Annotated in this window: 639 protein-coding genes, 9 tRNA genes, 5 pseudogenes and 4 riboswitches; of the genes and pseudogenes, 263 read left to right on the forward strand and 390 right to left on the reverse strand. The window is 68.3% G+C overall.

The genetic code is table 11. From position 1 onward, the window contains the following. Window positions 1–183: 183 nt before the first annotated feature. A complete protein-coding gene (locus AC07Q9_RS10115; RefSeq protein ID WP_495309176.1) occupies window positions 184–1236 on the forward strand; it encodes an aldo/keto reductase in 1053 nt (350 codons plus the stop codon). Here AC07Q9_RS10115 and bioD read toward each other — a convergent pair. The 6 genes from bioD to AC07Q9_RS10145 all read right to left on the reverse strand — a co-directional run bounded on the left by bioD (window position 1219) and on the right by AC07Q9_RS10145 (window position 8239). Continuing rightward, window positions 1219–1977: a dethiobiotin synthase gene (bioD, locus tag AC07Q9_RS10120; protein ID WP_495309178.1), complete on the reverse strand. Its 759-nt coding sequence runs from the start codon at window positions 1975–1977 to the stop codon at window positions 1219–1221. The two genes, AC07Q9_RS10115 and bioD, sit on opposite strands and share 18 nt — an antisense overlap. Continuing rightward, window positions 1974–3206 (reverse strand): 8-amino-7-oxononanoate synthase, encoded by a 1233-nt coding sequence (gene bioF / locus AC07Q9_RS10125; RefSeq protein ID WP_495309180.1) that lies wholly within the window; start codon window positions 3204–3206, stop codon window positions 1974–1976. The genes bioD and bioF overlap by 4 nt, the downstream gene beginning before the upstream one ends. Further along, window positions 3190–4614 carry an adenosylmethionine--8-amino-7-oxononanoate transaminase gene (gene bioA, locus AC07Q9_RS10130; RefSeq protein ID WP_495309182.1) on the reverse strand — a complete coding sequence of 475 codons (1425 nt, stop codon included), beginning with the start codon at window positions 4612–4614 and terminating at the stop codon, window positions 3190–3192. The genes bioF and bioA overlap by 17 nt, the downstream gene beginning before the upstream one ends. Window positions 4615–4912: 298 nt before the next feature. Continuing rightward, window positions 4913–5224, reverse strand: coding sequence for a plasmid stabilization protein (locus AC07Q9_RS10135; RefSeq protein ID WP_495309184.1), 312 nt, complete (start codon window positions 5222–5224; stop codon window positions 4913–4915). An 83-nt stretch (window positions 5225–5307) separates the two neighbouring features. Next, window positions 5308–5928: an alpha-ketoglutarate-dependent dioxygenase AlkB gene (locus AC07Q9_RS10140; protein WP_495309185.1), complete on the reverse strand. Its 621-nt coding sequence runs from the start codon at window positions 5926–5928 to the stop codon at window positions 5308–5310. Further along, window positions 5906–8239 (reverse strand): ATP-dependent DNA helicase, encoded by a 2334-nt coding sequence (locus AC07Q9_RS10145; protein WP_495309186.1) that lies wholly within the window; start codon window positions 8237–8239, stop codon window positions 5906–5908. The genes AC07Q9_RS10140 and AC07Q9_RS10145 overlap by 23 nt, the downstream gene beginning before the upstream one ends. 141 nt (window positions 8240–8380) lie before the next feature. On the opposite strand from AC07Q9_RS10145, the gene AC07Q9_RS10150 reads away from it, so the two are divergent. The 5 genes from AC07Q9_RS10150 (at window position 8381) to AC07Q9_RS10170 (ending at window position 15028) form a co-directional block, all read left to right on the forward strand. Further along, the gene (locus AC07Q9_RS10150; protein ID WP_495309187.1) at window positions 8381–11887 is read left to right on the forward strand and encodes a response regulator; all 3507 of its coding nucleotides are present in this window, start codon (window positions 8381–8383) and stop codon (window positions 11885–11887) included. Between the two features lie 47 nt (window positions 11888–11934). Further along, the gene (locus AC07Q9_RS10155; RefSeq protein WP_062480071.1) at window positions 11935–12765 is read left to right on the forward strand and encodes a CheR family methyltransferase; all 831 of its coding nucleotides are present in this window, start codon (window positions 11935–11937) and stop codon (window positions 12763–12765) included. Beyond that, entirely contained in the window at window positions 12762–13376 is a 615-nt protein-coding gene (locus AC07Q9_RS10160; RefSeq protein ID WP_159277054.1) for a chemotaxis protein CheB, read from the forward strand. The genes AC07Q9_RS10155 and AC07Q9_RS10160 overlap by 4 nt, the downstream gene beginning before the upstream one ends. Then, window positions 13366–14583, forward strand: a complete 1218-nt coding sequence (locus tag AC07Q9_RS10165; protein WP_495309190.1) for a hybrid sensor histidine kinase/response regulator — start codon at window positions 13366–13368, stop codon at window positions 14581–14583. The genes AC07Q9_RS10160 and AC07Q9_RS10165 overlap by 11 nt, the downstream gene beginning before the upstream one ends. Before the next feature lie 85 nt (window positions 14584–14668). Further along, complete coding sequence (locus AC07Q9_RS10170; RefSeq protein WP_070060569.1) at window positions 14669–15028, forward strand: response regulator; 360 nt, start codon at window positions 14669–14671, stop codon at window positions 15026–15028. 20 nt (window positions 15029–15048) lie between these two features. Here AC07Q9_RS10170 and AC07Q9_RS10175 read toward each other — a convergent pair whose 3' ends face one another. The 3 genes from AC07Q9_RS10175 to AC07Q9_RS10185 form a co-directional block, all read right to left on the reverse strand. After that, the gene (locus AC07Q9_RS10175) at window positions 15049–15279 is read right to left on the reverse strand and encodes a hypothetical protein (protein WP_492683763.1); all 231 of its coding nucleotides are present in this window, start codon (window positions 15277–15279) and stop codon (window positions 15049–15051) included. Between the two features lie 185 nt (window positions 15280–15464). After that, window positions 15465–15815: a hypothetical protein gene (locus tag AC07Q9_RS10180; protein WP_495309192.1), complete on the reverse strand. Its 351-nt coding sequence runs from the start codon at window positions 15813–15815 to the stop codon at window positions 15465–15467. Window positions 15816–15926: 111 nt separating this feature from the next. Then, window positions 15927–16877, reverse strand: coding sequence for an adenylate/guanylate cyclase domain-containing protein (locus tag AC07Q9_RS10185; protein WP_489056859.1), 951 nt, complete (start codon window positions 16875–16877; stop codon window positions 15927–15929). 333 nt (window positions 16878–17210) lie between these two features. On the opposite strand from AC07Q9_RS10185, the gene AC07Q9_RS10190 reads away from it, so the two are divergent. Next, window positions 17211–17546, forward strand: coding sequence for a hypothetical protein (locus AC07Q9_RS10190; protein ID WP_489056860.1), 336 nt, complete (start codon window positions 17211–17213; stop codon window positions 17544–17546). 52 nt (window positions 17547–17598) lie between these two features. On the opposite strand, the gene AC07Q9_RS10195 is transcribed toward AC07Q9_RS10190, so the two are convergent. The 8 genes from AC07Q9_RS10195 to AC07Q9_RS10230 form a co-directional block, all read right to left on the reverse strand. Continuing rightward, the gene (locus AC07Q9_RS10195) at window positions 17599–18576 is read right to left on the reverse strand and encodes an LD-carboxypeptidase (RefSeq protein ID WP_495309194.1); all 978 of its coding nucleotides are present in this window, start codon (window positions 18574–18576) and stop codon (window positions 17599–17601) included. Continuing rightward, the gene (gene tadA, locus AC07Q9_RS10200) at window positions 18573–19688 is read right to left on the reverse strand and encodes a tRNA adenosine(34) deaminase TadA (protein ID WP_495309195.1); all 1116 of its coding nucleotides are present in this window, start codon (window positions 19686–19688) and stop codon (window positions 18573–18575) included. Before tadA ends, AC07Q9_RS10195 begins: the two co-directional genes overlap by 4 nt. Next, window positions 19678–19896 carry a hypothetical protein gene (locus tag AC07Q9_RS10205; protein ID WP_495309197.1) on the reverse strand — a complete coding sequence of 73 codons (219 nt, stop codon included), beginning with the start codon at window positions 19894–19896 and terminating at the stop codon, window positions 19678–19680. Before AC07Q9_RS10205 ends, tadA begins: the two co-directional genes overlap by 11 nt. A gap of 7 nt (window positions 19897–19903) precedes the next feature. Further along, a complete protein-coding gene (locus tag AC07Q9_RS10210) occupies window positions 19904–20539 on the reverse strand; it encodes an FMN-binding negative transcriptional regulator (protein ID WP_495309199.1) in 636 nt (211 codons plus the stop codon). Between the two features lie 64 nt (window positions 20540–20603). Beyond that, the gene (locus tag AC07Q9_RS10215) at window positions 20604–21302 is read right to left on the reverse strand and encodes an ankyrin repeat domain-containing protein (protein WP_495309201.1); all 699 of its coding nucleotides are present in this window, start codon (window positions 21300–21302) and stop codon (window positions 20604–20606) included. Further along, entirely contained in the window at window positions 21302–21802 is a 501-nt protein-coding gene (locus AC07Q9_RS10220; protein ID WP_495309203.1) for a GlcG/HbpS family heme-binding protein, read from the reverse strand. Before AC07Q9_RS10220 ends, AC07Q9_RS10215 begins: the two co-directional genes overlap by 1 nt. Before the next feature lie 116 nt (window positions 21803–21918). Then, a complete protein-coding gene (locus AC07Q9_RS10225) occupies window positions 21919–22575 on the reverse strand; it encodes a response regulator transcription factor (RefSeq protein ID WP_095745220.1) in 657 nt (218 codons plus the stop codon). Beyond that, entirely contained in the window at window positions 22572–24050 is a 1479-nt protein-coding gene (locus tag AC07Q9_RS10230; RefSeq protein WP_495309206.1) for a sensor histidine kinase, read from the reverse strand. Before AC07Q9_RS10230 ends, AC07Q9_RS10225 begins: the two co-directional genes overlap by 4 nt. 61 nt (window positions 24051–24111) lie before the next feature. Between AC07Q9_RS10230 and AC07Q9_RS10235 the strand changes: the two genes are divergently transcribed. Together AC07Q9_RS10235 and AC07Q9_RS10240 are read left to right on the forward strand one after the other, a co-directional pair. Beyond that, entirely contained in the window at window positions 24112–25176 is a 1065-nt protein-coding gene (locus tag AC07Q9_RS10235) for a DUF72 domain-containing protein (RefSeq protein WP_495309208.1), read from the forward strand. A 10-nt stretch (window positions 25177–25186) separates the two neighbouring features. Continuing rightward, window positions 25187–25696: a GNAT family N-acetyltransferase gene (locus AC07Q9_RS10240; RefSeq protein ID WP_495309210.1), complete on the forward strand. Its 510-nt coding sequence runs from the start codon at window positions 25187–25189 to the stop codon at window positions 25694–25696. Here the strand turns inward: AC07Q9_RS10240 and AC07Q9_RS10245 are convergent. The 10 genes and pseudogenes from AC07Q9_RS10245 to icd all read right to left on the reverse strand — a co-directional run bounded on the left by AC07Q9_RS10245 (window position 25693) and on the right by icd (window position 38271). Further along, window positions 25693–26208, reverse strand: a complete 516-nt coding sequence (locus AC07Q9_RS10245; protein ID WP_495309212.1) for a GNAT family N-acetyltransferase — start codon at window positions 26206–26208, stop codon at window positions 25693–25695. The genes AC07Q9_RS10240 and AC07Q9_RS10245 overlap by 4 nt on opposite strands. 22 nt (window positions 26209–26230) lie before the next feature. After that, on the reverse strand, window positions 26231–26665 hold the full coding sequence (locus AC07Q9_RS10250; protein WP_495309214.1) for a DUF3574 domain-containing protein: 435 nt from the start codon (window positions 26663–26665) through the stop codon (window positions 26231–26233). Between the two features lie 17 nt (window positions 26666–26682). Then, window positions 26683–28122 carry an exodeoxyribonuclease I gene (gene sbcB / locus AC07Q9_RS10255; RefSeq protein WP_495309216.1) on the reverse strand — a complete coding sequence of 480 codons (1440 nt, stop codon included), beginning with the start codon at window positions 28120–28122 and terminating at the stop codon, window positions 26683–26685. Next, window positions 28123–29571 carry a cardiolipin synthase gene (gene cls / locus AC07Q9_RS10260; RefSeq protein ID WP_495309218.1) on the reverse strand — a complete coding sequence of 483 codons (1449 nt, stop codon included), beginning with the start codon at window positions 29569–29571 and terminating at the stop codon, window positions 28123–28125. A 100-nt stretch (window positions 29572–29671) separates the two neighbouring features. Then, complete coding sequence (clpA, locus tag AC07Q9_RS10265; protein ID WP_070060555.1) at window positions 29672–31993, reverse strand: ATP-dependent Clp protease ATP-binding subunit ClpA; 2322 nt, start codon at window positions 31991–31993, stop codon at window positions 29672–29674. A 67-nt stretch (window positions 31994–32060) separates the two neighbouring features. Beyond that, window positions 32061–32420, reverse strand: a complete 360-nt coding sequence (clpS, locus tag AC07Q9_RS10270; RefSeq protein ID WP_489056870.1) for an ATP-dependent Clp protease adapter ClpS — start codon at window positions 32418–32420, stop codon at window positions 32061–32063. 140 nt (window positions 32421–32560) lie between these two features. Then, window positions 32561–33145 carry a hypothetical protein gene (locus AC07Q9_RS10275; RefSeq protein ID WP_495309219.1) on the reverse strand — a complete coding sequence of 195 codons (585 nt, stop codon included), beginning with the start codon at window positions 33143–33145 and terminating at the stop codon, window positions 32561–32563. Further along, window positions 33142–34032 carry a type VI secretion system protein TssA gene (locus AC07Q9_RS10280; RefSeq protein WP_495309969.1) on the reverse strand — a complete coding sequence of 297 codons (891 nt, stop codon included), beginning with the start codon at window positions 34030–34032 and terminating at the stop codon, window positions 33142–33144. The genes AC07Q9_RS10275 and AC07Q9_RS10280 overlap by 4 nt, the downstream gene beginning before the upstream one ends. Before the next feature lie 6 nt (window positions 34033–34038). Continuing rightward, window positions 34039–36651, reverse strand: a pseudogene (tssH, locus tag AC07Q9_RS10285) (type VI secretion system ATPase TssH); the annotation flags it as partial. A gap of 360 nt (window positions 36652–37011) precedes the next feature. Beyond that, window positions 37012–38271 carry an NADP-dependent isocitrate dehydrogenase gene (gene icd, locus AC07Q9_RS10290; protein ID WP_489056875.1) on the reverse strand — a complete coding sequence of 420 codons (1260 nt, stop codon included), beginning with the start codon at window positions 38269–38271 and terminating at the stop codon, window positions 37012–37014. Between the two features lie 240 nt (window positions 38272–38511). Here icd and AC07Q9_RS10295 point away from each other — a divergent pair, with 240 nt between their 5' ends. The 3 genes from AC07Q9_RS10295 to AC07Q9_RS10305 all read left to right on the forward strand — a co-directional run bounded on the left by AC07Q9_RS10295 (window position 38512) and on the right by AC07Q9_RS10305 (window position 39729). Beyond that, window positions 38512–38829: a cell envelope biogenesis protein TolA gene (locus AC07Q9_RS10295; RefSeq protein WP_492683780.1), complete on the forward strand. Its 318-nt coding sequence runs from the start codon at window positions 38512–38514 to the stop codon at window positions 38827–38829. A 151-nt stretch (window positions 38830–38980) separates the two neighbouring features. Continuing rightward, entirely contained in the window at window positions 38981–39166 is a 186-nt protein-coding gene (locus AC07Q9_RS10300) for a hypothetical protein (protein WP_495309220.1), read from the forward strand. A gap of 92 nt (window positions 39167–39258) precedes the next feature. Beyond that, on the forward strand, window positions 39259–39729 hold the full coding sequence (locus tag AC07Q9_RS10305; RefSeq protein ID WP_492683781.1) for a DUF192 domain-containing protein: 471 nt from the start codon (window positions 39259–39261) through the stop codon (window positions 39727–39729). 66 nt (window positions 39730–39795) lie between these two features. On the opposite strand, the gene AC07Q9_RS10310 is transcribed toward AC07Q9_RS10305, so the two are convergent. Both AC07Q9_RS10310 and xseA read right to left on the reverse strand, forming a co-directional pair. Beyond that, window positions 39796–40377: a superoxide dismutase gene (locus AC07Q9_RS10310; RefSeq protein ID WP_095745206.1), complete on the reverse strand. Its 582-nt coding sequence runs from the start codon at window positions 40375–40377 to the stop codon at window positions 39796–39798. A gap of 50 nt (window positions 40378–40427) precedes the next feature. Next, window positions 40428–41741, reverse strand: a complete 1314-nt coding sequence (gene xseA / locus AC07Q9_RS10315; RefSeq protein WP_489056878.1) for an exodeoxyribonuclease VII large subunit — start codon at window positions 41739–41741, stop codon at window positions 40428–40430. 312 nt (window positions 41742–42053) lie between these two features. Between xseA and AC07Q9_RS10320 the strand changes: the two genes are divergently transcribed. The 6 genes from AC07Q9_RS10320 (at window position 42054) to adk (ending at window position 45847) form a co-directional block, all read left to right on the forward strand. Next, window positions 42054–42686 (forward strand): MotA/TolQ/ExbB proton channel family protein, encoded by a 633-nt coding sequence (locus AC07Q9_RS10320; RefSeq protein WP_070060550.1) that lies wholly within the window; start codon window positions 42054–42056, stop codon window positions 42684–42686. A 14-nt stretch (window positions 42687–42700) separates the two neighbouring features. Then, window positions 42701–43126: an ExbD/TolR family protein gene (locus AC07Q9_RS10325; RefSeq protein WP_495309972.1), complete on the forward strand. Its 426-nt coding sequence runs from the start codon at window positions 42701–42703 to the stop codon at window positions 43124–43126. Then, window positions 43127–44122, forward strand: coding sequence for a tetraacyldisaccharide 4'-kinase (gene lpxK / locus AC07Q9_RS10330; protein ID WP_495309221.1), 996 nt, complete (start codon window positions 43127–43129; stop codon window positions 44120–44122). Continuing rightward, entirely contained in the window at window positions 44103–44285 is a 183-nt protein-coding gene (locus AC07Q9_RS10335) for a Trm112 family protein (RefSeq protein ID WP_013541700.1), read from the forward strand. The genes lpxK and AC07Q9_RS10335 overlap by 20 nt, the downstream gene beginning before the upstream one ends. Next, window positions 44282–45055 carry a 3-deoxy-manno-octulosonate cytidylyltransferase gene (gene kdsB, locus AC07Q9_RS10340; RefSeq protein ID WP_495309222.1) on the forward strand — a complete coding sequence of 258 codons (774 nt, stop codon included), beginning with the start codon at window positions 44282–44284 and terminating at the stop codon, window positions 45053–45055. Before AC07Q9_RS10335 ends, kdsB begins: the two co-directional genes overlap by 4 nt. Before the next feature lie 135 nt (window positions 45056–45190). After that, window positions 45191–45847, forward strand: coding sequence for an adenylate kinase (gene adk, locus AC07Q9_RS10345; protein WP_056581227.1), 657 nt, complete (start codon window positions 45191–45193; stop codon window positions 45845–45847). 13 nt (window positions 45848–45860) lie between these two features. On the opposite strand, the gene AC07Q9_RS10350 is transcribed toward adk, so the two are convergent. Next, window positions 45861–46847 carry an asparaginase gene (locus AC07Q9_RS10350; protein WP_495309223.1) on the reverse strand — a complete coding sequence of 329 codons (987 nt, stop codon included), beginning with the start codon at window positions 46845–46847 and terminating at the stop codon, window positions 45861–45863. Between the two features lie 73 nt (window positions 46848–46920). Here AC07Q9_RS10350 and lexA point away from each other — a divergent pair, with 73 nt between their 5' ends. The 9 genes from lexA (at window position 46921) to AC07Q9_RS10395 (ending at window position 56116) form a co-directional block, all read left to right on the forward strand. Then, window positions 46921–47604: a transcriptional repressor LexA gene (gene lexA / locus AC07Q9_RS10355; RefSeq protein ID WP_056581233.1), complete on the forward strand. Its 684-nt coding sequence runs from the start codon at window positions 46921–46923 to the stop codon at window positions 47602–47604. Window positions 47605–47747: 143 nt separating this feature from the next. After that, entirely contained in the window at window positions 47748–48131 is a 384-nt protein-coding gene (locus AC07Q9_RS10360; protein ID WP_495309224.1) for a hypothetical protein, read from the forward strand. Between the two features lie 158 nt (window positions 48132–48289). Beyond that, on the forward strand, window positions 48290–49297 hold the full coding sequence (locus tag AC07Q9_RS10365) for a D-2-hydroxyacid dehydrogenase family protein (protein ID WP_489056884.1): 1008 nt from the start codon (window positions 48290–48292) through the stop codon (window positions 49295–49297). A gap of 4 nt (window positions 49298–49301) precedes the next feature. Beyond that, entirely contained in the window at window positions 49302–50462 is a 1161-nt protein-coding gene (locus AC07Q9_RS10370) for an MFS transporter (RefSeq protein ID WP_495299868.1), read from the forward strand. 133 nt (window positions 50463–50595) lie between these two features. Next, on the forward strand, window positions 50596–52116 hold the full coding sequence (locus AC07Q9_RS10375) for a 3-hydroxyacyl-CoA dehydrogenase (RefSeq protein ID WP_495309225.1): 1521 nt from the start codon (window positions 50596–50598) through the stop codon (window positions 52114–52116). 11 nt (window positions 52117–52127) lie between these two features. Then, window positions 52128–52907 (forward strand): oxepin-CoA hydrolase, alternative type, encoded by a 780-nt coding sequence (locus AC07Q9_RS10380; protein WP_070060542.1) that lies wholly within the window; start codon window positions 52128–52130, stop codon window positions 52905–52907. A 60-nt stretch (window positions 52908–52967) separates the two neighbouring features. Beyond that, window positions 52968–53687 (forward strand): Crp/Fnr family transcriptional regulator, encoded by a 720-nt coding sequence (locus tag AC07Q9_RS10385; protein ID WP_056581250.1) that lies wholly within the window; start codon window positions 52968–52970, stop codon window positions 53685–53687. Between the two features lie 10 nt (window positions 53688–53697). Then, a complete protein-coding gene (locus AC07Q9_RS10390; RefSeq protein WP_495299866.1) occupies window positions 53698–54804 on the forward strand; it encodes a phosphotransferase in 1107 nt (368 codons plus the stop codon). Window positions 54805–54838: 34 nt separating this feature from the next. Further along, the gene (locus tag AC07Q9_RS10395; RefSeq protein WP_492678849.1) at window positions 54839–56116 is read left to right on the forward strand and encodes an acyl-CoA dehydrogenase family protein; all 1278 of its coding nucleotides are present in this window, start codon (window positions 54839–54841) and stop codon (window positions 56114–56116) included. A 103-nt stretch (window positions 56117–56219) separates the two neighbouring features. Here the strand turns inward: AC07Q9_RS10395 and AC07Q9_RS10400 are convergent, their stop codons facing one another. From AC07Q9_RS10400 to AC07Q9_RS10420, 5 genes are all read right to left on the reverse strand, one after another. Continuing rightward, on the reverse strand, window positions 56220–56714 hold the full coding sequence (locus AC07Q9_RS10400; protein ID WP_495309226.1) for a GNAT family N-acetyltransferase: 495 nt from the start codon (window positions 56712–56714) through the stop codon (window positions 56220–56222). After that, the gene (gene glmM, locus AC07Q9_RS10405) at window positions 56711–58048 is read right to left on the reverse strand and encodes a phosphoglucosamine mutase (RefSeq protein WP_495309227.1); all 1338 of its coding nucleotides are present in this window, start codon (window positions 58046–58048) and stop codon (window positions 56711–56713) included. Before glmM ends, AC07Q9_RS10400 begins: the two co-directional genes overlap by 4 nt. Further along, window positions 58045–58857, reverse strand: a complete 813-nt coding sequence (gene folP / locus AC07Q9_RS10410; RefSeq protein WP_495309228.1) for a dihydropteroate synthase — start codon at window positions 58855–58857, stop codon at window positions 58045–58047. The genes glmM and folP overlap by 4 nt, the downstream gene beginning before the upstream one ends. A 115-nt stretch (window positions 58858–58972) precedes the next feature. Then, window positions 58973–60889, reverse strand: coding sequence for an ATP-dependent zinc metalloprotease FtsH (gene ftsH, locus AC07Q9_RS10415; protein WP_489056891.1), 1917 nt, complete (start codon window positions 60887–60889; stop codon window positions 58973–58975). 166 nt (window positions 60890–61055) lie between these two features. Then, window positions 61056–61724, reverse strand: coding sequence for an RlmE family RNA methyltransferase (locus AC07Q9_RS10420; protein ID WP_495299864.1), 669 nt, complete (start codon window positions 61722–61724; stop codon window positions 61056–61058). Between the two features lie 33 nt (window positions 61725–61757). Between AC07Q9_RS10420 and AC07Q9_RS10425 the strand changes: the two genes are divergently transcribed. Continuing rightward, complete coding sequence (locus AC07Q9_RS10425) at window positions 61758–62237, forward strand: YhbY family RNA-binding protein (RefSeq protein WP_056581270.1); 480 nt, start codon at window positions 61758–61760, stop codon at window positions 62235–62237. A 2-nt stretch (window positions 62238–62239) separates the two neighbouring features. Continuing rightward, window positions 62240–62998 (forward strand): glycosyltransferase, encoded by a 759-nt coding sequence (locus AC07Q9_RS10430; protein WP_099796819.1) that lies wholly within the window; start codon window positions 62240–62242, stop codon window positions 62996–62998. A gap of 38 nt (window positions 62999–63036) precedes the next feature. On the opposite strand, the gene AC07Q9_RS10435 is transcribed toward AC07Q9_RS10430, so the two are convergent. The 21 genes from AC07Q9_RS10435 to rpsB form a co-directional block, all read right to left on the reverse strand. Beyond that, on the reverse strand, window positions 63037–63459 hold the full coding sequence (locus AC07Q9_RS10435; RefSeq protein ID WP_495309229.1) for a DUF4149 domain-containing protein: 423 nt from the start codon (window positions 63457–63459) through the stop codon (window positions 63037–63039). A 5-nt stretch (window positions 63460–63464) separates the two neighbouring features. Next, window positions 63465–63941, reverse strand: a complete 477-nt coding sequence (gene greA / locus AC07Q9_RS10440) for a transcription elongation factor GreA (RefSeq protein WP_489056894.1) — start codon at window positions 63939–63941, stop codon at window positions 63465–63467. Between the two features lie 66 nt (window positions 63942–64007). Then, window positions 64008–64877, reverse strand: coding sequence for a Kdo hydroxylase KdoO (kdoO, locus tag AC07Q9_RS10445; protein ID WP_495309231.1), 870 nt, complete (start codon window positions 64875–64877; stop codon window positions 64008–64010). 12 nt (window positions 64878–64889) lie between these two features. Continuing rightward, on the reverse strand, window positions 64890–68138 hold the full coding sequence (gene carB / locus AC07Q9_RS10450) for a carbamoyl-phosphate synthase large subunit (protein ID WP_319360933.1): 3249 nt from the start codon (window positions 68136–68138) through the stop codon (window positions 64890–64892). After that, window positions 68131–69315: a glutamine-hydrolyzing carbamoyl-phosphate synthase small subunit gene (carA, locus tag AC07Q9_RS10455; protein WP_492678839.1), complete on the reverse strand. Its 1185-nt coding sequence runs from the start codon at window positions 69313–69315 to the stop codon at window positions 68131–68133. The genes carB and carA overlap by 8 nt, the downstream gene beginning before the upstream one ends. 142 nt (window positions 69316–69457) lie before the next feature. Further along, window positions 69458–70243, reverse strand: a complete 786-nt coding sequence (locus AC07Q9_RS10460) for a TrmH family RNA methyltransferase (RefSeq protein WP_495309233.1) — start codon at window positions 70241–70243, stop codon at window positions 69458–69460. Next, a complete protein-coding gene (gene rnhB / locus AC07Q9_RS10465) occupies window positions 70240–70983 on the reverse strand; it encodes a ribonuclease HII (protein ID WP_495309235.1) in 744 nt (247 codons plus the stop codon). The genes AC07Q9_RS10460 and rnhB overlap by 4 nt, the downstream gene beginning before the upstream one ends. Then, complete coding sequence (gene lpxB, locus AC07Q9_RS10470) at window positions 70955–72103, reverse strand: lipid-A-disaccharide synthase (protein WP_495309237.1); 1149 nt, start codon at window positions 72101–72103, stop codon at window positions 70955–70957. Before lpxB ends, rnhB begins: the two co-directional genes overlap by 29 nt. Window positions 72104–72113: 10 nt before the next feature. Further along, window positions 72114–72902: an acyl-ACP--UDP-N-acetylglucosamine O-acyltransferase gene (gene lpxA, locus AC07Q9_RS10475; RefSeq protein ID WP_495309239.1), complete on the reverse strand. Its 789-nt coding sequence runs from the start codon at window positions 72900–72902 to the stop codon at window positions 72114–72116. A 25-nt stretch (window positions 72903–72927) separates the two neighbouring features. After that, entirely contained in the window at window positions 72928–73383 is a 456-nt protein-coding gene (gene fabZ / locus AC07Q9_RS10480; RefSeq protein WP_056582588.1) for a 3-hydroxyacyl-ACP dehydratase FabZ, read from the reverse strand. Between the two features lie 23 nt (window positions 73384–73406). Then, the gene (gene lpxD, locus AC07Q9_RS10485; RefSeq protein WP_495309241.1) at window positions 73407–74384 is read right to left on the reverse strand and encodes a UDP-3-O-(3-hydroxymyristoyl)glucosamine N-acyltransferase; all 978 of its coding nucleotides are present in this window, start codon (window positions 74382–74384) and stop codon (window positions 73407–73409) included. A gap of 14 nt (window positions 74385–74398) precedes the next feature. Next, window positions 74399–74944, reverse strand: a complete 546-nt coding sequence (locus AC07Q9_RS10490) for an OmpH/Skp family outer membrane protein (protein ID WP_153284435.1) — start codon at window positions 74942–74944, stop codon at window positions 74399–74401. After that, a complete protein-coding gene (bamA, locus tag AC07Q9_RS10495; protein WP_495309244.1) occupies window positions 74945–77377 on the reverse strand; it encodes an outer membrane protein assembly factor BamA in 2433 nt (810 codons plus the stop codon). A 38-nt stretch (window positions 77378–77415) separates the two neighbouring features. Next, a complete protein-coding gene (gene rseP / locus AC07Q9_RS10500; RefSeq protein WP_495309974.1) occupies window positions 77416–78792 on the reverse strand; it encodes an RIP metalloprotease RseP in 1377 nt (458 codons plus the stop codon). Between the two features lie 21 nt (window positions 78793–78813). After that, window positions 78814–80001: a 1-deoxy-D-xylulose-5-phosphate reductoisomerase gene (ispC, locus tag AC07Q9_RS10505; protein WP_495309246.1), complete on the reverse strand. Its 1188-nt coding sequence runs from the start codon at window positions 79999–80001 to the stop codon at window positions 78814–78816. After that, a complete protein-coding gene (locus AC07Q9_RS10510; RefSeq protein ID WP_489056907.1) occupies window positions 79998–80843 on the reverse strand; it encodes a phosphatidate cytidylyltransferase in 846 nt (281 codons plus the stop codon). The genes ispC and AC07Q9_RS10510 overlap by 4 nt, the downstream gene beginning before the upstream one ends. Window positions 80844–80866: 23 nt before the next feature. Further along, complete coding sequence (uppS, locus tag AC07Q9_RS10515) at window positions 80867–81592, reverse strand: polyprenyl diphosphate synthase (protein ID WP_495309248.1); 726 nt, start codon at window positions 81590–81592, stop codon at window positions 80867–80869. A gap of 8 nt (window positions 81593–81600) precedes the next feature. Further along, window positions 81601–82161, reverse strand: a complete 561-nt coding sequence (gene frr, locus AC07Q9_RS10520; RefSeq protein WP_062471609.1) for a ribosome recycling factor — start codon at window positions 82159–82161, stop codon at window positions 81601–81603. Between the two features lie 11 nt (window positions 82162–82172). Then, window positions 82173–82895: a UMP kinase gene (pyrH, locus tag AC07Q9_RS10525; RefSeq protein WP_307693738.1), complete on the reverse strand. Its 723-nt coding sequence runs from the start codon at window positions 82893–82895 to the stop codon at window positions 82173–82175. Window positions 82896–82994: 99 nt separating this feature from the next. Continuing rightward, the gene (tsf, locus tag AC07Q9_RS10530; RefSeq protein WP_489056909.1) at window positions 82995–83918 is read right to left on the reverse strand and encodes a translation elongation factor Ts; all 924 of its coding nucleotides are present in this window, start codon (window positions 83916–83918) and stop codon (window positions 82995–82997) included. Between the two features lie 81 nt (window positions 83919–83999). Then, window positions 84000–84755 carry a 30S ribosomal protein S2 gene (gene rpsB, locus AC07Q9_RS10535; RefSeq protein WP_095745188.1) on the reverse strand — a complete coding sequence of 252 codons (756 nt, stop codon included), beginning with the start codon at window positions 84753–84755 and terminating at the stop codon, window positions 84000–84002. Between the two features lie 205 nt (window positions 84756–84960). Between rpsB and AC07Q9_RS10540 the strand changes: the two genes are divergently transcribed. Together AC07Q9_RS10540 and AC07Q9_RS10545 are read left to right on the forward strand one after the other, a co-directional pair. Next, the gene (locus tag AC07Q9_RS10540) at window positions 84961–86283 is read left to right on the forward strand and encodes an amidase (protein WP_495309250.1); all 1323 of its coding nucleotides are present in this window, start codon (window positions 84961–84963) and stop codon (window positions 86281–86283) included. Window positions 86284–86340: 57 nt separating this feature from the next. After that, window positions 86341–87594 (forward strand): D-amino acid dehydrogenase, encoded by a 1254-nt coding sequence (locus tag AC07Q9_RS10545; RefSeq protein WP_495309252.1) that lies wholly within the window; start codon window positions 86341–86343, stop codon window positions 87592–87594. Here the strand turns inward: AC07Q9_RS10545 and AC07Q9_RS10550 are convergent. Then, a complete protein-coding gene (locus AC07Q9_RS10550) occupies window positions 87584–88003 on the reverse strand; it encodes a hypothetical protein (protein ID WP_495309254.1) in 420 nt (139 codons plus the stop codon). The genes AC07Q9_RS10545 and AC07Q9_RS10550 overlap by 11 nt on opposite strands. Window positions 88004–88046: 43 nt before the next feature. Here AC07Q9_RS10550 and AC07Q9_RS10555 point away from each other — a divergent pair, with 43 nt between their 5' ends. After that, complete coding sequence (locus AC07Q9_RS10555) at window positions 88047–89510, forward strand: NAD(P)H-hydrate dehydratase (protein WP_495309256.1); 1464 nt, start codon at window positions 88047–88049, stop codon at window positions 89508–89510. A 9-nt stretch (window positions 89511–89519) separates the two neighbouring features. Here the strand turns inward: AC07Q9_RS10555 and AC07Q9_RS10560 are convergent, their stop codons facing one another. Beyond that, window positions 89520–90284, reverse strand: a complete 765-nt coding sequence (locus tag AC07Q9_RS10560; RefSeq protein WP_495309258.1) for an SDR family oxidoreductase — start codon at window positions 90282–90284, stop codon at window positions 89520–89522. 63 nt (window positions 90285–90347) lie between these two features. Continuing rightward, window positions 90348–92615, reverse strand: coding sequence for a ribonuclease R (gene rnr / locus AC07Q9_RS10565; RefSeq protein ID WP_489056915.1), 2268 nt, complete (start codon window positions 92613–92615; stop codon window positions 90348–90350). An 81-nt stretch (window positions 92616–92696) separates the two neighbouring features. Between rnr and AC07Q9_RS10570 the strand changes: the two genes are divergently transcribed. Further along, window positions 92697–92781 (forward strand) — tRNA-Leu (locus tag AC07Q9_RS10570). Window positions 92782–93052: 271 nt separating this feature from the next. Next, window positions 93053–93137 (forward strand) — tRNA-Leu (locus tag AC07Q9_RS10575). An 84-nt stretch (window positions 93138–93221) separates the two neighbouring features. Here the strand turns inward: AC07Q9_RS10575 and rimO are convergent. The 6 genes from rimO to AC07Q9_RS10605 all read right to left on the reverse strand — a co-directional run bounded on the left by rimO (window position 93222) and on the right by AC07Q9_RS10605 (window position 99252). Further along, complete coding sequence (gene rimO / locus AC07Q9_RS10580) at window positions 93222–94628, reverse strand: 30S ribosomal protein S12 methylthiotransferase RimO (RefSeq protein ID WP_099796798.1); 1407 nt, start codon at window positions 94626–94628, stop codon at window positions 93222–93224. An 85-nt stretch (window positions 94629–94713) separates the two neighbouring features. Continuing rightward, window positions 94714–95274 carry a polyhydroxyalkanoate synthesis repressor PhaR gene (gene phaR, locus AC07Q9_RS10585; RefSeq protein WP_062480702.1) on the reverse strand — a complete coding sequence of 187 codons (561 nt, stop codon included), beginning with the start codon at window positions 95272–95274 and terminating at the stop codon, window positions 94714–94716. 69 nt (window positions 95275–95343) lie between these two features. Further along, window positions 95344–95667 carry a hypothetical protein gene (locus AC07Q9_RS10590; RefSeq protein WP_307693744.1) on the reverse strand — a complete coding sequence of 108 codons (324 nt, stop codon included), beginning with the start codon at window positions 95665–95667 and terminating at the stop codon, window positions 95344–95346. Window positions 95668–95935: 268 nt separating this feature from the next. Continuing rightward, window positions 95936–96012 (reverse strand) — tRNA-Val (locus AC07Q9_RS10595). A gap of 38 nt (window positions 96013–96050) precedes the next feature. Beyond that, a complete protein-coding gene (locus AC07Q9_RS10600) occupies window positions 96051–98240 on the reverse strand; it encodes a RelA/SpoT family protein (protein ID WP_495309977.1) in 2190 nt (729 codons plus the stop codon). 58 nt (window positions 98241–98298) lie between these two features. Next, entirely contained in the window at window positions 98299–99252 is a 954-nt protein-coding gene (locus AC07Q9_RS10605; protein WP_495309261.1) for an alpha/beta fold hydrolase, read from the reverse strand. A 68-nt stretch (window positions 99253–99320) separates the two neighbouring features. Here AC07Q9_RS10605 and AC07Q9_RS10610 point away from each other — a divergent pair, with 68 nt between their 5' ends. Next, a complete protein-coding gene (locus AC07Q9_RS10610; protein WP_307693746.1) occupies window positions 99321–100091 on the forward strand; it encodes a 3-hydroxybutyrate dehydrogenase in 771 nt (256 codons plus the stop codon). A 60-nt stretch (window positions 100092–100151) separates the two neighbouring features. On the opposite strand, the gene AC07Q9_RS10615 is transcribed toward AC07Q9_RS10610, so the two are convergent. Both AC07Q9_RS10615 and AC07Q9_RS10620 read right to left on the reverse strand, forming a co-directional pair. Further along, window positions 100152–100859, reverse strand: a complete 708-nt coding sequence (locus tag AC07Q9_RS10615) for an SIMPL domain-containing protein (RefSeq protein WP_489056919.1) — start codon at window positions 100857–100859, stop codon at window positions 100152–100154. A gap of 54 nt (window positions 100860–100913) precedes the next feature. Beyond that, on the reverse strand, window positions 100914–101351 hold the full coding sequence (locus AC07Q9_RS10620; RefSeq protein WP_489056920.1) for a hypothetical protein: 438 nt from the start codon (window positions 101349–101351) through the stop codon (window positions 100914–100916). 95 nt (window positions 101352–101446) lie between these two features. On the opposite strand from AC07Q9_RS10620, the gene ompR reads away from it, so the two are divergent. After that, window positions 101447–102178, forward strand: a complete 732-nt coding sequence (gene ompR, locus AC07Q9_RS10625; RefSeq protein WP_007837017.1) for an osmolarity response regulator transcription factor OmpR — start codon at window positions 101447–101449, stop codon at window positions 102176–102178. 77 nt (window positions 102179–102255) lie between these two features. Next, window positions 102256–103677 (forward strand): sensor histidine kinase family protein, encoded by a 1422-nt coding sequence (locus AC07Q9_RS10630; protein WP_062480711.1) that lies wholly within the window; start codon window positions 102256–102258, stop codon window positions 103675–103677. A gap of 15 nt (window positions 103678–103692) precedes the next feature. On the opposite strand, the gene ispF is transcribed toward AC07Q9_RS10630, so the two are convergent. Further along, entirely contained in the window at window positions 103693–104184 is a 492-nt protein-coding gene (ispF, locus tag AC07Q9_RS10635; RefSeq protein ID WP_495309264.1) for a 2-C-methyl-D-erythritol 2,4-cyclodiphosphate synthase, read from the reverse strand. Then, entirely contained in the window at window positions 104181–104894 is a 714-nt protein-coding gene (gene ispD / locus AC07Q9_RS10640) for a 2-C-methyl-D-erythritol 4-phosphate cytidylyltransferase (protein WP_495309266.1), read from the reverse strand. The genes ispF and ispD overlap by 4 nt, the downstream gene beginning before the upstream one ends. A gap of 118 nt (window positions 104895–105012) precedes the next feature. On the opposite strand from ispD, the gene mfd reads away from it, so the two are divergent. The 3 genes from mfd to AC07Q9_RS10655 are packed head-to-tail and all read left to right on the forward strand — an operon-like array spanning window position 105013 to window position 110266. Beyond that, complete coding sequence (gene mfd, locus AC07Q9_RS10645; protein ID WP_062480717.1) at window positions 105013–108495, forward strand: transcription-repair coupling factor; 3483 nt, start codon at window positions 105013–105015, stop codon at window positions 108493–108495. Continuing rightward, window positions 108492–109205: a phosphoserine phosphatase SerB gene (serB, locus tag AC07Q9_RS10650; protein ID WP_139704649.1), complete on the forward strand. Its 714-nt coding sequence runs from the start codon at window positions 108492–108494 to the stop codon at window positions 109203–109205. Before mfd ends, serB begins: the two co-directional genes overlap by 4 nt. After that, entirely contained in the window at window positions 109202–110266 is a 1065-nt protein-coding gene (locus AC07Q9_RS10655) for an Ldh family oxidoreductase (protein ID WP_495309269.1), read from the forward strand. Before serB ends, AC07Q9_RS10655 begins: the two co-directional genes overlap by 4 nt. A 6-nt stretch (window positions 110267–110272) precedes the next feature. Here AC07Q9_RS10655 and AC07Q9_RS10660 read toward each other — a convergent pair whose 3' ends face one another. Beyond that, on the reverse strand, window positions 110273–110599 hold the full coding sequence (locus tag AC07Q9_RS10660; protein WP_495309271.1) for a DUF6172 family protein: 327 nt from the start codon (window positions 110597–110599) through the stop codon (window positions 110273–110275). Window positions 110600–110656: 57 nt separating this feature from the next. On the opposite strand from AC07Q9_RS10660, the gene AC07Q9_RS10665 reads away from it, so the two are divergent. Then, complete coding sequence (locus tag AC07Q9_RS10665; protein WP_495309273.1) at window positions 110657–110884, forward strand: hypothetical protein; 228 nt, start codon at window positions 110657–110659, stop codon at window positions 110882–110884. 4 nt (window positions 110885–110888) lie between these two features. Here the strand turns inward: AC07Q9_RS10665 and AC07Q9_RS10670 are convergent, their stop codons facing one another. Further along, the gene (locus AC07Q9_RS10670) at window positions 110889–112076 is read right to left on the reverse strand and encodes an aminotransferase-like domain-containing protein (protein ID WP_495309275.1); all 1188 of its coding nucleotides are present in this window, start codon (window positions 112074–112076) and stop codon (window positions 110889–110891) included. Window positions 112077–112251: 175 nt separating this feature from the next. Here AC07Q9_RS10670 and nth point away from each other — a divergent pair, with 175 nt between their 5' ends. Both nth and AC07Q9_RS10680 read left to right on the forward strand, forming a co-directional pair. Beyond that, entirely contained in the window at window positions 112252–112899 is a 648-nt protein-coding gene (gene nth, locus AC07Q9_RS10675) for an endonuclease III (RefSeq protein ID WP_095745121.1), read from the forward strand. Window positions 112900–112920: 21 nt separating this feature from the next. After that, window positions 112921–113772: an Ivy family c-type lysozyme inhibitor gene (locus AC07Q9_RS10680; protein WP_495309278.1), complete on the forward strand. Its 852-nt coding sequence runs from the start codon at window positions 112921–112923 to the stop codon at window positions 113770–113772. A 10-nt stretch (window positions 113773–113782) separates the two neighbouring features. On the opposite strand, the gene AC07Q9_RS10685 is transcribed toward AC07Q9_RS10680, so the two are convergent. Genes AC07Q9_RS10685 through AC07Q9_RS10700 form a run of 4 tightly spaced genes read right to left on the reverse strand, consistent with a single transcriptional unit; the run spans window position 113783 to window position 117649 of the window. Next, on the reverse strand, window positions 113783–114355 hold the full coding sequence (locus AC07Q9_RS10685; RefSeq protein WP_495309280.1) for a histidine phosphatase family protein: 573 nt from the start codon (window positions 114353–114355) through the stop codon (window positions 113783–113785). Beyond that, window positions 114352–115146: an adenosylcobinamide-GDP ribazoletransferase gene (locus tag AC07Q9_RS10690; RefSeq protein ID WP_495309282.1), complete on the reverse strand. Its 795-nt coding sequence runs from the start codon at window positions 115144–115146 to the stop codon at window positions 114352–114354. The genes AC07Q9_RS10685 and AC07Q9_RS10690 overlap by 4 nt, the downstream gene beginning before the upstream one ends. Beyond that, on the reverse strand, window positions 115143–116186 hold the full coding sequence (gene cobT, locus AC07Q9_RS10695; RefSeq protein WP_495309285.1) for a nicotinate-nucleotide--dimethylbenzimidazole phosphoribosyltransferase: 1044 nt from the start codon (window positions 116184–116186) through the stop codon (window positions 115143–115145). Before cobT ends, AC07Q9_RS10690 begins: the two co-directional genes overlap by 4 nt. Continuing rightward, complete coding sequence (locus tag AC07Q9_RS10700) at window positions 116183–117649, reverse strand: cobyric acid synthase (protein ID WP_495309287.1); 1467 nt, start codon at window positions 117647–117649, stop codon at window positions 116183–116185. Before AC07Q9_RS10700 ends, cobT begins: the two co-directional genes overlap by 4 nt. A 93-nt stretch (window positions 117650–117742) precedes the next feature. Here AC07Q9_RS10700 and AC07Q9_RS10705 point away from each other — a divergent pair, with 93 nt between their 5' ends. Continuing rightward, window positions 117743–117982 (forward strand): hypothetical protein, encoded by a 240-nt coding sequence (locus AC07Q9_RS10705; protein WP_495309289.1) that lies wholly within the window; start codon window positions 117743–117745, stop codon window positions 117980–117982. A 16-nt stretch (window positions 117983–117998) separates the two neighbouring features. Here the strand turns inward: AC07Q9_RS10705 and AC07Q9_RS10710 are convergent, their stop codons facing one another. The 4 genes from AC07Q9_RS10710 to AC07Q9_RS10725 form a co-directional block, all read right to left on the reverse strand. After that, window positions 117999–119462, reverse strand: a complete 1464-nt coding sequence (locus AC07Q9_RS10710; RefSeq protein WP_495309291.1) for an efflux transporter outer membrane subunit — start codon at window positions 119460–119462, stop codon at window positions 117999–118001. A gap of 25 nt (window positions 119463–119487) precedes the next feature. Next, window positions 119488–122760 carry an efflux RND transporter permease subunit gene (locus AC07Q9_RS10715; RefSeq protein WP_095947753.1) on the reverse strand — a complete coding sequence of 1091 codons (3273 nt, stop codon included), beginning with the start codon at window positions 122758–122760 and terminating at the stop codon, window positions 119488–119490. Window positions 122761–122800: 40 nt separating this feature from the next. Further along, window positions 122801–124054 (reverse strand): efflux RND transporter periplasmic adaptor subunit, encoded by a 1254-nt coding sequence (locus tag AC07Q9_RS10720; protein WP_489056936.1) that lies wholly within the window; start codon window positions 124052–124054, stop codon window positions 122801–122803. 155 nt (window positions 124055–124209) lie between these two features. After that, window positions 124210–125091 carry an alpha/beta hydrolase gene (locus AC07Q9_RS10725; protein WP_307693759.1) on the reverse strand — a complete coding sequence of 294 codons (882 nt, stop codon included), beginning with the start codon at window positions 125089–125091 and terminating at the stop codon, window positions 124210–124212. Window positions 125092–125272: 181 nt separating this feature from the next. On the opposite strand from AC07Q9_RS10725, the gene AC07Q9_RS10730 reads away from it, so the two are divergent. Then, window positions 125273–126187, forward strand: a complete 915-nt coding sequence (locus AC07Q9_RS10730) for a LysR family transcriptional regulator (protein ID WP_495263722.1) — start codon at window positions 125273–125275, stop codon at window positions 126185–126187. 20 nt (window positions 126188–126207) lie between these two features. Here the strand turns inward: AC07Q9_RS10730 and AC07Q9_RS10735 are convergent, their stop codons facing one another. The 17 genes from AC07Q9_RS10735 to AC07Q9_RS10815 form a co-directional block, all read right to left on the reverse strand. Beyond that, entirely contained in the window at window positions 126208–126834 is a 627-nt protein-coding gene (locus tag AC07Q9_RS10735) for an FMN-binding negative transcriptional regulator (RefSeq protein ID WP_495309293.1), read from the reverse strand. 84 nt (window positions 126835–126918) lie between these two features. After that, window positions 126919–127383: an OsmC family protein gene (locus tag AC07Q9_RS10740; RefSeq protein ID WP_495309296.1), complete on the reverse strand. Its 465-nt coding sequence runs from the start codon at window positions 127381–127383 to the stop codon at window positions 126919–126921. Window positions 127384–127422: 39 nt separating this feature from the next. Further along, window positions 127423–128151, reverse strand: a complete 729-nt coding sequence (locus AC07Q9_RS10745) for an LrgB family protein (protein WP_099796765.1) — start codon at window positions 128149–128151, stop codon at window positions 127423–127425. Beyond that, window positions 128148–128501, reverse strand: a complete 354-nt coding sequence (locus AC07Q9_RS10750; protein ID WP_495309299.1) for a CidA/LrgA family protein — start codon at window positions 128499–128501, stop codon at window positions 128148–128150. Before AC07Q9_RS10750 ends, AC07Q9_RS10745 begins: the two co-directional genes overlap by 4 nt. 54 nt (window positions 128502–128555) lie before the next feature. Next, window positions 128556–129572 carry an aminotransferase class I/II-fold pyridoxal phosphate-dependent enzyme gene (locus tag AC07Q9_RS10755; protein WP_495309301.1) on the reverse strand — a complete coding sequence of 339 codons (1017 nt, stop codon included), beginning with the start codon at window positions 129570–129572 and terminating at the stop codon, window positions 128556–128558. Continuing rightward, a complete protein-coding gene (cbiB, locus tag AC07Q9_RS10760; protein ID WP_495309303.1) occupies window positions 129569–130549 on the reverse strand; it encodes an adenosylcobinamide-phosphate synthase CbiB in 981 nt (326 codons plus the stop codon). The genes AC07Q9_RS10755 and cbiB overlap by 4 nt, the downstream gene beginning before the upstream one ends. A gap of 18 nt (window positions 130550–130567) precedes the next feature. Then, window positions 130568–134566: a cobaltochelatase subunit CobN gene (gene cobN, locus AC07Q9_RS10765; RefSeq protein WP_495309305.1), complete on the reverse strand. Its 3999-nt coding sequence runs from the start codon at window positions 134564–134566 to the stop codon at window positions 130568–130570. After that, window positions 134563–134916, reverse strand: a complete 354-nt coding sequence (locus AC07Q9_RS10770; RefSeq protein ID WP_062479884.1) for a DUF2149 domain-containing protein — start codon at window positions 134914–134916, stop codon at window positions 134563–134565. Before AC07Q9_RS10770 ends, cobN begins: the two co-directional genes overlap by 4 nt. Next, window positions 134913–135386: a MotA/TolQ/ExbB proton channel family protein gene (locus tag AC07Q9_RS10775; RefSeq protein WP_487847071.1), complete on the reverse strand. Its 474-nt coding sequence runs from the start codon at window positions 135384–135386 to the stop codon at window positions 134913–134915. The genes AC07Q9_RS10770 and AC07Q9_RS10775 overlap by 4 nt, the downstream gene beginning before the upstream one ends. Further along, window positions 135386–136084 (reverse strand): 5,6-dimethylbenzimidazole synthase, encoded by a 699-nt coding sequence (gene bluB / locus AC07Q9_RS10780; protein WP_495309306.1) that lies wholly within the window; start codon window positions 136082–136084, stop codon window positions 135386–135388. The genes AC07Q9_RS10775 and bluB overlap by 1 nt, the downstream gene beginning before the upstream one ends. Window positions 136085–136089: 5 nt before the next feature. Beyond that, complete coding sequence (cobO, locus tag AC07Q9_RS10785) at window positions 136090–136659, reverse strand: cob(I)yrinic acid a,c-diamide adenosyltransferase (protein WP_095745107.1); 570 nt, start codon at window positions 136657–136659, stop codon at window positions 136090–136092. 64 nt (window positions 136660–136723) lie between these two features. Then, the gene (locus AC07Q9_RS10790; protein ID WP_495309307.1) at window positions 136724–137506 is read right to left on the reverse strand and encodes an ABC transporter ATP-binding protein; all 783 of its coding nucleotides are present in this window, start codon (window positions 137504–137506) and stop codon (window positions 136724–136726) included. Beyond that, on the reverse strand, window positions 137503–138513 hold the full coding sequence (locus AC07Q9_RS10795; protein WP_495309309.1) for a FecCD family ABC transporter permease: 1011 nt from the start codon (window positions 138511–138513) through the stop codon (window positions 137503–137505). The genes AC07Q9_RS10790 and AC07Q9_RS10795 overlap by 4 nt, the downstream gene beginning before the upstream one ends. Before the next feature lie 5 nt (window positions 138514–138518). After that, complete coding sequence (locus AC07Q9_RS10800) at window positions 138519–139385, reverse strand: ABC transporter substrate-binding protein (RefSeq protein WP_495309979.1); 867 nt, start codon at window positions 139383–139385, stop codon at window positions 138519–138521. Window positions 139386–139396: 11 nt separating this feature from the next. Next, on the reverse strand, window positions 139397–139978 hold the full coding sequence (locus tag AC07Q9_RS10805; protein ID WP_495309311.1) for a bifunctional adenosylcobinamide kinase/adenosylcobinamide-phosphate guanylyltransferase: 582 nt from the start codon (window positions 139976–139978) through the stop codon (window positions 139397–139399). Continuing rightward, the gene (locus tag AC07Q9_RS10810) at window positions 139965–141362 is read right to left on the reverse strand and encodes a cobyrinic acid a,c-diamide synthase CobB (protein ID WP_495309313.1); all 1398 of its coding nucleotides are present in this window, start codon (window positions 141360–141362) and stop codon (window positions 139965–139967) included. Before AC07Q9_RS10810 ends, AC07Q9_RS10805 begins: the two co-directional genes overlap by 14 nt. Beyond that, entirely contained in the window at window positions 141347–143299 is a 1953-nt protein-coding gene (locus AC07Q9_RS10815; protein ID WP_495309314.1) for a TonB-dependent receptor domain-containing protein, read from the reverse strand. The genes AC07Q9_RS10810 and AC07Q9_RS10815 overlap by 16 nt, the downstream gene beginning before the upstream one ends. Window positions 143300–143371: 72 nt before the next feature. Continuing rightward, a riboswitch (cobalamin riboswitch) is annotated at window positions 143372–143612 on the reverse strand. 131 nt (window positions 143613–143743) lie between these two features. Here AC07Q9_RS10815 and AC07Q9_RS10820 point away from each other — a divergent pair. The 4 genes from AC07Q9_RS10820 to AC07Q9_RS10835 all read left to right on the forward strand — a co-directional run bounded on the left by AC07Q9_RS10820 (window position 143744) and on the right by AC07Q9_RS10835 (window position 145924). Continuing rightward, window positions 143744–143971, forward strand: a complete 228-nt coding sequence (locus AC07Q9_RS10820; RefSeq protein ID WP_056581479.1) for a hypothetical protein — start codon at window positions 143744–143746, stop codon at window positions 143969–143971. Next, window positions 143968–144318, forward strand: a complete 351-nt coding sequence (locus tag AC07Q9_RS10825) for a cell division protein ZapA (RefSeq protein WP_139703757.1) — start codon at window positions 143968–143970, stop codon at window positions 144316–144318. Before AC07Q9_RS10820 ends, AC07Q9_RS10825 begins: the two co-directional genes overlap by 4 nt. A 279-nt stretch (window positions 144319–144597) precedes the next feature. After that, the gene (locus AC07Q9_RS10830) at window positions 144598–145425 is read left to right on the forward strand and encodes a sulfite exporter TauE/SafE family protein (protein WP_062480530.1); all 828 of its coding nucleotides are present in this window, start codon (window positions 144598–144600) and stop codon (window positions 145423–145425) included. Window positions 145426–145498: 73 nt separating this feature from the next. Next, window positions 145499–145924: a universal stress protein gene (locus AC07Q9_RS10835; protein WP_495309316.1), complete on the forward strand. Its 426-nt coding sequence runs from the start codon at window positions 145499–145501 to the stop codon at window positions 145922–145924. 45 nt (window positions 145925–145969) lie between these two features. On the opposite strand, the gene AC07Q9_RS10840 is transcribed toward AC07Q9_RS10835, so the two are convergent. Continuing rightward, a complete protein-coding gene (locus tag AC07Q9_RS10840; protein WP_495309317.1) occupies window positions 145970–146935 on the reverse strand; it encodes an AraC-like ligand-binding domain-containing protein in 966 nt (321 codons plus the stop codon). 179 nt (window positions 146936–147114) lie between these two features. Here AC07Q9_RS10840 and AC07Q9_RS10845 point away from each other — a divergent pair, with 179 nt between their 5' ends. Both AC07Q9_RS10845 and AC07Q9_RS10850 read left to right on the forward strand, forming a co-directional pair. Further along, window positions 147115–148131, forward strand: a complete 1017-nt coding sequence (locus AC07Q9_RS10845; protein ID WP_495309318.1) for a carbon-nitrogen hydrolase family protein — start codon at window positions 147115–147117, stop codon at window positions 148129–148131. A 20-nt stretch (window positions 148132–148151) separates the two neighbouring features. Continuing rightward, window positions 148152–149216 carry a phenylacetaldoxime dehydratase family protein gene (locus AC07Q9_RS10850; protein WP_495309319.1) on the forward strand — a complete coding sequence of 355 codons (1065 nt, stop codon included), beginning with the start codon at window positions 148152–148154 and terminating at the stop codon, window positions 149214–149216. A 21-nt stretch (window positions 149217–149237) separates the two neighbouring features. Here the strand turns inward: AC07Q9_RS10850 and AC07Q9_RS10855 are convergent, their stop codons facing one another. The 8 genes from AC07Q9_RS10855 to AC07Q9_RS10890 form a co-directional block, all read right to left on the reverse strand. Then, window positions 149238–150782 carry a malonate--CoA ligase gene (locus AC07Q9_RS10855; RefSeq protein ID WP_495309981.1) on the reverse strand — a complete coding sequence of 515 codons (1545 nt, stop codon included), beginning with the start codon at window positions 150780–150782 and terminating at the stop codon, window positions 149238–149240. Between the two features lie 27 nt (window positions 150783–150809). Next, the gene (locus AC07Q9_RS10860; protein ID WP_495309320.1) at window positions 150810–151592 is read right to left on the reverse strand and encodes an enoyl-CoA hydratase/isomerase family protein; all 783 of its coding nucleotides are present in this window, start codon (window positions 151590–151592) and stop codon (window positions 150810–150812) included. Further along, a complete protein-coding gene (locus AC07Q9_RS10865; protein ID WP_495309321.1) occupies window positions 151589–152578 on the reverse strand; it encodes a Bug family tripartite tricarboxylate transporter substrate binding protein in 990 nt (329 codons plus the stop codon). The genes AC07Q9_RS10860 and AC07Q9_RS10865 overlap by 4 nt, the downstream gene beginning before the upstream one ends. 93 nt (window positions 152579–152671) lie before the next feature. Then, window positions 152672–154138 (reverse strand): malonyl-CoA decarboxylase, encoded by a 1467-nt coding sequence (locus AC07Q9_RS10870; RefSeq protein ID WP_495309323.1) that lies wholly within the window; start codon window positions 154136–154138, stop codon window positions 152672–152674. 40 nt (window positions 154139–154178) lie between these two features. Next, complete coding sequence (locus tag AC07Q9_RS10875) at window positions 154179–154847, reverse strand: GntR family transcriptional regulator (protein WP_062480546.1); 669 nt, start codon at window positions 154845–154847, stop codon at window positions 154179–154181. A 190-nt stretch (window positions 154848–155037) separates the two neighbouring features. Then, complete coding sequence (lgt, locus tag AC07Q9_RS10880; protein WP_492678733.1) at window positions 155038–155868, reverse strand: prolipoprotein diacylglyceryl transferase; 831 nt, start codon at window positions 155866–155868, stop codon at window positions 155038–155040. Window positions 155869–155925: 57 nt separating this feature from the next. Further along, complete coding sequence (locus tag AC07Q9_RS10885; protein ID WP_062480550.1) at window positions 155926–156195, reverse strand: hypothetical protein; 270 nt, start codon at window positions 156193–156195, stop codon at window positions 155926–155928. Window positions 156196–156237: 42 nt separating this feature from the next. Further along, window positions 156238–157011 carry an SDR family oxidoreductase gene (locus AC07Q9_RS10890; protein WP_390344244.1) on the reverse strand — a complete coding sequence of 258 codons (774 nt, stop codon included), beginning with the start codon at window positions 157009–157011 and terminating at the stop codon, window positions 156238–156240. A 139-nt stretch (window positions 157012–157150) separates the two neighbouring features. On the opposite strand from AC07Q9_RS10890, the gene AC07Q9_RS10895 reads away from it, so the two are divergent. Next, entirely contained in the window at window positions 157151–158089 is a 939-nt protein-coding gene (locus AC07Q9_RS10895; RefSeq protein WP_495309326.1) for a LysR family transcriptional regulator, read from the forward strand. A gap of 3 nt (window positions 158090–158092) precedes the next feature. On the opposite strand, the gene AC07Q9_RS10900 is transcribed toward AC07Q9_RS10895, so the two are convergent. After that, window positions 158093–159034, reverse strand: coding sequence for a LysR family transcriptional regulator (locus AC07Q9_RS10900; RefSeq protein WP_139703735.1), 942 nt, complete (start codon window positions 159032–159034; stop codon window positions 158093–158095). Window positions 159035–159140: 106 nt separating this feature from the next. On the opposite strand from AC07Q9_RS10900, the gene ilvD (AC07Q9_RS10905) reads away from it, so the two are divergent. Then, complete coding sequence (gene ilvD / locus AC07Q9_RS10905; protein ID WP_495299810.1) at window positions 159141–160835, forward strand: dihydroxy-acid dehydratase; 1695 nt, start codon at window positions 159141–159143, stop codon at window positions 160833–160835. A 7-nt stretch (window positions 160836–160842) separates the two neighbouring features. On the opposite strand, the gene AC07Q9_RS10910 is transcribed toward ilvD (AC07Q9_RS10905), so the two are convergent. Beyond that, window positions 160843–161661, reverse strand: a complete 819-nt coding sequence (locus AC07Q9_RS10910; RefSeq protein ID WP_495309328.1) for a DUF3592 domain-containing protein — start codon at window positions 161659–161661, stop codon at window positions 160843–160845. A 46-nt stretch (window positions 161662–161707) separates the two neighbouring features. After that, the gene (locus AC07Q9_RS10915) at window positions 161708–161965 is read right to left on the reverse strand and encodes a TIGR04438 family Trp-rich protein (RefSeq protein ID WP_101492947.1); all 258 of its coding nucleotides are present in this window, start codon (window positions 161963–161965) and stop codon (window positions 161708–161710) included. Between the two features lie 105 nt (window positions 161966–162070). On the opposite strand from AC07Q9_RS10915, the gene AC07Q9_RS10920 reads away from it, so the two are divergent. Next, on the forward strand, window positions 162071–162376 hold the full coding sequence (locus tag AC07Q9_RS10920) for a c-type cytochrome (protein ID WP_062482639.1): 306 nt from the start codon (window positions 162071–162073) through the stop codon (window positions 162374–162376). Window positions 162377–162406: 30 nt separating this feature from the next. Here the strand turns inward: AC07Q9_RS10920 and AC07Q9_RS10925 are convergent, their stop codons facing one another. Together AC07Q9_RS10925 and acs are read right to left on the reverse strand one after the other, a co-directional pair. Further along, window positions 162407–162907, reverse strand: a complete 501-nt coding sequence (locus AC07Q9_RS10925; RefSeq protein WP_070060479.1) for a Signal transduction histidine kinase — start codon at window positions 162905–162907, stop codon at window positions 162407–162409. 199 nt (window positions 162908–163106) lie between these two features. Continuing rightward, entirely contained in the window at window positions 163107–165104 is a 1998-nt protein-coding gene (gene acs / locus AC07Q9_RS10930; RefSeq protein WP_495309329.1) for an acetate--CoA ligase, read from the reverse strand. Between the two features lie 153 nt (window positions 165105–165257). Here acs and AC07Q9_RS10935 point away from each other — a divergent pair, with 153 nt between their 5' ends. Beyond that, entirely contained in the window at window positions 165258–165893 is a 636-nt protein-coding gene (locus AC07Q9_RS10935; protein ID WP_495309331.1) for a YqhA family protein, read from the forward strand. Here the strand turns inward: AC07Q9_RS10935 and AC07Q9_RS10940 are convergent. After that, the gene (locus AC07Q9_RS10940) at window positions 165890–166801 is read right to left on the reverse strand and encodes a LysR family transcriptional regulator (RefSeq protein WP_492695947.1); all 912 of its coding nucleotides are present in this window, start codon (window positions 166799–166801) and stop codon (window positions 165890–165892) included. The genes AC07Q9_RS10935 and AC07Q9_RS10940 overlap by 4 nt on opposite strands. A gap of 107 nt (window positions 166802–166908) precedes the next feature. Here AC07Q9_RS10940 and AC07Q9_RS10945 point away from each other — a divergent pair, with 107 nt between their 5' ends. Further along, window positions 166909–167526: an NAD(P)-dependent oxidoreductase gene (locus AC07Q9_RS10945; protein WP_495309332.1), complete on the forward strand. Its 618-nt coding sequence runs from the start codon at window positions 166909–166911 to the stop codon at window positions 167524–167526. A gap of 64 nt (window positions 167527–167590) precedes the next feature. Here the strand turns inward: AC07Q9_RS10945 and fumC are convergent, their stop codons facing one another. Then, the gene (fumC, locus tag AC07Q9_RS10950) at window positions 167591–168988 is read right to left on the reverse strand and encodes a class II fumarate hydratase (protein WP_495309334.1); all 1398 of its coding nucleotides are present in this window, start codon (window positions 168986–168988) and stop codon (window positions 167591–167593) included. Between the two features lie 557 nt (window positions 168989–169545). Here fumC and proV point away from each other — a divergent pair. From proV to AC07Q9_RS10985, 7 genes are all read left to right on the forward strand, one after another. Beyond that, entirely contained in the window at window positions 169546–170799 is a 1254-nt protein-coding gene (gene proV, locus AC07Q9_RS10955) for a glycine betaine/L-proline ABC transporter ATP-binding protein ProV (RefSeq protein ID WP_159271970.1), read from the forward strand. Window positions 170800–170820: 21 nt separating this feature from the next. Further along, complete coding sequence (proW, locus tag AC07Q9_RS10960) at window positions 170821–172005, forward strand: glycine betaine/L-proline ABC transporter permease ProW (RefSeq protein ID WP_495309337.1); 1185 nt, start codon at window positions 170821–170823, stop codon at window positions 172003–172005. Window positions 172006–172027: 22 nt separating this feature from the next. Further along, entirely contained in the window at window positions 172028–173038 is a 1011-nt protein-coding gene (proX, locus tag AC07Q9_RS10965) for a glycine betaine/L-proline ABC transporter substrate-binding protein ProX (protein WP_495309339.1), read from the forward strand. Between the two features lie 102 nt (window positions 173039–173140). Then, a complete protein-coding gene (locus AC07Q9_RS10970) occupies window positions 173141–174694 on the forward strand; it encodes a fumarate hydratase (RefSeq protein ID WP_095947785.1) in 1554 nt (517 codons plus the stop codon). Beyond that, window positions 174691–175503 (forward strand): glutamate racemase, encoded by an 813-nt coding sequence (gene murI / locus AC07Q9_RS10975; RefSeq protein ID WP_495309341.1) that lies wholly within the window; start codon window positions 174691–174693, stop codon window positions 175501–175503. Before AC07Q9_RS10970 ends, murI begins: the two co-directional genes overlap by 4 nt. Window positions 175504–175517: 14 nt before the next feature. Continuing rightward, entirely contained in the window at window positions 175518–176306 is a 789-nt protein-coding gene (locus AC07Q9_RS10980; RefSeq protein ID WP_495309343.1) for a PA3715 family protein, read from the forward strand. A gap of 89 nt (window positions 176307–176395) precedes the next feature. Further along, on the forward strand, window positions 176396–178591 hold the full coding sequence (locus AC07Q9_RS10985) for an Ig-like domain-containing domain (RefSeq protein ID WP_495309344.1): 2196 nt from the start codon (window positions 176396–176398) through the stop codon (window positions 178589–178591). A gap of 10 nt (window positions 178592–178601) precedes the next feature. Here AC07Q9_RS10985 and AC07Q9_RS10990 read toward each other — a convergent pair whose 3' ends face one another. From AC07Q9_RS10990 to tig, 9 genes are all read right to left on the reverse strand, one after another. Further along, on the reverse strand, window positions 178602–179906 hold the full coding sequence (locus tag AC07Q9_RS10990; protein WP_495309346.1) for an MFS transporter: 1305 nt from the start codon (window positions 179904–179906) through the stop codon (window positions 178602–178604). A 30-nt stretch (window positions 179907–179936) separates the two neighbouring features. Continuing rightward, window positions 179937–180575: a DUF6806 family protein gene (locus AC07Q9_RS10995; protein ID WP_495309348.1), complete on the reverse strand. Its 639-nt coding sequence runs from the start codon at window positions 180573–180575 to the stop codon at window positions 179937–179939. Window positions 180576–180598: 23 nt separating this feature from the next. Further along, window positions 180599–180690 (reverse strand) — tRNA-Leu (locus AC07Q9_RS11000). Window positions 180691–180788: 98 nt separating this feature from the next. Beyond that, window positions 180789–180862: transfer RNA gene (locus AC07Q9_RS11005), tRNA-Cys, on the reverse strand. A gap of 63 nt (window positions 180863–180925) precedes the next feature. Beyond that, window positions 180926–181001 (reverse strand) — tRNA-Gly (locus AC07Q9_RS11010). 61 nt (window positions 181002–181062) lie between these two features. Further along, entirely contained in the window at window positions 181063–183504 is a 2442-nt protein-coding gene (gene lon, locus AC07Q9_RS11015) for an endopeptidase La (protein WP_495309350.1), read from the reverse strand. Between the two features lie 15 nt (window positions 183505–183519). Beyond that, a complete protein-coding gene (gene clpX / locus AC07Q9_RS11020; RefSeq protein WP_062475840.1) occupies window positions 183520–184788 on the reverse strand; it encodes an ATP-dependent Clp protease ATP-binding subunit ClpX in 1269 nt (422 codons plus the stop codon). A gap of 110 nt (window positions 184789–184898) precedes the next feature. After that, window positions 184899–185507 (reverse strand): ATP-dependent Clp endopeptidase proteolytic subunit ClpP, encoded by a 609-nt coding sequence (gene clpP, locus AC07Q9_RS11025; protein ID WP_495309351.1) that lies wholly within the window; start codon window positions 185505–185507, stop codon window positions 184899–184901. 123 nt (window positions 185508–185630) lie between these two features. Beyond that, window positions 185631–186944 (reverse strand): trigger factor, encoded by a 1314-nt coding sequence (tig, locus tag AC07Q9_RS11030; RefSeq protein WP_153284507.1) that lies wholly within the window; start codon window positions 186942–186944, stop codon window positions 185631–185633. A gap of 266 nt (window positions 186945–187210) precedes the next feature. On the opposite strand from tig, the gene AC07Q9_RS11035 reads away from it, so the two are divergent. Continuing rightward, entirely contained in the window at window positions 187211–188194 is a 984-nt protein-coding gene (locus AC07Q9_RS11035) for a tetratricopeptide repeat protein (protein WP_495309353.1), read from the forward strand. A gap of 85 nt (window positions 188195–188279) precedes the next feature. Here the strand turns inward: AC07Q9_RS11035 and AC07Q9_RS11040 are convergent. The 4 genes from AC07Q9_RS11040 to AC07Q9_RS11055 all read right to left on the reverse strand — a co-directional run bounded on the left by AC07Q9_RS11040 (window position 188280) and on the right by AC07Q9_RS11055 (window position 194885). Then, window positions 188280–188366 (reverse strand) — tRNA-Leu (locus AC07Q9_RS11040). A gap of 102 nt (window positions 188367–188468) precedes the next feature. Next, entirely contained in the window at window positions 188469–191654 is a 3186-nt protein-coding gene (locus AC07Q9_RS11045; protein ID WP_495309354.1) for an efflux RND transporter permease subunit, read from the reverse strand. After that, complete coding sequence (locus AC07Q9_RS11050) at window positions 191651–192853, reverse strand: efflux RND transporter periplasmic adaptor subunit (RefSeq protein ID WP_495309355.1); 1203 nt, start codon at window positions 192851–192853, stop codon at window positions 191651–191653. Before AC07Q9_RS11050 ends, AC07Q9_RS11045 begins: the two co-directional genes overlap by 4 nt. Before the next feature lie 109 nt (window positions 192854–192962). Beyond that, window positions 192963–194885: a potassium transporter Kup gene (locus AC07Q9_RS11055; RefSeq protein ID WP_495309357.1), complete on the reverse strand. Its 1923-nt coding sequence runs from the start codon at window positions 194883–194885 to the stop codon at window positions 192963–192965. Between the two features lie 23 nt (window positions 194886–194908). On the opposite strand from AC07Q9_RS11055, the gene hpnC reads away from it, so the two are divergent. Genes hpnC through AC07Q9_RS11075 form a run of 4 tightly spaced genes read left to right on the forward strand, consistent with a single transcriptional unit; the run spans window position 194909 to window position 198309 of the window. Continuing rightward, window positions 194909–195883: a squalene synthase HpnC gene (hpnC, locus tag AC07Q9_RS11060; protein WP_495309358.1), complete on the forward strand. Its 975-nt coding sequence runs from the start codon at window positions 194909–194911 to the stop codon at window positions 195881–195883. Continuing rightward, the gene (hpnD, locus tag AC07Q9_RS11065; RefSeq protein ID WP_495309360.1) at window positions 195880–196719 is read left to right on the forward strand and encodes a presqualene diphosphate synthase HpnD; all 840 of its coding nucleotides are present in this window, start codon (window positions 195880–195882) and stop codon (window positions 196717–196719) included. Before hpnC ends, hpnD begins: the two co-directional genes overlap by 4 nt. A gap of 19 nt (window positions 196720–196738) precedes the next feature. After that, window positions 196739–198004: a hydroxysqualene dehydroxylase HpnE gene (gene hpnE, locus AC07Q9_RS11070; protein ID WP_495309361.1), complete on the forward strand. Its 1266-nt coding sequence runs from the start codon at window positions 196739–196741 to the stop codon at window positions 198002–198004. Beyond that, window positions 198001–198309 carry a hypothetical protein gene (locus tag AC07Q9_RS11075; protein WP_495309362.1) on the forward strand — a complete coding sequence of 103 codons (309 nt, stop codon included), beginning with the start codon at window positions 198001–198003 and terminating at the stop codon, window positions 198307–198309. Before hpnE ends, AC07Q9_RS11075 begins: the two co-directional genes overlap by 4 nt. 18 nt (window positions 198310–198327) lie before the next feature. Here the strand turns inward: AC07Q9_RS11075 and AC07Q9_RS11080 are convergent, their stop codons facing one another. Further along, window positions 198328–198969: a LysE family translocator gene (locus AC07Q9_RS11080; protein ID WP_495309364.1), complete on the reverse strand. Its 642-nt coding sequence runs from the start codon at window positions 198967–198969 to the stop codon at window positions 198328–198330. Between the two features lie 108 nt (window positions 198970–199077). On the opposite strand from AC07Q9_RS11080, the gene AC07Q9_RS11085 reads away from it, so the two are divergent. Beyond that, entirely contained in the window at window positions 199078–199383 is a 306-nt protein-coding gene (locus tag AC07Q9_RS11085) for an NIPSNAP family protein (protein ID WP_062475864.1), read from the forward strand. A gap of 3 nt (window positions 199384–199386) precedes the next feature. On the opposite strand, the gene AC07Q9_RS11090 is transcribed toward AC07Q9_RS11085, so the two are convergent. After that, window positions 199387–200118 carry an HAD family hydrolase gene (locus AC07Q9_RS11090; protein WP_447743727.1) on the reverse strand — a complete coding sequence of 244 codons (732 nt, stop codon included), beginning with the start codon at window positions 200116–200118 and terminating at the stop codon, window positions 199387–199389. A gap of 15 nt (window positions 200119–200133) precedes the next feature. On the opposite strand from AC07Q9_RS11090, the gene hemH reads away from it, so the two are divergent. Together hemH and AC07Q9_RS11100 are read left to right on the forward strand one after the other, a co-directional pair. Next, the gene (gene hemH, locus AC07Q9_RS11095; RefSeq protein WP_495309366.1) at window positions 200134–201174 is read left to right on the forward strand and encodes a ferrochelatase; all 1041 of its coding nucleotides are present in this window, start codon (window positions 200134–200136) and stop codon (window positions 201172–201174) included. Continuing rightward, the gene (locus AC07Q9_RS11100; RefSeq protein ID WP_495309367.1) at window positions 201171–202022 is read left to right on the forward strand and encodes a class I SAM-dependent methyltransferase; all 852 of its coding nucleotides are present in this window, start codon (window positions 201171–201173) and stop codon (window positions 202020–202022) included. Before hemH ends, AC07Q9_RS11100 begins: the two co-directional genes overlap by 4 nt. Window positions 202023–202028: 6 nt before the next feature. Here AC07Q9_RS11100 and AC07Q9_RS11105 read toward each other — a convergent pair whose 3' ends face one another. From AC07Q9_RS11105 to AC07Q9_RS11150, 10 genes are all read right to left on the reverse strand, one after another. Then, window positions 202029–202535, reverse strand: coding sequence for a DUF1993 domain-containing protein (locus AC07Q9_RS11105; RefSeq protein WP_495309369.1), 507 nt, complete (start codon window positions 202533–202535; stop codon window positions 202029–202031). Between the two features lie 52 nt (window positions 202536–202587). Further along, window positions 202588–203460, reverse strand: coding sequence for an alpha/beta fold hydrolase (locus tag AC07Q9_RS11110; RefSeq protein ID WP_495309983.1), 873 nt, complete (start codon window positions 203458–203460; stop codon window positions 202588–202590). Between the two features lie 23 nt (window positions 203461–203483). Continuing rightward, the gene (locus AC07Q9_RS11115) at window positions 203484–204551 is read right to left on the reverse strand and encodes a branched-chain amino acid ABC transporter permease (RefSeq protein ID WP_062475876.1); all 1068 of its coding nucleotides are present in this window, start codon (window positions 204549–204551) and stop codon (window positions 203484–203486) included. A gap of 13 nt (window positions 204552–204564) precedes the next feature. Then, window positions 204565–205545: a branched-chain amino acid ABC transporter permease gene (locus AC07Q9_RS11120; protein WP_070060451.1), complete on the reverse strand. Its 981-nt coding sequence runs from the start codon at window positions 205543–205545 to the stop codon at window positions 204565–204567. Beyond that, the gene (locus tag AC07Q9_RS11125) at window positions 205542–206270 is read right to left on the reverse strand and encodes an ABC transporter ATP-binding protein (protein WP_070060450.1); all 729 of its coding nucleotides are present in this window, start codon (window positions 206268–206270) and stop codon (window positions 205542–205544) included. The genes AC07Q9_RS11120 and AC07Q9_RS11125 overlap by 4 nt, the downstream gene beginning before the upstream one ends. Then, the gene (locus AC07Q9_RS11130; RefSeq protein WP_062475886.1) at window positions 206267–207031 is read right to left on the reverse strand and encodes an ABC transporter ATP-binding protein; all 765 of its coding nucleotides are present in this window, start codon (window positions 207029–207031) and stop codon (window positions 206267–206269) included. Before AC07Q9_RS11130 ends, AC07Q9_RS11125 begins: the two co-directional genes overlap by 4 nt. 49 nt (window positions 207032–207080) lie before the next feature. Beyond that, window positions 207081–208535 (reverse strand): extracellular catalytic domain type 2 short-chain-length polyhydroxyalkanoate depolymerase, encoded by a 1455-nt coding sequence (locus AC07Q9_RS11135; RefSeq protein ID WP_495309370.1) that lies wholly within the window; start codon window positions 208533–208535, stop codon window positions 207081–207083. A gap of 176 nt (window positions 208536–208711) precedes the next feature. Next, entirely contained in the window at window positions 208712–209899 is a 1188-nt protein-coding gene (locus tag AC07Q9_RS11140; protein ID WP_495309371.1) for a substrate-binding domain-containing protein, read from the reverse strand. A 156-nt stretch (window positions 209900–210055) separates the two neighbouring features. Further along, window positions 210056–210322 (reverse strand): hypothetical protein, encoded by a 267-nt coding sequence (locus AC07Q9_RS11145; protein WP_070060447.1) that lies wholly within the window; start codon window positions 210320–210322, stop codon window positions 210056–210058. Then, on the reverse strand, window positions 210319–211860 hold the full coding sequence (locus tag AC07Q9_RS11150; protein WP_495309372.1) for a sigma-54 interaction domain-containing protein: 1542 nt from the start codon (window positions 211858–211860) through the stop codon (window positions 210319–210321). Before AC07Q9_RS11150 ends, AC07Q9_RS11145 begins: the two co-directional genes overlap by 4 nt. 128 nt (window positions 211861–211988) lie before the next feature. On the opposite strand from AC07Q9_RS11150, the gene AC07Q9_RS11155 reads away from it, so the two are divergent. Genes AC07Q9_RS11155 through AC07Q9_RS11170 form a run of 4 tightly spaced genes read left to right on the forward strand, consistent with a single transcriptional unit; the run spans window position 211989 to window position 218513 of the window. Further along, window positions 211989–212705 (forward strand): TetR/AcrR family transcriptional regulator, encoded by a 717-nt coding sequence (locus AC07Q9_RS11155; protein ID WP_495309374.1) that lies wholly within the window; start codon window positions 211989–211991, stop codon window positions 212703–212705. Continuing rightward, the gene (locus tag AC07Q9_RS11160) at window positions 212702–214198 is read left to right on the forward strand and encodes an efflux transporter outer membrane subunit (RefSeq protein ID WP_495309376.1); all 1497 of its coding nucleotides are present in this window, start codon (window positions 212702–212704) and stop codon (window positions 214196–214198) included. The genes AC07Q9_RS11155 and AC07Q9_RS11160 overlap by 4 nt, the downstream gene beginning before the upstream one ends. After that, complete coding sequence (locus tag AC07Q9_RS11165) at window positions 214195–215382, forward strand: efflux RND transporter periplasmic adaptor subunit (RefSeq protein ID WP_495309378.1); 1188 nt, start codon at window positions 214195–214197, stop codon at window positions 215380–215382. The genes AC07Q9_RS11160 and AC07Q9_RS11165 overlap by 4 nt, the downstream gene beginning before the upstream one ends. Window positions 215383–215402: 20 nt before the next feature. Continuing rightward, window positions 215403–218513, forward strand: a complete 3111-nt coding sequence (locus AC07Q9_RS11170; RefSeq protein ID WP_492678667.1) for an efflux RND transporter permease subunit — start codon at window positions 215403–215405, stop codon at window positions 218511–218513. Window positions 218514–218543: 30 nt separating this feature from the next. On the opposite strand, the gene AC07Q9_RS11175 is transcribed toward AC07Q9_RS11170, so the two are convergent. The 4 genes from AC07Q9_RS11175 to AC07Q9_RS11190 all read right to left on the reverse strand — a co-directional run bounded on the left by AC07Q9_RS11175 (window position 218544) and on the right by AC07Q9_RS11190 (window position 222224). Next, window positions 218544–218879 carry a DMT family transporter gene (locus tag AC07Q9_RS11175; RefSeq protein ID WP_495309380.1) on the reverse strand — a complete coding sequence of 112 codons (336 nt, stop codon included), beginning with the start codon at window positions 218877–218879 and terminating at the stop codon, window positions 218544–218546. Window positions 218880–219086: 207 nt separating this feature from the next. Next, a complete protein-coding gene (locus AC07Q9_RS11180; RefSeq protein WP_495309382.1) occupies window positions 219087–220610 on the reverse strand; it encodes a tripartite tricarboxylate transporter permease in 1524 nt (507 codons plus the stop codon). Between the two features lies 1 nt (window position 220611). Next, window positions 220612–221163, reverse strand: a complete 552-nt coding sequence (locus tag AC07Q9_RS11185) for a tripartite tricarboxylate transporter TctB family protein (protein ID WP_495309384.1) — start codon at window positions 221161–221163, stop codon at window positions 220612–220614. 101 nt (window positions 221164–221264) lie between these two features. Next, window positions 221265–222224 carry a tripartite tricarboxylate transporter substrate binding protein gene (locus AC07Q9_RS11190; protein WP_489056997.1) on the reverse strand — a complete coding sequence of 320 codons (960 nt, stop codon included), beginning with the start codon at window positions 222222–222224 and terminating at the stop codon, window positions 221265–221267. A 153-nt stretch (window positions 222225–222377) separates the two neighbouring features. On the opposite strand from AC07Q9_RS11190, the gene AC07Q9_RS11195 reads away from it, so the two are divergent. Genes AC07Q9_RS11195 through AC07Q9_RS11210 form a run of 4 tightly spaced genes read left to right on the forward strand, consistent with a single transcriptional unit; the run spans window position 222378 to window position 225843 of the window. Then, window positions 222378–223061 carry a response regulator transcription factor gene (locus AC07Q9_RS11195; protein WP_099796689.1) on the forward strand — a complete coding sequence of 228 codons (684 nt, stop codon included), beginning with the start codon at window positions 222378–222380 and terminating at the stop codon, window positions 223059–223061. A gap of 17 nt (window positions 223062–223078) precedes the next feature. After that, complete coding sequence (locus AC07Q9_RS11200; protein WP_495309386.1) at window positions 223079–224500, forward strand: sensor histidine kinase; 1422 nt, start codon at window positions 223079–223081, stop codon at window positions 224498–224500. A gap of 19 nt (window positions 224501–224519) precedes the next feature. Then, a complete protein-coding gene (locus AC07Q9_RS11205; protein ID WP_447748714.1) occupies window positions 224520–224987 on the forward strand; it encodes an RNA-binding S4 domain-containing protein in 468 nt (155 codons plus the stop codon). Window positions 224988–225036: 49 nt separating this feature from the next. Further along, the gene (locus AC07Q9_RS11210; protein ID WP_489056999.1) at window positions 225037–225843 is read left to right on the forward strand and encodes a PPK2 family polyphosphate kinase; all 807 of its coding nucleotides are present in this window, start codon (window positions 225037–225039) and stop codon (window positions 225841–225843) included. 28 nt (window positions 225844–225871) lie between these two features. Here the strand turns inward: AC07Q9_RS11210 and AC07Q9_RS11215 are convergent, their stop codons facing one another. After that, window positions 225872–226552, reverse strand: coding sequence for a hypothetical protein (locus tag AC07Q9_RS11215; protein ID WP_489057000.1), 681 nt, complete (start codon window positions 226550–226552; stop codon window positions 225872–225874). 173 nt (window positions 226553–226725) lie between these two features. Here AC07Q9_RS11215 and AC07Q9_RS11220 point away from each other — a divergent pair, with 173 nt between their 5' ends. Beyond that, window positions 226726–227076, forward strand: coding sequence for a c-type cytochrome (locus AC07Q9_RS11220; RefSeq protein WP_495309389.1), 351 nt, complete (start codon window positions 226726–226728; stop codon window positions 227074–227076). Window positions 227077–227089: 13 nt separating this feature from the next. Here the strand turns inward: AC07Q9_RS11220 and AC07Q9_RS11225 are convergent, their stop codons facing one another. Both AC07Q9_RS11225 and AC07Q9_RS11230 read right to left on the reverse strand, forming a co-directional pair. Beyond that, a complete protein-coding gene (locus AC07Q9_RS11225; protein ID WP_495309985.1) occupies window positions 227090–227797 on the reverse strand; it encodes a winged helix-turn-helix transcriptional regulator in 708 nt (235 codons plus the stop codon). 380 nt (window positions 227798–228177) lie between these two features. After that, entirely contained in the window at window positions 228178–229206 is a 1029-nt protein-coding gene (locus tag AC07Q9_RS11230) for an AraC family transcriptional regulator (protein ID WP_495309391.1), read from the reverse strand. Window positions 229207–229603: 397 nt separating this feature from the next. Between AC07Q9_RS11230 and AC07Q9_RS11235 the strand changes: the two genes are divergently transcribed. The 3 genes from AC07Q9_RS11235 (at window position 229604) to AC07Q9_RS11245 (ending at window position 231883) form a co-directional block, all read left to right on the forward strand. Beyond that, complete coding sequence (locus AC07Q9_RS11235; RefSeq protein ID WP_489057004.1) at window positions 229604–230263, forward strand: hypothetical protein; 660 nt, start codon at window positions 229604–229606, stop codon at window positions 230261–230263. Window positions 230264–230424: 161 nt separating this feature from the next. After that, on the forward strand, window positions 230425–231135 hold the full coding sequence (locus AC07Q9_RS11240) for a Crp/Fnr family transcriptional regulator (RefSeq protein WP_495309393.1): 711 nt from the start codon (window positions 230425–230427) through the stop codon (window positions 231133–231135). Window positions 231136–231148: 13 nt separating this feature from the next. Beyond that, window positions 231149–231883, forward strand: coding sequence for an AP2 domain-containing protein (locus AC07Q9_RS11245; protein WP_495309395.1), 735 nt, complete (start codon window positions 231149–231151; stop codon window positions 231881–231883). Between the two features lie 11 nt (window positions 231884–231894). Here the strand turns inward: AC07Q9_RS11245 and AC07Q9_RS11250 are convergent, their stop codons facing one another. The 3 genes from AC07Q9_RS11250 to AC07Q9_RS11260 are packed head-to-tail and all read right to left on the reverse strand — an operon-like array spanning window position 231895 to window position 236592. Next, window positions 231895–233208: an OmpP1/FadL family transporter gene (locus AC07Q9_RS11250; protein ID WP_495309397.1), complete on the reverse strand. Its 1314-nt coding sequence runs from the start codon at window positions 233206–233208 to the stop codon at window positions 231895–231897. 39 nt (window positions 233209–233247) lie between these two features. Continuing rightward, window positions 233248–234198: a fumarylacetoacetate hydrolase family protein gene (locus AC07Q9_RS11255; protein ID WP_495309399.1), complete on the reverse strand. Its 951-nt coding sequence runs from the start codon at window positions 234196–234198 to the stop codon at window positions 233248–233250. 24 nt (window positions 234199–234222) lie between these two features. Further along, window positions 234223–236592, reverse strand: a complete 2370-nt coding sequence (locus AC07Q9_RS11260; protein ID WP_495309401.1) for an FAD-dependent monooxygenase — start codon at window positions 236590–236592, stop codon at window positions 234223–234225. Window positions 236593–236790: 198 nt separating this feature from the next. On the opposite strand from AC07Q9_RS11260, the gene AC07Q9_RS11265 reads away from it, so the two are divergent. After that, window positions 236791–237489 (forward strand): TetR/AcrR family transcriptional regulator, encoded by a 699-nt coding sequence (locus tag AC07Q9_RS11265; protein ID WP_495309402.1) that lies wholly within the window; start codon window positions 236791–236793, stop codon window positions 237487–237489. Here the strand turns inward: AC07Q9_RS11265 and AC07Q9_RS11270 are convergent, their stop codons facing one another. From AC07Q9_RS11270 to AC07Q9_RS11310, 9 genes are all read right to left on the reverse strand, one after another. Further along, window positions 237490–237750: a hypothetical protein gene (locus AC07Q9_RS11270; protein ID WP_495309404.1), complete on the reverse strand. Its 261-nt coding sequence runs from the start codon at window positions 237748–237750 to the stop codon at window positions 237490–237492. 94 nt (window positions 237751–237844) lie between these two features. After that, window positions 237845–238456 (reverse strand): alkylhydroperoxidase domain protein, encoded by a 612-nt coding sequence (locus tag AC07Q9_RS11275; protein ID WP_495309406.1) that lies wholly within the window; start codon window positions 238454–238456, stop codon window positions 237845–237847. A 7-nt stretch (window positions 238457–238463) separates the two neighbouring features. After that, complete coding sequence (locus AC07Q9_RS11280) at window positions 238464–239087, reverse strand: CMD domain protein (RefSeq protein ID WP_495309408.1); 624 nt, start codon at window positions 239085–239087, stop codon at window positions 238464–238466. A gap of 12 nt (window positions 239088–239099) precedes the next feature. Further along, window positions 239100–240170, reverse strand: a complete 1071-nt coding sequence (locus AC07Q9_RS11285) for a putative FMN-dependent luciferase-like monooxygenase (protein WP_495309410.1) — start codon at window positions 240168–240170, stop codon at window positions 239100–239102. Window positions 240171–240274: 104 nt separating this feature from the next. After that, a complete protein-coding gene (locus tag AC07Q9_RS11290) occupies window positions 240275–240841 on the reverse strand; it encodes a hypothetical protein (RefSeq protein ID WP_495309411.1) in 567 nt (188 codons plus the stop codon). Window positions 240842–240877: 36 nt separating this feature from the next. Next, the gene (locus tag AC07Q9_RS11295) at window positions 240878–241636 is read right to left on the reverse strand and encodes a DUF899 domain-containing protein (RefSeq protein ID WP_495309414.1); all 759 of its coding nucleotides are present in this window, start codon (window positions 241634–241636) and stop codon (window positions 240878–240880) included. Window positions 241637–241662: 26 nt separating this feature from the next. Beyond that, window positions 241663–242361, reverse strand: a complete 699-nt coding sequence (locus AC07Q9_RS11300; protein ID WP_159272073.1) for a Vgb family protein — start codon at window positions 242359–242361, stop codon at window positions 241663–241665. A 48-nt stretch (window positions 242362–242409) separates the two neighbouring features. Continuing rightward, a complete protein-coding gene (locus AC07Q9_RS11305; RefSeq protein ID WP_495309417.1) occupies window positions 242410–243630 on the reverse strand; it encodes a helix-turn-helix domain-containing protein in 1221 nt (406 codons plus the stop codon). Window positions 243631–243691: 61 nt separating this feature from the next. Further along, on the reverse strand, window positions 243692–244687 hold the full coding sequence (locus AC07Q9_RS11310; protein ID WP_495309419.1) for a Bug family tripartite tricarboxylate transporter substrate binding protein: 996 nt from the start codon (window positions 244685–244687) through the stop codon (window positions 243692–243694). 104 nt (window positions 244688–244791) lie between these two features. Here AC07Q9_RS11310 and AC07Q9_RS11315 point away from each other — a divergent pair, with 104 nt between their 5' ends. Then, the gene (locus AC07Q9_RS11315; protein ID WP_495309420.1) at window positions 244792–245721 is read left to right on the forward strand and encodes a LysR family transcriptional regulator; all 930 of its coding nucleotides are present in this window, start codon (window positions 244792–244794) and stop codon (window positions 245719–245721) included. 18 nt (window positions 245722–245739) lie between these two features. Here the strand turns inward: AC07Q9_RS11315 and AC07Q9_RS11320 are convergent, their stop codons facing one another. Both AC07Q9_RS11320 and AC07Q9_RS11325 read right to left on the reverse strand, forming a co-directional pair. Further along, entirely contained in the window at window positions 245740–247587 is a 1848-nt protein-coding gene (locus AC07Q9_RS11320) for a sensor histidine kinase (protein ID WP_495309422.1), read from the reverse strand. Window positions 247588–247598: 11 nt separating this feature from the next. Then, on the reverse strand, window positions 247599–248315 hold the full coding sequence (locus AC07Q9_RS11325) for a LuxR C-terminal-related transcriptional regulator (RefSeq protein WP_495309424.1): 717 nt from the start codon (window positions 248313–248315) through the stop codon (window positions 247599–247601). Between the two features lie 185 nt (window positions 248316–248500). Between AC07Q9_RS11325 and AC07Q9_RS11330 the strand changes: the two genes are divergently transcribed. The 4 genes from AC07Q9_RS11330 (at window position 248501) to AC07Q9_RS11345 (ending at window position 250041) form a co-directional block, all read left to right on the forward strand. Next, on the forward strand, window positions 248501–248710 hold the full coding sequence (locus tag AC07Q9_RS11330; protein ID WP_495309426.1) for a hypothetical protein: 210 nt from the start codon (window positions 248501–248503) through the stop codon (window positions 248708–248710). 139 nt (window positions 248711–248849) lie between these two features. Beyond that, on the forward strand, window positions 248850–249383 hold the full coding sequence (locus AC07Q9_RS11335; RefSeq protein ID WP_492678619.1) for a nucleoside 2-deoxyribosyltransferase: 534 nt from the start codon (window positions 248850–248852) through the stop codon (window positions 249381–249383). Between the two features lie 130 nt (window positions 249384–249513). Next, window positions 249514–249789, forward strand: a complete 276-nt coding sequence (locus AC07Q9_RS11340) for a hypothetical protein (RefSeq protein ID WP_492678617.1) — start codon at window positions 249514–249516, stop codon at window positions 249787–249789. 30 nt (window positions 249790–249819) lie between these two features. Beyond that, a complete protein-coding gene (locus AC07Q9_RS11345) occupies window positions 249820–250041 on the forward strand; it encodes a hypothetical protein (RefSeq protein ID WP_489057025.1) in 222 nt (73 codons plus the stop codon). 120 nt (window positions 250042–250161) lie between these two features. Here the strand turns inward: AC07Q9_RS11345 and AC07Q9_RS11350 are convergent. The 6 genes from AC07Q9_RS11350 to cysS all read right to left on the reverse strand — a co-directional run bounded on the left by AC07Q9_RS11350 (window position 250162) and on the right by cysS (window position 255647). Beyond that, window positions 250162–250254 (reverse strand) — tRNA-Ser (locus AC07Q9_RS11350). 27 nt (window positions 250255–250281) lie between these two features. Further along, the gene (locus AC07Q9_RS11355; RefSeq protein WP_099796662.1) at window positions 250282–251550 is read right to left on the reverse strand and encodes an aspartate kinase; all 1269 of its coding nucleotides are present in this window, start codon (window positions 251548–251550) and stop codon (window positions 250282–250284) included. 55 nt (window positions 251551–251605) lie between these two features. Continuing rightward, window positions 251606–252583: a tRNA lysidine(34) synthetase TilS gene (gene tilS / locus AC07Q9_RS11360; RefSeq protein WP_495309430.1), complete on the reverse strand. Its 978-nt coding sequence runs from the start codon at window positions 252581–252583 to the stop codon at window positions 251606–251608. 20 nt (window positions 252584–252603) lie between these two features. Further along, a complete protein-coding gene (locus tag AC07Q9_RS11365) occupies window positions 252604–253584 on the reverse strand; it encodes an acetyl-CoA carboxylase carboxyltransferase subunit alpha (RefSeq protein WP_056582036.1) in 981 nt (326 codons plus the stop codon). A gap of 18 nt (window positions 253585–253602) precedes the next feature. After that, a complete protein-coding gene (locus tag AC07Q9_RS11370; RefSeq protein ID WP_489057027.1) occupies window positions 253603–254274 on the reverse strand; it encodes a DNA-3-methyladenine glycosylase family protein in 672 nt (223 codons plus the stop codon). Then, complete coding sequence (cysS, locus tag AC07Q9_RS11375; protein WP_495309433.1) at window positions 254271–255647, reverse strand: cysteine--tRNA ligase; 1377 nt, start codon at window positions 255645–255647, stop codon at window positions 254271–254273. Before cysS ends, AC07Q9_RS11370 begins: the two co-directional genes overlap by 4 nt. A 192-nt stretch (window positions 255648–255839) precedes the next feature. Here cysS and AC07Q9_RS11380 point away from each other — a divergent pair, with 192 nt between their 5' ends. The 5 genes from AC07Q9_RS11380 to AC07Q9_RS11400 all read left to right on the forward strand — a co-directional run bounded on the left by AC07Q9_RS11380 (window position 255840) and on the right by AC07Q9_RS11400 (window position 259273). Beyond that, window positions 255840–256430 carry a tetratricopeptide repeat protein gene (locus AC07Q9_RS11380; RefSeq protein ID WP_495309435.1) on the forward strand — a complete coding sequence of 197 codons (591 nt, stop codon included), beginning with the start codon at window positions 255840–255842 and terminating at the stop codon, window positions 256428–256430. A 97-nt stretch (window positions 256431–256527) separates the two neighbouring features. After that, window positions 256528–257124 carry a peptidylprolyl isomerase gene (locus AC07Q9_RS11385; RefSeq protein ID WP_495309437.1) on the forward strand — a complete coding sequence of 199 codons (597 nt, stop codon included), beginning with the start codon at window positions 256528–256530 and terminating at the stop codon, window positions 257122–257124. A gap of 27 nt (window positions 257125–257151) precedes the next feature. Continuing rightward, window positions 257152–257664 carry a peptidylprolyl isomerase gene (locus tag AC07Q9_RS11390; protein WP_492678605.1) on the forward strand — a complete coding sequence of 171 codons (513 nt, stop codon included), beginning with the start codon at window positions 257152–257154 and terminating at the stop codon, window positions 257662–257664. 25 nt (window positions 257665–257689) lie between these two features. After that, complete coding sequence (locus tag AC07Q9_RS11395) at window positions 257690–258466, forward strand: UDP-2,3-diacylglucosamine diphosphatase (RefSeq protein WP_489057031.1); 777 nt, start codon at window positions 257690–257692, stop codon at window positions 258464–258466. 15 nt (window positions 258467–258481) lie between these two features. Continuing rightward, window positions 258482–259273, forward strand: coding sequence for a M90 family metallopeptidase (locus AC07Q9_RS11400; protein ID WP_495309440.1), 792 nt, complete (start codon window positions 258482–258484; stop codon window positions 259271–259273). An 84-nt stretch (window positions 259274–259357) separates the two neighbouring features. Here AC07Q9_RS11400 and AC07Q9_RS11405 read toward each other — a convergent pair whose 3' ends face one another. Continuing rightward, on the reverse strand, window positions 259358–262207 hold the full coding sequence (locus AC07Q9_RS11405) for a DUF349 domain-containing protein (RefSeq protein WP_495309442.1): 2850 nt from the start codon (window positions 262205–262207) through the stop codon (window positions 259358–259360). 189 nt (window positions 262208–262396) lie between these two features. After that, window positions 262397–266215 (reverse strand): DUF748 domain-containing protein, encoded by a 3819-nt coding sequence (locus AC07Q9_RS11410; protein ID WP_495309443.1) that lies wholly within the window; start codon window positions 266213–266215, stop codon window positions 262397–262399. A gap of 711 nt (window positions 266216–266926) precedes the next feature. On the opposite strand from AC07Q9_RS11410, the gene AC07Q9_RS11415 reads away from it, so the two are divergent. From AC07Q9_RS11415 to AC07Q9_RS11485, 15 genes are all read left to right on the forward strand, one after another. Next, window positions 266927–267787, forward strand: coding sequence for a lytic transglycosylase domain-containing protein (locus AC07Q9_RS11415; protein WP_495309445.1), 861 nt, complete (start codon window positions 266927–266929; stop codon window positions 267785–267787). Between the two features lie 39 nt (window positions 267788–267826). After that, window positions 267827–267953, forward strand: a riboswitch (ZMP/ZTP riboswitch). Between the two features lie 38 nt (window positions 267954–267991). Beyond that, the gene (gene glyA, locus AC07Q9_RS11420) at window positions 267992–269236 is read left to right on the forward strand and encodes a serine hydroxymethyltransferase (protein WP_139705484.1); all 1245 of its coding nucleotides are present in this window, start codon (window positions 267992–267994) and stop codon (window positions 269234–269236) included. Between the two features lie 33 nt (window positions 269237–269269). After that, complete coding sequence (gene nrdR, locus AC07Q9_RS11425; protein ID WP_007836918.1) at window positions 269270–269713, forward strand: transcriptional regulator NrdR; 444 nt, start codon at window positions 269270–269272, stop codon at window positions 269711–269713. Between the two features lie 28 nt (window positions 269714–269741). Continuing rightward, the gene (gene ribD, locus AC07Q9_RS11430) at window positions 269742–270872 is read left to right on the forward strand and encodes a bifunctional diaminohydroxyphosphoribosylaminopyrimidine deaminase/5-amino-6-(5-phosphoribosylamino)uracil reductase RibD (protein ID WP_495309447.1); all 1131 of its coding nucleotides are present in this window, start codon (window positions 269742–269744) and stop codon (window positions 270870–270872) included. Between the two features lie 86 nt (window positions 270873–270958). Then, the gene (locus AC07Q9_RS11435) at window positions 270959–271630 is read left to right on the forward strand and encodes a riboflavin synthase (protein ID WP_159272088.1); all 672 of its coding nucleotides are present in this window, start codon (window positions 270959–270961) and stop codon (window positions 271628–271630) included. Then, window positions 271627–272781: a bifunctional 3,4-dihydroxy-2-butanone-4-phosphate synthase/GTP cyclohydrolase II gene (gene ribBA / locus AC07Q9_RS11440; protein ID WP_495309450.1), complete on the forward strand. Its 1155-nt coding sequence runs from the start codon at window positions 271627–271629 to the stop codon at window positions 272779–272781. The genes AC07Q9_RS11435 and ribBA overlap by 4 nt, the downstream gene beginning before the upstream one ends. A gap of 6 nt (window positions 272782–272787) precedes the next feature. Next, entirely contained in the window at window positions 272788–273249 is a 462-nt protein-coding gene (gene ribH / locus AC07Q9_RS11445) for a 6,7-dimethyl-8-ribityllumazine synthase (RefSeq protein ID WP_070060391.1), read from the forward strand. Next, the gene (gene nusB, locus AC07Q9_RS11450) at window positions 273246–273776 is read left to right on the forward strand and encodes a transcription antitermination factor NusB (RefSeq protein ID WP_070060390.1); all 531 of its coding nucleotides are present in this window, start codon (window positions 273246–273248) and stop codon (window positions 273774–273776) included. The genes ribH and nusB overlap by 4 nt, the downstream gene beginning before the upstream one ends. Next, window positions 273773–274960, forward strand: a complete 1188-nt coding sequence (locus tag AC07Q9_RS11455; RefSeq protein ID WP_062481568.1) for a pyridoxal phosphate-dependent aminotransferase — start codon at window positions 273773–273775, stop codon at window positions 274958–274960. Before nusB ends, AC07Q9_RS11455 begins: the two co-directional genes overlap by 4 nt. Beyond that, entirely contained in the window at window positions 274957–275415 is a 459-nt protein-coding gene (ybgC, locus tag AC07Q9_RS11460; protein ID WP_139705473.1) for a tol-pal system-associated acyl-CoA thioesterase, read from the forward strand. Before AC07Q9_RS11455 ends, ybgC begins: the two co-directional genes overlap by 4 nt. Beyond that, complete coding sequence (tolQ, locus tag AC07Q9_RS11465; RefSeq protein ID WP_489057040.1) at window positions 275412–276134, forward strand: protein TolQ; 723 nt, start codon at window positions 275412–275414, stop codon at window positions 276132–276134. Before ybgC ends, tolQ begins: the two co-directional genes overlap by 4 nt. A 34-nt stretch (window positions 276135–276168) precedes the next feature. Continuing rightward, complete coding sequence (locus AC07Q9_RS11470; protein ID WP_495309453.1) at window positions 276169–276606, forward strand: ExbD/TolR family protein; 438 nt, start codon at window positions 276169–276171, stop codon at window positions 276604–276606. A gap of 3 nt (window positions 276607–276609) precedes the next feature. Continuing rightward, entirely contained in the window at window positions 276610–277530 is a 921-nt protein-coding gene (gene tolA, locus AC07Q9_RS11475; RefSeq protein ID WP_495309455.1) for a cell envelope integrity protein TolA, read from the forward strand. Window positions 277531–277622: 92 nt separating this feature from the next. Continuing rightward, a complete protein-coding gene (locus AC07Q9_RS11480) occupies window positions 277623–278861 on the forward strand; it encodes a M48 family metalloprotease (RefSeq protein ID WP_495309457.1) in 1239 nt (412 codons plus the stop codon). Further along, window positions 278858–284077: an AAA domain-containing protein gene (locus tag AC07Q9_RS11485; protein WP_495309459.1), complete on the forward strand. Its 5220-nt coding sequence runs from the start codon at window positions 278858–278860 to the stop codon at window positions 284075–284077. Before AC07Q9_RS11480 ends, AC07Q9_RS11485 begins: the two co-directional genes overlap by 4 nt. On the opposite strand, the gene AC07Q9_RS11490 is transcribed toward AC07Q9_RS11485, so the two are convergent. Next, a complete protein-coding gene (locus AC07Q9_RS11490) occupies window positions 284061–284432 on the reverse strand; it encodes a YgiW/YdeI family stress tolerance OB fold protein (protein WP_083259096.1) in 372 nt (123 codons plus the stop codon). The two genes, AC07Q9_RS11485 and AC07Q9_RS11490, sit on opposite strands and share 17 nt — an antisense overlap. Window positions 284433–284527: 95 nt before the next feature. Further along, the gene (gene dnaE, locus AC07Q9_RS11495; RefSeq protein WP_495309461.1) at window positions 284528–288046 is read right to left on the reverse strand and encodes a DNA polymerase III subunit alpha; all 3519 of its coding nucleotides are present in this window, start codon (window positions 288044–288046) and stop codon (window positions 284528–284530) included. Window positions 288047–288107: 61 nt separating this feature from the next. On the opposite strand from dnaE, the gene AC07Q9_RS11500 reads away from it, so the two are divergent. Next, window positions 288108–288893: a sulfurtransferase gene (locus AC07Q9_RS11500; RefSeq protein ID WP_153284573.1), complete on the forward strand. Its 786-nt coding sequence runs from the start codon at window positions 288108–288110 to the stop codon at window positions 288891–288893. Between the two features lie 9 nt (window positions 288894–288902). Here AC07Q9_RS11500 and AC07Q9_RS11505 read toward each other — a convergent pair whose 3' ends face one another. From AC07Q9_RS11505 to AC07Q9_RS11520, 4 genes are all read right to left on the reverse strand, one after another. Further along, on the reverse strand, window positions 288903–289826 hold the full coding sequence (locus tag AC07Q9_RS11505) for a pirin family protein (protein ID WP_495309464.1): 924 nt from the start codon (window positions 289824–289826) through the stop codon (window positions 288903–288905). A 34-nt stretch (window positions 289827–289860) separates the two neighbouring features. After that, entirely contained in the window at window positions 289861–290412 is a 552-nt protein-coding gene (locus AC07Q9_RS11510) for a flavodoxin family protein (RefSeq protein WP_062481628.1), read from the reverse strand. A 79-nt stretch (window positions 290413–290491) separates the two neighbouring features. Further along, window positions 290492–290917: a DoxX family protein gene (locus AC07Q9_RS11515; protein WP_495309466.1), complete on the reverse strand. Its 426-nt coding sequence runs from the start codon at window positions 290915–290917 to the stop codon at window positions 290492–290494. 61 nt (window positions 290918–290978) lie between these two features. Continuing rightward, window positions 290979–291680 carry a pirin family protein gene (locus AC07Q9_RS11520; RefSeq protein ID WP_307693843.1) on the reverse strand — a complete coding sequence of 234 codons (702 nt, stop codon included), beginning with the start codon at window positions 291678–291680 and terminating at the stop codon, window positions 290979–290981. Window positions 291681–291843: 163 nt separating this feature from the next. Between AC07Q9_RS11520 and AC07Q9_RS11525 the strand changes: the two genes are divergently transcribed. From AC07Q9_RS11525 to trmB, 4 genes are all read left to right on the forward strand, one after another. Beyond that, entirely contained in the window at window positions 291844–292797 is a 954-nt protein-coding gene (locus AC07Q9_RS11525; protein WP_062481635.1) for a LysR family transcriptional regulator, read from the forward strand. Between the two features lie 116 nt (window positions 292798–292913). Then, window positions 292914–293996, forward strand: coding sequence for an NAD(P)/FAD-dependent oxidoreductase (locus AC07Q9_RS11530; protein ID WP_495299734.1), 1083 nt, complete (start codon window positions 292914–292916; stop codon window positions 293994–293996). A gap of 6 nt (window positions 293997–294002) precedes the next feature. Beyond that, complete coding sequence (gene gluQRS / locus AC07Q9_RS11535) at window positions 294003–294908, forward strand: tRNA glutamyl-Q(34) synthetase GluQRS (RefSeq protein WP_495309467.1); 906 nt, start codon at window positions 294003–294005, stop codon at window positions 294906–294908. Next, window positions 294905–295678: a tRNA (guanosine(46)-N7)-methyltransferase TrmB gene (trmB, locus tag AC07Q9_RS11540; protein ID WP_062478378.1), complete on the forward strand. Its 774-nt coding sequence runs from the start codon at window positions 294905–294907 to the stop codon at window positions 295676–295678. The genes gluQRS and trmB overlap by 4 nt, the downstream gene beginning before the upstream one ends. A gap of 21 nt (window positions 295679–295699) precedes the next feature. Here trmB and AC07Q9_RS11545 read toward each other — a convergent pair whose 3' ends face one another. Beyond that, window positions 295700–296083 carry an energy transducer TonB gene (locus AC07Q9_RS11545; RefSeq protein WP_495309470.1) on the reverse strand — a complete coding sequence of 128 codons (384 nt, stop codon included), beginning with the start codon at window positions 296081–296083 and terminating at the stop codon, window positions 295700–295702. A 351-nt stretch (window positions 296084–296434) separates the two neighbouring features. Here AC07Q9_RS11545 and AC07Q9_RS11550 point away from each other — a divergent pair, with 351 nt between their 5' ends. Then, window positions 296435–297604: an ABC transporter substrate-binding protein gene (locus AC07Q9_RS11550; RefSeq protein ID WP_495309472.1), complete on the forward strand. Its 1170-nt coding sequence runs from the start codon at window positions 296435–296437 to the stop codon at window positions 297602–297604. Between the two features lie 6 nt (window positions 297605–297610). On the opposite strand, the gene AC07Q9_RS11555 is transcribed toward AC07Q9_RS11550, so the two are convergent. Further along, complete coding sequence (locus AC07Q9_RS11555) at window positions 297611–298489, reverse strand: LysR family transcriptional regulator (protein ID WP_495309475.1); 879 nt, start codon at window positions 298487–298489, stop codon at window positions 297611–297613. Between the two features lie 75 nt (window positions 298490–298564). Here AC07Q9_RS11555 and AC07Q9_RS11560 point away from each other — a divergent pair, with 75 nt between their 5' ends. Continuing rightward, entirely contained in the window at window positions 298565–299140 is a 576-nt protein-coding gene (locus AC07Q9_RS11560; protein WP_495309477.1) for a GNAT family N-acetyltransferase, read from the forward strand. Beyond that, window positions 299137–300660: an MFS transporter gene (locus tag AC07Q9_RS11565; protein ID WP_495309479.1), complete on the forward strand. Its 1524-nt coding sequence runs from the start codon at window positions 299137–299139 to the stop codon at window positions 300658–300660. Before AC07Q9_RS11560 ends, AC07Q9_RS11565 begins: the two co-directional genes overlap by 4 nt. 6 nt (window positions 300661–300666) lie before the next feature. Here AC07Q9_RS11565 and AC07Q9_RS11570 read toward each other — a convergent pair whose 3' ends face one another. Then, window positions 300667–301359: an alpha/beta hydrolase gene (locus AC07Q9_RS11570; RefSeq protein WP_495309481.1), complete on the reverse strand. Its 693-nt coding sequence runs from the start codon at window positions 301357–301359 to the stop codon at window positions 300667–300669. Between the two features lie 102 nt (window positions 301360–301461). After that, entirely contained in the window at window positions 301462–302184 is a 723-nt protein-coding gene (locus AC07Q9_RS11575; protein WP_495309484.1) for a Crp/Fnr family transcriptional regulator, read from the reverse strand. Between the two features lie 122 nt (window positions 302185–302306). Here AC07Q9_RS11575 and AC07Q9_RS11580 point away from each other — a divergent pair, with 122 nt between their 5' ends. The 7 genes from AC07Q9_RS11580 to AC07Q9_RS11610 all read left to right on the forward strand — a co-directional run bounded on the left by AC07Q9_RS11580 (window position 302307) and on the right by AC07Q9_RS11610 (window position 310697). Beyond that, a complete protein-coding gene (locus tag AC07Q9_RS11580; RefSeq protein WP_139706971.1) occupies window positions 302307–302897 on the forward strand; it encodes an HD domain-containing protein in 591 nt (196 codons plus the stop codon). 23 nt (window positions 302898–302920) lie between these two features. Further along, window positions 302921–303688, forward strand: coding sequence for a class II aldolase/adducin family protein (locus AC07Q9_RS11585; protein WP_062478349.1), 768 nt, complete (start codon window positions 302921–302923; stop codon window positions 303686–303688). Window positions 303689–303786: 98 nt separating this feature from the next. Beyond that, complete coding sequence (locus tag AC07Q9_RS11590) at window positions 303787–304665, forward strand: bile acid:sodium symporter family protein (RefSeq protein WP_495309487.1); 879 nt, start codon at window positions 303787–303789, stop codon at window positions 304663–304665. A gap of 7 nt (window positions 304666–304672) precedes the next feature. Continuing rightward, a complete protein-coding gene (locus AC07Q9_RS11595) occupies window positions 304673–305599 on the forward strand; it encodes a LysR family transcriptional regulator (protein ID WP_495309489.1) in 927 nt (308 codons plus the stop codon). A 77-nt stretch (window positions 305600–305676) separates the two neighbouring features. After that, window positions 305677–307104 carry an FAD-dependent tricarballylate dehydrogenase TcuA gene (gene tcuA, locus AC07Q9_RS11600; protein ID WP_495309491.1) on the forward strand — a complete coding sequence of 476 codons (1428 nt, stop codon included), beginning with the start codon at window positions 305677–305679 and terminating at the stop codon, window positions 307102–307104. Further along, a complete protein-coding gene (gene tcuB / locus AC07Q9_RS11605) occupies window positions 307088–308317 on the forward strand; it encodes a tricarballylate utilization 4Fe-4S protein TcuB (RefSeq protein WP_495309492.1) in 1230 nt (409 codons plus the stop codon). Before tcuA ends, tcuB begins: the two co-directional genes overlap by 17 nt. Before the next feature lie 100 nt (window positions 308318–308417). Then, the gene (locus AC07Q9_RS11610; protein ID WP_495309494.1) at window positions 308418–310697 is read left to right on the forward strand and encodes a glycoside hydrolase family 3 N-terminal domain-containing protein; all 2280 of its coding nucleotides are present in this window, start codon (window positions 308418–308420) and stop codon (window positions 310695–310697) included. Window positions 310698–310965: 268 nt separating this feature from the next. Here AC07Q9_RS11610 and AC07Q9_RS11615 read toward each other — a convergent pair whose 3' ends face one another. From AC07Q9_RS11615 to AC07Q9_RS11640, 6 genes are all read right to left on the reverse strand, one after another. Then, a complete protein-coding gene (locus tag AC07Q9_RS11615) occupies window positions 310966–312384 on the reverse strand; it encodes a YadA family autotransporter adhesin (RefSeq protein ID WP_495309496.1) in 1419 nt (472 codons plus the stop codon). A gap of 5 nt (window positions 312385–312389) precedes the next feature. Further along, the gene (locus AC07Q9_RS11620; RefSeq protein WP_495309497.1) at window positions 312390–314642 is read right to left on the reverse strand and encodes a phosphocholine-specific phospholipase C; all 2253 of its coding nucleotides are present in this window, start codon (window positions 314640–314642) and stop codon (window positions 312390–312392) included. A gap of 69 nt (window positions 314643–314711) precedes the next feature. Then, on the reverse strand, window positions 314712–314900 hold the full coding sequence (locus tag AC07Q9_RS11625; RefSeq protein ID WP_492685461.1) for a hypothetical protein: 189 nt from the start codon (window positions 314898–314900) through the stop codon (window positions 314712–314714). Between the two features lie 147 nt (window positions 314901–315047). After that, window positions 315048–316046, reverse strand: a complete 999-nt coding sequence (gene phnE, locus AC07Q9_RS11630; protein ID WP_495309498.1) for a phosphonate ABC transporter, permease protein PhnE — start codon at window positions 316044–316046, stop codon at window positions 315048–315050. Next, complete coding sequence (phnC, locus tag AC07Q9_RS11635) at window positions 316043–316843, reverse strand: phosphonate ABC transporter ATP-binding protein (RefSeq protein ID WP_139706723.1); 801 nt, start codon at window positions 316841–316843, stop codon at window positions 316043–316045. The genes phnE and phnC overlap by 4 nt, the downstream gene beginning before the upstream one ends. Window positions 316844–316851: 8 nt before the next feature. Next, a complete protein-coding gene (locus tag AC07Q9_RS11640) occupies window positions 316852–317787 on the reverse strand; it encodes a phosphate/phosphite/phosphonate ABC transporter substrate-binding protein (RefSeq protein WP_070060360.1) in 936 nt (311 codons plus the stop codon). Window positions 317788–317974: 187 nt separating this feature from the next. Here AC07Q9_RS11640 and AC07Q9_RS11645 point away from each other — a divergent pair, with 187 nt between their 5' ends. Beyond that, the gene (locus AC07Q9_RS11645; RefSeq protein WP_495309499.1) at window positions 317975–318850 is read left to right on the forward strand and encodes an HAD-IIA family hydrolase; all 876 of its coding nucleotides are present in this window, start codon (window positions 317975–317977) and stop codon (window positions 318848–318850) included. Here the strand turns inward: AC07Q9_RS11645 and AC07Q9_RS11650 are convergent. Then, window positions 318787–319716 carry a MurR/RpiR family transcriptional regulator gene (locus tag AC07Q9_RS11650; RefSeq protein ID WP_223301301.1) on the reverse strand — a complete coding sequence of 310 codons (930 nt, stop codon included), beginning with the start codon at window positions 319714–319716 and terminating at the stop codon, window positions 318787–318789. The two genes, AC07Q9_RS11645 and AC07Q9_RS11650, sit on opposite strands and share 64 nt — an antisense overlap. A 134-nt stretch (window positions 319717–319850) precedes the next feature. On the opposite strand from AC07Q9_RS11650, the gene AC07Q9_RS11655 reads away from it, so the two are divergent. Both AC07Q9_RS11655 and AC07Q9_RS11660 read left to right on the forward strand, forming a co-directional pair. Next, window positions 319851–320159: a hypothetical protein gene (locus AC07Q9_RS11655; protein WP_495304689.1), complete on the forward strand. Its 309-nt coding sequence runs from the start codon at window positions 319851–319853 to the stop codon at window positions 320157–320159. Beyond that, window positions 320156–320509 carry a VOC family protein gene (locus AC07Q9_RS11660; protein ID WP_070060357.1) on the forward strand — a complete coding sequence of 118 codons (354 nt, stop codon included), beginning with the start codon at window positions 320156–320158 and terminating at the stop codon, window positions 320507–320509. The genes AC07Q9_RS11655 and AC07Q9_RS11660 overlap by 4 nt, the downstream gene beginning before the upstream one ends. A gap of 91 nt (window positions 320510–320600) precedes the next feature. Here the strand turns inward: AC07Q9_RS11660 and AC07Q9_RS11665 are convergent, their stop codons facing one another. The 8 genes from AC07Q9_RS11665 to urtA all read right to left on the reverse strand — a co-directional run bounded on the left by AC07Q9_RS11665 (window position 320601) and on the right by urtA (window position 327820). Continuing rightward, window positions 320601–320951, reverse strand: coding sequence for a hypothetical protein (locus AC07Q9_RS11665; protein ID WP_056582144.1), 351 nt, complete (start codon window positions 320949–320951; stop codon window positions 320601–320603). A gap of 231 nt (window positions 320952–321182) precedes the next feature. After that, window positions 321183–321527: a zinc ribbon domain-containing protein gene (locus AC07Q9_RS11670; protein ID WP_495309500.1), complete on the reverse strand. Its 345-nt coding sequence runs from the start codon at window positions 321525–321527 to the stop codon at window positions 321183–321185. Between the two features lie 4 nt (window positions 321528–321531). Continuing rightward, window positions 321532–322764, reverse strand: coding sequence for a formamidase (gene fmdA / locus AC07Q9_RS11675; RefSeq protein ID WP_307693859.1), 1233 nt, complete (start codon window positions 322762–322764; stop codon window positions 321532–321534). Between the two features lie 24 nt (window positions 322765–322788). Beyond that, entirely contained in the window at window positions 322789–323478 is a 690-nt protein-coding gene (gene urtE, locus AC07Q9_RS11680) for an urea ABC transporter ATP-binding subunit UrtE (protein WP_495309987.1), read from the reverse strand. A 15-nt stretch (window positions 323479–323493) separates the two neighbouring features. Next, entirely contained in the window at window positions 323494–324237 is a 744-nt protein-coding gene (urtD, locus tag AC07Q9_RS11685; RefSeq protein ID WP_095744996.1) for an urea ABC transporter ATP-binding protein UrtD, read from the reverse strand. Window positions 324238–324258: 21 nt separating this feature from the next. Then, on the reverse strand, window positions 324259–325455 hold the full coding sequence (gene urtC / locus AC07Q9_RS11690; RefSeq protein WP_495309502.1) for an urea ABC transporter permease subunit UrtC: 1197 nt from the start codon (window positions 325453–325455) through the stop codon (window positions 324259–324261). Window positions 325456–325483: 28 nt separating this feature from the next. Continuing rightward, window positions 325484–326398 (reverse strand): urea ABC transporter permease subunit UrtB, encoded by a 915-nt coding sequence (gene urtB / locus AC07Q9_RS11695; protein WP_495309504.1) that lies wholly within the window; start codon window positions 326396–326398, stop codon window positions 325484–325486. A gap of 153 nt (window positions 326399–326551) precedes the next feature. Further along, a complete protein-coding gene (urtA, locus tag AC07Q9_RS11700; RefSeq protein ID WP_062478305.1) occupies window positions 326552–327820 on the reverse strand; it encodes an urea ABC transporter substrate-binding protein in 1269 nt (422 codons plus the stop codon). Between the two features lie 244 nt (window positions 327821–328064). On the opposite strand from urtA, the gene AC07Q9_RS11705 reads away from it, so the two are divergent. From AC07Q9_RS11705 to AC07Q9_RS11715, 3 genes are all read left to right on the forward strand, one after another. Then, window positions 328065–331460, forward strand: coding sequence for a hybrid sensor histidine kinase/response regulator (locus AC07Q9_RS11705; protein ID WP_495309505.1), 3396 nt, complete (start codon window positions 328065–328067; stop codon window positions 331458–331460). Then, entirely contained in the window at window positions 331432–332325 is an 894-nt protein-coding gene (locus AC07Q9_RS11710) for a response regulator transcription factor (protein WP_307693863.1), read from the forward strand. The genes AC07Q9_RS11705 and AC07Q9_RS11710 overlap by 29 nt, the downstream gene beginning before the upstream one ends. A 92-nt stretch (window positions 332326–332417) precedes the next feature. Next, window positions 332418–333188 carry a TIGR04325 family methyltransferase gene (locus AC07Q9_RS11715; protein ID WP_307693864.1) on the forward strand — a complete coding sequence of 257 codons (771 nt, stop codon included), beginning with the start codon at window positions 332418–332420 and terminating at the stop codon, window positions 333186–333188. Between the two features lie 29 nt (window positions 333189–333217). Here the strand turns inward: AC07Q9_RS11715 and AC07Q9_RS11720 are convergent, their stop codons facing one another. Further along, window positions 333218–334132, reverse strand: coding sequence for an amino acid ABC transporter substrate-binding protein (locus tag AC07Q9_RS11720; RefSeq protein ID WP_495309506.1), 915 nt, complete (start codon window positions 334130–334132; stop codon window positions 333218–333220). A gap of 10 nt (window positions 334133–334142) precedes the next feature. After that, window positions 334143–334574, reverse strand: coding sequence for a VOC family protein (locus tag AC07Q9_RS11725; protein WP_495271528.1), 432 nt, complete (start codon window positions 334572–334574; stop codon window positions 334143–334145). Between the two features lie 109 nt (window positions 334575–334683). Between AC07Q9_RS11725 and AC07Q9_RS11730 the strand changes: the two genes are divergently transcribed. The 5 genes from AC07Q9_RS11730 (at window position 334684) to AC07Q9_RS11750 (ending at window position 338489) form a co-directional block, all read left to right on the forward strand. Further along, window positions 334684–335604 carry a LysR family transcriptional regulator gene (locus AC07Q9_RS11730; RefSeq protein WP_495309989.1) on the forward strand — a complete coding sequence of 307 codons (921 nt, stop codon included), beginning with the start codon at window positions 334684–334686 and terminating at the stop codon, window positions 335602–335604. Between the two features lie 24 nt (window positions 335605–335628). Further along, window positions 335629–336525 carry an SPFH domain-containing protein gene (locus tag AC07Q9_RS11735; RefSeq protein WP_307693867.1) on the forward strand — a complete coding sequence of 299 codons (897 nt, stop codon included), beginning with the start codon at window positions 335629–335631 and terminating at the stop codon, window positions 336523–336525. 45 nt (window positions 336526–336570) lie between these two features. After that, window positions 336571–336774, forward strand: a complete 204-nt coding sequence (locus AC07Q9_RS11740) for a type II toxin-antitoxin system antitoxin (RefSeq protein ID WP_062474617.1) — start codon at window positions 336571–336573, stop codon at window positions 336772–336774. An 82-nt stretch (window positions 336775–336856) separates the two neighbouring features. After that, window positions 336857–337684 (forward strand): substrate-binding domain-containing protein, encoded by an 828-nt coding sequence (locus AC07Q9_RS11745; RefSeq protein ID WP_495309507.1) that lies wholly within the window; start codon window positions 336857–336859, stop codon window positions 337682–337684. 70 nt (window positions 337685–337754) lie between these two features. After that, window positions 337755–338489: a transporter substrate-binding domain-containing protein gene (locus tag AC07Q9_RS11750; RefSeq protein ID WP_495309509.1), complete on the forward strand. Its 735-nt coding sequence runs from the start codon at window positions 337755–337757 to the stop codon at window positions 338487–338489. Window positions 338490–338638: 149 nt separating this feature from the next. On the opposite strand, the gene AC07Q9_RS11755 is transcribed toward AC07Q9_RS11750, so the two are convergent. The 24 genes from AC07Q9_RS11755 to alaS form a co-directional block, all read right to left on the reverse strand. Continuing rightward, a complete protein-coding gene (locus tag AC07Q9_RS11755) occupies window positions 338639–339046 on the reverse strand; it encodes a hypothetical protein (RefSeq protein WP_492678501.1) in 408 nt (135 codons plus the stop codon). Between the two features lie 78 nt (window positions 339047–339124). Then, on the reverse strand, window positions 339125–341359 hold the full coding sequence (locus tag AC07Q9_RS11760) for a M1 family metallopeptidase (RefSeq protein ID WP_495309511.1): 2235 nt from the start codon (window positions 341357–341359) through the stop codon (window positions 339125–339127). A gap of 655 nt (window positions 341360–342014) precedes the next feature. After that, the gene (locus AC07Q9_RS11765) at window positions 342015–343331 is read right to left on the reverse strand and encodes an MFS transporter (RefSeq protein ID WP_495299704.1); all 1317 of its coding nucleotides are present in this window, start codon (window positions 343329–343331) and stop codon (window positions 342015–342017) included. Between the two features lie 40 nt (window positions 343332–343371). Beyond that, complete coding sequence (locus AC07Q9_RS11770) at window positions 343372–344529, reverse strand: alpha/beta hydrolase family protein (RefSeq protein ID WP_495309513.1); 1158 nt, start codon at window positions 344527–344529, stop codon at window positions 343372–343374. A gap of 15 nt (window positions 344530–344544) precedes the next feature. Continuing rightward, complete coding sequence (locus AC07Q9_RS11775) at window positions 344545–345651, reverse strand: porin (RefSeq protein ID WP_495309515.1); 1107 nt, start codon at window positions 345649–345651, stop codon at window positions 344545–344547. Between the two features lie 55 nt (window positions 345652–345706). Further along, a complete protein-coding gene (locus AC07Q9_RS11780) occupies window positions 345707–346675 on the reverse strand; it encodes a PDR/VanB family oxidoreductase (RefSeq protein ID WP_489057088.1) in 969 nt (322 codons plus the stop codon). A 35-nt stretch (window positions 346676–346710) separates the two neighbouring features. Beyond that, window positions 346711–347754 (reverse strand): Rieske 2Fe-2S domain-containing protein, encoded by a 1044-nt coding sequence (locus AC07Q9_RS11785; protein WP_492735729.1) that lies wholly within the window; start codon window positions 347752–347754, stop codon window positions 346711–346713. Window positions 347755–347765: 11 nt separating this feature from the next. Continuing rightward, complete coding sequence (locus tag AC07Q9_RS11790) at window positions 347766–347987, reverse strand: recombinase-like helix-turn-helix domain-containing protein (protein ID WP_062474598.1); 222 nt, start codon at window positions 347985–347987, stop codon at window positions 347766–347768. A gap of 30 nt (window positions 347988–348017) precedes the next feature. Continuing rightward, on the reverse strand, window positions 348018–349187 hold the full coding sequence (locus AC07Q9_RS11795) for an FAD-dependent monooxygenase (RefSeq protein WP_495309517.1): 1170 nt from the start codon (window positions 349185–349187) through the stop codon (window positions 348018–348020). A gap of 32 nt (window positions 349188–349219) precedes the next feature. Beyond that, complete coding sequence (locus AC07Q9_RS11800) at window positions 349220–350206, reverse strand: Bug family tripartite tricarboxylate transporter substrate binding protein (protein WP_495309991.1); 987 nt, start codon at window positions 350204–350206, stop codon at window positions 349220–349222. A 14-nt stretch (window positions 350207–350220) separates the two neighbouring features. Beyond that, complete coding sequence (locus AC07Q9_RS11805) at window positions 350221–351192, reverse strand: VOC family protein (RefSeq protein ID WP_495309518.1); 972 nt, start codon at window positions 351190–351192, stop codon at window positions 350221–350223. Window positions 351193–351205: 13 nt separating this feature from the next. Next, window positions 351206–352681 carry an aldehyde dehydrogenase gene (locus tag AC07Q9_RS11810; RefSeq protein WP_495309520.1) on the reverse strand — a complete coding sequence of 492 codons (1476 nt, stop codon included), beginning with the start codon at window positions 352679–352681 and terminating at the stop codon, window positions 351206–351208. A gap of 8 nt (window positions 352682–352689) precedes the next feature. Continuing rightward, window positions 352690–353490, reverse strand: coding sequence for an aspartate dehydrogenase (locus AC07Q9_RS11815; RefSeq protein WP_495309522.1), 801 nt, complete (start codon window positions 353488–353490; stop codon window positions 352690–352692). 20 nt (window positions 353491–353510) lie between these two features. Next, window positions 353511–355208, reverse strand: a complete 1698-nt coding sequence (locus tag AC07Q9_RS11820) for a thiamine pyrophosphate-binding protein (protein WP_062474586.1) — start codon at window positions 355206–355208, stop codon at window positions 353511–353513. After that, window positions 355201–356040 carry an SDR family oxidoreductase gene (locus tag AC07Q9_RS11825; protein WP_495271539.1) on the reverse strand — a complete coding sequence of 280 codons (840 nt, stop codon included), beginning with the start codon at window positions 356038–356040 and terminating at the stop codon, window positions 355201–355203. Before AC07Q9_RS11825 ends, AC07Q9_RS11820 begins: the two co-directional genes overlap by 8 nt. A 20-nt stretch (window positions 356041–356060) precedes the next feature. Further along, complete coding sequence (locus tag AC07Q9_RS11830) at window positions 356061–356894, reverse strand: IclR family transcriptional regulator (protein ID WP_070060330.1); 834 nt, start codon at window positions 356892–356894, stop codon at window positions 356061–356063. 36 nt (window positions 356895–356930) lie between these two features. Then, on the reverse strand, window positions 356931–357800 hold the full coding sequence (locus AC07Q9_RS11835) for an alpha/beta fold hydrolase (RefSeq protein WP_492685434.1): 870 nt from the start codon (window positions 357798–357800) through the stop codon (window positions 356931–356933). A 27-nt stretch (window positions 357801–357827) separates the two neighbouring features. After that, window positions 357828–358364, reverse strand: coding sequence for a cupin domain-containing protein (locus tag AC07Q9_RS11840; protein ID WP_495309525.1), 537 nt, complete (start codon window positions 358362–358364; stop codon window positions 357828–357830). 43 nt (window positions 358365–358407) lie between these two features. Beyond that, complete coding sequence (locus AC07Q9_RS11845; protein ID WP_492743894.1) at window positions 358408–359223, reverse strand: SDR family oxidoreductase; 816 nt, start codon at window positions 359221–359223, stop codon at window positions 358408–358410. A gap of 34 nt (window positions 359224–359257) precedes the next feature. Continuing rightward, the gene (locus tag AC07Q9_RS11850; RefSeq protein ID WP_495309526.1) at window positions 359258–360241 is read right to left on the reverse strand and encodes a Bug family tripartite tricarboxylate transporter substrate binding protein; all 984 of its coding nucleotides are present in this window, start codon (window positions 360239–360241) and stop codon (window positions 359258–359260) included. A 191-nt stretch (window positions 360242–360432) separates the two neighbouring features. Continuing rightward, window positions 360433–361692, reverse strand: coding sequence for a D-amino acid dehydrogenase (locus AC07Q9_RS11855; protein ID WP_495309527.1), 1260 nt, complete (start codon window positions 361690–361692; stop codon window positions 360433–360435). 153 nt (window positions 361693–361845) lie between these two features. Further along, entirely contained in the window at window positions 361846–362376 is a 531-nt protein-coding gene (locus tag AC07Q9_RS11860; RefSeq protein ID WP_495309528.1) for a MolR family transcriptional regulator, read from the reverse strand. Between the two features lie 40 nt (window positions 362377–362416). After that, entirely contained in the window at window positions 362417–363433 is a 1017-nt protein-coding gene (locus AC07Q9_RS11865; protein WP_495309529.1) for a 2-dehydropantoate 2-reductase, read from the reverse strand. A 33-nt stretch (window positions 363434–363466) separates the two neighbouring features. After that, on the reverse strand, window positions 363467–366091 hold the full coding sequence (gene alaS / locus AC07Q9_RS11870; protein WP_495309531.1) for an alanine--tRNA ligase: 2625 nt from the start codon (window positions 366089–366091) through the stop codon (window positions 363467–363469). Between the two features lie 261 nt (window positions 366092–366352). Between alaS and AC07Q9_RS11875 the strand changes: the two genes are divergently transcribed. The 3 genes from AC07Q9_RS11875 (at window position 366353) to AC07Q9_RS11885 (ending at window position 368943) form a co-directional block, all read left to right on the forward strand. Further along, entirely contained in the window at window positions 366353–367174 is an 822-nt protein-coding gene (locus AC07Q9_RS11875; RefSeq protein WP_495309533.1) for a ferritin-like domain-containing protein, read from the forward strand. A gap of 734 nt (window positions 367175–367908) precedes the next feature. Further along, window positions 367909–368145: a hypothetical protein gene (locus tag AC07Q9_RS11880; protein ID WP_492678465.1), complete on the forward strand. Its 237-nt coding sequence runs from the start codon at window positions 367909–367911 to the stop codon at window positions 368143–368145. Window positions 368146–368148: 3 nt separating this feature from the next. Beyond that, complete coding sequence (locus AC07Q9_RS11885) at window positions 368149–368943, forward strand: winged helix-turn-helix domain-containing protein (RefSeq protein WP_495309534.1); 795 nt, start codon at window positions 368149–368151, stop codon at window positions 368941–368943. 39 nt (window positions 368944–368982) lie between these two features. On the opposite strand, the gene AC07Q9_RS11890 is transcribed toward AC07Q9_RS11885, so the two are convergent. Genes AC07Q9_RS11890 through AC07Q9_RS11900 form a run of 3 tightly spaced genes read right to left on the reverse strand, consistent with a single transcriptional unit; the run spans window position 368983 to window position 382213 of the window. After that, a complete protein-coding gene (locus tag AC07Q9_RS11890; RefSeq protein ID WP_369647328.1) occupies window positions 368983–369420 on the reverse strand; it encodes a hypothetical protein in 438 nt (145 codons plus the stop codon). Window positions 369421–369422: 2 nt separating this feature from the next. Next, on the reverse strand, window positions 369423–370283 hold the full coding sequence (locus AC07Q9_RS11895) for an OmpA family protein (protein ID WP_495309535.1): 861 nt from the start codon (window positions 370281–370283) through the stop codon (window positions 369423–369425). A 26-nt stretch (window positions 370284–370309) separates the two neighbouring features. Beyond that, a complete protein-coding gene (locus AC07Q9_RS11900; RefSeq protein WP_495309537.1) occupies window positions 370310–382213 on the reverse strand; it encodes an ESPR-type extended signal peptide-containing protein in 11904 nt (3967 codons plus the stop codon). Window positions 382214–382526: 313 nt separating this feature from the next. Between AC07Q9_RS11900 and AC07Q9_RS11905 the strand changes: the two genes are divergently transcribed. From AC07Q9_RS11905 to AC07Q9_RS11915, 3 genes are read left to right on the forward strand one after another with little or no spacing between them, the layout of a single operon-like run. After that, window positions 382527–383270 carry a response regulator transcription factor gene (locus AC07Q9_RS11905; protein WP_489057108.1) on the forward strand — a complete coding sequence of 248 codons (744 nt, stop codon included), beginning with the start codon at window positions 382527–382529 and terminating at the stop codon, window positions 383268–383270. Further along, entirely contained in the window at window positions 383270–384562 is a 1293-nt protein-coding gene (locus AC07Q9_RS11910; RefSeq protein WP_495309539.1) for a FecR family protein, read from the forward strand. The genes AC07Q9_RS11905 and AC07Q9_RS11910 overlap by 1 nt, the downstream gene beginning before the upstream one ends. A gap of 14 nt (window positions 384563–384576) precedes the next feature. Continuing rightward, the gene (locus AC07Q9_RS11915) at window positions 384577–386940 is read left to right on the forward strand and encodes a CHASE2 domain-containing protein (protein WP_495309541.1); all 2364 of its coding nucleotides are present in this window, start codon (window positions 384577–384579) and stop codon (window positions 386938–386940) included. A 165-nt stretch (window positions 386941–387105) separates the two neighbouring features. On the opposite strand, the gene AC07Q9_RS11920 is transcribed toward AC07Q9_RS11915, so the two are convergent. Beyond that, window positions 387106–388563, reverse strand: coding sequence for a GntP family permease (locus AC07Q9_RS11920; protein WP_489057111.1), 1458 nt, complete (start codon window positions 388561–388563; stop codon window positions 387106–387108). 188 nt (window positions 388564–388751) lie between these two features. Between AC07Q9_RS11920 and AC07Q9_RS11925 the strand changes: the two genes are divergently transcribed. Beyond that, the gene (locus AC07Q9_RS11925; protein ID WP_495309544.1) at window positions 388752–389558 is read left to right on the forward strand and encodes a transglutaminase-like domain-containing protein; all 807 of its coding nucleotides are present in this window, start codon (window positions 388752–388754) and stop codon (window positions 389556–389558) included. Window positions 389559–390008: 450 nt separating this feature from the next. On the opposite strand, the pseudogene AC07Q9_RS11930 reads toward AC07Q9_RS11925, so the two are convergent. Further along, window positions 390009–390266 (reverse strand): annotated as a pseudogene (locus tag AC07Q9_RS11930) (helix-turn-helix domain-containing protein); the annotation flags it as partial. A 356-nt stretch (window positions 390267–390622) separates the two neighbouring features. On the opposite strand from AC07Q9_RS11930, the gene AC07Q9_RS11935 reads away from it, so the two are divergent. Then, the gene (locus AC07Q9_RS11935; RefSeq protein ID WP_495309546.1) at window positions 390623–391273 is read left to right on the forward strand and encodes a TetR/AcrR family transcriptional regulator; all 651 of its coding nucleotides are present in this window, start codon (window positions 390623–390625) and stop codon (window positions 391271–391273) included. Here AC07Q9_RS11935 and AC07Q9_RS11940 read toward each other — a convergent pair. The 16 genes from AC07Q9_RS11940 to AC07Q9_RS12015 all read right to left on the reverse strand — a co-directional run bounded on the left by AC07Q9_RS11940 (window position 391245) and on the right by AC07Q9_RS12015 (window position 408092). Beyond that, window positions 391245–392012, reverse strand: coding sequence for a hypothetical protein (locus tag AC07Q9_RS11940; protein WP_495309549.1), 768 nt, complete (start codon window positions 392010–392012; stop codon window positions 391245–391247). The genes AC07Q9_RS11935 and AC07Q9_RS11940 overlap by 29 nt on opposite strands. 23 nt (window positions 392013–392035) lie before the next feature. Next, window positions 392036–393772 (reverse strand): CocE/NonD family hydrolase, encoded by a 1737-nt coding sequence (locus AC07Q9_RS11945; RefSeq protein ID WP_495309551.1) that lies wholly within the window; start codon window positions 393770–393772, stop codon window positions 392036–392038. A 15-nt stretch (window positions 393773–393787) separates the two neighbouring features. Beyond that, window positions 393788–395116, reverse strand: coding sequence for an MFS transporter (locus AC07Q9_RS11950; protein ID WP_495309553.1), 1329 nt, complete (start codon window positions 395114–395116; stop codon window positions 393788–393790). Then, on the reverse strand, window positions 395113–396039 hold the full coding sequence (locus tag AC07Q9_RS11955; protein ID WP_495309555.1) for an alpha/beta hydrolase: 927 nt from the start codon (window positions 396037–396039) through the stop codon (window positions 395113–395115). Before AC07Q9_RS11955 ends, AC07Q9_RS11950 begins: the two co-directional genes overlap by 4 nt. A gap of 128 nt (window positions 396040–396167) precedes the next feature. Then, a complete protein-coding gene (locus AC07Q9_RS11960; RefSeq protein ID WP_495309557.1) occupies window positions 396168–397031 on the reverse strand; it encodes an NAD(P)-dependent oxidoreductase in 864 nt (287 codons plus the stop codon). Next, window positions 397031–397993 carry a Bug family tripartite tricarboxylate transporter substrate binding protein gene (locus AC07Q9_RS11965; protein WP_495309558.1) on the reverse strand — a complete coding sequence of 321 codons (963 nt, stop codon included), beginning with the start codon at window positions 397991–397993 and terminating at the stop codon, window positions 397031–397033. The genes AC07Q9_RS11960 and AC07Q9_RS11965 overlap by 1 nt, the downstream gene beginning before the upstream one ends. Before the next feature lie 23 nt (window positions 397994–398016). Beyond that, entirely contained in the window at window positions 398017–399165 is a 1149-nt protein-coding gene (locus tag AC07Q9_RS11970; RefSeq protein WP_495309560.1) for an alpha/beta hydrolase family protein, read from the reverse strand. A gap of 10 nt (window positions 399166–399175) precedes the next feature. Then, window positions 399176–400846, reverse strand: coding sequence for a GMC family oxidoreductase (locus tag AC07Q9_RS11975; protein ID WP_495309561.1), 1671 nt, complete (start codon window positions 400844–400846; stop codon window positions 399176–399178). A 4-nt stretch (window positions 400847–400850) separates the two neighbouring features. Beyond that, window positions 400851–401960 (reverse strand): maleylacetate reductase, encoded by a 1110-nt coding sequence (locus AC07Q9_RS11980; RefSeq protein WP_495309562.1) that lies wholly within the window; start codon window positions 401958–401960, stop codon window positions 400851–400853. Window positions 401961–401995: 35 nt separating this feature from the next. Beyond that, the gene (locus AC07Q9_RS11985; RefSeq protein WP_495309564.1) at window positions 401996–402310 is read right to left on the reverse strand and encodes a Dabb family protein; all 315 of its coding nucleotides are present in this window, start codon (window positions 402308–402310) and stop codon (window positions 401996–401998) included. Window positions 402311–402314: 4 nt separating this feature from the next. Beyond that, window positions 402315–402617, reverse strand: coding sequence for a YciI family protein (locus AC07Q9_RS11990; protein WP_495309565.1), 303 nt, complete (start codon window positions 402615–402617; stop codon window positions 402315–402317). A gap of 24 nt (window positions 402618–402641) precedes the next feature. Next, the gene (locus AC07Q9_RS11995) at window positions 402642–403616 is read right to left on the reverse strand and encodes a sugar ABC transporter substrate-binding protein (RefSeq protein ID WP_495309566.1); all 975 of its coding nucleotides are present in this window, start codon (window positions 403614–403616) and stop codon (window positions 402642–402644) included. After that, the gene (locus AC07Q9_RS12000; protein WP_495309567.1) at window positions 403613–404626 is read right to left on the reverse strand and encodes an ABC transporter permease; all 1014 of its coding nucleotides are present in this window, start codon (window positions 404624–404626) and stop codon (window positions 403613–403615) included. Before AC07Q9_RS12000 ends, AC07Q9_RS11995 begins: the two co-directional genes overlap by 4 nt. A 58-nt stretch (window positions 404627–404684) precedes the next feature. Continuing rightward, the gene (locus AC07Q9_RS12005; protein WP_495309568.1) at window positions 404685–405671 is read right to left on the reverse strand and encodes an ABC transporter permease; all 987 of its coding nucleotides are present in this window, start codon (window positions 405669–405671) and stop codon (window positions 404685–404687) included. Beyond that, complete coding sequence (locus AC07Q9_RS12010; RefSeq protein WP_495309569.1) at window positions 405664–407166, reverse strand: sugar ABC transporter ATP-binding protein; 1503 nt, start codon at window positions 407164–407166, stop codon at window positions 405664–405666. Before AC07Q9_RS12010 ends, AC07Q9_RS12005 begins: the two co-directional genes overlap by 8 nt. 26 nt (window positions 407167–407192) lie before the next feature. Then, complete coding sequence (locus AC07Q9_RS12015; RefSeq protein ID WP_495309570.1) at window positions 407193–408092, reverse strand: intradiol ring-cleavage dioxygenase; 900 nt, start codon at window positions 408090–408092, stop codon at window positions 407193–407195. Between the two features lie 190 nt (window positions 408093–408282). On the opposite strand from AC07Q9_RS12015, the gene AC07Q9_RS12020 reads away from it, so the two are divergent. From AC07Q9_RS12020 to AC07Q9_RS12050, 7 genes are all read left to right on the forward strand, one after another. Beyond that, entirely contained in the window at window positions 408283–409236 is a 954-nt protein-coding gene (locus tag AC07Q9_RS12020) for a LysR family transcriptional regulator (protein WP_495309572.1), read from the forward strand. A gap of 820 nt (window positions 409237–410056) precedes the next feature. Then, window positions 410057–411478 (forward strand): FAD-binding oxidoreductase, encoded by a 1422-nt coding sequence (locus AC07Q9_RS12025; RefSeq protein WP_495309573.1) that lies wholly within the window; start codon window positions 410057–410059, stop codon window positions 411476–411478. Window positions 411479–411550: 72 nt separating this feature from the next. Then, window positions 411551–412630, forward strand: coding sequence for an ABC transporter substrate-binding protein (locus AC07Q9_RS12030; RefSeq protein ID WP_495309575.1), 1080 nt, complete (start codon window positions 411551–411553; stop codon window positions 412628–412630). Window positions 412631–412673: 43 nt separating this feature from the next. Continuing rightward, window positions 412674–413759, forward strand: a complete 1086-nt coding sequence (locus AC07Q9_RS12035) for an ABC transporter ATP-binding protein (protein WP_062472258.1) — start codon at window positions 412674–412676, stop codon at window positions 413757–413759. 4 nt (window positions 413760–413763) lie between these two features. Then, complete coding sequence (locus AC07Q9_RS12040) at window positions 413764–415542, forward strand: ABC transporter permease subunit (RefSeq protein ID WP_070064075.1); 1779 nt, start codon at window positions 413764–413766, stop codon at window positions 415540–415542. Window positions 415543–415584: 42 nt separating this feature from the next. Then, the gene (gene dapA / locus AC07Q9_RS12045) at window positions 415585–416487 is read left to right on the forward strand and encodes a 4-hydroxy-tetrahydrodipicolinate synthase (protein ID WP_062472263.1); all 903 of its coding nucleotides are present in this window, start codon (window positions 415585–415587) and stop codon (window positions 416485–416487) included. A 12-nt stretch (window positions 416488–416499) separates the two neighbouring features. Then, on the forward strand, window positions 416500–417666 hold the full coding sequence (locus AC07Q9_RS12050; protein WP_495309578.1) for an alpha-hydroxy acid oxidase: 1167 nt from the start codon (window positions 416500–416502) through the stop codon (window positions 417664–417666). Window positions 417667–417714: 48 nt separating this feature from the next. On the opposite strand, the gene AC07Q9_RS12055 is transcribed toward AC07Q9_RS12050, so the two are convergent. From AC07Q9_RS12055 to proC, 6 genes are all read right to left on the reverse strand, one after another. After that, the gene (locus AC07Q9_RS12055; protein WP_062472270.1) at window positions 417715–418554 is read right to left on the reverse strand and encodes an IclR family transcriptional regulator; all 840 of its coding nucleotides are present in this window, start codon (window positions 418552–418554) and stop codon (window positions 417715–417717) included. Window positions 418555–418684: 130 nt separating this feature from the next. Further along, window positions 418685–419665: a Bug family tripartite tricarboxylate transporter substrate binding protein gene (locus tag AC07Q9_RS12060; protein ID WP_062472273.1), complete on the reverse strand. Its 981-nt coding sequence runs from the start codon at window positions 419663–419665 to the stop codon at window positions 418685–418687. Between the two features lie 48 nt (window positions 419666–419713). Next, window positions 419714–421102, reverse strand: a complete 1389-nt coding sequence (locus AC07Q9_RS12065; RefSeq protein WP_495309581.1) for an MmgE/PrpD family protein — start codon at window positions 421100–421102, stop codon at window positions 419714–419716. Then, the gene (locus tag AC07Q9_RS12070; protein WP_062472278.1) at window positions 421099–421797 is read right to left on the reverse strand and encodes an RraA family protein; all 699 of its coding nucleotides are present in this window, start codon (window positions 421795–421797) and stop codon (window positions 421099–421101) included. The genes AC07Q9_RS12065 and AC07Q9_RS12070 overlap by 4 nt, the downstream gene beginning before the upstream one ends. 108 nt (window positions 421798–421905) lie before the next feature. Beyond that, the gene (gcvA, locus tag AC07Q9_RS12075; protein ID WP_062472281.1) at window positions 421906–422793 is read right to left on the reverse strand and encodes a transcriptional regulator GcvA; all 888 of its coding nucleotides are present in this window, start codon (window positions 422791–422793) and stop codon (window positions 421906–421908) included. 56 nt (window positions 422794–422849) lie between these two features. Continuing rightward, window positions 422850–423689: a pyrroline-5-carboxylate reductase gene (gene proC / locus AC07Q9_RS12080; protein WP_447742488.1), complete on the reverse strand. Its 840-nt coding sequence runs from the start codon at window positions 423687–423689 to the stop codon at window positions 422850–422852. Window positions 423690–424176: 487 nt separating this feature from the next. Between proC and AC07Q9_RS12085 the strand changes: the two genes are divergently transcribed. Genes AC07Q9_RS12085 through AC07Q9_RS12120 form a run of 8 tightly spaced genes read left to right on the forward strand, consistent with a single transcriptional unit; the run spans window position 424177 to window position 429584 of the window. Beyond that, the gene (locus AC07Q9_RS12085) at window positions 424177–424671 is read left to right on the forward strand and encodes a gamma-glutamylcyclotransferase family protein (RefSeq protein ID WP_495309584.1); all 495 of its coding nucleotides are present in this window, start codon (window positions 424177–424179) and stop codon (window positions 424669–424671) included. A 54-nt stretch (window positions 424672–424725) separates the two neighbouring features. Next, window positions 424726–425613: an ABC transporter substrate-binding protein gene (locus tag AC07Q9_RS12090; RefSeq protein ID WP_217493493.1), complete on the forward strand. Its 888-nt coding sequence runs from the start codon at window positions 424726–424728 to the stop codon at window positions 425611–425613. After that, window positions 425610–426470 (forward strand): amino acid ABC transporter permease, encoded by an 861-nt coding sequence (locus AC07Q9_RS12095; protein ID WP_223301492.1) that lies wholly within the window; start codon window positions 425610–425612, stop codon window positions 426468–426470. The genes AC07Q9_RS12090 and AC07Q9_RS12095 overlap by 4 nt, the downstream gene beginning before the upstream one ends. Before the next feature lie 38 nt (window positions 426471–426508). Next, the gene (locus AC07Q9_RS12100; RefSeq protein ID WP_495309586.1) at window positions 426509–427285 is read left to right on the forward strand and encodes an amino acid ABC transporter ATP-binding protein; all 777 of its coding nucleotides are present in this window, start codon (window positions 426509–426511) and stop codon (window positions 427283–427285) included. Then, entirely contained in the window at window positions 427282–427722 is a 441-nt protein-coding gene (locus AC07Q9_RS12105; protein ID WP_447742481.1) for a VOC family protein, read from the forward strand. The genes AC07Q9_RS12100 and AC07Q9_RS12105 overlap by 4 nt, the downstream gene beginning before the upstream one ends. Window positions 427723–427742: 20 nt before the next feature. Next, a complete protein-coding gene (locus AC07Q9_RS12110; protein WP_062472295.1) occupies window positions 427743–428393 on the forward strand; it encodes a GntR family transcriptional regulator in 651 nt (216 codons plus the stop codon). Window positions 428394–428410: 17 nt separating this feature from the next. Continuing rightward, a complete protein-coding gene (locus tag AC07Q9_RS12115) occupies window positions 428411–428713 on the forward strand; it encodes a hypothetical protein (RefSeq protein ID WP_175497133.1) in 303 nt (100 codons plus the stop codon). Window positions 428714–428720: 7 nt separating this feature from the next. Continuing rightward, complete coding sequence (locus AC07Q9_RS12120; RefSeq protein ID WP_070064064.1) at window positions 428721–429584, forward strand: DMT family transporter; 864 nt, start codon at window positions 428721–428723, stop codon at window positions 429582–429584. Here the strand turns inward: AC07Q9_RS12120 and AC07Q9_RS12125 are convergent. The 3 genes and pseudogenes from AC07Q9_RS12125 to AC07Q9_RS12135 form a co-directional block, all read right to left on the reverse strand. Further along, window positions 429552–430155, reverse strand: a pseudogene (locus AC07Q9_RS12125) (transposase); the annotation flags it as partial. The gene AC07Q9_RS12120 and the pseudogene AC07Q9_RS12125 sit on opposite strands and share 33 nt — an antisense overlap. Before the next feature lie 90 nt (window positions 430156–430245). Continuing rightward, window positions 430246–431514: an alpha/beta hydrolase family protein gene (locus tag AC07Q9_RS12130; RefSeq protein WP_495309589.1), complete on the reverse strand. Its 1269-nt coding sequence runs from the start codon at window positions 431512–431514 to the stop codon at window positions 430246–430248. 15 nt (window positions 431515–431529) lie between these two features. Beyond that, window positions 431530–432588 carry an SDR family oxidoreductase gene (locus tag AC07Q9_RS12135; protein WP_062472307.1) on the reverse strand — a complete coding sequence of 353 codons (1059 nt, stop codon included), beginning with the start codon at window positions 432586–432588 and terminating at the stop codon, window positions 431530–431532. Between the two features lie 190 nt (window positions 432589–432778). On the opposite strand from AC07Q9_RS12135, the gene AC07Q9_RS12140 reads away from it, so the two are divergent. Continuing rightward, a complete protein-coding gene (locus tag AC07Q9_RS12140) occupies window positions 432779–433474 on the forward strand; it encodes a TetR/AcrR family transcriptional regulator (protein WP_159270796.1) in 696 nt (231 codons plus the stop codon). 27 nt (window positions 433475–433501) lie between these two features. Here the strand turns inward: AC07Q9_RS12140 and AC07Q9_RS12145 are convergent. Further along, a pseudogene (locus AC07Q9_RS12145) lies at window positions 433502–433699 on the reverse strand (GntR family transcriptional regulator); the annotation flags it as partial. Between the two features lie 54 nt (window positions 433700–433753). Next, the gene (locus AC07Q9_RS12150; RefSeq protein WP_159270795.1) at window positions 433754–434707 is read right to left on the reverse strand and encodes a LysR family transcriptional regulator; all 954 of its coding nucleotides are present in this window, start codon (window positions 434705–434707) and stop codon (window positions 433754–433756) included. Between the two features lie 135 nt (window positions 434708–434842). On the opposite strand from AC07Q9_RS12150, the gene AC07Q9_RS12155 reads away from it, so the two are divergent. The 7 genes from AC07Q9_RS12155 to AC07Q9_RS12185 are packed head-to-tail and all read left to right on the forward strand — an operon-like array spanning window position 434843 to window position 442553. After that, window positions 434843–435886 carry a porin gene (locus AC07Q9_RS12155; protein ID WP_495309591.1) on the forward strand — a complete coding sequence of 348 codons (1044 nt, stop codon included), beginning with the start codon at window positions 434843–434845 and terminating at the stop codon, window positions 435884–435886. Between the two features lie 30 nt (window positions 435887–435916). Further along, the gene (locus AC07Q9_RS12160) at window positions 435917–436891 is read left to right on the forward strand and encodes a Bug family tripartite tricarboxylate transporter substrate binding protein (RefSeq protein WP_495309592.1); all 975 of its coding nucleotides are present in this window, start codon (window positions 435917–435919) and stop codon (window positions 436889–436891) included. Window positions 436892–436904: 13 nt separating this feature from the next. Further along, window positions 436905–438416: an FAD-dependent monooxygenase gene (locus AC07Q9_RS12165; RefSeq protein ID WP_159270793.1), complete on the forward strand. Its 1512-nt coding sequence runs from the start codon at window positions 436905–436907 to the stop codon at window positions 438414–438416. After that, window positions 438413–439750: an amidohydrolase family protein gene (locus AC07Q9_RS12170; protein ID WP_159270792.1), complete on the forward strand. Its 1338-nt coding sequence runs from the start codon at window positions 438413–438415 to the stop codon at window positions 439748–439750. Before AC07Q9_RS12165 ends, AC07Q9_RS12170 begins: the two co-directional genes overlap by 4 nt. Beyond that, window positions 439750–440742: an alpha/beta hydrolase gene (locus AC07Q9_RS12175; protein ID WP_495309594.1), complete on the forward strand. Its 993-nt coding sequence runs from the start codon at window positions 439750–439752 to the stop codon at window positions 440740–440742. Before AC07Q9_RS12170 ends, AC07Q9_RS12175 begins: the two co-directional genes overlap by 1 nt. Continuing rightward, the gene (locus AC07Q9_RS12180; RefSeq protein ID WP_062472329.1) at window positions 440739–441671 is read left to right on the forward strand and encodes a VOC family protein; all 933 of its coding nucleotides are present in this window, start codon (window positions 440739–440741) and stop codon (window positions 441669–441671) included. The genes AC07Q9_RS12175 and AC07Q9_RS12180 overlap by 4 nt, the downstream gene beginning before the upstream one ends. Window positions 441672–441692: 21 nt before the next feature. After that, window positions 441693–442553, forward strand: a complete 861-nt coding sequence (locus AC07Q9_RS12185; RefSeq protein WP_495309597.1) for a fumarylacetoacetate hydrolase family protein — start codon at window positions 441693–441695, stop codon at window positions 442551–442553. 492 nt (window positions 442554–443045) lie between these two features. Here AC07Q9_RS12185 and AC07Q9_RS12190 read toward each other — a convergent pair whose 3' ends face one another. The 7 genes from AC07Q9_RS12190 to AC07Q9_RS12220 all read right to left on the reverse strand — a co-directional run bounded on the left by AC07Q9_RS12190 (window position 443046) and on the right by AC07Q9_RS12220 (window position 450871). Next, complete coding sequence (locus AC07Q9_RS12190) at window positions 443046–444644, reverse strand: tannase/feruloyl esterase family alpha/beta hydrolase (protein ID WP_495309598.1); 1599 nt, start codon at window positions 444642–444644, stop codon at window positions 443046–443048. A 59-nt stretch (window positions 444645–444703) separates the two neighbouring features. Then, window positions 444704–445150, reverse strand: coding sequence for a MaoC family dehydratase (locus tag AC07Q9_RS12195; RefSeq protein ID WP_495309600.1), 447 nt, complete (start codon window positions 445148–445150; stop codon window positions 444704–444706). Then, complete coding sequence (locus AC07Q9_RS12200) at window positions 445143–446795, reverse strand: AMP-binding protein (protein WP_495309602.1); 1653 nt, start codon at window positions 446793–446795, stop codon at window positions 445143–445145. The genes AC07Q9_RS12195 and AC07Q9_RS12200 overlap by 8 nt, the downstream gene beginning before the upstream one ends. Further along, window positions 446792–447532, reverse strand: a complete 741-nt coding sequence (locus AC07Q9_RS12205; protein ID WP_495309604.1) for a nitroreductase — start codon at window positions 447530–447532, stop codon at window positions 446792–446794. Before AC07Q9_RS12205 ends, AC07Q9_RS12200 begins: the two co-directional genes overlap by 4 nt. 13 nt (window positions 447533–447545) lie before the next feature. Further along, window positions 447546–448940 (reverse strand): MFS transporter, encoded by a 1395-nt coding sequence (locus AC07Q9_RS12210; protein WP_495309606.1) that lies wholly within the window; start codon window positions 448938–448940, stop codon window positions 447546–447548. Between the two features lie 159 nt (window positions 448941–449099). After that, window positions 449100–450119, reverse strand: coding sequence for an AraC family transcriptional regulator (locus tag AC07Q9_RS12215; protein ID WP_495309608.1), 1020 nt, complete (start codon window positions 450117–450119; stop codon window positions 449100–449102). Between the two features lie 146 nt (window positions 450120–450265). Continuing rightward, window positions 450266–450871 (reverse strand): TetR/AcrR family transcriptional regulator, encoded by a 606-nt coding sequence (locus AC07Q9_RS12220; protein ID WP_495309610.1) that lies wholly within the window; start codon window positions 450869–450871, stop codon window positions 450266–450268. A gap of 132 nt (window positions 450872–451003) precedes the next feature. On the opposite strand from AC07Q9_RS12220, the gene AC07Q9_RS12225 reads away from it, so the two are divergent. The 6 genes from AC07Q9_RS12225 (at window position 451004) to AC07Q9_RS12250 (ending at window position 456818) form a co-directional block, all read left to right on the forward strand. Further along, window positions 451004–451849 carry an alpha/beta fold hydrolase gene (locus tag AC07Q9_RS12225; protein WP_139701795.1) on the forward strand — a complete coding sequence of 282 codons (846 nt, stop codon included), beginning with the start codon at window positions 451004–451006 and terminating at the stop codon, window positions 451847–451849. Window positions 451850–451901: 52 nt separating this feature from the next. Further along, window positions 451902–452996 carry an alkene reductase gene (locus AC07Q9_RS12230; protein WP_495309612.1) on the forward strand — a complete coding sequence of 365 codons (1095 nt, stop codon included), beginning with the start codon at window positions 451902–451904 and terminating at the stop codon, window positions 452994–452996. Window positions 452997–453056: 60 nt separating this feature from the next. Continuing rightward, complete coding sequence (locus AC07Q9_RS12235; RefSeq protein WP_070059257.1) at window positions 453057–453845, forward strand: SDR family NAD(P)-dependent oxidoreductase; 789 nt, start codon at window positions 453057–453059, stop codon at window positions 453843–453845. A gap of 34 nt (window positions 453846–453879) precedes the next feature. Further along, complete coding sequence (gene acuI, locus AC07Q9_RS12240) at window positions 453880–454866, forward strand: acrylyl-CoA reductase (NADPH) (RefSeq protein WP_492699177.1); 987 nt, start codon at window positions 453880–453882, stop codon at window positions 454864–454866. An 11-nt stretch (window positions 454867–454877) separates the two neighbouring features. Continuing rightward, complete coding sequence (locus tag AC07Q9_RS12245; RefSeq protein WP_159277283.1) at window positions 454878–455708, forward strand: alpha/beta fold hydrolase; 831 nt, start codon at window positions 454878–454880, stop codon at window positions 455706–455708. A 108-nt stretch (window positions 455709–455816) separates the two neighbouring features. Next, a complete protein-coding gene (locus AC07Q9_RS12250) occupies window positions 455817–456818 on the forward strand; it encodes an NADP-dependent oxidoreductase (protein WP_369632456.1) in 1002 nt (333 codons plus the stop codon). 532 nt (window positions 456819–457350) lie between these two features. On the opposite strand, the gene AC07Q9_RS12255 is transcribed toward AC07Q9_RS12250, so the two are convergent. The 5 genes from AC07Q9_RS12255 to AC07Q9_RS12275 form a co-directional block, all read right to left on the reverse strand. Continuing rightward, a complete protein-coding gene (locus tag AC07Q9_RS12255; RefSeq protein ID WP_070059261.1) occupies window positions 457351–458265 on the reverse strand; it encodes a LysR family transcriptional regulator in 915 nt (304 codons plus the stop codon). 59 nt (window positions 458266–458324) lie between these two features. After that, window positions 458325–459131 (reverse strand): oxidoreductase, encoded by an 807-nt coding sequence (locus AC07Q9_RS12260; protein WP_495309616.1) that lies wholly within the window; start codon window positions 459129–459131, stop codon window positions 458325–458327. 40 nt (window positions 459132–459171) lie between these two features. Then, a complete protein-coding gene (locus tag AC07Q9_RS12265; RefSeq protein ID WP_495309618.1) occupies window positions 459172–462249 on the reverse strand; it encodes an efflux RND transporter permease subunit in 3078 nt (1025 codons plus the stop codon). Next, window positions 462246–463361, reverse strand: a complete 1116-nt coding sequence (locus AC07Q9_RS12270) for an efflux RND transporter periplasmic adaptor subunit (RefSeq protein WP_495309620.1) — start codon at window positions 463359–463361, stop codon at window positions 462246–462248. Before AC07Q9_RS12270 ends, AC07Q9_RS12265 begins: the two co-directional genes overlap by 4 nt. Before the next feature lie 84 nt (window positions 463362–463445). Then, window positions 463446–464063 carry a TetR/AcrR family transcriptional regulator gene (locus AC07Q9_RS12275; RefSeq protein ID WP_070059265.1) on the reverse strand — a complete coding sequence of 206 codons (618 nt, stop codon included), beginning with the start codon at window positions 464061–464063 and terminating at the stop codon, window positions 463446–463448. A 96-nt stretch (window positions 464064–464159) separates the two neighbouring features. On the opposite strand from AC07Q9_RS12275, the gene AC07Q9_RS12280 reads away from it, so the two are divergent. Next, entirely contained in the window at window positions 464160–465623 is a 1464-nt protein-coding gene (locus tag AC07Q9_RS12280; RefSeq protein ID WP_495309623.1) for an efflux transporter outer membrane subunit, read from the forward strand. Window positions 465624–465787: 164 nt separating this feature from the next. Here the strand turns inward: AC07Q9_RS12280 and AC07Q9_RS12285 are convergent, their stop codons facing one another. From AC07Q9_RS12285 to AC07Q9_RS12295, 3 genes are all read right to left on the reverse strand, one after another. Beyond that, window positions 465788–467191: an MATE family efflux transporter gene (locus AC07Q9_RS12285; RefSeq protein ID WP_167394996.1), complete on the reverse strand. Its 1404-nt coding sequence runs from the start codon at window positions 467189–467191 to the stop codon at window positions 465788–465790. A 107-nt stretch (window positions 467192–467298) separates the two neighbouring features. After that, window positions 467299–467652, reverse strand: a complete 354-nt coding sequence (locus tag AC07Q9_RS12290; protein WP_495309625.1) for a DUF4148 domain-containing protein — start codon at window positions 467650–467652, stop codon at window positions 467299–467301. 826 nt (window positions 467653–468478) lie between these two features. Then, on the reverse strand, window positions 468479–468691 hold the full coding sequence (locus AC07Q9_RS12295) for a hypothetical protein (protein WP_489062896.1): 213 nt from the start codon (window positions 468689–468691) through the stop codon (window positions 468479–468481). Window positions 468692–469274: 583 nt separating this feature from the next. Here AC07Q9_RS12295 and AC07Q9_RS12300 point away from each other — a divergent pair. Together AC07Q9_RS12300 and AC07Q9_RS12305 are read left to right on the forward strand one after the other, a co-directional pair. Continuing rightward, entirely contained in the window at window positions 469275–470015 is a 741-nt protein-coding gene (locus AC07Q9_RS12300) for a Crp/Fnr family transcriptional regulator (protein WP_489062902.1), read from the forward strand. 114 nt (window positions 470016–470129) lie between these two features. Continuing rightward, window positions 470130–470837 (forward strand): Crp/Fnr family transcriptional regulator, encoded by a 708-nt coding sequence (locus AC07Q9_RS12305; protein WP_489062897.1) that lies wholly within the window; start codon window positions 470130–470132, stop codon window positions 470835–470837. A 19-nt stretch (window positions 470838–470856) separates the two neighbouring features. Here the strand turns inward: AC07Q9_RS12305 and AC07Q9_RS12310 are convergent, their stop codons facing one another. Further along, complete coding sequence (locus AC07Q9_RS12310; protein ID WP_307693331.1) at window positions 470857–471117, reverse strand: DUF1488 family protein; 261 nt, start codon at window positions 471115–471117, stop codon at window positions 470857–470859. A 312-nt stretch (window positions 471118–471429) separates the two neighbouring features. Between AC07Q9_RS12310 and AC07Q9_RS12315 the strand changes: the two genes are divergently transcribed. Beyond that, a complete protein-coding gene (locus AC07Q9_RS12315; RefSeq protein ID WP_489062899.1) occupies window positions 471430–471720 on the forward strand; it encodes a hypothetical protein in 291 nt (96 codons plus the stop codon). 253 nt (window positions 471721–471973) lie between these two features. Here the strand turns inward: AC07Q9_RS12315 and AC07Q9_RS12320 are convergent, their stop codons facing one another. The 4 genes from AC07Q9_RS12320 to AC07Q9_RS12335 form a co-directional block, all read right to left on the reverse strand. Further along, window positions 471974–473200: a tyrosine-type recombinase/integrase gene (locus AC07Q9_RS12320; protein WP_495309630.1), complete on the reverse strand. Its 1227-nt coding sequence runs from the start codon at window positions 473198–473200 to the stop codon at window positions 471974–471976. Window positions 473201–473373: 173 nt separating this feature from the next. Next, window positions 473374–473447: transfer RNA gene (locus AC07Q9_RS12325), tRNA-Gly, on the reverse strand. Window positions 473448–473493: 46 nt separating this feature from the next. Then, on the reverse strand, window positions 473494–473718 hold the full coding sequence (locus AC07Q9_RS12330; protein ID WP_489057113.1) for a hypothetical protein: 225 nt from the start codon (window positions 473716–473718) through the stop codon (window positions 473494–473496). Window positions 473719–473878: 160 nt separating this feature from the next. Continuing rightward, a complete protein-coding gene (locus tag AC07Q9_RS12335; RefSeq protein ID WP_489057114.1) occupies window positions 473879–474796 on the reverse strand; it encodes a LysR family transcriptional regulator in 918 nt (305 codons plus the stop codon). A 110-nt stretch (window positions 474797–474906) separates the two neighbouring features. Between AC07Q9_RS12335 and AC07Q9_RS12340 the strand changes: the two genes are divergently transcribed. The 4 genes from AC07Q9_RS12340 (at window position 474907) to AC07Q9_RS12355 (ending at window position 478017) form a co-directional block, all read left to right on the forward strand. Then, complete coding sequence (locus AC07Q9_RS12340) at window positions 474907–476175, forward strand: SGNH/GDSL hydrolase family protein (protein WP_489057115.1); 1269 nt, start codon at window positions 474907–474909, stop codon at window positions 476173–476175. Between the two features lie 78 nt (window positions 476176–476253). After that, entirely contained in the window at window positions 476254–476481 is a 228-nt protein-coding gene (locus AC07Q9_RS12345) for a hypothetical protein (protein WP_489057116.1), read from the forward strand. Window positions 476482–476491: 10 nt separating this feature from the next. Next, the gene (locus tag AC07Q9_RS12350; protein ID WP_495309634.1) at window positions 476492–477007 is read left to right on the forward strand and encodes a 2'-5' RNA ligase family protein; all 516 of its coding nucleotides are present in this window, start codon (window positions 476492–476494) and stop codon (window positions 477005–477007) included. Continuing rightward, a complete protein-coding gene (locus AC07Q9_RS12355; RefSeq protein WP_495309636.1) occupies window positions 477001–478017 on the forward strand; it encodes a phosphotransferase enzyme family protein in 1017 nt (338 codons plus the stop codon). Before AC07Q9_RS12350 ends, AC07Q9_RS12355 begins: the two co-directional genes overlap by 7 nt. A 19-nt stretch (window positions 478018–478036) precedes the next feature. Here AC07Q9_RS12355 and AC07Q9_RS12360 read toward each other — a convergent pair whose 3' ends face one another. The 4 genes from AC07Q9_RS12360 to imuA all read right to left on the reverse strand — a co-directional run bounded on the left by AC07Q9_RS12360 (window position 478037) and on the right by imuA (window position 484486). Further along, complete coding sequence (locus tag AC07Q9_RS12360; protein WP_495309638.1) at window positions 478037–478963, reverse strand: hypothetical protein; 927 nt, start codon at window positions 478961–478963, stop codon at window positions 478037–478039. 70 nt (window positions 478964–479033) lie between these two features. Next, the gene (locus AC07Q9_RS12365) at window positions 479034–482384 is read right to left on the reverse strand and encodes an error-prone DNA polymerase (RefSeq protein ID WP_495309641.1); all 3351 of its coding nucleotides are present in this window, start codon (window positions 482382–482384) and stop codon (window positions 479034–479036) included. Continuing rightward, window positions 482377–483720 carry a Y-family DNA polymerase gene (locus tag AC07Q9_RS12370; RefSeq protein ID WP_495309643.1) on the reverse strand — a complete coding sequence of 448 codons (1344 nt, stop codon included), beginning with the start codon at window positions 483718–483720 and terminating at the stop codon, window positions 482377–482379. The genes AC07Q9_RS12365 and AC07Q9_RS12370 overlap by 8 nt, the downstream gene beginning before the upstream one ends. Continuing rightward, window positions 483689–484486: a translesion DNA synthesis-associated protein ImuA gene (gene imuA, locus AC07Q9_RS12375; protein ID WP_495309645.1), complete on the reverse strand. Its 798-nt coding sequence runs from the start codon at window positions 484484–484486 to the stop codon at window positions 483689–483691. The genes AC07Q9_RS12370 and imuA overlap by 32 nt, the downstream gene beginning before the upstream one ends. A gap of 111 nt (window positions 484487–484597) precedes the next feature. On the opposite strand from imuA, the gene AC07Q9_RS12380 reads away from it, so the two are divergent. Further along, complete coding sequence (locus tag AC07Q9_RS12380) at window positions 484598–485725, forward strand: ABC transporter substrate-binding protein (RefSeq protein ID WP_495309648.1); 1128 nt, start codon at window positions 484598–484600, stop codon at window positions 485723–485725. A 170-nt stretch (window positions 485726–485895) separates the two neighbouring features. Continuing rightward, a complete protein-coding gene (locus AC07Q9_RS12385; RefSeq protein ID WP_495309650.1) occupies window positions 485896–486723 on the forward strand; it encodes an aldo/keto reductase in 828 nt (275 codons plus the stop codon). Here the strand turns inward: AC07Q9_RS12385 and AC07Q9_RS12390 are convergent. The 7 genes from AC07Q9_RS12390 to AC07Q9_RS12420 form a co-directional block, all read right to left on the reverse strand. After that, window positions 486710–487672: a Bug family tripartite tricarboxylate transporter substrate binding protein gene (locus AC07Q9_RS12390; RefSeq protein WP_495309652.1), complete on the reverse strand. Its 963-nt coding sequence runs from the start codon at window positions 487670–487672 to the stop codon at window positions 486710–486712. The two genes, AC07Q9_RS12385 and AC07Q9_RS12390, sit on opposite strands and share 14 nt — an antisense overlap. Window positions 487673–487686: 14 nt before the next feature. Continuing rightward, on the reverse strand, window positions 487687–488814 hold the full coding sequence (locus AC07Q9_RS12395) for a porin (RefSeq protein ID WP_495309654.1): 1128 nt from the start codon (window positions 488812–488814) through the stop codon (window positions 487687–487689). A gap of 118 nt (window positions 488815–488932) precedes the next feature. Then, entirely contained in the window at window positions 488933–490633 is a 1701-nt protein-coding gene (gene ilvD / locus AC07Q9_RS12400; RefSeq protein ID WP_495309657.1) for a dihydroxy-acid dehydratase, read from the reverse strand. Continuing rightward, the gene (locus AC07Q9_RS12405) at window positions 490630–491094 is read right to left on the reverse strand and encodes an aconitase X swivel domain-containing protein (protein ID WP_495309659.1); all 465 of its coding nucleotides are present in this window, start codon (window positions 491092–491094) and stop codon (window positions 490630–490632) included. The genes ilvD (AC07Q9_RS12400) and AC07Q9_RS12405 overlap by 4 nt, the downstream gene beginning before the upstream one ends. Continuing rightward, window positions 491091–492392: an aconitase X gene (locus AC07Q9_RS12410; RefSeq protein WP_495309661.1), complete on the reverse strand. Its 1302-nt coding sequence runs from the start codon at window positions 492390–492392 to the stop codon at window positions 491091–491093. The genes AC07Q9_RS12405 and AC07Q9_RS12410 overlap by 4 nt, the downstream gene beginning before the upstream one ends. Before the next feature lie 53 nt (window positions 492393–492445). After that, a complete protein-coding gene (locus tag AC07Q9_RS12415; protein ID WP_062475657.1) occupies window positions 492446–493288 on the reverse strand; it encodes an IclR family transcriptional regulator in 843 nt (280 codons plus the stop codon). Window positions 493289–493377: 89 nt separating this feature from the next. After that, a complete protein-coding gene (locus AC07Q9_RS12420) occupies window positions 493378–494832 on the reverse strand; it encodes an FAD-dependent oxidoreductase (RefSeq protein WP_495309664.1) in 1455 nt (484 codons plus the stop codon). Between the two features lie 166 nt (window positions 494833–494998). Here AC07Q9_RS12420 and AC07Q9_RS12425 point away from each other — a divergent pair, with 166 nt between their 5' ends. Together AC07Q9_RS12425 and AC07Q9_RS12430 are read left to right on the forward strand one after the other, a co-directional pair. After that, window positions 494999–495994, forward strand: coding sequence for a Bug family tripartite tricarboxylate transporter substrate binding protein (locus AC07Q9_RS12425; RefSeq protein ID WP_495271575.1), 996 nt, complete (start codon window positions 494999–495001; stop codon window positions 495992–495994). Beyond that, window positions 495991–496995 carry a Bug family tripartite tricarboxylate transporter substrate binding protein gene (locus tag AC07Q9_RS12430; RefSeq protein WP_495309667.1) on the forward strand — a complete coding sequence of 335 codons (1005 nt, stop codon included), beginning with the start codon at window positions 495991–495993 and terminating at the stop codon, window positions 496993–496995. The genes AC07Q9_RS12425 and AC07Q9_RS12430 overlap by 4 nt, the downstream gene beginning before the upstream one ends. 19 nt (window positions 496996–497014) lie before the next feature. Here the strand turns inward: AC07Q9_RS12430 and AC07Q9_RS12435 are convergent, their stop codons facing one another. Further along, window positions 497015–497893, reverse strand: coding sequence for an alpha/beta fold hydrolase (locus AC07Q9_RS12435; RefSeq protein ID WP_495309669.1), 879 nt, complete (start codon window positions 497891–497893; stop codon window positions 497015–497017). A gap of 31 nt (window positions 497894–497924) precedes the next feature. After that, window positions 497925–498749 (reverse strand): DODA-type extradiol aromatic ring-opening family dioxygenase, encoded by an 825-nt coding sequence (locus AC07Q9_RS12440; protein ID WP_495309671.1) that lies wholly within the window; start codon window positions 498747–498749, stop codon window positions 497925–497927. A 100-nt stretch (window positions 498750–498849) separates the two neighbouring features. Here AC07Q9_RS12440 and AC07Q9_RS12445 point away from each other — a divergent pair, with 100 nt between their 5' ends. Further along, window positions 498850–499785 carry a LysR family transcriptional regulator gene (locus tag AC07Q9_RS12445; protein ID WP_495309673.1) on the forward strand — a complete coding sequence of 312 codons (936 nt, stop codon included), beginning with the start codon at window positions 498850–498852 and terminating at the stop codon, window positions 499783–499785. A gap of 94 nt (window positions 499786–499879) precedes the next feature. After that, window positions 499880–501736, forward strand: coding sequence for an ABC transporter ATP-binding protein (locus AC07Q9_RS12450; RefSeq protein WP_495309675.1), 1857 nt, complete (start codon window positions 499880–499882; stop codon window positions 501734–501736). A gap of 7 nt (window positions 501737–501743) precedes the next feature. Here the strand turns inward: AC07Q9_RS12450 and AC07Q9_RS12455 are convergent, their stop codons facing one another. Continuing rightward, complete coding sequence (locus AC07Q9_RS12455; RefSeq protein WP_495309677.1) at window positions 501744–502172, reverse strand: VOC family protein; 429 nt, start codon at window positions 502170–502172, stop codon at window positions 501744–501746. Between the two features lie 85 nt (window positions 502173–502257). Here AC07Q9_RS12455 and AC07Q9_RS12460 point away from each other — a divergent pair, with 85 nt between their 5' ends. Next, window positions 502258–502851, forward strand: a complete 594-nt coding sequence (locus tag AC07Q9_RS12460) for a TetR/AcrR family transcriptional regulator (protein ID WP_495309679.1) — start codon at window positions 502258–502260, stop codon at window positions 502849–502851. On the opposite strand, the gene tssF is transcribed toward AC07Q9_RS12460, so the two are convergent. Beyond that, window positions 502848–504728, reverse strand: a complete 1881-nt coding sequence (tssF, locus tag AC07Q9_RS12465) for a type VI secretion system baseplate subunit TssF (protein ID WP_095744941.1) — start codon at window positions 504726–504728, stop codon at window positions 502848–502850. The two genes, AC07Q9_RS12460 and tssF, sit on opposite strands and share 4 nt — an antisense overlap. Before the next feature lie 61 nt (window positions 504729–504789). Then, the gene (gene tssE, locus AC07Q9_RS12470) at window positions 504790–505380 is read right to left on the reverse strand and encodes a type VI secretion system baseplate subunit TssE (protein WP_495309682.1); all 591 of its coding nucleotides are present in this window, start codon (window positions 505378–505380) and stop codon (window positions 504790–504792) included. On the opposite strand from tssE, the gene AC07Q9_RS12475 reads away from it, so the two are divergent. The 3 genes from AC07Q9_RS12475 to AC07Q9_RS12485 all read left to right on the forward strand — a co-directional run bounded on the left by AC07Q9_RS12475 (window position 505370) and on the right by AC07Q9_RS12485 (window position 508652). Beyond that, window positions 505370–505678, forward strand: coding sequence for a hypothetical protein (locus tag AC07Q9_RS12475; protein ID WP_495309684.1), 309 nt, complete (start codon window positions 505370–505372; stop codon window positions 505676–505678). The genes tssE and AC07Q9_RS12475 overlap by 11 nt on opposite strands. Before the next feature lie 167 nt (window positions 505679–505845). Continuing rightward, a complete protein-coding gene (locus AC07Q9_RS12480; RefSeq protein WP_495309686.1) occupies window positions 505846–507231 on the forward strand; it encodes a DUF2868 domain-containing protein in 1386 nt (461 codons plus the stop codon). Then, window positions 507228–508652: a GTPase/DUF3482 domain-containing protein gene (locus AC07Q9_RS12485; protein WP_495309688.1), complete on the forward strand. Its 1425-nt coding sequence runs from the start codon at window positions 507228–507230 to the stop codon at window positions 508650–508652. The genes AC07Q9_RS12480 and AC07Q9_RS12485 overlap by 4 nt, the downstream gene beginning before the upstream one ends. 9 nt (window positions 508653–508661) lie before the next feature. Here the strand turns inward: AC07Q9_RS12485 and AC07Q9_RS12490 are convergent, their stop codons facing one another. Further along, window positions 508662–509453, reverse strand: a complete 792-nt coding sequence (locus tag AC07Q9_RS12490; RefSeq protein WP_495309690.1) for a crotonase/enoyl-CoA hydratase family protein — start codon at window positions 509451–509453, stop codon at window positions 508662–508664. A 140-nt stretch (window positions 509454–509593) separates the two neighbouring features. Between AC07Q9_RS12490 and AC07Q9_RS12495 the strand changes: the two genes are divergently transcribed. Further along, a complete protein-coding gene (locus AC07Q9_RS12495; protein WP_495304626.1) occupies window positions 509594–510613 on the forward strand; it encodes an AraC family transcriptional regulator in 1020 nt (339 codons plus the stop codon). Here the strand turns inward: AC07Q9_RS12495 and AC07Q9_RS12500 are convergent. Further along, window positions 510610–511605, reverse strand: coding sequence for a sialic acid TRAP transporter substrate-binding protein SiaP (locus AC07Q9_RS12500; RefSeq protein ID WP_493192594.1), 996 nt, complete (start codon window positions 511603–511605; stop codon window positions 510610–510612). The two genes, AC07Q9_RS12495 and AC07Q9_RS12500, sit on opposite strands and share 4 nt — an antisense overlap. A 205-nt stretch (window positions 511606–511810) precedes the next feature. On the opposite strand from AC07Q9_RS12500, the gene trhA reads away from it, so the two are divergent. Beyond that, a complete protein-coding gene (gene trhA / locus AC07Q9_RS12505; RefSeq protein WP_492678396.1) occupies window positions 511811–512434 on the forward strand; it encodes a PAQR family membrane homeostasis protein TrhA in 624 nt (207 codons plus the stop codon). Between the two features lie 4 nt (window positions 512435–512438). Here trhA and AC07Q9_RS12510 read toward each other — a convergent pair whose 3' ends face one another. From AC07Q9_RS12510 to bla, 5 genes are all read right to left on the reverse strand, one after another. Next, window positions 512439–513437 carry a tripartite tricarboxylate transporter substrate binding protein gene (locus AC07Q9_RS12510; protein ID WP_495309693.1) on the reverse strand — a complete coding sequence of 333 codons (999 nt, stop codon included), beginning with the start codon at window positions 513435–513437 and terminating at the stop codon, window positions 512439–512441. A 34-nt stretch (window positions 513438–513471) separates the two neighbouring features. After that, on the reverse strand, window positions 513472–514710 hold the full coding sequence (locus AC07Q9_RS12515; RefSeq protein WP_495309697.1) for an acyl-CoA dehydrogenase family protein: 1239 nt from the start codon (window positions 514708–514710) through the stop codon (window positions 513472–513474). Between the two features lie 20 nt (window positions 514711–514730). Further along, a complete protein-coding gene (locus tag AC07Q9_RS12520) occupies window positions 514731–516302 on the reverse strand; it encodes an AMP-binding protein (RefSeq protein ID WP_495309699.1) in 1572 nt (523 codons plus the stop codon). A 141-nt stretch (window positions 516303–516443) separates the two neighbouring features. Further along, entirely contained in the window at window positions 516444–517439 is a 996-nt protein-coding gene (locus tag AC07Q9_RS12525; RefSeq protein ID WP_144004416.1) for a LysR family transcriptional regulator, read from the reverse strand. Window positions 517440–517486: 47 nt separating this feature from the next. Further along, window positions 517487–518374, reverse strand: coding sequence for a class A beta-lactamase (gene bla / locus AC07Q9_RS12530; RefSeq protein ID WP_307693962.1), 888 nt, complete (start codon window positions 518372–518374; stop codon window positions 517487–517489). 175 nt (window positions 518375–518549) lie between these two features. On the opposite strand from bla, the gene AC07Q9_RS12535 reads away from it, so the two are divergent. Together AC07Q9_RS12535 and AC07Q9_RS12540 are read left to right on the forward strand one after the other, a co-directional pair. After that, on the forward strand, window positions 518550–518909 hold the full coding sequence (locus tag AC07Q9_RS12535; protein ID WP_495309704.1) for an ArsR/SmtB family transcription factor: 360 nt from the start codon (window positions 518550–518552) through the stop codon (window positions 518907–518909). 40 nt (window positions 518910–518949) lie between these two features. Next, window positions 518950–519495: an SRPBCC family protein gene (locus tag AC07Q9_RS12540; RefSeq protein ID WP_495309707.1), complete on the forward strand. Its 546-nt coding sequence runs from the start codon at window positions 518950–518952 to the stop codon at window positions 519493–519495. Between the two features lie 20 nt (window positions 519496–519515). Here AC07Q9_RS12540 and AC07Q9_RS12545 read toward each other — a convergent pair whose 3' ends face one another. From AC07Q9_RS12545 to AC07Q9_RS12555, 3 genes are all read right to left on the reverse strand, one after another. Continuing rightward, window positions 519516–520142, reverse strand: coding sequence for a hypothetical protein (locus tag AC07Q9_RS12545; protein ID WP_495309709.1), 627 nt, complete (start codon window positions 520140–520142; stop codon window positions 519516–519518). A 243-nt stretch (window positions 520143–520385) separates the two neighbouring features. Continuing rightward, window positions 520386–521354, reverse strand: a complete 969-nt coding sequence (locus AC07Q9_RS12550) for a Bug family tripartite tricarboxylate transporter substrate binding protein (RefSeq protein WP_495309711.1) — start codon at window positions 521352–521354, stop codon at window positions 520386–520388. Between the two features lie 53 nt (window positions 521355–521407). Then, the gene (locus tag AC07Q9_RS12555) at window positions 521408–522562 is read right to left on the reverse strand and encodes a CaiB/BaiF CoA transferase family protein (protein ID WP_495309713.1); all 1155 of its coding nucleotides are present in this window, start codon (window positions 522560–522562) and stop codon (window positions 521408–521410) included. A gap of 144 nt (window positions 522563–522706) precedes the next feature. Here AC07Q9_RS12555 and AC07Q9_RS12560 point away from each other — a divergent pair, with 144 nt between their 5' ends. The 11 genes from AC07Q9_RS12560 (at window position 522707) to AC07Q9_RS12610 (ending at window position 533954) form a co-directional block, all read left to right on the forward strand. Next, on the forward strand, window positions 522707–523609 hold the full coding sequence (locus AC07Q9_RS12560) for a LysR family transcriptional regulator (protein ID WP_489057151.1): 903 nt from the start codon (window positions 522707–522709) through the stop codon (window positions 523607–523609). Between the two features lie 34 nt (window positions 523610–523643). After that, window positions 523644–524390, forward strand: a complete 747-nt coding sequence (locus AC07Q9_RS12565; protein ID WP_495309716.1) for a glutamine amidotransferase — start codon at window positions 523644–523646, stop codon at window positions 524388–524390. An 89-nt stretch (window positions 524391–524479) separates the two neighbouring features. Further along, window positions 524480–525118, forward strand: coding sequence for a CDP-alcohol phosphatidyltransferase family protein (locus AC07Q9_RS12570; protein WP_495309718.1), 639 nt, complete (start codon window positions 524480–524482; stop codon window positions 525116–525118). A 40-nt stretch (window positions 525119–525158) separates the two neighbouring features. Further along, entirely contained in the window at window positions 525159–525740 is a 582-nt protein-coding gene (locus tag AC07Q9_RS12575) for a glutathione S-transferase family protein (RefSeq protein WP_495309719.1), read from the forward strand. Between the two features lie 103 nt (window positions 525741–525843). Next, a complete protein-coding gene (locus AC07Q9_RS12580; protein ID WP_495309721.1) occupies window positions 525844–528240 on the forward strand; it encodes a penicillin acylase family protein in 2397 nt (798 codons plus the stop codon). 3 nt (window positions 528241–528243) lie between these two features. After that, window positions 528244–528897, forward strand: a complete 654-nt coding sequence (locus AC07Q9_RS12585) for a histidine phosphatase family protein (protein ID WP_095947490.1) — start codon at window positions 528244–528246, stop codon at window positions 528895–528897. A 52-nt stretch (window positions 528898–528949) separates the two neighbouring features. Then, window positions 528950–529912 carry a DnaJ C-terminal domain-containing protein gene (locus AC07Q9_RS12590; RefSeq protein ID WP_495309723.1) on the forward strand — a complete coding sequence of 321 codons (963 nt, stop codon included), beginning with the start codon at window positions 528950–528952 and terminating at the stop codon, window positions 529910–529912. Window positions 529913–529914: 2 nt separating this feature from the next. Beyond that, window positions 529915–530244, forward strand: coding sequence for a chaperone modulator CbpM (locus AC07Q9_RS12595; RefSeq protein ID WP_495309726.1), 330 nt, complete (start codon window positions 529915–529917; stop codon window positions 530242–530244). 195 nt (window positions 530245–530439) lie between these two features. After that, window positions 530440–531627, forward strand: coding sequence for a serine hydrolase domain-containing protein (locus AC07Q9_RS12600; RefSeq protein WP_495309728.1), 1188 nt, complete (start codon window positions 530440–530442; stop codon window positions 531625–531627). A 50-nt stretch (window positions 531628–531677) separates the two neighbouring features. Next, the gene (locus AC07Q9_RS12605; protein ID WP_495309729.1) at window positions 531678–532697 is read left to right on the forward strand and encodes an AraC family transcriptional regulator; all 1020 of its coding nucleotides are present in this window, start codon (window positions 531678–531680) and stop codon (window positions 532695–532697) included. A 180-nt stretch (window positions 532698–532877) separates the two neighbouring features. Further along, window positions 532878–533954, forward strand: coding sequence for a M48 family metalloprotease (locus AC07Q9_RS12610; protein WP_495309731.1), 1077 nt, complete (start codon window positions 532878–532880; stop codon window positions 533952–533954). Between the two features lie 19 nt (window positions 533955–533973). On the opposite strand, the gene AC07Q9_RS12615 is transcribed toward AC07Q9_RS12610, so the two are convergent. Further along, the gene (locus tag AC07Q9_RS12615; protein WP_495309733.1) at window positions 533974–535713 is read right to left on the reverse strand and encodes a dipeptidase; all 1740 of its coding nucleotides are present in this window, start codon (window positions 535711–535713) and stop codon (window positions 533974–533976) included. Window positions 535714–535761: 48 nt separating this feature from the next. On the opposite strand from AC07Q9_RS12615, the gene AC07Q9_RS12620 reads away from it, so the two are divergent. After that, window positions 535762–536346: a DNA-3-methyladenine glycosylase I gene (locus tag AC07Q9_RS12620; RefSeq protein WP_495309735.1), complete on the forward strand. Its 585-nt coding sequence runs from the start codon at window positions 535762–535764 to the stop codon at window positions 536344–536346. 91 nt (window positions 536347–536437) lie between these two features. On the opposite strand, the gene AC07Q9_RS12625 is transcribed toward AC07Q9_RS12620, so the two are convergent. The 3 genes from AC07Q9_RS12625 to metE all read right to left on the reverse strand — a co-directional run bounded on the left by AC07Q9_RS12625 (window position 536438) and on the right by metE (window position 540208). Continuing rightward, window positions 536438–536782: a hypothetical protein gene (locus AC07Q9_RS12625; RefSeq protein ID WP_062481853.1), complete on the reverse strand. Its 345-nt coding sequence runs from the start codon at window positions 536780–536782 to the stop codon at window positions 536438–536440. A gap of 197 nt (window positions 536783–536979) precedes the next feature. Beyond that, window positions 536980–537834: a hypothetical protein gene (locus tag AC07Q9_RS12630; RefSeq protein WP_495309737.1), complete on the reverse strand. Its 855-nt coding sequence runs from the start codon at window positions 537832–537834 to the stop codon at window positions 536980–536982. A 37-nt stretch (window positions 537835–537871) separates the two neighbouring features. Further along, window positions 537872–540208, reverse strand: coding sequence for a 5-methyltetrahydropteroyltriglutamate--homocysteine S-methyltransferase (gene metE / locus AC07Q9_RS12635; protein WP_495309742.1), 2337 nt, complete (start codon window positions 540206–540208; stop codon window positions 537872–537874). A 100-nt stretch (window positions 540209–540308) separates the two neighbouring features. Between metE and AC07Q9_RS12640 the strand changes: the two genes are divergently transcribed. Next, complete coding sequence (locus AC07Q9_RS12640) at window positions 540309–541235, forward strand: LysR family transcriptional regulator (RefSeq protein WP_495309743.1); 927 nt, start codon at window positions 540309–540311, stop codon at window positions 541233–541235. 94 nt (window positions 541236–541329) lie between these two features. Then, complete coding sequence (locus AC07Q9_RS12645) at window positions 541330–542595, forward strand: MFS transporter (protein WP_495309744.1); 1266 nt, start codon at window positions 541330–541332, stop codon at window positions 542593–542595. On the opposite strand, the gene mmsB is transcribed toward AC07Q9_RS12645, so the two are convergent. The 5 genes from mmsB to AC07Q9_RS12670 are packed head-to-tail and all read right to left on the reverse strand — an operon-like array spanning window position 542580 to window position 547732. Further along, a complete protein-coding gene (gene mmsB / locus AC07Q9_RS12650) occupies window positions 542580–543476 on the reverse strand; it encodes a 3-hydroxyisobutyrate dehydrogenase (protein WP_495309745.1) in 897 nt (298 codons plus the stop codon). The genes AC07Q9_RS12645 and mmsB overlap by 16 nt on opposite strands. Before the next feature lie 40 nt (window positions 543477–543516). Beyond that, window positions 543517–544635, reverse strand: coding sequence for an enoyl-CoA hydratase/isomerase family protein (locus AC07Q9_RS12655; protein ID WP_495309746.1), 1119 nt, complete (start codon window positions 544633–544635; stop codon window positions 543517–543519). A gap of 27 nt (window positions 544636–544662) precedes the next feature. Next, window positions 544663–545817, reverse strand: coding sequence for an acyl-CoA dehydrogenase family protein (locus AC07Q9_RS12660; RefSeq protein WP_369647469.1), 1155 nt, complete (start codon window positions 545815–545817; stop codon window positions 544663–544665). Then, window positions 545814–546212, reverse strand: coding sequence for a lysozyme inhibitor LprI family protein (locus AC07Q9_RS12665; RefSeq protein WP_495309748.1), 399 nt, complete (start codon window positions 546210–546212; stop codon window positions 545814–545816). Before AC07Q9_RS12665 ends, AC07Q9_RS12660 begins: the two co-directional genes overlap by 4 nt. Beyond that, entirely contained in the window at window positions 546209–547732 is a 1524-nt protein-coding gene (locus AC07Q9_RS12670; RefSeq protein WP_495309750.1) for a CoA-acylating methylmalonate-semialdehyde dehydrogenase, read from the reverse strand. The genes AC07Q9_RS12665 and AC07Q9_RS12670 overlap by 4 nt, the downstream gene beginning before the upstream one ends. Window positions 547733–547884: 152 nt before the next feature. On the opposite strand from AC07Q9_RS12670, the gene AC07Q9_RS12675 reads away from it, so the two are divergent. Continuing rightward, window positions 547885–548793 (forward strand): LysR family transcriptional regulator, encoded by a 909-nt coding sequence (locus AC07Q9_RS12675; protein WP_495300954.1) that lies wholly within the window; start codon window positions 547885–547887, stop codon window positions 548791–548793. Window positions 548794–548806: 13 nt separating this feature from the next. Here the strand turns inward: AC07Q9_RS12675 and AC07Q9_RS12680 are convergent, their stop codons facing one another. The 4 genes from AC07Q9_RS12680 to AC07Q9_RS12695 all read right to left on the reverse strand — a co-directional run bounded on the left by AC07Q9_RS12680 (window position 548807) and on the right by AC07Q9_RS12695 (window position 552824). Beyond that, window positions 548807–549868: a DUF4241 domain-containing protein gene (locus tag AC07Q9_RS12680; protein WP_495309752.1), complete on the reverse strand. Its 1062-nt coding sequence runs from the start codon at window positions 549866–549868 to the stop codon at window positions 548807–548809. 12 nt (window positions 549869–549880) lie between these two features. Next, window positions 549881–551278, reverse strand: a complete 1398-nt coding sequence (locus AC07Q9_RS12685; RefSeq protein WP_495309754.1) for a CoA transferase — start codon at window positions 551276–551278, stop codon at window positions 549881–549883. A 102-nt stretch (window positions 551279–551380) separates the two neighbouring features. Next, window positions 551381–552019, reverse strand: coding sequence for a 3-oxoacid CoA-transferase subunit B (locus AC07Q9_RS12690; protein WP_056573812.1), 639 nt, complete (start codon window positions 552017–552019; stop codon window positions 551381–551383). 1 nt (window position 552020) lies between these two features. After that, window positions 552021–552824, reverse strand: coding sequence for a CoA transferase subunit A (locus AC07Q9_RS12695; RefSeq protein ID WP_062476435.1), 804 nt, complete (start codon window positions 552822–552824; stop codon window positions 552021–552023). Between the two features lie 93 nt (window positions 552825–552917). Here AC07Q9_RS12695 and AC07Q9_RS12700 point away from each other — a divergent pair, with 93 nt between their 5' ends. After that, complete coding sequence (locus AC07Q9_RS12700) at window positions 552918–553484, forward strand: LuxR C-terminal-related transcriptional regulator (RefSeq protein ID WP_062476432.1); 567 nt, start codon at window positions 552918–552920, stop codon at window positions 553482–553484. Between the two features lie 34 nt (window positions 553485–553518). Here the strand turns inward: AC07Q9_RS12700 and AC07Q9_RS12705 are convergent, their stop codons facing one another. Then, window positions 553519–553965: a GNAT family N-acetyltransferase gene (locus AC07Q9_RS12705; RefSeq protein ID WP_495309756.1), complete on the reverse strand. Its 447-nt coding sequence runs from the start codon at window positions 553963–553965 to the stop codon at window positions 553519–553521. 204 nt (window positions 553966–554169) lie between these two features. On the opposite strand from AC07Q9_RS12705, the gene AC07Q9_RS12710 reads away from it, so the two are divergent. Continuing rightward, the gene (locus AC07Q9_RS12710) at window positions 554170–554316 is read left to right on the forward strand and encodes a hypothetical protein (protein ID WP_172438277.1); all 147 of its coding nucleotides are present in this window, start codon (window positions 554170–554172) and stop codon (window positions 554314–554316) included. Between the two features lie 16 nt (window positions 554317–554332). Here the strand turns inward: AC07Q9_RS12710 and AC07Q9_RS12715 are convergent, their stop codons facing one another. The 13 genes from AC07Q9_RS12715 to AC07Q9_RS12775 all read right to left on the reverse strand — a co-directional run bounded on the left by AC07Q9_RS12715 (window position 554333) and on the right by AC07Q9_RS12775 (window position 569798). Further along, window positions 554333–555298: a Bug family tripartite tricarboxylate transporter substrate binding protein gene (locus AC07Q9_RS12715; RefSeq protein ID WP_495309758.1), complete on the reverse strand. Its 966-nt coding sequence runs from the start codon at window positions 555296–555298 to the stop codon at window positions 554333–554335. A gap of 48 nt (window positions 555299–555346) precedes the next feature. Then, window positions 555347–555727: a VOC family protein gene (locus tag AC07Q9_RS12720; protein ID WP_495309760.1), complete on the reverse strand. Its 381-nt coding sequence runs from the start codon at window positions 555725–555727 to the stop codon at window positions 555347–555349. Continuing rightward, a complete protein-coding gene (locus AC07Q9_RS12725) occupies window positions 555724–556707 on the reverse strand; it encodes a hydroxymethylglutaryl-CoA lyase (RefSeq protein WP_495309762.1) in 984 nt (327 codons plus the stop codon). Before AC07Q9_RS12725 ends, AC07Q9_RS12720 begins: the two co-directional genes overlap by 4 nt. Next, window positions 556704–557876, reverse strand: coding sequence for a CaiB/BaiF CoA transferase family protein (locus AC07Q9_RS12730; RefSeq protein WP_495309764.1), 1173 nt, complete (start codon window positions 557874–557876; stop codon window positions 556704–556706). Before AC07Q9_RS12730 ends, AC07Q9_RS12725 begins: the two co-directional genes overlap by 4 nt. Window positions 557877–557987: 111 nt before the next feature. After that, a complete protein-coding gene (locus AC07Q9_RS12735) occupies window positions 557988–558761 on the reverse strand; it encodes a magnesium transporter CorA family protein (RefSeq protein WP_495309766.1) in 774 nt (257 codons plus the stop codon). After that, window positions 558761–559459: a phospholipase D-like domain-containing protein gene (locus AC07Q9_RS12740; protein ID WP_492678315.1), complete on the reverse strand. Its 699-nt coding sequence runs from the start codon at window positions 559457–559459 to the stop codon at window positions 558761–558763. Before AC07Q9_RS12740 ends, AC07Q9_RS12735 begins: the two co-directional genes overlap by 1 nt. Beyond that, window positions 559459–564726, reverse strand: coding sequence for a DNA repair ATPase (locus tag AC07Q9_RS12745; RefSeq protein ID WP_495309769.1), 5268 nt, complete (start codon window positions 564724–564726; stop codon window positions 559459–559461). Before AC07Q9_RS12745 ends, AC07Q9_RS12740 begins: the two co-directional genes overlap by 1 nt. 12 nt (window positions 564727–564738) lie before the next feature. Beyond that, a complete protein-coding gene (locus tag AC07Q9_RS12750; protein ID WP_390344736.1) occupies window positions 564739–565284 on the reverse strand; it encodes a TFIIB-type zinc ribbon-containing protein in 546 nt (181 codons plus the stop codon). A 14-nt stretch (window positions 565285–565298) separates the two neighbouring features. After that, window positions 565299–567467: a flotillin family protein gene (locus AC07Q9_RS12755; protein WP_062476401.1), complete on the reverse strand. Its 2169-nt coding sequence runs from the start codon at window positions 567465–567467 to the stop codon at window positions 565299–565301. A gap of 121 nt (window positions 567468–567588) precedes the next feature. Then, entirely contained in the window at window positions 567589–568233 is a 645-nt protein-coding gene (locus AC07Q9_RS12760; protein ID WP_095744901.1) for an OB-fold-containig protein, read from the reverse strand. Between the two features lie 42 nt (window positions 568234–568275). After that, on the reverse strand, window positions 568276–568635 hold the full coding sequence (locus AC07Q9_RS12765) for a hypothetical protein (RefSeq protein ID WP_369632375.1): 360 nt from the start codon (window positions 568633–568635) through the stop codon (window positions 568276–568278). Between the two features lie 2 nt (window positions 568636–568637). Then, a complete protein-coding gene (locus AC07Q9_RS12770) occupies window positions 568638–569369 on the reverse strand; it encodes a PspA/IM30 family protein (protein ID WP_495309771.1) in 732 nt (243 codons plus the stop codon). A 12-nt stretch (window positions 569370–569381) separates the two neighbouring features. Then, window positions 569382–569798, reverse strand: a complete 417-nt coding sequence (locus AC07Q9_RS12775) for a YjfI family protein (protein WP_062476391.1) — start codon at window positions 569796–569798, stop codon at window positions 569382–569384. 141 nt (window positions 569799–569939) lie between these two features. Between AC07Q9_RS12775 and AC07Q9_RS12780 the strand changes: the two genes are divergently transcribed. Together AC07Q9_RS12780 and AC07Q9_RS12785 are read left to right on the forward strand one after the other, a co-directional pair. Continuing rightward, entirely contained in the window at window positions 569940–570860 is a 921-nt protein-coding gene (locus tag AC07Q9_RS12780) for a LysR family transcriptional regulator (protein ID WP_495309773.1), read from the forward strand. Between the two features lie 43 nt (window positions 570861–570903). Beyond that, a complete protein-coding gene (locus tag AC07Q9_RS12785; protein WP_489057182.1) occupies window positions 570904–571239 on the forward strand; it encodes a hypothetical protein in 336 nt (111 codons plus the stop codon). Window positions 571240–571255: 16 nt separating this feature from the next. Here AC07Q9_RS12785 and AC07Q9_RS12790 read toward each other — a convergent pair whose 3' ends face one another. Genes AC07Q9_RS12790 through adh form a run of 3 tightly spaced genes read right to left on the reverse strand, consistent with a single transcriptional unit; the run spans window position 571256 to window position 573421 of the window. After that, window positions 571256–571465, reverse strand: coding sequence for a TOBE domain-containing protein (locus AC07Q9_RS12790; RefSeq protein ID WP_489057183.1), 210 nt, complete (start codon window positions 571463–571465; stop codon window positions 571256–571258). A 58-nt stretch (window positions 571466–571523) separates the two neighbouring features. Beyond that, complete coding sequence (locus AC07Q9_RS12795) at window positions 571524–571901, reverse strand: DUF779 domain-containing protein (RefSeq protein ID WP_495309776.1); 378 nt, start codon at window positions 571899–571901, stop codon at window positions 571524–571526. Further along, entirely contained in the window at window positions 571901–573421 is a 1521-nt protein-coding gene (gene adh, locus AC07Q9_RS12800) for an aldehyde dehydrogenase (protein WP_495309777.1), read from the reverse strand. The genes AC07Q9_RS12795 and adh overlap by 1 nt, the downstream gene beginning before the upstream one ends. Window positions 573422–573655: 234 nt before the next feature. On the opposite strand from adh, the gene AC07Q9_RS12805 reads away from it, so the two are divergent. Together AC07Q9_RS12805 and AC07Q9_RS12810 are read left to right on the forward strand one after the other, a co-directional pair. Further along, window positions 573656–575551, forward strand: a complete 1896-nt coding sequence (locus AC07Q9_RS12805; RefSeq protein WP_495309779.1) for a sigma-54-dependent Fis family transcriptional regulator — start codon at window positions 573656–573658, stop codon at window positions 575549–575551. Window positions 575552–575607: 56 nt separating this feature from the next. Next, entirely contained in the window at window positions 575608–576438 is an 831-nt protein-coding gene (locus AC07Q9_RS12810) for a class I SAM-dependent methyltransferase (protein WP_495309780.1), read from the forward strand. A 7-nt stretch (window positions 576439–576445) separates the two neighbouring features. Here the strand turns inward: AC07Q9_RS12810 and AC07Q9_RS12815 are convergent, their stop codons facing one another. Beyond that, window positions 576446–577246, reverse strand: a complete 801-nt coding sequence (locus AC07Q9_RS12815) for a DUF1266 domain-containing protein (RefSeq protein WP_495309781.1) — start codon at window positions 577244–577246, stop codon at window positions 576446–576448. A 44-nt stretch (window positions 577247–577290) separates the two neighbouring features. Continuing rightward, a complete protein-coding gene (locus AC07Q9_RS12820; protein ID WP_495309783.1) occupies window positions 577291–578292 on the reverse strand; it encodes a hypothetical protein in 1002 nt (333 codons plus the stop codon). 319 nt (window positions 578293–578611) lie between these two features. Here AC07Q9_RS12820 and AC07Q9_RS12825 point away from each other — a divergent pair, with 319 nt between their 5' ends. The 3 genes from AC07Q9_RS12825 to AC07Q9_RS12835 all read left to right on the forward strand — a co-directional run bounded on the left by AC07Q9_RS12825 (window position 578612) and on the right by AC07Q9_RS12835 (window position 583412). Next, entirely contained in the window at window positions 578612–578998 is a 387-nt protein-coding gene (locus tag AC07Q9_RS12825) for a DUF4259 domain-containing protein (RefSeq protein ID WP_495309784.1), read from the forward strand. Between the two features lie 219 nt (window positions 578999–579217). Further along, on the forward strand, window positions 579218–582220 hold the full coding sequence (locus AC07Q9_RS12830) for a hypothetical protein (RefSeq protein ID WP_495309786.1): 3003 nt from the start codon (window positions 579218–579220) through the stop codon (window positions 582218–582220). Window positions 582221–582368: 148 nt separating this feature from the next. Then, entirely contained in the window at window positions 582369–583412 is a 1044-nt protein-coding gene (locus AC07Q9_RS12835) for an RNA methyltransferase (RefSeq protein WP_495309788.1), read from the forward strand. On the opposite strand, the gene AC07Q9_RS12840 is transcribed toward AC07Q9_RS12835, so the two are convergent. Then, complete coding sequence (locus AC07Q9_RS12840; protein ID WP_495309790.1) at window positions 583405–584157, reverse strand: alpha/beta fold hydrolase; 753 nt, start codon at window positions 584155–584157, stop codon at window positions 583405–583407. The two genes, AC07Q9_RS12835 and AC07Q9_RS12840, sit on opposite strands and share 8 nt — an antisense overlap. Window positions 584158–584396: 239 nt before the next feature. Here AC07Q9_RS12840 and AC07Q9_RS12845 point away from each other — a divergent pair, with 239 nt between their 5' ends. Continuing rightward, complete coding sequence (locus tag AC07Q9_RS12845; RefSeq protein ID WP_495309793.1) at window positions 584397–585995, forward strand: OpgD/OpgG family glucan biosynthesis protein; 1599 nt, start codon at window positions 584397–584399, stop codon at window positions 585993–585995. Between the two features lie 28 nt (window positions 585996–586023). On the opposite strand, the gene AC07Q9_RS12850 is transcribed toward AC07Q9_RS12845, so the two are convergent. Both AC07Q9_RS12850 and AC07Q9_RS12855 read right to left on the reverse strand, forming a co-directional pair. Beyond that, the gene (locus AC07Q9_RS12850) at window positions 586024–586518 is read right to left on the reverse strand and encodes a pentapeptide repeat-containing protein (RefSeq protein WP_495309794.1); all 495 of its coding nucleotides are present in this window, start codon (window positions 586516–586518) and stop codon (window positions 586024–586026) included. Window positions 586519–586803: 285 nt separating this feature from the next. Then, window positions 586804–587214: an FKBP-type peptidyl-prolyl cis-trans isomerase gene (locus AC07Q9_RS12855; protein ID WP_495309796.1), complete on the reverse strand. Its 411-nt coding sequence runs from the start codon at window positions 587212–587214 to the stop codon at window positions 586804–586806. Window positions 587215–587349: 135 nt separating this feature from the next. Here AC07Q9_RS12855 and eat point away from each other — a divergent pair, with 135 nt between their 5' ends. Genes eat through AC07Q9_RS12875 form a run of 4 tightly spaced genes read left to right on the forward strand, consistent with a single transcriptional unit; the run spans window position 587350 to window position 591559 of the window. Further along, window positions 587350–588756, forward strand: a complete 1407-nt coding sequence (eat, locus tag AC07Q9_RS12860) for an ethanolamine permease (protein ID WP_495309798.1) — start codon at window positions 587350–587352, stop codon at window positions 588754–588756. An 18-nt stretch (window positions 588757–588774) separates the two neighbouring features. After that, the gene (locus AC07Q9_RS12865; RefSeq protein WP_495309800.1) at window positions 588775–590169 is read left to right on the forward strand and encodes an ethanolamine ammonia-lyase subunit EutB; all 1395 of its coding nucleotides are present in this window, start codon (window positions 588775–588777) and stop codon (window positions 590167–590169) included. Further along, complete coding sequence (eutC, locus tag AC07Q9_RS12870; RefSeq protein ID WP_495309803.1) at window positions 590166–590981, forward strand: ethanolamine ammonia-lyase subunit EutC; 816 nt, start codon at window positions 590166–590168, stop codon at window positions 590979–590981. The genes AC07Q9_RS12865 and eutC overlap by 4 nt, the downstream gene beginning before the upstream one ends. Beyond that, window positions 590978–591559, forward strand: coding sequence for a peroxidase-related enzyme (locus AC07Q9_RS12875; RefSeq protein WP_099796473.1), 582 nt, complete (start codon window positions 590978–590980; stop codon window positions 591557–591559). The genes eutC and AC07Q9_RS12875 overlap by 4 nt, the downstream gene beginning before the upstream one ends. 18 nt (window positions 591560–591577) lie before the next feature. On the opposite strand, the gene AC07Q9_RS12880 is transcribed toward AC07Q9_RS12875, so the two are convergent. The 3 genes from AC07Q9_RS12880 to AC07Q9_RS12890 form a co-directional block, all read right to left on the reverse strand. Continuing rightward, window positions 591578–593341: a phosphoethanolamine transferase gene (locus tag AC07Q9_RS12880; protein ID WP_495309805.1), complete on the reverse strand. Its 1764-nt coding sequence runs from the start codon at window positions 593339–593341 to the stop codon at window positions 591578–591580. A gap of 69 nt (window positions 593342–593410) precedes the next feature. Next, complete coding sequence (locus AC07Q9_RS12885) at window positions 593411–593998, reverse strand: phosphatase PAP2 family protein (RefSeq protein WP_495309808.1); 588 nt, start codon at window positions 593996–593998, stop codon at window positions 593411–593413. Next, on the reverse strand, window positions 593985–594692 hold the full coding sequence (locus tag AC07Q9_RS12890) for a phosphatase PAP2 family protein (RefSeq protein WP_495309811.1): 708 nt from the start codon (window positions 594690–594692) through the stop codon (window positions 593985–593987). The genes AC07Q9_RS12885 and AC07Q9_RS12890 overlap by 14 nt, the downstream gene beginning before the upstream one ends. Before the next feature lie 145 nt (window positions 594693–594837). On the opposite strand from AC07Q9_RS12890, the gene AC07Q9_RS12895 reads away from it, so the two are divergent. Both AC07Q9_RS12895 and AC07Q9_RS12900 read left to right on the forward strand, forming a co-directional pair. After that, window positions 594838–595512, forward strand: coding sequence for a response regulator (locus tag AC07Q9_RS12895; RefSeq protein WP_062474437.1), 675 nt, complete (start codon window positions 594838–594840; stop codon window positions 595510–595512). Continuing rightward, complete coding sequence (locus AC07Q9_RS12900; RefSeq protein ID WP_495309813.1) at window positions 595512–596870, forward strand: sensor histidine kinase; 1359 nt, start codon at window positions 595512–595514, stop codon at window positions 596868–596870. Before AC07Q9_RS12895 ends, AC07Q9_RS12900 begins: the two co-directional genes overlap by 1 nt. Window positions 596871–596899: 29 nt before the next feature. Here the strand turns inward: AC07Q9_RS12900 and AC07Q9_RS12905 are convergent, their stop codons facing one another. The 3 genes from AC07Q9_RS12905 to AC07Q9_RS12915 form a co-directional block, all read right to left on the reverse strand. Further along, complete coding sequence (locus AC07Q9_RS12905; RefSeq protein ID WP_495309815.1) at window positions 596900–597322, reverse strand: acyl-CoA thioesterase; 423 nt, start codon at window positions 597320–597322, stop codon at window positions 596900–596902. Beyond that, a complete protein-coding gene (locus AC07Q9_RS12910; protein ID WP_495309817.1) occupies window positions 597319–598155 on the reverse strand; it encodes a DMT family transporter in 837 nt (278 codons plus the stop codon). Before AC07Q9_RS12910 ends, AC07Q9_RS12905 begins: the two co-directional genes overlap by 4 nt. 77 nt (window positions 598156–598232) lie before the next feature. Continuing rightward, on the reverse strand, window positions 598233–599015 hold the full coding sequence (locus AC07Q9_RS12915) for an SDR family oxidoreductase (protein WP_489057206.1): 783 nt from the start codon (window positions 599013–599015) through the stop codon (window positions 598233–598235). Window positions 599016–599155: 140 nt separating this feature from the next. On the opposite strand from AC07Q9_RS12915, the gene AC07Q9_RS12920 reads away from it, so the two are divergent. Further along, window positions 599156–600859, forward strand: coding sequence for an electron transfer flavoprotein-ubiquinone oxidoreductase (locus tag AC07Q9_RS12920; RefSeq protein ID WP_489057207.1), 1704 nt, complete (start codon window positions 599156–599158; stop codon window positions 600857–600859). Window positions 600860–600914: 55 nt separating this feature from the next. Here AC07Q9_RS12920 and AC07Q9_RS12925 read toward each other — a convergent pair whose 3' ends face one another. Then, on the reverse strand, window positions 600915–601976 hold the full coding sequence (locus tag AC07Q9_RS12925; protein WP_495309819.1) for a hypothetical protein: 1062 nt from the start codon (window positions 601974–601976) through the stop codon (window positions 600915–600917). A 65-nt stretch (window positions 601977–602041) separates the two neighbouring features. On the opposite strand from AC07Q9_RS12925, the gene denD reads away from it, so the two are divergent. The 4 genes from denD to AC07Q9_RS12945 all read left to right on the forward strand — a co-directional run bounded on the left by denD (window position 602042) and on the right by AC07Q9_RS12945 (window position 605986). After that, window positions 602042–603058: a D-erythronate dehydrogenase gene (denD, locus tag AC07Q9_RS12930; protein WP_495309821.1), complete on the forward strand. Its 1017-nt coding sequence runs from the start codon at window positions 602042–602044 to the stop codon at window positions 603056–603058. A 57-nt stretch (window positions 603059–603115) separates the two neighbouring features. Beyond that, window positions 603116–604090 (forward strand): TRAP transporter substrate-binding protein, encoded by a 975-nt coding sequence (locus tag AC07Q9_RS12935; RefSeq protein ID WP_492678253.1) that lies wholly within the window; start codon window positions 603116–603118, stop codon window positions 604088–604090. An 80-nt stretch (window positions 604091–604170) separates the two neighbouring features. After that, window positions 604171–604683 (forward strand): TRAP transporter small permease, encoded by a 513-nt coding sequence (locus AC07Q9_RS12940; RefSeq protein WP_095947438.1) that lies wholly within the window; start codon window positions 604171–604173, stop codon window positions 604681–604683. A gap of 10 nt (window positions 604684–604693) precedes the next feature. After that, on the forward strand, window positions 604694–605986 hold the full coding sequence (locus tag AC07Q9_RS12945) for a TRAP transporter large permease (RefSeq protein WP_354346482.1): 1293 nt from the start codon (window positions 604694–604696) through the stop codon (window positions 605984–605986). A 33-nt stretch (window positions 605987–606019) separates the two neighbouring features. Here AC07Q9_RS12945 and AC07Q9_RS12950 read toward each other — a convergent pair whose 3' ends face one another. Continuing rightward, on the reverse strand, window positions 606020–606799 hold the full coding sequence (locus AC07Q9_RS12950; protein ID WP_495309824.1) for an AraC family transcriptional regulator: 780 nt from the start codon (window positions 606797–606799) through the stop codon (window positions 606020–606022). Between the two features lie 109 nt (window positions 606800–606908). On the opposite strand from AC07Q9_RS12950, the gene AC07Q9_RS12955 reads away from it, so the two are divergent. The 7 genes from AC07Q9_RS12955 (at window position 606909) to gcvP (ending at window position 615107) form a co-directional block, all read left to right on the forward strand. Then, a complete protein-coding gene (locus AC07Q9_RS12955) occupies window positions 606909–608099 on the forward strand; it encodes an MFS transporter (RefSeq protein ID WP_495309826.1) in 1191 nt (396 codons plus the stop codon). A gap of 243 nt (window positions 608100–608342) precedes the next feature. Next, window positions 608343–608816, forward strand: a complete 474-nt coding sequence (locus tag AC07Q9_RS12960; protein WP_495309828.1) for a L,D-transpeptidase Cds6 family protein — start codon at window positions 608343–608345, stop codon at window positions 608814–608816. 94 nt (window positions 608817–608910) lie between these two features. Continuing rightward, complete coding sequence (locus AC07Q9_RS12965) at window positions 608911–609447, forward strand: hypothetical protein (protein WP_062474467.1); 537 nt, start codon at window positions 608911–608913, stop codon at window positions 609445–609447. A 94-nt stretch (window positions 609448–609541) separates the two neighbouring features. After that, window positions 609542–610219: an N-acetylmuramoyl-L-alanine amidase gene (locus tag AC07Q9_RS12970; protein WP_495309831.1), complete on the forward strand. Its 678-nt coding sequence runs from the start codon at window positions 609542–609544 to the stop codon at window positions 610217–610219. 49 nt (window positions 610220–610268) lie between these two features. Beyond that, window positions 610269–610359, forward strand: a riboswitch (glycine riboswitch). A gap of 12 nt (window positions 610360–610371) precedes the next feature. Then, window positions 610372–610476: riboswitch (glycine riboswitch) on the forward strand. Between the two features lie 47 nt (window positions 610477–610523). Continuing rightward, on the forward strand, window positions 610524–611696 hold the full coding sequence (gcvT, locus tag AC07Q9_RS12975; protein WP_495309832.1) for a glycine cleavage system aminomethyltransferase GcvT: 1173 nt from the start codon (window positions 610524–610526) through the stop codon (window positions 611694–611696). Between the two features lie 71 nt (window positions 611697–611767). After that, window positions 611768–612139 carry a glycine cleavage system protein GcvH gene (gene gcvH, locus AC07Q9_RS12980; protein ID WP_062474411.1) on the forward strand — a complete coding sequence of 124 codons (372 nt, stop codon included), beginning with the start codon at window positions 611768–611770 and terminating at the stop codon, window positions 612137–612139. A 58-nt stretch (window positions 612140–612197) separates the two neighbouring features. After that, window positions 612198–615107 (forward strand): aminomethyl-transferring glycine dehydrogenase, encoded by a 2910-nt coding sequence (gcvP, locus tag AC07Q9_RS12985; protein WP_495309834.1) that lies wholly within the window; start codon window positions 612198–612200, stop codon window positions 615105–615107. 74 nt (window positions 615108–615181) lie between these two features. On the opposite strand, the gene AC07Q9_RS12990 is transcribed toward gcvP, so the two are convergent. Continuing rightward, a complete protein-coding gene (locus tag AC07Q9_RS12990) occupies window positions 615182–616102 on the reverse strand; it encodes a DUF3014 domain-containing protein (RefSeq protein ID WP_495309836.1) in 921 nt (306 codons plus the stop codon). A gap of 142 nt (window positions 616103–616244) precedes the next feature. Then, window positions 616245–617363 carry a DUF2855 family protein gene (locus AC07Q9_RS12995; protein WP_495309838.1) on the reverse strand — a complete coding sequence of 373 codons (1119 nt, stop codon included), beginning with the start codon at window positions 617361–617363 and terminating at the stop codon, window positions 616245–616247. Window positions 617364–617413: 50 nt separating this feature from the next. Between AC07Q9_RS12995 and AC07Q9_RS13000 the strand changes: the two genes are divergently transcribed. Then, window positions 617414–618031, forward strand: a complete 618-nt coding sequence (locus AC07Q9_RS13000) for a TetR/AcrR family transcriptional regulator (RefSeq protein WP_495309839.1) — start codon at window positions 617414–617416, stop codon at window positions 618029–618031. On the opposite strand, the gene AC07Q9_RS13005 is transcribed toward AC07Q9_RS13000, so the two are convergent. The 5 genes from AC07Q9_RS13005 to AC07Q9_RS13025 all read right to left on the reverse strand — a co-directional run bounded on the left by AC07Q9_RS13005 (window position 618006) and on the right by AC07Q9_RS13025 (window position 622746). After that, window positions 618006–618683: an alpha/beta hydrolase gene (locus tag AC07Q9_RS13005; RefSeq protein ID WP_070059384.1), complete on the reverse strand. Its 678-nt coding sequence runs from the start codon at window positions 618681–618683 to the stop codon at window positions 618006–618008. The genes AC07Q9_RS13000 and AC07Q9_RS13005 overlap by 26 nt on opposite strands. A 39-nt stretch (window positions 618684–618722) precedes the next feature. Next, a complete protein-coding gene (locus AC07Q9_RS13010; protein ID WP_495309840.1) occupies window positions 618723–619763 on the reverse strand; it encodes an NAD(P)H-dependent flavin oxidoreductase in 1041 nt (346 codons plus the stop codon). A 103-nt stretch (window positions 619764–619866) separates the two neighbouring features. Beyond that, window positions 619867–620364 (reverse strand): hypothetical protein, encoded by a 498-nt coding sequence (locus tag AC07Q9_RS13015; protein ID WP_495309841.1) that lies wholly within the window; start codon window positions 620362–620364, stop codon window positions 619867–619869. A gap of 7 nt (window positions 620365–620371) precedes the next feature. Next, window positions 620372–621673, reverse strand: a complete 1302-nt coding sequence (locus tag AC07Q9_RS13020; RefSeq protein ID WP_495309842.1) for a UDP-N-acetylglucosamine 1-carboxyvinyltransferase — start codon at window positions 621671–621673, stop codon at window positions 620372–620374. A 155-nt stretch (window positions 621674–621828) separates the two neighbouring features. Next, window positions 621829–622746 (reverse strand): protein NO VEIN domain-containing protein, encoded by a 918-nt coding sequence (locus AC07Q9_RS13025; protein ID WP_492678227.1) that lies wholly within the window; start codon window positions 622744–622746, stop codon window positions 621829–621831. 111 nt (window positions 622747–622857) lie between these two features. Between AC07Q9_RS13025 and AC07Q9_RS13030 the strand changes: the two genes are divergently transcribed. Continuing rightward, a complete protein-coding gene (locus AC07Q9_RS13030) occupies window positions 622858–623577 on the forward strand; it encodes a hypothetical protein (RefSeq protein WP_495309843.1) in 720 nt (239 codons plus the stop codon). Between the two features lie 11 nt (window positions 623578–623588). Here the strand turns inward: AC07Q9_RS13030 and AC07Q9_RS13035 are convergent, their stop codons facing one another. Together AC07Q9_RS13035 and AC07Q9_RS13040 are read right to left on the reverse strand one after the other, a co-directional pair. Beyond that, a complete protein-coding gene (locus AC07Q9_RS13035) occupies window positions 623589–623912 on the reverse strand; it encodes a hemagglutinin (RefSeq protein ID WP_495309845.1) in 324 nt (107 codons plus the stop codon). Further along, window positions 623909–624211 (reverse strand): hypothetical protein, encoded by a 303-nt coding sequence (locus tag AC07Q9_RS13040; protein ID WP_495309847.1) that lies wholly within the window; start codon window positions 624209–624211, stop codon window positions 623909–623911. The genes AC07Q9_RS13035 and AC07Q9_RS13040 overlap by 4 nt, the downstream gene beginning before the upstream one ends. 82 nt (window positions 624212–624293) lie before the next feature. Here AC07Q9_RS13040 and AC07Q9_RS13045 point away from each other — a divergent pair, with 82 nt between their 5' ends. Further along, on the forward strand, window positions 624294–624515 hold the full coding sequence (locus AC07Q9_RS13045) for a DUF7661 family protein (protein WP_143599026.1): 222 nt from the start codon (window positions 624294–624296) through the stop codon (window positions 624513–624515). 11 nt (window positions 624516–624526) lie between these two features. On the opposite strand, the gene AC07Q9_RS13050 is transcribed toward AC07Q9_RS13045, so the two are convergent. After that, complete coding sequence (locus AC07Q9_RS13050) at window positions 624527–624796, reverse strand: hypothetical protein (protein WP_495309849.1); 270 nt, start codon at window positions 624794–624796, stop codon at window positions 624527–624529. 107 nt (window positions 624797–624903) lie between these two features. Here AC07Q9_RS13050 and AC07Q9_RS13055 point away from each other — a divergent pair, with 107 nt between their 5' ends. The 3 genes from AC07Q9_RS13055 (at window position 624904) to AC07Q9_RS13065 (ending at window position 629046) form a co-directional block, all read left to right on the forward strand. Then, window positions 624904–627000: a S8 family serine peptidase gene (locus AC07Q9_RS13055; RefSeq protein ID WP_495309851.1), complete on the forward strand. Its 2097-nt coding sequence runs from the start codon at window positions 624904–624906 to the stop codon at window positions 626998–627000. A gap of 89 nt (window positions 627001–627089) precedes the next feature. After that, entirely contained in the window at window positions 627090–627341 is a 252-nt protein-coding gene (locus tag AC07Q9_RS13060) for a cell division protein FtsQ/DivIB (protein ID WP_070095020.1), read from the forward strand. Between the two features lie 100 nt (window positions 627342–627441). Then, window positions 627442–629046: a phospholipase D-like domain-containing protein gene (locus AC07Q9_RS13065; RefSeq protein WP_495309853.1), complete on the forward strand. Its 1605-nt coding sequence runs from the start codon at window positions 627442–627444 to the stop codon at window positions 629044–629046. Here AC07Q9_RS13065 and AC07Q9_RS13070 read toward each other — a convergent pair. After that, window positions 629037–630023, reverse strand: a complete 987-nt coding sequence (locus AC07Q9_RS13070) for a LysR family transcriptional regulator (protein WP_495309856.1) — start codon at window positions 630021–630023, stop codon at window positions 629037–629039. The genes AC07Q9_RS13065 and AC07Q9_RS13070 overlap by 10 nt on opposite strands. Window positions 630024–630151: 128 nt before the next feature. Here AC07Q9_RS13070 and AC07Q9_RS13075 point away from each other — a divergent pair, with 128 nt between their 5' ends. Further along, on the forward strand, window positions 630152–631372 hold the full coding sequence (locus AC07Q9_RS13075; protein WP_495309858.1) for a M20 aminoacylase family protein: 1221 nt from the start codon (window positions 630152–630154) through the stop codon (window positions 631370–631372). Window positions 631373–631413: 41 nt separating this feature from the next. Then, the gene (locus AC07Q9_RS13080) at window positions 631414–632406 is read left to right on the forward strand and encodes a Bug family tripartite tricarboxylate transporter substrate binding protein (RefSeq protein ID WP_495309860.1); all 993 of its coding nucleotides are present in this window, start codon (window positions 631414–631416) and stop codon (window positions 632404–632406) included. 16 nt (window positions 632407–632422) lie between these two features. On the opposite strand, the gene AC07Q9_RS13085 is transcribed toward AC07Q9_RS13080, so the two are convergent. Next, on the reverse strand, window positions 632423–632623 hold the full coding sequence (locus tag AC07Q9_RS13085; RefSeq protein WP_489057232.1) for a hypothetical protein: 201 nt from the start codon (window positions 632621–632623) through the stop codon (window positions 632423–632425). A 157-nt stretch (window positions 632624–632780) separates the two neighbouring features. On the opposite strand from AC07Q9_RS13085, the gene AC07Q9_RS13090 reads away from it, so the two are divergent. Together AC07Q9_RS13090 and AC07Q9_RS13095 are read left to right on the forward strand one after the other, a co-directional pair. Continuing rightward, entirely contained in the window at window positions 632781–633071 is a 291-nt protein-coding gene (locus AC07Q9_RS13090) for a hypothetical protein (protein ID WP_307636935.1), read from the forward strand. 114 nt (window positions 633072–633185) lie between these two features. Next, window positions 633186–634073, forward strand: a complete 888-nt coding sequence (locus AC07Q9_RS13095) for an amidohydrolase family protein (RefSeq protein ID WP_495309861.1) — start codon at window positions 633186–633188, stop codon at window positions 634071–634073. 21 nt (window positions 634074–634094) lie between these two features. Here AC07Q9_RS13095 and AC07Q9_RS13100 read toward each other — a convergent pair whose 3' ends face one another. From AC07Q9_RS13100 to AC07Q9_RS13155, 12 genes are all read right to left on the reverse strand, one after another. After that, complete coding sequence (locus AC07Q9_RS13100) at window positions 634095–634850, reverse strand: tRNA-uridine aminocarboxypropyltransferase (protein WP_495309862.1); 756 nt, start codon at window positions 634848–634850, stop codon at window positions 634095–634097. A 56-nt stretch (window positions 634851–634906) separates the two neighbouring features. Next, a complete protein-coding gene (locus AC07Q9_RS13105; protein WP_495309864.1) occupies window positions 634907–636130 on the reverse strand; it encodes a DUF1501 domain-containing protein in 1224 nt (407 codons plus the stop codon). Window positions 636131–636141: 11 nt separating this feature from the next. Next, window positions 636142–637725 carry a DUF1800 domain-containing protein gene (locus AC07Q9_RS13110; protein WP_495309865.1) on the reverse strand — a complete coding sequence of 528 codons (1584 nt, stop codon included), beginning with the start codon at window positions 637723–637725 and terminating at the stop codon, window positions 636142–636144. A 128-nt stretch (window positions 637726–637853) separates the two neighbouring features. After that, entirely contained in the window at window positions 637854–638528 is a 675-nt protein-coding gene (locus AC07Q9_RS13115) for a DsbA family oxidoreductase (protein WP_495309867.1), read from the reverse strand. Between the two features lie 47 nt (window positions 638529–638575). Next, window positions 638576–639997, reverse strand: coding sequence for an MFS transporter (locus AC07Q9_RS13120; RefSeq protein WP_495309868.1), 1422 nt, complete (start codon window positions 639995–639997; stop codon window positions 638576–638578). A gap of 62 nt (window positions 639998–640059) precedes the next feature. Next, window positions 640060–641958, reverse strand: a complete 1899-nt coding sequence (locus AC07Q9_RS13125) for a bifunctional sugar phosphate isomerase/epimerase/4-hydroxyphenylpyruvate dioxygenase family protein (protein ID WP_495309869.1) — start codon at window positions 641956–641958, stop codon at window positions 640060–640062. 141 nt (window positions 641959–642099) lie between these two features. Beyond that, window positions 642100–642876: an alpha/beta fold hydrolase gene (locus tag AC07Q9_RS13130; RefSeq protein ID WP_495309870.1), complete on the reverse strand. Its 777-nt coding sequence runs from the start codon at window positions 642874–642876 to the stop codon at window positions 642100–642102. Continuing rightward, window positions 642873–644114, reverse strand: a complete 1242-nt coding sequence (locus tag AC07Q9_RS13135) for a multidrug effflux MFS transporter (RefSeq protein WP_492678194.1) — start codon at window positions 644112–644114, stop codon at window positions 642873–642875. Before AC07Q9_RS13135 ends, AC07Q9_RS13130 begins: the two co-directional genes overlap by 4 nt. Further along, window positions 644111–644551: a carboxymuconolactone decarboxylase family protein gene (locus AC07Q9_RS13140; protein WP_495309871.1), complete on the reverse strand. Its 441-nt coding sequence runs from the start codon at window positions 644549–644551 to the stop codon at window positions 644111–644113. The genes AC07Q9_RS13135 and AC07Q9_RS13140 overlap by 4 nt, the downstream gene beginning before the upstream one ends. After that, entirely contained in the window at window positions 644548–645762 is a 1215-nt protein-coding gene (pcaB, locus tag AC07Q9_RS13145) for a 3-carboxy-cis,cis-muconate cycloisomerase (RefSeq protein WP_495309873.1), read from the reverse strand. The genes AC07Q9_RS13140 and pcaB overlap by 4 nt, the downstream gene beginning before the upstream one ends. Before the next feature lie 16 nt (window positions 645763–645778). Then, entirely contained in the window at window positions 645779–646612 is an 834-nt protein-coding gene (locus AC07Q9_RS13150; RefSeq protein ID WP_489057244.1) for a shikimate dehydrogenase family protein, read from the reverse strand. 30 nt (window positions 646613–646642) lie between these two features. Continuing rightward, complete coding sequence (locus tag AC07Q9_RS13155) at window positions 646643–647566, reverse strand: shikimate dehydrogenase family protein (RefSeq protein ID WP_495309878.1); 924 nt, start codon at window positions 647564–647566, stop codon at window positions 646643–646645. Between the two features lie 199 nt (window positions 647567–647765). On the opposite strand from AC07Q9_RS13155, the gene AC07Q9_RS13160 reads away from it, so the two are divergent. Next, complete coding sequence (locus tag AC07Q9_RS13160) at window positions 647766–648560, forward strand: IclR family transcriptional regulator domain-containing protein (RefSeq protein WP_139703857.1); 795 nt, start codon at window positions 647766–647768, stop codon at window positions 648558–648560. Window positions 648561–648569: 9 nt separating this feature from the next. Here AC07Q9_RS13160 and AC07Q9_RS13165 read toward each other — a convergent pair whose 3' ends face one another. Next, window positions 648570–649574, reverse strand: coding sequence for an alpha/beta hydrolase family protein (locus AC07Q9_RS13165; protein ID WP_495309883.1), 1005 nt, complete (start codon window positions 649572–649574; stop codon window positions 648570–648572). A 213-nt stretch (window positions 649575–649787) separates the two neighbouring features. On the opposite strand from AC07Q9_RS13165, the gene AC07Q9_RS13170 reads away from it, so the two are divergent. The 8 genes from AC07Q9_RS13170 (at window position 649788) to AC07Q9_RS13205 (ending at window position 656018) form a co-directional block, all read left to right on the forward strand. After that, a complete protein-coding gene (locus AC07Q9_RS13170) occupies window positions 649788–650798 on the forward strand; it encodes a Bug family tripartite tricarboxylate transporter substrate binding protein (protein WP_495309885.1) in 1011 nt (336 codons plus the stop codon). A 26-nt stretch (window positions 650799–650824) separates the two neighbouring features. Beyond that, window positions 650825–651496 (forward strand): response regulator, encoded by a 672-nt coding sequence (locus AC07Q9_RS13175; protein WP_495299484.1) that lies wholly within the window; start codon window positions 650825–650827, stop codon window positions 651494–651496. Beyond that, on the forward strand, window positions 651493–652908 hold the full coding sequence (locus AC07Q9_RS13180; protein WP_495309887.1) for a sensor histidine kinase: 1416 nt from the start codon (window positions 651493–651495) through the stop codon (window positions 652906–652908). Before AC07Q9_RS13175 ends, AC07Q9_RS13180 begins: the two co-directional genes overlap by 4 nt. A gap of 20 nt (window positions 652909–652928) precedes the next feature. After that, window positions 652929–653948 (forward strand): Bug family tripartite tricarboxylate transporter substrate binding protein, encoded by a 1020-nt coding sequence (locus tag AC07Q9_RS13185; RefSeq protein WP_495309889.1) that lies wholly within the window; start codon window positions 652929–652931, stop codon window positions 653946–653948. Window positions 653949–653963: 15 nt separating this feature from the next. Then, window positions 653964–654368: a DUF6194 family protein gene (locus tag AC07Q9_RS13190; protein WP_495309891.1), complete on the forward strand. Its 405-nt coding sequence runs from the start codon at window positions 653964–653966 to the stop codon at window positions 654366–654368. A 66-nt stretch (window positions 654369–654434) separates the two neighbouring features. After that, window positions 654435–654680 (forward strand): ParD-like family protein, encoded by a 246-nt coding sequence (locus AC07Q9_RS13195; protein WP_099796415.1) that lies wholly within the window; start codon window positions 654435–654437, stop codon window positions 654678–654680. Next, window positions 654680–655471 (forward strand): type I methionyl aminopeptidase, encoded by a 792-nt coding sequence (gene map / locus AC07Q9_RS13200; RefSeq protein WP_492678182.1) that lies wholly within the window; start codon window positions 654680–654682, stop codon window positions 655469–655471. Before AC07Q9_RS13195 ends, map begins: the two co-directional genes overlap by 1 nt. Window positions 655472–655580: 109 nt before the next feature. After that, the gene (locus AC07Q9_RS13205; protein WP_495309894.1) at window positions 655581–656018 is read left to right on the forward strand and encodes an SRPBCC family protein; all 438 of its coding nucleotides are present in this window, start codon (window positions 655581–655583) and stop codon (window positions 656016–656018) included. Between the two features lie 6 nt (window positions 656019–656024). Here AC07Q9_RS13205 and AC07Q9_RS13210 read toward each other — a convergent pair whose 3' ends face one another. From AC07Q9_RS13210 to AC07Q9_RS13235, 6 genes are all read right to left on the reverse strand, one after another. Then, complete coding sequence (locus AC07Q9_RS13210) at window positions 656025–656999, reverse strand: Csu type fimbrial protein (RefSeq protein WP_495309896.1); 975 nt, start codon at window positions 656997–656999, stop codon at window positions 656025–656027. After that, window positions 656987–659326, reverse strand: coding sequence for a fimbria/pilus outer membrane usher protein (locus AC07Q9_RS13215; RefSeq protein WP_495309898.1), 2340 nt, complete (start codon window positions 659324–659326; stop codon window positions 656987–656989). The genes AC07Q9_RS13210 and AC07Q9_RS13215 overlap by 13 nt, the downstream gene beginning before the upstream one ends. Window positions 659327–659351: 25 nt before the next feature. Continuing rightward, entirely contained in the window at window positions 659352–660101 is a 750-nt protein-coding gene (locus AC07Q9_RS13220; RefSeq protein ID WP_495309900.1) for a fimbrial biogenesis chaperone, read from the reverse strand. A 14-nt stretch (window positions 660102–660115) separates the two neighbouring features. Further along, complete coding sequence (locus AC07Q9_RS13225; protein ID WP_495309903.1) at window positions 660116–660622, reverse strand: Csu type fimbrial protein; 507 nt, start codon at window positions 660620–660622, stop codon at window positions 660116–660118. A gap of 394 nt (window positions 660623–661016) precedes the next feature. After that, window positions 661017–662141: a 3-deoxy-7-phosphoheptulonate synthase gene (locus AC07Q9_RS13230; protein WP_139703841.1), complete on the reverse strand. Its 1125-nt coding sequence runs from the start codon at window positions 662139–662141 to the stop codon at window positions 661017–661019. A 144-nt stretch (window positions 662142–662285) separates the two neighbouring features. Continuing rightward, complete coding sequence (locus tag AC07Q9_RS13235) at window positions 662286–662927, reverse strand: hypothetical protein (protein WP_495309906.1); 642 nt, start codon at window positions 662925–662927, stop codon at window positions 662286–662288. 200 nt (window positions 662928–663127) lie between these two features. On the opposite strand from AC07Q9_RS13235, the gene AC07Q9_RS13240 reads away from it, so the two are divergent. Then, a complete protein-coding gene (locus AC07Q9_RS13240) occupies window positions 663128–663565 on the forward strand; it encodes a hypothetical protein (protein WP_495309908.1) in 438 nt (145 codons plus the stop codon). Window positions 663566–663578: 13 nt separating this feature from the next. On the opposite strand, the gene AC07Q9_RS13245 is transcribed toward AC07Q9_RS13240, so the two are convergent. Genes AC07Q9_RS13245 through AC07Q9_RS13260 form a run of 4 tightly spaced genes read right to left on the reverse strand, consistent with a single transcriptional unit; the run spans window position 663579 to window position 667607 of the window. Further along, a complete protein-coding gene (locus tag AC07Q9_RS13245) occupies window positions 663579–664814 on the reverse strand; it encodes an ROK family transcriptional regulator (protein ID WP_495299467.1) in 1236 nt (411 codons plus the stop codon). Further along, window positions 664807–665604, reverse strand: a complete 798-nt coding sequence (locus AC07Q9_RS13250) for an ATP-binding cassette domain-containing protein (RefSeq protein ID WP_056583427.1) — start codon at window positions 665602–665604, stop codon at window positions 664807–664809. The genes AC07Q9_RS13245 and AC07Q9_RS13250 overlap by 8 nt, the downstream gene beginning before the upstream one ends. Further along, a complete protein-coding gene (locus AC07Q9_RS13255; RefSeq protein ID WP_492678158.1) occupies window positions 665604–666563 on the reverse strand; it encodes an ABC transporter permease in 960 nt (319 codons plus the stop codon). Before AC07Q9_RS13255 ends, AC07Q9_RS13250 begins: the two co-directional genes overlap by 1 nt. A gap of 30 nt (window positions 666564–666593) precedes the next feature. Beyond that, a complete protein-coding gene (locus AC07Q9_RS13260; protein ID WP_495309911.1) occupies window positions 666594–667607 on the reverse strand; it encodes a sugar ABC transporter substrate-binding protein in 1014 nt (337 codons plus the stop codon). Between the two features lie 461 nt (window positions 667608–668068). On the opposite strand from AC07Q9_RS13260, the gene aspT (AC07Q9_RS13265) reads away from it, so the two are divergent. The 3 genes from aspT (AC07Q9_RS13265) to AC07Q9_RS13275 all read left to right on the forward strand — a co-directional run bounded on the left by aspT (AC07Q9_RS13265) (window position 668069) and on the right by AC07Q9_RS13275 (window position 673220). Then, the gene (gene aspT, locus AC07Q9_RS13265) at window positions 668069–669757 is read left to right on the forward strand and encodes an aspartate-alanine antiporter (protein WP_495309913.1); all 1689 of its coding nucleotides are present in this window, start codon (window positions 668069–668071) and stop codon (window positions 669755–669757) included. A 73-nt stretch (window positions 669758–669830) separates the two neighbouring features. Continuing rightward, complete coding sequence (gene aspT, locus AC07Q9_RS13270) at window positions 669831–671519, forward strand: aspartate-alanine antiporter (RefSeq protein WP_495309916.1); 1689 nt, start codon at window positions 669831–669833, stop codon at window positions 671517–671519. A 54-nt stretch (window positions 671520–671573) separates the two neighbouring features. Then, the gene (locus tag AC07Q9_RS13275; RefSeq protein WP_495309918.1) at window positions 671574–673220 is read left to right on the forward strand and encodes a bifunctional aspartate transaminase/aspartate 4-decarboxylase; all 1647 of its coding nucleotides are present in this window, start codon (window positions 671574–671576) and stop codon (window positions 673218–673220) included. Between the two features lie 33 nt (window positions 673221–673253). Here AC07Q9_RS13275 and AC07Q9_RS13280 read toward each other — a convergent pair whose 3' ends face one another. The 10 genes and pseudogenes from AC07Q9_RS13280 to AC07Q9_RS13325 form a co-directional block, all read right to left on the reverse strand. Next, window positions 673254–675419, reverse strand: coding sequence for a LamG-like jellyroll fold domain-containing protein (locus tag AC07Q9_RS13280; RefSeq protein WP_495309921.1), 2166 nt, complete (start codon window positions 675417–675419; stop codon window positions 673254–673256). 105 nt (window positions 675420–675524) lie between these two features. Further along, window positions 675525–676718 (reverse strand): MFS transporter, encoded by a 1194-nt coding sequence (locus AC07Q9_RS13285; RefSeq protein ID WP_369647543.1) that lies wholly within the window; start codon window positions 676716–676718, stop codon window positions 675525–675527. Beyond that, window positions 676718–677830 (reverse strand): chorismate synthase, encoded by a 1113-nt coding sequence (gene aroC / locus AC07Q9_RS13290; RefSeq protein WP_390344873.1) that lies wholly within the window; start codon window positions 677828–677830, stop codon window positions 676718–676720. The genes AC07Q9_RS13285 and aroC overlap by 1 nt, the downstream gene beginning before the upstream one ends. A 33-nt stretch (window positions 677831–677863) precedes the next feature. Then, window positions 677864–678049: a hypothetical protein gene (locus AC07Q9_RS13295; RefSeq protein WP_062475744.1), complete on the reverse strand. Its 186-nt coding sequence runs from the start codon at window positions 678047–678049 to the stop codon at window positions 677864–677866. 54 nt (window positions 678050–678103) lie between these two features. Beyond that, window positions 678104–679687 carry an MFS transporter gene (locus tag AC07Q9_RS13300; RefSeq protein ID WP_495309923.1) on the reverse strand — a complete coding sequence of 528 codons (1584 nt, stop codon included), beginning with the start codon at window positions 679685–679687 and terminating at the stop codon, window positions 678104–678106. Beyond that, window positions 679684–680061, reverse strand: a complete 378-nt coding sequence (locus tag AC07Q9_RS13305) for a YciI family protein (protein ID WP_489057273.1) — start codon at window positions 680059–680061, stop codon at window positions 679684–679686. Before AC07Q9_RS13305 ends, AC07Q9_RS13300 begins: the two co-directional genes overlap by 4 nt. Next, entirely contained in the window at window positions 680058–680438 is a 381-nt protein-coding gene (locus AC07Q9_RS13310; protein WP_495309925.1) for a YciI family protein, read from the reverse strand. The genes AC07Q9_RS13305 and AC07Q9_RS13310 overlap by 4 nt, the downstream gene beginning before the upstream one ends. 72 nt (window positions 680439–680510) lie before the next feature. Then, window positions 680511–681785, reverse strand: coding sequence for an RNA polymerase sigma factor (locus AC07Q9_RS13315; protein WP_495309926.1), 1275 nt, complete (start codon window positions 681783–681785; stop codon window positions 680511–680513). Next, window positions 681782–682264 (reverse strand): SRPBCC family protein, encoded by a 483-nt coding sequence (locus AC07Q9_RS13320; RefSeq protein ID WP_492678140.1) that lies wholly within the window; start codon window positions 682262–682264, stop codon window positions 681782–681784. Before AC07Q9_RS13320 ends, AC07Q9_RS13315 begins: the two co-directional genes overlap by 4 nt. Window positions 682265–682413: 149 nt before the next feature. Further along, window positions 682414–682809: pseudogene (locus AC07Q9_RS13325) on the reverse strand (ArsR/SmtB family transcription factor); the annotation flags it as partial. On the opposite strand from AC07Q9_RS13325, the gene AC07Q9_RS13330 reads away from it, so the two are divergent. Next, complete coding sequence (locus tag AC07Q9_RS13330; RefSeq protein ID WP_495309927.1) at window positions 682706–683128, forward strand: cupin domain-containing protein; 423 nt, start codon at window positions 682706–682708, stop codon at window positions 683126–683128. The pseudogene AC07Q9_RS13325 and the gene AC07Q9_RS13330 overlap by 104 nt on opposite strands. Before the next feature lie 80 nt (window positions 683129–683208). Continuing rightward, a complete protein-coding gene (locus AC07Q9_RS13335) occupies window positions 683209–684126 on the forward strand; it encodes a DUF2167 domain-containing protein (RefSeq protein WP_495309928.1) in 918 nt (305 codons plus the stop codon). 21 nt (window positions 684127–684147) lie between these two features. Here AC07Q9_RS13335 and AC07Q9_RS13340 read toward each other — a convergent pair whose 3' ends face one another. From AC07Q9_RS13340 to AC07Q9_RS13365, 6 genes are read right to left on the reverse strand one after another with little or no spacing between them, the layout of a single operon-like run. Continuing rightward, the gene (locus tag AC07Q9_RS13340; protein ID WP_495309929.1) at window positions 684148–684936 is read right to left on the reverse strand and encodes an enoyl-CoA hydratase/isomerase family protein; all 789 of its coding nucleotides are present in this window, start codon (window positions 684934–684936) and stop codon (window positions 684148–684150) included. A gap of 1 nt (window position 684937) precedes the next feature. Beyond that, window positions 684938–685768 (reverse strand): SDR family NAD(P)-dependent oxidoreductase, encoded by an 831-nt coding sequence (locus AC07Q9_RS13345; protein ID WP_495309930.1) that lies wholly within the window; start codon window positions 685766–685768, stop codon window positions 684938–684940. A 37-nt stretch (window positions 685769–685805) separates the two neighbouring features. Then, on the reverse strand, window positions 685806–686222 hold the full coding sequence (locus AC07Q9_RS13350) for a MaoC family dehydratase (protein WP_307636904.1): 417 nt from the start codon (window positions 686220–686222) through the stop codon (window positions 685806–685808). Window positions 686223–686236: 14 nt separating this feature from the next. Continuing rightward, entirely contained in the window at window positions 686237–686677 is a 441-nt protein-coding gene (locus tag AC07Q9_RS13355; RefSeq protein ID WP_489057280.1) for a MaoC family dehydratase N-terminal domain-containing protein, read from the reverse strand. A gap of 14 nt (window positions 686678–686691) precedes the next feature. After that, window positions 686692–687876: a lipid-transfer protein gene (locus tag AC07Q9_RS13360; RefSeq protein WP_159272320.1), complete on the reverse strand. Its 1185-nt coding sequence runs from the start codon at window positions 687874–687876 to the stop codon at window positions 686692–686694. A 50-nt stretch (window positions 687877–687926) separates the two neighbouring features. Further along, entirely contained in the window at window positions 687927–689486 is a 1560-nt protein-coding gene (locus AC07Q9_RS13365) for a long-chain-fatty-acid--CoA ligase (RefSeq protein WP_495309932.1), read from the reverse strand. Between the two features lie 139 nt (window positions 689487–689625). Between AC07Q9_RS13365 and AC07Q9_RS13370 the strand changes: the two genes are divergently transcribed. After that, window positions 689626–690660, forward strand: a complete 1035-nt coding sequence (locus AC07Q9_RS13370; RefSeq protein WP_495309934.1) for an AraC family transcriptional regulator — start codon at window positions 689626–689628, stop codon at window positions 690658–690660. A 10-nt stretch (window positions 690661–690670) separates the two neighbouring features. On the opposite strand, the gene AC07Q9_RS13375 is transcribed toward AC07Q9_RS13370, so the two are convergent. Beyond that, on the reverse strand, window positions 690671–694021 hold a 3351-nt coding region (locus AC07Q9_RS13375; RefSeq protein WP_495309936.1), incomplete at its 5' end, for an autotransporter outer membrane beta-barrel domain-containing protein.

The following is a 694021-nucleotide window of genomic DNA, read 5'->3' on the forward strand; positions in this document are numbered from 1 at the left end:
GGCTGCCCGCAGCTTAGCGTCGCATCCTCTCCTTCGCACGGCCTGCGCACGAGGTCTGGAGAAATAGGCAAAGACTTTGCAGAAACGCGCTCGCCCGCCGGGGCGCGCCGGCGGGATACTTTTTCGCAACCGCCGGCATTCCTCACAGCCGGGCGGCCCTCCCCACCCAAAGGACAACTTTCGATGCAATACCGCCAATTCGGCCGCACCGGCCTCCTGGTTTCCGAACTCTGCCTCGGCACGATGACCTTCGGCGGCGCGCCGGGCATCTGGGACCACATCGGCCAGCTGCAGCAAGGCGAGGCCGAAGGCCTCATCGCCCGCTCGCTCGACGCCGGCATCAACTTCCTCGACACGGCCGACGTGTACTCCGAGGGCCTGTCCGAGACCATCACCGGCCAGGCGCTGAAGAACCTGAAGGTGCCGCGCGACCGCGTGGTGGTCGCGACCAAGGTGCTGGGCGAAACCGGCAGCAAGGGCGTGAACTCGGCCGGCGCCTCGCGCTACCACATCATGGACGGCGTGAAGGCCAGCCTGAAGCGGCTGCAGCTGGACCACATCGACCTGTACCAGATCCACGGCATCGACCCGATCACGCCCATCGAGGAAACGGTGCGCGCGCTCGACGACCTCGTGCGCCAGGGCCACGTGCGCTACGTGGGCGTGTCGAACTGGGCCGCCTGGCAGATCGCCAAGGCGCTGGGCATCGCCGAGCGCGACCGGCTGGCGCGCTTCGAGTCGCTGCAGGCCTACTACACCGTGGCCGGGCGCGACCTGGAGCGCGAGCTGGTGCCCATGCTGCGCAGCGAAGAGCTCGGCCTGATGGTCTGGAGCCCGCTGGCCGGCGGCCTGCTCAGCGGCAAGGTCGACCGCCACACCGCCACCGCGCAAGGCAGCCGCCGCGCGAGTTTCGACTTTCCGCCGGTGAACGTGGAACGCGCCTACGACTGCATCGACCTCATGCGCCAGTTCGCCGAGCCGCGCGGCGTGTCGGTGGCCCAGATCGCGCTGGCCTGGCTGTTGCATCAGCCGGTGGTGACCAGCGTGATCGTCGGCGCCAAGCGCATCGACCAGCTCGATGACAACATCGCCGCCACCGAGGTGCGGCTCACGGCCGACGAACTCGCGGCGATCGACAAGGTGAGCGCGCTGGCGCCCGAGTACCCGAGCTGGATGCTGGCGCGCCAGGGCGGCGTGCGCGCCCAGCGGCTGGCGGATTCAGGCCGTCGCGGCTGACACGAGCGGGGCCTCGGTGCGACGCGCGGCATGCGCCGCGCTCGCCCGCAGCGCGCGCAGGTCGAGGTGCTCGGCGGCGCGCGCGGCCTCGGGCGCGGCCAGGTGCGGCACCACGCCCAACAGCGGCGCACCGAGCCGGGCGCGCAGCGTCTGCAGGTTGCCTTCGGGCGAGAGCATCCGCGGCTCGACCACGCTCGCGACCCAGCCGGCCAGCACCAGCCCGCGCGCACGGATCGCCTCGGCGGTGAGCAGCGCATGGTTGAGGCAGCCCAGCCGCAGCCCGACCACGAGGATCACGGGCAGGCCCAGCGCCACCGCGAGGTCGGCCGTGTCCAGGTCGTCGCCCAGCGGCACGCAGAAGCCACCCACGCCTTCCACCACCACCGCATCGGCCTGCGCCGACAGCCGCTCGAAGGCATCGAGCAGCACGGGCAGCGCGACCTGCACGCCCTCTTCCCGCGCCGCCAGGTGCGGCGACATCGGCGCCTTCAGCACATAGGGGCAGCGCCAGGCCAGCGGCGCGTCGACGTTGCCGGCCGCCTGCAGGCGCTCGACGTCCTCGTTGCGCCATTCGCCGTCGATGGCATCGAGCCCCGCCGCCACCGGTTTCATGCCGACCGCGCGCAGGCCCGAGGCTGCCAGCAGCGCGAGCATGGCGCTGCTCACCAGCGTCTTGCCCACGCCGGTGTCGGTGCCGGTGACGAACCAGCGGCGCTGTGTCGCTGCTGCCGCCGTCGTCATGCGGCCTCCGGCCACGGTTCGGCCAGGGCTTCGCCCAGCGCATCGATGAGCCGCGCCACGTCGGCCTCGGTGTGGCTGGCCGACAGCGCGATGCGCAGCCGCGCGGTGCCGGCAGGCACCGTGGGCGGGCGGATCGCGCCCACGCGCAGGCCGTGCGCATCGAGCCGTTCCATGGTCTGCATGGCACGCGCGTTGTCGCCCACGATGAGCGGCTGGATAGCGGTCGGCGAATCGGCCAGCCAGGCGCTGCCGTCGGCCGGCAGCACCTGCTTGAGGCCGTTGCGCAGCTGGGTGATGCGGGCGCGCAGCTGGGCGCGGCGGCGCATGCCCTCCTCGCCCTCGATGAGCGCCAGGCTGGTGAGCAGCGCATGCGCCACCGCCGGCGGCGCGGCCGTGGTGAAGATGTAGGGCCGCGCGCGCTGCACCAGGAAGTCGATCACCGTGCGGTGCGCCGCCACGAAGGCGCCCGACACACCGGCCGCCTTGCCCAGCGTGCCGATCAGCACCAGCCGCTCGGAGCGCAGCGCCAGCGCCTGCAGCGCGCCGCGCCCGGTGGCGCCGAGCACGCCGAAGCCGTGCGCGTCGTCGATCACCAGCCAGGCGTCGTGCTGCTCGGCCAGCGCGAGCAGGCCCGCCACCGGGGCGATGTGGCCGTCCATGCTGAAGACGGCGTCGCTCACGATGATCTTGACCGGCGCGTCGCAGGCGGCCAGCTGCGCGTCGAGCGCCTGCAGGTCGCAGTGCGGGTAGCGTTCCACGCGGGCACGGGCCAGCCGCGCGCCGTCGATCAGCGAGGCGTGGTTCAGCGTCTCCGAGAAGATCACGGCCTCGCCGTCGCCCAGCGCCGACAGCACCGCCAGGTTGGCCATGTAGCCGGTGCAGAAAAACAGGCTGCGCGCATCGGGAATGTGCGGCGCCATCCATTCGCCCAGCCGCTCCTCCAGCTGCGCATGGGCGCGCGAGTGGCCCAGGATCAGGTGCGAGCCGCCGCTGCCCGTGCCGTAGCGCGCCGCGCCTTCGGCCAGCGCCTCGGCCAGCGCGGGGTGCGCGGCCAGGCCCAGGTAGTCGTTGCTGCTGAAGCCGAGCATGGTGCGCGGCGCGGTGGCACCCGCCAGCGTGAGGATCTGCTCGGGTGCGCAGGCGGTCTCGGCGATCTGCCGGCGGCGGCGCAGCGAGCGCGCGTCGAGCGCGGTGATCTCGTCCTGCAGGCGTTCAAGCAAGCGCAGCATCGCGGGCTCCTTCGTCGGCGTGGGCGCCGGATGCGGTGGTGACGGCCTGGAGCGTGGCGAGCGTGCCGTCCACGAGCTGGTCGATCTCGTGGTCGGCGATGGCATACGGCGGCATCAGGTACACGGTGGCGCCGATGGGCCGCATCAGCAGGCCATGGTCGCGCGCCGCGAGGTGGAAGCGCTCGGCGAAGCGCGCACCGGGCTCGCGCACGTCGAAGGCCGTGATCATTCCGCGCTGGCGCAGGTGGTCGACCGCCTGGCCGGCGAGCCCCTCGCGCAGCCGCGCCAGCAGGCGCGCGGCGCGGTCCTGGTTGCGGTTCAGCGCGTCTTCCTGCTCGAACAGATCGAGCGTGGCGAGCGCCGCGCGGCAGGCCAGCGCGTTGCCGGTGTAGGAATGCGAATGCAAGAAGCTGCGCGCGGCGGCGTCGTCGACGAAGCCCTGGTAGATGGCCTCGCGCGTCATCACCAGCGCCAGCGGCAGGTAGCCGCCGCTGATGCCCTTCGACAGGCACAGGAAGTCGGGCCAGATGCCGGCCTGCTCGCAGGCGAAGAAGGTGCCGGTGCGCCCGCAGCCGACCGCGATCTCGTCGGCGATCAGGTGCACGCCGAAGCAGTCGCACAGCGCGCGCAGGCGGCGCAGGTAGGCCGGATCGTGCATCGCCATGCCGGTGGCGCACTGCACCAGCGGCTCGACGATCACGGCGGCAATGCTGTCGTGCTGCGCGGCCAGGAGCGCCTCGAGCTCGTCGGCCGCGCGGTTCGCGACAGCGGCGGCGTCTTCACCGGGCCGGGCGGCGCGCGCATCGGGCGAGGCCACGAGGTGCGCGCTGGCGAGCAGCGGCGCATAAGCGTCGCGGAACACGGGCACGTCGGTGACGTGCAGCGCGCCCAGCGTCTCGCCGTGGTAGCCGCCGCGCAGCGCCACGAAGCGGCGCTTGCCGGCGCGGCCCGCGTTGCGCCAGGCGTGGAAGCTCATCTTGAGCGCGATCTCCACGGCCGAGGCGCCGTCGGAGGCATAGAAGCAATGGCCCAGCGCATGGCCCGTGAGCGCCGCCAGCCGCTCGGCCAGCTCGACCGCCGGCGCGTGCGTGCAGCCGGCGAGCATCACGTGCGGCAGCGTGTCCAGCTGCGCCTTCAGCGCGGCGTTGATCGCCGGGTGCGCGTGGCCGAACAGGTTGACCCACCACGAACTGGTGGCGTCGAGGTAGCGCCGGCCTTCATGGTCGGTCAGCCAGACGCCCTCGCCGCGCGCGATGGGCAGCGGCGGCGCCACGTCGAGGCGGATGCTCTGGGTGCAGGGATGCCAGACGTGGCGGCGGCTGCGCTGTTGCCAGTCCGCGTTGGCACCGGCATGGGCACCTGCGGCGGCTGGCGCGGTCGTGGGGGAGAAAACGTTCGAGGGAGGCACCCGCGCGTTCCTTTCTGGAGGGCAAGGCGGCGGATCGTATCGACGGGAACGCGCCCCGGCAAACGCCCGGAACGCGTGCAAAAAGAAGGCGGAATGACCGAGGTTGGCCGGTGTAGCGCGTGCGTTCAGGCCAACGTCGCGCAAGCTGGCGACTTCGTGCGGGGCCGCGCCGGCGCGGGGCCGATGCAAGTTGTCCGGCTGCCGTCACAGATGGCGAAGGAATGTCCGCTTTTCAGGGTGCGCGGTGGGTGGATTCCGCTTTTCGGACAGTCAATGTGACTGATATTCGCAACCGGCCTCAGCCGCGCTTCTCGGCGTTGCGCTTGCGCGTGGCGGCGCCCTTCCTCGCGGAGGCCGAGCGTTCGGCGGCGGTGCGGTTCGCCGCGGCGGCGCCACCGAGGCGCCCGCCCTTGCGCGGAGGTCCGTGCTTCTCGGCCTTGCCGCGGCCCGAGCCGCTCTTCTTGCCGCCGCCGCTCTCGGCATTCACCGTGGCCCAGGCGCGGCGCTCGGCCTCGCCCCTGGCCACGCCGCGGTGCTCGTAGCCTGCCTCGATGTGCTCGGCCTTGCGTTTCTGCTTGTCCGTGTAGGACGACTTGTCGCCTCGTGGCATGTGCATCGCTCCTTCAGGTTGGGAGGCTTCTCATGCTGGCCCGTCGCCCCGCGCCGTGGGTCGGAAGAGGCAGGCGCTGCGCGTCAGCGCAGTCTGGCGTGCGAGCGGGTGCGCAAGGTGATCGAGTAGCGCAGCGCCTCGGTCGGCGCGATGGCGTGCTGCCATGCCCAGCGCGCCGGCCCGCGCAGCAGGTACACGGAGCGCGGCTCGACGAGGACGTCGAGCGCGGCCGGCCCCGATGGGGGCGCACCGGGCACGTAGGGCCGGAACTGCATCACCGCATCGCCGCACAGCGAGACGCCCACGATGTCCTCGAAGTCGGGCACGTCGCGGTGCCAGCCCAGCGGCGTGCCGGGGCGGTACTCGGCGATCAGCACGTGGGTGAGGTCTTCGGGCGCCAGGCCGGCCCAGGCGGCGGCCTTTGCGCGCAGCGGGTGCAGCGCCTCGGGCAGCGGCGCGCCGGGCTTGAGGCGGTTCGTGTCGAAGTCGTAGCTGCCGCCGAAGCTGGTGCCGCGCCGGCGCGCGGTGTATTCCTTGTAGCGCATCTCCTTGAGCGGCAGCCCCTGCACGATGCGCAGCAGGCCGGCCTCCTCGTCGCGCGACAGGAACCCCGGTTCATAGCGCAGGCCCTCGATGGCCGCCACGGGCGCCTCGCCGAACAGGTCGGGCTGGCCGGCGTGCTCAAGGCGTCGGGTGGCGCGCATCGTCTTCCCCGGCCTGCCCGGCCAGCTGCACATGCCACCAGCGCGGCAGCAATTCGCGGATCTCGGCGCGCGCAAAGCGGTCGTCGAGCAGGTGCAGCACGCCCGTGTCGGCCTCGGTGCGGATCACGCGGCCGGCGGCCTGCACCACCTTCTGCAGGCCGGGGTAGAGGTAGGTGTACTCGTAGCCCTTGCCGAAGCGCGACTGCATGCGCTCGCGCGTGATCTCGTTGAGTTCGTTGTACTGCGGCAGCCCCAGGCTCGCGACAAAGGCGCCGATGAGCCGGCTGCCCGGCAGGTCGATGCCTTCGCCGAACGCGCCGCCGAGCACGGCGAAGCCGATGCCCTGCCCGCCTTCCTCGAAGCGCGCGACGAAATCGTGGCGGTCGGTTTCGCGCATGCCGCGCGTCTGTGTCCACACGGGTACGCCAGGGTGGCGCAGCGAGAACGCGGCGCAGGCCTTGTCCAGGTAGTCGAAGCTGCTGAAGAAGGCCAGGTAGTTGCCGGGCAGGCGTTCGAACTGCGCGCCGATGATGTCCGTCACATGGCGCAGCGAGCCGGCGCGGTCGCGAAAGCGCGTGGAGACGCCGGTCGCCACCTCGACGCGCAGCTGCTGGCCGCGAAACGGCGATTCGACGTCCAGCAGCGCCGTGTCTTCGGGCAGGCCGAGCGCATCGCGGTAGAACGCGAACGGTGCGAGCGTGCCCGAGAAGCAGGTGACCGACACCGCGTCGGCGAAGCGGCCTTCGAGGAACGGCCCGGGCACGAGGTTGCGGATGGCCAGGCCGCGCTGCTCCTGCGTGGCGCCCAGCGTGCGCTCGAACACCGAGTGGTCGTCGAAGACCTCGGCCAGCCGCGCGAAGTGCAGCGCATCGAAGAAGAAGCGCTGCAGCGGCCCCTGCGCCGCATCGGGCGTGGCGGCGAAGTGCTCGGCCATCGCGGTGTTGGCGGCCTGCAGCGTGCGCAGGAAGCGCTCGGGGATCTCGTCGGCGGTGTCGTAGCCGGCGGTCTGCGCCTGCTGCAGCGTGTCCCATTCGCGGAACAGCCGCGCCAGCGGGCCGCGCACGGCGGCGGGTGCGGCGCGGTGGGCTTCTTCCAGCGCCGCGCCTTCGAGCTTTGCGGAGTACATGCCGCGCGCGCGCTCCAGCAGGTTGTGGGCCTCGTCGACCAGCACGGCGACGCGCCAGCCGGCGTCCTTCATGCTGGCGAACAGAAAGGCGCTGCCGTCGAAGTAATAGTTGTAGTCGCCCACGACGACATCGCTCCAGTGCGTCATTTCCTGCGCCAGGAAATAGGGGCAGACCTCGTGCGCGAGCGCGACCCGGCGCAGCGCCTCGCGGTCGAGCCAACCCACCTGTGCGGCCTCGGCGCGCGCGGCCGGCAGGCGGTCGTAGAAGCCGCGCGCCAGCGGGCAGGCCTCGCCGTGGCAGGCGCGGTCGGGGTACTCGCAGACCTTCTCGCGGGCCGCGAGTTCGAGCACGCGCGGCCGGTGCGCGCCGCCCTGCCCCAGCACGCGCAAGGCGTCGAGCGCCACGGGCCGCCCGGAGGTCTTGGCGGTGAGGAAGAACACCTTGTCGAGCTTGTGCGCCGCGCGCGCCTTGAGCAGCGGAAAGAGCGTGGCCAGCGTCTTGCCGATGCCCGTGGGTGCCTGCGCCAGCAGGCAGCGCCCGCCCACGGCGGCGCGGTAGACCGCCTCGGCCAGTTCGCGCTGGCCGGTGCGGAAGTCGGCGTGGGGAAATTCGAGCCGCGCCAGCGCGTCGTCGAGCGCGCCGCGGTGCTCGGCCTCGCGCTGCGCCCAGTCGCTGTAGCAGGCGCACAGGGTCTCGAAGTGCGTGCGCAGGGTGTCGCGCGTGTGCTGCTCTTCGAGCACGGTTTCGTCGCCGCTGGCCAGGTCGAGGTAGACCAGCGCGACGGTCAGTTGCTCATGCCCTTCCTGCTCGCACAGCATCCAGCCGTAGCAGCGCACCTGCGCCCAATGCAGCGCGCGGTGGTTGGCGCGGATGGCGTCGAAGTCGCCGCGGAAGGTCTTGATTTCTTCCACGCGTGCCTGCGCCGGGTCGTAGCCGTCGGCCCGGCCGCGCACGCGCAGCGTGCCGCAGGTGGTGGCCAGCGGCACCTCGCTCTGGTAGTCGCCGCCGCGCCGGGCCTGCACCAGCGCGTGGCCGGCCATGCCTTCGAGCGCGCTGGGCGCGGGCACGAAGCGCAGGTCGAGATCGCCGGCCTTCGCGCCGAAGGCGCACAAGGCCTTGACGGACACGACGTGCGCCGCCAGGACGGCGGCGGACGGCGGGAGAAAGCGGGCTTCGGAAGGCATGCTGCCGATACTGTATGAAATAACAGTATAGCGAGAGCGACCCGTAGCAAAGCGTGACATACAGCCGTATCGGGGCCTTCTCCGACAGGTTCGGCCCTGTTTTTCGGCAAGACTTGGCAAGTTTTGCTTACAAATGCATTCATGAAAACTCCCTCCGCGATCGACCCTGTCGAATTCGACCGCCTGCTGGGGCGCAACCTCAAGCTGCCGCTGCTGGGCGGCCTGGTCGGCGCCGTGGCGTTCGTCGTGCTGATCCTGTATTTGCTGTCGACCATCAGCTGGGTGGAGCACACCGACCAGGTCACGCGCGCCGCCAGCGAACTGCAGCGCCGCTCCATCGACATGGAAACCGGCATGCGCGGCTACCTGCTCACCGGCGAAGAGACCTTCCTGGAGCCCTACCAGAACGCCGAGCCGCGCCTGAAGTCCGACACGGACGCGCTGCGCCAGCTGGTGTCGGACAACCGCCGGCAGGTGGAGCGTCTCGAGCGCATCGCCGGCCTGCAGGAGTCGTGGCTGGCGTTCTCGCGCGAGATGATCGAAGCGCGCCGTGCAGGCCAGGACACGCAGGCCACCGTCCGGCTGGGCCGCGGCAAGCACCTGACCGACGAGATGCGCGCCGAGTTCACGGCCTTCATGGACACCGAGCAGACGCTGCGCTTCCAGCGCAACAACGAGGCCAACCGCACGAGCTGGTGGGTGGTCGGCCTGTTCCTGCTGTTCACGCTGGTGTATTCGGGGCTGGTGTCGTACTTCGGGCGGCGCCAGCTGATGCGGCTGTCCGACAGCTACGACGTGGTGCTGGCCGAGCAGGCGGCGCATGCCGAGCGCCTGTCGCAGGAGGCCTGGCTGCGCAATGCGCAGACCGAGCTGGTGGGCGAGCTGGTCGGCGAACTCAGCGCGCCGGACATGGGCCGCAAGATCCTCGCGTTTTTCTCGCGCCACCTGGGCAGCTCGGTCGGCGCGCTCTATGTGCGCGAACGCCACGGCCCGCTGCGCCGCGCCGCGAGCTACGGCTTCTCCAGCGAGGCCGAGGCCTCGCCGCAGGTGTTCTCGCCCACCGAAAGCCTGGTCGGCCAGGCCGCGGCCGAACAGCGCCGCATGCTGATCGATCCGGTGCAGGCCGATTACCTGAAGGTCAACTCCGGCCTCGGCGAGATGGCGCCCAAGGCCGTGCTGCTGCTGCCGGTGGCGAGCGACGGTGCCGTCAACGGCGTGGTCGAGCTGGGCCTGCCCGGCACGCCCGACGCGCGCAGCGGCGAGCTGCTCGACCTGGTGGCCGACGACATCGGCACCTCGCTCGCGGCCGCGCGCTACCGCGAGCAGCTGCAGGACGTGCTGGCCGAAACCCAGCAGCTCAACGAAGAGTTGCAGGTGCAGCAGGAAGAGCTGCGCACCGCCAACGAAGAGCTCGAAGAACAGTCGCGCGCCCTGCGCGCCTCGCAGGCCATGCTGGAGAACCAGCAGGCCGAGCTGGAGCAAACCAACAGCCAGCTGTCGGAGCGCACCGAGGCGCTCGACCAGCGCAACACCGCCCTGCGCCGCGTGCAGCGCGACCTGGAAGACCGCGCCGACGAGCTGCAGCGCGCCAGCCGCTACAAGTCGGAGTTTTTGGCGAACATGTCGCACGAGCTGCGCACGCCGCTCAACAGCGCACTCATCCTGGCCAAGCTGCTGGGCGACAACCCGCAGGGCAACCTGTCGCTGGAGCAGGTGAAGTTCGCGGAATCGATCTACGCCTCGGGCAACGACCTGCTGGTGCTGATCAACGACATCCTGGACATCGCCAAGGTCGAGGCCGGCAAGCTCGAGCTGGTGCCGGAAGAGGTGCCGCTCGACAAGCTGGCCCAGAGCCTGGAAAGCACTTTCCGCCCGCTCGCGACCGACAAGAACCTGGAGTTCCGCCTGGAGTTGCGGCCCGACGCGCCGGCCCTGCTGGTCACCGACCGCCAGCGCGTGGAGCAGATCCTGAAGAACCTGCTGTCGAACGCGATCAAGTTCACCGAGCGCGGCGAAGTGGCGCTCACGGTATCGGCCACGGCCGACGGCGGCGCGGCCTTTGCGGTGCACGACTCGGGCATCGGCATCGACCCGCAGCAGCACGAGCTGATCTTCGAGGCCTTCCGCCAGGCCGACGGCACCACCAGCCGGCGCTACGGCGGCACGGGGCTGGGCCTCTCGATCTCGCGCGACCTCACGCAGCTGCTGGGCGGCTCGCTGACGGTGAAGAGCGAAGCCGGCCAGGGCAGCACCTTCACGCTGCAGCTGCCGCCGCGCGCGCCGCAGACGATGCCCGCGCCGGCCGTGCCGGTGGGCACGCTGCGTTCGGTGTCGAGCGCCTCGCCCTCGCCCTCGCATGCGCCCGCCGTGCTGTCGCCGCCGCCGCTCGCGCCCCCTGCCCCCGCGCCCGTGGTGCCGGCCCCGCGCTTCGCGGACGACCGCTCGATTCCGCGCGACCAGGTGCGCCGCGTGCTGGTCATCGAGGACGAGCCGCAGTTCGCCCACATCCTGTACGACCTGGCGCACGAGCTGGGCTACCGCTGCCTGGTGGCGCACGGCGCGGCCGACGGCTTCGAGCTGGCCACGCAGTTCGTGCCCGACGCGATCCTGCTGGACATGCGCCTGCCCGACAGCACCGGCCTGGACGTGCTGCAAAAGCTCAAGGACTCGCCGCACACGCGCCACATCCCGATCCACGTGGTCTCGGCCGCCGACAACGCGCAGGCCGCCGCGCTGCACATGGGCGCCATCGGCTTCGCGCTGAAGCCGGCCACGCGCGAGGAGCTGACCAAGGTGTTCGGCCGGCTGGAAGAAAAGCTCACGCAGAAGGTCAAGGTCGTGCTGCTGGTGGAAGACGACGCCTTGCAGCGCGAGAGCGTGATCCGGCTGATCGGCGACGACGACATCGAGATCGTCGCCGTCGGCTCCGGCGAGGAAGCGCTGGCGCTGCTGCGCACGCGCGTGTTCGACTGCATGATCACCGACCTGCGGCTGCCCGACATGCAGGGCAGCGAACTGCTCAAGGCCATGGCGGCGGAAGAGATCGTGTCGTTCCCGCCGGTCATCGTCTACACCGGGCGCAACCTCACGCGCGACGAAGAAACCGAGCTGCAGCGCTACTCGCGCTCGATCATCATCAAGGGCGCGCGCTCGCCCGAGCGGCTGCTCGACGAGGTGACGCTGTTCCTGCACAAGGTGGAGGCCTCGCTGTCCAGCGAGCGCCAGGGCATGCTGAAGACGGCGCGCGGACGCGACCGCATCTTCGAGGGCCGCACCATCCTCCTGGTGGACGACGACGTGCGCAACATCTTCGCGCTCACTAGCGCGCTGGAGCAGCGCGGCGCCACCGTCGAGATCGGGCGCAACGGCCGCGAGGCGCTGGAGCGCCTGGACCAGGTCAGCGAGATCGACCTCGTGCTGATGGACGTGATGATGCCGGAGATGGACGGCCTGGAAGCCACGCGCCGCCTGCGCGCCGATCCGCGCTTCGTGAAGATGCCAGTGATTGCCATCACCGCCAAGGCCATGAAGGACGACCGCGACCAGTGCCTGGCCGCCGGCGCCAGCGACTACCTGGCCAAGCCGGTCGACCTGGAGCGCCTGTTCTCGCTGTTGCGCGTGTGGATGCCGAAGATGGAGCGCCTGTGACCCGCAAGCCCCTTCCCGCCGCGCTGCAGGACCCGGCCACCGCCCCCATGCAGCCCCAGCCGCTGAGCGACACCGAGATCGAGCTGCGCCTGCTGATGGAGGCCATCTACCTCAAGTACAGCTACGACTTCCGCAACTACACCACGGCCTCGCAGAAGCGCCGCGTGCTGTATGCGCTGGAGCAGCTCGAGCTGCCCAGCATCTCGGCGCTGCAGGACCGCGTGCTGCGTGACGCGGCGCTGTTCGGCCAGCTGCTGCAGTTCCTGACCATTCCGGTGAGCGAGATGTTCCGCGACCCGGCCTACTTCCTGGCGCTGCGCCGGCACGTGGTGCCGATCCTGCACACCTACCCGTCGGTGAAGGTGTGGGTGGCGGGCTGCAGCACGGGCGAAGAGGTGTTCTCGCTGGCGATCCTGCTGCGCGAGGAAGGCCTGCTCGAGCGCACGCAGATCTACGCCACCGACATCAACCCGGCCTCGCTCGAGAAGGCGCGCCAGGGCATCTTTCCGCTCGAGGCGATCCGCGGCTACACGGCCAACTACCAGCGCGCGGGCGGCCTGAGCGCGTTTTCCGACTACTACACCGCCGCCTACGAGGCCGCGCGCTTCGACCCCTCGCTGTGCGCCGACGTGATCTTTGCCGACCACAGCCTGGCCACCGACAGCGTGTTCGCCGAGACGCAGCTGGTGTCGTGCCGCAACGTGCTGATCTACTTCAACCGCCAGCTGCAGGACCGCGCGCTCGGGCTGTTCCACGAGTCGCTGTCGCACCGCGGTTTTCTCGGCCTGGGTTCGAAGGAGAGCATCGACTTCTCGGGCTACGCCGACCGCTTCGACGCCCACGCGCGCGCCGAGCGCATCTACCGCAAGGTCGCATGAAGCGCGCCGGCACGCAGCACCGTCCGTTTCCGGTTCGCCGCGTCGAGGCCGTGGTGCTCGGCGCCTCGGCGGGCGGCATCGACGCGCTCAGCGCGGTGCTCGACGGCCTGCCGGCCAACTGGCGCATTCCGATGGCGGTGGTGCTGCACCTGCCCGAATCGCACGAGAGCCACCTGGCCGAGATCTTTGCGCAGCGCCTGCCGATTCCCGTGCACGAGGCGCTCGACAAGATGCCGCTGGTGGACGGCTGCCTGTACTTCGCGCCGCCGGGCTACCACCTGTCGATCGAGCGCGGGCGCCGCTTTTCGCTGAGCTGCGAGCCGCCCGTGCTGTTCTCGCGCCCGTCCATCGACGTGCTCATGGCCTCCGCCGCCGATGCCTACGGGCCGTCGGTGGCCGGCTTTCTCATGACCGGCGCCAACGAGGACGGCGCCGAAGGCCTGCTGCGCATCCACCGCGCCGGCGGACTCACCGCCGTGCAAGACCCGAAAGAAGCCCTGGTTCCCACCATGCCCCTCGCCGCCATTGCGCGCCACACCCCCGACCACGTGCTTCGGCTGCGCGACCTGCGCATCCTGCTGCAGCTACTGGAGCCCGCCCATGCCCATTGAGGTCGAAAGCAAGCTGCTGATCGTCGACGACCTGCCCGAGAACCTGCTGGCGCTCGAGGCGCTGATTCGCGCGCCCGGGCGGCTGGTGTACCGCGCCGGTTCGGCCGAGGCCGCGCTGGCGCTGCTGCTGGAGCACGAATTCGCGCTCGCCATCGTCGACGTGCAGATGCCCGGCATGAACGGTTTCGAGCTGGCCGAGCTGATGCGCGGCACCGAGCGCACGCGGCACATCCCGATCATCTTCGTGAGCGCCGCCGGGCGCGAGATGAACTACGCCTTCCAGGGCTACGAAAGCGGCGCGGTCGACTTCCTGCACAAGCCGCTCGATCCACACGCGGTGGTCAGCAAGGTGAGCGTGTTCGTCGACCTGCACCAGCACCGCAAGGCGCTGCGCCACGAAATGGAATCGCTGGCCGCCGCGCACCGCAAGCAAGAAGAGCTGGTGCAGCAGCTGCAGCACACGCAGCGCGAGCTGGAGCGCGCGGTGCGCATGCGCGACGACTTCATGTCGATGGTGTCGCACGAGCTGCGCACGCCGCTGAACACGCTCTACCTGGAGGCGCAGCTGCGGCAGCTGCACCTGTCCAAGGGCAAGCTCGACACCTTCTCGCCCGAGAAGCTGCCCACCATGATCGAGCGCGACCAGCGGCAGATCCGCAACATGGTGCGGCTCATCGACGACATGCTCGACGTGACGCGGTTGCGGCGCGACGCGCTGTCGATCCAGACCAAACCGGTCGACCTGGCCGAACTGGCCCGTGCCGTGGTCGACAACCTGCGCCACCAGGCCGAGGCCGCGGGCTGCACGATCAGCCTGGACGCGCCCCCCGCACTGCGCGGCGTGTGGGACGAGTTCCGCATCGAACAGGTGCTGACCAACCTCTTGACCAACGCGCTGCGCTACGGCGGCGGCAAGCCGGTCGAGATGACGGTGCGCCAGGATGGCGACCACGCGGTCGTGAGCGTGCGCGACCAGGGCATCGGCATCTCGCCTGAAGACCACCAGCGCATCTTCGAGCAGTTCGAGCGCACCGACGTCAGCCGCAAGCATGCGGCCGGCCTGGGCCTGGGCCTGTACATCACGCACAAGATCGTGAGCCTGCACGCGGGGCGCATCGGCGTGGAGAGCACGCCGGGCCACGGCGCGCGCTTTTTCGTCGAGCTGCCGCTGCAGCCGCCCGCTGCCGCGCCGGACGCCGAGAAGTAACAAACGAGGCCCCTGTTACGGTTTCCCGTAGGCGCTGCGTCGATACTGCGGGATCGCAATCAATGGATGCCGAGAGAAAACAACTGTGAATGTGCTGATCGTCGACGACAACGAGGCCGCAGCCGACCTGCTGCGGGAGCTGCTGACGCTGCAGGACCACACCGCCCGCTGCACCTACACGGCGCAACAGGCGCTGGACGCAGCGGCCGGCGAGCGCTTCGATGCGGCGCTGATCGACCTCACCCTGCCCGACTTTCCGGGCACCGAGGTGGCGCGCCGGCTGCGTGCCACGGCGGCCGAAGGCACGCCGCGGCTGCTGGTGGCGATCTCGGGTTTTTCGGAACGGGACGCGGCGAATGCGGCGCCGGGCGAGGTGCTGTTCGACCACCACCTGCAAAAGCCCATCGACATCGGGGCGCTCGAGCGCATCCTCGCGCCGGGCTGAGCAAGCCTTCTCCTCACCTGTCAGCGCATCGCGCGGTAGCGGTAGAGGCGAAAACCTTCCTTCTGGATGAAGCCGCTGGGTTCCCAGCCGCGTGCGAGTGCGCGGTCGGTGATCTGCGCCATCTGCAGGCCGATGCTGTCCTGGAGGTTGTCCCCCACGGCCAGTTCGAACTTCCGGAGTTCACCGTCCAGGGCCTCCACCGCCGCAATGGCGGCGTCGACATCGGTGAAAGGCCGAACGCTGGTCTGCATTTTTTGTCGCTCCTTCGACGCCCTCCGCGCCGGTTGAACGATGCAAGGCAAGTGTCATGCCCCGGACCGAAACAGTCTTCCGGGCATGAAATGAATTCTTTGACCTTACAAATGTGACTGAATGTGACGTTTTCGTCAGCATTCACGCCAAGAATTGGCATGCCCGCACGCTGGCGGGTGGTGGGTCAATCGCGGTCGTCATCCTCGTCGTCGTCGTTCGGCGCACGGTAGGGATAGCCGGGGCCGTAGTAGAGGCGCCCGCGCGGCGGGACGTAGATCGGGGCCGGCCGGTAGTACACGGGCGGCGGCGGGCGGTAGTAGGCCCGCGGCGGTGGCGGCTCGTAGTAAATCGGGGCCGGGTACGCATAGACGGGCGGCGGCACGTAGTACGGCGGGGCATAGACCGCACCGGGCGTGCCGATCTGCACCGACCAGTTCGTGCGCGCGCTGGCGGCGCCCGTGGCGAGCAGCGCGCCGGCCGCGATCGCGGCGACGGCTGCCCGTCTGAAAACAGAAGAATCACTTGGGGAATGCATGGTGGCTCCAGGCCTGACGCGAACGGCGCCGGCGTGGTCCTGCAACGCCACACGTCCCTGCGTGGTGCACCTTGGAGCGCACCAGCTGGTTGCCAAACGTGAACGGAATTCTCAGTCGACGATCGCGCGGCGCGACAGCATCACGTCGTCGCCGGTCGTGTTGAAGGCGATGGTCGGCGCGCTGAAGTCGCTCAGCGGCGCGCCCAGGCCGATCTCGCCGCGGCCGTGCAGCACGCACTCGTCGCGCCGCAGCGCGATCTCGTTGCTCGGCCCGCCGTTGCCATGGAAGCGCACCCAGGTGCCGTAGGTGCTGACGTCGATCAGCACGCAACTGCCCTGCCGCACCTCGATGCGCGCATGCAGCCGCGACACGCGCGGGTCGTTGACCACGAACTGCGCGTCGCCCACGCGGCCCAGGTGAATGGGCAACTGGTCGATGCGGAACATCGAGCGCACATCGAGCCACGCGAGCTCGATGTGGCCGAAGGTGGAATCGGGCGGCAGCCGCGCCGGCAGCAGCGCGGCCGGCACGGTGAGGAAGCTGGTGAGGTCTTCCTGCCAGTCGATGCGGTGGACGATCGACATCTCGCTGCGCCCGCGGATGCTGATAGGCCCGAGGTCGCGGTGCTGCACGGCACCTTCGTGCAATTGCATGATCACCGTCTCGGTGACCCAGATCTGGCCGGGGCCGGCCAGGTCGCTCAGGCGCGAAGCCAGGTTGACGGCGTCGCCGAAGCAGTCGCCCTCGACCTCGACCACGTCACCACTGGCCACGCCGATCTGCAGCGCCATGCGCAGCGGCACGGGCCAGCCGGCCAGGCGCTTCTGGTGGTAGCGCTGCAGCTCGATCACCGCGTGTGTGGCGGCAGCGCCGCTCGTGAAGATGGCGAACACGCCATCGCCCAACGACTTCACGACCCGGCCGCCGTGGGCCTCGCACACACGCCCGATCCATTGGGTCAACCGCGTGACGGTCTCGGTGGCACGTGCATTCCCCATGGCCTCGAAGACCCTGGTACTCCCGGTCAAGTCCGCGAAAACGACTGTGGAATTGACACCCATACTGTTTTTTCTTGTGGCAGCAAGCGCTGGTTATGTTGCTCTGGACCTTTCGCCGCTCCTGCGAGAAGTTTCCCTGACATGCGCCATCACATGCAAGGAACGATCCGCAAAAGCTTCTTGTTGACGCTGCATCGACCGGGCCAGCTTGGCGCATCGTGCAGATGAATGCCAAAGTTTTTTAATACTTTTGCGCTCAAAATTCAAATGACAACAAAAGAGACCGCTAAAGCATGTTGTTTGCAAACAAGAAACGGTGTTTCACATCTTGTGTCTCGGCGAACTGAGGCTTAAGGTAGCGACCGTCCCAGCTCCCGGCAATACGCTTTTCGTGACATGCTGCTCTTTCGCCGCCTTTTTCAGCTCCTGAACGTACCCGGCCTGGGATCGCGGCAGGTTGCGGAAAGTCAGCTTGGCCGCATTCGCATGGCGATGCTGTCGGTGCTTCAAGGACGCGGCGGCCAATCGATCCAGCGCATCAGCCAACGCGTGCGCTTCGCCGGCGATGTCGAGACCCTCTGGTATCTGCGTCAGGACGTGATGGTTGCGCTCAGCGCCATCGACGGCGAATCGGCCGCGCGGCGCCAGATGAAAGACATCAACAGCATGTTCAAGGGCGGCCTGCCCGGCTCGATGGGCCCGCGCGTCCATCAGCGTTTCACCAACCAGTGATGTCCTGATCGGCCGGCATCGCAGCGGCACCGGTGGCCGCCTGCGTGCTGGCTCAATGGTCGTGGCCGTGATGGTCGTGACCGTGGTGAGCATGGTCATGGTGGCCGTGCCGATGGCCCCACACCAGGAACACATCGCGCCCCTCGGCGGCCAGCGCCACCTTCGCACCTACCGGCAGCAGCACCTTGGTCTGCACGTGCCCGAACGGCAGGCCGGCGATGACCTGCACCTTCTTCAGGCTGGCGCGCAGCCGGTCGATCACCGTGTTCATGCCGAAGCCGCGGTCGTAGCCGGCGATGTTGCGCACGCCCGTGAACTGGCCGAACACGACGGCCTTCTGGCGCGCCAGCACGCCCGCGAGCTTCAGCTGGTCGAGCATGCGTTCGATGCGGTACGGGTGTTCGTTGGTGTCTTCGATGAAGAGCACGCCCTTGTCGACCACCGGGAAATACGGCGTGCCCAGCAGGCTGGTCAGCACGCAGAGGTTGCCGCCCCAGAGCACGGCGTCTTCGACCGGCTTGACCTTGAGTTCGGCGTCGCGCACCGGCATGCGCCAGCCGGTGCCTTCGCCCTGCCCGCTCAACAGGTCGTCGAAGCAGGCTTCCATGATGTCGTCGGCACCGCCTTCGGCGCCGAAGTCTTCGCCGACCGCAGGGCCGGACCAAGTGACGGCGCCATTCTTGGCAAGCAGTGCGTTCTGCAGCGCCGTGAAGTCGCTGCAGCCAACGAACTCGGTGCCCTTGTCGATCGCCTTGGCCAGCGCCTTGTACGGCAGCGCGTCGAGGATGCGCGTGAGGCCGTAGCCGCCGCGTGCGATCAGCGCCACGTCGGCGCCGCTGGCGGCTGCGCGCGAGACGGCGGCGAGCCGCGTGGCGTCGTCGCCGGCGAAGCGCTGGTGCGCCGTCAGCGCGGCTTCGTCGATTTCGACCTCATGGCCGAGGGCCTTGAGCCGGGCCACGCCGCGCCGGAAGGCGGCTTTGTCGCGGATGGCACTGGAGGGGGAATAGATGTAGATATGTTTGGACGTCACGTCGTCGAGTATCCCATTGCGTCCCGGATCTGCCGGGCCAGGAGGGTGGCCTGTGCGGCCGTTGGACCGCCCGATGCGGCACGCGGACCGAGCGCGCGCAGCGCAGCTTCGTAGCCGCGGTCGGGGAACGGCGCGCGCCAGGCGTCCTTGGCGCGCACGCCACTGTCGGGTACAGCGAGCGTCGCGCTGAAGCGGCCCGGTGCCGCCGCTTGCAGCAGCGCGGCCAGTTCGCCGCCTGCCTCGCTGTGCACCAGCGCGAGCGGCTCGGGATGGATCTGGTCGAGCCAGGCCAGCAGCACGTCGCGGTGCCATTCGAGCCGGTGCGTGGCTTCGCGCTTGGGCTTGTCGCTCTTGCCGAAGCCGATGAGGTCGGGCACCAGCGTGCGCAGGCCGGGCGTGCCGACGAGGTGGCGGAAGAAGTAGCCCCACTCGCCTGGGCCATGCAGGCACAGGCAATCGGCCACGCGGCTATCGCTGCCGGCCGGGCCGGTCTCGTCGACCCAGTGCAGGCGCCAGCCCTGCAAGATTGGCAGGTCCTGAACGTGATGCGGCGCGAAGCCGAAATCGGTGAGCGCGGCAAAGCGTTCGACGGGCGTGCGCAAGGCGTCGTCGCGCAGCGGCTCGGCCTGCGCGCGCGCGACACTGCGGCGTTGCTGGAAGAAGCGCTGCAGCAGCGCGCTGCAGTCGTCGGCCAGCACGCCGCCCTGCACGCGGGTGTGGTGATTCAGCTTCGGCTCGGCGAACAGATCGAGCACCGAGCCCGCGGCGCCGGTCTTGGGGTCGGCGGCGCCGAACACCACGCGTGCCAACCGCGAATGCAGCATGGCGCCCGCGCACATCGCGCAGGGCTCGAGCGTGACGAAGAGCTCGCAGCCGTCGAGCCGGTAGTTGCCGAGCGCGGCGGCGCCGGCGCGCAGTGCATTGATCTCGGCGTGCGCGCTCGGGTCGTGCTGCGCCACGGGCGTGTTGCGGCCGGTCGCGATGACCTGGCCGTCCTTCACCAGCACCGCGCCCACCGGCACCTCGCCCGCATCGGCCGCGCGCTGCGCTTCCTGCAGCGCGAGCGCCATCCAGTGCGCGTCCGATGTCGATGCGGCCGGCTCAGTTGTCATCGGGCATCTTGCGGGCCTGGGCCGCGGCGTCGAGGGCATCCTTGACCTGTTGCTGGACCTGTTGCGCCTGCGTGCGTGCATCGACGGCCGCAGGAGCGGATACGCCAGGTACGGCCGGTTGTTTGGCGACTGCAGTACGAGAGAGCTGCTGCTTCGCCAGCAGCCCGACGACGAGCAGCGCGAGCACGAGGCCGATCAGACCGAACATCCGCATCTCAGCGCGCCTCCGGTGCGACCGCCATGCCGAGCCGGTCCATCCACACGGCCAGCGCCTGCTCGTCGCCCGAGCCGGCGCGGTAGACCTCGCGCATCGCCGCATGCGATTCGGGCCGGTGCTGGTTGAGCTTGATCTTGCATTGCAGCGCCGTCACGTGCAGCTCGAAGCCCATGATGCCGGCCAGCATCTTGCGCTGGAACTCCTCGCCGAGGTCCTTCCACTGCTGGGCGTAGGCCGGCTCGTGGTCGCCGATGAGCTTCTTGAGCAGCGCGTCCTTGGCCTCGGGCGTTTCGACGAGCCGGGCTTCGACGGTGCAATGGACCGCGAGGTAGTTCCAGGTCGGCACCCGCGCCAGGTCGGGATAGACCGAGGGCGACAGGTAGGCGTGCGGCCCCTGGAACACCACCACCGCGCGCGGCCGCGCCTGCAGGTAGCGCCAGTGCGGGTTGGGCTTGGCGCAGTGGCCCAGCAGCACCAGCGCATCGCCCTCGCGCTGCTCGGCCACGATGGGCAGGTGCGTGACGAAGGGCAGGCCCTCGTCGTCGTTCGAGATCAGGTTGGCAAAGGGGTGGTCGCGCATGAGGCCCAGCGCGACGGCCGGGTCCTTGGCGTTGAACTGCGGAGGCATGTACATGGGGCGGGTTCCTCGTGGGGAGGTCCGATTGTCCCCGAGTCGCCCCGGCTTGCGCTGCGGCAGGCTACTTGGCGCGTGCCGCTTCGAGCTGCTTCACCATCGCCGTGTAGCCGCGCGCCTTTGCGAGCTGCAACGGCGTCAGGCCCTGGCGGTCGGCCAGTTGCAGGTTGGCGCCGCCGGCGATCAGCGCGGCCAGCGTGCGCTGGTGGCGTGCGCCGCCGTCGCCGAGCACGATCGACTCGATCGTCGCCGTCCAGTGCAGGTTGTTCACGTGGTCCAGCGGCGCACCGGCCGCGACCAGCCGGCGCACGACCTCGTCGTGCCCCAGGTGCGCAGCGGCAATCAAGGCGGTGCCGTCGTAGCGGCTGGTGACCTGCCCGGGCTTGGCGCCCAGTTGCAGCAACAGCGTGAGCGTGGTCACGTCGTCGGCCACGGACGCGATGGTCACGGCGTCGTAGCGGTCGTCTTCGAGCAGGTCGATGTTCGCGCCCGCCTTGGCGAGCAGCGTCACGGCGTCGCGCTGTCGCGCGTAGGTGGCGACCTGCAGCGGCGTGCGGCCGCGTGCGTCGCGCACATCGAGGCTGGCGCGGGAGGCGATCAGGCTCTTGAGCTTGGGCAGGTCGCCGTGCCACGCGGCGCGGTGCAGGCCCTCGTAGGCCAGCACTTCGGCGGCCAGCGGCGGCACCTGGGCCGCCGCGCCGGGCGCGGCGCTCCAGCCGATCGCGGCGGCGAGCACCGCCGACCAGAGACCGCGCGCCGTCATCAGAGCTGGCCCTTGACCTTCTCGAGCGCGGCGTTGGCGCACTGCTCGTCGAGGTGGCCGCCCGGCGCACCGCCCACGCCCACGGCGCCGATCACTTCGTTGCCCGACTTGATCGGCACGCCGCCGCCCAGCAGCAGGAAGCCTGGCAGGTACACGAGGTTGGCGGCGCCGGGGTTCTTCTGGGCGCCTTCCATCATGGCTTGCGTGGGGCTCTTGGCCGAAGCCGAGGTCCAGGCCTTGCGTTCGCTCGACGACAGCGTGTGCGGGCCGGCGTTGTCGGCGCGCTGCACGGCGCGCACGGTGCCGGCGCGGTCGACCACGGTGGCGGCCACGTTGTAGCCGTTGGCGGCGCAGGCGGCCACGGTTTCTGAGGCGATCTGGTTGGCCAGCGCGAGCGAGATGTTCTTCTCGGTGCGAACAGCGGGGGCCGGCGTCTGGGCCTGGGCGACGGAAGCAGCGAGCAGAACGGCGAGGCCGCCAACGCGGATGATCGATTGCATGGTGTTTTTCTCCAGTGATGAGAGGGTTCGTGCCGGCCTGTGCCGACCACGGTGTCACTGTAAAAAATACGGTCCGCTGCAACCATTCGTACGGCTACGCCCGGCACTCCGTAGAACTACGGAGCGCCCTCTTCTCCCGCATCCGACGCCAGCACGGCGTAGCGCCGGATCAGCTGCGCCAGCGAGTCGCAGTCGAGCTTGGCGAACAGGTTGGCGCGGTGGGTCTCGACGGTGCGCGGCGACAGCGCCAGCACGCGCGCGATCTCCTTGTTGGTGAGCCCCTGCACGATGAAGGCCAGCACCTCGCGCTCGCGCTCCGACAGCTGCGCCACCCGCTCGCGTGCGGCGTTGTCGGCCTGCGAGCGCTCGCGCGTGCGCACATGCTGGCGCACGGCCTGCTGCAGGGCTTCGAGCAGTTGCTCGTCGTCCACCGGCTTCTCGAGGAACTCGGCCGCGCCGGCCTTGAAGGCGCGGCGGCACATCTCGACCGTGCCGTGGCCGGTCAGCATGATCACGGGCTGGTCGACGCCCTGCGCCACCAGCCGGTCGAGCACGGTGAGGCCACTGATGCCGGGCATGCGCACGTCGAGCACGATGGCGCCAACGCTCGCGCGGTCGAAGCCGTCGATGAAGGCCTGCGGATCGGCCCAGCCCTGCACGCGCAGGCCGACCGTGCCGATCAGCAGCGACAGGCTGTCGCGCACGGCCTGGTCGTCGTCGATCAGGTGGATCAGGGGCGATTGCGGCTGGTCGGCGGTGGTTGGCGTGGTCATGTCGAAGGTGCCACCAGCGGCAGCAGCAAGGTGAAGCGCGCACCGCGCGGCGAGGCATTGGCGGCGCTCAGGCTGCCGCCCATGCCGCTGGCCAGCGTTTCGCTCAGGCTCAGGCCGAGGCCCAGGCCGCCTTCGCGCGTGCTGAAGAAGGGTTCGAACAGGCGCGGCAGCGCCTCGGGCGCGATGCCGCGGCCGTTGTCGGTGACGGTCAGCACGCCCTCCTCGCCGTTGCGGCCGACCGAGACCACGAGGCGCCGCTCGGCAGCGGGCACGAGGTCCAGCGCCTGCATCGCGTTCATGAGCAGGTTGTGCACGATCTGCTCCAGCGCCACGGCCTCGGCCTGCACGCGCACGGGCGCCTGCGCGCTGGCGTCGAACTGGGCCGCCACGCCGTGGCGCGCGAACTCGGGCGCCAGCAGGTGCATGGCGCTGCGCACCACCTCCTGCAGCACCAGCGGCTTCACGTCACCACCGGCCTCAGGGCGTTCGATCACGCGGCGCAGGCGGCCGACCACGCCGGCGGCACGGCGGGCCTGCTCGACGGCCTGCCCCATCGCGTCGCGCGCGGTGGCGAGGTCGGGCGGGTCGTCGTCGAGCAGGCGGCGCGCGGCCTGGGCGTTGGCCAGCACGGCGGTGAGCGGCTGGTTGAGTTCGTGCGCCAACCCGGCCGACAGCTCGCCCAGCGCATTGAGGCGCGCCACCTGGCCCAGGCGCAGCAGCTCTTCGGCGCGGCGCCGCGCGATGCGCTGGCGCTGCGCGGCCCACAGGCCCGCCAGCAGCAGCGCCATCGCCACCGCCCAGCCGCCGATGGTGCGCCACGGCAGCTCGGCCCAGCCGACCTGGCGCTCGGCCACCAATTCGAAAGGCTGGCTCGGCGATGCGAGCGCCTTGCTCAGGCTGTAGCGCCAGCCATGTTCGGGCGACTGGCCGGGTTGCAGCACCAACTGCTGGCCGTCGCGCTGCAATACCAGGCGCACGGGGCTGCGCTGCGGATTCATCGGCCAGTCGCGCCAGGGCACCGAGCCGACGAGGTCGATCTCGAGCGCGTAGCTCAGCGGCTCCGAGCCGATCACGAGCTGGTAGCGGCCGTGCGGCAGATCGAGCACGGCCAGGTCGGCGCGGCGCTCGGCGCGCGAGCGGGCCTCGGCGGCGGCCAGCGCGTCGGCGTGCTCGGCGTCGGGCCAGGGCTCGTCGGCCGCGCGCCGCTGCACGCGCAGGATCGACGAGTACACCGACGGCAGGCGCCGCTCGGGGTAGTCGGCGCCAGCGTTGGGCTCCAGCAGCGCAAGCGTGGCCAGCACCGCGTCGTACTGCACCACCTGCTGGCTCATGAGCCGGTGCGCGATGCGCGCATCGGTCTCGAAATCCTGCTGGAGTTGGGTCAGCTCGGCGCGCGCGAACCACACGGCCCCGGCAGCCGTGAGCACCACCCACGCCAGCCACCAACCACCCCGCGTACGCAACCACTGTGTCATGGCGCGGATTGTGCCCGGCGCCGACGGGCCTCCCCGCTTGGCCGAAAATGCCGACCCAGACATGGCTGACGTGCAGGACTCCCTCTTTTCCGACCTCCCCGAACTTCCGCGACCGGTTGAAGCGGCCGACGCGCCGGCGCCTTCGCCGAAGAAGTCGCGTGGCGCCACCGTGAAGCCGGTGGCACCCGACGCGGCGCTGGTCGCCCTCGCCGCCGACTTGCCGCCGCAACTGCGCCTGGGCACCTCGTCGTGGAGCTATCCGGGCTGGGCCGGCCTGGTCTGGGACGGCGACTACGCCGAAGCCGTGCTGTCGAAGAACGGCCTGTCGGCGCTCGCGCAGCACCCGCTGCTGCGCACGGTGAGCCTGGACCGCAACTTCTACCGCGCCCTCACCGCCAGCCAGTACGCGCGCTATGCGGCCATGGTGCCGGACGACTTCCGCTTCGTCGTGAAGGCCCCGAGCCTGGTGACCGACGCCACCGTGCGCGACGAAAGCGGCCGCGGCACGCAGGCCAACCCGGTGTTCCTGAGCCACGAGATCGCGCTGCAGGAGTTCGTGCAGCCGGCGCTCGACGGGCTGGGCCACCGCATCGGCGCGCTGGTGTTCCAGCTGAGCCCGATTCCCGCGCACCTGCTGGCCGACCAGCCCGCGCTGATCGCCCGCATCGGCGCGATGCTGGCGGCGATGCCCGACCTGAAGCCGACCGCGCCCGATGCCGTGCTTGCCGTCGAGGTGCGCGACCCGCAGCTGCTGTGCCCCGCCTTCGCCGACATGCTGCGCAGCGTGGGCGCGACCTTCTGCATGGGCCTGCACGCGAAGATGCCGCCTATCGAAGACCAGCTGCCGATGCTGCGCGCCCTGTGGCCCGGGCCGCTGGTGTGCCGATGGAACCTGCACCGCCGCCACGGCCGCTTCGGCTACGAAGACGCCGAAAAACTCTACGGCCCCTTCGACAAGGTGCTCGACCCCGACCCCGAAACCCGCGCCGCGCTGGCCAAGGTGATCGCCGGCACCACGGGCGCCGGGCAGAACGCCTTCGTCACCGTGAGCAACAACGCCGAAGGCTGCGCGCCGCTGACCATTGCCTCGCTGGCGCAGGACATCGTGGACCGGATCTCCCGCTAAAGCGCCCGCCATGAATTCGATCTCGTTCCGGCCCCTGCAATCCACGGATTTCGCGATGCTTCACGAGTGGCTGTGCCGCCCGCACGTGGCCGAATGGTGGACGCCCGTGCCGACGCTGCCCGAGGTCGAGGCCGACTTCACGCCGATGCTGGCGGCCGACTCGCCCGACCGTGGCTACATCGCACTGCACGACGGGCAGCCGCTGGGCTTCATCCAGTCGTACGTCGTGATGGGTTCGGGCGACGGCTGGTGGGAAGACGAGCGCGACCCGGGGGCGCGCGGCATTGACCAGTTCCTGGCGCAGGCGGAGCAATTGAATCGCGGCCTCGGCAGCGCGATGGTGCGCGCCTTCACGGACCAGCTGTTCGCCGACCCGGCCGTGACGCGCATCCAGACCGATCCGTCGCCCCGCAACGCCCGCGCGATCCGCAGCTATGCCAAGGCCGGCTTTCGTGCGCTGGGCGAGGTGGTCACGCCCGACGGGCCCGCGCTGCTGATGGTGCGCGAGCGCGGCGACTAAGCCTCAGGCAGTGCAGCGCCGAGATCGCACCACATGTGGACCTTCGACGAGAACGCGCCATCGAGCACGGTGGCCATCGGCTCGACGCCGAAGACCTGGAAGCCGCAGCGTTCGTACAGCGCCTGCGCCGGGCGATTGCCTTCCGTCACGGTCAACTGCACCACGCGCACGCCGTCGAGCGTGCGTGCATGCGCGAGCAAGGCCTCCACCAGCTGCCGACCGGCGCCCGCGCGCCGTGCCGATTCCGCCACCACCATGCCGAACAAGCTCGCCTTGTGGCGCGTGCGCTGCCGCGATTCGCGACCCAGCCCCGCCGCGCCGATCAGCGCGCCGGTGGCATCGAAGGCGCCGTACACCACCTCTGCGGCATCGGCGTCCGTGCGCAGGCGCGTCTCCCACCAGGCCGACGGCAGGCTGGCGCGCTCCTCGACCGTGGACGTGAACGCCTCGGGGTGCCGCGCGTAGGCGTCGAGCATCAGCGCGCGGTAGGTCGTGGCGTCGGCGGGAAGCAAGCGGCGAACGGTGGGAGCGGCTTCAGAAACGGGCACAGACGGACTGCCTTTCCTGCAACACCGCCTCTTGCGCGAAGCGCTGGCGGTAGGTGTCGATCAATGCGGCGATGGCCGCGTCGGTCTTCGCGTCGCGCGGGTGCAGCAACACGACCAGCTTCGAGGGCTCGCGCACCACCTGCCCCGACGTGCCGCGCCACTGGCCGGCGGCGTCGATCACGGTGAAGCCTTGCGGAAAGGCCGGCGTGACGCGGGTGTCGAGAAAGTCGGCCCAGTCGGCGTCGGACACCTGACCGCCCGTGGGGATGGCGCGGCCGAAATAGAGGGTGTCGCGCTCGAAGGCTTCGAAGCCCGCGGCGCAGTGACCGGACGGCCCCGCGGCGCAACCAGCAAGCACCGCAGCAGCCAGCGCGCCCGCCATGCCTGCGCGAGACAGTGTGTGGCGTGCGACGTTGTGCATGCGGACCCCTCGGTCTTTCAGGCCTCGGGCGCGATCGACTCGGCGTACTCGTACAGCGCGCCCAGGATTTCCTCGCCGCGCTCGTCGGCGTTCTCGGACAGCGCGTCGACTTCGCTGAACAGCGCCTCGATGGTGCGCGCCCCGCCCTCACCCTTGAACAGGCGCGCCACGCGCAGCGCTTCCCAGCGCTCGGTTTCTTCCTCGTTCAGCGACTCGGGCCAGTTGCGTGCGCGGTAGCGGAAGAGGATTTCGTCGAGCCGTCCGTCGTCGAAGGCCACGCGCTCCTTGGCGAGCCCCTCGGGCGACAGACCACGCAGCTGGTTCAGGCGCCGGCGGTCGCCGTTGCCCACGAAGCCGCCATAGAGGTCCTCATCGACATCGGGTGTCGCCTCCTTCGGGCGGGCGAAGACCTGCGACCAGATCGCGCTCATGTCGGGCAGGTCGCGCGCGATGGCGGCGTGGCGCATGGCAGTGTCCATGTCGACGCCCCAGCGCTCGGCCATGGCCGGCGCCAGCGTGCGCAGGTTGCCGACCACCATCGGCGACTTGTTCAGGTGCACGCTCTTCATCGGCAGCCGCGTCGTGCCTTCGGGCAGGTCGACGGTGCGCGTGAACAGGCGCAGGCGCAGCGTCTCGGCGTCGAGGTCGTGCAGTTCGCTCGGGTCTTGCGACAGGTCCCAGGCCAGCAACTCGTTCTTGTTGGTGGGATGGCTGGCCAGAGGCCACATCACGGCCAGGCAGCCGCGCTCGACCGGGAACATGCCCGACACGTGCAGGAAGGGCTTGGCGGTCTCGCGCATCGCGGGCAGGCCGAGCTCGATCGCCACGCGGTCCTTCTTGTGCAGGCTGAAGGCGAAGTCGAACAGCTTGGGCTGCTTGTCGCGGATGAGCCGCGCCAGCGCGATGGTGGCGCGCACGTCGGACAGCGCATCGTGCGCCGACTCGTGCAGCAGGCCGTTGGCGCGCGCCAGGTCTTCGAGCTTGAAGCTGGGCTTGCCGTCTTCCTTCTTCGGCCATTCGATGCCGTCGGGACGCAGCGCATAGGTGAGGCGCACCACATCGAGCAGGTCCCAGCGGCCGCAGTCGTTCTGCCATTCGCGCGCATACGGATCGATGAGGTTGCGCCAGAACAGGAAGCGCGTGACCTCGTCGTCGAAGCGGATGGTGTTGTAGCCCACGCCGACGGTGCCGGGCTGCGAGAAGGCTTGCTCGATGTGCGCGGCGAACTCGTGCTCGGGAATGCCGCGCTCCAGGCAGATCTGCGGCGTGATGCCGGTGATCAGGCAGGCCTCGGGGCTGGGCAGGTAGTCCGGCGCGGGCTTGCAATAGATCATCAGCGGCTCGCCGACCTCGTTGAGCTCGGCATCGGTGCGGATGGCCGCGAACTGCGAGGGACGGTCGCGGCGCGGCACCGCGCCGAAGGTTTCGTAGTCGTGCCAGAGAAAGGTGTGGTTCATTCAGAGCAAGGGAGAAAACAGTCGCGCAATGGCGTCGCCGAGGCGGCGCCAGAAAGTCTGCGGGCGGTGGGCGCGAACGGCACCGGAGCTGTGCAGGTCGGTTTCGAACTGCGCCGCCAGCGGCTGGGTCAGCGCGGGCCCGTAGACCACGGCGCAGACCTCGAAATTGAGCCGGAAGCTGCGGTTGTCGAAATTAGCGGTGCCGATCATCGCGCAATGGTCGTCGACCACCAGCGTCTTGGAGTGCAGCATGCGCTCCTTGTACTCCCAGATCTTGACGCCCGCAGCGATCAGCTCGTCGAAGTACGAACGCGCCGCGGCGCTCACGATGGCCGAGTCGCTGCGGCGCGGCACGAGCAGCCGCACGTCGACACCGCGCAGCGCCGCGCTGGTCAACGCCATCAGCGCAGGCTCGCCCGGCACGAAGTACGGCGTGGTGAGCCAGGCCCGGCGCGTGGCTGAATGGATGGCCTCGACATGCATGCGATGGATGGCTTCGAGTGCGTTGTCGGGCCCGCTGGTGACGATCTGCACCGGGATGTCGCCTGCCTGCACCTGGGGCAGCAGCGCGTCCAGGACGGCGTCGGAGCGGTGCTGCTTTTCGCCGGTGGCGTAGCTCCAGTCCTCCAGGAAGGTGGTCTGCAGCCAGCGCACGGCGCTGCCTTCGATGCGCACATGCACGTCGTGGTACGCGTCCTTGGGGTTGGTGCGCTTGTCTTCCTCGTCGGTGATGTTCACGCCGCCCGTGAAGCCCACGCGGCCGTCGCACACCACGATCTTGCGGTGGGTGCGGTAGTTGGTCACGGGGCGCAGGCGCCGGCCGATCTTGGTGTCGTGGAACAGCGCCACCTCCACGCCCGCCGCATGCATCGGCGCCATGAACTTGCGGCCGATGCGCTTGGAGCCGAGCGCGTCGAGCAGCAGGCGCACCCGCACGCCGGCCTGCGCACGCTCGATCAGCAGGTCGCGCAAGGCGGTGCCGATCTGGTCAGGCTCAAAGATGTAGTACTCGAGGTGGATGTGGTCGCGCGCCGCGCGCACGGCCTCGAAGATGGCATCGAAGGTGCGCGCACCGCCCGACAGCAGCTCGACGCCCGTGGCGCTCGACACCGGCAGGCCGCAGGCCGCGGTGCCCAGCCGGGCCATCTGCTGCAGCGCCGGCGGCGCGTGCTGCGAGGCATCGCGCAGCCGCGCCAGGTCGGCCTGTGCATGCGCGCTCGCCCGGATGCGCAGGCGCTTGAGCCGCTGTTTGCGCAGCCGCTGCGGTCCCAGGAAGTAATAGACGATGAAACCCGCGAACGGCAGCAGCGCCAGCGACAGGATCCAGCTCATGGTGGACACCGGCGCGCGCTTTTGCATCACGATCCAGATCGACAGCACGGCGATGTAGCCGCTCCACGCCAGGGAGAGGCCGGTTTTCCATTCGTGGCTGAGTTCGGGAAGGATCAAGGCAAAAGCGGTTGAAGGCGGCGTGTTTTCGGCCGGCCCAAAGAAAAAGGCCGGTAGCGAATGCTACCGGCCTTTGACTTCGTTCCTTGCGGAGGCTCGATCAGCCCGTGGCGGCTTCCTCGGCTTCGGGCTTCGACTTGCCTTCCTTCTTCGGGATCGGCTGGATGTCGAGCAGCACTTCGTCCTTCTCGTCGAGGTCGACTTCGAGGCGACCGCCGTCGGTCAGGCGACCGAACAGCAGCTCGTCGGCCAGCGCACGACGGATCGTGTCCTGGATCAGGCGCTGCATCGGACGTGCACCCATCAGCGGATCGAAGCCCTTCTTCGCCAGGTGCTTGCGCAGCTTGTCGGTGAAGGTGACCTCGACCTTCTTCTCGCTGAGCTGGGTTTCCAGTTGCAGCAGGAACTTGTCGACCACGCGCAGGATGACCTGTTCGTCGAGCGCCTTGAAGTTGACGATGGCGTCCAGGCGGTTGCGGAATTCAGGCGTGAACAGGCGCTTGATGTCGCCCATTTCGTCGCCGGCCTGCCGCGCGTTCGTGAAGCCGATGGTCGCCTTGTTCATGGTCTCGGCACCCGCGTTCGTCGTCATGATGATGATGACGTTGCGGAAGTCGGCCTTGCGCCCGTTGTTGTCCGTCAGCGTGCCGTGGTCCATGACCTGCAGCAGCACGTTGAAGATGTCCGGGTGCGCCTTCTCGATTTCGTCGAGCAGCAGCACCGCGTGCGGCTTCTTCGTGACAGCTTCGGTCAGCAGACCGCCCTGGTCGAAACCGACGTAGCCCGGAGGCGCGCCGATCAGGCGGCTCACCGCGTGACGCTCCATGTACTCCGACATGTCGAAGCGGATCAGCTCGATGCCCATGATGTAGGCCAGCTGCTTCGCCGCTTCGGTCTTGCCGACGCCCGTGGGGCCGGAGAACAGGAACGAGCCGATCGGCTTGTCGCCCTTGCCCAGGCCCGAGCGTGCCATCTTGACCGCGGAGGCCAGCACTTCGAGTGCCTTGTCCTGGCCGAACACCACGCTCTTGAGGTCGCGCTCGATCGTCTGCAGCTTGCTGCGGTCGTCGTTGCTGACGTTGGCCGGGGGAATGCGCGCGATCTTCGCGACGATTTCCTCGACCTCGGTCTTGCTGATGGTCTTCTTGCGCTTGCTCGGCGGCAGGATGCGCTGGGCGGCGCCCGCTTCGTCTATGACGTCGATCGCCTTGTCAGGCAGGTGACGGTCATTGATGTACTTGGCGCTGAGCTCGGCCGCGGCCTGCAAGGCTGCCACGGCGTACTTCACGCCATGGTGTTCCTCGAAGCGCGACTTCAGGCCCTTGAGGATGTCGACGGTTTCCTGCACCGACGGCTCGACCACGTCGACCTTCTGGAAACGACGCGACAGGGCCGCATCCTTTTCGAAGATGCCGCGGTATTCCGTGAAGGTGGTCGCGCCGATGCACTTGAGCTGGCCGCTGGAGAGCGCCGGCTTGAGCAGATTCGACGCGTCGAGCGTGCCGCCCGAGGCTGCGCCCGCACCGATCAGGGTGTGGATTTCGTCGATGAACAGGATGGCGTTCGGCTTGTCCTTGAGCGACTTGATCACGCCCTTCAGGCGCTGTTCGAAGTCGCCGCGGTACTTGGTGCCCGCCAGCAGCGCGCCCATGTCGAGCGAGAACACTTGCGATTCGGCCAGGATTTCCGGCACGTCGCCCTGGGTGATGCGCCACGCGAGGCCCTCGGCAATCGCCGTCTTGCCCACGCCGGCCTCACCCACCAGCAGCGGGTTGTTCTTGCGCCGGCGGCACAGGATCTGGATGACGCGCTCGACCTCGTACTCGCGGCCGATCAGCGGATCGATCTTGCCGTCCTTGGCCATCTGGTTGAGGTTCTGGGTGAACTGCTCGAGCGGCGAGGCCTTCTCGTTGCGTTCGCCACCGCCCTCCTCGCCTTCACCTTGAGGCGCTTCGCCGCTGCCCTTGACGGCTTCCGGCGGATCGCTCTTCTTGATGCCGTGGGCAATGAAATTGACCACGTCCAGGCGGGTGACGCCCTGCTGGTGCAGGTAGTACACGGCGTGCGAATCCTTCTCGCCGAAGATCGCGACCAGCACGTTGGCGCCGGTGACTTCCTTCTTGCCGTTGCCGGTGGACTGCACATGCATGATGGCGCGCTGAATCACGCGCTGGAAACCCAGGGTGGGCTGGGTGTCGACATCATCGGTACCCGCCACTTGCGGCGTGTTGTCCTTGATGAAGTTGGTGAGCGACGCCCGCAGGTCGTCGACGTTCGCCGAGCAGGCGCGCAGAACTTCCGCGGCGCTCGGGTTGTCCAGCAAAGCGAGCAGCAGATGTTCCACGGTGATGAACTCGTGGCGTTGCTGCCGGGCCTCGACGAAGGCCATGTGCAAGCTGACTTCCAGTTCCTGGGCAATCATGTGATTTCCTTTTGCCTTGCTGTAAATAAGTTCTCAGATGGGTTGGAGCGCGTGCAATTCAACTGGTTCACGCGACCGGTTCGCTGACACATTGCAGCGGGTGCCCTGCCTGCTGCGCGGCCTCCATCACCTGGTTGACCTTGGTGGCCGCCATGTCGCGGGAATAAACCCCACAAATACCCCGGCCATCGAGGTGGATCTTGAGCATGATCTGGGTCGCCGTTTCTCGGTCCTTGCTGAAATATTCCTGCAGGACGACGATCACGAACTCCATCGGCGTGTAGTCGTCGTTCAGCATGACGACCTGGTACATCTGGGGCGGTGCCGTTTTTTGCGGGCGGCGCTCCAGAACGACCGAATCTCCGTCGTCGCCCGCCGGTTTCTGCGCCGGTGGGGTGTTGGGAGTTTTGGGAATTCTCGTTGCCATGAAAAAGATTCTATAGAGCGTGCAAGCACCGTGCCGACGCCAACAGACTTGGTGACGCCTATTCGACAAATCAAGAGGCATGCGTCGGGTACGACAGCACGAAGACAGACGTAAAAAAACCGGCAGATTGCCGGTCTTTTTTACAGATTGCGCAGCACGGGGCCTTTGGGCGCCAGCAATTTCCGGCCCGGCACCCGGGTCGGAACCGGCAAGTCGGGCGGCAAGGCGTCGATTTCTTCATCGGTGAGTTCGCGCTCGGGTGCCGACTCTGCCTCCCGGTGAGCAGCGGCGGGCAGCGCGAACGAGACCGGCGCGGTTTGCGGCTTCGAATCCTCGTGCAAGGCGGGTGCTGGTGGCGATGCTCTCGGCCGCTGCGGGGGTGAAGGTGCAGCGGGCGACACAACCGGCCCTCCTCTTCTGCCCGGCAAGGTGGGGGGCGCTGGCGACAACGCCCGCCATTCGGCCCGCCGTCGCGCGTCCTGCTCTGCCTGCCAGTGCGCCAGTGCCAAGCGTTGCGCTTCCTGGTGCATGGCTTGTTGCTGCCCGAGCAGCGCCAAATCGGCGCGGATCGCCTGCCGCGTCTGCTCGCGCTCCGCATCCCAGGCACGGCGCTGCGCGTCGAGTTGCCTGCCGAGCTTGTGCGAGAACGCCCAGAGGCCCAGCAAGGCGCCCGCGGCACCGACCGCGAAGCAGACGACAAGGAAATTGGCCTGGATCAGCGTCACAGCGAAGCCTCCTCGTCGGCATCCCATTTGCGCAGCAAGTCGAGTGGAATGGCATCGGCCACCTGGGAGAACCGCAAGCCGGTCATGCGTTCGGCCTGCTTGAGCAACACGGCGACAGGACTGCTCGGTTCGTGGTTCTCGAACCATCGGCGGGCCTTGCGAATGCCACGCAGGATGTCGTCGCGTGTATCCAGGCCCTCACCGGCTGGCGTGCTTGCCGGCCACGACGGAAGCGGGTCAGGTCTTGTTGCGGCCACGGCAGGCGGCACCGACGATCCGGTTCGCTGGAACGGGGCCAGCAACCGCACCAGCGCATGCAGCGGAGGCGCGTCCGGCCCCAGGTGCTGGCCGGCCCAGGCGACGATCTGCGCCGCCGCTTCAGCCGCTTGCGCCAACAGGCGCAGCGGCGCCTGGTCGTTGCCCGAAGCGGCGGCCGCCAGGTCTGCCAACTGCTGGGCCATGGCCTCCGGACTGGCTGCGTCCAGCGCCCGGGGCATTGCGAAGGCGCGCTCGACTTCACGCACCGTCAGGTGCCGCGCGGCGTTGGCGGCAATGACGACTTCTCGCACATCGCTCAACAGGCCCTCCGGATCGGCCAGTGCAGCGAGCGCATTGGCACGCACGGCCGGGTCGCGCTCGCCTTCGATCACCAACTGGGGGTGCACCGCTTCAGGCCAGGTCCGCAGCGCCTCGACCAGCAGCACCAACGACTGCGCAAGCCCTGCCGCCTGCGCCAGCCGGGTGCGTGCGCGGCACAGCCAGACAAAGAGATTGATGTCCCGGGTCCGCAACAGCAGCCGGCGGCAGTCCCGTTCGATCTCGGCCCAGTTGGGTGCGTCGGGCGTTCCGACGAACTGCCCGTACTGGGCATCGCCGCGCGGGGACATGCACTTGATCTTTCGCCGCGCTTGAAGCGCATCCAGCCATTGCCGGGAAAGAATCGGCAGGATTCGCTGTTCGATGAAACCGATCAGACGACGAGCACCCGTTTCATAGGCGCCGCATTGGCCGACGATCTCGGCGAGCAGCGCTGGTGTGTAGTCCAATGCAATGTCGTGCTGCACACGCATGCGTTCGACCACACGATTCAGATGCGAGCTCACGATGTCACGCAGGGCGCTCGGGGCCAAAGGCAGGTAGGGCACCACGGTCAACCGACCGAGGAAAGCTGCAGAAAAAACTGTTCGCAGCGACGGCTGGAGCGCGTCACGCAAGACGTCAATTTCAGGCACCAGCAGGGGGTCTTCGCAAAGAGCGGTAATGAGTTCCGCGCCGGTGTTGCTCGTCAACAGGATCGTGGTGTTCCTGAAGTCGATGCGACGCCCTTCTCCGTCCTCCATCCACCCTTTGTCGAACACCTGATAGAAGATTTCGTGCACATCCGGGTGGGCTTTTTCCACTTCGTCGAGCAGGATCGTGCTGTAGGGCTTGCGGCGCACGGCCTCCGTGAGCACACCACCTTCACCGTAGCCGACATAACCCGGGGGCGCCCCTTTCAAGGTCGAGACCGTGTGCGACTCCTGAAACTCACTCATGTTGATGGTGATGAGGTTCTGCTCACCCCCATACATGGCCTCGGCCAACGCCAACGCAGTTTCTGTCTTGCCCACGCCCGAAGGACCGGCCAGCAGGAATACGCCCACAGGCTTGTTCGGATCCGTCAGGCGCGCCCGTGCAGTCTGCATGCGCTCCGCAATCGCTGCGAGCGCGGCCCCCTGGCCGATCACGCGGGCCTCCAGCCTGGATTGAAGTGCGACGACAGCCGCAACTTCGTCCGTCACCATTCGCCCCACGGGAATTCCCGTCCAGTCGGCCACGATGCTCGCAACCACGGCCTCCTCGACCTGGGGAAAAATCAGAGGCAGCTCCTTCTGGTGTGCGACAAGCTCTCGCTCCAGGGTCACCAGCTGCGCCGAGGGTGCATCCCCCTCGGCGCAGCTCGGCCCTCCCGCCTCCTCCCTCTTCTTTGTTCTCAATCCATGAATCGTGCGAACCAGTGCAAGCTCTTCTTGCCATCGCGCCTCGTGCTGGGACAACGTGCGCTGCGCGGCGTCGAGTTGCGTTCTGGCGGCATCAAGGCGCAGCACTCTTTCCTCGCTGCCGTGAATAACAACGCCCTCTTGGACAAGCAGCTCAAGTTCGACCTCAAGCGCTGTGATGCGGTGCCGCCATTGCGCGACTTCAGGCGGCGGCGCATGAAGCGACATGGCGACACGCGCGCATGCAGTGTCCAGCAGACTGATGGCCTTATCAGGCAGCTGACGTGCCGGGATATAGCGATGCGACAGGGTCACAGCGGCACGCACAGCTTCATCGAGCACGAGCACGCCGTGGTGCTCGGCGAAGGTGGCGACAAGGCCGCGCACCATCTCGATCGCGGAAACTTCGTCGGGCTCTGCGACCTGAAGCGTCTGAAAGCGCCGCGTCAGTGCGGGGTCCTTCTCGATGTGGCGCTTGTATTCGCTCCAGGTGGTGGCACCGATCGTGCGCAACGTTCCTCGTGCCAGCGCAGGCTTGAGCAAGTTGGCGGCATCGCCGGTTCCCGACTGCCCTCCCGCGCCGACCAAGGTGTGCACCTCATCAATGAAGAGGATGACGGGCTGCACCGACTTGCCCGCCTCTTCCAGCAATGCCTTGAGGCGCGACTCGAATTCCCCCCGCATGCTCGCGCCGGCCAGCAGCGCTCCGACATCGAGACTCCAGAGTCGGCAGTTCTTCAGATCGGGAGGAACTTCGCCTTGGGCGATGGCCAGTGCCAACCCTTCGACAACCGCCGTCTTGCCGACGCCCGCATCGCCCGTGAGCAAGGGATTGTTTTGACGACGGCGAAGCAGAATGTCAACCATCGTGCGGATCTCGTGTCCGCGCCCGATGACAGGGTCGATCTGCCCTTGAGATGCGCGCTCGGTCAGATCCGTGCAGTAGCGTCGCAATGCCGACTTGCCGTCCGACGTCGCATCCGCGAGCGCCCCGCTGGCCTCGCCAGGCAGCGCCGACGGCAGACCGGAGCCATCGTGCGGTCCTTCCTGCGCTTCGGGAGAGTCAGTCACGATTGCGCTGACGGCCTCCGTCAATTGATCCGCAGGGATTCGCTGGAATGCAGGCGAGATACCAAGAAGCACGCGCCGCAGTTCCGGCGTCTGAAGCAGCGCGGCAAGCAGCCAGGCACCGCGCACGCAATGCGCGCCGAACTCGAGGCTGGACAGCACCCACGCGCGCTCGATGGCAGCTTCGATGTGGCTGGAAAAATCGGTCAGTGACGTTGCACCGGATGGCAGGCTGGACAACGCCGATGCAAAGTCTTTCTCGATGGCTTGCGAGTCGATCTGGTAGTGTCGGCAGATCCGATGCAGATCGCTGTCGTTGAGCTGCCAGAGCTGGTGAATCCAGTGCGTCAGCTCAACGTACGGATTGCCACGCAGCTTGGCAAATGCGGTGGCGGACTCGATGCCGCGAAACAAGGTGACATTGAGCTTGCCGAACAGCGCGCGCCGAGAGATCGTCATTGCGCGATCTGTCGTGCAGTGTGCACGCCTTGCTCGACCGAATCATCTGCAACGCTCGATGTCGTCGAGCAGATTTCTGCGTTCTTTTCCCCCACTTCGCGCCCCCTATGCTTCTTGGAATGGGCGCGATTCTGGCGGCTCGCTGCAAGGCAAACACAGCACAGTTTCTACCAATGGTTAAACGAACGATGGAGCCCATTGATCTGTGATGTTTGCCCGTCGCTCCTTACGTTCGGAATACAAAGGAAATAATTCAATAACGATATTGAAGCCGTCGCAGGCAAGAAAAAACCCTCGAGTCCTTTCGGAAGCTCGAGGGCTTGATCGGCATCTGACGTTTCTCAGCGTCAGCGATTGCAATTACATGTTGTCGATCATGACCTGACCAAAACCAGAACAGCTCACTTGCGTCGCGCCGTCCATCAGGCGCGCGAAGTCGTAGGTGACCTTCTTGCTGGCGATCGACTTTTCCATCGAGCTGATGATCAGGTCAGCTGCTTCGGTCCAGCCCATGTGACGCAGCATCATTTCGGCGGACAGGATTTCGGAACCCGGGTTCACATAGTCCTTACCCGCGTACTTGGGTGCCGTGCCATGAGTCGCTTCGAACATGGCAACGGTGTCGCTCAGGTTCGCGCCCGGGGCAATGCCGATGCCGCCGACCTGCGCAGCCAGCGCGTCGGACACGTAGTCGCCGTTGAGGTTCAGCGTGGCGATCACGCTGTACTCGGCGGGACGCAGCAGGATCTGCTGCAGGAACGCGTCGGCGATGCTGTCCTTGACGGTGATTTCCTTGCCCGTTCGGGGGTTCTTGAACTTCATCCACGGGCCGCCGTCGATCAGCTCAGCGCCGAACTCCTTGGCGGCCAGGTTGTAGCCCCAGTCACGGAATCCACCTTCGGTGAACTTCATGATGTTGCCCTTGTGGACCAGGGTCACGCTCGGCTTGTCGTTGTCGATGGCGTACTGGAAGGCCTTGCGCACCAAGCGCTCGGTGCCTTCGCGCGAGACAGGCTTGACGCCGATGCCCGAGGTGTTCGGGAAGCGGATCTTCTTGACGCCCATCTCGTCCTGCAGGAACTTGATGAGCTTCTTGGCCTTCTCGCTCTCGGCTTCGAACTCGATGCCGGCGTAGATGTCCTCCGAGTTCTCGCGGAAGATGACCATGTTGGTCTTGTGCGGCTCGCGCACCGGGCTGGGCACGCCCTCGAAATACTGGATGGGTCGCAGGCAGACGTACAGGTCGAGCTCCTGGCGCAGTGCCACGTTCAGCGAGCGGATGCCGCCGCCGACGGGCGTGGTCAGCGGGCCCTTGATGGACACCACATAGTCACGCACCGCGTGCAGGGTTTCCTCGGGGAGCCAGACATCGGGGCCGTAGACCTTGGTCGATTTCTCGCCCGCGTAGACCTCCATCCAGTGGATCTTCTTCTTGCCGCCGTAGGCCTTGGCCACGGCAGCGTCCACCACCTTGAGCATCACCGGCGTGATGTCCAGCCCGGTGCCGTCGCCTTCGATGAACGGAATGATGGGCTGATCGGGCACATTGAGCGAATTGTCAGCGTTGACCGTGATCTTCTGGCCTTCGGTCGGGACTTTGATGTGCTGATAGCTGGACATGAGGGGACTTGACTCCGGGAGTGACGTAATTCGAACGACTGTCTGCGAATACAGACAGCGAGGGAGAATCGCTGTACAGCGAGCTAACAAATCGCTGTACATTTTAGACGCAACCCATCAGCGAGCAATTGTCAACCGTAGGGCGATAGCGCCCGTTACTGGCTGACCTTCTGCTCGCCGGGAGGCGTTTCCAACCAATTCTCGATAGAGGAATCATCAATGAGCAAACTTCTCGCAGTCATGATCGCTGGCCTGTTCGCCGCTGGCGCGTACGCCCAGAACCCGGCCGGCACCACGCCCGAACAAGGCAACGCGACCAACAGCAAGCCGCAAGCTCGCGCTGAAGCCAAGAAGGAAGCCAAGCCCGCTGGCCAAGTGGCTCCCGCTGCTGGCGACATCACCAAGACGCCCGAAGGCGGCGCATTCGGCGCTGACAAGGCTGGCGTTGCTGGCGAAAAGCGCGCCAAGACCCGCGACGATCGTCGTCGCAACAAGGACGGCAGCGTGAAGCGCAAGGCCACCCAAGGCGGCACGCCTGACATGCCCGGCGCCAAGTAAGCCGGTCTGCCCCCCAAAAGAAGCGCTCTACGGAGCGCTTTTTTTCGTTTGAAGTTTTGTTCAGCCACTGTCAACCGGGGTCTCGGAGGCCCGTTGAATGGAGACCTTCCGCAGGGAGGTGATCCAAATCAACAATCTCAAAGGATTTCTCATGAACAAGCTGATCGCAGCCCTGGTCGCCGGCCTCTTCGCAGCCGGTGCATTCGCTCAAGCCGCCGAACCCGCTCCCGCAGCGTCGGCCGCTCCCGCCGTCCACAAGGCCAAGGCCAAGCACACGGTCAAGAAGCACAAGGTGCGCCACGTCTCCAAGGCCCACGCCGCCGCCAAGAAGGTGTAAGCTTTCGAGCTCCCGGCAATGCCCGCTTCAGCGGGCATTTTTATTGGTCACGGGCCGACCCTCATGCGTCCCGCCCCCGAAAGAGTCATCCGATGTTTCAGCGTCTCGCCGCGCTGCTTCTGGTGTCCGCGTCCTTCCTGGCGCCGGCCCACGCGCAGCAGCAACTCCAACCGCAACCCCAAACCGATCTGGCACGCACGCAGTTGTCGGTCGGCCTCTACAAGATCGATGCGCAGGTGGCGCAATCGCCCCGCGAGCGCGAGATCGGCCTGATGTTCCGCAAGACGATGCCGCAGGCCGAAGGCATGATCTTCGTGTTCGAGCAACCGGCCACGCAATGCTTCTGGATGCGCAACACGCTGCTGCCGCTGACCGCCGCCTTCGTGGCCGATGACGGCCGCATCGTCAACCTGGTCGACATGCAGCCGATGACCGAGAACTCGCATTGCTCCGAGGAGCCGGTGCGTTACGTGCTCGAGATGAACCAGGGCTGGTTCGCCAAGAAGAACATCAAGAAGGGTGCCAAGCTCGGCGGAGAGCTGTTCTCCGCCGCCAAACGCTGAAATCAGCGCCCGTAAAAAAGCCGACCCGCAGGTCGGCTTTTTTCATGGCGAGCGCCGGGCCCGGCTTCAGCCGAAGTTCTTCGCAGCGAAGTCCCAGTTGGCCAGCTTGGCCAGGAAGGTCTCGACGAACTTCGGGCGCAGGTTGCGGTAGTCGATGTAGTACGCGTGTTCCCACACGTCCACGGTCAGCAGCGCGGTGTCGGCGGTGGTCAGCGGCGTGCCGGCGGCGCCGGTGTTCACGATGTCCACCGAGCCGTCGGCCTTCTTCACCAGCCACGTCCAGCCCGAGCCGAAGTTGCCCACGGCCGACTTCACGAAAGCTTCCTTGAAGGCGTCGTAGCTGCCCCACTTGGCGTCGATGGCCTTGGCCAGCGCGCCGGTGGGTGCACCGCCGCCCTGGGGCTTCATGCAGTTCCAGAAGAAGGTGTGGTTCCAGATCTGCGCGGCGTTGTTGTAGATGCCGCCGCTGGACTTCTTGACGATCTCTTCGAGCGTCATCGCTTCGAACTCGGTGCCCTTTTGCAGGTTGTTCAGGTTCACCACGTAGGCGTTGTGGTGCTTGCCGTGGTGGTACTCGAGCGTTTCCTTCGAATACTCGGGGGCCAGTGCGTCGATGGCGTACGGCAGGGGTGGGAGCACATGTTCCATGGTTTTTTCTCGTGGGTTGGTTGTGGGGAATGAAGGATTCTAGGAAGTAATCAGGGGGGCGGCGTCGGACGTGTTCCCGTCGCACCGCCGGGCGTCACGGTCAGGTCGACCGAGCCATCCGAAAGGCGCGCGACCACGGCATCGCCGGCCTGCAGGCTGCCTGCGCTGATGACTGCTCGGCCCTCGCCGTCAGTCAGCAGGGCGTAGCCACGCTGCAGCACCAGGGCCGGGTCGAGCAGCCGCAGGCGCAGAGCCACGCGCTCGAGCCGCTCACGCCGCTGCGTCAGCGCGCGCGTGAACTTCGACGAGAAATCGTTGCCGATGGCTTGCGGCACCTGCCCCAGACGTTCCCGGCGCGACAGCACTGCGTAGTGAAGCCGCTGTGCGTGATGCGCCAGCCGCAACTGCTGGCGTGCGACCAGGCTCGATGGGCGGCCCAGCCGCGCCGCCGCCTGGTCCAGCCGTTGGCCGAGCACGTCGAGCCGTCCGCCCAGCGCATCGCCGAGCCGCTCATCGAGCAGATCGAGCGCGCTGAGCCACAGGTCGCGCGGCGCGCTGACGAGTTCGGCGGCGGCCGTCGGCGTCGGCGCGCGCAGGTCGGCGCAGAAGTCGGCAATCGTGAAATCGGTTTCGTGCCCCACGCCGCTGATCACAGGCACGGGACTCTGCACGATGGTGCGCGCCAGCGTTTCGTCGTTGAAGGCCCAGAGGTCCTCGATCGAGCCACCGCCGCGCACCAGCAGGATCACGTCGACGGCCGGCTCCAGCGAGTAGAGCGACTGCAAGGCGCGCACCAGCTCGCCCGGCGCGCTGGCGCCCTGCACTGCCGCCGGCGCCAGCACCACGGGAATATGTGGGACGCGCCGCCGCAGCGCGGTGACGACGTCATGCAGCGCCGCGGCGCCCAGCGAGGTGACGACGCCCACTGCACGCGGCATGGACGGCAGCGCCCGCTTGCGCGCCGGATCGAACAAGCCCTCGGCTTCGAGGCGCGCCTTGCGCTGCAGGAACTGCTCGAACAGCGCGCCCTGCCCCGCGCGCCGCAGGCTTTCGACCACCAATTGCAGGTCGCCGCGCGGCTCGTACACCGCCAGCCGACCACGCACCTCGACCTGGTCGCCGTCACGCGGTGTGAAGTCGAGCAGGCCGGCCGCTCGGCGGAACATCGCGCAGCGCAGCTGGCCGGATTCGTCCTTGAGCGAGAAATAGCAATGACCGCTCGACGCACGCGAGAAACCCGAAATTTCTCCGCGCACCGAGACCGGGTTGAAACGCGCGTCGAGCGCATCGGCCACCGCGCGGCACAGCGCGCCCACGGCCCACACGCGCGGCCCGGGCGCTGCATTCGGCTCCCTGAAGCTCATCGCGCCCCTCCGCCACCGACCGCCACTCTTCCACAACGGGCGCTGCGCCCCCCACTTTGGAGGGGTATGGTGGAACAGATGCACGAGTTCTCGTGCAAGCTGTTGATTTCATTAAAAAAAGTGCTGCTCAAAATTCAATCGATCTAACGGAAAGCCCGCCCCATGCGGGTTCGGAGACATTGCGCGATGGGTTAATCACAAAGTTATCCACAGAATCTGTGCGTCCTTGCCGACACGCAAACAAGCCGCGAGCCGATGGTGGCTCGGTGGATAATCGCCGCGCATTTGCAGTCTACGGGCCGGAGGATTTTCTTGTTTTCCATCATTGTTGCCGCGGGCTGGCCAATCTGGCCATTGCTCGCCTGTTCGGTCATCGCACTCGCGCTGGTCATTGAACGTTTCACCAGCCTCAAGACCGTCAAGGTCCTGCCGCCGAAGCTGCTGGACGAGACCATCACCGTGTCGCGCGGCGCGGTTCCCGGCCCGGATGTCGTGACCAAACTGGAAAGCAACTCGATGCTCGGCCAGGTGCTGGCCGCCGGCCTGCGCGCGCTGAACGCCAACCCGCGCTGCACCGAAGAAGACCTGCGCGCCGCCATGGAGGCCTCCGGCCGCACCGTGGCGCACAAGCTGGAGCGCTATCTGCCGGCACTGGCCACCATCGCCTCGGCCGCGCCGTTGCTCGGCCTGCTGGGCACGGTGATCGGCATGATCGAGATCTTCGGCTCGCAGTCGCCCGGCAGCGGTGCGGTCGGTTCGGGCAACCCGGCGCAGCTGGCGCACGGCATCTCGATCGCCCTGTACAACACGGCCTTCGGCCTGATCGTGGCGATTCCGACGCTGATCTTCTGGCGCTACTTCCGCAGCCGCGTCGACGAGTACCTGCTGAACCTCGAACTCTCGGGCGAGCGCTTTGCGCGCCACCTGAACGCCCTGCGCAAATGAGCTCGCGCGGCCGCATGCAGTTTCGCCACGGCGCGCGCGACGAGCCGGAGATCAACCTGATCCCGTTCATCGACGTGCTGCTGGTCGTGCTGATCTTCCTGATGCTGTCGACCACCTACAGCAAGTTCACCGAGATGCAGCTGCGGCTGCCGACGGCGGACGTCGACGCCCAGCGCGACTACCCGAAAGAGGTGATCGTGGCGGTGTCGGCCGACGGCCGCTACGTGATCAACAAGTCGCCGCTGGCGGACCGCAGCGTCGACACCGTGACCGCCGCGCTCGGTGCCGCCGCCACCGGCGGCAAGGACAGCGTCGTGATCATCAGCGCCGATGCCGCCAGCCCGCACCAGGCCGTGGTGACGGTGATGGAGGCCGCGCGCCGCGCCGGCCTGATGCAGATCACCTTCGCCGCCCAGTCGACGGCCCAGGCCGGTCACTGAGTGTCGACCGGCGCGCGGCTGCAGGATGCCTGGCTGCGCCGCGGTGCGCTGGCCTGCCTGCTGTGGCCACTGTCGCTGGTCTATGGCGCCCTCTTCGCGCTGCGGCGTGCCTTCTATCGATGGGGCTGGCAGAAAACCGGACGCGTGCCGGTTCCTGTGATCGTGGTCGGCAATGTGATTGCGGGCGGGGCCGGCAAGACACCGGTCGTGATGGCGGTCGTGCGGCATCTCCAGGCGCGCGGGCTGCGCGTGGGCGTGGTGTCGCGCGGCTATGGCCGGCGTACCGACGACTGCCGTGAAGTCCTGCCGGACAGCGATCCGCAGGACGTCGGCGACGAGCCCGCGCTGATCCACCATGCCACCGGCGCACCCGTCTTCGTCGCCCCGCAGCGCATCGAGGCCGTACGCGCCCTGCTCGAGCGGCACCCGGCCACCCAGGTCATCGTCAGCGACGACGGCCTGCAGCATTTGGCGCTGGCCCGCGACATCGAGATCTGCGTATTCGATGACCGCGGCGTCGGCAACGGCTGGCTGCTGCCTGCCGGCCCCTTGCGCGAGCCGTGGCCGCGCCGCTGCGACCTGCTGCTGCACAGCGGCGAGCGGCCCGCCTTCGGCGGCGGCTACACGGCCACCCGCGAACTGGCGCCGTACGCCCTCGCGAAGGATGGCCGACGCATCCCGCTCGACACGCTCGCCGGTCAGCCCGTGATCGCGCTCGCCGCCATCGCGCGGCCGCAAGCCTTCTTCACGATGCTGCGCGCACGCGGACTGACGCTCGCGAACACCCTCGCGCTGCCCGATCACCACGATTTCACTGAATGGCAACGTCCGGCCGGGCCCGCCCTGCCCCTCGTCTGCACGGAAAAAGACGCCGTCAAGCTCTGGCACCAAGCACCCGACGCGCTCGCCGTGCCACTGCACTTCGAACCCTCGCCGGCGTTCTTCGCCGCCCTCGACGCAAAGCTATCATCGCTCGATGGATACCAAGCTGCTTGAACTGCTCGTCTGCCCCGTCACCAAGGGCCCGCTGACCTGGAACGCCGAGAAGCAGGAACTCTGCTCGCGCAGTGCGCGCCTGGCCTACCCGGTGCGCGACGGCATCCCGGTGCTGCTCGAGAACGAGGCCCGCACGCTGTCCGACGAAGAGCTGGGCCTGTGAGCTTCACCGTTCTGGTGCCGGCCCGGCTGGCTTCGACGCGACTTCCCAACAAGCCGCTGGCCGACATCGCCGGCCTGCCGATGGTCGTGCGCGTGGCACAACGCGCCCGCCAGTCCGGCGCCCTTCGCGTGGTGGTGGCCGGCGACGACGCCGCCATCATCGAGGCCTGCAAGGCGCACGGTGTCGAAGCCCTGCTGACCCGCCAGGACCACGGCAGCGGCACCGACCGGCTGGCCGAAGCCTGCGAACAGCTCGGGCTCGACGGTGACGCGATCGTCGTCAACGTGCAGGGCGACGAGCCGCTGATCGACCCCGCGCTGATCGACGCCGTGGCCGCCACGCTGGCTGCGCGACCGCAGGCCGCCATGAGCACCGCTGTCCATGCGATCGACTCGCTGGCCGACTTCATGAATCCGAACGTCGTGAAGGCCGTGCTCGACGCGCAGGGCCATGCGCTGTACTTCAGCCGCGCACCGATCCCCTGGTGGCGCGACGGCTCTTCGAGTGGTGCGGCGCCGTCGGTGCTACCCAGCCCCGCACCGCTGCGCCACATCGGCATCTACGGCTATCGCGCGGGCTTCGTGCGGCAATTTCCGTTGCTGTCGCCCGCGCCCGTCGAAGCCACCGAAGCACTCGAACAGCTGCGCGCGCTGTGGCACGGGCACCGCATCGCGGTGCATGTGAGCGATGTCGCCCCGGGCCCCGGGATCGACACGCCCGAAGACCTGGCGCGCGTGCGCGCGGTCTTCGCGGCCAGCTCGTCTGTGTGAACTGCCCGCCGTCCCCGAGGGAACGGCGGCAATTTGTCACGGGCACGCATGCTATCCTCGACGCAATTCCGCCTCGGCGCGCCTGAGGGTGCGCATGGGGCGCGACACAAAATCTAAGAACCTTCCGAGGACACCATGAGACTTATTTTGCTGGGCGCGCCCGGGGCAGGCAAAGGCACGCAAGCGACCTTCATCTGCCAGAAATACGGCATTCCCCAAATTTCGACCGGCGACATGTTGCGCGCCGCCGTCAAGGCAGGCACCCCCCTCGGGCTGCAGGCCAAGACGATCATGGATTCGGGTGCACTGGTCAGCGACGACCTGATCATCAACCTCGTGAAGGAACGCATCGCGCAGCCCGACTGCAACGGCGGCTTCCTGTTCGACGGCTTCCCGCGCACCATTCCTCAAGCCGACGCCATGAAGGCGGCCGGCGTCAAGCTCGACTACGTGCTCGAGATCGATGTGCCCTTCGGCGACATCATCGAACGCATGAGCGGTCGCCGCTCGCACCCGGCATCGGGCCGCACCTACCACGTCAAGTTCAATCCGCCGAAGGTGGAAGGCAAGGACGACGTGACCGGTGAAGAGCTGATCCAGCGCGAAGACGACAAGGAAGAGACCGTGCGCAAGCGGCTCGACGTCTACAGCCAGCAGACCCGTCCGCTGGTCGACTACTACTCGGCCTGGGCCAAGGCCGATCCGGCCGCCGCGCCGAAGTACCGCGCCATCCAGGGCGTGGGCACGGTCGATGAGATCACGCAGCGCGCGCTTGCCGCACTGAACAGCTGATCCGTCAGCCTTCTTAGCCGCCCTCCGACTCTGGCAGGGCGGCCACTCCCAACAGTTCCAGCACCAGCGCGACCCGCGCCTTCACCGGCGTGAGTGCGCCCGCATCCCGCAGCCCGTCGCCGGGTTTCGGCAGGATGCGTCCGTTCGCACAGCGCGTGGCACGCAGTACTGCCACGCCGCCGTCCTGCGCCTTCAGCGCCGCGGCTTCCAGTGCGTGGTGCACGGTGCCATTGCCGGTCGCGGCCACGACCAGTCCGCGCAAGGGCTCAGCCGATGGAAGTAGCAACGCCTCGACGATCGCACCGCTCGCGCCCGCGTGGCTCATGACGATCTCGACGCGGGGCCACGGCTTCGACACGGCCGCCAGCCGCGCAGCATCGAACGGCGCTCCCTGCGGCCACGCGCGAACGCGGCGCACCTCGCCCTCTTCCACATAGCCGACCGGCCCCGCATCGCCCGACGCGAAGGCGTCGAGACGGTAGGTGTGCACCTTCTGCACATCGAGGCCGCTGTGGACCGTGCCCGCACACACCACCGTCACGCCCTGCGCTCCTGGCGTCGAAGCCACCACGAGCGCATCGCGCACGTTCTGCGGACCATCGGGCGACAACGCCGTCGCCGGGCGCATCGCGCAGGTCAGCACCACCGGCTTGTCTGGCGCGAGCACGGCGTGCAAGAAGAAGGCTGTCTCTTCCAGCGTGTCGGTGCCGTGCGTGATCACGATGCCAGCCACATCAGGTTGCGCCAGCCAGTGTGCGCAGCGCGCAGCCAGCTGGCGCCAGGTGTCGGCGTCCATGTCCTTGCTGTCGAGCTGCGCGACCTGCTCCGCCACCAGCGCCACGCCGGCCGGTGCCTCGATGCCGCCCAGCAGGTCCGCCACCCCCACCTGCCCGGCGGTGTAGCCGATGTTGTCGCCGCTGCTGACAGCCTTGCCGGCAATGGTGCCGCCGGTGCCCAGCACCACCACGCGGCGCGTCTCGGACGAAGAGGAATGAGTCATGGCTTGTCAACTTTTGAAAACTGGTTAAAAATACAGGTACTGGATATCTAGCCAGTGCCGCAAGGAAACCACTATGCAGTTCGCAGTGAAGCTTACCGCCCGCCAGCAGCAGATCCTGGACCTGATCCAGGCCGCCATCGCACGCACCGGTGCGCCGCCCACGCGCGCCGAAATCGCCAACGAGCTGGGCTTCAAGTCGGCCAACGCCGCCGAAGAGCACCTGCAGGCCCTGGCCCGCAAGGGCGTCATCGAACTCGTCAGCGGCACCTCGCGCGGCATCCGCCTCAAGGGCGATGCGCTGCGCTCGCTCCACGAAACGCGCCACCGCGAAGGCAACCAGTTCTCGCTCTCGCTGCCCGGCATGGCCCAGCTCGCGCTGCCGCTCATCGGCCGTGTGGCGGCGGGTTCGCCCATCCTCGCGCAAGAGCACGTCGACCAGACCTATTACGTCGAGAACACGTTGTTCCAGCGCCAGCCCGACTACCTTCTTAAGGTACGCGGCATGTCGATGCGCGACGCCGGCATCATGGACGGCGACCTGCTCGCCGTGCAGGCCACCAAGGAAGCGCGCAACGGCCAGATCGTGGTGGCACGCCTCGGCGAAGAAGTCACCGTGAAGCGCCTGAAGCGCAACAAGCAGGTGATCGAGCTGCACGCCGAGAACCCCGACTACCCGACCATCATCGTCCAGCCCGGCGAGCCCTTTGAAATCGAAGGCCTCGCGGTCGGCCTCATCCGCAACACCATGCTGATGTAGGCCCCTGGCCTGCTGCCAACGGCAGCAGCACCTCATCCGGCCGCGACAGGTGGCGGGCGTATGGCGCGAAGTCGCCATCACCCTGTTGCGGCCGATTCAAGAAATCCTGCCTGTGTTCAACCTCATACTTTTTTGGAGTTCACATGGGAATCGCCCTCCTCGCCATCGCCGACCTCTGGTCGCCCCTGCAATCGCTGGCCACCCGCTGGATGCCTGTCCGCCGCCCGTCACGCAGTGACAGCAGCGACGCTGCCGCCGGTCTGCGCTACGTGGCCATTCGCCCGGCCTGCACGGCACGCACCGCCGGCGGCCCGGCGGCGGCCACATCGCCATCCACCGCCGCGACACCCGCCCGCCCGCTGCGCGTGGTCCGTGTGGTCGACCGGCAAGGCTCGCAGCGCGGCTGTGCCAACCGGGTCGTGATCTCCGGCCGCATGGCCGACGTGTGCGCCGAACTCGACCGGCTCGCCGCACTGGAAGCCGCGGAAACCGGCAGCGGCACGCCCCGCCCCAGCCACCTGCACTGAGAAGGTGCGAACGAGCCCGCCGTGCCTGCGCGCCCCGCACGCGCATGGCGGATTCACCCCCAACGGCCTGAAACAGGCCTCCCGGGCGCCATCTGGCACGGGGTATCCAAACGTTCACACGTGCGACGTGCCGATGCTGCGAGGCACAATGGCATGCCATGAACATTGTGATCCTCGACGATTACCAGGACGCCGTGCGCAAGCTGCAGTGCGCCGCCAAACTGGACGCCTATGCCGCCAAGGTCTACACCAACACGGTCAAGGGCATCGGCCAACTGTCGGTTCGCCTCAAGGATGCGGACGTCATCGTGCTCATCCGCGAGCGCAGCCAGATATCCCGCCAACTGATCGAGAAACTGCCCAAGCTCAAGCTGATTTCCCAAACCGGCCGCGTCGGCGGCCACATCGACGTCACGGCCTGTACCGAACGCGGTGTGGCGGTGGCCGAAGGCTCGGGCTCGCCGCAGGCCCCCGCCGAACTCACCTGGGCGCTGATCATGGCGGCCATGCGCCGCCTGCCGCAGTACATCAGCAACCTCAAGCACGGGGCCTGGCAGCAGTCGGGCCTCAAGTCGGCGTCGATGCCGCCGAATTTCGGCGTGGGCTCGGTGCTCAAGGGCAAGACGCTGTGCATCTGGGGCTACGGCCGCATCGGCCAGCTGGTGGCCCGCTACGGGCAGGCCTTCGGCATGCAGGTCGTGATCTGGGGCCGCGAGGCCAGCTGCGCCAAGGCGCGCTCCGACGGCTTCCAGGTGGCGCAGAGCCGCCACGAATTCTTTGCCGCGGCCGACGTGCTGTCGGTGCATCTGCGGCTCAACGAGGACACCCAGGGCCTCGTCAAGCTCGAAGACCTCTCCCGCATGAAGCCGACGGCGCTGTTCGTCAACACGTCGCGCGCCGAGCTGGTGGAGGCCGATGCCCTGCTGGCCGCGCTCAATCGCGGGCGCCCCGGGCTGGCGGCCATCGACGTGTTCGAGAGCGAGCCGCCGCTGCAGGGCCATGCGCTGCTGCGCCTCGAAAACTGCATCTGCACGCCGCACATCGGCTACGTCGAGCAGGAAAGCTACGAAAGCTACTTCGGCCAGGCGTTCGACAACGTCGTGAGCTACATCAACGGCAACCCCACGAACATCGTGAATCCCGGCGCGCTGCAGGTTCGCCGGTGAGTTCATGAGCCGGCCCGCGCCGCAGCGCGGCGCGCTCTGGGCGCTGCTGGCCGGCAATTTCGTGATCGGCACGGGCGTGATGGTCGTGCCCGGCACCCTCAATGAAATCAGCGTCTCGCTGGCGATCCAGGTCGCCACGGCGGGCCAGCTGATCACTGCAGCCGCCTTCGTGATGTGCCTGGGCGCCCCGCTGCTGGCCGCCGCGGTCGCCGGCTGGGACCGCCGCAAGCTGCTCGCCCTCACCCTGCTCTGGTACGCCGCGTGGCACGTGGTCGCGGCGCTCATGCCCAGCTTCGGCGCACTGCTGCCGGTGCGCATGCTGACGGTGATCGCGCCCGCCATCTTCACGCCCCAGGCTGCGGCCTGTGCCGGCATGCTGGTGCCGCCCGAGCAGCGCGGGCGCGCCGTGACCTTCGTCTTTCTCGGCTGGTCGGTGGCCTCGGTGCTGGGCCTGCCGATCGGCGCGCTGATCGGCGGCCACCTGGGCTGGCGCATGGCCTTCATGGCCATCGCGGCGCTCAGCGTCGTGAGCGCCGCCTCGGTGTGGTTCACGCTGCCCAACGGCATCCGGCCCGCCGCGCTCACCGCCGCCGCCTGGTCGCGCGTGCTGCGCAGCCCGGTGCTGATGGGTATCGTGTCGGTCACGGCGCTGCAGGGCGTGGGCCAGTTCGTGCTGTTCAGCTATTTCGGCCCGCTGCTCAAGCAGGGCTTCGGCGCCGACGCCAACACGCTGAGCCTGATGTGGGCGCTGTTCGGTGCTTTCGGCCTGCTGGGCAACATGGTGGTCAGCCGCTACATCGACCGCGTCGGCGCCGGGCGCATGGTGCTGTTGACGACCGGGCTGATCGCGCTGAGCCTGCTGCTGTGGCCGCTGGCCAGCACGCTGGCGTGGCTCGCGGTGGTGCTCGTGCCCTGGGGCCTGGGCTGCTTTGCCACCAATTCCTCGCAGCAGGCGCGCCTCGTGGGGCTGGCGCCCGCCCTGGCGCCGGGCTCGGTGGCGCTCAACAGTTCGGGCATCTACATCGGCCAGGCCCTGGGTGCGGCGCTGGGCGGCTGGCTGCTGGCGAACGACGCCACCGAGTGGATGAGCCGGGTCGGTTTTGCACTGATGCTGTTGGCGATGGGCCTGAGCATCGCCATCGATCGCAGCCGCCGCCCGGCCTGATTCCGATGCCCCGCGTAACACCCGGGGCGCGGGCCTCCCGCGAGATTGCAAAATCGGAGCTTTCGTCCGCGTCGCGCACCCGCGCCGGCGCGGTCGCCCCGGACACCCACCAACCCATGAGAACCTTGATCCCATGACAGTGAACTACCCCCGAATCGGCGTGATCGGCGCCGGCGCCATGGGGCGCGGCATCGCGCAGATCGCCGCCCAGGCCGGCAGCGAAGTGCTGCTGCTCGACAGCTTCGCAGGCGCCGCCGAGCGCGGCCGCGAAGCCCTCGCCGCCCAATGGAACAAGCTGCACGAGAAGGGCAAGATCGACGCCCCCACGCGCGACGCCTACGTGGCGCGCGTGAAGGCGGTCGACGGCATGCAGGCGCTCTCAGGCTGCGACCTCGTGGTCGAGGCCGTGGTCGAGAACCTCGAGGTCAAGCGCACGCTGTTCCGCGAGCTCGAGGACGTGGTCGCGCCCACCGCCACGCTGGTCACCAACACCTCGTCGCTGTCGGTCACGGCCATCGCGGCCGGCCTGCAGCACCCCGAGCGCTTTGCGGGCTTTCACTTCTTCAACCCGGTGCCGCTGATGAAGGTGGTCGAGGTGGTGGCGGGATTCAAGACCTCGCCCGAGGTCTGCCAGCAGCTGGCCGGCTACGCCGCGCAGATGGGCCACAGCGCCGTGCAGGCGCAGGACACGCCCGGCTTCATCGTCAACCACGCGGGCCGCGGCTACGGCACCGAGGCGCTGCGCATCGTCGGCGAAGGCGTGGCCGACTTCGCCACCATCGACCGCATCCTGAAGGACCAGGCGGGCTTTCGCCTCGGCCCGTTCGAGTTGCTCGACCTGACGGCGCTCGACGTGTCGCACCCGGTGATGGAGTCGATCTACCACCAGTACTTCGAAGAGCCGCGCTTCCGCCCGAGCGTGATCACCGCGCAGCGCCTGGCCGCCGGCGCGCTCGGCCGCAAGACCGGCGAAGGCTTCTACCGCTACGACAACGGCGTGATGCAGCAGACGCCCGAACCGCCAGCGCCGGTGATTGAAGGCACGCCCGCGGTCTGGGTGTCGCCGCGCGCCGCGCGCCGCGCCGAGCTGCTGCGCCTGGTGAACACGCTGGGTGCGCAGATCGACAGCGGCAGCGCTCCCGCACCGCAGTCGATCATCCTGGTCGCGCCGCTGGGCTTCGACGTGACGACGGTCGCGGCCGTCGAGCGGCTGGACGCCACGCGCACCGTCGGCATCGACATGCTCATCGACGACGCCGCCACCAAGCGCCGCGTGCTGGCCACCAACCCGGCCACGCGCCGCGACGTGCGCGACGCCGCGCACGCCCTCTTCGCGCGCGACGGCAAGGCCGTGAGCGTGATCCGCGACAGCGGCGGCTTCGTCACGCAGCGCGTGATCGGCGCCATCGTCAACATCGCCGCCGACATGTGCCAGCAGCGCGTGTGCACGCCGGCCGACCTCGAGACCGCCGTGCAGCTGGGCCTGGGCTACCCGCGCGGCCCGCTCGCCATGGGCAACCTTTATGGGCCGACCAACATGCTCGAGGTGCTGTTCAACCTGCAGACCGTGTATGGCGATCCGCGCTATCGCCCGAGTCCGTGGCTGCGCCGCCGCGGCGCGCTGGGCCTGAGCCTGCTGCACGAAGAAGAATAAGCACGCACACCATGACCGCCGAACTCAAGAGCACCAGCGAAGGCAGCACCATGGTGCTGACCATCGTCAACCCGACCCAGCGCAACGCGCTGGGCCCCGAGATCTATGCCGCCGGCATCGAGGCGCTGAACGGCGCCGAGAGCAGCGACGAGATCCGCAGCGTCGTCATCGTGGGCGAAGGCGCCTGGTTCTGCGCCGGCGGCTCGCTGCAGCGGCTGCTGGCCAACCGACAGCTCGACCGCTCGGTGCAGGCCGAGAGCATCGAGGGGCTGCACAACTGGATCGACTCGATCCGCACCTTCCCCAAGCCGGTCATCGCGGCCGTCGAGGGTGCGGCGGCCGGCGCCGGCTTCTCGCTCGCGCTGGCCTGCGATTTCGTCGTGGCCGCGCGCGACGCCGTGTTCGCGGCCTCGTACAGCAACGTGGCGCTGTCGCCCGACGGTGGCCTCAGCTGGCACCTCGGGCAGGCGCTGCCGCGCCAGCTGGCGAGCGAATGGCTGATGAACGGCGAGCGCATCGAGGCCGCACGCCTGCATGCCTTCGGTCTCGTCAACGAACTCACCGACAGCGGACAGGCGCTGGCCGGCGCGATGGCCCTGGCCACGCGCCTGAACGCGCGCGCACCCAATTCGCTGGCCAGCATCAAGGAGCTGCTGAGCGACGCGCGCGGCGCCACGCTGGCGTCGCAGCTATCGCAGGAGCGCGATCATTTCGTGCGCAACCTGCACCACGCGAACGCGGGCATCGGCATCGCCGCGTTCCTCGACAAGACACCGCCTCGTTACGAGTGACGCCTGACGGCGTCGCTCTTGAGACACCCCACAGCTTTTCAGTCGCCGAGAGGACAGACCATGGACGACCCCATTCTTACCATCGAAGAACGTGAAGCGATCAACAGTGGTCGCTGGTTTTCTTCCCTATCTCCATCACTACGGCACGACATCCTCCGATGCGCCTTTGTCAAACGCTACAAGGACGGCGACCTGCTCGCCGCGCGCGGCGACCCGCCCGAGCACTGGATCGCCTGTGCCAAGGGGGCGTTGCGCGTGAGCTCGACCGCGGTGTCGGGCAAGCAGGTGACGCTGACCTACGTCGAGCCGGGCATCTGGTTCGGCGACGTGGCGATGTTCGACGGGGAACGTCGCACGCACGACACGTACTCGCACGGCGACACCACCGTGCTGTGCGTGGCGCGGGCCGATTTCCAGAAGATCCTGGCCACGCACGTCGAGCTGTACGAAGCGCTGATGCGGTTGCAGGCGCGCCGCATCCGCACGCTGTTCGGGCTGGTGGAAGACCTCAACACCCTGCCCTTGCGCGCACGCCTGGCCAAGCAACTCATTCATCTGGTGCGCAGCTACGGCGTGCCCAGCCTGGACGACGGCAGCCAGACGCGCATCGGCCTGCAACTGGCGCAGGAGGAACTCGCGCAGCTGCTCGGCGCCTCGCGCCAGCGGGTCAACCAGGAACTCAAGACGATGGAGCGCGAGGGCACCATCCGCATCGAGCCGGCCGGACTGGTCGTGCTGGACCGCTCGGCGCTGATGCAAATCTCCGTAGCAGACAACTAAAAGAATCGACATGAGCCAGGACTTCTCCAGTTTCATCGGCACCCGTGCGGTGTCCCAACAGCACACCTTCGACGTCGACGCGCTCGCGGCCTGGCTCGAAAAGAACCTCGAGGGCTTCCAGGGTCCGTTGACGGTCGAGATGTTCAAGGGCGGCCAGTCGAACCCGACCTACAAGCTCGTCACGCCCACACAGAGCTACGTGATGCGCGCCAAGCCCGGCCCGGTCGCCAAGCTGCTGCCTTCGGCCCATGCGGTCGAGCGCGAATACAAGGTCATGCGCGGCCTGCAGGGCACCGATGTGCCCGTGCCACGCATGTACTGCCTGTGCGAAGACGAGGCCATCATCGGGCGCGCCTTCTACATCATGGAGTTCATGCAGGGCCGCGTGCTGTGGGACCAGTCGCTGCCCGGCTTCAGCAACGCCGAACGCGCGGCCTACTACGACGAGATGAACCGCGTCATCGCGGCGCTGCACACGGTCGACTTCGCCGCCCGCGGCCTGGGCGACTACGGCAAGCCCGGCAACTACTTCGAGCGCCAGATCGGCCGCTGGAGCAAGCAGTACAAAGCCTCGGCCGACGGTGCCGGCGAACTGTCGCAGCCCATCGAAGCCATGGAGCGCCTGATCGACTGGCTGCCCGCCCACATGCCGGCAAGCGCGCGCGACGAGACCAAGGTCTCGATCGTGCATGGCGACTACCGCCTGGACAACGTGATGTTCCACGCGACCGAGCCGCGGATCATCGCGGTGCTCGACTGGGAACTCTCCACGCTGGGCCACCCGCTGGCCGACTTCAGCTACCACTGCATGTCGTGGCACATGCCCCCCACCACCGGCCGCGGCATCGGCGGCGTGGACGTGGCGGCGCTGGGCATTCCCACCGAGAGCGAATACATCGCCCGCTATTGCGAGCGCACGCGCATCAGCACGCCCGAGGCGCTGGCGCCCGACTGGAATTTCTACCAGGCCTACAACCTGTTCCGCATGGCTGCCATCCTGCAGGGCATTGCGAAACGGGTCGAAGCCGGTACCGCATCGAGCGAGCAAGCCGTGGCGTCCGCCCGCGGCGCGCGGCCGATGGCCGAGATGGCCTGGCAATTTGCCCAAAAGGCATAGCCAGCCCTCCCCCTTAACCCCACCAGGAGACAGCATGGATTTCGAATATTCGGCCAAAACCAAGGAGCTTCAGAAGCGCGTTCTCGCCTTCATGGAAGACCACATCTACCCGGCCGAAGCCGAGTACAGCGCCGAACTGGCCGCCAACACGGTCGCCGGCAAGCGCTGGAGCGCCCTGAAGACCGTCGAGAAGCTCAAGGACAAGGCCAAGGCCCAGGGCCTGTGGAACCTGTTCCTGCCGGTCGACAGCGCCTCGGCCTCGGGCTATGAGGGCGCGGGCCTGACCAACCAGGAATACGCCCCGCTGGCCGAGATCATGGGCCGGGTGCCATGGGCGTCGGAAGCCTTCAACTGCTCGGCGCCCGACACCGGCAACATGGAAACCATCGCACGCTACGGCTCGGAAGAGATCAAGGCGCGCTGGCTCAAGCCGCTGCTCGAAGGCCAGATCCGCTCGGCCTTCGCGATGACCGAACCCGACGTCGCCTCCAGCGACGCCACCAACATCGCCACCCGCATCGAGCGCCAGGGCGACGAGTACGTCATCAACGGCCACAAGTGGTGGATCTCCGGTGCCGCCGACCCGCGCTGCGCCGTGTTCGTCACCATGGGCAAGACCGACCCCGAAGCGCCCAAGCACTCGCAGCAGAGCATGGTCATCGTGCCGGCCGATGCCAAGGGCATCCGCATCGTGCGCCCGCTGAACGTGATGGGCTACGACGACGCGCCGCACGGCCACGTCGAGATGTACTTCGAGAACGTGCGCGTGCCCGTCGGCAACATCCTGCTGGGCGAAGGCCGCGGCTTCGAGATCGCCCAAGGTCGCCTTGGCCCCGGACGCATTCACCACTGCATGCGCCTGATCGGCCTGGCCGAGCGCGCGCTCGAGCTGATGTGCAAGCGCGCCTCGTCGCGCGTGGCCTTCGGCAAGACCGTCGCCTCGCAGACCGTCACGCAGGAACGCATCGCCGAAGCACGCTGCAAGATCGACATGGCCCGCCTGCTCACGCTGAAGGCCGCCTGGCTGATGGACGTGGCCGGCAACAAGGTCGCGCGCACCGAGATCGCCATGATCAAGGTCGTGGCACCCACCATGGCCTGCCAGGTCATCGACTGGGCCATGCAGGTCCACGGCGGCGGCGGCATGTGCGACGACTTCCCGCTGGCCGCGGCCTACGCCGGCGCACGCACGCTGCGCTTTGCCGACGGTCCGGACGAAGTGCACCGCAACGCGATCGCCAAGTGGGAGCTGGGCAAGTACGCCGCCGACAAGTCGGGTGCCACCGCCGACGCGCCTGTCACGCGCTTCTGATCCGGGAAAAAGAAAGGGCGCGATCGCCGCGCCCTTCTCTTTCTCATCTGGCCATGCCGCCCACGCCTTGCGCGTCGGCGGCATTTTCATTGGCCTGGTTCGGTCAGAGCTTCTTCTGCAGGAACACGGCGTGGCCGAATTCCGGATCGAGCTGGTAGCTGACGAAACCCTCGCGCTCGTAGCTGCGCAGCGCGGGCGCATTGCCCGAGAGCACCTCGAGCGTGAGCTTGCAGGCGCCGCGTCGGCGGGCTTCCTGCTCGACCTGCGCAAACATCTGTTGCGCCACGCGCTGACCGCGGTGGCTGGCGCGCACGACCACGTCGTGCACATTGACCAGCGGCTGGCAGGCGAAGGTCGAAAAACCTTCGATGCAGTTGATCAGGCCCACGGGCGTGTCGCCGTCGAAGGCCAGCACGCTGAACGCCTGCGGACGCGCGGCGAGCGCAGCGGGCAGGCCTTCGCGCACGGATGCCGGCAGCGGTGTGCCGCCGCCGGCGGGGTCGCGTGCGTAGCTGTCGAGCAGCTCGACCACGGCCGCCGCCTGCAGCGGATCGCGGTAGTCGGCCAGGCGGGTGTCGATGCGGCCCGTCGTCGTCATGCGGCGGGCTTGAGCGTGGCCGCGAGGCGCTCGGCGCAGGACTGCGACTGCTTCGGATCGCGCGCCTCGACCATCACGCGCACCAGCGGCTCGGTGCCACTCGCACGGATGAGCACCCGGCCGGCGTCGCCCAGCTCGGCTTCGATGCGCTTGGTTTCGCTGGCGAGCGCTGCGTTGCTCTTCCAGTCCTGGTCGGGCGCGAGGCGCACGTTGATGAGCGTCTGCGGGTACAGCGTGACGCCTTCGAGCAGCTGCGCCACCGTCTTGCCGCTGCGCACGCAGGCCTGCAGCACCTGCAGTGCACTCACGATGCCGTCGCCGGTGGTATGGCGATCGAGCGCCAACAGGTGGCCGGAGCCTTCGCCGCCGAGCAGCCAGCCGCGCTTGTCGAGCTCCTCGAGCACGTAGCGGTCGCCGACCTTGGCGCGCACGAACTCGATGTCCTGCGCGCGCAGGGCCATCTCGACGGCCTTGTTGGTCATCAGCGTGCCGACCACGCCCGCCGGCTTCTCGCCGCGTGCGATGCGCTCGGCCACCATCAGGTACAGCAGCTCGTCGCCGTTGAACAGGCGGCCGGTGGCATCGACCAGCTGCAGTCGGTCGGCGTCGCCGTCGAGGGCAATGCCGTAGTCGGCCTTCTGCGCCGTCACGGTGGCGACCAGTGCCTCGGGGTGCGTGGCGCCGAAACCCTTGTTGATGTTGAGGCCGTCGGGTGCGCAGCCGATGCTGGTGACGTCCGCCCCCAGTTCATGGAACACATTCGGCGCCACCTGGTAGGCCGCGCCGTGGGCCGCATCGACCACCAGCTTCATGCCGCGCAGCGACAGGTCGTTGGCGAAGGTGCTCTTGCAGAACTCGATGTAGCGGCCGTCCGCATCGTTGAGGCGGCGGGCCTTGCCCAGGTTGGCCGAATCCACCCAGACAGGTTCTTCTTCGAGCGCGGCCTCGACAGCCAGCTCCCAGGCGTCGTCGAGCTTGGTGCCCTGCGCGCTGAAGAACTTGATGCCGTTGTCGGGAAAGGCGTTGTGGCTGGCGCTGATCACCACGCCTAGGCTGGCGCGCTGGGCGCGCGTGAGGTACGCCACGCCCGGCGTGGGCAGCGGACCGAGCAGCACCACATCGACGCCGGCGGAGTTGAAGCCCGACTCGAGCGCCGACTCGAGCATGTAGCCCGAGATGCGGGTGTCCTTGCCGATCAGCACCGTGGGACGGGCCTGGGTTTTCTTGAGGACGCGGCCGACGGCGTGCGCGAGGCGCAGCACGAAATCGGGGGTGATGGGCGATTGGCCGACCGTGCCGCGGATGCCGTCGGTGCCGAAATACTTACGGGTCATGTTGTTGCTCTTTGAAGGTGTTCTTGCGGTGCTTCCGCGCGCATGGCACGCCATACGGCGAGGGCGGCGACGGTGTCGCGAACGTCGTGCACCCGCACGACCGCAGCCCCCCGGTCCACGGCCAGCACGGCGGCTGCCACGCTGGGCACGGTACGCCCGGATGCATTGTCGATGCCGGTGACGGCCCCGATGGAGGACTTGCGGGACCAACCTAGCAACAAGGGGTAACCGGTTGCCAACAATTCCCGCTGTCGACCGAGGAGCGCGAAGTTCTGCGCCACGCTCTTGCCGAAGCCGACGCCCGGATCGAGCGTGATGCGCGCGGGATCGATGCCCAGCGCCTTCAAGGGCGTCAGTTGTTCGTCCCAGAAAGCCAGCACCTCGGGAATCACGTCGCCCTGCATCGGCAGCGCCTGCATGGTCTGCGGGTCGCGGTGCATGTGCATCAGGCAAATGCCGCAGGTCGGGTGCGCCGCCACGGCCTCGCGCGCGCCCGGCTGGCGCAGCGCCCAGATGTCGTTGACGATGTCCGCGCCCAGGTCGAGCACGGCGCGCATCACCTCGGGCTTGTAGGTGTCGATGGACAGCGGCACGTTCAGCTTCACCGCCTCGCGCACCACGGGCAGCACGCGCGCCAGCTCGGCGTCGAGCGGCACGGCCGGGCTGCCGGGGCGGGTCGATTCGCCGCCGATGTCGAGGATGTCGGCGCCCTCTTTCAGCAGCTGCTCGCAGTGCGCCAGCGCAGTGCTTGTGGACGCATGCGCGCCACCGTCGGAAAAGGAATCGGGCGTGACGTTGACGATGCCCATCACGCGCGGCTGCGCGAGATCAATCCTGAAGCGCGAGGTCTGCCAAACCGCACCATCTGGCTCACCATGGAAAACGGGGCCAGGGGCCCCGTTATTGCTTGATTGCAAGCCCACCTCAGGCCGCAGTGGGCGCCGGGTCGGTCGTGACGGCCGGCGTGCCACCGCTGCCGCCGCTGCCCGAAGGCGGAATGCGCGGCGTCCAGTCCTTGGGCGGGCGCGGTGCGCGGCCGGCCATGATGTCGTCGAGCTGTTCGCTGTCGATGGTTTCCCATTCGAGCAGCGCCTTGGCCATCGCGTGCATCTTGTCGCTGTTCTCTTCGATCAGGCGGCGCGCCAAGGCGTACTGCTCGTCGATGATGCGGCGCACTTCGCCGTCGACCTTTTCCATGGTCTGTTCGCTCATGTTCGTGGTCTTTGTGACCGAACGACCCAGGAACACTTCGCCTTCGTTCTCGGCGTAGACCATCGGGCCCAGCGCGTCGGTCATGCCGTAGCGCGTGACCATGTCGCGGGCGATGGAGGTCGCACGCTCGAAGTCGTTGCTGGCGCCGGTGGTCATCTGGTGCATGAACACTTCTTCGGCGATGCGGCCACCGAACAGCATGCTGATCTGGTTCAGCATGTACTCGCGGTCGTAGCTGTAGCGGTCTTGTGCCGGCAGGCTCATGGTCACGCCGAGGGCGCGGCCACGCGGAATGATCGTGACCTTGTGGACCGGGTCGCACTTGGGCAGCAGCTTGCCGATGAGGGCGTGGCCAGACTCGTGGTAGGCCGTGTTGCGGCGCTCTTCCTCGGGCATGACCATGCTCTTGCGCTCGGGGCCCATGAAGATCTTGTCCTTGGCCTTCTCGAAGTCCTGCATTTCGACCACGCGCGCATTGCGGCGGGCGGCCATCAGGGCTGCTTCGTTGCACAGGTTGGCCAGGTCGGCGCCGGACATGCCGGGCGTGCCGCGGGCGATGACGCTCGGGTTCACGTCCTGACCCAGCGGGACCTTGCGCATGTGCACGCCGAGGATCTGTTCGCGGCCGCGGATGTCGGGCAGCGTGACGTACACCTGACGGTCGAAACGGCCGGGGCGCAGCAGCGCGGCATCAAGGATGTCCGGGCGGTTCGTGGCAGCCACGACGATCACGCCGAGGTTGGTTTCGAAGCCGTCCATCTCGACCAGCATCTGGTTGAGGGTTTGCTCGCGCTCGTCGTTGCCGCCGCCGAGGCCGGCGCCACGCTGACGACCCACTGCATCGATTTCGTCGATGAAGATGATGCAGGGCGCGTTTTTCTTGGCGTTCTCGAACATGTCGCGCACACGGGCCGCGCCCACGCCGACGAACATTTCAACAAAATCGGAACCCGAGATCGAGAAGAACGGCACCTTGGCTTCGCCGGCGATCGACTTGGCCAGCAGCGTCTTGCCGGTGCCCGGAGGGCCGACCAGCAGCAGGCCGCGCGGAATGCGGCCGCCGAGCTTCTGGAAGCGCTGCGGGTCTTTCAGGAAGTCGACGACTTCACGGACTTCTTCCTTGGCCTCGTCGCAGCCTGCGACGTCGGCGAAGGTGACCGTGTTGTTGTTCTCGTCCATCATGCGGGCCTTGCTCTTGCCGAAGCTGAACGCCCCGCCCTTGCCGCCACCCTGCATCTGGCGCATGAAGTAGATCCAGACGCCGATCAACAGCAGCATCGGGCCCCAGCTGACCAGCAAGGTCATGAGGAGCGAGCCTTCTTCGCGCGGCTTGACGTCGAACTTGACGCCGTGGTCGATCAGGTCGCCCACGAGGCCGCGGTCGAGGACCGTGGCGGTCGTGCGGATCTTGCGATCGTCGTTGGTGACCGCGACGATTTCGCCGCCACCGGCGCCTTCAGGAATGATGGCGCTCTTGATCTGGTTGTTGCGGACCTGGTCCAAAAACTCGGAATAGCTCACCGTTCCCGAGCCGACGCCACCGCGGGTGTCGAACTGCTTGAACACAGTGAACAACACCATGGCAATGACGAGCCATACGGCAACTTTGGAAAACCACTGATTGTTCAAACGAAGCTCCAGTCGAAAGCGCGTGACGGGAATATGAAATACGCGCTGAGGGTACGCAATTGCGCCCCATTTTAGGCTTTTCAAGCTGCGAAAAGCGGACATTTCCCTATAGCAGCCATAGGCTGACAAGGGTTTGCGCCCCTGGAGGGCACGCTGCGGCAAGGTATCAATGCGTATCGAGCGCCTTCAGTCCCCTGCCGATGAGGAAGGTTTCGGCCGATTTATCGCGCGACGCCTTCGGTTTGAGCGGCTTCACGACGCGGAAATTGGCCTTGAACATCTGGACCAATTCGTCATACCCGCTGCCATGGAATACCTTGGCCACCAATGCCCCTTCGGGCTTCATGTGGTTCTGGGCGAAGTCGATGGCCAGTTCGATCAGGTGCGCCACGCGGGCCGCATCGGCCGAATGGATGCCCGACAGGTTGGGTGCCATGTCGGACACCACCAGGTCGGCCTTGCGGCCGGCCAGCACGGCCAGAAGCTGCGCCAGCAGTGCGTCTTCGCGGAAGTCGCCCTGCAGGAAGGTCACGCCCTCGATGGGCTCCATCGGCAGCAGGTCGAGCGAAATGATGGTGCCGTTGAGGTCGCCGACCGCCGCCCCGCCCGGCGACATGCGCCGCCGCAGGTACTGGCTCCAGGCGCCGGGGGTCGAGCCGAGGTCGACCACCAGCTGGCCGGGCTTGACCAGCCCGAGCGACTCGTCGATTTCCTTGAGCTTGTAAGCCGCGCGGGCACGGTAGCCCTCTCTGGTCGCGAGCTTCACGTAGGGGTCGTTGATGTGGTCGTGAAGCCACGCCTTGTTGACTTTTTTGCTTTTGGCTTTGGTGCTCATGAGGGTGTTCGTGTACGCGTCGATAATACGGGGATGCCCGCCATTCAACTTACCCCTGCCGAGCGCAAGGTGCACCGCGCCGAAGCTCACCACCTGGATCCGATCGTCATGGTCGGTGGAGACGGGCTCACCCCTGCCGTGAAAAAGGAGGCCGACGCGGCCCTGAAGGCCCATGGCCTGATCAAGGTCCGCGTCTTCTCCGACGACCGCCTCGCCCGCGACGCCATGCTCCAGGAGCTCGCCGACGAGCTCAATGCCGCCCCGATCCAGCACATCGGCAAGCTGCTCGTGCTGTGGCGCCCGAAGCCCGAGAAAGAGCGTGTGATCGACGAAGACCGCATGCCCGGCCCGCGCGACGTGAAGATCGTCAAGTACAGCAAGCGCGGCGGCCAGCGCCCTGAAATCAAGACCCTGCGCGTGCTCGGCAACCAGCGCCTCACCCCGGGCGGCACCATCAAGCGCGCCAAGGCCAAGCGTCCGCTGTCGGCCAAGAAACGCAACCAGGCGGACTGAACTTGGTGGCAGCGCAAGGCGCCCAGCGCCATATCCTCTGCATGAAGTGGGGCACCAAGTACGGCCCCGAGTACGTCAACCGGCTTTACGCCATGGTGCGCCGCCACCTCAGCGGCGACTTCAAGTTCGTCTGCCTGACCGACGACGGCAACGGCATCCGCCCCGAAGTGACGTGCCTGCCCATTCCGCCGCTCAACCTCCAGCTGGCCCCGGGTCAGCGGGACGGCGCCTGGAAGAAGCTCACCACCTTCGAGCAGGACCTGCACGGCCTGCGCGGCACCGCCCTCTTCCTGGACGTCGACGTGGTGATCGTCGGCAGCCTGGACGCCTTCTTCGAGCAGCCCGGCGAGTTCCTGATCATTCACGACTACGCCCGCCCCTGGCGGCGCGAGCGGATCACGGGCAATTCATCGGTCTACCGCTTCGAGCTGGGCGCCCATGCCGACGTGCTGGCGTACTTTCGCGCCAACATGGACAAGGTGCAGGCCGAATACCGCAACGAGCAGGCCTACCTGTCGGACGTGCTGCACAAGCAGGGCAAGCTGGCCTACTGGCCGGCGGCCTGGTGCCCGAGCTTCAAGTACCACGGCATCCCGACCTGGCCGACCAACTACTGGGAAGAGCCCTTCGTGCCCGAAGGCGCCCGCGTGATGGTGTTCCACGGCGAGTGCAACCCGCCCGATGCGCTGGCGGGGCGGCGCAACCGCGCCTTCCGCTACATCCGGCCGGCGAGCTGGGTCGCCAGGCACTGGAAAGAGTAAAGCCGGAGGGCGGCGGCGAACGCGTCGCCCGCCCCGGCTCAGTGTGGCGCCCGAGCGGCGCCGCCCATGCGCCACAGCAACGTGCCGGCGCAGGCCCACTGAACGAAGTACATGCCCGTGCCCACGGCATGCCACAGCTTGAGGTTGTCGCGCGCCACGATGCGCGGCGCCACGGCGTACTGCTGCAGCAGCGCCAGCAGCAACGCCGCCAGCACCAGGAAGATGGCCGTCAACACCGGTTGGGTCATGCCATCGTCGGCCTTCTGGCGGAAATGGATCAGCAGGATCAGTCCGCAGCCGATGGCGATCCAGCTTTGCGCTTCGAACAGCTGGGCGGCAAAATTGCCTGCCACCGCCGGGTTGCCGAGCTTCGCGAACAGCATCGGCACGACCAGGAAGCCGATCGTGGTGAGGCTGCCCCACCACAGGGCCGCCAGCATCAGCGCGACGCGGTCTTTCATCCGATTCAGAGGTAGCTGACCGCCACGATCTCGTAGCGCTTGAGGCCGCCCGGCGCCTGCACCTCGGCCGTGTCGCCCTCTTCCTTGCCGATCAGCGCGCGCGCGATCGGGCTGGAAATGTTGATCAGGCCGAGCTTCAGGTCGGCTTCGTCCTCGCCCACGATCTGGTACTTGACGGCTTCGCCCGACTCTTCTTCCTCGAGTTCGACGGTCGAGCCGAACACCACCTTGCCGCCGGCGTCGAGCTCGCTCGGATCGATGATCTGGGCGGCCGAGAGCTTGCCCTCGACTTCCTGGATGCGGCCTTCGATGAAGCCCTGGCGGTCCTTGGCGACTTCGTACTCGGCGTTTTCGCTCAGGTCGCCCTGGGCGCGTGCCTCGGAAATGGCGTTGATGACCCAGGGACGGTCGACCGTCTTGAGCTGGTGCAGTTCAGCGCGCAGTTTTTCAGCGCCGCGCTTGGTGATGGGAATGGTGGCCATGCAGTTGGTTCTCCATAAAGCGAAACCGCCGAACGATGCCGTTCGGCGGTCGATTGGGGGGACAGATCAGACGAGATTGCGTCCGGTCAGCCGGCTCAGGATGGCGAGCGGGCTCGAATCTGGATTGTATTGCTTCGATGCGGCCAGATGAAGGGTCTGCTCGAGCATGTACTGGCCCGCCATCACGGCGTGCGAGGTCTGGTCCGAGAAGCACACCCACACCGAACCCGGCGGGAACTTGGCCGTTTCCTGGGGCGAGTTTTCCTGGTACGCCATGTCCGACTTCATGCCGTCGTGCAGCTGCAGCATCAGGTGGTCGTACTCGCTGCGGAACGATTTGGTGACGTGCAGCGCCTGCAGCAGCTTGGCCTGCCAGCGTGCATAGGGCTTGGCCCGCGGCAGGAAGCGCTTCGCGATGTCCTCGAAAGGCTCGCCCACGCGCCACACGCGCGGTGCGCCGTCGGGATTGACGTTGGTGAACACGCGCAGGATGCGCTCGCCGTAGTTGGGCCGCGACGGAAACGCATCGACGTGCAGGCGCCGGTCGTCGGCGCGCCACGACTGCACGCGCGTCTCGACCTGGGCCGGCCGGTAGCTGGTCGGCGCCAGGCGCAGGGCCGGCGTGTAGTGCGGCAGCAGGCCATGGATGAGCTGCTGCGCCTGCGTGCGAAAACGCTTCACCATCGCCGCCGTGGCGCGCTGCACCGCCTCGTCACCCACGGCGCCCTTGAGCTTGCCGTGGGCATCGAGGCTGATGTTGCGCACGTCGGGCGACAGCAGGCTGGGCGTCAGCAGACTGCGCTCTTCAGGCCGCAGCTCGAAGCCCAGCCGCGGAAAGTACAGCACCTTGCCGGCTTCCAGTTCCGCGATCCACGCCTCGTTGGGCGTGGCCGCGTTCCAGTCCGCGAGGTCCAGTTCGACCAGCTGCGTTTCCATGGCGGCGCCCAATCAGGCCGCAGCCAGCTGCGCGTGCATCTCCTGCACCGAGATCACGCCCAGCTCGTCCATGAAGCCCATGCCTTCCACCGCGGCTTCGGCGCCGAAAATCGTGGTGAAGGTGGTCACGCGCGCCAGCAGCGCCGAGGTGCGGATCTGGCGCGAGTCGGTGATCGCGTTGCGGCGCTCTTCCACCGTGTTGATGACCAAGGCAATCTCGTTGTTCTTGATCATGTCCACGATGTGCGGACGGCCTTCGGTCACCTTGTTGACCGTCTCGCAGGCGATGCCGGCGGCGCTGATGGCCGCGGCGGTGCCCTTGGTGGCGACCAGTTCGAAGCCCAGCTTGGCCAGGCCGCGTGCCACTTCGACCGCGCGTGCCTTGTCGTTGTTCTTCACCGAGATGAAGGCCTTGCCCGACTTCGGCAGGTGCGTGCCGGCGCCCAGCTGCGACTTCACGAAGGCTTCGCCGAAGGTCTTGCCCACGCCCATCACTTCGCCGGTCGACTTCATCTCGGGGCCGAGGATGGTGTCCACGCCCGGGAACTTGACGAACGGGAACACGGCTTCCTTCACGCTGAAGTACGGCGGCGTGACTTCCTTCGTGATGCCCTGCGACGCCAGCGACTGGCCTGCCATGCAGCGTGCCGCCACCTTGGCGAGCTGGATGCCCGTGGCCTTGCTCACGTAAGGCACGGTGCGCGAGGCGCGCGGGTTCACCTCGAGCACGTAGATGACGTCCTTGCCATCCTTCTGCTGGATCGCGAACTGCACGTTCATCAGGCCGACCACGTTCAGCGCCTTCGCCATGGCGGCACTCTGGCGCTTCAGTTCGGCGATGGTGTCGGCGTTCAGGCTGTAAGGCGGCAGCGAGCAGGCGGAGTCGCCCGAGTGCACGCCGGCCTGTTCGATGTGTTCCATCACGCCGCCGATCAGCGTGCCGCCTTCGGCGTCACGGATGCAGTCGACGTCGCACTCGACGGCGTCGTTCAGGAAGCGGTCGAGCAGCACCGGCGAGTCGTTGCTCACCTTGACCGCTTCGCGCATGTAGCGCTCGAGGTCGCGCTGCTCGTGCACGATTTCCATCGCACGGCCGCCGAGCACGTAGCTCGGGCGAACCACCAGCGGATAGCCCAGGGCCGCAGCCTTTTCGAGCGCTTCGGGTTCGGTACGCGCCGTCGCGTTCGGCGGCTGGCGCAGGCCCAGCTCGTGCAGCAGCTTCTGGAAGCGCTCACGGTCTTCGGCCGCGTCGATCATGTCGGGCGAGGTGCCGATGATCGGCACGCCATTGGCTTCGAGGTCGAGCGCGAGCTTCAACGGCGTCTGGCCGCCATACTGCACGATCACGCCGAGCGGCTTTTCCTTGTCGACGATCTCGAGCACGTCTTCGAGCGTCAGCGGTTCGAAGTACAGGCGGTCGGACGTGTCGTAGTCGGTCGACACGGTCTCGGGGTTGCAGTTGACCATGATGGTCTCGTAGCCGTCTTCGCGCATGGCGAGCGCGGCGTGCACGCAGCAGTAATCGAACTCGATGCCCTGGCCGATGCGGTTGGGACCGCCGCCGAGCACCATGATCTTCTTCTTGTCCGTCGGGTCGGCCTCGCACTCGTCCTCGTAGGTCGAGTACATGTAGGCCGTGTTGGTGGCGAACTCGGCCGCGCAGGTGTCCACGCGCTTGTAGACCGGGCGCACGCCCAGGGCGCGGCGCTTCTCGCGCACGGCCGTGTCGGTGGTCTTGAGCTGCTTGGCGAGGCGGCGGTCGGAGAAGCCCTTCTTCTTCAGCGCGAGCAGCGTGTCCTTGTCGATGTCGTCGAGCGACTTGGTTTCCAGTTCGAGTTCGATCTTCACGATCTCTTCGATCTGCACCAGGAACCACGGGTCGATCTTGGTCAGTGCGAACACTTCATCGACGCTCAGGCCCATGGCGAAAGCATCGCCCACGTACCAGATGCGCTCGGGACCAGGCTCGCCCAGCTCCTTCTCGAGCACTTCGCGATCTTGTGTCTTTTCGTTCAGGCCGTCGACGCCCACTTCGAGGCCGCGCAAGGCCTTCTGGAACGATTCCTGGAAGGTACGGCCCATGGCCATCACCTCGCCCACCGACTTCATCTGCGTGGTGAGACGCGAGTCGGCCTGCGGGAATTTTTCGAACGCGAAACGCGGGATCTTGGTGACCACGTAGTCGATCGACGGTTCGAACGACGCGGGCGTGGCACCGCCGGTGATCTCGTTGCGCAGCTCGTCGAGCGTGTAGCCCACGGCCAGCTTGGCCGCGACCTTGGCGATCGGGAAGCCCGTGGCCTTGGAGGCCAGTGCCGACGAACGCGAGACGCGCGGGTTCATCTCGATGACGACCATGCGGCCGTCCTTCGGGTTGATGGAGAACTGCACGTTCGAGCCGCCGGTGTCGACGCCGATCTCGCGCAGCACAGCCAGCGAGGCGTTGCGCAGGATCTGGTATTCCTTGTCGGACAGCGTCTGCGCCGGGGCCACGGTGATCGAGTCACCGGTGTGCACGCCCATCGGGTCAAGGTTTTCGATCGAGCAGACGATGATGCAGTTGTCGGCCTTGTCGCGCACGACTTCCATCTCGTACTCTTTCCAGCCGAGCAGCGACTCTTCGATCAGCAGCTCGTTGGTCGGCGAGGCTTCGATGCCGCGCTTGCAGATGGTCTCGAATTCGTCGGGGTTGTAGGCGATGCCGCCACCGGTGCCGCCGAGCGTGAAGCTGGGGCGGATCACGGTCGGGAAGCCGAGCGTCTTCTGCACGGCCCAGGCCTCGTCCATCGTGTGCGCAATGCCCGAGCGCGCCGAACCGAGACCGATCTTGGTCATCGCGTCCTTGAACTTCAGGCGGTCCTCGGCCTTGTCGATGGCTTCGGGCGTGGCGCCGATCAGCTCGACCGGCTTGTTGGTGGCCGCGCCCGTGTACTTGTCGAGCACGCCGTTGCGCCACAGGTCGAGCGCGCAGTTCAGCGCGGTCTGGCCGCCCATGGTCGGCAGGATCGCGTCGGGGCGTTCCTTGGCAATGATCTTTTCGACCGTCTGCCAGGTGATGGGCTCGATGTAGGTGACGTCGGCCGTGGCCGGGTCGGTCATGATCGTCGCGGGGTTGCTGTTGATCAGGATGACCTTGTAGCCCTCTTCGCGCAGCGCCTTGCAGGCCTGCACGCCGGAGTAGTCGAACTCGCAGGCCTGGCCGATGATGATCGGGCCGGCGCCGATGATGAGGATCGATTTGAGGTCGGTGCGCTTAGGCATTCTTGTTCTCCGTCTTGTGCTTTTCCATGAGTGCCGTGAAGCGATCGAACAGATAGCCGATGTCATGCGGGCCCGGCGAGGCTTCCGGGTGGCCCTGGAAGCAGAACGCGGGCTTGTCGGTGCGCGCCAGGCCCTGCAGCGTGTTGTCGAACAGGCTGATATGCGTGGGACGCAGGTTGGCGGGCAGCGACTTCTCGTCGACTGCAAAGCCGTGGTTCTGGCTGGTGATGCTCACGCGGCCGTTGTCCAGGTCCTTCACCGGATGGTTCGCGCCGTGGTGGCCGAACTTCATCTTGAAGGTCTTGGCGCCCGAGGCGAGCGCCATGATCTGGTGGCCCAGGCAGATGCCGAAGGTGGGAATGCCGGTCTCGATCAGTTCCTTGACGGCGCTGATGGCGTAGTCGCAGGGCTGCGGGTCGCCGGGGCCGTTGGCCAGGAAGATGCCATCGGGCTTGAGCTTGAGCACGTCGGCCGCGGGCGTTTGCGCCGGCACCACGGTGATGCGTGCGCCGCGCTGCGCGATCATGCGCAGGATGTTCTTCTTGACGCCGTAGTCGAAGGCGACGACGTGGAACTTGGGCGTGATCTGCACGCCGTAGCCCGCGCCGAGCTTCCACTCGGTTTCGGTCCATTCGTAGGTCTGCGTGACCGACACCACCTTGGCCAGGTCGAGGCCGGCCATGCTCGGCGCGGCCTTGGCGGCGGCGATGGCCTTGTCGATCAGCGCCTGCGTCACGGTCTCGCCCGCAGCCAGGCCCAGGATGCAGCCGTTCTGCGCGCCGTGGGTGCGCAGGTGGCGCGTGAGCTTGCGGGTGTCGATGTTCGCAATGGCCACCGTGTGGCCGGACACGAGGTACTCGGTCAGCGTGGCGGTCTTGCGGAAGTTGGACGCGACGAGGGGCAGGTCCTTGATGATCAGGCCCGCGGCATGGATCTTGTCGGCTTCGATGTCCTCGCCGTTGACGCCGTAGTTGCCGATGTGCGGATACGTCAGGGTGACGATCTGCTGGCAGTAGCTGGGGTCGGTGAGGATTTCCTGGTAACCGGTCATCGCGGTGTTGAACACCACTTCACCGGTCGTGGAGCCGGCGGCTCCGATCGAGTTGCCGAGAAAGACCGTGCCGTCTGCGAGCGCCAGGATGGCGGGCGGGAAACTTCCCTTGAGAGACAAAAGCACTGGGTTCTCCGGATGGTTACGGTCGCCCGGAGCCCCAGGCGCGTTGCCTGCGGACTGCTGCTTAAGGGGATTTTGGCGTTGAAGGCGGCCGGGCGACGCTGATTTGCGAGTAAGCCCCCGATTGTAGCTCGGACTGGGTGTGTTATTTGGCCTGCAGGGCCGCTCCGCTTGCGTGCAGGCAGATGGCGGCGGCGGCGGCCACGTTGAGCGACTCCTCGCCGCCAGGCTGCGCGATGCGGATGTGGTGGCTGGCCCGGGCTTCCAGCGCGGCCGAGACGCCCTGCCCTTCATGGCCCATCAGCCAGGCACAAGGGTGCGGCAGGTCGGCCTTGTGCAGCCATTCGCCCCGGTGTGAACTCGTGGCAACCAGCGGCACCCGCAGCGCATCGAGCGCGTCGATGTCCACGCCTTCGACCAGCCGCAGGCCGAAGTGGGCCCCCATGCCGGCGCGCAGTACCTTCGGTGCCCACAGCGCAGCCGTGCCCTTGAGCGCGATCACCTGCGTGAAGCCGAAAGCCGCCGCGCTGCGCAGGATGGAGCCAGCATTGCCGGCATCCTGCAGGCGGTCGAGCACCACGGTCGGGGCATCGGGCAGGATCTCGGGTCGCGCCGGCAGGTCGAGCACGAAGCCCATCGGTGCCGGCGACTCCAGGCCGCTGACCGCACGCAACAGGTCGTCGGCAACCACTACCGTTTTGATAGCGCTTTGCACCCATTCAGCGGGCGCCGAAGGCCAGAACGCCTCCGAGAACACTGCCACCGCCGGCTTGACGCCGCGGGCCAGCGCTGCGCGGCACAGGTGATCGCCCTCGAGCCAGAGCCGGCCGAGCTTGCGATAGGCGCCCGGGTCCTGTGCGAGCTTGCGCAGGTCCTTGAGCAAGGGGTTGTCGCGCGAGCTGATGTGGCTCGGGCCGGTGTCGGTGGTCATGGCAGGCTCAGGGGGGCGGCGCGCGGATCGAGGCGTGCGCTCTGGTTTTCGGCGGCGCCGATCACGAGGGTCGCTGGCACCTCGCCGGTCACAACGGTGGCGCCCGAAGTCGCAGCGGCCGTGCGCGCCAGCGCCGCCGCCACCGGGCTGAACGACCGACGGTGGTGCACGCAGGCCCCGTGGCGCTGCAGCGCCTCGAGATGCTCGCGCGTACCGTAGCCCTTGTGGCCGGCAAAGCCGTAATTCGGAAATTCGTCGTGCAGCTGCGTGCAGAGCCGGTCGCGGTGCACCTTGGCCAGGATGGATGCGGCAGAGATCGCCTTGACCCGCGCATCGCCCTTGACGATGGCCTCGGCCAGCACATCGAGCCGGGGCAGCCGGTTGCCGTCCACCAGCACCTTGACCGGCTTCAGCCGCAGCCCTTCGACCGCGCGACGCATCGCGAGCATCGTGGCCTGCAGGATGTTGAGGCTGTCGATCTCCTCGACCGAGGCCTGGGCGATGGAGCAGCACAGCGCCTTGGCCAGGATCTGGTCGTGCAGGCGTTCGCGCTGCAGGGCCGTGAGCGTCTTGGAGTCGGCCAGGCCGCGGATCGGGCGCAGGTCGTCCAGGATCACGGCCGCGGCCACCACCGGGCCGGCCAGGGGTCCGCGTCCGGCTTCGTCGACGCCCGCCATCAGGCCCGGCGCGTCCCACACGAGCGGGACCTGTTCAGCCTTCAAGAACTTTCTGGATCGCATCGGCGCAGAGTGTGGGCGTGTCGCGCTGCAATTGCACATGCAGCGCGGAAAATCTTTGTTGCAGCGCCTGCGTCTTCGCGGGCGCGTCGAGCCATTCGAGCGTGGCCTGTGCCAGCGCCTCAGGCGTCGCAGCTTCCTGCAGCAGCTCGGGCACCACGAACTCGCGGCACAGGATGTTCGGCAACCCGACCCAAGGCTGCAGCTGCTTGCGCTGCATGAGGCGCCACGAGAGCCCGTTCATGTTGTAGGCGATGACCATCGGCCGCTTGAACAGCGCCGCCTCGAGCGTGGCGGTGCCGCTGGCGATCAGCGTGACGTCGCAGGCGGCGAGCGCGGCATGCGACTGGCCGTCGAGCAGCTTCACCCGCCCTGCCATGCCGGCGGCCTGCAGCAGGCTTTCGACCTCGGCGCGCAACCCTGGCAGGATCGGTGCGATGAACTGCAGCTTCGGCTTGGCCTTCTGCATCAACGCCGCAGCCGCGAAGAAACGGGCCGCGAGGTAACGGATCTCGGAGCGCCGGCTGCCAGGCAGCAGCGCGACGACCTGCGCCTCGGGGTCCAGCCCCAGCGCGACGCGGGCGGCCGCGCGGTCGGGCGTCATCGGGATCACGTTGGCCACCGGGTGGCCCACGTAGCTCCCAGCGACGCCCTGCTTTTCGAGCAGCTCAGGTTCGAACGGGAAGATGCACAGCACGTGGTCGGCGGCGGCCCGGATCTTGTCGATGCGGTCGGCACGCCAGGCCCAGATCGAGGGGCAGACGAAGTGGACGGTCTTGATGCCCTCGCTGCGCAGGCCGGCTTCGAGGTCGAGGTTGAAATCGGGTGCGTCGACGCCGATGAACAGCTCGGGGCGCTCGCGCAGCAGCCGGGCCTTGAGCTGGCGGCGGATGCCGGCGATCTCGGCGTAGTGCCGAAGCACCTCGATGTAGCCGCGTACGGCCAGCTTTTCCTGCGGCCACCAGCTCTGGAAACCGTGGGCCAGCATGCGTGGACCGCCGATGCCGGCGGTCTGCAGCGCAGGCCAGCGGGCTTCGAGGCCATCGAGCAGCAGGCCCGCCAGCAGATCGCCGGACGCTTCGCCCGCGACCAGCGCGAAGCGGCGCTGGTCGTTCGTACTCATCGCGCCCATGTCAGCGCGCGATACCGCGCGTCGAATGGGCGAGGAAGGCTTCCATCAGCCCGACATCGCCGGCGGCCTCGGGCATTTCCGCCGCGAGCTCGGCAATGGCGGCGCGCGCCTCTTCGAGCGTCTTGCCCCGCCGGTACAGCAGGCGGTGCATCTGCTTGACCGCCGCGAGCCGCTGCGCCGAGAAATCGCGCCGGCGCAGGCCCACGACGTTGAAGCCGCGAACCGCCAGCGGATTGCCGTCGACCAGCATGAAGGGCGGCACGTCCTGCGTCACTGCACTCGCGAAGCCGACCATGGCATGAGCGCCAATCGACACGAACTGGTGGATGCCGGTCAACCCGCCGATCGTGACCCAGTCGGCCAGATGCACGTGACCGGCCAGCGTGGTGTTGTTGGACAGCGTGGTGTGGTTGTCGACCTGGCAGTCGTGCGCGATGTGCGTGTACGCCATGATCCAGTTGTCGTTGCCGACACGCGTGATGCCCCCTGCCCCGGGCACGCCGAGGTTGAAGGTGCAGAACTCGCGGATCACGTTGCGGTCGCCGATGGTGAGCTCGGTCGGCTCGCCCGCGTACTTCTTGTCCTGGGGAATCGCGCCGAGCGACGAGAACTGGAAGATCCTGTTGTCGCGGCCGATGGTGGTGCGCCCCTCGATCACGCAGTGCGGGCCGATGGTGGTGCCCGCGCCGATCCGCACATGCGGGCCGATCACGGTGTAGGGACCGACCGACACCGAGGCGTCGAGCTGGGCCTTCGGGTCGACGATCGCGGTCGAGTGAACCTGGGTCATGCCTTGCAAGAGACGATGCGCCGGATCAGCTGTTGATCTGGCGCATGGCGCACATCAGCGAGGCTTCGCACGCCAGTTCGCTGCCCACGAGCGCACGGCCCTTGAACTTCGAGATGCCGGCCTTCATGCGCTCGATCTCGACTTCCAGCGTGAGCTGGTCGCCCGGCTCCACGGGGCGCTTGAAGCGCGCGCCGTCGATGGCCGCAAAATAGTAGACCGTGTTGTCGTCGGGCACGATGTCCAGCGAGCGAAACGACAGCAGCGCTGCGGCCTGCGCCATGGCTTCGAGCATCAGCACGCCCGGCATCACCGGACGGTGCGGGAAGTGGCCGTTGAAGAAGGGCTCGTTCATCGTCACGTTCTTGAGCGCCGTGATGCGCTTGCCCTTTTCCATGCTCAACACCCGGTCCACCAGCAGAAACGGGTAGCGATGCGGCAGCAACTTGAGAATTTGGTGGATATCGAGCGTCGTGTCCGTCATGGTGTTCTGTTCCTGCATCGTCGTCATTGTTTCGAGGGGGCTTTTTCCAGCGCCTTCAGTCGTTCGCGCAGGCTGTGCAACTGCTTGAGTGTTGCCGCGTTCTTTTCCCAGTTCGCATTGTCATCGATCGGAAACATGCCGGTGTACTGGCCGGCCTTGCGGATGGAGCGCGTTACCACGGTGGCCGCCGACACGTGCACGCCGTCGGCCACCGTGAGGTGACCCAGCACGATGGCGCCGCCGCCGAAGGTGCAGTGGGCGCCGATGGTGGCGCTGCCGGCCACGCCGACGCAGCCCGCCATGGCGGTGTGCTTGCCGACGCGCACGTTGTGGCCGATCTGGATCAGGTTGTCGAGCTTCACGCCGTCTTCGATGATGGTGTCGTCGAGCGCGCCGCGGTCGATACAGGTGTTGGCACCGATCTCGACGTCGTTGCCGATGCGCACCGCGCCCAATTGCTCGATCTTGACCCACGCGCCCTGGTGCGGCGCGAGGCCGAAGCCGTCGGCCCCGATCACCACGCCGGGGTGCAGCAGGCAGCGCTCGCCGATGGTGCAGTCTTCGCTGACCGTGACACGCGACTTCAGCACGGTGCCCGCACCGATGCGCGCGCCCCGCTCCACCACGCACAGCGCGCCGATGCGCGCGGTGGCGTCGACATGGGCTTCGGGATGGATCACGGCGGAGGGATGGATGCGATCGGCTTCCGGGCGCGCATGGTGCGCTTTCCACAGCTGCGTCAGGCGCGCAAAGTAGTAGTACGGGTCGGGCGTGACGATGTAGGCGCCACGCGCCGCGGCGGCCTCGCGCATGGCGGGCGACACGATGACACAGGCCGCCTTGGAGGCGGCCAGTTCCTGCTGGTACTTGGGATGGCTCAGGAAACTGAGCGCATCGGGCTGTGCATTCTGGAGCGGCGCGAGCCGCTCGATGGACAGCGTGGCATCTCCATGAAGCTCGCCCCCGAGGGCGTCAACGATGGCTCCGAGCTGCAGCGACACGCCGGTTCGCGGCGTTACTTGCCGGCCGCAGGCGCAGAGGAGCCGACCGACGCGTTCAGCGCCTTGATCACCTTGTCGGTGATGTCGTGCTTCGGGTTGATGTAGATCGCTTCCTGGAGGATGGCGTCGTACTTTTCGGTTTCAGCGACCTGCTTGACCACGCGGTTGGCGCGCTCATAGACCTGCTGGAGCTCTTCGTTCTTGCGCGCGTTCAGGTCTTCCTGGAACTCGCGGCGCTTGCGCTGGAAGTCGCGGTCCTGGTCGACCAGCGAACGCTGGCGCGAGACGCGCTGGCTTTCCGACAGGGTCGGTGCCTCGCGCTCGAACTTCTCGGACGCCGTCTTCAGCGCTTCGCCCTGCACGGTCAGGTCCTTTTCGCGCTTGAGGAACTCGGCCTCGAGCTTGGCTTGCGCGGCCTTGGCCGGCTGCGCTTCACGCAGCACGCGGTCGGGGTTCACGAAACCGATGCGAAAGCTTTCCTGGGCCTGCGCGGGCGCAGCCACCAGGGCAAAAGCGGGAATCAGGAACGCGCCGGCTGCGGCACGAATCAATTGCTTCATTTAGAAAGACGTTCCGATCTGGAATTGGAGGCGCTGAATTCTATCCTTCGGGATCACAACGAACCCGGTGCTCGGGTCCGTCACTTCCTTCTGGGACTTGACGGGGAAGGCATACGCCAGGCGCAGCGGGCCCAGCGGCGAGATCCAGCTGATGCCGAGGCCGACCGAGGCGCGCAGCTTCTTCTGGGCTTTCCACTGCTCGTCCGTCACATTGGGCGCACGGGAGCCGAACACGTTGCCGACGTCGAAGAAGCCGTACAGGCGCAGCGTGCGGTCGTTGCCGGCACCCGGGAACGGCGTGCTCAGTTCGGCGTTGAAGATGGCCTTCTTGGTGCCGCCCAGCGCCGCGCCTTCGGTCTGGCCGAGCAGCGGCTGATCGCGCGGGCCCAGCGAGTTCTGCTCGAAGCCGCGGATCGAACCCAGGCCACCGGCGTAGAAGTTCTTGAAGATCGGATAGGTCTTGCCGCCGAACGCCTTGGCATAGCCGACTTCGCCGTTGATGGCAAAGGTGTACTGCTTGTTGATCGCGAAGAACTGCTGGTACTGGTAGCTGGACTTCAGGTACTTCATGTCCCCACCCACGCCCAGTTCGAGGTTGGCGCGCTGCAGGCGGCCGGTGGTCGGGACCAGCGCGCTGTCGCGGCTGTCGCGGCCCCAGCCCACGGTCAGAGGCACACCCCAGACGCTCTTCTGGTCGCAACCCGTGACAAACCAGCCGGTCGCGTCCCGCACGCACTTGAAGTAGTTGAGGTAGGACTGCGGCGTGGTGACGCCGGCGAGCGCCGAGCGGTTCGGGTCGAACGCGTAACGCTCCAGGCCGACGCCGAAGAAGACGGTGTCGAGTTCGCTGAACGGCACACCGAAACGGATCGACGCGCCCTGGTTCACCAGCTTGTAGTCACCGTCTTCGTTCGTGGAGTACGGACGCGTCGTCGTGTGATAGACGCTGATCGTGCGCGAGATGCCGTCCTTCGTGAAGTACGGATCGGTGGTGGTCAGCGACAGCGTGCGGTTGTACTTGCTGGTGTTGACCTGCACGCCCAGGAAGTTGCCCGAGCCGAACACGTTCTCCTGCGAGATGCCGAAGGTCAGCGCGACCTTTTCAGCGCTCGAGTAGCCGGCGCCCAGCTGCAGCGTGCCGGTGGGCTTTTCGGCCACGTTGACGGTCAGGTCCACCTGATCGGGCGAACCAGGCACTTCCTGCGTTTCGACGTTCACTTCGGTGAAGAAGCCCAGGCGGTCCACGCGGTCGCGCGAGACCTTGATCTTGTCGCCGTCGTACCACGAGGCTTCGAACTGGCGGAACTCGCGGCGGATCACTTCGTCGCGGGTCTTGTTGTTGCCGCCGACTGACACGCGTCGCACGTAGACGCGCCGTGCGGGCTCGGCCTGCAGGGTCAGCGTGACGCGGTTGTTCACGCGGTCGATGTCCGGACGGGCCTGCACGCGGGCGAAGGCGTAGCCGAAGGTGCCGAAGTAGTCGCTGAAGGCCTTGGTGGTCTCGGTGACCTGCTCGCCGTTGTAGGGCTCGCCGGGCTTGATCGTGATGAGCGACTTGAACTCGTCGTCACGGCCGAGGTAATTGCCATCGAGCTTGATGCCCGCCACCACGAACTTCTCGCCTTCGGTGATGTTGACCGTGACGGTGAGGTCCTTGCGGTCCGGCGAAATGGCGACCTGGGTCGAATCGATGCGGAACTCGAGGTAGCCGCGCGTGATGTAGTACGAGCGCAGGGTTTCGAGGTCGGCGTTGAGCTTGGCGCGCGAATACTGGTTCGACTTGGTGTACCAGCTCATGAAGCCGCCGCTGTCCTGGTCGAACAGGCTCAGCAGCGTCGATTCGCTGAAGGCCTTGTTGCCGACCACGTGCACTTCGCTGATGCGGGCGGACTCGCCTTCGGTCACGGTGAACGTGAGGTTCACGCGGTTGCGCTCGATGGGCGTGACGGTGGTCACGACGTTCGCGTTGTAGAGGCTGCGGCTCACGTACTGGCGCTTGAGCTCCTGCTCGGCGCGGTCGGCCAGCGCCTTGTCGTACGGGCGGCCATCGGCCAGGCCGATTTCGCGCAGCGCCTTCTGCAGCGCCGCCTTGTCGAATTCCTTGGCGCCCACGAAGTCGACGTCGGCGATGGTGGGGCGCTCTTCGACGATCACCACCAGCACGTTGCCGTTCACGTCGATGCGCACGTCCTTGAACAACCCCAGGTCGAACAACGCACGGATCGCAGCCGAGCCGCGGTCGTCGCTGTAGGTGTCGCCCACACGCAGGGGCAGCGACGCGAAGATCGTGCCGGCCTCGACGCGTTGCAAGCCTTCGACGCGGATATCGCGCACCGTGAAAGGCTCGACGGCCCAGGCGGCCGTGGCTGCCAGCGCGCTGGCCACCACCGCGGCAACGCTACGCAGGCGAAAGCGACTGAAGTTTGTGTTCATCTGTGAATTGAGCCGGCACGGAAAGGGCCGGCAGAAAGTTAACCAAAGAGCCGTGTGACGTCGTTGAAGAGTGCGACCGACATCATCACCAGCAGCAAGGCGACACCGCCGCGCTGCAGCCGTTCCATCCAGGCGTCGGAGACGCTTTTCCCGGTCAGGCCCTCCCAAAGATAATACATCAGGTGCCCCCCATCGAGGACCGGCAGCGGCATCAGGTTGAGCACCCCGAGACTCACGCTGATGAGAGCGAGAAAGACCAGATACTGCGTCAAACCGAGGCTCGCGGACTTGCCCGCGTAGTCAGCAATTGTTAAGGGACCGCTCAGGTTCTTGATCGACGCCTCGCCGATCAGCATCTTGCCCATCATGCGAACCGTGAGTGCGGACACCTCCCAGGTGCGCATCACGCCGCGCCAGATGCCGTCGACCACCCCCTGGCGGACCGTGACCATCTCGGGCGGTGCGCCGACGTAGGCGCCGATGCGCGCGACCTTGGCCGCGCCCTCCTCGCGCACTTCGGGCTTGACCTCGAGCGACAGCGGCTGGCCGCCGCGCTGGAGCTGCCAAGTCTGCGTGCGCGCCTGGCCGCTGGCATCGAGCGAGGCGCGAATGACTTCACGCAGCTGCTGTCCGTCGAGGATCGGGGTGTCGCCGATGCGGAGGACCCGGTCGCCGCTGCGAAGGCCCGCGCGCTCGGCCGCGCTGCCCGCCATGACCTCGCCGATCTCGGGGCGGGTCAGCGGCGAGACCACGCCGATCTTGCGGAACATCTGCGGATCGGCGTCCTTGGCCTCCATCCGGCTCAGGGGCAAGACCAGCTGGCGACCGGGCCGACCGCCCTCACCGGCCACTTCGAGCGTGAGGTCGCGGCCGTCGAGCGCGCCGCGCGTCATGCGCCAGCGCAGGTCTTCGAAGGACTGGACCGGCGACAGGTCGCCGTCGAAACCGGCCTGGGTGATGTGTTCACCGCCGCGCAGGCCGGCCGCTTCGGCCAGCGACGCCGCCACCGGTCGGGCCAGCTTGGCCACGGGCTCGTCGACGCCGATCCAATTGACCGCCGTGTACAGCACGACCGCCAGCAACAGGTTGGCGATCGGGCCGGCGGCCACGATGGCGGCACGCGAGCGCAGCGGCTGGGTGTTGAAGGCGCGGTGCCGCTCCTCGGGCGCCACGGGGCCTTCGCGCTCGTCGAGCATCTTGACGTAACCGCCAAACGGGAAAGCGCCGATCACGAACTCGGTCTGCTGCCCCGGGTGCTGGCGCTTGGGCTGCCAGCGAAGGATCGCCTTGCCGAAGCCGACCGAGAAGCGCTCCACCTTGACGCCGCAGGCCACGGCGACGCGGTAGTGGCCGTATTCGTGGACCGCGATGAGGACGCCGAGGGCGACCACAAAAGCTATGACGGTGAGCATCAGGGTCCTCTGCGCAGTAGGGAATCAGGCCGCGAAACGTGCCGCGGCGGCATTGGCCGCCTCGCGGGCGCTGGCGTCGAGCGCCAGCAGGTCGGCCAGCGATGCCGGCTTGGAGGGCATGACCGCCTCCAAAGTTTCCAGGTTGACCGCATGAATGCGATCGAAACGCAGGCGCCGGTCAAGGAAGGCGGCCACCGCCACCTCGTTGGCCGCGTTCAACACCGCCGTGGTGCCCGAAGCGGCACGCAGAGCCTGCCATGCCAGCCCCAGCCCGGGGAACAGCGCAGGATCGGGCGCGTCGAAGGTCAGCGAGCCCATCTGGCGGAAATCGAGCCGTGCCGCCCCGCTTTCGATGCGCTCCGGCCAGGCCAGCCCGACCGCGATCGGCACCCGCATGTCGGGCGTGCCGAGCTGGGCAATGACCGAGGCATCAGTGAACTGCACCATCGAATGGACCACGCTCTGCGGGTGGATGACGACCTCGATCTGCTCCGGCGTCACGCCGAACAGGTGGCGCGCCTCGATCACCTCGAGCGCCTTGTTCATCATCGTGGCCGAGTCGACCGAAATCTTGCGGCCCATGACCCAGTTCGGATGCGCGCAGGCCTGCTCGGGCGTCACCGCGCCCAGCGTGTCGGGCGCACGGGTGCGGAACGGGCCGCCGGACGCCGTCAGGATGATCTTGTCGATGCGCCGCGCCCAGGTGGACGGGTCTTCGGGCAGCGATTGGAAGACGGCCGAATGCTCGCTGTCGATGGGCAGCAGCGTGGCGCCGCCCTCCTGCACCGTGCGCATGAACAGCTCGCCGCCGACGACCAGGGCCTCCTTGTTGGCCAGCAGCAGGCGCTTGCCGGCGCGGGCGGCGGCCAGGCAAGGCGCCAGGCCGGCAGCACCGACGATCGCGGCCATCACGGCATCGACTTCGTCGTCCGACGCTATTCTTTCGAGAGCATCGTCGCCCATCAGGACGCGGGTCGGCAGGTTGTTCTGCTTGAGCTTTTCGGCCAGCAGCGCGGCATGCGGCGCGCTCGCCATGACAGCAAAGCGCGGCGAGAAGCGCGCGCATTGGGCCAGCAGCTCGTCGACCTTGGTGGCCGCCGAGAGCGCAAACACCTCGAAGCGTTCGGGGTGGCGGGCAATGACGTCGAGCGTGCTGACACCGACCGAACCGGTCGAGCCGAGCACCGTGACACGTTGTTTGGGAGTGTTCACAGGAAAGCCAGCATCATGGCAATGGGAAGTGCCGGCAAGAGGGCATCCACGCGGTCGAGCACGCCGCCGTGGCCGGGCAGCAGGCGGCTGCTGTCCTTGGCGCCGGCGCTGCGCTTGATCAGCGATTCGACGAGGTCGCCGACGACGCTCATCGCCGCCAGGAACACCGCCCCGATCAGCAGCAGCCACCAGCCGCGCTCATGCAGGCGGGTGTAGAGGCTGGGCACCGTGGCGCCCAGGCTCTTGTCGGCCCAGACCCAGGCGAACGCCAGCACGATGACGCCTGCCATGCCGCCCCAGACACCTTCCCAGCTCTTGCCGGGACTGATGGCGGGCGCCAGCTTGGCGCGCGTGAACTTCAGGCCGAAGGCGCGGCCAGCGAAATAGGCGAACACGTCCGCCACCCAGACCAGCACCAGGATCGACAGCAGGAAGTTGATGCCGACCATGCGCGCCTGCACCGCCGCGAGCCACGCGACCCACAGCGCCAGCAGGCCACCCACCAGCCGCAGTCCACGCGGAATGCGCGGCCAGCCGGGCACCGCGACGCGCAGCAGCGCCGCGCCGCCGAGCACCCAGGCCGCGCTGGCCAACATCCACATCAGGAACAGGCGCTGCTCCAGCAGACCCAGCCCCCACGACAACCCGCACAGCGCCACCATCTCGGCCCCCAGGAAGAGCGACATGCCCTGCCCGTAGCCGTTCAGGCGCCCCCACTCCCACGCGGCGGCGCCGATCAGCACCAGCATCACGCAGGCAAAGGGAATGTGGTTTCGATAGAACAGCGCTGGCAGCAGGATCGCGAGCAGCACGATCGCCGTGAGGATGCGTTGTTTGAGCATGCGGAAGGTGGTGTCGGGCCGTGTCAGGCCGCGGAAGCCGAAACCTGTGCCGAGGTCTGGCCGAAACGACGCTCGCGGCCCTGGAACGCGGCGATGGCCTCGTCCAGTGCGGCTTCGTCGAACTCGGGCCACAGCTTGTCGCTGAAGAACAGCTCGGCGTAGGCACTCTGCCAAAGCAGGAAATTCGACAGCCGTTGCTCCCCGCCCGTGCGGATGAACAGGTCGGGGTCGGGCACGTGGGCCAGCGCCATGGCGCGATCGAGGTTCATCTCGGTCATGGGCAGACCCTGCTCGGCGAGCTTGGCCGCGGCGCGGGCGATGTCCCAGCGCCCGCCGTAGTTGAAGCAGATGTTGAAAATCAGACGCGTGTTGTGGGCCGTGGTCTGCTCGGCCGACACCAGGCCGGCCACCATCTTGTCGGACAGGCCGGCGCGTTCGCCCACGAAATGCAGCCGCACACCGTCGGCGTTGAGGCGCGGCACTTCGCGCGCCAGTGCCCCGACCATCAGCTGCATCAGCCCGGAGACTTCTTCAGGAGGACGGTTCCAGTTCTCCGAGGAGAACGCGAACACGGTGAGCACGCCCACGCCGCGGTCGGCGCAGGCCTTGACACAGCGCCGCAGCGACTCCACGCCCTGCTTGTGCCCCGCCACGCGAGGCAGGAAGCGCTTGGTGGCCCACCGGCCGTTGCCATCCATGACGATGGCAACGTGGTGCGGAGGGGTCGTCGTCTGCGGCGAGGAGGCCATGCGAAGCCTCAAACGGCCATGATCTCCGCTTCTTTCGCGGCGACCAGACGGTCGATTTCCGCGATGTGCTTGTCGGTGACCTTCTGGATGTCGCCTTCGGCGCGCTTCTGGTCGTCTTCCGAAGCCAGCTTGTCCTTCACGAGCTTCTTGACCGCTTCGTTCGCGTCACGGCGCAGGTTGCGCGTGGCGATCTTGGCGCTCTCGCCTTCGTTGCGAACCAGCTTGGTCATTTCCTTGCGGCGCTCTTCGCTCATGGCGGGCAGCGGCACGCGGATCAGGTCGCCCATCGAGGCCGGGTTCAGGCCCAGGTCGCTTTCGCGGATGGCCTTCTCGATCTTGGCGCCCATGCCCTTTTCCCAGGGCTGGACGCTGATGGTGCGCGAATCGAGCACCGACACGTTGGCCACCTGGCTCAGCGGTACCTGCGAGCCGTAGTACTCGACATGGATCGAGTCGAGCAGCGCCGAGTTGGCGCGGCCCGTGCGGATCTTGGTGAGGTTGTTCTGGAAGGCGGCGAGCGACTGGTTCATCTTCGCGTCGGTCGCACTGCGAATGTCTGCAATGGTCATCTCATTTACTCCTAGGCATGCACCAGCGTGCCCTCGTCCTCGCCCATCACGACGCGCTTGAGGGCGCCGTTCTTGAGGATCGAGAACACCTTGATCGGCAGCTTCTGGTCGCGGCACAGCGCGAAGGCCGTGGCGTCCATGATGCCGAGGTTCTTGGCGATCGCCTCGTCGAAACTCAACGTGGCGTAGCGGGTTGCATGGGGGTCGATTTTCGGATCGGCCGTGTACACGCCGTCCACCTTGGTCGCCTTGAGCACCAGCTCGGCGCCGATTTCGGCACCGCGCAGCGCGGCGGCTGTGTCGGTCGTGAAGAAGGGGTTGCCGGTACCGGCAGCGAACACCACGACCTTGCCCTCTTCGAGGTACTGCAGGGCCTTGGGACGCACGTAGGGCTCGACCACCTGCTCGATGGCAATGGCGGACATCACGCGGGCCACGAGACCCTGCTTGTCCATCGCGTCGGCGAGGGCCAGCGAGTTCATCACAGTGGCCAGCATGCCCATGTAGTCGGCCGTGGCGCGGTCCATGCCGACGGAGCCTCCCGCGACACCGCGGAAGATGTTGCCGCCGCCGATCACGACCGCCACCTGGACGCCCATGTTCACGACTTCCGCCACCTCTTCGACCATGCGCACGATGGTGGCGCGGTTGATGCCGAAGGCGTCGTCGCCCATCAGTGCCTCACCCGACAGCTTCAACAAGATTCGCTTGTGGGCTGGGCGGGCATCAGACATGGGCATTTTCCTTAGAGGGTTGGCGGGGGCGAGTGTAAAACGTGGCGGCGAAAAAGCGGCGGCACGCTGTCGCGCACCGCCGCTTGCAGGACAGCCGGATCAGGCGGCAGCCTTGGCAGCAGCGACCTGGGCAGCGACTTCGGCAGCGAAGTCGTCGACCTTCTTTTCGATGCCTTCGCCGACCACGTACAGGGTGAAGCCCTTGATCGTGGTGTTGGCGGCCTTGAGCATCTGCTCGACGGTCTGCTTGTCGTTCTTCACGAACGGCTGGTTGTGCAGCGAGACTTCCTTGAGGTACTTCTGCACGCCGCCTTCGATGCGCTTGGCAACGATGTCGGCCGGCTGCGGCTTCTTGCCCTCTGCTTCGGCGACCTTGCGGTCTTCTTCAGCCTTGCCAGCGGCCACGGCACGCTCTTTTTCGATCAGCTCGGCAGGCACGTCCGATGCCTGGATGGCGACCGGCTTCATGGCGGCGATGTGCATTGCCACGTCCTTGGCCGACGTGTCGTCGCCCTCGAACTCCACCATCACGCCGATGCGCGTGCCGTGCAGGTACGACGCCAGCTTGCCGTTGCCCGTGAAGTGCTTGAAGCGGCGGAAGCTCATGTTCTCGCCGATCTTGCCGATCAGACCCTTGCGCACGTCTTCGAGCGTGGGGCCGAAACCGTCTTGCTCGTAGGCCAGCGCACCCAGTGCGGCGATGTCTGCGGGGTTGTTCTTGGCAACCAGCATCGCAGCAGCGTTGGCCAGAGCCAGGAAGCTGTCGTTCTTGGTGACGAAGTCGGTTTCGCAGTTGATTTCGATCATGCCGCCGGCAGCGCCGTCGACGAAAGCCGTGACCACGCCTTCAGCGGTGACGCGACCCGATGCCTTGCCAGCCTTGTTGCCGAGCTTGATGCGCAGCAGCTCTTCGGCCTTTTCCATGTTGCCGTCGGCCTCCGTCAGGGCCTTCTTGCATTCCATCATGGGCGCATCGGTCTTCGCGCGCAGTTCGCCGACCATGCTTGCGGTGATTGCAGCCATTTGTGTATCTCCGTAAATCCAAAAATCAGGTTAAAAAAAAGGGGCACCAAAGCCCCTTCTTCAGGCTCGCGAGAGCACCAATCAGGCCGAAGCGCCTTCTTCGACTTCGACGAATTCGTCGCCATTGCCTTCGGCAACGGCCTTGACCACGTCACCGCCGGCGCTGTTGCGGCCTTCGATGATGGCGTCGGCGATGCCGCGGGCGTACAGCGTGACGGCCTTCGACGAGTCGTCGTTGCCGGGGATCACGTAGTCGATGCCTTCGGGCGAGTGGTTGGAGTCAACCACGCCGATCAGCGGAATGCCGAGCTTCTTGGCCTCGGCCACGGCGATCTTGTGGAAGCCCACGTCGATCACGAAGATCGCGTCCGGCAGCGCAGCCATGTCCTGGATGCCGCCGATGTCCTTCTCGAGCTTCGCGATTTCGCGCGAGAACGTGAGCTGCTCTTTCTTGCTCAGGCTGTCGAGGCCGGCTTCTTGCTGGGCCTTCATGTCCTTCAGACGCTTGATCGAGGTCTTAACGGTCTTGAAGTTGGTCAGCATGCCGCCGAGCCAGCGGGTGTCGACGAAAGGCACGCCGGCGCGGCGAGCTTCTGCAGCCACGATTTCACGGGCTTGGCGCTTCGTGCCGACCATCAGGATCGTGCCGCGGTTGGCCGTGAGTTGCTTGGCGTACTTCATCGCGTCCTGGAACATCGGGAGCGACTTTTCCAGGTTGATGATGTGAATCTTGTTGCGGTGACCGAAGATGAACGGAGCCATCTTGGGGTTCCAGAAGCGGGTTTGGTGACCGAAGTGGACACCGGCTTCCAGCATTTCGCGCATGGTGGTCGACATTGAATTTACTCCAAAGGTTGGGTCTAAAATCCAGCCCGTTTTGCGCCCCTTCGACGGGGTCGCAACACCTTGATTGGGCCGGTTTGCGGATGTGCTTGACTGGCAGCGACAAAACTGTCGCACAACCAGCGAAACCCAAAGAGTATAGCACGGCGGCCACGCCCTCCTCCCTCGAACCGAGCCGTTCCAAGGTACCCTCGAAGCCATGAACGACCTTCACGCCACCCGTCTCACCCTTCTGGCTGGCGGTTCCGATGCGCGCACCGAAATGGAGCGCGCCATCGCCCTCTCCGAATCCCCGGCCTGCGCCCACGTTTTCACCCGCACGATGTTCGACGAGGCCCGCGCGGCGGCCGCCGCTTCGACGCCTGAAAGCCGCCTCGCCGGGCTGGCCTTCACCAGCAAGGACCTGTTCGACGTCGCCGGCCAGCCGACGCCCGCCGGCTCGGCCGTGCTCTCGCATGCGCCGGCCGCCCCGGCCGATTCACTCGCCGTGGCGCGACTGCGCGCCGCCGGCGGCGTGCTGACCGGGCGCACCAATATGACGGAGTTCGCCTTTTCCGGCGTCGGCGTCAATCCGCACCACGGCACGCCGGCCAACGTGAGCGACACCGCCACGCCGCGCATTCCGGGCGGCTCGTCGTCCGGCGCGGCCATTTCGGTGGCGAGCGGCGCGGCCTTCATCGGCCTGGGCTCCGACACCGGCGGCTCGATCCGCATCCCGGCCGCGCTGAACGGCATCGTCGGCTTCAAGAACACCGCCCGCCTCACACCGGCCGACGGCGCCCTGCCGCTGTCGACCACGCTCGACACCGTCTGCGCCATGACCCGGTCGGTGCGCGATGCCGTTACCGCGTACGAAATCCTCTCGGCGCAGCAGGTGACGCCCGGCTCTGCACCACTGTCGGCCTACCGGCTGGCCGTCGTGAAGAACGTCTTCCTCGACGACCTCGAGCCTGCCGTGGCCACAGCCTTCGAGCGCACCCTCGCCACCCTGCGCGCCACCGGCGCCCATGTCCAGGAAATCGTGCTGCCCGAACTGGCCGACTTGCAGTCCATCAATGCCACCGGCGGTTTCTCGGCGGCCGAGTCGTACGCATGGCACCGGCTCTTGCTGGAGCGCAGCGGCGCCGGCTACGACCCGCGCGTGGCGCAGCGCATCCTGCGCGGCGCCGGCATGAAGGCACACGAATACATCGACCTGGTCCGCGCCCGCCGCGACTGGATCGCCCGCGTCGAGAAGGCGCTGGCGCCGTTCGACGCCGTGCTGTCGCCGACCGTGCCGATCACCGCGCCGTCCATCGCCAGCGTCGCACCGGGTGCCGAGCGCGACGACGAATTCTTCCGCGTCAACGCGCTGCTGCTGCGCAACCCGTCGATCGTCAACATGCTCGACGGCTGCGCCATTTCGCTGCCCTGCCACGTCGCCGGCCAACTACCGGTCGGCCTGATGCTGTGGCACGGCGCAATGCACGACGACGCCGTGCTCGCGGTGGCGCTCCAGGCCGAACGCACGCTGCAGAAATAACCGCTGTCACCGCCCGCCTCACGGGCGTCAGCCGCCTCTTTTATCTAGAACATTTCAATGAAAATCGCGATCGTGGGCGCCGGCATCGTCGGCGTCACCACCGCCTGGGAACTGGTTTCCGACGGCCATGAAGTGACCGTGTTCGAGCGCCGCGGCGCCGCCGCCGAAGAGGCCAGTTTCGCCAACGCGGGCGTAGTCGCCCCCGGCTACGTCACACCATGGGCCGCACCGGGCATGCGCGGCAAGGTGCTGCGCTCGCTGCTGTCCTCGCACGGCGCCATCAAGCTGCGCTGGCCGCTGAGCACGCGCGACCTCGGCTGGATGTCGCGCTGGCAGAAGGCCTGCAAGCTCGAAACCTACCTGGCCAACCGCGCCCGCATGCAACGGCTGGCCTTCTACAGCCGCACCCGGCTGCACGCGGTGACCGAAGCGCGCGAGCTGAGCTACGAACGCAGTGACGGCTACCTGGTGCTGCTGCGCTCCAAGCGCGAGAAAAAACTGATTCAGCCCGGCCTGGAAGTGCTGCGCTCGGCCGGCAGCGTGTTCCGCGAGATCGACGCCGACGAGGCCCGCCTCATAGAGCCCGCACTCAACCCCGACACCCCCTTGGCTGGCGCGATCCATCTGCCCGAAGACGAGGTCGCGAACTGCCGCCAGTTCGCGCTGCTGCTCAAGTGGGAGGCCGAGGCACTGGGGGCGCAGTTTCATTTCAACTGCGACATCGCACCGCTCAGCCGCGCGGCCCCCACCTCACTGACGCTCGCCAGCGGCTCGGACGCACTGCAGTTCGACGCCATCGTGGTGTGCGCCGGCCTGTCGTCTGCCACGCTGCTGCGTCCGCTGGGACTGCGCATTCCGTTGGCGCCGGTCTACGGCCACTCGGTCAGCGCCCCGGTGCGCGAGCCGCTCAACGCGCCGCGCAGCGCGGTGATGGATGAACGCTACAAGGTTGCCATCTCCCGCCTGGGCCAGCGCGTGCGCGTGGCCGGCAGTGCCGAGATCGGCGGCTCGCCGGACACCATGAGCCTGGCCGCGATCCAGACGCTCTACAAGGTGCTGCACGACTGGTTTCCGGGCGCAGCCACGCTGCAGTCGGGCATCCAGCAATGGAAAGGCGCGCGACCGATGCTGCCCGACGGCCCCCCGGTGTTGGGCGCCAGCGGCATTCCCGGCGTGTGGCTCAACCTGGGCCACGGCTCGAGCGGCTGGGCGCTGTCGTGCGGCAGCGCACGCGTGCTCGGCGACCTGATCAGCGGACAAGACCCCGGCATCGACCTCGAAGGCCTGGGGATCGAACGGCTCAGTCTTTAGGGCCCCAGCGGCGCAGTTGCTCGGGGGTGGCCGGTTTTTCCGCCGGCAGTTCGGGCCGGGGCGCCCAGCGTTGGGCGATCAACCCCAGGACAGCTGGCGCAATCAGTCCGAAGAACACCAGCACCACCAAGTCCACGCCCAGCATCAGCCACTGCGTGCCGGACCCCGCTTCGACCGGCACGTCGAGCCACCGGATGACGCCGATGCCATAGCCCACGCCCAGCGCCCAGGCGACGTCGCGCAGCGGCACCCGGCGCAACACCTCGACCAACAGGAACAGCCCCCACACCACGACCAGCAGGCCGACCGCCCAGGCCGCGCCGGCCGTCATCGCCACGGCCGTGCCGATGAACCCGGCCAGGCACGCCAGCAGCAGAACCAGCAACCAGCCGAAGGTCTTGAGCGTCATCGGTCGATGATAGGAGGCGCGGCGTCGGCGGCACAATGGCCCGATGCATCGCATCACGTCCGCCAGCGCCGCCGACCTGTTCGACATCGCCGCCACGCGCCGCATCGAGCAGGCAGCCGCCTCCGCCTTGCCCCCTCACACGCTGATGCAGCGTGCAGGCCTCGCCGCGGCGCGGCTCGCAATGGCGCTCGCGCCACACGCGCGAACGATCTGGATCGCCTGCGGCCCCGGGAACAACGGCGGCGACGGCTTCGAAGCCGCGGCGCAGTTGCGGCACCGGGGCTTCTTTCCGGTCGTCACCTTCGTAGGCGATGAAGCCCGGCTGCCGCCGGATGCCAAGTCGTCGCAGCAGCGTGCGCGCGATGCGGGCGTCACCTTCGCCTCGGAGCCTCCATCGAGCTTCGAACTGGCGATGGATGCGCTGCTCGGCATCGGATCGACCCGCCCGCTCTCAGGCACGATGGCCGAATGGATCGCGCGGATGCACGAGGACACGCAACCAGTGCTGAGTCTCGACGTGCCCTCGGGCCTTGATGCCGACACCGGCACGTTGGCTCCTGGCGCCAATCACCCGTCGCGATCGGTTCGCGCCACCCTCACCTTCCTCACACTGAAGCCCGGCTTGTTCACGGCCCAGGGCCGCGATGCGGCCGGCACGGTGTGGTTCGATGACCTTGGCTATGGCGCCTTCGCCCAGGAGCGACCGACAGCCCGCCTCGCAGGCACGCCCGATATCCGGCCGCGCACCCACGCCTCGCACAAGGGCAGCTACGGCGACGTCGCGGTGATCGGCGGCGCCCCGGGCATGGCCGGCGCCGCGCTGCTGGCCGGCTCGGCCGCCCTCCATGCGGGCGCAGGACGCGTGTTCGTCGGATTGCTCGATCCCCGCGCAGCGCCCGTCGACACCTCGCAGCCGGAGCTGATGCTGCGCGACGCCCACTCACTGGACCTCGCCGGCATGACAGTCGTGTGCGGCTGCGGAGGCGGCGACGCCGTGCGCGAACTGCTGCCGCGCGTGCTGTCGACGGCCGCTGCACTGGTGCTCGACGCCGACGCGCTCAACGCCATCGCCGCCGCCCCCTCACTTCAGACGCAATTGATCGCGCGAGGCCAGACCGGCGCGTCCACCGTGCTCACGCCGCATCCATTGGAAGCCGCACGCCTGCTCGGCGACACGACAGGTGGCGTGCAGGCGAACCGTCTCGCCGCGGCTCGCGCGCTGGCATCGCGCTTCGGCGCAGTGACGGTGCTCAAGGGTTCAGGAACGGTGATTGCCGATGCGGGCAACGAGCCGCCGGTCATCAACCCGACCGGCAATGCCCGTCTCGCCACCGCAGGCACCGGCGATGTGCTCGCCGGCATGATCGGCGCGGCGCTCGCGATGCGCCGCCCCGCGTTCGAGGCGGCGTGCGAAGCCGTCTGGCAGCACGGCCGCATCGCCGACCTGTGGCCGGCCGATGCGGCCCCGCTCACGGCAGGCTCGCTGGCCCGCCGCGCGCCCTACTGAGCGCAGGGCTCAGCCGCGCCCGACGAAGGGCATCTTCGTGGCCATGATGGTGTGGAAGAGCACGTTGGCTTCCAGCGGCAGGTTCGCCATGTAAAGCACCGACTGGCCGACGATCTTGACGTCGATCAGCGGCTCGATCGCGAGCTCGCCGTTGGCCTGCGGCACGCCGGTGGCCATGCGCGCGGCCAGCTCGGTCATGGCATTGCCCACGTCCACCTGCCCCACCGCGATGTCGTACTTGCGGCCGTCGAGCGAAGCGGTCTTGGTCAGGCCTTCGACCGCGTGCTTGGTCGAGGTGTAGGCCGCAGAATTCGGCCGCGGCGTGGTCGCCGAGATCGACCCGTTGTTGATGATGCGGCCGCCCTGCGGCGTCTGCGCCTTCATCGTGCGGAAGGCCTGCTGGATGCAGAAGAACATGCCGGTGAGGTTGATGTCCACCACGCCCTTCCACTGCTCGGGCGTCCAGTCCTCGAACGGGCCCGGCGGGTTGCCCACGCCGGCGTTGTTGAACAGCAGGTCGACACGTCCGAAGCGCTCGACCGTGGCACCGAACAGCGCCTGCACCGAGTCGGCATTGGCCACGTCGGTGGGCACCGCGAAGGCGCGCACACCGGCGCCCGACTCTTCCGCCACCTGCTCCAGCGGCTCGAGGCGGCGCCCCGCAAGGGCCACGCTCCAGCCGTCAGCCAGCAAGGCCAGCGCGGCCGCGCGGCCGATGCCCGACCCGGCGCCCGTAACGATCGCGATGCGGCCCTTGTTGTTTTCCACGCTCATGCTTCATGTCTCCTTTTCAGCTGGTCCATACACACAGTAAACACGTAGTGTGCACGGCGCATCTCATCCGCGGCGGGGCTTGCGCCCCTTGCCCTGCATCTTGTTGGCGGCTTTCTTCACTGCCGACTTGAAGGCCTGCATCGCCGATTGCGGGCCGGCGGGCGCCACGGCAGCGCCGCCGCCGTGCTCCGACCTTGACTCGCCACCGGCCTCCGCCTTGTGGCGGGCGCTTCGCTTGGCCGACGCCTTCACCGGTGCGCTGCCTTTGTCCTTCATCGCACGCGAGGTCAGGTCTTCGCCTTCGCGCACGAGGCGGAAATCGATCTTGCGGCCATCGAGGTCGACGCGGCTCACCTGCACCCGCACCCGCGTGCCGATGGCGTAGCGGATGCCGGTGCGCTCGCCGCGCAGTTCCTGGCGCATCTCGTCGAACTTGAAGTATTCGCCGCCGAGCTCGGTGATGTGCACCAGCCCCTCGACGTACATCGCATCGAGCGTGACGAAGATGCCGAAGGTGGTGGCAGCCGTGACCACACCGCCGTACTCCTCGCCGAGGTGCTCGCGCATGTACTTGCACTTGAGCCAGGCCTCGACGTCGCGGCTGGCCTCGTCGGCGCGGCGTTCGTTGGCGCTGCAATGCAGGCCCGCCGCCTCCCATGCCAGCACTTCCTTGGTCGGCGCGATCGTGGCCTTTTGCGGCTTGGTCGTTGGCGCCTTCACGCGCGAAGCCAGGCGCTTGGCCAGCTTGGCATGCGCCTCGCCCGGTGTCGGCAGCATCGGCAACTGGTAGCGCGTCTTGCCGAGGATCGCCTTGATCACGCGGTGCACCAGCAAGTCGGGGTAGCGCCGGATCGGGCTCGTGAAGTGCGTGTAGGCCTCGTAGGCCAGGCCGAAGTGGCCGCTATTGAACGGCGTGTAGATCGCCTGCTGCATCGAGCGCAGCAGCATGGTGTGGATCTGCTGCGAGTCGGGACGCTCCTTGGTGGCTTCGGCGATCGCCTGGAACTCACCGGGACGCGGATCGTCGGTAATGCTCAAGCCCACGCCCATGGCCTTCAGGTAGCCGCGCAGGATTTCTTTCTTCTCGGGCGTCGGGCCTTCGTGCACACGGAACAGGCCCGGGTGCTTGCCTTCGGCGATGAAGTCGGCGCTGCAGACGTTGGCGGCCAGCATCGCCTCTTCGATGATCTTGTGCGCCTCGTTGCGCGTGCGCGGCACGATCTTCTCGATGCGGCCGGCGTCGTCGCAAATGATCTGCGTCTCGGTGGTTTCGAAGTCGACCGCGCCGCGCTTGCCGCGCTGCTTGAGCAGGGCCCTGTAGACGTCGGCGAGGTTCAGCAGGTCCTTGACGCGCTCCTTGCGCTTGGCGGCTTCGGGGCCGCGCGTGTTGCCGAGGATGGCCGCGACTTCGGTGTACGTGAAGCGCGCATGGCTGAACATCACGGCCGGGTAGAACTGGTAGGCGTAGATCTCGCCGTCGGCCGCGACCAGCATGTCGCACACCATGCACAGGCGCTCGACCTCGGGGTTGAGCGAGCACAGGCCGTTCGACAGCTTCTCGGGCAGCATCGGAATCACGCGGCGCGGGAAGTAGACGCTGGTGGCGCGGTCGTACGCATCGATGTCGATGGCCGAGCCGGTCTGCACATAGGCGCTGACGTCGGCGATGGCCACCAGCAGTCGCCAACCCTTGCCACGGCCCACCTTCGCGGGCTCGCAGTACACGGCGTCGTCGAAGTCGCGGGCGTCTTCGCCGTCGATGGTGACGAGCGGCACGTCGGTGAGGTCGATGCGGCCCTTCTTGTCGGCGGGGCGCACCTTCTCGGGCAGGGCCTTGGCCTGCGCCAGGCACTCCGCGGAAAACTCATGCGGCACGCCGTACTTGCGCACGGCGATCTCGATCTCCATGCCGGGGTCGTCGATCTCTCCCAGCACTTCTCTCACGCGGCCCACGGGCTGACCGAACAAGGCCGGCGGCTCGGTGAGCTGGACCACCACCACCTGGCCAACCTTGGCGGGGCCGGTGGCCCCCTTCGGGATCAGGACGTCCTGGCCGTAGCGCTTGTCTTCCGGTGCAACGAGCCAGATCCCGCCTTCGTGCAGCAAGCGGCCAATGATCGGCTGCTCGGGTCGCTCGACGATCTCGACCACGCGCCCCTCGGGGCGGCCGCGACGGTCCTGTCGCACGATGCGCGCCTTGACGCGATCCTTGTGCAGCACCGCGCGCATCTCGTTCGGCGGGAGGTAGATGTCTGCCTCGCCGTCGTCGCGCTGCACGAAGCCGTGCCCGTCGCGATGTCCTTGAACAGTTCCTTCGATTTCATCCAACAAGCTGCTGGAAGTGACATTATTTTTGATATGATCTCCTTCTTTCCTGAAATTCAAAACGTGGCTGCTTCTGCAGTCATGTGGGCCCAGATGGCGGAATTGGTAGACGCACTAGTTTCAGGTACTAGCGAGTAACATCGTGGAGGTTCGAGTCCTCTTCTGGGCACCAAGTTTAAACAGACCTTTACCAGGTCATCCGATTGAAGCCACCGGTCTCCGGTGGCTTTTTTCATGGCCGCTCGAAACTGCATCAAACGGGCGACGCGATCGTCAGATCACGCCCTTCGATGCCGGCCATGCGCGCACGATCACACCCACCCGCCGTCGGCAGCACACCCACCGCACGAGCAATGTCGCGCAGAAGCTGAAATTTCGACACGCTCAAAAGAGCGCGCCAAATTTGTGTATATAATCGTAGTCTTTGCTGAGAGGCAAAATCAGCCCAGATGGCGGAATTGGTAGACGCACTAGTTTCAGGTACTAGCGAGTAACATCGTGGAGGTTCGAGTCCTCTTCTGGGCACCAAGATTGAACAGACCCTTACCAGGTCTTCTATAAAAAGCCACCGGCCTCCGGTGGCTTTTTTCTTGGCCGTTTGAATCAGGCGCATCAAACGGGCAACGCGATCAGGTCGTGGCCTTCGGCGCCCACGATGCGTGCACGCGTGAACTCGCCGACCTTCATCGTCTTGCTGATCTTCTCGGGCGGCAGGAGGCGAACGGTGCCGTCGATCTCCGGTGCATCGGCGTATGTGCGCCCCACCCCGCCCTTGCGGCCTAGCGCCGGCGCTGAATCGACCAGCACCTGCATCGTCGAGCCGATTCGCTTTTGCAGCTTGGCGATCGACACGGCCTCGGCCACTTCCATGAAGCGGGCGCGGCGTGCTTCGCGCTCAGCCTCGGGCAGCATGCCCGGGATGTCGTTGGCGGTTGCACCCTCGACCGGGCTGTAGGCAAAGCAACCTGCGCGATCGATCTCGGCCTCGCGGATGAAGTCGAGCAGGTGCTCGAACTCCTGCTCCGTCTCGCCCGGGAAACCGGCGATGAACGTGCTGCGGATCACGAGTTCGGGACAGGTCTCGCGCCAGCGCGCGATCCGCTCCAGATTCTTCTCGCCGCTGGCGGGCCGCTTCATGCGCTTGAGCACGTCAGGGTGGCTGTGCTGCAGCGGCACGTCGAGGTACGGCAACACCTGGCCGCTCGCCATCAACGGAATGATTTCGTCGACGCTCGGGTACGGGTAGACGTAGTGCAGGCGCACCCAGGCGCCATACGGCTCGGCAATCTCGCCCAGCGTGCGCACGAGCTCGAGCATGCGGGTCTTGACCGGCTTGCCATCCCAGAAGCCGGTGCGGTACTTCACATCGACGCCGTAGGCCGAGGTGTCCTGGCTGATCACCAGCAGCTCCTTCACGCCGCCTTCGAACAAGGCCTTGGCTTCGCTGAGCACATCACCCACCGGACGCGATACGAGGTCGCCGCGCATCGAGGGGATGATGCAGAAGGTGCAACGGTGGTTGCAGCCTTCGCTGATCTTCAGGTAGGCGTAGTGCCGTGGCGTCAGCTTCAGGCCGGCCACACCGAAGGTGTTCGGCACGAGGTCGATGAACGGATCGTGCGGCTTCGGCAGGTTGGCGTGCACGGCATCCATCACCTCCTGCGTGGCATGCGGGCCGGTGACGGCCAGCACACTGGGGTGCATCTGGCGCACGAGGTTGCCGCCCTGGTCGCCAGTCTTGGCGCCCAGGCAGCCCGTGACGATCACACGGCCATTCTCGGCGAGTGCTTCGCCGATGGTGTCCAGGCTTTCCTTCACGGCATCGTCGATGAAGCCGCAGGTGTTGACGATGACGAGGTCGGCGCCCTCGAAAGTCTTGGAGGTTTGATAACCCTCGGCGCTCAGCCGGGTCAGGATCAATTCGGAATCGGTCAAAGCCTTGGGGCAACCAAGGCTGACGAAGCCGACCTTGGGGGCGGTCGGCGTGACGGTACGTTCAGGGGAGGCAACTTCGCTCATAGGCCTCTATTGTCCCAGCTATCGGTGACAGCAGGGCATTCATCGGGCAGTCGCCCTATTCGGGCGGGCCGCCGCCGCGCGGCATTCAGGGGCGCTTGATGCCAAAGGCCCCCAGAACCTGCTCGGTGTTTTTCTGCATCTGCTCCTGCATCTGCAGAAAAACGTTCTTCGATTGTTCGACGTAATTGCCCATCAGCCCCTGGATCATCGGCGACTGCATGGTCATGAAGCGCGACCACATCTCGGGCGTCAGGCCTTCGGCCTTTTCGGCGAGCTGAGCCTGCATCTCGGTCATGGCCTGGATGTTCTTCTCGAGGTACGGGCCCATGTAGCCCTGCATGGCCTGGCCGTAGAAACGGATGATGTTGGCCAGCACCTGCTCGGTGAACATCGGCGCGCCGCCCGCTTCTTCTTCCAGGATGATCTGCAGCAGGATGCTGCGCGTGAGGTCGTCGCCGGTCTTGGCGTCGCGCACCACGAACTGCGCGTTCTTGATGACCAGTTGCTTGACCTCGGTCAGCGTGATGTACGTGGATGTCTCCGTGTCGTAGAGCCGTCGGTTGGGGTACTTCTTGATCACACGCTGGACCGGCTTCACCCCGGACTTCTTGCTCTGCACTACAGACTCCTTCACATGGACGCCCATGTCATCAGATGATTCTAGGGAGCGGTTTTGCTGCATCGCGACAAGGTTTACCCTGACCGTGATTCTTCTTCAGGCATCCGACGCGGTCGCGTACTCGGCACCGCACGCATGACACGCTGCAGTTTCGGGACGCTCCGGGGTCGACAGCCTGAATCGCAGCGGGATCTTCTGCCCGTAGACGACCCAGCATCGGGGGCAATGCTCCTGCCCCGCCGTCGGAAGATAGGCACGCGCGCGCTGCTCGGCGCGCTCCTCGGTCACAGGCATGCCCTGTCGTTGTGCACGCGCCACTTCGCGCGCGGCCATGGTGTCGGCGCGGCCGGCAGCAAGGTCATTGATGCCGTAAACCGCGCGCGCAAATTCGAGAGGGGCTTGCTTGAGCAATGCGGCCACGCGGTGGTCGGCGTGCGCCCGATCAACAGACGTTGATCGCGTATTCATCAGATCGCTTATCAAGGAAATTCGAGAAGGTTGGCAGACCGCTCAAGGTAGCACAACCACATGGCTCAGGGACGTTGCCTGTACCGCGCGAAGGGCCGCCCGCGAAAGAGGTTTTTTGCTTGCGCCGATCACTCGTGGCGACCAGGCTGATCCAGAGACAAACACATCGCCCAAACGACGAACGGGTTGCAGCGAAATCGCTGCAACCCGTGTTTGAATTTGGTAGGCGCGATTGGATTCGAACCAACGACCCCCACCATGTCAAGGTGGTGCTCTAACCAACTGAGCTACGCGCCTAAGAGAAGCATCGAGTATAGCAGGAGAAATGGCCCTTTTCAGCGCCGACGTGCAGATCGCACACCAGTCACTGCTGTCACCACGCCGAGCACTTGGGTCAGGCGCGCGGCATCGGCGATTTCCACGGTGAAGGTCATCCACGCCGTGCCCTTGATCGACTGCGTCTGCACGCCGATCACGTTCATCTTCTCGCGCGCAAACACATCAGAGATATCGCGCAGCAGGCCCTGACGGTCGGCCGCTTCCACGGCCACGTCGACCGCGTAGACCGGCGCATCCGCACCCTTCTTCGGCAGGCCCCATTCGACATCGATCACGCGTTCGCCGTCCTTCGCGGCCATCGTGCGGAAGTTGCTGCAATCCGCGCGATGCACGCTGACGCCATGGCCGCGCGTGACGAAGCCGCGGATCGCATCCGGCGGCGCCGGCTTGCAGCACTTGGCGAGCTGCGTCATAAGCGACGACACGCCCACCACGAGCACACCGCCCTTGCCCGACTTCTCGCTGCCGCGGGCCTTCTTGATCTGCACGCCGTCATCAGGGTTCAGTGCCGGCTCGGGCGGGCGCAGCAGCGTCTCGATGTTGCGCAGCGAAAACTCGTCCTTGCCGACCACCTCGAACAGATGGTCCGCCGATTTGAAGCCGAGCTGCGACGCCAGGTCCTCGAGCCGCATGGCCGTCTTGCCTTCGCGCTGCAGCAGCTTCTCGACGGCTTCGCGTCCGCGCGCCACGGTCTCGTGCGTGATCTGCGCGTTGAACCAGGCGCGCACCTTGGCGCGCGCGCGGTGGCTCGCGAGGTAACCCAGCTCCGCATTCAGCCAGTCGCGCGACGGACCGCCTTCCTTGGCCGCCATGATCTCGACCGTCTGCCCGTTCGACAGCGGCGTGTTCAGCGGCACCATCGCGCCATCGACACGCGCACCGCGGCAGCGATGCCCCAGCGTCGTGTGCACCGTGTAGGCGAAGTCGACCGGTGTCGCGCCCTGCGGCAACTCGACGATGGCGGCATCGGGCGTGAGCACATAGATGCGGTCGTCGAACAGCCCCTGCCCCTGCAACCCGCCCGACAGGTCGCGCTCCCAGGCCAGCAGCTGGCGCAACACCGCGATCTTGGCGTCGTACTCGCCGCTGGCCCAGACGCCCGCGTAGCCCTTGTGGCCCGCTTCCTTGTAGGCCCAGTGCGCGGCCACGCCATGCTCGGCGTGGTCGTGCATTTCTTCGGTGCGGATCTGGATCTCGATCGGCTTGCCCACCTTGCCATCGACGATCTCGCGCACCACCGTGTGCAGCGACTGGTAGCCGTTGGGTTTGGGCCGTGCGATGTAGTCGTCGAACTCTTCGTCGATGGGCTGGAAGTGCGAATGCACCCAGGCCAGCGCGGCATAGCAGTCCTTCACGTCCTGCACCACCACGCGCAGCGCGAGGATGTCGAAGACCTGCTCGAAGTCGAGCGACTTGCCGCGCATCTTCTTGACGATGCTGTAGATGTTCTTCGGACGCCCCTGCACCGTGGCCTTGACGCCTTCGGCCTGCAGTTCGTGCTCCAGCTGCGAGCGCAACTGCTCGACGTGGCCTTCGCGTTCGATGCGCTTCTCGTCGAGCAGCCGTGCGATCAGCTTGTAGGTCTCGGGCTCGAGAAAGCGGAACGAGAGATCTTCGATTTCCCACTTCACCTGCCAGATGCCCAACCGGTTCGCGAGCGGCGCAAACACCTGCAGCGACTCGCGCGCCACACTTTCGGGTGCAGGCTGCTTGCTGGCCGCCGCGTGCCTCAGTGTCTGCAGGCGCGAGGCCAGCCGCAGCATGACCACGCGCAGGTCGCGCGAAAACGCCAGCAGCATCTTGCGCACGTTCTCGGTCTGTGCGCCGGCGCCTTCGGCATGGTGCCCTTGCGAGGCCGTGCGCGCCTGCTCCTGCACGCGCACGAGCTTGGTGGTCTCGACCGCGAGCGCCGCGAAGTTGTCGCCAAAAACCTTGGCGATCACTTCTTGCGGGCGGTTCAGGTGCTGGCAGGAATACACGAGGTAGCTCGCGGCCTGCATCGCCTCGGAGCCGCCCATCTTCGCGACGATGGCGGCCACGGCATCGGCGTGCGCCAGCGTGTTCTCGCCGGTGTCGAGTTTTTCGTCGGCGATCAGCGGCTCGGCGAACGCGCGGGCGCGCGCCAGCATGTTCTCCATGACCGGCGAGCGGTCGGCCGTGGCGGCCGACAGCGGGTAGTCGACCATGACGCCGTCGGACAGGGGTGCCGTCTGAAGGTTCGCAGACTCTCGCTTCACGATGCCCTCAATCGAACAGGAAATTCGTGACGACGGCGACCTGTGCGGGATCGACGAAAGTCGGCGCGTGCCCCACGCCCTCGAACTCGACGAGCGTGGCACGCGGCCCGCGCTGCATCATCGCGGCCGCCGTCTCGGGCGACAGCAGGTCGGACACCGCGCCGCGCGTGAGCAGCGTGCGCGCCTCGATGGCGTCGTACAGGCTCCACATCACGGCCCCGCCTTGCGCGGCGATCTCGGGCGTGATGGCGCGCAGCGGCACGCCGATGGCCGGGTCGTAGTGCAGCACCCAGGCGCCCTCGCCCACCGGGCCGGCACTGGCGGTCTTGGCAGCGCCATCGGCGCTGCGCTCAGAAGCCGGCACCACCATGTGCTGCGACAGCGCACGCCACTGTTCCGGCGTGTGCGGCCCGAAGGTGGTCGACAGGGCCCACATCGCGTCGGCCGCGGCCTGCACGCTCGGAAACTGGCCGCTCTTGCCCACATACGCGCCGATGCGCTGGATGGCGGCGGGCTCGACCGTGGGGCCGACATCGTTCGCGACGAAACGGCGAATGGGCCGTGGCAGCGGCAGTTCCTTGTGGCCGGCCAACACGAAGCCGATCAGGCCGCCCATGCTGGTGCCGACGTAGTCGAGCGTGTCCATGGGATGCTCGCCGTGCAACTGCGCGATCAGCGTCACCATGTCGGCCGCATACACCGGCACTTGATAGAAAGCGGGGTCGCGCAGCCAGTCGCTGCGCCCGCGCCCGACCACGTCGGGACAGACCACGCGCACATCGCCGCCCGCGCGCGCCACGATGGCCTGCGCGAGCACGTCGAAGTCGCGCCCCTGCCGGGTCAGTCCGTGCACGCAGACCACGACATGCGCGCTGTGCGCGTTGCCCCATTGCCAATAGGCCATGCGGTGACCGCCCTGGGCGTCGTTGCAGGCCACGTCGTGAAGGGTCGGTTCTGTCATGGAAACGGAGGGGTTCGGGTGCGGATAATGGTCTCGTTGCATCCTAATTCATCCGGAGATTGATCTTCATGCTCAAAGGCAAAACCGCGCTTGTCACGGGGTCCACCAGTGGCATTGGCTTCGCCATCGCCAAGGCGCTGGCCCAACAGGGCGCACACATCGTGCTCAACGGCTTCGGCGACGCCGACACCCCCAAGGCCCAGATCGAGGCGCTCGGCGTGCGCGCCGAGTACCACGGGGCCGACATGAGCAAGCCCGACCAGATCGAGGACATGATGAAGTTCGCCGCGTCGAAGTTCGGCCGCGTCGACATCCTCGTGAACAACGCCGGCATCCAGCACGTCGCCAAGGTCGAAGACTTCCCGACCGAACGTTGGGACGCGATCATCGCCATCAACCTCACGAGCGCCTTCCACACGACGCGCCTGGCGATCCCCGCGATGCGCGAGGCCAATTGGGGCCGCATCATCAACGTCGCGTCGGCGCACGGGCTCGTGGCCTCGGCGCAGAAGTCGGCGTATGTCGCGGCCAAGCACGGCATCGTGGGCTTGACGAAATCGGTGGCGCTCGAAACCGCCACCACTGGCGTCACCTGCAACGCGATCTGCCCGGGTTGGGTGCTCACGGCGCTGGTGCAAAAGCAGATCGACGACCGCGCGGCCCGCGAAGGCATTTCGGCCCTCCAGGCGCAGAACGAATTGCTGGGGGAAAAGCAGCCCTCGCTGCAGTTCACGACGGTCGAGCAGTTGGGCGGGCTGGCCGTCTTCCTGAGCTCTCCCGCAGCCGATCAGGTGCGGGGCGTCGCCTGGGCCATGGATGGCGGCTGGACGGCTCAGTAAATATAAATAGAGATATCTGGAAGACGCCGGCGGCATCGGCCCGCCGGCGCCATGCGCTTCTTACTTGAGCTGCACCGACCCCGAAACGTTCACGACCACACTGGTCTTGCCCGCCTCCACCGGCACGGCCGAATCGGCGGCCGAGAACGACTTGGCCTGCATGGCCATCACGCGCGGGCGGATCGGGCCGCTGTCGTTCGCGTTCACCGACACCTCACGCAGCGTGTAGCCACCGAAGCCGAAGCCCTTGGCCAGCTCGGTGGCCTTCTGCTTGAAGTTGTCGATGGCAATGTTCTGTGCCTCGGTCTCGGTCTTGGCGCGCTGTTCGCGGCTCAGGCCGAAGCCGACGTTGCCCACGCTGAGCGTGCTGATGCGCCCGGCCGTCTGGGTGATGCGCGCGAAGTCGCGGCCTTCGAGCACCAGTTCGGTCGAACCTTGCCAGCCGTTGATCTTGCCGTCCTTGGTGTAGCGCGGCGAGAGGCTGAAGTTGCCCGTGCGCACGTCGAGCTGGCCCGGCTGCGCATTCTTCTTGGCTTCGGCCAGCGCGGCATCGAGCGCGGTCTTGAGCTGGGTTTGCACGGTGCCCGCCTCGGCGGCGTCGCGCGTGGTGACGAGGGTCATGCTCAGCAGGTCTTGCTGAACTTCGACGGTGCCGGAGACCGACAGCTGGAGCACGTTTTGTGGAGCAGGCATGACGGCATTCTGGGCCAAGGCGGCACCGGCAAAGGTCAGCGCGGCGCAGGCCGCGATCAATTGAACAGTCTTCAAGACAGATTTCTCCCTGGTGGATGCGAGGAAAAGCCCTCGCCTGCGCCGTCTTCTTCAGTGGCGCAGGCTGCGCGGCGCGGTTTGCGGACTGGCGACGGGCTGCGGTGCCGGCACGATGCGCTCGGCAGGCTGTGATTCTGCCGAATTCAAAAGAACACCCGTTCCCATGGGCACCCACTGCCCCCGGACCTGCTGCCGCAACTCGAACAATTCGCCCGCCGTGAGGCGGCGCCCGGCGATCGCTTCGCCGCGGCGCTGCTCTTCCCGCTGGGCCGCCCGGTGCGCGGCCACGGCATCGCGCACTTCGCTGCGGCGTCCTTCACTGACCCGTAAAAACCCTTCGGAAACGGCGGACGTCGCACCACAAGCGCAAGCGAAAAAAAGCAGAGGCAAGGCGGAAAAAGAAGGTCTCATCGCGCAATCGTCATAAGGCAGCACGGACTGTGCCACCACCGGGCAAAGCCCGGATGACCAGACGGCGAGCGGCCGCAAGTTGTGTAACTTAGTGTCAACCACTACGGAATTCGGCAGCAATGGGGTCCTAACGCCTTCAGAATCGGCGCTGTTACAAATTCAACGTTGTAGAAATGACTCAAGTTCCCGCTCGCACCGACAAGATCGTGATCGTCGACGACGACGCCCGCATCCGCGACCTCCTGCGCCGCTACCTGACCCAGGAAGGATTCGAAGTGATCGTGGCCGAGGACGGCAAGGCGCTCAACCGCATCCTGTTGCGCGACACGGTCGACCTGATCGTGCTCGACCTGATGATGCCCGGCGAAGACGGTCTCTCCGTCTGCCGCCGCCTGCGCGCCGCCAACGACCGCACGCCGATCATCATGCTCACCGCCAAGGGCGAAGACGTGGACCGCATCGTCGGTCTCGAAGTCGGCGCCGACGACTACCTGGGCAAGCCCTTCAACCCGCGCGAACTGCTGGCCCGCGTGCACGCCGTGCTGCGCCGCCGTCCGCCGCTCGAGGCGCCCGGCGCCCCCTCTACCGAGAACGAGACCGTCACCTTCGGCCCGTTCGCCTTCGACCTCGGCTCGCGCACCCTGAAGAAGGACGGCGAAGAGCTCTCGCTGACCACCGGCGAGTTCGCGATGCTGAAGGCGCTGGTCCGTCACCCGCGCCAGCCGCTGTCGCGCGAAAAGCTGGCCCAGCTGGCCCGCGGCCGCGAATTCGAACCCTTCGACCGCAGCCTGGACGTGCAGATCTCGCGCCTGCGCAAGCTGGTCGAGTCCGACGCCGCGGCGCCGCGCTACATCCAGACCGTCTGGGGCGTGGGCTACGTGTTCGTGCCGGACGGCACGGCCTGACGATCCGCTGAGAGGTGGCCATCGGCCTCCATTCCGCCCGACCTGACCCGGCCCAGGAGGACGGTGCGCAGGTCACGATGCCGAGCCCGCTCGAAGCGAGCGCGCAACGTGACCGCCGCCCCGGCCTCAAGCTGGGCTTCAGTCTTTTCTGGCGCACCTTCTTCCTGCTCGCACTGCTGCTGATCGGTTGCACGGTCGCCTGGCTGCAGACCTTCCGCTCGCTCGAATACGAGCCGCGTGCCATCCAGACCGGACACCAGATCGCCTCGCTCGTGAACCTCACGCGCGCGGCGCTCGTGTACTCGGACGCGATCACGCGGGTCTCGCTGATCAAGACGCTGGCCGACCAGGAAGGCGTGCGCATCCTGCCGCGCGAACCCAACGACCGCTTCCAGCCCTACACCAGCGGCGCACTCGACGAGCGCGTCACCGAAGAGCTGATCGCCCAACTCGGCGAAGGCACCACCGTGGCCAGCCGCGTGAACGACGAGCCGGGCCTGTGGATCGGCTTCACCATCGAGAGCGACACCTACTGGCTGCTGCTCGACCCCACGCGCTTCAGCCGCGTGGGAGGGCGCACCTGGCTGGTCTGGCTCAGCACGGCGATGGCGCTGTCGCTCGCCGGCGCGGCGCTGATCACGCGGCTCATCAACCTGCCGCTCAAGCAGCTGTCGCGCGCCACCTTGCAGGTGCGCGAGGGCGAGTACGAAGCGCACCGGCTCGACGAACGCGCCCGCACCAACGAAATCCGCGCGGTGAACATCGGCTTCAACCGCATGGCCGACCAGCTCGCCAAGATCGAGCAGGACCGCGCCATCATGCTGGCCGGCATCTCGCACGACCTGCGCACGCCGCTGGCGCGGCTGCGGCTCGAAACCGAGATGAGCGTGGCCGACGAAGACGCGCGCGACCACATGGCCGCCGACATCGCGCAGCTCGACGCGATCATCGACAAGTTCCTCGACTACGCCCGCCCCGACCATGTCGACCAGCGCCCCGTGCTGCTGCGCGACGTGATCGACGCCTGCACCTACGCCGTGCAGGACTACGAAGAGATGAACATCCACGTCGACGTGCCCGCCGACCTGAAGGTGATGGGCGACGAGGTGGAGCTCACGCGCGTGATCTCCAACCTGGTCGAGAACGCGCGGCGCTACGGCAAGACGCCGTCGACCGGCGTGGCCGACGTCACGATCCAGGCGCAGGCCAACAACGACGCGGTGCTGATCAAGGTGCGCGACCACGGCGCGGGCGTCGAGCCCGCCCTGCTCGTGCAGCTGACCAAGCCCTTCTTCCGCGGCGACGCGGCGCGCACCTCGGCGGCCGGTGCCGGCCTGGGGCTGTCGATCGTGGCGAAGAACATCGAGCGCATGGGCGGCACCTTCGCGCTCACCAGCACGCCGGGCCGGGGCCTCGCGGCCCACATCCGCATGCCGCGCGCGATGCCGGCGGGCAGCAGCAAGCCCGGCGAGGTGCCGGGCAAGAAACAGGTCGCCTGAAGAAGAACCCCGGGCTCAGCGGTGCAGCAGCACCGCGGCGCGGGCTTCCATCGCCCGCCCCTCGCCCACCGGGCCGAGCTTCTCGGCCGTCTTGGCTTTCACATTGACCTGATCGCGCGCAATGCCCAGCGTGTCGGCAATGCGCTGGCACATGGCCGGGATGTGCGGCGCCAGCTTGGGCGCCTGCGCGATCACGGTGCTGTCGACGTTGCCGATCTCCCAGCCGGCCGCCCGCACGCGGCGAGCCGCCTCGGCCAGCAGCACGGCCGAATCGGCGCCGCGAAATTGCGCATCGGTGTCGGGAAAATGCCGGCCGATGTCGCCCAGCCCGGCACCGCCGAGCAGCGCGTCGGTGATGGCGTGCAGCAGCACGTCGGCGTCGGAATGCCCGAGCAGGCCGGTGGTGTGCGGCACCTCGATGCCACCCAGGATGAGCTTGCGCCCCGCCACCAGCTGGTGGACGTCCCAGCCTTCGCCGATGCGGATGTTGAACGGGGTCGTCGTCATGCCATGGCCTTCTTGCGGCCGAGCAGCACTGCCTCGGCCAGTGCGAAATCTTCGGGAAACGTGACCTTGAAGTTCTGCGCGCTGCCAGGCACCAGCAGCGGCGCCAAACCGAGGGTCTCGATGGCGCTGGCCTCGTCGGTCACCACGTCGCCCACGCGCTCCAGCGCGTCGAGCAGCATGCCGATGCGGAACATCTGCGGCGTCTGCGCCAGCCACTTGTCGGCGCGCGGCAGGGTCTGGGTCGAGCGGCTGTCGGTCGACGAGACCTTCAGCGTGTCGGCCAGCCGCTGCGCCAGCAGGCCGCCGACGGCGTCGTGCTCGCAGGCGGCAATGAGCGCTTCGATCTGGCTGGACGTGACCAGGCAACGCGCCGCGTCGTGCACCAGCACCCAGTCGTGCGCGCCCGCGCCCTTCTGTCGCAGCGCCGCCAGGCCGTTGCGCACCGAGGCGGCGCGCGTCAGGCCGCCCACGCGCAGCAGGTATTCGCCGGTCGCCGGAAAGCGCGGCAGCGCCGTCTGTACCTCGCGGTCGTCGGGCGACACCACCACGGCCACCCCCGCGAAACGCCCGGTCAGCGCACGGAACGCGTCCACCGTGTGGGCCACCATCGACTGGCCCGCCAGGCGCCGGTACTGCTTGGGCTGCGTGCCGCCGGCACGGTGGCCGGAGCCGGCACAGGGGATCAGCACGTAGAAACGGGAAGATGACATGAGGAGTGCGGCACGGGCCGATGGCCGACAAGCGAATAAGGGGCCGCCATTCTAGAATTGACATTCGCACACCCCTCGCCGTCCGGCGCGGGGTGTCGTGCATTTTTCGAGCCGCTCCATGGACCTCCCCCTTCTCCCGGCGGGCAAGCGTTTCACGCTGCCGCGTCCCCCGTTGTCCGCCGATGCGCTGATGCTGGCCCAGCTCGGCATGCGCGAGAAGGCCGCGGGCCGCGCCACCGCGATGTTCACCGCCGACGCGAACGACGCCCAGCGGCTCATCGACGAAATCGCCTTCTTCGCGCCCGAACTGCGCTGCGCCCTCTTCCCCGACTGGGAAACGCTGCCCTACGACAGCTTCTCGCCGCACCAGGACCTGATCAGCGAGCGCCTGGCCACGCTGTGGCGCATCAGCCAGAAAGAGGCCGACGTGGTGCTGGTGCCCGCCACCACCGCGCTGTACCGGCTGGCGCCGCCGGCCTTCCTGGCCGGCTACACCTTCCAGTTCAAGGCCAAGCAGAAGCTGCAGGAATCGAAGCTCAAGGCGCAGCTCACGCTGGCCGGCTACAGCCACGTGACACAGGTGGTGAGCCCGGGCGAATACGCGGTGCGCGGCGGCCTGATCGACCTGTTTCCCATGGGCTCGCTGGTGCCGTTCCGCGTCGACCTGTTCGACGACGAGATCGACTCCATCCGCACCTTCGACCCCGACACCCAGCGCAGCCTGTACCCCGTGCCCGAGGTGCGCCTGCTGCCGGGCCGCGAGTTCCCGATGGACGACGACGCCCGCGCGCGCTTTCGCAGCCGCTGGCGCGAACTGCTCGAAGGCGACCCGACCAAGAGCCGCATCTACAAGGACATGGGCAACGGCGTGGCCACCGCCGGCATCGAGTACTACCTGCCGCTGTTCTTCGACGAGACGGCCACGGTGTTCGACTACCTCGGCCCCGACGCCACCGTCGTGCTGCACGGCGACCTCGAACCCGCGTTCCAGCACTTCTGGCAGGACACCAACGAGCGCTACCGGCTGGTGCAGGGCGACCCCGAACGCCCGGCGCTGCCGCCCGACGCGCTGTTCCTCAATGCCGAGCAGTTCTACCAGCGCGCCAAGCCGCACGCGCAGCTCGCCATCCGGGGCGACATCGCCACCGATGCGCCCTACGCCGAGTTCGACAAGCTGCCGCCGTTCGCCGTCGTGCGCGGCGCCGAAGATCCGCTGGTCGGCCTGAAGGCCCACATCGCCGCCACGCCGCACCGCGTGCTGCTGATCGCCGAAAGCGACGGCCGCCGCGAGAGCCTGCTCGACTTCCTGCGCGCCAGCGGCGTGAACCCGCCGGCCTTCGACTCGCTGGCCGAATTCGAGGCCTCGGGCGACGAGAAGATCGGCATCGCCACCGCCGCGCTGGCCTCGGGCTTCGCGTGGCGCGAACAGGCGATCGACTTCGTCACCGAGACCGAGCTGTTCGCCACCGCGCCCACCACGCGCCGGCGCAACAAGAAGCAGGAACAGGTCAGCGACGTCGAGGCGCTGATCAAGGACCTGTCCGAACTCAACGTGGGCGACCCGGTGGTGCACAGCGCGCACGGCATCGGCCGTTACCGCGGCCTGATCCACATGGACCTGGGCCAGGGCACGGGCGCCGACGGCAAGCCGCTGCTGCAGGAAATGCTGCACCTGGAGTACGCCGACAAGGCCACGCTCTACGTGCCCGTGAGCCAGCTGCACCAGATCAGCCGCTACACCGGCGTGAGCGCCGACGAGGCGCCGCTGCACAAGCTGGGCTCCGGCCAGTGGGAAAAGGCCAAGCGCAAGGCCGCCGAACAGGTGCGCGACTCGGCCGCCGAGCTGCTCAACATCTACGCCCGCCGCGCCGCGCGCGAAGGCCACGCCTTCCGCTACTCGCCGGCCGACTACGAGGTGTTCGCCAACGACTTCGGTTTCCAGGAAACCGCCGACCAGAAGGCCGCGATCCACGCTGTGGTGCAGGACATGATCTCGCCCCAGCCAATGGACCGCCTCGTGTGCGGCGACGTGGGCTTCGGCAAGACCGAGGTGGCGCTGCGCGCCGCCTTCATCGCCGTCACCGGCGGCAAGCAGGTGGCGTTTCTCGCGCCGACCACGCTGCTGGCCGAGCAGCACTACCAGACGCTGGTCGACCGTTTTGCCAAGTGGCCGGTGAAGGTGGCCGAGATGAGCCGCTTCCGCTCGGCCAAGGAAATCACGGCCGCCGCCAAGGGCCTGGCCGAGGGCCAGGTCGACATCGTCGTCGGCACGCACAAGCTGCTCTCGCAGTCGGTCAAGTTCAAGAACCTGGGCCTGCTGATCATCGACGAGGAGCACCGCTTCGGCGTGCGCCACAAGGAGGCGATGAAGGCGATGCGCGCCGAGGTCGATGTGCTCACGCTCACCGCCACGCCGATTCCACGCACGCTGGGCATGGCGCTCGAAGGCCTGCGCGACCTGAGCGTGATCGCCACCGCGCCGCAACGCCGGCTGGCCATCAAGACCTTCGTGCGCAACGAGGGCACCGGCGTGATCCGCGAAGCCGTGCTGCGCGAATTGAAGCGCGGCGGGCAGGTCTACTTCCTGCACAACGAGGTCGAGACCATCGAGAACCGCCGCCAGAAGCTCGAAGAAATCCTGCCCGAGGCCCGCATCGCCGTGGCCCACGGCCAGATGCCCGAGCGCGAGCTGGAGCGCGTGATGCGCGACTTCGTGGCCCAGCGCTACAACATGCTGCTGTGCTCGACCATCATCGAGACCGGCATCGACGTGCCCACCGCCAACACCATCGTGATGAGCCGCGCCGACAAGTTCGGCCTGGCCCAGCTGCACCAGCTGCGTGGCCGCGTCGGCCGGTCGCATCACCAAGCCTATGCGTACCTGATGGTGCCCGACACCGAAGGCCTGACCAAGCAGGCCTCGCAGCGGCTCGAAGCGATCCAGCAGATGGAGGAACTGGGCTCGGGCTTCTACCTGGCGATGCACGACCTGGAGATCCGCGGCACGGGCGAGGTGCTCGGCGAGAACCAGAGCGGCAACATGATGGAGATCGGCTTCCAGCTCTACAACGAGATGCTCAGCGAAGCCGTGCGCTCGCTGAAGGCCGGGCAGGAGCCCGACCTGCTCTCGCCGCTGTCGGTCACGACCGAGATCAACCTGCACGCCCCCGCCCTCTTGCCCGACGACTACTGCGGCGACGTGCACCTGCGGCTGTCGTTCTACAAGAAGCTCGCCACCGCGAAGAACCCCGACCAGATCGACACGCTGCTGGAAGAAATCGTCGACCGCTTCGGCAAGCTGCCGCCGCAGGCCCAGACGCTGATCGACACGCACCGCCTGCGCGTGCTCGCGCGGCCCTACGGCGTGGTCAAGGTCGATGCGGCGCCGGGCATCATCAACATCACCTTCCGCAAGGACGCGCCGGTGGACGGCATGGCCATCATCCAGCTGATCCAGAAGAACAAGCACATCAAACTTGCCGGCAACGAGAAGCTGCGCATCGAGCGCGAACTCAAGGAGCCGAAGGACCGCGCCCAGATGGTGCGCGACGTGCTGCGCAGCCTCGGACAACCCCTCGTCAAGGAAACCGCCCCCGCATGAGCGCTACGACTGAACTCTCCCCCGGCCTCGTCCTCCAGCGCGTGAAGCCGCCGCTGAAGCTCGCCGACTTCAAGCTGATCGCGTTCGACATGGACTCGACGCTGATCAACATCGAGTGCATCGACGAGATCGCCGATGCCGTCGGCAAGAAGGCCGAGGTGGCTGCGATCACCGAGGCCACGATGCGCGGCGAGATCAAGGACTTCAAGGAAAGCCTGCGCCGCCGCGTGGCGCTGCTGCAGGGCGTGCCCGTGGCCGCGCTGCAGCAGGTGTACGACGAGCGCCTGAAGCTCAACCCGGGCGCCACCGAACTGGTCGCGGCCTGCAAGAAGGCCGGCCTCAAGGTGCTGCTGGTGTCGGGCGGCTTCACCTTCTTCGCGAACCGCGTGAAGGACCGCCTGGGCATCGACTTCGCGCGCTCCAACCTGCTGGACGAAGCCGACGGCCAGCTCACCGGCCAGGTCGTGACGCAAAGCTGGGGCGACATCTGCGATGGCGCCGAAAAGCGCCGCACGCTGCTCGAAGTGGCCTCGCTCATGGGCATCTCGCCGCAAGAGACCATCGCCGTGGGCGACGGCGCCAACGACCTGCCGATGATGGGCGAGGCCGGGCTTTCGGTGGCCTATCACGCCAAGCCGAAGGTGCGCGAGCAGGCCATGGTGGCGATCAACGAAGGCGGACTCGACCGCGTGCTGGAGATCCTGAAATGACAGAAGCCGCCCCGCTCTACCGCGCCGACGCGCTGCGCGACTACGCCAGTGCCCTGCTGCAGAAGGCGGGGCTCGCGGCCTCGATGGCCGACAGCGTCGCGCGCACTTTGGTCGAAGGCGACCTGCTGGGCCACGACACCCACGGCCTCGCGCTGCTGGCCGGCTATGTGAAAGAAATCGAATCGGGCGGCATGACGCGCGACGGCGCGCCCGAGGTGCTGTCCGACCGCCCCGCCGCCGTGCTGTGGGACGGCAAGCGCCTGCCCGGCCCGTGGCTCATGGACCAGGGCATGGACCTGCTGGTGCCGCGTGCGCGTGAACTGGGTACCGCCTCGCTCGTGATCCGCCGCAGCCACCACATCGCCTGCCTCGCGGTCTACATGCTGCGCGCGCTGCAGGAAGACATGCTGATGCTGCTGGCCTGCTCCGACCCCAACACCGCCAGCGTCGCGCCCTTCGGCGGCACGCAGGCGGTGTTCACGCCGAATCCGCTGGCGATGGGCTTTCCGCTCTCGCAGGGCGGCGTGATGGTCGACATCTCGGCCTCCATCACCACCAACGGCATGAGCAACCGCAAGCGCGCGGCCGGCGAGACTTTCGCCGAGGAATGGCTCATCGACGCCTCCGGCAAGCCGTCGAACAACCCGCAGGTGCTGTTCGACCAGCCGCCCGGCACGCTGCTGCCCGTGGGCGGCCTGAGCCACGGCCACAAGGGCTACGGCATGGCGCTGCTGGTCGAGACGCTCACGGCCGGCCTCGCGGGCCACGGCCGCGCCGACCCGCCCGAAGGCTGGGGCGCGACGGTGCACCTCACGCTGCACGACCTGCACGCCTTCGGCGGCAAGGAGGCCTTCCTGCGCCAGATGGACCACGTGGCCGCGAAATGCCGCGACAACGCGCCCGTCGACCCGGCCAAGCCTGTGCGGCTGCCGGGTGAAGGCGGGTTGAAGCGTCGGGAAGCGCAATCGGCGAACGGGGTGCGGCTGCACCCGTCGATTGCGCGCTCGCTGCAGGAAGTGGAGCAGCGGCATGGCCTGCGGCTGGCGCAGGCGCTGATCTGACGAGGCTTATTCCTCGTCGTCGTTCTCGGTGTGCGCGGGCGCGCCCGCGGGCCGCGGCTGGCGCTTGCCGGGCTTGGCCAGGATCTCGATGTAGAACTGCTTGCCGCCCTCTTTCACCACACCGTCGATGAGGCCGGTGATGGCCGTGAGGTGGATGGTTTCGGCGGATTCCTGGGCGGCGCCGAACCGGCAGTCGAAGTCCCAGAAGTCGGCGCCTTCGGGCAGGTCGCGGCGGCGCTCGCGCTTGATGTACTTGCGAATCTCGTGCTTGACGGCTTCGAGGTGACGGTCGGGGTGCTTGCCCTCGACCTGAAGCTGGAAGGTTTTTCTCATGGGTGATGGTAACCCGCTGTGTACAGTCGGCGCATTCAACGGATTACAGGTGAAAGCATGGCACGCGCAAACGACTGGGCAAGCAAGGTGATGGCATTGGTGAACGGCGGCAACGCCCCGGCGGCCATTGCGCAGATCAAGGTCGCGCCCTCGGTCAAGGACCTGAAGGCGCTGCAGACCATCATGACGCTCTCCAAAATGAAAGGCCGCCATCCGAACGTGGATGCGGCCATTTCAGAGAACCTGGACCTGCTGGCGGCACCGCGCCTGCACCGGTCCCCCTGACGATTTACAGGGCCTGGCCGAGGCGCTTCACGCCCTCTTCGATCTTCTCGATGTCGGCCGTGGCAAAGCTCAGGCGCAGCGTCGCCACATCGGGCTTCTCGGCGAAGAACGGCGCGCCGGGCACGAAGGCCACCAGCTTCTCGATCGCACGCTTGGCCAGCTCGTTGGCATCGGCCAGCTTGCCGTTGGCGCCCGTCAGGCGCGCCCAGAAGAACAACCCGCCGTTGGGCTGCGTGAAGCTCACCGCATCGCCCAGCTCGCGCGTCAGCGCGGCGCCCATGGCCTGCGCACGCTGGCCGTAGACCTCGCGCACATGCGCCAGCGTGCCGGGCATGCGGCCGCTCTTGAGGTACTGCGCGGCCGTGGCCTGCGCGAAGGTGCTGGTGTGGGCGTCGCTGAACTGTTTGCACATCGTGGCCTTGGCCAGCAGCTCGGGCGGCGCGATCATCCAGCCGATGCGAAGGCCGGGGCTGAGCACCTTGCTCAGGCTGCCGCAATGCGCGAGCAGCTCGCGGCTGCCGGGCACGTCCTTGCTCAGCGACATGATCGACGGCGGCGGCGCTTCGCCGAAATACAGGTCGCCGTAGGGATCGTCCTCGACGATCAGCGTCTGGTACTTCACGGCCAGCTCGAGCACCTTCTTGCGACGCTCCAGGCTCAGCATGGCGCCGCTGGGGTTGCCGAAGGTGGGGATCAGGTAGACGAACTTGGGCTTGTGCTCGGCGATGAGCTTCTCGAGCTCGTCGGTCTTCACGCCGTTGGCGTCGATGGGCGCGCTGATGAGCTGCGCGCCGTACAGGCGGAAGCACTGGATCGTGGCCAGGAAGGTCGGGCCTTCGACGATCACCTTGTCGCCGGGCGAGATCATGGTCTTGCCTAGCAGGTCCAGCGCCTGCTGGCTGCCGGTGGTGACGATCAGGCCGCTGGGGTCGACGTCGACGCCCTTGGTCTTCATGAAGGACGAGAGCTGGTTGCGCAGCGGCTCGTAGCCTTCGGTGGCGCCGTACTGCAGGGCCCCGCCGGCTTCTTCGGTGAGCGCCTTCTGGCTCGCCTCCTTCAGGCCCTCGACGTCGAACATGGCGCTGTCGGGAAAGCCGCCCGCAAAACTGATGATGCCGGGCTTGCCCAGCAGCTTGAAGAGTTCGCGGATGGCGGAGGTTTCGACGTTGTCGAGGCGGGAGGCGAATTGCATGGTCAGTCTCACTTTCTGGGCGTCATTGTCGCGAAAGCCCGGGCAGGAAAGCTGCGTAGGGCCATGGCTTTTCGACGATATATTGCATCCATCGCCGCAAACGCCGGTGCTCGCCCTGCCTTCCACGGCATGCGCCCCGCGAGCCCCTTGCAATGAACGGCGGCCCCCACGACCCATGAAAAAATCCGACATCCCCCTCTTCTTCGCGACCCTGCAGGCCGCCAACCCCGAGCCGCGCACGGAGCTCGAATACACCACGCCCTTCGAGCTGCTGGCCGCCGTGCTGCTGTCGGCGCAGGCGACCGACGTGGGCGTGAACAAGGCGACGCGCCGGCTGTATCCGGTGGCGAACACGCCGCAGGCGATCCTCGACCTCGGGGTGGAAGGGCTGGAGTCGTACATCAAGACGATCGGGCTGTACCGCAGCAAGGCCAAGCACCTGATCGAGGCCTGTCGCATGTTGGTCGAGCTGCATGGCGGCGAGGTGCCGCGCACGCGCGCCGAGCTCGAGGCGCTGCCGGGCGTGGGGCGCAAGACGGCCAACGTGGTGCTCAACGTGGCCTTCGGCGAGGAGACGATCGCGGTCGACACGCACATCTTCCGCATCGGCAACCGCACCGGGCTCGCGCCCGGCAAGACGCCGCTGGACGTGGAACTCAAGCTCGAAAAGCGCATCCCACCCGAATTCCGCCTGCACGCGCACCACTGGCTGATCCTGCACGGGCGCTACGTCTGCGTGGCGCGCAAGCCGCGCTGCTGGGAATGCGCGGTCTCCACCTTCTGCTCGTTCAAGCCCAAGACGCCGGCACCCAAGACCGCCTGAGCGGCATCACACACATCGCACATGACGACAACGATTTTCAAGAAGACGCCTTCCGCCGCCCTCCTCTTTCTCGCAGCGCTGTGCAGCGCGGGCGCCGCCTGGTCGCGCGACGGCGTGCTGCCGCCCGAGACGATGGCGCTCTACGGCGGGCGCTGGTCCACCAACTGCGCCGACGCAGCCGCGCCTACGTTGCAGGTGCGCGAAGACATGCTGATCGCCGAGCGCGGCAAGCGCCGCGTCGTCGGCCGCCAGCCAGACACGGCCCACAGCTTTTTCGGCAACCAGCCGCCCCCGCCGAACTTCGACGTGGCGCTCATGAGCCGCGTAGGCAAGGGCGACAACGCGATGATGAATTTCCTGGTCTTTCGCGATGCGCGCGGCCAGTCGATCACGTTGAAGGCCGACAAGCCGGTCGTCGGCCAACTGGGCCCGGAGCTGATGAAGCAGCGCTACTGGCGATGCGATGGCCCGGCTCGCGCCGCGACGCCGCCCGCCGAACCTGCTGCCACGATCAAGCCACCGGCACCGGCCACGGGCAGCCCGGCCGCCCTCGCCCGGGGCCCCGCGATGGACAAGGCCTGGCGCGCCGCGCTGGGCACGCGCGAAACCGAACGCTGGCTGGTGCGCCGCGAAGGCCCGGCGCCCGAGCCGCAATGGGTGACGGTGGACGGCACACGCTACCTGCTGCACGCCTTCTGCAAGCCGCACGACTGCTACGACCACAACGCGATCGCGCTGTACGACCAGGGCTCGGGCCGGCTCTACGGCCTGGTGCAGCGCAACGGGCAGAACCAGCTCCTGGGCGGCCCGTCGCCGCAGTTCGCGGGGCAGCTCGACCGGCTCTGGCGCGAGCAGTGGCGCGCGAAGAACTGACAGCGCCTCGTCAGCCGACCGGCGCGGCGACCACGCGCCAGTCGCCGAAAGCCGCCGCGTCGTTGGGCCATTGATCGGCCTGTTCGGGGCACGTCACGCCCTGCGACAGCAGCTGCACCGCCCGCAGCACGCCGGCGTGCGTGACCCACAGCGCGTCGGCGCCGGTCGCCAGCCAATCGGCATGCGCCAAGGCCACGCGCCGCATGAAGGCGCGCACGCTCTCGCCGTCGCCTCCCGCCGGGGCATCGGCGAAGCGATCCGTCCAGGCCTCGAATTCTTCACGGGCCACTGCAGACCACAGGCGCCCTTCCCAGGCGCCGAAACTCATCTCCGCCAGCCGCGCATCGCGCCGCACCGAAAGATCCGGCCGCAGCGCGACGATGGCGTCCGCCAGCATGGCGCAGCGCCGCAGCGGCGAACTCCACAGCGCGATACCGACCGGCAGCACTGCCGCGATGCGTTCGGCCGCGGCCTGCGTGCCGTCCGCGTGGGCATCGAGGTCGGTCGCGCCGTAGCACAGGCCCGCCGGCGCGATCACCGGTGCGTGGCGCTGCAGCCAGAGCTGGGCGGTCGCGGCGCTCATGCCTTCCACGCCAGCGCGAGGTAGATTGCCAGCTCGCATACCTGCTGCGTCGCGCCGAGTCCGTCGCCCGTGAAGCCCTGCAGCCGACGCACGAAGAGCCGCGCCATCCAGCCACCGGCGAGCACCAGCGCCGCAAGCGCCGCGCCCACATGCACCGCGTCGTGCGCGCACAGCAGCAGCGCCACGGCGGGTGCGGCCCACAGCACGGCGACGAGCAGCGCACCGCCGCTGATCGCGTCGGCCAGCAGCTTGGCCTTGCTGCCGCTGCTGTCGCCCACGTAAGGCAGCCAGCGGATCAGGAACAGCGGCGCCAGCCGCGACAGCACATGCGCGCCGACGATCGACACCGCCGCCACGTCCAACCCGCGCGTGGCCAGCGCAGCGAGCAGGCCGAACTTCAGGCCCAACGCCAGCACCAGCGCGACCGCACCGAAGGCGCCGATGCGCGAGTCCTTCATGATCTCCAGCGCGCGCTCGCGGCTGGCCGAACCACCGAGGCCGTCGGCCACGTCGGCCAGGCCGTCTTCGTGGAAGGCGCCCGTGAGCATCACGGTGGCGACGGTGCTCAGCACGGCCGCGACCAGCGCCCCCGCCACGCCCGGCAGACCCGCCCCCACGGCCACGAACACGGCCGCCGCCACCCCGCCCGCGATCCAGCCGATGGCCGGCAGATGCGCCGCGGCGGCGCGCAGCATCTGCGGGCTGAAGCCGACCCAGGCGGCGAGTTTTCCCGTCACCGGCACGCGGGTGAAGAACTGGACCGCCAGCAGGAAATGGCGCACGCCGTTCATTGCTGGCGCGACACGCCCGCCGATTCGAAGCTCGCCATCTCGCGCAGGATGCGGCAGGCCGATTCGAGCAACGGCCACGCCAGCGCACCGCCCGAGCCCTCGCCCAGGCGCAGGTCGAGGTTCAGCAAGGGCTCGAGCCCGAGGTGTTTCAGCAGCAGTGTGTGTCCGGGCTCCGCCGAGCTGTGCGCCGCCACGCAGCGCTGCGTGACCTGCGGGCGGATCGCCTGGGCGACCAGCACGGCGGCGCTGGCGATGAAGCCGTCGACCACGATCACGCGCCGCTCCTGCGCCGCCTGCAGCACGGCGCCGACCAGCGTCGCCACCTCGAAGCCGCCGAACGCGGCCAGCGCCTCGAGCGGCGCGGTCGCGCCCGCGTGCAGGGCGAGCACCTCGCGCAGCACCTCGCGCTTGCGCGCCAGGCCGTCGGCATCGAGCCCCGTGCCGGCGCCCGTGCACAGGCCGATCTCCAGCCCGGCCAGGCGCGACAGCAGCAGCGCCGCGGACGAGCTGTTGCCGATGCCCATTTCGCCCAGCAGCAGCGCGTTGCCCGGCAGCGCGCGCACCACCTCGCGGCCGTTGGCGATGGCCTGGGCGCATTGTTCGGGCGTCATGGCGGGGCCGGCCGAGGCGTCGGCCGTGCCGGCGGCGATGCGCCGCGACACCAGGCCGGGGCGCGGCTCGAAGTCGCGCCGCACGCCGCAATCGACCACGGTGAGCGCCAGGCCGTGCTGGCGCGCCAGCACGCTGACGGCCGCGCCGCCGGCCAGGAAGTTCTCGACCATCTGCCAGGTCACGTCGCTCGGGTAGGCCGACACGCCGCGCGCCGCCAGCCCGTGATCGCCCGCGCACACGAGCATCTGCGGCGCGTCGAGCACCGGCTGCTCGCTGCCCAGGATGGTGCCGATGCGCAGCGCCAGCGCTTCGAGGCGGCCCAGCGCGCCGACGGGCTTGGTCTTGTTGTCGAGCGCGGCCTGCAGGCGCGCGGCGAGCGCGGCGTCGGCGATGTCGGGAATGGCGGGAATCAAATCGGTGTCGGTCATGCGATCAGGCCGGCGAGCACGCCGGCGTCGAAGTGGGTGTCGATGAAGTCGGCCAGGCCGTCGAAGGTGGCGTCCAGCGTAGGCGCCGTGGTGCCGAACAGCGCCTGCAGCGCGGCCGGGTCCTCGAACAGGCCGTGCAAATAGAGGCCCAGCACGTTGCCGCGCGCGTTCTGCCAGGCCAGGCCCTCGGGCATCACGGCGCGGCCGTCGTGGGCCAGCTGGGGGTGGGCGGCCGTCTGGCCGTGGTGGATTTCGTAGCCGGCGATGCGCACGCCCGCCAGCGCGGCCCAGGGGCCGGCCACGAGGTCGCCGGAAAAGGTCGCCTCGCGGTGCCGCACGGTCTTCTCGCGCTCGAACACAGTCACGAGCGGCAGCAACCCGAGCCCTGGCGCGTTGCCGTCGATGCCGTGCGGATCGACCAGCGCCTCGCCCAGCATCTGCAGCCCGCCGCACACGCCCAGCACGGCGCCGCCGCGCCCGGCATGCTCGGCCACGGCGCGGTCCAGCCCCTGCGCGCGCAGCCAGGCGAGGTCGCCGCTCGTGTGCTTGGAGCCCGGCAGCACGATCCAGTCGGCGCCGGCCACGTCGGCCGGCGTGCGGGCCCAGACCAGGCGCACGCCGGGCACGTTCTTCAGCGCCTGGAACTCGTCGAGGTTGCTCAGGCGCGGGTACGCGACCACCGCCACGGTGCGCGTGACCACGCCGCTGGCGCGGCTGCGGTCGTCGAACACGCCGTCTTCCTCGGGCAGGCCGTGCTGCCACCACATGGGCAGCGTGGCCACGGTGGGCACGCCGGTCAGCTCTTGCAGCTGCTGCGGCGCGGGCGCCAGCAGCGACGCATCGCCCCGGAACTTGTTGAGCACGAAACCGTTGATGAGCGCCCGGTCGGCTTCGGGCAGCAGCGCCCAGGTGCCGTACAGGTGGGCGAAGGCGCCGCCGCGGTCGATGTCGGTCGCCAGCAGGCAGCGCGCCTGGGCGTGGCGGGCGACGCGCAGGTTGACGATGTCGCTGGCCATGAGGTTGATCTCGGCCGGCGAGCCGGCGCCTTCGATCACGACCACGTCGTTCTCGGCGCGCAGTTCGTCGAAGGCCTGCGCGATCTGCGGCCAGACGCGCTCGCAGCGCCCGCGCCACGGCAGGGTCGACAGCGCCTCGTTCACCTGCCCCATCAGCACCACCTGGCTGTGGGTGTCGCGCTCGGGCTTGAGCAGCAGCGGGTTCATGCGCACGTCGGGCACGGCATTCGCGGCCAGGGCCTGGAAGTACTGGGCGCTGCCGATTTCGCCGCCCTCGACCACGCGGGCGTTGTTGCTCATGTTCTGCGCCTTGAACGGCGCCACCCGCAGCCCCTGGCGGGCATACCACCGGCACAGCGCGGTGGCCAGCCAGCTCTTGCCGGCGCCGCTGGTGGTGCCCAGGACCATGACGCAGCGCGCCGGCCCGCTTGTCGCTCTAGAACTCATCCGGGGATTGTCGTTGAGCGCTGAACCGAATCCGGAAAGCCGAATCGGACGTACCAAGGGATGCGGCCCGCTGCGGGCCGCATCCACCAAGCCATGTCTGCCCTCAACGATCTGGCGCTGACGGTCGAGGAACGCGAGCCGGGCCGGTTCTACTGGCTCCTGCTCGAAGCCGTCCACGACACCGGCAGCACCTCCGACACGCTCGGCTACCGGCCGCTGCGGGTGGCTGCGCGCCCGCAAGCCAGCTATTCGAGTGCGCTCGCGCTGGGCGCGGTGGCGCTGAAACAGGCCGCCGCCACGGCGACGCATCCGGGCCCTGGCGACAGCGCCTGAGCCCGGAAGAGCCCGATCAGCGGGTCGCCACCTTCTCGGCGGCCGGCACTTCCCAGCCGCCGCCGATGGCGCGGATCAGCCCCACCGTCGCCTGGTACTGGGCCGACTTCACCTGCAGCGCCTGGCGCCGGTTGCGCAGCTCGCTGCGGCGCGCGTCGAGCAGGTCGAGCTGGCTCACGTAGCCGTTGCGGTAGCGCGTGTCCGACAGGCTGGTGGCGCGCTGGGCCGAGGTCACGGCCTGCGCCTGCACCACCGACTGCTCCTGCAGGATGCGGATGGCCGCCAGCTGGTCTTCGACCTCCTGGAACGCCACCAGCACCTGCGAGCGGTAGCTGGCCAGTGCGCCGTCGAGCTGGGCGTTGGCGCCCTGCACACCGGCCTCGCGGCGCCCGCCGTCGAAGATCGGCAGCGACAGCAGCGCGCCCACGCCCCACGAACGGGCCGACCACTTGAAGAGGTCGCCGATCTCGGGCGAGGCATAGCCGGCCGCGCCGGTCAGCGAGATGTTCGGGAACCACGCGGTCTGCGCCACGCCCACGCGGGCCTGCGCCGCCATGACGGCGCTCTGCGCGGCCGACACGTCCGGCCGGCGCGTGAGCACCGTGGACGGCACGCCCGGCGGGATCACCGGCAGCGCGGTGCCCCAGTCGTCGGGCCGCATGCCGAAGCTGGAGGCCGAATCGCCCACCAGCACGGCCAGTGCATGTTCCACCTGCGCGCGCTGGCGGTCGAGCGCGAGCGCATCCGACTCGGTGGACGACACCTCGGTCTGCACGCGCGCCACGTCGAGCTCGGCGATGTCGCCGGCCTGCTGGCGGCGCTGCGTGAGGCGCAGCGTGTCGCGGTAAGCGGCGACCGATTCGCGCACCAGCACGCGCTCGGCGTCGAGCGCGCGCAGCTGCAGGTAGGTCTGCGCCACCTCGGCCTGCACCGCGAGGCGGGTGCTCTGCAGCAGCGCCTCGCGGCCGGCCGCGTCGAGCTTGGCCGCATCGGCCGCGCCCGAGAGGCGGCCGAACAGGTCGACCTCGTACGAGAACGTGGCGCCGATGTTGGTCATGGTGCCCGGCCGGGTGCTGGCCGTGGCCTTGTCCAGGCCCGCACCGCGGTTGGCGCCGGCGCCCAGGCCGATCTGCGGCAGGCGGTCGGCCTGGGCGCTGCGCGCCAGCGCGCGGGCCTCGGCCAGCCGCGCGGCGGCGGCCTGGATGTTGGTGTTGTCGACCTCGGCGCGCTGGATCAGCGTGTTGAGCACCGGGTCGTTGAACGCCAGCCACCACTCGCCGCGCGGCTGCGCCTCGGCGGGCGTGGCCCGGGTGAAGCCGGCCGGCGCCGTGGCACCCGGCTGTTCCTTGAACTGCGCCGCGGTCGGCACCGTGGGCATGCCCGAAGGCACGCTGGCGCAACCGGCCAGCACCAGGGCCGCCACCAGCGGCAGCACGGCGGCGCGCAGCGGGCGCATCAGGGTTGGGATTGCGAATGTCATGGACAACCTTCTTTCTTCTTGTCGATCAGTCATGCGCGCCATGCGAGGGGCGCGGCGAGGCCGGCACCGGGTGCAGGCCGCCACCGCCGCCACCGTGCGACGAGGCCACGGGGTGGTCGGCCGACACGAAGTCGTCGCCGTGCGGCACTTCGCCATGCAGCTTGAGCGGCCGGTTGCCCGCCAGGCGGCGCATCAGCACGTAGAACACCGGCGTCAGGAACAGGCCGAAGGCCGTCACGCCGATCATCCCGGCGAACACCGCCACGCCCATCGCCTTGCGCATCTCGGAGCCGGCGCCGGTCGAGAGCACCAGGGGCAGCACACCCATCACGAAGGCCAGCGAGGTCATCAGGATCGGGCGCAGGCGCAGGCGGCTGGCTTCGATCGCGGCCTGGATCGGCGTGCGTCCGGCGAACTCCAGCTCCCGTGCGAACTCCACGATCAGGATCGCGTTCTTCGCACTCAGCCCCACCAGCACGATCAACCCGATCTGCGTGAAGACGTTGTTGTCGCCTCCCGAGATCCACACGCCCGCCATCGCGGCCATGATGCCCATCGGCACGATCAGGATGATCGCGATCGGCAGCGTCAGGCTTTCGTACTGCGCGGCCAGCACCAGGAACACCAGCAGGATGGCCAGCGGGAACACCAGGAAGGCGGAGTTGCCGGCCAGGATTTCCTGGTACGTCAGCTCGGTCCACTCGAAGCTCACGCCCTTGGGCAGCGTCTCGGCCGCGATCTTGGTGATCACGTCCTGCGCCTGGCCCGACGAATAGCCGGGGGCCGGGCCGCCGTTGATGTCGGCGGCCAGGTAGCCGTTGTAGCGCATGGCGCGTTCCGGGCCGAAGGTCGAGTTGACCTTCATCAGCGCGGCCAGCGGCACCATTTCGCCCGAGGTCGAGCGCACCTTCAGCATGCCCACGTCTTCGGCACGGGCGCGGTACGGCGCATCGGCCTGGACGCGCACGGAGTACGTGCGGCCGAACTTGTTGAAGTCGTTGGCATACAGGCTACCCAGGTAGATCTGCATCGTGTCGAAGATGTCCGTCACGGGCACGCCGAGCTGACGCGCCTTGGTGCGGTCGATGTCGGCGTACAGCTGCGGCACGTTGACCTGCCAGCTCGTGAACATGCCCGTCAGCTCGGGCGCCGCATACGCCTTGGCCATGAAGGCCTTCACCGCGACGTCCATCTGGTCGTAGCCGACCGAGGCCCGGTCTTCGATCTGCAGCTTGAAGCCGCCGGTCGTGCCCAGGCCTGCCACCGGCGGCGGCGGGAACATCACGATGAACGCGTCCTGGATGCTCGAGAACGCACCGTTGAGCTGGCCGGCCACCGCACCGCCGCTCTGGTCGGCACGCTTGCGTTGGTCGAAGGGCTTGAGCGTGGCGAACACGATGCCCGAGTTGGAGCTGTTGGTGAAGCCGTTGATCGACAGGCCCGGGAAGGCAATGGCGTCTTCCACGTTCGGGTTCTTCTTCATGATCTCGCCCATGCGGGTGATCACCTCTTCCGTGCGGTCGAGCGTGGCGCCGTCGGGCAGCTGGGCAAAACCGATGAGGTACTGCTTGTCCTGCGCCGGCACGAAGCCGCTGGGCACCGCCTTGAAGAGGCCGAAGGTCACGCCGACCAGCGCGAGGTAGATCACCAGCATCAGCGTCTTGCGCGAGATCACGCGCTTGACGCCGCCGCTGTAGGCCTCGGAGCCGCGATGGAAGAACTTGTTGAAGCCACGGAACAGCCAGCCGAAGGCCTTGTCCATGCCGCGCGTCAGGGCGTCCTTCGGCTGGTCATGGCCGCGCAGCAGCAGTGCAGCCAGGGCCGGCGACAGCGTCAGCGAGTTGATGGCCGAGATCACCGTCGAGATCGCGATGGTCACCGCGAACTGCTTGTAGAACTGGCCCGTGAGGCCGCTGATGAACGCCAGCGGCACGAACACGGCCACGAGCACCAGCGCGATCGCGATGATGGGGCCCGACACTTCGCGCATGGCGCGGTACGTGGCCTCACGCGGCGTGAGTCCCGCCTCGATGTTGCGCTCGACGTTCTCCACCACCACGATGGCGTCGTCCACCACGATGCCGATCGCCAGCACCAGCCCGAACAGACTCAGCGCATTGATCGAGAACCCGAGGATGTGCAGCACCGCGAAGGTACCGATCACCGACACCGGCACGGCCAGCAGCGGAATGATGGAGGCGCGCCACGTTTGCAGGAACAGGATCACCACCAGCACCACCAGCGCGATGGCTTCGAGCAGCGTGTGGATCACCGATTCGATCGATGCGCGCACGAACTGCGTCGGGTCATAGGCAATGCGGTATTCCAGGCCTTCCGGCATGTTCTTGTTGAGTTCTTCCATCGTCTTGCGGACGTTGGACGAGATGTCGAGCGCGTTGGAGCCCGGTGCCTGGAACACGCCCATGCCGACGGCCGGGTCGTTGTTCAGCAGCGAACGCAGCGAGTAGTCGGCGGCGCCCATTTCGAGGCGGCCGATGTCGCGAAGACGCGTGACGGCGCCGTCGGTGCCGCTCTTGACGATGATGTCGCCGAATTCTTCTTCGCTCTGCAGGCGGCCTTGCGCATTGATCGACAGCTGCATGTCCACGCCCGACAGGCCCGGCGATGCACCGACCACGCCGGCCGCGGCCTGCACGTTCTGGCCACGGATCGCAGCCACCACGTCGGAAGCCGAGAGGCCACGCTGCGCGACCTTCTGCGGGTCGAGCCACACGCGCATCGAGTAGTCGCCGCCGCCGAAGATCTGCACCTGGCCCACGCCTTCGATGCGCGCGAGCGGGTCCTTCACGTTCAGCACCGCGTAGTTGCGCAGGTAGTTGATGTCGTAGCGGTTGTTCGGCGAGACGAGGTGGACCACCATCGTCAGGTCGGGTGCGCTCTTGACGGTCGTGATGCCCAGGCGCCGCACTTCTTCGGGCAGGCGCGGCTCGGCTTGCGAGACGCGGTTCTGCACGAGCTGCTGGGCCTTGTCAGGGTCGGTGCCCAGGCGGAAGGTGACGGTCAGCGTCATCACGCCGTCGGTCGTCGCCTGGCTGCCCATGTAGAGCATGCCTTCGACGCCGTTGATCTGCTCTTCGAGCGGCGTGGCCACCGTTTCGGCGATCACCTTCGGGTTGGCGCCCGGGTACGTTGCGCGCACCACCACCGAGGGCGGCGCGACTTCCGGGTACTCCGAGATCGGCAGACCGCGCAGCGCAATCAGGCCGGCGATCAGCATCAGTAGCGACAGCACGCCGGCAAAGATCGGCCTGTCGATGAAGAATTTTGAGAGATTCATGTTGGTTCTCCGGCGGGCGCCAGGGCGCCCTCCTCCGAAATCAGGACTTCGCGGCCTCGGCCACGCGTTCCGGTTGTTGTTGCTTCGTATCGAGCTTGGCGTCCATCGTCACGGTCTGCGGCACCACCAGCGCACCCGGGCGGATGTGCTGCAGGCCGTTCACCACCACACGGTCGCCGGCCTTCAGGCCCTTGCTCACCACGCGCAGGCCGTTGATGGGCGCGCCCAGCGTCACCTCGCGGTACATGGCCTTGTTGTCGTCACCCACGACCATCACGAACTTCTTGTTCTGGTCGGTGCCGATGGCACGCTCGCTCACCAGCAGCGCGGTGTCGTTGCGGGCCTGGCCCATGCGGATGCGGGCGAACTGGCCGGGAATGAGCGCGCCGTCCTTGTTGTCGAACGAAGCGCGCACACGCACGGTGCCGCTGCGGGCGTCGACCTGGTTGTCGATCAGCTGCAGCTTGCCGGTGAAGGGCGTGCCTTCGAGGCCGGCGGTGCCCATCTGCACGGGGATCGTGTCGATCTGGCCGCGGGCGCCGGCGTTGGCCGGCAGGTCCTTCAGCGCGCGGGTGATCACCTGCTCGTCGGCATCGAAGCTCGCGTAGATCGGGCTCACCGACACCAGCGTGGTCAGCACGGGCGCGCCGGGGCCGGCGGCCACCAGGTTGCCGACGGTCACTTCGAGCTTGCCAATGCGGCCCGACACCGGTGCGCGCACCTGGGTGTAGCCCAGGCTCAGGCGTGCGGTCTGCAGCGAGGCTTGCGCGGCGCGCAGGTTGGCTTCGGCTTCACGGCCGGCGTTCACGCGCTCGTCGAGTTCACGCTGCGCGATGGCCTGTTCGTCCCACAGGCGCTTGGCGCGCTCCTGCTCGCTGCGGCTGAAGGCCTGGCGGGCCTGCGCCGAGGCGACCTGCGCCTCGGCACGCTCCACCTCGGCGGCGTACGGCGCCGGGTCGATGGTGATGAGCAGGTCGCCCTGCTTCACCAGCGCACCTTCGCGGAAGTGCACCGCCTGCACGGCGCCTGCCACGCGGGAGCGCACGTCGACGCGCTGCACGGCTTCGAGCCGGCCCGAGAACTCGTCCCAGGCGTTGATCTCGCTCGACGCCACGGTGGCGACCGACACCGGCGTGCCCTGTTGCGCAGCGACCGGGGCGGTGGCCTCGGCCTTGAAGCTGTACATGCCCACCACCGCGGCGGCCACGGCCAGCACCGCGGTGAGGCCGGTGACGGCAGGCCACAGGCTCTTGCGAGCAGCGGAAGACAGCGATTGTTCGTTCTTGTTCGACATGATGGTTCGTCCTTCTCGATGACTTTTTCGGGATGCAACAGGCCATCCCGGCGCCGGCGGCGTCAGGAGGCGGAATTCGGAGAACAGAAAGCCCTGCCACCCGCCTCGGTGGAGGCGGCGGCTTGGTTCAGGGGGCGGAGCGGACCCTCGCGGGCCTAGCTGGGCTCAGGGACCGCCGGGGGCGGTGTGGTGGCGCTGAAGAACTCGCGGAAGTGCTGCTGCACGCTGGCTTCGCAGGACGCACAGCCCACGGCCTCGGTGTCGTACAGCGCCTTGGGCCAGTTGTCGGCGCCGGTCAGCACGCTGCTCGTGACCTCGATGCCGGCCGAGCGCAGGCGGCCCGCGAAGGTCATGGCCTCGTCGCGCATCGCGTCGTCGGGCCCCACCAGCACCAGCGCCGGTGCGAGCGAGGCCAGCCGCAGCGATCCGCTCGGCACCGCATAGGGGTGCGTGGCGTTCGAGGGACAACTCAGGTACTTGGCCCAGCCCGTGGCCCAGCGGCATTCGGCCGCGTCGTTGGTCGCATTGCGCAGCGAGGCGGTGCCGGCGCACGGGTCGAGCATGGGCGACAGCAGGATCTGGCCTGCCAGCGGCGGATGGGCGCGGTCGCGGGCCACCAGGGCCACGCTGGCCGCCAGGTTGCCGCCGGCCTCTTCGCCGGCCAGGTACACCTGGGCGCCCTTGCCGCCAAGCTTCACGCGCTGCTTGTAGAGCCATTCGAGCGCCGCATAACCTACCTCGACCGGCTCCGGGAACGGGGCCGCCGGGGCCAGCGGGTAGTCCAGCGAGACCACCACCGCGCCCGCGCCGGCCAGCAGCCGGGCCACATTGCGGCCGTTGTCGAGGTTGCCGCAGATGAAGGTGCCGCCATGGAAGTGCAGCACCAGCGGCACGGTCTCGCCCCGTGGACGCAGTCCGTAGACACGGGCAGCCACGGGCTCGCGGCCGGGCAGCTCGATCGACAGATCGGACTCCACGCCTTGCGCCGCGGCAAGCGCAGCAGCTTCAGCGGACCGGGACGATGGACGGGGTGACATGGGCGACCTCAGGGGGATGGGCGATGGTTGAAATATAAGGCGCTACAAGCACGTTGAAACAGGAAACACAGCCCTACTCTGTTTCCAAACGGAGAACAATCGGGCACTCCGTAGGGGCGCATTCCTTGTGTGAGAATCCGCCTCCTTCCGGCATATGCCGGTCTCCCTGAACAGGCATTCGATGGATCAAATCCAGGCAATGCGGATCTTTGTCCGCGTCGTGGAAGCCGGCACCTTCACCCGTGCCGCCGACTCTCTGGCCCTGCCCAAGGGCACCGTCACCAAGCAGATCCAGGCGCTGGAATCGCGCCTGCGCGTGAAGCTGCTCAACCGCACGACCCGGCGCGTCACCGTCACGCCCGACGGCGCCGCCTACTTCGAGCGCGCCGCGCGGCTGCTGAACGACTTCGACGACATGGAAGCCAGCATGACGAACGCGCAGGCCAACCCTACGGGGCGGCTGCGCATCGACGTGGGCACCTCGGTGGCGCAGCAGATCATCCTGCCCAACCTGGCCAGCTTCTGCGACCGCTACCCCGACATCCAGGTCGACCTGGGCGTGAGCGACCGCACCGTCGACCTGATCAGCGACAACGTCGACTGCGTGATCCGCGCCGGCGAACTCAACGACCAGTCGCTGGTGGCGCGCCGCATCGGCACCCTGCACTTCGTCACCGTGGCCTCGCCGGCCTACATCAAGCGCTATGGTGCGCCGCAGCATCCGAACGACATCGAGAAGCGCCACCACGTCGTGAGCTACTTCTCGGGCACCACCCGGCGCGTGTACCCGCACGAGTTCAAGAAGGGCGACGAGTACATCGAGCTCAACGGCCCCTACCGCGTGTCGGTGAACGAGAGCAACGCCCACATGACGGCCGTGCTCGCAGGCTTCGGCCTGTCGCAGTGCATCACCTTCACCGCCGAGCCACTGCTGGAAAGCGGCGAACTCGTCGAGGTGCTGGCCGACTGGCAGCGCGACCCGCTGCCGATCCACGTGGTGTACCCGCCGAACCGGCACCTGAGCGCAAAGGTGCGGGCGTTTGTGGACTGGGCGGCGGATCTGTTCGCGAAGAATCCGCGGTTGCAGCGGCGCTGAGGGGCGCGTTTCCCGTCTTTTCAGGGCCGGATCAGCGCTGCCAGCGCACGCGCCGGCGGCGATTCTTCCCGCTCCAGGTGCTCGACCAGGCTGCGCCGGTCGGCCTCGGTGCGCTGCTGCGAAAGGAAGCGCTTGCCGGTCAGCGCGAGGATGTCGATCTCGAACCCGACCAGCCGCTGTAGCGCGTCATCGACGAACTCGGGCGATGCATCGGCGAGCGACCAGGGCTCGTCGCGCCCCGCTTCCTGCGACCGCGTCAGTGCTTCGAGATGCGAGCGCAGCCAGGCGCGGTCCTCAATGAACCGCAACCGCCCGGTCGCCTGCACCGCGATGTAGTTCCAGCTCGGCGCCAAGCGCCCGCTGCGCTGGCCGTTGACGTACCAGTGCGGGGAGATGAACGCGTTCGGGCTCTGGAATACGACGGTGACGTCGCAGCCGCCTCGCGCCTCGCTGGTCCACAGCGCATGGCTGCGGGCCACGTGACCTGCCAGCACACCGTGCGTGCCGCGATCGATCACCTCCAGAGGCAGCAGGTTGGCATCGACCGCCCCGCCCGCGACCGTGAAGAGCGTGGCCAGCGGGTAGGCACGCATGAGCCGGTGAAGCTCGTCGCGCGCCTCGATGGCGAAGAGGGGCTGGATGTGCACGGGGGAGGCCTTTCGGGGGATCGATGCTCACCAAGTATTGCGCTCCGTCCCCTCCATCACAGTCACATGGAGGTCACCCCGGCGTCAGTAGACCGGCTCGCACCTCACCTCGGTCTTTACCGAATTCGCAATGAAGCACTCCTCATGCGCCCGATGGTGCATGTGCGCGATCTGCTCCCGCGTAGGCAGGTTCGCACCCGAAAAGCTCACCTGCGGACGCAGCGTGACGACAGTCATCGCCATCTTTCCCTCGGCGTTCTTCTCCATCACCCCCGTGGCCGCGTCGACATAGCGGTCGACCACGAACTTGCGCTTCACCGCCATGGTGAGGAACCACAGCATGTGGCAGCTGGACAGCGAGGCCACGAACATCTCTTCCGGATCGACCGCCGATGCGTCGGAGAACGGCAGCGGCACCACGTGCGGCGACGAAGAGCCCGGCACCTCGGCACCACCGTCGAAGCGCAGCACGTGGTGGCGGCTGTAGGTGTTGGCCAGGAAGTCCTGGTCGCCCCGCTCCCAGACGATCTCGGCGGTGTACTCGGACATGGGTCGTGCTCCTCGATGGATGGAATGAATGATCGAATGTCAGACGCTCATCAGCTTCACGATCAGCGGCACCAGCAGCGCGGTCGCGATGCCGTTGAGCCCCATCGCCAGCGCCGAGAACGCGCCCGCGGTTTCGTTCACCTGGATGGCGCGCGCCGTGCCGATGCCGTGCGCCGCCATGCCGACGGCAAAGCCGCGCACGGCGGGTTCCTTGATGCGCAGCAGGTTCAGCAAGCCCGTGGCCATGATCGCGCCCGAGATGCCGGCGATGGCCGCGGCCACGGCCGCCAGCGACGGCAGGCCGCCGATCTTCTCGGCCACGCCCATCGCGATCGGCATGGTGGCCGACTTGGGCGCGAGCGACATCAGGAGCTCGTGCGAACCGCCGAGCACCCAGCCGATGCCGATGGCCGACACGATGGCGGCCACCGAGCCCACCAGCAGCGCCACGCCGATCGGCAGCCACAGGCGCCGCAGCCGGCCGACCTGGCTGTACAGCGGCACAGCCAGCGCCACGGTGGCCGGGCCGATCAGGAAGTGGACGAACTTGGCGCCTTCGAAATAGGTGTCGTAGGGCGTGCGCGTGAGCAGCAGCACACCCACGATGACGATCACCGACACCAGCACCGGGTTGACCATCGGGTTGCGCCCGCTGCGCGCGTGCAGCCACAGCGCGCCCAGGTAGGCCAGCAGCGTGAGCGACAGCCACAGCAGCGGCGACTGGGCCAGGAAGACCCAGATCTCAGACAGTTTGGCGGGCGCGTTCATTCGGCGTCCTTGCCCGTGATGCGGATCATCCAGCGCAGCGTGAGCGCGGTCACCGCCATGGTGAAGGCGCCGCCCACGACGCCGGCCGCCAGGAACGGCAGCCACTCGCGCCCCACGCGCTCGAAATGCAGCATGACGCCGGTCACCGCCGGGATGAACAGCAGCATCAGGTTGCGCAGCAGGTGGCCCGAGGTGTCGGTCAGTTCCTGCGGCACGCCGCCGCGCGCCAGCAGGCCGACGAACAGCAGCAGCATGCCGATCAGCGGACCGGGAATCGGCAGCGACAGCCACTGCACGAGCAGTTCGCCGGCAAGCTGGCACATGAAGAGCGTGGTGATGGCGTAGAGCATGGGCCTGTTCGTTTTCCTTTTCTTGAGACGGCCCTATTGTGGTGCGAGGTGCATTCAGCCGCTGTGTCGTGCGGCGCCGGCCCTCGCCCACGCGGCCTTCAAGGCCTGCTGGCTGGCCGGCGGCAGCACGCCCAGGCGCAGGTGCCCCGGCAGGCCGAAGGAGGCGCAGTCGCGCAGCTTGATGCCCTCGGCGCGCAGCGCGGCGGCGCGGGGCGGGTATGGCACGTCGGGCTGCGCACCGAAGAAGTTGGCGTCGCCGGACAGCACCTGCCAGCCCAGCGATTCGCACACGGCGCGCTGCCGCGCCTTCCAGTCGCGCAGGATGTCGAGGCTGCGCGCCAGCCAGCCCTGCGCTTCGTCGCTGGTCCAGGTCGTGAGCAGCGCCACGCCGTGCGTGCCCAACGGCCACGACGGGGCAAGACGTTCGAGTCGTTCCAGCAGCGGACCTGCCTCGTCGGCGTTCGCGGGCGCAATGGCGTAGGCGGCGCGGATGCCCGTGAGGCCCATCGCCTTGTTCGGCGTCCACAACTGCCAGAGGCGATCGCGCTGCGCGGCGTCGTGCGAGGGCTGGCCTTCGAGGCGCAGCGGCTCGTAGGCCATGTCGAGCACGCAAACGGCATCGCTCGCGGCATGTTCGGCAATGTCGGGCTGCGGCTGGCCGAACGGGCTCGACGGTTCGCAGCACCAGCGCAGCGCGGCGCCGTCGGCCTCCTCGGGTGCGCGCCGCACGCCGAGGCCCCAGGCCAAGGCCGAACGTTCGTAGTCGCCGTAGCTGTGCGCGGGCAGCCAGACCTCTTCGCCGCCTGCTTGCGCCACGGCGGCGCTGATGCGGTGGATGAATTCGCTCGCGCTCGCCGCGATCGCGATGCGCTCCACGGCCACGCCGTGGAAATCGGCGAGCGCAGCGCGCAGCGCGGTGTAGCGCGGATCGGGATAGTGCGCCGCGTCGGCCTCGCGCAGCGCAGCCAGCACCGCGGGACACGAGCCGACCGCGTTGCCGTTGGTCGAGAAGTCGTGCGGCGCGGCCCCGGTCTCGTCGGGGCCGCCGTGCACCATGGCTGGGTTCGTCATGCCCACCTCGCCAGCAGCGGCGACAGCATCGCCAGCGAGGCGATCACCGCCAGCCCCCACGCCGCCCGTTCACCGAGCTGCGCGGTGCGCGCGGTGTCGGCCGACGTGGCGGCGCGCCCTTCCCCGTTCAGCGCATACACACCCGGCTTCGCAAGCCGCACCCCCAGCAGCAGCGCCATCGCCCCCATCGGCCAGCCGCTGTTGGGCGACGGCGTGCGGCGCGCCTCGCGGGCCACGCCACGCGGCCAGCGGCCGGCCGCTAGGGCCAGCAGCAGCACGGTGAGGCGCGCGGGCAGCCACGAGAGCACGTCGTCGGCGCGCGCGGCCCACTTGCCGAACCAGGTCCAGTCGCGCCCGCCGCGTTCGCCGCGGTAGCCCCACATGGCATCGGCGGTGTTGGCGAAACGGTAGAGCGCCGCGCCCGGCAGGCCGAACAGCACGAACCAGAACACGGGCGCCACCAGCGAATCGTTGAGGTTCTCGGCCAGCGACTCGATGGCGCTCTCGCGCACTTCGCGCTCGCTCAGCACCGAGACGTCGCGGCTCACGAGGCGCGCGAGCCGTGCGCGGCCCGCCTCGAGCGATTCGCCCAGCGCGGCCTCGACCGCCAGCACCTCGTCGCGCAGCATGCGCCACGCAAAGAGCGGCTTGAACGCGAGCCCGAGCACCACGGCCATGGCCCAGACCGGCAGCCATTGCATCGCCAGGCTCTGTACCGCCGACGCGACGGCGAACGCGGCCATCGCGCCCACGCACCAGCTGAGCGCCCCCATCGCGAAGCCGGGCAGGTCGCGCGGCTTCGCGTCGGCCGCGCGCGGTGCGAGGCGGCTGCCCATCCAGTCCAGGTAGCGGCCCATCCACACGACCGGATGCAGCGCGGCGGGCGGCTCGCCCAGCCAGCGGTCGATGACCAGCGCCAGCCACAGGGCGGCGACCAGCGCGAGGGCGAAGACGGTGAAGGGATCGAGCGCGGGCATGGCAGGCATTCTCGTGAATCAGGCGGCGGGCACGACCCGGCCGCGCCGCCACTGCACCAGCGCGCCGACGGCCAACAGCAAGGCAGCGCCGCATACGGCGAGCAGCCGCGGCAGCACGGCAGACGGCGGCGGGGGCGATGGGGTGTCGGCGACGGGCTTCAGCTGCAAGCCGGCCACCGGTTGCGCGAGGTCCGCTGCGGCGGGCGATGCGGGTGCGGGCTGGGTCGCTTCGACGGGCGCGACGGCGGGTACGGCGACGACCGGTGCAGGAGCAGTGACAGGCGACGGCGCCAACGCAGCCTGCGCAAACCGCTGCACCGCCTCGTTGCGCTCCCGCAACCCCGTGGCGCGCAGCGCTTCCGTGTAGGCCTGCGCCAGCTCGCGCCGCGTCGCGGCATCGGGCTTCCAGTAGTTCAGCCGCACGGCATCGAGCATGCGCTCCAGCGTCTGTGCGAAGGCGGCACGGTTCTCGCGCTCCAGCCACTGCCGCGTGCCGAGCTTGTAGGTGTCGCGCACATAGACCTCGTGCAGCGACTGCCAGTGGTCCGCACGCACGGCCGCGGGCGCGGTCGCCTGCCAGCCCCAGAGGAACTGCGCGGTCTTGAGCACCTGCAGCGCGCCGCTGTAGCCCTCGGCCTTCTGCGCCTCGATCCATTGCGGGTGCAGGTAGCGCGTCTGCATCTCGCGCGCGATGGCGCCGGCGGCGGTGTCGGTGCGCACGGCCGCGCCATCGCGCAGGTTCTGCACGTACAGCGCCGGGTCCTTGCCCGTGAGGTGGCGCACGGCCAGCGCGATGCCGCCCAGGTACTGGAACGGATCGTCGTTGGTCAGCACGCCGTACAGGTTGGAGGTGCGCGCCATCAGCGCCGCATCGACCTGCGCGAGGTTGCCCGCGAAGGCGCCCGGGCGCGTCGCGCCGTCGAGGCCGCGCCCGTAGCCGTGGCCCATGCGGTCCATGTAGAGCCCGGCCATCTGCGCGTCGCCGCCGCCGCGCTGCTGGCCCTTCCAGAGTTCGGTGGCGAGCACCGCTTCCTCGAGCCCGGCGCCGTAGCTGCCCTGCTCGTTCGAGAACACGCGCGCGGTCGACCAGCGCCGCGCCTCGGCCGCCGTCGCGCCCCCGGCGCGCAGCGTGCGCGCCATCGCCTCGCTGTGCTGCGCGACGGCGTTGCCGGGCTCGTCGAGCGCGGCCACTTGCTGCACGGCCTCATCGAGCCAGCGCATCACGTGCGGGAACTGGTCGCGGTACGAACCGGTGACGCTGATCAGCACGTCCATTCGCGGCCGCTTCAGCACTGCGGCCGGCACGATCTCGATGCCGACCATGCGCCCGGCCTCGTCCCAGCGCGGCTTCACGCCGAGTGCGTGGAAGGCCTGGCTCTCGGTCACGCCCTGGTGGCGCGAGGCCTCGCCGGCCCAGGGCGTGAAGGCGATCTTCTGCGGCGCACGGCCGCCGTGGGTGCGGGCGTGCGCGGCGATCCAGTCGTCCATCGCGGCGACGCCGGTGTCCCAGGCGGCACGCGTGGGCACGCGGCTGGGGTCGAAGCCGTAGAGGTTGCGGCCGGTCGGCAGGCTGTCGGGGTCGCGCACCGGGTCGCCGCCGTAGCGCGATTTCAGGTAGCGGCCATCGAGTGCGGTGAGCAGGCCTTCGATTTCCTCGTTGTGGACCAGCACCGCGTCGAGCGCGCGGGCCCGTGCGGCGAGCGAACGCAGGGGTTCGGCGTCGGTGGCCGTGTCATTGCCCGCCAGCACGGCCTCCAGCCAGCGCGCCGGCTTCGACGCTGCGATGCCCTGCGCGTCGGTGAGGAACATCTCGTCCAGGTCTTCGCCCATCGCCTGTGCCACGGGCTTGCCGAGGATCTGCAGGATCGTCTGGCGCCGCCGCTGCGCATCGGGCGCCTCGCCGAAGGTGGCCAGGCCCAGCGGCTGCGCGGTCTGCGCGAGCTCGTCGAGGTACGGGTGCAGCACGGCGATGAAGCCGGCGAAATCGGCGCGGATGCGCGCGGGCGTCCATTGCAGGTCGCGGTCGTAGTGCTGCGCGACGAAGTCGGCGGTGAGGCGCCGTTCCAGCGCGGTCTTCACCGCGCCGAGCGACAGCGTTTCCCAGTCGTGCAGGCGCTCGTGCATGTCCCGCACGCCGGGGCGGAAGCCCGCGGGCGTGAACATGGGCGTCGAGTGGCTCACCATCGTCGCGCGGCCGCGGCGCTTGGCGGTGGTCGCCTCGCCGAGGTTGTCCATGATGTACGGGTAGACGTTGGGCACGTCGCCCAGCGCGAGCAGCGGATCGTCCTGCACCGAGAGCCCGCGCTCCTTGCCTGCCGACCACTCGACCGTGCCGTGCGTGCCCACGTGCACCAGCGCATCGGCGCCGAAGCGGCTGCGCAGCCAGAGGTAGGTCGCGAGGTAGCCGTGGCTCAGCGGCACGGCCGCGCGGTGGTACACCTGCTGCGCCTTGTCGGCCACCTGCGTGCCGGGCTCGAAGCGCGGCGGCTGGCGCAGCACGACCACCTGGCCGAACTGCACGCGCGGCACCACGAAGGCCGGTGCGCCGGCCACGGGCCGCAGCATCTTCGAGGCCTCGGGCGGGCCCCAGTAGGCCTCGATGCGGCGTTGCGTCTCGGCGGGAAGCGCGCGGAACCACGCGAGGTACTGCGACAACGGCAGCGTGTCGGCCAGGCCCAGGTCGAGCAGCGGCTGCAGCGCGTCGCCGCCTTGCGCGGTCGGGTAATAGGCCTTCATCGTGGCCTGCACCTGCGCGATCACCTTGTCCGCGCCCGGTGCCTCGGTGCGGTAGCCGGCCGCCTGCATCGCGGACAGCATCCGGTCGACGCTGCGCGGCACATTGAGGAACGACGCGCCGAAGTTGGCCTCGCCCGGCGGGTAGTTGTAGACCAGCATCGCCACGCGGCGCTCGGCGGTCGGCGTGCGCCGCAGGCGCAGCAGCGCGGCGGCCTTGTCGGCCACGGCGTCGATCTGCGCGGGCAGCGGCTGCAGGCTGCCGGTGGCGGCGTCGCGCGCCGTCGCGAGCATCGGGTCGGTCATGCCCGCGAGTTCGCTCGGGCTGTAGTAGGCCGCGATGTCGGTCTGCGCGAGGCCGTCCTTGCTGCGCGCCCATTGCGCCGCGTCCATGGCGAGCGAGGGCAGCGTCTGCAGCACGGGCACGCCGATGCGTTCGAGTTCGGCCTTGCGCTCGTTCGGGCTGAACACCAGCGCGGCGTTGACGAGGAGGTCGGCCACGCGGCGGTCGCCCTCGCCTTCGCCGGCGTGCGTCATGCGAAAGAACAGGTCCTTCTGCTGGCGCGGGCCGTAGAAGGCGTAGGCGCGCAGGCCACGCTGCGCGAGCGTGCCGATCAGGCCGTCGAGCCAGCCGGTGTCGTCGCTGGTGAGCGTGGCGCTGTTGACGGCGATGGCGACGGTACCTCGCCCGCCCGGCAATGCCTCGACGGCCGCAATGCTGCTTTCGACGCGCGGCCAGTCGGGGTGATAGAAGCCGGCGAGCGGCAGCGGCATAGGGTCGGGCAGCCCGGCGGCATCGCCGATCCGCACCATCGCTTGCACCGAGGCTTTCAGATTCGCCTCGCCTGGGAAGCGCCAGTAGGCGCGCAGCCGCTGCGCCCAGGCCGCATCGACGCCGCGCTCGGCTGCGAGCGGTGGCACCTCGGGCGGCTTCTGGCCCTTCGCCACGAGGGCGAATTCACCGATCTGCACATAGGGAACGGAGGTTCGCGCGATGACATCGCCGAAGCGCGCCGCCGCCGACTGGGCGACGCTGAGGTGCGGCGCATCGATGACCAGCAGGCGCGCGCCATCGAGTGCGGTAGCCAACGCCTCGGGCGTGTCCTGCGCAGCCGACACCACCTGCAGCGGTACGCCGGCCTCGCGCGCCGCCGCTTGCAGCCGCACCACGCGCGCAGGCGACACCAGCGCCGTGCTCAGCACCACGACACGCGACCCGGCCGCTACCGCAGGCTGCGCCATCAGGCACAGGAGCCCAAGCCAGAAGACGAAAAGCCGCGTCACTTCCCGCCCGACGCCGGCACCGCGTCCGCCGGCACGTAGATCATCGTGCCGTCCTTCAGGCGCCAGGCGGTGCCGGCCTTCTCGCCATCGCCCTGCCCCGTCGCGCCGCTGGCCTTGAAGCGCGTCACCTTGCGGCCTTCGCGCGTGATGATCTCCATGTCGGGCTGGCCCTCGTGGCGGATGACCGTCACCTTGTCCTGCGAGAACGGATTCACCGGGTTGTTGATGACCGCGATCATCAGCATGCCGATGACGACCATGAAGACGTCGATCAGGTTGATGGTCGAGAGCACCGGGTCGTCGTCGTCGCTGTCCAGGCTGCTCAGGATCGAGAACTGGCGCCGGCTCATGACAGCCGGTCCCGCGCGTCGAGCAGCATCACCAGCTCGCGCATGAGCCAGCGGCGGCGCACGGTGTAGACCACGAAGGTGATCGAGGCCGAGGCCAGCGCCACGATCACGGCCGCGAACGCAGGCGCCAGGCTCTGCGCCACGCCCTGCGATTCGCCCGAAGCCACGGCCACGAGCGCCGGGCCCATGGGGATCATGGTGGCGATCAGCCCCAGCATCGGCGCCACGCGGCTGCACAGGCGCACGCCTTCGAGCTGCTTGAGCACGATCAGCTCCATCTGTTCCTGGCTGGCCTGCGCGTGGCGTTGCAGCACCAGCGCGCGCGACGGGTCGCGGCGGCGCTGCCACCACTCGATGCCGAAGGCGCCGAGGCAGTACACCGCATAGACGAAGGACAGCAGCACGCCGAGCGTCACGGGCCAGAGGAACAGGCGCGCAAGCTCGAAGAGAACGGTGTCGAAGGCCAGCATCAGATGGGCTCCACGCAAGAAGATGAAGTGGAAGAAGGATCGAACAGGTCCGACGGCCGGCCCCAGCTTTCGTCGAACACCAGCGAGGCCAGCGGCGCGCGCCGGGCCCAGCGTTCGCGCTGCAGCATCGGCTCTTCGTAGAACGCATGCACCGGGCCCAGGCACAGCAAGGCGATCGGCTCGGCGCCGTCGGGCAGGCCGAGCAGCACGCCCAGCTCGGCGGGCTCGAACAGCGACACCCAGCCCATGCCCAGCCCCTCGGCGCGTGCGGCAAGCCAGAGGTTCTGGATCGCGCAGGAGGCCGAGGCCAGGTCCATCTGCGGCAAGGTACGGCGCCCGAACACATGCTGTTCGCGGCCGTCGGCCAGCGTCACCACCAGCAGCTCGGCCGCGTCGAGCACGCCCTGCACCTTGAGGCGCATGAATTCGTCTTCACGCTGGCCGAGCGCACGGGCGGTGAGCACGCGTTCGCGCTCGACCACCTCATGCAACTGCCGACGCAGCCCTTCGCCGCGCACGCGGATGAAGCGCCACGGCTGCATGAAGCCGACGCTGGGCGCATGGTGCGCTGCGTCGAGCAGGCGGCGCAACACCTCGGGCGCCACCTCGCCGCCCGCGAAATGGCGCATGTCGCGCCGCTCGTGGATGGCGCGGTACACCGCCTTCGCCTCGTCGGCTGCGAACGCATGCGCCACCATCGGGTTCAGTCCTCGATGCCGCGCTGCGCCGGGATGCCGGCCTTGAACGCGTGCTTGACCATCTGCATCTCGGTGACCGTGTCGGCCAGCTCGATGATCTCGGGCGGGCAACGGCGGCCGGTGAGAACGACGTGCACATGCTTCGGTCGCGCGCGCAGGGTCTCGAGCACGCCTTCGAGCGGCAGCCAGCCGTAGATCAACGGGTAGGTGATTTCGTCGAGCACCACAAGGAAGAAGTCGCCCGACAGGATGGCGGCCTTGGCCTTTTCCCAGCCGTCGCGCGCCAGCTGGCCCGAGCGCTCGAGGTCCTGGCTCTTCCAGCTGAAGCCGTCGCCCAGGCCTTCGATGGGAATGCCGATCTGTTCGAACATGCGGTGCTCGCCGAAGCGCGCCGAAGGCACCTTCATGAACTGGTAGATCTTCACGGCCTTGCCGCGGCCATGTGCGCGCAGGGCGAGGCCGAAGGCCGCCGTGCTCTTGCCCTTGCCGTCGCCGGTGTTGACGATGACGATGCCGCGGCGTTCGCCTTCGGGCTTTTCGTAGGGCTTTTCGCTGGGAGGGGTTTCTATTTGCATGACGTTTTCCGTTTGCTTGTGTTCTTGACGCTGTCGTTCAGGGCGTGTGCACAGGCGCGAAGCTTCATAGCGGCAACGCGATCCATTGGTCTGCCACGCGATGCACGCGAATGCGATGGTCGAACACCTGCTCCAGCGCTTGGTGAGTCTGAGGGTCGGAACAGGCACCGTGATGCGTCACCCGCCCCCGATTCATCACCACCAGTTCATCCGCAGCCAGCGCCATCGGCAGTTCGTGCAACACGCTGACCACGGTGCGGCCTTGAGCGACCAGTTCGCGTGCCGTCTGCATCCAGTCCGCCTGATGCGGTGGATCGAGATTGGCCAGCGGCTCGTCCATCAGCAGCAGCTCTGCCTCGACCGCCAGCGCACGCGCCAGCAGCACACGCTGGCGTTCGCCGCCGGAGAGTTGCCCCAGCGGACGGTCGCGCCAGTCCCAGGCCTGGGTGCTGCGCAATGCGCGTTCGACGGCATCGCGATCGGCTTCGCTGGGTGCCGCGAGCCAGCGCTGGTGCGGCAGCCGCCCGAGCATGGCGACGTCGTAGACCATCAAATCGTCGGCACTGCCCTCGCCCGTGCCACTCTGGCCCAGCCACGACAAACGCCGGGCGCGCACACGGGCCGGCACGGCCGCCTGCGCCTCACCGAAGAGCCGCACTTCGCCGCGATGTGCGAGCAGACCTGCCAGCGCTTTCAACAACGTCGACTTGCCGGCGCCGTTCGGCCCGACGATGCTGGTCCAGCGGCCGGCGGCGAGCGACAGGTCGATGCTGTGCAGCACCTCGACCGAGCCGAGCGTGGCGCTGAGGCCGTGCGCTTCGAGCGCGGCGGATGGCGTGCGGCTCACAGTCCGCCTCCCTTCGCGCCGCGCCGGTGCATCAGCCACAGCAGGTAGCTGCCGCCGAGCACGGCCGTGAGCACGCCCACCGGCAGTTCCTGCGGCGCGATCAGCCAGCGCGCCAGCAGGTCCGCCGCCATCAGCAGCAACCCGCCCATCAACGCCGACAGCACGATCAACCGCGCATGCGTGGTCTTGACCACCGAGCGCACCAGGTGCGGCGCGGCCAGGCCGACGAAAGCGATCAGACCGGTCTGCGCGACGGCGGCACCAGTCGCCAGCGCCAGCACCGCCACCAGCGCGGCGCGCATGGCGCCCAGCGGCAGGCCCAGGCTGCGCGCCGTGGCCTCGCCCAGCGCGAGCCCGTCGAGCACCGGCGCGAGCGCCCAGGCCAGCAGCAGGCAGGCCGCACCGACCGCCGCCATCACGGCGCAGGCGGCCCAGCCGACCAGCCCGGTGCTGCCGAGCACAAAGCCCTGCAGCGCCTGAAGAATGTCGGCCGAGGCGATGGTGATGAGGTCCTTGGCGGCGCCCAGCACCACGCCGACGATCACGCCCGCCAGCAGCAGCCGCAAGGTCTGCTGCACGCCGCGCGCCAGCGTGAGCGTGAGCAGCACCGCGGCCACCGCGCCGACAAAGGCCGCGCCGGTGAGCCCGAGGCGCATCACCCATTGCGTGCTGGTGACGGAGCCGCCGAACAGCATCAACGCCAACGCCACGGCCAGCGACGCGCCCGAGGCGCTGCCCAGCAGGTACGGATCGGCCAGCGGGTTGCGAAAGAGGCCCTGCGCCACCGCGCCCGCGAGCCCGAGCAGCGCGCCCGCCAGCCATGCACCGAGGGTGCGCGGCAGACGGATGTCCCACACGATCTGCAGCGCCACCGGGTCGTGCCGCGCGGACAGCAGGCTCTGGAAACCGGTGCTGCCGATGCCCAGGCCGAAGAGCAGCAGCGCCGCGCCCAGCACCAGCAGGACGGCACCGAGCAGCAGCACGCGACGCAGATGGACGGAATGCATGCCGCTCACCGCCCCTTGTCCGACAGGCACTGCGCCATCAGGCGCGCGGCCTCGTCCATGCGCGGGCCGGGGCGCACGACCACGTCCGTCTGCTCGGCGTCGAAGCGGCACACGCGGCCTTCGCGCACTGCGCGGATGCCGCCCCAGCCGGGTCGCTGCTCCAGCCCCATCGCGCTGCGCACGCTGACCATGATGAGGTCGGGGTTCGCGCGCACCACGAACTCGGGGTTGAGCTTGGGAAAGGGGCCGAGCGACGCCGGCACGACGTTCTTCACGCCCAGCCGCGCGAGCGTTTCGCCGATGAAGGACGAATCGCCTGCCGCGTAAGGGCCGGTGTTGACCTCGAAGTACACGCGCAGGCCCTTGGCGCTGGCGGGCAGCGACTGCGCCGCGGCCGACACGGCTGCGTCGATGGCGCGCCACACGGCGGGCGCCTCGTGCGTGCCGAGCACCTGGTCGAGCGCGCCCAGCACGCGGCGCACGTCGGCATGGCTCTTGGGTTCGAGCACGATCACCTTCAGGCCCAGCGCTTCGAGCCGTTGCGTCACGCGCGACGATTTGGCGAGCAGCACCACGTCGGGCTTGAGCGCGACGACGGCTTCGACGTTCGGATCGATCCCGCCGCCGAGCTGCGGCAGCGCGCGCACTTGCGCGGGCGAGTTGGAATAGCGATCGACACCGATCAGGCGGTCGCAGGCGCCGAGCGCGCAGACGCCTTCGGTCAGCGACGGCAGCAGCGAGACGATGCGCTGCGGCGGTTGCGGCAGGTGCACGGTGACGCCGCGCTCGTCGACCACGTCGGCGGCCTGCGCCGCCTGCGCGGCCACCACCAGGGCGAGCCCGAGCAACGACGCGCGCAGCCAGGTCTTCATGCGATCGAAGCTCATGCGCCGGGCGCCTTCAACGTCAGCGGCAGGCCGGCGACCATCAACGTCGCGCGGTGGCAAGCGGCCGCCACGTCCTGGTTCAGCCGGCCGAGCACATCGACAAAGGCGCGGGTCTCGCGGCCCAGAGGGATCACGCCCAGGCCGATCTCGTTGCCGACCAGCACCACCGGCCCGCGCGCCTCGCGCAGCGCGATGAGCAGCAGCGTGGTGTGCGCCGAGGGCGTGCGCGTGACCACGGCGGCGCCTTCGGTGCGCAGCGGCATCAGCAGGTTGGTGAGCCACAGCGTGAGGCAGTCGACCACCACGAGCGTGTCGGGCGCGCTCTGCGTGACGATGGCGCGGCCCAGCTCGATCGGCTCCTCGAGGGTCTGCAGGCCGGGCACGCGCTCGGCGCGGTCGGACTGGTGGCGCGCGATGCGCTCGCGCATTTCGTCGTCGTGGGCCTGTGCGGTGGCGATCAACACCGCGCGGCGCGATGCGGGCGCCTGGGCCAGCCAGTCGGCCGCGCGCTGTTCAGCGCGGCGCGACTTGCCGCTTTTCTGGCCGCCGAGGATGAATTCGTGCTCAGTGAGGGGCATCGGGGAGTGCCTGTGCGGCGTGACTGTCGAGTTCGAGGGGCATGGCGCTGAAGAGCCGCGCGGTCGCTTCCGGGCTGGACGCGAACCACGCATGGAAGTAGCTCGCGCGCACGGGTCCGTGCACGTACAGCGCCTCGCCGCCGCGCGTGCCGATGGTGCGCGCAGCGGGCGCGAGCGGCGTCTCGCAGCGCGAGTAGTGGAAGGTGTGGCCGCGCAGGGCATGCGCACCCAGGTCGAGCTGCTGCGGGCCCAGGCCGGCCAGGCGCTTCTGCATGACGGCCCGCCCCGGCAGCACGCCCCAGAAGCGGTGCACGTCGGTCGGCTCGGCGTCGTCGCGCGTGGCGAGTTCGTCGAACAGCGCCATCATGCCGCCGCACTCGGCCCAGATCGGCTTGCCGGCCGTGACGTGGTTGGCGAGCGAGAGCCGCAGCCGGTCGCTGGCCGACAGCACGGCCGCATGCAACTCGGGATAGCCGCCGGGCAGCCAGGCGGCGTCGCAGGGCGGCAGCGGTTCGTCGGCCAGCGGCGAGAAGAACGCGAGCCGCGCGCCGAGGGCCTCGAGCACCTCGAGGTTGGCCGGGTAGATGAACGAGAACGCCGTGTCGCGCGCGATGGCGATGGTGCGTCCGGCCAGCAGCGGCGCGACGGGCGCGGCCGGTACGGGCTCGAAGCGCACCTGCGGCAGCTGCCCGGGCGCGCGCTGCCCCAGCGGCGTGGCGGCGAGCACGTCGGCCGCGGCATCGAGCCGCTCCATCGCATCGCCGAGTTCGGCGGCGCCGACCAGCCCCAAATGGCGTTCGGGCAGCGCGAAATCGGCGCTGCGCGGCAAGGCGCCGAGCCAGTCGCCGGGCTCGCGCAATGCGTCCTTCAGCATGTCGGCGTGGCGCTCGCTGGCCACGCGGTTGGCCAGCACGCCGGCCCAGGGCAGGCCCGGGCGGAAGTTCTGCAGGCCGTAGGCCAGCGCGCCGAAGGTACCGGTCATGGCTTGCGCGTCGATCACGGCCAGCACGGGCAGGCCCAGGCGCTCGGCCAACTCGGCCGCGCTGGGCGTGCCGTCGAACAGGCCCATCACGCCTTCGACGATCACCAGGTCGGCCTCGCTCGCGGCGGCATGCAGGCGCGCGCGGCAGTCGGCTTCGCCGGTCATCCACAGGTCGAGCGAATGCACCGGCGCGCCGGTGGCCAGCGCGAGCCAGTGCGGATCGAGGAAGTCGGGCCCGCACTTGAAGGCCCGCACGCGGCGGCCCTGGCGCACGTGCAGCCGCGCGAGCGCGGCCGCGACCGTGGTCTTGCCCTGCCCCGAGGCCGGCGCGGCCACGAGCACCGCGGCGCAGGTGACGGCTGCGCCGGGCGAGGAGCGGCGGGTGTTTACTGCGGAGTCCACTTGAGTCCGACGTACGCGGTGCGGCCCCCGGTGGCGTAGAGCCGTGCGAACTGGTAGTCCTTGTCGCCCACATTGTCCACGCGCGCCACCAGGTTCAGGTCGCGCGTGATCTGCGTGCTGGCCGACAGGTTGAGCAGCGTGTAGCCGCCGAGCTTGACGGTGTTGGCCGCGTCGTCGTAGCGCTTGCCAGAGCTCTGGAGCTCGGCGCCCAACGTCCAGCCGGCGATGCGCCAGTCGGCGCCCAGCGTGCCGTGAGCCCGGGCGCGGCGTGCCAGCAGGTGGTCGGTGGCGAGGTCGCGCGGGTCCTGGTAGTCGAGCGAGGCGCGCAGCGTGACGTCGCCGATGCGGTGGCCGCCCGTGAGCGTCACGCCCTGGTAGCGCGCACGCGCCGTGCTGGCGTAGCAGCCGAACGACGACTGGCAGCCCTTGGCGCTGCCGTCGAACACGATCAGGTTCTGCACGCGGTTGCGGTACAGCACGATGCCGGCCTGCGTGGCGCCGGCCGTGTACTGCAGGCCCAGTTCGACGTTGCGGCTCGATTCGGGCTGCAGGCTCGCCAGGCCGTACTCGCTGAAGCGCTGGTACAGCGTGGGTGCGCGGAACGCGGTGCCGGCCGACACGGTGGCGCGCAGGCTCGGCGTGATGGCGTAGCCGTAGGCGGCGCTGCCGGTGGTCTTGCCGCCGAACTCGCTGTCGTCGTCATGGCGCACGTGCAGCTGCAGCGAATGCGGGCCCTTCACGTAGCCGTAGCCCAGTGCGGCGGCGTTCTGCGAGCGGTCGCGCGAGAACAGCTTGGCCGAGGTGGTCGGCGCGTTCTCGAGCGCGTCTTCGCGGCGCTCGAGTGTGGCGGTCACCAGGTGCGCGCCGAAACGGAATTCGTTCTGGAACAGGTAGCCGCGCAGGCGGGTTTCGGTGCGATAGAACGAGGGCTGGGTCTTGTAGACGGTCTGCGAATCGGTCACCTGCAGGCGGGTGCTGTAGATGTCGTTCCACTTGGCCGACCAGGTCAGGCCGGCGGTGCGCAGTTCGTTGGTCGACACGTCGTCGCGGAAGGTGATCGGCGGCTTGGTGCGAAAGCTCACCGACGGGTCGTAGGCGGCTTCGGTGTTGCTGGTGAGCAAGGTGGCGTCGATGCGCTGGTCGGGCGTGATCTGGAAACCCAGCTTCAGGTTGCCCGAGGTGCTGCGGTAGCCGTCGCGGTCGGGGTTGGTGAAGCCGTCTTTGGAGGGCGTGCGCTTGGCGATGGGCTGGATATTGAAGCCCTTGCTTTCCTCGTGCGCGACACCGAACGAATAGTCGAGCAGGCCCGACTTGCCGCTCACACCGCCTTCGATCCGGCGCAGGCCGTGGCTGCCGAAGCCGATGCCGGCGTAGGGCGACACGCCCTCCTCGCCGCGCTTGGTGAAGAGCTGGATCACGCCGCCCACGGCGTCCGAGCCGTACACGGCGGCGGCCGGGCCGCGCAGCACTTCGATGCGGTCGATCTGCGCGAGCGGAAGGCCTTCCCAGCCGGCGCCGCCGGTCGATTGCGAATCGATGCGCACGCCATCGAGGTAGACCGCCGTGAAGCGCGATTCGGCGCCGCGGATGAACACGCTGGTGGCGTTGCCCACGCCGCCGCTGCGCGAGATTTCCATGCCGGGCAGGCGCGCCAACACGTCGGCCACGCCGGTCGCGCCGCTGCGCTCGATGGTCTTGCGGTCAATGATGGAGACATCGCCCACCAGGTCCGACAGCGCCTGCGGCGTGCGGTTGGCGGTGACGACGGTCTCGTCGAGCGTGGCAGATGCTGCTGCGGCGGCTTGCGCCTGCGCGGCCAGCGGCACCAGGGCCAGGCCGCCGAAGGCCGAAGCCAGGGCGAGCGTGAACGGCAGGCACGCGGGACGGTTGCGGCGCACGCTGGCGCGGCCGCTGGAGAGGGAAACACAGGAAATCATGGGGTGAACCGAACGAACTTCTATGCCCTGGCCGGCTTCCCCGCCGGCGCCATGGGCGTCATGGCTGCCGATGCGGCAGCCGCCTTGTTGGCCGGTATCCGGGCTGGCAGATCGACCCTTTGCCGCCTTCCCAGGCACCTGTTTCAGGGCGCCCAGTGGCTGGATGGAAAGGGGTGACGCGTTGCGGCGTCGTCTGCTTGACCGTTGCGGGGGCAGCGCAGGCGGCATCGGCCCCGGGGGGCGTCCACTCCTGCTTCCCGTTGAACTGCGCCGTGCGAACCACGCCGCGAGCACCAACGGGCAGGATTTTAGGCCCACGGGGCGGCCACGCCACACCCGGTTTGATCACCGGCGGCGCAGGCCCCAGAATCTCGGCCACGTCCGGCGCGCGCCCGCGCGGTGCGCCAGACCTTCCGAATTCCCGGGAAACTACAATCGCCAACCATGCCCGCCTCCAGCCCCATCGACCAGATCGCCGAGCGTGTGGAACGCCTGCTCGTGCGTCACGAAGAGGTGCAGCGCACCAACGCGCTGCTGCAGGAACAGGTCGATGCGCTCACGCGTGAACGCGACGGCCTGAAGTCGCGGCTCGCCGCGGCCCGCACCCGCCTCGATGCCCTGCTCGAACGGCTGCCGGCCGAACCCCCTTCCGAAGATTCCCATCACGCATGAAGCAGATTGAAGTACAGATCATGGGCCAGAGCTACTTGCTCGGCTGTCCCGACGGCGGCGAAGCGCAACTGCGTGAGGCCGTCGACCGCGTGGACGCGGCCATGTGCAAGATCCGCGACGCAGGCAAGGTGAAGGCCCGCGACCGCATCGCCGTGCTCGCCTCGCTGAACCTGGCTTTCGATCTCGCGGCCCAACAGGCCAGTTCTGCCGCTGCTGCCGCCGCACCGGCCCCTGCCGTTGCACCTGCAACGAGCACCGACGAAACCTCCGGTGACACCGACCCGCAGGCCGCCCAGCTCATTCAAAGACTCGATCAGGCTCTGGCGGGCGATGGACATTTGCTCTGAAGGCACGCGGCCCGGCACATCCGGGGCGTAAAATCCGTTTTGTCTGCAGACGTGTCGGGCTTAATATTTCCTTGTTCCAATGCTCTCCGGAGCCGGGCTTGGTACATCGCTTGACGGGCGTGATCATCTCGCGTCAGATGAACCCGAAGTCCTGCTGCCCTCGCCCACCTGAACCCTGGTTCAGGATGCGGGTCCGGCACACCATCTGCAGACACCTTTTTCCGCCACGGCCCCCTGCTTCACCGCACGGGGCCGTTGCTTTTTGAAGAGCCCTCACCCGTGAACCTTGCCGCCCTGCTCGACCCCTTGTTGATCGCCGAACTCGCCGCGCTCGGCCTGGGCACCGGTTTCCTCGCAGGCCTGCTGGGCATCGGCGGCGGCATGCTGATGGTGCCGTTCATCACGATCATCATGGGCCAGCGCGGCGTGCCGGCCGACCTGGCGGTGAAGATGGCGATCGCGACCTCGATGGCGACGATCATCTTCACGTCGGTATCGAGCGTGCGCGCGCACCACAAGCGCGGCGCGGTGCGCTGGGACATCGTGCAGCGCCTGGCCCCTGGCATCGTCATCGGCAGCCTCGCGGGCAGCCTGGGCGTGTTCGCACTGCTCAAGGGCACGGCGCTGGCCATCTTCTTCGCGCTGTTCGTGGGCTTCTCGGCCACGCAGATGTTCCTCGACAAGAAGCCCAAGCCCACGCGCCAGATGCCGGGCACCGGCGGCCAGCTCGCGGCGGGCGGCACCATCGGCTTCATCTCGGGCCTGGTGGGCGCAGGCGGCGGCTTCATCAGCGTGCCGTTCATGACCTGGTGCAACGTGGCCATCCACAACGCGGTGGCGACCAGCGCGGCGCTGGGCTTTCCCATTGCGGTGGCCAACGTGCTGGGCTATGTGCTCAGCGGCCAGTCGGTGCAGGGCCTGCCGGCCGGCGCCTTCGGCTACATCTGGCTGCCCGCGCTCGTGGTGATCGCGGCCTGCAGCGTGTTCACCGCGCCGCTGGGCGCCAGGGCCGCGCACAGCCTGCCGGTGAAAAAGCTCAAGCGCGTGTTCGCGAGCATCCTGTACCTGCTGGCCGCCTACATGCTCTGGAAGGGCCTGCGGGGCTGAGGCATATCAAACACTCGCTGGCTTTCCTGTGCCATCCTATGTGGCAGTTCTTCACAGTCGTACAAGGAAAGCCATGAAAATCCTCATCGCAGTCGACGGCAGCGCCTACACGCAAAAGGCCCTCAATTACCTGCTGACCAACCGCGCCATGTTCGTGGACGGCCATGAGCTGGTGGTGGTCAATGTCTGCACTGGCATCTCCGGCCACGTGGCGCGACACCTCAGCAAGGAAATCGTCGCCGATTACTACGCCGAGGAAAACGCCAAGGTGCTCGACCCGGTGAAGGCCTGGTTCGCCGACAAGGGCGTGACCAACTTCAAGGCCGACGCGCGCCACGGCCACGCGGCCGAGGAAATCCTCAAGTCGGCCACCGAATCGAAGGCCGAGCTGATCGTGCTGGGCACGCACGGCCACGGCATCCTGGGCCGCGCGCTGATGGGTTCGGTCGCGACCAAGGTCGTGGCCGAGACCGACATCTCGGTGCTGCTGGTCCAGTAAGAAGACCCGACCGCCCCGGCGACGGCCGATGCGCCGTGGCCGCGGTCATTGCGGCGAGCGCTGCCGCCGCCATTCGCGCGGCGAACATCCGAAGCGCTCGCGAAACGCGCGGCTGAAATGCGCCGCGTCGTTGAACCCCCTCCCGTACGCGATCTCTCCCACGGGCCGCCCTGCCAGGCGCGGCTCCAGCAGGTCGCGGCTGCACGCGTCGAGCCGACGCTCCCAGATGTACTGCGAGGGCGTCAGCGGCTCGCTCTTGAACACGCGGTGGATGTGGCTCACCGACATGCCCAGCTGCGCCGCCAGCGTGCCCACCGACAGCGTCGGGTCGGCCAGCTGCTCGTCGATGCGCTGCTTCACGCGCCCCAGGTGGTACGCCGTGAGCTTGCTGAGCGCCGGTGCGTGCGCCGCAGGCAGCGTCTGCAGGCCGGCCACGAGGATGTTCTGCACGCCATGGGCCACCGCCAGCGCCGAGGCCGGCTGCAGCGCGTCGAAGTCCTCGCGCAGCGTGCGGATCATGCCCAGCAGCAGGTGCCCCGCGCCCTCGCGCCCTGACACCGTGGTGGCTGTGAGCGCTTCGGTGTCGCGCAGTTCGCTGCGCAACCGCTCACCGGGCAGCTTGAGCACGATCTGCTCGAAGGGCTGATCAAACAGCAGCTGGTAGGGCCGCGTGCTGTCGTACAGCGCGAAGTCGCCGGCGCTGAGCACGGCGTCGCGCCCGTCCTGGCGCACCACGCCCTGCCCGCGCGCCTGGATGCTCACGAGAAAACAGTCGTCGCTCGACGCGGCGATGTGGCCCGGCGTGCGCATCACCTTCTGTGCCCGCGAGGTCACGACCGACATGCCGAGGCCGGGCAGCGCGTGCTGGCGGATGCTGCCCTCGAAGTCGCCGCCGTCGCCGGTGCGCACCGCGTCGCATTCGAGCTGCACGTAGACGTTGCAGATCATGTCGGTCCAGTACGCGAGCCGTTGGTCGCCCGGGACGGCATCGGTGCTGAGCAAGGGGGTCATCGGGGTCCTCGGAAGGCCTTCGCAAGGCACATGCAACGCTGGAACAAGAACGCCGCCAATCCGGGTCAAGGCGTTCCGGCGGCGCGAATTTACGCTTCATGCAACCCGCATGCCACCGCGCAAACCCGGTGCGCACAGTGGGGATTTCGTTACGTTCATTGCCCCCTGGAGAACACCCCATGCCGACCACCGTCCACCCCAAGCTCCGCGTCGCCGCCGTGCAGGCCGCGCCTGTTTTCCTCGACCTCGACGCCACCATCGACAAGACCATCGACCTGATGGCGCAGGCCGCGAAACAGGGCGTGCAGCTCATCGCCTTTCCCGAGACCTGGGTGCCGGGCTACCCGTGGTGGGTCTGGCTCGATTCGCCGGCCTGGGGCATGCAGTTCGTGCAGCGCTACCACGACAACTCGCTGGTCATCGGCTCGCCCGAGTTCGAACGCCTGCAGGCGGCGGCGCGCCAGCACAAGATCTGGCTCTCGCTCGGCTACAGCGAGAAAGCGGCGGGCAGCCTGTACATCGCGCAGGCGCTGATCGACGACCAGGGCCGCACCGTGCAGACGCGTCGCAAGCTCAAGCCCACGCACGTGGAACGCACCGTGTTCGGCGAAGGCGACGGCGCCGACCTGCACGTGGTCCAGACGCCGCTGGGCAACATCGGCTCGCTGTGCTGCTGGGAGCACCTGCAGCCGCTGAGCAAGTACGCGATGTACGCGCAGAACGAGCAGATCCACTGCGGTGCATGGCCGAGCTTTTCGCTCTACCGCGGCGCGGCCTACGCGCTGGGCCACGAAGTCAACAACGCCGCGAGCCAGGTGTATGCGGTCGAGGGCGGCTGCTTCGTCATCGCGCCCTGCGCCACGGTGTCGAAGGCCATGAGCGAGCTGATGTGCACCGACGACGGCAAGCGGCAGATGCTGGGCGTCGGCGGCGGGCATGCGCGCATCTACGGCCCGGACGGTTCGCCACTGGGCACGCCACTGGGCACGCCGCTGGCCGAAGACGCCGAAGGCCTGGTGATCGCCGACATCGACCTCGGCATGATCGCGCTCGCCAAGGCGGCGGCCGATCCGAGCGGTCACTATTCGCGGCCCGACGTCACGCAGCTGCTGCTGAACAAGACGCGGCGCACGCCCGTAGTGGTGCAGCTCACGCCGGAGCCCGAGGGCAGCGTGCCCGAGCCGGTCGTGGCCTGAGCCGACCACGGAGCCGCACCATGGAATCGGCCATCCCCGAGCACCTGCGCTGCCCCCGCACCCACGAACGCCGCGTGGCAGACGACCACACCCCGCCCTACCCCGGCTGGTCGGCGCGCGCGCCCGCGGCGACGACCCAGGTCGTGATGGGCTATTTCGGTGTGCAGTCGCGCGGCCCGGCCATGCAGGGCCGGGCCTGCGCCGCGCTCCTGAAGATCACCCGCGACTTCGCCCTGCCCGACGGGCCCGGCCACCACGACCTGGCCCACTGCGTCGACGCCGACGGGTACGACAACCTGATCGCCATCGCCTACTGGCGCGATGCGGCGGCGTTCGCGCGCTGGTGTGCCACGCCCGCCGTCGAAGCCTGGTGGAACGCCGACGAGCGCTTGCACGAGGGCCTCGGCTACTTCCGAGAAATCGCTTCCCCGCGTGCTGCGCACTTCGAGACCCTGTTCAGCACGCCCGACCGCCTCGAGGGCATCGGCGTGGTGATGGGCGGTGTGAGCGGCGAACTGCAGGAGCACGGCTACTGGGGGTCGATGCGCGATCGACTCCCGCTCGCGCAGGCCGACGCGCTCGCGCCTTCGGGCACGCGCGCGGTGATCGCCGGCACGCCTGCGTCAGGCCAGCGCGTGCGCATCGCGGGCCACACGCACCTCGCGATGATCCGTTCGGGCCAGGAATGGACCGAGACCACCGGCCAGGAACGCCAGCTCTACCTGGAAGACATGGCCCCGGTGCTGCGCGAAGGCATGGACTTCCTGCGCGACCAGGGTCTGCCCATCGGCTGCTACAGCAACCGCTTCATGCACCACCTCGACGCGCACGGCGCGCCGCTGCAGAAGTCCTTCGGCCTGAGCTACTGGCGCTCGCTGGCCGACATGGAGCGCTGGGCCGAGTCGCACCCGACGCACGTCGCGATCTTCGGCAGCTTCATGCGCTACGTGCAGGCGCTGAACTTCGAGCTGCGCCTGCGCCTGTACCACGAGGTGTCGGTGCTGAAGGCCGACGAGCAAAGCTACGAGTACATCAACTGCCACGCGCGCAGCGGGCTGATGAACGGGCTCTCGCCCGCCGCCTGACGCCCGGGCGCACGGCGGGGCTCAGACTGCGAACAGCCCCTTGTGCTCCGCCCGCAGCAACGCCTTCTGCACCTTGCCCATCGTGTTGCGCGGCAGTTCCGGCACGACGAAGCAGCGCTTGGGGATCTTGAAGTTCGCCAGCTTGGCCTTGAGCTCGGCCACGATGGCGTCGGCGTCGATCGTGGCGCCGCCCTTGGGGATCACGATGGCCACGCCCACCTCGCCGAAGTCGGGGTGCGGCACGCCGATGACGGCACTTTCGGCCACGCCGGCCATCTCGTTGATGTAGCCCTCGATCTCGGCCGGGTAGACGTTGTAGCCGCCGCTGATGATCAGATCTTTGCTGCGCCCGACGATGGTGATGTAGCCGCGCGCATCGATCTTGCCCACGTCACCGGTCTTGAAGAAGCCGTCGGCGGTGAACTCTTCCTTCGTCTTCTCGGGCATGCGCCAGTAGCCGGCGAACACGTTGGGGCCCTTCACCTGGATGCCACCGATCTCGTCCGTCGGCAGGTCCTTGCCCTCGTCGTCGCGCACGCGCAGCTGCACGCCGGGCAATGCAAAGCCGACGGTGCCGCCACGGCGCTCGCCCTTCTTGGCGTCATACGGGTTGGACGTGAGCATGGCGGTCTCGCTCATGCCGTAGCGTTCCAGGATGGTGTGGCCGGTGCGCTCGCGCCATTCATCAAACGTTTCGATGAGCAGCGGCGCCGAGCCCGCGACGAACAGGCGCATGGTGCGCACCGCCTCGCGCGTGAGGCCCGGCTCCGCCAGCAGGCGCACGTAGAGCGTGGGCACGCCCATGAACACGGTGGCCTCGGGCAGCTTGGCGACGATGCGCTTGGGGTCGAACTTCGAGAACCACAGGATCTTGCTGCCATTGAGCAGCGCACCGTGCAGCGCCACGAACAGGCCGTGCACGTGGAAGATCGGCAGCGCGTGAATGAGCACGTCGCCCTTCGTCCAGCCCCAGTAGTCCTTGAGCACTTCGGCGTTCGACAGCAGGTTGCGGTGCGTGAGCATCGCGCCCTTGCTGCGGCCGGTGGTGCCGCTGGTGTACAGGATGGCGGCGAGGTCGTCGGGCTTCTTGAGCGCGACGGCATGCCGGTCGCTGCAGCGCGCCGCCGCGTCGAGCAGCGTGCCGGTGCGGTCGTCGTCCAGCGTGAACACGTGGCGCGTGCCGGCCGCCTCGGCGATGGGGCGCACCCAGGCCGCGTTGCGGCCGGTGCACACGACCACGGCGGGCTCGGCGTTGCCGATGAAGTACTCGATCTCGGCGCTCTGGTAGGCCGTGTTGAGCGGCAGGAACACGTAGCCCGCGCGCAAGGTCGCGAGGTACAGCAGCATGGCTTCGACCGATTTCTCGACCTGCACGGCGACGCGCGCGCCCTTCTCGAGCTTCAGGCCGTCGAGCAGGTTGGCGATCATCGCGCTGGCGCGGTCGAGGTCGCGCCACGAGTAATGCAGGCCGTTCTCGGTCTCGACCGCAATGGCGTCGAGGTTGGAGGGAAAGGCGGCGCGCAAGGCGGCGAACAGGTTGGCGTTGGGGGAGGACTTCGTCTTCATCATCTTCGTCATCATCGAACGGCAGGCTCAGGAAGGTCGGAAATTCGGAGGGCGCTTGCCCAGGAAGGCATCGATGCCCTCGCGGTGCTCGGCGCTGTCGGCATAGTCATACGCGGTGGCCAGCAGCTGCTGCGCCGCCGCGCCGCCGCTCTTCAGTGCGGTAAAGGTGGCCTTGTGCAGGCGCGCGGCCTGCGGCGACAGCGCCGCGATGCGCGCCGCATGCGCCTGCACAGCGGCCGGCACCTCGGCATCGGGCAGCACGTGCAGCAGAAAACCGGCGTCATACAGCCGCTGCGCGCCATGCACGCCGGCGGCCAGCAGCATGTCGCGCGCCAGCACGTCGCCGATGGCGCCATGCACCAGCGCGGCTTCGCGCGGCGCCATCGGGAAACCCAGCTTCGCGATCGGCGCGCCGAACTTCGCCGACGCACCGGCCAGGCGGATGTCGCAGCAGCTGGCGATCTCGACGCCGGCGCCCATGCAGGCGCCTTCGATCTGGGCCACCAGCGGCAGCGGGCAGTCGAGCATCGCCTGCAGCGCGGCCCAGACTTCGTTCTCGTGGAATTCGCGCAGGCTCGCTTCCTCGAAGCGGAACGAGGGGTACTCGGAGATGTCGCCGCCCGCGCAGAAGGCACCGCCCTCCCCGCGCACGACGACGCAGCGCAGCGCGGTGTCGCCGTGCAGGTCGTCGAACACGGCGCGCAGCGCGCGCCACATGGCACGCGTCATCGCATTGAGACGCCCCGGGTTCGACAGCGTGACGAGCGCCACGGCGCCTTCGCGGCGCAGCGAGACCTGCCGATCGCTCATTCGAGCTTGGCGCCCGAGGCCTTCACGACCGCGGCCCATCGCTTGATCTCGGCGTTGACGAAGCGGCCGTAGGCGGCAGTGGTGACGTTCGGGATCTCGGAGCCGTTCTGGGCCCAGATGGCCTTCAGCTCGTCGGTGCCCAGCGCCTTCTTCATCGTGTCGATGATCTGCGTCTGCGCTTCGGCCGGCGTGCCCTTGGGCGCCCACAGGCCGTACCAGGTGGTGACGGTGTAGTCGGACAGCCCGACCTCGGCGGCGCAGGGCACGTCGGGGAATGCGGGGTTGCGCTTGGCGCCGGCCACCATGAGCGCCTTGATGCGGCCGCCCTTGATGTGCTGTGCCGAGGAACCCAGGCCGTCGAACATCAGGTCGACGTTGCCCGCGATCAGGTCGGACAGCGCCGGGCCCGCGCCGCGGTACGGGATGTGGGTGATGAAGGTGCCGGTCTGCAGCTTGAACAGCTCGCCCGCCAGGTGGTGCGAGGTGCCCGAGCCGGCCGAGCCGTAGTTGAGCTTGCCGGGGTTGCGCTTGGCGGTGGCAATCAGCTCCTGGATGGTCGCGGCCTGCACCCGCTTCGGGTTGACCACCACCACCTGCGGCACGTTGGCCAGCAGCATCAGGGGCACGAAGTCTTTCTCGAGGTCGTAGTCGAGCTTGGGGTAGATCGACGGTGCGATCGCGTGGTGCACGGCGCCCATGAAGAGCGAGTAGCCGTCGGCCGGCAGCTTGGCCGCGATGCTCGCGCCCACGGTGCCGCCCGCGCCGCCGCGGTTGTCGATGACCAGCGTCTGGCCCGCCGCGCGGGAGAACTGCGCCGACAGCGGGCGCGCGAAGGCGTCGGTGCCTCCGCCGGCCGGGAACGGCACCACCATGGTCACGGGCTTGGTCGGCCAGCCCTGGGCACGTGCGCCACCGCACAGGGCCACGGCCCCGGCTGCTGCGGCGACGCGCAGCACATCGCGTCGTTGAAAACTCTGTTGCGTCATCTGTCTCGTCTCCTGTCGTCGTCGTTGTAGATGTTGCCGCCCTCCGGCGGTCAAGGTGCGGGCCGCAGCGCTGCCGCGGCGAAGCGAACGGACTCAGCCTTTTTTGAGGAACAGGCCTTCGATGTCTCCCGAAACCGCGATCTTGCCTTCGGCCAGCCAGGCGCGATGCCGGTCCAGGCGCTTGAGGTCGTACAGGTAGTTGACCATGAGGCCGTACGACTGCTTGAGCCCCTTGGCCGACGGGTCGCCGGCCCAGTTGAGCCGTTCGACGCGCGCGCCGTTGCCCAGGTGGAAGCGCGCCACCGGGTCGGCCGGCGTGCCGTCGACCAGCGTGCGGCCCAGGTACTCGGCGGTGGCCTGCAGCAGCCACTGGCGCAGCGGCGATTTCGCGTCGAGTTCTGTTGCTGCATCAACCGCTGCCAGCAGGCGCTCGGCCGTGGGCGGCACCGAGCCGACGAGGCGGCCGAGTTCGGCTTCGCGCTTCTCGTCCAGGCGCGGCAGCAGTTCGCCGGCGTTCTTGGCGAGCCACGCGCGCAGGCCCGGAATGGGCGACAGCGTGGCGAAGGTCTTCAGGCGCGGCAGTTCGTCCTGCAGGGTTTCGACCACGCGCTTGATGAGCGAGTCGCCGAAGCTCACGCCGCGCAGGCCGGTCTGCGTGTTGCTGATCGAATAGAAGATCGCGGTGGTCGCCTTGGCCGGCTGCACCGGCACGGCGGCCTCGTCGAGCAGCGGCATGATGCCTTCGCTGATGCGGTCGACCAGCGCCACCTCGACGAAGATGAGCGGCTCGTTCGGCAGGCGCGGATGGAAGAAGCCGTAGCAGCGGCGGTCGCTGTCGTCCAGACGGTTCTTCACGTCGGACCAGCTCTTGATGTCGTGCACCGCCTCGTAGCGGATGAGCTTCTCGATCAGCGAGGCCGACGAGTTCCAGTCGATGCGGCGCAGCTCGAGAAAAGCCACGTCGAACCAGGTGGAAAACAGATGCTCCAGCTCGGCCTCGAGCGCGAGCAAGCGCTTGTCGGACTTCAGGCACGGCAGCAGGTCGGCGCGCAGGTCGACCAAAAAGCGCATGCCGCCGGGCTCGACCGCGAAGCGCTGCAGCAGCCGCATGCGCGGCGACACCAGCGCGCGGCGCAGGCGCAGTTCGGCCTGCCCTTCGTCGGGCGTGCCGACGGCGCTCTGGTGCTGGTCGCGCGCGCTCTTGAGCTTGCCCGCGTCGGCGGCGAAATGCTCGCTCATGAGCGCCCAGTAGTCGCGGCGTTCTTCAGGCGAGGCGCCGGCGTAGGCCTGCGCGATGGCATGGGCGCGGCGGCCGCCCTCGACCTCACTCACGCGCGGATCGATCACGGCCTGCAGCTCGGCCAGCACGCGGCGCAGCGTGCGCGGCGACAGCGCCTCGTCGGCCTTGCGCAGCGTGGCCTGCAACCGCTCGGCGGTGGTGCGGGCGCTGGGCTTGGGCGTGTGGCGGGCCGGGCCTTTCGTGGCGCCGTTGCTCGCCACGGGAACCTTGGACGATTCGCCCATGCGCAGGCGCGCCTGGAACCACTCGGTCGCACTCATCGATCTGCTCCTGTGCCGTTGGCTGTATGGGCGATGCCTGTCACGGCATCACCCGGGATTTCTGCTGTTGCATCACTTCGCGCAGCGCCTCGCGCTGGCGCGTCATGTGGGTGCGCATGGCGGCGTCGGCGCCTTCGCTGTCGCGCGCCTTGAGCGCGGCGAACACGGCCAGGTGCTCCGACAGGCTCTGGTCGAGCCGCCCCGGCGCGTGCAGCTGCTGCAGCCGCGCCAGTTTCAATATCTTGCGCAAGTCGCCGATCACCTGGGCCAGCCACTTGTTGTCGGCGAGCTTGATGATCGCCTCGTGAATGATGTGGTTGGTGGCGTAGTAGTCGTTGATGCGCCGCGCCTTGGCGTGGCGCACCAGGCGCTCGTGCAGCGCGTCGAGCTCGTTCAGCTCGGCGTCGCTGGCGTTGCGCGCGGCCTCGTAGGCGCAGCGCCCTTCGAGCAGCGCGATCACCGGAAAGATCTCGTCGAGGTCGCGCTCGGTCACCTCGTTCACGAAGCAGCCGCGGCGCGGCTCGTGGCGCAGCAGGCCTTCGGCGGTGAGCACCTTCAGCGCCTCGCGCAGCGGCGTGCGCGAGATCGACAGCCGCTCGCACAGGGCCACCTCGTCCACGAAGCTGCCGGGCGACAGCGTGCCGTCGAAGATCTGCTCGCGCAGTGTGGCGGCGACTTCGTCATGGAGGGAATTGGGGACCAGGCGCATGCGTTGAGGACTCGGAAAGTCGGTGGGCGTTTCGCGTAATTTCCTGTAATTACGCATAATTGTGAGTGCATGGTTAACGCAATGCAAGGGCCGCGCCCAGCCCTTGCGGCCCGGAATTACCCTGAGACGGACGAAAAAAAGCGGCGCGCACCCGAAGGTGCTGCGCCGCGTTGTGCGGGGGCGTGGAGCGTCAGGCGCGCGCGGTGCTGCCCGTCTTGCCGGCGCGGCCGAACCAGATCCACAGCGCGATGCCACCGATCACCATCGGCACGCTGAGCCACTGCCCCTGGCTCAGGCTGAGCGCGCGCAGGCCCAGGAAATCGTCGGGCTCGCGGAAGTACTCGGCCACGAAGCGCAGCACGCCATAGCCGATGAGGAACACGGCGGCCACCTGGCCCTGCTTGCGCTCCTTGCGCGCATAGAGCCACATCACGACGAACAGCAGCAGCCCCTCGAGCAGGAACTGGTAGACCTGCGACGGGTGGCGCGGCAGCATCGAGCCGCTTTGCGGAAACACCATGCCCCAGGGCAGCTCGGGGCTGCTGAAACGGCCCCACAGCTCGCCGTTGATGAAGTTGCCCACGCGGCCCGCGGCCAGGCCGGTCGGCACGCAGGGCGCGACGAAGTCCATCACCTGCCAGAACGGCCGCGCACGCGAGCGCGAGAACCACACCATGGCGCCGATCACGCCAAGCAGGCCGCCATGGAAGCTCATGCCGCCCTGCCACACATACAGGATCTCGAGCGGGTGCGTGAGGTAGTACTCGGGCTTGTAGAACAGGCAGTAGCCGAGCCGGCCGCCGACGATCACGCCCATGACGCCCAGGAACAGGATGTCCTCGATGTCCTTGCGTTGCCACACGCCGGCCGTGGCCAGCGAGCGGAACGGCTCGTGGTGCAGGCGGCGCGTGCCCAGAAAGTAAAACAGCGCGAAGGCCGCCAGGTAGGTCAGGCCGTACCAGTGGATGGCCACCGGCCCCAGCTGCAAGGCGATGGGATTGATCTGCGGATACATGAGCATCCGACGATTGTGCCGTGGCGCAATGACGCCGCCGCCGCGGGGGCATTCAGGGCAATGTCAGCGCCCGAACTTCCACCAGAGCAACCCCGCCACCAGGGCCGGCACCGCGAAGATGAACAGGAAGATCGGCAGCTCCTCGGCCACCGAGTACCCGGCCTTGAGCACGCCCACGGCCATGTTGATGCCCGCGCCGACGAACCACGCCGGAATGAACCACTTGGCCGCCGCGGCCAGCGCCATCGACGAGCCGTCGCCCATGAAGCGGCCGGCCAGAAGAAACACCACCAGCAGCGCGAAGCCGCCCCCCATCACCATGACTGTGTGCATCTGCGTTGTCCTCCTGGGCGCATCTTGCCGGATATCGGTGCTTCAGCGCGTGGTGTAGCCACCGTTGGCAAAGATCGTCTGGCCCGTGATCCACCAGCCCTCGGTGACCAGGAAGCGCACGATGGGCGCGATGTCCTCGATGTCGGTGAGGCCCTTCTTCGAGTACTTGCTGAGCGCGGCGGCGCTGCTGTGGTACGCCACGGCCTCGGGGCTTTCCTGGCCGTAGAAGAACGGCGTGTCCATCGGGCCCGGGCCGATGGCGTTCACCGAGATGCCGCGGTCGCCGAACTCCTTGGAGGCCGCGCGCGTGTAGTGCTCCACCGCCGCCTTGGCCGCCGGGTAGATCGCGTAGAACGGCGTGTAGGCCGCGAGCAGCGAGCTCACGAGCGTCACGATGCTGCCGCCGTCGGCCATCGTGCGGCCGGCCTGCTGGATGAAGAAGAAGGCGGCCTTGGCATTGGCGTCGAAGCTCTTGTCGTAGTCGGCCTCGGTGATGTCCAGGATCGGCTTCTTGATCACCACGCCCGCCGTGTTGATCGCCAGGTCAACCTGGCCGAAGTGCTTCACGGCCTGGTCGAACAGCTTCACGTTGTTCTCGACCACGGCGAGGTCGCCTTGCACCAGCAGCGTGTCGGCACCTTTGGCCTTCAGCGCGGCCGCCGTCTGTTCGGCCTCGGCGCGCGAGCCGTCGCTGTTGTAGTGGATGGCGATGCCGCGGGCGCCGCCGTCGACCAGTTGGTGGGCGATGAGGGCACCGAGGTTCTTGCCACCGCCGGCGATGACGGCGACCTTGTTCGTGAGCGTGCGTGCGGACATGGATGGATTCCTCTGAATGAGTGAAAGACCCGGGATGGGATGTGTGACGAGCCGCCAGTCTATTGATCGCCAAGTTGCAGATAAATCATTCATTCAAGGCTAGACTGTTCTGAAAACCACGAACAATCAGCCCGCCGCCATGGACCGCATCGAACTCCTTCAGGTCTTCCTGCGTGTGGCCGAAACCGGCAGCTTCACGCGCGCCGCCGACCGGCTGGCCCTGCCGCGCGCCACCATCTCGACCGCCATCCAGCAGCTCGAGGCGCGCCTGGGCTCGCGCCTGCTGCATCGCACCACGCGTCGCGTGGGCCTCACGCCCGACGGCGAGGTGCTGCTCGAGCGGGCCCGCGCGCTGGTGGCCGACATGGAAGACATGGAGCAGCAGTTCCAGCCCGCGCACAGCAGCGTGAGCGGCCGGCTCAAGGTCGATGTGCCCAGCCGCATCGCGCGCCTGCTGATCGCGCCGGCGTTGCCCGACTTCTTTGCACGCCACCCGGCGGTCGAACTCGAGCTGGGCTCCAGCGACCGTGCGGTCGACCTCGTGCTCGAAGGCGTGGACTGCGCCCTGCGCGTCGGCCCGCTCGCCAGCAGCAGCCTCGTGGCCCGGCCGCTCGGGCATTTCACGCTCATCAACTGCGCCAGCCCCGCCTACCTCGCGCGCCACGGCACGCCGCGCACGACGGCCGACCTGCCGCAACACATGGCTGTCAACTACGCCTCGCCGACCAGTGGCCGCGCCGCGCCCTGGGAGTGGCAAGTGCGCGACGGCGAGACCCAGGTGCTGCGCCTGCGCAGCCAAGTGGCGGCGAACAACGCCGAGACCTACATCGCCTGCGCGCTGGCAGGGCTGGGCCTGATCCAGATCCCGGCCTACGACGTGCGCGAGCACCTGGCAGCCGGCGAGCTGGTGGAAGTGCTGCCCGACGCGCGCGCCGAGCCGCTGCCGGTGCACCTGGTCTACCCGCACCGGCGCAATCTGTCGCGGCGGGTGCAGGCCTTCGCGGGCTGGCTCGACGCGCTGCTGGCGGCCTCGCTCGATGCGCCCTCGCCCGCTGGCCGGACGGCGCGCAGCGCCTGAGCCTCAGGCCGGCACGCGCCCCGCCCGCTCGCGCACGAAGGCCACGAAGCGCGCCAGCGCCGGATGCGCGGCCTGCGCGGGCCACACGAGGCTGGTCTCGCACACCGGCAAGGTCACGCGGCGGCGCCCCACGCCCTTGAATTCGTGGACCTGCCGGTAGACCACGCCCGCGCGCCGGAACTGCATCACGCTGTGCGGCACCCAGGCCGCGCCGATGCCGCCCGACACGAGGTTGACGATGGTCTGCATCTGGATCGCTTCCTGCGCCACCTGCGGCGTGCGCCCGGCTGCGTGGTACAGGTCGAAAATCGCGTCGTGCAGCGAGGGCACGATGCGGCGCGGAAAGATCACCAGCGGCTCGTCCAGCACCTCGGCCAGCGGCACGGGCCGCGCCTCGGCCAGCCGGTGCTGGGCGGGCAGCGCGAGCACCAGCGGCTCCACCTCGACCGGCAGGCAGGCCAGCCCCGGCGGCGCGGCGCCCGGCGAATGCAGCATCAGGCCGGCGTCGATCTCGCCGCGCGCGAAGGCTTCGAGCTGCACGTCGCCGGTGGCCTCGACCAGTTCGAGCGCCACCTCGGGGCACAGCACGCGGAACTCGCGCACCCAGGCCGGCAGCTGCTCGAAGCCGACCGTCGAGACGAAGGCGATGCGCACCCGCCCCACCTGCCCTGCCGCCGCCGCACGCGCCCGCGCCGGCAGCGCCTGGGCGCGCGCCAGCAGCTCGCGCACGTCGGGCAGCAACGCCTCGCCGGCCGGCGTGAGCGCCACGCGCCTTCGGGTGCGGTCGAACAGCACCACGCCCAGCGTCTTTTCGAGCTGGGCAATGGCCTGCGTGACCGGCGGCTGCGTCATGTGCAGGCGCTGGGCGGCGCGGCCGAAGTGCAGCTCTTCGGCCACCGCCACGAACTGGCGCCAGGCGCGCAGGTCGATGAGGGCTTCATTCATACGCTGAGCATATCAATCCACGCTTCAAATTGGATTGGAACCAATCAATCAGAAGTCCGATACTTGGCGCTCCCCCTCACGATCTCCCCACGACAGAAGAGACACCATGGACACCAAGACCATCCAGATCAATCGCCGCAGCGCGAACATCACCGAAGGCAAGAGCCGCGCCCCCAACCGCTCGATGTTCTACGCCATGGGCTACGAGGAAGGCGACTTCAAGAAGCCGATGGTCGGCGTCGCCAACGGCCACAGCACCATCACGCCCTGCAACTCGGGCCTGCAGAAGCTGGCCGACGCGGCCATCGCGGGCATCGAGGAAGCCGGCGGCAACGCGCAGGTGTTCGGCACCCCCACCATCTCCGACGGCATGGCCATGGGCACCGAAGGCATGAAGTACTCGCTGGTGAGCCGCGAAGTCATCTCCGACTGCATCGAGACCTGCGTCGGTGGCCAGTGGATGGACGGCGTGCTGGTGGTCGGCGGCTGCGACAAGAACATGCCCGGCGGCCTCATGGGCATGCTGCGCGCCAACGTGCCCGCCATCTACGTCTACGGCGGCACCATCCTGCCGGGCCGCTACAAGGGCCAGGACCTGAACATCGTCAGCGTGTTCGAGGCCGTGGGCCAGAACGCCGCCGGCAACATGAGCGACGAAGACCTGCTCGAGATCGAGAAGCGCGCCATTCCCGGCACGGGCTCGTGCGGCGGCATGTACACGGCCAACACCATGTCGAGCGCGTTCGAGGCGCTGGGCATCTCGCTGCCCTACTCGTCGACCATGGCGAACCCGCACGACGAAAAGGCCAACTCGGCCAAGGAATCGGCCAAGGTGCTGATCGAGGCCATCAAGAAAGACCTGAAGCCGCGCGACATCGTGACCAAGAAGGCCATCGAGAACGCCGTGGCGGTCATCATGGCCACCGGCGGTTCGACCAACGCGGTGCTGCACTTCCTGGCCATCGCGCACACGGCCGGTGTGGACTGGACCATCGACGACTTCGAGCGCATGCGCAAGAAGGTGCCCGTGATCTGCGACCTGAAGCCCTCGGGCAAGTACCTCGCGGTCGACCTGCACCAGGCCGGCGGCATTCCGCAGGTCATGAAGGTGTTGCTCAAGGCCGGCCTGCTGCACGGCGACTGCATCACCATCAGCGGCCAGACCATCGAGGAAGTCCTGAAGGACGTGCCCGACGTGCCGCGTGCCGACCAGGATGTGATCCGCCCGATCGACAAGCCGATGTACGACGAAGGCCACCTGGCCATCCTGAAGGGCAACCTGTCGCCCGAAGGCGCGGTCGCCAAGATCACCGGCCTGAAGAACCCGGTCATCACCGGCCCGGCCCGCGTGTTCGACGACGAACAGTCGGCGCTGCAGGCCATCCTGGCCGGCAAGATCGTGGCCGGCGACGTGATGGTGCTGCGCTACCTCGGCCCCAAGGGCGGCCCGGGCATGCCGGAAATGCTGGCGCCCACGGGTGCGCTGATCGGCGCGGGCCTGGGCGAGAGCGTCGGCCTCATCACCGACGGCCGCTTCTCGGGCGGCACCTGGGGCATGGTGGTCGGCCACGTCGCGCCCGAAGCGGCGGCGGGCGGCACCATTGCGTTCGTGAACGAAGGCGACTCGATCACCATCGACGCGCACAAGCTGGTGCTCGAACTGAACGTGCCCGAAGCCGAGCTGGCCAAGCGCCGCGAAGGCTGGACGCCGCCGGCCCCGCGCTACACGCGCGGCGTGCAGGCCAAGTTCGCGTTCAACGCCTCGAGCGCGAGCTCGGGCGCGGTGCTCGACAAGTTCTGAAGCGGCATCAGCCCATCATCCACGCGCCGTAGCCGAAGGCAGCAAAGCCCAGGCCGACGATCGCGAAGATGGCCCGGGCTTCGAAATCCATCGCAGGGGGAAAGCTCTGCACGACGAAGTGCAGCAGCGCCCCCGCGCCGATGGTGAGAAAACCCGCACCGAACTGCTTCATCGCACTGTCGTCGGGATAGAGAAACACCAGCGCGAAGCCGGCCAGGAACACCACGTTGGCCAGCACCGTGCCGCGCGTGCGCCATTTCTTCTGCGTGGGCGTCGGCTCGCGCACCGGTGCCGGCCGGCCCCTGCGGCCTTCCTTGAGCGCCATGCCGGTGAAGAACAGGCCGAACATCGTCGGGAAGCCGCCGAAGAGGCCCAGCCCCCAGACGATGCCCCACATGTTCTGGAAGTCGGCCACCAGCGCCTGGGCTGGGTCGGCGGTGCTGTAGCGCACCTCGACCGCATCGCCCCACTCCTTGTCCGACAGGCTGCCGCCGAGCCCTTTGACGCGGCGTTTCTGCCCGTCGGCGGCGGTGTATTCGACGAGGGGCGCGCGCGTGGTGGTGACGTAGCCCTTGCTGTCCTTGCTGCGCTCTTCCACGAACTCGACCAGGCTGCCCTGCGTGCTGACCGTGCCCGCGATCGACTGGTAACGCTGCCAGCCCACCGTGACCGCGCCGTACAGGCCGGCGCAACCGATCAGCAAGGCGCCAATGCCGGCGCCCCAGAAGAAGGTCTTGAAACGCCCGACCAGCGCGCCGACGGCCGGCCCGACCAGCAGCGACAGCCCGAAAACGAGCAAGGCGTGGGTGGCGGCTTCGTCGTCCATGGCGCGCGTCCTGTCGGCATGCGGCGCGGGTGACGGAGCCGCGTGGTCAGCGGCGCGGGCGCTGTTGCCCGTTGCTGGTGCGCAGGCCCATGTTGGTCTTCTGACGATCGATGCGCGCTTGCTTGCGCCGCTCTTCGCGCTCGATGACCTTGCGCTTGGTGTAGCCCGACGAATCGGCCCAAGCCCACCAGGCCAGCGCCAGCGCGAACGGGCTCAGCACGATCCACCAGCTCCAGCCGGCGACCATGCCCACTTCGAAATATTTGAGGGCTATACCAAGCAGGCCCAAGAGCAGAAACCACATCGCGAATACCCTCCGAGTTGGTCGGTATCGCCGCCGGTGCGTGTGCACCGCGCTACCTACAATCGCGTTGATCGAATGTAACTCAGCCCTTACGAAAACAGCCCCATGAAAAGAACGATGTTGATGGCAGCCCTGGGCCTCGGCCTCGCGGCGCCCGCCTTTGCCGACCTGGCCCTTGCCACGTCGAAGAACTGCATGAGCTGCCACGCGGTCGAACGCAAGGTGCTCGGGCCGTCGTTCAAGGACATCGCGGCCAAGTACAAGGACGACAAGGGCGCCGCCAACACGCTGGCCACCAAGATCATCAAGGGCGGCTCGGGCGTGTGGGGCCCGGTGCCGATGCCGGCCAACAACCAGGTCAGCGAAGCCGATGCGAAGAAGCTCGCGGCCTGGGTGTTGTCGACGAAGTAATCAGAGAAACGAAGCGCGCGGCGCGCCCGGTCAGATGCTCGGGTTGATGTCGCTGGGCAGCGGGCGGCGCTCGATGCGGTCCTCGAGCTGCCCGATGTGCGCCGCCACTGTGTTGTCGGTCTGGTCCGAACGCAGCTTGACCGCGCTTTCCAGCTGATCCATGCGCGCCAGCAGCGCCGTGTGCCGGTCGGCGTTGTGCGACATGTGCTGCTTCTCCTGCGCTTCCAGGAAGTTGCGCAGCTCGGTGAAGCGCGAGGCCTCGGCCTTGTCGGCGAGGTCGCGCTGGGTCTGCATTTCCTTCGTGTGGCGCTTGGTCTCCAGCAGCACCGAGCTGTGCAGGTACAGCACGTACACGAGGAAGAAGGCCGCAAGCACGGCCGTGAGCCCCAGCATGATCAGCCCCAGCGGCGCCGACACGCTCATGAAGCCCAGCCACACATCGGTGGGTGCGGACAGCGTGCCCCAGTTCAGCGCGGCGAGCCCCGCGATGAGCAGCACGATGACAAAAAGAAAAGCGGATCTCACGCCCATGTGGCGCCTCCTTGCAAACAACCGATCACGATGACAAATGCCGCGCGCCTGTCGTGGCGCGCGGTAACGACATCGGTTTTACCTCAGCAAGGAGCCCGCTTTGGTGCACACGGCCGCACAAACGGCCATGTCCTACACCTCGATACAGCAGGTTCGTGACAACTGTTCCGGATTGGCCGGATTCGGCCAATCGCGGAGGTCAGTTCGTCTCGGACAACTGATCGAGGATCGCCGGATTCTCGAGCGTCGACGTGTCCTGCGTGATCGCCTCGCCCTTCGCAATGCTGCGCAGCAGGCGCCGCATGATCTTGCCGCTGCGCGTCTTGGGCAGGTTGTCGCCGAAGCGGATGTCCTTGGGCTTGGCGATGGGGCCGATTTCCTTGGCGACCCAGGCACGCAGCTCGTTGGCGATCTGCTTGGCTTCTTCGCCGGTCGGGCGCGCGCGCTTGAGCACCACGAAGGCGCACACGGCTTCGCCCGTCACGTCGTCGGGACGGCCCACCACCGCGGCTTCGGCCACGAGGTCGGTCTTGGACACCAGCGCCGATTCGATTTCCATCGTGCCCAGGCGGTGGCCCGACACGTTGAGCACGTCGTCGATGCGGCCCGTGATGCGGAAGTAGCCGCGGTCGGCGCTGCGCACCGCGCCGTCGCCGGCCAGGTAGATGGTGCCGCCCATCTCTTCGGGGAAGTAGCTCTTCTTGAAGCGCTCGGGGTCGTTCCAGATCGTGCGGATCATCGAGGGCCAGGGCCGCTTGATGACCAGCATGCCGCCCGCGCCGTTGGGCAGGTCCTTGCCCGTCTCGTCGACGATGGCGGCCATGATGCCCGGCAGCGGCAAGGTGCACGAGCCCGGCACCAGCGGCGTGGCGCCCGGCAGCGGCGTGATGACGTGGCCGCCCGTTTCGGTCTGCCAGAAGGTATCGACGATCGGGCAGCGCTCGCCGCCGATGTTCCGGTGGTACCACATCCACGCTTCGGGGTTGATCGGCTCGCCGACCGAGCCGAGGATGCGCAGGCTGGTCAGGTCCCAGTTCTTCGGATGCACCTTCTCGTCGCCTTCGGCCGCCTTGATGAGCGAGCGGATGGCGGTGGGCGCGGTATAGAAGATCGAGACCTTGTGCTTCTCGATCATTTCCCAGAAGCGGCCCGCATGCGGGAAGGTCGGGATGCCTTCGAACACGACCTGCGTGGCGCCGGCCGCGAGCGGGCCGTAGGCGACGTAGGTGTGGCCGGTGATCCAGCCGATGTCGGCGGTGCACCAGAACAGGTCTTCGGGACGGATGTCGAAGGTCCAGTCCATCGTGAGCTTGGCCCACAGCAGGTAGCCGCCGGTGGCGTGCTGCACGCCCTTGGGCTTGCCGGTGGAGCCCGAGGTGTAGAGGATGAACAGCGGGTGCTCGGCATTGACCGGCACGGGCGCGCACTCGGTGCTCTGCCCGGCCAGGGCTTCGGTGAAGGTCTTGTCGCGGCCCTCGACGCGGTTCCACGCGGTGGGCGTGCGCTCGTACACGAGCACGGTCTTGAGCGTGTCGCAGCCGCCCAGTGCGATGCCGTCGTCCACGATGGCCTTCAGCGGCAGTTCCTTGCCGCCGCGCAGCTGGTAGTTGGCGGTGATGACGGCCACGGCGCCCGCGTCGATGATGCGTTCCTGCAGCGCCTTGGCCGAGAAGCCGCCGAACACCACGCTGTGGGTGGCGCCGATGCGCGCGCAGGCCTGCATGGCGACCACGCCCTCGATGGTCATCGGCATGTAGATGATGACGCGGTCGCCCTTTTGGATGCCCTGCGCTTTCAGCGCGTTGGCGAACTGGCTCACGCGGGCCAGCAGTTCCTTGTAGGTGACGCGGGTAACGGCGCCGTCGTCGGCTTCGAAGACGATGGCGGTCTTGTTCTCGACGGGGGTGCCGATGTGCTTGTCCAGGCAGTTGGCGCTGGCGTTGAGTTCACCGTCGCCGAACCATTCGTAGAACGGCGCCTTCGATTCGTCCAGGGTGCGGGTGAAGGGCTTCGTCCACTGCAGGTTGTCCTTGGCCAGGCGGGTCCAGAAGCCCTCGAAGTCCTGCTCGGCTTCCTTGCACAGCGCCTCGTAGGCGGCCATGCCGGCAATGCGGGCGCCTTCGGTGGCGCGGGCGTCAGGCGGGAACACACGGTTCTCGACGAGGACGGATTCAATGTTCTTCGATGCGCTGCTCATGCTCTTGTCTCCTGATTGAATGCGGCCGTAATGTCGGGGCACGCACTTACGGGCCACTGACGGGGTCGATGTTAGTTCGCAGGGTTATCACGAGTGCGTCACTGGGAGACCTCTAGAATCGCCCGACTTTTTACACCTGTCTTCTTACTCCCCATGTCCGCCCCCGATCCTTTCGACGCCCGGAACGCGCCCGTACCAGCGCGCAGTTCCCCGCTGAAGCCCCTGCCCCGGCTCATCTTCGCGAGCCGTTGGCTGCAGCTGCCGCTGTACCTGGGGCTGATCGTGGCGCAGGGCGTGTACGTGGTGCACTTCCTGGTCGAACTGCTGCACCTGGTCGAAGCCGCCTTCGGCAACAAGGACGCGCTGCAGGCCTTGATCTCAAGCATCGGCTACAAGACCACAGCCCCCGTCGGCTCGCTCAACGAGACGGTGATCATGCTGGTGGTGCTGGCGCTGATCGACGTGGTGATGATCTCCAACCTGCTGATCATGGTGATCGTGGGCGGCTACGAGACCTTCGTGAGCCGCATGGACCTCGAAGGCCACCAGGACCAGCCCGAGTGGCTGAGCCACGTGAACGCTTCGGTGCTCAAGGTGAAGCTGGCCACCGCCATCATCGGCATCAGCTCGATCCACCTGCTCAAGACCTTCATCAACGCGGACAACTACACCGACAAGGTGCTGATCGCGCAGACCGTGATCCACATCGCGTTCCTGTTCTCGGCCATGGCCATCGCCTACACCGACAAGCTGATGAACGAGGCGGCCGCCGCCAACGCCCACCACTAGGAAGGCGCATCCCAGGCCGGCACTTCGGTGAAGCGCTCGGCCAGGAAATCGAGCAAGGTGCGCAGCGCAGACGGCATGTGCTTGCGCGAGGCGTACACCGCGTACACCCCCAGCACCTGCGGCTCGTGATCGGGAAAGAGCGACACCAGCTCGCCCGATTGCAGCAACCCCGACGTCAGATAGGTGGGCAGCATCGCGATGCCCGCCCCGGCCCGCGCCAGCGCCATCAGGCTGGCCGCGTCGTTGGTCGAGAGGTTGCCGGCCACGGCCACCGAGACCGGCAGGCCGTCGGCCTTGCGCGTGAAGTTCCACAGGCTGCGGCCGAAATACGAGTGCGTGAGGCAGTTGCGCTGCGCCAGCTCTTCCACGCGCTGCGGCTGGCCGTGCGCCTTCAGGTAATCGGGTGTCGCGCAGACCACCGAACGGCACACCGAGAGCCGGCGCGCGATGAGGTTCGGATCGATCTCGGACGACACGCGGATGGCGAGGTCGATGCGCTCGTCCACCAGGTTCACCGCGCGGTCGAGCAGCACCAGGTCCACCGCCACGCCCGGATAACGCCGCACGTAGTCGGCCACCGCGCCGGCCAGCTGCGCCTGCGCGAACGAGGTGCTGGCCGTGATGCGCAATTGCCCGCTCGGCGCCTCGGCCGGATGGCGCACCGCCGCCTGCATGTCGCCCGCAAGCTCCAGCACCTGGCGGCAGCGCGGCAGCAACTCTTCGCCCGCCGCTGTGAGGCTGAGGCGCCGCGTCGTGCGGTGCAGCAGGCGTGCGCCGGTCCATTGCTCCAGTTCGGCCACGTAGCGCGTGACCACCGGGCGGGACAGGTCGAGCTTGTCGGCCGCGGCCGAGAGGCTGCCCGCGTCCACCACGGTCACGAACACTCGCATTGCGTTCAATCGGTCCATTCGAACGATTTTAGGAATAAAGAAGCGCGGAATTCGAGGTATTTCTTTCGAAACCAGAAACCTAAGATGCGGTTCATCCCCTTCCCAACTTTTGACTGGAGTCCCTCATGAGCCACATCGCCATCCTCGGCGCCACCGGACGTGCCGGCGGTCGCCTTCTCGAAGAAGCGCTGCGCCGCGGCCACACCGTGACGGCCATCGCCCGCCATGCCAGCGCCAAGCTGGCAGGCCGTGCCAACGTCAAGACCGTCGATGTCGACGCGCTCGACGCCGCTGCCCTCGAAAAGGCCGTGGCCGGCCATGACGCCGTGTTCAGCGCCGCGCACTTCGCCACGGTGCCGCCCGCAGCCGTCATCGAGCCGGTGAAGCGCGCGGGCGTGAAGCGCCTGCTGGTGGTCGGCGGCGCCGGCAGCCTGTTCGCAGCGCCCGGCCTGAAAGTGATCGACACGCCGAACTTCCCCGATGCCTACCGCGCCGAAGCCACGGCCGGCGGCGTGTTCCTGGACGCACTGCGCAGCGAGAAGAACCTCGACTGGACCTTCCTGTCGCCCTCCGCCGAATTCGTCGAAGGCGAGCGCACCGGCAAGTTCCGCCTCGGCAAGGACGACCTGCTCGTGAGCGCCGAAGGCCGCAGCTGGATCACGTTCGAGGACTACGCGATCGCGTTCATCGACGAGCTCGAGAAGCCCGCGCACTCGCGCCAGCGCTACACGATCGGCTACTGATCGACCGACCGGCAACGAAAAAGGACCCTCGCGGGTCCTTTTTTCATGGGGGCTGCGGAGCGGATCAACGGCCCGTCATGTTCTCCGGCACCACCCACTGGTCGAACTGCTCGGCCGTCAGGTGCCCCGACGCAATCGCCGCTTCGCGCAGGCTCGTGCCTTCCTTGTGCGCCTTCTTCGCAATGTAGGCCGATTTGTCGTAGCCGATGTGCGTGTTCAGCGCCGTCACCAGCATCAGCGAGCGCTGCACCAGCTCCGTGATGCGTTCGCGGTTCGGCTCGATGCCCACGGCGCAGTGGTCGTTGAAGCTCACCATGCCGTCGGCCAGCAGGCGCACGCTCTGCAGGAAGTTGTGCGCCACCATCGGGCGGAACACGTTCAGCTCGAAGTTGCCCGAGGCGCCGCCGATGTTGATGGCCACGTCGTTGCCGAACACCTGCGCGGCCAGCATCGTCACGGCCTCGCTCTGGGTCGGGTTGACCTTGCCCGGCATGATCGACGAGCCGGGCTCGTTCTCGGGAATGCTCAGTTCGCCGATGCCGCTGCGCGGGCCGCTCGCGAGCCAGCGCACGTCGTTGGCGATCTTGTTCATGCTGGCGGCGAGCGTCTTGAGCGCGCCGTGGGCATGCACCAGCGCATCGACGCTGGCCATGGCCTCGAACTTGTTCGGCGCGGTCACGAACGGCAGGCTCGTGAGCTTCGAGAGTTCGGCGGCGACCTGCTCCGCGTAACCCTTGGGCGCGTTGAGTCCGGTGCCGACGGCCGTGCCGCCCAGCGCCAGTTCGCACAGGTGCGGCAGCGCGGCGCGCACGTGCGCCTCGCCGTGCGCCAGCTGCGCCACGTAGCCCGAGAACTCCTGGCCCAGCGTGAGCGGCGTGGCGTCCTGCAGGTGGGTGCGGCCGATCTTCACGATGTCGGCGAAGTCTCCGGCCTTCTTCGCCAGCGTGCCGCGCAGCTTGGCGATGGCGGGCAGCAGCTTGTGCGTGATGGCCTCCACGGCCGCCACGTGCATGGCAGTGGGGAACACGTCGTTGCTCGACTGGCTGCGGTTCACGTCGTCATTCGGGTGCACCAGGCGCCCTTCCCCGCGCTCGCCGCCGAGCAGTTCGCTGGCGCGGTTGGCCAGCACCTCGTTGACGTTCATGTTGCTCTGCGTGCCCGAGCCGGTCTGCCAGACCACCAGCGGGAACTCGCCCGGGTGCTTGCCGGCAATGACCTCGTCGGCCGCGGCCACGATGGCATTCGTCTTCTTCTCGTCCTGCAGGCCCAGCGCGTGGTTGACCACCGCCGATGCGCGCTTGACCTGGGCCAGCGCCTTGATGATCTCGCGCGGCTGCTGTTCGCCGGAGATGTCGAAGTTCTGCAGCGAGCGCTGCGTTTGCGCGCCCCACAGCTTGTCGGCCGGCACGTCGATCGGGCCGAAGGTGTCGCGCTCGGCACGGGTCTTGGGAGAAGTCGTCATGAGAAAAATGGCTCCGCAGTCTTGGATGGTTGCGCCGCTTATCGGGCGCGATGCCGAGTATGGTCTCGATAAGAATGGCTCGCATCTGACGAGGCCTTTCGCCCGGGTCCCACAGACACGATACGCCTGCGGGTTGACTCGCGTCATGCCAAAAAGTTATAATTAGCGGCTTCCGACGACCAACAAGTCATGTTGGTCACCCTTGCACTACTCGCGGATCTGCGAATCCCGTCGCGGTGCAAGGCCCTTCACGCCGGGCCCAGCCCGGCAAACCGGCCGGATCTTTTTTCCGGCCCCATTGCCACGTCACGCTCATCCAGGCGGCGCCCCTCGACCAGGCCCGTTGTCTGCGAATGAAGCATCCGGCGGGCACTGGCTTCGTCGCCAAGTCGTCTTCAGTGCCTGTCGGCAGCCCTCGGGGCTCGCCGGGCCATTGCATGCGCATGCGCAATCTTCATGCGCGCTGTCGGGCAGCTCCCTCATCGGGCTGATGGCGTGGCCGTTGCCGCCCTCCGGGGCGGTGCTGTGTCCACCCTTCACTCAAGGAGCCCCGGCATATGGCCAAAGGAATTCTCATCGACCATGTCTTCAAGGTGTTCGGCGACTCGCCCGAACAAGCCCTCGAGCTGGTCCGCCAAGGTTTTTCCAAGAAGGAAATCCTGGCGAAGACCGGCCAGTCGATCGGCGTGTTCGATGCCACCTTCGAGATCCAGGCCGGCGAGATCTTCGTGATCATGGGCCTGTCGGGCTCGGGCAAGTCGACGCTGGTGCGCCTGTTGAACCGGCTCATCGAGCCGACCGCCGGGCGCATCGTGATCGACGGCGCCGACATCAACGAGCACTCCGACAGCAAGCTGCGCGCACTGCGCCGCAAGGACATCAGCATGGTGTTCCAGTCGTTCGCGCTGATGCCACATATGACGGTGCGCGAGAACACCGCCTTCGGCCTGGAGCTGTCGGGCACGCGCAAGAAAGACCGCCTCGCGCAGGCCGACCTCGCGTTGGCGCAGGTGGGCCTCTCGGGCTGGGGCGACAGCTACCCCGACGAGCTCTCGGGCGGCATGCAGCAGCGCGTGGGCCTGGCGCGCGCGCTGGCGTCCGACCCGTCGATCCTGCTGATGGACGAGGCCTTCTCGGCGCTCGACCCGATCATCCGCACCGAGATGCAGTCGGAGCTGCTGCGGCTGCAGCAGGTGCAGCGGCGCACCATCGTCTTCATCTCGCACGACCTGGACGAAGCCATGCGCATCGGCGACCGCATCGCGATCATGAAGGACGGCCACGTGATCCAGGTCGGCACGCCCGACGAGATCCTGCGCACCCCGGCCGACGACTACGTGCGCAGCTTCGTGCGCGGCGTGGACGCGGCGGCGGTGTTCAAGGCGGCCGACATCGCGCGCAAGTCGCTCACCGTGGTGTGCGAGCACCCCGAGCGCGGCGCGCGCGCGGCGCTCAAGCTGCTCGAAGACCAGGACCGCGACTTCGCCTACGTGACCAGCCCGACCAAGCGCTTCCTGGGCGTGGTGTCGGCCGACACGCTGCGCGGTGCGCTCGACGGGCATTCGGGCCCGCTCGGGTTGCAGCACGCCTTCCTCGAGGACCTGCCGCGCATCGACGCCGAAGCCCCCGTGGCCGGCCTGATCGGCCAGCTCGCGCAGGCGCCGTGCGCCCTGCCGGTCGTGGCCGTCGACGGCCGCTTCTGCGGCGCGATCAGCAAGACGACGCTGCTCAAGTTCCTCGACCGCGACACGCCGCCGATCGAACCCGTCTCGCCGCACGCCGCGCCCGCACTCGCCGCCGAGCCGCACTGAATTCACGAAGGACCTTGAACGATGAACGACACCACATTGCCTTCCGACCTGAACGCGCCCCTGCTGGACACCCCCGTCCTGGACACGCCCGCCGCGCCCCCTGTTGCCCTCGATCCGTGGGAAGCGATCTCGGCCGCACCTGACACCTCGACCGCCAGCGCCTGGCTCGACGCGCCGGCGAACACCGCGCACGCCCTCGCGGGGCAGGCCGACACCGCCACCAACGGCTTCGCGCTGCACCGCCTGTGGGACGGCTCGCTGCCCGTCGAGGCCTGGATCAACCAGGGCCTGGGCTGGGTCGTCGAACACTTCCGCCCCTTTTTCCAGACCGTGCGCCTGCCCATCGACAGCACGCTCAACTCGGTGCAGGGCCTGCTCACTGCCCTGCCCGCGCTGCCGATGATCGCGCTCATCGGCCTGCTCGCCTGGCAGTTCGCCGGCCGCGCGCTGGCCATCGGCACCGTCGTGTCGCTGATGCTGGTGACCATGCTCGGCATCTGGCCCGAGGCCATGGTCACGCTGTCTTTGGTGCTGACGTCACTGGTGTTCTGCATGGTCATCGGCCTGCCGCTGGGCGTGCTGCTGGCCAGCAACGACCGGGCCCAGCGCGTGATGCGCCCGGTGCTCGACGCCATGCAGACCACGCCGGCCTTCGTGTACCTCGTGCCGGTGGTGATGCTGTTCGGCATCGGCAACGTGCCGGGCGTGATCGTGACCATCGTCTTCGCGCTCGCCCCGCTGGTGCGCCTGACCAACCTGGGCCTGCGCCAGGTGCGGCCCGACCTCATCGAGGCCGCGCGCGCCTACGGCGCCTCGCCCTGGCAGATGCTCGTGAAGGTGAAGCTGCCGCTGGCCATGCCGTCGATCATGGCCGGCATCAACCAGGCGCTGATGCTGTCGCTGTCGATGGTGGTGATCGCTTCGATGATTGCCGTGGGAGGCCTGGGCCAGATGGTGTTGCGCGGCATCGGCCGGCTCGACATGGGCCTGGCCACCGTCGGCGGCCTGGGCATCGTGCTGCTGGCGATCACGCTGGACCGCCTGACGCAGGCCATGGGCAAATCGCGCCGCAGCGCCGGCCATCGCTGGTGGTACACGGGACCGGCCGGCCTTGCGCTGCGCACGCTGCAGCGCCTTGTCGGCACGCCCTCGCGCGGCTCGCACGCCGACGACGCCGTGCCCGCCCTTTCCACGCCAGCGCACTGACCGTCACGGAGGACAACCACGCATGAAGACCACCCGCCTCTTCTTCGCCCGCAGCCTCCTGGCGCTGGGCTTCGTCGCCTTCGGAGCGACCGCACAGGCCGCCAACGACCTGCCCGGCCAGGGCATCACCGTGCAGCCGCTGAAAAGCTCGCTCGCCGAGGAAGCCTTCCAGACGCTGCTGGTGATGCGCGCGCTCGAGAAGCTCGGCTACACCGTCGAGCCGATGAAAGACCTGGAGCCCGCCACCGAGCACCTGGCCATTGCCAACGGCGACGCCACCTTCATGGCCAACCACTGGAGCCTGCTGCACGCCGACTTCTACAAGAACAGCGGCGGCGACGCCAAGCTGTGGCGCCAGGGCACGTACTCCGACGGCGCGGTGCAGGGCTACCTGATCGACCGCAAGACCGCCGAGCAATACAACATCACGAACCTCGCGCAGTTGAAGGACCCGGCCATCGCGAAGCTGTTCGATGCCGACGGCGACGGCAAGGCCGACCTCACCGGCTGCAACCCCGGCTGGGGCTGCGAACTGGCCATCGAGAACCACCTGAACGCCTACCAGCTGCGCGACAGCGTGACCCACAAGCAGGGCAGCTACGCGGCGCTCATGGCCGACACCATCGCGCGCTTCAAGCAGGACAAGCCGATCCTTTACTACACCTGGACGCCGTACTGGGTCAGCGCCGTGCTGCGCCCGGGCGCCGACGTGGTCTGGCTGCAGGTGCCCTTCTCGCCCGCGCAGGCCGGTGCACAGGTCGACACCCGCTTGCCCAACGGCCGCAACTACGGCTTCCTGGCCAACGAGCAGCGCATCGTCGCCAACCGGGCCTTCATCGAGAAGAACCCCGCCGCCGGCCGCCTGTTCGAGGTGATGAAGCTGCCGATCAGCGACATCAACGCGCAGAACCTGCGCATGAGCGAAGGTGCGAACAGCATGCAGGACGTGACGCGCCACACCGACGGGTGGATTCGGGTGCACCAGGCGACGTTCGACGAGTGGATTGCGCAGGCGCGCACCGCCGCCCGGTAACACCGACTCACACCCGCGCCGGCGCCCTTTCGCCCGGCGCCGGCCTGCGGTATTGGTGGCTGAGATAATCGAGGGCGTTCCCCCTCCAAGAAGATCCCCACCATGACGACCACGATCCAGCAGGCCGACCTGATCGAATCGATCAGCGCCGCGCTCCAGTACATCAGCTACTACCACCCCGCGGACTACATTGCCCATCTGGCCAAGGCCTACGAACGCGAGCAGAGTCCCGCCGCCAAGGACGCCATTGCGCAGATCCTGACCAACAGCAAGATGAGCGCCACGGGCCACCGCCCGATCTGCCAGGACACCGGCATCGTCAACGTGTTCCTCAAGGTGGGCATGGATGTGCGCTGGGGCGGCTTCACCGGTTCGCTGGACGACGCCATCAACGAAGGCGTGCGCCGCGGCTACAACCACCCCGACAACACGCTGCGCGCCTCGGTCGTGGGCGACCCGCAGTTCGATCGCAAGAACACCAAGGACAACACGCCCGCGGTGATCTTCACCGAGATCGTGCCCGGCAACACCGTCGAGGTGACGGTGGCCGCCAAGGGCGGCGGCAGCGAGAACAAGAGCAAGCTGGTCATGCTGAACCCCGGCGACAGCGTGGTCGACTGGGTGCTCAAGACCGTGCCGACCATGGGCGCCGGCTGGTGCCCGCCGGGCATGCTGGGCATCGGCATCGGCGGCACCGCCGAGAAGGCCGCGCTGATGGCCAAGGAAAGCCTGATGGACGACCTGGACATGCACGAGCTGCAGGCCAAGGCCGCCTCGGGCGCCGAGCTCAGCAAGGTCGAGGCGCTGCGCCTCGAACTGTTCGAGAAGGTCAATGCCCTGGGCATCGGCGCGCAGGGCCTGGGCGGCCTGGCCACCGTGCTCGACGTCAAGATCCAGATGTACCCCACGCACGCGGCCAGCAAGCCCGTGGCGATGATCCCCAACTGCGCGGCCACGCGCCACGCGCACTTCGTGATGGACGGCAGCGGCCCGGTCTACCTCGATCCGCCGTCGCTGGACCTGTGGCCCGACGTGAACTGGGCGCCCGACGAAAAGAAGAGCAAGCGCGTCGACCTGAACAAGCTCACGCCCGCTGAAGTCGCCAGCTGGAAGCCGGGCGACACGATCCTGCTGAACGGCAAGATGCTCACCGGCCGCGATGCGGCGCACAAGCGCATCCAGGACATGCTGGCCAAGGGCGAGAAGCTGCCGGTCGATTTCACGAACCGCGTCATCTACTACGTCGGCCCGGTCGATCCGGTCGGCAACGAAGCCGTGGGCCCTGCCGGCCCGACCACCGCCACACGCATGGACGGTTTCACCGAGATGATGCTGGCCCAGACCGGCCTGATCGCCATGATCGGCAAGGCCGAGCGCGGCCCGGTTGCCATCGAGGCGATCAAGAAGCACAAGAGCGCCTACCTCATGGCCGTGGGCGGCGCCGCCTACCTCGTGAGCAAGGCCATCAAGACCGCCAAGGTGGTGGGCTTTGCGGACCTGGGCATGGAAGCCATCTACGAATTCGACGTGGTCGACATGCCCGTGACCGTGGCGGTCGATGCCGGCGGCACCAGCGCGCACATCACCGGCCCGGCCGAGTGGCAAAAGCGCATCGCCAGCGGCGAGTTCAAGACCATTCCGCTGGAAGTCGCTTGAACCCGGTCGGCGTGTTCGACAGCGGCGTCGGGGGGCTGAGCACGCTCGCCGCGCTGCAGGCCGAGCTGCCGACGGAACGCTTCATCTACTTCGCCGACACCGCGAACGCGCCGTATGGCGAGCGCGGCGACGCCTACGTCATCGCGCACTCGCGCCAGGTGGTCGAACACCTGCTGCGTGCGCACGACATCAAGGCGCTGGTGGTGGCCTGCAACACGGCCACCACGGCGGCGATCCACGTGCTGCGCGCCGAATTTCCCTCGCTGCCCATCGTGGGCCTGGAGCCGGCGCTCAAGCCCGCCGTGGCGACGAGCCGCACGGGCCACATCGCGGTGCTGGCCACGCGCGGCACGCTGGCCAGCGCCCGGTATGCGGCGCTGCGCGATTCCTTCGCAGGCGCGACGACCGTGCGGCCCGTGCCGTGCGACGGCCTCGTGAAGGCCATCGAAGGCTTCGACAACCCCGGCATCGCCGCGCTGTGCAAGCGCTACATGTCGGAAGCAGGCCCCTTCGGCGACGGGCCAGGCGAGGTCGACACCGTGGTGCTCGGTTGCACGCACTATCCGCTCGTGAAAGACGAACTGCAGCGCCACGCACCGCCGACGCTGCGCTTCATCGACACCGGCGCACCGGTCGCGCAGCAGACGCGCCGCGTGCTGACATCGCTCGGCCGGCTGGCAGATGACAACGGCGAAGGCGGGCTGGTGCTCGAGAGCAGCGGCGCCTTGACCGTGCTCGAAGCCGCTGCCACACGTTGGCTTCCCGCACGTTCGCAAAGCGCTGCAGTGCCTGCGGCAAACGCCGCCTGACCTCACGATTGGCAATGCGCGCCCTCTTCTTCCTGCGTCATGCACTGGTCCTGCTGGGCCTGGCCTCGGTCGCCGGCCTGGGCCACGCCGCCTGCGAAAGCGGGCTGGCCGCGCGCATGCACGCCAAGCTCTATCCGAAGCAGCCGCTCGACGAGCGGCTGGCCGCCTGCAAGGTCTGGCCGGCGTTTCCCGGCCGCAGCATCGTGGTGCTGCCCATGCCGCGCGAGACCACGGACAAGGGCGCCAAGGTCTTCGACCTCGCGCTGCTGCTGATCCAGCGGCCCGACAACGGCAACACCGACCGCGACACGGTGATCGGGCGGATCTTCCTGCCCGAGGCGCTCGACGAAGACGCCACCACCTCGATCCAGGAAATCCGCGTCGACACCTCGCGCTATGTGCTGTCGCCCGACACGCGCGCCTTCGGCCTGCGCGTGCGCTACCGCGGCAACAGCACGACCTCGGGCCCGCAGGCCAGCGAGACCGTGCGCCTGTACGTGCAGCACGGCAACAAGCTGCGCCAGGTGCTGCAGGAGATCGAGCTCGACCACGACAACGGCGGCTGGGACGCCACCTGCACCGGCCACTTCGAGAAGCTGCGCACCATGCTGTCGGTCGCCCGCACCACGAGCAACGGCTTGGCCGACCTGCAACTGTCGCGCACGCTGGTGCAAAGCCGCGCGCAGGAACAGGAAGACCAGGGCTGCGTCGAGAAAGCGCTGCCCGCGAAGTTCAGCACCGTGACGCTGCGCTACGACGGCGAGCGCTACAAGGCGCCCAAGTCGCTGCAGCAGACGCCCTGAGGCGCACTTGAAACCCGGCGGGTCATTCACGGACCCGTCATACGAAAGCAACAGCATGCGCGGTTTGTTCCAAAGAACGGCCACGCACCATGAGTTCGCTTTCCCACCCGACCCGCATTCCCTTCCGCCCCATGCTGCTCGCCGGCACCCTCTCGATCCTGCTGGCTGCCTGCGGCGGCGGTGACGGCGGCGGCTTCAGCGGGTTCTTCCCGCCGGTCGCCAACCCGCCGCCGACCACGCCGCCCGCCGTGGTGCAGCCCGAGCCCGACCAGCTCGTGTCGAAGGCGCAGTTCACGCCCAACGCAGGCACCACCGAAGGCTCGTCCGACGCATCGACCGCCCTCGCCCTGCCCGGCGACTTCATGCTGGTGGCGGACGACGAGTCGAACGTGCTGCGCGTGTACCCGCGCGCCGGCGGCGCCGCGGTGAAGGAGTGGAGCTACAAGCTCGAAGGCCCGAAGCTCGCGAAGGAGCTCGACCTCGAGGCCGGCACGCGCATCGGCGACACGCTGTACTTCACCGGCTCCAACAGCAACAAGAAAGACGGCGGCGACGCGGCGGCCGACCGCTCGCACCTCTTCGCGGTGAAAGTCAGCGGCACCGGCGCAGCCACCACCTTCGACTACGTGGGCCAGTTCCCTCTGCTCGAAGCGCAGCTCATCGCCTGGGACAAAGGCAACGCCCACGGGCTCGGCGCCGACCACTTCGGCTTTGCCGTGTCGGCCGCCGCCGGCGTCGTGCCGGAGCGCGTCGACGGCTTCTCGATCGAAGGCCTGACCAGCGCGCCGGGCGACGCCGCCCTGTGGCTGGGTTTCCGTGCGCCGCAGACCGGCGCCTCGGTGCGCGCCAAGGCGCTGATCGTGCCGCTGCAAAACTACGCCGCGCTGATGGCCGGCACCGCCACGCAAGCCGTCTTCGGCGCGCCCATCGAACTGGAGTTGGGCGGCCGCGGCATCCGCTCGATCGACAAGGGCACCGACGGCAACTACCTGATCGTCGCGGGCCCGGCGGGCGCCGCGGTGCCGGAGGTCGACCGCAATTTCGCGCTGTTCGCCTGGGACGGCAACCCCAACAGCGCACCGGTCGAACTGTCGAACGACCTCGACGCGCTGCGCAAGGCCACGGGCGGCAGCTTCGAATCGGTCGTCGAAGTGCCGGGCCCGGTGAAGGCCGGCACGCAGGTGCAGCTGCTGCTGGACAACGGCGACACCAAGTGGGACGGCAAGACGGCCTCGAAGGACCTGCCCGCCGCCGAGCAGAAGTTCGACGGCTTCGTCGTGCGCCTGGGCGCGCCGTGGGTCGACACGGCCGCGCCGAAGCTGCAGAAGGCGTCGCCGCCGGCCGGCCGCGTGGGCGTCAACCTCGACACCTCGATCGTCCTGTCGTTCAACGAGGCGGTGCGCCTGGGGTCCGGGCGCATCGCGCTGCATGCGGCCGACGGCGCAGTGGTCGAGACCTTCCACGCCAACAGCCCCGCCGCGCGCGTGCAGGTGGCGTTCAACGTGCTGACGCTGGTGCCCACGGCCAAGCTTGCGATGAACGCCGGCTACTACGTCACGGTCGATGCCGACGCCATCACCGACGCCGCCGGCAACGCCTTCGTCGGCATCAACGACACGACGACGCTGGGCTTCACGACGGCCGGCGTGCCCACGCCACTGGCGGCCGGCGACCTGCTCTTCATGGCCGCCAACGCCGAAGCTCCCGACGCCTATGCCTTCGTGCTGCTGAAGGCGGTGAACGGTGGGACGCAGGTGCTGTTCACGGATCGCGACCGCGGCGACGGCACGGCCGAATTCATCGGCAACACCAAGGAAACGGCCTACTTCTGGACCGCGAACCAGAACCTGCCGGCCGGCACCATCGTGACCATTCAGACGGATGTCGTGGGCAGTCCGATCGCGGACAAGGGCTTCACGCTCGGCTCGCCGGGCGGCATCGGCAAATCGGAAACCATCTACGCCATCGCGGGCGGCACCATCAAGGGCCTGGGCGAAGGCAAGGCTGGAGAGATCACCTCGGTCGGCAACTACCTCGCAAGCATCACGCTCGGCGGCAAGGCAGGCAGCATTCCCGATGCACTCACGACGGCCGGCACGGCGTTCAGCTTCACGGTCGATCCGCTCAACCAGACCAACTCGATCTACATCGGCTCGCTCGACCGCTCGGACCTGGCGGCCTTCGCGGCGCGTGTGAAGAACCCGGCGAACTGGGTCCAGCGCTATGCGCCGGAAGCCGGCTACCCGCTGACGCGCGACAGCCTGTTCGGCGACAAGCTGCCCTGAGCGTCGTGGATCAGCTAGCCTGCAGCGCGGCTCTTCGGCCGCGCTGCATGTCGATCGGCAGCAGCAGCAACAGCCCGCCGATGAACAGCACGGCCGTCGAGAGGATCGCGATGCGCTGGTTGCCGCCGGTGGCCCAGGTGATGGCGCCGAAGCTCAGCGGGCCGATGATGCTGGCCAGGCGCGTGGCGAAGGTCCAGAGGCCGAAGAACTCGGCCAGCTGCTGCGGCGGCGCAAGGTAGCCCGTCATCGCACGCCCGGCCGACTGGCTCGAGCCCATCGCCAGCCCCGCGATGGCGGCGGCCCACCAGAAGCCGCCCTTGGTCGTGACCCATGCTGCAATCACGCACACCGCGATCCACGCGAGCAGCGTGGCGGCCAGCGACACCTTGTGGCCGATGCGGTCCTGCACATAGCCGAAGGCGAAGGCGCCGAGCGCGGCCGCGACGTTGAGCACGAAGATCAGCACCATCGTCTCGCTCGCGACGAAGCCGATCACCTGCTCGGCGTAGATCGCGGCCAGCGTGATCGCGACCGCCACGCCGCCCTGGTAGCAGACAGTGCAGACCAGCAGCCACATGAAGTCGCGGTAGGCACGGGCCTGCTGGAACGTGGCGCGCAATTGCCGCCAGGCGCTGTCCTGGCCGCGACTGGCCTGCGGCACGGCGCGTTCAGGCAGCAGCGCGAAGGTGACGCAGGCGGCCACGCCGTAGATCGCCGCGGTGATCAGCATCGTGACCGGCACGAAGTGCGCCGCCGGCAACCCGCGCGCCTGCGACCACAGCACGTACGCCAGGCACAACCCCAGCGCCAGCATGCCGCCGACATAGCCGAAGGCCCAGCCCCAGCCGCTCACCTTGCCCATGCCTTCCGCCGTCGCCAGTTCCGGCAGGAAGGCGCCGGTCAGCGACTCGCCGTAGGAGTAGAACGCGTTGGAGACAATCACCAGCGCCACCGCGAGCGCGACGCCCATCACCCCGCCCGCGAAGCCCGGCGTGAGCGCGAGCGCCGCGGTGGCGAGCACGCAGCCCGCGGTCGTCATGACCAGCACGCGCTTCTTGGCGGCGCGCAGGTCGGCCCAGGCGCCGATGGCGGGCATCGTGAACATCACGATCGCGTACGAGGTGCTGAGGGCCGCGGTCCACGCGAAGGTGGCCCATGGCGCCCCCTTGGCGATGCCGCCGACGAAGTAGGCGGCGAACACCGCCGTGATCACGACCGTGGTGTAGCCCGAGTTCGCGAAGTCGTACATCGCCCAGCCGAACACCTCGCGCTTGCGCACGCCGGGGCGCAACGCGGAGGCTGGGAACAGGGCCATGCGGCCTTTAGGACCGGACGGGGTGAAGGATCAGTGCAGGTGGCGCGGACGACGGCCACCGCCGTGACCACCACCGCTGCCGCCGCCGGCCCCACCGGCACCGCGCGGGCGCTTGCCGATTTCGAGCGAGTTCACGAGCGCGTCGAAACGGTCGCTGAAGAGGCGATCGATCTCGGCGACCACGCCGCCCAGCTCGGCACCGTCGAAGTGGCGTTCCATGAGGTTGACCACGTCTTCGACCAGCAGGTCGCGCTGCACCTGCATGATCGCGGCCGGATTGGGGCCCACGAACAGCATCAGGAAGTCGTCACGCGACTCTTCGTCGGGGTCGCCCTCTTCTTCGTCGAAATCGGTGTCGTAGAAGGTGACTTCAATGGCGGCGCCGCGTTCGGAGAGTTCGTTCAGGGCCATGCACATCTCGTCGAGCGCCTGACGGAAGTCTTCGTCGCCGGGCACGGTCCAGCAGATCTGCAGCGTGTGATCCTTTTGCTCGAAGCGAATGCCCGGTTCTTCTTCGTAGGTGCTGGTGGCACCGTCGGCCAGCGATTTGGCGCCCGCGTATTTCCAGAGCGGCTTCAGCGCCTCCTGGATTTGCTCGAAGCTCGCGTCCGCGCGCAGCGGCACATCGCCATGCACATGGATCTCAAATGGAGCGTTGTAGCGAGGCATCAAATACTCCCTTGTAAATATGGTGGTACCCGGAACGGGGGTCGAACCCGTATGCCCCGATCAAGGAAGCGGCGGATTTTAAGTCCGATGTGTCTACCAATTTCACCATCCGGGCCACAGGTTGAACATCGACGATAACCCAAATGAAACAAGCCCCGGCAACGTCGGTTGGCGGGGCTTGCGTATCGGAGCCGATCGGTCTTGATGAGAGAGTGGAGGCGCGACCCGGAGTCGAACCGGGCTAGACGGATTTGCAATCCGTTGCATAACCGCTTTGCTATCGCGCCACGCTGAATAACGAAATCGAACTGCGAAAAAAAGGGAAGCTGCTTGCTTCCCTTTTTCAAAACTGGAGCGGGAAAAGAGTCTCGAACTCTCGACCTCAACCTTGGCAAGGTTGCGCTCTACCAACTGAGCTATTCCCGCGTTTCGAGCCTCAAATTATATACCAGTTTTTTGAGGCTTCACAAGTTCTGCAATCAATCGATCAATGCTTGACCGAGCCTTCGGAAGCCGGCGCGCCCGCCCGCTGCTTGGCCAGTTCGGCCACTGCAGCAGCCGATGCGGCCACCTCTTCGTCGGACAACGGCTCAGGCATCTTCTCGAGCGCGATCTCGAGCACCTTGTCGATCCACTTCACCGGCACGATCTCGAGGCCGTTCTTCACGTTCTCGGGAATGTCCTGCAGATCCTTGGCGTTCTCTTCGGGGATCAGCACGGTCTTGATGCCGCCGCGCAGTGCGGCCAGCAGCTTTTCCTTCAGGCCGCCGATGGCCGTGACCTCGCCGCGCAGCGTGATCTCGCCGGTCATCGCGACGTCGGCACGCACCGGGATGCCGGTGAGCGCCGACACGAAGGCGGTCGTCATCGCCGCACCCGCGCTCGGGCCGTCCTTGGGCGTGGCGCCGTCGGGCACATGGATGTGGATGTCGCGCTTCTCGAACACCTCGTCCTTGATGCCCAGGCGGCGCGAGCGGCTGCGCACCACGGTGCGTGCAGCCTCGACCGACTCCTTCATCACGTCGCCGAGCGAACCCGTGCGGCTGATCACGCCCTTGCCGGGCATGGTGACCGCTTCGATCGTCAGCAAATCGCCGCCGACCTCGGTCCAGGCAAGGCCGACCACCTGGCCGACCTGGTTCTGCTTCTCGGCCAGGCCGAAGCTGTACTTGCGCACGCCGAGGAACTCGTTGAGGTTCTCGCTGTCGACCGTGACCTTGGGCGTCAGTTGCTTGAGCAGCAGGCCCTTCACCACCTTGCGGCAGATCTTGGACAGCTCGCGCTCCAGCGAACGCACGCCGGCTTCCCGCGTGTAGTAGCGCACGATGTCGCGCACGGCGGATTCGGTGACGGCCAGTTCGTCGTCCTTCACGCCGTTGTTCTTCAACTGCTTGGGCAGCAGGTACTTGATCGCGATGTTGGTCTTCTCGTCCTCGGTGTAGCCCGAGAGGCGAATGACTTCCATGCGGTCCAGCAGCGCCGGCGGGATGTTCATCGAGTTCGAGGTGGCGACGAACATGACGTCGCTCAGGTCGAAGTCGACTTCCACGTAGTGGTCGCCGAAGGTGTGGTTCTGCTCCGGGTCGAGCACTTCGAGCAGCGCGCTCGACGGGTCGCCGCGGAAGTCCGTGCCCAGCTTGTCGATCTCGTCGAGCAGGAACAGCGGATTGCGCGTGCCGATCTTGCTCAGCCCCTGCAGCACCTTGCCCGGCAGCGCGCCGATATAGGTGCGGCGGTGACCGCGGATCTCGGCTTCATCGCGCATGCCGCCCAGCGCCATGCGGGTGTACTTGCGGCCGGTCGCCTTCGCGATCGACTGCCCCAGCGAGGTCTTGCCGACACCCGGCGGGCCCACGAGGCACAGGATGGGTGCCTTCACCTTGTCGACGCGTTGCTGCACCGCAAGATATTCAAGGATGCGGTCCTTGACCTTCTCGAGGCCGTAGTGGTCGGCATTGAGCACGGCTTCGGCATTGGCCAGGTCGTGCTTGATCTTGGTCTTCTTGCTCCACGGCAGGCCGATGAGCACGTCGATGTAGTTGCGCACCACCGTGGCTTCGGCCGACATGGGCGACATGAGCTTGAGCTTCTTGAGCTCGCCCTCGGCCTTCTTCAGGCCTTCCTTGGACATCTTGGCGAGCTTGATCTTCTTCTCGATCTCCTCGATGTCCGCGCCCTCTTCGCCTTCGCCGAGCTCCTTCTGGATGGCCTTGACCTGCTCGTTGAGGTAGAAGTCGCGCTGGTTCTTCTCCATCTGGCGCTTCACGCGGCCACGGATCTTCTTGTCGACGTTCAGGATGTCGACTTCGCGCTCGAGCTGGCCGAACAGGTTTTCCAGGCGCGCCTTGACGTCGTCCAGGTCGAGCACGGCCTGCTTGTTGTCCAGCTTGAGCGGCAGGTGGGCGGCGATGGTGTCGGCCAGGCGGCCGGCGTCGTCGATGCTCGAGATCGAGGTCAGGATCTCGGGCGGGATCTTCTTGTTCAGTTTGACGTACTGGTCGAACTGCTGCATCACCGCGCGGCGCAGCGCCTCGACCTCGGTGCCCTTCTCGCCGCCTTCGGGCGCCTCGACGGGCGTCACGTTGGCCGAGAAATGGGTTTCGCCGTCATCGATGCGGTTGACGCGCGCGCGCTGCTGGCCTTCGACCAGCACCTTCACGGTGCCGTCAGGCAGCTTGAGCATCTGCAGGATGGTCGAGACGCAGCCGACCTCGAACATGTCCTCGACCGAGGGCTCGTCCTTGGCGGCGGCCTTCTGGGCCACCAGCATGATGCGGCGCTCGGCCTCCATCGCCAGCTCGAGCGCCTTGATGCTCTTCGGGCGACCCACGAAGAGCGGGATCACCATGTGGGGAAACACCACGACGTCGCGCAGCGGCAGCAGCGGCAGGTCGAGGGCTTCGGGGGGCAATGGGGTATGACCAGACATGAGCGTCCTTGTCCTTTAGGCCTTTTTCGCCGTTTCGCGGTACACGAGCAGCGGGGGCTTGTTTTCGTCGATGGTCGATTCCTCGACCACCACCTTGTCGACATTGGTCGCGTTCGGCAATTCGAACATGGTGTCGATCAGCGACTGTTCAAGGATCGAGCGCAGGCCACGCGCGCCGGTCTTGCGGGCCAGGGCCTTGCGTGCGATCGCCTTGAGCGCCGCGGGACGGATTTCGAGGTCCACGCCTTCCATCTGCAGCAGCTTGGTGAACTGCTTCACCACCGCATTCTTGGGCTCGGTCAGGATCTGCACCAGCGCGTCTTCGCTCAGCTCGGCCAGCGAGGCGACCACGGGCATGCGGCCCACGAGTTCGGGGATCAGGCCGAACTTGATCAGGTCTTCGGGCTCGACTTCGCGGAACACCTCGGTGATGCTGCGCTGGGCCTTGCTCTTGACCGCGGCGCCGAAGCCGATACCCGAGGCCTCGGTGCGGTTTTCGATGACCTTCTCAAGGCCGGCAAAGGCACCGCCGCAGATGAACAGGATGTTGGTCGTGTCGATCTGCAGAAAGTCCTGGTTCGGGTGCTTGCGCCCGCCCTGGGGCGGCACGCTGGCCATGGTGCCTTCGATGAGCTTCAGCAACGCCTGCTGCACGCCCTCGCCCGACACGTCGCGCGTGATCGAGGGGTTGTCGGACTTGCGCGAGATCTTGTCGATTTCGTCGATGTAGACGATGCCGCGCTGGGCGCGCTCGACCTCGTAGTTGCAGCTTTGCAGCAGCTTCTGGATGATGTTCTCGACGTCTTCGCCCACGTAGCCGGCTTCGGTCAGCGTGGTGGCGTCGGCCATCACGAAGGGCACGTCGAGCATGCGCGCGAGTGTTTGCGCCAGCAGCGTCTTGCCCGAACCCGTGGGGCCGATCAAGAGGATGTTGCTCTTGCTGAGCTCGACCTCGTCGCCCTTGGTGTTCTTTTCCTTGTGGCGCAGGCGCTTGTAGTGGTTGTAGACCGCCACCGACAGCATGCGCTTGGCCGGCTCCTGGCCGATCACGTAGTTGTCGAGGTTGGTCTTGATCTCCAGCGGCGTGGGCAGGTCGCTGCGCGCGTCGCGCGCCTCCTCACCGGCCGGCAGCTCGTCACGGATGATCTCGTTGCACAGGTCGATGCATTCGTCGCAGATGAAGACCGAAGGGCCCGCGATCAGCTTCTTGACCTCATGCTGGCTCTTGCCGCAGAACGAGCAATAAAGCGTTTTTTCGCTGGAGGTGCCTTTTTTTTCGGCCATGGACTTTTGCCTCGTGACAGGGTATGGACAATGATAACTAAACAAAAACGGCGTTTCCCGTGTGGGAAACGCCGTTTTTGCCATTCTGGCGCCCGCGGCGCCGGGCGGCTTTAACCGCGCTGGGAGACGACCTGGTCGACCAGGCCGTAATCCCTGGCCTCGTCGGCGGTCAGGAAGTAGTCGCGCTCGGTGTCCGACTTGACCTTTTCCAGCGGCTGGCCGGTGCGTTCGGCCAAGATGCGGTTCATCTGGTCCTTGGTGCGCAGGATGTCGCGTGCATGGATTTCGATGTCGGTGGCCTGGCCGCGTGCGCCGCCCAGCACCTGGTGGATCATGATCTTCGAGTTAGGCAGCGAGAAACGCTTGCCCTTCTCGCCGGCTGCCAGCAGGAAGGCGCCCATGCTGGCTGCGAAGCCCAGGCACATGGTCGACACCGACGGCTTGATGAACTGCATCGTGTCGTAGATCGCCATGCCGGCGCTCACGCTGCCGCCCGGGGAGTTGATGTAGAACGAAATGTCCTTGTCCGGGTTTTCGCTCTCGAGGAACAGCAGCTGGGCCACCACGAGGTTGGCGGTCTGGTCGTTGACCTCGCCCACCAGGAAGATGATGCGCTCCTTGAGGAGACGCGAGTAGATGTCATACGACCGCTCGCCGCGGCCCGACTGCTCGACGACCATCGGGATCATGCCGAGGCCTTGAATTTCCTGTGCGCTCATGAATTTGCTCTCCGGAAAATGGATTCGTTCGCTCTGATTGAACTGTACGCCTGAGTGAAATGGGGCTCGTGCCGCAAAGCACAAGCCCCATCGGCGTTGCTGCATGCAGCGACGGAAACCAGCTTATTGCTGCTGTGCCATCAGTTCGTCGAACGACACCGACTTTTCGTTGACCTTGGCCTTGCCCAGCACGAAGTCGGTCACGTTGTTCTCGATGACCACGGCTTCGACTTCCGCCAGGCGGTTGTTGTCGCTGAAGTACCAGCGCACGACGTCTTGCGGCTTCTCGTAGCTGGCGGCCAGCTCGTCGATGTGGGCCTTGATCTGCTCGGGCTTGGCCTGCAGTTCATTGGCACGCACCAGCTCGGCCACCACCAGGCCCAGGCGCACGCGGCGCTCGGCTTGCGGGCGGAACACTTCTTCGGGGATCGGGGCCTTGTCGGCGTCCTTGATGCCGCGCTGCTTGAGCTCGGCGCGGGCGCCTTCGATCATGCGGGCGACTTCCGACTGCACGCTGGCGTTCGGCAGGTCGAGCTCGGCGTTGGCCACCAGGGCGTCCATCACGGCGTTCTTGTTGCGGGCCAGCAGGCGGAACTTCACTTCGCGCTCGAGGTTGCGCTTGATGTCGGCACGCAGGCCTTCCACGGTGGCTTCGGCGATGCCGAGCGACTTGGCCAGCTGTTCGTTGACTTCGGGCAGGTGCGACGCTTCGATCTTCTTCACGGTGACCATGAAGTCGGCTTGCTTGCCGGCCACGTCCTTGCCGTGGTAGTCGGCCGGGAACGACAGCGGGAAGGTGCGGCTGTCGCCGGACTTCATGCCGCGCACGGCGTCTTCGAATTCCTTGAGCATCTGGCCTTCGCCGACGACGAACTGGAAGTCTTCGGCCTTGCCGCCCTGGAAGGGCTCGCCGTCGATCTTGCCTTCGAAGTCGACCGTCACGCGGTCGTTGTCTTCGGCCACGGCGTCTTGCGCGCGCTGGGCGAAGGTGCGGCGCTGCTTGCGCAGGATGTCCAGGGTCTTGTCGATGGCTTCGTCGCCGACTTCGGCCGACAGCTTCTCGACTTCAGCGCCCGACAGGTCGTTGATCTTGACTTCGGGGAACACTTCGAAGACCGCGTCGAAGGCGAGCTGGCCTTCGGGCGACTCTTCCTTCTCGGTGATGCGGGGCTGGCCGGCGACACGCAGCTTGGCTTCGTTCGCGGCTTGCGAGAAGGCCTCGCCGACCTTGTCGTTCATGACTTCGTAGTGCACCGAGTAGCCGTAGCGCTGGGCCACGACGTTCATCGGCACCTTGCCGGGACGGAAGCCGTCCATCTTGACGGTGCGCGCGAGCTTCTTGAGGCGCGAATCGACTTCGTTCTGGATGGTGCCGACCGGCAGGGTCAGCGTGATCTTGCGTTCGAGCTTCTCGAGAGTTTCAACGTTCACGGTCATGATGTCTTCCTGGTAAGGGGGCTGGTGCGCGGGCCTGCATCTTTTAATCAATACAGATCAAGGACTTACACGCGCTCGCGGGATTTATGCGGAGGCACACACGTGCCGCCTGCAAAACTGGGCAACCCGCGATTCTAATCGGCGGAAAACACCCGCTCTCGCCGATGCGAACGCCCGTGCGCGCGGATTGCGCCCTGCCCCCGGCTCCGGCGACGAATTCCCCTTTAAAGTGGCGGGCGATTTGCCACCGCCCACAGGGACCTTCCATGCTTCAGCGACTGTTCGCCGTCCTCGCCTTCACCCTGGTTCTTGCATTTGGCATTGCTTCGCCTTCGCAGGCCAAGACGGCCGCACCCGCGGCGAAGGAGCCGACGATCCAGCAGATCCACCAGGCTGCGAGCAACGGCCGGATGGCGGAAGCCAACGCGATGATCGCCAAGGTGCTGAAGAGCCACCCCAACAGCGCGAAGGCCCACTACGTCCACGCGGAACTCCTCGCCATGGAGAACAAGCTCGACGACGCGCGCGAGGCGCTGGACCGGGCCAGGGACATCTCGCCGGAGCTCTCCTTCGCGAAAGCCGAGTCGGTCGCCAAGCTCGAACGCAAGCTCGAAAAGCCGGTGGAGATCACGCCCGAGCCGCCACCCGCGCCCAGCCCCGTCAGCGCGCTGGCGCCCGCCGTGTCGCCCGCGCCGGTCGACTCCTTTCCGCCCACCGGCTCGATCCCCTGGGGCCCCATCGGCGTCGTCGCGCTAATCGTCGCGGCCTACGTTTTCTTCCAGCGGCGTTCGCGCGCCGCGACCTTCCCCGCCGCCGCGCCGGCGCCCCGGTTCTCCCGGCCCACGAGCGACTCGTCGATGGGCTACGCAGCAGCGAACAGCGACGGAAGATTTCCGCCCGCGCCACCGCCCAGCCAGGACTTGGGCATCGGCAGCGCACTGGCGACCGGCGCCGCAGTCGGCGTCGGCGCGGCGGTCGCGGGCGAACTGCTGCACCACCTGCTGCACGACCGGTCGGACGACCACCGCGGCAGCACGATCAACATCTTCAATAACCACCACGGCAGCCGCAGCCACAACGCCGACATCGGCCGCAGCCTCTGGCCTTCTTCCGCCCCCGAGCCGGACCGCAGCTTCGTGGACGACAACTTCGGCATCAAGGACACGAGTTCGTGGGACGACGCGAGCAGCAGCAGTAGCAGCTCTGACAGTTCAAGCAGCGACAGCAGTGGCAGCAGCAGCGACTGGTGAAGCGAACGACGGCCAAAGAAAAAGCCCCGTTCCTTGCGAAACGGGGCTTCGTCACTGCTCGATAGAACGGGCTACATAGCAGGGCTGGTGCGCGGGGCCGGACTCGAACCGGCACGTTCTTGCGAACGTCAGGACCTAAACCTGGTGCGTCTACCAATTTCGCCACCCGCGCGATGCCAATCTTTCAGGTGAATGCAAAAGCGGACGGCCTTCCGGCACCTCGGGAATCCCTCGGGCCAAAGACCATCCGCTTGAAATCGGTCAGCTTTCGATTTTAAACATGAATGGGGGTGCCTTTCGGCGCCTCCGACTCCGCCGGCTCCCGCTTGATGCGGAAGGCCGCGGCATACATCGCCGGCAGCGCCAGCAGCGTCAGCACGGTGGCCACGATCAGCCCGCCCATGATGGCCACGGCCATCGGTCCCCAGAACACGCTGCGCGACAGCGGAATCATCGCCAGCACCGCCGCCGCGGCGGTCAGCACGATGGGGCGCAGGCGCCGCACGGCCGACTCGACGATCGCGTCCCAGGCCGGCACGCCGGCCGCGCGGTCGCTCTCGATCTGGTCGATCAGGATCACGGCGTTGCGCTGGATCATGCCCATCAGCGCGATCACGCCGAGCAGCGCCACGAAGCCGAAGGGCCGGTTCAGCAGCAGCAGCGCGGCGGCCACGCCGGCGATGCCCATGGGGCCGGTGATGAACACCAGCAGCGAGCGGCTGAAGCTGTGCAGCTGCAGCATCAGCAGCGTGAACACCAGGAACAGCATGATCGGCACGCCCGCCACGATGGAGGCCGAGCCCTTGGAGCTTTCCTCCACGGCGCCTGCCACCTCGATGCGGTAGCCGCCCTGCCCGGCCGCATGCCAGCCGGCTTCGAGCTCGCGCAGCTTGGGCAGCAGCTGTTCAGTCACGGTGGCGCCCTGCAGGCCTTCCACCACGTCGCCCTGCACGGTGATGGCGTAGTCGCGGTTCTCGCGCCACATCACGCCGGGTTCCCAGGTGAACACCGGGCGGGCGATCTGCGTGAGCGGGATCGAACGGCCCGTGGTCGTCGGGATGTAGGCGTTGCCGATGTCCGAGATGGCCTCGCGCTCGTCGGCCGACTGGCGCAGCACGATGTCGATCAGCAGGTCGTTCTCGCGGTACTGGCCGACCGTGGTGCCGCTGAACATGGTGCGCGAGGCCTGGGCGATGGCCTGGCTGGTCACGCCGAGCGCACGCGCCTTGGCCTGGTCGATTTCGAGGCGGATCACCTTGACCGACTCGTTCCAGTTGTCGTTCACGCCGCGCATGTTGGGGCTCTCGCGCAACACGGCCTTCACCTCGTCGGCGCGGGCGCGCAACTGGGCGGGCTCGGTGCCGATCACGCGGAACTGCACCGGGTACGGCACCGGCGGGCCGTTGGGCAGCAGCTTCACGCGGCCGCGCACCTCGGGGAATTCCTCGGCCAGCAAGGCGGGCAGGCGCAGGCGCAGCGTTTCGCGCACCTTCAGGTCCCTGGCCAGCACGATGAGCTGCGACACGTTGGTCTGCGGAAACACCTGGTCCAGCGGCAGGTAGAAGCGCGGCACGCCGGAGCCGATCCAGGTGCTCACGGTCTTCACGCCCTCTTCCTTCATCACGCGCTGCTCGACGCGCTTGGCCACTTCTTCGTTGGCGGCGAACGAGGTGCCTTCGGGGAACCAGATGTCCACCATGATCTCGGGCCGGCTCGAATCGGGGAAGAACTGCTGCTGCACCTTGCCCATGCCGACGATGCCGAGCGCGAAGATCAGCACGGTGGCGCCGATGGTCAGCCAGCGGTGCTGCACGCACCAGTTCACCGCGCGACGGAAGCCGTTGTAGAACGGCGTGTCGAACAGCTCGTGCGGCGGCGCATCGGGGTCGTGCGGCTTCACCTTGAGCAGCAGCGTGCCCAGGTACGGCACGAAGTACACCGACACGATCCACGACAGCACCAGCGCAATCACCGTCACCGCGAAGATCGCGAAGGTGTATTCGCCCGTCACCGACTTGGCGATGCCGATCGGCAGGAAACCCGCCGCCGTGATGAGCGTGCCCGTGAGCATCGGCTTGGCCGTGACGTCGTAGGCGAAGGTGGCGGCGCGGACCTTGTCGTAGCCCTCCTCCATCTTCCGCACCATCATCTCCACGGCGATGATCGCGTCGTCGACCAGGAGGCCCAGCGCGATGATCAGCGACCCCAGCGATATCTTGTGCAGCCCGATGCCGAAGTAGTTCATGGCCAGGAAGGTCACGGCCAGCACCAGCGGAATGGTGATGGCCACCACCAGCCCCGGGCGCATGTCGATGTACCAGCCGAAGCGCCCGCCCTTGTGCAGGCCGAGCGCGATGATGCTCACGGCCAGCACGATGGCCACGGCCTCGATGAGCACGCCGACGAACTCGTTGACCGAGCTGGCCACCGACACCGGCTGGTCCTGCACCTGCGCCAGCTTCACGCCGGCCGGCAGGCGCTGGTCGATGGTGGCGGTGGTGGCCTTGAGCGCCTTGCCCAGCGCGATGATGTCGCCGCCCTTGGCCATCGACACACCCAGCGCGATCACTTCCTTGCCCTGGTGGTGCACCTTGACGGCCGGCGGATCGACGTAGCCGCGACGGATCTCGGCGATGTCGCCGAGCTTGATCTGGTTGCCCGAGCTGCCGCGGATCGGCATCTCGCGCAGTTGCTCCACGCTGGTGAACTGGCCGCCCACGCGCACCTGCACCACGTCCAGCGGCGACTGGATCGTGCCGGCGCTTTCGACCGCGTTCTGCGAGCCGAGCTGGGCCAGCACGGCGTTGAAGTCGAGCCCCAGCTGGGCCAGGCGCTTCTGCGAGATCTCGATGAAGACCTTTTCGTCCTGCACGCCGAACTGGTCGACCTTGGCCACGTCCTTCACGCGCAGCAGCTGCTGGCGCACGTCGTCGGCCAGCGTCTTGAGCTCGGCATAGCTGAAGCCTTCGCTCTCCAGCGCGTAGATCACGCCGTAGACGTCGCCGAAGTCGTCATTGAAGAACGGCCCCTGCACACCCGCGGGCAAGGTCCCGCGCATGTCGCCGATCTTCTTGCGCACCGTGTACCAGACGTTGGCCACCTCGGTGGCCTTCGACGAGTCCTTGATCTGGAAAATGATCTGCGACTCGCCCGGCTTGGAATAGCTGCGGATCTTGTCGGCGTACGGCGCTTCCTGCAGCGTGCGCTCCAGCTTGTCGGTGACCTGCTCGGCCACCTGTTGCGCGGTGGCGCCGGGCCAGTAGGTGCGCACCACCATGGCACGGAAGGTGAACGGCGGGTCTTCGTCCTGGCCGAGTTGGAAGTACGCGAACGCGCCCAGCACCATCAGCACCACCATCAGGTAGCGCGTGAGGGGCGCGTGGTCCAGCGCCCATTTGGAAAGATTGAAGCCGGCGGGCTTGTGTCCGGGAGTCTCAGGGGTTGCAGGGCCTTCCGTCATTTGGCGGCACCCGTTGCGATCTCCTTCTTGGTCGCGGCCACGGCCTCGACGGCCTGCTGCTTCGCCTGCGCCTGTTGCTGGCCATTGGCGGCGGCCGCCATGGCCTCCTTCGACTGGTAGATGGTGACCTTCTGCCCCGGCGACAGCACGTGCACGCCCGCGGCCACGACCATCATGCCGGGCGCCAGGCCCGAACCGATCACCGCTTCATTGCCGTCGGCCGTGACCACCTGCACCGGCTGCGAGCGCACGGTCATGCTGTCCTTGTCGAGCACCCAGACCGCCGAGCCCTTGCCTTCCTGGCGCAGCGCGCTGGTCGGCAGCTTGATCACCGCGACGTCGGTGCGCGCCAGCGCCTGCGGCCTGGCGTAGACCGTGGCGCCGAGCGCCGGCGAGGTCGCGGCGTCGATCGACACCTTGACCGAATAAGTGCGCGTGACCGCATCGGCACTGGCCGCCACCTCGCGCACCTTGCCCTGCAGCACCTCGCCGCCGGACCAGCCGCGCACCGCGACCGGCGAGCCAGGCTTGATCAGCGTGGCGCGGTCTTCAGGCACCGCGAACACCACGTCGCGCGCGCCGTCCTGGGCGATGCGCACGACCGGCGTGCCGGCCTGCACCACCTGCCCCGGCTCGGCCTCGATGGCGGTGATGATGCCCGCCACGTCGGCCACCAGCGTCGTGTAGCTGGCCTGGTTGCCTTGCGAGGCGAGTTGCGCCTGCGCCTGTTCAAGCTGGGCCTGCGCGGCCTTCCAGGTGGTTTCGCGGCGTTCCAGTTCGGCGCCGCTGATGAAGTTCTGCGAGCGCAGCTCGGTGTAGCGCTTCAGGTCGGCGGCTGCGAGGTCGCGGTTGGTCTGCGCGGCGGCCTGCTGGGCCCGGGCGGCCTCGGCGGCCAGGCGGTAGTCCTGCGGATCAAGCTGCGCCAGCACTTGGCCGGCCTGCACGTGCTGGCCGAGTTCGGCCTGGCGCTTGGTGATCTTGCCCGCCACCCGGAAGCCCAAGCGCGATTCGACCCGGGCCCGCACCTCGGCCGAGAACTCGGGCTGGGCGTCGTAGTCGCTGGTGCCGACGGTCACGAACTTGACCGCCCTCACGGGCTCCTGGGCAGGTGGTTTCGGCGAACAGCCGGCCAGAAAGATGGCAGGAAGCAGCAGCCAGGCGGCGCTGCGGGCACGGAGTGAGGCGGCGGAGGCGGTCATGAGACACCCAAGAAGAGAGGAACCGGGTCATTAATGACCCACCGGTTAGTAATCTAGGGTAAACGTTAAACAGTGTCAATGACCCGCCGGTCAGTTGACCACGTTCACGCTAAGTTCTCTGCCCCATCTCTACCAGCCGGTTGTCGGGGAGCTCGAAGTAATCGGATGCCCGGCCCGCGTTGCGCTGCAGCCAGCCGAACAGCACCCGTCGCACCGGGTTCATGCCCGGCAGGTTCTCCTCGCCCACCGAGGCGCGGGAGACGAAGTACGAGGTCTTCATCGAGTCGATGGCCAGGGTCTTCTGGTAGGCCAGGATGCGGATGAACTCGGGCACGTCGGGCCGCTCCATGAAGCCGTGCCGCGCCGTGACCACCCAGATGCCGTCCATCAGCTGCTCGGCCTCGATGCGCAGGCGCGCGTCCACGCGCGGCGTGTCGCACGAGAGCACGCGCAGCACGATCACCTGCTCGTGCAGCACCTGGTTGTGCTTGAGGTTGTGCAGCAGCGCGTGCGGCACCGCCGTGGCGTCGGGGTTCAGGAACACGGCCGTGCCGCTCACCCGGTGCGGCATGTTCAGCGCCAGCGACTCGACGAAGGGCCGCAGCGGCAGGCTGTCGGCCTCGGCCGCTTCCAGGCCCAGGCGCCGGCCCTTGGCCCAGGTGGTGAACAGCACCATCACCCCGGCCGCCACCGCCAGCGTGAGCCAGCCGCCCTCGGCCACCTTCAGGCTGTTGGACACCACGAAGGTCAGGTCGACCGCCGCGAAGGCCAGCACGCCGACCACCACCGCCACCTTGTTCCAGCGCCACAGCCCCCAGGCCACGATGCCGGCCAGCAACGTGGTCGTCACCATCGTGATCGACACCGCGATGCCGTACGCCGCCGACAGCGCGCCCGAACTGCGGAAGCCCAGCACCAGCAGCAGCACGCCGACCATCAGCAGCCAGTTGACGGCCGGCACGTAGATCTGCCCGATGGCCGTGCCCGAGGTCTGCACCACGCGCATGCGCGGCAGGTAACCCATGCGCATCGCCTGCGCCGTAAGCGAGAAGGCGCCCGAGATCACCGCCTGCGACGCGATCACCGTGGCCATGGCGGCCAGCACCACCATCGGCAGCACGCCCCACGACGGAAAGAGCCGGAAGAACGGGTTGTCGATGGCCGCCGGATTCGCCAGCACCAGCGCGCCCTGTCCGAAGTAGTTGAGCACCAGCCCCGGGAGCGCGATGAAGATCCACGCCAGCCGGATCGGCTTCGCGCCGAAGTGACCCATGTCGGCATACAGCGCCTCGCCGCCCGTGAAGGCCAGGAACACCGCGCCCAGCACGGCCAGCGACTGCGCCCGGTGCACGACCAGGAAGCTCACCGCCCGGCGCGGGTCGAGCGCCGCCAGCACCTGCGGCTGCTGCAGCACCTGCCACAGCCCCGCCACGCCCAGCACCAGGAACCACAGCAGCATCACCGGCCCGAATATCTTGCCGACCACGCCGGTGCCCTTCTTCTGCACCATGAACAGCCCGACGAGGATCGCCAGCGTGATCGGGATCACCGCGCGCTGCAGCACCGGCGCCTGCACCTCCAGGCCCTCGACCGCCGACAGCACCGAGATCGCCGGCGTGATCAGGCTGTCGCCGTAGAACATGGCCGCGCCCACCAGGCCCAAGAGCCCGATCCCGCGCCAGACCCAGGGTTTGGTCTTCGGCCCCGAGACCGCGTTGCGCGCCAGCGCCTGCAGCGCCAGGATGCCGCCCTCGCCGTCGTGGTCGGCGCGCAGCACGAACACCACGTACTTGAGCGTCACCACGAACATCAGGCCCCAGAAGATCAGCGAGAGCAGGCCCAGCACTGCGTCGGGCGAGAACGGCACGCCGTGCTCGGGGTTCATCGTCTCCTTGAAGGCGTACAGCGGTGAGGTGCCGATGTCGCCGAAGACGACGCCCAGCGCCGCGATCATCAGTCCCGGCCCGGCCGGATGTGCCGTGTCGCCCGAAGCGGGAAGCGAAGTCCCGGAAGCCGCGGCAGTTGCTTTCATCGTCATGGGCGAAAGAAAGAGAGATGGAAAGTGGCGACGCCACGAGCATAGTGCCCGGACATGACGTCGCCGACAATCGTGGCGTGTCCGCCACTCCTCCTCAAGCCGCCGCGCCGGCCCATTACGAAAACTTTCCCGTGGCCTCCTGGCTGTGCCCGCCGCACCTACGTCCGCCCATTGCCGCGATCTACCACTTCGCGCGCACCGCCGACGACATCGCCGACGAGGGCGACGCCTCGCCCGACGCGCGCCTGGCCGAGCTGCGCGCCTACCGCGAGGAACTGGCCGCCGCCGCGCGCGGCGAAGCGCTGCCCGACTCGCGCTGGCCCCACGTGTTCGGCCCGCTGGCCTGGGCCATCGCCCAGTACCGCCTGCCCGAAGACCTGCTCGCCGACCTGCTCAGCGCCTTCATGCAGGACATCGAGAAGACCCGCGACCGCGGCACCTACGCCGACCGCGCCGAGCTGCTCGACTACTGCCGCCGCTCCGCCAACCCGGTCGGCCGGCTGCTGCTGCACCTGTACGGCGTGACCGATGCGCAGGCGCTGGCCCAGAGCGACGCCATCTGCAGCGCGCTGCAGCTCATCAATTTCTGGCAGGACCCGAGCGTCGACCTGCCGCGCGGGCGCTTCTACTTTCCACGCACCGACTGCGCGCGGCGCGGCCTGACCTCGGAGCATTTCAAAGTCTTCGAACCGCTGTCGCCGGCGCCGCCGCCGCAGGAAGCTATCAATCTGATAGCGGTGATGGCTTTCTGGGCGCGCGAGCTCATGACCGAGGGCGCCCCGCTCGTGCACCGCCTGCCGGGCCGCGTGGGCTGGGAGCTGCGCCTGGTCGTACAGGGCGGCCTGCGCATCCTCGACAAGATCGAGGACCTGGGCTTCGACACCTTCACGCAGCGCCCCACCGTCGGCAAGGCCGACGCGCCCGTGCTGCTCTGGAAGGCATGGCGGATGCGGAGACAATCACGCCCCATGAAAGCAGCGCCTCCCCGATGAATCCCGAGCAATACGTGCAAGACAAAGCCGCCGCTTCGGGCAGCAGTTTCTATTACGCCTTCCTGTTCCTGCCCAAGCCGCGGCGCGCCGCGATCACGGCTTTTTATGCCTTCTGCCGCGAGGTCGACGACGTGGTCGACGAGGTCTCCGACCCCGGCGTGGCCGCCACCAAGCTCGCCTGGTGGCGCACCGAGGTCGCCCAGGCCTTCGCCGGCACGCCGCGCCACCCGGTCATGCAGGCGCTCATGCCGCATGCCGCCACCTACGGCATCGAGGCGCGCCAGCTCCACGAGGTGATCGACGGCTGCCAGATGGACCTGGACCAGACCCGCTACCTCGACTTTCCCGGCCTGGCGCGCTACTGCCATCTGGTGGCCGGCGTGGTCGGCGAAGTCGCCGCGCGCATCTTCGGCCAGACCGATCCGCAGACCACCGCCTACGCCCACAAGCTCGGCCTGGCGCTGCAGCTGACCAACATCCTGCGCGACGTCGGCGAAGACGCGCTGCGCGGTCGCATCTACCTGCCCGTCAACGAGCTGCAGCAGTTCGACGTGAAGGCGCACGAGATCCTGAACCGCGTGCACTCCGACCGTTTTGTCGCGCTCATGAAGTTCCAGGCCCAGCGCGCCCACGCCGCCTACGACGAGGCGCTGGCCCTGCTCCCGCTGGCCGACCGCCGCACGCAGAAGCCCGGCCTGATGATGGCCAGCATCTACCGCACGCTGCTGCGCGAGATCGAGCGCGACGACTTCCAGGTGCTGAACCAGCGCGTCAGCCTCACCCCCGTGCGCAAGCTGTGGCTCGCATGGAAAGTCCAGGCCCTCGGCCGGATATGACGCCCCACCCTTCGTGCCCATGAGGCTCGCCGTCATCGGCGCCGGCTGGGCCGGCCTCGCCTGCGCCGTCGAGGCCACGCGCCTCGGCCACGCCGTCACCCTCTTCGAAGCCGCGCCGATGGCCGGCGGGCGCGCGCGGCGGGTCGATCACATGCACGGCATGGCGCTCGACAACGGCCAGCACATCCTGATCGGCGCCTACACCGCCACGCTGGCGCTCATGCGCGACGTGGGCGTGGATGTCGACACCGCCCTGCAGCGCCTGCCGCTGTCGCTGCGCTTTGCCGACGGCGGCGGGCTGCAGCTGCCCGCGGGCCGGCCGCCGCCGCTCGACCTGCTGATCGGCATCTTCACCGCGCGCGGCTGGAGTTGGCGCGACAAGGCCGCACTGCTGGCCACCGCTGTGCGCTGGCGCCTCGCGGGCTTTCGCTGCGCGCCCGGCACCAGCGTCGCCACGCTCTGCGCCGGGCTCACGCCACGCGTCATGCAGGAGCTGATCGAGCCGCTGTGCGTCTCGGCGCTCAACACGCCGGTGTCGCAATCGAGCGGCCAGGTGTTCCTGCGCGTGCTGCACGACGCGCTGTTCAGCGGGCGCGGCGGCGCCGACCTGCTGCTGCCGCGCGTCGACCTTGGCGCCCTGCTGCCCGATGCCGCGCTGGCGTGGCTCGCCCGGCATGGCGCCACCACGCGCATCGGGCACCGCGTGCGCACCATCGCACCTGAAGGCGACCAGTGGCGCGTCGACGACGAGGTCTTCGACCAGGCTGTGCTCGCCGGTGCGCCCTGGGACGCCGCACGACTCGCACGCGCCACCGGCCTGCCGGCCGCTTCGCGCTGGTGCAACGTCACCGAATCGCTGCGCTTCGAGGCGATCGCCACGGTCTACGTGCGTGGCGCCGCGCCGCTGGCCGAGCCGATGCTCGCGCTGCGCAGCCAGCCAGGCAGCGCGCCGGCCCAGTTCGTGTTCGATCGCGGCCAGCTCGGCGGACCAGAAGGCGTGCTCGCCTTCGTCGTGAGCGCCAACGAAACGCCGCGCGAGACGCTCGAGAAACAAGTGCTCGCGCAAGCCGGCACGCAGCTCGGCCAACCAGGGCTGACGCCGATCCAGACCGTGGTCGAAAAACGCGCCACCTTCGCCTGCACGCCCGGCTTGGCGCGTCCGCCGGCCGCCATCGCGCCGGGGCTGCAGGCCTGCGGCGACTACACCGAAGGCCCTTATCCCGCCACGCTCGAAGGTGCCGTCCTCAACGGACTGGCCGTCGCACGCGCGCTTGCCACCCCATGACCACGACCCTGCGCTACCTCGATTTCGACTACAGCGAAGACACCGAAGACCACGGCACCTTCGACGCCATGGCCTCGACCCCACCCGAGCGCACGCCCGAGGTGGAAGCCGAGATCGCGCTGGTGCTGGCCTGGGCCGAGGCCAGCTTCCCGGGCATGCGCGGCGCGCTCGACGACGGCGCGGTGTGGGATTGCGACGTGCAGCGCACGCGGGAAGACAACCCGCGCCTGGACACCCTCACGCTCTCGCTCAGCGGCACCGCCGACTTCTGCACGGCACTGCGCGAGCGTTTCGGGCTCGACTGAAAAAAGTCGGCGGCCTTCTCAGGCCGTCTTGTTGCGCAGGCGCAGCAGGCTCAACCCCAGCAGCACGAAGGCGCCGCCCGACACGCGGTTGAACAGCTGCGCGCGCTTGGGGTTCGCGAACTGCTTCTTCAGCAGGCGCGCCAGCAGCACGTACGAGCCATGCGCCAGCACCGAGCCGGCCGCGAAGGTCGTCGTGAGCACGGCGAACTGCGTGAGGATCGGCGCGTCGTGCGTGAGGAACTGCGGGAACAGCGCCGAGAAGAACAGGATGCCCTTGGGATTCGTCAGCGCCACCGTCACGCCATGCCCGAACAGCCGGCGCGCGGAACGCGAAGGCGCCGGCGCGGCCGAAGGCTGCAGCTCGGCGAACACGCTCGTGCGGCTGCGCCACTGCCGGATGCCCAGGTACACGAGGTAGCCCGCGCCCGCCACCTTCAGCACCATGAAGGCCGTGGCCGAGGTGTTGAGCACCACGCCCAGCCCGCCCATCGCGGCGGCCGAGACCAGGAAGAGCCCGCAGGCGTTGCCCAGCGAACTGATCATCGCGCGGCGCGGGCCGACGGTGATGGCGTTGGAGACCGCGAGCAGCACGGCCGGGCCGGGCGTGAAGACGACGAGCAGGGTCACGCCGCAAAAGAAGAGCCAGGTGGAAAGATGCATGGGAGGAAATTCGCGCGAAAGCAGTGAAAGAAGGCCGTCGCAAAACTATAGTCCGGGCAGCCGCGCGCCGCTCGGGCCGCGCCGATAGTCCCCTGACGCTCCTCACCCATGATCACCTGCTACCTGCGCTACATCGTCGATCCCTTCAAGCTCAAGGAATTCGAGCACTACGGCAAGCTCTGGATTCCGCTGGTCGAGAAGTTCGGCGGCCAGCACCACGGCTACTTCCTGCCGTCCGAAGGCGCGAACAACGTGGCGCTGGCGATGTTCAGCTTCCCGAGCCTGGCCGCGTACGAGACCTACCGGGCCGACTCGATGCAGGACGCCGACTGCCAGGCCGCCTTCCGCTACGCCGAAGAGACCCGCTGCATCGTCAGCTACGAACGCAGCTTCTTCCGGCCGGTGTTCCGCTGATCCTCAAGCGCCCAGCGCGATGCACAGCGCGTGCAGGTTGGGCACGATCAGCTGCGGACGCGCGCCGTGCTCCCACGGGCGCTCGTCGCGCACCAGCCACGCGGCCTGCATGCCGGCGTTGAGCGCGCCCACCACGTCGAGCGCAGCGTCGTCGCCCACGTGCAGCACGTCTTTCGGCAGCAGGCCGACCGAGGCCGCCGCGGCGCGGAAGATCGGCGCGTGCGGCTTGCCGCTGCCGAAGGCGCGCGCATTGAAGGCGGTGCGGAACCACCGGCCGACGCCGGTCTTGTGGAGGTCGGCGTTGCCGTTCGACACCGCCACCAGCGGGTAGCGCTCGCTGAGCCATTTGAGCGCCGGCAGTGCGTCGTCGTACAGCGTGACACGCTGGCGCTCTTCGAAGAAAGCATCGAAGGCCGGGTCGGCCAGCGCCGGGTCTTCGCCCGCGCGCACGAGCGCCGTGCGGATCGACTCGCGGCGCAGCGCGCTCAGGTCGTGCGCGAGGTCGGAGCGCTCCTTGGCGGTGGCTTCGCGCAGCTCGCGCAGCACGCCCGGCGTGAGCAGCAGCGAGGCCGTCTTGGGCGCCTCGCGCAGCAGCCATTCGTGCAGCACGCGCTCGGCACGCTCGATGGTCGGCCAGATCGGCCACAGGGTGTCGTCGAGGTCGAGCGTGATCGCCGAGATGCGCGAGATGTCGAGCGGCGTGGCGCCGCCGGGCGCTGGGGAAGCGGAAGTCATGCCCGAGAATATCGCATGCCTCTCGCCCCCCAAGACAGTCAGAACAGCAAGAACGACCGCACCGCCGTGCTCTGGTGCAACCTGGGTTCGCCCGATGCCCCCACCGCCGCCGCGGTGCGCCCCTACCTCGCCGACTTCCTGGGCGACCCGCGCGTGGTCGAGATCCCCCGGGCGCTGTGGGCGCTGATCCTGCACGGCATCATCCTGCGCACGCGGCCCGCGAAGTCGGCCGCGAAGTACGCCAGCATCTGGCTGCCCGAGGGCTCGCCGCTCAAGGTCTGGACGCAGAAGCAGGCCACCCTGCTGGCCGGCTGGCTCGGCGAACGCGGCCACCGCGTGACGGTGCGCGACGCGATGCGCTACGCCAACCCGTCGATCGCCTCGCGGCTCGATGCGCTGCAGGCCGAGGGCGCCACGCGCGTGCTGGTGCTGCAGGCCTACCCGCAGTACTCGGCCACCACCACGGCCAGCGTGATCGACGCCGTGAACGCATGGAGCCGCCGTCAGCGCCGCATGCCCGAGTTCCGCTTCGTCAACCAGTACCACGACGACCCCGCCTACATCGAGGCGCTTGCGCAAGGCATCGAGAAGCACTGGAAGACCGAAGGCCGCGGCGAGCTGCTGGTGATGAGCTTCCACGGCATTCCCGCGCGCAACATCGCGCTGGGCGATCCCTACGAGGCGCAGTGCCTCGAGACCGCGCGCCTGCTCGCGGCGCGGCTGGGCCTTTCGTCCACGCAGTACCGCACGACCTTCCAGTCGCGCTTCGGCCGCGCCAAGTGGCTCGAGCCCTACACCGAGCCCACCCTGCGCGAACTCGGCGCGCGCGGCGTGAAGCACGTCGACGTGGTGTGCCCGGGCTTTCCGGCCGACTGCCTCGAGACGCTCGAAGAAATTGCCATGGAAGGCCGCGAAGCCTTCCTGCACGCGGGCGGCGAGCGCTTCGGCTACATCCCCTGCCTCAACGACAGCCCGGCGTGGATCACCGCGCTCGCGGGCATCGCCGAACGCCACCTGGCGGGCTGGCCGACCCGACAAGACACGACGACACCATGAAAAAAGACCTGCACGAAGCCAACCGCCAGTCGTGGAACGCCGCCACGGTGGCGCACAACAGCCACAAGGGCGACCAGGCCGCCTTCTTCCGCGCGGGCGGCTCCACGCTCTTCCCCGAGGAAAGCGCCCTGCTCGGCGACGTGAACGGCCTCTCGGTGCTGCACCTGCAGTGCAACGCGGGCCAGGACAGCCTGAGCATCGCGCGCCGCGGCGCCCGCGTGACGGGCGTCGACATCTCCGACGAGGCCATCGACTTCGCCACCCGGCTCTCGGCCGAGTCGGGCATTGCGGCGCGCTTCGAACGTGCGGACGTCTACGACTACTTCGAGGCCGCCGCCGCGCGCGGCGAGCGCCACGACCTCGTGTTCTGTTCGTACGGCACGCTGTGCTGGCTGTCCGACATCGGCGCCTGGGCGCGCGGCGTGGCGCAGCTGCTCAAGCCCGGCGGGCGCTTCGTGATCGTCGAGTTCCACCCGTTCGCACTGGTGTTCGATCCGCAGTGGAAGTTCCACTACGACTACTTCAACGACGCGCCCGTGCCCGAGGAAGGCGTGGGCGACTACGTGGCCGAGTCGGGCGACGGCCTCGTGCCGGACGACCGACCGGTGCCCGGCGTGCAAGGCTTTCGCAACCCGCACCCGAGCTTCGAATTCACCTGGGGCGTGGGCCAGGTGACGACCGCGCTCGCGCAGGCGGGCCTGGCCATCGAGCGTTTCGAGGAGTACCCGTACACCAACGGCTGGAAGCCCTTCGAGGGCATGCGCGAGCTGGGCGGGCGGCGCATGGCCCCGCCCGAAGGCATGCCGCGCATTCCGCTGATGTACGCGCTGGCGGCCCGCCGCGCCTGAGCGAACTCAGAAGCGGCCGAGGTAGTCCATCTTGCCGACGGGCACGCCCTTGTGGCGCAGCACGTCGTAGGCGGTGGTCACGTGGAAGAAGAAATTCGGCAGCGCGAACTGCAGCAGGTAGCGCTGCGCGGTGAAGTGGGCCTCGCCTTCGCGTGCCTTGATGGTCACGGGGCGTTCTTCGTGGCCGTCGATGAGCGCGCGGTCCACGGTCGCCAGGAAATCCTGCGTCTTCACGATGCGCGCCAGCAGGTCGTCCCAGGTCTTTTCCTCGTCGGGAAAGCTCGGGGCCGTGATGCCCGCGATGCGTGCCGTGCCCAGCTTGGAAGCGTCGCTCGCGCGCTGGATCTGGCCGGCCAGCGTGAGCATGTCGGGCGCGAGGCGCGCCTCAACCAGCGTCGCCGGGTCGATGCCCTGGGCCTTGGCGTGCGCGAGGCTCTTGTCGAGCAGGTGGGTCAGTTGCCCGAGTCCGCGGGTGAAAACCGGCACGGACAGGTCGTACATCGAGAGGGCCATGGCGAGGTGATCTTGGAGTTGAAGTCGGCCGGATTGTGATCCGGCCGTGCCTTCAACGACCGGCCGCGCGGATAAACCCTTCGATCGGGTCCAGTTGTTCCGGCACGTTGAGCGCGGGCGCATGGCCGCAGCCCGGCACCTCGATCACCTGCAGGTGCCCGGCCGCGCCCGGCCCGCGCCGGTGCATCTCGTCGATCACCTCGGGCAGCACCAGGTCGGACTCGGCGCCGCGCAGGCACAGCACCGGCGCCTCGATCACGTCGTAGTGCGGCCAGATCAGGTAGTCGTTGTCGTGTGCGCTGAACTGCCTGACCATCGCCGGGTCGTAGTGCGGCGTGACGCGACCGTCGGCCAGGCGGCGCGTGGAGCTTTCGGTCAGCCGGCGCCACTGCGCGTCGCTGAGCCAGCCGTAGGGCTTGTAGACCGTGCGGAAGAACGCCTCCAGCTCGGCCACGGTGTCGAAGGCCGGCGGATCGCCGGCGTAGGCGCGGATGCGCTCGATGGCGGCCTGCGCGAGCTGCGGCGCGTTGTCGTTGAGCGTGAGGCTGGCGATGCGCGCCTTCATGCGCGGCTCGAACAGGCCCGACGCGCACACCGTGCCGATCGCGCCGCCCATCGAGGTGCCCACCCAGTGCACGCGGCCCAGCCGCAGCTCGTCGCACAGCGCGTTGGCCAGCCGCGCGTAGAACGCGAGCGTGTATTCCTCGTCGGGCGACGGGCTCCACTGGCTCAGGCCGCGCCCGAGGGTGTCGGGGCAGATCACGCGAAAGCCGCGTGCCGCGAAGTGCTGCGCCAGCTCGTCCATGTCGCGGCTGGTGCGCGCCAGGCCGTGCCAGGCGATGACGACGGGGGCGTTGGCGGGGCCCCAATCGAGCCAGTGGATTTCACGGCCTGCGAGTTGTGCGTAGTGCGATGTCGGCGTCATGGTGCTGTTGTTGTTGCCGTCGCTCATTTCGCCGCCCTCGCCCGCAGCTTGCCGACGATGCCCGTGGGGAAGTAATACACCGACAGCACGAACAGCACGCCCAGCCACAGCAGCCAGCGGTCGGGCGACAGCAGCGCCGCGAGCCACGGCAGGCCGCTGGCGGCCTCGTTGCCCAGGCGCAGCAGGTCCTGCAGGTAGCTCTGTGCCACCACGAACAGCACCGCACCGATGGCCGCGCCGTAGATCGTGCCCATGCCGCCGATCACGACGATGAGCAGCACGTCGATCATGATCTCGAAGCTCAGCGAGGTGTCCGGCCCGTTGTAGCGCAGCCAGATGGCCAGCATCGCGCCGGCCAGCGTGGCGAACAGCGCCGACAGCACGGCGGCCGTGGTGCGGTACACCACCACGCGGTAGCCGATGGCCTCGGCGCGGAACTCGTTCTCGCGGATGGCCTGCAGCACGCGGCCGAAGGGCGAGTTCACGATGCGCAGCATCGCCAGCACCAGCACCACCGCCGCCACGAACAGCAGGTAGTAGCACAGCAGGCGCCCGTCGAGCGAGACGCCGAGGAACGGTTCTTCGGCGAACTCGAAGCTCGGCGAGATCAGCTCGGGCAGCTTGAAGGTCAGACCGTCTTCGCCGCCGGTGAAGTCCGACAGCTGCGAGGCCAGCGTCTGGAACGCCGAGGCCACGGCCAGCGTGATCATCGCGAAGAAGATCGCGCGCACCCGCAGCGAGAACAAACCGATGGCCAGCGAGAGCACCAGCGAGATCGCGAGCGACGCGCCCAGCCCCACCAGCACCGCGCCCCAGTTGGGCCCGAGCCGCGAGGCCGAGATGGCGATGCCGTAGGCGCCGATGCCGAAGAACATCGTGTGCGCGAAGCTCACGATGCCGGTGTAGCCCAGCAGCAGGTCGAAGCTCGCGACCAGCACCACGAACACCAGGATCTTGGCCGCGACGCTGAGCGCCTTGACGCCCGGGAACAGGAACGGCGCAAAGGCCAGCGCCAGAAACAGGGCCAGCAGCAGCAGCGCCAGCAGGCGGCTGCGCGGCATGTCGTTGGAGAGGAGTCGTTTCAGGAACATGACGGCTTTCTCCTCAACGGTTCGCCACGGGGTACACGCCCTGCGGGCGCCACAGCAGCACGGCCACCATGAGGAAGATGCTCGCGAACTGCGTGAGCGTGGGCAGCAAAAAACCGATGTAGTTGGTCATGAGCCCCACCAGCAGCGCGCCGAGCAGCGCCCCGCCGGTCGAGCCCAGCCCGCCGATGATGATCACGATGAAGATCAGCACGTTGACCTGCGCGCCCATCTGCGGCACCAGGTTCTGCTGGAACAGGCCCCACATCACGCCGCCCAGTCCGGCCAGTGCGCTGCCCACCACGAACACGCCGACGAACAGGCGCCCGATGCGGTAGCCCAGCGACTCGACCATCTCGCGGTCCTGCACGCCGGCGCGGATCAAGAGGCCGATCTTGGTGCGGCCCAGCGTCCAGGCCAGCACGCCGAACACCACCACGCCCACGGCCACCGCGAGCAGGCGGTACTTGCTGATGGCCGCGTCGCCCACCAGCAGCGAGCCGCGCAGCGCCTCGGGCAGCGGCAGCGGAATCTGCGCCGGGCCCCAGATCACCTTGATGAGCTCCTCGCCGATGATCATGCCGCCCATCGTGATGAGGATCTGCTTCAGGTGCTGGCCGTACACCGGCCGCACGATGAAGCGCTCGAAGGCCAGGCCGATGGCACCGGCCACCGCCATCGCGGCCAGCATGGCCGGGAACACGGCCACGAGGTTGCGCCACAGCTCGCCCGAGCCGGTCCAGTCGCCCATGAGGCCGAGCACGCTGCTGGCCACGAAGGCGCCCAGCGCAATGAACACGCCGTGGCCGAAGTTCAGCACGTCCATCAGGCCGAACACCAGCGTGAGGCCCGAGGCGATGATGAAGATGATCATGCCCATCGCCAGCCCCGCCACCGTGAGCGTGAGCCAGGTCGAGACCGAGCCCGTGAGCGGCAGCGCGACGAGCGCGAGGATGGGAGCAAGAAGCAAAGGCTTCCAGTCGAAGTCGAGTTTCATAGGGCGAGTCCGAGCAGCGATTGCTGCAGTTGCGCATCGGCGGAGAACGCGGCCATCGAGCCGCTGTGCACCACGCGGCCGTTGTCCATCACCGCGACGGTGTCGCCCAGGCGCTGGGCGAAGTGGATGTTCTGTTCGACCAGCAGGATCGTCACGCCGCTCGCCTTGAGCTCGCCGAAGGCCTCGATCATGTTGTTGATCATCACGGGCGCCAGGCCCTTGCTGGGCTCGTCGATGATGAGCAGCTGGCGCGGCTCGACGATGGCACGCGACACGGCCAGCATCTGCTTCTGTCCGCCCGACAGCTTGCCGGCCGGGTGGTTCCAGAACTTCTCGACCGCGGGAAAGAGCTTGAAGATCCACTTCAGCCTCGTGTCGTCGATGGCGTCGGCGTTCTTGGCGCCGCGCGCGGCCAGCACCATGTTCTCCTTCACCGTGAGGTCGGAGAAGATGCCCATGTTCTCGGGCACGTAGGCCACGCCGAGTTCGGCGATCTGCGGCGTGTGCAGGGCCGTGATGTCCTTGCCGGCGAACTGCACCCTGCCCTGCGACGCGTGCCACAGGCCCATGATGGTTCGCAGCGTGGTGGTCTTGCCCGCGCCGTTGCGGCCCAGCAGCATGGTGAGCTGGCCCTTGGGCACGGCCAGGTCGACGCCGTGCAGGATGTGGTACGCCCCGATGTGCGTCTGCACGCCTTCCAGGGTCAACAGGTTGTCGGTGCTCATGCGGCCTCCTTCGCGATGCCCAGGTAGGCCTCCTGCACCACCGGCGAGGCGATCACCTCGGCCGGTTCGCCGTCGGCCACGAGCGTGCCGTTGTGCAGCACGATGATGCGGTCCGCGAGTTCGCGCACCACGTCCATCTTGTGTTCGACCAAAAGGATGGTCTTGGTCTTGTCCTGCTTGAGCTTGCGGATCAGGTCGAGGATGACGGGCGCCTCGGCCGCGTGCATGCCGGCCGTGGGCTCGTCGAACATGAAGACCTTGGGTTCGAGCGCCATCAGCAGCGCCACCTCGAGCTTGCGCTGGTCGCCGTGCGGCAGGCTGGCCACGGTGGCGTGCGCGCGCGGCTCCAGCGCCACGTCGGCCAGGATCTGCTCGGCGCGTTCGGTCAGCGCCTTGTGGTCGCTCCAGATGCTCCACAGGTTGAGCCCGTGGCGATGCGCGCCGGCGCGCGTGGCCTGCACCGCGAGCCGCACGTTCTCCAGCACCGTGAGGTTCGGGAACAGGTTGGTGAGCTGGAACGCGCGCCCCAGCCCGGCGTGCGTGCGCGCCGACGGCGACAGGTGCGACAACGGTTGCCCGTCGAGCGACACCGTGCCGGCCGTGGCCTTGAGCTGCCCGGAGATCAGGTTGAAGTAAGTGGTCTTGCCCGCGCCGTTGGGGCCGACGATGGCCGTCAGCGTGCCTGGCGCGAATGCGCAGCTCACGCTGTTGACGGCCACGTGCCCTCCGAAGCGGATGGTCAGATCCCGGGTCTCAAGCATTGTGGAAAGGTCCTTGCGAATCGAAAAAATCAGTGCAGGGTGACCGGCCTCAACAGGTGCCGATCACGTAGTAGTTGGTGCCCGTCTGCTTCAGCGTGGTCATGGCGTAGATGTTCCACAGGCCCATCGACTGGCCCGAGCCGTTGGCATAGGTCAGCCCCCACAGCGCATAGGCGCGTCCGGCGATGGTGTGGGTGTAGTTGCTCGCGGTGTAGCAGGTTCCGCCGCCGCCCGGGCCTGCCGTGGTCGCGCCCGTGGCGGCCGTCGACATCGCGCCTTCAACGTTGCTCGCGTTCAGCGCGGCCACGGTCCAGCTGTAGGTGGTCGACGCGGCCAGGCCGGTGTCGGTGTAGCTGGTGCCCGCCACCGGCGAGGCGTTGACCTTGCTGCCGCCGCGGTACACGTTGTAGCCCGAAGCGCCCGACACGCCGGCCCAGCCGATCACCATGCTGCTGCTGGTCGCGCCCGAGGTGCCCACGCCGGTGGGTGCCGGCAACCCGCTGCCGCCGGCCGAACCGGTGACGCGGTCGATCATGGCCTTCATGGCGGCCATCTGCGGGCCCGACTTCTTGGCGTAGTTGGCGCTGTCGTAGCCCCACCAGTCCCAGCAGCTGTTGGTGGCCGCGGTGCTGGTCTGCGGGTAGATCAGGATGATGTTGTTGGTGTCGGCCCAGCGGTTGTAGCCCGTCTTCTTGACGTACTGGTCGCTCACGTCGGTGTAGTTCTGCTTGCAGCCGTGCAGCACCAGATGCACGCGGCACGAGGTGGTGGTGCAGGCCTGCGGCACGTAGAGCCAGCCGGTGGCGGCCACGCCGTGGCCGGTGACGAACTCCGACTGGTTGAACTCGGTGAACGTGCCGCCGAGCGCGCCGTTGTTGCGCGGGTTCAGCGGGCCGTACAGCTGCGTGAGGATCTCGCCCGCGAGGTCGAAGCCGCAGTTGTTGATGTACGGCGCAGCCGTGGTGCTGCAGGCGCCGCCGTAGTCGTCGGTGACCATCGCGTGGCCCGCGCCGAGGTTGTTCTTGTAGACCGTGTTGGCGGCCGGCACGAAGCTCTGGTAGTAGGTCTTCAGGTCGTCCATCACCGGCTGCTTGACGGTGTTGTCGGAGGTGCCCGAGAACAGGTAGACCTTGGAGTTCGTGAGGTTCGACACCGGGTCGATCGCACCGCTGGCAGCCCAGCTGTTGGTGGTGCTCACGAGCGTGGAGACCGGGATGCTGGTGCTGTGCGTCATGCAGCGCCCGGTGGCATTGACCACCGAGCCTTCGGCGCAGTAGTACGGACCGCCGGCGACCACGCCCGCGCCGCGCGTGAAGGTGGCCGAGTAGGCCACGTGCAGTTGCACCGCCATGAAGCCACCGGCCGACAGGCCGGACACGCTCACCTCCGCCGGGTTGGCGCCCAGTGCCGGCAGCGGCACGGCCGCCGTCGCGGCCTGCGCCGCCGCCGTGATCACCGCTGCTGCGGCAAACCCCTTCCAGTTGTTCCATCGCATCGCTGGCATCGCTGTCTCCTTCTGTTGTGTTTGATCGAACGCTTGCTTGCAGACTGACGAATTGACCGTGGCACACGACAGCTGGCGCGGACGCAGGCTGGCGCTTCGCCCGGCGGCCATCCGGGGCGAAAAGGGGGCGGCGCCTGCATGCGCGCCGCGGGTTCAGGGGGCGATCAGCGCCGTGTTCAGCGCTTGTTTTTGATCGGGATGTCCATCTCTTCGGGCTTGATCTCGTGCACCAGCTCGGGCACGCCCCACGCGAAGGCGGGGTCGGCCTTGATCTTGAAGTGGTACATCGACTGCATCGCCTGGTGGTCTTCCTTGCGGAAGGTCATCTTGCCCTTGGGCGTGTCGAAGCTCATGCCTTCCATCGTGCCGATGAGCTTGTTGGTGTTGGTGTCGCCGTTGGTCTTCTTCAGCGCCGTCACCACCGCCATCGCGGCCGAGAAACCGCCGGCCGTGAAGAAGTCCGGCGGCGTCTTGAATTCCTTGTAGTGGGCCGCGACCATCGCCTCGTTCACCGGGTTCTTCGGAATGCCGAAGTAGTAGTAGGCCGCGCCTTCCATGCCCGGCAGCGACTTGTAGGCCGCCATGGCCGGCAGGATGTTGCCGCCGGTGGCGATCTCGATGCCGTAGCGCTTCAGGTCGAGGTCGACGATCTTGAACGGGTTGCCCGCGCCGGCCCAGACGATCCAGATGATCTTGCGGCCCGGCTGGTCCTTGAGCTTGTCGATCAGGCGCTGCGCGCCGGCCGTGAAGTCGGTGGTCGCGGGCGGCAGGTATTCCTCGTGCGCGAGCTTGGCTTTCTTCAGCGCGGCGCCGAAGGCCTTCACGCCGTCGCGGCCGAAGGCGTTGTCCTGCGCCAGCGTGGCGACGGTGACGCCGGCCTTGTCGATGGCCACGGCGTTGGAGATGGCGTCCTGGCTCGAGTTGCGGCCGGTGCGGAAGATGTACTTGTTCCACTTGTCGCCGGTGATCGAGTCGGCCACGGCGGGCTCGACGATCAGGATCTTCTTGTACTCCTCGGCCACCGGCAGCATGGCCAGTGCCACGCCCGAAGCGGTCGGGCCGACCGCGAGCGCGGCCTTGTCGTCGGAGTACGCGGCGGCCAGCAGCGACTTGCCCAGGTCGGGCTTGCCCTGGTCGTCCTTCTCGATGACCACGAGCTTCTTGCCGTTGACCATCATCGTGCCGCCGGTGGCGTAGTTCAGGCCCATCATCAGGCCGGTCTGCGTCTGCTTGCCGTAGGCCTCCAGCGCGCCGGTCTTGCTGTAGACGTGGGCGATGCGGATCTCGTTCGATTGGGCCCAGGCGGGCATGGTGGCAACGGTGGCGCCCAGGGCGGCCAGGGCGATGAGGTGGCGACGGTGCATGTCTTGTCTCCTGATAAAGGTGACTGAATATTGCACAGTTCGTGCCACCCGCCTAAGCCATTGATAACAAAGGCTTCCTCATTCGGGCGCAACCGGTTTCGCCTGATTTCAGTGCATTCGAACTGTCTTGTTTTCAGACAACTGTCTGCTGATCAGTCAGGGTTTCCCAGCAGAGTCGCGGCGCGCCGCGAGCCAGCTTTCGAACTCGCGCTCGGCCCGCATCCGCAGCTCGTTGCGCGTGTGGTTGCACACCGCGTGCGCCAGGCGCCGGTGCTTCTGCTGGCGCACGCCGCCCAGCGTGGCGTCGAGCAGGTGTTCGATGGTGGCCGACTCGGGCCGTCCGTGCGGCTCGTCGAAGTCCATCGGCAGGCCGCACCAATGGCAGTTCGGGCCGAAGGTGGAGCGCAGTGCCTTCACGCTCATGACAGTCCCATCCCCGTCATGCGCTCGTACAGCGTGGCGCGCGAGATGCCCAGCAGCCGCGAGGTCGCGAGCTTGTTGCCGCCGGTGCTTTCGAGCGCGGCGGCGATCGCCTTGCGTTCCAGCTCGGCCACCTGCTGCGACAGCGGGCGCAGCAACGCGGCCTCCTGGTCGACGTCGCGCAGGCTGTGCGAGGTGTCGGGCGCCTCGATCTGCTCCAGCCCCGCCTCGCGCAGGATGCGTTCGAGCTGCGCCGCGTCGATGCGCTGCGAGTCGCTGCGCATCGTCACCTGCTCCAGCACGTTGCGCAGCTCGCGGATGTTGCCGCGCCAGTGCTGGCCGGCCAGGAGCGCGAGCGCGTCGGGCGTGAGCTCGGGCGGCGCCTCGCCGCTGCGCAGCGCCATGTCTTCGCCCAGCGCCTCGACCAGCGCCGGGATGTCGCTGCGCCGCTCGCGCAGCGGCGGCACGCGCAGCGGCAGCACGTTGAGCCGGTAATACAGGTCTTCGCGGAACAGGCCGCGGCGCACCAGCTCAGGCAGGTCGCGCGAGGTGGCGGCGATCACGCGGGCGTCGAAGGGAATCAGCTTGTTGGAGCCCAGCGGTTCGATCTCGCCCTCCTGCAGCGCGCGCAGCAGCTTGGCCTGCAGGCCCAGCGGCATGTCGCCGATCTCGTCGAGGAACAGGCTGCCGCCGTCGGCCAGCTTGAACTTGCCTTCGCGCCCGCGCTTGTCGGCGCCGGTGAAAGCGCCGGGGGCGAAGCCGAAGAACTCGGCCTCGAGCAGCGTGTCGGGCACGGCCGCGATGTTGACGCTGACGAACTGGCCCTTGGCGCGCGTGGACGACGCGTGGATCGCGTGCGCCAGCAGCTCCTTGCCGGTGCCGGTCTCGCCCAGCAGCAGCACCGGGCTGGTGGACTGCGCGGCGCGGCGCGCGTGGCGCTTCACCTCCACGGCCGCCGGGCTGCTGCCGATGAAGCTCGCGAAGGTGTACTTGGAACGGCGCTGGCCGTCGGGTGCGTGCTGGTACAGCGGGTTGTTGCGCTGGCTGGCCAGCTCGCGGCGCGCGTCGTCGAGGTCGCGCTGCAGCAGCGCGAACTTGCTGATGAGCGGCTGCAGCGTGGTTTCGGGCTGGTCGAACAACACGATGCCGATGGCGCCGATGACCTTGCCCAGGCCCTCCCCGTCTTCGCGCTCCTCGCGCAGCGGGATGCGGCTGACCACGAAGGTGCCGGCCTTGTTGGTCAGCAGGTCGATGAGGATCGGCTCGCCGGTTTCGAGCACGCGGCGCATCATGGTGTTGGGAATCACGTCCTCGACCATGTGCCCCATGAACTCGTCGATGGACGAGAAACCCAGCGCCGGCAGGAAGCGGCGGTAGCCCTCGTTCACCCAGACGATGCGCCCGCTGCGGTCGACCAGGAACATGCCCTGGCTGATGCTCGAAAACAGATGAAACATCGAGCGCGCGGCGAGCGCGAGGATGCCTTCGGCGTCCAGGGGCAAGGCGGGCGACGGTGCGGCGGCAAAGGGAGCGACGGACATGCGCGGATCGTACTGTGTGCGGCCCCCGCCCCTGCCGCGCGCAGGCCCACATGCAACCAAAAACAAAAGCCTTCAGCAAGCCTTAAGTAAATCAATCGTTTGATTTCAATCATGCTTTAATCGCGCCGATGAACGCCAGGGACCCCCTCACGCCAACGCCCGTGCCCTCGCCGCGCCGCGCCCCGCGCAGCGACGGCGCCGAAGCGCGCCACCGCCTGCTGCACACCGCGCTGCGGCTGTTCGCCCAGAACGGTTTCGCCAAGACCTCGATCCGCGAGATCGCGCGCGAGGCCGGGGTGAACGTGTCGGCCATCAGCTACTACTTCGGCGACAAGGAGGGGCTGTACGGCGCCACCTTCAACGAGCCGATGGGCAGCGATTCGAACGACCTGGTGGCCGCCTGCAACGTGCCCGGCCAGTCGCTCGAGGACACGCTGCGCATCTGCATGGCGACCATGATCGATCCGCTCAAGCAGGGCGAGATCGTGCGCCAGTGCATCCAGCTGCACATGCGCGAGATGCTGGAGCCCACCAGCCAGTGGGCCAAGGAACTCGAGCGCGACATCAAGGGCCCACACCGTGCCATCGTCGAGCTGCTGTGCCGCCACCTGCAGGTGGAGCGCGCCGACGACGACATCCACCGCCTGACCTTCGCGATCACGGGGCTGTCGATGCAGCTGTACGTGAGCCAGGATTTCATCGAGGCCCTGCGCCCGTCGCTGCTGCGCACGCCGCGCGCCATCGACACCTGGGCCGACCGGCTCACGGGCTACGCGATGGCGCTGGTCCAGGCCGAAACCGCACGCCGCCGCCAGGCGGCCGCCGAGCAGAGAAAGAAGCCATGAGACGACTCCGACGGATTGCCCTTGTTCTGAGCCTGCCGCTGGGCCTCGGCCTCGCCGGCTGCGGCCTGACGCGCCCGCCCGCCTCGGTGCAGGCGCCCTTCCCCGCGCAGTGGCATGCGCCCCTGCCCCACGGCGGCTCGCTGGCCGCGCTGGCCGAGTGGTGGCGCCAGCTGGACGACCCGCTGCTGGTCGAGCTGATCGCCGCCGCCGAAACCGCCAGCCCCAACCTTGCCAGCGCCGCGGCGCGCGTGGCCGAGGCGCGCTCCACGCGCGTGCAGGCCGGCGCGGCGCTGCTGCCCAGCTTGGACGGCACGGCATCGGCCAGCCGGGGCGTCTCGGGCTCGTCGTTCGGCGCGGGCGGCTCTTCGAGCAGCAGCGCCAGCAGCGCCTCCACCGCGCCGGTCACCACGCTGCAGGCCGGCCTGCAGTCGAAGTGGGAGATCGACCTGTTCGGCCGCCTGCGCGCCGACCGCGACGCGGCCCAGCAGAAGCTCGACAGCGCCACCGCCAAGTGGCACGACGCCCGCGTCGCCGTGGCGGCCGAAACGGCCAACGCCTACTTCGCCGAACGCGCCTGCCAGCAGCAGCTGAACGTGTCCGAATCGGACGCCAAGTCGCGCGGCGAAACGGCGCGGCTCACCGACCTGTCGGCGCGCGCCGGTTTCACCGCGCCGGCCGATGCCGCGCTGGCGCGTGCCAGTGCCTCCGACGCCTCGGGCCGCCTCACGCAACAGCGCGCCCTGTGCGCGGTGCAGCGCAAGGCGCTGGTGGCGCTCAGCGGGCTCGACGAACCCACGCTCGCGCAGAAGCTCGCGGCCTCGCCCACGCAGCGTGCGCTGCCCGTGGTCGGCGCCATCGCCAGCGTGCCGGCGCAGGCGCTCTCGCAGCGGCCCGACGTGTACGCGGCCGAACTCGGCGTGGCCGCGGCCAGCGCCGAGGTGGGCTCGGCCGAGGCCGAGCGCTACCCCAAGCTCACGCTCTCGGGTTCGATCGGCCGCATGCAGATCCGCACCAGCGGCTTTCGCGAATCGCTCGACACCTGGACGGTCGGGCCGCTGTCGCTCACCGTGCCGCTGCTCGACGGCGGCGCCCGCGCGGCCAACACCGAGGCCGCCAAGGCGCGCTACGCCGAGGCCGTGTCGCTCTACCGCGCCAACGTGCGCCAGGCGGTGCGCGAGGTCGAGGAAGCGCTGGTGAACCTCGACGCCACCACCGCGCGCAGCACCGACGCCGACAGCGCGGTGAAGAACTACCAGGCCTCGTTCGACGCCACCCAGGCCCGCTACAGCAGCGGCCTGGCCAGCCTGTTCGAGCTCGAGGATTCGCGGCGCACGCTGTTCGCCGCGCAGACCGCGCGCGTCTCGCTGCAGCGCGAGAGCACCGAAGCCTGGGTTTCGCTGTACCGCTCGATGGGCGGCGGCTGGAGCCGCCCCGCCGAAGCATCGTCCCCAATGACCACCACCCCGGCCGCCAAGGTCGCGACGTCGCCATGAAAACAATGAAGCGTTCCACCCTTGTCCTCGCGCTGCTGGCGCTCGTCGTCGTCGTGGCGGCGGGCCTGTGGCTCACCCGCAAGCCGGACGGCGACCACAAGGCCGCGCCCGCCGCCAAGGGCCCCGCGCAGCGTCCGGCACTGACCGTCTCGGTCGCCAAGCCCGAGGCCACCGAGCTGACCGTCACGCTGGCCGCCAACGGCAACGTGGCGGCCTGGCAGGAGGCCGTGGTCGGCTCCGAATCGAACGGCCTGAAGCTGGCCGAGGTGCGCGTCAACGTGGGCGACACCGTGAAGAAGGGCCAGGTGCTCGCGGTGTTCTCGCCCGAGACGGTGCAGGCCGACATCGCGCAGGCACGGGCCTCGCTGGCCGAGGCCCGCGCCTCGGCCGCCGACGCCGCCGGCAACGCCGCGCGCGCCCGCACGCTGCAGGCCACGGGCGCGCTGAGCCAGCAGCAGATCAACCAGTACCAGACCACCGAGCAGACCGCCAAGGCGCGCGCCGAGGCGGCCGAGGCCGTGCTGGCCGCGCAGCAGGTGCGCGGGCGCAACACGCAGGTGCTGGCACCCGACGACGGCGTGATCTCCGCCCGCACCGCTACGGTCGGCAGCGTGGTGAGCGCCGGCACCGAGCTGTTCCGCCTGATCCGCCAGGGCCGTCTCGAATGGCGCGCCGAAGTCACCTCGGCCGAGCTGGGCCGCATCGCCGTGGGCACGCCGGCCTTCGTGGTCAGCGCCAGCGGCGCGCAGGTAAAAGGCACGGTGCGCAGCACCGCGCCCACGGTCGACCCGCAGACGCGCGCGGCGCTGGTCTACGTCGACCTGCCCAACGTGCAGCAGAACACCGGCGTGAAGGCCGGCATGTTCGCGCGCGGCGATTTCGAACTCGGCCGCAGTTCCGCACCGACCGTGCCGCAAAGTGCGATCGTGCCGCGCGACGGCTTCAACAACGTCTTCACGCTGCTGCCCGACGGCCGCGTGGCACAGCTCAAGGTGCAGACCGGCCGCCGCCTGAAGGACCGCGTGGAGATCACCAGCGCCCTGCCCGAGGGCGTGCAGATCGTGGTGCAGGGCGCGGGCTTCCTCAACGACGGCGACCTGGTGCGCGTGGTGGACGCCACGCCCGCGGCCGCCTCGTCCGCCACCCCGGCGAAGGCAGCGGCCTCCGCGCCTTCGCCTAAGTAAGCCAACACAAGGAACACGCCATGAACGTTTCCGCCTGGTCCATACGCAACCCCATTCCGGCGGTGATGCTGTTCGTGCTGCTCACCTTCGGGGGGCTGCTGTCGTTCAACGCCATGAAGGTGCAGAACTTCCCGGACATCGACCTGCCGACCGTCACCGTCTCGGTCTCGCTGCCCGGCGCCGCGCCGTCGCAACTCGAAACCGACGTCGCGCGCAAGCTCGAGAACTCCATCGCCACCATCCAGGGCCTGAAGCACATCACGACCAAGGTGCAGGACGGCGCCGCCACGCTGATCGTGGAGTTCCGCCTCGAGAAGCCCGTGCAGGAAGCCGTGGACGACGTGCGCTCGGCCGTGCAGAAGGTGCGCGCCGACCTGCCCGCCGACGTGCGCGACCCGGTTGTCACCAAGCTCGACTTCGCGGCCCAGCCGGTGCTGGCCTTCACCATCGCGTCGTCGCGCATGGACGGCGAGGCGCTGAGCTGGTTCGTCGACAACGACGTCACCAAGAAGCTGCTCGCGCTGCCCGGCGTGGGCGCGGTGAGCCGCGTGGGCGGCGTCACGCGCCAGGTGCACATCGACCTCGACCCGAGCAAGCTGCAGGCGCTGGGCGCCTCGGCGGCCGACATCTCGCGCCAGCTGCGCCAGGTGCAGACCGAAAGCGCGGGCGGGCGCATCGACCTGGGCGGCAGCGAACAGCCGGTGCGCACCATGGCCACCGTGCAGTCGGCCGACCAGCTCGCCGACATGCAGATCGCGCTGAGCGACGGCCGACGCATCCGCCTGGACCAGGTGGCGCGCATCAGCGACACCATCGCCGAGCCGCGCGCCGCCGCACTGCTCAACGGCAAGCCCGTGGTGGGCTTCGAGGTGGCCCGCAGCCGCGGCGCCAGCGAGGTCGAGGTGGGCCACGCCATCCAGAAAGCGCTGGCCGACATGCGCGCGCAGCGGCCCGACCTGGAGTTGACCGAGGCCTTCAATTTCGTCGACCCGGTGGAAGAGGAATACAACGGTTCGCTGCACCTGCTGTACGAGGGCGCCATCCTCGCGGTGATCGTGGTGTGGCTCTTCTTGCGCGACTGGCGCGCCACCTTCGTCTCCGCCGTGGCACTGCCGATGTCGGTGATTCCGGCCTTCGTCGGCATGTACCTGCTGGGCTTCTCGGTCAACGTGATCTCGCTGCTCGCGCTCTCGCTGGTGGTCGGCATCTTGGTGGACGACGCCATCGTGGAGGTCGAGAACATCGTGCGCCACCTGCGCATGGGCAAGTCGCCCTACCAGGCGGCCATGGAGGCGGCGGACGAAATCGGCCTGGCCGTGATCGCCACCACCTTCACGCTGATCGCGGTGTTCCTGCCCACGGCCTTCATGAGCGGCGTGGCCGGCAAGTTCTTCAAGCAGTTCGGCTGGACCGCGTCGCTCGCGGTGTTCGCCTCGCTGGTGGTGGCGCGGGTGCTCACGCCGATGATGGCGGCCTACATCCTCAAGCCCATCGTCGGTGCCGAGAAGGAGCCGGGCTGGCTGCGCTGGTACATGCGCGCCGTGACGTGGAGCACGCACAACCGTTTCAAGACGATGGTGATGGCCACCCTCTTCTTCTTCGGTTCGCTGGCGATGATCCCGCTGCTCAAGACCGGTTTCATTCCGGCCGACGACAACTCGCAGACGCAGGTCTACCTGTCGCTGCCGCCGGGCTCCACGCTGGCGCAGACCACGGCCGCGGCCGAGGAAACGCGCCGCCGCGTGATGAAGATCAACCACGTGAAGAGCGTCTACACCACGGTGGCGGGCGGCAGCGCGGGCGGTGACCCGTTCGCGAACTTCGGCACGCCCGAGACGCGCAAGGCCACGCTGACGATCCAGCTCGACCCGCGCGGCGACCGGCCGCGCAAGCAGGTGATCGAGAAAGAGATCCGCACCGCGCTCGAAACGCTGCCCGGCGTGCGCAGCACCGTGGGCCTGGGCGGCTCGGGTGAGAAGTACATCCTGGTGCTCACGGGCGAAGACCCGGTGGCGCTGTCGGCCGCCGCGAGCGCGGTCGAGAAAGACCTGCGCACCATTCCCGGCCTGGGCAACATCACCTCGACCGCGAGCCTGATCCGCCCCGAGATCGCCGTGCGCCCCGACTTCGCGCGCGCCGCCGACCTGGGCGTGACCAGCTCGGCCATCGCCGAGACGCTGCGCGTGGCCACGCTGGGCGACTACGACCAGGCGCTGGCCAAGCTCAACCTCGCACAGCGGCAGGTGCCGATCGTGGTGAAGCTCGAAGACTCGGCGCGGCAAGACCTCGACCTGATCGGTCGCCTGTCGGTGCCGGGCGCGCGCGGCCCCGTCATGCTGAGCCAGGTGGCCTCGCTCACGATGGAAGGCGGCCCGGCCGTCATCGACCGCTACGACCGTTCGCGCAACGTCAACTTCGAGATCGAGCTGTCGGGCGTGGGCCTGGGCGACGCCAAGACCGCCGTCGAGGCCCTGCCCTCGATCCAGAAGCTGCCGCCGGGCGTGCGCATCGCCGAGGTGGGCGACGCCGAAGTGATGACCGAGCTGTTCGCCAGCTTCGGCCTGGCCATGCTGACCGGCGTGCTGTGCATCTACATCGTGCTGGTGCTGCTGTTCAAGGACTTCCTGCACCCGGTGACCATCCTGTGTGCGCTGCCGCTCGCACTGGGTGGGGCCTTCGTGGGCCTGCTGATCGGCCAGAAGGCGCTGTCGATGCCCTCGCTGATCGGCCTGATCATGTTGATGGGCATCGCCACGAAGAACTCGATTCTTCTGGTGGAGTACGCCATCGTGGCGCGCCGCGACCACGGCATGAGCCGCTGGGACGCGCTGCGCGACGCCTGCCACAAGCGCGCGCGGCCCATCATCATGACCACGCTCGCCATGGGCGCCGGCATGCTGCCGATTGCCGTGGGCTTCGGCGCGGCCGACTCGAGCTTCCGCTCGCCGATGGCGATGGCGGTGATCGGCGGGCTGATCACCTCCACGGTGCTGAGCCTGCTGGTGGTGCCGGCGGTGTTCACCTACGTGGACGACATCGAGCACTGGATACGGCGCACGGTACGCAAGCTACGCGGGCAGCCGGCCGATCCGCACATTGATGACGACCTGGTCGAGGCGCCGCAGCGCTGAGACCTCCGAGCGCGGGCAGCGGTGGACCCGCTACCGCGCCTCGATGTTCAGCACCACCACGCCTGCCACGATGGCCAGCAGGCCGATCACGCGGGTCAGCGTGACCGCTTCACCGAACCAGACCATGCCGGCGACCGCGATCAGCGCGGTGCCGGCACCGGCCCAGACCGCGTAGCCCAGCCCCACATCCAGTACGCGCACCGCGAGCGACATGAGCCAGATCGCACCGGCATAGCAGGCGGCGGTAAGCAGCGATGGCAACAGGCGGGTGAAACCTTCGGCATGGCGAAGGGCGATGGTGCCGGCGACTTCCGCCGCCACGCTGGCCGCGAGCAGCAGCCAGGCCAGAGTCTGTGGACTCTTCATGGGAATACCTCGTCACACCCCTGCCGTACCGGGCATGGAATGCGGGCGATGCAAGCGGTACCCCGAACGAAGCCGCCATTCTGGGGACCTGCGTCGACGCGGTGATGACTGCGCGGTCAAGCCCCTTGGCGCTGAAGGCGCATTCAAAAAAATGCCGCGGGCGCCAATCGCCCGCGGCATGTGAACCGACAAAGAGGGTCGGTCGCGTCAGGCGTCCAGCTGCGCCAGGCGCTTCAGCTTGCGTTCGCTCATGCGCTTGGCCAGGCGCGGCAGCACCAGCACGGCGACCACGATGACCACCAGGGTGATCGACATCGGACGCTGGAAGAACACGGCCGCACTGCCCTCGCCGATCGACATGGCGTTGCGCAGTTGCGCTTCGGCCAGCGGGCCGAGGATCATGCCGACCACCACGGGGGCGGTCGGGAAGTCGTAGCGCCGCATCACCACGCCCAGCAGGCCGATGCCGTAGAGCAGGAACAGGTCGAACGCGCTCTGGCGCATGCCGTAGGCACCGACCGTCGCGAAGATCAGGATGCCGGCGTACAGCTGCGGCTTCGGAATCTTCAGCAGCTTGACCCACAGGCCGACCATCGGCAGGTTCAGCACCAGCAGCATGACGTTGCCGATGTAGAGCGAGGCGATCAGCGCCCACACCAGCGCAGCCGAGGTGGTGAACAGCTGCGGGCCCGGCTGGATGCCGTAGTTCTGGAACGCGCCCAGCAGGATGGCGGTGGTGTTCGACGTGGGGATGCCCAGCGTGAGCAGCGGAATCAGCGCGGCCGTCACCGTGGCGTTGTTGGCGGCCTCGGGGCCGGCCACGCCTTCGATCGCGCCCTTGGTGCCGAACTCGGCCTTGGCGTCCTTGTCCTTGGCGAGCTTCTTTTCCATCGCATAGCTCAGGAAGGTCGGAATCTCGGTGCCGCCGGCCGGAATGCAGCCGAAAGGCGTGCCGATGGCGGTGCCGCGCAGCCAGGCCGGAACGGAACGCTTCCAGTCGCGCTTGGTCATGTGCACGCGGCTGAGCTTGTTCTGGCCTTCGACGACCTTGCCTTCGTACAGCACGGCGTAGAGCACCTCGGCCACGGCGAACAGGCCGACCGCGACCAGCACGATCTCGATGCCGTCGAGCAGCTCGGGCACGCCGCCCGTGTAGCGGCCCTGGCCCGAGATCTGGTCCAGGCCCACGCAGCCGGCGGCCAGGCCGACGAACAGCGCCGTCATGCCGCGCAGCGTGCTCTTGCCGAGCACCGCGCTCACCGTGGTGAAGGCCAGCAGCATCAACAGGAAGTACTCGGGCGGGCCGAGCTTGACCGCGAACTCGGCCACGAAGGGCGCGAACAGCGTGACGATGACGGTGGCGATGGTGCCGGCCACGAAGGAGCCGATGGCGGCCGTGGCAAGCGCTGCGCCCGCCCTTCCGCTCTTGGCCATCTTGTTGCCCTCCATCGCCGTCACCATGCTGGCGGTTTCGCCGGGCGTGTTCAGCAGGATGGACGTGGTCGAGCCGCCGTACATGGCGCCGTAGTAGATGCCCGAGAAGAAGATCATCGAGGCCGTGATGTCGACCTTGCCGGTGATGGGCAGCAGCATCGCCACCGCCACCGCCGGGCCGATGCCGGGCAGCACGCCCACGGCGGTGCCCAGGGCACAGCCGACCAGGCACCAGAGCAGATTGATCGGGGTGATCGCCGTGGCGAAACCCGCCATGAGTGCGTTGAAGATTTCCATGTCAGAACCACCCGGAGGAAGTCAGGCCCGGCAGGTTGATCGCCAGGAATTGGGTGAACATCCAGAACACCGGCGCGGAGATCAACGCGCCGGAAACCAGGTCGGTGAGCCAGGTGCGCGGCGCATTCACGCCGGCCTGCCCGCTCGCGCGACGCAAGCCCTGCACGGCCAGCACGTAGCACAGCGTGCAGCTGAGGATGAAGCCGAGCGTCGTGATGAGCGCGGCATTGAGCAGCAGGCCTGCCGAGACCCAGATGAAGCCGGGCCAGTAGGCGCGGTCGGCGCCGGTGGGCGCGTCGAGTTCGCGAAAGCCCCCGGTGCGTGCCTCCCACAGAATCCACGCGCCGCACAGCACGAGCACCACCGACACCAGCCAGGGCAGGAAGTTGGGGCCGACGCCGCCGTAGCCGGCCTCGGAAGAAATGCCGATGGCGCCGAAGGCCAGCGCCAGGCCGGTCAGCAGCACGCCGGCGCCGACCAGGGTTTGAGGCCATACGGCCGCGGCTTGCGCGGCCCCGTCAGACGACGAGACCGAGGGATCTGGAGTTGTCATTTTTTGCTCCCGGAATGTGGTGCTGGATTTGAAAACGGCACGCTGTCGTCTCTTGCGAGGACAGCGCGCCGTTGAAGCGGGCAGGCAGGCGCTGGGGGCGCTCAGACCATGCCGGACTTGGTCATGATGGCGCGCAGGCTGGCGAAGTCGTCGTCGACGAACTTGGCGAAGGCTTCGCCCGACAGCACGGCCGAGGTCCAGTCGTTCTTCTTGAGCGACTCGGCCCACGACGGGCTCTTCATGGCGGCCAGCACCATGTCGGTCAGTGCCTTGCGCTGTTCGGCCGAGATGCCGGGGGCACCGTACACGCCGCGCCAGTTGCCGATCTCGACATCGATTCCCTGTTCCTTCAGGGTCGGCACGTTGATGCCCGGCAGGCGCTGGGCGGAGGTGACAGCAATGGGTTTCATCTTGCCGGCGGCGATGTACTCGGCGAATTCGCTGTAGCCGCTGCCGCCGATGGTGACGTTGCCGCCCAGGATGGCGGCGGTGGCTTCACCGCCTCCGCGGAAGGCCACGTAGTTGATCTTGGACGGGTCGGCACCGACCTTCTGCGCGATCATGGCCGCGGCGATGTGCTCGGTGGAGCCGCGCGAACCGCCGCCCCACTTGACGCTGCCCGGGTCCTTCTTGAGCTGGTCGACCACGTCCTTCATGGTCTTGAAGGGCGAGTTGGCGGGCAGCACGAACACGTTGTATTCGGTGGTCAGGCGCGCGATGGGCGTGGCCTGTTCGAGCTTCACGGGCGGCTTGCCGGTGATGATGCCGCCCAGCATGACCGAGCCCATCACCATGAGTGCGTTGGCGTCGCCCTTGGAACCGTTCACGAACTGGGCCAGACCCAATGCGCCGGCGGCACCGCCCTTGTTGTCGTAGGTGACGGTGTCGGCCACCTTGGCGTCGGTCAGGGCCTTGCCCAGTGCACGGCCCGTGGTGTCCCAGCCGCCGCCCGGGTTGGCGGGGATCATCATCTTGACGTTGGCGGCAGCGCGCGCCGACAGCGGCAAGGCGCCGGCAGCGGCCAGTGCGGCCAGGGACTTCAAAAAGGTATCGCGACGCATTGTTGGTGTCTCCTCAGAACTTGGGAACGGATGGAACCTGACTTGGACCTGAGCCGCTATCATGCGCCGCCCCGCTGTCAGTTGGCTGTCCACCAGACTGGGGAAAACACCGAAGAAGCTCCCCCTCCGATCCCTCCCGATCCCGCGCCCCGTATGAAGCTGCTGCTCGTCGAAGACGACCCCTCGATGCAACTCACCCTGCAGCGCACGCTCGGGCGCCGGCACATCGACGTGCGCATCTGCGGCGACGGCGCACAGGCGCTGGCGCAATGGCGCGCCATCGAGCCCGACGTGGTCGCGCTCGACCTGAGCCTGCCCAACGTCGACGGCCTGCAGGTGCTGGCCCAGGCGCGTGCCGAGGGCCTGCGCACGCCGGTGCTGCTGCTCACCGCGCGCGGCACGGTGGGCGACCGCATCATGGGCCTGAACGCCGGCGCGGACGACTACCTGCCCAAGCCCTTCGACCTGGACGAACTCGAGGCCCGCATCCGCGCACTGCGCCGGCGCAGCCAGAGCGCCGGGCCCGAGGCGGCTGCGATGAATCCGATGGAGGTCGGCGGCCTGCGCTTCGAGCCCGACAACGGCGCCATCTACCACCGCGCCGAACTGCTCGAGGTCACGCCGCGCGAGCTGGCACTGCTCAAGGCACTGATGATGAAGCCCGGCCACGCCGTCACCAAGGAGCGCCTGTTCGAGCTGGTGTTCCCGGGCGAGGCCGACGTGCAGTACGAAGCCATCGAGGTGGTCGTGTACCGCCTGCGCAAGAAGCTGGTGGGCACGGGCACGGTGCTGATGACGATGCGCGGGCTGGGCTACCTGCTGCGGGCCGAGAGTTGACCGCAGGCATGCGGCAGATGATGTCGTCCCTGCGCGCACGGCTGCTGCTCGGCATCCTGGTGCCGGTGGCGGTGTTCGTGGTGATCAACAGCGTGAGCCTGTACCGCCAGAGCCTGGCAGCCGCCACCACCGCCTACGACCGCACGCTGCTGGCCTCGGCCAAGACCATCGGCGAACAGCTCGACGTGGAAGGCTATGACGACATGGCGCGGCTGCGCGCGATCGTGCCCTACTCCGCGCTCGAGGCCTTCGAGGCCGACAACCGCAGCCGCCTGTTCTACCGTGTCTCGGCGCTCGACGGCGAGATGGTCTCGGGCTTTGCCGAGCTGCCGTTCTGGCGCGGCCGCATCCCCGACCGCGGGGCGTATGCGGCGCTGGTCGACTTCTACGACGCCGAGTTTCGCGGCCAGCCGGTGCGCGTCGCCGTGCTGCTGCAGCCCGTGGCCAGCGCGCGCGGTCGCGGCATGGCCGTGGTGCAGGTCGCCGAAACGCTAGAGTTGCGCGAAACGCTGGTGCGCAAGCTGCTGCTCGACATGCTCTGGCGCCAACTGCTGCTGATGGGCGTGATCGCGCTCGTCACCGTGGTCGTGGTGCAGCGCGCCACGCGGCCGGTGCGCGAGCTCGGCGAAGCCATCGAGCGGCGCCCGGAAGACGACCTGTCGCCCATCGACGCGCCCGGCGCGCCCGCCGAGCTGCGCCCGCTCATCGACGCCACCACCGAGGTCATGGGGCGGCTGCAGCGGCTGCTCGACCACCAGAAGCGCTTCGTGCGCGACAGCGCCCACCAGCTGCGCACGCCGCTGGCGGTGCTCAAGGCACAGGTGCAGTCGGCGCGCCGTGGCGACGTGGCGCCCGAGCAGGCGCTGGTCGAGATCAGCCAGACCGTCGAGCGCGCCACCACGCTGGCCAACCAGATGCTGTCGCTGGCGAAGGTGGAGCAGCTGCGCCAGCAGCCCGAGTCGGCGCTGCTCGACCTGGGCGACGTGGTGCGCCACATCGCGCTCGACCTGTCGCCGCTGGTGGCCGACAAGGCGCTCGACTTCGAGCTGGCCGCCGACGACGCGGTGACGGTGCGCGCGCACCAGTGGATGCTGCAGGAGCTCACGCGCAACCTGCTGCACAACGCCATCAAGCACAGCCCCACGGGCGCCCCGCTCTCGGTGCGCGTGCACGCCGAGGGCGACGAGGCCGTGCTCACCGTGCGCGACGACGGCCCGGGCATTTCAACCGAGCTGCGCCAGCGCCTGTTCGCGCCGTTCTCGGCAGGCAACACCTCCAGCGGCTCGGGCCTGGGCCTGGCGATCTGCCGCGAGATCGTTCTGGCGCTGGGCGGGCGCATCAGCCTGGACAACCGCACCACGCTCGGTGGCGGCGGCAGCACCTACGTGACCGGGCTCGACGCCGTGGTGCGGCTGCCGCTGTCGCGCCACAATGGCTGACCTTTCATTTCCGACCTTCATGGACCGTCTGCGCATCGACAAGTGGCTCTGGGCCGCCCGCTTCTTCAAGACCCGTTCGCTGGCCGCGGACGAAATCGGCAAGAACCGCATCCAGGTGAACGGCGACGTCGCCAAGGCCTCGCGCGAGGTCAAGGCCGGCGACACGGTCGCGATGCGCCTGGGCCCGCTCACGCGGACCGTGACCGTGCGCGGCCTCAGCGGCCAGCGCGGCCCGGCGCCCGTGGCCCAGCAGCTCTACGAGGAAACGCCAGAGAGCCTGGCCGCGCAGGCCGCCTTCCGCGAGCAGCGCCGCATGGGCAGCGAGCCGGCACTGGCCATCGAACAGGGCCGGCCCACCAAGCGCGACCGGCGCGAGATCGACGGCGTGCGCCACCAGGCCGAGTGGGACAACCGCTGGAGCGCATCGATCGACGAAAGCAACGGCGACGACGACCACCCGCCGCCGCGTGGCCGCCCGCAGCGCTGATTCGCGTACCCTGCGGGCTTCGTTTCTTTTTTTGACGGAGCGCCCGCAGATGTCCAAATTCAAGAAGTACCGCGTCGGCAGCAAGTTCAAGCTCTCGCGCATCGACCCGGACGACACGCCCTTCCTCACGGGCGACGAGTCAGGCCAGCGCGCCGAGGTCGACACCCTGGCCGTCGAGCTCGACGAGCTGCAGGACGTGCTGCACGCCGAAGGCCGACGCAAGGTGCTGCTGGTGCTGCAGGGCATGGACACCAGCGGCAAGGACGGCACGGTGCGCTGGGTGTTCTCGCGCACCTCGCCACTGGGCGTGCGCGTGACGGCCTTCAAGGCGCCGAGCGAGGACGAACGCGCGCACGACTACCTCTGGCGCTGCCACGCCGCCGTGCCGCGCACCGGCGAGATCATGGTGTGGAACCGCAGCCACTACGAGGACGTGCTGGTGCCCGTGGTCGAGGGCTGGATCGACGGCGACGAAGCCCGCCGCCGCTACGCGCAGATCAACGACTTCGAGCGGCTGCTCACCGAGACCGGCACGGTCGTCGTCAAGTGCATGCTGCACATCGACAAGGACGAGCAACGCGAGCGCCTGCAGGCCCGCATCGACACGCCCGGCAAGCAATGGAAGTTCAGCATGGGCGACCTCGAGGTGCGCACCAAGTGGGCCGACTACCAGAAGGCGTATCAGAACGCGCTGGTCGCCACCTCGAGCGACCACGCGCCGTGGCACGTGATTCCCGCCAACAGCAAGCGGCACCGCAACATGATGATTGCGCAGCTGCTCGTGAAGACGCTGCGCGACATGAAGCTGAAGGCCCCGCCGCCCGACCCGGCGCTCAAGGGCATGGTCGTGAAGTGAGCCGATCCGCCCGGTGGGCGGTACGGGCTCAGGAGCGGCGCACGGGCGCCGTCGGGCGAACCGGCGTCTGCGCCAGCACGCGACAGTTGCCGAACTCGCAGCGCACGGCCCAGGCCATGCCGCTCGCGCACGGCACGCTGTAGGTCTCGTAGCCCGGCCCCTTGGCCGTCATCTCGGCGCGCGGCTGCACGTTGCAGCGACCGGCCTTGGCCAGGCGCTCGACGTTGTAGGTGTCGACACCGGTGCGGCGCGGCTTGAGCGCGAGCACGGGGTTGTAGGTGTTGCCGTAGAACGTGTCCTGCACGTTCGGGTCGAGGTTGCGGTAGCCGCGCTTGGCCATGCAATGGACGATGGCGATCTGCTGGTGCTCGGCGATCAGCGCGCCGCTGGGGCGGGTGTTCCAGTCGATGACGGCGGCGGTGATGCCGGTGTACGAGGCCGCGGCGACGATGCCCTGGCCGTGCACCGTGATCAGGCCCAGGCCCAGCGCGGCCCACATGGCGTCGTCCGATTCGCTGCGCGCGGTGATGCGGGTGGCGGCCGTGCGGCAGTCGGCCACGTCGCTGTCGTAGCGCGCCTTGTCCACGCCTTCCATGGCAACCATCGGCATGTACGACATGCCGGTGCCCTGGCCGGGACCGGTCGGCGGTGCGCTGGCGCATCCGGCCAGGACCACGGTGGCCAATGCAATGCAGAGCGGCAGCTTCATGGGAATCCCTCGTCCTCTTCGCGGTAGTTGCGAGGGATTTAACCATACAACTAGTTACTCTTGAATCGACTTGTCGCGAATGAGCGACGAGCGCCGGCAAGGGCATTCGGGCTGCAAACGCAGGTGTGCGAAGGGGCAAGGTACAGTTTTCGCCCCTCCCCGGTTTCCTCTCCATGCCCTGCATTCCCCGGCTTCCCGCTCCCCGCTTTCTCGCGATCGCACTCGCCGCCGCATCCGTCGGCGCCGCAGCCCAGCAGCCGCAGCTCTCTGCCGTCGACCTGGCCCGCAAGAACGCCTGCATGGCCTGCCATGGGCTGGTGCACAAACAGGTGGGGCCGGGTTTCGCGCAGATTGCCGATCGCTACCGGAACGACGCCACCGCGCCCGCGCGCCTGGCCGACAAGATCCGCAACGGCAGCGTGGGCACCTGGGGCCGCGTGATCATGCCGCGCCAGTCGCTGGTCTCGGAGGCCGACGCGCAGGTGCTCGCGCGCTGGGTGCTGGCACAACCGCCGGGCCGCTGAATCGCAGCGTCGTTCAGGACGCCAGCCGCGGTTGTGACGCCGCCTCCACCCGGAAGTCCGTCGGGAAGGTCCAGGTGCCGGGCGCGTCGCGCTTGCCCATCTGGCTGAGCTGGTAGCCCATGCCCCACACCGCGTGCAGCGACAGGCCGTGCGGCTGGTCGACATACAGGCCGAGCTTTCGGCGCAGCTTCGACACGTTGGCGTCCAGCGTGCGGGAGCCGGCGGCGACACCGCTTTGCCAGCCGATCATTTCCAGGTGCTCGCGGCCCAGCGGCCGGTTCATGTGGCGGAAGAATTCAGCCGCCAGGTCGAATTCGATGGGCGTCAGGCGAATTTCCGTGCCCGCCACATCCACCATGTCGAACGGCGACAACAGGCTGAATTCCTGCCAATCGAGGCTGCGCGGCACCACCGGCCGGTTGCGCTGGCGCAGGAAGAATTCGAGCATGAAGTACATCTCTTCGAAGGTCGACGGCTCGGGCAGCACGGCGTCGTCAGGACCGGCGTGCAGCAGCGACAGCCCGCGGATCTGGCGCTTGCGCGCGCTCATGACCAGCGGCGTGTTGTAGCGCAGCGTTTCACGCACCTGGCCGATCAGCTTTTGCACATCGTCGGGGGCCGATGGAATTGCGACCAGCAATGCCTCGAATTTGCCGTCCGGCTCGACCTGCGCGATCAATTCATCGATATTCGAAAATGCAATGGGCGTATAGCCCAGCATCTTCACGGCGCGACTGGCGTGCCATCGCGTTCGGGGGGAAGAATCCAACACTGCAATGTGCGGAGATTTTTGATCAAACATTGAAAATTACCTTGCACACCGTGGCGTTACAAACTTCTATTTTTGCCTCATTCACCGGGAAATTGGCCCTCATCATTCACACCTCTGACAATAAATTGCTCTAAATTGTTGAAGGCAGATGCATTTTTTTACGAATGCATTTTTATGCAACCAGAATTGCCGAATAGAGAATTTATTCCCAAAGAAAATTCACAGGTATCAATGAAGGGAACAGAAGTATGAAAATCGGGCACGGTCGCGCGGCCATGCCCGAAAACACTGGCCGGCCGTGAACTGCGGCACGGCGCCAGGTGCCCGAATCAGGAAAGAAGGAGTGCGCCGTCCGTCTCGGCGTGTCCCGGCTGTTGCAGCGCAAAGGAGCGCGGCGTGCAGCCGTATTTCTTGCGAAAGACGAGGCCGAAGTAGGCCGGGTCGGCAAATCCGCACTCGTAGGCGACCTGGGCGACGAACTTGCGCGCGCCCTCGGGGCTGCGCAGCATCCGGGCCGCGGCCTCCAGCCGGTCGCCCTGCAGGGTTTCCAGGAAGGTCATGCCGCGGCCGGCCTTGGCGAACACCTTGTGCACGTAGCGCACCGACACGTTGAAGCTGGCGGCCAGCTTCTGCGCATCGATCTCGGTGTCGGCGTGATGCTCGCGAATCCAGGCCCGCATGCGAGCGTGCAGTTCGCCGTCGCGCGGCGACACCCGCTCGCCCAGCGCGCCCGGCTGCGCCGACAGTCCGTTCTGCTCCAGCGTGAACGACAGCATCGACATCAGGTGCTCGCCCAGCAGCTGGCGCTGCGCGGGGCTCTGAATGGCGCACAGGTGCCCGATGTCCAGCGCGCGCAGGTAGCCCGACAGCAACGCGGCCCAGCCCTTGTCGCCGGCCAGCCGCAGGTCGATGGACTGGCCGGCATGGGGCAGCCAGCGGTTCACCACGGCCTCCGACAGACCCAGCGTCCATGAGTTGGTGACTTCGGTCGAGCGCAGGCGCAGCGGGTGCCAGGAGTCGATCAGCACCATGTCGCCGGCGCCGAGCTCGACGCGCCCGCGCTGCTCGCTGATGGCCAGGCCGCCGTCGAGCTTGATCAGCAGGTGGTACGGATAGACGTCGGCCCCCATCAGTTGGCTCGGGCCCTTGCGTTCAATGCTCGCGCCGCTGCCGTGCACGCGCATGAACGCCAGCCCGGCCGTGTCGACGATGGTGAGTTCCTGCTGGAAGTGCGAGCGCTCAGGGCTGTCCAGCCGCCCCACATGAGGACCGATCTCGTCGGCCCAGAAGGCGAACCCATCCTTGCGCGCCACCATGCCGGTGTGAAAGCGCTGAACGCGACTGTCGGACTCGGCCATGCGGCACGCCCTTCCTCCATGCAGCCGGCGCCACGCCAGAAGCCGCGGGTCACAAACGGGAACTCCCCTTTTTTCCTGACAGGTCCGCGCGGACCTCGGATAATTTTTACAAACAATAACAGAGATAACGGAAATGGAAGACCGGGAGTTCGAGGGGATGGAGCGGCACCCGAGCCGGCACACGCCGCACGACGGCCCCTGATTCAGGCTCGCCCTCCGCCGCACAAGACATCGATCCGGCGACGCGTCGCCCCCAGCCAGGTGCCCCGGCGGGCAATTGCATCTGAATGTGACTCGCGACACATCCGCGCCGCGAAAGCGAATGCCAAAGAAGGGCGCGATTCGTAGCATCCCTTCGGACCGAACGTCAACCGGAACTCTCTCTACTGGGGATGAAATGGCTGCTCTGTATTTCACGGAACTCGAACCTTTCGGCGCTCGATGGCGCGCGGCACTGGCGTCCTGCCTGCCGGGCCCGCGCCGCGATGCCGAAACGGTGCGGCCTTCGCCTCCCCTGCCGCCGCCGGACCGGGTGTGTGCGCTGGTCTTCATTGCCAACCTTGCGCAGCTCGCCGAGACCGACGGCCCCGAGGTGGCGGCGGGCGTGAGCCGCGAGGTCCGGCGCCGGCTCTTCGCGGCCTTTCCGCCGTCGCCGGTGGCCGACACCGACCTCACCTGCCTGCGCGACGACTGCTTTCTGCTGCGAACCCGCCACGCGCGGCTGGACGACCTGCTCGCGGCGCTCGGGCGCGAGCCGATCCTCGTGAAGGGCATCGCCGCGCAGCCGCAACTGCATGCCGACTGGATCGCGCTGCGCGACAGCGGGCCGATGAGTCCCGCCGAGATCGAGCTGGCGCTGTGGGCCGCGCAACCGCATCCCGCGCCCACGGCCAAGGCGCGGCCTGCGGGCGACGTCGTGGTCGACGACATCGAACACGTCTACGACCTGCGCATCGCGCGGCAGGGAGATGCCCTGTGGCTGCGCGAGCGCTGTCTGCGAGGGGCCGAGGAACGGGCCCGGATCGACACGCTGTTCGCGCAGCTCCAGCCCGGCTGAGATGGCTTCGTCGCCTTCATCAGCCCGTCGCAGCCCGGTCCGGCGAAGGGGCGCTCGAGTGCGAGCCGCCCCGGGGGCGCCGCACCGTCCTGTTCCTTGACCGCCGCCCGTGGATTCGCGCATGCGCATGAACCGCCGCTGGTCTCGCAACCGCCATGGCCATGTATCTCCATCCCCTGATCGCCAGCGTGCCGCCCGACGAGCGCGCCGCCTTGATTCGCAGCAGCGCGCTTCATTCCTACCGGCGCAACGAGATCGTGCTGCAGGCCGACACGCACACCGACCGCATCTACTGCGTGGCCACGGGCCTGCTGCGCGCGGTCGACCGGGACGTGACGACCGACTTCATCCGCCGGGGCGATTTCTTCCTCGGCCCCTCGCTCGGCGAGAACAGCTACCAGGCCACCTCGACGCTGGTCGCCGCCCTGCCCTCGTCGGTCTACCACCTGCCGGTGGCCGCGGTGCGCCGGCTGTGCGCGCTGTACCCCGAGGTGACCATGGGCCTGCTGGAGATCGCGATGAAGCGCGTCGCCATGGTGCGCGGGCAGCTGCGCCGCATCTCGTCGCTGTCGTCCGAAAGCCTGGTGAGCCGCGTGCTGCACGAGCTGACGCAGCTGGCGCCGGCCGCCACGGGCGGCTACGACAAGCGCATCACGCAGGCGGTGATCGCGTCGTACTCGGGGCTCTCGCGCGAGGTCGTCAACAAGACCATGCGCGACATGGAAAGCCGCGGGCTGGTGCGCCGCGACGACCAGGGCGTGCACGTGCCGCCAACCTTCGCCTCGACCGATTTCGGCAGCCTGCTGCCGCAAGCCCACGAGCTGTCCGACGAGCTCTGCGCCTGGGACGGCGACAGCCCCGAAACGCCATGACCACGCACTGACGATGCCCAAAGGTATTCCGAACCCCACCGACATGTACGGCATTTCTCCCCGTCCCTGGGGCTTCGAGGTGTCGCTCGTGCGAGACGGCGTGCGCTACGCGCGCCTCTTCGGCCACGCCAGCTACGGCGGCACCCAACAGGCGCTGCGGCGCGCCCAGGCCTGGCGCGACACCATCGTGAAGGAGCACCCGCCGGTCGCGCGCAAGGAACGCGCGCAGGCCCTGCGCAGCAACAACCGCACGGGCGAGCCTGGCGTCTTCCCCCGGCTTTCAGCGCAAGGCAAGCCCGTGGCCTGGCTGGCCAAGACCTACCTCGGCCACGAGGAAATCCTTCGCACCGAGTTCGACCTGGCCGACTGGGGCCCCGCGGCGCGCGCGCACGCCATCGGCGAGCGGCAACGCCAGCTCGGCCGCATGGTCGGCCTTGCACGAATCCATCCCGCCGAGGAGGCCATCCGCAAACGCCCGCCGCCCGACGACGAAGCGGCGCTGCCGCCCAAGCGCTCGAAGTCGGAGATCGTGCGACGCAACAACACGAGCGGCGTCAGCGGCGTGCAGTTCAAGACGCCGCGCGCGGGCCATCCCGGGTACTGGGTGGCGATCACCTACACGGCGGGCCGAGGCAGCGTGAGCAAGTCGTTCTCGGTGCGCACGCTCGGCCATGACGTGGCCCGCGACATGGCCATCGCCGAACGCCAGCAGCAGTTGCAGGCGAAGACGTCGGACGACGACGCCTGAGCGCCGACTTTCTAGAAACGCACCGCGTACTGCACGCCGAGGCTCTGCTGGCGCGTGGCCAGGCTCTCGCGGCCCCAGGGGTTCGACACGCCGTTCAGTTGTGCGCCCACCGCAGCGGCAAGCGCCGAAGGTCCGCTCGTGCGGTGCGCCGGCGCAAGCGAATAGAAGACCGACCATTCGGTGCGCGTCGACGTCGCGTAGCCCAGCCCCAGGGTGAAGTGCCGGCGGAACGTGGAAGGCGAATTGAGGTTGTCGCTGGTGGCTGCGTCCGCGTAGGCCGCGCTGTTCGCCGACACGCCCGCGGACAGGCGCAGGGCCGGCGTCGCCTGGTAGCGCACGCCGAGCTTGACGACGTTCATGTCCTTCCAGCCATTGCCCGGGCCACCCGCCGCACCACGCAGCACCGAACCGTCGAAGGGCCGGTTGCCCAGCCCGGACACGCCCGCGTAGCCGATGCGCTGGTAGTCCAGCAGCACCGACAGCGCCTCGGTCGGCGACCACTGCAGCCCGACGAGCAGGTTCATCGGCACATCGAGCCGGCCATGGTCTGCCAGCAAGCCCTCGTAGGCCTTGATGCGCCCCATGCGCGTGCGCGGCGACCATGCAGCGCCCAGGCTCAGCGTGTCGCTCGCGCGCCAGTACGCCCCGATGCGAAAGCCCACGCCGAACGAAGAGGCCACGCCCTGGTTGCTCAGGTGCAGCGGCGCCGCCGACTGCGGCGCCAGCGGCTGCACGCCCTCGGCCTTGAACTGCTGCGCCGTGAGCAGCAGCGAGGCGCCGACCGACCAGCGCTCGCCCAGCTGCTTCGACACCGTGGGCGCCACCGTCAGCTGCTTGATCGTCGTGATGCTGCGCCCCGTGCCGCAGGCCGCGTTCGCCCGCTGCACCGCGCCGCCGGGCGATGGGCACGGCGTGCTGTCGGCGGGAAAGTAGGTGCCGGCGCCGTTGCTATAAGCCACGAGGCCGGCCGACAGCCCCGGCGCGATCGCGCGGCTGATCGCCAGTTCGGCCAGCGGCTCCCAGCGGCCGAGGCTGTCGGTGCGCGTGTCGAGCAGGCCGGCGGTGGGCGGCGGCATGTTCGCCGTGCGCACCATCTGCGTGTCGCCGCGGGTGGCGATGAAGTTGCCCTCCATCCGGTCGCCGACCCACACGGTGGTGGCGGGGTTGCTCGCGCCGCCGAAGGCATCGCGGGTCGATGCGGCCGCGGCGCCGGCGAGGCCGCGCGCCTCCGCGCCGTAGCCGATCTGGAAGTAGCCGTTGTCGGCCGCGGCAAGCGCCGGGCACAGCGCAGCTGCAGACACCAGGGTCCGCCATGTCGTTGTCATCGTTGTCTCCGTTGTTGTTTTCTTTGAGCGTGCAGGCGATCAGGCGGCGATGACGGTGTTCTCCAGCACCCCGAGCCCCGCGATCTCGACCGCCACGCGGTCACCGTCGTCCAGGAAGCGCCAGTGCTCGACGCCCGCGCACTCGGGCACGCAGCCCGTGGCCAGCAGCTCGCCCGCATGCAGCGTCTCGTTCTGCGACGCGAAGCTCAGGATGCGATCGATGCGGTGCGTCATGCCCGAGGTGCTGCCCTGCCCGCGCAGCTGACCGTTCACACGCACCGTCACGTCGAGCGCGTGCGGATCGGCGACCTCGTCGGCGGTGACGATCCAGGGTCCGAGGCTGTTGCTGCCGTCGAAGTCCTTGCCCTTCGCCGGCCCGGTGCCCACGCCGCTGCGCAGCTCCTTCATGAGCTGCGCGCGCTCCGAGAAGTCGTTGAAGACGACGTAGCCGAAGACATGCGCCATGGCCGCGGACGCCGCGATGTTCTTGCCACCGCGCCCGACCACCACGGCCAGCTCGGCCTCGTAGTCGAGCATCGTGCCCGGCGCGGGCCGCCGCACCGAGGCCCCCGGGCCGGACAGGTTGAGCCGCACGCCCTTGTAGTAGACCGGTGTCTCGTAGAAGGCCGTCGGAATCTGCATCGCCCACGCCGGGGCGCCGGCTGCTGGTGAGACATTCGCGGCAACCTGCCGGAAGGCATTCTTCAGGTGCTGCTCGTAGACGCTGAAGCAGCGGATCTGCGGCGGCTGATAAGGCAACTCGATCCGCACGTCCTTCAGTTCATGCAGACAGCCTTGCGGCATCTGCGTCGACGCGAGCAATGCGCGCAGCTTCGGCAGCGTGTCGTCTTCATGCTGGATCACATCCAGCAGCGTGGCAAAGCGCGGATCGCCGGGCAACGCGGCGCTGACATCGAGCAGCCGCTGGTCCGGCAAGGCAAGGCCGACGTGCCGCGAAAACGCATCGGTCGAGAAAGTGCACAGGCGCATGGGGTGGTTCTCCTTGCGTGCGCGTCAGGCCGCGCGATGCTGGGCGAGCAGCACCTCGGGATCGAACTCCACACCGATCGGGTTCGTCGCGAAATCGCCGGCGCGGAACCACGCGTCCAGTTCGGCCGCGCTCTCGAAGTTGTCGACCTGCAGCTCGACCTTCACGCCCTCGGGGTCGAGGTAGTACAGCGAGGTGGTCGGCCCGTGGTTGATGCTCCACACCGGTTGCATGCCGTGGTCCTTGAGCCGCGCGTAGGTGTGCAGCAGGTCGTCGAGCGTGCCGTAGGTGAAGGCGACGTGGTCCACGCCCGCGGTCTGGGCTTGTCCGGGGCTGTGCGTGGGCGCGTTGATCAGCGCCACGCGGTGGTGCTCGTCGTCGTAGCTCAGGAAGCACAGCATCTCGTTGCGGAACATCGTGCGTGCGCCGAGCACCACGCTCCACCACTGGATCGATTCTTCGAAGCGGCGCGTCGCCAGCACGACGTGCGCGAGCTTGCGCGGCGACCTCGCCTGCGGATCGGGCGAAGGAAGGGGAAAGCGGTCCATGGGGTTCGTCATTGCATGTCCTTGGGGTCGAGGGGTGGGTGGGGAAAGGTTGATCTGCAGGATGGCGCGCAGCACTGCCGCCACGTCGCTCGGGCTTGGGGGTTGCAGCGCGGTGCTGCGCCAGGCGATGTGGCCGTCGGGCCGCACCAGGAGGGTGGCGTCGGTCTGGCCGTCGTTCCACGCGATCAGTTGCGCGAGCGCCTTGTGCGAGGCGGCGAGGTCCAGGTTCACGCCCACGACGGCCACGCCCAGCGACGCCGCCAGCCGTTCGCACGCCGCGCCGTGGCGGCCCATGCCCGCCAGGAGAAAGTGCCCGGACTTCAGCAGCTCGTGCGAGCTGGTGCGGTACGCAACGCCGGCATCGGGGGCGAGGTGAAAGTGCGGCCAGCGCGCACCGGGCGTGAGCGACTGGCACACGTCCCGCACGGGGTCTGGCGCAACCGGCGCGGTCGTGCCGTCGCTGCACACGGCCGCTCCCCGGTAGGCATGGCCCAGGTCGAGACCCACCGTGCTGAAGTGCGCCATCTGGCTTTCGGCGGCGCGCTGCACCTGCTGCCGGATGGCCGCGCAGCGCACGGACGCGGCCTTCGCGATGCGGCGCGTGCGCCATTCGACCGGTGCCACGAACAGGCCACCGAGCGCCGAGCGCACCACGCCCGGCAACGCACGCGCCGGCGCACTCGAACGCACGCGCCCCAGCAGCGGCAGGCGGCGGTCGTCGATGCCCATGGCCGCGGTGACCTCGCGCATCTTGTGGAAGTTCTTCACGCTGGCCTCGCAGTTCGCCACAGCGACCGGGCGGCGCTCCGCACCGTAGGTGTCGATCAGGCCCGCATCCGCACGGCCTTGCATGACCAGCGCCAGCTTCCACGCCAGGTTGTGCGCGTCCGCGATGCCCGTGTTGAGCCCGAGCCCGCCCGTTGGCGGAAAGCGGTGCGCCGCGTCGCCAACGAGCAGCGTGCGCCCCTGCCGGTAGCGGTCGGCCACGTGCGCCTGCATCGTCCAGTGCGACAGCGAGGTGATGCGAAACGGCACCTCGGCCGTGCCCAGCGCCGCGCGCAGCATGCGTTCGCAGCGAGCGACCGGAAAGTCGGCGGGCTGTTCGTGCGGCGGGAAGTACGGCGTCATGAACACCGCGTAGCGCGCCGCGTCGTGCACGATGAAGGTGCCGGGCGCCTTCGCGGACAGGGTCCAGAACAGGATCGACGGGCTGTCCTTCACGAGCGGGCGCAGGTCGGCCTCGAAGTTCACCGTGACCATGTGGGCCAGGTTCGTGTCGCCGGCCATCGCGATGCCCGCGCCTCGCCGCACGGAACTGCTCGCGCCGTCGGCCGCCAGCAGCCACTGGCTGCGCACGGCATAGACCTCGCCGCTCACCGCGTCCTCGATGTGCGAGACGACGCAGTCGCCCTCTTCTTCCGCGCCGCGCCAGGTCTGGCCGAAGCGCGTCTCACAGCGTGTGCGACCGGCAAGCGCATCGAACAGCACGCGCTCGAGGTGGTGCTGCGGCACGTTCGCGCTGCGCTTGCCGCTGACCGAATCCAGCTGCACGAAGCGCGCCTCGCCGCCGATCTCGATGCGCGCGATGTCTTCTTCGGCGAGGTTGCGCCGCCACGTCACGTAGCGCGCGTCGGCCGGCGGCGTGGTCACGCGTGCCAGCGCTTCGTCTGCGATGCCCAGGCTCGCCAGGATTTCGCGCGTCCTCGCGCTGATGACATGCGCCTGCGGCGCCTGGTGCAGACCGTCGCGCTGCTCGACGAGCAGCGACGCAATGCCCTGGTCGGCCAGCAGGGCCGCCATCGTGAGCCCGACGGGCCCGGCACCGACGATCAAAACGGGAACTTCCAACACGTGCATCTGTGGCTCTCTCGACCTTCGGCAGCACCAACGGCTGCCATGCACATGAATTTATACAAATATAAGTCTATGCGAGATGCGTGTTTATACTTATATAAGTCGCACCCATCGACCGGCCGACCGGTGCGCGCGACTGTTGGACAATGCGGCCATCGTCAACCAGCCACGGCCCGCCGGCGCACGCCATCCATGAAGACTCCCACGGGCAAGACCGCCCCGAAGCGCACCCCCGCCCCTGCCCGCACCGAGGCCGCGGAACCTGCGGCCGACACCTCGGGCCGGCAGCGCCTCATGGACGCGGCCATCGTCGAGTTCTCCGAGAAAGGTTTCGAGGGCACGTCGGTGCTGGCCATCGCGCGGCGCGCGGACGTGAAGCAGCCGCTGCTCAACTACCACTTCGGCGGCAAGGAAGGCCTGTGGCGCGCCGTGGTCGAGAGCACCTACACCGAGGCGATGGCGTCCATCGATGCGATGCAGGTCGACGAGGACACGGCCGATGCGCTCACCAAGCTGCGCAGCGCGCTGCGGGTGTTCGCCATCATCAACGTGCTGCACCCCGCGGCGCATTCGCTGGTGCTGCGCGAGGTGGCGCAGGCCGGGCCGCGGCTGGACTGGATCATCGAGCACTACATGCGGCCGTTCCATGAACTGCTCGACGCGCTGCTCGCCGAATGCCAGGCGGAAGGCCTGATCAAGCCCTATCCGCGTGCGTACGCAAGCGTCATGATGACGAGCCTGCTGACCTCGGTGCAGTCGTCCATGCACCTGATCAAGCGGCTCTACAACGTCGATCCGATGAGCCCCGAGCAGGCCGAGCAGCACACCGAGCAGACCATCGACCTGCTGCTGAACGGGATGCTGACGGACCCCGGAAAGAAGAACCGCTAGCTAGCGCTGGTTCTGCTGCTCGCTCCTGTGCGCAATGACCGCGTCGCGCACCGCACGCTTCGGCGCCAGCTGCGGCTTGCCACAACTGCTGCAGCGATAGAAGCGCAGGCCGGGCAGGAACTTCATCCACAGCCGACGGTGGATGCGCTCCAGGCCGGCCAGTCCGCATCGGCAGCGGACGAGAGGATTGCCGAAAGCAAGGCCCGGCGCCGGAGCGCGGCCTTGGCGTGTCGTTGCGTACACAGGGGCGTCGGTGTCCATGCGGGTCATCGTGCCGACCCGAAGGCGTACCGCGCGCCCGACTGTGATCCCCCTCACTTGCCGCCGCAACAAAGCTGCGTGCGGTGATCCGCGCCTAGGCGGCAGCAGGCTCCTGCGGCTCGCCCAGCGAGAGCATCAACCGGTTGGCCCAGTTGAAGAAGGCCGCACCATGCACGACGTCGGCAATCGCGAGATCGTCCAGCCCCTGTGTGCGCAGCGCTTCGACGTGCGCAGGCCCGAAGGTCGATGGCGTGGCCGACAGCGCGACCGACGCCTGCACGATCGCGTTCCAGCGCGCGCCCAGGTCGGCCTGCACGCCCTCGTCGAGCAACCGCTGCACGTCGTCCGTGCGCTGCGAGAAGTGCGAGGCGAAACGCGCATGCACCGAGGCGCAGTAGATGCAGCCGTTGAAGCGTGAGGCCGCGGCGGCCGAGAGCTCGCGTTCGGCGCGCGGCAGGCCGGCGTCGGGGTTGTAGAAGATGTCCTTGTCGGTGCGGGTGCGCGCACCGAGGATGTCGGGGTCGCGCGCCAGCAGGCGGAAGTACGGCGACTTGGCGCGCGACGCGTCGACGAGGCCCGCGTAGTGGCGCTCGGTCAGTTCGTCTTCGGGCAACGGTTCGAGCCAGGGCAGCCATTCGAGCTGCGCCTGCGTGAAGCTGCGCGGGTGCGCGTTGTCAGGATGGGTCAGGGTCGATTCGGTGCTCATGGGGCGCTCATGCAGAAGGGGTGGCCAGCGCGCGCAGGCCGATGACGACGCGGATCTGGAACGCGAGGAACGCCACCAGCTGCGACAAGGTGACGATCTCCGTGGTGCGCCATCCCGCGTCGAGCAGCGCCTGCAATGCCGCCGGGCTGGCATCGCGCGGGTGGAAGACCAGCAGGTGCGCATGTGCAAGGCCGGCCGACAGCCGTTCGCCGAGCACCGTGCGCTGCGCGCCATCGACGGCATAGACAGGACCGGCTTGGTCTTCCACGCTGAGCGGGCCCACCGGATAGCGGCCGTACGGCCCTTGCGCGGCACCGCGTGCGACCTCGGCCTCGATGGCCTGCGCCACGCCCTGCCCCGCCAAGGCGTCGGCATAAAAGCGCGCCACATCGGGCTGCCCATGCAACCCGGCGACGAAGGCTGCGACGGCGAAACGATCCGCGATCTCGAAGTGCCCGGCCACGGGTTCAGCCGGCGCGAACAGCGCGCGATAGCTCTGCTGCGCCTGCGTGCGCGCCTGCTCGCGCTGCGCGCGCAGGCGGTCGAGCGCACTGCCGGGCGCGATGCCCACCAGCTGGTCGATCACGTCGACGGCCTGGGGAACGGGAGAAGAAGAAACAACGGCATTCATGGAAACAACAGCCTAGAGAAGCGCAAGCGATTGAAGGTCCGGCACGCCCGCATCGCGCGTCCAGCCCAGGGCAGGTGCAACGACGGTGGCGGTCAGTTCGATGGAACGCAGGATGGCCGCGTGCGGCGGATCGACCGAGTGCACCTGGCACACGAGGTCGGTCACGCGCGCGAGCGTGCGGTCGGCGCGCAGCGAGGCGATCACGTCGTCGGGCGCGCCGACATGCACGTCGTACGCGGCGATCAGTTCGTCGAGCGGCGCATCGGCGCGGACGCGGTCGGCCAAACCGATCTGCCCCGTGGCGGCGGCCTGCACCACCGCGCGGCGAAGCCCGGTCTCGGCCAGGCGCAGCGCCTCCTGGCGGGTGTCCGCCACGAACACGCTGCGCGAACCCACGATGCGCGGCGTGCGCCCCGGCGGCAGCGCGGCCAGGTAGGCGTCGATGATCGGGTCCTGCAGGTCGCCCAGCGATGCATCGGGCGCCTGCGCGGTGCGCGGCTGCGTGCGCGAGAGCATCAGCCCGTCGCCGGCCATGCCCGCGCGCGCGCCGCCGCTCACCGAGAACGTGGCCTGCCAGAGCCGGCCGAGCAGCTGCGCGCCCGCCGGGTACAGCGTGTCGCCGCCGGGCAGCGGCCGGCCGGCCCAGGCGTCGCGCACCGTGGCGAGCTGGCGCTCGAACAGCGCCGCGCGGTCGTCGCTGTCCAGCCCGAAGGCCGCGAAGGACGCCGGCGTGCCGCCCGTGCCGACGCCCACTTCGAGCCGGCCGCCCGAGAGCAGGTCCAGCACGATCGCGTCTTCGGCCGTGCGCACCGCGTTCTCCAGCGGCAGCGTGACGATGCCCGTACCCAGGCGGATGCGCCGCGTGCGCGAGGCCACGTGGGCGAGGAAGACGAAGGGCGACGGCAGGCCGCCCTCATGCTCATGGAAATGGTGCTGCGCCACCCAGGCGGAATCGAAGCCGAAGGCCTCGGCATGGGCGATCTGGGCAGTGACGAGGCGGTAGCGCTCGGCGGCGGGGGCATCGTCGAGCAGCCGGCTGAAGAAGCCGAGCCGCTTGCGCGGGGAAGTGAAGGTACCGGGCATCCGAAGGCCTGTGGGGTCGAGAGCCTTCGAGTGTTGCGCCGCAGGCCGCTCGAATGGAACGCCGGTTTTCGCGTTTGCTTATGCGCTTTGCGCGCATCGGGCGTTCAGCGCAAGGCGGCAGGCCGGCGTGCCAGGCGCCGCAGCCAGCCCACGCCCGCCCCGGCGCCGACGGCCATCAGCCCGGTGGTGGCCAGCATCGCCGCCGTGTGGAGCGCGACGGCGGCGAGCGCCGGCACGAGCGAGCCACTCATCGCGCCCTTCGCCGCATCACCCATGCACAGCGGGATCAGCGCCGGCACCAGCATCAGCCCGGCGCCATGCGCGGTGGACATCATGAAGGACCACAGCGCCAGCCCCGCATGCCCCGCCGGCGCACGCGCCACGGCGGGCAGGCGCCCCGACAGGTGAACGAGCGCGACCACCGCGATCAGCCCGCCAGCCAGCCACTGCAGCAAGCCCCGGTCCATCGACAGGCCGAAGGCCACCGCAACGACCACGAGCGCCACCGAGGCGACGTGCCCGACGCCGATCGGCCACAGCGCCCGCAGTGCCTGCGCCCGGTCGTGCGAGCGCAGGCCCCATGCGGCGGCGAACATCCAGCCGGTGGTGGGGTTCAGGCCGTGCAGCACGCCCATTCCCGCCACCGCCAGCCAGGGCCAGAGGCTTGCCATGGTGCGGACCGATCAGCACGCAGGTCGTGCGCTTCTTTACGACTGCGCGTGGCAGCAACCACCCGCCGCCGCAACGGGCGCGGGCTCGTAGCGGTCGTGGTGACGGATCCAGTCCATCGTGTAGGACGGGTTGTGCTCGTCGCGGCCCTTGGGCACGAGGTCGAGCATGTTGTAGGTGCCCATCATCACTTCCACGCCGCGACCGTAGGTCGAGTAGGTGTGGAACACGTCGCCGGCGTCGCCCTTGAAGAACACGCTGACACCGGGCGCCTCTTCGCTCGGGAATGGCTGCTTCACGTAGTTGTAGGCAACGGCGCCGCTGGCCATTTCGTCGGGCGTGAAGCTCACGCCGAAGTCGTGGTTGAAGTCGTTGTCGTGCGACGAGACCCAGGCGAACTGCCAGCCCATGCGACGGCGGAAAGCCTCGATGCGGGCCAGCGGCGCGCGCGAGACGGCCACCAGCGTGACGTCGCGATGCTCGAGGTGCACGCGCATGCCGTCGGAATGGTCGGCCATGAACGAGCAGCTCTGGCAGCCCTGCTCCCAGTCGGGGCCGAACATGAAGTGCTGCACGAGCAGCTGGCGACGGCCTTCGAACAGGTCGGCGAGCGGGCGGCGACCTTGAGGCGTGTCGAAGACGTAGGCCTTCTCGACGCGGGTCCACGGCAGCGCGCGGCGCTCCTGCGCGATCCGATCACGCAGCTGGGTCAGCTCCTTCTCGCGCGCCAGCAACGACTTGCGTGCGTCGATCCAGCGCTCGGGGGTCACGACGGGGTGGTTCATTGTGGTGTTCATGGTGTGCTCCTTGGCTTGCGTTTCGTTCAGGCCGTGGCCGTCTTCGGGCGCCGCACCGCGCGGACCTTGCTGGCCCGGCCATCGCCGGCGTAGAAGAGCCCCGCGCCGTCGGACTCCAGGCCGCTCACGCCGACGCCGCTGGGCATTTCCAGCCGCGCGATCACGTCGCCGCTGGCGGGGTCGATGCGGCGGATGTCGCTCTGGTCGCCTTCCCAGGTGCCGTGCCAGAGTTCGCCGTCGACCCAGGTCACGCCCGTGACGAAGCGGTTCGATTCGATGGTGCGGCGGATCGCGCCCGTCGCCGGGTCGATCTGGTGGATCTTGCGGTCGCGGTACTCGCCCACCCAGAGGCTGCCTTCGGCCCAGGTGAGGCCCGAGTCGGAACCGTTGCCGGGTGCGGGAATCGAGGCCAGCACCTTGCCGGTGGCGGCATCGATCTTGTCGATGCGCGCCTCGACGATCTGATAGAAGCAGGTGCCGTCGAAGGCGGTGCCTGCGTCGCAGGCGACGTCGATGCGGCGCGTGGCTTCGCCGCTCGCGGGGTCGAAGGCGACCAGTTGCCCGCCGGTGGCGGCCCACACCTGGTGGCCGTCGTGCGTCACGCCGTGGATGCGCTCCACGCCTTCGAACGGTCCGTATTCGCGCACGATCTGCGCGGCCTGCACCGCGCCTTCGAACCGGTCCTTGCCTGCCTTCTTGCTCTGACTGCTGTTGCTGCTGCTCATGGTGGGCTCCTGTAGGTGCGCCACAGGGGGTAGCGCATGAGCCCGACTCTATTCAATCGGCAGCGCGGCGGGGAGTAACAAGATCGTCGTGAATCCCGCCAGCGGCGGGGCCAGCCAGCGGCGCGCCCTGGCCTGCCCGATGGCACGCACGCGCCGTTCGGCCTCGAGTTCGGCCAGTGCGCGCTGCACCGTGCGCTGGCTCGCGCCCAGCGCCAGTGCGAGCGCCGAGGTCGACCAGGCCGCGCCGTCGGACAGCAGCGCCACGAGCGAGGCCTGCTCGCCGTCGATGGGCGGTGCCAGCACCACAACCGGACGCGCATCCAGAGGTTGGAGGATGAAGCCCTGCGGCGTGGCCTCGATGCGCGCCATCGGCTTGACGAGCGCGCGCAGCCGGCCGATCTCGACGCGCAGGCGCGCGCGGTGCGTTTCGTCGGGGTCGCGGGTGCGGAAGGCGTCGGCGATCAGCGTGTCGCGGTCGACATCGCCGGGCCAGGCCGCAGCCAACGCACGCGCCAGCGAGAACAGCACGGGCCGGCGTGCGAGCGAACGCCAGGTGTCGCCGCCTCCGACGCCACGGCGGCAGGCATCGACGACGAGTGCATCGGACGCGAGCAGCGCCTCGACCTCATCGAGGCGCAGGGCCTGTTCACCGCCGACCGCGATGCGCCGGGCGGCGGGACGTTCGAGCGCGGCGCGCGCTTCCGCCACCTCGGCCAGCAACGCCGGCACGCGCGCACGCAGGGCCGCGTCATGCGCGCGGGTGAGCGCTGCCCGTGCTGTGCCTGTGCGCAGCGAACGCAAGGCCAGCTCCGCCGATGCCAGCTCGGCCACCGCCGCCAGCAACGGCGGCAGGCTGTGCCCGTCGAGCAGCGACAGCGCGGCAGCGGCCTCGTCGAGCCGGCCGAGCAGCAGCAACCGGCGCGCCGCGATGAGCCGCGCCTGCAGCGCATTGGCCAGATCGTCGCGCGCCTCGAGCGTGGCGGCCGCCGCGGTCAGCGCGCGCGGCGAGCCGCCCAGGTCGCGCATCGCGAGCGCCACCTCGGCCTCGGCGACGACGCAGCGTGCGCGCGCCAGTTCTTCGTGCGCCCCGAAGCCGCTCGCGGCACGCCGCAGCAGCTCGCGCGCACGCGGGTGCTCGCCGAGCTGGGCCATGGCGATGCCGCGCAGCGCGAGCGCCGGCGGGTCGTCGCGCAAGGCCACGCGCTTGAGGGCACCCAGCGCGTCGCCGGCAGCGAGCGCGCGCGCGGAGGCGGCGATGAGGGAATCCATGGGGCGACAGGCTACAACACCGCCGGTGCGCCACGGCCCGCCTCATCGCGAGGCGGCGTCTTCAGTCCAGCGAGATGCCGCGCTCACGGATCAGCGCGTGCCACTTCTTGGTCTCGGCGAAGGCATAGGTCTTCATCAGCACGCTGTCGCTCGGCACCGGTTCCCAGCCGCCTTCCTGCAGCCGCTTGCGCACGCCCTCGTTCGCCAGCGCGGCCTGCATCTCCTTCGAAAGGCGCTCCTGGATCGCGGCAGGCGTGCTGGCGGGCACCACCAGCCCTTGCCACGCGTAGGCTTCCGAATCCTTGAAGCCCTGCTCGCCCACCGTGGGCACGGCGGGCAGGATCGGCAGCCGCTTGGCGCTGAACGCCATCAGCGGAATGACCTTCCCCGACTGGATGGCGCTGAGCCCCGACGAGGTGTCGACGACCATCAGCGGCACCTGTCCGCCCATCACGTCCTGCAGCGCAGGTGCGGCGCCGCGGTACGGCACGTGCATGGTCGACAGGCCGCTGCGGCTCAAAAACAGCTCCATCGCCAGGTGGTGCGGGCTGCCGTTGCCCGGCGAGGCGTACGACAGCGTGCCCGGCTTGCTTTTCAGCTGCTCCATCAGCGCGCCGATCGTCTTGAGGTTCGTCGAGGGCGCCGCCACCAGGACCAGCGGCGTGCGCGCCATCAGGCCGAGCATCGCGAAGTCGCGATCGACGGCATAGGGCAGCTTCTTGTAGAGCGCGGGGTTGTACACGAGCACGCCGTTGTCGGCCGTGAACACGGTGTAGCCGTCGCCCGGCGACCGGGCCGTGACCTCGGCGCCGATGATGGCGCCGGCACCCGCCCGGTTGTCGACGATCACCGGCTGGCCGGCCTGGATCGACATCTGCGCGCCGATGGTGCGGGCCAGGAAGTCGCTGCCGCCGCCGGCGGGGTAGCCGACGATCCACTTGATCGGCTTGGACGGAAAGGCCTGCGCCTGCGCTTGCGCGGGAGCCCCCGCGAAAGCCAGTGCGGCGGCCGCGAGCGAAAGAAAACCGCGGCGCGCAAGGCGATGAGAAACGGGCATGAACGATGTCTCCTGGCAGTGGTTGTTGTGATGGCGCTGCGATTGGATGCGAGCTTCATTCATGGTTCAATCAGATATTTCTTTCCCACTTATCGGACAAACCGATGAATGTCACGCTGCGCCAATTGCGCGCCTTCATCGCGGTCGCCCGCGCCGGCAGCGTGACCGAGGCCGCCCTGCGGCTGCACATCACGCAGTCGGCCCTGAGCGGCCTCATCAAGGACCTGGAATCGAACCTGGGCGTGCAGATGCTTCACCGCACGACGCGCAAGCTGCAGCTGTCCAGCGCAGGCGAGGTCTTCCTGCCGATGGCCGAACGCATCCTGCAGGACCTGGGCATGGCGCTCGATGCGGTGTCCGACCTGCGCGAGCTGCGCACCGGCACCGTGCGCATCGCGGTGCCGCAGGTGATGGCGTGCACGGTCATGCCGGAAATCATGGCCGCCTTCGCCCGGAAGTACCCCGGCATCCGCGTGCGCCTGCAGGACTCGATGGTCGAAAGCGTGCTGGGCCGCCTCATCAACGGCGACGTGGACCTGGCCATCGGCCCCGAGCGCGATGCACCGGCCAACGTGGTGGCGCGCACGCTCTTCACCCTGCCCTTCCTCGCGGTGCTGCCGCCGGGGCATCCGCTGACCAAAAAGCAGCGGGTCGCCTGGAGCGACCTGGTCCGCTACCCCGTGATCTCGCTGCAGGGCGAGTACACGCAGCTGCTCAGTGCCGAGCTGTATGCGTCGGCGGGCCGGCTGGAGTTCAGCCCGACGCATGAAGTCGCCTTCCTGACCACGGCCTTGAGCATGGTCGAGCACGGACTGGGCGTGACCACCTGCCTGCCGTATGCGGGCGAGCTGCTCCAGCGTCAGAAGCTCGAGTTCCGCCCGCTCGTCACGCCCGTGCTCAGCCGCAAGTTCCAGGTGTGGCTCAACAAGGACCGAGGACTCTCGCCGTCGGCGCAGGAGTTTCTGGACTTCCTGCTGCAGCACATCGAAGACCACCCGGCGCCCGAGGTGCGCGCGTTCCGCAAGGCGCGCTGATCACGCGCGCAGCGGACCTCAGCTGCTGCCAGCGCCCATCGCGGGTGCCTGCACCCTCGCCTCCAGCCGCGTGCCGCCGTCGCCCGCGTCGATCTGCAAAGTGCCGCCGATGCGGGCCATGCGCGCCTGCATGCTGCGCAGGCCCAGTCCGCCGATCGACGAGGCAACCGTCACCGCATCGAAGCCCACGCCATCGTCCTCGACGCTCAGGAGCACGCCCGCTTCGCCGTCGGCCAGCAGCTGCACGCGCAGGGTGCGCGCGCGGCTGTGCTTCACGACGTTGGCCAGCGCCTCTTCGAGCAGGCGCGTGAGGCCCAGCACCTGGCGCGCGGACAGCGCGCAGGGCCAGGCCGCGGGCGTCTGCCAGTGGCTGCGCATGCCCATCTCCTCGAACAGGCGACCGAAGCGGTGGCGCATCGGCGCCAGCCATTGCGTGGGCGTGGCGGCCACCGGGGCCGCGCCGCCGCTGTGGGTGTCGATGATCTGGCGCAGGTCGTCGCGCAGCGACTTGAACATCGACAGGTACTGCGGCCGCTGCAGCGCCTCGCCCGACTGTTCCACCAGCGCGATCGAGCGCACCAGCGAACTGCCCAGGCCGTCGTGCAGGTCGTGCGCCACGCTCAGGCGCTCGTTCAGCCGCACGTTGTCGAGTTCGAGCCGGTGTTCGCGGCTGAGCGTGTCGGCCAGCTCGGTGCGCGCCCCGCGCACTTCGCGCGCGAGATCGTCGTTGAAGCTCTCGACGCGGCGCAGGCTGCGCGTGAAGCCACCCGCCAGGATCAGCGACATGCCGATCATGATCAGCGGCGCCGTGACCACGGTGTAGCCGAAGCGGTCGTCGATGACGCGCAGGATCATCAGCGCATCGTGCACCGCAGCCACCAGGAAGCCGAAGGCGCACAGGGCCAACAGCAGGTGCTCGGTCTTCTTCGTGTCGAGCGCGCGCAGGATGAACTGCACGCACACGGCCATGAAGAGCAGCGAGTACACGATGAACACCGCCAGCGTCGCGACCGACAGCGCAGGCTGCGGCAGCAGCGCGATCGCCGCCACGGCCAGCGCGGCCACCGCCCACAGCGCGCGGCTCAGCCGCGGAAAGCGCTGGCCGCCGAAGTGCCACATGAACATGCAGAAGCAGCTCACGTACAGGACCATCCAGGCCGTGATCCAGCGCGACCAGGCGTCGGTGGAGTCGAACGGCCACGGCAAGGTGCTGACCACGGTGTTGCTCGCGAACACCAGCCAGGCAATGGCGCTGAGCGCGTACCAGCCGTAGGCAACCTCCTGCCGGCGCATGAGCCACAGCACGAGGAAGAAGCAGCCCAGCGTGATCGAGATGACGAGGTTGACCGCGGGCAGCACGCGCGCGAACAGGCGGCGCTCGTCGTGGTATGCCACCGCCTCGTCCGCCGGGCCGAGCACCACGCGGCCCAGCCCCGAGCCGTACATGCTGCCGCCCACCACCTGCACCCACAGCGTGTTGGTGCCGGGGTTCAACGCGGCGGCCGGCAGGAAGAAGACACGCGGCGTGTTCCAGCTGCGGCTCAGCGGCTCGACCAGGCTGGCATCGCGCCAGAGCAGGTTGTCGTTCAGCGAGATCGCGCCGGCCATGCTCAGGTAGTCGAAGGCCACGCCCAGCTGCGGCGCGTCGTCGCGGCCCGCGCAGGGGCGCTGCCAGTCGATGCGGTACCACACGATGCCTTCGAAGCCGGGCCAGCGTTCGGCCCAGTGGTCGGGCAGCGTCACCGGCTGCCAGCCGTCGATGGGCGGCGGTGCTTCAGGCCCTGCGCCGGCGGTGGCGCGCACGGCCCGCACGCTGTCGATGTGCGGCGCGCACCCTTCGGCCGCCCATGCCGTGTGCGCGAACAACCACCACAGGCTCAGGCCAGCAAGCCACGCGAACGCGCTGCGAAAACGGCGCGCGTGCGCGAGGAAACGGTGAGCTTGCGGTAGATGTTCTTGATGTGGCATTCGACGGTGTGCCGCGACAGGAAGATCTGCTCGGCTATCTCGCGGTTGGTCAGGCCTTCGGCAACCAGCTGGAGGATCTGCAGTTCGCGTGCGGTCAGCACATCTTCACCGACGCGACCCGGCGTGGCCGGTGGCGCCTGCGTGAGGTCGAGGATGCGACGCGCGATGAACGGATCGATCGGCGCCCCGCCGCGCAGCACGCTGCGGATCGACAGCAGCAGCTCCAGGTCGTCGCGCTCCTTGAGCACGTAGCCGGTGGCGCCGGCGCGCAGCGCGTTGAGGATCAGGTCGTCGGTGCTCCAGGCGGAGATCACGAGGATGCCGGGGCCGTCGTCCGCATTCACCGATGCACTCATCTGCGTGATCAGCTCCACGCCGTTGCCGTCGGGCAGGCCCAGGTCGACGAGCACCAGTGCAAACGGCTGCCGCGCGAGTTCGACGCGGGCATCGGCCAGCGTGCCCGCCAGCACCAGCACCTCGCGGGCATAGCCCAGCTGGGCCAGGATGTCGACGATGCGCCGCTGCATCAGCGCGTCGTCCTCGACGATCAGCACGGGTGCCGGCAAATCGGGACTGGGCGGCGGCGTCATCGCCGGACCTTCGGGCTGGGGAGAGAAAGCGGACATCAGGACGGTTCGGACAAGGTGGGAAGCATGCCCGAATCATCACCCAGGCTTCGCGCGCGAAGCTGCAGTGTCCCCTCGCGGCTGCGCGCCTGCCATCACCAGATCTGGGGGTTCTGGGGGCAAGGCGCGGCATCGGTCGGTCTTCGCCTACAGACACGCGCCATGCGAGCGACCATCGTGGGGCCATGACACATCCGATCGAACTCATCATCGACGAGCCGGCTCCCGGATCCTTTGTCTGGCGGCTGCTCGAAACCGACACCGACGGTGCGCATCCCACCGTCCTTCGCTGCGCCTTCGACCCGGTCGAGAGCTACGAGCTCGCACTGGCGTCGGGACAGCGCGCCCTGCGCAGCGAGATGCGCACGCACGGCACGACAACAGAAGGCCACTGAGCTGATGGCGGCTTCGCGAGGCGTCCTACCGCTGTCGCGCCGTCGGTTCCCAGGCAAGTGAACCCGCCGCCCGCGGCCACGGTCGACCCGGCGGTCGCCGAATGTTGGCGCTTCGCGGGGGCGGTCGCATACTCGACAGATGCCCTCTTCCCCCACGCGTGCGCGGGTCTACCTTGCCGGCCCCGACGTGTTCCGGCCCGACGCCGCGCAGTACTTTGCCGCGCTGGCGCTGGCCTGCGACGCACTTGGCATGACGGCTGTGCCGCCATTCGACGGCACGCACGCCGGCCCCGACCCCGCGCGCCGGATCTACGAGGAAAACATGAAGCTGCTGCGGTCAGCGGACGGCGTCATTGCCAACCTCGCGCCGTTCCGCGGGCTGGAGCCGGATTCGGGCACGGTGTTCGAGGTCGGCGTGGCCATCGCCCTGGGCCTTCCGGTGGCCGCCTACGGCGTTCCGCCAGGCACCTATGCGCAGCGCGCCGCCACGGCAGGCGTCGTCGGCCGCGACCCGGACGGCAGCTTGCGCGACCCCGAGGGCACGCTGATCGAAGATTTCGGGCTGCCGCTGAACCTCATGCTGGCCTGCTCGGTGCGCTTTTCGGACCTGGCGACCGACGCCTTGCGGGTGCTGGCCGAGGTGTTGGGGTCTGCGCCTGCCCAGCGGCAGTGAGTCGAAATTCGTGAAATAAGTCACGAATCTAAGGCGGGACATCACCAATTCTGGGGAGCAAGCCCCTCGAAGTAAGCCTTTCAGCCTCTTTTTGCGTTGGACATGCCAACGCCCCAAAAAGGAGGCCAGCATGCCCCCCTCAGATCAACAAGCAGTTTTCGAAGCGGCGGGCCGCCTGGGTTCCATGGAGGTCCTCGCCACGCAGATCAGCGCCATCGTCTCGATGCTGCGCGCCCTGTACGCCGCACACCCCGAGCCGGCGAAGGTCCGATTCCATTTCGACCGGCTGATCGGCCAACTGCTGAGCAGCCCCTACCTCAGCCACGACCCGGATCACGCGCTGATCCTTCAAGACACGGCCGCGACCCTGGTCCGGCCATCGATCGAATCCGATCCGGTGCGTTGAGCATCAGGTGCCCACCAAGGAGAGACTGAAATGAGCTTCGAAAAAATCAAGCTGCGGTTCGGCCGGTCGTTCCGTCGCGGCGACCGCGTCGTCAGCGAAGGCCGGCCCGGCACCATCACCGGAGCGACCTATCCGCACGTGCGGGTGCGCTTCGACGGGCGGCAAATTTCGGTGCCTTGCGATCCTTGCGAACTGCATGTGGGCGCAGCGCCGATCGCGACGCTATCCGCACTCGTACCGCAGCCGTCCTGAAGACATCGCTTCGCCATTTCGGCGAGGCAGCCACGCGTTGCGAGCAGACGCAAAAAAGCCCCGACTGGCGGGGCTCTTTTGGGCTGTTTGATCACTGCAAAGTGATCAGGAAGCCAATCCTGGCGGAACCGGAGGGATTCGAACCCTCGATGAGGCTCTACACCCCATACTCCCTTAGCAGGGGAGCACCTTCGGCCACTCGGTCACAGTTCCTGAAAGCAACCGCAATTATGCCATTACTTAAGCGGTCGGTTGATCGAGATCGAACGCTTTATGCAGCGCGCGCACGGCCAATTCCATATATTTTTCGTCGATCACGACCGAGGTCTTGATTTCGCTGGTCGAGATCATCTGGATGTTGATGCCCTCTTCGCTCAACACACGGAACATCTTGCTGGCCACACCCACGTGGCTGCGCATGCCGATGCCCACGATGCTGACCTTGCAGATCTTGGTGTCGCCCACGATTTCGGTGGCACCCAGCGAAGGCATCACCTTCGACTCGAGCAGCTCGACCGTGCGCGCGAACTCGTTGCGATGCACGGTGAAGCTGAAGTCGGTCTTGCCGTCCTTGCTGAGGTTCTGGATGATCACATCCACTTCGATGTTGGCGTCTGCCACGGCACCGAGGATGTGATACGCGATGCCCGGCTTGTCGGGCACGCCGAGCACCGAGATCTTGGCTTCGTCGCGATTGAATGCGATGCCGGATACGACGGCTTGTTCCATGTTTTCGTCTTCCTCGAAAGTGATCAGCGTGCCGGACTTGGCCTCTTCATTGATGTCGATGTCCCACGGCGTGAAGCTCGAAAGCACGCGCAGCGGCACCTTGTACTTGCCGGCGAATTCCACCGAGCGGATTTGCAGCACCTTGGAGCCCAGGCTGGCCATCTCGAGCATCTCTTCGAAGCTCACGGTGTTCAGGCGGCGCGCGTCGGGCTCGACGCGTGGGTCGGTGGTGTAGACGCCGTCGACGTCGGTGAAGATCAGGCACTCGCTGGCCTTCATGGCCGCCGCGATGGCCACCGCCGAGGTGTCGCTGCCGCCACGGCCGAGCGTGGTGATGTTGCCCTCGTCGTCCACGCCCTGGAAGCCGGTGATGACCACGACGCGGCCGGCCTCGAGGTCGGCGCGCACCTTGGCGTCGTCGATGCTCTCGATGCGGGCCTTGGTGTACGAGTTGTCGGTGCGCACCGACACCTGCCAGCCCGCGTAGCTCACGGACTCAGCACCCTCGGCCTGCAGCGCCATCGCCAGCAGCGCCGACGAGGCCTGCTCGCCGGTGGCGGCGAGCATGTCGAGTTCGCGGTGATAGGCCACGCCGGGTTTGCCCGGGGAGAGCTCCTTGGCAAGACCGAGCAGGCGGTTGGTCTCGCCGCTCATGGCGCTGGGCACCACGATCATCTGGTGACCCGCACGCGCCCATTTGGCGACGCGCTTGGCGACATTGCGGATGCGCTCGGTCGAGCCCATCGACGTGCCGCCATATTTGTGAACGATCAATGCCATGGATGAAATCAGAGAAAGATAAAGGGCCGCCTGGACAGCGGCGCCCTGCAAGCCGTCAGAGCGAAGTCTTCAGCGAGGGCGGGGCATTGTACCAATGCAGCCGCTCGCCCCTGCGCTCGGCGAAGCCCGCGCCCACCTTGAGGTGGATGCGGTGGCCGCGCGTGGTGCAGGCTCGGACCTGGTCCAGCAGCTGGTCGAGCTGCGCCGCACTCGGTGCGCAGCCATGCGACTGCATCAGCCAGTGGCGCAGCACGTTGGCCTGCCGTGCGCGGGACAGCGCCTGCAGCGGCCGGATCTGCGGCGGCTCGCCCACCGCGGCGAGGTCTTGCACAGCCAATTCGCCCAGCAGCTGCTGCGCCTGCGCCGCGTGGCCGATGCTGCGCGCGAAGGTGGCGCGGAACTGCGGGAAAGCGTCCGCCAATGCAGGGAGCAGCACGGCGCGAATGCGGTTGCGGGTGTAGCGTGCGTCGGCGTTGCTCGGGTCTTCGATCCACGGCAACTGCTTGTGCGCAAGCCAGTCCCGGATATCGGCCGCCGGCACCGCAAGCAACGGTCGATGGATGTTCAATCCGTCGCGCACAGCATGCGCAGGCATCGCGGCCAGGCCCGGCAGGCCGGCGCCGCGGGACAGCGCCAGCAGCAGTGTTTCGATCTGGTCATCGGCATGGTGCCCCAGCGCAATGGACGACACGGCAGGCCGCGCCCCATCGGCTTGCGCCATGGCGGCATACGCCTGATAGCGTGCGCGTCGTGCCGCATCCTCGGGACTGTCGCCTGAGGCATGCCGCGCGTCGACCCGGTGCGTCACCAACGGCACGCCGAGCCGTTCGCAGACCTGCGCACACTGCCGCTCGAAGTCGTCGGCCGCTGTCTGCAGGCCATGGTGCACGTGAAAGGCGATCACCTGCCCCGGCCAACGCGCCGCGCAGGCCGCGAGCAAGGCGGTCGAATCCGCTCCGCCGCTGAAGCCGACGGCCAGCGGCAGGCAGGCCGGTTCGAACGCGGCCATGGCGCGTTCGAAGGCTTCGCTCATGATGGAAAAGGAAAAGCCGCTCAGCGGCTGTTGTCGGCCTTGGTGTCGTTGAACCGGCCATAGCTCTGCAGGCGCTCGTAGCGGCGGTCCAGCAGTTCCTTCGTCTTCAGATCGCTGACCTGGCGGAAGGCGTCGTTGAGCGCGCGCTTGAGGAACGCGGCCATCTGGCGATGGTCGCGGTGCGCGCCGCCGACGGGTTCGTTCACGATCTTGTCGACCAGGCCCAGTGCCTTCAGGCGGTGCGCCGTGATGCCCAGTGCATCGGCCGCTTCCTGCGCCTTGTCGCTGGTCTTCCAGAGAATGGACGCGCAGCCTTCGGGGCTGATCACTGAGTAGATCGAGTACTGCAGCATCACGAGCTGATCGCCGACCGAAATGGCCAGCGCGCCGCCCGAACCGCCTTCACCGATGATGGTGACGATGATGGGCACCTCGAGCTGCGCCATCTCGAAGATGTTGCGGCCGATGGCTTCCGACTGGCCGCGCTCTTCCGCGTCAATGCCGGGATAGGCACCGGGCGTGTCCACGAAGGTGAACACCGGCAGCTTGAATTTTTCGGCCGTCTTCATGAGACGCAGGGCCTTGCGGTAGCCCTCGGGCTTGCTCATGCCGAAGTTGCGCGCGGTGCGCTCCTTCGTGTCGCGGCCCTTCTGGTGGCCGAGCACCATGCAGGGCACGCCGTTGAAACGCGCCAGACCACCGACGATCGACAGGTCGTCCGAGAAATGACGGTCACCATGCAACTCGACGAAGTCCGTGAAGATTTCGTTGACGTAGTCGAGCGTGTACGGGCGCTCCGGATGCCGCGCGATCTTGGTGATCTGCCAGGGCGTCAGGTCGCTGTAGATGTCCTTGGTGAGCTGCTGGCTTTTCTTGCCGAGCTGATCGATTTCTTCCGAGATGTCGACCGCCGATTCGGTCTGGACATAGCGCAGTTCTTCGATTTTGGTTTCGAGTTCAGCAATGGGCTGCTCGAAGTCGAGGAAGGTTCGTTTCGCCAACGTCTTCTCCTGTTTTGTTCAATATGCGACCGGCACGGGGTCCAGCGATCGCCAAATATACCAAGTCGCCACGCTGCAATACGGCGCCCAGGCCACGGCGACGTCGCGGGCATCGCTGCGGCTGACCGGGTCGCCCGAAAAATAGTTGACGCTGATGCCGTTGAGCAGCCCCTGGTCGTCGACCGGCAGCACGTTCGGGCGCATCAGGTGGAAGATGAGGAACATCTCGGCGGTCCAGCGGCTGATGCCGCGGATGGCCACGAGCTCTTCGATGATGAGCTCGTCCGACATGTCTTTCCAGCGGTCGACATGCACGGTGCCCGAATCGAAATTCAGGGCCAAGTCGACCAGGTACTCGATCTTGCGCGCCGACAGCCCGGCGCCGCGCATGTCGTCGACCTTGAGCTTGAGCACGTTGGCCGGCGTCAGCTTGCGCGGCAGCGTCGCGAACTTGTCCCAGGTCGACTGCGCGGCCTTCACCGAGATCTGCTGGCCCACGATGCTGCGCGCCAGTGTGGTGAAGGCGTCGCCGCGCGACTCGAGGCAGGCCTCGCCGAACTTCGGAATGAGCCGCTTCATCACGCGGTCTTTCTTGGCCAGGTGCTTGCAGGCTTCCTCCCAATAGTCCGGCGTGTAGATGCGCACGCTGGTCTGCTGGGTGGCGGGTACGGGGTTCGTCGTTCCGTTCACTGTGCAGCCGCCCAGGTCGTTCCCGTGGGCGAATCCTTGAGCTCGATGCCCTGCTCGAGGAGTTCCTTGCGAATGCGATCGGCTTCGGCGAAATTCTTCGCCGCCTTGGCCGCCGCGCGTGCGTCGATCTTCGACTGGATAGTGGCTTCGTCGAGCGTGGTGCCGGCTTGCAGGAACGCCTTCGGATCGCCTTGCAGCAGACCCAGCGTGCCGGCCAGCGCCTTGAGCAGGCCAGCGGTGTCTGCGGACTTCGTACGATTGACCTCGCCGGCCAGATCGAACAGCACGGCGATGGCTTCGGGCGTGCCAAAGTCTTCATCCATGGCCGCCTTGAAGCGCGCGGCGTGGGGCTGCGTCCAGTCGATGGCTACGGTCGCGGGCGCCACCAGGTCGAGCGCGGTGTATAGGCGCTTGAGCGAGTTGCGTGCGTCGTCGAGGTGCGCGTCGCTGTAGTTGAGCGCGCTGCGGTAATGCGTGCGCACCAGGAAGAAACGCAGGCTTTCAGCGTCGTACTTCTGCAGCACTTCGCGGATCGTGAAGAAGTTGCCCAGGCTCTTGGACATCTTCTCGTTGTCCACGCGCACGAAGCCGTTGTGCACCCAGAAGCGCGACAGCGGCTTGCCGTTGGCGCCTTCGCTCTGCGCAATTTCGTTCTCGTGGTGCGGGAACTGAAGGTCCGCGCCGCCGCCGTGGATGTCGAAGGTTTCGCCGAGCGTGGCGCAGCTCATGGCCGAGCACTCGATGTGCCAGCCTGGGCGGCCGGTGCCGAAGGGGCTCTCCCACTTGGCGTCGTCGGGCTCGGTCGGCTTGGCGGATTTCCAGAGCACGAAATCGAGCGGGTCCTGCTTGCCGTCGAGCACCGCAACGCGTTCGCCCGCGTGCAGTTCGTCGAGCGACTTGCCCGAGAGCTTGCCGTAGCCGGGGAACTTGCGCACCGCATAGTTCACGTCGCCGTTGTCCGAGCGGTAGGCCAGGCCCTTGCGCTCCAGCGTTTCGATGATGCCGAGCATCTGCGGCACGTATTCGGTGGCGCGCGGCTCGATGGTCGGTGGCTCGATGCGCAGTGCACCGATGTCCTCGTGCATGGCTGCGATCACCTCGTCGGTCAGTGCACGAATGGTGATGCCGCGCTGAACCGCGCGGGCAATGATCTTGTCGTCGATGTCGGTGATGTTGCGCACGTAGGTCACGGCATAGCCGCTGGCGCGCAGCCAGCGCTGCACCACATCGAACGCCATCATCATGCGGGCATGGCCGATGTGGCACAGGTCATAGACCGTCATGCCGCACACGTACATGCGAACCTGCCCAGGTTGCAGGGGGGAGAATTCCTCCAATTCACGCGACAGCGTGTTGTAGATGCGCAGACTCATGGGACTCGGAAAGCGTTGATTCGCGCACGTGCGGTACGGGCGAACAACGGTGTATTTCAGGGGTGACGGGGGGCGTAGCTACGAGGGGTTCGACGTGGCCCCTCGGCTACAATGCGACGCAGTATAAACGGCTGCCGCCGCGCAGCATCCGGGTGTTCTCCAGGCCCGCTCCCCCTATCCTGCCGAGACTTCATGAAGCACGCCGTGTTCTCCAAACTCCCCCTCACCTTTGCACTGCTGTTCGGTCTGTGGGGCTTTGCCGCGCACGCCAACGACTACGACGACGTCAACCTTTTGCTGCGCCAGGGCAAGTCCGCCGAGGCGCTCGCCAAGGCCGACACCTACATCGCCGGCAAGCCGCGCGATCCGCAGATGCGCTTCCTGCGCGGCGTGATCCTCACCGAGCAGAACAAGACCGCCGAGGCCATCACCGCATTCACGCAGCTCACGCAGGACTTCCCGGAACTGCCCGAGCCCTACAACAACCTCGCGGCGCTGTATGCCTCGCAGAGCAAGTTCGACCAGGCCCGCGCCGCGCTCGAAACCGCGCTCAAGCTCAGCCCCAACTACGCCACCGCGCACGAGAACCTCGGCGACGTGTACGCGCGCCTGGCGGCCCAGGAGTACCAGCGCGCCCAGCAGTTCGCCACCACCAACGCGAGCGTCGCGCCCAAGCTCTCGCTGATCCGCCAGATCTTCACGCCGAAGGCCGCGGCTGATGCGGCCGCGCTGCCGGCCGCGCCCGCCGAAGTGCGCAAGCCCGTGGGCCGCACGACCAAGTAACAGCCTCTTGCAATCCGGCGGTGCGCACACAGTTGCCTCCCAACCTGCGCCCTCGCAGGACCATCGCCCTCCCCTCCACCCGCACACGGAGCCTCATTTGACGACTTCTGCACTTTCCCGTTTCAGCCGCCGCGGCGCCCTCACGCTGGCTGCGGCCCTGGCCTTCGGCGCCGCCGCCGGCGCGCATGCCCAGCAGGCCGCACCGCGCGTCAAGCTCGCCACCTCGGCGGGCGACATCGTGGTCGAGCTCGATGCGGCCAAGGCCCCCAAGACGGTCGAAAACTTCCTGCAGTACGTCAAGGACAAGCACTACGACGGCACGGTGTTCCACCGCGTCATCGACGGCTTCATGATCCAGGGCGGCGGCTTCACGGCCGACATGCAGCAAAAGCCCACACGCCCGCCGATCCCGCTCGAGGCCAACAACGGCCTGAAGAACGACAAGTACACGATCGCGATGGCCCGCACCGGCAACCCGAACTCGGCCACCTCGCAGTTCTTCATCAACGTGAAGAACAACGACTCGCTCAACGCACCCAACCCCGACGGCTACGGCTACACCGTGTTCGGCAAGGTCGTCGCCGGCACCGACGTGGTCGACAAGATCCGCGCCGTGCAGACCGGCAACAAGGGCGGCATGCAGAACGTGCCCGTCGAAACCCTCACCATCAAGTCCGCCACGCTGGCGAAGTAATCTCATTTCCGTAGAAGGAGCTATCCCATGAGCAACCCCCAAGTCGAACTGCACATCAAGAACTACGGCGTCATCACGCTCGAACTCGACGCCGAAAAGGCACCGAAGTCGGCCGCCAACTTCATCGAGTACGTGAAGAAGGGCCACTACGACAACACGGTGTTCCACCGCGTGATCCCCGGCTTCATGGTGCAAGGCGGCGGTTTCGAGCCCGGCATGAAGCAAAAGCCCACCGGCGCCGAGATCGAGAACGAAGCCAACAACGGCCTCAAGAACGCCAACTACACCGTGGCCATGGCCCGCACGAGCGCACCGCACTCGGCCACCGCCCAGTTCTTCATCAACGTGGCCGACAACGGCTTCCTGAACCACACGGCTCCCTCGGCCCAGGGCTGGGGCTACGCGGTGTTCGGCAAGGTCACGGGCGGCGCCGATGTCGTCGACAAGATCAAGGCCGTGAAGACGGGCCGCAAGGGCTTCCATGACGACGTACCGCTCGAGGACGTCGTGATCGAAAAGGCAGTCGTCACTGTCGAGTGATGCACCTCAGGCACGACGCAGCGGCATGACCCCGGTGGCGAACCCGGCTTTCTCCGAGCTGGTGGCGCCGCCCGCGTGGCGCACCGTCGACCTGATCTCCGACCTGCACCTGCAGGCCAGTGAGCTGGCCACCTTCGAGGCTTGGCAGGGCTACCTGCAGACCACGCCGGCCGATGCGCTGGTGATCCTCGGCGACCTGTTCGAGGTGTGGGTGGGCGACGATGCCGCCGACCAGCCCGGCTTCGAGGCGCAATGCGTCGAGTTGCTGCAGCGTACGGCGCAACGCATGCCGGTGTTCTTCATGCACGGCAACCGCGACTTCCTCGTCGGCAAGGCCTTTGCCGCGCAATGCGGTCTCACGCTGCTCGACGACCCCACCGTGCTGGTGCTGCACGGCGAACGCTGGCTGCTGAGCCATGGCGACGCCCTCTGCCTCGAAGACACCGACTACCTCCAGTTTCGCGCCCAGGTGCGCACGCCCGAATGGCAGGCCGCGTTCCTTGCGCGCCCGCTGGAAGAGCGCCGCGCCCTCGCCCGCGCCATCCGTGCACAGAGCGAAGACCGCAAGCGCGATCCCTCGACCCTCTGGGCCGACGTGGACGCCGACGCGGCCCGCCAATGGCTGCAGCACGCGGGCGCCAGCGCGCTGATCCACGGCCACACCCACCGCCCCGCCGTCCACGACCTGGGCCACGGCCTGCGTCGCATCGTGCTGAGCGACTGGGATGCCGCCGCCCATCCGCCGCGCGCGCAACTGCTGTGCCTGTCGGCCGCAGGCGCGCAGCGCGTCGACCTGCGCTAGCCGCACCGCCCGCCGATGTTCAAGTGGCTGCGCCGCCTGCGCACCCCGCCCCCGATTCCCGACGCCGCCTGGCGCGCCACGCTCTCGCGCTACGCCTTCCTGGGCGAACTGCCGTCCGCAGAACAACAACGGCTGCGCACGCTGGCGGCCGAGTTCCTGCGGGACAAGGAATTCCATGGCACGCAGGGCTTCGTCATCACCGACGAAGTGGCGCTGGCCATCGCGGCGCAGGCCGTGCTGCCGGTGCTGCACCTGAAGGACGGGCTCGACTGGTACGACGATTTCGTCGGCATCGTGGTGCATCCGTCCGAGGTGGTGGCGCAGCGCAAGATCGTCGATGACGCACTGGTGGTGCACGAGTACGAAGAGGTCGTCGCAGGCGAGGCGATGGACCAGGGCCCCGTCATGCTCAGCTGGCAGGACGTGCTCGCGAGCAGCGTGACCAGCGAAGGCGGCTACAACGTCGTGATCCACGAGTTCGCCCACAAGATCGACATGCGCAGCGGCATCGCGGACGGCTGCCCGCCGCTGCCGGCCGGCTTCATGGGCCGGCGCAGTGCGCGCGAGGCGCGTGCGGCCTGGATGGCGGTGCTGCAACCGGCCTACGACGACTTCCGCGAAAAGACCATCCTCGGCGAGCGCTTCGGCGCCGAGCCGCCCTGGCTCGACGACTACGGCGCGACCTCGATCAGCGAATTCTTCGCGGTGGCCTGCGAGGCCTACTTCGTGAACCGGCCGAACTTCGCGCGCGACTTTCCGCAGGTCGTGGCGCTGTTCGACGCATTTTTCCTTCCCGCGAAGCCCTGAGCTGACGCGATTCAGACAAAGAAAAAGGCGCCTCGGTGAGGCGCCCTTTTCATGCATGCGGCTGCATCGCCGCAATGCCTCTTCTTACTTGCGCAGCAACGCCTTCAGCGCGTTCTGCAGACGGCGCGCGGTGGCAGCGTCATGCGCAGCAGCCAGCACCTTGCCGGCGTCCTGGCCCCAGGTCTGGGCCGGCGTCGGGTCGCCGCGCTTCGTCAGCAGCTTGAGCTGCAGCGCGCGGCGTGCGTCGAGCTGCTCGGCGGGCGTCGGCACTTCGGCGGCCATTTCGAGGCGCAGCAGCGCTTCGGCGGCATCGCCTGCGGCGGCCGTCGGTGCGGTCCCCACGGCTTGCGACCACTGGCTGCGCACGGCCGGCGTCACGGCGCGGCCCAGTTCCTGCACGCTCGGCAGGCGGGCTGCGTCGCGCTGCTCCCAGGCGCCGAGTACCTGCGTAAGGGCTTCGCCGTGGGCCTGCGCGGCCAGCTTGCGCAGCGCAAAGTCGGCGCGCTCGAGCGCTTCGCGCTGGGCGCGGAAGGCGGCATCGCCCAGACGTGGGCCACGGTCCTCGCGCGGCGGACGGTCGCCGAAACGGCCACCACCGCCGGGCGCACCACGATCGCCACCGCGTGCATCGGGACGCGGGCCACCACGGTCGTTCGGACGACCGGGGCCACCGGCACCGGGACGGCCGGCGTCGCGGCGGTCACCGAAACGGCCCGTGCCACGCGCAGCGGGTGCAGCTTCACCCTTCTTGCTGCTCGGCCGGTCGTCGCCGCGCATGGCGACCACGGGCTTGGGTGCGGGCTTCGGCGGCGCGGCCGGCGCGACGCTTGCGGCTTCACCCGCTTCGTGCGCGGCGCTGTCACTGCGGGCCGAGGCATCGGCACCGTCTGCGGGGGCGACCAGATCGGGTGCGTCGGCCGCTGCCGCCGCAGGGGCGGATGGCAGGGCTTCGGCGTCGCTCGAACCCGGCGTCTGCTCGGCGCTTTCGCCGAACTCGGCGGCGGCCTGACCGGGGGCTTCGACACCGGTCGCGCCGACCGAGGGGCCGTCGCTCGTGGCGGCGGGTGCCGGAGCGGGCGCCGGTGCTTCACCGCGCAGTGCGGCTTCGAGGCCAGCGATGGCAGCGCGGATCTTCTGCGCATCGCCACCGGCATTGGCCGCATCGAGTGCCTTGGACGCATCGAGCACGTAGCGGTCGTGTTCGCTCATGGCGGCCGATGCCTTTTCGCGCTCGACCGTCTTGCGATTGAAGGCTTCGTCGATGGGCGCGCGGAAGGCGTCCCACAGCTTCTGTTCGTGGCGGCGGTCGAGCGGCACACTCTGCGCCTCGGCCTGCCAGCGCTGCTGCAGCGCCTTGACGGCGTCGATGCGCAGCATCGGCTGGGCGCCCAGCTCGGCAGCCTCAGCGATCATGGCCTGGCGACGTTCGACGCTGGCCTTTTGCGCGGTCTCGAACGGGGCACGGGCGGCGCCGAAAGCCTCATTCCACAGTGGTTGCAGCTCGGCGAATACCTTCTCGCCCACATGGCCGGCATCGCGCCAGCGGTCGGCGAACTGGTGCAGCGCGCGGTTGTGCGCCTTCAGGTCGGTGGCGCCGGCATGCGCGGCGGCCCAGGCCTTGACCTCTTCGATCAGCGCGACGCGCAGGCCGCGGTGTTCGGCAGCATCGGCACGCACCTTCTCAAGCCAGGCCTCGACGACCTTGTGGGCTTCGTTGCAGGCTTCGTCGAAACGCTTCCAGAGCGCGTGGTTCGGCACGCCGCCCTGGTCGGCCTGCTTCCACTGGTCGCGCAGGGCGCGCAGGGTTTCCTGCATCTTGCGGCCGCCGAGGGCCTGGCCTTCGGGGCGCTTGAGCAGGCCTTCGGCCTTGGCGACGAGGTCTTCGCGCACCTTGTCTGCGCTCCAGCGCTGCCAGCCTTCGAGTTCGCCGGCGGCGACCAATGCGGCGTGCACGCGGGCTTCGAGCGGCGCATCGACCAGCTTGCCGTGCTCCTTGAGCACGGCGCGCAGCGCGGCGGCGGCGCCGGCGCTGGCCTTGCCGTGGCCTTCGGCGGTTTCCTGTTCAAGCTTGGCGAGGGCGGCCTGCACGGCGTCTTGCGCTGCAGCGCGCACGGCCGGGTCGACCTTGGGTGCGGCGGGACGTGCGGGTGCGGCGGCCTTGGGGGCCACCACTTCGCCGCGTGCAGCGCGCAGCTCGTCGGCCCAGACGGGCACGGGCGGCAGCGGTGCGGCGGCATCGGCCGCAGCGGCAATGGCCTGGGCCAGCGCGCCGTGGAACGAGTCGGACACCACGAGCAGCTGCGACTTGGAAGCGTCGAGCTGCGGTGCGAACTTGGCGTCGAGGCTGTTCCAGTTGGCATCGGCCACGATGTCGGCGGCCTGCTGCTGCCAATGGGTCACGTCGGCGCGCAGCGATTCTTCGGCGGCCTGGGCGTCCTTCCAGCCCTTGGTGGACAGCACTTCGAAGCGCTGTGCCAGCAAGACGGCGGCTTCGCGGTGGACCTGCGCACGGTGCTGCAGGTCTTCGATGCCCTTGACGCGCTCGGCCAGCTGGGCCTTCAGCCCGGCCAGCGGTTCGCGCGACAGCGGCGCGCCGGCCTTGGCGGCGTCACGCTGCCAGGCCAGTGCGTCGGCGATGTTGAGCTTGGACTGCGCCAGCAGCGTCTGGGCCTTCTGCGCCCACTCGGCGGCGATGGCCTCCTGGCCCTTGGCGCGCTTGATTTCGTCAAGCTTTTCGCGCAGCAGGCGCGCCGCGCCCTTGTCGCGGCCGCTCAACTCCTTGAAGACCTCTTGCATCTGCTCGGACGAAGGGTTGCCCGCGAGCCAGTCGCGGATGCGCGCGGAACGCTCGCCCGAGGTTGGCGCGGTGAAGGCGCCACCGGTGAGCGTATCGAGGGCCTGGAGGTCGTGTGGCTTGGAAGAAGTAGAGGTCACTGCGCGAAATCGTTGTCTTGGTAGAGAAAGCGAAGGCGCCGGCAAAGGCCGGCGCACATCGACATTTTCACCCAGTTGGCGAACAGCCCGCCGAATTCCGTGTCGGAACTGTGGCGCGCACCGTTCGGCGGGCTGGAAAGGGCCCGCAAGATATATAGCAAGGCGTGGCGAAAAGCCAAGCCCCGCTGGCTATTTCATGGTCAGGCTCAGCTCGGCGCCGGGCTTCCAGTCGGCGCCGCTGGCCGTGGTGCGCACGGCCCCCAGGAACAGGCGTTCGCTCGGCAGCTTCTGCGCCAGCAGGTAGTCGCGCACCACGGCGCCACGCTCGACCGCGAGCTGGCGCATCGATTCCTCGTCGACCTGCACGCTGGCCAGCAGCAGGTTTTCCATCTCCTTCACCGGCAGGTCCTTGGCCAGGCCGACCATGTTGCGCGGCTTGGTGATGTCGGAGCGCTTGTAGACGGCCGTGAGCAGCTCCGGGTATTCGGCGTCGGTCACCGGCGGCACCTCGGTGCCGGTCTGGCCGCCGCGCACGGCGATGCGGCGCTTCTCGGCCTGGGTCAGCTGGCGCAGGCGCTGGCGCTGGTAGGCGTCGCGTTCCTTTTCGAGGCTGGAGGTGCCCACCACCGTCATCTGCAGGGTCGGCCGGTCGGTCAGGGCCTTCACGACCTTGTCCAGGCCTTCCTTGGCGCCGGTGCTGAGCGCCGAACTGCCGGGCTCGAAGGTGATAGCGCTCGAATCGCCGCCGCCACCACCGCCCAGGCCGCCGGTCAGCAGGCTGAACGGCGCGGTCACGGCCTTGACGATCAGGTTGACCACCGCCTTGAAGATCAGCGGGCCGATGCTGAACTGCGGATCGTTGAGCGAGCCGCTGAGCGGCAGGTCGACATCGATCACGCCGTTGCGGTCGGCCAGCAGCGTCACGGCCAGGCGCACCGGCAGGCTGTTGGGCGCGCCGGCCACTTCGTCGCCGAACTTCAGCTGGTTGAGCACCAGCTTGTTGGTGGCGGTGAGCTGGCCGTCGGGCGCGATCTTGTAGTTGACGTCCATGCTCATCTTGCCGCGCTCGATGCCGTGGCCCGCATAGCGCACCGAGTACGGCGACAGCGGCGCGAGGTCGAGGTCGCGCATCTTGGCCGTGATGTCGAGTTCGAGCGGCTTGGCCAGCGGGTTGAGCTTGCCGGTGATTTCCAGCGCCGCGGTCTGCTGCGCCTTGCCGCGCAGCTCGAGGTCGGCCAGTGCCGGTCGACCGCCCTGCCCGTTCGGCGGGTTCGACGAGAAGGAACTGAGCTTGCCGGTCAGCTCGCTCAGGTCGGCCGAGTAGTTGGGCTTGACGAACAGGTCGGTGAAGTCGATCTTGCCGTTGACCAGGCTCATCGGACCGAAGTTGATGACCGGTGCCGGGCCGCTGTCGGCCGCCGGCGCGGCAGCCACCGCCGGCGCGGAGGCGACAGGCGCAGGCTCGGGTGCGCCACCGACCATGGCTTCAGCCGACACCGGCGCACCGCCCGAGGCCCGCTGCGGCGCCGAGGCCGGTGCGCGGGTCGTGGTGGTCGTGCCGCCCGGGCCCTTCCTGGTGCTGGCTTCGGTGGCGGCTGCAGCGGCGGCCTTCGAGGCCTCCTCGCCCTTCTTGGTCAGGCTCAGCAGGTTGAGGCGGCCGGTGGGATCGACGATCACGCGGGCGAAGAAGTCGGTCAGCGTGGTTTCGCGCACATCGACGGTCGGGGCCGCGTTGGGCGCCAGGCTGACCTGCAGGCCGCGCAGGCTCAACGTCTTCCAGCTCAGCAGCTGGCTGTTGCTGCGGTCGAAGCCCGGCGACTGGGTCAGCGAGACGCTGTTGGCGCGGAAGTCGTCCAGTGCGGTGTCGCCCGCCAGCTTGACGCTCATGCCGGTCGGCGCGGTCGCGTAGCGCACCGTGCCGCGGTAGCTCGCGAAGGCGCGGCGGATGTCGACATTGAGCGCGTCGGCGTAGTAGGCCTTGAAGGCGTGCGCCGGGAACGACGCCACCTCGAGCCGGCCCTCGGCCGCCAGCGGCTTGAGCACGACGGTGCCCTTGTAGTCGAAGCGCCCCGGGTCCGCGCGGCGGCCCGCGCCGATGCGGCCCGACACCTGCAGCGGCGAGACGGTGTTGGTGTCGGGTGCGATCTTCTGGGCGTGCAGCTTGAAGGCCGTGACCTCGATCGCCACCGGCGCCGAGCCGGCCTTGTCCGCATAGGACAGGCTGCCGTTGTCCACGGCCAGCGTGCCCAGCGTCAGTGCCCAGGGCTTGGTGTTGGCGTTGCTGGGGCGCGCCGCGCCGGCGTCGGCCGGCTTGGGCGCCGCCACCTTGGCGCCGCCGGCCGGGGTCTTGAGCCAGCGCTCGAACATCCAGCGCTTCTCGTTGTCGCGCTCGACGCTCACCTTGGGGTTGGTCGCGGTGAACGACGCGATGTTCAAGGTGTGCTTGCTCATGTCGACCTCGGCGTCGACCAGCTCGAAGCGGCCGACGCTGGCCAGCGCGGTCTTGGCCTGGGTCAGTGCCAAGCCGTCGGCGGCCAGGCGGCGCGCCTTGAACTTCAGGTCGGGCTGGGCCCAGGACACCTCGATCTGGCCGCTGAGCTTGCCGTCGAGCGTGGGCTCCAGGCTCTGCGCCAGGTACGGCGCGGCCAGCGACAGCGGCAGCGCCTCGACCTCGGTCTGCACGTCGGCGACCTTGTCGGTGGCGTTGCCCTTGAACTTCAGCGTGGCACCGGCAACCGCGGTGCTGCCGTCGAACTGTGCCGGCTTCTCCATGGGCCAGGTGACGGCCGTGAGGTTGATCCCGAGGTCGGTGAGGTCGATGGCCGCAGCGGGCTTGACGGTCTCGTCGCGCCAGCCGATGCGCCCGCCGTCCAGCGCGATCTTGTCGACCTGCACCTTGAGCTTGGGCTTCTCGGCGGCCGGCTTGCCGCCCGGGGCGCTGGCGGCGGGCGCGGGCAGCGGCGCCGCCTTTTCGGCCGCGCCGGTCGCGGGGTCGGTGGCCATCAAGTTGAGCTGACCGGCCGCGTCGCGCGCCACCACCAGCTGCGGCTTGGTCAGCACGACCTCGCTCAGGTGGAACACGGACTCCAGCGGGCGCACGTCGGCCAGTGCCAGCTTGAGCGAGTCGAAGCCGAGCAGGTCTCGGCCGCGGGCGTCGCCCAGCTTGGCGCCGTGGGCCTCGACGGTGCCGGTGATCTTCAGGCCGATGGTGCTGGCCTGCTGGAAATCGATCTTCAGGTCGGCGTCCAGGCTGCCGGCCTGCAGCTTCACCGGCAGGCCGCCGGGGATGTAGCCCAGGTACGGCACGAGGTCGAGCCCCTTGAACTGCACGTGGGCGTCGGTCTTGCGGCTTTGCGCGAACGGGGTCGTGAAGGCGGCCGAGTCGAAGTGGCTGCCGTTGAGCGCAAAGGCCAGCTTGGGCTCGGTCGTGATCTCGCGCTTGGACGCGAGGTTGCTCAGGAACGGCACATTCAGCATGAAGCCGCGCAGCTCGTGCCGGCGCTTGACGGTCTGGTCGTCGAAATCGACCGCGCCGTCCTTGATCGAGATGTTGTAGATCGCGAAGCGCGCGGGCTCGGCCTTCGGATCGGGCGGTGGGCCGGAGGCCAGTTTGGCCAGGATGTCGTCGATGTCGTACTTGCCGTCGGCCTGGTGCGTGAGCAGCACGGCGGGCGCCTCGACCGTCACCGCGTCGATCACGGGCGCCAGGCGGAACAGCGATTGCAATTCGGCGTCGGCATAGATGCGCTTGATGGCCACCTGCGGCTGCTTGCCGTCGGCGGTGGCGATGCGCAGGTCATTCAGTGCGAGTTCGAGCGTCCAGGGCTTGAAGTCGATCTTGCCGACGGTGACCTGCCGGCCCAGTTTCTCGCTCGCGATCTTCTGGAGCTGGCTCTTGGCAATCGGCGGCACCGCCAGCCAGGCGATGACCCACAGGGCCAGCAGAACCAGCAACGCGACAACCCCACGCCGCACCCATTTGTTTTGTTTGATCGAAGCAGCATCCATCCGCAGAAGTGTGCCGCAAACAGATGCCAACAAAGTTGGCCGAAACGTGAATGCGTTCCCTTTTGGCGAGGCATTGCGATGCCCGCGCGCCCCTCGACAGGATCGGTAGGCCGAAAGTGTGAACGCCACAAACAAGAAAGCCCGGTGAGTCGACGCAGTGTCTTGTCACCGGGCTTGATGGCGGGCTCAAAACCCATGCCATCGATTCGCGCGACCGGAAGTAATTGTTCCCGCCGTGCTGGCAGCAAGAGATTGCCGCCGTGGAGTCCTCCATCGTTCGAGTCCTTGACTTGCACCTCGGACTGCCTGACTTCGGAAAAATGCCTGAAACCTCAGGCCCGTCCAGATTAGGCGTCCCTCCCTTCCTTTGCAAATGTCTTTTTCCAAGGGATTTCCCGTAGACGCGCTCCCCTTGGAGCCCCCTCGGACGGGGGGATTCTTCAAGCACTTATTAACATATGAAACCAAATCCTTATGCTTGACCGTGTATTTAGCCACGCTAGAATCCGCCTGCCCTTGCTGCCGGACGCAGCAGGGCCTCCCTGAATCCGCTGCCGAATTCCACCGGCGTGATCAGGCCGCCGCGCTCCTTACCCCCACCCCCTCCATGCGCGGAGCCTGATTCGTACATACCAATCCAAGCGCCGCTGCCTTCATCCATCGCCCTTTCGGCGCTGCATGCCAGGTGCCGCACAGAAAGGAAAAAAAGCGATGAGCAAGGCGTTTGATGCCACAGCCCGCGGGCTACGGACCTTCGTGTCCGATGTGGCAGACGGCTTTTTTGAAATCACCCACAACGGGTTTGCACTGGTCGGCCTGGCCATCGTGTTCGCGGCCCTCGCCCTCGTGGCGCGGCCCGATCTGCGCAAGACCGGCGAGGAACAACTGATGGGCTGGCTGCAGTCGCGCAAGCCCGCGCCCGAAGCCACCGACCTCGAGCCGACCGCCATCGAGCGCACCACGGCCGCGAGTCCCGACGAGCTGCCCAAGCAGCAGGCGGCGGTGGCCTACTGGCTCAGCAAGAAGTACCGCGTCGCGGCCGAGCCGCTGAGCGTGCTGGTCTCCGAGGCCTACCAGATTGGCAAGCGCACCAAGCTCGACCCGACGCTGATCCTGGCCATCATGGCCATCGAATCCAGCTTCAACCCGTTCGCGCAAAGCCACGTCGGCGCCCAGGGCCTGATGCAGGTCATGACGCGCGTGCATGGCGACAAGTACGAAAGCGCGGGCGGCACGCTCACCGCCTTCGACCCGGTGACCAACATGCGCGTCGGCGTGAAGGTGCTGCAGGAATGCATCGCCCGCGCCGGTTCGCTCGAAGGCGGCCTGCGCTACTACGTGGGCGCCGCCAACCTCGACGACGACGGCGGCTATGCCGCCAAGGTGCTGGCCGAGCACGAGCGCCTGCGTCAGGTCGCCGCCGGCCGTGCGCCGTCGACGATGGTCGTGCCGCCGCCGACCACGGCGCGTGCACAGCCAATTCCGGTCGTGGCACCGGCCAAGCCGGCGCGTGAAGAACCGGCCACCAGCAGCGAGCCGGCCAAGGTCGCCCTGCTCTCCGCAGTTTCCTGAGGCCCTGCGGCCCGGAAGCCTCCGGGCCTGCGCTACACTCGGCCTGTACGCGACTGGCGATAGGCGCAGCACCCTGAAAAAGGTGCCACGCGCTGACGTGGAATACCACTGGGAAGCGTGCCGCCTGACCACAACAGGCGTTCAGCCGTTCGCCTGGGCAGCCCTTGTTTGGTTGAACAAGGACCTCGTCTTCAAAGGACTGCCATGTACCAACGCAATATCCTGGTCGAACAGACCGATCCCGAAATCTGGGCCGCGATTCAAGCCGAAAACGCGCGCCAGGAACATCACATCGAGCTGATCGCCAGCGAGAACTACGCCTCGCCGGCCGTCATGGCCGCCCAAGGCTCGCAGCTCACTAATAAATACGCCGAAGGCTACCCGGGCAAGCGCTACTACGGCGGCTGCGAGCACGTCGACGTGGCCGAGCAACTGGCCATCGACCGCGTCAAGCAGATCTTCGGCGCCGATGCCGCCAACGTGCAGCCGCATTGCGGCGCCTCGGCGAACGAAGCCGTGATGCTCGCCTTCCTGAAGCCCGGCGACACCATCATGGGCATGAGCCTGGCCGAAGGCGGCCACCTGACCCACGGCATGCCTCTCAACATGAGCGGCAAGTGGTTCAACGTCGTGAGCTACGGCCTGGACGCCAATGAAGCCATCGACTACGACGCAATGGAACGCAAGGCGCATGAGCACATGCCCAAGCTGATCATCGCGGGCGCCTCGGCCTACTCGCTGCACATCGACTTCGAGCGCTTCGCCAAGGTCGCCAAGGACGTCGGCGCGATCTTCATGGTCGACATCGCCCACTACGCCGGCCTCGTGGCCGCGGGCGTGTACCCCAACCCGGTGCCGCACGCCGACATCGTCACCTCGACCACGCACAAGAGCCTGCGCGGCCCGCGCGGCGGCATCATCCTGATGAAGTCGCAGCACGAGAAGGCGATCAACAGCGCCATCTTCCCCGGCCTGCAAGGCGGCCCGCTGATGCACGTGATCGCCGCCAAGGCCGTCGCGTTCAAGGAAGCCCTGACGCCCGAGTTCAAGGCCTACCAGCAACAGGTGGTCAAGAACGCCCAGATCGTGGCCGACACCCTGACCGCGCGCGGCCTGCGCATCGTGAGCGGACGCACCGAGAGCCACGTCATGCTGGTCGACCTGCGTTCGAAGGGCATCACCGGCAAGGAAGCCGAAGCCGTGCTGGGCGCCGCCCACATGACGATCAACAAGAACGCGATCCCCAACGACCCGGAAAAGCCGATGGTCACCAGCGGCGTGCGCATCGGCACCCCCGCCATGACCACGCGCGGCTTCAAGGACGAAGAGGCCCGCATCACGGCGAACCTGGTGGCCGACGTGCTCGAGAACCCGCGCGATGCGGCGAACATCGACGCGGTGCGCGCCAAGGTCCACGCCTTGACGAGCCGCTTCCCTGTCTACCGTTGATTTCGTAATCAGAAGAAGAGAAGCACTGGCCGCATGAAATGCCCTTTTTGCGGTCATCTCGAAACGCAGGTCGTCGAGACCCGCGTTTCGGAAGACGCCGACTTCGTCCGCAGGCGCCGCCAGTGCAGCGCCTGCGACAAGCGCTTCACCACGTATGAGCGCCCGGACGTCAATTTCCCCGTCGTGGTCAAGAAGGACGGCAGCCGCGCCGACTTCGACTCGACCAAGGTGCGCGCCTCGATGATGCTGGCGCTGCGCAAGCGCCCCGTGAGCATCGAGCAGATCGACAACGCCCTGCTGCGCATCGAACAGAAGCTGCTGGCCAGCGGCCTGCGCGAAATCGATTCGACGAAAGTCGGCGAACTCGTGATGCGCGAACTCAAGAAACTCGACAAGGTCGCCTACGTGCGCTTTGCCTCGGTGTACCGCAGCTTCGAGGACGTGGACGAGTTCCGCCAGTTGCTGCGCGACATCTGACCCCCGAGAAGGCGTGAACGAACCCGGCATGTCCTCTTCCCGACACGACGCCTCCCACATCGTCACCGCCCTGCGGCTGGCCGCCTCCGCGATCCGCCTGACCGACCCGAACCCGCGCGTCGGCTGCGTGCTGTGCGACGCCGACGGCCATGTGATCGGCCAAGGCCACACGCAACAGGCCGGCGGCCCGCACGCCGAAGTGATGGCGCTGCGCGACGCGCAGGCCCAGGGCCATTCGACCGCAGGCGCCACCGCCTACGTCACGCTCGAACCCTGCTCACACCACGGCCGCACCGGCCCCTGCTGCGACGCGCTCATCGCCGCCGGCGTGCGCCGCGTCGTGGCCTCGCTCGCCGACCCGAACCCGCTCGTGGCGGGACAAGGCTTCGAGCGCCTGCGCGCGGCGGGCGTCGAGGTCGAGGTCGGACCGGGCGCCGACGAATCCCGCGAACTCAACATCGGCTTCTTCAGCCGCATGATCCGCCAGCAGCCTTGGGTTCGAATGAAGATCGCCGCCTCGATCGACGGCCGCACCGGCCTGCAGAACGGCGTGAGCCAGTGGATCACCGGCGAGGCCGCGCGCACCGACGGCCACGCCTGGCGGGCCCGGACCGGCGCGGTGCTGACCGGCGTCGGCACGCTGCTCGAAGACAACCCGCGCCTGGACGTGCGCCTGGTCGACACGCCGCGCCAGCCCCACCTCGTGGTGGTCGACAGCCACCTCCAGACCTCGCCCGACGCTCACATTTTCATAGCTGGCCGCGCCGTCTGGATCTACGCCGCCAGCCGGCACAACGAAGAAAAGGCGGCCGCGCTCGAAGCCCGCGGCGCCACCATCACCTGCCTGCCCAACCTGCACGGCAAGGTCGACCTGCCCGCGATGCTGCAGGACCTCGCGGCGCGCGGCGTCAACGAGCTGCATGTCGAATCGGGCCACAAGCTCAACGGTTCGCTGCTGCGCGAAGGCTGCGTGGACGAACTGCTGGTGTACCTGGCGCCCAAGCTGATCGGCAGCGGGCTCGACATCGCCAGCCACCTGCACGCCGAGGGCCCGCTCACCTCGCTGACGGGCGCATTGCCGCTCGAATTCAAGTCCGTGGACATGCTGGGGCCCGACCTGCGCATCGTCGCGCGCGTCGTCGGCCGCGACCGCTTCTGAGCCGCCGCCCACGCGGCGCGGCACATTCGCAGTCGCAAACCGGCCCTTCGGGCCGAAGACCCCTCGATGTCTGCGAAAATGTGGAAATGTTCACCGGAATCATCACCGGCGTGGGGCGCATCGCCGCCATCCACGACCTCGGCACCTCCTCCTCCTACGGCAAGCGACTCAGCATCGAGGTGCCCGACGGCTACCTCGACGACGTCGGGCTCGGCGACAGCATCGCGCTCAACGGCGCCTGCATGACGGTCACCACGCTCGCACCTGAACGCGGGCAATTCACCATCGACATTTCCGCGGAGTCCCTCGACAAGACGGCCGGCCTGACCGACGAAGGCAGCCGCATCAACCTCGAGAAGGCCCTGCGCGCGAGCGACCGCCTCGGCGGCCACATCGTCTCGGGCCACGTGGACGGCATCGGCCACGTGAGCTTCTTCGCGCCGGTCGGCGAAAGCTGGGAGCTGCGCGTGGTCGCACCGCCCGCGCTGGCGCGCTTCCTGGCCTACAAGGGCTCGATCACCATCAACGGCGTGAGCCTCACGGTCAACAGCGTGGCCGACATCGCGGATGGCGCCGAAGTCAGCATCAACCTGATCCCGCACACCGTGGAAAACACCTCCCTCGGCGGCCTGAAGGCCGGCTCGAAGGTCAACCTCGAAATCGACACCGTGGCGCGCTACGTGGAGCGCATGCTTCAGGCCGGCATGCTCACCCCCTCTCTGACGTCTTCCACGTCTCCCAAGGACACTTCGAAATGAACGCCTCCGTCACGCCGATCGGCGCCCCGCGCGCCGACCGTGCACCCGCACCGATCTCCCCGGTCGAAGACATCGTGGCCGAGCTGGCCGCCGGCCGCATGGTCATCCTCGTGGACGAGGAAGACCGCGAGAACGAAGGCGACATCGTCATCGCCGCCGACCACATCACCGCCGAATCCATCAACTTCATGGCCCGTCACGCGCGCGGCCTGATCTGCCTCACGCTCTCGCGCGAGATGTGCGAGCGGCTGCAGCTGCCGCCGATGGTCCAGCGCAACGGTGCCAAGCATTCCACCGCCTTCACCGTCTCCATCGAGGCGGCCGAAGGCGTGACCACCGGCATCTCGGCCGCCGACCGCGCCCGCACCGTGCAGGCCGCCGTGGCGCGCAACGCCGTGGCCGCCGACCTGGTGCAGCCCGGCCACATCTTCCCGCTGCAGGCGGTGGACGGCGGCGTGCTCATGCGCGCCGGCCATACCGAAGCCGGCTGCGACCTGGCCGCCATGGCCGGCTGCTCGCCCGCCTCGGTGATCTGCGAGGTGATGAACGAAGACGGCACGATGGCCCGCCTGCCCGACCTGCAGATCTTCGCGGCCGAGCACGGCATCAAGATCGGCACCATCGCCGCGCTCATCGAGCACCGCAGCCGCGTCGAATCGCTGGTCGAAAAAGTCGGCTGCCGCGAGATCCAGACCAACTGGGGCGCCTTCACGGCGCACGCCTTCATCGACAAGCCCAGCCGCGGCGTGCACCTCGCGCTGGTGCGCGGCCAGTGGGCGCCTGAAGACACGGTGTCGGTGCGCGTGCACGAACCGCTGTCGGTGCTCGACGCGCTCGAAGTCAACCGCCCGATGCACTCCTGGAGCCTGGACGCCAGCCTCTCGCACATCGCGAACGAAGGCAAGGGCGTGGCCGTGCTGCTGAACTGCGGCGAAACCGCGGCCGAGCTGCTCGCGCAGTTCGACGGCACCGCGCGCCCCGCGCAAGCGCCCGAGCGCGGTCGCATGGACCTGCGCAACTACGGCATCGGCGCGCAGATCCTGCGCGAATGCGGCGTGCACAAGATGAACCTGCTCGGCGCGCCGCGTCGCATGCCGAGCATGGCCGCCGGCTTCGGCCTCGAGATCGCCGGATACCTCACGAAAGACTGAACGACCATGCAAGGTTCCAACAAGGGCGAGATCACGCTCAACGGCAAAGGCCTGCGCATCGGCATCGTGCAGGCGCGCTTCAACGCCGACATCACCGATGCGCTGGCCACGGCCTGCCTGTCGGAGCTCGAAGCGCTCGGCGTGGCCGCCTCCGACATCCATCATGTGCAGGTGCCCGGCGCGCTCGAAGTGCCCGTGGCGCTGCAGGCGCTCGCCGAGCGCGGCGGCTACCACGCGCTCGTGGCGCTGGGCTGCATCATCCGCGGCGAGACCTACCACTTCGAACTGGTGGCCAACGAATCGGGCGCGAGCGTGAGCCGCGTCGCGCTCGACTACCGCCTGCCCATCGCCAACGCGATCCTCACGACCGAAAACCTCGAACAGGCCGTCGCCCGCCAGACCGACAAGGGCCGCGACGCAGCCCAGGTGGCGGTCGAGATGGCACAACTGCTGGCCACCCTTTCATGACCGAAGACACCTCCAAGTCCGCCAAGTCCCGCCAGTCGCGCACCGGCCTCACGAGCACGGGCGTGCGCAAGGCCGCGGCCAAGTCGAACCGCAGCCGCGCACGCGAGTTCGCGCTGCAGGCGCTCTACCAGCACCTGGTGGGCCGCAACGACCCGACCGACATCGACCACTTCACGCGCGACCTCGCGGGCTTCCACAAGGCCGACGCGGCGCACTATGACGCGCTGCTGCACGGCTCGATCAACGGCGCCGAACAGCTCGACGCGCTGATCCTGCCGCTGCTGGACCGCAAGTTCGCCGAGATCTCGCCCATCGAACATGCCGTGATGTGGATCGGTGTGTACGAGTTCCAGAACTGCCCCGACGTGCCGTGGCGCGTGGTGCTCAACGAGTGCATCGAGCTTGCCAAGGAATTCGGCGGCACCGACGGCCACAAGTACGTCAACGCCGTGCTCAATGGGCTGGCACCGCAGCTGCGCCCGCTCGAGGTGGAAGCCGACCGGGCCACCGGCAAGGCGCGCCCATGAGGATCTCGACGCGCGCGCAGCGCATCGAACCGTTTTACGTGATGGAGGTCGCCAAGGCGGCTGGGGTGCTGGCCCGCGAAGTGGCCCACACCGACCGCCCGATGATCTTCCTGAACATCGGCGAGCCCGACTTCACCGCCCCGCCCCTGGTGCAGGAAGCGGCCGCCCGCGCCGTGCGCGCCGGCGCCACGCAGTACACGCAGGCCACCGGCCTGGACCACCTGCGCGAGCGCATCAGCGGCTGGTACAAGCAGCGCTTCAACGTCGACGTGCCGGCGCGCCGCATCGTCGTCACGGCCGGCGCCTCGGCCGCGCTGCAGCTGGCCTGCCTCGCGCTGATCGAATCGGGCGACGAGATCCTGATGCCCGACCCGAGCTACCCCTGCAACCGCCATTTCGTGAGCGCTGCGGACGGCAAGGCCGTGCTGGTGCCGACCACGGCCGAGGAGCGCTTCCAGCTCACCGCCGCCAAGGTCGAGGCCGCCTGGACCGACAAGACCCGCGGCGTGCTGCTGGCCTCGCCCTCGAACCCGACCGGCACCTCGATCGCGCCCGACGAACTGCGCCGCATCCACGAGGTGGTGTCGCAGCGCGGCGGCATCACGCTGATCGACGAGATCTACCTGGGCCTGTCGTACGACGATGCCTTCGGGCAGACGGCACTGGCCATCGACGACAACGTCATCAGCATCAACAGCTTCAGCAAGTACTTCAACATGACCGGCTGGCGCCTGGGCTGGCTGGTGGTGCCCGAGGTGCTGGTGCCGGTGGTCGAGCGCCTGGCTCAGAACCTCTTCATCTGCGCGAGCACGGTGTCGCAGTACGCGGCGCTGGCCTGCTTCGAGGCCGAGAGCATCGCCGAGTACGAACGCCGCCGCGCCGAGTTCAAGGCGCGCCGCGACTGGTTCATTCCGCAACTGAACGCCCTGGGACTGAACGTGCCCGTGGTGCCCGACGGCGCCTTCTACGCCTGGGCCGACTGCACGAGCGTGGCCGACAAGCTCGGCATCTCGGGCAGTTGGGACTTCGCCTTCGAGACCATGAAGCGCGCCCACCTGGCCGTGACGCCGGGCCGCGACTTCGGCACGGCAGAGACCGCGAAGTTCGTGCGCTTCTCCACCGCCAGTTCGATGGCGCACCTGCAGGAATCGGTCGAGCGCCTGCGGGCCATGATCGCGCAATGAGTTTCGAGTTTCCGATCCGCGTCTACTGGGAAGACACCGATGCGGGCGGCATCGTGTTCTACGCCAACTACCTGAAGTTCATGGAGCGCGGTCGCACCGAGTGGCTGCGCTCCCTGGGCGTCGAGCAGCGCAAGCTCAAGGAAGCCACCGGCGGCCAGTTCGTGGTGAGCGAAACGCAGCTCAAATACCATCGGCCCTCGCGGCTGGACGACGAACTGCTGGTTACAGCCGAGCTGCGGCAACTGGGCACGGCGTCGTTGATAATCGCTCAGCGCGTGCTATCAAAAACAGAGCAAGAACGCACCGGGGCCGCGGCACCGGTCTTGCTTTGCGAAGGCACGATCCGCATCGGCTGGGTGGACGCCGCCACCTTGCGCCCTGCGCGCATTCCGGCCCAAGTTTCGGGAACCCTCGAGCACTCCAGCGGCTCCATGACTCAACCTTTCAAGCCATGAACCAAGATCTCTCCATCATCAATCTCCTGCTCCACGCCAGCTTCGTGGTGCAACTGGTCGTGCTGCTGCTGGTGATCGTGTCGGTCGCCAGCTGGGCCGCCATCATCCGCAAGTACTTTTCCTTGAAGCGCATCCGCGCGCTCAACGACGACTTCGAGCGCGAGTTCTGGTCGGGCACCAGCCTGAACGAGCTGTTTGCCTCGGCGGCACAGAACGCCAAGTTCGCCGGCCCCATGGAGCGCATCTTTGCCTCCGGCATGCGCGAGTACCAGAAGCTGCGCGAGCGCCATGTGACCGATGCGCCCACGCTGCTCGACGGCGCCCGCCGCGCGATGCGCGCCAGCTTCCAGCGCGAGCTCGATGCGGCCGAGCAGAACCTGTCGTTCCTGGCCACCGTCGGCTCGGTGTCGCCGTACGTGGGCCTCTTCGGCACGGTCTGGGGGATCATGCATGCCTTCACCGGCCTGGCCGCCCTCACGCAGGTGACGCTGGCCACCGTGGCGCCCGGCATCGCCGAAGCGCTGGTGGCCACGGCCATCGGCCTGTTCGCCGCCATTCCCGCGGTGGTCGGCTACAACCGCTTCGCGCGCGAGATCGACAAGATCGCCATCGCACTGGAGACCTACATCGAAGAGTTCTCCAACATCCTGCAGCGCAACCTCTCGGCCAACCCCGGCGCCGTGACGCCCGCCGCCTCGGTCACCGCCGCGAACCGCTAAGCAGCGGCGCGCACAAGACAAAGGACGCGACGACATGCCCGCCGTTTCATCCCGGGGCCGCGGCCGCCGCACGATCAACGAGATCAACATGGTCCCGTTCATCGACGTGATGCTGGTGCTGCTGATCATCTTCATGGTCACGGCCCCACTCATCACGCCGAGCGTGATCAACCTGCCCTCGGTCGACCGGGCCAACAAGCAGCCCGAGAAGCCCGTCGAGATCGTCATCAAGAGCGACGACGAAGTGCAGATCAAGAAAGATTCATCCACCGGCACCGGCGGCGCCTCGATTCCCATGACGCAGATCGGCTCGGCGGCCAAGGCCGCGCAAGGCGGCGACCCCCAGCGCCCCGTGGTCATCAGCGCCGACAAGTCGGTGAAGTACGAAACCGTCGTGAAGGCGATGAACCAGCTCAAGCGCAGCGGCATCGAGCGCGTGGGGCTGTCGGTCACGACCACGGGCGGCAAATAAGGCATGTCGCTCGCCCTGGATCGCCCCGAGTTCGCGCCGCCGCCGCAGCGCGGCACGCCCCGCGCGGTGGTGCTCGCGCTCATTGCCCATGCGCTGCTGATCGCCGCCCTGACCTGGGGCGTGCGCTGGCGCAGTGAAGCCGATGACGGCGCGGTCGATGCCGAGCTGTGGTCGACCACGGTGATGCAGGCCGCCCCGCGCCTGTCGGTGCCGGAGCCGCCGGCGCCCGTGCCCGCACCGCCGCCGCCCGCCCCTGCACCGCCCCCGCCGCCCCCGGCCGTCAAGCCGCCCGAGCCGGCGCCCGCCCCTGCGCCCGACATCGCGCTGGAGCGCGAGAAGAAGCTCAAGGAACAGAAGGCGCAGAAAGAGCGCGAGCTCGAACAGCAGCGCCAGCAGCAAAAGAAGAAAGAGCTCGAGGCCAAGGAGCGCGCCGAAGACGAAGCCGAGCGCAAGAAAGAGCAGCAGAAGAAACTGGCCGAGCAGAAGAAGCAGCAGGAAGCCGAGGCCAAGCAGGCCGAAGCGAAGAAGGCGGAAGCGGTCGCCAAGCAGGCCGCCGCCGACCGCGCCGCAACGCTCAAGCGCATGCAGGGCATGGCGGGCGCCAGCGGCAACGAAGACGCCAAGGGCAATGCCCAGCGGTCGTCCGGCCCGTCCAGCGGCTATGCCGGCCGCATCGCCGCCGCCGTGCGCCCGAACATCACGTTCCCCGATGCCGACAGCGTGAACGGCAACCCCGAGGCCGAGTTCCTGGTCAACCTGGCACCCGACGGCACCATCGTCGGCGTCAAGCTCGCCAAGTCCAGCGGCCTTCCGGCCTGGGACGAAGCGGCCGAACGCGGCCTGCGCAAGACCGACAAGCTGCCGCGCGACACGGACGGGCGCATCTTCCCGTCGCTCATCGTCACGCTCAAGCCCAAGCGTTGACACCCGCAATCACCCACATCGTGGGTGATTGCAAGCGACACCACCCGCTCGTTTAGGATCGTCGGCAACTCATTGTTGCTGGCGCTCCTGACATGGTCGACTCTTTCCCTGCCGTTCGCCTCCAAGACCTGACGCCGCTGCCCTACCAGCAGGCACTGGCCGCCCACCTCCAGGCGAACGAACCCGAGGCCTGGCGCTGGGCCGCCTCCGCCGAAGCGCGCGAGGAACACACGGCCGCCATGCGTGCCGAGCTGCTGCGCAGCGCCTACCGGCTCGACGCCGACGCGCACCCCGACCTGCATGCCGACGCCACCCTGGCCGCGCAGCGCCTGGGTGTCACGGCGCGCATCACGCTCTACCAGGCCCCGTCCGGCGACGGCGCGGCCATGAACGCCGCGATCTACGTCGTGCCGGGCGAGGCGCACATCGTGCTCTCGGGCCCGCTGCTCGAAAAACTGCAGCCGCCCGAGCGCCAGGCCGTGCTCGGCCACGAACTCGCGCACTACCTGCTGTGGGAGCGCGACGGCGGCCAGCACCACGTCGTCGATCGCCTGCTGCACGCCACGGCAGCCGACCCGCGCGCCGACGCGAGCCACCTGCAGGCCGCGCGGCGCCATGCGCTGTACACCGAGGCCTTTGCCGACCGCGGCGGCTGCGTGGCCTGCGGCGCGCTCGAGCCCGCCGTGAGCGCGCTCATCAAGATCGAGACTGGCCTCACGCAGGTCAACGTGGCGAGCTACCTCGCGCAGGCCGAAGAAATCTGCGCCGCCCCCAACAACAAAGCATTGCAGACACGCGGCGTGAGCCACCCCGAGGTGTTCGTGCGCGCCCGCGCGCTGCGCCTGTGGGCCGGCCGCGAGCACGACGCCGACGAATGGCTGGCCGCCGCGCTCGAAGGTCCGCTCGACCTGGCCACGCTCGACATGCTCGGCCAGCAGCGCGTGAGTGCGCTCACGCGCGGCACGCTGGCGCAGCTGCTGCAGCGGCCCGTGCTGCAGTCGGAATCGCTGCTGGCGCATGCGCGCCGCTTCTTCCCCGACTTCGCGCCGCCCACCTCGGCCATGCCGCCGCCCGAGCCCGCCCCCGCCGGCCTGCACGATTACCTGGCCAGCGTGCTGGTCGACTTCATCGCCGCCGATCCCGAGATGGACGACGTCACCCTCGCCGCCGCGCTGGGCCTGGCCGATGCGCTCGGCTGCGACACGCCCTTCGAGCAGCGCGTGCTGAAGGACCTGGGTCTGTCCAAGCGCAACTTCACCCGCGTCAAGCGCGACGCCGCCGCCTTGCTCGACAAGGCCGCAACCTCTTCTTCGCAGGCCGCCGCCGCATGACCCTCGCTCTCGCCCCGCTCCTGCAACTGCTCGCCACCGCCGAGGCCCACGGCGGCCTGCAGACCGACGACGTGCTCAAGCTCGTGCTGCCGCTGCTGCGCGAGGTCTCGGCCCTGCACGAACTCGGCCACGTCGCCGCGCTCGGCAACGCCTTCGCCTACCGCGTGACCGACGCGCCCGCCGAACCCGCGCTGGCGCTCGCCCAGCCTGAAGGCACCGCACCACGCCGCCACCCCGAGGCCATCGCGCCGCTCGAACAACCCGCCGCCTCGGTGCTGCGCGTGGTCGGCGAAACGCGCCTGACCGTCGATGCCGACGCCGGCGTCGCGCTCGAGAACCTCGCGGTGATGCCCGAGGCCGGCCCCGACACCGTGCCCGCGCGCCCCGTCTACCTGCCCGGCTACGCCGCGTGGGAACTGCGCCTGGGCCACCACGACGCGCTCGGCGACATCCTGTGCCTGGGCCAGGTGCTGGCCAGCTTGTCCTGCGGGCTCGACTTCACCGACGGCGACGACCTGACCCGCTTTGCCACGCACCGCGGCAACCTGTTCGAGCTGAACCGCCGGCTGCACCCGGTAGTGGCCGCGGTGATCTTCGAGATGACCGCGCTCGACCGCCACGAACGTGCGCGCGACCTGCCCTCGGTCATCCGCCGCCTCGAGACCTACCGCGACCAACCCGTGGACCTTGGCCTGGACCGCATCGCACCGGCAAGGGACGGCGCAGGCCAGCGCCGCCAGGCGATCCAGCTGCACCTGCGCGACCGCCTGTTCGACCTGTCGCGGCGCAACCGCCTGCTGTACTTCAAGCCGACGCAGGCGCATGTGAACCTCACCATCGCCAGCGTGCCGCTGGTGGTCGACCTGAACAGCATCCGCACCGACCAGCTGTGCGTGTGGGACGGCCGCTTTGCCGCCGACATCGCCAGCTGCGACCCCGTGCCGCTCGCGCGCTGGCTGCGCTTCGAAGACCAGCCCTACCTGCCGGGCGCGCTCGATCGCATCCTGCAGGAGGCACGGCGCGACCGGGCCGAGTACGGCTTCTCGCAGCTGTCGCTGGTGGTCGCCTTCCTGCGCTGGCACAACCTCAAGGAGGGCGAGGCCGAACGCGCCGAGCGCATCGCCTCGCCGCTCTTGATGCTGCCGGTGGAGCTCACGCGCAAGAAAGGCGTGCGCGACCAGTACCTGCTCGAAGCCTCGGCCAGCGAGGCGCAGGTGAACCCCACGCTGCGCCATCACCTGCGCCAGCTCTACGGCATCGCACTGCCCGAGACGGTCGACCTGCGCGAGACCTCGCTCGAACAGTTTCACGCCCAGCTGTCGGCGCAGATCGCGCAGAGCGAACCCGGCGTGCAACTGCGGCTGGTGAAGCAGCCCGAGATCGCCGTGATGCACCAGCGCGCGCGCCAGCGGCTCGAACAGTTCAAGCGCCGCACCCGCGTGCGCTCGCCCTCGGCGGTGCCGGTGGCCGCGCAAGACTTCAGCTACGCACAGGACGACTTCCGCCCGCGCGGTCTGCAGCTGTTCCATGCGCGCGTGCGCCCCGTGCCGCTGCCGGTGCGCGAGGCCGTCGGCGGCGCGCCGCAGCCGCGCGCGCCGCAGATGGCGGCCACCGCGGTCGACGACACCGAGCGCAAGACCTTCGCGCTGCGCGAGAGCAGCGGCAACCCCTACCAGTGGGACATCGACCTCACGGCCGTGACGCTGGGCAACTTCAACCACCGCAAGATGTCGCTGGTGCGCGACTACTCGGGACTGGCCGAATCCGATCTGGCGAGCGAGGCCTTCGACCGCGTGTTCTCGCTGCAGCCGCGTCGCGTGGACGCCGAGACGCCGCCCGCCCTGCCGCTGGCCGACCAGTGGCCCGTGGTGCAGGCCGACGCCACGCAGACCGCCGCGGTGGCGCTGGCGCGCACCGGCACCAGCTACATCATCCAGGGCCCGCCGGGCACGGGGAAGTCGCAGACCATCACCAACCTGATCGCCGACTACGTGGGCCGCGGCCAGCGCGTGCTGTTCGTCTGCGAGAAGCGCGCTGCCATCGACGTCGTGTTCCACCGCCTGCGCCAGCAGGGGCTGGACGAGCTGTGCTGCATGATCCACGACTCGCAGGGCGACAAGAAGGCCTTCGTGCAGAACCTGCGCAAGACCTACGAGCTGTGGCTCGAGGCGCCCGGCACGCTGGCGCAGGAAAGCACCGAGCGCACGCAGGTGCTCGACGCCATGGACCTCGACCTGCGCGCGCTCGAACGCTTCGACGCCGCCATGCACGACGTGCCCGAACACATCGCCGTGACGCTGCGCGAGCTGCTGTCGCGGCTGGTGGCGCTCAAGGCCGGCGACCCATCGCTCACGCCGCTGCAGGCCGAGGCGCTGCCCGCCTTCGCGGCCTGGCGCCGGCATGCGGAGCTGGTGTCGCGCCTGCACCTGGCCGTGACCGAAAGCCTGGGCGCACCCAGCTTCGCGCAGCATGTGTTCGCGCAGCTCGCGCCCTCGCTGCTGGCGCAGGAGAAACCGCTGGCGCGGCTGGTTGAGCGCAGCGAACGCGCCATCGACCTGAGCGCCCCCTGCCGCGATGCGCTGGTCGATGCGTGGCCGCCGCTGGCCGAGGCCGGCGTGCTGTGGCGCGATGCGCTGGCCGTGGTGGCCGATGCGCGCAGCGTCGCCGCGCTGGCCGCGCGTGGCCAGCTGGCGCTGCTCGACGCGGCGCACCCGAGCAGCCTCGCGCTCGGTAACTCCCTCAATGAAAGACGCACCCTGCAGCAGGCGCTCGACGCGCAGCTGCAGCGCACCGCCCGCTGGCGCGACAAGCTCTCGCCCGGCGACACCGAAGCCGCACTGGCGCAGGCCCGCGCGCAACAAGGTTCGCTGCTGCGCTGGCTGCAGCCCTCGTGGTGGCGCCTGTCGGGCGAACTCAAGCGCCGCTACGACTTCGCCGCCCATGCCGTGCGTCCGCAGCCCAGCCAGATCCTCGAAGACCTGCGCGCCGAACAGGCCGCGCGCACCGCGCTCGACCAGCAGGCGGCGCGCCTCGAGGCCGACTACGGCTGCGCCGACGCCGAGGCCTTCTCGCAGCAGCTGCAGGCGATGCGCGGCATCGACGCCGGCGCCGGCCTGCGCGCGGCGTTCCAGGCCCACCTGCGCACCGACGCAGGCCGCCGCAGCGTCGAGCAGCTCGTCGCCGCCGCACCGCGCGTCGACACGCTCGATGCCCTCTGGCGCGACCTGCTGCACGACGCGGGCGCGCAACCGCTGGACGCGCTCGACGCGCTGGCCCGCACGCTGCGCGACCAGGCCGACGCGCTGCCGTCGGTGCTCCAGCCGCTGCAGGAACTCGCCGACGCCGACCCGGCGGTGGCCGCCGCGCTGCGCACCCTGCCGCTGCCGCCCGAGGCCATCGAGTACGCCGTCGCGCGCGAAGGGCTGGAGCGCGTGTACCGCACCGAGCGCTGGCTGCCGCGCTTCGATGGCGCCACGCTCGCGCGCCATGCGCAGCGCCTGGGCGAAGGCGAACGCAAGCTGCTCGAACGCAATGCGCGCACGCTCGCCGCCGCGGTGCGCCAGCGTTTCCGCGACCATGTGCAAAAGAGCGCCCTGCCCGCCAGCCAGCTCGACGCCGACGGCAAGGTCTTCAAGAAGAGCTACAACGCGGGCCGCCGCGAGCTCGAGCACGAGTTCGGCAAGACCATGCGCTACAAGGCGATCCGCGAACTGGCCAGCGGCGACACCGGTCGCGTGGTGCGCGACATGAAGCCGATCTGGCTCATGAGCCCGCTGTCGGTGTCCGACACGCTGCCGCTCGCGGCCGACCTGTTCGACGTGGTGATCTTCGACGAGGCCAGCCAGATCCCGGTCGAGGAAGCGGTGCCCGCGCTGTACCGCGCGCCGCAGATCATCGTGGTGGGCGACGAGATGCAGCTGCCGCCCACGAGCTTCTTCTCGTCGGGCCGCGACGCCGAGGAAGACACCGTGTCGGTCGCAGGCGACGATGCAGAGAACGGTGAGGAAGGCGAGCGCATCGCCGTCGTGCTCGACGCCGACAGCCTGCTGAACCAGGGCGCGCGCAACCTGCCGGCCACGCTGCTGGCCTGGCACTACCGCAGCCGCTACGAATCGCTCATCGGCTTTTCGAACGCGGCCTTCTACGCGGGCAACCTGTACACCATTCCCGACCGCAGCCTGCCCGCGCCCGAGCGCGGCGAGATCGTGGTGCAGTCGCGCAGCCCGAGCGACGAATCCGTGAAGGCGCAGGTCGACGCCCTGCTCTCGCGCGCCATCAGCTTCCACCGCGTGGCCGATGCGGTGTACGAGAACCGCATCAACGACGGCGAGGCACGCCACATCGCGCAGCTGGTGCGCGAGCTGCTGCGGCGCGAGACCGGGCGCAGCCTGGGCATCGTGGCGTTCTCCGAGGCGCAGCAGGGCGAGATCGAGGAGGAGCTGAACGCGCTCGGCGCGGTCGATGCCGGCTTCGCGGCGCGGCTCGAAGCCGAGTACGTGCGCGAGGAAGACGACCAGTTCTGCGGCCTCTTCATCAAGAACCTGGAGAACGTGCAGGGCGACGAGCGCGACATCATCATCCTCAGCATCTGCTACGGCCCCAACCCCGAGGGCCGCATGCTGATGAACTTCGGCCCGATCAACCAGCGCGGCGGCGAGAAGCGGCTGAACGTGATCTTCAGCCGTGCCAAGCACCACATGGCGGTGGTCTCGACCATCCGCCACGAGGCGATCACCAACGACCACAACGAAGGCGCGGCCGCGCTGAAGAACTTCCTGCGCTATGCCGAATGCCTGTCACGCGGCGACGAGGACACGGCACGGCGCGTGCTCGAAGGCATGAACCCGCTGGCGCGCGGCCAGGTGGCGCGGCACGCGCGCACGGACGAGGTCACGGCGCAGATCGCGCAGGCGCTGCGCGCACGCGGCCATGCGGTGGACGAACAGGTGGGGCAGTCGCGTTTTCGCTGCGACCTCGCGGTGCGCGCAGCGGGCCAGGGGCACTATGCGCTGGGCCTCCTCGTGGACGGCGCGGCGCAGGAAGGCACGCGCCACAACGTGCTGGAACGCTACGTCTCGCGTCCGCGCATCCTCGACGCTTTCGGCTGGCAGGTGATGCAAGTGCTGGCCAAGGACTGGCTGCACGCCCCCGAGGCCGTGCTCGACCAGGTCGAGCAGGCGCTCGGGAAAAAGGCCGGGGTCAGCGCAGGACGGTGATGACGCGCTTGACGTCGAGTTCGGTCTTGCCGGTGAGCCGGTCCTTGTCGAACTCGCCGCTGAGCTCGACGCGCACCTTGTCGTCGATCTTCACGCCCGGCGGGAAGTACTTGGCGTCGATCTCGACCTTCAGGCGCCCCGTGTCGTCGGCAAAGGTGTAGTGCTCGCCGCCGTCGTGCGAGACGATGAAGCCGCGCACCGTGGCGTGCTGGTCGTCCTGCCCGGTCTCGATCAGCTGCTTGACCGTCAGGTTCGGCACCGAGCTCGGGCCGGCGTACTGGGCCCAGGCCGCGGCCATGGGCAGCGCCACGCCGAACGTCAACGCGGTGGTCTTGAGGATCTTCTTGAAATGCATGCGGTCGTTCCTCCTGTGAATGGCCCAAGGCCAGGTTGCAACAGTCTGATGGACCGCGCGCAGGCCCCGAGGTTCCCCGGGGCCGCGCGATCCGATCAATCGTAGATGACCTGCGCCTTGCCCGCTTCGGCCTGCGCGGTCCAGCTCGCCAGCGCCGCATCGGTCGGGAAGAACTTGGCGCGCTCGCCCAATTGCAACTCGACCTGCGCCCCACCGCGTGCCATCGACAGACGCACGGGCAGGCCGTGCACCAGGTCGCCGACCTCGGTCTGCTCGGTGCGCGCCGGAAAGTCTTTCAAGAGGCGCGCGATCTCGGGCACCTTGCCATTGACCGCCACGCGCAGGAACTTGCCGAAGCGGCAGCGCGCCGAGGCCAGGTCCCACACCTGCTGCACCTGGAAGCGCGCTTCGAAGCCGCCGCGCGCGGGCTGCAGCTTGCCGCTCACGATGACGAGTTCGTCGTCCTTCAGCGTGTTGCGGTTGGCGTTGATGAGCGCCTCGTCGGCCGTGGCGTCGATGGACTCCGACTTGTCGTCGAGCTTGAAGATCGCCAGCCGGCCGCGCTGGCCGTTGATGACGCGGAAGTCGCTCACGATGCCGGCAATGACCTGCGGATCGCGGCTGTCGAGCAGGTCGCCGATCTCGCGCTTGCAGAAGCGCCGCACCTCGTGCGAGACCTCGTCGAACAGGTGGCCCGACAGGTAGAAGCCGACCGCCGTTTTCTCGAAAGTCAGGCGCTCCTTCACGCCCCAGGGCGTGGCGTCGACCAGATCGGGTTCCTGCGTGGCCGAGCCGTGCTCGCAGTCGCCGAAGATGTCGGCCTGCGAGGCGTTGGCCGCTGTGGCAATGGCGAACTCGAAGGCGCGGTCGACCGAGGCGATGAGCGAGGCGCGGTTCTGCTGGATGGCGTCGAACGCGCCGGCCTTGATGAGCGCCTCGACCGTTCGCTTGTTGATGCGCTGGCGGTCGATGCGCACGCAGAAGTCGTACAGGCTCTTGAACGGCCCGCCCTCTTCGCGCGCCCGCACCACGGCCTCGACCGCGAGCTGGCCCGTGCCCTTCACGGCGCCCAGGCCGTAGCGGATGATCCGGTTGGTGACCGGCTCGAAGCGGTAGTTGCCGCGGTTCACGTCCGGCGGCTCGAAGGTGATGTTGAAGTTCTTCTGGGCGTCTTCGAACAGCAGCTTGAGCTTGTCCGTGTCGTCCATTTCCACGGTCATGTTGGCGCAGAAGAACTCGGCCGTGTAGTGGACCTTGAGCCAGCCCGTGTGGTACGCCAGCAGCGAGTAGGCGGCGGCGTGCGACTTGTTGAAGCCGTAGCCCGCGAACTTCTCCATCAAGTCGAAGATTTCGTCGGCCTTGTCCTGCACGATGCCGTGCGTGGACAGCGCGCCCGCGCGGAACTTCTCGCGGTGCTCGGCCATTTCCTCGAGCTTCTTCTTGCCCATCGCGCGACGCAGCAAGTCGGCGCCGCCGAGCGAGTAGCCGCCCAGGATCTGCGCGGTCTGCATCACCTGCTCCTGGTAGACCATGATCCCGTAGGTCTCGGAGAGCATCTCGGCCACGGCCGGGTGCGGGTACTCCACGTCTTCGCGGCCGTGCTTGCGCGCCACGAAGCTGGGAATCAGGTCCATCGGGCCCGGACGATACAGCGCGTTCAGCGCAATCAGGTCTTCCAGGCGCGTGGGGCGCGCGTCCTTCAGCATGCCCTGCATGCCGCGGGATTCGAACTGGAACACGGCCTCGGTCTTGCCGTCGGAGAACAGGCGGTAGGTCGGCCCGTCGTTCAGCGGGATGTTCTCGAACGCGAAGTTCTCCTGGCCCTTGTGGCGCTTCATGATGAACTCGCGCGCGATCTCCAGGATCGTGAGCGTGGCCAGGCCCAAGAAGTCGAACTTCACGAGGCCGATGGCTTCGACGTCGTCCTTGTCGTACTGGCTCACGGCCGATTCGCTGCCGGGCTGCTGGTACAGCGGGCAGAAGTCGGTGAGCTTGCCCGGCGCAATGAGCACGCCGCCGGCGTGCATGCCGATGTTGCGGGTCATGCCTTCGAGCTTCTGTGCGAGCTCGACCAGCATGCGGACTTCTTCTTCCTTCTCGATGCGCTCCGCCAGCTGCGGCTCCATCTCGATGGCGTAGTTGTTCTTGTCGCCTTCGATCTTGGTCGCGGGCGGATATTGCAGCGTGACCGACATGCCCGGCTTGTTCGGAATCAGCTTGCTGATGCCGTCGCAGAACATGTAGCTCATGTCCAGCACGCGGCCCACGTCGCGGATGGCCGCGCGCGCGGCCATGGTGCCGAAAGTGGCAATCTGGCTCACGGCGTTGCGGCCGTACTTGTCCTTCACGTAATCGATCACGCGGTCCCGGTTGCCCTGGCAGAAGTCGATGTCGAAGTCGGGCATCGAGACGCGTTCGGGGTTCAGGAAACGTTCGAACAGCAGCTTGTATTCGAGCGGGTCGAGGTCGGTGATCTTCAGCGCGTAGGCCACGAGCGAGCCCGCACCCGAGCCCCGGCCCGGGCCCACGGGACAGCCATTTTCCTTGGCCCACTTGATGAAGTCGCCCACGATCAGGAAGTAGCCGGGGAAGCCCATGTTCAGGATCGTGTTGATCTCGAACTCCAGGCGCTCCACGTAGCGCGGCCGTTCGGCCTCGCGCTTGGCTTCGTCGGGGAACAGGTGCTTCAGCCGCACCTCCAGGCCTTCGAACGACTCCTGGCGGAAGAACTCGCCGATCGGCATGCGCACGCCTTCGCTGATGAAGGGCGTGGGAAAGTCGGGCAGCTGCGGCTTGCCGAGCACCAGCGTGAGGTTGCAGCGCTTGGCGATCTCGACCGTGTTGGCCAGCGCGCTCGGCACGTCGGCGAACAGCGCCTGCATCTCGGCACTCGACTTGAAGTACTGCTCCTCGGTGAACTTGCGCACGCGGCGCGGGTTGCCGAGGATTTCGCCTTCGGAAATGCACACGCGCGCTTCATGCGCTTCGTAGTCCTGGCGTTCGGCGAACTGCACGGGGTGCGTGGCGACCACCGGCAGCTTCAGGCGGGCGGCGAGCTTCACGGCCGCAATCACGTGCGGCTCGTCTTCAGGACGGCCGGCGCGTTGCAGCTCGATGTAGAAACGGTGCGGGAACATGCCCGCGAGTTGCAGCGCCAGTTCGGCGGCGCGCTCCTCCTGGCCTTGCAGCAGCGGCTGGCCCAGCGGCCCGGCCTGTGCGCCCGACAGCGCGATCAGGCCGCCCTGCAGTTCCTGCAGCCATTCGAGCTTGCAGGCCGCCTGCGACTGGCCGCGGCTCACGTTCTGCGTCCAGGCGCGGGCCAGCAGCTCCGACAGGTTGAGGTAGCCCTCCATGTTCTGCACCAGCAGGATGAGGCGGGTCAGCGCGCCGGGCTCCTTGCCCAGCCCGTCGATGAAGATTTCAGCGCCGATGACGGGCTTGACGCCCTTGCCCCGGCCCTGCTTGTAGAACTTGACCGTCCCGAACAGGTTGTTCAGGTCGGTGATGGCCAGCGCAGGCTGCTTGTCGGCAGCGGCGGCCTTGATGACTTCGTCGATTCGATTCGTGCCATCGACGACGGAAAACTCGGTGTGCAGACGCAGGTGAACAAACATCCGTCGATTGTAGGAAGCCGCCCTCCACGATGTGGTGTGGCGATCCCTACAATCCCGCCCCGTGCAAGAGATTTTGAATATCGCCGCCTACAAGTTCGTGGGCATCAACGACAGCCCCGTGCTGCGTGAGACCCTGCGCGACCGCGCGCAGGCCCTGGGACTCATGGGCACGATCCTGCTGGCGCCCGAAGGTATCAACCTGTTTCTGGCGGGGACGGCGCAGGCCATCCACGCCTTCCTGGCCGACCTGCGCGCCGACGCGCGCTTTGCCGACCTCGAAACCAAGGAAAGCTGGTCGGCCACGCAGCCCTTCCGGCGCATGCTGGTGAAGCTCAAGCGCGAGATCATCCGCATGGACCACCCGGCCATCCAGCCCGCCGCCGGCCGCGCGCCCGGCGTGGACGCGCCCACGCTCAAGCGCTGGCTCGACCAGGGCCACGACGACGAGGGCCGCGAGATCGTGATGCTGGACACGCGCAACGACTTCGAAGTCGACGAAGGCACCTTCGACGGCGCGATCGACTGGCGCATCACCAAGTTCACCGAGTTCCCGCCCGCCCTGAAGGCGCACCGCGCCGACTTCGAGGGCAAGACGGTGGTGAGCTTCTGCACCGGCGGCATCCGCTGCGAGAAGGCGGCCATCCTCATGCGCGAGGAAGGCGTGGAGCACGTGCTGCAGCTCGAAGGCGGCATCCTCAAATACTTCGAGGACGTCGGCGGCGCGCACTACCACGGCGACTGCTTCGTGTTCGACGGCCGCCGGGCCCTGGCGCCCGACCTCAGCGCGCGCGCCTCCGACGCCAGCGCCCGGGCCTCGGAAGACCCGGACATCGGCATCAAGCAATAAGCAGAGGGCTCAGACCGGCGTGGTGCCCGTGTCGGGCTCGCGCACGCCGAAGGGCTTGCCCGGCAGCGGAATGAACTCGGTCTCGCCGGGCACGTGACCCATGCGCTGGGCAGCCCAATCGGCGCCGGCTTCGAGGATGCGCTCACGCCGGCTCGAGACGAAATTCCAGGTGATGTAGCGCGGGCCGTCCAGCGGCTCGCCGCCGATCACCATCAGGCGCACGGCGGCGTCGGCAGTGAACACCGCGCCCTGCCGGTCGGGCAGCACCGCCATCGTGTGGGCGGGTGCGGGCTCGCCGTTCACCTGCGCATCGCCGTCGACCATGTAGACCGCCAGTTCGGGCGCCAGCGCGGGCAGCTCGAAACGGCCGCCGGCCGGCAGCGCGATATCGAGGTAGACCGTCTGCGCCAGCGTCTTCACCGGCGAGCGCACGCCGAAGGCCTCGCCCACCAGCACGCGCACGGGCACGCCCTGCACCGTCAGCTCGGGAATGGCCTCGGTCGGCGTGTGCTCGAAGCTGGGTTCGACCTCTTCATGGGCCTGCGGCAGCGCGGCCCACAGCTGCAGGCCGTGGTTCACGAAGGTATCGGCCAGCAGGCGCTCGGGCTTGCGCTCGGAGTGCACGATGCCGCGCCCCGCGGTCATCCAGTTGATGGCGCCGGGCTGGATCTCCTGCACGCTGCCCAGGCTGTCGCGGTGCATCATCGCGCCCTCGAACAGGTAGGTGACCGTCGACAGGCCGATGTGCGGGTGCGGCCGCACGTCGTGCGCGTTGCCGGGCTGCTCGGTGGCCGGGCCGAAGTGGTCGAAGAACACGAAGGGCCCGACCGAGCGGCGCTGCGCCGCCGGCAGCACACGCCGCACGTTGAAGCCACCGCCCAGGTCCTTGTCGTGGGGCCGCAGCAATTGGATTTCGGGGATGGTGTCGGTCATCGTGGTGTCCTTGTGGGCGAGGTTCGGTGGGGCGTTATGCGCGCGATCTTGCCACCGCGCCGATGCGCTCGCCGAAGGCGCGCGCGGTTTCCAGGTCGCCCTTGGGCATCTCGGCCGGGCTCGCGTCCGAGGGCGATTGCGTGAGCAGGCCGCCGTAGCCGCCGACGTAGTTCATGGCGTCGCGCGTGGCTGCCTTGTTGTTGGTCGGCAGGATGCCCATGCTGACCCAGATGCCGCTGTGCTGCATGGCCAGCGTCCACAGGTAGGTCATGGTCGTGACCTTGTCGCCGTTCATCGTGGCGCTGTTGGTGAAGCCGGCGAAGAGCTTGTCTTTCCAGCCTTGCGTGTACCAGACCTTGGACGACGCGTCGGCGAATTTCTTGAACTGCCAGCTCACGCCGCCCATGTAGGTCGGCGAGCCGAAGATGATCGCGTCGGCCGCGGCCAGCGTCTCCCAGCCACCGGCCGGCAGGTTGCCGTCGGCGTCGATGGCGAGCAGCTGCGCGCCCGCCCCGTCGGCCACGGCCTGGGCCACGCGCTGGGTGTGGCCGTAGCCGGAATGGAAGACAACGACGATGTTTGCCATGAAAACGGATTTCCTCAATGAAGCGATGAAGTCGGCAGGCCGCGCCCACGAGGTGTGCGCGGCCTGGGGTGAAGCGAGCTTACTTTTTATCGATGCTGAAGCGACCGGCGCCAAAAGCAGCGAAGGCGAGCAGGCCACCGGCGATCGCGATGTTCTTGAAGAACATCAGCTGGTTCACGAAGGCCTTGTCGGCGGGCATGCCCCAGTAGTTGTGGAACATCACGGCCGCGGCCACGGTGAAGATCGCCAGCACGATCGCCGACACGCGCGTCTTGAAGCCGACCAGCAGCAGCAGGCCGAGCCCCAGCTCCACGACGATCGCGATGACCGCCGCCACCTGCGGCAGCGGCGCGCCCACCGAGGAGATGTACCCCACGGTGCCGGCAAAGCCCATGAGCTTGCCGAAGCCGGCGGGCACGAACAGCGCAGCGAGCAGTACGCGGCCGATGAGCGCCAGCGTGTCCTGGGCGGCGTTGGGGGTGGCGGTTGTGGTCGTAATGGCCATGGTGAAACTCCTCGTTGGTTGTTGAAGCGAAAGGAACAAAGAAAAGAAAAAAGACGCCGTCTCAGGCCGTCAGGTCGAACACCAGCACTTCGGCATCCTTACCGGCGCCGAGCGTGAGTTGCGATTCGCCTTCGAGCATCGCGGCGTCGCCGCCCACGAGCTTCTGGCCGTTGACTTCGAGCTCACCGCGCACCAGGTGCACATAGCTCTTGCGTTGCGGGTCGAGCGCCAGGCTGGCGGTCTCGCTGCCGTCGAACAGGCCGGCGAACAGGCGGGCGTCGGCATTCACCGTCACGGAGCCGTCGCGGCCGTCGGGCGAGGCCACCAGGCGCAGGGTGCCGCGCTTTTCGGCGTCGCTGAACTGCTTCTGCTCGTAGCCGGGGGCAATGCCGCGTTCCTTGGGCTCGATCCAGATCTGCAGGAAGTGCGTGGTCTGGTCGGCCTTGTGGTTGAACTCGCTGTGCATCACGCCACGGCCGGCGCTCATGCGCTGCACGTCGCCCGGCGGAATGGATTCGATGTTGCCCATGCTGTCCTTGTGCGCGAGTTCGCCCGAGAGCACGTAGCTGATGATCTCCATGTCCCGGTGGCCGTGGGTGCCGAAGCCGGCGCCCGCCGCCACGCGGTCTTCGTTGATCACCCGCAGGTTGCCGAAGCCCATGTAGGCCGGATCGTAGTACCCCGCGAAGGAAAAGCTGTGGAACGAGCGCAGCCAGCCATGGTCGGCATAACCGCGTTCCTGGGATTTACGCACTTGCAACATATCGAACTCCTTGCTGCCCCACCCGGTTCGGGCGCCGGGGCTTTCGTCGTGGGCCGCGCCGGATGCGCAGCGGATGAGAAGAATTTTGGACCTCCATCCCCCTCTGAAAGGCGCCCGGTTTTGATGGCATCATTCAAATTATTTGAACGATGGAGCCCGCCCCATGACGAGCGCCCGAGACGTCCTCACCCCCGACGCGCTGGCCATGCTGCAGACGGTGGCCACCACCGGCAGCTTCGCCGCCGCCGCGCGCGCGCTCGGCCTGGTGCCCAGCGCGCTGAGCTACCGCGTGCGCCAGATCGAGGACGCCCTGGACGTGCTGCTGTTCGACCGCAGCGCGCGCCAGGCCCGTATCACCGAGGCCGGCGCCGAACTGCTGCGCGAGGCCGCGCGCCTGCTCGGCGAGATCGACGCCGTGGCCAACCGCGTGAAGCGCGTGGCCACCGGCTGGGAGCCGATGCTGACCATCGCGGTCGACAGCGTGATCGCACGCGACCCGCTGCTCGACCTGTGCACCGCCTTCTTCGCGCTCGAGCCGCCCACGCGCCTGAAGCTGCGCGACGAAACGCTGCTCGGCACCATCGAGGCGCTGACCAGCGGCGAGGCCGACCTGGCGATCGGCGCGGTGCTCGATGCCGCGAGCCTGGCCTTCACCGCCACCGGCATCCGCAGCCGGCCGATCGGCGAACTGCGCTTCGTGTTCGCGGTGGCGCCGCACCATCCGCTCGCGCGCCTGCCGCAGCCGCTGAGCGACGCGGTGCTGCGCCAGCACCGCGCGGTGGCCGCGGCCGACTCGGTGCGCAGCGGGCCGAGCATGACGGTGAACCTCGTCGGCGGGCAGGACGTGCTCACCGTGCCCAGCATGCAGGCCAAGATCGCCGCGCAGCTGCACGGCCTGGGCGGCGGCTTCTTGCCCGAGCCGATGGCGCGGCCCTACATCGAGGCCGGCCATCTCGTCGAGCTGCAGACCGAACGCCAGCCGCCGCTGGGCACCATGCACTGCGCGTGGCGCGTGCGCAGTGCGGGCAAGCCGGGGCGCGCGCTCGCATGGTGGCTCGCGCAGTTCGAGCACGAGGGCACGCGCAAGGCGCTGCTCGAACGGCACCGCGGTCGTTGAACGCCACGCGATGACGGCGTCATAAGGGTCGCCCCCAGCCCGGCGACGCGCGCAGACCGAGTTAGAGTGTGCACGGCCTCCTCAGTCATCACCCTGTCAAAAGAAAAGAGTCCGCCATGCCCAAAGCCAAAGCCCGCGCCACCGCCGACCGCCACCGAACTCCCGCCGCCGCCCGCCACTACGCCGTCATCGGCGCCGGCATTGCCGGCGTGGCCTGTGCCCGCACGCTGATGCAGGCCGGGCACCGTGTCACGGTGTTCGAACGCGAGGCCACGCCGGGCGGGCGGATGGCGAGCATCGACACCGCCTTCGGCCGCTTCGACAGCGGCGCGCAGTACTTCACCGTGCGCGACCCGCGCTTCGCCCAGGTGCTGGCCACCACGCCCGCGCTGTGCCGCCCCTGGAGCGCCAACCTCGTGCGCGTGCTCGACGCCCACGGCCGCGTGGCCGAGGCGGCGCTGCCCTCGCTGGAGCCGCACTGGGTCGCCCAGCCCGGCATGGACGCGCTCGTGGCCCACTGGGCCGCGCCGCTGGGCGAACACCTCGTCACCGGCACCCAGGTCACCCGCATCGAGCCCGACGCGCTCGACGCCACCCGCTGGCAGCTGCGCACCGCCGGCGCCGACGATTCGCAGCATGTGTACTCCGGCTTCGACGCTGTGCTGCTGGCCGTGCCGCCCGCACGCACCCGCGAGCTGCTCGCCGATGGCGAACGCTCGGCCACGCTGAGCCGCAAGATCGACCGCGTGCGCATCGCGCCCTGCTGGACGCTGATGATCGCCTTCCCCCAGGCCAACCAGGCCAACATGTCGCACCTCGGCCCGCAATGGAACGTGGCGCGCAGCACCCACCACCGCGTGGCGTGGCTGGCGCGCGAATCGTCCAAGCCCGGCCGCGAGCGCGTCGAGCGCTGGACCCTGCAGGCCAGCGCCACCTGGTCGCAAGAACACCTGCGCGACACGCCCGCGCGCATCGAGGCCAAGCTGCTGCGCGCCTTCTCGGAGATCACCGGCATCCACGCCACGCCCAGCCACGCCAAGGCGCGCTGCTGGCCCGAGGCGCAGACGCAGGTGCCCGTGGGCCAGACCCACCTGTGGGACGCCAAGGCCCGCATCGGCATCGCCGGTGACTGGTGCATCGGCCATCGCGTGGAAGACGGTTTCGTTTCGGGCCTCTCGCTGGCCCTCGCAGTTCTCTAAGAAAGGATGCGGGCCACCGGCCGCTTCGCCCCCTCGCCCACCGGCCCGCTGCACGCCGGCTCGCTGGTGGCCGCGCTCGCGAGCTGGCTCGACGTGCGCGCGCGCGGCGACAGTGCGCGCTGGCTGGTCCGCATCGAGGACGCCGACACCGAGCGCTGCCTGCCCGGCATGGGCGAGCGCATCCTGCGCCAGCTCGCCGACTGCGCCCTGCTCCCCGACGAACCGCCCGAGTGGCAGACGCAGCGCACCCCGCACTACGAGGCGGCCCTGGCCGCGCTGCAGGCGCGCGGCCTCACCTACCCCTGCGGCTGCTCGCGCAAGGACATCGACCTGGCCCTGGCCCGGCTCGGCCATGCGCACGAACGCCACGGCGAGCGCGTCTACCCCGGCACCTGCCGCGACGGCCTGCACGGCAAGCCCGCGCGCGCCTGGCGCTTTGCGGCGCACCGCATGCCGGCCGGCGACCTGCACTGGCACGACCGCCGCCTCGGCCCGCAGCGGCAGGACGTGCAGCGCGAGGTCGGCGACTTCGTGCTGCGCCGCGCCGACGGCCCCTGGGCGTATCAGCTCGCCGTGGTGGTCGACGACGCCGAACAGGGCGTGACCGACGTGGTGCGCGGCGAGGATCTGGCCGACAACACGGCACGCCAGATCCTGCTGCAGCAAGCGCTCGGCCTGCCCACGCCGAGCTACCTGCACACGCCGCTGGTGCGCGGCGCCGACGGCGACAAGCTCTCCAAGCAGAACGGCGCCACGGCCATCGACACCGCGACGCCGCACGCCGCGCTGGCCGCGCTCGACACCGCCGCGCGCGCCCTCGGCCTGCGCCCCACGGCCGCCGGCCACTGCACCGCCGCCTTGGCCGGCTGGGTGCCCGAATGGCGCGATCTCTACAATTCGCGGCCCTCATGAACATTCCCGACACCGTGTCCAACGACCTCCCGCCCGGCGACGACCTGCCCGCATCCCCCGAAGACGACGCCACCGACGGCAAGCCGCACCCGCTGCACCGCCGCCTCAAGAGCTTCGTGAAGCGCGCCGGCCGCACCACCGACGGCCAGGCCCGCGCCTTCGCCGAGCTGGGCCCGCTGTTCCTCGTGCCCTACACGCCCGAGCGGCTCGACCTCACGGCGGCCTTCGGTGGCCGCGTGGGCCCGACGGTGCTGGAGATCGGCTTCGGCATGGGCGAGGCCACGGCCCACATCGCCACGGTGCTGCCCGAGACCAACTTCCTGTGCTGCGAGGTGCACGAGCCCGGCGTGGGCGCGCTGCTCAAGCGCATCGGCGAGCAGTCGATCTCGAACATCCGCATCTGCGCGCACGACGCGGTCGACGTGATCGACCACATGCTGCAGCCCGGCACGCTGGCCGGCGTGCACGTGTTCTTTCCCGACCCGTGGCACAAGAAGCGCCACAACAAGCGCCGCCTGATCCAGCCCGAGTTCGTGACCAAGCTGGCGCAGCACCTGCGCCCCGGCGGCTACATCCACTGCGCCACCGACTGGCAGCCCTACGCCGAGCAGATGCTCGAGGTGCTGGGCGCCGAGCCGCTGCTGCGCAACACCGCGCCGGACACCGGCTACGCGCCCAAGCCGGCGTACCGCCCGCTCACCAAGTTCGAGAACCGCGGCCTCAAGCTGGGCCACGGCGTGTGGGACCTGGTGTTCGAAAAACGCGCCTGAGCGCGCGTCACCTTCCCCCGCTCACTCGACGAGCTTGAAGCGGAACGGCAGCCGCATGCGGGCGCGCACCGCACGCCCGTCCGCGGTGCGCGCCGGGTCGAAGTGCCATCCCTTGAGCGAATCGGTCGCCGCCTGCGACAGCAGCGGGTGCGGTGAGCGTTCGACGCGGATGTCTTCGGGCTTGCCGTCCACGCCGACGAAGAAGGCCGTGACCACCAGGCCCTCGATGCCCTCTTCCACCAGCGCGGACGGGTAGCTGGGATAGCGGCGCTGGCGGATCACCGGCTCCGTCACGACCGCGTCCGCCGCAACGCGCGAATCGGCGCGCGGCGCCGCCATGAGGGTCGGCCCCGACGGCAAGGCCATCGGCGGCCCCGCCGGTGGCAGCGGTGGCGGCTCGATCATGGGGGGCGGTGGCAGCGGTGGCCGCGCGATCATGGGGGACGGTGGCCGTGGTGGCGACGCGACCTTGGGGGACCGTGGCAGCGTGGGCGGCAGTGCCATCGGCGGTCCCGCCGGTGGCGGCTCGATCAGGGGCGGCGGTGGCGGCGCAACGGGCACCAAAATCTCCAGCGGGGGCGGCTCTTTTTCCACCACGGTCGGTGGGGGCGCGACACAACCGGCGAGCGCCACACACACCCCTCCCCAAACCCAGGACGTATTCAAGTTCATCAGGGCAATTCTGGAGCACCCGCGCCTTCCGCCCTGGCCTCGAAATTGCTACACTTTTTTACTATTGTTAGCAAAAGGTAGCCAATGAACGCGTCTCGCAGGACATGGCTGGGAAAAGCCTCCGCAATGCTGCTTCTGGGAAGCGGCCTCGGCATCACCCGTCCCTTGCTGGCACAGACGCCACGCCCGGCCGCCGCCGGGGCCCGCGTCGTCCTGCTCGGCCAGTCGGTGCCGCTCACCGGCAGCGCCAACGAGATCGGCAACGCCTTCGCGGCCGGCAGCCGGCTCGCCGTGAGCGACTTCAACACGCGCAACGCCGCCACCGGCCTGCAGCTGAAGCTGCTGCAACTGGACGACGGCTACGACGCCGCGCGCGCCACCACCAACGCCCGCACGCTGCTGGGCGCGAACAAGGCCGACATGCTGTTCGGCTTTGTCGGCACCGCCAGCAGCGAGGCCGGCGCCAAAGTCGCCACGCAGCAGGGCAGCCTGCTCTTTGCGCCCTTCGCCGCCTCCGACACGCTGCGCGGCCCCGATCACCCGAACGTGTTCCATGTGCGCCCGGGCATGATCGACGAGGCCCTCAAGATCGTGCGCCAGTGCGCCACCGTGGGGCAAAAGCGCATCGCGCTGGTGGGCGACGACGACGCCATGGGCCGCGCCGGCCTGGCCGCCGTGCAGCAGGCCGTCACCGAACTCAAGCTGCCACCGCTGGTCGCCAGCGCGCTGGTGCCCGCCGGCGCCGACAAGCTCGACGCCGCGCTGAAGACCGTGCAGCAGCAGACGCCCCAGGCCATCGTGCTGGTGTCGCTCTCGGGCACCACGGCCGGCGCCATCCGCAAGCTGCGCAAGAGCGGCTACACGGGCAACTTCATGGCCTTCTCGATCGTCGGCATCGACCCGCTCTACGCCGAGCTGGGCAAGGACATCGGCGGCATCGTGATCTCGCAGGTGGTGCCTTCGCCTCGCCCCTCGGCCATTCCGATCGTCAAGGAGTACCTCGCGGCGGTCGACAACTCCGACCAGACCGCGTCGTACGAAGGGCTCGAAGGCTTCATCGCCGCCAAGGCCGCGGGCGAGGCCGTGCGCCGCGCGGGCCGCGGCTTCAACACCGCCACGCTGCAACGCACGATGACGGCGATGACCGACTACGACGTGGGCGGCTTTCGCATCAACCTGCGCCCCGGGTTGCGCGACAACGTGCGCAGCATCGACCTCATCAGCATCTCGGCCGACGGTCGGGTCCTGCGCTGACGCGCCTCACACGGCGCTGTCGCCCAGCAGCTCGGTGAAGCGCTGCTGCACATACAGCGCCGTCGCACCGAGCGGGCGCCCCGGCAGCCACAGCATGCGCACCGACAGCCGCGGCAAGGCCAGCGACGGGCAAGGCACCTCCTTCAGCGCCTTGCTGAAGCCTTCGTAGCGCGCGATGTTGATGGGCAGCACGGCCCAGCCCAGGTTGTCGGCCACCATCTCGGCCGTGCTGTAGAAGCTGTCGGAGCGCCACACGCGCGGGCTGTAGGCCACCTCGTGCACGTCGTCCGCATGCATCAGCAGCTGGCGTTGCCGCGCCAGGTCCTGGCGCCGCACCGTGCGGCCGTCGGCCAGTGGATGGTCGCTGGCCACGAACACGCCCTGGCGCACGCTGCCGATGTGGCGCTGGTCGAAGCTCGCGCGCACCGGGCCGCGGTCGAAGTGGAAGGCCACGCTGGCGCGCTCCTGCTCGACGTAGTCGGCCACCTCGGTCGCGGTGCCGTTCAGCAGCGTGAGCTCGAGGCTCGGAAACTTCACCGACAGCTCGCGCATCAGCGTGCCGATGGCGGTGTATGGCAGGGCTTCGTCCAGCGCCAGCGACAGCGCGGCCTCGTCGCCCTCGTGCAGCGAGCGGGCGCGCTGGTCGAGCTGCTCGGCCTGCCGCAGCAACTCGCGCGCCTCCAGCAGCAGCACCCGCCCCGCGTCGGACAGCTGCGCGTTGCGGCGCGAGCGGTCGAACAGGGCCACGCCGAGGTCGACTTCGAGCAGCCCGATGGCGGTGCTCACGGCCGACTGGGCCTTGCCCAGGTGGCGCGCCGCGGCCGAGAACGAGCCGCACTCGGCGGTCGTCACGAACTGGCGCAATTGGTCGACGGTCCATTCCATTTCGGCCACCTACTCATCTATTTATCAGATGGATTTCATCTTTATTCATTCATTTTAATGGCGCAACATGGCGCCATGACGAATGCAAACAACAAGACGACACCGGCGTTCGAACTGAGCTGGTGCAGCGATCCTTTCCAGGCGCAGGCGTTGACCGCCCTGTTCCTGCAGCAACTTTCCCCTGCCTACATCTCGCACTCCGAGTTGCAGGAGCAGCGCGCCGTGGCCCTCGGCGAATGGCGCGCCGACCTGCCCGCCGTCTTCATGGCGCAGGTGCGCGAGACCCTCGCGCTGGACCCGGCCACCGCCCACGCACGCGTGGCCGTCGCGCGAACCGACGGCGCACTGGCCGGCTTCGCGCTGGTGTCCATCGACGACACCCGCCGCGCCGCGCGCAGCTTCGCGACGCTCGACGACCTCGTGGTCGACGCGCGCTTCCAGGGCATGGGCCTGGGCGGGCTGCTGTTCGACTGGGTCTGCGCCGAACTGCAGCGCCACGGCATCCAGCGCCTCTTTCTCGAAAGCGGCATCGGCAACACCCGCGCGCACGACTTCTTCCACGCCCGCGGCTGCGAGACGGTGTCCGTCACCATGCTCAAGGAACTGGACGGCACCACCGCACAGCCGCACGACCGGAGGGCCACGCCATGAACGGCCTGAACCCCACCGCAAAGAAATGGATCACGCTCGGCATCGTCTCGATGGCGCTGCTGCTGATCGTGGTCGACATGACCGTGCTCTACACGGCGCTGCCCACGCTCACGCACGACCTGGCCGCGTCGGCCACCGAGAAGCTCTGGATCCTCAACGCGTACACCGTGGTCGTCTCCGGCTTCCTGCTGGGCATGGGCGCGCTGGGCGACCGCGTGGGCTACCGGCGCATGTTCGTCGCGGGTCTTTCCGTGTTCGGCGTGGCCTCGCTGTGCGCGGCTTACGCGCCGAACCCGGCCGTCCTCATCGCCGCGCGGGCCCTCTTGGGCGTGGGCGCGTCGATGATGATGCCGGCCACGCTGGCGATCCTGCGGCTGGTGTTCACCGACGAGCGCGAGCGCGCCGTGGCCATCGGCGTGTGGGCCTCGGTGGCCTCGGGCGGCGCGGCGCTCGGGCCGGTAGTGGGCGGCGTGCTGCTCGAATACTTCTGGTGGGGTTCGGTGTTTCTCATCAACGTGCCCGTGGTGGTGCTCGCGCTGGTGCTGGCCCTGTGGCTGCTGCCGACGCAGAAGAACACCGGCACGCGCCCGTGGGACTTCATCGGCTCGGTGCAGGTGCTGGCGGGGCTGGTCTTCCTCGTGCTGACCATCAAGGAACTCACGAAGTTCGCGCCCTCGGTCACGACAGCCGCCATCACCGGCGTGCTCGCCGTGGTGGCCATGGCCCTCTTCGTGCGGCGCCAGCGGCGCAGCAGCGCGCCGCTGATCGACTTCCGACTGTTCCGCAACGCGTACTTCTCGGGCGGTGTGATCGCGGCCATCGTGGCCTCGGTGGCGCTGATCGGTGTCGAGCTGGTGTTCAGCCAGCGGCTGCAACTCGTGGTCGGCCTCACGCCGCTGCAAGCCGGCCTCACCCTGCTGCCGCTGCCGCTGGCCGCCTTCGTGGCGGGGCCGCTCGCGGGCCTGCTGCTGGCACGCATCGGCTCGCGCCCCGTCATCCTGGGCGGCCTCGTGACCACGGCGCTGGCGCTGTGCGCGCTGGCACTGGCGGTCGATGCCGCGGGCCTGCTCAAGCCGACGATCCTGGTGCTGCTGGGGCTGGGCGTGGGCGCGACCATCACGGCGGCGTCCAACGCGGTCATGAACAACGCGCCCGTGGAACACGCCGGCATGGCGGCGTCGATCGAAGAGGTGTCGTACGAACTCGGCGGCGTGCTGGGCATCGCGCTGCTGGGCAGCGTGCTCTCGGCGAGCTACACCGCCGCGCTGGTCATTCCAGACGGCCTGGCCGTACCGGCTTCGGCCAGCGACAGCATCGACGCCGCGCTGCTGGCCGCCGAAACGCTGCCCGCGCCCATCGCCTCGCAGCTCGTGGCGCTCGCGCACACGGCCTTCGATCAGGCCTTCTTCTCGGTGATGGGCGTGGCCGTGGCGATCGTGATTGCAGCGGCCTGCGCCGTGGCGTTCCTCGGCTGGCGGGCCCGCCCGACGGCTGCGCAGCGCGCCGGGCGCTGCGCGTAGCCGGCCTCAGGCAGCGCTCGCGGCTTCGTCGATGAGCGCCGCCACGGCCTGCGGCTGCGAGGCCAGCGAGGCGTGGCTGGCCGCCAGCGTGATGACCTTCTTCGCGCCCAGGCGCGCCGACATGCGCTCCTGGTTCACCGGCGAGATCATGCGGTCCTCGCTCGAGATCTGGTACCACGACGGCTTCTTCTTCCAGGCCGGCGCCGTGATGGTGTCGCCGAAGGTGCTGGCCAGCGGCGCCTTCTGCGTCAGGCCCATCACCAGGCCTTCCTCGGCGCTCAGGTCCTGGCAGAAGCTCTCGTGGTATTTCTCGGGTATCACCCACAGGTAGCCGTCGCTGTCGGGCGCCAGGTTGGGCACGGCCACGGGCGGATGCTCCTGCGTGATGCCGCCGGGGCTTTCGCCTGCGTCGGGTGCGAAGGCGGCGATGTAGACCAGCCCCACCACGTTGGGCAGGTCGCCGGCCTGCGTGATCACGGCGCCGCCGTACGAGTGGCCGACCAGCAAGACCGGCCCCTGCACCTGCGCCACCATCTTGCGCGTGCGCTCGGCGTCGTCGGCCAGCGAGGTCAGCGGCAGCTCGACCGCGCGGATGGCCGTGTGGCCCTTGCGCAGCAGCTCCACGATGACGTTGTGCCAGTGCGCCGCACCACCCCAGAAACCATGGGCCAGGACGACCGTCGGTTTGTTGTTGCTCATGATTCGCCACCTTCCAGTGAAGAAATAAGACACCGGGCCGCCGGAATGACGGGCCGGGAAAGTCTTATACGCCTGCGCCCTGCCCGCGCTGTGACAAGACCCTCAGCCCGTGCGCACCAGCCCCTGCAGCGCCTCGAGCGACAGCAGTTCGATGCGCCCGTAGCCCAGCGACACCACGCCTTCGGTGGCCAGCGCGTTGAGCTCCTTGGACAGCGTCTGGCGCGTCACGCCGAGCATCATGGCCAGCGCCTCCTGCGACAGCATGAGTTCGTGCCGCAGGTGCACCGACTGCGTGGCGTCGCCGCGCGCCAGCACCAGCAGCCGGTGCGCCACGCGCGCGCGCAGGCTGCGCAAGGTGGCGTCTTCGGCCAGGCCGTAGAGCATGCGCACGCGCGCGGCCAGCATGGCCGCGATGGCGTTGGAAAACACCACGTCGCGCATCTGCCGCACGAAGGCCTCGGGCGGCACCACCAGCAGGTCGAGCGCTTCGAGCGCGGTGGCGTCGTGCGTGCGCGGCGAGCCGTCGATGAGCGTGATCTCGCCGAACCAGTTGCCCGGCTCCAGCACCGCCAGGATGGCCTCGCGCCCGTCCTGGCGCAGCGACGAGATCTTGATCGTGCCCGCCACCAGCCCGTAGAAGCCGCCGCCCGCCGCATGGATCGGGTCGCCCTGGCGGAACACCATGGTGCCGCGGCGCACATGCAGCAGCTCGGCCGCGCCCAGCAGCGCATCGCGCTGCGCGCGCGGCATGCTGGTGAACCAGGGGTTGCCGTCGAGCGCGACGCGGTGCGCGGCTGACAGGCGCGGCTTGGTCGAGGTGGCCATGGAGGGAAAAAAGGTGCCTGAGGCGGGTTTACCAGAACCTCGTATTGTCAAATTCTTGACAGTTGAAGGTCAAGCGCAGGTCTACAGTGGCCGCCATCCCCCCAGAACGGAGACCCCACACGATGAACGCACGGGCAAGTTTCAAGCGCATGCAGGACAGCACGCGCGAAGACTGGCAACTGATCGGCGGCGAGTTCATGCAGTTCGCGGGCGGCCTGCCCGCGCGCGTGATCAAGCACCTGCAGATCCTCGAAGGCGACTACGGCGGCTTTCCGGTCGACCGCTACACGCACTCGCTGCAGACCGCCACGCGCGCGCTGCGCGACGGCCGCGACGAGGAGTACGTGGTGTGCGCGCTGCTGCACGACATCGGCGACACGCTGGGCAGCTTCAACCACCCCGACATCGCCGCGGCCATCCTCAAGCCCTTCGTGAGCGAGGCCAACCACTGGATGGTGCAGAACCACGGCATCTTCCAGGGCCACTACTTCTTCCACCACATCGGGCTGGACCGCGACATGCGCGACAGTTTCAAGGACCACCCGCACTACGAGCGCACCGCCGAGTTCTGCGCGCTCTACGACAACCCGGCCTTCGACCCCAAGGCCGAGACCCTGCCCATCAGCGAGTTCGAGCCCATGCTGCGCCGCCTGATGGCACAGCCCAAGCAGAGCGTCTACAAGACGGTGCTGCAAGAGCCGACCACCGCCTGACCCTCGACCAAGGACACACCCCCATGAACGCCACCTCCGCCTCCGAAATCCAGAAGCTCGTCTCCGCCGAAGAATGGCAGCTGCGCGTCGACCTCGCCGCCTGCTACCGCCTGGTGGCGCTGTACGGCTGGAGCGACCTCGTCTTCACGCACATCAGCGCGCGCGTGCCCGGCCCCGAGCACCACTTCCTGATCAACCCCTACGGCCTGATGTTCGACGAGATCACGGCCTCGAGCCTGGTCAAGGTCGACCAGCAGTGCAACAAGATCATCGACTCGCCCTACCCCGTGAACCCGGCCGGCTTCGTGATCCACAGCGCCGTGCATGCCGCGCGCGAAGACATCCAGTGCGTGCTGCACACCCACACCCGGGCCGGCATCGCCGTGAGCGCGCAGAAGAACGGTGTGCTGCCCATCAGCCAGCAGTCGACCTTCGTGCTGGCCTCGCTGGCGTACCACGACTACGAAGGCGTGGCCTTCCGCGACGACGAGAAGCCGCGCCTGCAGGCCGACATGGGTAGTGCCAACTTCCTCATGCTGCGCAACCACGGCCTGCTGACCTGCGGCAAGACCATTGCCGACGCCTTCCTTTCGATGTACACCTTCGAGAACACCTGCCAGATCCAGATCGCCGCGCAGGCCGGCGGCGGTGAACTCACGCACGTGGACCCGAGGATCATCGACGGCGTGGGCCAGGCCATGAAGGTGCAAAGCGGCGGCCTGGGCGGCATGTTCGTCTGGCCTTCGCTGATCCGCAAACTCGACCGCATCGACGACAGCTACAAACAATAAGACGCGTCGACCCCGGTTTTGTACGGCTGCCAGCGCCCGCGCGACGGGTGCCGGCAGCTTTTTTTTAAGCAAAAGAAGCAAAGAGGAGACACCACCCCATGGACACCACGCTCATCGTGACCCGGTTCCTGTTCGGCGCGCTCGCGCTCGTGATGTTCGGGCTGGGGCTGTCGCTCTCGCTCGACGACTTCCGGCACCTGTTCAAGCACCCGAAGGCCGTGACCATCGCGCTCGTGCTGCAGGTCATCGGCCTGCCGCTGGCCTGCTACGCGATCATCGTGGGCTTCGGCCTGTCGCCGGTGTTCGCCATCGGGCTCATGCTGCTGGCGGCCTCGCCGGGCGGCATCTCGGCCAACCTGTTCTCGCACCTGTTCGGCGGCAACGTGGCGATGAACATCTCGCTCACGGCCGTGAACACGCTGCTGTCGATCGTCACGCTGCCGCTCATCGCCAACTGGGCCATCAACCATTTCGCGCCGAGCGGCCAGGTGGTGCCGCTGCAGACGCGCAAGCTGGTCGAGGTGATCGCCATCGTGCTGGTGCCGGTGGCCATCGGCATGGTGGTCGCGTCGCGCAAGCCCGGCTTTGCGGCGCGCATGGAAAAGCCGACCAAGATCTTCAGCGCCGTGGTGCTCGCGGTGGTCACCGTCCTCGCCATCGCCAACGAGTGGAAGAACATCACCACCACCTTCGCCGAGATCGGCGTGCCGGTGCTGCTGTTCAACCTCGTGAGCCTGCTGGCCGGCTACTACCTGAGCCGCGCGGCCGGCCTGGACAAGCCGCTGGCCACCGCCATCAGCTACGAGATCGGCATCCACAACTCCACGCTGGCCATCTTCATCGCGGTGAGCGTGCTGGGGAGCTTTCCGCTGGCGCTGCCGGCGGCGATCTACTCGGTGGTGATGTACATCACTGCCCCACTGTTCGGATGGCTGTTGCTGCGGCGCGGCCAGCCCGCTGCCGTGCCTGCGCCATGATGCGCGGATGGAACTGAGACAACTGCGCTACTTCGTCAAGGTCTGCGAGCTGCGCAGCATGGGCCGCGCGGCCGTGGAGCTGGGGGTGGTCACCTCGGCGCTGAGCCAGCAGATCAGCCGGCTCGAAAGCGAACTCTCGACCCGCCTGCTGCGCCGCCATTCGACCGGCGTCATGCCCACCGATGCGGGCCTGGCCTTCCTGCACCAGGCGCAGCTCACCCTGCGCCACGCCGATGACGCCGTGCGCGCGGCGCAGCAGGCGCGGCTGTCGGGCCATGTGAGCGTGGGCCTGGCGCCCACCACCGCCACCGTGCTCGGCGTGCCGCTGATGCAGGCCATGCAGGCGCGCTACCCCGAGGTGCGACTGCACATGGTCGAGGCGCTGTCGGGCCACCTCACGACCATGCTGCATGCGCGCCAGCTCGACCTGGCCGTGCTGTTCCAGACCGACACGCCGCGGCGCTGGAGCGTGGCTCCGCTGCTGGCTGAAAAGCTCTTCGTGATCGCGTCGCCCACCCTCACGCCGCGCCCCACGGGCAAGAAGGTGCGCCTGTCGCAGCTGGCCGAGGTGCCGCTGATCCTGCCCAGCGGCAGCCACGGCCTGCGCGCCACGCTGATGGCCGCCTTTGCACGGGCGCGCGTGGCGCCGCGCATCGTGGCCGAGGTCGACGGCCTGGCGCTGCTGATGGACGCGGTGCGCGCCGGCCACGGTGCCACCATCCAGCCCGGCGCCGCCACGGCGCGACACGACCGCGACGACCTCGAACTCACGCAGATTTCGGACGCGCACGTGGGGCGCCGCAACCTGCTCGTGAGCCTGTCGGACGACGAGCTCTCGCCCGCCGCGCTGGCCGCGCGCGTGGTGGTCGCTGAAACGGCGCGCACGTTGGTCAGCGAAGGCCGTTGGGCTGGGGCAAGTCTTCTCGAAAGCTGAACACCTGTTGCCTTGATTGGCCTTTCGCGTGAAGGCCATGCTCCCTAAAGTCTCCTGCATTCCAAGGAGACCCACGAGTGATAGACGTACTGGTTGTCGGTGGCGGCAATGCCGCGCTGTGCGCCGCGCTGATGGCGCGCGAGGCCGGCGCTTCGGTGCTGCTGCTGGAAGCCTCGCCCAAGGAGTGGCGCGGCGGCAATTCGCAGCACACCCGCAACCTGCGCTGCATGCACGACGCGCCGCAGGACGTGCTGGTCGAGGCCTACCCTGAAGAGGAGTACTGGCAAGACCTGCTGAAGGTGACCGGCGGCCTCACCGACGAGCACCTGGCGCGCCTCGTGATCCGCGCCTCGTCGAACTGCCGCGACTGGATGCGCCGCCATGGCGTGCGCTTCCAGCCGCCGCTGTCGGGCGCGCTGCATGTGGCGCGCACCAACGCCTTCTTCATGGGCGGCGGCAAGGCGCTCGTCAACGCCTACTACCGCAGCGCCGAAGCGCTCGGCGTGCAGATCCGCTACGACACGCCCGTGGCCTCGGTCGAACTCGACGGCGAGCGCTTCGTGGCCGTGCGCACCGAGGCCGGCGAGCGCATCGCGGCCAGGAGCTGTGTGCTGGCCTCGGGCGGTTTCGAATCGAACCGCGACTGGCTGCGCGAGGCGTGGGGACAGAACGAGCGCGGCGAGTGGCCGGCCGACAACTTCCTCATCCGCGGCACGCGCTTCAACCAGGGCGTGCTGCTCAGGCACATGATCGACGCGGGCGCCGACCGCATCGGCGACCCGTCGCAGGGCCACATGGTCGCCATCGACGCGCGCGCGCCGCTGTACGACGGCGGCATCTGCACGCGCATCGACTGCGTGTCGCTCGGCATCGTGGTCAACCGCGAGGCGCAGCGCTTCTACGACGAAGGCGAAGATTTCTGGCCCAAGCGCTATGCGATCTGGGGCCGGCTCGTGGCGCAGCAGCCGGGGCAGATCGCGTGGTCGGTCATCGACCAGCAGGCGGTCGGGCGCTTCATGCCGCCCGTGTTCCCCGGCACGCGGGCGGGCACGCTCGGCGAACTGGCGCAGAAGATCGGTCTGGACGAAGCCACCTTCGTACGCACCGTGCAGGACTACAACGCCGCCTGCCGCGTCGGCCGCTTCGATCACACGGCGCTGGACGACTGCCACACCGAAGGCCTCGCGCCCGCCAAGACGCACTGGGCGCGCCCGATCGACACGGCGCCCTTCCATGCGTATCCGCTGCGCCCCGGCATCACTTTCACGTACCTCGGCCTGAAGGTGGACGAGACCGCCGCCGTGCGCTTCGGCGGCCGGCCGAGCCCCAACCTCTTCGTGGCCGGCGAGATGATGGCCGGCAACGTGCTCGGCCAGGGCTACACGGCCGGCGTGGGCATGAGCATCGGCACGGCCTTCGGGCGCATCGCTGGCACACAGGCTGCGCGTGCGGCAAAGAACCATTCGAAGAATTCCCCGGAGACAGCCCTTGCAGCAGCTCACTGACCTCGTCGCACGCGCTCGTGCGGATGCCGATGGCATCGGCAGCAACCCGTCGCGCGTCATCCCGATCCAGCCCGCCCTGCCGTTGACCGCGAGCGAAGGCGAGGTCGCGCGCATCCTGCAGATCTGCAACGCCTGCCGCTACTGCGAGGGCTTCTGCGCCGTGTTCCCCGCCATGACGCGCCGGCTCGAATTCGGCAAGGCCGACACGCACTACCTCGCCAACCTGTGCCACAACTGCGGCGCCTGCCTGCATGCCTGCCAGTACGCACCGCCGCACGAGTTCGCCGTGAACGTGCCGCAGGCGATGGCGCAGGTACGTCTGCAGACGTACCACGACTACGCCTGGCCGCCCGCGATGGGCGCGCTCTACAAGCGGGCCGGGCTCACCGTCGCATTGGCACTGGCGGGCGGGCTCGCGCTGTTCCTCGTGCTTGCAGTCGCGATGTCGGGTTCGCTCCTGCACGCGCCGCTCGCGGGCAACTTCTACGCGATCTTTCCGCACAACTTCCTGGCACTGGTGTTCGGCGCGGTGTTCCTGTTCGTGGTGTTCGCGCTGGCCATGGGCACGCGCCGCTTCTGGCGCGAGGTCTCGCCCGCGAACGACCCGGGCAACGCGCCCGACCTGCCGGGCGTGCGCCGCGCAGCCAGCGCCGAAGCCGCGCACGACGCGCTGCGCCTGACCTACCTCGACGGCGGCCACGGCGAAGGCTGCAACAACGAAGACGACCGCTTCACGCTGTGGCGCCGGCGCTTCCATCACTTCACCTTCTACGGCTTCATGCTGTGCTTCGCCTCCACCTGCGTGGCGACGCTGTACCACTACCTGTTCGACCTGCATGCGCCCTATGCGCTCACGAGCCTGCCCGTGCTGCTGGGCACCACGGGCGGCATCGGCCTCGTGATCGGCCCCGTCGGCCTGCTGTGGCTCAACCTGCGGCGCCACGCCACGCACGGCGACGTGGCGCAGCGGCCGATGGACCGCGGCTTCATCGCGCTGCTGTTGCTCACGAGCCTCACGGGCCTGGCGCTGCTGGCCTGGCGCGACACCCGCTTCATGGCGCTGCTGCTGGCGGTGCACCTGGGCGTGGTGATGGCGCTCTTTCTCACGCTGCCCTACGGCAAGTTCGCGCACGGCATCTCCCGCTGCGCGGCGCTGTGGAAATTCGCGATCGAGAAGCGACTGCCCAGCCGGTTGCGGCTCGGTGCGGACTGATCGGCAGGGCCTGAAGCGGCCGGGGTCGGACAAGGCCCTACGCCCAGGGCGGAAACCCGCTGGCCAGGCGCGGCGGGCGTTGTCTGCAGAATAGGCGGCCATGCATGTTCGAAAAGCCGCCGTTCTCGCCCTCGTCCTGTCCGCCCTCTCCCTCCCCGCCATCGCGGCGTCCGTTCCGAAAAACCTCCAGCCCTCCGACGCCGCCGAAGCGCGCATCGAATCGCTGATCGCACGCATGACGCTGCAGGAAAAGGCCGGCCAGCTCAGCCTCTACGGCCCGGCCGACATCAACATCCCGAACAACCCGCAGGCCGGCTGGCGCAACGGGCAGCAGGAGACCGAGGACGTGCGCAACGGGCGACTCACGGGCCTCTTCAACAACGCCGGCCTCGAAGGCAAGCGGCGGTTGCAACAGGTGGCGGTGCGCGAGTCGCGGCTGGGCATTCCGCTGATCTTCGGCGCCGACGTGATCCACGGCTTTCGCACGATCTTCCCGATGCCGCTGGCCGAGGCTTCGAGCTGGGAGCCCGCGCTGGCCGAGCGCACCGCGCGCGCGGCGGCGGTCGAGGCCACGGCCGACGGCTTTCGCTGGACCTTCGCGCCCATGGTCGACATCGCGCGCGACGCGCGCTGGGGCCGCGGCCTCGAAGGCGTGGGCGAAGATCCGTACCTGGCGCGCCAGTTCGCGGCGGCGCGCGTGCGCGGCTTCCAGGGCAGCAGCCTCTCGAACGCCGACTCGATGCTGGCCACGCCCAAGCACTTCGCGGCCTACGGCGCGGCCGAGGGCGGGCTCGACTACAACACGAGCGAAATTTCCGAGCGCACGCTGCGCGAGGTCTACCTGCCGCCGTTTCGCGCGGCGCTCGATGCGGGCGCGCTGTCGGTCATGAGCGCCTTCAACGAGATCGGCGGCGTGCCCTCGACCGCCAACCCCGCGCTGCTCACCGGCGTGCTGCGCGACGAGTGGAAGTTCAAGGGCTTCGTGGTGTCGGACTACACGGCCGACGAGGAGCTCATCGAGCACGGCCACGCCGCCAACGGCCGCGAGGCCGCCAAGCTGGCCTTCATGGCCGGCACCGACGTGAGCATGCAAAGCGGCCTGTACATCCGCCACCTGCCCGACCTCGTGGCCTCGGGCGAGGTGCCGATGGCGCGGCTCGACGAGGCCGTGCGGCGCGTGCTGCGGGTCAAGCTCAAGCTCGGCCTCTTCGACGACCCGATGCGCGGCCTGGACGGCCCGCCGGCCGCGCAGCGCGTGGAGAACCCCGAGTTCATCGCGCTGGCCCGCGAGAGCGCGCGCCGCTCCATCGTAATGCTGAAGAACGAAGGCCAGCTGCTGCCGCTCGCGAAGACAGGCCCGCAGAAGATCGCGCTGATCGGCCCCTTCGCCGAGGGCACGAAGGACCTGATGGGCTCCTGGAGCCTGTTCCCGGGCCAGTCCGCGCCCGTGGGCATCGACGAAGGCCTGCGTGCCGCGCTGGGCGCCGAGGCCTCGCGGCTGACCGTCACGCGCGGTGCGAACGTCGAATCGCCGCTGCCTGGCGGCATCGAAACCGCCGTGGCCGCCGCGCGCGACGCCGACGTGGTGGTGCTGGCGATCGGCGAGAGCCAGAAGATGTCGGGCGAGTCGCGCTCGCGCAGCGACATCGGCCTGCCGCAGGCGCAGCAGGACCTGGCCGAGGCCGTGGCCGCCACCGGCAAACCGGTGGTCGTGCTGCTGAGCAACGGCCGCGCGATGGCGCTCCAGGGTGCGGTGCGCAATGCGCGCGCCATCCTCGTGACCTGGTTCCTCGGCGTGCAGACCGGCCACGCGATCGCCGACGTGGTGTTCGGCGACGCCAACCCCTCGGGCCGCCTGCCCGTGAGCTTTCCACAGACCGCCGGCCAGGTGCCCTACTACTACGCCCACAAGCGCACCGGCCGCCCCTCGCCCGAAAGCGCGCCGGGCACGGCCTTCAAGACCCGCTACCTGGACGCGACGAACGAGGCGCTGTACCCCTTCGGTTTCGGCATCGGCTATGCGCCGGTGCGCTACGACCAGGTCGAGCTGAGCACGGACCGCCTCGCCATGGGCAAGACCTTGCGCGTGCGCGCGACCGTCACCAACACGGGGACGCGCGAGGCGGAAGAAGTGGTGCAGCTGTACCTGGCGCAGCGCGCCGCGAGCGTGACGCGGCCGGTGCGTGAGCTGAAGAATTTCCGCAAGGTGAGGATTGCGCCGGGGGCGTCGGAGGTGGTCGAGTTCAATGTCGGCGATGACGACCTGCAGTTTCTGGGCCGCGACATGAAGCCTGTGGTCGAGCCGGGTGAGTTCGACTTGTGGGTCGCGCCCTCTGCTGCGGATGGGATTCGCAAGCGCTTCGTGTTGACGCGGGAGTGAGTTTCTTCAGGGCGCGTGCAAAGGACACCGGGTACTCCCCTCCGCGAATGTCCCCCGGGCTTCGCCCTCCTCCTTGATTTCGCTGCGGGGAGCACCCGATGCCCTGTGCACGAGGGCACGCGGCTGGTGCTCGCCGATCAACGACCACTGCTGATGACGATCACGTCGATGGGGTGCCTTGCGCAGCGAAATTAAGGGGGAGGCCGCAGGCCGGAGGACATTCGCGGAGCAAGGTACCCCGTCGGCGGGATCGTGGCCCTGAACGAGTTCAGTCGAACACCCCCGTGAACGCCACCCGGCTCACCACGCCCGAACTGCTCGCCCCCACCCCCAGCGTCACGCTGTAGCGCCCATCCTGCGAGGTGCGACGGATCGATCCCCCCATCGCGCTTTCGCTGCGGAAGTTGCCCAAGCCCACGGCATAGCTGATCTTCCCAGGCACGACCGGCGCGGCCTCCATCGCGGCAACGCCTGCAATGCCCGCATAGGCACGCCGCGCGTTCTCGTCCATCTGGCTTTGCAGGCGCGCGGCCGTGAAGTCGGTGTAGGCCTTGCCCAGCGGCAGTCCTTGTGCCGCGACGGTGTCGGTGTACGCGTTGGCTGCGCTCACGCCCTGCTGCACCATGCCTTGCACCTGGCCCACGTTGGTCGCGTCGTCGGGCGCGCTGCCGGGCGCCACGCCGGTGAGCTGACGGTTGCCGAGCGCCACTTCGCCGGTCGACGACTGCAACCCGCTCATGCCGACGGCCACGTAGTTCGACTGCGCGCCGCGCGTGGTCGTGCTGCCCGCGCCGAGCGCCACGCTGTTGGCATGCGAGGCCGAGGCGTTGCTGCCGAGAGCGATGGCGTTGTCGGCACTCGCGCGCGCCGCGCTGCCCAGCGAGATCGCCTGGTTCGCGTTCACGTACACGCCGGCGTCGGCACCGATGGCGATGTTGCCGCTGCCCATGACGTTCTGGCCCGCGCCGCTGCCCTGCGCGATGTTGTGGCTGCCCACCACGCCCTGGCCGGCCGCCGTGCCCAGCGCCAGGTTCTGGTTGCCCTGCACGCCGCCGCCCGCGGCCTGGCCCATGGCCACGTTGTTGCTGCCCGCCACCTGCGCGCCGGCCATCTGGCCCGAGGCCTGGTTGCCCGAGCCGGTGACGCCGCTGCCCGCGCCCTGCCCCGTCGCCAGGTTGTTGCTGCCGGTCACGTTGCGGCCCGCGTCGCCGCCGTAGGCCTGGTTGGCGTTGCCGGTCACGTTGCGCCCGGCGTTGCTGCCGTAGGCCTCGTTGCCGTTGCCCTTCACGTCGGTGCCGGCCCAGAAGCCGACGGCGTTGTTGTAGTCGCCGGTCACGTTCTGGCCCGCGCTGCGTCCCATCGACTGGTTCCAGCCGCCGACCACGTTGGTGCCCGCGTAGTAGCCGATGGCCTGGTTGGCGTTCTTGCCCGACACGCCGGTGCCGGCGCCCTCGCCGATGGCCAGGTTCCAGTTGGTGCTGACGTTGTTGCCCGCGCCCTTGCCGAAGGCCAGGTCGTTGCTGCCCGTGACACCGGTCGTGCCGGCCTTGTCGCCGATGCCCAGGTTGCCCTTGGCCGGGTCCCAGGTGATCGGCTGGGCCGAGGCAATGCCCATGCCGGCCACCGAGCCGAGGGCCACGGCCAGCCCGAGCAGGGTCTTGCTGCGCGTTCTGTTCTTGAACTTCATGACGCTCAGGCCTTCAGGTGCAGGGCCATGGCCGGATCGCTCACGCCGGGCTTGCCGGTCTCGACGCGGCCCGCGAAGCGGCGCTCGGTGTGCCCGGCGCTGACGGTGAAGTCGTACCAGTAGCCGCTCTTGTCCAGGCTCCAGTGCAGCATGCCGGTGGCGCCCGGCGCGACCTCGAGCGTCCAGGGTCCGTCGGCGCGATACGCGTTGGCCGTCACCGTGACCTTGCCGGCCGCCTTGCCCGTGTTGTGCACCTTCAGGTAGACCTGCCCGTCGACCGGCTCGTAGCAGACCTGCACCTCGGGCTTGAAGCCGGCGGTGTCGAAGGCCAGTGCGTCGCCCTGGAAGCTGCGCACGTAGCCGTTGGTGCTGTACACCCACAGGTCGTACTTGCCGCTGTCGCTGGCGCCGGTGTTCCAGTAGTCGGCCAGCTGCTTGCCGGCCTCGACCGTGTAGCGGCGCGGAATGCGGTCCAGGTGCAGCTTGTCGTACACATGGAACACGGCGCCCTGCGTGCCCGAGTTCGCGAACACCAGCTGCACCAGGCCGCGCGGCTCGACGCGCGCGCTGGTGTGCAGCTCGTAGGGCAATGCGCGCGAGAAGCGCGTGCCGGTCTCCTGGTACAGCGGCTGCGGCGTGGCGGGGGCGTTTCTCACGGGGGCCGTGGGGAGCAGCCGCTGCGCCGCATTGATCGCGGGGAAGTTGCTCGTGTCGGGCAGCTTGGGAACGACCGGGTCGTTCGGGCTCACGAAGTCGAAGCAGGTCGTGAGGTCGCCGCACACGGCGCGGTGCCACGGGCTGATCGCATCCACCGTGATGTCGAAGCGCTTCTCGAGGAAGCGGCCCACCGAGGTGTGGTCGAACACCTGCGAGTTGACCCAGCCGCCCTTGCTCCACGGCGACACCACGTACATCGGCACGCGCGAACTCAGGCCCCAGGGGCGGATCTTGCCGGTGGTGGTGTTGTCGGCGGCGGCCAGGTAGCTGCCCACCGAGGCGTCGAAGTACTCGCCCTCCAGCGGCACGGTCGACTTGCCCATGAGCGTGCCGTTGGCGTCGTACGAGGGCACGGCCGGCATGGCCAGGTGGTCGAAGAAGCCGTCGTTCTCGTCGAAGGTCACGAACAGCGCAGTCTTGCTCCACACCGCCGGGTTGGACGTGAGCGCGTCCAGCACGTCGGCGATGAAGTCGGCCGCGCCAGCCGTGCCTTCGCTGCTGCCGGGGTGCTCGGCCAGCGCCTGCGTGGGCAGCACCCACGAGACGTCCGGCAATTTGCCCGTCATCACGTCCTGCTTGAGCTGGGCCAGGAAGTTGGTGGCGCCGTCGGCCGTGTCGGGGCCGCCCGTGAGGCCGTGCTCATAGATCGGCGAGCCCGGCTGCGCGGTGCGAAAGCTCTCGAAGGCCAGGCAGCCGTGCATGGCGCCCGTCCAGTTGTTGTTCATGTTCTGGTAGATGTGCCAGCTGACGCCCTTCTTCTGCAGCACGTCGGGCAGCGTGTCCCACTTGAAGGCGTTGTTGACGTACTTGTAGTTGTAGTCGCCCTTGATCGGGTCTTTCTGGCCCGAGCCGTCGGCCTGCTGCGGGCGGCCCGCCACCCAGTTGGACGGGTTGGGCCAGCAGCGCGAGTTCACGGGTTCGGAGTCGGTGTCGGTGCTGTTGATGCCCTTCTTGCGCAGCTCCGGGTTGAAGTTGGAGCCCGACCAGAACACGATGCGGTTGGGGTCGGTGCCGGTGAGGATGGAGCAGTGGTAGCCATCGCACACCGTGAAGGCATCGGCCAGCGCGAACTGGAACGGGATGTCCTCGCGCAGGTAGTAGCCCATCGTGGCCTGGTTCTTGAACTGGATCCAGCGGTCCATCTTTCCCTGGTTCCAGGCGGCCTGCTGGTCGGGAAAGTTGTGCGGCGTGCCCGAGCCGATCAGCGCATTGGCGATCGTCGAGTCGCGGCGGAACGGCGGAATCTCCGCGCCACCGGCGGGGTTCGACTGGAAGTACACCGACTTGCCGTTGGCCAGCGGAATCGGAAAGCGGTCGCCGAAACCGCGCACGCCGCGCAGCGTGCCGAAGTAGTGGTCGAAGCTGCGGTTCTCCTGCATCAGGATCACGACGTGCTTGATGTCCTTGATGGTGCCGGTGTCGACCGCGGCCTCGACGGCGAGCGCCTTGCGGATCGTGGGCGGCAGCAGGGTGAGGGCCGAAGCCGCGCCGACGGCACCGGCCGACTTGCGGAAGAAATCGCGACGGTTGGAGGGGTTCATGGGGAGTCTTTCAACGCGAGGACAAAAACAGAAGAAATGGAAGGCGTGTGGATGAAGGCGGCGCGCGGCTCAGGGCGCGCACTTCAGCGCCGGCGTCGGGCCGGGCGGCTCCGGCGTGGTGGTCGGGGGCGTGGGGCCGGTGGGCGGCAGCACCGGCAGGCCGCCGCCACCGCCGCTTCCGCCGCCGCATGCGGCAAGGCTCAGGCACAGGAGAAAGCCCGCCGCAGCGAGGCCATACCGGGAAGAACGTGAGGTCATGAAGGTGTCCTTTTCTGGATCGAAGGGGCGTGAGAAGAAAAGCAGGGCGAAGCCGGGCCGTGCAGGCCTCGAAGGGCTTGCACCGGAACGGGAAGAAACGGGGAGAACTCGGGTGCCCGAAGTGGGCGGATGGGTGGGTGTCAGCGCTCAGGCATAGCGGCTGCGCAGGCGGGCTGCGACCCTGTCGAGCACGAGCACCGTGAGAAAGATCGCGATCAGGATCGTTCCGACGTGCGCGTAGTTGTACATGTCGTAGCGGCCCTTCAGCTCCTGGCCGATACCGCCCGCGCCCACCAGCCCGACCACGGTGGCCATGCGCACGTTGCGGTCGAGGATGTACAGCGTGTAGGCAATGAACTGCGGCATCACCTGCGGCAGCACCGCGAAGCGCATCACCTTCAACTTGCTCGCGCCGATGGCCCGCAGCGCCTCCTGCGGCTTGTCGTCGGCGGTCTCGATGTCTTCGGCGTAGAACTTGCCGAGAAAGCCCGCCGAATGCAGTGCGAGCGCGAGCACGCCGGCGATGGGACCGAAGCCGTAGGCCAGCACCAGGAACAGCGCACTCACCAGCTCGGGCACCGCGCGGAACATGCCGACCACGCCGCGCGCCAGCGTGTAGACAGCGCGGTTCGGCGTGTAGTTCTTCGCGCTGCACCAGGCCAGCGGCGCGCTCAGCACGATGGCCAGCAGCGTCGCCCAGATGGCGATCTCGAAGGTCTCGAGCATCTTCACCGCCACGTGCCAGAGGTAGCCGAAGGGCTCGACCAGCACCTCGCGCCGGTCGACCACCTCTTCCATCTGCAGCGTCTGCGGGTTGAGCTTGGGCTGGCGCGATTCCTCCATCTCGACATGCGAGAACCACGGCAGCCGCTCGCGGTCGAAGCCCTCGATGCGCGACACCTCGGTGCGCTCCGACACCTGCGGCGGAAAGAGCGACTTGGCGATGGTGCCCAGGCCCGACAGCACCTGCGACTGCTCGCGCAGGCCGACGGCCGCGAGCACGCCCTCGCCCGTGAGCGACAGCATGCGACCCATCTCCACGCGCTGGCCGGCAAAGAAGCCGACCACCACCACGAGCAGCAGCACGGCGAGGCTGCGGGCGCCGAAGGGGCGCGGCAGCGCCCAGGCGGATGCGGGGCGGCTCATGGCACCAGCTCCAGCGCGCCGGCATGCAGCGGCAGCGGCGCTTCGGGCGCGGGCCGCGCGGGCGCCGGCGTGCGGCCGTAGACCGCGTCGAACACCTTCGGGTCGAAGGCCGCGGGCGCGCCGTCGAACACCACCGCGCCGTGGCGCAGCGCCACGATGCGGTCGGCGAACTCGCAGGCCAGCTCGATCTGGTGCAGGCTGCACAGCACCGTGGTGCCGCGCTCGCGGGCCTGCGTGCGCAGCAGCGACAGCACATCGTGGCTGGTCTGCGGGTCGAGGCTGGCCACGGGCTCGTCGGCCAGCACCAGCGGCGGCTCCAGCATGAAGGCGCGCGCAATGCCCACGCGCTGCTGCTGCCCGCCCGACAGCTCGCTCACGCGGCGCAGCAGGTGCTGCTCCTGCAGGCCGACCGATTCGATCAGTGCGCAGGCCTTGGCACGCTGCGCATCGGTGAACAGCCCGAGCAGCGCGCGCCATGTCGGCACCGCGGGCAGCGCGCCGGCCAGCACGTTGTCGGCCACGGTGGAACGCAGCACCAGGTTGAACTGCTGGTGGATCATGCCGATGCGCGGGCGGATGCGGGCCAGCGAGTGGGCGGCAATCTGCACGCCCTCGACCTGCACCGCGCCCTGCGTGGGTTTGACCAGCCCGTTGGCCATGCGCAGCAGCGTCGACTTGCCCGCGCCCGAGGCGCCCAGCACCACGCAGAACTGCCCCGCCGGCACCTGCAGCGACACGCCGTCGAGCGCGCGCGTGCCGTCGGCGTAGTGCATGGCGACCGATTCGAAATTCAGCATGGCGACGCTCAACGCTCGGCGGACTTGGCGAGGATGCGGCCCTTGAGCTCGTCGGTCAGCAGGCCGAGCTTTTCGGCGGCGACGTTGAACTCGGCTTCGGAGAACTTGGTGTCGTAGCCGTCGATCTTGCCGCCGCCGTAGCCGCGGATCATGTCGGGCGTGACGCCGGGGGCCTTGTTCACGGTCTGGAAGGCATCCTTGAGCTTTGCCTTCAGCGGCTCGGGCAGCTTCGAGTTGAGCGCCAGCGGCGGGTACGGAATGGGCATGCTGCGCGCCACCACCTTCACCGTCTTCGGGTCGACCACGCCCTGCTTCACGGCCTTCTCGTAGGAGTCGAACGAGAGCGAGGCCACGTCGACCTGGTCCTGCACCAGCGCGGCCAGGCTGCTCGCGTGGCTGCCGGTCATGCGGATGGCGCCGAGGTCCTTGGCCGGGTCCATGCCGGCATCGAGCAGCATCGCGACCTGGAAGGTGAAGCTCGAGGCCGAGTTGACGTCGCCGAAGGCCACGCGCTTGCCCTTGAGGTCCTTGACCGAAGCGATGGGCGCATTGGCCTTGGCGAACATGCCCGCGTAGTAGACCGAGGCGCCCTTCTCCACGCCCACGGCCAGCAGCTGCGCGCAGCCGCGCTTGTTGGCCTGCACATACGACACCGGGCCGAAGAAGGCGATGTCGGCGAGCTGGTTGCACATGCCCTCGACCACCGCGCCGTACGACTGGCCGACCTTGAGGTCGAAGTTCAGGCCGGTGCTGCGCGTGATGGCGTTGAACACCGGCGCGTAGTCGGCCTTGGTGCCCGACTCGGTGCCGCCGTCGGCCGGGATCAGCAGCACGCGCAGCGGCCGTTCGCGCGAGCCGTCGGCCACCGATTGAGCCTGCGCGGCCAGCGGCAGCGCGGCAGTCAGCGAGAGGGCGGCAGCCGCAAGGGCCAGGAGTTTTTTCATGGTCGGTTCCTTCGTTTGGAAAGCGGTGGGCGTGCGGTTGCAACGCCCCGATGAAGAGAACTTTAGGAGCCGCAGATGACAGGGAAATGAAATAAGCTCATTTCAAAATTCAAATATCACTGAGCAATATTCAATAGAATCCGCCGCCACGGCCGAGCCCCCATGACGGCCCCACTCCCGGAGATCCATGAGCACGCATCACACGACAACAGGGACCACGAACGGCAGCGGCATCCAGGCGCTGGCGCAGGCCCGCCACCTGCTGGTCGACCTCGACGGCACGCTGGTGCGCCAGCAGGAAGCCATCGACGGCGCGGCCCGCCTGCTGGCGCACTTTCACGACCGCTACGCCATCGTGTCCAACAACTCCACGCACACGGCGCAGGGCCTGTCGGTACGCCTGCGCAAGCTGGGCCTGCGCGTGCCGCCCGAGCGCATCGTGCTGGCCGGCGAACTCGCGGTGCGCCAGCTGGCGCAGCAGCATCCGCAGGCGCGTGTGCTGCTGGCCGCCAGCCCCGCCCTGCAGCGCTATGCGCGCGCGCAGGGCTGCAGGCTGGTGTCCGCGGAGGCCGAGGCCGACGTCGTGCTGCTCGCGCTCGACATGCACTTCAGCCACGCACGCCTGTCCGTCATCGCGAACGCACTGCGGCGGGGCGCGAAGCTGATGGTGACCAATGCCGACGCCACGCACCCGGGCCCGCACGGGCGCGTGGTGCCCGAGACCGGCGCGTTGCTCGCGGCCGTGGTCGCGGCCAGCGGCGTGCAGCCGTGGTGCGTGGTCGGCAAGCCTGCGCCGCTGCTGTTCGAAGAAGGCCTGCGCCGCCTCGGCGCGCACGCCGGGCGCACGGTGGTGGTCGGCGACAACCCGCTGACCGACGGCGAAGGCGCCGCACGGCTCGGCCTGGCCTGCGTGCTGGTGGGTGAATCGCCGGGGGCGGTGGCGCCCACGGTGGCCGGGCTGCTCGTGCCGCCCGTCTCAGAAGCAGTGGAACCCGCGCCTCAGTACCGCTTGAGCGAGAGCACGTCGAAAGTCTGGCGCAGCGTGCGCACCGAGGTGTCGTAGTCCGACAGCGCCAGGCAGGCGATCAGCACGTCGATGATCGCCAGCTGCGCGAGCCGGCTCGTCATCGCCTCGGTGCGGAAGTTGGTTTCGCGCGCCATGGTGAACAGCAGCACGTCGGCAAAGGCCTGGATCGGCGACTTGCCGAAGTTGGTGATGCACACCGTGGCCGCGCCGGCCTCCTTCGCGAGGCGCGTGGCCGTCACCGTCTCGTGCGTGCTGCCCGAATGCGAAATCGTCAGCACCGCCGTCTTCGCATTCGTGAGCGAGGCGCTGATGGCCTGCACGTGCGAATCGACCACCACCTTGGCATTGAGGCCGATGCGCAGCATGCGGTAGTGCGCGTCCTCGGCGATGGTGGCCGAGCTGCCGATGCCGTAGATCTCGATGCGCTCGGCCTTGCGAAACAGCTGCACCGCGCGCTCCATCGCCTTGGCGTCGAGCATCGACTGCGTGTCGTGCAGCGTCTGCACGTTGCTCTGGAAGATCTTGCGGATCACCGCGTCGGCCTTGTCCTGCGGGTCGAGGTCTTCGTGGATGAACTGCACCGGCCGCACGATCTCCTGCGCCAGCGCGATCTTGATCTGCTGGAAGCCCGTGGCGCCCAGGTTCTTGCACAGGCCGACGATGCTGCCCTCGCTCGAACCGGTGCGCTCGGCCACCTCGCTGACCGACATGTGGACCACCTCGCGCGGGTTCTTCACGATGAAGTCGGCGATGCGCTGGCCCACGGGGCCGAGCGAGGACCAGAGGGTTTCGATGCGCGCCAGCACGGCGGACACCGGGACGTCGGATGCCTCGGCGGCGGGCGCCGCGGCAGCCTTGCCGCCGGTGGACTTGGACGTGCGGGGAGTGCTGTTGCGCTTCATGGGCCGCGAGCTTACCCGCCCTCGATGGCGGTTTCACGCACGCGGCTGGCCAGGCTCATGCGGGGTCTTCTATATTCGGCCGCTCCTCATTCGGAATTGGCTGCCTTGTGGTGCCCCCCGCCCCCTCATCTCTCATGACCACCGCCCTCCCCATCGACCGCCGGCTGCAACTCATCTCCGACACCCAGGTCGAGATCTACTGGTTCGCATCGAACGGATTCCTTCGCGCGGTGCTGGGCACGCACGATGGCCCACAGTGCGCGCCATCGTTTCGCTACCGGGTGCTTTCTGGCGACAGCATCGAGCTGATCGGCGCCGACGGCATCATCGACACGTGGACCCGCATCCGCATCGAAGGTGACCTGCTCCATGCCGAATCCGGCGGCAAGCCCAAGGCTTTCCGCATCGCACCCGAAACCGCCGAAGAGAGTTCCAAGCAATGAAAGTCAAACGACTGGTCGCCAACTTCGCGACGCAGGATGTGGCACGCGCACAGGTCTTCTACGCCGACGTGCTCGGCCTCGACCTGCTGATGGACCACGGATGGATACGCACCTACGGTTCGCAGGCCGAGATGAGCGTGCAGGTCAGCTTTGCGTCTGAAGGCGGTTCGGGCACGCCGGTGCCTGACCTTTCCATCGAAGTCGACGATGTCGACACGGCGCTTGCGCGCATGCGGGCTGCCGGCTTTGCCATCGAATACGGCCCGGTCGACGAACCCTGGGGTGTACGCCGTTTCTATGTCCGCGATCCGTTCGGGAAGCTTGTCAACGTCCTTGCACACGCCGCCTGACGCGCGACGTCCCAACGAAAAAACGGGCCCCAAGGGCCCGTTCGTTCTTCAGGCAGCCGATAGAAGCATCGGCTTGCCGCAGCGACCTGGCTTACAGGCCAGCCTGGCGCGTGAACGACACGCTGGGCTTCTTGTAAGCAGCCGGCACTTCGTCGCGGTAGAACGCGCGGCGGTCGAGGCTGGCGAGCGGGTCGTGGGCCTTGGCGACGGCTTCAGCGCGGATCGTCGAGCGGTCGGCGGTCGAGGTGAAGGTCTGTGCGCCGGCGGTGGCGCCGTCGCTGTACTCGTTGCCGGCACGGGCGGCGGCCACGGCTTGCGACGCGACTTCCGAACGCGAGAGGGTCGAGTTCACGGTGTGCACGCCGTCATAGGTTTCGGCGTGGGCACCGGCAACAGCCAGGAGCGAGAGCGCAACGGCAGCGAGGGTCTTCGAGGCATTCATTTCAATCTCCTTCAGGTGGTGTGTCGATGGGATGAAGTTTGAACCTGAAGCGCCCCAAAAAACCGCAGCAAAAGGAATCGCGGCGTTCACGGGATTGAAACAATCGCGCGCCGCCCGCGCATGCGATGCGGCGGCCGGAACCCTCCCCTCCAGAGGGAACGCACGAGAAAGTTCTCGCTGCCGGCATTCCTTGCATGCTCTGTGCGCATGCAAGGAATGCACGCCGGACCCTCAGTGCGAGATCATCCAGGGCCGCCGCGACGGGGCCGATTTCGCACCGTTCGGCGCGGTCTGCGTGGCACTGCGCCGCGACGATCCCGAGCAGCAACCGCAGCCCGAGGGATGCCGCAGCCGCGCATAGTCGCGCGAGCTCGCGGGCTCGTGGCGTGCGCGTTCGTTGGTGGCCATCGCGTGGCGCGTGTTGGCGGCCATCAGCGCCAGGCGCGGCGCGGCGGTGAACACGCGCGGCGAGGCGCTGCCGCAGTCGGGGCAGGCAGCGGGTTCGTCGCGCTGGCCCGAAGGCCGCAGCGATTCGAAGCCGCCGCACTGCCCGCAGGCGTAGTCGTAGGTCGGCATGGCGTCAGCGCAGGTCGTGCGACAGCGGCATGTCGATGCTGCCGTCGATGAACTTCACCGGCCCCGAGGCGTTCGGGTTGATGTCGAAGTCGAAGATGCCCGTGGGCAGCCACAGCGTGGCGCACGAATTGGGCACGTCGACCACGCCGCTGATGTGGCCCTGCACAGGTGCCGTGCCCAGGATCGAATAGGCCTGCGCGCCCGAGTAGCCGAACTTCTTCAGGTACTCGATGGCGTTCAGGCAGGCCTGGCGGTAGGCCACGTTCACGTCCAGGTAGTGCTGCTTGCCGCTCTCGTCGACCGAGATGCCCTCGAAGATCAGGTAGTCGTTGTACTGCGGCGTGATGGGGCTGGGCTTGAAGATCGGGTTCTTGATGCCGTACTTGGCCATGCCGCCCTTGATGAGCGTGACCTTCATGTGCACCCAGCCGGCCATCTCGATGGCGCCGCAGAAGGTGATCTCGCCGTCGCCCTGGCTGAAGTGCAGGTCGCCCACGCTCAGGCCCGCGCCGTCGACGTACACGGGGAAAAACACCTTCGAGCCGCGCGACAAATCCTTGATGTCGCAGTTGCCGCCGTGCTCGCGCGGCGGCACGGTGCGCGCGCCCTCGGCGGCGGCCTTCGCCCTCGCTTCACCGGTCATCTTGCCCATGTGGGCGGTGCCGGCGAACGGCGGGTTCGCGAGGCCGGGCACGCGGTCCGGGTCGGTGGCGATGAGCTTGCCTTCGCGTTCGTTCCACATGTCGAGCATGGGCTTGTCGGGCAGGCAGCCGATCAGGCCGGGGTGGATCAGCCCCGCGAAGTTCACGCCCGGGATGTGGCGCGAACTCGTGAACATGCCCTTGAAATCCCAGATCGATTTCTGCGCTTCGGGAAAGTGGTCGGTGAGGAAACCGCCGCCGTTCTTCTTCGAGAAGAAGCCGTTGAAGCCCCAGAGGCTGTCCTGCTTGGCGCCGATGTCGAGCAGGTCGACCACCAGCAGGTCACCGGGCTCCGCGCCCTTCACGCCCACCGGGCCCGAGAGGTAGTGCACCGTGCTCAGGTCGATGTCGCGCACGTCGTCGGCACTGTCGTTGTTCTTGATGAAGCCGCCGGTCCAGTCGAAGGTCTCCAGGATGAAGTCGTCGCCCGGGTTGACCCAGCAGGCCATCGGAATGTCCGGGTGCCAGCGGTTGTGGATGTTCTCGTTCTCGGTGGGCGGCTTGGTCAGGTCGACCTTGATCAGCGTGTCCGTCATGTGCAGTGACTCCTGGGGTTGTGGTTAGACAGAGAGATAGGCCTTGATGTGTTCCACATCGGTCTTGTCGCGCGCCGTCTCGTGCACGAGCCGGCCGCCTTCGATGACGAACAGCCGGTCGGCCACGTCCATCGCGAAACTCAGCACCTGCTCGGACACGACGATGGTGATACCGCGCAGCTTGCGGATCTCGTTGAGCGCCTTGGCGATGTCCTTGATGATCGAAGGCTGGATGCCCTCGGTGGGCTCGTCGAGCAGCAGCACCTTGGGGTCGGTGACGAGCGCGCGCGCAATGGCGAGCTGCTGTTGCTGGCCGCCGGAGAGGTTGCCGCCCTTGCGGCTCTTCATGTCCCACAGCACGGGGAACAGCGCGTAGATCTCCTCGGGGATGCGGCGGGTCTTCGAGTTCTCCAGGCCGGTCTGGATGTTCTCTTCCACCGTCAGCGTCGGGAAGATCATGCGGCCCTGCGGCACGTAGGCGATGCCCTTGGCGACGCGCCTGAAGCTCTCGTCGCGCGACACGTCCTGCCCCGCCACTTCGATGCGCCCGCTCTTGATCGGCAGCACGCCCATGAGGCTCTTGAACAGCGTGGTCTTGCCCATGCCGTTGCGGCCCATGATGGCGATGGTTTCGTTGGCATGGCCCACGAACGAGATGCCGTGCAGCGCCTCGCTCTGGCCGTAGGCGACGTGCAGGTCTTCGACCTTCAGCATGATGTTGCTCATGGTTCAGTGCCCCAGGTAGACGTCGATGACCTTCGGGTCCGCCTGCACCTTCTCCATCGGCCCTTCGGCGAGGATCTTTCCCTGGTGCATCACGGTGACCTTGTGCGCGATCTGCTTCACGAAGGCCATGTCGTGCTCGATGACGATCACGGCGCGGTTGCGGCAGATGCGCTGGAGCAGGTCGGCCGTGAGTTCGCGTTCGCGCGCGCTCATGCCGGCAATGGGCTCGTCGAGCATCAGCAGCTCGGGCTCCTGCATCAGCAGCATGCCGATCTCCAGCCACTGCTTCTGGCCGTGGCTCAGGAGGCCTGCTTCGGTGCCGAGCTTGTCGGCCAGGCCGATCTCCGTGGCGATGGCCTGCACCTTGCCCTTGACCTCGTCGTCGCACTGGAAGGCCAGCGCGCCGAACACCGAGCGCCCTTTCGGGAACGACACCTCCAGGTTCTGGAACACGCTCAGGTTCTCGTAGATCGACGGCGTCTGAAACTTGCGCCCGATGCCCAGCCGCACGCGCTTGTGCTCGGCCATCTTGGTGAGCTCTGTGTTCTTGAACTTGATGCTGCCGGCGCTGGCGCGCGTCTTGCCGCAGATCAGGTCGAGCAGCGTGGTCTTGCCGGCGCCGTTGGGGCCGATGATCACGCGCAGCTCGTTCCTGTCGATGTACAGCGTCAGGTCGTCGATGGCCTTGAAGCCGTCGAAGGAGACGCTGAGGTCTTCCACGGCGAGGGCGAAGTCGGTGTTGCTCATGGGATGGGGCTCCGGTGTCGGTCAGGCGCGCTGGCGGCCGATGCCTTCGGGCAGCACGGGCTCGGCCTGCGGCGCGGCGACGGGTGAAGGGGCCGACACGGCGGCGGGCGGCGGCTTCGTCGCGGCGTCGCGCAGGGCCTGGCGGCGCGAGGCCCACCACGGCTTGATCGTGTCTTCCCACAGGCCCGCCAGGCCCATCGGGAAGGCCATGGTCACGCCGATGAAGAGCGCGGCCATCAAGAAGAGCCACAGGTCGGGAAAGCTCTCGGAGAACAGCGTCTTGCCCGCGTTCACCAGCAGCGCGCCGTACACCGCGCCCACCAGGCTCATGCGACCGCCGACAGCGCAGAAGATCACCATTTCGATGGAGGGCACGATGCCCACGAAGCTCGGCGACATGAAGCCCACCTGCAGCGCGAACATCGCGCCGCCGATGCCCGAGAGCCCGGCCGCCAGACAGAAGGTGAAGACCTTGAAGTTCGACACGTCGTAGCCCGAGAAGCGCACGCGGTCTTCCTTGTCGCGCATGGCCAGCAGCAGCGTGCCCAGCTTGCTGGTCTGCACCCAGCGGCACAGCACGATGCTGGCCACCAGCAGGCCGACGCAGACGTAGTAGAGGATGTACTTGGCGCCGTCGGTGCGCGTGTCCCAGCCCAGCATCGTCTTCAGGTCGGTCATGCCGTTCACGCCGCCCGTGTAGCCCTGCTGGCCGATGATGAGCACCGTGCAGATGAGCGCCACCGCCTGCGTGATGATCGCGAAGTACACACCGCCCACGCGGCGCTTGAACATCGCGAAGCTGATGAGCCAGGCCAGTGCCATCGGCGCCAGCACCACCAGCGCCAAGCTCAGCGGCAGGCTCTTGAACGGCAGCCACAGCGCGGGCAGCTCGGTGATCTGGTTCCAGTCCATGAAGTCCGGGATGCCGGGCGTCGACTGGATCTTGGTCGTGACGGGGTCGGACGCTTCGAGCTTGAGGAACATCGCCATCGCATAGCCGCCGATGCCGAAGAACACGCCCTGCCCCAGGCTCAGCACGCCGCCGTAGCCCCACACCATGACGAGGCCCACGGCCACGAAGGCGTAAGTGAGGTACTTGCCCACGAGGTTGAGGCGGAAGATGTCGAGCGACAGCGGCAGCACCACCGCGAGCAGCAGCACCAGCAGCAGGAGGCTGCCGAGCTGGTAGCGCCGGATCGAGGCCTTGAGGAAATTCATCGAGTGGTTCTCCGGGAAGGAATCGGGTTCAGCGACGCACCTTGACTGCGAACAAGCCTTGGGGGCGCATCATCAGAATCAGCACGATCAGCGACAGCGTCAGCACCTTGGCCATAGAGCCAGCCATGAAGAACTCCGAGATCGACTGGGTCTGCGCAATACCGAAGGCCGAGACCACCGTGCCCAGCAGGCTCGCCGCGCCGCCGAAGGTGACGACCAGGAAGGCGTCGACGATGTACAGCGACCCCGAGGTCGGCCCGGTCGAGCCGATGGTGGTGAAGGCCGCGCCCGCCACGCCGGCAATGCCGCAGCCGATGGCGAAGGTGAGGCGGTCGGTCTTCTTCGTGTCGATGCCGGTGGCGTTGGCCATCGTGCGGTTGGCCACGGTGGCACGCACCCGCAGGCCCCAGCGGCTCTTGTGCAAGGCGATGAGCACGCCGCCCGTGACCAGCGCGGTGAGCGCCAGCACGAAGAGGCCGTTGATCGGGATGTCCAGGCCTTCATGCGGCGTCCACGAACCCATGAGCCACTCGGGCAGCGTGGGGCTCACTTCCTTCGGTCCGATGAAGGTGCGAAAGATCTGCTGCAGGCCCAGGCTCACGCCCCAGGTGGCGAGCAGCGTGTCGAGCGGTCGCTTGTACAGGTGGCGGATCAGCGCCCACTCCACGAGCCAGCCGGCGATGAAGGCGAACACGAAGGCCAGCCCGATCGCGATCGGAAAGTAGTACGGCACGAGCGAGGGCGCCATGCGCTCGGTCACCTGCGCGGCCAGGAAGATCGAGTAGGCGCCGATGGTCATGAACTCGCCATGCGCCATGTTGATCACGCCCATCTGCCCGAAGATGATCGCGAGCCCGAGGCCCATGAGCAGCAGCACCGCGAAGAGGCTCAGCCCCGCGAAGCCCTGCATGAGGCCGATGTTCATCATGTCCGACAAAGTCATGGCAACGTGTTCCGGTGTTGGGTGTTGGCCCCTTCCCCCTCTGGGGGAAGGTTGGGATGGGGGCTCAGCGGCCCGAGCAAGCGCAAGGCTTCATCGATGGCCGCTTGCCCCCACCCCTGCCCTCCCCCAGAGGGGGAGGGAGAAATGCAAGCGTTACTGGTAGCCCTTCGGGAACGGGTCGGGCTTGATCAACTCGCCCGATTCGGCGACCACCTTGAAGCTGCCATCCAGCTGCCCCTGCCCGATGCGCGCCTTGCTCCACAGGTGATGGTTCGCATCCAGCTTCACGTAGCCCTCCGGCGCCGTCTTCAGCTCGATGCCCGGCGACGCCGCGACCACCTTGTCGATGTCGAAGCTGCCCGCCTTCTCCACCGCCGCCTTCCACAGCCAAGGCCCGAGATACCCCGCCTGCGTCACGTCGCCGATCACCGCGTCCTTGCCGTACTTGGCCTTGAAGGCGGCCACGAACTTCTTGTTGTTCTCGTTGTCGAGCGTCTGGAAGTACTTCATCGACGAGTAGAAGCCCGCGAAGTTCTCGCCGCCCACGCCGGTCATCTCGTCTTCGGTCACGGCCAGCGTCAGCAGGAACTGCTTGTCGCCCGTGATGCCCGCGGCCTTGAGCTGCTTGTAGAAGGCCACGTTCGAGCCGCCCACCACGGCCGCGAAGATGCAGTCGGGCTTGGCCACCTTGATCTTGTTGATCAGCGAGTTGAAGTTGGTGTGGCCCAGCGGGTAGTACTCCTCGCCCTTGACCGAACCCTTCTGGAAGTTCTCGATGTGCTTGCGCGCGATCTTCATCGAGGTGCGCGGCCAGATGTAGTCGGAGCCCACCAGGAAGAAGGTCTTGGCCTTCTTCTCCTTCGCGCCCCAATCGAGGCCCCAGATGATCTGTTGCGTGGCCTCCTGCCCCGTGTAGATCACGTTCTTGCTCTGCTCCAGGCCTTCGTAGAAGGTCGGGTAGTACAAGAGGCCGTTCTCTTTTTCGAACACCGGCAGCACGGCCTTGCGCGAGGCGCTGGTCCAGCAGCCGAAGACGGCCGCGACCTTGTCGTTGACCAGGAGCTTCTTCGACTTCTCGGCGAACGTGGGCCAGTCGGAGGCGCCGTCTTCCTTGATGACCTTGATCTTGCGGCCCAGGATGCCGCCCATCGCGTTGATCTGGTCGATGGCGAGCTGCTCGGCCTGGATGGAGCCGGTCTCCGAGATGGCCATGGTGCCAGTGGACGAATGCAGCTGGCCCACCGTGACTTCGGTGTCGGTCACCGCGAGCTTGGTGGTGTTGACCTTGGCCGTGGGGAACTGACCCTGGCCGAAGCTCAGGCCGCTCAGGCCCATCACGGGCAGCGCGGCGGCGCCCTGCAGCAGGCGGCGGCGGCGCAGTGCCATGGCATCGAGGGAAGAAGGATCGGAATCACGCGACATCAGGAACTCCAGGCAGGTTGAAAGAAGAGTGAGCCGCGCACCATCGCAGTGCATCGGACGGTGCTGCGAGCACCATGGCTGGTACTTTAGAAATCACTTGCCTCTGCGCGAATACGTCATTCAACGTAGCGATGCGCCCCTGCCCGGGCCGCAGACTCGCGAGCAGACGAGGCACGCGACAGCAGGGAGCGCTTCTTGCTGTACCTGCCTCATGCCACCGTTGCCGCCGCCGCGAGAACCCGCCATGACATCCGTCTCCGGACAGAAGATCTTTCGCATTCGCCGCGACTACAACGCCTGGGTCGCGAACGAAACGCTGGAGGACTACGCGCTGCGCTACACGCCGCGCAGCTTTCGCAAGTGGTCGGAGTTCCGCGTGGCCAACGCGGCCTTCGGCGCCACCTCGTTCCTGGCGCTGGAGGCCATCGGCGGCGCCATCGCGCTGAGCTACGGCTTCTCGAACGCGCTGTGGGCGATCCTGGTGGTGGGGCTCATCACCTTCCTCACGGGCCTGCCCATTTCGTACTACGCGGCGCGGCACGGCGTGGACATGGACCTGCTCACGCGCGGCGCGGGCTTCGGCTACCTGGGCTCCACCCTCACCTCGCTGATCTATGCGAGCTTCACCTTCATCTTCTTCGCGCTCGAGGCGGCCATCCTCGCGCTGGCGCTGCAGATGTACCTGGACTGGCCGCTGTGGCTGCTGTACCTGGTGTCGTCGATCGTGATCATTCCGCTGGTGGCGCGCGGCATCACGCTCATCTCGGGGCTGCAGCTGTGGACGCAACCGATCTGGATCGTGCTGTTCGTCTGCCCCTTCATCGCGGTGATGGTGAAGAAGCCAGAGCTGTATGCCGACTTCACCGGGCTCGTGGGCCGCACCTCGGACAGCAGCGGCTTCGATCCGCTGATGTTCGGCGCTGCCGCCACGGTGGCCTTCTCGCTCGTGGTGCAGATCGGCGAGCAGGTCGACTACCTGCGCTTCCTGCCCGAGAAGACCGCCGCCAACCGCGGGCGCTGGTGGACCGCCGTTCTGGTCGCCGGGCCGGGCTGGATCGTTCCGGGCATGCTGAAGATGATGGGCGGCGCGTTCCTCGCCTTCCTCGCGCTGCAGCACGAGATTCCGGCCAACCACGCGATCGAGCCCACGCAGATGTACCTCACGGGTTTTTCGTACGTGCTGCGCGACCCGGCCTGGGTGCTTGGCATCACGGTGCTGTTCGTCGTCGTGTCGCAGATGAAGATCAACCTGACCAACGCCTATGCGGGCTCGCTCGCGTGGTCGAACTTCTTTGCGCGCCTCACGCACAGCCACCCGGGGCGCGTGGTGTGGCTGGTGTTCAACGTGGCCATCGCCATCCTGCTGATGGCGCTGGGCGTGTTCGCCGCGCTGGAGCACGTGCTGGGCTTCTACAGCAACATCGCCATCGCCTGGGTCGGCGCGCTGGTGGCCGACCTGGTCATCAACAAGCCGCTGGGCTGGAGCCCCAAGACCATCGAGTTCAAGCGCGCGCACCTGTACGACATCAACCCCGTGGGCCTGGTCGCGATGCTGGTGGCGGCGGCGCTGGCGATGCTGGCCTACTCCGGCGCGCTGGGCCAGTGGGCGCGGGCCTTCTCGCCCTTCATCGCGCTGGCCACGGCCATGGCCGTGTCGCCGCTGCTGGCGTGGCAAACGCGCGGGCGCTACTACCTGGCACGCACCGACATCGACCGCTGGACGCCGGGCCAGAGCGTGAAGTGCTCGGTGTGCGACAACAGCTTCGAGTCGGAAGACATGGCGCACTGTCCGGCCTACAGCGCGCCGATCTGCTCGCTGTGCTGCACGCTCGAATCGCGCTGCCACGACCGCTGCAAGACCGACTCGCGCGCGGCCGAGCAGATGAGCGGCTGGCTGCAGGCGCTGCTGCCGTCCGCGCTGTCGGCGCGGCTGAACTTCCGCGTCGCGCACTACCTGCTGGTCGCCACCTCGCTGATCGCGCTGCTGGCCACGGTGGTGGGCGTGGTCTACGCGCAGGAGGCCATCGCGGGCACCATCGATTCGGCGATGGCGACGGCCTTTTTGAAAGTGTTCGCGCTGCTCTCGGTGATCGCCGCCGTGGCCGCGTGGTGGGTGGTGCTGGGCAGCGAGAGCCGGCAGATGGCGCAGGAGGAATCGAACCGCCACAACAACCTGCTGGCCCTGGAGATCGAAGCGCACCGCCGCACCGACGCCGCGCTGCAGACCGCCAAGGAAGCCGCCGAGGCCGCCAACCAGGCCAAGACGCGCTACGTGGCCGGCATGACGCACGAGCTGCGCACGCCGCTCAACAGCATCCTGGGCTACTCGCAGATTTTGCTCAAGGGCGGCGACGCGGCCCTGCCGCCGCGCGAGGCGGTGCAGACCATCCACCGCAGCGGCGAGCACATGCTGGGCCTCATCGACGGGCTGCTCGACCTGGCGCGCATCGAGGCCGGCCGGCTGCAGCTGGAGCCCTCGCCGCTGGCGCTGCCGGCCTTTCTCGACCAGGTGGTGCAGATGGTGCGCCCGCAGGCCGAGGCCAAGGGCCTGGCGTTCGTCTACACGCACGCGGGGCAGTTGCCGGCCTGGGTGCATGCCGACGTGAAGTGGCTGCGCCAGATCCTCATCAACCTGCTGACCAACGCCGTGCGCTTCACCGACAGCGGCACGGTCACGCTGCATGTGGACGCGCGGCGCGAGGTGCTGCGCTTCGACGTGGTCGACACCGGCATCGGCGTGGCGCCGCAGGACCGCCAGCGCATCTTTTTGCCCTTCGAGCGCGGCGCCGCGGGCCGCCGGCGTGGCGAGCCGGGCACGGGGCTGGGTCTCACGATCACCGGGCTGCTCACCTCGCTCATGGGCGGCGAGCTCAAGCTGGCGTCGACCTCGTCGGCGGGCAGCACCTTCAGCGTGCGCGTGTACCTGCGTGAGGTGGCCGACCCCGGCCCGCAGGCGGGCTCGCGCGAGCCGGTGTCGGGCTACCTGGGCGAGCGCCGCACGCTGCTGGTGGTGGACGACCAGCCGGTGCAGCGCCAGATGCTCGCCGGCATGCTCGCGCCGCTGGGCTTCACGGTGCGCGAGGCGGCCAGCGGCACCGAGTGCCTGGACAGCCTGCGCGAAGAGCTGCCCTCGGCCATCCTGCTGGACCTGACGATGGACGACATGGACGGCTGGCAGACCGCGCGCTCGGTGCGGGCCTCGGGCTTTGCCGAGCTGCCGATCATCATCGTCTCGGCCAACATGTTCGAGAACCAGGCCGACCGGCTGCGCGCCGCGGGCTGCCAGGCCTTCGTGGGCAAGCCGGTGATCGAGTCGGAACTCATCGCCACGCTGGAGCGGCACCTGGGCCTCGAATGGCTGGCCATCGGCGACGCCCTGCCGCCGCCCGCCGACCCCGACCTGGCGCCGCCGCGCCCGCCCCTGCTCGCGCTCGGCGAAGACGACCGCGCCGACCTCATGCGCCTGGTGCAGATGGGGCACGTGCGCGGCCTGCACACCGCGCTCGACCGGCTGGCCGCGGCCTCGCCCGCCGCAGCGGCCACCTGCACCTGGCTGCGCGGCATGGTCGCGCGCTTCGAACTCGACACCCTCCGCAACGCACTGGCAGAAGATGCAGACACTCCCCTCGCCCGGTCATGAATCCGAACGCCCCGTCGTGCTGGTGGTGGACGACGCCCCCAGCAGCCTGGGCATGCTGTGCGACACGCTCGAGGCCAGCGGCTACACCGTGCTGGTGGCGGCCGACGGCGAGGCCGCGCTGCAGCGGCTCGAGCTGGTGGTGCCCGACGCGATATTGCTCGATGGCCTCATGCCCGGCCTCTCGGGCTTCGAGACCTGCCGGCGCATCAAGGCCAACGCGGCGCTGGCGCACATTCCGGTGCTGTTCATGACGGGCCTGTCGGAAACCGCGCACGTGGTCGAGGGCTTCGAATGCGGCGGCGTCGACTACGTGGTGAAGCCGATCCGCGCGCAGGAGGTGCTGGCGCGCCTGCACACCCACACGCGCAACGCCCGCATCACGCGCATGGCGCGCGACGCGGTCGACGTGGCGGGCATGGGCGTGGTGTTCGTCGACACGCGCGGGCGCATCGCCTGGCGCTCGCCGCAGGCCGCGCTGTGGCTGCATGCGCTCGAAGACCCGGTGGCGCCGGGGCGCCTGCCCGCCTCGGTCGAGCCTGCGCTGGCGCCGGGCGCGTCGATCGCCATCGGCACCGCCACGGGCATGCGCCTGTCGGTGCGCAACCTGGGTGCGGCGGCGCTGGGCGAGACCATGCTGCTGTTCGCCCTCCAGCGCGAAGGCCCGGCCGCGCGCCTGGCCGATGCGGCCCTCACGCCGCGCGAGACCGAGGTGCTGTCCTGGCTCGCCAAGGGCAAGACCAACCGCGACATCGGCGAGATCCTGGGCACCAGCCCGCGCACGGTGAACAAGCACCTGGAGCACATCTTCGAGAAGCTGGGCGTGGAGACCCGCGCGGCGGCTGCGGCGCTGGCGAGCGGCATGTAAACCCCCACGGGGTAACCGCCCCCGCGGCGCTGGGCTATCGCCCCCCAAAGGCGCCGGTTGCGCTCAGAATGCGAAAGCCACAGGAGAGAGACATGCTTTCAAGCCTGCTGACCTTCCCGCCCCGCGAAAGCGCCTACCGGCGCAAGTTCCTGAACAACACGGACGAGAACCTCTTCATGGGGTCGTTCGAGAGCTTCGAGGCGGCCGAGGCCGGCGCGCCGCCCAGCAAGGCGGTCGGCTACGCCAACGCCGACGCGGGCGAGCTCTACAGCCCGCAGATCTATTTCTACGACTACCCCGGCCTCTTCTGGCTGGGCCGCTCCATCGATGCGGGCCTGACGCGCGTGTTCGACCTGGGCGGGCACGTCGGCATCAAGTACTACGCCTTCCGGCGCGTGCTGAGCTACCCCGACACCCTGCGCTGGACCGTGTGCGACGTGCCCGGCGTGGTCGAGAGCGGCCGCGCGATGGCCGTCAAGCGCGAGGCGACCGCGCAACTGAGCTTCACCACCGACTACCGCGACGCGAGCGGCTGCGACGTGCTGTACGTGTCGGGCAGCCTGCAGTACCTGCCGATGCGCATGGATGCGATTCTTTCCGCGCTCGCCGTGAAGCCCCGGCGCATCGTCATGAACACCACGGCCGTGCACCCCGAGCGCACGATCTACACGCTCAACAGCATCGGCGTGGCCGTGTGCGCCTACCGCATCCAGCACCACGACGAGCTGCTGGCCGACCTGGCACGCGCCGGCTACCGCAAGCGCGACGTGTGGCGCAACGAGGGCAAGCCGATCGAGGTGCCCTTCGTCGATGGCGGCGACAAGCCGTACTACGCGGGCTGCTGCTTCGACCTGATCGTCTGATTCGACCTCGTCGCCTTGCGGGTGCCGCTCTATCGCACCTCGTAGTCTTCCATCGGCTTGTCGCTGGGGTTGGCCCAGGCGGCCCTGGTCAGGGCGCTGGCCGGCAGCCCCACCTTCGCGCCGTGCGGCGCAATGGGCTGCATGAACCACTTGTCGTAGAGCCGCGCGGCCTCCCCGCTCCTTGCCAACGCCAGGACGCTTTGATCGACCAGCTTCTTGAACGCGGCATCGCCCTTGGGAATCATGATCGCGATCGGCTCGACGCTGAGCACCTGGTCGAGCAAGCGGTACTGCGCGGGCTCCTTGCTCCTGGAAATCAAGGTGGCAAGGATCTGCCCGTCGGCGACGAAGCCCTCCGCGCGGCCCGATTCGAGCAGCAGGAACCCTTCGCTGTTGTCCTTGGCGTACACCTCCGCAATCTCCGGGGCGTTGTCGCGCTTGAGTTTTTTCAGCAGCTGGACGGAGGTGCTCCCCGTCGTGACCGCCACCGCCTTGCCGGCGAGCTGGGCCGCCGAAGCAACACCGGATGTCGCCTTGACCGCGATGCGAACCCCTTCGACATAGAGCGTCGGGGCGAACGCGACGTCTTTCTGGCGCGCCGCATTGTTGGTCGTGGTGCCGCACTCGATGTCGACCGTTCCGTTCTGCACGAGCGGCATGCGGTTCTGCGGCGTGACGAGCTGGTACTTCACGTGGATCTTGCCGATCTGCAACGCCTTCCCGATGTCGGCAATGACACGTTCGCAGACCTCGACGTGAAAGCCCGTGTAGCTGCCGGGCCCCAGGGTGAAGGACATGGCGCCCGAGGCATCGCGCACGCCCATGGTGATGGCGCCGGACTCCCTGATCTTCTTCAGCACGTCGGTTTGGGCGGATGCACGCCCGGCGCTCAGCAGGAGCGCCGCGGCCGTTGCGGCCGCCAGAAGGCAGTGGGTTGTTTTCACGTCGGCGCTTTCAGACGGCGAACAGCGAATCCAGGTCCGCAAAGGACTTCAGCTCGATGGCGTTGCCCGACGGGTCGAGAAAGAACATCGTCGCCTGTTCGCCGGGCTCGCCCTTGAACCGGATGTAGGGCTCGATCACGAATGGCGTCTGGCGTGCGATGAGCTTGTCGGCCATTGCCTGCCACAGGTCCATCGGCAGCACGGCGCCGAAGTGACGCACGGGCACGTCGTGGCCGTCCACGGCGCTGTGCGTCTTGTGGCCGCATTCGTCGGGCGCCAGGTGCGCCACGATCTGGTGGCCGTGGAAGTTGAAGTCGACCCACTCGGTCGAGCTGCGGCCTTCGGGACATTCGAGCAACTCGCCGTAGAAGGCGCGCGCCTCGGCGATGTCGCGCACGGGAAAGGCCAGGTGGAACGGGATGCGTGCAGTGGGGGTGCTCATGGGGTTCATCGATCAAGGAGTTCAGGGTGAGCAAACTCTAAGCAGCGAGCCACATAACCGAAAACGATATATTTCATCGCTGAGCACCACCCATTTCGATGAATCCCGAATGATCACCGAGCTTCGAACCTTCATCGCCGTGTGTCGCCACGGCACATTCGCCGCGGCGGGAGAGCGCATCGGCCTCACGCAATCGGCCGTCAGCAGCCAGATCAAGCGGCTCGAGGAATCCCTGGGGTTCCAGCTCTTCGATCGCACGGGCCGCTCTGCCACCTTGAATGCGGCGGGCGAGACCACGCTGGGACGGGCGGAAGAAATCTGCGGCCTCTACGCCAAGCTCGGCGAGCTGCCCGACGACGCTGCGAACGCCGGGCTGCTGCGCATCGGCGCCATTGCGTCCGCGCAGCCGACACTGGTGGCGCGGGCGCTCGAAAAACTGCGCGCCGGCTTCCCCCTGCTGCGCGTGCACATCTCGCCCGGCGTGTCGATGCGGCTCATGGACGACCTGGACGCCGGCAGCATCGATGCGGCCGTGATCATCCGGCCGCCTTTCGGCATTCTTCCCGAGCTGACTTGGCAGACCCTGGTGCGCGAGCCCTATGTGCTCATTGCCCCCGCGAGCGTGCCGGGCAGGAACTGGCGCACCCTGCTGCAGGAACAGCCGTTCCTGCGCTACGACCGCGCATCGTTCGGCGGACGCATGGTCGAACGATTCCTCCAGCGCGAAGGCCTCGTGGTCAGCGACGCCATCGAGGTCGACGAAATCTCCGGGCTCATCCACCTGGCCTCCAAGGGCCTGGGCGTTGCGCTCGTGCCGTGGGTCGAGGCCCACCTGCCGCTGCCGCCGGGCGTGCGCATGCTGTCACTCGGCGAGGCCACGTTCCATCGCGAGATCGGCCTCCTGCAGCGCAAGCCACGCGCCAGCCCGCCCCTCGTCGCACAGTTTGCGCAGTGCCTGCGGGACGCGGCCGAACCTGCGAAGGCTGGGCGAAAGAAATCCTTGACGACCTCCAAAAAGATATTAGAGTGATATCACTTTCAACAGGAGGCCTTCATGCACGAGCAGACCCCGTCCATCCCTCGCCCGGTCCGCAGGGAGCGGCCGTACCGGTCCGTCAACGGATACGGCATCGTTGCCGTGGCGCTGCTGATCCTTGCGGTCGGCGCCTGGGTTCTCGTGCGGCGGATGATGCCGCTGCCCCTGAGCATCTTGCTGATCGTCGTCGGCGTCACGCTGCTGCCGGGCCTGTACATGCTCAAGCCCAACGAGGGCATCATCCTCACGCTCTTCGGCAAGTACCAGGGCACCGACCGCAGCGAGGGCCTGCGCTGGACCAACCCGTTCCAGTCGGGCCAGAAGATCTCGCTGCGCGCGCGCAACCTCAACACGCCGCCGCTGAAGGTCAACGACAAGCGCGGCAACCCGGTGGAGATCGGCGCGGCCGTGGTCTGGCGCGTGCACGACACGGCGCAGGCCGTGTTCGAGATCGACGACTACAACAAGTTCGTCGCCATCCAGTCCGAAGCCGCCATCCGCCACCTGGCCACGCTCTACGCCTACGACAGCGGCGACGACCTGCAGAGCGACGAGGTCACGCTGCGCGCCGGCCTCGACGTGGTGGCCGATGCGCTCAAAGCCGAGCTGAACCAGCGCTTTGCCAGCGCCGGCGTCGAGGTGCTCGACGCCAAGCTCACCCACCTGGCCTACGCGCCCGAGATCGCGCAGGTGATGCTGCGGCGCCAGCAGGCGGTGGCCATCGTGAGCGCGCGGCACCAGATCGTGGCGGGCGCGGTGGGCATGGTCGAGGCCGCCCTCAAGGGGCTGTCGGAGCGCAACCTCGTCGTGCTCGACGACGAGCGCAAGGCCTCGATGGTGTCGAACCTGCTGGTGGTACTGTGCTCGGACCGCGAAACCCAGCCCGTGGTCAACACGGGCACGCTCTATACCTGATGCATCCACGGCCCCTGTTCACCGCCGCCACGTCGTTGTTCCCTGATGGCCAGTCCCGGTAAGAAGTCCTACCCGCTGCGCATCGATCCGGCCCTGTGGGCCGAGATCGAGCGGCTGGCGGCCCAGGAGCTGCGCAGCGCGAACGCGCAGGTCGAGTTCCTGCTGCGCGAAGGGCTGGCGAAGCGGGGGCGCTTGCCGGCGGCGGCTGCGCCCGCCAAGGACGCGGACCCGCCCAAGCCCTCGCGCTAGTAGTAACCCCGAATTTCCTGAAGGCCGATTGACAGCCTCGGCCCCTACGATGGCACGGCACGATCTTCAGGAGACACACGCCGTGACCGCCTTCGCCTTCCCCCGTTCCGCCCTGACCCGCCGCGCCGCCCTGGCGCTGGCCGCCTCCTTCGCGCTCGCCGGTTGCACCAACCTCGGTGGTGGCACCCCACCCGCCGCCACAGGCGACATCCACGTCATGACCTCCGGCGGCTTCACCGCCGCTTACAACGAGCTGCGCCCCGGCTTCGAGCGCAGCACCGGCCGCAGCGTGAAGACGGCCTACGGCGCGTCGATGGGCAATGCCACCGACTCGATTCCCAGCCGCCTCGGGCGCAACGAGCCGGCCGACGTCGTGATCCTGGCCCGCCCCGCGCTCGATGCGCTGGTGGCGCAGGGCCAGGTGGTGGCGGGCAGCCAGGTCGACCTGGTGCGTTCGTCGATCGGCTTCGCGGTGCGCAAGGGCGCGCCCAAGCCGGACATCGGCACGGTCGACGCACTCAAGCGCACGCTGCTCGCGGCGCCGTCGATCGCCTATTCGGCGAGTGCGAGCGGCACCTACTACGAGACCGAGCTGCTCAAGAAGCTGGGCATCGAGGAGCAGGTCAAGCCCAAGAGCAAGCGCATCCTGAGCGAGCGCGTGGGCACGGTGGTGGCGCGCGGCGACGCGGCCCTCGGCCTGCAGCAGGTGAGCGAGCTGTTGCCCATCGAGGGCATCGACTACATCGGCCCGCTGCCCGCGGAGGTGCAGCGCGTGACGGTGTTCTCGGCCGGCATCGCCACGGCCTCGAAGCAGCCCGATGCGGCGCGCCAGCTGATCCGCTACCTCAACGCCCCAGCCGCGGCGCCGACGATCGCGAAGACGGGGCTGGAGCCCATCTCGGCTCGCTGAGCTGCGGCCTCACGGCCCGTAAACTGGCGGCCTTCATCCCCTCCTTCCTCCTTCCCGACGAACGGACGCCATGACCACTTCGCCCTCTTCCGCCCTCGTGACCGCCTTCGCGCCCAGCGGCACGCTGCGCGCCTCGATCAACCTCGGCAACCCGATCCTGGCCAACAAGGACGCCAGCACGGGCGAGCCCGTCGGCGTGTCGATCGACCTGGCCCGCGAGTTCGCGCGGCGCCTTGGCGTGGGCATCGAGCTGGTGGTGTTCGAGAAGGCAGCGGCCTCGGTGGACGCGGTGAAGAACGAGAAGGCCGATATCGGTTTCTTCGCGGTCGATCCGGCGCGCAGCGAAGGCCTTCGCTTCACGGCACCTTACGTGCTGATCGAGGGCAGCTACCTCGTGCCTGAATCCTCTGCGCTGACCGACAACGCGCAGGTCGATGCTGCAGGCCATCGCATCTCGGTCGGCTCGGGCAGCGCCTACGACCTGTTCCTCACGCGCGAGATCAAGGCGGCCGAGATCGTGCGTCTTCAGGGCGCTGGCCCTGCGCTCGCGGCATTGCGCGCAGGCGAGGTCGAGGTGGCGGCGGGCATCCGCCAGCTGCTCGAAGGTGAAGCAGCCCGCGCACCAGGCGTGCGTGTGCTGCCGGGGCGCTTCATGGTGATCCAGCAGGCGATGGGGACGCCGGCCAGTCGCGGGGCGGAGGCGCAGGCGCTGCTTGCCTCCTTCGTCGAAGAAATGAAGGCTTCTGGTTTTGTCGCTGATGCATTGAAGCGTCACCGCATCGAAGGCGCGATCGTTGCGCCGTAACCAGGTCCTCTCGTTCGGGGCACGTGCGCAGGACACCGGGTACTCCCCTCCGCGAATGTCCCCCGGGCTTCGCCCTCCTCCTTGATTTCGCTGCGGGGAGCACCCAGTGCCCTGCGCACGCTGGGCGCTGTCGTGGTGCTGGTGGCCGATCAGAGCTTGTGCGCTTCCACCGGCCCCTGCGAATAGAACAGGAAGTAGCCCGTCTGCGTCTTGAAACCGTTCTTCTGCCACCCGGGCGGCACCTTGAAGATGCCGAGCTGGTCGCTCGAGATGCCGACGAAGGACGTGTTCTCCGTGTCCGTGGTGATGCGGCTCCAGCGTTCGCGCGTCACCGGCTGCAGCTGCATCTTGGGTTCGCTCCACTCGGGCGTGCGCACCTTGTCGCGCAGGACGTAGCGGTCGCCGTCGCGCTCGATCTTGACGACCTCCTTGAGCACGCCGTTGCGCTCGACGGCGTAGACGCCGACCAGTTCGGTCTCGGGCCCGCCGCGTGCGCCGCAGGCCGAGAGCAGCGACACACAGGCCACTGCCAGAAAGAAATTCAGAAGAGTTTTCATGAGGTTCGAATGAGGTGACGCATGCGCCGCCGGGCGGCGCATGCGAGGTTCACGAAAGAAGGCTCGGTGCCCTCCGACTCAACGCTTCTGGTTCTCGCGCAGCGTCAGGTTGCCCTGGAAGCGCAGCGCGTGCGGGTACTCTTCCTTGCCGCCCGCTTCCACCACTGCCATCTTCTGCTGGCTCAGCTGCGTCTTGGCGAGCAGCGGTGCCGGCAGGTTGAGCACGCCCTTGATCTGGTCGTACTGCGCCTGCGTGATGCGTCCCACACCCAGCAGGCGGAAGGCATCGCGCTCGATGTTCAGCAGCAGCGGCTTGTTGCCCGCGAAGTTCTGCACCTTGGCCAGCAGGTTGCTCCAGGACTGCGCGCTGTAGTTGCTCACGTAGTAGTCCTGCCCCGTCGGCCCGGCGAGCACCGCGGTGCAGCCCGGCAGCTCGACCTGCGTGGCGTTGTTCGACATCACGAAGGTCTCGCGCTTTTCCATCGCGTCGCCGTACGCCAGCGTGACGGGAATGGTCCACGTCGAGGCCGGGAACTGGTTCTGGTTGGGGAACGACTCCTGCGTGATGTTCACGTAGGTGCGGTTGCCGGCGCACTGCGCGTCCACCGTGAGCAGCGGCACGCCCGTCTGGCGGATGAGGCTGTCGCCGATGTCGCTGACCTTCTTGTTGGTGGCCTTTTCCAGCGAGGTCCACAGGCGCGTGGGCGTGACGTTGCCGAAGGCGTAGTCCTTCAGGTAGATCTGCAGGCCCTTCTGCATCGCCTCTTCGCCGATGTAGTTCTGGATGGTCTCCAGCACGTGGCTGCCCTTGTTGTAGACGAAGATCGACGGGCTGATGAAGCCGAACGAGCCCGCGTCGTTCAGGTTGCGCTGCACCGGCACGGCCGAGGGCTTCAGGTCGGCTACGATCACGTTGTGCTTGTCCAGCACGTAGTCGGAGAAGCTGTAGTACTCGGGGTGGAACTTGATCGTGGTGCGCCGTTCGAACCAGCGCGCGAACGATTCGTTGAGCCACACGTTGTCCCACCAGTCGAGCGTGACGAGGTCGCCGAACCACTGGTGCGCCACCTCGTGCGTGACCACGGTCACCGAGTACAGCGTGGGCTTGTCGCCGGGCTTGGTGAGCACCGCGTCGGCAAACTCGAAGATGGAGCCCCAGTTCTCCATGCCGCCGAAGCCGGTGTTGGGCTTGTTGTCGTAGCTGTCGTTCGCGGCCACGGTGTCGAATTTCTTGAAGGGCAGCGGGATGCCGGTGTACTTGTAGTAGTAGTCCATCGACACCTTGGTCCACTCCATCGCGAACTTGGCCCAGTCGGAGCGGCCCGGCGGCGTGAACCAGCGCAGCGCCATGTCGCTGCCGTCGAGCGGGTTCTTGAAGGTGTCCGCCAGGATGTCGAACTTGCCGCCGCCGAAGAAGGCCAGGTACATCGGCATCGAAGGCGTCTTCTCGAAGGCCACGCGCTGGTAGCCGTCGGGCAGTTTCACGGCCTCGGTCTGCGCGCCGTTGGACACGGTCTTCCAGTCGCCCGGCACCTCGGCCGAGATCTCGAAGGTGTGGCGGAAGGCCGGCTCGTCCCAGCCCGGGAACCACTGGCGTGCGAAGTTGGTTTCGCCCTGCGTCACGATGGCGTCGCTGCTCACGCCCTCGGGCGTGGAAAGGCCCACCTTGAAGATGCCCGATGCGGCCGAGCACAGCGGGTTCTTCGCCATCACGTCCGGCGTGCAGTACTCGGCGTCGGAGAACTGGATCTTGCCGTCCCACTCCATGTGCAGCAGGTACTTGCCCTTGGCGATCTGGCCGTCGTTCAGGCGCAGCTGCACGAAGTCGCCGCGCGTCTGCGGCGTGGGAATCAGCGGGATCGCTTCGCCCGGCTTGGACACCTTGCGCAGCGTGGTTCGCCCGCGCGCAAAGTTGAGGTCGTGCGCGGCGACGACGATGGCGTCGACCGGCTGGAGCACGTCGATCTCCACGTCGGCGCGGCCCACGAAGGTCTTGAGCGCCGCATCGGGGCGGAACCACAGCTTGTAGTTCACGGGCCAGACCGTGTCGGGCAACTCCATCGGCCGGGCCGAACGATCGACCGCAGCCGCCGCCGAATCGCGTGCGGTGGGCACGCCGTCGTCGGGGGTCTTCTTGGTGGTGTCGCCGCCGTCGGCCGCGGGCGCGTTGGCCAGCGACGGCGCGCTCAGGCCGGAGCCGCCGAAGGATGCGCCACCGCCGCTGTCTCCGCCGCCGCCGCAGGCCGTCAGCGCGGCAAGGGTCACGGCCGTGAGGGCCAGGCAATGAACGACAGGTGTATTCAGTGATTTCATGATCGCCTCTGGGTACTCTTGGTAAGGAACATGCGCCGCACCGCAGGCACCGGCGGATAGCCGGCGATGCGCGTGACGCGCGCGGGATGAGTGGAACGACAGATCAACAGGAAATGCGGGCAGCACAGCGCCCTCCCGGCGAACAAACCGTTCGTCAGGAACGCAGGCTCAGGCCGAACCGCACCGCACGTGCTGCGGTGGTCCCAGGATGCGCGGGGCGAGCGGCGCCATTCCCGTCAAGACGCGGGGTGTGGGGGGAGCGTGTGAACGCGGTGGGGTGTCGCGGGCCGGGCTCAGTGCCCGTGCATCGACGCGATGCGTTCACCCGTCGGGTGAACGGCCGGGGCCATGGCGAAAGCGATGGCGACGGCAAGACTGGCTGCGGCTCTTGTGGTTGATTTCACGCGCATTCCCTCGTCCGTTGAAGTGCACGCAGTTGTAGCTGATCGATGCAATGAGCTCAACGATCCGCGGAACTTTTCTCTCTCCAATTGTTCGCGCGCGATAGGCCGAATGGCGTCATGGCACGCGACGCGTGCCATGCGATACGAAGATGGTTCTGCGACCGAAACACCTGCTCACGCAGATGACAAAAACTCGGGGCCTTCACTGTGACGAAGCGGCCACAGTACGAAGGTTCAAGCCGCGGCGAAGGCTACGAAAGCTGTGAACCAGAGACTGCAGCAGTGCGTTGCGCGCGCTCGCGCCACCACAGCAGAAAGCCGCACGCGAACACGACGACCTGCGTGCCGATGAGCAGCGCAAAGCCCGCGAAGAAACCCGCCGCCGACGAGGCCGCGGTGACCGCTGTGTGCGCTGCGCCACCACCGTGCGACACCGCGGTGATCACGCCGCCCATCAGCGCCGGCATGAAGCCCGCCACGAGGCTGCCCACACCGTTGGTCACGCCGAAGGCACTGGCCGTGTGCTCGGGCCGCGAGCAGTGCTGCACGGTGCTTGGAATGGCGGGGCTTTGCAGGCCCCAGAAGAAGTTCGCCGCCACGAGGCAAGTCGCGGCCATGTACGGGTCGCGCGCATTGATGGCCAGCAGCACCGACAGCGCCACGCCCGCGCTCGCGCCCATGAAGATGAAGGGCACGCGGTCGCGCCCCAGCTTGTCGATGAGCACGCCGCCCGTGAACACCGCGAGCACCGTGGCGTACTGCGGCAGCGAGGCGATCCAGCCCATCTCGCGCAGCGAGAAGCCGCGCGCCTCGCGCAGGTAGGTCGGCAGCCAGTTGCTGCTGCCCCAGAGGTAGGCCAGCGCCGCCGAGGTCAGCAGCGTGATGAGGAACAGGTGCCGCGTGTGCAGCGCACCCTTCACGATGCCGGCCACGCGCGACATCGCATCGCCGAGCGACGAAGGCTTGATGCCGTCGCCGTGCCCCGCGGGCATGCGCACGAAGGCCAGCACCAGCGGAATGCCCAGCACGATGTTGAGCACGCCCAGCACGTGGAACGAGCTGTCCCACTCGAACTGCGTGAGCAGGTAGCCCACCAGCGGATAGCCCACCGCCAGGCCCAGGCCCGTGCCCATGTTCACCAGCGCGTTCGGCTTGCCGTTCTCGTGGCTCTGGAAGTGCGCCTTGATGTACGACGAAGCCAGCGAGAACAGCGGCCCTTCCGACACGCCCAGCAGCACGCGCGAGGCCAGCAGCATGCCGTAGCTGTGGAACATCGGCGAAGCCCAGGTCACCACGCCCCACAGCACGAGGCCGTAGATCAGGCTGCGCCGCACGCCGAACAGCGCCGAGCAGAACGGCGTGAGCACGAAGGCCGAGATGCCGTAGCCCAGCATGAAGGCCGTGGCCAGCAGGCCCTGGCTCACGCGGTCGGCGGCGTCGATGCCCACGTGCTTCAGAAACGCCGCATCGGTGATCAGCACCGCGATGTTGATGCGGTCGACGTAGGAGATCGCGACGATCACGAACAGGGTGACGACCCCGTACCAGCGCATGGCCTTGGATGACATGGGATTCTTCTCAGGTGGGTTGCACGGGGCCGGCGCGGCGTCAGGGGCAGTCGCTCGCCGGCCTGCCTGCGTCGAGGACCGTTCGGGCGAATCCGAACGCGTCGGATTGCGAGGCGCCGATGACCGACCGGTGGGTCTGTCCGGCGTACTGCTTCAGTTGCACGGTCGCGCCGCGCGCACACAGGCTGCGCACCATCGCCGCCGTGGTGTCGGGCGTGACCGTCGTCTCGTCCTTCTCGCCCTGGATGACCGACACGGGCACCCGCATCGTGAGCGACGAAGCATCCTGCGCGGCCAGCAGCCGCGCCATCGCGTCGTACGCCGCGCCGGGCTTCAGGTACGGGCCCGGCGGCAGCGGCGGCATCGCGAACAGCCCCGAGAGGCAGGCCGAGCCCATCGCGTCGAGGTGCGGGCGCAGCGCGGGCGAAGTCATGGCCTGCACGTCGATGGCCGGGTTCATCGCCTTGGCGCTCATCACGGTCAGCGACACGAAGGGCAGCGCCGGGACGGCCACCGCTTCGCCGCGCACCACACTGTCCATGAACCGCAGCACGCCGGGCCCCGTGGGCGCGATGGCGATGGCCGCCCGCAGCGGGTAGCGGCCCGCGCTGCGGTCCGGCAGGCCGGCGGCCCACAGCACGGCGCCGCCGCCCTTGCTGTGGCCCACGGCGATCCAGTCGGGGCGCAGCTTCACGCCGTCGAGTGCGTGCGCGGCCGCCACGGCATCGGCCAGGTTCTCGGCGTTGCTGCGGCTGTGCAGGTCGGGCACGGGCCCGAAGGCGCCCCACCCCGCGTAGTCGGTGCGCACCACGGCATAGCCCTGCTGCACCCAGGCGTTGAGGAAGGCATCGCGCTCGCGGTTGACGACCAGCGAGGGCGCGCACTGCGGCGCGAGCCCGGTCGAGCCGTTGGCCCAGGCGATCACGGGATAGCCTCCGGCGGGCGCGGGCGTGCGCGGCAGCGCCACCTGGCCGACGACCACCGCGTTGGCGCCGTCGAAGGTGGTGGACGCGTACGACATGACCCAGTTGCGCCCTGCGTCGGGCAAGCCGTGCAGCTTGTCGGGGCTGGCCAGCAGCAGCTGGCCGGGCGCGGGCGGCGCGGTCGGCGACATGCCGGCGCAGCCGGCCACGAGCAGCGATCCGAGGGCCAGCGCCGCGAGGCGCCGCACCTGCGGCCAGACGGGGGTTGCGCGCATGCCGGCCCCTTCGCGTCAGAACATGTGCCGCATGCCGAACTCGACGCCGCTGGAGGCGCGGTTGGGCATGGTGATGGCGCCGGCCAGGGCCTGCGTCGCACCGTTCTTGTTGCTGATGCGCGCGATGGTGCCGTACACCGCCGTGCGCTTGGACAGGTTGTGCACGTAGCCGATGGCCAGCTTCGAGGTCGTGGGCTCGCGCACCGCGTTGGCGGGCTCCAGCTTGTAGCGTGCGTACGAGGCCTTGATCTCGCCCGGCCCGATGGGCAGCTGGAAGCCGACCAGCACGCCCTTGGCGTCGGTGCTGCCCTTCGATTCCTTGTACAGCTCGCTCGTGAGCTTGAGGTTCATGAGCGCCGCATCGAAGGTGTAGGACGCGCCCAGGTTGGTCACGCGCAGGTCGCCGGCGGCGTAGCGCGTGCGGCCGGTGGCCAGTGCCACGTTGAGGCCGCCGCTCTGGTAGCCGAAGCGCGCGCCCGTGTGCTGGCCGTCGCGCTTGTTCGACACCTGGGTGCCGGGCAGCACCGAGGTCGAATCGTTCTCGCCCATCGCGTACATCACCTGGCCGTAGAAGCCGCCCAGGCTGGCCGGCAGGAAGTAGCCGATGCTGTTCGAGGCGCGCGTGCCGGTGGGCGCCACCAGGCCGCCCAGGCCCGAGAAGTAGATCTGGTTGGCGCCGATGCCGCCGCCGGTGCCGAAGGGGTCGAAGATCGCGGTGTTCCAGAAGGCGGGCACGTAGTCGCGGCCCAGGCGCACTTCACCGAAGGGGCCGGCCAGGCTCACGGTCGAGCGGCGGTTGAAGCTCAGCACGCCGGGCGTGCCGTTGCCGCTGGCCTGGTTGTTGGAGTTCGACGGAAAGCCCGTGCCGCTGTCGTTCTGCAGGCCCATCTCGAGCCAGAAGTTGGCCGAGTAGCCGCCGCCGAGGTCTTCGGTGCCGCGAAAACCGAGGCGGCTGAACATGTTGCCGCTGTTGCCCAGCTGCGTCTTGTGGGCCGATCCGTTGCCGCTGCCGCGCGTGTAGATCACGGAGGCGTCGACGACGCCGAACAGCGTCACGGAAGATTGGGCCAGCGCTCCGCCAGCCGCGGTGGCCGCAGCCATCGCGATCAAGTACTTTTTCATTGAATGTCTCGGTTGGTTTTCTTCTCGGCCGTCTTGTCGGTTGTGGCCTTGTTGCTCAGATATCCAGCACCAGCCGCTCGCCCTTGCAGCGAGAGACGCAGATCATCATGGTCTTGTTGGACGCACGTTCGATCTTGGTGAGGATGCCGTCGTGGTGATCGACTTCGCCCTCGAGCACCGCCGTTTCGCAAGCGCCGCAGACGCCTTCCTTGCAGCTGTGGTCGGGGTTGAGGCCAGCGTCGATCAGGCTGTCGAGAATCGATTTGCCCGGGGGCACCTCGACACTCTTGCCGCTCTTGGCGCACTGCACCACGCAGGTCTGCGTGGCGCTGGGCGCCTCCACATGCACGGCGGCGAAGCGTTCGATGTGGGCGTTGGCGTAGCCCAGTTGCTCGCAGCTCTTTTCGAAGGCGTCGAGCATCGGCGTGGGGCCGCAGCAGTAGTAGTGGCTGGTGGCGCCCTTGCCGGCCAGCAGCGACGCGAGGTCGGGCGGCGCGCCCTTCTCGTCGTCGAAGTGCCAGGTGAGCTGCACCGATTTCTCGGTGGCCAGCGCCTCGATGGCGTCGCAGAAGGCGGCTTCCTTGCGGGTGCGCGCGCAGTAGACGATTTCGACCGGTTGGCCGATGGCGATGAGCCGCTGCAGCATGCACCAGATGGGCGTCACGCCGATGCCGCCGGCCACCAGCACCGAGCGCTCGGCGCCCTCTTCCAGCTTGAAGTTGTTGCGCGGCGCCGAGATGGGCAGCGTCATGCCCACGCGCAGCTGCTGGTGCACGTAGCGCGAGCCGCCGCGGCTCTTGCGGTCGTTGAGCACGCCCACCACGTAGCGCTGGCGGTCGCTCGAAGGGTTGCACAGCGAGTAGCTGCGCACCAGCCCGTTGGGCAGGTGCAGGTCGATGTGGGAGCCGGCCTCGAAGGCGGGAAAGTCCACCGCCGGCGTGGCCGGCCGGAACTCGACGCTGACGATGCCGTCGGCCTCGTAGCGCATGGTGTGCACGAGGGCGTTCAGCGTGGGAGAAGACATGGCGATGCTCGCTTGCTTACTTGCTTGCTTGCAGTTCAGGCCGTGGCGGCCTCGGCTTGCGCCAGCTGCGCCTGCGCGAGGTTGCGCATGTGGCGGCGCAGGCGGACGATGCCCAGGTCGTGCTGGTACAGGTTCTCGTGCTGGTTGGCGTCGGCTTCCATCTCTTCGAGCATCACGCGGTCCTGCTCCAGCACGTGCCAGTGGCGCGCCTCGAGGCGGTTCTTGTAAAGGAAGCGCCAGGTGTCGCGCTCCCAGCCCGGCGACAGCTTGCGCGCGCGCCAGAAGAAGGTGGCGGTCATGCCGTTGGCCATCGGCGAGAAGGCGCCGATGATGATGAAGTTGCCGCCGGGGCCGCCGGTCTTCGGGTACGGAATCTCCAGGCGCATCCAGTGGATGCCGGTGTCGGCCCACTCGGTCCAGTCGAAGTTGACGTTGCGCTGGCCTTCCTTCTCGAACACGAAGCCGATGTCGGTCGGGCGCACGCCGAACTTGGCGCTCGAGTCGCCCTCGGCCATCGAGTGCGACTGCTTGTGCAGGTAGGTGCCGTGCATCGGGTCCATCACGTTGTCCAGCACGTAGCGGTAGTCGCCCTTCCACTCCGTGTAGCACAGGAAGTTCGAATACTCGGCCTCGTCGGTCAGCTGCTCGGGCAGCACCAGCGGCGGCGGCACGTCGACCGGCTCCTTCGAGTTGTAGAGGAACACGGCGCCCGCGCGCTCCTGCACATGGAAGTGGCGCGTGGCGCGCGAGCCTTCGAGCTTGCAGCCCGGGCTGCCGGGCACCCGCGTGACCACGCCGTCGTGGCGCACTTCGACGCCGTGGTACGGGCACGAGAGCCGGTCGCCCAGCACCACGCCCTGCGACAGCGGCGCGCCGCGGTGCGGGCAGCGGTCTTCCAGCGCATGCAGCACGCCTTCGCCGTCGCGCCACAGCGCGATCTTGCGGCCGAGGCGGCGCAGGGAGATGGGGTTCTCCTTGATGAAGTGCGAGGGGCAGATCGGGTACCAGAGGTCCTTCAGGCCGATCTCGAGCAGGTGGTCGACCGGATCGGCGGGAACGGGATGGATGGCGATGGTCATGGTGGTTCTCCTCAGGCGGCCAGCGTGGCCATTTCCTTGCGGTACAGCGCCTCGGTCCATGCGAGGCCGCCCGGCGTGGCCAGGCCGCTGTCGTTCAGGCGTTGCACCAGGCCCGGCAGGTCATGGATGCCGTCGGCGTAGGCGCGTTCGATCACGTCGCCCAGCAGGTCTTCGTAAGTGGTCGCGGGGCGCTGGCGCGCCTGGTGCGGTTGGAGAAAGCGGTCTTGTTGCATCGTGAGCCTCCGTAAGCGAGGGGAAAAATTTCAGGCAGCGGCAGCGACAGCGCCCTGCGCCGGCACGCCCAGCGGCACGGCCCAGGCGTCGTAGGCGTACACCCAGTCGGCGTTGCCGCCTTCGCGCAGCCAGTTGTTGCCGCGCGAGCCGAGCTGCACCTGGCTGGCGCGCTCAATGCGGGCGGTCTGGTAGGCCTGCAATGCGGCGGGAATGCCGGCCATGGCCACGCCGTCGAGGTGGCGCGACAGCACCACGGCGTCTTCGATGGCCATGCCGGCGCCTTGCGCCATGAAGGGCAGCATCGGGTGCGCGGCATCGCCCAGCAGTGCCATGCGGCCCTGCGCCCAGGCGGGCATGGGGTCGCGCTCGTACAGCGCGGTCTTGAGCACCGTGTCGCAGGCGTCGAGCAGCGCGCGCGCCTCGGGGTGGTAGGCCACGTACTGCTCACGCAGTTCGTCGACGCTGCCCGGCGCGGTCCACGACTCGAGGTGCCAGGTGTCTTGCGGCGTGGTGGCGAAGATGAAGATGTCCTTGCCGCGGTTCAGCGGGAAGGTGACGATCTGGCTTTGCGGGTTCGGGCCCCACCACTTGGTGAAGGCGCCCAGGTTGGGCACGCCGGCCACGCGCTCGGCGGGCACCACGGCGCGGTAGGCGACGATGCCCGTGAAGCGCGGGCTCTCGGCGCCGAACATCGCGGTGCGCACGCCCGAGTGAATGCCGTCGGCACCGATGAGCGCACCCACGCGGGCGCTGGTGCCGTCGCTGAACGACAGGGTCACGCCGCTGTCGTCGGCCGCGATGGTCTCGGCGCGCTTGCCCAGCGCCACGCGCTCGGCCGGGAACATGTCGGCCAGCGCGGCCAGCAGGTCGGCGCGGTGGATGGTGAGCTGCGGCGCGCCGTAGCGCTGCTCGGCCGAGTCGGCCATCTCGAGGCGCGAGGTTTCTTCGCCGCTGTCGTAGGTGCGGCTGATGCGGTGCGACGGGCGCGCCGCCGTCACGCGGGCGGCGTCGCCCACGCCCAGGCCGTCGAGTGCGCGCACGGCGTTCGGCGTGAGGTTGATGTCGGCGCCGACGCGGGCGAACTGTTTCGCCTGCTCGAAAACGACCACGTCGTGCCCGGCGCGGCGCAGTGCGATGGCGGCGACCAGGCCGCCGATGCCGGCACCGACGATGCCGATGGTGGATTCATTTGTCTGCATGGTCTCTGTCTCTCTTTGTTCTTGCGTGCGGCTTACTCGGCCACGATGTTGCGGGCCTTGATGATCCGGGCCCAGACGGCCGTCTCATCGCGGATGTGGGCAGCAAACTCGGCGGGCTTCATGGCCGCGTCGGTCATGCCCTGCGCCTTCAGGCGTTCGCGCACGTCGGGCTGGGCCAGCATCTCGGCCGCGTCCTTGGCGAGCTGTTCGACCACGGCCGGCGGCGTGCCCTTGGGGGCCAGCAGGCCGTACCACGAGGTCACGGTCACACCCTGGATGCCCTGCTCCGCCAGCGTGGGGATGTCGGGCGCGGCGGCGCTGCGCTTGGCTTCGGTCACGCCCAGCGCGACGAGCTTGCCGTTCTTGATGAAGGGCATGGTCGCGGGCAGGTTGCTGAACATCAGCGGCACCGAGCCGCCGAGCACGTCGTTGAGCGCGGGTGCCGTGCCCTTGTAGGGCACGTGCAGCAGGTCGATGCCGGCCTGCTGCTTGAACAGCTCGCCCGCCAGGTGCAGGCCGCTGCCCACGCCGGGCGAGGCGTACGACAGCGTGTTGGGCTTGGCCTTGGCCATCGCCACCAGTTCCTTCGCGCTCTTGATGCCCGAGGCCGGCGACGCCACCAGCACGTTGGGCGCCTTGGCGAGCATGGTGACGGGCACGAAGTCCTTCTCGATGTTGAACGGGAAGTTCGGCATCAGCGTCGGGTTGATCGTGAGGTTGCCGGCCGGCACCACGAGCAGCGTGTGGCCGTCGCCCTTCGCACGCTTGACCTTGTCGATGCCGATGTTGCCCGCCGCGCCCACCATGTTCTCGACCACCGCCGCCTGGCCGTAGCGCTTGGCCAGGCCATCGGACAGGATGCGGGCCAGCGTGTCGACCGGGCCGCCGGGCGGGAATGGCGAGACGATGGTGAAGCGGTCGCTCGACAGCTGCTTGTGCGCATCGCTCTGTGCGTGCGCGGGCAAGGCGATGGCCAGCGTCGCGGCGGCCAGCAGGGAGAAGGAGAAACGTCGTTGCATGAGGGTCACCGGATTCATTTCTTCTCGGTCAGGAAAGCACCTTTCGGGCCTTCGGCGTTCTTCTGCCGGCGCGTGTGGCCATCGAGGCCGCCGTCGACCGCCCATTCGGCGAACACGGTCGGGCCGGGTTCGAACTCGCGCGGCTGCCAGTCGGCCGTGAGCTGGTCTTCGTCGGCGTAGTACTCGATGAGGCCGCCGGCCGGGTTCTTGAAGTACCAGAAGTACGCCGACGACACCGGGTGACGCCCCGGGCCCAGCTGGGTGTCCCAGCCGCAGCGTGAAAAATGCAGGCCGCCGCCGAACACCTCGTGGATGTCGCGCACGGTGAAGGCCACGTGGTTGAGCCCGCGCTTGCCCGAGGGAATCTGCAGCAGGAACAGGTCGTGGTGGCCGCCCTCGGGCGCGCAGCGCATGAAGGCGCCGCGGTTCGGATAGCCGTCGGACGACACGAAGCCGAAGCGCTGCGCATAGAACGCGCTCGTGCCCTTCACGTCGCTCACGAAGAACACGACGTGGCCGACCTCGATCGGCGTGGCGCGTTCGTAGATCGGTGCGGGCTGGTTCACGCGCGGCTTGGCGTTCCAGGTGTTCATGGCGCCGCAGTCGACCTCGACCGCGCGCTTGCGGCTGACCTGCAGGCGCACGGCCAGACCGTTAGGGTCGGTGCAGCCGATGCGGCGCGCGCCGTCGACCGTGGTGTCGACGAAGGCCGGGTCTTGCGCGATGGCGGCGGCGTAGCGGTCCAGGTCGGTGTCGCTTTCCACGCCCCACACCACTTCGCGCAGCGTCGGGCCCTCTTCCATCGCGGGCGGCAGGCCGGGCTTGTCCCACGCCGCAACGACCACCTTGCAGCCGTTGAGGCACTCGAAGACGAGTTCGTCGGCGGCTTCGGACGTGAGTGAAAGGCCCCAGTCCTGGAAGAACTGGCGGCAGGCGGGCAGGTCGTCCGCGCCGTAGGTGATCTGGTCGATGCCAAGTACGCTCATCGTGTGCTCCTGTTCAGTTCGCCCACGGGAGCGGTTGTTCATTGGTGCCCCAGTACATGCTCTTCTGTTCCATGTACTGGAAGATGCCTTCGCGGCCCTTCTCGCGGCCCAGGCCGCTGTCGCGCCAGCCGCCGAACGGCGTCGAGACCGAGAACTGCTTGTAGGTGTTGACCCAGACCGTGCCAGCCTGCACCGCGCGGCCCAGCTTCCAGGCGCGCTTGAAGTCGCGGCTCCACACGCCCGCGGCCAGCGCGTAGACGCTGTCGTTGGCCTGCGCGATCAATTCTTCCTCGTTGTCGAAGGGCATCGCGACCAGCACCGGGCCGAAGATTTCTTCCTGGCTGATGCGGGCGTTGTTGGTCAGGCCTTCGAGGATCGTCGGCTGGTAGAAGTAGCCCTTGTCGTAGCCGGCGCCGTGCGGGCGCACGCCGCCCGTGCGGATGCGCCCGCCTTCGGACACGCCCAGGTCCACGTAGCGCTCGATGCCCTCGCGGTGCTTGGCCGTGATGAGCGGCCCCATCTGCGTGCGCTCCGAGGCCGGGTCGCCCACGCGCAGCGCATTGGCGCCTTCGGCCAGCCGCGTGAGGAACTCGTCGTAGATGCCGCGCGCGACAAACAAGCGCGAGCCCGCGATGCACGACTCGCCCGACGAACTGAAGATGCCGTAGAGCACGCCGTTCACCGCATGGTCGAGGTCGGCGTCGTCGAGCACCATGGTGGGCGACTTGCCGCCGAGTTCGAGCGACACCGGCATCATCTTGTCGGCCGCGATGTGGGCGATGTGCTTGCCGGTGGTGGTGCCGCCGGTGAACGACACGCGCTTGACCAGCGGATGCTTGGTGATCGCGTCGCCAATCACCGAACCCTTGCCCGGCAGCACGCTGACGATGCCCTTGGGCACGCCGGCCTGCTCGCAGATGCGCGCCAGTTCCAGCGCCATGAGCGGCGTGACTTCGGCGGGCTTCACGACCACCGCATTGCCGGCGGCCAGCGCGGGCGCCAGCTTCTGGGCTTCGCTGGCGATGGGCGAGTTCCACGGCGTGATGGCCGCGACCACGCCCATCGGCTCGTGCACGCTCATCGTGACGAAGGCGCCGCGCGAGGGGGTGATGGTTTCTTCGAGCGTCTCGAGCGCGGCGGCGAAGAACTGGAAGGTGCCCGCGGCGCTGGCCACGAGGTTGCGCGTTTCGCTGATCGGCTTGCCGTTGTCCAGGCGCTGCTTCTGCGCCAGCGACTCGCCCTCTTCGCGGATCAGCTGCGCCACGCGGTGCAGCACCGCGGCGCGCTCGTGCGGCAGGCGCTGGGCCCAGCCGCTGGTGCGAAAGGCGTGGTCGGCGCGCGTGATGGCTTCTTCGACGTCGGCCAGGCTTGCCGCCTTCAGGCGCGCGATGGGTTCGCCGGTGGCAGGGTACAGGCTTTCGTAGACGTCGCCGCCGCCCAGGCGCCATTCGCCGGCGATGCAGATCGGAAGGAGTTCGGTGGAGATCATGGGGTGGCTCAGATGGCAAGGGCCGCGACGCGGTTGCGCAGCGCGCGCACGGCGCTGTACACGGTCAGGGCCGAGGTCTTGGGGTTGGCCGCGAGCGGCTTGTTGCGCATGGTCAGCGCGAAGCTGCCGAAGGCGCCTTCGGCTTCGACGGTGTGCACGTTCTCGGTGGTGGCCGGGTCGGCAATGAGGCGCACCAGCGTCTGGTCCAGGCCCAGGCCCGCGAGCGACACGGTGGCCGCCACGTTGGCGTTCTTCGGATAGAGCAAGGCCGCTTCGCGCGCACTGCCTTCGAAGATGATGGTTTCGTGCGCCAGCGTGTCCAGGTTGCGGCCCTGCTCGGCCGGCGTGCCCTTCCAGGCCTGCGGCGGCTTGCGGCCGGTGTAGCGCACGCTGTCCAGGCCGCCGATGCGGGCCGCGGCCAGCGCGTCGATGCCGCCGATGGCGCCGGGAATCAGCTGCACCTGCGTGCGGCCGGCAACGGCGGCGGCTTCGAGCTTCTCGGCGAAGCCCGTGGCCGACAGCGCGCCCACCGAGGCCACCACGCAGGGCGTGCCGCGCGCCAGCGCGGGCAGCACGTGCTCTTCGATGGCGGCATGGCCGGCGGTCTCGACCACGAGGTCGATGCCGTCGGCGGGCACGGCGCTTCCCACCTGCGCGCCAGGGGCGACCTTCTGCGCGGCGGCAATGCCTTCGGCCGGCACGACGATGGCCACCACCTTCAGGGCGGGATCGCCGCGCAGCAGTTCGAGCACCGAGGTGCCGATGGCTCCGCAGCCGACGAGGGCGATGCGCGTGATGGCAGTGGTCATGCGTGGGGCTCCGCGTTCGCTCACTTGGCCGCGCCGAGCGCGGGAATCTGCGTGACCGTGTTGGTCGGCGGGCCGGCGAAGCTGGTCTTGAAACCGCCGATCGACAGCATGTCGATCTCCAGCAGGAACGGGCCGTCGGCGGCGAGCGCCTGGTCCAGCTGCGCCGGCAGGTCGGCCAGGTCTTTCACGCGGGCGTGCGGCAGCGCGATCGACTTGCACAGCAGGTCGTAGTCGGGCGTGTGCAGCTCGGCGTAGCACTGGCGGCCGCCGTACTGCGCGTCCTGGATGTTCTTGATCACGCCGTAGCTCTTGTCGTTCATGAGCACGATGACCATGGGCGCCTTCTCCTGCACCATGCAGGCCAGCTCGCCCAGGTTCAGGATGAAGCCGCCGTCGCCGGCCAGGCAGAAGGTCTTGCGGCCCGAGCCCGTCACCGCCGCGCCGATGGCCGCGCCGATGGCCATGGGCATGCCCTGGCCGATGCCGCCGCCCGTGGCGTGCACGCCGGCGCTGGGTTCGAACACGCGCAGTTCTCGGTTGCCCCAGGTGCTGTTGGACACCGTGACGTCGCGCACCCAGTTGAACTTGCGGCCGGCCACCGACTGCAGCTGGCGCACGAGCTCGGCGTACGGGCCGAGGCCGTCGCGCAGCGTGGCCACGGCCTGGTCGTGCGCGGCGCGCAGGTCGACCAGCAGCTGCGGGTCGGCCTGGTACTTCGCGGCTTCGAGGCGGTCGGCCAGGCCGTCGAGGGCCAGCGCGGAATCGCCGCAGACAAATGCCTCGGACGCGTAGCAACGGCCTTCGGCGGCGGCATCGGCGTCGATGCGGTACAGCGGGCGCGGCAGCTTCAGTTCGTACTTGAGCGTCTCGTTGCCACGCAGGCGCGAACCGACCACGAGCATCGCGTCGCAGGTTTGATAGAAGGCCTCGACCGGCTTCTGGATGTTGTAGGCGCCGAGCGAGCCGGCATCGTCCTCGGGCACCGTGCCGCGGCCCTGCGTGGTCGTGACCACGCCGAAGCCCAGCTTCTGCAGCCGCTGGATCGCGCTGCGCGCATGGCGGGCGCCACCACCGACCCACAGCAGCGGACGCTTGGCCGTGGCCAGGCGCGCGGCCAGTGCATCGAGGCCGGCGGCCGAAGGCACGGGACGCTCGATGGGCAGCGGCGACAGGTCGGCCGGCATGGTCGTGAGCGCCGACTGGATGTCGATCGGAATCTCCACGCTCACCGGGCCGGTCGGCGCCGTCATGGCGAGCTGCACCGCGCGCTTGAGCGTGCCCAGCACCGTCTCGACGCTGCGCACGCGCAGCGCGGCCTTCGACACGGCCTTGAGCATGGTGAGCTGGTCGGGCGCCTCGTGGATGTACGACATGCCCTTGTCCAGGTACGGCGTCTCGATCTGGCCCGTGATGTGCAGCAGCGGCGCGCCGGCGGTCAGGGCCTCGACCATGCTGCCCGCGATGTTGCCCGCGGCCGGGCCGGTGCTGGTGATGCACACGCCCAGGCTGGCGGTGGAGCGCGCATAGGCGTCGGCCATGTTGCCCGCGCCGGCTTCGCCGCGCGCCGAGATGAAGCGCACCGTGCCGCGCTGCGCGAAGGCATCGAGGATCGGCATGTTGTGGATCGAGATCACGCCGAAGGCTGCCTTGACGCCGCACTGCTCGAGGAAGGCGGCGACGACGGCGCCGACCGTGACGGTGTTGTTGGGGTTATGCATGGCGGGAATGGCCTCCGGAGATGTCGATGTGGCTGCCGGTCGTGTACGACGCGAGCGGTGAAGCAAGGAAAAGGATCGCGCGCGCGGCTTCGGTCGGAAGCCCCAGGCGACCCAGCGGAATGTGTTTGGTGGTGGCGAGCTGGCGGCTCCAGGCGGCCCAGTCCTGCGACTTGTCTTCGCGCGCCTCGAAGCGGCGGCGCCACTGGCCCGACTCGACCAGGCCGATCAGGATGCCGTTGACGCGCACGCCCTGCGGCGCGAACTCGGTGGCCATGGAGCGCACGAGGTTCAACAGGCCCGCGCGCGCGGCCGAGGTGGCGACCATGTGCGGCTCGGGCTGGCGCGCCAGCAGCGAGTTGGCGCAGACGATGGCGGCATCGCCCAGCACCGCGCGCTGCGCCGTGAGCTGCGGCAGGAAGGCGCGCGTCGGGTGGATGACCGAGAAGAACTTCAGGTTCAGCTCTTGCATCCAGGCCGCGTCGTCGGTGTCGGCGAAGGTGGAGACACGCCCCTGCCCTGCGTTGTTGACCAGCATCGAGGCCGGGCCGAGCGCGGCCTCGCTGGCGGCGGCGAAGGCGCGCACCGAGGCGGCGTCCAGCACGTCGCAGGTTTGCGCGAACAGCTTGGCGTCGGGGTACTGGGCACGCAGGCCGGCCACGGCGGCATCGAGCCGTTCGGCGTTGCGCCCGCACAGCGCCACGGCGGCGCCGCAGCCGAGCAGCAGCTCGACGGTGGCCAGGCCGATGCCCGACGACCCGCCCGTGACCACGGCCACGCGGCCGGCCAGTGCGTCGGCGGCGAAGAAAGAGGAGGAAGGGGCGAGGGTCGTCATGATCGTTCGGAAATCAGTCGTCAGGCGCTGCGCAGCGGCACCACCTTGCTGGTGCGCGCGGGCGAGTAATTGAGCAGGCCCGAGATCTCGTCGGCGGTGCCGCGCACGCGCTGCACCATCTCGTCCATGCGGTTCTCGTCGATGTGGCCCGAGGTGATGGTGGCGCCCAGCGCCGCCACGATGTGGCCGCTGTGGTCGCGCACCGGCGCGGCGATGGTCGAGATGTTCGATTCGAAGAAGCCCTCGCCCAGCACATAGCCGCGCTGGCGGTCGGCCTGCACCATGTCGAACAGTTCGTTCACCGTCTTGGGCGTGCTCGGCGAGAAGGTCTCGAGCTTGTCTTCGGGGTACAGCGCGCGCAGCTGCGGCAGCGTGAGGTCTTCCAGCAGGATGCGGCCCAGCACCGTGGCGTGGGCCGGCAGGCGCGTGCCCACCGTGACCGAGCTGGCGAAGGGCGTGGCCGGCGCCACCTTGGCGACGTAGACGATCGAGCGGCCGTCGCGCACCACCAGGTTGCAGGGCGTGCGCAGCTCGTCGCACAGGCGGTTGAGCAGCGGCGTGCCCAGCTGCGTGAGCTCCAGCGAGGCCAGGTATTCGAAGCCCAGGCGCAGCACGGCCAGGCCCAGGCGGTAGTCACGCCCGCCCTCGGCGCGCTCGAGGAAGCCCATGTTCTCCAGCGTGGTGAGCAGGCGGAAGACGGTCGAGCGCGGCAGGTCGAAGCGGCGCGCCAGCTCGGGCGCGGAGAGCGTGCGGCTCTCGCGGCTGAACTCGCACAGCACGCGCAGGCCGCGTTCCAGCGCGGGCACGTTGTAGCGGTCTGCGCCCTCTTCCATCACTTCGTTGTCGGTGGCCATTCTGGAATTCCTCTCGGTTGTCTTGTTCGTGTCGGGTCAGCCGGCGAGCGATTCGCGCAGCAAGGCGGCGACGGCCTGCGGTTGCTCCACATAGCCGGCGTGACCCGCATCGTCCACCAATTCGAGGGGCACGCCGCAGCGGCGTGCGACTTCTTCGCAGGCGGTGGGCGGCGTGACGACGTCGAGCGCGCCGCAGGCCACGCGCACGGGCATCGGCGGCGGCAGGTCGGCCAGCAGGTCGGCGTTGCACAGCAGCTCGACGGCCTGGCGATAGCCGTGGTCGTTCAGGCGCGCCATGTTCCAGCGCACCCACTGGCGGGCGTGCTCGGAGGCACCGTCGGACACGAGCCGGCCCGCGCGCTTGGCGGCCATGCCGGCAATGCCGAGGTCGTCGAGCGTGGCCAGGCGTTCGGCGCGCACCTTGGCGCGGGCGTCGATGCGCGCGGCGGCGCCGTAGCCGATGGCGGGGCTCACGAGCACGAGGCGGCGGATGCGCTCACTGGCGCTCGACTCGCTGCGGGCGGCCGACGCGGCGACGATGGCGCCCAGCGAATGGCCGACGAGCACGCAGGAGCGGATCGACAGCGCATCGAGCATTTCTTCAAGCCGTGCGGCGTAGTCGGCGGCGGTCGGCGCGGCCGAGGCCAGCGGCGTCGAGCGGCCGTAGCCCGGTGCGTCCCAGGCGATGAGGCAGGCCTGCGGCGCCAGCAGCGCCGCGGTGTCGAGCCACGAGGCCGCGCCCGAGCCGATGCCGTGCAGGCACACGATCACGGGGCCCTGCCCGCATTCGCGCACCGACACCACCGCGCCGCCGCCCACCGCGACGTCGCGGGCCGGAAAGCGCGCGTCGAGCCGCGCCAGCTCGGAAGCCGGCAGGGTCTGCGCGGAGATGTCGACGGTGCTCATGGCCTGTTCGCTCGCTTGCTCGCTCGCTCAGCGCTTGATCTTGGCCAGCGGGTGGTCGGCGGGGTACGTCGGCGTGACCGGCTTCTTGGCGCCGAGCATCACGCACATCAGCGCGTCTTCGTCGCCGATGTTGATTTCTTCGCGGTACACGCCGGGCGGCACCGAGATCAGGTCGCGGTCGGTCATGATGGTCTCGAAGCGCTCGCCGTCTTTCTCGATCACGACCTTGAGCTTGCCGCGAATCAGGAAGAACACCTCTTCCACGTCGGTGTGGATGTGCGGCGGGCCTTCGTGGCCGGCCGGGATCACCATGGTCGAGAAGGTGAAGTGCTCCGAAGGCACGGTGTTGGTGTCGGCCGCGACACCGGTGCCGCCGGTGCCCACGTAGCGCATCTGCGCGCGGCGGAACTTGGGGTCGAAGTCGGCCTGGAACTTCAGCGCGTCCCAGTCGTACTTGCGGGTTTCGTAGCGGGCGATGCGGGTGTTCATCCACTCGGCCAGGTTGCTGCCCTCGGGCTGCGCCAGGGTGTTGTTGATCTTCTGCTGTTCGGACAAATCGCTCATGGGTCTACTCCTTGGTCGGGAAATTCGGTCGGTGGTGACGGGTTCAGTGCATCGCGAAGCCGCCGTTGACGGCAAGCAGCTGGCCGGTGACGAAGCGCGCCAGGCCGGACAGCAGGAACACGGTCGCGCCGCAGACGTCGGCCGCCTGCTGCTCGCGCGGGATGGCGCGGCCTTCGAGGTACTTCTGGTGGCGCGCCATCGGCACGTACTCGGTGGCCTCGACCAGCGTGAGGCCGGGCGCCACGGCGTTCACCGTGATGTTGTCGCCGCCCCATTCGCGCGCCAGCGAGCGCGTCATGGAAATGACGGCGCCCTTGCTCGAGGCATAGGCCAGCAGGTTGGGCGCGCCCCACAGCGCCGTGTCCGACGCGAGGTTGACGATGGCGCCACGGCCGCTGGCCGCCAGCGCGGGGCGGCAAGCGCGGCCCATGAGCCAGCTGCCGCGCACGTTGACGTTCATCACGCGGTCCCACATGTCGATCTCGAGCTGGTGCGCATCGCGCCCGCCCGAGTTGGTGATGGCGGCGTTGTTGACGAGGCCGTCCAGGCCTCCCAGCAGGCGCACCGCCTCGGCGGCGCCCGCCTCGATGGAGGCCGGGTCCGACAGGTCGATCGCCAGCGCGTGCGCCGTGCGGCCGGCATCACGCAGCGCCTGGGCTTCGGTCTCGGCCAGCTCGCCGAGGATGTCGGCCAGCACCACGCTCGCACCCGCCGCGGCCACGCACTGTGCGAACGCCAGGCCCAGGCCACGCGCGCCGCCGGTCACGAGCACGCGGCGGCCGGCCAGCAGGTTGGCGGGCATCTCGGCCAGCAGGGCCTGCAGGCTGGAGGGATCGGCGATGGCTTTGAGGTCGGTCATGGCGGGCGTCACGTCGGGTGGAGTGAGGTGAAGTTCAGTCGGCCTGGATGCCGAGTTCCTTGATGACCTTGCCGAAGCGCGCGAAGTCGGCGGCGTTGGTCTTGGCCAGCACGTCGGCGTCGCCGCCCACGGGCGTGGTGCCCAGCACGGCCATGCGCGCCACGATGTCGGGCATCTTCAGGATCTCGTTGAAGTGACCGTTGAGCGTCTTCACGATCTCGGGCGGCAGGTTGCGCGGGCCCCACAGGCCGTTCCAGGCGGTGAGCTCGACGTCCTTGTAGCCCAGCTCCGCGAAGGTCGGCACCTTGGGCGCGAGCGGCGAGCGCTCGCGCGAGGCCACGGCCAGCGGAACCATCTTGCCGTTGGGCATGTAGGGCGCCACCGGGCCGAGCGTGATGAAGGTCACCGGCACGTGGCCGCCGAGCACGTCGTTGACGGCGGGCGCCACGCCCTTGTACGGCACATGCGCCAGGCTGGTGCCCGAGGCGCGGGCGAACATTTCGCCCAGGATGTGCATCGGCGAGCCGCTGCCCGGGCTGGCATAGCTCAGCGACTTGCCGCCCTTGGCCGCGGCCACCGCGTCCTTCAGGCCGGTGTAGCCCTTGGCGCCGCTGGCCACGAGGAACAGCGGCAGGTTGCCGGTCTGCACGATCGGCGTGAAGCCGTTGAGCACGTCGTAGCCCGAGGTGCTGCCGGTCTTGAGCACCAACTGCGCGATCGAGAAGGTGCTGGGCGCGAGCAGCAGCGTGTAGCCGTCGGGCGCGGCCTTCGACACGAAGGCGCTGCCGATGATGCCGCTGGCGCCGGGCCGGTTGTCGACCACCACGGGCTGGCCGACGCGGGCCGAGAGCTTTTCGGCGTACAGGCGCGCCAGGGCGTCGGTGTCGCCACCCGCCGGATAGGCAACGACCAGCGTGATCGGCTTGCTGGGGTAGGCGTCTGCCCAGGCGAGTCCGGAAGCGCAAGCGGCGGCCAGGGAGACGGCAGCGGCGATGGCGAGGCGGCGAGTGTGTGTCATCGGGGGTCCGTGGAATCGATGGTTTGTTTCACTAAAGAAACAACGATTTATTAATGGAACACCGCGAGAATACCGACGAAGGCAACTTCATGACTAGGTAAAAACCCTAGTTGAGGTGACGCCGGGGTGTGCGGCCCAAGAAAAAGGGCGGCCGTTTCGGGCCGCCCTTCGAGGGGGAAAGCGGGGTTGGGCTACCCGCCGTAGCGCGCGACGGTCAGGCCTTCCATGTCGATTTCGGGCGCCCTGCCCGCGACCAGGTCGGCCATCACGCGGCCGGTGCCGGCCGCCATGGTCCAGCCGAGCGTGCCGTGGCCGGTGCTCAGCAGCAGGTTGGGCACGCGGGTGGCGCCGATCACCGGCGTGCCGTCGGGCGTCATGGGGCGCAGGCCGGTCCAGAAGGACGCATCGCGCACCGGGCCGCCGCGCGGAAACAGGTCGGTCACGACGTGCTCGAGCGTGTCGCGCCGCCGCGCGTCGAGCGCCAGGTCGAAGCCCGAGAGCTGCGCCGTGCCGCCCACGCGGATGCGATCGCCCAGGCGCGTGACGGCGACCTTGAAGGTCTCGTCCATCACGGTGGATTCGGGCGCGCCGCTCGCGTCGGTGATGGGCACCGTGATCGAGAAGCCCTTGACCGGGTACACCGGCAGGTCGATGCCCAAGGGCCGCACCAGTGCGGGCGAGTAGCTGCCGAGCGCGACCACGTAGCGGTCGGCGGTGAAATGGCCCTGGTCGGTGCGCACCCCGGTCACGCCCTTCCCCGCTTCGTGCTCAAGGGCCTGGATGTTCACGCCGAAGCGGAACTGCACGCCCTCAGTCTCAGCGAGCTTGGCCAGTGCCTGCGTGAACTTGAAGCAGTCGCCGGTCTCGTCGCCCGGCAGGCGCAGGCCGCCGACGAACTTGTCCTTCACGGCGCCGAGCGCGGGCTCATGCAACACGCAGCCGTCGCGGTCGAGCACCTGGTAGGGCACGCCGGACGCCTTCAGCACCTCGACGTCCTTGGCGGTGCCGTCGAGCTGCGCCTGCGTGCGAAAGAGCTGCAGCGTGCCCTGCATGCGCTCGTCATAGCGGATGCCGGTGTCCGCGCGCAGCGCCTTCAGGCAGTCGCGGCTGTATTCGGCCAGCCGCACCATGCGGCCCTTGTTGAGTTCGTAGCGCGCCTGCGTGCAGTTGCGCAGCATCGACAGGCCCCAGCGCCACATGGCCGGATCGAGCATCGGCTTGATGACCAGCGGACTGTGCTGCATGAGCATCCACTTGATCGCCTTGACCGGCACGCCGGGCCCGGCCCAGGGCGCCGAGTAGCCGGGCGAGACTTCGCCCGCGTTGCCGAAGCTGGTTTCGAGCGCGGGCGCCGGCTGGCGCTCCAGCACCGTCACCGCGTGCCCGGCGCGCGCCAGGTAGTACGCCACCGAGGTGCCGATGACACCGCTGCCGAGAATCAGGACCTGCATGACAACCCCTCCCTCTTGAAAGCCGCCATGGGCCGAGGGTACAGGCTTGGCGACCTGCTGCGCACGACATCTCGCGGGCCTTGCGCGAGAAGGTCGATGGAAAGCAGCACCCAGGCCTCGTCGACGGCCCGGCAGCTTCGGCGGATGCGCCCGTCAGAGGGCGTTCAACACGGCCTGCATCGAGGTCAGGCGCGCTTCGTTCTCGTCGGCGTGCGGCCAGCCGGGATGGCGCACACGGGCGCGCTCGTTCAGCGCCAGTTGGCATGCAATGGCGGCCAGTGCCTCGTCGCGCATCGCTGGATCGACCTCGCCCGTGATCTTGAGCTGCCCGAAGGCCGTCGCGACGCGCGCGCGGCATTCGGACTGCAGGAAGGTCTCGTGCATGTCTTCCTTTGCCAGCCATGTCTCGCGCACGTCGGCATCGGCCCGGTGCATGGATTCCGGCACGCCGAAGTCCCAGTCGGCGAGCATCGCCTTGAGGAAGCCCGCGACCTTGCCGTTCTTGCCGCCGTCGCGGTACCAGTCTTCGAGCGACGAGAGCGTGTCGTTGCCGTCATCGCTGCCGAAGGGGCTGAAGTCGTCGGCCTGGTCGTAGTAGAAATCGTCCGCGGCAAGCGTCACGAAGCGCGGGTGGCTGGTCTCGCGGGCGAGGCCCTCTTCGGGGTCGTCGAAATGGTGGGGCATCGGATGGCTCCGGCAGAGTGAATGTGCGGATGAACGGGCTCTAGAGACCCAGCGAGTCCTGCAGTTCGCGCGCCGTCCAGCGCTTCGGCTGTTGCGGCCAGGCCTCGAGCAGCGCAACCATGCGCGCGTTGCGCGGCGCGCTCAGGCCGTGCTCCTGCGCGAGGCGCACCACCTCGCCGCTCAGCGCGTCGATCTCGGTGCGGCGGCCCAATGCGAGGTCGTCGGCCATGCTGGAGCGGGCCTTGGCATCGATGCGCAGCATGCGTGCCGCGACGATGCGAAACAGCCAGTCGGGCAGCCGCAGCAGGCCCGACAAGCGCCGCGCCGGCACGGCCGCGACCTGCGCGGGCACGATGCCGCCCGTGCGCAGCACGCCCAGCGTTTCATCGATCAGCGCCGCGAAGCAACGGCGGTAGCCGCGCTGCATGAGCTCGTCGCGCAGCGGCAGGCCCGACAGCGCATTGACCGGGTTGTTGAGGTTGAGCAGCAGCTTGCCCCACTGCACCGGCAGCAGGTCGGCATGCAGGTCGAGCGGCACGCCGGCGCGCTCGAACACGGGCAGCCAGTCACGCAATGCGGGGTCGTCTTCCGCGGCCAGCCGGCCGGGCGTGCCGCGGTGGAAGGCGCCGTCGCCGATCTCGGCCACGTTGTACGGCACCATGCCGGCGCGGATGTTGAGCGAAGGGCCGGCCTGCCCCGCGGCGGCGCAGTTCGAGATGCCGTTCTGCAACGAAACCACCGTGGTGCCGGCCGGCAGCGCAAAGGCCAGTTCGCGCGCCGCCTCGGCGGTGGCGCCGCTCTTCACGCACAGCAGCACCAGCGCGGGCCGCGCACCCACCGGCACCTGCTCGCACAGGCGCAGCGTGGGCGCCGCCAGCTTGTGCCGGGCGCCGTCGAGGTCGGTGAGCGTGAGGCCGTGGCGCGCGAGCTTGTCGAGCACGCGCGGACGGCCGACGAAGGTGACGGGCACGCCCGCCGCCGCGAGGCTGCCGCCGATGAAACAGCCGATGGTGCCCGCCCCCATCACGAGCACTTCACCGGGGATCGCGTCGGACATGAAGTGCTGTGTGGGTAGTGAGCGGAAAGGACCTCAGGTCCGTTGGGCGACCCAGGCCTGCACCGATTGCAGCGCGGCCGGCAGGCCCGCGGCGTCGGTGCCGCCGGCCATGGCCATGTCGGGCTTGCCGCCGCCCTTGCCACCGACCTGCTGGGCCACGAAGTTGACCAGCTCGCCGGCCTTGACCTTGCCGATGCTGTCGGCCGTGACACCGGCGGCGATCTGCACCTTGTCGCCATCGACGGCGGCCAGCACGATGGCGGCGGTCTTCAGCTTGTCCTTGAGCTTGTCCATGGTGTCGCGCAGCGTCTTGGCGTCGGCGCCGTCGAGCTTGGCCGCGAGCACCTTGATGCCGTTGACGTCCACCGCCTGCGCGATGAGCTCGTCGCCCTTGGACGACGCGAGCTTGCCCTTGAGCGCGCCCACTTCGCGTTCGAGCGTCTTGACCTGCTCGAGCACCTGCGAGAGGCGGCCCTGCAGCTCGGCGGCCGGCGACTTGAGCGTGGCGGCCACGCTGTGCACGGTCGATTCGAGGTCCTGCAGGTACGACAGCGCGTTGGCGCCGGTGACGGCTTCGATGCGGCGCACGCCGGCGGCCACGCCGCCTTCGCTGACGATCTTGAACAGGCCGATGTCGCCCGTGCGGCCCACGTGGGTGCCGCCGCACAGTTCGCGGCTGGTGCCGATGTCGAGCACGCGCACGGTCTCGCCGTACTTCTCGCCGAACAGCATCATGGCGCCGGTCTTCTGGGCCGATTCGAGGTCCATCACGCGCGCCTGCGTGGGCGCGTTGTCCAGGATCTCGGCGTTGACGCGCTTCTCGATCTCGAGGATCTGCTCGCGCGTGACGGCTGCGTTGTGCGCGAAGTCGAAGCGCGTCTTGTCGGCGTCGACCAGCGAGCCCTTCTGCTGCACGTGGTCGCCCAGCACTTCGCGCAGGGCCTTGTGCATCAGGTGGGTGACCGAGTGGTTACGCATGGTGGCGGCGCGGCGCGCGGTGTCGACCGCGGCCTTGACCGCGTCGCCGACCTTCAGCGTGCCTTGCGTTTGCGTGCCGTGGTGGCCGAACACGTCGGCCTTGATCTTCTGCGTGTCGTCGACACCGAACTGCACGCCTTCGGCCACGAGCACGCCCTGGTCGCCGACCTGGCCGCCGCTTTCCGAATAGAAGGGCGTGGTGTCGAGCACCACGATGCCGCTCTGGCCTTCCTTCAGCGCGTCGACGGCCACGCCGTCGAGGTACAGCGCGACGACCTTGGCGCTTTCTTCCAGGTGGTCGTAGCCGGTGAAGGTGTTGCCCGCGCCGGCGTACTCGACGTTGCGGTCCATCTTGAACTTGCCGGCGGCACGGCCCGCGGCCTTCTGCTTTTCCATCGCGGCGTGAAAGCCCGCTTCGTCGACGCTCAGGCCGCGCTCGCGGCACACGTCGGCCGACAGGTCCAGCGGGAAGCCGTAGGTGTCGTGCAGCTTGAAGGCGACGTCGCCCGGCAGCACCTTGGCATCGCCGGCCAGCGCTGCGTCGAGGATTTCCATGCCGTTGGCTAGCGTTTCGAAGAAGCGTTCTTCCTCGGCCTTCAGCGTGTCGATGATGCGTTTCTCGTCGGCCACCAGCTTGGGGTACGCGTCGCCCATGAGCTTCACGAGGTCGGGCACCAGCTTGTGGAAGAAGGGCTTCTTCTGGCCCAGCTTGTAGCCGTGGCGGATGGCGCGGCGCACGATGCGGCGCTGCACGTAGCCACGGCCTTCGTTCGACGGAATGACGCCGTCGGCCACCAGGAAGGAGGTGGCGCGGATGTGGTCGGCGATCACGCGCAGCGAGTTGTTCGACAGGTCCTGCGTGCCGGTCTCGCGGCCTGCGGCCTTGATGAGCGCGTCGAAGATGTCGATTTCGTAGTTGCTGTGCACATGCTGCAGGATCGCCGCCAGGCGCTCCAGGCCCATGCCGGTGTCGACGCAGGGTGCCGGCAGCTTCTTGACCGAGCCGTCGGGCTGCATGTCGAACTGCATGAACACGTTGTTCCAGATCTCGATGTAGCGGTCGCCGTCTTCATCGGGCGAGCCGGGCGGGCCGCCGGGGATCTCGGGGCCGTGGTCGTAGAAGATTTCGGAGCACGGGCCGCAGGGGCCGGTGTCGGCCATCATCCAGAAGTTGTCGGACATGTAGCGTCCGCCCTTGTTGTCGCCGATGCGCACGACGCGCTCGGGCGGCAGGCCGATTTCCTTGGTCCAGATGTCGTAGGCCTCGTCGTCCTCGATGTAGACGGTGGCCCAGAGTTTTTCGGCCGGCAGCTTGTAGACCTGGGTCAGCAGTTCGAAGGCCCACTTCAGCGAGTCGCGCTTGAAGTAGTCGCCGAAGCTCCAGTTGCCCAGCATCTCGAAGAAGGTGTGGTGGCGCGCGGTGTAGCCCACGTTCTCGAGGTCGTTGTGCTTGCCGCCGGCACGCAGGCAGGCCTGCACCGAGGCGGCACGCACGTAGGGGCGCTTGTCTTCGCCGAGGAACACGTCCTTGAACTGGACCATGCCCGAGTTCGTGAACATGAGCGTCGGGTCGTTGCCCGGCACCAGCGAGCTCGAAGGCACCACCGTGTGGCCCTTGGAGGCGAAGAAATCGAGAAAGGTCTTGCGGATGTCCGCGACCGTGAATGTGGGCTGGCTCATCTTTGGATTTCGTCTGCGGTCGGGGGCGGCCTGGCGATGGCGACCCTGCGTCGAAACCACTGCGTTGAACCGGCCTAACTGCTTGATTTGCTTGAACAATCGATTATAGGTTTGCGCATGGTGCCCGGGCCCGCCACGGGCCATGCGCACGCGCGATCCGCAAGCCGGGGCTAATATCGACGGCTGAAGCGGTGCGCGCCCTCCCCGGCTGCAGCCTGTTTCTTCCCTGTTTTCATCGGCAACATGAATCAAGGAGCACGCATGGCGGGTCAGGCGTCGGAACACTGGAAGATCGAAGACCTCGATTTCTCCCGCATCGCACGCGAGCAGGTGCGCTCGGACGAAAACCTCTTCTACCTGGTGGCGTCGGCCTCCTTCATCGAGAGCGGCTCCGACCTGTACACGCAGAACCTGGTCGATTTCTTCCGCGGCGACGACGAGGTCACCGAGTGGCTGTCAAACCACTGGGAGCAGGAAGAGCTGCAACACGGCCGGGCCCTGCGCGCCTACGTGGAACACGTCTGGCCCGAATTTCCCTGGGAAAGCGCCTACCGCGGCTTCCTCGACGAGTACGCCACCTACTGCAAGGTCGAGCTGCTGGCCCCGACCCGCGCCCTGGAAATGACCGCCCGCTGCGTGGTCGAGACCGGCACCGCCACCTACTACCGCGCCATGGCCCGCAGCACCACCGAGCCGGTGCTGCGCGACCTGGCCACGCGCATCGCGACCGACGAGGTCAACCACTACAAGCACTTCTTCCGGTTCTTCCGCCGCTACCGCGCACAGGAGCGGCTGAACCGCTTCCGCGTGATGGGCACCATCGGCCGGCGCACGCTGGAGCTGAAAAGCGAGGACGCCGACTGCGCCGTCCGCCACGTGGTGCAGGCCCGCGCCCCGCACCGGGCCGGCGACGCGGCCTACGTGCAGCAGCTCAGCGCGCGCATGAACAGCACGATCCGCAACAACCTGAGCCCCGGCGCCACGCTCAAGATGCTGATGCGCCCGCTGGAGCTGCCGGCCCGGGTGCAGACAGTGATCCAGTACCCGATCCGGCAGTTCATGGAGCACGTCTTCCTGCGCTGACGGGCCCAAAGCACCCCAAAACGGGCAAAAAAAACCCAGCACGATGCTGGGCTGAATCTCTGGATTGCTGTCACGCACAGAGAACCCGCACTTGAAGCGAGTCCGCAAAATTTAGGGCCCGGGCCGCCCCCGGCTTGTCGGACAACACCGACAGTTCTGCACGATCGTTCGGACCGAGGGTATCCCCGGAAGCCCGAAAAAGTGCCAAATTCTTCACACTTTTTAACTTGTCCTACGGTTACGACATTTTTCAGCTGACACGCCGGGCGCCCGCCGTCGCCGACGATGCACTCGCTGTCACGCAACAGGGCCGCAGAAGAAGAGCTCTCTGTTTGCCTTAGAGCGCGCCCCTTCGGGGGCCCCTCGAAATACCCGCCCCGGCGGGTATTTTTTTGTCCGCCGCGCCCCCTCCAGCGGCCCTACCACATCGAAATGACGCGTTTTCCCAATCCGATGGGGACAACGTTGTGGAAAACCGTGTGTGCAGCGCGCGAAACCGTTGCCTGGCGGGGCCTGCAACGCAGTGCCTGCGAAACAGGCAGCGGGCGGAAAAAATTCGGAAAAATATTTTTCCGGGCTGTTTCCCACCGCCCCAAGCCACCCGCCCGCCGCCCGTCGACGACGCGAACCGCGCTGAAAGAATTCATCAGACTCCTCCCTCGAAGCCGCCACTAGCATCGAAGGACCCGGGCGGCCAGCCTGCGCCGCGCCGGGGGAAAAGGGAGCAAAACATCGTGAAGTGGATCGTGGCTGGCTTTGTGGCACTGGTGTTCGCCGTGCTGTCGTTCAACGCATTCATTGCCAACGACCTGAGCCGCCAGTCCAGCGGCAACCGGCTCATCGCCATGCTGACCGACCTGTACAGCGGGCTGCTGGGCAGCATCGGCGCCGTTCCGACCGGCATCCTGTTCGCGGTGTGCGCCGTGGGCACCGTCGTCCTGGCGGCCCGGGACGGCAAGAAGGCGTCCTGAGCCATGCCGCTCACCACGCGCGTGGCCTTGCTCGACGAACAGGGCGTGACCGGCGGGCAGCTGCTGCACAACCTGCCCCTCCTGGGCTACGACGCCTTCCAGTTCTCGAGCCTGGCCGACTTCTTTGCGTCGCTGGACAGCGGCCGACAGGTCGATCTGCTGCTCGTGGTGGTCGACAACGAACTGGCCTCCCGCAGCCTCTTTGCCGCCTGCCGGGCGCTGAACATCCAGACGCTGCTCATCGTGCGCGACAAGCGCTGGGAACAGCTCCTGCCCTGGCGCGACGCGCCGGGCTGGGACGACTTCATCGAGCTGCACGGCGCCGGCATCGACGACGCCATGAACGAGCTGGCCTGGCGCATGCGCACCCTGCTGCTGCGCGCCCGGCATGCCGCACAGACCGCCAGCCTCGGCCCGCCGGCCTGGGGGCCCTACAGCTTTCTCGACATGGCCCACACCGTGTTGCTGCGCGACCGGCGCATCCGCCTGCAGCCGCGCCAGTACGCCTTCGCCGTCACCCTGTTCCGCAATGCCGGGCAGGTGATCACGCGCGACTGGCTGTGGCAATCGATCTGGGACAAGACCACGCCCTATGAAGGCACGCGCGTGCTCGACGTGTGCGCGGCCAACATCCGCAAGCGCCTGGACCTGTGCGCCGAGAACGGGTACGAGCTGCGCGCGGTCTACAAGCAGGGCTACCGGCTGGTGCCGGTGTGGCCCGTGTCCAAACCCGTCAAGGAGAGGGAGTTCACGCGACGAGGCCGGCCACGCCATGCCGCCCTTGCCGTGAATTTCTGACAGGCCCGGCCCTGCATCGGGCCGGGCCCCGGGCACGCGTCAGGCGTCCGCCCCCACGCGAATCAGCCGCGCCGGCTTCAGCCGGCCGTCCAGCGACCCCAGCCAGACGCCCAGATCCTCGTTCGACACGGGCGTCAGCAGCAGCTCGAAAGAGCGCTGCGCGCGCACCGCGACGGGCACCGACTCCACGCTCTCCAGCTCCGAGCGGTGCGTGAGGTACAGCAGCGGCAGCATCCAGTCGGCCGCCTGGTGCATGGCGGGCACGCGCGCCACCGTCTTCTGCGCATCGGCATGCAGCCCGACGATCACCCCGTCGAAGCGCTGGCCCACCTCCAGCGCCTGGATCAGGTCGGCGATGCGCACGAACGGGATGAAGTCGGCCCCCAATGCAGTCAGCGAGTTGCCGGTGCAGGCGCGCTGCAGGGCGTCGGAATCGACCAGCGCGATCCGGTACCCCGAAGGAGCGGGCGCGTTCATCGTCACTGCTCCCCTGCGATGTCGAGCTCGACCCGTCGGTTGGGCTGCAGGCATTGCAGCAGCGCCGGCGTGCGTTGGGTGCCTTCGCAATCGGACACCACCGGCTGGCGCTTGCCCATGCCCGCGGTGCGGATCAGCTTGCGGTCCAGGCCCTGCTGCACCAGCAGATCGCGCACGGTGTTGGCACGTTCCAGCGACAGCGCCTCGTTGTAGGCGTCGCCGCCCAGCCGGTCGGTGTGGCCCGTCACCACGATGTAGTGCAGCGACCGGAAGTTGTTGCGCAGCTCGCCGGCCAGGTGCTCCAGCCGCGCGCGCCCTGCGGGCTGCAGGTCGGTGAGCGAGGCGCCGTCGAAACGGAACAGCCCGTCGGCGCTGAGCGTGACCTTCTGCGGCGGTGCCAGCTTCGTGCTGGCCGGGATCGGCGTGGCCAGCGGCGGTTGCGCGAGCAAGGCGCAGTCGGGGTTCTTCCACCAGCCGCCGGTCATCAGCTCGCTGCCGTTGAAACGCACCATGTACTGGCAGGTGGTGTAGTCGCTGCCCTTGCCCGTGTAGAAGTGAAAGATGTAGTTCCACTCGCGCACGCCCCACAGCCCTTCGCTGAAGTGCGGCCAGCCCAGCAGCTCGCGCAGCTGGTCCTTGCCCATGCCCGGGCGCACGCGCTGAAACTTGTCGACGCCGGGGAAGGCGCCCTGCTTCCACTTGGCGCTGCCCAGGTCGGGAAACTCCTCGGGCTTGGGCGGCGCCGGCTTCTCGGCCGCGGCGCGCGCCTGCGCGTCCTTGTCGATGGCGGCGCCGGGCGAGGCGCAGCCTTGAAGGGCCGCAAGCACCGCCGCCAGGGCGACGGCGGACAGGGTTCGGTTCATCTTGATCATTCTTTTGCTCTCCCGCTTCAATTGAAGACCCACTCGGCACCGACCGTGGCCGCCGCCCCGGCGCGGCTCATGCCTACGCCGCCGGTCATGCTCCAGCCGTTGTTCTCGGCCGTGCGACGGAAGCTGATGCCCACCGCGCTCTCGCCCTTGAAGGTGCCGTAGCCCACACGCATCACCGTCTTGCCCGGCACCGAGGTGCCCGGCATCTGCACGGCCATGGCGGCGGCCACGCCGGCATACGCGTTCTTCGCCACGTTGCGGATCTCGCCGCCCAGCGCGTTGGCCCGCGCGTCGGTGTAGGCCATGTTGGCCGCGCCGGCCTGGTTGAGCTGCTGCACGTTCACGGCGTCGGTCGGTGCCACGCCCGGTGCCACGTTCTGCACCGTCACCGGGCCGGTGGAGGCGCCGTTGCCCATGGTCACGCTGTTGTAGTTGACGCTGCCGTCCACGTTCGTGTCGTAGCGCACCGCGCTTTGCTGCACGGCCTGCAGCTGGCGCACGTTCACCGCGTCGGTGGCCTGCGTGCCGCCGGCCACGTTGGTGATCTGGCGCTCGTTGCCGGTCGAGCCGACCGACACCGCACCCTGCCCCGACTGCACCACGGTGTTCGAGAACATCTCGCGCTGCCCGTTCATGCCGGCGCGGTTGGCCACCGCGCCGTCGCCCAGCGCCACGCTGTTGGCCGAGCTGGCCGTGCTGTTGGCACCCAGCGCGATGCTGCCGGCTGCCTTGGCCTGCGCGCCGTTGCCGGTGGCGATGGCGTTGTTGCCCAGCGCGACCGCGTTCGGCCCGATGGCCACGCTCTCGGCGCCGGCGGCGTTCGAGTCGGCCGCCTTCGAGTTGGCGTGGAAGTACTTGATGCCGCCGCCACCGGTGGTCATGTTGTTGATCGCCTGGTTCGTCGCGTACAGCTGGCTGCCGTTCACCGCGTCGGTGCTGGTGGCGCTGATCTCGCCGGCCGCGACGTTGGTGATCTGGCGCTCGTTGCCCTCCGAGCCGACGCTCACCACGCCCACCGGCTTGGTGCCGGCGAACTGGTAGGTCGTGCCTTGGAGCGTGACCTCCTTGGTGGGCTTGGCCTCCGCCGTGGTCGAGTCGTTGCCCAGCGCGACGCTGTTCTTCGTGGTGACCACGGCGCCCGTGCCGATCGCCACGCCCTGGTCGGCCTTGACGGCCGCGCCCGAGCCCACCGCCGTGCTGTCGGTGCCCGTGGACGTGGGTGCCACGTAGGTCGTCGGCGAACCGGTGATCCACTTGCTGCCCGCCGCCGCGGCCTGGCTGGCCACCGCCTGCAGCTGCGCCACGTTCACGGCGTCGCTCGGTGCGGAGCCGGCGGCCACGCCGGTGATCTGGCGGAACACGCCGTTGGCGGCGTCTCCCACGCCCACCGCACCCGTGGTGCTGGTGGTGGCGGCGATGGCATCCGCCTGTGCCGCGGTCGCCTCCGGCGGCACATAGCCCTTCACGCCCGCTGCGCGGTCTGCCACCGAGCCTGCGCCCAATGCCGCACCACCCGTCGCGGTGGCCGTGCTGCCTGCGCCCACTGCCACGCTCACATCGCCGACCGCGGCGCTCGCCGCGCCCATCGCGACGCTTGCCACGCCCGAGGCGTTCGAGGCCGCGCCCGCAGCCACGCTGCCGTTGCCCGCAGCCCGCGCCCAGGCGCCGAAGGCCGCGCTGTCGATGCCGTCGGCGGTCGAGAAGTAACCCACCGCCGTGCTGCGGTCGCCCATCGCCCAGGCGGCATTGCCGATCGACGTGGCGCTGACGCCCGCGGCCTGCGCCGCCGTGCCCATCGCCACCGCGTTGACGGCCGTCGCCTGTGCGTCCTTGCCCGCAGCGATCGCGTCGGCGCCCGTGGCACCGTCGTTGTTCTCGTTGCCGCCGCCGGTCGAGTTCACGCTGTAGTACTTGGTCTTGCTCTCGGCGACCGTGTCCTTGAGCTGGCTGACGTTCACCGCATCGGTGTTGGCCACGCCCGGCGCGACATTCGTGATCACCTTGCCGCCCGCGTCGACGCCCGCCGTGGTCACGCTCGGACCGCCGACGATGGTCAGGCCGGTGGCGCCGAGGGTGACGTTCGGGCCGACGGTCACGCCGGCGTTGTTCATCACCGTGTCGCCGGTGGTCACGCTGTCGAACTTCACATCCTTGGCCGTGGCCACGGTCAGCGTGTTGCCGTTGCGGGTGACGACCATGTTGTCGCCGTTGGCGAAGTTGGCCGTGCCGCCCGGTGCGATGTTCTGCGGGCTCGCCTCGCCGTTCGCGCTCAGGTTCCAGCCCTTGCTGGCCGTGGCGTCGACCAGCTTGAGCTGCTCTTCGGTCGCTGCGCGGCCCACGGTCGCGAAGCTCGGGTCGGTCAGCGTCTTGTTGCTCAGGCCCTGGATGTCGCTGCTGACGCCGCTGAGCTTGACGTTGCCGCTGGTCACGCCGCCGGCCGCGACTGCGGTGGTGGTCGTGCCGCTGTTCACCGTCAGGCCCGTGGTGTTCAGCACGCTCTGGCCCACCGTCACGCTGTTGTTGACCTTCACGTCGTCGGCGAGCTTGAAGTCCAGGTTCGTGCCCGTGCGCGTGATCGCGATGTTGCTGTCCGAGTTGCTGAAATCGACCTTGCCGCCCGGTGCGACGTTGCCGCCCGTGGCTTCGCCGTTGGCCGCGACATTCCAGCCTGCGCTGGCGGTGTCGTTGACCTGCTTCAGTTGCTCTTCCGTCGCAGCGCGGCCGACGGTCGCAAAGCTCGGGTCGGTCAGCGTCTTGTTGCTCAGGCCCTGGATGTCGTTGCTGACGCCGCTGAGCTTGACGGTGCCGCTGGTCACGCCGCCGGCGGCAACGGCCGTGGTGGTCGTGCCGTCGTTCACGGTCAGGCCCGTGGTGTTGAGCACGCTCTGTCCCACGGTCACGCTGTTGTTGACCTTCACGTCGTTGGCCAGCTTGAAGTCGAGGTTCGTGCCGGTGCGCGTGATCGCGATGTTGCTGTCGGAGTTGCTGAAGTCGACCTTGGCACCCGGTGCGACATTGCCACCTGTGACTTCGCCGTTGGCTGCGACATTCCAGCCCGCGCTGGCGGTGTCGTTGACGATCTTGAGCTGCTCTTCCGTGGCCCCACGGCCCACCGTCGCGAAGCTCGGATCGGTCAGCGTCTTGTTGCTCAGGCCTTGGATGTCATTGCTGACGCCGCTCAGGTTGACCGTTCCGCTGGTCACGCCGCCGGCGGCAACCGCCGTGGTCGTCGTGCCGTTGTTGACCGTCAGACCCGTGGTGTTGAGCACGCTCTGGCCTACGGTCACGCTGTTGTTGACCTTCACATCGTCAGCCAGCTTGAAGTCGAGGTTCGTGCCGGTGCGGGTGATCGCGATGTTGCTGTCGGAGTTGCTGAAGTCGACCTTGCCGCCTGGCGCGACATTGCCGCCCGTGGCTTCGCCATTGGCCGCGACATTCCAGCCTGCGCTGGCGGTGTCGTTGACTTTCTTCAGCTGCTCTTCGGTGGCTGCACGCCCCACCGTCGCGAAGCTCGGATCGGTCAATGTCGTGTTGCTGAGGCCCTTGATGTCGTTGGTGACACCGCTGAGGTTCACGCTGCCGCTGGTCACGCCGCCTGCGGCCACTGCGGTGGTCGTGGTTCCGTTGTTGACCGTCAGTCCCGTGGTGTTGAGCACGCTCTGCCCCACCGTCACGCTGTTGTTGACCTTCACATCGTCAGCGAGCTTGAAGTCGAGGTTCGTGCCGGCGCGGGTGATCGCGATGTTGCTGTCGGAGTTGCTGAAGTCGACCTTGCCGCCTGGCGCGACATTGCCGCCCGTGGCTTCGCCATTGGCCGCGACATTCCAGCCTGCGCCGGCGGTGTCGTTGACCTTCTTCAGTTGCTCTTCGGTGGCCGCACGCCCCACCGTCGCAAAGCTCGGGTCGGTCAGCGTCGTGTTGCTGAGACCCCGGATGTCGTTGGTGACACCGCTGAGGTTCACGCTGCCGCTGGTCACGCCGCCTGCGGCCACCGCCGTGCTCGTGGTGCCGCTGTTGACCGTCAGGCCGGTGGTGTTCAGCACGCTCTGGCCCACCGTCACGCTGTTGTTGACCTTCACGTCGTCCGCCAGCTTGAAGTCGAGGTTCGTGCCCGTGCGGGTGATCGTGACGTTGCTGTCCGAGTTGCTGAAATCGACCTTGCCGCCCGGTGCGACATTGCCGCCCGTGGCTTCGCCGTTGGCCGCCACGTTCCAGCCTGCGCTGGCCGTGTCGTTGACGATCTTGAGCTGCTCTTCGGTCGCTGCACGGCCCACGGTCGCGAAGCTCGGATCGGTCAACGTCTTGTTGCTCAGGCCCTGGATGTCGTTGGTCACGCCGCTCAGGTTGACCGTTCCGCTGGTCACGCCGCCGGCAGCCATCGCTGTGGTGGTCGTGCCGTTGTTCACGGTCGTGCCTGTCGCCGACGTCGTCGTGACATTGCCCGCGCCGTCGTTCACGGTCAGGCCCGTGGTGTTGAGCACGCTCTGGCCCACCGTCACGCTGTTGTTGACCTTCACGTCGTCCGCCAGCTTGAAGTCGAGGTTCGTACCGCTTCGCGTGATCGCGATGTTGCTGTCCGAATTGCTGAAGTCGACCTTGCCACCCGGAGCGACGTTGCCACCCGTGGCCTCACCGTTGGCTGCCACGTTCCAGCCCGCGCTGGCCGTGTCGTTGACGAGCTTGAGCTGTTCTTCCGTGGCCCCACGGCCCACCGTTGCAAAGCTCGGGTCGGTCAATGTCTTGTTGCTCAAGCCCTTGATGTCGTTCGTCACGCCACTCAGGTTGACCGTTCCGCTGGTCACGCCGCCGGCGGCGACCGCCGTGGTCGTCGTGCCGTTGTTGACTGTCAGACCGGAGGTGTTCAGCACGCTCTGGCCCACCGTCACGCTGTTGTTGACCTTGACGTCGTCAGCCAGCTTGAAGTCGAGGTTCGTGCCGCTGCGGGTGATCGTGACGTTGCTGTCGGAGTTGCTGAAGTCGACCTTGCCGCCAGGTGCCACATTGCCACCCGTGGCCTCGCCGTTCGCTGCCACGTTCCAACCTGCGCTGGCCGTGTCGTTGACGATCTTGAGCTGCTCTTCCGTAGCCCCACGGCCCACCGTCGCAAAGCTTGGATCAGTCAGCGTCTTGTTGCTCAGGCCCTGGATGTCGTTCGTCACGCCGCTCAGGTTGACCGTCCCGCTGGTCACGCCACCGGCGGCAACCGCCGTGGTGGTCGTGCCGTTGTTGACCGTCAGACCGGTGGTGTTCAGCACGCTCTGCCCCACGGTCACGCTGTTGTTGACCTTCACATCGTCAGCCAGCTTGAAGTCGAGATTCGTACCGCTTCGCGTGATCGTGACATTGCTGTCCGAGTTGCTGAAGTCGACCTTGCCGCCCGGCGCCACGTTGCTGCCCGTGGCTTCGCCGTTCGCTGCCACGTTCCAGCCTGCGCTGGCCGTGTCATTGACGATCTTGAGTTGCTCTTCGGTCGCTGCGCGCCCCACCGTCGCAAAGCTCGGATCAGTCAGCGTCTTGTTGCTCAGGCCCTGGATGTCGTTGGTGACACCACTGAGATTCACGCTGCCGCTGGTCACGCCACCGGCCGCGACGACCGTGGTCGTCGTGCCGTTGGTCACCGTGGTGCCCGCTGCCGTCGTCTTCGTGACATTGCCCGCACCGTCGTTCACCGTCAGGGCCGTGGTGTTGAGCACGCTTTGCCCCACCGTCACGCTGTTGTTGACCTTCACATCGTCAGCGAGCTTGAAGTCGAGATTGGTGCCGGTGCGCGCGATCGCGATGTTGCTGTCCGAATTGCTGAAGTCGACCTTGGCGCCCGGTGCGACATTGCCCCCCGTGGCTTCGCCGTTGGCCGCCACATTCCATCCCGCGTTGGCGGTCGCATCGACGGCCTTGAGCTGGCTCACGTTCACCGCATCGGTATCGACCGCGCCGGCCGCCACGTTGGTGATGCGCCGCTCGGCACCCACGCCGCCTACCGACACCTCGCCCACCGGCGTCGCGCCGGCGACCGACGTGGCGCCCGGCGGCACATAGGCCGCGTTCGCGTTCAACGTCGCCAGGTCCGTGGCCGTGGTGCTGTTGGCACCGAGTGCCACCGCGTTCGCATAGGTGGCACTGGCATCGGTGCCGATGCTGACGCCGCTGTCGCCCGTGGCCTTGGCACGGGTGCCGATGGCGACGGTGTTGCTGGCGCTGATGCTCTGGCCCGCGTTCAAGCCGACCGCGACGTTGGCGCTGCCCTGGACCCCGCCGCCGGAAAGACCACCCAGCGCCACGTTGAAGGCGCCGTTGGTGCCCTGCCCCGCGGAACTTCCGATGCCCACGTTGGAGAAACCGGTCGTGACCGCCCCGCCATTCACGCCGATGCCGATGTTGGAATCCCCGGTGACGCGGGCGCCCGCGCTCGCCCCGAGCGCGGTGTTGGTCCCGCCCGTCACCGACACACCGGCACTGTTGCCGACGGCCGTGTTGTCCGCTCCCGCAACCTGCCGGCCCGCGGCGTACCCGACGAAGGTGTTGTGCGAGTTGCCAGCCGCCGTGCTGCCCGAGCCGGCCAAGTTGCCGACCGCCACGGTGCCCACGCCCGCGGCCACGGCATCCACGCCTGACGCGATCGCATTGATGCCGGTCGCGCCCTTGTTGTCGTAGTTGCCGCCCTGCGTGCCGTTGTCGTTCACGCTGTAGTAATGCGTCTGCGCGGCGGTGAGCTGCGCCACGTTCACCGCATCGGTCTCGGCGGTGCCCGCTGCCACGCCGGTGATCTGCCGGGTGTCGGTGCCGTTGCCCACGCTGACCGCGCCCAGGGTGCTCTTCCAGGTCGGGGTGGAGGCCGTGCTGAACGTGCCGGTGCGCGGGTCGAAGCCGGGCTCGCCGGCGGCCCTGTCGGCCACCGACCCGCTGCCCAGCGCCACGCCGTCGGCCACGTTGGCACGCGAGTTCGCGCCAAGTGCCATGGCGTTCTCGGCGTTGTCCACGCGTGCCGCCCAGCCCAGGGCCACGGTGTTGTCGCCCTGGGCCTGCCCCCCGATGGCGATGGCGCTGAAGCCTTCGGCCCTGGCCGTGCCGCTGGAGGCGCCGCCAATCGCCACCGCCGCCGTGCCGTTGGCAATGCCGTTGATGGCGGTGGATTGGGTGCCGGTCGCCTGGCCATTGATCGCCACGGCCGTGGCGCCGTCGGCGCGCGCGCTGCTGCCGATGGCCGTGGCGCTGTTCTGCAGTGCCGTCGCCGAGGGGCCGACCGCCACGCTCTCTTCAGCCTGCGCACTGGCGTCGGTTCCCACGGCCACCGAGCGCCGCGCGCCGGTCGCGGTGCTGGCGTTCACGCCGGCGGCCAGCGAGTTCTGTCCGAGTGCGCCGTCGTTCTTGTAGTTGGCGCCTGGCGTCCCGCTGTCGTTCACGCTGTAGTAGTGCGTCTGCGCCGCCTTGAGTTGGCTCACGTTCACTGCATCGGTGTTGTCCGAACCGGCCGCCACGTTGGTGATGCGCCGCTCCTTGCCCGCGCTGCCCACCGACACCTCGCCCACCGGCACGGCGCCGGCCACGACCGTCGCGCCCGCCGGCACATAGGCGTTCTTGAGCGCCAGCGCCGCCGCGTCCTGCGTCGCCTTCGAATCCGCGCCGAGCGCGACACCGTTGGCCGCACTGGCCTGCGCCTGGCGGCCGATGGCAACGCCGTCGTTCTTGCTGGCCACGGCGCTGTTGCCGATGCTCACCGTGTTGTCGGCGGCGATGCCACTCAACGTCGCGGGATCGACCACGCCCGCCAGGGTGCCGATGGCGACGTTGCTGTTGCCCTTGGTGCCGGCCCCCGCCGCTGCGCCGATGCCGACGTTCGTATCGCCGACGACCGAGGCGCCCGACAGGTCGCCCATGGCGATGTTGTCGTTGCCGGTCACGGCCTGGCCCGCGCTGCCGCCGATCGCGGTGTTGTAGGTGCCCTTGGTCCCAATGCCGCTGTAGACACCCATCGCGAGGTTGTAGTCGCCCTGGACGCCCTGGCCCGCCGCAATGCCGAACGCCGCGTTCGAGCTGCCGGCCACGTCCTTGCCTGCGGCGGAGCCCACAGCGGTATTGCTGGACCCCACGACACCGCCACCCGCTTCGGTGCCGATGCCCACGTTGTTCTGGCCGGCCAGGCCGGCGCTGGCACCCACGCCGGCCTGGTAGCCGATGGACACGCTGCGCTCGCCGTTGGCCTGGGCGCCCACGCCCGCCGCCAGTGCGTTGATGCCGGTGGCGCCGTCGTTGGCGTAGTTGCCGCCCTGCACGCCGTTGTCGTTCACGCTGTAGTAGTGCGTCTGGCCCGCTTTCAGCTGCGCCACGTTCACTGCGTCGGTGGCTTGCGTGCCCGCTGCCACGTTCGTGATCTGGCGCGTCTGGCCATTGCCACCCACGCTCACCGCGCCCAGCGTGCTCTTCCACGTGGCCGAGGTGTCCGTCGAGGCCTTGCCCGTGGCCGGGTCGAAGCCCGCCACGCCCTTGTCCGTGCTCGCCACCGACTTGCTGCCCAGCGCCACGCCATCAGCCACCGTCACGCTGGTCGAATCGCCCAGTGCCGTGGCATTGGCCACGTTGACATTGACGTTGTTGCCCAGCACGAAGGTGTTGTTCGCCGCGGCGCCCAGCGTGTTGTTGTTGCCCACGCTGTAGCTGTTGGCGCCGTCGATCACGGTCGGGTCGCCGATGGCGCCGCTGTTGTTGCCGTTGACGACGTTGCCCGTGCCGATGCTGATCGACTGCGTGCCGTTGGCCTGCGCGCCCTTGCCCATGGCAATGGAAGCTTCACCCTGCGCGAAAGCGCTGTCGCCCACGGCCACGCTGGACACACCGAAGGCCTTGCTCGCCGTGCCGACGGCCACGGCGGCCTTGTCGCCGGCGACCGCCGACGAGCCCAGCGCCACGGCGTCGTCGCCGGTGGCGCGCGACAGGTGGCCGATGGCCGTCGTGCGGCTGGCGTCGATGCCGGCCACGCCGTTGCGCTGGAAGGCCTGGGTGACCGAGGTCTGCAGCTCGGCGGCGGTGACCAGCACATTGCCGCTGCTGGCCTCGATGACGTTGCCGCTGGCGTCCAGGGTGTAGGTGCCGTCGGCCAGGCCGGCCTCGGTCACGCCGCGCTTGGCCAGAAAGCCCATGTACTCGGTCTGCGCCGCCAGGTTCGCCGCCTGCACGGCGGCCTGGGAGATCGGGGCGTTCGGGTCCTGCGCGGCCAGCGCCAGGTTGGCGCTGGCCAGGGTGCCGAGTGCGATGTTGTTGCTGCCCCTGGACTGCAAGCCCGCCATCGTGCCCTGGTTGATGTTCTGGTCGCCCGTCACGAACTGGCCGGCGCGCTGGCCCACCGCGACGTTGCGGTTGCCGGCCGAGAGCCCGCCCGCGCCGTAGCCCATGCCGGCGTTCTCGTCGCCCTGCACGGACACGCCCGCCTGGTTGCCGACGTAGGAATTGCGCGCGCCATTGCCGGCCACGCCCGAGCCGCTGCCGACGAAGGTGTTGAGCGAATTGCTGAAATCGTTGGGGTCGGCCTTGGCGGGGCGGCCCATGCCCGCGAAGGTGCCGATCGCGACGGTGTCGTAGCCGGCTTCGGCGCGCGAACCCAGCGCCGTGCCGCGTCCCTCGGCCTTGGCCGAGCCGCCCAGGGCGACGGAGTTGCCTTCGGTGGCGGTGGCATAGGTGCCGACCGCTACGGAACTCCAGTTCTCGGTCGGCCCGTTCAGGACGTCTGCCCCGCTGGCGACGGCCTGGAAGCCCATCGCGACGTCACCTCGCTTCAAGGCCTGGGCGCCGACCCCGGCAGCCATCGCGTTCTTGCCGCTGGCGCCATCGTTGTTGTAGTTGCCGCCTTGCTTGCCGTCATCGTTCACGCTGTAGTAGTGCGTGGTCGCCGCGGCCTGCGCAGCCTGAAGTTGCGCCACGTTCACTGCGTCGGTGGCTTGCGTGCCCGCCGCCACGTTCGTGATCTGGCGTGTCTGGCCATTGCCGCCCACGCTCACCGCGCCCAGCGTGCTCTTCCACGTGGCCGAGGTGTCCGTCGAGGCCAGGCCCGTGGCCGGGTCCAAGCCCGCCACGCCCTTGTCCGTGCTCGCCACCGACTTGCTGCCCAGTGCCACGCCGTCGGCCACGGTCACGCTGGTCGAATCGCCCAGTGCCGTGGCGTTGGCCACGTTGACGTTGACGTTGTTGCCCAGCACGAAGGTGTTGCTCGCCGCCGCACCCAGCGTGTTGTTGTTGCCCACGCTGTAGCTGTTGGCGCCGTCGATCACGGTCGGGTCGCCGATGGCGCCGCTGTTGTTGCCGTTGACGACGTTGCCCGTGCCGATGCTGATCGACTGGGTGCCCTTGGCCTGCGCGCCGCTGCCGAAGGCGATCGCCTTGGCGCCGCTGGCGGTGCTGTCGCCGATGGCCACGCTGTCCGTGCCGCTGGCCAGGCTGCCGTAGCCCAACGCGGTGGCGCGCGCGGCCGTGGCCTGCGCGGCGTCGGCGGTGCTTGCCGCAGCACCCACCGCCGTTGCATTGAGGGCCGTGGCCTGTGTGTTGGCGCCGATGGTCGTGGCGAAGGTGCCCTGCGCCAGCGCGCCGCGTCCTGCCGCGATGGTGTCGGTGCCGTTGGTCGTGCTGTCGCCCAGCGCAATGCTGTCGGCGCTGTTGGTCATGGCGCCGTAACCCAGCGCCACGCTGCGAGCGCCTTCGGCACGGGCGGCGCCCGCGACGCCGTTGGCGCCCTGCGTCGCGTCGCCGCCGATGGCCACGGCGTTGGCGCCGCCGGCGATGGTCCCTTGACCGATGCCGATGGCCGAGTCGGCCTGCACCACGCTGTTGGTACCGATGGCCACGCTGTGGTTGCGCGCGGTTCCGCTGTTGCCCGCATCCGCACCGATGGAGATATTGCCCTCGCCCGTGAGGCCTCGCCCCGAACTGCGACCGATGGCGACGTTCGTGGCACCGGTCACGGAATAGCCGGCTGCATGACCGATGGCGACACTGCTCTCGCCCGTGGCAGAGGTGCCGGCTCCAGGGCCGACCGCCGTTGCGTAGGAACCGCCGGCCTGCGCGCCCGAACCGACTGCCACACCGTATTCGCCGGCCACCTTCGCGGCATCACCCACGGCGACGGCAAACGACGCCCCGTTGACAACAGCGCCATTGCCCATGGCGATGGCATTGCCCCCGATCGCCTGCGCCCCTTCGCCAATGGCGATGGCGCCCGGTCGGCCCGAGCCCGCGACGGCTTTGGCGCCGATGGCGATGGCGGCTTGCGCGTACTCCCCCGTGCTGGCGCCTGTGCCGATGGCGATGGCGTCCTTCGCGGCCGTTTGCCGTCCAGTATTGGCGCCCTGGCCGATGGCAATCGCGCCGTCCATGAGCGCCTGGGCGCCGTTGCCCATCGCCACCGTATTGGCCGCCTGCGCCTTCGCATCGGGCCCGATCGCCACGCTGTTGGCGCCGATGGCGCCCGAGTTGGCCTGCGTCGAGTTGCCGACCGCCGTGGAGTTCACGTGCAGGTAGGGTGTCTCGTCGACATTCACCCAACGACCGTTCTTCCAGGTCATCAGCCCGACGCCGAGGCCGTTGGCCGAGGTGCCCGCGGTGGTGTTGAAGACCACCATGCCGTCCACCGGCGTGGGCGCGGCGAGACCCCAGGTCGTGGCGTCGGTCAACGCGGCACGCGGCATCAGGACGCCCTTGTTCGGCACACCCGCCCCCGGCTCCGGTCCGATCGTCAGCCACGCACTGGGGTCCGGGTTCGGCGTCAGGACCCCCACCTGCGCGAGCGCCGGTCCGCCCAGCAGGAGCATGCCCAGGCCCAGCGCCGCGAGCTGGCGTTGCGCGCTGCGGCTTTTCTTACCTCGAGCGGAGGCAATTTCCGACGCAGCAACCCAGGCGCCCAGCGCCTCATTCCAGATGGACCGATAAGACTTGTTCATTTCCCCTGTTCCTCAAATGCAAGCCGGCCGCACCCCGCAGGATCGCGACATGGCGAGCGGAGATAACCGGAGATGTGGAGTGATCGGAGCGCCGGGTGGCGCTACAGGGGGCGGATGATGTCGGGGGCCTCCGAAGGCCAAGGGGCCCGCGTGAGGTTTGGTCAGATTTGCAGCCAGCTTTAGTCTGCATTTGTGAATTTCTTTACTACTTCATAACCATCGCCAACAATGTTGCTAACGTTTACGCTACGGAATTCGTCAGATTTCGGGCGTGGATTCACTGTCAAAATTGCCACCGCCACCCCTGGAGTCCATGCGCATCGCCATCCTTGAAGACGACCCGAACCAGCTCTCGCACCTCGTGCGGACACTCGAGCAGCTGTTAACAATTGGCGAGACGAATGTGACCTGCATCACGTTTTCGAACGGGTCGACCTTGCAACAGGCGCTGCGGCGCGAGAGCTTCGACCTGCTGGTGCTCGACTGGAACGTGCCCGGCCTGGCCGGCGTCGAATTGCTGCAGTGGCTGCGCAAGTGGCAGACCGACAAGGTGCCGGTGCTCATGCTGAGTTCGCGTGCCTCCGAGCACGACGTGGTGGAGGCCCTCACCCTCGGCGCCGACGACTACATCGTCAAACCCTTCCGACCGCTGGAATTGCGTGCACGCGTGCAGCGCCTCATGGCCCGGCGCGTGCCGGTGGCGCCGTCCGACGGCGAGCGCTTCGGCCGCTGGGAGTTCGAACGGGTGTCGCAAAGCGTGCTGATCCATCCCGCGCCGGGCGACGACGCCCCGCCGCAGCGGCATGCCCTCACCGACCGTGAATTCAAGCTGGCGCTGACGCTGTTCCAGCACATGGGCGACGTGGTGTCGCGCGCCCATCTGCTCGAAAGCGCCGGCTACAGCACCGAAGAGCTGCCTTCGCGCACGCTGGACAGCCACATCTACCGGTTGCGCAGCAAGCTCGGCCTCGAAGCCGAAAGCGGACTGAGCCTGCGCACGGTCTATGGCCGCGGCTACCGGCTCGAATCCACGCAACAACCGCAGGTGGATGCGTGATGGCGACGCGCGACACCAGGCCTCGCCTGCATCGCCTCGTGGCCGGTGCCGCATTGCTCGTCGCCGCGATGGCCGCGAACGCGCAGTCGCCGCATGTGGTCAAGCCCGGCGAGACCTTGTGGGGCATCTCGGGCCAGCAGTTGGACACGCCGCTGCGCTGGCCCGAAGTGCAGCAGCGCAACCAGGTGGGCGAGCCGCGCCTGCTGCAGCCGGGCACGGTGCTGTACTTTGCCGACGGCCGGCTGGTGCCCGAGGGCGCCGCGGTGGTCACCGCGGTCGAGGGTCGGGCCTCGCGCAAGCGCGCGGGCGTCCCCGAACAGGCGCTCACGCCCGGCATGCCGATCCAGGCCGGCGACACGCTCATCACCGGCACCGACGCCTTCGTGACCCTCGGGGTGACGGGTGGCAGCCGCGTCGTGCTGCCCTCGCGCAGCGCGCTCGAGGTGCTGGCCATCGACGCGACCACAGTGCGACTGCGGCTGATCGAGGGCCGCGTCGAATCGCAGGTGCACAAGCAGCAGCCGAACCAGCAGTTCGAGATCCGCGCGCGGTCGATGGGCCTGGGCGTGCGGGGCACGCACTTTCGCGTGCGCGACGAAGACGGCGTGCTGACGGGCGAGGTGATCTCGGGCGAGGTGGTCGTGCAAGGCCCCGCGCAGTCCGAACCGCCGCTCGTGCTGCGCGAAGGCCGCGGCGCGGTGCTGCTGGAGAGCGGCCCGTCGCAGGCGCAGGGCCTGCTGCCGGCGCCCCAGCTGGTGCCTGAAACGACGGCGCGCAACGACCGCACGTTCCGCTTCACGCCCGTTGCGGGCGCGCAAACCTACCGCCTGCAACTGGCGCGCGACGAGCGCTTCCTGCTGCCGGTGTACGAACAACGCGGCCCGGGACCTTCTTTCACGGTGCCGGCAGAACTGCCGTCGGGCCTCTACCAGTTGCGCCTCACGGCCTTCGACGCTGCCCGGCTCGAAGGGCTGCCGGGCGACGGCGCGGTCTACCTGCCCGCGGTCGAAGGCGGCGCGGGCGGCCAGGGCACATCGTCCGTGCTTTCGGACGGGCGCGTGGAGGTCCGCTGGCCGGGCCTCGCGGGCCAACGCTACACCTTCGAACTCTCGCGCAGCCCTGACTTCGCCGTGTTGCTGGTCAACGAGCCTGCGGTCTACGCCACCGGCATGACGGTCGGCCCCTTCGCGCTCGGCGGGCGCTACCACTGGCGTGCGCGCCAGGCCACCCCCGACGGTGCTGCGTCCGCAGCGACCGGTTTCGGCGGAAGCTTCGACATTCCGGTGCGCTGAAGCGGGGCACGCGCATGCGCCTCGTCCTCGAACGGTTGCTGATGGCGCTGCTGCTGCCGCTGGCCATGCTCGGCCTGGCGCACCGCCCGGGCCTGCTGCAGCTGGATGCGTACATCCACGACCGCCTCCTGATCCTCGCCTCGCACCGGGCGTCGCCCGACATCCTGATCATCGCCATCGACGAGCACAGCCTGCGCGAACTCGGGCGCTGGCCCTGGAGTCGCGAGACCCACGCCCGCCTGCTCGAACGGCTCGCGCCGGCCGCGCCGCGCGCGGTGCTGCTCGACCTCTTCCTGACCGAGCCCAGCGCCGACCCGCGCGAGGACGCGCGCCTGGCGCAGGCCATGGGCCTGCTGCCCGTGTACCTGCCGCTGCTGCACGCGAGCCCCCTGGCCTTCACCAGCCACGAATGGCCGGGCTTCCTGCCGCCGCTGCCGGACTTTGCCGCCCAGGCCCGCGGCGTGGGGCATGCCGGCCTGGCGCCCGACAGCGACGGCGTGGCGCGCACGCTGTACCTGCTCGAGGGCTATCCGAACCAGCTGCAGCCCTACGTGGGCGCGCTGATGGCGCAGCGCGTCCCGCAGGCCGTGGCCGACCCCGAGGCGACGCCGGTCGACTGGCTGCGCCAGAGCCCGCTGCGCCTGCTGTTCGCCGGCCCGCGCGGCAGCTACCGCACCGTGCCCTACGTGAGCGTGCTGCGCGGCGAAGTGCCCGTCGAGCTGCTGCGCGACAAGCTGCTGCTCGTGGGCGCCACCGCGCCCGGCCTCGGCGACCAGACGCTCACGCCCAACGCCGGCATTCGCGGCGTGCTGCCCGGGGTGGAAGTGCACGCCAATGCCATCGACAACCTGATGCACGGGCGCAATGTGAGCGTGTCCCCCCCGCTGTGGCATGCGGCCTGGACCGTCGTGCCGCTGTGGATCGCGCTGTGGCTGCTGCTGCGCAGGGGCCGGCATGCGCTGCCGATCGCCGTCGGCCTGGCGAGCACTTGCCTGCTGATCAGCGGCGTTGCCATGCTGGCGTGCCACCACTGGCTGCCGCCCGCCGCGCCGATGCTCGGCCTGGCGATCCTCTACCTGCTGTGGAGCTGGCGTCGCCTGGAGTCGCAGTTCATCTACCTGCGCAAGCGCGCGCAGGTGCTCGATGCGCTCCCGGGCGGCACCTTCGAAGTCGTGCCGGCCCGTGCGCCCGAGCCTGCCGACCCGGCGGAGCATCCCAAGCAGGCGCTCGACCGCGCCATTGCACGCCTGCGGCGCATGCAGCAGCTGATGGACAAGGCCCTGCAGGCGATGCCCGTGGCCATGCTGATCTGCGACGAAGAGGGACGCATCGGGTCGGGCAACGCAGCGGCTTTCCGGCTGCTGGGCGGCAGCGCCATGCCGTCGCACGGCGACGACCCGACCCCGGCCGCGTTGCGCGGCGTGCGGCTGCCCGAGCTGATCGCGCCCCTGGCCGTGCCGCCCGCCAACGGCGCGCCGGCCCGCACGGACGCCGACCACTGGACCGATCGGCTGCATGGCGAGTACGTGACACCCGACGCGCGCGTGTTCCGCCCGGAGGCCGCGGCTTTCAGCGGCGACGCGCCCGAGGACCGCGGCTGGGTCGTGATGCTGCCCGAGCTCACGGCCGAGCGCGAGGCGCAGCGCCAGCGCGACGAATGGCGCCAGTTCCTGTCGCACGACCTGCGCAGCCCGCAGGTCACGATCCTCAGCATCCTCGCGATGAACGAAGCCGGCGATCCGTCGATGCGCACGGCGATCCGCCGCGAAGCCGAGCGCACCCTCGCCATGGCCGAAGGCTTCATGGATTTCGCGCTCGCCGAATCGGACGACTACCGCTTTGCGGACACGCACATCGGCGCCGTGCTGCTCGATGCGAGAGACCAGGTCTGGCACTACGCGCAGGCCCACGGCGTGCGCGTCGAAGCCCGCGTCGACGACGCCGCCGGCGACACCCTGCTGCACGCCGACGGCGCCCTGCTGACCCGCGCCATCGTCAACCTGCTGAACAACGCCATCCGCCACAGCCCGTCCGGCCGCAGCGTGGAACTGCGCATGGACCTCGCGCCCGGCGCCGCAGCCACCGACGCGGCCCGCGTGCGAATTTCCGTGGGCGACCAGGGCTCGGGCATGACGCCCGAACAACTCGACGCCCTGCTCCACGCACCGCGCGGCCGACGCACCCCGAGCACCGCGGACACCGCCGCCGGGGACACGAAGGGAACGGGCACACGGCGCATGGGCCTGGGCTTTTCGGTCGTGCGCGCGGTGGTCCAGAAACACCAAGGCACCCTCGGCGCGGAGAGTACGCCCGGCGTCGGCACGACCGTCTGGCTGCTGCTGCCCCTGCCCAGCGAGGGCCCTAGCACACCGAAGTGACGGGTTTTCCCAATCCGATGGGGACAATGTTGTGGAAAACCGTGTGTGCAGCGCGCGAAACCGTTGCCTGGCGGGGCCTGCAACACGGTGCCTGCGAAACAGGCAGCGACGCTGAAAAACCCGGAGAAATATTTTTCTCGGCGTTTTCGCCACACTTCCAACGGCTCAGAACGAGCCGAACACCGTCCCCAGCCCGATCACCGCCACCAGCGCCAGCAAGGCGCTGACGATGCTGACCATCACGATGTCGCGGTAGCTTTCGCGGTGCGTGCAGCCGCAGACCGTCAGCATCGTGACGACCGCACCGTTGTGCGGCAGGCTGTCGAGCGTGCCCGAGGCGATCACCGCCACGCGGTGCAACAGGGCCGGATCGAGCCCGATGGCCGCGGCCCGCGCCAGGTAGGTGCCGCCCAGGGCGTCGAGCGCAATCGTCAGGCCGCCCGAGGCCGAGCCCGTGAGCGCGGCCAGCACGTTGGTCGACACCGCCAGCGACACCAGCGGCCCGCCGCCGATGCCCAGCACGGCATCGCGCACCAGGCCGAAGGCCGGCATCGCCGCCACCACCGCGCCGAAACCGACCAGGCTCGCCACGCTGAGCACCGGCAGCGCGGCGGCATTGGCGCCCGCGCCGAGCGTGGCGCGCAGCGAATCGAGCCGGCGCCACTGGGTCGCGATCACCACCGCGATGGCGCAGGCCAGCGCGACCAGCACCGACCAGACCCCGCCCACCGCCGACAGCGACAGCCCGCCCCATTCGGGCGCGGCCAGGTACGCCAGGTTCGCGCGCGGCAGCACGACCAGCGACATCAGCAGGTTCACGCCGATGACCACCGCCAACGGCAGGAAGGCCAGCAGCGCACGCGGCGCCACCTCGGCGCGCCGGCTGTGCGCCATCTCGGCCGGATCGAACTCGCGCGCGGCGCTGGCGCGTTCGCGCAGCGTGGCGTCGTTCTCGAGCGCGGCCGGCGCCGCGCGTGCGCCATCGGCACCGAAGCCCTCGTTCGCGCGGCGCGCCCTCGCCTCCTGGCGCCGCAGCCATGCGAGGCCGAAGGCCAGCATCACCGCCGAGGCGATGAGCCCCAGCCCCGGCGCGGCGAACGGCGTGGTGCCGAAGAACGGCATCGGAATCGCGTTCTGGATCGCCGGCGTGCCGGGCAGCGACGACATCGTGAAGGTCGAGGTGCCCAGCGCGATGGCGGCGGGCATCAGGCGGCGCGGCACGCCCGCCTCGCGAAACAGCTGCTGCGCCATCGGCGCGAGCACGAAGAAGGCGACGAACAGGCTCACCCCGCCGTAGGTCACGAGCGCGCCGGCAAGCACCACGGCCAGCACCGCGTGGCGCGGCCCGAGGCGTCGCATCAGCACATCGGCGATGACGGTGATCGAGCCGCTGTCTTCCATGAGCTTGCCGAACACGGCGCCGAGCAGGAACAGCGGAAAGTACTGCGTCAGGAAATGCGCCGCGCTGCCCATGAAGGTGTGGGTCCAGTGCGCGAGCACGGGTTCGCCGCTCAGCAGCGCCACCAGCGCCGCGGCGGCCGGTGCCAGCAGCAGCACGCTCCAGCTGCGAAACGCCAGCCAGATCAACAGAAGGAGTGCGACGAGGATGCCCGACAAGCCCATTCTTGCGCCCTTGATGGAGCGGCCCACTCTAGCAGCCGGGCATGTCCCGGCGATCCCTGCGTCTGTCGGGCTTCGCACGCCATGAAAGCGCTGGAAGCCATCCTGCGCAAGGAGCGCCGACGATCCGTGAAGCTTGAAACCCGCCGCGAATTCCCGCGCACCCGCGAACGAAGGCGCATCATGGGCCGATGAACATCCACCTCGGCTTCGAGATCGCGTACCAGTTTCCCCGGCCGACGCCGATGATCCTGACCCTCAGCATCCACTACTCGCGCGCCTCGGACCTGCAGCGCCCCGACCACCTGCTCACCAACCCTTCCGTCGCCACCACCGCCTACCGCGACCTGTTCGGGAACTGGTGCACACGCCTGGTCGCGCCTGCGGGCCGCTTTGTACTGAGCACCGACACCGTGGTCCGCGACAGCGGCGCACCCGACGTCGTCGTGCCCTCGGCGCCGCAGGTGCCGGTGGAGTACCTGCCCGAATCCACCCTGCTCTACCTGCTGGGCAGCCGCTACTGCGAGACCGACCTGCTGCCCGACTTCGCCTGGCAGCGCTTCGGCAACGGCCCGACCGGCTGGGGCCGCGTGCAGGCGGTGTGCGATTTCGTGCACCACCACATCGAGTTCGGCTACCAGCACGCGCGGCGCACCCGCTCAGCCTTTGAGGCCTTCAACGAAGGGCAAGGCGTGTGCCGCGACTATGCGCACCTGGCGCTCACGCTGTGCCGCTGCCTGAACATTCCGGCCCGCTATTGCACCGGCTACCTCGGCGATGTCGGCACCCTGCCGCCGTACGGCACGATGGACTTCGCAGGCTGGTTCGAGGCCTTCCTGGGCGACCGCTGGTACACCTTCGATGCGCGCAACAACGTGCCCCGCATCGGCCGCGTGCTGATCGCGCAAGGGCGCGACGCCAGCGACGTGGCGCTGTCCAGCACCTTCGGACCCAACGAGCTGGACGGGTTCAGGGTGTGGTGCGACGAGGTGCAGTGACCTGAATCGCTTCTTGCACGCACGGGGTCGGGTCAGCCCACGGCGTCGAAGAACGGCAACTTGCGCGCGCGGCAACGCCTTGACCTCGATTTCTGCCCGCAGCGCTGCGCACGGTGGGCATGCTGTGGCTGCGCGGGTTGGCGCGCGCGCCGCTGGCGGATGCGCTGGTGTAGCTGGCGAGCGAGGCGGCTTGAGTTCAACCAGAGACACCGGTGGTCCCGGTGCCGTGCCCCGTGGAGGCGCTGGCTTTGGCTAGATCGCGCAGGCTTCCTTCGCGTGGACCTTCATGGAGGTCGCAAGGAATGCCTGGGAATGGGGGCTGGAGCGGGTGAAGGGAATCCTGTTGGATTCCATCGATCTCCGACCCGAGATTTCCATTGAATACTGACCCACCCGCTTTGTGAGCCTGAAGGCTTCACAGTGTGGATAAGTGCTTGGTGTTCTCCTTGTGTGGATCTGCCGCAGATTGCGCCGCTGTTTGCGCGATTTGGTTGCCTCGATCGCGAGCCAGGTCGCGAGCTTCTCGGCATAGGGATCGAGCTTGCTTGAACTCGTCCGCTTGGAGTAGCGCGGCTCTTCATCGCCGGCTCGCAGGTACTTCTTTACGGTGTTGCGAGACAGGCCTGTACGCCTGGCTATCTCGCGAATGGACATCTGCTCGCGCAGGGCCCAGCGTCTGATGACACTCAATGTCGCCACGTCTATCACTCCTAGGATCCCCTGCTTTAAAAAACAGCAGGGTAAGGTTTTACGTGGGTCAGTCTTAGACGGAAATTACTGCGTTAACTGGGTCAAACTTCGGCGGCAATCAACAGGCGTAGTGCTGTAGTGACCGAACTCGAATGGTCTGCGACGTTGCGACGAAACTGCGGCGGCAACTGAAGAAACGTTCACTTGGCGGGAGTGCCGAAGGTAGACTCCAAGCCAGATTAGACAGATGAACAGACTGTGCTGGATATCCATCCCCCTCCCCCGTCCGCCGCGTTGCCATGAAAGCGGCCCCACGGGCACCCAAGCCCGAGCGAACCCAAGCCGCCCCTGCGCGTCAGCCCGGGATCACGCGCGTGAACACGCGGCGCGATGGTGAAGGAACCCGCGAGCGGATACTGGATGCGGCCGAGGAACTGTTCGCGGCCCATGGCTTTCACGGGACCTCGATGCGCGACGTGGCCGAGGTGATCGGCTCTGGCATTGCGCTCGTCACCTACCACTTCGGCACGAAGGATGTGCTCTTCAGCACCGTGATCAAACGCCGCGCCGCCTACATGGCACACGAGCGGATTCTTGCGCTGGACGCGGCGCGGGCCCGGGTGCAAGGCGGGGCCTTGCCAGTGGAAGACCTCGTGTCGGGCTATGTGTGGCCCTTCGTCGAACGAAGCGTGGCCGGCGGCAAGGGCTGGAAGAACTACTCGCTGTTCGTCGCCCGCCATGCGAATTCGCCCGAGTTTTCGAAGGTTCTCAGCGAGCACTACGACCCGGTCGCCAGGCAGTACCTGAACGAGTTCGAGCGGACCTTCCCCGGCATGCCGCAGAAGGACCTCTACTACGCCTTCAGCTTCATGGTCGGGGCCATGGTCGCCACCGTAGCCGAGCCAGGTCGGGTGGAGCACCTGTCGTTCGGCCAGATCAAGGCAAGTGACGTCGAAGAGGTCTTCAAGCGAATGCTCCCCTTCCTCTCCGCAGGATTCAAGTCGCTCGTTCCGCAGCCTTCATAGCCTCCCGGAGCCAATGCGAGAACTCGCAGGCGAGGTGCCACTGATGTTCTCGGATCATGTGCTGGGGCACCGCCGAGGGAAACTCGACCATCAATCGCACCAGCGCGCCGTCCCCGTCGTCACGCATCTGGTGCCGGACGCCGCCCAAGGCCGTCCCATCCATCAGGCGCGCCGTGCCGACAGATTGATAGGGATAGGCCGGATCGCGCGGGGTCTTCACGCCCGATTCGTCGTCGAATCGCATGAAGAACCGGGCCGGGAAAGGTGAGCCTCCCGTGGTCTCAATGACCTCCAGCGTATCGCCGCGAGGCTCCAGCACATAGTGGTCAGGGCATGCCAACAGGTTGCTCTGCCGATTGGCCGGCGTGTCGTTGCGCATCAGATCGTCGATGGTGTCGAAGATCTGCTTCGCGCTGCAACGCGGCACCCTGACCTCCGTCACGCACTGCTTGCGGCGTCCGCCCGAAAAGAAGCCCGTGAGCTTCGAGACAAACCCCGCGATGCCGATGCCGCCGCTCAGCCCGTCACGCAAGCCCTGGCGGCCGCATTCCTCCTTGAGCCACAGCAATTCGGCGCGCAACGACGCCAGATCGTCTGGCAGCGGCTGGGCGTTCGCCTCGCGCTTGAGCATCCGCCTCAGCTTCGGCAAGACGACCCGCGCACGGCGGGTCTCCCAGTCTTCGACCTGAGCAGACGTCACCTGGGTGCCGTCGATTCTGATGTCCAGCGTGTCATTCATCGTTCACCTCGTCGAAGAAGGGTTCAGCGTAACGGAACGATGGGCAACAGCAAGTGCGGCTGCATCCCTTCGCCCGTGTGCAGCGTGGTCTGGCCGCCGAAGATGGCCGGGGGGCGGTCCTCGGAATCGTCGTGCAGGAAGGGACCGCATCCCTTCATGGGGTTCTTCACGTTTGACAACTGGCTCACCGGCCCCTCCTGTTCGTAGTCCCTGCCCTGCACGGTCAGGCCGATGCGCCACCCTGCGGGCACCACGATGCTGGTGGGCCAGATCTCCACATCCAGTTCCACCGGCTGGCCGGGCACCAGCGGCAGATCGCGCTGATGGGCATGGAACGGACGGTACGGCAAGCTGCGCGCCGGGTCCAGTTCGCGCCGCGAGGCGCGCAGCCACCCCTTGCCCACCGAGGTCATCGGGTCGAGCGCGCCCTGGAACACCTTCTCCTTGCCCTCCGGGTCGAACAGGTGCAGGACGAGGAAGAGGTCCGCGTCGGTGGTCGACGACGAGACGAAGAGCTTGCAGGCCATTGGCCCAGTGATCTCCGTCTCCTCTTTGAAGGGCGCAGACATGAAGCGGAGGCCACCGTTGCGCGTCGCGTCGAAGGCCGCCGTGCTTGCCTTGTCAGAGGGCGTGGACGACAGGGCCTTGCCCTCCAGATCGAGGTGCATCTTGGTCCATTGCGTGCGCGCCAGCGGCCATTCGCTTTCGGCGCGCTGAACGAACTTGTCCACGTGGCGCACGTTCAGCAGGATGGGCGGGCGCTGGTCCCAGCCGTTGTCTTCGCCCTTCAGGAAGTGACCGAAGAACTGCTTCTGCAAGTCCACACCGTACTTTGCGTAGAACAGCGTCCAGTGCTCATTGCCATGCAGCTCCAGCCATTTCTGCTCTGACGCGGCCCCCAGGAAGCCCTCGACGTTGCCGCGCAGGTGCAGGCCCTGCCCGCCCCAGTTGCCAGCGGAAAGAACGGGCACCGTCACCTGGTTCAGCTTCGCCCGACCCTGCGCGTAGAGCGCGTCGTCGTACGGGTGCGCTGCGGAGCGGCCTGCGACGTCCGCCCGGTTGGCCTTGAGCGTCTCTTCGCTGAACACCTCGTCGCCGCACACCGGCTTGCCCGTGATCTTGCTGACCGGCCCGCCCGCGCGCCCATGCTGGACGCTCCGGACCTGGAGCTCCTGCCAGTTCTTGCCGAAGGAGCACCGGATGCCACCGTGGAACGCGGACTCGCGGTAGGCGTCGCTGAAGCCTTCCCACGGGCAGATTGCGGCCAGGTGGGGCGGCTGCATGCCGGCGACGATCCACTGGCCGGCACCGTAGTACGAAATGCCGTTCAGACCCACCTTCCCGTTCGACCAGGGCTGCACGCCCGCCCACTCGATGCACTGGTAGTAGTCCTGGTTCTCGCGCGCCGAGAAGTGATCGATGAAGCCCGGGGAGCGCCCCGCGCCGCGCGAATCGACGCGCACGACCACGTAGCCATCCGGCACCCACTTCTCGGGGTCGCACACCTCCCACGACTGGTACTGGTTGGTGGAGCCCTCCAGCGCGTCGGGGTAGCGCGCGGCCATCAGGTCCCACGGTGTCTTGTAGCCCTCCTGGAAGGACAAGCCTTTGCCGTAGGGGCCATGGGTCATGAGGACGGGGTACTTGCCCGGCGCAAGGGGCCGGAAGACGTCGGCGCGCAGCACATTGCCGTCGTCCATTTCGATTGGCACGTCCCAGTCGATGGCCATGCCGTCGCGAATTTCAGTGGTGTAGTCCATGGTCTCTCCCTTGTTTCAGATGGCAGCCTTGGGCTGCCGCACAGCGAAGACCATGAGGACGGCCGCAGCGGCGTAGAGCCCGACGATGAAAAACAGGCTGGCGGTGTTGCTGCCTGTCGAGGTCCGCAGCCAGACGCCGATGGCGGGCGTCACGATCGGGGCGATGTTGGCAAGTGACGGAACGATCGCCAGGCCGACGGCGGCCTGCTCCCTCGGCAGGTAGTCTGCGACGTAGGCGTAGAACAGCGGCGTCATCGATGCCGTGCCGATGGTCGCGATCGACAGCAGGCCAATCGAACCCGGCACGCCAGGTGCCAGCACGGCAATGCCCAGCAAGCCCACCGCGATCAGTGCCACTCCGCCCACGAAGTGCCAGCGCCGCTCCTGGTGGCGGTCGGAGCTGCGGCTCATGAGCATCATGCCGACCGCGCCCACGATGTTCGGGATGGCGGCCAGCAGGCCGATCTGGAACAGGTCCTTCACACCCCAGCTGTGGATCAGCGTCGGCGTCCAGAACACCAGCACATAGACGGCGCCGAGAAACAGGAAGTTGATGAGCGAGAACACATAGAGCATGGGGTTTCGCAGCAGGGCCCGGACAGCGCCGCCGCCGTGGCTTCGGCGACCGGCCCCTGCGCCATCCCTGGCGAGCCGCTCGGCCAGCAGCCGCTTCTCTCCAGCGCTGAGCCACGGGGCCTGGGCAGGGCTGTCGCTCAGGCAGAAATAACAAAGAACACCGATCAGCAGGCAGGGCAGCCCGTTGGCGATGAACATCCACTGCCAGCCCTGGTAGCCCATGAAGCCATGGCCGAACTTCATCAGCGCGCCGTTGATCGGGCCGATGAGGATGCCCGAGATGACGGTCGAGGTCATGAACACCGCGATGGCCCGGCTGCGCCGCGCCGACGGATACCAATAGGTGAAGTACAGGACGATGCCGGGGAAGCAGCCCGCCTCGAAGGCACCGAGCAGAAAACGCAGCGTGTAGAACTGCCAGGGCTCTTTCACCCACGCCATGGCCGTGGCGCACGTGCCCCAGCACACCATGATGCGCAGCAGGGTCTTGCGCGTGCCGACCCGCTCCACGAACATGTTGCTCGGCACCTCGAACAGCAGGTAGCCGACGAAGAACATGCCCGCGCCAAGGGCGAAGACCTGGTCGCTAAAGTGAAGCTCACCCTTCATCTGGAGCTGGGCGAAGCCGATGTTCACGCGGTCGATGAAGGCAAAGCAGTAGACGATCAGCAGCAGCGGCAGGATGCGCCAGCTGATCTTGGCAAAGAGCGCCTTCTCTTCCGCGCTCTCTTCCATCACCGCGCCTTGAGGGAATGTGGTTGCTGTCATGCGGCATTCGCTCCCAGTTGCTTGGCGGCGAAGTCCGCCGCCAGTCCACCGGCAACCGCCAGATCGTCCTGCTTGGCATACAGGCTCATGTGCGACACCTTGGGCAGCACCGCCAGTTGCTTGCGTGCGCTGGGGATGCTGTTGAACACGGCAATCTCCAGGTCCCACAGCGTGATCTCATCGCCCTCGGCCACGATCATCAGCGTGGGCGTGTCATACAGCCGCTTGGCAAACGGTGCGACGTTGTAGGACAGCAGCAGCTCCGTCGATTCGATGGTGCTCCAGTGTTCGTGGCGCGGCGCCTCGCGTTCCTTGATGTCGTGAAAGATCGTGTGGATCGAGGGGAAGGGCCAGGTGCTCAGCTGCGTGAACGGCGTGAGCGACGACATCGGCATGCGCCCGCCCGCCGTGCCCGCCAGGGTGCGTTCGCGGCGGTCGGCAAGGAACAACTCGGTCAGTTCATGGAAGCGTTGCGAGCCATGCACGCGGCGCATGTTCTCGTAGCCATCGACCACGGGAATGTTGGAGATCACGCACTTCACGCGCGGATCGGTGGCGCCCACCACCAGCACGTGGCCGCCCGCATAGGAGATGCCCCACACGCCGATGCGGTCGGCATCGATCTCGGGCAGCGTCTCGCCGAAGGTGATGGCGCTCTTGTAGTCCTCGATCTGCGCCGCCGGGTCGATGTGCTGGCGCGGCATGCCCTCGCTGGCGCCCATGCAGCGGTAATCGAACATCAGCACCGCCACGCCCTTGCCCACGATGGTCTTGGCGTAGTGCGGCATGACGATCTCCTTCACATAGCACCAGCCCCCGCCCATGACCAGCAGGGGGAAGGGGCCAGGGCCGTCGGGCAACACCAGGTCGCCGCGCAGCTTGATGCCCTGGCTCAGGAATTCGACTTCTCGTTGTGTGCTCATTCTTTCTTGTCTCCTATGGTTGGTCTTTTCGGTCCAGGCGCACCGATCCCCCGAAGCGCCGGCAGCGCTTCGAAAAGCTCGGTGTGAGCTGTTGTGGGTGGTTCGGCGTTCGGACTGGGGCCAGGCCCTCAGGCCAGCCCCGCCGCCCGCTCGGCGCAGCGGATGACCGCCGCGTAGTCCGCGTCCGCATCGCCGTTGGCAGCGGCCGAATGCAAGGCCTGCTGGGTCATGGCCGTCTGCGGCAGTGACACCTTCAGTCGCTGGGCTTCATCGAGGATCAAGCCCACGTCCTTGCTCATCTGCAGGACGGTGAAGGTGGGCGTGTAGTCCCGCTGCGCCAGCTGCGCGGACTTGGCCTTGACAATGGGTGAGGCCACGGCGCTGTGCGTGAGCACTTCCCACATGTCCTCCCAGCGCAAGCCGCCCTTCTCGCCCAACGTGAGCGATTCGGCCAGCATGGCACTGGTCTGCGCGATCATCAAGTTCACCACCAGCTTCATCAGGCGGGACTGTTCGCCCTCCCCCAACCAATACTGCTGGGGGCCGAAGCGCGCGAGCAGCGGCAGCATGCGTTCGTAGGCGTCCTTCGGGCCCGAGACCAGCAGCGTCAGTTGCGCGGCGTCGGCCATGTGGTTGTTGCCGGACACGGTGGCGCGCAGGTAGACGATCTGCTGCCTCGCCAGCAGGTCGGCCACCCGCGCGGACACGGTCGGAGACACCGTGCTGGTGTCGATGTAGACCGTTCCCGGCCTCGCATGGCGAACGACTTCCTGCGCGACGTGCCACAGCGCGTCGTCGTGTGGCAGGGACGACAGCACCACCTCCGCCTCGGCGATGCCCACCGGCCCCTGCGCCGCCACCATGCCGAGTGCGACGGAGGCCTTCAGCCGTTCATCGCTGAGGTCTTCGACAGTCACTGCATGGCCCGCCGCGACGAGGTGCTTGCCCATCGGCAGGCCCATCTTGCCTGCCCCGATCAGATGCACTTTCATCAGTCACCCTTGATGCCCAGTTCAGGCAGTTCCTTCTTGAAGCGCGTCACCTCGGCTTCGAGCTGCTTCTTGAAATCCTGCGGCTTGGACATCACGACCTTGCCCTGGGTGAGCTTCAGGTTGTCCTGGTAGGCCTGCTGCTTGACTGCTTCGCCGATCTGCGCGTACAGGGCCTGCACCTTGTCGTCGGGCATGCCGCGCGGCGCCAGCATGCCGGACCAGGCAGGCACGTCCACGTCCTTGTAGCCCAGCTGCCGGAAGGTGGGCACGCCGGGAAGGTTCGGGTCCGGCTCCTCCGACGAGACGGCCAGCGCCCGCACGCGGCCGTCCTTGATCAGCGGGATGGCCGTCGAGGTGCCCATGAACACCATGTTCACGTGGCCGCCAAGGAAGTCCGTGAGTGGTGATTTGTAGGGCACGTGCAGCAACTTGAGGTTGGCGGCACGGGCGAACATGGCGCCGATGATGTGCGTGGTGTTGCCGTTGCCGAAGGAGCCGTAGCTGATCTGCTCGGGCTTGGCCTTGGCCGCGGCCATCAGGTCCTGGATGGTCTTGAAGGGCGAGTTGGCCTGCACCAGCAACACGAAGCCCGACGACTTGCCCACGATGGTGACGGGCGTGAAGTCCTTCACCGGGTCATAGGGCAGGTTGTCGTACAGCCCCGCGTTGGTGGCGTGGCCCGCCGTGGTGTACAGCAGCGTCAGGCCATCGGGCTTGGCACGGGCCACTTCCGACGTGCCGATGCGGCCACCCGCGCCTGGCTTGTTGTCGACGATCACGGTCTTGCCGGTGACCTTGGCCAAGCCCTCGGCCAACGCACGCGCGCCGGTGTCGAAGGGGTTGCCGGCGCCGATGGGCACGACGATGCGAATCACATCGGCCTGGGCAAAGGCGGCACCCGGCATGAGCGCCGCCGCCAACGCTGCGCCGGTGAGGGAGGAAATGAAGGTTCTTCTGGACATGGAGGTCTCCTTTTTTGCTGTGATCAAACGGTCTTCAAAACATCGGCGATCCAGTCCGCCATGGCGTTCGTCGCCAGGCTCATGTTCCCGATGCTGCAGTGCTGTTCTCCGCCTTCCTCGGCGGTGAAGATGCGCAGCTCCCTGCGCGGCGAGTTCACGCAGCCGTCGTAGGTCTTGCGGGCTTCCACGACGGAAATCTGGCGGTCGTCTTCGCCATGGGTGATGTAGATCGGCACACGGATGCGCTCCACCACGCCGTCCAGGGAGAAGCGGTCGATGACCTCGGCGCACGCCTCGATGCTGTCCTTGCCCAGCACCCACATGTTGTGCGCCATGTAGTGCGGCACCGAGTTCTGTGCCTGGAGCGTGCCGGCCATGCGCTTGCGAAAGCGCGTGGGCCAGTCGTGGTTCGCGCCCCAAGCCACGCAGCAGGCAAAGCGCGGCTCGAAGGCCGTGGCGCGCGGCGCGTGGTAGCCGCCCAGACTCAGCGCCATCATCCCGATGCGCGTCTTGTCGACGTCGGCGCGAGTTTCCAGGTAGTCGACGCATGCGCCTGCGGGAAGCTCCGCTTCCGGTGCGTTGTGCAGGCCGTTCTTGCGCAGCGCCTCGCCCACGCCGGGGTTGTCCACCAGCAGGATGGACACGCCGCGTTGCGACAGCATGGCGGGCAGGCCGCACAGGTACAGGTATTCCTTGACGCCGTCGAGCCCGTTGAAATGGACGATGCAGGGGGCGGGCTTGTCGGCGCTGCCGACCGACACCATCAGCGCAGGCAGGAAGGAATCGCCGAAGGGCACGGACACCTTCTCGCAATTGGCGCCGGCGCATTCGACGAACTTGCGGAAAGTCCACAGCAGCTCGTCGTACGCGGCCAGGCGCGGCGGATGGTCGTGCGCGGGAATGCGCTCCGCCGTGATGTACATGACGCAGGCGCGGCGGTACTTCTCGCCCGCCGAGAGCAGGTGCCCAGCCTTCTCGTCGACGGCCGCGGCCTGGGCCAGCTTGGCGCCCGCACCGGCCCAGGCCTGGAAGTAGTCATTGGCATGGGCCGAGTCGTCCTCCACGTCGCGCAGGGCGCGGCAGGCGCGATCGATCTCGTCCATGTTGGCGCCCGCGTCCAGCGCCATCGACAGCGCGAGGTTCCAGGAATAGACCTTGAAGTAATTGAACATGGTGAAGTCCTCAGTGACGTGTGGAGGTGCTGATGCGCTGCGCCGCCATCTCGGCCAGCATCAGCGTGGGAAGGTTGGTGTTGGCGCTGGTGATGGACGGCATCACCGAGGCATCGGCCACGAACAGGTTGCGGGCGCCGTGGACGCGGAAGGCGTCGTCCACCACCGCGAGCGGATCGCCCTCCTCGCCCATGGCGCAGGTGCCGACCGGATGGCCCATGGGCGAGAGGGACGACAGGATCTCCTCGTCGGAAATGACGCGCCCGCCGCCGCGGTGCGCAGCAGGCGCCCCGCTCTTGAACGCGCGACCGAAGATCGTGCGGCGCAGCAGGCCCGGCGAATTGGCCGCCATCTCCGCCGCCAGCGACAGGACCTTGCCCGCCAGCCCAGGACGGTTGAACTGGCTGATCGCCAGTGCGCCGGGGAGCAGGAAGGCTTCGTGGTACTCGGCCGCCACACGCGGATCGCGCAACAGCCGTTCGGTCAGCCGCGCGGCCTGGACCATGCGCGGCGCATCCTCGGGATCGGACAGGAAGCGGAAATTGATGTCCGGGTGAGCCAGTGGATCGGCGCTCTGGAGCCGCACATACCCGCGTGACTTGGGGGCATACAAGGCACTGCCCACCAGCGAGAAATCGGGCCCGAAAGACTCGCCGCTCACCCGCCCCAGCGCGAAGGTGAACAGGTCGCCCTCGGGTGCGCCGGGCCGGCGCGACGAGGCGCGCACGCCCGCGACCGCGAAGCGCCGCAAGCCGGCGGCCACCCGCTTGCCGCGCGGTAGCGTGAGGGCGAAGAACATGTACGGATGGTTCTGCAGATTGCGGCCGACGCCGGGGCGGTCCAGAGCCGTCGGAATGCCCAGCGCGGCCAGATCGGCGGTGAGCCCGACGCCGGAGCGCAGTAGCAAGGTCGGCGAATGGATGCCGCCAGCGCAGACGACGACATGGCGTGCCTGGTACTGGATGGCGACGCCGCCCCGGATGGCATCGACGCCCGTCACCGTGGCGCCGTTCATGCGCAGCCGCGTGACCTGGGTGTTGGGCACGATCTGCAGGTTGGGCCGCGCGCGCACGGCCGCCGTCAGGTAGCAGCCCGGCGTGGTGACACGCGCCTCGGCGTCGATGGCATTGGGCATGGCGAAGAAGCCATCGCCCGGTTGCTCGTTGATGTCGGGCACGAAGGGCAGGCCCGCACTGTGGGCCGCTTGCTCCATCGCACGCACGAACGCCGGCCACTCGGCCTTCGGTGTGCGGGCGATGGCGTGCGGGTTTCCGGCGCCATCGCGCCGGTCGCGGTCGTCTTCGACCTTGCGGAAGTACGGCAGCACGGCATCCCACGAGAAGCCGCGCGCCCCGGCCGCGCCCCACCGCGCGTAGTCGGAAGGCACGCCACGCAGCGCGAACAGGCCGTTGATGCTGGAGCCGCCGCCCATCACCCGTGCCTGCGGATACCGTGCGGGCGTGCCGCCGTCCCGGGCTGTCGCCGTGAGGCCATCCCAGAAATAGTGCGGGTTGAGGGTGGACGCGGGAAAAGGGTCCTGGATGTCCGCCGGCTCGCGGCCCGGCAGGATGTCGTCGCCCGCCTCCAGCAGCAGCACGCGGTGCGCGGGGTTCTGCGAGAGGCGCGACGCGATCACCGCGCCTGCAGTGCCGCCGCCGACGATGAGGAAATCGGGGTCCATGCGGTCAATGCTCCGGTCGCACGCCCGCCCAGGCGTTGTCAAGCAGTTGCTTCAGCGCATCGGCTTCGAGCGGACGCGGGTTCCAGTACGGGTTGGAGAGTGCCAGCTCCCGCACGCGTGCCAGCCCATCCTCGGGCATGCCGATGTCGCGCAATGCCGTGGGCGCACCCAACTCACGCGCCAGGTCGAACACGCCTGTGGCGGCATCCGGCGCACCGAGCGCGGCCGCAATGCGGGCCATGGCCTGCGGTGCGGCCGCTGCGTTGTAGGCCAGCGCGTGAGGCAGCACCACCGTGTGCGTTTCCGCATGCGGCAAGTTGACGCTGCCACCCAGCGTGTGGCACAGCTTGTGGTGCAGCGACATGCCGACATGGCCCAGCACCGAGCCGCACAACCACGCGCCATAGAGGCAGGCGCTGCGCGCCGCCATGTCATCGGGGGTGCGGTGGATGCCGCGCAGGCCCTGCGCCAGTGCGCGGATGCCCTCTTCCGCCATGAACGACATGACCGGGTTGCCGTCCTGCGCGTACAGCCCTTCGGCTGCGTGCGCGATGGCATTGATGCCGCTGACCACGGACATGCCGACAGGCAGGTGCTGCGACAGCTCCGGGTCGTACAGCACGGTGCGGGGCAACACGCGCAGGTCGCGTCCGGTCTTCTTCACGCCCGCCTCGGTGATGCCGTAGATCGGCGTCATCTCCGAACCGGCGTAGGTGGTCGGCACGGCGATGATCGGCAGCCCCGACTCCAGCGCAATGGCCTTGCCCAGGCCGACCGTGGAGCCGCCGCCGATGGCGACCGCGCAGTCCGCGCCGACTTGGCTGGCATGCCGCCTTGCCCGCCACGCCGAATCGATCGGAACGTGCATCTCGGCCCCGCTGAAGACACCCGCACTCGCAGAACCCAGCAGCGCTGATGCTGCTTCCGCCAGCGCAACCTGCTGCGGCGTGCAAAGCACCAAGGCTCGCCGCGCGCCGAGCGCTTCGACCTCTTGCGGGAGCCGCTGCAGGCTGCCCGGGGCGAACACCACGCGCGACGGCTGCGCGGTGAAGATGAAATCGCGTTCGGAAGCGCGAGATCTTTCGTGCGGGTTGATGATGTCAGGCTTGTTCATTAGAGCGTCGTGATTCAATTCAGTTGCGGATGGAACTACGCCGCCTCGCTCACGGCATAGTCCACCTGGTGGCGGCTGATGCGCAGGTCGCCGAGTTCGTCGCGCACCCGCAGATGCGCAGGATGCGTGGCATACGAGGCGAGCGACTCCTGGCTGTCGAAGACGCTGTAGAGCACGACATCACATGCGTAGCCGACGCGGCTCGAGTCCACGCCCACCTCCAGCTGCAGCATCCCCGGGATCTGGCCGCGCAGACCCTCGAATCTGCTGCGCAGGAACTCGATGGCGTGCGCCTTCTCCTGCGGCGACTCGCCGCGCAGGTTCCACATGACGATGTGCTTGATCGTCATGGGCTCAGGCTGGAGGAAAGCCGGCCTTCTGCGGCCACAGGTTGGTGAAGGGCAACACCGAGACGGTCTGGTACAGGCCAGCCTTGGTGAAGGGCTCGTCCGCCACCCAGCGCATGGCGGCAGCACGGTCCTCGAAGTCGATGGCCAACAGGCTGCCGATCATCGTCGTGCCGTCGTCTTCGGTCAGCGGTCCGGCAAAGGCTACGCGGTCGGCCACGGCCGCAAGGTAGTCCTTGTGCTGGGGACGCACGCGCTGGCGCAAGGCAGCCCCGTCCGGGCGGTCGATCAAGTGGAATGCGAATATCACGGGGTTCTCCTGGATGGCTCTGAATCAGGTCTTGACGGCGTCTTCCCACTTGGGACAGCTGCGCGATTCGACGGGCGTTTCGCCCTGCTGGTAGTTGGTCTTGTCGATCACCGTGGCGGGGAAGACGATTTCCTTCTGGACCGGCAGCTTGCGCAGATCGCGCACCGCCGTCATCACGGCCATGCATCCCTGCATGAAGCCGTTGTAGTCTCCGGTGGCCAGCATCTTTCCGGACTTGATGGCGTCGATCGCCTCCTTGGTGCCGTTGATACCGACCACCAAGGCCTTGCGATTGGCGCCGTCAAGCGCTTCGATGGCGCCCGCTGCCATGGCATCGTTCGCGGCGAAGACGCCATCGATCTTCGGATGCGACTGCATCAGGTTCTCCATCACCTGCAGTGCCTGCAGGCGCTGGTAGTTGCCAGGTTGCGATGCGAGCAGCTTGATGCCCGGCGCCTCCTTGACGGCTTCGTTGAGCCCCCGCACGCGGTCGATGCTCGTGAGCGCGCCCTTGACGCCTTCCAGCACCACCAGGTTGCCCTTGCCGCCCATGGCCTTGATCAGGTAGCGGCCCGTCTCCAGTCCCAGCTTGTAGTCACTGGCACCGACGAAGGCAACGAAGGTGCCGCTGTCGCTTCGGTCGGTGACGTTCACCACCGGGATCTTTGCGCCGTTGATCTTGGCGACGGCCGGCACCATGGCCTTGTAGTCGACCGGGGTGAAGACGATGGCATCGGGCTTCTTGACGATCACGTCTTCCACCTGGCTCATCTGTTCCGGAATGCTGTCCGGCTTGGTCGGCACATAGTGCGTGACCTTGGCGTTCAACTGCTTCGCGGCCGAATCGGCGCCCAACCGCACCGCCTGGAAGAACGGGTTGGTCTGGTTCTTGGTGAACACGGCGATGCGCTCGCCGCTTTGCGCGAGGCTGGGCGCAGCGCCGCAGACTGCCATCACGGCCAGCATGCAGCGGCCGACCATCTTCATGTTTGCTTTCATCGCTTGTCTCCTTGACGGGTGAGGTTGTCTAGAAATACCGCTGCCACCACGATCACGCCCGTGACGACGGGTTGCCAGTTGGCGTTGATCGCGAGCAGGTTCATGCCGTTGAGCACGAGGGTCAGGATGAGCGCGCCGATCAGCGTGCCGAACACCGATCCCACGCCACCGAACAGGGAGGTACCGCCGATCAGCACGGCCGCGATCGCCGGCAGGGTCAGCGCCTCGCCGATGTCGCCTTCGGCCGAGTTCAGCCGTGCCAGGAAGATCAGGCTGGCCAGCCCGGCCATCGCCCCGCTCACGGCATACACCAGCACGAGGCGGCGCTTCACCGGCACGCCGGACAGGCGCGCGGCTTCAGGGTTGGCACCGACCGCATAGATCTCCTGGCCCCACCGGGTGCGCTGCGCGAAGACCACGCCGACCAGCAGGAAAGCCACCATCAGGAACACCGGGATGGGAATGCCCAGCCAGTGGCCGCTGCCGACTGCGCGGAACGTGGCGGGGAAGCCGTGGATCGTCTCGCCTTTCATGAACCAGTAGGTGATGCCGTGGAGGATCCAGAGCATTCCGTAGGTCGCGATGAACGGCGGGATGCGGATCAAGGTGATCAGCAGGCCGTTGGCAATGCCGATCAGCAGGCCGCAGCCCAGGCCCGCGAACACCGCCAGCGCGATCGATCCCGTGGACTTCAACAAGGTGGCTGCCAGGCAGGCGCTCATGGCCACGTTGGCCCCCACCGAGAGGTCCAGGCCGGCCGTGAGGATGACCAGCGTCACGCCCGATGCCAGCAGGAACAGCAGCGCGGCCTGCCGCAGCACGTTCACGATGTTCGCGCCGGTGAGAAAGGCGTCGCTGGCCAGGCTCAGCGCCAGGCACAGCAAGCCGAGTGCCAGCAGGCGGAAGACGACGCTGCGCACCGGGTCCGGCAGCGAGCTCCACAGACCGCCCGACGCGTTCGGCGTCATCGCAGCAGCGGAGGATGGCGGTTGTTTCATGACGGTACTCATCGAGTGGCTCCCTGGGCGGACGCTGCCGCATCAAGTGCTTGGGGTTGAACTGCGCGGCTCATGACTGCTTTCCGCGGAGCGCATCGAACATCAGCGCAAAGATCACCAGAAATCCGATCGCTGCGACCTGGACGGCCGAGGTGACGCCCATCAGGTTCAGTCCGTTGCGCAGCACGCCGACGGCCAGCACGCCGATCAGCGTGCCCAGCAGCCAGCCCTTGCCCTTCTCGAACGACGTGCCGCCCACGGCCACCGCAGCGATGGCGTCGAACTCCATGCCGAGTGCAGCGGTGGGGTGCCCCGAGCTGATGCGTGCCGTCAGGAGCAGCGCCGCCAGCCCCGCCATCAGTCCGCCTATGACATACACCGCCACCAGGTAGAAGCGCGTGCGCACGCCCGCCAACCCCAAGGCCTCGCGGTTACCGCCGAGCGCAAACACATAGGCACCGAAACGCGTGTGGTAGAGCACGACATGGAAGACCAGGTAGGCGGCGATCGCGATCCACAGCGGGGACGGCACACCGAGCAGCGAGCCGCTGTAGAACATCTGCACGGTGTCGGGGATGCCGACCACGCTCTGCCCATCGGTCACGACCAGCGCGAGCCCCTGTGCCACGCCCAGCGTGCCCAAGGTCGCAACGAAAGGCGGGATGCCCAGGCGGGCAACCAGCGTCCCATTCAACAGTCCGAAGACCACACCGACGCCGAGTGCCGCCAGCAGTGCGAACACCACCCCGCCGGTCTTCACCGCCACCATCGCCAGCACCACGTTGGCCAGCGTGAGCACGGCGCCCATCGACAGGTCCAGCCCCTCGGTCGTGATGATCAGCGTCATCGGCAAGGCGATGAGCAGCAGGATGGTCGATTGCACCGCTACGTTCCTCAGGTTCGCGGTCTCGAGGAAGTTGTCGGTCAGCAGCGCGAAGGCCACGCACAGCACGGCCAGTGTCATGAGCGCGCCGCTGGCGCTCCCGCTGCGCCGCAGCCGGCGCATCAACTCGCGCATGCCGTGGCCGGCATCACTTGGAACGGTCAGTTCAGGCATGGTGCATTCCCAAAGTCAAAATGGCTTCTTCATTCATCTGGCTGCGCGTCAGATGGCCGGCGACGCGGCCTTCGCGCATGACGTAGGTGCGATCGCAGACGTTGACGATCTCCGCCAGCTCCGAAGAAATCATCAGCACCGCAGCGCCCTTCTTCACCAGCGAATCGATCAGCGCGAATATCTCGGCCTTCGCGCCGACGTCGATGCCGCGGGTGGGCTCGTCGAAGATGAAGAGCTTGGATTCCGCGCTCAGCCATTTGCCGATCACAACCTTCTGCTGATTGCCGCCCGACAGCACCTGCACGCGCTGTTGCGGACCCGGCGTGGCGATACGCATGCGCTGGATCAGTTCGCGCGCCTGCCGCGCCGCCTTCGCGGGTGAGAACCACCCGGACGGAAACAATCGCGGCAGGCTGGCCAGCACCAGGTTGTCACCCACGGAGCGCATGAGCGCGAGCCCTTGCGTCTTGCGGCTTTCCGGGATGAGCGCAGCGCCCAGCCGGCGCGCGTGCGCGGGCCCACCGCTCTGGCGTTGGCCGAAGATCTCGATGCTTCCGGCGTCGATGGGATCGGCGCCGAAAACGGCGCGCGCGACCTCCGTGCGGCCGGAGCCCACGAGCCCGGCCAACCCGACGATCTCCCCGGCTCGCACCTCAAGATTGATGTCGTGAATTCCGCTGGGGGCTGTGACCCCCTGCATCCGCAGTGCAAGCTCGCCCGGCGCCCGGCAGTACTCGCGTGCGTAGGACATGTCGACCTTCCGGCCGACCATCAGGCTCACCAGTTCGTCCGGCTCGGTTTCACCGGGCATGCGAAAGCCCACCTTCTTTCCGTCGCGCAGCACCGTGATGCGGTCACCCATCGAGAAGACCTCGGCCATGCGGTGGCTGATGTACACCATTGCCACGCCTTGCTGCTTGAGCATGTCGATCATGCGGAACAGCTTCTCGGTCTCGTTGTCCGAGAGCGCCGCGGTCGGTTCGTCGAGCACCAGGATGCGGGCGTCCTGCGACAGGGCCTTGGCGATCTCCACCATCTGCTGTTGCGCCACGCCTAGGGTGGCCACCAGAGTGTCGGGGTGTAGCGCCATGCCGAGCTGGTCCATGATCACCCGCGCCTGCTGGCGCATCTGGACATGGTCGACCGCGCCCGGGAGGCGGCCCTTCGGCTCGCGGCCGAGAAAGATGTTCTGGGCCACGCTCAGGTAAGGAACCAGCGTGAACTCCTGGAAGATCACGGCGATGCCCAGCCGCTGCGCGTCCGCCGCGCCGGAGATCGTGACGGACCGTCCTTGATGGAAGAACTCGCCCGCGTCGGCCTTGTGTGCGCCGCACAGGACCTTCATCAGCGTGGACTTGCCTGCGCCGTTCTCGCCCAGCAGCATGTGCACCTCGCCGGGGTAGAGCTCGAACGAAACGTCGTCGAGGGCCTGGACGCCGGCAAAGCGTTTGCTGATGCCGCGCAGTTCCAGCAAGGGGGGATCAGAAGGTGTCATTGCGTCTCCGGTCTTTGTGTCGCTGCTCATGACCGCGGCGGCAGGCCTTGCGCCAGGCTCAAGTTCCCGTCGGGGTTGAGCACGAACTCGAAATCGAGCGTGTAGAACGGCACCTCGCTGCGCGTGCCATCAGGCGTGATGCCCGGTGGGTGTTCGACCCAGTCCGCGATGAGCGAGGAACGCACACCGAAGACCGCATCCGAGTCGAGGTAGCGGTCACCATTGCGGAAGACGTGCGTGATCAGCCGCTCGTAGCCCGGCGCCGTGATCATGAAATGCAGGTGCGCCGGACGCCACGGATGGCGGCCGAGCGCCTCGAGCATCTTGCCGACCGGGCCGTCATGCGGAATCGGATACGCCACCGCGCGGATGGTCTTGAAATGGAAGCCCCCTGCGGCATCGGCGTTCAGCGTGGCGCGTGCGCGATGCGGCTCGTTGTCGCCGTACTGCACGTCGTAGTAGCCCGCCTCGTCGGCTTGCCACACCTGCAACTCGGCGCCGGGAACTGGTCGACCGTCCAGGCCGGAGACGGTGCCACGCACGAAACAGGGCTCGCCCTGCGCGCCGTTGGCGACGTCGCCACCCAACGCGACCCGCGGGGAATCCTCGACATGGAAGGGACCGAACACCGTGGACTCGGTACAGCCTTCGGGCTTCCTGTTGTTGAGCGCGGTCACCAGCATCGAGAGACCCAGGGTGTCCGACAGCAGGATGAACTCCTGCCGTTTTTCGGTGGTGATGTGCCCGATGTCAGTGAGAAACTGGATGCCCTTGAACCATTCTTCTTCGGTCAGCGCCGTCTCGCGGGCGAAGGCATGCAGGTGCTGGACCAGACTGGTCATCAGCTCTCGCAGCCGGGCATTGCCCGCATTCGCATGCGTGCCGATGACGGCTCGGGTGATGTTGTCTTCGTCGAGGTTTCGCACGCCTGTCTCCGTGTGTGTGGCAGTGCTTTTAGTTTATACAGTTGATAAAAGTAAAATAGATGGGGCTTCCGGAAACGTCATTTCCGGAAAGCGGAAATGCAAGGGTTTTCCCGATACGTGGATGCATCCGGTGGACGACGATCAACCGAGGTCGCGGCCGCAGAGCGAGCGAGTGAGCAGGAGACAAAGAATGGATCGCTGGACAGAAATGGAGCTGCTGGTGCAAACGGCCGAGCTCGGCAGCATGTCGCGCGCGGCGCAGTCGCTGGGCCTGTCGAACGCGGCGGCCAGCCGGCACCTGGGGTCGCTGGAGAAGCGGGTCGGTGCCCGGCTCATTCAGCGCAGCACGCGAGGCCTCTCGTTGACGGAGGTGGGGCAGAACTTCTATCAAAGCTGCAAGAGTGTGCTGGCCGATGCCAGGGAAGCGGAGGCCGCCGCCAGCGCGACCGTGCTCAACCCCACTGGCACCCTACGCCTCACCGCATCGCTGTCGTTCTCGGTGCATCACATCGCACCGCTGCTGAAGGAGTACACGAACCGCTACCCGAACGTGAACGTGCACGTCGAGGTGTCCAACCGCTACTACGACCTGATCGACAACAACATCGACGTGGCGATCCGCACCCGCGAGTTCGAGAACGACTCCAGCATCACCATCCGCCGGCTCGCCTCCACGCGCCGCATCCTGGCGGCATCACCCGGCTACCTTGACGCCCACGGCGCCCCCCGTACCGTCGAGGAACTGGCGAACCGCCCCGTCCTGCTCTACACCTACAGCAACACCCCGAACGAGTTCACGTTTCGCCGAAGCGACGAAGTGCGGACACTCCACGTGAAAGGCCTGCTCGAATCGAACGACGGCCAGGTGCTGCGCGCAGCCGCGCTCGACGGCATGGGCATCCTGGTACAGCCAAAGTACATCCTGTATGACGACCTGGTGGCCGGACGGCTCGTCTCGGTGCTGGACGACTGGGACCTTCCGCGGCTCACGATCAACATCGCCTTCCAGAGCCGGCGGCATGTGTCTGCCAAGGTGCGCACCTTCATCGACTTCCTGGTGGCGCACTTCGAGCGGATGGAGTACGACCGGAAGTGGACTAGCTTTGATCGAGCCCCTGGATATGGCCACAGCGGAGCCGACTGACCGAAGCAGGAAAGGCGCGACACCTTTGTCAACTTCATGCCAGGCGCCAAGCGATGACGATGGCATCGACATGAGTCCCTATTCCCGCCGGTTGGTCGCTGCAATGCGACGATCACAAGAATACTCGCAAGTGGCGAAGCGCATGCTGCCAGCTCGTCGGCACCGCAGGCCCCCGAGGGCGGGTTTACCGCGGAAGCAGACTTCAGCGTCGGCACAACCAATATCTGCAATCAGTCTGAAGCAAGCATCGACAACGATGGCGTACGACATCGTTTGCATGCACTGAGCCAGCGGGAACTCAACCGCTGAGAACCCCCTATTGCCGCTGGCTTTTCGGAGTGCAGTGTCTCGTGTTTCACGCCACCGGCTCTCCCGGGGCCGATCTGGTATGGCGGCGTGGATTGCCCATCTTCAGCACTGGACGAGACCAGTCAGTACTCAGCGGCCCGGCGCACGACCTCCAAGCTGAGTTCCACCATTCAAAGCAGCGGCCGCCCCATCCAGCTAGCAAAAAGCGCCAGGGCAGCCATGCCATCTACCGCCATGTCGGCCGCGCGAAAAAGCACCTTGCCTGGCATTGAACCGCCGCGTCGACGCGCCGGCCACAGAACGCCCGGACACGAACGACTCGCCTCCCCCCACAGGCCCCTCAACCCCTCTGCATGAGTGCTAACCCCGATTCCATTTTCCGAAAGGCAAAATAATAATCGTATATCGATTAACAAGAGCGCATTGCAATTACTGGCCTGTTAATTGCTCAGGTCAGGCCGAGGCGTCCTTGGACGTCCTTCGATCCCTCAAACAGTGCAAAGGACCCGAAATGAAGCTCGTTGACGCGCTGATAGAACTGCTCGGCCGGGACGCCGTGCTCCAGGATGAAGCAGACACGGCAGGCTTCACGCAGGATTGGCGGGGCCGCTACCGCGGGGCCGCCTCCTGCGTCGTGCTGCCGTCTTCGACCGCGCAGGTCGCCGCCGTGGTGCGCCTGTGCGCGCAGCACCGCACCGCCGTGCTGCCGCAAGGCGGCAACACCAGCCTGTGCGGCGGCGCCGTACCGGACGAGGCACAGGCCCTGCCGGTGATCGTGTCGCTCAACCGCATGCGCAAGGTGCGCTCGATCGATGCGGCCAACAACTCCATGGTCGTGGAAGCCGGCTGCGTGCTCGCCGCGGTCCAGCAAGCGGCTGTGGAAGTCCAGCGCCTCTACCCGGTCAGCCTGGGCGCCGAGGGCTCCTGCCAGATCGGCGGCACCATCGCCACCAACGCCGGAGGCACGGGTGTGCTGCGCTGGGGCGGCACGCGCGACAACGTGCTCGGACTGGAAGTCGTGCTTCCCGACGGTACGGTCTGGGACGGCCTGTATGCGCTGCGCAAGAACAACACGGGGATCGACCTCAAGCACCTGTTCATCGGCGCGGAAGGCACGATGGGCATCATCACCGCCGCCGCCCTGAAGTTGCACCCGCTGCCGACGAGCCATGCGATGGCATGGTTCGCGCCGACCGATCCGCAGGCCGCCGTCGAGGTCCTGGGTCTGTTCCAGGCGCGCTGCGGCTCGCAACTCTCGGCGTTCGAGATGATCGATGCGCACCAGTTGAACCTGGTGCTCACCCATGTGCCGGGGCGTCGCGATCCGCTCACGTCACCCCACCCCTGGCATGTGCTGGTCGAGCTGGCCGACACCGGAGATTCGGCGGCGCTCGACCAGATGCTCCAGGATGTCCTCGAAGACGCCAGCGAGAAGGGACTGCTCGGCGATGCCGTGCTGGCCACGACCGAGGCACAGCGCGCGGCCCTGTGGGAAGTGCGGCACAGCGTGTCGGAAGCCAACAAGAAGGCCGGCATGGGCCTGACCACCGACTGCGCCGTGCCGGTATCGGCGGTGCCGGCCTTCATCGCGCAAGCCACGCAGGCGGTGCGCGCCATCGTGCCGGACATGCCAGTCGCGGTGGTCGCCCACCTGGGGGACGGGAACGCGCACTTCATTCCCTTCTATTCGTTCGCGCAATGGAACGCCTTGCCGGACCAGGAGGGCGCGGCACAGGCGGTGCGCCACGCCGTCAACGACATCGCCCACGCCCTGGGCGGCACCTTCAGCGCCGAGCACGGCGTCGGCCGCACCCAGCTGGCGGAGATGCGCAGCTACAAGCCCGCCGTCGAGTTGCGGCTGATGCATGCGATCAAGCGCGCCATCGACCCGGCGCACCTGTTCAACCCCGGCCGGCTGCTGCCGCCCGAGTGAGCCCCGTCCACGCCCGTTCTCATCTCTCTCGCTCTTCTTCCTTCCGTCCATCACTCTCATCCTGGAGTTGTCATGAAAATCAACCGTCCCTCCTCGCGCCGCGTGGTCCTGAAATCTGCTGCCGCCGGGCTCGTGGCCCTGGCAGCCCCCGCCATCTGGACGCCCGCACGGGCCGCCAGCAAGCGCATCGTCGTGCGCGATGACGGCGGCATCTACACCAAGGCCTACGGGGCGGTGTTCTATCGCCCCTTCACAGAGAAGACCGGCATCGAGGTGGTGGCCGTGCAGGCCAACGCTGAGCCCACGGCCCAGATCCGCAGCATGGTGGAGACCAAGAACTACACCTGGGACATGGCAAAAATCAGCCAGCCCGCCATCCGCACCCTGACCAGCGGCAGCAAGATCTATCTGGAAAAGCACGGCCTGGAAGCCGACCCGATGGTCGCCACCATTCCGGCGCAGTACATGTCGCCCTACGGCGTGGGCAACAACGTCTACTCCACCGTGCTGGCCTACCGCACCGACAAGTTCAAGGGCCGCAAGGCGCCCTCCTCGTGGGCCGACTTCTGGAACGTGAAGGACTTCCCGGGCCGCCGCGGCCTGCGCAAGCACCCGTTCGACACCATCGAGGAAGCGCTGATGGCCGATGGCGTGCCCAACGGCCAGGTCTACCCGTGCAACCTGGACCGTGCCCTTGCCAGCCTGGACAAGGTCAAGTCGGCCGTCGACGTGTGGTGGACATCCGGCGCGCAGGTCGAGCAGATGCTGGGCAACGGCGAGGTCGACATGGTGGCCACCTGGGTTTCGCGCGCGCAATCGGCCATTGCCAACGGCGCACCGGTCTCGATCGTCTGGAACCAGAACCTGTGGGGCTGCGACAGCTGGTCGATCCTGGCGGGCTCACCCAACGCGGACGCCTGCCGCGAGTTCATCAAGTTCGCATCCGACCCCAAGCGCATGGCCGCGCTCACCGAGTACTTTCCGGCCGGCATGACTCAGCCCGCCGCCTTCAGTTTCGTCAAGCCGGAACTGGCAAAGGGCTGCCCCACGCACCCGGACAACATCAAGAACGGCCTGCAGATCGATGCCCGCTACTGGCAGGAGAACCAGGCGCAGGTGCTGGAGAAGTTCAACGCCTGGATTCTCAAGTAAGCGCCGCTGCGCCTGCCATCCTTTACCCGCCTGCTCCTGCACCATGTCCAAGACCAGTCTGAAAATTTCCGGGCTCTCCAAGCGCTACGGCGACTTCGTTGCGCTCGCACCGACGAACATCGACGTCGCCCAGGGCGAGTTCCTGACCCTGCTGGGCCCGTCGGGCTCCGGCAAGACCACCCTGCTGAGCCTGATCGCCGGCCTGGCCCAGCCCGATGAGGGACAGATGCTCATCGACGGCGTCGATGCCACGCGCAGCGCGCCGTACGAGCGCGACATCGGCATGGTGTTCCAGAACTACGCCCTGTTTCCGCACATGACGGTGGAGGACAACATCGCCTTCCCGCTGCGCATGCGCAGGCAGGAGCAGGCCTCGATCGGGCGGCGCGTGGCCGAGGCGCTGGAGATGATCCGCCTGCCGCATGTCGCCAAGCGCTATCCGCGCGAACTCTCCGGCGGTCAGCAGCAGCGCATCGCGCTGGCGCGCTGCATGGTCTACCGCCCCTCGATCATCCTGATGGACGAGCCGCTGGGTGCGCTCGACAAGAAGCTGCGCGACCAGATGCAGCTGGAGATCAAGCGCATCCACCGCGAGCTGGGCACGACCATCGTCTACGTCACGCACGACCAGGAAGAAGCGATGACGATGTCGGATCGCATCTGCCTGATGAACGGCGGACGCATCGAACAGCTGGGCACGCCCGCCGACCTGTACTTCCGCCCGCGCACCCTGTTCGTGGCGGACTTCCTCGGCGAATCGAACCTGCTGCCTGGGACCATCGCCGAGGTCGACGCCGACGGCGTGCACGTGGCCCTGAACGGCAGCGAGATCACGGCGCGCGGCGTGTCCAACGGCACCGCACTGGCGCGCGGCCATGCGGTGCGCGTGATGGTGCGTCCCCAGAACCTGAACGTCTCCTCGGCGGCGCCTGCGCCCGGCCAACTATCGGGCCAGCTGATCGACATCATGATCACCGGCAGCCTGACCAAGCTCTATCTGCAGGCGACGCAGCAGGCCGAACCGATCGTGGCGGCCTTCCCGACCTGCCAGTCCGCCGAGCGCTACGAGACGGGCCAGACGCTGTCGCTGCACTGGCATGCGAACGACGCCGTCGTGATCGCGGAGTGATGCCATGAACAACCGTGTGAAGGCGCCCGGATTCCGCTTGGGCGCGTCGTGGCGGCAGGCCCTCATGGCCACGCCGTTGGTGCTGCTGTTGCTGGCCTTGCTGGTCTATCCGGTCGGGCAACTGCTGCTGCTGAGCATCCAGAACGACGAAGGCTTCAGCCTCGCGTCGTACCGGCAGCTGTTCGCCTCGTCGGTGTACATCAACGTGCTGCTGATCACGCTCAAGATCTCGCTGTGGACAACGCTGCTGTCCGTGGTGGCCGCCTATCCGGTGGCCTACCTCATCTCGGCATCGTCACCGAAACGCAAGGCGACGCTGCTGTTCTGGGTGCTGCTGTCGTTCTGGACCAGCTTCCTGGTGCGTGCCTTCGCCTGGGTGGTTCTGCTGGGCCGCAACGGTGTCATCAACCAGTTGCTGGTCTCCCTGGGCGTGATCGATGCGCCGGCCAACCTGCTCTACAGCGTGGGCAGCGTGCTGGTCGGCATGGTCCATGCCCTGATGCCGCTGGCGGTGCTCACCATGCTGTCGGTCATGGAGAACATCGACCGCAACCTCCCGCGCGCCGCGGCCACGCTGGGCGCGCCCCCGGGCACGGCGTTCTGGACCGTGTACTTTCCGCAGTCGCTCCCCGGCGTGGCGGCCGCGGCGATCATGGTGTTCGTGACCGCGATCGGGTTCTTCATCGTGCCCGCGCTGCTCGGGGGACGCCAGGAGACCATGATCACGCAGATCATCATCGACCAGGTGCAGCAGACGATGAACTGGGGCTTTGCCGGTGCCATCTCGGTGCTGCTGCTGGTGGTGGTGCTGGCGGTGTTCGCGCTCTACGACAAGCTGCTCGGCCTGTCCAGCATGACGGGCAGCGCGCCCAGCCGCACGCGCCCCGCGGCCGACTCGGTCAGCACCCGCTGGATCAAGCGCCAGGGCAGCGAGCTGCTTATCGCGCTGGGCCGCGCTTGCGACCTTCTCATCAGCTGGCTGCCGCGCCGCCAAGCCCATGCAGAAGGTCCTTCGCGCGGCTGGAACCTGCTGGTCTGGGCCCTTCTGGTGTTCCTCAGCGTGCCGGCATTCCTGATGATTCCGCTGTCCTTCAGCGGGGGCTCCGGCCTGGCATGGCCACCTAAGGGCTTCTCGCTGCAGTGGTATCAGCAGATGTTCGATTCGCCGCTGTGGATGCAGTCCGTGGTGCGCTCGCTCACCGTGGCGCTGGGCGCGGGCTTCCTGTCGATGCTGATCGGCACGCCGGCCGCCCTGTTGCTGGTGCGCGGGCAGATGCGCGGCAAGTCGGCCATGCTGGCGTTCGTGCTGTCGCCGATCATCGTGCCGCGCATGATCATCGCCGTTGGCATGTTCTATTTCTTTGCGCGCGTCGGCCTGGTCGGCACCTGGATCGGCCTCGTGCTGGGCCACACGGTGGTGGCGGTTCCCTATGTCGTGATGACCATGATGGCCGTGCTGCGCAACTACGACACGCGGCTCGACCTGGCAGCGCAAAGCCTGGGCGCAGGCCCGCTGGCCACGCTGCGGCATGTGACCTTCCCGATCCTAGCGGCCGGCCTGCTGTCGTCCTTCCTGTTCGCGTTCGCCACGTCCTTCGACGAACTGACGATTTCGCTGTTCGCCTCTGGAGGCTTGAACTCGACATTGCCCAAGCAATTCTGGGACGAAGTCACGCTGCAGCTGTCACCCGTCATCGCGGCGGTCTCGACCTGCCTGTTTGTCTTCATCGCGGCGCTGATCTGGGTCGCTGACCGGCTGCGCCGCGCCAGCCTGGCGCGCTGAACCGGCCCCTCCTCCATCCATTCCACTTCAAAGACATTTCTCATGAGCTTCATCGACGCATCCAAGCTGCGGGGCATCATTCCCGCCATCCCCACCCCCGTCAACGCGGACGACACGATCAACGAGTACGCCACCAAGGCGCTGCTGGCCCATCTGCTCGAGCAGGGCATCGACGGCGTGCTGCCGCTGGGCGGCACTGGGGAGTACGGCGCATTGGCGCGTGCCGAGCGCGTCAAGATGGCACGCCTGACGGTCGAGGCCGTGGCGGGCAAGGTGCCGGTGATCCCCGGCGTGCTCGACCCCGGGTTCCACGACGCGATGGATGCCGGCAAGGCCTTTGCCGATGTCGGCGCGGATGCGCTGCTGGTGCTGACGCCCTACTACACAAACCCCACGCAGGCCGGCATCCGTGACTACTTCCTGCGCTACGCCGACAGCTCGCCAGTGCCGATCATGATCTACGAGATTCCCTACCGCACCCGCATTGCGATTGCACCGGAAATCCTGCATGAACTGTCGCGCCACGAACGCATCATCGGCATGAAGGCGTGCAACACCGACATGTACCACTTCCTGCGCACTATCGCGGGCGTCGACGACTCCTTTGCCGTGCTCAGCGGCGAAGACACGCTGTTCCCCCTGCACGTGGCGGCCGGCGCCCGCGGCGGGATCGTCGTGACGGCCAGCCTGCTGCCGCGCGCCTGGCGCAACATCTACGACGCCGCGCGCGAGGGCCGTACCGACGAGGCGCTGTCCCTGCACCGCGACCTGATGCCGCTGATGAACCTGGCATTCGCCGAGACCAACCCGGGGCCGATGAAGTCCGTCATGGACCTGATCGGCGTGAATGCCCCCGAGATGCTGGCGCCCCTGGTGCCGCCTGCCCCCGAACTGCAACAGGCCATGCGCGCGGAGTTGTCGCGGCAACTGGCGATCGCGCGCTGATCGGCAGCGGCCATGGCGGCACTCGCTGCAGTACAGGACTACCGCGTGCTGGCACGCAGGCGTCTCACGCGTATCGCCGGCGACTACCTGGAGGGTGGCGCGGAAGATGGACGCACGCTGACGCGCAATCGGCGCGCGTACGACGCGCTGCTGTTCAAGCCGCGCGTGCTCACCGAAGTCAGCGCGGTGGATGCGGGCGTCGACGTGCTCGATCAGCATCTGGCCATGCCCGCGGTGGTGGGCCCCACGGGTCTGAACGGCCTGTACTACCCGCGCGCCGAGGAGGCACTCGCCGTCGCGGCACATCGCGCCGGCTTGCCGTTCGTGCTCTCCACGGCCTCCACCTCGCTGCTGGAAGACGTGCGCCGCGCCAGCGACGGCGAGCTCTGGCTGCAGCTGTATGTGCAACGTGACCGCAGCATCGCCCAACGCATGATGCAGCGCGCACGTGACGCCGGCTACACCACGCTGATGCTCACCGTCGACACGCCCGTGCACGGTGTGCGCGATCACGACATCCGCAATGGCTTCAAGATGCCCCTGCGCATCACGCCGCGGCTGATGGCCGATGTCATGACCCATCCGCGCTGGTGCATGCGCATGCTGCGCCAGGGCGGCTCACCGCAACTGGTGAACCTGGCACGAAGCACGGGCATGGCGGTCAACCTGGCCGCGCAGGCCGGCGCGATGAGCCGCCAGATGGACATGTCGCTGCGCTGGCAGGACATCGACTGGTTGCGCGCGCACTGGCCGGGCCGTGTGCTGGTGAAGGGCATCCTGTCGGTGGACGATGCGCTGCGCGCACGCGCGGCGGGTGTGGATGGCATCGTGCTGTCCAACCACGGCGGTCGTCAGCTGGAAAGCGCACCCAGTCCCCTCGAGCTGCTGCCGGCCGTGACCAAGGCGGTGGGGTCGGCATTGACGGTCATGATGGACGGCGGCATCCGTCGCGGCAGCGACATCGTCAAGGCGCGTGCCCTGGGCGCGCAGGCCGTCTTGCTCGGACGCGCGCCGCTGTACGGTCTGGCCGCGCGAGGTCCCCGCGGCGTGTCCGAAGTGCTGCAGATCCTGCGCAACGAATGCGAAACGACCCTTCGCCTGCTCGGGTGTCCCCGTGCGGCGGAACTGACGCCTTCGATCTTTCAGCCCGGATGGGGAGAACGCCTAAGAACGATCTGAGGCCTGCATGCCGGAATCGCCGGCATGCCTGCAGAGCGTCGCCGCTCGCTACTCGCCGTAGCCCGCGAACTTGGCCTTGGAGATGGAGGTGGCGGCCACCTGCACGTGCTGTGCAAGCTGCGCCTCCACCTGCTCGGTCGTCCAGCGTGTCGTCGGCACGGCGATGTTGACCGCGGCTACGGCAACTCCCCGATGATCGGTGATCGCAGCGGCAATGGAGATGTCCCCCATCACCGTCTCGTTGGTGATCACGGCATAGCCGCGCTCGGCCGCACGTTCGATGCGCGCAAGGAGCTCATCCATGCGCGTCTCGGTATAAGGCGTGATCGCCGTCAGCCGTGAGCGCTGCAAGACCTCGACGCGCTGCGACGGCTCCATGCGCGCCAGGATGGAGGTGCCCGAGGCGGTGCAGAAGGCAGGAAGCCGGCTCCCCACCGCGATGTCGACGTTGACCAGGTGCTTGCCTGGAAACCGGGCCACGAACACGATCTCGGTGTCGTCCAGTTCCTGCAGGTTGGTAGTCTCTCCGAGCGTGCGACTGATGTCCAGCAGGTACGGCGACGCCTTGTCTACCAAGGCATTAGCACGCAGGTAGTTGTAGGACAGTTGCAGCACCTTGGACGTCAGTCCATATTGACGCGTGTCGGGAATGCGGCGCAGGTAGCCGATCTTCTCCAACGTGTAGACCACGCGCTGCGTCGCACTGCGGTCGAGGTTGGACGCGCGCGCAATGTCTGCGATGGTCAGGTGACCACGCGTTCCATTGAATGCATCCAGGACATGGAAGGCCTTTTCCGTCGAGCCGATGAACAGCGACGAATGGCCGTGACGCCTGGTTTGCTGGGTTTCCGAGGGGATCTCGGGAGATGGATCCGACGGACTGGGCATCTGCGCGGAAGAGCTGAAGTGGAGGAAGCGCCCCTCGGGGCCATGCGCCGTTGTTGCAACGGCGAGCCTGCCCAGTTTACCGCGTGCGCGACGCTCGAACGCACCTCATCCCTGCCCGCGCCGACCCATCTCACTGGAGCGTGATACCGGTCTCGCCAAGCACCTTCGCCCAGGTCGCCACCTCGCTGCCGATCTTCTTGCGTGCCTCAGCGGGGCTTTGCGTGACCACCTCGATGCCCAAGGCCTCGAACCGCTGATGCACCTGCGAGTCCTTCAAGGCAGTGTTGAGGTCTGCATTGAGCTGATCCACCACAGCCTTGGAGGTGCCGCGCGGCGCAGAGATGCCGAAGATGGAAACGACATCGTTGGTCAACTTGACGCCGCTCTCGCGCAAGGTCGGTACATCGGGCAATGCAGGGCTTCGCGCCGGCCCTGCGATGGCCAGCACCTTGATGCGGCCCCCCTTTAGGTTGTTGATGGCCGTCGAGGTGTTGACGAACATGGCATGAATCTGGCCGCCGATCAGGTCGGTAAGGGCCGGTGTCGACCCCTTGTAAGGCACTGCGAGCAGATCGATGCCAGCAGCGCGCTTGAGCATCTCGCCCGCGACGTGCTCGAGCGAGCCATTGCCCGTGGTCGCATACGAATAGCCGCCAGGGTTCTTCTTTGCGGCTTGGATGAACTCCTGCAGCGTCTTCACGGGCAGCGAGGACGGCACAACCATCACGTTCGGCAGGTTGCCCACGATGGCCACGTGCTCGAAATCCTTCATCAGGTCGTAGCCGGCGCTGCTGCCCATGAGGTTGGCATTGATGGCGTAGGTGGTCAGCGCGGACATCAGCACCGTGCGGCCATCGGCCGGCGAGCGCGCCACGTACTGGGCGCCGATGTTCCCGGAAAATCCGGGCCGGTTGTCGACGATGACGCCATGGCCGCGCAGCGCGGACAGCTTTTGGGCCAGCGCGCGTGCCATGGCATCGAGCGAGCCCCCCGCGGGGTAGCCCACCACGATCGTCATGTCCTTAGAACCTTGGCTGTGGGCGAGCTTGCTCGAGGCCAGCAACGGCAACGCGGCGCAGGCAAGCAGTTGGCGGCGTGAAATGGTGGGCATGGCGGGTACTCCAGAAGAATCGATGTGATGAATGAACGAATGCGGCGGTCAGCGCGTGGCAGCCAGCAGACGGCCCAGTGTTCGCGCATCGGGAAACGGTGTGCCGCGCAGTGCACTGAGCAGCTCGGCAGCCGCTGCGCCGTCCATCGCCAAGCTCGCGCAGGCCATGAATTTGTCTCGGTGCTCGGCATCGCTCAGAGGTTGCGATGGATGGCCTCGCGGCTTGGCGCGACGGTCATGGAACACCGTCTGGCCATCCACTTCGATATGAAGCTCGGCGAAATCGCCGTTGCCCGCGGGGAAGTCGATGCCCGGTGCGACTTCGATGCGCTGCGCCAAGGCACGCACGTCGGGGCGCTCCAGCGCCGCATCCACGAAATCCGTCAGCCCCTGCGTCCCACCAAGCAGCGCCACGGCGACGCAGTATTCGACATGGAACTTGGCCTCCATCCCCGATGTCGGCCAGACCGTCCTGCGCGCAGCGCCCAGCCGCGTGCTGATGCCACAGCGGATCCGGCTGGCACCGACCAACTCGGGCAGGCGGTGGGCCCGCGTCTCGATCGCCATGTCGACCAGCGCATGCATCAAGGAACAGGTGGGGTACTGCTTGTAGACGATGCCCGGGGCCACCAGCTCGAACGGCTGGCCCAAGGCTGCCAGGGCGCGCTGCGGTCGCGCGTCGTCACCGCAGAACAGGGCTAGGAATCCTTCGTGCCCCTCCAGCGCCTGGGCACTGGCGGTGACGCCCGCCTCGGCCAGCCGCGCGGCCAGCACGCCGTTGTGGGCTGCCAGCCCCGCATGCAGCGGCTTGGTCATGGAGCCGAAGTTCACGCGCAAGCCTGCCGCCATCGATGCCGCGATACCCAGTGCGTGCACGGTGCGCATCTCGTCGAGCCCCAGCAGCTTCGCGCAGGATGCGGCGGCCCCCACGGCGCCCAGCGTGCAGGTGGTGTGCCACCCCAGCTGCGAATGGCGGTCATTGACGGCGAGCCCGAGCTTGGCGGCGATTTCAACGCCCACCACGTAGGCCTCGACGAGCGCTGGCCCCGCGACACCGATCTCTTCGCCCAACGCCAGCACGGCCGGAACGATCGGCGCCGAGGGATGGCCACGCATGGATTCGTTGGTGTCGTCGATGGCGTGTGCGTGCGCGGCGCAGCCGTTGATGAGCGCGGCATCGCGCGCCGAGGCGCGCCGCGGCTGGGCCCAGAGGGTGCACGGCCCGGTGCCGGTCTCGGCCAGCCGGGCCGCCTGGATGGAGACAGGCTCACCGGCACCGGCGAGCGCGCCCCCCAGGCAGTCGGCGATCGCGCGTTGCGCTTCGGCGTGCACAGAGACGGGCATGTGATCGAAGGCAGCGGACTGGACAAAGGCCGCGAAAGCGCGCGTCAGGCCCTGAGGCTGCTCCGCTTCACCTGCGCAGGACGCGGCGCTCATGCGGCGTCGCCCTGCGGTTGCCAGGCGGCGACGTGCGCCTCCATCTCGTCGAGAAAGCCATGGATGCCATGACCGCCGACTTGCACGCTCAGCGCCGCACACACCGCGTCGATGCTGCGGCGCGGGACGATCGCGACGCCTTCGACGCTCGCGCAGATCACATCCCCCGGGCTGACGATCACGCCACCGCAGGCCACCGGCACGTTGAGTTCGGCGGGCCCGAGCTTCGGTCCCGAATGGGGGGAGATACCCAGCCCGTAGATCGGGATGCCGGCCTCCTGGGCCTCTGCCATGTCTCGCCAGGCGCCATTAACCAGCAGACCGGCCATGCCGTATTCGTCGCGCGCCACCTTGAGCAGTTCGAAGCCTCCCATGCACCAGCGCGTGAAGGCTTGGCCGTCCACCACGAGGACGTCGCCAGGCTTGATGCGGCGGATCGCGGCCATGACGCCGAGGTTGTCGCCCGGGGGGCACTTGACGGTGAACGCAGGACCTGCCATCGGGAGGGCCGGCAGCACCAGGGGCCGCACCTCGGGCGCGCAGGTGTACATGCGCCCCACCAGATCGCTCAGGCGGGTGACGTCGGCCGCACGCAGCTGCGCCAGGCAGGCGGCATCGATCGGCGCGGCGTGCGGCTGGATCAGGAATGGCGCAAGGGGTCGCTTCCAGCGGCGATCGGAAGGTGTGGCAGACATGGTGGCTTCAGGGTCAAAGTGCAGATTTGCTGCGAATCTTTGCTATTTTCCGAAGCTCACCTCTATTGCGAAAGCGACGATTACTGATGAACCGATGAGGTTATCTCATCAACTTACGACGGCCGCCAACAGCCATTCGCGGAAGGCGGCCACCGCCGGGGCGTCGCGGCGCGCCTCGGGACACACGAAGTGATAGCCGCGCGAGCTCGGCAGTCCAAAGCGGGACAGCTGCACGATCCGGCCCTGTGCGATGTCGCTCGCGACCAGAAAGCGCGGCAGAAGTGCTGCCCCCATGTCGGCCAGCACCGCTTCCAGGATCATGTTGAAGCTGTCGAAGCGCGGCCCGCGAAATGCGTTCGGCGGCTCCACCTCGACATGGCGGAACCAGTCTTGCCAGGCGGAAGGTCGCGTGAATTGCTGCAGCAACGTGGCCCGTCCAAGATCGGCCGGCGTGCGCAGCTTCAGCGCCTGCCGGTAGGTCCGGCTGCTGACCGGGATCATGTCCTCGTCCATCAGCAGCGTTGCGACCGCACCGGGCCAGGCGGGCTCACCATAGTGAATGGCAGCGTCGAAAGGCTCTTTCGCGAAATCGAACGGCGCGCTGCGCGACACCAGGTTGACGTTGACCTCGGGATGCATCGCCAGGAACGTGGGCAGCCGCGGGATCAGCCACTTGACGGCAAAGGTCGGCACCGAGGCGAGGTTCAGGATCTCCTTGTCACCCGTGGCCATGGCCTGGTTGGTGACCTCGCCCAGGTCCTTCAGGATGCGCCGGACCTCTTCCAGGTAACGTGCGCCCGGCCCCGTCAGCAGCACGCGCTGGCGCACACGCGCGAACAGGGCCACGCCCAGGTTCTCCTCCAGCTGTCGCACCTGCTGGCTCACCGCGCCTTGCGTCAGGTGTAGCTCATCGGCCGCGCGCCGGAAGTTCAGATGTCGCGCAGCCGATTCGAAGGCCGTCAGGGCCGTGATGGAGGGGAGTCGCGCACGCTTCATGGAATGCCATTGTCGGTGCGGCGTGCCCGCTAGGCGGCCGTGCAACGCGTTCGCGCTCAGGCCTGCTGCGCGAACTCTCTAGAGATGGCCTCGGCCCGCGTGCAGGCCGCGGCGACGGCATCCTTCAGGGCCTGGGCAGTCCGGGCCGCGTCCAGTTGCGCCAGCGCAGCCTCCGTGGTTCCATGCTTGGACGTCACGCGCTCGCGCAGCGTCCCGAATGCATCGCCCGACTGCGCCTGCTGCACGGCGCCGGCGACGGTCTTGAGGACCAGCTCGCGCGCCGCCACCTCGTCGAAGCCCACCGCCTGGGCCGCGGCCTGGAACGCCTCCAGAAAGTGAAACACGTAGGCGGGGCCGCTGCCGCTGACGGCCGTGACAGCATTCAGTCGTTCGTCGTTTTCGACCCAGAAGCAATGGCCCGTCGTGGCCAGCACGTCCTGCGCGACGCGTCGGTCGGCCGGCGCCGCCTCCGGCGCGGCGGTCAAGCCCGTCACGCTGGCACCGATCAGGGCCGACGTGTTCGGCATGGCGCGAATCACGCGCGCGCTTGCCAGCCAACCCGACAGCTCGACGCAGCGGATCCCCGCCGCGATGCTGATGTGCAGGGGTGCCCGCAGGTGCGCGCTGGCCTGCTGCACCGCCTGGCGCAGCACCTGCGGCTTGACGGCCCAGACCACCACCTCGGCACCCGCCAGACGATCGTCGACGCGGCCTCCCACATCGACGCCCAGCGAGGCGTGCAGGCGCTCTTGCTGCGCCGCGTCGGGGTCGAACACCACGATGGCCCGGGGCGGCAGCCCCGCCCTGATCAGGCCGCTGATCAGGGCCGTCGCCATCTGACCGCCGCCGATGAAGGCGTACGAGCCGGCTTGTGCTTTGGAAAATTCTGAGTTCATGAGAAGTCTGGGTTGATGCTGCGTGCACGGAAGACCCCGGCAGCAAAGTCTCTGGCGATAGGGGAAGCGCCGGCAAGAAATGCAGGGGGATGCCTCTGTGGCAACACTCCATGGCCGGCTACACCAAATCTACGCATCCCTCGCCGAGCATTGTTTCGAAGATGCGCATCGACACCACACAAAGCACGGTGCGGCCGTGCGTTGGCGATGCATCCGGCCCCCGGCCGCGTCCTCGCAGGCCACGGTCTGCAGCATCGATGCCGGCTTCGAGCGCAGCGCGCGGAGCGACCCGCCCACCTGAGCCGCCATCGCGCAAGACCACTCCAGCGGCGTTCCGCCGGCGAGCCGCGTTGCGCGCGTAAACCCTGCCTTGTTTTCGTATATTTCTTCGTATATCTTTATGTATATGAAGAAGCCGGACGCGGTTTTCTTCTGCCAGGGGGCCCTCTTGCCAGGGCCTTTGTTCCTCATTTTCCAGAGAGATTTGATGTACTACTTCGCCTACTGCACCTGGATCAACGATCCGGAAATCAAACGCTACATGCCCGGATGCAAGAAGATTGCCAAGGCCGTGCTGCCTAACTACCGCCTGGAATTCCATGCCGCTGCCGGCCGCACCGACCGCGGCTGGTGCCACCTGAACGGCCTGCCCGAAGCGTGGGGCGAACAATGCGAAGGCCTCGTGTTCGAAGACGACGGCCTGACCGACGACTACGACGATTTCGAGCGCTTCGCCATCACCGTCCTCGGGGAAGATGGCAAGACCTACAACTGCTGGACCTATCGCATGACCTCGCCCGGCATGGCGATGCGCCCGCCGAACTTCTACTGGCAGCACATTCCCGACGGTCTGAAGTCCGAGGGCTTCTCCGCCGACTACATCGCCAAGGTTCAGGCCACCTACGAAGCTGCAGCGCCCTGCCCACGCGCGGACCGCCCGAATCCTTCCGCAATCCCTGGCAAGTCCGCCGACTCGCGTTAACCACGACTGCGCCTACGCCGTCAGCATCTCAAGAAATCACCGAGAAAGAAAATCATGCGAACGTTCATGTCATCTCTTCGGGCAACTCTGCTGCTGACGGCGTTGTCGCCGTTGTGCGGCCTTGCCCAGCCCGCGGCATCACCCGCCACCGAAGCGGCACGGGCCGTGCCCCCCGACGTCAAGGCGCGCGGCGTGCTGCGCGTCGGATCTCAGCAGACCTTCCCTCCCGTCGAGTTTCGTGAACCCGGCGGCACCAGCGTCTCGGGCGTGAGCCGCGACCTGCTCGAGGACGTGGCGCGCCGTCTGGGCCTGAGGCTCGAATACATCCAGTCCGAGTACGCCTCCCTGATCTCCGGCGTGGAAGCCGACCGCTTCGACGTCGCCTCCGGCGGCATCAGCGACACGGAGGAGCGCGAACAGAAGCTCGACTTCGTGAACTACATGCAGTCCGGCGGCAGCATCCTGGTGCTGTCCGCCAACACCGACAAGCTCTCGACCATCGATGACTTCTGCGGCAAGGGGATCGCCACGATGCTCGGTGGACGCACCATCATGACCGCCGTGGAGGCGGCCTCGGAACGCTGCACGAAGAACGGCAAGGCACCGATCCGCGCTGAGCAGTTGCCCACCGCACCCGATTCACGCATGCAGCTGGATCTCAAGCGCGTCGACGGCTACATCGGAGACTACCCGGCACTCGTCTACATGGGCTCGCAGTTCCCGGGCAAGTACAAGGTCGTGGGCGGCAACTACATGCTCACGCCTTACATCACCTCATGGGGCTTCGCCAAGAGCAAGACCGGCCTGCGCGATGCGGTTCAGAAAGCCACGCAGAGCATGCTCGAAGACGGCACCTACAGAAAGATCCTGGACAAGTGGAATGTCGGCGGCGCCGCGCTGCCGACGATCAGCATCAACCTGCCCTCCAGCAAGCGCAAGTGAACTCCACTCCTACTTCCTCTGCATCGGCTGCGCTGCCGGTGCGCCGCGTGGTACACCGGCGCCAATGGGGTGCCTGGTGCTTCGGCGCGGTCGTGGTGCTGGCGCTGGCCTGGCTGGTCACGGCCGCGGTCGGCTCCAAGGTGATCGACGTCGGCGTGTTCGCCAGCTACGTGTTCAGCCGCAACGTGCTCATCGGTGCCGGCCATTCCGTGATGCTCGGCACCATCGCGCTGCTGCTGGCGGTGGCGGTCGGGCTGATCGTGGCCATGATGCGCGTGAGCGGCAACCCGATCCTCGTGGGCTTCGCCGCCAGCTACGTGTACTTATTTCGCGGGACGCCGATGCTGATCCAGCTGATCTTCTGGTTCAACGCGTTCCCGATCATGTTTCCGCAGCTGCATCTGGTGGTGCCGTTCACCGGCCTCGTGCTGCTGGACCTACCGATGACGCAGGTCATCACGCCCTACGCGGCGGCCCTGGCCGGGCTGAGCCTGGCCGAAGGCGCCTACATGGCCGAGATCATCCGCGGCGGATTCATCGCTGTGGACAACGGCCAGCGCGACGCGGCGCGCTCCATCGGCATGACGCACGGCATGATCATGCGCAAGGTAGTGATCCCGCAAGCGGCGCGCATCATCGTGCCTGCCACGGGCAACCAGTACATCATGCTGCTGAAGTCGACCTCGCTGGCCTCTGCCATCGGCTACCTCGAGCTGCTACGCATCTCCACCGACATCTACGCGGCTAACTTCCGGGTGGTCGAACTGCTGGCCGTGGCCGGGTTCTGGTATTTGGTCATGACCGCCTTCGCCACCGCCTTGCAAACGTCGCTCGAGAAGCGATTCCCACACCGATGACTACGCCCACCTCCCGCCCCGTCACGCAGGCCGTCCGCATGGTCGGCGTGACCAAGTATCGCGCCACGCAGGCCGTCCTGCGCGACGTGAGCTTCGATGTGCCCGAGGGCCAGGTCGTGGCTGTGCTCGGCCCGTCCGGCGCAGGCAAGTCGACGCTGCTGCGCTGCATCAACCATTTGGAAACCATCGACGGCGGCAAGATCTTCGTCAGCGGCGAACTCATCGGCTATCGCGAACGAGGCGACGCGCTGATCGAGCTGCCGGACAGCGAGATCAGCCGGCAACGCCGGCGCATCGGCATGGTGTTTCAGAGCTTCAATCTGTTTCGCCACATCACCGTTCTCGACAACGTGATGGCCGGTCCGGTCCATGTGCTGGGACAGACGAATGCCCAGGCCAGGGCACTGGCGATGGAGTTGCTGTCCCGCGTGGGCCTGGCCGAAAAGGCCGGCGCGTACCCGAACCAGCTCTCAGGCGGCCAACAGCAGCGCGTAGCCATCGCGCGGGCACTGGCGCTCAAGCCGCGGCTGATGCTGCTGGACGAGCCCACCAGCGCGCTGGACCCCGAGCTGTCGCATGAGGTGATTGCCGCCATCCGTCAGCTCGCGCTGGACGGCATCACGCTCATGATCGCCACGCACGAGATGTCGCTGGCGCGCGATTTCGCACATCGGGTGCTGTTCATGGTCAATGGCGAGCTGGTCGAGGACCGGCCGGCACGCGACTTCTTCCAAGCCCCGCGGCACGAGCGCAGCAAGCAGTTCCTCGCGCACCACGCGGACGCCCCCGCTTCTTTGGAAACAACGGCTTCATGAAACAATTCTTCAAGACCCTCCACCATGTGTGCATCGTCGTGCACGATCTGGACAAGACGGTGAACTACTACGAAAAGCTCGGCGTGGGCCCCTGGTTCGACTACCCCAAGGCGGGGCCCTACGTCGAATTCGATGTGCCGAACCGGGCGGCCTCCGATGCCATGCGCTACAAATGCGTCGACCTCGACAATGTGCAGATCCAGATCTGCCAGCCTTCGGAACTCGATTCGCCGCAGCGGCGCTTCCTGGACCAGCATGGTGAAGGCGTGTATCACCTGGGCTTCGAGGTTGCGGATCGCGACGCAGCCGAGGCCGCCGCGCGTGCACTGGGCATTGGCGTGACCGCCCGGGGTGCACGTGCGGACGGCTCGGGCTTTGCCTACTTCGACACGCGTGCGCAGGCCGGGGTGGTACTAGAAGTGCGCAAGAGCGCTTGAACAATATTGCAGGAGGCCGAATGGCACTCAAGAAGACCGGCAACGACCTGATCGCCGGAGATGTTTTCCAGAAGCTGCGAACAAAGATCCTGACCCTGGACATCAAGCCGGGCTCACGGCTGGTGGAGGACGAGGTGTCGGCCTGGCTGGAAGCCGGCCGCACGCCCGTGCGCGAGGCGCTGCTTCGACTGCAGGGCGAAGGCCTAGTCAGTCGCGACCGCGGCTGGGTCGTCGAGGCCAGCGATCCTGCGTCGTTCCGGACCATCTTCGAGAGCCGCATCGCCATCGAGGGCTATGCCACGCGACTGGCTGCCGAACGCGCCACGCCTGCGGCGCTCGATGAGCTCGAACAGTTGGTCACCGAGATGGACCGCGGCGAGGAGCTGCCACGCAGCGAAATCAATCGGCTCAACCAGACATTTCATCGGCAGATCGTCGCACTCTCGGAGAACCCCTTCTTCGCCGAGTTGCACGAGCGCACGCAGTTTCAATACTGGAACCTGCGGCTGCCGGTGATCTTCATGAAGGACCAGCTGGGCCGTTCGTCCGAGCAGCATCATGCGATCCTCTCGGCATTGAAGGACCGCGATGGCGAGCGCGCGGAGCGCGCCACGCGCGAGCACATCCAGACGACGATGAGCATCGTCGCGGACGCGCTGCGCGACGACTGACGCCGAGACGACTACCCATGCACGCCTGGCGCATCGCGGCCCGAAATACGCATCTGTACCCCGGCGCGAGGATGCAGGGCCTGGACCCGGCGCTGCGCCATGCCCTGCATGCCGGCGATACGGTCACCATCGAGTTCTCGGACCAGGGTGTCGCGCAGGGCGAGGTGCTGGCGTGCTCCGACCAGGGCTGGCACCTGGGGGCGCGGCCTCATACCACGATGGCGGGCACCACCGTCGCGGCCAAGCACTGGCTCATCGAGTGGGCGGGCGCTGACGACGACGACGCTGCGGGCATGCGCGTCAAGGCGCACCTGGCCTGAGCTTGCCGTGACCTCCTCCCATCGCCCCGCCGCGGGCGGCGCGCTGCTGGTCGCGGCCATGGCCGGCTTCGCGCTCTCGGACATGTGGGCCAAGGGACTGGCCAGCACTTTTCCCCCGTTCCTGCTGGCCTGGTTCCGCTACCTGGGCCTCTTCGCCCTGGTGTTGCCACTGGTGCTCACCAGGCCCGCCTTGCTGCGCACTGCCCAGCCGCGCCTGCAGGTGCTGCGCGCAGTGGCACTGGTTGGCTCCGCCCTCTTCTTTCTCTACGCGCTGCGATCGATACCGCAGGCCGAAGCGACGGCCATGGTGTTCGCGTCACCTCTATTCGTCATGCTGCTGGCGCGGGTGGTGCTCGGTGAGCGCGCAGACTTGCAGCGATGGCTGCCGGTGCTGTGCGGCTTCGCGGGAGTGCTGGTCGTGGTGCGGCCCGGTACGCTGGCCTTCGGCGGTGCCGAGATCTTTCCGATGTTGTCATCAATGTCCTGGGCATGCGCGGTCATCCTCACGCGCCGCCTGTCCGCCGCAGAGCACACCGCGACCACGGTGCTCTATTCATCCGCGATCGGTGTACTGGGCCTGAGTCTGTTGCTCCCGGCCATGGACTGGTCGCCCATCGGCACCGCCTGGTGGCGTCTGGCGCTCATGTCGCTCAGTTGGTGCGCCGCGCAATGGCTGGTGCTCCTGGCCTACCGCATTGCGCCGCCCTCGGCGATCGCGCCGTTTTCGTACTCACAGATGCTGTGGGCCGCCCTGCTCGGGTGGATGGTGTTCGGCCACTGGCCCGATGCGACCAGTTGGACAGGCATGGGCCTGATCGCACTGGGCGGAGGCTACGCAGCGCTTCAGACCCGGTTCATCCGGCGCCGATGAGAGGCGTCGCGCCTCACGGTCGGCACTGACGACTTCGCCCTGTTGTCTCTGAACGATCCGAGGGCGACCATAGCTTCGGCGGCTGACATCATGGATGACTGCCACCTTGGCGTCCAGAGCCTGGTTGGCCAGTGTGCTGGGGCTGGGCGGGCGCACGCGCCATTGGCAATAGCCGCTGCGAGACACGCCCAGGACTCGGCAAGGCCGGCTGACGGCGTACTGGTTGCGATGCTCGTCGATCCAGGCGTACTTCATCGCGCCCCCTGGCGAAGTACGACGTCACTTTTCGAAGGATTTCGACATCCAGCTTCACGTCGGCCAATTCCCTGCGCAGCCGGATGTTCTCAGCTTCCCGTTCACTGATTGGGCGACGCGCAGGCGCCTCACCAGACACTGCCGCGTCGCTGGCACCGGCCGATGCAATGCCTCGCCTGGACCAGTTGCCCAACGTGGCCACCGGCACACCAAGACGTCGTGCGGCCTCGTGGCCACCAACCGACGCCGCGAGCTTGACAGCCTGGGCTTTGAATTCCCCTTTGTACTGCCTCTTAGGCAGCTTACCTTCTCCCATCTCGATTATCCGTACCTCTGAAGTTATCAATTTCTTGCTGTACGTGAAATCAAGGCAGGGTCAGGTAGAGCCGGTCTCAAAAAATGGTCGTCAGTGGTCGGATAGATTTTCCATCTTTAGTCGCCGCGTGAGCCAGTTTGCCGTGAACTCGAAGTGCTCACGCATGTTCGATTCCGCCGTGTGGCCGTCATCCCCGAACACCAGTTGGGTCACGTTGAAGCCTAGCGCTGCCAGAGCGGCGGGCTCGTCTCTGGAGACGAGATCTTCGTGCGCGCCGTTCACGATGAGAATGGGTTTGCGCAGCTGCGCCGCAGTCGGCATCTTCAACTGGCGCGAGAGCTGGAAGGCTTCGTAGTATTCGCACATCGCTTCACGCGGTGTGGTCTGCGGATTCATGTTCGCAAACACGGTGTAGGGCGCGACGATCCAGGCAGGCGCCACCTTGCAATGCGCTTGTCCAAAGCTCGCATCGCTGGGGCCGCCCACATTGACCACCGCCTTGTAGAGGTCGTTGCTCAGCCCGCCAAGCGTTCCCAGATAGCCGCCCATGCTCCATCCATACAAGGCCACCCGGCTTGCGTCCAGGTCGCTGCGGGCCTTGATGTAGTCCGCCACGGCGTCGAACATCACATGGGACTCCGGCCGGAACCCCAACTGGTTCTCCCCGGTGTCTGGGTTTTCCACAATGATGGTGGCGAAGCCCCGACCCATGAAGTAGTCACTGTGCCGGATCATCTCGGTCTTCAGGTTGTCGAGGCCGCCGAGAATCACCAGCACCGGCAGTTTCTCGTTGCGACTTGTTCGTGCAGGCGGCGCCCGGAAGTAGCCGGTAAATTCTTTCGCGCCGGTCTTGAAGGCGATGCGCTGGAGCGGCTTTCCCATGAGCGCATGGGCTCGTTCGGTTGCCTGCAGATCGGCGGTGGGAACCCGCTTGGGAAGCCGGTTCATCCGCAGGTAGAAGGCGGCCTTCTTGTATTCGACCGATGCGGCAGCGTTGTTTCCTCGCGCTTCGGAGGCGCGGGCTCGTTCCAGGTGCAGTTGGGCGGGCTGGTTGAACGTCGCCTGCCAGATCGCCTGCGACGGCCCGGCGTGTTCCGGCAGCGCTGCGGCGATTTCGTCGAAGGTGCTTGCTTCGATGCCGGCGTCCTCGAGCCACCAACAGATGTTGAATTTGAACGAGGGGTGCATGCGGGCGATGCCCTGCGGATACTCCGCCTGCCCCTTGCTGCAGAACTCGGCCATGCTGTCCGCGGTCTTGGCGGCCGGGAGACTTCGGGCCGCAGATGCTTGCGGCGCTGCCGCGATGCAAAGAACAGCCGCGAAGGCTGTCGAGAGTTTCAGGATCAATCTGTTCGTCACGGTTTTTCCTCTTGTTCAGGATTCGGTTCGGGTCGGCACACCAGGCAGCCAGCCATTGCCGCGATACCAGGCGAGCGTGTCGGCCACGGTTTGCTCGATCGGGCGAAACTTCAGCTGAAGCTTCTGCTCGCTCTTGGTGTGGTTGAAATGGCTGCGCCCCGCCTCCTTGCGCATCAGCCGCACGGTGGCCAGGCTGAGCAAGATGGGCTTGCCTGTGGCCCGCGCATAGAGTTCCTGCACCGCCGCCAGCAGGTACAGGAGCGGAAAGGGCAAGTGGCGTGTCGGCGTGCGGATGCCCGCGATCTTTCCAACCAGGGGCACCAGTTCCTGCATCGTCATGTGGCGCCCGGCTGCCAGATAGCGCTCACCGCGCTGGCCGCGTTCCGCGGCAGAGATCTGCGCCTTGGCCACGTCGCGGGCATCGACAACGGAAAAGCTGCCGGGCACCAGCCCGGGCAGTTTGCCGAGCACCACATCGTTGACGAACTGTCCTGACGAGGTGGGACCGATGTCGGCTGGCCCCCACATCCATCCGGGCAGGACAAAACTCGCGTGCATGTCCGGGTGCGCGCCCAGAAAGGCCAGCACGACCTGGTCGGCCATGATCTTGCTACGGTAGTAGTCGTCGCTGGCATCCGCCAGGTCGCGCAGGCAGGTCTCGTCCATGGGCACGCCCGGCTCGCCGTTCAGCACCGCGATGGACGAGGTCTGAACGAAGCGCCGGATGCCGGCACCGTAGGCCCGCTCGATGAGCTGGCGGGTGCCGTCCACGTTGATGCGCTTGAGCTCTGCCCAGTGGCTGCCGCCCTTGAAGTTGTCCCTGAAGAACGCGGCGGTGTGGAACACCACGTCGCACGCTTGCAGCTCGCTGGAGAACGCAGGCACGTCGGCCATGTCGCCCAGCACCAGCTCGACGCCTTTCACCCCCGCAAACTGCTGCTGGCCCTTGGCCTTCGAGCGAACCAGGGCCTTGACGAAGACGCCGCGCGCGACCAGCTCGCGCGCGAGGTTGTTGCCGAGAAGGCCGGTCGCGCCAGTGACGAACGCGGTCTTCAAGGGCTTCGGTTTTTCCATATCAATCGAACTTCAAAAATCAAACGAGTTTTGAATGTACCTTCACCATTTCTAAATATCAAGTGATATTCGAACGTGGGATTCAGGACGGCGACCCGGAAGGAGGCGCTGGCAGGCGCTGGCAGGCGCTGGCAGGCGCTGGCAGGCGCTGGCAGGCGCTATTCAAAGTTCATGTGATATCTTTTCGACCATGACCCCGACGACAGCAAAAACGCGCCTGACCCGCGAGGAAAGCCGGGCGCAGACGCGCGAGCGCTTGATCGAAACCGCGCAGCACTTGTTTGTGTCGAACGGCTATGGGGGCGCGTCGATCCGCGACATCGCGGACAAGGCGGGCTACTCCCAAGGCGCCTTCTATTCGAACTTTTCGAGCAAGGAGGACGTCCTGCTGGAGTTGCTGCGGCGGCACATGGAAGCCGAAGCGCTGCAGCTTTTCAAGGTCATGGGCGACGAGCGGCAAGAGCCCGAGCAGATGCTTGCCGAGCTGGAAGCCTGGGCTTCCACACTCAATCACGATGCCGACTGGTGCATGCTTTCCATCGAGCTTCAGCTGCATGCCAACCGCAGTCGAAGCTTCGCGCAGGAGTACCAGAAGGTGTGGGACAAGCACCGATCCGAAATCGGCGGCGTGATCGGGCAGTTGTTCGACAAGCTCGGGCGCACGCCTCCCGCCGCACCGGACGAGCTGGCCGCAGCCTTCATGGCCCTGTCGCACGGGCTGGCATTGCAGCGGATGAGCACTCGCCCCGATCCCTCGGGACGCCTGATCATGGTTTTCCTGCGCGGGCTGATCGCAGGCGCGCAAGGCCTGGAAGCGGTCGCCGTCGCATCAGATGGCCCCGCTGCGCGCGAGCCGAAGAAGCGCGCTGCGAAAACCACGCGCTGAGCCGGGACAGGGACTCGGGCAGCCTTTTCAGGCAAGCAGCGCCTTCACCAGGTCGAGTTGGCGGTCGGGCTTCTCGGTGCCCAGTTCGAGGCTGGCCTCGATGCGTTCGAGGTGCTCGATCATGCAGGTCACGGCCGCTTCGCCCTTGCCGCACAGACGAAGAAAGTCGGAATGCTCGTCAGACGAGCAGTGCGGGTCGTTCGACGAGTGGTAGAGCACAGTGATCCCCGCACCCTCGCCCCGCTGCAATGCGCAGCCTGGGGCATTCGAAGGGCTACGTCATTTCTCGCTCGCCCCTCTGACACGCTTCGTTGTCGCCCGGCTCGACGGCAAACCCTGCGCAACTTCCAGAAGCAACCCGCGGAGCCAGGCGATCGCAGGATCTCGCTCCTGATACTTGTGCCATTGCATGTGCTCGGCAAACGCAGGGATCTCCACCGGACACGCGACGACGCGCAGCGGAAAGCGCTCGGCGATCTGCTGCGCCAGCCGTGTCGGCAGCGTGGCGATGCGCGGCGTTCCGACCAACAGCGGCGGCACCAGGGTGAAGCTGGGCGCGATGACGTCCTGCCTGCGGGCGCGCTTGCCCACGGCGATCAACTGCTGGTCATAGGTCAGGCGCCGACCACCGCCCCACTCGACACCGATGTGCGAGGCCTCGAAATACTGCTCCGCCGTGAGCTTCTTCGTCATGCCGAAATGCTCGGGACTCACGAGACATGAAAACGTGTCCTCGAACAACAACTCGGAAGGATGCCCGGGCACGATGGCGAACTGCGGCGTGATGAGCAGCTCGATCTCTCCGGCCTGCAACAGGTCGCGAGACTGCGGGCTTCTGGCGCGCAGGTCGAACTCCATCCGAGGCGCTGCGCTGGCCGCACGCCTGACCACCTCCGACAGCAACACCGAGATGACGTAGTCCGAGGAATCGATGACGAAGCGCCGCTGCGAGGTGGTCGGGTCGAACGTCGGCTGCGCCCGGGCGATGGCCTGCACACGCAGGAGCACGTCGTGGACCGGTTTGACCAGTTCGGCAGCCAGCGGCGTGAGGACGAATGACTTGCCGATCGGCTGCAGCAACTCGTCCTTGAAGTACTCGCGCAGGCGCCGCAAAGACAAGCTGGTCGCAGGCTGGCTGAGGAAGACGCGCTCCGAGGCGCGCGTCACGCTGCGGGTGGTCAGGAGTGCGTCGAGCACGACGAGGAGATTCAGGTCGAGTTTGTCGAATCGCATGTCGGTTCTTCCATTTACGTGGCAAATGACAATACTTTAAACAATTCATTTGTCGCATGGATGTGGGCTGCGAACAATCGAGCCCATCGAGGGACGCCTCGGTCCGTCACCTCACTCACCCGGAGACAAACAAGAATGACCTCATCGCTCGCGCGGCATGCAGCTGCGCCAAGATCCGGCTTGCGCCGTTCGCCTGCCAGGCACATCCATCTGGTGGCCGCGTGCGCGGCATGGGCTGCCACGAGCGCGGGCGCCCAGAGTTCCATCACCCTGTCCGGAAAGGTGGAAATGTCCGTCGACCACCTGCGCATCTCCTCGCCCAACGGCAGCTCCCGCACGCTGACGGCGCTGTCCAGCGACTCGTCGCGCCTGATCTTCGAAGGCGTCGAGGACCTGGGTGGCGGCTGGGGCGCGAAGTTCAAGCTCGATCATGGCTTCAACGCAGACACCGGCACTGTGGGTTTCGGCGGAATCTACTTCGGCCGCGAGGCCATGGTTGGGCTGGTGACGCCCTATGGCGAATTGCGGCTGGGTCGCAACTACATCCCCATGGACGACCTCACCGGGCCGCTCGATCCCTTCTACTTCACCGGCATCGGCGCAGCCTGGCCGATGACCCTCTTCACGCCGCGCATCAACAATTCGGTCAAGTACCTCAGCCCGCGCATGGGCGGCTTTCAAGTGCGTGCGCTTGCCAGTGCCAGCGAAGGCGTCAGGGGTGCGCAATACACCGGCCTGGGCGTCTCTTACAACGACACGAATTTCGACCTACACGCGGCCTACACCATCCAGAAGAACGCGGTGCCCGCCGGCGATCGCAAGGAATTCATGGTGGGCGGCGACTACAAGTTCGGCGGTCCACGCCTGACCGGTTTCTACATCCAGCGCAACGATCCGGGCCAACCCCGACGTTCCTCGGCATTGGTCGGCACAAACTGGCCGCTCGGCGCCGGTGAAATCCGCGCGAGCTACCTGGTCGAGCGGCAAGGGGCAAGCAAGGCCTCCAGAGTCGCCCTCCAGTACATGCACTTCCTATCTCGGCGCACGGTCGTCTTTGCCGGCATCGCACGCCTGAACAATGGCGCGGGCTTCTCCGAAACACTGAATCCAGCGCTGCCCGTTCTCGCCAAGGGCGAAGACGTCATGGGCACGCAACTCGGCGTTCGTCACAGCTTCTGACGCGGCCCTTCAAGAAAAAAGGAAATCCCAATGAGACGAGCCTTCCTGACCTTCTGCGCCGTAGCCGCCGCACTGCTGACGCTCACGCCAGCCTTCGCGCAAGAGACGGCGTATCCCAACAAGCCCATCCATGTCGTGTTTCCCTATCCTGCGGGCTCTTCGCTGGAAGTGGTGGGACGCCTGGTCTCGGAACGCGCCTCGCGCATCCTCGGCCGACCGATCGTGTTCGAGAACAAGGCCGGCGCCAACGGCATCCTCGGCACCACCCAGGTGGCCCGGGCCAAGCCGGACGGCTACACGCTGGCACTGACGACGACCTCGGCCCTGCTCCTGAACAGCCTGCAGCGCAAGGACCTGCCCTACGACCCGGTGCGCAGCTTCACGCCGGTCATTGCCGTCGCTGACATCCCGGTGGGCCTGATCGTCAGCTCGCGGCTGCCCGCAACCGACCTGCGCGCACTCGTAGAGCAGCTGAAGAAGCAGCCGGGGCAACCCTATGCGAGCGTCGGCATCGGCTCCTTCAACCACTTGCTGATGGAGCAATTCAAGGCGGTGGCGGGCGTGGACATGCTCCACGTGCCCTACCAGGGCGCCGCGCCCATCATCCCTGAACTGCTCAGCGGTCGCGTGGACGTGACGGTGCTTAGCGTCGGGTCGGTGCTGGGGCAATGGAAAGCGGGACAGGTGCGGGTGCTGGCCTTCATGTCGGACAAGCGGCTGGCATCGCAGCCGGGCGTTCCGACGATGACGGAAGTGTTCCCGTCGTTCCGCCCGTTCGGCAACTGGATGGGCTTCGTCGCACCGGCGAACACGCCGGAGCCGATCGTGCGCAAGCTCAACGCCGCATTCGCCCAGGCGCTTCAGCTGCCGGAGGTGCGCAAGAAGATCGAGGAAGAACAGTGGCGCGTCATGGGCGGCTCGCCGCAAGACCTGGCGCGCCTGATTTCGAATGATCGCCCGATGGTCGAAGCGGCCATCAAGGCAGCGGGCATCCAGCCTGAATAGGGAGCAAACAAACATGCAGTCATGGGATGTCATCGTGGTGGGGGGTGGCCCTTCGGGCTTGACGCTCGCCGCCGAACTGGCGGGTGCGGGCGCTAAGACGCTGGTGCTCGAACGCAGGACCGAGGGCGTGCAGTCGCGGGCGGGGACCATCCTGCCGCGCGTGCTCGAGTTGTTCGATGCGCGTGGCATTGCGGATCGGTTCATCGAGCGCACGCGCGAGATCGTGCCGTACCCGTTTCGGCCTTCGCACATATGGGCCGGCTTTCATCCGATTCGCTGGCAGTACCTGGAAAGCCGATTCGGCTTCACACTGGGATTGCCACAGAACTTCACCGAAGAAATCCTCTGGCAATGGGCGACCGAGAGCGGCGCGCAAATTCGCCGCGGCACGGAACTGCAGTCCTTCGAGCAGGATGGCAGCGGCGTGACCGTGTCGGTCACCGATGCCCAGGGGGCGCCAGCGACGCTGCGCGCGCGCTACCTCGTCGGCGCGGACGGCGGCCGCAGCACGGTGCGCTCCGGTGCCGGCATCCCGTTCGATGGCCATTCCGGCACCTTCCGCGGCATCGTCATCGATGCGCACCTGGATGCGCCCTGGCCCGGAGGACGCATCAACGTCGACAACGAGATGGGCTGGGTGCGCGGTTACGCCTTCGGTGAAGGCATCACCCGTTTCAACATCGTCCATCGCGACCGACGCATGGCACCGAAGGATGAACCCGTCACCCTGGAAGAAGCGCTGAAATGCATCGCGGACGTGCACGGCACCGACTACGGCATCACCAGCCACCGCTGGGCATCGCGCTTCGACGACCAGATGCGTTCGGTGCCGTCGCTGCGAAAGGGTCGCGTGTTCCTGGTGGGCGAGTCGGCCCGCATCCACTATCCAGCCAGCGGCGTCGGCATGAACTTCTGCCTGCAGGATGCCTTCAACCTGGGGTGGAAGCTGGCCAACGTGGTCAACGGCCATGCCGATGAGTCGACACTGGACAGCTACGACGCGGAGCGCCTGCCTGTCATGCGCGCCCTGCTGGAGAGCGTCAAGGCGCAGTGTGTGCTGCAGTTCAACTTCGACGAAAGCGGCCTCACACTCAAGCGGCGCATGGCCGAGCAGATCATTCCGCTGCCGGACGTGCAGCGCAAACTGGTGCTGGAGTTGTGCGGGCTGGAAGCGCCGTATCCGCACGAAGCAGGCAACCACGCGCTGACCGGTTGCCGCCTACCCGACTTCGACCTCCTCACGCTCGATGGCCGGTCGCTTCGGCCGGCCGAGCTCCTGCGCGATCGCAAGTTCCTGCTGCTCGATCTGGAAGGCCAGAGCCGCCAGTTCGAAGCGCTGCAGTGCGCTGGCCTGCCCTTGAACGTCGTCAGCGCCCGCGTCGGCCGTGTACCGGCAGAGATGGACGGCGTGACGGGCATCCTGGTGCGCCCGGACGGCTACGTCGCCTGGGCCAGCAGCGCCTTGGCACGGGCCGGTGAGGTCGAGGCGCAACTGGGCCGCTGGCTCACGCGGAGCAAGCCGTGAACACCCACCGCACCCTCCTGGCCGGTGGCTGGGTCCTGAGCATGGACCCCACCATCGGTGACCTGCGCCGCGGCGACGTCCTGATCGAAGGCGAGCGCATCGTCGCGGTCGCCCCCCACATCGAGACCGAAGCGGCCGAGCGCATCGACGCGCAACGCATGATCGTCATGCCGGGCTTCGTCGACACCCATCGGCACACCTGGCAAACCTGCGTGCGGCATCGCTATGCAGACATCGATCCTCAGATCTACTTCGCGGAAATGCTCGGCGCCAAGGGGGCTGCTTTCCGCACCGAGGACGTCTATGCCGGCACCCTGCTGGGCGCGGTGTCGGCCCTGGACAGCGGAACGACCACGATGCTGGACTGGTCGCATGTCCAGAACACACCCGAGCATGCGGACGCCGCGATCCTGGCCTTGCGCGACGCCGGCATCCGGGGTGTCTTCGCCCATGGCTGGCCGCTGGTCGAGGGGCATTCCTGGATGTTCGACAGCGAACGCGGTCATCCGCAGGACATCCGCAGGCTGCGCAGCCAGTACTTCTCTTCAGACGACCAGTTGCTGACGCTGGCGATGGCCGGGCGCGGCCCGGAAATGGCACGCCGCGAGGTCTGGCTGCAGGACCTGCGCCTGGCGCGCGAACTAGACATTCGCTCCACCATCCACATGGGCGCGTATGCGCGCAATGCACCAGTCCGCGCGATCGCCCAGATGCACCAGGCCGGCGTGCTGGGCGACGACCTTACCTTCGTTCATTGCTGCTTCTGCGGGGACGACGAACTGGCCATGATGGCCGACGCGGGCGTGACGGCCTCGTTGGGCGTGCACTGCGAACTGAACGCGCAGGGAATCGGCGATATCCCATTCGACCGGTTGCTGGCCGCCGGGATCCGTCCCAGCCTGAGCGGCGATACCGAAACGAAATGCGCTGGCGACATGTTCACGCAGATGCGCCATGCCTTTGCGCATTACCGCTCCTGGATGGGTGGCGGCCATTCGAAGGCCGCGAACGCACCACCGACCATCACTTTGCGTGACGTGCTCGAGTTCGGCACGATCGCCGGTGCAAAGGCCACCGGGCTGGCGCACAAGACGGGATCGCTGACGCCGGGCAAGCAGGCCGACCTCATTCTGGTGCGGCAGGACGACCTGAACCTCACCCCCGTGTCCGACGCCGTCGGAGCCATCGTGCTGGCCGCGCACCCAGGCAATGTCGATTCCGTCTACGTCGCCGGACGCGCGGTGAAGCGCAATGGCCGCATGCTGCACATCGATGTAGACGCGCTGCGCGCCCGCGCCTTCGACTCGCAACGACACGTGCTGGGGGAGATGTGATGCCGGCCATGCCGCAGCTTGATCCCCAACTCGCCGTGGTGGTTGCTGCCCTGCGGGCACGCGGTGCGCCCCCACCGTTCAGCGGCACGCCGGACGAGGCGCGCGGTCGCATGCGCGCCGCGGTCCTTGCCGCGCGCGAGCGCTCCGGATTGCCGGATGTGCAGTCTGTGGAGGACACGGTTGCCGCGCACGCAGACGTGCGCGTTCCGGTGCGCGTGTACCGCCCGCATTCGCACAGGCCGTCGCTGCCGACCGTCGTCTTCTTCCACGGCGGCGGCTTCGTACTCGGAAGCGTCGAGCTGATGGACGACATCGCGCGCAAGCTGTGTCGCGACATCGAGGCGGTGGTGGTGTCCGTGGACTATCGACTCGCGCCGGAGCATCCCTTTCCCGCCGCGCACGACGACGCGCTGGCTGCCACGTTGTGGGCGCTGGCCAACGCCGTGGCCCTCGGTGGCGATCCCGCGTGCGTGGCCGTGGCCGGGGAAAGCGCGGGCGGCAATCTCGCTGCCTCGTCGGCTATCCAGGTTCGCGACCGCGGCTTTGCGCTCGCGGGTCAGCTGCTCATCGTGCCCGGCGTCGATTTCGCACGCGACACGGTCAGGCTCGAGAGAAACGATGGGTGTGCGTATCCAATGCTCACGCCGCACGACCTGCGGGAGGTGGCGCGGCTCTACCTGGGCACGGCAGCGGACCGTGCGACGGACTTTCCTCCGTCTCCCCTGCACTGCGCAGACTTGGGCGACTTGCCCGCCACGGTCATTGCCGTGGCAGGGTGCGACCCCCTGTACAACGAGGGGCTGGCCTATGCGGCGCGGCTGCAGGCGGCTGGCATTGCCACGCAGGTGCTGCGCTACGAAGACATGTTCCATCCCTTCTTCGGGTTCTTCGAGGTCTCAGAGGCTGCACGGCGCGCCAATGACGAAATCTGCAGCTGCTTCGCAGCGACCCTGCGTGCCTGCCCCGACGACACAAAGGAGGCTGAGGTATGAATCAAGCCCCCCATGCGTCGGTCCATTCGGTCGACCGCTTCGTGTTCAGCGTGCCCGACCTGCATGAGGCCGAGCAGTTCTACCGCGCCTTCGGCCTGGACGTGCGCCGCGAAGGCAACCGCCTGGCGCTGCACACCTTCGGCCATCCGCATTGCTGGGCCTGGGTCCATGCATCGGGCCGGTCGAAGCAGCTCGAGTACGTGCGCTATGGCGTGCATGCGCATCAGCTGGATGCCTTGCGGGAACGCATTGTCACGGCTGGCCTCGAGGCACAGCCGCACCCGCTGGGCGATGCCGAGGGCGTCTGGCTGCGCAACCCGGACGGCACACACCTGCAGCTCGTGGCAGCGTCGAAGGTGTCGCCCTCGCACAAGTCCCGCCCGGTCGTGACACCGCCCGTCGCACCGGGCCATGGCGCCGCGCCAGCGCGCAGCCGCGCGCTGCAGGTTCGCCCCCGTTACCTGTCGCACGTGCTTTTCTTCACGCCCGACGTGCCGCGAATGATCCGCTTCTCGCAGGAAATCCTGGGCCTGCGGTTGTCCGATCATTCCGGCGACTTGATCGCCTTCCTGCATGGAGCCCATGGCTCCGATCACCATCTGGTGGCCTTCGCGAAGTCGCACGCGGCCGGCCTGCACCATTCGAGCTGGGACGTGGGCAGCATCGACGAGGTCGGGCGCGGCTCCGAACAGATGCGCAATGCCGGCCATGGGCGAGGCTGGGGCGTGGGGCGGCACGTGCTCGGGTCGAACTACTTCTACTACGTGCGCGATCCGTGGGGCAGCTATGCCGAGTATTCGCACGACATCGACTACGTGCCGGCCGACAGCGAGTGGCCCGCGGCAGACCATCCGCCAGAAGACTCGCTGTATGTGTGGGGGCCTTCGCTGCCCCCCGATTTCATCACCAACCTGGAGCAGCCGGCATAAGCCGGCCTTGAAAGCCACACCATGAGACTCATCGCCTTTATCGCCAGCAACGGCCTGCCCGCCTTGGGCCTGCGAACCGGTTCGCAGGTCGTCAACCTCACCGAAGTCGGATTGCCGTCGACGCTGGACGCGCTGCTCAAGCACCCCGACGGACTGAGCGCAGTGAAGGATGCCGCCGCCCGCGCGACGCAGCACCTGGCGCTCGCCGAGCTGAAACTGCTGCCGCCGCTTCAGACCCCGTCCAAGGCCTTCGCCATCGGCCTGAACTACGTCGATCACGCCTCGGAAAGCAACTTCGAGCCGCCCAAGCACCCGGTCCTGTTCCAGCGCTTTCCCTCTTCATGGGTCGCACACGGCGAGCCCCTGGTGCGCCCGCGGGTCTCCACGCAGTTCGACTATGAGGCGGAACTCGTGGCCATCATCGGTAAGGCAGGCCGCTACATCGCCAAGGAGGATGCGCTGGCGCACGTGGCCGGTTACGCCATTTTCAACGAGGGTTCCATCCGCGACTACCAGTTCCGCTCCGGCCAATGGCTGTGGGGAAAGAACTTCGATCGCAGCGGCGGCTTCGGCCCCGAATTCGTCACAGCGGACGAACTGCCGGCAGGCGCCACCGGCCTGCAGCTGACCTGCCGACTGAACGGCGAAGTGCTGCAAAGTGCCAACACGCGCGACATGATCTTCGACGTGGCGACCCTCGTTGCCGCGTGCTCGGAAGGCATGGAATTGCAGCCGGGCGACATGATCATCACCGGTACGCCCTCGGGCGTGGGTCTGGCGCGCACGCCGCAGGTCTGGCTTAAGCCGGGCGACATCTGCGAAGTGGAGATCGAAGGCATAGGCATTCTGCAAAACCCCGTGATTGACGAAGTGTGGGCCTGAGGCCTGATCGTCCTCCCCCGCTACCACGGGAACAATGGGCAGGCGTGCCGCGCGCAAATGGGGAGCGGCTCGTTCTTGACGGACAGCTCCTCTCAAGCCGAGCCTCTCGAACGTCGGCAACCCATTTGAAGGGGGTATACCCCAAGGGCGGCTATGCAGCGATTGCCCTAGTCGGGATCGGAACAATCGATGTCTGCAACGAGGCCAATACCCGACAACGAAGGCAGTGTGAATCGCTGCGGGGCTCAGTCCAGATCGGGCTTCGTAGGTAGGGTCAGTACGCCGACGCATGCCCTCGCCGCCCGCCGAAGTTGCGCGCTTCGGCGGCCAGAGGGTGCGAGAAACCAGCAGGAGGACACCGTATCCATTGAATGCATCAGCGCGTGTCGAATCCTTCCCGCGCCACCCAGAACGGGCGACGCGCGTTCTCTTCGCGAATGCCTTCACAGATCAGCCTGTGCCAACACTCCTGCGTACACAGCGCCACGACGCCTAGCTAGGTGACGTGCAGGTGAAGCTGGACGCCGCGTCGGGATCGCCGGTGCCGTTGTACTTTGGAAACTGCGGGTGCCTGCACATCGGCCGCTGCATGCCCTTGCCCGGCTCGACGCTGCGCGTGGCCAGGATCTCGCGAGCGCTGGGATGGGTGCCGGTTTCGATCCAGTCGAACATCGGGGTGACGAGGTCGACGCTGTCCGGGCCCTTGCCGCCTGCCGGCGTGGCGGCGCAGTGGTCGTTGCCTGCCAGCACGTAGTACTCGACGAACCGGTCGGCCGCGGCCTGCCCGCCCGCTGCGGCGACGACCTTGCGGTAGTAGTCCGTGGTGTTGTTCTGCGTGATCAGCCAGTCGGTGGTGCCGTGCATGAGCAGCATCTTGCCGTTGCGGGCCCGGAACCCGCTCAGATCGGGGTTGACTGCATCGATCAATCGGGCGAGGTGGTCGAGCCGGTTCGTGTACTGCAGCGGGTCGACGTTCAGCGGGTCTGCGGACGGGTCTTGCGCCACGAAGTACTTCATGTAGTCGCCGCCGAGAATCTGAAACGTGGTGCCTCCGATGGCCTGCCACGATGCGTCGTCGGCGGTCTCGCCGCCGACATAGGGAAAGGCCGGCCATGTGTAGCGACCACCCGCCACATCGGTGGGCTCGTACAGGACCTTGGCGGACGCCAGCTGCGCGTCGGTCAGGCAAGAGTCTGCGTCGGCGCCCGTGCATCGGAGCTTGGCCAGATCGGGCTTGCAGGCCTCGGCGTGGCTGATGATGCCGTCCTTCAGGCCGTCGAGTGCATCGCATTGGGACTGCATGAAGTTCGCGAGGGTCTTGACCTTCGGGATGCTCAGGCCCGCCTCGGGCTGGGCCAGCTGCTTGAGTATTTTTTGATACCAGAGGAACTGGCCCGTGTAGGCATTGGCCGGGGCGCGCGCAATCACGCCGTCGAACAGATCGGGATGCCGTTGCGCCTGGATCAACGCCTGACGCCCGCCGCCCGAACAGCCCTCGTAGACAAACTTCGAGCGGCCGACCGATTCGCCATAGCGCGAGCGGAGCACGGCCTTCGCCGATGCAAGCACCTTGGGCACGGCACCGTCTGCGTAGTCCTGAAGCAACTGGGGGTCCATAGCGAAGGAGCCATTGGGATGCTTGGCCGCATCGTGTCCATGGTTCGTCGCGATGGTCGCGTAGCCGCTTTCCGCGACGCCAGGGCTGTAGGCGCTGGGGTAGATGGCGCCGTCGAAGCCGCCGCCGCCGATGAACAGGACACGCTGGTTCCAGCTGCTGGGCAGCTTGACTTCGAAGGCGAGTTCCGGCGGCATCTCGCCGCGCACGGTGCAGGTCTCCGGCGTGGTGTCTGTCTGGGGCGTCAACGTCGCCTGCGTGATCGTGGCGCCTTCGAAGGCCCGGTTCAGGAAGCTGTTGCACGCGGCCTGCGCGCTTCCGGTAGCGGACGGGAACAGTGCGGGTGGCGAGTTGCCACCATCGCTGCCGCTGCCGCTGCCGCCGCAGGAAGCAAGCAGCGCCGCAGCAGCCACCACGGACCACGAGGTGATGTGCCGGTGGGTGTCGCGTCGGCATGTGAGAGGGGTCATCTTCATTTTTTGTCTCCTTGTTGGGGCAATGCCCCCGTGAACGCGCACGCTGGCGCGGAAAGCACTCATGCGGCGGGCGTGAAAAGCACCGTGCCCTGTGCGAGCACACTGGTCCTGTCGTCTGCGCTCTTGATCGCACCTTGCAATTCGAGGACGCAGCCGCCTTTCGAATGCGCGGCCATCGACGTCACGCGCCACTCGATGAGCACCGTCTCGCTCGCCCGCACGGGGCGCAGCAGGTCGACCGAGAAGTTCATTCCCAGCACCTTCCCTTTCGCGGCGAAGTGGCTGGCGGTCAGCCCCATCAACAGCGAGGTGGTGTGGGTCGCGCTGGCGATTAATCCGCCGAAGCGCGTGCCCTGTGCAAACGCGGCATCGTGGTGCAGCGGGTTCTCGTCTCCCGCGGCCAGCGCGAAGGCACGCACTTGCGCTTCGTCGAAGGTGTGGGGTCGCGAGAAGCGATAGCCGGGCCCGACAGGCCCCAGGGCCGCGGCCGCTTCGCACTCAGCCATGGCTCGCGAGCCGGGTGATGGCGTCCTGGCTTCCGGCCTGCCGGCGCAAGCGGAACTTCTGGATCTTTCCCGTGGCCGTCTTCGGCAAGGGGATGAAGATCACGCGGCGCGGACACTTGAAGTGCGCCAGCCGCTCGCGGCAGAACGCAATGATCTCCTGCTCGGTGGGCGCGGCGACACCGGCCTTCAGCTCGATGAACACGCACGGCACCTCGCCCCACTTGGGGTCGGGCTGCGCCACCACGGCGGCATGCAGCACCGTCGGGTGTCCATGGACGACGTCTTCGATTTCGACCGACGAGATGTTCTCGCCGCCCGAGATGATCACGTCCTTCGACCGGTCGGTGATCTGCGCATACCCGTTGGCATGCAGGACCGCGACGTCACCGGTGCGGAACCAGCCGTCGGCGAGCGCCTTGCGCGTTGCCGCCTCGTTCTTGAAGTAGCCCATCATCACAGTGTTGCCGCGCAGCATGAGCTCGCCCGCCGATTTGCCGTCGGGCACGACGGGTTCGAGGGTGTCGGCATCGCCGACCATGAGGCCTTCGAACATGGCGGCGCGCACGCCCTGGCGCACGCGCAGCGCCCCCTGCTCGGCGGGCGCTAGGTCGTCCCAGCCGTCCTGCCACACGCAACTCACCGGCGTGCCGGAAACCTCCGTGATTCCGAAGACGTGCTCCACGTCGAAGCCCATCGCCAGCACCGCGTTCAGCACGGCGAGCGGCGGCGGTGAGCCGGCCGTCAGCACGCGCACGGGGCGCGGCAGCCGGGTATCTTTCGCCGCGTCCGCGAGCATCGCCATCACGACCGGCGCTGCGCAGAGGTGATCGATCTGATGGCGCTCGATGGCCTCCAGCACGGCGTCGGCAGACACCCGGCGCAGGCAGACATGGGTGCCCGCCGCCGCAGTCACGGCCCAGGTGAAGCACCATCCGTTCGCGTGGAACATGGGCAAGGTCCACAGGTACTTCGGCGCCCGTGGCATCGCCCAGTTCGTGATCTGCAGCAGGCTCATGAGGTAGGTGCCGCGATGGCTGGCGACCACGCCCTTGGGGTCTCCGGTCGTGCCGGAGGTGTAGTTCAGGGCGATGGGTTGCCACTCGTCGCTGGGCCAGCGACCGGCAAAGTCCGGGTCTCCGTTCGCCAGCAGCGATTCGTAGTCGGTCTCGCCGATGGGTTCGCCGGGTGGTGCGAGGTGGTCGTTGATGTCGATGACCGCAGGCGCACGGTCGAGCAGCTTCAGCGCTGCGGCCACCGTGGCGGCGAACTCGCGATCGACCATCAGCAATTTGCACTCGCCGTGGCGCAGGATGAACGCGATGCCTTCGGCATCCAGGCGATGGTTGATTGCGTTGAGCACCGCGCCGGCCAGCGGAATGCCGAAGTGGGCCTCCAGCATGGCCGGCGTGTTGGGCGCGAGCACCGAGACGGTGTCGCCCGGTTCGATGCCTCGCATCGCCAGCGCGGACGCCAGGCGATGGCAGCGCTCGCGCGTCTGCGCCCAGGTTCGCGTCAGCTCGCCGTGCACCACCGCCACGCGGTTCGGATGCGCGAGCGCCGCGCGGTCGAGAAAGCCCAGCGGCGTGAGCGGCACATGATTTGCCGCGCAGCGTTCGAGGCCCCGTGCATAGGATGGCGCGCTCATGCGGTGGTCTCCTTGGAGGTGTCGTGGAAGGTCGTAAACGCGGAGACTGGCTCGCGCTCGGTGACGAGCGAGTTCTCGACCGACGAGGTGTCGGCGTAGCCCAGGCTCATGCCGCAGACCAGCATCTGGCCGGCGGGAATGTCCAGCAGGTCCGCGATCTGGCGATGGAATTTCAGGAACGCGGCCTGCGGGCAGGTGTGGAGGTTGCGGCCGCGCGCGGCCACCATCACGCTCTGCAGGAACATGCCGTAGTCCAGCAGGCTGCCCTCCTCGAGTTCGCGGTCCACCGTGAAGAACAGGCCCACGGGCGCATCGAAGAAGCGGTAGTTGCGACCGTGCTGCAGGTGCATGCGCTGCTTGTCGCCCTTGGCGATGCCGAGCAATCCGTAGAGGTCCCAGCCGACCTTGCGGCGCCGCTCCAGGTAGGGAGAACACCATTCGCGCGGGTAGTAGTCGTAGGGCTCGAGCAGCTCGCCCGACCGGCCGGGATCGTCGTCGAGCACGGCAATCGCCGCCGACAGACGGGCCTTGGCAGGCCCCGTCAGCACATGCACATGCCAGGGCTGCATGTTCATGCCGGAGGCGCTGTAGCGCGCCGTCGAGAGGATCGCCTCGACCTCTTCCCGGGGCACCGGCCGGGGCAAGAACGCCCTGACGCTGCGCCGGGTGGCAATGGCCCAGTCGACCGCTCCTTGCAGCGTGTGTGCCTCCAGCGGTGGCGCCATCATTCGGTTCATTGAGGTTTCCTTGCTATTTCAAAGCCGGGCGAATCGCCCCGTCCACACGGCCCACTTCGCCGGTGGCCGCGCGCGCGGCCTTGGCCTGGGTCGACGCGGCGCGCGACTGGTTCACAAACGACACCGCTGCCGCGCCGATGACGCCGGCCAGGGCGATCGCCATGAAGTTCTGCTCGATGGGCAGGCTCAGCGACACGAGCCAGCCGATCAGGATCGGCGCGGCAATGGCGCCGATGCGGCCGACACCCGAGGCAAAGCCGACACCCGTCGAACGCACGGCCGGTGGATAGAAATCGCCGGCGTAGGCATAGGCCAGCAGTTGCGTTCCGAGCGTGGACGCACCCACCACGAACACGGCAACGAACAGCAGCTCGGTCGATTTCGTGTACGCGAGCGCGGCCAGCGACGCAGCCCCGACCACGTAGAACGCCACCAGCACATGCTTGATGTTGAACTTGTCGCTCAGCAAGCCGCCGCCGATCGCGCCCACGATCGCACCGACGTTGAAGACGATCACGAAGTTCAGGGCCGAGCCCAGGCTGTATCCCGCCATGGCCATGAGCTTGGTCAGCCAGGAGTTCAGCGCGTAGACCATGAACAGCCCCGTCATGAAAGCCACCCAGATCATCACGGTGCTGAACGCGCGTCCGGCGTCGAACAGGGTGCGCACCGGCGCGTCGTGCAGGCGGTCGGTGGACGCGCCGACATACACGGTGCCGGCTGCGTTCGGCTGCTCCGGCGCGAGCTTGGCCGCGATCTCCCCGAGCTGCCGCTGGTCACCCTTCTTGAGAAGAAACGACAGCGATTCGGGCATCGTTTTCAGGATGAGCGGAATCAGCAGCACGGGCAGGCCGGCCACATAGAACACCCATTGCCATCCGTGGCTCTCGATGAGCTGCTTGGCAGTGAGCGCAACCAGAATGCCGCCTACGGAGTAGCCCGCGAAAACCATCGTCACTAGGCGCGTGCGCAGCTTCGCCGGTGCGAACTCGCCCATCTGCGCGGTCACGATGGGCAACACCCCGCCGATGCCGAGGCCCGCGATGAAGCGGGCGACGCTGAAGCCGATGGGTTCGGTGGCCAGCCCGGTCAGCGCCGTGAAGACACTGAAGAGCGCCATGCACACCGCGATCATGCGAGGGCGGCCGATGCGGTCTGCCAAGGTGCCCAGGAAGATCGCGCCCAGCATGGTTCCGAACAACGCCGACCCGGCCATGACGCCGGCGCTCGTGGCGTCGACGCCCATGTCTTTCATGATCGATGGCAGCGCGGCGCCCACGACCGCCAGGTCATAGCCGTCGATGACCAGGATCAACACGCACCACCAGAGCACGAGCCCGTGAAAGCCGTTGAACCGGGAGTGCCCCGCCAACGCGTGAATATCGACCTGCTTGCCGGCCTGCTGCATGTTTTCGTCTCCTGTCGTTTGATCCGTCGCGAGATGCGATGTCGACGGGAGGTTAGTTCTGCAGGCGGCACGCTTCCATGCCCGCGCGTCTCGATCTGGATGGGGCGTTCGGACATGCCGGCATCACCCGCCAGCGTCGGCGAGCGCCGGCGCTTCGGCCTATTCCGGCGCGGGCGCGGACGAGCGATAGGCGCCGGGGCTGACGCCTGTCCATTTCTTGAAGGCGCGATGGAAGGCGCTGGTTTCCTGGAAGCCGGTGCGCGCGGCGACTTCGGCCACCGTCAGCGACGCACTCGACAAGAGGTCGATGGCGATGTCGCGCCGCAGGTCGTCCTTCACGCGCTGGTAGCTCACGCCCTCCTGCTGCAAGCGGCGTTGCAGCGTGGTGCCGGAAACGCAGAGTTCCTGTGCGAGCTTTTCGAGTTCGGGCCACGCCTCGGGCATCTGGCTGCGCAACCTGTTGCGCACCTGGGCGCTGGTGCTTGCATCGTTGCGGTACTTGACCAGCAGGTTGGCCGGCGCTTCCCTCAGGAAGTTGTTGACCGTGGCGGGCGACTCCGCGATCTTCAGGTCCAGCAGATCGCTGGCGAAGCTGATGTGCGTGGTCTCGCCGTTGAACTTCACGTTCTCGCAGAAGCGCGTGCGGTAGTGGCTGTCGTCGCCGGGCGGCGGGCACCGGAACTGCATCTCGCGCAGGGGAATGCGCCGGTGCACGAGCCAGCACGCCAGGCCATGAACGAGGATGAACCAGGTGCCGTAGCCGAACAGCCGGCGCAGCACGCCGCCGTCATGCAGGACGATGCGCGCCCCGTCGCCATCGCAGACCAGCTCGCCGCGGAAGTCGTCCAGCGTGGCGTGGAGGAACCTCAGGATGCGGCGCAATGCGTGCGCGAGGTTGTCGGCGTTGACGGCGGCGCGCGTCATGAGCGCATAGCTGCCGCGGCGAAGCCCGTGGCTGTCCAGGCCGAAGAACTCGTCGTCCATCAGGTCGGCCAGCGCCACCCACATCTGCGAGTACGCCGCCGCCGAGATGCGCGCGCGCGGCGCGTTCAACAGCTCGCGGTCGATCTTGGCGCTTTCGAGGACGCTGCTGATGTCCATGTTTCTCAGCGCCGCGGCGTGGATCGCCTCGTGCACCAGTTCAATGGACACGGTTCCCTTCAAGCCTGCAGACTTCATACGCACTCGCTCAAGAATCAGTGGTGGGGCGAGCTCTTTATAAGCGCGTTTCGCGCTGTGCAGGATGCGGCCTCAGGGGACCCGCAGCGTCCGCAGCAATGAGATGCCGCCGACCTCTGTCGTGGGCTGTCGCGGAAGTTGTGCGACTAGGTGCTCTGGGAACCGGAAGCGCCAGGCGTCATCGAGGAAAGCCTCGACAGGACGGCGCTGCGGCAGACATCCAGAATTTCATCGGCCAGTGGCGAGTCGTCAGGACACGCCCGCGACAGCACGATGGCACCGACTGCCTGCGCAATGAGGTCGATCCGCCTGGCGCGTGCGTCGCCGCCCTGATCGTCCTCCTCTGGCGCGTCGAACTGGTTTCCCAGGGTCACCAGCAGGTTTTCAATGCCGGTCGCAAACGCCGTCTTGATCGACTCCGGTTGGCGCGCAGCATCTGCGCACAGGGCGGCCATCGTGCAACCGTCACCCGGTGCATCTCGGTGTTCACGGGACAGATAGTGATGGACAAATGCCATCGCATCGACGCCTTCGGCCTTGGCGGCCGTCTGCGCAAAACCGCAGGTCGCGGCTTGCGCCATCAGGTCGGCCTTGGATTCGAAGTGCTTGTAGAACCCGCCGTGGGTGAAGCCTGCGAACGCCATCAAGTCCGCAATCCCCACCCCGTCGTAACCACGCTCGCGAAACAGCGAGGAGGCCGTCTCGACGATGTGCGCCCGGTTCGCCTGTGCCTGCGCCTTGGTGACCTTCATGTCCAGGACCTCTCTAGATGTGCCATCGGTGAAGCCATGAATATACATTGATGTCGATCATCATCAAAGTCCTTGACATCAAAGATGATGATCGACATCATTAGGCCAACTTACCTTGGAAGGCTTCCGAAAATGAGCGATACCCACCTGACCGCACCCACCCGCTTCGTCGAAGTGGATGGCGACAAATTCGCCCATCGCCGCTGGGGCAACACCTCCAGCGGACAGCCCCCTCTGTTCTTCGTCCAGCATTTCCGCGGCGGCCTGGACCACTGGGATCCCCTGTTGACCGATGGTCTGGCCGCAGGCCGCGAGGTCATCCTTTACAACGGTCGCGGCATTGCCTCCTCGACCGGCACGCCCCGCAACCGGATCGAAGACATGGCGGACGACATCGCCCTGGTGATCCGGGCGCTGGGTCTGTCCCAGGTCGATCTGCTTGGTTTCTCGATCGGGGGCTTCCAGGTGCAGGAGGTCGTGCTGCGTCACCCGCAACTGGTTCGAAAGCTCGTCCTGCTCGGCACCGGACTGCGCGGCGGCGATCCGAAGATGGAGCCCAGGGTGCTGGAGGTCGCGCCGAACCCCGTGCCGACCGCGGATGACTTTCTCTACCTGTTCTTCGGCCGCTCGGAAGCTGCCAAGCAGGCGGGTCTGGCCTTCTGGGAGCGCCGCCACCAGCGCGCCGACCAGGACCCGCCCAGCTCGATGGCCGTCGCTCAAGCCCAAGCCGAGGCGCACGCCGCCTACCTGCAGCCGCTGCCGGGTGCGAACCCCTATGCCTTCCTGAACGCCGTCACGCAGCCGACCCTGGTGCTCAACGGCGTCGACGACATCATGATTCCCACGATCAACTCCTGGCATCTGTCGCAGAACATTCCCAACGCGCAGCTGTTGATCTATCCCGACGCCGGACACGGCGCGCAGTTCCAGTATCCCGAGCGCTTCCTGCAACACGCGATCCAGTTCCTCGAGGAGTGATGCCGTAGCGCATCCCGTCCCCGCCCGATCAACGACGACACAGCAAACAAGCATGACTGACAAGACGCTCTTCGAGCCCTACACACTTGGCTCACTCCAACTGTCCAACCGCATCGTGATGGCGCCGCTGACGCGCAATCGGGCAGGCGCGGGTCTGGTGCCCAGCGAGTACGCCGCCACCTACTACGGTCAGCGCGCCTCGGCGGGCCTGATCATCACCGAGGCCACCCAGATCTCGGCCGATGCCCAGGGCTACCAGGACACCCCGGGTCTGTACACGCCGCAGCAGATCGACGGCTGGCGCAAGGTGACCGACGCCGTTCACGCCAAGGGCGGGCGGATCTTCGTGCAGTTGTGGCACGTGGGCCGTATCTCCCACGTCGACCTGCGCCCTGGTGGCACCGCGCCGGTGGCCCCCTCCCCCATCCGCGCCGCGACCAAGACCTTCGTCAACAGCGGTTTTCATGACGTCTCTGAGCCACGTGCCCTGACCCTGGATGAGATTCCAGGCATCGTCGAGGATTTCCGCCAGGCTGCGGCCCATGCAATCACTGCGGGGTTCGACGGCGTCGAGGTCCACGGTGCCAACGGCTACCTGCTGGAGCAGTTCATCAAGGACGGTGCCAACACCCGGACGGACGCGTACGGCGGCTCCATCGAGAACCGCGCGCGCCTGTTGCTCGAAGTCACGGCCGCCGTGGCGAAGGAAATCGGTGCCGAGCGCACCGGTGTGCGCCTCTCGCCGGTGTCGTCGGCCGGCGCCATTTCGTCCAGCGATCCGCAGTCGCAGTACGACTACATCGCCGAGCAACTCAATGCGATGGGCATCGTCTACCTGCATGTGGTCGAAGGCGCCACCGGGGGTCCGCGCGATGCCGCACCGTTCGATTTCGACGCCTTGCGCACTCGCTTCAAGAACACCTACCTGGCCAACAACGGGTATGACCTCGAACTGGCCAACGCCCGCCTGATCGAGGACAAGGCCGACCTGTTCGTCTTCGGCCGCCCCTTCATCAGCAACCCCGATCTGGTCGAAAGGCTGGAGATCGGCGCACCCCTCGCCGCGCTGGACCCCACCACGCTGTATGGCGGTGGCGCCAAAGGCTACATCGACTATCCGACCCTCGCTGATTCCAGCGTCCGGTAGTCGTTTTTCCACGCTGCATATCTCGGCATGGACTCACCCTTTCGATCACGAGCAAAACACATGACCTCTCATTCCACTGTTCTCATCACGGGCGCCTCGACCGGCATTGGCGCCATCTATGCCGACCGCTTCGCACGCCGCGGCCACGACCTCGTGCTGGTGGCGCGCGACAAGGCGCGGCTGGAAACGCTCGCGGCGCGCCTGCGTGAGGAAACCGGCGCTGCCGTCGATATCCTTGCGGCCGATCTGACCCAACCCGGCGACCTGGCCGCCGTCGAGACGCGACTGCGCGAGGACGCCAGGATCGAGACCCTGATCAACAACGCCGGGGCCGCACTGTCCGGCCCGTTCATCGACCAGTCGACAGACGATGTCGCCCGCTTGGTCAGCCTCAACACCACCGCACTCGTGAGGCTGGCGAGCGCCATCGCCCCGCGCCTGGTGCAGGCCGGCAAAGGCGCGATCGTCAACATCGGCTCGGTGGTCGGCCTGGCGCCCGAGTTCGGCATGTCGGTCTACGGCGCGACCAAGGCCTTCGTGCTGTTCCTGTCCCAGGGGTTGAGCCTGGAGCTCGCGCCCAAGGGCGTCTACGTGCAGGCGGTGTTGCCGGCCGGCACCCGCACCGAGATCTGGGAGCGCGCGGGCATCGATACCCGTGCGATGCCCGACCTGATGGGAGTAGAAGAGCTGGTGGATGCCGCGCTGACCGGATTCGACCGCCGTGAACTCGTGACCATCCCGCCGTTGCACGATGCCGCGCGCTGGGAGGTGCTGAACACGGCACGTCAGGCCCTGGTCGCGGACATTCGGCAGGCGCACGTGGCGGAGCGCTATCGAACCGCCGCCTGAAACGGCAAGAACGCCAGAACGGAAGGAACAGCACATGACATTCAAGGCACTGCTCGCCAGCAAGACCGGCGACACCATTTCAAGCAGCCTGGTCGACTTCAAGGAAGAGGACCTGATGCCGGGCGACGTCACCGTCGCGGTCGAGTACTCGACGGTGAACTACAAGGACGCGATGGCGCTCAGTGGCCGGTCACCGGTCATTCGCCAGTTTCCGCTGATTCCGGGCATCGACTTTGCCGGTGTCGTCGAGTCGTCGACTTATCCCGGCATCGCAGCCGGCGACCGTGTGCTGGCCAACGGCTGGGGACTGAGCCAGACGCACCACGGCGGCTTTGCGCAAAAGGCGCGGGTGAGCGGTGATTGGCTGGTCAAGGTTCCCGAGGTGTTTTCGACCCGGGATGCCATGGCCGTCGGCACCGCCGGGTACACCGCCATGCTGTCGGTGCTCGCGCTCGAGCATGGTGGCCTGACGCCCAAGCACGGCGACATCCTGGTGACGGGCGCCAATGGCGGCGCCGGCTCCGTGGCGATCGCGCTGCTGTCGAGCCTGGGCTATCGCGTGATCGCGTCGACCGGGCGTCTCGAGGAATCCGATTACCTGCGTGCGCTGGGCGCGGCGGACATCATCGACCGTCACACCCTGTCCGAAGCGGGCGCACCGATCGCCAAGGAGCGATGGGCCGGGGCCATCGATTCGGTCGGCAGCCATACCTTGGCAAACGTCCTGGCGCAGACCCGGTATCGCGGCGTGGTCGCGGCCTTCGGGCTCGCACAGGGCGCGGACCTGCCGGCATCCGTCCTGCCCTTCATCCTGCGCAACGTCACCCTCGCCGGTATCGACTCGGTCAATGCGCCGCAGCCTGCGCGGCTGCAGGCGTGGTCGCGTCTGGCCAGCGACCTGGACCTGGACAAGCTGGCACGGACCACCAAGGTGATCGGATTGGCAGAGGTTCCTGACGTTGCCAGCCAGGTACTCGCAGGGAAGATCCAGGGGCGCACCATCGTGGATGTGAACGCCTGACCGGATCGCGCATGCCCTTCATCGACGCTCCCAACCTCTCGATCGATGTCGACGGGACTGCATTCGCGTACCGCGACCTGGGGCCGCGCGATGGCGTGCCTCTGGTCCTGCTCAACCACTGGGGCGCGGTCCTCGACAATTTCGACCCGCGGATCGTCGATGGACTTGCCCGCAGGCATCGCATCATCGCCATCGATTACCGAGGGATCGGCGCTTCAGGCGGAACAGCGCCTGTGACCATCGATGCGATGGCGCGGGATGCGATCGCGCTGGTCCACGCACTGGGCTTCGAGAAGATTGATCTGCTTGGCTTCTCCCTCGGAGGATTCGTGGCGCAGGACATCGTGCTGAAAGCCCCCGGCCTGGTGCGCCGACTCATCCTGACCGGCACAGGGCCGGCAGGCGGCACAGGCATCGAACGGGTCGGAGCGGTCTCCTGGCCGCTGATAGTCAAAGGCCTGCTGACGCTGCGGGATCCGAAGACCTTTCTGTTCTTCACCTCCACGGCCAACGGTCGTCAAGCCGCGAAAGCCTTCCTGGAGCGACTGAAGGAGCGCAAGGCGGATCGGGACAAGGGGCCGACGCCCCCTGCCTTCCTGCGGCAGCTGAAGGCCATCAAGGCCTGGGGCCGGCAGGTGCCCCAGGATCTGGGCGGCATCCGCATCCCTGTGTTGATTGCCAATGGCGACAACGACATCATGGTGCCCACCGTGAACAGCCATGACATGGCACGTCGCATCCCAGGCTCGCAACTGGTCATCTACAAAGACGCTGGGCATGGCGGGATTTTCCAGTACCACGGCGAATTCGTGCCCAAGGCGCTGGCCTTTCTCAATGACTGAACGACGGCATCTTTTGCAACCGGCTTCAGGCCGACTTTCCCGACCGCCCCCTGTGGGGCGGGGCTGCCCGAAGCGCATTCAATCAAACACTCTGGAAAAAAGTCGCCCATGAAAGCGTTCATCATCGATCGTTACGGAAAGAATGAAGTTGGCCGCATCGGCGAAACGCCCGAGCCCGAGGTGCGGGACGATGACGTCCTAATCCAGATCCACGCGGCGAGCATCAATGCCCTGGACTCGAAGATCAAGAGCGGCGAATTCAAATTGATTCTTCCCTACCACTTCCCCCTGATCCTGGGCAACGACCTGGCCGGTACGGTTGAGCGGGTCGGCGCTCGCGTTCGCAGCTTCAAACCGGGCGACGAGGTCTATGCGCGCCCCGACGACGATCGCATCGGCACCTTCGCCGAGTTCATCGCCGTCAAGGAATCGTCGCTGGCGCTGAAGCCCAAGAATCTCAGCATGGTCGAGGCCGCATCCGTTCCTCTGGTGGCCCTGACCGCCTGGCAGGTGCTGGTCGAAACCGCCAAGCTGAAAAAGGGGCAGAAGGTCCTGATCCATGCCGGCTCCGGCGGCGTCGGCACCATCGCCATCCAGCTTGCCAAGCATCTCGGGGCATTCGTGGCCACGACCACCAGCACGGCCAACGTCGCCTGGGTGAAGGCCTTGGGCGCGGACGTCGTCATCGATTACAAGCAGCAGGATTTCGCCACGGTGCTCCGCGACTACGACGTGGTGTTGAACAGCCTCGGCAACGGCGAGCTGAACAAATCCCTCCAGGTTCTCAAGCCGGGCGGGCATCTCATCTCCATCTCGGGGCCGCCCACCCCGGCGTTCGCCATCGCGCGAGGACTGGCCTGGCCGCTCAGGCAAGTGCTGCGCCTGTTGAGTTTCGGCATCAGGAACAAGGCAAAGAAGAACGGGGGCCACTACACCTTCGTCTTCATGCGGGCCGATGGGGCGCAGTTGCGAGAGATCACCGCCCTCATCGAGTCAGGCGCCATCCGCCCGATCGTCGACAAAGTGTTCCCATTTCAGGACACCCACAAAGCGTTGGCCTACGTCGACAGTGGGCGCGCCAAGGGCAAGGTCGTGGTGCAAGTGGTGTAGCTGCCGCCTGCCTGCGCTAGCGTCTTTGATCAGGCCCTTGCCCCGCCGACTCAGGCCATCGCACGGCCGACGCGCAAGCCTCCGGTGGCCTTGGCGTTCTGTACCCGCTCTGCATGACCAGGAGATCGACCTTGAGTTCATACACAACCGCCCGCATCGGCAAGCGCGCACTGGTGACCGGCGCATCTAGCGGCATCGGTGCGGCCATCGACGCGTGGACCCACATTTTCGCTGACGCTTGAACCGCCTGTATTCCAACGCGCACGCCTGTGGTTCTGCGCATCGGTGCGCAGAAGCGGGTCAGCGTTCGATGGAAAAGTGGGGCCAATGAGCGTGGGAATCCACATCAAAGGCCTCCCGCAGAAACGCGGAGTTCGAAACCTTCGAGATCCCGAAGGACTTCGACTACGACGTGGCCGTCCCAGCGGACGACATCAGGGCGCCTGGTCACGCCGCAGCAAGCTGGTTGCGCGATCCTGCTCGCTTCAGTGACAACCCGCAGGGAGGCGCGCATCCTTCGCACGTTGCCAGCTCACTGCGCGTCGATCCTCATCCGCGAACCTGTAGGCTTCAACCGGCTCACGAGAAAATCCAGCAGTGCCCGATGCACCGCCGTGCTGTGCCGGCGCTCCAGGTACACAGCGGACAGCCACATGTCGCTGCGAACGAACTCCGACAGCACGGGCACTAGTCGCCCGCTCTCGACGTAAGGCGCGAGCATCACCGAGGGCAAGTAGACAACGCCTGCGCCAAGCAGCGCCGCCTGGATGAGCGGACTGGCTTCCGTCGCATCCAACGGTCCACGGACCGGGACCTCGAGTGGCTGACCGTCGACTTCGAAGCGCCACTTGGGCAGCGGATTCAGATGGCTGCTGAACAGCGCGATGTGATGCGCAAGTTCGCCCGGATGAGCTGGCACACCATGCTTACGCCAGTAAACGGGAGCCGCGCAGACAGTGAGCTCCATCGATACCAGTTTTCGAACGATCAGGTTCTCATTGGCTGACGCGCCGAAGCGAAGCGCGATGTCGACGCCTTCCTCCGCAAGATCGACCATGCGGTTTGTGAGCACGAGACTGATGCTGACCTCCGGATAGTGGCCAAGAAAGGCGTTGATCAATGCCGGCAATTCGGTCAGTTCCATGCCGTAAGGCGCCGAGATGCGCACGCGCCCGCTGGGGATCCGCGCGCGGTCCTGGAGCTCGGCTTGCGTGACGTCGGCCAGTTCGAGCATGGGCCTGCTTCTTTCGAGCAGCAAGGCGCCAGCGTCCGTCAGGCTGACGGCATGGCTGGTCCGGTTCAGCAATCTGACACCGAACCGGCTCTCGAGTGCCGCGATGTATTTGCTGACGGTGCCCTTGGACAGCGAAAGATGCTTGGCCGTGCGGGAGAAGCTCCCCGAAGTGGCGACCTCGCTGAATGTGCGCAGGAGATCCAGGCTGTCCACAAATGTTCTCCTTCTTGTTGGTCAGGCCGACGCTCGGTACAAGCATCTCGGACAGGTGCTCAGACGAGCCCGAGTTTTTTCCTCAGGCTCGCATCCACCGGTCCCGCCGGCATGAAGCGGCGCAATTTCGTCAACAGAGACGCCTCCCCCGGCGGCGTGCAACGCATTCGCCACGGGCCCAGCGCCGCCTCGACGATGGTGCTCGCCACGCCGTGCGGCTCGGGCGCACTGCTCACGCTCTCGGCCACGGAGAGCGTCACCAGTTCGCGTTCGCGGTCATAGCCCGCGATCCGCGCCTTGACACGGGGCGCATTGGCATCGAGGTTGGTCCGGGTGAAGGCCGGCTGCACCAGCGTGGCACGAATGCCGAACTGGCGCACTTCATGGTCCAGCGACTCCGACAGTCCTTCCACTGCGTGCTTGGTGGCCGCATAGAGTCCCATGTACGGAGCCGGAAGCACACCGAGCACGGAACTCACGTTGACGATTCGCCCGCGGCGTTTTTCACGCATGTACGGGAGCACCGCGCGCGTCGTGCGGAGCATGCCGAAAACGTTGGTATCGAACAGCACTGCAGCCTCGGCTGTCGCGGTTTCCTCGACCGCGCCGATCATCATCATTCCCGCGTTGTTGACCAGCACGTCGATGCGCATGGCCCGGTCGATGACGGATTCGATGCCCCTCTGGACAGAACCTTCGTCGCGGACGTCCATTTCGATGAACTCCACACCAGGCAGCGCGGGTGCCTTGCGCAACTCGCGAACGGTGCCGAAAACCCGGCAGCCTCGCGCCACGAACATTTCCGCGGCGACACGTCCGATGCCCGAGGACGCGCCAGTCACTACGACGACTGATGAACTCGACATGACTGGTTCCTTCGATCTTGATGAATGATGATGAAGCGCATCAGTGCGCGGGCTGGGTCGCGTTGCCTGGTTTGATCCTGAACCAGATCGAATACATCGCCGGCAGGAACACCAGCGTCAGGATCGTCCCCGCGAAAGTGCCGCCGATCAGCGTGTACGCCAATGCGCCCCAGAACACCGAATGCGTCAGCGGAATGAACGCGAGGATCGCCGCCAACGCCGTCAGGATCACGGGCCGCGCTCGCTGCACCGTAGCCTCGACCACCGCGTGGAAAGGGTCCAGCCCCTCCTGCTCGTTGTGGTGGATCTGCCCCAGCAGAATCAGCGTGTTGCGCATCAGAATCCCCGACAGCGCGATGAGCCCAACCAGCGCATTGATGCCAAATGCCTGCTGGAAGATGAGCAGAGTTGGCACCACACCGATCAGTCCCAACGGGCTGGTAAGGAACACCATGACCATCGCCGACATCGAGCGCACCTGGAGAATGATGATCAGAAGCGTGACCGCCAGCATGATCGGGAACAGCGGCAGCATCGCCGCGGTCGCCTTCTCCGATTCCTCGATGGAGCCGGCCTGGACGACGCGGTAGCCCGCGGGCAGCTTGTCGATGATCGGCTGCAGCTGCTTGGTGATCGCGTTCGACACGTCCGGCGGCTGCGTTCCGTCGGCGATGTCGCCCTGCACCGTGATGGTGGGCATGCGGTCGCGTCGCCGCATGACCGGCTCTTCCATGCGCATCTCGACCTGGCCGACCTGCGACAGCGGAATGCGTTGGCCGCCGGCACCGGCGAGCGTGAAGTCCGCGATGCGGGCCGGGTCGAGACGCGTGTCGCCCGCCGAACGGGCGACGACCTGCACGGTGCGGATGTCTTCGCGCACGGTCGTCACAGGCACGCCGCTCAAGAGGAACTGCAGTTGTTGCGCCACGGCATTGGAGCTTAGGCCCACGGCCTGCAGACGGTCCTGATTCAAGGTGAAGTGCAGCGCGGGCGTGCGGGTGCCCCAGTCGGTGCTGACGGTGCGCATCATCGGGCTCGCATCCATGACCTGACGCACGTCGGCCGCGATCTTCCGCAATTCGTTTGCATCCGGCCCCGTGACACGGTAGGCCACCGGGAACGGCGAGTACGGGCCAAACACCAGTTGGGTCACCCGCAGCCGCGCCTCGGGCGCCAAGCCCTGCGCGATGGCCTCGCGCAGCCGCAGCTTCAGGGTGTCACGCTCTTCCTGGCTGGCTGTGCGGATGACGATCTTGGCGAAGGCCGGGTCCGGCAGTTCCGGGCCCATGGCGAAGAAGAAGCGCGGTGCGCCCTGGCCGATGTAGGACGTGACGATCTGTGCCTCGGCTTGCTTGGACAGCCAGGCCTCGACTTTCGCCGTCGCGTCGCTGGTCTGCGTGATGGCCGTGCCATAGGGCATCTGCACCTCGACCAGGACCTCGGGGCGGTCGGAGATCGGGAAGAACTGCTTCTTCACGACACCCATGCCGAGGATGGACAGCACGAACAGCGCGATAACGGCGCCCGCGACCAGCCACTTGCGTGCGATCACGCGCTCGAGCACGCGACGCAGGCGGTTGTAGCGCGGCGTGTCGTAGATCGCGGCGTGCCCGCCTTCGATTTTCTTGAGGTTCGGCAGCAGCTTCACGCCCAGGTACGGGGTGAACACCACCGCGACGACCCAGGAGGCGATCAGCGCGATGCCGACGATCCAGAACATGTTGCTCGTGTACTCGCCCGCAGTCGATGGTGCAAAGCCGTTGGGCATGAAGCCGACGGCGGTAACCAGCGTACCTGAGAGCATCGGCGCCGCCGTGTGACTCCACGCATAGGCCGATGCAGCGATGTGGCTGTAGCCTTCTTCGATCTTCACCACCATCATCTCGATGGCGATAATGGCGTCGTCCACCAGCAGGCCCAGCGCCAGGATCAGCGAGCCGAGCGTGATGCGATCGAAGTTCTTGCCGGTGGCGGCCATGACCACGAAGACCACGGCCAGCGTGAGCGGCACGGCTGCAGCGACAACCAGGCCCGCGCGCCAGCCCATGCTCAGGAAGCTCACCAGCATCACGACCAGCAAGGCCGCGAAGAACTTCATCATGAATTCGTCGACCGATGCGGCGATGTTGACCGACTGGTCCGTGACTTTCGACAGGCTCAGGCCCAACGGCAGTTCGGCATTGATGGCGCGGGCTTCGGCATCCAGCGACTTGCCCAGGTCGAGCCCGTTCCAGCCCTCTTTCATCACGACGCCGATCAGCAGGGCCGGTTCGCCGCCGCTGCGGATCATGAAGGTGCTTGGGTCTTCATAGCCGCGCTTGACCGTGGCGACGTCCGACAGCTTCAGGGTGCGCCCTTGCGCGACCACCGGCGTGTCCCGGATCTTCTGCAAGGTGTCGAAGGCACCGTCCAGGCGAATGAAGACCTGCGGACCTTTGGTTTCTACCGACCCGGCCGGGCTCAGCGCATTCTGGGCATTGAGCGCGGCGAACACATCCTGCGGGCCGATGCCCAGAGTGGCCAGCCGGTCGTGCGCGAACTCGACGTAGATCCGTTCGGGCTGCTCGCCGGCGATGTTCACCTTCTTCACGCCCGGCACGTGCAGCAGCCGCTGGCGCAGCGTTTCCGCATCGCGCACCAGCACGCGCTGCGGCTCTCCCTTGGCCTTGAGTGCGAAGAGGGCGAAGGTGACGTCGGCGTACTCGTCGTTGATCATCGGGCCAATCACGCCCGCCGGAAGATTGCCCGCTTCGTCGCCGACCTTCTTTCGTGCTTGATAGAACTCTTCTTGCACCTTGGAGGGTGGCGTGCTGTCCTGCAAGGTCAGCGTGGTGAACGCGAGACCGGGCCGCGTGTAGGTTTCGGCGCGATCGTAGTAGCGCAGTTCCTGCAGGCGTTTCTCGACCTTCTCGGCGACCTGGTCCTGCATTTCCTGCGCCGTGGCGCCGGGCCAGGCCGTGATGATGGTCATCACCTTGATCGTGAAGGCCGGGTCTTCCGCGCGCCCCAGCTTGAAGAAAGCGACGAGGCCGGCCAGCGAGATCAGCAGGATCAGGAACAGGGTGATAGCGCGCTCACGGACTGCGAGCGCCGACAGATTGAAACGGCCTTCGCTCATGGACGGGCTCCGCCACCCGCAGGCGCCGCGGCCGCGCCGGCAACGCGCACCTCTTCACCCTCGCGCAGCAGGTGCGCGCCGAGTGCGATCACGCGATCGCCCTGCTTGAGCTCGCCCGTGATCTGGGCGCGGTCGTCTTCCAGCGACTCCACCGTCACCGGCTGCCAGTGCACCTTCGCCGGATCACCGGTGATGACCCAGACCCCCGGCGCCTTGCCGGCGTCGAACAGGGCGCCGATGGGCACCTGCACACCGTTCTTCGCGACGACCTTGCCATCCCCGACGTGAACCGTCACCGTGGCCCCGAGTGGCGCGTTGACCATCTCGCCACCAAGCACATAGCGCGCCTCGAAGGTGCGCGTGAGCTTGTCGGCTGCATCGGAGAGTTGCCTGAGCTTGACGGCCACCGCAACACCTTCCCTGCCGAACAGCGTGGCCTGGCCGACGGAGCCGATGACCGGACGTAGCGTTTCCGGCAACTGGACCACGGCCTCCCTGCGCCCGGCCTGCGCCAAGCGGACCACCGGCTGCCCGGCGTTGACGACCTGGCCAGGCTCGGCCAGCGTCTCGAGCACCGTGCCGTCCGCGTCGGCAACGAGTTCCGAATAACGACTGGAATTGCGCGCAACCTCGGCCTGCGCTTCGGCCGCACCGAGCTGGGCCTGGGCCGCATCCGCCGCCGCCTTGACCTGGTCGTACGCCGAGGCGGAAATGGCGCCGGTGCCGCGCAGATCGCGGTAACGCGCTTCTTCGTCGCTCGCCTGCTTTGCACGCGCCCGTGCAGCGCTGACAGCCTCCTGCTGGGCACGCGCCGCCAACCTCAGGTCGACCGGGTCGATGCGCATGAGCAACTGCCCGCGCTTGACCGTCTGGCCCGCGTCCACGAAGCGCTCCAGCACCTTTCCGGAGACGCGGAAACCCAGGTCGCTTTGAACCCGCGCGGCCACGGTGCCGGTGAACGAGCGCGATGCCGACGCGGCCGTCTGGACGGTGGCTGCGCGCACCAGCGGCGCCTGGGTGCGCGGATCGGGTGGCGCCTTGTCGTCGCAGGCGGCCAGCGCGAACGGCAAGGCGCAGACAAGTGCAGATGTAAGGAAGCGGCGCGAGTGCATGAGGGGCCCATAGACGAATCGATCAGGGCCCCGATTCTGATAACAGTGACCATTTTAGTCAATGGTCACGGCCGATTTATATCTTCAAGGAGATAGACTGCGCAGCACCAGACCCGACAGCTGGGCCGGCGCCTGGTCCGTGTAATGAGCGCTGAGCTGCAGGATCACGGGGTTGATATAGGGGTGCATGACCAGATAAATGGCCGCCGCCGCCTCGTCGATCGGCGTCTTGCGCTCGAAGTCGCCCGACTCGCGGCCCTGCTTCAGCAGCTCGATGAGCATCTGCCGGATGCACTCTTCATGGGCAATGGCCGACGGCCAGCGCTCGCTGGCCGCCGAGATGGCGATCTCGTAGAGCTTGCGGTCCTGGAAGAACAGGCGCAGGCCCAAATCGACAATGGCCTTGAACATACGGCGCAGCTTCTCGGGCGGGCTTTCGACCCCGTCGACCGCCACGCGGATGCCCTCCTGGATCTCGCGCAGGCAGTTCGCGCAGATCATTTCGCCAATCGCCTGCTTGGACTCGAAGAACTTGTAGATGTACGCCTTGGAGAAGCCGATGGCCTTGGCGAGGTCGGAAACCGTGGTCTTCTCGTACCCGTACTGGCTGAAGTGCTCGGTGGCCGCGACGACGATCTGCGCGCGCACGTCGTGATCGGCCGGCCCCCGCGCTACAGGCGGAGAAGAAGTTGCATTGCTCATGACCAGAGCTTACCGCCCGGACAAACAAACGACAACAAGTGACCATATTGAATTATAGTCACACACCTTTTCCTGTCCGCCGTCCCGGAGCAACCCATGTCCCAACGTACTCTTGCCCTGCCCCTGCTGTTCAGCCTCCTCGCAGGCTGCGCTGCCGGGCCTGACTATGTCCGACCTGCCCCGAGCCTGCCGGACCGCTTCATCGGCGAGACAGCCCTCGACCGGCGATCCGCCACGGCCAACGCCGAGCTGGTGGCGTGGTGGACCGGCTTCGGCGATGCACGACTGGCCCGCTATGTCGAACTCGCTCTGAAACAGAATCTTGACCTTGCACAGGCATCCGCCCGCGTGGCGCAGGCCCGGGCCGGGCTCGGTGCGGCGAATGCGGCACTGCTGCCTTCAGGCAATCTCGGCGGACAAGCCGCCAGGGCCTACCAGTCAGTGGAGACGCCGCTGGGCCAGGTGCTGAACTCACAGCTAGGTTTTGATCGCTATGGCAACGCCTACGAAGCGAACCTCGGCGCAAGCTGGGAGCTGGACATCTTCGGCGGCGTGCGCCGGGGACGCGAGGCAGCGCTGGCCGACTACCAGGCATCGGAGGCCGGCGCGGCCGCCACGCGCTTGGCCGTGGCCGCGCAGACCGCAGACATCTACATCACGCTGCGCGGTCTACAGGCCCGCCTCGACGTGGCACGGCGGCAAGTCGCCACGCAGCAGGACCTGCTGTCGAAGATCAACCTCCTCTACGGCAAGGGGCTGGCCGCCGAACTCCAACTGAGGCAAGCCGAAGGTGCCCTGGCGCAGGTCCGTGCATCTGTGCCAGTGTTGGAGGCGGGCGAGGCCGCGGCCATGAACGCGCTCGACGTGATGCTGGGCGCGACGCCGGGCGCGCACCGCTCCGAATTGGCGGCGGGGGGTGTCATTCCTGTCGCACCGCGCATCGGCGCCACCGGATCACCCGGCGATTTGCTGCGGCGGCGGCCCGACCTGATCGCTGCCGAGCGGCGCCTTGCGGCATCGAACGCGCGCATTGGCGTGGCCATGGCCGAGTACTACCCGAAACTCTCACTGGGGGGAACGATCGGCAGCGCCACGTCCGTGGCCAGCGGCAATCTGTTCACCGGCGGCGCCAGCCAGGCTGCGGCCCTGCTCGGCCTGCGCTGGCGGCTGTTCGACTTCGGGCGCATCGACGCGCAGATTGCACTCGCCAAGGGGCAGGACGCGGAGTTGCTCGCAGCCTACCGGCTCGCTGCACTGCGTGCGACCGAAGACGTGGAGAACGCCTTCTCCGCCCTGGTCAAGCGTGAAGAACAAGCCGCCTTGCTCGCGCAGGGCGAGGCATCGCTCGGTCGCGCGCGAGGGGCATCGTTCGCGGCTTATCAGCGAGGTGTCGTCAGCCTGATCGAAGTGTTGCAGGCGGACGAGAGCCTGCTGCGCGTGGCCGATGCGAGAGCGCAGGCGCAAACGGAGTCGGCGCGCGCGGCGGTCAGCGCGTTCAAGGCGCTGGGCGGCGGCTGGCAGGCTGAGCCCCTCGAAGCGGTGGCCATCCGCTCGCATTGAGACACTGAATACGTCCCGGCAACCCGGGCGATCCGACAGACTCGCCCGTTGCGCTCGAAAACACCGGTTCGTCCGACCTCCACGCCGAAGGACAGAGAGACGCAGCGACATCGCACAGATGTACAGCTACAAACCTCCTGTGCCGCAGCACGAAGCGTGTGACTCTAGCGTCTTCCCCAATCTCCTCGGGCGAAGCCCCACACCGTCACTGCGGCGCCGACGATGGCGCCCCCAGCCACCAGCAGGAAGGCAGACTCGAGGCTGAGCCTCCCCGCGAACACCAGCGCCGCTGCGGACAGCGCGCACGCGAAGCGCAAGACACCGGCCGCGAGCGGCCAGCCGACGCGCCGCGCGCCCTGCCCCGCGAAATACAGTGACAACGCGACGGCAATGAAGCCGAACACCGGGCCCATCACCCTCAGGTACTGTTCCCCGACGGCCAATACGTCGGGGTCGCTCGCGAAGTGAGACATCCACAGTCCAGGAAAAAATGCCACGCCGAGGCCCAGCACTTCGAGCAACCCAGCAACGAACAATGCGTTCACCAGCGCAGCGCGCCGCGCACGCACCACATCGCCGGCGCCAATGCAGGTTCCAACCACGGTGACGGCGGCGGTGCCAAAGCCGAACATCACGGGAACCAGCAACATTTCCAGTCGAGACGCGATACCGTAGCCCGCGATCGTCGACACGTTGAAGGCGCCTGCAGCCGCTGTGATCGCGGCAATTGAAAGCGTCGTCATCGCCGCGTTGAGGGTCGACAGCAAGCCAACGCCAAGGATGGCACCGAAGTGATCACGCCGTAGCGGGTGCCGACGAAGTCGAAGCCTCGAGCCCGCGGATCGCATGGAGGCAACGATCGCCACGAGCGAGCCTGCACTGCACAACACCTGCGCCACGCCCGCACCGGCGACGCCCATCCGCGGAAACCCCAGCCAACCCAGGATCAGGACGGGAGAAATAATGAGCCCGACGCCAACGCCGCCGAGCATGATCAGTGCTGGAGTTCTGACGTTGCCCGCACCTCGCAAGGCTGACTGCAGCAACGTCGGAATCCAGAACAGCACCGCGCCGCCAAAGAGAATGTCCGAGTATCGAATCGCCTGCTGCAAGGACGCACCTGTTCCACCCAGTTCACGGTAGAGCATCGGACCCGCGGCGATCACAGCCAAGGCGAACAGTCCGCCTGCGATGATCGCGATCACGACGCTGTGCCACACGAGACTTTCGGCTTCGTCTTGCCGCCCGCCGCCGAGCGCCCGCGCGACCGCCGAAGAAACCCCGCCTCCGACACCGCCGTTGGAGACCATGGTCATAAGCAACATGACGGGCACGACTAACGAGGCCGCTGCGATAGCGTCGACACCCAGCCCGCTCACGAAGTAGGTTTCTGCCACGCTCAGCACCGTCTGCATGAGCATCACGGCGACCGTGGGCACCGCGAGGCGAATCAACAGCGGCAGCAGCGGCGCGTGCAGCAAGGGGTTGGCGACGCCCGAGTTGACCTTGGCGGGCAAAGGGGCTGGCTCCAAGGCTCTGGCGGCGTCAGCAGTGAGGGAAGTTGTCATCAGGTGTCCACCCTTGGCTGGCATGTGCGTGATGGGCACCCGCAACTCCGGGCTCTCCTGCCAACCGTTTTCTTCTTACCGCACGCGGAGCGTGAAGCAGTCGTTGCTCAATTGGCCTTGGCGCGCAGATCGGCCGGGTGCGGCATCGTCGAAATAACTTTGCTGTTCACACGAGAGCCGGAGCCGACATTCTGGTCGGGCCGCAGGTTGTAGTGAACGGCCTCGGCTTCAACGAGAGAACGCGCCGTCGAAACAGCCATGGTCTCGGGACCGCGAGAACCGCGAACCACGTTCTGGTCGGGCGCCTCGGCGGTGCGCACGGCCTCGGCATTCACCTCATCTCGCGTCTTGCTGGAGAAAGCCTTGTGCACACCGTCGTACGCCTCTGCGTGGGCGCCGGCCGCGACCAGGAGGGTCAGAACAGGGACCGATACGATCTTCATGGCTGTCGTGAGGTTCATGGAGGTTCCAAAGAAAAAGGTTGGAGCAAAACGCTTGCGGGTCTCGTCTCGAGAACCTGCAGATCAAGTCTTGCGCCAAATTCGACTTCGGCAGTCATGCGATCAAGACACGCCACGTTTCCGTAGCCGAAACCTTCTGCATCGCAGCAACGGGCCTTCCAGCATGCCCGTCCCGGCGGGCTTTGAGAATCAAGTCGCGCGCCCGAACGTCTGGAGCGCGCGTTCCAGTCGTTCGTCCTGAGATTGATCGCCAGAGAATCGGAAAGACCTGCGCTCGTAAAATCGGCATGCACACGTCAGGCGCGGATCAGAAAACTAGTTCACACGCCACATCGCGATCAAACCTCTTACGTTTGTCTGCTGGAACGAGAGCTTCGAGTCGTCCGGGTGCACCCATCTGCTCGTAGATATCAACGCCGCGTCGCCATGCTAATGCTCATTCGCACATTGACTCTCTCGAGCAGTGGACTGCCAGCACCGGAGCCCGAAGCCGAACGCCGCAGACCTAACCGACGATAACCAAAGGCACGTCAATGCTCCCTTATCGGCGGCTGAGAACGCACCGCAAACGGTAGGAACATGCTGCACCCAGGCCGGCAGCTCGCCCCTGCGAGCGGCAGGTACGCAGCGATAGCAGACATCGACTGCGAAGCGACGGACGTCTGCCTTGAGCTCGATGGCGCATCGCACTCGCATGAGCCCATGTGGAAGCCCTCCATCAAGATCGCCGGCCGTAGGTAAAAGGCAGCTCCGCGGCAAGATGAATCTGCACCTCCCGAAAATCCCTGCTGCCATTCGCCGCCAGCGTAGAGATCAAGGCAGCCCCTCAGGGCTTCGGGAACTTCCTGTTGGAAAACCATCGGAAGATGTTGTCGCAGCGGTTGTTGGCGAGCCTCACGAACAGGTAGCCAGACTCTGCGTTGCCGAGCGCATCAACGGGGATTCCTGCGCCGCGAAGGGCTGCGACTTCGGCGTCCGAGTCAATGTCGAAGGGCAAGCTGAGAGTCACCGTCGCTGTGTGCACGAGAAGCTTGGACATGCTACGGGCTCAATGCGCTTGTTCCGATGCAGCATGCCTTTTGGGCGTCACGCGCATCACGGTGGCCCGGCCTGAACAGACGACTCGCCCGCGTGGGTACAGCGGGGGACGGAGGTTCGGCCTCGTTCAACCCCGCGCTGCGCAGCACTTCGCGCATTCGAGTCTCCTCCAGATCATCGGTCGGCACAGGCGGTCTCGCGCAGCAAAAGCGGCGGAGCAGATGTATAGGCATTGGATTTCCCGGGTCTGTGTTGGGCGACAGCGCTGACTGCTGAGAACTTGCGGCCGCCCAACCATGTGCCCGAAACCCGCGCACCGGTCGGTGCAGGATTCGGGGCAATTGACGGCCGTACAAGCAAATGCGCGCCAGGTTCTCGGTGTCGATTTCCGTGCGGCTCATGGCGGACATGGGGTTGCTCTCCAACGCGAGGTTCTGGAAGCCCACGCTAGCCAGAAAGTGAGTCCCTGACTGTTCGCTGGCGCACCAAGCTCCGCCAAAAAATGTCTCGGCTATTGGTACGCCAGCGCACAGACGCCGAATTTCAGTCGCAGAATCATGAAAATTTGGAAGCAGATCCCGCCCATGGCATTGCCTCCTCGTTCTTCTTCGTTGCACCGGGCCGCTGCACACAACGAACTGCTGGGTGCCATCCCTCTCGAGGTGATGGCCCGAATGGAGCCGTTCCTCGAACTGGTGCCGCTGTGTCTCGGGGAGGTGCTCTACGAGTCGGGGGTGGTGCAGCGACACGTTTTCTTCCCCGTCGATTGCATCGTCTCCCTGCTGTACGTGCTGGAGAACGGGCAGTCGGCGGAGATCGCGGTCGTCGGCTTCGAAGGCATGGTGGGCGTGTCGCTCCTGATGGGCGGAGGTAGCACCCCCAATCGTGCCGTGGTGCAAAGCGCAGGCAAGGCCTTCAGGCTGAGTGCCACCCACATTCAGGAGCTGACGGAAAAGGGGGGGCCGTTGCTTCACCTCTTGCTGCGCTACACCCAATCGCTCATCACCCAGATGTCGCAAACGGCGGTGTGCAACCGGCATCACTCGCTCGAGCAGCAGCTGTGCCGCTGGCTGTTGTTGAGCCTGGACAGATTGCCAGGCAATGAACTGGTCATGACTCAGGAACTGATCGCCAACATGCTCGGCGTGAGACGCGAAGGCGTGACGGAGGCGGCAGGCAAATTGCAGCGTCTGAACCTGATCAAGTACGCGCGAGGTCACATTACGGTGCTCGACCGCCCGGGCCTGGAACAGCAGGTGTGTGAATGCTATGAAGTCGTGAAGCGCGAAACGGATCGGCTGCTGCCTCGCCAAGTGGCAAGCTGATTCGCCGCGGCGATGGTCAGGCTCAGTGCGCCGCCGCACAGACGTGAGCCATCGCATCGGCAACAATGCGGCAGGTCACGCACTTTCGCGCTGGCTCCTCTCAACAGGGGCTCTGTGAAATCCCATCCGACCCGCCCCATTCACAACCGTCTGCTCGAAGTGCTGCCGCCGATGGTCAGGGCGCGTCTGCTCGAAAAATGCGAGAGCGTGCCATTGGCGGCAGCCCAGACGCTCTATGAGCCGGGCGATGCCATCCACCACATCCACTTCCCCACGAGCGCCTTTGTTTCGTTGGTTTCCACGGCGGACGGCCACGACGGCCTGCAAACAGGCTTGGTGGGCAACGAGGGCGCCTTGGGCTACGAACTGTCGTTGGGTGTTCAGAGCGCACCATTGCGAGCGTTCGTTCAGGGCGGCGGTCTGGCCTGGCGCCTGACAGCGCAGTCCTTTGCTCAGGAACTGGAGCACAACACGATGCTCAGGCGTATTCTCAACCGCTATGTCTGTGTGCTGCTGATGGAGCTGGGCCGCTCGGGCCTGTGCAACCGCTTCCATCTGATCGAGGAGCGCCTGGCACGCTGGCTACTGACCACGCAGGATTGCGCGCACTCCGCGCACCTGGCACTGACTCATGAAGTACTGGGCCGCATGCTGGGGGTGCGCCGGGTCGGCATCACCAATGCAGCGACGGCACTGCACGAGCGTCGGCTGATCGAATACCGCCGAGGCACCATCACGATCACGGATCGCCAGGGACTGGAAAATGCGGCGTGCGATTGCTACCGGGCCAACCAGCGCAACTACGCGCGGTTGATCTCATGACGGGCGGCCTTCCTGCCATTCACACGGCAGGAGCATGAAGATCGTTCTCCCTCAGCATCACCGGCTCCATGGCTCCCTGTGAGAGACGCCGCCGTACCGCAGCCTCGATCTCTTCGACATGGTGGCCGAAGGTTTCAAGCGGATCGGCGCTCTCGGATGTGTGAAAGTGATAGCGCAGCGCTTGGCTCCCGACGCTGGCACTCACGAACCGGTTGCCTTCCAGGTCCACCCAGAAGCGGACGGAGCCAGAGGCATCATGAAAGTAGGGAGCATCGGACATTGCGAGAATCTTTCTTGGGGGCGGCTGTGCACTATCACACGCTTGGCGCTTCGCGCCCGTAAGACAACGGGAGTTGATCGCTCCGCAGGCCCAAGTGCTTGGCCTTTGCCATGAAATCCAGCGAGGTGACGGCCCGCCGGCATCGAGGTGCCGCTCTTGATGGGCGGATGCTTAAGCTTCCTCTACCAGCGCCGGATGGCCGTCAACCAGATCATGGCGCCCCTTTTGTTTTCGGTCTGTGCGCCAGCGCACGGTCGGAAGATCTCCTGCGCGGTAGTGTGGCGGCTTCAACTTCTTCAACGGAGGGATGGCATGACACCTTCCCAATTCACCGCCGAGTCGCTGCTGCGGACCTACCTCAGTGGGCGCACCATGCCGAAGATTCTTCGTGACGCCATTGTGTGGGCGATCGAAATTCGACTGGCCGGGGGCGACACGCCGACGCTCGATGAGACGCTGAGAACTGACATCGACAACCACGCTGTAGAGCCTCTCGAGCGACCGACCGTATGCACCTTGTTGCGGCCCTCTGGCGAGACTGAAGTCCCAACGCATGCGAGCAGTCGCCCAAGCCACAGAGCGTTTGGCACTTCCGTTTATTGACACGAGCGCTCCGGCTGGTTCGTGTCTACTTCAACTAGACGGCCCGGGCAGATTTGCGAGGCGGAAGTCCTCGCCGGGTCGCAAAGCCGCCCTCAATGCATATTGCCCCGAGCGGCAGCAATCAGTCTGAAGGCGTCTTTCCGCAGGCGCCGCTCGCGGAGCGCTGATACAGCCTCAACCTCTCGGCAAGCTTCACGAGAAAAAGCGAAGCATTGCGTAATATCGGCACCGTGTTTTTCGCAAACACAAGCCTTCAAGAGAGAGCAGGCTTGGACAGACGGAGTTGATCCAAGTAATTCGCCCAAAGCACCATCATTTCGCGGCGCTGCTCCTTCAACTGGGTGCGGTTGTACGCGGTCCCCAAAGGCCCGCTTTTGCCGTGCGCCAGCTGCTCTTCAATCACCTCAGGATTGACGCGGAGCTGATCAACCATGATCGTTCTCGCCATCGCGCGAAAACCATGCGCAGTCATTTCCGTGTTATCGAACCCCATCCGTCGCAGTGCGGTATTAACCGTGTTGTCCGACATCGGCCTCTCGCCTGTAAGCAAGCTGGGGAAAACGTAGCGCCCATGTCCGGTCAGGACTTTCATACGCTTCAACGAATCAACCGCTTGAGGGGCGAGGGGAACGAGGTGAGGCTCGCCATTGAGCTTTGCCTGCTTCGTCCTTTTCATCGATGCTGCCGGTATGACGACCTGACTGCCACTGAAGTCGACCCAACTCCATTCCATCGCGCGGATGTTGCCGGGCCGCTGAAAAAGTAGAGCGGACAAGAGCAGCGCTTCTCTTGTTGCGGTCAGTCCGCGATAGCCGTCAATCGCGCGCATGAGGTCCCCCGCCTTCTGGGGATCAAGCACAGCAGCCATGTTCTTTACGATCACCGCCCCCAACGCTCCCCGCAGCTTGGTGGCCGGATCATCTTCACAGCGCCCCGTCGCGATGCCATACCGAAAGACTTGCCCGGCGTACTGGCGCAGGGAAACCGCCGTCTCATTCAACCCCTTCCCCTCGACTCGGCGCAGCGGCTCCAACAAGACGTTTGCCGTGATCTCGCCCAGAGGCAATCCACCAATCCAGGGAAAAAGATTGCTCTCTTGCAGCCGCAACCACTTGGTGCTGTGCGCCTCACTCCACTCTCGCTGCTTGAGCGCGTGAAATTCACGAGCGACCTTCTCGTAGGTTGTCACTGCGGTCGCGCGGACCTTTGCCTTGTCTAGGCGGCGGCGCTGGGTGGGGTCAGCACCGGTTTGCAGCACTTTGCGCGCGTCATCACGAGCCGCTCGCGCATCTTTGAGCTTGACCGCGGGGTAGCTGCCAATCGCGAGCCGTTTCTCCTTGCCGCCAACCGTGTACTTCCAAAACCAGCGCTTGGATTCGTTGGACGCGACTTCCAGGTAGAGATTGCCGCTATCACTGAGGCGCGCGCGCTTCTTGTCAGAGGGGCACGAAGCGTTTTTGCGGGCGAGTTCTGTGAGCATAGGGGAACAAGGCTTTGGGTCTGAGCCAAATATACCGATGTTCCCCTTGCCGTGCCCCGTGGAGGCGTTGGCTTCGCTTGGATCGCGTAGGCTTCTCTCGGACCCTTCTTAACCGTAACCCCTTGATTTTCAAGAGATTCTTGGATCCTCTAGGAATGCCTCGGAACGTCAACTGGAGCGGGTGAAGGGAATCGAACCCTCGTATGAAGCTTGGGAAGCTGCCGTTCTACCATTGAACTACACCCGCAGCAGGCGCGGATTCTACCGTCAGTTCCCTGGTGCCCTGCCCGGACTCAGGTCTGCAATTCGTCCCGTCGCAGCCGCAGTGCCGCGCGCCCCTTCGGCGTGATGAGCAGGAGGACCGCGACGCGCCCACCCGCGCCGCTGGCGGCCGGTGGCAGCACGGCTTCGATGAGGTGCGCGGCGACCAGCAGGGTCGCGCAGTGGATGTCGGCTTCGTCGCGGACGGCCATTGGGAACGACGCGTCTTCGATGCGCTCCAGAAAGTCCATGGGCATGGGAAAGCTCCTCAGGAAACGAGGCGCAGTCTAGGTCGTAGTGACCCCGGAAATGCAGTGCGGACGGGTTGCTTTGTAACCAATTCAACAGGTCATCGCGAGCGAGAACTTTCGCACGACAACGCACCGCAGTTCTGCCCGAGTGCTCTCAGGGGTGTGTTCATCGACCGCTGTTCGCCCGCCCTCGCACCGCCCCCGGCAGCGCCGCCACACGCTGCGCCAGAAAGTCGACCAGCACTTGCACCCGCAGCGGCAACTGGCGGCGCGGCGCATAGAGCAGATGCAGTTCCTGCGCCGGCCCCGTGTGCCGCGCGAGCACGCGCACCAGCCGCCCTTGCGCGAGCAGGTCCGCGACCATCCACGTGGGTTGCAGCGACACGCCCGCGCCGGCCAGCACGCTGTCGAGCAGCGCCACGGCGTTGTTGACGCGGTAGCGGCTGCGCACCGGCACGGCCACCGCGCCCTCGGGGCCCGTGAGCAGCACGCCGTCGTCGCCCGCTGCGTAGCGCAGGTAGTCGTGCGCCAGCAGGTCCTGCGGCTTGCGCGGCTTGCCGCGTGCGGCCACGTAGTCCGGCGAGGCGACGAGCACGCGCGGCCAGCTGCCGAGGTGGCGCGCGACGAGGTCGGGCGGCAGCGCGCCGCCGACGCGCAGCGAGACGTCGATGCGCTCCTCGCGCGGATCGACGAAGCGGTCGTCGAGCACCAGCTCCAGTTCGATGTCGGGGTACAGCCGCAGGAACTCGACTGCCATCACGTTGAGGTGCCGCTGCCCCAGCGTGACCGGCGCACTCAGGCGCAGCAGGCCGCGCGGCTGCTGCACCTGCGCGCGCGCATCGGCCACGGCGTCGCCGTAGTCCTCGAGCATGCGGCGCGCGCGTTCGTGAAAGCGCTGGCCTTCCTCCGTGAGGCTCAGGCCGGTGGCTGCGCGCCGCAGCAGCCGCACGCCCAGCGATCGCTCCAGCCCCGCGACCAGCTTGCTCACGGTGGGCTGCGTGGTGTCGAGCGCGCGGGCCGCGCCCGAGAGGCTGCCGAGTTCGACGCTGTGCACGAAGGCGGAGAGTGCGCGAAGGGTGTCCATGGGGCCATTCGAATCGGGAATGCGATGCATGCCATTCTGCCTTCTACCCCTCGCGATTCGAATGGAAGAAAGTTCGTCCATCGACACTTCTTTCACCTGAGGACATTCACATGAACGCTTCGCGACTCACCTCCCTCCTGCGCCAGGGCGCACTCGCCCTTTCCCTCGCGGGCGCCGCCACTGCTTCCGTTGCAGCGCCCACCCACTGGAGCCCCAGCTGGATGGCCGCCACCCAGCCGCTGTGGGACGAGAGCTTCGTGCTGCCCCTGGGCATTCCCGCCCGCTTCGAGCGGCAGACGCTGCGCCAGGTGGCGCGCCTGAGCATCGGCGGCACGCGTCTGCGCGTGGTGATCAGCAACGAAGGCGGCAACACGCCGCTGCACATCGGCGCGGCACGCGTGGCCCGCCATGCGAGCGGCTCGGCGGTCGTCGAAGGCTCCGACCGCGTGCTGCGCTTCGGCGGCCGCAGCGAGGTGACGCTGCCGCCCGGCGCGCGCCTCGTGAGCGACCCGGTCGACCTGCCGCTGCCCGCACTGAGCGAGGTGGCCGTGTCGCTCTACCTGCCGGAACCCAGCCAGCCCGCGGGCTTTCACTTCGACGCGCGGCAGACGCTGTACATCGCCGACGGCGACCTGAGCGCCGCCGCACGGCTCCCGGCCGCCGCCACCTCGTGGAGCACGCGCGTCTACGTGAGCGGCCTGATCGTCGAGACGCCGCAAGCGCCCGTCACCGTCGTCGCACTGGGCGACTCGATCACCGACGGCAACGGCTCGACACCCGGTACCCACACACGCTGGCCCGACGCGCTGGCCGAACGGCTCGCGCCGCGCGGCGTGGGCGTGCTCAACGCCGGCATCTCGGGCGGCCGGCTGCTGAAGGACGGCATGGGCCGCGCAGCGCTCGAACGCGCGGGCCGCGATGTGTTCGCGCAGCCCGGCGTGCGCGCGATGGTCGTGCTGCTGGGCACCAACGACATCGGCTGGCCCGGCGGCCCCTTCGCGCCGCAGGAACCCGCGGTGCGCGCCGAGGGCGTGATCCAGGGCTTTCGCCAGCTGATCGAGATGGCCCACGCCCACAACGTGCGCATCGTGGGCGCGACAATTCCGCCGAATGAACGTGCGCTCGAAGGCACGCCGCTGGCCGGCCACCACTCGCCCGAGAAAGACACCGTGCGCCAGGCCGTCAACCGCTGGATCCGCGAAAGCGGTGCCTTCGATGCGCTGGTCGATGTCGACGCCCTGCTGCGCGACCCGGCCCGGCCGACGCGGCTGAAGGCCGCCATGGATTCGGGCGACCACCTGCATCCCGGCGACGCCGGCTACCGGGCGATGGCGGCGGCCATCGACCTCGACGCCTTGCTCGGCAACGATCTTCGATAGACTGCAAATATACTGTACATAAATACAGTCTTTTCTTTAGAATGGCTCGTCTCCAAGAACAACATTCGAGGCGACGCCATGACCACCGCCAACCCGCCTGCGCCCTCGGCGCAGGTGCTTTTTTTCTCCTCGCGACAGCATCCGTTGCAGTCGCGCTCACACGCAACCGGCAAGACAGGCCGGCTGTCGACCTGGCCCTTCAAGGTCACACGCGACAAGGGCCATGGCGATGGCCTGGACATTCGCGCCCAGGCCGCGCGTGTGCTCCAGACCACGGCCGCGCACTGGTGGCCGCCCGAGGCCTGAAGGTGATGCCGTGGCCGTCCGCCGCCAGCTCCTCATCGGCCTCTTTCCCACGGCGAACGTGCGCGCCGAAATCCTGGCGCACCGCGAAGACTGGTGGTGGCCGCGTGGCTGCACCCTGTCTGCGGCGCAGGGGCTGCACCTCACGCTGTACTACCTGCCCGATCACCAGGGAGACGCCGAGCAACGCCTGCGCGACACGCTGGCCCGCGTGCCGATGCCACCACTGGAACTCACGCTCGACAGCTCCGGCACCTGGCCCAACGACGTCTCCGTGGTTCGTCCCGCCGCACACGACGGGCTGCGCGAATTCCACGACGCGCTGACGTGCGCGCTGCAGCAAGCCGGCTTCATTTCCTACGCTCGCGGCTGGACGCCTCACGTCACAATTGCGCGAAAAAGCGAGCGTGCCGCGTGCCCTGGGCAGTTGCCACCGATCCACTGGACGGTGCGCGAGTTCCGGCTGGTCCGCTCGCACTTCACGCATCCCTTTCGCCACGAACTCCTGGACGCCTACCCCGCATGTTGACGCCGCCCGCCTTGTCGAACGATGCCATCGCCGCCTGCCTCGCCAGCCACTGGGGCCTTCAAGATTCCCGCGCCGAATTCCTCCCGCTGGGCGCCGACGCCGATTCGGCCGCGTTCCGCATCGAGGCCTCGGATGGCCGCGCGTACTTCCTCAAGCTGCGCCGAGGCGGCTTCACACCCGCCGTGGTCGACGTGCCGGCCGTGCTGCATCACACCCATGACATCGACGCCGTGATGGCACCGCTGCTCACGCGCACGCGGCGGCTCAGCGTGCAGGATCAGGGCTTCGACTGGGCGCTCTATCCGTTCTTCGACGGCGTCGATGGCTTCACGCGCACGCCGACCGACCGGCAATGGACCGCACTCGGCACCGCGCTGAGCGCCATCCACCGCACCGAGCTGCCCGAATCGCTGCGCGCGGGCCTGCCGCGCGAAAGCTACTCGCACCACTGGCGCGAAGGCGTGCGCCGCTACCAGCGCCGCTTCATCAACGGCGTGGCGGGCGACGATCTGGTCAAGCGCTTCCTCGCCTTCTGGGACGCGCACGACGAAGAGATCGATTCGATCGTCTACCGCAGCGAACAGCTCGCCTCGATCCTGCTCGAGAAGTCGCTGCCGCAGGTGCTGTGCCATGCCGACCTGCACGCGGGCAACGTGCTGCTGGGCGACGACGACCGCCTGAGCATCGTCGACTGGGACACGCTGATCCTCGCGCCGAAGGAGCGCGACCTGATGTTCATCGGCGGCGGGGTCGGCGGCGTGTGGAACCAGCCGCGCGAAGAAGCGCTGTTCTTCCAGGGCTACGGCACGACCGAGGCGGTCGACACGCTCGCCCTCGCCTACTACCGCCACGAACGCATCGTGCGCGACCTGCTCGAGTTCTGCGACCAGATGTTCGACCCGCAGGCCAGCCGCGAAGACCGCGAGGAAGGCCTGCGCCAGATGGCGAGCCAGTTCGAGCCGGGCAACGTGGTCGCCGTCGCGCACCGGGACTACGACGCCATCACCTGACGCACCTGAAGGGCGCCGCTCAGATCAGCAGGTCCTGCGCGTCGTCCTCGAAGCCCGACACGGGCTGCGCCTTGGCCAGCGCCAGCCACACCGAAAAAGGAATGCGCTCGAAGGCGCGGTGCACCGCGGCGCGCGCCACCACGAGGCGCTCGCCCTCGAGCACCATCACGCCGCATTCGGCCGGGATCTCGTCGGGCGACGCGATGCAGCGGCCCTTCGCGTCGTTGCCCAGCACGTACCAGCACTCGCCGCCCAGGTCGAGATAAGCCGCGCGCTTGTCGGGCTTGCGCAGGTCGCCCAGCAGGTCGGCGCGGCTGACCTTCACCTCGTGCACGATGGGATGCGCATAGGCCTCGACGCTGGTGTTGCGGATCGAGAAGACGTCGGGCCGCGCCATGCACCAGCGCGGCTTGCCGCCCTCCTCCAGCGGTGGCAGCCGGGCGCGCAGGCCCAGGCCGCGCCAGGCGATGCGGCCACCGCGCGTCATCTCGCGTGCCACGCGCTCCACCAGCGCCTCGTGTGGCGACAGCGCCGCGCGGTTGACGGTAAGCGTGGTGGCGATGCGCGCAATGCCCGCGTCGGTCACGCGCAGCGTCTCGTGGCCCAGCGCGCCGCGCACGCGTTCGAGAAAACCGCCCGCGAGCAGCTCGACCTCGATGGTGTCGCAGCAGGGCCAGCCGGCCGAGCGGTAGATCTCGCGCAGGCGCCGCGCGTGCGGCTTGCCGAAGGGCACGCCCGTCTGCAGGGGCGGCGGGTCGCTCACCGGCGGCGGAAAACCGGGGTCCGTCACCGGGGGCACGACCGGCGGCGGATCGCCTTCGGGCGGCAGCACGGGCGGCGGCGGTGGCGGCATGGGCACATCGGGCGCGGGCGGCGGCGGGCCGATCGGCGTGGCGACGACCTCATCGGCAAGGGCAAATCCGGCGGTTGCGGCGAGTGCGGACATGGGAGGAACAGGTTAGCGAAAAGTGAGGGGCGGCGCGAGGCATGGAACGATCGGTTGCATTCGCAATGCCTCAGTGGAAGTCGCGGCTGGTGTTGCTCTGCGCCAGCCGGCCCAGCAGCGGCGTGAGGTCCTTGAAGCCGGTGGCGATCAGGTGCTGCACCTTGCCGCCGCTGTCGTCGTCGCGCTGCCAGGTGCCCTGCACCGCGAGCAGGTGCGACTTGAGCAGCGGCTCGCGCCAGGCCTCGATGACGTGGCTCCAGACGATCACGTTGACGTTGCCGGTCTCGTCCTCCAGCGTGACGAAGATGGTGCCGTTGGCGGTACCGGGCCGCTGCCGGCCCTTGACGATGCCGCAGGCGCGCACGGTCTGGCCGCTGCGTGCGGCGCGCAGCTCCACCGCGCTCAGAAGCCGCATGCGCGCCAGGCGCGGGCGCAGCAGCGCGAGCGGATGGCGGCGCAGCGTGAGGCCCAGCGCCGCGTAGTCGCCGACGATCTCTTCGCCCTCGGGCGCGGCAGGCAGCAGCAGGGCCTGTTCGTGGATCGGCACGCCCTTGAGCAGGGCCGACGAGCGATGCTGCGCCGTGGCATCCCACACCTGCTGGCGCCGATGGCCCGAGAGCGACATCAATGCATCGGCCGCCGCGAGCGCGGCCATGTCCTTGCCGTCGAGTTCGGCGCGCAGGGCCAGGTCTTCGGTGCTGGTGAAAGGCGCTTGTGCGCGCGCTGCGAGCAAACGCCTGGCGCCGGCGTCGCTGAGGCTCAGGACCCGGTTCAGGCCCAGCCGCACGGCAGGCTGGTGGTCGTTGCCCAGGCGCTCGGCGTAGCGCGTATCGGTGCCTGGCGGCATGCGCGGCGCATCGGGTGCGCGGGCTTCGAGCGTGGTGTCGATCTCGCTGCACGTGACGTCGACCGGCCGCACTTCGACCCCATGGCGGCGCGCATCCTGCACCAGCTGCGAGGGGCTGTAGAAGCCCATCGGTTGCGAGTCGAGCAAGGCGGCGAGGAAGCAGGCGGGTTCGTAGTTCTTGAGCCAACTGCTGATGGTGACCAGCAGCGCGAAGCTCGCGGCGTGGCTTTCGGGGAAGCCGTAGTCGCCGAAGCCGAGGATCTGCTTGAAGATGGCTTCGGCGAAAGTTTCCTTGTAGTCGTTGGCGGTCATGCCCTTGACGAGCTTGTCGTGGAACTTGCCCAGGCCGCCCTTGCGCTTCCACGCGGCCATGGCGCGGCGCAGCTGGTCGGCTTCGTCGGCGGAGAATCCGGCCGCGATCATCGCGATCTGCATCACCTGCTCCTGGAAGATCGGGATGCCCAGCGTGCGCTCCAGAGCGGGGCGAAGCGCTTCCTTCTCGTAGTGGATCGCCAAGCCCTTGGCCACCCGCTCACGCTGCTTGAGGTACGGATGCACCATGCCGCCCTGGATGGGCCCCGGCCGCACGATCGCCACCTCGATCACCAGGTCTTCATAAGTACGCGGCTTCAGGCGCGGCAGCATCGACATCTGCGCGCGGCTCTCGATCTGGAACACGCCGATGGTGTCGGCGTCGCAGATCATGTCGAACACGTTGGGGTCGTCGTTGGGGATGTGATGCATCTCCATCATCGAGCCCCGCCAGCGGTTCATGTGGTCGAGCCCGCGGCGGATGGCGCTGAGCATGCCCAGCGCGAGCACGTCGACCTTGAGCATGCCCATGGCCTCGAGGTCGTCCTTTTCCCACTGGATGACGGAGCGATTCACCATCGACGCCTTCTCGACCGGCACCAGCCGCGTGAGCTTCGTGTGCGTGAGCACGAAGCCGCCCACGTGCTGGCTCAGGTGGCGCGGAAAGCCCTTGAGCCGCTGCGTCATCTCGATCCACTGGACCAGCTTGAGCCGGTCTTCCTTCACGCCGACGCGCGCGGCGGCCTTGTCGAGCTGTTCGCCGAGCGCGGTGTCGTCGAACCAGTAGTGGTCCTTGGCGAATTCGTCGACCAGCCGCTCGTCGATGCCGATGGCCTTGCCGACGTCGCGCAAGGCGCTGCGCGAGCGGTAGCAGATGACGACGGCAGCGATGGCGGCGCGCTCGCGGCCGTACTTCTCGTAGATGTACTGGATGACTTCTTCGCGCCGCTGGTGCTCGAAGTCGACGTCGATGTCGGGCGGCTCCTTGCGATGGCGGCTCAGGAAGCGCTCGAACAGCAGGTGGCCTTTTTCGGGGTCGATTGCGGTGATTTCGAGGCAATAGCAGACAACGGAATTGGCCGATGACCCACGCCCCTGGCAAAGAATTTTCTGTGAGCGCGCAAAGCGGACGATGTTCTCTACGGTGAGGAAGAACATCTCGTATTCAAGCTCCCTGATCAGGTCCAACTCTTTCTGCACCTGGGCTCGCACGCCATCAGGAATCCCGTTCGGGTAGCGCCTTTGCGCCCCTTCCCACGTCTTGCGCGCCAGCGTCTGCGTCGCCGTCTCGTTGCTGCCCAGAGTTTCCAGCGGGTACTTGTAGGTCTCGCGGATCACCTCGGGATCGAAGCGGCACCGCTGCGCCACCACCAGCGTTTTCGCCAGCATGTCGGGCAGATAAAGCGCCGCCAGCCGCACCCGCTGTCGCAGGTGCCGCTCCGCATTCGACTGCAGCGCAAAGCCGCACTCGGCGACGGTCTTGCCCTCGCGCACGGCCGTCAACACGTCGTGCAGCGGCTTGCAGGCACGCACGTGCATGTGCACGTCGCCGGCCGCCACGAGCGGCACGCCCGTCTGCTCGCCCGCCTGCATCAGCGTGACGAACCACAGGTCGTCGTCGAACTCGTTGAACAGCTCCACGGCCAGCCAGAGGCTGTCGCCGTACAGCGCCTTGGCCGCTGCCAGGTCTTCCTGCAAGGAGGCTGCATCCGGCATACCTCCCGGCGGACGGTGCGGCACGAAGAGCACCTGGCAGTCCTGCAGCGAAGCCACGTCGCTGCCCTCCCAGCTCACGCGGTACTCGCCCTTGGGCAATTCGGTGTTGCGCGCAGCGGTGATGAACTCGCAGAGGTTGCCCCAGCCCTCGGTGTCGTTCGCGATCACCACGAGCTTGAAGCGCTCGAAGCGGAACTCGCTGCCGAACAGCAGGCGGAAGGCGGGGTTGCGCGGGATCGGTGGTTCGTCCGGGTGCTCGCGCTCGTACGCGTCGAGCTTCGCAGGCAGATCACGCAATGCGACATAGGCACGCACGATGCCCGCCACCGAGCATTCATCGGTGATCGCCAGCGCCGAGTAGCCCAGGTGATAGGCGCGCTCCACCATGTCCTCGGGCATCGATGCGCCGCGCTGGAAGCTGAAGTTCGTGAGGCAGTGCAGCTCGGCGTAGTCGGGCAACCCCGGCACCGGCTTCTGCCGCTGCGGCAGCACATGCACCTTGGCAGGCTGGCGCTTGCGCTCTTCCTTGCCGCTCAGGTCAGGCATAGAAGCCTTGCAGGTACCAGCGCACCTCGCCCGAAGAAAAGCGCGCGGCGGGCCGTTCGCGAAAGATCCACACCAGGCCGGCCTCGGGGCTTTCGGCCACGTAGTAGTCGCGCATCGCGGGCTGGCCGCCGTCTTCCTCGCCGCCCCACCAGCCGGCCTCGACGCGCTGCGGCCCGACCAGCTTGCGCAGCGGCCCGCAGTAGCACGGGCGCTCGCCGTCCATCTCGAGCCGCAAGGGCTCAGGCAGCAGCCAGGGCGGATAGATCGCATCGGGCTGCGAGGCGGCGTCCTTGCGGGCCTTGTCGGGTGCAGGCGTTTTCTCTTTCTGCAGCGCGGGCCGCCACCGCTGCTGGCGCTCGGGCCGGTGGTCGGCCTGCGCGAGCGGCACCACCACCTGGTCGGCGCCGAGCCGCACGCTGAGCCGTTCGACCATCTCGTGCAGCTTGTCGCCCTTGCGGTTGTCTTCCGGCAGGAAGCTGGTGCTGGCGCCGGCCAGCGGATCGGTTTCGAGCGTGCGCAGCTTCAGCCAGCTCGCGGGCGCGGCCAGCGTGGTGAGCGCGAGTTTTTCGGACAGCAGGCGGCGCAGGTGCGCCATGTCCTGCGTGGGCTCTGCCGTGCGCACGGTGAGCTGCTGGTGCGGCGGCAGGGTCACGCCGTTGAGGCGCCGCAGGTCGAGCGTCCATTGCAGCTCGAGCGCACGCGCGCCGCGCTGGCGGGCGCGCAGCCAGATCTGCAGCGCCGACAGCAGGCGGTTGGCCGACCACATGAGTTCGGGCCCGGTCTCGGCCAGCGCGGGCAGTTCGAGCTTCTGCTCGAACACGTCGGGCAGCGTGAGCCAGGCGTGGCTTTCGGGGCGCAGGCCCCAGGCGATGTCGAGCGCCTCGCGCAGCCCGGTGCCGAAGCGCCGCGTGAGGCCGCCACGCGGCAAGGCGGCCACCTCGCCCCAGGTGCGGCAGCCCAGGCGCGCGAGCAGGTCGAGGTGGCCTTGCGCGGCCGTCAGCGTGTCCAGCGGCAGGCCGGCCGGCACTTCGGCGGGCCGGTGCTCGTTGCGCGCGAACAGGCGCAGCCGCGCCAGCGCGATCAGGCTGGTGGCGCCCTGCGCGCCGCGCATGCGCGCGTCGGGCGCGGGGTTGAGGGCCAGCAGCTGGCGCATCAGCGGTGCGCGACCGCCCCACAGGCGCTCGCAGGCCGAAACCTCGAGCATCAGCGCCTCGTCCTGCCAGGCGACGTGCGGCGTGAACTGCAGCGCCCACCAGCCCAGGGCCTCGGGCGGGGGCATGTCGGGGGCGTCGGCTTCTTCGGACTCAGACGACCACTGCAAGGCGATCCAGTGCATCCGGGCCTCCTTTCCATGCGTCGATGCGCACCACCGTGGCCGACGGCGCGGCGGCCGGTGCCACGGGCGGCGGCAGGCGCAGCTGGCGCCGCACGCGGGCGGCGGCCAGCAGCGCGCTCATGCGGGCGTTGCGCGCCGGCACCCGCACCGGCGCGGCCAGCGGCGGCCCCCGGCGCTTGAGCAGGTGCAGCGCGATCTGCGCCGGATCGTCCGGGCAGCGCTCGGCACGCAGGCGCAGGCGCGCGGGCGAAGCCGACAGCGCCACCGACTCGGGCCGGCACACGAACAGCAGCACCTCGTGCTGCGCGGCGGCCAGCTGCAGCCGCCGCAGCTCGCCCACGCGGGCCTGCGGCAGCCAGGCGACGACGGCGGCGATCTCGGCGCAGCGCAGCGCCTGCTCGCAGGCCCACAGCCGCGCGGCCGGGGCGTCGCTGCGCACGCACATCAGAGCCTCCACCGGCAAGCCCTGCGCCGCCAGCGCGGCGCCGTAGGGTTCGTAGGGCGCGCCGACCAGCACCACCGGCCCGCCGCGCGCTTCCACGGCCTGCGCCAGCGCGGGCAGCAGCAGGCGCCAGACATGGGCCTCGGGCGTGGCCTGCAGCAGCTCCGTCATCGCGCCCACGGGCCAGCCGCCGCCGGGCAGCTCGGCGTCGAGCGCGGCATGCCCGGTGGCGACGACCTGCGCGTCGGCCAGGCCGAGTTCGTCGGCATGCCAGACGCCGCGGCCCGCGGCGGTGGAAAAGGAGTCGAAGAAAGGGAGGCCCATGATTGCAGTTGTTAACTGTATTTTTATACAGTATTTCCCAGGTCGCAACCAGCGATCGATTTACCTGCGAAGGCCCGCGCCTTAAGATCGGTTTATTAACAATTAGTGACCATGAGACACAAAAAGATTCATCTGCGGCTTCTGGCCCTCGCCGCCTTCGTCTTCGCCGTGGCGCCCGCCTCGGCCCAGCCCGCCAAGCCGCTCCTGATCGGCCAGACCTACGTGCAGACCGGCCCGCTCGCGTCGCTGTCGACCGAGCCGCTGGTGGGCATCCGTGCCATGTTCACCGCGCTGAACGCGAGCGGCGGCGTCAACGGCCGCCCGGTCGAGCTGCGCCAGCTCGACGACGCCTACGACCCCGCCAAGGGCGCCGAGAACGTCAAGACCTTCGCGCGCGACGGCGCCGTGGGCGTGCTGATGCCCATCGGCACCTCGTCGGCGGTCGGCGCGCTGAAGGCGGCCAACGAGCTGAAGATTCCCGTCGTCGGCCCCTACACGGGCGCGGGCCCGGTGGTGAAGTTCAGCGAGTTCGGCTTTCCGGTGCGCATCAGCTTCGACGAGGAATACAGCCGCATCGTGAACCACCTGTTCACCATCGGCCTGTCGCGCATCGCCTTCGCGCACAACGACAACCCCGGCGCGCGCTCGGCGATGGAGAGCACGCAGAAGTTCATTGCCGAACGCGGCGACAAGATGGTCGGCAGCGTGGCCATCAAGAACGACGGCTCCGACGCGGCCGAGCGCGCCGCCGAGCTGGCCAAGCTCAAGCCCAAGGCCGTGGTGCTGTCGGCCACCAACGACGTGGCGGCGAAATTCATCGCGGCCTACCGCGCGACCGGCGGCGAGACGGCCTTCTATTCGTTCTCCTTCCTGAATGGGCAGAAGCTCTTCCAGGACATCAGGAAGGACGCGGCCGGCGTGGTCATCTCGCAGGTCGTGCCCTACCCGTGGAACAGCGCGATGCCCGTCATCGCCGAGTACCAGGCGGCGATGAAGAAGATCGGCATGACCGAGTTCAGCTACGCGAGCCTGGAGGGCTACGTCACGGCCAAGGTCATGGTCGAGGGCCTGAAGCGCGCGGGCGCCAACCCCACGCCCGAGTCGCTGCAGAAGGGCCTGGAATCGTTCAAGACGCTGGACCTCGGCGGCATCGCCGTGTCGTACCGGCCCGGCGAGCACCGCGGGCTGACCTTCTCGGAGCTGTCGATGCTCAAGGCCGACGGGCGCTACCTGCGCTGAGGCCTTTCGCCCGCCGGCCTCGCGGGCGCAGAATTTCGTTCGTGACGACGCCCCTCACGAACGCACACCCTTACGCCCTCACGCGCGCCCGGTTGCTCCGACTGGGCGCAGCCCTGTGCGCAGGTGCCGCGCTCCCCTCCTTCGCCCAGCAGCCACCCCGCAGGCCCGCGATGCAGATGACCACGCGCCCCATTCCCTCCACGAAGGAAGCCCTGCCGGTCGTCGGCTGCGGCACCTGGATCGGCTTCGACCAGCGCCCCGGCACCGACGAATACAGGCGCCTGCCCGGGGTGCTCGACGCGCTCTTCGCGGCCGGCGGCACGGTGATCGACAGCTCGCCGATGTACGGTCGCTCCGAGGAAAGCACCGGCGAACTGCTGGCCGCCGCCAAGCCGGGCGCCAGGCCCTTCCTCGCGACCAAGGTCTGGACCTCGGGCCGCGAAGCCGGCATCGCGCAGATGGAACAGTCGTTCGCGCGGCTGCGCACGAAAGAGATCGACCTGATGCAGGTGCACAACCTCGTCGACTGGCGCACCCACCTCGCCACGCTGCGCGGCTGGAAAGACAAAGGCCGCGTGCGCTACATCGGCATCACCCACTACACCGCCTCGGCCTACGACGAGGTCGAAGCCGTGCTGCGCGCCGAGAAGCTCGACTTTCTGCAGATCAACTACTCGCTCGATGCGCGCGATGCCGAACAGCGCCTGCTGCCGCTCGCGGCCGAGCGCGGCGTGGCGGTGATCGTCAACATGCCCTTCGGCGGCGGCGGCTTGCTGCGGCGCCTGCGCGACAAGCCGCTGCCCGCCTGGGCCGGCGAGATCGGCTGCACGAGCTGGGCGCAGGTGCTGCTGAAGTTCGTGCTGAGCCACCCGGCCGTGACCTGCACGATCCCGGGCACGAGCCGCGCGGAGCACATGACGGACAACGCCGCGGCCGGCGCCGGCACCTTCCCCGATGCCGCCTTCTGGCGCCGCGAGGCCTCTTCTATTCGAACTTGACGTTGTGCTCCCGCACCGTCGCGCCGAAGGCGTCGTACTGCGTGCGGAAGAACTCGGCGAACTTCGCGGGGCTCATGCCGTAGCCCTCGAAGCCCTGCTGCACCAGCTGCGCATGCACGTCGGGCCGCTTGAGCGTGTTCTGCAACTCCTGCGAGAGCCTGTCGGTGATCTCCTTCGGCAGCCCCGGCGGCCCGAAGAAGCCGGCCCAGGGCGTGATCGTGAGCTTGCCCAGCCCCAGCTCGCCGCCCGTCGGCACATCGGGCAGCAAGCCGCTGCGCTGCGGCAGCAGCGTGACCAGCGCGCGGATGCGCCCCTCCTTCACGAAGCCCGGCGCCAGCGTGCCGGTGGTGAACATCATCTGGATCTGCCCGCCCAGCAGGTCGGTCATGGCCTGCATGTCGCCCTTGTAGCGCGCGTTGACCACCTTGCGCTCGCCCAGCAGCTGCAGCATCGCGAGTTCCGAGGCGCTGTTGCTCGAGGCCGAGTTGAGCGCCCCGGGCTTCGACGCCACGAGCGCCAGCAGCTCGTTCACGCTCTTCACCGGCAGGCTGGCCGGCACCACGAGGAACATCGAGAACTGCCCCGCCGAGCTGATCGGCGTGAAGGCCTTGAACGGGTCGTAGGGCGAGGTCGGCCGCAGCGTGGGCGCGGCGACCATCGCGGTGTTGGTGCCCATCAGCAGCGTGTAGCCGTCGGGCTTGGCCGACGAGGTGGCCTGCGCCGCGAGCACGCCGTCGGCACCGGGGCGGTTCTCCACGATCACCTGCTGGCCGAGCTGTTTCGACAGCCCCTCCGCAATGATCCGCGTGAGCGAATCGGCGCCGCCGCCGGGCGCGAAGCCGACGATCAGCTTCAGCGGCTTGTTCGGGTACGCGTCGGCGCTCCAGGCCGCCGCGCCGGGCAGTGCCGTGGCGGCGAGGGCCGCGAGAGTCAAGGTTCTGCGTCGCATGACGAGCCTCCGCTTCAGAAGAGATGCCGCACGCCGAACTCCCAGCCCGACGAGCGCATTCCGCCCGCCGGCGCCACGCCGCCGCTCACCACGTAGCGCGCCTGCCCGCTGTTCATCAGCCGCGCGTAGGTGCCGTACAGCGCGGTGCGCCGGGAGAGGTTGTGCACGTAGCCGATGCCGAACTGGCGCGCGTCGTCGCGGTTGCGCGGCATGCCGTTGGCGTTGCGCAGGCTCTCGTCGCTGCGGTCGTCCAGGTAGGCGTAGCTCACGCGGATGCGCCCGACCTCGAAGGCCGGGATGTGCGCGCCGATCTCCACGGTGTTCTTGCGCACCGTGCCGGTCGCGAGCTTCACCGTCACCTTGTTGTAGAGCGCGAAGAACTTCGCGAAGCCCGCGTCCCACGAGCCGCCGATGTTGGCGTGCGTGTAGTTGCCGATGGTGGAGGTGGCGTTGAAGTGCGAGCGCGTCACGGCCGCCGCGATGTCGAAGGCCCCCGAGGCGAAACCGAAGCGCGCACCGCCGAAGTTGCCGTCGTCGCGGTTCGGCGCGGTGGAGTTGTTCTCGCCCGTGCCGATCATCGCCATGCCGTAGAAGCCGCCCAGCTTGGCCGGCAGCCAGTAGCTCACCGTGTTGCTGCCGGTGATGGCCGTGGGCAGCGGCCCGGTGCCCGCGCCCGCGAAGGTGAGGTTGCCCGCGCGCGCCACGCCGTTGGCATTGAAGGGGTCGAAGTAGATGCTGTTGTAGTGCGTGGGAATGAAGTCGTGGCCCAGCCGCACTTCGCCCAGCGAATCGTGCGACAGGCTCACGAAGGACATGCGGTCGAAGGTGATCGGTCCCGCCGGGCCCGCCCCGCTCGTCTGGTTGTTGGTGTTGCTCGGCCGGCCGGTGCCCAGGTCGGGGTTCAGGCTGCCTTCGAGCCAGAAGCCCGCGCGCAGGCCGCCGCCCAAATCTTCTGTGCCGCGAAAGCCGATGCGGCTGGTCGAGAGCCCGCCGTTCGACAGCGCCTTGACCGAACCGCCGCCCTCGCCTTTCGTGTACTGGACGCCGAGGTCCATCACGCCGAACACGGTGACGCTGGATTGCGCGTGCGCCGCGCCGCTGCTGGCCAGGCCGATGGCCGACCACATCAAGATTCTCTTCATGGTTTTTTGTCTCCTGCTTCTTCTCTTTGGTTGAAAAACTCTGGAATCGCGCGCAGGGCTGCGCCACCGGGTGCGAACGGGGGTTCGCACCGGTTGACGAAGGCCGGGGAAAAAAGGTCTAGCTGGCGGGCTGCGGGCGCTCGGTGCGCACGAGCACGGCGCCCTTGGACAGCGGGCTCACGTTGCGCCGGTACTGCTGCAGCCAGCCGGTGTCGAAGGCCGGCGGCGGCGCCTGCCAGTCGGCGCGGCGCGCGGCGAGTTCGGCGTCGGTCAAGGCGATGTCGAGGCGGCGCGCGTCGAGGTCGATGGTGATCACATCGCCGTCGCGCACCAGGCCGAGCGGGCCGCCCAGTGCCGCCTCGGGCGACACCTCGGCCACCACGAGCCCCTTGCAGACCAGGCCCGAGAGATGCCCGTCGGTCAGCAGCGCGACCTGGTCGCCCAGCCCCGCCCCATCGACCGCGAAGACCACGCGCGATGCGCCGCCGCCCATGGCCGGGCCGCCGCACGCGCCGGCACCGCGCATCACGACCACCTGGCCGGGGACGATCTCGTGGTTCTTGATCGCGGCGATGGCGGCGTCCGAAGTCCAGAAGCACACGGCCGGCCCGGTGAAGCGCCGCACCTTGCGCTCGGCGATGCCGGTCTTGATGAGGCCCGACTCGGGCGCGAGGTTGCCGCGCAGGAGCACGATGGCCGGCAGCGGCGCGACCGGGCGGTCGATGGGGCGGATCACCTCGGCATCCATCACTTCGGCGTGGCGCAGGTTGTCGGCGACGGTGCCGCCTGTCACCGTGCGTGCGCCCGTGTCGAGCAAGGGCGCGAGCTGCTTCATCAGCGCGCGGCAGCCGCCCGCCGCCTCGAAGGCCTCGATGGAATGCTCGCCGATGGGCCGCACACCGGCCAGCACCGGTGTCGTGGGGCCGAGGCTTTCGAAGAGGCCGTACACATCCACGCCGCACTCGCCTTCGGTCGATATCGCCTGCAGGTGCTTGGCCGTGTTGAGCGAACCACCGACGGAGAGCACCGCGCGCACCGCGTTGGCGAAGGCGCCGGCCGAGAGGATGTCGCGCGGTTTCAGGTCGTCCAGCACCATCTGCACGATGCGCGTGCCGGCCGCGCGCACGTCGTCCATCATCTTCGGGCTCAGCGCGGCGACCGGCGCGCTGCCGGGCAAGGCCATGCCGAGCGCCTCGCACACGATGTGCATCGAGTTGGCCGTGCCCAGGCCCGAGCACACGCCCGGCCCGCGGATCGCCTCGCGGCTCATGCCCACGAGTTCTTCCACCGGCAGGTGGCCGGTGACCGCGTGCATCGCGCCGATGAACACCTCCTCGATGTCCATGTGCTTGCCGCGGTACTCGCCGCTGGGCTGGTAGCCGCAGGGCACGAGCAGCGTCGGGATGTTGAGCCGCGCGGCCGCCATGAGCTGGCCCGGCACCGTTTTGTCGCACGAGGTGAGACAGACCATGCCGTCGAGCTGCGCGCCTTCGACCGCGACTTCGATGTCGTTGGTCACCAGGTCGCGCGCGCCGAGCATGTAGGCGCCGCGTGCGCCCGCGCCGGTGATGAAGTCGCTGGGCGCGGCCGTGCGGATTTCGAACGGCACGCCGCCCGCCGCGCGGATCGCCGCCTTGATTTCCGCCGCCACCTTGTCCAGGTGGCTGAAGCACGCGGCCAGCTCCGAAGAGCTGTTGACGATGGCAATCTTGGGCTTCTCGCAATCCTCCTCGGGGATGCCGAGCGCGCGCCAGTGCGCGTTGCGCACCGACCAGAGATAGGAGCCGCGCGGGAAGTTGCTGCGCAAGGGGCGGGTCATGAACGGTCTCCGGTTTTGTTGTCGTTGTTCTTCTTGGTGATCTCGATCACGCCGCGGTCGGCGTCCACACGCACCCAGTCGCCGGTCTCGATGCATGCGAGCGGGTCGCGCTCGAAGTCGGTCATCGAGGGCGAGTGCGTCACCACGGCGCCGAGCGCCATCTTGGTCGTCATCTCGTTGAACAGGAACGCCGCGGGCGCGGAGTTCATGAGCCGCGTCATGTGGAACATGGCCGACCAGCCCGACGAGCCCTTGGCGCCCGGGAACACCAGCACCTTGCCGGCAAAGCTCTGGCCGCGCAGTTCGTGCCGCGTCTCGATGACGGTGCCGGTGCGCGGGTCGATGCCGCCCCAGCCCGAGATGCGGTCGCGCGTGACCAGCGCCTCGCCTTCGGCCACGCCGCCGACCACCTTGCGGCCGCGGATCACGATGGTTTGTTCGGTGATGACTGCGGCGCTCATGCGTAGGCTCCGTTCCAGCGACCGGTGCAAGCGGCATCGACGCATTCGGCCGTGCTGCCGAACCACGCCTGCACGCCGAGGATGGCGGGCAGGTAGTGCGCCTGCTTGGCGGAATCGAGCGCCACGGTCTTCGTGCCCTTGGGCACGGCGCGGCTCATGGCCGAGCAGCTGTCGGTCATGAGGATGCCGCCCGCGTCTTCGATGATCTTCGTGTAGCCGTTGCGGTCGGCCAGCGACTTGATGGCGCGCGGCGTGAAGATCCACAGCTCGCAATCGGGGTGGACCTTGCGCCCTTCGATGAGCTGCGCAGCCTCCCAGATCTGCTCGATGGTGTAGTGCGGGCAGCCGAGCATCACGTACTGGACTTCGCTGTCCTTGCCGGTGACGTTGATCTTTTCGTAAGTGGCGCGGCGCTCGGCCTCGCCGTAGCGCAGCACCTCGATGGGCGCCTTGCCGCCGAGCGCCTGCTCCAGCGTCAGCGCCTCGGGCGTGACGCCAGCGATGTGGTACATCTCCACGCCGCCCGAGGACGAGGCGGCCGCGCCGAAGTGCTTGAGCCGCGGCAGGTTCGGCACGCGGCCGATGCCGCGCCGGCTGTGCACCACCGGCACGCGCTCCTGCACGTGCTCGCCGATGTAGTAGCCGAGCAGGCCCCAGTCCTGCACCGACTCGACCTCGATGTCGATGTCGAGCTCGATCACATGCGTCGCGCGGCGGTTCTCTTCGAGGTGGTAGCCCCAGTAGGGAATGCGGCCGGTGAGCATCGCCGCGCCCGTGCTCTCGCGGCCCTCGGTGTTGGTGCGCGCACCGAGCACCGAGTTGCAATACACCACCGCCGACGATTCCATCCACGCGCAATGCTCGCCGCGCGTCGGGATGTTGCCCACCTGGTAGGGCGTGCAGGTGTTCATGATCTGCGCGCCGAGGCCGGCCGCATGGCGCTCGCTCTTGTTGTAGAACTGGACGATCTCCTCGCTCACGCCCATGCGCTCGGGCTGGCCGGGGTCGAAGCCCAGTTGCAGGTGGCTCGTGAAGACCTTGAACTTGGGAATCTCGACGGTCTCCTGGCTGTCGAGGCTGAATTCGGAGAACACCGCGTCCATGCCGCCGCCCTTGGCGAGCGCGAAGTCGCGCTGGAAGGGCGTGGTCGAGGTGATGGTGGCGCAGACGTTGCGCGTCTCGACCAGTCGCTCGGCGCCGAGGGCTTCGCCATAGCGCATCAGCAGGTCCATCGCCTTCTGCACGGCCGGTCCGTCGCGGCCGTCGTACATGGCTTTTTCTTCATCGCTCAGGTGCATGACCTGTGTCTCCGTTCTTCTGTCGTCGTGGGGAAGGGTCCCCGGCCGGGCGGCTAACCCGGCGAGGGTGAAGGCACATGCCCGCCGATGTCGCGCGCAATGGTGAGCGCGATGTCGTGCAGGCGCGGTGCGAGTTCGTTGCGCAATCTGTCTTCGGTGAACACGAAGGCGGCGCCGCCGCCGTTGAGCGCCATCACCTCGCCGTCGGGGCCGATGAGCGGCACCGACACCGAGTTGATCTCGCGGTGGAATTCGCCGAGCGAGAGGCAGTAGCCCAGCCGCTTGGCTTCGCCGATGGCGCGCGTCATGGGCGCGGCGATGCCGTCCCACTCGGGGCCGCGCAGGAGGCGCATCGAATCGACCAGCTGGTTGCGCTGCGCATCGGGCAGCGCCGAGAGGTACGCGCGGCCGAGCGCCGAGTTCGGCAGCGGCGCGCGCGAACCTACGTCGAGCCGCGCCGAGAGCATCGACGAACGCGGGCGGCAGGCCTCGATCAGCACCATCTCCATGCCGTCGCGCACCGCGAGGTAGACGGAGGCACCGACCTCCTCCGCCATCGCCTGCATGCTGGGCCGCGCAGCGGCCCGCACATCGAGGCTGCCGAGGAACACGCGCGAGAGCGACACCACGCCCGGCCCGAGCATGAAGCGGTCGGGCGCCTGCGCGGGCTTGAGCATGCCCAGAGAGAGCAGCGTCGCGACCAGCCGGTTGACCGTGGGGCGCGGAATGCCGGTGATGCGCGCGACGTCGGCGTGGCCGAGCACCGGGCGGTCTTCGCTGAAGCAGCGCAGCACCGAGATGCCGCGCTCCAGCGCGCTCACGGTGTCGGAACGTTCGCCGCGCGAATCGGACGCATCGGCCGCGGAAAGAGAGCTGTCGTTTTTATCGGTGGACATGGAAGGACCCTTTGAACGCTTTGCAAGACTCTGCAATGTAGAGGCTCGCGAAAGGAGGTCGTCCGGGTTCATGGCAAAGAGGGGCGCGATCAGGCGCTGGCTTCGGCCGCGACGGAGGCCGCGCCCTGCCCGCCTTCGCCCCCGGTGCGCAGGTACACGCCCTGCGCCAGCAGCGCGGACTGCAGCGCGCCGGTGTCGACGAAGCGCGGCGCGATGCCGCCCTGCGACGCCAGCGCCGCCGCCACGCCCGCCGCTTGGCCCGTGATCCAGCACTGCGGAATCTCGCGCATGAAGCCGTGCGAGTTGCGGTCGCACGAGATGTGGCGCCCGCACGCCACGAGGCCGTCGAGCTGCTGCGGCACCAGCGCGCCATAGGGAATGGAGATGTTCGGGAATTTCGGCGACACCGCGGGCGTCACGCCGATCTCGTCCGCCAGCGCCACGCCGTCGGGCCACTGGCTGCGCAGCACCGCGCCCACGCCGGTGAGGCGCCGCGCGTGGCGCACGCCGATCTGCGGCGCGCTCAGCATCAGGTAGGCGTCCTCGAAACCGGGCGCGTGCGCCTTGAAGTAGTCGAGGTGCGCGGCCATGGCGCGGTGCGAGCGCACTTCGACGGCCGTGAGGTCGTCCACGTCGAGCGCCGAGTAGCCCGACTGGCGCGGCCCCATGAAGAGCGCCACGTCGTTGCGCCACGAGACGAAGGGCCGCTCGAAGAGGCCGAGCTGCTCGCGTCCGCGCGCCATGAAGCCGGCAAACGCGTCGGGCTGGCCGGCCTTGAAGTCGATCCAGCGGTTCATGTCCACGCCGCCGAAGAGCCACGAGGTGTTCATGCAGTGGTGCACGTCGGCCTCTTCGATGTCGTTCACGTAGGCGGCGCCGGCGCGGGCGAACAGGTCGCCGTCGCCGGTGGCATCGAGCACCACGTCGGCCATGATGGCCATGCGGCCTTCCTTGCTCTCGAAGACCACGCCCTTGACGGCGCCGTCCTGCACGATCGGGATGGCGGCCCACGAGTGGTAGATGAGCTTGACCTTGCGCTCCAGCACGATCTCCTGCGAGAGCAGCTTCAGGCGCTCGGGGTCGATGGTGGGCGACCAGGTGACGATGCCGTGGTAGGCGGCGGTGCGCTGCGACCAGTGCGCGGCCTTGGCCACGTCCTGCGAGCCCCAGTCCGCGCGCTGCGGGCCGGCGATGGCATCGGCGGGCAGGCGGTCGAACAGTTCTTCGGCAAAGCCGCGGATCACCAGCTTGCCTTCCCAGTCGGTCATGCGGTCGATCCAGATCACGAGGCCGCCGGTCGACAGGCCGCCCAGGTGGTTGTAGCGCTCGAGCAGCGCCACATCGGCACCGGCGCGGGCCGCGGCAGCAGCTGCGGCGGTGCCCGACGGGCCGCCGCCGACCACCAGCACGCCGCAGCGGTGATAGACCGGAATGTTCTTGCCGGGCTCGGCCCAGCTGCCGTGGTCAGGGCGCTTGACGCGGCTGTCGCGGTCGAAGATGTCGGAGGACAAGATGCGCTCGTCGGTGCGGACGACAGTTTTCATGGGATGGGTGTCTTGGATGGGCTGTTTCGTCGTATTTTGATTTCAATGTTCATTTTGTCAAACACAAAAGCCAAAAAAAGGCGTTTGTTCGGGGTATTCCCTAGTAAATATGGATTTTTATGATTTTCTAAATCAATATCAGGAGAACATTCCAACGGAGACATCGATGAAGAAACTCAACGGCACCCGCCGTGCATTCGGCTCGGCCCTCGGCGCCGCGGCTTTGCTGGGCCTGGCGCCGCTCGCGTTCGCGCAGGACTTTCCGGCGCGCAACAAACCGATCCGCATCGTCGTGGGCTTCACCGCCGGCGGCGGCACCGACGCGCAGGCGCGGATCGTGGCGCAGAAGCTCGGCGAGGTGCTGGGCACCAGCGTGATCGTCGACAACAAGCCCGGCGCGAGCACCATGCTCGCGGCTAACGAGGTGTCGCGCGCCTTGCCCGACGGCTACACGCTGCTGTACGCGCCCTCTTCCACGATGGCGCAGAACCCGCACACCTTCGCGCAGGTGCCCTACGACCCGTTCAAGGACTTCACCGCCATCTCGATGGGCGGGCGCGGGCCGCTGGTGCTGTCGGTGAGCACCTCGGTGCCCGCCAACAACGTGAAGGAACTCGTGGCCTACGTGAAGGCGAACCCCGGCAAGGTCAGCTACGCCTCGTTCGGCGCGGGCACCTCGTCGCACATCTACGGCGAGGCCTTCGTGAAGAAGACCGGCGTCGATGCGGTGCACATCCCCTACAAGGGCGGATCGGACGCGGCGAAAGACCTGATCGGCGGGCGCGTGCAGTACATGTTCGACTCGGCTTCGTCGGCCATCATCACCTCGGCCACGGGCAAGGTGAAGGTGCTGGCCATCGCGGCGAATGCACGCATCCCGGCGCTGCCCGACGTGCCCACCTTCGCCGAACAAGGCTACGCCGGGCTCGACCTGCCGAGCTGGCTCGGCTTCTACGGACCGGCGCGCATGCCGGCGCCGGTGGTCGCAAAGCTCAACGCGGCGCTCACGCAGGTGCTGGCGATGCCGCAGGTGCGCGAGTTCTATCGCACGGGCGGCTACGAAGCGGGTGCGACGACGCCGGAAGAATTCGCGGGCATCACGCGCACGACCTACGAGCGCTGGGGCGCGATGGTGCAGCAGGTAGGCTTGGCCAAGCAATGAGCCCTTCTTCCTTCATCACCCGACGCAGCGCGGCCGCATGGCTTGCGCTGGGCGCGATCGCCCTGCCGCTGTCTTCATTCGCAGCCTCACCCGCGGACTTTCCGGTCAAGGGCCGCACCATCCGCATCGTGCTCGGCCTGGCGGCCGGCGGCGCCTCCGACGCGCAGGCGCGCTTCGTCGCCAACAAGCTCGGCGAGGTGCTGCAGACGCCGGTCATCGTGGAGAACCGGCCGGGCGCGAGCTTCATCCTCGCGACCGAGGAGGTGATCCGCGCCGCGCCCGACGGCTACACCTTCATGTACGCGCCCTCTTCCGTGGTCGCGCAGAACCCGCAGACGCTGGCACAGGTGCGCTACGACCCGTTCAAGGACTTGACGCCCATCTCGCTCGGCGCGCGCGGCCCGCTGGTGCTGACGGTGCATGCGAGCGTGCCGGCGCGCAACGTGCAGGAGCTGGTGGCGTACATCAAGGCCAACCCGGGGAAGATGAGCTACGCCTCGTTCGGCACCGGCACCTCGTCGCACATCTACGGCGAGGCCTTCGCGCGGCAGGCCGGGCTGGACGTCGTGCACGTGCCCTACAAGGGCGGCGCCGATGCGGCGAAAGATTTCCTCGCGGGCCGCGTGCAGTACTACTTCGACGCGGCGCCCAACGCCATCCAGAACACGGCCACCGGCAAGGTGCGCATGCTCGCGGTGGCGGCGCCGAAACGCAGCGCGATGCTGCCCGACGTGCCCACGATGAGCGAGCAAGGCGTGAGCGGCGTCGACATGGCGAGCTGGCTCGGCTTCTACGGCCCGGCGCGCATGCCGGCGCCGGTGGTCGCCAAGCTCAATGCCGCGCTGGCGCAGGTGCTGGCGATGCCGGCCACGCGCGACTTCTTCCGCCAGGGCGCGTACGAAGCCGAATCGTCGACCCCGCAGCAACTGGCCGACCTGACGCGCACGACCTACGACCAGTGGGCCGAGACCATCCGCAAGCTCGGCCTCACGAAGCAGTAACCGGTCGCGGCGGCGACGTTCAGCCGAAGAACTTCAGCAGCCGCGCATTGGTCTCGTCGGCGCGCTCGTACTGCACCCAGTGCCCCGCGCCGTCGATCACCACGCCTTCACGGCCGGGGCCTTCGCTGGCCAGTTGCGCCACCAGCGGACGCGAATCGGCGGTGACGTCGAACTCGCCCCACAGCAGCAGCGTCGGCACGCCCAGCGCGTCGATCGCGGCCTGCAGCCCGCCCGAGAGCGACACCTCCTTGCTGCGAAAGCGCGTGCCGTGGCACGAGAGGTCGTGGATCTCGAAGGCCAGCGGATCGATGGCGGCGGACGCGTGCAGCATCAGCGCGCCCAGGTTGTGCATGAGCGCGGCGCGCTCGGTCTCGCGGTCGGGGGCGGCGCGCCAGTTGATCATCTCGACCGTCATGCGGCGCAAGGTGCCGTGGCCGCCGCTGCCCATCAGCGCCAGCCGGCGGATGGCCCCACGCCGCACCGCGAAGCGCGCGGCAGTGAGCCCGCCGAACGAGAAGCCGCCCAGGTCGATGGGCGTGCCGGCGCCGATGAGCGCATCGAGCGTGCCGCCGAGCGCGGCCAGGAGCGGCACCAGCGCGTCGTCGCCGGGCGCCACGCGCGGCAGCGCATCGGAATCGTGAAAGCCGGGCATGTCGGGCAGGAGCAGCGTGCGCTGCGCCGACAGCGCCTCGGCATTGCGCAGCCAGTGCATCCAGCTGCCATGGCCGCCGTGCAGCAGCACGATGGGCGGCTTCGTCGTGTCGGTGCCGAAGCGGCGCCAGCGCACGCGAATGCCGTCGTGCACCGGGTCGTGCGAGGTGGACAGGGCTTCGATGCGGGCGATCTGGCGCCGGGCTTCGGCGGATTCGTCGGGGGTGGGAAGAGCGGGCGTGGGCATGGCTTCATTCTGCCGCGCGGCCCGCGTGCCTTCAGGCCGCGCCGAAGCGGTAGCTCGACACCACGAGCCCGCCCATGAAGGCGTCCTCGTGGTAGACGCGCTCGCCGACGTCGCCCTCGGCCGCGCCCACCGCGACCATCAGCGGAATCAGGTGCTCCTCGCGCGGGTGCGCCATGCGCGCCGACGGGGCCGAGGCCCAGTCCTGCAGGCGCTGCACGCGCGCCTGCGGCGTGGCCTGCACAGCCGTCTCGTCGAGCCAGTCGCCGAAGGCCTTCGACACGCCGTGCGCCTGCGGGCCGAAGTTGCGCAGGTTGTGATAGCTCAGGCCGCTGCCGACGATGAGCACGTTCTCGTCGCGCAATGGCGCAATCGCGCGGCCCAGCGCCAGGTGCTCGGCCGGGTCGAGCCCGCGCCGCAGCGACAGCTGCACCACCGGCACCTCGGCGTCCGGGTACATCGCGGCCATCGGCGAGAACATGCCGTGGTCGTAGCCGCGCTCGGGGTCGATCTGCGCCGGCAGGCCGGCGGCGGCGATCAGCGATTGCACGCGCTGCGCGAGTTCGGGCGAGCCGGGCGAGGCGTAGCGCACCTCGTAGGTGTGGGCCGGAAAACCGCCGTAGTCGTAGATCATGGGCGGGCGCGGGTTGCCCTGCACCGTGAACACGGGCGACTCCCAGTGCGCCGAGACCATGAGGATGGCGGCCGGCGTGCGGCCGATCTGGCGCGGCATGTCGGCCAGTGAAGCGGCGAGCTGGTCGTAGGTAGCGCCCATCTCCTTCTTCATCCAGGGCCAGGGGCCGCCGCCGTGCGAGATGAAGTACGTGGGCAGGCGGGAAAGCGTGGTGTCGTGGGTCAAGTCGATGCTCCTTGAAGGCGTTGGATCGACTGTAGACATTTCCTTTCAGGAAATCGACAGGCTACGATGCATCGAATCCTTTCTTCACAGGAAATCATCGATGGACCGCATGACCAGCCTGCGCGTGTTCCGCGAGGTCGTCGAGGCCGGCAGTTTCGTGGCGGCGGCCGAGCGCCTGGGCCTGTCGGCACCGATGGCCAGCAAGCACGTGGCGCAGCTCGAGAAATCGCTGGGCGCGCGACTGCTGCACCGCTCCAGCCGCCACCTGAGCCTGACCGAAGCCGGCACCGCCTGGTACGAGCAGAGCCGCCGCGCGCTCGACCTGCTCGACGCGGCCGAGGCCGCCATCGGCCAGACGAGCGACGCGCCGCGCGGCCAGCTCAAGGTGAGCGCGCCCGTGTGGTGCGCCACGCCGCGCTTTGCGCGCGTGCTGGCCGACTACCGCTCGGCGTACCCCGAGGTGCTGGTCGACATGCACCTGGAGAACCGCAAGGTCGATCTCGCGGCCGACGGCTACGACCTGGCCTTGCGCGCCACGCAGGAGCCCTCGCCCGCACTCATCGCGCGGCCGCTGTGCCGCGTGCCCTTTCATCTGGCAGGCACGCCGGCCTACCTGAAGCGCCACGGCGCCCTGCCCGCGGTGCCGGCCGACCTCGCGAAGCTGGGCGCGATCGTGCCCAGCTACGTGAACCTGGACAACCTCGCGCTCAAGGGACCGGGCGGGCGCATGTTTCCGCTGCGGCTCACGCCCGCGATGCGCTCGGACGACACCACGCTCACGCTGCACGCGGTGCGCGCCGACATGGGCATTGCGTACCTGCCCGTGTGGCTCATCGACGACGACCTGGCGCAGGGCCGGCTGGTGCGGCTGCTGCCCGCGTTCGAAGCCACGCCGGTCACGCTGTTCGCCGTGTACACGAGCCGGCAGTACATGTCGCCCAAGCTGCGAACTTTCATCGACTTCCTGAGCGAGCGGCTGGGAGGCATGGAAACAAAGGCAGCACGCACCGACGACACCAAGACACGACGCAGCTGAAGGCTTGCTGAAGGCGCCGGCCGCGAACGCACCTTTTCGGGGCAAGGTCATGCGTGCAGGGCTACAGTCGAAGGCTCTCCTGGAGACCGATTCCTTGTTCCGCTTTTTCGAAAAACTCCTTACCCCTTATCCCGCCGCCGAACCCGCGCTGCCGCCCCAGGGCTTCTTTGCCTTTTTGTGGGCCTGCACGCACGGCGTGCGCGGCAAGATCGCCGCGATGGCGGTGCTCACGGCGGTGATGTCGACCTTCGAGGCCGCGCTGTTCGCGATCCTCGGGCGCATCGTCGACTGGCTCGGCGGCCAGGTGCCGTCGCGGCTGTGGGCCGAGCGCGGCGACACGCTGCTGTGGCTGGCCGCGTTCCTGGTGATCAGCATCGGCGTGGTGGCACTGCAGACCATCGTGAAGCACCAGACGCTGGCGGTGAACCTGCCGATGCGCCTGCGCTGGAACTTCCACCGCCTGATGCTGGGCCAGAGCATGGCCTTCTACCAGGACGAGTTCGCGGGCCGCATCACGGCCAAGGTGATGCAGACCGCGCTGGCCGTGCGCGAGACCGTGTTCGTGCTGGCCGACGTGCTCGTGGCCATGGGCGTGTACGTGGCCACGATGATCATCCTGGTGGGCGTGCTCGACGCGCAGCTGGTGTGGCCCTTCGTCATCTGGCTGGCGCTGTACATCGCCTCGCTGGTGTACTTCGTGCCGCGCCTGGGCAAGGTCGGCAAGGCGCAGGCCGACGCGCGCGCGCTCATGACCGGGCGCGTGACCGACGCCTACACCAACATCGCGACCGTCAAGCTGTTCTCGCACACGCAGCGCGAGGCCGGCTTTGCGCGCGACGCGATGCGCGAGTTCATGAAGACGGGCTACGGCCAGATGCGGCTGGTGAGCGCCTTCGAGATCGTCAACCACACGCTGAGCATGGGCCTCACGGCCGGCATGGCGGGCATGGCGCTGTGGCTGTGGTCGCACGGCACGGTGGGCGTGGGCGCGGTGGCCGCCGCCACGGCGATGGCGCTGCGGCTGCAGGGCATGTCGCACTGGATCATGTGGGAGATGACCAGCCTGTTCGAGAACATCGGCACGGTGCAGGACGGCATGAAGACGCTGTCGCGCCCGCGCACGGTGCTGGACGCGGCCGATGCCACGGTGCTCGACGTGCCGCGCGGCGAGGTGCGCTTCGAGCAGGCGAGCTTCCGCTACGGCGATGCGGGCCGCCGCGTGATCGACGACCTGAACCTCGTGGTGAAGCCCGGCGAAAAGATCGGCCTGGTCGGCCGTTCGGGTGCCGGCAAGTCGACGCTGGTGAACCTGCTGCTGCGCTTCCATGACCTGGAAAGCGGTCGCATCCTCATCGACGGGCAGGACATCTCGAAGGTCACGCAGGATTCACTGCGCATGCACATCGGCATGGTCACGCAAGATACGTCTCTGATGCACCGCTCGGTGGCCGACAACATCGCCTACGGCCGGCCCGACGCCACGCTGGCGCAGATCGAAGCGGCTGCGAAGCGTGCCGAAGCGCACGACTTCATCCAGACGCTGGGCGACGCGGGCGGACGGCGCGGCTACGAGGCGCATGTGGGCGAGCGCGGCGTGAAGCTCTCGGGCGGCCAGCGCCAGCGCGTGGCCATTGCGCGCGTGATGCTGAAGGACGCGCCGATCCTGCTGCTCGACGAAGCCACGAGCGCGCTCGACTCCGAGGTCGAGGCCGCGATCCAGCAGAGCCTGTACACGCTGATGGAAGGCAAGACCGTGATCGCGATCGCGCACCGGCTGTCGACCATCGCGGCGATGGACCGCCTGATCGTGCTCGACGAAGGCCGCGTCGTCGAAGAAGGCGACCACCGCACGCTGATGGCCCAGGGCGGCCTGTATGCGCGGCTGTGGGCGCACCAGAGCGGCGGCTTCCTGGGCGACGGGCTCGAAGAAGACGAAGCCCTGCGCGCCTGAGCGGGCGTCAGGTCGGCAGCGCGCCGGCTTCGTACAGCTGCACGAACTCCCCGCTCGGCGGGATCGGCTTGATGATGTCGATCAGCACGCCGTTCGGGTCGCGCGTGATGAAGTGGCGCTGGCCGAAGGCCTCGTCGCGCAGCGACAGCAGGATCGGCAGGCCGGCCGCCTTCAGGCGCTCGTGCACCGCGTCGGGGTCTTCCACTTCGAAGTTCAACAGCAGCCCGCCCGCCACCTGCCCACGCGCTTCGGCGGGAATGGTCTTGTGCGTGCCGTCGAGCACGGCGAGGTTCACCGAGGCATCGTCCGCCAGCTGCAGGTGCACATACCAGTCGGTCGTGAACAGCGACACGAACCCGAAATGCGCCTGGTAGAAGGCCGCGGTGCCGGCCACGTCGTTGGTCATGATCACCGGGTAATAGCTCGTCACTTTCATGGGGTGGCTCCTTCGTGGATTAAACATACAAACTGCATGTAAGTTAAATATTAATCCACAAACAGACTGCATGTAAATTAGGGTCATGGCCAAAACCCCGGCACGCACCAACCGCGAACGCACCGAAACCACCCGCCTCGCGCTGACCGAGGCGGCCCGCACGCTCTTTGTCAACAAGGGCTACGGCGACACCTCCACGCCCGAGATCGCCATGGCCGCCAGCATCACCCGCGGCGCGCTGTACCACCACTTCAACGACAAGCGCGACCTGTTCCGCCAGGTGCTGCTGCTCGAGGCGCAGGCGGTCGCGGCCGACATCGATGCCGCCACGCCCGACGAGCTCGGCCCGCGCGACGCCCTGCTCGTGGGCAGCGAGGCCTACCTGAAGGCGATGACGGTGCCGGGGCGCACCCGGCTGCTGCTGATCGACGGGCCCGCCGTGCTGGGCCTGGCGGAAATGATGTCGATGGACGACGCCACCTCGGCGAACTCGCTGCGCCAGGGGCTGGCGCGCGCCGGCATGGGCCGCGGCGAGGTGTCGCTCGACGCCCTCGCCCGCCTGCTGTCGGCCGCCTTCGACCGCGCGGCCCTGGAGATCGACGCCGGTGCCGATGCCGCCAAGGTGCGGGCGGCCATGCTGTGGCTGCTGGAGCAGGCGCTCCCGCCCAAGAGGAACTAGACCGCGCCTCGCCCGCCCATGCGCACGGGCCACTTGGCCACCGTGCCGCGCTGCATCGATTCGAGCGTGGTCTGCGTGAACACGTTGATGCTCACGTGCCGCGCGAGGTAGTGCTCCAGCACCAGCCCCAGCAGGTACGGGCTCGTGCCCGAGAAGCCTTCTTCATCGACGCTCAGCGTGCATTGCACGCCGCGCCCGTAGATCAGCGGCCCCGCGCCCGGCAGGCGCCGCGTCACGGGTTCGATGCGCGAGCCGACGAGGCAGTCGATCTGCCGGCGCAGCACGTCGTTGTCGGCCGTGACGAACAGCCGCAGCATGTCGCGCAGCGCCTGCGCGCCCTCGCGGTGCGGCATGTCGGCCAGCGGCAGGTGGTTGAAGCCCAGCTGCCGGATCAGCCGCCACGCGATCTCGCGCTGCGCGAACGGCGACTTGGGCGTGCTCGGCGCACGGATGAGGCCCACGGCCGACACCGGGATCGAATCGGCCACCGCGAGGTCGGCCTGCCCGTTGCGCGGCACCAGGCACGGCAGGTCGCGGTTGGTGAGCATCGCCTTCACCGACAAATAGCGCAGGCTCTCGGGGTACGGCGCCTCCTGCTGGTCGACCAGCGACAGGAACACCTCGGTGCCGATGTACGGCGTGCGCGTGCCGTACTTGCGCGCCGTTTCGGACACCAGCCGCGGCTCGCGCCGCACCGAGAAGTAGCGGCCGTGGTTGCCCTCGTCTTCGTTGAGCGTCTGGTAGAGCGGGCGGAAGTCGATCTCGGCCGTGGTGCGTGCCTGCTGGCCGGCGATGCGCTGCACCGAATACACCTCGAAATCCATCGGCCGCGAGCGGTCGGGCACGAGGTGGAACTCGGTCTGCGCGCTGTCGAGTTCGATGCGGTCGGTGCGCCGCTCGAACAGGTTGACCACCGGCGTGCTGAACAGCGCGAACTGCGCCGCATCGACCAGCGCCCCCAGCGCGCCGGGCGGCTTGCTCAGCAGCACGACGATCTCGACCTCCTTGCCGGGAATGCGCGCCAACCCCGGCGCGAGCTGCGTGAGCGTGAAGAAGTAGAAGCGCTCGGGGCATGCAAAGTATTCGTGCAGCAGGTTGTGGCCATGGAAGGTGTTCCATGCCAGCGGCAGCAGGCCTTCGCCCGGCCCCAGCCCTTCGTGCACCAGCGCGCCTTCGGTCACGACGTGCGGCCGGTCCATCAGCTGGCCGGGCTCGCCGACAAAGGTCGCGACCGCCGAGGTGTGCAGCAGCTCGAACAGGTGCGACGCCACCTGCTCGTTGCCGCGCAGGTAGATGGGCAGCCGGTCGAGCCCCGACAGTGCCGAGAAGCCCATCTCGCCCACGATGCGCAGCCGCAGGCGCAGCGCGCCCGTCACCTGCACATGCGGCGGCACGTAGCGCTCCAGCGCCGGGATGTCGGGCGGTGCGCCGGTAAGCCGGGCCTCGGCAATCTCGAAGGGCCACAGCGTCACGTCCTGGCTGGAGCGGAACTCGCACGGCGTCTGCTCGCCCGCGGGCACGCGCGCATGGAAGGCCGTGCCGCGCGGCACCACGAAGCCGCGTGTGAAGTCGCCCTCCTTCACGCTGGGGTGCAGCTGCGCCACGGCCATCGACGGCGTGGGGCTCAGGTAGTTGGGGTACAGCACCTCGAGCAGGCGCTGCGTGAAGCGCGGAAATTCGGCGTCGAGCTTGATCTGCATGCGCGCCGACATGAAGCTGAACGACTCGATGAGCCGCTCCACGTACGGGTCGGCCACCTCGATGCCGTGCATGCCCAGGCGGCGGGCGATCTTGGGGTGCGAGGCGGCGAACTCGCTCGCCGCCTCGCGCATGTAGACGAGTTCCCGGTTGTAGTACTCGAGGAGTTGCGGGTCCATGACGGTGAGCCTTCCCTGGCGTGGTTGAAGTAAAGGAGAAATGAAAAAGAGACAGGCGCCTTCAGTCCGCCGCGCCGACGATGCGCATGCGGTTGGTCTCGAGGTCGACCGCGCTCTGCACCGTGAACGCCAGCGGGTACGGCTTCAGGTGGATGAGCGCGCGGATCTCGAACAGCAGCACGTTGTAGGCCTCGGCCGCGCCGTCCTCCTTCATGAGCGGCACGACCTGCACGCTGTCGGCAATCAGGCGCGGCTCGTAGTCGTGGATGGCGCGGCGGATGATGCGTTCGATGTCCGCCCACTTGCGCTCCGACAGGTAGCTGCCGGCCAGCGGCGGCACGCCGTAGTTGACGGTGGAAGACGCCGCGTCCGCATGGCGCACGCGGTCGATCAGGTCCTCGGCGTTGGTGGTGTTGAACAGCAGCGCCAGGTCGCGCTGGATGATCTCGCGCATCCGGGCCGGCGTGGCCGTGTACTCCGACGGCAGCTCGGTGGCGCGGCTGGGCGCCTCGTCGCGCAGGCGGTCGAACAGCGTGGGCAGCAGCTGCGCGTTGACGCGCGGCGGGGCCGGTGCATCGGGGCCGCGGGGGGCGCGGGCGCCGGGGTGCGCGGGGTGGGAACCTGTGAACGGGGAATGCTCGGTGAGCCGCATGACCTTGCCTTTTCTGGAAGGGGCAGAGTCTTGCGTGGATACCCGCCGCTCATTGCAAACAATGGTCACACAGCGGGTCGGGCGCGCACGCGCACGCCCGCACCGGGCATTTGTCGTCGCGTTCACGCTTCGCAAGTCCTACAGCACGCACCGTCCCTCGCCGACACCCGTGTGCCGATGGGCGGCCGATGCTGGGTCATCGCCAACCACAAGGAGCCCTCGCGTGAATTCCATCATCTACATCGTCGGTCTGGTCGTGGTCGTCGTGGCCGTGCTGTCGTTCTTCGGCCTGCGCTGAAACCCGCCGACCGCGCGTCCTTTCTTTTGCTGCACGCGCAGCGCAACGGGGCCGTTCGCGGCCCCGTTGACCGTGCGCCGGGCCTCGCGAAGCGCCGGGCATAATTTGCGCGCCCCGCCCCTGCATTCCTGCGCCGGGGCGTCATTGGCGAAGAAGAAGGGACCCTGTTGACCACCACCGCACTGCGCGAACCTGCTTTCCCGGATGCGGTGATCACCGAGGCGGTCCGATGGACCGAACAGAACGGCCCGCTCGACGACGCGTCGGCCCTTCGCACCGCGGCCTCGCGCGCAGCCGACGGCCCCACCCGCATCGTTGAACGTGCCCGCCAGCTCGGCGAGCGCATGGGCCTGCAGGCCGAACTCGCGCGCGGCCGGCAATGGGCACCGTGGGTGCTGCTGGCGCTGGTGGCGCTGGTCGTGATCGCGGGGCTGGGCCTGGCGGGCCAGGTGGTCGGCGGCAACGACCGCCACATCAACGTGATCGTCGCGCTCGTCAGCTTGCTGGGCCTGCATGCGCTCACGCTGCTCTTGTGGCTGGCCGGCCTGTGGCTGCCGTCGGGCACCTTCGGCACGGCCTCGCTGGGCTGGCTGTGGCTGTCGCTCACGGCGCGCGTGGCGGGCGGCCAGCGCGGGCAGGCACCGCAACTGGTGCGCGCGGCCACGGGGCTGCTCACGCGTGCGCGTCTGCTGCCCTGGGCCTTCGGGCTCGTGAGCCACGGCATCTGGGCGCTGTCGTTCGCCGTGGTGCTGGCCGCGATGCTGTTCGCCCTCGCCTTTCGCAGCTACACGCTGAGCTGGGAAACGACGATCCTCGAACCCGCCTTCTTCGTGCGCGTGGTGCAGGCGCTGGGCTGGCTGCCGGCGCAGTTCGGTTTTCCCGTGCCCGATGCGGCCACCGTGCAATCGGCGGCGCCGGTCGCTGCGGCCCAGCGCACCTGGGCGCTGTGGCTCACCGGCTGCATCGCGGTGTACGGCCTGCTGCCGCGCCTGGCGCTGGTGCTGCTGAGCGCCGCCGTCTGCCGCCATCGCCGCCCCGCCTTGCAGCCCGACTGGCAGGCGCCCTACTACCGCAAGCTGCTGGCCCGCTTCGCCGCGCTGGCGCCGCCCGCCATCGTCGATGCCGACCCGGGCCGCGCGCACCCCGCCGCGCCCACGGGCCTGCCGGCCTCCGAGCAGCACGACGGCGTGTTCGTCGTCGGCTTCGAACTGCCGCCCGACCTGCCCTGGCCGCCCGCCGGCTTGCCGGCATCGGCGGTCCGCATCGACGGCAGCGCGCCGGCACGCCGCGCGCTGCTCGACCAGCTCGCGCAGGTCCACCCGCGCACCGTGCTGCTGGTCTGCCATGCGGCCTCGAGCCCCGACCGCGGCACCGAGCGCTTCCTGCGCGAGGTGCTGACGCATTGCGGCGAATGCCGCCTCTGGCTGGCCGACGCGCCCAACGCCGCCGCCACGCAGCGCTGGCGCGACTGGCTGCGCGACGCCGGGCTGGCCCACGTGGTCGCGAGCGACCGGCTCGATGCCGTCTTCACGGAAGGCACCGCCACCGCATGACCACCCCGATCCCGATCCGCATTGCCGTCGTCGGCCACACCAACGCGGGCAAGACCTCGCTGCTGCGCACGCTCACGCGGCGCGTGAACTTCGGCGAGGTGTCGCAGCGCCCCGGCACCACGCGCCATGTCGAGTCGGTCGATCTCGAGGTGAACGGCCAGCCGGCCGTGCGCTTCCTCGACACGCCGGGCCTGGAAGATGCGGTCGCGCTGCGCGAGCACCTGGCCGGCCTCGACGCCGCCCAGCAGGCCACGCCGCCCGAGCGCATCCGCCGCTTCTTGCAGGGCCCCGAGGCGCAGGGCGTGTTCGAGCAGGAGGCCAAGGTGCTGCGCGCGATGCTCGACATCGACGCGGCCTTTCTCGTGATCGACGTGCGCGAGCCGGTGCTGCCCAAGTTCCGCGACGAGATCGAACTCTTGAACTCCTGCGCGCGCCCGGTGCTGCCGGTGCTCAACTTCGTGCGCGACGCCGCCAGCCGCGAGCCGGCCTGGAAAGAACTGCTCTCGGCCTACGGCCTGCACGTGCAGGTGCGCTTCGATGCGGCGGCGCCTTTCGTGGGCGCCGAGCACGACCTCTACAACGACCTGGCCACCCTGCTGCGCGACCGCCGCGACGCGCTGCGCGGCGTGGTCGACGCACTCGACGCCGAGGCCGACGCGCGCCGCCAGTCGGCCTGCACGCGCATCGCGGACCTGCTGGTCGATGCCGCGGCCATCCGCCGCACCGTGCCGGCCGCCGAGTTCGCCGACGCCACGCGCCGCCAGGCGCTGGTCGCCGGCGTGCAGAAGGACGTGTTCGACAAGGCCCAGCGCTGCACCGACGACCTGCTCGCGCTCTACGGCTTTCGCCAGGGCGACGCCGACGAAGCGCCGCTGCCGATCATCGAAGGCCGCTGGACGCTCGACTTCTTCAACCCCGAGGCGATGAAGGACGCGGGCCTGCGCCTGGGCAAAGGCGCGGTCATCGGCGCCGCCGTGGGCGTGGTGGCCGACCTCGCGGTGGCGGGCCTGTCGCTGGGCGCGGGTGCGGCATTGGGCGGCGCCATCGGCGGCGCGGTGTCGCAGGGCTGGGGGCCGCTGGGGCGCAAGCTGGCCAACAAGCTGCGCGACATGCACGAACTCACGGTGGAAGACAGCGTGCTGTTCACGCTCGCGGCATGGCAGCTGCAGCTTGCGCAGGCGCTGGAGCGGCGCGGCCATGCGGCCGTCGAGCGCATCCGGGCCGAGGCCCCGTCGGCGGACGAGGACGACACGCTCATGCGTGCCGCCGCGGGCGCGGTGCGTGCGGTGCAACCAGCGCGCAGCCATCCCGAATGGGAATCGACCGGCGCCCTCACGCGCAGCTTCTGGCGCCCCGCGCCGCAGCGCGAGGCGCTGGCCGGCACGCTGTCGATCGAACTGCAGCGCGCCTTCGACGCCTGAACCCGGGCCTCAGCCCGCCACTTGTTCGGGCGTGACCTTGGCCAGCGACTTGTCGACGAACGCCCCCAACCGCGTCTGCACTTCCCCGCCGGTCTGCACCACCGCCGCCATCAGCGACTCGGCGAACATGCCGTCGGTGGACGACATGTCGGCGATGCGGCTGATCGACGTCACCATCGCGTAGTTCGACAGCGCCGCGTTCTTCGCCACGCGCTTGGCCAGCACCATCGCGGCGCGCAGGCTCTCGCCGGGTGCGGCGATCTCGTGCGCCAGGCCCAGCGTCTTGCCGGCGCGGGCGTCGAGCACGCGGCCGGTGAGCATCATCTCGACCATGCGGCCCGGCGTGATGATGCGCGCCACGCGCACCGTCGCGCCGCCGCCCGTGAAGATGCCCTTCTGCCCCTCGGGCAGCGCGAAGTAGGTCGACGGGTCGGCCACGCGCACGTGCGTGGCCGCCGCCAGCTCCAGCCCGCCGCCGACCACCGCGCCGTGCAGCGCCGCGACCACCGGAATGCCGCCGTACTGGATCTTGTCGAAGGTGCTGTGCCAGCGCTGGCACACGCGCATGAAGTCGACCGCCGTGCGCTCCTTGTCGTGGTGCTCCTTGAGGTCGAGCCCGGCACAGAAATGCGGCCCCGCGCCGGTCAGCACCACGGCCTTGGCCTCGCGCGGCAGCGCGCTGAACACGGCGTCCAGCGCGGCCAGCGTGGCCTCGTCGATGGCGTTGCGCTTGGCGGGACGGTTCAGGGTCACGACGGCGACCTCTTCGTCCATGTGCAGGGTGACGTTCCGTTCGATCACGGCAGGGCTCCTTGGGTTGTTGCGGGTTCCGCCACCGGAATGGGGCGCTTCAGGGCTACGATAGCCCTGGCCGCCGCGCCATTGCTTGCAGATCGCGCCCATTCATTTGCAGATTCCGCCAACCGTCTTTTGAACCCGTCATGCCGCCAGAGCGCGCCACCGTCGCCGTCAGCTTCCTGCAGCACCTGCTGAGCGGTGCGCGCCGCCAGCTGAGCCCGCGCGACATCGACATGCTGGCCGCGCAGGCCGGCCTCTCGCCGCAGCTGCTGCGCCAGGACGGCGCGCGCGTCACGCGCGAGCAGTTCGTTCGCATGTACGAGTGCGTGTCGCTCTTCATGGGCGACGAGATGCTGGGCCTGTGGTCGCGACCGATCCGCGCGGGCGCGCTCAAGTACCTCGGGCTCAGCCTGCTCGACGCGCCCTCGCTCATGGTCGCCATGTACCGCTTCACGCGCTTCTGGAACCTGCTGCTGGACGACCACCGCCTGCGCATGACGCGCGCCCACGGCGTGGCCACGATCGCCATCGCGCCCCACCCCGAAGCCGCCGCGCGGCCCACCACGCCCTTCGGCCATGCGCTGATGGTCAAGCTGATCCACGGCGTGGCCTCATGGCTCATGGGACGGCAGCTGCCGGTGCTGGGCGTCGGCTTTGCGTTCCCGCGCCCGGCGCGCTTCGACGAGTACGCCAACCTGTTCCCCGGCCCGCTGCAGTTCGAGCAAGACACATCTTCCGTGCGCTTTGCCGAACCGGTGCTGCGCCAGACCTTCCAGCGCACGCGCGCCGAGCTGCTCGACTTCGTGCGCCGCGCGCCCGACGACTGGATCTTCGTCACCTTCGACCACGACACCACCAGCGCCACGGTGCGCGAGTTCGTCGCCGCGCACCTCGCCTCCGACGCCACGCTGGGCGCGGCGGCGCGCGCGGTGCACATGTCGGAGCGCGCGCTGTCGCGCCAGCTCGCGGCCGAGGGCACCAGCTTTCGCGTACTGAAGGAAGAGGTGCGGCGCGACTTGGCGATCCAGCGCCTCGTGAAGACGCGCGAACCCATCGACCGCATCGCCGCCTCGGTCGGCTTCGACAACACGCCGGCCTTCCACCGCGCCTTTCGCACGTGGACCGGCAGCACGCCGCGCGGCTACCGACAGCGAGCCGGTTAGTTCGCCGCGCCGGCCAGCGCCTGCAACTTGGCGAAGTCGCCCGGCCGCGCGCCCATCTGCTCGGGCGTCGAGCGCTTCGTCACGCGCTCCAGCAGCGGCAGGCGGTTGACCGGCTGCACCGTCATGCCCTTGCCGCGCAGGAACTGCTCGTCTTCGAGCTCGCTGGCGATCACGCCGACGTTGGTCCACTTGGCCGTGTCGGCCAGCGTCTTCTCCACCATCGCCTGCTGCGGCGGCGTGAGGCGGGCCCAGGCCGCCTTGCCGATGACGATGCCCAGCGTGTCGTAGATGTGGCCCGTGAGCTGCACGTATTTCTGCACCTCGTACAGCTGCTTGGCGCGCACCGTGCCCAGCGGATGCTCCTGCGCCTCGACCTCGTTCTTCTTGAGCGCGCCGTACAGGCTGTTGAACGGCAGCGACACGGGCTTGGCGTCGAGCGCGGTGGCAAAGAGCTGGTAGGCCGCGGCGTCTGGCACGTACAGGCGCAGGTCGCGAAAGTCCTCGGGGCGCTGCAGTGGCTTGCCCGAGGTCACCTGCCGCGCGCCGTAGTAGACCGACGCGACCATGCGGTTGCCGCTGCGCTCGTTGTAGCCCTTCATCAGGTCCGCGAGCAGCGGGCTCGCGAGGTACTTGCGCACGTGGTCCAGGTCCTTGAAGGCGAAGGGGTAGCTGCCCAGGCCCAGCGGCGGGTAGCCCTCTGCCAGCGTGGCCTGCCCGACGTAGGCGATCTGCATGGCGTCGTTGGCGAGCATCAGCGCGTAGTCTCGCTCCTGCCCCAGCTTCGAGGCGGGCACCACCTCGATCTTGATCTTGCCCTCGGACTGCTCGGCGATCTTGCGCGCCGCCAGTTCGGCCTGCTGATGAAAGATGCTCGCGGGCTCGTAGATGTGACCCCACTTGAACTGCTGCACTTGCGCACAAGCGACAGCGGCGCTCCCCATGGCGACGCACAGGACAGCAGCCCGGCGCCACGACATCAAACTTTTTTTCATCGGCAGTCCCTCACGGTGAGAAGGCCCGCCGGCGCGGGTGCGCCAAAGCACGCGGCGGGTGTCGGGAACGCATCCCGGCCGCTGAATGTAAACATTTGCAACCAGAATTCAGACAGGGTTTGCCCGGTCACGGGGCAGTCATGGCCCTTGCCTAGCATCCGCGTGCGCCCGACGCGCCCACTTCCCCACCGCACCTCAGCACCTCATGTACCCCGGCGAACGACTCAACGGCTACAGCCACCTGTTCGGCCTGCTGCTCGCGCTGCCGGCCGCCGCGCTGCTGCTCGCCAAGACGCTGCCCACGGGCGATCCGGCGCGCATCGCGGGCGGGCTGGTGTTCTCGCTCTCGGCGGTGGCGTTGTACGCGGCCTCCACGCTCTTTCACAGCACGCGCGGCCGCAGCAAGCGCCTGTGGGAGCGCGCCGACCATTGCGCGATCTACCTGCTCATCGCGGGCACCTACACGCCCTTCGCGCTCGTCACGCTGCAAGGCCCCTGGGGCTGGCTGCTGCTCGCGGCGATCTGGAGCGCCGCGTGCTTCGGCATCTGGCGCGAGTTGAAACCCGCCGAGACCGGTACGGCGAAGAAGCCCTCGCTGCCGCTGTACATCGGCATGGGCTGGCTCGGCGTGCTGGCCGCCGCGCCGCTGGCGGCCAAGCTGCACGCCACCGGCCTGGCCTGGCTGGTCGCGGGCGGCGTGCTCTACACCGTGGGCACGGTGTTCTATCGCAACCGGCGGGGGCTGCGCCACGCGCACGGTGCCTGGCACCTGTTCGTGCTGGCCGGCACCGCGAGCCACTACGTGGCCGTGGGCTGGTTCGTGCTCTGACGTCTTACAACGGCTGCAGCTTCGCCGTCTTCATCATCCGTTCGGTCAGCTCCATCTCGCTCGCGAAGCCCTGCACGTAGGCCTCGGTCGTCGACGGGCTCACCTCGCTGCCCAGCTCGGTCAGCGCGGCGATCACCGACGGCTGCTTCAGCGCCTGGCCGAACACCTCGTAGATGCGCGCCGCAATGGCGTCGGGCGTGCCCGCCGGCACCGAGACACCGCCCCACGACGTGAGCTCGACGCCGCGCAGCCCCAGCTCGGCCAGCGTCGGCACCTGCGGCAAGGCCGCGTTGCGCTTGGTGCTGGCCACGCCCAGGGCGCGCAGCTTGCCGCCCTGCACGTGCGGCAGCGCCACCGAGAAGATCGGCATGCCGAAGTTCACCTGGTTGCCCAGCACCGCGTTGACGATTTCCGACGCGCCCTTGTACGGCACGTGGGTCGCCTGCACGCCCGCCGCCTGCAGGAACAGCTCCACGCCCAGGTGCGAGGGCGTGCCGACGCCGCCCGAGGCGTAGTCGAGCTTGCCGGGGTTGGCGCGCGCACGCGCCACCAGCTCCTGCAGCGTCTGGATGCCCGAGCCCGCATTCACCACCAGCAGCACGTCGGAGGTGGTCAGCCGCATGATGTGGCGGAAGTCCTTGAGCGCGTCGTAGCCCGGGTTCTGCTGCATGCGCATGTTGGCGGCCATGGGCGCGCTCGAGTAGATCCAGGTGTAGCCGTCGGGCGCGGCCCGTGCGACCTGGCGCGCGCCGATGTTGCCGGCCGCGCCGCCCCGGTTCTCGATGACGACCGGCTGCCCCAGCAAGGGGCCGAGCGCTTCCGCGAGGATGCGCGCGGCGTTGTCCGGGCCGGTGCCCGCGAGGTACGGCACGACCCACTTGACCGGGCGGGTCGGCCGCCAGGGGGCAGCGGTTGCACCGGCCGCGCGCGCGATGGCCGGCAGCAGCGCCGAGGCCGCGATCGCGCCGCACAGCGCGCGGCGATTGGCATTGATGAGAGTCATGGCTTGTGTTGTCTCCGGGTGGTCTGTTTCGGCCTCAGGCCGCATCGCCAATCAGCTCTCGCGCAATGATGTTCTTCTGGATCTCGCTCGTGCCCGTGAGCACGCGGTACATGCGCAGCATGCGGAACAGGAACTCCACGCGCCGTCCCTGCACGATGCCTTCGCCGCCATGGATCTGCACCGCCGCGTCGGCCACGCGGAACGCGGCCTCCGAGCAGAACAGCTTGGCCATCGAGGCCTCGGCGCGCGGGTCGCCACCGGCGTCGATCTGCCGCGCGGTCGACAGCATCAGCGCGCGCGCCGCGCACAGCTGCGTCGCCATGTCGGCCAGCGAATGCTGGATCGCCTGGAACTGCGCGATGGCGCGGCCGAACTGGCGGCGCGTGCGCGCGTAGTCGCGTGCGTCCTTCAGCGCCACGGTCGCCAGCCCCACCATGCCCGGGCAATGCAGCAGCCGGTTGACCGTGATGCGCCCCAGCGCCAGCGCCAATCCCTTGCCGGGTTCGCCGATGAGGTTCGCTGCCGGCACGCGGCAATCGGTGAGCACGATGTCGCCCGTGGTCGACTGGCCCGCCATGGTCTTGTAGCCCGCCTGCACCTGGACGCCCGGCTGCGTCAGGTCGACGAAGAACGCCGTCACCTCGCGGCGCGCCGGATCGTCCGACGTGGACGCCATGAGCACCGCGAGATCGGCAAACGGCGAGCCCGAGATGAAGCGCTTGCGCCCGTTGAGCACGTACACGTCGCCCTCGCGCCGCGCCTGCGTCTGCACCGCGCCGGCGTCGGAGCCGGCCTCGGCCTCGGTGAGCGCAAAGCAGATCGCCTTCTCGGCCTGCGCCACGGGACGGATGAACTGCGCCATCTGCTCCGGTGTCGCGAACTTGGCCAGTGCACCGACACGCGGCGGCCCGCTGAGTTCGCCGAACACATGCGGCGCGAGCGGCGAGCCGCTGGCGTAGATCGACTCCTTCACCAGCACATGGTCGACCAGCGACAGGCCCAGGCCGCCCATCGCCGGCGGCAGCGTCATGCCGTAGAAGCCCATCGCGTGCGAACGGCGCCAGACGTGGCGCAGCGTCTCCCTGTCGGGGCCGTGCTCGTGGTCGATGCCTTTCTCGCGCACCAGCTCGGCCAGCTCGCCATTCAGGAAGTCGCCGATGCGGGCGATCAATTCGGCCGCGCGCGGCGAGCCCTCGAAGGGGCCGTCGAACAGCGGCGCGCGGATGGCCGAAGCCTCGGTGGCTGCGGCGGAAGGGGTCAGCGTGGTGTCCATGTCGTTCTCTTCGCTCTTGTTCAATTGACGCGGCGCGCGTGGCCGGCCCAGTACGGCGTCTGGATCGCCTTGCGCGCGACCTTGCCGTTGGCGTTCTTCAGCAGCGACTCGACGAACTCGATGCGGCGCGGCCGCTTGAAGCCCGCCAGCCGCGCGGCGCAGAAGTCGTCGAGCCCGGCCGTGTCGGGCGAGGCCCCCGGCTTCAGCACGATGTGCGCGGCCACCGCCTCGCCCCACTTGTCGTCGGGCACGCTGAACACGCAGGCCTCGGCCACCGCCGTGTGCTGGTACAGCACGGCCTCGACCTCCGAGGGGTACACATTGAAGCCGCCGCTGATGACCATGTCCTTCTTGCGATCGACGATGTAGATGTAGCCCTCGTCGTCGGCGCGCGCGAGGTCTCCCGTGTGGTAGCGGCCCTCTTTGAGCACCTCGGCCGTGAGCTCGGGCGCGCGCCAGTAGCCGGAGAAGATGTCCTCGCCGCTCACCACGATCTCGCCCACCTCGCCGGGTGCCACCGGCTGGCCTTCGTCGTCGACGATCTCCACCAGCGATTCGAGGAACGGCCGCCCGCACGAGGCCAGCCGCTCGGGCATGGCAGCGCGCGCGAACAGGTGGTCTTCCACCGAGAGGCCGCACACGCCCGAGGTGGTCTCGCCCGCGCCGTAGCCCTGCGACAGCACGGGGCCGAACACGTCCATCGCCTGCATGATCCGCGCGGGTGCCATCGGCGCGGCGCCGTAGCCCAGGCGCTGCAAGTCGGGCAGCGGCCGGTAGCGGCCCTGCAGCTCGGCCAGCAGCATGTTGATCATGGTGGGCACCATGAAGGTGTGGGTCACGCGCTCCTTCTTCATGTCGTCCAGGAAGCGCGCGGGCTCGAAGCCGGTGAACAGGCGGATGGTCGCGCCGCTGCACAGCGCCGGCACGATCTGCATGCCCGAGGCGTGCGTGATCGGCCCCACCAGCCCCAGCAGGTCGCCGGGGCGCAGGCCTTCGCTGCGCGAGAGGAACTTGCGCAGCTGCGCCAGCCGGTTGCCGAAGGTCTGCATCGCGGCCTTGAGCACGCCGCTGGAGCCCGAGGTGTAGTGCAGCACGGCCAGCTCGTCGGCGCGCACGCGCTCGCAGGTGAAGGCGTCGCTCGCGCGTGCCAGCTGGCCTTCGTAGGAAGCAGGCGTGCCTTCGGCCGCGTCGAGCAGCAGCAGCTTCGGGGCCGCGCCTTTCAAGAGCGGCAGGAAGGTCTCGGCGCGCGCGGCGGTGGTGACGATCAGCGCGGCGTCGCTGTTCTCGATGACCTCGGCCACCTCGACCGGCGCGAGCCGCGCGTTCATCGGCGCCTTCACCAGCGCGGCCTTGTAGCAGGCCAGCTCCAGCTCGACGATCTCGACGCAGTTGGGCAGGTACACGCCCACGCGGTCGCCGCGCTGCAGGCCGAGGCCGCGCAGGGCATTGGCCAGGCGGTTGGCGCGCCGGTCGAGCTGTTCGTAGGTGCAGGCGCGCTGCGGGCTGGTCACGGCGATCTGCCGGGCATGCAGGCGGGCGGCGCGGGATGCGAGTTCGCCGACGTTGGCGACCTCGGGCGAAAGTGAGGGCAAGTTGTCTCCTTGAGGCCGGTGCCTGTGCACCGTGGGGAGAACTTTCGCAAACAACGCCGCCGCACAACAAATACCGATTGCTGATGCGCGGCCATCACAAAAGATGATGGCCCCGGCACACGGCACCGCCGTGCGCGATGGCTACGCCTTGCCGTCGCCCAGGAACTGCGCGTCCCAGCGGCCCGAGGCGATCATCGATCGCGCCTCGTCGGCCAGCGCCTGTCTCACGACCTGCGTGGCCGCATCGGGCGCCTTGCCGGCCGGCGTGGCGAGGTGGTAGGTGCGCGCCAGCTCGGGCTCGACGATGCGTGCAATCAACCAGTTCGGCTGATCGCCCGGCCCGTCCGCGAGCGCGCAGGCCGGCGTGACCGTGAAGCCCGCGCCCGCCAGGTAGAGCGAGCGCAGCACGCGCGCCGAGTCGTGCTCGTGCACCACGTTGAGTTCCACGCCCACGGCCTCGGCCGCCGCCTCGACGCGCTGGCGGATGCTGAAGCGGCGCGACTGCAGCACCAGCGGCAGGCTCGCGGCGCGTGCGAAAGGCACCGTGGGGCGAACCGGCGCGCCCTTCTTCGCACGCCCACCCTTCGCACTTTTTCCGAGCAGTGCCGCCACCTCGCCCTTCGCATCGAAGCCGCAGAGGAACATGCCTTCGCGCACGAAGGGACGCACGTCCAGCCCCTCGACGCTCGGGGTGTCGACGAGCAGGCCGATGTCGGCGCGGCGATCGACCATGGCCTTGCGCACCATCAGGCTCAGGTCGTCGATCACGAACACGCGGATGCGCGGGTGCGACTGCTTCAGCCGCGCCAGCACCGGCCCGAGCAGCAGCGAGGCCAGCAGGAACGGCACCGCCACCGTGACCGAGCCCTCGGGCCCGTCGGGTGCGCGCTGCAGCCGCTCGCGCATGGCCGCGGCATCCGACAGCAGGCGCCGCGCGTCCTGGTACAGCTGCAGCCCGGCGGCCGTGGGCGTGACGCCCACGTGCGAGCGGTCGAACAGCTGCGTGCCGAGTTCCGCCTCGAGCTTCTTGATCTGCGCGGTCAGCGCAGGCTGCGCCACGTACAGCGACGCGGCCGCGCGCGACAGGCTGCCGGCTTCGAGCACCGCGATGAAATAGCGAAGAGACCTCAGGTCCATGGGGCGACGGGGAAAGATGGGGCGCCCATTGTGGCCCCGTCGCCGACTCAGCCCGCGAGGGCCCTCACTGCGATGCGCGTGGCCTCGGCGACCACGTCGTTGCGGTTCTTCGCGTCCTTGTCGGGGAAGGTCAGGTAGACCGACAGCACCAGCGGCGCGCCCGACGGCGGCCACAGCACGCCGACGTCGTTGGTGCTGCCGTAAGAACCCGCGCCGGTCTTGTCGCCCACGCGCCAGCCTTTGGGCACGCCGGCCAGGAAGCGTTCGGTGCTGGTGGTGTTGCCGAGCAGCCATTCGCGCATCTGCTCGCGCTGCGGCGCGCCGAGCGCATCACCCAACGCGAGCCGCTGCACGGTGTCGGCCATGGCCGCGGGGCTGGTCGTGTCGCGCGGGTCGCCGGGGATGGAGGTGTTCAGCTCGGGCTCGGTGCGGTCGAGGCGGAAGGTGGTGTCGCCGATGCGCCGCGCGAACGCGGTGACGGCGGCCGGACCGCCCAGCACCTTCAGCAGCAGGTTGGCGGCGGCGTTGTCGCTGTACTGCATGGTGGCCGCGCACATCTCGTTCACGGTCATGCCGGTGGCGAGGTGCTTCTCGGCGACCGGCGAGTGGGACACCAGGTCGCCCTTGCCGACGCTGATGCGGCGCCCGAGCAGGCTGGCGTCGGTCGCGCTGCGTTCGAGCACGGCCGCGGCGAGCACCAGCTTGAAGGTGCTGCACAGCGGAAAGCGCTCGTGCGCACGGTGCTGCAGGCGCGCGCCGCTGCCGGTGTGCAAGCCCGACACGCCCAGGCGCCCGCCGCAGGCGCGCTCGAGTTCGGCGAGCTGCGTTTCGGCGTCCGACGGCGCGCCCTTCTTCGGCCATGCGCTGCAGGCGCCGGCAAGCGGGGTCACGGCGGCGGCGAGCAACAGGGTGCGGCGCTGGATCAGAGGGTTCATGTGCGTGCGTCTTTCTTTTCGCGAGTGGATGGAATGAAAGGCATCGTAGGAGCGCCGCCGCCGCGCTTCCAGCGCCCGGGGCGCGCACGGCGTCCCGGGTGTATCAGGTGTAACGCCATTTCATCATTCAACCTTCGGGTTGAATTTTATTTGGAACCGATCTATATTCAACTTCATGGTTGAACTTGAAGTCGAAGACGAACGGCTCGACGCCGTGTTCCACGCCCTGGCCGACAGCACGCGGCGCACCATGCTGCAGCTGCTCGCGCAGGGCGAGTGCAGCGTGGGCGAGCTGGGCGCGCCGTTTCGCATGTCCTTCGCGGGCGCCTCCAAGCACGTCAAGACACTGGAACGCGCGGGGCTGGTGTCGCGCACCGTGCAGGGCCGCGCGCACGTGTGCCGGCTCGAACCGGCGGCGCTCGCCACGGCCGATGCCTGGCTGCGCGCGTACGAAGTCTTCTGGAACCACCGCCTGGACGCGCTGGCGGATGCGCTGCAGCGCGATGCCCACGCCGACGGCCGCAGCCGCGCGTGAGCGCCTTCTCTCCCCTCATTCACCCAAGGAGCACCGACCCATGACCACGACCCTGAAGCACAGCCTGGGCACGCAGACCGAGCCCGGCACCCTGCGCATCGAGCGCACCCTGCCCGGCCCCATCGACCGCGTGTGGACCTACCTCGTCGATCCCGAGAAGCGCCGCAGCTGGCTGGCCGGCGGCACCATGGCGCAGGCGCCGGGTGCGGTGTTCGAGCTGCGCTTCCAGCACACCGAGCTGTCGGGCGAGGTGGCGCCCGAGCGCTTCGCGGCCTATCGCGAAACCCACGTGCAGCACTCGCGCGTGCTGCGCATCGAGCCGCCGACCCTGCTGGTCATCAGCTGGGGCAGCGAGCGCGAGGGCGCGTCCGAGGTCAGCTTCGAACTGTCGCCGCAGGGCCCGCAAGCGACGCACCTGGTGCTCACGCACCGCCGCCTGCCCGACCGCAAGGAAACGCTGAGCGTGGCCAGCGGCTGGCACGCGCACCTGGGCGTGCTCGACGAGGTGCTGCACGGGCGCGCGCCGCAAGGCTTCTGGACACAGCTGGAGGCCGCCGAGGCGGCCTACGCGACGCACATCCGCTGAACAAAGACCGTCGGGCCGCGTCAGGCCCGGCGGGCGGGCTCGGAAGGTTCGCGGCAGGGCTGCACGCGGGTTGCGCGGCTGATCACCTGCCGCTGCTCGCGCGCGCCCTTGAGCATGCGCTCGGCGGTGCGCTTCCCATGCGGCACTGGCGCGCCCTCGCCCATTTCGGACACGGACACGAACACCGTCTGCCCACCTTCGAGCACCGCCTGCGTCTTCGGCTGCGACTTGCCCGCGTACAGCGGCGCGTCGTCGATGTAGGCCTCCAGCGAGTGCGCACCCGGCGCCACGCACAGGCGCGTGAAGCCGTTGGGCATCAACGCGGCGTGGAACTCGCCATCGACATACACATGCGCGGCGCCCGCGCTGGGCGTGGACGTCGCAGGGCGGAAGAACACGACCTGCGCCAGCTCGGGCGCCACGGCCGGTGTCGTCCGGTACACGCCCCCTCTGCGCGCAACCGCAGCAGAAGACACCGCGACAGGCGCGACCATGTGCATCGGCTCGGAGGGCGGCGGCAGAGGAGGCAGCGGCACGGAAGGCGTGACCGCGACCGGGCCGCAGCCCGCGACCCCCATGGTCGCGGCGAGCACCCAGCGGCCCGCGCGCAGGCGCGGAGGGAAAGAAAAGAATCGGGACAAAGACATGGAGTGCTTCGGGCGCCTTCATTCAAAAAGGCCGCCATCGAACGAAGGGAAAGAAGCGCAGGCAGGCCGCAAAATGGCCCGCGCGCAGGGAACGAAGCACTCTAGGAAAATCAGCCGCGGCAGGCCATCGGACGAATCCGAAAGAAACGCCCGCCGGGATGAGCCCGCGCTGAAAGCGAGAACAAAGCCGTCGAAGGCGGCACAAAGGAAACCCCGACGCGCCGCGCCGGCGTCCTCAACGACTCACTCCGGCTCGATGCCCGCCGCGCGGATCACGCGGCCCCACTTCTGCGACTCGTCGGCCTGGAACTTCGCGAGCGCCTCGGGCGTGCCGGTGGCGGCCTCGCCGCTGGAGATGGCCTGGTAGGCGACGATGGCCGGCGAGGCCGACACCTTCACCAGCATCTCGTTGAGCTTGCGCGTGACGGCCGCGGGCGCGCCCGGCGGCAGGTAGACGGCCGTCCAGTACGACATGTCGTAGCCCTTCACGCCCTCTTCGGCCACGGTCGGCAGCGCGGGCACGGCGGCCAGGCGCTTGTCGCCGCTCACGGCCAGCGCGCGCAGCTTGCCGCTCTTGACGTGCGGCAGCGCGGTGGGCGCGTCGGCGAACATGAAATCGACCTGCCCGCCCAGCAGGTCGGTGATGGCCATCGGGTTGCTCTTGTAGGGCACGTTCACCATGTCGATGCCGGCCATCTGCTTGAGCAGCTCGCTCGCCACGCGGCTGGACGAACTGCCGCTGCCGAAGTTGAGCTTGCCCGGCGACTTCTTCGCCGCCGCCACGAGGTCGGCCACCGACTTGATCGGCGAATCGGCCCCCACCAGCAGCAGCATGTGGCCCTTGGACAGCAGCGCGACGGGCGTGAAGTCCTTCACCGGGTCGTAGGGCAGCTTCTTGTACAGGTGCTCGTTGGCGGCGTGCGTGGTGTTGGTGCTCATGAGCAGCGTGTAGCCGTCGGGCGCGGCCTTGGCGACGTACTGCGCGGCCAGGAAGCCGCTGGCGCCGGCGCGGTTCTCCACGATCACCGGCACCTTGTACTCGGTGGTCAGCGCCTGCGCGATGCTGCGCGCCTGCTGGTCGGTGCCGCTGCCGGCCGCGAAGGGCACGACGACGGTGAGCGGCTTGGCGGGGTAGTCCTGCGCCTGGGCAGGTGCCGCCGCCGCGACCGCGAAGGCCAGGACCGCGCCGAGGCGGAAGATGGAAGTGCGCATGGGTGATGTCTCCGGTGGGATGTAGTTCTTGAAGCGGGAAAGGATGCGGTCGCTCAAATGCTGTCGCGCGGCGGCACCGGCGGCGCGCCGAGCGCCGCGTTGTGCTCGCCCAGCCGGGGCGCGACCGCGCGGTGCGCGGGCCGCACGCCGTCGATGGACATCGGCAGCGCCGTGAGGCGGAAGTCCTCGCCCGGCACGGCCTGCAGCATGCCCAGCGCCTCGACCTGCGGATGCGCGACGGCCTCGGGCACGGTGTGCACCGGCGCGCAGGGCACGCCGGCGGCGGTGAAGCGCGCCATCCAGTCGGCGCGGGTGCGCGCGCGCAGCAGCGGGCCGATCTCGTCGAACAGCGCGGCCTTGTGCTGCAGCCGCTGGCGGTTGTTGGCAAAGCGCGCGTCGGCGGTCCAGTCGTCGCGCCCGAGTTCGTGCGCGAACTTGGCGAAGAGCCGGTCATTGCCGCAGCAGATCAGGAGCGGCGCATCGGCGGTATCGAAAGATTCGTAGGGCACGAAGCCCGGGTGGCCCGAGCGGTGGCGATCGGGCAGCCGGCCTTCGTTGACGTAAGCGTCGGCCTTCTGCCCCGTCCAGACCAGCGCGGTCTCCAGCAGCGAGGTGCTCACCACGCCGCCCCGCCCCGTGAGGTGGCGCCGCTGCAGCAGCGCCAGCGCGCCGATCACGGCCCACATGCCGGTGCCCTGGTCGCAGACCGAGGCGCCGGTGCGCATGGGCGGATCGTCGGGCCCGCCGTTGATGCTCGACAGCCCGCTGAAGGCCTGGATCAGCGGCTCGTAGCCCGGTTGCATGCGCAGCGGGCCGGTGTGGCCGAAGGCCGAGATCTCGCAGTAGATGAGCCGCGGATGGCGCGCGCACAGCGAGGGGCCGTCGATGCCCATCGACTGCGTGACGCCCGGTCGCAGGTTGTGGATGAGGATGTCGGCGCCAGCCGCCAGGGTCTCGAAGGCGGCCATGCCCTCTTCGCTCTTCAGGTCGATGGCGACCGAGCGCTTGCCGCGGTTGAAGACGTGGAAGTTGAGCGCGTCGCCGTGGCGAAACGCCGGGCCCATGTGGCGCGCGTCGTCGCCGCCCTCGACGCGCTCGAGCTTCACGACGTCGGCGCCGAGGTCGGCCAGGATCGCGCCCGCGAAGGGCCCCGCCAGCACCTGTCCGAGCTCGAGCACCCGGATGCCTTCCAGAATTTTGGTGTCCATGTCACGGGGGCGCGGGGGCCCCTTGTCTCCGTGTATCGAATGCGCCAGTCTCGGCGTCGCGCATTGATCTGTGAAGAACAATATTCCTATATCTGTGATAACTTGGATGGATCAATCCACAGCCACCCCGAGGGAACCGCGTCCGTGCGAGTCGACATCACGCTGCAGCAGCTCGAGGCCTTCGTCGAAGTCGCGAAGACCACCAACTTCCGCGCCGCTGCGCAGGCGCTGCACGTGTCGCAGCCGGCGCTGAGCCGCACGGTGCGCATCGTCGAAGACCTGGTGGGCGCGCGCCTGTTCGACCGCGACACGCGGCACGTCGAGCTCACGCCGGCGGGGCGCGAGCTGCTGCCGATTGCGCTGCGCATCCTGGAGAACTTCAACAGCTCGTTCAGCGAGCTGTCGCAGTTCCTCGAAGGCCGCAGCGGCCACCTCACCATCGCGGCGCTGCCCTCGACCGGCGTGGCGCTGCTGCCCGGCGCCATTGCCGAGTTCCGCCAACAGCATCCGCAGGTGCAGTTCTCGCTGATCGAAGGGCCGGCCGATGCGGTGCGCGCCGCGGTGGACGAAGGCCGCGCCGACTTCGGCCTCAGCGTGCGCCCCGGCCCGCACGAGCCGCTGCTGTACCGCCACCTGCGCGACGATCCCTTCGTGCTGCTGTGCCGGCGCGACGACCCGCTGGCCGCGCGCGCCTCGGTGTCGTGGTCGGTGTTCGCGACGCGGCCCTTCATTGCGAGCAGCTTCCAGAGCAGCATCCGGCCGATCACCGACGCCGCCTTCTTGCAGCGCGGCCTGCAGGTGCAGCCCGCGCTCGAATACCCGAGCGTGGCCGTGGCGGGCGCGCTGGTGGCGGCCGGGCTGGGGCTCACCGCCCTGCCCCGGCTCGCGCTGCAGCTGTCGCAGAACGACGAGCTGGCCACCGTGCCGCTGCAGCGCCCGCTGATGTCGCGGCCCATCGGGCTGGTCACGCGCGCGGGGCGCTCGCCCTCGCCCGTGGGCCGCGCCTTCATGGACCTGCTGCACCGTCGGGAATCCTCCCGGCGCTGACCGGCGCACGGTGCGCTGCGGCATGATCGACGCCATGCACAGCACGCCCCCGTATCCCCTGGTCATCGTCAAGGTCGGTGACACCCATGACGCGCTGCGCGAAGGCCGCGGCGACTTCGAGCACTGGATCGCCGACGGCCTCGGCACGCAGACCCTGCCCCTCGTGGTGGTCGACCCGCGCCGCGGCGACACGCTGCCCGCACCCGGCCAGGTCGCGGGCGTGGTCGTCACCGGCTCGCACGCGATGGTGTCGCACCGCGAACCCTGGAGCGAAACCACCGCCGCCTGGCTCGCCGAGCTGGTCGCGCGCGACACGCCCGTGCTCGGCATCTGCTACGGCCACCAGCTGCTGGCGCACGCACTCGGCGGCGAGGCCGGCCACCACCCGGGCGGCCCCGAAGTCGGCACGGTCACCGTCACGCTCGACGCGGCCGCCGCCGGCGACGCGCTGCTGGGCGACCTGCCCGCGCAGTTCCCGGCGCAGGCGATCCACTGGCAGAGCGCGCTGCGCCTGCCCGAGGGCGCGGTGAAGCTGGCCCACAGCGCGCACGAGCCCGTCCATGCCTTCCGCGTGGGGGCGCAGGCCTGGGGCCTGCAGTTCCACCCCGAGTTCGACGCCCAGACCATGGGCGGCTACATCGAGCTGCTGGCCCGCGACCTGGCCGCGGACGGGCTCGATGCCGCGGCGCTGCGCGAAGGCGTGCGCCCCACCGACGCGGCGGCGGGGCTGCTCGGGCGCTTCGCGCGGATCGTCGAGGCCAAGGCGCAGCCCGCCGTCTGAGCGCGCCGACGGGGCGTCGGCGCGCGACTACAAAAAGCGGGCCCCGCTTGGGTTAAGGTGCGGTTCCTTTCGCAGCTTTCCCCGCCTTCATGACCATGCCTTCGTCCCCGCCGGCCCGCAAGCACTTCTCGATGATCCGCGGCTTTCACCTGGCCGATGTCTTCACGCTCGGCAACGCGGCCTGCGGCGTCGGGGCGGTGTTCTTCGCGATGGCCTTCATGCGCAGCCAGTCGCTCGCGCACTTCTACTGGGCCGCGGCGCTCGCCCCGGCCGCCTTCATCTTCGACGTGCTCGACGGCCGCATCGCGCGCTGGCGCCAGACCCAATCGGCGCTCGGGCGTGAACTCGACTCGCTGGCCGACGTGATCTCGTTCGGCGTGCTGCCCGCCGCGCTCGGCTTCGCCGCCGGCCTGGACGGCGGCTGGGACTGCGCCGTGCTCATCTACTTTGTCGGCTGCGGCGTGAGCCGGCTCGCGCGCTACAACGTGACGGCCGAGGCGCTCTCGGCCGGCGCCGACAAGGTGAAGTACTTCGAAGGCACGCCGATCCCGACCAGCGTGGTGCTGGTGGGCGTGCTGGCCTGCGCGGCCTCGAAGGGCGCCCTCGGCGCCAACGTGTGGGGCGGCGCCTGGACGCTCGGCCCCTGGCAGCTGCATCCGCTGGTGCTGCTGTTCGCGCTCTCGGGCACGCTGATGATCAGCAAGACCCTGCGCATTCCCAAGTTCTGACAACCCGCCCATCTCACCCACCTGACAAAGGGGACCCCGCATGGCGATGAAGCTGTATTTCGACCCGCACAGCCGTGCGCAGGTCGCCAGGTGGATGCTCGACGAGGCCGAGGTCGACTACGAGATCGTGCCCACCCTCATCCGGGAGGGCGCCCACAAGCGCCCCGAGTTCCTGAAGATCAACCCGGCCGGCAAGCTGCCCGCGCTGGTCGACGGCCGCACCCGCATCTTCGAGAACGCGGCCATCTGCATGTACATCGCCGAGAAGTACCCCGGCAAGCGCCTGGCACCGGCCGTGGGCACGCCCGAGCGCGGGCGCTACCTGTCGCTCATGGTCTATTCGACCGCGCAGCTCGAGCCCTCGATGGGGGACAGCCTGCTGAAGATCAAGAGCAACAACAGCGCGCGCGGCTGGACCGACTTCGAGCAGGCCAAGGACGCCGTCGAACGCGAGCTCGGCGACGGCCCCTACCTGTTCGGCGCCCAGTTCACGGCCGCCGACGTGATGATCGGCTCGATGCTCATCTGGCACCGTGCCTTCGGCGGGCGCACCAACCGGCCCAAGCTCGACGCGTACATCCACCGGTTGCAGGCGCGGCCCAGAGGCATGAAGTTCGGTTGAAGTAAGCGGCAAGGCGTGCCGCGCTGGCGACAGTGCGCGGCGGAGGTTCATCCTCTAATCGGTCCCTCTTTTTCGACCCTTTTCTCCACCTCACGCCCGCCCCATGACTTCGAACACCTCGCGCTCCCGGTTCTCGTTGACGGCCCTCTCCCTGGGCCTGGTCGCCCTGCTCGGGGCCTGTGCCAGCACGCCGCCGCCCGGCAGCCGCAGCGTGAGCATCGAGCGCACCACCTTCGGCATCGCGCACATCACGGCGCCCGACTACGAAGGCCTGGCCTACGGTACCGCCTACGCGCACGCGCAGGACAACGTCTGCCAGACCGCCGAGCACCTGCTGACGCTGCGCGGCGACCGCGCGCAGTTCCTCGGGGCGCAGAACACCGGCGACTTCGGCCTGGGCCGCATGCCCAACGCGCAGATCGACCTGTTCGTGCGCTACCACATGGACGACGCGGCGCTGGCCCGCGCGGCGGCCACCACCAGCGACGAGGTGAAGGCCGCGCTGCGCGGCTACGTGGCGGGCTACAACCGCTACCTGCAGGATGTGGGCCCGGGCGGCCTGCCCGAAGCCTGCCGCGGCCAGCCCTGGGTGCGCCCGATGACGGCCGCCGACCTGGCGCGCGCCACCGAACAATCGATGATCCAGGGCGGCCTGGGTGCGCTGGCCGGCGCGGTGCTGGCCGCCGTGCCGCCGGCCCCGGGCGCCAAGACCGGCGCGGCGCCGGTCGCGCTTGAGCAGGCCGTGGCCGAGATCGGCCGCCACAGCTTCAACGCCAACCCCGAAGGCGGCGAGCTGGGCTCCAACGGCTGGGCCTTCGGGCGCAACGCCACGCCCGACGGCCAGGGCCTGCTGCTGGGCAACCCGCACTTCCCCTGGAACGGCACCAACCGCTTCTGGCAGATGCACCTGACCATCCCCGGCCAGCTCGACGTGATGGGCGCCACCGGCGGCCTGAGCCCGGTGGTGTCGATCGGCTTCAACAAGGACGTGGCCTGGACCCACACCGTGTCGACCGGCAAGCGCTTCACGCTGTACGAACTCAAGCTCGACCCCAACGACCCGACCGTGTACTGGGTCGACGGCCAGCCGAAGAAGATGGTCGCGCGCACCGTCGCACTGCCGGCCGCCGCCACGGCCGGCGGCGCGCCCGTGCAGCACACCTTCTACGCGACCGACTGGGGCCCCGTGGTCTCGCTGCCGCGCGCCGGCCTGGGCTGGACCGCCCAGAAGGCCTATGCGATCCGCGACGCCAACACGCTCAACGTGCGCTCCGCCGAAAGCTGGATGAAGATGGGCCGGGCCCGCAACGTCGCCGAGCTGCGCGCCGCCATGGGCAACCAGGGCATCCCGTGGATCAACACCCTGGCGGCCGACCGCGAAGGCAACGCGATGTACGCCGACCTGTCGGTGGTGCCCGACGTGTCAGCCGAGATGCTCAAGGCCTGCGCGCCCTCGCCGGCTGCCGCCGCGCTGCTCAACGCCGCCGGCCTGCCCGTGCTCGACGGCTCGCGCAGCGCCTGCGCCTGGCACCGCGACCCCAGCGCCGCCGCGCCCGGCATCATCGCGCCGGTCCGCATGCCGGTCGTCATCACGCCCGACTACGTGCAGAACAGCAACGACAGCTTCTGGCTCAGCAACCCCGAGACGGCGCCGATGGCGGGCGTCTCACCGCTGGTCGGCCCGGTCGGCGTGCCGCAGCGGCTGCGCACGCGCAGCGCCATCATGGAAATCCGCAGCCGCCTCGCGGGCACCGACGGCCTGCCCGGCAACCGCATGGGCGCGGCCGAGCTGCGCAGCGTGATCTTCCGCGACAGGAACCTCGCCGGCATGCTGGTGATGGACGACCTGAAGACCGCGTGCACCGCCGCCGGCACCGCGCTGAGCGCCGACCAGGCCCTGGGCTGCCGCGTGCTCTCCGCCTGGGACCGCACCAGCAACGCCGAGTCGAAGGGCGCGGCGCTGTTCCGCGAGTTCTGGCGCAAGGCCAAGGACCTGCCGAAGGTCTGGCGCGTGCCTTTCGACCCGGCGCAGCCCGTGACCACGCCCACCGGACTGGACATGGCCACGCCCGCCACGCGCGAGGCGGTGTTCAAGGCGCTGGGCGATGCGGTCGGCACCGTGCGCACCGCCGGCTTCGCGGCCGACGTGGCGCTGGGCGTGCCGCAGTCGCGCACCGTGCGCGGCCAGAAGATCGCGCTGCCCGGCGGCGACGAGTTCGAGGGCGTGCTCAACAAGCTCGAATCGCAGGGCCAGCCGCAGATCGACCCGAAGGGCTACGCCGTCAACTACGGCAGCAGCTACATGCAGGTCGTGACCTTCGACGCGCGCGGCCCCGTGGCGCAAGGCCTGCTCACCTATGGCCAGAGCAGCGACCCGGCCTCGCCGCGCGCCTACGACCAATTGCCGCTGTTCGCGGCCAAGCAGTGGCATCCGCTGCCCTTCCACCCGGCCGACGTGCAGGCGCAGCGCGAAGGCAAGCCGCTGCAGCTGGCGTACTGAACCATGTCCTCGAGCACCGTCCCCTTTCCCGCCCACGCCGCCACGGGCATCGACCTGCTGAACCGCCTGGCCGCCGAGCAGCCGCTCGCCCCGGCCTGCGATCACTTCTACTTCCTGCGCCACGGCCAGACCGGGCGCAATGCGCTGCGCGTCTTCCAGGCGCCCGACGAGCCCCTGAGCGCGCTCGGCGAACAGCAGGCGGTACAAGCGGCCGAGCTGCTGGCCGGCGAGCCGATCGGCGCCATCGTGTGCAGCGACGCGCGCCGGGCCTTCGACACCGCCCACACCGTGGCGCGCGCCCTGGGCCTCGTGCCCAGCGCGCACGAGAACCTGCGCGAGCGCAACTTCGGCGCGCTCATCGGCACCTCGTCGGCGAACATCGACTGGGCCTGCGAGCCCGAGGGGGGCGAGACGCTGGCGCAGTTCGTCGACCGCAAGCGCCAGGCGCTGGCCGCCGCGCTCGCCGCGCAGCCCGCGCCGGTGCTGGTGGTGGCGCACGGCGGCACGCTCTACGCGCTGGCCGCGCTGCTGGGCGTGGCGGTCGATGCGAGCATCTTCGGCAACGCGCAACCCTTGCGCTTCACACGTGCCGGCCCCACATGGGCCGTGACGCCGCTGCAACAGCGGCACGCCGACGGCGGAGCCGCCCTGGCCTGAACCAGCGCCCGGTCGCCCTGTACGCCGTCCACCGAAAGGAATCACCACCACCATGGAATTCAAGGACTACTACAGCGCACTGGGTGTCGAACGCACCGCGTCCGACGACGAGGTGCGCAAGGCCTACCGCAAGCTCGCCCGCAAGTACCACCCCGACGTCAGCAAGGAGCCCGACGCCGAGCAGCGCATGCGCGACATCAACGAGGCCAAGGACGTGCTCGGCGACAAGGACAAGCGCGCCGCCTACGACGCGCTGGCCGACCGTGTCGCACGCGGCGGCCGGCCCGACGGCAGCTTCGAGCCGCCGCCCGGCTGGGACACCGGCTACGAGTTCCACCGCGGCCCGCGCCAGGGCCCGGCCGACCACGCCGACTTCAGCGAATTCTTCTCGTCGATGTTCGGCGACGCCGAACGGCGCGGCGCCACGCGCCAGAACTACCGCGCGCGCGGCGAAGACCACCACGCGGCCATCGAAATCACGCTCGAAGACGCGCTGAACGGCGCCGAGCGCGAGCTCACGCTGCGCGCCCAGTCGCTCGACGCGCAGGGCCATCCGCAGTGGGAAAACCGCACGCTCAGCGTGAAGATCCCGCCCGGCGTGCACCCTGGCCAGTTCATCCGCCTCGCAGGCCAGGGCATGCCCGGCCACGGCGGCGAGCCGGCCGGCGACCTGTACCTCGAGGTACGCATCGCGCCGCACAAGCTGTACCGCGTGGAAGAGCGCGATCTGTACATGACGCTGCCCGTCACGCCCGCCGAAGCCGCGCTGGGCGCGCAGGTGCAGGTGCCCACGCCCACCGGCGGCGTGGTCGAGGTCACCGTGCCGCCCAACGCACGCGGCGGCATGAAGCTGCGGCTCAAGGGCCGCGGCTTCGCGGGCAAGACGCCCGGCGACCTGTACCTGCTGCTCGAGATCGCGCTGCCGCCCGCCGACAGCGAGGCCGCGCGCAGCGCCTACGCGCAACTCGCGCAGGCGACCTCCTCGTTCAACCCCCGCCAGCACCTGGGAGTCTGAGCATGGCGAACTTTTCTTCCGTGACCACCACCACCACCACCACGGCCATCGGCGTCTCGCACCCGCTGGCCGCGAACGAACTGGCGCACGCCTGCGGCGCCGACACCGCCTGGGTCGTGCAACTGGTCGAAGTGGGCATCGTGCAGGTCACCACGACCGACGCTCCGCCCGAACGCTGGGAGTTTTCCAGCACCGACCTGCAGCATGCGCTCGAAGCGCGCCGGCTCGAACGCGACTTCGGCGTGAACCTGGACGCCGCCGCACTGATCCTCGACCTGCAGCACGAGGTGCGGCGGCTGAAGGCGGTGCTGCAGGCGCACGGCGTGGGCTGAAAGGCGCCGCGCGCGCGTCGCGGGTCACGCGCATGCAATGACTGCCAGATCCGCACAGCCGCTCGCCATTTGCGAACAGGATCGGTGAGCCTGCGGCCCTAGATTGCCGCTGCCTGCGGAATTTCGCATGGCAGGCCGGCGCGCAGGCAACCCTTCACACACCGCCCGGCCTCCTCACACAGGAGACAAGAAGGCATGACCTCGCACAGGCTGAAGACCGCGCTCGACGCAACGCTGCACCAGACCGTTCACCGCCACGGCGGCGCCCCCGGCGTCGTCGCGATGGCGACCGACCGCACGGGCAATTTCTACGAAGGCGCCGCCGGCACGCGCGAACTCGGGCTCGACCGGCCGATGGCCACCGACAGCGTGTTCGCCATCTTCTCGACCACCAAGGCGATCACGGGCACCTGCGTGATGCAGCTGATCGAGGAAGGCAAGATTTCGCTCTCCGACCCGGCCGGCGCCTACGTGCCCGAGCTCGACGAACTGCAGGTGCTCGACGGCTTCGACGCCGACGGCCGGCCGCGCACGCGCGCGCCGCGCCGGCGCATCACGGTCAACGACCTGATGCTGCACACCTCGGGCCTGGGCTACGAGTTCTTCAGCGAAGACGACCTGAAGTACCGCGCCGCGCTGAACATTCCCACGGTGGTGTCGGGCAGCTTCGAATCGATCCGCACCGTGCTGCTGCACGAGCCGGGCGCGGCCTGGACCTACGGCGCCAACATCGACTGGCTGGGCCGCATCGTCGAACAGCAGCGCGGCAAGCGCCTTGGCGAGGTGATGAAGGAGCGCGTCTTCGAGCCGCTGGGCATGCAGGACATCGGCTTCGGGATGTCCGAGTCGATGAAGGCGCGCCGCGTGACCATCCACGACCGCGCGGCCGACGGCCGGCTCACGCCGCTGCCCGAGCTGGTGCTGCCCGAGCCGCCGCCGATGGACATGGGCGGCCACGGCCTGTATGCCACCGTGGGCGAGTACATGAAGTTCATCCGCATGGTGCTGAACGACGGCGCCGGGCCGCACGGGCGCGTGCTGAAGGCCGACACGGTGCAGCGCATGGCGCAGGACGGCCTGGCCGCCATGGACCTGTCGGTGGGTGGCTGGCGCACGTCGGTGCCCGCGCTGAGCAACACGGGCGAATTCCTGCCCGGCACCGACAAGGGCTGGGCCTACACCTTCATGACCAACCGCGAGCGCGCCCCCACGGGCCGCCCGGCGAACTCGCTGATGTGGGCGGGCCTGGCCAACAGCTTCTTCTGGATCGACCGCGAAAGCGGCCTCGGCGGCTACTGGGCGACGCAGATCCTGCCGTTCCAGGACTGCGCGAGCTACCCGGGCTTCGTGGCTTTCGAGACCGCGGTTTACCATCACCGCTGAGCCGTTGCCCCGGGGCGCGGCGCCTTCTTCTCCTTGAACCGAGGTGCGCGATGGATGCGATCCGCAACGTGCTGGTCACCGACGCCCGCGGGCAGCCGAGCGAGCGCCACCGCCTGGTGGCCTCGCACGACTGGGACGACATCCGGCGCTGGTCGGACCGCATCTACATGCCCTACCGCGTCACGCCCATCGGGCGGGCGCGCACGCCCGACTCGGTGCTCGACGCCACGCGCATCGGGCACTTCACGCTGAGCCGGTTCCACTACGGCATTCCGGTGAACATCAAGGACTTCTCGCCCGACAGCGGCGTTGGCATGGTGCTGACAACCGTGCGCGGCGCGGGCCGCCACTGGTCCGAAGCCAACGTCTATGCCGACACCGGCGTGGGCGACGCCTTCGTGGTCGACACCTCGCGCACGCACTACTGGGTGGACTTCGATGCCAACCACCTGCAGGTCAACCTCAGCTTCTCGCACGACGCGCTGGCCGCGCTGCACGCGCGCTGGTTCGGCGCACCCGCCGACGAGCGGCTGTGGACGCGCAAGTTCAAGTTCGGCGGCGCCCAGTCGAGCTGGATCGCGCTGCTGTCGTATGCGTGCCGCTGCGTCACCGAGCTGCCCGAGGCGGTCGACAGCGGCCCGCTGGGGCGGCACCTCGAAGAGATGATCGGCGTGCACGTGCTGACCCAGTGGCGCGAACAGCTGGCGCACCCGGCCGAAGCCGTGCAGCACCGCATGGCGCCGCGGCATGTGCTGGCGGCCGAGCGCCACATCCGCGAGCACGCCCAGCACGCGCCCACGCTCGGTGAACTGGCGAGCGTGGCGGGCGTCAGCGTGCGCACGCTGAACAGCGCCTTTCGCGAATACCGCCAGGCCACACCGATGCGCGCACTGCGCGAGCAGCGCCTGCAGGGCGTGCGCGCCGAACTGCTGATGGCCGACGCCGGCGCGACGGTGCGCTCGGTGGCGCAGGCATGGGGCTATGCCAACTTCGGCCTGTTCGCCGCGGCCTACCAGCAGCGCTTCGGCGAGCTGCCGTCGGCCACGCTGCGCGCGCGCAAGGCAGGCTGAGCCTTCATCTGATCTTCAGCTTGGGGCGCGTTGGCGCTCCCACAATTCCAGCGGGCGGGACACCTCGCCTTGCCTGGAAATCCCGGTCGCCATCGCCGCCGGGACATCCCCCTTCCCCCGACGGCATCCGGCATCGCGTCCGCGCCTGGATGCGACCGATGCCGAGCACCTCTTGAGCGAATGAACAACCCTCGCCCGTCCTTCTTCCCAGCCTGCGCGTCGATCGCAGCCACCTTCGTCCTCACGGCCTGCGCCGCCTCCATCCGGCCGGCCAGCGACGACCCTGACGTCGTCCAGGAACAGTCCCTGCAGCAGTCGTTGTCGCTGAACCACCGCATGACGCTGCAGCGCCGGCTCGACGACGTGGCGATCCCGCTCCTGGAGCACAGCGCGCCGTTCTGCGGCGGCGACGTGCGGGCCAGCCTGGGCGCGCACATCGCCAGCCTGTGGAGCTTCGAGAAGGAAGAACGCGCGGCGGCGAAGCAGACCCTGCACCTGGGCGACCGGCTGACCGTGCTGTGGACGCTCGACAGGAAGCAGGCGCCGGCCACGCCCCTGCGCGCCGGGGACGTGTTGCTCTCGGTCGGCGGCAAGCCGCTGCCCACCGGCGAGCAAGGAATCGACCGGCTCAACGACGTGCTCATCGACGCCGCGCGCGCCAAGCCCGTCAAACGCGAGGGCTGGCTGGAAGCCGTGGTGCAGCGCGAGGGCCAGTCGACGGCGCTGCGCCTGCCGTACACCACGGCGTGCAACTACACCGCCATCACGCGCATGAAGAACGAGGTCCATGCGGAGAACGACGGGCACGAGATCGTCGTCAACTCGGCGCTGATGCGCTTCTTTCCCGACAACCGCGACCTCGCGATCGTGCTGGGGCACGAGCTGGCCAACGGCGTGCTGTCGCATGGCGGCAAGACCCGCGCGGTGGGCATCGCGGCCAGCCTCGTGGATGGCGCGCTGGGCGGCACCGGGATGGCGGAAGAGGCCCTGTCGTCGCCGTTCTCGCAGCAGTTCGACGCCGAGGCCGACTACCTCGGCCTCTACATGGTGGCCGCGGCGGGCTACGACATCGACGGCGCCGAACGGATCTGGCGCGAGCTCGGGGTGCACACGGCCGGCGCGAAGAAGAAGGGATTCATGAGCGCTCCGCCGAGCTCTGCCAAGCGCTTCGTCGCGATGCGGCGCACCATCGCGGAGATCCAGGCCAAGAAGAAAAACGGGGCACCCCTGGTGCCCCTGGCGAAATCGAAGTCCTGACGCGCCGCAACGCCGGCCGCTACTGCATCTGCTGCAGGTTGCCGATGCGCACCAGTATCTCGGTGAACATCTGCATGTCGGCGTCGAGGTCGGGCACTTCCTTGTATTCCTTGGCGTTGTGCGCCGTGTACTTCTTGCCGGGCATCGCGGGGCCGAAGTTGATGGCATTGGGCATCAGCTTGGCCGTGGTGCTGCCGGCGGTGGGCACGGGCTTGGCCTCCAGACCAGTGGTGTCGCCGAAGATGTTGAGCAGCGTCGAGAGCCACGCGCCCTTCGGGTCGCGCGCCATCCAGTTGCCCTGGTCGTAGGCCAGCTCCAGCTTCACCTGGCTGGCCGTGGCCCAGCCGTTGACCTTGGCCGCCACCTGCGCCTTCAGTTCGTCGGGCGTGCGGCCGCGCGGCATGCGCACGTTGGCCGTCACTTCGAGGCGGCCGTCGGCGCCCATGCGCACAAGCGTGGGCGACATCGTGAGCGGACCCATGAAGTCGTCCTGGTAGCCCAGCCCCATCTTCTCGCCGAGGTAGCCGGTGCCGTAGAGCGCGTCGATGTACTGCACGGCGCGCAGATGGGGATTGGCGGCCAGCGGCACGCCGGACTCCTTCAGGAACAGCGCCAGGCGCGGCACGGGGTTCACGCCCTCTTCGGGCCGCGAGCCGTGGGCCGAGGTGCCCGTGACCTTCAGCTCGACGGCCTCGGCGCCGCGCGCGACGTCGATGGCGAACTTGCCGCCCTGGCTTTCGTACTTGCGCACGAAGGCGGCCTTGGCGGCCTCGAGCTTCGCGGCCACGGCCGCTAGGTCGCCGCCCTTGAGCGTGGCGGTCGCGGTCTGCGGAATGGCGTTGGCGGAGGCGGCGCCGCTCATCGCGGTGATGGCGGTTGCGGCGGGGTCGGCCGCTTCCGCGGGGAAGAACACCTTGAGCGCGCCCGAGCCCTTCTCGGCCACGACCGCGGGGTACTTGCTGTCGAGCACGATGTTGTAGGCCGGCAGCGGCGTCTTGTCGCGGTAGTACTGCATCGCGTCGCCGCCGGTTTCCTCGGTGGTCTCGATCATCAGGCGCACGCCGCGCTCCACCGGCAGGCCGCTGTCCTTCACGGCCTTCATGGCATAGAGCACGGCGGCGATGGAGCCCTTGTCGTCGATGGTGCCGCGCCCGTAGAGGAAGTCGCCCACGCGCGTCATCGCGAAGGGGTCGAGGCGCGTGCCGTCGTCGAGCACCCATTCGGACAGCACGGCCGGCACCACGTCGGCATGCGTGAGGATGCCGAACTCCTCGCTGCCCCGGCCCTTCAGGCTCACCTCGAAGATGCGGCCGTCGACGTTGCGATAGCCCAGCCCGAAGTCCTTCGCCATCTTCTCGACCAGCTGCCCGAACGCGACCATCGGCGGGCTCTCGTGCGGCGGCACCTGCACGTTGCGCACGGTGGGCAAGGCGACCATGGTGCCGATGCTGGCGATCACGGCCTGCTGGTTCTGCAGCCGGTTGTACAGGCCGAGCAGGCGCGCGATGTTGACGAGGTCGTCGCCCGCCAGCGCCTTGCCGCCGGTGTAGGCCGCCACGCTGGGCTGCAGCGCGGGCTGGGCCTGCGCGGCCTGGGCCAGGAAGGCCTTGAAGTCGGGTGCCGTTCGGCCGCCCTTCCAGGCGGCGGCGAGCTGGTCGAGCGCGGGCTTCTTGAGGGTCTCGGCACCGGCCGGGACAGCGACGGCGAGCGCCATGAGGGCCAGCGAAAGCGCCGACAATGAAAAACGAGACTGCTGCATCAGGGTCACCCCCTCATTCCGAAAACATTCCCCGACGATAGCCGAGCCATGCCTCACGACGACAGCCTTTCCTCACCCCCGCGATGCGCCTGGGCCCGCACCGATCCGCTGCTGGCCAGCTACCACGACGCCGAATGGGGCGTGCCCGAACGCGACAGCCGCGCGCTGTGGGAAAAGCTGATGCTCGACGGCTTCCAGGCCGGCCTGTCGTGGCTCACCATCCTGCGCAAGCGCGACGCCTTCCGCGCGGCCTTCGAGGGCTTCGTGCCCGAGACCGTGGCGCGCTTCACGCCGGCCGACGTCGAGCGCCTCATGCAAAACGCGGGCATCGTGCGCTCGCGCGCCAAGATCGAGGCCGCCATCGGCAACGCGAAGGCCTACCTCGCGATGCAGGCGGCGGGCGAAGATTTCTCCGATTTCGTCTGGGGCCTGGCGGGCGGCCAGCCGGTCGTCAACACCACGGGCACGGTGCCCACGCAGACGCCGCTGTCCGAAACGATGTCCAAGGCGCTGAAGCAGCGCGGCTTCAAGTTTGTCGGCCCGGTGATCGTCTATGCCTGGATGCAGGCCACGGGCATCGTCGACGACCATGCGCCCGACTGCCATTGCCATCGCGACCACCGCCGCGCCTGAACAGGCATGAAAAAACCGGACAGTGCTGTCGCACGGTCCGGTCTTTTCGGGTGGTGGTCTTGCTAACCGAGGCGGCTTGCGCCGCCGTCGATCACAGGCCAGCCTGGCGCGTGAAGCTGCGTGCCTGCGAGGGGATCACGCTGCCGGCGAAGGATTCGCGGCGCAGATTCTGGCCGGGAGCGTGGGCAGCTGCCACGGCTTCGGCGCGGACCGAGGCGCGGTCCACCGACGAGGCCAGCACGGGGGCCACGCTGGCCGACACGGCGTCGCTGTATTCGTTGCCGGCACGGGCAGCGGCCACGGCTTGCGGTGCCACGTCGGCACGGCTGTAGCCGGAGGTCACGGCGTGAACGCCTTCGTAGGTCTCTGCGTGGGCGGCGCCAGCGGCGGCGAGCAGGGAGAGAGCGGCGGCGGCGAGGATGTTCGAGGTCTTCATTTCAATTCCTTCTTGATTGGGCTTTGGATGCCCTGAAGTGTGCGCCAAATTCCTAGGGTAAACCCCAGTCAATCTGAATCGCAGTGTTCACGGAATTGAAACAATCACGGGGAACTTTCCGACATGCGGGGTTCGCGTGAAACTTTTTCGTACAAAACCCTGAGAGTTTGCGAACTTTGGGGCTCTGTCGTCAAGTCTCAGGGCCGCCCCCAGCTGCGCACCAGCGTGCGGATCGCGACCGCGCCGCTGCCCTTGACCTCGGCGCGGTAGCTGCCCAGCAGCGCCTCGCGCTCGGCGGCGGCCTGCGGTTCGTTGCGCCACGCGAGCAAGGCGGCCACGTCGGCGTCGGGCAGCGCCAGCAGCAGCGCCTGCGTGACCAGCTTCTCGAACTCGCGCGCCACGGTCATCAGGTTGCGCGGACGCGGCGAGGTCACGCCGCGCGACCACAGCGAATCGAGCGCGGTGTCGAGCGTGCGGTCGGGCAGCGAACTGAACTGCCCGGCATTCCCGCGCGCCAGCTGCTTGACCACCGCGCTCATGAGCAGCTGGCTCGAGAAATCGATCTCGCGCGCCTCGGCCACCGTCATGCGCGACAGCAGCTCGACGCGCGCCGGGTCGGCCGGCCGCGCGTGCTGCTGATGGAAGAAGGTCACCTTGGCAGGCTCGTCCATCGCGGCGTAGTCAGCGCGCAGCTTCGCCAGGCGTGCCACGGCCTCCAGCACCTGGGGCGCCGGCGCGGCGGCGCCCTGCCCGGCCGCCGCCACGTCCTGACGGATCGCGGCCACCGAGGCGTTCACATCGAAGGCGCGGCCGGCCGCCACGTCGAGCGACTGCAGGGCCTTGTCGGCAATGGCCAGGTCGGGCGGTTCCAGCAGCTCGCGCGCGCCGCGCGACACGGCGCCGGGCCCGTAGGCGTTCTGGTAGCGCGCCTGCACGCCCTCGAACTGGAGCAGGGCCTGCGCGCGGTCCTGCGTCCACCCCGTCAAGGGGGCAAGGAGCAACGACAGCAACAAGAGGCAACGGGGCGACGACAGGCGGGACAGCAAGGACATCCCGCATTATTGGCACGCCGCGATCCCGCGCCCTTCATCAGGCCTGCGCCAGCTCCCCGCGCAGCAGCTTCGCGGCCGCCACCATGTTCGACAGCGCCGCCTCGGTCTCGGGCCAGCCGCGGGTCTTGAGGCCGCAGTCGGGGTTGATCCAGAGGTTCTCGCCCGGCACCACCTGCGCGGCCTTGCGCATGAGGCGCACGATCTCGTCGACCGAGGGCACGCGCGGCGAGTGGATGTCGTACACGCCGGGGCCGATCTCGTTCGGGTAGCGAAAGCCGCCCTCCCCGCCGAAGCCGCGCAGCAGCTCCATGTCCGAGCGGCTGGTCTCGATGGTGATCACGTCGGCGTCCATCGCGGCGATCTCCGGCAGGATGTCGTTGAACTCCGAATAGCACATGTGGGTGTGGATCTGCGTCTGGTCGCGCACGCCCGAGGCGCTGATGCGGAAGGCGCGCGTAGCCGCCTTCAGGTACGCGGGCCAGCCCGCGCGGCGCAGCGGCAGGCCTTCGCGGATGGCGGGTTCGTCGATCTGGATGATGCCGATGCCGGCGCCCTCGAGGTCGTTCACCTCGTCGCGGATCGCCCAGGCGATCTGCTCGCAGGTGGTGGCGCGCGGCTGGTCGTCGCGCACGAAGGACCACTGCAGGATGGTCACGGGGCCGGTCAGCATGCCCTTCATCGGCAACTTGGTAAGGCTCTGCGCATAGGCGGTCCACTCGACCGTCATCGCGGCCGGGCGCGCCACGTCCCCGAAGATCACCGGCGGCTTCACGCAGCGCGAGCCGTACGACTGCACCCAGCCGTTGGCGGTGAAGGCGAAACCGTCGAGCTGCTCGCCGAAGTACTCGACCATGTCGTTGCGCTCGGCCTCGCCGTGCACCAGCACATCGATGCCGAGTTCTTCCTGCTTGCGCACGGCCAGTGCGATCTCGGCGCGCATCTTCTCGCGGTAGCCGGGGGCATCGAGTTCGCCGCGCTTGAAGGCAGCGCGGGCCGCGCGGATCTCGGCAGTCTGCGGGAACGAGCCGATGGTGGTGGTCGGCAGCGCGGGCAGTGCAAAGCGCGTGCGCTGCAGCTGCTGGCGCTGCGGGAAAGCGGACACGCGGCGGTCGTCGCCGGCCACGCTGCGCGCCAGGCGCAGCGCCACGTCGGCGCGGTGCACGCGCGGGCTGGCGCGGCGCGCGGCCACGGCGGCACGGGCGGCTGTGAGATCGGCGGCCACCGAGGCTTCGTTGCCCTCGACGGCGGCACGCAGCACGCGCAGCTCGTCGAGCTTCTCGATGGCGAAGGCGAGCCACGACTTCAGTTCGGTGTCGAGCTTCGTCTCGGCCGCGAGGCTGAACGGCACATGCAGCAGCGAGCACGACGGCGCGATCCACAGCTCGCCCTGGTGCTTCTCGGCCACGGGCCTGAGCTTGCCCAACGCCACATCGACGTCGGTGCGCCAGATGTTGCGGCCGTCGACCACGCCGACCGACAGCACCTTGTGCGCCGGCAGCCAGTCGGCCACGCCGGTCAGCTCCTGCGGCGCGCGCACGGCATCGACGTGCAGGCCGGCCACGGGCAGCTGGCAGGCCAGGCGCAGGTTCTCGGACAGCGGCGAGAAGTAGCTCGCCAGCAGCAGCTTCGGCGCATTGCGCGCGATCTGCCAGTACACGCGTTCGAAGGCATTGCGCCAGACCTCGGGCAGGTCGAGGCCGAGGATCGGCTCGTCGATCTGCACCCACTCCACGCCCTGCTGCTTGAGCCGGCCGAGCACCTGCTCGTACACGGGCAGCAGCGATTCGAGCAGCGAGAAGCGGTCGAAGCCGGCCGCCTTTTCCTTGCCCAGGTACAGGAAGCTCAGCGGCCCGAGCAGCACGGCCTTGACCGCGTGGCCGGCCTGCTGCGCCTGCGCGACCTCGTCGAACAGGCGCGTCGATGCGAGCCTGAACTGCGTGGCCGCATCGAACTCGGGCACGAGGTAGTGGTAGTTGGTGTCGAACCACTTGGTCATCTCGAGCGCGAAGGTGCCTTCGGCGCCGTGGTTGCAGCTGTCGTCGTGCACATGACCTGCTTCGTCTTCCACGCCGCGCGCCATCTTGAAGTAGCGCGACAGCTCGGGCTCGTCGCCGCTGAAGCCGAAGCGCGCCGGCTCGCAGCCCAGCAGCTGGATGTGGTTGGCCACGTGGTCGTAGAAGGCGAAGTCGCCCACGGTCACGAAGTCGAGCCCCGCGTCGCGCTGCGCCTGCCAGTGGCGCGCGCGCAGCGCCTCGCCGACGGCTTCGAGCGCGGCATGGCTGGTTTCGCCGCGCCAGTGCTTCTCGAGGGCGAACTTGAGTTCCCGGTGGGCGCCCATGCGCGGAAAGCCGAGGATGTGGGTACGGGTGGTCATTGCAGGTAATCCGGTCGCTGGTCTTGGAAACCGGTGATGGTCGGCGTTTGGCGCATATGATTCAAACGAAACCTTTTGCCCGTTCGCTTGAATCATTTTCATGATGCAGTCCATCCTCGAGATCCGCCACCTGCGCACGCTGGCCGCGTTGCGCGACACCGGCAGCCTGGTGCGCGCAGCGCAGTTGCTCAACCTCACGCAGTCGGCGCTGTCGCACCAGATCAAGCTGCTCGAAGAGCGCTACGGCGCGCAGTTGTTCGAGCGCAAGTCGGTGCCGCCGCAGTTCAGCACCACGGGGCTGCGGCTGCTGCAGCTGGCCGACATCGCGCTGCCGCTCGTCGAAGAGGCCGAGCGCGACGTGGCACGGCTGGCGCTGGGGCGCAGCGGGCAGCTGCGCATCGTGGTCGAGTGCCACACCTGCTTCGACTGGCTGATGCCCGCGATGGACGCCTTTCGCCAGCGCTGGCCCGAGATCGAACTCGACATCGTCTCGGGCTTCCACCCCGACCCGATCGCGCTCGTGATGCAGAACCGCGCCGAGGTGGCGATCGTCTCCGAGCAGGACCCCGACGAAACGGTCGACTACCACGCGCTGTTCCGCTTCGAGATCGTCGCGCTGCTGGCCAACGACCATGCGCTGACGGCCAAGCCGCACCTCACGGCCCGGCACTTCGCCGACCAGACGCTCATCACCTACCCCGTGCCCGACGAGATGCTCGACATCGTGCGCCAGGTGCTGGCGCCCGCCGGCGTCGAGCCCGCGCACCGGCGCACCACCGAGCTCACGGTGGCGATGCTGCAGCTGGTGGCCAGCGGGCGCGGCGTGGCCACGCTGCCGCTGTGGGCGGTGCAGAATTACCTCGACCGCGGCTATGTCACGGCGCGCCGCGTGGGCGCCCGGGGCCTGACGGGGCGGCTGTACATGGCCTGCACGCAGGCGACCTCGGCGCGGCCCTGGCTCGACGACTTCGTGCGCGTCACGCGCGAGAGCTGCTTCAAGAGCCTGCCGGGGATCGAATTGCTGTGAGCCTGTAAGCCCGAGGGCGGGAGGATCACGTCCGAATCCGGCCAGTGCGTGGTGGTGCACGGCCTGAAGATCGACCACCACCACGGACCGCCCCATGACATCGCCGAACACGCCCGACTCCCCTGCCGCGCCACACCCCCGCTTCTTCCACGGCTGGCTCGTGGTCGCCGGCGCCTTCGCCGTGATGTTCGTGGGCTTCGGCTGCGCCTACACCTTCAGCGCCTTCCTCGATGCGCTGCAGCGCGACTTCGGCGCCTCGCGCGGCGAGGTGTCGCTGGTGTTCTCGCTCGCGGGCTTCCTGTACTTCGGGCTCGGCGTGTTCAGCGGCCCGCTCGCCGACCGCTGGGGCGCGCGGCGGCTCGCGGTCGCGGGCATGGTGCTGGTCGGTCTCGGGCTGGTGCTCGCGGGGCAGGCGCGCAGCCTGACGCAGATCTTCTGGGCGTATGGGCTCGGGGTCGGCCTCGGCGTGGGCGCCTCGTACGTGCCGGTGCTGGGCGCGGTGCAGCGCTGGTTCGTGCGCCAGCGCGGCTTCGCCTCGGGGCTCGCCGTGAGCGGCATCGGCGTGGGCACGCTGGCCATGCCGCCACTGGCCTCGTGGTTCATCGACACGCTGGGCTGGCGCGACGCCTACCTGGCGCTCGGCGTGCTCGCGGCCGTGGTGGGCGTGGGCATGGCACTGCTGGTGGAGAACGACCCGCGCGCACGCGGCCTCGGGCCCGATGGCGATCCGCCCCAAGCGCAGGCTTCCACCGCGTTGCCGCCCGGCGCCTCGGTGCGCGAGGCCGTGGGCTCAGGCCGGTTCGCGGGGTTGTACGCGGCCTGCCTGATCAGCTCGTTCGGCTTGTTCGTGCCCTTCGTGCACCTGGTGCCCTACGCGCTCGACCACGGCGTGGCCGCGTCGTCAGCAGTGTTGCTGCTCGGCGCGATCGGCGTGGGCAGCACGGCGGGCCGCTTCTTCCTGGGCGGGCTGGCCGACCGCATGGGCCGCGACCATGCGCTGCCGCTGATGTCGGCGGGCATGGCGTTGTCGCTGGTGGTGTGGGCCGTGTCGGGCGGGTTCTGGGGGCTGGCCCTGTTCGCCTTCGCCTACGGCGTGTTCTACGGCGGCTTCGTGGCGCTGCTGCCCGCGCTGGTGATGGACTGGTTCGGCGGGCGCCACATCGGCGCGATCATCGGCATCCTGTACACCAGCGTGGCCATCGGCACGCTGATCGGGCCGAGCGCCGCGGGCTTCGCCTTCGACCTCACGCGCAGCTACCTGCTGCCGATCCTCGTGGCGATCGGCGCCAACCTCGTGGCGGCCGGCCTGCTGCTCGCGATGGCGCGGCGCGGCCGGCGCGCCGTTCAGCCGGCTTTCTGAACCAGCTTCAGCACGCTCGAGAAATCGAGCGCGCCGTGGCCCGCGAGGCTGTGCGCCGCGTACAGGCTGCGTGCCAGGCCGCCCAGCGGCGTGGCCGCGCGCACGGCGGTGGCGTTTTCCTGCGCCAGGCCCAGGTCCTTGAGCATCAGGTCGGTGCCGAAGCCGCCGGCGTAGTTCTTCGAGGCCGGTGCCGCTTCCATCACGCCGGGCACGGGGTTGTACTTCTCGAGCGCCCAGTTGCCGCCCGAGCTGCGGCGCATGATTTCGGACAGCACCTTCGGGTCGAGCCCGTTGGCCACGCCCAGCGCCAGCGCTTCCGAGGTGCCGATCATCAGGATGCCGAGCAGCATGTTGTTGCAGATCTTGGCGGTCTGCCCCGCACCGGCCGCGCCGGCGTGGAAGATGTTGGCGCCCATCTTCTCGAGCACCGGGCGCGCGCGCTCCAGGTCCTTGGTGTCGCCGCCGACCATGAAGGTCAGCGTGCCGGCAATGGCGCCGCCGGTGCCGCCCGACACGGGCGCATCGATCATCGCGACGCCCCTGGCGGCGGCGGCCTCGGCCACCTTGCGCGAGGTGGCGGCGGCGATGGTGCTGCTGTCGATCACGAGCGTGCCGGCCTGGATGCTGTCGAGCAGGCCGGGCTTGCCGGCGCCGCCGAGGAACAGGCCCTCGACGTGCGCGCTGGCGGGCAGCATGCTGATCACCACCTCGGCGCCGGCCACGGTCTCGGCGGCCGACTTCGCGATCGGCAGGCCTTCGGCAGCGAACTTCTTGCAGGCTTCGGCCGAGAGGTCGAAGGCGCTGAGCGTGTGACCTGCCTTGTGCAGGTTCAGGGCCATCGGGCCGCCCATGTTGCCCAGGCCGATGAATGCGATCTTCATGTGTCTTGTCTCCGTTGTTCTGTGCAGGGAATGGGGCCGGTCAGGTCAGCGACGCCAGTTCCGCCGGCATCTCGCCGCGCGGACGCAGGTGGTCGTCGACGAAGGCCGGCGTGATCTCTTCGAGCGTGGCGGGGTTCCAGCGCGGGTTGCGGTCCTTGTCGACCAGCACGGCGCGGATGCCTTCGGCGAAATCCTTGTTCGCGCAGAAGCCCAGCGAGGCCCAGTACTCGAGGCGGAACACCTCGGCCAGCGACATGCGCGGCACGCGCTGCCAGAGCTCGAAGCTCAGCGCGATGGAGCTCGGCGCGCCCTTGGTGAAGGTCTTCGAAGCGGTCTGCAGCCAGGCGTCGTCGCTTTGCACGTTGCGCAGGCGCTTGGCGATGTCGAGCAGGTCGTCGCCGGCCATCAGCGCGTTGATGGTGTCGTAGTGCTCACGCACCTTCGACGCGGGCATTTCGGCACCCTCGCCCGCCTGGGCCAGGATGCGCGACAGCGTGGCGCGGTCGGCCCTGGCGTCGCCACCGGCCCACTGCGTGGACGCGATGGCCGCGAGCACGTCGGCCTTGCGCTCCTGCGGCACCAGCACGTCGGCCAGGCCGCAGAAGATGGTGTCGTGCGCGTTGATGTTGGCGGCCGTGAGCGCCAGGAACAGGCCCGTGCGGCCCGGCGTGCGGCGCAGGAACCAGCTGCCGCCCACGTCGGGGTACAGGCCGATGTTGATCTCGGGCATGGCGATGCGGCTTTGCAGCGTCATCACGCGGTGCGAGGCGCCCGCCAGCAGGCCCACGCCGCCGCCCATCACGATGCCGTGGCCCCAGCACAGGAAGGGCTTGGGGAAGGTGTGGATCAGGTGGTCGAGCTCGTACTCCTCGCGGAAGAAGTCTTCGGCGTAGGTGTTGCGCGCGGGGCCGCAGTCGAGCAGCGTCTGGTACAGCTGGCGCAGGTCGCCGCCGGCGCAGAAGGCCTTCTCGCCCGCCGCGTCGAGCAGCACGCCGACGATGCCGGCATCTGCGGCCCACTCGCGCAGCTTGGGCGTGAGCAGGCGCACCATGTCCACGGACAGCGCGTTGAGCGAAGCCGGCGCATTGAGCGTGGCCACAGCAAAACGCTGGCCGCCGGCGGTCTTGATTTCGTTGAAGAGAACTACGTTGTCGGTCATTGTTTTCAGGTCCTGGGTGCGGCGGGGTCAGCGGATGTCGCTGTCGCCTTCCAGCAATTTTCGCGCAACGATGACGCGCATGATTTCGTTGGTGCCTTCGAGGATCTGGTGCACGCGCGTGTCGCGCACCAGGCGCTCGAGCGGGAACTCGCTCAGGTAGCCGTAGCCGCCGTGCAGCTGCAGCGCGTCGTTGCAGACATTGAAGCCCGCATCGGTTGCGAAGCGCTTGGCCATCGCGCAATAGGTGCTCGCATCCACATGGCCCGCGTCGAGCTTGCTGGCGGCCAGCCGCACCATCTGCCGCGCGGCGACCAGCTCGGTCGCCATGTCGGCCAGCTTGAACTGCAGTGCCTGGAAGCTCGCGATCGGCTTGCCGAACTGCTGGCGCTCGTGCAGGTAGCGGCGCGCCGCGTCGAGCGCACCCTGCGCCGCGCCCACCGAGCAGGTCGCGATGTTGATGCGCCCGCCGTCCAGGCCCTTCATGGCGATGCGAAAGCCCTCGCCCTCCTTGCCCAGCAGGTTCTGCGCGGGCACGCGCACGTTGTCGAAGTTGATGGTGCGCGTGGGCTGGCTGTTCCAGCCCATCTTGTGCTCCTTCTTGCCGTAGCTCACGCCCGGGGCGTCGGCCGGCACCGCGAAGGCCGAGATGCCGCTGGCGCCCGCGCCGCCCGTGCGCGCCATGAGCACCAGCACGTCGGTCGAGCCGGCGCCGGAGATGAAGGCCTTGCCGCCATTGATGACGTACTCGGCGCCCTGCAGCTCGGCGCGCGTCTTGAGCGAGCCCGCGTCGGAGCCCGCGCCGGGTTCGGTCAGGCAGTACGACGCCAGCTTGCGCCCGCTCGTGAGGTCTTCGCCCCACTGCTGCGCCACCGCGTCGGTCGCCCAGGTGCCGAGCATCCACGTCGCCATGTTGTGGATCGTGATGAAGGCCGTGGTCGACGGATCGACCGCGGCCATTTCCTCGAACACCAGCGCCGAGTCGAGCCGCGGCAGGCCCAGGCCTCCGATGCGCTCGGGCGCGTACAGGCCGCAAAAGCCCAGCTCGCCGGCCTTGGCGATGGCCTCGCGCGGAAAGACCGCCTCGGCGTCCCACTGCGCGGCGTGCGGTGCGAACTCGGCCTGCGCGAAATCGCGCGCGGTCTGCGCAAAGGCGTTCTGTTCTTCGGACAGTTCGAAATTCATGGTTGACGACCCTTCCAGAGGTCCAGTTCGGCGGTGCGTTTGCGGGTCGATTTTTCCAGGCACGCGTTGAACACCAGCGGCCAGATCGAGCCGCCTTCGTTCGCCTTCGCGGCCCGCTTGCACCCGGGGTCGCGGCCCTTGAGCCAGGCCCGCTGCTCGGTGCGCAGCGCGACGCGCATCTGCGGCGAGAGCGTCTTCATCACCTCGCCGTAGCGGATGTTGAGCTCGGCGTCGGCCGCGCGGAAATCGCGCAGCGCGCAGTCGTTCATCTGCTGCTGGTTGCCGTTGGGGTTGCAGTCGATCGGCTCGTCGGAACCGGCCGCCTGCGCCCCGCCGGCCAGCAGGGCAAACGCCGCCGCGGCGGCCCAGGCTGCGACGCGAAGCCCCTGCCTCACTTGAGGCTGATGGTGGTGTTGACGCCCTGGCTCACGGTGCTGTCGTCGAACCAGCGTGCCGTCACGGTCTTGGTCTGCGTGTAGAACATGATGACCTGCTTGCCGTACGGGCCCAGGTCGCCGAGCTTGGAAGCGCGCGAACCGGTGAACGAGAACATCGGGACCGGCACCGGGATCGGCACGTTGATGCCGACCTGGCCCACGTCGATGTCTTCCTGGAAGCGGCGCGCCGCGGCGCCCGACTGCGTGAAGATCGCCGTGCCGTTGCCGTTCGGGTTGCTGTTGATCAGGTCGATGGCCTCGTCGATGGTCTCGGCATCGGCGATGCACAGCACGGGGCCGAACACTTCCTGTTCGTAGATCGTCATGCCGGGCTTCACGCCGGTGAAGATCGTCGGGCCGACGAAGTTGCCCTTCTCGTAGCCGGGCACAGAAGGCTTACGGCCGTCGAGCACCAGCTTGGCGCCGTCGGCTTCACCGCGTTCGATCAGGCTGTTCACGCGGTCGTACGCGGCGCACGAGACCAGCGGGCCCACGTCCACGCCCTTTTCAGTGCCCGCGCCGATCTTCAGCGTCTTGGCCTTCTCGATGAGTTCGGGCACCCAGTTGCGCGCCTCGCCCACCAGCACCGCGACCGACACGGCCATGCAGCGCTGGCCTGCCGCACCGAAGCTCGCGCCGGCCAGTGCGTTGAGCGTCTGCTCCTTGTTCGCGTCGGGCATCACGATGGCGTGGTTCTTCGCGCCCATCATGCATTGGGCGCGCTTGCCGGCCAGCGTGGCGCGGTTGTAGACGTGCGTGCCGACCTTGGTCGAGCCGACGAAGCTGATCGCCTTGATGTCCTTGTGGTCGCAGATGCCGTTGACGATGGCTTCGCCGCCGTGCACCACGTTCAGCACGCCGGGCGGCACGCCGGCTTCGAGCGCCAGTTCGCACAGGCGCATCGTGACCATCGGGTCTTGCTCGGAAGGCTTGAGCACGAAGGTGTTGCCCGTGACGATGGCCATCGGGAACATCCACAGCGGGATCATGGCCGGGAAGTTGAACGGCGTGATGCCGGCGCACACGCCCAACGGCTGCAGCAGCGTGTAGGTGTCGACACCGTTGGCCACGTTGTTGGCCAGCTCGCCCAGTTGCAGGTTGCCGATGTTCGAGGCGTGCTCGACCACTTCGAGGCCGCGGAACACGTCGCCTTCGGCGTCCGGCAGCGTCTTGCCCTGCTCGGCCGTGAGGATCGCGGCGAGTTCACCCATGTTCTCGCGGATGAGTTGCTGCAGCTTCAGGAAGATGCGGGCGCGTGCGCCCAGGGGCGTCTTGCGCCAGGTCTTGAAGGCTTCCTTGGCGGAGGCCACGGCGGCGTCGAGTTCAGCCTGGGTGGCGAACGGCACGCGGGCCAGCACCTGCTGCGTGGCCGGGTTGACGACGTCGCGCCATTCGGTGGTCTTCGATTCGACGAACTTGCCGCCGATGAGCAGCTTGACAGTGGCGACCTGGGTCGAGGGGGTGGTGGTGGCGTCCATGGGGGTTTGTCTCCTGTGAATACGGTGCCGGTGTGGGCCGGTGCAGCCTGCATCCTAGCTTTGCAGATTTGCCATGACAATAGACAAATATGCGTCATCGCTTTGCAAAAATGCAAAGCACCGCATCCCACCCCACACAAGGCCGGAGGCACATGGACTGGGACAACCTGCGCTACTTTCTCGAACTCGCCCGCTCGGGCACGCTGATGAGCGCGGCGCGCCGGCTGGAGGTTGACCACACCACCGTCGCGCGGCGCATCCAGGCGCTCGAAAAGGAGGTGGGCGCGCCCCTGTTTTCGCGCGAGGCCGGCGGCCACCGGCTCACCGAGGCGGGTCGCCGGTTGCAGCCGCAGGTCGAGGCGATGGAGAGCGCCTTCCAGGCCGTGGAGAGCACCGCGCCGGCGTCGCAGGAAGGCCTGTCGGGGCTGGTGCGCATCGGCGCCACCGAGGGCTTCGGCACCGTGGTGCTGGCGCCGCAACTCGCGCTGTTCGCGGTGCAGCACCCGAAGCTCACCATCGACCTGCTCGCGATGCCGCGGCTGGTGCACCTGTCGCGGCGCGAGGCCGACATCGTGATCTCGCTCGAGCGGCCGGCGCGCGGGCCGGTGGTGGTGACCAAGCTCACCGACTACACGCTGCGCCTCTACGCGTCCAAGCAGTACCTGGCCGCGCACAAGCCCATCAAGACCCGCGAAGACCTGCGCGGCCACACCTTCATCAGCTACGTGGACGACCTGCTGTTCAGCAAGGAGCTGCAGTACCTGGATGAACTGCACCGCCCCGACAGCTTTGCGCTGCGCAGCACCAGCGTGCTGGCGCAGCACCGGGCGGTGGCGGCGGGTGCGGGGATTGCGGTGCTGCCGGCGTTCATCGCGCAGGACGACCGCGCGCTCAAGCCGGTGCTGCCGGATGCGGCGAACTTCACGCGGACCTTCTGGATGTCGATGCCGGCGGAAACGAAGCACCTGGCGCGCATGCAGACGGTGTGGGAATTTCTGCGCGCGACGGCTGCGGCGCAACAGCAGGTGCTGTTGCCTGACAGCGCGGCGAACGCCAGGTGACCGGCTCGCGCGCTCAGGAAAACAGGCGCTTCAGGAACCCAGGCTTGGCCGCCGGCGCCGCCGCCTTTTCGAGCAGCTCGATGAGCCCTTTCACGCGCGGCTTCTTGAGCCGGCGCGCGTAGTCGAGATAGCTCTCTTCCTCGTCCATGCGATAGAACTGCGGCGGCATCGGCAGTTGGCCTTGCAGCGCCGCCAACAGCACGCGCAGCGCGTCCAGCTGGTTCATGCGGATGGCGCTCATGATCGCGGTCTCGCCGAGCGAGGGAATGATCTCGTTGGGCTGCGCGAGCCCGCCGGCGAGCAGGGGCTGGATCGCCGCCGCATCGCCTGCGATCACCGCCGCGCCCAGCGCCTCGAGCGCCGCCAGCTTCTCGGGCGAGAGGCTGGCCAGGTAGGCGTCGCTGCGCTTGTCGTCCTCGTCGCGCGCGTCGCCGCCCTGCATGACCATGAAGTCGGTCACGAGCGCCACGGGTTCGCCCGCCGCGTCGAGCGCCCAGAAGCTCGGGTAGCTGCCGTCGCCCCAGCCGGCGCTGAAGATCAGCACGTTGTTCGCGCTGCCCGCGCCCAGCGGGTAGTGGTCGGCGATGTCGGCTGAAGCCAGGTCGGCGCCGAGCACGTCGTCGTAGTAGCTGACGTACTCGGGGTTGGTGGCGGACTCGCGCGCCTCGCGCTCGGCCATGGCCTTGGCTGCCTCGGCGTCCATGAAGCAGCCGACGCCGGCGTCGACCGGGTAGCCGTAGAACTCGTCGCTGCCGAGTTCGTCCTGCGATTGCCCTTCGAGCAGCGCCGCCTCCCAGTGCAGATCGTTCGCCTGCAGGCTGCCTCGCTCACGCAGCCACAGTACGGCCAGCGCATGGCGGCCGCCGCCTTGCAGCACCTCGACGGGGAATGCGCCCCGCCCGCTCACGCTGCGAACGAAAGGCTCGCGCTCGGGTTGCACCAGCGGGTCGCAGGCCACGATGCGGCCGCTCGTGATGTTCAGGGCCCCGCAAGGCTGGCGCTGCAGATGCCGTGCGCGCAGCGCCTCGTCGTCAAGAAAAATGCTCTGGAGGTTGTCGATGTCTAGATAGGCCATGCGCCCAGTTTCTCATCCCCCGGCAGCGGCAGGCCACACCGGCGGATGGCTGCCCGGTGGCATCGACGGCCGGGGCCAGGCCGCCGGCGTGCGCGACAGCTGCGCGCTGTGGCGCACCGCTGCCAGTTCGCCGAAGCCCGAGGCAGACGTCTCGACGTACGGCGCGACATCGGCCCGCGCGATCGACAGCCCGCCGTCCACGCGCCCCAGCCCGCGCAGCCACTGCCCCGTCTGCGCCAGCGACACCTGCACATGCCAGCTGCCGCCCTCCTGCTGCTGGCGCCACAGCGCCGCGGCGGCGCCCAGGGCGATCAGGTAGCCGCTGGCCTCGTCGAGGATCTGCATCGGCATCGGGCGCGGCTTGCCGTCGCCCGCGGCCTCGCCTTCGGCATGGTTGAAGCCCATGGCGGTCTGCACCAGCGAATCGAAGCCGCGCCGACCGGCCCACGGCCCCTGCGTGCCGTAGGCCGTGAGCGAGACGCAGACGATGCCTGGCCGCTCGCGCGCCAGCGCCTCGGCGCCGAAGCCCAGCGCCGCGATGCCGCCGGGGCGGTAGCCCTGCACGAAGACATGCGCGTCAGCCACGAGGCCGTGCAGCACGGCGCGGCCTGCATCGGTGCACAGGTCCACGTGCGTCGAGAGCTTGCCCCGGCTGGTGTCGGCGATGGATTCGATGTTCGGCAGGTTCGGTGAATTGACCAGCATCACGTCCGCGCCATAGGCCGCGAGCGCCCGGCCGCCGACCGGTCCCGCGAGGATCCGTGTGAGGTCGAGCACGCGCAGGCCTTCGAGCGGTCGCTGGTCGCCCTGCAACGGCGGCAGCGCGCGCGGCGGTGCGTCGCCGATGCGCTCGATGGTGAAGAGCGGCTGCGCCGCCACCGCCTGCCCGTGCGGCGTCGCGTCCCATTCGTCGAAGCGGCGCAGCGCGGTCGCCACCAGACCTTGCGCGGCGGCGGCCGATTCGAAATCGATCGCGCGCCAGCCGGCCATCGCGGCCTCGGCGTCGGCGCGCGTGGCGGTGGCCGGGTCCAGCTTCATGAGGCGCAGCGCGCCTTCGCGATGGTGCTTGAAGTTGGCGTGGATGCGCACCCAGCCGTCGGCGCAGCGGTACACGCCCGAGAAGGTGTCCCACAGATCGGGCACGCGGCCGTCGAGGCTGAACCAGCCCGTGCAGTCGAGCGCGGCGTGCAGCGTGTCGACCGCGACCTCTTGCCGCGCCACGCCACGCCGGTGCCCCAGTTCGCAGGCCGCGAGCGCGGCGGCGGCGATGCTGGCCTGCGCCGCGAGGCCGACCGCGAAGGACGACGGCAGCACCGGGTCGGCGCCCGTGAGCCGCGCGAAGGCCAGCGCCTCGGCGGGCAACCCCGCCAGTTGCCAGAGACCGGCCAGGACTTCTTCACTCGTTGCCATGCGTCAACCCTTCAGGGGAAAGAGGAAATGAAAAAGGCAGGGTCCGCTTGCGCGGCCCTGCCCTTGTTGTCGTCGTTGCGTTCGCGACCTTGTGCGGGTTGCTTACTGGATCAGCTTCGCACCGGTCTTGGCCTGCAGCGCATCGAAGCTCACGCCCGGCGCCAGCTCGATCACCTTCAGGCCTTCGGGCACGACGTCCATCACGGCCAGGTCGGTGATGATGCGGTCGACCACGCCCACGCCGGTCAGCGGCAGCGAGCACTGCTCGAGGATCTTCAGGTCTTCGGTGCCGTCCTTCTTCTTGGCCACGTGTTCCATCAGCACGATCACGCGCTTCACGCCAGCCACGAGGTCCATGGCGCCGCCCATGCCCTTGACCATCTTGCCGGGGATCATCCAGTTGGCGAGGTCGCCCTTGGCGCTGACCTGCATCGCGCCGAGGATCGACAAGTTGATCTTGCCGCCGCGGATCATCGCGAAGCTGTCATGGCTGCCGAAGATGGCCGAGCCGGGCAGCGTGGTGACGGTCTGCTTGCCGGCGTTGATGAGGTCGGCGTCGACGTTGTCTTCGGTCGGGAACGGGCCGATGCCGAGCATGCCGTTTTCGCTCTGCAGCCAGACTTCCTTGGTGCCGGTGTGGTTGGCCACCAGGGTCGGAATGCCGATGCCGAGGTTGACGTAGAAGCCGTCTTCGAGTTCTTGGGCGGCGCGGGCCGCCATCTGGTCTTGGGTCCAGGGCATCTCAGGCTCCTTCTTTCTTGTTGACGGCCTTCACGGCCGATTCGCTGCCGGCGGCGGCGGCCTGGGCGATGGCGGTCTGGGCCTCGACCTTGGCGGCGGCGGCATCGACCGAGGCGCTCACGGTGCGCTTCTCGATGCGCTTTTCGGGCGTGGCGTTGAGCACCAGGCGGTGCACGTAGATGCCCGGCAGGTGGATGTCGTCGGGGGCCAGCTCGCCCACTTCGACGATCTTCTCGACCTCGACGATGCAGACCTTGCCGGCCATGGCGGCGGCGGGGTTGAAGTTGCGTGCCGTGAGACGGAAGCGCAGGTTGCCGGCCTTGTCGGCCACGTCGGCCTTGACCAGCGCCACGTCGGGCACCAGCGAGTGCTCCATGACGTAGGTCTCGCCGCCGAACTCGCGCAGTTCCTTGCCTTCGGCCACTTGCGTGCCCACGCCGGTCTTCGTGAAGAAGGCCGGAATGCCCGCGCCGCCGGCGCGCAGCTTCTCGGCCAGCGTGCCCTGGGGCGTGAATTCGAGGGCCAGTTCACCGGCCAGGTACTGGCGCTCGAACTCCTTGTTCTCGCCCACGTACGACGCGATCATCTTCTTGATCTGGCGCGTCTCGAGCAGCTTGCCGAGGCCGAAGCCGTCGACGCCCGCGTTGTTCGAGATGACGGTGAGGTTCTGCACGCCGGAGTCCTTCAGCGCGTCGATCAGCGCTTCGGGAATGCCGCACAGGCCGAAGCCGCCGACCGCGAGCGTCTGCCCGTCGGCCACGACCCCCTTGAGTGCCGCGTCTGCGGAGGGATAAATCTTGTTCACTCGGGCTCCTTGATGGGTGGTGGAGAGTGGGTGGGAAAGGCTTCAACGATACTACCTACTCGTATACGTAGTATTTCGTAATGGTGACACCCGATGCCCGAGATCGATTACCGGCTGGCTTTTGAACATGCACCCGTCGGCATGGTGGTCTCGAGCAACCGCACCATCGTCGCCTGCAACCAGCGCGTGTGCGAAATTTTCGGCGCGGAGCCCTCCGCGCTGGTCGGGCATTCGTTCAGCATCCTGTACCCCAGCGTGGCGGAGTTCGAGCGCATCGGCAAGCGCATGGAACCCTTTCTGAACGCCAGCGGCCACTACGCCGACAACCGCATGATGAAGCGACTGGGCGGGCTGCACGGCGCGCTGGCCGGCGAGACCTTCTGGTGCCACGTCACCGGCCACGCGATGAACCGCGCGGCGCCGCACGAGGCCGGCATCTGGACCTTCGAGGACCTGGGGTCGCGCCGCGCGGTGAAGGCGGAGCTCACGCCGCGCGAGCGGGAGGTGGCGGCGCAGGTGATGCGCGGGCTGACGTCGAAGGAGATCGGGAAGGCGCTGGGCATCAGCCATCGCACAGTCGAGCTGCATCGGGCGCGGCTGATGCGCAAGTACGCGGCGGCGACGACTGCGGAGCTGGTGCAGAAGCTGATCGCGGGGTGATTCCTTTCAGGGCGCGGTCGTGGTGCGGGGCGCGCTAGAGCACCATCTCCATGCGGACCAGATCCCGCAGCGGGATGCCGTTCTGCTTCGTCGCCTTGCCCCAGCGGCGCACGAAGTAGTCGACGTCGACCCCGACGAGCCGAAAGCCGAAGCGTTGGTAGAAGCCCAGCTCGCGCAGGCTGCTGTTGCCCGTGCCGACTTCGAGCCGGTGCGCACCGCGCTGCCTGGCAAGAGCTTTCGCTTTCTTCAACATCGCGGTGCCGATGCCCTGGCCCTTGTGGGCTTCGGCCACGGCGATGTTCATGATCTCCCAGGTGTCGACGCGCGTGGCCATGAGCACCATCTGGCCGACGACCTCGCCGGCCTGTTCGGCCAGCCACTGCTCGCCGCGCAGCAGGTACTTTTCGATCTCGGGGCGCGGGCCGTCCGCGTCGAACAGGAGCGGCCAGGGCACCGCATCCGCCGCGGTGGCCCTGCGCATCGTCAAACCCGTTTTGTGTGTGTTTCGTTCTTTCCGTTGCATGACTCCATTCTGAGTTCTGGGCAGAAGTTCCCTGCCAGAGGCCCCGGATCGTTGCGAAAACGGAAACGCCGTGTCGACAAAACCCATGCGCCATCGCCAGTTGAGAGGCCTATCGTGGAACCCACGCGAACACATCGTTCGCCCCACACAGGAGCAGACACCATGTCCACACCCCTTCATTCGGAAAAGAACCTCCTTCAGCAGACGAAGCTGTCCGTGGCCCAGGCCCGCGCGCTGGCCGGGCACCAGGTGCCCGTGGCGCTCGGCCTTGCGGCGGTGATCCTGTCGGTGCTGGGCGTCAAGCCCTGAGCCTGGCCGGGGGCATTCACTCCGGCTTGATGTCGGCGCCCTTGATCACCTTCGACCAGGCCGCGAGTTCCTGGTCGACGAACCTGCCGAGCGTGGCCGGGTCCATGTAGGTCGCGAAGGCGCCCTGCTCGTCCACCTTCTTGCGGAAGGCCTCGCTCTCGACGATCTTTTTGATCTCGGCGCTGAGCTTGTTCACCACCTCGGGTGGCGTCTTCGCCGGCGCGAACACCGCGAACCACGACTCGACCTCGTAGCCCGGCAACCCGGCCTCGGCCGAGGTCGGCACGTTCGGCATCGACGCGTGCCGCTTGCTGCCCGTGTACGCCAGTGCCTTGATGCGCCCGCCCGCGAAGTGGCCGATGACCGAGGGCGGCGTGGTGATGAAGATGTCGACATTGCCCGCCACCAAGTCGTTGATGGCCGGCCCCGAGCCCTTGTAGGGCACGTGCGTGGCCGGCTGCTTGGTCTGGCGCGACAGCAGCTCGCCGGCGATGTGCTGGATCGAGCCGTTGCCCGACGAGGCATAGAACAGGCCGCCCTCCTTCTTCCTGCCGTACTCGATGAGTTCCTTCATCGAGGTCACCGGCAGCTTGCCGCTCACCGCGACCACGTGCGGCGCGCGCATCACCATCGCCACGGGCACGAAGTCTTTGATCGGGCTCCAGCGCAGGTTCGGGTACAGCGACGGGTTGCCGACGTGGTAGCCCGAGTACTGCAGCAGCAGCGTGTAGCCGTCGGGCGCGGCGCGGGCCACGAACTCGGCGCCGATGTTGCCGCTGGCGCCGGGCTTGTTGTCGACCACGACCGGCTGGCCCAGCGCGCGCTGCAGCGGGTCGGCGACCAGCCGCGCCATGATGTCGGTGGAACCCGCGGGCGCCGTGGGCACCACGAAGGTCAGGGGTTTGGAAGGCCAGGTGTCGGCTTGCGAGGCGGCAGCGGCCAGCGCGAGGCCGACCGCGAGCAGGCGGTGAGCGGGTTTCATGGGTTTGTCTCCGGTGGTTTTTTGTGGACTGTCTTCGGGCTGTAGGCGTCAGTGCGCCAGCTCCGATATCTCGATGAGATTCAGGTCGGGGTCGCGCACGTAGACCGAGCGAATGCGCGACGTGGCGCCCGTGCGCATCACGGGGCCCTCGAGGATCGGCACGCCCTGCGCTTGCAACCGCACGATGACTTCTTCGAGCGGCACGCTGGCGATGAAGCACAGGTCGAGCGAACCGGGCGTGGGCAGCTCGGCCTTGGGCTCAAACTCTCGGCCCTTCACATGCAGGTTGATCTTCTGGTTGCCGAAGCGAAAAGCCTTGCGGCCGGCGCCGAAGGTTTCCAGTGTCATGCCCAGCACCTCGGCATAGAAGCGCACACAGGCTTCTTCGTTCGCGGTGGTGAGCACCAGGTGATCCAGGTGGTCGATCATGCGTTCTCCTTCTTGATGGGGCGCGCCTTCGCGCGCTCGACGATGGCGTTGAAATCAGCCGGCGGCGCATGGCGCGTCAGCCGGTGGCCGGCACGCGAGACCTGACTCGACAGTTCGTGCTGCACGAGCGATTCGAGTTCAGCCGCTGCGCCGATCAGGCCCTCAAGGTCCATGCCGGTGTCGTAGCCCATGCACTGCAGCATGTGGATCACGTCCTCGGTCGCGACGTTGCCCGTCGCACCCGGCGCATAGGGGCAGCCGCCGATACCGCCGAGCGACATGTCGAGCCGGCGGATGCCCGCCTCGACCGCGGCAATGGTGTTCGCCAGGCCCATGCCGCGCGTGTTGTGGAAATGCGCCGTCCATTCCAATGCCGGATGCCGCGCGCGCACGGCCTCGCACACCACCTGCACCTGCGTGGGATAGGCCATGCCGGTGGTGTCGCACAGCGTGAGGCCTTGCACGCCCAGCGCCGCGAAACGGTCGGTCCAACCGAGCACCGTTGCGAGCGGCACCTCGCCTTCCATCGGGCAGCCGAACACGCAGGAGAGCGACACGTTCACCGGGACCTTCGCCTGCTTGGCCAGCGCGATCACCTCGACCAGTTGGGCGAACGACTGTTCGCGCGTCATCCGCAGGTTGCTGAGGTTGTGCGTCTCGCTGACCGACATGACGATGTTGAACTCGCCAATGCGGCTTTCCAGCGCGCGCTCGGCGCCGCGCACATTGGGCACGAGCGCGGTGTAGACCACGCCGGGCCGACGGGCGATGCGCTGCATCACTTCTTCGCCGTCGCGCAGCGCGGGAATGGCCTGGGCCGAGGTGAACGAGGTGACTTCGATCTTGGCGTAGCCGAGCGTGCCGAGCCGGTCGATCAGCGCGACCTTGTCGTCGGTGGGAATGAAGCGGCTTTCCATCTGGAAGCCGTCGCGCGTGGCGACCTCGTTGATGAACAGCCGCGTGCCGTTGCCGGTTTTCATACGGCCTCGCTTTCGACGCTGCGCACCGGCCAGCCAGCTCCCTGCAGGTCCGCCGTGTGTTCACCCAGCAGCGGCGCTGCATGCGCAATGCGCCCTGGCGTGGCACTGAGCTTGGGCACCACGCCCGGCACCTTGAGCAGCGCGCCGTCGGAGCCGCGTGCTTGCACGATCATTTCGCGCGCCAGGTACTGCGGATCGGTGGCGATGTCGGCCACCGTGTAGATGCGCCCGACCGGCACGCCCGCCGCGTCGAGCACGGCCAGCACCTCGTCGCGGCTGCGCTGCAGGGTCCAGGCTTCGATGGCCGCGTCGATTTCTTCCACGCGCAGCACGCGGCCGTCGTTGTGCACGAGGCCGGGGTCGTTCTCCAGGTCCGCGCGGTCGATGGCGCGCATCAGCCGGCGGAAGATGCTGTCGCCGTTGCCCGCCACCAGCACGTAGTGGCCGTCGCTGCAGCGGTAGGCGTTGGTCGGTGCGATGCCCGGCAAGGCGCTGCCGGCCCGCTCGCGCACGGCACCGAAGGCGTCGTACTCGGGCAGCAGGCTTTCCATCACGTTGAAGACCGACTCGTACAGCGCCACGTCGATGAACTGGCCCTCGCCGCCGTGGGCCGTGCGGTGGTGCAGCGCCGTGAGCACGCCGATCACGCCATGCAGCGCGGCCAGCGTGTCGCCGAGCGAGACGCCCACGCGCACCGGCACCCGGCCGGGCTCGCCGCTGAGGTAGCGCAGCCCGCCCATCGATTCACCGAGCACGCCGAAACCCGGCTTGTCGCGGTAGGGGCCGGTCTGCCCGTAGCCCGAGATGCGCAGCATGATGAGCCGCGGGTTCAGCGCGTGCAGCTGCTCCCAGCCCAGGCCCCAGCCTTCGAGCGTGCCGGGCTTGAAGTTCTCGATCAGCACATCGGCCTCGAGCGCCAGGGCGCGCACGGCCTCTTGCCCTTCGGCGCTGCGCAGATCGAGGCACACGGAGCGCTTGTTGCGCGACTGCACCTCCCACCACACCGAAGTGCCGTCACGCAGCAGCCGCCACTTGCGCAGCGGATCGCCGACGCCGGCGGGCTCGACCTTGATCACGTCGGCGCCGAACTCGGCGAGTGTCTTGCCGGCGAAGGGGCCGGCGATGAGCTGGCCGAGCTCCAGCACCTTCAGGCCTTCGAGTGCGTTCATCTTTTCTCTGTCTCCAGGTGGGTTGCCCCGACTCTAGGAACAGATGGCGACGAACGGAATTGCTCGGATGGCAGCAGGCCTTCGCGAAACGCGAAGACCCTGCGGTGCGCCCTACTTCTTCTTCAGCGTGGACACAGGCTTGGCAGCCACCGGCGGCTCGGCCGGTGTCTTGACCCAGCCGCGCAGCATCACGCCCAGGCAGATGCCGGCCGCAAAGACGAGCCAGTACACCCACGACGGCAGGTTCTCCACCCCGCTGTGCAGGTTCATGCCGAAGGCCGCGCCGATGGCCATGAGCGGAAAGGTCAGCGCGGCGATGGTGTTGAGCTTGTGCTGCGCACGGCTCATCTCGAGGGCCGAGTGCGCCTGCGCCTCGGCGGCGCGTGCGAGCCGGTAGTCGAGCGACATGCGCGTGTCGGCCAGCAGCAGCTCGAAGCCGCGCGCAATTTCCACCGCGAGGTCGCGCTGGTCGATGAGCATCAGGTCGCCCTTCACCGCATCGCGCGCGGCCTGCAGCGTGTCCTGCATGTTCCGCGCGGCGCGGGTGAGCGGGATCAGCGGGCCGAGGATCTGGAACAGGTCTTCCGAGGTCTCGGCGGCCTGGTGGCGGATCTCGAAGGTGCTGAACGCCGCGCGGTAGCTTTCGAGCAGCTTGGCGAGCGCGCGCTCGCCGGGGTTGTTGCCCTTGTGCAGCCACGCGCCGTCCGGCTTGCGCAGGAACACGATGGGCTTGCGCTCGGCGCCGCTGCCCGAGGGCGGCTCGTGCAGGATTACCATCAGGTGCTCCTGCTCGTGGATGATGCGCTGCGCGCCGTAGGTGCTGCCGCCCAGCCGCTGCTGCATGGCGGCGGGCAGTTCCCAGTCGTAGTCGATTCGTCTTGGCATCAGGGGGCCTGCAGTTCTTTCCACAAGGTGTCGAATTTGTCCGCGAAGCGGCGCACCAGCGGCGGGTCGTTGCTCAGCACCAGGTTCTCCTCGTTGTACTCGCAGGCGCTGCGGGTCCAGTTGTAGCTGCCGTTGAGCAGCCGCGCGCCGTCGAAGATCGCGAACTTGTGGTGCATGTGGGCGTCGGTGCGGTCCACCGCCACCGGAATACCCGCCGCGCGCAGCTGGCCGACGTCGCTGCCGCGGTCGAACTCCTTGTCGTTGTCGGTGATGCAACGCACCGTCACGCCGCGCCGGTGCGCCGCCAGCACCTCGGCGGTGATGCGGTCGTCCGAGAGGGTGAACACGCACAGGTCGACCGCGTGCTTCGCCGCACGCAGCTGCTGGTTGATCGCCTGCAGGCAGGCCGTGCCGGGGCTGAAGTAGGCCTGCGAGCGCACCGTGACGCTGTCGGGCGAACGGCCGGTGTCGATCGCACGCACCACGCCTTCGAGCCACTTGAGCAGCGACAGCTGCTCGGGGTCGGCGGTGCGCGAGCGCACGAGGTCGAAGGCGCGGTTGCGCAGCTGGCGCAGGCCATCTTCGGGGGGCGAGGCCTCGCGCAGGGTGTGGACCAGCACGCGGCGCTCGTCGTCGCTCAGGCGCGCGTCGGCCATCGTCGCATCGAGCTGGGCCAGCAGTTCGGGCAATGCGGACATCACTGATCCTTGTCTGCTTTGGGCGGAGATGGCGGCGGTGGCACGCGCTTGGGCGCGGCCCGCGTGGCCTGCACCTCGGCCGCGAGGCGCTCCATGTCCTGCTTGATCGAGCGGTCGAGTTCGAGCCGGCGCTCGGTGGCGGTCACCAGCGGCAGGATCAGCTCGCGGTAGGTCACGGCGATCTGCAGCATGGCGTCGGCCAGGCGCTGGCTCTCGTTCGGGCCCTCGGCGACAGGCTTGGGCTCGGGCTTGAGCGCGTCGACCGCGCGCGCCACGTCGAGCATGCTGCTCGCGATGCGCTGGCTGCCATCCACGTCGGCGCCGCCGAGCTTGCGCTGGCGCACGAACTCCTCGCAGATGGCGGTCCAGCGGGCGCTCTCTTCCGGCGTCGGGCTGCCGAGCAGTTGCGCGAGGCGCAGCAGGTTCTCTTCCGCGCCGGTGGTCAGCGTCTGGGCCTCGCCGCGGTAGTGGTCGCGCAGCAGTGCGTCGAGCTCGTCGTCGCGCATCAGCGGCGTGATCTTGCCCGCGAGCTTGGTCATGTTGCGGTAGCTGCCCTGCAGCTTGAACGGCGGCGCGACACGGTAGGTCTCCTGCTGCGCGGCCGATTCGATGTACGCGAGGTTCACCTTCAGCAGCAGGTCGCGCGCGCGGAACAAGCGTTGCAGCAACGCCTTGATCTCTTCCAGCTCCACCGAGCTGTAGGCGTGCGAAAGCGCGCTGCTCGGCACGTCGTGGCCCTGCGCCATCTTCACCAGCAGCTGCACGTCCTTCGGGTCGCGCGAGGCCATCGGCATCAGCGTGGGGTTGGAGGTCAGGCTGTTCTCGATGTACGAGAGCGCGAACGCCGCCTCGCGACCCGAGAGCACGTCGCCCAGGTTGTAGATGTCGGCGCGGTTGGCCAGCATGTCCGGGATCTTGAACACGTCGCCCGACTCGGTGTACGGGTTGCCCGCCATCACGATCGCGAAGCGCTTGCCGCGCATGTCGTAGCTGCGCGGCTCGCCGTTCCACACGCCCTCGATGCGGCGCGTGCCGTCGGCCAGCGCGATGAACTTCTGCAGGAACTCGGGGCTGGTGTGCTGGATGTCGTCCAGGTACAGCATCACGTTGCTGCCCATGGCCAGGCCCAGGTTGAGCTTGTCCAGCTCCTGGCGCGCCGCGCTGTTGGGCGCGTTCGCCGGGTCGATGGCCGTCACGCCGTGGCCGAGCGCCGGGCAGTTGATGCGCACGAAGATCAGGCCGAGGCGGTCGGCCACGTACTCCATGAGCGTGGTCTTGCCGTAGCCGGGCGGCGAGATCAGCAGCAGCAGGCCCATGCGGTCGGTGCGGCTGCCCTCGCCCGCCGAACCGATCTGCTTGGCCAGGTTGTCGCCGATGAGGGGCAGGTACAGCTCGTCGATCAGCTGGTTGCGCACGAAGGTCGACAGCGGCTTGGCCTGGAACTGGCTCAGCTTGAGCCGCGCCTTCTCGCGCTCGAGCAGTTCGTGGCGCAGGCTGTGCAGCGCCTCGTAGCCCGGCACCGCGTGCATCGTGTGGAACAGGAAGCGGCGCCAGAAGTCGTTGAGGTTCAGCGTCAGGCGCCCTTCGGCGACGCGCGGATGCTCGCCGCGCAGGCCCTCGACGGTGCGGTCGAGCGCCGCGTTGACGCGGGTGCGCTGCAACGGCATGGCCAGCACGCTGGCCGCGTCGTCGGTCCAGTCGACCGATTGCGGGGCCTGGTGCGTCACGTAGGCGCGCACCCAGTCGCGCGCCAGGCGCCAGCGCTCGGCCGGCGGTGCCGCGTCGAGGTCGTGCTGCCACGCATCGCGCCGGCCGCCGCGCTCCAGCTCGCGCAGCAACGCCGCCGCGAGGTCTTCGCCGGCGCCCGACACGGCCCAGGTCTCGCCGCCATGCGGGCCGGCGAGTTCGCGCACGAGGTACGCCGCGGCCTGGTCGCACAGGGTGGTCACGCGGCCGTCGTGTGCGTCGCGTGTTTCGTCGTTCGCGGTGTCGGCCACAGACAGCAGGTCCGGCACCACGTCGCGGGCGAAATGGTTCAGTGCGCGTGCGATGTCGGCTTCGAGCTGCTCCAGCGCATCGCACCGGCCGAACAGCGCCAGCATCTGCATCGCGGCACGCGCGCGGCGCAGCATCGATTCGCGGTGCGCGATCAGGTGGCCGTGCTGCCAGTAGAGCAAGGCCAGTGCGCGTTCGGTCGGGCCCCAGGCGAGCAGGCCTGCCTGGTCCTGCATGCCGACGAGCGCCCCCAGCAGGCGCATCGCGTCGTCGTCGTGAATGCCCTTCTGGTAGCCCTCCTGGTAGCGCGCCGCGGCAAAGCGACGAACCATGTCGAGCAGCTGCGGGTGCAGCGGGTCTTCGGCCAGCAGCGTGAGCACCTCGGCCCACGTGCGCTCGGCCTTGCCGTCGAGCAACGCCTCCAGCAGGCGGCCGACGAGGTATTCGGCGCGCGACAGTTCAGGTGTTTCCGACACCAGCGACTGGTCCCAGTAGCGCTGCAGCGGCAGCAGCCGGGGCTCATCGACCGGGCTCTGGTAGTCCGTGCCCGTCACCTGGTAGGCCATGCCCTGGTCGCGGGCGACGAGCGTCAGGTCGACCGGCTGGCGGTGCACGGTGAAGGCGTGGCGGCCCAGGCGCAGCGTGTCGCCGCCCTCGCTCACCAGCTCGCGCTTGTCGCGGATGGAGCGCAGGGCCTGGTCGCGCGCGGTCTTCAGGCGCGTGTCGAGCTCGTCGGCCGGCACCGCGGCGCCCAGCGTGCGCAGGTCGGCGATCAGCGTGTGCAGCTTGCCGATCATCGGGTCGGCCGCGAAATAGCTGTGCACCTGCGTCAGGTCGCCGAACTGCGCGATGCGGCGCGGAATGCCGTCGAGGATGCGCCCTGCCGCGTCGACCACGCCCTGCGCGCGGCGCTGGCGCGCGTCGACCAGGCTCTGGCGCCGCGCTGACAGCGCCTCGTACACGGTCTCGCGCTTCTCGGCGATGTCGGCCAGGAAGTCTTCCTGCTCGGCGAAGCGCCCTTCGATCTCTTCGAGCTGGGCCAGCAGGCGCGTGAGCGCGTCGTCGCACTTCTCGGGTGTGTCGGCGAATTCCAGCGCGTTCTCGACCGCCTGGCTGAAGAGCTTGAACTGCGCGCCGAATTCGGCACGCGCCTCGGTCGCACCCAGCGACTTGCGCCGCGCACGCGCATCGGCGCGCATGCGGTTGATGTCGGCGTAGATCAGCGAGATGCGGTCGAGGATCGACGTGCGGATCACCGCATCGCCGCCCGGCAGGCTGCCCAGCTGCTCGGTCAGCAGGTCGAGGCCGGCGGCCTGCTCGTCGAGCGTGGTCAGCATCTGGCCGAGCGCGGGCGACGTGGCGAGGTTGGGCAGTTCGAGTGCGAGCTTGTCCAACGCCTGGCGCTGGCCGTGGAAGGCCGTGTCGGCCGCCAGGAACTGCATGGCGCGTTCGCCGATGCGTTGCTGCTCGACCTCGAGCGCGGCGTCCATCGCGGCGATGCGCGGCAGGTCGGCGTAGCGCAGCTCCTTGAGCATCTGCAGCGCGCCGCGCCGCTCGCGCAGCCGGCCCAGTGCCTTCACGAAATCGTCGGGTGCGCGCCAGAGGGTGCTGGCAATGTCGACCAGCAGCGCGTGCTGCTCGTCTTCCGCGCGGGCCAGCGCACGCGCGGTCTCGCGCCGGATGGTGTCGACTTTTTCGAACTCGGCCAGCGTGCTGCGCGCCACCTCGGCGATGCTGCGCAGCTCGCCCATGAGGCCGGTGGCCTCGGGCGCGTCGAGCCAGAAGTAGGCGTCGCTCACGCGGGTGCACTGGCGGATCAGGTCTTCGTAGGCGGCGCGCGTGGGCGCCTGTTCGCGCACCGCGCGGGCGATGCCCATGAGGTCGCTCACGCCGCGCACCAGTTCGGCGTTGCCGATCTTGCCGAAGAAGCCGGTGGCGGGCGGCTGCGCGCTCACGTGCTCTTCGCTGGCGAACGGCGTCTGCCACAGCTGCATCGGGTGCACGCGCGTGGGCTCGACGTCGTCGCCGTTGAACACCAGCATGCGGCCGTCGGCAAAGCGCGCGTAGCCGTTGGCGATGATCGGCGTGGCGAGCTTCTTGTCGATCAGGTTGTAGTTGAACAGCGCATAGCGCCCGGGCTTCGGGTCGTAGAACACATAGGCCACGTCTTCGCCGTTGGGCGAGCGCAGCATGCGCTTGAAGCGCAGGTTTTCCACCACCTCGGCCGGCAAGTCGAAGCGCTTGTACTCGCCCGACTGCAGGTAGTAGCCGCCCGGGAAAATGATGCCGTGGTCTTCGGGCAGCTGCACGCAGGAGCCGCCGATGGCGTCGATGCGCTCGACCTGCTGCGTGCGGATGTTGAACACCAGGTAGCGCGTGACCTGTTCGCGGTAGGGCTTCACGCGCAGCAGGATCAGCATGCCCAGCTTGGCCCAGGCAATCTCGGCGTCGGTGAGCGACTGGCTCTTGTCCTCCACCGGCTCGCTGTAGATGCCCAGCCCGGTCTCGGTGTTGTTCTCGATCTTGACCGTGAGGTCGCCGCCCAGCGTCTCGACGAACACGGTGTCGAGCACGTTCACGTGCGGATGCTTGCCGCCCACGTGGTCTTCGCGCGTGGCCACGGTCCACTCGAAATCGTGGCTGGCGGGCAAGGCGATGTCGCGCTCACCGCGGTTGTCGATGTAGTTGATGTTGCCGTTGCGCTCGATGGCCCAGCGGAACACGCGCACGTCGTGCAGCTGCTGGCCGATCTGGAACGAGGCGAGCAGCTTGTCCTGCGTGACGCGCAGCTGCAGCAGCGTGGCCTGCTTGTAGTAGGCGTAGAGCTCGCGGAAGTCGGAGGCGAAGCGCGCGTCTTCCAGGAAGGTGCCGGCCAGCGGCACGGGCTGCAGCTCGTCGTTCTCGGTGGCCGCCTCGCCCGGCGATGCGAGCCGGTACAGGCCGAACACGTCGCCCACGGCCGTTTCCTTGCGCAGGCCGATGAAGACGTTGTAGCCGAACAGCAGCAGGTCGCCGATGCGCACGATGTCGCGCGCCACGGCGTTGTTCTCGGTGCGCGCGCGGGTGCGCAAGATCAGCGTCTGGTCGGAGCGGCCGAACTCGGCCAGCCGCTGTTCGTTGAGCGCCTGCGTCTTCTTGAGCAGGCCCTCGCCCTGGGTTTCGAGCCGCTTCTTCAGCAGGTCGTAGCTGCCGCTGCCGGAGACCAGCGCTTCGGTGGGGTCGATGGGGGCCTGGGCGCCGGGCGGCGCTGCGGTGTCGTCGGTGGGTTGCATGGATCGGCGCGGTCAGTCCGCGCGCAGCAGTGCGAGCAATTCGTCGCGGTGAGGCTGGGTGTCGAGCCAGGCGCGGATGCGGTCCAGCTCGTCGATGCAGTCGTCGCCGTAGCGGCGGCGCAGCGCGGCCAGGCGCGCCTCGCGCACCTCCTCGGTCTGCAGCCGGCGCTGCCAGCCGTCGGACAGCAGCTCGTCGAGCCGGCCGGCCAGGCCGCGACTCACGAGGGCGCGCCATTCGCCCTGGTCGAACCAGAGGTTCTGGCAGGCCACGCAACGGTCGATGCGGAAGTCGGGCCCGGCGCTCACGCGCAGGCGCTGCATCAGGCGATCGCATTCCGGGCAGTGGCGCACGGCGGCGATGTCGAACACCTCGATCACCTCGTCGTCGACCTCATGCGGCACGCGCTTCGGATCGGCGGCCTTCCAGCTGCGCCAGTCGTCCATGTCCATCACCATGCCGTGGCAGTCGCCGCACTGCACGCCGAGCAAGGCTTCGGCGAGCGCGACGGGCTGCATCGCGGCATGGGCGGCGCAACTGCACTTCAGGTTCGGGTTCATTGCGCGCCCCCGGCTCAGTTGCGGAAGGAGGAGATCAGGTTCTGCAGCGCCGACTTCTGGCTCTCGGTGCCGTCGTTGGCGATCTTGCTCATCAGCGAGGCGACGCTGAGGTTCTGGATTTCGCCCGACGAATTGCCCAGCGCGCCGACGATGTCGCGCAGGTCCTTCACCACGTCGCGCTCGCCCGAGAGCTGCTCCTTGAAGGCGACCTGCACCGCCTGGCTCTTGGAGATGACGCCGTCGATGCCCTTGCCCACGGAGAGCGAGCGCACGAAGCTGTCGAAGTAGTCGCCCGAGCCGCCCACGATGTCGATCTTGGCGTTGGCGAGCGCCGTGCCCAGCACGTCGGCCTGTTCCTTGGCGATGGAGGTCTGCGCGTCGATGCCCTTCATGGTCTCGATGTGCGACTTTTCCAGGCGCATGCGGAACTCTTCGTGGTCGCGCGTCTCGGGGCTCATGGACTTCATGGCCTCGAACTTCTCGTGCAGGCCCTTGGCCTCGGCGTTGAAGCGCGCTTCGATCACCTGCGCATCGGCCTGGCCCGACTTGAGCGTGGCCTCGGCGTCGGCCGTGCGCACGTTGACTTCGGCGAGGCCGAGCTTTTCCTTGCCCGAGGCTTCGGCCTCGAACTTGGCACGCATGCCGGCCGCTTCGGCCTGCGAGCGGGCCTCGATGACCTGCGCGTCGGCCTGGCCGGCCTTGAGGATCGCGTCGGCATCGGCCTGGCGCACATGCACGTCGGCCAGTCCCAGCTTTTCCTTGCCCGAAGCCTCGGCCTCGAAGCTTGCGAGCTTGGCCTGGGCCGTGGCAATTTCGACCTTGGCGGCGGCCAGGCCCGGTGCGGCGGAAATGGCTTCCACGCCTTCGGCTTCGCGCTTCTTCGATTCGGCGTCGCGCTCGGCCACCTTGAGCTTGGCGTCGGCCAGCGTGAGTTCTTCGGCGGCCTTGTGGCGGGCGCGCTTCTCTTGCGTTTCGGCGGCCTTCACGTCGAGCACCATCTTCTCTTCGGCCTGGCCCTCGGCCATGATCACGACCGACTTCTTGGTGCGCTCGGCCTCGGCGACCACGCGCAGTTCCTTGATGGCTTCTTCCTGCTCGGCCACCGTGCGCTCGACCACGATGCGCTCGCGAATCACGTCGGCAATGGCCTTCTTCTGCACTTCGACGGCCTTGTCCTTCTCGATGCGCTGCAGGGTCACTTCCTTCTCGCGATCGACGATCTCGAGGTCGCGGGCACGGGTGACCTTTTCTTCTTCGATGGCCACCGCGCGCTTGCGGTTGTTCTCGGCCACTTCCTTTTCGCGCTGCACGTTCTCCTGCTGCACCGAGACCGACTGCTCGGCCATGAGGCGCGCGGTTTCCGACTTGGTGCGCTCTTCGGACTGGATCTTGGAGGTTTCGGCTTCTTCACGGGCGCGCACGCTGGCAATTTCGCGCTGCTGGCGCGCGGTGGCATCGGCCTGCTGGCGCTCGAGTTCGAGCAACGCTTCTTGCGTCTCGACGTTCTTCTTCTTGATCTGCATTTCCTCGTTGCGGCGCAGCTCGTTGGTGCGCACGTGCTCGACCGCCGTCAGCTCGGTGATCTTCTTGATGCCCTGCGCATCGAGGATGTTGTTGGCGTCCAGCTCCGACAGCGGGGTCTGCTCGAGGTAATCGATGGCGGCGTCTTCGAGCACGTAGCCCGACAGGTCGTTGCCGATCTGGCTGATGATCTCGTCGCGGAAGCCGTCGCGCGCCTGGTACAGGTCGACGAAGTCCATCGACTTGCCCACCGTCTTGAGCGCTTCGGAGAACTTGGCGGAGAACAGCTCTTCGAGCGTCTCGTGGTTGGAGGCCCGCGCGCAGCCGATGCCCTGCGCCACCTTCAGCACGTCGTCGGCGGTCTTGTTGACGCGCACGAAGAACTTCACCTTGATGTCGGCGCGGATGTTGTCGCGGCAGATCAGGCCTTCATTGCCCGAGCGGTCGATCTCGATGGTCTTGACCGAGATGTCCATCAGCTCGGCCTTGTGGATGATCGGGTAGACCATGCGGCCGGTGAAGGTCACCTCGGGCTCGGCGCGCAGCGTGTTCACGATGAGCGCGTGGCCCTGTTCGATCTTGCGATAGAACTTGGCGAACATCGCGAACAGGCCGAGGATGACGACGGCCAGTATGACCACGGCGAAGATGATGGGCTCCATTTTTTCTCCAGATGCTTTAAGAGCGAGCGAACGAACTTGGGTGAGAGATGCGCGCGGTCAGAAGGTGTGAACGAATCCGGCGTGGCCGATGAGCGGACATGACGGGGTCGTTCACGCCTTCTCAGACGATGTCTTCGTGCGCCGCGATGAGGTAGCGCGCGGCCACCTCGTCGTATTCGAGGATGAGCGCGTGCGAGCCGCGCTTGAGGGCGTTGGGCGTGGGCGCCCAGACGCGGATGTTGAGGCTGGCGCCCCGGCGCGCCACTTCGGCGCGGCCGTCTTTCTCGTTCACCACGCCGGTGACGACGCGGCAGACCTGGCCCACGAGCGCCGCGTTGCTCACGGCCGTGTGGCTCACGAAGAGGCCCTTGAGCGGGCGGATGGCCACCGCCGTCACCGGGATGGCGAGGGCCGCGCTGGCCACCAGCAGCACCGTGCCGGCCACCAGCTTGAGCACCATCGTCGGCACCAGCGGCAGCAGCCACTCGCCGCCCAGGCACGAGAGCGTCCAGGCCACCAGCACCAGCAGGCTCACGGCCACCGAGAACGGCACGCCGTTCAGGCCGAAGGCGACCACGTAGCTCGCGATCTGGCCCATGTCGCTGGTGTCGCCGTCGGCATGCGTCTGCAGGTCGACGTCGATCCCGCTGCTCTCGAAGTCGACCATGCCGACCACCGCGAGCACCCAATAGATCACCACGACGCCCAGCAGCACCGTGTAGATCGCGGTGGGGTACCCCGTCACCGCTCCCATGAAATCGCCCATTGATCCTCCCGCGTGCGGGTTGGTTGTTGTTCTCTTTTCTTCTTACCTGCCGCCCGGCTTCCTCGTGCCGGTGTTCTTCTTGTTCGCCTTGCCTGCAAAGGCAATCAGTTCGCGCGTGGCCCTCTCCTTGATGGCCAGGCGGTCGTCAGGTGACAGACCATAACGCGCCGCCAGAAACTCGTAGTCGGCCGTGCTCAGCGACACGGTGAGACGCGGCCGCTTCGGCTTCGAGGTGGTCGCCAGGCCCAGCACCTGCCGGATCTGGTCGGGCGTGGACACATGCTGCTCGAAGGCCGCGGTGCGCACGGCCTCGAGCACGGCCTCTTCCACGTCGAAGGCCACCTGGACCGCGCGGATCGCCTCGTCCGAGCCCTGCCAGCGTACCGGCTTGACCCGCACCATCGTCACTCCGACGCCGGTTCAGACGGCTTGGACGGTTCGGACGGCTTGGCCTGACGGGCGCGGATGCGCTCCATCACCTTGCCGGTGCGGTCGGCGTCGTTGCCGATGCCCGCCGCGGCCAGCTTCTTCTCGAGCGCGCTGTGGCCGAACTCGTCCTCGAGCTGCTGGCCCGCCGTCATGCGGTCGGACAGGTCTTCGTGGCGCGAGCGGATGCGCTCCAGCGACTCGCGCGCACTGGCCAGGCGCGAGCCGCCGCTGCCGATGTTCTCGGAGATCGACTGCGTGGCGCGGTAGACGCTCTCGGTGGTCTTGGCGATGCCGATCTCGCGCTCGTGCTCGCGGATGCGCGCCTCGGCCGACTTGATCAGGTCCTTGAGCCGCGACACCTGCAGCGCGTACGAGGCGTGGGCCTTGGCCTGCTCCTCGAGCTCCTGCTCGAGCGTGCCGACCTTGGCCGCCACGTCGAGCGCCAGGCCTTCCTGGGTCTTGTTGAGCGCTTCGAGCGCCAGGCCTTCGTAGCGCGCGACCTCGCCCTTCAGGCGTTCGATTTCGCGGGCCGACTGCATCTCCTTGGCCATGACACCCGTGAGGTCGCCCTTGGCCTTCTCGATGCTGTGCTTGGCGTCGATGATTTCCTGTTCGTAGATGCGCGTGGCGTTGCTGTCGATCACGCTCTCGCCGATTTCGCGGGCGCTGCCGCGCAGCAAGGTGACCAGCTTCTTGATGACTGTCATGGTGATCTCCGCTTAATTCAGGAATTCGGACAAGGCGTCGAGCGCATCGAGCGCGTTGTCGCTGAGCACGGCCACTTCGCGTGCGATGTCTTCCACGCTCGCGTTGCGCCCCAGCGCCCCCGTGAGCACATAGCGCCCGCCCACGCGCCCGAAGGACGACAGCGGCACCGACGGATTGAGGTCGAGCAGCGATTCGAGCAGCTCGGTCCGCCGCGCGGGCTTCACGTCTTCTTCGGTCCAGAGGTAGCAGATGCAGATGATCTGCATGTCGGAGCTGGTGACGAAGATCGGCAGCTCGTCACGCCCTTCGATGCTCACCTGCACCACCGGCGTACTGCCCGGAATCGGCTGCAGCTGAACAGACAGCCCGCCCATCGCGGCACCGGCCAGCACATCGAGGCCTTCGAGTTGATCCAGCAGTGATTGCATACCTCTCCTTGGGGTTGTCTACCGTGGGAAGCGCGCGATGCTTCGATGGATTCACTATAGGTGCAGCGACATAACATGTCAAAAATTATTTGAACCCGTGCGCATGACTTTCGGCACTGGCGCGCTCTCTAGAATCCGCCGATGGCCCCCACCATCAACCCCGCGCGTGTCGATTTCGTGACGCTGCGCCTCTTCTGCGCAGTGGCCCAGTCGGGCAGCATCACCAAGGGTGCGCAGGCGTGTCATCTCGCGCTCTCAGCGGCGAGCCGGCGCCTGTCCGACTTCGAAGCCGCCACAGGCTCCAAGCTGCTCGAACGCAGCGCCCAGGGCATCGCGCTCACACCGGCGGGGCACGTGGCGATGCAGCATGCGATGCGCCTGTTCCAGGGCTTCGAGCAGTTCAGCAACGAGCTGGGCGACTACGCCAGCGGCGTGCGCGGCCATGTGCGGCTGTGGGCCAACATGTCGGCGCTGACGGAGTTCCTGCCGACCACGCTGGCGGCTTTCCTGGGACAGCATCCCGATATCCGCGTCGAGGTCGAGGAACAGCTGAGCGGCGACATCGTGCGCGCGCTGGTCGATGGCCTTGCCGACGTCGGCGTGTTCGCCGAGAACACACCCGCCTACGGCCTCGACGTCGCGCCCTTCCAGACCGACGAGCTCGTGGTGCTCTGCGCCAGGCCGCACCCGCTGGCACGCCTGCGTGCGAAGCAGGTCGACTTCAAGACATGTCTGGCGCACGAATTCGTGGGGCTGAACCGCAGCAGCTCGCTGCTCGAGCTGACCTCGCGCGCGGCCGAGCAGGCCGGCATCCCGATGCGCCTGCGCGTGCAGGTGCGCAGCTTCGATGCGATGTGCCACATGATCGCGGCCAACCTCGGCATCGGCGTGGTGCCGCTGGCGGCTTGCAAGGCACAGGTGGCCGCGCTCGGCCTGAAGGTGGTGCACCTGAAGGACGCCTGGGCCACGCGGCGCCTGCTGATGGCGACGAAGACGGGCGCGGCGCTGACGCCGGCGACGCAGCTGCTGGTGCGGCAGCTTCTGCAGCAGGCGGGGGCGTAGCGGCACACGGAGCCGCTATGCTGCCGGGCGGAGGAAAAGAAAAATGCCCTACACATTGAATGGCACCGGAACGCGCTACTACGGCGCGCGCGAACACGACATCGGCGGGACCTACATCACGACCAAATGGATCGTGCTTTTCGGTATCCCCTTGCTGCCCCTGAGTTCATGGCGCGTGTACCCGATGACCGAGCAGCAGACGGTCGACCACAGCCATTTCCACGGCCGCGATGTCACGCACACCGGGCAGGCGTTTCACGAACAGCCGGCGCCATTGAACTGGCGGCAGGTGCTCAATGTCTACGCAGTCGCGATTCCGATCGTCTGCGTGGTCGCCTGGCTTCTGCTCACGGCGCTGTCGCGGCTCTCGCCGCGTTAGCTTCCGACGCCCAGCCTCAATCGGTGCCCACCATCACACTCGACGCCTTGATCACCGCATAGGCATTCGAGCCCTCGCTGAGCTTCAGCGACTCGGCCGAGCTGCTGGTGATGGTCGAGACGATCTGCACGCCGGGAGCGATCTCCAGCGTGACTTCGGTGGTGACGGGGCCGCGGACGATGGCGATGACCTTGCCGGACAGGACGTTGCGTGCGCTGATCTTCATGGAGAGCTCCTGGGAATGGGGAATCGAGCACGCCAGTTTATCGACGCCCCCCCCCGCCCTACCCCGCCGCCTCCGCCTCGAGCACCGCCCACTCCGCCTCCGTGAACAGCCGCGAGCGCGTCAGGAAGCGCACCCCCAGCGGCCCTTCCAGCGAGAACATCCCGCCGCGCCCCGGCACCACGTCGATGATCAGTTGCGTGTGCTGCCAGTACTCGAACTGCGGCCCGCTGATGTAGAACGGCATGCCGCCGATGTGTCCCAGCAGCCGGTCGTAGTCGCCCACGATGAACTCGCCCTGCGCATAGCACATGGGCGCGCTGCCGTCGCAGCAGCCGCCCGACTGATGGAACATCAGCGGGCCGTGCCGTGCGGCGAGGTCGTCGATGAGCGTGAGCGCCGCGTCGGTCGCGGTGACGCGCAGGACCTCGCCGGTCATCAGAAGAAGCCCAGCCTGTTCTCGCTGTAGCTCACGAGCAGGTTCTTGGTCTGCTGGTAGTGGTCGAGCATCATCTTGTGGTTCTCGCGCCCGATGCCCGACTGCTTGTAGCCACCGAAGGCCGCATGCGCCGGGTAGTGGTGGTAGCAGTTGGTCCACACGCGGCCGGCCTGGATGCCGCGGCCCATGCGGAAGGCGCGGTTCATGTCGCGGCTCCACACGCCGGCGCCCAGTCCGTAGAGCGTGTCGTTGGCGATGGACAGCGCTTCTTCCTCGTCCTTGAAGGTGGTGACCGACACGACCGGGCCGAAGATCTCCTCCTGGAAGATCCGCATCTTGTTGTGGCCGCGGAACACGGTCGGCTTGACGTAGTAGCCGTCGGCCAGATCACCGTCGAGTTGCTGGCGCTCACCGCCGATGAGCACCTGCGCACCCTCCTGCCGGCCGATGTCCAGGTACGACAGGATCTTCTCCAGCTGCTCGCTCGAGGCCTGCGCGCCGATCATGGTGGCCGCGTCGAGCGGGCTGCCTTGCTTGATCGCGGCCACGCGCTTCAATGCGCGCTCCATGAAACGGTCGTAGATCGATTCCTGGATCAGCGCGCGGCTCGGGCAGGTGCAGACCTCGCCCTGGTTCAGCGCGAACATCGTGAAGCCTTCGAGCGCCTTGTCGAAGAAGGCGTCGTCGCGCTCCATCACGTCGGCAAAGAAGATGTTGGGCGACTTGCCGCCCAGCTCCAGCGTGACCGGAATGAGGTTCTGGCTCGCGTACTGCGAGATCAGCCGGCCCGTGGTGGTCTCGCCGGTGAAGGCGATCTTGCCGATGCGGTTGCTCGACGCCAGCGGCTTGCCCGCCTCCACGCCGAAGCCGTTGACCACGTTGAGCACGCCCGGCGGCAGCAGGTCGCCGATGACTTCCATCAGCACCAGGATCGACACCGGCGTCTGCTCGGCGGGCTTGAGCACCACGCAGTTGCCGGCGGCCAGCGCGGGCGCGAGCTTCCACACGGCCATGAGGATCGGGAAGTTCCACGGAATGATCTGGCCGACCACGCCGATGGGCTCATGAAAGTGGTACGCGAAGGTTTCGTGGTCGATCTCGCTGATGCCGCCCTCCTGCGAACGGATGCACGAGGCGAAGTAGCGGAAGTGGTCGATGGCCAGCGGCAGGTCGGCAGCCATGGTCTCTCGGATCGGCTTGCCGTTGTCCCAGGTCTCGGCGGCGGCCAGCATGGCCAGGTTTTCCTGCATGCGGTCGGCGATGCGGTTCAGGATGTTGGCGCGCTCGGTGGTCGAGGTGCGGCCCCAGGCGCCCTTGGCCTTGTGGGCGGCGTCGAGCGCGCGGTCGATGTCGGCGGCGCTGGAGCGCGGCACTTCGCAGAAGACCTTGCCGGTGACGGGCGTGATGTTCCCGAAATACTGGTTCTCCTCCGGCGCGACCCATTCGCCGCCGATGTAGTTGCCGTAGCGCGCCTTGAAAGGCACTGCGGTACCGAATTTGCCCGGTTCGAGGATGTCCATGGGTTGTCTCCGTTGGGTAAGGTGTGAACAGGCGGCACCGCGACATGCGGCGGCCCGCACAAGCACCGCAAGCGGCATACCCGTCGGGATCGGGACAATCCCCAAGCCCCGCGCCAGAGGGGCACGGCCCGCGCAGAGGGTTTCCATTCGCAATCTGCGACATGTTTGCGCGAATACGGCGACTACGATGTCGCACAAGGCGAATCGCCGGCAATCCCGCCAACGGAGTCACGCATGACGAGTGAAGCTTCCGCACCATCGACCAGCGTCGCGCAGGCCCGCGAGCTGTTCTTTGCGCAGGGTCGCGACCCGGCGCCGTGGATCGCGCCGCACATCTCGCGCTCGTGGCAGCGCAGCCGGCCGGTCGATCCGCAATGCATCGACCCCACGCCGATGGCGGCGTCGCTGCTGAACGAACGGCGCGAGCAGGCGATGCGCCTGCTCAGCTGCGCACAGCCCGAGCTCGACGGGCTCGCCGAGCATGCGGTGGGCAACGGCTGCATCGTCGCGCTGTCGGACGCGACCGGCCTGATCCTCGAAGAAATCGGCAGCCCCGACTTCCTGCCCAAGGCCCAGCGCGTGGCGCTGCAGCCCGGCGTGGCATGGTCGGAGAGCCACCGCGGCACCAACGCCATCGGCACCGCGCTGGCCGAGCGTGTGGCGCTGATGGTGCTGGGCGGAGAGCACTACCTGGCGCAGAACGGCCGCCTGGGCTGCGCGGCGGCGCCCATCTTCAGCGGACGCGGCGAGCTGGCCGGCGCGCTCGACATCTCGGGCGAGACCGCGCGTGTGAACCACCATGCCCTGGGCCTGGTGCGCATGGCGGCGCAGCAGGTCGAGCACCGCATGCTGCTGGCCGAGGCCTCGGGCCATGTGCTGCGCTTCCATGCGCGGCCGGCGCTGATCGGCACCGCGCGCGAAGGGCTGATGGTGATCGAGAACGGGCGCATCGTGGCGGCCAACCGCGTGGCGCTCGACCTGTTCGGCCGTTCGTGGGAAGGCCTGCTCGACCTCGACGCCGAAGAATTTCTGGGCGCGCAATGGCCGCGCATGGAGCACCGGCGCAGCCTGCTCACGCTGCCGGGCGGACGGCAGATTGCGACCGTCATGGAGCGCACGGGCACGGCGAACAGCGGCACGGGCCGCTCCGGCGCGCGACAGGTGATGGCCGCCAACGCCGCCCCCGTCGACAACGACGACGTGGTGCGCCCATTGCTGGCGCGCGCCGTGCGCGTGCTCAACGAAGGCGTGCCGGTGCTGGTGAACGGCGAGACCGGCAGCGGCAAGGAGGTGTTCTCGCGCCGCCTGCACGCTGCCAGCCGCCGCAGCGCGGGCCCGTTCGTGGCGGTCGATTGCGCCTCGCTGCCCGAGACGCTGATCGAGGCCGAGCTGTTCGGCTACGAAGAAGGCGCCTTCACCGGCGCGCGCCGCAAGGGCATGCCGGGGCGCATCCGCGAAGCGCACGGCGGCGTGCTGTTTCTGGACGAGATCGCCGAGATCCCGCTCGCGCTGCAGACGCGCCTGCTGCGCGTGCTCGAAGGCCGCGTGGTCACGCCGCTGGGCGGCGGCCAGGGCGTGGCGGTCGATTTCGACCTGGTGTGCGCCACGCACGCCGGCCTGCCCGCGCTGGTCGAGGCGGGGCGCTTTCGCGCCGACCTGATGTACCGCGTGGCCGGCTTCACCGTCTCCCTGCCCGCGCTGCACGAGCGCGCCGACCGGCGTGCGTTGATCGCGCGGCTGTTTCTCGAATCGGGCGGTGCCGCCAAGCACCTGTGCCTGGAGAACGACGCGCTGGAGCGCCTGGCCGCCTACCGCTGGCCGGGCAACGTGCGCGAGCTGCGCAGCGTGCTGCGTGCGCTGGTCGCGCTGGCCGACCCGGGCGATGCGGTGACGGCCGATGCGCTGCCGGCGCACCTGCACGACGCCGCGCCCCTTGCCGACTTCAGCGAAGCCACGGCGTCGCAACCCAACGCGCCGCTGCAAACCATCACGCGCCACGCCATCGACGAAGCCCTGCGCGCCTGCGACCACGACGTGGCGCGCGCGGCGCGCCGGCTCGGGGTTCACCGCGCCACCGTGTACCGCCACCTCGCGCGCCAGCGCCCGCCCGCGGGCAACACCAAAGACTGACTTGCCCGCGCGCGCGGGACCGGCCAGACTTTGCGCATGGCCCTGTTCCCGCATTCATGACCACCGGCAAACCCGCGCGCAAGCTCTCGGCCGTGCCGTCCACCTTGCGGATTCCGCTGGCCGCGCGGGCCTCGGGCGATGCGCTGTTTCCGCAGATGGCCGTGCGCGACGCCTACGCCGCCGGCATCCTCGAGCAGATCCGCGACGACGACCACGCCCTGCCCGACGACCGCACGACCATCTACGGCATCCTCGCGCGCACGCGGCGCTTTCGCAGCCTGGCGCAAGACTTCCTCAAGCTGCACCCGGGCGCGCGCGTCGTGAACCTGGGCTGCGGCCTGAGCCATTACTTCCAGTGGCTGGACGACGGCAAGTCGCGCATGACCGACGCCGACCTGCCCGAGGTGCTGGCCCTGCGCCGCGAGCTGCTGCCGGAAACCCATCCGCGCCATGACCTGCGCGAACTCGACCTCACGGCGCCCGACTGGTGGGAGCAGCTCGGCCTGCCGCGCAAGCGCCAGGCGCAGCCGGTCTTCCTGTTCACCGAGGGCGTGCTGATGTACCTCACGCCCGAGCAGGTGAACGCCGTGCTCGCCACCTTCGGCGAACGCGCGCCTGCGGGCTCGGTGCTGGCCTTCGACGCGATGTGCTGGCTGGCCGTGGGCCGCGCGCGCCAGCACCCGTCCGTGCGTGCGACGGGTGCGGAGTTCCACTGGGGCCTGCGCCGCACCGACGAGCTGACGCAGCCGCATCCGCGCCTGCGCCTGGACGGCACCTACCGCGTGATGGAAGGCTACGGCTGGCCCTACACGCTGTTCGCGCCGATGGTGCTGTTCTTCCTGGGCGTGCCGGTCTACGCCGTGTACGCGCTGAAGGCGAAGGACTAGGGTCTGTTCAGGCGAAAGGCACGCTGCGCCACGGGCTGCGCGTGTCGCTCAGCAGCAGGCGGTTGGTGCGCAGCAGGTGCTCTTCGCGTGCGCCAGAGTACTGCCAGATCAGGCCGCCCGCGATGTACGCCGCACTCACCTGCGACCAGTTGGCATAGGCCGCGCGCACCTGCGACTCCAGGCCGCCAGCAAAACCCGCGAACTCCGCGCGCTCGATGTAGCCCAGCTGCACCGCCCAGCGCGACAGGTTGGCCAGTCGCACCGCATCCCAGGCCACCAGGCTCGTCAGCTGCGCCGGCGCCACGCCGAAGTGCTTGCGCAATGCGCCGACCCAGCTCTGGCTGCCGGTCATCAGCTGGCTCAGCTCGGCGCTCGAGTGCCCGGTCTGCGCAGACAGCGCACGCATGTCCAGGTGCTCGCGCGCCTTGATCTGGAAGAACGCGGGGAACCACGCGTCCATGACCAGGCGCAGCAGGCCGGGCGTGGACAACACCGCCGCATCGATCGCGCCGATGGCCTTCCAGGCCGGCAGGTACTTCGCGCGCTGCCCTTCTTCGGTCAGCCAACGCGCAGTCTGCTCGAAGCTCGCGCGATCGGTCACGTTCCACACCTGCGCGACGCCTTCACGCAGGGTGTCGTTGTCCTTGCCGGTGAGCACCGCGTTCACGCAGTCGCCGTTGAAGGCCGACAGCGGCGTGCTCAGCGTGACCAGCCATTGCTCCTGCGCGGAAAGCGCGGGCGCGGCGGCGTCGAACTTGAGCTTGTCGTTGTCGAGCATCGCGTGCGCGAGCGTGTCCTTGAACCCCATGAAAACCCCTCCGAAATTTATTGAATGGCGCGCGGGCGGATCGCTCAGGCCCGCGATTGCAGCCGCACGACTTCCTGCTGCAGGAACGCGAGGAAGGGTGCGCGCAGCGCTTCCTTCATGTGCGCAGGCAGCGCCATCGGCGGGGTCGAGCCGGTCAACAGCTGATCGCCCTTCTCCCCGATCTGCAGCGCGCGCGCCTCGACGCGCTCCAGCGCGATGCGCAGCGGCGACTCCATCAGGTCCTTGCCGTACAGCGCCTGCGCAGTCAGCGCCACGCCGTAGGGGCCGCCGAACAGCGGGAAGTCGGCCAGCGCGAACTGCAGCGCCTCGCCCGCGGGAATCTGGAACTTGTCCGTCACCTTGCCCAGCTTCTTGGCCAACTTCGGGTTGGCGGGGTCGAGGAAGGTGTCGGCCGCACCGTAGTCGGCCACCAGCTCGGCCAGCGTCCAGACGCGTTGCTGCGCCTGCCGCTGGCTGCCGTTCTCCGCGTGGTACGCGAGCACCGCCGCGACCGCTGGCGTCAGCAGTTCGCCGCAGCGCTTGAGCAGCACCGGCTCGGGTTCGTCGGCGATACCCGACCAGTCCTTCCACGCCTTGTAGCGGGTCAGCAGCATCGAGACGAACGAAGGCGCGTCGTCCGCGCGCGCCGGCAAGGCATGGCCCTGCGCCGGCGGCGGTGCGGCCGACAGCACGGTGAAGTCGTCCTGCACGTACACGGCCTGGTCGGTCAGCAGCAGCCCTTGCGACGTGCGCTTGCCGCTGAGCCGGTTCATGGCGTGGTAGCCGAGAAAGAACAGCGGGATCTCGTCGCCCAGCCAGGGCTTGGGCAGGTACATCTGCTCGACCGCCTGCGCGAACACCTGCGGTGCGTCGATGTGGTCGGGGTGATCGGTCTGGTCGGGCAGGAAGGCGAAGCCCGACAGGTCCGCATGCAGTGGTGCCTGCACCTGTTGTTGAACCCGCGCACGCAACGCATCACCGTGGCGCGAACGTTCAGGCGGCAGCGCGCCCAGGTGATCGGTGAAGGACGAAAAAACGAATGACATGCTGAATCTCTCCCTGAAACCGTGGACATGTGAATTGGTATGCGACCCGACCTCTGCTTCCGTTGGCAATGCACGGCAGATCGGTCGTGACCGCGGAATGCCCTGGAAGGACATTGCCGCAATGCCGGCCCGAAGGAGGTGGTCCCCGGCGGCTCACGGACTGGATGATCACGCCCCTTTTTCAGAGGCGCGGCCATGCTACTTGGAAGCGTCGTTCGGCATTCTGACGAATTCTGAGAGGGCGCGCGATCACGCCATCGGGCCGCTAGCATCACTGAATCTGCAAACCGTGGCCACGCCACACACGGGAGTCAAACGAATGGGTACATGGTCCACGGCAGGCTTCGGCAACGACGAGGCACTCGATTGGCTGGCTGAGCTGCAGGAAGCCGATGACGCGCTCGCATTCATCCAGGAGACGCTGGATTCAGGTTCGACGGAAGGCACCGTCGCTGCGGGCGAAGTGCTGGCACTGCTCGCCGGGCAAGGCAGCGCCGATGCGCACCCGGACGCGGTCGACTGGTGCGCCGGCAAGGCCGCCCCGCCCGCCGCCTTGCGCCATGCCGCCGCCGACGCCCTGCAGGCCATCCTCGACGACCCCGATGCCGACGGACACGACACCTGGGCCGAGCTGGGCGAGGACGACGAGGACTACCTCGCGTGGCTCGCGAACCTGAAAAGCCTGCAGGCCCGGCTGCGCAGCTGAGCCCCCTGAACGCCGCGGACGTTCCGATGAAAAATTGCGCCGTGTTACGTAACGAGCGGCGACAGCTGCCTCTTTTGCACCATGGGGTCGATGAGGCCATTCGCACAAAAGTCTTTTCGAATCAACGAGATACGGCGTTTACGGCCACGCGCTGACGGCTGAAAGCAAAGGCGGCACGCATGTTGCCCTCTGTAGTCATTTATTTGACGAGGAGGCCGCATGACCACCACCGTATCGCCGATCGCTTCGATCCCCGCCGCCGCCGAAAACGGCGCTCCCGTGGTGCTTGCGCAGGCCAGCGTCACGCCCCTGGGCCCCGTCGGGTCGGCCCCCATGGCCGCGCCCGCCGCGCCGACCAGCCTGGGCACGCTGTCCAACGCCACTCCCGGCACGGTCGTCATGCGCGACGGACTGCGGATGCCGGTGGACGGCAACCAGACCCTCATTGCAGGCGACCGCGTGATCGTGCCCGACGGCGGGCAGGCCAACGTGCTGTTCCCCGGCTCGGCCACCAACAAGGCGCCGCTGTCCGGTGTGTTCGCCAGCGGCACCGACGCCACCATCACCTCGACCAAGCTGTCCAGCGGACTGGAGCAGGTGAACGTCGACGTGGCCTCGGGCAACCTCGATGTCACCTCGCCCGACAGCGACGCGGAAGCCGCAGCGCTCGCCGTGAGCAAGAAGACCGCGGCCGGCAGCGGCATCGGCCTGGGTGAATTCGCACTCGGCGCGCTGGGCGCCATCGGCCTGGGCGCCGCACTGAGCGGTGGTGGTGGCGGTGACGGCGGCGGGTTCCCGCTGTTCGTCTCGGGCATCGGCGACAGCGATGCGGACGCCGATTCGGACACCGACGCCGATGCAGACTCGGATGCCGACGCGGATGCAGACGCCGACAGCGACGCGGATGCGGATGCCGATGCCGACTCGGATGCAGACGCTGATGCGGACGCGGATGCCGATGCGGATGCCGATGCCGACGCAGATCACCTGCTCGATCCGGGCGACGGCCTCGCGGGCCATCTGCTCGGCGCACTCGACAACGCCCTCGGCCTGGGCGGCGCAAGCAACCCAGCGGCGCGCGGCGCGTCCGACTCGTCGGGCACGCTCGGTTCCTTGATGCCCGTGGCCGACGGCCTCACCGACCTCGTCGACGACCTGCTCTCGCCGGTCACCGGCGAGGAGTTCCGGCCCGACGATCCGAACGAATTCGAGGCCGTGGACAACGCGGTCGAGAACATCGCCATCCACGTCGGCGGCGTGCTGACCCCGGTGGTCGACGGCCTGCTCGGCAACGGATTGACCGATGCGCTGGTCGGCTCGCTGATCGGCCAGGTCGACTACCTGACCGACGCGCTGGGCAACGCGCTCGAGAACGTGCTGGGCAGCGAAGGCCTGCTTGGCGGCATCACCGTTCCGCTGGGCCTGGACGGCCTCGTGGACGACCTGCTCGGCACCGATGGCGTCGTCGGCCAGGTGCTCGACGGGCTGCTGGGTGATGGCAGCCTGCTGGGCAGCGTGCTCGGCGAAGACGGTTTGATCGGACAACTGCTGGGAGACGACGGCCTGCTGGGCGGTGTGCTGGGCGACGGTGGCTTGCTGGGTGGCGTGCTCGGTGGCGACGGCGGCCTGCTCGGTGGCGTGCTGGGTGACGATGGCCTGTTGGGCGGCTTGCTCGGTGGCGACGGTGGCTTGCTCGGCGGTGTGCTGGGTGACGACGGCCTGCTGGGTGGCGTGCTCGGTGGCGACGGTGGTCTGCTGGGCGGCTTGCTGGGCGGCGAAGGTGGCCTGCTCGGCGGTGTGCTCGGTGACGACGGTCTGCTGGGCGGCGTCCTTGGTGGCGAAGGCGGCTTGCTGGGTGGAGTGCTGGGTGACGATGGCCTGTTGGGTGGTCTGCTCGGTGGCGACGGCGGCTTGCTCGGCGGCGTGCTGGGTGGCGACGGCGGCTTGCTCGGCGGCGTCCTGGGTGACGATGGCCTGCTGGGCGGCTTGCTCGGTGGCGACGGCGGCCTGCTCGGCGGTGTGCTGGGCGACGGCGGCCTGGTCAACGGCCTGCTCGGCGACGAAGGCATCCTGGGCGGCGTGCTCGGTGGCGACGGCGCGCTGTCCGGCCTGCTCGGCAGCGAAGGCCTCACCGGCGGACTGCTCGGCGGCGACGGGCTCGTGGACAGCCTGCTCGGCCCGGACGGCGCGGTCGGCTCCCTGCTGAGCGCCACCCCGCTGGCCGGCCTGCTCGGCGGCGAAGACGGCTTGCTGAGCGGCGTGCTGGGCGATGACGGCCTTCTGGGCGGGCTCCTTGGCGACGACGGTCTGCTAGGCGGTGTTCTCGGCGACGACGGCATCCTCGGTGCCGAAGGCCCGGTCGGCGGTCTGCTGGGTGGCGTCCTCGGCGGCGACGGCGGTGGCCTGCTCGGCGGTGTGCTGGGTGACGACGGTCTGCTGGGTGGTTTGCTCGGCGGTGACGGTGGTCTCCTGGGTGGATTGCTGGGTGATGACGGTTTGCTGGGCGGTGTCCTCGGTGGCGACGGTGGCCTGCTTGGCGGCGTGTTGGGTGACGATGGCCTGCTGGGTGGCGTCCTCGGCGGTGACGGTGGCCTGCTCGGCGGCGTGCTGGGTGACGACGGTCTGCTGGGTGGCGTCCTCGGCGGCGACGGCGGTTTGCTCGGCGGCGTGCTCGGCGACGACGGCCTTCTGGGCGGCGTCCTCGGCGGTGACGGCGGTCTGCTCGGCGGCGTGCTGGGCGACGACGGCCTGCTGGGTGGCGTTCTCGGCGGTGACGGTGGCCTGCTCGGCGGCGTTCTCGGTGAAGATGGCGTGCTGGGCGGCGTCCTCGGTGGCGGCGAAGGCGGCTTGCTCGGTGGCATCGTCGGCGAAGACGGCCTCGTGGGCAGCCTGCTCGGCGGCCTGCTCGGAGGCAAGAGCCCCGTCGCGGACATCCTGGAGCCGGTGTCGTCGGTGCTCGGCCATGCAAGCGATGCCGTGGCACCGGTCGCGGCCGGGGCCACGCAGGCCGCATCCGGCGCCGCAGTGCCTGCGGCCGACATCCTGGCCGGCGCCAGCTCGGCGGTCGCCCCGGTGGTCGCGGAAGTGGTGAACACCGTCGAGCACGCGGTCACGCCGCTGGTGTGCGAGGTCGTGGCCCCGATCACCAGCCTGCTCGACCACAGCGGCACAGGCTCCGCGCTGGCGCCCGTGACGAACATCCTGCACGGCCTGCTGGGCTGACCGAAGGCGGGAGCGGCCGGCAACGGCCCTCCCCTTCACACGCTTTCTCACGCACCGCAGGCGCGGCGCCCGCTCCGGCGCGCCGCGCCTTCGCATGCCTGCCGTGCACAATTGGCGCTCCCCCGAGCCCCTTTGCCCCACGCCGCGCATGCAAATCCACGAACTGAAACGACGACTCCGCGAGGCCGGGGCCGGCCCGAGCCACGAGCAGCGCATCCTGCGGCTGTGGTCGCATGCGCTGCCACGCAACAGCGGCAGGCGCCTGCCGGCCACCTTCTTCCCGTCGTCGCTGATGGACGCCCTGCCGGCCATCGAAGCCGAACTGGCGGGCCTGGCGCGCATCCATGCGGTTCACCCCGGCGCCGACGGCTCCGAGCGATTGCTCGTTGCGCTGGCCGACGGCCAGACAGTGGAAAGCGTGCTGCTGCCACGCGACGGGCTGTGCGTCTCGTCGCAGGTCGGCTGCGCCGTCGGGTGCCAGTTCTGCATGACGGGCCGCGACGGCCTGCTGCGCCAGGTCGAAAGCGCCGAGATCATTGCGCAGGTCGCGCTCGCGCGCCTGCGCCGGCCGGTGCGCAAGGTGGTGTTCATGGGCATGGGCGAGCCGGCGCACAACCTGGACAACGTGATCGAGGCGATCGAGCTGCTCGGCACGGTCGGCAACATCGGCCACAAGAACCTGGTGTTCTCCACCGTCGGCGATCCGCGCGTGTTCGAGCGGCTGCTGCAGGCGCGCGTGCGGCCCGCACTGGCGCTCTCGCTGCACACGACCAATGCCGAGCTGCGCAAGAAGCTCCTGCCGCGCGCGCCGAACCTGACGCCCGAAGCCCTCATCGACGCAGGCGAGCGCTATGCCCGCGCCACCGGCTACCCCATCCAGTACCAGTGGACGCTGCTCGAAGGCGTGAACGACGGGCCCGAGGAAGTCGAGGGCATTGTGCGGCTGCTGTCGGGCAAGTACGGCGTGCTGAACATGATCCCGTTCAACACGGTGGACGGCGTGGCCTTCGGCCGCCCGTCGCGCGAGCGCTGCGAACAGATGGCCCGCACGCTGCACGAGCGCGGCATCCTCACGAAGCTGCGCTACTCGGCCGGCCAGGACGTCGATGGCGGCTGCGGCCAGCTGCGGGCGCGCGCGGCCGAGGTGCGGGTGACGGTGCCGATCCGCCGCGCCGACGAGCGGCTCAGCTGAGCGAATCCATCCAGTCCCACACCGCGCCGGGCGCCTCGACCATCACGTTGTGGCCGTGCGGGCCCAGGTCGCGGGCTTCGGGGTCGAGGGAGCGGGTCTGTTCGAGGGTGACCAACGCATCGTGGCGGCCCTGCCCGAGGTGAATCGGGCAGCGCGCCAGTCCGACGAGTTCGGACAACGGCGGCTTGCCCACGGCATTGGCGCGCGGGTCCATGGCGAGGCGCCATCCCTCGCCATCTTGCGCAACGCCGCGCGCCACGACGGGCGCCGCTGCATCGACGATCCCCGCGAGACCGGAGACTTTCAGATAGCGGTCGCGAGCCTCTTCTTCCGTAGCGAACTTCTTCGCGGGCTGCGTCGCCAGCGTCTCCATGCGGCGGACCTCTTCATCGCTCCACGCGACCTTGATGCCGGCCGCGAACACCGCGTGCGGCACGACGCCGAACCATCCCGTCGCGAGAGCCAGGCCGATCACACCGCCCAGCGAATGTCCGAGCACCACGAGTCGGCCTTCGGGCTGCAGATGCGGCAGCACCGCACGCGCCACGGTCGCCGCGTGCTGACCGATGGCGTAAGAGGTCTGTCGGTCCGATGTGCCATGCCCAGGCAGGTCGAGCGCCAGCCAACGGCCGCGCCATCGCGCACCGGCCTGCGCACACAGCGGCGCCCACACCGCGCCTGTCGCGCCCATGCCGTGCAGCAGCACCAGCAGGTCCGGGCCTTCGCCGCCTTGTTCCGTGTACATGTCCGTGGTCTCCTGGCACTTTCGATGGCGCGAGAATACCCGGCGACGCCCCGAAAAGGGCCCGATCGGCACCCGCTGCCGCAAGACAGCGCGGGGCCTTGTCCGGCCCCGTTTGCGCGGAATGGCTGACGCGCCGTACCCTGTGGTCCGGGGCATGCTTGGCGTTGTTTTCCCCCCGTCTCCCCGACGCTTCTCTTTTCCCTTTTCCTCCAAAGGCTTTCGCCGCCCCTCAAGAACCCATGCTTGATCGCCGATCCTTCCTCGCCGCCGGCAGTGCCGCCGCCGCACTCGCTGCCCTGGGACTGCCCGAAGAGGCGCTGGCCGCCAACGGCCTGCAACTGAGCCAGCCGGCGCCCTTCTCCTTCGATGCGCTCGTCGCGCAGGCCAAGCGCCTGGCCGCCCGCCCCTACACCGCCGCCGCGCCGCTGGCGCCGCAGGTGCTGGAGCGCATCGACTACGACGCGCACGGCAAGATCCGCTTCGACCCCGCCAACGCCCTCTTCCGCGACGGGCCCGGCGCCTTTCCGGTCACCTTCTTCCACCTCGGCCGCTTCTTCCAGACCCCGGTGCGCATACACGTGCTGGAGAACGCCGGTGGCGACAGCTTTGCCCGCGAGGTGCTCTACAGCCCGTCGTACTTCTCGATGCCCCCCGACAGCCCCGCGCGCGCGCTGCCCGAAGGCGCCGGCTTCGCGGGCTTTCGCCTGCAGGAAAGCCGCCTGGGCGACCAGGGCAAGCTCGACTGGCAGAAGAACGACTGGGTCGCCTTTCTCGGCGCCTCGTACTTCCGCGCCATCGGCGAGCTTTATCAGTACGGCCTGTCGGCACGCGGCATCGCGCTCGACGTGGCTGTGCCCGACAAGCCCGAGGAGTTTCCGAACTTCACGCGCTTTTATTTCGAGACACCCGCTGCGGGCAACACCACCTCGATGACCGTCTACGCGCTGCTCGAAGGTCCGAGCGTCACGGGCGTGTTCAAGTTCGTCATGCAGCGCGGCAAGGCCGTGATCATGGACATCGACGCGCGCGTGTTCCTGCGCCGCGACGTGTCGCGCCTGGGCCTGGTGCCGCTCACGTCGATGTACTGGTACTCGGAGACCATCAAGCCCACCGCGATCGACTGGCGCCCCGAGGTGCACGACTCCGACGGCCTCGCGATCTGGAACGGCGCGGGCGAGCGCATCTGGCGCCCGCTCAACAACCCCACGCAGACGCGCGCCTCCGCGTTCGCCGACACCAAACCGCGTGGCTTCGGCCTGCTGCAGCGCGACCGCAACTTCGACCACTACCAGGACGGCGTCAACTACGAGAAGCGTCCCAGCCTGTGGATCGAACCGCTGGGCGACTGGGGCGAAGGCTCGGTGCAACTCATCGAGATCCCGACCGACGACGAGATCCACGACAACACTGTCGCCTTCTGGGTGCCGAAGGCCGATGCAAAAGCCGGGGCAAGCTACAGCCTGCAATACCGGCTGCACTGGACCGACCAGGAGCCCTTTCCGTCACCCCTCGCACGCTGCGTCGCCACCCGCATCGGCCGCGGCGGCCAACCGGGCCAACCGCGCCCGCAGGGCGTGCGCAAGTTCATGGTGGAGTTCATCGGGCAGCCGCTCACCACGGTGCCCTTCGGTGTGAAGCCCGAACTGATGCTCACCGCGCCGCGCGGCAAGTTCTCCTACGTCTTCGCCGAAGCCGTGCCCAACGGCGTGCCGGGCCACTGGCGCGCGCAGTTCGACTTCACGCCCGAAGGCACGGAGCCGGTCGACATGCGGCTGTATCTGAAGAACGGGGACCAGACGTTGACGGAGACCTGGCTGTACCAGTACCAGCCAGGGTGATCGGAAGCGGCTGCTTCTTGCAGCCTCCTCAGTTGATTCGCGCGTTCGTCAGTTGCATGTCTTCGAACTGACTGCCGGTGAAGTCGACCTGCTCGCCCTGCAGGCCGGTCGCGCTCACCTGCGTGCCTCGGCATTCGAGCAACTTCAAACGCGACCACTGGCTCGCATCGAAATTCAGCGCGGTCCAGTTGCACCGAGTGAAGGTGCAACCGCTGAGCGTGCTGGCCTTCAACTGTGAGGCGCTGAAAGTGCAGTCGACGAAGGTGCATCCGCTGATCGCGATCCGTGCCATGTCGCACTGGCTGAAGGTGCAACCGCTGAACTGGCATGCGGTCCAGATGGCGTCTTGAAAAGTGGTTGATGTGAAGCTGCTGCCACCGAAGGTGCTCGACGAGAAGGTGATCAGGTTGAGGTCGAGGCCGGCGTAGGCATTGCCGTCGCTCTGGCCGGAAAGACCCGCCGGTGCACCGCCGGCGCCCTTTCGCCATTTGTCGTGGTCCTCGATGATTTGTTTAGCGCTCATGGCGCACCTCGACAAATCCGACCGCACATGAGGGCAACACGCAGCCCGGCAACATCAGAGTGGTGGTGCTATTGATTTGAAGCGTGCGCGTCGGCGCAGCACGGAGTGCGGACATGTGTTCCTCCCAGAAGCCGCCCCTGTGGATCAGGAGTCAGGCCGCGGATTGTGGGAGGCCCATGCGCACAAAAACAGGGGGAAAGAATCGGGCAACTATTGCGTGGCGAGCAGCGTGATGAACTGCACGCACCGCCCATTGCCCAAGCCGGCTCCAACCGGCCGCGACCACTACTTCTTCGTGACCGACACCAACTCCACTTCGAAATTCAACGTCGCATTCGGCGGAATCACACCACCCGCACCGCGCGCGCCGTAGGCAATCGACGGCGGGCAGGTCAGCTTCGCCTTTCCACCCGGCTTCATCTTCTGCACGCCTTCGGTCCAGCACGGGATCACGCCGTTGAGTGGGAACTCGGTGGGTTCGCCGCGCTTGTACGAGCTGTCGAACTCCTTGCCGCTGTCGGGGAAGGTGCCGCGGTAGTGCACCTTGACCACGTCGGTGGCGGCGGGCGATGCGCCGGCGCCTTCCTTGAGCGACTGGTAGATCAGGCCGCTGGGCGTGGTCACGGCGGCGGATTGCGCAAAGGCTGCGGGAATGGCGAAGACGGACACGAGCGCGGCACAGAAAAATGACTTCACGAAACACCTCGGTGGTTGAAAAGCTGCCGATTATGGACAGCCCCCGTGAAGCCCCTGTACGCCGATGTATCCGATGGAACGGCCCTTGCTTTGGGACAGACGCACTGTCACCATCCGCAAAGAGAGGAAGCCCCCATGCGCTCCAGCGACGCTTCGCCGGCCCCCGCCGTCGGCACCGGCCATCTCAAGAAAGTCCTCGGTCCCGTCCAGTTGTGGGGCATCGCCGTCGGCCTCGTCATTTCGGGTGAGTACTTTGGTTGGAGCTACGGCTGGAACACGGCCGGCACGCTCGGCTTCCTGGTCGCCACGGTGCTGGTGGCGACGATGTACACGACCTTCATCTTCAGCTTCACCGAGCTCTCGACCGCCATCCCGCATGCGGGCGGCCCCTTCGCCTATGCGCGGCGCGCCTTCGGGCCGCGCGGCGGTTTCGTGGCGGGTTTTGCGACGCTGATCGAATTCGTCTTCGCGCCGCCGGCCATCGCACTGGCGATCGGCGCCTATCTCAACGTGCAGTTCCCGGGCATCAACCCGAAGTGGTTCGCGGTCGGGGCCTACGTGGTCTTCATCGGGTTGAACTGGATCGGCATCGGCATCGCGGCGGCGTTCGAGCTGTTCGTCACGGTGCTCGCGATCTTCGAGCTGCTGGTGTTCATGGGCGTGGTCGCGCCGGGCTGGTCGATGGCCAATTTCGTCGCCAACGGATGGGCTGGCGGCAATGTGCTGAACGGCGCGGCGGTGTCGGGCATCTTCGCGTCGATCCCGTTCGCGATCTGGTTCTTCCTGGCCATCGAGGGCGCGGCCATGGCGGCCGAAGAGGCGCGCGATCCGCACCGCACGATTCCGCTGGCCTACACCACCGGCATCGTCACGCTGGTGCTGCTGGCCTTCGGCGTGATGATCTTCGCGGGCGGCGTGGGCGACTGGCGCCAGCTCGCGAACATCAACGACCCGCTGCCGCAAGCGATGAAGGCGGTGGTGGGTGCCAACAGCGGATGGCTGCACATGCTGGTGTGGATCGGCCTGTTCGGACTCATCGCCTCGTTCCACGGCATCCTCATGGGCTACTCGCGCCAGATCTTCGCGCTTGCCCGCGCCGGCTACCTGCCGAGCTACTTCGCCGGCCTAAGCCCGCGCTTCGACACGCCGCACCGCGCGCTGCTGGCCGGAGGCGTGATCGGCATTGCCGCCATCTTCAGCGACGAGTGGGTGCAGTTCGGCGGACAGACGCTCACGGCCAACATCGTCACCATGGCCGTGTTGGGCGCGATCGTGATGTACCTGGTCTCGATGGCCGCGCTGTTCAAGTTGCGGCGCACCGAACCCGACCTGCTGCGCACCTACCGTGCGCCCTTCTACCCCGTGTTCCCGGCCGTCGCACTCGGCCTGGGCCTGGTGTGCCTGGGCGCGATGGTCTGGTTCAACACCATGCTGACGGTGCTCTTCCTCCTGCTGATGGCGGCCGCCTACGGCTACTTCCTGCTCACCTCGGCGCAGCGCGACGCCGCCGCGCCGGACGAGATGCTGTCGTCCACGCCCTGAAAAAGATCCAACGACACGATGCGCTACCGCACCACCATCGCCGGCCAGGGCTTCACCTTCGACGATCTGCGACAGGTGCTCGCCTGCGCCAGCCCCGCGCGCTCGGGCGACTACCTTGCGGGCCTCGGCGCAGCGACCGCGCAGCAACGCATGGCGGCGCGCCACGTGCTGGCCGACACGCCGCTCAAGCAGTTCCTCACCGAGGCGCTGATTCCCTACGAGCAGGACAACATCACGCGGCTGATCATCGACACGCACGATGCGCAGGCCTTCGCACCGGTCGCGCACCTCACGGTCGGCGACTTCCGCAACTGGCTGCTGTCGGAACAAGCCACCACAGAGGCACTCGCCGCACTGGCACCTGGCCTCACGCCCGAGATGGTCGCGGCCGTGTCCAAGCTCATGCGCAACCAGGACCTGGTCGCGGTCGCGAAGAAGTGCCACGTCGTCACGCGCTTTCGCGACACCATCGGCCTGCCCGGCCACCTGGCCGTGCGCCTGCAGCCCAACCACCCCACCGACGACCTGCGCGGCGTGGCCGCCTCCACGCTCGACGGCCTGCTCTACGGCGCGGGCGACGCGGTGATCGGCATCAACCCCGTCTCCGACAGCCTGCCGGTGCTCGGGCGCCTGTTGCAGATGCTCGACGAGGTGATCCAGCGTTTCGAGATCCCCACGCAAAGCTGCGTGCTCACGCACGTGACCAACACGCTGAAGCTCGCCGAGGCCGGCGCGCCGGTGGACCTCGTGTTCCAGTCGATCGCGGGCACCGAGAAAGCGAATCTCTCGTTCGGCGTGACGCCCGCTTTGCTCGACGAGGCCCACGCCGCCGCGCAGTCGCTTGCGCGCGGCACCGTCGGCAACAACCTCATGTACTTCGAGACCGGCCAGGGCAGCGCGCTCTCGGCCAACGCCCACTTCGGCGTCGACCAGCAGACCTGCGAGGTGCGCGCCTATGCGCTGGCGCGGCGCTACCAGCCGCTGCTCATCAACACCGTGGTCGGCTTCATCGGCCCCGAGTACTTGTACGACGGCAAGCAGATCATCCGGGCCGGGCTTGAAGACCACTTCAGCGGCAAGCTGATGGGCCTGCCGATCGGCTGCGACATCTGCTACACCAACCACGCCGAAGCCGACCAGGACGACATGGACACGCTGCTCGTGCTGCTGGGCACGGCGGGCATCAACTTCATCATGGGCATCCCGGGCGCGGACGACGTGATGCTCAACTACCAGAGCACCTCGTTCCACGACGCCCTCTTCCTGCGCGAGACGCTGGGCCTGAAGCGCGCGCCCGAGTTCGAGGCCTGGCTGCAGCGCATGCAGATCACCGACACCGCCGGCCGGCTCGCACCGCCCTCGGCCAACCGGCTGCTGCGCGACATGGGCGGGCTGTCCGCGCTGGCGCCATGAGCGATTCACCCGTCACCCCCAACCCCTGGGCGCAATGGCGCGCCGCCACGCCCGCGCGGCTCGCACTGGGCCGCGCGGGCGCCGGCATGCCCACCGACGAAACGCTGCGCTTCGGCTGGGCCCACGCGATGGCACGCGACGCGATCCATGCGGCGCTCGACGTCGACGCACTCGATGCCGCACTGCGCGCCGACCGATGGGACGTGAGCCGCGTGCGCAGCCGCGCCCCCGACCGCACTACCTACCTGCGCCGCCCCGACCTGGGTCGCCAGCTCGATGCGCAAGACGCCGCGCGCCTGCGCGACGATCGGCCTGCGGGCGGCTGCGACGTCTGCCTGGTGATCGGCGACGGCCTCTCCTCGCTCGCCGTCGCCCGCCACGCCGTGCCGCTGCTCGCGGCGCTGCGCCCGCAATTGCCGCCCGGCACGCGCCTGTCACCCGTGTTCATCGCCACCCAGGCGCGCGTGGCGCTGGCCGACGAACTGGGCGAAGCGGTCGGTGCGGCGCTGTCGGTCATGCTGATCGGCGAACGCCCGGGCCTGAGCTCACCCGACAGCCTCGGCATCTACCTGACCCATTCGCCACGCCGCGGCCGGCACGACGCCGAACGCAACTGCATCTCGAACGTGCGGCCCGAGGGGCTGTCGTACGCGCAGGCGGCCTTCAAGCTTGCGTGGCTGCTGCGCGAGTCGCTGCGTCGGGGGCTGAGCGGCGTGGGGCTCAAGGACGAGAGCGACCTGGCGGTGCTGGCTGCAGGCCCGCACGCCGTTGCCTATGATCCCGGGACCGATCCCCAGGAGACAAGCAGATGACCGCCCCCCGCTACCCCCTCGCCGAACTGAAAGACCTGCCCGACGACATCCGCACCGCGATTCTTGCCGTGCAGGAAAAGGCCGGCTTCGTGCCCAACGTGTTCCTCGGCCTTGCGCGCCGCCCTGCCGAGTGGCGGGCCTTCTTCGCGTACCACGACGCGCTGATGCTCAAGGAAGAAGGCTCGCTCACCAAGGGCGATCGCGAGATGATCGTCACCGCCACCAGCGCGGTCAATCAATGCCTGTACTGCGTGGTGGCGCACGGCGCACTGTTGCGCATCTACGAGAAGAAACCGCTGGTGGCCGACCAGGTGGCGGTGAACTACCGCAAGGCCGACATCACGCAGCGCCAGCGCGCGATGCTCGACTTTGCGATGAAGGTCTGCGAACGCTCGCACGAGATCGACGACCGCGACTTCGGGCCGTTGCACGCGCACGGCTTCGACGACGAGGACATCTGGGACATCGCGGCCATCACCGCCTTCTTCGGCCTGAGCAACCGCCTGGCCAGCTTCAGCGGCATGCAGCCGAATCCGGAGTTCTTCCTGATGGGCCGGCTGCCGCGCGAGAAGAAGTAAGACGCTGCGGCAGCGAGCTCAGCTCTTGCCGCGGCAGGAAGCCAGCGCGTCGAGCGCGGGCTTGTAGGTGGGCGTGGTCACGTCCATGAGGCCCAGCACCGTGTGATAGAGGTTGTCGTGCGTGAGCGGCGCGTCCAGGCCCGCTTCCATGCACGAACGCGAGAGCTTGCGGCGCTCGCTCATGCCGTCGCCGAACCAGGTGACCATGGGCACGTGCTTCTGCGCATCGGGCGCGAAGCTGTAGGGCACACCGTGCAGGAACAGCCCGTACTCGCCCAGCGACTCGCCGTGGTCGCTGATGTAGAGCAGTGCCGGGTCGTACTGCTTGGACTGGGTCTGGAGCCAGTCGATGGTCTGACCGAGGAAGTGGTCGGTCTGGGCGATCGAGTTGTCGTAGACGTTCATCAGCTCGGCATGCGCGCACTCGGCCAGCGCGTTGGTCTTGCACTCGGGCGTGAAGCGCTTCAGCTCGGGCGACGAACGCTTGTAGTAGGCCGGGCCGTGGCTGCCCATCTGGTGCATCACGAGCACGACGCCCTTGGCGCGGCGCTCGGCGGGCAGCGCGGCGATGCGTTCATCCAGGCCCTTGAGCATCACGTTGTCGAGGCATTCGTCGCCGTCGCACAGCGCTTTCTTGGTGGCGGCGTCGAGACCGTCGAAGGCCGAGGCGTTCGGGATGCGCGCGCACACGCCCTTGCAGCCAGCCTGGTTGTCGAGCCAGAACACGGCCAGGCCCGAGGCCTGCAGCACGTCCATGAGGTTTTCGTATTCGTCCTTGCGCGACTCGTAACCGTCCTTGCCCAGCGGCGAGAACATGCACGGCACCGATGCCAGCGTGTTGGTGCCGCACGAGCGCACCTCGCGGTAGCTCAGCACCTTGCGCTTGGCCAGGTCGGGCGTGGTGTCGCGGGCGTAGCCGTTCAGGCCGAAGTGGTCGGCGCGCGCGGTCTCGCCCACCACCACGATGAACAGCGGCGGCCGCGCCTGACCCGCGTAGCTCGCGCCGAGCGCGGTGCCGGCGGTGATGGGAATCAGCTTGCTGCTGCGCTTGAACATCGGGCGCAGCACCACGGCGCTGGCCGAGTACAGGCTGGCGATCGGGTTCATCATGTAGCGCAGGTGCACGTTGTTGCGCATGAGCGGCGCGAGCTGGCGGTTCATGGCCACGGCCGTGCCCACGGCCACGATGGCGGCCAGCGCCAGCAGCAGCGCGTTGCGCCAGAAATGCGACAGCAGCCCCATCCGCACGATGCGCACGCGCCAGATCGCCCAGGCCGCGGGCAGCACCACCACGAGCACGTTGAAGGCCATGCGCCAGCTCAGCAGGTCGCGCGCTTCGTTGGGGTCGGTCTGGAACGCGTTCGCGATCATGCTCGGGTCCATCACCACGCGGTACTGGAGCATGTAGTGCTGCGCCACCGCGGCAATGACGACCACGGCCAGCCACAGCGGCTTCATCCAGCGCGACCAGGCGGTGAGCGACAGCATCGCGACGGTGCCGCAGAAGGTGAGCATCCCCAACCCGGCGACGGTCGGCATGTAGGTGCTGGGCGCGCCGCCCAGGCGGGCCAGGTCGTTCAGCAGCGGCCAGTTGGCCGTGAGGCCGAGGTACACGCTGAGCCAGACGATCACCTGCCGGGTCGAGCGGGGCCGCGCGATCCAGCGATCGAAGCGTGCCCACAAGGAGTCGGAAGTGCTGCGCGCGTCGGGAGACGCAGACGAGGAGTTTTCAGACAGGAGATGGCCCGGCACAGGCGCGGACTCTATACGCGAAAGAGACATGCGCCAAATGTAAAAAGCGCATCTGAAGGGAGCCTGAACCGACGTCCCCGCCTCAGGGAAAAATCAAACCTAGATGCCGCGCCGGGCTCGCGCGCGCCAACGGGCCTGGCGAGCCCAGCGCGACGCATGCAACGACCGCGCGAACGGCCGGATCGCGCCGACGTTCGCCACGGCCATCGACACCAGCGCACCGAGGACCGCGGCCCCGGCAATGTCGGACGGAAAGTGCAGGCCCAGGTACAGCCGGCTCCATGCCACCAGCGCCGCCATCGCGAGCGCGGCGCACGCCGGCGCGCGCCACGGCAAGCACCACAGCAGCGAAAAGGCCGCAGCAAATGTGCCGGCCGCATGCAGGCTCGGAAAGCCCGGCCGCACGCCCTGCGGCACCCACTGGATGCCCAGCCCGTAGAACGCGGGCCGCGGGAACGGCAGCGCCGAGCGGAACACGTTCACCACCAGCCACACCACGAGCACGCTGACCAGCGCGGTGAAGAAGGCGTGGCGCCAGCGGCGGTCAAAGGCGGCCGCCAGCGCGATCGACAGCGCCAGCAGCGTCGGCAGCACATTCGAGGCGAACACCGCGAACCGGATGCTCCACGCCGGCGCCGAGGCGGCGGCGTTGATCCAGCCGAACAGCGCGAAATCAAGGGCTTGCATGCAGCGGCGCGGTGCGCTCGATGGGAGGGACAGTCCGGCGGCGCGCCGCCACCAGATCGATGAGAAGGCCGACGCTCCAGCAGACCCAGGCGGTCCACAGCGTGTGGCTCATGTAGTGCGCGCCGCGCATCTGCTGCGCCACGCCGAGCACGAGGCCGGCGACCAGCGCCACGCACAGCCACACGACGGCCCCGCGCGGCGCCACGCGCCGCAGTACGAAATACCCGCCGAGGTAGGCAAAGGCGGCCGAGGCATGGCCGGCCGGAAAGCAGCCGCCCGGCCCGCCGTCGTCCTGGCCCCAGGCCCAGTGCGACACGTAGCGCGCCGCGCCGCCGAACTCCTTCAGGTCCCAGGGGCAGCTGGTGTCACTCGCATGCTTGATCAGGCTCACGGCCAGCACCGAGGCCAGCACGGTCAGCGCCAACTGCACGCGGGCGCCCGTGTCCAGGCGCCGCAGCACGCCCACGGGCCAGCGGATGGCGGCGAACAGGCCGAACACCAGCAGCCAGCTGAGGTTTCTCGCGCCCTCGTGCATCACGTGCACCAGGAAAGGGTTCTCGCGCCAGGGAAAGCCCATCGGTGTGCCGGCCAGGCGGGCCAGCGGCAGGTCGCCGCCAAGGGCGTCCCAGATCATCAGCAGGGCCAGGGCAAGCAAGGTCAGGGCTCCGAGACGGAGATTCGGGGTACGGGTCATGAAGAAGAAACAGGCCTCGGAACAGACTGGCGCGAGCCTACGCACGCGGGATGAACCCAGTCTGAAGGGACCTGAACGATTCCTGACTCGGTTTCCCGGCCAGGGGGCGGCGCTATAGACTTCGAGTTTTTGTAAGGGCCACCGCGTGCGAATCTTGCTGGTCGAAGATGACAGTTCGTTGGCAGACGCGGTCTGCAGTTACCTGGTCGCCAAGGCGTTCGTCGTCGACGTGGCCCCCAGCCTGGCCGAGGCGCGCGGCGCCCTCCTTTCCGTTCAGTACGCGGCGGTGTTGCTCGACCTGCATCTGGGCGACGGCGACGGCCTCTCGCTGCTGCCACAGGTGCGCGCGCTGCGCGAGCCGCCCATCGTCATCGTGCTCACGGCCCGCGACCAGGTCACCGACCGCATCCGCGGGCTCGATGCCGGCGCCGACGACTACCTCATCAAGCCCTACGACCCGGCCGAGCTGCTGGCGCGGCTGCGCGCCGTGGAACGCCGGCGCAGCGCCAACACCTCGCCGGTGCTGCAGCTGGGCACGCTGGAGATCGACCTGGCGCACGACCGCGTGCGCAAGGACGGCGTGCCCGTCGTGCTCACGCAGAAGGAATGGGCGCTGCTGCGCGTGATGGCCACGCGGCCCGAGCGCATCCACACGCGCGACAACCTGGCCGACGCGCTCTACGGGTTCGGCGACGAGGCTGACAGCAACACGCTCGAGGTGTTCATCAGCCGCCTGCGGCGCAAGCTCGGGCGCAGCCACATCCAGACGCTGCGCGGCCTGGGCTACCGGCTGTCGTTCTCGGCGGACGACGAGGAATGATGAGCGGCTCTTTGCTGCGCGACCGCCGCGACTCGCTGGCCGGGCGCCTCACCCGCACGCTGATCCTGTGGGTCGGCGGCGTGTGGCTGCTGTGCGTGTTCGCCGTGGTCTGGTACGTGGACCGCGAGATCAACCACAACTTCGACAACGAGCTGGTGGAGGTGTCGCACCGCATGTTCGACATGGCGGTGCAGGAGCTCGACAAACTGAAGCAGCATCACGAGAACGGCGCGCAGGACGCACCGCTGATCGCGCCCAAGCAGCTGTTCTCCGAAGACGCCGTGATGTACCAGGTGGTCGACGTGCACGAGCATGTGCTGCTGCGCTCGGCCGAGGCGCCCGACGACGCTTTCGACGTGCCGCTGGCCGCCGGCTTCGCCAACAACCAGACCTGGCGCATCTACACCGTGCGTCACCCGACGCTGGGCCTGTACTTCCAGGTGGCCGACCCGCTGGACGAACGCCGCCGCGCGCTGAACCGCACGCTGTTCGGCCTGATCATCCCGCTCGGCGCGGTGCTGCCGCTGCTGGCGCTGGTGCTGCGCCGGGTGGCGCGCACCGAGCTGCACGTGCTGCAGCAACTGGCCGGCGAGATCGAGAAGCGCAACGGCGCCGACCTGCGCCCGATCACCCTGCCCGGCCTGCCGAAGGAACTGCGCGCGGTGGGCGACCATGTCAACCGTCTGCTGCAGCGGCTGTCGCAGTCGCTCGACGTGGAGCGCGCGCTGGCCGCCAACGCCGCGCACGAGCTGCGCACGCCGCTGGCCGCCGCGCGCCTGCGCCTGCAGACCGCGCTCGACCACGACCTGAAGCGCGCCGACGTCGAAGGCGCGCTGCAGGCGCTGCAGATGCTGAGCCACCGCGCCGAAAAGCTGCTGCAGCTGTCGCGCGCCGAATCGGGCGCCTCGCTCACGCGGGCGCGGGTCGACCTGGTGCAGCTGGCGGGCACGGTGGCCCAGGAGTTCTGGCAAGACCCGCACATCAACGAGCGCCTGAAACTCAAGGTGCCCGACAGCGCCGCGCCCGTGGCCTTCGGTGACGTCGACGCGCTGGCCATCGCGCTGCGCAACCTCGTGGAGAACGCGCTGCGCTACGGCGGTGGAGGCCGCGTGACGATCGAAGTGGCGGCGCCCTGCGTGCTCGCGGTGCGCGATGCCGGCCCCGGTGTCAGCCCCGAACAGCTGCAGTCGCTGCACCAGCGCCATGTGCGCCACAACTCGGACCGCGCCGGCTACGGCCTGGGCATGTCGATCGTGGGCACCATCGTCGAGAAGCACAACGCGACGCTGGAGCTCGCCTCGCCGCCGCCCGGCATGGCGCGCGGCTTCGAGGCGCGCATCGTGTTGCGGCCGGCCTGAGCCTTTTGCGTCGACGCGTCAGCGCGTCTTCAGTCGCTGACGACCTCGCGCAGCCAGTCAGGCAGCGCCAGCGCCTTCTGCTTCGGAAAATCGACCCAGATGGTGGTGGCGCCGCCGGCCGCGCAGAGCACGTCAGGCGCGTCCTCGCGGACCATCGTGGCCCAGCTTTCGAAGGTGGTGCGCCCCGGGTCGCTCACGTACATCTTGATCCGCACGTTGCCCGGGTACTCGATCTGCCGGTAGAAGTTGCAGAAGGCGTTGACGATCACCATGCCCTCGCCGCCCGGCGTGGGCTCGATGCCGAGCGAGCGGATCCAGTCGATGCGCGCCGTCTCGAGGTAGCGAAAGTAGGTGCCGTTGTTCAGGTGGCCCATGGCGTCCATGTCGCCCCAGCGGATGGGGATCGACATTTCGTACACGAGCTTCTTCTTTTCGGGGATTTCGATTCTCATCGGTGGGCCTTGATGGATGCGAGGATGCCCAGGACGAACAGCGCCGCTGCCACCCATTCGGTGGCCTGCGGCCAGCGGCCGTCCCAGAGGAAGGAATAAAGCAAGGCGAACAGCGTCTCGCTCACGATCAGTTGGCCGCACAGGCTGGCCGAGAGGCGCTGGCTTGCGACGTTCCAGAGAATGGTCGCGAGCCACGACGAGCCGAAGCCGCTCGCCAGCGCGATCCAGATGAACAGCATGCCGTCGGGCTGCGACTGCAGCGTGGCCACATCGCTGCCCGCCACCGCCCACAGCAGCAAGGCGCCCAGACCGGTCGCAATGCCCAGCCAGTTGGCCCAGTCGGCCGCACGCACCTCGCGGTGCCGTTGCAGCCAGGCGGCGTTGAGCAGGCCGTAGACCGTCCAGCTCACCATCGAACACAGCGCCAGCGCAATGCCCCAGCCGAAGCGCGCGCCGCCGCCCCCACCGCCCGCACCGTGCTGCGCCGACCACGCGCCCCAGATCATCAGCGCGATGCCCGTGCCCGTGAGCAGCAGGCCGGGCAGCAAGGCCCGCATGTGCAGGCCCGCGGGCCGGCCCAGCAGCATCATCCAGACGGGAATCGTGCCGATGATGAGGCTGGGCACCTCGGTGCCCGCCGCCGCGATGCCGAAGGCCAGCAGCAGGTAGTAGCCGCTGAAGCCCAGCACGCTCAGGCCGAGCGCCGCGAGCGCCTGCCGGCCCGTGGGCCAGCGCACGGCCGCGGGCCGCGCGAACACCGCCAGCGCAGACACCGCACCGAACACCGCGAAGCGCGCCGCCGTGATGTCGACCATGCCGAAGTGACCGACCATGCGCGGCGCCACGAACACCAGGCCCCAGAGCGCACCTGCGCCCAGCCCGGCTGCGATGCCGATCCAGGCCCGCGGAGTCAGATCGCGAACCCGTCGTCGGCGGCGATGACCGCGCCGTTCACGAAATGGCTCTCGCCACTGGCCAGCAGCACGATCAGGCCGTCGAGGTCTTCGGGCTTGCCCACGCGCTTGCGCGGCAGCATGTTGACCAGCTTGGCGCCGCCCTCGGTGCTCCAGTGTTCCTCATTGAGCTCGGTCGTGATGTAGCCCGGGCACAGCGCGTTCACGTTGATGCCGAAGCGGCCCCACTCCAGCGCCATGGCCTTGGTCATCTGCACCACGGCGATCTTGCTCATGCAGTAGGTGCCGATCTGCGGCATGACCTTCAGCGCCGCCGCCGAGGCGATGTTGATGATGCGCCCGCCGATGTAGGTGCCCGGCGCCGTGCCCTGGGCGCGCGCCAGCATGCGCTTGCCCACCTCTTGCGCGACGAAGAAGGAGCCCTTCACGTTGGTGTCGAAGATGTAGTCGTAATCGTCGGGCGTGACGTCCTGCAGGCGCTGCGTGGCGCTCACGCCCGAGTTGTTGACCAGGATGTCGATGGGCCCCACTTCGGTCTCGGCGCGCGCCACGGCGGCCTTGATGCTGCCGATGTCGGTCACGTCGAGCTCGACCACGTGGGCGTCGTGGCCCTCGCCTTCGATGCGTGCGCGCAACTCCTTGAGCTTCTCGACGCGGCGGCTGGCCAGCACCACGGCGGCGCCGGCACGGGCCAGCGTTTTCGCGAACTGGGCGCCCAGTCCGCTGGAGGCGCCGGTGACGAAAGCCACGCGGCCGGAGAGATCGATGCTGTAAGCCATGAGCTGAATCCTGTGGAGTCGCGCAGGTGACGCAGGGTGCCTCGCCTGCGGGCGACAAGGCCACCGCCGGACGCCGCATAAAATGCCCGGCGAACCGGGACGCCCCCGCGCCTCTAAAAATCATTATCGACCCAACCCACATGACGCACGACGAAATCCTCGCCCAGTTCGGCCCTCGCGAAGCCATGGAATACGACGTGGTCGTGGTCGGCGGCGGCCCCGCCGGCCTCTCGACCGCGATCCGCCTCAAGCAGCTCGCCGCCCAGCAGGAGAAGGAAATCTCCGTCGTGGTGCTCGAGAAGGGTTCGGAGCCCGGCGCGCACATCCTGTCGGGCGCCATCATGGACCCGCGCGCGCTCAACGAACTGCTGCCCGACTGGCAGGAACTCGGCGCGCCGCTGAACCAGCCCGTGACCGACGACGCCATGGTGTTCCTGAGCGAAAAGTCGGGCCTGCGCACGCCCAACGCCTTCCTGCCGGCTTGCTTCCAGAACCACGGCAACTACATCATCAGCCTGGGCGCCTTCACCAAGTGGCTGGCGCAGCAGGCCGAGAACCTGGGCGTGGAAATCTTCCCCGGCTTCCCGGCCGCCGAAGTGCTCTACAACGAGAACGGCTCGGTGCGCGGCGTGGCCACCGGCAACATGGGCGTGGGCAAGGACGGCGAACCGACCGAGAACTTCCAGCTCGGCATGGAACTGCTGGGCAAGTACACGGTGTTCGCCGAAGGCGCGCGCGGCCACCTGGGCCGCCAGCTGATCGCCAAGTTCAAGCTTGACGAAGGCCGCGACCCGCAGACCTACGGCCTGGGCGTCAAGGAAGTCTGGGAAATCGATCCCAAGCGCCACCAGCCCGGCTTCGTGCTGCACACGGCCGGCTGGCCGATGGACAACAACACCTACGGCGGCGCGTTCCTCTATCACATGGAGGACAACAAGGTCACGATGGGCTTCATCACGGGCCTAGACTACAGCAACCCCTACCTGAGCCCGTTCGAGGAAATGCAGCGCTGGAAGCTGCACCCCAACATCCGCTGGTACCTCGAGGGCGACGAAGCCAAGGGCATCAAGCCCGCCAAGCGCATCGGCTACGGCGCGCGCGCCATCACGGCCGGCGGCCTGATGTCGCTGCCCAAGACGGTGTTCCCGGGCGGCGCGCTGGTCGGCTGCGAGGCCGGCTATCTGAACGTGAGCCGCATCAAGGGCAGCCACGCCGCCATCAAGACCGGCATGCTGTGCGCCGAAGCCGCCTTCGACGCGGTCATGGCCGGCCGCCAGCACGACGAACTCACGGCCTACCCGGCGGCGTTCGAGAAGAGCTGGCTCTACACCGAGCTGAACAAGGCGCGCAACTTCAAGGCCTGGTTCAAGAAGGGCCTGGGCATCGCCACGGTCATGAACGGCGTCGAGCAGTGGCTGCTCAAGGGCCACATCCCATGGACCCTGCGCCGCAACAAGCCCGACCACCAGTACCTGAAGCCGGCCGCCGAGTGCAAGCCCATCGTCTATCCGAAACCGGACGGCAAGCTCACCTTCGACCGCCTCTCCAGCGTGTTCATCAGCAACACGAACCATGAAGAGCAGCAGCCCGCCCACCTGACGCTGAAGGACGCGTCGGTGCCGGTCAACGTCAACCTCGCCAAGTTCGCCGGCCCCGAAAGCCGCTACTGCCCGGCCGGCGTGTACGAGTTCGTGCCCGACGAAGCCAGCGCCGGCAAGGAGCGCCTGCAGATCAACGCGCAGAACTGCGTGCACTGCAAGACCTGCGACATCAAGGACCCGACGCAGAACATCGTCTGGGTCACGCCCGAAGGCGGCGGCGGCCCGAACTACGTGGGCATGTAAGCCCCGCAGCATCGATGCATGAAAGCCCTCTTCGGAGGGCTTTTTTCATGGCGCTTCAGGCGAGGTACGCGGCAACCTCGTCGGGCGTGAGGAAGTGCACCAGCGACACCTGCGGGTTCTGCTCGGCGTGCAGCACGTGGGTGAATCCGGTCCAGCCGCGCGCGGGCTTGTCGTCCGTCTCCAGCGCGACGAGCACCAGCCGCCCCTGCCGGCGCGCGTTCTCGCGCAGCGTGCCCTCCCCCCAGGACCACGCCATGCGGTCCACCAGCTCGCCCTGTGCGAAGGCCGTCGCCTGCAGCCAGAGGAAGGCGGCAGCATCGCTGTCCGCGTCGCGGCGTGTGCGCGGCGGCTGCCGGAGGCCCAGCGTCTGGGCGTGCGTTTCCATCAGGTCCTGCAGCAGCGAGAAGGCGTGGAAGTTGTTGTTGATGCCCTGGGCGCGAACGACCATGCCCGCACGCGACGCCGGCAGCAGGACCACCAGTTCGTCCTCGTACGACAGCTGGGCCGCGGCGCGCAGGAAGTGCAAGGCCTCGAAGGGCAGCGAGTCGTTGGCGTACATCGCCTCGACGTGCGCGAGCAGGCCTGCATCCGCCACCAGCGACTGGTGGTTGCGCACATCGCGCACCACCATGGTCATGAGCGGCAGCACCAGCAGGTCGACCGCGCGCTGCAGCGCATCGACCTCGAAACGGGCCGGCGGCGACAGGGCCGCGAGCGCCGCTTCGGCGGCCTGCCAGGCGGCGAGTTCTGCCTTGTCCTGCGGTTCCTCGTCGTCTTCGTCGGGTTCGTACGGCTGCGCCGCGCAGTAAGGCGCCAGCGACGCCAGCAGGCGCCCCGCCAGCTGCCGCACGGCGTCGAACATGAGCTGCGGGTCGGCGCCGTTCTCGACCAGCGCGCCGCAGAACACCGCCAGCAACGCGGCCCGGTGCGGATGCAGCTCGCCGAGCTGCGCGACGGCGGCCCGCAGCACCTCGTCCTTCGCCGAGCCCTCCACCACCTCGAAGTAGAGCCCACGGACCTCCGGCCGCTTGAAGAAAGAGGCCTGGGTGTCGAGGTCGGCGTCCTGCAGCACAGGCAAACGCAGGGTGGCGAGGAGATCGGGGGGCAGCATGGGCATCCGCAAATTGTGCGATACCACCGACGCTATCCTCGCGACACAAGGACACAAGGAGACAGGACCCCATGCACATCGTCATCACCGGCGGCGCCGGCTTTCTCGGCGCGCGCCTGGCGCGCACCCTCCTGGCCCTGGGCCAGCTCTCCCTCGACGGCGCCCCCGCCCGCGACATCGCACGCATCACGCTGGTCGACCGCGCGCCGCCGCCGCCCGACCTCGCGGCCAACCCGCGCATCGCAGCCGCCACCGGCGACCTCAACGCCCAGCTGGCCGACAACGGCGCCGCCTTCTGGCGCGAGGCCGACGCGGTGTTCCACCTCGCGGCCGCCGTCAGCGGCGAATGCGAAGCCGACTTCGACCTGGGCATGCGCAGCAACTTCGCCGCCACGCACGGCCTGCTCGAGAAGCTGCGCGCGCTCGGCACGCGGCCGGTGCTGGTGTTCTCCAGCTCGCTCGCCGTGTTCGGCGATTCGCCCGAACAGCCGCTGCCCGCGCTCATCGACGACCACACGCTGCCCACGCCGCAGACCAGCTACGGCATCCAGAAATTCATCGGCGAGCAGCTCGTGGCCGACTACACGCGCAAGGGCTTCGTGCAGGGGCGCAGCGTGCGCCTCATGACAGTGAGCGTGCGCCCCGGCCAACCGAACGGCGCGGCCTCGGGCTTCTTCAACGGCATGATCCGCGAGCCGCTCGCCGGCCTGCGCGCGGCCTGCCCGGTGCCCGACGAGACGCCCGTGGCCATCGCCTCGCCGGCCCGGACCATCGAAGGCATCGTGCGCGCCGCCGAAGCGAGCGACGCCGACTGGGGCCCGCGCACCGCGCTCAACCTGCCCTCGCTGGCCACCACCGTCGGCGAGATGGCCGCCGCGCTCGAGCGCGTGGCCGGCCGCGCCGCCACCGACCTGCTCGACCGCACGCCCGACGCCGCCATCCGCCGCATCGTCAAAACCTGGCCCGGGCGCTTCGACACGCCGCGCGCGCGGGCCCTCGGTCTCACGGCCGACGAGAGCTTCGACGCGGTGATCCGCGCCTACGTCCGTGAAAGTCCCGACGCGGTCAAACTGGTTATTGGTGCATAGTCATTTCCTGACTTGCGCCTGACGCGCTTTCGCCCCCCGAAACTCCCCGGAGACACCATGAAATTCGGCCACATCGCCGCCGCCTGCCTTTCGCTCGCCCTGGGCACCGCCGCCCTCGCGCAGCAACCCACCGTTCTCAAGATCGGCTATGCGACGTCCAAGGAATCGCATTACGGCGTGGGCTCCACCGTGTTCTGCGAAGAGGTCGAGAAGAACACCCAGAACCGCTTCAAGTGCCAGCACTTCGCCAACTCGGCGCTGGGCGGCGAGCGCGAGCAGATCGAAGCGATCCAGCTCGGCACGCAGGACCTGCTGAACACCTCGACCGGCCCCGTGGGCAACTTCGTGCCCGAGGTCAAGATCGTCGACATCCCCTTCCTGTTCCGCGACTACGACCACGCCCGCAAGGTCATGGACGGCCCCATCGGCCAGGACATCCTGACCAAGTTCCCGAGCAAGGGCATCATCGCGCTGGCCTGGACGGAAAACGGCTTCCGTCACATGACGAACAGCAAGCGCGACATCGTCAAGCCCACCGACGCGGCCGGCCTGAAGATGCGCACCATGGAAAACAAGGTGCACATGGACGGCTACCGCACCTTCGGCATCCTGCCCACGCCGATGGCCTTCCCGGAACTGTTCGGCGCGCTGCAGCAAGGCACGGTCGACGGCCAGGAAAACCCGATTCCCGTGATCCTGTCCTCGAAGTTCTCGCAGGTGCAAAAGCACCTGTCGCTCACCGGCCACGTCTACTCGCCGGCGCTGCTGCTGCTGTCGCCCAAGGTGTGGAACAAGCTCTCCGACGCCGACAAGAAGGTGTTCACCGAAGCGGCGAAGAAGGCCTCGATCGCGCAGCGCAAGAAGGTCAACGACGACGAGAACAACGGCATCGCCCAGCTTGAAAAAGACGGCATGAAGGTCACGCGCACCGTCGACGGCGCGGCCTTCCGCGACGCCCTGAAGCCGGCCTACGTGGGCTACGCCAAGGAATTCGGCGCCGACAACATCAAGAAGATCACGGACGTCAAGTAAGACCGCTCCGCCCCGACCGCGCCCGGCCCGCCTCAGTGGGCCGGGCGCTTCGCATTTCCGACACCACAGAGAACCACAACGTGCAAGCCTTCGAGCGCTACTTTCTCGCCGCCAACCGGTGGGCGCTGATCCTCCTGCTGGCGGCCATGTCCGTCATCATCTTCACCAACGTCGTGCTGCGCTACACCACGAACCAGTCGATCGAATGGGCCGAAGAGGTGTCGCGCCACATGATGATCTGGCTCACCTTCCTGGGCGCCGGGCCCGTGCTGCGCTACGGCGGCCACATCGCCGTCGAGAACCTGCAGGACGCCCTGCCCCGGCCCGCGGCCGTGGCGGTGCGCCTCGTGGTGGCCGGGCTGCTGTTCGCCTTCTTCGGCTTCATGGTCTGGTACGGCTGGCTCTACATGGAACGCACGATGTTCCAGCTCACCGCCGTGACGCAGATTCCGTTCGCCTACATCTACAGCGCGATGCTGATCGGCGGCGTGCTGCTGATCGTGCACTGGCTGCTGGTGGTGCGCGGCTACGTGCTGAACCGCGAGTTCGCGTCGGACGCGCATTTCGACGCCAACGCGTCGGCCTCGCTGTAAGGAGAAGACCATGGATGCCAGCATTGTCCTGATCGTCTCCGCCTGCGTGTTCCTGGCCATCGGCGTGCCCGTGGCCTTCGCGCTCGGCCTGGCCACGGCCGCCACCCTGATCCTCGCGGAAAGCTACCCGCTGATGGTGCTGCTGAAGGAAACCTTCACCGGCATCGACAGCTTTCCGCTGATGGCCGTGCCCTTCTTCATCCTGGCCGCCGAACTGATGAGCGGCGGCTCGCTCACCGAGGTGCTGCTGCGCTTCGCGGGCCAGTTCGTCGGCCACCGGCGCGGCGGGCTGGGCTACACCAACGTGGTGTCGCTGACCTTCTTCTCGGGCATCTCGGGCTCGGCGCTGGCCGACGCGGCCGGCCCCGGCTCGATGCTCATCAAGATGATGGACAAGGCCGGCTACGACCGCTCGTACGCGGCGGCGCTGACGGCCTCCACGGCCATCGTGGGGCCGATCATCCCGCCCTCGATCATCATGATCATCTACGCGCTGCAGGACGAGACCGTGTCGGTCGGCCAGCTGTTCGTGGCCGGCATCGTGCCGGGCATCCTGATCGCGGTGGCGATGTGCGTGGTGAACTTCTACGTGTCGAAGAAGCGCAACTACAAGGGCGACGGCCAGACGCCGCCGCTGCGCGAGATCCTCATCACGACGTGGAAGGCGATTCCCGCCATCCTGCTGCCGGTGGTCATCCTGGGCGGCATGCGCGCCGGCTGGTTCACGCCCACCGAGGCGTCGGTGGTGGCGGTGTTCTACGCGCTGGTGTGCGGCAAGTTCATCTACCGCACGCTCGAGTGGAAGATGCTGCCCGACATCCTGTCGCGCTCGGCCCTGCTGTCGGCGTCGGTGCTGATCATCATCGGGCTGTCGGCCTCGTTCGCGTGGGTGCTGACCATCGAGGGCATTCCGCAGCAGATGGCCGAATGGCTCATCAGCATGAACCTCTCGCCGTGGATGTTCCTGATCATCGTCAACGTGTTCCTGCTGCTGTTCGGCATCTTCATCGAGCCGCTGCCGGGCGTGATGGTGCTGGCGCCGATCCTTGCGCCGGTGGCCATCAAGCTGGGCGTCGACCCGGTGCATTTCGCGATGATCGTGATCTTCAACCTCACGCTGGGCATGATCACGCCGCCGGTGGGCGGGCTGCTGTTCGTTACCTGCAACGTGTCGAAGGTGCCGATGTCGGCGCTGGTGAAGGAGCTGGTGCCCTTCCTGTGGGCGCACGGCGCGGTGCTGGTCCTGCTGACCTTCGTGCCGATGCTCAGCACCTGGCTGCCGCGCGCGCTCGGGTTCAAGTAGCGGCACGGGCCGCTCCCGCCCGCACCCCCAGCTTCAGGCCGGCGGGTGCAGGTACTGGCTCGGCGGCACGCCGAGCGTGCGGCGGAACATCGCGGTGAAGGCGCTCGGGCTCTCGTAGCCGTGCGCCAGCGCCACCTCCAGGATCGACGCGCCCGCGGCCAGCCGCGGCAGGCTCAGCAGCAGCCGCGCCTGTCGACACCACGCGCCGAAGGTCATGCCAGTTTCGCGTTCGAACAGCCGGGCCAGCGTGCGCGCGTTCATGTGCAGCCGCGCGGCCCAGCCGTCGAGCGTGGCGGGCTGCGCGGGGTCGCGGATCAGCGCCTCGCACAGCGCGGCCAGGCGCGCGTGGCGCGGCATCGGCACATGCAGCGACAGCGCGGGCGCGGCCTCGATCTCGTCAAGGATCAGCTCCATCACGCGCTCGTCGCGCCCGCCCGGCGGGTAGTCCAGCGGCAGCGACACGGCCGCCACGATCAGCTCGCGCAGCAACGCGCCCACATGGATCACGCGGCACTCGGCGCCCAGGTCGGCGCGCGTGCCGGGCTCGACGAAGACCGTGCGCATCTTCACCTCGCCCGCCATGCGGATCTGGTGCGGCATGCCCGGCGGCACCCAGACGCCGCGCCCCGGCGGTACCACCCAGCTGCCGGCCGCGGCGCCGACCATCATCACGCCCGAGATCGCGTGGATGAGCTGCCCGCGCCGGTGCGCGTGCGGCGGAATGAAGGCGTCGCCCGCCGGGTCGGTGGCCAGCACGGCGACCGCGCGCGGGGTCGATTCGCCTTCGTCGGGGCGCAGATTCAGTTTGTCCATTTCACGACGATGTTTGCACATTCATAGCGAGAACATCTTTCCGTGTCTTCCTACGATGGCTTTTCTCCCTCTTTTTCTCCAACCGGACATCCAGGAAAGAAGCCATCGCATGAACACGCGCCGACTCGGGCTGCTCACCGGCACCCATGCCGTCAACGACCTCTACCAGGGCCTCGTGCCCGCGCTGCTGCCCTTCATGGTGCTGGAGCGCGGCTACAGCTACACGGCCGTGAGCGGCCTGATGCTGGCGGCCACCGGGCTGTCGAGCGTGGTGCAACCGCTGTTCGGCCTGTACGCCGACCGCCACCCGCGCGCCTGGCTCGTGCCCGTGGGCTTCCTGGTGGCGGCGCTGGGCGTGGTGCTGGCGGGCCTGAGCCAGAGCTACCTGCTGACCTGGATCGCGGTCGCGCTGTGCGGGCTGGGCATCGCGGCCTACCACCCGCCCGCCACCGTGGCCGCGCGCGCGGCCGGCGGCGCCTCGCAGAAGGCGATGAGCGTGTTCTCGGTGGGCGGCACCATCGGCGCCTCGTTCGCGCCCGTGTTGGCGGCCACGGTGGTCGGCGGCGGCAGCCTGTCGCGCAGCTATCTGCTGGGCATTCCCGCGGTGGCGATGGGCGTGGTGTGGCTCGCGGCCAACGCGCGGCGCAGCGCGGCCGCCCAGCACGCGGCCACGGTGGCGCGCGCCGCGCAGGCCCGCGCCCAGGTGCTGAAACCGCACAACGACTGGCGCGCCTTCAGCCTGCTGGTCGCGACCATCGTGGGCTGGTCGATCCCCTACGTCACGGTGCTGTCGATGCTCTCGCTGCGCATCACGCGCGACCTGCACGGCAGCACCTTCCAGGGCGCCGCGGCACTCACCGCCTTCACCGCCGCAGGGGCCGTGGGCACGCTGGCCGGCGGCTGGCTCGGCGACCGCATCGGGCGCATGGGCACCATCCGCAGCGGCTATCTGCTCGCGCTGCCGGCCATGGCGGGCCTCGTGCTTTCCTCCACGCCCGGCGCGGCGCTGGCCTGCACCGCGTGGCTCGGCATGAGCATGTTCCTGCCCTTCGCCGCGCAGGTGACGCTCGCGCAGGACTACCTGCCGCGCAACCCGGCCACCGCCAGCGGCATCACGCTCGGCCTCGCGCTCTCGGTCGGCGGGCTGGTGTCGCCGCTGTTCGGCCTGCTGTCGGATGCACGCGGACTCGGCGTGACGCTCACGGTGGTGTTGTGCGTGCTGTGCGTCGCGACCGTGCTGGCCTTGCGGCTGCGCAACCGGACGGTGCAGGTGATGACGGGCGAGGCTGCGGCGGCCTGAGCCCAACCCCACGCTCCCGGTGCACAGGGCACTGGGTGCTTCCCGCAGCGAAATCAAGGAGGAGCCGAAGGCGGGGGACATTCGCGGAGGGAAGCACCCGGTGTCCTGTGCACGCGCCCTGAACCACGGACCACCGAAATCCGTGGGCGATTCAACGCCGCACGCCTCCTCTTTCACTGCCAGAATCGACGCAAGCTTAGACGTCGAGCCTGACAGACAAGAAGAAGGAAAGAGAAGGACGCCATGCACCGAATCGTCGCCCAGGGCTGCAGCCTTGTCGCTGCCGGCTTGCTGGCCACCGCCGGTATCGCGGCCACGCCGGCCGCCGCGCCCGTTGCACCAGCAGCCGCCCCCGCCAACCCCACCAATCCCGTCACCCACCTTGCCGAAGTGGAAAGCGCCGTGCGCGCCTGGGCCGCCGCCTGGTCCGCGCGCGACGTGGAGCGCTACCTCGCCGCCTACGCGAGCGACTTCACCCCCGCGCGCGGCCAGACCCGCGAGCGCTGGGAGGCCGACCGGCGCGCCCGCATCACGGGCAAGTCGCGCATCAGCGTGGGCATCGAGGGGCTGGTGATCAGCGTCCAGGGCACCTCGGCCAGCGCGCAGTTCCGGCAGGTCTACCGCGCCGACGCGCTCACCGAAACCGACCGCAAGACGCTCGAGCTGCAGCGCGTGGGCACGCGCTGGCTGATCCGCAAGGAGAGCGCGGGCAACTGACGCGCCCCCTTGTCCCTGTAAGGCAAATGGTTCACGAAGATGTCACCACTTGCCACGATGCTGCAGCCTTCGACCTCCGAAAGCTGTGGCCGCCATGTTCCCCACCAAGACCGAGAAGGCACGCGACGAACTCCAGGCCGGGCAGCGCACGCTCAGCCAGCGTGAGCGCGCCCTGCTGCTCATGGCCGACGGCCGGCGCTCGCTGACCGACTTCAGCCCGCTGTTCCCCAGCCGCGTCGAGGCCGAGCAGGCGATCCAGGGGCTGATGCAGCGCGGCTACCTGCAGGTCGCGCGCCCGGTCGCGCCGCCTCCGGCACCCGCCCCCACGCCCGTCCCCGCCGCCGAGCCGATCCAGGTCGCCACCTCGGCCGACAGCTTCGACGGCAAGCGCTCGCTGGCCACCACGCGCATGTTCCTGTTCGACATCTGCGAGCGCATGTTCGTGCGCCGCGACCCGCGCTTCGCCAACCAGATGCGCGACGCCCTGCGCGAGGCCCGCGACCGCGAGGCCATGCTGACCATCGCCGCGCTGATGCTCTCCGAGATCGAGAAGGCCGCCGGCCCCGAGCGCGCCGACTCGCTGCGCGAGCGCATCGACAAGCTGCTGCCGCCGGCAGAAACCGTGCACTGAACCTCGCGAGAGCGGGTCGACATCCCCTGTTCAGGGGACGCGGACCTGCGGGGCTCGCTGCTAGAACTCACCTCCCAACTCAAGGAGGTTCAGCATGCCAAATCCGCAGAGCTATCACTTCACGCTTCCCAAGTCGAAACGACCGGGCGAAGTCTCCCTCAACGAGCCCTGGTACCCCGGCGTCCAGCCGTACTGGCCGACATGCACGACGAAACGATCGGTCGATCCGATCATGGGCATCACCACGGTGGTCATCCATGCCACGGCCGGCGGATCGTCTTCCGGTGCCATCTCGGTCATGAAGAAGCCGACCGACGCTGCCTCGTTTCACTGGCTGGTGCCCGATGAGGACGAGGCCCAGCACGGCGAACTGGTGTGGGCCTGCGTGCCCGAGGCGCTCGCTGCGTGGCACGTACGCAATGCGGCCTCGCATCCCGATGTGAACGACGGGGCCAAGCGGGTCAACCACTGGTCGCTTGGCATCGAGGTCGTGAACAAGCAGGAACTCGATCCGTTCTCCGATTGGCAAGTCGAAATCACGGCGCGCATCGTTCGCCACTGCTGGGCCAAATACCCCAACCTGGCCCATGTGGTCTCGCACGCCAAGCTGGACCCCGACCGCCGCACCGACCCCGGCACCCTGTTCGACTGGGAGCGCTTCAAGCACCTGGTCCTGAATGGCGAGGCCGATGCCATTCCCGTGGCGGTCGCCTCCGCCATGCCGCTCTCCCGCATCAGGCCGTCCCAGGCCGCGGGTTGCTGCCACACCTGAGGCCCCCACAGGCACGTCGACACCAGCCCCGGCCCCGCGATCCACTACACTCGCCGGGTCAGGAGAGAGCCCCGCGCGACGGGGCCGCCGAAGGCGCAGGGGTTCCCCGAACGCTCAGGCAAAAGGACTGACAAGACGCCGGCAACCACCGGCGTTTCCTTGCTGGAGAGAGGCCGTGGCATTGCACGCGGCCCACCGAAGGAGCAAACCCCGATCGTGGGGCGAATCTCTCAGGTAAAGCGGACAGCAGGGGTGGCCCGTGGCGTTGCAGCCATGGATTTCGACTGCCCCTTTGGAGTGCCCCGTGGCCGCTTCCTCCGCTTCTGACGCCCAACTTCTCAAGACCCCGCTGTACGACCTGCACGTGGAGCTCGGCGCCCGCATGGTGCCCTTCGCCGGCTATTCCATGCCCGTGCAGTACCCCGCCGGCCTCATGGCCGAGCACAAGCACACGCGCGACGCGGCCGGCCTGTTCGACATCTCGCACATGGGCCAGCTGCGCCTGGTCGGCCCCGATGCCGCCGCCGCGTTCGAAACCCTGATGCCCGTCGACGTGGTCGACCTGCCCGCCGGCAAGCAGCGCTACGGCCTGCTGCTGAACGACGAGGGCGGCATCCTCGACGACCTGATGTTCTTCAACGAAGGCAATGGCTCGCTCTTCGTGATCGTGAACGGCGCCTGCAAGGTGGCCGACATCGCCCACATCCAGGCCAGGATCGGCGCGCGCTGCCAGGTGCAGCCCCTGCCCGACCACGCCCTGCTCGCGCTGCAAGGCCCGCAGGCCGCGGCCACGCTGGCGCGCCTGTCGCCCGGCATCGAGCGCTTCGTGTTCATGACGGGCGGCGCGGTGCAGATCGGCGGCATCGCGGCCTTCGTCACCCGCAGCGGCTACACCGGCGAAGACGGCTTCGAGATCTCGGTGGCCGCAAAAGACGCCGACGCCCTCGCCCGCCTGCTGCTCGCGCAGCCCGAGGTGAAGCCCGTCGGCCTGGGCGCGCGCAACTCGCTGCGGCTCGAAGCCGGCCTGTGCCTGTACGGCAACGACATCGACACCACCACCACCCCGGTCGAAGCCTCGCTCAACTGGGCGATCCAGAAGGTGCGTCGCACCGGCGGTGCGCGCGAAGGCGGCTTTCCGGGCGCGGCCAAGGTGCTGGCCCAGCTGGCCGCCGTCGCCTCGGGCGCGGCCGGCCACACCGACCACAAGACGCTCACGCGCAAGCGCGTCGGCCTCGTGGCACTCGAACGCATCCCGGTGCGCGACGGCACGCTGCTGCAGTCGCTCGAAGGCCACGACATCGGCGCCGTCACCAGCGGCCTGCTCGGCCCCACGGCCGACCGCTGCGTGGCCATGGGCTACGTGGCCGCCGCCTTCGCCGAGCCCGGCACGCGCGTGCAGGCCATCGTGCGCGGCAAGCCGGTGCCGATGGAAGTCTCGACCATGCCTTTCGTGCCGACGCGCTACTACCGCGGCTGACCGACACTGAACCCCGCAGACCCGGCTAGGCTCTGCACCCCGATTCCATTTTTTCCACGAGGAGTTTTTTCATGAGCATCAAATACACCAAGGACCACGAATGGGTGGCGGCCGAAGGCGGCGCCGCCACCGTCGGCATCACCGTGCATGCGCAGGACGCGCTGGGCGACGTGGTGTTCGTCGACCTGCCTGAAGTGGGCAAGACCTTCGCGCAGGGCGAGGTCGCCGGTGTGGTCGAGTCGGTGAAGGCCGCCGCCGATGTGTTCATGCCCGTGTCGGGCGAGATCACCGAAGTCAACGAAGCGCTGCGCGCCGACCCGTCGCTGGCCAACAGCGACCCGCTGGCCGCCGGCTGGTTCTTCAAGGTCAAGCTGAGCGAACCCGCGCAGCTCGACGCCCTGCTCGACGCCGCCAGCTACGACAAGTTCGCCGCCGAATCCTGATCCGCTGAACAGCCGTTTCCTCGCACCTTCGTTCCTTCTCCCCCGAGCCTTCACCGCCATGCCGATTCCCGCCCTTCCCTCTTTGCAAGAACTAGAGAACGCCGAAGAATTCCTCGCCCGCCACATCGGCATCGATGCGGCGGACGAGGCGCGCATGCTGCCGGTGATCGGCTCCGAAACGCGTGCGGAACTCATCGACGGCATCGTGCCGGCGGCCATCCGCCGCGCCCGGCCGATGCGCCTGCCCGCGCCGGTCACCGAGGCCGACGCGCTGGCCGAGCTGAAGACGCTGGCGTCGAAGAACAAGGTGTTCAAGAGCTTCATCGGCCAGGGCTACTACGGCACGCACACGCCGGGCGTGATCCTGCGCAACATCCTGGAGAACCCCGCCTGGTACACGGCCTACACGCCCTACCAGGCCGAGATTTCGCAGGGCCGCATGGAAGCCCTGCTCAACTTCCAGACGATGGTGTGCGACCTCACGGGCATGGCCATCGCCAACGCCTCGATGCTCGACGAGGCCACGGCCGCCGCCGAAGCCATGACGCTCGCCAAGCGCAGCGTGAAGAGCAAGAGCAACGTGTTCCTCGTGTCAGGTGACTGCCACCCGCAGACCATCGAAGTCATCAAGACCCGCGCCGCGCCGCTGGGCATCGAGGTCAAGGTGAGCACGGTGTCGGAAACGCTGCCGCACCTGATGGTGAGCGGCGAGTTCTTCGGCGTGCTCGCGCAGTACCCGGCCACCACCGGCCACGTGCACGACCTGCGCCCGCTCGCAGGGCACGCGCACCAGTGCGACGCCGCCTTCATCGTCGCGGCCGACCTGCTGGCGCTGACGCTGCTGGTCGCCCCCGGCGAGTTCGACGCCGACATCGTCTGCGGCACCACGCAGCGTTTCGGCATGCCGCTGTGCAACGGCGGCCCGCACGCCGCCTACCTGGCCTGCCGCGATTCGTTCAAGCGCTCGCTGCCCGGCCGCCTCGTCGGCGTGAGCGTCGACACGCACGGCCAGCCCGCCTACCGCCTCGCGCTGCAGACGCGCGAACAGCACATCCGCCGCGAGAAGGCCACCTCGAACATCTGCACCGCGCAGGTGCTGCCGGCCGTGGTCGCCAGCATGTACGCCGTGTACCACGGCCCCGACGGCCTCACGCGCATCGCACAGCGCGTGGCCGTGCTCACCGCCATCCTCGCCAAGGGCCTGTCGCAGATGGGCCGCGAGCCGGTGAACACCACCGCCTTCGATTCGCTGACGATCCGCACCGGCGACGACACCGCCGCGATCATCGAGCGCGCACAGGCCGGCGGCGTCAACCTGCGCCAGCGCCTGCAGCAGCACCTGGGCATCTCGCTGGACGAAACCACCACGCGCGCCGACATCGAAACCCTGTGGGCCCTGTTCGTGCCCGCCGGCACCGCGATGCCGCGCTTCGACGAACTGGCCGCCAACACCACGCCGCTGATTCCCGAGGACCTGCGTCGCACCAGCGCCTTCCTCACGCACCCGGTGTTCAACACCCACAAGAGCGAGACCGCGATGCTGCGCTACATCCGCAGCCTCTCGGACAAGGACCTCGCGCTCGACCGCAGCATGATCCCGCTGGGCAGCTGCACCATGAAGCTCAACGCGACCAGCGAGATGATCCCCATCACCTGGCCCGAGTTCGCGAACATCCACCCCTTCGCGCCCGCCGACCAGCTGCAGGGCTACGCCCAGCTCGACGCGCAGCTGCGCGCCTGGCTGTGCGAGGCCACCGGCTACGCGGGCATCAGCCTGCAGCCCAACGCGGGCTCGCAGGGCGAGTACGCGGGCCTGCTGGCCATCAAGTCCTTCCATGAAGCCAAGGGCCAGGGCCACCGCAACATCTGCCTGATTCCCTCGTCGGCCCACGGCACCAACCCGGCCAGCGCCCAGATGGTGGGCCTGCAGGTGGTGGTGACGGCCTGCGACGCGCAAGGCAACGTCGACATGGACGACCTGAAGCGCGCCTGCGAGAAGCACAGCGCCCACCTGGCCGCCGTGATGATCACCTACCCCAGCACGCACGGCGTGTTCGAAACCCGCGTGAAGGAACTGTGCGAGCTCGTGCATGAGCACGGCGGCCGCGTGTACGTCGACGGCGCCAACATGAACGCGCTGGTCGGCGTGGCCGCGCCGGGCGAGTTCGGCGGCGACGTGAGCCACCTGAACCTGCACAAGACCTTCTGCATCCCGCACGGCGGCGGCGGCCCGGGCGTCGGTCCGGTCTGCGTGGTCGAAGACCTCGTGCCCTACCTGCCGGGCCATGCCACGGCCGGCGTGCCCTCGAACGGCGTGGGCGCCGTGTCGGCCGCGCCGCTGGGCAATGCGGCCGTGCTGCCGATCAGCTGGATGTACTGCCGCATGATGGGCGCCAAGGGCCTGCAGGCCGCGACCGAGACGGCCATCCTCAGCGCCAACTACATCAGCGCGCGCCTGAAGGACCACTACCCCACGCTGTACGCGAGCCCCAACGGCCACGTCGCGCACGAGTGCATCCTGGACCTGCGCCCGCTCAAGGACACCAGCGGCGTCACCGCCGAAGACGTGGCCAAGCGCCTCATCGACTACGGCTTCCACGCGCCCACGCTGAGCTTCCCCGTGCCCGGCACGCTGATGGTGGAGCCCACCGAAAGCGAACCGCTGGCCGAACTCGACCGTTTCGTCGACGCGATGATCGCCATCCGCGGCGAGATCCGCCGGGTGGAAGAAGGCGTCTGGTCGAAGGACGACAACCCGCTCAAGCACGCGCCGCACACTGCCGCCAGCCTGCTGGGCAGCGAGTGGAGCCACCCCTACTCGCGCGAACTCGGCGCGTTCCCGCTGGCCGAACTCAAGCAGGCCAAGTACTGGCCGCCGATCGGCCGCGTCGACAACGTCTACGGCGACCGCAACCTGTTCTGCAGCTGCGTGCCGGTGGGCGAGTACCAGGAAACCGAAGAGGCCTGAGCGCGAACGATCGTCAAAAATGAAAAAGGGGCGCCGCATGGCTTGCGGCGCCCCTTTTTATTTTCTTTCGCCCGTTACGGCGCCTTCTTGCCGGCCTGCTTCGCCACCTCGCCGGTGGCGATCTGCGCGCGCAGCCCGCGCAGGCTGGCCTTCATCTTGCGCTCGTTCTCGGGCCCCATGCGCACCAGGATCTTCTGGCCGGCCGAGAGCGATTCGAGCTTCGGGTCGACGTACTCGTAGCGCACCCAGGGCCGCTGCGAGGGAATCTCGCCCTTCACCTCGACCAGCTTCACCTGCACGGGCCCGGTGGGCTCGGGGGCCTGCAGCAGGTGGTCGATCACGGCGATGAAGCGGTCGTTGAAATAGCGCCCCGGATAGCCCAGCTCTTCGTACGCCTGCTGGAACAGCGGGTACAGCCGCGCATACACCGCCGCCGCCTTGGCCGGATCGACCGCCCCGGCCAGCATCACCATGCCGTTGTAGCGCGCCGCGTTGTTCGCCGCGATGGTCTGCACGCCGCCCTGCTGCGGCCCCTCGGTGATGAAGCGCTGCGGCGCGGGCTGTACGGGCCACTTGCTGGCGGGTGCCTGCTCGCGCGGCAGGTTGTCGACGGTGGCCACGAAGCGCCGCACCACGCCGTCGGACTGCAGGTAGGCCGCGACGGCCTTGCCGCCCAGCAGCTCGGTGAGCGCCTTCATCACGCGCGCATCGGAACTGGCCAGTGCGGGCAGCGCGGCATCGGGCGGGGCCAGCGCCTCGACCGGGTTCTGCGGGCCCTTGGGCTCTTCGGCCTTGGGCGGCTCGGGGGGCGCGTCGTTCGGTGCGACGGCCACGGGCGCGGTCGGCAGCGGCGCCAGTTGCTGCTGCTGGTACCAGCGCCAGCCGAAATAAGCCGCCACCAGCACGACCAGCGCCAGGCCGACGATGGTGCCCATCGGCGCTTCCTTGCGGGGTCGGAATTCAGGGGTGTCGCGGGGGGAGTCGGCGTCGGACATGGGCGGTTTCCTTTTGCGGGATGGCAGTGGGGAGACGAAAGGCAATGGTGCACCAGGATGGCCTGCACGGCCCGCACGATCGCCACGTTCTCGTAACCCCCTGTGACGCCCCACCCGCGCCGAAGTTCAGTCGCTCACGCTGTCACTCGCCGCCGATGCGCACCACATGCGCCTCGCGCGGATCGACGCGGCCCGCGTGCAGGTCGGCGATCACCGCCTGCGCATGCGCGAAGCCGCGGCCCTGAGCCAGCGTCATCCAGCGGTTGCCCGGGCGGCTCAGCTCGGCGATGAAGCGGCCCTGCGCGTCGTTGAAGCGGCGGTTGACCTCCTGCGGGCCCCAGTCGGCATTGCGCTTGCGGATCTGCACGGGCGCGAAGTAGAGCTTCGGCGTGGGGCCGGGCAGCGCGCTGGTGTCGCCCAGGAATTCGGTCTTCTGCGCCGAACCCGCATAGCAGTCGTACACCAGCGATTCGCCGAAGTGGTGGTGCACGGTGGTGCGCAGGTCGTCGTGGCCCGCGAAGTCGACGTACAGCGTGGGCACGTCGGCCGCGAGCGTCGCGATCTCGCCGTAAGCCACCGTGCGGTCGTAGCAGCCCAGCGCCTCGACGAAGGCGCGGTTGCCTTCCGAGGTGGCGGCGATGAGTTGCAGGCCTTCGCGGCGGCCGAGGCAGAAGGCCGTGCCGAACGCCGTCTTGCTCGAGGCGCTCGACACCACCACCTGCGTCGCGCCGAAGAAGCCGTTGTCTTCGAGGAAGTCGGCCAGCATGAACGAGGTGATGAACAGCGGGCGCACCAGCATCTGGTAGTCCTCCAGCGCGGCGACGTAGCCCGCGTCGTGGCTGCAGCGCATGTACTGGTTGTAGGCCGACACCAGTTCGCTGCGGTGCGCCGCGCCGTCGTAGAAGCCGCGCGGCGTCACGCGCACCGGCTGCATGCGCAGGTGGCTCGCAATGGAAAAGTAGCCGTAGAAGCGCTCGCCCACCGCCACGCCTTCCACGTTCGATGCCACCACGTCGGCAAAGCCCCAGGCCGGCATGTGGCCCCAGTCGGCGTCGCCGGTGGGAAAGAACTGCCAGTACTTCATCACCGCATCGCCGAAGGCCGCGTAGGTGATGTTGTTGGTGGTGAGCGAGAAGCGCTCGATCTGCATCAGCACCTCGCCCGGCTGCAGGCTGCCGGCGTCTTCCGAAGTGACGATGCGGGTGGTTCCGAGTGCGTTCTTGCGCGTTTCGAGGCGGGTTAAAGTGAATGCGTTGTTCATTCGCAAACTGTAGGACGGCCCGCTTCGCCGCGGGTTCGGAAACCCGGTCCATGCCCGCCGCTCCCCGCTCCAAGCCCCTGAAACGCCCCACGCAGGCGCGCAGCAAGTTCACCGTGCAGGCCATCTACGACGCCTTTGTTCGGATTTGGCGCGCGCAGGGCTGGGAGGGCGTGACCACGCGCGCCGTGGCGCTCGAGACCGGCATCGCCGTCGGCACCTTCTACGACTACTTTCCCGACAAGGAAGCCCTGCTCTCGGGCTATGTGCGCCACTGCGTCGAGGCGCTGCTGGCGCGACTCGACGCGGACGTGATCGCTCCTTCAGGCATCGACTGGCGCGAGCGCACGCAGCGCCTCGTGCGCCTCACCTGCGACACGCGCACCGACGGCTTGCCCGCCTTCGACCACGAGATGCTGATGCTCGAGCACCGCGTGGCCGAACCCAAGCACCACCGGCGCGTGTACGACGAGCTTCTCGCGCGCTGGACGCGGGCCTTCGCCGCCTGCCGCGACCTGCAGCCGCCGCCCTCGCCCGCCACCGTGCAGGCGCTGCTGACTGCGGCCTGGGGCGGGCGCCGCTACCGGCTGCTGGTGCAGCCCGACCCCATCGACGACGCGTGGGTCGCAGAGATGGAAGCGATGGTCAGGGCGCGGCTGTCGGCGCGCTGAGCGCCTGCAGCCACGCCAGCGTGCCCTGCAGCTCGGCCGGACGGATCTCGTGTGCGCCCGGAAAGTCCGAGCCCGACAGCGCCAGCGGCAGCCCGCGTGCCAGCTCGCGCGTGGCCTGCGCGGCGCTTGGTGGAATCACGTTGTCGGCGCTGCCGTGGCTCACCCACAGCGCCTTGCCCGCGAAGGCCTCGGGCGGTGCGATGTGCGGCACCACCTCGGGCAGCAGCCGGCTGTGCCACACCAGTGCGGCACGCAGTTTCTCGGGCTGCGTGAGCAGCAGCGACAACGACATGATCCCGCCCTGGCTGAAGCCGCCGACCACCACGCGCTCGGGCGGAATGCCCAGCTGCTGCGACGCCGACGTGACCATCTCGCCGATGAGGAAGCGGCTTTCGCGCTCCTGTTCTTCGTCGATGCGGCGCCCACCGTCGGCCAGCACCTGGAACTCGAACCAGGCGTAGGAACCGGGCGACAGCACGTACGGCGCGCGCAGGCTCAGCACGTGGAACTGCGGCGGCATCATGCGCGCCAGGCCGAACAGGTCCTGCTCGTTGCTGCCCACGCCGTGCATCAGCACGAGCAGCCAGGGTTCAGGGCCGCCCGAGGGTGCGGGGTGGTGCAGGAACTGCAGGGGCAGATGGAGCGATGTCATGGGTCGGAAGGGCTCGAAAAAAATGACGGACGGCGCGGCTCAGCGAAAGCCCTTGGCCAGCGCCCGCGTGACCTCGGCCGAGGACACCTCGCGGCAGCCGGTGGCGTTCTGCCCCGACCACAGCGGAGAAAAATCGCCGCTGCCCTGCGCCTCGGCCTTGGCGCGCAGCGGCGCGATGCCCGAGGTGGCGAGCGGAAATTCCGGCGCCGGGCCGATGGCACCCAGCTCGCGCATCACGCGGTTGACGATGCCGCGCGCCGGCCGGCCGGTGAACAGGTTGGTGAGCGCCGTGTGGCGCGCGGCCTCGCTCTTCAGCGCCGCACGGTGCAGCGCGCTGGTCGAGGCCTCGGGCGTCAGCAGATAGGCCGTGCCGATCTGCACGCCGGCCGCACCCAACGCCATGGCCGCGGCCACGCCGTCGGCATCCGCGATGCCGCCCGCCGCGATCACCGGCACCTTCAGTGCATGCACCAGCTGCGGCAGCAGCGCGAAGGTGCCGAGCTGCTTCGTGAGGTCGTGCGACAGGAAGTGGCCGCGGTGCCCGCCGGCCTCCAGCCCCTGCGCGATGACCGCGTCGGCTCCCTTGGCTTCGAGCCACAGCGCCTCCTCGACGGTGGTGGCCGAGGCCAGCACCTTCGCGCCCCAGCCGCGCACCTTGGCCAGCAGCGGCTCGGGCGGCAGACCGAAATGGAAGCTCACCACCGGCGGCTTGAACTCGGCCACCAGGTCGGCCACCTCGGCGCTGAAGGGGTTGCGCCCCGGCCCGTTCGGAATGGCGGCGGGGTCGATGCCGAACTCGGCGTAGTACGGCGCGAGCGCGCCGCGCCACACGGCTTCGCGCTCGGCACTCGGCACCGGCGGCGTGTGGCAGAAGAAATTGACGTTGTAGGGCTTGTCGGTGCCGGCGCGGATTGCCGCGAGTTCGCTGCGCATCGCGTCGGGGCTGAGCATCGCGCCCGGCAGCGAGCCCAGGCCGCCTTCGTTGCACACCGCAATCGCCATCGCACTGCCCTGCGCGCCGGCCATCGGCGCCTGGATCAAGGGAAGCTCGGTGCCGAGGATCTGTTGCAACGTCGTCATTCGGGGTGCGCTCCTGTGTCCGTGTGTCGAATGACGGCATTCTCCGGCGAAGCCGGTGGGCGCTGTGGCTGCGGGGTCATCGCGGGCGCAGCCGCCCGCCGGCTCAGCGCGCCTTGCCGAAGTCCTTCAGCTTGAAATCGGTGTCGTCCTGGTAGCCGTACAGGCGGCACACCGCGCGGAAGTCGTCCACCGCAAAGCCGGTCCAGGTGTAGTTGCGGGCGCGGCGGCCCGTCTGGCGGCTCTGCACGTCGAAGGACAGCGAGGCCTTCGGCTCCGGCAGGTTGATCGTCTTGTGCAGGCTGGGCACGAACTTGAAATCTTGCGTCTCGAAGCGCTTGGAGGCACCGAGCGCCGTGCGCACGACGATGGCCTCGGGCGTGAACTCGTAGCGCGACACGAACAGGTAGTCGCGCCGCACGGCGACGATGACCACGAGCGCCAGCAGCAGCGTCACCGCATAGAACAGCGGCGTGTTGATCGTGCGGTCGACCAGGAAGCGGTAGGCGTAGTTGAACACCAGCGAGGTCAGGCCGACCATCAGCACCAGCTGCCCGAGCTGCATCAGCAGCCACTTGCCTTTGTGCGAGACGGAAACGATCACGACCGTTTCACTCCTCGCTGGTCCACTCCACCTGCACGCCCAGGCTGCGCAGGTTTTCCACGAAGCGCGGGTGCGCGCGCCGGATCGGCGTGGCGTTGCGGATCTCGGACTTGCCTTCGATGCTCGCGGCCACCATGAACAGCGCGATCGCCACGCGGATGATGTAGGGGCTCTCGACCACCGCCGGCGTGAGCGCGTGGCCACCGAAGGTGATGAGCCGGTGCGGGTCGGACGAGAACACGTGCGCGCCGAACTTCGACAGTTCGCCGGTCCAGCCCAGCGCGCCGTCATACACCTTGTTCCAGAACATCGCGTTGCCCTGCGCGCGCACGCCCAGCGCAATGAAGATCGGCAGCAGGTCGACCGGGAAGTACGGCCACGGCGCGGCCTCCACCTTGGTGAGCACGTTGCTGGTGAACGGCGTCTGCACCTTCAGCGGACCGCTGCGGATGGCGCGCGACCAGCCGTCGGCATGCTCGATCTGCACGCCGAACTTGGCAAAGGTGCGGTCGATGAGCGGAAAGTTGCCGGGCGCGCTGTTGCGCACCACGACGTCGCCGCCGGTGATCGCGCCCAGCGCCAGGAAGGTGGTGATCTCATGGAAGTCTTCGTCGAAGCGGAACTCGCCGCCGCCCAGCCTGGCGCCGCCATGCACAGTAAGCCGCGACGTGCCCATGCCCTCGATGCGCACGCCGATCATGGCCATGAAGCGGCAGAACTCCTGCACGTGCGGCTCCGAGGCTGCATTGGTGAGCGTCGAGACACCGTCCGCGGCGGCCGCGCACAGCACGAAGTTCTCGGTGGTCGTCACCGAGGCGTAGTCCAGCCAGTGGTCGGTGGGCGTCAGGCGCACGGGGCTGTACACCAGCAGCGAACCCTCGGTGCGCTCCACCTGGCCGCCGAAGCGCTGGAACACCTCGACGTGCGGATCGATCTCGCGCACGCCCAGCGTGCAGCCCTTGACGTTGTCTTCCAGCCGCGCGACGCCGAAGCGCGCCAGCAGCGGCGGCACCAGCATGATCGACGAGCGCATTTCCTCGGGCAGGCGGTGGCGGGCCGCATCGAAGGTGGTGGCGCGGTGGTTCAGCTCGAGCGTGCCGCTCTCGTGGTCCATGCGGACCTCGCTGCCCAGCGTGCGGAAGATGTCGAGGATCTTGCGCACGTCGGTGATGTCTGGCACCCCGTGCAGCCGCAGCGGCTCGCAGGTGAGCAAGGTGGCGCAGAGCACCGGGAGCACGGCGTTCTTGTTGGCGGAGGGAACGATGCGGCCGCGAAGGGGCGTACCGCCGTGCACGATGAGGTTGGACATGAAGGGGGCGAACAGAAGGGGCGAAGGCACGAACTGTTCGCGCCGGACGGCGGAACTTTACCGTTGGAAACGACGGGTTTCCGGGGGCTCAGTTGTAAGAATTTGGAAACGCCCGCGGCGCACTGGTGCAGCCGCGGCGTGGCCTGGGAGGTCCGTCAGGCCTTGCGCTGGAAGCCCGGCGCCTGGTCCACTTCGGTCGGCTTGTAGATCTTGTGCGCTGCCGTCGCGCTGCCCGCGTCGGCCACCACCAGCAGGCGCCACAGCGGCTCGCGCACAGCGCACATGCTTTCGTCGGGCGTGAGCGCGAAGGTCGGCAGCGCCGGGGCGGTGCCCTTCACGACCACCTTGAGCAGCATCGCGCCCTTGGCGTTCGACACCTCGATGTCGTAGCCCAGCGCCTTGCTCGTCACGTCTTCCGCGTTGTAGCCATAGCCCTTGAAGTGGCCCATGACGTAGGCCATGGCGGCGGCCTGGACGGCATCCGTCGTGGTCGGGCCGGCCGGGGCCGCGTCGGCGTCGTCATCCGCCGCGACGCCGCCACGGGCCTTCGCGGCCGTGATGTCGGCCTCGGTCGGCACCCAGCCGCGCGCACCGCGCACCAGCACGGCGAGCTGCTGCTCGGGTTCCCAGCTGGCGACGTGCCACTCGGCGTCGTCGCGCACGCGGGTCGAGACCTTGGCGCTCTTGTTGCTCTCGAGCTCGGCGATGGCGACGCGGTTGGTCTGCAGCACGGCGCGGAAGCCCTGGCCGGCGTCGAAGGTGCGCTTGAGCAGGGCCAGGCGGTCCTTGGCGCGCTGCGCCTGCTGGGCGCTGCGCACGCCGCCGCCGGGGCGGCGCTGGGCGTCGAGCGATTCCAGGTAGAACCAGCGGCCACCGGCCGCCACGCTCACGTACTCGCCCCAGATGGTGGCGATGACGTTGTCGCCGGTGGCGAGCCAGGCGTGCTCGAACGGCTTGTCGCGTGCGTCGAACACCCCCATCTTGGCGACGATTTCGACCGGCGTGAGGCGCGGTCCGGAGAGCCGCATCTCATCGATGGCGGCGAGCACGGAGGGGTCGACTTCCTTGTCCATTCAGCGGAATTCTGGCGAGTTGGGAGGGGGTGGGAGTATGCCGCATCGGCCGTCGCTCCCCGGTGCCCGGCGCCGCGCCGCGTGTACCCTCCGTGCCTTGAAAGCCCCCGCATGCACCCCCTGCTGACCTCCTACTTCTGGCACGGCGACACGCTGCGCAGCCGCAGCGTGAGCGGCATCGTGCACGCGGCCCTGCTCGAGGTGCCCGAGCCTCCGGCGCGCCTCGTGGCCGACTGGCAGCGGGAGATCGCCACGAACGTGCCGCTCGAACCCGGCGATGTCGAGCCCATGCCGCTGGCCCGCGCACGCACGCGCTGGCCCGACTACGCGCAGTGCGTGCAGGCGATGTCCGGCTGGCTGGGCACGCTGGGCCTGCCCGCGACGCTGCTGCCGGCCAGCGACGTCGCCCTGATGGCCTGCCGCGGCGCCCGCTACCACCACGACGGCGCGCAGTACGGCGGCGCGGCCTTCTGCAACCTGTTCCTCAGCGAGGACAAGGGCCTGGACGTGCACTTCCCCGTCACGGGCCACCGCATCGCGCTCACGCGGGGCACGGCCCTGCTGTTCGACACGGGCCAGCCCCACGCCGTCGTGCCGCGCGGCAGCGACCACGGCTTCGATGCGGCCGACTTCCCGTCTTCGCTCGATCGCACGCAGCTGTTCCTGACCTGGGAGCTGTCGATCGAAGACGCGCAGGTGGCGCGCCTGCTCGGCGTCGGCTTCGATGTCGATCCGGACACTGCGTCGCGGCTCGATGAAGAACAGGTCCGGGTGAACGGCGAACCGGCGCAGGTCTGCCCGAGCTCCGGCCGCTGGCGCAGCGGCGAGTAGCGAACGAACGATCAATCGCCCTGGCGGTAGTGAGTCCCCGGCCGCGCCGCCGAATCGATGATGTCCCGCCACGACTTGCCCGCGCTGCGCAGTTGCTCGATCGACGGGCCCAGCGTGTTGCCGTAGCGGCTGTGCGACCTGGCTTCGAGGGCCTGCAGCTCGTGCGAGGGCGTCAGCGCGCGGTAGTGCAGCTTGAGATCGTCCCGCTGCGCGAAGACCCAGCGCGCCACCTGTTCTTCATCCACGCCATCGGCCAGCATCCGCTCGGCCGCAGGCCCGAGCGCGGCGACGGCCGCTTCGTAGGTCTGGCGGACGTTGGGGTGTGGTCCGGTCATTCCGCGCACTCGCACCGGGGCAAGGTCTCGCGGCGGTAGCCCACGTCGTTGGGTGCGCGGTACAGCGGATTGCGCGGTTCCGATGTCAGGGCGCCCGCTTTCGGCGCACAGCTTTTGCTGCAGCGCTCGCGCAGGTCGTCGCTGACCTCGGCGCGAGCCGCCTTGCGCTGCGCGGCCGAAGGCGCCATCCAGGCGACGACCGCCGCGTAGAGCAAGGTGATCGCGACCGCGAACCAGAAGCGGTGCCACCCACTGCGGCGCAACGAATACCTTTGCATGAAGTCGCGAAACGAGGTCACGCGGTCGATGTTAATCAGCAGGGGGCGCTACAGTGGCCCTCTCCCCCCATTTCCTTTTTCGTGCATGCCCGGAGCCCCGACGATGCGCCACCTCTTCAACGTGTTCGGCCGCACCCTGCGCGTCGAAATGACCGATGCCCGCTGGCGCAGCCACTGGGTCGGTGCCGACGGAAAACTGGGTCTCGCCCAGCTCGCGATTCCGCCGGACGTGGCGCCGGCCGACCTCGCGCAGTACCTCTACGACATCTACCACGAGAACGCGACGCCGACGAACGGCGATGTCTTCGAGATCGGCGCGAAGTGAGTTCGGCGCGGCTATCGCTGCGCGGCCTTCGATGACGCACGCAACAGCAGCCAGGCCACGCCGCCAAACGCCAGCACGAACACCAGCAGCGGCCCCACCTCTCTGGCCCTGAATCCCTGGGGCACGACGTTGGCAAGCAAGGTCCACGGCACCAGCGGAAACGCAAGCAACACCACCACCGCAGGCACATGCGCGTGCAGCGGAAAAAGAACCAACGCAAGGCCCGTCGACAGCAGGCTCGCCACCAGGTACGCGAACAGAAGCTTGAACACCACTTTCATGCGGCGATTCTGACCGCCTCCTTGCCCAAGCCGGGGTGACAGATGACACGGCAATCTGCTACACCTCGCGGTACTCGCCCGTCCCCCTGCGCAAGGAGATCCGACCGATGGCCCCAGCCAAGAAGCGCGTCGCCGCGAAGAAGCCCTCGCCCGCTGATACGAAAGTCCCCAGGATGCCGCACGGGGTGCTGACGCCGGCGCTATCGTCCGGCAGCGTGCGGCTCCACGTGAGCGGGCAGATCAAGCTGCTCAACAGCTGGGTCGATCTCCCGCCCGAGATGGCCGCCGCGATGGTGGCGCAGTCGGCACAGGCCGACGCGCCCGCCGCGGGCCACCTGCCGGGCGAAGCCTCCCCCGCCCTCACCGCCGCGCTCGCCGGCACGGCCGATGCGCTGTGCACGCGGCTCTCGCCGGTGTCGACCTTCGGGCTCGCGCAACTGCAGCGCCTGCCGATGGACGTCGAGACCTCGATGGACCCGCGCCTGCAGTTGGCGGTGATGAACCGCCGCGCGGGCAAGCAGAGCATGCCCATCTCGTCCGCCGACGGCGACTCGGTGCCGGTGGTGGCGCGCGTCACCAGCCATGCCGAGTGGGCCGACATTCCCGACGTCGATGCGGGCTCCGACATCGGCACCGCCGACGACGGCACGGTGCTCGTCACGGGCCGCATTCCGCTGGGCAAGGCCGAGGCGATCCGCCAGCATCCGGCCGTGCTCAGCATGAAGGCCTCGCAGCCGGTGCTGCCGGCGCTGAACAACACCATCGCTTCGATGGGCGTACAGGCCGACAGCCCCGCGCTCGCCGGCACGGGCGGCGGCAGCGGCGTGGTGATCGGCGTGGTCGATTCGGGCGGCGACTTCGCGCACCAGAACTTCCTGAAGGCCAACGGCAAGACGCGCCTGCTGGCGCTGTGGCAGCAAGGCGCACCGGCCAAGGCGAACAGCCCCTACGGCTACGGCCGGCTCTTCGAGGCGGCGGACATCGACAAGGCGCTGAAGAAGGCCGACCCGTACAAGGCGCTGGGCTACGACCCCGGCGCGGGCATGCCGGGCAGCCCGGGTTCGCACGGCACGCATGTGATGGACATCGCCGGCGGCAATGGCCGGGGGTCGCTGCAACCCGGCGTGGCGCCCAAGGCCGACCTGATCTTCGTCGAGATGTCGGCCCGCGACATCGCCTGGACCGGGCACAACGCGGTGTTCAGTTCCTTCGGCGATTCGGTGCAGATGCTCGAAGCGGTGAAGTTCATCTTCGACCGCGCCGGCGACAGGCCCTGCGTCGTCAACCTGAGCCTGGGCACCAACGGCGGCCCGCACGACGGCACCTCGCTGGTCGAGCAGGGCTTCGATGCGCTCGTGTCGCAAAAGCCCAACCGCGCGATCGTGCTGGCGGCCGGCAATTCGCAGGAAGACAGCACGCACACGGCGGGCACGGTGCCCGGCAACGGGCACCTCGACGTGTCGTGGACCCTGGTCAACGGCAAGGGCGGCGAGTTCGAGCTCTGGTACGGCGGCAGTCAGCGCCTGCGCGCCGAGCTGCTCGGCCCCGACGGCGAGGTGTTGGCCAGCGTCGCACCGGGCGAAAACTTTCCGCTCGGCGCGGGCAACGGCGAGATCGCCGCGTTCCTCAGCAGCCGCATCACCGACCCGAACAACAAGGACAACGTGATCGGCATCTGGCTCGCACCCAACTGGCCCGACGGCGAATTCAAGGTGCGGCTGCACGCCCTGGCCGCCGACGACGTGCCGTTCCACGCCTGGCTCGAGCGCCTGGACAGCGGCCAGTCGTACTTCGGCCAGCCGGTGAAGTCGCACCTGCTGGGCTCGCTGTCGACGGGCAAGCTGTCGATCGTGGTCGGCGCGTACGACGCGCGCAAGACGGGCGAGCCCGCCGCCAGCTTCTCGAGCGCGGGCCCGACGCGCGACGGCCGCCCCAAGCCCGAGGTCAGCGCACCCGGCGTGCAGGTGAAGGCCGCGCAGTCGCGCACGAAAGACGGCATGGTGAAGAAGTCGGGCACCAGCATGGCGGCGCCGGCGGTGACGGGGCTGGTCGCGCTGATGCTGGCCAAGGCTCACAAGGAAGGCAAGAAGCTGACCATCGCCGACATCCGCGCCAAACTGAAGGCGGGCGTCAAGCCCGGCGCGGGGCCGGCCGGCTGGGACCCGCAGCGCGGCGACGGCCGGGCCGGCAGCGGCGCGATCTGACGATCCAGCCATGACCCCCACGCCCGGTGCGGTTGTGCCGAACCCGAGCGGGGGGTGTAATCTGTGTTCCCGCCCCCATCTGCCCTCTCATGCCCATCGACTTGCGCTCGCTCAAGAAGCTCGACTTTTCGGCCGCCCCCGCGCCGGTGTCGGGCGAGCGCGTCGTCGTGCTGGTCAAGCTGTGCGAGGGCGCCGAGCGCCCGGACTACATCGCCGCGCGCGCCGACATCTCGCCGGGCCTGTTCTCGGCCGAGATTCCGCTCGACAAGCTCCAGCAGCTCGAAGCCGACCCGGCCGTCGAGTCGGTCGAGCTGTCGCGCCGGCTGCCCAACATCTCCTGATTCCCCTGACAAGCGACCCACCCGGGTCGCTGCCTTCGCGCATGCCATGCCGGCAGGCGCCCGCACACGCACGCCCCACCACCCAGCCCAAGGAGCTTCCATGAAAGTGCTCGACGATGCCGCGCGCGCGGCGGTCCGGTCAGTGATCGCCACCCACCAGGCGCAGCTGGCCGCCCTGCCCGGCTACGTGGCGGCGGAGCCGGGCTTTCCGCTGGTCGATGGCCGCTTCCTGCGCGAGCCGGCCGTGATCGTGCTGGTCGACCGCAAGCGCCCGGTGTCGGAGGTGCCCGTGGCCGAGCGCGCGCCCCGGCAGCTCGGCCCGTACCGCGTCTGCGTGATGCAGGCCGACCCCGCGCGGCAGCTGGCCGCCAGCGCGGACTTCGAGGACACGGTGAACGCGCTCGCCGAAGCGGCCGTCGACCTCGTCTACAAGCCGCCTGCAGGCCAGCCCATCGACAAGGTCTACAACGTGAAGCAGCCCTTCCTGTGCCACGTCGGCCCCGACGCGGGGTGGCCGGTACTGAGGCCCTTTCTCGAGGGCACCACGCGCTCGCTGTCGGTGGCGATGTACGACTTCAACGCCGACCACATCGCTCAGGTCTTCATCGACCTCGTGCGCAACGGCGGCATCGCGGCGGCGCTGAGCTGGGACGACGGCATGACGAAGGAAGAACAGGTCATCCGCAAGAAGCTGCGCAAGCTGCAGCAGGAGGCCGACTTCAGGGCCTGGCTCGTTCAGTGCGGCAAGGGCCGCCGCTTCGCCAGCGCGTACCACGAGAAAGTGGCGGTGCGCGACGGCAAGGCCTTCTGGCTGTCGAGCGGCAACTGGAGCAAGCGCAGCCAGCCCGACATCGACCCCGTGGCCACGCCCGCGCAGGCCAAGGGCATGTTCAGCAAGGGCAACCGCGAGTGGCACGTGATCTGCAACGACGCCGCGCTCTCGAAGGTCTTCGAGAAGTACATCCTGCACGACCTCAAGGCCTCCGAGAAGGAAGAAGCCGACGGCGCGGCCGACGCGGCGCTGGACGTGGCGCCCAAACTCACGTTGCCCGACGTGTTCGTTCCACTCGACCACCTGCTGGAACAGGCCGTGGCCTTCGCGGGGCCCGTCGTGCCGGTCGAACCCGCACGGTTGCCGGCGGTGAAGACCACGGTGAAGGTCCAGCCCGTGCTCACGCCGGACAACTACCTGCCGCACATCAACGCCCTCATCGACAGCGCACAGACCTCGCTGTACCTGCAGTTCGCCTACATGACCTGGAGCGATGCCGACAAGGACGCGGACTTTCGCGCGCTGCTGCGCAAGCTGGCGCAGCGCAGCACCGAACCGGACCTCGACCTGCGCATCATCCTGGGTAGCACCAGCGCGGCCGACAACATCCGCAAGCTGGTCGAGGCGGGCTGCAACCAGGATGTGTTCCGCGTCCAGGGAAGCATCCACAACAAGGGCATCGTCGTGGACGGCCAGGCGGTGCTGGTGAGCAGCACCAACTGGTCGGGCGACGGCGTGCTGCGCAACCGCGACGCCGGGCTGATCATCCACAACGAGGATGTGGCGCAGTACTACCAGCAGGTCTTTCTCGACGACTGGGACTCGCGCGCCAAAAGCCGCGTGGACGACGATCCGCCGGTGACGCTGGCCTCAGCCGGCGCGCCCACGCCGCCGGGCATGGTGCGCATGTCGTGGAGCGACTATCACGGGTGAGGCAACGGGCCGTCCGGTGCCGCCTCGATGAAATCCACCGAGTGCAGCACCCGCCGCAGTTCCGGATCGTCCGAGGCCTGCCACGCCGGCAGCTGCGCCAGGAAGTGCGCGATGAAGCGCGCCGCCGCGTGCGACGGCGCCTCCTGTGCGCGGCGCACGATGCCCACGACGTTGCTGTGGAAGCGCTCGCGCAGCTGCAAGGTCACGAGCGCATGGCGCAGGCTCTCGGTTTCCACCAACGGCCAGGGGCAGAAGGTGAGCATGTCGGTCTTGCGCACGAGGCCCAGCATCATCGACGGTGAATGCGCCAGCTGGATGCGCTGCACGGGCGCGGCCAGGCCGTGCTGGCGGAACAGGTTGTCCAGAAAGCTCGCGCCCTCGCCCGGCGTGAAGTTGAGCACCCAATCGTCCTGCAGCAGCTCGGCCATCGACTGCGCGCCGGCCCGCGGATGGCCGCGGCGCGCCACCACCGTCATGTCGTAGCGGAACAGCGGCTGCGCCTGCAGCCCCTGCATGGCCTCGTCGGGGCCGATGCGGCCGATCAGCAGGTCGAGGCTGCCTTCGCGCAGCCGCGGATAACTGAGCGCGGAGAGGCCGTCGAACATCTCGAGCTGTACGTGCGGCAGCTCTTCGCGAAACAGCGACACCACGCGCGGCAGCAGGGTCTGCGTGATCCAGGGCGTGATGGCCACGGTCAGGCGCTGCTGCGCGCCGGTGTCGCGGTGGCGTGAGAGCGTGTCTTCGGCCTGGCGCAGCTGGGCCAGCACGCGCTGCGCATGTTCGAGCAGCTCCAGCCCGGCCGGCGTGAAGGCGATGCCGCCGCCGTGGCGCGCGAACAGCGCCACCTGCGCATGCGCCTCGAGTTCGCGCAGACCCTGCGTGACCGTGGCCTGGGTGACGCCCAGCGCCCGCGCGGCGGCGCGGATGCTGCCTTCGGAGGCGACGGCGGCGAGATAGCGGAGCTGGTGCAGCTTCATGGCGGCCGATTATCCGCAGCCGCGCGCGGCGACAGGCTGCGCCCGCCCCCGCATGGCGGCGCCTGTCTGCCCCCGCAGGCAGCGAATTCCTAGACTCGCCGCAAGACAGCAAGGAGACAGATTCCCCCATGACGACCTACACCGTCGACAACGCCGCCGCCCTCGACAGCGTGCTGCCCGCCGTGCGCGAGGTCGCGCCCGAGATGGTCGGCCTGCGCCACCAGATTCACGCCCACCCCGAGCTGGCCTACGAAGAACACGTCACCAGCGAGCTGGTGGCCACGCGCCTGGCCGACTGGGGCTACGAGGTGCACCGCGGCCTGGCCGGCACTGGCGTGGTCGCCACGCTGCAATGCGGCACGGGGACGCGGCGCCTGGGCCTGCGCGCCGACATGGACGCGCTGCCGATCCAGGAAACGACCGGCCTGCCCTACGCCAGCCAGGTGCCCGGCAAGATGCACGCCTGCGGCCACGACGGCCACACCAGCATCCTGCTGGCCGCCGCGCGCGTCATCGCGCAAGAGCGCGGCTTCGACGGCACGCTGCACCTGATCTTCCAGCCGGCCGAGGAAGGCCTGGGCGGCGGACGCCGCATGGTGGAAGAAGGCCTGTTCGAACGCTTTCCCTGCGACGCCATCTTCGCGCTGCACAACATGCCCGGCTTTCCGGCGGGCAAGTTCGGCTTCAAGGAAGGCTCGTTCATGGCCTCGTCCGACTCGGTGACGATCACGGTGACGGGGCGCGGCGGACACGGTTCGGCGCCGCACCTGTCGGCCGACCCGGTGGTGGCGGCGGCGCACATCGTCGTGGCGCTGCAGACCATCGTGTCGCGCAACGTCGACCCGCGCGAGATGGCGGTGGTGTCGGTGGGCGCGATCCACGGCGGCGACGCCCCCAACGTGATTGCCGACAGCGTGCAGATGCGCCTCACGGTGCGCGCCTACCGCCCGGAGATCCGCGCCATGCTGCGCGAGCGCATCACCGAGCTGGCACAGGCGCAGGCCGCCACGCTCGGCGTGAAGGCCGAGGTGGACTACCACTGGCGCTACCCCGCGCTGGTCAACGACGAGGAATCCACGCGCTTCGCACGGCAGGTCGCGCGCGACTGGCTGGGCGACGACGGCCTGCTGCCGCCGCTGGCGCCGCTCACGGGCAGCGAAGACTTTTCTTTCATGCTCGAGCGCTGCCCCGGCAGCTACCTGATCGTGGGCAACGGCGAAGGCGAGCACCACCGCACCGGCGGCTGCATGGTCCACAACCCCGGCTACGACTTCAACGACGCGATCCTGCCGATCGCGGCCAGCTACTGGGTGCAGCTGGTGCGGCGCTTCCTGGGCGCGCAGGCCTGAACTGGCCCTCTCCTTTCCCACTCCTTCGTACTGGAACCGCGATGACCCGTCTTGCTTCTTCCGTTTCGCGCCGCGTGGCACTGAGCGCGCTCGGCGCCGCCGCCTTCTGTGCCGCCGCCCCCGCGTTCGCGCAGGGTACCTACCCCGCCAAGCCCATCAAGCTGCTGGTCGGTTACGCGCCGGGCGGCTCGGTCGACATGGCCGCGCGCGTGGCGGCGGACATCCTGTCGGCCAAGCTCGGCGCGACGGTGGTGGTCGAGAACGTGACCGGCGCCGCGGGCGTGGTCGCGGCGCAGCGCGCGGTGAGCAGCCCGGCCGACGGCTACACGCTGCTGGCCGGCTCCAGCAACGAGATGGCGGCCACGGTGCTCGTGAACCCCGGACAGCGCTACGACCCGGTGAAAGACCTGACCCCGGTCAGCCTGCTCGCCGTCGCGCCCGTGCTGCTGGTGGCGAGCCCGAAGGTGGGCGTGAAGAACCTCGACGAGTTCATCGCGCTGGCCAAGCGCAACCCCGGCAAGTACAGCTACGGCAGCTCGGGCGTGGGCTCGACGCTGCACTTCGTGGGCGAGCAGATCAAGCAGCGCGCGGGCCTGTTCCTCACGCACATTCCCTACCGCGGCACCGCCCCGCTCACGAGCGACCTGGTCGGCGGCACGCTGGACTTCGCGATCGTGTCGCCCACCGCCGCGGCACCCTTCCTGCAGGGCGGGCGGATCGTGCCGCTGGGCGTGTCGTCGGCCAAGCGCTTTCCCGGCCTGCCGCAGGTGCCGGCGCTCGGCGAACATCCGCAGCTGAAGGGCTATGAGCTGAGCGGCTGGTTCGCGCTCGCGGGCCCGAAGGACCTGCCCGCGCCCATCGTGCAGAGCTTGCGCGCGGCGCTGCAGGCCGGCCTGGCCGACCCGGCGATCCGCCGGCGGCTGGAAGAAGGCGGCTCCATTCCCGCCACGGGCAAGGAAGACCTCGGGCAGATCATGCGCGAGGACACGGCCAAGTACGCAACGCTGGTGAAGTTCGCGAACATGCGCGACTGAGGCCCGCCGGGCCGTTTCAGCGCGGGGCGTCGCCGCCCTGCCGCTCCTCCACCCACCACTTCGCCTGCGCGGCATTCATCGCGCGCGCGTTGACAATCATTTCCTCGATCTGCGCACGCGTGGCCGGTGAATCCACCATCCAGGCGGTCTGCACGGCCTGCGCGGGCCCGCCTTCGGCGAGCCGGTATTCCAGACAAAAACGAACCTCATTGCTCATCGGTGATCGAACCCTCTCTCTTCGCCACCGATTCTGTCTGACTCAAGTGAAACAGAACGCTTCTTCGATGCGCCGCAGCCACAGGAAGCGATGGCATTTGGAGGCCATTCGTTCACAATGATTGCACCGTTGTCGCAGCGGAAAGGAGTGTGAAATCATGTTCGACTTCTTGTTTCGGCCCACCCACACGGCCTACTTGAAACGTGCTTCGGCACTGCTCGAAGAGGCCCAGATGGCACGCATCGAACACCAGGCGGCGGCAGAGCATCACAGCGCCCTCGCCCGCATGTACGCGGAACGCGCCCGGCGGCTCGAGAACGAGCTGTACCGGCAACCGCGCGCCGCGGAGCACGGCACCGAGGCGGTGGCGGTCGCGGTGGAAGACCGCCCGCAGCTGTACTCGCTGGATGGCAGCCGCAAGGCGACACCGCATCCGGCCGGCAGCTGACGCCGGCCCGCGCGATCGCCTCGAGGTCGCGCCCGGCGACAAGGGCGCGGCTGTGCCAATGCGGTGATCCGGGGTGATGTAATCCGGCTCCCCGGCCCTCACCGCGAGAACCCCATGCGCTTCATTGCCCGCATCGCCGCCTGCGCGGCCCTGGCCCTGTCCCAAGCCCACGGGCAAACCGCCGCGCCGTACGACGGCCCGCTGTTCGACACCCACCTGCACTACAACCAGGAAGCCTGGGACGGCACGGCCGGCCCCTTCCCGCCCACCGAGGCGCTCGCGCGCATGCAGCGCAACCAGGTGAAGGCCATCATCGCCAACTCGCGGCCCAATGCCGGCACGCAGACCCTGGCTGCCGCGCGCGAGACCCGCGCCGCCGGTGTCACCGTGGTGCCCTTCGTGCGCCTGTACCGCAACCGCGACGACTACAACAACTGGTTCCGCGACGAGAGCATTCACGAGATGGTGCTGGCCGAACTGGCGCGCGGCACCGCCAGCGGCCCCTACCGCGGGCTCGGCGAATTCCACCTGTACGAGAGCGCCAACGCCAACGGCCCCGTGGCCAAGAAACTGATCGCGCTGGCCGAAGAGAAAAAGCTCGCCGTGCTCGCGCACGTGGACGACGTGGCTGTCGACCTGCTGATGGCGAACGCGCCGTCGAAGGGCCGCGCGCTGCGCCTCATCTGGGCCCACACCGGCATCGGCGGCACGCCGGTCGAGCGCGTGCAGGCGATGCTGGAGCGCTACCCGCTGCTGATGGGCGAACTCTCGTACCGCCCCGGCCTGACCTGCGAGGACGGGCGCCTGTGCCCCGAATGGCGCGCGCTGATCCTCAAGCACCCCGATCGCTTCATGGTCGGCTCCGACACCTGGGTCAACCAGCGCTGGAGCGCCTACGACGAGATCATGCGCGGCTACCGCACCTGGCTGGGCGACCTGCCGCCCGCCGTGGCGCAGCGCATCGCCTGGGGCAACGCGGCGGCGCTGTTCGACCTGCGCTGAGGCCCGCCCGCGCAGCCGGTCTCAGGCGACCTGATCGCGCCGCGCGGCCACCTCGCGCAGCCGCTGGTGCGCGGCGCCGTCCCACGCGACCGGCTGCTGGTTCTTCGCGCACAGGTAGTGGTGCGTGAACACGCCCAGGTAGGCGTCCAGCGTCTGCTGCGCGGCCTGCTCGCCGGCCAGGTCCATGCACATCGCCGCCACCTCGCTGGTGCAGAAGTGGTCGCCGCGGCCGGAGTTGCGCAGCTTGTATTGTGTGATCTGCTCGGGCTGCAGGCTCAGCACCGGCAGCCGGTCGAGGTAGGGGCTGCGGCGAAACATCTTGCGAGCCTCGGCCCAGGTCGCATCGAACAGGATGAAGAGCGGACGCTTCGCGACACCGCCACCGGCCGCATCAGGCGACGCAGGAACGCCCAGCACCACGCGCTCGGGCGCCGCGTACTGCCCCGGGAACACCACATAGGGCTGCCATTGCGGGTCGTCCAGCAGCGCCAGCAGCGCGGGATCGGTCTCGGTGCGGGCCCAGCCGAAGGCGTAGGTGTCGGCCACCACATCGGCCACCAGCCACCCCGTGTTGGTGGGCTTGAGCGGCTCGATGTCGGCCATGAGCAGGCACACCCCCGCGCGCGTGGCCACCGGAGGGCGCACGGCGCACATGCAATGGCTGGGCACCAGCCGGCAGCCCGCACAGCGCTCACGCTTGAAACCGCCACGGGCAAGAAAAGGCTTGGCGCTGCGCGCCAGGCGCGCGGCGCGAAGGAGGGAGACGGCGTGAGGCATGCACCGATTCTCGGTGGCGTGGCCGCCAGCGCCGTGCGGCGGCATGCGCTCGCTCGCTAGACCAGCCGCAGGTCCTTCACTGCCGCACCGCCGAACACCCGCGCCACCTGCGCAGTCGACAGCCCGTACATCCGCTGGAACAACCCGCCCAGCACCGCCCGGTACTCGTTGAGCACCGCATGGTCGCGGTTCTGGAACAGCGTGGCCTGCGTCAGCGGCTGCTGCTCGCCCACGACGCGCCCGCCCGCCTGCGCGGCCAGGCCGCCGCCGAGCACCCAGTACACGGTGCCGTGCCCGTGGTCGGTGCCGCGGTTGCCGTTCTCGCGGAAGGTGCGGCCGAACTCGCTGACGACGACCACCACGGTCTGGCGCCAGCCGGGCTCGCCCATCTCCTGCGCGAAGCCGGCCACGCCGCGGCCCAGTTCTTCGAAACGGTTGGCCAGGTAGCCCTTGGCCGCGCCCTGCCCCACGTGGGTGTCCCAGCCGCCGACGTCGACAAAGCCGATGTCGAAGCGCTCGCGCATCAAGAGCGCCATGCGCCGCGCGACCTGCTCGAAGCCCTTGGGGCTCATGGCGTTGCGGCTGGCGGCGTCCATCTCGGCCTGCATGGCGCGCACCACCTCGTCGCGCACCTGGAAGCCCTCGGCCACGGGCTGCGCGAGCGCGGTGTTGCGGTACATCGACGCAATGATCTGGCTCTGCCGCGCATCGAGGGCCTGCCGCGCCACGCCCGCCAGCGCCATGTTGGCGGCCTTGGCGTCGTCGCCGCGCAGCACGATGGGCAACTGGTCGGTGAAGGCGATGGGCGACACGTCGGCCAGCGGCCCGGCGCCGAGCACGCCGGCCAGCCGGTTGAGAAAGCCCGAGCGGTAGTCGCGCCGCGCGTTGTCGGGCGCCACGCCGAGCTCGATCGCGTCCTGCGTCTCGAAGTGGCTGCGCGTGAGGTCGTCGGTGCCGGCGAAGGCAATGAAGGCCGCCTGCTTGCGCTGGTACAGCGGCAGCACGCTCTGCGCAAGCGCGGGGTGCAGGCCCCAGTCGCCGCCCTCGAGCGGCAACGCGCCGTCAGGCGTGCCGGGCCGGGGGATGGCGATGTTGGGCCGCGAGGCGTAATAGAAGTCGCTGTTCGCGGTGGGCACCAGCAGGCTGGTGCTGTCGTAGGCGCCGCGCAGGAACACGACGAGCAGCTTGGTGCCCTCGGCCGCGGGCGCGGCAACCACGCGCGCGGCGGCGCCGGCCAGCGGCGTGGCGGCCATGAGTTGCAGCAGGTGTCGACGTTGCATGACTGAGCCTTTCAACGCCGCATCAGCTCGGGCGATGCGAGCAGGAAGGTGTTCCACTCCGGCGGGTTCTTCGCCTGCGCAAGCGCCTGCTGCGTGTCGGCGCTCAGGCCGGGCTGCAGCGCATGCACGGCGCGCGACTCGGCCAGCGGTGGAAACGGCGGCTTCTCGAGCGGGGCCTTGTCGTCGGTGCGGAACAGCACGGCGCCGCCGGTGCCGATGGCGCGGGCAATCTCGAAGCGGGTGTTCATCTGCCCCGCGCTGGCCCAGGCGGCCTCGTTGAGCGGGTAGCCGTCGGGCGTCTCGTGGGCGTACAGGGTCTCGCCCATGCGGTTGATCCAGCCGATCATCGGCGTGGTGTTGAGCACCACGCGCTCGTCGTAGGCCAGCCGCACGCCCGCCACCACGTAGTGCACGGGGTCGCGGAACTTGCGGCCCAGCGAGGCCGCGAACTCGCGCGATTCGAACAGCGTCTGCAGGGTGGCGGCAATGTCGCCGTCGCTGCGCGTAAAGGTGGCGGCCATGCGCTCGACCAGCGCGGGCGGCGGCTCGTCGGCCACGAAGTACACGGCGAGCTTGCGCGAGATGAAGCGCGCGGTGGCCGGCGCGCGCGCCAGGCGATCGAGCGCCTCGTCGGTCTCGGCCAGGCCGCGCGCCTGGATGGGCTGGCCCAGGAAGGTCTTCGGGCCGTAGTCGTGCCGGTTCGGGTGGAACTCGAACAGGCCCTGGCGCACGTGGTCGGCGCGCACGGCCGGGCGCACCGCGGGCGGCGCCGCGTCGGGCGGCTGCACGCTGACGCCCACGCCGGTCAGCACGCGCGCCAACTCCTGCACGTCGGCCTGCGTGTAGCCGCCGCCCACGCCCAGCGTGTGCAGCTCCATGAGCTCGCGTGCGTAGTTCTCGTTGATGCGGTTGGCCGCGTTCTGCGCGTTGTCGAGGTAGCGCAGCATGGCCGGGTGCCGCGCGGTGGCGCCCAGCAGGTCGCGGAACTTACCGAGCGCGTGCGGGCGGATGGCGTTCTCTTCGTAGTCGCCGACCATCGCGCGCACCAGGTCCTTGCGGATGCTGACGTTGAAGTGGTTCGTCCAGAACCAGGTCATCTGCTCCTGCAGCTGGTTGGGCGCGTACAGCGCGCGCAGCAGGAAGCGCTGCTGCGCCTCGCGCGCGAGGGTGTTGAGTTCCTGCTGGTAGGCCGTGCGTGCGGCCTTCTTCGCGTCTTCGTCGGGCAAGGCGTCGGCAGCCTTGCGCCGGGCGTCGAGCGCGACGACGAGCTGGTCGAGCGGCGTGCGCGAAATGGCCATTGCGTCGATCTGTGCCTGCGCCGCCGCGGGCAGCGGACGCGGCGCGGGACGCAGCTGGCGGCCCATCCAGCGCGGCAGGCCGTCGCGCGCCAGCTCGGCCTGGCTGCCGGCGTTGGCGCCCCAGCTCACACGGTCGAGCCAGCGCAGCTGCGCGGCGGGCGTGTCGGCGGCGTGGCCCAGTGCCGTGAGCGGCGGGCCCTCGGGGCGCAGCAGGCCGGTGGAACAGGCGGCGAGCGCCAGCACGGCGGCCAGCGTCACGGCGATCGCGCGCGAGCGGTGCAGCTTCGGAGACGGCATGCGGTCGATCATGAACCGATCAACCGCTTCGCGATATCAGCGGTTGACCGACCTCGGCCCGCGCTCAGGTAAAGCTGAAAGTCAGCTTCGTTTCAGGACGAAACGGCAGGGCCGCGGCCCCGGGGCCTTCAGGCCGTGGCGGTACGGCTGGGCTCCGCACCCGCAATCTGCCGCAGCGCGCGCTCAAACACCTCGACCGGCTGGCCGCCGGAGATCAGGTGCTGGTCGTTGATGATGATCGCGGGCACCGAGTGGATGCCGGCGTCGGTGTACAGGCGCTCGCGTTCGCGGGTTTCCTGCGCGAACTCGTCGCCGGCCAAAATCTCGCGGGCCCGCGCCGCGTCGAGCCCCGCCTCGGTCGCCGCGCGCACCAGCACGTCGGTATCCGAAGGGTTCTGGCTGTCGGTGAAGTAGGCCTTCAGCAGCAGCTTCTTGAGCGCCACCTGCTTGGCCGGGTCTTCCAGCTCGGCCCAGTGCAGCAGGCGGTGGGCGTTGAAGGTGTTGTACACGCGGGGCCGGCCCCCGGCGCTGAACTCGAAGCCGACGGCCGCGCCGCGCTGGCGGATCGCCTCGCGGGCCTGGGCCTGCTGCTCGAGCGACGAGCCGTACTTCTGGTTCAGGTGCTCGAAGGTGTCCTGGCCTTCGGGCGGCATCTGCGGGTTCAGCTCGAAGGGCTGGAAGTGCAGCTCGGCCGAGACCTCCGGCGCCACCCGTTTCAGGGCGGCTTCGAGTGCGCCGAGGCCCACGGCGCACCAGGGGCAGGAGACATCGGAGACGAAATCGATCTTGAGATGGGCGGTCATGGCGCCATTCTTCATGGCGCCACAACCCCTTTGTGCGCGCGGGGTCTTCAGGCCATGGCCTTGCGGCGCTCGCGCTCCATGCGGGCGCTGGCCAGCGTTTCTTCGCGCAGGCGGTCGTACTCGACCTTGTCGACCGGCACGGCGTTCGGGTCGCCCAGGTCGCGCATGTGGATGCGGTAGGTCTCGCGGGCGCTCATGGCGGCCAGCGCGGCCAGCACGGTCACCGCGAAGGTGATGGCGCCGACCGTGAACCACACGTTGGTCGAGCCCGGAGGCGCCACGGCGGCGAACAGCGCAGGCAGCAGCGCGGTGAAGGTGGTGCCGATGTTCTGCGAGATGGCCATGGCCGACACGCGGTTGCGGGTGCGGAACAGCTCCGGGTAGAAGCTCGGGAAGGTCGCGTTGTAGCCCTGGTACACGATGCCCCACATCAAGAGCGACATGCAGATGGCCAGCGGCACGTTCTTGATGCTGATGGCGTACAGGTACACGAACGACAGCAGGCCCGAAGCCAGTGCGCCCACGATGATCGGCGGCTTGCGGCCGATGCGGTCCGACAGGTTGCCCACGAACGGGATCACCAGCACGGCCAGGATGTTGCCCAGCACGGGAATCCACAGGTACACGTCTTTCTGGAAGCCGATGCCGTAGGCGGCCTGCACCGCGTAGGCCGCGCCGAACACGGTGGCGACCACGGGAATCACGTTCATCAGCGCCATGCAGACCACGCGCAGCATGTCGGCCCAGCTGTCGGTGAAGGCCTGGACGATGGGCGACTTCGCCACTTCGCCCTTCTTGTCGACTTCGGCGAAGGCCGGCGTCTCATCGACCTCGCGGCGGATGATGTAGCCGGCCACGATCACGATGAAGCTCAACAGGAACGGAATGCGCCAGCCCCACGAGTTGAACGACTCTTCAGGCATGTAGTGCGCCAGCGGCAGGAACACGGCAGCCGCCAGGATCTGGCCGGCCTGCACGCCCTGCAAGGTAAAGCTCGCGAAGAAGCCGCGGCGCCCGAACGGCGCGTGCTCCAGGATCATCGAGCTCGCGCCCGAAATTTCGCCGGCCACCGCGAAGCCCTGCACCAGACGCAGGAACACCAGCAGCGCCGGGGCCAGCAGGCCGACCTGGTCGTAGGTCGGCAAGAGGCCCACGGCCACGGTCGAGAAGCCCATCAGGAACATGCACAGCACCAGCACCTGCTTGCGCCCGTGCGTGTCGCCCCAGTGGCCGAGCACGAAGGCGCCGATGGGGCGCGCGACATAGCCCACGCCGTAGGTCGCGAGCGACGCGATGATGGCCGTGGTCGGGTCGCCCTTGGGGAAGAAGATCTGCGGAAAGATCAGCGCCGCGGCGGTGGCGTAGATGAAGAAGTCGTAGTACTCCAGCGCCGAGCCGATCCAGCCGCTGGCGGCGGCTTTCCTCGACTGGTGCTTGCCTTGCGGCTCTTTGGCGGATGGGTGGGCCATGGGTTGTCTCCAGTGGTGTGACGAAGGTGTCGGATGCGAGGGGAAAAAATCGGTCTTGTGGATCAGTCTTGCTGGGGCTGCTGCGCCTGCGACGCCATGCGCGCGGGTGCGTTGAGCGCGCCGTAGGCGTCGTAGCCGCCTACGCGCTGCGCGACCTCGAAGAAGAGGCCGCCGTCGAAACTCTCGGTGTAGATGTGCAGGTAGTCGCCGGCCGCCGAGCGGTCGAACAGAACGCCGGCTTCGCGCATGCGCGCCAGCAACTCGGGCGCCACGTCGATGCGCGTGGCCAGGTCGTCGTAGTAGTTGTCCGAGATCGGCACGAAGCGCGTGCCGTTGGCGCGCAGCCGGGCCACGGTGTCGAAGATGTCGTCGCAGTCGAGCGCGATGTGATGCACCGCGCCGCCGCCGGTCACGCTCAGCGTGCGCGCGGTGCGCGTGCGCTGGCTCAGCGACACGTTCAGCACCAGGCGCAGGCTGCGGTCGGCATTGGCCACGCCGCGGCTGCGGATCAGGCCGAAGGGGTCGGCCAGCTCCAGGCTCTCGCCGGGCTCCAGGCCGAGCACGGCGCGCGTGAACAGCACCCAGGTGTCGAGCTGGTCGAGCGCCAGGCCCAGCGCCACGTGGTCGATGCGCGTGAGGCCCGCATCGCTGTCGCCCGGCCCCGCGTCCTCGAGGATGAAGTCGGTCTCGTACAGCCCGTTGGCGCCCAGCGCCTCGGGCACGAAATGGATCAGGTTGCCGCCCGGCGCCACGATGGCCGGCACGCGCAGCTCGTTCGGCCCCACCGGGCTGTCGTGGCGCTGCGAACGCATGGCGCTGGCGCGGCCCACGGCCGCGAGCGGGTCGGCGCAACGCACGCCCAGCGCGCACACCGAGGTGCCGTGCGCCTCGAAACGCTGGCGCGCGAACGAATCGGGCTGCGCGTTGACGATGAAGTGGATACCGCCCTGGCGGTACAGCGTGACGGCCTTGGAGCGATGGCGCCCGACACGGCGAAAGCCCAGCTGCCCGAGCAGCGCGCCGAGCGTGACGGCCGAGGCCTCGTCGGCCGCGAACTCGATGAACGACAGGCCCGAGAGCGGCGGCGCGGGCGGCGGGTTGAACAGTTCCACGCGCTGCGGCTGCACGGGGGCATTCCCGTTGGCGAGCCGCTCGCGCGTTTCGCTTTCGAGGTACAGCAGCGAGCGCATCGCATCGACGGCGGTGCGGCGGTTCGGCGTCTCGCGGAAGATGTCGTTGAAGATCTCCAGCGACAGCGGCCCGGTGTAGCCCGCGCGCAGAACTTGCTCGAAGAAGCCGACCACGTCGAAATCGCCCTGCCCCGGAAACGAGCGGTGGTGGCGCGCCCACTGCAGCACGTCCATCGACAGGAGCGGCGCATCGGCCATCTGCACGAAGAAGATCTTCTCGCCCGGAATCGCGGCGATGCTCGCCGGGTCGTCCTTCAGCGACAGCGTGTGGAAGCTGTCGAGGATCAGCCCGAGGTGCGGATGGTCGGCGCGCTGCACGATGTCCCAGGCCTGGGCGTAGCGCGAGGTGTGGCGGCCCCAGGCCAGCGCCTCGAAGCCCACGCGCAGGTTGCGGCGCGCGGCGCGCTCGGCCAGTTCGTGCAGCTGGGCGGCGGCGCGCGCCGGGTCGTTCACCGACAGCGGCGAGGTGTTGGAGCAGCACAGCACCAGCGGCGCGCCCATGGCTTCCATGAGGTCGAACTTGCGTTCGGCGCGCTCCAGGCTGCGGTGGAACTGCGCCTCGGGCATGCCTTCGAAGTCGCGAAACGGCTGGTACAGGTCGATAGCCAGGCCCAGGTCGGCCACGATGCTGCGCAGCTCGGCGGCGGTGCCGCGGAAGTTGACGAAATCGGCTTCGAACAGCTCGATGCCGTCGAAGCCCGCGGCCACAATGGCTTCGAGCTTCTGGCGGAGGGTGCCGCTGAGCGAGACGGTGGCAATGGCGCGGTGCATGGGGATGGACTGTAGAAAGAGCCCGGGCGCGCCACAACGCAAATCAGCCCCTTCTGATCGATGATCGCACGCCACCGATCATCATTCGCACGAAATAGGGGTTACACCTAGCCCACACGGGGGTGCGGGCCGGGCGTTTTTTCAGAGGCTGCGCCAGTAATCGATCAGCATCTGCGCGAACTCGACCGGGCGCTCCACCGCGCTCAGGTGCGCGGCGTCGATGGTCGCCAGCCGCGCGCCCGGGATCTGCGCCACCATGGCCTCGGACATGGCCAGGGGCGTGGCCTCGTCCTGCAGCCCGCCGATCACCAGCGTGGGCGTGGCGATGCGGCGGTTGCTGTCGCGAAAGTCGATGGCGGCCACGGCGTTGCAGCTCTCGATGTAGCCCTGCGCGTCGGTGCGCACCAGCGTGTCGTGCAAGGTGCGCGCGGCCACCGCGCCTTCGGGCGTGGCGGCGTAGGCCGGCGTGAGCCAGCGCGCCACGGCGCCCGGGGCGATGGCGGCCACGCCCTTGGCGGCCACGGTTTCCGCGCGCAGGCGCCACGGGGCCTGGTCGGGGTAGTGCGCGGCCGAATTGGCGATCACCACGGTCCTGAGCTGCGCGGCATGCCGCACCGCCAGCGCCTGCGCGGTCATGCCGCCCATCGACAGGCCCACGAAGTGCACCGGCTCGCCGCCCGTCTCGCGCGCGATCAGCTCGGACGCGTCCTGCGCCAGCGTTTCCACGCGCAGCACGCCGGGCACCACCTCGGAGCCGCCATGGTTGCGGTGGTCGTAGCGAATCACCGTGTGGGCGCGCGCCAGCTGCGCGGCCACGCCGTCCCACATGTGCAGGTCGCAGCCGAGCGCATGGCTGAGCACGACGAAGGGGCCGTCGCCTTCGCGCACGACATTCAGGCGGGGGGTGGAAGTGGTCATGGGGTGGAGTCCTTCTTTGGGGAGGATGGAGAAGCAGGTTGAGAGAGACGCGGCAGCCACAGGAACGCGATGGCCAGCAGCACGGTGCCGGCCATGAGCATCGGCACGACCATCGGCCAGGCGCCGTACGAAAAACTCGTGTCGACGAACAGCGCGGCGACCTGCCCCACGCAGAACGCGACCATCATCATGCCGAAACCGGACCACGACACGGCCCGCCCCGCCAGGTGCGGCAGGTCGCCCACGGCACCGGCCTGTCCGCAGGGCTGGTGGATGCCGTGGCCGAGGCAGTACACGGCGTGGCCCGCCAGCAGCGGCACCGCACTGTGCGGCATCAGCCAGCAGCCCAGCGCCTGGATCACGGCGCCGGTGATGCTCAGCACCGCGCCCAGGCGCACGGTGCGCATGGGCCCGAAGCGACGCAGCAGGCTGCGGCACATCGTGGTGCTGAAGATGTAGACCAGCGAGCCGCCGGCCGGAATCCAGCCGTACCACGCGGGCGACCAGCCGAGGTAGCCGATGTAGACCATCGGCGAGAGCAGCAGAAAGCAGAACAGCCCGCCGTAGGTGGCTGCGGCCACCGAGGCCCAGGCGCGGAAGGCGCGGCTCGCGAACACGGCGCGCGTGCTGCCGCGCGGCGCGGACGATTCGCCTCCGGCCAGCGGCTTGCGCGTTTCGCCGAAGGAGCGCCAGCACAGCGCGAACAGCGCCAGCGAATAGACCGCCATCGCGACCATCACCCAGCGCCAGCCCGCGCCCTGCACCAGCCAGGCGCCCAGCAGCGGCGCCACCAGCCCGACCATGCCCAGCCCCGTGAGGCCCCGCGCCATGACGTGCGGGCCCTCGTGCGCCGGATACAGGTCGCGCACCGCGGCGCGTGAGCACACGAGAATCGCCGCCATCGAAAAACCCTGCAGCGTGCGCCAGCCCGCGAGCACCGCCACGCTGCCCGCAAAGGCACCGCCGAAAGCCGCGACCACATAACAGGCCAGCCCCGCCAGCAGCACGGGCCGTCGGCCGAAGCGGTCGGCCAGCGGGCCGCACAGCAGCTGCGCAAAGCCGAAGGCCAGCACGAACAGCGTGAGGCTGGTGCTGGCCGAGCCCAGCTCCTTCGCGATGGCGGGGAGCGCAGGCAGATAGCTGTCGGTGGCCACCGGTTGCGCGGCCAGCAGCAGCGGCAGCAGCAAGGTGAAACTGACGTCGAACCGGCCCTTCTTCGGGGCGACCGGCGCGTTCACTGCGCCGCGGACGGAGCAGCGGGTGCCGCGGGCAGCAGGCCCTTCTCGCGCAGGATGTTCGTCGCGATGCCAAAGGCGTGGTTGGCCACCGGCACGCCGCAGTAGATCGCGGCCATCATGATCACTTCCTTGATCTCGTCGGGCGTGAGGCGCGACTCGGGCGGGCCGTCGAGCGCGGCGCGCACATGCATGGCGAATTCTTCGTACGCATGGATGCCCAGCATCATCGACAGCACCATGAAGCGGCGCGTCTTGTCGCCCAGCGCAGAGCGGCCCCAGATGTCGTTCCACGCGTGGCGCGTGATGAGCTCCTGGAACTCGGCATTGAAGCCGTTGCGGTTGGCGAGCGACTTGTCGACCCAGGCGTCGCCGAGCACGCGGCGGCGGTTGACGAGGCCGTCTTCGTAAGGATTGCTCGGGGTGTCGGGGGCGGTCATGGCGAGAGTTCCTTGTCGGATGAGAGTTGGGCTTGCAGGGCTTTCACCTGCGCCACAGCGATGTGCCCCGCATTCACGGCGAGTGCGGGGTCGAACCATTCGTCGGCTGCGTCGCGCGGCAGCTCGGCGCGCAGCCGGTCGATGTTGGCGCGCATGCGCGCGGCATCGACCTGCAGGCCGGGCAAGGCGCCGGCCATGGCACGCACGCTGCCGTGCGCCGACATCAACAGCTGCGGCCATTCGGCCAGCTCGGCCTGCCAGGCGCCGAGCGCGCGCTCGTGCTGTTGCGGCATGGCGCCGAGCAAGGCCGCCACGCGCTGCGGCGCACGGTGCGCGGCGGCGATGGCGACCATCGAAGCCACGGGGTTGCGCTTGTGCGGCATCGCGGACGAGCCGCCGCGCCCGGGTTCGCTGGGCTCGGCGACCTCGGCCACTTCGTACTGGCCGAGCAGCGAGATGTCGACCGCGACCTTGCCCAGGCTGCCCGTGAGCAGGCCGAGCTCGCAGCCGAGCGCGACCCATTCGTCGCGCTGCGTGTGCCATGTGGCGCCGGGATCGCCCAGGCCCAGTTCCTTGGCCATGCGCTGGCGCACCGCGGCGCCCTGCCCCTTCATCTGCGCCAGCGTGCCGACGGCGCCGCCGAGCTGCAGCTGCAGCGCGTGCTTCGCGGCGGCGCGCAGGCGGGTGCGGCTGCGCACCAGCGGCGCGGCCCAGCCGGCGCACTTGAAGCCGAAGCTGGTGACCGAGGCCGGCTGCATCAGCGTGCGCGCGAGCATCGGCGTGTCGGCGTGCTGCACCGCCAGGCGCAGCAGCGCGTCGGCGGCCTTCGCCAGGTCGGCTTCGACGAGTGCGACGGCCTCGCGCGTGACCAGCGCCATCGCGCTGTCGATCACGTCCTGGCTGGTGCTGCCGAAGTGCACGAAGGGCACCGCCTCGGCATTGAACAGGCCCACGGCCTCGCGCAGTGCCTTCACCAGCGGGATGGCGACGCTGCCGGCGCGTCCGCTCTCGCGCACGATCTTGGCCACGTCGAACAGCTCGACCTTGCAGCTGCCGACGATCGAATGCGCGGCGCTCTCGGGAATCAGCCCCTCGGCCGCCTGCGCGCGTGCGAGCGCGGCCTCGAAGCGCAGCATGGCGTCGACGAAGGCGCGGTCGCTGAAGGCGCCCAGCGTTTCGGAGGTGGAAAGGAAGCCTTCAAAAATGCTCATGCGGGGTCCGGTGTTTTCAGTATTTCAATTGCGCCACGGCGCGCAGTTCTTCGGGCGAGGCGGTGCCGAAGCCGAAGAACTCGAGGTAGGCCGGGATCATCTCGAACAGCATGTCGGTGCCGACCTGCACCTGGCAGCCCTTGGCCTTGGCGGCCTGCAGCAGCGGCGTGTACTCGGTCTTCATGACGACCTCGCCGACGAAGGTCTCGGGGGCGATGCGGTCCACGTCGAAGGGCAGCGGGTCGCTGTCCTTCATGCCCAGCGGCGTGGCGTTGACGACCACGTCGTAGCCGGCCGGGTCCTTCGAGCCGGTGGCGACCTTCATCTGCGGATAGTGCTCGCGCAGCCGCGCGGCCAGCGCCTGCGCGGAGGCGTCGCTCATGTCGAACAGCATCAGCTCGGCCGCGCCGGCCGCCGCGATCGACGCCGCAATGGCCGACCCGACACCACCCGTGCCCGACACCAGCACCCGCGTGCCCTTAAACAGCCGCCCCTTGCGCTCCACGCCGCGCACGAAGCCCGCGCCGTCGAACTGGTCGCCCAGCAGACTGCCGTCGGGCCGCTTGAGCACGGCGTTGCAGGCGCCCGCGACGCGCGCGGTGGGCGTGACCTCGTCGACCAGCGACATCGTCGTGACCTTGTGCGGCATCGTGACCAACGCGCCGCGCAGGTTCGAGAACTTGAAGATCTGCGCGAGCGACACCGCGTAGTCCTCGGGCTTCACGCCCATGGGCACGACGACCGCGTCGATGCCCTGCTTGTCGAACCAGGGGTTGTAGATCATCGGCGCCTTGAAGGCTTCGGTGGGGTAGCCGATGTGGGCGATGAGCGTGGTCTTGCCGGAGATCATGGGAGTCGTCTTGTTCAGGAAGGCGCGGGGTCAGGCCACGCTCGGGGATTGGTAGCGCAACGGGGTTGCGATCTCGGCGTGCATCGCCGGCGGATAGATGAGCTCGCGCAGGAAGTCGGCGTCGGCCTGCATCGCATCGGCCGCGTCGATGTGGCCGAAGTAGCGGAAGTAGTGCGGCATCTGCTGCACCAGCATCTCGAAGCCGGCCTGTGCGTTGAGCCCGCGCGCCCGCGCCGCACGCACCAGCGGCGTGGGTTGGTTGCGCAGCAGGATGTCGAACAGCGCCGCGTGCGGTTCCAAGCGCGCCACATCCAGCGGCAGCGCGTCGTCCTCGGCCAGGCCCAGCGGCGTGGCGTTGATCACGAGGTCGTAGCCCTCGGGCGCGTTGCTGTCGACCGCGACCACGGTCGCGTCGAAAAAGGCGTCGAGCTTGGCGGCCACGCCCGCAGCCTTGCCGGAGGCGGTGTCGAAGAAGGCGATGTGCTCGGCGCCGTTCACCGTGCCGCCCTCGGCCAGCGCCACGCCGATGGCCGCAGCGCTCACGCCCGCGCCGAGGATCAGCACGCGCTTGCCGCGAAACGGCACATTGCAGCGGTCGAGCGCGCCGATCAGGCCCTCGCCGTCGAACAGGTCGCCCTCGAGCTGGTCGCCCTCGGTGCGGCGCACCACGTTGACCGAGCCCGCCACGCGGCCGAACAGGCCGCAGCCGTCGAGCAGGTCGACCACGCGCGGCTTGTGCGGCGGCGCGATCACCATGCCGCGCACGTTGCGCGCCAGGAAGGCCGACTTCATGAACACCGCGAAGTCGCGCACCGGCACCTGCATGGGCACCAGCACCGCGTCGATGCCGTAGCGCGCGAAGGCCGCGTTGAACATGCGCGGCAGCCGCACGTTGCGGACCGGGTCGCCGGGGATGAGGTAGGCCTGGGTGCTGCCAGTGATGAATGGGCTCATGGGCGTGCTTCCGTTCGTCAATCGCTCGTTTCGGGGCGGAACAGCGGGCTTTATAGTCCCTTCGCGCGCAGCCTGCTGGCACATGGACAGTCAAACGTTCGATGATCGATCTTTCAAGTGCGTCAATCGATCAAATTGCGGGTTTTTACTTAGCCATTCGGGCCCCGCCGCCGCGCCGGACGCGGGCACACTTCCGCCCATGACCCCCACCAGCCCCGACGACTCGACGCCGCCCGCCGGCCTGGACAAGCGCGACTGGATCGCCGGGCTGGAGCGCGGCGTGAGCATCATCGAGGCCTTCGACGACGCCAACCCGCGCCTCACGGCCAGCCAGGCCGGCCAGCGCACGAACATGACGCGCACCGCCGCGCGGCGCTACCTGCTCACCCTGCAGCACATGGGCTACGTGGCCAGCGACGGCAAGCTGTTCTGGCTCACGCCGCGCGTGCTGCGCCTGGGGCAGTCGTACCTCGAGTCGGCCCGCCTGCCGCGCGTGGTGCAGCCCTTTCTGCAGCGCGTGGCGGCCGGCACCAACGAGATCGCCTACCTCAGCGTGATGGACGGCGACGAGGTGGTCTACATCGCGCGCAACGGCCCCAACCGCAGCATGAGCACCGGCTACGTGCTCGGCGCGCGCGTGCCGGCGCAGGTGACGGCCTCGGGCATGCTGATGCTGGCGCTGCGCAGCGACGCCGAGCTGAACGACTGGCTGGCCACGCGCCAGCTCACGGTGTTCACCTCGCACACCATCGCGAGCATGGAGCGCATGAAACTCGAGCTGGCGCGCATCCGCGCCCAGGGCTGGGCGCTGTCGGAGCAGCAGCTCGACCTGAACTCGCGCGGCATCGCCGTGCCGCTGCGCGACCGCCACGGCACGCTGGTGGGCGCGCTGAACATCACGATGCCGATGGGGCACGAGAGTTCGGAAGACGCGGTGGCCCGTGTGCTGCCGGTGCTGCGCGAGACGGCGCAGGCGATGCGCAACCTGATCTGAGCCCTGCGGCTACGGCGCGGGCCAGGCCTTGTCGAAAAAGGCCGCCACCTCGGGGCCGAGCTGCGCCAGGAAGGCCGCGCGGTCGAAGCCCGGCGGGTCTTCCTGGACGTCGCCGCCGGGCGTGGCGATCTGCATGCCCGGCTTGTCCATGAACGCGAAGTGCGAGGCGTTGGGCACGCGGTGCAGCACGGCCTGGGGCATCTGCTGCGCGAGCCATTCGCCGTGAAAGCGCGGCACGAGGAAGCGGTCCTGCATCGCCACGTGGATCTGCACGGGCACCCGGATGGCCGCCAACGACGACGCCGTGAACGGCACGCCGACCGGGGCCATCAGCACGACGGCACGCACGCGCGCATCGCGCAGCGAAGGCAGCAGCGGCGATGTCGAAGGCGCGGCGTCCTTGCCGATGCCACAGAAGACCGGATCGGCGCTGCGCTCGCGCTCGCAATGCCGCGCGGACTGCGACAGGTCGGCCTGCCCGCCCGCCAGGGCCAGCACGGTGTAGCCGCCCGCCGAATGGCCGAGGGCGCCGATGCGCGGGCCCTGGGCGTCGCTGGCGATGCGGTCCTTCCAGCGCGGGTCTGCGAGCAGCGCATCGATCAGCTGCGAGACCTGCCGCGGCCGCTCGGTGAAATAGGCCGCCGCACCGCGCTGCATCAGTGACGCATCCTGCCAGTTGTCGCCCGCATGGCGGATCGCGGCGACGAGGTAGCCGTCCCGCGCCAGCGCTTCGGCAAGGCGCCCGTGACCCAGCTCGGTGCCGGCCAGGCCGTGGCTCAGCACGATGAGCCCCTTGAACCGTTCCTCGGGCGCCGCCCGGATCGCGGCGCGGACCGTGAACGGCCCCATGGCCGTCTCGCGGGGCGCGGCCTGCGTCGGGTAGTACAGCGCGGCGGTCACGGGCGCGGCGCCCGCGACGCTGAACGGCTGCCAGCCGACCTCGAAGGCCGAGGCACGGCAGCAGAACAACAGGCCGGCGGCGAGCCACAGGCTCAGGCGGAAGAAGGGGCGCATCTCGGGTCTCCTCGCTCGGTGACAGAGCAGTGAGTGCCGATGGTGGCGGCGCCCCCGCCCGCCGCCTACGGCGCTGCGACGGAACGCGGGCCGTGCGGCGCGAAACGACAGGCACACGGCGCGAACGGCCCCGCTTGGCGAACTGACAGCATTCCGACAGCATCCACCCGGCACGATGCAGGCTTTCTTACAAGATCGATGGAGACACGCACCATGTCCGACCTCTTCCTGAACGACGCCGCCCCCCTGAGCCGCCGCCACTGGCTGCAAGCCGGCGGCGCCCTCACCCTCGGCGGCCTGCTGCCTTCGATGGCCTCGGCGCAAGATGCCTGGCCCAGCAAGTCGATCCGCTTCGTCGTGCCCTTCGCGCCGGGCGGCAGCTCCGAAATCGTGGCGCGTTCCACCGCCGCCGAGCTGTCGCGCACGCTGGGCCAGAGCGTGTTCGTCGACAACAAGCCCGGCGCGGCCGGCAACATCGCCATGAGCGAAGTGGCGCGCGCCACCGACCAGCACACGCTGATCCTCGGCCACATCGGCACGCTGGCCGTGAACCCCTACATCTTCGCCAAGCTGCCCTACGACGCGAACAAGGACTTCAAGCCCGTGAGCCTGCTGGCCAAGGTGCCCAGCCTGTACGTGGTGCACCCCGACGTGCCGGCGAAGAACCTCAAGGAGTTCATCGCCTACGCCAAGAGCAAGCCCGGCAAGCTGAGCTACGGCTCGGCCGGCAACGGCAGCGCGGGCCACCTGGCCTTCGAGTACCTGAAGATGACGGCCGACGTGTTCATGCTGCACGTGCCCTACCGCGGCACCGGCCCGATGGTGACCGACCTGCTCTCGGGCCGGCTCGATGCCTCGGCCATCGGCGCAGCGGCGATCATTCCGTTCATCAAGGCCGGCAAGGTGCGCTGCATCGCGACCGGCTCGGCCAAGCGCCTGGCGCAGCTGCCCGACGTGCCGACCGTGGCCGAGCAGGGCTTCCCCGGCTTCGAGATGACGCAGTGGTACGGCATGCTCGCGCCGGCCAGCATCACGCCCGCACAGATGACCAAGCTCTCGGCCGAGACCATGAAGGCCGTGAAGTCGCCCGACTCGATGCAGCGGCTCACGGCCGATGCGGCCGAAGCCGTGGGCGGCACGCCGGAGCAGTTCGCGCAGTTCATCACCGCCGAACAGAACCGCTGGCAGAAAGTGATCGCCCGGGCAAACATCAAGCCGGACTGAGCATCCGAGGCCCTAGCATCGGCGCCATGCGCATCCTGCTGGCCGAAGACGAACACACCCTGGGCACCTGGCTCTGCAAGGCGCTGGAGCATGCGGGCATCCAGGTCGAATGGGTGGACGACGGCCGGCTGGCCGACCGGGCGCTGCAGCAGCGCGACCACGACGCGCTGGTGCTCGACCTGGGCCTGCCCGGCATGGACGGCCACACGGTGCTGCAGCGGCTGCGCGAACGCGACCAGCGGCTGCCGGCGCTGATCCTCACGGCGCGCGATTCGCTGGACGAGCGCGTCGCCTCGCTCAACGCGGGCGCCGACGACTTCCTCGCCAAGCCCTTCGCGCTGGCCGAACTCGAAGCGCGACTGCACGCGCTGGTGCGTCGCGCGCGCGGCGTGGAACATCCGCGCCTGGCCTGCGGGCCGCTGGTGTACGACGGCGCACGCCGGCAGTTCACGCTGGGCGGCGAGGCGCTCGCGCTGTCGCCGCGCGAACAGGCCGTGCTGCGCGCGCTGGTGCAGCGCAGCGGCGAGCCGCTGTCGAAGCAGCAGATCCTCGACCGCGTGTTCTCCGACGACGACGAGGTGCACCTCGAAGCCATCGAGGTGCTGGTGTACCGGCTGCGCAAGCGGCTCGACGGCAGCGGGGTGCGCATCGTCACGCTGCGCGGCCTGGGCTACGTGCTGGAAGCGGACACTGAGTGAGCGCGCTGCGCCGCTTCACCGACCGCCTGCGCCGCACCAGCCTGTGGCAGCGGCTCGCGCTGCTGCTGTTCCCCGCCTTGCTGCTGGTGACGGGCATCGAGCTGTGGATGACCCGGCACGACGCACTGGCCGCCGCCAACGCGGCGTATGACCGCTCACTGCTCGGCGCGCTCAAGTCGATCGACGCGAACATCTCCACGGCCTCGGGCGGGCTGTCGGTCGAGCTGCCGTACACGATGTTCGAGTTCTTCGAGCTCACGGCCAGCGGGCAGGTGTTCTTTCGCGTCGCGACCTCCGACGGGCTGGTCGAGCTGGGCAGCGCCGACCTGCCCGCGCCGCCGGTCGAGCCGGCGATGGGCGTGCCGGCCTTCTACGACGCCACCTACTTCGGCGAGGCCGTGCGGCTCGCGGCCTACCGGCGCGACCTGGACCGCGCGCCGGCCGGCAGCACCGGGCGCAGCGTGCTGATCCAGGTCGGCGAGAGCACGCGCTCGCGCCAGGAGTTCACCAGCCGCTTCGTGCGCAGCGCGGCGCTGCGCGACGGGCTGATCCTCGCGATGCTGCTGTGCGGCACCGCGCTGGCGCTGGCGGCGGCGTTGCGCCCGCTCTCGCGGCTGGCGCGCGAGGTGCAGGCACGCACGCCCGACGACCTCACGCGCATCGCCGAGACCGACCTGCCCGCCGAAGTGCGCCCGCTGGTCGCCGCCGTGAACCAGCAGATGGCGCGCACGCAGGAACTGGTCGCACAACAACGGCAGTTTCTCGACGACGCCTCGCACCAGCTGCGCACGCACCTGACCACGCTGCAGATGCAGGCCGACTACGCACGCCGCGAGGACGACCCGGCGCAGGTGCGCGCCGCGCTCGACGCGCTGGGCGCCGAGATCGGCCGCGCCACGCGCAGCGCGCAGCAGCTGCTGGCGCTGGGCCGCAGCGACACCGTGGCCGTGGCGCCCGCCGCATTCGACACCGCCGAGCTGCTGCGCGAGGTGGCGGTCGACCTGCTGCCGCTGGCGCGCGCCAAGCGCATCGACCTGGGCATCCATGCGCCCTCGCCCGAGCTGCACGCGGTGGGCGACCGTGGCCTGCTGCGCGAGGCGCTGAGCAACCTCGTGGCCAACGCCATCGCCTACACGCCGGCGGCCGGCACGATCACGCTCTTCGCGGCCGGCGACGCCGCGGGCTGGAGCCTCAACGTGGAGGACGACGGCCCCGGCCTGAGCGAGGACGAGCGCGCCACGCTGGGCCAGCGCTTCCGTCGCGGCGCGCGCGCGGACCAGGGTGGCTTCGGGCTCGGCCTGGCGATCGTGCGTTCCATCGCGCAGCGGCACCGTGGCGACTTGCGGCTGGAGGCACGCGGCGCGGGGCCGGGCCTGCATGCCATCATCTGGTGGCCCCGTCCCGCGGGGTGAACCGCCACCCTTCTTCTTCGATGCCACGCCCCTTCGCCTTCACCCGTCGCCATGCGCTGCGCGCGCTGTCCGCGTGGCTCGCGCCTGTCGCGTTGCAGGCGACGGCCGCGGCGGGCGATGCGTCCGAAGGCCCGGCGGAATGCGTGATTCCCGCCAAGGCCGGCGGCGGCTTCGCGCTGACGTGCGCGCTGGCGCGCGATGCGCTGCAGGCCGTGCGCCCCGCACGCACGCCGCTCGCGCAGCGCTATCTGCCGGGCGGCATCGGCGCGGTGGCCTTCGACCGCATCGCGAGCGGCCAGCTCGGCGGGCCGGGCACGCTGGTCGCGTTCTCCAGCGGCTCGCTGCTCAACCTCGCGCAGGGCCGCTTCGGGCCGCACCCGCCCTCGGCCGTGCGCTGGATCGCCACGCTGGGCACCGACTACGGCGTGGTCGCCGTGCACCGCGACTCGCCCTACCGCCGTTTGCAGGACCTGATCGCCGCGCTGCGCCAGGACCCGTCGCGCGTGGTCTTCGGCGCGGGCGGCACGGTCGGCAGCCAGGACTGGGTGAAGGCCGCGCTGCTGGTGCGCGCGGCCGGCGGCGCACCGAAGGCGATGCGTTTCGTGTCCTTCGAAGGCGGCGGCGATGCGCTGGGCGCGCTGCAGGGCAAACACGTCGACGCGTTCCCGGGCGACGCCGCCGAGGCGCTGCAGGCCATCGCCGGCGGCGCGCCGCTGCGCCTGCTCGCGGTGCTGTCCGAAACGCGGCTGGGCGGCGCGCTCACGGGCGTGCCCACCGCGCGCGAGCAAGGCGCGGACATCGTCTGGCCGACCGTGCGCGGCGTTTACCTCAGTGCCAACGTGCCCGACACCGCCGTGCGCGCCTGGACCGCCGCCTTCGCCGAGGCCACGGCCGCGCCGGGCTACGCGGCGCTGCGCGAACGGCACGGCCTTTATCCTTTCGTGCTCACCGGCGCCGCACTCGACGACTATGTGCAGGCGCGCATCAAGGCCTACCAGGCGCTCGCCGACGAGCTCGGCCTGCGGCGCTGGAAGCCCTGAACACATCCGCAATTCATGACCGAAGACGACATCACCCAACACCTGATCGACACGCTCGGCGGCGGCCATTTCGAAGTGGCCGACGACAACACCTTCTTCTTCCACGGCGCGGACAACAAGTTCGCCTTCGCCACGATCGTGACGAAGGACAGCGAGTTCGACAGCGCCTCGAAGCTGAACCGGCCCGGCGTGTTCCGCCTGAACGTCGGCGTGGGCAAGGAGACCTTTCGCGCGCTGTTCGGCGAGCAGCCGCCGGCCGACGTCGACCACGCCGCGCTCGACCGGCTGATGCCGCACCCGGTGTACGCCAAGATGTACTGGGTGAGCGTGATCAATCCGAGCGCCGCGACCTTCGAGACCGTGAAGCCGCTGCTGGCGGAAGCGCGCAACCTGCTGGTCACGCGGGACAAGAGCGCGTAGACCGGCCCCAACACCCGACCATATGAAACGCATACAATCCATATACGTTTCATACAGAGGTGGCCCATGGGCATCGTCAAGATTTCAGACCTGATGCACGAGAACCTGCGCGTGGCGGGCAACGCTCTCAGCCGGTCGATCAATGCGCAGGCAGAGCACTGGATGCGGGTCGGCATGCTGACCGAGATGCATCCCGACCTCGACTACCGGGAGGTCTGCCAGCTGCTGATCCAGGCCGAGCTCTCGGGCGGCCTGGACATTGCCGCCCCACCCGGCAAGCCCCGCGCCCCCGCGAACGGCAAGCAGCACTGATGGCACACGACGTTCCCCTCCGGTCGGCCGACGAACTGGTGATGGCACGCCATGCCGCCCAACTCGCGGCGCAGGTCCTGGCCATGATCGAGCCCCACGTCGTGCCCGGCGTGAGCACCGAAGCGCTCGACCGCCTCTGCCACGCACACATCGTGAAGGTGCAAGGCGCCATTCCCGCCAACGTGGGCTACCTGGGCTATCCGAAGACCATCCTCACCTCGGTGAACCAGGTGGTGTGCCACGGCATTCCCTCGGCCGACAAGATCCTGAAGGCGGGCGACATCGTCAACATCGACGTCGCCGTCAACAAGGACGGCTGGTTCGGCGACACCAGCCGCATGTTCTTCGTCGGTGCGCCGAGCGTGCTGGCGCGCCGGCTGGTGGAGACGACCTACGAAGCCCTGTGCGCCGGCATCCGGCAGGTGAAGCCCGGCGCGACGCTGGGCGACGTGGGCCACGCGATCCAGTCGGTCGCCCAGCGCGAAAATTTCAGCGTGGTGCGCGAGTACTGCGGACACGGCATCGGCCGCATCTACCACGACGAACCGCAGGTGCTGCACTTCGGGCGGCGCGGGGCGGGCCTCGTGCTGGAGCCGGGCATGGTCTTCACCATCGAGCCGATGCTCAATGCGGGCCGCGCCGAAACGAAGCAACTGGCCGACGGCTGGACCGTCGTGACCAAGGACCGCTCGCTGTCCGCGCAGTGGGAGCACATGGTGGCGGTCACGGCCGACGGCTACGAGGTGCTGACGGCCTGGCCGGACGGCACGGGCGCCTACGCGCCGATCTGATGCGCAACGCGGCCGGGCGATGGCCGCAATGTCCTTCATCGCCCAGGCTGCTTCGCGGGTGGACGGGCTGCCTTGCATTAGGCTGCGCGTTTTTACTCCTGGCCCGCTCATGCACATCGAAGAACGCATCCACATCGCAGTCCCGCCCACGGTCGTCGACCACATCTGGAGCGAGGTCGATCGATGGCATCTGTGGGACCCGGACACCAAGAAGGCCCAGCTCAACGGCCCCTTCGCCGTGGGAACCAAGGGCCGGATCGTTCCCAGCAAGGGCATGGGCGTGCCGATGGCGGTCACGGAGCGCACCGAGGGCCGCTCGTTCACCGTCGAAGGCCACATCCCCCTGTTCCGCATGCACTTCGAGCACACGGTGTCGCCCGTCGCCGGCGGCTCGGAAGTGGTGCACCGCGTGTGGTTCACCGGTGGCCTCGCCTTCCTGTTCGGACCCGGCGTTGCCAAGCAACTTCGCACGGGGCTGCCCCGGACCATGCAGTCGCTGAAAACCTATGCGGAGCAGCGCCACGCGCCGACTCGCGCCGGCGCCTGACCGCCCCTAGTACGTCACCGTGACGGTGACCGTGTCGCTGTAACTGCCCGGCGCCACGTTGGTCTGGGCCGGCACCCGGCCGTAGACCGGGATGGCGCTGCCGGGATTGCCGCTGCCGTCGACCGTGTCCGTGCCTGCGGCATTGCCCCAGCGCAGCGAGCGCGCGGCATCGCGGTACAGCTCGTAGCGGATGTAGTCACCGGTCCCGCCCGCCATGCGCCGCTGCGTCCCCGTCACGTTCACGCCATTGCTCAGCCCCACCTTCCAGGCGGTGCTGGGCGGGCAGGCCATCGTGATGGCCGCCGTGCCGTTGACCGCGGACGCCAGCGAGCTGGCGCTGCCGAAGTCCAGATCGGTGGCCGTCACGCTGACGGCACAGGCGCTCGAATAGGTGGCCGTGACCTGCGTGTAGAAATTCGTCACCCCGGTGTACTTCGCCGAGCTCGCGTTGCAACTGCCGGGGGCGTTGCCGTTCTTCATGCCCCAGACGACCTGGGAGTTGTAGATGTTGGCCTGGTAGCTGCCCGCCGCCAGCGATTGCCCGGACGGCACGCGGCCGTACAACGGAATGTTCAGCGCGACGTTGCCGCCGCCGGCCGGCAGCACGAACGTGCCCGCCGCGCTGCTGTAGGTGCCGCCGCCCGGCGGCGGGCCGACGATGCTGCTGCGGCCCGCGTCGGCGTAGATGTTGTAGGCCATCTGCGAGCCGTTCCAGTTGGTCATGTAGCGCGGCGCGTAGCCGGCGATCTCGTTGCCCTGGTAGACGTACACGCAGTAGTTCATGTACATGGTCTGGCCGGTGTCGTTCTGGCAGGCGAAGCCGACCGTGGCGGTGGTGTCCGTCGCCGCCGACGCCGTCACGGTGCCGAAGGCGAAGGTGGGCTGGCTGGCGACCCAGCAGCTCGGGTCGGCATGCGCCGCGCCCATGCCCAGCAGCCACGAGAGTGCCAGCGCCAGTTTCACGAATCTCAACGTCCACATGTCAACCGCTCTTTCTGCAAACCACCGCCCTCGGGACGCCGCCAGTCGAACTGCGCCCGGCACACCCCGCCGTCGGGCGTGCGCACGGCCAGCGTGTTGCGCACGTCGAGCGTGTCCAGGTACACCCAGCCGTCATAGCCCACCACCGCACCGCTGCCGTCCTGGCCGTTCACCTGCACGCGGCTGCCCAGCGGCAAGGGCTGGCCCTGCGCGTCCATCAATGCCACGTGGGCGGCCCGCACGGGCGTGATGCCGAAATGCGCCCGCGCGCCCGACCGGCCGGCCGGGGTGATGAGGGTCTCGGCGCGCTCGATGCGCACGTCGGCGGGCAGGTCCATCGGGTCGATCGCCAGCTTGTTGTTCTGGTAGGCGTTCACCGGCACGACCAGCAGCAGGCCGCTCGCATTGGTCTGCCCCACCGGTCGATTCTCGAGCTTCACGGGCACGCCGGCCACGCCGTCGGTGTCCACCACCGCAAAGGCGTCGTCGATGCGCCGCGCGGCCAGCACCCCGCCGCCCATCAGCACCAGCGCACCGCTGGCGCCCGCGTAGGCGTAGCGGCTGGCGCTGCTGCCGCCCATCTCGCTCACGCCGGCCTGCACGCGGCCGTAGGGGCCCAGGTAGTTGACCTCGGCCTGGCCGCCGGTCGCACCGCCGCCCGTGCGCGCCGTGGCGCGCCAGCCCCAACCGCCGTCGCCGAGGGGCGACTGCTGCGCGCTGACGGTGCCCACCGTGCCCTGGTCGCCGCTGCGCTGCACGCCGGCGCTCACGCTGGTCTGTGCGTCCCACGACCAGCTCAGGCCGACGAAGATGCCGCGGTCGCTGCGCTTGTCCAGGTTCTGGTTCATGCCCACCGTGATCGAGGTCGTGCGCCCGATCGAACGGAACCAGTTCACACTGGCATAGCGCGACGCGCTCTGCCCGACCGGGCGCAGGTACAGGTAGCTGAGGCTGACGTTGCCCAGGCCGCCCATGTCGTAGCCCACGCTCGCGCTGGCACTGCCCTTGGCCGGGGCCGAGCCGTAGGCCGTGGCCACGTCGCGGTAGTCGCCCTGGGTGCGGGTGCCGTTCAGGCCGACCGACAGGCGCTCCTGCCGCCACAGGTAGCCCAGGCTGGTCTGCGTGCCGCTGCGGCTGCCGCCGGGGGCGTCGGCGTCGTGCCGGCTGCCCGCCAGCGCCGCCGACAGCGTGCCCGCGGCGCCCAGTTGCCACACGCCGCCGGCGCCGGCCAGCGCCAGGCCGCGCGTCACTTCGCCATGCGCTTCCATCGTGAAGCTGTCGCTGAGGCCCCGGCGCCAGGTGCCGGTCAGCACCGGCTGCTTGCCGTAGTCGAAGGAGCGCAGGCCGTAATTGCGGCGCACCACGCCCAGGTCGACCGTCCAATCGGTCAGCCCGGGCGCCAGCAGGCGGTTGCTGTCGAAGAGCGAAAAGCTCAGCGTGGCGGCGCGGCCCAGCGCGTCGGTCACCACCACCTGCGCCGTGCCCGTGCTGTTGATGCGCGGCAGCGTGTTGAGCTGGAACGGCCCCGCCGGCACCTGGCCGCTGTACTGGCGGATGCCGTCGATGAACAGCTCCACGTCCGAGGGCATCGTGGCCGAGCCGATGAAGCTGGGCAGCGGCGCGGTCTGGCGGTAAGGCTGCAGGCCGAAGTCGCGCGACAGCTGGATGCCGCCGATGCGCGTGGCGCGCGACCAGGGCACGGCGCCGGTGAGCGTGTCGCCCACGCGCAGGGTGAGCATCCTGTCGGGGAAGGCCAGGCTCCAGGTGCTGTCCATGCGCACGGACTGGTCCTTCCAGCCCTGGGTGTCGTGCGTGCGCTGCATCAGCCAGGTGGTGCTGAGCACGCTGGCGCCGCGGAACGCGCGCAGCTCGCCGAAGGCGCTCAGGCTGCTGCCACCGCCCCTGCCCTGGGTGCCATAGAGGTCGTAGTTCAGCAGCAGGCCGGTGGACGTGCTCAGGGGCTGCGCGGTGACGGCCGCCTGCCCCACCGTGGCCGTGGGCAGGCTCAGCATCGCGAGCGGCGCGGTCAGGGCCAGTTGCTGGCGTGCGGCATCGTAGTCAGCGGAAAGCCCGGGCAGGTCGCGCAAGGGCAGCCATTCGGCAGCGTTGTCGGGCAGGGTGAAACTCAGTTCGCGCAGCACCGCACGGGAGGCCCACAAGGCCCCGCCCTCCAGGCGAAACGGGTGCAGCCCGCGCGCCATGCCGTTGAGGCTGACCTCCAGGTACAGCGTCATGGCAGCCGGCGCGGCCTGGGCGGCGGGCGCAGCCAGGGCGGGCGGTGCGGTCAGGGCCAGCGCAAACGGCGCCAGCGCGAAAGGGGCCAGCAAGGCCCTCGCCATGTGCACGGCCTGCTCAGCGCGCCAGTGGCGCGAGGTCTGCGGCCGTGGTCCTGCCATCGATCATGGCCTGCCAGCGACCCGCGCCTGACACGGCGGCAGGCGGCGTCTTCAGCGGCCAGCGCATGGTGGCGCCGGGCAGCACATAGCCCAGCAAGCCGGCATGGGCGGTGACGGCGCGGCCGTCCGCGCCGGTGAACACAAGGTCCGCCAGCTGGGCGTGCACCCCGCCGCTGTTGCTGACTTCGAGCACGGCCTTGCCGTCCTCGCGCCGCAGGCTCCAGCGCAACTGCGCGGGGGCCGGCTCCGCGCCTGCCGGGGAAACGAAGATGGGCAGCGAGTGCCGCATCACGAAGTTCAGGTTGCTCTTCCTGCCGTCGGTCGCAGCGCCTGCCGCCTGCGGCACGGGCAACTCGTCCACCAGCACGCGGTAGGCCTCTTCGGCCGCACCCGCGGGCGGCGGCCCGTTGCGGATCACGCGCACCAGTTGCCGCCCGTCGATGGGCAGTTGCAGCATGGGCGGGCTGACGATGAGTCCGTCCGCCGGATCCATGCGGTCCTGCCCGTCCACCTGCGTCCAGCGGAACACGCGGATCTGCGCGTCCAGCGGCGCTGGCCCCGTGTTGCTCAGCCAGAGCCCGTCGGCCTGCCGGGTCGCCGCCAGCGTCAGGGTGACGGGCGAGACCTGCAGGCCGGCCGCCTGGACCGCACCGCCGCCAAGCAGGCATGCGCCCCACAGTCCGAGGATGGCAAGAGCACGTCTCACGATTCAGTACGGGCTCAGTACGTGACCGTCACCGTCACGGTGTCGGCGTAGCTGCCGGGCGTGAAATTGGCGTTGGTGTTCTTGGCGTAGACCGTCAGGGATGCCGCAGCGCCGTCGCCCGTGCCGCCCACGGTGTTGGTGCCGATGGTGCTGCCCCAGGCTGCGCCAAAGGTCGAGTCCGAATACAGCGCGTAAGGCACCTTGTCGCTGTTGGTGGCCGACGACATGAAACCCGTGCCGTTGACGGTGCCGCTGTTGGCGGTCGACGGCGCCAGGCCGACGTTGTACGGCGTGGTCTTGGAGCAAGTGACCGAAATGGTGTTGCTGCCCGTCTGGCTGGTCGCCGTGGGCAGCACGGCGGTGCCCAGGCTGATGTCAGAGGTGGTGCCGGCGGTCACCGAGCAGCTCTTGACGATGGTCATCTTGACCTGAAAGCTCGCCGAGGCCGTCTGGGCCAGGACGGAACCGGATGCGAGAGCGAGGGTGGCGGTAACCGCCGCGGCGACTGCGAGCTTGAGCATGAAGAACTCCAAATGTAATCAATAAGACCTGACAGGTCGGTATTTTGTAATCATTTTTCATACGTTTTAATTACAAAGTGGCGCAAGGATGCCCCACGACCGGCCTGTTTGCCCTCGGATTCACGGCGCCTCGGCTCAAGTTTCGTGATGTAGTTCTCGTAACAATTGGAAAACTGTTTGCAGTGTTTACATTTCTGCCACAGTCCAAGCGCCCCTTGGCTCCACGAAATGGAGGCCTTGGTGCGGTCGATGGCGGGGGGGAAAGTGGTCGCGACAAGCGCGGGGCGCCCGAGGCTGCTCCGCCTCAGGAAGTCGATGCGGACCGGCTCGGGGCGTTGCCCGAACCCGCCCGGGGGGACAGGCGGCAGGGAGTCGCCCTGCCCCCTCGTCAGCCTCAGGCCTTGGCCAACCGGCGCCGCGCCTTCACCGCCGACGCCAGCCCTTCGAGCACCGGCACCGTCTGCGCAAAACCGATGCACGCATCGGTGATCGACACGCCGTGCTTCAACGGCACACCCGGCTTCAGGTCCTGCCGGCCTTCCTCGAGGTGGCTCTCGATCATGATCCCGGTGATTCGCCGCTCGCCGCCCGCGATCTGCGCGGCCACGTCTTCGGCCACCACGATCTGGCGCTGGTGCTGCTTGCTGCTGTTGCCGTGCGAGACGTCGATCATCACCTGCGGGCGCAGGCCGTTGGCCAGCAGCGCCTCGCAGCTGGACGCCACATCCGCCGCCGAATAGTTGGGCGCCTTGCCGCCGCGCAGGATCACGTGGCAGTCGTCGTTGCCGCGCGTCTCGAAGATCGCGGCCATGCCCATCTTGGTCATGCCCATGAAGGCATGCGGTGCGCGGGCCGCGAGGATGGCGTCGGCCGCCACCTTCACGCTGCCGTCGGTGCCGTTCTTGAAGCCGACCGGGCAGCTCAGGCCCGAGGCCAGCTGGCGGTGGCTCTGGCTCTCGGTGGTGCGCGCGCCGATGGCGCCCCAGGCGATCAGGTCGGCGATGAACTGCGGGCTCAGCAGGTCGAGGAACTCGGTACCGGTCGGCAGGCCCAGCGTGGTCAGCTCCAGCAGCAGGCGCCGCGCGCGCTCCAGGCCTTCGTTGATGGCGAAGCTGCCGTCCAGGTGCGGATCGTTGATGTAGCCCTTCCAGCCGACGGTGGTGCGCGGCTTCTCGAAGTAGGCGCGCATGACGATGAGCAGGTCGTCCTGCAGTGAATCGGCCACCTTCTTCAGGCGCTGCGCGTATTCGATGGCCTGGTCGTGGTCGTGGATGGAGCACGGGCCGACCACGACCACCAAGCGGTCGTCGCGCCCGTGCAGCACGTCGGCGATGGCGGCGCGGCTGCCTTCGACCAGCGCGAGCGTGTTGTCGCGCACGGGCACGCGCTCTTGCAGCAGCGCGGGGGTCATGAGCGGGCGCACGGCGCCGATGCGCACGTCGTCGATGCGGGTGGTGTCGAGGGTGCTGTCGCGAGAGCCGACTTCGGCGTCGTGGCGGGGGTCGTCGAGGCGGGACATGGTCGTGGGAGTGGGTTGCGAAAGGGTTTCTTCGATTGTCCCCCAGCACGCCCACCCCACCCTGCTCAGGCCGCCTTCAGGAACACGTCGGGGTCCGGCGCGGCCTGCATCGGCGGCTGGCCTCACGGGACCCAAGCCAGGCGATCACGCCGACGAACGCGACAGCGTCGCCAACTTCTTCCTCGCGCTCTGCAAGAGGCCGACCTTCTCGACGGGCAGCGGCGCCTTCGTATCCCCGAGCTTGATGATCTCGAGCGCCGCGGGTTTCGGCATGAGCGCATCGCGCGGCGTGAGGCCGTTGAACTTCGCGTTCGAGATGACGTGCACCTTCAGGTGGCGGTGGATGGTCTTCGAGAGCTTCCGGCAAGCGGCCGCCAGAGTGGCTTCGTCGGGCATCGACTGGCCGTGCACGACGAGCAGCTCCAGGGTGCCGTCTTCGTCCTCCGCGAGCACGAAGGCGCGCACGACCGAGGCCTTGAACTTGCCGCGCAGCATCGCGCGAACCGGCTCGGCCGCGGCGAACGACTTGAGCGCGATGTTGCGCAGCTCGTCGTGGAAGATGAACGCGCGGTCGATCGAGAAGGTCTCGGCCTCCTCGGCCTTCGGCTTTTGCTTCTTCAGGATGCCGCTGCCGACGAGGTGCGCCAAGGTGCGTTCCACATCGGCGGGGTCGAGCTTCGAGCGCTGGGCCAGCTCGCTGGAAGACAGGGGTTGTTGGGGCGCCGCGTAGGCGACCATCAAGAGCTTTTGCACCTCGGGGGCGAAAAGAAAATCTGCAGCACTCATTTCGCGGTTCTCAACTTCTCTGCGTCTGTGGGGGTTCTCTACAAGCGGATTGCATTATCGAGAGCGCCCCGCTTCCCGTGCGATGCGCCTTTCTCCACGGCGTTTTCGCGGCGGATTCCGTCACCGCGCATGGCGCCGGCCTACAGCGGAGCCCGGCGCTCACCGGTAAGAACGGCTGAACACGACAAGGAGCTTCAGCCATGGACCTGGAACAGACGATCGCTTTGACCTCACGGGCCGGCGACCCCCGGCGGTACTGGGCCCCGTGCCTGGGCGTGGCGCTGGTGGCGATGTCGCTGTTCTACGTGACCTTGAAAGACCTGGTGCACGAGAGCGCGGCGCGTGCTGCGGCCTTGACCACTGCAGTCGTGCCCGCCGAGCCCGACAAGTCGACCGCTCACAGCGCGTTGCCAGATGCGGTGACCCGCGCACCCATGCCATCGGCCACGCTGACGAACACGAACGTCGAGGCCCCGGTGATCGCCCCCACAGCCAAGACCGCGCCTGCCGTCGTCGAGGTGCACAAGTGCGTCATGCCCGAGGGCGATGCGGCCTACTCCGACGGGCCGTGCCCCGCAGGCGCTCGCGCGAGCACGCTGCGATTGCCGCGCGACCTGCACGCCTTGGCGAGTCCCTGAGCTTTTGGGCGGCTCACCCCGCCTTCAGAAACACATCGTGGTCCGGCGCAAAGTTGGCGTGCAGCGGCAGCATCGCGCCGCCGAGCGCGCAGGCCTGCGCCCCCGCCCTGCCCCCATGCAGCTGCGGCGCCCACAGGCCCTCCCAGTTGCATTGCGCGAGCGCCGCGCGGGTCTGCACCAGCAGCGCGTCGAGCAGCGCGCGCGACATCGAGCCGTCCATCACCACGTCGGCCAGGTCGAGCACCGCGGTGCTGCTGACGATGGCATGCGCCAGCGCGCGTGACGCGCTGCCGAGCCAGGCCTGCGTGGCCGCGGCGAACGGTGCCTCGAGCGCGCGGTCGTCGTAGGCCGCCGTGGCGTCGAGGCCTTCGGCGCGCAGGCGCTGTTCCAGCTCCCACAGCGACGCCTCGGCCACCACCTGCGTCGACAGACCTTCGGAGGGCTTCTCGGTGCGCATCGGGATCGACGCGAGCGCGCCCGCGTTGCCATGCGCGCCGGTGTGCAGGTGCGAGTTGATGACCAGCCCGCCGCCCACGAAGGTGTCGACGAAGATGTAGAGAAAGCTCTTGAGGTCGTGCCCGCGCCCCGTCACCAGCTCGGCCACGCAGGCCGCCACGGTGTCGCGCGCAAAGCCCACGGGCACGTCGGTGCGCGCGCGCACCTCGGCCAGCAGGTCCATCTGGTTCCATTCGTCCGACTGCGCCTTCGACAGCCCCAGCGTGCGGTGCCAGCCGCCAAGCTGGAACGGCGCCGCCAGCCCCGCGCCCACGTTGCGCGCGGCCAGCGGCCCGAGCCCGTCGCGCAGGCGGTGGATGTGCTCGGCGATCACGGGCAGCAGCGCCGCGGCGTCGGGGAACTCGTAGCGGATCGCGTGGTGCTCGCGCACGCGCGCCGCGAAGTCGATCAGCAGCCACTCGGCGCCGCGCCGCCCGAGCTTCACGCCGATGGCGAAGGCGCCGTCGGGGTTCAGCGCCAGCGGCACCGAAGGCTGGCCGATGCGCCCGCGCACACGGCTTTGCTTGACGATGAGGCCGTCGTCCTCGAGCCGCGCGGTGATGAGGCCGATGGTCTGTGCGCTCAGGCCCGTGAGCCGCGCGAGGTCGGCCTTGGGCAGGCTGGTGTGCACGCGCAGCGCCTGCAGCACCACGCGCTCGTTGAACTGGCGCATGCCCACCTGGTTGGAGCCGCGCGGACGCAGCAAGGCCGAGGGGCGTTCAACGATGGCGATGTCGGTGCCGGTATCAGGCATGCGCCTCCGCGGGCAACTGGTCGGCGGTCATGGCGCCGGTCATCACGGCCACGGTGTCGCTCATGCTGATCTTCTTCGGATTGAGCACGGCCGCGCGCCTGCCCAGGCGCGCCACGTGGATGCGGTCGGCCACCTCGAACACGTGCGGCATGTTGTGGCTGATGAGCACCACGGGCAGCCCGCGCTCGCGCACGCGGCGGATCAGCTCGAGCACCATGTTGCCTTCCTTCACGCCGAGTGCGGCGGTGGGCTCGTCCATGATGACCACGTGCCGCGCGAAGGCCGCGCTGCGCGCCACGGCCACGCACTGGCGCTGGCCGCCCGAGAGCGTTTCGACGGCCTGCGTCATCGACTGGATGCCGACCTTCAGGTCCTGCATGCGCGCCGTGCTTTCGAGCAGCATCTTCTTCTTGTCGAGCATGCGCAGCACGTTGCCCAGGAAGCCGGGGCGGCGCAGTTCGCGGCCGAGAAAAAGGTTCTCGTAGATGGTCATCGCGGGCGCGACGGCGAGGTCCTGGTAGACCGTCTCGATGCCGGCGCGGCGCGCATCGAGCGGGTTGCGGAAATGCACCGGCGCGCCGTCGAGCAGGATCTGGCCTTCGTCGGGCACGATGGCGCCCGACAACGCCTTGATGAGCGACGACTTGCCCGCGCCGTTGTCGCCGATCACCGCGAGGATCTCGCCTTCGCGCAGCTCGAAGTCCACGCCGTCGAGCGCGGTGACCTGGCCGTAGCGCTTCACCAGGCCCTTGGCCTGCATCACGATCTTGGGGTTGGCCACGGTGTTCATCAGCGGGCTCCCTTGCGCGAGAGTTGATCGGCCGCCACCGCCAGGATCACGAGCACGCCCGTCACCAGCACCTGGTAGATCGACGACACGCCCATCAGCGTGAGCCCGTTGCGAAAGACGCCCACGATGAGCACGCCGATGAGCGAACCCAGCACGATGCCGCGCCCACCGAACAGGCTGGTGCCGCCGAGCACCACGGCGGTGATGGCGTCCAGGTTCTCGGTCTGGCCCGCGTTCGGGTCGCCCACGCCGGTGCGCGCCACCGACAGCAGCGAGGCGATCCCGTAGAGCACGCCCGCCGCCACGTACACGCCCAGCAGGACGCGCTGTGTCGGAATGCCGACCAGCCGCGTGGCTTCGGCGTTGTTGCCGACCGCGTAGATGTGGCGCCCCGCGGCCGTCTCGCGCAGCACGAACCACGCGAGCACATACAGCGCCACCATCAGCACCGAGCCCCACGCCACTTCGGCGCTGCCGATGGTGAAGGTGGTGCCCAGGCCCGTGAGGCCGGCGGGCAGGTCGGTGATCGTTTGCGATGACGAGTACAGCTGCGTGATCGCGAACGCGATGTTCAGCGTGCCCAGCGTCACGATGAACGGCGGCAGCTTGATGCGCGTGACCAGCAGGCCGTTGAGCAGGCCGAACAGCGTCGTCACGCCGATGCCGCACAGGATGGCCAGCGGCACCGGCATGCCGAGCTCGGTGGCGAACTTCGTCATGATGATCCCGCCCAGTGCCATCACCATGCCGCACGACAGGTCGATGCCGGCCGTGAGGATGATCAGCGTCTGGCCGATGGCGATCACGCCCACCACCATCACCTGCTGCAGGATCAGCGACAGGTTGCCGCCCGTGAGAAAGCGGTCGGACTGCGTCGCAAAGAAGATGCATGCGCCGAGCAGGGCCAGCCACGGCCCGAGGGCGCCCCACGGAATGCGGTGCGTCGGAGATGTCGCCATCGATGTGCTTTCCTTGTTGCCGGGGGCCGTTTACTTCTTGCCCCAGCACAGCTCGGTGCCGGTCTTGGTGTCCTTGCTGTCGACGCCGGCCACGCTCTTGCCGGCGATGAGCGTCACGCCGGTGTCGACGTAACCCGAGGCCTTCTTGCCGGTCTTGGCGAACTCGACGCCTGCGGCCACGCCCATGGCGGCCATCTTCAGCGGGTACTGCTGCGAGGTCGCGGCGATGACGCCGGCGGCCGTGTCCTTGATGCCCTGGCAGCCGCCGTCGACCGAGACGATCATCACGCCCTTCTCCTTGCCCGCGCGCTTGAGCGCGTTGTAGGCACCGGCCGCGGCGGGCTCGTTGATGGTGTAGACCAGGTTCACGTCGGGCGCCTTCTGCAGGCAGTTCTCCATCACGGTCTGCGCCTTGGCCTGGTCGCCGAAGCTGTCGGCCATGCAGACGATCTCGGGCGACTTGGACAGCTCGTTCGACTTGGCGTCGTTGGCCGGCAGGCCGAAGCCCTTCATGAAGCCGTTGTGGCGCTGCGCGCCCACGGGGTGGCCCGGCAGCAGGTCGAGCGCGACGATCTTGGGCGTCTTGCCGGCCATCGCGGCCTTGGCGTATTCGCCGATGAGCACGCCGGCCGTGTAGTTGTTGGTGGCGAAGAGCGCGTCGGTGGCGTCCGGCGGATCGGCCGGGCTGTCGAGTGCGATCACCTGCACGCCCTTGTCGCGCGCCTTCTTGATCGCCGGCACGATGGCCTTGGCGTCGCTGGGCGTGATGAGGATGGTCTTGGCGCCGGCGGCGATCATGTTTTCCATCGCCGTGATCTGGCCCGCGTTGTCGCCGTCGGCCTTTCCTGCCCCCGAGAGCAGCTTGGCGCCGAGCTTCTTTGCTTCTTCCTGCGCACCCTCTTTCATCTTCACGAAGAAGGGGTTGGTCTCGGTCTTGGTGACCAGGCCGATGACGGGCGGGTCGGCGGCCAGGGCCGTGGACGTGGCCGATGCGGCCAGGGCCAGGACGGCCAGGGCGGGAACGAAGCGCGGGCGGGTGAACATAAGGGTTGTCTCCTTCAGGGGGCGGGCGCACAGCGCCTGCCGTGCTTGCTGTGGAACCGGATCACCGCCCGCCAACAAGCGGGGAAGCATCCGGACGCGAGGGGGACTATCGAGCAGTCGACCGACTAAATCAAGTCACTTGAGTTATCAAAAACCCGAGGGCATTGGCCTCGGTCTCCGGTCGGTCCATTCCATCGCGACGGGCAGTTTGTAATTCAAACGACCTCATTTCAATTGCCGCGACAGCTATTCTTTTCAAAATTTGACAATTGTCATGGGTGTTGATTTATCGTCAGACCTAATAGGAAAAATCATCAATTCGTGAGTGAAAAACAAAGTTCGCGCGCCGCCCCGGTGCCCGGACGGCGTTGATGCCAATGGATGCAGTGCTCTGTTTTTCTTTCCGCCCCACCGGCCGGCCTGAATAAGTTGAACAAATAGACCCGGAGGAATTGCGGCAGATGGTCAGTCATCTCGTGGAAATACTCAGAAACAGTCCGGAGATCGCATTGTTTCTGGTGCTGTGCATCGGCTACGCGGTGGGCCAGATCCGTTTCGGCCCGATCCAGCTGGGCGGCATCTGCGGCACGCTGATTGCCGCGCTGGTGGTCGGCCAATTGGGCATCCGGCTCGACGACAGCGTGAAGAACGTGTTCTTCATGCTCTTCATCTTTGCGCTCGGCTACGCGGGCGGCCCGCAGTTCTTCGCCAACCTCGACGCCAAGGGCTTGCGGCTGGGCCTGCTGTGCCTGGTCGAGGTGGTGGTGGTGCTCGCGCTGGTGCTCGGTGCCACCGTGCTGCTGTCGCTCGACCGCGGCACCGCCGCCGGGTTGATGGCGGGCGCGGCCACCGAATCGGCCGTGGTGGGCACGGCGACCGACGCGATCTCGAAGCTGTCGCTCCCCGCCGCCGAGATCGCGCAGCTGCAGGCCAACGTGGTCACGGCCTACTCCATCACCTACGTGTTCGGGCTGATCGCCATCGTGGTGGTCACGAGCCAGGTGTTTCCGCTGCTGCTGCGCGTGAACCTGCGCGCCGAAGCCGACAAGCTGTGGAAGACCATGGGCGGCGGCGCCGACGACCCGGACGCCGCCAGTGCCACGCCCGAGATGGTCGGGCGCGTGTTCCGCGTCACCGTGGGACGCGGCCGTTCGGTCGGCGAGCTGACGTCGATCCTCGGGCGGCAGGCCAGCATCGAGCGCGTGGTGCGCGACGGCCAGAGCCTCGTGGTCGAGCCCGGGCTGCACCTGCGCGTGGGCGACCAGGTGCTGGCCATCGGCCGGCGCAGCGCCCTCGTCAACGTGGGCGAGCTGCTGGGCCGCGAGTTCGCCGACACCACCGCCTTCGACACCGTGGTCGAGACCACCGAGGTCGTCGCCAACCGCCGCGAATGGTTCGGCCGTGGGCTGCGCATGCTGGAAAACGAGTTGCCGTCCGCCGTGCAGGTGATCGGCCTGGCGCGCGACGGCCACGCCATGCCGCTCGTGAACGACCTCACGCTGCAGCGCGGCGACGTGCTCAAGCTCTACGGCCCCGCGCCCGAGGTGGCGAGCGCCATCGCGCAGGTCGGCGACCGCGTGATCGCCTCCACGCGCAGCAACATCAGCTTCGCCGCCGCGGGCATCCTGCTGGGCGTGTTCATCGGCAGTTTCAGCGCCAAGCTCGGCGGCATTCCGTTTTCGCTCGGCACCGGCGGCGGTGCGCTGCTCACCGGGCTGGCCTTCGGCTGGTACCAGTCGAAGCACCCGCACCGCCTGAGCGTGCCGGCCGACGCGCTCGCGCTCATGAAGGACCTGGGCCTGGCCACCTTCATCGCCTGCGTGGGCCTGGCCTCGGGGCCGCAGGCGCTGGCGCTGGTCCAGAAGTTCGGCGTTGCGCTGCCGCTGGTGGGCATCGCCGTCGCGGTGGTGCCGGCCAGCCTCTCGCTGTTCGTCGGCCACCGCCTGCTCAAGCTCGAGGCGCCGGTGCTGCTGGGCGCCATCGCCGGCCAGCAGTGCAGCACGCCCGCGCTCAGCGCCGTGCAGAACGCCGCGGGCAACGCCACGCCGCTGCTGGGCTACACGATCACCTACGCCATCTCGAACGTCGTGCTGCCGCTGATGGGCCCGCTGATCGTGGCCCTGGCCGGACTGGTACAGCACGCGAAATAAGACAACGACCCGAGACGCTCCACGCCCTTCTCTTCTCTCTTCTTCTCATTGATGCACTGAAAGGACTTCCCCTATGGAATGGCTGCATGAACTCTTCAAGAAGTCGCCCGAAATGGCGCTCTTTCTCTCGCTGGCCGTCGGCTACTGGATCGGCAAGATCAAGTTCGGCAAGTTCCAGCTCGGCGGCGTCGCCGGCTCGCTGCTGGTGGCGGTGATCGTGAGCCAGGTCGGCGTGCAGATCGACGGCGGCGTGAAGGCCGTGCTGTTCGCGCTGTTCATCTACGCCGTGGGCTTCGAGAGCGGGCCGCAGTTCTTCAGCTCGCTGGGCAAGCAGTCGATCAAGGAGATCACCCTGGCCGCCGTGATGGCCGCCACCGGCCTGGCGACCGTGGTGGTCATGGCCAAGCTCTTCGGGCTCGACAAGGGCCTGGCGGCGGGCGTGGCGGCCGGCGGCCTCACGCAGAGCGCCATCATCGGCACGGCGGGCGACGCCATCGGCAAGCTCGGCCTTGCCGCGGCCGAGACCGCGCGGCTGCAGGGCAACGTGGCCATCGGCTATGCCGTGACCTACGTGTTTGGCTCCTTCGGCGCGATCATCGTGTGCGTCAACATCCTGCCCAAGCTCATGGGCCGCAGCATCCGCGACGACGCGATCGCGGCCGAGACCGCAATGCAGGCCGGCGTGAAGGTGCTCGGCCCCGACCAGGAAGAAGCCGCGCCCTCGCTGGTCGGGCGCATCTACCAGCTCACGAGCGACCCGCAGCGCACGGTGGCCGACATCGAGAACGCCAACCCGGCCACCACCATCACCATCGAGCGCGTGAAGCGCGACGGCAAGTTCGTCGAGGTCAGCCCCACGCTCGTGCTGCGCCAGGGCGACTACGTGCTCACCGTGGGCCGACGCGATGCCGTGGTGGCGAGCGCGCCGCTGCTGGGCAAGGAGGTCGACGCGGTCGACGGCATGGAGCTGACGCTGAACAAGCGCGAGATCGTGCTCACCAACAAGGACTTCGGCGGCAAGACCGTCGACCAGATCCGCCAGGCCACCGCCGGCGGCGTGCGCCACGGCATCTTCGTGGTGCAGCTCAGCCGCATGGGCCAGGTGCTGCCGATGAAGCCCGACACCGTGGTGCAGGTGGGTGATCTGGTGTCGATCTTCGGCGCCGAGCAGGACGTGAAGCGCGTCGCCTCCCTCGTCGGCGACGTGATCGTGCCCAGCGCCAAGACCGACTTCGTGTACCTGGGCGCGGGCCTCGTGGTGGGCCTCTTGGTCGGCCTGCTGAGCGTGAAGATCGGCGCCATTCCGCTGACGCTCGGCGCCGGCGGCGGCGCGCTGCTGTCGGGCCTGCTGTTCGGCTGGTACCGCGCGAAGAAGCAGACCTTCGGCGCGCTGCCGCCCAGCGCGGTGCAGCTGCTGAAAGACCTGGGCCTGGCGGGCTTCGTGGTCGTGGTCGGCCTGACCTCGGGCCTGCAGGCCGTGCAGACCATCAAGGAACTGGGCCTGACCATCTTCGGCGTCGGCGTGGTCGTCACGCTGGTGCCGATGATCCTCACGATGCTGTTCGGGCGCTACGTGCTGCGCTACGACAACACGGCCGTCTTCGCGGGCGCGCTGAGCGGTTCGCGCAGCGCCAACCCGGCCTTCGGCGAAGTGCTGGGCAAGGCCGAGAACGCCATTCCCACCGTGCCCTTCGCCATCACCTACGCGCTGGCCAACGTGTTCCTCACGCTGCTGGGGCCGCTGATCGTGGCGCTGGTCTGAACACCGCGCCTTCTCTCTTCTTTCGTTTCATTTTTTTCAACCAAGGAGTACTCCATGGATTTCGGCGACGTGAAAAAGCTGGGCGGCCTGAGCCCGTTCGAACTGAAGGATGCGCTGATCCAGGTCGCACGACAGAGTGACCGCCTCATGCTCAACGCCGGCCGCGGCAACCCGAACTTCCTGGCCACCACCCCGCGCCACGGCTTCTTCCAGTTCGGCCTGTTCGCCATGACCGAGGCCGAGCGCTCGTACATCTACATGGCGGACGTGGGCGGATTTCCGCAGCGCGAGGGCATCGAGGCGCGCTTCGAGCTCTTCGCCAAGTCGCACGAAGGCGAGCCCGGCGTGCGCTTCATCGAGGCCGCCGTGTCCTACGTGCGCGACCAGCTGGGCCTGTCGGCCGGCGACTTCATCTACGAGATGTGCGAAGCCATCCTGGGCTGCAACTACCCGGTGCCCGACCGCATGCTGCGCCTGACCGAGATCGTCGTGGGCCAGTACATCCACAAGGAAATGATCGGCACCCACCCCTTCGTGGGCAAGTTCGACATGTACGCGGTGGAAGGCGGCACCGCCGCCATGACCTATCTGTTCAACAGCCTGCGCGAGAACCACCTGCTGTCGCCCGGCGACACCATCGCGCTGGGCATGCCGATCTTCACGCCTTACATCGAGATCCCGCACCTGAACGACTACCAGCTCATCGAAGCGCTGATCGACGCGCCGCCCGAGAACAACTGGCAGTTCACGAAGAAGGAGCTGCAGAAGCTGCTCGACCCGAAGGTCAAGGCCTTCTTCCTGTGCAACCCGAGCAACCCGCCCTCGGTGAAGATCAGCGACGAGGTGCTGGGCTACATCGCCGACATCGTGAAGCAGCGGCCCGACCTCATCATCCTCACGGACGACGTGTACGGCACCTTCGCCGACAACTTCCTGTCGCTGTTCGCGATCTGCCCGCAAAACACCATCCTGGTGTATTCGTTCTCGAAGTACTTCGGTGCCACCGGCTGGCGCATGGGCGTGGTCGCCACGCACGAGGACAACATCCTCGACCGCAAGATCGCCGCCCTGCCCGAGGCCAAGCGCAAGGAGCTCGACGCGCGCTACAGCTCCATCACCACCGAGCCGCGCAAGCTGAAGTTCATCGACCGCCTCGTGGCCGACAGCCGCACCGTCGCGCTGAACCACACAGCCGGCCTCTCCACGCCCGTGCAGGCGCAGATGGTGATGTTCTCGCTGTTCTGCCTCATGGACGAAGGCGAGACCTACAAGAAGTCGATGAAGCACATCGTCTCGCGGCGCAAGGAGGCGCTGTACCGCGAGCTGGGCCTGCCGCTGCAGCCCGACCCGAACTCGGTGAGCTACTACCACCTGCTCGACCTGCAGGACATCGCCACGCAGATGCACGGCGAGCGCTTCGGCAAGTGGATTCTCACGAAGCTGCAGCCGAACGAAGCGCTGTTCCGCATCGCCGCCGAAACCAGCATCGTGCTGCTGCCCGGTCGCGGCTTCGGCGGCAAGCACCCGTCGGGGCGCGTGTCGCTGGCCAACCTCAACGAGTACGACTACGCGAACATCGGGCGCTCGCTGCGCAAGATGGCTTCGGAGTACTTCGCGGTGTTCGAGAAGGAGACCGGCGGGAGCAGCAAGGGTGCCGCCCCCGCCAAGGGCAAGCCGGCGAAGGCCGGGAAGAAGAAGTAGCCCTTCTCCCCGGCTACCGGCCCCGCAGGGCGCTCAGCCCGCCCTGCGCGCCGTCAGCCACTGCGACGGCGCCAGGGCCGAGGCCACCACGCGCACTTCGCCGATATTGCCGAAGAAGCCGTCGGAGCGGTCGTTGTTCCAGGAACCGCCGCCCACTACCCATTGCGAGGTGGCCGAGAGCGAGGCCAGGCCCTGCGCCGCCGCGGTGTTGCGCAGCACCGGCGCGCCTTCGACGTACATCGTGGTGTCGTGCGACACCGGGTCGTTGACGATCGCGATGTGCACCCAGCGGTCGGCAATGACCTCGCCCGACCAGTTGGTCTTTGCATAAGGGGTTCCTGCCGGGCTCGGCACGACCTCCCATTGCACTTCGCGCAGGCTCGAGATGGCGAACAGCATCGGCGGCGCGTCGCCGTCGCCCTGGAAACCGGGCAGGTCCCCGCTGCGACCGTCGCGCGTCATGATGTTCATCCACGCGTGGTCCTTGCTGGTCCAGGCCTTGTCGATCTTCACGAACGCTTCGACCGTGTAGCCCTGGTCCAGCGTGTGCGCGTTGATGGGCGCTGCCGGATCGGTGAGGAAGTAGCTCATCCGCGGCGGTGCGTTCTTGTTGGTGTTTCGGAAGCGCACCGAGCCCGGCGCGGCCGAGAGGCGGTGGCGGTCGTCCGTCCAGATGATGTCGCTGTCGGCTGCATTGCGGATGACGCTCTGGTTCAGGGCATCGCGGCGCAGCGGGTTGGTCCCCGTCACGTCCGCGATCACGGTGCCCGGCAGCACCGGCTGGTTCACCGTGCCGCCGACGAAGCGCCAGTGGGCCAGCGTGTTCGCGACCTTGGGATAGTCATCCGCATCGGCGGCGGGCCGCTGCACGGTGGCCTCGGGGTCCTTGTAGTTGGCCAGGATCAGCGCCTTCGCCTGCTCGACCAGCGACTGCTCGACCGTGGCCTCGCCCGCGGCAAAGCCCTTGTTGAAGCCGGCGAAGCGCTGCGCGAAATCCATCTCGATGGTGAAGGCCTCGTTGGGCGTGGTGAGCACGGCCTGGTCGAAGGCGTTCAGCGTGGCGGCGGGCTTTTGCGGCACCCAGGGCGAGAACGACAGCACCTTGATCTGCTTGTTCGTCAGGTCGAACTCGTACAGGCGCATCAGGCCGTTGCCGCCCTGGTAGGCCATCTGGTAGTCGACCACCATCTCCTCGACCTTGTGGCCGAAGTCGTTGGTCTTCGTGAGGTGCGCGGCGCCGTGATGGTGGCCGTTGAGCGTCATGAAGATCTGGTCGTTGTCGCGGATCAGCTTCTCCCACAGCATCTTGCCGTAGTCGGTTTCCAGCGGGCTGGTGCCGTCGGGCGCGATGTTGAGCAGCTGGTGGTTGACCAGGATCACGGGCAGCGTCGGGTTCTTCGCGATCACCTGGCGCGCCCACGCAATGCCCGCATCGGACACGCGCCACGACAGCGACAGCACCATGAACTTCTGGCCCTGTGCCTCGAACACGTGGTACTCGTGGAAGCCGCTGGTGTCGCGCGCGCCGAAGGTGGCCTGCTTCTTCGCGCGCTCGGTGCCGAACCACTGCAGGTAGGGCTCGGCGGCCAGGTTGCGTGCGGCGTCGGTGCCGTTGACGGGGTCGACGCCGTAGTCGACGTCGTTCAGCACGTCGTGGTTGCCGGCCAGCACGCTGTAGGGCAGCTTCGCGTCCTCGAGCACCTTCATGGCGGCATCGGCCACCTTCCACTGGTCGGGCTTGCCGACCTGGTCGACCACGTCGCCGAGGTGGATGGTGAAGGGAATGTGCAGCGCCTTGGCGTTGGCGGCGATCCACTTCGTCTGCGCCGCGAAGGGCGCGCTGCCGAAGCGCTTGTCGTACTGGTCGCTCTCGGCGGCGGTGGCGTAGCGCGCATAGAACTGGGTGTCGGGCATCACGGCCAGCGCGAAGCTCGAACGCTTGCTCACGACGGGTTCCGGCGCGGGCGGGTTGGGCGCCGGTGCGGGGGCGGGCAGCGGGCCGAAGCCGGCGCTGCCGCCACCACCACCGCCGCAGGCGGCGATGAGGGCGCTGCTGCCGCCGACGGTGAGCAGGGAGGCGCCGAGCTTGAGCATCTGCCGGCGTTGCGGGACGCGTTCGGTGTCGGAAGCGGAGGGGGAAGAAGAAGGCGGGGAAAGCGCAAGCGCGCGTGCGCCGCGCGGATCGACGGAATCGGACATGACAAGAGAAAACGTTGGGAAGCACCCAGCGTAGGTCGCGGCCATGACTCGGTCATGTACGGCCCATGACACTTCACCCCCGAAGCGCCCTCCCCTGAACCGTGCTCAGGCCTTGGCCACGCGCCCCGACGGTTCGAGCACCACCATCCGCCACGCGCACAGCGTGCCCGCCACCGCCAGCAACGCCGCCAGCGCGAACATCGTGCGATAGCCCAGCTCCTGCGCCACCGCGCCGCCGAGCAGCACGCCCAGCACGCCGCCGAAGCCGTAGCCGATCACCGTGAACAGCGCCTGCCCGCGTCCGCGCAGGTGGCCGGGAAAGCGGCGCGACACCACGGCGATGCAGGCCGTGTGGTGCGCCGCGAAGCTCAGCGCATGCAGCCACTGCGCGATGACCAGCGCCGCGATGAAGCCGCCGAGCCCGGCCGTGAGGCCGAGCCGTGCCACGCCGGCGATGCCGCACACCAGCATCCAGCGCGGCATCGGCAACAGGCCGATGAGCCGGCCCTGCAGGAAGAACCAGACGATCTCGGCCACCACCGACAGCGCCCACAAGAGGCCGATGGTGCTCTTGCCGTAGCCGATCGAGTCGAGGTACAGCGAGAAGAACGCGTACACCGAGAAGTGCGACATCACCTGGAAGAACAGCGAGGCAAAGAACCAGCGTACGGCGGGAATGCGCAGCACGGGGCCGATGGGTTCCTTCACGGCGTCGTGCGCGGCCGGCGGCTCGCGCAGGTCGGGCAGCTTCATCGTCGCGAGCAGCACCACGGCCAGCGTGCCGGCGGCCCAGTACGGAAAGTGCTTCATGCCGAAGCGCTCGAACCACTCGCCCGCGACGAACACGGTGACCAAAAAACCGGCCGAGCCGCACAGGCGGATGCGCCCGTAGCGCCCCCAGTCGCCCGCGACGATCTGCGCCATGGCCGCTTCGGTGAGCGACATCATCGAGCTGGTGTGCGTGAACATCACGAGCAGCACCAGCGCGAGCCACCAGGCACCGCCGTGCCACCACAGGCCGAAGGAGCTGGCCAGCGCCACCGCGGCGCTGAAGCGCAGCAGCTTCACGCGCTGGCCGGTGTGGTCGCTGAGCGCGCCCCAGGCATAGGGCGCGAAGACGCGCGTGATCGATTGCACCGAGGCCAGCAGGCTGATCGTGAAGATCGGCAGGCCCAGGTCCTTGAGCCACAGCGGCAGGTAGGGGTTGAAGAAACCGATGTGCGCGAAGTAGCTGGCCGACAGGCCAGCGAATGCCAACAGGTGGCCGCGCCCGGCGGCCACAGGTGGCGCGGCGGACACTACAGGAAAGACGACTGCGGCGACGCAGCTTCGCTCTTCTCGACGGGCGGGTTCACGTCGCCGCACTGCGCGCGGTTGCGCAGCACATGCTCCATCACCACCAGCGCGAGCATGGCTTCGGCGATGGGCGTGGCGCGGATGCCCACGCAGGGGTCGTGGCGGCCCTTGGTGATGACTTCGACGGGGTTGTTGTGGATGTCGATGGACTGGCGCGGGCTGATGATCGAGCTGGTGGGCTTGATCGCGATGCTCACCTCGAGGTCTTGCCCCGAGCTGATGCCGCCCAGGATGCCACCCGCGTTGTTGCTGAGAAAACCCGTCGGCGTGATCGAGTCGCCATGCGTGGTGCCACGCTGCGTGACGCTGTCGAAGCCGGCGCCGATTTCCACGGCCTTCACGGCGTTGATGCCCATCATGGCGTAGGCGATCTCGGCGTCGAGTTTGTCGAACAGCGGCTCGCCCAGGCCCACGGGCACGTTCGTGGCGGTGACGCGGATGCGCGCGCCGCACGAGTCGCCGGCCTTGCGCAAGCGGTCCATGTAGTCCTCCAGCGCGCTCACGTCGGCGATGGGGGCGAAGAAGGGGTTGTGGGGGACGTGGTCCCAGCTCTCGAAGGGGATGGCGATCTCACCGATCTGCGTCATGCAGCCGCGGAACACCATCCCGTATTTTTCGGCCAGCCACTTCTTGGCGACCGCGCCGGCGGCGACCATGGGCGCGGTGAGGCGTGCCGAGGAACGCCCGCCGCCGCGCGGATCGCGGATGCCGTATTTCTTCCAGTAGGTGAAGTCGGCGTGGCCGGGGCGGAACTGCTGGGCGATCTGCCCGTAGTCTTTGCTGCGCTGGTCGGTGTTCTGGATCAGCAACGCAATGGGCGTGCCGGTGGTCTTGCCCTCGTACACGCCGGACAGGATCTGCACCGCGTCAGGCTCGTTGCGCTGGGTGACGTGGCGGCTGGTGCCGGGGCGCCGGCGGTCGAGGTCGCCCTGGATGTCGGCCTCGCTCAGGGCCATGCCCGGGGGGCAGCCGTCGATCACGCAGCCGATGGCCGGGCCGTGCGACTCGCCGAAATTGGTGACCGCGAAGAGAGTTCCGAAGGTGTTGCCGCTCATGGCGGGGATTATCCCCACAAAGCAGCAGCCGACTCAGTCGGTGGTGTTTTCCATGCGCTTGGCGAGCGCGCCGAGCTGCAGCTCGATGCTGAACAGCCGCTCGTTCAACACCGCCGTCTGCAGCCGGATCGCCTCGACGATGGCCTTGGTCTGCGGGTCGGAGGTGCTGTCGGACAGTTCCGCCAGGTCATGCAGCTTCTTGCGCAGTTCGTTGCTCATGGGGCCTCCGTTCGGTCGTGGGGTGCGTCGTGGAAGCCCCAGTATGGAGGCTCGTCAACGCTCCGGCAATGCGGCGCCGCCCGGGGGTACGGCGCCCTCTTGCGCATGGGACGCGCCCACGCTGCGCAACCGCACCGCCACCAGCACGCCGACGAACAGCAGCACCACGGCGCACAGGCCGGCCACCAGCCGCAGGGCGCGCAGCAGCGCCTCACGCCCGGTGTCGAGCAGCGCGGCGCCGGTGGTACCGGGCAGTTCCCCGGCCAGCGCGACCGCTCCGCCCAGCGTGCTGCGGGCGGCTTCGACCGCGGCTGCATCGGCCAGGCCGGCCGGCACCGCATCGGCCATGGCCGCGCGGTAGATTGCCGCGCCGACGCTGCCGAGGATGGCGATGCCCAGCGCCCCACCGAACTCGGAGCTGGTCTCCGAGATGGCCGAGGCCACGCCCGCGCGCTCCGGCGGTGCGCTGCCCACGACCAGGTCGGTGGCCAAGGTGAACACCGGCGCCAGGCCGAGCGACGAGATGACCGCACTCGTCACCATCCAGGCCAGCCCGCCCTGCGCCGGCAGCAGCACCAGCATGCCGAAGCCCAGCGCCGCCACGCCCAGCCCGCCGCCCATCACGTAGGCCGGGCACAGGCGCCGCGTGAGCGCGGGCACGATCATCGAACCGACGATGAAGGCGCCGGCGCCCGGCATGCTCCACAGGCCCGCTTCCAGCGGCGGCAGGCTCAGCACCAGCTGCAGGTACTGCGCGTTGTACAGAAAGAGCCCGAACATCACGAAGCAGGCCAGCATGTAGGCCCCCAGCGAGACGCTGAAGGCCGGCAGCTTGAACAGGCGCAGGTCGATCATCGGGTTGGCCAGCCGCCCCTGCCGGCGCGCGAACAGCCAGCCCAGCAGCGCACCGGCCGCGATGGCCAGCAGCGACACCGCGTCGGGCCCGTGCTCGGCCACCTGCTTGATGCCGTAGATGGCCGCCAGCACGGCGCCCAGCGAGAGCGCCACGCTGGCCAGGTCGAGCGCGCCCGCATCGGGGTCGCGGTACTCGGGCAAAAGCCACGGCCCGAGCGCCAGCAGCAGCACCATCACCGGCACGCCGATGAGGAACACCGAGCCCCACGGAAAGAACTGCAGCAGCACGCCGCCCAGCACCGGGCCGATGACGGCGCCGGCCGAGTAGCTGGAGATCCACACGCCGATGGCCACGGTGCGCTGCGCCGGGTCGAGGAACATGTTGCGGATCAGCGAGAGTGTGGACGGCGCCAGCGTCGCCCCCGCCACGCCCAGCAGCGCGCGCGTGGCGATCAGCATGTTGGCGCTGGTCGAGAAGGCCGCGAGCACTGAGGCCACGCCGAACGCCACCGCGCCGATCAGCAGCAACCGGCGCCGCCCGATGCGGTCGCCCAGCGTGCCCATGGTGACCAGCAGGCCGGCCACGAAGAAGCCGTAGATGTCGACGATCCACAGCAGCTGCGAGGCGGTCGGCTTGAGGTCTTCGCTGATCGACGGGATCGCCAGGTTCAGCACCGTGAGGTCCATCGAATAGAGCATGCACGGCAGCGCGATGACCGCCAGCCCGGTCCATTCGCGCGCCGTGGCGCGGGCGGGCGCCGCCCGGTCGGGTGCGCCGCTCATGGGCCGCCCCCCCGATCACCACCGTCGCCGAGCGACAGGGCCTTGCGCACCTCGATGCTGCTGAAACGCGCCGAGGGAATGCCAGCCGCGAGCTGCAGCGCTTCTTCTTCGCTGTCAGCCTCGACCAGGTAGAAGCCGCCCAGCTGCTCACTGGTTTCGGCGAACGGCCCGTCGGTGACCGAGAGTTTGTCGTTGCGCATGCGCACCGTGACCGCCGTGCCGGCCGGCTGCAGCGCCTCGGCCACGACGAGCTTGCCGAGCGCCTGCAGATGGGCGTCGTAGTCGATGTGTTCGTTGATGTAGTGGTCCATGTCCTGCGCCGAGAAATGGCTCGTCTGCGCGTCGGTTCCGTAGATCAGGCAAAGGTATCTCATGCGACATTCCCCTTCGGGTTTTCGATCATTTCCATGACGTCGATGGGACGCACTTCGATGGCGCCGTAGCGCGCCATCGGAATGCGGCCCGCCAGCTGGATCGCGGCGTTCAGGTCGCGCGCCTCGACCAGGATGAAGCCGCACAGCTGCTCGCGCGCTTCGGCGTACGGGCCGTCGACGTGCGAGCGCTGGCCCTGGCGCACCTGCACGACCTTGGCGGCGCGCACCGGGGTCAGTGCTTCGGCGGCGATGAAGTGGCCGGCGGCTTCGAGCACGCGGTCGTAGGCCATCGAGTCGGCGTCGAGCGCGCGGCGCTCGTCGGGCGGCAACGCGCGAAGCACCGCTTCGTCGCAGTGAACGAGGCAGAGGTATTTCATGCGGAATCTCCTTGCAGATGTGAGTGAGGACATCACTGGTCGAATGGCGACGGCCGGAATCGACAAGGGACGTCAAAAAATTTTTGTATCCGGCAGCGAGGCCAACTGCCGCTCCAGGAACTGCCGCTCGGGCTGCTGGCGCACCAGCGACAGCGCCTGCAGGTAGGCGGCGCGCGCGTCGTCGGTGCGGCCCAGGCGCCGGCACAGCTCGGCGCGCGCGCCATGCGCCAGGTGGTAGCGGGCCAGCTCGCCGCGCGCGAGCAGCGCGTCGATCAGCGCCAGCCCCGCAGCCGGCCCGTCGCGCATCGCCACGGCCGCCGCGCGGTTGAGTTCGGCCACGGGCGAGGGATCGAGCCGCAGCAGCACGTCGTACAGGCCGACGATCTGCGGCCAGTCCGTGTCGGCGGCCTCGGGCGCTTCGGCATGCACCGCGGCAATGGCGGCCTGCAAGGTGTACGGGCCGAAGCGGCGCGACAGCAGCGCGCGCTCGACCAGCGCCGCGCCCTCCCCGATCTGCCCGCGGTGCCACAGGCTGCGGTCCTGCGCGTCGAGCAGCACGAGTTCGCCCTGCGCCGAGGTGCGCGCGGCGCGGCGCGCGTCGTGCAGCAGCATCAGCGCGAGCAGGCCCAGCGCCTCGGGGTCGGGCAGCAGCTCGGCCACCAAGCGCCCGAGCCGGATCGCCTCGGCCGAGAGGTCGGCGCGCGTCACGCTCTGGCCCGACGAGGCTGCGTAGCCTTCGTTGAACACGAGGTACACCACGCGCAGCACGGCATCGAGCCGTTCGGGCAGCTCGGCCAGGCCCGGCACCTGGTACGGAATGCCCGCATCGCGGATGCGCGCCTTGGCCCGCACGATGCGCTGCGCGATGGTGGGCGCGGGCACGAGGAAGGCGCGCGCGATCTCCTCGGTCGCCAGCCCGCAGACCTCGCGCAGCGTGAGCGCCACCTGGGCGTCGGGCGCGAGCGCGGGGTGGCAGCAGGTGAAGACCAGGCGCAGGCGGTCGTCCTCGAGCGCGTCGGCATCGGGGTCGGCCTCGTGCCAGGCGGGCGCGGGGTCGGCCAGCGTGTCGGTGTGGGCGGTGGCCTCGTCCCACGCCGTGAAGCGCGCCTGCCGGCGGATGCCGTCGATCGATTTGAAGCGCCCCGCCGACACCAGCCAGGCGCGCGGATTGGCCGGCACGCCTTCGCGCGGCCATTGCTCGAGCGCGGCGCGAAAGGCGTCGTGCAGCGCTTCTTCGGCCCGATCGAAATCGCCCAGCAACCGCACCAGCGTGGCGAAGATGCGGCGCGACTCGCTGCGGTAGATCGCGTCCAGCGTGTCGGCGATCGCCGTCGGTTGCTCTGTCACCCGGTGTCGCCGCCGGCCAGCCAACGCTCGAGCTTGACGAGCGAGCCGGTCCAGCCATGGTTGTGGCCGTCGCGCGCCGCTTCGTCGAAGAACTGCTGGTGCATGAGCACGAGCTCGCAGCCGCCCGCGTCGGGCTCGAGTTGCACCGTGACGCGCGACTCGCGCTCGGGCGTGCTGCGCCAGGCCCAGCTGAAGACCAGCCGGCGCTCGGGCACGACCTCGAGGTACGTGCCGCTCACGTCGTGCGTCTCGCCGTCGGCCGCCAACATGGTCACGCGAAAGCGCCCGCCCACGCGCAGGTCGACCTCGGCCAGCGGCACGTCGACGATCTCCTCGGGGCCGAACCAGTGCTTCAGCGCTTGCGGGTCGGTCCACGCGCGCCAGACTTTGGCGGGGCTGACGCGGAAGTGCCGGCGGAGCGTGAGCGAGGGACGATCGGTGCCGGGGCTGGCGGTGGGGCCGGGGGAAGGTTTCGCCATTCGGTGTCCTCCTGGTGGTAGAGAAAGCGCGCCAGGGCATCGAGGCGGCCGGTCCAGAACTTCTCGTAGCGCGAGAGCCACACGGCGGCCTCCTGCATCGGGCCCGCCGACAGCTCGCAGCGCACGACGCGGCCCGCCTTCGTGCGCGAGATGAGGCCGGCGCCTTCGAGCACGCGCAGGTGCTTCATGAAGCCGGTCAGCGACATGCCGTGCGGTTCGGCGAGCTCGGTCACGCTGAGACCGCCCTCACCCTCACCCAGCGCTTCGAGCACGCTGCGGCGGGTCGGGTCGGACAGGGCCGCAAACACGGCGTCCAGGGCATCTGAGTGAACCATGCGGTTGAGTATCTGGAGCGACCCGTGAGCCGTCAAGCAATGGGCCGTGCGCAGGAACGGTTTATGCATGCTGCATCGCAGCATCATCCCCCGCGAAGGAACGCCCATGCTGGACCGAACCGCCACCCAGTTCTCCCACGTCAAGCCCGGTGACACCGAGTACGTCTCGGGCGGGTTGCGAGACTTCTTCCTGTACCGCGACCTCGGCATTGCAGCCGCCACGCACGGCAAGGTGATCGCGCACCTGGTCAAGGCCAACATGGCACCGGAAGCGGGCACCGGCTGGCACCGCCACGAGGCGGACTTCCAGATCGTCATCATGCTCAAGGGCTGGGCGCGCTTCATGTACGAGGACAAGGAGACGCGCGTCGAGGCCGGCGACGTGGTGCACCAGCGCCCCGGCATCCGCCACTTTCTCTTCGACTACTCGCCCGACATGGAGTACCTGGAAATCGTCTCGCCGGCCGCCTTCAAGAGCATCGACGTCGAGCCGGTCTGCGAGATTCCGCCGCCCACGCCCTGGCCCTGAAACCCACGGCCGGCGCGGCTTTGCGCGCCGATAAACTCCTCGCGTCTCACCAGAAACGACAACAACCGAGGAGAGAGAACTTGCGTATTCATACTGCCCGCCTGACGGCCGGCTTGCTGTTCGCGTGCGCCCTGACGGCCACCCACATCAGCAACGCCGCATCACCCACCACCGCTTCCACAACCTCGACGGCGAGTTCGCTCGAAGCCGAGCAGGAAGCCGCCTTCAAGGCCGCCAAGGCCGTGCAGAAAGCCGGCCCCGCCGACATCACGCTGCGCGACCAGGCCCACCTGAAGCTGCCCGCCGGCTACGTCTGGGTGCCGACGCCCGCCGCCGCGCAGCTCATGCGCAGCATGGGCAACCGCACCGACGACACCTTCATCGGCGCCATCTTCCCCGCGGACGACGGCGACTGGATGGCGGTCGTGAAGTTCGTGAAAGAGGGCTACATCAAGGACGACGACGCCAAGGACTGGAACGCCGACGAGCTGCTCACGAGCCTGAAGGAAGGCACCGAGGCCGCGAACGAGGAACGCGCCAAGCGCGGCATCCCGGGTATCGAGGTCACGGGCTGGGCGCAGAAGCCGCAGTACGACGCCACGACGCACCGGCTGGTGTGGTCGGCCCTGTCGAAGAAGAAGGGCAGCGACGGCGGCAACCCCGGCGTCAACTACAACACCTACGCGCTGGGCCGCGAGGGCTACCTGAGCCTGAACCTCATCACCAACGCGAACGACCTCGAGAAGTACAAGCCCGACGCCACCCAGCTGCTCGGCGCGCTGCAGTACGACGACGGCAAGAAGTACGCGGACTTCAATTCGTCCACCGACAAGGTCGCCGCCTACGGCCTGGCCGCGCTGGTGGCCGGCGCCGCCGCGAAGAAGCTGGGCCTGTTCGCGGTCGCCCTCGCCTTCCTGGCCAAGTTCGCGAAGGTCGCCGTGGTGGCGGGCGGCGCGGCGCTGTGGGGCCTCACGAAGCTCTTCAAGAAGAAGAGCTGAGCCTGCAGCAGTCCGCCGCGCTCAGCGGCCCGAGAAGCGCGGCGCGCGCTTCTCGGTGAAGGCCTTCACGCCTTCGCGCCCGTCCGCGCTGCCCGCGCGTCGGCGCAGCAGGCGGTGCTCCATCTCGAAGTGTTCTTCGATCGGGCGCTCGGTGGCACCGCCGCACAGCGCCTTGATGCCCGCGAACGATGCGGTGGCACCGTTCGCCAGCCGCGTCACCAGCGCTTCCGCAGCCGGCGCCAGCTCGGCGTTCGGGTACAGCGCATCGACCGCGCCCGCCGCCAGGCAGCGCGCACTGTCGATCGCGTCACTCAGCATCAGCCATTGCTGCGCGCGCACCGGCCCGATGCGCCGCGACAGGAAATACGAACTCCCCGCGTCCGGCGAGAGCCCGATGGCCGCGTAGCCCGTGCGCAGCTTCATCGACTCGGTGGCGAGCACGAAGTCGCCGCACAGCGCCAGCCCCACGCCGGCGCCGCCCACCGTGCCGTTCACCGCCACCACCAGCGGCGCCGGGTTCTGGGCCAGCCGCAGCAGCGCGGGATGCAAGCGATCAAGGATGGCGTCGACCAGCTCGGGCAGCTTGTCGCCGGCCGCCACGAAGCTGTCGATGTCGCCACCCGCGCAGAACACGCGGCCCTCGCCCGTCAGCAGGATGGCGCGCGGCGCCGCTTCGAGCACCTCGTCGATGGCGCGCGCCAGCGCATGGCTGCTTGCGAGCGACACCGAGTTGGCGCGTTCGGGCCGCTTCAGCACGATGCGGCCGATGCCGTCCTGCACGCCCCAGGCAATGCCTTCTTCGAACTGCATCTCAGATCCCCGTCAGCCCGCCGGTGCACATGAGCGTCTGGCCGCTCACGTAGTCCGACTCGGGCGCGCACAGCAGGTACACCGCGCCGGCCGCCTCTTCGGGCGTGCCGCCACGGCCCAGCGGGATCGACTGTTCCATCATCGCCAGCAGGCCGGGGTTGACGCCGACCTTGATCTCGCGCCCCTCGATGTTCGCGGTGGTGGCCTCGGCCGTGCTGGCCGTGAGCCGCGTCTGGATGAAGCCGAAGGCCACGCAGTTCACCGTGACGTTCATGCGGCCCCACTCCTTGGCCAGCGTCTGCGTCATGCCGACGATGCCGGCCTTGGCGGTCGAATAGTTGGCCTGCCCCGCATTGCCGAAGAGCCCGGCCACCGACGAGATGTTGACCACCTTGCGCACCACGCGCCGGCCCGCTTCGCCCTCGGCCTTGGCCAGCGCGCGGATCACGGGCTGCGCGGCGCGCAGGATGCGAAACGGCGCCGTCAGGTGCACGTCGATCATGGCGTACCACTGCTCGTCGGTCATCTTCTGCACCACGCTGTCCCAGGTGTAGCCGGCGTTGTTGACGATGATGTCCAGGCCCTTGAACTCGTTCACCGCCGTGCCGACGAAGCGCTCGGCGAAGTCCGGCGCCGACACGCTGCCGACGCAGGCCACGGCCTGCCCGCCCGCGGCGCGGATGGCCTGCACGGTCTCCTCGGCCGGTGCGGCGTCGAGGTCGTTGACGACGACGCGCGCGCCTTCGCTGGCCAGCTTGAGCGCAATCGCGCGCCCGATGCCGCGGCCCGAGCCGGTGATGAGGGCGACCTTGCCTTCGAGTTTGGATGTCATGTCTCTTCTCTCTTCTTTCTTTGGTTCGTTCAAGGGGTCAGCGCAGCGCCACCAGCGCCTCGCCCGCAATGCGCGTCTGGCCGTGCTGGTTGGCGCTGAGCACTTCCACGCGCACGCAGCGCTCGCCGTTGTGCTCCAGCTTCTCGACCACGCGGCCGGTGCAACGCACGGCATGGCCCAGGTGCGTGATGCCCTGGAAGCGCACGTCGAAGCGGCGCAGCTGCGCCTGCGGCACCCACTGCGTGAGCAGCCGGCCGAGCCAGGCCATGCCCAGCATGCCCTGCGCGAACACGTCGGGCATGCCGGCCTTGCGCGCGAAGTCGGTGTCGATGTGGATGGGGTTGTGGTCGCCCGAAGCGCCCGCGAAGAGCGCGAGCGTGGTGCGGTTCACCGGCGGGAGTTGCAGCGCGGGAAGTTCATCGCCGACCTGGACGGTGTCGTAGCGGAGGGTCATCGCAGGTTCTTTCTTCAGTGGCGGCAGACGATCACCGTGCGCAGCTCGGCCACGAGTTCGTCGCGCTGGTTGGTGGCGCGCGAGGTCTTCACGACGAACTCGAGCGCGCCGTTCTTCTTGTCGTAGATGTCGCTGACGGTGGAGCGCACCGTCACCGTGTCGCCCACGCAAGCGGGGCGGTGGTAGCTGAAGCTCTGCTCGCCGTGCAGCAGCTTCGACAACGGAATCTGCAGGTCAGTGAGCAACTGGTCCGACGCCCCAGAGTCCAATTCGGCGGCGAACAGGAACGTGGGCGGTGCGGGCAGGTCGGGGTAGCCCGCATCGCGCGCGGCGGCGGCATCGGTGTAGACCGGGTCGGTCTCGCCGATGGCCTTGGCGAAGAACTGCAGCCGGCTGCGCTCGATCGGCAGCACCGAGGCGGGCAGCTCGTGGCCGATCCATTTCTTGTCGATCATGGGTGGCCCTGCCCTCAGACGCGTTCGTACAGCGTGACCACGCAGGCGCCACCCAACCCGAGGTTGTGCTGCAGCGCCATCCGCGCGCCTTCAACCTGGCGCTTCTCGGCCGTGCCGCGCAGCTGCTGGACCAGCTCCGTGCATTGCGCGAGCCCCGTCGCACCGAGCGGGTGGCCCTTCGACAGCAGGCCGCCCGACGGGTTGGTGACGACCTTGCCGCCGTAGGTGTTGTCGCCATCGACCACGAACTTCTCCGCGCCGCCCACCGGGCACAGGCCCAGCGCTTCGTAGCTGATGAGTTCGTTGTGCGCAAAGCAGTCGTGCAGCTCGACCACGTCGATGTCCTGCGGGCCGACACCGGCCGCGTCGTAGACCTTCTGCGCGGCTTCCTGCGCCATGCTGAAGCCGACGACCTCGCGCATGTCGCGCGCCTCGAAGGTGATGGCGCGGTCGGTGGTCATGGCCTGGGCCTTGATGCGCACGCTGCGGTCCAGGCCATGGCGCTCGGCGAAGCGCGGCGAGCAGACGATGGCCGCGGCCGCGCCGCAGGTCGGCGGGCAGGCCATGAGCCGCGTCATCACGCCGGGCCACATCACGGGCGCGGCCATCACTTCGTCTTCGGTGACGACGGTGCGGAACAGCGCCACCGGGTTGTTCGACGCATGGCGGCTGGCCTTGGCGCGGATCTTCGCGAAGGTCGACATCTGCGTGCCGTACTGCTGCATGTGCGCCAGGCCCGCGCCGCCGAAGTAGCGCAGCGCCAGCGGCACCTGCTCGTTGCCGACCAGCTCGTCGGTGATCGACTCGAAGTGATCGAACGGGCTCGGACGGTCGTTGAACACCGCGCCCAGTGCGCCGGGGCTCATGTGCTCGAAGCCCAGCGCCAGCACGCAGTCGGCCGCGCCGCTGGCCACGGCCTGGCGCGCGAGGAACAGCGCGGTCGAGCCGGTGGAGCAGTTGTTGTTGACGTTGACGACCGGAATGCCGGTCATGCCCACTTCGTACAGCGCGCGCTGGCCGGCGGTGGAGTCGCCGTACACGTAGCCGACGTAGGCCTGCTGCACCAGCTCGTAGCCGATGCCGGCGTCTTTCAGCGCGGCGTTGGTGGCGTGCGCGGCCATCTGCGGGTAGGGCTGGTTCGCGCCCGGCTTGGTGAAGGGGATCATGCCGACACCGACGACGTGGACATCCTGGCTCATGAGGGGCTCCTGAAGTGAATGAATGAGTGAAATGGGAAGGGAAACAGGGCTCAGGCTACGCTTCGTTGGCGCCCTTGCCAAAACGGTTCGCGCAACCGGGTCTTGAGCACCTTGCCCGCACCCGAGAGCGGCAGCGCCTCGACCACCGCCACGCTGCGCGGGCACTTGTAGGGTGCAATCAGCGCCTTGCAATGCGCAATGAGCGCCTCGTCCGCCAGCTGCTGGCCCGGCTTGAGCACGAGCACCGCGTGCACGGCCTCGCCCCACGCCTCGCTGGGGATGCCGATGACCGCGCAGGCCGCCACGGCCGGGTGCTGGTTGATGGCGTTCTCGACCTCGGCCGAATAGATGTTCTCGCCGCCGCTGATGATCATGTCCTTCAGGCGGTCGACCACGAAGATGTAGCCGTCGTCGTCCATGTACGCGCCGTCGCCCGTGTGCATCCAGCCGCCGCGCACGGCCGCGGCCGTCTGCGCGGGCTGGTTCCAGTAGCCCTGCATCACGTTGGGGCCGCGCACCGCGACCTCGCCCACCGTGCCGCGCGGCACCTCGATGCCCTCGCCGTCGACGATGCGCACCTCGGTGCAGTAGCTGGCGCGGCCGGCCGAGCGCAGCTTGCCCCGGCGCTGGCCTTCGGGCGTGTGGTTGCGCGCGGGGTTGATGGTGGCCAGCGGCGACAGCTCGGTCATGCCGTAGGCCTGCACGAAGTCCACGCCCGGAAAGGCGTCCATCGCACGGTTCAGCACCGCCTCCGAGATCGGCGAGGCGCCGTAGGCGATGCACTTGAGGCTGCCCAGGTCGCGCGGCTCGCGCATCGCCGGATGGTCGACCAGCATCTGGATCATGGTGGGCACCAGCAGCGCGTGCGTGACCCGGTCGTTCTCGATGGCGTTCAGCACCGCCTCGGGGCTGAACGCCGGAATGATCGCGTGCGTGTTGCCCTCCAGCCAGTGCGGCGCGGCCAAACCCATGTCGGCCAGGTGGAACATCGGCGCGGCATGCAGGTAGCAGCCGTCGGGCGAGGCCAGGCCTTCGGCATGCAGGGCCAGCCCCGAGCTGCCCATGTTGGTGTGGCTCAGCATCACGCCCTTGGGAAAACCCGTGGTGCCGCCGGTGTAGAAGATGCCCGCCAGGTCGTCGTCGCAGCGGCCCGCGTCGGGCACGGGCGAGGCGGCTTCCAGCAGCGCCTCGTAGCCGAGCATGCCGGGCGGCGTCGGGCCGTCGCCGCAATAGATCACCTCGCGCAGGCTGGTGGCCTGCCCGCGCATCTGCTCGACCACCGGGCGGAAGGTGTCGTCCACCAGCAGCAGTGTGGAGCCCGAGTCGTCCAGCGAGTACAGGATTTCGGCCGCCGACCAGCGGATGTTGCAGGGGTTGAGCACGCCGCCGCCCCAGGGCACGGCCATCTGGTACTCGAGGTAGCGCGCCGAATTGAGCGCCAGCATGGCGACGCGGTCGCCCGGCTGCATGCCGAGGCCCTGCAGGGCGCCCGCCAGGCGCGCGACCCGCTCGGCGTAGGCGCGAAAGCTCAGGGTGCGGCCGGCGGCGCGCACGGCGATCCGGTCGGGGTGCTGCTGCACGCTGCGGTGCAGCGACTGGGTCAGGTACATGGCGGTTGTCTCCGTTCGGTTCTTGTGTAGGCGCATGGTAGAAACCGCGCCGTGCCGCGGCGATTGCGCATCGCATCGCCCGCATGGCAGAAAACCTCAATCGACACCCGCGCCGCCGTCGGGTCTGATCCGCTCACGCATGCTGCAACCGCCCGTCACCATCCCGATCGTGTTCGTCCAGGGCATGCTCTCGGGCGTGCGCGCGCGCGGCGACGACGCCCCCATCTGCATCGACACCGCGCTGCAGGACGCCGGCATCGCCCCCGCCCTGCTCGACGCACCGGGCGCGCGCGTCACGGCCGAGCAGTACGTGGCGCTGTTCGCGCTGCTGATGGAGCGGCTGGACGACGAGGCCCTGTGCTTCCTGTCGCGCCGCCTGCGCCGGGGCAGCTTCGCGCTCATGACGCGCGCCACGCTCGGCGCGCCCACGCTCGAGGTGGCGCTGCGGCGCGTGGCCCGCGCCTTCAGCCTGCTGCAGGACGACCTCGAGATGGTGCTGCTGCGCGAAGGGCCTCTTGCGGGCTTCGGCCTGCGGGTGCAGCAGCTGCCGCGCACGCCGCTGAACTTCCTGCACGAGCTGATGCTGCGCGTGTACTGGCGGCTCTTCGCCTGGCTGCATGGCGGCCGGCTGACGGCGCGCCGCTTCGACTTCGGCTTTGCTCAGCCGCCCTACGCGGCCGGCTACACCAAGGTGTTCCCCGCGCCGCTGCAGTTCGGCCAGCCGCTGTCGGCCGTGTGGTTCGACGCGAGTGCGCTGGCCACGCCGATCCACCGCGACGCGCGGGCCATGAGTGACTTCCTGGCCGCCGCGCCGGCGCACGTGATCCTGCCGCCGCTGGGCGAGCTGGCGGTGAGCGCTCGCGTGCGCACCGTGCTGCAGCAGCACCGCCCGGCCTGGGTCGACCTGGCCACGGCCGCGCGCAGCCTGCACATGTCGGTGAGCACGCTGCAACGCCACCTGGCCACCGAAGGCACTTCGTTCCAGTCGCTCAAGGACCAGCTGCGGCGCGACGTGGCCATCGTGCGCCTGAACACCAGCACCGTGCCACTGGCGGCGCTGGCCGAGGAGCTGGGCTTTTCGGACAGCGCGGCATTCCAGCGCGCGTTCAAGACCTGGACCGGCGGGGCGCCGGGGTCGTACCGGCGGCGGCCCGGGCCAGACCCCGAGGCCTGAAGCTACCCGCCTACCACTTGACCCGCACGCCGAGCGAGCCGTTGATCGCGCTCTTCACCTTGGCATCGCCGCCTGAGGACCACAGCTTGCCGACTTCGCCGTAGAGGCTGGTCGCCTGGCTCAGCGCCAGCGTGAAGCCGCCCGCCAGTTCGGTGCTGGTGCCGCCGGTGGGCGCCACGATGTCGGTCGTGGTCGCTCCGTTCACGAAGCGCGCGATGTCCGTGCCGCTCGAGGTCTTGTAGACGTTGACGCGACCGTACGGCTGCAACACGCCCAGGCCGGTGTCGATCTGGCCCTTGACCCGCACGCCCGCGCGGGCGATCCAGCCGCTGTCGGCTTGAGGCTGCGCGATGGCACCGGCGATGGCCGAGTTGCCCAGGTCCATGTGGTGGTGGATCAGCTGCAGCTGAGGTTCGATGCGCCAACCGCTGCCGCCGATCGCGAAGGCCTGCCCCACTTCGATCGAGCCCAACAGGCTGTTCCCCTTGCCGCCCACGCCCGCGCCGAGCATCGGCTCGACCGTGTAGCGGTGGCGGCCCGACTGCACCACGGCATCGGCATAGAAGCCGCTGTCGGCGGTGTAGGTGCCGTACACGCCGACGTACTGGCTGCGCAGGTCGTTGCGGCCCACCGCGAGGTTGCGGATGCCGCTGGCAAAGCCGCTCACGCGGGCATCGCCGTCGAGCTGGCCGACATACAGGCCGGCGCGCCAGTTCGGCGTGGCGAGCAGGTCGGTGCCGGCCTGGAAGCCGGTGAGGCGCCCCTTGCTGGTGGGCGAGACGGTGCCGCCCTGCTGGATGTCGATGTCGGTGGAGAGCACGCGGGCCCAGGCGCGGCGGTCCGATCCCGTCGGTGCGCTCGCGGCGCCCTTCACATCGTCGTCGCCCACGCGCTTGCGCACATCGCCCAGCATCGCGAGGTTGCCCTGGCGCAGCTGGCTCGGCAGTGCGGCGTACAGCGCGGCTTCGGGGCGGTAAGTGACGACGGGCAGGACCACCGGTTGGCCCGGCGCGACCGCGTCGGTGGTGGAGCGCAGGTACCAGTTCTCGCCCGTGCCACTCGCATCGGCGGCATGCAGGCGGTATTCGTAGGCGCCTGCGTCGACATGGCCACCGGCCAGCGAGAAGGCGTCCTTCGTGGTCTGCGCGGTGCTGGTCGCGCCGTTCTGTGCAGTGATGACCTCGATGCCGTTGCCGCTCGTGAGGGCGCCCAGGCCGCCGAGGTTGCTGATCTGCACCTGGGTCTTGCCGCTGGCGACGGCGCTGGGGCCATCGAGCACGAGGCGGTCGGAGGGGCCGGTGCCGTTGAGTGCCGTGCTCAGCTTGAGCACGCCGTTCGTGCCGACGTAGGCGCCCTTGACTGTCAGCGTGGTGCCTGCGGTCGCGCCGGCCAGGGACACGGTGCCGCTGTTCGTCAGAGACGCGACGGTCTGGTTGAAGCCCGCCAGGTCGAGCGTGGCACCTGTGGCCACGCTGTGCGCCGAAGCCGCGCTCAGCGTGTTCGCCGCGCCGGCCTTCAACGTCCCCTGCGCCACATTCGTCGCACCGGTGTAGGTGTTGGCGCCCGACAGCGTCAGCGTGCCCGTGCCCTGCTTGGTGATGAAGCCACCACCGCTGATCGCGCCGCTCAGCGTGCCGCTGAACGCGCCCGTGTCGATGACCGGGTCGTTGTTGCCGGTGAGCTTGATCGTGTTGGCGATCGTCAGCCCGTTCGCGCTGAAGCCCAGCGTGGTGTCGTCGTCCATCGACAGTGTGCCGGTGCCCAATGCCTGGCTGTGGCCCACGTTCAGGCGGCCCTGGCGCAGGGCGGTGCCGCCGGTGTGGGTGTTCTCGCCCGACAAGGTGAGCGCGCCCGTGCCGACCTTGATGAGCGAGCCGCCGACGCCGGAGATCACGCCCGAGATTTCCGTGTCGGTGTTCAGAGCGCCCGTTGTCAACGCCTTGGCGCCAAGCAGCACGCGGCCTGCGCCTTCGAGCGAACCGATGGTGATGCCGGGTGTGCCGAGCTTGGACAAGAAGACCGTGCCACCGGCCTTGTTCACCACGCTCGCCTGGGCGGCCGTTGCGTTGTCGCGAATGTCCAGCACGCCATCGCGCTCATTGACGATCGTCGCTTGTCCGGCCGAGGCATCGTCCCAGAGGTTGGTCGCGCCGCCGGCGAAGTTGGTGATGTGGGCCTTGCCTGCGTTGGCGTTGAACCAAACCATGACCTCGCCACCGCGGTTCTCGATGGTGGCATTGCCGGCCGTCGCGTTGCCGCGGAAGTCGATCGAGCCGCCGGCATGCGCGGTCAAGGTCGCGTGGCCGGCCGAGGCGTTGTCCTGGAACTGGACGAAGCCGCCGTTGCCCGACTGGGCGGCGCCTGCCGTGATCTTCAGGCTTTCCGCATCCGCACTGCCGCTGAAGATCAAGGCCGCGCCACTGCTCACGCCCACCGGGCCGGTGCCCACTGCGCCTGTCACGCCCACATTCAAGCTGCCGCCATCGACCTGCGTGCCGCCCTTGTAGCTGTTGGCCGCCGTGAGCAGCAGCTCGCCGCCGCCGATCTTGCGCAGGCTGCCCGCGCCGCTCATCGTGCCCGCGAAGCTGCCGCTGGCCACCTGGTCGAAGGCCACCCGGGCGTCGTTGACGATGGCGCCGCGCAGGCTGGTGGTGTCGCCCTGCAGCGTGCCGGCGCGCACGAGCGTCCCGCCCGTGTAGGTGTTGGCGCCCTGGAGGACCAGCGTGCCCAGGTCGTCCTTCGTGAGGCCGCCCGCGCCGGTCAGCACCGACGCGATGGTGGCCTGCATCTGCGCCCCCGAGGCCGTGCCGTCGCCGACCTTGATGACGGTGTTGGCGTTGCCCAGCGTCAGCGCGTCGCCGGTGACGACATAGCCGCTGGTGGAGAACTGCGCGCCATCGATGCTGATCGCGCCGCCGGTGTTGTCCACCCGGACCGTGCCGGCCGCGCCGCCGAACAGCGCGAACTGGTTCTGCTGCCAGCCGGTGTTGGTCTTGCCGTTGGCGCCGGTCCAGCTGTCGGACGGGTCGTTGAGGGTGGAGTTGCCGAGGCGCCAGATGCCGGAGCCGCCGCTGATCGTGCCGTCGTTGTAGGTGGAAGCGTCGCCGCCCGCGCCGTCCCAGAAGCCGAGCGACACGCCCTTGCTGTTGATCAGGTTGATCTCGCCCAGCACCGACGACTGCACGTGCAGGTCGCCGGCCGCCGTGCCTGCGGGCGCTGTGCCGATGTTCAAGCCGTTGTCGACCAGCGAACCGGTGTAGCTGATCAGGCGGTACAGGCCGGGTCCGAAGGTGCCGCCGGGCGATTGCGCCACGTTGAGCGTGCCGTCGAGCACGAGGCCGTTGTTGACCTTGACCAGGTC

It is taken from the genome of Variovorax sp. GW821-FHT09A10 (genome assembly GCF_059418385.1).

Coding starts and splice junctions, on each gene's coding strand:
- AC07Q9_RS10115 (WP_495309176.1), top strand. CDS start 184: ATGCAATACCGCCAATTCGGCCGCACCGGCCTCCTGGTTTCCGAACTC.
- bioD (WP_495309178.1), bottom strand. CDS start 1,977: ATGACGACGGCGGCAGCAGCGACACAGCGCCGCTGGTTCGTCACCGGC.
- bioF (WP_495309180.1), bottom strand. CDS start 3,206: ATGCTGCGCTTGCTTGAACGCCTGCAGGACGAGATCACCGCGCTCGAC.
- AC07Q9_RS10135 (WP_495309184.1), bottom strand. CDS start 5,224: ATGCCACGAGGCGACAAGTCGTCCTACACGGACAAGCAGAAACGCAAG.
- AC07Q9_RS10140 (WP_495309185.1), bottom strand. CDS start 5,928: ATGCGCGCCACCCGACGCCTTGAGCACGCCGGCCAGCCCGACCTGTTC.
- AC07Q9_RS10145 (WP_495309186.1), bottom strand. CDS start 8,239: ATGCCTTCCGAAGCCCGCTTTCTCCCGCCGTCCGCCGCCGTCCTGGCG.
- AC07Q9_RS10150 (WP_495309187.1), top strand. CDS start 8,381: ATGAAAACTCCCTCCGCGATCGACCCTGTCGAATTCGACCGCCTGCTG.
- AC07Q9_RS10155 (WP_062480071.1), top strand. CDS start 11,935: ATGCAGCCCCAGCCGCTGAGCGACACCGAGATCGAGCTGCGCCTGCTG.
- AC07Q9_RS10160 (WP_159277054.1), top strand. CDS start 12,762: ATGAAGCGCGCCGGCACGCAGCACCGTCCGTTTCCGGTTCGCCGCGTC.
- AC07Q9_RS10165 (WP_495309190.1), top strand. CDS start 13,366: ATGCCCATTGAGGTCGAAAGCAAGCTGCTGATCGTCGACGACCTGCCC.
- AC07Q9_RS10175 (WP_492683763.1), bottom strand. CDS start 15,279: ATGCAGACCAGCGTTCGGCCTTTCACCGATGTCGACGCCGCCATTGCG.
- AC07Q9_RS10180 (WP_495309192.1), bottom strand. CDS start 15,815: ATGCATTCCCCAAGTGATTCTTCTGTTTTCAGACGGGCAGCCGTCGCC.
- AC07Q9_RS10185 (WP_489056859.1), bottom strand. CDS start 16,877: ATGGGTGTCAATTCCACAGTCGTTTTCGCGGACTTGACCGGGAGTACC.
- AC07Q9_RS10190 (WP_489056860.1), top strand. CDS start 17,211: ATGCTGCTCTTTCGCCGCCTTTTTCAGCTCCTGAACGTACCCGGCCTG.
- tadA (WP_495309195.1), bottom strand. CDS start 19,688: ATGACAACTGAGCCGGCCGCATCGACATCGGACGCGCACTGGATGGCG.
- AC07Q9_RS10205 (WP_495309197.1), bottom strand. CDS start 19,896: ATGTTCGGTCTGATCGGCCTCGTGCTCGCGCTGCTCGTCGTCGGGCTG.
- AC07Q9_RS10210 (WP_495309199.1), bottom strand. CDS start 20,539: ATGTACATGCCTCCGCAGTTCAACGCCAAGGACCCGGCCGTCGCGCTG.
- AC07Q9_RS10215 (WP_495309201.1), bottom strand. CDS start 21,302: ATGACGGCGCGCGGTCTCTGGTCGGCGGTGCTCGCCGCCGCGATCGGC.
- AC07Q9_RS10220 (WP_495309203.1), bottom strand. CDS start 21,802: ATGCAATCGATCATCCGCGTTGGCGGCCTCGCCGTTCTGCTCGCTGCT.
- AC07Q9_RS10225 (WP_095745220.1), bottom strand. CDS start 22,575: ATGACCACGCCAACCACCGCCGACCAGCCGCAATCGCCCCTGATCCAC.
- AC07Q9_RS10230 (WP_495309206.1), bottom strand. CDS start 24,050: ATGACACAGTGGTTGCGTACGCGGGGTGGTTGGTGGCTGGCGTGGGTG.
- AC07Q9_RS10235 (WP_495309208.1), top strand. CDS start 24,112: ATGGCTGACGTGCAGGACTCCCTCTTTTCCGACCTCCCCGAACTTCCG.
- AC07Q9_RS10240 (WP_495309210.1), top strand. CDS start 25,187: ATGAATTCGATCTCGTTCCGGCCCCTGCAATCCACGGATTTCGCGATG.
- AC07Q9_RS10250 (WP_495309214.1), bottom strand. CDS start 26,665: ATGCACAACGTCGCACGCCACACACTGTCTCGCGCAGGCATGGCGGGC.
- sbcB (WP_495309216.1), bottom strand. CDS start 28,122: ATGAACCACACCTTTCTCTGGCACGACTACGAAACCTTCGGCGCGGTG.
- clpA (WP_070060555.1), bottom strand. CDS start 31,993: ATGATTGCCCAGGAACTGGAAGTCAGCTTGCACATGGCCTTCGTCGAG.
- clpS (WP_489056870.1), bottom strand. CDS start 32,420: ATGGCAACGAGAATTCCCAAAACTCCCAACACCCCACCGGCGCAGAAA.
- AC07Q9_RS10280 (WP_495309969.1), bottom strand. CDS start 34,032: ATGTCCCCGCGCGGCGATGCCCAGTACGGGCAGTTCGTCGGAACGCCC.
- icd (WP_489056875.1), bottom strand. CDS start 38,271: ATGTCCAGCTATCAGCACATCAAAGTCCCGACCGAAGGCCAGAAGATC.
- AC07Q9_RS10295 (WP_492683780.1), top strand. CDS start 38,512: ATGATCGCTGGCCTGTTCGCCGCTGGCGCGTACGCCCAGAACCCGGCC.
- AC07Q9_RS10300 (WP_495309220.1), top strand. CDS start 38,981: ATGAACAAGCTGATCGCAGCCCTGGTCGCCGGCCTCTTCGCAGCCGGT.
- AC07Q9_RS10305 (WP_492683781.1), top strand. CDS start 39,259: ATGTTTCAGCGTCTCGCCGCGCTGCTTCTGGTGTCCGCGTCCTTCCTG.
- AC07Q9_RS10310 (WP_095745206.1), bottom strand. CDS start 40,377: ATGGAACATGTGCTCCCACCCCTGCCGTACGCCATCGACGCACTGGCC.
- xseA (WP_489056878.1), bottom strand. CDS start 41,741: ATGAGCTTCAGGGAGCCGAATGCAGCGCCCGGGCCGCGCGTGTGGGCC.
- AC07Q9_RS10325 (WP_495309972.1), top strand. CDS start 42,701: ATGCAGTTTCGCCACGGCGCGCGCGACGAGCCGGAGATCAACCTGATC.
- AC07Q9_RS10335 (WP_013541700.1), top strand. CDS start 44,103: ATGGATACCAAGCTGCTTGAACTGCTCGTCTGCCCCGTCACCAAGGGC.
- adk (WP_056581227.1), top strand. CDS start 45,191: ATGAGACTTATTTTGCTGGGCGCGCCCGGGGCAGGCAAAGGCACGCAA.
- AC07Q9_RS10350 (WP_495309223.1), bottom strand. CDS start 46,847: ATGACTCATTCCTCTTCGTCCGAGACGCGCCGCGTGGTGGTGCTGGGC.
- lexA (WP_056581233.1), top strand. CDS start 46,921: ATGCAGTTCGCAGTGAAGCTTACCGCCCGCCAGCAGCAGATCCTGGAC.
- AC07Q9_RS10360 (WP_495309224.1), top strand. CDS start 47,748: ATGGGAATCGCCCTCCTCGCCATCGCCGACCTCTGGTCGCCCCTGCAA.
- AC07Q9_RS10365 (WP_489056884.1), top strand. CDS start 48,290: ATGAACATTGTGATCCTCGACGATTACCAGGACGCCGTGCGCAAGCTG.
- AC07Q9_RS10370 (WP_495299868.1), top strand. CDS start 49,302: ATGAGCCGGCCCGCGCCGCAGCGCGGCGCGCTCTGGGCGCTGCTGGCC.
- AC07Q9_RS10375 (WP_495309225.1), top strand. CDS start 50,596: ATGACAGTGAACTACCCCCGAATCGGCGTGATCGGCGCCGGCGCCATG.
- AC07Q9_RS10380 (WP_070060542.1), top strand. CDS start 52,128: ATGACCGCCGAACTCAAGAGCACCAGCGAAGGCAGCACCATGGTGCTG.
- AC07Q9_RS10385 (WP_056581250.1), top strand. CDS start 52,968: ATGGACGACCCCATTCTTACCATCGAAGAACGTGAAGCGATCAACAGT.
- AC07Q9_RS10390 (WP_495299866.1), top strand. CDS start 53,698: ATGAGCCAGGACTTCTCCAGTTTCATCGGCACCCGTGCGGTGTCCCAA.
- AC07Q9_RS10395 (WP_492678849.1), top strand. CDS start 54,839: ATGGATTTCGAATATTCGGCCAAAACCAAGGAGCTTCAGAAGCGCGTT.
- AC07Q9_RS10400 (WP_495309226.1), bottom strand. CDS start 56,714: ATGACGACGACGGGCCGCATCGACACCCGCCTGGCCGACTACCGCGAT.
- glmM (WP_495309227.1), bottom strand. CDS start 58,048: ATGACCCGTAAGTATTTCGGCACCGACGGCATCCGCGGCACGGTCGGC.
- folP (WP_495309228.1), bottom strand. CDS start 58,857: ATGGGCATCGTCAACGTCACGCCCGATTCCTTTTCCGACGGTGGCGCG.
- AC07Q9_RS10420 (WP_495299864.1), bottom strand. CDS start 61,724: ATGAGCACCAAAGCCAAAAGCAAAAAAGTCAACAAGGCGTGGCTTCAC.
- AC07Q9_RS10425 (WP_056581270.1), top strand. CDS start 61,758: ATGCCCGCCATTCAACTTACCCCTGCCGAGCGCAAGGTGCACCGCGCC.
- AC07Q9_RS10435 (WP_495309229.1), bottom strand. CDS start 63,459: ATGAAAGACCGCGTCGCGCTGATGCTGGCGGCCCTGTGGTGGGGCAGC.
- greA (WP_489056894.1), bottom strand. CDS start 63,941: ATGGCCACCATTCCCATCACCAAGCGCGGCGCTGAAAAACTGCGCGCT.
- kdoO (WP_495309231.1), bottom strand. CDS start 64,877: ATGGAAACGCAGCTGGTCGAACTGGACCTCGCGGACTGGAACGCGGCC.
- carB (WP_319360933.1), bottom strand. CDS start 68,138: ATGCCTAAGCGCACCGACCTCAAATCGATCCTCATCATCGGCGCCGGC.
- AC07Q9_RS10460 (WP_495309233.1), bottom strand. CDS start 70,243: ATGACCACCGACACCGGCCCGAGCCACATCAGCTCGCGCGACAACCCC.
- rnhB (WP_495309235.1), bottom strand. CDS start 70,983: ATGCGATCCAGAAAGTTCTTGAAGGCTGAACAGGTCCCGCTCGTGTGG.
- lpxB (WP_495309237.1), bottom strand. CDS start 72,103: ATGAGTACGAACGACCAGCGCCGCTTCGCGCTGGTCGCGGGCGAAGCG.
- lpxA (WP_495309239.1), bottom strand. CDS start 72,902: ATGACCCAGGTTCACTCGACCGCGATCGTCGACCCGAAGGCCCAGCTC.
- fabZ (WP_056582588.1), bottom strand. CDS start 73,383: ATGACGGACACGACGCTCGATATCCACCAAATTCTCAAGTTGCTGCCG.
- AC07Q9_RS10490 (WP_153284435.1), bottom strand. CDS start 74,944: ATGAAGCAATTGATTCGTGCCGCAGCCGGCGCGTTCCTGATTCCCGCT.
- bamA (WP_495309244.1), bottom strand. CDS start 77,377: ATGAACACAAACTTCAGTCGCTTTCGCCTGCGTAGCGTTGCCGCGGTG.
- AC07Q9_RS10510 (WP_489056907.1), bottom strand. CDS start 80,843: ATGCTCAAACAACGCATCCTCACGGCGATCGTGCTGCTCGCGATCCTG.
- uppS (WP_495309248.1), bottom strand. CDS start 81,592: ATGGCCTCCTCGCCGCAGACGACGACCCCTCCGCACCACGTTGCCATC.
- frr (WP_062471609.1), bottom strand. CDS start 82,161: ATGACCATTGCAGACATTCGCAGTGCGACCGACGCGAAGATGAACCAG.
- pyrH (WP_307693738.1), bottom strand. CDS start 82,895: ATGTCTGATGCCCGCCCAGCCCACAAGCGAATCTTGTTGAAGCTGTCG.
- tsf (WP_489056909.1), bottom strand. CDS start 83,918: ATGGCTGCAATCACCGCAAGCATGGTCGGCGAACTGCGCGCGAAGACC.
- rpsB (WP_095745188.1), bottom strand. CDS start 84,755: ATGTCGACCACCATGCGCGAAATGCTGGAAGCCGGTGTCCACTTCGGT.
- AC07Q9_RS10540 (WP_495309250.1), top strand. CDS start 84,961: ATGAACGACCTTCACGCCACCCGTCTCACCCTTCTGGCTGGCGGTTCC.
- AC07Q9_RS10545 (WP_495309252.1), top strand. CDS start 86,341: ATGAAAATCGCGATCGTGGGCGCCGGCATCGTCGGCGTCACCACCGCC.
- AC07Q9_RS10550 (WP_495309254.1), bottom strand. CDS start 88,003: ATGACGCTCAAGACCTTCGGCTGGTTGCTGGTTCTGCTGCTGGCGTGC.
- AC07Q9_RS10555 (WP_495309256.1), top strand. CDS start 88,047: ATGCATCGCATCACGTCCGCCAGCGCCGCCGACCTGTTCGACATCGCC.
- AC07Q9_RS10560 (WP_495309258.1), bottom strand. CDS start 90,284: ATGAGCGTGGAAAACAACAAGGGCCGCATCGCGATCGTTACGGGCGCC.
- rimO (WP_099796798.1), bottom strand. CDS start 94,628: ATGAGCGAAGTTGCCTCCCCTGAACGTACCGTCACGCCGACCGCCCCC.
- phaR (WP_062480702.1), bottom strand. CDS start 95,274: ATGGGCGTCCATGTGAAGGAGTCTGTAGTGCAGAGCAAGAAGTCCGGG.
- AC07Q9_RS10600 (WP_495309977.1), bottom strand. CDS start 98,240: ATGGTCGACTACCCGCTGTCGGCCGCCACGGCCGACCGCTCGCCGGTC.
- AC07Q9_RS10605 (WP_495309261.1), bottom strand. CDS start 99,252: ATGACAGAACCGACCCTTCACGACGTGGCCTGCAACGACGCCCAGGGC.
- AC07Q9_RS10610 (WP_307693746.1), top strand. CDS start 99,321: ATGCTCAAAGGCAAAACCGCGCTTGTCACGGGGTCCACCAGTGGCATT.
- ompR (WP_007837017.1), top strand. CDS start 101,447: ATGACTCAAGTTCCCGCTCGCACCGACAAGATCGTGATCGTCGACGAC.
- AC07Q9_RS10630 (WP_062480711.1), top strand. CDS start 102,256: ATGCCGAGCCCGCTCGAAGCGAGCGCGCAACGTGACCGCCGCCCCGGC.
- ispF (WP_495309264.1), bottom strand. CDS start 104,184: ATGACGACGACCCCGTTCAACATCCGCATCGGCGAAGGCTGGGACGTC.
- ispD (WP_495309266.1), bottom strand. CDS start 104,894: ATGTCATCTTCCCGTTTCTACGTGCTGATCCCCTGTGCCGGCTCCGGC.
- mfd (WP_062480717.1), top strand. CDS start 105,013: ATGGACCTCCCCCTTCTCCCGGCGGGCAAGCGTTTCACGCTGCCGCGT.
- serB (WP_139704649.1), top strand. CDS start 108,492: ATGAGCGCTACGACTGAACTCTCCCCCGGCCTCGTCCTCCAGCGCGTG.
- AC07Q9_RS10655 (WP_495309269.1), top strand. CDS start 109,202: ATGACAGAAGCCGCCCCGCTCTACCGCGCCGACGCGCTGCGCGACTAC.
- AC07Q9_RS10660 (WP_495309271.1), bottom strand. CDS start 110,599: ATGAGAAAAACCTTCCAGCTTCAGGTCGAGGGCAAGCACCCCGACCGT.
- AC07Q9_RS10665 (WP_495309273.1), top strand. CDS start 110,657: ATGGCACGCGCAAACGACTGGGCAAGCAAGGTGATGGCATTGGTGAAC.
- AC07Q9_RS10670 (WP_495309275.1), bottom strand. CDS start 112,076: ATGCAATTCGCCTCCCGCCTCGACAACGTCGAAACCTCCGCCATCCGC.
- nth (WP_095745121.1), top strand. CDS start 112,252: ATGAAAAAATCCGACATCCCCCTCTTCTTCGCGACCCTGCAGGCCGCC.
- AC07Q9_RS10680 (WP_495309278.1), top strand. CDS start 112,921: ATGACGACAACGATTTTCAAGAAGACGCCTTCCGCCGCCCTCCTCTTT.
- AC07Q9_RS10685 (WP_495309280.1), bottom strand. CDS start 114,355: ATGAGCGCCGCGACCGCCCAGCTCTGGCTGCAGCGCCACGCACCGGTG.
- AC07Q9_RS10690 (WP_495309282.1), bottom strand. CDS start 115,146: ATGAACGGCGTGCGCCATTTCCTGCTGGCGGTCCAGTTCTTCACCCGC.
- cobT (WP_495309285.1), bottom strand. CDS start 116,186: ATGACCGACACCGATTTGATTCCCGCCATTCCCGACATCGCCGACGCC.
- AC07Q9_RS10700 (WP_495309287.1), bottom strand. CDS start 117,649: ATGAGTTCTAGAGCGACAAGCGGGCCGGCGCGCTGCGTCATGGTCCTG.
- AC07Q9_RS10705 (WP_495309289.1), top strand. CDS start 117,743: ATGTCTGCCCTCAACGATCTGGCGCTGACGGTCGAGGAACGCGAGCCG.
- AC07Q9_RS10710 (WP_495309291.1), bottom strand. CDS start 119,462: ATGACATTCGCAATCCCAACCCTGATGCGCCCGCTGCGCGCCGCCGTG.
- AC07Q9_RS10715 (WP_095947753.1), bottom strand. CDS start 122,760: ATGAATCTCTCAAAATTCTTCATCGACAGGCCGATCTTTGCCGGCGTG.
- AC07Q9_RS10720 (WP_489056936.1), bottom strand. CDS start 124,054: ATGTCGAACAAGAACGAACAATCGCTGTCTTCCGCTGCTCGCAAGAGC.
- AC07Q9_RS10725 (WP_307693759.1), bottom strand. CDS start 125,091: ATGTCACCCCGTCCATCGTCCCGGTCCGCTGAAGCTGCTGCGCTTGCC.
- AC07Q9_RS10730 (WP_495263722.1), top strand. CDS start 125,273: ATGGATCAAATCCAGGCAATGCGGATCTTTGTCCGCGTCGTGGAAGCC.
- AC07Q9_RS10740 (WP_495309296.1), bottom strand. CDS start 127,383: ATGTCCGAGTACACCGCCGAGATCGTCTGGGAGCGGGGCGACCAGGAC.
- AC07Q9_RS10745 (WP_099796765.1), bottom strand. CDS start 128,151: ATGAACGCGCCCGCCAAACTGTCTGAGATCTGGGTCTTCCTGGCCCAG.
- AC07Q9_RS10750 (WP_495309299.1), bottom strand. CDS start 128,501: ATGCTCTACGCCATCACCACGCTCTTCATGTGCCAGCTTGCCGGCGAA.
- AC07Q9_RS10755 (WP_495309301.1), bottom strand. CDS start 129,572: ATGACGAACCCAGCCATGGTGCACGGCGGCCCCGACGAGACCGGGGCC.
- cbiB (WP_495309303.1), bottom strand. CDS start 130,549: ATGCCCGCGCTCGATCCCTTCACCGTCTTCGCCCTCGCGCTGGTCGCC.
- AC07Q9_RS10770 (WP_062479884.1), bottom strand. CDS start 134,916: ATGAGCCGGCGCCAGTTCTCGATCCTGAGCAGCCTGGACAGCGACGAC.
- AC07Q9_RS10775 (WP_487847071.1), bottom strand. CDS start 135,386: ATGCTGGCCTTCGACACCGTTCTCTTCGAGCTTGCGCGCCTGTTCCTC.
- bluB (WP_495309306.1), bottom strand. CDS start 136,084: ATGGTGGCGCATGCGTTCGCAGCCGACGAGGCGAAGGCGGTGTACCGC.
- cobO (WP_095745107.1), bottom strand. CDS start 136,659: ATGCAAATAGAAACCCCTCCCAGCGAAAAGCCCTACGAAAAGCCCGAA.
- AC07Q9_RS10795 (WP_495309309.1), bottom strand. CDS start 138,513: ATGCATTCCGTCCATCTGCGTCGCGTGCTGCTGCTCGGTGCCGTCCTG.
- AC07Q9_RS10800 (WP_495309979.1), bottom strand. CDS start 139,385: ATGAAGACCTGGCTGCGCGCGTCGTTGCTCGGGCTCGCCCTGGTGGTG.
- AC07Q9_RS10805 (WP_495309311.1), bottom strand. CDS start 139,978: ATGCCCCTCACTGAGCACGAATTCATCCTCGGCGGCCAGAAAAGCGGC.
- AC07Q9_RS10815 (WP_495309314.1), bottom strand. CDS start 143,299: ATGATTTCCTGTGTTTCCCTCTCCAGCGGCCGCGCCAGCGTGCGCCGC.
- AC07Q9_RS10820 (WP_056581479.1), top strand. CDS start 143,744: ATGCCCGCCTCCAGCCCCATCGACCAGATCGCCGAGCGTGTGGAACGC.
- AC07Q9_RS10825 (WP_139703757.1), top strand. CDS start 143,968: ATGAAGCAGATTGAAGTACAGATCATGGGCCAGAGCTACTTGCTCGGC.
- AC07Q9_RS10835 (WP_495309316.1), top strand. CDS start 145,499: ATGAAAATCCTCATCGCAGTCGACGGCAGCGCCTACACGCAAAAGGCC.
- AC07Q9_RS10840 (WP_495309317.1), bottom strand. CDS start 146,935: ATGACCCCCTTGCTCAGCACCGATGCCGTCCCGGGCGACCAACGGCTC.
- AC07Q9_RS10845 (WP_495309318.1), top strand. CDS start 147,115: ATGCCGACCACCGTCCACCCCAAGCTCCGCGTCGCCGCCGTGCAGGCC.
- AC07Q9_RS10850 (WP_495309319.1), top strand. CDS start 148,152: ATGGAATCGGCCATCCCCGAGCACCTGCGCTGCCCCCGCACCCACGAA.
- AC07Q9_RS10855 (WP_495309981.1), bottom strand. CDS start 150,782: ATGAAGACGAAGTCCTCCCCCAACGCCAACCTGTTCGCCGCCTTGCGC.
- AC07Q9_RS10860 (WP_495309320.1), bottom strand. CDS start 151,592: ATGAGCGATCGGCAGGTCTCGCTGCGCCGCGAAGGCGCCGTGGCGCTC.
- AC07Q9_RS10865 (WP_495309321.1), bottom strand. CDS start 152,578: ATGACGCAACAGAGTTTTCAACGACGCGATGTGCTGCGCGTCGCCGCA.
- AC07Q9_RS10870 (WP_495309323.1), bottom strand. CDS start 154,138: ATGAGTGCGACCGAGTGGTTCCAGGCGCGCCTGCGCATGGGCGAATCG.
- AC07Q9_RS10875 (WP_062480546.1), bottom strand. CDS start 154,847: ATGCGCCTGGTCCCCAATTCCCTCCATGACGAAGTCGCCGCCACACTG.
- lgt (WP_492678733.1), bottom strand. CDS start 155,868: ATGCTCATGTATCCGCAGATCAATCCCATCGCCTTGCAGCTGGGGCCG.
- AC07Q9_RS10885 (WP_062480550.1), bottom strand. CDS start 156,195: ATGCACACAGTCATGGTGATGGGGGGCGGCTTCGCGCTGCTGGTGGTG.
- AC07Q9_RS10890 (WP_390344244.1), bottom strand. CDS start 157,011: ATGTCCGCACGCACGCTCACGAACAAGGTCGCCGTCATCGCCGGCGGT.
- AC07Q9_RS10895 (WP_495309326.1), top strand. CDS start 157,151: ATGGACCGCATCGAACTCCTTCAGGTCTTCCTGCGTGTGGCCGAAACC.
- AC07Q9_RS10900 (WP_139703735.1), bottom strand. CDS start 159,034: ATGAATGAAGCCCTCATCGACCTGCGCGCCTGGCGCCAGTTCGTGGCG.
- ilvD (WP_495299810.1), top strand. CDS start 159,141: ATGGACACCAAGACCATCCAGATCAATCGCCGCAGCGCGAACATCACC.
- AC07Q9_RS10910 (WP_495309328.1), bottom strand. CDS start 161,661: ATGGACGACGAAGCCGCCACCCACGCCTTGCTCGTTTTCGGGCTGTCG.
- AC07Q9_RS10915 (WP_101492947.1), bottom strand. CDS start 161,965: ATGTGGTTTCTGCTCTTGGGCCTGCTTGGTATAGCCCTCAAATATTTC.
- AC07Q9_RS10920 (WP_062482639.1), top strand. CDS start 162,071: ATGAAAAGAACGATGTTGATGGCAGCCCTGGGCCTCGGCCTCGCGGCG.
- AC07Q9_RS10925 (WP_070060479.1), bottom strand. CDS start 162,907: ATGGGCGTGAGATCCGCTTTTCTTTTTGTCATCGTGCTGCTCATCGCG.
- acs (WP_495309329.1), bottom strand. CDS start 165,104: ATGAGCAGCGCATCGAAGAACATTGAATCCGTCCTCGTCGAGAACCGT.
- AC07Q9_RS10935 (WP_495309331.1), top strand. CDS start 165,258: ATGTCCGCCCCCGATCCTTTCGACGCCCGGAACGCGCCCGTACCAGCG.
- AC07Q9_RS10940 (WP_492695947.1), bottom strand. CDS start 166,801: ATGGACCGATTGAACGCAATGCGAGTGTTCGTGACCGTGGTGGACGCG.
- AC07Q9_RS10945 (WP_495309332.1), top strand. CDS start 166,909: ATGAGCCACATCGCCATCCTCGGCGCCACCGGACGTGCCGGCGGTCGC.
- fumC (WP_495309334.1), bottom strand. CDS start 168,988: ATGACGACTTCTCCCAAGACCCGTGCCGAGCGCGACACCTTCGGCCCG.
- proV (WP_159271970.1), top strand. CDS start 169,546: ATGGCCAAAGGAATTCTCATCGACCATGTCTTCAAGGTGTTCGGCGAC.
- proW (WP_495309337.1), top strand. CDS start 170,821: ATGAACGACACCACATTGCCTTCCGACCTGAACGCGCCCCTGCTGGAC.
- proX (WP_495309339.1), top strand. CDS start 172,028: ATGAAGACCACCCGCCTCTTCTTCGCCCGCAGCCTCCTGGCGCTGGGC.
- AC07Q9_RS10970 (WP_095947785.1), top strand. CDS start 173,141: ATGACGACCACGATCCAGCAGGCCGACCTGATCGAATCGATCAGCGCC.
- AC07Q9_RS10980 (WP_495309343.1), top strand. CDS start 175,518: ATGCGCGCCCTCTTCTTCCTGCGTCATGCACTGGTCCTGCTGGGCCTG.
- AC07Q9_RS10985 (WP_495309344.1), top strand. CDS start 176,396: ATGAGTTCGCTTTCCCACCCGACCCGCATTCCCTTCCGCCCCATGCTG.
- AC07Q9_RS10990 (WP_495309346.1), bottom strand. CDS start 179,906: ATGGCCCTGTTCCCAGCCTCCGCGTTGCGCCCCGGCGTGCGCAAGCGC.
- AC07Q9_RS10995 (WP_495309348.1), bottom strand. CDS start 180,575: ATGCCTCGCTACAACGCTCCATTTGAGATCCATGTGCATGGCGATGTG.
- lon (WP_495309350.1), bottom strand. CDS start 183,504: ATGTCTGGTCATACCCCATTGCCCCCCGAAGCCCTCGACCTGCCGCTG.
- clpX (WP_062475840.1), bottom strand. CDS start 184,788: ATGGCCGAAAAAAAAGGCACCTCCAGCGAAAAAACGCTTTATTGCTCG.
- clpP (WP_495309351.1), bottom strand. CDS start 185,507: ATGAGCGCACAGGAAATTCAAGGCCTCGGCATGATCCCGATGGTCGTC.
- tig (WP_153284507.1), bottom strand. CDS start 186,944: ATGACCGTGAACGTTGAAACTCTCGAGAAGCTCGAACGCAAGATCACG.
- AC07Q9_RS11035 (WP_495309353.1), top strand. CDS start 187,211: ATGCTTCAGCGACTGTTCGCCGTCCTCGCCTTCACCCTGGTTCTTGCA.
- AC07Q9_RS11045 (WP_495309354.1), bottom strand. CDS start 191,654: ATGACGGAAGGCCCTGCAACCCCTGAGACTCCCGGACACAAGCCCGCC.
- AC07Q9_RS11050 (WP_495309355.1), bottom strand. CDS start 192,853: ATGACCGCCTCCGCCGCCTCACTCCGTGCCCGCAGCGCCGCCTGGCTG.
- AC07Q9_RS11055 (WP_495309357.1), bottom strand. CDS start 194,885: ATGAAAGCAACTGCCGCGGCTTCCGGGACTTCGCTTCCCGCTTCGGGC.
- hpnC (WP_495309358.1), top strand. CDS start 194,909: ATGGAAAGTGGCGACGCCACGAGCATAGTGCCCGGACATGACGTCGCC.
- hpnD (WP_495309360.1), top strand. CDS start 195,880: ATGAATCCCGAGCAATACGTGCAAGACAAAGCCGCCGCTTCGGGCAGC.
- hpnE (WP_495309361.1), top strand. CDS start 196,739: ATGAGGCTCGCCGTCATCGGCGCCGGCTGGGCCGGCCTCGCCTGCGCC.
- AC07Q9_RS11075 (WP_495309362.1), top strand. CDS start 198,001: ATGACCACGACCCTGCGCTACCTCGATTTCGACTACAGCGAAGACACC.
- AC07Q9_RS11080 (WP_495309364.1), bottom strand. CDS start 198,969: ATGCATCTTTCCACCTGGCTCTTCTTTTGCGGCGTGACCCTGCTCGTC.
- AC07Q9_RS11085 (WP_062475864.1), top strand. CDS start 199,078: ATGATCACCTGCTACCTGCGCTACATCGTCGATCCCTTCAAGCTCAAG.
- AC07Q9_RS11090 (WP_447743727.1), bottom strand. CDS start 200,118: ATGACTTCCGCTTCCCCAGCGCCCGGCGGCGCCACGCCGCTCGACATC.
- hemH (WP_495309366.1), top strand. CDS start 200,134: ATGCCTCTCGCCCCCCAAGACAGTCAGAACAGCAAGAACGACCGCACC.
- AC07Q9_RS11100 (WP_495309367.1), top strand. CDS start 201,171: ATGAAAAAAGACCTGCACGAAGCCAACCGCCAGTCGTGGAACGCCGCC.
- AC07Q9_RS11105 (WP_495309369.1), bottom strand. CDS start 202,535: ATGGCCCTCTCGATGTACGACCTGTCCGTGCCGGTTTTCACCCGCGGA.
- AC07Q9_RS11110 (WP_495309983.1), bottom strand. CDS start 203,460: ATGACGCCGACATCGCACTACGCACAACTCGCAGGCCGTGAAATCCAC.
- AC07Q9_RS11115 (WP_062475876.1), bottom strand. CDS start 204,551: ATGTTCCTGAAACGACTCCTCTCCAACGACATGCCGCGCAGCCGCCTG.
- AC07Q9_RS11120 (WP_070060451.1), bottom strand. CDS start 205,545: ATGAAACTCGACTTCGACTGGAAGCCTTTGCTTCTTGCTCCCATCCTC.
- AC07Q9_RS11125 (WP_070060450.1), bottom strand. CDS start 206,270: ATGAGCACCGACAACCTGTTGACCCTGGAAGGCGTGCAGACGCACATC.
- AC07Q9_RS11130 (WP_062475886.1), bottom strand. CDS start 207,031: ATGCTTGAGACCCGGGATCTGACCATCCGCTTCGGAGGGCACGTGGCC.
- AC07Q9_RS11135 (WP_495309370.1), bottom strand. CDS start 208,535: ATGCCAGCGATGCGATGGAACAACTGGAAGGGGTTTGCCGCAGCAGCG.
- AC07Q9_RS11140 (WP_495309371.1), bottom strand. CDS start 209,899: ATGCACCGTCGCCACCTCATCGCCCTGGCCGCCCTGGGCGCCACCGTT.
- AC07Q9_RS11145 (WP_070060447.1), bottom strand. CDS start 210,322: ATGAGCGTGAAGGCACTGCGCTCCACCTTCGGCCCGAACTGCCATTGG.
- AC07Q9_RS11150 (WP_495309372.1), bottom strand. CDS start 211,860: ATGTCCGTCGCTCCCTTTGCCGCCGCACCGTCGCCCGCCTTGCCCCTG.
- AC07Q9_RS11155 (WP_495309374.1), top strand. CDS start 211,989: ATGAACGCCAGGGACCCCCTCACGCCAACGCCCGTGCCCTCGCCGCGC.
- AC07Q9_RS11160 (WP_495309376.1), top strand. CDS start 212,702: ATGAGACGACTCCGACGGATTGCCCTTGTTCTGAGCCTGCCGCTGGGC.
- AC07Q9_RS11165 (WP_495309378.1), top strand. CDS start 214,195: ATGAAAACAATGAAGCGTTCCACCCTTGTCCTCGCGCTGCTGGCGCTC.
- AC07Q9_RS11170 (WP_492678667.1), top strand. CDS start 215,403: ATGAACGTTTCCGCCTGGTCCATACGCAACCCCATTCCGGCGGTGATG.
- AC07Q9_RS11175 (WP_495309380.1), bottom strand. CDS start 218,879: ATGAAGAGTCCACAGACTCTGGCCTGGCTGCTGCTCGCGGCCAGCGTG.
- AC07Q9_RS11180 (WP_495309382.1), bottom strand. CDS start 220,610: ATGGAAATCTTCAACGCACTCATGGCGGGTTTCGCCACGGCGATCACC.
- AC07Q9_RS11185 (WP_495309384.1), bottom strand. CDS start 221,163: ATGACAACTCCAGATCCCTCGGTCTCGTCGTCTGACGGGGCCGCGCAA.
- AC07Q9_RS11190 (WP_489056997.1), bottom strand. CDS start 222,224: ATGCGTCGCGATACCTTTTTGAAGTCCCTGGCCGCACTGGCCGCTGCC.
- AC07Q9_RS11195 (WP_099796689.1), top strand. CDS start 222,378: ATGAAGCTGCTGCTCGTCGAAGACGACCCCTCGATGCAACTCACCCTG.
- AC07Q9_RS11200 (WP_495309386.1), top strand. CDS start 223,079: ATGATGTCGTCCCTGCGCGCACGGCTGCTGCTCGGCATCCTGGTGCCG.
- AC07Q9_RS11205 (WP_447748714.1), top strand. CDS start 224,520: ATGGACCGTCTGCGCATCGACAAGTGGCTCTGGGCCGCCCGCTTCTTC.
- AC07Q9_RS11210 (WP_489056999.1), top strand. CDS start 225,037: ATGTCCAAATTCAAGAAGTACCGCGTCGGCAGCAAGTTCAAGCTCTCG.
- AC07Q9_RS11215 (WP_489057000.1), bottom strand. CDS start 226,552: ATGAAGCTGCCGCTCTGCATTGCATTGGCCACCGTGGTCCTGGCCGGA.
- AC07Q9_RS11220 (WP_495309389.1), top strand. CDS start 226,726: ATGCCCTGCATTCCCCGGCTTCCCGCTCCCCGCTTTCTCGCGATCGCA.
- AC07Q9_RS11225 (WP_495309985.1), bottom strand. CDS start 227,797: ATGCTGGGCTATACGCCCATTGCATTTTCGAATATCGATGAATTGATC.
- AC07Q9_RS11230 (WP_495309391.1), bottom strand. CDS start 229,206: ATGGCCGAGTCCGACAGTCGCGTTCAGCGCTTTCACACCGGCATGGTG.
- AC07Q9_RS11235 (WP_489057004.1), top strand. CDS start 229,604: ATGGCTGCTCTGTATTTCACGGAACTCGAACCTTTCGGCGCTCGATGG.
- AC07Q9_RS11240 (WP_495309393.1), top strand. CDS start 230,425: ATGTATCTCCATCCCCTGATCGCCAGCGTGCCGCCCGACGAGCGCGCC.
- AC07Q9_RS11245 (WP_495309395.1), top strand. CDS start 231,149: ATGCCCAAAGGTATTCCGAACCCCACCGACATGTACGGCATTTCTCCC.
- AC07Q9_RS11250 (WP_495309397.1), bottom strand. CDS start 233,208: ATGACAACGACATGGCGGACCCTGGTGTCTGCAGCTGCGCTGTGCCCG.
- AC07Q9_RS11255 (WP_495309399.1), bottom strand. CDS start 234,198: ATGCGCCTGTGCACTTTCTCGACCGATGCGTTTTCGCGGCACGTCGGC.
- AC07Q9_RS11265 (WP_495309402.1), top strand. CDS start 236,791: ATGAAGACTCCCACGGGCAAGACCGCCCCGAAGCGCACCCCCGCCCCT.
- AC07Q9_RS11270 (WP_495309404.1), bottom strand. CDS start 237,750: ATGGACACCGACGCCCCTGTGTACGCAACGACACGCCAAGGCCGCGCT.
- AC07Q9_RS11275 (WP_495309406.1), bottom strand. CDS start 238,456: ATGAGCACCGAATCGACCCTGACCCATCCTGACAACGCGCACCCGCGC.
- AC07Q9_RS11280 (WP_495309408.1), bottom strand. CDS start 239,087: ATGAATGCCGTTGTTTCTTCTTCTCCCGTTCCCCAGGCCGTCGACGTG.
- AC07Q9_RS11285 (WP_495309410.1), bottom strand. CDS start 240,170: ATGCCCGGTACCTTCACTTCCCCGCGCAAGCGGCTCGGCTTCTTCAGC.
- AC07Q9_RS11290 (WP_495309411.1), bottom strand. CDS start 240,841: ATGGCAAGCCTCTGGCCCTGGCTGGCGGTGGCGGGAATGGGCGTGCTG.
- AC07Q9_RS11295 (WP_495309414.1), bottom strand. CDS start 241,636: ATGAACACCACAATGAACCACCCCGTCGTGACCCCCGAGCGCTGGATC.
- AC07Q9_RS11300 (WP_159272073.1), bottom strand. CDS start 242,361: ATGAGCAGCAGCAACAGCAGTCAGAGCAAGAAGGCAGGCAAGGACCGG.
- AC07Q9_RS11305 (WP_495309417.1), bottom strand. CDS start 243,630: ATGGATTCCCTCATCGCCGCCTCCGCGCGCGCGCTCGCTGCCGGCGAC.
- AC07Q9_RS11310 (WP_495309419.1), bottom strand. CDS start 244,687: ATGCCCGTTTCTCATCGCCTTGCGCGCCGCGGTTTTCTTTCGCTCGCG.
- AC07Q9_RS11315 (WP_495309420.1), top strand. CDS start 244,792: ATGAATGTCACGCTGCGCCAATTGCGCGCCTTCATCGCGGTCGCCCGC.
- AC07Q9_RS11325 (WP_495309424.1), bottom strand. CDS start 248,315: ATGTCCGCTTTCTCTCCCCAGCCCGAAGGTCCGGCGATGACGCCGCCG.
- AC07Q9_RS11330 (WP_495309426.1), top strand. CDS start 248,501: ATGACACATCCGATCGAACTCATCATCGACGAGCCGGCTCCCGGATCC.
- AC07Q9_RS11335 (WP_492678619.1), top strand. CDS start 248,850: ATGCCCTCTTCCCCCACGCGTGCGCGGGTCTACCTTGCCGGCCCCGAC.
- AC07Q9_RS11340 (WP_492678617.1), top strand. CDS start 249,514: ATGCCCCCCTCAGATCAACAAGCAGTTTTCGAAGCGGCGGGCCGCCTG.
- AC07Q9_RS11345 (WP_489057025.1), top strand. CDS start 249,820: ATGAGCTTCGAAAAAATCAAGCTGCGGTTCGGCCGGTCGTTCCGTCGC.
- AC07Q9_RS11355 (WP_099796662.1), bottom strand. CDS start 251,550: ATGGCATTGATCGTTCACAAATATGGCGGCACGTCGATGGGCTCGACC.
- tilS (WP_495309430.1), bottom strand. CDS start 252,583: ATGAGCGAAGCCTTCGAACGCGCCATGGCCGCGTTCGAACCGGCCTGC.
- cysS (WP_495309433.1), bottom strand. CDS start 255,647: ATGAGTCTGCGCATCTACAACACGCTGTCGCGTGAATTGGAGGAATTC.
- AC07Q9_RS11380 (WP_495309435.1), top strand. CDS start 255,840: ATGAAGCACGCCGTGTTCTCCAAACTCCCCCTCACCTTTGCACTGCTG.
- AC07Q9_RS11390 (WP_492678605.1), top strand. CDS start 257,152: ATGAGCAACCCCCAAGTCGAACTGCACATCAAGAACTACGGCGTCATC.
- AC07Q9_RS11395 (WP_489057031.1), top strand. CDS start 257,690: ATGACCCCGGTGGCGAACCCGGCTTTCTCCGAGCTGGTGGCGCCGCCC.
- AC07Q9_RS11400 (WP_495309440.1), top strand. CDS start 258,482: ATGTTCAAGTGGCTGCGCCGCCTGCGCACCCCGCCCCCGATTCCCGAC.
- AC07Q9_RS11410 (WP_495309443.1), bottom strand. CDS start 266,215: ATGGATGCTGCTTCGATCAAACAAAACAAATGGGTGCGGCGTGGGGTT.
- AC07Q9_RS11415 (WP_495309445.1), top strand. CDS start 266,927: ATGAGCAAGGCGTTTGATGCCACAGCCCGCGGGCTACGGACCTTCGTG.
- glyA (WP_139705484.1), top strand. CDS start 267,992: ATGTACCAACGCAATATCCTGGTCGAACAGACCGATCCCGAAATCTGG.
- nrdR (WP_007836918.1), top strand. CDS start 269,270: ATGAAATGCCCTTTTTGCGGTCATCTCGAAACGCAGGTCGTCGAGACC.
- ribD (WP_495309447.1), top strand. CDS start 269,742: ATGTCCTCTTCCCGACACGACGCCTCCCACATCGTCACCGCCCTGCGG.
- AC07Q9_RS11435 (WP_159272088.1), top strand. CDS start 270,959: ATGTTCACCGGAATCATCACCGGCGTGGGGCGCATCGCCGCCATCCAC.
- ribBA (WP_495309450.1), top strand. CDS start 271,627: ATGAACGCCTCCGTCACGCCGATCGGCGCCCCGCGCGCCGACCGTGCA.
- ribH (WP_070060391.1), top strand. CDS start 272,788: ATGCAAGGTTCCAACAAGGGCGAGATCACGCTCAACGGCAAAGGCCTG.
- nusB (WP_070060390.1), top strand. CDS start 273,246: ATGACCGAAGACACCTCCAAGTCCGCCAAGTCCCGCCAGTCGCGCACC.
- AC07Q9_RS11455 (WP_062481568.1), top strand. CDS start 273,773: ATGAGGATCTCGACGCGCGCGCAGCGCATCGAACCGTTTTACGTGATG.
- ybgC (WP_139705473.1), top strand. CDS start 274,957: ATGAGTTTCGAGTTTCCGATCCGCGTCTACTGGGAAGACACCGATGCG.
- tolQ (WP_489057040.1), top strand. CDS start 275,412: ATGAACCAAGATCTCTCCATCATCAATCTCCTGCTCCACGCCAGCTTC.
- AC07Q9_RS11470 (WP_495309453.1), top strand. CDS start 276,169: ATGCCCGCCGTTTCATCCCGGGGCCGCGGCCGCCGCACGATCAACGAG.
- tolA (WP_495309455.1), top strand. CDS start 276,610: ATGTCGCTCGCCCTGGATCGCCCCGAGTTCGCGCCGCCGCCGCAGCGC.
- AC07Q9_RS11480 (WP_495309457.1), top strand. CDS start 277,623: ATGGTCGACTCTTTCCCTGCCGTTCGCCTCCAAGACCTGACGCCGCTG.
- AC07Q9_RS11485 (WP_495309459.1), top strand. CDS start 278,858: ATGACCCTCGCTCTCGCCCCGCTCCTGCAACTGCTCGCCACCGCCGAG.
- AC07Q9_RS11490 (WP_083259096.1), bottom strand. CDS start 284,432: ATGCATTTCAAGAAGATCCTCAAGACCACCGCGTTGACGTTCGGCGTG.
- dnaE (WP_495309461.1), bottom strand. CDS start 288,046: ATGTTTGTTCACCTGCGTCTGCACACCGAGTTTTCCGTCGTCGATGGC.
- AC07Q9_RS11505 (WP_495309464.1), bottom strand. CDS start 289,826: ATGACCGACACCATCCCCGAAATCCAATTGCTGCGGCCCCACGACAAG.
- AC07Q9_RS11510 (WP_062481628.1), bottom strand. CDS start 290,412: ATGGCAAACATCGTCGTTGTCTTCCATTCCGGCTACGGCCACACCCAG.
- AC07Q9_RS11515 (WP_495309466.1), bottom strand. CDS start 290,917: ATGGCCATTACGACCACAACCGCCACCCCCAACGCCGCCCAGGACACG.
- AC07Q9_RS11520 (WP_307693843.1), bottom strand. CDS start 291,680: ATGTTGCAAGTGCGTAAATCCCAGGAACGCGGTTATGCCGACCATGGC.
- AC07Q9_RS11525 (WP_062481635.1), top strand. CDS start 291,844: ATGACGAGCGCCCGAGACGTCCTCACCCCCGACGCGCTGGCCATGCTG.
- AC07Q9_RS11530 (WP_495299734.1), top strand. CDS start 292,914: ATGCCCAAAGCCAAAGCCCGCGCCACCGCCGACCGCCACCGAACTCCC.
- gluQRS (WP_495309467.1), top strand. CDS start 294,003: ATGCGGGCCACCGGCCGCTTCGCCCCCTCGCCCACCGGCCCGCTGCAC.
- trmB (WP_062478378.1), top strand. CDS start 294,905: ATGAACATTCCCGACACCGTGTCCAACGACCTCCCGCCCGGCGACGAC.
- AC07Q9_RS11545 (WP_495309470.1), bottom strand. CDS start 296,083: ATGATCGAGCCGCCACCGCTGCCACCGGCGGGGCCGCCGATGGCCTTG.
- AC07Q9_RS11550 (WP_495309472.1), top strand. CDS start 296,435: ATGAACGCGTCTCGCAGGACATGGCTGGGAAAAGCCTCCGCAATGCTG.
- AC07Q9_RS11555 (WP_495309475.1), bottom strand. CDS start 298,489: ATGGAATGGACCGTCGACCAATTGCGCCAGTTCGTGACGACCGCCGAG.
- AC07Q9_RS11560 (WP_495309477.1), top strand. CDS start 298,565: ATGACGAATGCAAACAACAAGACGACACCGGCGTTCGAACTGAGCTGG.
- AC07Q9_RS11565 (WP_495309479.1), top strand. CDS start 299,137: ATGAACGGCCTGAACCCCACCGCAAAGAAATGGATCACGCTCGGCATC.
- AC07Q9_RS11570 (WP_495309481.1), bottom strand. CDS start 301,359: ATGAGCAACAACAAACCGACGGTCGTCCTGGCCCATGGTTTCTGGGGT.
- AC07Q9_RS11575 (WP_495309484.1), bottom strand. CDS start 302,184: ATGGCCACCTCGACCAAGCCGCGCCTGTCAGCCGCGCACCGCGTCGCG.
- AC07Q9_RS11580 (WP_139706971.1), top strand. CDS start 302,307: ATGAACGCACGGGCAAGTTTCAAGCGCATGCAGGACAGCACGCGCGAA.
- AC07Q9_RS11585 (WP_062478349.1), top strand. CDS start 302,921: ATGAACGCCACCTCCGCCTCCGAAATCCAGAAGCTCGTCTCCGCCGAA.
- AC07Q9_RS11590 (WP_495309487.1), top strand. CDS start 303,787: ATGGACACCACGCTCATCGTGACCCGGTTCCTGTTCGGCGCGCTCGCG.
- AC07Q9_RS11595 (WP_495309489.1), top strand. CDS start 304,673: ATGGAACTGAGACAACTGCGCTACTTCGTCAAGGTCTGCGAGCTGCGC.
- AC07Q9_RS11610 (WP_495309494.1), top strand. CDS start 308,418: ATGCATGTTCGAAAAGCCGCCGTTCTCGCCCTCGTCCTGTCCGCCCTC.
- AC07Q9_RS11615 (WP_495309496.1), bottom strand. CDS start 312,384: ATGAAGTTCAAGAACAGAACGCGCAGCAAGACCCTGCTCGGGCTGGCC.
- AC07Q9_RS11620 (WP_495309497.1), bottom strand. CDS start 314,642: ATGAACCCCTCCAACCGTCGCGATTTCTTCCGCAAGTCGGCCGGTGCC.
- AC07Q9_RS11625 (WP_492685461.1), bottom strand. CDS start 314,900: ATGACCTCACGTTCTTCCCGGTATGGCCTCGCTGCGGCGGGCTTTCTC.
- phnE (WP_495309498.1), bottom strand. CDS start 316,046: ATGAGCCGCCCCGCATCCGCCTGGGCGCTGCCGCGCCCCTTCGGCGCC.
- phnC (WP_139706723.1), bottom strand. CDS start 316,843: ATGCTGAATTTCGAATCGGTCGCCATGCACTACGCCGACGGCACGCGC.
- AC07Q9_RS11640 (WP_070060360.1), bottom strand. CDS start 317,787: ATGAAAAAACTCCTGGCCCTTGCGGCTGCCGCCCTCTCGCTGACTGCC.
- AC07Q9_RS11645 (WP_495309499.1), top strand. CDS start 317,975: ATGAGCACGCATCACACGACAACAGGGACCACGAACGGCAGCGGCATC.
- AC07Q9_RS11650 (WP_223301301.1), bottom strand. CDS start 319,716: ATGAAGCGCAACAGCACTCCCCGCACGTCCAAGTCCACCGGCGGCAAG.
- AC07Q9_RS11655 (WP_495304689.1), top strand. CDS start 319,851: ATGACCACCGCCCTCCCCATCGACCGCCGGCTGCAACTCATCTCCGAC.
- AC07Q9_RS11660 (WP_070060357.1), top strand. CDS start 320,156: ATGAAAGTCAAACGACTGGTCGCCAACTTCGCGACGCAGGATGTGGCA.
- AC07Q9_RS11665 (WP_056582144.1), bottom strand. CDS start 320,951: ATGAATGCCTCGAAGACCCTCGCTGCCGTTGCGCTCTCGCTCCTGGCT.
- AC07Q9_RS11670 (WP_495309500.1), bottom strand. CDS start 321,527: ATGCCGACCTACGACTACGCCTGCGGGCAGTGCGGCGGCTTCGAATCG.
- fmdA (WP_307693859.1), bottom strand. CDS start 322,764: ATGACGGACACGCTGATCAAGGTCGACCTGACCAAGCCGCCCACCGAG.
- urtE (WP_495309987.1), bottom strand. CDS start 323,478: ATGCTGAAGGTCGAAGACCTGCACGTCGCCTACGGCCAGAGCGAGGCG.
- urtD (WP_095744996.1), bottom strand. CDS start 324,237: ATGAGCAACACCGACTTCGCCCTCGCCGTGGAAGACCTCAGCGTCTCC.
- urtC (WP_495309502.1), bottom strand. CDS start 325,455: ATGAATTTCCTCAAGGCCTCGATCCGGCGCTACCAGCTCGGCAGCCTC.
- urtB (WP_495309504.1), bottom strand. CDS start 326,398: ATGACTTTGTCGGACATGATGAACATCGGCCTCATGCAGGGCTTCGCG.
- urtA (WP_062478305.1), bottom strand. CDS start 327,820: ATGTCGCGTGATTCCGATCCTTCTTCCCTCGATGCCATGGCACTGCGC.
- AC07Q9_RS11705 (WP_495309505.1), top strand. CDS start 328,065: ATGACATCCGTCTCCGGACAGAAGATCTTTCGCATTCGCCGCGACTAC.
- AC07Q9_RS11710 (WP_307693863.1), top strand. CDS start 331,432: ATGCAGACACTCCCCTCGCCCGGTCATGAATCCGAACGCCCCGTCGTG.
- AC07Q9_RS11715 (WP_307693864.1), top strand. CDS start 332,418: ATGCTTTCAAGCCTGCTGACCTTCCCGCCCCGCGAAAGCGCCTACCGG.
- AC07Q9_RS11725 (WP_495271528.1), bottom strand. CDS start 334,574: ATGAGCACCCCCACTGCACGCATCCCGTTCCACCTGGCCTTTCCCGTG.
- AC07Q9_RS11730 (WP_495309989.1), top strand. CDS start 334,684: ATGATCACCGAGCTTCGAACCTTCATCGCCGTGTGTCGCCACGGCACA.
- AC07Q9_RS11735 (WP_307693867.1), top strand. CDS start 335,629: ATGCACGAGCAGACCCCGTCCATCCCTCGCCCGGTCCGCAGGGAGCGG.
- AC07Q9_RS11740 (WP_062474617.1), top strand. CDS start 336,571: ATGGCCAGTCCCGGTAAGAAGTCCTACCCGCTGCGCATCGATCCGGCC.
- AC07Q9_RS11750 (WP_495309509.1), top strand. CDS start 337,755: ATGACCACTTCGCCCTCTTCCGCCCTCGTGACCGCCTTCGCGCCCAGC.
- AC07Q9_RS11755 (WP_492678501.1), bottom strand. CDS start 339,046: ATGAAAACTCTTCTGAATTTCTTTCTGGCAGTGGCCTGTGTGTCGCTG.
- AC07Q9_RS11760 (WP_495309511.1), bottom strand. CDS start 341,359: ATGAAATCACTGAATACACCTGTCGTTCATTGCCTGGCCCTCACGGCC.
- AC07Q9_RS11765 (WP_495299704.1), bottom strand. CDS start 343,331: ATGTCATCCAAGGCCATGCGCTGGTACGGGGTCGTCACCCTGTTCGTG.
- AC07Q9_RS11770 (WP_495309513.1), bottom strand. CDS start 344,529: ATGCGCGCAACCCCCGTCTGGCCGCAGGTGCGGCGCCTCGCGGCGCTG.
- AC07Q9_RS11775 (WP_495309515.1), bottom strand. CDS start 345,651: ATGAAAAAGTACTTGATCGCGATGGCTGCGGCCACCGCGGCTGGCGGA.
- AC07Q9_RS11780 (WP_489057088.1), bottom strand. CDS start 346,675: ATGTCTTCTCCCACGCTGAACGCCCTCGTGCACACCATGCGCTACGAG.
- AC07Q9_RS11785 (WP_492735729.1), bottom strand. CDS start 347,754: ATGACCATCGCCATCCATCCCGTTCCCGCCGATCCGGTCGACCACCTG.
- AC07Q9_RS11790 (WP_062474598.1), bottom strand. CDS start 347,987: ATGCAACAAGACCGCTTTCTCCAACCGCACCAGGCGCGCCAGCGCCCC.
- AC07Q9_RS11795 (WP_495309517.1), bottom strand. CDS start 349,187: ATGCAGACAAATGAATCCACCATCGGCATCGTCGGTGCCGGCATCGGC.
- AC07Q9_RS11800 (WP_495309991.1), bottom strand. CDS start 350,206: ATGCAACGACGTTTCTCCTTCTCCCTGCTGGCCGCCGCGACGCTGGCC.
- AC07Q9_RS11805 (WP_495309518.1), bottom strand. CDS start 351,192: ATGAGCGTACTTGGCATCGACCAGATCACCTACGGCGCGGACGACCTG.
- AC07Q9_RS11810 (WP_495309520.1), bottom strand. CDS start 352,681: ATGATCTCCACCGAACTCCTTCCGATCTGCATCGCCGGCGAATGGCGC.
- AC07Q9_RS11815 (WP_495309522.1), bottom strand. CDS start 353,490: ATGACCACTGCCATCACGCGCATCGCCCTCGTCGGCTGCGGAGCCATC.
- AC07Q9_RS11820 (WP_062474586.1), bottom strand. CDS start 355,208: ATGCATAACCCCAACAACACCGTCACGGTCGGCGCCGTCGTCGCCGCC.
- AC07Q9_RS11825 (WP_495271539.1), bottom strand. CDS start 356,040: ATGACGACCCTCGCCCCTTCCTCCTCTTTCTTCGCCGCCGACGCACTG.
- AC07Q9_RS11830 (WP_070060330.1), bottom strand. CDS start 356,894: ATGGCCACCGACAACGAAGTGATGGAAGAGGGCGCAGACCGCTACAAC.
- AC07Q9_RS11835 (WP_492685434.1), bottom strand. CDS start 357,800: ATGAGCACCGTCGACATCTCCGCGCAGACCCTGCCGGCTTCCGAGCTG.
- AC07Q9_RS11840 (WP_495309525.1), bottom strand. CDS start 358,364: ATGAGCGATTTGTCCGAACAGCAGAAGATCAACAACACCCTGGCGCAG.
- AC07Q9_RS11845 (WP_492743894.1), bottom strand. CDS start 359,223: ATGACCGACCTCAAAGCCATCGCCGATCCCTCCAGCCTGCAGGCCCTG.
- AC07Q9_RS11850 (WP_495309526.1), bottom strand. CDS start 360,241: ATGACACACACTCGCCGCCTCGCCATCGCCGCTGCCGTCTCCCTGGCC.
- AC07Q9_RS11855 (WP_495309527.1), bottom strand. CDS start 361,692: ATGCAGGTCCTGATTCTCGGCAGCGGTGTCATCGGCACCTCGGTGGCG.
- AC07Q9_RS11860 (WP_495309528.1), bottom strand. CDS start 362,376: ATGCCCCACCATTTCGACGACCCCGAAGAGGGCCTCGCCCGCGAGACC.
- AC07Q9_RS11865 (WP_495309529.1), bottom strand. CDS start 363,433: ATGTCCGACGCGATCCCCGGTGAAGTGCTCGTGATGGGGGCGGGCACC.
- alaS (WP_495309531.1), bottom strand. CDS start 366,091: ATGAGCCAGCCCACATTCACGGTCGCGGACATCCGCAAGACCTTTCTC.
- AC07Q9_RS11875 (WP_495309533.1), top strand. CDS start 366,353: ATGGCGGGTCAGGCGTCGGAACACTGGAAGATCGAAGACCTCGATTTC.
- AC07Q9_RS11885 (WP_495309534.1), top strand. CDS start 368,149: ATGCCGCTCACCACGCGCGTGGCCTTGCTCGACGAACAGGGCGTGACC.
- AC07Q9_RS11890 (WP_369647328.1), bottom strand. CDS start 369,420: ATGAACGCGCCCGCTCCTTCGGGGTACCGGATCGCGCTGGTCGATTCC.
- AC07Q9_RS11895 (WP_495309535.1), bottom strand. CDS start 370,283: ATGAACCGAACCCTGTCCGCCGTCGCCCTGGCGGCGGTGCTTGCGGCC.
- AC07Q9_RS11900 (WP_495309537.1), bottom strand. CDS start 382,213: ATGAACAAGTCTTATCGGTCCATCTGGAATGAGGCGCTGGGCGCCTGG.
- AC07Q9_RS11905 (WP_489057108.1), top strand. CDS start 382,527: ATGCGCATCGCCATCCTTGAAGACGACCCGAACCAGCTCTCGCACCTC.
- AC07Q9_RS11910 (WP_495309539.1), top strand. CDS start 383,270: ATGGCGACGCGCGACACCAGGCCTCGCCTGCATCGCCTCGTGGCCGGT.
- AC07Q9_RS11915 (WP_495309541.1), top strand. CDS start 384,577: ATGCGCCTCGTCCTCGAACGGTTGCTGATGGCGCTGCTGCTGCCGCTG.
- AC07Q9_RS11920 (WP_489057111.1), bottom strand. CDS start 388,563: ATGGGCTTGTCGGGCATCCTCGTCGCACTCCTTCTGTTGATCTGGCTG.
- AC07Q9_RS11925 (WP_495309544.1), top strand. CDS start 388,752: ATGAACATCCACCTCGGCTTCGAGATCGCGTACCAGTTTCCCCGGCCG.
- AC07Q9_RS11940 (WP_495309549.1), bottom strand. CDS start 392,012: ATGAATGACACGCTGGACATCAGAATCGACGGCACCCAGGTGACGTCT.
- AC07Q9_RS11945 (WP_495309551.1), bottom strand. CDS start 393,772: ATGGACTACACCACTGAAATTCGCGACGGCATGGCCATCGACTGGGAC.
- AC07Q9_RS11950 (WP_495309553.1), bottom strand. CDS start 395,116: ATGACAGCAACCACATTCCCTCAAGGCGCGGTGATGGAAGAGAGCGCG.
- AC07Q9_RS11955 (WP_495309555.1), bottom strand. CDS start 396,039: ATGAGCACACAACGAGAAGTCGAATTCCTGAGCCAGGGCATCAAGCTG.
- AC07Q9_RS11960 (WP_495309557.1), bottom strand. CDS start 397,031: ATGAAAGTGCATCTGATCGGGGCAGGCAAGATGGGCCTGCCGATGGGC.
- AC07Q9_RS11965 (WP_495309558.1), bottom strand. CDS start 397,993: ATGTCCAGAAGAACCTTCATTTCCTCCCTCACCGGCGCAGCGTTGGCG.
- AC07Q9_RS11970 (WP_495309560.1), bottom strand. CDS start 399,165: ATGTTCAATTACTTCAAGGTCTATTCCTGGAACCTCGCGCTGTCGATG.
- AC07Q9_RS11975 (WP_495309561.1), bottom strand. CDS start 400,846: ATGGACCCCGATTTCCTCATCGTCGGCGGCGGCACTGCAGGCGCGGTG.
- AC07Q9_RS11980 (WP_495309562.1), bottom strand. CDS start 401,960: ATGAACAAGCCTGACATCATCAACCCGCACGAAAGATCTCGCGCTTCC.
- AC07Q9_RS11985 (WP_495309564.1), bottom strand. CDS start 402,310: ATGACGATCAAGCACATCGTCATGTGGAACCTGCGCGGCGAGTCGCCG.
- AC07Q9_RS11995 (WP_495309566.1), bottom strand. CDS start 403,616: ATGAAAGCAAACATGAAGATGGTCGGCCGCTGCATGCTGGCCGTGATG.
- AC07Q9_RS12000 (WP_495309567.1), bottom strand. CDS start 404,626: ATGAGTACCGTCATGAAACAACCGCCATCCTCCGCTGCTGCGATGACG.
- AC07Q9_RS12005 (WP_495309568.1), bottom strand. CDS start 405,671: ATGCCTGAACTGACCGTTCCAAGTGATGCCGGCCACGGCATGCGCGAG.
- AC07Q9_RS12010 (WP_495309569.1), bottom strand. CDS start 407,166: ATGACACCTTCTGATCCCCCCTTGCTGGAACTGCGCGGCATCAGCAAA.
- AC07Q9_RS12020 (WP_495309572.1), top strand. CDS start 408,283: ATGGATCGCTGGACAGAAATGGAGCTGCTGGTGCAAACGGCCGAGCTC.
- AC07Q9_RS12025 (WP_495309573.1), top strand. CDS start 410,057: ATGAAGCTCGTTGACGCGCTGATAGAACTGCTCGGCCGGGACGCCGTG.
- AC07Q9_RS12030 (WP_495309575.1), top strand. CDS start 411,551: ATGAAAATCAACCGTCCCTCCTCGCGCCGCGTGGTCCTGAAATCTGCT.
- AC07Q9_RS12035 (WP_062472258.1), top strand. CDS start 412,674: ATGTCCAAGACCAGTCTGAAAATTTCCGGGCTCTCCAAGCGCTACGGC.
- AC07Q9_RS12040 (WP_070064075.1), top strand. CDS start 413,764: ATGAACAACCGTGTGAAGGCGCCCGGATTCCGCTTGGGCGCGTCGTGG.
- dapA (WP_062472263.1), top strand. CDS start 415,585: ATGAGCTTCATCGACGCATCCAAGCTGCGGGGCATCATTCCCGCCATC.
- AC07Q9_RS12050 (WP_495309578.1), top strand. CDS start 416,500: ATGGCGGCACTCGCTGCAGTACAGGACTACCGCGTGCTGGCACGCAGG.
- AC07Q9_RS12055 (WP_062472270.1), bottom strand. CDS start 418,554: ATGCCCAGTCCGTCGGATCCATCTCCCGAGATCCCCTCGGAAACCCAG.
- AC07Q9_RS12060 (WP_062472273.1), bottom strand. CDS start 419,665: ATGCCCACCATTTCACGCCGCCAACTGCTTGCCTGCGCCGCGTTGCCG.
- AC07Q9_RS12065 (WP_495309581.1), bottom strand. CDS start 421,102: ATGAGCGCCGCGTCCTGCGCAGGTGAAGCGGAGCAGCCTCAGGGCCTG.
- AC07Q9_RS12070 (WP_062472278.1), bottom strand. CDS start 421,797: ATGTCTGCCACACCTTCCGATCGCCGCTGGAAGCGACCCCTTGCGCCA.
- gcvA (WP_062472281.1), bottom strand. CDS start 422,793: ATGAAGCGTGCGCGACTCCCCTCCATCACGGCCCTGACGGCCTTCGAA.
- proC (WP_447742488.1), bottom strand. CDS start 423,689: ATGAACTCAGAATTTTCCAAAGCACAAGCCGGCTCGTACGCCTTCATC.
- AC07Q9_RS12085 (WP_495309584.1), top strand. CDS start 424,177: ATGTACTACTTCGCCTACTGCACCTGGATCAACGATCCGGAAATCAAA.
- AC07Q9_RS12090 (WP_217493493.1), top strand. CDS start 424,726: ATGCGAACGTTCATGTCATCTCTTCGGGCAACTCTGCTGCTGACGGCG.
- AC07Q9_RS12100 (WP_495309586.1), top strand. CDS start 426,509: ATGGTCGGCGTGACCAAGTATCGCGCCACGCAGGCCGTCCTGCGCGAC.
- AC07Q9_RS12105 (WP_447742481.1), top strand. CDS start 427,282: ATGAAACAATTCTTCAAGACCCTCCACCATGTGTGCATCGTCGTGCAC.
- AC07Q9_RS12110 (WP_062472295.1), top strand. CDS start 427,743: ATGGCACTCAAGAAGACCGGCAACGACCTGATCGCCGGAGATGTTTTC.
- AC07Q9_RS12115 (WP_175497133.1), top strand. CDS start 428,411: ATGCACGCCTGGCGCATCGCGGCCCGAAATACGCATCTGTACCCCGGC.
- AC07Q9_RS12135 (WP_062472307.1), bottom strand. CDS start 432,588: ATGGAAAAACCGAAGCCCTTGAAGACCGCGTTCGTCACTGGCGCGACC.
- AC07Q9_RS12140 (WP_159270796.1), top strand. CDS start 432,779: ATGACCCCGACGACAGCAAAAACGCGCCTGACCCGCGAGGAAAGCCGG.
- AC07Q9_RS12150 (WP_159270795.1), bottom strand. CDS start 434,707: ATGCGATTCGACAAACTCGACCTGAATCTCCTCGTCGTGCTCGACGCA.
- AC07Q9_RS12155 (WP_495309591.1), top strand. CDS start 434,843: ATGACCTCATCGCTCGCGCGGCATGCAGCTGCGCCAAGATCCGGCTTG.
- AC07Q9_RS12160 (WP_495309592.1), top strand. CDS start 435,917: ATGAGACGAGCCTTCCTGACCTTCTGCGCCGTAGCCGCCGCACTGCTG.
- AC07Q9_RS12165 (WP_159270793.1), top strand. CDS start 436,905: ATGCAGTCATGGGATGTCATCGTGGTGGGGGGTGGCCCTTCGGGCTTG.
- AC07Q9_RS12175 (WP_495309594.1), top strand. CDS start 439,750: ATGCCGGCCATGCCGCAGCTTGATCCCCAACTCGCCGTGGTGGTTGCT.
- AC07Q9_RS12180 (WP_062472329.1), top strand. CDS start 440,739: ATGAATCAAGCCCCCCATGCGTCGGTCCATTCGGTCGACCGCTTCGTG.
- AC07Q9_RS12185 (WP_495309597.1), top strand. CDS start 441,693: ATGAGACTCATCGCCTTTATCGCCAGCAACGGCCTGCCCGCCTTGGGC.
- AC07Q9_RS12190 (WP_495309598.1), bottom strand. CDS start 444,644: ATGAAGATGACCCCTCTCACATGCCGACGCGACACCCACCGGCACATC.
- AC07Q9_RS12195 (WP_495309600.1), bottom strand. CDS start 445,150: ATGGCTGAGTGCGAAGCGGCCGCGGCCCTGGGGCCTGTCGGGCCCGGC.
- AC07Q9_RS12200 (WP_495309602.1), bottom strand. CDS start 446,795: ATGAGCGCGCCATCCTATGCACGGGGCCTCGAACGCTGCGCGGCAAAT.
- AC07Q9_RS12205 (WP_495309604.1), bottom strand. CDS start 447,532: ATGAACCGAATGATGGCGCCACCGCTGGAGGCACACACGCTGCAAGGA.
- AC07Q9_RS12210 (WP_495309606.1), bottom strand. CDS start 448,940: ATGCAGCAGGCCGGCAAGCAGGTCGATATTCACGCGTTGGCGGGGCAC.
- AC07Q9_RS12215 (WP_495309608.1), bottom strand. CDS start 450,119: ATGAAGTCTGCAGGCTTGAAGGGAACCGTGTCCATTGAACTGGTGCAC.
- AC07Q9_RS12220 (WP_495309610.1), bottom strand. CDS start 450,871: ATGAAGGTCACCAAGGCGCAGGCACAGGCGAACCGGGCGCACATCGTC.
- AC07Q9_RS12225 (WP_139701795.1), top strand. CDS start 451,004: ATGAGCGATACCCACCTGACCGCACCCACCCGCTTCGTCGAAGTGGAT.
- AC07Q9_RS12230 (WP_495309612.1), top strand. CDS start 451,902: ATGACTGACAAGACGCTCTTCGAGCCCTACACACTTGGCTCACTCCAA.
- AC07Q9_RS12235 (WP_070059257.1), top strand. CDS start 453,057: ATGACCTCTCATTCCACTGTTCTCATCACGGGCGCCTCGACCGGCATT.
- acuI (WP_492699177.1), top strand. CDS start 453,880: ATGACATTCAAGGCACTGCTCGCCAGCAAGACCGGCGACACCATTTCA.
- AC07Q9_RS12245 (WP_159277283.1), top strand. CDS start 454,878: ATGCCCTTCATCGACGCTCCCAACCTCTCGATCGATGTCGACGGGACT.
- AC07Q9_RS12250 (WP_369632456.1), top strand. CDS start 455,817: ATGAAAGCGTTCATCATCGATCGTTACGGAAAGAATGAAGTTGGCCGC.
- AC07Q9_RS12260 (WP_495309616.1), bottom strand. CDS start 459,131: ATGTCGAGTTCATCAGTCGTCGTAGTGACTGGCGCGTCCTCGGGCATC.
- AC07Q9_RS12265 (WP_495309618.1), bottom strand. CDS start 462,249: ATGAGCGAAGGCCGTTTCAATCTGTCGGCGCTCGCAGTCCGTGAGCGC.
- AC07Q9_RS12270 (WP_495309620.1), bottom strand. CDS start 463,361: ATGCACTCGCGCCGCTTCCTTACATCTGCACTTGTCTGCGCCTTGCCG.
- AC07Q9_RS12275 (WP_070059265.1), bottom strand. CDS start 464,063: ATGAGCAATGCAACTTCTTCTCCGCCTGTAGCGCGGGGGCCGGCCGAT.
- AC07Q9_RS12280 (WP_495309623.1), top strand. CDS start 464,160: ATGTCCCAACGTACTCTTGCCCTGCCCCTGCTGTTCAGCCTCCTCGCA.
- AC07Q9_RS12285 (WP_167394996.1), bottom strand. CDS start 467,191: ATGACAACTTCCCTCACTGCTGACGCCGCCAGAGCCTTGGAGCCAGCC.
- AC07Q9_RS12290 (WP_495309625.1), bottom strand. CDS start 467,652: ATGAACCTCACGACAGCCATGAAGATCGTATCGGTCCCTGTTCTGACC.
- AC07Q9_RS12295 (WP_489062896.1), bottom strand. CDS start 468,691: ATGTCCAAGCTTCTCGTGCACACAGCGACGGTGACTCTCAGCTTGCCC.
- AC07Q9_RS12300 (WP_489062902.1), top strand. CDS start 469,275: ATGGCATTGCCTCCTCGTTCTTCTTCGTTGCACCGGGCCGCTGCACAC.
- AC07Q9_RS12310 (WP_307693331.1), bottom strand. CDS start 471,117: ATGTCCGATGCTCCCTACTTTCATGATGCCTCTGGCTCCGTCCGCTTC.
- AC07Q9_RS12315 (WP_489062899.1), top strand. CDS start 471,430: ATGACACCTTCCCAATTCACCGCCGAGTCGCTGCTGCGGACCTACCTC.
- AC07Q9_RS12320 (WP_495309630.1), bottom strand. CDS start 473,200: ATGCTCACAGAACTCGCCCGCAAAAACGCTTCGTGCCCCTCTGACAAG.
- AC07Q9_RS12330 (WP_489057113.1), bottom strand. CDS start 473,718: ATGCCCATGGACTTTCTGGAGCGCATCGAAGACGCGTCGTTCCCAATG.
- AC07Q9_RS12335 (WP_489057114.1), bottom strand. CDS start 474,796: ATGGACACCCTTCGCGCACTCTCCGCCTTCGTGCACAGCGTCGAACTC.
- AC07Q9_RS12340 (WP_489057115.1), top strand. CDS start 474,907: ATGAACGCTTCGCGACTCACCTCCCTCCTGCGCCAGGGCGCACTCGCC.
- AC07Q9_RS12345 (WP_489057116.1), top strand. CDS start 476,254: ATGACCACCGCCAACCCGCCTGCGCCCTCGGCGCAGGTGCTTTTTTTC.
- AC07Q9_RS12355 (WP_495309636.1), top strand. CDS start 477,001: ATGTTGACGCCGCCCGCCTTGTCGAACGATGCCATCGCCGCCTGCCTC.
- AC07Q9_RS12360 (WP_495309638.1), bottom strand. CDS start 478,963: ATGTCCGCACTCGCCGCAACCGCCGGATTTGCCCTTGCCGATGAGGTC.
- AC07Q9_RS12365 (WP_495309641.1), bottom strand. CDS start 482,384: ATGCCTGACCTGAGCGGCAAGGAAGAGCGCAAGCGCCAGCCTGCCAAG.
- AC07Q9_RS12370 (WP_495309643.1), bottom strand. CDS start 483,720: ATGCACTGGATCGCCTTGCAGTGGTCGTCTGAGTCCGAAGAAGCCGAC.
- imuA (WP_495309645.1), bottom strand. CDS start 484,486: ATGGGCCTCCCTTTCTTCGACTCCTTTTCCACCGCCGCGGGCCGCGGC.
- AC07Q9_RS12380 (WP_495309648.1), top strand. CDS start 484,598: ATGAGACACAAAAAGATTCATCTGCGGCTTCTGGCCCTCGCCGCCTTC.
- AC07Q9_RS12385 (WP_495309650.1), top strand. CDS start 485,896: ATGCAGATGACCACGCGCCCCATTCCCTCCACGAAGGAAGCCCTGCCG.
- AC07Q9_RS12390 (WP_495309652.1), bottom strand. CDS start 487,672: ATGCGACGCAGAACCTTGACTCTCGCGGCCCTCGCCGCCACGGCACTG.
- AC07Q9_RS12395 (WP_495309654.1), bottom strand. CDS start 488,814: ATGAAGAGAATCTTGATGTGGTCGGCCATCGGCCTGGCCAGCAGCGGC.
- ilvD (WP_495309657.1), bottom strand. CDS start 490,633: ATGACCCGCCCCTTGCGCAGCAACTTCCCGCGCGGCTCCTATCTCTGG.
- AC07Q9_RS12405 (WP_495309659.1), bottom strand. CDS start 491,094: ATGAGCGCCGCAGTCATCACCGAACAAACCATCGTGATCCGCGGCCGC.
- AC07Q9_RS12410 (WP_495309661.1), bottom strand. CDS start 492,392: ATGCACCTGAGCGATGAAGAAAAAGCCATGTACGACGGCCGCGACGGA.
- AC07Q9_RS12415 (WP_062475657.1), bottom strand. CDS start 493,288: ATGTCCACCGATAAAAACGACAGCTCTCTTTCCGCGGCCGATGCGTCC.
- AC07Q9_RS12420 (WP_495309664.1), bottom strand. CDS start 494,832: ATGAAAACTGTCGTCCGCACCGACGAGCGCATCTTGTCCTCCGACATC.
- AC07Q9_RS12425 (WP_495271575.1), top strand. CDS start 494,999: ATGAAGAAACTCAACGGCACCCGCCGTGCATTCGGCTCGGCCCTCGGC.
- AC07Q9_RS12430 (WP_495309667.1), top strand. CDS start 495,991: ATGAGCCCTTCTTCCTTCATCACCCGACGCAGCGCGGCCGCATGGCTT.
- AC07Q9_RS12435 (WP_495309669.1), bottom strand. CDS start 497,893: ATGCCCACGCCCGCTCTTCCCACCCCCGACGAATCCGCCGAAGCCCGG.
- AC07Q9_RS12445 (WP_495309673.1), top strand. CDS start 498,850: ATGGACCGCATGACCAGCCTGCGCGTGTTCCGCGAGGTCGTCGAGGCC.
- AC07Q9_RS12455 (WP_495309677.1), bottom strand. CDS start 502,172: ATGAAAGTGACGAGCTATTACCCGGTGATCATGACCAACGACGTGGCC.
- AC07Q9_RS12460 (WP_495309679.1), top strand. CDS start 502,258: ATGGCCAAAACCCCGGCACGCACCAACCGCGAACGCACCGAAACCACC.
- tssF (WP_095744941.1), bottom strand. CDS start 504,728: ATGGACCCGCAACTCCTCGAGTACTACAACCGGGAACTCGTCTACATG.
- tssE (WP_495309682.1), bottom strand. CDS start 505,380: ATGCGGCTCACCGAGCATTCCCCGTTCACAGGTTCCCACCCCGCGCAC.
- AC07Q9_RS12485 (WP_495309688.1), top strand. CDS start 507,228: ATGACCACCCCGATCCCGATCCGCATTGCCGTCGTCGGCCACACCAAC.
- AC07Q9_RS12495 (WP_495304626.1), top strand. CDS start 509,594: ATGCCGCCAGAGCGCGCCACCGTCGCCGTCAGCTTCCTGCAGCACCTG.
- AC07Q9_RS12500 (WP_493192594.1), bottom strand. CDS start 511,605: ATGAAAAAAAGTTTGATGTCGTGGCGCCGGGCTGCTGTCCTGTGCGTC.
- trhA (WP_492678396.1), top strand. CDS start 511,811: ATGTACCCCGGCGAACGACTCAACGGCTACAGCCACCTGTTCGGCCTG.
- AC07Q9_RS12510 (WP_495309693.1), bottom strand. CDS start 513,437: ATGACTCTCATCAATGCCAATCGCCGCGCGCTGTGCGGCGCGATCGCG.
- AC07Q9_RS12515 (WP_495309697.1), bottom strand. CDS start 514,710: ATGGACACCACGCTGACCCCTTCCGCCGCAGCCACCGAGGCTTCGGCC.
- AC07Q9_RS12525 (WP_144004416.1), bottom strand. CDS start 517,439: ATGGACCTGAGGTCTCTTCGCTATTTCATCGCGGTGCTCGAAGCCGGC.
- bla (WP_307693962.1), bottom strand. CDS start 518,374: ATGAACCCTCTGATCCAGCGCCGCACCCTGTTGCTCGCCGCCGCCGTG.
- AC07Q9_RS12535 (WP_495309704.1), top strand. CDS start 518,550: ATGGTTGAACTTGAAGTCGAAGACGAACGGCTCGACGCCGTGTTCCAC.
- AC07Q9_RS12540 (WP_495309707.1), top strand. CDS start 518,950: ATGACCACGACCCTGAAGCACAGCCTGGGCACGCAGACCGAGCCCGGC.
- AC07Q9_RS12545 (WP_495309709.1), bottom strand. CDS start 520,142: ATGTCTTTGTCCCGATTCTTTTCTTTCCCTCCGCGCCTGCGCGCGGGC.
- AC07Q9_RS12550 (WP_495309711.1), bottom strand. CDS start 521,354: ATGCGCACTTCCATCTTCCGCCTCGGCGCGGTCCTGGCCTTCGCGGTC.
- AC07Q9_RS12555 (WP_495309713.1), bottom strand. CDS start 522,562: ATGGACACCAAAATTCTGGAAGGCATCCGGGTGCTCGAGCTCGGACAG.
- AC07Q9_RS12565 (WP_495309716.1), top strand. CDS start 523,644: ATGCACAGCACGCCCCCGTATCCCCTGGTCATCGTCAAGGTCGGTGAC.
- AC07Q9_RS12570 (WP_495309718.1), top strand. CDS start 524,480: ATGACCATGCCTTCGTCCCCGCCGGCCCGCAAGCACTTCTCGATGATC.
- AC07Q9_RS12575 (WP_495309719.1), top strand. CDS start 525,159: ATGGCGATGAAGCTGTATTTCGACCCGCACAGCCGTGCGCAGGTCGCC.
- AC07Q9_RS12580 (WP_495309721.1), top strand. CDS start 525,844: ATGACTTCGAACACCTCGCGCTCCCGGTTCTCGTTGACGGCCCTCTCC.
- AC07Q9_RS12585 (WP_095947490.1), top strand. CDS start 528,244: ATGTCCTCGAGCACCGTCCCCTTTCCCGCCCACGCCGCCACGGGCATC.
- AC07Q9_RS12590 (WP_495309723.1), top strand. CDS start 528,950: ATGGAATTCAAGGACTACTACAGCGCACTGGGTGTCGAACGCACCGCG.
- AC07Q9_RS12595 (WP_495309726.1), top strand. CDS start 529,915: ATGGCGAACTTTTCTTCCGTGACCACCACCACCACCACCACGGCCATC.
- AC07Q9_RS12600 (WP_495309728.1), top strand. CDS start 530,440: ATGACCTCGCACAGGCTGAAGACCGCGCTCGACGCAACGCTGCACCAG.
- AC07Q9_RS12605 (WP_495309729.1), top strand. CDS start 531,678: ATGGATGCGATCCGCAACGTGCTGGTCACCGACGCCCGCGGGCAGCCG.
- AC07Q9_RS12610 (WP_495309731.1), top strand. CDS start 532,878: ATGAACAACCCTCGCCCGTCCTTCTTCCCAGCCTGCGCGTCGATCGCA.
- AC07Q9_RS12615 (WP_495309733.1), bottom strand. CDS start 535,713: ATGCAGCAGTCTCGTTTTTCATTGTCGGCGCTTTCGCTGGCCCTCATG.
- AC07Q9_RS12620 (WP_495309735.1), top strand. CDS start 535,762: ATGCCTCACGACGACAGCCTTTCCTCACCCCCGCGATGCGCCTGGGCC.
- AC07Q9_RS12625 (WP_062481853.1), bottom strand. CDS start 536,782: ATGAAGACCTCGAACATCCTCGCCGCCGCCGCTCTCTCCCTGCTCGCC.
- AC07Q9_RS12630 (WP_495309737.1), bottom strand. CDS start 537,834: ATGTCCTTGCTGTCCCGCCTGTCGTCGCCCCGTTGCCTCTTGTTGCTG.
- metE (WP_495309742.1), bottom strand. CDS start 540,208: ATGACCACCCGTACCCACATCCTCGGCTTTCCGCGCATGGGCGCCCAC.
- AC07Q9_RS12640 (WP_495309743.1), top strand. CDS start 540,309: ATGATGCAGTCCATCCTCGAGATCCGCCACCTGCGCACGCTGGCCGCG.
- AC07Q9_RS12645 (WP_495309744.1), top strand. CDS start 541,330: ATGACATCGCCGAACACGCCCGACTCCCCTGCCGCGCCACACCCCCGC.
- mmsB (WP_495309745.1), bottom strand. CDS start 543,476: ATGAAGATCGCATTCATCGGCCTGGGCAACATGGGCGGCCCGATGGCC.
- AC07Q9_RS12655 (WP_495309746.1), bottom strand. CDS start 544,635: ATGACCGACAACGTAGTTCTCTTCAACGAAATCAAGACCGCCGGCGGC.
- AC07Q9_RS12660 (WP_369647469.1), bottom strand. CDS start 545,817: ATGAATTTCGAACTGTCCGAAGAACAGAACGCCTTTGCGCAGACCGCG.
- AC07Q9_RS12670 (WP_495309750.1), bottom strand. CDS start 547,732: ATGGACGCCACCACCACCCCCTCGACCCAGGTCGCCACTGTCAAGCTG.
- AC07Q9_RS12675 (WP_495300954.1), top strand. CDS start 547,885: ATGGACTGGGACAACCTGCGCTACTTTCTCGAACTCGCCCGCTCGGGC.
- AC07Q9_RS12680 (WP_495309752.1), bottom strand. CDS start 549,868: ATGGCCTATCTAGACATCGACAACCTCCAGAGCATTTTTCTTGACGAC.
- AC07Q9_RS12685 (WP_495309754.1), bottom strand. CDS start 551,278: ATGGCAACGAGTGAAGAAGTCCTGGCCGGTCTCTGGCAACTGGCGGGG.
- AC07Q9_RS12690 (WP_056573812.1), bottom strand. CDS start 552,019: ATGCCCTGGACCCAAGACCAGATGGCGGCCCGCGCCGCCCAAGAACTC.
- AC07Q9_RS12700 (WP_062476432.1), top strand. CDS start 552,918: ATGCCCGAGATCGATTACCGGCTGGCTTTTGAACATGCACCCGTCGGC.
- AC07Q9_RS12705 (WP_495309756.1), bottom strand. CDS start 553,965: ATGCGCAGGGCCACCGCGGCGGATGCGGTGCCCTGGCCGCTCCTGTTC.
- AC07Q9_RS12710 (WP_172438277.1), top strand. CDS start 554,170: ATGTCCACACCCCTTCATTCGGAAAAGAACCTCCTTCAGCAGACGAAG.
- AC07Q9_RS12715 (WP_495309758.1), bottom strand. CDS start 555,298: ATGAAACCCGCTCACCGCCTGCTCGCGGTCGGCCTCGCGCTGGCCGCT.
- AC07Q9_RS12720 (WP_495309760.1), bottom strand. CDS start 555,727: ATGATCGACCACCTGGATCACCTGGTGCTCACCACCGCGAACGAAGAA.
- AC07Q9_RS12725 (WP_495309762.1), bottom strand. CDS start 556,707: ATGAAAACCGGCAACGGCACGCGGCTGTTCATCAACGAGGTCGCCACG.
- AC07Q9_RS12730 (WP_495309764.1), bottom strand. CDS start 557,876: ATGAACGCACTCGAAGGCCTGAAGGTGCTGGAGCTCGGCCAGCTCATC.
- AC07Q9_RS12735 (WP_495309766.1), bottom strand. CDS start 558,761: ATGCCAAGACGAATCGACTACGACTGGGAACTGCCCGCCGCCATGCAG.
- AC07Q9_RS12740 (WP_492678315.1), bottom strand. CDS start 559,459: ATGTCCGCATTGCCCGAACTGCTGGCCCAGCTCGATGCGACGATGGCC.
- AC07Q9_RS12745 (WP_495309769.1), bottom strand. CDS start 564,726: ATGCAACCCACCGACGACACCGCAGCGCCGCCCGGCGCCCAGGCCCCC.
- AC07Q9_RS12750 (WP_390344736.1), bottom strand. CDS start 565,284: ATGAACCCGAACCTGAAGTGCAGTTGCGCCGCCCATGCCGCGATGCAG.
- AC07Q9_RS12755 (WP_062476401.1), bottom strand. CDS start 567,467: ATGGAGCCCATCATCTTCGCCGTGGTCATACTGGCCGTCGTCATCCTC.
- AC07Q9_RS12760 (WP_095744901.1), bottom strand. CDS start 568,233: ATGGGCGATTTCATGGGAGCGGTGACGGGGTACCCCACCGCGATCTAC.
- AC07Q9_RS12765 (WP_369632375.1), bottom strand. CDS start 568,635: ATGGTGCGGGTCAAGCCGGTACGCTGGCAGGGCTCGGACGAGGCGATC.
- AC07Q9_RS12770 (WP_495309771.1), bottom strand. CDS start 569,369: ATGACAGTCATCAAGAAGCTGGTCACCTTGCTGCGCGGCAGCGCCCGC.
- AC07Q9_RS12775 (WP_062476391.1), bottom strand. CDS start 569,798: ATGCAATCACTGCTGGATCAACTCGAAGGCCTCGATGTGCTGGCCGGT.
- AC07Q9_RS12780 (WP_495309773.1), top strand. CDS start 569,940: ATGGCCCCCACCATCAACCCCGCGCGTGTCGATTTCGTGACGCTGCGC.
- AC07Q9_RS12785 (WP_489057182.1), top strand. CDS start 570,904: ATGCCCTACACATTGAATGGCACCGGAACGCGCTACTACGGCGCGCGC.
- AC07Q9_RS12790 (WP_489057183.1), bottom strand. CDS start 571,465: ATGAAGATCAGCGCACGCAACGTCCTGTCCGGCAAGGTCATCGCCATC.
- AC07Q9_RS12795 (WP_495309776.1), bottom strand. CDS start 571,901: ATGACCGGCGAGGTCCTGCGCGTCACCGCGACCGACGCGGCGCTCACG.
- adh (WP_495309777.1), bottom strand. CDS start 573,421: ATGGACATCCTCGAACCGGGCAAATTCGGTACCGCAGTGCCTTTCAAG.
- AC07Q9_RS12805 (WP_495309779.1), top strand. CDS start 573,656: ATGACGAGTGAAGCTTCCGCACCATCGACCAGCGTCGCGCAGGCCCGC.
- AC07Q9_RS12810 (WP_495309780.1), top strand. CDS start 575,608: ATGACCACCGGCAAACCCGCGCGCAAGCTCTCGGCCGTGCCGTCCACC.
- AC07Q9_RS12815 (WP_495309781.1), bottom strand. CDS start 577,246: ATGGGGTTCAAGGACACGCTCGCGCACGCGATGCTCGACAACGACAAG.
- AC07Q9_RS12820 (WP_495309783.1), bottom strand. CDS start 578,292: ATGTCATTCGTTTTTTCGTCCTTCACCGATCACCTGGGCGCGCTGCCG.
- AC07Q9_RS12825 (WP_495309784.1), top strand. CDS start 578,612: ATGGGTACATGGTCCACGGCAGGCTTCGGCAACGACGAGGCACTCGAT.
- AC07Q9_RS12830 (WP_495309786.1), top strand. CDS start 579,218: ATGACCACCACCGTATCGCCGATCGCTTCGATCCCCGCCGCCGCCGAA.
- AC07Q9_RS12835 (WP_495309788.1), top strand. CDS start 582,369: ATGCAAATCCACGAACTGAAACGACGACTCCGCGAGGCCGGGGCCGGC.
- AC07Q9_RS12840 (WP_495309790.1), bottom strand. CDS start 584,157: ATGTACACGGAACAAGGCGGCGAAGGCCCGGACCTGCTGGTGCTGCTG.
- AC07Q9_RS12845 (WP_495309793.1), top strand. CDS start 584,397: ATGCTTGATCGCCGATCCTTCCTCGCCGCCGGCAGTGCCGCCGCCGCA.
- AC07Q9_RS12850 (WP_495309794.1), bottom strand. CDS start 586,518: ATGAGCGCTAAACAAATCATCGAGGACCACGACAAATGGCGAAAGGGC.
- eat (WP_495309798.1), top strand. CDS start 587,350: ATGCGCTCCAGCGACGCTTCGCCGGCCCCCGCCGTCGGCACCGGCCAT.
- AC07Q9_RS12865 (WP_495309800.1), top strand. CDS start 588,775: ATGCGCTACCGCACCACCATCGCCGGCCAGGGCTTCACCTTCGACGAT.
- eutC (WP_495309803.1), top strand. CDS start 590,166: ATGAGCGATTCACCCGTCACCCCCAACCCCTGGGCGCAATGGCGCGCC.
- AC07Q9_RS12875 (WP_099796473.1), top strand. CDS start 590,978: ATGACCGCCCCCCGCTACCCCCTCGCCGAACTGAAAGACCTGCCCGAC.
- AC07Q9_RS12880 (WP_495309805.1), bottom strand. CDS start 593,341: ATGTCTCTTTCGCGTATAGAGTCCGCGCCTGTGCCGGGCCATCTCCTG.
- AC07Q9_RS12885 (WP_495309808.1), bottom strand. CDS start 593,998: ATGCAAGCCCTTGATTTCGCGCTGTTCGGCTGGATCAACGCCGCCGCC.
- AC07Q9_RS12890 (WP_495309811.1), bottom strand. CDS start 594,692: ATGACCCGTACCCCGAATCTCCGTCTCGGAGCCCTGACCTTGCTTGCC.
- AC07Q9_RS12900 (WP_495309813.1), top strand. CDS start 595,512: ATGAGCGGCTCTTTGCTGCGCGACCGCCGCGACTCGCTGGCCGGGCGC.
- AC07Q9_RS12905 (WP_495309815.1), bottom strand. CDS start 597,322: ATGAGAATCGAAATCCCCGAAAAGAAGAAGCTCGTGTACGAAATGTCG.
- AC07Q9_RS12910 (WP_495309817.1), bottom strand. CDS start 598,155: ATGGTCGGTCACTTCGGCATGGTCGACATCACGGCGGCGCGCTTCGCG.
- AC07Q9_RS12915 (WP_489057206.1), bottom strand. CDS start 599,015: ATGGCTTACAGCATCGATCTCTCCGGCCGCGTGGCTTTCGTCACCGGC.
- AC07Q9_RS12920 (WP_489057207.1), top strand. CDS start 599,156: ATGACGCACGACGAAATCCTCGCCCAGTTCGGCCCTCGCGAAGCCATG.
- AC07Q9_RS12925 (WP_495309819.1), bottom strand. CDS start 601,976: ATGCCCATGCTGCCCCCCGATCTCCTCGCCACCCTGCGTTTGCCTGTG.
- denD (WP_495309821.1), top strand. CDS start 602,042: ATGCACATCGTCATCACCGGCGGCGCCGGCTTTCTCGGCGCGCGCCTG.
- AC07Q9_RS12935 (WP_492678253.1), top strand. CDS start 603,116: ATGAAATTCGGCCACATCGCCGCCGCCTGCCTTTCGCTCGCCCTGGGC.
- AC07Q9_RS12945 (WP_354346482.1), top strand. CDS start 604,694: ATGGATGCCAGCATTGTCCTGATCGTCTCCGCCTGCGTGTTCCTGGCC.
- AC07Q9_RS12950 (WP_495309824.1), bottom strand. CDS start 606,799: ATGGACAAACTGAATCTGCGCCCCGACGAAGGCGAATCGACCCCGCGC.
- AC07Q9_RS12955 (WP_495309826.1), top strand. CDS start 606,909: ATGAACACGCGCCGACTCGGGCTGCTCACCGGCACCCATGCCGTCAAC.
- AC07Q9_RS12960 (WP_495309828.1), top strand. CDS start 608,343: ATGCACCGAATCGTCGCCCAGGGCTGCAGCCTTGTCGCTGCCGGCTTG.
- AC07Q9_RS12965 (WP_062474467.1), top strand. CDS start 608,911: ATGTTCCCCACCAAGACCGAGAAGGCACGCGACGAACTCCAGGCCGGG.
- AC07Q9_RS12970 (WP_495309831.1), top strand. CDS start 609,542: ATGCCAAATCCGCAGAGCTATCACTTCACGCTTCCCAAGTCGAAACGA.
- gcvH (WP_062474411.1), top strand. CDS start 611,768: ATGAGCATCAAATACACCAAGGACCACGAATGGGTGGCGGCCGAAGGC.
- gcvP (WP_495309834.1), top strand. CDS start 612,198: ATGCCGATTCCCGCCCTTCCCTCTTTGCAAGAACTAGAGAACGCCGAA.
- AC07Q9_RS12990 (WP_495309836.1), bottom strand. CDS start 616,102: ATGTCCGACGCCGACTCCCCCCGCGACACCCCTGAATTCCGACCCCGC.
- AC07Q9_RS12995 (WP_495309838.1), bottom strand. CDS start 617,363: ATGAACAACGCATTCACTTTAACCCGCCTCGAAACGCGCAAGAACGCA.
- AC07Q9_RS13000 (WP_495309839.1), top strand. CDS start 617,414: ATGCCCGCCGCTCCCCGCTCCAAGCCCCTGAAACGCCCCACGCAGGCG.
- AC07Q9_RS13005 (WP_070059384.1), bottom strand. CDS start 618,683: ATGACATCGCTCCATCTGCCCCTGCAGTTCCTGCACCACCCCGCACCC.
- AC07Q9_RS13010 (WP_495309840.1), bottom strand. CDS start 619,763: ATGACGACGTTGCAACAGATCCTCGGCACCGAGCTTCCCTTGATCCAG.
- AC07Q9_RS13020 (WP_495309842.1), bottom strand. CDS start 621,673: ATGTCCAACCTCATCGTGCACGGCGGTACGCCCCTTCGCGGCCGCATC.
- AC07Q9_RS13025 (WP_492678227.1), bottom strand. CDS start 622,746: ATGGACAAGGAAGTCGACCCCTCCGTGCTCGCCGCCATCGATGAGATG.
- AC07Q9_RS13030 (WP_495309843.1), top strand. CDS start 622,858: ATGCACCCCCTGCTGACCTCCTACTTCTGGCACGGCGACACGCTGCGC.
- AC07Q9_RS13035 (WP_495309845.1), bottom strand. CDS start 623,912: ATGACCGGACCACACCCCAACGTCCGCCAGACCTACGAAGCGGCCGTC.
- AC07Q9_RS13045 (WP_143599026.1), top strand. CDS start 624,294: ATGCGCCACCTCTTCAACGTGTTCGGCCGCACCCTGCGCGTCGAAATG.
- AC07Q9_RS13050 (WP_495309849.1), bottom strand. CDS start 624,796: ATGAAAGTGGTGTTCAAGCTTCTGTTCGCGTACCTGGTGGCGAGCCTG.
- AC07Q9_RS13055 (WP_495309851.1), top strand. CDS start 624,904: ATGGCCCCAGCCAAGAAGCGCGTCGCCGCGAAGAAGCCCTCGCCCGCT.
- AC07Q9_RS13060 (WP_070095020.1), top strand. CDS start 627,090: ATGCCCATCGACTTGCGCTCGCTCAAGAAGCTCGACTTTTCGGCCGCC.
- AC07Q9_RS13065 (WP_495309853.1), top strand. CDS start 627,442: ATGAAAGTGCTCGACGATGCCGCGCGCGCGGCGGTCCGGTCAGTGATC.
- AC07Q9_RS13070 (WP_495309856.1), bottom strand. CDS start 630,023: ATGAAGCTGCACCAGCTCCGCTATCTCGCCGCCGTCGCCTCCGAAGGC.
- AC07Q9_RS13075 (WP_495309858.1), top strand. CDS start 630,152: ATGACGACCTACACCGTCGACAACGCCGCCGCCCTCGACAGCGTGCTG.
- AC07Q9_RS13080 (WP_495309860.1), top strand. CDS start 631,414: ATGACCCGTCTTGCTTCTTCCGTTTCGCGCCGCGTGGCACTGAGCGCG.
- AC07Q9_RS13085 (WP_489057232.1), bottom strand. CDS start 632,623: ATGAGCAATGAGGTTCGTTTTTGTCTGGAATACCGGCTCGCCGAAGGC.
- AC07Q9_RS13090 (WP_307636935.1), top strand. CDS start 632,781: ATGTTCGACTTCTTGTTTCGGCCCACCCACACGGCCTACTTGAAACGT.
- AC07Q9_RS13095 (WP_495309861.1), top strand. CDS start 633,186: ATGCGCTTCATTGCCCGCATCGCCGCCTGCGCGGCCCTGGCCCTGTCC.
- AC07Q9_RS13100 (WP_495309862.1), bottom strand. CDS start 634,850: ATGCCTCACGCCGTCTCCCTCCTTCGCGCCGCGCGCCTGGCGCGCAGC.
- AC07Q9_RS13105 (WP_495309864.1), bottom strand. CDS start 636,130: ATGCAACGTCGACACCTGCTGCAACTCATGGCCGCCACGCCGCTGGCC.
- AC07Q9_RS13110 (WP_495309865.1), bottom strand. CDS start 637,725: ATGCCGTCTCCGAAGCTGCACCGCTCGCGCGCGATCGCCGTGACGCTG.
- AC07Q9_RS13115 (WP_495309867.1), bottom strand. CDS start 638,528: ATGACCGCCCATCTCAAGATCGATTTCGTCTCCGATGTCTCCTGCCCC.
- AC07Q9_RS13120 (WP_495309868.1), bottom strand. CDS start 639,997: ATGGCCCACCCATCCGCCAAAGAGCCGCAAGGCAAGCACCAGTCGAGG.
- AC07Q9_RS13125 (WP_495309869.1), bottom strand. CDS start 641,958: ATGCACCGCGCCATTGCCACCGTCTCGCTCAGCGGCACCCTCCGCCAG.
- AC07Q9_RS13130 (WP_495309870.1), bottom strand. CDS start 642,876: ATGACCACTTCCACCCCCCGCCTGAATGTCGTGCGCGAAGGCGACGGC.
- AC07Q9_RS13140 (WP_495309871.1), bottom strand. CDS start 644,551: ATGACCGCCCCCGACACCCCGAGCAATCCTTACGAAGACGGCCTCGTC.
- pcaB (WP_495309873.1), bottom strand. CDS start 645,762: ATGAGCATTTTTGAAGGCTTCCTTTCCACCTCCGAAACGCTGGGCGCC.
- AC07Q9_RS13150 (WP_489057244.1), bottom strand. CDS start 646,612: ATGATCTCCGGCAAGACCACGCTCATCGCCCACATCGGCTACCCCACC.
- AC07Q9_RS13155 (WP_495309878.1), bottom strand. CDS start 647,566: ATGAGCCCATTCATCACTGGCAGCACCCAGGCCTACCTCATCCCCGGC.
- AC07Q9_RS13160 (WP_139703857.1), top strand. CDS start 647,766: ATGACCCCCACCAGCCCCGACGACTCGACGCCGCCCGCCGGCCTGGAC.
- AC07Q9_RS13165 (WP_495309883.1), bottom strand. CDS start 649,574: ATGCGCCCCTTCTTCCGCCTGAGCCTGTGGCTCGCCGCCGGCCTGTTG.
- AC07Q9_RS13170 (WP_495309885.1), top strand. CDS start 649,788: ATGTCCGACCTCTTCCTGAACGACGCCGCCCCCCTGAGCCGCCGCCAC.
- AC07Q9_RS13175 (WP_495299484.1), top strand. CDS start 650,825: ATGCGCATCCTGCTGGCCGAAGACGAACACACCCTGGGCACCTGGCTC.
- AC07Q9_RS13185 (WP_495309889.1), top strand. CDS start 652,929: ATGCCACGCCCCTTCGCCTTCACCCGTCGCCATGCGCTGCGCGCGCTG.
- AC07Q9_RS13190 (WP_495309891.1), top strand. CDS start 653,964: ATGACCGAAGACGACATCACCCAACACCTGATCGACACGCTCGGCGGC.
- AC07Q9_RS13195 (WP_099796415.1), top strand. CDS start 654,435: ATGGGCATCGTCAAGATTTCAGACCTGATGCACGAGAACCTGCGCGTG.
- map (WP_492678182.1), top strand. CDS start 654,680: ATGGCACACGACGTTCCCCTCCGGTCGGCCGACGAACTGGTGATGGCA.
- AC07Q9_RS13205 (WP_495309894.1), top strand. CDS start 655,581: ATGCACATCGAAGAACGCATCCACATCGCAGTCCCGCCCACGGTCGTC.
- AC07Q9_RS13210 (WP_495309896.1), bottom strand. CDS start 656,999: ATGTGGACGTTGAGATTCGTGAAACTGGCGCTGGCACTCTCGTGGCTG.
- AC07Q9_RS13225 (WP_495309903.1), bottom strand. CDS start 660,622: ATGCTCAAGCTCGCAGTCGCCGCGGCGGTTACCGCCACCCTCGCTCTC.
- AC07Q9_RS13230 (WP_139703841.1), bottom strand. CDS start 662,141: ATGTCCCGCCTCGACGACCCCCGCCACGACGCCGAAGTCGGCTCTCGC.
- AC07Q9_RS13235 (WP_495309906.1), bottom strand. CDS start 662,927: ATGAGTGCTGCAGATTTTCTTTTCGCCCCCGAGGTGCAAAAGCTCTTG.
- AC07Q9_RS13240 (WP_495309908.1), top strand. CDS start 663,128: ATGGACCTGGAACAGACGATCGCTTTGACCTCACGGGCCGGCGACCCC.
- AC07Q9_RS13245 (WP_495299467.1), bottom strand. CDS start 664,814: ATGCCTGATACCGGCACCGACATCGCCATCGTTGAACGCCCCTCGGCC.
- AC07Q9_RS13250 (WP_056583427.1), bottom strand. CDS start 665,604: ATGAACACCGTGGCCAACCCCAAGATCGTGATGCAGGCCAAGGGCCTG.
- AC07Q9_RS13255 (WP_492678158.1), bottom strand. CDS start 666,563: ATGGCGACATCTCCGACGCACCGCATTCCGTGGGGCGCCCTCGGGCCG.
- AC07Q9_RS13260 (WP_495309911.1), bottom strand. CDS start 667,607: ATGTTCACCCGCCCGCGCTTCGTTCCCGCCCTGGCCGTCCTGGCCCTG.
- aspT (WP_495309913.1), top strand. CDS start 668,069: ATGGTCAGTCATCTCGTGGAAATACTCAGAAACAGTCCGGAGATCGCA.
- aspT (WP_495309916.1), top strand. CDS start 669,831: ATGGAATGGCTGCATGAACTCTTCAAGAAGTCGCCCGAAATGGCGCTC.
- AC07Q9_RS13275 (WP_495309918.1), top strand. CDS start 671,574: ATGGATTTCGGCGACGTGAAAAAGCTGGGCGGCCTGAGCCCGTTCGAA.
- AC07Q9_RS13280 (WP_495309921.1), bottom strand. CDS start 675,419: ATGTCCGATTCCGTCGATCCGCGCGGCGCACGCGCGCTTGCGCTTTCC.
- aroC (WP_390344873.1), bottom strand. CDS start 677,830: ATGAGCGGCAACACCTTCGGAACTCTCTTCGCGGTCACCAATTTCGGC.
- AC07Q9_RS13295 (WP_062475744.1), bottom strand. CDS start 678,049: ATGAGCAACGAACTGCGCAAGAAGCTGCATGACCTGGCGGAACTGTCC.
- AC07Q9_RS13300 (WP_495309923.1), bottom strand. CDS start 679,687: ATGAGCGGCGCACCCGACCGGGCGGCGCCCGCCCGCGCCACGGCGCGC.
- AC07Q9_RS13305 (WP_489057273.1), bottom strand. CDS start 680,061: ATGAGATACCTTTGCCTGATCTACGGAACCGACGCGCAGACGAGCCAT.
- AC07Q9_RS13310 (WP_495309925.1), bottom strand. CDS start 680,438: ATGAAATACCTCTGCCTCGTTCACTGCGACGAAGCGGTGCTTCGCGCG.
- AC07Q9_RS13320 (WP_492678140.1), bottom strand. CDS start 682,264: ATGGCGAAACCTTCCCCCGGCCCCACCGCCAGCCCCGGCACCGATCGT.
- AC07Q9_RS13330 (WP_495309927.1), top strand. CDS start 682,706: ATGCTGGACCGAACCGCCACCCAGTTCTCCCACGTCAAGCCCGGTGAC.
- AC07Q9_RS13340 (WP_495309929.1), bottom strand. CDS start 684,936: ATGCAGTTCGAAGAAGGCATTGCCTGGGGCGTGCAGGACGGCATCGGC.
- AC07Q9_RS13345 (WP_495309930.1), bottom strand. CDS start 685,768: ATGACATCCAAACTCGAAGGCAAGGTCGCCCTCATCACCGGCTCGGGC.
- AC07Q9_RS13350 (WP_307636904.1), bottom strand. CDS start 686,222: ATGACCCTCCGCTACGACACCGTCCAGGTCGGCGATGAACTTCCCGCG.
- AC07Q9_RS13355 (WP_489057280.1), bottom strand. CDS start 686,677: ATGATCGACAAGAAATGGATCGGCCACGAGCTGCCCGCCTCGGTGCTG.
- AC07Q9_RS13360 (WP_159272320.1), bottom strand. CDS start 687,876: ATGAGCCAGGATGTCCACGTCGTCGGTGTCGGCATGATCCCCTTCACC.
- AC07Q9_RS13365 (WP_495309932.1), bottom strand. CDS start 689,486: ATGTACCTGACCCAGTCGCTGCACCGCAGCGTGCAGCAGCACCCCGAC.
- AC07Q9_RS13370 (WP_495309934.1), top strand. CDS start 689,626: ATGCTGCAACCGCCCGTCACCATCCCGATCGTGTTCGTCCAGGGCATG.